This is a genomic window from Streptomyces sp. NPDC014676, assembly GCF_043084105.1.
Taxonomy (GTDB): domain Bacteria; phylum Actinomycetota; class Actinomycetes; order Streptomycetales; family Streptomycetaceae; genus Streptomyces.
The window spans coordinates 207,741-859,108 of record NZ_JBIBZI010000003.1 but is presented as its reverse complement, the minus strand read 5'-3'; the positions used below and the strand labels follow the sequence as shown (position 1 = coordinate 859,108).

528 protein-coding genes, 1 tRNA gene, 11 pseudogenes and 2 riboswitches are annotated in these 651,368 nt (G+C 72.5%); of the genes and pseudogenes, 294 read left to right on the top strand and 246 right to left on the bottom strand.

Going from position 1 to position 651,368, the window contains the following annotated elements:
- Window positions 1-119 precede the first annotated feature (119 nt).
- Together ACF1DX_RS12415 and ACF1DX_RS12410 are read right to left on the bottom strand one after the other, a co-directional pair.
- On the bottom strand, window positions 120-290 hold the full coding sequence (locus ACF1DX_RS12415) for a thiazolylpeptide-type bacteriocin (protein ID WP_366483035.1): 171 nt from the start codon (window positions 288-290) through the stop codon (window positions 120-122).
- A gap of 176 nt (window positions 291-466) precedes the next feature.
- Window positions 467-2,026, bottom strand: coding sequence for a SagB family peptide dehydrogenase (locus tag ACF1DX_RS12410; protein ID WP_391791130.1), 1,560 nt, complete (start codon window positions 2,024-2,026; stop codon window positions 467-469).
- Between the two features lie 244 nt (window positions 2,027-2,270).
- On the opposite strand from ACF1DX_RS12410, the gene ACF1DX_RS12405 reads away from it, so the two are divergent.
- The 4 genes from ACF1DX_RS12405 (at window position 2,271) to ACF1DX_RS12390 (ending at window position 7,557) form a co-directional block, all read left to right on the top strand.
- Window positions 2,271-3,746: a multicopper oxidase family protein gene (locus ACF1DX_RS12405; RefSeq protein ID WP_391791129.1), complete on the top strand. Its 1,476-nt coding sequence runs from the start codon at window positions 2,271-2,273 to the stop codon at window positions 3,744-3,746.
- A 91-nt stretch (window positions 3,747-3,837) separates the two neighbouring features.
- Entirely contained in the window at window positions 3,838-5,511 is a 1,674-nt protein-coding gene (locus ACF1DX_RS12400; protein ID WP_391791128.1) for a class I adenylate-forming enzyme family protein, read from the top strand.
- Entirely contained in the window at window positions 5,508-6,470 is a 963-nt protein-coding gene (locus ACF1DX_RS12395; RefSeq protein WP_391791127.1) for a 2-amino-3,7-dideoxy-D-threo-hept-6-ulosonate synthase, read from the top strand. The genes ACF1DX_RS12400 and ACF1DX_RS12395 overlap by 4 nt, the downstream gene beginning before the upstream one ends.
- On the top strand, window positions 6,442-7,557 hold the full coding sequence (locus tag ACF1DX_RS12390; RefSeq protein WP_391791126.1) for a 3-dehydroquinate synthase II family protein: 1,116 nt from the start codon (window positions 6,442-6,444) through the stop codon (window positions 7,555-7,557). Before ACF1DX_RS12395 ends, ACF1DX_RS12390 begins: the two co-directional genes overlap by 29 nt.
- Window positions 7,558-7,682: 125 nt before the next feature.
- Here ACF1DX_RS12390 and ACF1DX_RS12385 read toward each other — a convergent pair whose 3' ends face one another.
- Together ACF1DX_RS12385 and ACF1DX_RS12380 are read right to left on the bottom strand one after the other, a co-directional pair.
- Window positions 7,683-8,288: a response regulator transcription factor gene (locus ACF1DX_RS12385; protein WP_391791125.1), complete on the bottom strand. Its 606-nt coding sequence runs from the start codon at window positions 8,286-8,288 to the stop codon at window positions 7,683-7,685.
- 79 nt (window positions 8,289-8,367) lie between these two features.
- On the bottom strand, window positions 8,368-8,880 hold the full coding sequence (locus ACF1DX_RS12380; protein WP_391791124.1) for a hypothetical protein: 513 nt from the start codon (window positions 8,878-8,880) through the stop codon (window positions 8,368-8,370).
- A 151-nt stretch (window positions 8,881-9,031) separates the two neighbouring features.
- Here ACF1DX_RS12380 and ACF1DX_RS12375 point away from each other — a divergent pair, with 151 nt between their 5' ends.
- A complete protein-coding gene (locus tag ACF1DX_RS12375; RefSeq protein ID WP_391791123.1) occupies window positions 9,032-10,018 on the top strand; it encodes a LuxR C-terminal-related transcriptional regulator in 987 nt (328 codons plus the stop codon).
- Window positions 10,019-10,049: 31 nt separating this feature from the next.
- Here ACF1DX_RS12375 and ACF1DX_RS12370 read toward each other — a convergent pair whose 3' ends face one another.
- The gene (locus tag ACF1DX_RS12370) at window positions 10,050-10,310 is read right to left on the bottom strand and encodes a hypothetical protein (protein WP_391791122.1); all 261 of its coding nucleotides are present in this window, start codon (window positions 10,308-10,310) and stop codon (window positions 10,050-10,052) included.
- A 233-nt stretch (window positions 10,311-10,543) separates the two neighbouring features.
- Here ACF1DX_RS12370 and miaB point away from each other — a divergent pair, with 233 nt between their 5' ends.
- Window positions 10,544-12,061, top strand: a complete 1,518-nt coding sequence (gene miaB / locus ACF1DX_RS12365; RefSeq protein ID WP_391791121.1) for a tRNA (N6-isopentenyl adenosine(37)-C2)-methylthiotransferase MiaB — start codon at window positions 10,544-10,546, stop codon at window positions 12,059-12,061.
- 206 nt (window positions 12,062-12,267) lie between these two features.
- Window positions 12,268-12,981 carry a class III extradiol dioxygenase subunit B-like domain-containing protein gene (locus ACF1DX_RS12360; RefSeq protein ID WP_391791120.1) on the top strand — a complete coding sequence of 238 codons (714 nt, stop codon included), beginning with the start codon at window positions 12,268-12,270 and terminating at the stop codon, window positions 12,979-12,981.
- Window positions 12,982-13,288: 307 nt separating this feature from the next.
- On the opposite strand, the gene ACF1DX_RS12355 is transcribed toward ACF1DX_RS12360, so the two are convergent.
- On the bottom strand, window positions 13,289-13,558 hold the full coding sequence (locus ACF1DX_RS12355; RefSeq protein WP_391791119.1) for an antitoxin: 270 nt from the start codon (window positions 13,556-13,558) through the stop codon (window positions 13,289-13,291).
- A 23-nt stretch (window positions 13,559-13,581) separates the two neighbouring features.
- The gene (locus tag ACF1DX_RS12350) at window positions 13,582-13,851 is read right to left on the bottom strand and encodes a hypothetical protein (RefSeq protein WP_391791118.1); all 270 of its coding nucleotides are present in this window, start codon (window positions 13,849-13,851) and stop codon (window positions 13,582-13,584) included.
- A 182-nt stretch (window positions 13,852-14,033) separates the two neighbouring features.
- Here ACF1DX_RS12350 and miaA point away from each other — a divergent pair, with 182 nt between their 5' ends.
- The 6 genes from miaA to hflX all read left to right on the top strand — a co-directional run bounded on the left by miaA (window position 14,034) and on the right by hflX (window position 22,717).
- Window positions 14,034-14,972: a tRNA (adenosine(37)-N6)-dimethylallyltransferase MiaA gene (miaA, locus tag ACF1DX_RS12345; protein ID WP_391791117.1), complete on the top strand. Its 939-nt coding sequence runs from the start codon at window positions 14,034-14,036 to the stop codon at window positions 14,970-14,972.
- A 108-nt stretch (window positions 14,973-15,080) separates the two neighbouring features.
- Window positions 15,081-15,587: a hypothetical protein gene (locus ACF1DX_RS12340; RefSeq protein WP_391791197.1), complete on the top strand. Its 507-nt coding sequence runs from the start codon at window positions 15,081-15,083 to the stop codon at window positions 15,585-15,587.
- A 128-nt stretch (window positions 15,588-15,715) separates the two neighbouring features.
- Window positions 15,716-16,585: a diaminopimelate epimerase gene (gene dapF, locus ACF1DX_RS12335; RefSeq protein ID WP_391791116.1), complete on the top strand. Its 870-nt coding sequence runs from the start codon at window positions 15,716-15,718 to the stop codon at window positions 16,583-16,585.
- A gap of 299 nt (window positions 16,586-16,884) precedes the next feature.
- Complete coding sequence (locus tag ACF1DX_RS12330) at window positions 16,885-19,047, top strand: RelA/SpoT family protein (protein WP_391791115.1); 2,163 nt, start codon at window positions 16,885-16,887, stop codon at window positions 19,045-19,047.
- 544 nt (window positions 19,048-19,591) lie between these two features.
- Window positions 19,592-21,064: a M1 family metallopeptidase gene (locus ACF1DX_RS12325; protein ID WP_391791196.1), complete on the top strand. Its 1,473-nt coding sequence runs from the start codon at window positions 19,592-19,594 to the stop codon at window positions 21,062-21,064.
- Between the two features lie 159 nt (window positions 21,065-21,223).
- The gene (gene hflX / locus ACF1DX_RS12320; protein WP_391791114.1) at window positions 21,224-22,717 is read left to right on the top strand and encodes a GTPase HflX; all 1,494 of its coding nucleotides are present in this window, start codon (window positions 21,224-21,226) and stop codon (window positions 22,715-22,717) included.
- A gap of 68 nt (window positions 22,718-22,785) precedes the next feature.
- Here hflX and ACF1DX_RS12315 read toward each other — a convergent pair whose 3' ends face one another.
- Together ACF1DX_RS12315 and ACF1DX_RS12310 are read right to left on the bottom strand one after the other, a co-directional pair.
- Complete coding sequence (locus ACF1DX_RS12315) at window positions 22,786-23,994, bottom strand: trypsin-like serine peptidase (RefSeq protein WP_391791113.1); 1,209 nt, start codon at window positions 23,992-23,994, stop codon at window positions 22,786-22,788.
- Window positions 23,995-24,091: 97 nt separating this feature from the next.
- A complete protein-coding gene (locus tag ACF1DX_RS12310) occupies window positions 24,092-25,303 on the bottom strand; it encodes a trypsin-like serine peptidase (protein WP_391791112.1) in 1,212 nt (403 codons plus the stop codon).
- Between the two features lie 552 nt (window positions 25,304-25,855).
- Here ACF1DX_RS12310 and ACF1DX_RS12305 point away from each other — a divergent pair.
- The 3 genes from ACF1DX_RS12305 (at window position 25,856) to ACF1DX_RS12295 (ending at window position 30,486) form a co-directional block, all read left to right on the top strand.
- On the top strand, window positions 25,856-27,703 hold the full coding sequence (locus tag ACF1DX_RS12305; RefSeq protein ID WP_391791111.1) for an IucA/IucC family protein: 1,848 nt from the start codon (window positions 25,856-25,858) through the stop codon (window positions 27,701-27,703).
- Window positions 27,598-28,269 carry a GNAT family N-acetyltransferase gene (locus ACF1DX_RS12300; RefSeq protein ID WP_391791195.1) on the top strand — a complete coding sequence of 224 codons (672 nt, stop codon included), beginning with the start codon at window positions 27,598-27,600 and terminating at the stop codon, window positions 28,267-28,269. The genes ACF1DX_RS12305 and ACF1DX_RS12300 overlap by 106 nt, the downstream gene beginning before the upstream one ends.
- A gap of 228 nt (window positions 28,270-28,497) precedes the next feature.
- The gene (locus ACF1DX_RS12295; protein ID WP_391791110.1) at window positions 28,498-30,486 is read left to right on the top strand and encodes an ATP-dependent DNA helicase; all 1,989 of its coding nucleotides are present in this window, start codon (window positions 28,498-28,500) and stop codon (window positions 30,484-30,486) included.
- Between the two features lie 145 nt (window positions 30,487-30,631).
- Here ACF1DX_RS12295 and lexA read toward each other — a convergent pair whose 3' ends face one another.
- Window positions 30,632-31,399: a transcriptional repressor LexA gene (lexA, locus tag ACF1DX_RS12290; RefSeq protein ID WP_030870592.1), complete on the bottom strand. Its 768-nt coding sequence runs from the start codon at window positions 31,397-31,399 to the stop codon at window positions 30,632-30,634.
- Between the two features lie 529 nt (window positions 31,400-31,928).
- Here lexA and nrdR point away from each other — a divergent pair.
- Window positions 31,929-32,486: a transcriptional regulator NrdR gene (nrdR, locus tag ACF1DX_RS12285; RefSeq protein WP_391791109.1), complete on the top strand. Its 558-nt coding sequence runs from the start codon at window positions 31,929-31,931 to the stop codon at window positions 32,484-32,486.
- A 165-nt stretch (window positions 32,487-32,651) separates the two neighbouring features.
- Window positions 32,652-35,546 (top strand): vitamin B12-dependent ribonucleotide reductase, encoded by a 2,895-nt coding sequence (locus ACF1DX_RS12280; RefSeq protein ID WP_391791108.1) that lies wholly within the window; start codon window positions 32,652-32,654, stop codon window positions 35,544-35,546.
- A 97-nt stretch (window positions 35,547-35,643) separates the two neighbouring features.
- Here the strand turns inward: ACF1DX_RS12280 and ACF1DX_RS12275 are convergent, their stop codons facing one another.
- The gene (locus tag ACF1DX_RS12275) at window positions 35,644-36,177 is read right to left on the bottom strand and encodes a TerD family protein (RefSeq protein ID WP_391791107.1); all 534 of its coding nucleotides are present in this window, start codon (window positions 36,175-36,177) and stop codon (window positions 35,644-35,646) included.
- Window positions 36,178-36,334: 157 nt separating this feature from the next.
- On the opposite strand from ACF1DX_RS12275, the gene ACF1DX_RS12270 reads away from it, so the two are divergent.
- The 3 genes from ACF1DX_RS12270 (at window position 36,335) to ACF1DX_RS12260 (ending at window position 38,657) form a co-directional block, all read left to right on the top strand.
- The gene (locus tag ACF1DX_RS12270) at window positions 36,335-36,940 is read left to right on the top strand and encodes a YdbC family protein (RefSeq protein WP_391791106.1); all 606 of its coding nucleotides are present in this window, start codon (window positions 36,335-36,337) and stop codon (window positions 36,938-36,940) included.
- A gap of 118 nt (window positions 36,941-37,058) precedes the next feature.
- On the top strand, window positions 37,059-37,736 hold the full coding sequence (locus ACF1DX_RS12265) for a histidine phosphatase family protein (protein WP_391791105.1): 678 nt from the start codon (window positions 37,059-37,061) through the stop codon (window positions 37,734-37,736).
- A gap of 12 nt (window positions 37,737-37,748) precedes the next feature.
- Complete coding sequence (locus ACF1DX_RS12260) at window positions 37,749-38,657, top strand: ADP-ribosylglycohydrolase family protein (protein WP_391791104.1); 909 nt, start codon at window positions 37,749-37,751, stop codon at window positions 38,655-38,657.
- Between the two features lie 301 nt (window positions 38,658-38,958).
- Here ACF1DX_RS12260 and ACF1DX_RS12255 read toward each other — a convergent pair whose 3' ends face one another.
- Window positions 38,959-40,506 carry an MFS transporter gene (locus ACF1DX_RS12255; protein WP_391791103.1) on the bottom strand — a complete coding sequence of 516 codons (1,548 nt, stop codon included), beginning with the start codon at window positions 40,504-40,506 and terminating at the stop codon, window positions 38,959-38,961.
- Window positions 40,507-40,691: 185 nt separating this feature from the next.
- On the opposite strand from ACF1DX_RS12255, the gene ACF1DX_RS12250 reads away from it, so the two are divergent.
- The 3 genes from ACF1DX_RS12250 (at window position 40,692) to ACF1DX_RS12240 (ending at window position 42,759) form a co-directional block, all read left to right on the top strand.
- On the top strand, window positions 40,692-41,315 hold the full coding sequence (locus ACF1DX_RS12250; protein WP_391791102.1) for a TetR/AcrR family transcriptional regulator: 624 nt from the start codon (window positions 40,692-40,694) through the stop codon (window positions 41,313-41,315).
- 81 nt (window positions 41,316-41,396) lie between these two features.
- Window positions 41,397-42,098 carry a ribonuclease HII gene (locus ACF1DX_RS12245; protein ID WP_030870575.1) on the top strand — a complete coding sequence of 234 codons (702 nt, stop codon included), beginning with the start codon at window positions 41,397-41,399 and terminating at the stop codon, window positions 42,096-42,098.
- Window positions 42,099-42,165: 67 nt separating this feature from the next.
- Entirely contained in the window at window positions 42,166-42,759 is a 594-nt protein-coding gene (locus tag ACF1DX_RS12240; RefSeq protein WP_391791101.1) for a hypothetical protein, read from the top strand.
- A 216-nt stretch (window positions 42,760-42,975) separates the two neighbouring features.
- On the opposite strand, the gene ACF1DX_RS12235 is transcribed toward ACF1DX_RS12240, so the two are convergent.
- Window positions 42,976-43,590, bottom strand: a complete 615-nt coding sequence (locus ACF1DX_RS12235) for a hypothetical protein (protein ID WP_391791100.1) — start codon at window positions 43,588-43,590, stop codon at window positions 42,976-42,978.
- Window positions 43,591-43,802: 212 nt separating this feature from the next.
- On the bottom strand, window positions 43,803-45,968 hold the full coding sequence (locus ACF1DX_RS12230; protein WP_391791099.1) for a RecQ family ATP-dependent DNA helicase: 2,166 nt from the start codon (window positions 45,966-45,968) through the stop codon (window positions 43,803-43,805).
- Between the two features lie 141 nt (window positions 45,969-46,109).
- On the opposite strand from ACF1DX_RS12230, the gene ACF1DX_RS12225 reads away from it, so the two are divergent.
- From ACF1DX_RS12225 to ACF1DX_RS12195, 7 genes are all read left to right on the top strand, one after another.
- The gene (locus ACF1DX_RS12225) at window positions 46,110-47,693 is read left to right on the top strand and encodes a DUF4192 family protein (protein WP_391791098.1); all 1,584 of its coding nucleotides are present in this window, start codon (window positions 46,110-46,112) and stop codon (window positions 47,691-47,693) included.
- A gap of 531 nt (window positions 47,694-48,224) precedes the next feature.
- Window positions 48,225-50,285 (top strand): glycogen debranching N-terminal domain-containing protein, encoded by a 2,061-nt coding sequence (locus ACF1DX_RS12220; RefSeq protein ID WP_391791097.1) that lies wholly within the window; start codon window positions 48,225-48,227, stop codon window positions 50,283-50,285.
- A 124-nt stretch (window positions 50,286-50,409) separates the two neighbouring features.
- Complete coding sequence (locus tag ACF1DX_RS12215; protein WP_030862071.1) at window positions 50,410-51,168, top strand: NUDIX domain-containing protein; 759 nt, start codon at window positions 50,410-50,412, stop codon at window positions 51,166-51,168.
- A gap of 112 nt (window positions 51,169-51,280) precedes the next feature.
- Window positions 51,281-53,215, top strand: coding sequence for an ATP-binding cassette domain-containing protein (locus ACF1DX_RS12210; protein ID WP_391791096.1), 1,935 nt, complete (start codon window positions 51,281-51,283; stop codon window positions 53,213-53,215).
- A gap of 163 nt (window positions 53,216-53,378) precedes the next feature.
- The gene (locus tag ACF1DX_RS12205; RefSeq protein ID WP_385045845.1) at window positions 53,379-54,266 is read left to right on the top strand and encodes a FadR/GntR family transcriptional regulator; all 888 of its coding nucleotides are present in this window, start codon (window positions 53,379-53,381) and stop codon (window positions 54,264-54,266) included.
- Between the two features lie 428 nt (window positions 54,267-54,694).
- Window positions 54,695-56,224 (top strand): RNA polymerase sigma factor, encoded by a 1,530-nt coding sequence (locus ACF1DX_RS12200; RefSeq protein ID WP_391791095.1) that lies wholly within the window; start codon window positions 54,695-54,697, stop codon window positions 56,222-56,224.
- Window positions 56,225-56,379: 155 nt separating this feature from the next.
- A complete protein-coding gene (locus tag ACF1DX_RS12195; RefSeq protein ID WP_391791094.1) occupies window positions 56,380-57,213 on the top strand; it encodes a S1 family peptidase in 834 nt (277 codons plus the stop codon).
- A gap of 151 nt (window positions 57,214-57,364) precedes the next feature.
- Here ACF1DX_RS12195 and ACF1DX_RS12190 read toward each other — a convergent pair whose 3' ends face one another.
- Window positions 57,365-57,595, bottom strand: coding sequence for a hypothetical protein (locus ACF1DX_RS12190; protein ID WP_030862085.1), 231 nt, complete (start codon window positions 57,593-57,595; stop codon window positions 57,365-57,367).
- Between the two features lie 440 nt (window positions 57,596-58,035).
- Between ACF1DX_RS12190 and ACF1DX_RS12185 the strand changes: the two genes are divergently transcribed.
- The 3 genes from ACF1DX_RS12185 to ACF1DX_RS12175 all read left to right on the top strand — a co-directional run bounded on the left by ACF1DX_RS12185 (window position 58,036) and on the right by ACF1DX_RS12175 (window position 62,578).
- Window positions 58,036-60,159 carry a type IIA DNA topoisomerase subunit B gene (locus ACF1DX_RS12185; RefSeq protein ID WP_391791093.1) on the top strand — a complete coding sequence of 708 codons (2,124 nt, stop codon included), beginning with the start codon at window positions 58,036-58,038 and terminating at the stop codon, window positions 60,157-60,159.
- Window positions 60,160-60,539: 380 nt separating this feature from the next.
- Window positions 60,540-60,989 (top strand): DUF485 domain-containing protein, encoded by a 450-nt coding sequence (locus ACF1DX_RS12180; RefSeq protein WP_391791092.1) that lies wholly within the window; start codon window positions 60,540-60,542, stop codon window positions 60,987-60,989.
- Entirely contained in the window at window positions 60,986-62,578 is a 1,593-nt protein-coding gene (locus ACF1DX_RS12175) for a cation acetate symporter (RefSeq protein WP_391791091.1), read from the top strand. Before ACF1DX_RS12180 ends, ACF1DX_RS12175 begins: the two co-directional genes overlap by 4 nt.
- 69 nt (window positions 62,579-62,647) lie before the next feature.
- Here the strand turns inward: ACF1DX_RS12175 and ACF1DX_RS12170 are convergent, their stop codons facing one another.
- The 3 genes from ACF1DX_RS12170 to ACF1DX_RS12160 all read right to left on the bottom strand — a co-directional run bounded on the left by ACF1DX_RS12170 (window position 62,648) and on the right by ACF1DX_RS12160 (window position 66,027).
- On the bottom strand, window positions 62,648-63,328 hold the full coding sequence (locus tag ACF1DX_RS12170) for a response regulator (RefSeq protein WP_391791090.1): 681 nt from the start codon (window positions 63,326-63,328) through the stop codon (window positions 62,648-62,650).
- Entirely contained in the window at window positions 63,325-64,998 is a 1,674-nt protein-coding gene (locus ACF1DX_RS12165) for an ATP-binding protein (RefSeq protein WP_391791089.1), read from the bottom strand. The genes ACF1DX_RS12170 and ACF1DX_RS12165 overlap by 4 nt, the downstream gene beginning before the upstream one ends.
- Before the next feature lie 87 nt (window positions 64,999-65,085).
- Window positions 65,086-66,027, bottom strand: coding sequence for a sucrase ferredoxin (locus ACF1DX_RS12160; protein ID WP_391791088.1), 942 nt, complete (start codon window positions 66,025-66,027; stop codon window positions 65,086-65,088).
- Window positions 66,028-66,380: 353 nt separating this feature from the next.
- Here ACF1DX_RS12160 and ACF1DX_RS12155 point away from each other — a divergent pair, with 353 nt between their 5' ends.
- Entirely contained in the window at window positions 66,381-66,620 is a 240-nt protein-coding gene (locus tag ACF1DX_RS12155; protein WP_391791087.1) for a hypothetical protein, read from the top strand.
- 58 nt (window positions 66,621-66,678) lie between these two features.
- Here ACF1DX_RS12155 and ACF1DX_RS12150 read toward each other — a convergent pair whose 3' ends face one another.
- Window positions 66,679-67,236: a DUF6082 family protein gene (locus ACF1DX_RS12150; protein WP_391791086.1), complete on the bottom strand. Its 558-nt coding sequence runs from the start codon at window positions 67,234-67,236 to the stop codon at window positions 66,679-66,681.
- 319 nt (window positions 67,237-67,555) lie between these two features.
- Here ACF1DX_RS12150 and ACF1DX_RS12145 point away from each other — a divergent pair, with 319 nt between their 5' ends.
- Entirely contained in the window at window positions 67,556-68,599 is a 1,044-nt protein-coding gene (locus ACF1DX_RS12145; protein WP_391791085.1) for a CobW family GTP-binding protein, read from the top strand.
- Window positions 68,600-68,814: 215 nt separating this feature from the next.
- On the opposite strand, the gene ACF1DX_RS12140 is transcribed toward ACF1DX_RS12145, so the two are convergent.
- Entirely contained in the window at window positions 68,815-71,265 is a 2,451-nt protein-coding gene (locus ACF1DX_RS12140; protein ID WP_391791084.1) for a DNA topoisomerase (ATP-hydrolyzing) subunit A, read from the bottom strand.
- A gap of 422 nt (window positions 71,266-71,687) precedes the next feature.
- Between ACF1DX_RS12140 and ACF1DX_RS12135 the strand changes: the two genes are divergently transcribed.
- From ACF1DX_RS12135 to ACF1DX_RS12120, 4 genes are all read left to right on the top strand, one after another.
- On the top strand, window positions 71,688-73,070 hold the full coding sequence (locus tag ACF1DX_RS12135) for a M16 family metallopeptidase (RefSeq protein ID WP_391791083.1): 1,383 nt from the start codon (window positions 71,688-71,690) through the stop codon (window positions 73,068-73,070).
- Entirely contained in the window at window positions 73,067-74,455 is a 1,389-nt protein-coding gene (locus tag ACF1DX_RS12130) for a pitrilysin family protein (protein WP_030862117.1), read from the top strand. The genes ACF1DX_RS12135 and ACF1DX_RS12130 overlap by 4 nt, the downstream gene beginning before the upstream one ends.
- Before the next feature lie 200 nt (window positions 74,456-74,655).
- Window positions 74,656-74,820: riboswitch (cyclic di-AMP (ydaO/yuaA leader) on the top strand.
- Between the two features lie 12 nt (window positions 74,821-74,832).
- Window positions 74,833-75,606 (top strand): M23 family metallopeptidase, encoded by a 774-nt coding sequence (locus ACF1DX_RS12125; protein WP_391791082.1) that lies wholly within the window; start codon window positions 74,833-74,835, stop codon window positions 75,604-75,606.
- 180 nt (window positions 75,607-75,786) lie between these two features.
- Window positions 75,787-76,482, top strand: coding sequence for a GntR family transcriptional regulator (locus ACF1DX_RS12120; RefSeq protein ID WP_391791081.1), 696 nt, complete (start codon window positions 75,787-75,789; stop codon window positions 76,480-76,482).
- A gap of 155 nt (window positions 76,483-76,637) precedes the next feature.
- Here ACF1DX_RS12120 and ACF1DX_RS12115 read toward each other — a convergent pair whose 3' ends face one another.
- A complete protein-coding gene (locus ACF1DX_RS12115) occupies window positions 76,638-76,919 on the bottom strand; it encodes an HPr family phosphocarrier protein (RefSeq protein WP_030862123.1) in 282 nt (93 codons plus the stop codon).
- Between the two features lie 199 nt (window positions 76,920-77,118).
- Between ACF1DX_RS12115 and ACF1DX_RS12110 the strand changes: the two genes are divergently transcribed.
- The 11 genes from ACF1DX_RS12110 to ACF1DX_RS12060 all read left to right on the top strand — a co-directional run bounded on the left by ACF1DX_RS12110 (window position 77,119) and on the right by ACF1DX_RS12060 (window position 91,479).
- Entirely contained in the window at window positions 77,119-79,950 is a 2,832-nt protein-coding gene (locus tag ACF1DX_RS12110; protein ID WP_391791080.1) for a GNAT family N-acetyltransferase, read from the top strand.
- 54 nt (window positions 79,951-80,004) lie between these two features.
- Entirely contained in the window at window positions 80,005-80,592 is a 588-nt protein-coding gene (locus tag ACF1DX_RS12105; protein WP_107062072.1) for a DUF5998 family protein, read from the top strand.
- Window positions 80,592-81,968, top strand: coding sequence for an alkaline phosphatase family protein (locus ACF1DX_RS12100; RefSeq protein WP_391791079.1), 1,377 nt, complete (start codon window positions 80,592-80,594; stop codon window positions 81,966-81,968). Before ACF1DX_RS12105 ends, ACF1DX_RS12100 begins: the two co-directional genes overlap by 1 nt.
- 49 nt (window positions 81,969-82,017) lie before the next feature.
- Window positions 82,018-82,668: a thymidine kinase gene (locus tag ACF1DX_RS12095; protein ID WP_391791078.1), complete on the top strand. Its 651-nt coding sequence runs from the start codon at window positions 82,018-82,020 to the stop codon at window positions 82,666-82,668.
- A 207-nt stretch (window positions 82,669-82,875) separates the two neighbouring features.
- Window positions 82,876-85,371: a DUF4132 domain-containing protein gene (locus ACF1DX_RS12090; protein WP_391791077.1), complete on the top strand. Its 2,496-nt coding sequence runs from the start codon at window positions 82,876-82,878 to the stop codon at window positions 85,369-85,371.
- Window positions 85,371-85,763 (top strand): hypothetical protein, encoded by a 393-nt coding sequence (locus ACF1DX_RS12085; protein ID WP_391791076.1) that lies wholly within the window; start codon window positions 85,371-85,373, stop codon window positions 85,761-85,763. Before ACF1DX_RS12090 ends, ACF1DX_RS12085 begins: the two co-directional genes overlap by 1 nt.
- An 83-nt stretch (window positions 85,764-85,846) precedes the next feature.
- Window positions 85,847-85,922 (top strand) — tRNA-OTHER (locus ACF1DX_RS12080).
- A 106-nt stretch (window positions 85,923-86,028) separates the two neighbouring features.
- Window positions 86,029-87,165, top strand: a complete 1,137-nt coding sequence (locus tag ACF1DX_RS12075) for a gala protein (protein WP_391791075.1) — start codon at window positions 86,029-86,031, stop codon at window positions 87,163-87,165.
- Window positions 87,162-89,081, top strand: a complete 1,920-nt coding sequence (locus ACF1DX_RS12070) for an ankyrin repeat domain-containing protein (protein ID WP_391791074.1) — start codon at window positions 87,162-87,164, stop codon at window positions 89,079-89,081. The genes ACF1DX_RS12075 and ACF1DX_RS12070 overlap by 4 nt, the downstream gene beginning before the upstream one ends.
- The gene (locus ACF1DX_RS12065; protein ID WP_391791073.1) at window positions 89,078-90,283 is read left to right on the top strand and encodes an AAA family ATPase; all 1,206 of its coding nucleotides are present in this window, start codon (window positions 89,078-89,080) and stop codon (window positions 90,281-90,283) included. The genes ACF1DX_RS12070 and ACF1DX_RS12065 overlap by 4 nt, the downstream gene beginning before the upstream one ends.
- Before the next feature lie 11 nt (window positions 90,284-90,294).
- Window positions 90,295-91,479 (top strand): VWA-like domain-containing protein, encoded by a 1,185-nt coding sequence (locus ACF1DX_RS12060; RefSeq protein WP_391791072.1) that lies wholly within the window; start codon window positions 90,295-90,297, stop codon window positions 91,477-91,479.
- A gap of 162 nt (window positions 91,480-91,641) precedes the next feature.
- Here the strand turns inward: ACF1DX_RS12060 and ACF1DX_RS12055 are convergent, their stop codons facing one another.
- Entirely contained in the window at window positions 91,642-92,310 is a 669-nt protein-coding gene (locus ACF1DX_RS12055; protein ID WP_391791071.1) for a TetR/AcrR family transcriptional regulator, read from the bottom strand.
- 58 nt (window positions 92,311-92,368) lie between these two features.
- On the opposite strand from ACF1DX_RS12055, the gene ACF1DX_RS12050 reads away from it, so the two are divergent.
- Both ACF1DX_RS12050 and ACF1DX_RS12045 read left to right on the top strand, forming a co-directional pair.
- Window positions 92,369-93,817: an MFS transporter gene (locus ACF1DX_RS12050; RefSeq protein ID WP_391791070.1), complete on the top strand. Its 1,449-nt coding sequence runs from the start codon at window positions 92,369-92,371 to the stop codon at window positions 93,815-93,817.
- Window positions 93,814-94,209, top strand: coding sequence for a cupin (locus ACF1DX_RS12045; protein WP_391791069.1), 396 nt, complete (start codon window positions 93,814-93,816; stop codon window positions 94,207-94,209). Before ACF1DX_RS12050 ends, ACF1DX_RS12045 begins: the two co-directional genes overlap by 4 nt.
- Before the next feature lie 170 nt (window positions 94,210-94,379).
- Here the strand turns inward: ACF1DX_RS12045 and ACF1DX_RS12040 are convergent, their stop codons facing one another.
- Window positions 94,380-95,105 carry a TetR/AcrR family transcriptional regulator gene (locus tag ACF1DX_RS12040; RefSeq protein WP_391791194.1) on the bottom strand — a complete coding sequence of 242 codons (726 nt, stop codon included), beginning with the start codon at window positions 95,103-95,105 and terminating at the stop codon, window positions 94,380-94,382.
- A gap of 134 nt (window positions 95,106-95,239) precedes the next feature.
- On the opposite strand from ACF1DX_RS12040, the gene ACF1DX_RS12035 reads away from it, so the two are divergent.
- Window positions 95,240-96,694, top strand: coding sequence for a serine hydrolase domain-containing protein (locus ACF1DX_RS12035; RefSeq protein ID WP_391791068.1), 1,455 nt, complete (start codon window positions 95,240-95,242; stop codon window positions 96,692-96,694).
- A gap of 105 nt (window positions 96,695-96,799) precedes the next feature.
- Here ACF1DX_RS12035 and ACF1DX_RS12030 read toward each other — a convergent pair whose 3' ends face one another.
- Together ACF1DX_RS12030 and ACF1DX_RS12025 are read right to left on the bottom strand one after the other, a co-directional pair.
- Entirely contained in the window at window positions 96,800-97,015 is a 216-nt protein-coding gene (locus ACF1DX_RS12030) for a DUF397 domain-containing protein (protein WP_391791067.1), read from the bottom strand.
- The gene (locus tag ACF1DX_RS12025; RefSeq protein WP_391791193.1) at window positions 97,012-97,956 is read right to left on the bottom strand and encodes a helix-turn-helix domain-containing protein; all 945 of its coding nucleotides are present in this window, start codon (window positions 97,954-97,956) and stop codon (window positions 97,012-97,014) included. Before ACF1DX_RS12025 ends, ACF1DX_RS12030 begins: the two co-directional genes overlap by 4 nt.
- Before the next feature lie 149 nt (window positions 97,957-98,105).
- Here ACF1DX_RS12025 and ACF1DX_RS12020 point away from each other — a divergent pair, with 149 nt between their 5' ends.
- Entirely contained in the window at window positions 98,106-98,711 is a 606-nt protein-coding gene (locus ACF1DX_RS12020; RefSeq protein ID WP_391791066.1) for an ATP-binding protein, read from the top strand.
- Window positions 98,712-98,769: 58 nt separating this feature from the next.
- Here ACF1DX_RS12020 and ACF1DX_RS12015 read toward each other — a convergent pair whose 3' ends face one another.
- Window positions 98,770-99,396: a TetR/AcrR family transcriptional regulator gene (locus ACF1DX_RS12015; RefSeq protein ID WP_391791065.1), complete on the bottom strand. Its 627-nt coding sequence runs from the start codon at window positions 99,394-99,396 to the stop codon at window positions 98,770-98,772.
- Between the two features lie 148 nt (window positions 99,397-99,544).
- Between ACF1DX_RS12015 and ACF1DX_RS12010 the strand changes: the two genes are divergently transcribed.
- Window positions 99,545-100,678, top strand: coding sequence for an FAD-dependent oxidoreductase (locus ACF1DX_RS12010; RefSeq protein ID WP_391791064.1), 1,134 nt, complete (start codon window positions 99,545-99,547; stop codon window positions 100,676-100,678).
- Window positions 100,679-100,856: 178 nt separating this feature from the next.
- Here ACF1DX_RS12010 and ACF1DX_RS12005 read toward each other — a convergent pair whose 3' ends face one another.
- Complete coding sequence (locus ACF1DX_RS12005) at window positions 100,857-101,666, bottom strand: VOC family protein (protein ID WP_391791063.1); 810 nt, start codon at window positions 101,664-101,666, stop codon at window positions 100,857-100,859.
- A gap of 182 nt (window positions 101,667-101,848) precedes the next feature.
- Between ACF1DX_RS12005 and ACF1DX_RS12000 the strand changes: the two genes are divergently transcribed.
- Complete coding sequence (locus ACF1DX_RS12000; protein ID WP_391791062.1) at window positions 101,849-102,700, top strand: sulfurtransferase; 852 nt, start codon at window positions 101,849-101,851, stop codon at window positions 102,698-102,700.
- A gap of 199 nt (window positions 102,701-102,899) precedes the next feature.
- Here the strand turns inward: ACF1DX_RS12000 and sepH are convergent, their stop codons facing one another.
- The 3 genes from sepH to ACF1DX_RS11985 form a co-directional block, all read right to left on the bottom strand.
- The gene (gene sepH / locus ACF1DX_RS11995) at window positions 102,900-103,943 is read right to left on the bottom strand and encodes a septation protein SepH (protein WP_391791061.1); all 1,044 of its coding nucleotides are present in this window, start codon (window positions 103,941-103,943) and stop codon (window positions 102,900-102,902) included.
- 314 nt (window positions 103,944-104,257) lie between these two features.
- A complete protein-coding gene (locus ACF1DX_RS11990) occupies window positions 104,258-105,577 on the bottom strand; it encodes a D-arabinono-1,4-lactone oxidase (RefSeq protein WP_391791060.1) in 1,320 nt (439 codons plus the stop codon).
- A complete protein-coding gene (locus tag ACF1DX_RS11985; RefSeq protein ID WP_391791059.1) occupies window positions 105,537-106,778 on the bottom strand; it encodes an MFS transporter in 1,242 nt (413 codons plus the stop codon). Before ACF1DX_RS11985 ends, ACF1DX_RS11990 begins: the two co-directional genes overlap by 41 nt.
- Before the next feature lie 151 nt (window positions 106,779-106,929).
- Here ACF1DX_RS11985 and ACF1DX_RS11980 point away from each other — a divergent pair, with 151 nt between their 5' ends.
- Both ACF1DX_RS11980 and ACF1DX_RS11975 read left to right on the top strand, forming a co-directional pair.
- Window positions 106,930-108,057 carry a ferrochelatase gene (locus ACF1DX_RS11980; protein ID WP_391791058.1) on the top strand — a complete coding sequence of 376 codons (1,128 nt, stop codon included), beginning with the start codon at window positions 106,930-106,932 and terminating at the stop codon, window positions 108,055-108,057.
- Window positions 108,058-108,065: 8 nt separating this feature from the next.
- Window positions 108,066-108,881, top strand: a complete 816-nt coding sequence (locus ACF1DX_RS11975) for an inositol monophosphatase family protein (protein ID WP_391791057.1) — start codon at window positions 108,066-108,068, stop codon at window positions 108,879-108,881.
- A 128-nt stretch (window positions 108,882-109,009) separates the two neighbouring features.
- Here ACF1DX_RS11975 and ACF1DX_RS11970 read toward each other — a convergent pair whose 3' ends face one another.
- A complete protein-coding gene (locus ACF1DX_RS11970) occupies window positions 109,010-109,183 on the bottom strand; it encodes a hypothetical protein (RefSeq protein ID WP_167748545.1) in 174 nt (57 codons plus the stop codon).
- Between the two features lie 436 nt (window positions 109,184-109,619).
- On the opposite strand from ACF1DX_RS11970, the gene ACF1DX_RS11965 reads away from it, so the two are divergent.
- The 4 genes from ACF1DX_RS11965 to ACF1DX_RS11950 all read left to right on the top strand — a co-directional run bounded on the left by ACF1DX_RS11965 (window position 109,620) and on the right by ACF1DX_RS11950 (window position 113,172).
- Window positions 109,620-110,273, top strand: a complete 654-nt coding sequence (locus tag ACF1DX_RS11965) for a response regulator transcription factor (RefSeq protein ID WP_007387794.1) — start codon at window positions 109,620-109,622, stop codon at window positions 110,271-110,273.
- A gap of 6 nt (window positions 110,274-110,279) precedes the next feature.
- Window positions 110,280-111,524 carry a sensor histidine kinase gene (locus tag ACF1DX_RS11960; RefSeq protein ID WP_391791056.1) on the top strand — a complete coding sequence of 415 codons (1,245 nt, stop codon included), beginning with the start codon at window positions 110,280-110,282 and terminating at the stop codon, window positions 111,522-111,524.
- A 393-nt stretch (window positions 111,525-111,917) separates the two neighbouring features.
- A complete protein-coding gene (locus ACF1DX_RS11955; protein WP_003993510.1) occupies window positions 111,918-112,214 on the top strand; it encodes a DUF4193 domain-containing protein in 297 nt (98 codons plus the stop codon).
- Between the two features lie 13 nt (window positions 112,215-112,227).
- Window positions 112,228-113,172 (top strand): hypothetical protein, encoded by a 945-nt coding sequence (locus ACF1DX_RS11950; RefSeq protein ID WP_391791055.1) that lies wholly within the window; start codon window positions 112,228-112,230, stop codon window positions 113,170-113,172.
- 325 nt (window positions 113,173-113,497) lie between these two features.
- On the opposite strand, the gene ACF1DX_RS11945 is transcribed toward ACF1DX_RS11950, so the two are convergent.
- Window positions 113,498-113,968 (bottom strand): DUF3093 domain-containing protein, encoded by a 471-nt coding sequence (locus tag ACF1DX_RS11945; protein WP_391791054.1) that lies wholly within the window; start codon window positions 113,966-113,968, stop codon window positions 113,498-113,500.
- Window positions 113,969-114,026: 58 nt separating this feature from the next.
- On the opposite strand from ACF1DX_RS11945, the gene ACF1DX_RS11940 reads away from it, so the two are divergent.
- The 9 genes from ACF1DX_RS11940 to ACF1DX_RS11900 all read left to right on the top strand — a co-directional run bounded on the left by ACF1DX_RS11940 (window position 114,027) and on the right by ACF1DX_RS11900 (window position 122,774).
- Window positions 114,027-114,611: a PaaI family thioesterase gene (locus ACF1DX_RS11940; protein WP_391791053.1), complete on the top strand. Its 585-nt coding sequence runs from the start codon at window positions 114,027-114,029 to the stop codon at window positions 114,609-114,611.
- A complete protein-coding gene (gene dut / locus ACF1DX_RS11935) occupies window positions 114,608-115,171 on the top strand; it encodes a dUTP diphosphatase (protein WP_030862205.1) in 564 nt (187 codons plus the stop codon). Before ACF1DX_RS11940 ends, dut begins: the two co-directional genes overlap by 4 nt.
- A 1-nt stretch (window position 115,172) precedes the next feature.
- Window positions 115,173-115,928, top strand: a complete 756-nt coding sequence (locus ACF1DX_RS11930) for a DUF3710 domain-containing protein (RefSeq protein WP_391791052.1) — start codon at window positions 115,173-115,175, stop codon at window positions 115,926-115,928.
- A gap of 322 nt (window positions 115,929-116,250) precedes the next feature.
- Window positions 116,251-117,474, top strand: a complete 1,224-nt coding sequence (locus ACF1DX_RS11925; protein WP_391791051.1) for an alginate lyase family protein — start codon at window positions 116,251-116,253, stop codon at window positions 117,472-117,474.
- A gap of 65 nt (window positions 117,475-117,539) precedes the next feature.
- Entirely contained in the window at window positions 117,540-118,232 is a 693-nt protein-coding gene (locus ACF1DX_RS11920) for an ABC transporter ATP-binding protein (RefSeq protein ID WP_391791050.1), read from the top strand.
- A gap of 54 nt (window positions 118,233-118,286) precedes the next feature.
- Window positions 118,287-120,830 carry an ATP-binding protein gene (locus ACF1DX_RS11915; RefSeq protein WP_391791049.1) on the top strand — a complete coding sequence of 848 codons (2,544 nt, stop codon included), beginning with the start codon at window positions 118,287-118,289 and terminating at the stop codon, window positions 120,828-120,830.
- Window positions 120,827-121,507 (top strand): response regulator, encoded by a 681-nt coding sequence (locus ACF1DX_RS11910; RefSeq protein ID WP_391791048.1) that lies wholly within the window; start codon window positions 120,827-120,829, stop codon window positions 121,505-121,507. The genes ACF1DX_RS11915 and ACF1DX_RS11910 overlap by 4 nt, the downstream gene beginning before the upstream one ends.
- A 100-nt stretch (window positions 121,508-121,607) precedes the next feature.
- The gene (locus ACF1DX_RS11905; protein ID WP_078913995.1) at window positions 121,608-122,006 is read left to right on the top strand and encodes an OB-fold nucleic acid binding domain-containing protein; all 399 of its coding nucleotides are present in this window, start codon (window positions 121,608-121,610) and stop codon (window positions 122,004-122,006) included.
- A 3-nt stretch (window positions 122,007-122,009) separates the two neighbouring features.
- Window positions 122,010-122,774, top strand: a complete 765-nt coding sequence (locus ACF1DX_RS11900) for a DUF3159 domain-containing protein (RefSeq protein ID WP_391791047.1) — start codon at window positions 122,010-122,012, stop codon at window positions 122,772-122,774.
- Window positions 122,775-122,859: 85 nt separating this feature from the next.
- Here the strand turns inward: ACF1DX_RS11900 and ACF1DX_RS11895 are convergent, their stop codons facing one another.
- Together ACF1DX_RS11895 and ACF1DX_RS11890 are read right to left on the bottom strand one after the other, a co-directional pair.
- Window positions 122,860-123,528: a TrkA family potassium uptake protein gene (locus ACF1DX_RS11895; RefSeq protein ID WP_125503764.1), complete on the bottom strand. Its 669-nt coding sequence runs from the start codon at window positions 123,526-123,528 to the stop codon at window positions 122,860-122,862.
- A complete protein-coding gene (locus tag ACF1DX_RS11890; protein WP_391791046.1) occupies window positions 123,528-124,199 on the bottom strand; it encodes a potassium channel family protein in 672 nt (223 codons plus the stop codon). Before ACF1DX_RS11890 ends, ACF1DX_RS11895 begins: the two co-directional genes overlap by 1 nt.
- Window positions 124,200-124,433: 234 nt before the next feature.
- Between ACF1DX_RS11890 and ACF1DX_RS11885 the strand changes: the two genes are divergently transcribed.
- The 9 genes and pseudogenes from ACF1DX_RS11885 to ACF1DX_RS11845 all read left to right on the top strand — a co-directional run bounded on the left by ACF1DX_RS11885 (window position 124,434) and on the right by ACF1DX_RS11845 (window position 133,651).
- Entirely contained in the window at window positions 124,434-125,360 is a 927-nt protein-coding gene (locus tag ACF1DX_RS11885; RefSeq protein ID WP_391791045.1) for a PfkB family carbohydrate kinase, read from the top strand.
- 269 nt (window positions 125,361-125,629) lie between these two features.
- Window positions 125,630-127,675: an APC family permease gene (locus ACF1DX_RS11880; RefSeq protein ID WP_391791044.1), complete on the top strand. Its 2,046-nt coding sequence runs from the start codon at window positions 125,630-125,632 to the stop codon at window positions 127,673-127,675.
- Between the two features lie 67 nt (window positions 127,676-127,742).
- Window positions 127,743-129,071 (top strand): class I SAM-dependent RNA methyltransferase, encoded by a 1,329-nt coding sequence (locus tag ACF1DX_RS11875; RefSeq protein ID WP_391791043.1) that lies wholly within the window; start codon window positions 127,743-127,745, stop codon window positions 129,069-129,071.
- Window positions 129,072-129,371: 300 nt separating this feature from the next.
- Window positions 129,372-129,464: pseudogene (locus ACF1DX_RS11870) on the top strand (ribbon-helix-helix protein, CopG family); the annotation flags it as partial.
- Window positions 129,465-129,632: 168 nt separating this feature from the next.
- A complete protein-coding gene (locus ACF1DX_RS11865) occupies window positions 129,633-130,130 on the top strand; it encodes an FAD-dependent oxidoreductase (protein WP_391791042.1) in 498 nt (165 codons plus the stop codon).
- A gap of 298 nt (window positions 130,131-130,428) precedes the next feature.
- Window positions 130,429-131,793, top strand: coding sequence for a rhodanese-like domain-containing protein (locus ACF1DX_RS11860; RefSeq protein WP_391791041.1), 1,365 nt, complete (start codon window positions 130,429-130,431; stop codon window positions 131,791-131,793).
- Between the two features lie 37 nt (window positions 131,794-131,830).
- Window positions 131,831-132,196, top strand: coding sequence for a rhodanese-like domain-containing protein (locus ACF1DX_RS11855; protein ID WP_391791040.1), 366 nt, complete (start codon window positions 131,831-131,833; stop codon window positions 132,194-132,196).
- Window positions 132,193-132,936 carry a sulfite exporter TauE/SafE family protein gene (locus tag ACF1DX_RS11850; RefSeq protein ID WP_391791039.1) on the top strand — a complete coding sequence of 248 codons (744 nt, stop codon included), beginning with the start codon at window positions 132,193-132,195 and terminating at the stop codon, window positions 132,934-132,936. Before ACF1DX_RS11855 ends, ACF1DX_RS11850 begins: the two co-directional genes overlap by 4 nt.
- A 139-nt stretch (window positions 132,937-133,075) precedes the next feature.
- The gene (locus ACF1DX_RS11845) at window positions 133,076-133,651 is read left to right on the top strand and encodes a rhodanese-like domain-containing protein (RefSeq protein ID WP_391791038.1); all 576 of its coding nucleotides are present in this window, start codon (window positions 133,076-133,078) and stop codon (window positions 133,649-133,651) included.
- A 110-nt stretch (window positions 133,652-133,761) separates the two neighbouring features.
- Here ACF1DX_RS11845 and ACF1DX_RS11840 read toward each other — a convergent pair whose 3' ends face one another.
- A complete protein-coding gene (locus ACF1DX_RS11840; protein ID WP_391791037.1) occupies window positions 133,762-134,043 on the bottom strand; it encodes a metal-sensitive transcriptional regulator in 282 nt (93 codons plus the stop codon).
- 236 nt (window positions 134,044-134,279) lie between these two features.
- Between ACF1DX_RS11840 and ACF1DX_RS11835 the strand changes: the two genes are divergently transcribed.
- Window positions 134,280-134,645 (top strand): hypothetical protein, encoded by a 366-nt coding sequence (locus tag ACF1DX_RS11835; protein WP_391791036.1) that lies wholly within the window; start codon window positions 134,280-134,282, stop codon window positions 134,643-134,645.
- A 132-nt stretch (window positions 134,646-134,777) separates the two neighbouring features.
- On the opposite strand, the gene ACF1DX_RS11830 is transcribed toward ACF1DX_RS11835, so the two are convergent.
- Complete coding sequence (locus ACF1DX_RS11830; RefSeq protein ID WP_391791035.1) at window positions 134,778-135,314, bottom strand: hypothetical protein; 537 nt, start codon at window positions 135,312-135,314, stop codon at window positions 134,778-134,780.
- Between the two features lie 143 nt (window positions 135,315-135,457).
- Between ACF1DX_RS11830 and ACF1DX_RS11825 the strand changes: the two genes are divergently transcribed.
- Complete coding sequence (locus ACF1DX_RS11825) at window positions 135,458-135,949, top strand: DUF2243 domain-containing protein (protein ID WP_391791034.1); 492 nt, start codon at window positions 135,458-135,460, stop codon at window positions 135,947-135,949.
- Entirely contained in the window at window positions 135,949-136,788 is an 840-nt protein-coding gene (locus ACF1DX_RS11820; RefSeq protein ID WP_391791033.1) for a cytochrome c oxidase assembly protein, read from the top strand. Before ACF1DX_RS11825 ends, ACF1DX_RS11820 begins: the two co-directional genes overlap by 1 nt.
- 14 nt (window positions 136,789-136,802) lie before the next feature.
- Here ACF1DX_RS11820 and ACF1DX_RS11815 read toward each other — a convergent pair whose 3' ends face one another.
- A complete protein-coding gene (locus ACF1DX_RS11815; RefSeq protein ID WP_391791032.1) occupies window positions 136,803-138,248 on the bottom strand; it encodes an amino acid permease in 1,446 nt (481 codons plus the stop codon).
- Between the two features lie 3 nt (window positions 138,249-138,251).
- Between ACF1DX_RS11815 and ACF1DX_RS11810 the strand changes: the two genes are divergently transcribed.
- The gene (locus tag ACF1DX_RS11810; RefSeq protein ID WP_391791031.1) at window positions 138,252-138,437 is read left to right on the top strand and encodes a hypothetical protein; all 186 of its coding nucleotides are present in this window, start codon (window positions 138,252-138,254) and stop codon (window positions 138,435-138,437) included.
- Entirely contained in the window at window positions 138,434-138,820 is a 387-nt protein-coding gene (locus tag ACF1DX_RS11805; protein ID WP_391791030.1) for a sulfurtransferase TusA family protein, read from the top strand. Before ACF1DX_RS11810 ends, ACF1DX_RS11805 begins: the two co-directional genes overlap by 4 nt.
- Here the strand turns inward: ACF1DX_RS11805 and ACF1DX_RS11800 are convergent.
- The 4 genes from ACF1DX_RS11800 to ACF1DX_RS11785 all read right to left on the bottom strand — a co-directional run bounded on the left by ACF1DX_RS11800 (window position 138,774) and on the right by ACF1DX_RS11785 (window position 143,225).
- On the bottom strand, window positions 138,774-139,478 hold the full coding sequence (locus ACF1DX_RS11800; protein ID WP_391791029.1) for a GNAT family N-acetyltransferase: 705 nt from the start codon (window positions 139,476-139,478) through the stop codon (window positions 138,774-138,776). The genes ACF1DX_RS11805 and ACF1DX_RS11800 overlap by 47 nt on opposite strands.
- Window positions 139,479-139,538: 60 nt before the next feature.
- Window positions 139,539-140,159: a LysE family translocator gene (locus tag ACF1DX_RS11795; protein WP_391791028.1), complete on the bottom strand. Its 621-nt coding sequence runs from the start codon at window positions 140,157-140,159 to the stop codon at window positions 139,539-139,541.
- A gap of 793 nt (window positions 140,160-140,952) precedes the next feature.
- Window positions 140,953-141,888, bottom strand: coding sequence for an MBL fold metallo-hydrolase (locus ACF1DX_RS11790; RefSeq protein ID WP_391791027.1), 936 nt, complete (start codon window positions 141,886-141,888; stop codon window positions 140,953-140,955).
- 11 nt (window positions 141,889-141,899) lie between these two features.
- On the bottom strand, window positions 141,900-143,225 hold the full coding sequence (locus ACF1DX_RS11785; RefSeq protein ID WP_391791026.1) for an MFS transporter: 1,326 nt from the start codon (window positions 143,223-143,225) through the stop codon (window positions 141,900-141,902).
- Window positions 143,226-143,373: 148 nt separating this feature from the next.
- Here ACF1DX_RS11785 and ACF1DX_RS11780 point away from each other — a divergent pair, with 148 nt between their 5' ends.
- The 4 genes and pseudogenes from ACF1DX_RS11780 to ACF1DX_RS11765 all read left to right on the top strand — a co-directional run.
- Entirely contained in the window at window positions 143,374-143,580 is a 207-nt protein-coding gene (locus ACF1DX_RS11780) for a hypothetical protein (RefSeq protein WP_391791025.1), read from the top strand.
- Window positions 143,567-144,958: an amidase gene (locus ACF1DX_RS11775; RefSeq protein WP_391791024.1), complete on the top strand. Its 1,392-nt coding sequence runs from the start codon at window positions 143,567-143,569 to the stop codon at window positions 144,956-144,958. Before ACF1DX_RS11780 ends, ACF1DX_RS11775 begins: the two co-directional genes overlap by 14 nt.
- A gap of 141 nt (window positions 144,959-145,099) precedes the next feature.
- A complete protein-coding gene (locus tag ACF1DX_RS11770; RefSeq protein ID WP_391791023.1) occupies window positions 145,100-145,729 on the top strand; it encodes a TetR/AcrR family transcriptional regulator in 630 nt (209 codons plus the stop codon).
- A 423-nt stretch (window positions 145,730-146,152) separates the two neighbouring features.
- Window positions 146,153-146,368 (top strand): annotated as a pseudogene (locus ACF1DX_RS11765) (ATP-binding protein); the annotation flags it as partial.
- Between the two features lie 90 nt (window positions 146,369-146,458).
- On the opposite strand, the gene ACF1DX_RS11760 reads toward ACF1DX_RS11765, so the two are convergent.
- Both ACF1DX_RS11760 and ACF1DX_RS11755 read right to left on the bottom strand, forming a co-directional pair.
- Window positions 146,459-147,043, bottom strand: coding sequence for a TetR/AcrR family transcriptional regulator (locus ACF1DX_RS11760; protein WP_391791022.1), 585 nt, complete (start codon window positions 147,041-147,043; stop codon window positions 146,459-146,461).
- 366 nt (window positions 147,044-147,409) lie between these two features.
- Entirely contained in the window at window positions 147,410-151,231 is a 3,822-nt protein-coding gene (locus ACF1DX_RS11755; protein ID WP_391791021.1) for a type I polyketide synthase, read from the bottom strand.
- Between the two features lie 282 nt (window positions 151,232-151,513).
- On the opposite strand from ACF1DX_RS11755, the gene ACF1DX_RS11750 reads away from it, so the two are divergent.
- Genes ACF1DX_RS11750 through ACF1DX_RS11720 form a run of 7 tightly spaced genes read left to right on the top strand, consistent with a single transcriptional unit; the run spans window position 151,514 to window position 160,258 of the window.
- Window positions 151,514-152,506, top strand: coding sequence for an aldo/keto reductase (locus tag ACF1DX_RS11750; RefSeq protein ID WP_391791020.1), 993 nt, complete (start codon window positions 151,514-151,516; stop codon window positions 152,504-152,506).
- Between the two features lie 44 nt (window positions 152,507-152,550).
- A complete protein-coding gene (locus ACF1DX_RS11745) occupies window positions 152,551-154,215 on the top strand; it encodes a GH3 auxin-responsive promoter family protein (RefSeq protein ID WP_391791019.1) in 1,665 nt (554 codons plus the stop codon).
- A 12-nt stretch (window positions 154,216-154,227) separates the two neighbouring features.
- Entirely contained in the window at window positions 154,228-155,109 is an 882-nt protein-coding gene (locus ACF1DX_RS11740) for an alpha/beta hydrolase (protein ID WP_391791018.1), read from the top strand.
- Window positions 155,102-156,304 (top strand): enolase C-terminal domain-like protein, encoded by a 1,203-nt coding sequence (locus tag ACF1DX_RS11735; RefSeq protein ID WP_391791017.1) that lies wholly within the window; start codon window positions 155,102-155,104, stop codon window positions 156,302-156,304. The genes ACF1DX_RS11740 and ACF1DX_RS11735 overlap by 8 nt, the downstream gene beginning before the upstream one ends.
- Window positions 156,301-158,058, top strand: a complete 1,758-nt coding sequence (locus tag ACF1DX_RS11730) for a thiamine pyrophosphate-binding protein (RefSeq protein WP_391791016.1) — start codon at window positions 156,301-156,303, stop codon at window positions 158,056-158,058. Before ACF1DX_RS11735 ends, ACF1DX_RS11730 begins: the two co-directional genes overlap by 4 nt.
- Window positions 158,059-158,114: 56 nt before the next feature.
- Window positions 158,115-158,987, top strand: coding sequence for an FAH family protein (locus tag ACF1DX_RS11725; protein ID WP_391791015.1), 873 nt, complete (start codon window positions 158,115-158,117; stop codon window positions 158,985-158,987).
- Window positions 158,988-158,992: 5 nt separating this feature from the next.
- Window positions 158,993-160,258 (top strand): hypothetical protein, encoded by a 1,266-nt coding sequence (locus ACF1DX_RS11720; RefSeq protein ID WP_391791014.1) that lies wholly within the window; start codon window positions 158,993-158,995, stop codon window positions 160,256-160,258.
- A gap of 29 nt (window positions 160,259-160,287) precedes the next feature.
- Here the strand turns inward: ACF1DX_RS11720 and ACF1DX_RS11715 are convergent, their stop codons facing one another.
- Window positions 160,288-160,641: an ArsR/SmtB family transcription factor gene (locus ACF1DX_RS11715; protein ID WP_391791013.1), complete on the bottom strand. Its 354-nt coding sequence runs from the start codon at window positions 160,639-160,641 to the stop codon at window positions 160,288-160,290.
- 184 nt (window positions 160,642-160,825) lie between these two features.
- Between ACF1DX_RS11715 and ACF1DX_RS11710 the strand changes: the two genes are divergently transcribed.
- The 6 genes from ACF1DX_RS11710 to ACF1DX_RS11685 all read left to right on the top strand — a co-directional run bounded on the left by ACF1DX_RS11710 (window position 160,826) and on the right by ACF1DX_RS11685 (window position 168,554).
- A complete protein-coding gene (locus ACF1DX_RS11710; RefSeq protein WP_391791012.1) occupies window positions 160,826-162,265 on the top strand; it encodes an MFS transporter in 1,440 nt (479 codons plus the stop codon).
- Between the two features lie 61 nt (window positions 162,266-162,326).
- Entirely contained in the window at window positions 162,327-162,716 is a 390-nt protein-coding gene (locus tag ACF1DX_RS11705; protein ID WP_391791011.1) for a 5-carboxymethyl-2-hydroxymuconate Delta-isomerase, read from the top strand.
- Window positions 162,717-162,755: 39 nt separating this feature from the next.
- On the top strand, window positions 162,756-163,487 hold the full coding sequence (locus tag ACF1DX_RS11700; protein ID WP_391791010.1) for an SDR family oxidoreductase: 732 nt from the start codon (window positions 162,756-162,758) through the stop codon (window positions 163,485-163,487).
- Window positions 163,488-163,848: 361 nt separating this feature from the next.
- Window positions 163,849-164,628 carry a hypothetical protein gene (locus tag ACF1DX_RS11695; protein WP_391791009.1) on the top strand — a complete coding sequence of 260 codons (780 nt, stop codon included), beginning with the start codon at window positions 163,849-163,851 and terminating at the stop codon, window positions 164,626-164,628.
- Window positions 164,629-164,889: 261 nt separating this feature from the next.
- Entirely contained in the window at window positions 164,890-166,344 is a 1,455-nt protein-coding gene (locus ACF1DX_RS11690; RefSeq protein ID WP_391791008.1) for a hypothetical protein, read from the top strand.
- On the top strand, window positions 166,341-168,554 hold the full coding sequence (locus ACF1DX_RS11685) for a hypothetical protein (RefSeq protein WP_391791007.1): 2,214 nt from the start codon (window positions 166,341-166,343) through the stop codon (window positions 168,552-168,554). Before ACF1DX_RS11690 ends, ACF1DX_RS11685 begins: the two co-directional genes overlap by 4 nt.
- A gap of 28 nt (window positions 168,555-168,582) precedes the next feature.
- Here the strand turns inward: ACF1DX_RS11685 and ACF1DX_RS11680 are convergent, their stop codons facing one another.
- On the bottom strand, window positions 168,583-168,762 hold the full coding sequence (locus ACF1DX_RS11680; RefSeq protein ID WP_391791006.1) for a hypothetical protein: 180 nt from the start codon (window positions 168,760-168,762) through the stop codon (window positions 168,583-168,585).
- A gap of 269 nt (window positions 168,763-169,031) precedes the next feature.
- Here ACF1DX_RS11680 and ACF1DX_RS11675 point away from each other — a divergent pair, with 269 nt between their 5' ends.
- Window positions 169,032-169,355, top strand: a complete 324-nt coding sequence (locus tag ACF1DX_RS11675) for a hypothetical protein (protein WP_391791005.1) — start codon at window positions 169,032-169,034, stop codon at window positions 169,353-169,355.
- Between the two features lie 46 nt (window positions 169,356-169,401).
- Window positions 169,402-170,712: a CHAT domain-containing protein gene (locus tag ACF1DX_RS11670; RefSeq protein WP_391791004.1), complete on the top strand. Its 1,311-nt coding sequence runs from the start codon at window positions 169,402-169,404 to the stop codon at window positions 170,710-170,712.
- A 21-nt stretch (window positions 170,713-170,733) separates the two neighbouring features.
- Here the strand turns inward: ACF1DX_RS11670 and ACF1DX_RS11665 are convergent, their stop codons facing one another.
- Window positions 170,734-171,855 (bottom strand): ComEC/Rec2 family competence protein, encoded by a 1,122-nt coding sequence (locus ACF1DX_RS11665; protein ID WP_391791003.1) that lies wholly within the window; start codon window positions 171,853-171,855, stop codon window positions 170,734-170,736.
- Window positions 171,852-173,771: a CHAT domain-containing protein gene (locus ACF1DX_RS11660; RefSeq protein ID WP_391791002.1), complete on the bottom strand. Its 1,920-nt coding sequence runs from the start codon at window positions 173,769-173,771 to the stop codon at window positions 171,852-171,854. The genes ACF1DX_RS11665 and ACF1DX_RS11660 overlap by 4 nt, the downstream gene beginning before the upstream one ends.
- Before the next feature lie 603 nt (window positions 173,772-174,374).
- On the opposite strand from ACF1DX_RS11660, the gene ACF1DX_RS11655 reads away from it, so the two are divergent.
- Window positions 174,375-174,800 carry a hypothetical protein gene (locus ACF1DX_RS11655; protein ID WP_391791001.1) on the top strand — a complete coding sequence of 142 codons (426 nt, stop codon included), beginning with the start codon at window positions 174,375-174,377 and terminating at the stop codon, window positions 174,798-174,800.
- A gap of 469 nt (window positions 174,801-175,269) precedes the next feature.
- Window positions 175,270-175,995, top strand: a complete 726-nt coding sequence (locus ACF1DX_RS11650) for a glycoside hydrolase family 11 protein (protein WP_391791000.1) — start codon at window positions 175,270-175,272, stop codon at window positions 175,993-175,995.
- A gap of 50 nt (window positions 175,996-176,045) precedes the next feature.
- On the opposite strand, the gene ACF1DX_RS11645 is transcribed toward ACF1DX_RS11650, so the two are convergent.
- Together ACF1DX_RS11645 and ACF1DX_RS11640 are read right to left on the bottom strand one after the other, a co-directional pair.
- On the bottom strand, window positions 176,046-176,615 hold the full coding sequence (locus ACF1DX_RS11645) for a hypothetical protein (protein ID WP_391790999.1): 570 nt from the start codon (window positions 176,613-176,615) through the stop codon (window positions 176,046-176,048).
- A gap of 403 nt (window positions 176,616-177,018) precedes the next feature.
- Window positions 177,019-178,467: an endo-1,4-beta-xylanase gene (locus tag ACF1DX_RS11640; protein ID WP_391790998.1), complete on the bottom strand. Its 1,449-nt coding sequence runs from the start codon at window positions 178,465-178,467 to the stop codon at window positions 177,019-177,021.
- A 936-nt stretch (window positions 178,468-179,403) separates the two neighbouring features.
- Here ACF1DX_RS11640 and ACF1DX_RS11635 point away from each other — a divergent pair.
- The 5 genes from ACF1DX_RS11635 (at window position 179,404) to ACF1DX_RS11615 (ending at window position 190,047) form a co-directional block, all read left to right on the top strand.
- The gene (locus ACF1DX_RS11635) at window positions 179,404-180,828 is read left to right on the top strand and encodes a non-reducing end alpha-L-arabinofuranosidase family hydrolase (RefSeq protein WP_391790997.1); all 1,425 of its coding nucleotides are present in this window, start codon (window positions 179,404-179,406) and stop codon (window positions 180,826-180,828) included.
- Between the two features lie 485 nt (window positions 180,829-181,313).
- The gene (locus tag ACF1DX_RS11630) at window positions 181,314-182,861 is read left to right on the top strand and encodes a Re/Si-specific NAD(P)(+) transhydrogenase subunit alpha (RefSeq protein WP_391790996.1); all 1,548 of its coding nucleotides are present in this window, start codon (window positions 181,314-181,316) and stop codon (window positions 182,859-182,861) included.
- A 7-nt stretch (window positions 182,862-182,868) separates the two neighbouring features.
- Window positions 182,869-184,260, top strand: a complete 1,392-nt coding sequence (gene pntB, locus ACF1DX_RS11625) for a Re/Si-specific NAD(P)(+) transhydrogenase subunit beta (RefSeq protein WP_391790995.1) — start codon at window positions 182,869-182,871, stop codon at window positions 184,258-184,260.
- 217 nt (window positions 184,261-184,477) lie between these two features.
- A complete protein-coding gene (locus ACF1DX_RS11620) occupies window positions 184,478-185,767 on the top strand; it encodes a hypothetical protein (RefSeq protein WP_391790994.1) in 1,290 nt (429 codons plus the stop codon).
- Window positions 185,764-190,047 carry an NACHT domain-containing protein gene (locus ACF1DX_RS11615; protein WP_391790993.1) on the top strand — a complete coding sequence of 1,428 codons (4,284 nt, stop codon included), beginning with the start codon at window positions 185,764-185,766 and terminating at the stop codon, window positions 190,045-190,047. Before ACF1DX_RS11620 ends, ACF1DX_RS11615 begins: the two co-directional genes overlap by 4 nt.
- Before the next feature lie 59 nt (window positions 190,048-190,106).
- On the opposite strand, the gene ACF1DX_RS11610 is transcribed toward ACF1DX_RS11615, so the two are convergent.
- The 7 genes from ACF1DX_RS11610 to ACF1DX_RS11580 form a co-directional block, all read right to left on the bottom strand.
- Window positions 190,107-190,295: a DUF397 domain-containing protein gene (locus ACF1DX_RS11610; protein WP_391790992.1), complete on the bottom strand. Its 189-nt coding sequence runs from the start codon at window positions 190,293-190,295 to the stop codon at window positions 190,107-190,109.
- Window positions 190,292-191,146, bottom strand: coding sequence for a helix-turn-helix domain-containing protein (locus ACF1DX_RS11605; protein WP_391790991.1), 855 nt, complete (start codon window positions 191,144-191,146; stop codon window positions 190,292-190,294). Before ACF1DX_RS11605 ends, ACF1DX_RS11610 begins: the two co-directional genes overlap by 4 nt.
- Window positions 191,147-191,421: 275 nt before the next feature.
- A complete protein-coding gene (locus ACF1DX_RS11600; protein ID WP_391790990.1) occupies window positions 191,422-192,156 on the bottom strand; it encodes an inositol monophosphatase family protein in 735 nt (244 codons plus the stop codon).
- Window positions 192,157-192,173: 17 nt separating this feature from the next.
- Window positions 192,174-192,809 (bottom strand): 2'-5' RNA ligase family protein, encoded by a 636-nt coding sequence (locus ACF1DX_RS11595; protein ID WP_391790989.1) that lies wholly within the window; start codon window positions 192,807-192,809, stop codon window positions 192,174-192,176.
- Window positions 192,806-193,666, bottom strand: a complete 861-nt coding sequence (locus ACF1DX_RS11590) for a carbohydrate kinase family protein (RefSeq protein ID WP_391790988.1) — start codon at window positions 193,664-193,666, stop codon at window positions 192,806-192,808. The genes ACF1DX_RS11595 and ACF1DX_RS11590 overlap by 4 nt, the downstream gene beginning before the upstream one ends.
- Window positions 193,663-194,928 carry a hypothetical protein gene (locus ACF1DX_RS11585; RefSeq protein WP_391790987.1) on the bottom strand — a complete coding sequence of 422 codons (1,266 nt, stop codon included), beginning with the start codon at window positions 194,926-194,928 and terminating at the stop codon, window positions 193,663-193,665. Before ACF1DX_RS11585 ends, ACF1DX_RS11590 begins: the two co-directional genes overlap by 4 nt.
- Before the next feature lie 116 nt (window positions 194,929-195,044).
- Window positions 195,045-196,328 carry a hypothetical protein gene (locus tag ACF1DX_RS11580; RefSeq protein ID WP_391790986.1) on the bottom strand — a complete coding sequence of 428 codons (1,284 nt, stop codon included), beginning with the start codon at window positions 196,326-196,328 and terminating at the stop codon, window positions 195,045-195,047.
- Between the two features lie 484 nt (window positions 196,329-196,812).
- Between ACF1DX_RS11580 and ACF1DX_RS11575 the strand changes: the two genes are divergently transcribed.
- Window positions 196,813-197,499: a phosphatase PAP2 family protein gene (locus tag ACF1DX_RS11575; RefSeq protein WP_391790985.1), complete on the top strand. Its 687-nt coding sequence runs from the start codon at window positions 196,813-196,815 to the stop codon at window positions 197,497-197,499.
- A 2-nt stretch (window positions 197,500-197,501) separates the two neighbouring features.
- Here ACF1DX_RS11575 and ACF1DX_RS11570 read toward each other — a convergent pair whose 3' ends face one another.
- From ACF1DX_RS11570 to ACF1DX_RS11455, 24 genes are all read right to left on the bottom strand, one after another.
- Window positions 197,502-198,827, bottom strand: coding sequence for a glutamate-1-semialdehyde 2,1-aminomutase (locus ACF1DX_RS11570; protein ID WP_391790984.1), 1,326 nt, complete (start codon window positions 198,825-198,827; stop codon window positions 197,502-197,504).
- 7 nt (window positions 198,828-198,834) lie between these two features.
- Window positions 198,835-199,386, bottom strand: a complete 552-nt coding sequence (gene rfbC / locus ACF1DX_RS11565) for a dTDP-4-dehydrorhamnose 3,5-epimerase (RefSeq protein ID WP_391790983.1) — start codon at window positions 199,384-199,386, stop codon at window positions 198,835-198,837.
- A complete protein-coding gene (locus tag ACF1DX_RS11560) occupies window positions 199,383-200,600 on the bottom strand; it encodes a polysaccharide pyruvyl transferase family protein (protein WP_391790982.1) in 1,218 nt (405 codons plus the stop codon). Before ACF1DX_RS11560 ends, rfbC begins: the two co-directional genes overlap by 4 nt.
- Window positions 200,597-201,544, bottom strand: coding sequence for a glycosyltransferase family 2 protein (locus tag ACF1DX_RS11555; protein WP_391790981.1), 948 nt, complete (start codon window positions 201,542-201,544; stop codon window positions 200,597-200,599). The genes ACF1DX_RS11560 and ACF1DX_RS11555 overlap by 4 nt, the downstream gene beginning before the upstream one ends.
- A gap of 7 nt (window positions 201,545-201,551) precedes the next feature.
- Complete coding sequence (locus tag ACF1DX_RS11550) at window positions 201,552-202,838, bottom strand: hypothetical protein (RefSeq protein ID WP_391790980.1); 1,287 nt, start codon at window positions 202,836-202,838, stop codon at window positions 201,552-201,554.
- A 5-nt stretch (window positions 202,839-202,843) separates the two neighbouring features.
- Window positions 202,844-204,127, bottom strand: coding sequence for a DUF4910 domain-containing protein (locus ACF1DX_RS11545; RefSeq protein WP_391790979.1), 1,284 nt, complete (start codon window positions 204,125-204,127; stop codon window positions 202,844-202,846).
- Window positions 204,115-205,140: an NAD-dependent epimerase/dehydratase family protein gene (locus ACF1DX_RS11540; RefSeq protein ID WP_391790978.1), complete on the bottom strand. Its 1,026-nt coding sequence runs from the start codon at window positions 205,138-205,140 to the stop codon at window positions 204,115-204,117. The genes ACF1DX_RS11545 and ACF1DX_RS11540 overlap by 13 nt, the downstream gene beginning before the upstream one ends.
- A gap of 3 nt (window positions 205,141-205,143) precedes the next feature.
- Window positions 205,144-205,791: a PIG-L deacetylase family protein gene (locus tag ACF1DX_RS11535; protein ID WP_391790977.1), complete on the bottom strand. Its 648-nt coding sequence runs from the start codon at window positions 205,789-205,791 to the stop codon at window positions 205,144-205,146.
- Window positions 205,788-206,582, bottom strand: coding sequence for a glucose-1-phosphate cytidylyltransferase (locus ACF1DX_RS11530; RefSeq protein WP_391790976.1), 795 nt, complete (start codon window positions 206,580-206,582; stop codon window positions 205,788-205,790). Before ACF1DX_RS11530 ends, ACF1DX_RS11535 begins: the two co-directional genes overlap by 4 nt.
- Window positions 206,579-207,829 carry a methyltransferase domain-containing protein gene (locus tag ACF1DX_RS11525; protein ID WP_391790975.1) on the bottom strand — a complete coding sequence of 417 codons (1,251 nt, stop codon included), beginning with the start codon at window positions 207,827-207,829 and terminating at the stop codon, window positions 206,579-206,581. Before ACF1DX_RS11525 ends, ACF1DX_RS11530 begins: the two co-directional genes overlap by 4 nt.
- Window positions 207,826-209,067 carry a glycosyltransferase gene (locus tag ACF1DX_RS11520; protein ID WP_391790974.1) on the bottom strand — a complete coding sequence of 414 codons (1,242 nt, stop codon included), beginning with the start codon at window positions 209,065-209,067 and terminating at the stop codon, window positions 207,826-207,828. Before ACF1DX_RS11520 ends, ACF1DX_RS11525 begins: the two co-directional genes overlap by 4 nt.
- Before the next feature lie 2 nt (window positions 209,068-209,069).
- Complete coding sequence (locus ACF1DX_RS11515) at window positions 209,070-210,302, bottom strand: O-antigen ligase domain-containing protein (RefSeq protein ID WP_391790973.1); 1,233 nt, start codon at window positions 210,300-210,302, stop codon at window positions 209,070-209,072.
- Complete coding sequence (locus tag ACF1DX_RS11510; RefSeq protein WP_391790972.1) at window positions 210,299-211,831, bottom strand: right-handed parallel beta-helix repeat-containing protein; 1,533 nt, start codon at window positions 211,829-211,831, stop codon at window positions 210,299-210,301. The genes ACF1DX_RS11515 and ACF1DX_RS11510 overlap by 4 nt, the downstream gene beginning before the upstream one ends.
- Before the next feature lie 3 nt (window positions 211,832-211,834).
- Window positions 211,835-213,793 carry an alginate lyase family protein gene (locus tag ACF1DX_RS11505; protein WP_391790971.1) on the bottom strand — a complete coding sequence of 653 codons (1,959 nt, stop codon included), beginning with the start codon at window positions 213,791-213,793 and terminating at the stop codon, window positions 211,835-211,837.
- Window positions 213,790-215,961 carry a bi-domain-containing oxidoreductase gene (locus ACF1DX_RS11500; protein WP_391790970.1) on the bottom strand — a complete coding sequence of 724 codons (2,172 nt, stop codon included), beginning with the start codon at window positions 215,959-215,961 and terminating at the stop codon, window positions 213,790-213,792. The genes ACF1DX_RS11505 and ACF1DX_RS11500 overlap by 4 nt, the downstream gene beginning before the upstream one ends.
- A gap of 18 nt (window positions 215,962-215,979) precedes the next feature.
- Window positions 215,980-217,914: an asparagine synthase (glutamine-hydrolyzing) gene (gene asnB, locus ACF1DX_RS11495; RefSeq protein WP_391790969.1), complete on the bottom strand. Its 1,935-nt coding sequence runs from the start codon at window positions 217,912-217,914 to the stop codon at window positions 215,980-215,982.
- A 3-nt stretch (window positions 217,915-217,917) separates the two neighbouring features.
- Window positions 217,918-219,468, bottom strand: coding sequence for a Wzz/FepE/Etk N-terminal domain-containing protein (locus ACF1DX_RS11490; protein WP_391790968.1), 1,551 nt, complete (start codon window positions 219,466-219,468; stop codon window positions 217,918-217,920).
- The gene (locus tag ACF1DX_RS11485) at window positions 219,465-220,835 is read right to left on the bottom strand and encodes a polysaccharide biosynthesis protein (protein WP_391790967.1); all 1,371 of its coding nucleotides are present in this window, start codon (window positions 220,833-220,835) and stop codon (window positions 219,465-219,467) included. Before ACF1DX_RS11485 ends, ACF1DX_RS11490 begins: the two co-directional genes overlap by 4 nt.
- Window positions 220,832-222,112, bottom strand: coding sequence for a glycosyltransferase family 4 protein (locus tag ACF1DX_RS11480; RefSeq protein ID WP_391790966.1), 1,281 nt, complete (start codon window positions 222,110-222,112; stop codon window positions 220,832-220,834). The genes ACF1DX_RS11485 and ACF1DX_RS11480 overlap by 4 nt, the downstream gene beginning before the upstream one ends.
- A complete protein-coding gene (locus ACF1DX_RS11475; RefSeq protein WP_391790965.1) occupies window positions 222,102-223,418 on the bottom strand; it encodes a nucleotide sugar dehydrogenase in 1,317 nt (438 codons plus the stop codon). The genes ACF1DX_RS11480 and ACF1DX_RS11475 overlap by 11 nt, the downstream gene beginning before the upstream one ends.
- Before the next feature lie 80 nt (window positions 223,419-223,498).
- Window positions 223,499-224,977 carry a sugar transferase gene (locus ACF1DX_RS11470; RefSeq protein ID WP_391790964.1) on the bottom strand — a complete coding sequence of 493 codons (1,479 nt, stop codon included), beginning with the start codon at window positions 224,975-224,977 and terminating at the stop codon, window positions 223,499-223,501.
- 476 nt (window positions 224,978-225,453) lie between these two features.
- Window positions 225,454-227,271, bottom strand: coding sequence for a subtype B tannase (locus ACF1DX_RS11465; RefSeq protein ID WP_391790963.1), 1,818 nt, complete (start codon window positions 227,269-227,271; stop codon window positions 225,454-225,456).
- A 273-nt stretch (window positions 227,272-227,544) separates the two neighbouring features.
- Complete coding sequence (locus ACF1DX_RS11460; RefSeq protein WP_391790962.1) at window positions 227,545-228,873, bottom strand: tryptophanase; 1,329 nt, start codon at window positions 228,871-228,873, stop codon at window positions 227,545-227,547.
- 82 nt (window positions 228,874-228,955) lie between these two features.
- Entirely contained in the window at window positions 228,956-230,059 is a 1,104-nt protein-coding gene (locus tag ACF1DX_RS11455; RefSeq protein WP_391790961.1) for a tryptophan dimethylallyltransferase family protein, read from the bottom strand.
- A 234-nt stretch (window positions 230,060-230,293) separates the two neighbouring features.
- Here ACF1DX_RS11455 and ACF1DX_RS11450 point away from each other — a divergent pair, with 234 nt between their 5' ends.
- The gene (locus ACF1DX_RS11450) at window positions 230,294-233,257 is read left to right on the top strand and encodes a BTAD domain-containing putative transcriptional regulator (protein WP_391790960.1); all 2,964 of its coding nucleotides are present in this window, start codon (window positions 230,294-230,296) and stop codon (window positions 233,255-233,257) included.
- 439 nt (window positions 233,258-233,696) lie between these two features.
- Here ACF1DX_RS11450 and ACF1DX_RS11445 read toward each other — a convergent pair whose 3' ends face one another.
- Window positions 233,697-234,077: a hypothetical protein gene (locus tag ACF1DX_RS11445; protein ID WP_391790959.1), complete on the bottom strand. Its 381-nt coding sequence runs from the start codon at window positions 234,075-234,077 to the stop codon at window positions 233,697-233,699.
- A 112-nt stretch (window positions 234,078-234,189) separates the two neighbouring features.
- A complete protein-coding gene (locus tag ACF1DX_RS11440; protein ID WP_391790958.1) occupies window positions 234,190-234,486 on the bottom strand; it encodes a hypothetical protein in 297 nt (98 codons plus the stop codon).
- 545 nt (window positions 234,487-235,031) lie between these two features.
- Between ACF1DX_RS11440 and ACF1DX_RS11435 the strand changes: the two genes are divergently transcribed.
- A complete protein-coding gene (locus tag ACF1DX_RS11435; RefSeq protein WP_391790957.1) occupies window positions 235,032-236,081 on the top strand; it encodes a hypothetical protein in 1,050 nt (349 codons plus the stop codon).
- A 133-nt stretch (window positions 236,082-236,214) separates the two neighbouring features.
- Here ACF1DX_RS11435 and ACF1DX_RS11430 read toward each other — a convergent pair whose 3' ends face one another.
- Genes ACF1DX_RS11430 through ACF1DX_RS11415 form a run of 4 tightly spaced genes read right to left on the bottom strand, consistent with a single transcriptional unit; the run spans window position 236,215 to window position 238,536 of the window.
- Window positions 236,215-236,595: a VOC family protein gene (locus ACF1DX_RS11430; RefSeq protein WP_391790956.1), complete on the bottom strand. Its 381-nt coding sequence runs from the start codon at window positions 236,593-236,595 to the stop codon at window positions 236,215-236,217.
- Window positions 236,586-237,503 carry a virginiamycin B lyase gene (locus ACF1DX_RS11425; protein WP_391790955.1) on the bottom strand — a complete coding sequence of 306 codons (918 nt, stop codon included), beginning with the start codon at window positions 237,501-237,503 and terminating at the stop codon, window positions 236,586-236,588. Before ACF1DX_RS11425 ends, ACF1DX_RS11430 begins: the two co-directional genes overlap by 10 nt.
- Window positions 237,500-238,138: a CatB-related O-acetyltransferase gene (locus tag ACF1DX_RS11420; protein ID WP_391791192.1), complete on the bottom strand. Its 639-nt coding sequence runs from the start codon at window positions 238,136-238,138 to the stop codon at window positions 237,500-237,502. Before ACF1DX_RS11420 ends, ACF1DX_RS11425 begins: the two co-directional genes overlap by 4 nt.
- Before the next feature lie 11 nt (window positions 238,139-238,149).
- Complete coding sequence (locus ACF1DX_RS11415; protein ID WP_391790954.1) at window positions 238,150-238,536, bottom strand: nuclear transport factor 2 family protein; 387 nt, start codon at window positions 238,534-238,536, stop codon at window positions 238,150-238,152.
- 123 nt (window positions 238,537-238,659) lie between these two features.
- Between ACF1DX_RS11415 and ACF1DX_RS11410 the strand changes: the two genes are divergently transcribed.
- The 7 genes from ACF1DX_RS11410 (at window position 238,660) to ACF1DX_RS11380 (ending at window position 248,440) form a co-directional block, all read left to right on the top strand.
- Window positions 238,660-241,383: an ATP-binding protein gene (locus ACF1DX_RS11410; protein ID WP_391790953.1), complete on the top strand. Its 2,724-nt coding sequence runs from the start codon at window positions 238,660-238,662 to the stop codon at window positions 241,381-241,383.
- A gap of 492 nt (window positions 241,384-241,875) precedes the next feature.
- The gene (locus tag ACF1DX_RS11405) at window positions 241,876-243,231 is read left to right on the top strand and encodes a Cys-Gln thioester bond-forming surface protein (protein ID WP_391791191.1); all 1,356 of its coding nucleotides are present in this window, start codon (window positions 241,876-241,878) and stop codon (window positions 243,229-243,231) included.
- 388 nt (window positions 243,232-243,619) lie between these two features.
- On the top strand, window positions 243,620-244,282 hold the full coding sequence (locus ACF1DX_RS11400; RefSeq protein WP_391790952.1) for an urease subunit gamma: 663 nt from the start codon (window positions 243,620-243,622) through the stop codon (window positions 244,280-244,282).
- Window positions 244,266-246,113 (top strand): urease subunit alpha, encoded by a 1,848-nt coding sequence (locus tag ACF1DX_RS11395; RefSeq protein WP_391790951.1) that lies wholly within the window; start codon window positions 244,266-244,268, stop codon window positions 246,111-246,113. Before ACF1DX_RS11400 ends, ACF1DX_RS11395 begins: the two co-directional genes overlap by 17 nt.
- A gap of 38 nt (window positions 246,114-246,151) precedes the next feature.
- Window positions 246,152-246,826: an urease accessory protein UreF gene (locus tag ACF1DX_RS11390; protein ID WP_391790950.1), complete on the top strand. Its 675-nt coding sequence runs from the start codon at window positions 246,152-246,154 to the stop codon at window positions 246,824-246,826.
- Window positions 246,827-246,857: 31 nt separating this feature from the next.
- Window positions 246,858-247,553: an urease accessory protein UreG gene (gene ureG, locus ACF1DX_RS11385; RefSeq protein ID WP_391790949.1), complete on the top strand. Its 696-nt coding sequence runs from the start codon at window positions 246,858-246,860 to the stop codon at window positions 247,551-247,553.
- On the top strand, window positions 247,550-248,440 hold the full coding sequence (locus tag ACF1DX_RS11380; protein ID WP_391790948.1) for an urease accessory protein UreD: 891 nt from the start codon (window positions 247,550-247,552) through the stop codon (window positions 248,438-248,440). Before ureG ends, ACF1DX_RS11380 begins: the two co-directional genes overlap by 4 nt.
- Here the strand turns inward: ACF1DX_RS11380 and ACF1DX_RS11375 are convergent.
- Window positions 248,429-248,620: a DUF397 domain-containing protein gene (locus tag ACF1DX_RS11375; protein ID WP_391790947.1), complete on the bottom strand. Its 192-nt coding sequence runs from the start codon at window positions 248,618-248,620 to the stop codon at window positions 248,429-248,431. The genes ACF1DX_RS11380 and ACF1DX_RS11375 overlap by 12 nt on opposite strands.
- Window positions 248,617-249,429, bottom strand: a complete 813-nt coding sequence (locus ACF1DX_RS11370) for a helix-turn-helix domain-containing protein (protein ID WP_391790946.1) — start codon at window positions 249,427-249,429, stop codon at window positions 248,617-248,619. Before ACF1DX_RS11370 ends, ACF1DX_RS11375 begins: the two co-directional genes overlap by 4 nt.
- On the opposite strand from ACF1DX_RS11370, the gene ACF1DX_RS11365 reads away from it, so the two are divergent.
- On the top strand, window positions 249,383-249,805 hold the full coding sequence (locus ACF1DX_RS11365) for an ATP-binding protein (RefSeq protein ID WP_391790945.1): 423 nt from the start codon (window positions 249,383-249,385) through the stop codon (window positions 249,803-249,805). The genes ACF1DX_RS11370 and ACF1DX_RS11365 overlap by 47 nt on opposite strands.
- 478 nt (window positions 249,806-250,283) lie before the next feature.
- On the opposite strand, the gene ACF1DX_RS11360 is transcribed toward ACF1DX_RS11365, so the two are convergent.
- The gene (locus ACF1DX_RS11360; protein ID WP_391790944.1) at window positions 250,284-252,029 is read right to left on the bottom strand and encodes a lysyl oxidase family protein; all 1,746 of its coding nucleotides are present in this window, start codon (window positions 252,027-252,029) and stop codon (window positions 250,284-250,286) included.
- A 30-nt stretch (window positions 252,030-252,059) separates the two neighbouring features.
- A complete protein-coding gene (locus ACF1DX_RS11355) occupies window positions 252,060-252,830 on the bottom strand; it encodes an RNaseH domain-containing protein (protein WP_391791190.1) in 771 nt (256 codons plus the stop codon).
- On the opposite strand from ACF1DX_RS11355, the pseudogene ACF1DX_RS11350 reads away from it, so the two are divergent.
- Window positions 252,790-253,347, top strand: a pseudogene (locus tag ACF1DX_RS11350) (RNA-guided endonuclease TnpB family protein); the annotation flags it as partial. The gene ACF1DX_RS11355 and the pseudogene ACF1DX_RS11350 overlap by 41 nt on opposite strands.
- A 177-nt stretch (window positions 253,348-253,524) precedes the next feature.
- Here the strand turns inward: ACF1DX_RS11350 and ACF1DX_RS11345 are convergent.
- The 10 genes from ACF1DX_RS11345 to ACF1DX_RS11300 are packed head-to-tail and all read right to left on the bottom strand — an operon-like array spanning window position 253,525 to window position 264,770.
- The gene (locus ACF1DX_RS11345) at window positions 253,525-255,096 is read right to left on the bottom strand and encodes an ABC transporter ATP-binding protein (RefSeq protein WP_391790943.1); all 1,572 of its coding nucleotides are present in this window, start codon (window positions 255,094-255,096) and stop codon (window positions 253,525-253,527) included.
- The gene (locus ACF1DX_RS11340; RefSeq protein ID WP_391790942.1) at window positions 255,093-255,911 is read right to left on the bottom strand and encodes an ABC transporter permease subunit; all 819 of its coding nucleotides are present in this window, start codon (window positions 255,909-255,911) and stop codon (window positions 255,093-255,095) included. Before ACF1DX_RS11340 ends, ACF1DX_RS11345 begins: the two co-directional genes overlap by 4 nt.
- Window positions 255,908-256,861, bottom strand: coding sequence for an ABC transporter permease (locus ACF1DX_RS11335; protein ID WP_391790941.1), 954 nt, complete (start codon window positions 256,859-256,861; stop codon window positions 255,908-255,910). Before ACF1DX_RS11335 ends, ACF1DX_RS11340 begins: the two co-directional genes overlap by 4 nt.
- Window positions 256,858-258,453, bottom strand: a complete 1,596-nt coding sequence (locus ACF1DX_RS11330; protein WP_391790940.1) for an ABC transporter substrate-binding protein — start codon at window positions 258,451-258,453, stop codon at window positions 256,858-256,860. The genes ACF1DX_RS11335 and ACF1DX_RS11330 overlap by 4 nt, the downstream gene beginning before the upstream one ends.
- 11 nt (window positions 258,454-258,464) lie before the next feature.
- Window positions 258,465-259,271 carry a class I SAM-dependent methyltransferase gene (locus ACF1DX_RS11325; RefSeq protein WP_391790939.1) on the bottom strand — a complete coding sequence of 269 codons (807 nt, stop codon included), beginning with the start codon at window positions 259,269-259,271 and terminating at the stop codon, window positions 258,465-258,467.
- Window positions 259,268-260,548, bottom strand: coding sequence for an MFS transporter (locus tag ACF1DX_RS11320; RefSeq protein WP_391790938.1), 1,281 nt, complete (start codon window positions 260,546-260,548; stop codon window positions 259,268-259,270). The genes ACF1DX_RS11325 and ACF1DX_RS11320 overlap by 4 nt, the downstream gene beginning before the upstream one ends.
- The gene (locus ACF1DX_RS11315; RefSeq protein ID WP_391790937.1) at window positions 260,532-261,593 is read right to left on the bottom strand and encodes a dipeptide epimerase; all 1,062 of its coding nucleotides are present in this window, start codon (window positions 261,591-261,593) and stop codon (window positions 260,532-260,534) included. Before ACF1DX_RS11315 ends, ACF1DX_RS11320 begins: the two co-directional genes overlap by 17 nt.
- Window positions 261,590-262,672, bottom strand: coding sequence for a PLP-dependent cysteine synthase family protein (locus tag ACF1DX_RS11310; protein WP_391790936.1), 1,083 nt, complete (start codon window positions 262,670-262,672; stop codon window positions 261,590-261,592). The genes ACF1DX_RS11315 and ACF1DX_RS11310 overlap by 4 nt, the downstream gene beginning before the upstream one ends.
- On the bottom strand, window positions 262,669-263,517 hold the full coding sequence (locus tag ACF1DX_RS11305) for a Rossmann-like domain-containing protein (protein WP_391790935.1): 849 nt from the start codon (window positions 263,515-263,517) through the stop codon (window positions 262,669-262,671). The genes ACF1DX_RS11310 and ACF1DX_RS11305 overlap by 4 nt, the downstream gene beginning before the upstream one ends.
- Complete coding sequence (locus ACF1DX_RS11300; RefSeq protein WP_391790934.1) at window positions 263,514-264,770, bottom strand: ATP-grasp domain-containing protein; 1,257 nt, start codon at window positions 264,768-264,770, stop codon at window positions 263,514-263,516. Before ACF1DX_RS11300 ends, ACF1DX_RS11305 begins: the two co-directional genes overlap by 4 nt.
- Before the next feature lie 126 nt (window positions 264,771-264,896).
- Between ACF1DX_RS11300 and ACF1DX_RS11295 the strand changes: the two genes are divergently transcribed.
- The 5 genes and pseudogenes from ACF1DX_RS11295 to ACF1DX_RS11275 all read left to right on the top strand — a co-directional run bounded on the left by ACF1DX_RS11295 (window position 264,897) and on the right by ACF1DX_RS11275 (window position 267,651).
- Window positions 264,897-265,442: a GNAT family N-acetyltransferase gene (locus ACF1DX_RS11295; RefSeq protein ID WP_391790933.1), complete on the top strand. Its 546-nt coding sequence runs from the start codon at window positions 264,897-264,899 to the stop codon at window positions 265,440-265,442.
- 116 nt (window positions 265,443-265,558) lie between these two features.
- Entirely contained in the window at window positions 265,559-266,272 is a 714-nt protein-coding gene (locus ACF1DX_RS11290; protein WP_391791189.1) for an HpcH/HpaI aldolase/citrate lyase family protein, read from the top strand.
- Window positions 266,154-266,579, top strand: a pseudogene (locus ACF1DX_RS11285) (hypothetical protein); the annotation flags it as partial. The gene ACF1DX_RS11290 and the pseudogene ACF1DX_RS11285, both read left to right, overlap by 119 nt.
- Before the next feature lie 157 nt (window positions 266,580-266,736).
- On the top strand, window positions 266,737-266,937 hold the full coding sequence (locus ACF1DX_RS11280; RefSeq protein WP_391791201.1) for a hypothetical protein: 201 nt from the start codon (window positions 266,737-266,739) through the stop codon (window positions 266,935-266,937).
- A gap of 72 nt (window positions 266,938-267,009) precedes the next feature.
- Entirely contained in the window at window positions 267,010-267,651 is a 642-nt protein-coding gene (locus tag ACF1DX_RS11275) for a superoxide dismutase (protein WP_391790932.1), read from the top strand.
- Between the two features lie 19 nt (window positions 267,652-267,670).
- On the opposite strand, the gene ACF1DX_RS11270 is transcribed toward ACF1DX_RS11275, so the two are convergent.
- Window positions 267,671-268,699, bottom strand: coding sequence for a LacI family DNA-binding transcriptional regulator (locus tag ACF1DX_RS11270; protein ID WP_391790931.1), 1,029 nt, complete (start codon window positions 268,697-268,699; stop codon window positions 267,671-267,673).
- Window positions 268,700-269,105: 406 nt separating this feature from the next.
- On the opposite strand from ACF1DX_RS11270, the gene ACF1DX_RS11265 reads away from it, so the two are divergent.
- From ACF1DX_RS11265 to ACF1DX_RS11250, 4 genes are all read left to right on the top strand, one after another.
- The gene (locus tag ACF1DX_RS11265) at window positions 269,106-270,416 is read left to right on the top strand and encodes an extracellular solute-binding protein (protein WP_391790930.1); all 1,311 of its coding nucleotides are present in this window, start codon (window positions 269,106-269,108) and stop codon (window positions 270,414-270,416) included.
- Window positions 270,413-271,315, top strand: coding sequence for a carbohydrate ABC transporter permease (locus tag ACF1DX_RS11260; RefSeq protein WP_391790929.1), 903 nt, complete (start codon window positions 270,413-270,415; stop codon window positions 271,313-271,315). The genes ACF1DX_RS11265 and ACF1DX_RS11260 overlap by 4 nt, the downstream gene beginning before the upstream one ends.
- A gap of 1 nt (window position 271,316) precedes the next feature.
- Window positions 271,317-272,213 carry a carbohydrate ABC transporter permease gene (locus tag ACF1DX_RS11255; protein ID WP_391790928.1) on the top strand — a complete coding sequence of 299 codons (897 nt, stop codon included), beginning with the start codon at window positions 271,317-271,319 and terminating at the stop codon, window positions 272,211-272,213.
- A 121-nt stretch (window positions 272,214-272,334) separates the two neighbouring features.
- The gene (locus tag ACF1DX_RS11250) at window positions 272,335-274,713 is read left to right on the top strand and encodes a glycoside hydrolase family 3 N-terminal domain-containing protein (RefSeq protein WP_391790927.1); all 2,379 of its coding nucleotides are present in this window, start codon (window positions 272,335-272,337) and stop codon (window positions 274,711-274,713) included.
- Between the two features lie 63 nt (window positions 274,714-274,776).
- Here the strand turns inward: ACF1DX_RS11250 and ACF1DX_RS11245 are convergent, their stop codons facing one another.
- Both ACF1DX_RS11245 and ACF1DX_RS11240 read right to left on the bottom strand, forming a co-directional pair.
- Window positions 274,777-275,964, bottom strand: coding sequence for a fumarylacetoacetate hydrolase family protein (locus ACF1DX_RS11245; RefSeq protein ID WP_391790926.1), 1,188 nt, complete (start codon window positions 275,962-275,964; stop codon window positions 274,777-274,779).
- Window positions 275,965-275,997: 33 nt separating this feature from the next.
- Window positions 275,998-277,734, bottom strand: a complete 1,737-nt coding sequence (locus tag ACF1DX_RS11240) for an IlvD/Edd family dehydratase (RefSeq protein WP_391790925.1) — start codon at window positions 277,732-277,734, stop codon at window positions 275,998-276,000.
- A 105-nt stretch (window positions 277,735-277,839) separates the two neighbouring features.
- Here ACF1DX_RS11240 and ACF1DX_RS11235 point away from each other — a divergent pair, with 105 nt between their 5' ends.
- Window positions 277,840-278,583 carry a FadR/GntR family transcriptional regulator gene (locus ACF1DX_RS11235; RefSeq protein ID WP_391790924.1) on the top strand — a complete coding sequence of 248 codons (744 nt, stop codon included), beginning with the start codon at window positions 277,840-277,842 and terminating at the stop codon, window positions 278,581-278,583.
- A gap of 23 nt (window positions 278,584-278,606) precedes the next feature.
- Here ACF1DX_RS11235 and ACF1DX_RS11230 read toward each other — a convergent pair whose 3' ends face one another.
- From ACF1DX_RS11230 to ACF1DX_RS11200, 7 genes and pseudogenes are all read right to left on the bottom strand, one after another.
- Entirely contained in the window at window positions 278,607-278,819 is a 213-nt protein-coding gene (locus tag ACF1DX_RS11230) for a DUF6461 domain-containing protein (protein WP_391791188.1), read from the bottom strand.
- The gene (locus ACF1DX_RS11225; protein ID WP_391790923.1) at window positions 278,762-279,973 is read right to left on the bottom strand and encodes an MFS transporter; all 1,212 of its coding nucleotides are present in this window, start codon (window positions 279,971-279,973) and stop codon (window positions 278,762-278,764) included. Before ACF1DX_RS11225 ends, ACF1DX_RS11230 begins: the two co-directional genes overlap by 58 nt.
- Before the next feature lie 5 nt (window positions 279,974-279,978).
- Window positions 279,979-280,407, bottom strand: coding sequence for a GNAT family N-acetyltransferase (locus ACF1DX_RS11220; protein WP_391791187.1), 429 nt, complete (start codon window positions 280,405-280,407; stop codon window positions 279,979-279,981).
- A 105-nt stretch (window positions 280,408-280,512) separates the two neighbouring features.
- A pseudogene (locus ACF1DX_RS11215) lies at window positions 280,513-281,715 on the bottom strand (type III PLP-dependent enzyme); the annotation flags it as partial.
- Entirely contained in the window at window positions 281,673-282,989 is a 1,317-nt protein-coding gene (locus ACF1DX_RS11210; RefSeq protein WP_391790922.1) for a DUF6271 family protein, read from the bottom strand. The pseudogene ACF1DX_RS11215 and the gene ACF1DX_RS11210, both read right to left, overlap by 43 nt.
- On the bottom strand, window positions 282,986-284,011 hold the full coding sequence (locus ACF1DX_RS11205; RefSeq protein WP_391790921.1) for a phytanoyl-CoA dioxygenase family protein: 1,026 nt from the start codon (window positions 284,009-284,011) through the stop codon (window positions 282,986-282,988). The genes ACF1DX_RS11210 and ACF1DX_RS11205 overlap by 4 nt, the downstream gene beginning before the upstream one ends.
- A 310-nt stretch (window positions 284,012-284,321) precedes the next feature.
- A complete protein-coding gene (locus ACF1DX_RS11200; RefSeq protein WP_391790920.1) occupies window positions 284,322-285,086 on the bottom strand; it encodes a GntR family transcriptional regulator in 765 nt (254 codons plus the stop codon).
- 371 nt (window positions 285,087-285,457) lie between these two features.
- Between ACF1DX_RS11200 and ACF1DX_RS11195 the strand changes: the two genes are divergently transcribed.
- The 4 genes from ACF1DX_RS11195 (at window position 285,458) to ACF1DX_RS11180 (ending at window position 290,139) form a co-directional block, all read left to right on the top strand.
- Entirely contained in the window at window positions 285,458-286,735 is a 1,278-nt protein-coding gene (locus ACF1DX_RS11195) for an extracellular solute-binding protein (protein ID WP_391790919.1), read from the top strand.
- An 87-nt stretch (window positions 286,736-286,822) separates the two neighbouring features.
- Window positions 286,823-287,809: a carbohydrate ABC transporter permease gene (locus tag ACF1DX_RS11190; RefSeq protein WP_391790918.1), complete on the top strand. Its 987-nt coding sequence runs from the start codon at window positions 286,823-286,825 to the stop codon at window positions 287,807-287,809.
- A complete protein-coding gene (locus ACF1DX_RS11185; protein ID WP_391790917.1) occupies window positions 287,806-288,639 on the top strand; it encodes a carbohydrate ABC transporter permease in 834 nt (277 codons plus the stop codon). Before ACF1DX_RS11190 ends, ACF1DX_RS11185 begins: the two co-directional genes overlap by 4 nt.
- 9 nt (window positions 288,640-288,648) lie before the next feature.
- Window positions 288,649-290,139, top strand: coding sequence for a glycoside hydrolase family 3 protein (locus ACF1DX_RS11180; protein ID WP_391790916.1), 1,491 nt, complete (start codon window positions 288,649-288,651; stop codon window positions 290,137-290,139).
- A 34-nt stretch (window positions 290,140-290,173) separates the two neighbouring features.
- Here the strand turns inward: ACF1DX_RS11180 and ACF1DX_RS11175 are convergent, their stop codons facing one another.
- Complete coding sequence (locus tag ACF1DX_RS11175; RefSeq protein ID WP_391790915.1) at window positions 290,174-290,764, bottom strand: YdeI family protein; 591 nt, start codon at window positions 290,762-290,764, stop codon at window positions 290,174-290,176.
- A gap of 192 nt (window positions 290,765-290,956) precedes the next feature.
- Between ACF1DX_RS11175 and ACF1DX_RS11170 the strand changes: the two genes are divergently transcribed.
- The 10 genes from ACF1DX_RS11170 (at window position 290,957) to fxsT (ending at window position 306,432) form a co-directional block, all read left to right on the top strand.
- Window positions 290,957-291,352, top strand: coding sequence for a cell division protein SepF (locus ACF1DX_RS11170; protein ID WP_030857514.1), 396 nt, complete (start codon window positions 290,957-290,959; stop codon window positions 291,350-291,352).
- Window positions 291,353-291,427: 75 nt separating this feature from the next.
- Window positions 291,428-292,609 carry an ATP-binding protein gene (locus ACF1DX_RS11165; protein ID WP_391790914.1) on the top strand — a complete coding sequence of 394 codons (1,182 nt, stop codon included), beginning with the start codon at window positions 291,428-291,430 and terminating at the stop codon, window positions 292,607-292,609.
- A complete protein-coding gene (locus tag ACF1DX_RS11160; protein WP_391790913.1) occupies window positions 292,602-292,943 on the top strand; it encodes a nucleotide pyrophosphohydrolase in 342 nt (113 codons plus the stop codon). Before ACF1DX_RS11165 ends, ACF1DX_RS11160 begins: the two co-directional genes overlap by 8 nt.
- 181 nt (window positions 292,944-293,124) lie before the next feature.
- A complete protein-coding gene (locus tag ACF1DX_RS11155) occupies window positions 293,125-293,595 on the top strand; it encodes a DUF6099 family protein (protein ID WP_391790912.1) in 471 nt (156 codons plus the stop codon).
- A gap of 335 nt (window positions 293,596-293,930) precedes the next feature.
- A complete protein-coding gene (locus ACF1DX_RS11150; RefSeq protein WP_391790911.1) occupies window positions 293,931-294,854 on the top strand; it encodes an LLM class F420-dependent oxidoreductase in 924 nt (307 codons plus the stop codon).
- A gap of 164 nt (window positions 294,855-295,018) precedes the next feature.
- The gene (locus ACF1DX_RS11145) at window positions 295,019-296,482 is read left to right on the top strand and encodes a 3' terminal RNA ribose 2'-O-methyltransferase Hen1 (RefSeq protein WP_391790910.1); all 1,464 of its coding nucleotides are present in this window, start codon (window positions 295,019-295,021) and stop codon (window positions 296,480-296,482) included.
- Window positions 296,479-299,034, top strand: a complete 2,556-nt coding sequence (locus ACF1DX_RS11140) for a polynucleotide kinase-phosphatase (protein WP_391790909.1) — start codon at window positions 296,479-296,481, stop codon at window positions 299,032-299,034. The genes ACF1DX_RS11145 and ACF1DX_RS11140 overlap by 4 nt, the downstream gene beginning before the upstream one ends.
- Window positions 299,035-299,185: 151 nt before the next feature.
- Complete coding sequence (locus tag ACF1DX_RS11135) at window positions 299,186-300,748, top strand: hypothetical protein (RefSeq protein WP_391790908.1); 1,563 nt, start codon at window positions 299,186-299,188, stop codon at window positions 300,746-300,748.
- The gene (locus ACF1DX_RS11130; RefSeq protein ID WP_391790907.1) at window positions 300,745-301,824 is read left to right on the top strand and encodes an AAA family ATPase; all 1,080 of its coding nucleotides are present in this window, start codon (window positions 300,745-300,747) and stop codon (window positions 301,822-301,824) included. The genes ACF1DX_RS11135 and ACF1DX_RS11130 overlap by 4 nt, the downstream gene beginning before the upstream one ends.
- Window positions 301,825-306,432, top strand: a complete 4,608-nt coding sequence (gene fxsT, locus ACF1DX_RS11125) for an FxSxx-COOH system tetratricopeptide repeat protein (RefSeq protein ID WP_391790906.1) — start codon at window positions 301,825-301,827, stop codon at window positions 306,430-306,432.
- Between the two features lie 51 nt (window positions 306,433-306,483).
- On the opposite strand, the gene ACF1DX_RS11120 is transcribed toward fxsT, so the two are convergent.
- A complete protein-coding gene (locus tag ACF1DX_RS11120) occupies window positions 306,484-307,809 on the bottom strand; it encodes a cation:proton antiporter (RefSeq protein WP_391790905.1) in 1,326 nt (441 codons plus the stop codon).
- 710 nt (window positions 307,810-308,519) lie between these two features.
- Here ACF1DX_RS11120 and ACF1DX_RS11115 point away from each other — a divergent pair.
- The 4 genes from ACF1DX_RS11115 to argF all read left to right on the top strand — a co-directional run bounded on the left by ACF1DX_RS11115 (window position 308,520) and on the right by argF (window position 312,860).
- Window positions 308,520-308,744, top strand: a complete 225-nt coding sequence (locus ACF1DX_RS11115; protein WP_391790904.1) for a hypothetical protein — start codon at window positions 308,520-308,522, stop codon at window positions 308,742-308,744.
- A gap of 65 nt (window positions 308,745-308,809) precedes the next feature.
- The gene (locus ACF1DX_RS11110) at window positions 308,810-310,495 is read left to right on the top strand and encodes an HEXXH motif domain-containing protein (RefSeq protein ID WP_391790903.1); all 1,686 of its coding nucleotides are present in this window, start codon (window positions 308,810-308,812) and stop codon (window positions 310,493-310,495) included.
- A 30-nt stretch (window positions 310,496-310,525) separates the two neighbouring features.
- Entirely contained in the window at window positions 310,526-311,749 is a 1,224-nt protein-coding gene (locus ACF1DX_RS11105; protein ID WP_391790902.1) for an arginine deiminase, read from the top strand.
- Window positions 311,750-311,852: 103 nt separating this feature from the next.
- Entirely contained in the window at window positions 311,853-312,860 is a 1,008-nt protein-coding gene (argF, locus tag ACF1DX_RS11100) for an ornithine carbamoyltransferase (RefSeq protein WP_391790901.1), read from the top strand.
- Between the two features lie 15 nt (window positions 312,861-312,875).
- On the opposite strand, the gene ACF1DX_RS11095 is transcribed toward argF, so the two are convergent.
- Complete coding sequence (locus ACF1DX_RS11095) at window positions 312,876-313,322, bottom strand: ATP-binding protein (protein ID WP_391790900.1); 447 nt, start codon at window positions 313,320-313,322, stop codon at window positions 312,876-312,878.
- 197 nt (window positions 313,323-313,519) lie between these two features.
- Between ACF1DX_RS11095 and ACF1DX_RS11090 the strand changes: the two genes are divergently transcribed.
- The gene (locus ACF1DX_RS11090) at window positions 313,520-314,347 is read left to right on the top strand and encodes an enoyl-CoA hydratase family protein (RefSeq protein WP_391790899.1); all 828 of its coding nucleotides are present in this window, start codon (window positions 313,520-313,522) and stop codon (window positions 314,345-314,347) included.
- A gap of 4 nt (window positions 314,348-314,351) precedes the next feature.
- Entirely contained in the window at window positions 314,352-316,730 is a 2,379-nt protein-coding gene (locus ACF1DX_RS11085) for a bifunctional salicylyl-CoA 5-hydroxylase/oxidoreductase (RefSeq protein ID WP_391790898.1), read from the top strand.
- Between the two features lie 108 nt (window positions 316,731-316,838).
- Here the strand turns inward: ACF1DX_RS11085 and ACF1DX_RS11080 are convergent, their stop codons facing one another.
- Together ACF1DX_RS11080 and ACF1DX_RS11075 are read right to left on the bottom strand one after the other, a co-directional pair.
- Complete coding sequence (locus ACF1DX_RS11080; protein WP_391790897.1) at window positions 316,839-317,660, bottom strand: PaaX family transcriptional regulator C-terminal domain-containing protein; 822 nt, start codon at window positions 317,658-317,660, stop codon at window positions 316,839-316,841.
- Window positions 317,661-317,695: 35 nt separating this feature from the next.
- Window positions 317,696-319,306, bottom strand: coding sequence for an AMP-binding protein (locus tag ACF1DX_RS11075; RefSeq protein WP_391790896.1), 1,611 nt, complete (start codon window positions 319,304-319,306; stop codon window positions 317,696-317,698).
- 117 nt (window positions 319,307-319,423) lie between these two features.
- Here ACF1DX_RS11075 and ACF1DX_RS11070 point away from each other — a divergent pair, with 117 nt between their 5' ends.
- From ACF1DX_RS11070 to ACF1DX_RS11060, 3 genes are all read left to right on the top strand, one after another.
- Complete coding sequence (locus ACF1DX_RS11070; RefSeq protein WP_391790895.1) at window positions 319,424-320,773, top strand: acyl-CoA dehydrogenase family protein; 1,350 nt, start codon at window positions 319,424-319,426, stop codon at window positions 320,771-320,773.
- Window positions 320,770-321,168 (top strand): RidA family protein, encoded by a 399-nt coding sequence (locus tag ACF1DX_RS11065; protein ID WP_391790894.1) that lies wholly within the window; start codon window positions 320,770-320,772, stop codon window positions 321,166-321,168. The genes ACF1DX_RS11070 and ACF1DX_RS11065 overlap by 4 nt, the downstream gene beginning before the upstream one ends.
- Before the next feature lie 169 nt (window positions 321,169-321,337).
- Window positions 321,338-321,781, top strand: coding sequence for a DUF6299 family protein (locus ACF1DX_RS11060; RefSeq protein ID WP_391790893.1), 444 nt, complete (start codon window positions 321,338-321,340; stop codon window positions 321,779-321,781).
- 15 nt (window positions 321,782-321,796) lie between these two features.
- On the opposite strand, the gene ACF1DX_RS11055 is transcribed toward ACF1DX_RS11060, so the two are convergent.
- A complete protein-coding gene (locus tag ACF1DX_RS11055) occupies window positions 321,797-322,855 on the bottom strand; it encodes a PucR family transcriptional regulator (RefSeq protein ID WP_391790892.1) in 1,059 nt (352 codons plus the stop codon).
- Window positions 322,856-323,241: 386 nt separating this feature from the next.
- On the opposite strand from ACF1DX_RS11055, the gene ACF1DX_RS11050 reads away from it, so the two are divergent.
- Both ACF1DX_RS11050 and ACF1DX_RS11045 read left to right on the top strand, forming a co-directional pair.
- Window positions 323,242-325,287: an SPFH domain-containing protein gene (locus ACF1DX_RS11050; RefSeq protein ID WP_391790891.1), complete on the top strand. Its 2,046-nt coding sequence runs from the start codon at window positions 323,242-323,244 to the stop codon at window positions 325,285-325,287.
- A gap of 72 nt (window positions 325,288-325,359) precedes the next feature.
- Complete coding sequence (locus ACF1DX_RS11045; RefSeq protein WP_391790890.1) at window positions 325,360-330,591, top strand: DNA repair ATPase; 5,232 nt, start codon at window positions 325,360-325,362, stop codon at window positions 330,589-330,591.
- A 1-nt stretch (window position 330,592) separates the two neighbouring features.
- Here ACF1DX_RS11045 and ACF1DX_RS11040 read toward each other — a convergent pair whose 3' ends face one another.
- From ACF1DX_RS11040 to ACF1DX_RS11025, 4 genes are read right to left on the bottom strand one after another with little or no spacing between them, the layout of a single operon-like run.
- A complete protein-coding gene (locus ACF1DX_RS11040) occupies window positions 330,593-331,456 on the bottom strand; it encodes an energy-coupling factor ABC transporter ATP-binding protein (protein ID WP_391790889.1) in 864 nt (287 codons plus the stop codon).
- Window positions 331,453-332,202: a cobalt ECF transporter T component CbiQ gene (gene cbiQ / locus ACF1DX_RS11035; RefSeq protein WP_391790888.1), complete on the bottom strand. Its 750-nt coding sequence runs from the start codon at window positions 332,200-332,202 to the stop codon at window positions 331,453-331,455. The genes ACF1DX_RS11040 and cbiQ overlap by 4 nt, the downstream gene beginning before the upstream one ends.
- Window positions 332,203-332,208: 6 nt before the next feature.
- Window positions 332,209-332,601: an energy-coupling factor ABC transporter substrate-binding protein gene (locus ACF1DX_RS11030; protein WP_391790887.1), complete on the bottom strand. Its 393-nt coding sequence runs from the start codon at window positions 332,599-332,601 to the stop codon at window positions 332,209-332,211.
- Window positions 332,598-333,317: an energy-coupling factor ABC transporter permease gene (locus ACF1DX_RS11025; protein WP_391790886.1), complete on the bottom strand. Its 720-nt coding sequence runs from the start codon at window positions 333,315-333,317 to the stop codon at window positions 332,598-332,600. The genes ACF1DX_RS11030 and ACF1DX_RS11025 overlap by 4 nt, the downstream gene beginning before the upstream one ends.
- Window positions 333,318-333,346: 29 nt before the next feature.
- A riboswitch (cobalamin riboswitch) is annotated at window positions 333,347-333,530 on the bottom strand.
- Between the two features lie 202 nt (window positions 333,531-333,732).
- Here ACF1DX_RS11025 and ACF1DX_RS11020 point away from each other — a divergent pair.
- The 5 genes from ACF1DX_RS11020 to ACF1DX_RS11000 are packed head-to-tail and all read left to right on the top strand — an operon-like array spanning window position 333,733 to window position 338,974.
- Window positions 333,733-335,322, top strand: coding sequence for an ABC transporter substrate-binding protein (locus ACF1DX_RS11020; RefSeq protein WP_391790885.1), 1,590 nt, complete (start codon window positions 333,733-333,735; stop codon window positions 335,320-335,322).
- 20 nt (window positions 335,323-335,342) lie between these two features.
- Window positions 335,343-336,311, top strand: coding sequence for an ABC transporter permease (locus ACF1DX_RS11015; protein WP_391791186.1), 969 nt, complete (start codon window positions 335,343-335,345; stop codon window positions 336,309-336,311).
- A 50-nt stretch (window positions 336,312-336,361) separates the two neighbouring features.
- Entirely contained in the window at window positions 336,362-337,249 is an 888-nt protein-coding gene (locus tag ACF1DX_RS11010; protein WP_391790884.1) for an ABC transporter permease, read from the top strand.
- Window positions 337,246-338,322, top strand: a complete 1,077-nt coding sequence (locus tag ACF1DX_RS11005; protein ID WP_391790883.1) for an ABC transporter ATP-binding protein — start codon at window positions 337,246-337,248, stop codon at window positions 338,320-338,322. The genes ACF1DX_RS11010 and ACF1DX_RS11005 overlap by 4 nt, the downstream gene beginning before the upstream one ends.
- Entirely contained in the window at window positions 338,315-338,974 is a 660-nt protein-coding gene (locus ACF1DX_RS11000; RefSeq protein ID WP_391790882.1) for an ABC transporter ATP-binding protein, read from the top strand. The genes ACF1DX_RS11005 and ACF1DX_RS11000 overlap by 8 nt, the downstream gene beginning before the upstream one ends.
- Window positions 338,975-339,044: 70 nt before the next feature.
- On the opposite strand, the gene ACF1DX_RS10995 is transcribed toward ACF1DX_RS11000, so the two are convergent.
- The gene (locus ACF1DX_RS10995) at window positions 339,045-339,782 is read right to left on the bottom strand and encodes an SAM-dependent methyltransferase (protein WP_391790881.1); all 738 of its coding nucleotides are present in this window, start codon (window positions 339,780-339,782) and stop codon (window positions 339,045-339,047) included.
- Between the two features lie 92 nt (window positions 339,783-339,874).
- Window positions 339,875-341,002 carry a hypothetical protein gene (locus tag ACF1DX_RS10990; protein ID WP_391790880.1) on the bottom strand — a complete coding sequence of 376 codons (1,128 nt, stop codon included), beginning with the start codon at window positions 341,000-341,002 and terminating at the stop codon, window positions 339,875-339,877.
- A 121-nt stretch (window positions 341,003-341,123) separates the two neighbouring features.
- Here ACF1DX_RS10990 and ACF1DX_RS10985 point away from each other — a divergent pair, with 121 nt between their 5' ends.
- Genes ACF1DX_RS10985 through ACF1DX_RS10975 form a run of 3 tightly spaced genes read left to right on the top strand, consistent with a single transcriptional unit; the run spans window position 341,124 to window position 343,784 of the window.
- Window positions 341,124-342,128, top strand: coding sequence for a glycosyltransferase family 2 protein (locus tag ACF1DX_RS10985; protein WP_391790879.1), 1,005 nt, complete (start codon window positions 341,124-341,126; stop codon window positions 342,126-342,128).
- Complete coding sequence (locus ACF1DX_RS10980) at window positions 342,115-342,531, top strand: GtrA family protein (protein WP_391790878.1); 417 nt, start codon at window positions 342,115-342,117, stop codon at window positions 342,529-342,531. Before ACF1DX_RS10985 ends, ACF1DX_RS10980 begins: the two co-directional genes overlap by 14 nt.
- Window positions 342,528-343,784: an NAD(P)/FAD-dependent oxidoreductase gene (locus ACF1DX_RS10975; protein WP_391790877.1), complete on the top strand. Its 1,257-nt coding sequence runs from the start codon at window positions 342,528-342,530 to the stop codon at window positions 343,782-343,784. Before ACF1DX_RS10980 ends, ACF1DX_RS10975 begins: the two co-directional genes overlap by 4 nt.
- Before the next feature lie 74 nt (window positions 343,785-343,858).
- Here ACF1DX_RS10975 and ACF1DX_RS10970 read toward each other — a convergent pair whose 3' ends face one another.
- From ACF1DX_RS10970 to ACF1DX_RS10945, 6 genes are all read right to left on the bottom strand, one after another.
- A complete protein-coding gene (locus ACF1DX_RS10970) occupies window positions 343,859-345,487 on the bottom strand; it encodes a hypothetical protein (RefSeq protein WP_391790876.1) in 1,629 nt (542 codons plus the stop codon).
- Between the two features lie 455 nt (window positions 345,488-345,942).
- Entirely contained in the window at window positions 345,943-347,211 is a 1,269-nt protein-coding gene (locus ACF1DX_RS10965) for an ABC transporter substrate-binding protein (RefSeq protein ID WP_391790875.1), read from the bottom strand.
- Window positions 347,208-348,227 (bottom strand): hypothetical protein, encoded by a 1,020-nt coding sequence (locus ACF1DX_RS10960; RefSeq protein WP_391790874.1) that lies wholly within the window; start codon window positions 348,225-348,227, stop codon window positions 347,208-347,210. The genes ACF1DX_RS10965 and ACF1DX_RS10960 overlap by 4 nt, the downstream gene beginning before the upstream one ends.
- A complete protein-coding gene (locus tag ACF1DX_RS10955; RefSeq protein WP_391791185.1) occupies window positions 348,224-349,618 on the bottom strand; it encodes a hypothetical protein in 1,395 nt (464 codons plus the stop codon). Before ACF1DX_RS10955 ends, ACF1DX_RS10960 begins: the two co-directional genes overlap by 4 nt.
- A 69-nt stretch (window positions 349,619-349,687) precedes the next feature.
- Entirely contained in the window at window positions 349,688-351,994 is a 2,307-nt protein-coding gene (locus ACF1DX_RS10950) for a tetratricopeptide repeat protein (RefSeq protein ID WP_391790873.1), read from the bottom strand.
- 46 nt (window positions 351,995-352,040) lie between these two features.
- Entirely contained in the window at window positions 352,041-353,363 is a 1,323-nt protein-coding gene (locus ACF1DX_RS10945; RefSeq protein ID WP_391790872.1) for a serine protease, read from the bottom strand.
- 91 nt (window positions 353,364-353,454) lie between these two features.
- Here ACF1DX_RS10945 and ACF1DX_RS10940 point away from each other — a divergent pair, with 91 nt between their 5' ends.
- Entirely contained in the window at window positions 353,455-353,766 is a 312-nt protein-coding gene (locus ACF1DX_RS10940; RefSeq protein ID WP_391790871.1) for a trypco2 family protein, read from the top strand.
- Here ACF1DX_RS10940 and ACF1DX_RS10935 read toward each other — a convergent pair.
- A complete protein-coding gene (locus ACF1DX_RS10935; RefSeq protein WP_391790870.1) occupies window positions 353,760-354,116 on the bottom strand; it encodes a hypothetical protein in 357 nt (118 codons plus the stop codon). The two genes, ACF1DX_RS10940 and ACF1DX_RS10935, sit on opposite strands and share 7 nt — an antisense overlap.
- 551 nt (window positions 354,117-354,667) lie before the next feature.
- Here ACF1DX_RS10935 and ACF1DX_RS10930 point away from each other — a divergent pair.
- A complete protein-coding gene (locus ACF1DX_RS10930) occupies window positions 354,668-355,465 on the top strand; it encodes a serine/threonine protein kinase (RefSeq protein WP_391790869.1) in 798 nt (265 codons plus the stop codon).
- Window positions 355,462-357,009 carry a serine/threonine-protein kinase gene (locus ACF1DX_RS10925; RefSeq protein ID WP_391790868.1) on the top strand — a complete coding sequence of 516 codons (1,548 nt, stop codon included), beginning with the start codon at window positions 355,462-355,464 and terminating at the stop codon, window positions 357,007-357,009. The genes ACF1DX_RS10930 and ACF1DX_RS10925 overlap by 4 nt, the downstream gene beginning before the upstream one ends.
- Before the next feature lie 117 nt (window positions 357,010-357,126).
- Here ACF1DX_RS10925 and ACF1DX_RS10920 read toward each other — a convergent pair whose 3' ends face one another.
- On the bottom strand, window positions 357,127-357,501 hold the full coding sequence (locus ACF1DX_RS10920) for a hypothetical protein (RefSeq protein ID WP_391790867.1): 375 nt from the start codon (window positions 357,499-357,501) through the stop codon (window positions 357,127-357,129).
- Window positions 357,502-357,955: 454 nt separating this feature from the next.
- Here ACF1DX_RS10920 and ACF1DX_RS10915 point away from each other — a divergent pair.
- The 3 genes and pseudogenes from ACF1DX_RS10915 to ACF1DX_RS10905 all read left to right on the top strand — a co-directional run.
- A pseudogene (locus tag ACF1DX_RS10915) lies at window positions 357,956-358,138 on the top strand (DUF397 domain-containing protein); the annotation flags it as partial.
- A 211-nt stretch (window positions 358,139-358,349) separates the two neighbouring features.
- Window positions 358,350-359,555, top strand: coding sequence for an NAD(P)/FAD-dependent oxidoreductase (locus tag ACF1DX_RS10910; protein ID WP_391790866.1), 1,206 nt, complete (start codon window positions 358,350-358,352; stop codon window positions 359,553-359,555).
- Between the two features lie 10 nt (window positions 359,556-359,565).
- The gene (locus tag ACF1DX_RS10905) at window positions 359,566-360,507 is read left to right on the top strand and encodes a sigma-70 family RNA polymerase sigma factor (RefSeq protein WP_391790865.1); all 942 of its coding nucleotides are present in this window, start codon (window positions 359,566-359,568) and stop codon (window positions 360,505-360,507) included.
- Window positions 360,508-360,595: 88 nt separating this feature from the next.
- Here ACF1DX_RS10905 and ACF1DX_RS10900 read toward each other — a convergent pair whose 3' ends face one another.
- The gene (locus ACF1DX_RS10900; RefSeq protein ID WP_391790864.1) at window positions 360,596-360,721 is read right to left on the bottom strand and encodes a hypothetical protein; all 126 of its coding nucleotides are present in this window, start codon (window positions 360,719-360,721) and stop codon (window positions 360,596-360,598) included.
- 319 nt (window positions 360,722-361,040) lie between these two features.
- Between ACF1DX_RS10900 and ACF1DX_RS10895 the strand changes: the two genes are divergently transcribed.
- Entirely contained in the window at window positions 361,041-362,234 is a 1,194-nt protein-coding gene (locus ACF1DX_RS10895) for a trypsin-like serine protease (protein ID WP_391790863.1), read from the top strand.
- Window positions 362,235-362,333: 99 nt separating this feature from the next.
- On the opposite strand, the gene ACF1DX_RS10890 is transcribed toward ACF1DX_RS10895, so the two are convergent.
- A complete protein-coding gene (locus tag ACF1DX_RS10890; protein WP_391790862.1) occupies window positions 362,334-364,241 on the bottom strand; it encodes an SMI1/KNR4 family protein in 1,908 nt (635 codons plus the stop codon).
- Between the two features lie 278 nt (window positions 364,242-364,519).
- Window positions 364,520-366,607: an ABC transporter permease gene (locus ACF1DX_RS10885; protein WP_391790861.1), complete on the bottom strand. Its 2,088-nt coding sequence runs from the start codon at window positions 366,605-366,607 to the stop codon at window positions 364,520-364,522.
- Between ACF1DX_RS10885 and ACF1DX_RS10880 the strand changes: the two genes are divergently transcribed.
- Together ACF1DX_RS10880 and ACF1DX_RS10875 are read left to right on the top strand one after the other, a co-directional pair.
- Entirely contained in the window at window positions 366,602-366,820 is a 219-nt protein-coding gene (locus tag ACF1DX_RS10880; RefSeq protein WP_391790860.1) for a response regulator transcription factor, read from the top strand. The genes ACF1DX_RS10885 and ACF1DX_RS10880 overlap by 6 nt on opposite strands.
- An 83-nt stretch (window positions 366,821-366,903) precedes the next feature.
- Window positions 366,904-367,290, top strand: a complete 387-nt coding sequence (locus ACF1DX_RS10875) for a hypothetical protein (protein WP_391790859.1) — start codon at window positions 366,904-366,906, stop codon at window positions 367,288-367,290.
- Window positions 367,291-367,314: 24 nt separating this feature from the next.
- On the opposite strand, the gene ACF1DX_RS10870 is transcribed toward ACF1DX_RS10875, so the two are convergent.
- The 3 genes from ACF1DX_RS10870 to ACF1DX_RS10860 are packed head-to-tail and all read right to left on the bottom strand — an operon-like array spanning window position 367,315 to window position 372,571.
- Complete coding sequence (locus tag ACF1DX_RS10870) at window positions 367,315-369,450, bottom strand: UvrD-helicase domain-containing protein (protein WP_391790858.1); 2,136 nt, start codon at window positions 369,448-369,450, stop codon at window positions 367,315-367,317.
- A 59-nt stretch (window positions 369,451-369,509) separates the two neighbouring features.
- Complete coding sequence (locus ACF1DX_RS10865; RefSeq protein ID WP_391790857.1) at window positions 369,510-370,763, bottom strand: McrC family protein; 1,254 nt, start codon at window positions 370,761-370,763, stop codon at window positions 369,510-369,512.
- Entirely contained in the window at window positions 370,760-372,571 is a 1,812-nt protein-coding gene (locus tag ACF1DX_RS10860; protein ID WP_391790856.1) for a DUF4357 domain-containing protein, read from the bottom strand. Before ACF1DX_RS10860 ends, ACF1DX_RS10865 begins: the two co-directional genes overlap by 4 nt.
- Before the next feature lie 177 nt (window positions 372,572-372,748).
- Between ACF1DX_RS10860 and ACF1DX_RS10855 the strand changes: the two genes are divergently transcribed.
- Genes ACF1DX_RS10855 through ACF1DX_RS10835 form a run of 5 tightly spaced genes read left to right on the top strand, consistent with a single transcriptional unit; the run spans window position 372,749 to window position 381,772 of the window.
- Window positions 372,749-374,221, top strand: a complete 1,473-nt coding sequence (locus tag ACF1DX_RS10855; RefSeq protein ID WP_391790855.1) for an RNA polymerase sigma factor RpoD/SigA — start codon at window positions 372,749-372,751, stop codon at window positions 374,219-374,221.
- Between the two features lie 37 nt (window positions 374,222-374,258).
- Window positions 374,259-377,408, top strand: a complete 3,150-nt coding sequence (locus ACF1DX_RS10850) for a helicase-related protein (RefSeq protein WP_391790854.1) — start codon at window positions 374,259-374,261, stop codon at window positions 377,406-377,408.
- On the top strand, window positions 377,405-379,288 hold the full coding sequence (drmB, locus tag ACF1DX_RS10845) for a DrmB family protein (RefSeq protein ID WP_391790853.1): 1,884 nt from the start codon (window positions 377,405-377,407) through the stop codon (window positions 379,286-379,288). The genes ACF1DX_RS10850 and drmB overlap by 4 nt, the downstream gene beginning before the upstream one ends.
- 5 nt (window positions 379,289-379,293) lie before the next feature.
- The gene (locus ACF1DX_RS10840; protein WP_391790852.1) at window positions 379,294-380,406 is read left to right on the top strand and encodes an AAA family ATPase; all 1,113 of its coding nucleotides are present in this window, start codon (window positions 379,294-379,296) and stop codon (window positions 380,404-380,406) included.
- A 49-nt stretch (window positions 380,407-380,455) separates the two neighbouring features.
- Window positions 380,456-381,772, top strand: a complete 1,317-nt coding sequence (locus ACF1DX_RS10835; protein ID WP_391790851.1) for a hypothetical protein — start codon at window positions 380,456-380,458, stop codon at window positions 381,770-381,772.
- Window positions 381,773-381,797: 25 nt separating this feature from the next.
- Here ACF1DX_RS10835 and ACF1DX_RS10830 read toward each other — a convergent pair whose 3' ends face one another.
- Window positions 381,798-382,244: an ATP-binding protein gene (locus tag ACF1DX_RS10830; RefSeq protein ID WP_391790850.1), complete on the bottom strand. Its 447-nt coding sequence runs from the start codon at window positions 382,242-382,244 to the stop codon at window positions 381,798-381,800.
- A gap of 211 nt (window positions 382,245-382,455) precedes the next feature.
- On the opposite strand from ACF1DX_RS10830, the gene ACF1DX_RS10825 reads away from it, so the two are divergent.
- Complete coding sequence (locus tag ACF1DX_RS10825; RefSeq protein WP_391791184.1) at window positions 382,456-383,529, top strand: hypothetical protein; 1,074 nt, start codon at window positions 382,456-382,458, stop codon at window positions 383,527-383,529.
- 7 nt (window positions 383,530-383,536) lie between these two features.
- Here the strand turns inward: ACF1DX_RS10825 and ACF1DX_RS10820 are convergent, their stop codons facing one another.
- Both ACF1DX_RS10820 and ACF1DX_RS10815 read right to left on the bottom strand, forming a co-directional pair.
- A complete protein-coding gene (locus ACF1DX_RS10820; protein ID WP_391790849.1) occupies window positions 383,537-384,004 on the bottom strand; it encodes a hypothetical protein in 468 nt (155 codons plus the stop codon).
- A 93-nt stretch (window positions 384,005-384,097) separates the two neighbouring features.
- Window positions 384,098-384,322 carry a DUF397 domain-containing protein gene (locus tag ACF1DX_RS10815; protein ID WP_391790848.1) on the bottom strand — a complete coding sequence of 75 codons (225 nt, stop codon included), beginning with the start codon at window positions 384,320-384,322 and terminating at the stop codon, window positions 384,098-384,100.
- 317 nt (window positions 384,323-384,639) lie between these two features.
- On the opposite strand from ACF1DX_RS10815, the gene ACF1DX_RS10810 reads away from it, so the two are divergent.
- Window positions 384,640-385,530, top strand: a complete 891-nt coding sequence (locus ACF1DX_RS10810) for a Scr1 family TA system antitoxin-like transcriptional regulator (protein WP_391790847.1) — start codon at window positions 384,640-384,642, stop codon at window positions 385,528-385,530.
- Window positions 385,527-385,718: a DUF397 domain-containing protein gene (locus ACF1DX_RS10805; protein WP_391790846.1), complete on the top strand. Its 192-nt coding sequence runs from the start codon at window positions 385,527-385,529 to the stop codon at window positions 385,716-385,718. Before ACF1DX_RS10810 ends, ACF1DX_RS10805 begins: the two co-directional genes overlap by 4 nt.
- Before the next feature lie 46 nt (window positions 385,719-385,764).
- Here the strand turns inward: ACF1DX_RS10805 and ACF1DX_RS10800 are convergent, their stop codons facing one another.
- The 8 genes and pseudogenes from ACF1DX_RS10800 to ACF1DX_RS10765 all read right to left on the bottom strand — a co-directional run bounded on the left by ACF1DX_RS10800 (window position 385,765) and on the right by ACF1DX_RS10765 (window position 403,629).
- Window positions 385,765-386,130 carry a hypothetical protein gene (locus tag ACF1DX_RS10800; protein WP_391790845.1) on the bottom strand — a complete coding sequence of 122 codons (366 nt, stop codon included), beginning with the start codon at window positions 386,128-386,130 and terminating at the stop codon, window positions 385,765-385,767.
- 219 nt (window positions 386,131-386,349) lie between these two features.
- Window positions 386,350-390,465 carry an Eco57I restriction-modification methylase domain-containing protein gene (locus ACF1DX_RS10795; protein ID WP_391790844.1) on the bottom strand — a complete coding sequence of 1,372 codons (4,116 nt, stop codon included), beginning with the start codon at window positions 390,463-390,465 and terminating at the stop codon, window positions 386,350-386,352.
- 1,220 nt (window positions 390,466-391,685) lie between these two features.
- Window positions 391,686-393,098 (bottom strand): annotated as a pseudogene (locus ACF1DX_RS10790) (helicase-related protein); the annotation flags it as partial.
- A gap of 379 nt (window positions 393,099-393,477) precedes the next feature.
- The gene (locus ACF1DX_RS10785; RefSeq protein WP_391790843.1) at window positions 393,478-399,876 is read right to left on the bottom strand and encodes a protein kinase; all 6,399 of its coding nucleotides are present in this window, start codon (window positions 399,874-399,876) and stop codon (window positions 393,478-393,480) included.
- A gap of 151 nt (window positions 399,877-400,027) precedes the next feature.
- Window positions 400,028-400,636: a dihydrofolate reductase family protein gene (locus ACF1DX_RS10780; RefSeq protein ID WP_391790842.1), complete on the bottom strand. Its 609-nt coding sequence runs from the start codon at window positions 400,634-400,636 to the stop codon at window positions 400,028-400,030.
- A gap of 33 nt (window positions 400,637-400,669) precedes the next feature.
- The gene (locus tag ACF1DX_RS10775; RefSeq protein WP_391790841.1) at window positions 400,670-401,071 is read right to left on the bottom strand and encodes a hypothetical protein; all 402 of its coding nucleotides are present in this window, start codon (window positions 401,069-401,071) and stop codon (window positions 400,670-400,672) included.
- A 757-nt stretch (window positions 401,072-401,828) separates the two neighbouring features.
- Entirely contained in the window at window positions 401,829-403,358 is a 1,530-nt protein-coding gene (locus ACF1DX_RS10770) for a UDP-N-acetylglucosamine 1-carboxyvinyltransferase (RefSeq protein WP_391790840.1), read from the bottom strand.
- A 64-nt stretch (window positions 403,359-403,422) separates the two neighbouring features.
- On the bottom strand, window positions 403,423-403,629 hold the full coding sequence (locus ACF1DX_RS10765) for a DUF4236 domain-containing protein (protein ID WP_391790839.1): 207 nt from the start codon (window positions 403,627-403,629) through the stop codon (window positions 403,423-403,425).
- A 307-nt stretch (window positions 403,630-403,936) separates the two neighbouring features.
- On the opposite strand from ACF1DX_RS10765, the gene acnA reads away from it, so the two are divergent.
- The 4 genes from acnA to ACF1DX_RS10745 all read left to right on the top strand — a co-directional run bounded on the left by acnA (window position 403,937) and on the right by ACF1DX_RS10745 (window position 408,747).
- Window positions 403,937-406,654 (top strand): aconitate hydratase AcnA, encoded by a 2,718-nt coding sequence (acnA, locus tag ACF1DX_RS10760; protein WP_391790838.1) that lies wholly within the window; start codon window positions 403,937-403,939, stop codon window positions 406,652-406,654.
- 90 nt (window positions 406,655-406,744) lie between these two features.
- Window positions 406,745-407,164: a hypothetical protein gene (locus ACF1DX_RS10755; RefSeq protein ID WP_234328090.1), complete on the top strand. Its 420-nt coding sequence runs from the start codon at window positions 406,745-406,747 to the stop codon at window positions 407,162-407,164.
- A 13-nt stretch (window positions 407,165-407,177) separates the two neighbouring features.
- On the top strand, window positions 407,178-408,296 hold the full coding sequence (locus tag ACF1DX_RS10750) for a hypothetical protein (protein ID WP_391790837.1): 1,119 nt from the start codon (window positions 407,178-407,180) through the stop codon (window positions 408,294-408,296).
- A 187-nt stretch (window positions 408,297-408,483) separates the two neighbouring features.
- Window positions 408,484-408,747, top strand: a complete 264-nt coding sequence (locus ACF1DX_RS10745) for a hypothetical protein (protein ID WP_391790836.1) — start codon at window positions 408,484-408,486, stop codon at window positions 408,745-408,747.
- A gap of 62 nt (window positions 408,748-408,809) precedes the next feature.
- On the opposite strand, the pseudogene ACF1DX_RS10740 reads toward ACF1DX_RS10745, so the two are convergent.
- Window positions 408,810-409,310, bottom strand: a pseudogene (locus tag ACF1DX_RS10740) (acetylxylan esterase); the annotation flags it as partial.
- A gap of 9 nt (window positions 409,311-409,319) precedes the next feature.
- On the opposite strand from ACF1DX_RS10740, the pseudogene ACF1DX_RS10735 reads away from it, so the two are divergent.
- Window positions 409,320-409,739: pseudogene (locus ACF1DX_RS10735) on the top strand (beta-galactosidase trimerization domain-containing protein); the annotation flags it as partial.
- Here ACF1DX_RS10735 and ACF1DX_RS10730 read toward each other — a convergent pair.
- Together ACF1DX_RS10730 and ACF1DX_RS10725 are read right to left on the bottom strand one after the other, a co-directional pair.
- On the bottom strand, window positions 409,733-411,694 hold the full coding sequence (locus ACF1DX_RS10730; protein WP_391790835.1) for an alpha-glucuronidase: 1,962 nt from the start codon (window positions 411,692-411,694) through the stop codon (window positions 409,733-409,735). The pseudogene ACF1DX_RS10735 and the gene ACF1DX_RS10730 sit on opposite strands and share 7 nt — an antisense overlap.
- Before the next feature lie 163 nt (window positions 411,695-411,857).
- Window positions 411,858-415,661 carry a GH92 family glycosyl hydrolase gene (locus ACF1DX_RS10725; protein WP_391790834.1) on the bottom strand — a complete coding sequence of 1,268 codons (3,804 nt, stop codon included), beginning with the start codon at window positions 415,659-415,661 and terminating at the stop codon, window positions 411,858-411,860.
- Window positions 415,662-416,035: 374 nt separating this feature from the next.
- On the opposite strand from ACF1DX_RS10725, the gene ngcE reads away from it, so the two are divergent.
- The 9 genes from ngcE (at window position 416,036) to ACF1DX_RS10680 (ending at window position 428,250) form a co-directional block, all read left to right on the top strand.
- On the top strand, window positions 416,036-417,541 hold the full coding sequence (gene ngcE / locus ACF1DX_RS10720) for an N-acetylglucosamine/diacetylchitobiose ABC transporter substrate-binding protein (protein ID WP_391790833.1): 1,506 nt from the start codon (window positions 416,036-416,038) through the stop codon (window positions 417,539-417,541).
- Window positions 417,542-417,615: 74 nt separating this feature from the next.
- Entirely contained in the window at window positions 417,616-418,548 is a 933-nt protein-coding gene (locus ACF1DX_RS10715) for a carbohydrate ABC transporter permease (protein ID WP_391790832.1), read from the top strand.
- A gap of 15 nt (window positions 418,549-418,563) precedes the next feature.
- The gene (locus ACF1DX_RS10710) at window positions 418,564-419,499 is read left to right on the top strand and encodes a carbohydrate ABC transporter permease (protein WP_391790831.1); all 936 of its coding nucleotides are present in this window, start codon (window positions 418,564-418,566) and stop codon (window positions 419,497-419,499) included.
- A gap of 207 nt (window positions 419,500-419,706) precedes the next feature.
- Window positions 419,707-420,918, top strand: a complete 1,212-nt coding sequence (locus ACF1DX_RS10705; protein ID WP_391790830.1) for an ROK family protein — start codon at window positions 419,707-419,709, stop codon at window positions 420,916-420,918.
- Window positions 420,919-421,053: 135 nt separating this feature from the next.
- On the top strand, window positions 421,054-422,154 hold the full coding sequence (locus tag ACF1DX_RS10700) for a sugar ABC transporter substrate-binding protein (RefSeq protein WP_391791183.1): 1,101 nt from the start codon (window positions 421,054-421,056) through the stop codon (window positions 422,152-422,154).
- A 186-nt stretch (window positions 422,155-422,340) separates the two neighbouring features.
- On the top strand, window positions 422,341-423,132 hold the full coding sequence (locus ACF1DX_RS10695; protein ID WP_030832927.1) for an ATP-binding cassette domain-containing protein: 792 nt from the start codon (window positions 422,341-422,343) through the stop codon (window positions 423,130-423,132).
- Entirely contained in the window at window positions 423,129-424,421 is a 1,293-nt protein-coding gene (locus ACF1DX_RS10690; RefSeq protein ID WP_391790829.1) for a sugar ABC transporter permease, read from the top strand. The genes ACF1DX_RS10695 and ACF1DX_RS10690 overlap by 4 nt, the downstream gene beginning before the upstream one ends.
- A gap of 227 nt (window positions 424,422-424,648) precedes the next feature.
- The gene (gene dxs / locus ACF1DX_RS10685) at window positions 424,649-426,583 is read left to right on the top strand and encodes a 1-deoxy-D-xylulose-5-phosphate synthase (RefSeq protein WP_391790828.1); all 1,935 of its coding nucleotides are present in this window, start codon (window positions 424,649-424,651) and stop codon (window positions 426,581-426,583) included.
- Between the two features lie 149 nt (window positions 426,584-426,732).
- Window positions 426,733-428,250, top strand: coding sequence for an amino acid permease (locus tag ACF1DX_RS10680; protein WP_391790827.1), 1,518 nt, complete (start codon window positions 426,733-426,735; stop codon window positions 428,248-428,250).
- Window positions 428,251-428,267: 17 nt separating this feature from the next.
- On the opposite strand, the gene ACF1DX_RS10675 is transcribed toward ACF1DX_RS10680, so the two are convergent.
- Genes ACF1DX_RS10675 through ACF1DX_RS10650 form a run of 6 tightly spaced genes read right to left on the bottom strand, consistent with a single transcriptional unit; the run spans window position 428,268 to window position 434,310 of the window.
- Entirely contained in the window at window positions 428,268-429,491 is a 1,224-nt protein-coding gene (locus tag ACF1DX_RS10675) for a beta-ketoacyl-[acyl-carrier-protein] synthase family protein (RefSeq protein ID WP_391790826.1), read from the bottom strand.
- The gene (locus ACF1DX_RS10670) at window positions 429,488-429,748 is read right to left on the bottom strand and encodes an acyl carrier protein (RefSeq protein WP_391790825.1); all 261 of its coding nucleotides are present in this window, start codon (window positions 429,746-429,748) and stop codon (window positions 429,488-429,490) included. Before ACF1DX_RS10670 ends, ACF1DX_RS10675 begins: the two co-directional genes overlap by 4 nt.
- Window positions 429,712-430,761, bottom strand: coding sequence for an NAD-dependent epimerase/dehydratase family protein (locus ACF1DX_RS10665; protein WP_391790824.1), 1,050 nt, complete (start codon window positions 430,759-430,761; stop codon window positions 429,712-429,714). The genes ACF1DX_RS10670 and ACF1DX_RS10665 overlap by 37 nt, the downstream gene beginning before the upstream one ends.
- A complete protein-coding gene (locus ACF1DX_RS10660; protein WP_391790823.1) occupies window positions 430,758-432,335 on the bottom strand; it encodes an AMP-binding protein in 1,578 nt (525 codons plus the stop codon). Before ACF1DX_RS10660 ends, ACF1DX_RS10665 begins: the two co-directional genes overlap by 4 nt.
- The gene (locus tag ACF1DX_RS10655) at window positions 432,332-433,285 is read right to left on the bottom strand and encodes an alpha/beta fold hydrolase (RefSeq protein ID WP_391790822.1); all 954 of its coding nucleotides are present in this window, start codon (window positions 433,283-433,285) and stop codon (window positions 432,332-432,334) included. Before ACF1DX_RS10655 ends, ACF1DX_RS10660 begins: the two co-directional genes overlap by 4 nt.
- Window positions 433,282-434,310 (bottom strand): 3-oxoacyl-ACP synthase III family protein, encoded by a 1,029-nt coding sequence (locus ACF1DX_RS10650; RefSeq protein WP_391790821.1) that lies wholly within the window; start codon window positions 434,308-434,310, stop codon window positions 433,282-433,284. Before ACF1DX_RS10650 ends, ACF1DX_RS10655 begins: the two co-directional genes overlap by 4 nt.
- A 158-nt stretch (window positions 434,311-434,468) precedes the next feature.
- Between ACF1DX_RS10650 and ACF1DX_RS10645 the strand changes: the two genes are divergently transcribed.
- Entirely contained in the window at window positions 434,469-441,911 is a 7,443-nt protein-coding gene (locus tag ACF1DX_RS10645; RefSeq protein ID WP_391790820.1) for an SDR family NAD(P)-dependent oxidoreductase, read from the top strand.
- A 22-nt stretch (window positions 441,912-441,933) separates the two neighbouring features.
- Here ACF1DX_RS10645 and ACF1DX_RS10640 read toward each other — a convergent pair whose 3' ends face one another.
- Window positions 441,934-442,305 (bottom strand): NTP pyrophosphohydrolase, encoded by a 372-nt coding sequence (locus ACF1DX_RS10640; RefSeq protein ID WP_391790819.1) that lies wholly within the window; start codon window positions 442,303-442,305, stop codon window positions 441,934-441,936.
- 386 nt (window positions 442,306-442,691) lie between these two features.
- On the opposite strand from ACF1DX_RS10640, the gene ACF1DX_RS10635 reads away from it, so the two are divergent.
- Window positions 442,692-443,804 carry a hypothetical protein gene (locus ACF1DX_RS10635; protein WP_391790818.1) on the top strand — a complete coding sequence of 371 codons (1,113 nt, stop codon included), beginning with the start codon at window positions 442,692-442,694 and terminating at the stop codon, window positions 443,802-443,804.
- Window positions 443,805-443,837: 33 nt separating this feature from the next.
- On the opposite strand, the gene ACF1DX_RS10630 is transcribed toward ACF1DX_RS10635, so the two are convergent.
- Entirely contained in the window at window positions 443,838-444,926 is a 1,089-nt protein-coding gene (locus ACF1DX_RS10630) for an LCP family protein (RefSeq protein ID WP_391790817.1), read from the bottom strand.
- A 367-nt stretch (window positions 444,927-445,293) separates the two neighbouring features.
- Between ACF1DX_RS10630 and ACF1DX_RS10625 the strand changes: the two genes are divergently transcribed.
- Complete coding sequence (locus ACF1DX_RS10625; RefSeq protein ID WP_391790816.1) at window positions 445,294-449,109, top strand: CDP-glycerol glycerophosphotransferase family protein; 3,816 nt, start codon at window positions 445,294-445,296, stop codon at window positions 449,107-449,109.
- 100 nt (window positions 449,110-449,209) lie between these two features.
- Here the strand turns inward: ACF1DX_RS10625 and ACF1DX_RS10620 are convergent, their stop codons facing one another.
- Window positions 449,210-450,031, bottom strand: coding sequence for an endonuclease/exonuclease/phosphatase family protein (locus tag ACF1DX_RS10620; RefSeq protein ID WP_391790815.1), 822 nt, complete (start codon window positions 450,029-450,031; stop codon window positions 449,210-449,212).
- A gap of 127 nt (window positions 450,032-450,158) precedes the next feature.
- Here ACF1DX_RS10620 and ACF1DX_RS10615 point away from each other — a divergent pair, with 127 nt between their 5' ends.
- Both ACF1DX_RS10615 and ACF1DX_RS10610 read left to right on the top strand, forming a co-directional pair.
- The gene (locus tag ACF1DX_RS10615; protein WP_391790814.1) at window positions 450,159-451,304 is read left to right on the top strand and encodes a hypothetical protein; all 1,146 of its coding nucleotides are present in this window, start codon (window positions 450,159-450,161) and stop codon (window positions 451,302-451,304) included.
- A gap of 147 nt (window positions 451,305-451,451) precedes the next feature.
- Window positions 451,452-452,981 carry a hypothetical protein gene (locus ACF1DX_RS10610; RefSeq protein ID WP_391790813.1) on the top strand — a complete coding sequence of 510 codons (1,530 nt, stop codon included), beginning with the start codon at window positions 451,452-451,454 and terminating at the stop codon, window positions 452,979-452,981.
- Window positions 452,982-453,050: 69 nt separating this feature from the next.
- Here ACF1DX_RS10610 and ACF1DX_RS10605 read toward each other — a convergent pair whose 3' ends face one another.
- From ACF1DX_RS10605 to ACF1DX_RS10590, 4 genes are all read right to left on the bottom strand, one after another.
- On the bottom strand, window positions 453,051-455,183 hold the full coding sequence (locus ACF1DX_RS10605; protein WP_391790812.1) for a 3-hydroxyacyl-CoA dehydrogenase NAD-binding domain-containing protein: 2,133 nt from the start codon (window positions 455,181-455,183) through the stop codon (window positions 453,051-453,053).
- Complete coding sequence (locus ACF1DX_RS10600) at window positions 455,180-456,397, bottom strand: thiolase family protein (RefSeq protein ID WP_391790811.1); 1,218 nt, start codon at window positions 456,395-456,397, stop codon at window positions 455,180-455,182. The genes ACF1DX_RS10605 and ACF1DX_RS10600 overlap by 4 nt, the downstream gene beginning before the upstream one ends.
- Before the next feature lie 122 nt (window positions 456,398-456,519).
- Window positions 456,520-457,554, bottom strand: a complete 1,035-nt coding sequence (locus tag ACF1DX_RS10595) for a LacI family DNA-binding transcriptional regulator (protein ID WP_391790810.1) — start codon at window positions 457,552-457,554, stop codon at window positions 456,520-456,522.
- Window positions 457,551-459,932 carry a glycoside hydrolase family 2 protein gene (locus tag ACF1DX_RS10590; protein ID WP_391790809.1) on the bottom strand — a complete coding sequence of 794 codons (2,382 nt, stop codon included), beginning with the start codon at window positions 459,930-459,932 and terminating at the stop codon, window positions 457,551-457,553. The genes ACF1DX_RS10595 and ACF1DX_RS10590 overlap by 4 nt, the downstream gene beginning before the upstream one ends.
- A gap of 151 nt (window positions 459,933-460,083) precedes the next feature.
- Here ACF1DX_RS10590 and ACF1DX_RS10585 point away from each other — a divergent pair, with 151 nt between their 5' ends.
- The 3 genes from ACF1DX_RS10585 to ACF1DX_RS10575 are packed head-to-tail and all read left to right on the top strand — an operon-like array spanning window position 460,084 to window position 463,180.
- Complete coding sequence (locus ACF1DX_RS10585) at window positions 460,084-461,400, top strand: ABC transporter substrate-binding protein (protein WP_391790808.1); 1,317 nt, start codon at window positions 460,084-460,086, stop codon at window positions 461,398-461,400.
- Window positions 461,400-462,353: a carbohydrate ABC transporter permease gene (locus tag ACF1DX_RS10580; protein WP_391790807.1), complete on the top strand. Its 954-nt coding sequence runs from the start codon at window positions 461,400-461,402 to the stop codon at window positions 462,351-462,353. The genes ACF1DX_RS10585 and ACF1DX_RS10580 overlap by 1 nt, the downstream gene beginning before the upstream one ends.
- Window positions 462,350-463,180, top strand: coding sequence for a carbohydrate ABC transporter permease (locus ACF1DX_RS10575; protein WP_391790806.1), 831 nt, complete (start codon window positions 462,350-462,352; stop codon window positions 463,178-463,180). The genes ACF1DX_RS10580 and ACF1DX_RS10575 overlap by 4 nt, the downstream gene beginning before the upstream one ends.
- A gap of 152 nt (window positions 463,181-463,332) precedes the next feature.
- On the opposite strand, the gene ACF1DX_RS10570 is transcribed toward ACF1DX_RS10575, so the two are convergent.
- The 3 genes from ACF1DX_RS10570 to ACF1DX_RS10560 form a co-directional block, all read right to left on the bottom strand.
- Entirely contained in the window at window positions 463,333-464,625 is a 1,293-nt protein-coding gene (locus ACF1DX_RS10570) for a ribonuclease D (protein ID WP_391790805.1), read from the bottom strand.
- Window positions 464,626-464,768: 143 nt separating this feature from the next.
- Entirely contained in the window at window positions 464,769-465,431 is a 663-nt protein-coding gene (locus ACF1DX_RS10565) for a response regulator transcription factor (protein ID WP_004923664.1), read from the bottom strand.
- A 267-nt stretch (window positions 465,432-465,698) separates the two neighbouring features.
- Window positions 465,699-466,409: a DUF3000 domain-containing protein gene (locus tag ACF1DX_RS10560; RefSeq protein ID WP_391790804.1), complete on the bottom strand. Its 711-nt coding sequence runs from the start codon at window positions 466,407-466,409 to the stop codon at window positions 465,699-465,701.
- 129 nt (window positions 466,410-466,538) lie between these two features.
- Here ACF1DX_RS10560 and hemE point away from each other — a divergent pair, with 129 nt between their 5' ends.
- Both hemE and ACF1DX_RS10550 read left to right on the top strand, forming a co-directional pair.
- Entirely contained in the window at window positions 466,539-467,633 is a 1,095-nt protein-coding gene (hemE, locus tag ACF1DX_RS10555; protein WP_391790803.1) for a uroporphyrinogen decarboxylase, read from the top strand.
- 102 nt (window positions 467,634-467,735) lie between these two features.
- On the top strand, window positions 467,736-469,781 hold the full coding sequence (locus ACF1DX_RS10550; protein WP_391790802.1) for a SpoIIE family protein phosphatase: 2,046 nt from the start codon (window positions 467,736-467,738) through the stop codon (window positions 469,779-469,781).
- Between the two features lie 7 nt (window positions 469,782-469,788).
- Here the strand turns inward: ACF1DX_RS10550 and ACF1DX_RS10545 are convergent, their stop codons facing one another.
- Window positions 469,789-470,610: a rhomboid family intramembrane serine protease gene (locus tag ACF1DX_RS10545; RefSeq protein WP_391790801.1), complete on the bottom strand. Its 822-nt coding sequence runs from the start codon at window positions 470,608-470,610 to the stop codon at window positions 469,789-469,791.
- Between the two features lie 133 nt (window positions 470,611-470,743).
- Here ACF1DX_RS10545 and ACF1DX_RS10540 point away from each other — a divergent pair, with 133 nt between their 5' ends.
- A complete protein-coding gene (locus ACF1DX_RS10540) occupies window positions 470,744-471,079 on the top strand; it encodes a hypothetical protein (protein WP_391790800.1) in 336 nt (111 codons plus the stop codon).
- Window positions 471,080-471,216: 137 nt separating this feature from the next.
- Here the strand turns inward: ACF1DX_RS10540 and ACF1DX_RS10535 are convergent, their stop codons facing one another.
- On the bottom strand, window positions 471,217-472,614 hold the full coding sequence (locus ACF1DX_RS10535) for an FAD-dependent oxidoreductase (protein WP_391790799.1): 1,398 nt from the start codon (window positions 472,612-472,614) through the stop codon (window positions 471,217-471,219).
- A 48-nt stretch (window positions 472,615-472,662) separates the two neighbouring features.
- Complete coding sequence (locus ACF1DX_RS10530; protein WP_391790798.1) at window positions 472,663-473,676, bottom strand: DUF4349 domain-containing protein; 1,014 nt, start codon at window positions 473,674-473,676, stop codon at window positions 472,663-472,665.
- 156 nt (window positions 473,677-473,832) lie between these two features.
- Here ACF1DX_RS10530 and hemG point away from each other — a divergent pair, with 156 nt between their 5' ends.
- Together hemG and hemQ are read left to right on the top strand one after the other, a co-directional pair.
- On the top strand, window positions 473,833-475,290 hold the full coding sequence (hemG, locus tag ACF1DX_RS10525; protein WP_391790797.1) for a protoporphyrinogen oxidase: 1,458 nt from the start codon (window positions 473,833-473,835) through the stop codon (window positions 475,288-475,290).
- A 5-nt stretch (window positions 475,291-475,295) separates the two neighbouring features.
- Window positions 475,296-476,027 carry a hydrogen peroxide-dependent heme synthase gene (gene hemQ, locus ACF1DX_RS10520; RefSeq protein WP_391790796.1) on the top strand — a complete coding sequence of 244 codons (732 nt, stop codon included), beginning with the start codon at window positions 475,296-475,298 and terminating at the stop codon, window positions 476,025-476,027.
- Here hemQ and ACF1DX_RS10515 read toward each other — a convergent pair whose 3' ends face one another.
- The 5 genes from ACF1DX_RS10515 to ACF1DX_RS10495 all read right to left on the bottom strand — a co-directional run bounded on the left by ACF1DX_RS10515 (window position 476,028) and on the right by ACF1DX_RS10495 (window position 482,161).
- Window positions 476,028-477,629 carry an alpha/beta hydrolase gene (locus ACF1DX_RS10515; protein ID WP_391790795.1) on the bottom strand — a complete coding sequence of 534 codons (1,602 nt, stop codon included), beginning with the start codon at window positions 477,627-477,629 and terminating at the stop codon, window positions 476,028-476,030.
- 93 nt (window positions 477,630-477,722) lie between these two features.
- Window positions 477,723-478,493: a TIGR04222 domain-containing membrane protein gene (locus ACF1DX_RS10510; protein ID WP_391790794.1), complete on the bottom strand. Its 771-nt coding sequence runs from the start codon at window positions 478,491-478,493 to the stop codon at window positions 477,723-477,725.
- Between the two features lie 107 nt (window positions 478,494-478,600).
- Complete coding sequence (locus ACF1DX_RS10505; protein WP_391790793.1) at window positions 478,601-479,905, bottom strand: DUF692 domain-containing protein; 1,305 nt, start codon at window positions 479,903-479,905, stop codon at window positions 478,601-478,603.
- Window positions 479,906-480,185: 280 nt separating this feature from the next.
- On the bottom strand, window positions 480,186-481,520 hold the full coding sequence (locus ACF1DX_RS10500; RefSeq protein WP_391790792.1) for an MFS transporter: 1,335 nt from the start codon (window positions 481,518-481,520) through the stop codon (window positions 480,186-480,188).
- Window positions 481,517-482,161, bottom strand: a complete 645-nt coding sequence (locus tag ACF1DX_RS10495) for an ArsR/SmtB family transcription factor (RefSeq protein ID WP_391790791.1) — start codon at window positions 482,159-482,161, stop codon at window positions 481,517-481,519. Before ACF1DX_RS10495 ends, ACF1DX_RS10500 begins: the two co-directional genes overlap by 4 nt.
- 365 nt (window positions 482,162-482,526) lie before the next feature.
- On the opposite strand from ACF1DX_RS10495, the gene ACF1DX_RS10490 reads away from it, so the two are divergent.
- Together ACF1DX_RS10490 and ACF1DX_RS10485 are read left to right on the top strand one after the other, a co-directional pair.
- Entirely contained in the window at window positions 482,527-484,008 is a 1,482-nt protein-coding gene (locus ACF1DX_RS10490) for a glycoside hydrolase family 76 protein (RefSeq protein ID WP_391790790.1), read from the top strand.
- Window positions 484,009-484,028: 20 nt separating this feature from the next.
- On the top strand, window positions 484,029-485,870 hold the full coding sequence (locus tag ACF1DX_RS10485) for a glycoside hydrolase family 76 protein (protein WP_391790789.1): 1,842 nt from the start codon (window positions 484,029-484,031) through the stop codon (window positions 485,868-485,870).
- An 18-nt stretch (window positions 485,871-485,888) separates the two neighbouring features.
- Here the strand turns inward: ACF1DX_RS10485 and ACF1DX_RS10480 are convergent, their stop codons facing one another.
- From ACF1DX_RS10480 to ACF1DX_RS10465, 4 genes are all read right to left on the bottom strand, one after another.
- Window positions 485,889-486,605: a peptidyl-tRNA hydrolase gene (locus ACF1DX_RS10480; protein ID WP_391790788.1), complete on the bottom strand. Its 717-nt coding sequence runs from the start codon at window positions 486,603-486,605 to the stop codon at window positions 485,889-485,891.
- A gap of 33 nt (window positions 486,606-486,638) precedes the next feature.
- Entirely contained in the window at window positions 486,639-486,824 is a 186-nt protein-coding gene (locus tag ACF1DX_RS10475) for a hypothetical protein (protein ID WP_391790787.1), read from the bottom strand.
- Between the two features lie 19 nt (window positions 486,825-486,843).
- Window positions 486,844-487,689 (bottom strand): polysaccharide deacetylase family protein, encoded by an 846-nt coding sequence (locus tag ACF1DX_RS10470; RefSeq protein WP_391790786.1) that lies wholly within the window; start codon window positions 487,687-487,689, stop codon window positions 486,844-486,846.
- A gap of 103 nt (window positions 487,690-487,792) precedes the next feature.
- Window positions 487,793-489,316 (bottom strand): FAD-dependent oxidoreductase, encoded by a 1,524-nt coding sequence (locus ACF1DX_RS10465; protein ID WP_391790785.1) that lies wholly within the window; start codon window positions 489,314-489,316, stop codon window positions 487,793-487,795.
- An 86-nt stretch (window positions 489,317-489,402) separates the two neighbouring features.
- Between ACF1DX_RS10465 and ACF1DX_RS10460 the strand changes: the two genes are divergently transcribed.
- Both ACF1DX_RS10460 and ACF1DX_RS10455 read left to right on the top strand, forming a co-directional pair.
- Window positions 489,403-489,822 carry an ArsR/SmtB family transcription factor gene (locus ACF1DX_RS10460; protein ID WP_391790784.1) on the top strand — a complete coding sequence of 140 codons (420 nt, stop codon included), beginning with the start codon at window positions 489,403-489,405 and terminating at the stop codon, window positions 489,820-489,822.
- Window positions 489,819-490,304: an SRPBCC domain-containing protein gene (locus ACF1DX_RS10455; protein ID WP_391790783.1), complete on the top strand. Its 486-nt coding sequence runs from the start codon at window positions 489,819-489,821 to the stop codon at window positions 490,302-490,304. Before ACF1DX_RS10460 ends, ACF1DX_RS10455 begins: the two co-directional genes overlap by 4 nt.
- Window positions 490,305-490,365: 61 nt before the next feature.
- Here the strand turns inward: ACF1DX_RS10455 and ACF1DX_RS10450 are convergent, their stop codons facing one another.
- The 5 genes from ACF1DX_RS10450 to zapE form a co-directional block, all read right to left on the bottom strand.
- On the bottom strand, window positions 490,366-491,760 hold the full coding sequence (locus ACF1DX_RS10450; protein WP_391790782.1) for an alkaline phosphatase PhoX: 1,395 nt from the start codon (window positions 491,758-491,760) through the stop codon (window positions 490,366-490,368).
- Window positions 491,761-491,850: 90 nt separating this feature from the next.
- Window positions 491,851-492,660: a slipin family protein gene (locus tag ACF1DX_RS10445; protein WP_391790781.1), complete on the bottom strand. Its 810-nt coding sequence runs from the start codon at window positions 492,658-492,660 to the stop codon at window positions 491,851-491,853.
- A gap of 227 nt (window positions 492,661-492,887) precedes the next feature.
- Entirely contained in the window at window positions 492,888-494,354 is a 1,467-nt protein-coding gene (locus ACF1DX_RS10440; RefSeq protein ID WP_391790780.1) for a SulP family inorganic anion transporter, read from the bottom strand.
- 8 nt (window positions 494,355-494,362) lie between these two features.
- Window positions 494,363-494,944: a carbonic anhydrase gene (locus ACF1DX_RS10435; RefSeq protein WP_391790779.1), complete on the bottom strand. Its 582-nt coding sequence runs from the start codon at window positions 494,942-494,944 to the stop codon at window positions 494,363-494,365.
- A gap of 410 nt (window positions 494,945-495,354) precedes the next feature.
- On the bottom strand, window positions 495,355-496,458 hold the full coding sequence (gene zapE, locus ACF1DX_RS10430; protein WP_391790778.1) for a cell division protein ZapE: 1,104 nt from the start codon (window positions 496,456-496,458) through the stop codon (window positions 495,355-495,357).
- Window positions 496,459-496,495: 37 nt separating this feature from the next.
- On the opposite strand from zapE, the gene ACF1DX_RS10425 reads away from it, so the two are divergent.
- The 4 genes from ACF1DX_RS10425 to msrB all read left to right on the top strand — a co-directional run bounded on the left by ACF1DX_RS10425 (window position 496,496) and on the right by msrB (window position 499,869).
- Window positions 496,496-497,290 (top strand): pyrimidine reductase family protein, encoded by a 795-nt coding sequence (locus ACF1DX_RS10425; protein WP_391790777.1) that lies wholly within the window; start codon window positions 496,496-496,498, stop codon window positions 497,288-497,290.
- Window positions 497,291-497,504: 214 nt separating this feature from the next.
- Window positions 497,505-497,978, top strand: a complete 474-nt coding sequence (locus tag ACF1DX_RS10420; protein WP_391790776.1) for an indole-3-glycerol phosphate synthase — start codon at window positions 497,505-497,507, stop codon at window positions 497,976-497,978.
- Between the two features lie 80 nt (window positions 497,979-498,058).
- Window positions 498,059-499,447 (top strand): UDP-N-acetylmuramate--L-alanine ligase, encoded by a 1,389-nt coding sequence (gene murC / locus ACF1DX_RS10415; protein ID WP_391790775.1) that lies wholly within the window; start codon window positions 498,059-498,061, stop codon window positions 499,445-499,447.
- 14 nt (window positions 499,448-499,461) lie between these two features.
- Window positions 499,462-499,869 (top strand): peptide-methionine (R)-S-oxide reductase MsrB, encoded by a 408-nt coding sequence (msrB, locus tag ACF1DX_RS10410; protein WP_391790774.1) that lies wholly within the window; start codon window positions 499,462-499,464, stop codon window positions 499,867-499,869.
- Window positions 499,870-499,887: 18 nt separating this feature from the next.
- Here msrB and ACF1DX_RS10405 read toward each other — a convergent pair whose 3' ends face one another.
- The gene (locus ACF1DX_RS10405; RefSeq protein WP_391790773.1) at window positions 499,888-501,207 is read right to left on the bottom strand and encodes a hypothetical protein; all 1,320 of its coding nucleotides are present in this window, start codon (window positions 501,205-501,207) and stop codon (window positions 499,888-499,890) included.
- A gap of 113 nt (window positions 501,208-501,320) precedes the next feature.
- Between ACF1DX_RS10405 and ACF1DX_RS10400 the strand changes: the two genes are divergently transcribed.
- Both ACF1DX_RS10400 and ACF1DX_RS10395 read left to right on the top strand, forming a co-directional pair.
- Window positions 501,321-502,580, top strand: coding sequence for a molybdopterin-dependent oxidoreductase (locus ACF1DX_RS10400; protein WP_391790772.1), 1,260 nt, complete (start codon window positions 501,321-501,323; stop codon window positions 502,578-502,580).
- The gene (locus ACF1DX_RS10395) at window positions 502,577-502,999 is read left to right on the top strand and encodes a hypothetical protein (protein ID WP_391790771.1); all 423 of its coding nucleotides are present in this window, start codon (window positions 502,577-502,579) and stop codon (window positions 502,997-502,999) included. The genes ACF1DX_RS10400 and ACF1DX_RS10395 overlap by 4 nt, the downstream gene beginning before the upstream one ends.
- Before the next feature lie 137 nt (window positions 503,000-503,136).
- Here the strand turns inward: ACF1DX_RS10395 and ACF1DX_RS10390 are convergent, their stop codons facing one another.
- From ACF1DX_RS10390 to ACF1DX_RS10380, 3 genes are read right to left on the bottom strand one after another with little or no spacing between them, the layout of a single operon-like run.
- Entirely contained in the window at window positions 503,137-503,832 is a 696-nt protein-coding gene (locus tag ACF1DX_RS10390; protein WP_391790770.1) for a class I SAM-dependent methyltransferase, read from the bottom strand.
- Window positions 503,829-504,449 (bottom strand): DUF2064 domain-containing protein, encoded by a 621-nt coding sequence (locus ACF1DX_RS10385; RefSeq protein ID WP_391790769.1) that lies wholly within the window; start codon window positions 504,447-504,449, stop codon window positions 503,829-503,831. Before ACF1DX_RS10385 ends, ACF1DX_RS10390 begins: the two co-directional genes overlap by 4 nt.
- Window positions 504,446-505,168, bottom strand: coding sequence for a glycosyltransferase family 2 protein (locus ACF1DX_RS10380; protein ID WP_391790768.1), 723 nt, complete (start codon window positions 505,166-505,168; stop codon window positions 504,446-504,448). Before ACF1DX_RS10380 ends, ACF1DX_RS10385 begins: the two co-directional genes overlap by 4 nt.
- A gap of 104 nt (window positions 505,169-505,272) precedes the next feature.
- Here ACF1DX_RS10380 and ACF1DX_RS10375 point away from each other — a divergent pair, with 104 nt between their 5' ends.
- Both ACF1DX_RS10375 and ACF1DX_RS10370 read left to right on the top strand, forming a co-directional pair.
- The gene (locus ACF1DX_RS10375) at window positions 505,273-506,001 is read left to right on the top strand and encodes a response regulator transcription factor (RefSeq protein ID WP_391790767.1); all 729 of its coding nucleotides are present in this window, start codon (window positions 505,273-505,275) and stop codon (window positions 505,999-506,001) included.
- A gap of 3 nt (window positions 506,002-506,004) precedes the next feature.
- The gene (locus tag ACF1DX_RS10370) at window positions 506,005-507,117 is read left to right on the top strand and encodes a sensor histidine kinase (RefSeq protein ID WP_391790766.1); all 1,113 of its coding nucleotides are present in this window, start codon (window positions 506,005-506,007) and stop codon (window positions 507,115-507,117) included.
- A gap of 18 nt (window positions 507,118-507,135) precedes the next feature.
- On the opposite strand, the gene ACF1DX_RS10365 is transcribed toward ACF1DX_RS10370, so the two are convergent.
- The 3 genes from ACF1DX_RS10365 to ACF1DX_RS10355 form a co-directional block, all read right to left on the bottom strand.
- Complete coding sequence (locus tag ACF1DX_RS10365; RefSeq protein ID WP_391790765.1) at window positions 507,136-508,140, bottom strand: NAD-dependent epimerase/dehydratase family protein; 1,005 nt, start codon at window positions 508,138-508,140, stop codon at window positions 507,136-507,138.
- 270 nt (window positions 508,141-508,410) lie between these two features.
- Window positions 508,411-509,856 (bottom strand): sensor histidine kinase, encoded by a 1,446-nt coding sequence (locus tag ACF1DX_RS10360; RefSeq protein ID WP_391790764.1) that lies wholly within the window; start codon window positions 509,854-509,856, stop codon window positions 508,411-508,413.
- The gene (locus ACF1DX_RS10355) at window positions 509,853-510,542 is read right to left on the bottom strand and encodes a response regulator transcription factor (protein ID WP_391790763.1); all 690 of its coding nucleotides are present in this window, start codon (window positions 510,540-510,542) and stop codon (window positions 509,853-509,855) included. Before ACF1DX_RS10355 ends, ACF1DX_RS10360 begins: the two co-directional genes overlap by 4 nt.
- Before the next feature lie 149 nt (window positions 510,543-510,691).
- On the opposite strand from ACF1DX_RS10355, the gene ACF1DX_RS10350 reads away from it, so the two are divergent.
- Genes ACF1DX_RS10350 through ACF1DX_RS10340 form a run of 3 tightly spaced genes read left to right on the top strand, consistent with a single transcriptional unit; the run spans window position 510,692 to window position 513,192 of the window.
- A complete protein-coding gene (locus tag ACF1DX_RS10350; protein ID WP_391790762.1) occupies window positions 510,692-512,032 on the top strand; it encodes a ferric reductase-like transmembrane domain-containing protein in 1,341 nt (446 codons plus the stop codon).
- Window positions 512,033-512,060: 28 nt separating this feature from the next.
- Window positions 512,061-512,459, top strand: coding sequence for an FMN-binding protein (locus ACF1DX_RS10345; RefSeq protein WP_391790761.1), 399 nt, complete (start codon window positions 512,061-512,063; stop codon window positions 512,457-512,459).
- 1 nt (window position 512,460) lies between these two features.
- Complete coding sequence (locus ACF1DX_RS10340; RefSeq protein ID WP_391790760.1) at window positions 512,461-513,192, top strand: FAD:protein FMN transferase; 732 nt, start codon at window positions 512,461-512,463, stop codon at window positions 513,190-513,192.
- 383 nt (window positions 513,193-513,575) lie between these two features.
- Here ACF1DX_RS10340 and ACF1DX_RS10335 read toward each other — a convergent pair whose 3' ends face one another.
- Window positions 513,576-513,761 carry a transposase gene (locus ACF1DX_RS10335; protein WP_391790759.1) on the bottom strand — a complete coding sequence of 62 codons (186 nt, stop codon included), beginning with the start codon at window positions 513,759-513,761 and terminating at the stop codon, window positions 513,576-513,578.
- Between the two features lie 403 nt (window positions 513,762-514,164).
- Between ACF1DX_RS10335 and ACF1DX_RS10330 the strand changes: the two genes are divergently transcribed.
- The 4 genes from ACF1DX_RS10330 (at window position 514,165) to ACF1DX_RS10315 (ending at window position 517,690) form a co-directional block, all read left to right on the top strand.
- Window positions 514,165-515,295, top strand: coding sequence for an ABC transporter ATP-binding protein (locus ACF1DX_RS10330; protein WP_391790758.1), 1,131 nt, complete (start codon window positions 514,165-514,167; stop codon window positions 515,293-515,295).
- Complete coding sequence (locus tag ACF1DX_RS10325; RefSeq protein ID WP_391790757.1) at window positions 515,292-515,993, top strand: ABC transporter permease; 702 nt, start codon at window positions 515,292-515,294, stop codon at window positions 515,991-515,993. The genes ACF1DX_RS10330 and ACF1DX_RS10325 overlap by 4 nt, the downstream gene beginning before the upstream one ends.
- Window positions 515,990-516,655, top strand: a complete 666-nt coding sequence (locus tag ACF1DX_RS10320; RefSeq protein ID WP_391790756.1) for an ABC transporter permease — start codon at window positions 515,990-515,992, stop codon at window positions 516,653-516,655. Before ACF1DX_RS10325 ends, ACF1DX_RS10320 begins: the two co-directional genes overlap by 4 nt.
- A gap of 75 nt (window positions 516,656-516,730) precedes the next feature.
- Window positions 516,731-517,690 (top strand): ABC transporter substrate-binding protein, encoded by a 960-nt coding sequence (locus ACF1DX_RS10315; RefSeq protein WP_391790755.1) that lies wholly within the window; start codon window positions 516,731-516,733, stop codon window positions 517,688-517,690.
- A gap of 42 nt (window positions 517,691-517,732) precedes the next feature.
- Here ACF1DX_RS10315 and ACF1DX_RS10310 read toward each other — a convergent pair whose 3' ends face one another.
- From ACF1DX_RS10310 to ACF1DX_RS10285, 6 genes are all read right to left on the bottom strand, one after another.
- Window positions 517,733-518,329, bottom strand: a complete 597-nt coding sequence (locus tag ACF1DX_RS10310; RefSeq protein ID WP_391790754.1) for an ATP/GTP-binding protein — start codon at window positions 518,327-518,329, stop codon at window positions 517,733-517,735.
- Window positions 518,316-518,675 (bottom strand): DUF742 domain-containing protein, encoded by a 360-nt coding sequence (locus ACF1DX_RS10305; protein WP_030861379.1) that lies wholly within the window; start codon window positions 518,673-518,675, stop codon window positions 518,316-518,318. Before ACF1DX_RS10305 ends, ACF1DX_RS10310 begins: the two co-directional genes overlap by 14 nt.
- A gap of 1 nt (window position 518,676) precedes the next feature.
- On the bottom strand, window positions 518,677-519,108 hold the full coding sequence (locus ACF1DX_RS10300; RefSeq protein WP_085575286.1) for a roadblock/LC7 domain-containing protein: 432 nt from the start codon (window positions 519,106-519,108) through the stop codon (window positions 518,677-518,679).
- The gene (locus ACF1DX_RS10295; RefSeq protein WP_391790753.1) at window positions 519,105-521,504 is read right to left on the bottom strand and encodes a nitrate- and nitrite sensing domain-containing protein; all 2,400 of its coding nucleotides are present in this window, start codon (window positions 521,502-521,504) and stop codon (window positions 519,105-519,107) included. The genes ACF1DX_RS10300 and ACF1DX_RS10295 overlap by 4 nt, the downstream gene beginning before the upstream one ends.
- Before the next feature lie 51 nt (window positions 521,505-521,555).
- On the bottom strand, window positions 521,556-522,566 hold the full coding sequence (locus tag ACF1DX_RS10290; protein WP_391790752.1) for a substrate-binding domain-containing protein: 1,011 nt from the start codon (window positions 522,564-522,566) through the stop codon (window positions 521,556-521,558).
- A 265-nt stretch (window positions 522,567-522,831) separates the two neighbouring features.
- Window positions 522,832-523,743: a lytic polysaccharide monooxygenase gene (locus ACF1DX_RS10285; RefSeq protein ID WP_391790751.1), complete on the bottom strand. Its 912-nt coding sequence runs from the start codon at window positions 523,741-523,743 to the stop codon at window positions 522,832-522,834.
- 386 nt (window positions 523,744-524,129) lie between these two features.
- Between ACF1DX_RS10285 and ACF1DX_RS10280 the strand changes: the two genes are divergently transcribed.
- From ACF1DX_RS10280 to ACF1DX_RS10250, 7 genes are all read left to right on the top strand, one after another.
- A complete protein-coding gene (locus ACF1DX_RS10280) occupies window positions 524,130-525,941 on the top strand; it encodes a S8 family serine peptidase (protein ID WP_391790750.1) in 1,812 nt (603 codons plus the stop codon).
- Between the two features lie 255 nt (window positions 525,942-526,196).
- Window positions 526,197-526,844 carry a ScbR family autoregulator-binding transcription factor gene (locus ACF1DX_RS10275; RefSeq protein WP_391790749.1) on the top strand — a complete coding sequence of 216 codons (648 nt, stop codon included), beginning with the start codon at window positions 526,197-526,199 and terminating at the stop codon, window positions 526,842-526,844.
- 41 nt (window positions 526,845-526,885) lie between these two features.
- On the top strand, window positions 526,886-528,064 hold the full coding sequence (locus ACF1DX_RS10270) for a damage-control phosphatase ARMT1 family protein (protein ID WP_391790748.1): 1,179 nt from the start codon (window positions 526,886-526,888) through the stop codon (window positions 528,062-528,064).
- Window positions 528,065-528,159: 95 nt separating this feature from the next.
- Window positions 528,160-530,319 carry a germacradienol/geosmin synthase Cyc2 gene (gene cyc2, locus ACF1DX_RS10265; RefSeq protein ID WP_391790747.1) on the top strand — a complete coding sequence of 720 codons (2,160 nt, stop codon included), beginning with the start codon at window positions 528,160-528,162 and terminating at the stop codon, window positions 530,317-530,319.
- 58 nt (window positions 530,320-530,377) lie between these two features.
- On the top strand, window positions 530,378-530,950 hold the full coding sequence (locus ACF1DX_RS10260; protein ID WP_391790746.1) for a PDZ domain-containing protein: 573 nt from the start codon (window positions 530,378-530,380) through the stop codon (window positions 530,948-530,950).
- Window positions 530,951-531,128: 178 nt separating this feature from the next.
- On the top strand, window positions 531,129-532,256 hold the full coding sequence (locus tag ACF1DX_RS10255) for an aminopeptidase P family protein (protein WP_391790745.1): 1,128 nt from the start codon (window positions 531,129-531,131) through the stop codon (window positions 532,254-532,256).
- 49 nt (window positions 532,257-532,305) lie between these two features.
- Window positions 532,306-533,268: an aminoglycoside phosphotransferase family protein gene (locus ACF1DX_RS10250; RefSeq protein WP_391790744.1), complete on the top strand. Its 963-nt coding sequence runs from the start codon at window positions 532,306-532,308 to the stop codon at window positions 533,266-533,268.
- A gap of 295 nt (window positions 533,269-533,563) precedes the next feature.
- On the opposite strand, the gene treZ is transcribed toward ACF1DX_RS10250, so the two are convergent.
- The gene (gene treZ, locus ACF1DX_RS10245; RefSeq protein ID WP_391790743.1) at window positions 533,564-535,309 is read right to left on the bottom strand and encodes a malto-oligosyltrehalose trehalohydrolase; all 1,746 of its coding nucleotides are present in this window, start codon (window positions 535,307-535,309) and stop codon (window positions 533,564-533,566) included.
- A 174-nt stretch (window positions 535,310-535,483) separates the two neighbouring features.
- On the opposite strand from treZ, the gene ACF1DX_RS10240 reads away from it, so the two are divergent.
- The 3 genes from ACF1DX_RS10240 to ACF1DX_RS10230 all read left to right on the top strand — a co-directional run bounded on the left by ACF1DX_RS10240 (window position 535,484) and on the right by ACF1DX_RS10230 (window position 537,914).
- Window positions 535,484-536,101 carry an FHA domain-containing protein gene (locus ACF1DX_RS10240; protein ID WP_391790742.1) on the top strand — a complete coding sequence of 206 codons (618 nt, stop codon included), beginning with the start codon at window positions 535,484-535,486 and terminating at the stop codon, window positions 536,099-536,101.
- Window positions 536,102-536,163: 62 nt separating this feature from the next.
- A complete protein-coding gene (locus tag ACF1DX_RS10235; RefSeq protein WP_391791182.1) occupies window positions 536,164-537,504 on the top strand; it encodes a M14 family zinc carboxypeptidase in 1,341 nt (446 codons plus the stop codon).
- The gene (locus ACF1DX_RS10230) at window positions 537,501-537,914 is read left to right on the top strand and encodes an SSI family serine proteinase inhibitor (RefSeq protein WP_391790741.1); all 414 of its coding nucleotides are present in this window, start codon (window positions 537,501-537,503) and stop codon (window positions 537,912-537,914) included. The genes ACF1DX_RS10235 and ACF1DX_RS10230 overlap by 4 nt, the downstream gene beginning before the upstream one ends.
- Window positions 537,915-538,006: 92 nt before the next feature.
- On the opposite strand, the gene treY is transcribed toward ACF1DX_RS10230, so the two are convergent.
- Together treY and glgX are read right to left on the bottom strand one after the other, a co-directional pair.
- Complete coding sequence (gene treY / locus ACF1DX_RS10225) at window positions 538,007-540,343, bottom strand: malto-oligosyltrehalose synthase (protein ID WP_391790740.1); 2,337 nt, start codon at window positions 540,341-540,343, stop codon at window positions 538,007-538,009.
- Window positions 540,344-540,473: 130 nt separating this feature from the next.
- Entirely contained in the window at window positions 540,474-542,594 is a 2,121-nt protein-coding gene (glgX, locus tag ACF1DX_RS10220; RefSeq protein WP_391790739.1) for a glycogen debranching protein GlgX, read from the bottom strand.
- A 301-nt stretch (window positions 542,595-542,895) separates the two neighbouring features.
- On the opposite strand from glgX, the gene ACF1DX_RS10215 reads away from it, so the two are divergent.
- On the top strand, window positions 542,896-544,137 hold the full coding sequence (locus ACF1DX_RS10215; RefSeq protein WP_391790738.1) for an SAV2148 family HEPN domain-containing protein: 1,242 nt from the start codon (window positions 542,896-542,898) through the stop codon (window positions 544,135-544,137).
- A 108-nt stretch (window positions 544,138-544,245) separates the two neighbouring features.
- Window positions 544,246-544,968: a 3'-5' exonuclease gene (locus ACF1DX_RS10210; RefSeq protein WP_391790737.1), complete on the top strand. Its 723-nt coding sequence runs from the start codon at window positions 544,246-544,248 to the stop codon at window positions 544,966-544,968.
- Between the two features lie 36 nt (window positions 544,969-545,004).
- Here ACF1DX_RS10210 and ACF1DX_RS10205 read toward each other — a convergent pair whose 3' ends face one another.
- Complete coding sequence (locus ACF1DX_RS10205) at window positions 545,005-545,868, bottom strand: phosphotransferase enzyme family protein (protein WP_391790736.1); 864 nt, start codon at window positions 545,866-545,868, stop codon at window positions 545,005-545,007.
- Window positions 545,869-546,033: 165 nt separating this feature from the next.
- On the opposite strand from ACF1DX_RS10205, the gene ACF1DX_RS10200 reads away from it, so the two are divergent.
- The 3 genes from ACF1DX_RS10200 to ACF1DX_RS10190 are packed head-to-tail and all read left to right on the top strand — an operon-like array spanning window position 546,034 to window position 549,082.
- A complete protein-coding gene (locus tag ACF1DX_RS10200) occupies window positions 546,034-546,972 on the top strand; it encodes a carbohydrate ABC transporter permease (RefSeq protein ID WP_391790735.1) in 939 nt (312 codons plus the stop codon).
- A complete protein-coding gene (locus ACF1DX_RS10195) occupies window positions 546,969-547,802 on the top strand; it encodes a carbohydrate ABC transporter permease (protein WP_391790734.1) in 834 nt (277 codons plus the stop codon). Before ACF1DX_RS10200 ends, ACF1DX_RS10195 begins: the two co-directional genes overlap by 4 nt.
- Window positions 547,802-549,082 carry an ABC transporter substrate-binding protein gene (locus tag ACF1DX_RS10190; protein WP_391790733.1) on the top strand — a complete coding sequence of 427 codons (1,281 nt, stop codon included), beginning with the start codon at window positions 547,802-547,804 and terminating at the stop codon, window positions 549,080-549,082. The genes ACF1DX_RS10195 and ACF1DX_RS10190 overlap by 1 nt, the downstream gene beginning before the upstream one ends.
- A 100-nt stretch (window positions 549,083-549,182) precedes the next feature.
- Here ACF1DX_RS10190 and ACF1DX_RS10185 read toward each other — a convergent pair whose 3' ends face one another.
- Complete coding sequence (locus ACF1DX_RS10185) at window positions 549,183-550,031, bottom strand: LysR family transcriptional regulator (protein ID WP_391790732.1); 849 nt, start codon at window positions 550,029-550,031, stop codon at window positions 549,183-549,185.
- 148 nt (window positions 550,032-550,179) lie between these two features.
- Between ACF1DX_RS10185 and ACF1DX_RS10180 the strand changes: the two genes are divergently transcribed.
- On the top strand, window positions 550,180-550,920 hold the full coding sequence (locus ACF1DX_RS10180; protein ID WP_391790731.1) for an NADPH-dependent F420 reductase: 741 nt from the start codon (window positions 550,180-550,182) through the stop codon (window positions 550,918-550,920).
- A gap of 432 nt (window positions 550,921-551,352) precedes the next feature.
- Window positions 551,353-552,594 carry a macrolide-inactivating glycosyltransferase gene (gene mgt / locus ACF1DX_RS10175; RefSeq protein ID WP_391790730.1) on the top strand — a complete coding sequence of 414 codons (1,242 nt, stop codon included), beginning with the start codon at window positions 551,353-551,355 and terminating at the stop codon, window positions 552,592-552,594.
- A gap of 144 nt (window positions 552,595-552,738) precedes the next feature.
- Here mgt and ACF1DX_RS10170 read toward each other — a convergent pair whose 3' ends face one another.
- Window positions 552,739-554,991, bottom strand: coding sequence for an MMPL family transporter (locus tag ACF1DX_RS10170; RefSeq protein ID WP_391790729.1), 2,253 nt, complete (start codon window positions 554,989-554,991; stop codon window positions 552,739-552,741).
- Window positions 554,992-555,261: 270 nt separating this feature from the next.
- Here ACF1DX_RS10170 and ACF1DX_RS10165 point away from each other — a divergent pair, with 270 nt between their 5' ends.
- The gene (locus tag ACF1DX_RS10165; RefSeq protein ID WP_391790728.1) at window positions 555,262-555,813 is read left to right on the top strand and encodes a DUF1697 domain-containing protein; all 552 of its coding nucleotides are present in this window, start codon (window positions 555,262-555,264) and stop codon (window positions 555,811-555,813) included.
- A 2-nt stretch (window positions 555,814-555,815) separates the two neighbouring features.
- Here the strand turns inward: ACF1DX_RS10165 and ACF1DX_RS10160 are convergent, their stop codons facing one another.
- From ACF1DX_RS10160 to ACF1DX_RS10090, 15 genes are all read right to left on the bottom strand, one after another.
- On the bottom strand, window positions 555,816-556,553 hold the full coding sequence (locus ACF1DX_RS10160; RefSeq protein ID WP_391790727.1) for a sirohydrochlorin chelatase: 738 nt from the start codon (window positions 556,551-556,553) through the stop codon (window positions 555,816-555,818).
- 8 nt (window positions 556,554-556,561) lie between these two features.
- Window positions 556,562-557,458, bottom strand: a complete 897-nt coding sequence (locus tag ACF1DX_RS10155; protein ID WP_391790726.1) for an ABC transporter permease — start codon at window positions 557,456-557,458, stop codon at window positions 556,562-556,564.
- On the bottom strand, window positions 557,445-558,233 hold the full coding sequence (locus ACF1DX_RS10150; RefSeq protein ID WP_391790725.1) for an ABC transporter ATP-binding protein: 789 nt from the start codon (window positions 558,231-558,233) through the stop codon (window positions 557,445-557,447). Before ACF1DX_RS10150 ends, ACF1DX_RS10155 begins: the two co-directional genes overlap by 14 nt.
- Window positions 558,234-558,269: 36 nt before the next feature.
- Window positions 558,270-559,373 carry an aliphatic sulfonate ABC transporter substrate-binding protein gene (locus ACF1DX_RS10145; RefSeq protein ID WP_391790724.1) on the bottom strand — a complete coding sequence of 368 codons (1,104 nt, stop codon included), beginning with the start codon at window positions 559,371-559,373 and terminating at the stop codon, window positions 558,270-558,272.
- Between the two features lie 229 nt (window positions 559,374-559,602).
- Entirely contained in the window at window positions 559,603-560,937 is a 1,335-nt protein-coding gene (locus tag ACF1DX_RS10140) for a sulfate adenylyltransferase subunit 1 (protein WP_391790723.1), read from the bottom strand.
- 2 nt (window positions 560,938-560,939) lie between these two features.
- Window positions 560,940-561,875, bottom strand: a complete 936-nt coding sequence (cysD, locus tag ACF1DX_RS10135; protein WP_391790722.1) for a sulfate adenylyltransferase subunit CysD — start codon at window positions 561,873-561,875, stop codon at window positions 560,940-560,942.
- Entirely contained in the window at window positions 561,872-562,408 is a 537-nt protein-coding gene (cysC, locus tag ACF1DX_RS10130; RefSeq protein WP_030861310.1) for an adenylyl-sulfate kinase, read from the bottom strand. The genes cysD and cysC overlap by 4 nt, the downstream gene beginning before the upstream one ends.
- 43 nt (window positions 562,409-562,451) lie before the next feature.
- Window positions 562,452-563,162, bottom strand: a complete 711-nt coding sequence (locus ACF1DX_RS10125) for a phosphoadenylyl-sulfate reductase (RefSeq protein ID WP_391790721.1) — start codon at window positions 563,160-563,162, stop codon at window positions 562,452-562,454.
- Complete coding sequence (locus ACF1DX_RS10120; protein ID WP_391790720.1) at window positions 563,159-563,338, bottom strand: hypothetical protein; 180 nt, start codon at window positions 563,336-563,338, stop codon at window positions 563,159-563,161. Before ACF1DX_RS10120 ends, ACF1DX_RS10125 begins: the two co-directional genes overlap by 4 nt.
- Entirely contained in the window at window positions 563,335-565,053 is a 1,719-nt protein-coding gene (locus tag ACF1DX_RS10115; protein ID WP_391790719.1) for a nitrite/sulfite reductase, read from the bottom strand. Before ACF1DX_RS10115 ends, ACF1DX_RS10120 begins: the two co-directional genes overlap by 4 nt.
- 170 nt (window positions 565,054-565,223) lie before the next feature.
- Window positions 565,224-565,307 carry a putative leader peptide gene (locus ACF1DX_RS10110; protein ID WP_310887545.1) on the bottom strand — a complete coding sequence of 28 codons (84 nt, stop codon included), beginning with the start codon at window positions 565,305-565,307 and terminating at the stop codon, window positions 565,224-565,226.
- Between the two features lie 127 nt (window positions 565,308-565,434).
- Window positions 565,435-566,007 carry a GNAT family N-acetyltransferase gene (locus ACF1DX_RS10105; RefSeq protein WP_391790718.1) on the bottom strand — a complete coding sequence of 191 codons (573 nt, stop codon included), beginning with the start codon at window positions 566,005-566,007 and terminating at the stop codon, window positions 565,435-565,437.
- A 45-nt stretch (window positions 566,008-566,052) separates the two neighbouring features.
- Entirely contained in the window at window positions 566,053-567,342 is a 1,290-nt protein-coding gene (locus ACF1DX_RS10100) for a hypothetical protein (protein WP_391790717.1), read from the bottom strand.
- 198 nt (window positions 567,343-567,540) lie between these two features.
- Window positions 567,541-568,815 carry a GAF domain-containing protein gene (locus ACF1DX_RS10095; RefSeq protein ID WP_391791181.1) on the bottom strand — a complete coding sequence of 425 codons (1,275 nt, stop codon included), beginning with the start codon at window positions 568,813-568,815 and terminating at the stop codon, window positions 567,541-567,543.
- 362 nt (window positions 568,816-569,177) lie between these two features.
- A complete protein-coding gene (locus tag ACF1DX_RS10090; protein WP_391790716.1) occupies window positions 569,178-570,812 on the bottom strand; it encodes an acyl-CoA dehydrogenase family protein in 1,635 nt (544 codons plus the stop codon).
- A 90-nt stretch (window positions 570,813-570,902) separates the two neighbouring features.
- Between ACF1DX_RS10090 and ACF1DX_RS10085 the strand changes: the two genes are divergently transcribed.
- Window positions 570,903-572,042: a YihY/virulence factor BrkB family protein gene (locus tag ACF1DX_RS10085; RefSeq protein WP_391790715.1), complete on the top strand. Its 1,140-nt coding sequence runs from the start codon at window positions 570,903-570,905 to the stop codon at window positions 572,040-572,042.
- 122 nt (window positions 572,043-572,164) lie between these two features.
- Here ACF1DX_RS10085 and ACF1DX_RS10080 read toward each other — a convergent pair whose 3' ends face one another.
- Window positions 572,165-572,998: an NmrA family transcriptional regulator gene (locus ACF1DX_RS10080; RefSeq protein ID WP_391790714.1), complete on the bottom strand. Its 834-nt coding sequence runs from the start codon at window positions 572,996-572,998 to the stop codon at window positions 572,165-572,167.
- A gap of 154 nt (window positions 572,999-573,152) precedes the next feature.
- Here ACF1DX_RS10080 and ACF1DX_RS10075 point away from each other — a divergent pair, with 154 nt between their 5' ends.
- The 3 genes from ACF1DX_RS10075 to ACF1DX_RS10065 are packed head-to-tail and all read left to right on the top strand — an operon-like array spanning window position 573,153 to window position 575,062.
- Entirely contained in the window at window positions 573,153-573,401 is a 249-nt protein-coding gene (locus tag ACF1DX_RS10075) for a zinc ribbon domain-containing protein (protein ID WP_391791180.1), read from the top strand.
- Window positions 573,402-573,427: 26 nt separating this feature from the next.
- Window positions 573,428-574,363, top strand: coding sequence for an AraC family transcriptional regulator (locus ACF1DX_RS10070; protein ID WP_391790713.1), 936 nt, complete (start codon window positions 573,428-573,430; stop codon window positions 574,361-574,363).
- 9 nt (window positions 574,364-574,372) lie between these two features.
- The gene (locus ACF1DX_RS10065; protein ID WP_391790712.1) at window positions 574,373-575,062 is read left to right on the top strand and encodes a helix-turn-helix domain-containing protein; all 690 of its coding nucleotides are present in this window, start codon (window positions 574,373-574,375) and stop codon (window positions 575,060-575,062) included.
- On the opposite strand, the gene ACF1DX_RS10060 is transcribed toward ACF1DX_RS10065, so the two are convergent.
- Window positions 575,042-575,446 carry a VOC family protein gene (locus ACF1DX_RS10060; RefSeq protein WP_391790711.1) on the bottom strand — a complete coding sequence of 135 codons (405 nt, stop codon included), beginning with the start codon at window positions 575,444-575,446 and terminating at the stop codon, window positions 575,042-575,044. The two genes, ACF1DX_RS10065 and ACF1DX_RS10060, sit on opposite strands and share 21 nt — an antisense overlap.
- Window positions 575,447-575,640: 194 nt before the next feature.
- Between ACF1DX_RS10060 and ACF1DX_RS10055 the strand changes: the two genes are divergently transcribed.
- Complete coding sequence (locus ACF1DX_RS10055) at window positions 575,641-576,297, top strand: ThuA domain-containing protein (RefSeq protein WP_391790710.1); 657 nt, start codon at window positions 575,641-575,643, stop codon at window positions 576,295-576,297.
- Here ACF1DX_RS10055 and ACF1DX_RS10050 read toward each other — a convergent pair whose 3' ends face one another.
- The 4 genes from ACF1DX_RS10050 to ACF1DX_RS10035 form a co-directional block, all read right to left on the bottom strand.
- Window positions 576,298-577,131, bottom strand: coding sequence for a transporter substrate-binding domain-containing protein (locus tag ACF1DX_RS10050; RefSeq protein ID WP_391790709.1), 834 nt, complete (start codon window positions 577,129-577,131; stop codon window positions 576,298-576,300).
- 85 nt (window positions 577,132-577,216) lie between these two features.
- A complete protein-coding gene (locus tag ACF1DX_RS10045; protein WP_391790708.1) occupies window positions 577,217-577,966 on the bottom strand; it encodes a hypothetical protein in 750 nt (249 codons plus the stop codon).
- A gap of 203 nt (window positions 577,967-578,169) precedes the next feature.
- Window positions 578,170-579,396: an MFS transporter gene (locus ACF1DX_RS10040; RefSeq protein WP_391790707.1), complete on the bottom strand. Its 1,227-nt coding sequence runs from the start codon at window positions 579,394-579,396 to the stop codon at window positions 578,170-578,172.
- Window positions 579,397-579,829: 433 nt separating this feature from the next.
- Window positions 579,830-580,927 carry a LacI family DNA-binding transcriptional regulator gene (locus ACF1DX_RS10035; RefSeq protein ID WP_391790706.1) on the bottom strand — a complete coding sequence of 366 codons (1,098 nt, stop codon included), beginning with the start codon at window positions 580,925-580,927 and terminating at the stop codon, window positions 579,830-579,832.
- A gap of 178 nt (window positions 580,928-581,105) precedes the next feature.
- Between ACF1DX_RS10035 and ACF1DX_RS10030 the strand changes: the two genes are divergently transcribed.
- Window positions 581,106-582,653, top strand: a complete 1,548-nt coding sequence (locus ACF1DX_RS10030) for a carboxylesterase/lipase family protein (protein WP_391790705.1) — start codon at window positions 581,106-581,108, stop codon at window positions 582,651-582,653.
- 166 nt (window positions 582,654-582,819) lie between these two features.
- Window positions 582,820-583,278: a CAP domain-containing protein gene (locus tag ACF1DX_RS10025; RefSeq protein WP_391790704.1), complete on the top strand. Its 459-nt coding sequence runs from the start codon at window positions 582,820-582,822 to the stop codon at window positions 583,276-583,278.
- Window positions 583,279-583,473: 195 nt separating this feature from the next.
- Here the strand turns inward: ACF1DX_RS10025 and ACF1DX_RS10020 are convergent, their stop codons facing one another.
- The 5 genes from ACF1DX_RS10020 to ACF1DX_RS10000 all read right to left on the bottom strand — a co-directional run bounded on the left by ACF1DX_RS10020 (window position 583,474) and on the right by ACF1DX_RS10000 (window position 589,031).
- A complete protein-coding gene (locus tag ACF1DX_RS10020) occupies window positions 583,474-584,301 on the bottom strand; it encodes an MOSC domain-containing protein (protein WP_391790703.1) in 828 nt (275 codons plus the stop codon).
- Window positions 584,302-584,522: 221 nt separating this feature from the next.
- A complete protein-coding gene (locus ACF1DX_RS10015; RefSeq protein ID WP_391790702.1) occupies window positions 584,523-586,193 on the bottom strand; it encodes a carboxylesterase/lipase family protein in 1,671 nt (556 codons plus the stop codon).
- A 527-nt stretch (window positions 586,194-586,720) separates the two neighbouring features.
- Window positions 586,721-587,632: a homocysteine S-methyltransferase gene (mmuM, locus tag ACF1DX_RS10010; RefSeq protein WP_391790701.1), complete on the bottom strand. Its 912-nt coding sequence runs from the start codon at window positions 587,630-587,632 to the stop codon at window positions 586,721-586,723.
- Between the two features lie 21 nt (window positions 587,633-587,653).
- On the bottom strand, window positions 587,654-587,788 hold the full coding sequence (locus tag ACF1DX_RS10005; RefSeq protein ID WP_391790700.1) for a hypothetical protein: 135 nt from the start codon (window positions 587,786-587,788) through the stop codon (window positions 587,654-587,656).
- A 355-nt stretch (window positions 587,789-588,143) separates the two neighbouring features.
- Window positions 588,144-589,031, bottom strand: a complete 888-nt coding sequence (locus tag ACF1DX_RS10000; protein WP_391790699.1) for a septum formation family protein — start codon at window positions 589,029-589,031, stop codon at window positions 588,144-588,146.
- 266 nt (window positions 589,032-589,297) lie between these two features.
- Between ACF1DX_RS10000 and ACF1DX_RS09995 the strand changes: the two genes are divergently transcribed.
- The 3 genes from ACF1DX_RS09995 (at window position 589,298) to ACF1DX_RS09985 (ending at window position 592,806) form a co-directional block, all read left to right on the top strand.
- Complete coding sequence (locus ACF1DX_RS09995) at window positions 589,298-591,958, top strand: LuxR C-terminal-related transcriptional regulator (protein WP_391790698.1); 2,661 nt, start codon at window positions 589,298-589,300, stop codon at window positions 591,956-591,958.
- A gap of 16 nt (window positions 591,959-591,974) precedes the next feature.
- Complete coding sequence (locus ACF1DX_RS09990) at window positions 591,975-592,499, top strand: hypothetical protein (protein ID WP_391790697.1); 525 nt, start codon at window positions 591,975-591,977, stop codon at window positions 592,497-592,499.
- A 109-nt stretch (window positions 592,500-592,608) separates the two neighbouring features.
- Window positions 592,609-592,806, top strand: a complete 198-nt coding sequence (locus tag ACF1DX_RS09985; RefSeq protein WP_391790696.1) for a hypothetical protein — start codon at window positions 592,609-592,611, stop codon at window positions 592,804-592,806.
- A gap of 16 nt (window positions 592,807-592,822) precedes the next feature.
- On the opposite strand, the gene ACF1DX_RS09980 is transcribed toward ACF1DX_RS09985, so the two are convergent.
- The gene (locus tag ACF1DX_RS09980; protein ID WP_391790695.1) at window positions 592,823-594,226 is read right to left on the bottom strand and encodes a DUF2252 domain-containing protein; all 1,404 of its coding nucleotides are present in this window, start codon (window positions 594,224-594,226) and stop codon (window positions 592,823-592,825) included.
- A gap of 342 nt (window positions 594,227-594,568) precedes the next feature.
- Here ACF1DX_RS09980 and ACF1DX_RS09975 point away from each other — a divergent pair, with 342 nt between their 5' ends.
- The 8 genes from ACF1DX_RS09975 (at window position 594,569) to ACF1DX_RS09940 (ending at window position 601,420) form a co-directional block, all read left to right on the top strand.
- Window positions 594,569-595,039, top strand: a complete 471-nt coding sequence (locus ACF1DX_RS09975; RefSeq protein ID WP_391790694.1) for an SHOCT domain-containing protein — start codon at window positions 594,569-594,571, stop codon at window positions 595,037-595,039.
- A 28-nt stretch (window positions 595,040-595,067) separates the two neighbouring features.
- Window positions 595,068-595,517 carry a hypothetical protein gene (locus ACF1DX_RS09970; RefSeq protein ID WP_391790693.1) on the top strand — a complete coding sequence of 150 codons (450 nt, stop codon included), beginning with the start codon at window positions 595,068-595,070 and terminating at the stop codon, window positions 595,515-595,517.
- A 10-nt stretch (window positions 595,518-595,527) separates the two neighbouring features.
- Window positions 595,528-596,829, top strand: a complete 1,302-nt coding sequence (locus ACF1DX_RS09965; RefSeq protein ID WP_391790692.1) for a diacylglycerol/lipid kinase family protein — start codon at window positions 595,528-595,530, stop codon at window positions 596,827-596,829.
- Window positions 596,830-596,892: 63 nt separating this feature from the next.
- Window positions 596,893-597,726 (top strand): class II glutamine amidotransferase, encoded by an 834-nt coding sequence (locus ACF1DX_RS09960; protein ID WP_391790691.1) that lies wholly within the window; start codon window positions 596,893-596,895, stop codon window positions 597,724-597,726.
- Window positions 597,727-597,910: 184 nt separating this feature from the next.
- Window positions 597,911-598,993 carry a family 43 glycosylhydrolase gene (locus ACF1DX_RS09955; protein WP_391790690.1) on the top strand — a complete coding sequence of 361 codons (1,083 nt, stop codon included), beginning with the start codon at window positions 597,911-597,913 and terminating at the stop codon, window positions 598,991-598,993.
- A 1-nt stretch (window position 598,994) separates the two neighbouring features.
- Entirely contained in the window at window positions 598,995-600,065 is a 1,071-nt protein-coding gene (locus ACF1DX_RS09950) for a rhamnogalacturonan acetylesterase (protein WP_391790689.1), read from the top strand.
- A gap of 108 nt (window positions 600,066-600,173) precedes the next feature.
- Entirely contained in the window at window positions 600,174-600,635 is a 462-nt protein-coding gene (locus ACF1DX_RS09945) for a hypothetical protein (protein ID WP_391790688.1), read from the top strand.
- Complete coding sequence (locus tag ACF1DX_RS09940; protein WP_391790687.1) at window positions 600,632-601,420, top strand: isocitrate lyase/phosphoenolpyruvate mutase family protein; 789 nt, start codon at window positions 600,632-600,634, stop codon at window positions 601,418-601,420. Before ACF1DX_RS09945 ends, ACF1DX_RS09940 begins: the two co-directional genes overlap by 4 nt.
- Window positions 601,421-601,441: 21 nt before the next feature.
- Here the strand turns inward: ACF1DX_RS09940 and ACF1DX_RS09935 are convergent, their stop codons facing one another.
- A complete protein-coding gene (locus ACF1DX_RS09935) occupies window positions 601,442-602,020 on the bottom strand; it encodes a TetR/AcrR family transcriptional regulator (protein WP_391791179.1) in 579 nt (192 codons plus the stop codon).
- A 170-nt stretch (window positions 602,021-602,190) separates the two neighbouring features.
- Here ACF1DX_RS09935 and ACF1DX_RS09930 point away from each other — a divergent pair, with 170 nt between their 5' ends.
- Window positions 602,191-603,915: a PHP domain-containing protein gene (locus tag ACF1DX_RS09930; RefSeq protein ID WP_391790686.1), complete on the top strand. Its 1,725-nt coding sequence runs from the start codon at window positions 602,191-602,193 to the stop codon at window positions 603,913-603,915.
- Complete coding sequence (locus tag ACF1DX_RS09925) at window positions 603,912-604,421, top strand: hypothetical protein (protein WP_391790685.1); 510 nt, start codon at window positions 603,912-603,914, stop codon at window positions 604,419-604,421. Before ACF1DX_RS09930 ends, ACF1DX_RS09925 begins: the two co-directional genes overlap by 4 nt.
- A 101-nt stretch (window positions 604,422-604,522) precedes the next feature.
- Here ACF1DX_RS09925 and ACF1DX_RS09920 read toward each other — a convergent pair whose 3' ends face one another.
- Window positions 604,523-605,776, bottom strand: a complete 1,254-nt coding sequence (locus tag ACF1DX_RS09920; RefSeq protein ID WP_391790684.1) for an FAD-binding protein — start codon at window positions 605,774-605,776, stop codon at window positions 604,523-604,525.
- 156 nt (window positions 605,777-605,932) lie between these two features.
- On the opposite strand from ACF1DX_RS09920, the gene ACF1DX_RS09915 reads away from it, so the two are divergent.
- From ACF1DX_RS09915 to ACF1DX_RS09895, 5 genes are all read left to right on the top strand, one after another.
- Complete coding sequence (locus ACF1DX_RS09915) at window positions 605,933-607,255, top strand: radical SAM protein (RefSeq protein WP_391790683.1); 1,323 nt, start codon at window positions 605,933-605,935, stop codon at window positions 607,253-607,255.
- 213 nt (window positions 607,256-607,468) lie between these two features.
- A complete protein-coding gene (locus ACF1DX_RS09910) occupies window positions 607,469-608,971 on the top strand; it encodes a cellulose binding domain-containing protein (protein ID WP_391790682.1) in 1,503 nt (500 codons plus the stop codon).
- 267 nt (window positions 608,972-609,238) lie between these two features.
- Entirely contained in the window at window positions 609,239-610,339 is a 1,101-nt protein-coding gene (gene rsgA / locus ACF1DX_RS09905; protein ID WP_391790681.1) for a ribosome small subunit-dependent GTPase A, read from the top strand.
- 9 nt (window positions 610,340-610,348) lie between these two features.
- A complete protein-coding gene (locus ACF1DX_RS09900; RefSeq protein WP_391790680.1) occupies window positions 610,349-611,785 on the top strand; it encodes a bifunctional transcriptional activator/DNA repair enzyme AdaA in 1,437 nt (478 codons plus the stop codon).
- Window positions 611,786-611,790: 5 nt separating this feature from the next.
- The gene (locus ACF1DX_RS09895; RefSeq protein ID WP_391791178.1) at window positions 611,791-612,285 is read left to right on the top strand and encodes a methylated-DNA--[protein]-cysteine S-methyltransferase; all 495 of its coding nucleotides are present in this window, start codon (window positions 611,791-611,793) and stop codon (window positions 612,283-612,285) included.
- Between the two features lie 19 nt (window positions 612,286-612,304).
- Here ACF1DX_RS09895 and ACF1DX_RS09890 read toward each other — a convergent pair whose 3' ends face one another.
- Entirely contained in the window at window positions 612,305-612,787 is a 483-nt protein-coding gene (locus ACF1DX_RS09890) for a DUF456 domain-containing protein (RefSeq protein ID WP_391790679.1), read from the bottom strand.
- Between the two features lie 150 nt (window positions 612,788-612,937).
- On the opposite strand from ACF1DX_RS09890, the gene ACF1DX_RS09885 reads away from it, so the two are divergent.
- The 3 genes from ACF1DX_RS09885 (at window position 612,938) to ACF1DX_RS09875 (ending at window position 616,849) form a co-directional block, all read left to right on the top strand.
- Window positions 612,938-614,470 (top strand): protein phosphatase 2C domain-containing protein, encoded by a 1,533-nt coding sequence (locus tag ACF1DX_RS09885; protein WP_391790678.1) that lies wholly within the window; start codon window positions 612,938-612,940, stop codon window positions 614,468-614,470.
- 67 nt (window positions 614,471-614,537) lie between these two features.
- Complete coding sequence (locus ACF1DX_RS09880; protein WP_391790677.1) at window positions 614,538-616,280, top strand: pyruvate dehydrogenase; 1,743 nt, start codon at window positions 614,538-614,540, stop codon at window positions 616,278-616,280.
- 167 nt (window positions 616,281-616,447) lie between these two features.
- Window positions 616,448-616,849, top strand: a complete 402-nt coding sequence (locus tag ACF1DX_RS09875) for an ATP-binding protein (RefSeq protein ID WP_391790676.1) — start codon at window positions 616,448-616,450, stop codon at window positions 616,847-616,849.
- Window positions 616,850-616,888: 39 nt separating this feature from the next.
- On the opposite strand, the gene ACF1DX_RS09870 is transcribed toward ACF1DX_RS09875, so the two are convergent.
- Complete coding sequence (locus ACF1DX_RS09870; protein WP_391790675.1) at window positions 616,889-617,932, bottom strand: DUF2637 domain-containing protein; 1,044 nt, start codon at window positions 617,930-617,932, stop codon at window positions 616,889-616,891.
- 306 nt (window positions 617,933-618,238) lie between these two features.
- Window positions 618,239-619,099, bottom strand: coding sequence for a (2Fe-2S)-binding protein (locus tag ACF1DX_RS09865; protein WP_391790674.1), 861 nt, complete (start codon window positions 619,097-619,099; stop codon window positions 618,239-618,241).
- Between the two features lie 167 nt (window positions 619,100-619,266).
- Between ACF1DX_RS09865 and ACF1DX_RS09860 the strand changes: the two genes are divergently transcribed.
- A complete protein-coding gene (locus tag ACF1DX_RS09860) occupies window positions 619,267-620,103 on the top strand; it encodes a GntR family transcriptional regulator (protein WP_391790673.1) in 837 nt (278 codons plus the stop codon).
- A gap of 178 nt (window positions 620,104-620,281) precedes the next feature.
- Here the strand turns inward: ACF1DX_RS09860 and ACF1DX_RS09855 are convergent, their stop codons facing one another.
- A complete protein-coding gene (locus ACF1DX_RS09855) occupies window positions 620,282-621,058 on the bottom strand; it encodes a hypothetical protein (RefSeq protein WP_391790672.1) in 777 nt (258 codons plus the stop codon).
- Between the two features lie 145 nt (window positions 621,059-621,203).
- Complete coding sequence (locus tag ACF1DX_RS09850; RefSeq protein ID WP_391790671.1) at window positions 621,204-622,892, bottom strand: PucR family transcriptional regulator; 1,689 nt, start codon at window positions 622,890-622,892, stop codon at window positions 621,204-621,206.
- Between the two features lie 334 nt (window positions 622,893-623,226).
- Between ACF1DX_RS09850 and ACF1DX_RS09845 the strand changes: the two genes are divergently transcribed.
- The 4 genes from ACF1DX_RS09845 (at window position 623,227) to ACF1DX_RS09830 (ending at window position 628,415) form a co-directional block, all read left to right on the top strand.
- The gene (locus ACF1DX_RS09845; protein ID WP_391790670.1) at window positions 623,227-624,117 is read left to right on the top strand and encodes an FAD binding domain-containing protein; all 891 of its coding nucleotides are present in this window, start codon (window positions 623,227-623,229) and stop codon (window positions 624,115-624,117) included.
- Window positions 624,117-624,689: a (2Fe-2S)-binding protein gene (locus ACF1DX_RS09840; RefSeq protein ID WP_391790669.1), complete on the top strand. Its 573-nt coding sequence runs from the start codon at window positions 624,117-624,119 to the stop codon at window positions 624,687-624,689. Before ACF1DX_RS09845 ends, ACF1DX_RS09840 begins: the two co-directional genes overlap by 1 nt.
- A 2-nt stretch (window positions 624,690-624,691) precedes the next feature.
- Window positions 624,692-627,076 carry a xanthine dehydrogenase family protein molybdopterin-binding subunit gene (locus ACF1DX_RS09835; RefSeq protein WP_391790668.1) on the top strand — a complete coding sequence of 795 codons (2,385 nt, stop codon included), beginning with the start codon at window positions 624,692-624,694 and terminating at the stop codon, window positions 627,074-627,076.
- A gap of 187 nt (window positions 627,077-627,263) precedes the next feature.
- Window positions 627,264-628,415 (top strand): XdhC family protein, encoded by a 1,152-nt coding sequence (locus ACF1DX_RS09830; RefSeq protein ID WP_391790667.1) that lies wholly within the window; start codon window positions 627,264-627,266, stop codon window positions 628,413-628,415.
- A 14-nt stretch (window positions 628,416-628,429) separates the two neighbouring features.
- Here the strand turns inward: ACF1DX_RS09830 and ACF1DX_RS09825 are convergent, their stop codons facing one another.
- Window positions 628,430-628,870 (bottom strand): SRPBCC family protein, encoded by a 441-nt coding sequence (locus tag ACF1DX_RS09825; RefSeq protein WP_391790666.1) that lies wholly within the window; start codon window positions 628,868-628,870, stop codon window positions 628,430-628,432.
- 527 nt (window positions 628,871-629,397) lie between these two features.
- Here ACF1DX_RS09825 and ACF1DX_RS09820 point away from each other — a divergent pair.
- The 9 genes and pseudogenes from ACF1DX_RS09820 to ACF1DX_RS09780 all read left to right on the top strand — a co-directional run.
- Window positions 629,398-629,592: pseudogene (locus tag ACF1DX_RS09820) on the top strand (carbamoyltransferase); the annotation flags it as partial.
- Between the two features lie 53 nt (window positions 629,593-629,645).
- Window positions 629,646-630,650 (top strand): glycosyltransferase family 2 protein, encoded by a 1,005-nt coding sequence (locus tag ACF1DX_RS09815; RefSeq protein ID WP_391790665.1) that lies wholly within the window; start codon window positions 629,646-629,648, stop codon window positions 630,648-630,650.
- Window positions 630,647-631,435, top strand: coding sequence for an HAD-IIIA family hydrolase (locus tag ACF1DX_RS09810; protein WP_391790664.1), 789 nt, complete (start codon window positions 630,647-630,649; stop codon window positions 631,433-631,435). The genes ACF1DX_RS09815 and ACF1DX_RS09810 overlap by 4 nt, the downstream gene beginning before the upstream one ends.
- The gene (locus ACF1DX_RS09805; RefSeq protein WP_391790663.1) at window positions 631,432-632,421 is read left to right on the top strand and encodes a glycosyltransferase family 9 protein; all 990 of its coding nucleotides are present in this window, start codon (window positions 631,432-631,434) and stop codon (window positions 632,419-632,421) included. Before ACF1DX_RS09810 ends, ACF1DX_RS09805 begins: the two co-directional genes overlap by 4 nt.
- Window positions 632,418-633,368 (top strand): glycosyltransferase, encoded by a 951-nt coding sequence (locus tag ACF1DX_RS09800; protein ID WP_391790662.1) that lies wholly within the window; start codon window positions 632,418-632,420, stop codon window positions 633,366-633,368. The genes ACF1DX_RS09805 and ACF1DX_RS09800 overlap by 4 nt, the downstream gene beginning before the upstream one ends.
- Window positions 633,365-633,565: a hypothetical protein gene (locus ACF1DX_RS09795; protein ID WP_391790661.1), complete on the top strand. Its 201-nt coding sequence runs from the start codon at window positions 633,365-633,367 to the stop codon at window positions 633,563-633,565. The genes ACF1DX_RS09800 and ACF1DX_RS09795 overlap by 4 nt, the downstream gene beginning before the upstream one ends.
- On the top strand, window positions 633,562-634,548 hold the full coding sequence (locus tag ACF1DX_RS09790; protein WP_391790660.1) for a glycosyltransferase family 9 protein: 987 nt from the start codon (window positions 633,562-633,564) through the stop codon (window positions 634,546-634,548). The genes ACF1DX_RS09795 and ACF1DX_RS09790 overlap by 4 nt, the downstream gene beginning before the upstream one ends.
- Before the next feature lie 82 nt (window positions 634,549-634,630).
- The gene (locus tag ACF1DX_RS09785; protein ID WP_391790659.1) at window positions 634,631-635,506 is read left to right on the top strand and encodes a glycosyltransferase family 2 protein; all 876 of its coding nucleotides are present in this window, start codon (window positions 634,631-634,633) and stop codon (window positions 635,504-635,506) included.
- Window positions 635,503-636,399 carry a glycosyltransferase family 2 protein gene (locus tag ACF1DX_RS09780; protein WP_391790658.1) on the top strand — a complete coding sequence of 299 codons (897 nt, stop codon included), beginning with the start codon at window positions 635,503-635,505 and terminating at the stop codon, window positions 636,397-636,399. The genes ACF1DX_RS09785 and ACF1DX_RS09780 overlap by 4 nt, the downstream gene beginning before the upstream one ends.
- A 113-nt stretch (window positions 636,400-636,512) precedes the next feature.
- Here the strand turns inward: ACF1DX_RS09780 and ACF1DX_RS09775 are convergent, their stop codons facing one another.
- Window positions 636,513-637,442 (bottom strand): polysaccharide pyruvyl transferase family protein, encoded by a 930-nt coding sequence (locus ACF1DX_RS09775; RefSeq protein WP_391791177.1) that lies wholly within the window; start codon window positions 637,440-637,442, stop codon window positions 636,513-636,515.
- A 101-nt stretch (window positions 637,443-637,543) separates the two neighbouring features.
- On the opposite strand from ACF1DX_RS09775, the gene ACF1DX_RS09770 reads away from it, so the two are divergent.
- Entirely contained in the window at window positions 637,544-638,638 is a 1,095-nt protein-coding gene (locus ACF1DX_RS09770) for a winged helix DNA-binding domain-containing protein (RefSeq protein WP_391790657.1), read from the top strand.
- 101 nt (window positions 638,639-638,739) lie between these two features.
- On the opposite strand, the gene ACF1DX_RS09765 is transcribed toward ACF1DX_RS09770, so the two are convergent.
- From ACF1DX_RS09765 to ACF1DX_RS09755, 3 genes are all read right to left on the bottom strand, one after another.
- The gene (locus ACF1DX_RS09765; protein ID WP_391790656.1) at window positions 638,740-639,531 is read right to left on the bottom strand and encodes a S1 family peptidase; all 792 of its coding nucleotides are present in this window, start codon (window positions 639,529-639,531) and stop codon (window positions 638,740-638,742) included.
- Between the two features lie 276 nt (window positions 639,532-639,807).
- Entirely contained in the window at window positions 639,808-642,618 is a 2,811-nt protein-coding gene (locus ACF1DX_RS09760; RefSeq protein ID WP_391790655.1) for an AAA family ATPase, read from the bottom strand.
- 156 nt (window positions 642,619-642,774) lie between these two features.
- Window positions 642,775-643,611, bottom strand: coding sequence for a response regulator transcription factor (locus tag ACF1DX_RS09755; RefSeq protein WP_391791176.1), 837 nt, complete (start codon window positions 643,609-643,611; stop codon window positions 642,775-642,777).
- A 150-nt stretch (window positions 643,612-643,761) separates the two neighbouring features.
- Here ACF1DX_RS09755 and ACF1DX_RS09750 point away from each other — a divergent pair, with 150 nt between their 5' ends.
- Both ACF1DX_RS09750 and ACF1DX_RS09745 read left to right on the top strand, forming a co-directional pair.
- The gene (locus tag ACF1DX_RS09750; protein ID WP_391790654.1) at window positions 643,762-645,435 is read left to right on the top strand and encodes an AMP-binding protein; all 1,674 of its coding nucleotides are present in this window, start codon (window positions 643,762-643,764) and stop codon (window positions 645,433-645,435) included.
- Complete coding sequence (locus tag ACF1DX_RS09745; RefSeq protein WP_391790653.1) at window positions 645,432-647,045, top strand: AMP-binding protein; 1,614 nt, start codon at window positions 645,432-645,434, stop codon at window positions 647,043-647,045. Before ACF1DX_RS09750 ends, ACF1DX_RS09745 begins: the two co-directional genes overlap by 4 nt.
- Here the strand turns inward: ACF1DX_RS09745 and ACF1DX_RS09740 are convergent.
- Together ACF1DX_RS09740 and ACF1DX_RS09735 are read right to left on the bottom strand one after the other, a co-directional pair.
- A pseudogene (locus tag ACF1DX_RS09740) lies at window positions 647,042-647,278 on the bottom strand (N-acetyltransferase); the annotation flags it as partial. The gene ACF1DX_RS09745 and the pseudogene ACF1DX_RS09740 sit on opposite strands and share 4 nt — an antisense overlap.
- 17 nt (window positions 647,279-647,295) lie before the next feature.
- Window positions 647,296-647,976, bottom strand: a complete 681-nt coding sequence (locus ACF1DX_RS09735; protein WP_391790652.1) for a hypothetical protein — start codon at window positions 647,974-647,976, stop codon at window positions 647,296-647,298.
- Window positions 647,977-648,184: 208 nt separating this feature from the next.
- On the opposite strand from ACF1DX_RS09735, the gene gcl reads away from it, so the two are divergent.
- Window positions 648,185-649,969, top strand: a complete 1,785-nt coding sequence (gene gcl, locus ACF1DX_RS09730; protein ID WP_391790651.1) for a glyoxylate carboligase — start codon at window positions 648,185-648,187, stop codon at window positions 649,967-649,969.
- A 73-nt stretch (window positions 649,970-650,042) separates the two neighbouring features.
- On the opposite strand, the gene ACF1DX_RS09725 is transcribed toward gcl, so the two are convergent.
- Together ACF1DX_RS09725 and ACF1DX_RS09720 are read right to left on the bottom strand one after the other, a co-directional pair.
- Complete coding sequence (locus ACF1DX_RS09725) at window positions 650,043-650,753, bottom strand: TIGR04222 domain-containing membrane protein (protein WP_391790650.1); 711 nt, start codon at window positions 650,751-650,753, stop codon at window positions 650,043-650,045.
- A gap of 167 nt (window positions 650,754-650,920) precedes the next feature.
- Entirely contained in the window at window positions 650,921-651,157 is a 237-nt protein-coding gene (locus ACF1DX_RS09720; protein ID WP_364030604.1) for a hypothetical protein, read from the bottom strand.
- Window positions 651,158-651,368 lie beyond the last annotated feature (211 nt).

The following is a 651,368-nucleotide window of genomic DNA, read 5'->3' as shown; positions in this document are numbered from 1 at the left end:
GCGACCTCGAGGGTCTCCAGCTCGTCGGCGTCGAAGCCCTCGAACGCGGTGTCGGCGTCGTTCTTGATGTCCTTGGCGGTCATGTCGTGGTCCTTCCGGGATCCGTGGGGTGGAGTGGTTCAGCAGGCCGAGCAGGTGCTGGAGGAGGAGGACGAGGTGCCGATCGAGCCGCTGGAGGCGCCCATCTCGGGCAGCGCCACGCCGTCGGCGACCTCGAGGGTCTCCAGCTCGTCGGCGTCGAAGCCCTCGAACGCGGTGTCGGCGTCGTTCTTGATGTCCTTGGCGGTCATGTCGTGGTCCTTTCACGGAAGCGGGAGTTCCCTGAACGGAATTCCCGAGGATTCATGCTCCGGAATGATTCCCGGCCGCCTTCCGGAATGTTTTTCCTTTTCCGTCCGGCTGTGACATCCATAGTGCTCGGCCACTCACCCGTGCGCCACCCCCTGCGGGCGTCGGCTGACATTTATCACGGCCCGGATGACGTTTCCCCGGTGCCCGGATTTTCGTCGAGGGCCACCGGAAGTGCCCATTCGGGGCTGTTCACCATGTGCCATTCCTCGCCCGGCTCGGCGGGCACCGCGGACCCGGGCACCGGCGTGCCCAGCAGGAAGTCGCCGACCGAGGACTCCCGCAGGTAGTCCAGGCCCAGTACGCGGGCGGACAGGTCGGCGTCGCCGTTGCCCAGCCCGCAGGGCGCCAGGCCCATCGCCGTCGCGACCAGGTACATGGTCTGGTAGAGCACACCGGTGTGCCGCAGCGTCGTCGCGTACGCCATCGCCCGGTACTTCCACGCCATGCGCTGGAACCGCGAGGTCACCGTGAAGAGCACATCGGGGCGCACGTCGAAGCCGACGGACCGTGACGCCACACCCAGCAGCGCCCGCCGGTCGTCCTCCGCCCCGCTGACGAGGACCAGGCGGTGCGCGTACGAGTCGTAGTGGTAGACGCCCGGTGCGAGTCCCCCGCAGCGCAGCACCGTGACGTACAGCTCCAGTTCGTGGAGCGAGCCCCCGGCCGGGTAGGGCCGCGAGACCACCTCGTCCTCGCCCTCGCCGGGGCCGGGCGTGTGGTGGACGCGCACCCGCTGCACCCGGTACAGGAACTCGCCCAGCTCGCGCGCCGTCAGCGCCCGTTCCCCGAAGACACGGTGGGAGCGACGGCCCTCGACGGCGGCGGTCAGGGACGGGTCGCGGGTGTCGATGTCCGCGCGCCGGGGGCGGTACAGCTCCGTCACGGGGCCGTCCGGCGCCGGCTTCACGGCGGGCAGCGGGTCGATCTCGCCCCGGTACGGGTAGGCCGCGCCGAAGGTCTCGTCGAAGCGGCCGGACCGGACGCGCGAGTGGAACAGCAGGTCGTGGAAGTCCCACTGGCGCAGCACCGGCTCGGTGTCGGACGCGAAGCTGCCGTCCGGGGCGGCGCGTTCGACGAAGCCGGTGCCGACGAGATGGGCCAGGACCGTGAGCGTCTCCGCCTCGCTCAGCCCGGTGCCCTCACCGGCCCGGACCGCCGGCCCCGGCTGCCCCAGCGCGGCGGTGAGTTCACGGGCGGCCCGGTCGGCGAGCACGGCCCGGAACTTCACCAGCGGTGACTCCAGTACGAGCACGCCCCCGCGCGTACGGCAGAGGGCGAACCGCGACAGACGGACCCGCGCGCCGGCGGGCACGGCCGCCGTACGGTGCTCGGCGTCCCGGGCCGTCGGCTCCAGCCGCACCAACTCCCGCCGCGGCGGCCCGTCGTGCGTGAGCACGCTGTACGCCAGCAGGTGGCCGGCCCGCGCCAGCGCGGCGTCGGCCCGCTCCCGCGCGGCGCCGCCGAGCCCCTCGTACAACTCCTCGTACGGCACCGGGCCCCCGGCCAGCCGGCCCAGCACGGTGCGCAGGACACCGCGCACCGGGCGCAGCACGAGTGAGCTCCCGGGGCCGCGCAGCACCGCCGTGTCCGCGGTGTCGTCGAACGTGATCCGCACGTCCGTACGCAGCGCGCGGGCCGCGAACTCGGGTGGTTTCTCCGTGGACACGGGAATCATCAGGGCCTCCGTCAGAGGGATTCGCTGGAAGAACTCGACGAAATCCACTCTGACGCCCGCTACACCCTCTCCGCCCCGGCCGGCCGCACCGCATGACAGTCGCCATTCCCGTTCGTGACCGAGGTCATGGAATGCGTGACACATGACAGGGACGGACCGTCTCCGCTCGGACGACCGAGGCACGGAGCGCATGCTCGGAACAGGAATTCAACGGCCACCGCCCCAACGAAAGAAGGATATTCCCGTGCTCACTCGTCGACATGCGATACGTCTCGGTATGACCACCGGCGCCGTCGGGGCGGTCGGTGCGGCGGGCGGGCTGTTCAAGACGCTCACCGCGGGCGGGCCGGCCACCGCACCCGTCGCCGCGACGGCGCCGGCGACGGCCGGGCCGTTCACGGTGCCGCTGACCGTGCCGCCGGTGCTGGCCCCGTACCGCAGAACCGGACACGCCGACTACTACCGGATCACCACGCGCCGCGCGAGCGCCGAGATCCTGCCCGGCACCCGCACCGACGTCCTGACGTACAACGGCTCCTTCACCGGCCCCACCATCCGCGCCCGCACCGGCCGCAGGACGGTGGTCCGGCACGTCAACGCGCTGGACATGCCGACCTCCGTGCACCTGCACGGCGGCGACAACCCGGTGGAGCACGACGGCGGCATGATGGACACGATCGCGCCGGGACGCGGGCGCACCTACGTGTACGAGAACCGGCAGCCCGGCGCCACCCTGTGGATGCACGACCACGCCCACCACATGGAGTCCGAGCACGTCTACCGGGGGCTCTCCGGGCTGTACCTGCTGCGTGACCCCGACGAGGACCGGCTCGGACTGCCCTCCGGGAAGTACGACATCCCCCTGGTCCTGCGCGACGCGGACTTCGACGACAGCGGCGCGATGGTCTACACGATGGACGACGCCGAGAACCGTACGACCATCCTGGTCAACGGCCGGCCCTGGCCGTATCTGAAGGTGGAGGCCCGTAAGTACCGCTTCCGGCTGGTCAACTCGTGCAACCTGCGCATCTTCGTCCTCGCGCTGTCGGACGGGTCGGCCACCCAGCACCCCGTGCGGCAGATCGGCACCGACGGCGGGCTGCTCGCCGCCCCCGCCGAGACCCCGGTGCTCGTCCTGTCACCCGGCGAACGCATCGACTTCGTCGTCGACTTCTCGGCGTACGCGCCCGGGACGCGGCTCACCCTCGCCAACATGCTGGGCCCCGGCCCCACCGAACTCGTCGGCCAGGTCATGCGGTTCGACGTCGGTGAGCGGACCCCCGACCGCAGCCGGGTCCCGGACACCCTCGCCACGCTGCCGCCCCTGGCGAAGCCCACCGTCGAGCGCACCTTCGAACTGAACATGGACGAACCGGGCAGCGGAGGCCACCAGGCCTACATCAACGGAAAGACCTTCGACCCGGACCGCATCGACACCCATGTCGAGTGGGGCAGCACCGAGGTGTGGACGGTCACCAACAAGAGCGTCACCGTTCCGCACAATTTCCATACGCATCTGACGCAGTTCAGAATCCTCGAACGCGACGGGCAGCCGCCGTATCCGGCCGAGACCGGGTGGAAGGACACCGTGCTGCTCTTTCCCGGACAGACGGCGAAACTCCAGCTCACCTTCGATTCGCACCGCGGCGTCTATCCGTACCACTGCCACATGATCGACCACAGCGCCATGGGAATGATGGCGCAGATGAGGATCGCCTGACTTCCCCGACGAATTCCCGACGGGTCCCCGGCGGATTCTCGACGATTTCCCACGAGTTCCCACGAACCCCCGACGAACGGAAAGGAGGAGCATGACCACCACCGGAACCCTCGCGCGCCCCTACACCCGCCGGCTGCTCGCCGCGCTGGAACGCGACCCCGCCCGGGTCGTCGTGCACCGGCCCGACGCGGCCGTGACGGCGGGGGAGCTGCGCGCGTCCCTCCTGGGCAGTGCCGCCCTGCTGCGCTCCCTGCGGGTCGGCCCCGGCACCACGGTGGCCATCCTGACCGGCCCCAACCACCCGCTGATGCTCAGCGCCCGCTACGCCGTGCACCTGCTCGGCGCGACCTCGGTGTACGTCCGGTCGATGAACCCGCGCACGGACACCGAGACCTTCTCCCTCGCCACCCAGACCGAACTGCTGCGGGACCTCGCGGTGCCGTTGCTGCTGGTGGACGAGGAGGACGAGGAGAGCGCGGCCCGCGGCAGATGGCTGGCCCGCCGTCGGCCCGGACTCACCGTGCGGGCGATCCCGCGCACGGCGGACGGCGCCGGCACCGTGCCCTCCGCGCCGCCGCCCCGGCCCGACGACCTGGCCGTCGTCGACTTCACCAGCGGCAGCACCGGCCGGCCGAAGATGGTCGCGCAGCGCCACGGCACCCGCGAACACCTCGTCGGACGGCTCGCCGACGGACTCGACCCACGGGGCCCGGCCACGCTGCTCTCCGTCACCCCGGTCAGCCACACGACCGCTCCGATGGCCGACGCCGTGCTGTGCGGAGGCGGCACGGTGGTGCTCCACGACGAGTTCGACGCCGACGCCACCCTGGCCGCCATCGCCGAACACCACGTCACCGACGCCTACCTGGCCGTACCGCACCTGTACCGGCTGCTCGACCACCCGCTGATCACGTCGTACGACCTGTCGTCGCTGCGCCGCATCACCTACAGCGGCACCCCGGCCTCCCCGGGACGGGTCCGCGAGGCGGTACGGCTCCTCGGCGACGTACTGATCCAGGTGTACGGCACCACGGAGGCCGGCGGCATCAGCAGCCTCACCCCGCTGGACCACCGGGAACCCGAACTGCTCGGCTCGGTCGGCCGGCCCTTCCCCTGGGTCCGGGTGGAGATCCGCGCACCCGGCACCGGCACCCCGCTGGGGCGAGGACAGAGCGGCGAGATCTGGATCGACTCGCCCACCGTGTCCGCCGGTTACCTCGACGACGACCGGCTGACCGCCGACACGTACCGCGACGGCTGGCTGCGCACCGGCGACCTCGGGCACTGGGACGCGTACGGCTACCTGCGGCTGGACGGACGGGTCGGCGACGTCATCAAGCACGGCGGCCTCAAGCTCGACCCGGCCGCCATCGAGGCCGCGCTGCTCCAGCACCCCCAGGTGCGGCAGGCCGCGGTGTTCGGCGTCCGCGACGACGACTTCGTGGAGCAGGTGCACGCCGCCGTCGAACTGCACTCGGGCGCCGGACACACCTCCTGCGACCTGCGGGGCTACGTCGCGGCGACGCTCACCCCGGAACACGCCCCGGTCAGCGTCTCCGTCTGGCCCGAACTGCCGCTCACCCCGTCCGGCAAACCCGACCGGACCCGGCTGCGCGGCGCCACCGCACCGGTGCGCGCGGCACCCCCGCCCGCCACCGAGACGCGCGGCACCGGCCCACTCGACCCCGGCGCCGAGGTGGACGGCCCGCCCGGACACCACGCCCGCCGGCGCACCGATCCGCGCAACAGAAAGGGCACTCCATGACCGGATTCGGGCATTTCGCCAGGTCGCTGCGGCTACGGCGGCTCTATCGCCACAGCACGGCCGGCCTGATGATCACCCCTCTCGACCACTCGATCAGCGACGGGCCCGTGGTGCCCCGCGGCACGACCCTCGACCAGCTCGCCGGACAGCTCGCCGCCGGCGGCGCGGACGCGGTCGTCGTGCACAAGGGCAGCGTCCGCCACATCAGCCCGGAGCGGTTCGCCGCGATGTCGCTGATCATCCATCTCAACGCGTCCACCAGCCAGGCGCACGACCCCGACGCCAAGTACGTGGTGACCGAGGTCGAGGAGGCACTCCGGCTCGGCGCGGACGCGGTGAGCGTCCACGTCAACGTCGGCTCGGACGACGAGCGGCAGCAGATCGGCGACCTCGGACGGATCGCCGACGCCTGCGACCGGTGGAACCTGCCGCTGCTCGCCATGGTGTACCCACGCGGCCCGCGGGTCACCGACCCGCGCGACCCGCAACTGGTGGCGCACGCCGTCACCGTCGCCTCCGACCTGGGCGCGGACCTGGTCAAGACCGTCTTCCTCGGCTCGACCGCGGAGATGCTCGACCTGACCGCCGCCTGTCCGGTGCCGGTGCTGGTCGCGGGCGGTCCCGCGATGCCCACCGAGGAGGACGTCCTCGCCTATGTCCGCGACGCCCTGGCCGGCGGCGCGGGCGGGGTGGCGATGGGCCGCAACATCTTCCAGGCCGCCGACCCCCGCAGGCTCGCCGCCAAGGTGGCCCGGCTGATCCACCACTTCCCGGAGCAGCACTTCGGCGCGGTCGCCTTCCCCTCCGGGACCGGCGTCCACCGGGACGAACGGCTGACTCCCGACCATCTGGAGGACCCGGCATCCGGTGTCCTCCCCGACAGCACCCACCACCTCTCCGACCTTTCGCATCCGACAGGAGGTCCGCACCATGACGGACGCAAAACTGTGCTGGCTTGACATCCGCGGCGCCGGCAACGCCACGGCAGCCGTTCTCGAAGAAGCCCTGCACCAGCGCATCGACGGCATCGTCGCCGCCGACCCGGCCGCCTTCGCCGGCCTGCCGCCCACCGTCCGCAAGGTCCTGCTCTTCGAGGACGGCACCGACGCCGTCCCCGCCGACCTCGGCGCCGCCGACCTGGTGGTCGTCCCCGGCCCCCGGGAGGACCGCGCCGCGCTCCAGGAGGTCCACCCGGACGTCGAGTTCGGGCGGTACGTGGAGATCGTCGACGCCGACACGCTCGAGGACGCCTGCCTCGCGGCACGGCTGGAGCCGTGGAGCGTCCTCGACTTCCGCGACCCCACCAAGATCCCGCTCGAGATCGTGATCGCGGCGGCCACCGGCGCACCCGGCTCCATCATCACCACCGCCTCCGACACCGAGGAGGCCGAGATCGTCTACGGCGTCCTCGAACTCGGCTCCGACGGCGTGCTGATGCGGGCCGACACGGTCGGCGACGCCACCGCGCTGCGCACCGCCGCGAGCGCCCGCGGCGGCGAGATCGACCTGGTGGAGCTGACCGTCACCCACACCACCCACATCGGCATGGGCGAGCGGGCCTGCGTCGACACCACCACCCACTTCCGCAAGGACGAGGGCATCCTGGTCGGTTCGCACTCCAAGGGCATGGTGCTGTGCGTCAGCGAGACCCACCCGCTGCCGTACATGCCGACCCGCCCGTTCCGGGTGAACGCCGGCGCGCTGCACTCGTACACCGTCTCCCAGGGCGGCCGCACCCACTACCTGAGTGAACTCCACGCCGGCAGCAAGGTGCTGGCCGTCGACACCAAGGGCCGCACCCGTCCGGTCAGCGTCGGCCGGGTCAAGATAGAGACGCGTCCGCTCATCTCCATCGACGCGGTCGCCCCGAGCGGACAGACCGTCAACCTGATCCTCCAGGACGACTGGCACGTACGGGTCCTCGGTCCGGACGCCGTGGTCCTCAACTCCACCGAACTCAAGCCGGGCGACACGATCCTCGGGCACCTGCCGACCGCCGACCGCCATGTCGGCTACCCGATCGACGAGTTCTGCCTGGAGAAGTGAGTCCCGTACGCAGTCCCGTACGGCCTCGCACACCCGTCGCGCCCGTGCCCGCACGAACGTGACGAGCAGGCGCACCATCCCGCCCCGCCCCGGCACCCACCGTGCCGGGGCAGGCGCGCGTCCGCTCACAGCAGCCCGTGTTCCCCGGCGATGCGCGCCGCGTCGAACCGGTTGCGCCCCCCGAGCTTCTTGATGGCCGCCGACGTCAGATTGCGCACGGTGCCCGACGCCAGGTACAGCTCGCCCGCGATCTCCTTCACGGTCGCCCCGCCGGCCGTCAGCCGCAGCACGTCCACCTCCCGCACGCTCAGCGTCGTCTCCCCGACCGCCACCGGCCGCAGCAGCGACGGATCGACGGTCAGACAGCCGCCCGCCACCCCCATCAGCGTCGTCACCAGCTGGGGGAGCCGGGCGTTCTTCGGCACGACACCGAGCGCGCCGGCCGCCACCGCCCGGTCCACCACCGACGGCGTGGCCGCCCCCACCATCAGCGCGACCCCGCACTTGGGATGGTGACCGCGTACGTCGGTGGCGATGCGCAGCGCCCGGCCGGCCATCGTGGACTCGCCGAGCAGCAGCACGGTGGGACGGTGCCGCTCCACCGCCGGCAGCACCGCGTCGCACGCCGTGGCCAGCCCCACCACCTCCAGCCCGTCGACGCCGTTGAGCGTCTCGGCGAAGGCCTCCAGGACGAGTTGGTGATCACCTGCGACGACTATCCGTATCGACATGCTGAACCCCCGTGCGGACGGACGGTAGAAGGACTCCTGGGCAGCAGGCCCGCGGCCTGCACGCGTTGATGGCGGGCCGTCAGCGGACGGGCGGCCGGGCGAACCGCCTGACCAACCGGTCCGCGACCGAATGGGCCACCCGTTCGCGGTCGGCCTCGTCCTGACCCGTGTCGATCTCGATGTGCTCGGCCCCGGCCGGCAGGGCCGCCGCGACGACCGCCGACACGGTGCGGAAGGCCCGGGCCGGACCCTCGCCGCCGGCGTCCGACGGGACCACCACGAGGCACGCGGCCACCGGGCCCAGATCGGCCGCGATCTGACGGGGCAGGGCACCGAGTGTTTCCGGCCGTGTGACGTCCACCTGATAGGGGAGCGCCACCAGACCGACATCGGCCAGCTCCTTGCACAGGAACGCCGCGCTGGTGGCGGCGTCGTCATCCCGGCCCGGATGCCCCGCGCCGACCACCGCCACGGCCGCGCCGGCCGCACTCAGCCGGGTGGCCACGGTGCGGCCGACTCCGGTGGTCGCGTCTATGACGAGCACGACACAGCCGTTCAACGGAGGGACGACAAACGCGTCTGCGTGCGACACCGGAACTCCTGAGCGGGTAGCGTGGCGGGAACGTGAAGGATCTACGGGGGTGCTTCGCCGGGCGTGCGGTGCTGCCCCCGTCCCGCGCCGCGGACCGTCCGGTCCGGCGTGGAGCCGGGTCCGGGCATGTGGTTCAAGGGGGAAACACCACGTGGACGACGTATCTCCGCTCGACCAGCGAACGCTTGCCGTCTACCGCGCGATCCTGTTCCACAAGGAACACGATCCGGACAGACTCGCCGACCTCCTCGGCATCGCCACCGACGAGGTGGGGGAGGCGCTCGCCCGGCTGTCCGAGCTGTCCCTCCTCGCCCCGTCCGGGGACTCGCCCGGGGCGCTGCGCGCGGTGAACCCGTCGCTCGGCCTGAAGGTCCTGCTCCAGCGGGAACAGGACGAACTGGCCTGGCGGCAACAGCGCATCGAGCAGAACCGGGCCGCGCTGGCGGCACTCGCCGCCGAGTACACGGCGTCGGGCGGGTCCGGCTCGGACGGCACGGAACAGCTCGACAACGTGGACGAGATCCGTACCCGGCTGGAGGCCCTCGCGGAGTCCTGCCGCCACGAGTCCCTGGTCTTCCACCCCGTGGGCGGGCTGTCGGAGGAGGCGATCGAGGCGTCCCGGCCGCTGAACGAGCGGGCACTCGCCCGGGGCGTCCGGTTCCGTTCGATCTACCTGGACAGCGCCGTCAACGACCGGGTGACGAGGGCGCACGCGCAGTGGATGGCCGAGCACAACAGCGAGATCCGCACGTCCCCGACCCTGCCGATGCGGCTGCTGATCGTCGACACGACCGCGGCGATCGTGGCCGGGCTGCCCGGTCAGGCGGGCCCCTCTGCGCTGCTGTTCAACAGCCGGCCGGTGGTGCTCGCCATGCGGGCGCTGTTCGAGGCGTACTGGGAGCACGCGGCCCCGTTCCATGAGAAGACCTCCTCCGAGGACGATCCGCACGGGCTCACTCCGCAGGAGCGCAAGCTGCTCCAGCTGCTGTCCACCGGCCTCACCGACGAGGCGGTGGCACGGATGCTCGGCATCGGTGTGCGCACGGAGCGGCGGATCATGGCCGAGCTGATGGAACGGCTCGGTGCGTCCAGCCGCTTCGAAGCGGGAGTGCAGGCGGCCCGCCGGCAGTGGATCTGACAGGCGGCCGCCCGGCGTCACCGGCAGGTGGTCACGGCGTGACCGGCGGGGTCCAGGTGAAGTCGTCGGGGTGCGCCGGGCCCCAGGTGAAGTCGCCGGGCGCGCCGGGGAGGTACGGCCGTCCACCGCCGATCGGCTCGGCCGGCGGCGTCCAGGTGAAGTCCTGCGGCGCGGCCACCGGCCCCCGCCCGGCCCCGTCGGCGGCCTGTGCGGGCACGGCCCAGGCGAGCGTGGTGAGGACGGCGGCGGCGGTGAGTGTGACGGCCGCGGTACAGCGGTTGGTACGGAACATTCGGTGGTCTCCATCCCATGCGTGACTCAGTACCGGTTGCGGTGATGCGCATGGAGCCGGTGGTGCTCGTAGCTCCCCCGGGCCGGTCCGCGTTCCCCGCGCTTTCCGGCCGCTGCCAAGAGATAACCATCACGCCGCCCCCGCTGTCCGCATCCGGCCAGGCCAGGAAGCTGCCTGGCAGGGAGTTGCCCACCGGGCCGAGGCGGTCCGCGGCACCGCCTACCCTTGTGGGCATGAGCAGCATCGACCGGAGCCAGTCAGTGGGCGGCACACGCACCTATGAAGTACGCACCTACGGGTGCCAGATGAACGTCCACGACTCCGAGCGGTTGTCCGGGCTGCTGGAGGACGCGGGCTACGTCCGCGCCCCCGAGGGCTCCGACGGCGACGCCGACGTCGTCGTCTTCAACACCTGCGCCGTCCGGGAGAACGCCGACAACAAGCTGTACGGCAACCTCGGCCACCTCGCCCCGAAGAAGGCGAGCCGCCCCGGCATGCAGATCGCGGTCGGCGGCTGCCTCGCGCAGAAGGACCGCGACACCATCGTCAAGCGCGCCCCCTGGGTGGACGTCGTCTTCGGCACGCACAACATCGGCAAGCTGCCCGTCCTCCTGGAGCGCGCCCGCGTGCAGGAGGAGGCACAGGTCGAGATCGCGGAGTCGCTGGAGGCGTTCCCCTCCACGCTGCCCACCCGGCGCGAGAGCGCCTACGCGGCCTGGGTCTCCATCTCCGTCGGCTGCAACAACACCTGCACCTTCTGCATCGTCCCCGCGCTGCGCGGCAAGGAGAAGGACCGCCGCCCCGGCGACATCCTCGCCGAGATCGAGGCCCTGGTCGCCGAGGGCGTATCCGAGATCACCCTGCTCGGCCAGAACGTCAACGCGTACGGGTCCGACATCGGTGACCGCGAGGCGTTCAGCAAGCTGCTGCGGGCCTGCGGCACGATCGACGGCCTGGAGCGCGTCCGCTTCACCTCGCCGCACCCGCGCGACTTCACCGACGACGTCATCGCCGCCATGGCCGAGACGCCGAACGTGATGCCGCAGCTCCACATGCCGCTCCAGTCCGGCTCCGACCCGGTCCTGAAGGCGATGCGCCGCTCCTACCGGCAGGAGCGCTACCTCGGGATCATCGAGAAGGTCCGTGCCGCCATCCCGCACGCGGCGATCAGCACCGACATCATCGTGGGCTTCCCCGGCGAGACCGAGGCGGACTTCCAGCAGACCCTGCACGTGGTGCGCGAGGCCCGCTTCGCGCAGGCGTTCACCTTCCAGTACTCCAAGCGTCCCGGCACCCCGGCCGCCGAGATGGACGGCCAGATCCCCAAGCAGGTCGTCCAGGAGCGCTACGAGCGCCTCGTCGCCCTCCAGGAGGAGATCTCCTGGGAGGAGAACAAGAAGCAGGTCGGCCGCACCCTGGAGCTGATGGTCGCCGAGGGCGAGGGCCGCAAGGACGGCGCCACCCACCGCCTCTCCGGCCGCGCCCCCGACAGCCGCCTGGTGCACTTCACCAAGCCGGAGCAGGAGGTGCGCCCCGGCGACGTGGTCACCGTCGAGATCACCTACGCCGCCCCGCACCACCTCCTCGCCGAGGGCGCGGTGCTCGACGTGCGCCGCACCCGCGCGGGGGACGCCTGGGAGAAGCGCAACACCGAGAAGGCCGCTCAGCCCTCCGGCGTACTGCTCGGTCTGCCCAAGGTGGGCGTGCCCGAGCCGCTGCCGGCGGTCACCGGGGGCTGCGCCGTCGACTGACCGGACCGCGACGGGGGACGCACGGCTCAACGGGTCGTCGGGGCGTCGGGGAGGAGCCGCACGACGCGCACCGCCGCGTACCACGTGGAGATCAAGGGCGGACCGGTCACCCACCGCCCGCGGTACAGCCTCGCGGAGCGCGTCCGGGGTACGGACGGCCGTGAGGCGGCGATGCCGTTCCGAGCCTCCGCAGTAGGCTGTCGATCATGCTTGTCGCCGCCGCAGTCTGCCCGTGCCCGCCGCTGCTCGTGCCGGAGGTCGCCGCAGGGGCCGCTCCCGAGCTGGACACCGCGCGGGCCGCGTGCACGGACGCGCTGGGTGTGCTCGCCGCCGCCCGGCCCGATCTGCTCGTGGTCGTGGGACCGGGAGACGGCGCCGGACCCGAGGTCCACCCGGAGGGCACCCCGGGATCCTTCCGGGGCTTCGGCGTCGGCCTGGACGTACGGCTGGGGCGGGGCGAGGGCACACCCGGGCGGGAACTCCCGTACGGGCTGGCCGTGGGCGCCTGGCTGCTGGACCGCACCGGCTGGGCGGGCGCCCCCGTGGAGGGACTGGCCGTGGGGGAGTCCCTCACGGCCGAGCGGTGCGCCGAGGCGGGGGAGGCCCTCGCCGGCCGGGCGGAGCGGGTCGCGCTGCTGGTGATGGGCGACGCCAGCGCCTGCCGCACACTCAAGGCACCCGGCTACCTCGACGAGCGCGCGGCCCCCTTCGACGCGGAACTCGCACGCGCGCTGGGCACGGCCGACACCGGGGCCCTGCGAGCGCTGGACACCGAACTGGCACGCGAACTGAAGGCGTCCGGCCGGGCCCCCTGGCAGGTACTCGCCGGCGCGGCGACCGGAAACCCGGCCCTGAAGGGCACACTGCTCCACGAGGACGCCCCCTACGGGGTCGGCTACCTCGTGGCCGCCTGGGCGTAGGCGGGCTGCCGCCGGGAGAGCGCGGCGGACGGCCGGGGGGCCGGGCCTGGGGTGCGTGCTGTTTCACGAGGACGCCCCCTACGGGGTCGGCTACCTCGTGGCCGCCTGGGCGTAGGCGGGCTGCCGCCGGGAGAGCGCGGCGGACGGCCGGGGGGCCGGGCCTGGGGTGCGTGCTGTTTCACGAGGACGCCCCCTACGGGGTCGGCTACCTCGTGGCCGCCTGGGCGCAGGCGGGCTGCCGCCGGGAGGACGCGGCGGACGGCCGGGAACCCTTGGTGTGTTCCTCGGCCGTCCGCCGGTGTGCCGCTCAGGAAGTGGGCGGCGGCCCGGCCGGCGTGGTCGTGCCGCCCGCGCCCGAGCCGGGGTCGTTCTTGTGCGCGAGCCGGTCCACGGCGCCCTTGGCCTTGCCCGTACCCGTCCGGATCCGGTCGCTGTACTTGCCCTTGGTCCGCTCGTCGACGGTCCGCGCGGCCTTGTCCAGGCCGTGCTGAATCCTGTCCTCGTGCCGGTGCGCGAGGTCGGAGACCTTGTCCTTGGCCGGGCCGAGTCCGGCCTTCAGATTGTCCAGGAGACCCATGACGTACCTTCCCTCACGACCCTCTACGTGCGGGCGCCCTCACCGGTCTCGCTGCCGGCCGCCTCGGCGGACTGCTGCTTGGGGATCTCGACGGTGTCGGTGCCGGTGACCTGGCCGGCCTCCTTCTCCGCCGGCCCGGTGGTCTCCGGCGCCTCGGCCGGCCCCTTCGGCTCCGCGGCCCCGGCCGCGCTCTCCGTGCCGGCCCCGGCCGCCGCCTCGCCGGTCCGGACCTCGGCGGTCCGCGTCTCCTCCGTGGCCTTCGACCTCCGAAAAAGCCGTGCAAAAACGCCCATATCCACTCCATACGTTACTCGTGCGGGCGAAATCCCGCGTTGCCCGGTGCGTCCGCTCGTGTGACCCGGGCCACCGCCCCTGTGATCCGGTGGCAGGAACCTCGCAACGGGCAACGACCCGGCGACCGTCGCGTCACGTAACCCGTTCGAGGGCCGGACGGGAGGTTTGCGAGACTGGATCAGTGAGCAGCACACCCCTCGCCCCCCGCGTCATCGCCGTCGTCGGCCCCACGGCGGCCGGAAAGTCCGATCTGGGCGTATTCCTGGCCCAGCGGCTCGGCGGCGAAGTCGTCAACGCCGACTCCATGCAGCTCTACCGGGGGATGGACATCGGCACCGCCAAGCTGACGCCCGGGGAACGCGGCGGCGTCCCGCACCACCTGCTCGACATCTGGGACGTCACCGTCACCGCGTCCGTCGCCGAGTACCAGCGGCTGGCCCGGGAGCGGATCGACGCGCTGCTCGCCGAGGGGCGCTGGCCCGTCCTCGTCGGTGGTTCCGGCCTCTACGTCCGCGGCGCCGTCGACAACCTGGAGTTCCCCGGCACCGACCCCGAGGTCAGGGCCCGCCTGGAGGAGGAGCTCACACTGCGCGGCCCGGGGGCGCTGCACGCGCGCCTCGCCGTGGCGGACCCGGAGGCCGCGCGGGTGATCCTGCCGAGCAACGGCCGCCGTATCGTCCGCGCGCTCGAGGTCATCGAGATCACCGGAAGACCCTTCACGGCCAACCTCCCCGGCCACGACTCGGTCTACGACACCCTCCAGATCGGCGTCGACGTGGCCCGCCCCGAGCTGGACGAGCGCATCGCCCGCCGGGTGGACCGGATGTGGGAGGCCGGCCTCGTGGAGGAAGTGCGCGCACTGGAGGCGCAGGGGTTGCGCCAGGGGCGTACGGCGTCGCGCGCGCTCGGCTACCAGCAGGTGCTCGCGGCGCTCGCCGGGGAGTGCACCCTCGAGGAGGCGCGGTCCGAGACCGTCCGTGCCACCAAGCGCTTCGCGCGCCGTCAGGATTCATGGTTCAGGCGCGATCCCCGGGTGCACTGGTTGAGTGGGGCCGCGGCGGACCTGACGGAACTTCCGCAGCTCGCGTTGTCGTTGGTCGAACGACCGGTTACAGCCTGATCACGTCATGGCATCGGGACGCCCAGGCCGTCATCCGGGCCTGTGGCGCCGTGCCATCATCGAGCTTCGATCGACCAGTGGAGTCCTAAGTTGGGAGGGCGCGTGGCGATGGAGGCCGGCCCTCGCGACACCGCACACGGCACCGAACACCTCACCACCGAGCGGGGTGCACCGGAGCAGGAGACGACCGACCGCCTCAGTCCGGACGGACCGGACGAGACGCAGGGCGGCGTGACCGACGACGGCCCCGAGCCGGACGAGATGTTCGCGGGCGGGGACGAGGTCGAGGTCGAGCTGCGCCCGCAGCGCCGGCTGCGCATCTGGCAGCTCGCGCCGATCGTCGGGCTGGCCGCGGTCGGCTCCCTGATGTTCGCCTTCCCGCTCGCCTTCGACTTCGGCGACAGCGGCGCCGTGATCGCCATGCTGGGGCTGCTGATCTGTTCCTGCGCGGCCGGCTGGGGCATGATGGCCGCCCGCAGGGTGGGCTCCACCTGGCCGGGCCTGCCGGCCCGCGGCTCCGGCCGCAGACCCGACTGGCGGGTGGTGACCGCCTACGTCGTGATGGTCGCCGCGGTGGTGGCCCTGGCGGTGTGGCGGGTGGCCAGGCTCCGCTGAGCAGCGCCGGGGAGGGCGGCGCCCTGAAGGAAAGGGGCGCGGGGAACCGCGCGACCAGCCCTCACCGGGTCCGCACGGAACCGCATCCTCCCGGCGCCCCCGACGGAGTGTTCTCGTAGGATCGAGAAATGCGCACGCGGATCGCCTTCCTCAAGGGCCACGGCACGGAGAACGACTTCGTGATCGTCCCGGACCCCGAGAACGCCATCGACCTGTCCCCGGCCGCCGTCGCCGCCCTGTGCGACCGCCGCGCGGGCATCGGCGGCGACGGACTGCTGCACGTGGTGCGGTCCGCGGCCCACCCCGAGGCGCGGGCCATGGCGGCCGAGGCCGAGTGGTTCATGGACTACCGCAACGGCGACGGCTCGGTCGCGGAGATGTGCGGCAACGGGGTGCGGGTGTTCGCGCGCTACCTCCAGCGCGCCGGACACGTGGCCGCGGGAGACACCGCGATCGCCACGCGCGGGGGAGTGAAGACCGTCCACATCGCCAAGGACGGTGACATCACCGTCGGCATGGGCCGGGCGCTGCTCCCCGAGGGTGACGTCACCGTGAGCGTCGGTGGGCGCAGCTGGCCCGCGCGGAACGTGAACATGGGCAACCCGCACGCCGTGGCCTTCGTGGACGACCTGGCACACGCGGGCGACCTGTACACCCCGCCCCCCTTCAGCCCGGCCGCCGCCTACCCGGACGGCGTGAACGTGGAGTTCGTAGTCGACCGCGGCCCGCGGCACGTGGCGCTGCGGGTGCACGAGCGCGGGTCCGGTGAGACCCGCTCCTGCGGCACGGGCGCGTGCGCGGTCGCCGTGGCCGCCGCCCGCCGCGACGGTGCCGACCCGAAGGTCACCGGCACCCCCGTGACGTACACCGTCGATGTGCCCGGCGGCACCCTCGTGATCACCGAACGGCCCGACGGCGAGATCGAGATGACCGGTCCGGCGGTGATCGTCGCCGAGGGCGTGATCGAGTCCGAGTGGCTGGAGAACGCCCTGCGCTGACCGGAGTGCCGGCTCGGGATCGCAGCTTCCGGCCTGCTTGACGGAAACATCCGCAGGGCCGGAAGGCTGACCGCCTTCAAGATCATGGAGGATATCCGGCCCGGTGGCGTGAAAAGGACCTCCGGTCGATCTTCCCTCGATGGGGTGATCCGTTTCACGCTCGGCCGGAGGCGGTCAGCCCGAGGGGGTCCGGCTCGGTAGCATCAAGCACCGGCCCGGACGGGGGGCGAACGCCGTCTCCCGAGCCCGAGTCCGCCCTGGGGCACGCCGTCCGCCGGTCCACGCAGCCGGAGGTGCCCATGAACGCGGAGGCCGTGAACCCTGCGACCCCAGGCCCTGTGACATCTGGTCACGTCACACCCACGGGGGCGCGCAGGAAGTCCCGCCCCCGGCTCGACCTGCGCCGGCTGGGCCGTGCCGCGCTGCTCGGCCCCGCCGCCCGCGACCGGCTCCCCGACGCCATCGGACACGTGGTGGACGCCCACCGCGCCCACCATCCCGACGCCGATCTCGAACCCCTGCGCCGCGCCTACCTGTTGGCCGAGTCCTCCCATCGCGGCCAGATGCGCAAGAGCGGTGAGCCGTACATCACGCACCCGCTCGCGGTGACCCTGATCCTCGCGGAACTCGGCGCCGAGACCACGACGTTGACCGCCTCCCTGCTCCACGACACGGTCGAGGACACAGAGGTGACGCTGGATCAGGTGGGCGAGCAGTTCGGCGAGGAGGTCCGCTACCTCGTCGACGGCGTCACCAAGCTGGAGAAGGTCGACTACGGCGCCGCCGCCGAGCCCGAGACCTTCCGCAAGATGCTCGTCGCCACCGGCAACGACGTCCGCGTGATGTCGATCAAACTCGCCGACCGGCTGCACAACATGCGCACCCTCGGCGTGATGCGCCCGGAGAAACAGGAACGCATCGCCAAGGTGACACGTGACGTCCTGATCCCGCTCGCCGAACGGCTCGGCGTCCAGGCGCTCAAGACGGAGCTGGAAGACCTGGTCTTCGCGATCCTCCATCCCGAGGAGTACGAGCACACACGCGAGTTGATCGTCCGCAACGCGGCCCGCGCGGACGACCCGCTCGCCGACGTCGCCGACGACGTGCGCAAGGTGCTCCGCGAGGCCGACATCACCGCCGAAGTCCTCATCCGCCCGCGCCACTTCGTCTCCGTGCACCGGGTTTCCCGCAGACGCGGGGCACTGCGCGGCGCCGACTTCGGCCGTCTGCTGGTGCTGGTGAACGAGGACGCCGACTGCTACGGCGTCCTGGGCGAGCTCCACACCTGCATGACGCCCGTGGTCTCGGAGTTCAAGGACTTCATCGCCGTACCGAAGTTCAACCTGTACCAGTCGCTGCACACCGCCGTGGCCGGTACGGACGGACAGGTCGTCGAAGTCCTCATCCGCACCCACCGGATGCACAAGGTCGCCGAGGCCGGGGTCGTCGCCCTCGGCAACCCCTACGCCGCACCGCCGGAGGAACAGTCCGCGAGCGACGGCGAACGCGTCGACCCCACCCGGCCCGGCTGGCTCTCCCGGCTGCTGGAATGGCAGCGGGCCGCGCCCGACCCCGACACCTTCTGGTCCACCCTGCGCGAGGACCTCGCCCAGGACCGCGAGATCACCGTGTTCCGCCCCGACGGCGGCACACTGGGCCTGCCCGAGGGGGCGACCTGCGTGGACGCCGCCTACGCGCAGTACGGCGAGGACGCCCACGCGTGCATCGGGGCCAGGGTCAACGGCCGGCTGGCGACGCTGAGCACCGTCCTCAAGGACGGCGACACCGTTCAGTTGCTGATGGGCCAGGACGCGGCCTCCGAGCCCTCCAGGGAGTGGCTGGAGCACGCCCACACCCCCGCCGCGCGGATCGCCATCCAGCGGTGGCTGACCGCCCACCCCGCACAGGACGAGGCGGCCGGGACCGTACCGGAGGAGGCCGCCCGGCCCCTCACCGGCGACCCCGCCCCGTCACCGGCTCCGGACGCCCCGGACCCCGGTCGTCCCACCGCCGCCCAGGTCCTGGTCGACCGGGACGGCGCGACCGTACGGCTCGCCGGCTGCTGTACGCCCGTACCGCCCGACGAGGTGACCGGCTTCGTCGTACGCGGGGGAGCGGTCACCGTGCACCGGGTGGAGTGCGCCGGGGTGGCGCGCATGAAGAGCGCGGGGCGTGCGGAGGTCGGCGTGCGCTGGGGGGAGGGCGCCGAGTGCCGGGTCACGCTGGTCGCGGAGTCCTTCGTCCGTCCGCATCTGCTCGCGGACCTCACCGAGGCCATGGCCCTCGAAGGCGCCGAGATCGTCTCCGCGACCGTCGAACCCCCGGACCGCCAGCAGGTGCGGCACACCTACACCGTGCACCTGCCGGACGCCGCCCACCTGCCCACCCTCATGCGCGCGATGCGCAACGTGGCCGGTGTGTACGACGTGAGCCGGGCCCAGCGGCAGGCGTCGGGCGCCTGACCGAGGCACGGAGCCTCCGAGCGGCGGTGTGATTACCCGATCGGGTGGGTCGAAAGCGCGCCGTCACCACACCGCACGCGCACGCTGATAGCCGTGGTGAATGCTCACCCCCCACGCCCCCGACCCCCACGGCCGGCCGCCCGTCGACCATGATCCCCAGCCCGGGACACCCCACAGCCACCTGCCCCGATCCCGGACGACGCCCAGCCATGTCCCGCACAGCCGGCCGCTCCCGAGCCACGGGCCCCGGCCCGGGACACCCGACAGCGACGTGTTCCCCGGCCGGGCCGCATCCAGCCAGAACCCGCACAGTCCGTCGCCGCTCGACCACGGTTCCCCGGCCGGGGCCCCTGACGACCACGCGCCCCAGGACCGGCCGGCGCACGGCCATCGCCACCACACCCAAGCGCACCAGCAGGCTGTCCGGACCCGGGCACCGCGCGGGTACGCCGTCCAGGCCCAGGCGCCCCGAGGCCAGGCCGTCCGGGACCGGAGCGCCCGCGCCGGAGGCGGTCACGCGCGTCGGCGCCGGGCGGTCGCCGCGCTGCTCGCCTCCGCCGTCTCCGTCTGCCTGGTCGCCGCGAGTGCCCCCGCCGTCCCGCTCGGCCTCGGTGACCGGCTCTTCCCGTACCTGGGCAACCCCGGGTACGACGTGCTGTCGTACGACATCGCCCTCGCCTACCCGGGCCGCAACGACCGGCCGCTCCGGGCCGTCACCACGATCGACGCCCGCCTCACCGCCGGCCTGGACCGGATCAACCTCGACTTCGCCCACGGCACGGTCCGCTCCGTCGAGGTCGACGGGGCCCGGGCCGGCTTCACCCGTGCCGGAGAGGACCTGGTGATCACACCCGAGGACCACCTGGACGAGGGCGAGCGGGCCCGGATCACCGTCCGGCACACCAGCGACCCCGTGGCCGCCGAGGACCGCGAGGGCGGCTGGGTGCGCACCGCGGACGGCCTCGCCATGGCCAACCAGGCCGACGCCGCCCACCTGGTGTTCCCGTGCAACGACCACCCCTCGGACAAGGCGGTGTTCACCTTCCGGATCACCGCCCCCGACGGCCACACGGCGGTGGCCAACGGTCTGCCGGCCGACGTCGGCCGCACGCGCGGGGCCGCCACCTGGACGTACCGGACCCGCCACCCCATGGCCACCGAACTCGCGCAGGTCTCCATCGGCCGTTCCACCGTCCTGCACCGCGCCGGCCCGCACGGGCTGCCCCTGCGGGACGTCGTGCCCACCGCCCACCGCGCGAAGCTCGAACCATGGCTGGCGAAGACCCCCGCCCAGATCTCCTGGATGGAGAAGAGGATCGGCCGCTACCCGTTCGAGACGTACGGCCTGCTCCTCGCCGACGCGTCCACCGGCTTCGCGCTGGAGACCCAGACCCTCTCCCTCTTCGAACGCGACCTGTTCACCGACCCGGCCCTCCCCGCCTGGTACGTCGAGTCGATCATGATGCACGAGCTGGCCCACCAGTGGTTCGGCGACAGCGTCAGCCCCCGCACCTGGTCCGACCTGTGGCTCAACGAGGGCCACGCCACCTGGTACGAGGCGCTGTACGCGCAGGAGCGGGGCGGGACAACCCTCGAGGCCCGGATGAAGGCCGCCTACGAGGCCTCCGACGGCTGGCGCGCGGCCGGCGGACCGCCCGCCGCGCCCAAGCCCCCGGAGCCCGGCCGGAAGATCGGCATCTTCCGGCCGAACATCTACTCCGGCGCCGCCCTCGTGCTGTACGCCCTGCGCGAGGAGATCGGCCGCACCGCCTTCGAACGCCTGGAGCGCGACTGGGTCACCCGCCACCGCGACGGCACCGCCTCCACCTCCGACTTCGTCCGGCTGGCGTCCCGCACCGCCGGACGCGACCTGACCGGCTTCCTGCACCCCTGGCTGTACGGGGCCACGACCCCGCCGATGCCCGGCCACCCGGAATGGAAGTCCGCGGCCCGGTCCGCGACACCCGCCCGGCGGCCGGTCGCGCCCGCGCATCGACCGGGCGCGGGCCGGGAATAACACGGTGACGAGACGGGCCGTACCGTGCGACCATCGTCAGGTCCGCACGGCACGGGACACGGGAATCTCCCGGGCACCCCGGACGTTGTGGACAGTGACGGACGGTCCCACGGACCGGCTCCGTCGCCGCATACGGTTACCCAACGACGTAAGGACCCAATGACCTCCTCTTCTTCCCCTTCCCAGGACACCAAGCGCTTCGCGCACACCTACCCCGAGGGTCTTCGGGCCGATGCCCTGATGGAAGAGGACGTCGCCTGGAGCCTCGAGATCGACGGAGAGCGGGACGGCGACCAGTTCGACCGCTCCGAGCGCGCGGCCCTGCGCCGTGTCGCGGGCCTCTCCACCGAGCTCGAGGACGTCACCGAGGTCGAGTACCGGCAGCTCCGCCTGGAGCGGGTCGTGCTCGTCGGTGTGTGGACCTCGGGAACCGTGCAGGACGCGGAGAACTCCCTGGCCGAGCTCGCCGCCCTCGCGGAGACGGCCGGCGCCCTCGTCCTCGACGGTGTGATCCAGCGCCGCGACAAGCCCGACGCCGCCACCTACATCGGCTCCGGCAAGGCGCAGGAGCTGCGCGACATCGTGCTCGACACGGGTGCGGACACGGTCATCTGCGACGGTGAGCTCAGCCCCGGCCAGCTGATCCACCTCGAGGACGTCGTCAAGGTCAAGGTCATCGACCGTACGGCCCTGATCCTCGACATCTTCGCCCAGCACGCCAAGTCCCGCGAGGGCAAGGCGCAGGTCGCGCTCGCGCAGATGCAGTACATGCTGCCGCGACTGCGCGGCTGGGGTCAGTCGCTGTCCCGGCAGATGGGCGGCGGCAAGGGCGGCGGCCTCGCCACCCGTGGCCCCGGTGAGACCAAGATCGAGACGGACCGGCGACGGATCCGCGAGAAGATGGCGAAGATGCGCCGGGAGATCGCGGAGATGAAGACCGGCCGCGAGATCAAGCGCCAGGAGCGCAGGCGCCACAAGGTGCCGTCCGTGGCCATCGCGGGCTACACCAACGCCGGCAAGTCCTCGCTGCTCAACCGCCTCACGGGCGCGGGCGTCCTGGTCGAGAACGCCCTGTTCGCGACCCTCGACCCGACCGTGCGCCGGGCCGAGACCCCCAGCGGGCGGCTGTACACGCTGGCCGACACCGTCGGATTCGTCCGGCACCTGCCGCACCACCTGGTCGAGGCGTTCCGCTCCACGATGGAGGAGGTCGGCGACGCCGACCTGATCCTGCACGTGGTGGACGGTTCGCACCCGGTCCCCGAGGAGCAGCTCGCCGCCGTGCGCGAGGTGATCAGGGACGTCGGCGCCACCGGCGTACCCGAGATCGTCGTGATCAACAAGGCCGACGCGGCCGACCCGCTGACCCTCCAGCGGCTGCTGCGGACGGAGAAGCGCTCCATCGCGGTCTCGGCCCGCACCGGCCGGGGCATCACGGAGCTGCTCGCGCTGATCGACGACGAGCTGCCCCGCCCGTCCGTGGAGATCGAGGCGCTCGTGCCGTACACCCACGGCAAGCTGGTCGCCCGCGCCCATGACGAGGGTGAGGTGATCTCCGAGGAGCACACCCCGGAGGGCACCCTGCTCAAGGTCCGGGTGCACGAGGAGCTGGCGGCGGAACTCACGCCGTACGTCCCGACCCCGGCCGGCTGAGCCACTCACGGCAGAACGAAGGCCCGCCCCCTGCTCACGGCAGGGGGCGGGCCTTCGTCATGTGAGGATCACTGACCGCCGTAGGTCTTGCTCATGTTCTGGTACAGCGCCTCGGCGTCCTCACCGAGCTGCGGGCCCGCCAGCCAGGTGTTGTCCATCGGGCCGATCGAGGTGTTGGAGACCAGCACCGTCTTGCCGTTCAGCACCCGGAACCAGCCGCCGCCGGACGAGCCGCCGGTCATGGAGCAGCCGATGCGGTACATCGTCGGCAGGCCGGAGCCGAGCGAGAAACGGCCCGGAGCGTCGAGGCACTTGAACATCTGCAGGCCGTCGTAGGGCGGCGCGGCCGGGTAGCCCCAGGCGCCCATCTCGCCCGCCTCCGCCGCGGACGGCGCGGAGAAGTCCACGTCCAGCGCGGCGCCGACCGTCTCCTCCAGGGACTTGGCGCCCTGCTCCGGCTTCACGTGCAGCACCGCGTAGTCGTACGCCGCTCCGTCGCCGCCGGACTGCGAACCGCCCTGGATCCAGCCGTTGGACGTCGAGGCCCAGTCCGCCCACCAGTTGCCGTAGGGGGCGATCTCGGTGGCGCTCGCGCCGCCCAGGTCCGCCGAGGACCGGCCGAGGTCGTTGTAGGCCGGCACGAAGACGAGGTTGCGGTACCAGCCGCCGTCGCCGCCGGCGTGGACACAGTGTCCGGCCGTCCAGACGAGGTTGGACCTGCCCGGGTGGTTCACATCCTTGATCACGGTTCCGGAGCAGACGGCGGGACCCTCCGGGGAGTCGAAGAACACCTTGCCGACCGGCGCCGCGTTCTCGTGGTACGGCGTCTTCTCGGCCTCCGCCCGGACCTGGTCCGGCTCCGGGTCGCTGACGCCCTGGGCCGCCGTCGCGTCCTTGACCGAGACGGTCTTGTCGGCCTCCTTCGCGGACCGCATCCGGTCGGGCTTCCACAGGCCCTCGATCACCGGGTTGACGAAGTCCTCGGCCTCACTGAGCCACTTGTCCTTGTCCCAGTCCTTCCAGGCGCCGTTCTTCCACGTGTCGACGTCGATCCCGTGCTCCTTGAGCCGGTCCGCGATGTCGGACGGGATCCTCACCTCGCCGCTGCCGCTGTCGGCGGCCTGCGAGGTGGCGGCGTCGGGCTTGTCGTTCGCCTTGTCCTTCCCGGAACCGCCGCACGCGGTCGCCGTGAGCGCCAGGGCGGCTACCAGGCCGGCGGCGGTGAGGACGGTGCGCCGGCCACGCCCGAGCGGCGCGGACGTACGTGTGGAACCCATGGTGCGATGACCCCCGTTGAAACGAATGAATGTCGTACCGCGTGCTGATGTCCCGCCCGGTCCCGCGCGCGGTGGCACACGGGACCGGGTACGCCGGTCACTGTCCGGCGAACTTCCCGCTGACCGCGTCGTACACGCCCTTGGCCTCGTCACCCAGGCGCGGACCGGCCAGCCAGCCCGAGGTCACCGGGCCGATGGAGGTGTTGGACACCAGCGCAGGCTTCCCGTCCGGACCCGTCGCGACCCAGCCGCCACCGGACGAACCGGCGGTCATGCTGCACCCGATGCGGTACATCGTCGGGTCCGACGCGCTGAGCGACAGCCGGCCCGGCTCGTCCTGGCAGTTGTACAGCGTCTGGCCGTCGTACGGCGGGGCGGCCGGGTAACCGATCGCCGTGATCTCCTCCACCTCCGGCACCGCGGGAGCGTCGAAGTCCACCGGCAGCGCCGAACCGACCGTCTCCTCCAGCGACTTGCCGTCACCGCCCTTCTCCGGCGTCACATGGATGACCGCGAAGTCGTACGGGGCGCCGTCACCGCCCGTGGCGCCGCCCTGCTCGATCCACTGGTCCGAGGTCTGCGCCCAGTCACCCCACCAGACGCCGTACGGAGCGACCTCCTCCTTCGTGGCGGTCTCCAGCTCCTTCGCAGACCTGCCCGCGTCGTTGTACGACGGGACGAAGGCGATGTTGCGGTACCAGCCGCCCTTCTTGCCCGCGTGCACACAGTGGCCCGCCGTCCACACCATGTTGGACTTGCCCGGGTTGGCCGGGTCCTGCACGACCGTGGCCGAGCAGACCATCGTGCCCTCGGGGGAGTCGAAGAACACCTTGCCCGCCGTGGGGGCGTTGGCGTGGTACGACGGGGCGACGGCCTCCGCCTGCACCGGTTCCGGGGCCGGGTCCGTCACGCCCTGGTCACCGGAGATGTCGCTCTCGTCGACCCCCTGGTCCGGTTCCTCCGCGTCCCGCATGCGGTCCGGGTCCCACAGGCCCTCGATGATCGGGTTGACGTAGTCCTGCGCCTCGCGCAGCCAGTCGTCCTTGCTCCAGTCCTTCCAGGCGCCGTTCTTCCACTTGTCGAGGTCGATCCCGTGCTCCTTGAGCCGGTCCTTGATGTCGTCCGGGATCTTGAGCTTGCCGTCGTCGGCGGTCGCGGAGGTCTCGGCGCTCGCGTCGGTGTTCCCCGACTCGCAGGCGGTGGCGGTGAGGGCGAGCGCGGAGGCGAGTGCGACAGCGGCCATGACGGGGGAGGTACGGCGTGCTCTCCCCCCTCGACGGGCGGTGGACGACGGCCGTATGGATCGCATGATCTGACTCCCCCTGGAATGAACGGACTTGGTGCTTCGTCCGTGGTCCCGCCCCTGTTCCGAACGGAGTTCGGGGACGCTCCCACGGCCTTCGGGAACGGCACCACACACTATGCGCTCGCTGTGGGGGACGTCCGACGGAACGGCAACGGTTCGGCTACAAGCCACCTGACCTGGCCGATCTTCCGGAGATACGCCGATTTGAGGCCGACGGGCCCCGAGTCGCCGGGCCAGGGGGCCGGTGATCCCGGAGCAACCCGTAACCCGGTGGGTGGTCCGCGGTTGGTAGCGGTGGGGGTCCGCTGCCCGCACGCGGCTCCCCCCGTGCCGTGGTTCGGCGGGAGCGCAGGGGAGGGCGGAGGACGGTGGCGGAATCCACGTACGAGGAACAGTCCGCTGCGGTCCTGGACCGACTCGCCGACGCCCCGCGCACGGCGGCCCGCGACCGCCCCGCCCGCCGCCACGACACGTACGAGGAGACCGGCGCCCCCGGAGGCCGTCCCGCACGGACGGGCCGACCCCGCTACCGCACCACCCCCACGAGGACTCGCCTTGCACACGACCCCCGCACCCGCCGACCGCCCGAGTTCCCCGGTACCGCACCAGCACCGGAAACTGCCCGACACCGACTGGCTCGGAGGCGCCGGCGCCTGCCCCTTGGACCATCCCGACCCGCGCAGGGCGGCCCACGCGGCGGCCACGGAGAACCTTCTGCGCTGCTGGGTACGCGAAACCGGCGTCCGGGCTCCGAGCGGTGACATCCTGTGCCTCCCCCTGCCGGCCAGTGGCACGGCCCTTCTCGTCCCCGTCCTGTACTGGTCCCCCACGGGCTGGCACCGCTTCGGCCTGCCCTGTCTGGCCGACGCCCCCGACCCCGCCCCGCCCGTCGACGCCGTTCTGCTCGCCGCCCTCCTCAGCAGGGAGAACGCCGGCATTCCGGCACCGGCACGGCCACCGGCCGGCGACGGCACCGACCTGGTCGCGCGGGTCGCCGACTCCGTACGGCGTGCCGCCGCCTTCGTCGGCGACCGACGGGCGGACACGGCCGACGCCCCCGACCTCTTCCTCGCCGCCGAACAGTCACTCGTCCTCGGACATCCGCTGCACCCGGACCCGAAGAGCCGCGAGGGCCTCACCGACGCCGAGGCACAGCGGTACTCGCCCGAGTCCCGCGGCTCCTTCCCACTGCACTGGATCGCCGTCGCCCCGTCGCTGCTCGCCGCCGACTCCGCCTGGACCGAGCGCGGACGCCCCGTCACCGCGACCCGTCTCACCGCACGTCTCGCCGGCCCCGGGCTGCCGCTGCCCGACGGCTACGCGGCTCTCCCCGTCCACCCCTGGCAACTGCGCCAGGTCCACCACCGCCCCGAGACCGCCGCGCTGCTGGACGCCGGACTGCTCCGCGACCTCGGCGGCCACGGCGACCCCTGGTACCCCACCTCCTCCGTACGCACCGTCCACCGGACCGGGGCCCCGGCCATGCTCAAGCTGTCGCTGGGCCTGCGCATCACCAACTCCTGCCGGGAGAACCTCCGCAAGGAACTCCACCGAGGGGTCGAGGTCCACCGTCTGCTGCGCACCGGACTGTCCCAGCGGTGGCGGGCCGTGCACCCCGGCTTCGACATCGTCCGGGACCCGGCCTGGATCGCCGTGAACACACCGGCCGGCGACCCCGTGCCCGGACTCGACGCGGTGATCCGGCACAACCCGTTCCAGCCGTACGACGACGTCGCCTGCGTCGCCGGACTGCTCTCGCCGCGGCCCCGCCCCGGTGGCCGTACGGGATCCCGGCTGGCCGAGATCGTCACCCGCCTCGCCGCCCGCACGGGGCGGCCGTCCGGAGCCGTCGCCGCCGAGTGGTTTCTGCGGTACCTGGAACACGTGGTGCGGCCCGTGCTGTGGCTGGACGGAGAGGCCGGCATCGCCCTCGAGGCGCACCAGCAGAACACCCTGCTTCTGCTGGACGCCGACGGCTGGCCCGCGGGCGGACGTTACCGGGACAACCAGGGCTATTACTTCCGCGCGTCGCGACGCGCGGAACTCGACGCCCGACTGCCCGGCATCGGGGAGCACAGCGACACCTTCGTCTCCGACGAGGTCACCGACGAACGCTTCGCCTACTACCTGGGCATCAACAACGTCCTCGGTCTCATCGGCGCCTTCGGCTCCCAGCGCCTGGCCGACGAACGGCTGCTGCTCGCCGCCCTCCGCCGGTTCCTCACCGGAGTCTCGTCCGGACCGGCCCGGACGAGCAGCGCCCTGCCCACCCGTCTGCTGGATTCACCCGTCCTGCGCTGCAAGGCGAACCTGCTGACCCGGCTGCACGGCCTCGACGAACTCGTCGGCCCGGTCGACACCCAGTCCGTCTACGTCACCATCACCAACCCCCTGCACTCATGATGTCCGCCCCCATCGGTGACTGGGGCCCGGCCAGGACCCCCGCAGGCCTGTTCCAGTTGGTCCCCGTCCGTGTCGAACGCGATCTGCTCCTTTTGTCACGGTGGATGAACGACCCCGCCGTCGCCGTGTTCTGGGAACTCGCCGGACCGCCGGCCGTGACGGCCGACCATGTGCGATCCCAGCTCACCGGTGACGGACACAGCGTTCCGTGCCTCGGTGTCCTGGACGGAACGCCGATGAGCTACTGGGAGATCTACCGCGCGGATCTCGATCCCCTGGCCCATCACTATCCGGCCCGACCGCACGACACCGGACTCCACGTCCTCATCGGTGCCGTCGGCGACCGGGGGCGGGGCCTCGGCAGCATCCTGCTCAGGACGGTCGCCGACCTCGCCCTCGCCAGGAGGCCCGCCGCGCCACGCGTCGTCGCGGAACCCGACCTTCGCAACATCCCCTCCGTCACCGCCTTCCTCAACGCCGGCTTCTACTTCTCGGCCGAGATCGATCTGCCCACCAAGCGGGCCGCCCTCATGGTCCGGGACCGTGCCCTGTGTCATCTGATGTAGCGCTCCGTGACCGCGCTCTCGTATGTGGTACACCGCTCGCGCCGCCGCGGTTCCCATGCGCGCCGCGGCGATGTCCAGGCCGCGGACCCCGGCGCGGTCCGTCCGTCCCGCGCCCCGGCGACTTCGCAGCCCTCGCACCGCCCGACAGAGGAGCCCCGTCTTGACCACGTCCCCAGCCCCCGCCGTGATCGCACGAATGTCAGTGCCGGGTCGTAGGGTGGTCGCGCTATGACGAAGCCCTCACTCTCCGAACTCCTGCACGCCGCCGTCACCGCCGTCGGCGGCACGGAGCGCCCCGGCCAGGTGACCATGGCCGAAGCCGTCGCCGAGGCGATCGACGACAACGCCCATCTACTGGTCCAGGCCGGTACCGGCACCGGAAAGTCGCTCGGCTATCTGGTGCCCGCGCTCGCGCAGGGGGAGCGGGTGGTGGTGGCGACGGCCACCCTGGCCCTGCAGCGCCAGTTGGTGGAGCGGGACCTGCCACGCACGGTGGAGTCACTGCATCCGCTGCTGCGCCGCCGCCCGGAGTTCGCGATGCTCAAGGGCCGCTCCAACTACCTGTGTCTGCACCGGCTGCACGAGGGCGTGCCACAGGACGAGGAGGAGGGCCTCTTCGACCAGTTCGAGGCGGCTGCGCCCACCAGCAAGCTGGGCCAGGACCTGCTGCGCCTGCGCGACTGGTCCGACGAGACGGAGACCGGCGACCGGGACGACCTCACGCCGGGCGTGTCCGACCGGGCCTGGTCCCAGGTGTCGGTGTCGTCACGGGAATGCCTGGGCGCCACGAAGTGCGCCTACGGCGCCGAGTGCTTCGCCGAGACGGCACGCGAGCGCGCCAAACTGGCCGAGGTCGTCGTCACCAACCACGCCCTGCTCGCGATCGACGCCATCGAGGGCGCGCCGGTGCTTCCGCAGCACGAGGTGCTGATCGTCGACGAGGCCCACGAGCTGGTCTCCCGGGTCACCGGAGTCGCCACGGGGGAGCTCACCCCCGGGCAGGTCAACCGTGCGGTGCGGCGTGCCGCGAAGCTCGTCAACGAGAAGGCCGCCGACCAGCTCCAGACTGCCGCGGAAGGGTTCGAACGGCTGATGGAGCTGGCTCTTCCGGGCCGGCTGGAGGAGATCCCGGAGGACCTCGGATACGCGCTCATGGCGCTGCGCGACGCCTGCCGCACCGTCATCTCCGCCATCGGCAGTACCCGCGACAAGTCCGTCCAGGACGAGGACGCGGTCCGCAAACAGGCGCTGGCCTCCGTGGAGGGCGTCCACGACGTGGCGGAGCGGATCACGAACGGCTCCGAGTGGGACGTCGTCTGGTACGAGCGGCACGACCGCTTCGGCGCGTCCCTGCGCGTCGCCCCCATGTCCGTCTCGGGTCTGCTGCGGGAGAAGCTCTTCACCGACCGCTCCGTCATCCTGACCTCCGCGACGCTGAAGCTGGGCGGCGACTTCAACGGCGTGGGAGCCTCCCTGGGGCTCGGCCCCGAGGGCGCCGAGGGCGATGACCTCCCCCAGTGGAAGGGCGTCGACGTCGGTTCGCCGTTCGACTACCCCCGGCAGGGCATCCTCTACGTCGCGAAGCATCTGGCGCGCCCGGCCCGTGACGGTGACCGCGGGGACATGCTGGACGAGCTGACCGAGCTGATCCAGGCGGCGGGCGGCCGCACCCTGGGGCTGTTCTCCTCGATGCGGGCCGCTCAGCTCGCCGCCGAGGAGCTGCGCTCCCGCATCCCGGAGTTCCCGATCCTCCTCCAGGGAGAGGAGACGCTCGGCGAACTGATCAAGAACTTCGCGGCCGACCCGAAGACCTGCCTCTTCGGCACGCTGTCGCTGTGGCAGGGGGTCGACGTACCGGGTCCGAGCTGCCAGCTGGTGGTCATGGACAAGATTCCCTTCCCGCGCCCGGACGACCCCTTGATGAGCGCCCGCCAGAAGGCCGTGGAGGAAGCCGGCGGCAACGGCTTCATGGCGGTCGCCGCCACCCACGCGGCGCTGCTGATGGCGCAGGGCGCCGGCCGTCTCGTACGCGCTTCGGGCGACCGGGGCGTGGTGGCCGTACTGGACCAGCGGCTGGCCACGGCCCGGTACGGCAGCTATCTGAAGGCTTCGCTGCCCGATTTCTGGTACACCACGGACCGTAACCAGGTCAGGAAGTCACTGGCCGCGATCGACGTGGCGGCACAGGAGGTGGAGGCCGGGACGACGGCGCGGTGAGGGAGGTGACGTGCCGCGGCACGTCACCGACCGGCAGCAGCCGCGGTCGGGTCCGTCCGGACAGCACAGGACCCCGGAACCGGCGCAGGGGTCCCGGGGCCCGGTCAGGGGCGGGGCGGCGCTCCGGGCCGGCCCCGCGCCGTGTTCAGACGCGCCGTAGAACGGCCACCACCTTGCCCAGAATGGTCGCGTCGTCACCCGGGATGGGCTCGTAGGCCGCGTTGTGCGGGAGCAGCCAGATGTGGCCGTCCTCCCGCTTGAAGCGCTTGACGGTCGCCTCGCCGTCGAGCATGGCCGCGACGATGTCCCCGTTCTCGGCGACCGGCTGGCGGCGGACCGTCACCCAGTCGCCGTCACAGATCGCGGCCTCGATCATGGAATCGCCCACGACCTTCAGTACGAACAGCTCACCGTCACCGACGAGCTGCCGGGGCAGGGGGAAGACGTCCTCGACGGACTCCTCGGCGAGGATCGGGCCGCCGGCGGCGATACGGCCGACCAGCGGTACGTAGGACGCGGCCGGCTTGCCGGCGGTGTCCGTGGGCTGCACGGAGGCGGCCTGGTCGGAGCCCCGCACCTCGTAGGCGCGCGGGCGGTGCGGGTCGCGGCGCAGGAAGCCCTTGCGCTCCAGTGCCATGAGCTGATGGGCCACGGAGGAGGTGCTGGAGAGACCGACCGCCTGGCCGATCTCGCGCATCGACGGCGGGTAGCCGCGACGCTGCACCGAGTCCCTGATGACCTCGATCACCCGGCGCTGGCGGTCGGTGAGTCCTGAGCTGTCCGCCCGGATGCCGGGAGGTCGGCCCGGCAGGGAGCGCCTGTGCCCCTCGGGATTCGTGGCTTCGTTCATCGCGTGCACCGGCTCGATCCGGCCCTGGGCAGTGATGGCGGCACTGTCTGCGGTGGTGGTCACGTCGGCCCCTCTCGATGGTCTCCCTGCAGCACAACGGTAGTTGCTTTCGAAAGGTTGCGCCAAACACACGTTCGAGTGAAAAATCGCGAATTGCTGTACGTCATCTCTCGTCGAGGTGTATTGGTCGCCACGCTTTCTGGCGGACAAACGGGCCGATTGTTGTACCCTTCACCGCCGGGGCGGTGACCTCGCGGCGGCGGTCCTCAGTCTGCCACCGGGCGCCCCGTGGAGCGTGAAGCGGCCCCCGCTCTCTTCGGGAGTCGCACACCTCCTCCCCGTCTCCGGTACGGCACCCCCTCATCGCGCGGCGTCCGGCGTGTCCTGTCCGCCCCGGCGTGCGCGACACGCGTGCGCGGTGTGGATGTATGAGCCAATCCCCACATCTAGTGGTTGGATTGCGGCAGCAGCCCAGAAGTTGTGGTCCCCCGGGTCTTGGGGCCCTCCGCGATCGCCTATGCTGGTGCTGCTTCGTGAGGCCCAAGAGGCCTCGTGAGGCCATTGAGTCTGCTGTGAGGAGGGTTGGGAGTTCATGCACTGCCCCTTCTGCAGGCACCCCGACAGCCGTGTCGTCGACAGTCGTACGACCGACGACGGCACGTCGATCCGCAGGCGCCGCCAGTGTCCGGACTGCTCCCGTCGTTTCACGACCGTGGAGACGTGTTCGCTCATGGTGGTCAAGCGGTCCGGAGTCACCGAGCCCTTCAGCCGCACCAAGGTCATCAACGGTGTGCGCAAGGCGTGCCAGGGGCGGCCCGTCACCGAGGACGCCCTCGCCCAGCTCGGGCAGCGCGTCGAGGAGGCGGTGCGGGCCACCGGGAGCGCCGAGCTGACCACCCACGACGTGGGGCTGGCCATCCTCGGCCCGTTGCAGGAACTCGACCTCGTCGCCTACCTGCGGTTCGCGTCCGTCTACCGGGCGTTCGACTCGCTGGAGGACTTCGAGGCCGCGATCGCGGAACTCAGGCGGGCGGAGTGGCCCGCCGTGGGCGACGGGGACGGCGAGGGAGCCGCCCCGGGAGGCCAGGAAGACGACAGCGGGTCCGGCGGGACCGCCCAGGTCCCCGAACCCGCTCCCGCCGCCGACTGACCGGCGGGCCGGCCCCGCGCGGCAGACGCGGGGACCGGCCGGGCGGCGGCGATGAGAAGACCTGTTGCGGGCAGGCGAGCAGGTGCCCGCAGCACCAGACAGAACACCGTGCCACGGGAACAATCGGGGCACTTCAGGGCGTTTTCGCCCGTACAGGGAGGCGGCATGACAGAGACGGCGAGCGGTCCGGCACGGAGTTCCCGAGCCAAGAGCAACAAGGGCGGCAAGGGACTGCGTATCGAGCGCATCCACACCACTCCCGGAGTCCACCCGTACGACGAGGTGGCCTGGGAACGCCGTGACGTCGTCATGACCAACTGGCGCGACGGCTCGGTCAACTTCGAGCAGCGCGGCGTGGAGTTCCCCGACTTCTGGTCGGTGAACGCGGTCAACATCGTCACCAGCAAGTACTTCCGGGGCGCCGTGGGCACCCCGCAGCGCGAGGTGAGCCTCAGGCAGCTCATCGACCGCATCGTGAAGACGTACCGGAAGGCCGGTGAGGACCACAAGTACTTCGCCTCGCCCGCCGACGCCGAGATCTTCGAGCACGAGCTGGCGTACGCCCTCCTGCACCAGATCTTCAGCTTCAACAGCCCCGTGTGGTTCAACGTGGGCACGCCCCAGCCGCAGCAGGTCTCCGCCTGCTTCATCCTGTCCGTCGACGACTCCATGGAGTCGATCCTCGACTGGTACAAGGAAGAGGGCATGATCTTCAAGGGCGGCTCCGGCGCCGGCCTGAACCTCTCCCGGATCCGCTCCTCCAAGGAGCTGCTGTCCTCCGGCGGCAACGCCTCCGGCCCGGTCTCCTTCATGCGCGGAGCCGACGCCTCCGCCGGAACGATCAAGTCCGGCGGCGCCACCCGCCGCGCGGCCAAGATGGTCGTCCTCGACGTGGACCACCCGGACATCGAGGACTTCATCGAGACCAAGGTCAAGGAAGAGGAGAAGATCCGCGTCCTGCGCGACGCGGGCTTCGACATGGACCTGGGCGGCGACGACATCGCCTCCGTCCAGTACCAGAACGCCAACAACTCGGTCCGCGTCAACGACGAGTTCATGCGGGCGGTCGAGCAGGGCGGCAAGTTCGGCCTGCGCGCCCGGATGACCGGCGAGGTCATCGAGGAGGTCGACGCCAAGGCGCTCTTCCGCAAGCTCGCCGAGGCCGCCTGGGCCTGCGCCGATCCGGGCATCCAGTACGACGGTGTCATCAACAACTGGCACACCTGCCCCGAGTCCGGCCGGATCACCGCGTCGAACCCGTGCAGCGAGTACATGCACCTGGACAACACGTCCTGCAACCTGGCCTCGCTGAACCTGATGAAGTTCCTCAAGGACGACAGCCAGGGCAACCAGTCCTTCGAGGCCGACCGCTTCCAGAAGGTCGTCGAGCTGGTCATCACCGCGATGGACATCTCGATCTGCTTCGCGGACTTCCCGACCCAGAAGATCGGCGAGAACACCCGCGCCTTCCGCCAGCTCGGCATCGGCTACGCCAACCTCGGCGCCCTGCTGATGGCGACCGGCCACGCCTACGACTCCGACGGCGGCCGCGCCCTCGCCGGCGCCATCACCTCCCTGATGACGGGTACGGCGTACCGCCGCTCCGCCGAACTCGCCGCGATCGTCGGCCCGTACGACGGCTACGCCCGCAACGCCGACGCCCACCAGCGCGTCATGAGGCAGCACGCCGACGCCAACGGCACCGCCGTGCGCATGGACGACCTGGACACCCCGGTGTGGGCCGCCGCCACCGAAGCCTGGCAGGACGTGATCCGCCTCGGCGAGAAGAACGGATTCCGCAACGCCCAGGCGTCCGTGCTCGCCCCGACCGGCACCATCGGTCTGGCGATGTCCTGCGACACCACCGGTGTCGAGCCCGACCTGGCGCTGGTGAAGTTCAAGAAGCTGGTCGGCGGCGGCTCGATGCAGATCGTCAACGGCACCGTCCCGCAGGCCCTGCGCCGCCTGGGCTACCAGGAGGAGCAGATCGAGGCGATCGTCGCCCACATCGCCGAGAACGGCAATGTGATCGACGCCCCCGGCCTCAAGCACGAGCACTACGAGGTGTTCGACTGCGCCATGGGCGAGCGCGCCATCTCCCCGATGGGCCACGTCCGCATGATGGCCGCGATCCAGCCCTGGATCTCCGGCGCCATCTCCAAGACGGTCAACATGCCGGAGACGGCGACCGTCGAGGAGGTCGAGGAGATCTACTTCGAGGCCTGGAAGCTGGGCGTCAAGGCGCTCGCCATCTACCGCGACAACTGCAAGGTCGGCCAGCCGCTCTCCGCGAAGACCAAGGAGAAGGAGAAGGCCGAGGTCACCGAGAAGGCCGAGGAGACGATCCGCGCCGCGGTCGAGAAGGTGGTCGAGTACCGCCCGGTCCGCAAGCGCCTCCCCAAGGGCCGCCCCGGCATCACCACCTCCTTCACGGTCGGCGGCGCCGAGGGCTACATGACCGCCAACTCCTACCCGGACGACGGTCTCGGCGAGGTCTTCCTGAAGATGTCCAAGCAGGGTTCGACGCTCGCGGGCATGATGGACGCCTTCTCCATCGCCGTCTCGGTGGGCCTCCAGTACGGCGTGCCGCTGGAGACGTACGTCTCGAAGTTCACCAACATGCGCTTCGAGCCGGCCGGCATGACGGACGACCCGGACGTGCGGATGGCGCAGTCGATCGTCGACTACATCTTCCGCCGCCTGGCGCTGGACTTCCTGCCCTTCGAGACGCGCTCCGCGCTCGGCATCCACTCCGCCGAGGAGCGTCAGCGCCACCTGGAGACCGGTTCCTACGAGCCGTCCGACGACGAGGTCGACGTCGAGGGCCTGGCCCAGTCGGCGCCGCGGACCCAGGAGCTGAAGGCGGTGGCCACGCCGAAGGCCGAGGCCGAGGCGGCCAAGCCGGCCCCGAAGCAGGCCCACACCAGCGCCGAGCTGGTCGAGATGCAGCTGGGCATCCAGGCGGACGCCCCGCTGTGCTTCTCCTGCGGTACGAAGATGCAGCGCGCCGGTTCCTGCTACATCTGCGAGGGCTGCGGCTCGACCAGCGGTTGCAGCTGACGCGACCGGCACGTCCGGGCGCTGCCCGGACGTGAGGAACGGCTGAGGGCGGTGGTGCCGGTGTTCCGGCGCCACCGCCCTCGGTGTTCCTCGGGGGTCAGGCCCGGCGCGACGCCCCCATCGCACGGGTGAAGTCCGCCGGATCGCCCTCGAACCCCTGGACACCGGGGCGGAACCCCCAGGCTCCCGAGCCGTCCCGGACGAATTCCGCGACCGTCGCCGCCGTGGCCCCGAGGACACCGCCGAAGTCGTCCTCGGCCAGCACGGTGTAGCCCTCGCGGACGCGCAGACCGGGGTTGCCCACCCCGGAGAACGTCCGCCGCCCCTGGTGCTGTTGTATGACGACGCCGACCACCACGCGCGCGTACCGCTGGTCGAGCCGGTCCAGCTCCAGCGTCATGACCTCGTCGTAGCCGAAGCCCTGGCCGTCCTTGCTGTCCCGGTTGAGCGTGATGGTGCCGTCGGGGGAACGACTGTCGAAGTGCACCACGTAGGCGGGAGCGCCGTGCGTCTCGCCCGCCGGATAGGGCGCGGCGACGAGATCCAGGTCGGTGGAGGGCTGACCCGACGGACTCGGGTCCCACCTCAACGCGATCTCGACCTTGCGGATGCCCTTGTTGAGGCCGTTCACCAGTCTTCCCCTTCCCCGTGACCGTCCTGCCCGCTCACCCCAATGGCCGGGAACTCCCGGCGGGTTGTCCATCCTGCCACGCGTGTGGCGGCGGACGACGGTAAGCAGTCACTCCGAGGGTGACCGGTGCCACGCTCCCTGGCCTTACGATGGCGCGGTGCTGGTCAAGTGGATTCGCTGCACCGTGGTGGACCGCCGCGGGTTCGAGCGGGGGCAGCGGAAATGGGCGGGGCTTCTGGGGGAGCCGGGGTTTCGCGGGCAGGGCGGAGGCTGGAGCCGGGGACGGCCGGACGTGGCGCACATCTTCTCCTTCTGGGAGAGCCGTGCCTTCTACGACTCGTTCATGGCCCGCTCCCACGACCGGCTCGCCTCGGCCCAGTCGGGTACGTTCAAGGACGCCCAGGTCAGGCTCTTCGACCACCGCTTCGACGTGAAGACCGGCTTCGAACCGCGTTTCACGGACGCCGACCTGCTCAGGGTGGCGCTGTGCCGCGTGCACGAGGAGCGGTCGGAGCACTTCGTACTGATGCAGGAGAAGGTCTGGAACCCGGCCATGGCCGGCTCGCCCGGCATGGTCCGGGGACTGTTCGGAGAGGCTCCGGGGCACGAGTTCCTGGTGCTGTCGATGTGGCGTTCGGCCGCCGAGCACGGCAAGTACCGCACCGAACGGGTGGAGCGCCTCGCCCTGCGGGCGCAGACGGAGGCCGACGTCGCTGCCCTCGCGGGGGACATCGTGGAGATGGAATCGACCTGGACGGTCTGATCTCCGGACGCGGAACGGTGCGTACCGGCGTGACGCGACGTGCGGGACATGTGTGACCTACGCCGTACGGGGCCCGCACGGGTGCTCGTCCGGCCGTCACCCGATCTAGGGTTTCGGCATGGCACGACCACGGCGCATCGTCCTTGTCCGACACGGCGAATCAACGGGCAATGTTGATGACTCCGTCTATGAACGCGAACCCGATCACGCACTGGCCCTGACCGAGCGGGGCAGACAGCAGGCGGAGGAGACGGGGGAGCGGTTGCGGGAACTCTTCGGCCGTGAGCGTGTCAGCGTCTACGTCTCCCCCTACCGCCGCACGCACCAGACACTGAGCGCCTTCCGGCTCGACCCGGAGCGGATACGCGTGCGCGAGGAACCGAGGCTGCGCGAGCAGGACTGGGGCAACTGGCAGGACCGCGAGGACGTGCGTCTGCAGAAGGCCTACCGGGACGCCTACGGGCACTTCTTCTACCGGTTCGCCCAGGGGGAGTCCGGGGCCGACGTCTACGACCGGGTCGGCGGCTTCCTGGAGAGCCTGTTCCGCAGCTTCGAGGCCCCCGACCACCCCCCGAACGTCCTGATCGTCACCCACGGCCTGGCCATGCGACTGTTCTGCATGCGGTGGTTCCACTGGACCGTGGCGGAGTTCGAGTCGCTGTCGAACCCGGGGAACGCCGAGATGCGCGTGCTCGTTCTGGGGAAGAACGGGAAGTACACACTCGACCGGCCCTTTGAACGCTGGCGGGATCCGGAACCCTACGGGATCACGGATGGACAGAGGAGCACCGGATAGAGTGGCAGGGCGATGACCGCTGATTCCTCTCCCGCCGGGCGCCTGGACCGCGCCCTGGCCAGCCTGCGCGGCGTGTCCGTGGGGGACGCGCTCGGCTCCCAGTTCTTCGTGCCGGTGAACTATCCGCTGCTCAAGCGCCGCGAACTGCCCCCGGCACCCTGGCAGTGGACGGACGACACGGAGATGGCGTGCTCCGTCGTCTCCGTCCTGGCCACGCACCACCGGATCGACCAGGACGCCCTCGCGCGGTCCTTCGCCACGCATCACGACTTCGACCGGGGCTACGGGCCCGCGGTCAACCGGCTGCTGCGGCTGGTCCGCGAGGGCGGTGACTGGCGGGAACTCGCCGCCGCGCTCTTCAACGGGCAGGGGTCGTGGGGCAACGGCGCCGCGATGCGGATCGCGCCGTTGGGCGCCTGGTACGCGGACGACCCGGAACAGGCCACCCATCAGGCCGAGATCTCCGCCTATCCCACGCACCAGCATCGTGAGGCCGTGGTCGGTGCCATGGCCGTCGCGGCGGCGGCCGCGCTGGTCGCCGCGCCCGGCGGGCCGCCCGGCTCGGAAGCCCTCCTCGACGGGGTCATCGCGCTGGTACCCGCGAGGAGCGCGGTCGGCGCGGGGCTGCGCCGGGCCCGGGACATGCTCGACTACGCGGACGGGGCCACCGTCGCGGCCGTGCTCGGCTGCGGACGGCGTACGACGGCGCATGACACCGTGCCCTTCGCGCTCTGGTCGGCGGCCCGGTCCCTGGGTGACTACGAGCGGGCGTTCTGGACGACCGCGCAGGTGGGCGGGGACGTCGACACGACCTGTGCGATCGTGGGCGGCGTGGTCGCCGCCGAGAAGGCGGGGGCACCGCCCGCCGAGTGGGCCGACCGGGTCGAGCCCTTGCCGGAGTGGATGCGGGCCGCGGTCTGAGGCGGAGACCGGGCGCCGCCTCGGCCCGGGGCGGAGTTCAGAACTCTCTGTGCGTCATGGGAACTCTCCGTGACCGCCCGCTCGTTCTCGAGACATCCGCCGTGTGAGGCATGAGGCCTGACACGTGTGGATGAGTCCGTGGTTCGGGAGTGGTGTGGGGGGAGAGGCCGTGGTGGTGATCGCGAAAGCGTTGCTCGGGGTTCTGCTCGCCCTGATGGGGACGGGCCGGCCGGGCGTTCGCCGGCCGCGTCCGAAGACGTCGGCCGGCGAGCCGCCGGGCCGCACCCGTGGTGTTCCCTTCTCAGCCCATGCCCGGTCCGGCCGAGCCGGACAGTGCCTCCAGGTCGCTCTTGCGGACCCGGATGACGAACCAGGCGGTGGCCAGGGCGAGTACGGCCATCGCGGCGGCCGGGACGAAGGCCGTGGAGATGCCCTCGGTGAGCACTTCGTGGCCCCAGGGGGCGGGCAGTTGCTGCGTCTGGGCGAACTCCGCCTTCTGCTGCGCCGTCCCTTCCGCCAGGAAGTCCGGGATCTGCTTCTCCGCCTCGTCCTTGCTGGCCGTGCCGAACACCGTCGTCAGGAGGGCCAGTCCCACCGACCCGCCCACCTGCTGGGTGGCGTTGAGCAGCCCGGACGCGGCGCCGGCCTCGTGCTGGGCCACTCCGGAGACCGCGGTGAGCGTCAGTGTCACGAAGTTCAGTCCCATACCGAAGCCGAAGATCAGCATGGGGCCGAGGATGCCGCCGGCATACGAGCTGTCGGAGCTGATCAGAGTCTGCCAGGCCAGTCCGACCGCGGCGAGCGCCGACCCGACGAGCATGAACGGCTTGGGGCCGAACACGGGAAGGAAGCGCTGCGACAGGCCGGCCCCGAGTGCGATCACGACCGTCACCGGCAGGAAGGCGAGACCGGCCTCGATCGGGCTGTAGCCGAGCACGTTCTGCACGAAGAGGACGATGTAGAAGAACATGCCGAACATCGCCGCGGCCAGGCTGAGCATGATCACATACGTGCCCGCGCGGTTGCGGTCGGTGAACATCCGCAGCGGGGTGATCGGTTCCTTGGCCCGGGACTCGATCAGTGCGAAGGCCACCAGCAGGACCGCGGAGGCTGCGAAGGAGCCGATGGTCAGCTCGTCCCGCCAGCCTTCCTCCGCCGCGCGGATGAAGCCGTAGACGAGGGAGGCCATACCGGCTGTCGAGGTCACCGCGCCCGCGATGTCGAAACGGCCGGTGTGCCGCTCGGACTCGTTGATGTACATCGGCGTGAGGACGACGATCAGCAGGCCGATCGGCACATTGACGAAGAGCACCCACCGCCAGTCGAGCCACTCGGTGAGCATGCCGCCCGCGAGCAGGCCGATGGCGCCGCCGCCCGCGGAGACCGCGGCGAAGATGCCGAAGGCGCGGTTGCGTTCGGGTCCTTCCGGGAACGTGGTGGTGATGAGCGCCAGCGAGGTGGGCGAGGCGATGGCGCCGCCCACGCCCTGCAGGACGCGCGCGGCCAGCAGTTGCCACGGCTCCTGGGCGAACCCGCCGAGCAGCGAGGCGAGGGTGAACAGCAGGATGCCGGTCATGAAGACACGGCGGCGGCCGAGGATGTCGCCGGCCCGGCCGCCGAGCAGCAGCAGGCCGCCGAAGGTCAGGGTGTAGGCGCTGATCACCCAGGTGAGGTCGGTGGTGCTGAACTCGAGAGCGTTCTGGATGTGCGGCAGCGCGATGTTCACAATCGTCGAGTCGAGTACCACCATGAGTTGGCAGGCCGCGATGACGGTGAGCGCGATGCCGGGACGCCCGTCCCGGCGGGCCGCACCTGGCTTCTGGGTCTGAGTCAAAGGAGAGGTTGTCACTATGGGTCCCCCACGAGTGCGTCAGTGAACGCTCGCGTTCACTGTTGCGCCAACGGTATGAGTCCCCGACAGTGAACGCAAGCGTTCACTGAATGCGTTGTCGTTCGGCGCGTCCCCCTCGGTCGCCGCACGGCGCGTGTTTCATCCCTGAATGTCCGCTTACTCTGCTCGTTGGAGAGAGTCAGATGGTTTCTTCGAGCTGGGTGGCCGCCCAGGACCGGACGGCCGCCTCCCGCCGCCGCGGTGCCGTACTGGAGCGCGCGATCCTCGATGCCGCCCTGGAGCAGCTCAGTACGGTCGGCTGGAACGGCCTGACGATGGAGGGTGTCGCCGCGGGCGCCCAGACCGGAAAGGCCGCCGTCTACCGTCGCTGGCCGTCCAAGGAGGATCTGGTCGCGGACGCGCTGCGGGCCGGACTGCCGCAGTCCGACGAGGTGCCGGACCTGGGCGGCGTGCGCGAGGATCTGCTGGACCTGTGCCTGAGGGCGCGCGACGCGATGTTCTCCCAGCCGGGATGCGCTCTGCGTTCGGTGATTCACGAATGTGACGCGCTTCAGGCCGAGCGCTTCCACGCTGTCATCTTCGAGGGGGTCGTGGAACCCGCCATCAAGATGCTGCGCGCCGTGATCGAGCGTGGAATAGAGCGGGGGGAGGTGCGTGCCGACGCGGCGAACGGGTATGTCTTCGACGCCATTCCGGCGATGATGATGTATCGCTCGAAGATGTGCGGCAGCGAATGGCCGGACGTCGATCTGGAGGAGATGATCGACCAGTTGATGGTGCCGCTGCTGCGGCCGGCCGGCTCATGACCGCGGTTTCCCCGAGCCGTCGACGCCGCTCGGGGACCGGGGTGTCGCGGGCCACCGCGGGCGGCGTACGCTAAGGGCGCCATGCCGTACGAACCACCTACCCACACCGTCGAGCGCTCTCTGCGCGCCACGACCGGGGCGAAGATCGTTGCAGGTGTCGACGAGGTGGGGCGCGGCGCGTGGGCCGGCCCTGTCACCGTCTGCGCGGCGGTCACCGGACTGCGCCGGCCTCCGGGGGGTCTCACCGACTCCAAGCTCCTCACCGTCAGGCGGCGCACCGAGCTCGCCGAGACGCTGCGGAGCTGGGTGACCTCGTACGCCCTGGGGCACGCCTCTCCCGAGGAGATCGACGCCCTGGGGATGACGGCCGCGCTGCGGCTGGCGGCGGTGCGTGCGCTGGAAGGGCTGCCGGTCCGGCCGGACGCGGTGATCCTCGACGGCAAGCACGACTATCTCGGCACGCCCTGGAAGGTCCGTACGGTCATCAAGGGCGACCAGTCGTGCGTGGCCGTCGCGGCGGCCTCGGTGATCGCCAAGGTTCAGCGCGACAAAATGATGGCCGAACTGGGCGTCGACCATGCAGACTTCGGTTTTGCAGACAACGCCGGGTATCCGTCGCCCGTGCACAAGGCCGCACTGGAGGTCCGGGGGCCCACCCCGTATCACCGGTTGTCGTGGGCGTATCTTGATGCGCTGCCCCAGTGGCGGCACCTCAAGAAGGTCCGCAGCTTGACGGAAGGGCGCGTTCCGGAAATCGAGGGTCAGCTCGGCTTCGACTTCTGACGGACCGCTCGCACTCATGTACCACCCGGCGGCGCGAGCCGTACCAACGTTTGATAAAAATCAACCCATGCCTCTCATTCCCGAGGAGCCTCAGATTCACGAGAGTGCCCAGGGTCCCCGCACCGCGCCGACCCCCCGCCCCGTACCCGGTCCCCGCCCCGCGGCTCCGTCGCGTCCCGGTCGTCCCGGCCCGCCGCGGCCCGCGCCGCCGGTGCAGCGCGCGTCGCGCGACGCGGCCAAGCCCGTTCCCCCGGGCCCGCCCGCGGCGGCCACCCCGCAGCTCCAGTTGATCCCGGCCTCGGCCCAGGGGGCGCTCGACGCCGCCGAAGAGGCCGTGGACCTGCTGCTGGACTCGGGTCGCGCCCCCGGCGACGTGCTGGTGATCACCACCGGTGACCCGCACCCGTGGGCCACCCACGAACTGTCCTTCGGCGAAGCCTCCTACTGGGCCCAGCACGACGCCGGTGACGACGTCTTCTACACGGACGCCAAGGCCGCCGAGCGTGCCGGTGAGCGCCCCGTCGTCGTGGTCGCCGTCAACGGGGGCCCGGAATCCGCGGCCGCCTCCGCCCTGTCGGTGGCGCACGCCCGGGCCGGCACGCTGCTGATCGTCTGCGGCGATCCGCAGCGCATCAACTCGGTGCTGGGCGCGGGCGTCTGAGCCGTCACCAAGACGTCCGGCCGGACGCCGTGACCGCGGCGTCCGCACGACCGGGGACTCGGCGTGCCCGGGACCGGAGAGGCCGGCGCTCTCGCGTCTTCGCCGACTCGGTACCGGGCCGGGTCCGGCGTCGCGCGGACGCGCCGCGCCGTGGTGCGGCCCGCCCCGCACCGCCATGCGAGGCCCCCGGATCGTCCGGGCGGCGTCCCCGTACCGTCAGCGTGCCGCCGCGCGGCGCAGAACCTCCGACGCGGCGCCACCGGTGCGCGGTATCCGGGGCGGTGCCGCGGACGTGGCGAACGGTTCCGGCGCCGAGCCGGCGCTGGGGTGACGGCCGCCACGTCCCTCGCCGAGGACCTGCCACCCGTCACGGGTCAGCGTGATGTACGCACCGCAGCGCAGCCCGTGCAGGGTGCAGGCGTCCCGCAGCCCCCACATCCACGCCCCGTCCTCCTCCGTCCAGTGCGCGTCGCCGTCACGGCAGTAGAGCAGCACGGCGGTGCGCACCGGGGTGCGGCGGCGCAGGTCGTGCGGGATCACCCGGCGCAACTGGGACAACAGCACATTGCGGAGCAACCAGCCGTCCGCGGAGGCGGTATGCCGGGTGAACGACGCGCTCGCCCGCACCCGTTCGTCCGGATCGAGCACGGCGACGACCGCGGTCGCCGGACCGGGACGGTGCCGGGCGTGCAGTCCGCTGACGATCTCCCGCGGACTGCCCAGCAGCGGGATTCCCGCGGCGGCCCACTCCGCGGGTTCGAGCACACGATTGGCGGAAGCGGCGGACGTCGACAGCGATGCCGCCGAGGACGGAGCGAATCCGAAGGTCACGGTCCTCCCTTCGGCTACGCCCGGACTGCGGGCGGGGTCGGATTCGGGGAGCGCGCACGCAACAGAGCCCTACCTGATCGGCGGGCGAGCCGTGCGGGTGCGTCCTTCGATTCTTCCTGTCGAACTTGGATGCGGCAACGAGCAATTGACGCAGCGGCCCGGTATCGGATGTTCCACGGCTAATATCCCCACCTGCTGGGTGGTTCGAATCATCAGCCCTGTACGGCCAGCACCAGCGGCAGCACACCCTGTGCACCGGCCCGCCGGAGCAGGCGTGCCGCGACCGCGAGGGTCCAGCCCGTCTCCGTGTAGTCGTCCACGAGGAGAACCGGGCCCGGCGCCCCGGCCAGCACGGCGGCGAGGCCTGCGGGCACGGTCAGCGCCCCGTCGAGGGCCTTGAGGCGCTGGGCGCTGTTGCTCCGGGAGACGGAGTGCGCCTCGCCCGTGTAATCCACCGATCCCAGCAGCGGCAGCCGCCCGATCTCCGCGATGCGCGCCCCGAGTGAGTGGATCAGCAGGGGCCGGCTGCGGGAGGCGAGGGTGACCACCCCCACCGGCCGCGGCTGGGGGTCCGCCGCTCCCGGAGCCCAACCGCCGGGCCCTTTGGCCCAGTCGGCCAGCACACCCACCACGGCCCGGGCGACATCGTCCGGCACCGGTCCGTCCGGTGCCTGCGGCGCGAACATCGGACGCAGCCGGTTGCCCCAGCCGATGTCCGACAGACGCCCCAGCGCCATGCCCCGAGCGGCCTGTTCCCCCGCCGGAATGCGCCCCTTGAGGTCCATGCCGATCGCCGGGAGCCCGGTGGGCCACATCCGCCGGGGCTCCACCTCGACGCCCGCCCGGCCGAGGTCCACGCGGGCCGCCTCGAGGGCGGTCGAGGAGGCCTCGGGGGTGTACCGCGCGCCCGCGCAGTTGTCGCAGCGTCCGCAGGGCTTGGCGCCCTCGTCGTCCAACTGGCGCTGCAGGAACTCCATCCGGCAGTCCGTGCTCGCCGCGTACTCGCGCATCGCCTGCTGTTCGGCCTTGCGCTGGCGCGCCACCCACGCGTACCGCTCGGCGTCGTACGTCCACGGCCGCCCGGTCGCGATCCAGCCGCCCTTGACCCGCTTCACCGCCCCGTCCACGTCGAGCACCTTGAGCATGGTCTCCAGCCGGGAGCGGCGCAGCTCCACCAGCGGTTCGAGGGCCGGCAGCGACACGGGCCGGTCGGAGTGCGCGAGGACGTCGAGCGTACGGCGCACCAGGTCCTCCGAGGGGAAGGCGAGCGACGCGAAGTACTCCCAGATCGCCTCGTCTTCCTTCCCCGGCAGCAGCAGCACCTCGGCGTGCCGGACACCGCGTCCGGCGCGGCCGACCTGCTGGTAGTAGGAGATGGGGGAGGAGGGTGAGCCGAGATGCACCACGAAGCCCAGATCGGGCTTGTCGAAGCCCATGCCGAGCGCGGAGGTGGCGACCAGGGCCTTCACCTTGTTGGCGAGCAGGTCCTCCTCGGCCTGCTGCCGGTCGGCGTTCTCCGTCCTGCCGGTGTACGAGGCGACGGTGTGCCCGCGCTGCCGCAGGAAGGCGGTGACCTCCTCGGCGGCGGCCACGGTGAGCGTGTAGACGATCCCCGAGCCCGGGAGCTCGTCCAGGTGATCGGCGAGCCAGGCCATCCGGTGCGCGGCGTCCGGCAGGCGCAGCACGCTCAGACTCAGGCTCTCCCGGTCCAGCGGACCCCGCAGCACCAGCGCGTCCGACGAGCCTCCCGTTCCCAGCTGTTCCGCGACGTCGGCGGTGACACGGGCGTTGGCGGTGGCGGTGGTGGCGAGGACGGGCACGCCGTCCGGGAGGTCGGCGAGCATGGTGCGCAGCCGGCGGTAGTCCGGGCGGAAATCGTGCCCCCAGTCCGAGATGCAGTGCGCCTCGTCGACCACCAGGAGCCCGGTCGCGGCGGAGAGCCTGGGCAGCACCTGGTCGCGGAAGTCGGGGTTGTTCAGCCGCTCCGGACTCACCAGCAGCACATCGACGTCGCCCGCGGCGATCTCCGCCTGGACGGAGTCCCATTCCTCGCTGTTGGAGGAGTTGATGGTCCGGGCATGGATTCCGGCTCTGGCCGCGGCCTCCACCTGGTTGCGCATGAGCGCCAGCAGCGGGGAGACGATCACAGTGGGGCCGCTGCCCCGCGCCCGCAGCAGCGAGGTGGCCACGAAGTAGACCGCGGACTTGCCCCAGCCCGTGCGCTGCACGACCAGGGCCCGGCGCTTGTCGGCGACCAGCGCCTCGATCGCCCGCCACTGGTCCTCGCGCAGCCGGGCCCCGCCCGAGGCGTCCCCGACGAGGCGGGCGAGAACCGCGTCGGCGGCCGTACGGAGATCCGCGTTGCTCGTGTGCTCCATGGGTCCATACAACAGGACGCCACTGACATGCGGGCGGGAGCGCGGGAGCGGCCCCGCCCGCCCCGGGGTCGGTGACATGTTCCTGGTCGAAGTTATCCACAGGGCAAACCGGAAGAACGCAATCCGCGAGATCGTCTTCGCATGACGAACCACGGCGAAACCACTGGATCCCCCGAAAACGGTGACATCTCCGGGCGCGACACCGGTCCCCGGACACCCGGCGGCGGAGACCGCGCACCGCGTCCGCAGGACATCACCCGCACCGCGTACGACAGCCATGGCGACGGACAGCAGGTCACCCTGCGGTCCCCGGCCGAGCTCGCCGACGCCCTGCCCTACCTGCTCGGCTACCGCCCCGAGGACAGCATCGTGCTGGTCGCCCTGCACGACAAGGGCGGACGGGGCCGGTTCGGCGGACGAGCCCGGCTCGGTATCCCCGCCAACCCCGACGACTGGCCCGCCGCCGCCCGGCAGCTGGCCCACGGCCTGGTGACGGGCAGCGAGCGCCGGGGCGCCCGGCCCGAGCAGATGGTCGTCTTCCTCTGCCACGAACCGGTCCAGGGCGAATCCGGCCGACAGGTCAAGGAGCGGCTGGGGCCGCTCGCCCACACCCTGCGCCTGGAGTGCGGCGCCCTGGACATCCCGGTGGTCGAGGCCCTGTGCGTCTCGGACGGCCGCTTCTGGTCGTACTGCTGCGACGACGAGGGCTGCTGCCCGTCCGAGGGGACACCGATGGGCCTGCCCGGCACCTCGGTGCTGGCCGCCGCCGCCACCTACGCCGGGCTCCAGGTCCGCGGCACCCTGCGCGAACTGCGCGCCAGGCTCCAGCCGTGGGAGCACTCCGCCGCCCGGGAACAGGAGGCCGCCCTGGACGCCGCCGGTCTGGCGCTGATCCCCAGGATCCTCGACGCGGAGGGCCGGCACGAGGTCGCCGGGGAGACACTGGGGCTGGCCGAGCGGATCCTGGGCCGTCTCGCCGGCGCCCCGTCCGTGCCCGGCACGCTCCCGGCGGACCTGCGGGACGACGAACTGCTCGGGCACGACGAGGCCGCGGCGCTGATCCTCGGCCTGCAGGACCGCACGACCCGCGACCGCGCGGCCGAGTGGATGGAGGGCGACGAGGCGGGCCCGGCCCTTCGCCTGTGGCGCGCCCTGGCCCGCCGCTGCGTCGGAGCGTACGGCGAACACGCCGCGGCACCCCTTACCCTCGCCGGGTGGGTCGCCTGGTCCACCGGTGACGAACTGGAGGCCCGGGAAGCACTCGCCATGGCCCTGGGCGCCGACCCCGACTACCTCTTCGCCCGGCTTCTGCACCAGGCGTGCAACGAGGGACTCGACCCGGAGTCGATCCGCCGTTGCCTGCGGTCCGAGCGCGGGGACCGTGGGCGGGCGGCGCCGGACGGTCCGGCGGCCGTGGCCACGGAGCCACCGGCTGCCGAACCCGCGGTCCCGGGCCCTGAAGCGGCCCCCCTGCCCCGCCGGCGCCGCACCCGTGCGCCCGGCACCGGCAGCGCCCTCCCTCGCCGGGTCCGCACGGAGGACGGCCGACCGGGACGACGGGTTCCGCATGCGCGGACGCCGGCGGCGGGCGCCCACCCCGCGGCGGGCGGCGCGGACGAGAGCGGAACACGTCCCGGCGGCGCGCGCCCCGGCGCGGGGCGTCGCCGCGGTGCCCCGCAGCCGGGCGCGCGGACCGGTCACCGGGGCGGCGACAGGGAGGAGTGAGCTGCGGCTTTGCGCTCGTTGAGCAGGAACCGGCTTCAAGGAGGCGTGGTGGGTGGCGGGGGTGTTGTCCGTGCTGTGCCAGCGGGCCGGAATCCGTCCCGGAGCGGGCGGGGAGGCCGCGCGGCCCGGCGTCGGCGGGGTGCTCCCCCAAGTCTCGGCTTCGTTCGAGCGGGGGCCCATGAGCGGGAGGCACTTCCGGTGCCCGTCTTCACCCGCTCCCGGCTTCGCTCAAGCGGAGGCTTCATGAGCGCGAGGCCCCCACCGCCCGCCTTCATCCGCTCCCGGCTCCGTTCGAGTGGGCACCCCCATCGCCCCGGGGACACCTCCCAGGCCGTTCAGGCACTGGGGGAGGCACGGCTCTGTCCGCGGTGTGGGCGGGCGGGGCGTGACCCGGAGACGGCTGGTTCCGTTCACCTGAGTGGCGGAACGCCCGGACGGGGCGTGACGTCGTATTCCACCTCCACCGGCCTGACCGAAGCCCGTCGGCGGCGGGCCCGCCCGAGCCACACCGAGCACAGAGAAAGCCTTCCCATGCACCAGCCGGCTCCGCCCGCCCCCTTCGCCGACCGTGCCGGAACCCTGGCCGGCCCGCGGACGCCACTGCCACGACAGCGGGATCACCATCCCGCCCGCCGGTGGCCCGCCGAACTGCCGCCCGCGCACACCGCCATCATCTGCGTCGCCCTGCCCGGCCTCGCCATCTCGACGGAACAGGGACAGCAGACCGGCAGCGGGCTGGAGGGGTTCTACCGCGCGGGGCGGCGTCTCCTCTCCCGGTGCCAGGTGCGCGTGGCCGGGCGGGAGCCGCTCGCGGTCCAGGCGCGGATGGTGGCCGCCGACCGGGCCCGTTTCGTGGGGACGCTGCGGGTGTCCCCGCGAGGCGGCGGCCCGGACCCGGACGTGGTCGTGGAGCGGACACGCTGCGCGGACGGCACGGAACGGATCACGCTGCGCAGCGCGGCCCCGCGTCCGTTGCGCCTGCCCGTCGAGGTGGCCCTCGGTACGGATCTCGCCGACCTCGGGGCGATCGCCGCCGGCCGCGCGGGGCCTGAACTGCCGGCCGATGTCCACGCCTGTGGCCTGCGCTGGTCCCGGGCCGGCGCCCGCGCGTCGGTCACCGCCGAACCGCCGCCCGCCGAGGCGCTGGCCTCCGCCGGACTGCTGCGCTGGGAGTTCGACCTGCCCCCGGGCGGCAGCGCGAGCATCGAGTTGCGCGTGCGGCAGGACGGAACGGCACCTCTTCGTTCCGCGGGCCGCGCGGCCACGAACCCTCTCGCCCCGGCGCGTGCCACGGGGGACGACCCGCGGGTCCCCGCCCTGCTGCGGACGAGCGTCGACGACCTCCGGGCCCTCCTGCTGCGTGATCCGGCGCACCCCGCCGACCTCCACCTCGCGGCCGGCGCCCCCTGGCGCTGCGGGCTCGCCCCGGCCGAGGCCCTCGCAGCCGCCCGGATGGCCCTGCCGCTCGGCACCGGGCTCGCCGCGGGCACCCTGCGTATCCTCGCCCGCACCCAGCTCCCCGGGCCGGGGCCGGAGGCCGGCATGATCCCCGGTCCGCGCCGCGACGCCGGTCCCCATCTGCCTCCCGGCTGCACGGGAACGGAGGCCACGCTGCTCTTCCCCGTGCTCCTGGCCGAGGCCCGCCGCTGGGGGCTCCCCGAACGCGAGACCGAGGAGCTGCTTCCGGCCGCCGAACGCTGTCTGACCTGGCTGCGGAACACGGTGGGCGACGGCGCCTACCTGCCCGACCCGCGACCCGGCGGACCCGTCCGCTGCGAGACACAGGCCCAGGCCCACCGGGCGGCCCTGCTCGGCGCCGATCTGCTCGACGCGTACGGCAGACCGGGCGGTGCCGGACTGCGGCAGTGGGCGCGGACCCTGCGCGGGGCCTTCCACGACGACTTCTGGATCGACGGCCCGCGCGGCGACCGGCCGGCGGCGGCCCGTGCCCCGGACGGCCGCCCCGTCCCGCACCTGGGCGCACCGGTCGCGCACCTCCTCGACACCGGGCTGCTGGGCGGGGGTGAACTCGCGCCCGGCCTCCTCGACAAGGTGCGGACCGAGCGGCTGGCGCGGCTGCTGGGCGGCCCCGACCTGGACTCGGGCTGGGGCCTGCGCGGCATGGGCGTGAAGGAGGCGGGTCACAACCCGTTCGGACACCGCTCCGGCGCCGTGCGGGTCCGCGAGACGGCGCTCGCCGTCGCGGGACTCGCGGCCGCCGGCTACGAGAGGGCGGCGGCGTCCCTGCTGCGGGGCGTGCTCGCGGCGGCGGAGGCGTTCGGCCACCGGCTGCCCGAGATGTACGCGGGGGAGCAGCGGACCGAGGGGAGCGCTCCGCTCCCGCACCCGGCGGCCTGCCGCCCGGCGGCCACGGCGGCGGCCGCCGGGGTCCTGCTGCTGACCACGCTCGCGGGGATCCGCCCCGACGCCCCGGCCCGGACGGTCGCGCTGCGACCGGTGCGTGGCGCCCCGCTGGGCGAGATCGTCCTGACGGGACTGCGCGTGGCGGGCGCCCCCTTCGCCGTACGGATCAGCCGGCTCGGTCTCGCCATGGTCGAGGAGGCGGCCGACGGACTCCAGTTGGGAGCCTGACCCGGTGGGGCACGTCCTCGCCGGGGAGGGCAGGGCGACAGGCCTGCCGGAGCGGAGTGGATCAGTTGGTGTCACGGTCGGCGAAGGGAGTGTTTATCGTCAGGCAGACGACTATGATCACCGCATGCCCTACGACCCGTCAGCCTTTCCCCCCTTCGCCGTCACCGTGGACCTGGTCGTGCTGACCGTACGCCGCCACGCCCTGTGCGCGCTGGCGGTACGCCGGGGCGAGGCGCCGTTCCAGGGGCGCTGGGCGCTCCCCGGCGGCTTCGTGCGGGACGACGAGGACCTGGCGCAGGCGGCGGCCCGGGAACTGGCCGAGGAAACGGGGTTGCGGGTGCACGACCCCGCCGTCCCCGCCCAGGACAACGGCGCTCACCTGGAACAGCTCGCCACGTACGGCGATCCCGGGCGCGACCCCCGGATGCGGGTCGTCAGCGTCGCCCACCTCGCCCTCGCCCCCGACCTGCCCGCGCCCCGGGCGGGCGGTGACGCCAGCAACGCACGCTGGGCACCCGTGGAGGAACTGCTGCAGCAGGGCGGTTACGGCCGGGACGGCGAGCCGGTGGCGCCACTCGCCTTCGATCACGCCCGGATCCTGTCGGACGGGGTGGAACGCGCCCGTTCCAAGATCGAGTACTCGTCGCTGGCGACGGCCTTCTGCCCGCCCGAGTTCACCGTCGGCGAGCTGCGCAGGGTCTACGAGGCGGTCTGGGGCGTGGCGCTCGACCCGCGCAACTTCCACCGCAAGGTGACGGGCACGCCGGGCTTCCTGGTCCCCACCGGCGGCACGACCACCCGGCAGGGCGGCCGTCCCGCCCAGCTCTTCCGGGCCGGCGGCGCCACCCTGCTCAACCCCCCGATGCTGCGCCCCGAGGTCTGACGCGGCACGGCCGGACCCGGCCAACGGCCCCGGCGGAGCAGAGCCCTTCCCCCTTCGCCGACCGGCCGCCAGATGCCCGGAAAATCCGATATGGCGCGCTATCTTGCATCGGGTGATCCAGGCCACCGGACTGACCAGCAGCCCCCGCAAAGAGCTTCCGCCCGCCGTCGACGACGTCTCCTTCGAGGCGCACGCGGGTCGCGTCACCGCGCTGCTCGGAGCGCCGGGCGCCGGCAAGACGACGGCGCTGCGGCTCATGCTCGAACTCCAACGCGGCCGGGGCATCACCCACTTCAGGGGCCGCCCGCTGCACCGCATCCCCCATCCCGCCCGCGAAGTAGGCGTGCTGCTCGGCGATGTGCCGGGCCATCCCGCCCGCACCGTCCGCGGGCACCTGCGCATGCTGTGCGCCGCCACGGGCGTCCCGGTCCGCCGGGCCGACGAAGTCCTCGAGACGGCGGGGCTCGTGAGCCTGCGCGACGAACGCCTGGGCATCCTCTCGCGCGGCATGGACCGCCGCCTGGGACTGGCCTGCGCACTGCTGCCGGACCCGCACACACTCGTGCTCGACGAGCCCGCGCGCGGTCTCTCCGCCACCGAGAGCCGCTGGTTGTACGGAACACTCCGGGCGTACGCGGCCCAGGGCGGCACGGTGCTGTGCACGACGGCCGACCCGAAGGAGGCCGCGCGGATCGCGGACCACGTGGTCACCCTGGAACGCGGAAGAATCGTCGCCGACCAGGCGGCGGCGGACTTCTCGCGGACCCGGCTGCGTCCCCGCGTCGCCGTCCGCAGCCCGCACGCCGCCCGCCTCTCCGCCCTGCTCGCGCAGGAGGCCCGCGCCACCCGGCGGTCCGTGGAGGCCGTGCACGAGGGCGGCAACCGCCTCTATGTCTACGGCAGTACCTGCGCGGACGTCGGCGAGGTCGCGTTCCGGCACGGCATCGTCGTGCACCAACTGGCGGACGAGATCGGGGACATGGGCCCCGGCGCCGGGGCGGGCGAACCGGCGCCGGGCGAGAGGGCGACCCCGGCCGGCACCGCGGTCCGGGACGCCGGGGAACCCGGGCCCGCGGACGGCACGGCACGCGATCCGGACCGCCGCCCCGGCGTCCCGGCCGGCGCGGACTCCCCCGCGTCCGCGTCCCCGCCCCGGCGGGATCCGGGGGAATCCGCCGCCGAGGAGGCCCACCCGGCCCCCGGGGCCCGCCGGCGCCGGGCCGCCCGCACACGCGACACCGCTGCCGGGCTTCCCCCTTCCGTCTCCGTCCGTCCCGCCCCCAGGCCCCTTCGCCCCCTGCGCTACGAGATCCGCCGCGCCACGGGTGTCGGCACGGGGTTCTTCGTCGGGGCGGCCGTGCTCGTCGTGTCCGCGCTCACCGCCGTACTGCTGGCGCGGGCCGGGCACACCCCGCAGCCGCGCCTGCTGGCCGGGTGGCCGAGGGAGCTGCCGCTGCCGCCCGCGGCGCTCGGCGCGGGACTGCTCGGCGCGCTGGCCTTCGGCGACGAGTTCCGCCACCCCGCGCTGGCGGCGGACCGCGGTACCGTGCCCCGGCGGCTGGGGCTGCTGACCGCCAAACTCCTCGTGGCCTCGGCCACCGCGCTGGTGCTGGCCGTCCTGACCGTCGGGTGCGACGCCGAACTGCTCTACCTCGTCTACGGACGGGAGGCCGTCGGGGTTCCCGCCGACTGGCTGCCGCTGGGTGCGGGGTGGCTCGGCCTCGTGATCGGGTGTGCCTGCGCCGGCGTGCTGGCCGCGGGCGTGTTCCGGTCCACCACCGCCGGTCTCGCCGCCGTCGTCGCCGTACCCCTTCTCGTCGTGCCGCTCGTGCACAAGGTGACGGAAGGGCCGGCGGCGCGCACCCCGGTCCCGCTCGCGTCGCGGCTGCGGGACGGTGTGCCGCTCCGGTGGCCCTTCGGGGGCGGACATCATCTGGACGCGGTCCTGCGCCTGGTCGCCCAACCCGTCGGCGGCGCGCTGACGTTGTCGCTGGCGGCGCTGCTGTGCGCGTACGTGCTCACCGGTCTGCGGAGCAGGGTCCGATAACGACCGTCCATGAACGAGTCGATCCGGTCCTGCCCACAACTCCCCGCAGAAAGCACATTTCTTTCCGATAAGGCGTCAATTGCGACGGGGTGAGCGATCACCCTTTCGTGTGCTTTTCACCAAAGACCTCAAGGGAGTTGGAAGCGGAGCCGACAAAGGATGCGTGAGTACCCTTGCGCACACCATGATGACCGCCGCCCGCTCCGCAGACTCCGGCCTCGCGAGCCCGGGCGGACTCGACCGCTACCCCTACGCCGAGACGCCCGCCGTCGACCGCGTCGGGGCCCCCGCCTGGGACGGCGCGGACCCGGAGCTGGGCCGTGTGGGCCGACGGGCCGCGGGCAGCCGCGGTCGGGGGCTGCACGGCCAACTCGTCCAGCAGTTGGGTCAGATGATCGTTTCCGGGGACCTGGGCGCCGACCGTCCGCTGGTGCCGGAGGAGATCGGCCAGCGCTTCGAGGTCTCCCGCACCGTCGTCCGCGAGTCGCTCCGCGTCCTGGAGGCCAAGGGGCTGGTCAGTGCCAGGCCGAACGTCGGCACGCGCGTGCGCCCCGTCAGCGACTGGAACCTCCTCGACCCGGACATCATCGAGTGGCGGGCCTTCGGGCCGCAGCGCGACGACCAGCGCCGTGAGCTCAGCGAGCTGCGCTGGACGATCGAGCCGCTCGCCGCCTGCCTGGCGGCCGGCCACGGGCGGGAGGACGTCCAGCAGCGTCTGACCGACATGGTCGAGATCATGGGCCACGCCATGGGTCAGGGCGACGCCCTGACCTTCGCCCGTGCCGACGCGGAGTTCCACTCCCTGCTCATCCAGGTCGCCGGCAACCGGATGCTGGAGCACCTCTCCGGGATCGTGTCCGCCGCGCTGCAGGTCTCGGGCGGCCCGGCCACGGGCTGCGAGCGGCCGAACGAGACGTCCCTGGCGCAGCACGGCCGGATCGTCGACGCCCTCGCCGGCGGCGACGGCGCGGCGGCCGAGGCGGCCATGCGGCAACTGCTCACGGTCCATCCAGAGGTGGAACGCGTGGTGCCCGCTCCGCGCGAGCACTGACCGCGTTCCGCGGACGGCGCGGTCCGGCATGCCATCCCCCTCCTGTGGCAGCGCCCCACCGATGAGCCGTCCCCCGTCGGACCCCGCGGGATCGTCGATGATCCCGCGGGGTCCGATGCCCAGAACGGCGTGGCAGACTCGAAGGGGTGACCTCCTCGCCCCTGAGTGAACGCTTTCGCGGTTGTTTGACCGATTATGTGCGCTTACGGGGTGTGACTCGGGCCACGCGGATTGGGCGTAACGCTCCTGGGAAGAACGCGATGACCTAAGAGGTGACAGCCGCGGAGGGAATACGGACGCCGTTCATGGCGCTGTGCATCCTCCCCGGCCCCCGCCCGCGCCGTCGGCCCATCCCCAAGCCGGCGGTCGGCTCCTGTCCACTGTGGACGGGGCCGGAAGCCGTTTTCCAACGTTCCGAGAGGTTGTTCGTGTCGGCCAGCACATCCCGTACGCTCCCGCCGGAGATCGCCGAGTCCGTCTCTGTCATGGCGCTCATCGAGCGGGGAAAGGCTGAGGGGCAGATCGCCGGCGATGACGTGCGTCGGGCCTTCGAAGCTGACCAGATTCCGGCCACTCAGTGGAAGAACGTACTGCGCAGCCTCAACCAGATCCTCGAGGAAGAGGGTGTGACGCTGATGGTCAGTGCCGCAGAGCCCAAGCGCACCCGCAAGAGCGTCGCAGCGAAGAGTCCCGCCAAGCGCACCGCCACCAAGACGGTCGCCGCCAAGACGGTGACCACCCGGAAGGCCACCGCCACCGCGACTCCGGCGGCGCCCGCCGCCGACCCCGCCGCCGAGGAGGAGGCACCCGCCAGGAAGGCGGCTGCCAAGAAGACGACCGCGAAGAAGGCGGCCGTCAAGAAGACCACGGCCAAGAAGACGGCCGCCAAGAAGACCACGGCCAAGAAGGACGACGCCGAGCTGGGCGACGAGGAGGTCCTCGAGGACACCAAGGCCGCGGAGGAGCCCGAGGGCACCGAGAACGCCGGCTTCGTGCTCTCCGACGAGGACGAGGACGACGCGCCCGCCCAGCAGGTCGCCGCCGCCGGTGCCACCGCCGACCCGGTCAAGGACTACCTCAAGCAGATCGGCAAGGTCCCCCTGCTCAACGCCGAGCAGGAGGTCGAGCTCGCCAAGCGCATCGAGGCGGGCCTGTTCGCCGAGGACAAGCTGGCCAACTCCGACAAGCTGGCGCCCAAGCTCAAGCGCGAGCTGGAGATCATCGCCGAGGACGGCCGCCGCGCCAAGAACCACCTGCTGGAGGCCAACCTCCGTCTGGTGGTCTCCCTGGCCAAGCGCTACACCGGCCGCGGCATGCTCTTCCTGGACCTCATCCAGGAGGGCAACCTCGGTCTGATCCGAGCGGTGGAGAAGTTCGACTACACCAAGGGCTACAAGTTCTCCACGTACGCCACCTGGTGGATCCGCCAGGCGATCACCCGCGCGATGGCCGACCAGGCGCGCACCATCCGTATCCCGGTGCACATGGTCGAGGTCATCAACAAGCTGGCACGCGTGCAGCGCCAGATGCTCCAGGACCTGGGCCGCGAGCCCACCCCGGAGGAGCTGGCCAAGGAACTCGACATGACCCCCGAGAAGGTCATCGAGGTCCAGAAGTACGGCCGCGAGCCCATCTCCCTGCACACCCCGCTGGGCGAGGACGGCGACAGCGAGTTCGGTGACCTCATCGAGGACTCCGAGGCGGTCGTCCCGGCCGACGCGGTCAGCTTCACGCTGCTGCAGGAGCAGCTGCACTCCGTCCTGGACACCCTGTCCGAGCGCGAGGCGGGTGTCGTCTCCATGCGCTTCGGTCTCACCGACGGTCAGCCGAAGACCCTCGACGAGATCGGCAAGGTGTACGGCGTGACGCGCGAGCGCATCCGCCAGATCGAGTCCAAGACCATGTCGAAGCTGCGCCACCCGTCGCGCTCCCAGGTGCTGCGCGACTACCTCGACTAGGTCCGCCCGCCACGGCGCACCATCGTGCGCCGGTCCGCGTCAGGCCCGGTTTCCCGTCCTGGGGAGCCGGGCCTTCGCGTTGCCGCGCGGGTGCGGGCTCGGACGGGGTCCATCACTGTGGGTGTTTAAGGACCACCCCAGTGTGAGGAGCGCGCATGCGACGTCGTCTTGCCCGGGCCCTGGCCCGACCGCTGGCCCTCGCGGCCGCCGCGACCGCCATACCGCTGGCCTCGGCCGTTCCGGCAGCCGCCGACAGCATCGTCGTCGGCGGCTTCCCCGTCGATGTCTCGGAGGGGCCGTGGACAGTGGCGCTGTCCAGCCGCGACCGGTTCGGAGGTACGCGGGCGGGACAGTTCTGCGGGGGTGTGGCGGTCGGCCGGACCACCGTGCTCACCGCGGCCCACTGCATGGACGAGGAGGTGCTGGGGGCGCCCCCGGGGCGTGTGGACGACCTCAGGGTGATCACAGGGCGTACGGAACTGCTCTCGGACCGCGGTCAGGAGATCGCCGTACGCGGTACCTGGGTGAACCCGGGCTACGACGGCGTCACCAACTCCGGCGACTACGCCGTGCTCAGTCTGGCCGAGCCGCTGCCCTCGAGCTCGGTGATAGCCATGGCCGGGGCCGGCGATCCCGCGTACCGGGCGGGTACCGCGGCCACCGTCTACGGGTGGGGGGACACCACGGGGTCCGGGGCCTATGCCGGCAGCCTGCACGCGGCACGCGTGCGGGTGCAGCCCGACGCGCTGTGCGAGAAGGCGTATCCGGGCGGTTCCGAGGGCACCTACCGCGCCGGGACGATGCTGTGCGCGGGAGAGGTGCGGGGAGGCCGGGACGCCTGTCAGGGGGACAGCGGAGGGCCGCTGGTGGCCCGGGGACGGCTGATAGGCCTCGTCTCCTGGGGGACGGGGTGTGGCTGGGCGGGCAGTCCCGGGGTGTACACGCGTGTCTCCGACATCCTGCGGACCCTTGGACGGCCGCAGGGCTGAGAACGGCCGGGAGGGCGCAGGACGGGGCCGCTGAGCGGTGCCCGGCGGGTGCGGGTACGAGACGGGCGGCTGCCACCTGAAGGGAGGCAGCCGCCCGCTCACCGGCCTGTGCCGGGCTGCTCGTCGTCGGACGCGAAGTGTCGGAGCTCTGTCAGCGCTCCTCGTCGGGAGCGGTCACCGGAGGGGTGGTGAGCCGCTCCGTCTCGTCCTGTATCTCAGCGGCGATCTTCTTGAGTTCCGGCTCGAACTTGCGGCCGTGGTGGGCGCAGAAGAGCAGTTCTCCACCGCTCAGCAGGACGACGCGCAGGTATGCCTGGGCGCCGCAGCGGTCGCAGCGATCGGCGGCCGTCAGGGGGCTCGCGGGGGTCAGAACAGTAGTCACGTCGCCTCTTCTCTAGCTCGACGAGCTGTCGTACCAGGGTCAACATCCAACCAGCCCCAAAACGTTCCCGCTCGTGGCTTCTCCTCGAAAAAATTTTCCGAGGTGGGTGGCTGTTGCCGGTTGGCGGCGAATGTGCCGTAGTGCGTGTCTGATGTGTCGTACGGATTCGCGTTCGTATCGGTGGTCGGCCCTCCCGGCTGGCTTGCCGGTTGTTCATGAGGACGTGCCCGGAGCCTAAATGGTTCATGCCTCGAAGGGAACGTGATGTGTGCTTCACTCCATCGAGGGATCGAACACGCATGCGACCCTGGACTAGGGTGGGCTGAAGCGAGGGTGGCGTGACAACGGCTCTACCAGGCCTCGGTACCCTCTCACCGGTGACTGAAGCCGCGCCCTTACCCAAGAGGGCCGCATCTGAAATTCAGCGAGGAGCGAACCGCGTGACCGCCGAGACGTCCGTGCCGTCCACAGCGCTGCTGGCAGGAGCAGACCGGGACGGTTCCAACTACACCGCGCGGCACCTGCTCGTCCTCGAGGGGCTCGAGGCCGTGCGGAAGCGCCCCGGAATGTACATCGGGTCGACCGACAGCCGCGGTCTGATGCACTGCCTCTGGGAGATCATCGACAACTCCGTGGACGAAGCCCTCGGAGGCTACTGCGACCACATCGACGTGGTCCTCCACGACGACGGCTCGGTGGAGGTCCGGGACAACGGCCGGGGCATCCCGGTCGACGTCGAACCCAAGACCGGCCTCTCCGGCGTCGAGGTCGTCATGACCAAGCTGCACGCCGGCGGCAAGTTCGGCGGCGGCTCGTACGCCGCCTCCGGCGGTCTGCACGGTGTCGGCGCCTCCGTCGTCAACGCGCTCTCCGCGCGGCTGGACGTCGAGGTGGACCGCGGCGGGCACACCCATGCGATCAGCTTCCGCCGCGGTGTCCCCGGAGCCTTCGCCGCCGTGGGCCCGGACGCGAAGTTCGAGGCCGGGAGCGGACTGCGCAAGGCCAAGAAGATCCCCAAGACCCGCAGTGGCACGCGCGTGCGCTACTGGGCCGACCGCCAGATCTTCCTCAAGGACGCCAAGCTGGCCCTGGACACGCTGCACCAGCGCGCCCGCCAGACCGCGTTCCTGGTCCCCGGCCTGACCATCGTCGTCCGCGACGAGCTCGGGCTCGGCGAGGGCGGCAGCAAGGGCGAGGAGTCGTTCCGTTTCGACGGCGGCATCAGTGAGTTCTGCGAGTTCCTGGCCTCCGACCGGCCCATCTGCGACACCCTCCGCTTCACCGGACAGGGCACCTTCAAGGAGACCGTCCCGGTCCTCGACGAGCACGGCCAGATGACGCCCACCGAGGTCACCCGCGAGCTCGGCGTCGACGTCGCGATGCGCTGGGGGACCGGCTACGACACCACGCTCAGGTCGTTCGTCAACATCATCGCCACCCCCAAGGGCGGCACCCATGTCGCCGGCTTCGAGCAGGCCGTCGCCAAGACGATGAACGAGGTGCTGCGCGCCAAGAAGATGCTGCGCGTGGCCGAGGACGACATCGTCAAGGACGACGCCCTCGAGGGCCTCACCGCGGTGGTCACGGTCCGTCTGGCCGAGCCGCAGTTCGAGGGCCAGACCAAGGAGGTCCTCGGCACCTCGGCGGCCCGCCGCATCGTGAACAACGTGATCTCCAAGGAACTCAAGGCGTTCCTGACCTCCACCAAGCGTGACGACGCCCAGCAGGCCCGCGTCGTCATGGAGAAGGCCGTCGCCGCGGCCCGTACCCGCATCGCGGCCCGCCAGCACAAGGACGCGCAGCGCCGCAAGACGGCCCTGGAGTCCTCCTCGCTGCCCGCCAAGCTCGCCGACTGCCGCAGCGACGACGTCGACCGCAGCGAGCTGTTCATCGTCGAGGGCGACTCCGCGCTCGGCACGGCCAAGCTCGCCCGGAACTCCGAGTTCCAGGCACTGCTGCCGATCCGCGGCAAGATCCTCAACGTTCAGAAGTCGTCCGTGACGGACATGCTGAAGAACGCCGAGTGCGGCGCGATCATCCAGGTCATAGGGGCGGGCTCGGGCCGCACCTTCGACATCGACACGGCCCGCTACGGCAAGATCATCATGATGACCGACGCCGATGTCGACGGCTCCCACATCCGCACCCTGCTGCTGACCCTGTTCCACCGCTACATGCGGCCCATGGTCGAGTCCGGCCGGGTGTTCGCCGCGGTGCCGCCGCTGCACCGCATCGAGCTGGTCCAGCCCAAGAAGGGCCAGGACAAGTACGTCTACACGTACTCGGACCGGGAGCTGCGCGACAAGCTCATGGAGTTCCAGAGCAAGAACATCCGCTACAAGGACTCGATCCAGCGCTACAAGGGCCTCGGCGAGATGGACGCCGACCAGCTGGCCGAGACCACCATGGACCCGCGTCACCGCACCCTGCGCCGGATCAACCTCACCGACCTGGAGGCCGCCGAGCAGGTCTTCGACCTTCTCATGGGCAACGACGTCGCCCCGCGCAAGGAGTTCATCTCCAGCTCCGCGGCGACCCTGGACCGCTCGCGCATCGACGCGTAGAGCCTGTCCGGCGAACCGGGCCGGAGGAAACCGGCGGCGCCTTGCGGCCCAGGTGAACGGGGGCGACGGGGCTCCCGCGCACGGGGAGCCCTCCCGCTCGAGCGAAGCCGAGCGTGGGGAAGCAGCCGAGTGTGGGGAAGCAGCCGAGCGGGGAGAGAAGCCGAGCATGAGGAGCCGGTGACCGACGGTGACACCACTGAGGGTGCCCCCACGCCCTTTCGAGCAGTGGGGGAGGGCGTGCCAGGCCCCGCGTCTCCGGCGTGATCCGCCGGACAGGTCCTGGCGGGCACGCGGGACGCACGCACGGACCAGTCACCTGATGGGGTGAAGCAGAACGGGAAGAAGAGTCGGGGATCTTCCCGTTCTGTCCATCCTTGGGCATGCAGCGAAGCAACTCGGGGGACGTGAGGTACGACGATCCCTGGTACGACGCCCTGGCCTCGGGCTGGGGCGAGTCGGCCGGCCCGGCGGAGGCGGTACCGCCGGCCCGCCGCGCGGACGGGGCCGACGTCTACCTCGAAGTACAACGCAGCGCGGCCTTCCAGGAGGTGCGCAGCCGCTACCGGCGGTTCGTGGCCCCGGCGGTCACCGCCTTCCTCACCTGGTACGTGGCGTACGTCGTGACCGCCACGACCGCACCGGGACTGATGGCACGGCCCGTCGCGGGCGCCGTGAACCTGGGCATGCTCGCCGGGCTCGGCCAGTTCCTGACCACCTTCCTGCTCACCTGGGCCTACGTCCGCCACGCGCGGCTGCGCCGGGACCGGGCGGCGCTGGAACTGCGCTGGGACGCCCAGGAGCTGGCGCGCGGGAGAGGCGGCGCGGCATGACGGGTGATCACCAGGTGCCGGCGCTGCTGCTGTTCGGCGCGTTCGTCGCGGTGACCCTGGGCATCACGACCTGGGTGAGCCGCCACCGGCAGGGCTCGGCGGAGGAGTTCTACGTGGGCGGCCGGGGCTTCTCCCCGATGGAAAATGGTTTTGCCCTCGCGGGCGACTACATGTCGGCCGCGTCCTTCCTCGGCATCTCCGGACTCATCGCGCTCGTCGGCTACGACGGGATGCTCTACTCGGTGGGTTTCCTGGTGGCCTGGCTGGTGGTCCTGTTCCTGGTCGCGGAACTGGTGCGCAACTGCGGCCGGTTCACACTCGCCGACGTGGTCGCGGCACGCATGAGGGAGCGGCCGGTGCGGATCGCGGCGGGAACCTCCTCGGTCACCGTGTCCGTTCTGTATCTGGTGGCGCAGATGGTGGGCGCGGGCAGCCTGGTCGCGCTGCTGCTCGGCGGCACGGGTGAGGCGGCCCGCGCCTGGACCGTCGTAGGCGTCGGCGTCCTCATGGTCGTCTACGTGTCGTTGGGAGGGATGCGGGCCACCACCTGGATCCAGATCGTCAAGGCGGTCCTGCTGCTCGGCGGCACCATCGCGCTGACCGTCCTCGTCCTGCTGCGGTTCCACGGCGACGTCAACCGACTGCTCCTCACCGCCGCCGAACGCAGCGGTCACGGGAAGGCGTTCCTGGCGCCCGGGCTCGCCTACGGCGCGGACTGGACCGCGCGGTTCGACTTCATCAGCCTCGGTCTCGCGCTGGTGCTCGGCACGGCCGGGCTGCCGCACATCCTGTCCCGCTTCTACACCGTCCCCACCGCGCGGGCGGCGCGACGGTCGGTCGTCTGGGCGATCGGTCTCATCGGCGGTTTCTACCTGATGACGATCGTGCTCGGCTTCGGCGCCGCCGCCGTCATCGGACCGGACGCCGTACGCGCCTCGAACGCGTCCGGGAACACGGCGGTGCCCCTGCTCGCCCTCGACCTGGGCGGCGGCGCCGGCTCCACCGGCGGAACGATCCTGTTCGCGATCGTCGCAGCGGTCGCCTTCGCCACGATCCTCGCCGTGGTCGCCGGGATCACGCTCGCCTCCTCGGCGTCCGTCGCGCACGACCTGTACGCCTCCCTGCGCCGCCGGCGCGGGAAGCCGCGCAGCGAGGTGGCCGTCGCCCGCGTCGCCTCGGTCGGCATCGGCCTGGTCGCGATCGGCCTCGGCCTGCTGGCCCGTGACCTCAACGTCGCGTTCCTGGTGGGCCTCGCCTTCGCCGTGGCCGCGTCCGCGAACCTGCCCGTGCTGCTGTACTCGCTGTTCTGGCGCGGCTTCACCACACGCGGTGCCGTGTGGGCCGTGTACGGAGGCCTGGTCCCGGCCGTGGTGCTGGTGCTGCTGTCCCCCGTGGTGTCGGGCAGCCCCGCGTCCCTCTTCCCGGGGGCCGACTTCCAGCTCTTCCCGCTGCAGAACCCCGGTCTGGTCTCCGTCCCGCTGGGCTTCCTCGCGGGCTGGCTCGGCACGCTCACCTCGCCCGAGGTGCCCGACGAGGCCAAGCACGCGGAGACCGAGGTGCGCTCACTGACCGGTGCGGGGGCCGCGTAGGGCGCCCGGCGGAGACGGACGGCGCCGCCGTCCGCGGGAGTTCCCTGTCCGCCCCCGTGGACCGTGTCCTCAGGCGCGGGTCGCCCACGCGTAACGGTGTTCCGGGCGGCCCGCGTCGCCGTATCTCAGGGTCAGTGTGGCCCGTCCCGTGCGCTCCAGGAGCTTCAGATAGCGCTGGGCGGTCTGGCGGCTCACCCCCGTGCGTTCGGCGATCTCCTGGGCCGACAGCGGGCCGTCCGCGTTCATCAGGGACTGCCGTACGAGCTCCGCGGTGGTGGGGGAGTGCCCCTTGGGCAGCTGCGGCTCGGACGGCGCCGACAGCGCGCCGAAGATGCGGTCCACCTCCGCCTGCTCCGCCTCACCCCCGCCGTCGAGGGTGCGGCGCAGCTCCGCGTACGCCTCCAGCTTGGCGCGCAGCCCGGCGAAGGCGAACGGCTTGACCAGGTACTGCAGGGCGCCCTGGCGCATCGCCGCCTGCACCGTGGACACGTCACGGGCCGCCGTCACCATGATCACGTCGGTCTGGTGCCCGCGCCGGCGCATCTTCCGCACCACCTCGAGCCCCGTCTCGTCGGGCAGGTAGTGGTCCAGGAGGACGAGATCCAGCCGGGGCAGCGTCTCCAGCCGGCCGAGCGCCTCGGCCGCGCTGTGCGCCTGACCGGCGACACGGAAGCCGGGCACCTTCTCGACGTACGCGGCGTTGACCCGCGCGACCCGCACGTCGTCGTCCACGACCAGGACCTCGATCATTCCGACTCCTCCTCGGCGCTCCCCGGGGCGGACGCCCCGCTGAGCGCGGGTTCCGCGCCCGGCTCGGTCAGGGCCTCGGGCAGCACGACGGTGAACTCCGCGCCTCCGCCGGGCGCCTCGCCCACGTCCGCGCTGCCCCCCTGCCGCTCGGCGAGCCGGCGCACCAGCGGCAGTCCGATGCCCCGCTCGCGGTGGGCCGGCGGCTCCTTGGTCGACCAGCCCTCGGTGAAGATCAACTCGCGGTGCTCCGGCGGAATCCCGGGCCCGGTGTCGCGTACCACGAGCACCGCCGTACGGCCCTCGGCGCGCAGTTCGACCTCCACGCGCGCGTGCGGAGCGCCGGCGACGGCGTCCAGGGCGTTGTCCACCAGATTGCCGACGACGGTGACGAGCCCCCGGGGGTCGATCAGCCGGTCCGGGAGCCGGGTCCCGTCCGACACCCACAGCGCCACGCCGCGCTCGGCCGCGACCGTCGCCTTGCCCACCAGCAGCGCCGCGAGCAGCGGGTCCCGGATCTTCTCGGTGACCTGTTCCGACGTGGCCCGGTGATCACCGACCACCTCGCCGACGAACTCCACGGCGTCGTCGTACATCTCCAGCTCCAGCAGCCCCAGCAGGGTGTGCATGCGGTTGGCGTGCTCGTGGTCCTGGGCGCGCAGCGCGTCGATGAGTCCCCGCGTGGAGTCCAGCTCCCGGCCGAGCCGGTCCAGCTCCGTGCGGTCGCGCAGGGTGGCCACGGCGCCGCCGTCGTCCGTCGGCATCCGGTTGGCGACCAGCACCCGCCGGCCGCGGACGGTGAGCAGATCGGTACCGGTCACCCGTCCGGCCAGCACATCGGCGGTGCGTCCCGGGCCGAGCGCCAGGTCGGGGGAGTGGCCGACGGCCTCCTCACCGATCCCCAGCAGGCGCTGCGCCTCGTCGTTCAGCAGGCGGACGCGGCCGGTGCGGTCCAGGGCGACGACGCCCTCCCGGATGCCGTGCAGCATCGCCTCACGCTCCGCGAGCAGCGCCGCGATGTCCGAGAAGGCCAGGTCGCGGGTCTGCCGCTGCACCCGCCGGGAGATCAGCCAGGCCGCGAGCGCGCCCACGGCCAGGGCACCGCCGGCGTATGCGAACAGTCCCGGGATGGCGTGGATCAGCCGGGCCCGGACGCTGTCGTAGGCGATGCCGACGGAGACCGCCCCGACGATCTCCCCGTCGTCGTCCCGCAGCGGAACCTTGCCCCGCGCGGAGCGCCCCAGGGTGCCGTCGTCGATCTCCATGACGTCATGTCCGGCCAGCGCCTCACCGGGGTCGGTGGACACCAGGCCGCCGATCCGCTCAGGATCGGTGTGCGACCAGCGCACGCCCCGCGCGTCCAGCACCACGATGTACTCGGCACCGGTGGCCTTCCGGATCCGTTCCGCCTCCCGCTGCACCGGCCCGTCCGGGGACGGCGCCGTGCCGCGCAGGTCCCGCGCCAGCTGCGGCTGCTGGGCGGTGGTCTGCGCGATCGCGAGCGCGCGGCGCATCGCCTGGTCGTCCAGCTGGTCGCCGAGCGGCGCGAGGAACAGCCCGGTGGCCAGCACCGTGACTCCCGCGGCGATCGCCAGCTGCATCAGCAGGACCTGCGAGAACACCCGCCGTGGCAGGCCGAGGCGCAGGCGGCGTGCGGGGGGAGTGGAGCTCATACCCATGACGGTACGTGGACGGGCGCGGGGCGACGCGGGGGTGTGGCGGGGATCTCCCGGAGCCCGTGTCTCCGTGAGCGGGGGCGGTCAGCCCGCCAGCGCCGCCAGGGTCACCTCGCGGACGCCCACGACGTCCATCCGCGCGGGCGAGCCGAGCACCGACCCGCAGCTCTCCGGACGGGGCGGCAGGGACGCGCCCCGGGCGACCTCCACCAGCCACCGGCGCCCGTCCCCGTGGGCGACGGTCACTTCCCAGCGGGGCGCCGCACCGTCCGTCCGTACGACGCTCAGGGCCTCGGCGGCGTACTCGCCCACCGCGCGCCGGACGGCCAGCTCGGCCGCCTGACCGGGCCGCTCCCAGGCGGAACCTCCCCGGCATCCCTCGACGACGATCCGGCCCTCCTGGGCACCGTGCAGCACCTCCTTGACGGCGTGCGCCTCGGCCCGCCCGTACGCGTAGCCGTACGGCAGCACGAGCACCGTGGGGGAGAAGCGGTGGCCGCCCAGGTGGGTGACCTCCCAGACACCCTCGACCCCGGAGGCGGCGAGTTCGGCGGCCAGAGGGCGTCCGAGGAGGGCGCAGCAGCGGTCGCGTTTGCCGTTGGTGCAGACGAGGGCGAGGGGGGCGCCCTCATGGGGCCGTCCGCCGAGCGCGGTCGCGAGGGACTCCGGCTCGCCCCTGCCGAGCGCGGCGAAGTCGAGGTCGAGCAGGCGTCCGGGGTCCGTGGTGGTGGCGGTGTACAGCCACACGTTTCCGGGAACGGTGTGGGCCACGTACACCCGGCGCGCGGCGGGCGTCCGGCGGTCCGCGTGCCGTCCGGGCCGCCGTATGAGCGCGATCCGCACGCCGGCGCCCTGTGCGGCGGCCTCCAGGGCGCGGCCCAGCGCGGGGTCGAGGTGGCTGGAGGTGAGCGCCTTGGCACCCCAGGGGCCGGGCTGCTCCAGCAGCAGCCAGGTCCGCGCGGTGGCCGCGGTTCCCGCGACCGGCTCATCGAACTCACGGGAGACGTTCGAGCACGTGCTACTCACAAAGGTGAGCCTAACCTGACTTGGTCGCGAGTGGCTTGTCGGCCCGCCCGTGCGTCGTGGGCCGGTCACGTCCGTGGGCGCGCACGGCCCAAGGGTGACAATTGCATTGAACGAGGGTGATCATCGATTCTTCGCTTACTTGTCACTCTTGCGGAGGATTCTCCGGAGCCGGAGTGGGTGAACACGTCCGAGTGATAGGAATGCCGCACGCGCCGCGTCCGAGGGCTGTGACCGGATCCGGTCACCTGCGTGCCGCGCTCACCAGGGCTTGGATGTGAGAGAGACTGCCCTCGCGTTATCGCGCGGCAGCGGGCGCAGACGCGCTTGTGCCTTGAGACAAAGGAAATTGAACAGTGAGTCAGATCATCCGCCGCCTCGGCGTTGCTCCACGTCACCGAGGCAGCACGAATGGTGGGACGTGTCCCGACATTTTCGAGTTGGCCGACGGGAACTTCGCTGTTATCGGCACCGACATGACTGACTCCCTGGACGCGGACCTTCCCGTTGACGCGGCCCGCGCGGACTACGAGCGCATCGTCGTGATCACGCGCGAGACATTGGTCAGGGCGAAGGCGGACATTCCCGACGCGTGACCGCGTTCCTGGCGGACCGGGGTCCGGACGGTCCGGCGCACTGTCCGGCTTCCCGCCGTCAGCCGTCGGCGGGAAGCTCGCCGACCACCCACCATTCGTCGGTCTCCGCCTCCTCCAGTTGCCGGAGCAGGTCGTCGACGAGCAGTCCCATTTCCGCCTCTTCGGTGTTCGCGATGCTCGCCCGCTGCTGCTGAGTGGCGTACCAGTACTCCCTGACGATCGGATTCTGGAAAGTGCCCCGGGCGCGTTGGTAGAACTCCTCCTTGGACAGATTCCCGATGCGGTAATAGAACAGCAGGTTGGTGTACAAGGCGTTGGCGTACAGGTACTGCCGACGCTTCGCGGGAGAGGCGGACACCTCGAAGATGTCCAGGACCTCGGCGAGCTCGGGGTCGTCGATGGCCTTGCTCAGCAATTCCCAGTGCTGGCGCTGCTGGACCGCCAGATCGGCGTTCCGCTGAGTGTGTGCCTGCTTCTCCAGGCTCTCGAGACGCGCGTGCAGCGACTCGAGCGTGTGGCGCTGGGCCGCCACGGTGACGAGGACGCCCGCCGCCATGCCGAGACCGGCCAGAGCGACGGCACCGAGCCCCCGTATCCCACTGTTCTGTGTGGCCATGTCAAATACCCCCGATCGGGCCGCCGTCCGCCGGTCGTCGGGTTGCGGGTCGACTGTAGGGAACCGGCGAGCGGTGGGCGGCGCTTGCCGCCTTCCAGGGTGCCGAGCGGCTCTGATCGGCGGGAAGGCGGCCAGGCGGCGCACGGAGGGAAGCGAGGGTCGCACAAACCGGCGCCTTGCCCAACGTCTGCCCCGTGGATGCTGCTAACAATCGTTCACTTCGCCGCCGTTCCGGGTACTCGTATCCTGGACTGTCAGTCGGTTTTCCGTGCGCACGCCGTGAGCGAGCCGGTGTGCGCACAGGTGTGAGAGGGGTCGTGTGTCGGAGCGGAGCAGCGGGCGGCAGATTCCGGTGGTCGTCCTGGCCGGATTCCTCGGCTCGGGGAAGACCACCCTGCTCAACCACCTTCTCCACCGCAGCGGCGGCAGCCGCATCGGTGCCGTCGTCAACGACTTCGGGGCTGTCGAGATCGACGCGATGGCCGTCGCCGGGGCACTCGGTGACTCGACCGTGTCGCTGGGCAACGGGTGTCTGTGCTGTGCCGTGGACGGCAGCGAACTCGACGCGTACCTCGAGCGGCTAGCCCGCCCCTCCGCCGGGATCGACGTCATCGTCATCGAGGCCAGCGGCCTCGCCGAACCGCAGGAACTCGTGCGGATGGTGCTCGCCAGCGAGCATCCGGGCATCGTGTACGGCGGACTCGTCGAGGTCGTGGACGCCGCCGAGTTCGACGCCACCCGGGCCAGGCACCCGGAGATCGACCGGCACCTCGCCCTCGCGGACCTCGTGGTCGTCAACAAGGTGGACCGGGTCACCGACGCCGCGCGTGTACTGACCCTGGTCCGTTCCCTCGTCGACCGCGCGGCCGTCGTCCCCGCCACGCACGGCCGGGTCGACCCCGAGCTCCTCTTCGACTGCAGGCCGAGCGAGGAGCGCGTCGGGCAGCTGTCGTTCGACGACCTGCACCACGCCGACCACTCCGAGCACCTGCACGCCGCGTACGACAGCGTCTCCTTCGTCTCCGAGCGCCCGCTGGACCCACGGCGGCTGATCCGGTTCCTGGACAGCCGGCCCGAGGGGCTCTACCGGATCAAGGGGTACGTCGACTTCGGTCCGTACGACGTCGGCAACCGGTACGCCGTCCATGCCGTGGGACCGTTCCTGCGGTTCTACCCCGAGCCCTGGCCCGCCGGTGAGGAGCGGCTCACGCAGCTCGTCCTCATCGGCTCGGGCATCGACGCCACCGCCCTCGGCGAGGAGCTGGAGGCGTGCGTGAGCGACGGCGCCCCACACGCCGACGACCACGGCATGTGGGGCGTTCTCCGCTATGTGCGGGGGGCGGCGGAGGACCCGGCGGCCTAGGGGGTGCCGTTTGGATCAGGTCGGCTCCAGGGAGCGGTGCCTCGCAGCCGAGCCGAGCGGGGTCTGGTGGTGGGGGCACCTCCCACGCCCTTCAGGCAGTGGGGGAGCATCGCAAGGCGGAGGAGGGCGCCAGGGCGGAGCCCTGGCAACCGACGACAACGCGGCGAGGCGCGGTGCCAGACCCCGCGACCCCGACAAGATCCATACGAGACCCCCTAAGCCGGGCCCGCCACCACCGACACCGTCTTCGGCAGGGAGATGCCCGAGCCGTCACGGCGCGGGTCGGGCTCCGGGAGGGCCACCGCCGTGCCGTTCTTCTGCGCGGCACGGGCCGGGAGCGGGCCCGCCCAGGCGAAGGCCAGGCAGTCCTCGCCCTTCAGGAACCGCTGGCAGCGCACGCCGCCGGTGGCCCGGCCCTTGCGCGGGTACTGGTCGAACGGAGTCAGCTTGGCCGTCGTCTGGACCGAGTCGTCCAGCGTGCCCCGCGAACCCGCGACCGTGAACACCACCGCGTCCGCGGCCGGGTCGACCGCGGTGAAGGAGATGACCTTCGCCCCCTCGGTGAGCTTGATGCCCGCCATGCCGCCCGCGGGACGGCCCTGCGGGCGGACCTGCGCGGCCGGGTAGCGCAGCAGCTGGGCGTCGTCGCTGATGAAGACCAGGTCCTCCTCGCCCGTGCGCAGCTCGACCGCGCCGACGATCCGGTCGCCCTCCTTGAGCGTGATGACCTCCAGCTCCTCCTTGCTGGAGGGGTAGTCGGGCACCACGCGCTTGACGATTCCCTGTTCCGTGCCGAGCGCCAGACCCGGCGACGACTCGTCGAGCGTGGTCAGGCACACCACCTGCTCGTCGTCCTCCAGGGACACGAACTCGGCCAGGGGCGCTCCGCCCGAGAGGTTCGGCGTCGGCATCGTCTGGGGGAGCTGCGGCAGGTCGATCACGTTCAGCCGGAGCAGTCGGCCGGACGAGGTGACGACGCCGATCTCACCGCGGGCCGTCGCCGGCACCGCCGAGACGATCACGTCGTGCTTGACCCGCTTGCCGTCGTCGGCGAGCGGCTCGTTGTCCGCCGTACGGGCGAGCAGGCCCGTGGAGGACAGCAGCACCCGGCACGGGTCGTCCGCCACCTGCAGCGGTACGGTGGCGGCCGGGGCGCCGGCCGACTCCAGCAGCAGCGTACGGCGGTCGTTGCCGAACTTCTTCGCCACCGCGGCCAGCTCCGCGGAGACCAGCTTGCGCAGCTCCGCGTCCGAGTCCAGGATCCGGGTCAGCTCCTCGATCTCCGCGTTCAGCCGGTCCTGCTCGGCCTCCAGCTCGATCCGGTCGTACTTGGTGAGGCGGCGCAGCGGCGTGTCCAGGATGTACTGGGTCTGGATGTCGCTGAGGGAGAACCGCTCGATCAGGCGCTGCTTGGCCTGCGCGGAGTTCTCGCTGGAGCGGATGAGGCGGATGACCTCGTCGATGTCCACCAGGGCCGTGAGCAGGCCCTCGACCAGGTGGAGGCGGTCGCGCCGCTTGCCGCGGCGGAACTCCGAACGCCGGCGCACGACGTCGAAGCGGTGGTCGAGGTAGACCTCCAGGAGTTCCTTGAGGCCCAGGGTGAGCGGCTGGCCGTCCACCAGCGCCACGTTGTTGATGCCGAAGGACTCCTCCATCGGCGTCAGCTTGTAGAGCTGCTCCAGGACCGCTTCCGGCACGAAGCCGTTCTTGATCTCGATGACCAGCCGCAGACCGTGCTCGCGGTCGGTGAGGTCCTTGACGTCGGCGATGCCCTGGAGCTTCTTCGAACCGACCAGGTCCTTGATCTTGCCGATCACCTTCTCCGGGCCGACCGTGAACGGCAGCTCGGTGACGACGAGGCCCTTGCGGCGGGCCGTCACGTCCTCCACGGTGACCGTCGCGCGGATCTTGAACGTGCCGCGGCCCTTCTCGTAGGCGTCCCGCACGCCGGACAGGCCGACGATCCGGCCGCCGGTGGGCAGGTCGGGGCCCGGGACGTGCTTCATCAGGGCGTCGAGGTCGGCGTTCGGATACCTGATCAGGTGCCGCGCGGCCGCGACGACCTCACGCAGGTTGTGCGGCGGCATGTTGGTGGCCATGCCGACGGCGATGCCCGACGCGCCGTTCACCAGCAGGTTCGGGAAGGCGGCGGGCAGCGCCACCGGCTCCTGCTCCTGCCCGTCGTAGTTGGGCGCGAAGTCGACCGTGTCCTCGTCGATGGACTCGGTCATCAGGCTGGTGGCCTCGGCCATCCGGCACTCGGTGTACCGCATGGCGGCGGGCGGGTCGTCGTTGCCCAGCGAGCCGAAGTTGCCGTGGCCGTCGACCAGGGGGACGCGCATCGAGAACGGCTGGGCCATGCGCACCAGGGCGTCGTAGATCGACGCGTCGCCGTGGGGGTGCAGCTTGCCCATGACCTCGCCGACCACGCGGGCGCACTTCACGTAACCGCGCTCGGGCCGCAGGCCCATCTCGTTCATCTGGTAGACGATGCGGCGGTGTACCGGCTTGAGACCGTCGCGCGCGTCCGGCAGGGCGCGGGAGTAGATGACCGAGTACGCGTACTCGAGGAAGGAGCCCTGCATCTCGTCGACGACGTCGATGTCGAGGATCTTCTCCTCGTACGAGTCGTCGGGCGGCGGGGTCTTCGTGCTGCGGCGGGCCATCGCTGCCGGCTCCTTGCTGAAGCGTGGGGACGGGATCTGACGCGGACCATTGTGGACCGTCGCACTGACAGGCGGGACCAGGGCCCGGTCGTGGGTGCCTCTGGGGAGGGCAGGGTACGCGGCGTGTACGGGCCGCTTTCGCGCGGGGTTCCTGGTGATCGGGGTGACGTGGGCCGGGGGTGGGTCGCGCGGCCCGGCGCCTACGGGGTGCCTCCCCCGGAGCCCACCCGTGCCGCCCTGCGGCACGACTGCCCGCGGTGGCGGCGGGGCGGCTGTCCGCGGTGCGGCGGCCCGGCATTCTCGCTCTCGGCGTAGCCCGCCCCCGCCGGGAACTTCCTCGGGGGTCCGCGCGCTTGCATACAGTGGCAGGACCGGCAGAAACGGCGGTATCGACGACCGCCTCCGCGATCGAAGGGACGTACATGCCCATGGGTCACACGGCCACAGCCCAGGCAGGCTCCGGCGGGCTGACAGCGACCGAACACCGCCTGGCCAACGGCCTGCGCGTGGTGCTCTCCGAGGACCACCTGACCCCGGTCGCCGCGGTGTGCCTCTGGTACGACGTGGGTTCGCGCCACGAAGTCAAGGGACGTACGGGTCTGGCTCACCTTTTCGAGCACCTGATGTTCCAGGGCTCCGCCCAGGTGAAGGGCAACGGCCACTTCGAGCTGGTCCAGGGCGCCGGCGGCTCCCTCAACGGCACCACCAGCTTCGAGCGCACCAACTACTTCGAGACCATGCCCGCCCACCAGCTGGAGCTCGCCCTCTGGCTGGAGGCCGACCGCATGGGCTCCCTGCTGACCGCCCTGGACGACGAGTCCATGGAGAACCAGCGGGACGTCGTCAAGAACGAGCGCCGCCAGCGCTACGACAACGTCCCCTACGGCACCGCCTTCGAGAAGCTGACCGCCCTCGCCTACCCGGAGGGCCACCCGTACCACCACACGCCCATCGGCTCGATGGCGGACCTGGACGCGGCCACCCTGGAGGACGCCCGCCAGTTCTTCCGCACGTACTACGCGCCGAACAACGCCGTGCTCTCCGTCGTCGGCGACATCGACCCGGAGCGGACGCTCGCCTGGATCGAGAAGTACTTCGGCTCCATCCCGGGCCACGACGGCAAGCCCGCCCCGCGCGACGGTTCGCTGCCCGACGTCATCGGCGGGCAGCTCCGCGAGATCGTCGAGGAGGAGGTCCCCGCGCGTGCGCTGATGGCCGCCTACCGCCTGCCGGAGGACGGCACGCGCGCGTGCGACGCCGCCGACCTGGCGCTCACCGTCCTCGGCGGCGGCGAGTCCTCGCGGCTCTACAACCGGCTGGTACGGCGCGACCGCACGGCCGTGGCCGCCGGCTTCGGCCTGCTGCGGCTGGCCGGGGCGCCCTCCCTGGGCTGGCTGGACGTGAAGACGTCCGGCGACGTGGAGGTGCCGGTCATCGAGGCCGCCATCGACGAGGAGCTCGCCCGGTTCGCCGAGCAGGGCCCCACGGCCGAGGAGATGGAGCGCGCGCAGGCCCAGCTGGAGCGCGAGTGGCTGGACCGGCTCGGCACGGTCGCCGGCCGCGCCGACGAACTGTGCCGGTACGCCGTCCTGTTCGGCGACCCGCAGCTCGCCCTGACCGCCGTACAGCGCGTCCTGGAGGTGACGGCGGAGGAGGTGCGGGAGGTCGCCAAGGCCCGCCTGCGCCCCGACAACCGCGCGGTGCTCGTCTACGAGCCCGTCGCCCCGGAAGCCGGAGACGCCGAGGACACCGAGGAAGCCGCCGCAGCCGCCGGCACCGACGAGAACGAGGAGGCGGCGAAGTGACCGAGCTCGCCACGATGGACTTCCACCCGCAGCCGCAGGCGGGCGACGCCAAGCCCTGGGCCTTCCCGGCCCCCGAGCGCGGCACGCTCGACAACGGCCTGACCGTGCTGCGCTGCCACCGCCCCGGCCAGCAGGTCGTCGCCGTCGAGGTGCTCCTCGACGCGCCCCTGGAGGCCGAGCCGGCCGGCCTCGACGGTGTCGCCACGATCATGGCGCGGGCCTTCTCCGAGGGCACCGACAAGCACTCCGCCGAGGAGTTCGCCGCCGAGCTGGAGCGCTGCGGCGCCACCCTGGACGCGCACGCCGACCACCCCGGCGTCCGCCTCAGCCTGGAGGTCCCGGCCTCGCGGCTCACCAAGGGGCTCGGGCTGCTCGCCGACGCGCTCAGGGCGCCGGCGTTCGCCGACAGCGAGGTCGAGCGGCTGGTCCGCAACCGCCTCGACGAGATCCCGCACGAGCTGGCCAACCCCTCCCGCCGCGCCGCCAAGGAGCTCTCCAAGGAGCTGTTCCCGGCGAGTGCCCGTATGTCGCGTCCGCGCCAGGGCACCGAGGAGACGGTCGCCGGCATCGACTCCGCGGCCGTACGCGCCTTCTACGAGAAGCACGTCCGTCCCGCCACGGCGACCGCCGTGGTCGTCGGCGACCTCACCGGTATCGACCTGGACGCGCTGCTCGGCGACACGCTGGGCGCCTGGACCGGCTCCCCGGCGCAGCCGCGGCCCGTCCCGCCGGTGGTCGCCGACGACACCGGGCGCGTCGTGATCGTGGACCGTCCCGGCGCCGTCCAGACGCAGCTGCTGATCGGCCGTATCGGCGCGGACCGGCACGACCGGGTGTGGCCCGCGCAGGTGCTCGGCACGTACTGCCTCGGCGGCACCCTCACCTCCCGCCTGGACCGCGTGCTGCGCGAGGAGAAGGGCTACACCTACGGCGTGCGGGCGTTCGGACAGGTCCTCAGGTCCGCCCCGGACGGCACGGGTGCGGCGATGCTGGCCATCAGCGGCTCAGTGGACACGCCGAACACCGGCCCCGCTCTCGAGGACCTGTGGACGGTGCTGCGCACGCTCGCCGCGGAGGGGCTCACCGACGACGAGCGCGATGTCGCCGTGCAGAACCTCGTGGGCGTGGCGCCGCTCAAGTACGAGACCGCCGCGGCCGTCGCGAGCACCCTGGCCGACCAGGTCGAGCAGCACCTGCCCGACCACTACCAGGCCGACCTGTACCGGCAGTTGGCCGCGACCGGCACCGTGGAGGCCACCGCGGCCGTCGTGAACGCCTTCCCGGTGGACCGCCTGGTGACCGTCCTCGTCGGTGACGCGGCGCAGATCAAGGCGCCCGTCGAGGCCCTCGGTATCGGTGAAGTCACCGTCGTGACGGCCGAGTAGCGAGCCGCGAGGACGCACGCGCGGCGGGCCCTGGTGACACGAAAGTCACCAGGGCCCGCTTATGCCCGAATCGGGGCGGAAGTTGCCTGTCTGGCCTGTGGGATGCGCTACAAAACCCGTGATTCGTTTGAGGATCGGGAGACGGCCCGCTTAGCTTCGTCCGGGCTGTTCGTCGGGCAGTGCGCCGCATCCGCGGCACCGGACAGTCATCGCCGAGTCCCCCTGAGGCGCGAGCCGGGGGAGCCGGGGACCCACCGCAGTCCCTGGGGTGAATCGGACGCCCGCGCGTGTCGCGAGGGGGCCCGTAGGAGACCTTCCTGCTCCGAACCCGTCAGCTAACCCGGTAGGCGAGAGGGAAGGAAAGGACCAGCCTGTACATGGCGTTCACCCGCGCCCCGGGCAAGCACCGTCGTCCCGGCCGGACGCAGCGCGGCACCGCCCGCGTGGCGGGCGTCGCGGCGCTCACCACCACCGGCGTCGTCGGCTCCCTCGCGGCCCCCGCGCTCGCCGCCGAGCCCGCTGCCGCACAGACCGGCCTCACGCCCGTCGTCACCCTCGGCGACGCGGTCGCCGACCGGATCGACGCCCAGGCGGCCGCCCAGCACGAGGCCGCCCGGGAGGCGGCCGAGGCCGCCGCGCGCAAGGCCGCAGAGGAGGCCGCGCGCGAGAAGGCCGCCAAGGAGGCCGAGGAGGCCCGCGCGGAGAAGGAGCGCGCCGCGCGGGAGGCCGAGCGCGAGCGCCTCAACACCTTCGTCTCCCCGATCCCCGGCTCGTACGTCTCGACCGGTTACCAGGCCGGCAGCTCGCTGTGGTCCTCCGGCAGCCACACCGGTGTCGACTTCCACGCGGCGAGCGGCACCCCCGTCCAGTCGGTCGGCGTCGGCACCGTCGTCGAGGCCGGCTGGGGCGGCTCGTACGGCAACCAGGTCGTCATCAAGATGCACGACGGCACGTACACCCAGTACGGCCACCTGTCGTCCATCGGCGTCTCGGTGGGCCAGCAGGTGGCCGCCGGGCAGCAGATCGGCCTCTCCGGCGCCACCGGCAACGTCACGGGCGCGCACCTGCACTTCGAGGCCCGCACGGGCGCCGACTACGGCTCCGACCTCGACCCCGTCGCCTACCTCCGCGCGCACGGCGTGAACCTCTGACCCGCTCGCTTCCCGATGCCCCGGCTCCCCGAGCCGGGGCATCGGTGTTTCCGGGCGTCGCCTGTCCAAAAAATATGCATGGATTCCGGTCCGCCGTCGTGAATTCCCGCCGATTGCAATAGAGTCACGGAACACACGTCAATCGTCGACGTTTCACGGGGATTAAGCCGGAGGTTCGTCATGCGTATTCCCGCGCACTCGGTGTGCACGGCGATCCGGGACGACATCGTCGCGGGTGTCCACGAGCGCGGCGGCCGGCTCACCGAGGAAGTGCTCGCCCGCCGTTACGGTGTCTCCCGCGTTCCCGTCCGGGAGGCGCTGCGCACGCTGGAGGCCGAGGGATTCGTGGTGACCCGGCGGCACGCGGGCGCGTGCGTCGCGGAACCCACCGAGCAGGAGGCCGCCGACCTGCTGGAGATGCGCGTGCTCCTCGAGCCCCTCGGTGCCTCCCGCGCGGCCCAGCGCCGCACCGAGGCCCATCTGAAGGTGCTGCGCGGCCTGGTCCGGCTGGGGCAGGAACGCGCCCGCCAGGGCAACAGCGACGACCTGCGCTCCCTGAGCGGCTGGTTCCACGAGACGCTCGCCCAGGCCACCGGCAGTCCGGCACTGACCTCGGCACTGACCCAGCTGCGGCACAAGATCGCCTGGATGTACGCCACCGAGGGGCCGTCCGACCCCGTCGAGTACTGGGCGGAGCACGGCGCGATCGTGGACGCCGTGGCGCGCGGTGACGGCGACCGCGCGCGGTCCGTCACGGCGCTGCACACCGAGCGCGCGAGCGCCGGGCACCGCCTGCGTTTCGCCCCGGGCGCCGGCCGCGCGGACCGTGTGAGGAACTCGCAACATGCCGTAAACATGCCGAGCGTTCGGCATTAACACGGGTGCCGTATACAAAGAGGGAGCATTTCTCGGGGTTTATTCACGCTGCCCGTAAAAGGGGAAAGCTGCCCGCGGAAGGAAAAATCTGCCCGTGACGGGGGAAAGCGAAAGGCCCGCCCGGCGGTCCGGGCGGGCCTTTCGGCATGACGTCCTCAGACGGTCTCGGGGAGTTCCTCGAGACCCTCGGCGACCAGCTTCGCCAGACGGTCGAGGGCGGCGTCCGCGCCCTCGGCGTCGGACGCGAGGACGATCTCCTCGCCGCCCTGGGCGCCCAGGCTCAGGACAGCCAGCATGGAGGCCGCGTTGACGGGGTCGCCCCCGGCCTTGGCGATCGTCACCGGGACGCCTGCGGCCGTGGCGGCTCGGACGAAGATGGAGGCGGGGCGGGCGTGGAGACCCTCGGCCCAGCCGACGTTGACGCGGCGCTCAGCCATGTGTTGCTGCCCTTCGCTGTTCAGGGTTGTCTAGACCAGTTTCCCACATCGTGAAGCATGCCCGGAGCCTGCCGGGAGCGTGCCCGAAGGGGCCTTCGCTCCCGCTCCCGGCGGCAGCCGGACCGCGGCCTCGGCCCGGCTGTCGTCCACCACAGACTGCCTCGCGCCGTTGTCGTACGCGAGCCGTACTCTGGGGCCCATGCAGACCTCGTCGGACCGGCACGAGTATCCCGCTCACTGGGAGGCCGACGTGGTGCTGCGCGACGGCGGCACCGCGCGCATCCGCCCCATCACCGTCGATGACGCCGAGCGCCTGGTCAGCTTCTACGAGCAGGTGTCGGACGAGTCGAAGTACTACCGCTTCTTCGCGCCCTACCCTCGCCTGTCCGCCAAGGACGTCCACCGCTTCACGCACCACGACTTCGTGGACCGGGTGGGACTCGCGGCCACCATCGGCGGCGAGTTCATCGCCACCGTACGCTACGACCGGATCGGCGCCGACGGCACGCCCGCCTCGGCTCCGGCCGACGAGGCCGAGGTCGCCTTCCTCGTCCAGGACGCCCACCAGGGCCGGGGCGTCGCCTCCGCCCTCCTCGAACACATCGGCGCCGTCGCGCGGGAGCGCGGCATCCGCCGGTTCGCGGCCGAGGTGCTGCCCGCCAACAACAAGATGATCAAGGTGTTCACCGACGCCGGGTACACCCAGAAGCGCAGCTTCGAGGACGGTGTCGTCCGCCTGGAGTTCGGCCTCGAACCCACCGACCGCTCCATGGCCGTGCAGTACGCGCGCGAACAGCGCGCCGAGGCGCGCTCGGTGCAGCGGCTGCTCGCCCCCGGCTCGGTGGCCGTCGTCGGCGCCGGCCGCGCGCCCGGCGGCGTGGGCCGCAGCGTCCTCGACCACCTGCGGGACACCGGGTTCACCGGCCGGTTGTACGCCGTGAACAAGGCTCTGGGGGAAGGGGAGGAGGAGCTCGGCGGGGTGGCCGCGTTCCGCTCGGTGCGGGACATCGACGGGCCCGTCGACCTCGCGGTCGTCGCGGTGCCCGCCGAGCGGGTCCCCGAGATCGTCACCGAGTGCGGCGAGCACGGCGTGCAGGGGCTCGTCGTCGTCTCCGCCGGCTACGCCGAGTCCGGCCCCGACGGCCGCGAACGCCAGCGCGCCCTCGTACGGCAGGCACGCTCGTACGGCATGCGGATCATCGGCCCCAACGCCTTCGGCGTCATCAACACCTCCCCGGACGTCCGGCTGAACGCCTCGCTCGCCCCTCACATGCCCCGGCCGGGCCGGATCGGGCTGTTCGCCCAGTCCGGCGCCATCGGCGTCGCCCTGCTGTCCCGCCTGCACCGGCGCGGCGGCGGCGTCACCGGTGTCACGGGCGTGTCCACCTTCGTGTCGTCCGGCAACCGGGCCGACGTCTCCGGCAACGACGTCCTGCAGTACTGGTACGAGGACCCCGACACCGACGTCGTCCTGATGTACCTGGAGTCCATCGGCAACCCCCGCAAGTTCACCCGCCTCGCCCGCCGGACCGCGGCGGCGAAGCCGCTGGTCGTGGTCCAGGGCGCACGTCACGGAGCGGGGCCCCGGGGGCACGCCGTGCGGGCGACCCGGCTGCCCCACGCGACGGTGTCCGCGCTGCTGCGGCAGGCCGGGGTGATCCGCGTGGACACCATCACCGAGCTGGTCGACACGGGCCTGCTGCTCGCCCGCCAGCCCCTGCCGGCCGGACCCCGGGTGGCGATCCTCGGCAACTCCGAGTCCCTGGGCCTGCTCACCTACGACGCCTGCCTCGCCGAAGGCCTGCGTCCGCATCCCCCGCTGGACCTCACCACCGCCGCCTCGGCGGCGGACTTCCACGCGGCGCTCTCCCGCGCGCTGGCCGACGACACGAGCGACGCGGTCGTCGTGACCGCGATCCCGGCGGTGGGGGAGGGCTCGGTCGGCGACGCGGCCCTGGCGCAGGCCCTGCGCTCGGCCGCCGCCGCGACCCCGTCCAAACCCGTCCTGGTGGTCCACGTGGAACTGGGCGGCCTCGCGGAGGCGTTGTCGGCCGCCACGAGCACGGCCCCGCAGGCCCCGGCGCCGGTGCCCCCGACGCGGGCGACCCCGGCGCCGCGGCCCCGGGCGGACACCGCTTCCGCGACGGCCCCGCCGCCCCCCGAGGGCGCCCACCTCATCCCCGCCTACCCCGCCGCCGAGCGTGCCGTCCGGGCGCTCGCCCAGGCCGTCGCGTACGGCCAGTGGCGGAGGGACGCCGCCGACCCCGGCAAGGTGCCGGAGTACGACGACATCGACGAGCGGGGCGCCGCCGCCCTCATCGAGGGGCTCCTCTCGCGCGGCCAGGGCCTCACCCTCGGCACCGACGAGACCTGCGACCTGCTCGGCACCTACGGCATCCACGTCCACCGCGCCCTCCCCGCCCCGGACCCCGGCACCGCCGCCGAGGCCGCGCGCACCCTCGGCCACCCCGTGGCCCTCAAGGCGACCGCCCCCCACCTGAGGCACCGTGCCGACCTGGGCGGCGTCCGCCTGGACCTGGCCGACGAGGAACAACTGCGCCGGGCGTACAGCGAGTTGACGGAGCTGTTCGGTGCCCCGGAGGAGCTGCGCCCCGTGGTGCAGCGGATGGCCCCGCGCGGCGTCGACACCGTCGTACGCGCGGTCATCGACCCCGCCGCCGGAGCCGTCCTCTCCTTCGGGCTGGCCGGACCCCCCTCGCAACTGCTCGGGGACATGGCGCACCGGCTGATCCCGGTCACCGACCGGGACGCGACCTCACTGGTGCGGTCGATCCGGACCGCCCCGCTGCTGTTCGGCTGGCGCGGCTCGGCACCGGTCGACACCCCGGCGCTGGAGGAGCTGATGCTGCGGGTGTCGCGGCTGGTCCACGACCACCCGGAGGTCGTCGCGGTCACCCTGGAACCGGTGGTCGTCGCCCCGCGCGGCGTGAGCGTCCTCGGCGCCTCCGTACGCCTCGCCCCGCCGCCCGCCCGCGACGACCTCGGCCCGCGGACCCTCCCCGCGTACTGACCGGCGCCGGTGAGCGGTGCCTCGCAGTCGGTGGGCCCCCGTAGGATGGGGCTCATGGCCAAGACCAGTACGACGACCCAGGGGCTGCGGGCGGCGATCGAGCGCAGCGGCTACTACCCGGCCCTCGTGGCCGAGGCGGTGGAGGCCGCCGTGGGCGGCGAGCCCGTCCGGTCGTACCTGGTCCACCAGGAGACGACGTTCGACTCGAACGAGGTGCGGCGGCACGTCACCGTGCTCGTCCTCACCGGCAACCGCTTCATCGTCAGCCACACCGACGAGCAGGCCGCGGACAGCACCTCCCCGACGCCGTACGCCACCACGTCCACGGAGTCGGTCAAGCTCGGCCGGATCTCGTCGATCGTGGTCAGCCGGGTGGTCGCCAACCCGGAGTCGTACAAGCCGGGCACGCTGCCGCGCGAGATCGTGCTCACCATCGGCTGGGGCGCCGTCTCCCGCATCGACCTGGAGCCGGCCGCCTGCGGCGACCCCAACTGCGAGGCCGACCACGGCTACACGGGCAGCTCCACGGCCGACGACCTGAGCCTGCGCGTCAGCGAGGCCGGCGACGGCCCGGAGACGGTGCGCCAGGCCCTCACCTTCGCGCAGGCCCTGTCCGAGGCGACCGCGGACCAGACACGCTGATGGCACAGCCCACCCCCGGCGCACGGCCTTCGCCGGGCGCCCAGCCTGCCCCCGGCGCGCGGCCCGTGCCCCGCCCGCAGGCTCCCCGCCCCGCGCCGCCCGTCCGCACGGCGTCGTCCACATCCGCGGCGCGGCCCGCGCCTCCCGCACGGTCCGCGTCCCCCGCACGGCCCGCGCCACCCCCGCCCCCCACCGCCTGGGACGACGCGCACCCTCGCCCCCTCGCCCCCGGTTCCGCGCCCCTGCCCGAATACGGCACCGGTTCGCTCGCCGACCTGCTGCCCACGCTCGCCGCCGGCATGGCCGTCCCCGGTACGACCGCCGCGATCCCCGAGCTGACCCCCGCCGACCGGAACTGCGTGTTCCTGATCGACGGGCTGGGCTGGGAGCAGCTGAAGGCGCACCCGGACGAGGCCCCCTTCATGACGTCCCTGCTGGCCTCCTCGCGCGGCGGCACCGGACGCCCGATCACCGCCGGATACCCGGCCACGACCGCCACCTCCCTGGCCTCCGTCGGCACCGGCCTGCCGCCGGGCGCGCACGGCCTGCCCGGTTACACCGTGCGCAACCCGGACACCGGCGAGCTGATGAACCAGCTGCGCTGGCAGCCCTGGACCCCGCCCAACCCCTGGCAGCCGTACCCCACCGTCTTCGAGCTGGCCCACCGCGCGGGCGTGCACGCCGCGCAGGTCACCTCCCCGGCCTTCGCGAACACCCCGCTGACCAAGGTCGCGCTCAGCGGCGGCAGCTTCCACGGGCGGCTGTCCGGCGAGGAGCGCATGGACGTCGCGGCCGAGCAGCTGGCCGCCGCCGACCGCTCCCTGGTCTACACGTACTACGCCGAGGTCGACGGCGCCGGTCACCGCTTCGGCGTCGACTCCGACACCTGGCGCGGCCAGCTCATGTACGTCGACCGCCTGGTCCAGCGCCTGGCCGAACAGCTCCCTGCGCGCAGCGCGCTCTACGTCACCGCCGACCACGGCATGGTCGACATCCCCTTCGACGAGGACCACCGCGTCGACTTCGACGAGGACTGGGAGCTGAAGGCGGGCGTCGCCCTGCTCGGCGGCGAGGGTCGTGCCCGGCACGTCTACGCCGTACCGGGGGCCGCCGACGACGTGCTGACCTGCTGGCGCGAGGTGCTCGGCGAGCGGTTCTGGGTGGCCTCGCGCGACGAGGCGATCGGGGCGGGCTGGTTCGGTCCGGCGGTCGACGAGCGCGTGTACCACCGGATCGGCGACGTGGTCGCCGCCGCGCGGGACGACGTCCTGCTGATCGCCTCCGAGCGGGAGCCCAGGGAGTCGGCGATGGCCGGCAACCACGGTTCGATGACCCCTGCCGAGCAGCTGGTCCCCCTGCTCGAAGTACGCTCCTGAACTCCTGACGACCCGTCCGCGACCTCTGCCGAAAGGTGCCCGACCTCCCATGCCCGAGCTGGTGTTCTTCTCCGGAACGATGGATTGCGGGAAGTCGACGCTGGCTCTCCAGATAGAGCACAACCGTTCGGCACGCGGCCTGGCCGGCATGATCTTCACCCGCAACGACCGGGCCGGCGAGGGCAAGCTCTCCTCCCGCCTCGGCCTGGTCACGGACGCGGTGGAGGTCGGCGACGGCGCGGACCTGTACGCGTACCTCGTCGACCACCTCTCGAAGGGCCGCCGCGCGGACTACGTGATCGCGGACGAGGCGCAGTTCCTGGCCCCGGAACAGATCGACCAGCTCGCGCGGGTCGTGGACGACCTGGAACTCGACGTCTACGCCTTCGGCATCACCACCGACTTCCGCTCCAAGCTGTTCCCCGGCTCCCAGCGGCTGGTGGAGCTGGCCGACCGGGTCGAGGTGCTCCAGGTGGAGGCCCTGTGCTGGTGCGGCGCCCGCGCCACGCACAACGCGCGCACGGTCGGCGGGGTCATGGTCGTCGAGGGCGCCCAGGTGGTCGTCGGCGACGTCACCGGTTCCGCGGACGAGGTCGGCTACGAGGTCCTGTGCCGCCGTCACCACCGCCGCCGCATGACGGCCGCGACGGCCCACGCGGCGGCACTGTCACCCGACGTACTGCCGGTCACGCCGGGCTGACCGGGTGTGACGGACGTCCTTACCGCAGGCGCGCACTCCCGGCCGGCATCCGGCCCAGCCCCGACCGGCACCGGGGCGGGCCCGTGGGCACGCTGAGTCCGGGACACCGACGCCTTTCATGTCGGTCGGGCCGCGACACAGGGGACCGAGGCGATGCGGCGTCGCTGAGCCGATCGCGTTGTCAGTCCCCCCTGTCATCATCCCGCCATGCTGTACGACGCCTTGGTGGCCGAATCCCGTAGGAACGACTCGCTCGACGACGTGAGGTCCGCCGCGCTCGACCGCGTCCGCTGGCTCGTCGACCTCCTGGAGCGTCAGCGGACCGAGTTCCGGCAATCCATGGGGCACGAGCACCGGCGATTCAGGGTAGTGGGCGCGGCGACCCAGGCCGAGATCGACGGGCGGCTCGCGGCCTGCGCGGACGAGGAGGGCAGGGCCGCGGTCCTGTGCCTGATGCTGGCCGCCCGCATCGACGACGCGAGCCTGTGGCAGTACGACGCCGAAATCGGGTCCCTGATCGCGCGGGTGCGGGGCTGGACGCCCGACGAGGTCGCGGTGATGCTGCTCCGTGCCACCGAGTACGGCATGGGCTGGTGGTTCGCCGATTCGCTGGGGTCGGCGCTGGACGCCGCCGACCGGCTCGACGCCGACGGCCGCCGCGCGGTCGTGCCCTGGCTGCGGCACGCACACCAGGAGCTCATGGACACCACGGTCGGGGCGAGCACGCGCGCGTCGCTCGCCCGGCGCCTGCGCGCACTGCTCGCGAGCGTGGACCAGGCGTACATCCCCGAGGGACTGATCCCCGCCGACGCTCCCTGGGCCGCCCCGCTGAGCGACCGGGCGAAGACCGCACCGACGCCGGAACTGGCATCGTTCGTACGGCACCTGGCCGGCCTGTCGGGCCCGCGTCCCACGCGGAAGTGGCGGCTGACCTGCCTCGGGCTCGCGGAGGCGGCGTCGGCGCGGGACCTCGTGGCCGACGTCCTGCGGGCCCTGGCCGAGGACGATCCGCTGTGCAGCGGGGGGAACGGGGCGCACACCGGCTGGGTCCACGACGATCACCACTACCACTACCTCGTCCACCAGAACGACGGGGACCTGGCGCGCGGCGTCGTCTGGGCGGCCGCGCTGACCGGCGGCCCGGCCGTGGTGCGGCATCTCGGCGCGCTCGCGCTGCGCACCGGCGGTCTCGGGACCGGCGTGGTGACGGACCTCAAGCTGGCGGGCGCGGCGATCAACGCGCTGGCGGAGCACGGCGGGCCGGCCTCTCTGGAGGCCCTGTCGCGGCTGCGGTCCCGGACCGGGCACCGGGCGCTGCGCAAGCAGCTCGACACCGCGCTGGTGACGGCGGCGGGGAAGCAGGGCATCACGGCGGAACAGCTCGTCGAGCGCAGCGTGCCGGACCACGGCCTGGCGCCGGACGGTTCGCTGGAACGGGAGTGGGGCGGACACCGGGTACGGGTGGCGATCGAGGACGCGAGGACCGTGCGGCTCACCTTCACACGCCCCGACGGGAAGACGTCCCGTACGGCTCCGGCGGCCCTGAAGGACGGCTTCCCCGAGGCCCTCAAGGAGGTGAAGGACCTGGCCAGGGAGGTGCGGGGGACGCTGTCGAGTGAGCGGGGCCGCGTCGAGGCACTGATGTCGGCCGGGCGCGAGTGGCCGTACGACGAGTGGTGCCGCTACTACCGCGACCATCCGGTCACCGGAACTCTCGTCCGCGGTCTGATCTGGGAGTTCCGGGACGCGGACGGCGAGTGGCGTGCGGTGGCACCGACGGCCGAGCTGCCCGGCGAGCCCGAACGCGTGCGGTTGTGGCATCCGATCCGGGCGTCGACGCACGACATCAGGGCGTGGCGGGAGCGGCTCGTCACCGAGCGGCTGCGGCAGCCGTTCAAACAGGCCTTCCGGGAGATCTACCTGCTCACCCCGGCGGAGGAGCAGACCGGCGGCTACTCCAACCGGTTCGCCGCCCACATCGTCCACTACCGGCAGCTCTACGCGCTGTTCAAGGAACGCGGCTGGCAGGCCAACTTCCTTGGCCGGCACGAAGGCGGCTACGACGGCCGGGCACGGGCCGAGTTCGGCGACGGGGCGTGGCGGGCCTGCTTCCACCACGAGCCCGCCACCGACGACGACGGTGGTGACGCGCCCGAACACGCCGCCACGGACCAGGTCCGCTTCGAACGCCGGGACGGCCGGCGCTGGCGGGAGGCTCCGCTGGCCGAGGTGCCCCCGCTGGTGTTCAGCGAGGCGATGCGGGACGTCGACCTCTTCGTCGGCGTGACCTCGATCGCCGCCGATCCCGACTGGACCGACCGGGGCGAGGACCGCTACGCCGGGTACTGGCGGACGGCCACGTTCGGTGCGCTGACGGTGAGCGCGGAGGTCCGCCGGGAGGCGCTGGAGCGGATCGTGCCGCGGCTGAGGATCGCCGGCCGGTGCACGCTCGACGGCCGTTTCCTGATCGTCCGCGGGGACCTGGGCACGTACAGGATCCACCTGGGCTCGGCCAACGTCCTGATGGAACCGCACGACGCCTACCTGTGCATCGTCCCGTCACGCGGCAAGGGCGACGGGAAGGTCTTCCTGCCGTTCGAGGACGAACGGCTCTCCCTGATCCTCAGCAAGGCGTTCCTCCTCGCCGCCGACACCGGGATCACCGACAAGTCCATCCTCACGCAGATCGAGCGAGGTGCCTGATGGCCACCGTGACGTTCCGGGACGAGACCGCTGCGGGCAGGCCGGTCACCGAGTGGGAGGTCGCCGGGCTGCCGGAACGGATGACCGTACGGGAGCTGATCGGACTCCGGGTCCGCGAGGAGGTCGCCCGGTACAACAGCCACCCGGGCGACCGCTTCAACGGCCTCGTCCGCCCTGACGACGCCGAGACCGAACCGAACGGCCACCGGCTCCGCGAGCCGCGCCGCATCGACGGGGAGCGCCAGGCCGGGATCACCGAACGCGCCTTCCTGGCCAACGGGTTCTTCGTGCTGGTCGGCGACCGCCAGGTGGAGGACCTGGACGAAGTCGTGGACCTTACGGGCGATCCGGACCTCGTCTTCATCAAGCTCGTCGCTCTTGTGGGCGGTTGAGGGCGGTGGCGCGCCGCGCGCAGAGGATCTCATTCAAACAAGTGATCGACATCGTCGCCGATCTCGCTATGATCTTCCACGGCAAGGCCGTAGCGCAGAGGTCGTCGCGCCCTCGCATCAAGCCGGAGGACGTCGGTTCGAATCCGACCGGCCTTGCCACCCTTGTCGTGGAGGAACGTCGATTGGCGTCGGTCCGTCCCGGGCGGGCGGAGGGCGGTGCCGCCCTCGGCGAGCCGGACACCGGCGATGGACCGGTGGAGTGGTGATGACGCAGCCGACACCCGTGCGCTGCCCGGCGATCGAGCACCCGGACATCCCGATCAGTGATCCTGCCGGCCTGGACCCGCTGCTGGTCCGGCTGAGGTCGGCGCGGGCGGTGGACACCGACGAGACGTTCCCGCTCGGCACCCTCCGCGCGGACGGCCGCGTCGACCTGTGCAAGCAGGGCCTCGGAGCGGCCGGCGCCGCCCGGCTGATGCCCGTCGCCGCCGCATCGCCGCACGCCCGGCACGTGCTCCTCGGCACCAACGCCATCGGCGACGAGGGCGCGACGGCGGTCGCCCGGGCGCTCACCGCCGGCCACGGGCTGCACACGCTCTACCTCGGCTGCAACCGCATCGGCCCGGAAGGCACCGCCGCGCTCGCCGACGTACTCTCTGCGGACGACACCGTCCGCGCCCTGTGGCTCAAGCGCAACCCGGTGGGCGACGACGGCGCCGTGGCGCTCGCCGCGACGCTCCGCCGCAACACCGCGCTGCGCACCCTCGACCTGGTCAACACCGGTGTCACCACCGAGGGCCTGCGCGCCCTGCTCGACGCCCTCACCGGCCGCCCGCGCCCGGTGGAACGCCTCTTCCTCGGCGGGAACGGCCTGACCGCCGACGCCGCCGGTCTGCTGGCGGCGCTGATCCGGGAGGCGGGCGTGCGCGAGCTGTACCTGCCCGCCAACCACCTCGGCGACGAAGGCGCCGCCGTCCTCGCCGCAGCCGCAGCCGACTCCGGACGGCCGGTACGCCTCGGCCTGGGCGGCAACGGCATCGGCCCCGCCGGGGCGCACGCCCTCGCCGACGCCCTGGGCGCCATCGAGACGCTCGACCTGGGACGGCCGATGTCCGAGCGGAGCCTCGGCGCCCCCGCCAACGCCACCGGCGACGAGGGCGCCCGCGCCCTGGCCGCCGCCCTCCCCGGCAGCCCGCTGCGCCGGCTGGAGCTGTGCCACACCGGGCTCACCGGCCGGGGCGCGAAGTCCCTGCTGGCAGCGGTGCCGGACGGCTCACCGCTGGAGTACGTCGGTCTGGGTCCGGGACTGCCCCGGAAGGTGAAGCGGTCCTTCACCCAGCGCCTGCGGCCCATGGCCGGGGCCCACCCCGACCTGCGCGCGATAGGAAGTGTCTACCGGTGAGCCGCCGCCCCGAACTCCCCTGTTTCCCACCGGAGGAGGCGGCGAGTTGGCGGCGGGTCCGCCGGTACGCCGTGCCCCGGACGATGATCGAGCGCGCGACCGAACGCCGTACCGCCGGTGACTGGCGGGGCGCGTGCGCGGCGGCCGGTGTGGACGTCGACATCGACCTGCCGGAGGTCGCCGAGCACTGCGGCGACGACGTCGCCGAGGCGCTGGCGGACGACCTGCGCCACCTGGTCCCGGACCTGGCGCGCTGGCACCTGCCCCGAGTGCTGGGCGGCTGGACCCCCCTCGACACCGACCGGACCGTCGTCCTCGCCCGCTACCGGCCGGTGCGGGCGGGCGAAGGCCCCCGCTCCACGCCGTACCTGCACCTCACCACGCCCGCGATGCTGCAGGGCCCGCAGCGCGTCACCCTGCGGTTCCGCACGGTCGCGGACGAGAGGACCGCCGGCGTCTTCGGGAGCCCGACCGAGGACTGGCGGTACGCCCGGCACCTGTGGGACGCGCGGCACACCGCCGAACTGCGCGAGCGGTGCGGCGGCGGCACCGACCGGCCCCCCTTCTTCCACACCGACGGCCGGCCGCGCCGTACGGACGAACTGCCCACGGCCGATCCCGGCCCCGGTGACGCGTCGGCCCGGGCCGAGTGGGTCACCCTGCTCCACCAGAGGGGCGAGGTCGAGGCGGCCTTCACCGCGGCCGGGATCGAACTCGACCTGACGCCCCCGGTCGGCCCCGGCTGGTACCGGGCCGATCCGGCGGAGCTCATCGGCCGGCTCGCGCTCGACCACACCCGTCTGGAGCGGGAGGTCCGCCGGCTGAGGGACGAGGGCGTCGGGGACCGTTTCCTCGTCGTCGGCGACTGGCGCACGCGCATCCTGCTGGAGCCGACGGCCACCGGTCTCGGGGCGCGTGCCGTCGGCCGCGAGGAGGCCAAGAACATGCCCTTTCTGGCCGAGGCGCTCTGGCGCAGGCTCCCCGACCTCGACCTGCTGCGCGTCGGCGGAGTGGAGCCGGAGCACCTGCATCCGCTGGTCCGCGAAGCCCTGTTCCCCGACCTCCGGGTCGCCGACGGGACCGGCGGCCCACCGGGCCCCGCCGTCCCCGAACCCGTCCGGGTGCGCTGCCGGGGCGCATGGCACGAGGTGGGCTTCCGCCCGGGCGGTCTGCTCCGCATGCCGCACAGCGACGAGGAGCAGCGGCGCGAGCGGGCCCTGCGCGCGTTCGGCGGCGCCGTCGCCGGGTGCTTCGCCGTCGAGCAGACCTGGGCGTCCGGCGACGGCCGGCTGCCGAAGGCGCTGCGCGCCCAGCGCCGGGACCTGTTCCTGCGCGCCCAGCACGGCGACACCCACGGCGTGCTCCACCTCCTGGACGCCGGCGTGGACCCCCGGGTCCGTGACGCCTCCGGACGCTCGCTGCTCCACGTACTGCACCTCCTCGACCACGAGCCGCTGCTGCCCCGGCTGCTCGCGGCGGGGCTCGACCTGGAGGCCCGGGACCAGCGGGACCGCACACCGCTGTTCGTGGCGGTCAACGACGGCGGTTCCAGGGCCCTCGTGGAGGCGTTCCTCGCCGCCGGCGCACGGATCGACGTGGAAGACCGGATGGAGCTGTCGCTGGCCCAGGTCGTCCGCCGCTACAAGCGCTCCGACCTGGCCTTCCTCCGGAAGCGCGTCCGGGAGGAACACCCGGGCCTCGGGGCCGAGTGGTGGGACGAGTACATGGACCGCAACGAGGAGGAGGAAGCGGACGACCACGAGCCTGTCGAACCCGAGCCCGAGCCCGACGAGCCCGACGAGTCCGAGCCCGGGTCTGACGAGCCCGACGAGTCCGAGCCCGACGAGTCCGAGCCCGGCAAGCCCGGACTCGGTAAGCCCGGACTCGGCAAGTACAGCGAGGAACCGCCGTTTTGAGCACCGACCCCGCCCCCCGCACCGCACCGGGCCCACTGGCCGCCGCGGACGACCTCGTCGCCAGGCTGCGCGCACGACGCACCGAACCCGCCGCCAACCCCCAACTGGAAGCGCTCGCCCTGGCCGTGACGGCCAACCAGCCCGTCCTGCTGTGGGGCGAACCGGGCATCGGCAAGTCCGCCGGCCTGGAGCAGCTCGCCGCCGGACTCGGCCTCCCGCTGGAGACGGTCATCGCCAGCGTGCACGAGCCGTCGGACTTCGCGGGACTGCCGATCGTCGGCGACGACCCGGCCACCACCGGCGTGCCGATGGCCCCGCCCGACTGGGCGGTCCGGCTCACCCGCGCCGGACAGGGCCTGCTCTTCTTCGACGAACTGTCCTCCGCGCCTCCGGCCGTGCAGGCCGCGCTGCTGCGGGTCGTCCTCGAACGCCGGGTCGGCAGCCTCGTCCTGCCCGACGCGGTGCGCATCGTCGCCGCCGCCAACCCGCCGTCGAGCGCCGCCGACGGCTGGCACCTCAGCCCGCCGCTCGCCAACCGCTTCGTCCACCTCGACTGGACCCACGACCCGGCCACGGTCGCCCGCGGCATGGCCGGCACCTGGCCGGAGGTGGCCGTTCCCGCGGTCGATCCGGCCAAGGTGCCCGGTGCCGTCGCACGGGCCCGCGGCGCCGTCTCCGGATTCCTCACCGCCCGCCCCGGCCTGGTCCACCACATTCCCGCCGACGCCGAGAGCCGGGGCCGCTCCTGGCCGTCCCCGCGCACCTGGGAGATGGCGCTGCGGCTGCTCGCGACCGGATACGCGACCGGCGCCGGCCGTGAGGCGACGGCCGCCGCGCTCACCGGGGCCGTCGGGGACGGCGCGGGCATCGAACTGCTGTCGTACCTGGAACACCTCGATCTGCCCGACCCCGAGCGGGTCCTCGCCGACCCCGACGCGTTCGCCCTGCCCGAGCGCGGCGACCGCCAACTCGCCTTCCTCATCGCGGTCGTCGCCGCCATCCAGAGTGACCTCACCCGGCCGCGCTGGGAGGCCGGCTGGACGGTCCTGGCCAAGGCCGTGGACGCGGGCGTACCGGACGTGGCCGCCCGTGCCGCCACCGACCTCGCCTCGATGCGTCATCTGGACTGGCCCGTACCTCCCGGTATCGACGGGTTCCTGGACCTGCTGCGGATGTCCGGGGCCCTGCCCGGCAGCCGCTGAGGCACGCGGGCATGACGGACCCCCGCGGCCGCCTGGACACCACCAAACTGCTCGCCGCCCGCTACCGCGCGGCGAGCGACCGCCCCTACCTGGCGTCGGCCCTGTACGCCCTGACCGTCGTGCCCAGCCCCGACGTGCCGACGATGGGCGTGGACCGCCACTGGCGCTGCTACGTGTCACCCGCCTTCGTCGACGCGACCCCCGTGGAGGAACTCGCGGGCGTCTGGATTCACGAGGTGGCGCACCTGCTGCGCGACCACCACGGCCGCGCCGGCCGGCTCCCCGCCGCCGACCAGCGCGACCGGTACCGCGTCAACGTCGCCCAGGACTGCGAGATCAACGACGACCTCCTCGCCGACGGCCTGCTCCTGCCCGCCGGACGCGTCGAGCCCCGCCTCTTCGGCCTCCCCGAAGGGCAGCTGTTCGAGACGTACCTGCCGCAACTGCCCCCGCACGTACGGGAACACGACTGCGGATCGGGCGCCCACGGCCGCCCCGCGCCCTGGGACCTTCCCGGCTCCACCGGCCCCGCCGCGCTCGGTGACGTCGAGGCCCAGGCGCTGCGCCGGCTCACCGCCGAGGCGATGCGCGCCCACCACCGTTCCCGCGGCACCCTGCCCGAGGGCTGGCGGCGCTGGGCCGAGGAACTCCTGGAGCCCACGGTGGACTGGCGGCAGGCCCTGTCCGGCGCGGTCCGGGAAGCCGCCGCGTGGGCCGCCGGGGCCGTCGACTACACCTACCGCCGCCCCTCGCGCCGCACCCCGGCGCTGCGCGGCGTCGTCCTGCCCAGCCTGCGCCGTCCGCTGCCGCGGGTGGCCGTCGTCGTCGACACCTCGGGCTCGATGGGCGACGCGGAACTCGCCGCCGCCCTGGGGGAGATCACGGGCGTGCTGCGCGAGGTCGGCGTGCGCGGCAACCGCGTCACCGTCCTCGCCTGCGACGCCGACGTGCACGCCGTGTCCCGGGTGACGTCCACCGAGCAGATCACCCTCGGCGGCGGGGGCGGCACGGACATGCGCGTCGGCATCGACGCCGCCCTCGCGGCCCGCGACCGCCCCTCGATCGTCATCGTCCTCACCGACGGACTCACCCCCTGGCCGGACGAGACCCCGTCCTGCCGCGTCGTCGCGGCCCTGATCGGCGACGGCGCGCCCCAGCCCCCGAGCTGGGTGGAGACGGTACGGGTCACCGCCTGACGGCGTGGTCGGTCGCGGGCCGGCCGGTGCGGGGACTGCCGAACCCCTTGATCGGCACGGGGCCCGCCCGCAAGGGGAGACGACCCGCAGAGGCCGCGTCACGGACCCGTCGGCCTCCCTCACGTGGCGCCGACGGCCGGGCACATCGCCGGTGGCGCGTCGTCAGCGGCCGGCGAGGAGGCCGTCCACCAGGGCCCGGAGCCCGTCCCGGTAGGTGTCCTCGGCGGTCAGCGGCGCCCAGCGGTCCGCGGCCTGTGCCAGGCGGGGCAGTTCGCTCGGGTCGAGGCCGGCGAAGACCTGCTCCCGGTAGGTCGCGCGGTCGCCGTCCGCACGCCGCCGGGCCGCCGTCGTCCTGACCACGATCTCTCCGGCGGTGTAGTACCAGATCGCACGGTAGCCGTGCACGGCCCGGTCGAGGGAGAGGCCGCATCCGACCAGGCCGTCGACGATCTGCTCGACGAACCACAGCGCGCTCGTGGACAGCAGGTCGTCGGCGGTCAGCACCTCCACGATCCAGGGGCAGGCGGCGAGCGCCCCGTGGATCGCGGTGGCGGCCACCACGACCCGCTCGCGGGGGTCGGCGGGCAGTTCCGGCCGGCGCAGGGTCCGGGCGGCGTAGTCGTCCAGCAGGAGGACGAGCAGTTCCTCCTTGTCGCGGACGTGGTGGTAGAGCGCCATCGGCGTACTGCCGACCTCCGTGGCCAGCCGCCGCATGGTCAGCCGGTCCACACCTCCCTCCTCCACGATCCGGCGGGCCGTCCCGATGATCTCCTCGCGGGAGATGCGGGGAGGCCGGCCCGGGGTTCTGCGCGGTGCGGACGGTTGCGGCATGCCCTCCATCATTCCCCAGGTGTCGACAACGGCGAACCTCGGCGCTAAGTTTTCTTACATGTATAAAAACTCTCGTGGGAGGCCCGGAGTGGTGCTGGCGGCGGCGGCCGTCGCCCAGTTCGTCGTCGCCCTGGACATGTCCGTGGTCAACGTCGCGTTACCCGCGATCCGCACGGCGCTGGGATTCGCGCCGCTCGACCTGTCGTGGGTCGTGCACGTGTACGCGCTCACGTTCGGCGGGTTCCTGCTGCTGGGGGGCCGCGCCTGCGACCTGTACGGCCGGCGCCGGATGTTCGTGCTGGGACTGACCGTCTTCGGGCTGTGCTCGCTGGCGGGCGGACTGGCCCAGGACCCCTGGCACCTGATCGCCGCACGCGCCGGGCAGGGCCTGGGCGCCGCCGCGGCCGCGCCGGCCGCGCTGGCGATGCTCACCACCACCTTCCCCGAAGGCCCCCGACGGGTCCGGGCGCTGGGGGTGTGGAGCGCGGTGAACGCCGCGGGCGGCGCGCTGGGCGTACTGGCGGGCGGCCTGCTGACCGAGTACGCGGGCTGGCGCTGGATCATGCTGATCAACCTGCCCATCGTCGCGGTGGCTCTCGCGCTGATCCTCACGGGGGTGCCCGCCGAGGCCCCGCCCGCCCGGCGCGAGAGGCTGGACACATGGGGCGCCGTCCTGGCGACGGGCGGAGTCGGGCTGCTGGTGCTCGGTGTCGTCCGGACCGACACCCTGGGCTGGGGCTCCCCGGTCACGTGGACGACCCTCGCCGCCGCGGCCGTGCTGCTCGCCGCCTTCGTCCTCGCCGAGGCGCGGGCCGCCGCACCCCTGCTGCGCCTCGGCCTGCTGCGCAGTCGCTGGGTCGCCGGCGCGAACGTGCTGGTGTTCCTGGCCGCGGCCGGGCAGTTCACGGCGTTCTACTTCGTGTCCCTGTACATGCAGCAGGTCCTGGGCATGGGAGCCGCGGCGACCGGCACCGCGTTTCTGCCCTTCTCCCTGGGCCTGGTCGCGGGGACCGTCGTCGCGACCCGCCTCACCGCCTCCCGCACCCCCCGCGTGTCCCTGGTGCCAGGCGCCCTGCTGGCCGCCGCGGGCCTGGCCTGGTTCGCCCTCATCAGCCCCGACGGCAGCTTCCTCGCCGACGTACTCGGCCCGTCCCTCGTCACCAGCGTCGGCGCCGGGCTGGTCCTGGCGCCGGTCGCCGCCGCCGCGACCACCGGCGTCGCCCCGCGCGAGGCCGGCATGGCCGGCGGCCTCATGAACAGCTCCCGCCAACTCGGCGGCTGCATCGGCCTGGCCGTGCTGGCCACCGTCGCCGCGCACCACACCGGCACGACCACCGATCCCGCCGCACTCAACGACGGCTACGCCCTGGGCCTGGCCGTCGCCGCCGCCGTCTTCGTGCTCGCGGCAGCCGTGGCCATCGGCGTACTGCCGCGCCGCCGAGCCGTCACCCCCGTCCCGCGCCCCACCACTCCCGCGCCGAACCGGCTGGAAGGAACTCCGTCATGACGACCACCACCATCGACCTGTTCACCTCGGCGCTGCACTTCCACCCCGACGGCGATGTCCGGGCCGCCGAACGGCAGATGACGGGCAGCGGCTCCGGTGCCTGGCAGATCGCCACGTTCCACGTGGAGACCACCGCCGACGTCCACGCCGACCACTGGGAGATGCACCCGGAGGCGGAGGAGGCGGTGTGCTGTCTGACTGGCGGTATCCGCCTCTACTTCCGTCCCACCACGCCCGGCGGGGCCGAGGACATGGTGCGGTTGCGGGCGGGCACCGCCGCGATCGTCCCCCGCGGCCGCTGGCACCGCCTGGAACTGGACGCCCCCAGCGACCTGATGTCGATCACCCTCCGCGACGGCACCCGCCTGGAGAAGCGCACCGACACCCATTGACCGGCGGGCGGCCGCGACCGGGGGCGTTCCCCCGTGCGGTCGCCACCGCCAGGTCCTCCTCGGCCGTTTCCCCGCCCCCGAGGCCCTCGTCGACGAGGACGACCGCCTCCTCACCGGCCTGCTGCCCGAAAGCCACGCCTGGACCGACCACGAGCCCGACGCGAGGTCGCTCAGGCGTCGAGCCGGGCCGCCAGGCCGTCGAGGACCCGGTCGAGCCCGTACGCGAAGTCGTCGTCGCGGATCTGCCGCGGGTGCACGTCCTGCCGGGCGGAGCCGCCCTCGCGCAGCCGCGGGTGTTGCCGCGAGGCCTCGTCGAAGGCCGGGCGCAGGCCCGCCACCCACTCCTGCTCGGTCCTGCCGCTGCGGGCGATCAGCGAGAGGTACGCGGCCTCGGAGGTCGCGATCCCGATGACGTACGCCATGAGCGTCCCCACGGCCCGGTCCGTCTCGTCCGGGGGGAAGCCCGCGGCCTCGAACTGCGCGAGCAGCCCCGATGACATCCGCATGGCGTTCGGGCCGATGTGGACGAGGCCGACCTGGCCCAGCTCGGGGGCGATCCAGGGGTGGCGCAGGGTCATCGCCCGCAGATCGGCGGCGGTGCGGGCGACCGCCGCGCGCCACTGGGTGGGGTCGGGGACGTCCGGTGCCCGAAGCTCTCCGTAGACGTCGTCCACGACCAGCTCGATCAGCTCGTCCTTGTTGGCCACGTGCCGGTAGAGGGAAGTGGCCGCGGCGTTCAGGCGGGTGCCGAGCCTGCGCATGCTGAGCGCCTCGACGCCCTCCGCGTCCAGCAGTTCGATCGCCGCGGCCACGATCTGCTCGCGGGTCAGCTGCTCCCGCTGCGGGCGACGTGGACGGGTCCACACCGATGCGGTCGGCTTCTCGTCGGCTGGCATACGGCCCTCGTCCCTGCTCGTCACGCTGTGACCCCCCACGATAGCGCACGCTGTACGCACCTTGCGTACAGCGTTCTTTCCTGCGTACAGTGTTCGCAACGGAGGAACGCTGTACGCATCGGGAGAGGGTCGGCATGTCGAAGAATGTGAACTGGGACGAGCGGGGCGACTGGGACGCCAAGGGTGCGTGGGGGAGCCGGGACTCGGCGGGCCGCAAGGTGGACCTCGCCCACTGGCAGGCCCGCCTCGACGCGTTGCGCGCCGAGCACCACGTCCCGGCCGCGTCGCTGGCGGTCCTCGTGAACGGGACCGTTCACGAACTGGCCGGCGGCGTACTGCACCGCGGGACGGGCGTGGAGGCGACGACCGACTCGGTCTTCCAGACGGGCTCGATAGCCAAGGTCTACACCGCCACCCTGATCATGCGGCTCGTCGAATCGGGCCGACTGGACCTGGACGCGCCGGTCGTGGACGTCCTGCCGGAGTTCTCGGTCGCCGACCCCGAGGCGACCAGGGCGATCACCGTACGCCGACTGCTCAGCCACACCAGCGGCCTCACCTGCGACTTCACCTACGACAGCGGACGCGGCGACGACTGCCTCGCCAAGTACGTCGAGGCCGCGAAGGACGTGGCACTCGACTGCCCGCCCGGCACCGCGCTCTCGTACAGCAGCGTCGGCTACAACGTGCTGGGCCGGGTCGTCGAGGTGGTGACCGGCACGACCTGGGACGAGGCGCTGAAGGACCTGCTCCTGACCCCGCTCGGCCTCACGCACACCATGACGCTGCCCGAGGAGGCGCTGAGGTTCCGCGCGGCGATGGGCCACCTGGGCGAGGCGGGCCAGGACCCGGACCCGGCACCGTCCTGGGACCTGATGCCGCGCTCGGCGGGCCCGTACGGCAGGGTCATCGCCACCGCCGGCGACATCGCGCGGCTGGCGCGGATGCACCTCGACGGCGGTGTGGCGCAGGACGGCACACGCGTGCTCTCCGAGGAGACGGTCGCGCTGATGCAGCGCCGGGTGGTGGACTCACCCGACAAGTGGACGGTCAGCGCGGACGGTTGGGGCCTGGGCTGGACCCTGTACGACTGGGACGGCGTCCAGGGCTACGGCCACGACGGCGCCTCCATCGGACAGTACGGCTACCTGCGCGTCGTGCCGTCGGCGGGCGTCGCGGTCGTGCTGCTCACCAACGGCGGCGGTGCGCGTGAAATGTACGCGACGCTCTACCGGGAACTCCTCGCCGAACTGGCCGGGGTGACGATGCCGCAGCCCTTCGCCCCGCCGGCCCGGCCGCCGGTGGTCGACTTCGCGCCGCTCGCCGGCACGTACCGGCGTGAGGGCGTGGTCATCACCGTGACCGAGCAGGACGGTGCGGGACACTTGACGTACGAGTTCGTCGACGGCATGAAGGACTTCTCCGACCCCCTGGAGATCGACCTGGTGCCGGTGACGGACACGGTCTTCGCCGGTACGGGGGTGGGCGCGGCGTTCAGCGAGGACTACATGCCCGTGGTCTTCTCCACGCTGCGGGACGGCACGGGCTGCGTCTGCATCGGCATGCGCTGCGGTCCCAAAACCGCGTGACACGGCCGCGTCACGCGGAACCCGGGTTTCCGCCTCCAGGCAGGGATTCCTCGGCTGACGCATCCGGGCCCTCGTGAGCCCGGATGCGTCAGCTGTGCCCCGGCGTCAGACGCACCGTTCCGACGAGGCCAGCCCGACGAACCCCGTCCAGGCCTGGCGCGAGACCGTGAGCGTGGGGCCGGCTTCAGCCTTCGAGTCCCGGACGTGCACAACTGCCGTAGCGGGCGCGACCTCTACACAATCACCGCCCTCGGTTCCGCTGTAGCTGCTCTTGAACCAGGCGAGGTCCGAGGCGACGGTCGAGGACTCAGTGTTGTTCATAGTGATCCCAGCAACCCTTCGATGAGCTCCAGCGACTCTCGCGGACTGAGAGCCTGAGATCGGATAATCCCATAGCGGGCGGCGGCCAGAACCCCTTGCTCCGGGTCGGTCTGTAGAGAGCCGATTCCTTGTGCCTCGGCGTACACGAACTTCTTGCCGTCCTTCCGAGTCACAACGGTGAACGGTCCGTTCACGCCGGCATTGTCCTCGCGGTTGACCGGCATGACCTGGATCTCGACGTTGCGCCTCTGCCCGATCAGCAGCAGGTGCTCCAACTGCCCGCGCAACACAGACGTGCCTCCGTAAGGCCGCCGCAGGATTGCCTCGTCGAGTACGAAACTCAGTAGCGGGGCGGGCCGACGATCGAAGATGTCCCGCCGGGCCAACCGTGCCGTCACTCGCTGCTCGATGGTTTCCTCGTCCAGGGGAGGCCGTCTCATGGCGAGCAGCGCCCTCATGTACTCCTCCGTCTGAAGCAGCCCTTTGACCACCATGGTGTCGTAGGCGACCAGCTCAACGGCAACCTTCTCCAAGGCCGCCATCCCCTGAAAGAACGCCGGGTACTGAGCCCGCTCCACCTGCTCCTTCCACAGGCACAGCAACCCACCCGCCCCCAGCACCTCATCCGCCCGCTCGATCGTCCTCGGCGTCGGAATCCTCCGCCCCTGCTCGAACGACGCGATGGTGGACGCCGAGTACCCGAGCCGCCGCCCGAACTCCTCGCGCTCCAGCCCCTCCCGCACCCGCAGCGTCTTCATGGTCTGCCCGAACGCGACCACGACACCCCGCCCGGCCTCGTCCTCCGGCCGCCGCCCGGCCCCGCCGTCGTTCTCCCACCCGTCCCCGAGACTCACGACTGCCGCACCCGCGCCGCCGTCGCCGTTCTCACGATCCCCGGGAACCGCCTCGGCCCCGGCCTCCGCACCCGCGCGCTCCGCCATGTCCACCACCGCCTTCTCTCGCTCAACGCCCCCGCAAGGGGCGCCGTCACGGCGCGCGGCTCCGACACGCGCGTACAACACGGGTACAGCCGCCCCCTGTCGCTGCGTCACCACTGGTCACGCTACGCGACCGACGGGACCGTGGGGGCGTGACGACGAAACCCATCAATCCCACCGGCACCACCCAACCCGCCACCCCCTGTGCCTCCTTGAAGGCGCCCCCGCCACCGGACCGCACTTTCGGGATGCGCTTCACCTCCACACCCCGCGGAGCCCGTCTCGCCCGCCGCCTCGCGGCCGTCCGCCTGGACGCGTGGGGCGTCCCGTACGGCACCGACCCGCACGACGCGATCGTGCTGATCGTCGCCGAGCTCACCGCGAACGCCGTGAGCCACGGCCACGTCCCCGGCCGGGACTTCCACCTCCGCCTCCACGCGACCCCCGACGGCCGCACCGTGCGCGTGGAGGTCGCCGACACCCGCACCGAACGCCACCCCCGCCGCCCGGCCCTCCCGGAGAGCGCCGCCGGCGTCGAGGAGGCCGGCCGCGGACTGCTCCTCGTGTCGCAGCTCGCGACCCGCTGGGACTGGCACCCGCGCCCGGACGGCCCGGGCAAGACCGTCTGGGCGGAGTACGAGCAGGTACGCGCCGCTCTGCGGGAGTGGAACGGCTATGACCCCGGTGTGCGCGAGCAGGCCGCACCGGACGCCGAGTTGGACAGACGGATCGGCGAGGCCAGGGGGCGAACCAACTGATCATCGAGGCGGGTGAACCGGCACCCTCCCCGCGGTGGGAGGGCGGCGGGATCCACGCTCACGCCTCGCTCCGGACGAGCGCGCTCCAGCCCTCCTCCAGGAGGTCGAAGGCCCGGTCGACGACCTCGCGGGGGGTGTCGTGGGGGTAGGCCGCGCGGGGGGCTTCGAGGGCGAAGTGGGCCAGGGCGGTGCAGGCGGGGTCGTCCACGGGGCGGCCGCTCTCCTCGGCGATGACCCGGGCGAGCGCGGTGGTGTGGCGCAGCCACATCTTCTGGCCGTAGTCGCGCAGCGCGGGGGTGCGGGTCACCAGGTCGGTGAAGGCGGCGAAGCGGGCGTCGCCGTCGGCGGAGACCAGCCGGGTGGTCAGGGCGTGTTCGCGCAGTGCGGCGGGGATGGACCGGCCCTCGGGGCGCTCGCGGACGGCCGCGAGCAGGTGGGTCTCCTGGTCGGCGTCCTCGTCGAAGACGAGGGCCTCCTTGACCGGGAAGTGCTTGAACAGGGTGGTGGTGGACACGTCGGCGGCGTCCGCGATCTCGCGGATGCCGACCTCGTCGTAGCCGCGTTCCAGGAACAGGCGCAGCGCGGCGTCGGCGATGGCCCGGCGGGTGGCGGCCTTCTTGCGTTCGCGGCGCCCCACGGGTGCGGGGGAGGGGCCTGTCGCGGTGTCGGTCGTCGTTCTGGGCATGCCGACACCCTACCTCTCTGGTTGACTCGCTTCAAAAGTTGAGTTGTTGCACTTATTGAGTCGGTGTGTTTTTCTGGGGCGGCGGCCGCGAGGCACCGCCTGGCCGCTCTCTCCCCTCTCGGGACCGCACCAACGAACGGAGCACACCGTGCACACCACTCCCGCGCCCCGCATCGCCGTCATCGGCGCCGGCCCCGGCGGCCTGACCTGCGCCCGCATCCTCCAGCGGCACGGCATCACCGTCACCGTCCACGACCGCGACGCCGGCCCCGACGCCCGTGACCAGGGCGGCACCCTCGACCTGCACGCCGACAACGGCCAGATCGCCCTGCGCGAAGCCGGCCTCCTGGAGGAGTTCTTCAAGCTGGCCCGCCCCGAGGGGCAGGAGATGCGCCAACTGGACCCGGCCGGCACGGTCCTCTTCCACCACGTCCCCGAGCCGGACGAGCGGTTCAAGCCGGAGATCGACCGCGGCCAGTTGCGCGACCTGCTGCTCGGCTCGCTCCGGCCCGGCACCGTGCACTGGAACCGCACCCTGCGGGACGTCAGCGGCCCCGCCGAAGGCCCCCGCCGACTGCACTTCACCGACGGCACCACCGTCGAGGCCGACCTGGTCGTCGGCGCCGACGGCGCCTGGTCCACGGTCCGCCGGGCCGTCTCCCCGGCCACCCCTCGGTACACCGGCGTGAGCTTCCTGGAGGCCTGGTTCCACGACGTCACGACCCGGCACCCCGACATCGCCGAACTCGTCGGCCAGGGCGGCGCCGCCGCGGCCGACGGCGACCGCGGCCTGTTCGCCCAGCGCAACAGCGGCGACCACATCCGCGTCTACGTCATCCAGCGCGTCCCGGCCGACTGGATCACCGCAGGCGGCCTCACCCTCCAGGACACCGACGGCATCCGTGCCCGCCTCCTGGAGCGCTACCGCGACTGGTCACCCCGGCTGCGCCGGCTGATCACCGACAACGACGGCCCCTACGTCGACCGTCCGATCTACGCCCTGCCCGTCCCGCACACCTGGGAGCCCACCCCCACGGTGACCCTCCTCGGCGACGCCGCCCACCTCATGCCCCCGCTCGGCGTCGGCGTCAACCTCGCCCTGCTGGACGCCTGCGAACTCGCCCTCGCCCTCGCCCGCCACGACACCGTCGGCGAGGCCGTCCGCGCCTACGAGAAGACCATGCTTCCCCGCTCCACGGAGACGGCCCGGCTCCTCGACGGCGCCGCCACCGGGCTGCTCTCCACCGAACTGCCCGACTTCGCCACCGCCGACCACCACTGACACCCCGGGGAGGGCCGAGGGCGACGGAGCCCTCGTCGCTCCCGCCCGATCAGGAACACCTGGTCCTCACGGTCCCCGCCGCGGCGGGGACCCGACGGTTCCGGTGGCCCGTCGGGGAGTTCCGGCTCCTGCGGGCCGCGCGGGAGCCGTCCACCGGTGGCGGGCGGGAGTCCGCGTGTCAGCGCGGGCCCTCCACCACCGCGAACCGTGCCCCCTCCGGATCCGCCACCGCGGCGACGCGGCCGTGGGGGCCCTCGTGGGGCGGGACGAGGAGCCGGCCGCCCAGGCGGAGGACCCGCTCCACCGCGGCCTCGGTGCCGGCGACGGTGAAGTACGTCGTCCAGTACGGGCCTTGGTCCCGGGGAAGGGCCCTGCCCACGCCGTGGACGCCGGCCACCGGGCGGCCGTTCAGGCGCAGGGTGACATGATCGGGGCCGGCGCCGGCGGAGACCGCCGGCTCCTCGTCGTGACCGAACACGGTCTCGTAGAACTTGGCGGTACGGGCCGCCTCGAAGGTCGTCAGCTCGTACCAGGCGGGGCTGCCGGGCACGCCGGAGACGGCGGTGCCCGGACTCGCGGCCGCCTGCCAGACGCCGAAGACGGCACCGCTGGGGTCGGAGCCGATCGCCAGCCGGCCGGCGTAGGCGGCGTCCAGCGGACCCACCCCGATGGTGCCGCCGCACGACCGCACCACGTCCGCCGTCAGGTCCACGTCGTCCGAGGCGAAGTACGGCGTCCAGGCGACCGGCAGATCACGGTCCGGCGGCAGCACCCCCATGCCCGCCACCTCACGGCCGTCGAGCAGGGCACGCACATACGGGCCGAGCCGCTGGGGGCCGGGGTGGAACTCCCAGCCGAACAGCGCCCCGTAGAACTCCTCGGTCGCCTCCAGGCCGTGCACCGTCAGACTCACCCAGCAGGGTGTGCCGGGTGTGTGCCGAGCGGGCGCCCCGCCGTTCGGGCGGGCGTTCCCCCGTGCGTCGGTCATCGTCACTCTCTCCTCGGCCGCGTATACCGGCCGTTGTCCTCTCGCGTCCCGGCGGATCGTTCCCGCGCCGCGGTCGACACAGTACGTGCCCGATCCGGTACGCCTCGTGACCGGTCCTGTCCGGCCGAGCAGAGTAGCCGGACGCGAGCGGCTCGGCCACCCCGTGCGCGAGGATGGTGGCCATGAACGCCATCATCTCCGCATCCGACCTCGCGGGCGCGCTCGCGGGCGCCAGCCCGCCGGTGCTGCTCGACGTCCGCTGGCAGCTCAGCCTGGCCACGGCGGCCGGTGAGCCGCCGTTCGACGGACGGGCCGCGTACGGGGCCGGACATCTTCCCGGCGCCGTCTTCGTCGACCTGGACCGGGAGCTGGCTTCCGCTCCGGGCGGGCACGGCCGTCATCCGCTGCCGGACCTCGCGGTGTTCGGCGCCGCGATGCGGCGGGCGGGCGTGTCGTCCGGGAGGCCGGTGGTCGTGTACGACGGGGGACCGGGCTGGGGCGCCGCCCGCGCGTGGTGGCTGCTGCGCTGGACGGGTCACCCGGACGTGCGAGTCCTCGACGGCGGGTTGCCGTCCTGGGAGGGGCCGTTGGAGACGTCGGTGCCGCGGCCGGCCGAGGGGGACTTCGTGCCGGTGCCGGGCGCGGACGGGCTGCTCGACGCCGACGGCGCGGCGGCGCTGGCGCGTTCGGGGGTGCTGCTGGACGCCCGCGCGGGGGAGCGGTACCGCGGTGAGGTGGAGCCGATCGACCGGGTGGGCGGGCACATTCCCGGCGCGGTCTCGGCTCCCACGACGGAGAACGTCGGCGCCGACGGCCGTTTCCTGCCCGCCGGGGAACTGGGCGCCCGCTTCGGGGAACTGGGCGTATCCCCGGGGGTGCCGGTCGGCGTGTACTGCGGCTCGGGTGTCTCCGGCGCGCACGAGGTGCTGGCGCTGGCGGTCGCGGGCATTCCGGCGGCGCTGTACGTCGGTTCCTGGTCGGAGTGGTCGTCCGACCCGGAGCGGCCGGTCGCGGTGGGCCCGGACCCGCAGTAGAGCAGGGACCGGAGGCCGGAGTCCCGGACGCAGGCCCTCGGGCTATGAGGGGAGCGAATCTCCCGGCACGCCGTCGGCGGGCCGTTCTGCCGGGAGATGCGCTCCTCTCGGAGTCCTGCCGCCGGATCAGCCGGCGGTATCCAGGGGGCGAGCGCCCTCATGCCGTCAATCGACCGCGGACACGGACCGCCCGAACGAGCTACTCCTGCTTCTTCCGCCGCGTCCCGAACACGATCTCGTCCCAGCTCGGCACCGCGGCGCGGCGGCCCGGACGGACGCCGTCCGCCTCGGCCTGACGGTCGGTCGAGCCGATGAGCCGGTCCCGGTGGCTGCTGACGGAACGCGGCATGAGGACGTCCGCGTACGCGGCCCCGGCCGAGGCCGCGGGGGCCGGCGGCTCCTCCGCCTCGGGCTCGAGGTCCGGCTCCTCGGAAACGGTCTCGGGCGCGCGCTCCGGGACGACCAGGTCGCCCCGGAAGCTCGGTACCGCCTCCAGCAGGCTGGTCAGCGAGTCCCGTTCACCCGACGCCGTGGCCGTCAGGGACTCCTCGTCGGGCTCGGACGCCTGCGCGGGCAGGCTCGGGCGGTCGCCGGGACGGTCGAGCGGGCGGTCCCGCGGCAGCCGGGCGATGCGCGGCACGAAGGGGAAGCTGGGCTCGGGCGCGGCGAGGTCGTCGGACTCGCCGATCAGCGAGCGCGCCTCGTCGTCGACGGCCTGGACGAGCCGCCGGGGCGGGTCGTAGGTCCAGCTCGCCGAGTGCGGCTCGCCCGCGACCCGGTAGACCAGCAGCACCTCCCAGGTGCCGTCGTCACGGCGCCAGGAGTCCCACTGGACGGTGTCCTTCTCGGCGCCGCGCAGCAGCAGCCGCTCCTGCACCGCCTCGCCCAGCGGGGGACCGGAGTTCTCACCGGGGCGGCGGACGGGGGTCTTGCGGGCACGCTCGGCCATGAACGCGCGCTCGGCGAGGACGGGGCCCTCGAAGCGGCGTACGCGGTCCACGGGGATGCCGGCCATCTGCGCGACCTCTTCCGCGGTCGCGCCCGCTCTTATACGCGCCTGGATGTCGCGGGGGCGGAGATGGCTCTCCACCTCGATCTCGATCTGGCCGAGGCGGGGACGGTCGCCGCGCACGGCGGCCCGGAGCCGTTCATCGATCGGAAGGGTGTACTCCGTGCTGTCCGCAGCCTTCAGCACCAGCCGTGTGCCGTCATTCGAGACGGCCACGACACGCAGTTCCGGCATGGGGACCTCCCGGGTGGTGCCTGCCGACGTCACGTGCGTCGCTGCTTCCGCTAGTCGAGTGTGGCCTGCCCGGGTGCAGCCTGCCACAACCTTGCCTCTTTGCCCGGCGTGTCGGGCGTGGGCCCTGGATCGCCGTTATGGCACGGTTACCTATTCGCAACGATCAGTGACCAACTGCGTCACCCTGCGCAACTAGCCCCCTCCCGGCGGTCCTTCGCGGTTCCGGGCACCCTGACGGGAGACCGGGCCCAAGGCTGGCAAGAGTACTCCATTTGGGCCACGTGCGTGGATTGGCACGCCGTGCAGCGAATCCTCTACGACCCCAGGACCCTCCGCAAGTAGTCGTTCCGGAACCGGCGTTCCGGGTCGAGCCGGTCCCGCAGCGCCGTGAACTCCCCGAAGCGCGGATACACCCGTGAGAGGTAACCGGCGTCGCGCGTGTGGATCTTCCCCCAGTGGGGACGCCCCTCGTGAGCGGTGAAGATGCGCTCGGCCGCGGTGAAGTACCCCTGATAGGGGGTGCCCTTGAACATGTGGACGGCGATGTAGGCGCTGTCCCGGCCGGACGCGGTGGACAGCGTGATGTCGTCGGCCGGCGCGGTGCGCACCTCGACGGGGAAGCTGACCCGCAGCGGGGAGCGGTCGACCATCGCCTTCAGCTCCCGCAGCGTCTTCACCAGGGCCGCGCGCGGGACGGCGTACTCCATCTCCACGAAGCGCACCCGGCGCGGCGAGGTGAAGACTTTGTACGGGATGTCGGTGTACGTCCGCGCGGAGAGCGCCCTGCTGGAGATACGCGCGATGGCCGGAATGCTCGCGGGCGCCGCGCGGCCGGCCCAGTTGGCCGCCTGGAAGACCCCGTTGGAGAGGAACTCGTCCTCGAACCACCCCTTGAACCGTGGCACCGGCCGCTCCGGGCCCGCGCTGCGGTTGTTGCGCTTGGTGTTGGTGTTGCCGGTGTGCGGGAACCAGTAGAACTCGAAGTGCTCGTTCTCGGCGTGCAACTGGTCGAACTCGGCGCAGACCCGGTCGAAGGGCATCGGCTCCTCGCGGGCCGTGAGCAGGAAGACCGGCTCCACGGCGAAGGTGATCGCGGTGACGACGCCGAGGGCACCGAGCCCGATCCGGGCGGCGGCGAAGACGTCCGGGTTCTCCTCCGCGGAGCAGGTGAGCACCGATCCGTCGGCGGTGACCAGTTCCAGGCCCCGGATCTGGGCGGCGATGGAGGCGGAGTCGCGGCCCGTGCCGTGGGTGCCCGTACTGATGGCCCCGGCGACCGTCTGCTCCATGATGTCGCCCATGTTGGTCAGCGACAGACCCTCCCGCGCGAGGGCCGTGTTCAGCCTCCTGAGCGGGGTGCCGGCCTCCACCGTGACCGTGCCGGCCGCGCGGTCGACGTGACGTATGCCCGTCAGCAGATGAGGGCGGATCAGCAGGCCGTCGGTGGCGGCTATGGAGGTGAACGAGTGGCCGGTGCCGACCGCCTTCACCGGCATGCCGTCCTCGGCGGCCCGGCGCACGGCGGCGGCCAGTTCGTCGACGGAGGCGGGCGCGACCTCCCGCGCGGGACGCACGGAGACGTTGCCGCCCCAGTTACGCCAGGTGCCGTTCTTCGTGCTCGTCGTGCCGACCAACGAAGCCTCCCCGTCCCGGAGCCGGCCGCTCGAGCCGGCGGTACCCGAGGAAACCGACCACGACCGCGACGGCCCCGGCCACCGCCGGAACCCCGTACCCAGCACGCGCCCCGGCCGCGTCGATCACCCAGCCGGCCACGGAGGAGCCGAGTGCGACCCCGACCGCGAGCCCGGTGCTCACCCAGGTCATGCCCTCGGTGAGCTGCGCGCGTGGTACGTGCTCTTCGATGAGGGACATCGTCGTGATCATCGTCGGAGCGATGGACAGACCCGCAACGAACAGCGCCACGGCCAGAAACGGCAGGTTCCCGACCAGTAGGAGTGGGATCATACTCACGGCCATGGCGCACACGCCCAGGAGCCAACGACGCTCCGGCGCCCCCGCGAAACGCAGCAGCCCGAACACGACGCCCGCCACGCAGGAGCCCAGCGCGTACACGGCGAGCACCACGCTCGCGGCGGCCTTGTGCCCCTCCTCCTCGGCGAAGGCCACGGTGACCACGTCCACGGCACCGAAGATCGCCCCCGTCGCCACGAACGTCGCGACCAGGACCTGGAGGCCCGGGGCACGCAGCGCCGTGCCGCCGCCGTCCTCGTGCTCGCGCGGGTGCGGCTCGGGCTCGGTGGCGCGCTGCGCGGTCAGCCAGAAGACACCGGCCGCCAGGAAGCAGGCCGCGAGCAGCGGGCCGGCCTCCGGGAACCAGGCCGTGGACAGCCCGATGGAGACGATCGGCCCGAAGATGAAGCAGATCTCGTCCACCACGGACTCGAAGGAGTACGCGGTGTGCAGCCGAGGAGTGCCCCGGTACAGGGCGGCCCACCGGGCCCGGATCATCGCGCCGACGCTCGGCACGCAGCCGATGCCCGCACACGCGACGAAGAGCACCCACTCCGGCCACTCGTAGTGCGCGGCGAACAGCAGTACCGCCGCCGCGGTGAGCGAGACCAGCGTCGCGGGGCGCAGCACCCGCCGCTGCCCGTACCGGTCCACCAGGCGCGAGACCTGCGGGCCCGCCACGGCGGCGGCCAGCGCGATGGTCGCCGACAGCGCGCCGGCCAGCCCGTACCGGCCGGTGAGCTGGGAGACCATCGTCACCACGCCGATGCCCATCATGGACAGCGGCATCCGGCCGAGGAAGCCCGCGGCGGAGAAGGCCTTGCTGCCGGGGGCGGCGAACAGGGCGCGGTAGGGGCTGGGCACGGGATCTCCGGAAGGGCTCAGTAAGGCGCGACCATAGTCGATACAGCTTACAGGTTAGGTCACCCTAATACACCCAGGAATCCCGCGTCGTGGCCGGTGACACCCCCCGCCCCCCGTCCCGGCCGTCAGCGCCGGGTGGCAGGATCGAGACATGCCTGACGTGCTCGATGCCAGCCCCTATGACGCCCTGCTCCTGCTCTCTTTCGGTGGTCCCGAAGGCCCGGACGACGTGGTCCCGTTCCTGGAGAACGTGACGCGCGGGCGCGGCATCCCCAAGGAACGCCTCAAGGAGGTCGGGCAGCACTACTTCCTCTTCGGCGGGGTCAGTCCCATCAACGAGCAGAACCGCGCCCTGCTGGACGCGCTGCGCGAGGACTTCGCCGCGCACGGCCTGGACCTGCCGGTCTACTGGGGCAACCGCAACTGGGCGCCCTACCTCACCGACACCCTGCGCGAGATGGTCCACGACGGCCGCCGCCGCGTCCTCGTCCTGGCCACCAGCGCCTACGCCTCGTACTCGGGTTGCCGCCAGTACCGCGAGAACCTCGCCGACGCCCTCGCGACCCTGGAGGAGGAAGGGCTGGAGCTGCCGAAGATCGACAAGCTGCGGCACTACTTCAACCACCCCGGCTTCGTCGAGCCCATGGTCGACGGGGTCGTGCGGTCCCTCGCCGACCTCCCCGAGGACGTCCGGGACGGCGCGCACCTCGCCTTCTGCACCCACTCCATCCCCACCTCCGCCGCCGACACCTCCGGCCCGGCCGAGGAGCACGGCGACGGCGGCGCGTACGTCCGGCAGCACCTGGACGTGGCCCGGGTGATCGCCGACGCCGTCCGCGAGCGCACCGGCGTCGACCGCCCCTGGCAGCTCGTCTACCAGTCCCGCTCCGGCGCCCCGCACATCCCCTGGCTGGAGCCCGACATCTGCGACCACCTCGAGGAGCGGCACGCGGCCGGGGTCCCGGCCGTGGTCATGGCCCCCATCGGCTTCGTCTCCGACCACATGGAGGTCATCTACGACCTCGACACCGAGGCCACCGCCAAGGCGGGGGAACTGGGCCTGCCGGTGCGCCGCTCGGCGACCGTCGGCGCCGACCCGCGGTTCGCCGCCGCGGTCCGCGAGCTGATCCTGGAACGCGCCACCGCCGAGCGGGGGCAGGACGTCACGCCGTGCGCCCTGGGCGCGCTCGGCGCGAGCCACAACCTCTGCCCGGTGGGCTGCTGCCCGGCCCGTGCCCCGCGTCCCGCCGCCGCGGGCGCCGACAGCCCCTACGCATGAGGAGCGCCGTGACCGACCCCCTGCACACGGAACTGCTGGAGCTCGCCCGGGAGGCCGCCCGCCGCGCGGGCGAGCTGCTGCGGGACGGCCGCCCGGCCGACCTCGCGGTCGCCGCGACCAAGTCCAGCCCGATCGACGTCGTCACCGAGATGGACATCGCGGCCGAGAAGCTGATCACCACGCTGATCGCCGAGCGCCGCCCGGAGGACGGCTTCCTCGGCGAGGAGGGCGCCTCCACCGAGGGCAGCAGCGGCATCCGCTGGGTGATCGACCCGCTCGACGGCACCGTCAACTACCTGTACGGCCTGCCCACCTGGGCCGTCTCCATCGCCGCCGAGCAGGACGGCGAGACCGTGGCCGGGGCGGTGGCGGCCCCCATGCGCGGTGAGGCGTACCACGCGGTACGCGGCGGCGGCGCCTGGGCCACCGGCGCCTGGGACGGCGAGCGGCGGCTGACCTGCCGTCCCTCGCCGCCCCTGGACCAGGCCCTGGTGTCGACCGGCTTCAACTACGTCACCGAGGTCCGCACCCACCAGGCCGACGTGGCGCAGCGCATGATCCCGCTGCTGCGGGACATCCGGCGGGGCGGCTCGGCCGCGATCGAGCTGTGCGACCTCGCGGCGGGACGCCTGGACGGCTACTACGAGCGGGGGCTGCACCCCTGGGACCTGGCGGCCGGTGACCTGATCGCCCGCGAGGCGGGCGCCCTGACCGGGGGCCGCCCCGGGGACCGCCCGTCCTGGGACCTCGCGGTCGCGGCCACCCCGGGGGTCTTCGAGCCGCTCCAGCGGCTGCTGGAGGACTTGGGAGCGTGGCACGACTGACCGGACGGTCCGTTCGCCCACGGGGCGCCTCAGCCGGTGCGGGCGGGAGAACAGACACGAACGGGCCCCGGCGCTGGATTCGCCGGGGCCCGTTCTCATGCGCGCCGATCAGACGCTGTACGCGCCGGTCAAACGCTGTACGCGCCGACCTCCACGCCGTGTTCGGCGGCGAGGCGGCGCAGGTCGTCGAGTTCGCCCTGTTCCACGTCGACGAGGAAGTCGTCGCCGTCGTCGCGAGCCCGCGACAGGTCGGACTCGGTCGCCTTTATGCGCTGCAGAAGTCCTGCGGTGAATGCGTCCATGCTGCGCCCCCTCGTCCTGGGTCGGTGGGTCGGTGGCACGGGGGTGTGCCGTTCGGAAGGGACGATCACGTCCGGAGCGAATGCCCAGCGCCGCTCGGCCGGGCGGCGACGGTGCCGGACATCCACGCCCGCTCTGCGGAAGCGGACTGTTACGTACCGCATGGTGGCGCGGTACGTGCAGAGCGTGATCGCGGGATGTAAAACCCGTCCTCCCCAAGCTCTCTTCCGGGGAAACCTAACCGCGCGAGAAATTCTCGTATTCCCGTCCCGTTCGTCCGGACGTTCCCCGGTCCCGCACCCGCCCGTTCCCCCGCCTTACAGCCGACTTACGGCCGAAAAGGGCAGGATGGAGGCAACACACCCACCCGTACCCCTGCCCGAGTGCGCCCTGCGGCGCTGTCCGATCAAGGGCGGGACCCGAGGAAGGACAAGCGACGTGCGCGTACTCGTCGTCGAGGACGAGCAACTGCTCGCCGATGCGGTGGCCACCGGACTGCGCCGGGAGGCCATGGCCGTCGACGTCGTGTACGACGGTGCGGCCGCCCTGGAGCGCATCGGCGTCAACGACTACGACGTGGTCGTCCTCGACCGCGACCTCCCGCTGGTGCACGGCGACGACGTCTGCCGCAGGATCGTCGAGCTCGGCATGCCCACGCGCGTGCTGATGCTCACGGCCTCCGGCGACGTCAGCGACCGGGTCGAGGGCCTGGAGATCGGCGCCGACGACTATCTGCCCAAGCCCTTCGCGTTCAGCGAGCTCATCGCCCGCGTGCGCGCCCTGGGGCGGCGTACGAGCGTTCCGCTGCCGCCCGTTCTGGAGCGTGCCGGGATCAAGCTCGACCCCAACCGCCGCGAGGTCTTCCGCGACGGCAAGGAGGTGCAGCTCGCGCCGAAGGAGTTCGCCGTCCTGGAGGTGCTCATGCGCAGCGAGGGCGCGGTCGTCTCCGCGGAGCAGCTCCTGGAGAAGGCCTGGGACGAGAACACGGACCCGTTCACCAACGTGGTGCGGGTGACCGTGATGACCCTGCGCCGCAAGCTGGGGGAGCCGCCGGTCATCGTGACCGTGCCCGGCTCCGGATACCGGATCTGATGACCGATGGCCGCCACCCCCGCGCCCCCCACGGCGCCCCCCAAGCCCACCTGGGACCCCCGCTCGGCCACTCCGCTGCCGTGGCTGCGTCCCACCATCCGGATACGGCTCACGCTGCTGTACGGCGGCATGTTCCTGATCGCCGGCATCCTGCTGCTGTCGATCATCTACCTGCTCGCCGCCCAGGCCCTGCGCACCGGCAGCCAGCCGCTGTTCAAGATCGTCGACTTCGACGGCCTGAGGGTCTCCAGCAACGACTGTCCGGGCATCGCCAACGGCAACCTGGAGCTGTCCGAGTTCAACGCCCGGATCAGTGACTGCATCGACCACCAGCGCCAGGTCGCCCTGGACAACCTGCTCAGCCGCTCCCTGCTGGCCCTGCTGGGCCTCGCCGTCATCGCCTTCGCCTTCGGCTACGCCATGGCCGGCCGGGTCCTGTCGCCGCTGGGCCGGATCACCCGCACCGCCCGCGCGGTGGCCGGTTCGGACCTGTCCCGCCGGATCGAGCTGGACGGCCCGGACGACGAGCTGAAGGAGCTGGCCGACACCTTCGACGACATGCTGGAGCGGCTCCAGCGGGCGTTCACCGCCCAGCAGCGCTTCGTGGGCAACGCCTCGCACGAGCTGCGCACCCCGCTGGCGATCAACCGCACGCTCCTGGAGGTGCACCTCTCCGACCCCGGAGCGCCGGTGGAGCTCCAGCAGCTCGGCAGGACGCTGCTGTCCACCAACGAGCGCAGCGAGCAGCTCGTGGAGGGTCTGCTGCTGCTCGCCCGCAGCGACAACCAGATCGTCGAGCGCAAGCCCGTGGACCTCGCCGAGGTCGCCACCCAGGCGATCGACCAGGTGCACGGCGAGGCGGAGGCCAAGGGCGTGGAGATCCGCGGCGCACGCCGGCCGGCGGTCGTCCAGGGCAACGGCGTCCTGCTGGAGCGGATCGCGCTGAACCTGGTGCAGAACGCCGTGCGGTACAACGTGCCCGAGGAGGGCTGGGTCGAGGTCACCACCGACGTGGAGCACGGACAGGCGGTCCTGGTGGTGTCGAACACGGGCCCGGTGGTACCGGCGTACGAGATCGACAACCTCTTCGAGCCGTTCCGGCGGCTGCGCACCGAGCGCACGGGCAGCGACAAGGGCGTCGGGCTCGGTCTGTCCATCGTCCGGTCGGTCGCACGGGCGCACGGCGGCCACATTTACGCACAACCGCGCGAAGGGGGCGGGCTCGTGATGCGTGTCACCCTGCCGATCTGAGATGATGCCGCCGACACAACGGGGTGTTCGCTTTGAGCGGAATTTTCGGGGCGCCTCTCCGGTATCCCCGTGTGTGATCGATCACAGCAGCGATTCCCCGGTCGTCCACTCTCCGTGATCATGTATCCCCGGGAAAGTCGGGAAAGTCCCGGTTTTCAGGGGGTCTGATCACGGGAAGTACACGGTGAGGCGCCTTTGGAGTGCGACATCCGGACCGTGTACGGTCCCCATCGCCATCCAAGCCGATCGCTCATGAGGAGTCCGGTTGGGTGTCGATTGAGTAACAGACCTTGATGTGAGGCAAAATCTCCGCCTCAGGTCGGGCACAAGTCCGGCCTCTCACGCGTTACGTGCGCTGGAGACACCGCATACACCCAGAGGGGGAGAGCGACAATGGCAACCGACTACGACACTCCACGCAAGACCGACGACGACGTCGACTCGGACAGCCTGGAAGAGCTGAAGGCCCGGCGGAACGACAAGTCGGCCTCGGCCGTGGACGTCGACGAGTTCGAGGCCGCCGAGGGCCTGGAACTTCCCGGAGCGGACCTCTCGAACGAGGAGCTGGCCGTCCGGGTCCTGCCCAAGCAGCAGGACGAGTTCACCTGCATGAGCTGCTTCCTGGTCCACCACCGCAGCCAGCTGGCCCGCGAGAAGAACGGCCAGCCGATCTGCCGCGACTGCGACTGAGGCGGGGTCGGCCGTGACTGGCTCGACCCCTCCGCGGAAGCGCCGCTTCTTCACGAGGGGAGCGGACCAAGGGGCCCAGGAGGGCCCGCAGCACGACACGCGTGACCAAGAGCGGGGCCCAACCGGTACCGGGGCGGCCTCGCTCGAAGCGGCAGTCGGCCGGGGTGACCTCCCGGAACCTCTGGAGGTCACCGCGCCCGTGGCGCACCGGCGGGTCGCCGTGATCCGCGAGAAGGCCCTGGAAGGCGCCCGCAAGGGCGGTGCCCGCGCCCGCGCGGGACTGGCGCATCTCGCGGACCGGATCATCGAGATCGCCCCGCGGGTGCCCGTACGCGACCTCGGGACGCTGCGCCGGCAGTTCCCCGGCCTGGGCCCCGAGGAGCTCGCGGACAAGCTCGTGGCGGGCGCCGCGAAGGCCACGGCGACGGTCGGGGCCGGGGTCGGCGCGGCGGCCATGATGCCCGTACCGCCCGCGATGCCGGCGGAGCTGGCCGCCGAGGTCACCGGCGTCGCCGCGATCGAGCTGAAGCTGATCGCCGAACTCCACGAGGTCTACGGCGTACGGCCGTCCGGCACCCTCGCCCAGCGCAGCACCGTGTACCTCAACTCCTGGTCGGAGGAGCGCGGCATCGAGGCCACCAGACCCTCGACCGTGAGCGCGGCGCTGAACAGCCGCATGAAGCGCGAACTGCGCCAGCGGATCATGAAGCGCATGGTCCGCAACCTGCCGAACCTGATGCCGTTCCTGGTGGGAGCCGCCGTGGGCGCCGCCATGAACCGCAGGGACACCAGAAAGCTCGCCGCACGCATCCGGGGCGACCTGCGCAGGATCCAGGTGCCCTGGGACGCGCTGCCGGCCCTCCCCGCCCTGGAGCGGCCCGAGGACGCCCTGCCCGAGGACGCCCTCAAGGAACTCGGCGGTCACGCGGGTGAGGACGACGGCCACCGGGCGCCGTGATCCGGCCGTTTCCCGGCCGCGCTCCCGTGCGGCGGCACACATCCCGGCCCTTGCGGCCCGAGCGTCCGCCGGGCACCCGTGCGACCGGGGCCGCTCGGCTTGACCGTGGTGCCGCGGGAGCGTCCCCGTGGTTCCGCGTCCCGCGTCGCCCGGGCGGCTGAACGTTCTCTCGCCCCCGCCGCCCCTTCCCTTCCCTGGGGGCTCCGCCCCCGGACCCCCTTCGCGCCCACGCGGCGGAGCCGCATGTCGACACAGCCCCACGCCCCTTTGCGGCCGGCCTTCTTGTCGGTCGTGGCGCGCCCGGGGCGGGGCGCCGCGCCCTCGCCTACGCGGCGTCGGTGGTGTTTCGGGCCGCTCGGAGTGCCTGTGCCAGTCGCTGGGGCTCGCGGGTCGACAGGAAGACGTAGGGGGTCGGGTCCGCCGGGTCCGTGACGTCCACGCGCAGCGCGCCGGGGATGTACGCCCGCAGCAGCATGAAGCAGCGCGGGTCGGCCTTGTAGGAGCGCCAGGCACGGGCCTCCTCGGCGTCCAGGATCTCCGCCTCGCCCAGCGCCGACACCGGGATCTTCGCCTCGCCCGCGATCAGGTGGCCGCCCACGACCCGGATGCGCACCGAGCCGTACGAACTCGCCACGACCGCCGCGGCGGCGGTGCCGCCGGCCAGGCCGCCGAGCATCGGCAGCGTGCCGAACGGCAGCAGGATCAGCGCCAGGGAGACCCCCACCAGGAAGGAGATCAGCCACCAGGAGCGGGGGGCGGTGAGGCGTTCTTCGTACGGGGAGGCGGAGAGCTGCATGAATCCAAGCTTGGCACGGTGTCGGGCCGGGGCTCACGCGCGGGTAAGGTCTGCGCCTGTGAGTGGTACTTCCGCAGCTCTTCAGCCCCCGGCCGACGCCGTGACACCGGTGCGTCACCCCGACGCTCCCGCGCCCGGCGAGCTCCTCGGCGCCCACTACGGCCAGTGTTTCGGCTGTGGCGGCGAGCAGCCCCACGGACTGCACCTCGAGGCCCGCGCGGGCGAAGGCGTGTCGATCACCGCCGAGTTCACCGTGCGGCCCGCCCACCAGGGTGCCCCGGGACTCGCGCACGGCGGGGTCCTCGCCACGGCCCTGGACGAGGCGCTCGGCTCGCTGAACTGGCTGCTGCGCACGATCGCGGTGACCGGCAGGCTGGAGACCGACTTCGTCCGGCCCGTGCCGGTCGGCACCGTGCTGCACCTTCAGGCCGAGGTGACGGCGGTGGCCGGCCGGAAGATCTACTGCACCGCCACCGGACGCGTCGGCGGTCCCGACGGGCCGGTCGCGGTCCGCGCCGACGCCCTGTTCGTCGAGGTCAAGGTCGACCACTTCGTCGACCACGGCCGCCAGGAGGAGATCCGGGCCGCGATGAGCGACCCCGACCAGGTCCGCCGCGTCCGCGCCTTCGAGGTGAACCCGTGAGCGGATCCCGCCCCGGCGCGCTCGAGGTGCTGATCCGGCGCGTCGACCCGGACGTACCGCTTCCGGCGTATGAGCACCCGGGGGACGCGGGAGCCGATCTGCGGACCACCGAGGCCCGCGAACTGGCCCCCGGCGAGCGGGCCGTCCTGCCCACGGGGGTGTCTGTGGCGCTGCCCGAGGGGTACGCGGCCTTCGTGCACCCGCGATCCGGACTCGCCGCCCGCTGCGGCGTCGCCCTGGTGAATGCCCCGGGGACGGTTGATGCCGGGTACCGTGGGGAGATCAAGGTGATCGTGGTGAATCTCGACCCGCGCGAGACCGTGCGGTTCGAGCGCTTCGACCGGATTGCCCAACTGGTCGTCCAGCAGGTCGAGAGGGTCCGCTTCGTGTCGGTCGCGGAGCTTCCCCCCTCGGCCCGGGCCGAGGGGGGCTTCGGGTCCACCGGCGGCCACGCCGCGGTGGAAGAAGGTAAGAGCGGCACAAGCGTTCAGGCCGCCACGGGCGGTACAGCGGGTGGGAATCGATACGCTTCGGTCGTATCCGACCGGGAAGGACAGTGACGTGTTCGGACGTCGCAAGAAGAAGGGTGCCGCCGACGGTGCGGCCGGCGAGGCCGAGCAGGTCGTCGACGGTGTCGACGCTGAGGCGGGCGAGGAGGCCGGGCGGCTGAGGCTCGAGCCGGCGCCGAGGCCCGACGGGCCCTGGGACAGCAGCGAGGTCAGCGCGCCCGGCGAGGGCCGGGTCGACCTGGGCGGCCTCTTCGTGCCCGGGGTCGACGGCATGGAGCTGCGGGTGGAGGTCGCGGGCGACGCGATCGTCGCGGCCACCGTCGTGCTGCGGGACAGCGCCATCCAGCTCCAGGCCTTCGCCGCGCCCAAGCGCGAGGGCATCTGGGGCGAGGTGCGCGAGGAGATCGCGGCCGGCATCACCCAGCAGGGCGGCATCATCGACGAGGTCGAGGGCCCGCTGGGCTGGGAGCTGCGGGCCCAGGTGCCGGTGCAGCTGCCGGACGGCACCGGCGGCTTCCAGGTCGTGCGGTTCGTCGGCGTGGACGGCCCCCGCTGGTTCCTGCGCGGGGTGATCTCGGGCCAGGGCGCGGTGCAGCCGGGGGCCGCCGGGCTGCTGGAGCAGATCTTCCGGGACACGGTCGTGGTGCGTGGTGAGGGCCCGATGGCCCCGCGCGACCCGATCGTCCTGAAGCTGCCGAACGACGCGCAGATGGTCCCGGAGAACGTGCAGCAGGAGGAGGGCGGCTCCCGCTTCGCCGGCGGCATGGGCCAGCTCCAGCGCGGACCGGAGATCACCGAGGTCCGCTAGCAGACCGGTCGAAGGGCCGCACCCCGCCAAGGGGTGCGGCCCTTTTCCGTGCGCATCCTTCGACGTCGGGGGTGCGGTTCTCTCCTGTGTGGGGCCCTCGGCGCTTTCCGTGCGCACCCTTCGACGTCGAGGGGAGCGGCCCTTTCCCGCACGGGCCCCTGACGCTTTCCGCGCGCCTCTCGGCGCTTTCCGTGTGCGGACCCTCGACGCTCTCCGCATGCGGACCCTTGACGCGGTATTGGTCTGGACCTATCGTCTCAGGCCATCCGAATGTTCAGAAAGGCGCTCATCGTTCACGTACGAGAACGGATGGATCCCCCACATGTCCTCTGCACCCCCACGCCGCCACCGCCGCAGAACCCGCACCGCGCTGTTCGCACTCCTGACCACGGTGCTGGTCGGCACCCTCGTACTCCGCCCCGACGCGGAACCCGCAGAAGCGGCCGCGGCCGCCCCCGCCGCCTTCGCCCACCCCGGAGTCACCGTCTCCCGGGGCCAGCTCGACTTCGCGCGGAGCAAGGTCGACGCCGGCGCCCAGCCCTGGAAGGGCGCCTTCGACCGGATGCTCGCGAGCAAGTACGCCGACCTGAACCGCACCCCCAAGCCCCGCGCGGTGGTCGAGTGCGGTTCGTACTCCAACCCGAACCTCGGCTGCACCGACGAGCGCGAGGACGCGATCGCCGCCTACACCGACGCGCTCGTCTGGTACGTCACCCGCGACGAGCGCTACGCGCGGAAGTCCATCGAGCTGATGGACGCCTGGTCCGCCGTGATCCGGGACCACACCAACAGCAACGCGCCCCTGCAGACCGGCTGGGCCGGCTCCTCCTGGCCCAAGGCCGCCGAGATCATCAAGCACACCTACACCGGCACCTGGGCGAACTCCGGCCGCTTCGCCACCATGCTCCGCGACGTCTACCTCCCCGAGATCATCAACGGCTCGAACTCCAACGGCAACTGGGAGCTGACGATGATGGAGGCCGCCGTCGGCATCTCCGTCTTCCTGGAGGACCGCGCCTCCTACGACAAGGCCATGGCGAAGTTCCGCACCCGCACCGCCGCCTACGTCTACCTGGAGTCCGACGGCGCCCTGCCGAAGACCGTGCCGAGCCAGAACCTGGACACCCGGGACAAGATCGTCAAGTACTGGCAGAACCAGTCCACCTTCGTCACCGGCCTCACCCAGGAGACCTGCCGCGACTTCACCCACACCGGCTACGGCATCTCCTCCATCTCGCACATCGCCGAGACCAGCCGCATCCAGGGCCAGGACCTCTACGGCACCGACGTCGGCGAACGGCTGCGGCACGCCCTCGGCTTCCAGGCGAAGTACGAGCAGGGCGCGGCCGTCCCGAGCTGGCTGTGCGGGGGCTCCCTGCACCTCGGCCTGGGCCCGGTCACCGAGGTCGGCTACAACGCCCTGCACAACCGCCTCGGCCACGCCATGACCAACACCCAGGCGCTCACCGAGCGCACCCGCCCCTCCGGCAGCAACAACCTCTTCGTCGCCTGGGAGACCCTCACCCACGGGGACAACCCGGCCTGAGGCGTTGATCGACCGGGCGCCGGCCGGGGATACTGGCGTCCGGTCCACGGGGGAGGGCGGTCAGGATGAGTCAGGTGGTCACCGAGACCATGGTGCGCGTCGAGGACGTGCACAAGTCGTACGGCACCGGAGCCGCCGCCGTCCACGCGCTGCGCGGTGTCTCCTTCGAGGTCCCGCGCGGCGAACTGGTCGCCCTCAAGGGCCGCTCCGGATCCGGCAAGACCACCCTCCTGAACATCGTCGGCGGCCTCGACACCCCCGACCGGGGACGAGTCCACGTCGACGGACGCGACCTCGCCGGCCTCGACGAGAACGGGCTGCTCGCCCTGCGCCGGGACCACGTCGGCTTCGTCTTCCAGTCCTTCGGCCTCATCCCCATCCTCACCGCGGCCGAGAACGTCGGCGTCCCGTTGCGGCTGCGCCGCGCCGGCCCGCGCGAGCGCGAGGAACGCGTCGACCTGCTGCTGTCCCTGGTCGGCCTCGCCGACCACGCCGCCCAGCGGCCCGGCGAACTCTCCGGCGGCCAGCAGCAGCGGGTCGCCATCGCCCGCGCCCTCGCCAACAGCCCCTCCCTCCTCATCGCCGACGAGCCGACCGGCCAGCTCGACGCGGAGACCGGACACGCCGTGATGGAGCTGCTGCGCGCGGTCGTCCGCAGCGAGCACGTCACCGCGCTCGTCGCCACCCACGACCCCACCCTCCTCGACCTCGCCGACCGCGTCCTGGAGCTGAGCGACGGCGAGATCACCGAGCACTGACCCCCACGGGGGCCCCGCGCCCGGCCGGGCGTGACGGGGGAAGACAATGGGGTCATGGGACGTGGCAGCCTTCGGATCCACCTCGGTGCGGCACCGGGCGTCGGCAAGACGTACGCGATGCTCTCCGAGGCGCACCGCCGTGCCGGACGCGGCACGGACTGCGTGGTCGCCTTCGCCGAACCGCACGGCAGGCCCCGCACCGAGGCGCTGCTGCACGGACTGGAGCGGATCCCGCACCGGGACGTCGAGCACCGCGGGGCCGTCCTGAGGGAGATGGACCTCGACGCCGTCCTCGTCCGCCGCCCCCGGGTGGCCCTCGTCGACGAACTCGCCCACACCAACGCCCCCGGCTCGCGCAACGCCAAGCGCTGGCAGGACGTGGAGGAGCTGCTCACGGCCGGGATCGACGTCCTGGCCACGGTCAACATCCAGCACCTGGAGTCGCTGGGCGACGTCGTGGAGTCGATCACCGGCGTACGGGAGCGGGAGACCGTACCCGACGAGGTGGTGCGGCGGGCGGACCAGATCGAGCTGGTCGACATGACGCCCGAGGCGCTGCGCCGCCGCATGGCGCACGGCAACATCTACCAGCCGGACAAGGTCGACGCCGCCCTGTCCAACTACTTCCGCCCCGGCAACCTCACCGCGCTGAGGGAGCTGGCGCTGCTGTGGGTGGCCGACCGGGTCGACGCCCACCTCCAGCGCTACCGCAGCGAGCACGAGGTCTCGGCGATATGGGGCTCCCGCGAGCGGATCGTCGTCGGCCTGACCGGCGGTCCGGAGGGCCGCACCCTGCTCCGGCGGGCCGCGCGGCTGGCGGAGAAGGGCGCCGGCGGCGAACTGCTCGCCGTCTACATCTCCCGCAGCGACGGGCTCACCGCGGCATCGCCCGGGGAGCTGGTCGAGCAGCGCACCCTGGTGGAGGACCTCGGCGGCACCTTCCACCACGTCGTCGGCGACGACATCCCGGCCGACCTGCTCGCCTTCGCCCGCGGGGCCAACGCCACCCAGATCGTGCTCGGCTCCTCGCGCCGCCCGGCCTGGCAGTACGTCTTCGGACCCGGCGTCGGCGCGACCGTCGCCCGGGACTCCGGACCCGACCTGGACGTGCACATCGTCACCCACGAGGAGGTCGCCAAGGGCCGCGGGCTGCCCGGCGCCCGTGGCGCGCGGCTCGGGCGTTCCCGGCTGGCCTGGGGCTGGGCGGTCGGCGTGGCGGGACCGGCGGTGGTGGCGGTGCTGCTCAGCGCCGTGGACCTGGGACTCGCCAACGACATGCTGCTGTTCCTGGCCCTGACGGTGGCGGCGGCCCTGCTCGGCGGGCTCTGGCCGGCCCTGGCCTCCGCGGCGGTCGGCTCACTGCTGCTGAACTACTTCTACACCCCGCCCCTGCACCGCTGGACCGTCTCCGACCCCAAGAACATCGTCGCCATCGTGATCTTCGTCGCGGTCGGCGCGGCGGTGGCGTCCGTGGTGGACCTCGCGGCCCGGCGCACCCACCAGGCGGCCCGGCTGCGCGCCGAGTCGGAGATCCTGTCCTTCCTCGCCGGCAACGTGCTGCGCGGTGAGACGGGCCTGGAGGACCTGCTGGAGCGGGTCCGGGAGACCTTCGGCATGGAGTCCGCCGCCCTCCTCGAACGCGAGGGCGACGTCGAACCGTGGACCTGCGCCGGCCGGGCGGGGCGCGGACGCCCGGTCGAACGGCCCGAGGACGCGGACGTGGAGGTGCCGGTCGGCGACCACATGGCGCTGGCGCTGACCGGCCGGGTGCCGCCCGCCGAGGACCGCAGGGTGCTGGCCGCCTTCGCCGCGCAGGCCGCCGTCGTCCTGGACCGCCGCCGGCTGCGCGAGCAGGCCGGCCGGGCCCACGCCCTCGCCGAGGGCAACCGCATCCGCACCGCCCTGCTGGCCGCCGTCAGCCACGACCTGCGCACCCCGCTGGCCGGGATCAAGGCCGCCGTCTCCTCGCTGCGCTCCGAGGACGTCGAATGGTCCCCCGAGGACCGGGCCGAGCTGCTGGAGGGCATCGAGGACGGCGCCGACCGCCTGGACCACCTGGTGGGCAACCTGCTGGACATGTCCCGGCTGCACACCGGCACGGTCACCCCCCTGATCCGTGAGATCGACCTGGACGAGGTGGTGCCGATGGCGCTCGGCGGGGTGCCCGAGGGCAGCGTCGCCCTGGACGTCCCCGAGGCCCTGCCCATGGTCGCCGTCGACCCGGGGCTGCTGGAGCGGGCGATGGCCAACGTGATCGAGAACGCCGTCAAGTACAGTCCTCCCGGCCAGTCCGTCCTGGTCGCCGCCAGCGCCCTCGCCGACCGGGTCGAGGTGCGGGTGGTGGACCGCGGCCCCGGCGTCCCCGACGAGGCCAAGGACCGCATCTTCGAACCCTTCCAGCGGCACGGTGACGCCCCGCGCGGGGCCGGGGTCGGTCTCGGCCTGGCGGTCGCCCGGGGCTTCGCCGAGGCCATGGGCGGCACGCTGAACGCCGAGGACACCCCCGGCGGCGGCCTCACCATGGCGCTCACCCTGCGCGCCGCGGGAGCACCGGCAGTCGCGGAAGAGACCGCGGAACCCGAAAGGCAGCCCTCATGACCCGTGTCCTGGTGGTCGACGACGACCCGGCCATCGTGCGCGCCCTGGTGATCAACCTCAGGGCACGTGCGTACGAGGTCGACTCCGCCCATGACGGCGCCGGCGCCCTCCGCGCGGCCGCCGCCCGCCATCCCGACGTCGTCGTCCTCGACCTCGGCCTGCCCGACATGGACGGGGTCGACGTGCTCAGGGAGCTGCGGAGCTGGAGCCGGGTGCCGGTCCTGGTGCTGTCCGCGCGGCACGCCTCCGGCGAGAAGGTCCAGGCGCTGGACGCGGGCGCCGACGACTACGTCACCAAGCCCTTCGGCATGGACGAACTGCTCGCCCGGCTGCGGGCCGCCGTGCGCCGCGCGGAGCCCGCCGGCGACGGGGGGGACGCGGTGGTGGAGACCGCCGGGTTCACCGTCGACCTGGCCGCGAAGAAGGTCAACCGCGACGGCAGGGACGTACGGCTGACCCCCACCGAATGGCATCTGCTGGAGGTGCTGGTGCGGGCCGGCGGCCGGCTGGTGGCGCAGAAGCAGCTGCTGAAGGAGGTGTGGGGGCCGTCGTACGGCACGGAGACGAACTACCTGCGCGTGTACATGGCGCAGCTGCGGCGGAAGCTGGAGGCGGATCCGTCACATCCGAAGCACCTGATCACGGAGCCGGGCATGGGCTACCGCTTCGAGAAGTGAAGGTCAGGGGCGTCCTCGCGCGAGATGGCCGGGAAAGGGCCGTTCGGAGCGGGGCGGCAGGGGGTACGTGACCGTCAGTGCACCCCGGTACGCTTCAGATATGAGTGCTGTTCCTCGATCCGAGAAGCCGGCAGGCCGGTTCCGGCGCATGCTCGACCGGCTCTCCTCGTCTCAGGAGGACCTGGAGTCCGAGGAGCTGCGCGAGGACGCCGAGACGGCCGGCTGTACGCGGATAGGCGACTGCCGCGACCGGCAGATCGTCACGGTTACTGGTACCTTGCGCACGGTCACGCTGCGGCCGCGCGCGGGGGTTCCGGCCCTGGAGGCCGAGCTGTTCGACGGCTCCGCCGCGCTCGACGTGGTGTGGCTCGGCAGACGCTCCATCGTGGGGATAGAGCCGGGGCGCAAGCTGATCGCATCAGGCCGGATCTCGATGAGCCAGGGCCGCCGGGTGCTGTTCAATCCGAAATACGAACTGAGACCCCTCGGACGGGAGTAGCCGGTGACGTCACTCGACAAGCCGACAACCGAAGACACATCCGCGGACGACGCCCGGGCGGTGACCGAAGCCGCCCTCTTCGAGGCGTTCGGCGGGGTGCGGGGCATGGTCGAGACGGTGCTCCCCGGGCTGCTCTTCGTCAGCATCTACACGGTCAACAAGGACCTGCACATGTCGGCGATCGCGGCGCTCGCCGTGGCGCTGGTGATGGTCGTGGTCCGGCTGGTGCGCAAGGACACCGTCAAGCACGCCTTCAGCGGCGTCTTCGGCGTGGCCTTCGGTGTGGTCTTCGCGATGATGACCGGCAACGCCAAGGACTTCTACCTGCCGGGCATGCTGTACACGCTGGGCCTGGCCCTGGCGTACATCGTCACGGCGATGGCGGGCGTCCCCCTGATCGGTCTGATGCTGGGCCCCGTCTTCAAGGAGAACCTCTCCTGGCGCACCCGCAACCCCGGCCGCAAGAAGGCGTACACCAAGGCCAGTTGGGCGTGGGGGCTGATCCTGCTCGGCAAGAGCGCGATCCTGTTCCCGCTGTACTGGTGGGCGGACACGACCCAGTTGGGCTGGGTGCTGATCGCACTGAAGATCCCGCCGTTCCTGCTGGCGGTGTACCTGACGTGGGTCTTCCTGGCGAAGGCGCCGCCGCCCATCGACGTGTTCGCCGAGATGGAGGCGGAGGAGCGCGCGGAGGAGGAGCGCGAGGCCGCCGCCGCACGGGAGAACGGCGGGACGACGACGGCCGGCCGTCACCGCCGCGAGTCCTAGTCCGTACTTCCGCACTTCCGCACGAAACTTCCGTACGGAAGAAGGGGGCGCCCGGAGAACTCCGGGCGCCCCCTTCTTCCACCTTCTACGACTCCCTGCGTACCGAGAGCAGGTCCTCCAACTGCTCCTCACGCGCCTGGGCGGCCACGAAGAGGAGTTCGTCGCCGGCCTCCAGGGAGTCCTCCCGGGTCGGCGTCAGGACGCGCGTGCCGCGGATGATGGTGACCAGCGAGGTGTCCTGCGGCCACTGGACGTCCCCGACCTGCGTGCCGGCCAGCGCCGACTCCTCCGGCAGGGTCAGCTCGACCAGGTTGGCGTCGCCGTGGCTGAAGCGCAGCAGCCGGACCAGGTCGCCGACGCTCACCGCCTCCTCCACCAGGGCCGACATCAGACGCGGGGTGGAGACGGCGACGTCCACGCCCCAGGACTCGTTGAACAGCCACTCGTTCTTCGGGTTGTTCACCCGGGCGACGACGCGCGGGACGCCGTACTCGGTCTTGGCGAGCAGCGAGACGACCAGGTTGACCTTGTCGTCGCCGGTCGCGGCGATGACGACGTTGCAGCGCTGGAGCGCCGCCTCGTCCAGGGAGGTGATCTCGCAGGCGTCGGCGAGCAGCCACTCCGCCTGCGGCACGCGCTCCACCGAGATGGCGGTCGGCGCCTTGTCGATCAGCAGGACCTCGTGGCCGTTCTCCAGCAGCTCGCCCGCGATCGAGCGGCCGACGGCGCCGGCTCCGGCAATGGCGACCCTCATCAGTGACCGCCCTCCTCTTCGGGACCCTTGGCGAACGCCGCCTCGACGCGGTCGATCTCATCGGTGCGCATCATCACATGCACCAGGTCCCCCTCCTGCAGCACCGTCTGCGAGCTGGGCAGGATCGCCTCGCCGAGCCGGGTCAGGAAGGCCACGCGCACGCCGGTCTCGTCCTGCAGCCTGCTGATCCTGTGTCCCACCCAGGCCGTGGAGGTGTGCACCTCGGCGAGCTGCACCCCGCCGGTGGGGTCGCGCCACAGCGGCTCGGCGCCCGAGGGGAGCAGCCGGCGCAGCATCTGGTCGGCCGTCCAGCGCACGGTCGCCACCGTGGGGATGCCCAGGCGCTGGTAGACCTCCGCACGGCGGGGGTCGTAGATGCGGGCGGCGACGTTCTCGATGCCGAACATCTCGCGGGCCACCCGCGCGGCGATGATGTTGGAGTTGTCGCCGCTGGAGACGGCGGCGAAGGCACCCGCCTCCTCGATGCCCGCCTCGCGCAGGGTGTCCTGGTCGAAGCCGACCCCGGTGACCCTCCGGCCCCCGAACCCGGAGCCCAGACGGCGGAAGGCGGTGGGGTCCTGGTCGATCACGGCGACCGTGTGCCCCTGTTCCTCCAGGGTCTGGGCCAGGGCGGACCCCACCCTTCCGCAGCCCATGATGACAATATGCATTCCGTCACACCGTGCTTCCTGCAGGCCGTTCGACCTTCATGACCTTCGTGCTCATGTCTCTCTTTCGGCTCGCCAGGCAAACATCGCGGCCTGAGTACGGGCCGCCAGGCAACATCATGCCGGGGGATCGCGGTCCCGACGCCCTCCGGGGCCCGGTCGCCACGTGCGCGCGCCGGGTCCGACGCATCCGCACCACCCGGGCGCGACCGATGCCCCGAGCAAGGAGAGCCGGCCATGACCACCGAGATCGACGTCCTCGTCCTGGGCGGCGCGGGCGTGGACACGATCGTGCACGTGCCCGAGCTGCCCGTGCCGCTCGCCGACAGTCACATGATCCGGCCGGGCATCGTCACCCGCGCGGGACAGAGCGGCGACTTCGTCGCCCTCGGCACCAGCGCCCTCGGCCTGCGCACCCACCACCTCGACCTGATCGGCGACGACCACGAGGGCGACCTCGTCCGCGCCCTGCACCGGGACCACGGCATCGCGCTCACCGCCGTACCGCAGCCGTGCGGCACCAAGCGCGCGGTCAACCTGGTCGGCCCCGACGGCCGGAGGCTCTCCCTGTACGACGCGACCCGCTGGTCCGAGACGGACCGGCTGCCCGAGGAGACGGTGCGCGAACTGGCCGCCGTCAGCCGGCACGCCCACGTCGTCATCACCCAGCCGTGCGCCGACGCCCTGCCCCTGCTGCGCGAGGCGGGCGTGACGATCTCGACCGACCTGCACGACTGGGACGGCGTCAACCCCTACCACGAGCCCTTCGCCCTCGCCGCGGACCTCGTCTTCCTCTCCGCCGCCGCCCTGACCGACCCGGAGGCCGCCATGCGCCGGATCGCCGCGCGGGGCCGGGCCCGGACCGTCGTCGCCACCGCGGGCGCCGAGGGCGCGTACCTGCTGGCCGACGACGAACTGACCCACGTCCCCGCGGCCGAGCCCCCGGCACCGGTCGTCGACTCCAACGGGGCCGGCGACGCCTTCGCGGCCGCCTTCCTGCACGGCCGGCTCGGCGGCGCAGGCGCCCTCCACTGCGCCCGGCTCGGGGCGGTGGCGGGGGCGTACGCCTGCACGGTGCCGTCGACGCGGGTGGCCGCCATCGGACCGGAGGAGCTGCTCGCAGGAGTCGCCGGGCGGGTCCCCGGGGCGGTCAGCGGCGCGTGATGCTGCGCACGCTCGCCAGCGCGAGGATCCCGAGGCCGACGAGGGCGGCCGCGGCGCCGATCAGTTCTGCGGTCGGACACATGGGAACCTCCACGGGACGTGGCGACTACGGCCGGACTGGTCATATAGGCATGGAACTGCCCCGACCTGCCGAATCCCCGGTCCGGTCACCGGTGATTTCACCCGGAGAGCAGAGGCCGTATGGAAGCCGTATGGATGTGGGGTGGTGGTTGGGCCGCCCCCGGTCCTAAGGCTTACGATTCACTGCTGTGTCCAAATTGACCGACGTGCCCAAACGGATTCTTATCGGGCGCGCACTGCGCAGTGACCGACTGGGTGAAACGCTCCTGCCGAAGCGTGTCGCCCTCCCCGTCTTCGCCTCCGACCCGCTCTCCTCCGTGGCGTACGCCCCCGGCGAGGTGCTGCTGGTCCTGTCGATCGCGGGCCTGTCGGCGTACCACTTCAGCCCCTGGATCGCCGTCGCGGTCGTCGTGCTGATGTTCACCGTGGTCGCCTCCTACCGTCAGAACGTCCACGCCTACCCCAGCGGCGGCGGCGACTACGAGGTGGCCACCACCAACCTCGGCCCCAAGGCCGGACTGACCGTCGCCAGCGCCCTGCTCGTCGACTACGTCCTCACCGTCGCCGTGTCGATCTCCTCCGGCATCGAGAACCTGGGTTCGGCGGTCCCGTTCGTCGTCGAGCACAAGGTGGCCTGCGCGATCGGCGTGATCGTGCTGCTGACGCTGATGAACCTGCGCGGGGTCAAGGAGTCGGGCACGCTCTTCGCGATCCCCACCTACGTCTTCGTCGCGGGCGTCTTCACGATGATCGCGTGGGGTGCGTTCCGCGGGGTCGTGCTCGGCGACGACATGCGGGCGCCGACCGCGGACTACGAGATCAAACCCGAACACCCGGGCCTCGCCGGCTTCGCCCTGCTCTTCCTGCTCCTGCGCGCCTTCTCCTCCGGCTGCGCCGCGCTCACCGGTGTCGAGGCGATCTCCAACGGCGTACCGGCCTTCCGCAAGCCCAAGTCGCGCAACGCCGCGACCACGCTCGCCATGATGGGCCTGCTCGCCGTCACCATGTTCTGCGGCATCATCGGACTGGCCATGGCCACCGACGTCCGCATGGCCGAGAACCCCGCCAAGGACCTGATCCACGACGGCGCCCCGCTCGGCGCGGACTACGTCCAGGACCCGGTGATCTCCCAGGTCGCCGAGGCCGTCTTCGGCCACGGCAGCCTCCTGTTCATCATCCTCGCCGCCGCCACCGCGCTGGTGCTGTTCCTCGCCGCGAACACCGCCTACAACGGCTTCCCGCTGCTCGGCTCGATCCTCGCCCAGGACCGCTACCTCCCCCGCCAGCTCCACACCCGCGGCGACCGCCTCGCCTTCTCCAACGGCATCGTGCTGCTCGCCGGCGCGGCCGCCCTGCTGGTGTGGGTCTACGGAGCGGACTCCACGCGGCTGATCCAGCTCTACATCGTCGGCGTGTTCGTGTCCTTCACGCTCAGCCAGATCGGCATGGTCCGCCACTGGAACCGGCTGCTGGCCACCGAGGGGGACCAGGCCAAGCGCCGCCACATGGTCCGCTCCCGGGCCATCAACACCTTCGGCGCCTTCTTCACCGGCCTGGTCCTGGTCGTCGTCCTCGTCACCAAGTTCACCCACGGCGCCTGGGTCGCGCTGCTCGGCATGTGCATCTTCTACGCGACGATGACGGCGATCCGTAAGCACTACGACCGCGTCGCCGAGGAGATCGCCGCCCCCGAGGCCCCGAACGACGACATGGTGCGGCCCTCCCGCGTCCACTCGGTCGTCCTGATCTCCAAGATCCACCGGCCCGCGCTGCGCGCCCTCGGCTACGCCAAGCTGATGCGCTCCGACAGCCTGGAGGCGCTCAGCGTCAACGTGGACCCGGCCGACACCAAGGCGCTCCGCGCGGAGTGGGAACGGCGCGGCATCGACGTACCCCTGAAGGTGCTCGACTCGCCGTACCGCGAGGTCACGCGCCCGGTCATCGACTACGTCAAGAGCCTGCGCAAGGAGTCCCCGCGCGACGTGGTCTCCGTGATCATCCCCGAGTACGTGGTCGGCCACTGGTACGAACACCTGCTGCACAACCAGAGCGCGCTGCGGCTCAAGGGCCGGCTGCTGTTCACGCCCGGCGTGATGGTGACCTCGGTGCCGTACCAGCTCCAGTCCTCCGAGGCGGCCAAGCAGCGCGCCCGCAGGCGGCAGGACTGGGTCGCCCCCGGCTCGGTGCGCCGCGGTCCGGCGGAGCGGGCGAAGGACCCCTCCTCGCACACGTAGACTGGTGGGCTGTTGTCCCGGGCCTTGAGGGGCCCGTCCGCTCTCGATGTTGTGGAGTCACCCCGCCATGCAGGCAGAACCGAGGAAATCACTGGTGGGGGAGGAGTACGAGGTCGAGGTCGGCCCCGTCGCCCACGGCGGCCACTGCATCGCCCGCACCTCCGAGGGCCAGGTCCTCTTCGTCCGGCACGCGCTGCCCGGCGAACGGGTCGTCGCGCAGGTCACCGAGGGCGAGGAGGGGGCCCGCTTCCTCCGCGCGGACGCGGTGCGGGTGCTGGACGCCTCCAAGGACCGCATCGACGCCCCCTGCCCCTTCGCCGGCCCCGGCCGCTGCGGCGGCTGCGACTGGCAGCACGCCAAGCCGGGCGCCCAGCGCCGCCTGAAGGGCGAGGTCGTCGCCGAACAGCTCCAGCGCCTCGCCGGGCTCACCCCCGAGGAGGCCGGCTGGGACGGCACGGTGATGCCGGCCGAGGGCGACAAGGTCCCCGCCGGCCAGGTCCCGGCGTGGCGCACACGCGTGCAGTACGCCGTCACCGCTGACGGCCGCGCGGGACTGCGCCGGCACCGCTCGCACGAGGTCGAGCCGATCGACCACTGCATGATCGCCGCCGAGGGGGTCAGCGAGCTGGGCATCGAGAAGCGGGACTGGACGGGCATGGACTCCGTCGAGGCGATCGCCGCGACGGGCTCCCAGGACCGCCAGGTCGTCCTCACCCCCAAGCCGGGCGCCCGCCTCCCCCTGGTCGAACTCGACCGCCCGGTCTCGGTCATGCGCGTCGACGAGCGCTCCGGACAGCTCCACCGCGTCCACGGCCGCCCCTTCGTCCGCGAACGCGCCGACGGCCGCACCCACCGGGTCGCCGGCGGCGGCTTCTGGCAGGTCCACCCGAAGGCCGCCGACACCCTCGTCACCGCCGTCATGCAGGGCCTGCTGCCCCGCAAGGGCGACATGGCCCTCGACCTCTACTGCGGCGTCGGCCTGTTCGCGGGCGCCCTGGCCGACCGGGTCGGCGATGCGGGCGCGGTCCTCGGCATCGAGTCCGGCAAGCGCGCGGTGGAGGACGCCCGCCACAACCTCGCGGACTTCCCCCGCGTCCGCGTCGAACAGGGCAAGGTCGAGTCCGTCCTGCCCCGCACGGGGATCGACGAGGTCGACCTCATCGTCCTCGACCCGCCGCGCGCGGGCGCCGGCCGCAAGACGGTGCAGCACCTGTCCTCCCTGGGCGCCCGCCGCATCGCGTACGTGGCCTGCGACCCGGCGGCGCTGGCACGGGACCTGGCGTACTTCCGGGACGGGGGGTACCGGGTGCGGACGCTGCGGGTGTTCGACCTGTTCCCGATGACGCACCACGTGGAGTGCGTGGCGATCTTGGAGCCTGCGGGTAAGAGGTCCTGACCTGCGCTTTTGTTGTCCGGGCGGATTGCTCGACCTGTTTCCGTCCGCGCAACGGTTCGTGCGGACGGATCGATCGTTGCACCTCGCTGACCTGCGGATTCGCGAGCGAGATGCATGTATCGGTGGCGCCTTCAGAGGGTTGTCCGGAGATTCTTGACGCTCGGATGACGCTCGAAGCGGAAGTCTCTGCTGTACCACCGCAAGCGGTGCGAGCGACCATCCCGGCCCCACGTTCCTTGGGGCCGGGAACGCGGCTCGACCGTGCACCGTGACACCGGTCAGGTATCACCCCGTACGGAGATGACACTCCGACTTCCCGACGACCTCGACGCGAAGCTCACCGAGTGGGCTCGTCGGGAGGGCCGCAGCAAGCAGGAACTTGCCATCGAGGCCGCACCACAGAGCTGACCGGCGGGTCCGTGTGGACGTCCACACGCCGGAGCGGACTTTCCGCGCCGGGCAGGTCGTCCTGGCCTTACCACCCGCGACGGCGCTGGAGCGCATCGACTTCGCCGGCGCCCTGCCCGACGACCTCGTTCGCCTGGCCCGCTCCACTCCCGTGTGGATGGGGCCGCCGTCAAGGTCGTCGCCCGCTACTCCACCGCCTTCTGGCGCGAGGACGGGCTCGCCGGCGCGGCCTTCAGCAGGATCGGACCGCTCCAGGAGATCCACGACATGTCCGGCGCCGACGGACGTCCCGCGGCGCTGTTCGGCTTCGCGCACGCCCGGACCGTCCGGCCGGGCTTCGAGGACGCGGTGACCGCGCAACTCGGTGCGTGTTTCGGGCCCGCCGCGGCCTCACCCGAGGCCGTGTACGTACAGGACTGGAGTCGCGAGACCTGGACGGCCCCGCCTTCCGTGCAATCCCTCAGCGACTACTCCGTCTTCGGCCACGACTTCTACCAGCGGCCGTTCCTCGACGGCCGGCTGCACTGGGCCTCGACCGAGACGGCCACCGACCACGCCGGGCACATCGAGGGCGCTCTGCACTCCGGCGAGCGCGCGGCCCGCGCCGTCCTGTCCTCGGCCGCCCACGGCCGCGGCCTCCCCCTGGGCTGACAGTGAGGATGCCGACCCCCTGAGCGGCCAGGGCTTGGCGGACGGCGGCGGTGGCGGCGCCGAAGTCGGTGAGGGCCAGGCGGACGGTGCGGTCGTAGGACACGGTGCGCTGCTCCTTCGGTGCGGCGAAAACCCGGCTCCTTGGTACCCCGCTGAGTACCCGGCGCAGTGTACGTAATGCCACACACAGTGACATATGGGACGGCCGGAGCCGCAGGAATACCCCCTGGGGTATTGCTGTTAGGGTGGGTATCGAATACCCCCCGGGGTACACCGTTCTTGTGGAGGAGCCGCAGTCGTGTTCTTTGTCGACACCCTGGAGTTCGAGGGGCTGGGCAACCGCAGCTACCTGGTCGGCGGGCCCGACGCCGCGGTGGTCGTCGATCCGCCGCGCGACATCGACCGGGTCATCGCCGCGGCGGCCCGCCGCGGGGTGCGCATCGCTTTCGTGGCCGAGACCCATGTGCACAACGACTACGTCACCGGCGGTCTGGAGCTGGCCCGCGTCACCGGCGCCCGGTACCTGGTGCCGGCCGGGGCACACGTGTCCTTCCCCCGCACCCCGGTCGCCGACGGCGACACCGTGACGGTGGACGAGGGTCTGGTGCTCCGCGCGATCGCCACCCCCGGGCACACCCCGCACCACACCTCCTATGCCCTGACCGAGGACGGGCGCGGCGTGGCGGCGTTCACCGGCGGATCGCTGCTGATCGGCACGGTGGGTCGCCCCGACCTGGTGGAGCCGCGGCTGACCGAGCGGCTGGCCCGTGCCCAGCACGCCTCCGCCCACCGGCTGGCCGACGAGCTGGACGACGAGGTGCCGGTGCTGCCCACCCATGGGTTCGGCAGCTTCTGCTCCTCCGCGCAGGCCGAGGGGGACGCGACCACGATCGGCCGGGAGCGCGAGACGAACGACGCGCTGACCCTGGACGTGGACACCTTCGTCACACAGATGCTGGCCGGACTGGACGACGTACCCGCCTACTACGCGCACATGGGCCCGGCCAACGCCGCGGGCCCCGCACCGGTCGACCTCACCCCGCCGAGGCGTGCGGACGCCGAGGAGATCGCCTCCCGGCTGGCCGCGGGTGAGTGGGTGGTGGACCTGCGCAGCCGCACGGCCTTCGCCGAGGGGCACGTGGCCGGGTCGTTCAACTTCGAGGGCGAGGGCAAGCTCGCCACCTACCTGGCCTGGCTGATCCCGTGGGGCAAGCCCGTCACCCTGCTCGCCGACACCCCGGATCAGGTCGCCGACGCGCAGCGGGAACTGGCGCGGGTGGGCATCGACCGCCCGGCCGCCGCCGCCACCGGCGACCCGGCCGCCTGGGTCCGCGAAGGCGAGCGCCTCGCCTCCTTCCCCCGCGCCCGCTTCGCCGACCTCGCCGACGTCCGTGAGCGCGGCGACGACGTGGTCGTGCTGGACGTGCGCCGGGACTCGGAGCGCGTGGGCGGCCACATCGACGGCTCGGTCCACATCCCCGTCCACGAGCTGCACGGCCGGATCGGTGAGGTACCGCCCGGGACGGTATGGGTGCACTGCGCCGGCGGGATGCGCGCGGCGATCGCCGCCTCCCTGCTGGATGCCGCCGGCCGCGACGTGGTCGCCGTGGACGACAGCTTCGACGCCGCGACGGATGCCGGGCTGCCGCTGGCCTCCGGCTGATGTCCGACCGTTCTCCCCGCAAGGAAGGAAGCGTGTGATGTTCCTCTTTCGCCGAAACGGGCCCCGCGTCACGGTCGACGAGGCACGCAGCCGTACCAGCGGCGATCAGCCCGGCGCCGTCCTGCTGGACGTCCGCGAGAAGCCCGAATGGGCCGCGGGCCACGCTCCGGGCGCCGTCCACGTACCGCTGACGAGACTGGTCGCCGGCGCCACTCTGCCGACCGAGGCGGAGGGCCGGCCGCTGGTGGTGATCTGCCGCAGCGGTCACCGCTCCCAGCAGGCGGCGAAGCTCCTCGCCGAGCGCGGAGCGCAGGCGGTGGACGTTGAAGGCGGCATGAACGCGTGGGCCGCCGCCGGGCACCCGGTCGTCGACGAGCGCGGGAACAGCGGCCGGACAGCGTGACCGTACTTGTTCTCGCCCTCATCGCCGGGGCCGTCATCGGTATCGCCCTCGGAGCCCTCGGCGGCGGTGGCAGCGTCCTTGCCGTACCGGCACTGATCTACCTGCTCGGCTTCGCTCCGGCCGCCGCCACCACCGCCAGCCTGATCATCGTCACCGCCACCTCCGCCACCGCCCTGTACGCCCACACCCGCGACGGGAACGTGGCATGGAAGACAGGGGCGCTGTTCGCCGCGGCGGGCATCGTCCCCGCCTTCCTCGCCGGGGCCGTCGCCGGAAGCCTGCCCGAAGCCGTCCTGACGTCGGCGTTCGCGGTCATCGCCGCGCTGGCGGCCCTGCGCATGCTGCGTCCGTCCGCGTCGGAACCGCCGGACCGGATCCGTCCCGGCAAGGCGGCCGGTGCCGGTGCCGGACTCGGCGCCGTGACGGGCTTCCTGGGGGTCGGCGGGGGATTCCTCGCCGTGCCCGCCCTGGTGAGCGTCCTGGGACTGGCCATGCGGCGGGCGGTGGGCACCAGCCTGCTCGTCATCACGGTCAACTCACTCGCCGCGCTTGCCGCTCGCACCGGCACCAGTGGCGGGCTCCACTGGGAGATCATCGGGCCCTTCACCGGAGCCGCGATCCTCGGCGCCTGGGACGGCAAACGCCTCGCGACGAAGATCTCCGGCACCACCCTTCAGAAGATTTTCGCCGGCGTACTGCTGGCGGTGGCGGCCTTCATGCTCGCCGACGTGATCATCTGAACACGAGGGCCGTCAACAGCTCAGGAGCAGGGAACCGGGAGAGCTTCTCCAGCCGGCCGCGCATCTCAGGACCGCCTGGAGCCCGGCTCCCGTCAGATCAAGCCCCACCACAACTTCCGCATCCGTAAGGACATCTGCCATGACCACACCCACGGCCCTCGCCACCGACGAGGCGCGCACCCGCCTGCACGAACTGACCGTCATCGACGTGCGTACCCCCGGCGAATACGCCGGCGGTCACCTCCCCGGCGCGCTCAACATCCCCCTCGACCAGATCCGGCGCGCACTGCCCGACATCCGGCACGCCGCCGAACGCGGTGACGTCCTGGTCGTGTGCGCCTCGGGTGCCCGCTCCGAGAACGCCGGCAGGATCCTCGCGGAGAACGGCGTCAGGGCCGCCACCCTGTCGGGAGGCACCGGCGCCTGGGCGGCCGACGGCCACGAGCTGCACCACCCGCAGGGCGCCTCGCGTGCCACCTGGGGAATGGAACGGCAGGTGAGGCTCACCGCAGGAGTGATCGTGCTGCTCGGCCTGCTGCTCGGGCTCGTCGTCCACCCCGCCTTCCAGCTGCTCTCCGCCGGCATCGCGGGCGGTCTGGTCTTCTCCGCCCTGACCAACACCTGCGGCATGGCCGCCCTGCTCGCCAAGCTGCCCCACAACCGTCCCCGCGCCGCCGACCTCGACAACACGCTGGCCGCACTGCGCAACCGCTGAACCACACCACAAAGGGAGGGACCCGGCTCCGGGTCCCTCCCTTTCGCAGCCAGGCCATGTGGCCAACCGCGCCGAACCGGGCGGGTGATCCGGCGTCGCGGCACCACAGCTCAGGCCAGAGAAAGGAACAGCTTCTCCAGTCGAGTACGCATCTGCTCCCGGTCGCCGGAGGCAGCCATGTCCGTATCGTTCAGGCAGTGCTGCAGGCCGGTCGCGATGATCGCAAAACCCGCCCTGTCCAAAGCCCGGGACGCCGCCGCGAGCTGCGTGACCACGTCCTCGCAGTCCCGCCCCTCCTCGATCATCTTGATCACACCGGCGATCTGGCCCTGCGCCCGGCGCAGCCGGTTGACCACCGTCTTCAGTTCCTCAGCCGCCATCGCCAGTTCCACGACCCACACTCCTTCGAGATACCCCCTCGGGTATCCTACCGAAGGGGTAACCTCAACCGGGCAGAGGAAAATCCCTGTCTTCCCACTCGACGCGCTCAGCAAGCACGGCATCCCGAGGGACAAGATCTTCGGCGAGAAGATCAGCACCCGCGTCCGCGTACGGCCCGCTCGGCCGCGACGCCACCGAACCCACCGCCCTGGCTGACCACCTCACCGCCCACGGCCCGGTCCTGGAGATGGTGGCGCAGACCGAGCGGGAGAACATCCGCGAGTCCACTCCGGAAGGGCTCGACACCGCGTTCCGCAAGGGCAAGCACGGCGGCCGGCCGCCGGTCGTCACCAACGACATGCTCCGCACCGTGCTCCGGCGCCGCGCGAGCGGCGAGTCCGTCGAACAGATCCAGCCCGACCTGATCATCCCCACCGGCGAACGCAAGGGACCCAATCCTTCCGTCGCGAGCATCCACCGGGCACTCGCCGGGCATGCCGAGCGCGAGGCGTGCCCCGGAGCCGTCGAGGCCGCGCACGCCGACGTCGCCGCCCTGAACGACGGAGCGGTCCCCGAGCCTCGTCATCAAGCAGAGGTCCTGAAATCACGCTGAGCTACTTGTGCCCTCGTCGTAGCTCTACGAGAACGAGGCCGTACAGAAGTTGCGGGGCAGTAGTCAGCGGTACACGGCTCAGGTGAAGTCCGAGCGCACCGCCTCGGAGAGAGAAGCACGTGAGCAGCGGTGCTACCTGCCGTAAGCGTCCTTGCGGGGCAGAGGGCCGATGCGGGCGTGGCGGCCGGAGCGGAGGGCGGCGTGGCGTCGGCCGGGACCGGGACCGCTGCTCCGCTGAGCGAGAGCGTCGGCGACGGCGCCGGTGGTGAAGGCGTAGACGGCCTTGTGAAGGACGTCGATGACGAGTTCCCCGCGGGGCCAGGTGGGCGGCGGGGCGCCCACGCCGGTGGCGTTCTCGAGGATCTGGTCGTTGGTGAGGCGCACCACGGTGAACTTCGCCGAGGCCACCGGTCCGCGAAGGCCGGCCTGGGCCATGACCGAGCGCAGGACGCCGAGGAGCGCGGCCTGGCCGAAGTGCATGGCCCGGTTCACCGGCACGGGCTGCTTGCCGGCATGTTCGGGCAGGCCGGTCAGGCGCTGGAGAACCCGTGCGGGGACGTGGGAGTCGGGCCGTCGGGTGACGGCCTGTTCGAGTTTCTCGCCGAGGGTCATCACCAAGCCTCCGGCGGTGCCGGCGAGGAGCCCCTGCCACAGCGCGCGCTTCATCATACCGCCGCGGGTACCCGTCGGCCGGCCTCGCGATCCTTGTCGGCCGGCGGCTCTCACTCTGACGCGGTGAGCGGCGGGCTCGTGTCCGGTGCGACGGGTAGGCGTACGAAGCAGCAGACGTGTCCGTGTCAGGAGGCAGACTCATGAGCGCACCGGTTCACCCGCCCGAGGTCTCTGAAGCACGCCCCGAGCCGCGCAGGTCGATGGTGGTGTGCGGGGTGATCGGGACAGCGGTGATGGCCGCGGTCGACGAGATCGTCTTCCACCAGATCCTGGGCTGGCACCACTTCTACGACCGTTCCACTCCCAGCATCGGACTGCTCTCGGACGGGCTGCTGCACACCGCCGAGCTGATCGCCCTGGTCGCGGGATTCTTCCTCTTCGCCGATCTGCGCCGCCGCCGAGCCCTGGCCGCGGCCCACGCCTGGGCCGGATTCTTCCTGGGTCTGAGCGCCTTCCAGCTGTACGACGGGATCGTGGACCACAAATTGCTGCGCCTGCACCAGATCCGTTACGGCGTGGACGTCACCCCCTACGACTGGGCGTGGAATCTTGCCGGACTGTTGCTGCTGCTGATCGGCGTGGGGCTGGCCGTCCGTGCGGCCCGCCACGGCCGGGCCTCGACGGCATCGTGATGCTCGCGCACGTCCACGCCGACCCGGGGACCGGGCCTGGCCCGGTGCTCCTGCTCACCGCGGCGGCCTCGCTGTCGGCGGCCGTCGTCTACGTGGCGGCCGCATCCCGCTTGCGGCGCCGTGGGGATGCCTGGCCCCGGTGGCGCGATGTGTCGTTCTCGGCCGGGAGTACGGGCCTGGCCTGGGCGGTGGTGGGCTCGCCGCCGGGTGGTGCGTTCACCGCCCACATGGTCCAGCACCTGATCGTCGGCATGACGGCCCCCCTGCTGTTCGTCCTGGCCCGTCCCCTCACTCTGGCCTTGCGCTCCCTGGCCCCCGGAAGCGCGCGCCGAGGGCTACTGGCGCTGGCCCACTCCCGTGCCGCGGGCTGGCTCGTCTGCCCCCCGCTGGCGGCTCTGCTCGACGTCGGAGGGCTGTGGCTGTTGTACCGGACCGGCCTCTTCGCCGGCATGCAGCACCATGCGTGGCTGCACGCGGCGGTGCATGTGCATGTCCTGGCGGCCGGACTGCTGTTCACCTTCGCGGTCTGCCGGCTCGACCCGGTACGCCGCCGCTGGAGCCCGACCGCGCGCGGGACGACCCTGCTGGTCGCCGGCGCCGCGCACGCCGTCCTCGCCAAATCCCTGTACGCGGCCGGGCCGCCCGGCACCACCTTCGCGGCCGCCGACCTGCACACCGGCGCCCAGATCATGTACTACGGCGGTGACCTGGTCGAAGCGGCTCTCGCCGTCGTGCTGGCCGCCTCCTGGTACCAGGTGACCGGCCGCGTCCGGGCCGCACGCGGCCGGGCGAAGGCGGGGCGGCGGCCGCCCGCGGACGCGGTACCGTCCGGACGCTGACGCTCGTGGTCGATTCAGCGTGCGCGCACGAGGACGGCTCGGAAGGCGAGCACGGGCAGGACCAGGACGGCGGCGACGGCGTTCAGAACGCCGAAGCCGGTCCAGCCCATCAAGGGCCCGGCGAGGCCGGCGCCCACGGCCGCGACGACGTTCATCGCGGTCTCCGTGGTGCCCTGCACGCCGGGCCGCAAGGCGGCCGGCGTGGTCTCGCTGAGCATGGCCGAGCCTGCCACCAGGCTGAGGGACCACCCCAGCCCTAGGAAGAACAGTCCCGTCATCATCATGCCGACCGAGTCGTGGCCAATGCCCGACAGCACGGCGGACACGAGGAAGACCGCCTGCCCGGCCACGATGGTCGGCATGTGACCGATCCGGTCGGAGAGCCGGCCGACGACCGGGGAGAACGCGTACATGCCCAGCAGGTGACCGCTTATGGTGACGCCGACGACGGTGAGCCCATGGCCGTGCTCGGACATGCTGACCGGGGTCATCGTCATGATTGCTGCCATGACCGTCGCCGCGGCCGGTACGCCGATCTTGGCGAAGACGGCGACGAAGGGGCTGCCCGAGCCGTTCAGCGAGGTCCAGAGGAAGACGGTGACCAGGACGGTGATGGCGCCGACGTAGAAGATCATGAGTCGCCAGAAGGTCGCGTTGACGGCCTTCGGCATGGGCGTGGCGACGTCCTTGGTCTCGCCTGCCGCGATGCCCAGGTTCTCCACGCCGCCGAAGGAGAAGGCGACCATGACGATGGCGAGGAACGCGCCGCTGACGCCGTTGGGGAAGAAGCCTCCGTGCTCGTGGAGATGACCGAGGCCGATGGCGTGTCCCCTGTTGCCGACACCGAAGACGACCATGGCGAAGCCGAAGAGGATCAGCGCGATGATCGCCGCCACCTTGATGATCGCGAACCAGAACTCCGCCTCGCCGTAGAACTTCACCCCGACGACGTTGACGACGAACATCACGGTGACCGCCACCGCCGCCGTCGCCCAGATCGGCGCCGAGGGGAACCAGTACTGCACGTAGCGTCCGAGGGCGTTGAGTTCGGCCGCGGTGGTGGCGAGGAGGAAGATGAACGCGTTCCACCCGTTGAGGAAGCCGGCGAACCGGTGGATGGAGCGGTTGGCGTAGGAGATGTAGGCGCCGGACACCGGTTCCGCCACCGACATCTCGCCCAGGGCCCGCATCACGAAGTAGATCGCCCCGTTGAGCCGGATGTCGTCGTGGAAGTGGGCGTAGACCGGCGGCTGGATGAGAACCGAGTCGCCCGGCGCGGAGAACGCCTGGACCGCGGTCTTGAGCGTGGTGATGATGCCGGCGGTCTGCATCACCCACTCCCGCGGCACCTCCCAGCCGAACCGCCTGGCCTGCCAGCCGGTGACGGCGTCGAGGTAGCTGTCGGTCGCGCCGTCGGCGTCAGCGATGACGACGGGTTCATCGCCACGCACGTCCGCCACACCGTGGACCTCGTTTTGGACCGCTCCCAGGAACTGGCCGACCAGGTGGCCTCCGGACGCACGGCAGTCGTCGGCCTGACCTACCGCCTGGCCGAGGGCAGCGTACGGACGGTCGCCTCCCGGGGGCTGGACCTGCCGTCGGACCCGGCGGCACCGTCCGCGACCGCAGCGGTGCCGGACAGCCGATGACGACGTCGCCCCCGCCCGCCGGACCCACCGAACCCGCCCTGACCGTCGACGGCACCGGCCTGATCTGCGTCACCTTCCTGCTCCGGCTGCGCGAGCGGATCGACGGCGCACCGCCGGGCACCCTCGTGCACGTCATCGCCACCGATCCCGCGGCCCCGCTCGACCTGCCCGCCTGGTGCCACATGACCGGCCACGCCTACCTCGGCCCCGTGCCCGGCGAACGGCCGGTGTACGCCCTGAGACTCACCGCCGGTGCGCACGCCACCCGCCCGGACGCGCCCTGGCACCCGGTCCGGCCGGAGGCGGCCGGTACGGGCGGAAAGCAGAGGTGGGCCGTCAGGGCGTACGGAAGCCCTGGAAAGTCACCTGCTTGCGGGTTTTGAAGCCGAGCCGCTCGTACAACGAGATCGCGCCGGTGTTCGTCTCGGCCACATGCAGGAAGGGGCGCTCACCGCGTGCCTCGATGCGTGCGGCGAGCGCACCGACCAGGAGGGCGGCGTGACCTCGCCCACGCGCTTCGGGGGCGGTGCAGACGGCGCTGATCTCGGCCCATCCGGGGGGCCGCAGCCGTTCTCCGGCCATCGCCACCAGGCTGCCCCGGACACGGACGCCGAGGTAGGTGCCGAGTTCGTGGGTGCGCGGCCAGAAGGGGCCCGGCTCGGTCCGTGCGACGAGGTCGAGCATCTCGGGCACGTTGTCCGCGCCCAGTTCGACCACACCGGTGTCGGACGCGGCACGAGGACGATCGGTCCGGTCGCCGCCGGACCAGATCATCTGCCGGCCCTCGAGACGGAAGACGGGCTCCCAGGTCGGCGGCGGGACGGCAGGACTGCTGAACATGTCGGCGAAGGCGCCCGGACCGAGCAGCCCGGCGAGGTCGGCCCAGCCCTCCGCGCCCGGATCGGCGGGCACGGAGGAGAACGTCGCCACTCCGGTGAGATAGGTGGCGGCCCGGCCGAGCCGCCGGGCGAGATGCGCGTGCCGGCTGCCGAGCGACTGACCCACCGGGTCGTCGAGCACCGGGTCGTCGTCGTTCCACATCGTGCTGTTCCTTTGAGGAGAGGGGTTCCGGGACGGGGCCGCCACCCGTTCCGCGGGCCTTCACGGCTGGGTCGTGGCGACCTTCAGTCCGAACCCGATCAGTACGACCCCGGTGACACGGTCCATGGCCCGGCGTACGGCCGGCTTCCCGAAGAAGGTACGCGCCTTGGCCAGCAACAGGACGTACCCGCCGAGCCAGAGTGCGGTGAGAAGGGCGTGCACCAGGACCAGCAGGGCCATGCCGGTGTGAGGAGACAGCCCGGTCGGGGCCAGCGTCGGCAGCAGACCCGTGTAGAAGACAGCGATCTTGGGATTGAAGATGTTGCTCACCAGACCCGTTCGCCAGGGGTTTCCGCGCGGCGTGGCGGAGGCTGCCGCCGGTGTCCGGGATCCGCTGCGACGACTCTGGAGCAGTGACTGCACGCCGAGGAAGAGCAGGTAGACGGCCCCGGCCAGTTTGACCACCGTGTACGCGGTGGCGGACGTGGCAAGAACGGCGGCGAGACCGGCCACCGCGAGCACGCCCCACACCAGCAGTCCCGTGGTGATGCCACCCACCGTACGGAGCCCGTCCCGCCAGCCGGTGGCCACCGCCCGCTTGGTCACGACGGCCATGTCCGGCCCGGGCACCATGGTCAGCACCGCCAGGACACCGATGGCGGTCACGAACTGTATGAGCATCCCCGTAGTCTCACATCCGCGGCCCTGTGCCGGGCCGTGGCCCTGCGCGCGGGCCACGGACGAAGCGGACGACCCCTTTTGACGGCGACCGAAGTGCACGTAACCATGCCGTCCTCGAACAGCGGGGACGGTAGTCGAGCGGCAAACCGTTGTGTCGCCGTGACGCTCGTTTGACGCTCCGGGCGCCCGCACGGGGCACGGAGACCGGAAAAGTAGGCCCTGACCTGGGCTTTCTTCCGGCAGGCGCAGGCCGACATCTTTTCGATGACGCACCACGTGGAGTGCTTGGCGATTCTGGAGCCTGCAGCAAAGGGCTCCTGACCTGCGGTTGCGCGGCCCAGGTGGGTCGCTCGACCTGTTTTCCTCCGTACAGCGGGTCGGGCAGACCCACTGCTTGTTCGAGCTTTCCTGACCCGCGGTTACAGGGTGTGGCGGGGTTCGTACGAATGATGTCGGCGACGTGCGTTCATCATTGCTGACGCTCGATTCGTGAGACCGGAGCAGGGCCGCGTTGCTCGGCCGGCGATGGGCGAGTGGGGCCGGCAGGTCGCCCTCGTCCGCGACGCGTCGGCGTGACTGTCGCCCACGAGGGACAGCCGACAGCCGGCTTGCGCAAAGGGCGCAAGCCGGTGATCGGTCATGACGCCGTCCGGCCCCGCCGGTGACGACGGAGCGCATGCCGGAGGAGTCTCATGGCCGCTCCCGGGCCGTCCGGTCGCGGACGCCCGGGACGTCACCCGCACGGACCCGGTGCGACTCGGTGCGCGGCACGTCCCGGGTGCTCCGATCCGCTTCAGCCGCCGATGGGCGTGACCCCTGAGGGAGCCGGGACCAGTCGGTACCCGCCGTCCTCGCGTAGCACGTGTCCGGCGGTCGGCGGCGGGAAGTGGCTCCCCAGCAGGAGAGTCGACGTACCGGCCAGTGAGCCGAGCACCTGGTTCCGGGTCCTTGCCGCGAGTTCGGGAGCGATGTCCACACAGCTGCAGAGCTCCGGATGCGCCATCTGGACCGGGTGGTGGATGCTGTCGCCGGTGACCAGTGCGGTCTCGCCACGGCTGCTCAGTTCCACCGCCACCTGCCCCGGTGTGTGGCCGGGGGTGGGCAGCAGACGGATGCCCGGCGCGACGTCCGTGCCCTCGTCCGCGACATCGATGAGGTCGAACAGACCTGCTTCCCGGACGGGATGGACCGAGTCCCGGAACATCTGCCGACGCGCCTCCTCCATGTCGACACCCGCCCAGTAGTCCCACTCGGTGCGTGAGGTGAGATAGCGCGCGTTCGGGAAGGTGGGCACCCAGGCGTCGCCCTCGGCACGCGTGTTCCACCCCACGTGGTCGGCGTGGAGGTGGGTCAGGACCACGACGTCAACGCTCTCCGGCGCGAAGCCCGCCGCCCGTAGCCGTGCTTCGTAGTCGCTGTTCAGGTTGTGCCAGGCGGGGTTGGCGCGCCGCTTCCCGTTTCCGATGCCGGTGTCCACCAGCACCCGCATGCCGTCCACCTCGACGGCGAAGCTGTGACTCGCCAGGCGCAGGACGCCTTGTTCGTCGGCGAATTCGGGACTCAGCCAGGGAGTCCGGCTCACGAGGTCGGTGGTTGCCCCGGGCAGCAGCCACGGACCGGTCCGGGCGGGCAGGACCACTTCGTCGATGCGTCGTACGGTGTGGTCGCCCACCGTCCAGGAAGAGGCGGGGGGAGTGGTGGACTCGGTCGTTTGCGATGAGGTGGACACGGCGACTTTCCTTACCTGTTGTGGGTCGCGAGGACGGAGATGTCCGGAGCGGGTGTGTCGGGTGAGGCGGATGTGTGGTTGCTCGTCGCCGGGCGGGAGCGGGCGTCCGGGGACGGTGTCCGGCGCCGACTGCGCAGCGACGCGGTCAGCGTCGTGACCGCGACGGTCGCCAGTACGGCCACGCAGCCGGCACAGGCCAGTGCTGCCGCACGCAGCCCGAAGCCGGCGGCGAGGGCGCCGGCGCCGATGGCGGGCAGACTCATCGCCAGGTAGCTGAGTACGTAATAGGAGGCGAGCGTGCCGCCCTTCTCCCGGGCCGGGACCGAGTCGACGACCGCGCGCAGCGCACCCTGGGAGACGGCTCCGAAGCCGAACCCGGCCAGCGCCGCCCCGGCGAAGAGAAGTACGGGGCCGGCGAGATGGAGGGCACCCAGGGTCAGGACGGCCGCCGGAATCACCGCGCAGCTCCCGAGAAGAGCGGAGACGTCGGCACGCATCCTGCGCGTGAAGTACACCGTCGGGGCGGCGACGGCCGTCAGCGTGAAGAAGACCATGCCGCCGGCGTATTCGGGTCCGCCGGGGGAGACGAGCCGTGTGAAGCCCGGTCCCAGGGACGAGTAGAAGCCGCCGAGTGCCCAGACGGCGACGACGCCGGCGCCGTTGAGCAGGAGAGCGTGGGCGGCCGCCGACGGCAGCGCCAGGTGGGGCCGCGTCGAGCGCAGCGCTCCGGGACGGCGGCGGACGGTCTCGGGCGTCGAGACGAGGGCAATGGCCTGCGCGGCGAACACGGCGATCAGGGCCGCGTACACCGTGATCGTCGGAACGGGGGCGAAGCGCACCATGAGGGTGGCCGCCAGGACGCCGGCCGCCATGCCCGTCACCGGCGCGATGCTGTTGGCCAGAGCGGGGCGACCCGGCCGGGCGGGGTCTTCCAGGTCGAGGAGAGCCGCACCTGCCGCGCTGGTCGCCGCGCCGGTCGCGATGCCCTGCAGCACGCGGGCGCCGATCAGGGTGGTCAGGCCGCCGGCCGTCGCGAACAGCGCCATGGAGGTGACCTGGACCGCGAGCGCGCCCAGGAGCACGGGGCGGCGTCCGACATGGTCGGAAAGGGTTCCGGTCGTCAGCAGTGCGATCAGGAGCGCCAGAGCGTAGGCGCTGAAGACCACGGTGATGTCGAGGGACGACAACCGCCACTGAGCCTGGTAGCGGGGGTACAGCGGGGTCGGCGCGCTGGATGCGGCGAGCAGCGCGATCAGGATCGAGGTGTGCAAGGCGAACGGCAGGCGTCCGGATGGGGAGGTGCGGGGAGGCGCGAGGCCCGCGGGGACACTCTGCATGAGGGTCCTTCCCGTGCTAAAAGCGACTGGTTTGCTTTAAGTCACCGTAGATCCTACGATCGGCTAAAGCAAACGATTCGCTTTTGCGGTGGTCGGAGGTCCTGTGCCGGCCCCGGCCCGTCGCGCCGCACGGATCCGGAAGGAAGCCATGACCAGCGAACTCACCCCCCAAGAGGCAGCCCGAGGGGCGCTGCGGGCGGGGCTCCCCCTCGAGGACGGCCGACACGAAGGAGTGGCCATGACGGCCAACCACATCCACTCCGTGATCAGCACGTTGCGCGAGCTCGACTTCGGCGAGACCCCTCCCGCGTCCTCCTACCGAGCCGGACAGGGGAACGCCGATGCAACCGTTTGAGCTGTCGCTGACCGAGGCCTCCCGTGCGGTGCGCGCACGGGAGCTGTCCCCCGTCGAACTCACCGAATCGGTGCTCGCCCGTATTGCCGCCGTCGAAGGACGGCTGGGCGCCTACGTCACCGTCGCCGCCGACGCGGCCCTGGCCGCAGCGGTCCGCGCCGAACGGGAGATCTCCGGAAGCGGACCGCGCGGGCCGCTGCACGGGATCCCCATGGCGCTCAAGGATCTGATCGACGCGGAGGGGATGCCCACCACGGCGAGCTCGCACGTCCGGGCAGGGCACGTGGCGGAACGCGACAGCCGGGTGGCCGAACGGCTCGGCGCCGCCGGGGCCGTCCTCCTGGGCAAGACGCACACGCACGAGTTCGCCTACGGCCTGACCACTCCGCAGACGAACAACGCCTGGGACCACAGCCGGATCGCGGGCGGGTCGAGCGGCGGCTCGGCGGTGGCTGTCGCCGCCGGCGGGGCGACGTTCGCCATGGGCACGGACACGGGCGGTTCCATCCGGGTCCCCGCGGCCCTGAACGGCGTGGTGGGCCTCAAGCCGACCTACGGCCTGGTCCCACGCACGGGCGTGACCTCGCTGTCCTGGTCCCTGGACCACGTGGGCCCTCTCACCCGCACCGTCCAGGACGCCGCGCTGGTGCTGTCGGCGACCGCCGGCCACGACCCGCGCGACCCGGCGAGCGTGTCCGGCCCGGTGCCGGACCGCTTCCCGGGAGGCGACCTGCGAGGACTGAAGGTCGGCGTACCGCGGAACCACTACTTCGACCAGGTCATGCCCGAGGTCGAGGAGTCCGTACGCGGCGCGATCGAGCGGCTGGCGGAGCTGGGGGCGGAGCTCGTCGACGTCGAGATCCCGATGGCGCGTTACATCCGGGCCGTCCAGTGGGGGCTGATGGTTCCCGAGGCCACCGCCTACCACGAGCGGTCGCTGCGGGCCACCCCCGACCTGTACGCGGCGGACGTCCGCATCCTGCTGGAGGCCGGCGAACTCACCTCTGCGGGCGACTACCTCCGCGCCCAGCGGGCCCGCACCATGATGCGAGACGCCTGGGCTCGCATGTTCGACGGAATCGACGTCCTCGCCGCGCCGACGGTGCCGATGACCGCCGCCGAGGCGGGGCGGGAAACCGTCGAGTGGGCCGATGGCACGACCGAGGCCGTGTCGGACAGCTACGTCCGCCTCTGTGCCCCGGCCAACATCACCGGCGTCCCGGCCCTCACCCTGCCGGTCGGTCACGACCGCGCCGGACTGCCGATCGGTATGCAGCTGATGGCGCGCCCCTTCCACGACGCGACGGTGCTCCGTGTGGGCCGGGTCTACGAGGAGTCGGTGGCCGGCGCGGGGCGGCTTGCTCCCCTCGCTGCCTGAGGGAAGGCGGACGTTCCAGCCGGCTGCGGTCGCGTCGCCGCAGGGGCGTCCGCCGGGCTCGGGCGCCCGGATGCGCAGCCCCGCGGGTCGCCGGCGCCGGCCACCGCCTAGAAGCAACAAAATCGCATTAAGGTGGATCGCATGAGTCCCAGGCCCATGGTCCGCCCCGGCGGGCGCAGCGCACGCGTACAGGAGTCCGTCCATGCGGCGGTACGTGAACTCGTAGGGGAGGTGGGCCGCGACGCGCTCACGGTCCCGATGGTGGCCACTCGGGCGGGCGTGACCCCCTCCACGATCTACCGTCGTTGGGGCGACCTGCAGGAACTCCTGTCCGACGTGGCCGTCGAACGACTGCGCCCGGAAACGGCTCCGGCCGATCTCGGAAGCCTGCGGGCCGATCTCGACGCGTGGGCGGAACAGTTCCTCGACGAGATGGCCTCGCCGCCCGGGCGCGCCTACATCCGGGACGCCCTGCTCGGCGACCCCGACGGAACCAATGCCGGTCAGTGTTCGGCGTATGCCGCAGAGCAGATCGACGCCGTGTTGGCCCGTGCGGTGCAGCGGGGGGAGCCGGTGCCCGAGACGGAGCTGCTGATCGACCGTGTCGTGGCGCCGATCATGTACCGCATCCTCTTCCGCCCTGGCCGACTGGACGCCGCATACGCGCGCGAGCTCGTGACGAACGCCGTGTACGCCCAGCAGACCGAGGCCGGCGCTCGCCCCGCCCAGGCCGCCGCCCCTCGGCGCTCGAAGAAGAAACCCGACAACTGACCACTTCGCTCATCGGGCGGTCCGGCCACTGGGCCGTGGAGGCCAAGCGGCGGGCTGTACCGGCAGGGGTCCTGAAATCACCGGCAATGACCGACCAGGACGTAGCCCTTGGGCGTGACGCCCGTTTGACGCTCCGTGCGCACAAAGGGCTCTTCGGCGGAGCAGAAAACGGCCCCTGACCTGGTGTTGTGTGGGATCCATCCTGCCGGGACATCTTTTCGATGACGCATCATGTGGAGTGCGTGGCGATTCTGGAGCCCGTAAGGAAGAGCCGCTGACCCGCGGTTCAGCAGCAGCGCCGGTGGGTCTCGACCTGTTTCGCGCTATCCGGCCGGTCGAGCCCCTCGGCACCTCACCTGCGGGTTTGTGCTGGAGCGATTGCCGGGAACGGCTGTGCGATGCGTGGCGGCCGGTCACTCCTGACGCTCGGCTCCCGTCGGCGAGGCCAAGGCCACCGCCACCCGTCGTGGCACCGGTGACCTGCAACGCCTGGAACACATCCGTACCCTGCTCGCCGACCAGGGTGACGACACCGCGGGCACCACACCGGCACTGTTCTCCCTGCACGGCTTCCACCCGGACCTGATCGAGTCCGCGGCCGGCCGCGACGACCTGCCGATCCGTGAGGTGCCGTCCGTCGAAGAGGCAGCCGGCCGTGGCGTACGGCCACTGGGTCCGGGCAGGACCCGAGCCGGCGCCGGGATGTCCTGCCCCGGTGTGGAGCTGATGTCATCCATGCCCGTCCCGGCCGTCCCTGTGCCTGGAGTAGGAGAGGACGCCGGTCAGGGCGATCCTCAGCAGGGCGCGCAATTCCACATGCAACGGCACCTTCCCGTCCGCTTGGGTCCAGCGGTAGAGAAGCCCCAAGTAGGCGTCTCGCAGCATGTTGCCCGCCACCGCCGGGTCGATGTCGCGGGCCACGTCTCCCCTGGCCTGGCCCATCGTGACGACTCTGGTGAAGATATGTCCCGCGTAGTCGGGCTCCTCGAGCAGCGGCTGGCCGGACTTGACCCAGGCGGTCAGCATCACCCGGGTGAGGTCCGGCTCCGCCTCGTTGAAGTCGGCCAGCGCGGCCATGCACCGTTCCAGCTGGACGGTGGTGTCGTCGTCCGTCAGTGACTTCTCCATGACGGCCCGCAGCTTGTCCTGGCGCTGCTCCGCCCATGTGGTGACGACATCCTCCTTACGCTGGAAGTGGTTGAAGAACGTTCCGCGGGCCACATCGGCATGTTCCGCGATCTGGTCGATCGTCGTACGCTCGTACCCCTGCTCGGCGAAGAGCTGCAGAGCCGACATGTACAAGCGGTCGTGCATGCGCCGCTTGCTCCGCTCCCTCCGGGTGGGTGGGCGTACCGGCTGGGAATCCTCGACCATCATCGGCTCTCTTTCTCTCGGCCCCGACAAGGCGACTCCGTGAACCCTTCGGAGTCGACGACGGGCACCTGCGGCGCGCCCGGGCGGATCGGGCCGCACCGTCATGCCAAGAGACCGGATCCACGGTGATCGCGTATCTATACCGTAGTCTATTAATGTATTGCAGTTCTAGCCAGGGGCGGTCTGCGCGGCGAGCACCGGAGCGCGGGCTGATGAGGCGCGTGCCACACGGAGTGGAGTCGCACCACGAGAACCGCGGTGCGACTCCATCGGTCGTCGTCCGGGACCGGCGGACGACCGGGTCGCTCAGGCGCTGCCCCCGAGCGCTGCCGCGATGGCGGCGGCGCTCTCGCCGCCCAGCAGACGGCTGGCCGGGACCTCGATCCCGAACTCCTGGTGAAGGATGCGCCTGAGCTGGATCGCCATCAGCGAGTCGAGGCCCAGGTCTCGCAGTGACCGCCGTGGATCGACCCGGTCGACCGTGGTGCCGAGCACCGTCGCGGCGTGGATGAAGAGCCGGTCCGCCGTGGGGAGGGAGTCGTGCGATCGCTCGGGTGCGGCTTCCTGCCGGGGCGCCTGCTCGGCGAGGGGGAAGGCGATGGAAGCCCGCACGGGCTCGGGCCGTCGGTCTTCCGCGCCGGGTGTACCGGGCAGGCCGGACCGGCCGGGTGACCGGACCAGCGTGACACCTTGGAAGTCGGCGAACACGTGCCCGTCCGGTGTGGTGAGCACGATGTCGCAGCGGGCGTGGTCACGATCGGTGGACCGGGTGAAGCAAGCCGTGCTCCAATACTCGCCCTTGGGTGCTTCCGTCAGGCGGACACGCTCGAAGGAGACCGGCAGATACGCGCAGGTCGGGTCGTCCGCGTGCGGCCAGGCCCCGAGCATGGCCAGCAGCCCGGCCTCCAGGGCGCCGCTCTCGCGTCCGACAGCTGCCTCCAGGCGCGCCACCGTCTCGCCCTCCCGTCGCCACACCTGCCGTACCGAACGCAGCGCCGGGGCAACGCAGTACCCGCGGGCCTCGGCCCGCCGGTAGAACTCGGCGGCCGGTACGTACTCGCCGCACCGGGTCAGCGCGCCGTCCAGTGAGGCGGCGGCCGGTGCCGTCGTTGCCCGGGCGTGCCCCGACACGCACAGGGCGGCTTCGCCGGACCGCTCGGAGAGCGCATCGACGGCGAAGGTGAACTCCCTTTCCCCGGCCGCGCGTTCCACCCGGATGCGCACCGTGGTCTCCTGCGCGTCGGCCAGGAGCGGCAGGGCATCACCGATGCGCACGGCGCGCAGTTCGACCGGCACCTCGCCGACAAGGTCGCGCACCGTCTCGGCGACCGCCTGGAGGTACACCACCGGCGGGACGGGGGACACGCCGCGCACGGTCACACCAGAGCCCAGTGCCTCGATACCCAGCCGGGACAGCCGTATCCGGCGTTCGCTGAGACTCGTCGGCACTGTCGGCGCGGACTCGGCGCGGTACTCCTCCGCGTCCCACGGGTACAGCGGCAACGGCACCCGGGTGGTGCTGTCGCCGTACCAGCGCCGCCAGTCGACCTCGGCACCGAGGGCGAATACTCGGCCGAGGGCCCGGGCGGCCGCCGCGGGCTCGCTCTGCTGCCGCACCAGCGTGGTCGCCACGGCCACCGGGAGGCCCGCGTCCGTCTGTACGTCCTCGATCGCCTGGGCGAGCACGGGATGGGGGCTGACCTCCACGAAGACCACGTTCCGGTTCTCGGCCACCTGCCGTACGGACGAGGCGAAGCGGACCGGCTTTCGCAGGTTGTCGACCCAGTACTCGGCGTCGAGGGCGGAAGCCCCCGCCACGGGAGCGGCGCCAACCGTGGAGAACATGGGGGTGAGCGGCGCAGCCGGCTCCAGGTGGGAGAGCCGGGCCAGCAGGTCGTCCCGTATCTCGTCCGTCAACGGGGAGTGGGAGGCGACGTTGACCTTGACGGTACGGCACAGGATCTGACGCCGTTCCAGCTCACCGGCGATCTTGTCGAGTGTCGTGGGGTCTCCCGCCAGCACAGTGGCGTGCGGTGAGTTCTCCACCGCCACGCACACGTCGTCGCCGTATCCGGCGACGAGGTCGCGTGCCTGCCGTGGGGAGAGTTCCGTGGCGAGCATCGCGCCGCGTCCCGCGAGGCGCTGCATCAGGGTGCTGCGCCGGCAGATGACGGAGGCGGCGTCCCGGACGGACAGGGCGCCCGCCACGCAGGCCGCCGCGACCTCGCCCATGCTGTGGCCGATGACCAGGCCGGGGTCCACGCCCATGGCCCGCCAGTGTGCGGCGAGCGCGACCTCCATGGCCCACAGCGCGGGCTGCACCACCTCGACGGCGTCGGTGAGTTCGGCGGTCTCGTCCAGCAGCAGGTCCACGATCGACCAGCCGAGTTCCTCGCGCACCGCCGCGTCGCACTCGGCCATGGCCGCGCGGAAGGCGTCGGAGGTCCGCAGCAGTTCCCGGCCCATGCCGCGCCACTGCGAGCCCTGCCCGGGGAAGACGAAGGCCACCTCGCGCGGCCCGTCGAAGCCCGCCTCGTGCATCCCGCCGTCGGGCGTCGGCCGGCCGGCCGCCAGATCGCGCAGCACGTCGGCCAGGGCGTCGTGCGAGGCACCGAGGGCCCACAGACGGAAGGGATGGTGGTCCCGGCCCGTCGCCGCGGTCCGGCAGAGGTCGCGCAGGGCATGCCGGCGGCCGCGCCCCTCGGGGCCCAGGTGCGCGGCGTGGCGCAGGGCCAGCCGGCGCAGGGCCTCGAGGGTGCGGGCGCTGAGGACGAGCAGGTGCGGGCCGGGATCCTCGGCCGGGGCGCCGGAGTCCGTGGGTGTCACCGGATCCGGGACGAACTCGCCGATGACCGCGTGGGCGTTGGTGCCCGACAGGCCGAACGAGCTGACGCCGAGCACCGCCCGTTCGCCCCGCCGCCGCAGCGGTGCGTTCCGGTCCGCCACGGCGACGGGGGAGCCAGGCTCGGTGAGCTGGGGGTGGGGCGTGGTCAGGTGCAGCGAGGCCGGAACCGCACGGTGTTCGGCCATGAGAACCGCCTTGATGAGACCGGCGATGCCGGCGGCGGCCTCCGCGTGTCCGATGTTCGTCTTCACAGAGCCCACCAGCAGGGGCGTCGGAGAGCCGTCGTCCTCTCGCACCACTTCGGCGAGCGCGCGCAATTCGACCCCGTCGCCCACGGTCGTGCCGGTACCGTGCGCCTCGACGTAGTCCACCTCGGACGGGGTCACTCCGGCGCTGCGCCAGGCCGCGCGCAGCATCGCGGCCTGTCCGGACACCGCGGGCTGCAGCAGGAGGCCACTGCCGTCACCGTCGTTGGTGACCGCGCTGCCCAGCAGGAGCGCGCGGACGGGATCGCCGTCGGCGAGGGCGTCGGACAGCCGCTTGAGCAGGACCACGCCGACGCCCTCGCTGCGGACGAAGCCGTCGGCGGAGCTGTCACCGAACTTGCAACGGCCGTCGGGCGACAGCATCCGCCCCTGCGAGTAGGCGACCGCGTCGGTCGGCGAGAGGATCACGTTGACGCCCGCCGCGACGGCCAGATCGCACTCACCGGTGAGCAGGCTCTGGCGGGCGCTGTGCACGGCGACGAGCGAGGACGAGCAGGCGGTGTCCAGCACGAGACTGGGGCCGCGCAGGTCGAAGGCGTGCGAGACGCGGCCGGAGGTGACGGACCGCAGCCTGCTGCCCGCCATGGCGCGCACGTCCGCGGTGGAGGACCGGCCGGTCGCGTCGGCGTACTCCGCGGTCGCCTGCCCGACGAACACCCCGCCGTTGCCGCCCCGGACCGAGGAGGGTGGGATGCCGGCGTCCTCGAAGGCCTCCCACACGGACTGCAGGAGGAGACGCTGCTGAGGGTCCATGATGCGCGCCTCGCGCGGTGATATCCCGAAGAAGGCGGCGTCGAAGTCGTACACACCGTCCAGGAAACCGCCGTGGCGGGAGATCAGCCTGTCCCGTGTCCCGGGTTCGGGGTCGTACCAGGCGGTGACGTCGAACCGGTCCCGCGGTACCGGTACGACGGCGTCGGTGTTGCTCTCCAGCAGTGTCCAGAACTCCTCCACCCCTGCGGCTCCGGGGAACCTGCAAGCCATGCCGATGATCGCGATCGGTTCATGCGTGGTCATTCCGCGCTTCCTCCCCCAGTCGGTAGTCCAAACCTATACCGAAGAACAAAATTGTTCTCGAATCAAGAGTGTGAGGCTGTCGTTAACTCGCCATCACGCGACAGGGAAAAACTGCCGGAATGTATTGTTTTGGGGCGCTTTTGCCTCCCGTTGGCTTCCTGTGTGCCTGACGTTCATGCCACCTTGTTCGTGGCCACTCGGTTGACCGAAGTCGAGCATTGAACTTGAGTACATGAATGTGCTTCAGTTGCCGACGTCAGCCGCCGAGAGCGAGGAGCGAGCATGCTGAGGACGCGCGAGCTGGGCCGTCGGGGACTGGAGGTCTCCGAACTGGGTCTCGGATGCATGGGGATGAGCCAGTGGTACGGCGCCACCGACGACCGCGAGTCGGTGGCCACCATCCACCGCGCCCTGGAACTGGGTTACACGCTGTTCGACACCGCCGAGGCCTACGGCCCCTACGACAACGAGGTACTGCTCGGTCGTGCCCTCGCGGGACGCCGCGAACAGGCGGTCATCGCCACGAAGTTCGGCTTCCCCATGAAGCTCGAGGACGGCACCACGGCCGAGGCCGACAGCCGTCCGGAGCACATCGTCGAGGTCGTCGAGGCGTCTTTGAAGCGCCTCGGAACGGACTACATCGACATCCTCTACCAGCACCGTCTCGACCCGAGGGTGCCGATCGAGGACGTGGTGGGCACCATGGCCGACCTGGTCCGGCAGGGCAAGGTCCGCCACCTGGGCCTGTGCGAGGTCGGCGAGCGGACCATCCGGCGCGCCCACGCCGTGCACCCGCTGACCGTCGTGCAGAGCGAGTTCTCGGTCTGGGAGCGGAACCTGGAGGACGCCGTCCTGCCGGTGCTGCGCGAACTCGGCATCGGACTCGTCGGGTTCTGCCCGCTCGGCCGGGGCTTCCTGACCGGCGGCGTCAAGCGCGCCGAGGACTACCCGGAGGACGACTTCCGCCACCACGACCCGCGCCTTCAGGGCGCCAACTACGACCAGAACATGGCGATCGCCGCGAAGGTGAGCGAGGTCGCCGCACGCCACGGTCTCACGCCGGCCCAGCTCGCCATCGCCTGGGTCCTGCACCAGGGCGACGACATCGTCCCGATCCCCGGCACGAAGCGGCGCTCCTACCTGGAGGAGAACACCCGCTCGGCCGAGGTGGTCCTGGACGCGGAAACGCTGGCGGAGATCGAGGACGCCGTGCGGGCCGACGCGGTCGCGGGACCCCGTTACAACGAGCGAATGATGGCCTACATCGACCGCTGATCCCGTCCGGCCCTGTGACCACTTCAGACTTCTCAGGAGCAGTCGTGGACATACCTCATTGGCAGAAACACTGGCACGACCGCAGTGCCCCGTTCGCGGACGAATGCCGGCAGGCCCGGGACTCCCTGCTGTCCGACCTCAAGCAACCCGGCCTGGCTCAGCAGCGTGTCCTCGCCGACATCATCGACATGAGCGCGGGCTCGGTCCACTGGAGGGAGCACGGCTACGACGTCGTCGCCGCCGATCCCGGCCGTTTCCGCGCGGTGCTGCCCGTCATGCGCTACGACGACTTCCTCCCGGAGATCGAGAGGGAGACCCGTACCAAGGGCGGGACCCTGACCTGCAGTCCGGTGCTGCGCTGGCTCAAGACCAGCGGTACCACCGGGGCCCCCAAGCTGGTCCCGTACACCCTGCACTGGCTCCTCACCTACCGCATCCCCGCGATGAAGGCGATGTGGGGGACGTACCTGGAGTACCACCCGGAGCTGCTGGCGCATCCGTACGCGACGCTCGACACCCAGACCGTGCGCGAGGACGTCTTCGACTTCGTGCACGGCATCGGCCACCAGGCGATCAGCAACCGGCACCCGCAGATCAACAGCCGGGACTGGAACCCGCCGTGGTACGAGTCGCCCTGGTTCGGCCCGGACGTGCCGAGCAGCCACGAGGGCCGCATGTACCACCGCATCCGGCACCTGCTCGGCCAGGACCTGCACTACATCTCGTCGATCAACCCGAGCACCCTGATCTCTCTGCGCGACACGCTGGCCCAGCACGCCGAGCGGCTGGTCGCGGAAGTGCGGGCGGGCACCCTGGAGGGCCGACCGTACACCCGGCCCGACGAGGAGACCGCCCGGCACCTCGAGGAGGTGCTGAGCCGGCCGGACTTCAGCCTCAGGGACGTGTGGCCGTCGCTCACGCTCTACACCTGCTGGCTCTCGGCCTCGGCCGAGTTGTACAGCGCCAAGCTGGACGCGGTCTTCCCTGGCGTCGCCAAGCTGCCGTTCATGAGCTGCGGCACCGAGGGTGTCACCACCATCCCGGTGGACGACTCGCCGCACAGCCAGCCGCTCGCCGTGGGGCAGGCGTACTTCGAGTTCGTGCCCGCCGAGGTGCCGCTGGGGGAACTCGTGGAGAACGGCGAGCCGGTGGAGACCCTGCTGTTCGACGAGGTCGAGCCGGGCCGCGACTACCACTTGATCATGACGCAGGGCAACGGCCTCTACCGCCTGTGGACCGGGGACATCTACCACGTCGACCGCATCGTCGACGGCACCCCCTGGATCCACTTCGTGCACCGCGACGGCGTCTTCCACTCCTTCACCGGCGAGAAGATCACCGAGTCCCAGGTGACCCAGGCCATCCAGCGGGGCCTCGCGGCCCACGGCCTCGGAAGCGGGCTGTACATGTGCGGCCCGCGCTGGGCGGAGCCGCCGTACTACGTAGTCGTCGCCGAGGTCACCGAGCCGTCCGCCCAGTTGGACCGGGCCCTGTCGGACACCGTCGACGCGGCACTGCACCAGATCAACATCGAGTACGCCTCCAAGAGGGACAGCGGCCGGCTCGGCGCGCTGGAGGTCGTCACCGTGCCCCGGGACGCCATCGCCGCGTACGTCGAGAGCCGCCGCCAGGCGGGCAACGCCACGCAGTACAAGTACAAGCCGTTCCAGCGGGACGTCGACTTCGTCGCCGCCCTCACCGGTCGCTGAAAGGAGTCCGACGTGATCGAGACCAAGAGGCCGCCGCAGAACATCCGCCGCGAGATAGTGGGGCTCCCGGTCGACGGTGCCGAGCTGGCGCTGCACCTGTGGCGCCCGCGCGGACCGGTCAAGGGAGCGGTCTTCTACTTCCACGGGCTGCAGTCCCACGCCGGCTGGCTGTGGGAGGTCGGCCCGCAGTTCGCCGACAACGACATCGCCTTCTACGTCCTCGACCGCCGCGGCAGCGGAATCAGCGGGGGCGACCGGCAGGACCTGCCCGACGTGGACACCGTGCTGCGGGACTACATCACGGCCGTGGAGCACGTGCGGCGGGCGATCGGCGAAGAGGTGCCGCTGTCGTTGTTCGGGCACTGCCTCGGCGGCTCCTTCATGGCGGCGCTGATGCACCACCCGGACTTCACCACCCGCTACGACGCCGCGGTCTTCTGCTCGGCCTGGCTGGGCAAGCTGCACGCCACGCTCGACGACGAGCAGCGCGGCGCCCTCGCGGCCGAGACGGGCCGAGAGCTGTGGGACGCCGGACTCAGAGCGGAGGACTTCACCGACGAGGTACGGCACCGGCACTTCATCGACCACGACGACCTGGCGGTGCGCTCCCTGACGCGGCGCTCCCGGGGCGTGCTGCTCGGCCTGGAGACGCTGTACATGCGGCCCGGACGGGAGCTGCCCCCGGTCCCGGCGGCGTACGTGTCCGGGGTCGCCGACCCGATCGTGGACCTCGACGACGCGCGCGCCACCTTCCTGCGCATGACCGGGGCGCACGGTGCCCTGGTCCAGTTCGCGACGGACAAGCACTACCTCTTCTACACCGACGTCCGCGCCCGGCTGGTCGACTGGGCGTCCACCTTCACCCTGCTCCAGGGGCTGGACCGCGATGCCTGAACCGGCCGGGGCCACCCTCTACCGGGTCGAGCTGCCCATGGCGGTCGGCTTCGACCATCCCGCCAAGCGCCGTTCGGCCTCCGACAGCCTCGTGCTGCGCCTGGAGGCCGACGGGGCGACCGGTCTCGGGGAATGCGCCCCCCGGGCGTACGTCACCGGGGAGACCACCGAGTCCGTGACGGCGGCGCTGCACGGGCTGCCGTTGGACACGGTGTTCGCGCGGCTCCGCTCCACCGAGCCGGCCACGCTCCTCACCCGGCTGCGTGAGGCCGGGGTCGCCGAGACCTTCGGCCTGCGGGGCGGCAACAACCTGCTCTGCCTCCTCGAGACCGCGCTCCTCGACCTGCTGGGACGCCGACTCGGCCTGAACGGGCGGCAGCTGGTGCCCAGCGAGGGGGCGCCCGCAGTGCCTCCCGCGGTCCTGCCCGTGTCCCAGGTGCTCGATCTCAGCCTCGACGTCGAGGAGTTCCTCGACACCCGCGGCCCGTTCCACTTCGTCAAGGTCAAGGCGGCCGATGACATCCGCCGCGACGTCCGTACGGTCGGCGCGATCCGTGCCCGCCTCGGGGACCGCGTCCCGGTCATGGTCGACGCCAACATGAGCTGGTCCCCCGAGGAGGCCGCCGGGCATCTGGCAGCCCTGCGCGATGCCGGTGCCGACCTGGTGGAGGAGCCGCTGGCCAAGGGCTCCTGGGCGGACCTCGCCCGGCTGCGGGCCCGTACCGGACTCGGCGTCATGCTCGACGAGTCGGTGTGCACCCTCGAGGACGCTCGGCGGGCCGTGGAATCCGGGGCCTGCGACGCCTTCAACATCCGCGTGGCCAAGAACGGCGGCCCGGTGACCGCGGCCCGGCTGATCGGACTGGCACGCCGGGCCGGGCTCGCGTTCCAGATCGGGGTGCAGGTCGCCGAGGTGGGCCCCCTGATCAACGTGGGCCGCGCCCTGGCGTTCGCACACGGCGACGCCCTCACCGTCGAGGCCGGCCAAGCCGACCGCTTCTTTCCCGAGATGGTCGTCTCACCGCGCCCGGCCGTATGCCGGTCCACCAACACCATCGCCCCGGCCGCAGGACCCGGCTTCGGGCTCGATCTCAACGAACACGCAGCTCACTGGGCTGTGTCGAGCCGCACCGAGACCGACCCGTCCTGGCATCCGGTGTCCACTGCCGTGCCCTCTGCGAAGGAACACGTATGACGACGTCCTATTTCTCCGACCTGGTGGTGGAGTTCCTGCACCAGCAGGGCATCGACAAGGTCGCCTTCAATCCCGGCGCGTCCTTCCGCGGCGTGCACGACTCCCTCGTCCATGAGGACAATGCCGACATCGCGCCCGACATCGTGATGACCTGCCACGAGGAGATCGCCGTGGCCGTGGCGCACGGCTATCACAAGGCGAGCGGCCGGCACATGGGCGTTTTCGTGCACGCCAACGTCGGGCTGCTGCACGCCTCGATGGCGATCTTCAACGCCTGGTGCGACCGCGTACCACTGTTCGTGATCGGCGGCAACGGCCCCGTGGACGCCGGAAAGCGGCGTCCCTGGATCGACTGGATCCACACCTCGCAGAACATCGAGTCCGTCGTCAAGGACTACGTGAAGTGGTGCGACCAGCCCATCGGCCAGCGGGCCACGGTCGAGTCCCTCTACCGCGCTTTCAAGCTGATGAACACCCCGATGCATGCGCCGGTGTTCGTCGCGCTCGACTTCGACGTACAGGAGCAGCCTCTGGAGGACGGCGTACGACTGCTGCCGGCGAGCGCGACCGAGGCCACCCGGCTGCCGGCGCTGAGCCGTGCCGACCTCGACGACCTCGCGCAACGGCTGCTCAACGCCCGACTGCCGGTCCTGGTCGTCGACTTCTCCGGCCGTGACCCCGACACGGTCGAGCCCCTGGTCGCGCTCGCCGACCTGCTCGGTCTGGCCGTCGTCGACCGGGGCAATCGGCTCAACTTCTCGAACACGCACCAGCTCAACGTCAGCCACACCGGCGGCGAGCTGCTGGCCGAGGCCGATCTGGTCGTCGCCCTTGAGGTGCAGGACCTGGTGGGCGCCCTCGGCTCCTTCCTCCCGCTCACCGACCAGGGCGCTCCCGCGAACGGCGCCGATGTCGTCACCCTCGGTTTCAGCGAGCTGCTCACCAGCAAGTGGGCCGCCGACTACCAGCAGTTCGTACCCGTCACCCGGTCCGTCGCCGCTGACACCGCGGACTCCGTGGCCGCGCTGCGCTCCGTCGTCGAGGACCCGTCCGGACCCTTCGCGGCACCGGCGTTCACGGAGCGCCGCGAACAGCGCGTCAAGGCCCTCTCCGCGCTGCACACCGAGGCGCGCGCCGACTGGGCCCGCCAGGCGGACGAGGCCAAGGGCCGGACACGCATCCACGTTTCCGCGGCCGTCGACGAGATCCACCGGGCCGTCCGGGACGAGGAGTGGATTCTCACCAACACCGGCAGCCTCACCATCGACGGCTGGGTGAAGAAGCTCTGGCCGTTGGAACGGCCCGGCAGCTACCTGGGCCTCAACGGCGGTGGCGGTCTCGGGTACGGCCTCGGCGCATCGGTCGGCGCGGCCCTCGCCCATCAGGGCGACGGAACCCTCTGCGTCGACCTCCAGGCCGACGGCGACTTCCTCTACACGCCCAGCGCGCTGTGGACCCTCGCCGCCTACGACGTGCCGTTGCTGGTGATCGTCATGAACAACCGCCTCTATCTGAACTCCACCCAGCACGCCGAGCGCATCGCCGGCAACCGCGACCGGGACACCGACCGCGCGCACATCGCGACCAGCTTCTACGACCGGCCCGTCGACTTCGTGACTCTGGCCGAGTCGTTCGGCGTGCACACCCTGCCGCGCGTGGAGGACATCGACGCCGTCGCGCCGACCGTGCGCGAGGCGGTCTCCCACATCAAGGAGCGCGGCAAGCCCGTCCTCGTCGAAATCCTCATGGAGTGACCGGCCCGGCCCCCGGTGACCTGCCAAGACCCGCGACTTCCCAGGAGGCACCCACCATGACGGTGGTCTTCGAATGCGTCCATGACGACAAGCGTTGTTTCGGGCTCGGCCTGCCCGAGTCCGGCGCCCCCCTGCGCCTGTACCCCCTGGCCGGCGACAGCCTGGCCGCACTGCTGAGCGCGGCGAACGGTGACCAGGAAGCCCTCGTACGGGGCCGGTCCCCCGTCGACGTACCGGCCGCCGACAGCGACCGCGTACGGATGCTGCCGCCGCTGCTGCCCGCACACGTCGGGGACGCCCTGGTCAGCGGCTTCATGATGACGCACAACGTGAAGGTCGACGCCGATGTCCCGGACCAGCCCAACTGGTTCGTCAAGGGACTCGGGGGCGCTCTGAAGGTGCCGGGTGAGCCGTTGTCCGTGCCCGCCGACGCCGTGGCCGTGTGTGAGGAGGCCGAGGTGGTTCTCGTCCACGTCGGTGACGCACAGGGCATGCCGCGCTACGTCGGCTACACCTTCGGCAACGACCTCACCGACATCGGCCGCTTCAAGCAGCATGCCGGGCATCTGTCGTACGCGAAACTGTGCGACGCCGGCGTGGCCCCCTGGCTGCACCTCGGCGAGCCGCCCCGCTCGGTCACCGGCGAGGTCACCATCGAGCGGAGCGGGGCGCCCGCGTGGAAGGGCTCGTTCACCACCGGTACCGACGCGCTCCACTACGACCTGCCCTCGATGATGTCCCGCCTCTTCTCCTACGGGGCCCTCCATCACCCCGGCCGGGTGCACTACGTCTACCTGGGCGCCGACCGCAGCAGCTTCCACGCGGGTTTCCGGGCCATGCACGGCGACCGTGTCACGATCGACGTCGCGAGCCACGGGGTGCGGCTGTCCCACCCGCTGGCGTGGACGCGCGGCCCCGGGCAGGAGTGATCGCCGTGGCCCCGCCGCGCAGACTCAGCGACGTCGAGGCGGCGTTCGCGTACACCCACGCCCTGATGCACGGCACCACCCAGGTCACCACCCACATCACGGTGCGCGGCGACCTCGGTCCGGAGCACTTCCGCCAGGGTGCCGAGCGCTGGGCCGGCGAACTGCCGCTGCTGGCGCTGCGCATCGAGGAGCGGCCCGACGGCCTGTGGTTCACCACGGGCCCCGGGCCCCGCGCCGGGCAGATACGGCAGAGCCTGCTCACCGCACCCGACTCGCCCGACGACGTACTGCGACAGGAGCTCAACGACGTACTTCCGACCGGTGGTCCGCTGTGGCGACTGCGTCTCGTGCGCGACCCCGGCGCCGGGACGGCGCACCTCTACTTCACCCGCAACCACGCCATCTCGGACGGCCATTCCACCGGAGCCGTCGTCCGCGCCCTGCTGGACGCGCTGTTCGGCCCCGCGGACGCGCCGAGTCCTCACGACGTGCGGAGCGTGGCCCCCAACGGCGACGAGCTGACCTACCGTCCGCCCGAGCGGCCGGCCGCGCCGCTCGCTGCGCGGCCCGAGCCCGTGCCGTTCGCGGATCACCGGCCGTGGTGCGAGCGGGGCGCGGACTTCGTCCCGCTGACGCTCACCCGCCGGGAGAGCCTGGCGCTCAAGGCCTGGTGCCGGAGCAGGGGTGTGACGGTCAATCAGTTCTTCGCGGTCGCGCTCGCCGAGTCGTTCGCGGCGGCCGCCGGCCGTTCGGAGGTCGCCCTGTTCACGGCAGTGTCCCTACGGAAGCGGTACACGGAGAGTGCCGCGCTGCCGGACGTGGGCTGCTTCATCAACGTACTGGGTGTGCCCCTGCGGCTCGACCGGGGCGATCTGCTCGATCACGCGCGGGACTACGCGACGCTGCTCGAGCGGGCGGACGCGGCCTGGCGCCCGCCGATGCGGGAGCACGCGGCGATCCGCAGGGCGGTCGAAGAGGCGGCGGCCGCCGGGTCGGCCCCCGGAATCTGCATCACCAACGTCGGGGTCGTCGACCCTGCCCTCGGCCCGCACACGGATCGGGTCACCGGCTATCGGACCGTGGTCAACCGGACCGGTGCCAACTACGGCGTCGTCCTGCATCTCGGGACCCTCGGCGGGGTGTTCACGACGGCGCTCGCCTTCGGCACCCCGAGCACCGACCCGGACGTGGTGCGGGGCGTGGCGAAGGCACTGCGCGACCGGGCGGTGCGCCCGGACGCGGTGCGCCGGAGCGAGGCCCGGGAGGTGTAGCCATGGGCCCGTCGACAGCCGTGGGCCCGTCAGCCGCCCTGCCGCAGAACCAGGTCGAGCAGGCCGGGGAAGCGCTCGTCGAACTCGGCGCGCCGCAGCCTGTTGAGCCGCTTGGGCCCGGCGTCGCGCTGCTCCAGGAGCCCGGCCTCACGCAGCACCGCGAAATGGCGGCTGAGGGTCGCCTTGGTGACCGGCACGTCGAAGCTTCCGCACGAGCGCTCCCAGTCCCCGGCCCCGGCGAGCTCGCGTACGAGGGTCTGCCGGACCGGGTCGGCGAGGGCGAGCAGCGCCGTCTCCAGCGGGACCTCACCAGGATGCGTGTGGACCGGAGGCGTGCGGTGGCTTCCCGTGACCGCCGTCGGCTGCCGGCTCGGTGCCGTCATGGCTGGTTGCTCCGTCCTGACTCGCTTGGTCCGTGACGAGTGCCGTGCACGGATTGCAGAGTGTTCGATGATCTGCGTACACTCCGACTGTTCGCTTGTGGGCGAACAGTCTACCGGAGTCGGCGGCCCATGGCCCGACTCCCGTAACCCCCCACCACCCTCCGGCGCGAAGGAAGGAACCCCCGTGCCACACACCCGACCTCACAAGGCCCGGCCCGGACTGACGCTCTTCGCGGCCTGCCTCGGCTTCGTGGTCGTCATCCTGGACGTCAGCGTCGTGAACGTCGCCACCAAGGCCCTCGCCGTGGACTTCGGCGGCAGTCTGTCCGGTCTGGAGTGGGTGATCAACGGCTACACGCTCACCTTCGCCGCCTTCCTCCTGACCGCCGGCGCCATGGGTGACCGGTACGACCCCAAGCAGATCTTCATCATGGGCTTCGCGCTCTTCGCCGTGACGTCGCTGGCCTGCGGAGCCGCCCCCTCCCTGGTCACCTTGACCGCGGCCCGCGTCGTCCAGGGCGTCGGCGCCGCGATGATCGTGCCGTCGTCCCTGTCGATCGTGAACACCAACTTCCCCGACCCCGCCGAGCGCACCCGTGCCGTGAGCCTGTGGGCCGCGGCCGGCGGACTCGCCCTCGCGCTCGGTCCGGTCGTGGGCGGCCTCCTGGTGGACTCGCTCGGCTGGCGCTCGATCTTCTACGTCAACGTCCCCATCGCCGCCCTCGGCATCGTGCTCATCCGTGCCTACGCCAGGCCCGCCCCTGCCCGCGACACCTCGCTCCGACGCTCGCTGGACCTGCCCGGCCAAGCGCTCGCCGTGGTCGGCCTGGGTGCTTTCACCGGAGCGATCGTGGAGGCCAACGCGCAGGGCTGGACCTCAGCCGTCGTCCTCACCGGCTTGGCCGTCTTCCTGGTCGCGCTCGTCGGCTTCGTCACGGTGGAGCGCCGTAGCGGTGACCCGATGCTGCCGCTGCACCTGTTCGGCCGGAAGGCGTTCAGTTCCACGTCCCTCATCGGCGTGCTGTTGAACTTCGCCTTCTACGGCCTGATCTTTGTCTTCAGCCTCTTCTTCCAGCAGGTCTGGGACTACTCGCCCATCGTCGCCGGACTCGCGTTCCTGCCGATGACGGCCGCCATCATGGTCGCGAACCTGGCGTGCGGCCCGCTCGTCAGGCGCTACGGCGCTCGGACCGTGCTGATCGCCGGCAACACGCTGGCCGCCGTCGGCTACCTGGCCACCGTGCCGGTCGTCGGCTCCGGGGCGTACGCGCAGATGACCGTCCAGTTCGTCGTCGCCGGCTTCGGTATCGGCCTGGTCGTCCCGTCCATGACGAACGCCATGCTCAGCTCGGTGGACCCGGCCAACGCCGGCATCGCCTCCGGAGTCCTCAACGCCTCGCGCCAGCTGGGCGGACTTGTCGGGGTCGCGGTGATGGGCCTGCTCGTCGGCGAGGCGGCCTCGGACCACTTCGTGTCAGGACTGCGTGCCGCCCTGCTCTCGGCCGTGGCGACCCTCGCGGTCAGCGCGGTGCTGAGCGTGACCGGCCTCCGCAAGCCCCGCACATCCGTCGAGGCGTCACCGCCGGCGGCCACGCCCGCCCCGAGTGCCGTCGACGCCCACTGACGGCCGGCGTCAGGCCGTACGGTACGGCCTTTCCCCGCCCCCCCGATCGGAAAGGAGTCCCATGCCTCACCTCGTACTCGAGTACTCCGGCAACATCCGGGAGCCCATGGACCCGGCCGTCCTCTTCGGGAAACTGCACACCGAGCTGGCCGCAGTCGGCGGCTTCCGTATGCAGGACTTCAAGAGCCGTGCCGTCCGCATGGACCAGTACCTCATCGGAGACGGCACCCGCGAGCAGTCCTTCGTCAACCTCGACGTGCGGACGTTCGGCGGTAAGTCCCCCGATGTCCGAGCGGCGGTGAGCGAGGCCGCCCTGGCCGTGCTCGCCGACGCCTTCGAAGCGGCCCTGCGAGAGACGGCCTGCGACATCTCCGTCCAGATCACCGAACTCGACCGCCCGAGCTATGCCCGGACGCGGTCCGAGGACCACGGCAGCCGTCCGGCGGCCTGACCGGCCGAGCCCCATCCAGGTACAGGAGCAGAATCCGTCATGAGCGCATACGCAGACCAGCGTGTCCTGGTCGTCGGCGGCACATCCGGCGTCGGACTGGCCACCGCCCGCGAGTTCGTCACGCAGGGCGCCGACACTGTCATCGCCTCGCGCAGCCCGCGGCGGCTCGAAGCGGCCCTCACCGAACTCGCCGAACTCGCCGGACTCGACGGAGCGGCGACCGGCCAGGCCCTGGACATCCGCTCCGACGAAGAGGTGGACAGGTTCGCCGCCGCCGCAGGGGAGTTCGACCACGTCGTCGTCACAGCCGGGGAGACCCCCATGGGGCGCATCGACGACCTGCCGCTTTCCGACGCGTACGCCGCCATGGACAGCAAGTTCTGGGGCGCGTACCGCATCGCCCGGGCCGTTCGCGTCAAGCCCTCCGGCTCGCTGACGCTGCTCGCCGGCTACCTCTCCCAGCGCCCCGGCAAGGCATCGGCTCTGCAGAGCGCCATCAACGCGGCCCTGGAGGCCCTTGTCCGCGGCCTGGCCCTGGAGTACGCCCCGCTGCGCGTCAACGCGGTCTCACCGGGCTTGCTGCGGACCCCGCTGTGGGAGGGAATGGAGGCAACCGCCCGAGAGCACATGTACGAGGCCGTGGCCCGGCGCCTGCCCGTCGGACGTGTGGGTGAGGCGGCCGACGTCGCTCAAGCGGTGCTCTTCCTCGCGACCAACGCCTATGCGACGGGCACCACCGTGTACGTCGACGGAGGAGGGACCATCGCCTGACATCCGGCGCCGACGTGAGGCACGTTCACCGCGGGTACCGGTGACGACGTCCGGACGCCGATCCAGCCCAAGGCCGGTGCCCGAATCATGTGCACGAGGGAGTTCCCTCCCCTGCGGTCAGCCGTCCTCGACGGCTGACCGCAAGGCGCACGCCTCGGTCGCGCCCGGGTGGTCAGTGGCCGGCCGGCGTGCTCGGCCCTCTCCTGCTCACCTGGCTCCCGAACGCCGGTGAAGCCGGTGTGCCCGGCGCAGTGCGTGAGGCCGTCGACGACGCTCGCATGGCAGGAGTGCGGAGGGGGTATCCCAGCCGACGGGTCTGTGCGGGTGCCGATGGCCGGCCGACCGCAAGGGGGAGGGAGCCATGGGACACGGCGCGTTCCTGGTCCTGTTCGACAAGTACAGCCGGCGTGCGCGGCTCAGACCCGTCCTCATCGCGCTGCTTCCGCTCGCGTTGCCCCTTGCCGCGGGCGTCCAGAACCTTCCCAGGACGCAGTGGCTGTGGTCGCTGGTCCTGCTGAGCGGACTGCCCCTCTTCGCCGACCAGTTGGGCCGCAGCAGGGGGAAGCGTATCGAGCAGCGGCTCTTCCAGGCCTGGGGAGGAAAGCCCAGCGTGCAACTGCTGCGCTGGCGAGGCCCCACCAACCGGCACCAACTCGGCTTTCTGCACGCCCGGCTTCAGGAGATCACCGGTCCCTCGCTACGGCTGCCCACCGAACAGGAGGAGGCCGCGGACCCGCAGAAGGCGGACCACATCTACGATGCCGCAGGACTGGCCCTGCGGGTCCGGGCCCGCGGACTGCCAGGAGGCGAACTGGTCCTCGAGCAGAACTGCGAATACGGGTTCCGGCGCAATGCGCTCGGGTTGCGCCCGTATGCCCTCGCAGTCGCCGTGACGGGGCTGCTGGCGGTGCTGGCCTGGATGTTCACCGCGCCCGGTTTTCTGGGCCGGCCCGGCATCCCGCTGCTGGCCTTGCTCCTGGCGATGGAGTCACTCCTGGTGGCCTTCCAGGCGTTGCTGGTGCGGGCGTCCTGGGTCAAGTCGGCTGCCTGGGCGTACGCCGAGCGGCTGCTGGAGACCGTGGCCCTGCCCGGCCCCGCGGCGCTGCCCACGGACCCCGCGTCCGGCCCCACGGCACCGTGACGACGCGGCAGACCGGGCAGACCCGGCAGAAGCGTCGGGCCGGTCGAGGCCGGGTGCCGGCCGGAACCGGGCCGTCGGTGAGCGGCGGACAACCGTGCGGACCCTGTTCGGCGGGGCGGCCGGGGTGTCCCGCGGCCGGGCGGTCACGAGGCCCTCGCCCTCCGGCCGTCGGGAATGCCGCCCCGCCGCGGATCCGGCTCAGTACCCTGGAACAGCCGACGCGGTGGGGCGGGCTGTCGGGGAGAGGGTGCGGTGGCGCCGGTGGACGACAGGGAAGACGCTGACGCCGTGGAGCCGGAGCGCGCCGAGAGGGAACTGAGATCGGCCGAGAGCGCGGGGGCCGGCAGCGAGACGCTGACACGGCTGATCGTGCGGTTGAGCGACGCGTACCGCAGGCGGTTCTGGAATCTCGGGAACGTCGCGGATCTCGACCGTGCCGTGGCCGGATACCGCCGCGCGGCCGAGACCGACCGGCACGACCCGACGGAACGCGCCAACGACCTGGCCGTCGTGCTCACCGACCGCTACGACCTGACGGGCGACCCCGATGACCTGGCCGCCGCGACGACGGCGGCCGAGACGGCGCTGGTCGGTGCGCCGGGAGGATCGGTGGCCTGGGCGCGGTACGCGGCCACCATGGTGCTGTGCCTGTGGGACCGTTACGACGCCACCGGTTCCCTCGACGACCTCGACGCGGCGATCGATCTCGGCACCCGCGCCCTGGCCGCCCTTCCGCGTGAGGAGCGCGCCTGGGCGCGGCTCTGCAGCAACGTCGGCATGCTGCGGATGGACCGCTACGAACGCCACGGCGGTGACGACGACCTCCAGGAAGCCGTCGCACTCGCGCGGCGCGCGACCACGTACGCCTACGAGGACGACCCCGAACTGGGCGGCTGGTACAGCAACCTCGGCAGTGCGCTGCTCACCCGGTTCGGCGCGCGGTTCCCCGGGCGCGTGATGCCACGGCCGGGCGACTCCGTCGACCTGGGGGACCTGGAGGCAGCCGTCGCGGCGTACCGCAGGGCCATCGAAGTGTCCCCGTGGGGCTTCGCGGGACGGGCCACGTTCCTGGCCAACCTGGGCAACGCGCTGTCGGACCTGGGCGAGATGTACCGCTTGGGCGGCCGGCCGGAGCACAGCCGGTCCGCTCTCCGGGAGGCCGCAGAGGTACTCGCCGAAGCCGTTTCCCTCACCCCGCCCACCGCGCCGTACCTGGCGAGCCGGCTGAACGTCCTCGGTGAGGCGTGGCGCATCATCTCCGAAGAGACCGGAGCGCCCGGCGACATCGCCACGGCGCGCGACTCGCTGCGGCGGTCGTGCGACGCGGGTCTGGTGACAGCCCCCGAGATGACGCTGGCCGCGGCCGGCAACTGGATGCGCTGGGCGGTACGGCGCTCGGCGTGGGACGAGGCGGGCGAAGCCGACGGCTACCTGCTGCGCGCCGCGGAGACACTGCACCTGGCCCAGGCGGTACGCCGTCACCGGGAGGCCTGGCTCGTCGCGTGGCGCGGGCTCACCCAGGAGTCCGTTTACGCGCTGGCCATGAAGGGGCGTGTGCCGGACGCGGCGGTTCGTCTCGAACGCGGCAGGGCCATTCTGCTCAGCGAGGAACTCGGCCTCGCACGGATGTCGTCACAGCGGCTGCCGGAGCCGCTGCGCGACCGCTACACCCGTGCCCTGGAGCGGCTCGAGTCCGCCCTGCGGGGCGTCGAATGACCCCCGCGGGGACGGAGGACGCCCTCGCCGGCGTCGTCCGCGCCTACCTCGCGGAGGACGACTACCACCGCGCGGGCGCGCTCGTACGGGCACACCCCGAGGTGCTGTGCGGCACAGCGGAAAGCGTCCTCAGACGAACGGCGCGCCGGGGCCCGCGGGCCGTCCGGAGGCTGGCCGAGCAGCACCTGCGCTTCCTGGACCGCTGCCGCACCGACCCCGACGCGGTCTTTCCCGAGGGACATCCGGTCATCGACCCCCTGTGTTACGCGGATGTCGCCCACCGTCACCGGATGGCGGAGCGTGCCGAGACCTGCTTCGAACAGGCGGCCTCCCCGTCCGATCGTGCCACCGCCGCCGAGCGGTGGACCGCGCAATGGGCCGCGGTACTGGACGAGGTGGCCCTCACCGCCGCGCACCCCGCGTTGCGCGCCGCCCTGCTGAACGACGCCGCGCGGGCGCACCTGCTGTGCCACTACGCGGTGGGAGACGGCGGGTACCTGCGCCGAGCCGCCGCATGGGCGTCGGAAGCGGTCGCGCTGACGCCCCTGACCTCGCCCCGTCTGGCCACCCGGCAGAGCAACCTCGGGCTGGTTCTGCTGGAACTGTCCGAAACCCCGGACTGCCCGCATCCGACGCGGGACCGCACCACGGCGATGAAGCTGCTGCGCCGTGCCGCACGCGGCGCGGCCGCCGGCACCGCGGCATGGGCGGACTGTCATACCCGGCTCGCCCTCGGACGGCTGCACGCGTTCTGGCGCGACGGCCGCACAGCTCACCTCGACGCCGCGGTCCGGGAGCTGACGGCCGTCTGGGAGGCGGGGGTCCGGCAGGCGGACATCGCCCACACCCTCGGCGCCGTGCTGCGGCAGCGGTACGAGGCCCGTGGCCGGACCGCGGATCTGGACGCGGCGGTGGACCTGCTGTCGGCGGCCGCCGAGGCCACCCCCGCCACATGCCCGCACCGCGTCCGCCGGACGCTGGACCTGGGTGTGGCCCTGCTGGACCTGCACCAGCGCCACCCGGCCGACGCGGCCCTCACGGCGGCAGGGGCCGCACTGCGCGAGGCCCTGGACGCCGTGCCGGTGACGTCCCCCGACCGGGCCTCCGTGCTCGGTCACTACTCGGGGTACTGGTATCGCGTGTTCGAAACCGGCGGAGAGCTGGCGGCGTTGCAGGTGGCGCTCGATCTGGCCCAGAAGGCCGCCGGGGCGTCCGTGGCGCGGACCGGGGAACGCCCGGCGTGGCTGGTCAACCTCGCGGTGGTCAGGGAGGAGATCGCACGGCAGTCGGCCGACCTCGGCCTGCTCGACACAGCGCTCGACACCTTCACCGCGGCACTGCGGGCCGGTCCGCCTCCGCCCGTCCGGCGTGCCGCGCTGGCCGGCGGCGGCGGCGCCCGGCGCGACCGTTTCGCCCTCAGCCATGACCCCGACGACCTGCGACAGGCCGTTGTCCAGCTGGAGCAGGCCGCCCCGGACGGTCCGCCGCGCTCACCGGAGGACGTCCGGATCGCCCTGGTCCTCGCCCTGTCGCGCTTCGAGCGCTACGTGTTCACCCAGGCCCCGTCCCGTGACGTACCCCACGGCGCACCCCCGGCCGCGGACCACCGGGCCGGCCTGCTCGAGGCGCTCGCCTCGGTCCGCTCCCTGGCCCGCAGGCGTGCCGTCCCGCTGGACCGGCATCGTATCCGGGCCACGCTGCTCGTCGTCACGCTCGCGGCGGCCGAGGCAGGTCTGGTCGAGGCGTCCCTGCCGGCCCTGCGGCGGACCGTTCGGCGCGTCCGGGCCGACGCCCCGCGGACCGACCCTGAGACCCTGCTGTGGATCGGCTCGCTCTGGGGCCGTTGGGCGAGCGGGGAAGGCCGCCCCCGGGACGCCGCCCTGGGCTACCGGATCGCGGTCGAGACCCTCAACGAACTGGCCCGGCGTCAGGCGGACCGGCATTTCGGTACCTGGTGGTTGCGCTCGGGCGGCCGCCTCGCCGGGGAGGCCGCCTACGCCGCCGTGGCGGCCGGTGACCCACGGGAGGCAGCCCGGCTGATGGAGACCGGACGGTGCGTTCTCCTCAGTGAGGCGCTCCTGCTCAGAGCCGCGCAGACGGGCCCGGCGCCCGCGGGACTGCCGCCTGCCCTGCTGCGCCGGCTGGCGGCCGCCGCCCGCCGGCTCAGGCATCTGGAAGGCTCGGCGGTCCGGCCCGCCGACGCACCCTGAGCCACCTTCGCCTCACCCCGGCCGTCCGTCACTCCGGTCGCGCCGCCGCGACATGGGCGCGCAGCCCCTTCGCGAAGGTGAGCATGTCACCGACACGCAGTCGGCGGGCCTCTTCCCGCGGCAGCGCCCGGCCGTTGACGAGGGTGTCGTCCTCGCCGTCCCGCGATGCGCTTCCCGTTCCGGACGCCGCGTCCGATGCGTCCGCCAAGGCCTCCTGCCCGGCGTGTCAACTGAATGGTCCGGAACCGCCCGGTGACACCCACGTGCGCTTCCCCCGCGGGCACCGTTGTCCGTCCCGGATGCCCGGATGCCCGGATGCCCGGATGCCCGGATGCCCGGATGCCCGGATGCCCGGCTGACCGGACGGTCCGTCAACCGCGACCACGCGGCCGCCACTTGCCCCGTTCTCCCCGCACGACGGAACGGGGCCGGTCCATAATGAGGGGATCGCTCCGCCCGCGGCAGAGGGAGCCCGACTTGGACCTTCACCGGCTCCCGGCCGAGGAGATGCCCGGCGCACGCGTTCCGGAACCGCCGCGCCGAGCCCGTGCCGCCCTGCCCGGCCCCGGCGCCTCGAAACCGCGCCGCGCGGTGGCCGTGTCGGACCTGTCGAGGGCCCACCTGGCCGCCTGCCGCTGCACCGGGCACCACCGGGACCGGGAGGAGCCGGTGTCGGCGGCGATGACCGGCCGGCTGCACGAGGCGGACCGCGGACCGTACACCCCGGCCCGGCCGGCCGGCCGGTACGCACACGCCGCGTCACGGCCGGGGCGGACCGTGGAGGCGTACGGCGGCGCATGAGGGTCATCGAGCGGCGGGCAGGTCACCGGGAACGGGAGGAGCGAGGGTGACGTACGACGACCACGTGGAGGAGATCCGGGCGGCGCGCCGTGAACTGGACGACGTCGTCCGGGAGATCCGGAATGTCGAGATCGACGGGGTGCGGCAGTTCGCCTCGTTCCTCGCACCGCCGACCATGGACGACATCGCGGCCGCCGCCTCCGGTGCCCCGCTCGTCTACCTCACCGCGGCCGAGCCGGGCGGGCTGGCGCTGATCGTGCGCGGTCCGCGGGTCGAACACGTACCGCTGCCGTCGCTCACCGCGCAGGCGCTGCGCGACCGGGTGCTGCCGTACCTCGCGGCGCACGCCCGCGACAAGGACGCGTCGTCGCGGGACGGGGAGGCCTGGCACTCGGCTCTCGACGAGATCACGGCCTGGCTGTGGCCGACCGTCATGGAACCCGTGCTGCGGCGGCTTTCCGTGCCGGGCGCGGCGACGCTCGTGGCGGGCGGGCTCCTCGGGCTGCTGCCGCTGCACGCCGCCTGGACCGAGGACACGGGCCGACCGGCCGGACGCCGCTACGCCCTCGATCACCACACGCTGAACTACGTGCCCAACGCCCGTGCCCTCAGCGCGGCCCGTGCGATGTCGCGGATTCCCGCGCGGCGGCTGCTCACCGTGGCCGCTCCGCTGCGTACGCCGCCCGGCAGGCCCCTGGAGTACGCCGGCACCGAGGCGACGGTGGCGCACGCCGCGTTTCCCGGGAAGCACACGCCGCTGGCCGGGGCGGCCGCCGACGCGCGGGCCGTCTCCGAAGCGCTGCGCGAGGCCGACGTCGCCCATCTGGCCTGTCACGGGGAGGCGGATCTGACCGCACCTCTGGAGAGCCACCTGCTCCTCGCGGGCACCGAACGGCTGCGGCTCCGGGACTTGCTGACGCTGCGGCTTCGCCTGCGGCTGGCCGTGCTGTCGGCCTGCGAGACCCTGGTGCCCGGCACGGACCTGCCCGACGAGGTCGTCGCCCTGCCCACCGGGCTGCTCCAGGCCGGCGCGGCCGGGGTGCTCGCCTCCCTGTGGGAGGTCGGAGACGTGGCGACCACGATGCTGATGACGGAGTTCTACCGGCTCTGGCGCCATCAGAAGGAGCCTGTGGCCCCTCCCGAGGCACTCACGCGGGCACAGCGCTGGATGCGCGACACCACCAACGGGGAGAAGCTCGCCCAGTTCACCGAGGCCACCACCGAAGGCGCCGCCTGGCTCCCCCCGGAGGCCGCCCGCCGCTTCCGGCTGGCCCTGATGACCCTGCCCGGCGGCCTGGGGGCGTGTTCCTACGCCCACCCCGACCACTGGGCCGGCTTCGCCTACGTGGGGGTGTGACCGCGAGGGGACCCGGTCTCCTCACCCCCGCGAGACCCGGCCGGCCGAGACGGCCACCGTGATTCCGTCGGTGTCCCGCCGCGGATATTCGGTCCGCAGGCCCAGCGCCGCCAGCGAAGGGTGGGCGTAGCGCAGTGTGCTGGGCGTGCGGTGGTTGAACCAGAAGGTGGAGTGCGGCTCGGTCGGGCCGGTCTCGCCCGCGGCGTTCCGCAGCAGGATGCGGGCGACCGTCTCGGGCGAGGGGTGCGTCGAGTGACCGGCCTGTGCGCGCTTCTCGTGGCCCCGGCCGCCGTTGGTGGAGAACAGCCAGTCCTGGCACTCGACCGCGGCGACCAGACCGGCGCTCACATTGTGCGCGCTGCCGTGGTGGGGCGCCTTGACCAGGGAGACGGGGTAGCCGTTGCCGTGCCACAGCCGGTGCAGCGAGTGGACCAGGACGTCCGCGTGGGCGTCGGCGGCGAACAGGACGCTGCTGCCGTCGGGATGCCGGGCCAGGAAGGCGATGCTGGAGCCGTTCGCCGGGGAGGGGTCGGCCCGATGGGGCCGGGCGGCCAGCTCGGCGAGGACACGCGCGTCGAACCCGGTCGGTGCGGCGGCGGACCCCAGGGTGTCCCGCTCCGCCCGGGCGGCCGCCTTGGCGCGCCACTCGGTGCGCAACCGGGTCAGCTGCTCCTGTCGGGGCGAGAGCAGGGTGAGGGTCAGGCCGCGCAACGGGAACGTGGGCGGACCCTCCGGTTCGGGTACGACGACGGGGCCGCCCTGTGTGGCGGTGTTCCAGGGAATCCGGCCCTCGCGCAGGAACGCCGCCAGACGCTCGGCGCTGCGCACCCCGAGCGTATCCGTGGGGCCGGTGTGTTCGAGGGCGTTGAACCAGACCTCGCGTACGCGGAAGTTCTTCGGCGGCGCGGTCAGCAGCGGCAGCAGCCCGACGATGTGGTCGTCGTCGATGTGGCTGCACACGACGAGTTCGAACTCCCGCTGGTTCTCGGGCTGACGCGCGAAACGCGCCGCCAGCCCGGCGGGCAGGGTCCCGTGTCGTCCGGGGCCGCCGTCGATGAGCATGCGGCGCCGGTGGGGCCCGTCGTCCCACTCGACCCACAGGCAGTCGCCGTGTGCCGCGGGTAACGCCTCGACACTGATCATGAGGGGGTCACCATCCGTGCGTCTGCGGTACCGAACGCCGTGTAGAGCAGGCACAGCAGATTGTGGTGTTTCCTGACAAGCTCGCGGGCCGTCAGGTGCAGCGCGGTGGCGACGGTGTCACCCGCGAGCAGGCGGTCGAAGAAGCGGCGGGCCCATGCGGCGCCGAGTTCCGCGGGCACCTCGCTGTCGGTGCAGACCACGGCACGGGCACCCTTGCTCAGGAAGTAGGAGGAGAACGCCGCGCGCAGCGCGGAGCCTCGGGCGGAGGACGCGCACGCGTTGAGAACGACGAGCGGGGCGCCCGGCAGGGGCACGTCCGGCGGGGCGTCGCGTCTCGCGTCCCGCAGACCCACCTGCCGTCCTCCGGTGAACTCCAGGGCCATGTCACCCATCGGTGATGGCTGCCGGCCGCCCGTGAGGTGGCAGTAGAAGTACCACAGGGAGTCGGGCCGCATCGGCTTGCGCAGTGCCTCGGTGACCTTCTCCGCGTCGTCGACGACCTCCGCGCGGTCGGCGATGCGTCGTTTCCAGTAGTCGGCCTGTCCCGCCACCAGCGTGCGGGGCCGCGCGGTCCCGGCCCGGTCGATGTCCGTGTTGACGGCGATGAACGCCGTCGCCTCGGAGGCGGGCCGCGGCACGTACGACGTGCGGTGACGCTGGTGGTGGCCGGAGCGGAGCGGGACGAGGGTGAGTCTGGCCCCCAGGCCCAGCAGACGGTACGGCGACAGCCGCCTGTCGTCGAAGGTGTCGACGGGGTACATGAGGTGCCAGGGCAGGTTCGGTCCGTCGCTGACGACCTCGACGGACGGGGCGTGGTCCGGTCCGGCGGACGCGAGAGCGTCGATGACGATGTCGCCGACCCTGCGCAGGCCCGGGCTGCCGCCGTCGGGGCGGAACAGGGCGTCGAAGAGGTCGAAGCCGGATCGTGCCAGCCGGCGGAGATCGGATCGGTACGTCTCCTCCGGGATGTCCAGCGACGACTCGTACATCAGGCCCTGCGGCCCCAGCAGCAGATCCTCGATTCCGCGCCTCGCCTCCTGCACCAGAAGGTCCAGGTCGGCGCTGCTGTAGGGGAGTTCCGCCGTGGCACTGCCCGTACCGTCCCGCACGGTGAGGACGTGGGTGCCGCCGGTCGAGGTCAGGGTCAGCGACAGGGCGATCCGTGTCGCGGGGGAGACCGGGGCGACCCGCCAGGGTGCCAGCTGGATCTCCTGTGCGAGCAGGCCCGACGGGTCGGCGGTGAGGCGGAGTTGATGGGGAGCGTGCCCGTCCGGAGTGCGGAACACCACGATGAGGGAGACCGGCCTGTCGTCGTCGAGGAACGTGACGTCGAAGAGCGCCTCGGACGGGTCGGTCGCCGGATCGGGCATGTGCCGCCGCACGACGAGTGACCGGTGCACCGGCACCACCGCGACGGCTTCCGGCGCTCCGTACACGTCGACGTCCAGGACGCCGGCGTCCGCCTCCGGAGGGAGCGACAGGTCGAGCTGGGCGGAGTCGAAGGCGTACGGATGGGCGGCACGGTCGATACCGATGAGCAGCCGGCGGGTACGCTCGGACGCCGGCCCGGCACCCCGGGCGTCCGGGGCGAACCGGGCGGTGATCCATTGCTCGCGCGGCATGGCGTCGTACAGCCGGCACAGCTCGGTCCAGTCGGGCGTCTCCGTCACCGATCCGGAGGACCGGCGCCCACGGTGGTAGGCCGTGCCGAGGACGCCGGCCGCCGCGGGGTAGGGAAGCAGCAGTTCGAGCAGGGCCTCGGTGTGGCCGACGCGTTCCTCGTCGGTGCCCGCCTCGGCGAGCCGGCCGACGAGACTCAGGGCTTCCGCGCGCACATGCGGCCAGTCCGGGCCCACCAGTCGTGGCAGGTCCGGCCACAGACCGACCAGTGCGGTGGCGGCGTCCTGAGCGGTCATGGAACTCCGTCCTCTTCCGGTGGCGCGAACCGTCCGGGCGGCGGCGGTGCCCACCCGCCGGCGCCCGGGCCGGGCCGGGAACGATGGGTACATGCGGCACATTCCGTGCACCGCCCGACTCATCGTATTCCCCGCGTGGCCGGACGAGTTGAGTCTTGCGGGAAAGGGCCGGGGGCGCGCGGACACCGATGACCGGGGTATGACCTCCCTGGAGAGGCCGGGTCGTCGCGCGACTGCGCGTCCACCGTGCGGAGGGGACGAAACGAGGTTCTGGCAGCGATGCCGGCTCCATGCCCTCCGCAGGGCGGACTGATCCCGTCTTCTGGGGCTCTGCTCGTTCAGCGGATCGGTGCGTGTGTCCTTCGCGAGACGGAGCGGTGAGCCCGCTCGGTGCGGAAACGACGTCGGCCAGGGCGCGAGCGTGCGCGCCCGCCGGTTCCCGTGCCGGTCGGCGTTGTCGCTCACCCGGCTGCCCCGGACAAGGACGCCCGGGTCATCATGGACGGACCCGGCCGCCGCCCCGACAAGCGCCCCCGGACTTCTGCTGCCGATCCGTCGACCGGCTGGGCCGGGCCGCTCGCGGCATAGGAGAAGGTCATCCGCATGGTCGAGTCCTGGATCTTCAGCGATGGCACCGTTCCGGTGTCGCCCTCGACGGCGCTGGCGGTGCTTCGGGAGCGAACCGACGGCGGGCGGCTGGAGACATGGCCGACCAGTTCGCACGGTCGTTCTCTGGCCGTCATCACGAACGCCGAGCGCGCGATGGTGATGCTGCTCGATGACGAGGCCGATCCCGGCGAGCACGCCGTCACACCCGGAGCAGCCGGCCGGAGCAAGGGCTTCGTCCTGGCCAACGGCCAGCATGACGAGTACCTCGACGAGGACACAGTGCCGCTGCCCGAGGCGCTGCGGATCGTCGGCCACATCCTCACAGCAGGCACCCCACCGGGTGACACGACGTGGTCGGTCGACAGAGAGAAGGCGGCGGCAGCACCCGGGGAATCACGTGACCGCAGCCCTGGGGAATGACGCGACCGCCCACAACGTGTCGGGGACTGCGCCGTCCCGCGTCGTACGCGGTGACCCGGGCCGCTCGCGCGCGGTCGTTCCCAGGGGGGCGTCGCAGTCGCGTCCCCACCTGATCGAAACTTTCGGAGAGGTGCGGATGTGCTTGCGTTACCTCCCTCTCTCATCTCATTCCATCCCCCACGGCGGTTCGCGTGAGAGGCTGCTTGAGCAGGGAAGATTTGCCCGCCAGGGCCTCCTCTGGTGAAAAAAGTGTTTCCGAAAGGTCGTCGAAAGCATTGACAGGGTCATGGCGTTCTACGAAAACTGTGGCCACCGGACGACAGGAGACCGCCGTTCCCCTCGCGTCATGTGACCGGGAACGGCGGCCGGTCGTCGCGGCACGGCGACGGGTGACCCCCCGCCGTGTTCCATGCAAGGCCGCGGACGGCAGAAGCCGCCCGCCCCCCACCAGCCTTCATCGGGAGGACACATGCGACAGAACGGTACGCAGCAGGACCGGATCCAGCAGAACCCCGCTCCCTTCAGCGGCTTGAGCCGGCGAGGCTTCCTCGGCGGCGCCGGCACCGTCGCGCTCGCCACCGCGTCCGGACTGCTGCTGCCCGGCACCGCCCACGCCGCCACCACCATCACCACCAACCAGACCGGCTACGACGGCATGTACTACTCGTTCTGGACCGACGGCGGCGGCTCCGTCTCCATGACGCTCAACGGCGGCGGCAGTTACAGCACCCGGTGGACCAACTGCGGCAACTTCGTCGCCGGCAAGGGCTGGAACACCGGCGGGCGCAGGACGGTCCGCTACACCGGCTGGTTCAACCCGTCGGGCAACGGCTACGGCTGCCTCTACGGCTGGACCTCGAACCCGCTGGTCGAGTACTACATCGTCGACAACTGGGGCAGCTACCGGCCCACCGGCGAGCACCGCGGCACCGTCCACAGCGACGGCGGCACGTACGACATCTACAGGACGACGCGGTACAACGCCCCCTCCGTCGAGGGCACCCGCACCTTCGACCAGTACTGGAGCGTCCGGCAGTCGAAGGTGACCAGCGGCTCCGGCACCATCACCACCGGCAACCACTTCGACACCTGGGCCCGCGCGGGCATGAACCTCGGCCAGTTCAGGTACTACATGATCATGGCCACCGAGGGTTACCAGAGCAGCGGAAGCTCGACCATCACGGTCAGCGGCTGACCTCTGCCCGGCGAACGACCGGCCGCGGGCCCCGTCCTCAGGGCGGGGCCCTACGCCATGAAGTGGGTCGCGGAACGGGCCCGCTCCCAGATGCCGGGAATCTGCTCGGTGGGACGCTGCTGCTCGCCGTGGAGGGCGTTGAGCACCACCAGGCAGCCGGTCAGCGCCGGCACCGCCCACTGCGCGGTGGCCAGTTGCCGCCGCGCCTTGTCGAGGTCGATGGGGTGCTTCTGAGCCTTCTCGACGTCCTCGGGATCGGTCGACGAGGCCAGCTCGACCTTCTTGCCCAGGGCACGGGCGTAGGCGGTGGCGGCCAGAGCGGCGGCGGTGACGAGGGTCTTGGCCGTGGTGGAGGCGGCCACTCCCTGCTGGGTGGCGACGCGGTGGGCGTTCGCGACGAGCAGTCCGCCGCCACCGAACAGATGCGCGCCGATGGCGGCGGCGTTGACCGGCACCCACTTCGCCCATCCCGACGACGAGATCCGGTCGGCGGCCGCCCCCTGTCCGCCCACGTCCTGAGCCGCACCGTTGAGGCCGACCGCGCCCATCAGCGAGCCGCCGAACCATGCGGCCAGACCCACATCGTGCAGGCTGCGGATGAGAGTGTTGCGTTCGGACATGATGGTGCTCCTTCACACAGCGAACCGGGGGCGCACCGACGGAAACGTCGAGCACTCTCCCACTCTCGCCCGGCCCCGGCCCCACCGCCATCGCGGCTGAGCCGGACGGGTGCGGCACGCGGGCAGGACGGCGGGGAGGGCGGCTGCCGGTGATCCGGCGGTTCAGCGATGCCGTCGCGTCCCACCCCGGTCCGCGGACCGGGGTGGGACGCGGCCGACCGGCCGGCGTGATGTACCGTCCGGCGCCCCCGGCGTCATCGCGCGCTCACGGACTCCGCCGGACCGCGAGGGCCGCCGCCATGCCGGCGGCGGCCCGGGACCGTCAACGATGTCTTCCTGGAGGGGCGGGAGGAGCCGCACCGCAGGCCGTCATCGATGCGCCTTTCGGCTGTGGCGGGTCCCCTCAGGCGCGGGTCCAGCGCTGGTTGCTGCCGTTGGAGCAGGAGTAGAGCTGGATCAGGGTGCCGTTGGCGGTGCCGGCGCCCACGGCGTCGAGGCAGAGGCCGGACTGGACGCCGACGATGGAGCCGTCGGAGTTCACGCGCCACTTCTGGTTGTCGCCGCCCCAGCAGCTGTAGATCTGGACCTTGGCGCCGTTCCCGGTGCCGGCGGCGTCCAGGCACTTGTCGCCGTAGACCCTCAGCTCACCGGCGTCGGTCTGCGTCCACTGCTGGTTGGAGCGGCCGTTGCAGTCGTACAGCTGGACCTGCGTGCCGTCGGTCGTGCTCGCGTTGGGCACGTCCAGGCAGCGGCCCGAGCCGACGCCCTTGATGGCGGTGCCGTCACCGGGCTCCTCCGGGTCCGGGTCGCCGCCGCCGTCACCGCTGTTGAGGGCGTTCAGCACGGCGGAGTACGCCTGCTTCTTGCTGCCGTCGTTGTTGAACAGCAGAGGGGTGTCGCTCGAACGCCAGGAGTCCATGTCACGCACGCCCCAGACGGTCACGCCGAGGCAGCGGGAGACGGCGAGGCAGTCGTTGACCACGGCGGAGTAGGTGTTCGGCGACGCGCCCTGGATGTCCAGCTCGGTGATCGCCACGTCGACACCGAGCGCGGCGAACTGCTGAAGCGTCGTACGGAAGTTGCTGTTGTACGGGCTGCCGCTGTTGAAGTGCGACTGGAAGCCGACGCAGTCGATCGGCACGCCGCGCGACTTGAAGTCCTTCACCATGTTGTACATGGCCTGGGTCTTGGCCCAGGTCCAGTTCTCGACGTTGTAGTCGTTGTAGCAGAGCTTGGCGGACGGGTCGGCGGCGCGCGCGGTGCGGAAGGCGACCTCGATCCAGTCGTTGCCGGTGCGCTGCAGGTTGGAGTCCCGCCGGGCACCCGAATTGCCGTCGGCGAACGCCTCGTTCACGACGTCCCACTGTGCGATCTTGCCCTTGTAGTGGGCCATCACGCCGTTGATGTGGTTGATCATCGCCTGGCGCAGGGTGCTGCCGCTGAGGTTCTGCATCCAGCTGGGCTGCTGGGAGTGCCAGGCCAGGGTGTGGCCGCGCACCTGCTTGCCGTTCTGCACCGCCCAGTTGTAGACGCGGTCGGCGGCACTGAAGTTGAACTGGCCCCGCTGCGGTTCGGTGGCGTCGATCTTCATCTCGTTCTCGGCCGTCACCGAGTTGAACTCACGGTTCGCGATCGACGTGTAAGCCGAGTCGCCCAGCTTGCCCGAGGCGATGGCGACGCCGAAGTAGCGGCCGCTCTGCGCCGCCGCCGCGCCGAGCGTGCTCTCGGCCGCGTGCGCGGACGGCGGTGCGGCCAGTGCGGTGACCGTACCGAGGACGCCGACGACCAGCGCCAGCAGCGGGCCGCGGATTTTCCGCCGGACGGCGGGTCCGGGAAGGGCGTACGAGCCCATTACTGTGCCTCCAAGGTAGACATCGGGGAAGGACTGGAGTGCGGGGGAGTGCGTCGTCCGCTCTCTTGCGGCGGACGGACGGAGCGGTCCGGAGTCCGGGCGGCACGGAGCCGCCGGACACCGCGGTCATGGAGCGGGCCGGTCTTCGGTACGGGCACGGGAGTGATCCGTCGCGGATCGGCCGGGGAAGCGTCACGCGGCGTCGCGTACCTCTTCGACCGCGTGGAGAGCCAGGACGCGCCGGCGCGAACCTCACCGGAACGAAACGGGGTGGTGCGGGTGCTTCGGTGTGCGGATCTGTGGTGCGGTGGTGCGTGGATCTGCCGTGCGACATGGCGTGCCCAAGGCGGTGTGGTTCGACATATCGATCTGTAGCCGCTTTCCCAGACAGGAATGATTGGGGTGTTGACGATGCATCGTCAATACTTCCTGCAGGAAAAGTTTCTGTTCTTCGTTCGAAACTTTCGAGACTTCGATGAGTGGGCGCTGAACCCCCGGCGCCGCCGTCGACGGGCCGGGTCGAGAGCTCGCGAAGGTGTCGGCGCCCCGGCCTCTGGGGGTGGTGGATCCTGCTGGATCCGTCGATCCGGCGTGACGTGCGACGTTTCGTGGACGGGCTTCCCCTAATGTTTCGATATCGATAGCGATACGTGCGAGAGGTATTGACGCCGCTCGACGGCTCCCTATCATTCAGGTTGCTCGATCCTTCGACCTTTGTTCGATATGACGAACATATCGCCGCTTCACTGCACGGCGGGCACCTTCGGGTCGTGCCGTCCGAACGCGGAACCGCAAGGAGATGTGTCGCGCATGTATGTCATGGTCTCGACAATTCCTTGGCGTTCATGGACCGGCGCACACCGCACCGCACCGACAGTCCGGCCGGCCTCTGGCGGGGCCGGCCGGAACCGCCCACTCAAGGTTGAGGAAGTCCCCATGCACAGAGGAAGTTTCAGCCGCAGGCATCCGTCCGCGGTGCTCGCCGCCGTGGTCGCGGCCCTGGCCGCGCTGGCGGCGATGCTCGTCGCCACCCCGGCCCAGGCGGCCAGTAGCGGCACCTTGCGCGGTGTCGGTTCGGGCCGGTGTCTCGATGTGCCGGGCGCCGACCGGACCGACGGCACGTACCTGCAGATCTACGACTGCTGGAACGGAACCAACCAGCAGTGGACGTTGACGGACGCCGGCCAACTGACCGTGTACGGCGACAAGTGCCTGGACGTTCCGGGCCACGCCACCACGGCCGGTACCCGGGTGCAGATCTGGAGCTGCAGCGGTGCCGCGAACCAGCAGTGGCGGGTGAACTCCGACGGCACGGTCGTCGGCGTGGAGTCCGGGCTGTGCCTGGACGTGAAGGACCACGGTACGGCCAACGGCACGGCGGTGCAGCTGTGGACGTGCAACGGCGGCAGCAACCAACAGTGGACCGGCCTGACCGGGACGCCGCCGACGGACGGCACGTGTGCTCTTCCGTCCACGTACCGCTGGACGTCGACGGGTGTGCTGGCGCAGCCGGCGAACGGGTGGGCCGCGGTGAAGGACTTCACCACCGTGACACACAACGGCAGGCACCTGGTCTACGCGTCCAACTTCTCGGGATCGTCGTACGGATCGATGATGTTCAGTCCCTTCACGAACTGGTCGGACATGGCGTCGGCCCGCCAGACCGGGATGAACCAGGCCGCGGTGGCGCCCACGCTGTTCTACTTCGCGCCCAAGAACATCTGGGTGCTGGCCTACCAGTGGGGTTCGGCGGCCTTCATGTACCGCACGTCGAGCGACCCCACCAACCCCAACGGCTGGTCCTCCCCGCAGCCGCTGTTCACCGGGAGCATCTCCGGCTCCGACACCGGCCCGATCGACCAGACGCTGATCGCCGACGGCCAGAACATGTACCTGTTCTTCGCCGGTGACAACGGCAAGATCTACCGGGCGAGCATGCCGATCGGGAACTTCCCGGGCAACTTCGGATCGTCGTACACGACGATCATGAGCGACACGAAGGCCAACCTGTTCGAGGGCGTGCAGGTCTACAAGGTCAAGGGCCAGAACCAGTACCTCATGATCGTCGAGGCGATGGGCGCGAACGGGCGCTACTTCCGCTCCTTCACGGCCTCCGGTCTCAGCGGCTCGTGGACCCCGCAGGCCGCGAGCGAGAGCAACCCCTTCGCGGGCAAGGCCAACAGCGGCGCCACCTGGACCAACGACATCAGCCACGGTGACCTGGTCCGCGACAACCCCGACCAGACCATGACCATCGACCCCTGCAACCTGCAGTTCCTCTACCAGGGCAAGGACCCCAACGCGGGCGGCGAGTACAACCGGCTGCCGTGGCGGCCGGGCGTTCTCACCCTGCGGCGCTGATCCCCCTGATGCACGGACCGTGATGTGGTGCGGTCCGTGGACGCGGGCGAGCGGTTCGCGGCGTGGGCGCTTCCACCCGCTGACCGATACTCACCGCCCCGAGGAACCCCGGCCACGCGACGGCCGGGGTTCCTCGGGTTCGGCCTGTCTCCGGTGAATGCGCCAGAGGGATGTGGAGGGCCCTGCCCGAACAGCATGTCCTTCCACGGAGTCGGGTGGTCACCACTCCCGACTCCGTGGAAGGACCGACGTCGTGCCCGTCCTCACCGACTGGCGCGATCGGCGCACTGCGACATGCTCCATGCCGTCACCACGTCGACTGCGGCGAGAAGTGGACCTACCGTACTGCCACGGCCGCTGATCGATCGCCGGGTACCGCCGCGGAGTGGGAAGCCGGGGCCTTCCCGGAACGGGCGGCCGGGGCACTTCGGACCATCGCGTCCTCGCAGACCGTCATGGCTGACCACGAGACGAAAGAGCCGAGCATGCTGATCGGAGTGACCCGGGAGACCAGACCCGGGGAGACCAGGGTCGCGGCCACACCCGCGACCGTCAGGCAACTGACCGGACTGGGCTACGACGTGGTGATCGAGACCGGGGCGGGGGCGGGCTCGAGCATCACCGACGAGGCGTACATCCGGGCCGGTGCCGCGATCGGCACCGGCGAGGAGGCGTGGCGCGCCGACCTGGTCTTCCGGGTGAACGCCCCCGAACCCGGGGAGGTGAAGAGGCTCATGGAGGGCGCGACGCTGGTCGCCCCGCTCGCGCCGGCGGCCAACGGCGGCCTGCTCACGGCGTTGGCCGCGCACAAGGTCGACGCCTTCGCGATGGACGCCGTTCCGCGTATCTCCCGGGCCCAGTCGCTGGACATCCTCTCCAGCCAGGCCAATATCGCGGGGTACCGTGCGGTGATCGAGGCGGCGCACCACTTCGGCCGGTTCTTCACCGGTCAGGTGACCGCGGCGGGCAAGGTGCCCCCGGCCAAGGTGCTCGTCGCCGGCGCCGGCGTGGCGGGTCTGGCGGCGATCGGCGCGGCCGCCTCCCTGGGCGCCGTCGTCCGTGCCACCGATCCACGGTCCGAGGTCGCCGACCAGGTGAAGTCGCTCGGTGGTGTGTATCTGCCGGTGGACGTCGAGACCGAGCAGTCGACCGACGGGTACGCGAAGGCGACCTCCGAGGCGTACGACCGGCGGGCCGCCGAGATCTACTCCGAACAGGCCGCGGACGTGGACATCATCATCACCACGGCCCTGATCCCGGGGCGGCCGGCGCCGAGACTGATCACGGCCGCCGACGTCGCGTCCATGAAGCCCGGCAGCGTCGTCGTCGACATGGCGGCCGCCCAGGGCGGGAACGTGGAGGGAACGGTCAAGGACGAGGTCGTCACCACCGACAACGGCGTGACGATCATCGGCTACACCGACCTGCCCGCACGTCTTCCCGCGCAGTCGTCACAGTTGTACGGCACCAATCTGGTCAACTTGATGAAGCTCCTCACTCCCGCCAAGGACGGCCGGGTCTCCGTCGACCTCGAGGACCCCGTGCAACGCGGGCTGACCGTGGTCCACCAGGGCGACGTGCTCTGGCCACCGCCCCCGGTACAGGTGTCCGCGGTCCCCGCCGGGGCCACCGCGGCGAAGGAGCCGGGGAAGGCGGAGGAGAAGGCGGTCAGGGCGGAGAAGAAGCTCTCCGCGAACGCGAAGGCGGCCCTCGTCGGCACCGGTTCGCTGGCGCTGTTCCTCCTCAACGCCTTCGCCCCCTCGGAGATCACCCAGCACTTCACCGTGCTGGCACTGGCGGTCGTGGTCGGCTTCTACGTGATCGGGCACGTGCACCACGCGCTGCACACACCGCTGATGTCGGTCACCAACGCCATCTCGGGGATCGTCGTGGTGGGTGCACTGCTTCAGCTGACGGGCTCCGACCACGTGGTGCTGGTGCTGGCAGGCGTCGCCACGCTGCTCGCCTCGATCAACATCTTCGGAGGCTTCGCCGTCACCCGCCGCATGCTCTCGATGTTCCGGAAGGCGTGAGGTGACCATGGACGTCCTCTCGATCTCCGGCGCGGCGTACCTGGTCGCCGCCCTCCTGTTCATCCTGTCGCTCGCCGGGCTCTCCCGGCACGAAACCGCGTCCCAGGGCTGGGCCTACGGCGTCGCGGGCATGACCCTCGCACTCGCGGCCACGATCCTGCGGGTCACCGACACCGGTTCACTCGTCTCCCTCGCCGTCCTCGGGCCCGCGGTCGCGGCCGGCGCGGTCGTCGGACTCTGGTGCGCGAGGCGCGTGCGGATGACCGGCATGCCCGAACTGATCGCGCTGCTGCACTCCTTCGTCGGTCTCGCCGCGGTGCTGATCGGCTGGAACGGTCACCTGGAGGGGGGTTCGCACGCCGACGGCATCCACCACGCCGAGGTCTTCATCGGTGTCTTCATCGGCGCGGTCACCTTCACCGGCTCCGTCGTCGCCTTCCTGAAGCTCTCGGCGCGGATGAAGTCCGCGCCGCTGATGCTGCCGGGCAGGAACGCCGTCAACATCGGGGCCCTGGCCGGCTTCGTGATCCTCACGGTGCTCTACGTCATCACGCCGTCACTCGGGCTGCTGACGGCGGTCACCGCGCTGGCGCTGGCCCTCGGCTGGCACCTGGTCGCCTCCATCGGCGGCGGCGACATGCCCGTGGTCGTCTCCATGCTCAACAGTTACTCCGGCTGGGCGGCCGCCGCTTCGGGATTCCTGCTGGGCAACGACCTCCTGATCGTCACGGGCGCGCTGGTCGGCTCCTCCGGCGCGTATCTCTCGTACATCATGTGCAAGGCGATGAACCGCTCCTTCGTCTCCGTCATCGCGGGCGGCTTCGGGCTGGAGACGGGCCCGTCGGGTGACCGGGAGTACGGCGAGCACCGTGAGATCTCCGCGGAGGACACCGCGGAACTCCTCCTGTCCGCCTCGTCCGTCGTCATCACCCCCGGTTACGGCATGGCGGTGGCGCAGGCGCAGTACCCGGTCGCGGAGATGACCCGGCTGCTGCGCGAGAAGGGCGTCGACGTGCGCTTCGCCATCCACCCGGTCGCCGGGCGGCTGCCCGGACACATGAACGTCCTGCTGGCCGAGGCGAAGGTGCCGTACGACATCGTCCTGGAGATGGACGAGATCAACGACGAACTCGCCGATACGGACGTCGTGCTGGTCATCGGCGCCAACGACACCGTCAACCCGTCGGCGGCCGAGGACCCGGACTCGCCGATCGCGGGGATGCCGGTGCTGCGGGTGTGGGAGGCGGGGAACGTGGTGGTCTTCAAGCGGTCGATGGCCGCCGGGTACGCCGGCGTGCAGAACCCGCTGTTCTTCCGGGAGAACTCCCGGATGCTCTTCGGCGACGCCAAGACCCGCGTCGACGAGATCGTGGGCGCGCTGTCGCGGATGCCGGTCTGAGAGGGACGGCGGTGTGCTGGTGCGGTGATGTACCGCACCGGCACACCTGGTGACCCGTACGCGGGGTGACGGTCACCGCGCCCGGCGTGGAGATCAGGCCGAGAACGACCCAGGCGGCAGGCGTCAGCGCCGGGTTCACGCTCCCGCCCCCGTCGCCAGGGCGCCGGTCGCCGTGGTCGGGATCGGCTGCCGCTTCCCGGGCGGAGCCGATTCCCCGGTGACATACTGGGAGTTGCTCACCGAGGGGCGCGACGCCTTCGGGACGGTGCCCGAGGGCCAGTGGGAGCGGTTCCTGCCGGCCGGTGCCGCCATCGGTCGGAGCAGCGCCACATCGGCCGACCGAGCTAGTGTTCCGGAGAGCTGTTTCACCGTGGCCGAGGTGGGAGGAATGGAGCCGAGCGTAGACGTAGTGATCCTGACTGCTCTGTCGGTCGAGTTCCAGGCGGTGTCGGCGTTGCTTCGTGAACGATCGACGCTTGTCCACTCGGAAGGCACTCGTTTCGTGGCGGGAACGTTGCCAGGGGTGACCGGAACCATTGCCGCCGCCCGAATCGGCCCCGGTAACCTGGGCGCCGCCACAATCACCGAGCGGGTCCGTCAATGGCTGAGTCCGCAGGCGTTGCTTTTCGTCGGTGTCGCGGGTGGCCTGAAAAGGTCAGTCGCGCTCGGAGATGTGATCGTGCCGACGAAAATCCACCATCTGCACCCGGGCAAGGAGGCTCCCGAAGGTTTCCGCGCTCGTCCGGCGACGAGCGCCGTGTCGCACAGACTGGAGCAGGCGGCCGGAATGGCGCTGTGCGCGGATACCTGGCACACGTGGGTTCCCGACAATGTGCGTGAGGTGTGGAAGGGAGCCGGCCCGCGTGTTCACTTCGAACCCATTGTCGCCGGTGAGGTGGTTCTGAACTCCTCGGTCGCCCCCCTGCGCACCCAGATCACGTCCGACTACGACGACGCCTTGGCCATCGAGATGGAATCGGCCGGTGTCGCCCGTGCCGCCGCTCTGTCCGAAGGTCTCCAGATCCTCACACTCCGCGGTATCAGCGACCACGCCGACCCGGACAAGGGAAGTGACGACGCGTCGGGTTCGCAGCACCGTGCGTCCGTACATGCCGCAGCGGCGGCGGCGGCCGTGCTACGCGAACTGCTGCCCGACACGAATGGACATGCCGGGTCACGCTCGAGCCGGACCGTCATGTTCACGACCGATGTTGACAATTCGCCGTTCACCGACGCCGACTGGGTGGACGCTCTGATGGCCTTCGGTGATATGTCCAAGGCGAATTTCCGGCAGAACATCCTCTCCGATATGGGGAGAATACTCGGCCTGCCGCATGCGTTCATGGCCGCGGAACTGCCCGTAGCCCGTGATCATGTGCGGGAGATCGTCCGACGAATGAATGATTACCGGGATCCTCCCGCCGCACGCGCGGCTGTTTACACCGCTCTCAAGTTCGCCCGTCCTGACGATGCGGCCTTGGGACGGTTGGGCCGATTGGTGCCATGACGAACGAGATCTTCACCGCACAAGTCCCGCGCCTGTGCCGCGTACGCGCCGACAGCTCTCTAGACGGAGACCTGTTCCCGCTCGACGGTGACGGATTCCTGAGCGATGAGCATATGGTGGCCCCTCCTGGGACCGAGGCCACCCCAGGTGTACTCACCACTCCGAACGATGTGGCGCGTGAAGGCGCGGTGGTACTCCTGGGTGAGCCCGGTGCGGGGAAGAGCACGGTGCTCAGGTCCTTGGTACAGGGACTGCCGATGTGGGACGACCCGGCTCTTGTCGTAGGGGCAGACCATTGTGTGTGGGTCGACGGCCCGGATCTGACCGCAGCCACCTGGGACACGGTTCTGGGCCGGCACCTCGCCCGATTGCCGAGCGTGACCAGGGACCAGCACCCCTCGTCGAGCACTGGACAGGTGACGGTGGTGATCGACCAGGCCGACGAGAGCGAGATCTGCAGCAATCTGCCTTCGTACTTCAAACGGTGTCTGAGGAACAAGGACGTAGGGAAACTCAGACTGCTGTTCGCCTGTCGTACGGGCGACTACCCACCGGATCTGACACGTGTCCTGCGCGACACCTTCCGTAGGTGCTCCCTGGTGGACCTCGCTCCGCTGTCACGGTCTGACGCGGTGACGCTGGTCGACAGTGCCGACGTCCACGGGGAGCGACTGATCTCCGAGGTCGTCGCCCTGCACGCCGGCGCCCTTGCCAGTGTGCCTCTCACCCTGGAACTCATTGTCCGCGAGTACCGGGACACCGGCAGTCTCAGGGGCGGTGCCAAGGAATTGTTCGAGGACGGTGTCCGGCTGTTGTCCCAGGAGTACGACCCCTACCGTCTCCCCACACCCGTGCACACCACATGGCAGCAGCGTCTCGAAGTCGCGGGCCGTATCGCCGCACGGCTGGTGCTGTCAGGCCGGCGCACTTTGTGGCGGGGGAGCCCAAGAGAGGGGCGGCCGAGTGCGACCGACCTGGACGTCGGGACCCTCGCGGGAGGCACCGAGCAGACCTCGGGCTGTCAGCCGTTCGAAGTGAACCCGACCGTCATCGACGAAGTGCTGTCCACGGGCCTGTTCACAGCGAGTGGACATCGCAGATTCGCTTTCCGGCATTCGTCGCTCGCCGCCTTTCTCGCCGCTCGGCACCTCATCTCCCGGTCTGTCCCCGACGCCGCTCTCCGCCGTCTGCTCCTGGTAGGAGCACCGGATCAGGAAACGGCAGGTATCCCCGTGTCACTCAGGGAAACCGCCGCCTGGCTGGTGGCTCTGGTCCCCGACCGCACTCGATGGCTCGCCTCGGCGGACCCGGAAAGCCTGACCGTGCACAGCGCGCTCGTCGATGCCGACGGAGTCAGGGAACTGATCGTCCGTCGCCTGCTGGAGCGGGCTGCAGACGTCGAACTCGGCGAGGCCCGGTGGCAGCGGACCCGCTGGGTACTCGGACATCCCGGTCTGGCCCGTCAGCTCACCCCGGTACTCACTCTGGGTCCTGGGGACTTCGAGGACTGGGAGACCCGGGCGAGGGTCGAGGTGGCACTGAGACTGGCGGAGCAGTGTCCCTCACCGGAGCTGGCACCACTGTTGCTGAAGGTGGCAGCGGACGCTCGGTGGCCGGCCGGCAATCGCGCGCACGCCGCCAAGGCGGCCTTCGCGTGCGACGAGACGTTGGCCGCACCCGCCCTCAACGAAGTGTTGACGACACTCGGACCGGGAACGGGGACAGACTCGGGCTCTCGCCTCAAAGGCGTTCTGCTGACCCTGCTCTGGCCTCGACACCTCGACACCTCGACGATGCTCGACGCACTGATCGAGCCGCCGAGCAGCGACCGGTACGGGATGTACGAGCACTTCCTCGCAGCTCTGCCCAACGGATGTCCCGAGGCGGAAGTGCACCGCCTCGTGACCTGGTTGGCACAGGTCGTGAAGGATCACCCAGCGGGATCCCGCAGCCGGAGAAAGGGGTTCGCGGAGGACAAGTTCGTATCGGACACAATTGACCGTGCGCTGAGCGTTCCCGACGCCGGGTCGCTGCTTCCTTGTCTGGCCCAGATCATCACGGCACGCATGCTGAGCCATGAGAAGGTGGAGTTCCCCCATGCTCTGAACCCGGTGATACCGGATGGTCCGGAGCCGGCCGGAGTTCGGAAACTGCGACGCGAGCTTGCCCACGCACTGCTCGTTCATGGCCTGAACGAGGGACAGGACATGAACCATTTCGTGTGGTCCGTCGTGCGTGAATGGGAGCCCCGACGTAGAGGGTTCGGAGAGGAACACGATCCTCACGGTGATCGGCACATGCTGCTCGATGCCGGTGACTTTCCCTGGGCACTGCGGAGCGCGGCCGGCTCCGCCGGTAATCCTGAGCTGGCGGACGCGTACGCACGGCTCGCGGAGGTCCTTTTCTACCCGCCGAGCCGAGAACACTTCGAACTCGCTTATCGGAATCAGGACAACCCCGCCTGGCCGTACCTGCGCTGGTTCTACGAGCCGATCGAAATCGACAGCGAACTGGCCAAGGCGTGGCGCAGGAACCACCGGGCCGCTTCCCCGAAGCCCTGGCCCGGCAAGGCGACATTCATCGCGGAGCAGCGGGAGCGCCTGGACCGGGCTCGTCAGCACGACACCGACGGTTTCTGGCTCCTGCTCTGGCACATGCAGTGTGATCCGAACACCGGCCAAGGGCAGCGCCGATTCGACGACGAGATCAGTGACTGGCCGGGGTACTCCGTATTCACGGCGGAAGAACTGGCCCACCTCCCCGACTGCGCCCTGGAGTTCCTGCGGTGTGAGAACGACCATGCCGATGAATGGCTCGGACTGGGCAAGCAGGACAAGCGTGCCTGGGCCGGCGTGCTTGCGTTGGCCCTGCTCGACCGCGAAAGCCGGTTGGACGAGCTCGACGCCGACCGTTGGAGTGTTTGGGCAGGCGCGATCGTAGACGCCTGGTGCTTGACCCCGCCCACATGGGAACTGCTGCTTGAGCGGGCGATTGTCAACGATCCACAGGAACTTGCTCGTGCGGCAGAAACAGTTGCCAGAGCGCAACTGAACCGAGGCGAACAGCCGTTGGTGTTGGAGCGTCTCGAGGCGAAATGGTCCTCGGTTGTCACCGAGGTGTGGGAGAACTTCCTGGTCGCGCTCTCCACGGCACTGATCCCCGGCTTCCGTTCCACCCCGGTCAGGGGCGCGTGGTCGGTTCCGGCGGAGGTGTCTGAGAAGGAGAGCGGTCGAGCGGTGCTTGTCCATGCATGGGCCAGCATCCTCACCCGTCTGCTTGCCGTGGACAACGCCCTGGCGCGGTCGGTCTCCGAGTCCGCCCTGTTGACTGTGGAGTCGGGCGATGATGACACGGACCTCGAACTGCCCGCGCTTGCCGCTTTGCTGCTCCTGGAGGCCGATGGCTTTGAAGCATGGTCACGACTGAAGAGGCTGATCGATGTATCCGATCGTTTCAGCCGGGCTCTCGCACTGAAGTGCGCCGGGCGCTCCGAGCGCGGACATGTCGAGATCTGCGCGGACGAAGGGGAGCTGAGCACGCTGTACCGGTGGCTCAGCACAGTGTTCCCCCAAGACACGAGCAGCCGTCCGCTCGGTGTGTACACGATGACGCCAGAGAGGGAGGCTCTGGACTGGCGTGAGTCACTGCCCGCGACGCTGAGTCGTCGTGGTACTCCGGAGGCGGTCGGTCAGCTCAAAGCCCTCGCAGCCGACTTCCCCGTCCGGTTGAATCTGAGGGCCGCGCTGGTCGGGGCCCGCGCCCAGTGCCTTGCCTCGACGTGGACGCCGGCCAGCCTCGATGAGGTCGTCGGCATCCTTGCCGGGGTCGCTGTGACTTTGGATCCCGCCCTCGTCAAGGCGGAGCTGGAACTGACCGAGGCGTTGGAAGCCCTGCAGGACATGGACAGCCATGCTTTCCGGGAGGGAATCCTTCGGGACATGCGTCTGCGTATGAATTCGGTCGGCCTACTGCCCATCGCAGACCTCAACGTGGCGCGCGACCATCTGCGGGAGATCGCTCGGTACGTCTACGGCGAGGGCGGCCCGGCAGCCCAGCGGGCTCTGCTTGCGGCTTTGGAAGACGCTCGCCCTGATGAGAGGGCCCTGGAACGTGTTCGAGGGCTTCTCGCGCCACCCATCGGCACGTCCGCCAGTTGGCGAGTGCCCGCTTCCTGCCGCACCGCGTCGGGCTACCGAGCAGCAGGTCCCCTTCTGCTTCTGCGAGGCGGACCGCCGGAAGGAGATGCGCGAGAGTGTGCGCGTCCTGCTCCGCGCGATTGAGGAAAGCGGACGGCAGCGCCCCGTACCGGACGGGTCCGGTACGGGGCGGGGTGTGGAGGTCAGTGCCGGGTGGCGTAGCCGACGAAGTCGGTCCACGCGGTGGGGGAGAGGGTGAGTTCGGGGCCGTGCCGGTCCTTGGAGTCCCGGACGTGGACCGCCCGCGTGGCCCGCGCCACCTCGACGCAGGCGTCGCCGTCGGAACCGCTGTAGCTGCTCTTGAACCATGCCCGTTCGTCGGTGCTGCTCATAGCGCTCCTCGCAGTCGCTTCAGCAGGCTCCTGGAGTCGTCGGAGGTGAGAGCCTGTGAGCGCAGTCTCGCATACCGCTGGAGCATGATGCTGACCTCCTTCGGGGCCGTGATCAGCATCCCGCCACGCTGTCCCTCCGCGTAGCCGAACCACTTGTTGTCCGGGGACTCAAGGAGCATCAACGGGCCGTCGAACCCGGCGTGGTCCGGCTGGTGGCGGGGCATGATCTGCAACTCGACGTTGAACTGCGACGACCTCTCCAGGAGGTTGTCGAGCAACTCCCGTGTCACGTCCGGGCCTCCGGTGCCGCGCTCCAGCAGTGCCTGCTCGACGACGAAGCTGAACGTGATCGCCGGCCTGCGGTCGAACAGTTGATGGCGCTCCAGTCGGGCCGTGACCTGCTGGGCCACCTGTTCCTCGTCCTTGACCGGCGGGACGCTCTCCGTCACCGCCCGCGCGTAGCGTTCCGTCTGAAGAAGGCCGGGAACCACCCGGCACTCGTACGTCCACAGCGTCACCGCCTGCGTCTCAAGGCGCGCCCACTGCCGGAACCAACTCGCCAGCCCCACCTGCCGCGACAGATGCGGCGCGGCCCTGCGCAGCGCGCCGGTGTTGCCGGTCGCCTCCTCCGCGCGCTCCACGAAGCCCCGGTCCGGCATCCGGCGGCCCAGCTCTACCGAGGCCACCGTGTGCTTCGAGAAGCAGACCAGAGCGGCGAACTCCTCCCGGCTCAGGCCCGCGTGCTCCCGTAATGCCTGGACGACCGCACCGAAGGTGCGCATGCTGTCCGAGGTCCCGGGCTCGACACAACTCCCCGCGCCCGCCCCGCCGTCCGTGTTCTCGTAGGCCACCGTCGGCCACCTCCCGCGCACGTGCCACGTCCCCACACTTCTGACAGAGCGTCATCTTCACGCAGGGTGACACGTACTGTCCACCGAAAGTGCTCGTACGCTGACTCCGCGTACACGGGCCGTCGTCGATGAGCGGACCGGAACAGCCGCCGACTTGGGCGTACGGCACCACCGTCCGTCCTTCATGGATCGCCCAAAGCCGTTCACCGTACGTGCGTTCACTCCGTACGCGTGAAAGGTGTGCTGTTGAGGCAGGGCAGCCCGAAGCCGTCGTCTCAGCCGCTCTCCCACAGGCCGGTGAGCCACCGGGCCACCCCAGGCGCGCCCGCCAGGAGAGCCGGCGAGCCGAAGGCGAACGCCGTGCCGTCGGCGCCGAGGACCGCCCGTCCTCGCTCGCGGCACAGCGCCCCCCCGGCCGCGACGTCCCACGGCTTGGGGGCGATGCACACGCAGGCGTCCAGCCAGCCCTCCGCCACGCCCACCAGATCCAGCGCCATCGAGCCCTGCATGCGGACCCGGTAGGCCGCGTCCTGGACGCGGTCGATGAAGCGCCGCGCGCCGCTGCGCCCCGAGCCGGTGCCGGAGACGCCCACGACCGCGCGGCCCACGTCCTCGGCCACCGGACGTGCTCCCTCCAAATGGCCCGGCGTCGTCCACCGCCGGCCGAGGGCGGGCGCCTCCACCACGCCCACCAACGGGACGCCGTCCTGTACGTAGGCGAGCGACACGGCGTACATCGGCGCGCCCCGGGCGAAGTTCATCGTCCCGTCGATCGGGTCGAGCACCCAGCAGCGCGCGGGCATCGGGGTACTGGGGGCCCACGACTCCTCGCCGACGACCGGGACGCGCGGTGTCCGGGCGGTCAGCACCCGCGTCACCCGGGACTCCACCTCGATGTCGGCGGCGGTGACCTCCTCACCGGAAGCCTTGAACCCGGCAGCCTTCCATTCCCCTCCGGCCGTCGCAGCCCAGGCGGCGGCCTCGTCCACGGCCGCCTCGGCAACAGCCAACAGCTCCTGCCGGTCCGTCACGTCCGGGCCAGCGGTCGCTCCAGCAAGGTCTCCGCGTGGGCGCCGTGCTCCCCCATGACGTAGAAGCTGAGCCGGTCGAACACCCACTCCTTGGGGAGGTTGACCCGGTCCTGCGCGGTGCGGGCCAGCTCCAGGGCGGTCTCCTCCTCGGCGCGGCCCAGTGTCATGTGCGGTGCGTAGGCCCTGCCGGTGTACCGGTAGCCGTAGCGCTCGTAGCCGGCCCGCTCGTCGGCGGTGAACCGGGAGACGTCCTTGCTGCCGTCGAAGGACGCCCGGTCGAGATGCCGGTCCAGCGCGGCGAGCGCTGCCTCCTGCAGCGATTCGAGCAGCGGCGGGCGCTCCAGGGCGAGGAACAGCCAGCCGGTGGGCTGGTAGACCACACCCGTGCTGGACAGGCGCACCTCGCCGCGCAGACCGTTCTCGGCCGCCGCGGTGCCGATCAGCTCCAGCGCCTCGGCCGGAACGAGGGAGTCCTTGAACGGGCCCTGGAAGACCGTGACATGCGGGAGGTTGCCGTCCGGATGCAACGGAGGACGCAGACGCACGTCACCGCCGACCTCTCCCTGGAGTCGGACGGCGGTACGCAGGTGGTCCGCTCGCGGAAGCAGTGCGACACCGAGCCATCTCGTCACGGGTGAGCTCCAATCCGTGTGATCACATGACGTGCCGCGTCGAGGCCTCGACGCATGGAAGCCACCGGGGGCTCGCCGTTGAGCCAGCCGGCGATGACGCCCGCGTCGAACGCGTCGCCGCCGCCCGTCCTGTCCAATGGTTCCACCGGCACGGTGGGCTCGTGGAACAGCTGCCCGGCGGAAGTGGCCCACACGGCGCCCTCGGCGCCCATGGTCACTATCACATCACCGGACACCAGTTCTGCCGTACGGCGCGCGGTCCCGATGACGTCGGAGGCTCCGTAAGCCCGCGGGAGACGTGCCGCCTCGTCGGCGTTCATGAAGTTGAGCGACGCCCCGTGCGCGAGCGGGCCCATGTCCCTGCCGTTCCACTCGACGGAGACGCTCCGCCCGGTTCGGTGTGCGAGTTCGACGACGCGTCCGAGTGCGGGCGTGGGTTCCCCGACGACATGGACGTGGTCCACGGTGCGCACGTCCTCCTCCGTGACGGCGTCGAACGCGAGCCGGCGGTCGGCACCCGCGAAGGTCAGCATCCGCTTGCCGGCGCCCGACGACAGGACGATGGCCATGCTCGTACGAGCCCCGGTCTGCACCTGGACCAACGAAGTGTCGACGCCCCTCGAACGCAGGACGTCCAGGCACATCGCGCCCGCCGTGTCGTCGCCCACGGCGGACACCAGCCGGACGGAGCAGCCCTGCCGCACCAGCCCCACGGCGGTGTTCGACGCGGCACCGCCCGGCAGCACGGAACAGTTCCTGCCCCGCAGCTTCTCGTGTTCCACCGGGAGCCGGTCGGCCTGTGCGATGACGTCGAAGTTCACGCCTCCCATGACCAGTACGCGCTTCGGTGTGCTCACGGCCGGCCCCAGCGGTAGCTCTCGAACAACACGTGCCGTACCAGCCGTTCACGGCTGTCGGGCAGTGTCTCCGGCGGGAACGAGGCGTGGGCCACCAGGTCACGGACCAGACGCTCGAACACCTCGTCGTCGGATCCGCACTCGTGGAACGACCGCATCAGCTCGCGGTGCAGCTCCCCGGGGCGCAGGTCCAGCTCCTCCAGCCACGTCCGGTTCGCGATGAGCACGTTGGCCGCGGCCGAGCGCAGCCGTGCCTGGGTCCGTGCCGGCAGCATGTCGGAGTTGAGGAGTTCGAAGTAGCCGTCGTCCTCCCGGGCGTGCATGCGCAGGTTCTGGCCGCCCACCGCCAGCACGTCCCGGTTCAGGTGGAACAGCTCCAGTCCGAGGTGGTGCGGTACGTCGAGGACACTGACTCCCCTGCCCGCGAGGCCCGCCTCGTCGGTCGAAAGCGCCGAGAGCAGGTTGTCGAACATGTCGCTGTGCTTGGGCACCGCGATCTGCGCACCGGCCGGATCCGCGAGGAACTCCTCGGCCGTCACTCCGCCCCACCGTCCCCCGCGGGCGGCGAGCAGGTAGAAGTTGCGACCGCCCATCGAGTAGCCGACCCGTCCGATGGGCACCACCTGGTCCTGCAAGGCCTCGTCCGTCTCGAGCAGGCGATGTATGCGCTGTTCGTTGTAGACGGCGGCGTCGAGGAGCCGGGTCGACACGTCCCGTACGAGAGCGTCGGACCAGGGAAGCTGCAACGACACCACATGGTGGTTCCGTCGTGCCAGGGCCCTCTCCAGGCCGCAGCCCAGCAGGACGGCCTTCACCACGATCAGGGTGGAGTCCGCGAGCCGGGTCGTGCCCGTACTGCGCCGGTGGCCGGAAAGCTCCTGCCGGACGGCCTCCTCGGCGAGTGACCTGCTCGTCCGCCCGTACCAGGCGGCCAGCTGGGTCAACGCGTCGAGGCACGGCCTGACGTCCTCGGCGGAGATGTCCTCGGCCGACCCGTCCTGGGCGTGACTGCCGTAGTTGCCGTAGTTCTGGATCGTGCGCACGGCGAGCACGACCTTGGGCGGCATCAGGTTCTTGGTGGTGAGCACGGTCAGCAGGGACTCGAGTGTCGGCTTCGAGCCGACCGCCTCCCGCATCGCGATGTCCAACAGGATCGACTCCGCTGCTTTCCTCGCTGTGCCGAGGAAGACCTCGGGGTCCGATTCCGCATAGCTCAGGGCTTTCCTGTACAGCCGGAGCGGCTCCCCCTCATTGGTTCTCACTCCGTGTCCCGTATCCTTTTCCCCCAGTTCGCGGCCAGCAGGCTAGCGCGTGATCAGGGGCGGGAACAGGCGGTATCCCGCCGTTGTGCTCGTCCCGGTGACGGGGCGGCCGGGCGTCATCGGCCGCCGTCGGGACCCCTGCCGCGCAATGAGGACAGCACGAGGCGACCGTAGCGCGTGGTGAGGGCCAGGGCCGTGGTGGCCAGCGCGGCGGCGAGCGCGACGAGGACGGCGACGACTCCCTTGGCGTCGAGCACCTGGAGGATGCTCAGGGCCGTACCGACCGGCAGGCCCAGAACGGTCAGGACACCGAGTGCACCCGCGATCTGCTGACTCTCCTGGGTCTGCACCAGCCTTGCGTAGTCCGCCGCTTCGGCGAGGATCTCGTCGAAGCGCTCCGCGAGGCGGTACTGGGCCTGGAAACCCAACAGCAGTTCGTTGGCCGGGCCGTGGGCGGTGAGGTGCTGACGCCAGTAGGTGCTGCGGAACGTGGCGATGTGCCGTTCGAGGGTGGACATACGGCGGGCGAGCTTCGGGCCGTCGAAGACGCCGGAGAGGTCGTCGGTCAGTTCGTCGATGTGGTCGCGCTGGATGCTGCCGAGCAGCAGGGCGTCGAGGTAGACGGTGCGGCCGTGCAACTGCGCGAAGCCGTAGAAGTCGCCCTCTCCCGGGTCGGCGCGGTGTCCGAGGAAGGCCGCACCGTGGCGCAGCACCAGAGCGCTCCAGTCGGCGGATATGCGCAGCGCGTGTTCCGTCCGGTCGGGCCACTGCTCGAGCGGAGTGGGGAAGTCGGCCTCCGTGGACCTCGAGGCGAGGTACCAGAGCCACTGGTCGGCCGTCTCCGGGAGCCGTCCGTCCTGCCGCAGTGCGGGAGTGTGCTGTGCGCCGGGCGTGAGGAACGCGACCGTGTACGGGCGGGCGATCGCGAACGGGGCGGCGACACCGCGTGGTTCGGCGATACCGGCCAGCAGCACTCCGGGGGAGAACGGACCGTCGAGCGGATCGGGGGCGGCGGGGCTGCGGTGGCCGATGGCGCGCAGCGTCTCCAGCAGGTTGGGGCCCTCGACGTCGAAGTGCAGCACCGCCAGCCCGTGGTCCGGATGGCGGGCGGTGGCCGTGCGCAGCAACTCGATCCCCCTGAGGTGCAGGGACCCGTGCTGCACGTCCATGAACCGGTGCCAGCGGCACGGTCTTTCAGGTGTGCCGTAGAGGACGCGGGCGGCGGCCGGGGTGAAGTACGTCTGCCGGGTGGTGGCATCGGTGCGACGGCTGCCGAGCTCGAAGGGCAGGGGACCGGCCGGCCAGCCGGCGGGCCAGCCGGCGGGCGCGGTGAACCTGACCGGCAGGACGACGGCCAGTGTCTGCCGGACGCCGGTGACGGAACTGAGGTCCGCGTTCAACGGGGATGCCTCCGGTACGCAACGGATGGTCATGGGCCGGGCGGGCCCCAGGATAGGGATCACACCGCACCCCGGGCAGGGCGCCCGATGCTCCGTGCACGCGGTGCGCGACTTCCGGCGTCCGCGCCGTTCACCGCATGTGCGCGTACGCAGGCCCGGCGTACGCGGGTCATTGCCGGTGAACGGCCCGGATTCCCCACCCTATTGGGTACATGACACCACCGCCCATCCTTACGACCCTCCAAGAACCCGTCCCTGTATGCGTGTTCACCCGGCGGTTCAGCTCCACCCCTGCGCGGCGCACGCCTCGTCCGCCACCTCGTGCCGCACCGACTCGACACCTGGGGCGTCCCGTACGGCGGCGAGGCGCCCGACACCCCGCCCTGCCCGTCGCTGAACCGGACCTGCCCGGCTGACGCAACCGTCGCGGGTGAGTTGTCCACAGAGCGGGGCATCCGCCGGGCGCGGCGGCGATGATGGAGCGATGGGGGAAGATCTGATCCGGCCCACCCGCGGTGGGCGTACGACAGGCAGGCCGGCACTCGCGGTGCTGCCGCCGGTGCTGCGCGCGTCGCTCGGGGCGGTCGCGGTTCTCGCCGCGCTGATGGTCGTCGTACTCGGGGTCCTGTACGCCGGTGACAGCGGGCCCGGCAAGGTGGACGCGCGGATCCTGTCGGTGGTGGACGGTGTGGGGCCGCCGTGGCGGCATGTCGCTCTGGCCGTCGACTTCCTGGGAGAGCCCGTGGGAGCGGCGGTGCTGGTCGGGGCCGCCGTGACGGGCTGTCTGCTGCTCCGGAGTCCTCGCGCGGCGGTGCTCGTCGTGGCCGGCCCCGGCCTGACCGTGGGGACGACGACGCTGCTCAAGTCCCTGGTGGGGCGCACCATCCACGGCGACGACAACCTGTCCTACCCGAGCGGGCACACCGCCTTCCTCACCGCGTTCATCCTCGTGACGGCACTGCTCGTGACCGGCCGGCGCGGCCTCGGCGGGGCGGCCGGCACGTCACTCGTGCTCGGCGCGGCGCTGGTCGCCGGTGCCGCGATGGGGTGGGCACAGGCCGCCCTGGGCGCGCACTACCCGACCGACGCCCTCGGCGGCTGGTGCACCGCGCTGGCGGTGACACCGGCGACCGCGTGGCTGGCCGGCACCGGCCGGTGGAGGCACCGCTGACGTCACGCCAGGCGGCGGAAGACCGGCTTCACCGGGCGTCCGCCCAGCCAGGGGGTCGGGTCGCCCGCGTCCAGTGCCTTGCGGTACACCGCGCACGCCTGGGCCACCACGTCCACGGTGTGCTCGATGTCGGCGTCGTCGAGCGCGCCGCTCACCACGAACGACGGGGCCAGCACCCCGCCCGCGAGGAGCCGGCGCAGGAACAGGGTGCGGTACGCCTGTGAGGGCCGGCCCATCTCGTCCAGGGTGGCGAAGACCAGGTTGCTGGCCCGGCCCCGGACGACGACGTGGTCGCCGACGCCCATGCCGGCCGCGGCCTCGCGCACACCGGCGGCCAGCTTCTCGCCGAGCGCGTGCAGCCGCGCGGTGACGCCCTCCTCGGCGTAGACGGTCTGCACGGCCATCGCGGCGGCCAGCGCGTGCGTCTCCGCGCCGTGCGTGGTGGACAGCAGGAACACCCGCTCGCCGGAGTGGCGCAGCCCGCCCCGCTCCATCAGCTCGCGCCGCCCGGCCAGCGCGGAGACGGCGAACCCGTTGCCCAGCGCCTTGCCGAACGTGGAGAGGTCGGGGACGACGCCGTACAGGCCCTGGGCGCCCGCCTCGGACCAGCGGAAGCCGGTGATCATCTCGTCGAAGACCAGTACGCAGCCGTACCGGTCGGCCAGTGCGCGCAGGCCGGCGAGGTATCCGGGCGGCGGCTCGGTGTGGCCGGCGGGTTCGAGGATCAGGCAGGCGACCTCGCCCTGGTACCGGGTGAGCATTTCCTCCGTGGCGGCCAGGTCGCCGTAGGGGAACGCCACGGTGAGTTCGGTGGTCGCCGCCGGGATGCCGGCCGACATCGGTGTGGTGCCGATGAACCAGTCGTCGACGGAGAAGAACGGGTGGTCGGCGCAGACGGCCACCCGCGGGCGGCCGGTGGCGGCGCGGGCGAGGCGCACCGCGGCGGTGGTGGCGTCGGAGCCGTTCTTCGCGAACTTCACCATCTCGGCGGTCGGCACCGTGGCCAGGAAGCGTTCCGCGGCGTCGGCCTCCAGGACGGACGGCCGGACGAAGTTACCGCCGCGGTCGAGTTCCCGCCGCACCGCCTCGGTCACGCGCGGGTGGGCGTGACCGAGGCTGACCGACCGCAGGCCGGAACCGTACTCGACGTAGCGGTTGCCGTCGACGTCCCACACGTGGGCGCCGCGGCCGTGGCTGATGACCGGGGCCAGGTTCTCGGGGTACTGGTCGTCGCCCTTGGCGTAGGTGTGCGCGCCGCCGGGGATCATGGCGTGCAGCCGCTCGTTGGCCGCCCGCGACCGGGGCAGTTCGAACTCTTCGGTGTCCACGGCGACCTCAGCTCTCTCTGCGCTTCAGGACCTCGGCCAGGCTCGGCGCCTCCCGGTCCCGTTGGGATATCGACGTGACCGGCAGCGGCCAGTCGATGGCGAGTTCCGGGTCGTCGAAGGCGATCGTCACGTCCTCGGCCGGGTCGTGCGGGCGGTCGATCCGGTACGAGGTGTCGGCGGTGTCGGTCAGCGCCTGGAAGCCGTGCGCGCACCCCGCCGGGACGTACAGGGTCGTCTGCGTCTCGCCGGACAGCTCGAAGGAGGCCCGGCCCAGGTAGGTCGGCGAGTCGGGCCGCAGGTCCACGACGACGTCGTAGATCCTCCCGTACGAGCACCGCACGAGTTTCGCCTCGCCGGCGCCGGAGCGCAGGTGCAGGCCGCGCAGCACGCCCCGGACCGAGCGGGACAGGCTGTCCTGGACGAAGGCGTCCGGGTCGAGGCCCACCGAGCGGACCACGTCGGCGTCGAAGGTGCGGCAGAAGAAGCCGCGCTCGTCGGCGTACGGCGTCGGCTCGAACAGGTACGCCCCGGTGATCTCCGGGACTTCGGTCGCCTTCATGGGGCCTCTCTCGGAAGGTGGGTGTGGTCGGCCGCCGGGAACAGGGCCGTCGTCAACGCGGCGAACTGCCGCTCGACGCGCCGGGCGGCGTCCAGGTTCCGCTCGGCGAGGGTGCGCCGCAGCTCCGCCGACCGCCGCTCCAGCTCGCGGAACTGTGCGAGCAGCCGGTCGGCGTCGGTCTCGCGGGCCGGGTGGCAGTACGCGCCCAGACCCATCCGGGCCATGAGCGCGTCGCTCTTCGCCGAGTAGCTGAGCGCGAGGGTCGGCGTGCCGGTCTTCAGCGCGCAGATGAGGTTGTGGTACCGGGTCGCCACCACGGTGTCGGCGGCCGACATCTCCTTCATCAGGTCGGCCAGCGAGGCCGTCTCGGCGGCGGTGACCAGCGGCGAGTCCACCGCGTCGAGGATCGCGTCGACGACCGGCCGGTCGAGCTCGTCGCCGATGAGCAGCCGGACGGGCCTGCCGTCCTCGGCCAGCGTGCGGACGAAACGGGTCGTCCCGTCGAGGTGGCGCCGGTGGATCTCCTCGGCCCGGTCGCGCTCGTCGTTGCTCCCGTGGAAGTCCATGACGCCGACGCAGACCAGGCCCGGCGGACCCGCGGGCGTGCTCGCCGGCGGGGCCGGCAGGGCGAACGCGAGGTCCTCGTAGACCTCGTCGCGCCTGGTGTCCACGCCCATCGCCCGCATCGCGTCGCGGGACACGGTGTCCCGGTACGACCGGTACGCGGCCAGCCGCGTGGACCAGCGGGTCAGGGCCCGGGTCGGCCGGTTGCCGATCGTGCCGGCGCCGACGCTGACCAGCGCGACCCGGGTGCCCAGCAGCCGGCCGGTCGCGCAGAGCAGGAACAGCGCGTACGGGAAGCCCCACGGCCGCAGCGGCAGCGTGGTCTCCAGGACGCCCGTGCCCGGCACGATCACCACGTCGTGCCGGCGCACCCAGACGGCGGTGCGGACGACGTCGACGAGTTTGCCCAGCCCCTTGGCCGCGACCGCGCCCGCACGGGACGCGGTCCGGTACTCCCCGCGGTACCAGTGCAGCCGCGTCGCGGGGATCCCGTACCGGGCCGTGACGACCTCGGGGCCGCCGCACATCGCGTCCACGACCGCCTCCGGATGCTCGGCACGGAGGTATCCCAGCACGGCCTCGAGCGACCCGTCGTTGCCGATGTTGCCGGAGCCGAGCAGGCCGAACACCCCTACGCGCGGGGACGTCACGCGCTCCTCCCTTCACGGCCGGCGACGAGGGCGTCGACGGAGACGGTGAGCCGGCCCGGGGCGACCGGGGCGCGGTCCTCGACCCGCTCGCCGGCGCCCGGCCGGACCCGGCTGGTCATCCACGCGGCCAGGTGGCGGTAGCAGGCGCGCCGGTCGGCGGGGGACAGCGGCGCCCGCCGGACCGCCGAGACGAAGCCCCAGACGTACTCGGCGAGCAGCCGGGGCGTCGGGTGCAGCGGGCCCGCCCGGCGCGGGTCCAGGTTGACGCACCGGGAGCGCTTGGAGGGGTTCGCCCGCTCGGCGCGGGTGGGGTGGTCGCGGCGGAAGTACAACAGCTCCGGCACCTGGTGGAAGGGCCCGTGCAGGGTGATCTCGGCGACGAACGTGCGGTCCGCGTGGTGGTAGCTGTCGTGCGGCTTCACCCGGCGCAGCACGTCCGCCCGCATCACCCCGTAGAAGTCGTCGCCACCGGGTTCGAACAGCAGGCTGCGGAAGCGCTCCGGCGCGTGCGGCGAGTCGGTGGCGAGCGAGTACTCGTAGGGGACCTTCACCCGGCCGTCGCCGTCGATGACCGCCTGGCCGCTGTGCGCGAGGACGATCTCCGGCCGCTCGTCCAGCGCCTCGACGCAGGCCCGCAGCAGGTCACGGGCGTACAGGTCGTCGTGCGAGGCCCACTTGAACAGCTCGCCGCGGCACTCGGTGAACACGTAGTTGTGGTTCGGCGCGGCGCCGATGTTCCGGGGCAGCCGGATGTACCGGATGCGGGAGTCCCGCGCGGCGTACTTCCGGCAGATGTCCTCGGTCCCGTCGGTCGAGGCGTTGTCGGAGACGACCAGCTCGAAGTCCTCGTAGGTCTGGCCGAGCAGGGCGTCGAACGCCTCGGCGAGGTACTCCTCGCCGTTGTACACGGGCAGGCCGATGCTCAGCCGGGGATGGGGGGTCACGGTGTCCTCACTTCGCGGATGCTTCGGGGATGGGGAGGGGGTGGTGCTCGCGCAGGGCGGACCGGAGCTGGAGCCACCACACGGCCGAGCCGCAGGCGGCCGCGGCGGCGACGCCCCAGGCCGAGCCGGTCGTGCCGGCCACGACCGCACCGCCGATCCCGCCGACGACGTAGCAGGCGGAGGCGAAGAGCTGACAGCGCAGGCTGCGCCGGGCCGCGGCGAGCGCGCGGAGCCCGGCCGCCGCGCCGGTGCCGAGGCCGGCGCCCGCGACGCCGAGCGTGACCGGCACGATGAGCTCCGAGGCGGCGGGCCAGACGTCACCGAGGACGAACTCGCCGAGCCGGTCCGGCACCAGCAGCAGCGCCGCGCCCCACAGCAGCGCGCCGACGGCCTGCCCACCGCCGAGGAGGAGGCAGAACGCCCCGAGCCGCCGCGGGGCCTGCCGCAGCACCCGCGCCGCCTCGGCGACGGTGACCAGCGACAGTCCCATCAGCACGGCGAGGAACGGGCCGAGCAGCAGCTCGGCGCCCCGGATCACCCCCACCGCGCCGACCCCGACGATCGCGCCGAGCCCGTACGCCCGCAACTGGCTCGCGCCGCTGACACCGACGTTCTCGACCAGGTACCGGTGACCGAGGTCGTGGTGGTCGCGGTGCCACGCGCGCGCCCCGGCCGGCCGGGGCCGGATGCCGGACTGGAAGCAGCCGTACGCCGCGGCCACCGCGGCGGAACCGCCCCAGGCGAGCAGGAAGGCGGTCACGCTGCCCACGTGGGCCGCCACCACCATGGCCGGGACGAGCGCGACGCCCCACACGACGTCGTTGACGAACGCCTTCCGGCCGGCGCCGGCGGCGAAGAACGCGTACCGCCAGGCGTCCTGCAGCAGCAGCCCCGGCAGTACGAGGCCGAGACCGGCGAACGCGGCCCCCACCTGGCCGCCGATGCCCAGTCCGGCGGCCAGACACGCCGTGCCGATACCGGCACCGACCCAGAGCGCGGTACCCGACGACCGGGCCACCGCCCCGCGCCAGGACGCCTCCGGCACGCCGCTGAAGCGCACCACGAGCGGGTCGGTGGCCAGCCCGCGGGAGACGTTGAGCACCACGCCGTAGGTCACCCAGGCCAGGCTGAACACACCGAACGCGGTCAGCCCCAGCGAGCGTGCCACGTAGATGCCCACCGCGAAGTTGGACAGGCTGGAGGCCGCCTGGTCGGCCAGTCCCCAGGACAGCCGCCCGGCTACGGCCCGCCGGGCGGACCGGGCCGGGGTCGTCGTCTCTTTCCCGGTGGGCATCGGCGTCACGCCTTGAGCAGCCCGGCGCCGTGCAGGGCGTCGGCCGCGGCGGCGACGGTGTCGAACGGCAGCCCGGACCGCTCGGCGACGTCCAGCAGACTGTGCTCGCCGTCGGAGAGGTTGAGCACCCAGAGCATGGCCATCTGCGCCTGCTTCGCGTCGCTGCGGCCGCCGAACGAGTCGTACAGCCCCCGCCGCCCGAGCTGTGGTTCGCCGTAGGGGCTGAGGTTGAGGTACCGCCGGTTGCGGTCCAGGACGCCGAACGCCTCGCGGCAGACGGCGAGCGTGTCCGCCATCGCCCGGGGGGAGACGAAGTCCAGGTTGTCCGCCGAGGTGTGGTACTCCGGGTAGCCGGCGTACGGGGTCCGGGTGAGCGAGCCCACGCCGAGGTCGAACCCGGGCGAGCAGAACTGCCGCTCGTCGTATCCGTACGGCGTGAACTCGGCGATGCGGTGCGGCCGTTCGGAGGCGGCCAGGACGTGCCGCAGCACCCGGTCGATCTCCGCGTCGCCGCGCCTGCTCCGCTTGTACGTCAAGGGCCCCGGGTCGCCGGCGCAGGCCAGCACCAGCCCGTGCTTGACCCGTTCCACCCGTTCCGCGTTGAGGGCCAGCCAGGTGATCGCCCCGATGGTGCCGGGCGCGAACAGGAACCGGTAGGTGTAGTACGGCCTTTGCTCCGCCAGCGTCCGGGCCAGGAACGTCGCCACCGCGATGCCGGCCAGGTTGTCGTTGGCCAGCGACGGATGGCAGACGTGACAGGAGACGATCACCTCGTCGGCGACCTGGCCGGGGACCACGTGCTCGGCGTAGGTGAGGTGGCCGTCGGCGAGCGTGGAGTCGATCCGCACCTCGTACTCGCCGTCCGGCAGCGCGTCCAGGGTCTCCTGGGCCAGGCAGAACCCCCACTCCGGCCGGTAGTAGCTGGTGCGGTACGGCACCCAGGACGGGTGGTCCGGCAGGGTGTGCAGGTGCGGGCGCAGCTCGGCCAGCGGCATGGTCGCCGACACCGGCACGCTGTAACCGAGCACGTGCAGGCTGGACGCACGGAAGTCGACGACCCGCCGGCCGGAGGTGTCGGCGACGTACGCGTCCCGGATGTTCCACTCCTGCGGCACCGTCCAGTCGAGCACCTGCGTCCCGGTCGGCACCTCGTGCACGTGCAGCGGGAGGTACTCGCCGACGATCTCCAGGGTGGCGCGCACACCGTCGCCGGTGATGCTCCGGCAGAGCGGGTACAGCCGCTCCACCAGTTCGTACATCTCCTCGCCGGACGCGGTCACCGGCGCCACCGCAGGGTGTCGTCGACGGCGCCGGCGTCGGACGCCGCGCGCAGCACGGCGAGGCGGGTGAAGCGCCGCTCGAAGTCCTCCCGGGTCAGCCCGTGCTTCCGGTAGGCGTCGGCGAGTTCGAGCGCGCCCCGCTTCACCGTCCACTCGCAGTCGAAGCCGGGGATCGCGGCGCGGAACCGGGAGAAGTCCACCCGGTACGACCGCGGATCGGCACCGGTCTCCCCGGTGATCACCACCTTCGAGCCGGGTACCGCCTCGGCGACCTGCTCGGCGATCTCGGCGACCGTGACGTTGTTGACCTCGCTGCCGATGTTGAACGCCCGGTCGTGCACCGCCTCCCGCGGCGCGGTCAGCGCCGCCGTGAAGGCCCGCGCGATGTCGGCGGCGTGCACCAGCGGGCGCCAGGGGGTGCCGTCGGAGAGGACAAGGACCTCGCCGGACAGAAGGGCATGACCCACCAGGTTGTTCAGCACGATGTCGGCGCGCAGCCGGGGCGAGTACCCGAAGGCGGTGGCGTTGCGCATGTACACCGGGCTGAAGTCGCCGTCGCAGAGCGCGTGCAGGTCGTCCTCCACCCGCACCTTGGACTCCGCGTACGGCGTCACCGGGCGCAGCGGGGCGTCCTCGGTCACCAGCTCGCCGCCGCCGGCGGCGCCGTAGACCGAGCAGGTCGACGCGTACAGGAACCGCTGCACCCCGGCGTCGCGGGCCAGTCGGGCCAGGCGTACGGAGGCGTGGTGGTTGATGTCGTAGGTGAGCTCCGGCGCCAGCGATCCCAGCGGGTCGTTGGACAGGGCGGCCAGGTGGATCACGGCGTCCACCCCGGCCAGGTGGTCGGCCGTGACGTCGCGCAGGTCCACCCGCTGCCCCGGCGGGTCGGCGGGCGCCGGGCCCAGCAGGCAGTCGGCGAACAGGCCGGCGTCGAGGCCGGTGACCTCGTGTCCGGCGGCCGTGAGGACCGGGGCCATCACGGTGCCCAGGTAGCCCTGGTGTCCGGTGAGCAGTACGCGCAAGGTTCAATCCCCCAGGTCGAGAGTGAGTTTGGTGACGGCGAACGCCTCGGCGTAGCGCGCGTGGCATTCGATGCCGCGGATCCGGGCGAGACCGAGGAAGGCCTCCCGGTCGTACCAGGGCCGGTGCCGCTGCGAGGGGTAGTGCTCCTGCAGCAGCCGCACCTTCCGCTCGGCGACTTCCGGTGACAGCGGCTGGTACGCCGCCATACGGCCGAGATCGCCGTCCCACTTGACGATCTCGTAGCCGAGCACGAGGTGGTCGCGGAACGCGGTGGTCATCAGTCGTGCCAGGCCGCGGTGGTCCTGGTGCGCGTCCTCGGTGCGCGGGGCCAGCACGAGGTCCGGCTCGGTCCGCCCGCGCAGCTCCTCGACCGCGGCCTTGGCCTCCTCCCAGTGCGCCGGTATCCGGCCGTCCGGCAGCTTCAGCACGGTCAGCCGCAGGTCGGCGCCCGGACAGAAGGCGGCGAGCGCGGCCCGTTCCTCCTGTTCCCGCTCGCCGCCACCGCCGGAGAGCACCAGCGCGTCGACACGGAGACCCGGCCGCGCGAGGCACATCGCGAGCAGGGTGCCGCCGGCGCCGATGGCGATGTCGTCGCAGTGCGCGCCCACCGCGACGACCCGGTCCAGGCGCCCGGCGCCGAGCCGGATCACGCGCCCACCCCCGCGCCGGCCCGCTCCCACACGGCCCACGGGCGGTCGCCCCGGGCGTAGGCGGCGTCGAGCGCGGCCCGCTCCTTCACGGTGTCGGTCGGCTTCCAGAAGCCGCGGTGCTGATGTGCCACCAGACGCCCCTGCTTGGCCAGCCCCGCGCATCCGTCGGCGACCAGGTCCCCGTCCTCGGGGATGTGGTCGAAGACCTCCTGGCGGAGCACGAAGTAGCCGCCGTTCTCCCACAGCGGCATGTCGCTCACCGCGGTGATGCCCCCCACCAGGCCGTCCTCACCCAACTCCACGCAGTGGAACGAGGACTGCGGCGGCACCACCATCATCGACGCACCGGCGTCGCGCCGGGCGAAGCGGTCGATCATCTCCGGCAGCGGGGCGTCGGTGAGCACGTCGGCGTAGTTGGCGAGGAACATCTCGTCGCCGTCCAGGTGGTGCCGCACCCGGCGCAGCCGCTCCCCGATCGGTGACTCGATGCCGGTCTGCGCGAACGTGATCGTCCAGTCGGAGATGTCGGTGGACAGCAGCTCGGTCCGCCCGCCGCGCAGCACGAAGTCGTTGGACGTCGTCTCCTCGTAGTTGAGGAAGAAGTCCTTGATGTGGTGGGCCCCGTAGCCGAGGCACAGGATGAACTCGGTGTGCCCAAAGTGCGCGTAGTAGCGCATGACGTGCCAGATCAACGGCCGGGGGCCGACCATCGCCATCGGCTTGGGCACGTCGTCCGCGGTGCCGTTGCGCATCCGCATCCCGTAACCGCCGCAGAACAGTACGACCTTCATGCTGTGACCTCTCGGGACGCGGCCTCGACGATGCTCAGTTCCGGTATGGGGAAGACCAGCCGGCCGCCCCACTCGTGCACGAAGGACAGCTGCTCGACCAGCTCCTCGCGCAGGTTCCACGGCAGGACGAGGACGTAGTCCGGCTTGTCGGCGGCGATCCGCTCGGGTGCCAGGACCGGGATGCGGGTGCCCGGGGTGAACCTGCCGTGCTTGTAGGGGTTGCGGTCGACCGTGTACGGGAGCAGGTCGGGCCGGATGCCGCAGTGGTTGAGCAGGGTGTTGCCCTTGCCCGGGGCGCCGTAGCCGACGACGGTCTCGCCGCGCTCGGCCGCCTCGATGAGGAACTTGAGCAGGTCCCGGCGCACCTTGGCCACCCGGGCGGAGAACTCGGCGTACCCGGTCAGCTCCTGCAGCCCGGCGGCCTTCTCCCGGTCCAGCACCTCGGCCACCCGCCCGCTCGGCTCGCCGGCCACTTCGGCCGGCCGGGCCCACAGCCGGATGGAGCCGCCGTGCGTGGGCAGCAGCTCGACGTCCACGAGGGTGAGTCCGCCGCTCGCCAGCGCCCGGGCCGCGGACGCGACCGTGTAGTACTGGAAGTGCTCGTGGTAGATCGTGTCGTACTGGTTCTCCTCGATCAGGGTCAGCAGGTGCTGCACCTCGACGGAGACCCAGCCGTCGTCGGCGACCAGGGCGCGCAGGCCCCGGGTGAACCCGACCACGTCGGGGATGTGCGCGTACACGTTGTTGGCGACGACCAGGTCCGCCGGGCCGTGCTCGGCGCGGACGGCCGCACCGGTGTCCGGGCTCAGGAACTCCGTGAGCGTGGGCACGCCCGCCTCGCGCGCCGCGGCGCCGACGTTCACCGACGGCTCGATGCCCAGGCAACGGATGCCCCGGTCCACGACATGTCTCAGCAGGTAGCCGTCGTTGCTCGCGACCTCGACCACGAAGGCGTCGGGGCCGAGCCCCACCCGCGCCGCGGCGTCCGCGACGAACGTGCGCGCGTGCTCCACCCAGGAGGTGGAGTAGGAGGAGAAGTACGCGTACTCCTCGAACGTCTCCTCCGGTGTGATCAGCGGCGGGATCTGCGCCAGCCAGCAGTCGGTGCAGACCCGCAGGTGCAGCGGGTACGCCGGTTCCGGCCGGTCCAGTTGGTCCGCGGCGAGAAAGCTCTCACACGGTGGCGTCGCCCCGAGGTCGACGACGCTCGCCATCGCTTGCGAGCCGCAGAGTCGGCATCGTGTCATCTGCTGTCCCCATCCCCCCTGCCCGCGCGGGTGTCCCCGTCGCGAGCCGGTGCCGACCGCCCCGCGATCGCGGTGCGGTATCCCTCCACCAGGCGCTCCAGGCCGACGGCCGGGCTGAAACCCTGCTCGTATCGGCGTCGGGCCGCCCGGCCCATCTCCCGGCCCAGGCCCGGGTCGGCGGTGATCCGGCGTATGCCGGACGCGAGCGAGGCGGCCTCGCCCGGCCGGTGCAGCAGCCCGGTCGCCCCGTCCTCGACGAGTTCGGTGAAGGCGCCGTGACCGGCGGCGACGACCGGCACTCCGGCCGCCATCGCCTCCACGACCACCAGGCCGAACGCCTCCAGCCACGTCGAGGGGGCCACCACGGCCACCGAGCGTGCGATCGCCCGCCGGCACCGCTCCGTGTCGTACAGGCCGGCGTACCGCACGTCGTCCCGGCCCGCCGCCCAGGCGGTCACCTCCGGCTCCAGCGGCCCCGTACCGGCGATCACCAGCGGCACGCCCACACCACCGGCGGCGGCGATCTCGTCCCACGCGGTCATGAGCAGCCGTACGCCCTTGGCCTCGGCGAGCCGGCCGAGGTAGAGCAGATGCTCCCCGGCGCCCGTACGGCGGACGTCCGTATCGGGCACGAAGTTGTGCTTCACCGCCAGCCGCTCGGCCGGCATGCCGGCCCGCACCAGGACGTCGCGCTGCGCCGCGGAGATGCAGAAGAACCGCTCCACGCCGGACCACCACCGCCGCCGGTTGACCGACAGACCGACCGCGAGCGGCACCGTCGCCGCCCGGGAGCCGCGGTAGCAGCCGTGCCGGACGGCGGGCAGCGGCGCCGCCCCGACGCACTCGGCGCACGGCCGGCCGTCCCGCTGGAGCGTGCCGGGCGGGCAGACCTGGGTGTAGTTGTGCAGCGTGGCGACGGCCGGCACACCCGCGTCGGCGCAGGCGGCCAGTACCGCCGGCGACAGCAGCGGGAAGACGTTGTGGACGTGCACCACGTCCGGCCGTCCGGCGCGCAGCCGGGCGGCGAGCTCCCTGCGGACCGCCGGGTTCCACGGCACGAGCAGCGGTACCGCGGCCTTGCGCGGCAGGGACATGGCGGCGATGTCGTCGCTGCGCCGCTCGAACACCTCGACCCGGTGGCCGGCTTCGCGCAGCAGCGCCACCTCCTGGTCGACGACCTTGTTCTCCCCGCTCGGCTGCGCCGAGGCGTAACGGTTGTGCACCACGAGGACGTGCATGCTCAGATCACCTCCGGTCTCTGGGCCCAGCGCGGAACGCGTCGCCGGGGGGCGTCGGGCACCGGGAGGGGAGCGGCCGGGGCGGGTGCCGCCAGGAGCGAGGCGGCCACGGCCAGGTGCAGCAGGTACGGCGAGGCGTCGCCCAGTCCGGCCTCGGTGTACGACGCGATCGCGCAGTAGCCGATCAGGAAGATCGCGCAGGCCCTCGACAGCGACGGCGGCCGCAGCAGCGCGACGCCGCCCAGCACGACGAGGAACGCCGCCACCAGGACGACACCGGTCATGCCCTGCTCGTGGTAGACGGCCAGCCAGCTGTTGTCGATCGGCAGCCCGCCGAACGACTTGTCGCCCAGGCCCGTGCCGAGCAGGTGTTCCGAGGTCGTCCGGGGTGCCGCCAGCAGGGCGTCCCAGACCTTGGCCCGGCCGGTGAGGCTGGTGAAGTTCTCCTGGCTCTGCCCGCGCAGGAACCACGCCTGCAGCGCGGAGCCGAACACCACCGCGGCGACGGCGGCGCACAGCACCGTCCAGGTGAAGAACCGGCGGGCGGCGGCGCTGGTCAGGACGAGCGAGCCGATCGCCAGCGCCAGCCCGACGAGCAGGCCGACCGTGGCCGTCCGGGTGTGGGTCAGCGCGAGCAGGACGAGCGACGGCACGACGACGACCGCCGCGCCGCGCCGGTCGGTTCCGCGGCCCAGCAGAAGCAGCACGGTGAGCCCGATGATCACCGCGGCGTACTGTCCGATCTGCGGCGGGGTGAGCGGCCACAGCGCGCCGACCAGCCGCCCGCCGTACAGGTCGGGCAGGGCGGCACCCGGTGAGATCGCCAGGCCGGTGGCGACCGACCCGAGGACCAGGAAGTACATCCGGATGTGGTGCCGTACGAACGTCGTGCCGCCGTCCCACCAGCGGCTGAGCAGCCACAGCGTGGCGACGAAGAGCGCCAGCCGGGCGCAGCGGAACAGCGCGCCGAACCCGGACTCCGGGTCCGCGCTGGAGATCACGCTCGGCACCAGCAGCAGGGTGAGCAGGAACAGGTAGGCGCTCGGCCGGACGCGCAGCCGGGGATCGACCGCGAGCGCCAGCGTGAACGCGACGGCCAGCGCGCCCATGGTGACCATCTGGATGAGGGAACGGGGCAGCGGGACGATGGTCTTCGCCCCGGCGGAGCCGAGCGTGTTGAGGACCAGCAGCCCCCAGGCCGTCCCGACGAGCTTCGGCGTGCGGTCCGTGGTCATCTCAAGCCACCGCCCTGTGCGCGGAAGGTGCTGCCCGCGTCCTGCCGGTACGGAGGCCCCTGCCACTGCACGGCGTCGAGCACCCGGCTCGGGTCGTGGGCGGTGAACCTCCACGGTCCGACGTAGGTGTTGTCGTGCCAGCGGTTGTGCTGCTCGCGGGTGATCGCCTCGGACACCCGCTCGCCCTGGTACGGCGACCAGTCCGGGTAGGTGCCGTAGTTGGCCAGCACCGCCATCCGGTCGCACATCGCCGTGCAGTCCACGACGGACTTGTCCAGCACGAAGCGGTTGTCGTGGATGTCCACCCGCTGGGTCCTCCACCGGCAGTCGGCGTAGAGCGGCGCGGTGGCGATCGCCGGCTGCGCGCAGCGGTCCTTGTCCTCCACCAGCAGCGTGCAGTCACCGGAGGAGGTGTTGGCGGGGCTGTTGCAGAACCGGTCGGCGTTCTCCCACAGGGTGATCCCGGACCAGTTGTCCTCCAGCACGTTCCGGTGGATCTCGATCCTGTCGGTGCGGGCCCGCACCCGGGGTTCGCCGCCGGACTCGGAGATGTAGACGGTCGCGAACGGGAAGGTGTCGCCGCGGTCGGCGTACCTGCGGCCCTCGACCCAGTTGTTCCGCCGGATCGTGTTGTCCCGGACGACCGCGTTGTAGCTGGTCTCGTAGATCAGCGCGGCACCGTCGTTCTCCTCCAGCACGTTGCCCTCGATGCGGAAGTCGTTGTTGTTGGTGTCCGCCCACAACCCGGTCCCGCGGTTGTCGTGCACCCAGTTGCCGCGTACGTCGGCGCCGTCGACGGCCCAGAACTTGACGCCTCCGGTGCAGCCGCAGCCCGGCCGCCGCCGCTCCCAGTCACCGGTGTTGTTGCCCGTGATCTCGTTGCCCTCGACCACCAGGTCGTCGAGGGCGCCGTCGGATTTGTACGCGTTCATGCCGTACTGGCCGTTGTCGCGCAGGCAGTTGGCGCGGACCTGCTGGCGGGCGCCGGCCATCAGCCCGGCGCCGGAGTTGTCCCGGATCGTCGAGTGCTCGATCACCCATCCGTCGGCCGAGTCGTGGTTGACCACGCCCTCGTCGTGCGGCGCGACGAACCCCCGCACGGTCAGGTGGCGGATGGTGACGTCGCGGGCGGTGCCGCCGAACGCGTACTGGTTGGTCCTGCGGCCGTCGAGCACCGCGCCCGGCGCGCCGAGGTAGGTGTTCCCCTCCTTGGGGACGACCTGGGCGTAGCGGTCGGAGTCGAGCCGGTGCCTGCCCGGCCGGAGCCAGAACGTGGTGCGCGGGGGACTGTTCCTGGTCTTCGCGGCCAGGTCGCCGGCGACCGCGGGGTCGACCGTCACCGCGCCCGCCGGCGCCTTCGCCGGCCCGGCGGCGGGCCGGTCGCACACCCGGGCCACGGACGCGGACGGTGCGGCGGTCGGCTCCGGCCGCGCGTCCGGCGTGCCGCCGTCACAGCCGGTCGCCGCCGCCAGCAGGACCAGCGTCAGCGGTGCAGCCGGTAACGCCCGGTGCCGCCACTTCATCCCCACGGATCAGGCCCCCTGACCGCGGAAGCCGAGGACGGTGGTGTACTTCTCCGTGCCGTCGGCGAAGCCGGTGCCGACCAGCGTGGTGGCGGGTTCCTTGCGTCCGAAGCCGGCGGAGTACCAGCCCAGCGGCGGCTCGGTCTCGCCGCGGTGCGCCCGCCAGGAGAGCCGCCCGGGCAGGTCGAGCACCGCGGAGCGGTCCTCGCCGTCCCGGGTCCAGGTGAGCACGGCCCGGTTCCCCGTCAGGTCCGCGGTGATCTCCGGGCCGAGGTGGAACGCCAGGCGCGCGGCCCGGCGCGGGCCGCGCACCTCGTCGACCACCCTCAACTCCTGGGTGACGGAGTCCAGTTCCACCTGGCGGCGGTGTACGGAAGGCCGGTAGCCGTCGTGCTCGGCGCACCAGCGGGCCACGCCTCCACCGGACGTGTCCACGGCCAGGACGCGGCTGCGGGCGTGCCGGGTCCACAGGAACGGGCCGCCGGAGACGGACTGGTCACCGCCGTCCAGTCGCAGGGTGTTGTGGCCGAGGGTCGACCGGAAGTACCGCCGCCACTCGGGCTGCCCGTGGTAGCAGTACGTCCCGGGGTCGGCGAGCACGTCGACCCCGTCGTGCCGGACCTCCACGGACAGCGCGTCCGCGTGGGCGTGCGCGGCGATGGACAGGAAGCCGTGCGGACCGCCGTCGCAGCGGCACCAGATCTTCTCCGGACCACGCAGGATCGTCATCCCCGCGTCGGCGAAGTGGGCCGGCCGGCTCGCGGGGCGCGCGGTTCCCTTTTCCGCGTACGGGCGGATGAGCGCGGCCAGCAGCGGGGTGCGCACATCGGTGCCGGTCACCGTCGGCCACCAGTCGAGCCGGCCGAACACGGCGTCCCCGGTGGCCAGCAGCGAGCCCCAGCGGTCGGTGCCCGCGCCGTCCACGACCAGACCGTGCCCGTCGTCCGCGTCCCCCTGGCGCGGCGGCCGCAGCCGGTTGTCCACGACGGCCGCGAGCGCGTCGGTCATCCGCAGCAGCACCAGCCGGACCGTCGCGGGCACCGGCACACCGGCGGCGTCCGCCTCCGCCACCGCGGCCAGGCCGAGCTCCAGCACCAGCCCGTGGTACTCGGTGGCCAGCTCGCGGTTGAGGCCGGAGAGGAACGTGTTGCCGCGCAGGTGCCGCTCCAGCGACCGCAGTGCGTCGGCCCGCCGGCGCGCCGAGTCGGGGAACCACCCGAACGCGCAGGCCGCGGCGAACTGCCCGGCGGCCTCGGCGATGACGTGGTTGTTCGCCGAGGAGCCCCGGCTGGGGAAGGCGGCCAGCCAGCGCTGGTGGTGCCAGATCTGGTGCAGCGCCACCGGGTTGCCCTCGAACAGGGCGGCCGCGCCCGGCCAGCCGTCGAGCAGCCGGCGGACCCACACCCAGGACAGCAGCCGGATCCCCAGCTCGATGCCGCTGACCCAGTGCACCCCGCGCAGCGGCGGGTTGGCCGCCCACCACGACCGCAGGTGCTCGGCCACCCGCTCGGCGTACCGCTCGTCCCCGGTGACCGCGTAGGCGGCGGCGAGCCGGGTGAGGTACTGGTGCCGGGACGGCTCCCAGATCTGCTTGATGTCCCCGACCGCGTCCTCGTCCCGGTACGGCACGTCGAAGGCGTAACCCTCCGGAGCCCGGCGTCCGGTTCTCGGGTCGTACCACCAGTCCGGGTCGGTCAGGTCGTCGCGGTCCGCCCCGAAGTACTCGGCGTGCCCGGCCATCAGCCGGTCCGCGTCGGCGACGAGCCGTTTCGCGGCGTCCGGCGGCACCGCGGCGACCGCCCCCGCGGGCAGGACCGCGGTGAACCGGGCGCCGGTCACGACCGGGCAGTCCGGCGGCGGCACCGACCGCCACCGCCGTCTGCGCACCGTGTCGCCCACCCGGCCGCCGATCTCCCGCGGCCCCATCCGGGACAGCCGCCGCAGGTACCATCCCGCGCTCATGCTCATCGCGACCCCGTGAGCGTCACCGGCACGCCCCCGGCCAGGCCGGCCTGTACGGCGAGGGTGGCCGCCGTGGTGGTGACCAGCGACCGGAGCGGCACCGGCATCGGTCCGCCGGTCCGCACGGCCTTGACGAACGCGGCCAGTTCGGCGTTCTGGCCCTTGTCCCGCGCCTTCGGCAGCCGCGAGCTGACCCACCGCTTACGGCCGTACACCGAGGCGCGGACGAAGTCGTCGAACCGCAGCACCTTGCCGTCCGCGATGAGGTCCAGCGTCTCCTTGGGGAACCCGGAGGATCCGGTGGTGACGTAGCTGATCGTGGCGGTGGACCCGTCCGGGTAGCACAGGACGACCTGGAGGTCCTCGTTGCCGGACGGGGCGACCGCGTACACCGAGACCGGGTCGGCCTCCAGCAGCCAGCTCGCCGTGTCGATGAAGTGCCCGCCCTCGCCGGCGAACCGCGAGCCCTCGGTGCCCTGCTGGAGGTACCAGCTGCCGTGGTCGAGGCGGCCCGCGTTGACCAGGTAGCGCAGGCTCGCCGGACCGCTGCGGGTACCGAACCGCTTCCTGGCCTCCTGGAGCAGCGGCGCGAACCGGCGGTTGAAGCCCACCTGCAGCCGGTCGTTGCCGGACTCCTCCACCGCGGCGAGCACCCCGGCCAGTTCGTCCTCGGTGAGCGCCAGCGGCTTCTCCACGAACACCGCCTTGCCGGCCAGCAACGCCTTCCGGGTCAGCTCGGCGTGCGAGCTGTGCCGGGTGACCACGAACACCGCGTCGACGGACTCGTCGCCGAGCACGGCGTCGAGATCGGTGGTGGCCGCCGTGAAGCCGAACTTGCGCTGCGCGTTGGCCCCGGACAGCGCCGTCGTGGTGACGACCGTCGACAACTCGACGCCGTCGCGCCGCGCCAGGTGCGGCAGCAGCATCGACGACGCGTAGTTGCCCGCGCCGACGAACGCGAGACGCACCGGCGTCCGCGCGGCCCGCACCGGGCTCCGCTTCACGTCCACGGAGGGCACGGCCACCACCGGGGCCTGCGCCTCGGCCTCCTGTCCGGGGTACCGGAACAGCACCGCCACGGCCTTCAGTTCGCCGTCCTTCAGGCTCCGGTACGTCTCGACGGCGTCGTCGAAGTCGGCGACGTGGGAGACCAGGGGCTCCACGTCGACGCTGCCGCGGGCCATGAGGTCGAGGAAGCACGCCAGGTTGCGGCGCTCGGTCCAGCGCACGTAGCCGATCGGATAGTCCCGCCCCTGAAGCTCGTACTCCGGGTCGTAGCGGCCGGGCCCGTACGAACGGGAGAACCGGACGTCGAGCTCCTTCTCGTAGTACGCGTTCCACGGCAGGTCCAGACGGCACTTGCCGATGTCGACGACCCGGCCGCGGTCCCGGCTCAGCCGGGCGGCCAGCTCGACGGGCTGGTTGCTGCCGCCGCCGGCGGCCAGGTACACCTGGTCCACGCCGTGACCGTCGGTGAGTTCGGCGACGGCGTTCTCCACGGTCGCGGACGCGGGATCACCGCAGGCCGCCGCGCCCAGACGCTCGGCGAGCTCGCAGCGCGCCGGGTCGGGGTCGGCCCCGACGACCCGTACCCCCGAGGCGGCGAGGAGCTGCACCACCAACTGCCCGATCAGCCCGAGGCCGACGACCAGCGCCACCTCGCCGAGCCGCGACTCGCCCTGCCGGACGCCCTGCAACGCGATCGACCCGACCGTGCCGAAGGCCGCGTGCCGGGGCGCGAGGCCGTCCGGCACCGGGACGTAGAGGTTCTTCGGCACCCAGTTCAGCTCGGCGTGCAGCGCGTGCTCGTTGCCGGCGCAGGCCACCAGGTCGCCGGCCTTCACGTCGTCGATCCCCGCGCCGACCTGCTCGACCACCCCGCACAGCGAATAGCCCAGCGGCGTGTAGGAGTCCAGCTTGCCCATCACCTTGCGGTAGGTGGCGGGCACCCCGTTGACGGCCACGCTCTGCACGACCTTCGCCACCTGGTCCGGCCGGGAACGCGCCTTGCCCACCATCGACATGCCGGCCTCGGAGACCTTCATCAGCTCGGTCCCGGTGGAGATCAGCGAGTACGCGCTCCGCACCAGCACACCGCCCGGCTTGCAGCCCGGCACCGGCACGTCGAGCAGCGCCAGCTCGCCGCTCCTGTAGTTCTGCACAACCTGTTTCACCGGAAGTCCTCTTGTTCTCTACGCCGTCAAGGAAGGGGTCTGGCCGGCCTGGGAGGTCGCGCCGCGGTACCAGTACTCGAGGGTCAGCACATGCCACAGATGCTTGGAGAAGTCCCGCTGCCCGGCGGCGTCCTCGGCGACGAGCCGTTGAAGCGCGTCACGGCGCAGGATCCCGGAACGGACGAGCTCGCCGTCGTCGACCACCTCGCGCACCAGCGGTGCCAGGTCCCGGCTCATCCAGGCCCGCAGCGGGGCGCTGAACAGGCCCTTGGGCCGGTACACGATCTCCCGGGGCAGCACCGACGTGGCCGCCTCCTTGAGGACGGCCTTGCCCTGCCGCCCGACGATCTTGCGGTCGCCGGGGAAGGCGAACGCCGCCTTCACCACCTCGACGTCCACGTACGGCACCCGCACCTCCGTCGACGCGGCCATGCTGGAACGGTCCGTGTACGCGAGGTTCAGGCCCGGCAGGAACATCCGCGCGTCGCCCAGGCACATGCGGTTGACGAAGTCGTCGAGGTCGTTGTCCTGATAGGTGTCCGCGTGCTCGGTCAGCACGTCGTCGACCACCGGGGCCAGGTCCGGATCGATCAGGGCGAGCAGTTCGTCCCGGTCGTACATGGTGTAGCTGCGCCGGAACGCGGTCTCCTCCGGCAGATCGGCGAAGGAGAGGAACCGCTTCGCGAAGCGCACCGACCGGTATCCCCGGCGGGACGTGGCGACCGGCAGCCGGTCCACGACCCCGGACACCCCGCGCCGCAGGGGCCGCGGGACACGCTGGTAGCGCAGTGCGAGCAGGTTGGCCAGGTGCTTGCGGTACCCGGCGAACAGCTCGTCGGCGCCCATCCCCGACAGCATCACCTTGACCCCGGCCTCCCGGGCGGCCGAGCAGATCAGGAACGTGTTGATGGCGGCGGGGTCGCCGATCGGCTCGTCCAGGTGGTACGTCATCCGCGGCAGCAGGTCGAGCACGTCCGGGGCGATCTCGATCTCGTGCAGGTCGACGCCGAACCGCCCGGCCACCTGCCGGGCGTAGCGCAGGTCGTCCGGCATCGCCTCGAACCGGGCGTCCTCGGCGCGGAACCCGATCGTGTAGGCGGAGATGCCGGGCTGGTGGCGGGCGGCCAGCGCGGTCAGGTAGCTGGAGTCGAGACCGCCGGAGAGGAAGGTCGCCACGGGCACGTCGGAGAGCAGGTGCCGCCGGGTCGACTCCTCGACGATCGCGGCCAGGTCCGGCCGCTCGCCGGCCAGGGCCCGCTCCCGGCCCTCGGCGGCGACGTCCCTCAGGTTCCAGAACCGGCCGCGCTCCACCCGGCCGTCGGGCCGGCACCGCAGCCAGCTCCCCGGCGGCAGCTTCTCCGCCTCGCGGAACGCGCACCGCGAGTCCGGCACCCAGTAGTACAGCAGCGAGGCCACAAGGGCCGCGTGGTCCACTTCCAGCGTCTGGCCGGTCACCGCGGCGAGCGCCTTGAGCTCGGAGGCGAACACCAGGCCCTCACCGCGCCGCAGCAGGAACAGCGGCTTGATGCCCAACTGGTCCCGGGCCAGCACCAGTTCACCGGTCCGCTCGTCGAAGATCCCGAACGCGAACATGCCGCGCAGCCGGGGCAGACAGTCCGTGCCCCAGCGCCGCCAGGCCTCGAGCACCACCTCGGTGTCGGAGGTGCCGCGGAAGCGCACCCCGGCGGCCGTCAGCTCCGTCCGCAGCTCGGGCGCGTTGTACAGCTCGCCGTTGTACGTCAGGACGAGGCCGTCCGAGACCATCGGCTGGGCGCCGGTCTCCGACAGGTCGACGATGGCCAGCCTGCGGTGCCCGAGGTGCACCTCGCCGTCGCCGACGGGACGGCTGTACCGTCCCGCCCCGTCCGGGCCGCGATGGGCGAGGACATCGGTGAGCCGGTCGGCCACGGCCTTCCCGTCCGGCCACCGGTACGTGCCTGCGATGCCACACATGTCCTACCGCGCCTCCTGGTCGCTGTCCGGGACCCGGGCCGCCGGCATCGGCAGCCGCTCCGTCCCCCGCCGGCCTTCCCCCACCGCCCGCACGGCGGGGGAGGCACCCCCGCCGTCCGGCCCGGCCGGCCGCTCGCCGCGGTCGCGCGGCACGGTGTGCGGCCCGTCCCACAGCGTGCCGTCGGTCCGGTCCCGCGGATCGGGGTCGATCAGCACCACGCCGATCACCGTGATGCGCTGCTCCGCGAGCTGCCGCGCCACGGTGTGCAGCCACGCGGCGCTGCCGTGCCCGGCCCGTACGACGAGCACGGTCCGGGTGCCGAGGTACCGGAGGTCGGTCCACGCGGTGCCGGGTGCCACCGAGCCGACACCGACCCGGCGCTCCCCGGACGCCACGGCCGCGGTGTCCGTGCCGCCGACCACGGTGGGGTCTCCCGGCCTCGGGCGGTGCTTGGCGAGCTGCGGGCCGGGCAGACCGTCGACGACGGCCACCGGTCCGTCCGCCCCCAGGGCCCCGGCGAGGTCCAGGGCGATCGCGCTCGCACCGCGCGCACAGCCCAGTTCCAGCAGCGACACCGGTTCCGCGGAGCCCCGTACGGTACGGGCCAGGGACACCGTGAGCCGTTCCCGTGCCGCCCGGACCCGCCGGCGCCGCCACGGTCCGGCCGGCCGGCCGGGCAGCTCCGCGATGACGGAGGCGCCCAGGTTCGCCGCGATCTCCCGGCGCAGCACGGGGCGGTCCGCCACCACCGCGCCGACGGCGGCCAGCGCGAGGCCGAGCGCGAGCCCGAGGACGAGCCCGATCCCGGCGTCGGTGGCGGCGGTCCTGGGCAGGGAGTGCTCCACCGCCCGCGCGGCGTCCACGATCTGCGTGCCCGCGACGAGCCGGGGCGTGCCCAGCCGCGCCTCCTCGGCACGCTGGTCGAAGTCGGTGATCCGCGAGGTGAGTTCGGCCCGGCGGGCGAAGAGCGACTCGAGGTTCGCCGACGCCTCCGGGTCGCTCCGTGGCGGTCCCTCCCCGATCTCCTCGTTGACCCGCGCGAGTTCGTCCCGCATGTCGTCGCGCCGGCCGAGCAGGGCCTTGGACTCGGCGTCCGCGGCTTCCTTGATCCGCTTCACGTGGTCCGCGACGAACGCCTCGGCCAGCGCCTCGGCACGGGCCACCGCCTCCGCGTCGCTGTCGCCCGTCACGGTGATCCGCAGCAGGTTGTTGGTCAGACCGGTGCCCTGGTAGTCCCGCATGAAGTCCTCCGGGCGTTCCGGGGAACCGAGGGACCGCAGGGCCTGTCCGGCGATCCGCGTGGTCCCCAGCAGCGCGGCGTCGGTGCGGATCAGTGTTCCGGGGTCGTTCGGCTGGTCCGCCTCGTGCGCGACCAGCACCGTGGTCACCGCGGTCGGCGGCGCCGGCAGCAGGACCGCCACCGCCGCGCCGGCCAGCAGCCCCAGCAGCGCCATGGAACACCACAGGCGGCGCCGCCTGCGCACCGCGACCACCAGCGCCTGCAGGTCCAGCAGCGGAGCGGCCGACGGCTCCGCGTTCGTACGTGTCGTCACCGTGGGCCTCCCGTCGCGTCGTCGCCGGCCGTGAGCGCCGGCGCGGCGGTGTGGCGGGGACGGCGGGCGGACCGTGTCGTACGGGTCCGGACCCGGCCGGCGACGACGACGCCGACGATCTCGTGCCCCGCGTCCGCACACGCCTCGGCGATGCCGGTGAGCTCCCCCGCGGTCCAGTCGCCCGCGCTGAGCACGACCAGGGCACCGGACTCGTCGCCGCGGTCCGGCACCACCGGCCGGGACACCGCGACCTCCGTCACCCGCAGCAGGGGATCCCCCTCGGCCTCGGTGACGAGCCGCTCGGCGGCCCGGTGGGCGACCTCGTCGCCGTCCGGGACGACGACCAGCAACCGCCGCCCGGAGCGCGGCAGCCGGTCCCGGAGGCGGGCGCACACCCGCCGGTAGCGGATCCGCCGGCCGGCCTCGTCGCCGGACGTCCACGGGGCCGGTACGTCCCACCGGACGTCGACGCCGAGGAACCGGCGGATCCGGGCCCGCACGTCACGGTCCTCCGGCGGGTGCGCGGGCCGCCCGGCGGGCACGTCGACGGTACCGAGCGGCACCGTGCCCAGCGCCGCGACGATCTCCGGTTCGGTGTGCAGCCGACGGCTCGCCCGCGCGGCGGCGAGATGACCGACGACCGCGAGCAGGAGGAACAGCAGCGCCCCGCCGACGACGAGCTGGATCCGCGTCGGCGGTGCCTCACCGTCCGGCCGGGCCGCCGGCCCCATGACGACCATGCCGGCCTCGTCGGCGGCCGGGCCGGCCTGCTCCAGCGCGGTGACGGCCTCCTGCAGCGCGGTGCGCAGCTTCGCGAGCTCGGTGCGGGTCTGCACGCTCTCCACGGTCCGGCCGGGATCGGCCGCGTCGGCCAGCTCGGTGATGCGGCGGCTGGTCCGCGTCACCAGCTTCCGCAGCTCCTCGGGCCGTGCCGCCGCCTCGGAGCCGGTGTCGTCGCCCGCGATCCCCGCGGTGAAGGCGACGAACTCCTGAGCCACCTGGTCGGAGAGCCGCTGCGCGCGCTCCGGGGTGTCGGCCGTGCCCGAGATCTTGATGATGTTCCCGTCGGCGGCCTCGGCGCTCACCCGCTCCCGCAGCTCGCCGCCGTCGACCCCGGCCCAGTCGAGCGTGGCGGCCACCCGGTCGGCCACCACCGAACTGGTCGCGATCTCCGTCCGGGTCAGCAGCTCGCGCTCCTCCCACGCCCCCGGCAGCAGGACCGATGCCGACGTCGTGTAACGCGGCGGGAACAGCACAGAGGTGCCGTAGCCGACGAGCGCGCCCAGCACGGCGAGGACGGCGAGCAGCCGCCACCGCCGGTGGATCATCCGCCCGACCGTGGCCAGGCGTATCGTGTCATCGCTCAACGAGGTGGCCTCTTCCCCGCCCGCCCCCGGGTGCCCGCCGACGCCGGGACCCGGTCACGGCAGGCGGCGGTGTAGGCGGCGAGCAGCGACGCCTGCGAGTTCCGCCAGGAGAGCTCCCCGCCGATCCGCTCCTGGCCGGTCCTGCCCATCCGGGCCCGCAGTTCAGGATCGTCCAGCAGCAGCGCGATGGACTTCGCGAACTCGGACTCGTCGTTCGCGGGCGCGTAGACGGCGGCGTCACCGGCGGAGACCCGCGCCTCCTTCAGGTCGAACGAGACGATCGGCCGGCCCATCGCCATGTACTCCAGGACCTTGTTCATGGTCGACACGTCGTTGAGCGGATTGCGCGGGTCGGGGGAGAGGCACACGTCCGCGGTGGACAGGTAGCGCACCAGGTCGGCGTCCGGGATGCGCCCGGTGAACCGCACCTGTTCGTCGAGCCCGAGCCGCCGGGACAGCTCCACCATCGCGTCGAAGGCGTCGCCGGAGCCGACGAACACCGCGTGCCAGTCGGTCCGTCCGACCTCGTCGCGCAGCTTCGCCAGGGCCCGCAAGGCGTAGTCGACGCCGTCCTGCGGGCCCATGACGCCCAGGTAGCACAGCAGATGGGGCTTGCCGTGCTTCAACTCCGGTTCGGGCGGCACCGGTCGGAACCGGTCGGTCTGGGGTGCGCTGCGCACCACGAAGACGTCCGACGGCCGCCGGCCGCCCCGGCGCACCGCGACGTCCCGGTAGCTCTCGTTCGTGGCGAGCACGATGTCCGCGGCCCGGTAGGTCATCCGTTCCAGCGCGCACACGCCGCGGTAGAGCAGGTCCTTGCCGCGGCCGAACCGGGAGAGGTACAGCTCGGGCACCAGGTCGTGCTGGTCGAAGACGAACCGCGCGCCGCGCCGCTTCAGCCACAGGGCCGGCAGGAACAGCAGGTCGGGCGGGTTGCAGGCGTGGACCACGTGGACCGGGCCGACCTTCCGGGCCAGCCGGACCGTGTGCCACAGCGCCGATCCGTACTCCCGCAGATAGCCGGCCGGCCCTCCGGTGGCCGCGCGCAACGGGTAGCGGTGGATCCGCACCCCGTCGATCACCGCTTCGGGTTCCGTGTCCCGTCTGCTCCCCTGGGGGCAGATGACGTGCACCGTCCAGCCCGCGTCGCGCAGGGTCGTGCACTCCTGCCACACCCGCCGGTCGAACGGCACCGACAGGTTCTCCACCAGGATCAGCGCACGCCGGCCGTGCCGGTCGTCGCGGGCTGTGTCGTCGAACGACGTGTCACCAAGCAAGGCCCATGTACCCCGGTTCGGTCCGGCGCGTCTCGGCGTCGGGAAGGCGGACGAGATCGACGATCACCGGACCGTCGCCGTGGGGCAGCGCCGACAGCACGGCCGGGTCCTTGGTCCCGACCAGGCACACCTCGGCGTGTTCGAGCACCTCGTCGACGGAGTCCGCGAGCAGTTGCGCGAGGTGCGGCAGCCGGGTCTCGACGTACTCGCGGTTCGCGCCGAGCAGCCGGGAGAGGCTCACGTTGGCGTCGTGGATCCTCAGGTCGTACCCCTTGCCGAAGAGCCGCTCCGCCAGCTCGACGAGCGGGCTCTCGCGCAGGTCGTCGGTGCCGGGTTTGAAGGACAGCCCGAACAGTCCCACCCGGCGCTTGCCGGTGCGCTCCACCAGCTCCACCGCGCGCTGCAGATGGTCGGCGTTGGAGGGCAGCACGTGGGAGAGGATGGGCACCGAGACGTCGGCCCGCTGCGCCGCGTGGACCAGGCTGCGCAGGTCCTTGGGCAGGCAGGAGCCGCCGAAGGCGAAGCCGGGCCGCAGATAGGCGGGGCTGATGTTCAGCTTGCGGTCGGCGAGGAACACGTCCATCACCTGGTGCGAGTCCACCCCGAGCGCCTGGCACACCGCGCCCAGCTCGTTCGCGAAGCCGATCTTGAGGCCGTGGAACGCGTTGTCCGCGTACTTGATCGCCTCGGCCGTCGGGACCGGCACCCGGAACACCTCGCCGGGCAGACCGTCGTACAGCGCCAGGACCGCGTCGCCGCTCGCCGGATCGAGCTCGCCGACGACGGTCTTCGGCGGGTCGAAGAAGTCCCGCACGCTGGTGCCCTCGCGCAGGAACTCCGGGTTGACCGCGACCCCGACGTCCACCCCGGCCGTGCCGCCGACGTACTTCTCCAGGATCGGCACCAGCAGGTTCAGGCAGGTGCCCGGGAGCATGGTGCTGCGGAACACGACGGTGTGCCGCCCGCCCCGCTCGGCCAGCGCGGCGCCGATCTGCTCGGTGACCCGCTCCAGGTACGTGGTGCACAGGCTGCCGTTGGGCTCCGACGGCGTGCCCACGCAGATCAGCGATATCTCGCTGTCCATGATCGCCTCGCGGACGTCGCCGGTGGCGCGTAACGCCCCGCTCTCCACCACCTCGGCGACGAGCTCGCCGATCCGTTCCTCGACCACCGGGGCCTTGCCGTCGTTGACCAGGTCGACCTTCACCTGGTTGACGTCCACCCCGATGACCTCGTGGCCCATGCTGGCCAGGCACGCGGCCGACACACAGCCCACGTAGCCGAGCCCGAAAACGCTGACTCTCACGTTCCGTTCCTCCCCCCCGGGCAGGCCCTCACGGCCTGCGGTCCGTGCGCCGTCCGTACGACGACGCCGCCCCCCGCGCATCAGTAGGCCCCCTGCCCGTAGAGCACCGCACGCAGCGTCTTCCACAAGATCACTGTGTCCAGGGCGAGCGACCAGTCCTCCACGTACCGCAGGTCCAGCCGGACCGCCTCCTCCCACGACAGGTCGCTGCGTCCGCTGATCTGCCACAGGCCGGTGAGGCCGGGCTTGACCAGCAGCCGCCGCCGGATGTCCGGGCCGTAGGCGGCGGACTCCTCCGGTAACGGAGGCCGCGGCCCGACGAGCGACATCGATCCGGTGAGTACGTTGAACAGCTGCGGGAGTTCGTCGATCGAGTACCGGCGCAGCACCGCTCCCACCCGGGTCACCCGCGGATCCCGGTGGAGCTTGAACAGCGGTCCTGCGCCCTCGTTCAGGCCGGCCAGCTCGGCACGGGCCCGGTCGGCCCCGACGACCATGGTGCGGAACTTGAGAATGGTGAACTCGCGGCCGTCCTTGCCGACCCTGCGCTGACGGTAGAACGCCCCGCCCCTGCTGGTCGTCAGCACGAGCAGCGCGACGCCCGCCATCAGCGGCGCGAACAGCAGCAGCAGGATCGTTGCGCCCAGCCGGTCGACGACCCCTTTGACCGCCCGGCGGCCCCCGGTGAAGGCCGGCATGCTGACCCGCAGCAGCGGGATCCCGAGCACCGCGTCGATGTGCAGCCGCGGGCCGGCCACCTCCATCAGCACGGGGGCGACGACCATCTCGGCGTCGCTGCCCTCGAGGTTCCAGGCCAGCCGCTGCAGCCGGTGCGGTGACCAGTGCGGGTCCGGGGTGACCGCGACGACCCGGTAGCCGTCGCGGCGGACGTGGTCGGCGACGTCCGCCAGCCGGCCGACGACCGGCACTCCGTCCACCCGGTCACCGTCGGGTCCGAGACCGTCCGTCGTGCACACCGCGTCCACCCGCCAGCCGAGGTGCGGGAACCTCCGGGTCCGGGTGATCAGGTCGTGCACGGTGGCCGGGCTCCCGGCGGCGAGCACCGGTCTCAGGCACCGGCCCTCCTTCCGCTCCCTGTGCAGCCACAGGCGCAGCAGATACCGCACGATCATGGTGACGACCGCGATCGCGGGGATCGCGACGAAGATCCAGAGTTTGATGTTGCGCGAGGTGAGGGCGATTCCGCCGAGCGCCAGGACGACGGTCGCCATGAACAGGGAGCGTCCGAGCCGGCGGAACTCCTCGGCGCCCTGGCCGAGCACGGACGAAGACCACGCCCGGCCCACCGCGAGCGCCCCCAGCACCAGCAGCCAGGTGCCGAAGGCGAGGATCCCCCATTTCTCATGCCAGTTGGCCGCGTCCCGGACCCCGAAGAAGTTGCCGATCGCCGCCACCACGCAGGCGGTGGTCACGGTGTCGCCGGTCATCACGGTACGGCGGTACCGCTGCTCCCAGTCGGTCGCGGGTCTGCTGATTCTCCCGTTCGCCAAACGCTCGTGCGCCGACGGAAACGGGCCGACTAATTCCCCCTGCCGCACAGAACCCCCCAGGTCCCCAGTGGTTCGACGTGTTCCCCTGACACCGTTTCTCCACCCGGGAGGCCCCCGCCCCCCGCGCCGCGCCGTTCCTCCCCCACAGGAGGCCCCCGCCTCCCGCGCATGCCGTCCGGGCTCTCCCGGAACCGGCTGAACAACCCACCCCGGCCCCTCGGGCGCTCCCCGCACCCAGGGTTCATCGATCGTCACCGTGTGTTCGAACGGCTGAAGCAAGGTCAATCTAGACCATCGGGGCCGATATGTAGAGGGGATGTGTGTGATTCGTGCGCAAGCTTTGAGACGGAACCGGTCCGCCGGTGACCGCCCGCGGACGCCGGACGTACCTGACCTGCTGATCACCGCGATCCGCCCGGAAAACCGGACGCGGCACCCGGACGGACTCGCCCGGGTGCGCGGGGGCACACCGGCCTCCCGGGTGGCGGACCGTGCCTGACCCGCCTTCCGGCGGGCCAGGGGAATCACGGCCGCCCGCGCCCGTGGTGCCCCGGCTGGCGGGAGGAGTGACGGTCGGTCAGCGGGTCCCCGGCCGTGCGGACGGCCGCGGCGATCCAGGCCATGGCCTCGGGCACGTCGTAGTTGCCGGCGTGCGGCTGGTTCCAGGCGAGCCGGTAGTCCAGGTTCTCGACCTGCTCGTCCGCGGCGAGTGCCCGGTCGAGGTTGACCGAGACGGTGAACGCGGTGTCCCGGTCACGGGTGCCGTGGCGGACGTACCAGTTCGGCGCGGTGTCGGCGCGGGTGCCGACGAAGTCCATCGGGTTGATCAGGTGGACCTGGTCGTCGACGGTGGTGCTCTTCCTGCTCGTGTACTGCCTCCAGGTCAGCCCGGTGTCGTCGGGGCCGCTGCCGTCACCGGCGACGTCGTTGTGGTTCCAGCCGTACTCGGTGTAGTTCATGTACTTCTGGGACGGCGGACCGAAGAGGTCGGTCTCGGTGCCGCTGGTGGTGTTCCCGTAGACGCCCACCGCGTCGAAGGCCGGGGTCGTCTTCAGCGTGGCCTGGGTGGCGACGAAGGCGAGGTACTTCGCCATGTCGACGGAGCGCACCGTGCGGGTGGCGGCGTCGACGTCGATCCAGTCGTTGACGTACGACGTGGTGGTGCCCCTCGACGTGATCTCGAAGGTGCCGCCCAGCGGCGGGATCGTGTGGGCGGGGTCCGCCTCCAGGTAGGTCTCCGCGGAGCGGACGACCTCCTCCTCGATGGTGTCGAGCAGGGTCGCGGCGGTGAGCCGGGAGCCGTCGGGGTTGCGCAGCCCGAGGCTCTTCTCGTACGCCGGGAACCGGGCCGCCATCTCGGCGGCTCCCTCGGGCGAGGGGTTCGAGCCGGTGGCGTCGCGGGTGGCGAGGACGCCGTACAGCCACTCGTAGGCGATGTCGGCGTTGCCGAGGTCGGTGATCGGGCAGTACGCGTTGACGGCGAAGACGTCGTCGCGCAGGGTGCTGCGGCCCTTCGCGTCGATGCCGGCGGCGCCGATCGCGGCGAGGTACGGGTCGTACTCGCCGCTGTTGCCGGAAGCCCCCAGGATCGACGCCAGCGCGCCACCGCCGCTGGTGCCGTTGACGACGATCCGCTCCGCGCTGCCGGGCATCGCGGTGTCGTTGAGGCGCAGGTAGCGCACGGCGGCCTTGGCGTCGACCACCGCCGCGGGGGCCTTGCCGGGGGACGATCCGTCGGCGCCGACCAGTCCGCGGCTGCGGTTGGCGACGTCGACGAAGACGTAGCCCGCCTTCAGCGCGGCACCGACGTTGCTCGTCGAACTGTCGTAGGAGGCGGCGTCGGTCACGCTCGCCCTGAGGTGACTGGCTTTCCAGCCGCTGTTGTTCACCGCGAAGTAGACCGGCGCCCGCTGGTCGCCGAAGGCGCTCTCGGGGACGAACACGTTCATGCTCTGGTAGCCGCAGGCGGTGTGGGTGATCGTGGTGGTGCCCCCGCCGGGGCCGGCGGGCTGCCGCGCCGCCGCGGCGACCGGGTTCGCCACGTAGCAGAGCTCCTTGTACCAGCGCACGTCCACCGGCCGGCCGTCGACGGTGACGGTGATCGTCGTGTAGGCGGTGGAGTCGAAGGCGAGCGCGGCGTCCTGGGGGTCCGCGACATGGCCGCGGACCCCCGAAGGGGCGGCCGTCGCGACGGAGGTGGGCACCGCGAGGGCCGTGAGCACGAGGCAGCCCGTGACCGCCATGCCTCTCAGGAGGCGTTCGCGGGTCGCGGGGCGTTCCGCCCGCACGCTCGTCGGGTGGGTGAGTGCGTCGTGTCCGTAGGGCGTGGTCAACCGCTGCATGGGTCTCCCCTCATCGAGCACCGAGTGCTTCGCCGATGCCTCGGGGTCAAGGCGTGACGCACGCTACAAGATTGTCAACAATATGCCCAGCAATCTCGCGGACATTTCCCGGGGTCCTCGGTTCACGGACGGCGGTGCGGACGAGGAAGGGCAGCGGGCTCCTCGCCGTCCGCCGGGGCCGGTGCTTCCGGTGTGAGGGCCGGGCGGGGCGGTGCGGGCGCGGGGAACGGCCCGGCGGAGCTCCGGCGCACGCCGCTCGGGACCGCCCGGGCGTCACGACGGGACGGGTTCCAGCTTGCAGCGGAAATGGCGGAGGAGCGGGGGCTGTTCGACCACGCGGTAGCCGGGGATCCGCTCCTTGGCCTTCACGGTCGCCGCCAGGACCTCGCCCACGTGGTTCAGATGGCCGAGGCCGTAGGTCCTGCGGGGAAGCGCCAGCCGGACCAGTTCGTAGGGTGCCGTGACGACCGGTTCGCCGTTCTCGTCCTCGCGGCCGAGGTAGAGCGAACCCAGTTCCACCGAGCGGATGCCGCCCTCGAGGTAGAGCTGACAGGCGAGCGCATGGCCGGGGAAGCGGTGCGCGGCGATGTGCGGGAGCAGACGGCCGGCGTTGAGGTAGAGGGCGTGCAGGCCGGGGGGTTCGACGATGCCGATGCCGGCGTCGCGGGTCAGGCGGGCGAGGTGGTGGGCGGCGTCGGCGCGGGACCGGAGGTAGGGGGGATCGGTGACCTCGGTCAGTCCTTGGGCGACCATGTCCAGGTCCCGGCCGGCCAGGCCGCCGTAGGTGGGAAAGCCCTCCGTGGCGATGAGCAGCAGCTCGCACCGCTCGGCGAGGGCGCGGTCGCGCAGGCCGAGGAAGCCGCCGATGTGGGCGATGCCGTCCTTCTTGGCGCTCATCAGACAGCCGTCCGCCAGCCGGAACGCCTGCTCGGCGACCTGGCGCGGACTCAGGTCGCGGAACGCCGGCTCGCGCTGGGTGACCAGCCACGCGTTCTCCGCGAAACGGGCGGCGTCGAGGAAGAGCGGAACCGAGTGTTTCCGGCAGAGGGCGGCGGCTCGGGCGAGGTTGTCCATCGACACCGGCTGGCCGGCCACGCCGTTGTTGGTCAGCGTCATGAGGACCAGGGCGATCCGGGAGGCGTCGGGGCCGTGCAGCGCTTCTTCCAGCCGGTGCAGGTCGATGTCGCCCTTGAACGGCTCGTCGCCGTCGAGATCCCCGGCCTGCGGGCAGGGGAGGTCCACCGCCTGGCAGCCGGCCAGTTCCACGTTGGCGCGCGTGGTGTCGAAGTGGGTGTTGCTGAGCGTGATCTGCCCCGGAGCGAGCAGGGCGGAGAAGAGGATGCGCTCCGCCGCCCGGCCCTGGTGGACCGGCAGGACACAGGGGTAAGAGGTCAGTTCCCTGACCACGTCCTGGAAGCGGTGGAAGGACCGCGACCCGGCGTAGGACTCGTCGCCGGCCGTGCCCGCGGCCCACTGCGCCGCTGACAGGGCACCCGTTCCCGAGTCGGTGAGCAGGTCGATCGTGACCTCGTCGGCGCGCAGCCCGAACAAGTTGTAGTGCACGCGCCGCAGGGCTCGCTCACGCTGTGCTCGCGTGGTCACCGGAATCGGTTCGACGACTTTGATCCTGTACGGTTCCACAACCCTCACCCTTCCTGGTGCGCGGTCCGCGCGGTACGAACTGTCATCCGGTGGTACGGAGCCGGCGTGTGACGCGCGGAGGGCGGACCCCGTAGGCCTCCGGTGAGAAGTAGACGTTCACGCGGGGCGGCTGCCAGGTGCTCCGCACGAGGGACACATAGGCGATCAGACCCACCCCGTCGGACGGGTGACGGGACGTCATCGCGGACCACGCGCGGTCGAGGACGGCGGCGTCCATGCCGTGGAGCCGGAGGACGGCCGCCGCACGGTTCCGGGCGACCCCGTCGTCCCGTGCGTAGTCGCGGACGGGCACGTGGACGGTGTAGCCACTGGGGTGCTCCCTGTCCCGCTCGGTGTAGGAGAGGCAGGACACCAGGGGCCGGCGGGTGAAGCGCCCGGGGTCGCCTCCCGCCACGCGGCAGAACTCGTCCACCCGCCCGGCACGGTCCCCCGGCAGCAGGCGGGACACAGCGCGCACGTCCGTGGCGGTGGCGTCGTGGTGGGCGACGTAGACCTTCACCCGTGGCGTGTGCCACCGGCCCAGATCCAGTGCGAAGAACAGGATCTCGTCCCTGTCGGGGCCGCGTGGCACGGCTCGTTCCCGCAGCGCACGCCATGCCCGGCCGAATCCGAACCGGCTCAGCGCCTCCTTTGCGACCTCGGTGGCCCGCTCCCGCCCGTGGGCCTGCGGATTGACGTACACCTTGATGCCGGGGGGCCGGCCCCGCCGCAGGTCCATCGCGCACCACAGTGCGAAGGGGCCGTGGGCCGCCGGCGGGAAGAAGAGATCCTCCACCCGGCGCACCGGTTCGGTCGAGAAGGCCCGGCGCGAGGCCAGTGCCTCCAGGGCACGCAGGCCCAGACGGCCGTTCTCCGCGAGCGTGGCCGCCGTGCAGCCGGGTTCGGCCAGAACCCGTACGACCGTCTCGCCTCCCGCGGTGAACGCGAGGGAGAACTCCACCGGGGAGTGGTCGTCGCAGACGAACGAGGGGGAGGGCGGGCCGGCGGCCAAAGGACGCCGGGCGGCGGGGCCGAGCAGGTCCAGCAGGTCGAGGAGCGGGGCCTCGACGGCACCGTCCGGAGCCGCGAATCCGGCCGCACGGCACACCCCGCGCAGTTGTCCCCCGACGAGCTCGCCCAGGGTCACGCCGGTGACGGCCGCCGCAGACGTCGTTCCCGCGGCAGGGGAGTTCGGTTGTCGGTGATCGCTCGGAACCATGTGCGGACTCCAGGACGGTGTGCCGTGAACGCCGGGCCCACCGTCCTCACCGAGGGCTTCGCGCCGGTCACCTCCCGGTCACGCGCTGGCTACAATGCGTACCGGGGTGGTCGCTCTTCGCGCTCTGGCCGTGACCGCCCGGGGCGAGTGACCGGGGGAGCGGTGGGTACGCGGTACGAGTTCAAGGTCCTGGGGCCCCTCGAAGTGCTGCGCGACGGGCGGCCGGTGCGCATCGACGCGGCCAAGATCCGGCTGCTGCTGGCGGCTCTGCTCGCCCAGGCCAACCACGTGGTCACCGTGGAAACGCTGGTGAACCGGCTGTGGGGCGAGCATCCGCCCGGCCGTGCGCGCAACACGCTGCAGAACTACGTCCTGCGCCTGCGTCGCGCGCTCGACTGTCCGCCGGGCGGTGCGCCCGTCCTCACCCGCCCTCACGGTTATCTGATCGAAGCCGCGCCGGACGATCTGGACCTGCACCGTTTCACCGCCCTGGTCCGCCAGGGCCGCACGGCCCTCGAAGAGGGCGCGGCGGTGCGCGCGGCCCCCCTGCTGCGCGAGGCCCTGGGGCTGTGGCGGGGGGATCCGCTGTCCGACCTGCCCGCGCACCTCCTCCAGGGCGTCGTACCGGCATTGTCCGAACAACGCCTGGACGCCTTGGAGTCGAGAATCGACGCGGACCTGGCCCTCGGCCGGGCCGCCGACGTACTCCCGGAACTCCGCGGTCTCGTCGAGGAGTACCCGCTGCGTGAGCGTTTCTGGGCCCAGCGGATGCTCGCGCTGTTCCAGTGCGGGCGGCAGGGCGAGGCACTGGAGAGCTACCGCACGGTCACCGCGCTGCTCGCCGACGAGCTGGGCGTCACGCCCGGGACCGGACTGAGGCAGGTCCACCGGCGGCTGCTGGCCGCCGCCCCGGATCTGGACGAGGCGCGGGGAACGAAGCCGGCTCCGCCGTCCCGGGACGGTGAACTACCCGCCGAGATGACGACGTTCATCGGCCGCGAGACCCAGGTGGCGGAGGTACGGCGCCTGTTGGGGACCGCCCGGGTCGTCACCCTCACCGGAGCGGGCGGTGTCGGCAAGACGAGGCTCGCGCTGCGGGTCGCCGCGGAGGTCGGGCCGTCCTTCGCCGACGGTGTCCGGCTCGCGGACCTCGCCCCGCTGAGCGACGCGGACCTCCTCGACCGGGCCGTCTCCGAGGCGCTCGGGCTGCGGGACCAGTCGGCGCGGCCCGCGGTGGACGCCGTCGTCGGCCATGTGCGCGACCGGTGCCTGTTGCTCGTCCTGGACAACTGCGAGCACCTGGTGGAGCACGTCGCCGCGCTCGTCCTGAGGCTGGCGCGTGCGGCACCCGGACTGCGCGTACTGGCCACCAGCCGGCAGCGTCTGGGAGTGCCCGGAGAGCATGTGCTGACGGTGCCGTCGCTCACCCTGCCCGGCGCGGACGGCCAAGCGGACGGCACGGCCCGCCCGGAGAACGTGACCGGAGCCGACGACCCGCTGCTCCGCTCCGAGGCCGTGAGACTGCTCGTGGACCGTGCCGCCGGCTCCGCCCCGGCTTTCCGGCTCACCGCCCGCAACCGTGAGGCGGTCGCCCAGCTGTGCCGGCGGCTCGACGGCATGCCGCTCGCCATCGAACTGGCGGCGGTACGGCTGAGCTCGATGACGGCCGAGGAGATGCTGGAGCGCCTCGACGACAGGTTCCGCCTGTTGTCCGTGCCGCATCCGCGTACGCCGGTCCGCTACGGCCACACCTTGCGTGGTGTCGTCGACTGGAGCTACGACCTGTGCACCGAAGGGGAGCGGCGGCTCTGGAACCGGCTGTCCGTGTTCTCGGGCGGCTTCGACCTGGAGGCGGCGGAGACGGTCTGCGCGGGCGAGGGCGTGGCGCGCGAGGACGTGCTCGACCTGCTGGCCGGGCTGGTGGACAAGTCGATCGTGGTGGTCAACAGCTCGGGTGACCGTGCCCGGTACACCTTGCTGGAGACCATCCGCCAGTACGGCCGGCAGCGGCTCCGGGAAGAAGGCCGTACGGCATGGCTGCGGGTCCGGCACAGTGACTTCTACCGGATGACGGCGGTACGGGCCGGCCGGGAATGGTGCGGGCCGCGGGAGGTCGACTGGCTGATCCGGTTGCGCACCGAACTACCCAACCTGCGGACCGCCCTGGCCTACTGCGCGACCCGACAGGAGCTGACCGGGGCCGGCGTCGAGATCGCCGTGAACCTGGCCCGTACCCGGTGCTGGTTCTTCAGCAGCACGCTGGGGGAGGGGCGGCACTGGCTGGAACGCCTGCCGGCCCCCGGCCCGGACGGGGCCCGGGCACCGGGGGTGCCGGACGCGCCGGGTACCGCGACCGCGGGGACACCGGAGCTTGTCGTCGGGGCGCTGGCGATGAAGGCGTGGATCGCGCTCTGCCAGGGCGACAACCCGGCGGCCGGGGCCTTCCTGGCCGAATGCCGTGCCGTGGCCCGAGAGCTGCCGGACGGCCCGTCGGCGGCGCCGGTGACGTACATCGAGGGAGCGCACGCCATGCTCGTACGGGGCGACCCGGCCGGCATCGCGCTGCTGGCCGAGGCGCGAAACGGGTTCCGTGCCGCCGGACAGGCGGGTGACGCCCACATGGCGACGATGCTGTGGGCCATGGCGGAGGCGTTCTTCGGTGACCGTTCCTCGGCCTGCGCGGCTCGTGACGTGTACGTCGCCGAGGCGGAGGCGAGCGCGGCCGAATGGGCCCGCACCTGGGCCCGGTGGTGCACGGGGCTCGTGGAGCTGCGGCACGGCGAAGCGGAGGCCGCCCTGGCCCCCTTGTGTGAGGCGCTGGCGCGGCAGAGGGCCATCGGGGACAGCTGGGGACCGGTGTGGGGCCTGGAGACACTCGCCTGGGCGGTGGCGGCCACCGGCGACTGCGCCAGGGCGGCACGGCTCCTGGGCGCCGCCCACCGCCTGCGGCAGGACACGGGCGTGGCGCTGATCGGTCTGCGCCCCTTCCACGAGGCGCACCTCACCGCCGTAGGCCGGGTGCGCGCGTCCCTGGACGCCGACGCTTACCGGACGGCATGGTCCCGGGGCGCGTCCGCCGAGGACGGTCTGCGACTCGCACTGGACGAGAGGGCGTTCCGCGGGTGACGCGGGCGGTCGTCCCGCGGGGGCCTGCCTTCCCGTCCCGCTTGCGGCTGGCACCCGACGCCGGCTCCCGGTGGACGGGACGCCGTCCCGGGCGCCGGGAATCCGCTGTCGCCGACGACCGGAGCCGTCAGGGTGCGACGCGGCGGACCGGCCACAGCCGGCGGCGGTGGAGAACCCGGTCTCCGGGACGGTCTGGCGTGACGGCTCTCCCGGTCCGGGCGGACGGCCGGCCCGTCCGGTGCTGCCCCGAGGACTTCCGGACGCGGGGGCGTCCGGCTCCCGCTCGGCGTCGTGGAGCACGTCCGTTCGCTCGGCCCCGGCGAAACCGCGCCCCTCGTGGAAGCGCTGCGTCGATCCGTCGGCCTGGAACGCCCGCAGCGTCCGCCGTCCGCCGTCCGCCGTCCGCGGTCACGGGGCGGAGCCCCGCACCCGCCGCGGATCAGCCGGACAGCACGCCGAGGAGCGCGGCGCCCACGGCGGCGAACAGCACGGTGACCACCGGGGCCGACCCGCGCAGGCGCCCCCGTGCCACCTGCGCGAGGGCCGTCGCGGCGAGCGTGGGCCACAGAACGCCCAGCGCGGCCTGGCCCACGGTGAAACGCTGCGCGATCAGGGCCCCGACGGCGTACCCGGCGGCCGCCGCCACCACGGCCACGGTGAAGTCGGGGCCGTAGGGGTTCCAGGGGGCGGGGGAGCCGGCCGGGTCCGCGGACCGGCGCCTGATCCGGACGGACCGGACGATCGCGGTGATCACCGCCACGGCGGCGACCGCGGTCCACAGGACGGTGGGAACGACGAGGAGGGGACTGGGGGAGCTCATGGGAAAACCTTCCCGTACGCCCGCTCCGGCCGGGAGCCTCCCGGCCGGAGCGGGCCGTCGTACGGATGGGGCGGGGGACCGCCGGCCGCTCAGGACCGGCGGTCCCGGGCGGTCACAGCTTCGTCTTGATGCACTTGTCGTAGACGGAGTCCAGGCCGAGGATCGCGGAACCCGTCATGATCATCCTGGTGGCCAGGCGCTGCGTGCGCAGGTAGCGGGTACGGGCGCTCATCACCCGCGAGATCGCGGCACGGACGCCACCCCACCGGCGGATGACCTGCCGGATCCGGCGTACCTTCGCCGCGGCGAAGCAGGCGGTGCTCAGGACCCACAGGACCGCGCCGACACAGATGGTGATGCGGTGTGCGCGTCCCCGGGAGAACCAGCCCTTGCCGTCGAGGTCGTACATCGTGACCGGGTCCGGCGGGTAATCGTACGCGTTGGCGCCGCGGCAACACCCGCGCCTTCATGGGCTCGCCCCAGCGCGTCGTCGATCCGCGTGACATCGCGGTCGGGACGCGATGATTCCGCCGTGACGCAGGGATGACGTCATTCCTGAGCGACCGTCAGTCAGGGCCGTGCGGTGCCCTGTCGTCGGCGTTCGCCGGGGACCGGCACGATGAACGGCCCCGTCTTGCCGGAGCCCGAGCCCGCACTGGTCGTCTGCGCGGCAACCGGGAGACTTCACGACGCCTCCCGGCAGACGTGCGTTCCTGTGCGCCGCACTCCTGAGGAGCGGATGGTCCCTTGTGGTGCACAGCGAACCGTGGATCCCGTTCGGGCCGTGGGGACGGGGCGGCGCGCCAGGGGCCCGCGGATGCTGCCGACCGTGACCGGTGGGACTTGCGCACCCCGCGCGACGGGCCATGGCCGATTGGCGCCCTTTCCGGTCCTTGCCGGGGGTTTCACCCTGGAGGAAAGCACCGCGCACGGGCAGCGCCGAGGGGGAACGCCATGTCCGTACCGCCGTACGTCCCCGTCCTTCCGGCCAAACCGCACGCGGCCGCCGCCTATCGGGGCCTGCCCGGAGCCCTGCAACGCGGTGTCGTCCCGCTCTGGACGCTGTCCCCCCACCCCGGCATGCCGTCCGGACCGCTGGCGGGGCGGATCGCGAAGGAGGCCGGGGAGGCCGCTCGTGCGCAGCTCCGCACACCGGCCTGGCTGGACGCCCCCTTCGTGGACGACACCGAGGCCGCCGTACTGGCCGACACCTTGAGCCCGCGGTGGTGGGAGGACCGCTTCCTTCGGCCGGTCACCGGACCCGGGCGTCCTGACGCGCAGCAGTCGCTCGCCCTCACCGTGGCCCGACGGCAGGACCTCCCCCTGGCCCTCCGGGTCCGGCTGCTCGGCGGCTGGAACGAGAGCACGGTGTCGTGGGCCGACGAGGTCACCGCGCTGCTCGGCCACCTGCCCGCCGGTCACCCCGCCGACCTCCTCCTCGACCTCGGCACGGTCCTGCCGGACCGCCCCGACGCCGGGAAGGAGGCCGTGCGCACCCTGGACGTGTTGCTCCCTCTCGCTTCCTGGGGCACGGTGACCGTGGTGGCCGGGGGCTTTCCCGATCCGCCGGACGACTTCCGGGAGGGCGCGCGGTACGAGGCGCCGCGCACGGACCGGGACACCTGGCACGAGATCCGGCACGCCGACCGTCCCTACGTCTCCCGGCTCGGCTACGGCGACTACGGCATCCACCCCGCGACGTACGTCACCCGGCCGTCGGTGTCGGGCGGCGGCGGCCCGCCGTGGGGCGTCCTCCGTTACACGACCGCCCGCTCCTACCACCTCGTCAAGGTGCCCCACGGCAGGCAGTACGACGACGCGAACCGGGAGGCCGCCAGGAGCCTCACCGGCCTCACGGACTTCCGGGGAGCGGCGGCGAGTGCGGGGGAGGCGTGGCTGTGCGACCGGGCCCGGGGTGTCGGGACCCCGGGCAACCACTCCACCTGGAACAGGGCCGGGAACATCCAGCACATGGCGTTCGTGGCTCGGAGCCTCGGTCGTTGAGAGGGGACTTGCCCGCACCACCGTTCCGCGGAGGCTGTTCCGCGGCGGCGCGGTGGAAGCCGGCCGAAGCCATGCCGAGCCACGTGTGGGGGCCGAGGGCGGCGTGTCGGGGAGTCCTTTCGGGCGGTCCGGTTCACAGGTAGGGCTTGGTGATCATTTCGATGGCGTGGCCGGCGGGGTCGTTGAAATAGACGCCGCGACCGCCGTGCTCGGTGTTGGTCTCACCGGGCCGTGTCATCCGCGGGTCGGCCCAGTGCTCGGTGCCGGCTGCCCGGAGGCGGGCGTAGGCCCGGTCGAACAGGTCGTCGTCGACCAGGAACGCGTAGTGGTGCGTCTGGATCCGGTCGACCCCGGGCAGTTCGGCGAACTGCAGCAACACGCCCTCGTCGAGTTGGACGTTGGTGAACGGACCCCATGACGGCGCCTCGGGGAGTTCGAACAGTTCGCGGAAGAACCGGGCCGACTCCTCGCGGTCGTCGGCGGGGACGATCGTGTGGTTGAACGTCACGGGCAAGGTGAACTCCTCTGTCGGGAAAGCGGGTTCGGGGTGATGCGGGCGAGGGCGCCGGTCTCCAGTGCCGTCCACACGGCTCCGTCGGGGCCGAGGGTGATGCCGTGCGGCTCCGAGCCGGGTGTGGGCAGGTCGTGCACCTCGATCACGCCCTCGGTGGTGAGGGAGCCGACGCGGTTGCCGCCCCACTCCGTGAACCACAGGGCGCCGTCGGCGCCTGTCGTGATGGCGTGCGGCCGGCCGGCGCGGTCGGGCAGCGGGAACTCGGTGATCTCGCCCCCGGTGGTGACGCGGCCGATGTGGCCGGCGGCGATGGCGACGTACCAGAGGGCACCGTCGGGGCCGAGGGTGATGCCGACCGGTGCGGAGGCCGCGGTGGGCAGCGGGTGGACGGTGACCGTGCCGTCGGTGCCGATCCGGCCGATCGCGTCGGCCTGGTTCAGGGTGAACCACATTCCGCCGTCCGGTCCCGCGGTGATCGCGGACGGGAACGCGCCGGTGACCGGGAGCGGGAACTCGGTGACCTCACCGCCGGTGGTGACGCGGCCGATGCGGTCGGCGGCGGTCTCGGTGAACCACAGCGCCCCGTCGGGCCCCGCCACGATGCCGAACGGCCCGCACTCCGCGGTGGGCAGCGGGAACTCCGTGACGGCGCCGTCGGTGGTGATCCGGCCGATGCGGTGGGCCCGGTACTCGGTGAACCACAGGGCGCCGTCCGGCCCGGTGGTGATGACCGTCGGCCCGCAGTCCGGGTCGAGCCGGTGGCTCTCCGGTCCGGCGCCGGGCACGAGCCGGCCGATCCGGCCGCTGTGGACCAGCGTGTACCACAGCGCGCCGTCCGGGCCGGTGGTGACCGCGTACGGTCCGCCGCCGCCGGACACCGGGTGTTCCTCGATCGACACGGGTGTCATGCGGTCTCCGGTCCGTGGTCGGCGGCGATGCGGGCGATGTCGGCCGGGGTGCCGGCCATGATGGTGCGGGCGTGTTCGGTGACCAGCTCCGCCGGCCAGTCCCACCAGGCGGCCCGCAGGAGCCGGTCGACGTCGGCGTCGTCGAACCGCCGCCGGATCGGGCGGGCCGGGTTGCCGCCGACGATCGTGTACGGCGGTACGTCCGCGGTGACGACGGCGCCGGCGGCGATGACGGCGCCGTCGCCGATGCGGACACCGGGCAGGACGGTGGACCGGTGTCCGAACCAGACGTCGTTGCCGACCACGGTGTCGCCCCGGCTGGGCATGCCGGTGACGATGTCGAGGGTCCGCTCGGCCCACTCGCCGCCGAACATGGTGAACGGGAAGGTGGACACCCCCATCGTCGGGTGGTCGGCGCCGGCCATCAGGAACCGGGTGCCCGTGGCGATGGCGCAGTACTTGCCGATGATCAGCCGTTCCGGGCCGTAGGCGTAGAGCACGTTGCGGTGCTCGAAGCCGGTGGCGCCGTCCGGGTCGTCGTAGTAGGTGTACTCGCCCACGACGATCTTCGGTGAGTCGACCAGCGGTTTGAGGAACACCACCCGCTCATGTGCCGGCAGCGGGTGGAGGGTCATCGGGTCAGGTGTCAACGTCCGGCTCCTGGTGAGGTGGTGACTGCGGGGACGGGGTCGAGGAAGCCGTGGACGCGGCGCAGCCGGGACCGCTCGGTGACCATGACGGCGAGTCCGACGATCACCGCGGGGCCGCCGTCCGGCGCCAGTTCCCAGGCGAGGCGTGCCACGTCGTGGTGGCCGTCGGCCTTCCCGGCCGGCCGGTACACCAGGCCGGGGAACTGCCGCTGGGCCGTGGCCATCACCTCCTCGATGGCGTCGCGGCCCTCGGCCGCCACGATCGGATCGACGTAGCCGGCGTCATCGGTCCACAGCTCGTCGACGAGCGCCCGGCGCCTGACCGGGTCGCGCTCGTTCCAGCTTGCCAGGTACCGCCTGGCCAGCTCGTCGAAGCCGGACATGGCCGATCTCCCTCCGCCGCCGTGTTCTGTCCCACCACGCTAGGGCCGGGGTCCGGGAGCGGAATCCGTCACGCCCCGGCAATCCGGTCCGGGACATCCGGCCGGCTTAAGTACGCTCGCCAGGTGTTGCACGGACGGAGTGACGAGATATCGGTCATCGACCGCCTGCTGGCGGACTGCCGGACCGGTCGCAGCGGTTGCCTGTTCATCACCGGGGAGCCGGGCATGGGCAAGACCGCGCTGATGGAGTACGCGGCGTCGGCGGCCGAGGGCTTACGGGTCATACGCGGCACCGCGATCGAGTCCGAGGCCCACCTGCCGTTCGCCGGCCTGCACCTACTGCTGCGGCCCGCCCTCGACCGGACCGACGCCCTCCCCGCACCGCAGGCGCGTGCCCTGCGCGGGGCCTTCGGCCTCGCCCCGGCCGAACCGGGCGACCGGATGCTCGTCGGCCTCGCCGTCCTCTCCCTCCTCGCCGAGTTCGCCGACGGCGGGCCCGTCCTGTGCCTCGTCGACGACGCGCAGTGGCTGGACCGGGCGTCCGCCGAGGCCCTGCTGTTCGCCGCGCGGCGGCTCGACGCCGAGGGCACGGCGCTGATCATCACCGCCCGGACCGGCTTCGAGGCCCCCGGACTCGCCCACCTGCCGCTGACGGGGCTCGACGCGCCCGCCGCCGCCGGCCTCCTGGCCGAGCACGCCGCCACGCTGTCCCCCGCCCACCGGTACCGGGTCCTGGCCGAAGCACGGGGCAACCCGCTCGCCCTCCTCGAACTGCCCCTCGCCCTCGCCACCGGCCGGCCGGTCGCCGCCGGCCAGGCCCTGCCCATGACCGAGACGGTCCAGGCGGCGTTCCTCGACCGGGTACGACGGCTGCCCGAACCGAGCAGGCACCTGCTGCTCGTCGCGGCCGCCGAGGGCACCGGTGACCGCGACGTCGTCCTGCGCGCGGCGGCCTCTCTCGGCTGCCGCCCCACGGATCTGGTGCCCACGGAGACGGCGGGACTGCTCCGGGTGGACAACCACACCGTGCGCTTCCACCACCCCCTCGTGCGGTCGGCCGTCTACCAGGCGGCGCCGGTCAGCCTCCGCCTCGTGGTGCACACGGCCCTCGCCGAGGCCCTCCACCGGCCGGAGGACGCCGACCGGCGCGCCTGGCACCACGCCGTGGTGGCCACCGGCCCCGACGAGCAGGTGGCCGCGGAACTGGAGAACACCGCCCGACGGGCCGTCGAGCGCAGCGGATACGCCGCCGCGGCGGCGGCCTACGAACGGGCCGCGCAGCTCACGGAGTCCGGCACGGACCGGGCCCGCCGGCTCGTGCTGGCCGCGGAGGCGATCGCCGAGGAAGGCGACATCGACCGCATGGTGGAGCTCGCCCGGCACGGCGCGGCGGGCACCGACGACCCGGCCCTGACCGTGCGCGCCACCCGGGTCCGCGCCGCCGCGGCGTTCCACCACGGCCTGCTCCGCACGGCCTGCCGGTCGTTGACCGAGGCGGCCGAGCTGACCCGGGACGACGATCCGGCGCTGGCCGCCCACATGCTGCTCGACGCGGTGCACGCCGCCTGGTACCTCGGGCAGGACGAGGTCGCGGACACCGCGGACCGGCTGGACGCCCTGCCGTTGCCGCCCGACGACCCGCTCACCCACGTGGCCCGCCTGCTGACCTGGACGGTGCGGTCCGCGATCGGTCAGGGGGACCGGGACCCAGGGGCCCTCGTACGCCGTGTCGCGGCCGCCGGACGGACCGGATTCGGCGGGCCGCACGACACGATCCTGGTCGGAGCCACCAGCCTCCAGGCCGCCGGTCAGGACACCGAGGCGCACCGGGTGGCCGGCGAGCTCCTCGCCCGGTGCCGCGACCGCGGATGGATCGGCCGGACACCGCCCGTGCTGGCGTGTGTCGCCCGGACGTCGACCTTCCTCGGCCGGCACACCGACGCCTGGGACGAGGCGACCGAGGCGCTGCACATCGCCCAGGAGCTCGGACACCGGCAGTGGACCGCCGAGATCAGCGGCGTACTGGCCTACCTGGCCGCGGTGACGGGCGACGAGCGGCGCTGTCACGCCTTCGCCGACGACGCGCTCGCCGCGCCGGAGCCCGGCGCGACCCCGCCCGGTATGTCCTGGGCGCACTGGGCACTGGCCCTGCTCGACCTCGGCCACGCCCGGTGGGAGTCCGCCCGCACCCGCCTGACCGCCCTGCACACCGGACCGGTGAGCCATCAGCTTCCCGGCCTGCGCAGCATCCCCGACCTGGTCGAGGCGGCGGTGCGGCTCGGCCGGCCGGCCGACGCCCGTGAGCCGCTCGCACGGCTCACGGCCTGGGCGCACGACGCCGCGCAGCCGTGGATCGACGCGCACGTCCAACGCTGCCGCGCGCTGCTCGCGCCGGAAACGGACGCGGCGGAGCTGTACCGGGCCGCATTGCGGCTGCACCCCGACGACCGGCGGTTCGAACGCGCGCGCACCGCTCTCCTCTACGGCGAGTGGCTGCGCCGCATGCGCCGCAGGTCCGAGGCCAGGACCCAGCTCCGCGACGCGTTCGAGACCTTCCGGAGACTCGGCGCCACGCCCTGGGCGGAGCGGGCCCGCGCCGAGCTCGACGCGACCGGCGCGACCGTACCCGGGGCCGAGGCCGCGGGCGGGGTGCTGTCCGTACTCACCTCACAGGAACGGAAGATCATCCGGCTGGCCGCACGGGGGTTGTCCAACCGGGACATCGCCGCACAGCTGTTCCTCAGTCCGCGCACCGTCGGATACCACCTCTACAAGGCGTTCCCCAAACTCGGCGTCACCGCGCGAACCGAACTCGCCGCCCTGGCGCTCACGGACGCCGCACCGTGACGCCACCGCGTGATCCGGGCCTGCCCCGGGCCCGGCGTCCGCCTTCCCGATCGCCTCTCCCGGTCGGTCGCCCAACCACTGCCCTCGGCACGGCACATGGGATACGGGAAAGCATGCCGGGCGCCCACCGGTGGCCGCCTCCTACCGGACAGTAGGTGTGCAGGCTTCCCAAGTGGCCTGTGAAGGTTGGATGGATGAGGACACTCCGGTCGTCGGAAGTAACGGTTCCGATTCGGAATGATCGTCCGGTGCCGGGAAGGGGGATCCATGACGCTTCCCTCCCTAGGATCTCCCTGTGCTTGTCCAGCACTTGAGACAACTGGCGTGACTCTTCCACCACGCATCATGTGTGAACACATCTCGCGTGTCCCGTTGCGGGTCCCGCCGGAGGGGAAATCTGTGTTTGCTCTTCAATCCGCGTCCGCCACGACCGGGCGGCGCACCACCGGGCGGCGTGTCGCCGCGGGGGCGGCCACGGCCGGACTGCTCGCCATGGGTCTCCTCGTCGGTGCGGGCAGCGCCGTCGCCGACGGGGACGACGTCCATCACCAGGGGGGTGCGGTCGCCACGCTCGACGGGCTGAAGACGTTCGACTCGGCCCGCCTCGACCTCGGTGACGGCAAGACCAAGGACATCGCCGCCGGCCTGTTCGAGATGAACGTCGAGGGCAGCGGCCGTCTGCAGTCGTACTGCATCGACATCCACAACCCGACCCAGAACAAGGCGACGTACCTGGAGACCCCCTGGGCCCAGACCTCGCTCGGCGCCAACGAGAGCGCCGGCAAGATCCTCTGGATCCTCCAGAACTCGTACCCGCAGGTCGACGACCTGACGGCGCTGGCCCAGAAGTCGGGTACCGAGGGGCTGACGGCCAAGACCGCCGCGGCCGGCACCCAGGTGGCCATCTGGCGCTTCTCGGACGGGGCGAAGGTCGAGGCCCGCGACGCGCAGGCCGAGAAGCTCGCCGACTGGCTCGAGGCCCAGGCCCAGAACCTCCAGGAGCCGAAGACCTCCCTCACCCTGGAGCCCAACGCGGTCTCCGGCAAGGCCGGCGGCAAGCTCGGCCCGGTGACCGTGCGCACCGACGCCGGCCAGGTCTCCGTCGCCGCCTCCGCCGACGCGGCCGGGGCCGGCGTCAAGGTGACCGACAAGGACGGCAAGGCCGTCACCTCCGCCAGTGACGGCGCCGAGCTGTACTTCGACGTTCCCGAGGGGACGGCCGACGGTTCGGCCTCGCTGACGGTCCGGGCGACCACCGAGATCCCGGTCGGCCGCGCGTTCGCGAGCCCCAGCAGGAGCCAGACGCAGATCCTCGCCGGTTCCAGCGAGTCCACGGTCACGGCCGACGCGACCGCGAACTGGGCCACCAAGGGCGCCATCCCCTCGGTCACGGCGGAGAAGAACTGCGCCGAGGGCGGTGTCGACGTCACGGCGAGCAACGAGGGCGACACCCCGTTCACCTTCGAACTCGCGGGCACCGAGCACACGATCGAGGCGGGCGGCAGCAAGACGGTGACTGTCCCGGTCGACGAGGACGCGTCGTACGACTTCACCATCACCGGCCCGAACGGCTTCTCGGAGCGCTTCCAGGGCGTCCTGGACTGCAAGACCCAGGGCACCCCGGCCCCGGGGACCGAGACGCCGGGCGCGGACGGTGACACCCCGTCCTCGGCCCCCAGCCCGGCCGGCGGCTCCGCCGAGGACACGACCGGCGGCGAGGGCGACCTCGCCAACACCGGTGGCTCCAGCGCGACGCCGGTGATCGCGGGCATCGCGGTGGCCCTCGTGGCCGCGGGCGGCGCGGCGATGTTCTTCCTGCGCAAGAAGAAGGCGGCCGCCGGGGAGTGACCGGCCGCTGATCCGACGGACGGGTCCGGCACACGCACCGCGTGTGCCGGACCCGTCCGTCATGGCGGCCCGTACGGGAGCACGGCGCCGGTCCGTCGTGCGGTCCGCACGGCCCGGGAGCACGCGGCTGCGGAGCCGCGTACGCTGCCGTTCACGTCCACGGCGCACGCGGCCTTCGCCGTGCTCGATCCCACCCGGACGCGGGTCGTGGTGCCGGCGTCGGCGGAGCGACCGGGACGAGGGGCGGACGGTGTGCTTGCGGCTGCGCCCTCGCACCACCCGTGCTTCCGCTTCATTCCATCAGGCATGACGGGGCCGTTCTCCGTACGCCGCGGTCTCCGCTCTCCGACGATCGTCGTGAAGCGACGGAACAGGAGAGGGGGACGGCATGCACCTGACTCCGCACGAGCAGGAGCGCCTGCTGGTCCACGTGGCGGCGGACGTCGCCCGGCGGCGCCGTGAGCGGGGGCTGTTGCTGAACCATCCCGAGGTGATGGCGCTGTTGACGGCGCACGTCTACGAGGAGGCGCGGGCCGGGGCGACGGTCGACTCGGTGATGGAGTCCGGGCGTCATGTGCTGCGGCGCGACGAAGTCATGGACGGCGTACCGGAGATGATCACCAACGTCCAGGTCGAGGCGACGTTCCCGGACGGGACGAAGCTGGTGACCATCCACGACCCGTTCGACGAGGCGGACACCGAGGTGGACGTCCACCCGGGGAAGCGGGAGCTGCTGCCGGACGAGGACGAGTACCGGGTGGCGTTCAACGTGGGCGCCACACCCGTGCCGTTGGAGGTGGCCAACCCCGAGGACCGTCCGATCCAGGTGGGCTCCCACTTCCACTTCGCCGAGGCCAACGAGGGCCTGGCCTTCACCCGCGAGGACGCCCACGGGATGCGGCTGCACATCGCCTCCGGCACCTCCGAACGGTTCGAGCCCGGCGACGCGCGCACCGTGATGCTGGTGCCCATCGCGGGGGAGCGGATCGTCCAGGGACTCCAGGCCGACAAGAGCGAAGAGGAGAAGCACCTCGATGCCCGACAGGACTGAGAACGAGAACGCCAAGCCCTGGGACCCGCTGCCGCGCTCCCGCTACGCCGACCTGTACGGGCCCACCACCGGGGACCGGATCCGGCTCGCCGACACCAACCTCCGGCTGAGGATCGACGCGGACTGGAGCGGCGGACCGGGCCGCAGCGGCGACGAGATGGTCTTCGGCGGCGGCAAGGTGATCCGCGAGTCCATGGGGCAGTCGCACATCCCGCGCGACCACGAGCGCAAGCCGGTGGACACGGTGATCACCGGGGCGCTGATCCTGGACCACTGGGGTGTGGTCAAGGCCGACGTCGGACTGCGCGACGGCCGGATCCAGGCGATCGGCAAGGCGTACAACCCGGAGACCATGACGCCGCCCGACAACGACGACCCGCGCGTGTCGGCCTTCGTCGTGGGGCCCGAGACGGAGGTGATCTCCGGCCAGGGGCGCATCCTGACCGCCGGCGGAGTCGACACGCATGTGCACTTCCTGTGCCCCGGCCAGATCCACGAGGCCCTCGCGTCGGGCGTGACCACCCTGATCGGCGGCGGCACCGGCCCCGCCGAGGGCAGCACGGCCACCACCGTGACGCCCGGCAAGTGGCACATCCAGCGGACGTTCGAGGCGCTCGACGCCTTCCCGGTCAACATCGGCCTGCTCGCCAAGGGCAGCACCGTCTCCGGGAAGGCGCTGCACGACCAGGTCAAGGCCGGCGCCCTCGGCTTCAAGATCCACGAGGACTGGGGCGCGACCCCGGCCGTGATCGACGCCGCCCTGAACGTGTGCGAGGAGACCGGGGTCCAGGTCGCCCTGCACGCCGACTCCCTCAACGAGTCCGGCTTCGTGCACCACACCTTCGCCGCGACCAAGAAGAACCGCCGGACCAAGGACAACGCCGGCTACCGCGGCCTGCACATCTTCCACATCGAGGGCGCGGGCGGCGGTCACGCCCCCGACATGATCAGCCTCGCGAGCAAGCCGAACGTCCTGCCCGCGTCGACCAACCCCACCCGGCCCTTCACGGTCAACACCGTGAAGGAACACGTCGACATGATGATCGTCTGCCACCACCTCAACCCGGAGGTCGAGGCGGACATGGCGTTCGCCGACTCCCGGATCCGGCCCTCCACCATGGCCGCCGAGGACCTGCTCCACGACATGGGCGCCATCTCGATGATGTCCTCCGACGCCCAGGCCATGGGCCGCATCGGCGAGATGATCCTGCGGACCTGGCAGACCGCGCACGTCATGAAGTCCCGCTACGGCCATCTGCGCGAGGACGACGCCGACGCGGACAACTTCCGGGCCCGGCGCTACATCGCCAAGTACACCATCAACCCCGCCATCACCCACGGCATCGACCACGAGGTCGGTTCCGTCGAGGACGGCAAACTCGCCGACCTGGTCCTGTGGGAGCCGAAGTTCTTCGGCGTGAAACCCCACATGGTCATCAAGGGCGGCCAGATCGCCTACGCCCAGATCGGCGACGCCAACGCCTCCATCCCCACCCCGCAGCCCTATCTGCCGCGCCCGGTCTGGGGCGCCCAGGGCCGCGCCCCGGCGGCGAACTCCTTCAACTTCGTCGCCGAGGCCGCCCTCGACGGCGAACTCTCCCGGACCGGACTGCTCAAGCCGCTGCGCGCGATCCGCTCCACCCGGGGCGTCACCAAGGCCGACATGGTGCACAACAACGGCCTCCCGGAGATCGACGTCGACCCCGACACCTTCGACGTCACCATCGGCGGCGCCACCACCTCCGACGTCCGCACCAGCGTCGACGGACAGGAGGTCGGACGGAACTACGCGACGGAACTCCCCCTGGCCCAGCGGTACTTCCTGTTCTGATCCCCGGCCGGCCCCGGCCCTCATGTGAAAGGCGGGCCATGAGCCGCACCGCCCTGCTCCTCCTGGCAGACGGCCGCTTCCCCGCCGGCGGGCACGCCCACTCCGGCGGGATGGAGGCCGCCGTCGCCTCCGGAAGCGTGCACGACGCGGCCGGCCTGGAGGCGTTCTGCCGCGGGCGGCTGCACACCGCCGGACTGACCGCCGCCGGTCTCGCCGCCGCGTCCGCCACCGGACACGACGCCCTCGCCCTGGACGAGGCCGCAGACACCCGCACCCCCGCACCGGCCCTGCGCCGCGTCGCCCGCCGCCTCGGCCGGCAGTTGATGCGTGCCGCCCGCGCCACCTGGCCCAGCGCCGAACTCGACCACCTCGCCCGCCACCGCCCCCAGGGCGCCCACCAGCCGGTCGTCCTCGGCGTCACGGCCCGCGCCGCCGGACTCACCCCGCTCGACGCCGCCCACGCCGCCGCCTACGACAGCGTCGGCGGCCCGGCGACCGCGGCGGTACGCCTGCTGAGCCTCGACCCGTTCGAGGCCACCGCGGTACTGGCCCGGCTCGCCGACGAGTGCGACACCGTCGCAAATGCCGCGGCCGGCGCGGCGGAGCGCGTGGCCGCCGAGGGCGTCACCGTCCTGCCCGCCGCGTCCGCCCCGCTGCTGGACATCACCGGCGAGCAGCACGCCGCCCGGACCGTCCGCCTCTTCGCCTCCTGACCCGCCTCCACCGCACCGACCTGGAGCCCCCGTGCATCTGGACCATCCCGTGACCCTGCCGCACCGCCACACCCACAGTGCCGAACCCCGGCGCCCCGACGGCAGCCGCCGCGCCCTGCGGATCGGCTTCGGCGGACCGGTCGGCTCGGGCAAGACCGCGACCGTGGCCGCGCTGTGCCGCACCCTGCGGGACCGGCTGTCCCTCGCCGTGGTCACCAACGACATCTACACCCAGGAGGACGCCGCCTTCCTGCGCCGCGAGGCCGTACTGCCACCGGAGCGCATCACCGCCGTGGAGACCGGCGCCTGCCCGCACACCGCCATCCGCGACGACATCTCCGCCAACCTCGAAGCCGTCGAGCAGCTCGAACAGAGCCTGGGCCCGCTCGACCTGATCCTCATCGAGTCCGGGGGAGACAACCTCACCGCTACCTTCTCCCGCGGACTCGTCGACAGCCAGGTCTTCGTCATCGACGTGGCCAGCGGCGACGACATCCCCCGCAAGGGCGGCCCCGGCATCACCACCGCCGACCTCCTCGTGGTCAACAAGACCGACCTCGCGCCGTACGTGGGAGCCGACCTGGACACCATGAGGGCCGACACCCGCAGGCAGCGGGGTGACCTGCCGTACGCCTTCACCAGCCTGACCGCGTCCGACGGCATCCGCCCGGTCGCCGACTGGGTCACCGAGTGCCTCACCGCCTGGCACGCCGGAGTCACCGGGTGACGGCCGCCACCGCCCAGGCACCCGCCGGGGACCTTCCGAAGCCCCGTGCCCACCCCACCGGCGTCCACGCCACCGCCCGGCTGAGGGCCACCCACAACGGCCGCGCCACGACACTCCCCCTCCTGCACAGCGACGGCCCCTTCCACCTGCGCCGGCTGCGGCCCCGCGGGGAGTGGGCACGGGTCTGTGTACTCGGCGCGATGAGCGCACCACTCGGCGGGGACGGACTCGCGCTCGACATCACCGCCGAGGCGCACACCCGGCTGGAGGTGACCACGTCCGCCGCCACCATCGCCCTGCGCGGCTCCACCACGGACCCCGCCACCTACGACGTACGGCTCACCGTCGGCGAACACGCGTCGCTGCACTGGCTGCCCCGGCCGCTGATCAGCACGCGGGACAGCACCCTGCACCAGACCTACCGGGTGGAACTCGCCGCGACCTCCCGGCTCCTGCTGCGCGAGGAGCAGCTCCTCGGACGCACCGCCGAACCGTCGGGCCACCTGTCCACCCGCCTGACCGTACGGCGCGACGGCCGCCCGGTCCTCGACCAGCACACCGTCTACGGGGCCCCGGCCCCGGCGTGGGACGGCCCCGCCGTACTGGGCGGCCACCGGGCGACCGGTCAGCTTCTCCTCGTCGACCCCGAACCGGTGCCGCTCCCGGAACCCGTCCTCTTCGGCGGCCCGGAACGGGGACACTGCGTACTGGCGTCGCTCGCCGACGACGCGGCCCTCCTCGCCACCGCCGTCGCCCCGACCCCGGCCCTGCTCCGCGACCTCCTCGACGCCGCGCTCGCCCACGCCTCCGACGCGGCGGCGTCGCCTGCGAGAACCGGCTCCGCAAGCACCAGGTCGGTGCGGGGGACCGGAAGTTCAGACGAGTGAGTCGGCCGCTAGCTCCGTGAACGCCGACCAGGCATCCCAGGAGACGGCGAGTGCTCGCCTCCGGGTGTCCTTCGAGTCGCGGACAAGGACCGCCTCGGTTCGCACGGCGACCTCGACGCAGTTGTCGCCGCTGCCGCCGCTGTAGCTGCTCTTGAACCAGGCCAGTTCGCTGGTGCTCATAGCGCTCCTCGCAGCTGCTCCAACAGGCTCACCGTGGCTTGATGGCTCAGAGCCTGCGAGCGCATCTTGCCATAGCGCTGGAGCATCTGACTCGCGGCTTTCGGGTCGCTGGCGAGCACACTGGTGCCGTGCCCTTCAACGTAGCCGACCCAGCGGTGGTCCGCCGTTTCGGCAAGATACATCTCGCCTTCGAAGCCGGCGTGCTCCTCTTGAGCCAGCAACATGACCTGTAGCTCCACATTGCGGTACCGGCCGACCGTAATGAGGTGGTCCACAAGAGCCCTCGTTACGGCTGCACCTCCCATACGGCGTTCCAGAAGCGCCTGTTCGATGATGAAGCTGAACGTAGTGTTGGGCCGCTCGACGAGAAGTCGCTGCCTGGCCAGCCGCGCAGCTACCTGCCGCTCTGATTGATCCTCTGTGAGCGGGGGCAGGTGCCGGTCGAAGAGGGCTCTGATGTATGGCTCGGGCTGCAACAGCCCGGGAATCACGCGGCATTCATACGCATACAGCGAGATCGCCTCCTCCTCGATCCCCGCCCACTGCCGGAACCACGACGCCAGTCCCGCCTTCCGCGTCAGGCTCCGTGCCGCCGCCCCCAGGACCCGTGCGGCAGTCGCCCCCAGAACCTCCTCCGACCGGTCCAGCAGGTCCCGCGGCGGGAACCGCTTGCCCTGTTCGATCTTGGCGACGTACGCGACGGAGTACCGCACCAGTGGTGCGAACTGCTCCTGCGTCAGGCGGGCTTCCTCGCGCAGGGCCTTGAGTACCGCCCCGACCCCGACGTTCGCGCAACGCTTCTCCGCCACCCGTCGCGGTGCGCGCCTCGCCCGACTGCTCGCCGCCCACCAACTGACCGAGTGGGGCCACCCGCACGGCACCGGGGCACACGACACCGCCGTCCTCGTCGTCGCCGAGCTCGCCGCGAACGCGGTCCTCCACGGCCGGGTCCCGGGGTGGGACTTCGCCCTGTCACTGTCCTACGACGCCGTCCGAGGCGCGGTCCGGATCGAGGTCACCGACACCCACCCCGCCCGGCCGGCGCGCAAGGCTCCCGGCTCGGACGAGGACGGCGGTCGCGGCCTGCTCCTCGTCGACGCGCTCGCCGCCGACTGGGGCGTACGCGACCGCCTCGGTCCCGGCAAGACGGTCTGGGCCGAGTGCGTGACGGTTCCCCGAACCTGACAGCCCCGGAGCCTCTGAACCCGGACGCACGGCATTTCATCCGTTCGAACAGCCCGGACCTGGGCGTGCTCAGAGCATTGGGGACCTCGGAGGGACAGTAATACGGTGGCTCTCCGAGCGGTGCCCTGACCGCGTTCGGTGTGCGTCCCTCCCCCAGCGGCGATGTCCACCGCCCGCCCGGACGGCTCCAGGCCGGCCGACTCCTGTTCGACGAACCGGTCGGGCTCGGCCTTCCACACCGGTTCGCTGCCGCGATACCGCTCGTCCCGACCCGCTGCGTCCCTCGTGCGCACCTCGTTCCTTCGTGTGAGTGGATGCCACTCCCCACCGGACCGCACCGGGGCGGGCGGCGGGCGGTGCTCCGGTCGGTGGTCTCGTCGGCGAGGGCGGAGGGGTGCGCGGCCGGGAGGTCCTGGCGGGCCGGGACGGCTCCGGGTTCGTCTCTGGGGCCGGAGCCGCCCCGGCCGTCACGGGCGGGTCAGTTGGCGTCCACCAGGTGGTGCGGGGGGACCGTCACCGTGCGGGCGCCCTTCTCGCCGCCCAGGACGACCTCCCGCAGCGCGCTGTTGTTGCTGTGGTCGGTCTCCTTGAGCCGGTTCTCCGGGTTGGCGAGGACCTGGATGTAGTACGTGCCGTTCGGCAGGTCCGTGATGTCGAAGGACTGGCCGGGCAGGTCCTGGGTGTAGGTGTCACCGGAGCCGACGTCGAGCACCTCGCGGACGGAGATGGAGTTCTCCTGGCCGCACGCGGTGGACAGGTCCGTGTTGTCCGGGTGCCAGTTGGCGTTCTTCACCGTGTAGTCGACAGCGTCGGTGTTGGCCAGGCAGAACGCCTCCTTGCCGCTGCGCACCGTTTCCTTCTGGTCGGCCGTCAGCAGCCGGTAACTGGCGAAGTCCAGGAAGTGCCAGTGCTCGTGGCCGGGACGCGGGTCCCACTCCATGCCGCCGGTCGGGGTGTATCCGACCTGCTTGCCGTCGGCGTCGTAGAAGTACTGGTAGGCGTCCATCACTTCCTTGCCCGGGGAGCGGAAGCCGTCCACGACGAGCTTGGCCGGGCCCGCGTTCCACACGTTGGCGCTGAAGGCGAGATAGTCCTTGCCGGGCACCTCCTCGTAGCCGTCGCTGACGGTGATGCCGAACGCGGGCAGCGAGCGCAGGTCGGGCTTCGGCACGTCGGGCACGGACGCCTTGCCGGCGGGCCGTTTCGCGTTGGGCTGGGCGCCCGGTGCCTGCCGCGAACCGTCGGTCTGCCCGGGACTGTCACCGACCTCGGCGGTGGTGAGGGCCTGCCGCCCCAGGGACTTCCTCTTCAGCGCCCACGGCAGGGCGGGCGGAGCCGACGGGTAGGGTCCGTGGCCGGCGTTGTACGAGGGGCCGGCGCCGCTCGTCACGGCGCCGGGGGCCGGGGTGTCCGCGGCGGCCCCGTGCTGCGCGTGCGCGTCGTGCTGCGCGTGGGCGCTGTGCCCGGAGGCGGTGGTCTTCGCCGAGCTGCGGGCGCCGGCACTCTCCTCGTCTTCCCAACTGCGCTCGCGGACGACCACCTTGACGGTCTGCGGCTTGTCGGCGATGCCGAAGAGATCACGATACTTCTTGGCCACGTTGATCTCGGCGGTGTAGGTGCCGGCGTCCAGCTGGACCGTCTCGGTGTAGTGCCCCGAGTAGGTGTTGGACGCCCAGCCGTTCTCGACGCCCCATACCGAACCGAGGGTGAAGGGGTTCGTCGGACAGCTCTCCGGATACTTCGAGTTGGCGGGGGCGTCCGGCCGGACCCGCCCCGAGGCGTTGTTGGGGCAGAACGTCTCGGTCTTCTCCAGCACCGTCGAGCCGGCCGCGTCGGTGAGGGTGATCTGCGTGAAGTCCGGCAGTCCGGCGAAGTCGTTCACGACCCCGGCGGGGAGCGTCTTGGTCCGGGTCTTCTTCCCGTTCCGGAGGATCTGCTGGGCGACGACCGGGTCCTTGTAGGACTTCCGGGTCACCTTGAGCTCGAAGGCGCCGTTCTCGGAGGTGAGGTACGTCCCGAGGTCGAGATAGACCCCGGGATCCTCCGTCCACGAGTCGAGCGTGACGGAGGTGGAGGCGGCGATCAGGCTGAGCTTCGGCGTCGGCTCCTCGGACTTCGCGTCGGGCGCGGCGGCGACGACGCCCGCGGCCACGGCGATGGCCGCGGCGACGGCGATGGAGGGGCGGGTCAGGCGGCTGGGGCGGCCCTTTTGGAGTCTGGTCATCAGTCCTCGTGCTTCCGGCTTTCGGGTGCGTCATGGAACGTGGGCGAGCGACACAACCCCAACTGACGTGTGGGGTCTCGTTGTTCGGACCATGAGAGGCCGCCGGGCACCCTCCGGGTTGTCTCTGCTCACCCGGATCGCCTCCAGTTTGTCCGAAAAGCGCTTACCGGCTGGCGGACTTGGCTGGGACGGCAGGACGAGGCGCTGGAGTGCTACCGCGTTGCTCGCCGAAGAGCCGGGTGCCGCACCCGGAGGCGGGCTGAGGCAGCTCCACCAGCGGCTGCCGGGCGCGGCCCGGCCATGAACGAGGTACGGAGAGGCAGGGCGGCCCCGCTGCCCAGGGGCGGCGATCTGCCGGTCGGGCTTGGGCGAGATCGAGTGCGTGCCGGGGCGTTCCGTGGTGCTGTAGAGGATCCGATCGGCCGGTGAGGCGCGGCCTCCGCGCTCCGGAGCCGGTGCCCAGAACCCGGCAGGCTGTCCGTGCGCTTTGCCGGGCTCGGCGAGGCCCCACCACTGTGCGGTCTCGCGCCCGTCACGTCCGCGCACCCGCACCGGCCGGAGGAGGAATCCCGCGGTCTCTTTCCACTGTTCCGCGAGGTTGGCGCGCCGCTGCTCGCCGGTGACCCGGGGCGTTCCGGACCGGGCGCCTTCGCCGTGACTGCCGGCCGACGCCCCGGGCTCCGCGAACGCCTCGGCCGTCCTCGGCGTCACGGCCCGCGCTGCCGGACTCACCCCGCTCGACGCAGCCCACGCCGCCGCCGACGCCGTGCGGATGCCCGACACCGACCGCGCCACCGGCATCGACCTCGGCCTGACCCACTTCGCGGTCCTGTCCGACGGCACGAAGATCGACTCCCCGCGCTTTTTGCGCCGCGCGGAGAAGAAGCCGAAGAAGGTCCAGCGGGAGCTGTCCCGCGAACAGAAGGGAAGCAAGAACCGTGACAAGGCCCGCCTGAAGGTCGCCCGCGCCCACGCGAAGGTCGCCGACGCGCGCCGCGAGTTCCACCACCAGCTCTCCACGAAGCTGATCTCCGAGAACCAAGGGATCGCCGTGGAGGACCTGTCGGTGGCGGGACCGGCCCGGACCAGGCCGGCCGAGTCCGTCCACGACGCCGGATGGTCGGCGTTCGTCAACATGCGGGAATGGACCTGCAGCGCCTGCGGCACCCTCCACGACCGGGACCACGACGCCGCGATCAACGTCAAGACGGCCGCCGGACCGGCGGTATCGGCCTGCGGAGCGCCGGTAAGACCAGGAGCGACCCCGGCGCAGCGCGAAGAGACAGGAAGCCACGGATTCCCGACCGAACCCCGTGCCGTACAGCGGCACAGCAACCAGTCGAGAAGGCCAGAACCCTCGGGCTTCAGCCCGAGGGGCAGGTCAAATCCGCCACTCCGGCTACGCCCTGCGCGTCGACCCGGTCAGCACCACCACGGACCGCGCCGACGCCACCTTCTCGGTGGGCCACTGATCACACGTCGAGCGGCACGTGCGTCACGTGGCCGTCCCCGCCGCCGGGCGGGCCGTCGTCCGCATGAGGGAGACGGTGAACGGGTGGCTCGGCGCGGTCAGGATCTGCCGGGCCGGGCCCTGTTCGACGAGTTCACCGGCGTCCAGTACGGCGACGCGGTGGGCCAGGGCGGCCGTGTCCAGGTCGTGGGTGATCAGGACGAGGGACAGTTGGTCGCGGTCGCGGACCAGCGCGGTGAGCACGTCGAGGATGCCCCGGCGGGTGATCGTGTCGAGACCGGAGGTGATCTCGTCGCAGACGAGGACGCGGGGGCGGGCGAGCAGGGCACGGGCGAGGGCGGCGCGCTGGAGTTCGCCGCCGGAGAGCCGGCCGGGGTGCCGGTGGGCCAGGTTCTCCGGGAGCCCGAGGCCGGCCAGGGTGGTCAGCGCCTCCCGGGTCGCCGTGTCCGGGTCGGTGCCGCGCAGGCGGACCGCGGTGCGGGCGACCTGCCGCACGACGGGGCGGTGTTCGTCGAAGGCGGCGTGCGCGTCCTGGAAGACGTACTGCACGGCCGCGAGTTGGCTGTGAGTGCGGTCGCGCAGGCTTCGCGGCAGCGGCGTGCCGTCCAGGAGGATCTCGCCGTCGTGGTCCCGGTGGAGGCCGGCGACGCAGCGGGCCAGGGTGGTCTTGCCGCTGCCGGACCGGCCGACGACGGCGAGCGACTGGCCCGGGTACAGGTCGAGTTCGGGGGCACGCAGAACGACCGCCGTGCCGCGGGTGCCGTCGCGGTGGCGGGCGGTCAGCCCGCGCACCCGCAGGACGGGCTGCTCGGCGCTGCCGGTCGGGGCGTCGGGCAGCGGCGACTCCGTACGCTCGTCCAGCAGTTCACGGGTCCATTCGTGCCGGGGCGAGGACCGGAGCCGCTGGGCCGGGCCCGACTCGACGACCCGGCCCGCCCGCAGGACCACCACCTCGTCGGCCAGTGCGCGCACCACGTCCAGGTCGTGGCTGAGCAGCACCACCGCGATGCCGCGGGCCGCGACGGCCCTGAACCGCTCGACGATACGGCTCTTGGTCAGGGCGTCCTGGCCGGTGGTGGGCTCGTCGGCCACGATGACGCGCGCGCCCAGCAGCAACGCCTGGGCGAGGACGACGCGTTGCTGTTGACCGCCGGAGAGCTGGTGCGGATAGCGCCGCAACAGGGTCTCGGCGTCGGGCAGTTGTGACTCGGTCAACGCACGCAGAACACGTTCGCGGGCCGCCGCCCGGCGCTGCCGCACCGGCAGGTGACGCACCTGGGCACGGGCGATGTCGGTCAGCAGCGCGGAGATCCGGCGGGCGGGGTTGAGCGCCGCCGCCGGGTGTTGGGGTACGTAGCCGACGAGGCCGCCGTCCTTCACCCGTACGTCGCCGGTGGCCAGGGCGCCCGCCGGGTACTCGCCGAGCAGGGCCAGGCCGGTGGTGGTCTTGCCGCTGCCGGACGCGCCGATCAGCGCCGTCACCCTGCCGGGCAGGACCCGCAGGCTCACCCCGTCGACGATCGCCCGGCCGTCGACGACGACGCGCAGACCGCGGATCTCGGCCACGGGATCCACAACCGTGTGCTTGTGGTTCACGGACGTGCTTCCTTCCTTGTCCGTCCGGCGCCCTTGTCCAGCGCGGCGTCGAAGAGGAGGTTCGTCCCCGTCGTCAGCGCGACGATCAGCACGGCGGGGACGACCACGGCCCACGGCTGGACGAACAGGCCGGTGCGGTTGCGGTCGACCATGACCGCCCAGTCGGCGGCGTCGGGCGCCACACCGACACCGAGGAACGCGGCCGTGGCGACCAGGTAGAGCACGCCGGTCAGCCGGGTGCCGGCGTCGGCGGCCAGGGTGCGCAGCATGGAGCGGCCGACGTAGCCGACGGCCGTCCGCCACCACGTCTCGCCCTGCATGCGCAGCGCCTCGACCGCGGGCCGGGCGGCGGCCTCGGCGGCGGCGGCGCGCACCAGCCGGGCCGCGTCGGGCACGTTGGCCAGGGCGACCAGCAGGGCGAGACCGACGGCGCCCGGTGAGAACACCGTGGCGGCCAGCAGGATCAGCAGCAGCGACGGGACGGCGAGCAGCACGTCCAGGGGCCGCATCAGCAGCTCCTCCAGCAGACGGTGCCGGGTGAGCGCACTGACCAGACCGACCGGGAGGGCCACCAGGTAGGCCAGGGCGGTCGCGGCGAGCGCGGTCAGCACCACCGGCCGCCCGCCGTGCAGCACCTGCCGCCACACGTCCCGGCCCACGAAGTCGGTGCCGAGCCAGTGGCCGTCGCCCAGCGTGAAGGACGCGGCCCGCGGGCCCGGCTCGCCCGCGAACACCGGGCCGAGCAGGGCGAGGAGAAGGGGTACGGCGACGATCGTGAGGCCGAATGCGAAGCGGCCCGTACGCGGCGTCCTCACGCGGCCACCCCCGCCCGCGGCGTGAGCCGGTGGGCGACCAGGTCGGCACCCAGGTTCAGTACGACGGTCAGGACGCCGAACACCACCGCCAGCCCCTGGACGACGGGCACGTCGCGTTCGGCGACGGCGCCCAGCAGCACGGTGCCGAGCCCGGGGATCACGTACAGGGCCTCCACGACGATGACACCGCACAGCAGCCAGTCGACGGTGCGGGCGAGCTGCTGAGCGGCGGGAGCCAGGGCGTTCGGCAGCGCGTGGGTGTACCGGACGCGGGCGCCGGACACGCCGTAGCGGCGGGCCTGCGCCACGTACGGGGAGGCGAGCGCGTCGATCATGCCCGCGCGCACCAGCCGCACCAGCGAGCACACGGGCCGCGACAGCAGGACCAGCACGGGCAGGACCAGCGCGGCCGGGTGGGCGAGCAGGTCGGTGCCGTAGCCGACGGCGGTCGGCGGCAGCCAGCCGAGACGCAGGGCGAACACGGTCACCAGCAGCACACCGAGGGCGAACTCGGGAACGGCGTACACGGCGAGCGTCACGGAGCTGATCAGCCGGTCGGCCGGCCGGCCCGCGTGACGGGCGGCCAGCACCCCGAGCCCGAACCCGGCCGGCACGAGCAGCACCACGGTCAGCGAGGCCAGCAGCAGGGTGGGGCCGAAGCCGTCGGCGAGGTACTGGCTCACCGGACGGCCGGAGACCAGGGAGGTGCCGAGGTCGCCGTGGAGCAGCCCCGCCGTCCAGTCGGCCAGCCGTTCCCACGCGGGCCGGTCCAGCTGCATGGCCTCCCGGATGGCCGCGATGCGGGCCGGGTCGGGCTGGTCACCGGCGAGGGCGACCGCGGCGTCGCCCGGCAGCGCCTCGGTGAGCGCGAAGACCAGCAGCACCACGGCCACGGTCTGCAGCGCGCCGAGGAGCAGCCGCCGGGCGACGAAGGAGCGCAGTCCGCTCACGCGAGCCACACCGTGTCGAAGCGGGCCCAGTCGAGGGTGTTGGCGGGCGCGTCCGTCTCGACGCCCTTGACGGTGCGGGCGGTGCCGATGATCCAGTCGGCGAATCCCCAGATGAGGAAGCCTCCTTCGCCGTACAGGCGGCGCTGCATGCGCTCGTAGACGGCGGCACGTTCGGTCTTGTCGCGGGTGGACTGGGCCTGCTGGTACAGCGCGTCGAAGTCCTTGTGCCGCCACTTGGTGGCGTTGGTGGAGGAGTCGGTGAGCAGCCGCTGGGAGATGTGCGCCTCGATGGGCATGGCGCCGGAGCGGTAGCAGCACAGGGCGCCGTTGTCGAGGATGTCGCTCCAGTAGGAGTCCTTGCTGCCCATCTTCACCTCGACGGTGACCCCGGCCTTCTTCGCCTGGTCGCGGAAGATGCTGGCGGCCTCGGTGAACCCGGCGGCGACGGCGGAGGTGTCCAGGGTCACCTTGAGGTTCTCGGCGCCGGCCTGCTTGAGCAGGGCGCGGGCCTTGTCGAGGTCCTGTTCGCGCTGGGGCAGACCGTCGGCGTAGTACTCGTAGCCCTTGCCGAACAGGTCGTTGCCGACCTCGCCCGCGCCGGACAGCGCGCCGTCGACGAGTTCCCGGCGGTCGGCGATGAGGAAGAACGCCTGGCGCACCCGCTCGTCGTCGAAGGGCGGCCGGTCGGTCTTCATGCAGAACGCCTGCATGGCGCTGCCCCGCAGCCGCACGATCTCGATCTGTCCCTTGCCCTCGTGGGCGCGGGCGGTGGTGGGGTTGAGCTCGTGGGCGTACTCGATCTGCCCGCCGAGCAGCGCGTTGACCCGGGCCGACTCCTCGTTCGCCACGACGAACTCGATCTCGTCGAGGTGGGGGGCGCCCTCCCAGTAGTCGTCGTAGCGGCGGAACACCGCCGAGCGGCCCGGCGTGAACGACACGAAGCGGAACGGACCCGAGCCGACCGGCTCCTTGTCGAACCCGGTGGCGTTCTCGGGCACGATGTACGCGCCGAACGCGGCCAGGACGTTGGGGAATTCGGCGGTGGGCCGCTTGAGCACGAACTCGATGGCGCGTTCACCGGTGGCGCGGCTGGCGTCGAGGTCGATGGGCTCCAGGGACGCCTTGGCGCGGAAGGCCTGCTTCGGGTCGGCGATACGGCGGTAGCTGTAGAGGACGTCCTTCGCGGTGACCGGGCTGCCGTCGTGGAAGGTGGCCTCGCGCAGGGTGACCTGCCAGCGGTCCAGCGCCTTGTTGGACTCCCACTTCTCGGCGAGGCGGGGCCGGGCGGACAGGTCGGCGCCGTAGTCGGCGAGCTTGTCGAACAGGGCCTTGGCGCGGGCGGCGTCGGCGAACAGGTTGGCGAGGTGCGGGTCGAGGGTCTCGCTCGCGCCTCCGCCCGCGAACGCGGCGCGCAGCCGCCCGCCCTTCTTCGGTGAGCCGTCGCCCTTGCCCTCGCCGTCGCCGGAACCGGAGCCGCCGCCGCATCCGGCCAGGGTGAGCGCGCCGAGGCCGGTCGCGGCGAGGAAGCCGCGGCGGCGCAGCTCCGGGAAGCGGTCCGGGGAGGGGTGACGGCGGGTGGATTCGTCGTGCATGTGCGGTTCCTTCAGGGTGTGATCGTGCCGGTGGGCGGCTTGGTCGAACGGGCCACCACGTGCAGCCGGTCGGCGTCGGTGGTACGGCCGGGGAGCAGGCCCTCGTGCCACGGCGGCTCGGTGCGCGGGCCCGGTCCGTCGTGGAGTTCCAGGACCTCGAAACCGTGCGCGGCCAGCAGGTGGCGCAGCTCCTGCGGGAACAGCAGCCGCCACGCGGACCGCTGCTCGACGGGCCGGGACCCGTCGTCCGCGGTCCACACGCGCCTGCGGCGCAGCAACTGGTCCGTACGGTCCACCGTGAGGGTGGTGACGGACCGGTGGACGGTGCCCCGCCAGGTGAACTCGTTGACTCGGGGCGTGTCGAGCAGGTCGGTGCGGCCGAGGAAGTACGCGCCGTTGCGCATCTCCGCGACGAGCAGGCCGCCCGGGGCCAGCGCACGGCGGCAGGAGGACAGGAAGCCGTCGAGCTGGTCGTTGGTGTGGCAGTACAGCAGGGCGCTGTCCAGGCACACCACGGCGTCGAACACCCCCTGCCCCAGGTCGAATCCGTGCAGGTCGGCACGGATGTAATCGGGTCCGGGATGGCGCTCGCGGGCATGGGCGAGCATCGCCTCGGAGAGGTCCGCGCCGGTCACCTCGCGCCCCACGCCGTGCAGATGGGCGGCGTCGCGGCCGGTGCCGCAGCCCAGGTCCAGCACGCGCTTGCCGGAGCCGTGCCGCCGCAGGCAGTCCTCCGTCCAGCGTCCGGCCAGCCGGCCGGGGTCGGGAAAACGGGCCTCGTACAGCGTGGGGTTGTCGGTGAGCAGGTTGTCCGTCATGCCGGGGTCCTTCCTCGGGCGGGCGCGGGTACGGCGGGCTTCTGCGGCGCGGGCAGCGACCCCAGCCGGCGCAGCCGGACGACGCCGAGCGCGGAGGCGAGCCCGGCCAGCGCGCAGCACGCCCACGGCAGCCACGCGGCGTCCCCGTGCCGCCCGGTGTCCATGGCCCAGCCGACGACGGTGTTGCCGACCGCGGCGGCGACGCCCGAGACGGCGTAGAAGATCCCGAAGTAGGTGCCGGTCAGGCCGGGGCGGCCGAAGGCGGGGACCATGTCCATCACGAACGGCTGGGCGACCATCACCCCGAGGTACAGCAGCAGGGCTCCCGTCAGCACGGGCAGCACCCGCAGCGCCGCGTCGGCCACACCGTCCGGGCTGCCGGACGCCGTGGTGGCCAGGATGGGCGGCAGGAAGGCCAGCGCCGTGAGGCCGAGCCCGGCCGCGACCCAACGGACGGGGTCACCGCGTCGCTTGAGCGCGCGGGTGAGGCGCAGTTGGAACAGGAGGTTGGCGAGGGCGCCGACGAGGAAGACGAGACCGGCGGCGCCGTCCCAGCCGGTGGCCTGCCGAGCGCCGTCGGGCAGCAGCAGGTACAGCTGGCTCTCCAGGGTGAACAGGCCGGCCATGGCGAGCGCGAAGGCCAGGAAGGCGCGGTTGCCGAGCACTTCCCGCCAGTCGGCGAGCACACCGCCCCCGCTCGGCTCGACCTGCCGGGCGGGCAGCACCAGGGCCTGCGCGACGGTCAGGACCGCGAAAATCCCGGCGGCGGTCAGCGCCGACGTACGGAAGTCCACGAGCAGCAGCGCGCTGCCCAGCAGTGGCCCGATCAGCGCGCCGGTGGTGGCGAACACGTTGAACAGGGCGAACGCCTCGGCCCTGCGCTCCTCGGCCTCCTGCGCGATGTAGGCGCGGACGGCGGGGTTGAACAGCGCCCCCGCGAACCCGCTGAGGACGGACGCGGCCAGCAGGACGGCCAGGTGGTCGCCGAGCGCGAACAGCGCGAACCCGGCGGTGCGCAGGGCGCAGCCGGCGATGATGACGCCCCGTGCGCCGAGCCGGTCGGAGGCGGAGCCGCCGATGACGAACAGGCCCTGCTGGCTGAGGTTCCTGACCCCGAGGACGACGCCGACGACGGCGGCCGACATGCCCAGGTTCTCGGTGAGGTGGGTGGCGAGGTAGGGGATGAGGAGATAGAAGCCGGTGTTGACGCCGAGCTGGTTGACCAGCAGGAGCTGAACGGCGAGCGGGAAGCGGCGTATCTCATGCCAGGTCCGCACGGCGCCCCTCCCGCGGCTCGACGCCCAGTCCGGGCAGGCCGCTCGCCCGTACCCGGCCGTCCTCGCCGCCGATGCCGGTCCACGGGTCGTGCGCGAGCAGCAGATGCCCGTCCAGGTCGGCCCAGCGGGCCCGGTCGGCGAGGTGCACGGCGGGCGCGAGCCCCAGCGTGCTGGCGGCCAGGCAGCCCAGCATCAGCTCCGTGCCGCTGCCGTCGATCAACTCGGCGATGCGCAGGGCCGCGTGCACTCCGCCGCACTTGGCGAGCTTGACGTTGACGCCGTGGACGCGCCCGGCCAGGCGGCGCACGTCCTCCAGGTCCACGGCGTCCTCGTCGGCCACGACCGGCAGCGGTGAGCGCTCGGCCAGCGCCGCCAGGGCCTCCGGGTCGCCGGGGGCGAGGGGCTGCTCGACGGCCTCGACGCCGAGCGCGGCGAACCGGGGCAGCAGCGCCTGCGCCTGCCCGGTGGTCCAGGCGCCGTTGGGGTCGAGAAGCAGCCGCGCGCGGGGCGCGGCGTCCCGGACGGCCCGTACGCGCTCGACGTCCTCCTCGGGATCGGCCGCCCCCGCCTTGACCTTGAGCACCTCGAAGCCGCCGGCCGCGAGGGAGCGGGCCTGCGCCGCCGCGTGCGCGGGGGACGTGATGCCGATGGTGCGGGCGGTGGCCGCGACCGGAGTGTCCGCGGCGCCCAGGAGCCGGTGGACGGGTCTGCCCGCGCGCTTGCCGACGAGGTCCAGCAGGGCCGCCCCGACGGCGGCGGTCACGGCCGGGGGAGTGTCGGCGACGGCCGGCTCACCTGTGCGCAGGGCCTCCAGGGCGCTCTCGGGGTCGGGGAAGCGGACCAGGTCCGCACCCGCAGCGGTGAAGTGGCGTCCGAGACTCTCGGCGTCGAGCCGGTAGTAGACGCTGCTGACGGCCTCGCCGTGACCGGTCACGCCCTCGTGCTCGACGCTCAGCCACACGGCGTCACGGGCGGACATCGTCGAGCGGGATATGCGCAGCGGCTCGGTGAGTTCCAGGCGCACGGTGCGCAGGCCGGTCCTCACTGGTCCTCTTCCGGACGTGCGAGCGGGTCGGTGACGCGGGTGCACCGCGCCCAGCCGGTGGCCTCGGCCGCGTTCGGGTGCGGGATCTGCACGGGGCGGGCGGCCGCCGCGTCCGGGTCGACGCCGTGGGCGGTGGTGAAGTCGTCGTCGTAGACGGTGCCGAGGTAGCGGTGCGGCCCGTCGGGGAAGACGGTGGCGACGACCGCGCCGGGGTGGACCCGTGCCGCCCAGGCGGCGACGCGGGCGACCGCGCCGGTGCTCCAGCCGCCGCTGACGAAACTGCCCCGGGCCAGCCGGCGACAGCTGTCCACGGCCTCGGCCGGGCCGACCCAGTGCACCTCGTCGAAGGCGTCGTAGGCGACGTTGCGCGGATGGATGCTGCTGCCGAGGCCGCGCATCAGCCGGGGCCGGGCGGGCTGGCCGAAGATGGTGGAGCCGGTGGAGTCGACGCCGATCAGCCGCAGCGCGGGCCAGTGCCGGCGCAGCGGCCCGATGACGCCGGCACTGTGCCCACCGGTGCCCACACTGCACACCAGGACGTCCAAGTGGTCCAGCTGGGAGGCGAGTTCGGCGGCCAGCGAGGCGTAACCGGCCGTGTTGTCCGGGTTGTTGTACTGGTCGGGCCAGTAGGCGCCGGGCAGCACGGCGAGCAGTTCGCGCAGCCGGGCGAGGCGTGCGGCCTGCCAGCCGCCCTGGGGTGCGGGCCGGTCCACGATCTCCAGCCGCACCCCGTACGAGCGCAGTAACTGCCGCATGGACGGTTCAAGTTCGCTGTCGCAGACCAGCACGACGGGATGCCCGAGGGCCTGCCCGGCGAAGGCGAGCCCGATGCCGAGGGTGCCGGAGGTGGACTCCACCACCGGGGCGCCGGACCGCAGTTCACCGCGCTCACGGGCGCCCATCAGCATCGAGACGGCGGCCCGTGCCTTCATCCCGCCCGCGGCGAGCCCTTCGAGCTTGGCCCAGAAACCGGGGTGCGGTCCGGGCAGGCCGGCGGTGATGCGGACGACGGGGGTACGGCCGAGCAGGGTGAGCAGTTCCGGGCGGGCGTCGGGCCGTACGGCGGCGGTGGTGGTCACCGGGTGCCTCCCGGGCGGTCGGCGCGATAGCGGTGGACGGTGCCGGGACCGCCGTCCAGCCAGAAGAAGGGGTACGGCTCCGCGCACACCGCGCTCACCCCGTGACCCAGGAAGCGCGGGAGTACGGCGCTGCCGGTCTGGGCGAACATCACCAGCTGCTTGCCGTGCCGCAGGGCGTGCTCCCGCAGCGGCTCGAAGCTCCCGTTGCCGAGCGTCATCCCCGACACGAGCAGCGCGTCGCACCGGCCGACGGCGGCGAGGGCGTCGGTGACGACCGGCTCGCCCCACTCCGTGACGCCGCCCTTGAGGTCGCACGGGACGTATCCCAGTCCTCGTGAACGCAGCGCTTCCAGCAGGGAGTTGACGACACCGACCACGAGCACCGTCGCTCCGGGCGGCAGGACGAGCAGTCCGGCGACGGCCTCGGCCCGCGCCCGGGACTTCTCCAGCGACGTCCCCGCGGGCAGGGCGACGGGCCGCGCCCCGTTCTCCGGGGCGTGCGGGGTGACGTGCATCAGGTACGCGTCGAGCGCGGCCACCCGCACCGGAAGCAGCGGATGCTCCAGCAGCCGGGCCACATCCGTGCCGACGCAGTCCTCCACCGCGCTGTCGGGCAGCGCGCCGGGCTCGACCGCGCAACTGCCGACGGCCTCCGCCAGCCGCAGGCTGAGCACCTCGTTGCGGTAACCGGTGCCGCGCCCTTCGTGCCGTACGGCCTGCCGGGTGGTGAAGGCCACGGAGATCCGCAGCGTGGCCGGATCCGGGCCCAGCTCGCCGGCGCGGGCGAGGGCGAGGAGTTCGTCGTACGTCGCCGCGCGGGCGGACGCCGGGGCGGCGGGGCTCATCGGACCACCAGCCCGGACCGCAGCTCGCCGAGCAGCGACTCGACCCGGGCGCGGGCGCCGGTGCCGGCCGGGTCACCCGCCATCACGTGCCCCAGGTACTCGTTGTTGCTGCCCGCCGCCTTCACCTGCCGTCCCGGCTCGGCGAGTTGCACCTCCAGCACGTCCGGCGCGGTGCGCACAAGGCCGGCGTCCAGCGCCTCCAGCGTGCCCGCCGTTTCCGGCACGAGGAAACCGATGGCGGCGCTGCGCAGTCCGGTGTCCGTGCGCCGCAGGTCGGGGGCGCGGCCCAGACAGACGTCCACGAAGGCCGCGGCGAGGTCGGTGCCGGTGACATGCCGTATGAGCTCGGTGATGCGGTTCCCGGCGGGCCGCGGGTTGACCTCGACCACGCGCGGCCCGGCGGAGGTCAGCTTGATCTCGGTGTGCGCCACCACGCCGTCCGTCAGGCCGAGCGCCTTGAGCGCGCCGAGCGCGGTCTGCTCGGCCGCCTCGGCGTCCGCGGACGACAGGGCGGCGGGGAACATGTGCCCGGTCTCGATGAACGCGGGTGCCCCGCCGACGCTCTTGTCGGTCACGCCGACGACATGGACCGCGCCCGCGTGCGACACGGTCTCGACGCTCACCTCCGGACCGTCCAGGAGCTCTTCGAGCAGCACGACGGGCGCCCGCCGCTGCCCGCGCGCGTTGACCGGGAACTCGCTCAGCGCCTTGACGGCGGCGGCGAGTCGCTCCTCGTCGTCCACCCGCCGCACGTACATGCCGGCGCACAGGTCGACGGGTTTGACCACCAGCGGGTAGCCGATCTCCCGTGCCGAACGGGCGAGTTCGGCCCACTCCTCGTGCACCGCGAACCGTGGTCCGGGCACCCCGGCGTCGGCCAGGACCCGGCGGGTGGCGTCCTTGCGGCAGGCGTTCTCGATTGCCTCGGGAGCCGGTCCGGGCAGCCCGAGCCGGGCGGCCGTCCGCGCCACCACCGGCAGGTAGTAGTCACACGAGGTGATCACCCCGTCGAAGCCCAGCACCGAGTGCAGCCGCTCCACCCGGGGCAGCAGGGTCTCGGTGTCGTTGGTGTCCGCGGTGATCACGTTGCGCGCCCCGAGAAGCGGGTGCGAGGCGCCCTCGGGTGCCGAGCGCAGGTAGTGGTGCAGGTCGCGGGTGAGGAACGTGAACTCGTGTCCGCTCTCCCGGATCGCCCGTGGCAGCAGCCTGCTCATCGATCCGACCCAGCTCTCGACCACCAGCAGATGAGCCACGGCTCCCCTTTTCGTGTCGTCGCGTACGGCGCGGCCCTGACGCCAGGGCCGCGACCGACGCCACGATATCGGTAATCATTTTCATTGTCAGGTATTGTGAGGACCCCGATACGGAAGGACCTCGCGATGAGTCGGACCGCGCCCGCCGGTTACACCGTGCGTCCCGCGACACCCGCGGACACCGACGGTGCCCGCGCCGTCATGCTCGACACGTTCTACAAGGAGTTCGGATACGGCTATGTGCCCCGCTGGCACCGGGACGTGACGGACCTCAAGGGCACCTACCTCGACGACCCCCGCCACCTCCTGCTCGTGGCGGTCCACGACGGCGAGGTGGTCGCCACCACCGGTGTGCACTCGACGGGCCCGGCCCACCCGCCCCACCCCCGCTGGCTGGCCGAACGCTATCCGTCCGGCACCACCGCCCAGTTGGTCCGCGTCTACGTCCGCCCGGAGCACCGGCGCCGGGGCCTCGCCCGCACCCTGGTCGACGCGGCCCGCGACTTCGTCGCGGACACCCCCGGCTACGACTCCCTCTACCTGCACACCAACGTGGACGTCGAGGGCGCGGAGGCCTTCTGGCGCAGTACGGCCAAGGAGATCTTCGACGCCCGCACCACCGGCGAACACGGCCCGGGGGTGGCCACCGTCCACTTCGAGATCCCGTTCTGAGCGGGAGGGGCGGGCCGGCGCCCGGCGAAGACACCGGCCGGAGCCGCCTCATGACCACCGCCGCGCACTTCACCGCCGCACTGCGCGACCGCCAGCGCCTCATCGGCTACTGATCGCTGCTCGACTCGCCCGTCGCCGCCGAACGCCTCGCCCGGCTCGGCTACGGCTACCTGGCCTTCGACGCCCAGCACGGCCTCTTCGGCTACCAGGGCCTGCTGAACAACCCCATCGCCACCGACACCCGCGGCTCCACCGCCGTCGGCATGGTCCGCGTCGAGGCCAACGATCCCACGTACATCGGCCGCGCGCTCGACGCGGGCGCCGCCGCCGTCATCGTGCCGCTCGTCGACACCGCGCAGGACGCCGCCGACGCGGTCGCCGCCGTGCGCTCCCCGCCGTACGGCCGCCGCTCCTACGGCCCCATGCGCGCCCAGCTCCGCATCGGCCCGGACCCGGCCGACACCCACGAGCAGACCGCCGTCCTCGCCATGATCGAGACCGCCGGCGGGCTCGCCGACGTCGAGGAGATCTGCGCCGTCCCGGGACTCGACGGCATCTACGTCGGGCCGTCCGACCTGCGCCTGGCCATCGGGGGCAGGACCTCCACCGACCCGGACGTGGCCGACGCGTTCGAGCAGGCCCTCACCCGCATCCGCACGGCCGCCGCGACCGCCGGCATCGCCGCCGGCATCCACAACGGCGACGGCGTGAGTGCCGCCCGCCGGCTCGACGAGGGCTTCACCTTCGCCTCCGTCGCCGCCGACGTGGTCCACCTCCAGCAGATCGCCGCCACCCACCTGGACGCGGCACGGAAGGGCGGCCGGGCATGAGCACACCCACCCGCACCACCCTCATCACCACGCCCACCACTCGCCCGGCCCCTGGACCCTCCTCGCCGACGGCGGCGCGGGCCCGGTCCGCCCGTACGACGACCGGGCGCTGCCGTACGACGAACTGCTCGCCCGGATCGCCGGCGCCGACGCGCTCGTCGCCGGCATGGACCCGGTCACCGCCGAGGTCATGGACGCCGCCCCGCGGCTGAAGGTCATCGCCAAGCACGGCGTCGGCACCGACACCATCGACGTCGCCGCCGCCCGCGAACGCGGCATCCCCGTGGTCTTCGCGCCCGGCTCCAACTCCCGGGCCGTCGCCGAGTACACCTTCGGCCTCGTCCTCGACGCCGCCCGCCGGATCAGCGCCTCCCACACCGCCGTCACCGGGGGCGGCTGGCCCAAGCTCTTCGGCCCGGAACTGCACGGCCGGACCCTCGGCGTCGTCGGCTTCGGCCGTCCTGATGGTGCAGATCGGTGGCATCGGCGGCGGGATCTTCCTGCTCGCCGTGGTCGTCGCCGTGTGGCGGCTGCGTCGCACCGGAGTCCCGAAGCGCTTCCGCGCCAACCCCTGGCTCACCGCGGCCCTGGTCCTGAGCAGCGCGGCGATCCTGTGCGTCGGTGTGTACGGCGTCCTGAAGACGCTGGGCGCGGTGCCGGAGTAGCCATGAGGCCACGTCTCCTGCTGTTAGCCTGCACTTGCACATGAGTTGCAATAACAGCGGAGGACGTTGGACATGGCGCTGTACACGCTCCCGGAGCTCCCGTACGACTACGCGGCACTCGCCCCGGTCATCAGCCCCGAGATCATCGAGCTGCACCACGACAAGCACCACGCGGCCTATGTGAAGGGGGCCAACGACACCCTCGAACAGCTCGCCGAGGCGCGGGAGAAGGGGACGTGGGGCTCGGTCAACGGCCTGGAGAAGAACCTGGCCTTCCACCTCTCCGGGCACATCCTGCACTCCATCTACTGGCACAACATGACCGGTGACGGAGGCGGCGAGCCGCTGGAGAAGGACGGTGTGGGGGAGCTGGCGGACGCGATCGCCGAGTCCTTCGGCTCCTTCGACCGTTTCAAGGCGCAGCTGTCCAAGGCGTCGGCCACCACGCAGGGTTCGGGCTGGGGCGTCCTCGCCTACGAGCCGCTGAGCGGCCGGCTGATCGTCGAGCAGGTCTACGACCACCAGGGCAACGTCGGCCAGGGCTCCACCCCGATCCTGGTCTTCGACGCCTGGGAGCATGCCTTCTACCTGCAGTACAAGAACCAGAAGGTCGACTTCATCGAGGCCATGTGGCAGGTGGTCGACTGGCAGGACGTGGCCCGGCGCTACACCGCCGCCAAGGAGCGCGGCGACAGCCTGCTGCTCGCCCCCTGACACACGCCGCCGCCCGTGCTCATTTTTGCGCCGACGCCTCCTCGCGAGGCGGTGCCGTCGAGGCGCGTACGACGAGTTCGGTGGCGAGTTCGACGTGGTGCGAGTCGGTCTTCTCGCCGTTGGCCAGCCGCAGGGCGGTGCGCAGGGCGGCGGCGCCCATCTCCCGGAGCGGCTGGCGCACGGTGGTCAGGGGCGGCGAGGACATCCGGGCCAGGCTCGTGTCGTCGAAGCCGACCACGCTCAGGTCCTCGGGAACGCGCAGGCCGCGGGCGCGCGCGGTCTCGATGACGCCGAGGGCGATCTCGTCGTTCCCCGCGAAGACCGCCGTGGGGGCCTCCTCGAGGTCCAGCAGCGCCGTGGCACCGAGCAGTCCGGACTCGTACGTGAACTCCCCCGGCCGTACGTAGCCGTCCGGTACCCGCGCTCCCTCGGCCTCCATGGCGGCGCGGTAGCCGTGCATGCGCGCCTGGTTGCAGACGGCCATGGCCGGTCCGCCGAGATAGGCGACGCGGCGGTGGCCCAGGGAGAGCAGGTGCCGGGTCGCGGCCAGACCGCCGGCGAAGTTGGTCGCCCCGACGCTGTGGACCCGGCTGTCCGGCAGGTGCAGGGGGTCCAGCACGACCAGCGGCAGCCCGGACCGGGCCAGCTCGTTCAGGTGAGCCGCGGTGTACACGCTGGTGACCGCGATGACGGCACGGCGCCCGGCCGCCACCAGGTCCCGGGCCCAGTGCGGGGCGCCGGACACCTTGCCGACCACCACCGAGGCTCCCGACGCGGCGGCCGAGTCGATGATGCCCTCAAGGGTCTCCGCCACGTACGACTTGAGGCCGCCCTGGAACTGCACCTCGATGGTCGGGTTCTCGACGGTCTCGGTGTGGCGGAAGACGGGCGCCAGGTACTCGTGCTGACGCAGCAGCTCCTGCACCCGGACGCGGGTGTGCGGCGCCACGTCACCGCGTCCGTTGACCACCTTGGACACGGTCGCGACGGAGACCCCGGCCGCTCGGGCGATGTCCGCCAACGTGGTGCGCCTGGCGTTCGGTCGCATCGGTTCCTCTCAGCCGTGGGTCCACCGGTGTGGCTGTCCGCCGGTCGGGCCGGCCACGCGGACGGAGCCGGTCAACCGTACCGGTGAGCCGGCACCGGACGCCGACGGTCCGGTGTGACCTGCACCGGCAGTGTGTCAGCCCCCGGCCATGACGTCACTCCCGCCCCCGACCGGCCTTTTCGAAACAGTTTCGAACCCCGCCCGGATTCCTGGAGCACTGCTCGGACGCCGATTCCACACGCGGATCTTCCCCACGGGAAAGCGAACTCACGCATCTTGACACGGCATCAGGTCGAAACCTAGCTTGCACGAACAGAGCTAGAGGAAAGAAGTTTCGAAAACCTTTCACCATGACTCATCACCACGACTCACGAGAAGCCGACGGCTCTCGAGTGCGGAGAACATCATGGCGCTCTCTCGACGTACCCTCCTCGGCCTGGCGGCCGCCGTCCCGGCCTCCGCGGCGCTGACCGCGTGCGGCGGCTCGTCAGGACCCGGCAAGGGCGGTGGTGCCACCTACTGGTACCTGAACGGACAGCCGCAGGAAGGAGTCAGGGCCGGTGCCGTGGACGCGTTCAACAAGGCCCACCCCGACGAGCGGATCGACGACACGACCTACGAGAACGACGCGTACAAGACGAAGATCAAGACCGCCATCGGTGCCGGGAAGGCGCCCACCGTCATCTGGGGCTGGGGCGGCGGGACGCTGCGCGCCTACGCGGAGGCGGAGCAGGTCGAGGACCTCACCTCGTGGTTCGACGAGCATCCCGACATCAAGAAGGGGCTGTTCCCGTCCTCGTTCGGCGCGGCGACCGTCGACGGCAGGATCTACGCGATGCCGTGCGAGACCGTGCAGCCGATCGTCCTCTACTACAACAGGAAGGTCTTCGACCAGGTCGGGGTGGAACCACCGGAGTCCTGGGACGACATCATGGCGCTGGTGCCCAGGTTCAACGCCAAGGGCATAGCGCCGTTCGCACTCGGCGGCCAGTCCCGGTGGACCAACATGATGTGGCTGGAGTTCCTGTTCGACCGCATCGGCGGTCCGGAGGTCTTCCAGGCCGCCGTCGAAGGCGAGAAGAACGCCTGGTCCCACCCGGACGCCATCAAGGCGCTGACCGCACTGCAGGACCTGGTCGAGGCCGACGGGTTCATCAAGGGCTTCTCCTCGATCACCGCGGACTCCAACGCCGACCAGGCGCTGCTGTACACCGGCAGGGCCGCCATGATGCTGCACGGCACCTGGTCGTACGGCATCCAGCAGACCGACGGCGGGGACTTCGTCCCCAGCGGCTCGCTCGGCTACATGACCTTCCCGCCCGTCGAGGGCGGCAAGGGCGACCAGAGCGACACGGTCGGCAACCCCGCCCACTACCTGTCCATCTCCGCCAAGGCCGGCGCCGAACAGAAGAAGATCGCGAAGGAGTTCTTCGCCACCGGCGTCCTCCAGGACGAGGAGGTGAGGAAGTGGATCGGCACCGGGTCGGTCCCGATCCGGCTCGGTACGGAGAAACTGCTGGCCGCCTCCGAGAACGCCGACTTCCTCCAGTTCACCTACGACATCGCCAGCAAGGCCAAGGTGTTCGTCCAGTCCTGGGACCAGGCGCTCAGCCCGGCGGCCGCCGAGACACTGCTGGACAACATCGTCAAACTGTTCCAGCTGTCGATCTCGCCACAGCAGTTCGCGAGCAACCTCAACGCGGTCACCGGCGCATGAGCGCGCTCACCGGCCGTACGCGGCATCGTGAGCCGCGCAGTGTTCTGCCGTGGCTGGCGGCACCGGCACTGCTGTTCTTCGTCGGTTTCGCCGTGGTCCCGCTCATCGGCGTCTTCGCGCTGAGCTTCACCACCTGGGACGGCATCGGCGCCATCCGCCCGACGGGACTGACCAGTTGGCGCGAGGTGCTCACCGACCCCGGGCTGCCGCACGCCCTGTGGGTGACGTTCCTGGTGATGGCCGTGTCCTGGCTCGTGCAGACACCGCTGAGCATTCTGCTCGGCACCTTCCTGGCGGGCCGCCAGCGCTACCGCGCGGTGCTGGGCGTGGTGTACTTCGTCCCGCTGATGCTCAGCTCCGCGGCGATCGCGATCGCCTACAAGGCCCTGCTGGACCCCAACTTCGGGCTCGGCGCCGGGCTGGACGTCGGGGCGCTCAGCCAGGACTGGCTGGGCCGGCCCTGGCTCGCGTTCTCGGTCGTCGTCTTCGTCGTCTCCTGGCAGTTCGTCCCGTTCCACTCCCTGATCTACCAGGGCGGCGTCCAGCAGATCCCGAAGTCCCTGTACGAGGCGGCGCAGTTGGACGGAGCCGGACGGATCCGGCAGTTCTTCGGCATCACGCTGCCGCAGCTGAAGTACACCATCATCACCTCGTCCACGCTGATGGTCGTCGGGTCGCTGACCTTCTTCGACCTCATCTTCGTCCTGACCGAGGGCGGCCCCGGCGACGCCACCCGGGTCCTCGCCCTGGACATGTACAAGCGGGGGTTCCAGGCCGGCCTGATGGGACCCGCCAGCGCCATCGCGGTCATCCTGGTCCTCGTGGGACTCGCCCTCGCCCTGCTGCTGCGCCGCCTCGGAGGCCGGGACGCCGGCGCGAGCCAACTCGAGGGGGCCTGACGTGACCACCACGCTCACCAGCACACGACGACCGCGGAAGACCACCCACCGGGAGGGACACCACTCCTCCCGCCCGTCGGCCCGCCGGCGCAACTGGGCCGGGGGCCTGGCCGGATGGCTCTGGCTGGCCGTCGTCGCCGTGCCCCTGTACTGGACCCTCATCACCAGCCTCAAGGAGCGAAGCCGCTACTACGCGAGCAACCCGCTGGTGCCGCCGGGCGACCCGACACTGGAGAACTACCGGCTGGTCGTCGAGTCCGACTTCCTGGGCTACTTCGTGAACAGCGTCGTGGTGACCGTCGGCGCCGTGGTGCCGGCGGTGGTGTTCTCCTTCATGGCGGCCTACGCGATCGTCCGCGGCTGGCGCATGCGGTTCCTGCGGGCCGTGAACGGACTGTTCCTCATGGGCCTGGCCATCCCGCTGCAGGCCACGGTGATCCCCGTCTACCTGATCATCATCAAACTGCGGCTCTACGACAGCCTGACGGCGCTGATCCTCCCGTCGATCGCCTTCGCCATCCCGCTGTCGGTGCTGGTGCTCGCCAACTTCATCCGCGACGTGCCCAAGGAGCTGTTCGACTCGATGCGGGTCGACGGCGCCACCGAATGGACGACACTGTGGCGGCTCGCGGCACCGCTCACCCGGCCGGCCGTCCTCACCGTGAGCATCTTCAACGCCCTGACCGTCTGGAACGGATTCCTGCTGCCGCTGGTCCTCACCCAGAGCCCGGACCGCCGGACCCTGCCGCTCGCCCTGTGGACCTTCCAGGGCGAGTACGGCGTCAACGTTCCCGCCGTGCTCGCCGCCGTCGTCCTGACCACCCTGCCCGTCCTGGTGCTGTACGCCTTCGGCCGCCGCCAGCTGCTGAGCGGTCTGACCGCGGGGTTCAGCCGTTGACCCACGCCCACACGAGCGCGGACGCCCGAGGCGCCACGCGGTCCGCCTCGCCCGAAGTCCCCCTCGTCCACCGGTCCGCCCGTCCCGCCCTGGTCCAGGGCCCGACGGCCATGGGAGGAAAGTGAACGCCGACGTGGCCGCAGAGAACACCTCCACGATCTCCCTCTGGAACGACCCCACCGCCTCCGTCGCCGCGAGGGTCGACGCGCTGATCGGCGCGATGACCCTTCAGGAGAAGATCGCCCAGCTGTACGGCGTGTGGGTGGGCGCCTCCGACGACGGGGGCGAAGTGGCCCCGCACCAGCACGACATGGAGGAGGCCGTCGACCTCGACGTGCTCCTGCCCGCCGGACTGGGCCAGCTCACCCGCCCCTTCGGCACCGTCCCGGTCGACCCCGCCCTGGGCGCCCTCTCCCTGGCCCGTACCCAGGCCCGGATCGCCGCCACGAACCGGTTCGGCATCCCCGCGCTCGCGCACGAGGAGTGCCTGGCCGGCTTCGCCGCCTGGGGCGCCACCGCCTACCCCGTCCCGCTGTCCTGGGGCGCCACCTTCGACCCGGACGCGGTGCGGCGGATGGCCGCCGCCATCGGCCGCGACATGCGCTCCGTCGGCGTCCACCAAGGGCTCGCTCCCGTCCTGGACGTGGTCCGCGACGCCCGCTGGGGCCGGGTGGAGGAGACCATCGGCGAGGACCCGTACCTCGTCGGCACCATCGGCACCGCCTACGTCCAGGGCCTGGAGTCCGCCGGGACCGTCGCCACCCTCAAGCACTTCGCCGGTTATTCGGCCTCCCGCGCCGGACGCAACCTCGCCCCCGTCTCCGTGGGGCCGCGTGAGCGCGCCGACGTGCTGCTGCCGCCGTTCGAGATGGCGATCCGCGAGGGCGGCGCCCGCTCCGTCATGAACGCCTACACCGACACCGACGGCATGCCCTCCGCGGCCGACGAGGACCTGCTGACCGGGCTGCTCCGCGACACCTGGGGCTTCGACGGCACGGTCGTCGCCGACTACTTCGGCATCGCCTTCCTCAAGACCCTGCACGGCGTCGCCGCCGACTGGGCGGGCGCCGCCGGCACCGCGCTGCGCGCGGGCATCGACGTCGAACTGCCCAACGTCAAGACGTACGGCGCGCCCCTGACCGGGGCCGTCGCCGACGGCCGGGTCCCGGAGCGGCTGGTCGACCGCGCCGTGCGCCGGGTGCTCACCCAGAAGGTGGCCCTCGGCCTGCTCGACCCGGACTGGAACCCCGTACCGGCGGCGCTCGACGGGCCGGAGGCGGACGACCCGGAGGCCCTGCGCGGCCGGATCGACCTGGACCGGCCCGAGAACCGGGAACTGGCCCGCGAGATCGCCGAGAAGGCGGTCGTCCTGCTCACCAATGACGGCACCCTGCCGCTCGACAGGCCGCGCCGCATCGCCCTGATCGGCCCCAACGCCGACGACCCCGCCGCCGTCCTGGGCAGCTACTCCTTCCCCCAGCACATCGGGGTCCGCCACCCGGGCACCCCCCTCGGCATCGAGTTGCCCACCCTGCGCGAGACACTCGCCGCCGAGTTCCCCGACGCCGAGATCACCCATGCCCGCGGCACCGGCGTCGACGACGGGGACCTCTCCGGTCTCGACGAGGCCGCGCGGGTGGCGCGCGGGGCCGACGTCACCGTGGTGGTGCTCGGCGACCGCGCCGGACTCTTCGGACGGGGCACCAGCGGCGAGGGCAGTGACGCCGGGACGCTGGCCCTGCCCGGCGCCCAGCAGCACCTGCTCGACACCCTGCTCGACCTCGGGACACCCGTGGTCACCGTCCTGCTCGCCGGACGGCCGTACGTCCTCGGCCGCGCCGTCGCCGAGTCCGCGGCGATCGTGCAGTCCTTCTTCCCGGGCGAGGAGGGCACGCACGCGATCGCCGGGGTGCTCAGCGGCCGGGTCAACCCCTCCGGACGTCTCCCGGTCGGCGTGCCGCGCGACCCGGGATCCCAGCCGACCACCTACCTCGGGGCGCGGCTCGCGCACGCCGGTACGGCGTCCAGCGTCGACCCGACCCCCGCGTTCGCCTTCGGACACGGCCTGTCCTACACGCGGTTCGACTGGACCGGCCTGACGGTGCGGGCCGAGCAGGCCCCGACGGACGGCGAGTTCGCGTTCTCCTTCACCGTCCGCAACACGGGGGAGCGGTCCGGCACGGAGGTCGTCCAGCTCTATCTGCACGACCCGGTCGCCTCCGTCGTCCAGCCGGTGCAGCGCCTCGTCGGCTACACCCGGGTGGCACTGGAGCCGGGGGAGACCCGGCGCCTGAGCGTCACCGTCCCGGCCGACGTCGCCTCCTTCACCGGCCGCGACGGCCGCCGGATCGTCGAACCCGGTGAGCTTCAGGTGCGGGTGGCCGCCTCCAGCGCGGATCCCCGCCTGACGGCCAGGCTCGTGCTGACCGGGGCCGAGCGCCACGTGGACCACACACGGCGCCTGCACGCCACGATCGTGGAGGAGCCGCCCACCCCCTGAACCAGGGGTGCGCGGCGGCGCACGTCAGCGGCGCCGCCACGCACCCCGGACCACCGGGAGGTCTCACAACAGGCCGCGCCGGGCCAGGCTGCGCATCAGCGCCCCCACACCGAACGTCCACGGCGCGGCCTCCTCGCTGCGGACGACGGTGTTGACCAGGGCGCCGAGGCGCGGACTGGAGATCCGTACGACGTCGCCGCACTCGTGGGTGAAGCCCGCGCCGGGCGCCTGCCGGTCCTCGGTCGGGGCGAACAGCGTTCCTGTGAACAGCACGAACCCGTCCGGGTACTGATGGTGCGCGCCGTGCGTGGCGGCCACCAGGTCCAACACGTCGCGGCTGATCTCGCGCAGCGAACTGCTACCCCGCAGCACATAGCCGTCCTGGCCGTCGACCCGCAGCGCGATGTCGAGCCCGCGTACGGCGTCGAGGCCGAAGTCCTCGTCGAGCACGCGGACGAACGGGCCGATCGCGCAGGAGGCGTTGTTGTCCTTCGCGCGGGACAGCAGCAGGGCGCTGCGCCCCTCGATGTCACGGAGGTTGACGTCGTTGCCGAGGGTCGCGCCGCGTACCCGGCCGCGCGAGTCCACGACGAGGACGGCCTCGGGCTCGGGGTTGTTCCACACGGAGGCACCGAGCACGCCGATGTCGGCGCCGGTGCCGACCGCGGACAGCACGGGCGCCTTGGTGAACACCTCCGGGTCCGGCCCGATCCCGACCTCCAGGTACTGCGACCACAGCCCTTCGGCGAGCAGCAGTTCCTTGGCCCTGGCCGCTTCCGGAGACCCGGGACGGATGCCGTCGAGCCTGCCGCCCACCACCTGCCCGACGCGGGCCCGCACCCTCGCGGCCTGCGCCGGATCGCCGCCCGTGCGTTCCTCGATGACGCGTTCCAGCAGGCTCCGGGCGAAGGTGACGCCCGCCGCCTTGATCACCTGGAGGTCGACGGGGGCGAGCAGACGCGGCACGTCACGGCGGCCGGGCGGGGCCTGCAACAGGTCGTCCAGACGCCAGACGCGTCCGCCGCGGGCCGCGCGGACGACGTCCGCCGCGTCGTCGCGTTCCATGAGGTCGGAGACGGTGGGTGCGTGAGCCGTGAGGTCGACGACGTGCTCGCCGCGGACCGCGGCCACACACGGTCCGCCCTCTTCCGGGTCGTGGACGCGGGCGACGAGGGCGGCCCGGCCGGCGTCCTCCGGCAGGACGGAGCCGGCGGTGAGGGCCGGACGGGGGCGCGCTGCTGCCGGTTCCACGATCGATGCTCTCCTGGATGCGAGGGGACGGGCTCAGTGGGAGTCCCGGGGGACCTCATGTCCTCGGCTGCCGCGCAGGAAGCCGAAGTCGGCGCCCCGGTCGGCCTGTTCCACGTGCTGGGTGTAGAGCCAGGTGTAGCCGCCGGCGTACCGCTCGGCGGGCGGTGTCCACTCCTGCCGCCGCCGCGCGAGTTCGGCGTCGTCCACGTCGAGGTTCAGGGTGCGGTTCGGGACGTCGAGGACGACGGGGTCCCCGTCGCGCACCAGGGCGAGCGGTCCGCCGACGGCGGCCTCGGGTGCCACGTGGAGGACCACCGTTCCGTAGCCGGTGCCGCTCATCCGGCCGTCGCAGACGCGCACCATGTCCGTGACGCCGGCCTTCAGCAGCTTGGCGGGCAGCGGGACGTTGGAGACCTCGGGCATGCCGGGATAGCCCTTGGGGCCGGCGTTGCGGATGACGACGACGGTGTTCTCGTCGATGTCGAGGTCCGGGTCGTCGGCGACCTGGTGGTACGCCTCCGGGGAGTCGAAGACGCGCGCGGGGCCGCGGTGCGTGAGCAGGTGCGGTGACGCGGCGGACTGCTTGATCACGGCGCCGTCGGGGCACAGGTTGCCGCGCAGGACGGCGATTCCGGTGCCGGCCGGCTGGAAGGGGGCGCCGAGGGGGGTGATGACGTCGGAGCCGACGCGTTCGGCGCCGCCGGTGTTCTCGGCGACGGTGCGCCCGGTGACCGTGACCGGCCCCCCGTGCAGCAGCCCCCCGCAGAGGAGTTCGGCCATGACGGCGGGCAGCCCGCCCGCATAACAGAAGTCCTCCATCAGGTACTTACCGCTGGGCATCAGGTTGACCAGGGTCGGCACCGCGCGGACCAGGTCGTCGAAGTCCCGCAGGCTCAGTTCGACGCCGACGCGTCCGGCGAGGGCCGTGAGGTGGATGACGGCGTTCGTGGAGCCGCCGATGGCCGCGTTGACCCGGACGGCGTTCTCGAACGCCTCCCTGGTCAGGATCCGCGAGGGCCGCAGCTCCTCCTCCACCATCCCCACGATCCGCCGCCCGGCCGCCTGCGCGGTCTCCATCCGCCGGGAGTCGACGGCGGGCCACGCCGCCGAGCCGGGCAACTGCATGCCGAGCGCCTCGGCCACGCAGGCCATCGTCGACGCCGTCCCCATCGTCATGCAGTGACCGTTGGAGCGGGCCATGCAGCCCTCCGCGAAGAAGCACTCCTCCTCGGTCATCCGGCCGGTCTTCAGGTCCTCCTCGAACTTCCACACGTGGGTGCCGGAACCCACGTCCTGGCCGCGGTACTTGCCGTTGAGCATGGGCCCGCCGGTGACCATGACGGCGGGAAGGTCGACGCTGGCGGCGCCCATGAGCATGGCGGGGGTCGTCTTGTCGCAGCCGGACAGCAGCACCACACCGTCGAGCGGGTTGGCCCGGATCAGCTCCTCGACCTCCATGGCCATGAGGTTGCGGTACAGCATGGCGGTGGGGCGCATCAGGGTCTCGCCGGTGGCCATGGTGGGGAACTGCAGCGGGAAGCCCCCCGCCTGCCACACCCCGCGCTTGACGGCCTCGGCGACGCGGGTCAGATGGGCGTTGCACGGGGCGAGCTCGGAGGCGCTGGTCGCGATGCCGATGACGGGACGCCCGTCGAACACCTCGTGCCCGAAGCCCTGGTTGCGCATCCAGGAGCGGTACAGCATCCCGCTGCGGCCCTGTGCGCCGAACCACGCCTGGCTGCGGCGGTTCTTCCTCGGACCGTCGGTCATGTGCACCCTCCCGTGGCTCCGGCGTCGTCCGCGGCGTGATGGGTCGCCTGCGGGCACGGGCCCGCGGGCCCTACCCTGTGACTCAATCATTAAATGATTCGATGAATGGCGTCCAGGGGGCGAGCGGAGATCATGACGAAGTTCCCGACCATGCACCAGCGTGTGGTCGACGAGCTCGGCCGGCGCATCGTGGGCGGCGCGTGGGAGCCGGGGGACCCGCTGCCGGTCGAGGACGCGCTCGCGGCCGAGATCGGCGTCAGCCGCGGGGTGCTGCGGGAGGCGGTCAAGTCCCTGGTGGCCAAGGGGATGCTGCGTGTACGGCCGCGCACCGGTACCCGCGTGCTGCCCCCGGAGCACTGGAACCACCTGGACCGCGACGTCCTGCGCTGGAAACAGGCCGAGGACGCCGCGGCCCTGCTGCGCGACACGGGCGAACTGCGGCGGATCGTCGAGCCCGAGGCGGCCCGGCTCGCCGCCGAGCGGGCCGGCCCCGACGACGTACGCGTCCTGTACGAGGCCCTGGCCGCCATGGAGGCCGCGGCGGCGGCACCGGGCCGCGCCGGCTACGTCGAGGCCGACATCGCCTTCCACCGGGCGCTGCTCGACGCCGGCGGCAACCGTCTCCTCGGCTCACTGGGGCGCGCCGTCGACATCGCGCTGGAGCACAGCTTCGCCGTCAGCACCCGCACGCCGGGCGCGGTGGAGGCCTCGCTGCCGGGTCACCGCGCCGTCGTACGGGCCGTCGAGGCCCGCGATCCCGCGGCGGCCGCGGCCGCCGTACTGGCCGTCATCGAATCCGCCGAGCGGGAGATCGCCCGGTCACCCGCGAGACCGAGCGACACCGACTGACCCGGCACGGCCCACGAGAACGGTCACCTGGAGCCGGAGCCTGAGTACGTGATCCGCCGGTCCGGATCACCGCGACGACGGGCCCTGGCTCCGGACGGCTCCCCAGGGGGCCCGCTCGCCTCCCACGGGTGCGCGCCGAGGCCGCACCCGTACGGTGCCGAGGTGAGCGGTTCCGGGGTCACGCGGATGCCCGTGATGCGCTCGGCGAGGGCGAACGAGGCGCCCAGCCGACCCACCGTGAGCACACCGCCACCAGGACCGCGGACGCCGCGACCACCGCCATGCCGGTCGTCAGATCGGTGTGGCCGGCGACGAAACCGATCAGCGCCGGGCCCGCCAGCAGACCGGTGGTGCCCATGGCGGCGACCAGGGCGAGGGTGCCCGGCCCCTCCGCGGCGGCGGCGACGTAGAGACAGGGGGTCACCGTCGCCATGCCCAGGCCGACGCAGGCGAAGCCGATGAGCGCGGGCCAGGTGCCGCCGGCCAGCAGGGCGAGGGCGAGACCGGTGCCGGCCATCGTGCTGCCCACCCGCACCATGCGCGGGTCACCCCACCGGTTGCGCCAGCCGTCGCCCAGGAGACGGGCCACCACCATCATCACCGAGACGACGGCGATGCCCAGCGGCGCCAGCCGGCCCGACGCGCCGGTCTCCTCCGTCAGATAGAGCGCCGACCAGTCGTTCATGGCCCCCTCGACGACCGTGCCGAACACCATGGCGCAGCCCAGGACGAGAGCCGCGCGCGAGGCACCCGTCAGGTTCCTGAGTCCCTTCTTCTTCTCCTCGCCCGGCTGTCCGTCCTCCACCGAGTCCGGGGCGGCCGGCGCGTCGGCGAGCACCCGGGGCTTGGAACCCGCCAGCAGCAGCACCCCCAGCCCCGCCGCCACGGCGAAGTGCGCCGTCACCGAGTGCGTCACGGTGTTCACCCCGGAGGCCAGCAGCGCGCCCCCGAGCGACCCCCCGCTGAACGTGGCGTGCAACTGGGCCATCGCGGCCCGCCCGTAGTGGGCCTCCAGGGCGGCGCCCTGGGCGTTCATGGCGACGTTCAGACAGCCGACGGCGACGCCGTCGGCCAGGATCACCAGCAGGGCGAGGGGGTAGCTGCCCGCCGCGGCCAGCACGGGCAGCACCGCCGCCAGCCCCAGCGCGGACCACAGCGCAAGGCGCCGCGCCCCCAGCCGTCGCATCAGCGGCGCGACCAGCGGGAAGGACATCGCCGCCCCGACCCCGGCGGCCATCAGCAGCAGCCCCACTTCCGTCCCGCCCAGATCGAAGCGGTCCTTGAGCGCGGGCAGCCGGGACGCCCAGGTGGCGTACTGGAAGCCGAGGAAGAAGAACAGGGTGGCGATGGCCAGTTGGTCACGGCGGAAATCGCCGAGGGTGGGCAGCATGGGCGTCAGGACCTCTCTTCCGGGCCGCCGGAGCGGTCGTACCGGACCGGGCGGGACATGTAGACGGCGCCGTCGCCGTACTCCCCGTGGAGCTCGACCGCCGGCTCGGGCAGGAAGCCGTGCCCGGCCCAGAAGCCGCCCGTGCCGCCGACGGCGACCAGGGAGATCCGCTCGAAGGACGAGCGCGCGGCGGTTTCCGTGAGCCGCCGCAGCAGTCTGCTGCCCAGCCCCCTGCCGCGCAGATCGTCCGCGATCACGAGGTCGTGCAGATGCAGATTGCGGGAGTCGTACGCCCGCTCCTCCGGCCGGGTCAGGTCCGGGTACCGGTACCGCGGGTAGGGCAGGGCCAGGAGGTAGCCGGCGACCCGGTCACCGGCCTCCAGGACGAAGCACGTCCCCGGGGAGATCCGGCCCCGGGACCGCAGCGCCTCCACGCCCTCGGACAGCGAGGCCGACGCGTACACCTCGGCCTCCAGGGCGGCGATCCGCGGCCAGTCGTCCTCCACGACCCGGCGGACGCGCACGTCCGGTCCGTCACCGCCCACACAGACGCGGGGGAGCGGGTCGAAGCCGTTGAAGCCCTCGGTCGTGTAGCTGGCGGCGTACGCGCCGGCGGACAGCACCCACACCGGGTCGCCCGACGCGACCGCCCTCGGCACCCGCACCCGGGGGTGCTCGTGGGCGTAGGCGTCGTCGCTGTCGCAGGTGGGGCCCGCGACCACGACCGGCACCAGGTCCGCGCCGGCCGGGTCCGGATGGGTCGGGAAGACCAGCGGGTAGCGCACCTCGTCCATCTCGTACAGGCCGTTGAACTTGCCGCAGCTCAGATACAGCCAGTGCTCGCGCTCCCCGCCCGGTCCGCGACGCGACGTCAGCCGGGCGACGTGCGCCCTGATCGCGCCGTGATCGGCCACCAGATGGCGCCCCGGTTCGATGACGAAGTCCAGCGGCCCGGGCGACAGTTCCCTCAGCCGCTCCATGCCCTCGCGGAGCACGGCGAAGATCTTGTCCAGCGGAGGATCGAGCCGTTCACCCCGCCGGTCGGCGTAGCCGAGCGCCGGCAGACCGCCGCCGAGGTTGACGTGGTCCGGCACGATCCCGCGGCCGTGCAGGGCCGTGAGCACGTCGGCGAGGGCCGTGAAGGCCTGCTGCCACGCCTCGGCGGTCATCTGCTGCGACCCGACGTGCACCGAGAGACCGGCGGGGACGAGACCCGCGTCCCGCGCCGCCTCCAGCACCCGTACGGCGTCGTCCGCCGAGCACCCGAACTTACGGCTCAGCCCCCACAGCGCGCCCTCGCCGCTGGTCGCCAGCCGGCAGAACACCCGCGACCCCGGCGCGTGTCCGGCCAGCGCCGCCACGTCCTCCACGCTGTCCGTGGCGAAGTCACGGACGCCCAGCCGGTACGCCCGGGCGATGTCCCGGTCGGACTTCACGGTGTTGCCGTAGTGGACCCGGTGCACGGGCACGCCCGTCGCCAGCGCCCGCGCGATCTCCCGGGGGCTCGCCGCGTCGAAACCGGCGCCGCCACGCGCCAGCCGGTCCAGGACCTCCTCCACGGGACACGCCTTCATGGCGAACCGCACGTCCACACCGGGCAGTTCCGCGGTCAGCGCGTCGTACCGGCCGGCGATGCCGTCCAGGTCGTAGACGAGCGCGTCCTCGGTGGCGGCCGCGAGGGCGGCGTGCAGGGCCGCGGTCACCGGAGGGCGCCCCGGCTCGCCTGCACGAGGGCCTCCCAGACGCCGATCAGCGTCACGAAGTCCTCGGTGTCCCGCGCGGCCTCGTCCAGCAGCCGCTCCCGGTCCGCCGTCATGCCGCGCGCGAACTCGGCGTACTTCCCGCCGAGCCGTCCGTACGCCGCCGCGACCGTGTCCAGCCGCCGCTCGTTCTCCGTACGGTCCAGGCGCACGCTCTCGGCGAGGAACGCCGCGAACGGCGTGGGGTCCAGCCGCCCGCTCTCGTCCAGCAGCGCGTCGCCCGCGTCGGCCATCCGCTCGTAGACGTGGTGCAGGTACAGCATCGACAGCAGGAACTTCACGAACCGCGTCTGGTACGCCAGGAAACCGGCGTGGGTGCGCCGCTCCCCGGTGTAGTGGTTCTCGATGTGCCGGTTGTGCAGGACACCGGGCAGGGCGGCGTCGTACACGGCGTGGATGAGGAAGTAGTCGCTGCCGATCGTGTCGGTGGCGGGCGGCAGCGGCAGCCGCTCGTACACGTGCCGGTCGAACGCGATGTTGGACATGTCGACGCGCATCGGGTCGACCAGCGTCAGCGTGGAGCGGTCGCCGGTGAAGGACAGCGTCCCGGCGCCCTTGAACGACTCCTCGACCAGCTCCCGCCGCTGCTCGGCCGACCAGTGGCCGGGCGCCCACAGGCCCACGACCTCGTCGTACACCTCCTTGTCGAGCTCCCGGATGCCGCCGATGTCGACGGAGAGCTCCCCGATGAAGGAGGCGCCCACCATCGACACGGGCCGGTGCGCGATCGCGGGGTCGAGCGCCACCTCCGACACACCGTCGGTCGCGTCGGCCGCCGGCTTGCCCAGGGAGGTCAGTTCGTGGTGGATGGGGTGGACGGGCTCGCCGTCGAAGACCTGGTAGCCGCAGTCGGAGTCACGCCGGTGCAGCGAACGGCAGCCCAGCGCCGCCGCGAACAGGAACGCCCGGTTGGTGCAGGCGCCGTACGAGAGCGCGTCCGGGAGCATCAGGTCGAGGACCCGCTCCGGCTCCGGGAGTCCGGCCCGGTCGACGGCGCGTCGCAGGAAGTCCCGCTGGGCCGCCTCGTCGAGGTGGTGCACGACGACGCCCGGCGCCTCGGGGAGCGCGGCGACCGCGCGGGCGTGGGACGCGCGGGTCGGTTCGTCGGCGGAGTCGAGAACCAGCAGATGCACCTCGACGTCGAAGTTCCGTGCGGCGTAGGCGGCTTCGGCGCCGATGTCGGTGATGGTGGCGGAGCACTCCCGGTTGGTCGGCAGGCTCAGGCATATCCGGTCCATGTCGGTTCCCCGTCTCATCGTGTCCGCTCGTGCCAGGCGTCGAGTCCCAGCAACCTGCGCCCCAGCTCGTTGAGTTCGGCCGGGCCGTAGCGCAGCGACTCGTGCTTGACCGCGTCGCCGAGCAGGGTCCCGTTCCACTCCGGGGTGCTGAGCGTGCGCCAGGACTCCACCCGGGAGCGGCGCAGCTCCTCGTGCTCCTCCAGCGCCGGCATCATCGACAGGTACTGCACCGCGCGCACCCCGTCGGCCGAGGTGTTGGGTGCCACCCCGTGCGCCAGCATCCCGTTGAAGATCAGCAGGTCACCGGCCTTGAGCTGGGGCCGTACGACCGGGAACTCGGTGCGGTCGGCACCGGGGCGGATGGGGTCCCGGTCGGCGGGCTGTGCGACCTTCCACTCCTCGAACCGGCGGAAGAGTTCCGGGGAGCACTGGAAGCCGCCCTCGTCCGGCTGTGTGTCGGTGAGCGCGATGATGCCCTGCACCCGCTGCGGCGGCACGCTCGCCGTGGTGTCCACGTCCCAGTGGAGTTCGATGTCGAACCCCTCGTCCGTGGGGTCGATGAGGGAACGCGAACGGTTCTTCACGTTGGGCGGGTTGAGGTTGAGCCGGTCCAGGGTGACCCACAGCTCCTCGCAGTCCCACACGTCCACGAACGCGTCGTAGACCCGCTGTGCCTGCCGGCTGTCCCAGATCAACTGGTGCTGGTACGCCTCGACGAAGCCGTAGACGTACAGGTCCCGGTCGAGGTCCGAGCGGAAGGCGCGCTCCTCGTACCAGGTCTCGGGGCGCTGCGGGTCCAGGCCCTGGAAGTCCCAGGCGAACTCCAGCAGCAGTTTGGCCGCGTCGGGGGAGATCGCCTCCGGCACCACGACGTAGCCGTGGTTCTGCCAGGACGCGAACTGCTCCTCGGTCAGCACCCGCAGCGGCAGGTCCTTGGTCAGGTGCCGCAGTTGCGTCCCGGCGAGGTAGGTCTCGCCGTCGGCGCTGAAGTAGGGGCGCTCGGAAGCGGCGCGGTGTAAAAAGCGGTGGTGCGTCGTCATGCGGTACTCCGGAGATCGGGATCACTCACGGCATGCGGACGGGAGGGTGGGAGGAGTCGGTGGAGAGCCGGTGCCACGACGGTCCGGCGCGCCCCTCACGGGCGTCGGCACGAGGACCGGCCGGACAGGGCGGGCGGCGTCCCGGGCCACCTGCGTGACATCGATGTCGCCCGGGGTGCCGAACGCGCGGCCGCCCGGTGCGGACCACTGGGATATTGGACTGGACCATTGGGTCGTGTCAAGGAACGCCCTTCCGGCGCGGCGGCCCAACTCCCCTCAGGTAAAAACACTTTGGAGGTGAACCGCCCGGTCAGGGCGCCGGACGCGTCAGCGTCGCCGTGAACTTGTAGCGCGAGCCCCGGTACACCGAGCGGACCCACTCGACCGGTGTTCCCGTCTCGTCCCGCGAGTGGCGGGACAGCAGCAGCATCGGCAGGCCCACGTCCGTGGCGAGCAGCCCCGCCTCCCGCGGTGTCGCCGGGGAGGTCTCGATGGTCTCGTCGGCCTCCGCCGGCCGCACCCCGTACACCTCGGCGAGGGTGGTGTAGAGCGAGGTGTGGCGGGACAGGTTGCGGCGCAGCCGGGGGAAGCGCCGGTCGGACAGGTGGGTCGCCTCGATCGCCATGGGCTCCCCGCCGGCCAGCCGCAGCCGCTCGATGCGCAGCACCCTGTCCCCCGGATCCACCTCCAGCAGGACCGCCAGCTCCGCGTCGGCGGCGACGTACCCGATGTCCAGCACCTGCGAGGTGGGGCTGAGCCCTTGCGCCCGCATGTCCTCGGTGTACGAGGTGAGCTGGAGCGTCCGGTAGACCTTCGGGCGGGCGACGAACGTGCCCTTGCCCTGGATCCGGTCGAGCCGGCCCTCGCTGACCAGCTCCTGCAGGGCCTTGCGGACCGTGGTGCGGGAGGTGCGGAACTCGACGGCGAGCAGGCGCTCGGCCGGCATCGGGGCGCCCGGGGCGCGCTCGTCGGTCATCTGCAGTAACCGCTGCTTGATGCGGTAGTACTTCGGTACGCGCCCGATACGGCCCGGCGCCCCTGTGTCGGCCTGGGCGCTGCTGACGTCCGTGCTCATGACCTGCCTCCCGGCTGCGGTGTCCGGCGTGCGGACGGCAGGTGCCGACCGCGGTGCACGTCGGCGGACGGCCGGGTTCGGCGCCGCACGCTCGGCGATCCCGTTATAACCGTGCGTTCTCACTTTGGTCTAGTCCAAGCATCAACCCGTCCCTCTTTGGGCGGAGTTCTGCGCTCCACCAGGGACGTCGAAGCCGTTATCCAGGCGTGAGTTCACGACCCTTGACAGAGCCATAGGTCTAGGCCAAGCTCCCCTTGCTGGTCTAAACCATTTAGAGGAAGCCGGGTCCCAGCCCACCGAGCTGTTGCGCCGTTGTGGGGGTCACCGCCGAGGGCGTGGGTGTGGAAGGCATTCCTGAGGAGGGGTGGCGCGTGAAGCGCAAGCTGATAGCCGCGATCGGGGTCGCGGGCATGCTGTTCTCCGTCGCGGCGTGCGGCGGCGACGACGGTGACGGCGGCAAGAAGGCCGGCGCGGACGGCTACGCCGGTGAGACGCTCACCGTGTGGGTGATGGACGGCTCGTCGCCGGACCAGTGGCAGAAGGACCTCGGCGCCGAATTCGAGAAGAAGACCAAGGCGAAGGTCAAGTTCGAGGTCCAGCAGTGGAACGGCATCCAGCAGAAGCTGACCACCGCCCTGTCCGAGGAGAACCCGCCCGACGTCTTCGAGATCGGCAACACCCAGACCCCGGCCTACGCCAAGACCGGCGGCCTCGCCGACCTCGCCGACCTCAAGTCGGAGATCGGCGGCGAGTGGACCGAGTCCCTCAACGAGTCCTCCATCTTCGAGGGCAAGCAGTACGCCGCGCCGTGGTACTTCGCCAACCGTGTCGTCCTCTACAACAAGAAGGTGTGGGCGGACGCGGGGATCAAGGACACCCCCAAGACCCGCGACGAGTTCTACGACGCGCTCAAGACGATCGGTGAGAAGACCGACGCCGAGCCCATCTACCTGCCCGGCCAGAACTGGTACCACTTCGTCGGCCTGGTGATCGGCGAGGGCGGCGAACTGGTCAAGAAGGACGGCGACACGTACGTCTCCAACCTCGACGACCCGAAGGTCGCCGCCGCCGCCGAGACGTACAAGAAGTTCCAGGCCCTGTCCAAGGCCCCCAAGGACAAGGACGAGGCCACCCCGCAGCAGGGCGAGGTCTTCGCCAAGGGCAAGACCGGCGCGTTCATCGGCATGGGCTGGGAAGCCGGCATCGCGATCAAGGCCAACCCGGCCATCGAGAAGGAGATCGGCTACTTCACCATCCCCGGTGCCACGGCCGACAAGCCCGAGGGCGTCTTCCTCGGCGGCTCCAACCTCGCCGTCGCCGCGGGCAGCCAGAAGCAGGACCTCGCCAAGGAGTTCCTGAAGCTCGCCCTCTCCGACAAGTTCGAGGGCGCGCTGGCCAAGGCCAACGGCGTCATCCCCAACAAGGAGTCGCTGCAGAGCAACCTCAAGGGCAACGCCCCCGCCGAGGCCGCCGCGCCGGCCGCCGCCGTCGGCGGCACCACGCCGCTGATCCCCGAGTGGGCCGCCGTCGAGAACGCGCCCAACCCGATCAAGACGTACCTGACCGCCGTCCTGAACGGCAAGTCCCCGGCCGATGCGGCCAAGCAGGTCGAGGGCGAGTTCAACAAGCGCCTGGCGCAGCAGCAGTAGTAGCGCACGCGCTCCGACCGGAGCGGGGGCCGGCCACACGGCGGCCCCCGCCCCGCGTTGAGCACGCCGAGAAGAGAGATCGCGAGCATGACCGTGCAGACCGAACGGCCGCCCTCCGGCCCGGCGGACGTCCGCAAGGCGGACGACGGAGGACCCGGCGGGCAGAAACCGAGAGCCGCGTCGCGCGCCGGCGCGCTCGCCCCGTACCTGTTGCTGCTGCCCGCCGTCGCGGCCACCGTGCTGCTGCTCGGCTGGCCGCTGCTGAAGGACGTACTGCTGTCGTTCCAGAACCTCAACATGGCGCAGCTGATCCAGCACGTCACCGAGTGGAACGGCGTCGAGAACTACAAGGAGGTCCTCACCGGCGAGGACTTCTGGCGGGTCACCGTACGCTCCATCCTGTTCACGGCGGTCAACGTCGTCCTGACCATGGTCCTCGGAGCACTCGCCGGGCTTCTGCTCGCCCGCCTCGGCAAGCGGATGCGGTTCACCCTGATGATCGGCCTGGTGCTGGCCTGGGCCATGCCCGTGGTGGCCGCCACCACCGTCTTCCAGTGGCTGTTCGCACAGCGCTTCGGCGTCGTCAACTGGGTCCTGGACAAGCTCGGCTGGCACTCCATGGCCGACTACAGCTGGACCAGCAGCCAGATGTCGACGTTCTTCGTCGTCACCCTGCTGATCGTCTGGATGTCCGTCCCGTTCGTCGCGATCAACCTCTACGCCGCGACCACCACCATCCCCGGCGAACTGTACGAGGCCGCCGCCCTCGACGGCGCCGGCGCCTGGCGCAGCTTCACCACGGTCACCCTGCCGTTCCTGCGGCCGTTCCTCTACGCCACGACGTTCCTGGAGATCATCTGGATCTTCAAGGCGTTCGTCCAGGTCTTCACCTTCAACGGCGGCGGTCCCGACCGGCTCACCGAGATCCTGCCCGTCTACGCCTACGTCGAGGGCGTCGGCAACCAGCACTACGGCATGGGCGCGGCGATCGCGGTACTGACCATCCTGATCATGCTCGGCCTGACCGCCTACTACCTCAGGATCGTGCTCAAGCAAGAGGAGGACGAGCTGTGAAGCGCTCGCTCTTCGGCCGCCTGTGGCCCAACGCCACGGCCGTCGTCCTGTTCGCCGTCTGCGTCTTCCCCGTGTACTGGATGTTCTCCACGGCGTTCAAGCCGACCGGCGACATCATCTCGGAGACCCCCGTCTGGTTCCCGACGGACATCACGTTCGAGCACTTCGGGACCGCGACCGACGCCGAGCACTTCTGGACGTTCGTCCGCAACTCGCTGACCGTCACCTGCCTGGCCGTCCTCTTCTCGCTGATCATCGCGTTGGCCGGCTCCTTCGCCCTGGCCCGCATGCGCTTCAAGGGACGGCGCGGCTTCGTCATCGGCTTCATGCTCGCCCAGATGGCGCCCTGGGAGGTCATGGTCATCGCGATCTACATGATCGTGCGGGACGCCTCCATGCTGAACAGCCTGGTGCCGCTCACGGCCTTCTACATGATGATGATCCTCCCCTTCACCATCCTGACGCTGCGCGGCTTCGTCGCCGCCGTGCCGAAGGAGCTGGAGGAGTCGGCGATGGTCGACGGCTGCACCCGCGCCCAGGCGTTCCGCCGGGTCATCCTGCCGCTGCTCGCACCGGGCCTGATGTCCACCTCCATGTTCGGCTTCATCACCGCGTGGAACGAGTTCCCCCTCGTCCTGGTCCTCAGCAAGGAATCCGGGGGCGCGCAGACCCTGCCGCTGTGGCTGTCCAGCTTCCAGACCCAGTTCGGCGACGACTGGGGCGCGACCATGGCCGCCTCCTCCCTGTTCGCCGTCCCGATCCTGATCCTCTTCGTCTTCCTGCAGCGCAGGGCCGTCAGCGGCCTCACCGCGGGCGCCGTGAAGGGATAACGCCACCCGATGACGACCACCACCACCGGCACCGACACCCTCACCCGGGACGCGCTCGCCGTACTGCAGCCGGGCTTCGCCGGCACCACCGCGCCCGACTGGGTCCGCCGCCGGCTGTCCGAGGGCCTCGCCTCCGTCGCCCTCTTCGGCCGCAACGTCACCACCGCCGAGCAGGTCACCGCCCTCACCGCACAACTGCGGGCCGAACGCGACGACCTGCTGGTCGCCATCGACGAGGAGTCCGGCGACGTCACCCGCCTGGAGGTCCGCACCGGCTCCTCCTTCCCCGGCAACCACGCCCTCGGCGCCGTCGACGACACCGGTCTGACCCGCGGCGTCGCCCGCGAACTGGGCCGCCGGCTCGCCGAGTGCGGCGTCAATTTCGACTGGGCCCCGTCCGCCGACGTCAACGCCAACCCCGACAACCCGGTGATCGGCGTGCGCTCCTTCGGCGGCGACACCGCCCTGGTCGCCCGGCACACCGCCGCCTACGTCGAGGGCCTGCAGTCCACCGGCGTCGCCGCCTGCACCAAGCACTTCCCCGGCCACGGCGACACCAGCGTCGACTCCCACCACGCGATCCCGCACATCGACCTCGACGCCAAGACCCTCGACGAGCGCGAACTGCAGCCGTTCCGGGCGGCGATCGCGGCCGGCACCCGCGCCGTCATGAGCGCCCACATCCGGGTCCCGGTCCTCGATCCGGACCGCCCGGCCACGCTCTCCCGGCGCATCCTCACCGACCTGCTGCGCGGCGAACTCGGCTACCAGGGCCTGATCGTCACCGACGGCATGGAGATGCGCGCCATCTCCGGCACCTACGGCCTCGAACAGGGAGTCGTCCTCGCCATCGCCGCCGGCGCCGACGCGATCTGCGTGGGCGGCGGGCTGTGCGACGAGGGCACCGTGCAGAGCCTCCAGGACGCGCTGGTGAACGCCGTACGCTCCGGCGAACTCCCGGAGGAGCGGCTCGCCGACGCCGCCGCCCGGGTGCGCGCCCTCGCCGACTGGACCGCGGGCGTACGACGCTCCCCGGCCGCGGCCGCCGCACCCGAGCCGGAGATCGGCCTCACGGCGGCCCGCCGCGCGGTCACCGTCACCCGCGCCGCCGGCCCCGCGCCGGTCACCGGACCGGTGTACGTGGCCACCTTCGACCCGGCCCCGAACATCGCCGTCGGCGACGAGACCCCGTGGGGCGTCGGCGCGGAGCTGGAACGGCTGCTGCCGGGCACCACCACCGGCCACTTCACCGGCCCCGACGCCGGCGAGCGGGCGCTCAAGGAGGCGGCCGGCCGGCGCGTCGTCGCCGTGGTCCGCGACGAGCACCGGCACCCGTGGATGCGCACGGCCCTGGACACCCTGCTCGCCGCCGACCCGTCCACCGTGGTCGTGGAGATGGGCGTACCGCAGTCGCCGCCGCGCGGCGCCGCGCACATCGCCACGTACGGCGCGGCGCGGGTGTGCGGTGTGGCGGGGGCGGAGGCGGTCGTCGCGGGCTGACCCGACAGGTCCACGGATCCACGGATCCACGGATCTACGGGAAGATCTTCTCTCCCTCGGCGAGCATGGCGACGAACTTCTCGATCCGGGCCGCCCGGGTCTGCGGCCGCTTGGCCTCCTCGATCCGGTGGAGGATCGCGTACCGGTTGCGGCTGTCGAGGGTGCCGAAGAAGTCGGCGGCTCCGGGGGCCGCGTCCAGCGCGGCCCGGAGGTCGTCGGGGACGGTCGCCGTGCTCTGGCTCGCGTACGCGGCCTCCCAGCGGCCGTCCGCCCGCGCCCGCTCCACCTCGCGCAGCCCGGGCGGCCGCATACGCCCTCGTTCGATCAGATCGAGGGCCTTCTGCCGGTTGACGGCCGACCACCGGCTGCGCGCCCGGCGCGGGGTGAACCGCTGGATCCAATGGGTGTCGTCCAGCCCCTTCTTGTGCCCGTCGATCCAGCCGTAGCAGAGCGCCGACTCCAGGGCGGTCGCGTAGTCGACCCCGGTGATCCCGGACCCCTTCTTCGGAATCCTCAGCCACACCCCGTCGACGTCCCCCTGATGCTCCTCCAGCCACGCCTCCCAGTCCTCTTGCGTCTCGAAGGCGACAACGGGCCCCACCACACCATCCACTTCACCGGCCATACGCCCATGCAACCGGCCGGAGCGGCCCAGGTCAACGCGTTCTCTGTAGTCAACCCCTCCGGCGTTTGAGGAGCGGGGGTCCGGGGGCAGCGCCCCCGGAGGACGATGGCGGAGCGTGTCACATTGGGCCGATCGGGTGACCATGAGTAAGAATTGCCCGATGCAGACAGCCAGCACCACAGGGGACGGAGCATGCCGGTGAACAGCCACGATGTCACCGACGAACAGTGGCAGGGCCTCGCCCAGGTCGTCCCACTCCGGGGCCGCGACGCATGGCCGTCCGCCGTAGGCCACCGCACCCTCCCCGAGGCCGGGACCGAGGCCCGCCGCCGCTTCGTCGTCCTGCGGGTGAACGTGTTCGCGGACGCCCGCGAGGTCGCCGAGACACTGATGTCCGGGATACCGGTCCTGCTGGACCTGACCGGCGCGGAGACGGACACCGCCAAACGCGTCCTCGACTTCAGCACGGGAGTCGTCTTCGGACTGGCCAGCGGAATGCACCGCGTCGACCGCAACGTCTTCCTGCTGACACCCGCCGGTACCGAGGTCACCGGCCTGATGGAAGGACTGGGAACGCCGGGGGCCTGAGCATGTCGTCCGATCGTGGGAAGGGACGCCGAGCGGAACGGTTCGCCTGACCGCGCGCCCCTTACCGTCCCGCACATGACCCCTGCCTCCCCGCCCCGCCCGGACACCACCCCGCCACCCGCGCCCCCGGGCGGCCGCCCCGCGCTCCCGCGGATCACCGAACTGCGGCTGTCCGCCTTCGCCGGGCACCGCGCCGTGACGCTCCCGCTCGGCGCACTCACCCTGCTCACCGGGCCCAGCGGAAGCGGCAAGACCAGCGCGCTGCGGGCGTACGAGGCGCTCGCCCGGCTCGGCGGCGGCGCCGAGCTGGGCGAGACGTTCCCGGAGCCCGGCGCCTGCGTGCCGGAGCGGGCCCGCGCCGACGCCCAGCACCGCCGCGGCTTCCGCATCGGCTGCACGGCCGACGGCCCTGAGGGGCCGGTCCGGCTGGAGGTCGCCGTACAGGCCGAACCCGGGCTGCGGATCGTGGGGGAGCGGCTGACGGCGAACGGGGTGGTCCTCCTGGAGACCGCCCTGCGCGACCCCGGCCGGCGCACCGTACAGGCCGCCTGGCACACGGCCGGGGCCACCCCGGTGACCCGCGCCCCGCTGCCGGACGACCGGCTCGGCACCGCACTGCTGCCGCTGCGCGTCGCCGGCAAGACCCCCGGACAGCGCAGGGTGCTCGCCGCCGCCGAGCAGATGGTCGTCGCCCTGCGCTCGGTCTTCCCCTGCGACCCCCGCCCCGAACGGATGCGGGACCCCGTCCGGGTCGGCAGCGGGCGGCTGCTCGGCGGCTGCGGCAACCTCGCCGACGTCCTGTGGCGCACCCGCGCCGAATGCGGACGCCGGCACGCCCTCCTCGTGGAGGCGGTGCGCGCCGGATGCGCCGGGCCGGTCACCGACCTGCTCGCCGAGCCGTACGACACCGGCCGCCTGGTCCGCGCCCTCCTCGACCGGGGCGACGGCACCCGTACCGACCTGCGCCGCCTCGGCGACGGCGAGCTGCGGTACACCGCCCTCGCCCTGGTGCTGCTCACCGGCCCCGGTGTGCTGGAGGTCGACGCGCCCGGCGAGGTCCCGGCCGCGCTCCAGACCCTCACGGTCCTCGCCGACGGACTGGACCGGGCGCTCGATCCGGGACAGCGGGGCGAACTGCTGCGCCTGGCGGCGCGGATGTGCGAGCGCGGGCACATCCGGCTGGTCGGCGCGGTGAGCGACGCCTCCTGGGCGGCGGGGGTGAGCGGGGTGACGGTGGTACACCTGGACCGTGACTGATCCGTACGACCTCACGGGGCTCCGGCACCGGCTCGCCGAGTTCGCCGCCGCGCGGAACTGGCAGCCGTACCACACGCCCAAGAACCTCGCCGCCGCGCTCAGTGTGGAGGCCTCCGAACTCCTCGAGATCTTCCAGTGGCTGACGCCCGAGGAGTCCGCCCGCGTCATGGACGACCCGGACACCGCACACCGCGTGAACGACGAGGTCGCCGATGTCCTCGCGTATCTGCTCCAGTTCTGCGAGGTGCTGGGTGTCGATCCGCTGGCCGCGCTGGCCGCGAAGATCGACCGCAACGAGCGTAGGTTCCCGGTGGGGGAGCCGCCCCAGGGGTGAGGAGCCACCGACTCCGTTGTCACTCTCCGTATATGAAAAGTGAACTCTGCTCGAATCGTTGTCGGCAGATTTCGGTCTTCCTCTGGCTTTTTGTCTCACACTCTTTCACTCTGGGTAGTGAACAAGGGAGTTCAACGGATGCGGACGCGTGGGCAGCGCGTCGGACAGACGGGGGCAGCGCATGGACGCTGTGCGGCTCATCGTGACAAGCAGACGCGCCCTGGCCACGAGCGGCGACGTACGGGAGCTGCTGACCGAGGTGTGGCAGGCGCAGGCCCTGGCGCAGGCGATAGGGAGCCGCCTCGCCGTCGCCGGCCCGCCCGAACTGCGGGGTGAGGCACTGGGGCTGACCGAGCTGGCGGGCCGTGGCTGCGGAGTGCTGGGCGTCCCGGACCTCGGCCCGGACGAACTGCGCGCGGCCCGGCTCACCGAGCTGGGCGAGACCCGCCCGGTCCTGATGCACCTCGGCGGTCTGCTCGGCGAGGTCGGTATCGTCCTGGTGGGGCTCGCCAGTTCGGCGGCCGACGAGGCGACCTACTGGCAGTGCGTGGAGGCCATCGACGCGGCGGACGAGTCCCGCGACCGCGTCCTGGAGATGCTCCGCAAACTGGCGGACCGCGACGAACACGTGCCGGAGCGGGAGGCGGGCTGACACCGCGCACCGCACGGCCCGTACGGCCCGTACGGCCCGTTCCGTCGGCCCGGGTCGACGGAACGGGCCAGTGTCGGCCGGGGGCCCCGCACTCCCTACTGGACTCTCCCGCCCCCGGCGGTGGCTTCCGGGCACGCCTCCCGCCACGGCGTGGGCTCCGGGCACGCCCCGGACGCCCGAAGCGGAACGCCGGCCGGGTCCGGCCCGGAGGACGACGGCCTCCACCGGCACCGGTCGCACCGCACCGCCGGCCCCGCCCGGTTCACCCGGTCGTGGACGGGGCGCCCCGGACCCGCGTGTGCGGCGGCCCGCCGCGGACCGTGCAGGATGGACCCATGGATCTTCGCATCTTCACCGAACCCCAGCAGGGCGCCACCTACGACACCCTCCTCACCGTCGCCAAGGCCACGGAAGACCTCGGCTTCGACGCCTTCTTCCGCTCCGACCACTACCTCAGCATGGGGTCCGGGGACGGCCTGCCCGGCCCCACCGACGCCTGGATCACCCTCGCCGGCCTCGCCCGCGAGACCAAGCGCATCCGGCTCGGCACCCTGATGACCGCCGCCACCTTCCGCCTCCCCGGCGTGCTCGCCATCCAGGTCGCCCAGGTCGACCAGATGTCCGGCGGCCGTGTCGAACTCGGCCTGGGCGCGGGCTGGTTCGAGGAGGAGCACAAGGCGTACGGCATCCCCTTCCCGAAGGAGAAGTTCGCCCGCCTCGAAGAGCAGCTGGAGATCGTCACCGGCCTGTGGGCCACCGAGACCGGCCGGACCTTCGACCACCACGGCACCCACTACGACCTCACCAAGTCCCCCGCGCTCCCCAAGCCGGCCCAGCCCAAGGTGCCGGTCCTCATCGGCGGCCACGGCGCGACCCGCACCCCGCGGCTGGCCGCCCGGTTCGCCGACGAGTTCAACATGCCCTTCGCCTCGGTCGAGGACACCGCGACGCAGTTCGGCCGGGTCCGCGACGCCGCCCGGGAGGCCGGCCGCGACCCGGGCGACCTCGTCTACTCCAACGCCCTCGTCGTCTGCGTCGGCAAGGACGACCAGGAGGTCGCCCGCCGCGCCGCCGCGATCGGCCGCGAGGTCGACGAACTCAGGACCAACGGCCTGGCGGGCTCCCCCGCCGAGGTCGTCGACAAGATCGGCCGCTACGCCGAGACCGGCTCCAGCCGCATCTACCTCCAGGTCCTCGACCTGCACGACCTCGACCACCTGGAGCTGATCTCCGCCCAGGTCCAGTCCCAGCTGTCGTAACACCGGCTCCACGGGAACCGGGGCCGTCCGTACGGAACGGGCGGCCCCGCCGCATCCGCCCGTAAATTCCCGGAGCATCCCCGGCCGTTCCCGGTACGTTGGCACCGTACGCCCGAACCCGGCGTGTATCCCCAGCTCAGAAGGCGTTTCGAGGTGTAACCACCGTGTTCCTGACGATCAGTACCACCGGCTCCGCCGAGCGCCCGGCGACCGACCTCGGTTTCCTGCTGCACAAGCATCCCGAGAAGGCGCAGGCGTTCTCCACGTCCTACGGCACGGCCCACGTCCTCTACCCCGAGGCGGACGCCGAGCGCTGCACGGCGGCGCTGCTGCTGGAGGTGGACGCGGTGGCACTGGTCCGGCGCGGCAAGGGCAAGGGGCGTGGGGGCGCCCCCGACGCGGCACTCGCCCAGTACGTCAACGACCGCCCGTACGCGGCGTCCTCCCTGCTCGCCGTCGCGCTGAGCGGTGTCTTCTCCAGCGCGATGCGGGGTGTGTGCGCCGCCCGCCCGGAACTGCCGGAGCAGCCGCGCCCGCTGCGCATCGAGGTGCCCGCGCTGCCCGCCCGCGGCGGCGCCGGACTCGTCCGCCGGCTCTTCGAGCCGCTCGGCTGGACGGTCACGGCCGAGCCCGTGGCCCTGGACGCCGAGTTCCCCGAGTGGGGCGACTCGCGGTACGTGCGCCTGGTCCTGGAGGCGGACACGCTCACCCTCGCCGAGGCCCTGCGCCACCTCTACGTCCTGCTCCCCGTCCTCGACGACGCCAAGCACTACTGGGTCGCCTCCGACGAGGTCGACAAGCTGCTGCGGGCCGGTGAGGGCTGGCTGCCCGCGCACCCGGAGCAGAAGCTGATCACCAGCCGCTACCTGTCCCGCCGCTGGTCGCTGACCCGCCAGGCCATGGAGCGCCTGGAGCTGGTCCGGCTGGCCGAGGCGGACGACAGCGCCGTCGAGGAGATCGACAACGCCGTGGCCGAGGAGACCGACACCGAGGAGAAGCCGACCCCGCTCGCCGTGCGGCGGAGGGAGGCGATCCTCACCGCGCTGCGCGCCCATGGCGCCTCCCGGGTGCTCGACCTCGGCTGCGGCCAGGGCCAGCTCGTCCAGGCACTGCTCAAGGACCCGTCCTTCACCGAGATCGTCGGCGTCGACGTGTCGATGCGGGCGCTCACCATCGCCTCCCGGCGGCTGAAACTGGACCGGATGGGGGAGCGGCAGGCGGCGCGCGTGCAGCTCTTCCAGGGCTCGCTGGCGTACACCGACAAACGGCTCAAGGGGTACGACGCCGCCGTGCTCAGCGAGGTGATCGAGCACCTCGACCTGCCCCGGCTGCCCGCCCTGGAGTACGCGGTGTTCGGCGCGGCCCGCCCCCGTACGGTCCTCGTGACCACCCCCAACGTCGAGTACAACGTGCGCTGGGAGACCCTCCCGGCCGGCCATGTCCGGCACGGCGACCACCGCTTCGAGTGGACCCGTGAGGAGTTCCGCGCCTGGGCGCGGACGGTCGCCGAACGGCACGGATACGGCGTCGAGTTCGTACCCGTCGGGCCGGACGACCCCGAGGTCGGACCGCCCACCCAGATGGCCGTGTTCACGGCCGGCACCGTGAAGGAGGCGAAGGCCGCGTGACCACCACCGGGACCCCGCAGCCGCGAGTCCGTACCCTGCCCGTCACCGACCTCTCCCTCGTGGTGCTCGTCGGCGCCTCCGGTTCGGGCAAGTCGACCTTCGCCCGCCGCCACTTCAAGCCGACCGAGGTCATCTCCTCCGACTTCTGCCGAGGTCTGGTCGCCGACGACGAGAACGACCAGAGCGCGTCGCGCGACGCCTTCGACGTGCTGCACTACATCGCCGGCAAGCGGCTGGCCGCCGGCCGCCGCACCGTCGTCGACGCGACGAACGTGCAGCAGGACGGCCGACGGCAGTTGATCGAGCTGGCCAGGAAGTACGACGTCCTGCCGATCGCCATCGTGCTCGACGTGCCCGAGCAGGTGTGCGCCGAGCGCAACGCCACCCGCACCGACCGCGCCGACATGCCCCGCCGGGTCATCCAGCGCCACACCCGCGAACTCCGCCGCTCCCTGCGGCACTTGGAGCGCGAGGGGTTCCGCAAGGTGCACGTGCTGCGCGGTGTGGAGGAGGTCGAGCACGCCACCGTCGTCACCGAGAAGCGGTTCAACGACCTCACCCACCTCACCGGCCCCTTCGACATCATCGGCGACATCCACGGCTGCGCGGCCGAACTGGAGGCGCTGCTCGGCAAGCTGGGCTATGTCGACGGCGTGCACCCCGAGGGCCGTACCGCCGTCTTCGTCGGCGACCTCGTCGACCGCGGCCCGGACAGCCCCGCCGTACTGCGCCGCGTGATGGCCATGGTGAAGGCGGGCGGCGCGCTGTGCGTGCCCGGCAACCACGAGAACAAGTTCGGCCGGTACCTCAAGGGCCGCAAGGTCCAGCACACCCACGGACTCGCCGAGACCATCGGGCAGATGGACGGCGAGAGCGAGGAGTTCCGCGCCGAGGTACGGGAGTTCATCGACGGACTGGTCAGCCACTACGTCCTCGACGGCGGCCGGCTGGTGGTCTGCCACGCCGGTCTGCCGGAGAAGTACCACGGCCGCACCTCCGGCCGGGTCCGCAGCCACGCCCTCTACGGCGACACCACCGGCGAGACCGACGAGTTCGGCCTGCCCGTGCGCTACCCGTGGGCGGAGGACTACCGCGGCCGGGCCGCCGTCGTCTACGGCCACACCCCGGTCCCGGAGGCCACCTGGCTCAACAACACCATCTGCCTGGACACCGGCGCCGTCTTCGGCGGCAAGCTCACCGCGCTGCGCTGGCCGGAGCGGGAACTGGTCGACGTACCGGCCGAGCGGGTCTGGTACGAGCCGGCCCGCCCGCTGCGCACCGAGGCCCCCGGCGGCCACGAGGGCCGGCCGCTGGACCTGGCGGACGTACACGGCCGCCGCTTCGTCGAGACCCGGCACCACGGCCGGATATCGGTCCGTGAGGAGAACGCCGCCGCGGCCCTGGAGGTGATGAGCCGCTTCGCGGTCGACCCGCGCCTGCTGCCGTACCTCCCGCCGACCATGGCACCCACCGCCACCTCGCACCTCGACGGCTACCTGGAGCACCCGGTCGAGGCGTTCGCCCAGTACGAGCGGGACGGCGTCGCCCGGGTCGTGTGCGAGGAGAAGCACATGGGCTCCCGCGCGGTCGCCCTGGTCTGCCGCGACGCCGACGTGGCCGCGGGGCGCTTCGGTACCACGGGCGGCGAGACCGGGTCCCTCTACACCCGCACCGGCCGCCCCTTCTTCGACGACACCTCCGTCACGGAGGAGATCCTCGGCCGGCTGCGCACCGCCGTCACCGAGGCCGGCCTCTGGGAGGAACTCGGCACCGACTGGCTGCTGCTGGACGCCGAACTGATGCCGTGGTCGCTGAAGGCGTCCGGGCTGCTGCGTTCCCAGTACGCGGCGGTCGGCGCCGCCTCCGGCGCGGTCTTCCCGGGCGCCCTGGCGGCCCTGGAGGGCGCCGCGGCCCGCGGTGTGGACGTCGAGGACCTGCTGAACCGCCAGCGCGAACGCGCCGGTTCCGCCGCGGCGTTCACCGACGCGTACCGCCGCTACTGCTGGACCACGGACGGTCTGGACGGCGTCCGCCTGGCCCCGTTCCAGATCCTCGCCGCCCAGGGCCGCAGCCTCGCCGCCCTGCCCCACGACGAACAGCTCGCCCTCATCGACCGTCTGGTCGAGCACGACACCACCGGCCTGCTGCGGACCACCCGCCGCCTCTACGTCGACACGGCCGACCCCGAGTCCGTACGCGCCGGAGTCGACTGGTGGCTGGAGATGACCGGACGGGGCGGCGAGGGCATGGTCGTCAAACCGGTCGGCGCCCTGGTCCACGACGCCAAGGGCCGCCCGGTGCAGCCCGGCATCAAGTGCCGGGGCCGCGAGTACCTGCGGATCATCTACGGTCCCGAGTACACCCGCCCGGAGAACCTGGCCCGCCTGCGCAACCGCTTCCTCAACCACAAGCGCTCCCTCGCCCTGCGCGAGTACGCCCTCGGCCTGGAGGCCCTGGACCGTCTCGCCGAGGGCGAGCCGCTGTGGCGCGTCCACGAGCCGGTCTTCGCCGTACTGGCCCTGGAGTCGGAGCCGGTGGACCCGCGGCTGTGACGGGCACGTGCCGCATCGGTGGTGAATGAATCCGGCCGAGTGTCACCCGCAAGGGGGACTCGGCCGGACTTCGTTCCTCCGTGCCTCCCAAGTCCCTGGTGAACCATCACTCGCCGTGCTAACTTCGCAGGTCGGTCAGGCGAACCGACTCATGGGGGACAAGTCGGTGGGGAAAGGCGAGGGTTTCGGCGGTCCCGACGGCGGGGTGCCGCGCACGCAGGGTCTGGAACTGCTGTCCCGGCTCACCGGCGCCCTGTGCGAACTGAGCTGCATGGAGGACGCCCAGGGGCGTGTCCAGTTCGCGACCGTGCTCGGCGAACAGCTGGCCCGCACGGTCGACATACGCGGCGTACGGCTCCGCGAGGACGTCGTGGCCATGGTGCGTGCCGCGCTGGGCGTGGCGGGCGGCGAACGCGTGCTGGTGAACGTGGTGGAGCTCTTCGAAGGGGCCGCGCCGGCCGACGAACTCGACCGGCTGCTCGCTCCCGCCGCGCCGCCCCCGGACACCGTCTCCCTCCCCGGCCCGCTCTCCGGCCACGACATCGGCACGGCCCACGCCCTGCTGGCCGACGCCAAAGGGGAGTTGTCCGCGGTACGGCTGCGGGACAGGCTCGCCGAGGAACTCAACGGCCTCTACCTGCCCGCCGGACTCTCGCCCGAACAGCTTCTGGCGCACACCCTGGAATGGAACGTGCAGCCGGACGGGTTACCCCCCGCGGTGCTCCTGGTCGACGTGGCCGCCTCCCTCGCCGCGTCACCCGGTCACCGCGGAGCCCTCCTCAAATGGGTCGACGGCTGGGCCCAGCGCTCGGGCCTGACGGCGGCGGTGGCGCGGCACCGGAGCGCCCGCCGGAAGAGCGCCGACGATCCGGACATCCCCTGCTGTCTCATCGTCGCCGTGGAACCCGCTCGTGACGGCTCCGGCGACATCGTCGTACGTCCCTGGCTGAACACCGTCCCCGGCCACTGGGACCCGCAGCCCGGTGAGCCGGCCGTCACCACCCTGGACGGCCTCGGGCAGGCCGTCGAGCACGCCCTCCAGCAGGGTGCCCGGCTCTGGTCCGCCCCCGCCGGCCAGGACCCGGCCGGGCGCGAACAGCCGACGTACGTCGAGTTCGTCCTCCCGTACGACCTCCTCAATCACGACGTCGGGGGGCTGAGGTTCAGAACCGGTCACGGCCGGCCGCTGCCGCTCGCCCTGAAGTACGGGGTGCACCTGCGAAGTCTGGAGCGGATGCGCACCGACGACGCGATGGTCCGGCGGCAATGGCGCGACCGCTGGCACAGACTGCGGCAGCACGGTGTCACGGTGCACGGCTGGACGGGCGCGGACGCCCAGCGGCTCGACGCCTGGCAGACCGCGCTCGCCGGGGAGACCGGACGCACCGCCGTGGTGCTCGACGCACCCGCCGACACGCCCGCCCTGGAGGCGCTCAAGGCCGCCATCGCGGAAGGCATCTCCCTCGCCATATGGGACCGTCGGGGCGCCTTCGTCGAGGAGCGGCGCGAGGTCGTCACCGCGGTGTTCGCCTCCGTACCGATCGCGGCACAGATCCCCATGGCCATCCACCGGCTGCGCAGGAAGGCCGTCGATCCCGCGCAGAGCCCCGATCTGCTCGGACGCCATATCGCCTTTTTCTGGGACGATCCGACACGACTGGTCGACATCCACACCGACGACGGCGATCTCGCCAACGAGGAGGCACCGGCATGACCGCGCAGGAGGAGCAGACGGCCCCGGACGGCTGGCGGATCTTCCATGCCACGGGCCGGTCTCCCGCCGTCGCCGTGGAACTGCCCGAGCCCCCGCCCTGGCGCCGGTTCGGCGGCGACCCGCTTCAGCCCGCCCCGCCCGACGACCCGGACGGGGCGCAGCGCAGGCTGGGCCCCGACGGGATCGCCCCGCAGCTGGGTTCCGAGGAGATCGACACCGTCAACGCCGCGTTGCTGCTGCGCCGGCCACTGCTGATCACGGGGCCTCCTGGCATCGGCAAGTCCACCCTCGCTTATCTGATCGCGCGGGAGCTGGGTCTCGGCCGGGTGCTGGAGTGGAACATCGTCAGTCGCACCGCCCTGCGCGACGGCCTGTACGTTCATGACGCGATGGGGCGCGCCCAGGCCATCGCCGCCTGGCAGGCGGGGCTGCGGGACGCGGTGGCACCCGGTGCCGACGGGGCGGAGGACGCCGGGAGTTCTCTGACCGATCGTCAAATTCCGCCTCTGCTAGGTGATTTCATCACGCTCGGGCCACTGGGGACCGCTCTGCTGCCCTACCATCGTCCTCGTGTGCTTCTTGTCGACGAGCTCGACAAGAGCGACATCGACCTGCCGAACGACCTGTTGCACGTCCTGGAGAACGGAAGCTATGACGTCCCGGAGCTGGTCCGTGACGCCGCCGACACCGCGAGCGTCCACACCAGCGACCCCGGCGTCCGTGCCGTACTGCGGCAGGGGCGGGTCGAGTGCCGGGAGTTCCCCGTCGTGGTGATCACCAGCAACGGGGAGCGGGAGTTCCCGGCCGCGTTCCGCAGGCGCTGCCTGCCCCTGGAGCTCCGTACGCCCACCCGCGAACAGCTCCTCGCCATGGTCGGCCGGCATCTCGGGCAGAGCGCGCGGCACAGCGAGGACCTGGTGGACCTGTTCCTCCAGCGCGTCCGGGCCGGGGGCACGCACTCCCTGGACCAGTTACTCAACGCTGTCCAGATCACTACCATGGGTGGTTTCCAGGTCGACGGGAACGGGCGTAAGCTCGTGGAAATGCTGCTCCGCGACCTCGCGAAGGGCCGCTGAATGGACAACGGCTTTCCCAGGGAGCGCGCATCCGGACCCGGCGACGGCGGACCCGAATCAGGGGCGTCGCCTCCTTCGGTGTTCCCCGAGTCCGTCGAATGCGCGAGTGAGGTCAAAGGCTCCGTCGCCGCTGCCCCGCCCCGGCACGTGCTGACCCATGACCAGCCGTTCCCACGGCCGGACGGCGAGGACCGGGAGTCACCGCGGTGGCAGGAGGTCGCCGACGCGGTGTGGCTCGCCGCGTACTGGAACCGTCACGGCGGCCCCGCCGGTGCGGGACCGGAAGCAGTGCCGGACCCGGACGCCCCTCCGGCCGCGGGTGCCGCGAAAACGGTCACGACACCCCGCACCGAGGACGAACCGGAACCCGCGACGCCCTCCAGGCGTGCGGATTCGGCCGATCTCGCGACCGGCTCCGGTCTCCCCGCGCTCCTCGCACAGCTCCCGCCCGGCCGGCCCGGCACCCCGGGCCGCGTCGGACCGGCCGCCTCCGCGGACGCGGCCGGAGCCCCCGCACCGGCGCGCGAGCCGCTCCTCGTCGGCGGCGGGCTCTTACCGCACCCCGAGGGCGCCGCCACTCTCCACGTCGGCCGCCCCCTGCTGCCCGACGCCAACCTGCCGCAGTACGGACCCGGCCACCGCACCGCCCTGCTCGCCCGCGCCCTGCACCGGCTCGCCCGCCGCGTACCCTCCCGCGACACCCTGGAGCTCGACGAGGAGACCACCGCCGAGCGAGGGCTCGCCGACGGCATGTGGATGCCGTTCCTCCGCCCCGCCCGCACGTCCGCGTTCGACCTGGTGCTGCTCGCCGACGACGCGCCCACCATGAGGATCTGGGAGGAGACGGTGGCCGGCCTCGCCGAGGCCGCCGAGCACAGCGGCGCCTTCCGCAGCGTCCGCACCCTCGGGGCCACCCTCCCGCGGACCGGGGCCGCCGTCCTGCGCTGGGCCAGCGGCGGAGCCGTCGCGGACCCGTCCGAGCTTTTCGACGGACGGGGCGGCCGGATCTTCCTCGCCGTCACCGACGGACTCGCCCACGGCTGGGCCGCCCCCGCCGCCGACACCCTGCTGAGCCGGCTCGCCCGCTCCGGTCCGACCGCACTGGTCCACCTGCTCCCGCCCCACCTCCGCCACCGCACTTCGATCCGCCCCTACCCGGCGGTCCTCGAGGCCGGTGGCTTCGGCATGCCCAACAACTGCCTCGGACACCGGGCGCCGCCAGACGGCCCCGACCCCCTGCGCCCGCTGCCCGAGGCGGCCGACGACTCCCTGCCCGTCCCGGTGCTCTCCCTCAAACCCGGCTCCGTCGCCGCCTGGGCCGACCTCGTGACCGGCGAGCGAGGAGTGCGCCGCGACCTGCCCGTCGTCCTCGCGGGCACCCTCACCAAAGGCACGCCCGCCCCCGGTCTGCGCGCCCCGCGCCTCCCGCGCGCCGCGGCCGCCGCCGTACGCCGCTTCCTGACGCTCGCCACACCCGCAGCACGCCGTCTTGCCGCTCAACTGGCAGCCGTGCCTTTCGAGTTCGACCTGATGGAACAGCTACGGCGCCGGGTCATGCCGGAGACCGGTCCCGACCACCTCGCCGAGATCCTCATGGGCGGACTGATCGACTGGGGTGACGGAGGCGAGGGCCGCCCCGATTTCGCCGACGGCGTTCGTGAGGCATTGCTGGCCACCACCACCCGGTCCCAACTCGCGCGCACCGTCAGTGTGGTGGGCGACCTGCCGGCCGCCGGCGAGCGGGGCGTCGCACTGCGCGCCGCGCTGCGCGACCCGGCCGGCGCCGCGCTGCCCGATCCGGCCGAGCCCGGCTGGCGGCGCAGTGAACTCGCCGTGATGCGGGCCCTCTCGGGCCCCTACTCCGAACGGGCGAACCGCATCGAACCCGACGTCTCCAGGCTCCTGTCCCACGCGGCCGAACGGGGGTCCGCGGAACCATCCGGAAGCGTGAAAGACCTGGAGGGCGGCGAGTTCCCCGACGACCAGGACGGGAGGCATCCAGGGTCGGACGTTCACGTCACACCTGGAGACGCCGTGCCGAGCCTGGTGACCGAGACCCCAAACGAAGCCCCGGAGGCTGAGCCGCTCATGCAGAGCACCACGACCGCACCGCCGGCCATCATGGTGAACGTTCCCCTCAGGAACACCTCGTTCGTCGGCCGTCAGGCGCTGCTGAGGGCCGTGGAGGAGCAGCTCGAGGCTCAGGACACCGCGGCCGTGCTGCCGCACGCGCTGCACGGCCTCGGCGGCGTGGGCAAGTCCCAGCTGGCCCTGGAGTACATCTACACCCACCAGCACAGCTACAAGGTGATCTGCTGGATCCCGGCGGAGCGGGAGAGCCTCATCCTGACCGCGTTGGCCGGTCTCGCCACCCGGCTGGGTGTCGCCCAGCCGGGACAGGAAGGTACCGCCAATACGGCGGTCTCGGACGTGTTGGACGCGCTGCGCTCCGGGGAGCCCCACGACAACTGGCTGCTCGTCTTCGACAACGCCGAGGACATCGACGTGGTCCGCCAGTACTTCCCGACCAGCGGTCCCGGCAAGGTCATCGTCACCTCCAGGAACCGGTCCTGGGAACGGGTGGCGACCCCGCTCCCGGTGAACGTGTTCGAACGTGAGGAATCCGTCGAGCTGCTCCAGAAGCGTTCTCCCGACCTCTCCGCCGAAGAGGCCGACCGCCTTGCCGAAGCCCTCGGCGACCTACCGCTCGCGGTGGAGCAGGCCGGTGCCTGGCGAGCGGTCACCGGCATGCTCGTCGACGAGTACCTCGCGCTGCTCGCCGAACGCAGCCCCGAGATCCTCGACCTCGACCCGGCTCCCGACTACCCGGTCTCCGTGGCCGCCGCCTGGGACATCTCGCTGGAGCGGATCAAGGAGAACAACCCTGGCGCCCGCCAACTCCTCGACATCTGCGCCAGCATGGCCCCCGAGCCCATCCCGCGGGCCATGCTGCGCGGCGGCCGAGGCGTCAGCATCACGCCCGAGGTGGACCCCATGCTGCGGGAGTCGATCAAACTCAACCGGGCCGTCCGCGACCTCAACCAGTTCTCCTTGATCAAGACCGATCCCCGGACCGACACCCTGCAGATGCACCGCCTGCTGCAGACGGTGCTCCTCGCCAAGCTCGACCAGGAGCAGCGCGGCCGTATGAGGGACGCCGCCCACCAGCTCCTCTCCGCCGCCAAACCGGGCCACTACGCCTCGTCGCGGGAATGGCCCGCCTACCAGGCGCTGCTGCCGCACATCCTCACCTCCCGGGCGGTCACCAGCTCCGACACCTATGTGCGGGAACTCGTCTCCGACACCGTGCTCTTCCTCTACTACTGGGGCAACCACGAAGGGGCCGCGGACCTCGCCCGGCAGGCATGGAGCGCCTGGCTCGCCGAGTCCGGCGAGGAGGACATCCACGTCATCCGCATCACGAAGACCTTCGCCTTCGTCCTGCGTCAGATCGGCCAGATCGGTGAGGCCATCCCGCTGACCGAGAAGGCCCTGGAGGTGTCCCGGCGTATCAACGCCGACCCCGAGGACCTCATCGACTCCCTGTGTGAGATGTCCGACGCCCGTCGCTACCAGGGCCGGTTCGCGGAGGCACGGGACCTCGGCAAGGAGGCCACTGAGCTGGCACGCACCATGTTCGGCCCCGAGGACCCGATCACCCTGCGGGCCACCCACAGCTGGGGGGTCGACCTGCGGCTGTGCGGGCGGTTCGACGAGGCGCTGCCCATGGACCAGGAGAACGCCCGGCAGCGCGAGCATATGTTCGGTTCCAACAACTCCCTCACGCTCAATACGCTCAACGGCCTCTCCATCGACATGCGGGAGAGCGGCGACTACCCGGGCGCCCGGGACTTTCAGAAGGACGTCTACTCCAGGGCCCGCGACGCCATGGGCGAACAGCACCCGCTCACCCTGCGCGTGGCTCGTAACCTTGCCGTCTGCCTCCGCCGGGACGGCGCGCTCGACGAGGCCCTGAAACTCTCCGAGGAGACCCTGGCCCGCTTCGTCGCCCGCTATGGCCCTGTCCACCCCGACTCGCTCTCCACGGCGATCAACCTCTCCGTCGACCGGCGCCTCGCGGGAGGCACCGAAAACCTCAAGAAGTCCTACGAGCTCGGCAAGGAGACCGTGCGGCGCTACGCGTCCCTGTTCGGTGAAGACCACGCGTACACCTTGCTGACCAAGGCGAATCTCGCCGCCACTCTGCGCATGATGGGCGCTCTGGACAACGCCGCGGAACTGGAGGAAGACGCGTCCCGCAGACTGGTGGCCACCCTGGGCCCCGAGCACGTGATGACCCAGACCGTCGACATCGGCCGGGCCAACACCGCTTACGCACGGCTGGATTTCAACCGTGCGTACGAGATCGACGAGGCCAATCTGGCGGCACTCACCGTGTCCGCCGGCGCGGAACACCCGCTGACCCTGTCCTGCACCGCGAACCTCGCTCTCGACCTGCGCGGTCTCGGCCGGGGCGCAGAGGCGGACCAGGCGCGGCGCAAGGCGGTGGAGGGCTTCACCCGGGTGGTCCGTGCCGACCACCCTTGGCTGAAGGCGGCCCGTCTGAACCACCGTATCGAGTGCGACATCGCCCCCATGCCGCTGTAGCGGGGTGGTGCGGACCGGCCGGAGCGGCGTGGTTGCCGCTCCGGTCCGATGTCAGCCCAGGTCCGCCACCGGAGCGGTGCGTGTGTCGTCCCGTTCGGCGGGTGGGGGCGGCAGGTCGGTCGGGTCGTTCGTTCGCCCGCCCGGCCCGCGTTCGGCCAGGCGGCGGGTCAGAAGCAGGAGCGGCTGGGTGGAGAGTGTGGTGGCCAGGGCCATGAACACCAGGACACTGTAGAGCCGGTCGCTCAGCAGGCCCGCCTGCAGGCCCGCGTTGAGGGCGATCAGCTCGGTGAGACCGCGGGCGCTCATCAGGATGCCCACGGTGCGCGCATCGTGCCGGTCCAGGCCGCCCCACCGGGCCGCCACCGCGCCGCTGCCGATCTTCGTCACCGCGGCCAGCGCGGTGACCACCAGCACGGCGACCCATCCCGTGGCCCCCATGCCGTTCAGCACGACGGTCTGACCCGAGATCACGAAGAAGAACGGAAGCAGCAGCGAGCTGACGTCGTGCAGGGGCCGCAGCAGATCGGGGTCGAGCCGGTCGTCCGGCTCCCGGGGTGTCACCACACCCGCCAGCAGCGCACCGAAGATCACATGCAGCCCCAGGGAGTGCGTCACCCAGGCCGATCCGAGGGCGAAGCCGATGAGCAGCGCCATCCGCAGTGAGGGCTCCATGCGCGTACGCCACAGCAGCCGGCGCAGCAGCGGCCGGGCCCCGAGGAGCATCACGGTGACGAAACCGGCCGCGATCACCACCCGCCACGGCCACCCGAGCGCGTGGTCGCCGCCGTTCTCCATCAACGCCCCGGCCAGGACCGTCCAGCAGACCACGTCGAGCAGGCCGGCGGCCGAGACCGCCACCACACCGGGCGCCGTGCGGGCCAGACCGTTCTCCCGCACTATGGCCGTCAGGACGGGGACGGCCGTGACCGACAAGGCGATTCCGGCGAACACCACGATCGACGGCGACGGATCGCGCGGCATGCCGAGGGCGCGGAGCCGCTCCCAGAACAGCAGCGCGCACCCGCCGCCCACCGCCATCGGCACCACGAACGAGGCCGCCGCCACCGCCACCGCGGTACGCGCCCGGTTGCCCAGCAGCTTCAGGTCCAGCTCGTAGCCCACCGCGAACAGGAACACTACCAGGGCGAACTGCGCGAAGCCGGTCAGGGCCGTACCGATCTCCTCGGGGAACAGCGTCTCGTACGCGCCGGGCGCCGCGCTGCCGAGCAGGGAGGGACCTAGCGCTATGCCCGCCGTCAGTTGGCCGACGATGTACGGCTGCTTCAGCTTCCGTGCCGCCCAGCCCGCCGCGTGCGCGGCCACCAGGATCAGGGCCGAGGCCCCCACGAAGTGCGCGATCAGCGTGTCAGGGCTCATGTGTCCCCCTGTGGTCCGGTTATTCGGCCGACCGTGTGCCCGCCGACGGGTTGTCGCACGCTTATGCGAAGTCAACTTTCCCAGGATAAAGGTCGTCTGACGGTGTATCGGATGTTGTACGCGTGCTTGTCCCGAGTCGCAGGAGGCACGCTGGTAGCGGGTCGTGCCCGGCCGTGGGACCGGGGTGCGTTCGACCGCCCCTCCGTGCTGCCGTGCGCCGTCGACGCGCTCCTCGGAGGCGGCGCGTAGGCGCACCGTTCAGGGCCGCCGTTCCGGAGGGGCTGTTTCCAGCCGTGCCGGTACATCTCGCGGACCTCGGGGAATCGGGCCGTACTCTGCGGTACCCGGAATCCGGCAGTACGACTCCGTGCGCACCGGGATGTTGCTGCCCGGGCATCGGCGGCCGGCGGATATTACGGGACCCCGCCTCGCCGCAACGGGGTGTGCGGGGGCGCCACCCACCTGCTCGCCGGCCCCGGGAGGCGCGGGACGGTGCGGCCGGTCGACGTGCTCCGCGGTGCCGCAGGCTCCGAACGCGCGTCTCGGCGGATGAGGCGATGAAGCAAGTTGGCCGATTTCGCCGGTTGTTCGCGCGGTCGATGATGATCGGATGGCGTGATCGTACGGTTTTCGATGCGGGAATCAATGGCCATGATGGATGCAAAGGACACGGGGCACCGCGTGCCACCGTGCGAGAAGGGGGACCCACCTTGCATCAGCCGCCCGCTCAGCGCAACGCCGAAATCGCCGCCGGGGAGCCGGCCCTCGCGGTGGGGACTTCCGTCTGGGAGTCGGATCTGGCGGATCTCGCGGCGCTGCCCCTGATCGCCGTGGATGGCCTCGCTCCCCTCGGTTCCGGCACCCGTCTCCTCGAAGAGGTCCTCCGGTCCCGCGGCGGCGTCCGGGGCGGCGGCGATCCGCCCCGGGCCGAATAGCAGCTCTGCCGTACCGGGAGCGCCCCACCGGGTTCCCGCATGCCCGCCTACAGACCGGAGGCCCGGTGACGAACAGCGAGCAGCGCCCCAGCCCGTTCCGCATGCCCGCTCCCCTCTTCGCGGAACTCGCCGCCGGCGGCCACTCCGCCGAGGCCGTCGCCTTCCTCGAACAGGGCGAGCGCGCACGCCGGTTGCTGCTGCTGCGCACCCTGCTCAAACAGCTCTGGGACCTGCCCACCCCCCTCACTCCGGTCGCGGAGGCCTGGCGGGTGTTCAAGGAGGCGGCCGAGCGGGCGCCCGAACCGGTCGAGCGGCTGCTGCTCGCCCCGACGACCGGCGTCTGGATCGCGCACATGCTGCGCAGGGTGCACGGCACCGCGACCGGGCCGGAGCTGTGGGCGGAGGCGGCCCGGCTGAACACCCTCGCGGTGGTCGCCTCGCTGCACGCCGGCACGGAGACGTCCCTGCGCGTCCCGCTGGACGACGGCGCGCTGCACCTGCCGGGCCTGGGACTGGCCCGGCTCCCGGACGGCGCGGCCGGCCTGTCGGCGGGCAGGGCGGGCACCCGCGCCGGAGAGCTGACCCTGACCGGTCCGGGACGCGACGGCCGCCGGGTGGGCCTGACCTGCCGCCCCGCGCCCGTGCCGGTGGACGGGGCACCACCCGCCGACGACCCCCGCTGGCTCCCCCTGCGTACCCTCACGGCCGGCCCCGTCGCCGTACCCCTGGAGGACCTGGACCCCTACCGCGACCTCGACGACCCCGTGCCGCCCGCCCGGCTGGACGCCGACGAGGCCCTGGCCTGGCAGCGGCTGTTCGACGAGGCCGTCGCGATCCTCGCGGCCGGGAAGGGGACGGGACCCGGGCGGCTCGACCCCGCCGTGATCCGGGCCGTCGTCCCCTGGGCCCGCACCGGCCTGCTGCCCCCGCCGCCGCCCGACGTACGCGTCTCCGCGTCCAGCGGCGACTCCTACGGCGCGATGGTCATCGCCCGCCCCTCCTCGCCGCTCGCCCTGGCCGAGGCGCTGGTCCACGAGTTCCAGCACAGCAAGCTCGCCGCGCTGTTCCACCTCTTCCCGCTGCTGCGCGACGACCGCGCGGAGCGCTACTACGCCCCCTGGCGCCCCGACCCGCGTCACCTCACCGGTCTGCTGCACGGCGCCTACGCCTTCACCGGCGTCGCCGGGTTCTGGCGGGACCGGCTCCGCGACCCGGAGCACGCCGAGACGGCCGCCTACCACTTCGCGCTGCGCCGGACGCAGAGCAGGCTCGTCGTGCGCACCCTCCTCACCAGCGGACGCCTCACCGAGACCGGGCACGCCCTGGTCACCGGTCTCGCCCGGAGCCTGGACGGCTGGCTGCGCGAGCCCGTGCCCCCGGCCGCCCTGACCCGCGCCCGCACCGCCGCCGCCCTGCACCGCACCGAGTGGCGCCTGCGCAACGTCGTCCCGGCCGCACCGTCCGAGCGGCCGGGCGGTCCCCTCCGCCTCCGCCCCGACCGCGCCCCCTGGCCCGACGTCCGCACCCACGCCTTCGCCCTCCCGCCCACCGACCCCCGCACCCCCGACGAACACCTCGCCGCCGGCGACGCCGCCGCCGCGCTCGCCGGGTACGACGACGACCTGGCCCGTGATCCCGGTGACCCGCACCTCCTCGCCGGGTGGATCGTCGCCCGGGCCGGGCTGGAGCGCGGGCCCGGAGCGCGGCGGCTGCTGGCCCGGCCCGAGTCGGTGACCCGGAGGCAGGGGTGAACCCGCGCCCGGAGGGTCAGGATGAAAGGCATGACCTACCACGTCGACTCCGAGACCGGGCGACTGCGCCGCGTCATCCTGCACCGGCCCGATCTCGAGCTCAAAAGGCTCACCCCCAGCAACAAGGACGCCCTGCTCTTCGACGACGTGCTCTGGGTGCGCCGGGCGCGCGCCGAGCACGACGGGTTCGCCGACGTCCTGCGCGACCGGGGCGTCACCGTCCACCTCTTCGGCGACCTGCTCGCCGAGACGCTGGACCTCCCGGCGGCCCGCGCGCTCGTCCTGGACCGCGTCTTCGACGAGAAGGAGTACGGCCCGCTGGCCACCGACCACCTGCGGGCCGCGTTCGAGACGCTCCCGGCACCCGGGCTCGCCGAGGTGCTGATCGGCGGGATGACCAAGCGGGAGTTCCTGGACGCCCACCCGGAGCCGACCTCCGTGCGCTTCCACGCCATGGAACTCGACGACTTCCTGCTCGGCCCGCTGCCCAACCACCTCTTCACCCGCGACACCTCCGCCTGGATCTACGACGGTGTCGCCATCAACGCGATGCGCTGGCCGGCCCGGCAGCGCGAGACCGTGCACTTCGAGGCGATCTACCGGCACCACCCGCTGTTCCGCGCGGAGCCCTTCCACGTCTGGTCCGAGGGACAGGCCGACTACCCGTCCACCATCGAGGGCGGGGACGTGCTGGTCATCGGCAACGGCGCGGTGCTGATCGGGATGAGCGAGCGGACCACCCCGCAGGCGGTGGAGATGCTCGCGCACAAACTGTTCGCGGCGGGCTCCGCCGAGACCATCGTCGCGCTCGACATGCCGAAGCGACGGGCCTTCATGCACCTCGACACCGTGATGACGATGGTCGACGGCGACACCTTCACCCAGTACGCGGGCCTCGGCATGCTCCGCTCGTACACCATCGAGCCGGGCGCGGGGGACAAGGAGCTGAAGGTCACCGACCATCCGCCGGAGCACATGCACCGCGCGATCGCCGCCGCGCTGGGGCTCAGCGAGATCCGGGTGCTGACCGCCACCCAGGACGTGCACGCCGCCGAGCGCGAGCAGTGGGACGACGGCTGCAACGTCCTGGCCGTCGAACCGGGCGTCGTCGTCGCCTACGAGCGGAACGTCACCACCAACACGCACCTGCGCAAGCAGGGCATCGAGGTGATAGAGATCCCCGGCAGCGAGCTGGGCCGGGGCAGGGGCGGGCCGCGCTGCATGAGCTGTCCCGTCCAGCGGGACGCGGTGTGAAGCGCGCCGTACGGCAACGGGCCGCACGGAAACAGGCCGTATAGAAATACTAAACTTCGTATACACTTCCAAGGGTTCGTGTCCCCCATCCCTGGAGCGCCCCATGGCGACTGTCCCGACCGCCCTCGCCGGCCGCCACTTCCTCAAGGAGCTGGACCTCACCGCGCCGGAGTTCCTCGGCCTGCTGGAGCTGGCCGCCGAACTGAAGGCCGCCAAGCGGGCCGGGGCCGAGCACCGGTACCTGCGGGGCAGGAACATCGCGCTGATCTTCGAGAAGACCTCGACGCGTACGCGCTGCGCGTTCGAGGTCGCGGCCGCCGACCAGGGCGCCTCGACGACGTACCTCGACCCGTCCGGCTCGCAGATCGGCCACAAGGAGTCCGTGAAGGACACCGCGCGGGTGCTGGGCCGGATGTACGACGGCATCGAGTACCGGGGGGACAGCCAGGCCAAGGTGGAGGAGCTCGCGGCGTACGCGGGGGTGCCCGTCTACAACGGGCTCACCGACGACTGGCACCCCACCCAGATGCTCGCCGACGTGCTCACCATGACCGAGCACAGCCCCAAGCCGCTCACCGAGATCGCCTTCGCCTACCTCGGCGACGCCCGCTTCAACATGGGCAACTCCTACCTCGTCACCGCGGCCCTGCTGGGCATGGACGTACGCATCGTCGCCCCGAAGGCCTACTGGCCCGCCCGGGAGATCGTCGACCGGGCGCGGGAGCTGGCCGCGTCGAGCGGGGCGCGTATCGCGCTCACCGAGGACGTCGCCGAGGGCGTCGCGGGCGCCGATTTCGTCGCCACGGACGTCTGGGTCTCGATGGGGGAGCCCAAGGACGTCTGGGACGAGCGGATCAAGGCCCTCGCCCCGTACGCGGTGACCATGGACGTCCTGCGTGCCACCGGCAACCCGGACGTCGGGTTCCTGCACTGCCTGCCCGCCTTCCACGACCTCGGCACCAAGGTCGGCCAGGAGATTTTCGAGGCCCACGGTCTGACCTCCCTGGAGGTGACCGACGAGGTCTTCGAGTCGGCGCACTCGGTGGTCTTCGACGAGGCGGAGAACCGTATGCACACGATCAAGGCCGTCCTGGTCGCGACCCTCGCCTGAGCCCCCGCGTCCCGCTCAGACCGGGCGCCGCTGACCCGGCAGCCGGAACCACACCGCCTTGCCGGACTCGGTGGGGCGGTGCCCGCAGGACGAGCTGAGGGCACGGATCAGCAGCAGCCCCCGCCCGTGCTCCTGCCAGGGGTCGGGCATGCCGAGGGGGGTCGGGCGGGTGAGGTCGCCGGGCGGCTCCGGGTCGGCGTCGTGCACCTCGACCTGGCAGCCGGCCGGCAGCAGCCGCACCACCAGCTCTATCGGGGCGCTCCCCGAGGTGTGCTCCACGGCGTTCGCCACCAGCTCCGCCGTCAGCAGCTCCGCCGTGTCGCAGTCGGCGGAGTGCTCCCGCTCGGCCAGCGCCGTACGGACCAGCGCACGCGCCACGGGCACCGCCGCGGTGGTGTGCGGCAGCGCGACGCGCCAGGAGGTGGAGGCGAGGGGAGGTTCGTGCACAGCGAGTCCGTTCATGGAGCGGGCGCTCCTGCTTTCAGCCGCCCATGGTACGGCGCACCCGCTACGGCCCTTCGAGGGGGCGGGCCCCGCCGCGCGCACGGCGGCGCCCGAACGGCGTATCGCGTGCACGTGACGGCAGTCACCGATCGGTGATAACTTCATGGGGCAGAGCTCACTGAGCAGCGCAGTGCCCGCCCTAGGAGGCCGCCCTCATGAGTCCCTTCACCGGCTCCGCCACCCGTACCGCCCGCTGGGAGCATCTGCGCGTCGATATCGCCGACGGTGTCGCCACCGTCACCCTCGCCCGCCCCGACAGGCTCAACGCGCTCACCTTCGGCGCCTACGCCGACCTGCGCGACCTGCTCGCCGAGCTGTCCCGGGAGCGGGCGGTGCGCGCCCTGGTGCTGGCCGGCGAGGGGCGCGGCTTCTGCTCCGGCGGCGACGTCGACGAGATCATCGGCGCCACCCTCTCGATGGACACCGCCCGGCTCCTCGACTTCAACCGGATGACCGGCCAGGTGGTGCGGGCGGTACGGGAGTGCCCGTTCCCGGTGATCGCCGCGGTGCACGGAGCGGCGGCGGGCGCCGGCGCGGTCCTCGCCCTGGCCGCCGACTTCAGGGTCGCCGACCCCAGTGCCCGCTTCGCCTTCCTCTTCACCCGGGTCGGCCTGTCGGGCGGCGACATGGGCGCGGCCTACCTGCTGCCGAGGGTCGTCGGCCTGGGCCACGCCACCCGGCTGCTGATGCTGGGCGACACGGTGCGCGCACCGGAGGCCGAACGCATCGGCCTGGTCAGCGCGCTCGCCGGCGAGGGCGGCGCGGACGAGGCCGCCCGGACCCTGGCCCGCCGCCTGGCCGACGGCCCGGCCCTGGCCCACGCCCAGACCAAGGCCCTCCTGACCGCCGAACTGGACATGCCCCTGTCGGCATCGATCGAACTGGACGCCTCGACCCAGGCCCTCCTCATGAACGGCGAGGACTACGCGGAGTTCCACGCGGCGTTCACGGAGAAGCGCCCGCCGAAGTGGCAGGGGAGGTAGAGGGATGCGCTCGGCCTACCCAGGGACGCGGGACCGTTCCGAATCCGCGGTCACCGCCGCAGGGGCGCGGCCGGCCACGATGGCGCCGCACCCGCCCCACGAGGAAAACCACCCCCTTCGGGTGGCGATCATCGGCGGAGGCCCCGGCGGCCTCTACACCGCCGCGCTGCTCAAACGCCTCGCCCCCGACCGCCAGGTCACCGTGTGGGAGCGCAACGCTCCCGAAGACACCTTCGGCTTCGGCGTCGTCCTCTCGGACGAGACCCTCGGCGGCATCGAACACGCCGACCCGGAGGTCTACGGAGCCCTCCAGCAGGCCTTCGTCCACTGGGACACCATCGACATCGTCCACCGGAACACCCTCCAGACCTCCGGCGGACACCGTTTCGCCGCCCTGGGAAGGCACCGCCTCCTGGAGATCCTGCACGACCGCTGCCGCTCCCTCGGGGTCGATCTGCGCTTCCGGGCCGAGGCCCCCGCCCCCGCCCGGCTGGCGGAGGCGTACGACCTGGTCGTGGCCGCCGACGGAGTCCACAGCACCACCCGCGAGACCTTCGCGGACGTGTTCCGGCCCCGCGTCACCGAGCACCGCTGCCGCTACATCTGGCTGGCCGCCGACTTCGCCTTCGACGCCTTCCGCTTCGAGATCGCCGAGACCGAGCACGGTGTGATGCAGCTCCACGGCTACCCCTACTCCAGCGACGCCTCCACCGTGATCGTCGAGATGCGCGACGAGGTCTGGCGCGCCGCCGGATTCGACGAGACGGACGGGACGGAGTCCGTCGGACGCTGCGCCAAGATCTTCTCCGACGCGCTCGGCGGACGTCCCCTGAAGTCCGGCAACTCCATGTGGACCACCTTCCGCACGGTCGTCAACGACCGCTGGTCGCACGGCAACATCGTGCTCCTCGGCGACGCCGCCCACACCGCGCACTTCTCCATCGGCTCCGGCACCAAGCTCGCCGTCGAGGACGCGCTGGCACTCGCCGCCTGTCTGGACGAACAACCCTCCCTGCAAGCCGCGTTGACCGCGTACGAGACGGAACGCCGGCCGGTCGTCGCCTCCACCCAGCGCGCCGCCCGCGCCAGCCTGGAGTGGTTCGAGGACCTGCCCCTCCACCTCGGCCAGCCACCCCGCCGGTTCGCCTTCAACCTGCTCACCCGCAGCCGCCGCGTCACCCACGACAACCTGCGGCTGCGCGACGCCCGCTTCACCGCATCCGTGGAGCGTGAGTTCGGCTGCCCGCCCGGTACGCCCCCGATGTTCACCCCGTTCCGGATGCGCGGACTGACCCTGCGCAACCGGGTCGTCGTCTCGCCCATGGACATGTACTCGGCGGCCGACGGCGTCCCCGGCGACTTCCACCTCGTGCACCTCGGCGCCCGCGCGCTGGGCGGGGCCGGACTGGTGATGACCGAGATGGTGTGCGTCAGCCCCGAGGGGCGCATCACGCCCGGCTGCGCCGGCCTCTACACCGGCAGACAGGCCGAGGCATGGCGGCGGATCACCGACTTCGTGCACACGCGGGCACCCGGCACCGCGATCGGCGTGCAGCTCGGCCACAGTGGCCGCAAGGGCTCGACCAAGCTGATGTGGGAGGGCATGGACGAGCCGCTCGACGACGGCAACTGGCCCCTCGTCGCCGCCTCGCCGCTGCCGTACCGGCCGGGTGGCCAGGTGCCCCGCGAACTGTCCCGGGCCCACCTCACCGACCTGCGGGAACAGTTCACGGCCGCCGCCGTGCGGGCCGCGCGGGCCGGTTTCGACCTGCTGGAACTGCACTGCGCCCACGGCTACCTGCTCTCCGGCTTCCTCTCCCCGCTCACCAACCACCGCACCGACGCCTACGGCGGCTCACCGGAGAAACGGCTCCGCTTCCCGCTGGAGGTGTTCGACGCGGTGCGCGCGGTGTGGCCCGGGGACCGGCCGATGACCGTCCGGATCTCCGCCACCGACTGGGCGGAGGGCGGCACCACGGCCGACGACGCGGTCGCGATCGCCCGCGCCTTCGCCGCGCACGGCGCCGACGCGATCGACGTGTCGACCGGACAGGTCGTGGCCGACGAGACACCGGAGTTCGGGCGCTCGTACCAGACCCCGTTCGCCGACCGGATCCGGCACGAGGCGGGCGTCCCGGTGATCGCGGTCGGCGCGATCTCCTCCTGGGACGACGTCAACTCCCTGATCCTGGCCGGGCGTACGGACCTGTGCGCCCTGGGCCGCCCCCACCTCTACGACCCCCACTGGACGCTCCACGCGGCGGCCGAGCAGGGCTACGAGGGCCCGGGCGCGGTCTGGCCGGCACCGTACCTGGCCGGCAGCAGGCGGCCCCGGACCGGCCGCACGGACGCGCCCAGACCCCGGCTCGGCCTCGGGAGCTGACCCCGGACGTCACGAGCCCCGCCCACCCTGCGACGCGCCGGAGGCCGGGCGAGGAAGGGGAGAGGACGGGGCGAACGAGCCGAGGAGCGGCCGAGCGGGGCCGGGCCGCTACACGCCGGCGAACACCGCCCCCGCGTCCCGCAGCCGCTCGTGCAGGGAGCGGAAGACGGCCGCCGAGCGGATGCCCGGCCAGTCGGCGGGGAGCAGGGCGGCGGGCAGGCCGGGGTCGGTGTAGGGGAGGTGGCGCCAGGAGTCCAGGGCGAGGAGGTAGTCGCGGTAGGCGTCCTCGGGCGGGGTGTCCGCGCGCCGCTCCCAGGCGCGCAGCACGCGCGCGTGCCGGTCCAGGAACGCCTCGTGCCGCTCGGCGATCCCGGCCAGGTCCCACCAGCGGGCCACCGCCTCCGCGGTGGGCGCGAAGCCCAGGTGCTCGCCGCGGAAGAAGTCGACGTAGGTGTCGAGGCGCAGGCGCTCCAGGGTGTGCCTGGTCTCCTCGTACAGCCGCGCGGGGGCGATCCACACGCCGGGGGCCGCCGTGCCGAAGCCGAGGCCGGACAGCCGGGAGCGCAGCACGTGCCGCTTCTGCCGTTCGGACTCCGGGACGGAGAACACGGCGAGCACCCAGCCCTCGTCCTCCGGCGGATCGGTGGCGTACACGCGGCGGTCGCCGTCGTCGAGCAACTGACGTGCCTCGGGCGAGAGTTCGTATCCGGCCGCGCCCTGTGCGGTGCGCGCCGGGAGGAGCAGGCCGCGCCGTTTGAGCCGGGACACCGAGGAGCGGACGGACGGGGCGTCCACGCCGACCGCGGCCAGCAGCCGGATCAGCTCGGCGACGGGCACCGGACCCGGCACCGAGCGGCCGTACGCGCCATAGAGCGTGACGATGAGGGATCTCGGAGCGTGGGGGGCTTGCTGGTCGGACACGTTGATCATCTTAAGTCGTATGCGGATGACGGGATTCCCCGGCATCACGCACGGCCGTCCCCCGTCCCGGTGCGAGCGCGCAGCCGGAACCTCTGGAGCTTGCCGGTGGCCGTGCGCGGCAGGGCGTCCAGGAACACGATCTCCCGCGGGCACTTGTACGGCGCGAGCTCGGACTTCACGAAGGCGCGCAGCGCCTCGGCGTCGCGTTCCGCGCCCTCCTTCAGGACCGTGTACGCCACCACGACCTGGCCGCGCGCCTCGTCCGGCCGTCCGACCACCGCCGCCTCGACCACGTCCGGGTGGCGCAGCAGGGCGTCCTCGACCTCGGGGCCGGCGATGTTGTACCCGGCCGAGATGATCATGTCGTCGGCGCGGGCGACGTACCGGAAGTAGCCGTCGGGGTCGCGGACGTAGGTGTCGCCGGTGATGTTCCAGCCGCCGCGCACGTACTCCCGCTGGCGCGGGTCGGCGAGGTAGCGGCAGCCGACGGGGCCGCGCACCGCGAGCAGTCCCGGCTCCCCGTCGGGCACGGGCGTGCCGCCGGCGTCCTGCACGCGCGCCTGCCAGCCGGGGACCGGAACTCCCGTCGTGCCGGGGCGGATCGCCTCGTCGGCGGCGGAGACGAAGATGTGCAGCAGTTCGGTGGCGCCGATGCCGTTGATGATCCGCAGCCCGGTGCGCTCGTGCCAGGCCCGCCAGGTGGCGGCGGGCAGGTTCTCGCCCGCCGAGACGCAGCGGCGCAGCGACGAGACGTCGTGGCCGTCGAGTCCGGCGAGCATCGCGCGGTAGGCGGTGGGCGCGGTGAACAGCACCGACACCCGGTGCTCGGCGATCGCGGGCAACAACCGGCCGGGGTGCGCCTGTTCGAGGAGCAGCGCGCTCGCCCCGGCCCGCAGCGGGAACACCACCAGGCCGCCGAGGCCGAAGGTGAAGCCCAGCGGAGGACTGCCGGCGAACACGTCGTCCGCGACCGGCTTCAGCACGTGCCGGGAGAAGGTGTCCGCGATCGCCAGCACGTCCCGGTGGACGTGCATGCAGCCCTTGGGACGTCCGGTGGTGCCGGAGGTGAAGGCGATCAGCGCCACGTCGTCGGCCGCGGTCGGCACGGCCTCGTACGGCGTCGTGGGCGCAGGACGGTGCAGCAGGTCGCCGGGGGAGTCGCCGCCGTAGGTGGTGAGGGAGAGGTCCGGGATCTCCGCCTTGACCAGGTCGTCGACGGACCTGATGTCGCACAGGGCGTGGCGCACCTCGGCGATCTCGCAGATGGTGCTCAGCTCGTGCGGGCGCTGCTGGGCCAGCACGGTGACGGCGATCCCGCCCGCCTTCAGCACCGCGAGCCAGCAGGCGGCCAGCCACGGTGTGGTGGGGCCGCGCAGCAGCACCCGGTTGCCGGGGACGATCCCGAGGTCGCCGGTGAGGAGGTGCGCGAGCCGGTCCACGCGGGCGCGCAGCTCGCCGTACGTCCAGGTCGTGCCGTCGGGGGTGCGGAACGCCGGGCGGCCGTCGGGCGGGCCGTGCAGCAGTGCGGCGGCGCAGTTCAGGTGCTCGGGGTAGTGCAGCTCCGGCAGGTCGAAGCGGAGCTCGGGCCACTGGCCGGGTGGCGGGAGGTGGTCGCGGGCGAAGGTGTCGACGTGCGCGGTGGCCCGTGGGTTCATGACGGTTCGCCCCCTTGGCGTGGTGGGCTCGCATCAGGAGCGTATCGTGTTGGTGACGGCAGTCAACGGTCCGCGATAGCCTCGGGAGTGGCCCGGCGGCGAGGGAAGGGACCGGCGATGACCGCATTCTCGCTCGAACCGGAACGACTCGCCTGGTGCGCGGAGCTCCGCGCCCTGGCCGCGGAACGCCTGCGGCCACTCGCCGGGAAGGGTGAACCCGGCCGGGTCAACCGCCCCCTCCTCGCCGAACTCGGCACCCTCGGCCTGCTGTCCCGCCTGTTCACCTCCGGCGCCCTCGATCTGTGCCTGATGCGCGAGTCCCTGGCCCACGCCTGCACCGAGGCGGAGACCGCCCTGGCCCTCCAGGGCCTCGGAGCCCACCCGGTGCACGCCCACGGCACCCCCGCCCAGCGCGCCCGCTGGCTCCCCCGAGTGGCCGACGGCACCGCGGTGGCGGCCTTCGCCCTGAGCGAGCCGGACGCGGGCTCGGACGCGGCGTCCCTGTCCCTCACGGCGGAGCCGTCCGCCGCGACCGGCCCGGCAGCGCCGACCGGAAGGGCTGCGCCACCGCCCGCCCCGGCGCAGGGCCCGCACGGCGGTGCGCCGGACGCCCGGTTCACGGGCCGGGGCGAGGCGGCCGGACCGGTTGCGGGCCGCCGGGTGGGGGGTGAGCGCGGCGGAGCGCCCGGCGCCGGGCCACGCCCGGCGGCGGGCCCGGTTCCGCCGGTTCTCGCCGTCCGGCCCGACGGGCCGGACGGCTGGCGGCTCACCGGGGAGAAGTGCTGGATCTCCAACGCCCCCGACGCCGACTTCTACACCGTCTTCGCCCGCACCACCCCCGGCGCCGGCGCGCGGGGCGTGACCGCCTTCCTGGTCCCCGCCGACCGCCCGGGCCTCACCGGCAGCCGCCTCGACATGCTCTCCCCGCACCCCATCGGCGCCCTCCGCTTCGACGCCGTACCGGTGACCGCCGACGACGTGCTCGGCGAGGCCGACCGGGGGTTCCGGGTCGCCATGGACACCCTCAACCTGTTCCGCCCCAGCGTCGGCGCCTTCGCGGTCGGCATGGCCCAGGCCGCCCTGGACGCGACCCTCGCCCACACCGCCCGGCGGGACGCGTTCGGCGGCAAGCTGAAGGACCTTCAGTCCGTCGCCCACCAGGTCGCCGAGATGGCGCTGCGCACGGAGTCCGCCCGGCTCATGGTGTACGCGGCGGCGACGGCGTACGACGCGGGCGCCGACGGCGTCCCTGGGCGCGCCGCGATGGCGAAGCTGCTGGCCACCGAGACCGCGCAGTACGTCGTCGACCGGGCCGTCCAGCTGCACGGGGCCCGCGCCCTGCAACGCGGGCACCTGCTCGAACACCTCTACCGCGAGGTCCGCGCACCCCGCGTCTACGAGGGGGCGAGCGAAGTGCAACGGGGCATCATCGCCAAGGAGCTGTACAAGAACCTGGAGGACCGGTGACCACCGAGCGCGTCAACCCGCCCGAGCTCTCCCCGCCGGCCGGCTTCTCGCACGCCGTCGTCGCCACCGGCTCCCGGCTGGTGTTCCTGGCCGGCCAGACCGCCCTCGACGCCGACGGCAAGGTGGCCGGCGACACCCTGCCCGAACAGTTCACGCGGGCCCTCGCCAGCCTCCTCACCGCCCTGCGCGCGGCCGGCGGCACCCCCGCCGACCTGGCCCGCGTCACCGTCTACGCCACCGACGTGGCCGCGTACCGCGCCCACGCCCGCGAACTCGGCCGTATCTGGCGGGAGCTGGCCGGCCGGGACTACCCGGCGATGGCGGTCGTGGAAGTGGTCCGGCTCTGGGACGAACAGGCCCTGGTGGAGCTCGACGGCTTCGCCCTGCTGCCCTGAAAGAGACGGACCGGCCCGGACGGCGACCGGCTCGGGCGGCGACCGCGAGCCGGTCCGTAGGGATCCGGCCGGGGCCGACTCGCCACCGAAGGGGTGACGGTGACCGGCCCCGGGCCCCGCGCCGGGTACTGGTGGAATCCCTCATCACACCCGTTCCGGGAGGTTCCCCATGCCCGTACGTCCCGTCCTCGGCGCCGCGGCCGGTTCCGCGCTGCTGCTGCTCGGCTTCACCGCGGCGGCCCCCGCGCCCGCGTCGGCCGCCCCCGCCGCCCCCTCGGAGTCCGTGACGGTGGACCAGGAGGGCCGGATGGCCGACGGATCTGTCACCCTCTCCGGTACCTACCGCTGCCTCGGCGGCGACGGACCGGTCTTCGTCAGCTCCTCGGTCCACCGGCCCTCGTCCGACACTCACTACTCCGTCGGCGGCACCCACGCGGTCTGCGACGGCGAGGAGCACCGCTGGGAGAACACCGGGACCGTGCCCGCGGGCGCCCTCGAGGCGGGCCGGGCCCACGTCGAGGCGACCCTCATGGAGCTGCGCCCCGGCGGCATCCTCCTGGTGCCCGTCGTCCACGCGGTCGGGCACCGGGACATCACCCTGGTCGAGGGCTGACCCGGGTCCGGCCGCTCACAGCTCGCCGGCCGGCCAGTCCAGCAGACGCGCCCCGATCACCGCCGTCTGGAGCATGTAGCGGTGGGACGCGTCCGACGGGTCGGCGCCGGTGAGCTTGCGGATGCGCTCCAGGCGGTACGTCAGCGCGCGCACGCTCAGCGAGAGCCGCCGGGCCGCCTCCGCGGCGACACAGCCGGAGTCGAAGTACGCGGTGAGTGTGTCCAGGAGGGGCGCGGCACCGCCGCGGGCCGTGGTCAGCGGTCCCAGGGTGTGGTGCACCAGGTCGGCCATGGCCTGGCGGTCACGGGCCAGTACGGGATAGACGAGCAGGTCGGCGGCGCGCAGCACCGGGTCGTCGAGCCCCATCCGCTCGGCTATCTCCAGTGAGCTCAGGGCCTCCTCGTAGGACTGGACGACACCGCCAGGACCGGACCGCGGGCGTCCGACGGCGACCTGGCCGCCGTCGGTGGCGGCGTACGCCTGCTTCGCGAAGTACGTGAGCACCTCCTCCTGGTGCCCGGGCGCGACGCACAGCAGCCGCCCGTCCTTGGTGGTGAGCAGGATGCTGCGGTCACCGAACCGGGAGATCAGGGCGCGCTCCACCTGCCGCGGCACCGGATCGCCCTCGTCGTAGGCGACCGCGCCCCGGGCGACCGCGACCGCGTGTTCGTGGGACAGCCGCAGCCCGAAGCGCTCGGCACGCTCCGCCAGCCGCCCCAGGTCGCTGCGGCCGTAGAGCAGGTCGTCGATGAACTCCCGGCGTGCCGCCTCCTCCTGACGCACCGCCATTCGCTGCGCCCGCTCGTACCCCTCGGCGAACGCGTCCACGACCTGCTGTACGGCCGCGAGCGCGCCGTCGGCCGAGTCCGCCCCGCGCGGCCACGCGTCGCGGGCGCGGGACAGGTGCGCGCTGACGAGGGAGCGCAGACCGAAACCCGCCTCCGCGGCCCGTTCCCCCAGGGCCCGCCGGGAGGCGATCTCGTCGCGGGTGAGGCGCCTGCCCGTGGCCGCGACCTCGGCCAGGATGCGGGCACAGTCTTCGAAATACTCCTCCGGGATCTCCCGTTCCGTCACGCGCTCCCCCTGACTCCTGACGCTTCCCTGACGCGCCGGTTGTGTCACACCGGCATCAAGACCCTAAGGAACATTGCCGGGTTACGGCAATGCGCGAGTCCGTTTCGGGCGGGCAGCATGGTCCGCGGGGAGCACCGCGGATGGTTCCGGTGCCGGACACCGGCAGGTGTCCGGCACCGGAACCCGGAGGGGAGCGGTGCCACCCTCCCCACGGACGTGAACGGTGAGTGGTGAGCGGGAGGGCGCGCAGGATGCGGACGGCATCCGTCCGCGCCCGGCGCAGAACCGCGGCGCCGATCGAGTCGTCTCCTCCTCCACCGGACCTTCGTCCGCCTCGCCAACGAGGCACCGCTCGCCCCACTTCCTAGCCCGGGAGGACGTGTCCCATGGATGCCGCCACCGTGGGCATCGCCGTACTCGTCGGCGTCGCCCTGCTGCTCATGCTCATCGGCCTGCTCGTCGTCTCCAAGCTGTTCCGCAAGGTGGAGCAGGGCAAGGCACTGATCGTCTCCAAGACCCGCAGGGTCGACGTGACCTTCACCGGGTCGGTCGTGCTGCCGGTGCTGCACAAGGCCGAGGTGATGGACATCTCGGTGAAGACCATCGAGATCACCCGGGCCGGCAAGGAAGGCCTGATCTGCCGGGACAACATCCGCGCGGACATCCGCATCACGTTCTTCGTCAAGGTCAACAAGACCGTCGACGACGTCATCAAGGTCGCGCAGGCCGTCGGCACCGCGCGGGCCAGCGACCGGAACACGCTCCAGGAGCTGTTCCACGCGAAGTTCTCCGAGGCGCTGAAGACCGTCGGCAAGCAGCTCGACTTCACCGACCTCTACACCAAGCGCGAGGAACTGCGGTACCGGATCATCGAGGTCATCGGCGTCGACCTGAACGGCTACCACCTCGAGGACGCGGCGATCGACTACCTGGAGCAGACGCCGCTGACCCAGCTCGACCCGGGCAACGTCCTCGACGCGCAGGGCATCCGCAAGATCACCGAGCTGACGGCGGTGGAGCACGTCCGCACCAACGAGGCCCAGCGCAACGAGCAGAAGGAGATCACCAGGCAGGACGTCGACGCGCGTGAGGCGATCCTGGAGCTGGAGCGCCGGCAGGCGGACGCCGAGATCAAGCAGAAGCGGGAGATCGAGACCGTACGGGCCCGCGAGGAGGCCGAGACCGCGCGGGTGGTGGAGGAGGAGCGGCTGCGGGCGCAGAGCGCCTTCCTGCGCACCGAGGAGCAGCTCGGCGTGCAGCGCGAGAACCAGGCCCGTGAGGTCGCCGTCGCCGCCAAGAACCGCGAGCGGGTCATCGCCGTGGAGAGCGAGCGCGTCGAGAAGGACCGCCTGCTCGAGGTCATCGCCCGCGAGCGGGAGACCCAGCTGACCCGGATCGCCGCCGACAAGGAGGTCGAGGCGGAGAAGCGGGAGATCGCCGAGGTCGTCCGGGAGCGGGTCGCGGTGGACCGTACGGTCGCCGAGCAGGAGGAGTCCATCAAGAAGCTGCGGGCCGTGGAGGAGGCGGAGCGGCGGCGGCAGGCCGTGATCATCGCCGCGGAGGCCGAGGCGCAGGAGAAGCTGGTCAAGGACATCAAGGCCGCCGAGGCCGCCGAGCAGGCCGCCACGCACCGTGCCGCCGAGGAACTCACCCTCGCCGAGGCCCGGTTGAAGACCGCCGACCTCGACGCACGGGCCAAGGTGCGGCTGGCCGAGGGCGTCCAGGCGGAGGCCGCAGCCGAGGGACTGGCCGTCGTCCAGGTCCGCGACAAGGAGGCCGACGTCATCGAGAAGGCGGGCCGCGCCGAGGCCGAGGCCACCCAGGCCCGGCTGCGCGCGGAGGCCGAGGGCGCGCGGGCCAAGGCCCTCGCCGACGCGGAGGCCATCGGCAGCAGGCTGCGGGCGGAGGCGGCCGGCCTCACCGAGAAGGCGGCGGCGATGGCCGCCCTCGACGAGGCGTCCCGCGGCCACGAGGAGTACCGGCTGCGGCTGGAGGCGGAGAAGGACATCCGGCTGGCCGGACTGGACGTGCAGCGGCAGGTCGCCGAGGCGCAGGCCACGGTCCTCGCCACCGGACTGGAGAACGCGGACATCAACATCGTCGGTGGCGAGTCGGTCTTCTTCGACCGGCTGGTCTCCTCGATCGCGCTCGGCAAGGGCGTGGACGGATTCGTTCAGCACTCCGAGACCGCGCAGGCCCTCGCCGGGCCCTGGCTGGACGGCTCGGCGAGCTTCACCGACGACCTGAGCCGGATCCTGAACTCCGTCTCCACCGCCGACGTGCAGAACCTCACGGTCTCCGCGCTGCTGATGCGGCTGATGCAGCAGGGCGGTGAGAACACCGGCCGGTTCCAGGAACTGATCGAGAAAGCCGGTGAGCTGGGCCTCTCGGACACACCGCTGGCCGTGCCGAACGGCCGCGCCGGGGCCTGACCACCCTCCGGCCGGGAGCCGCCGCACAGGGGACGGCGGCTCCCGGCCGCACCTTCCGAGAGGCAGCCAGCCATGACCACCGGCACCCACGAGCCCATGAACACGGCCCCGCGCGAGACCCCGGGCCCGGGCACACCCGGAACCGGCACCGCTCCCGGTCGTCCCGGGACCGGCACCTCTCCCGCGACCGGTGTCGCCGCCGCGCCCGGTGCCCTCCACGGCACGCCCGGAGCGAGCGGCTCCGGAGGGGCGCCCGGCGCGGACCGAACGCAGGGCGCGCCCGGCGGGGGCTCCGGGCAGGGCGGAGCCCCCGGGAGGTCCGAGCCGGCCGGATCCCGCGGGGCGTCCGGCGCGGACACCGCTGGTGAGCGGGCCGGCGCCGACGGGCCCCACGGGGCACCCGGTACGCCCGCGCCGGGCGGGACCGACGCGACGGCCGACGGCGGCGCCTACCGGATACTGCGCGACCGCCTGGCCGCCCGGGCCGCCGAACTCGCCCGCCGCGCCGAGGCGTTGAACCACCGCCGCGCCGAGGAGTTCGGCGCCCCCGAACTGCGCCTCGCCGGCACCGAGCGGCTGCGCACCGACCGTACCGCCGTACCCCGCGACATCGTCGCCGTCGGTGACGTACTCCTCTTCGGATACGAGGCCCGGCCCCGGCCCGAACGGGACACCGCGGTCGCCGACGTCCTCGCCCCGCACGACCGCGACCTGAACCGCCTCCCCGACGACGCCGTCCCCGGACTCCTCGACGACCCCGGCTTCGTCCGCGAGTTCGCCGCCCTGCACCGCTACTACCGCCAGGCCCGCCTGCTGCGGCTGCGCCGGGTCGACGGCAGACTGCTCGCCGTCTTCCAGACCGGTGAGAAGGCCGGCGACATCCGCGTCCTGCGCTGGACGATCCCGGAGGACGGCCGGTCGGCGGTCTTCCTGGACGCGCGCGGCGACCGCGACCACGCCCGCACCCCGCCCGCCGACATCGACTGGACGCCCACCACCCGCGAGGACCACGTCCTCGGCCGCCACCCGCACGTCTGTGTCCAGGGCGAGGTCTTCGTCGACACCCTCGGCGGCACCCTCACCGTCAAGACCGAGAACGACACCACCACCCCCGACGGCATCCACAGCGAACCGGTCGACGAGCCCCTGCAGTCCCTCGCCGACGCCGAGATCGCCCACGCCCGCGTCGGCCCCCTGATCCTGCTGCGGATCCTCCCCTACAAGGAGACCGCCCACCGCCACCTGGTCTTCAACACCCTCACCCGGTCCGTCGTCCGCCTCGACGGCATCGGACAGGGGCCCCGCCGGCTCCCCGACGACCAGGGCATCGTCTTCCCCGGCGGCTACTGCCTCGCCGCCGGCCCCCACAAGACGTACGAACTCGACACCACCGGCATGGAGTTCGCACGCGAGGTGCGCTCCCCGTACGGCGAGGACGTGCTGTACGTCTTCCACGCGCCCGGACACGGACGCGCGCTGCTGCTGTCGTACAACCTCATCCGCGAGGCGGTCGCCACCCCGATGGCCTGCCACGGCTGGGCGCTGTTCGACGACGGACTCCTCGCCCTGCTGCGCCCCGACGGCGACGAACCCGCCCGCGTCCACCCCGTGCAGTCGTGGCACTCGCCCTACGTCTCCGACACCCACGCCGCCGCACAGCCCGTCGGCGAGGGCCCGCTGGCCCGGGTCGGCAACGCCGACCTCGTACGCGGCATCTCCGACTGTCTGTCCCTGGCCCGTTCCGTCGCCGGGACCACCCCCACCACCGAGGTGTACACGGCCCTGGTGGCTGCCTGCGTCCGCGCCCTGGACACCCACCACTGGCTGGGCGACATCGAACTGGGCGATCTGCGCGCCCCGTTGGCGGAGATGCGCGCCACCGCCGACCAGGTACTGGCCGAGTTCGAGACCGTACGCGACCTCACCCGCCGGGCGGCCGAAGCGCTCGACGAGGCGGCCGGCCGGATCGCCTCGGTGGTGCGCCGGCTGCGCGGCGAGCAGCCCCGCGAGGCCGCCGCCTGGGTCACCGGGCTGACCGAACTCCGCCACGCCCAGGGCCATCTGCTGACCCTGAAGGAGATGCGGTACGCGGACCACGCCCGCATCGACGCCCTCGCCGACGGCGCCGAGGGCGACCTCGCCTCCTTCGGGCAGCGCGCGATCGCCTTCCTGGCCCGCGAGGACGCCTTCGCCGCCCATCACGCGGACGTCGAACGGCTGGCCGCCGACGCCGAGTCGGTCACCACCACCGCCGAGGCCGCCCCGGTCGCCGCCCGCCTGGACGAACTGGCCGACGGACTGCGCACGGTGACCGAGGTGGTCGCCGGGCTCGACATCGCCGACGCCACCGTCCGTACGGCCGTGCTGGAGCGGATCGCCGAGGCGACGGGCGGCGTCAACCGCGCCCGCGCCACCCTCGACGCCCGCCGCCGGTCCCTCCTCGACCGGGAGGCGCGCGCCGGTTTCGCCGCCGAGCTCTCCCTCCTCGGCCAGACGGTCACCGGCGCCCTCGCGGCGGCGGACACACCGGAGATCTGCGACGAGCAACTGACCCGGGTGATCGCCCGGTTGGAGGCCCTGGAGTCCCGGTTCGCCGAGTTCGACGACGTCCTCGGCGAGCTCGCCGACCGGCGCGCCGAACTCTACGAGGCGTTCTCCGCCCGCAGGCAGAGCCTCTCCGACGCCCGCGCCCGCCGCGCGGAACAGCTCGCCTCCGCCGCCGGCCGCGTACTGGAGACGATCACCCGCCGCTGTGCCACGCTCCCCGACACCGACGCGGTGAGCACCTACTTCGCCTCCGACCCGCTCGTCACCAAGGTCCGCCGCACCGCCGACGCACTGCGCGGACTCGGCGACCGCGTCCGCGCCGAGGAACTCGACGGCCGGCTGCGCTCCGCCCGCCAGGAGGCCGCCCGCGCCCTGCGCGACCGTACCGACCTCTACGCGGACGGGGGACGCGCCCTCCGCCTGGGCGGCCACCGGTTCGCCGTCTCCACCCAGCCCCTCGACCTCACCGTCGTCCCGCACGGCGACGGCCTCGCGCTCGCCCTCACCGGCACCGACTACCGCGCCCCCGTCACCGACCCCGACCTCCTCGCCGCCCGCCCGCTGTGGAACCGGCACCTGCCGTCCGAGTCGCCCGAGGTCTACCGCGCCGAACACCTCGCCGCCCGCCTGCTGCACACGCCCGGCCCCGAAGCCCTGACCGGCACCGGCGACCTCGCCGCCCTGGTCCGCCGGACCGCCGAGGAGGCGTACGACGAGGGGTACGAGCGGGGCGTCCACGACCACGACGCCACCGCGATCCTCACCGCCGTCCTGCCCCTGTACGACGGCGCGGGCCCGCTGCGCCACGAGCCCGCCGCCCGCGCCCACGCCCTGCTGTACTGGACGCACGGCACCACGGCCCAGGAGCGCGCCGACCTCACCCGTCGCGCCCGCTCCCTGGCCCGCGTCCGCGACGCCTTCGGCCCGCCACCCGCTCTCGACGCGCTGCGCACGGAACTCGCGGGGGCCGTACGCGCCTGGGACGAGGACGCCCCCGCCCGCCCGGAGGCCTGCGCCGCGTACCTCTTCGACGAACTCACCACAGGACCCGAGGGCTTCGTCATCAGCGCCCGCACCCGCGCCCTGCTCGACGCCTTCCGCCGCACGGTCACCACCGAGGCGTACGACGCGGACCTCACCGCCCTCGCGGACCTCACCGCCCGCCGCCAACTGGCCGAGGCCTGGCTGACCGCGTACGCCGCGACCACCGGGGACGAGCCGACCGCCGGCGACCTCGCGGAGGCCGTGGCCGCCGAACTCTGCCCGGACGCGCCCCGCCACACCTCCAACGCGCCCCTGACCGTCACCGTGGACGGTCTGCTCGGCACCCATCCCCGGATCACCGATCGCCGCCTCACCCTCCGCCTGGACGAATTCCTCGCCCGCACCGAGGAGTTCAGGAAGCGTGACGTACCCGCCTTCCGCGCCTTCCAGCGCCGCCGCACCGCCCTGGTGGCCGCCGAGCGCACCCGGCTGCGCCTGGACGACCACCGGCCGCGCGTGATGGCGACGTTCGTCCGCAACCGCCTGGTCGACGAGGTCTACCTCCCGCTGGTCGGCGACAGCCTCGCCAAACAGCTCGGCACCACGGGCGAGTCGGGCCGCACCGGCACCGGTGGCCTGCTGCTGCTCGTCTCCCCGCCCGGCTACGGCAAGACGACCCTCATGGAGTACGTCGCCGACCGCCTCGGTCTGGTGCTGGTGAAGGTCAGCGGCCCGGCCCTCGGCCACGCGGTCACCTCGCTCGACCCGGCCGAGGCGCCGAACGCCACCGCCCGCCGGGAGATCGAGAAGATCAACTTCGCGCTGGCGGCCGGCAACAACACCCTCCTGTACCTCGACGACATCCAGCACACGTCGCCCGAACTGCTCCAGAGGTTCATCCCGTTGTGCGACGCCACGCGCCGGATGGAGGGTGTGCGGGAGGGCGAGCCGCGCACCTACGACCTGCGCGGGAAGCGGTTCGCCGTCTGCATGGCCGGCAACCCCTACACCGAGTCCGGCGAGGCCTTCCGGGTCCCGGACATGCTGGCCAACCGCGCCGACGTGTGGAACCTCGGTGACGTCCTCACCGGCAAGGAGGACGTCTTCGCGCTCAGTTTCGTGGAGAACGCCCTCACCGCCAACCCGGTGCTCGCCCCGCTCGCCGGCCGCGACCGCGCCGACCTCGACCTGCTGATCCGCCTCGCCGGGAACGACCCCACCGCTCGCGCCGACCGCCTCACCCACCCCTACGCCCCCACCGAACTGGACCGCGTCCTGGCGGTGTTGCGCCACCTGCTCACCGCCCGCCGGACCGTCCTCGCCGTCAACGCGGCGTACATCGCCTCCGCCACCCGGTCCGACGACGCCCGCACCGAGCCGCCGTTCCGGCTCCAGGGTTCCTACCGCAACATGAACAAGATCGCCCAGCGGATCCAGCCCGTCATGAACGCCGCCGAACTGGCCGCCGTCATCGACGACCACTACACGGCCGAGGCCCAGACCCTCACCACGGGCGCCGAGTCGAACCTCCTGAAACTCGCCGAACTGCGCGGCACGCTCACCGCCGGACAGGCGGCCCGCTGGACCGAGGTGAAGGCCGCCCACGTCCGCACCCTGAGCCTGGGCGGCCCGGACGAGGACGCCCTGTCCCGCGCGGTCGCCGCCCTCGCCCTCCTCGGTGACCGGATCGCCGCCGTCGAGTCGGCCATCACCCGGGCGGCGGGCCCGCGCCGGCTTCCGCAGGGCACCGACGGGCCACCCGCGCCCCGGTGACTCACGGAGCGTGCGCGTCACCTTCGCCGGCGGACGCGGCCACCAGGGCCGCCAGTTCCTCCGGGGAACGGGGGCCGGCGGCCGAGCCGGTCACCAGTCCCCGCGCCCGCAGCAGCCGCCCGACCGCCACTCCCCACGGCAGCCGCAGTCCCGCCGCCGCGAGGAGGTCCGTGCGGGCCAGCATGTCGGCCGCCGGACCGGTGTGCGCGCCGGACGGGGTGAGCAGGGCCGCATCGTCGGCCCAGCGCAGGGCGAGGTCCACGTCGTGGGTGGCCATGACGACCGTCGTGCCGTTCTCGCGCAGGCCGTCGAGGGTGGCCAGCAGGCGTTCCTGGCCGTCCGGGTCGAGGCCCGCCGTCGGTTCGTCGAGGATCAGGACGCGGGGCCGCATGGCGACCGCGCCCGCGATCGCCGTCCGCTTGCGCTGCCCGTAGGACAGCAGGTGCGTGGGACGGTCGGCGAGGGCGGTGATGTCCAGCGCGGCGAGCGACTCCGCCACCCGGGCGCGCACCTCCGTGCCGGGCAGGCCGAGGTTGAGCGGCCCGAACGACACGTCCTGGCCGACCGACGCCGCGAACAACTGGTCGTCGGGGTCCTGCACCACCAGTTGCACGGTGGTGCGCAGCGCCGTCAGGCCTTTGCGGTCGTAGCGCACCGGCCGGCCCTCGACGGTCAACTCGCCCTCCTCGGGCCGAAGTCCACCGCTCAGCAGCCGCATCAGCGTCGTCTTGCCGCTGCCGTTGCGCCCCAGCAGCGCCAGCGCACGCCCCTCGTGCACCTCGAAGTCCAGGCCGTCGAGCACGGGCGGGCCGTCCTCGTACGCGAACGACGCGCCCCGCAGGGCCAGCAGTACGGACTCACTCACGGCAGTCGCCTTTCCAGTACGAGGGTGAGGGCGGCCAGCGCCGCGAGGAGCGCCACGCTCGCGACCGTGAACCGGACGGAGACGCGGGCCTCGGGCACCAGCACGCGCAGGGTGCCGTCGTAACCGCGTCCGGCGAGCCCCGTCTGCAGCCGCGCCGCCCGGTCGAAGGACCGGACGAACGCGGTCGCGCCCAGCCCGCCCAGCGAACGCCACGTCGCCGCCCGGGTGGTGTGCCCCAGCCGGGCCGCCTGCGCCTGGCTGACACGGCGCACCGAGTCCAGCAGCAGGAAGCTCATCCGGTACGTCACCAGCGCCACGTCCACGAGCGGGGCCGGTACCCCGGCCCGCACCAGACGCGGCAGCAGGTCCGACATGGGCGTGGTGAAGGCGAACAGCAGCACGCCCAGCGAGGCCGCCGACGTGCGCAGCAGCAACTCCCCGGCGCGCAGCGGCCCGTCCTCGGCCCAGGACACGAACCCGCCCGGCCCGCCCACCCGTACCAGCAGGGGCAGCGCCCCGGTGACGCAGAAGCCCAGCGGCACCCGGTACGCCCGCCACAGCCGCCGGCCCGGCACCCCCGCCGGGCCGAGCAGCACCACGAGCGCCGTCACCAGCACCAGGGCCGCGCCCGGCCACGGCGGCAGCGAGACGGCGAGCAGGGTGAGCCCCAGCCCCAGTACGGCCTTGTCCACGGGATGACGGCGGCGCCAGCGGCTGCTGTGCGCCGCCGCGTCGATCGGCAGCACGTGCCGTCAGACCCGTCGTCGTTCGGAGACGGCCCCGGCACCGGCGTCCGTGTCGGCCTCGGTGTCCGTGCCCGCCTCCGCCCGCAGCCGCTCCAGCGCCCGCGCCTCCCCCTGCCGCCGCCCGCGCCGCACCCCGAAGTAGTACGCGAGGACGCCCGCGCCGATCGCCGCCTGGAGGGCGAACAGCGCCGACTCGATCTCCCCGGACGGCGGTTCGTACAGCGGCGAGAACCACGGCTCGTAGTCCGGGTCGATCTCGGTGATCGCCGTCTCGGCCTCGGCGTCCGCGCCCGTGAACGGCTCCTCCTTGTGGTCGCCGAGCCCGAACACCAGCGGGATCACGGCGAGCGCGGCCACCAGCACCAGCAGCAGCGTGTTGATCCTCGCGTTGCGGCTCATCGGGCCACCGCCTCCGCCGAGTCGGACGGCTTCGCCGTCTTCCGCCCGGCCACCGACGCCACCAGCACCCCGAGCCGCGTCAGCTCCCCCTTGCTCGACTGCACCAGCATGCGCATCACCAGCACGGTCAGCAGCCCCTCGCTCACCGCGAGCGGGATCTGCGTCACGGCGAAGATGGAGCCGAACTTGCCCAGCGCGCCCCAGAATCCGCTCCCCGGGTCGGGGAAGGCGAGCGCGAGCTGCACGCTCGTCACGCAGTACGTCGACAGGTCGGCGACGAACGCGCCGAGGAACACCGCGACCATCAGCGGCACGTCGTACCGGCGCAGCAGCCGGTAGATCCCGTATCCGGCCCAGGGGCCGACGACGGCCATCGAGAAGACGTTGGCGCCCAGCGTGGTCAGTCCGCCGTGGGCCAGCAGCAGCGCCTGGAACAGCAGGGTGATGGTGCCCAGCACCGCCATGACCGGCGGCCGGAACAGGATCGCGCCGAGCCCCGTGCCGGTGGGGTGGGAGCAACTTCCGGTGACGGAAGGCAGTTTCAGCGCGGACAGGACGAACGTGAACGCTCCCGACGCGCCGAGCAGCAGCGTGCTCTCGGGATGTTCCCGTACCTCACGGATGAGCGACCGGGCTCCATGGACGACGAACGGCGCCGACGCGACGCCCCAGGCGACCGCGTGCACCGGTGGCAGAAACCCCTCGGCTATGTGCATGGCTCAGCAGACCCTCTCCAGCACCTCGTGGATGGTTGACGTGCCTTGGCCGGTCTCCTGGCTGACGGGTACCACCGCCCGTGCTCCGCCTTCCCGGGTCCCGAAGAACCCAGTGGCTGTCCGTGAGGACTGGAGCCGGACTTCCCGATCACAGTGGCGAGGGCCGCACCGGTATCGCACCGATTTCCCGTCACCAAGGCGTGGTGACAGTAGTGCCCGTTCCGGTCCGGTGACAAGCGGCCACCAGGGGCGCGCGGACGGCGCCCGGCGGCTCGCACCCCGGCGCACACCTGCGCACTTGACACGAGCGGCGCCGTCCGTCGGGGCGGGGGAGTGGGGGGCCGTCGTCCTGGGCAGTACCTTGCTGCAATTAATATGCAACAACGGTTTTCAGGCAACAGGAGTGTGAGGTTCGATGACGACCCGACGAATACGGGGCGCCGCCGCCGCGGTCGCGATGGCCGGTGCGGTCGCCGCCTGCTCGGCGCCGGGCGACGGCGGCGCGGACGGCGGGGCGTCCGCCGAATCCGTCGTGATCGGGGTCCCGTCCGAACCGGACACCCTCAGCCCGCTGCTCGGCTACGGCAAGGACGGCAACTCCAAGATCTTCGACGGACTCCTCGCCCGCGACGCCGACATGAGGCTGAAGCCGGCCCTGGCCAAGGCGCTCCCCGAGGTCACCGACGGCGGCCGCACCTACACCTACACCCTGCGCGACGGCGTGAAGTTCAGCGACGGCGAGCCGCTGACCGCCGACGACGTGGTCTTCACGTACGACACCGTGCTGGACGAGAAGACCAACAACACCGCCAAGAGCGAACTGGACGCCGTCAAGGACGTCCGGGCCGAGGGCGACGACAAGGTCGTCTTCACCCTCGCCTACCCCTACGCGGCCTTCGCCGCCCGCACCGTACTGCCCGTCGTCCCCGAGCACGTCGCGGGCGGACAGGATCCCAACACCGGCCCGTTCAACACCAAGCCGGTCGGCACCGGACCGTACGTCCTCACCGGCTGGAGCAAGGGCGAGAAACTCACCTTCAAGGCCAATCCGGACTACTGGGGCGGCGCCCCGAAGGTGAAAAAGCTCACCATGGCGATCATCGCCGACGACGACGTCCGCGCCACCCGGCTGCGCTCCGGCGACCTCGACGGCGCGGCCCTGCCGCCCAACCTCGCCGCCACCTTCAAGGACGACGACGGCAGGAAGACGTACCGGGCGACGTCGTACGACTTCCGCGCCGTCACCCTCCCCACCGGCAACCCCGTCGCCGGCGACACCGCGATCCGCCGCGCCCTGGACCTCGCCGTGGACCGCGAGACCATGGTCGACAAGATCCTCGACGGCGCCGGCCGCCCCGCCTACGGTCCGCTGCCCGTCGACGACCCCTGGTTCGCCGAGGACGTCGAACGCCCCCAGGACCTCGGCAAGGCCAAGAGCATCCTCGACGAGGCCGGCTGGAAGACCGGAAAGGACGGCATCCGCGCCAAGGACGGCCGCCCCGCCCGCTTCACCCTCTCCTACCCCTCCGGCGACAAGGTCCGCCAGGACCACGCCCTCGCCTACGCCTCCGACGCCAAGAAGGCCGGCATCGACGTCAAGGTGGAGAGCGCCACCTGGGAGGTCATCGAACCCCGGATGAAGCACGACGCCGTCCTCGCCGGCTTCGGCAGCACCGGCGACCCCGACTTCGGCCTCTACACGCTCCTGCACTCCTCCCTCGCCGGCGACGGCTTCAACAACATGGCCCTGTACGACAACCCGGCCGTCGACGAGGCCCTCGACACCGGCCGCCGCGGCCAGGACCCGAAGGACCGCGAGGCCGCCTACGACACCCTCCAGCGCGAACTGGTGAAGAACCCCGGCTACACCTTCCTCACCCACATCGACCACATGTACGTCCTCGCCGACCGCTGGAAGGACCTCACCACCCAGACCGAACCCCACGAGCACGGCTTCGCCAGCGGCCCCTGGTGGAACGTCGAGGACTGGCAGCCCGCCGCATGACCGCACTCCCCTGGGGAGAGATGGCCCGGCTCACGGCACGGCGGGCCCTGTTCGCCGTGCCGGTGCTGCTGGTCGTCACCTTCGGCGTGTTCGCCGTCGCCGCCGCCTCCCCCTTCGACCCCGTCAAGGCGTACGCCGGCACCGCCGCGCTCGGTGCCGACCAGGAGACCCTGGACCGGCTGCGGGAGAACCTCGGCGTGGACCGGCCGTTCACCGCCCGCTGGTGGGACTGGCTGACCTCCGCGGTCGGCGGCGACCTCGGCCGGTCCACCGTGATGCGCCAGCCCGTCGCCGAGGTCATCGGTGAACGCCTGGTCTGGTCGGCCCTGCTGTGCGCCGTCGCGTTCGCCGTCGCCGTCCTGCTCGGCACCGTGCTCGGCGTCCTCGCCGCCCGCCGCCCCGGCTCGCTCCTCGACCGTGCGGTCACCTCCCTCGCGTACGCCCTGGAGGCCGCCCCGGTCTTCTGGACCGCCCTGCTCGCCGTCTGGCTGTTCGCCCTGAAGCTGGACGTCCTCCCGGCCGGCGGCCTCACCGACACCGGCAGCGACCAGGTCACCTTCGGTCAGGTCACGAGCCACCTGATCCTGCCCGCCGGCGTCCTCGCCGTCTCCCAGCTGCCCTGGTTCACCCTCTACGTCCGTCAGGGCGTCGGCGACGCCCTCGCCGAGGACCCCGTGCGCGGCGCCCGCGCCCGCGGCCTGAGCGAACGCACCGTCCTGCTCGGCCACGCCCTGCGCTCCGGACTGCTGCCCGTGCTCACCCTGATCGGCTCCCGCGTCCCCGAACTCATCACCGGCGCCCTGCTGGTGGAGACCGTGTTCAGCTGGCCGGGCATCGCCGCGGCCACCGTCGAGGCGGCCACCTCCGTGGACTTCCCGCTCCTTGCCGCGCTGACCACCCTCGCCACCGCCGCCGTCCTCGCCGGAAACCTCCTCGCCGACCTGCTCTACGGACTGATCGACCCGAGGGTGAAGCTGAATGAGATGTGACCCCCATGGACGCGACCCCCATGGACGTGACTCCCACGGAGGCAACTCCCATGGCTGCTGACACCACCACCGTGACCAAACCGGTGTGGCGCGCACACGGCACCGCCCGCCGCTCCACCCACACCCTGCGGCTGTACGTCTCCGCCGGACTCGTCGCCGTGACCGTCCTCGCGGTGCTCCTCGTCCCCCCGCTGGTCCGGCTCGACCAGCAGGTGGTCGACCTCGCCGCCAAACTCCTGCCGCCGTCCTGGTCCCACCCCTTCGGCACCGACGACGTGGGCCGCGACCTGCTGCTGCGCTGTGTCTACGGGCTCAGGGTGTCGTTGCTGGTGGGCGTGGTGGCCGCGCTCGCCGCCACCGTGATCGGCACCGCCGTCGGCGCCACCGCCGGCGCGCTCGGCGGCTGGGCCGACCGCGCGGTCATGCGCCTGGTCGACACCTTCTCCTCCGTACCGCACCTGCTGCTCGGCGTCTTCATCGTCGCCATGTTCCGGCCGGGCGTCTGGCCGGTGGTGATCTCCGTCGGCCTCACCCACTGGCTGTCCACCGCCCGGATCGTCCGCGCCGAGGTCCTCTCGCTGCGCTCCCGCCCCTACATCGACGCGGCCGTCTCCGGCGGCGCCTCCCGGTGGCGGGTCGTCGTCCGGCACCTGCTGCCCGGCGTGCTGCCCCAGGCCGGCCTCGCCGCCGTCCTCATGGTGCCGCACGCCATGTGGCACGAGTCGGCCCTGTCCTTCCTCGGCCTCGGCCTGCCCGCCCACACCGCCAGCCTCGGCACCCTCATCCAGGGCGCCCGCGGCTCCCTGCTCGCCGGACAGTGGTGGCCGACCCTCTTCCCCGGCCTGTTCCTGATCATCCCCACCCTCGCCGTCGCCGGTCTCGCCGGTGTCTGGCGGGAGCGGATCAACCCCCGCCGCCGATCGGAGCTGACACTGTGACGACCGAGCGACCTGCCGTGCCGTCGGCGGAGCATGCGGCGATCCCGCATGCGGCGACGGCCGAGAGCCTCCCTTCGCCGTCCACCGGCGCCGCGACGGCCGAGCGACCTGCCGTGCTGTCGGTGCGCGGCCTGTCCGTACGCTTCCTGCTGCCGGGCGGACGCCGCGTCGCCGCCGTCACCGACGCCCACTTCGACGTGGCACCCGGCGAATGCCTCGCCCTGATCGGCGAGAGCGGCTGCGGCAAGTCCGTCCTCGCCTCCGCCCTCCTCGGCCTGCTCCCCGCCAACGCCCGGACCGCGGGCCACGCCCACCTCGGCGACCTGGACCTGCTGACCGCCGGCGAACGCACCCTCGCCCGCACCGTGCGGGGCCGCCGCATCGGCCTCATCCCGCAGAGCCCGGCCGCCCACCTCACCCCCGTACGCACCATCCGCTCCCAACTGGAGGAGACGGTCGCCCAGCTCACCGGCGTCCGGGGCCGCGCGGCCCTGCGCACGGCGGCCGAACAGGCCGCCGGACGCGCCGGATTCCCGCCGGACCACCTCGACCGCCATCCCCACGAACTCTCCGGCGGCCTGGCCCAGCGCGCCGCCACCGCCCTCGCCCTGGTGGGCGAGGCACCCCTCCTGCTGGCCGACGAACCCACCACAGGCCTGGACCGCGACCTGGTGGACCGCACCGTCGACGAACTGCGCCGCCACGCCGACGCCGACGGCGACCGGGCCCTGCTGATGATCACCCACGACCTCGCGGCGGCGGAACGCGTCGCCGACCGGGTGGCCGTCATGTACGCGGGCCGCATCGTCGAACTGACCCGAGCGAGCGCCTTCTTCGGCGCACCGGGCCCCCGCCACCCCTACAGCCGGGGCCTGCTGGACGCCCTCCCCGACCGGGCCTTCACCCCCATCCCCGGCATGCCCCCCGAACTCGGCGCCCTCCCCGACGGCTGCGCCTTCGCCCCCCGCTGCGACCGCGCCACGGACACCTGCACGGCGCTCCCGCCCTTCACCGGGTCGGTCGCCTGTCACCACCCGGCCCCGGCACCCACCCCCGAGGACATCCGTGCTTGAACTGCGCTTCGTCACCGCCGGATACGACCGACGGGCCCCCGCCGTACGGGACGCCACCCTCACCGTCACCCCCGGCGAGTCCGTCGGCCTGCTCGGCCCCAGCGGCTGCGGCAAGTCCACCCTGGCGAGGGTCGCCGCCCTCCTCCACCGCCCGGACGCCGGGGACGTCGTCCTCGACGGCACCCCCGTGCGCCGCTGGCGCCACCGCGCCCCGCGCGAGCTGCGCACCGCCGTCGGCGTCGTCTTCCAGCAGCCCCGCCTCTCCGCCGACCCCCGCCTGAGCCTGGCCGACCTGATCGCGGAACCCCTGCGCGCCACGGGCCGCCGCTCGTCCGTCCCCGGCCGGGTGGCCGAACTCGCCGGAACCGTCGGCCTGACCCCCGACCTGCTCACCCGCCGCCCCCACGAGGTCAGCGACGGCCAGCTCCAACGCGCCTGCCTCGCCCGCGCGCTGGTGCTGCGCCCTCGCTGGCTGATCTGCGACGAGATGACCGCGATGCTGGACGCGTCGACCACGGCCGCGCTGGTCGGGGCCGTCGAGGCCTACCGCGCCACGACGGGCGCGGGCCTGCTGGCCGTGGGCCACGACCAGGTCCTCCTGAACCGCTGGTGCGACCGCACGGTCCACTGGGACACGGTCACCGGAGGGTGAGGCCGCCGCCGAAGGAGGAGGCGGGGCCACCGGGTTCCTCACCGGCTGACGGCATCGTGCGCGGTCCGGCTCAGCCGGACGTCGGGCGCAGCACCAGGCAGACGAAGCCGAAGACGTCCCGGTAGACGCGCAGCCAGCCGTCGCGGTGGGCGGTGGCCGTCGCCAGGGCCTGCGCGCCGTCCGGGTCGTCCGGGTGGTCCAGGGCCCATGAGGCCAGCGATCCCGTCCACGCCCACTCGTAGTCGTCGAGCTCCTCACGTGTGCTGATGTGCCCGTGGACGGGGGTCCATCCGTCGGCGACGACGCGGTCCGTCGTGGTCGGCAGGTCGCTGAGGTCGCCGAGCGTCCCGACGGCCTCGGAGGAGGGCTCCCGCGCCCAGAACCCGTCACCGATCAGGACGCGTCCGCCGGGAGCCAGGTGCCCGCGGGCCGCCGCGAGGGTGGCGGGCAGGCCGCCGAAGGCGTGGGTGGCCCCGACGCTGATCACCAGGTCGAAGGCGTGGGAGGCGGCGAAATCCCCGGCATCCCCGTGATGGAGCACGAGGCGTTCCTGGACCCCGCGCACGCGCGCCGCCTCCCGGGCATGCTCCAGCGAGCCCGCGGAGACGTCCACGCCCTCGGCCCGCAGTCCCGGATACGCGGTCAGGGCGCGCAGCAGCCACTCCCCGCCGCCGCAGCCGAGGTCGAGCACCCGGGCGTTGTCGCGCGGGACAGCGCGTTCCAGCAGCCGCCGTACCGAGTCGTCGCCGAGCGGGGCCGCGACCGGGTGATCCGCGTGGGCAAGCCGGGAGATCTGTTCACGACGCACCGCCGGAGCCTGACACGGGCGGAGCCGGCACGCACCCCTTTTTCCGCCGGGCGGCCGGTACGGGCGGCCGGAACCGCCTGTACCGGGTGGGGTCAGACCTCGGTGCCCTCCATGAACGCCTCCTCGCCGAGCGCCCCCGCCGCGAAGCCGCCGAAGAAGCCCTCCATGAGCTCGTCGATGTCCACCTCGGTGGCGTTCGCCGGGGCCGTGGCCTTCTCGCCCCCGCCCAGGCGCAGCACCAGCGCGAACTTCTTGACCTTCGCCTTCTCCGCCAGCTTGGCCAGGTCGATGGAGACCTCGGTCAGCTCGCCGTTCTTCAGCGTGAAGTCGGCCGTGACCTTCTCGTTCGGCGCGTCCTTGAAGTCCTCGGCCGTCGGCAGCTCGGCGCCCGGCGGCAGTTCCTTCGCCAACGGGGCCAGCTCGTCGGTCAGTTCGGTCATCAGCGTGCGGAAGGGCGCCGTGGCCTCGATGTGTTCGGTGCCGTCCGGCCCGTCGGAGGTCTTGAAGTCGACCTCCTTGGCGACGACCTGCCGCAGTGCCTTGGTGAGCTTCTTCTGCGTCTTGGCGTCGAGCGTGGGGTCCGCCGAGGGCTCCCCGGCCTCGGCGCCCTCCGCCCCCGACATCCGCCCGCCGGCCTCCTCGACCTCCTTCGTCGAGATCTTGATCCACTCACCGGCGAGGAGCTTCTTGAACGCTCCCGCGCTGTCCGGCAGTTCGTCGGCCGACGGCATGGGGCTGCCGCTCATCCGCCCGATCGCGTCCAGGTCGGCACGGACGTAGGTGTAGTCGCCGACCAGCCGGTACTCGAACAGATCGCCGTCCGGGCCGCCGAACTTCAGCGCCATGCCGTCGAGGTCCTTCTCACCGGACTCCTCGAGCGGCTTCTTGGACCGCACCGACAGGGAGATCCGCGCGTCGCTGAGCAGTTCGGCGAGCTCCTCGGGCATCGCGTCCTCGGGCGCCGACCCGGCGTCCAGCGCCTTCAGCGACGCGGCGTCGGTGTCCAGGTCCAGCTCGAAGGAGAGCGAGCGCTCCTTGCCGAGCTTCTCGAAGGCCTGGTCGAGTTTCTGTCCCGCGGACAGGTTCTCCACGGTGCCGCAGGCGGCGGAACCCGCCAGGACCACGGTGGCGACGGCGGTGGCGGTGAGGGTCTTGTGTATGGCGGAAATGACGGGCTCCTCGTGAATGCGACCGATGTGGTCGATGTGAAGACCGATCATCGCCCCGAACGGTTGCACGGTGCAGCCGAGTTTTCGGGGGCGACCGCTCGCCACCTGTTCGAGCGCGGAAGACAACCGGCCGTTCGCCCGCCGTTCAGCGGTGCTCCCTAGCGTCGCCGCAATGTCAGACACATCCGCCCTCGCGACACCGTCACCGGTGCCGCGCCCCCGGGAGAGCCCCGGCGGAACCGCACTGATCAGCTACGTGCTGCCGGTGTTCAACGAGCAGGACGGCATACGGCGCTTCCACGACGAACTCGTGGAAGCGATCGGTACCCGACCGGAGCTCTCCTTCGAACTGGTGTACGTCAATGATGGTTCGTCCGACGCCTCCCTGGCGATCCTCCGCGACCTGGCGAAGAACGATCCGCGGGTGTGCGTGGTCGACTTCGCGCGCAACTTCGGGCACCAGATGGCGATCACGGCCGGACTGGACGAGGCGCGCGGCGACGCGGTGATCGTGATGGACACCGATCTGCAGGACCCCCCGCGGGTGAGCCTGGAGCTCATCGACGCCTGGCGGGACGGCGCGGAGATCGTGCACGCCCGCCGCCGGTCCCGGCAGGACGGGCTGTTCAAGCGGGCGACGGCCGCCGCGTACTACAGGGTCCTGCGCGCGTGCACGGAGGTCGACATCCCCCTGGACACCGGGGACTTCCGGCTGCTGGACCGGCGGGTCGCCGACGAGCTGCGGCGCTACCGCGAACGCAGCCGGTTCGTGCGCGGCATCGTCGCCTCGATGGGCTTCGTCCAGACCGAGGTGCACTTCGACCGGGACGAGCGGTTCGCCGGCGAGACCAAGTACCCGCTGCGGAAGATGGCGCGGCTGGCGATCGACGGGGTGACCGGCTTCTCCACGGTTCCGCTGAAGCTCATCACCCGCCTCGGGTTCCTGGTGCTCACCCTCTCCTTCGCGGGCATTCTCTACGCGCTGGCGATGAAGGTGTTCCGGCCCGACATCACGGTGTCCGGCTGGACCATGCTCATGGTCGTCGTGCTGTTCCTGGGCGGGGTGCAGATGCTCTCGCTCGGGGTGCTCGGCTCGTACATCGGGCGCACGTACAGCGAGGCGCAGGGACGGCCGCTGTACATCGTCCGGCAGGTGGTCCGCCATGACGGTCACTGACACGCCCGCACCGACCGGGCGGCGCCCGCGACGCGACCTCCGCCAACTGGTCAGCTACACCCTCGTCGGCGGCAGCGGAGTCGCCCTGGACCTGGCCGCCTTCGCGCTCCTCTTCAACGTCCTGGGCTGGCACGAGCAGATCGCCAACGGCGTCGGCACCACCCTCGGCATCACCAACAACTTTATCCTCAACGCGGTCTTCACCTTCGGCAAGCGCGACCGTCTGCTGCTGCGTCTCGTGCGCTTCTACGCCGTCGGCCTGGTCGGTATCGCGCTCACCTTCGGGCTGCTGTGGTTCTTCGCCGGCCGGCTCGGAGCCGACCCGAACCTGGTCAAGGCCGCCTCCCTGCCGCTGGTCCTGGCGGTGCAATTCGTGCTCAACCGGAAGTGGAGCTTCGCGTGAACCTGGGCATCATCGGCGCCGGCGCCACCGGACTGACCGCCGCCTACGACGCGGTCAAGGCCGGACACACGGTCACGGTGCTGGAAGCGGCCGACGAACTGGGCGGCCTGGCCGCCTCACTGACCGTGCAGGGCACACCGCTGGAGCGCTACTACCACCACATCTTCCGCTCCGACCACGCCATGATCGAGCTGATCGAGGAGCTGGGCCTGGGCTCGTCCCTGCGCTTCCACAAGCCCACCACCGGCATCTACCGCGCCGGACGGCTGCGCCCCTTCAGCACCCCACTGCAGATGCTGCGCTTCCTCCCGCCGCTGCCGGCACTGCGCTTCGCTTTCTCCTCCGCCGCGCTGAAGGCCGTACGCAAGGGCGAGCGCTTCAACGACCGCACGGCGCTGAGCTGGCTGCGCCGCTGGGCCGGACGGCGCGCCACGGAGGAGATCTGGGAGCCGCTGCTGCGCGGCAAGTTCGGGGAGCGCGCCGAAGAGGTGTCCATGGCCTGGCTGTGGGCCCGGGTGCACTGCCGCACCTTCGAACTGGGCTATGTGCACGGCGGGTTCGACAAGGTGTACGCGGCGCTGGCGGACGCGGTCGCCTCGCGCGGCGGGAAGATCGAGTTCGGCAAGCGGCTGACGCGCATCCGGCAGGACGGCGACACGGTGACGGTCGACACCGAGGACGGGTCGTCGTACGGCTTCGACCACGTCGTCGTCACCGTCCCGCAGCCCGCCTTCGCCCGGGCCGCGGGACTGCCGTCCGACGACGTGACGTGGCGCAACCAGTACCTCGGCGCGACCTGCCTCGTGCTGGAGCTGGACCGCAGCCTCATCCCGTACTACTGGCTCAACGTCAACGACACCGACTTCCCGTTCCTGGCCGTCGTCGAGCACACCCGGATGGTGGACCCGGCGGAGTACGGCGGCAAGCACGTCGTGTACGTCGGGAACTACGTGCCGCGCGACGACTGGCGCTTCACCTCCGACCCGGAGGACCTGCTGGAGGCGTACACGCCCTGGCTGCGACGCCTGAACCCGGACTTCGACCGCTCCTGGATCTCCCGCCGGCACTTCTCCCGCGCCCCCTTCGCGCAGCCCGTCGTCACCCCGGAGTACCGGGAGCTCATCCCGCCGCACGAGACGACGATGAGCCGGGTCACGCTGGCCACGATGGCGCAGGTCTACCCGCAGGACCGGGGACAGAACTACGCCGTGGCGATGGCGCACCGGGTCATGGAGCTGATCGGCGCCCGGTGAGCCGCGGTACGGCGACGGCCACCGCCCCCGGACGGGGGCGGTGGCCGTCGCCGTACGGGCGCGTCGGCCCGTGCTCACCGCAGCCGGCACACGACGAGCTGCCTCGCGGGCGCCGGCGGACAGGCGTAGCGCGCCTCGATCCGCCGCGCCAGCGCCCGGTCGATCTTCCCCGGGGGGAACCAGCCGCGGTTCAGCACCGCGTACCGCGGCGGATCCTCGTCCAGGCAACGGGCGTTCTCGGCGTACGAGTCGAGGGTGCTCACGTCCGGGAGGTAGCGGGTGCGCTGCAGGAACGTCGGGATCGGGTAGGGGCACGGCGAGGCGTGCCCGATGAAGTACGCCTCGTCGCCGAAGGCGAGGTACTGCACGAGCGCCCCGTCCGGCAACCGCCGCCGCACCTCGGCCGCCGCGTCGGCCCTCTCCTCGGAGGCCCGCAGGTACGCGGCGTTGGTCTGGCGCACCTCGCCGCGGTTCATGAGATGGGGGGAGGAGGGCCAGACGGCCACCGCGACCAGCCCGATCCCCACCACGGCGGCCGGCACCCGCAACCCGGAGCCGCCCTGGGCCGGGCGCCGCACGTCGAGGAACGCGACGCCGAGCGCGACGGCCCCCGCCCCCCACACGACCGCCGGCCGCTGCAGTCCCTGCGGGGCGGCGGAGTACCACGGCGCCAGGACGGCGATCACGCCGCTGACCGCCAGGAAACCCACCGGCACCCGCCCCCGCACCCCGTACCAGCGCGCCACCGCGAGCCCCCACAGCGCGGCGGCGCCCACCGGCAGCGCGGCGCCGTGGTACGCGAACCAGTTGCCCTGCACCACGACCGCGCCCAGCCCCACGGCGGCCCCCGCCACGGCGAGCACCGCCCACTCGGTGCGCCGGCGCCGGGCGTCCTGGCAGGCGAGCAGCAGGAGCAGCGCCGCGGGCAGCAGGAGCAGTACGGGGCTGAGGACGGCCCGGTCCGCGAGGAAGTCGGCCGAGCGGGTGAGGAGTTCCCCGGGCCGCACGCCCTGCCGGGACAGCGAGCCCTGGTTGATCTGCGGCATGTCCCGGACCCACTGCCATTCCCGCGACCCCGACCAGAGGCTGAAGCCCAGCAGCAGCACGCTCGACGCGGCCGTCGCGGCGGCGAGGAGCAGCGCGCGCACCCGGTCGGCGGCGAAGACGGCCAGCAGCGCGATGAGCGCGGTCGCGGCGGTGGAGTACTTCATCATCACCGCGAGCCCCAGCGGTACGGCCGCGAGTGCCGCGGCGGGCACGGGCCGTTCGCCGGCGAGCACGACGGCCACCGCGAGCACCGACAGCAGCGCGGCCGTCCACTCCGGCTGGAGGAAGTCGGTGCGCGGCGCCAGCGCGAGCACCAGGGCCACCGCGGCACCGGCCAGATCCGCCTCCCGGCCCGGCAGCCGCCGCCGCAGCGCCGAGCGCAGGGCGAGCCCGGCGGCGAGGCACAGCAGCACACCGGCGCCCCGCAGGACCGCCTCGCGCACCGCGGTGGGACCGGTGCCGAGTTGATCGAGGCAGTAAAGGAACCACCGGTAGAAATACGGCCGGTGAGTAAAGGTCTCCGACGGCGAAATGCCGACCGCCTCACCACTCCGCAGACACGCCAGCACATACCGGATGTCCCCGTGCAGCCGGGCCGTCACCACGGAGTACACCAGCACGGTCCCCGTCACGACTCCGACGACCAGCCGTGCCACGCGCGCTCGTTGCCCGGCCGGCGGTTGCGTACGGGTCCGCGCCATCAACAAATCGGTCACGATGCGGGACATTAACAGTATGCCGTGAAATCCCCCGCAGGGAATTCAGCGCAGTGGGTCGTTCATTTATCGGACACCTTTGATTGGTCATGAGTTCGCCGGATAATTCTCCCGGGGCCCTTCCTTGTGATCGAGATCGTTTTATGGTGGAGCCGTGCGGGGCGGTACCGTGCCCATGCGCCCCGTTGTTCGTGCGGCCCCGTTCACATGTCCTCCTTGCCGTTCGCGCGCAATCGCTCGCTCGGCCGGTTCCATGGAGCCGGGTGTACGGGCCCGGACGTCGCGGGCCCGGAATTCCGTCCCTCCGTCGACAGCGTGACCCCGGGCCGGTTCCGCCCGGTGCCTGCCGGGCGGAACCGGCCGTCGTGCCGCATGCGGGAGGCACCACCCGTCGCTCACCGCGTACTGCACACCGTCTTCGGAGCCGCTCTGCCGCCGGCCCCCGGCGGGGACTGCGCGTCCTGCACCCGCTGTACGTCCTGGAGGAGGCCCGCGACGTCGGGGTCCCGGCCGGCGGCGGCCCGTGCGATGGTCAGCAGGACGGCCTCGTAGAAGGCGTCCCGTACGGCGGGCGCCATGACGTCCGAGGCGTCCAGGCAGCGGGGCCCTTCACGGAGCCGCCGGGCGATCTCGCCCTTGACCGCGTCACCCCGCGGCTTCACCTGACGGTTCGCCGAGAAGACGCCCGCCCGCTCGGCCCATTCCCGCTGGCCCTCCTCCGACGCCAGCCGTTCGATCAGCTCCTGCGCCTCGGGGCGGTCGCTGAACAGCGCCGCGAAGTCGCCGGTCACCTCGTGGGCCCGGACCCGGCCGCCGCCGTCCGGCAGGAGCGGGGCGGAGTCCGTCAGGCGCGCGTGCCGCGCGTCGGACCGGTAGAAGGAGAGCGCGAAGGAACCCTGGTGCTCCAGGGCGCACCCGCGCGGGCCGTCGAACAGCAGCCCGTTGCCGTCCGGGGCGCCGCGGTGGTCGGTGAGCAGAGCCCTCTCGGCCGCGCGCCCGTCCTGCCGCAGCAGACCGTCCCAGGCCTCCCAGGCGGTGCGCACCGCATCACTGCGCCACCACTTCACCCCGCCCGCGCCCAGCGCCCACTTCTCGTAGACCTCCGGGCCCTCCCGTTGCAGCACGAGGTCCTCGATCCAGTCGGTGCCGGGCCAGCCGGAGGCGCCGTCGTCCCCCATGCCGACGCACCAACTCCTCAGCGGGGCAGGCGCGTCACCCGGCTCCTCGCCCTCGCGGTACCAGACGATGCTCTTCAGATCCGCCTTGACCGGCACCCAGTACACATGTCCGGAGGACGAACCGGCCGACATCCAGGGAGCGCCGTACTCCCGCGGCTCGTAGAACTCGTCCAGCGGCTCCAGGAGGCCGCTCTCGGCGTACTCGGCGAGTTCCCCGAGGCCCGGCATGATCACGATGTCCGGGGGCTCGCCCGACTGCACCTTGGAGAGCAGCACCTCCCGCTGGGCCGCGGTGCCCTGGTAGCGGAAGGGGATGCCGAAACCCCGCAGCACGTCCTCGAACTGCTCCGCCTGCCCGGCCGTCCACGTCCCGAGGATGGTCACCGGCTCCTCGTCGTCGTGCTGTGCCCAGACCACCACCATGCCCCCGGCGACGGTCAGCAGCACGACCATCACGAACACCAGCATCCTGAACCGCCGGGTCACCGTCGCCTCCAGTAGTCCTTGTCGAGCCGCAGACCGAGCCCCAGCGCGGGCAGGACGACGGCCAGCAGGCTCCCGACGAGGGCACCCCGGTACACCGATTCGGTCCACGCGCCGTCGGCCAGGCGCAGCCGGACCTTCTCCGACATCTCCGTGACCTTCTGCTGCGCCTCGTCCGGCGGGCCGTTCCCCCAGGACTCCTCGGTGATCCGCCGCAGGTCCCCGAGCGCCCCGGTGAGATCGGCCTGGGTGGAGTACGCCGTCATCAGCGGGACCACCGCGAGCAGCACGGTGAGGACGAAGGACGCGAGCAGATACGGATTCCAGTCACGGCCGCAGCGGTCGCGCAGCACGAACAGCGCCGAGAGGAGGGTCAGCGCCACCGCGGCCAGGGAGAGTTCGGTGATCCACCACCCGGCGCGCTGCCACCACCCCATGGCGGCCGTGGCCTCGGCGTGCTCCAACTGGCTTCGCTGCAGGACCTTCAGGCGTGGTGCGACTCCCACCGTGTCGCGGGTGAGCAGCGACTCGGCCTCCCGGAGCCTCAGCTCCCGCATGAGGGGCTGGTCACGGTAGAGGGACGTGCCGAGGGCGAGGGAGTCGCTGTAGGTGGCGAGCAGACCCTTGACCGTGCCGAGGTCCTGGTCCGTGCGGTCGGCGATCCGGGACAGGCCCTGGTCGGCGGCCGAGAGCTGGGACCGGTAGGCCTCGCCGGAGCCCACGACGCCGATGAGGTTCTTTCTTACCAGGTGGTCGACCTCCTCCTGGGCCCGCAGGGCCGCGAGCCTGCTGGCGGCGAGCCCCTGCACGGCCGGTGCCTCGCGGGACGCCAGCGCCTCGGCGCCGTGCTGGACCTGACGGCTGGAGAGGAACAGGGCGGTCGACGCCACGGCCGTGAGCAGGAACAGCACCAGCAGATGCGCCTCCAGCAGCCGGCGGGTCCGCCGGGAGCCCAGACGCCCGCGCCAGAAGGCGGCGGGGGAGTACCGGCTCCGGGAGCCGGCGCGTCCGGCCGTCACAGCAGTCTCTCCCCGCACACGATGCAGTGACGGGCCTCGCTCCCCGCCGGGGCACCGCAGTCGCCGCAGCCCGGACCCGGCCGGGCGCCGACGGTGTCGGCCAGGGGACCGCCGGGACGGGATCCGGCGCGCAGGATCATCGGGCCGAGGGTGCCGGCGTCGACGGGGCGCAGCCGGACCCGCCCCTCGGCCGCGTCCTCGATGCGGGCGACCGCGCGGATCTCGTCCAGCACCCAGTCCGTGCCGAACCGCGCCGCCAGCCGGGCGGCCTGCCCCAGGCGGTCCTCCGCGGTGTCGCGCCGGTGTTCCCGCAGGGCCACGAGTCCCTGGCGCAGGGCGCTGCGCATCCGGGCGGTGGCGTTGAGGGTGCGCACGCTGTCGGCGCCCGCCGGGGCGTGCGGCGGGGACTGCCCGGGGAGGTGCCAGCGGGCGGTGACGGGCGCGTGGACCTCACCGATGGAGACCATGGCGAACTGCAGCTCGGTCTCCAGCGGGTCGCCGTCGGAGTCGGCGACCAGGGTGAGCAGGTAGTCGCGTCCGCCCTGCTCCCACTGGTAGGTCGGGAAGCTCCAGCAGTGCGGCCGGCCGGGCTCGGGCAGTCCGCCGAGGCGGTGCGGCCGGGGCGCCTTCTCGCTGAGCGAGACCTGGCGCACGGAGGGCCGTACCGTCACCTCGATCGGCAGCTGGGGAGTGTGCACCCGGCGCAGCCGCTGGATGGCGGCGGTGATCGCGCGGCCCAGTCCGTCGTCCACGAACTCGGCCGTGCCGTGCAGCCGTTCGGCGAGGACGAGCAGCGGGTCGGGGGTCCAGTCCGAGCCCACGGCGAACACATCGCAGGTGAACCGCCCGGCGCAGGCGTCCAGTTCCTCCTCCAGCCGGTGCTCGTCGGTGGCGGCGGCACTGCTGCCGTCGGTGATCAGCACCAGATGGCGTACGGACACCGGCCGGCCGGCGAGCAGGGCGCGCGCCCCGGCCACCCAGGCGGCGTACCCCGCGGGACGCGGCCCCTCCCGGTGCAGCGGGAGCGAACCCGCGACGAAGGCGGCCCGGCGCCTCGCGTCCTGGTCGGCGACGGCCCACTCGTCGTCGCCCCGCGGATAGCAGCGGACCGGCTCGGGGCCGCTGCCGAGCACGGCGAAGGAGATCCGGTCGGGCAGGGCGCGCAGCGCCGCCGGCAGGGCGTGCCGGACGGCCGCCCGGTGGGACTCGGCGACGTCCACCGCGATGATCACCGCGAGCTGGACCGCGGGCAGGTCGGTGGGGGCGCCGTCGGCGGCCACGTCGACCCGCAGATGTGCCTCGATCTTCGCGCTGCGGTGCGGGCGCGGGTCACCGCCGAGGTCGACGTGGAGCCGGATGCCCGGCTGCGGAGGCCGGGTGGGGCCGCTCATGTCGTACGTCACCGTTCCTTCCTTCACCTTCGTCGCCGGGTGCCGTCCCGTTCCCGTCGTGCCGTGCGGTCAGAACACGGTCTGCGGCCGTACCGCGTGCATGAGGTCCACCAGGTGTTCGTGGGCGGCGGGCTCCTGGTGGTGTGCCGCCAGCCGCCGGTAGAGCGACTCCAGCCGCTCGCGCGCCTCGCGCTCCGGAGCGCTCAGCCGGCGCAGGGCGCGGGCGGTGAGCCGTCCGGTGCCCCCTCCCGGAGCGCCGGGACGGTCGCTGAGGCTGTGCACCGCGTCCAGTTTCCACTCGTGGAGCTCGGTGCTCAGACGCAGCGCCTCGTCCTCGGACAGGCTCGGCTCCCCGTCGCCCGGACGCCGGCCCACCAGACCGTGCAGTTCGGCCAGCGCCGCGTCGACCTCGGCGGGCAGGGGCAGCGGATCACCGTCTCCGGGCAGCCGGGCCGCGCGGATGCGCAGGGCGGCGATCCGGGCGACGGTGTGGTCCAGTGTGCCCGGCCCGACCCGGCCGAGCACGTCGATGGCGGCCCGGCGGTCACGCGCGCGGAGCGCGAGCCGGGCCAGACCGAGGGCGGCGCCGCCGTGCGCGGGGTTGCGGGCGAACACCGCCTCGTACAGTTCCTTGGCCGTGGGCTCGGCGGTGTCGTCGCCGAGCCACTCCGCACAGTGGGCGAGGGCCAGTTTCGGCGCGTACTCGCCGGGCAGTTCGAGGTGGACCTGGGTGAAGTGGTGGCGGGCCTCGGCGACCTGCCGGGGGTCGTCGTCGAGGCCGGCGCTGCACAGCGCGAGCAGGGCGCGGTGCCACTCCAGCCGCCACCGGCGCACGGCGGACGGCCCGGGGACGGAGTCGGCCGTGTCCAGTTCCTCCTGGGCCCGCCGCAGGTCGTCGCGGGTGTTCCGGCCCAGCAGGACACGCGCGTTGTGCAGGCGGATCTCCACCGAGCGCGGTTTCTCCTCCTCCTGCTCCAGGAGCCGGCCCGGGTCGTAGCCGCTGCTCACCTCGAACCGTGTGGCCTGCGGATCGCCCGGATACGGCCTGGGCACCGGCAGACAGGCGGCGATCTCGGTGGGGGTGGGCGTGCCGAGGTCGAGGACCGGTGCCACGGGCGGCTGGTAACGGTCGCGGCGGGGCCTCTCCAGCCAGTGCCCGATGTCCGGCACCGTGCCGAGCCGGGCGCCGGGCAGTCTGCTGGACGGCCGGAAGTGGTCGGAGGGCTCCGGTGGGTCGCTCTTGCCGCGCAGCGCGCGGATCTCCCGCAGGGCGCCGCGCAGTTGGCCGACCATCTCGCGGGCGTCGGCGAAGCGGCGGCCCGGGTCGGTCCGTACGGCACGGTCGACGACCCGGTCGAAGGAGGCGGTGCCGAGACCGGGCACGCCGGCGACGGCCCAGCGGGCGAGTTCCCGCAGGGTGACGCCGACGGTGTGCAGGTCGTGGGCGACGGTGGGCACGGCCGAGGTCCCGGTCTCGGGCGCCATGTAGTCGGGCGTGACATGGGCGGGCGGCAGGCTCTGGCCCTGTTCGCGCATGCCGCCGAGGTCGATGACCTTGAGGCCGTCCCGGTGGTGCACGACGTTGGAGGGTTTCATGTCCCCGTAGACGAAGACCCGTTCGCCGTCGGCGTGCAGATGGACGAAGGCTTCGAGGATCTGGCAGCCGTACGTCGCGACGTGCTCGATGTCGAGGACGGACTCCCCGCGCCGGACCTCCTCGACGACCTTCGCGAGGGTGCCGTCACCGACGTCGTCCATGACGATGTAGCCGCCGGTGACCCGGCCGGTGTCGTCCCGGCGGGCGACGAAGTCGCGGATCTGGACGATGCGGGGGTGGCGGATGGCGACGAGGTTGCGGCGTTCGACGTCGGCGAGGCGGGCGCCGTCGTGCTCGTACCGGTTGAGCAGTCCCTTGACGGCGACGACGTCACCGAGATGGGTGTCCTCGGCGAGGTAGACCCAGCCCTGGCCGCCGTGCGCGATGGGCCCCATGACGCGGTACTGGTCGCGCAGCAGGTCGCCCTCGACGAGTTCGGGCCGGTACGAGTAGCGCTCGCCGCACACCGGGCAGAACCCCTCGATCGGCACCGGGCCCTCGGTGTAGGGCGGGGCGAAGGTGATGCCGCAGTCGGCGGACGAGCAGCTCATGCGGATGCGCGGCGGGGCCTCGGGCCGGACGAGGCGTTCCCCGGCGGGGCGCGGCTCGCGTTCGGGGAGCGTGAGGAGTTCGCGGGGGCCGAGTTCGCGGGGGTCCTCCGGCAGGGCGGGCAGTCCGGGGCCGTCCTGGGCGCGGCCGCAGACGGCGCAGTAGCCGGTGGGCAGTACGGTGCCGCCGCAGGGGGTCCCGGTGAAACGCCGGTGCGGGCAGGTCGTCATCCTCGCGTGCCTCTCCTTCCCCTCCCGGCCCGGACGGTGCACGGCGTCACCGGTCCCCGCAGCGTCTCAGGTCGGCGCGCAGGGTCCTGATCAGCGAGCGCAGCCGGGTGAGTTGCTGTTGCGGGTCCCGTACGTCGTCGAGCAGGCGGCGGGTGGCGCGGTGCCGGTCGGCGGTCTCGGTCACGGAGCCGAGGGAGGCGCTGTCGACGATGTCGCGGCGTATCGCCCGGCTGAACTCCGCGCGCTGCAAGCGGTCGAGCAGGGTGTCCGCGTGGTGGAGGAGCGCGGGCCGCAGGAGGAGGTCACGGGAGGCGGCCCAGCCGGGCCCGCCCTCGTGGCGGAAGACGAGCAGCAGCCGGAAGCCGAACGTCCTTAATCGGGACAGGATCTCGATGAGGGGTCCCGGCCGCGGCTCCTCGTCGAGCCCGTCGACGAGGACCGTGACCGGCCGTACGGGCGCACGGTCGGCCGCCCGCTCGGGCCGGGCCTTGGCGCCGCGCAGCCAGTCCCAGTACGCCAGGTACTCACCGGCCGGGAAGGTGACCTGGTCCAGGGCGTGGTCGATGAGGTCCGGCCTGCTGGCGCCGCCGCGGTGGACGACGTGGGCACGGTGCAGCAGATGGCGCAGCGACCGGTCCTTGCCACTGCCCGGAGGCACCACGGTGATCTTCACCGGGTCCTCGTCCGGATCGTCGAACCACCGGGACAACCGCTCCTCGAAGCCGTGGTCCCAGGCGCCCGGACCGCTCAGCTCCTTGACGAGCGGCGAGAGTTCGGCGATGCGTCCGATGGGGATCAGATACGAGAAGGAGAGCCGGTTGTCCTCGGGCAGGGCCGCGCCCAGGTCTCCGCGCCAGCTCACGACGAGGCCCACCACCCGGGCGGGCCGGTCCTCCTGGGGCCGGGTGCACACGCCGGCGCCGCTGAACCCGGCGCGCACCACCTCCGACCGGGTGACGGCGTCGAGCTGCACCCGCTCACCGCTGGCGCCGCCGATCCGCCCCCACAGGCTCATGCCGTCGTCGAAGCCCTCCGCGTAACCGGTCGCGTACACCTCCATGCCGCCCCACAGCCCGGTCTCCAGCGGAGCACGGCGCGCCTGCGGACGCGGGCTGTCCAGCCGCAGCACGGCGACGTCCTCACCGCCGGGACCCTCCGCCAGCCAGCCACCGGGCATGACCCGCGCCGAGACCGGTTCGAGCCCGCCGTTCTCGGCGAACTCCAGCCACATGACGGCATCCGGCCGGCGCACCACGTGCGCGCAGGTCAGCGCCGTGTACTGGTCGACGAGCACACCGGCGCCGCACACAGGGCCGTGCGCGTCCTCGCGCCGCAGCCTGAGTCTCCAGTCCGCACGCAGTTCCCCCATGCCGTCTCACATTACGTGCAAAGCCTGGGGCGTCCCTAGACTCGTGAGGAGGGTGGATCGGTCAATCAGCCGAAAGTGGCGGTGTGTTGATATGGCGAATGCGGAACCGATCGGTCTGGCGGAGGCCATCGGCACGGTGCGCGCGGAGCTGGCGCGGGCCCAGGCGGAGGGCGCGGAGAGCGACTGGCGGTTCCACGTGGAGCAGGTCAGCCTGGAGTTCTCGGTCCAGTTCCACCGGGCCGGCGAGGGCGGCGCGGGCCTGCGCCTGGGCGTCGTCGAGGCCCGCCTGGGCGGCGCGGTGAGCCACGACTCCACCCACCGCATCGAGGTGGCCCTCAAACCCCTGCCCCGCCCCGACGGCCGCCACCACGAGGTGGGGCGCGGGGACTTCCCCGGTCACTGAGACGCGCCGGCTCCGGCCGGCCGGCCGGCGAGGTCCCGGAGGGACGACAGGAGCCGTCCCGGTTCGCGGGAGAGGTCCAGGCTGTGCCGGTACAGCCGCACCCCCCGTCCGTCCGGCCCCGCCGCCGTCCCGCGCACCTCGTGGAAGCGCTCGGGCCGGCGCCCGGCCGCGTACACCAGGTGCGCCTCGCGCAGACCGAGCACGGTGGCGTACGCGAGCGCCTGGTACAGGTCGGCGTTGAGGAGTCCGCCGGCCTTCTCGACCTTGTACTCGGCGTCGACGACGGCGAGCGGGCACGCGGCCGTGGAGTACGGCGTTGGCGGCGAGCTCCGCGACGACGAGTTCGGCACGCTCGGTCAGGTCCTGCGAGGCGCCCCGGGAGAGCAGCTCGGTCACCGCGAGGAGCCGGGCGAGACGGGCGCCGCGCCGTGTGGACGACAGCAGCTGGGTGAAGGTGCCGACGGGGGCGCCCACGTGGGGTGTTGCGTGGTTCATGGCGTCAGAGTGGCGGCCGGACGCGGGCGGGGCGAGTGCCGCGCCCCGTACGGAGAGCAGGCGTACGGACGGGGGAGGAGGGCGGTACGCCGGATCCCCGCCACGCCGTATGAGGAACGCGGGAAGGCGGCAGGGGGTTCCCGAAGTCCCGGGACGCGCCCGCGGCCGGGGCGGTCGAGCGGTCCGACGGTCGGTGAGAAGCCTTCGCGGCACTGTGGCGCGCCGACCGCCCCGTCCGCGGCCCACTCGTGGCACCCCGTCCGGAGCGTGCACCCCGGCGTGGCGGACGGTATCGGCCGGTGCGACGGGATCCGATGGGAGGGGCGGGTCCCGGGGCCGTCCGGGACGGCGGCGGCATGCGGAATCCGTGCGTAAAATCCACGCGACCACATCGGGGGAGTCAGACATGGAAACGATCATCGTCCAGTTGCCGGGCTTCGCGCGGTCGGCCGAAAACGGGCTCGACAGGCCCGAGTTGCTGCACCTGGGGCCGGGGGACGTCGTCGACTTCGGTCGTGGTCTGCCCGGTGGCGGGGGAGTGGCCATCCCCCTGACCGATCCCGGCGTCTCACGCCGGGCGGGGCGACTGGAGGCGGCCGGGGACTACTGGCGGCTGTCCAACTTCAGCCGGAGCGTCTCCTACGTGGTGGAGAACCTGGAGGGCGCCGGCGAGTACATCACCGTGGCCCCGGGGCGCCTCGGTGCGCCCGTGCCGTTCGAGTTCTCCCGGGTGGTGCTGCCCGCGCTGTCGGGGACCGCGGCCTTCAAGGTGTTCGCCCCGCAACACGCCTACCTCGGCCACGAGGTCGCCGACGGCGTCGGGGAACAGACCGTCCACCCCTTCGCCCTGGACCCCACGTCCAAGTACTTCCTCGTCCTGGTCGCCCTGTGCGAACAACGGCTGCGTGACGCCTCGGACACCGCCCTGCCCGGCGTCGGGGACATCGTGGAGCGACTGCGTCCGCTGGAGTCCTGCCGCGGTCTGACGCGCTCGGCGGTCAACTACCACATCGACTACCTGGCCTCCGCCAAGCTGCGCCTGGACCTCGGCGACGAGATCCCGGCCGACGGCGCCCGCACCGGGGCCAAGCGTGCCCGACTGGCCTCCGTGGCGCTCCGCTTCGGCCTGGTCCGCGAGGAACACCTCGCCCTGTTGCCGCCCCGCGGCGTCGGGCGCCCCGCCCCGCGGGAGGCCCGCGCATGACGACGTCCGACGCCCGGGAACCCCTGGGAACACCGCGCCCGCCCCGCCTCCCGGAGGGCTTCCGCATCGACGGCTGGGAGATCGGGGCGGTCATCGGCTCCGGTGGCTGGGGCACCGTGTACGAGGCACGTGCGGTCGCCGACGGCGCCCCGGCGGCGGTGAAGGTGCTGCCGACCGGCGCCCTGGCACCCGGCCAGAGCGCCGCGCTGGGCGAAATCGTCGAGCGGGAGGTGCGGTTCAGTTCCGAGGCCGACCATCCCCACCTGGTCCGCACCCGTGCCGTGTACACCGTCGACGCCCCGGACCTGCCCGCCCTGGACGGAGCCGTCGCGCTGGTCATGGACCGGGCCGAGGCCAGCCTGAGGGACGTCCTGGACGCCGCCGGGACCGGTCGCCCGATCGCCGACGCGGACCGTGTCCTGCGCGGGGTCGCCGCCGGGCTCGCCCACATGCACGGCGCCGGCTGGGTGCACGGCGACCTCAAGCCCGCCAACGTCCTGCTGGGCGCGGACGGGCAGGTGTGGCTCGCGGACTTCGGGCTGGCCGCGGAACTCGACGGCAGCCACGCCCACCTGCCGCCGCTCGGCACCCTCGACCACCTGCCGCCCGAGTGGTGGTCCCAGCGCACCGGCACCCGCGGCTCCGTCGTCCGGCCGACCGCCGACGTCTGGGCCTTCGGCGTCCTCGCCCACCAGGTGCTCACCGGCGGCCTGCACCCGTTCCCCGGCGCCGACGCACGGGCCCGCTCGCTGGCCGCCCAGGCCTACGCGCGCGGCACCGCGCCACTGCGTCTGGACGCCGGCCTCGGCGAGGGCTGGCGCCGGCTCGTCGCCGACTGCCTGGCCCCGGACCACGCCTCCCGCCTCCCGCACACGGCGGAAGCCCTCGCGGCGCGGGTCGAGCGGCTGGCGGGCGGGACGCGCCGCAGGCGCGGACGCCTGGTCCCGGCCGTCGCCGCCGCGCTGGCGGGCCTGGCCGTCGCGGCGGTCACCGGGACGGTCGTGCTCGGCGGCGACGAATCCGAGGACGACGACGGCCGCGGCGCCCCCGCCGTCGTCACCGGCGCGCACCGCGCGGCGCCCGGTGAGATCCCCGCGGACTCCGACGTGCCCGAGGCGCTGCGCGCGGTCATCACCAAGGCCGCCCACCGCTGCACCGACGAGGAGATCACGCCCGCCCTGCTCGCCGCCATGCTCAAGGCGGAGAGCGGCTTCGACGAGGACGCCGCCCGCCCGGCCACCGACGAGTACGGCATCGCCATGTGGACGCCGTCGGTGTTCCGGGCCTGGGCGGTGGACGGGGACGGCGACGGGGACAAGGACCACATGTCGCCGCCGGACGCGATCGCCACCATGAGCGGGTACGTGTGCTGGCTCGACCAGCGGTTCAAGGAGGCGGGGATGCCGAAGGAGGACCTGCCCGCCCTGGTCGCGGCCGGCTACCGCACGAGCGACCGTGCCGTCATCGAACAGGGCGGCGTGCCCGAGCAGGTCCGGCCGCACGTCGACGAGGTGCTGCGTCACCTCGCCGCGTACGGCGGGTGAACCGGCCCCCGTACCGGCTCACCCGCCGTCGTTCTCATCGGGCCCCTCGCCGCCGGCCGTCCCCGTCTCGGTTCGGACCGGCGGCAGGGGCGGCTACGGCCGCCGTGCGGGGTCTTCTCAGGTCGGGCGCCACTCGGAGAGCGTGACCGAGTTGATGGGGTCGAGGTTGAAGTACAGGCCTTCCTGGGAGTTGATGCTGTCGTGGCAGTCCGTGCCGACGCTCTTGCACAGGTAGGCGACCGCGTAGTCGGACTGGTTGTTGAGCACCCAGTGGTAGCCGAACTGGTTGTAGATGCGGTGCGGCCCGTACGCCCAGAACACGTGGCTGGGGCTGACGGCGGGGTTCTGGTTCTGCGGGTAGATGCACACCGCGCCGTACGGGCAGTTGGCCCAGGAGTCGGCGGCATGGGCCTGGGTCGTACCGCCCGCCGTCATGGCGGCGGTCGCGAGAGCCAGCGCGGCGGCCCCGCGGAGGAGTTTGCGCACGGTCATGCCTTTCGAGAGTCGCCCTGTCGTTGCGGCAGCCCGGTGGCTGCGCCGACACAGTAGGAGGGCGAGCGGCGGGAGCGGTCCTGACGGATGTCAGGGGCGGGTGGTACCGGGGTCCGCCTCGCCGCACCCGCGGAGACCGGCTCGTCCTGGCCTCTCCGGCAGCGGGCCGCGCCGGGAAGGGGATTCCCGAGGCGCCGGGGGCAGGGCCGTGAACCGAACGGGCCGCACCCGGAGTCGGGGTGCGGCCCGGGGCCCCGGCGAAGTCGTGGTGACGTCCGTTCCGGACGGATGGGCACAAAGGTGCCGGTCACGGAGGTGTTCAGGTGCGCGGCAGTATGCCCGGGAGCGTCGAGGCGAAGGAGACCCGCAGGGCGTCACGCGGCTCCATGTGGAGCACGCCGAGGGCGGGCTCCTCCGCGTAGGCGGCGAGGAGGCTGGGCGGCGGCGGGACGTAGGACGACAGGGCCTCGCCTGGTTCAAGTCCAGCTACAGCGGAACCCAGGGCGACGACTGCGTGGAGGTCGCGATCGCCGAACAGACCGTCCACGTACGGGACTCCAAGGACGTGACCCGCCCGGCCTTCGCCGTCGGCCGCGAAGGCCGGGGGCGGTTCGTACGGTTCGCGTCGGAGCGCTGAGCGACTTGAGGGCGTGCCGTCCACTGGAGCAGCGGACGGCACGCCTCGTGCGGTTACAAGGGGAAGCTTCATCCGTCACATGACCCGCCGTCCCGGCCGGCGGTGTGAACCGCTCCGGGTTCGGTGACCCGTGTCACACTCGGCTGCTGTCAGCAATCGGGGCGCCATCTCGTTCAAGGGGCACGCGAACGAGACAGGCAGGAGCATCGCCATGAAGCACCGCATCGTCGTCCTCGGTGCCGGATACGCCGGGGCCTTCGCCGCCGGGAACCTGGCCCGCCGGCTCTCTCCCGCGGACACCGAGATCACCGTCGTCAACGCCGTGCCCGACTTCGTCGAGCGGATGCGGCTCCACCAGCTCGCGAGCGGCCAGGACATCAGGTCGCGCAGGCTCGCCGACGTGTTCGCCAGCACCGGGGTGCGGCTGCGCGTGGCGCGCGTCACCGGCGTCGACCCCGGCCGCGGGACCGTCGCCGTGACCGGCGAGGACGGCGACGGCGAACTCGCCTACGACACGCTCCTCTACACGCTCGGCAGCTCCGTCGCCCACCACGGCGTCCCCGGCGCGGCCGAGTACGCCTTCGACGTGACCGGCGTGTCCTCGGCGCTGCGGCTGCGCGAGCGCCTGGCCGGTCTGGGCGAGGGCGGCACCGTGCTGGTCGTCGGCGAGGGGCTGACCGGCATCGAGACCGCCGCCGAGCTGGCCGAGGCCCGCCCCGACCTCTCGGTCGCGCTCGCCGCCCGCGGCGAGCCGGGCGCCTGGCTCTCCCCGAAGGCCCGCCGTCACCTGCGCCAGGCCTTCGACCGGCTCGGCGTCACCGTCCACGCGCACACCGCCGTCGAAGCCGTCGAGCCGACGCGCGCGATCGCCGCCGACGGCACGTCCGTCCCGGCCGACGTGACCGTGTGGTCGGCCGGGTTCGCCGTGCACCCCCTCGCCGCCGCCGGCGGCCTGGAGGTCGCCGGAACCGGCCAGATCGTCGTCGACCGCACCATGCGCTCGGTCTCGCACCCGGACGTCTACGCCGCCGGCGACTGCGCCTACGCGATCGGCGGGAACGGCCGGCCGCTGCCGATGTCCTGCGCCTCGGCCGGCCTGACCAACATGCAGGCGACCGCCGCGATCGTCGCACGCCTGACGGGCGGCGAGGTCCCGACCACCGCGCTGAAGTACCACGGCAACCACATCAGCCTCGGACGGCGGGACGCGATCATCCAGATGGTGGACGGGGACGTCCGGCCGAAGTCCTGGTACCTGGGCGGCCGGACCGCCGCGCGGTTCAAGTCGGGCGTGCTCAAGGGGGCCGGGTGGGGCATCGGCCACCCGACCTTCGGCATGCCGAAGCGCAAGCGCCGCCTGACCACCGTGCCCGGCCCGGCCGGTGCACCCGACCGGGCCGGCGCGAGGGCCGCCTAGGCTGCCGCACATGGACAGCGCAGCCGTCGAACGCTTCGAGGCCGGCCGGGGCCGGCTGGCCTCGCTGGCGTACCGCCTGCTCGGCTCGGCCGCCGACGCCGAGGACGTGGTGCAGGACGCGTTCCTGCGCTGGCAGGCCGCGGACCGCGAACGGATCGAGGTGCCGGAGGCGTGGCTGACCAAGGTCGTCACCCGCCTCTGCCTCGACCGGCTCCGCTCGGCGCAGGCGCGCCACGAGCGCGCGGCCGGCGCCTGGCTGCCCGAGCCGCTCCTCGAGGGTGACCCGATGCTCGGCCCCGCCGACACCTTCGAGCAGCGCGAGTCGGTGTCCCTGGCCGTACTGACCCTCATGGAGCGCCTCTCACCGGTCGAGCGGGCCGTCTACGTCCTGCGCGAGGCCTTCTCGTACAGCCACGCCGAGATCGCCCGGATCCTCGACGTCACCGAGTCCGCGAGCCAGCAGCACGCCCACCGGGCCCGGATCCGGGTCGCCGCCGAGCGCCGCCGGGGCAGTGAGGAGGTGGACCCCGCGTCCGCGCGCCGGGTCGTCGAGGAGTTCCTCGCCGCCGCCACGTCGGGACGCACCGAACGGCTGGTCGAACTGCTCACCGACGACGTGACGGCGGTCTCGGACGGTGCCGGACGGGCCAAGCGGCTGCTGCGGTTCACGACGCGCGAGCGCGTCGCCTCCTTCGTGCGGGCGGGGTTCAGGCCCACGCCGGCGAAGCGGCGGCTGGCCGGCGGCTCGCCCGTGTTCCACATCGCGCCGGTCAACGGCTCACCGGCCCTCCTCGCCGTGGTCGGCGACCGGGTCGTGGGCGCCGTCGCCTTCGAAGTCGGCGACGGCAAGGTCGCGTTCCTGCGTGGCATCGCCGCCCCGTACCGGCTCGCGCGCCTCGACCGGGCCTGGCGGCGGCACGAACCCGACGCCCCGGTCGTCACCGCATGGTGACCGGCACCAACGGGATCCGGTGACGCGTCCGGACCGCCGCGGGCACGGCCACGGGGCCGCGTCCGGAGTGGGGTGCGGCCCGGGGCGGCTACGTCGCCGTGGTCCTGGACACGGCGCTGACGATGTTCGACGCCATGGCGTCGAGGTTCTCCCGGAAGAAGCCGGTCCTGTTGGAGAACCCCTCCTCCGAGAACCCTCCGCTCGTCAGGAACATCGGGGCGATGGCCGTGAGCGCCGCATGGACGACGTGCGGTTCGCGGGAGGTCGGGATGAACTCCCGGGGGCCCTGTGGTCACCCTTGAGCCTGTCGCACAGCCGGCCGGCCTCTTCGCGGTCCGCACCGAACCGCACGGCCAGGCCTCGTCCGTGGAGGTGCCGCCGGGGTGTGGACAACTCGGCCCCGCTGCTCACCCGGAGCCCGCCGGGAGCCCGGGCTGCATAGAACGTTCGTGGATCGAACGTAGATCGGGGTCCATGAGGATGCCCGTGACGTCTGGATCACAGACCGCCACGGCAAGAAGAGAGGCATCCTCATGCGTGACAGCAGAACCAGCCTGTGGGCCGCGGGTTCGGCCCTGACCGCCGCGATGGCGCTCGTCGGCGCCCTCGCCTCGGGCGCCAGCGCCGGGCAGCAGCACGACGGCAACGGGGAGAAGGCCGTCCCGATCTCACAGGTCGTCGGCGCCGACGACCTGCGGAAGATGAACGAGCAGCGCCCCCTCGTCGCCGCCGCGAGCATCCTGGCCAAGGCCCAGGAGCAGGGCGACTACGAGGGCTACACGGGCATCGGCCTCCAGGAGGACCACGTCACCCTGTGGTGGAAGGGCGATCTGCCCGAGTCCGTACAGCGGGCCGCGGAGCGGGCCCGCAGGACCGCCCCCGTGCACATCGTCGCCGCGGAGCACTCGCTGGCCGAACTCAAGGACGCCTCCGAGGACTTACAGGCCCAACTGGAGAAGGACCCCTCACTCGGCCACAGCGTCAAGATCCCCACGGACGGCAGCGGACTGGTACTGGCCCGGGACACCACCCGCACGGCGCGCACCGCCTCCGCCGCGCAGGCCCGGCGCACGGTCGACCGGATCGCCGGCGTGCCCGTGAAGGCGGTCAGCGAGGAGCCCCTGCGGGAACGCTCCCGTGTGAACGACGGTGCGCCGTGGTCGGGCGGGGCACAGATCAACTTCAACGGCGGTGCGTGCACGGCCGGGTTCGGTGTGCGTGACGCGAGCGCGACCTACCTGCTCACCGCCGAGCACTGCGGCCGCAGCGGCAACCGGTTCACCAACCCGCAGGGCGCCTACATCGGTACCTCCACCAAGTCCAGCGACCCCCACGACGTGATGCTCATCCCCACGAACTCCGACAACTTCATGTACACCGGGGGACCCGACAGCGACGCGGGCGTACGGGTCGACGGCTGGGACCACGTCTTCCCGGGCGAGTACCTGTGCCAGTCCGGAATCACCAGCGCCCGGGCCACGGGCGGCCCGGTCTGCAACATCAAGGTCCTCTTCTTCTACAACGACTCCGAGGACCTGGTGGAGGCGGAGCAGATGAACGGCCAGACGGTGGCCCGCAGCGGTGACAGCGGCGGCCCGGTCTACACCGCCTCGGCCTCCGGCGGCGCGATAGCCAAGGGCACGCTGACCCGTAGCGCGGGGTCGCGTCTGGGCTTCCAGGACTTCTACACGGCCACACGGGACTTCGGCATCTGGATCAACAAGTAGAACCGTGGATCCATCCTCGCGGCCCGTGCCGTGAAACGCCCGGGCACCGCCGCCCGGCACGGACGCCCGTCCGTGCCGGGCGGCGTGCGCCTTCCGCCGTCACAGGCGCCGCCCGACGTGGATCGTGGCGTACGCGTAGGACTCGCCCTCCCGCGGTGCGCGGTTCCAGGATCGTGTGGTCAGGTGCGGCAGGATGCCCTCGGCCAGGGCGTGCCGGGGCAGGGAGAGGCCGAACTCGTCCTGGACGGCGGTCAGCAGGTGCCGCTCGCGGTCCGTCTCGTCGACGGCGTACAGGACCCGTTCGGGGTCGAGGGCCGGGGGCACCGGGCCCGTGCGTTCGACGTCCGTGCCGCGCAGCGTGTACGCGTACAGCTCCTCGCCCCGCTCGGCGACCGAGAGATGGAACACCGCCGGGACGCCGTCGCGACCGCGGCGTATCCACAGCACCACCGCGCGTCCGCCGCGTGAGGCGGCGGCGGCCGGGGAGACGAAGAAGTTCCCGGGCTCCGACGGCCGCGGGGCCGTGTCGAAGCCGAACGCCCACCCGGAGCCCGCCCGGCCCACCGCCACCACGGCCCGGTCCTCCCACGGCGCCGAGTCGTCCCGCTGCCTGATGTCGTAGGGGAACCACCCGGCGGGACGGCTGGACGGAGCGGTCAGGCCCGCGTCCTCGTCCTCCCCGACCAGGCCGGGCAGCGCCTCCGGCTCCGCGCCCTCCACCCACAGGCACCGGTAGGAGCCGTACGGGGCGTTCCACCGCAGGGGCTCCGCCAGCCAGCACAGTCCCGGCGGATCCAGGTCCGGCGCCGGATCGGACGCCGGACCGTCCCGGCCGGCCCGGGGCGTGGCCAGCAGTTCCAGGCCGCGTTCCCGCGTCACCACCGGACCCAGCACGGGGTCCCCCAGCAGACCGACCGGTGCCAGCAGGTCCGGCCCCGGCGGCGACCACGACGGCAGCGCGGCACGGATCAGCCGCCACGCCGTGTCCGTGTCCCCCCACCTCGCCGACTCCCACGCCTCGGCCACCGCCTGACCGAAGGCGCCGTCCGGCGTGTAGCGGTAGGAGCCGTCGCGTATCCGGGCGAGGATCGCGTCCGCGGCCTCCGTGACACCGTCGTCGGTCGCGGTGCCCCGCAGGAACCGGCGGGGGGAGACGCCGGGGCGTTCGTCCCGCAGGTGCGCGGCGGCCATCACGGGCACCAGTTCGTCCGTGCAGCGCGGATCGGCGACGAGTGCACCGAAGCCGTAGTACCCGCCGCCGTGTGACAGCGCCGTCAACTGCTGCAGCATGGCCCGGGCGCGGGGCCGCCCGTAGCGCTCCGCCTCGGCGAGCAGTTCCCGGGCGGTCTCCCACCTCCCGCTCAGGGCCTCCTCCCGCGCCCGCTCGACCTCGGCGTCCAAGGCGCGGGTGGTGTCGTTCACGAAGCCGGGATCGCGCGCCCGGTCGGAGTGGAAGCTCTGGTACATCCGCTGCATGTAGGCCTGGAACGACGGGTACCGGTCCGGGAACTCGCCGCTCCACCCCTTGTAGACGTACAGGGCCCACTCGCCGTCCTCGTCGGTGTCGCCCGGGTCCAGCAGGGCGTAGGACATGTCGGAGTCGGTCTCCAGCCGCAGTGCCCGCCGCCACATCCCGGCCAGCAGCACCTCCTGCTCGGTCGAGCGCTCGGTCAGCCCCTGCTCGTAGGCCGGGGTCATGTCGAACGGATCCCCGAACCAGCCGATCTCGTGGGCCGCGCCCAGCCGGTATATGGATCCCCCGTCGAGCCGCCAGCCGTTGCTGGCCCCGAGGAACCGCCGGTAGGACGGGGGGAGTCGGGTGCCCAGGCGTTCCTCGGCGGCGGCTGTCTCCGCCTCGGTCGCGGGCGGGGCGGAGAGCGCCAGGTCGGCGAGGGTCGTGCCGCCCTCCGCCAGGTCCACCGCGTCGTCCTCGCCCGGGACCCATTCCTCCTGCCAACGCCGGAGGAACCGCTGCCAGTCGAAGTGGTGCTCGCTCTTCTCGGTCACGGGCCGAGTGTGGCAGCCGCCACCGACAACGACGCGGGAACTCAGGTCCCGGTGGCCGTGGCCCGGTCGCCGGACGGCCGGCGCCGGGAGCACCGCCCGCATGCGCGTACGGACGTCGACGGCTGCCCGGCTCGGCCGGTCAGACCGCGGAGGTCATCTCTGTCGTCTCGGACTGCTCGGCGTCCCTCCGCCGAAACCGGTTCCGTGGCTCCACCACCGGGATCCGCCGACGTCCTCGCGGAGCCGCTCGGCGGATCCCGGACGGGAGCGTCGGGGCCTCACTCGTTGTGCAGCACCTGCGCGATCGTCAGCCGCGCCGCACGTCGCGCCGGGACGAACGCACCCAGGACGGCGATGGCCAGGCCGGCCAGTGCCAGGCCGATCAGGGCCGGTGCCCGCCAGACGTCCATCATGTACGCGGGGAGAGCGATGTCCACGGCGTCGGCCATCCGGGGGACGACCACGTGGTGGCCCACCATCCCCAACGGGATGCCGGCCAGTGAACCGGCCGCGCCGAGCACCGCCATCGACGTCACCGTCATGGTCGTCACCTGTTGTGGCGTCATGCCCATGGACTTGAGTACGCCCAGATCACGGCGGCGGTCGTGGGTGTTGAGAACGGCCGTGTTGAAGACGCCGAGCGCGGCGACCACGGCGAGCATCAGGGTGAGGGCCGAGGCGGAGCCGACGATGGTCCGGGTGACGCTGTTCGGGCCGACCGGCACCGGGTCGACGCCCGGGTCGGCGGCCCGGGCGGCGCGCGCGTACGCGGCCCGGTCCGCGCCGTCACGGAGCTTCACGTGATAAGCGATCGGCTCCTCCCGCGGGGCGAACCGCGTCAGCGTCGCCCAGTCGGTGACGACCGTCTCGGCGTTGTTGTTCATGAGCGCGCCGACGACGGTGAACGCCTGCCGCCGGCCGTCCTTCTCCAGCCGGACGCGGTCACCGACCTCCAGATCGTGCCGGCTCAGGAAGGCCGACGTGGCCACGACCTCGCCGGTGTGGCGTACCCAGCGGCCGTCGGTGAGGACGTCGTCCAGCCGGGGCCGGTCACCGCGGCGGCCCTCCAGCCACACCCGCTGGGCGGTGCCGGCGAGGCGCGCGTCGGCGTCCGCCCGCGCCGTGACCTCGTGGGCGCCGGGCAAGGATCCGAGCAGGGCGTGGAGTGCGCGGTCGTCGTGGTGGGGGAGGATCTCCTTGCCGTCCTGGTACTTGGTCGCGTACACGGTGATGTCGTACGCGTCCCGGCCCGCGTCGCCGAACCGGGTCATCGTGGTGGCCAGCCCGGTCGCGAAGGTCACGGTGGTCACGCCCAGGACCACGGCGGCCAACGTGAGCGCGCTGCGGCCCGGCCGGGCGAACGGCAGCCCGACGCCCAGGCTCACCGATCGCGGCAGCCGGCTGCCGGCCAGGCGCCGTTGCACGCCGAGCGCGCGCCCGGCGCGCGGGGCGCCGCCCATACTGATCGCGCGTACCGCGGAGAGCCGGTGGGCGCGCAGCCCCGGAGCGAGTGCGGCCAGGACACAGACGAGCGGCATGCCGAGCAGGGCGAGCAGGTTCACCCAGGGGGCGATGCCGACCTCGCCGTGGAACACCCCCGACGAGGGCCCCGTGAACACGGCGTCGAAGAACGGGCGCGCCACCGTGTTGCCGAGCGCGGTGCCCAGCGCGCAGCCGAGGACCGCGGGGATGCCGATCATCGTGAGGTGGACGGCGAGCACCTGCCCCGGCGTGAAACCCAGGGACTTGAGGACGCCGATGTGCCGGAATCCCGAGATGACGGCGCCGCTGACCACGTTGGCGACGATGAGCACCGCCACCACGATGCCGAGGGCGCCGAACGCCATCAGATAGGGGGTGTACGCCCGCGCCGAACTGCCTATCTGCTCCTTGAGGGTGAGGTACGACTGCGAACCGGTCAGGGCGTCCTCGGGCAACCCGTCGGTCACGGCGGCCAGCCGCTCCCGCAGCCGGTCGGCCGACGAGGCGTCCTCGAAGCGGAGGAGCAGCTGCGTGGCCGTCGGGCGCAGGGCCGTGATCTGGCCGGGCGCGACCCAGGCGTTCGCCGTGCCGCTGAGGTCGAAGGCGAACCCGACGATGGTGAGGTCGGGCCCGGACCGGAGCTCGATCCGCCTGCCCAGGTCGTCGGCGCTCCAGTCCGACTGCCGGTTGACGACGACCTCACCCGGCCGGGTCGCCCAGCGTCCGGCCCAGAGGTCCACCCGCCCCACCGGGCCGCCGGGACCGGGACGGCCCACCACGGTGATCGTGGAGCCCAGACCGTAGTCCCCGGAGCCGGCCTCCAGTTCGGCCGTCGCCTGGTGGAGCGCTACGCCTCGCAGTCCGCCCGCACACCCACCGTGCACGTCGACCTCTCGGCCCTGACCCCCCGCGAGACGGAGGTCCTGTCCCTGCTGGGCCGCGGTCTGTCCAACACGGAACTCGCCGCCGAACTGACCCTGAGCGAGGCCACGGTGAAGTCCCACGTGGCGCGGATCTTCGCCAAGCTGTCGCTCCGTGACCGGGCCCAGGCCGTCGTACTCGCCTACGAGACGGGACTGGTCAGGCCCGGCGAATGAGGCGGGGCAGGCGGGCCAGGCCCGAGACGGGCGGCCCGGTCGTCGCACCGGCGGGACGTCGACCGCCGGCGAACCGTCCGGCCGTGGTCGCGGGAGCGCGCATCGTGGAGATGGAGAGCGCCCCCATGGTCGACGCGGTGCGCGGACTGGTGGCCGGCATGTCCGTCGTCTTCTGGTGCTTCGCCACCTGGCTCGTCCCCGTCCTGATCGCCGTCGGCGTCTGGCGCCACCGCGTCCACCGGGTGCCCCTCGCCTACGAGCCCACCTGGTGGAGCATCGTCTTCCCCCTCGGCATGTACGCCGTCGCCGGCATGTACCTCGGCCGTGCCGACGACCTCCCCATCGTGGAATGGATCGGCCGGGCCTGGCTCTGGGTCGCCCTCACCGCCTGGACCCTGGTCCTCCTCGCCATGCTCCACACGCTGATCACCACCCGCTCGCGCGAGCCGCGACGGACTCGGTCCGCCTGACCGGCCCCGGACCCGGGCGGTGCGTCAGGCGATGTGCGCCAGGAACGGGCTCGCCGCTCCGCTCCACGTCACACTCAGCGCCTCCCGCGCCCGCGTGCAGGCGACGAAGAGGAGACAGCGTTCCCGGAGCAGGTCGGCCTCGTGCTGGAGGGCGTCCGCCTCAAGCGGGGTGATCTCCCGGGCGAACGGCACCGTGCCCTCGCCGACGCCCAGCACGGACACGGCCCGGAACTCCAGGCCCTTCATCGCGTGCATCGTCGCGAGCCGCACCCCCTCGGCGTGCCGCGCGGTCTGCCCCTTGACCCGGAGCACGGGTATCCCGGCGGCCTTCAGCTTGTCCTCCGCGCTGTCCAGGGAGAGGTTGAAGCGCGCGCACACGCCGATCTCGTGCGGGGCCAGGCCCTCGTCCAGCAGTTCCCGCACCCGGTCCACCAGGGCCTCGGTCTCCTCCTGCCGGGTGGCGTAACCCCGGGCCTGGGGCCGGCCCCCGTGCAGCAGTGAGCGGTATCCGGCGAGCGAGTCCGTGCCCTCGCCGTCGAGCGCGTCGACCGTGACGGGCGCCAGGAGCCGCGCCGACCAGGCGAGGATCTCCTCGGTCGAGCGGTAGTTGACCCGCAACCGGAAGCTGCGTCCTGCCGTGGCGATGCCCAGGGACCCGAGGGACACCCGCGAGTCGTAGATCCGCTGGTGCGGGTCGCCGGTGAGGAACAGGTCGTCGGGACCCGGGGCCACGGCGGCGCGCAGCACACGCCACTGCGCGGGGTGCAGATCCTGCGCCTCGTCGACCACCACATGGGCGTACGGGGCCGACCCGTCGGCGAGCAGACCGGCGGCGCGTGCGCAGACCGCCAGGTGCGTGGTCTCACCGCGGTCCCGCAGCAGCCGCTCGAACCGCTCCACCCCGCCCCACACCTCCCGGCGGCGTGCGGGCCCGAGCCCGGTGCCGCGTCCCCGGCGGCTCGCGGCGAGGTAGGCGTCGAGGTCGCGGAGGTCCTGGGCGAGGACGACGTGCCGGTACTCCTGCGCCAGGAACCGGGCGGGGAACGGCAGATCCAGTTGCTTGACGACCTTCTCCCAGAGCTGCCGCTGCTCCCGGTCCCCGACCGGCCTGGGCGCGGTCGCGGACGCGGCCCGCACCACACCGTTGGCGTAGGCGTCCACCGTGGTCACGTCGACCCGGGCGAGCAGCGTCTCGTCCTCGTCGAGGAGCAGGCCGAGCATGTCGCGCAGCCCGGCGGCGAGTGCGTTGGTGTACGTGGTGAGCAGGACGCGGCTGTCGTCGGAGCGGCCCAGCAGATGCTTGACGCGGTGCAGGGCCGCCACCGTCTTGCCCGTCCCGGGGCCGCCGGTGACCTGGACGGGGCCCCCGTACGAGGTGCGGTGGGCGACGCGTCGCTGGGAGGGGTGGAGGAAGATCCGCCAGGCGGCGAACGGCTTCTCCAGCGCCTCCTCCAGCTCCCGCGGGCCGGTGACCAGGCGGATGCGCGCGGGGGTGTTGGCGATCACCGTGGCCAGGTCCTCGACCGGCTCGGCGGGCGCGTCGGCGGGCCGGCGGACGGCCACGACGTCCCGGTACACCTCTTCCGGGCCGAAGCCCTCGGCGAGGTACTGGAGGACCTCCAGCTGGTCCTCCGGCAGGAGCGTGGAGAACGCCTCCAGCTGGGCCTTGTCCGCCAGGGAGCGGGCGGCGCGCAGCACCTGGTCGTCGATGCCGAGTTCGCGCAGCGCGCCGTCGGAGACGTGCTCGAAGAGCAGCCGGGGGGCGGAGCGGGCCGCGTTCTCGTACAGCGGCGTCAGCTCGTCCAGGGCGACGGCGTCGCGCACCTCCAGGGCCCGGGTCGCCGAGTTGGCGCTGTAGAGGCGTTTCGCGGCCCAGGTGTAGGCGTCGTCGTGCGGCAGCACGTTGACGAGCAGGAAGACGTCGCTGCCGTCGTCGGGCGCCAGGACGACACCGCGCCAGAAGTCCGTGACGCGGATGGTGCGCATGCGCTTGTCACGGGCGTTCTCGACGGACTCCAGATGCAGTCCCTTGTCGGCGTTGAGTTCGGCGGCGCTCATGGCCTGGAACTTCGCCATGGCCTTGCGCACTCCGGCCCGGACGGGCTTTTCCAGGGCGTCGTAGCCGTCCCAGAAACTCTGGGCGAAGGCGAGCCGGGGCATACGGTGTGTTCCTTTCCGTCGGGCTTCCGTCGGGCTTCCGTCGGGTTGATGGGCGTGGGTCACGCGGGGGTGCGGGCGCGGGTCAGGCGTACGGCGATGTCGCGCAGCGCCGACATCAGCTGCCCCGGCTCACGGGACAGGTCGACGCTGTGCTGGTGCAGCAGCACGCCGCGCCCGTCCGCGCCGGCCGCCGTCCCGCGCACCTCGTGGAAGCGCGTGGGCAGCCGCCCCGCCGCGTACACCAGGTGCGCCTCGCGCAGGCCGAGCACCGTGGCGTACGCCAGCGCCTGGTACAGGTCGGCGTTGAGGTGGCCGTCGCCCTTGTCCACCTTGTACTTGGCGTCGACGACGGCGACCGGCGTCCGGCCGTCACGGGTGCGCACCACGAGGTCGGGACGGATCCGTACGAGGCCGGCGGTGTCGAGGTGGTGCGTGTCCTGGAGCCGGGCGGTCAGGCCGTGGTCCTTCAGCGCCTCGCTCAGGGCGACGGTGACGAAGTCCTCGAACAGTTGGTTCATGTCGATCAGGAAGCCGTCCACGGCGAGCGGATCGGCGCCCGGCGGCGTGTGCTCCGGCGAGGAGCCGCGCAGGACGGCCTCGCAGAGCCGCAGGGCCGGCTGGTAGCGGGAGTTGAGCCGGGAGGGCTGCCAGCGCGGCAGTTCCTGCCCCCGGACCAGGGGCAGCGCGTCGGCGAGCCGGACCCGCTGGTGGGCCAGGCGCCGCCGCACGGGGCCGGGAACGCCGGGCAGGCGCAGCAGCCGCTCGACGGCGGCCCGCAGGATGCGGTTCTCGGCGGTGTCCGCGGTGTAGGCGTCGTACGCGATCTCCACGGGCGGCGTACGGCCGAAATGCCGTCTGATCTGCTCGGCCTCGAGGATGCGCCCGCGCACCACCAGCGAGGACTCCTCCACCTCCCGATAGCCCTGGAGGACCCCTTGCCGCAGCGCCGCGTCGATCCGCCGCTCCACGGCGTGGGCGAGCGCGGGCACCACGTCGTCGTACGCGCCGGTGTCGACGGTGCCCTCCCGGTCGTCGCGCCAGGCCCGTTCCGGGGCGAGACTGAACCCGAGCAGGAAGAAGATCCGGCTCACCGGGGTCTTGGGCATGATCCGCACGATCGGCCCGCCGGGCGTGCGCAGCGCGCCGACCCGGCTCCCCGCCCGCAGCAGCCAGTGCCCGTCATGGGCCGGGTCCGGCGTGGCGCTCCGGAGGATGCCGGAGGCGGCGAGGGCCCGGCCGGCCGCGGCGCCGAGCGGCACGGAGACGGCGGGCCCGTACTCGCGCAGCACCACGTCCGGCACGGGCTCGGTCATGCCGGCCGCTCGCGCAGCGCGTCGAGGCCGTAGCGGGCGGCGACGTCGATGCCCTCGCCGTAGTGGTGCTCCTCCAGCAGCGGCAGGATCTTCGTGCGCCAGGTCCGTTCGAGGCCGCCGTCGCGGTACACGCCCGGCTTCATCAGGTACGAGGGGCCGATCGCGAAGTCGGCGTCGTCGACGCGGGAGTTGAGGGCGTCGAGGAGGCGGGCCGGCTCCGCGTCGCGCCCTTCGCGGGCGAGCCAGCGGGTGAGCAGGCCGGCGGTCGGCTCGGTGCGCGGGGACAGCTCCACGAACGCGAAACGGCGCCGCATCGCCGCGTCGACCAGCGCGATGGAGCGGTCGGCGGTGTTCATCGTGCCGATCACGAAGAGGTTGGGCGGCAGCGGGAAGTCGTCCCCGGAGTAGGTGAGCCGCACGGACCGGTCCCGGTACTCCAGCAGGAAGTACAGCTCCCCGAAGACCTTGGCCAGGTTGGCGCGGTTGATCTCGTCGATGATCAGGAAGTGCGGGACGTGCCGGTTGCCGTCGCGGGAGGCGAGGTCGGCGAGCTCCCGCAGCGGGCCGGCGGTGAGCCGGAACGCCACCTCCCGCGTCTCGGGGTCCTCCACCGGCCGGAACCCCTCGAAGAAGTCCTCGTAGGCGTACGACGGGTGGAACTGCACGATCTTGACCTGCTCCGGGCCGCCGCCGAAGTGCTCGGCGAGCTTCATGGCGAGGTACGTCTTGCCGGTGCCCGGCGGGCCGTAGAACACCAGCTGCTTCTCGTCGAGCAGCAGCTCGCGCAGCTCCTCCAGCCACGCCCGGTCGTGGACGAGGAGCTCCTCGGCGAGCGCCTCGCTGATTCCGGGCAGCGTCAGCTCCTTCGGCGCCGCGCGCTCCAGGGTGTCCTCAGCCTCGGCCCCGCCCGTGCCGTCCGCCTCGCCGGCGAGTCCGTCGAGGGCGTCCAGGACGCCGGTCAGATCGACCACGTCGTGCTGTACGGACAGCTTCTGCCGCAGCTCTCCGGGCAGTTCGTCGTACGGGTGACCGTCGGCCCGCCAGGTGACCGGCCGGCGCAGGTTGGACAGCCCGCCCGGCGACGTGGTCTGCACGGCGTCCCCGGTGATCCGGCCGAGGTACAGCCGGTCGTCGTCGTAGGTGGCCACGGTGTCGCCGACCCGCATCTGCGTCAGGAACGCGTGCAACTCGTCGACGAGGCCCTGTTTCTGGTGGTACGAGGCCGCGCCCTCGTAGCCGTCCTCGACGAAGCGGCGCAGAGCGCTCTTCGTCGGGTCGGACTCCTCCAGCGGCGGCAGGTGCGCGCCGGACAGCGACACGAACCCTTCCGCCAGCCACAGCTGCCGCACCAGGTTGTGCCCCGAGACGTTCGCCCCGCGCACCAGCCACGCCTTGTGCGGGGGACGCCAGCCGGTGGGCAGGTAGTCGGAGAGCGGATGCCCCTCGTCGGTGCGCCAGGACTCCGGACCGGAGGCGTCGTAGCCGTACACCAGCGCGGCGGCGGCGGACGAGGAGTTGCACTCGATGTCCCGGGTCACCACCCAGCGCGCGGGCGCGCCCTCGGGTCGGCCGGGGACGGGCGGGGCGTCCCCGAGGGCACCCTCCGCGCGGAGTTCCGCCCGGGACCGGCGGGCGTGGCGGCCGAGGCCCGGCCACTCCTCGGCGGTCACGAGGGACCCCTCCCGCAGCAGGAACTTGTTCGTCCCGTTGCCGCCGAACTCGGAGAGCAGATGCCCGCGCGCCTCGCCGCCCTTGGGGAGTCGGATGAGGAACTCGGGTGTGCCGGGGAGGAGTTCGGGCCGAGTCATGGGTGACCTTTCCGGACGGGCGGCTTCATCGCGAGTTTCAGCTTACCTGTTGACATTGTCAAAGGTCTAGAAGTACAAGTAAACGCATGCACAGAATCTGTTGAGAGTGTAACTACTCCGGTCGTAAAGTGTGGACAACTCCGGCGGGGGCCGGAGTGGGGGGCGAGGGGGGAGCGGGTGGCCGAGGTTGAGCGGCGCACGATCGAGGCGGAGTTGCCGTCCGTCATCGCAAGACTGAGAAGCTGCGCCTCCCGTGCGGGGGTGGTCAGTCAGCGGGCCTTCGCGGCCGAGGCGGACCGGCTCGGCCTGCGGACCGAAGAACAACGGGGAGGACTCAGCAAAGGGCTCGCCGAGTTCGGCATCCATGTGAAGCCCCCGCGGAGGGCCGTGGCCCCGGCGGGTGAGACGTCCCCCGTGAGGACCGCCGCCCCGTCGCCCGCGGCTCAACGACTGGCCCAGGCCAGGCGCATGCTGGCCCGCTACGCCGACACCGACGGCACGGTCGGCAAGCTCGCCCACGACGGCGTCGTACGGCTCCACGGCCTCAGCCCCGCCGAGGCACGTGAACTGACGACGGATTTCCCGATCACGCGTCCCCGCCCTCCCCGCGCCTCCAGCAGGACGCTCGCCGCCGACGGGACGGGCCGACCCGCGCGTCCTGGGACCGCGTCACCGTCCTCTCCGAAACCACCGGTCGGCAAGAAGCGCGGCGCCCGCTCCGTCGCCCCGGCCAATGACGACGATGTGCGGGACGCCGTCCGGATGGCCCGGGCCGTCCTGGAGGACGACCGGTGGCGCCGGAACCCGGACAAGGCGATCCTCACGGCGGACGAGGAAGTCGGTCTCGCCATGCTGATGCGGGACGGCGTCGGCGACCTCGAACGCGATGTGCCCAAGGAGGAGATCGCAGCGCTGTCCCGCACCGGGGAGCGGTGGCGTGCCTACGAATGCCTCGTCCTGCACAACCAGCGGCTCGTCTGGAAGATCGCGCAGGGGTTCCAGGGACACGGCCTGGACATCGAGGACCTCGTACAGCACGGAACGCTCGGACTCATGCGCGCGGTCCGCAAGTTCGACGTCACCAAGGGCTTCAAGCTGTCGACCTACGCGACCTGGTGGATCAAGCAGTCCATCACCCGGGCCATCGCCGACGAGGGCACCACGATCCGGCTGCCCGCGCACATGCACGAAAGGGTGAGCAAGGTCGCCGTGGCCGAGCGCAAGCTCATGAACGAAGGCCGTCCGAGGACGGTCGACGCCGTGGCCTACGCGACCGGCCTCACCTTCGCCCAGGTCGAGGAGGTGCGCCGGATCAGCCGCCCCACCGACTCCCTGGACCGCATCATCGGGGACGACACCGCGCTCGGCGATCTGGTCATCGGGCCGTGCCGACTGCCCGAACCCCCGGTCGTCGTCATCCGCAAGGAGCATCAGGCACGGCTGCGGCATGTCCTGGAGCACCTTCCCGAGCGCGAGCGGCACATCGTCATCCGGCGCACCGGACTCGACGGTGACGAGCCGGACACGCTCGAGGACATCGGCGTCGTCTTCGGCGTCACCCGCGAACGCATCCGCCAGCTCGAACGGAAGGCCAAGGCCAAGCTGCTCGGCCAGCTGATCCGCCACCGGATGGTCGCGCCCCAGCAGTGAACCTGCCGCATCCCGCCTGATCCGAAGGAACCCGCACATGGACCCGCGCCAGGAGCTGGTCGACTATCTCACCCGTCAGCTCGTCGGTCCCGCCGGCGGGGACGACGAGGTGCTCGACGCCCCGCCCGACCGGCAGTACCTGATGGGCACGCTCTACCCGCAGCAGACCGACCTCCGACGCCGGCTGGACAAGGCCGCCGACGACCCGGAGGCACCCGGCGCCGAGCAGGACGCCCCCGACGTGAGCCCGGCCGCCGACCCCGTCCCGGACGCCAACAGCTGGCTCCCCGCGTCACTCGGGCTCAGCTTCTACACGGACGCCGCGGACGTCGAGGTGCGCTGTGCCGCCGCCCGCTACGAGACGCAGCGGAACGAGACCGGCAGGGGCCGGCGCTGGCAGCGCGTCCCCCTCACGCCGGAAAGACTCACCTTCGGTCCCGAGCGGCACGAGGAGTCCGTCTTCGGCGGCCGCGCGAAGATCCAGGTGACGCGCCGCTCCTACGGGGCGGGCACCCTCATCACCGTGGCGCTCGTCAACGAGAAGCGCCACGGCGGCGCCGAGGACAAGACGCCCGACTGGGACGACATGCTGTTCCAGTGCCGGCTCAGTGTCCGGCCCGTCGACGGCGCCGTGCTGCCCTACCCGAGCGTCCGGCTCGCGAGCCGTGACCCCGAGGAACGCGAACTGCGCCTCCAGTACCGGCACGTCGTCACCCACGCCGTCGGCCACGGCTGCGCCGTCCGCGAGGAGCACGGCGAGGACGGCGGCGTCGCCCTGCTGGCCTGCGAATCCCTGCCCCGCGCCGAGGTGCCGGCCGTACGGGCGGGCGGCCCGCTCGACGCACCCGTCCTCACCCTCGCCCACCTGGCCGACCCGGCCGTCGGCAGGGACCAACTCCGTGAGGAACTGGCCGAGTTCGCGGCCTCCTACCACGCCTGGTACGTGGGCCAGCGATCCGTCGAGGTGCCACCCTGGGGCCGTGAGGCCGCGGACCGCATCCTCGACCGGGTCCGGCAGGCCGTCGTCCGGATCGAGGCGGGCGTGCGGACGCTGTGCGACCCCGACCGCCCGGAACTCCTCGACGCCTTCCGTATCGCCCAGCGCGCCATGCTGCTCCAGATGCGGCACTCCGCCCCCGACCAGGCCGGGCAGAGACGGCAGCGCTCCGACACCGTGGCCCTCGACCCGCCCGTCGACCCCGAGGCCGCCTGGCGCCCGTTCCAGCTCGCCTTCTTCCTCCTCGCCCTCGACGGCGTCGCGGACCCCGGGCACCCCGACCGCGGGACCACCGACCTGATCTGGTTCCCCACCGGCGGTGGCAAGACCGAGGCGTATCTGCTGCTGGCCGTCTTCACCATCGCCCTGCGCCGGATCCGCGGCGAGGGCGGCGGTACCACCGTGCTCAGCCGCTACACCCTCAGCCTGCTCACCACCCAGCAGTTCCAGCGCGCCGCCACCACCGTCTGCGCCCTGGAACTGCTCCGCCGCACCGAACCCGGACTCGGTCTCGGCGGCGAGCCGATCACCATCGGCCTGTGGGTCGGTGACTCCACCACCCCCAACACGTTCGCGAAGGCCCAGACCGTCTTCGACGAGCAGCGCGCGGCCAGCCACCCCGAGGACGTCTTCATCCTCGACCGCTGCCCCTGGTGCGGCACCCGCATCCTGCCGCCCACCTGGTCCGGCGTCCGCGCCGACTATGGAGTGCGGGCCGAGGCCGACGCGTTCGCCTTCCGCTGCACCCGTGACGCGTGCGCCTTCCACGACGTGCTGCCCGTCGCCGTCGTCGACCAGCACCTCTACCAAAACCCGCCCACGTTCGTCCTGGGCACCGTCGACAAGTTCGCCCAGCTCGCCTGGCAGGCCGACTCCGGCCGTCTCTTCGGCGCGGGCACCGGCAACCCGCCCCCGTCCCTGATCATCCAGGACGAGTTGCACCTGCTCACCGGCCCGCTCGGCACCACGGTCGGCCTCTACGAGGCAGCCATCCTGGAACTGTGCACCGATCGGGACGGCCGCCCGCCCAAGATCGTCGCCGCGACGGCCACCATCCGGCGCTCCGCCGAACAGGTCCGCGCCCTGCACCACCAGGGCGTCCAGCTCTTCCCGCCGTCCGGACTCGACGCCCGGGACAGCTTCTTCGCCGTCCCGGACACCGGCCGACCGGGCCGTCTCTACCTCGGGGTCATGGCGCAGGGCCACACCGCGGGCCGTGGCGCCGTCGCGACGACGGCGGCCATGCTCCAGGGCGTCCACCAGCTCCCCGAAGAGCACCGCGACGACTACTGGACCCTCGTCGCCTACCACCACAGCCTGCGTGAACTGGGCCGCACGGTCACCGCCGCCGGCGACGACATCCCCGCCCAGCTGCGCGGTCTCGACGAAGGCGCGGGCGTCCGCGCACTGGGCAGCGACCACGTGCAGCAACTCGACAGCAGCGTGCCGCGCGCCGACCAGCCCATCCTCCTCGACCGGCTCGAGAAGCCCTGGACGGACCCGCGCTCGGTGTCGTTCCTGCCGTGCACCAACATGCTGTCCGTCGGCGTCGACGTGAAGCGGCTCGCCTGCATGCTCATGCAGGGCCAGCCGAAGACCACCGCCGAGTACATCCAGGCCACGAGCCGTGTGGGCCGCCACCACGTACCCGGACTCGTCGTCACGTACTTCAACGCCACGCGCCCGCGTGACCGGTCCCATTACGAGACCTTCATGGACTACCACCGGGCGCTCTACCGCTACGTCGAACCCGCCAGCGTCACCCCCTGGTCCATGCCGGCGCGACGCCGCGCCCTGCACGCCGCGCTCGTCATCCTGGTCCGCCACCGGCTGGGCCTGGCCGCCGAGAACCAGGCCGGACGGATCACCGGCCACAAGGACGAGGCGAGCCGGATCGCCGACGCCCTCGCCGAGCGCGCCGCGACCGCCGAGCGCGGCGCCACCGGAGCCGACGCCGACACCGTACGCGCCGCCGTACGAGCGGAACTCGGCTACTTCCTCGACGACTGGTACGGCCAGGCCGACGCGGCCGCCGCCGAGGGCAAGGACCTGTACTACCGCAGTCAGGGCAAGGGCCAGCGCAACCTGCTCAAGGGGTTCGAGCAGCGGTACGGACTGTGGGAGACCCTCAACTCGATGCGCAGCGTCGACCGGGAGTGCCAGATCGCCGTGACGGGAGCAGGAAAGTGAAGCGCAAACTCCGGGTCCGCCAGGCGCAGACCGTGCTGCCGTTCGGTGTGGGAGCGGTACTCGACGTCCAGGGCGAGTCCTTCGTCGCCGCCGGTATCGAGCGGTGGCCGCGGCTGAAGACGCCCGTCCCCTCCGAACGGCTCGCCACCCGCCTCGGGGTCAAGGGCTTCTACGCCGCCCCCCACACCCTCAACGACCGCTACGACGACGCCGACCGCCCCGGCGTCCCCTATGTGCGGTTCCCCGGCTGGCTGTTCTGCGGCTCGTGCCGGGCCATGGTCCGCTTCCTGCGCGAGCACGAGAAGCCGGGGGAGCCGCCGGTGTGCACGTCGTGTGCCGCCGCACCCCGCCTCACCCCGATGCGGTTCGTCCGTATCTGCGCGGACGGGCACCTCGACGACATCGACTGGTGGTACTGGGCCCACTCCAAGCTCACGCCCGACCAGCGCGAGGCCTGCTCGGAGGCGCGGCACGCCTGGAAGGCACGCCGGCTCACCTTCCGCGTCGCCGACCGGGCCTCCGGGCTCGAGGCGCTCTCGGTGCGGTGCGGAGCGATCGGGGCGGGCGGCAGGCCCTGCGGCGCCGAACGCGACCTGCTCGACGTCCTCGGCCCCCAGAGCGGACGCTGCTCCGGCCGCAACCCCTGGCAGCCCGGGGACGCGCGAGTGACCTGCGGCCAGCAGGTCCACCACGTGCAGCGCACCGCGGGCAACGTCTACTACCCCGTCGTCTACTCGGCCCTCGACATCCCGCAGACCGACGAAGCCCCCCGTGCCGAGCGGAGCATGGCGGACGCCGTCCTGGAGCACGGCTACTGGTCGAACCTGCTCGACGCGCTGGGCACGTCCAGGGAGGACGTCTTCCGCGGCATGATCAAGGAGGACACCGACGCCCCGGACGACCTCATCGACCACCTCGTGGCGGAGGCCACGGGCGCCCCCGCACCGGCGCCCGCCGACCGGCAGGAGGCCGGGACGTCGGGGAAGGTCGATCTGAGCCGTGACGAGTGGTACGCCTTCGACGCCGCACAACTCCCGGAACCGTCCGCTGAGTTCTCCGTCCGGCGCGGCGGACTCGGTCTCGACGACGAGAAGGAGGAGCCCTGGGCCAGTCTCGACGCCCACATCGGCGGCATCGTCCTGGCCGACCGCCTGCGCGAGGTACGGGCACTGACCGGCTTCCGCCGCTACTCCCCGAACGGCACCCTCGTGCCCGCGGACACCAGCGGCCGGCTGCGCTGGCTCCCCGCCACCGAGGTGTACGGCGAGGGCATCGTCCTCATGCTCGACGAACAGCGCCTGACCGCCTGGGAGAACGACCCCCGCGTACGGGCCCACGTCCACGGCGTGCGGGCGGACCTCGACGCGTCGTTCCGTGCCGAACAGCTCGCCGAGACGACCGGCAGCGAACTCTCACCCCGCTTCCTGCTCCTGCACACCCTCGCCCACCTCCTGATCCGCCAGCTCTCCTTCGACTCCGGCTACACCACGGCCAGCCTGCGCGAACGCGTCTACGGCCGCCCCGAGTACGGCCAGCACGGGCTGCTCGTCTACACGGCCGCCGGCGACGCGGAGGGCACGCTCGGCGGACTGGTCCGGCAGGGCGAGGCACCGCACTTCGCCGAAACCCTCATCCGCATGCTCGAGGCCGCCGCCTGGTGCTCCGCCGACCCGCTGTGCGCCGAACACACCGGTCAGGGCTTCGGCAACCTCAACCGGGCCGCCTGCCACGCCTGCACCCTGCTGCCCGAGACCAGTTGCGAGACCGGCAACACCCTGCTCGACCGCGCCCTGGTCGTCGGCTCCGCCCGCGTCCCCGGCTACTTCACCGACGTCCTCACGGCGAGCCGCGAGTCCGCCGCCGCCACCGTCCAGGGATGACCCGCATGGCCACCACGAACACCCCCGTCCTGCACCCCGACCTCACCCCGGCCCAGCGCGACTGCCTGGACGCCCTGCCGCTCACGGGCAGCCACGTCGTCAGCGGCCCGCCCGGCAGCGGCAAGAGTCTGCTCGCCGCGCACCGCGCGATCCACCTCGCCCTGACCGGCCGCCCCACCCTGCTGCTGTCCCGGTCGAACCTGCTGCGCCAGCTCCTGCGGGACACCCTTCAGGGCCTCACGGTCACGGGCGCCCCCGTCGAGGCCACCACCGTCCACGCCTGGGTGCTGCGCCACTTCGGCCAAGGCGCGCCGCGCACCCAGGACGGCTGGTTCGACTGGGCGGCCCTCACCCAGGAGGCCGCCGCCGCCGTCGGTGAGAACGAGGCGGACACCCCCCACCTCGTCATCGACGAGGGCCAGGACCTGTCCCCGGGCTTCTACCGCATGGCGCGCCTGGCAGCCGCCTCCGTGACGGTGTTCGCCGACGAGTGCCAGCGTCTTACGGACACCAACTCCACCCTCGCCGAGATCGCCGACGCCCTCGGCCGCTCCACCCAGCGCGTGGAGATCACCGGGAACCACCGCAACAGCCGCGAGATCGTCTCCCTCGCGGAGCACTTCCGCACCGGCGGCGCCCGCCCCGACCTGCCCTTCCGCAGCGGAAGCCGGCCCGTGGTCCGCCACTATTCCGGCACCCACGACCTCGCCGACGACATCGTCGCCCTGGCGGCCCGCCACCCGCGCGACCGTATCGGCGTCATCGTCAACTCCCTGCGTACGGCCGCCGACCTGATGCGACGCCTGGAGCGCGCCGGCCTGGCCCGGGAGCCGCAGCTCTACAGCTCGGCGGCCTCCTCCGGCCGGTACCGCGACCTCGACCTGGTCCGCCCCGGCGTGGTCGTCGTCCACCGCGCCAGCGCCAAGGGCCTCGACTTCGACACGGTCGTCATCGCCGACGCGGAGACCGACTCCGCCACCGACCCGACGTCGGCGGCCCTCCGCATGGCGTACTACGTCATGATCACCCGCGCTCGGGAGCGGCTCGTGGTGGGCTGGCAGGGCATCAGGCCGCCGCGGCACCTGGAGGGCCTGGACGCGTGGGTGCGCATGCGGTGACGGCGCGACGACCGAGGCCACGAACATGCAGGAAGAACAAGGGGAGACGATGACCGACGACCACAAGACGACCGTGCCCGTGTGGACGCTCGCGACCGCCGACGTCCGGGTGCCGGCGCTGACGGCGGGCGAGTCGATGACGGCCGAGCGCCTGACCGAACTGCGCGGGGCGCTGGCCGCCTTGGCGGACCAGCCGATCGTCACGCTGGAGGCGCATCCCCTTCCCGCCAGGATCGACCGGAGCCGTGGCCTCTCGCTCGACGCGGCGAGCCCGTTGGCGCAGCACCTGTCGCAGTTCATCAACCAGTCCACGCGCACCTCCCTCACGGCGGCGAGAGCGACCGCCTCCGGCGAGGTGCTGTACCGGATGGTGGTCCCGGCGAAGGTCGCCGCCCAGGTCGGGAAGGGGCTCGTGCGCCCGATGGCGGCGAAGGGGGCGGCCGGTGCCATCCGTGGCCCGCTCGTGGACTCGGCGGGCAAGATCGCCGCCGGTGCGAAGTTCGTGCCGGTCGGAGGGGCCGCCGCGGCCGGTACGGCCGGTGGGGCCGGTGCCACCGCCGGGGCCGTCGCCGCCGGCGGTGCGGCCCTCACCGTGGCCGCTCCGCTCGTGCTCATGGCCGTCGCGGTCGGGGTGAGCGCGCACGCCGACCAGAAGCGCCGGCAGGCCATCGAGCACATCACGGAACTGCTGGAGCAACTCCATGAGGACAAGCTCGACGACGAGCGCAGCGCCCTCGACGGCTGCCGGGCCGCCATCGACAAGGCCACGGCCATCCTGCTCGACCAGGGCAAGCTCGGAGTCTCGCTGGGACTCGACTCGGCGGTCTACGCCATCGACACGGCCCTGAGCAAAGCCGGCCGCCGACTCGCCCGGTGGCAGAGCGCGCTCGACGCACTGCCCGAGGACAAGCCCGTCGAACTCAACACCCTGACCGAGGCGTTCCCCGGCATCGACGACGAGGGCGGCACGTTCCGCGCCCACCTCGAAATCGCGTCCCTGGCCGTGGCCTTGAAGCGCCGGGTCGTCGTCCTGCAGGCCGTGGAGCACGCCCAGAACGACCCCGGCAACCCCTTCGAGAACTTCGTCCGGGAGCTCAAGAGCGACCAGCAGCGCCTCGACGAGCTGGAGTCGGGCCTCGCCCATGTCCTCCTGCGCCTGTCGGCCCTGGAACTGACCCGCCCGAACGGACGGCTGCCCGTCTTCAAGCCCAGTGAGGTCGACCGCCTCATGAACGCGGCCCACCGCATTCACCAGCTGGGCCGTGGTGTCACGGTCGGCGGTCGCCCGCAGGACGTGGCGATCGAGATCGCCCGCGAGAAGGACGGCTCGGTGGTCGTGTTCCCCGCGCTGCCCGCCGAGGCATAGCACCACGGGGACGCACCGCGTCCGCTCAGGCGGTGGTGTCGAGCAGGTCGGCCCGGACGGTCTTGCCGGTGGGCGGGTAGGGGACGCAGTCCCAGTGGTCGGCGAGCGCGGTGACGAGGGTCAGGCCGCGTCCGCCGGTGGAGAGCGGGTCCAGAGCGGTGGCCGTGGGGCAGGGGAGCGGGTGCAGGTCCCCACGGGCATCGCTCACCTCGACCCGGAGGCGCCCGGCGGCCGGGCCGAGCACCAGGGTCAGCCGGAAGCAGCGGCCGGGCACGCGGCCGTGCAGGACGGCGTTGGCGGCCAGCTCCGCGACGACGAGTGCGGCACGGTCCGTCAGGTCCTGCGAGGCGCCCCAGGACCGCAGCTCGGTCACCGCGAGGAGCCGGGCGAGACGGGCGCCGCGCCGCGTGGACGACAGCAGCTGGGTGAAGGTGCCGACGGGGCTGCCTACGTGGGGTGTTGCCTGGTTCATGCCCTCAGCGTGGCGGCCGGGTGCGGGCGGCGGCGAGCGCCGCGCCCCGTACGGGGAGCAGGCGTACGGAGGAGGGAGGCGCGTGGTACGTGGGACTCCCGCGCCGCTGAGCGCTGTGTGAGGAACGCGGGAAGCCACAACGGAGTTCGCGATGTCCCGGAACCTCCGCGGAGGCGGGGGACTGTCGGTGGCGGGTGACAGGATCACCGGCATGGTTCTCGTACGTACGACTCCGCCGCGGCCGGTCGAGGTGACCGACCTGTTCCCTGAACTGGCCCCGCTGGCGCGTCCCGCGGTCCGGCTGCACCCCCGCCCGGGATCGCCCTCGGTCAAGGACAGTTCCGTCGGGGGACCGTTGCTGTGGCCGGCCGACGAGCCCTGGCCGCACTGCGAGGACGCGCACCTGCACGGTGACAGCGGCTTCCGCGAGTCACCGGCAGCGATACGGCTCGGCAGGTACCGGCGGGCCCAGCGGCATGACGACCCCTACGGCCCCTTGTTCACGCCCGAGGAGGTGGCGGCGCTGGAGCAGAAGGCCGCGAGGCTCGCGGAGCGGCTCGACGCGGGCCCTCCCTGGCCCGATGAGGGCCCGGTCCCCCTGCTGCCCGTGGCCCAGCTGTATCTGCGCGACGTGCCCCTGCTGCGTCCGCCCGCAGAGGCCGATCTGCTCCAGGTCCTCTGGTGCCCCTACGACCACGAGCCGGACTGGAAGCCCGCGACCAGGGTGTTCTGGCGCTCCGCCGCCTCGGTCACCGACGTCCTCGCCTCGCCACCGGAACCGTACGAGGCCAACTACGACGGCTATGTGCCGGAGCCGTGTGTGCTGGCCCCGGAAGCGATCACCGAGTATCCCTGCAGCCTCGATCTGAGCCCCGAGGTGAAGCAGGTGGTGCAGGACTGGAGCCGATGGCAGGCGGCTCGTGCGGTGGTGCACGGCTCGTACGAGGAGTACCCGGCGGAGTACTACGACGCCCACTTGGCCGACGCTCCCGGCTGGAAGGTCGGGGGCTGGCCGCCCTGGGGCCGCACCGACCCGAACCCCCGGTACTGCGCCGTCTGCGAGGCCCGGATGGTCCCGCTGCTGACCATCGCCTCCTTCGAATGGGACGGCGAAACGTACAACTGGGCGCCGCAGGAGGAGCGGGACGCCGCCTACGCCCGCGGTCACCTCGCCGGCCTGAACCCCGCACAGCCGACGCGGGTGGAAGTGGGCAGCACCGACAACATGCAGCTCTACGTCTGCCCGGAGTCCCCCGAGCACCCGCACACCGACCTGATCCAATGAAAGCGGTCTATGCGCACGGGCAGGGCAGGTCGGGGGCCGTGCGGTTCGGGGAGCAGGTGACCATGGCGAGGGAGAGGTAGGAGGGGCGTTCGAGGTAGACGCCGTACGACACGTCGCCGCCGGCGTGCAGGCGCTCGGCGGCGGAGTCCACCAGCCGGGCCAGGCGTACGGTGTCGCGCTCGTGCTCCACGGCGAACCTCGGGGCGTACTCGGCCAGCCGCTCACCGAACCAGGCCGCGGCCTCCTTCGCCTCCTCCCAGGTTCCCCGCACGAGTGAGCGGGGCTTGACGAGCCAGTACGCGGTCTCCAGCGGCGGGAGGTCCGCCGTGCGGAACTCCGCGGCCACCAGGCGGTAGCGCTCGATGAGTTCCGGCCTGCTGCCGGCCGGGGGCGGTTCGGGGTGCGGGGGCCGCCGCAGGGCCTCGTCGTCGAAGCGGGCCTTGGGGCCGGTCCAGAGGTAGGCGTGGTGGTGCACGTGCTGTTCCCGTTTCCGTGACGAGGAGTGCCGGCCGGACGCGCGGGAGGAACGCGGCCCGGCCGGCGGCTGGGAGGGAAGGGGAGGGAGGTGTCAGGCGCCGAGGCCGAAGCGGGCCGGGTCGATACCGGCGGCGTCCAGCTCCTCGGTGGTGAACCGCAGCGGCTCCACGTCCGGCCGCTTGCTGTCACCGAGCGCCCAGGCGTCGCTACCGATCCGGGCCAGGGTCACGCACCCCTCGGTGCAGGGGCCGCCACACGCCTTCGTGAACGAGGCCCCGCCGATGTCCAGCGCGTAGAGGTCGGTTCCGTTCTGCATCACTGCACCTTCCAGCTCGTCCGAAGCGGCCGGGTCCGGCCGCCACCGCCCGGGGTGGGCGGGAATGCACGGAGGGGTGTTCGCCGGGTGTTTCCGCAGGTGAGCGGCGGACACGGACGGCTCGGCCCGGAATCTCCGTGACCTCAGAGTGGCGGTCGGACGGGGGTGGGGACGAGTGTCGCACCCCGTACGCTGAGTCAGCGTACGGACACGAAGAGTGGACGGTACGTCTGATGATCCGTCAGTCTTGGGGTGGAGACGCGAGCGGTGTGAGGAGCCGCCGTGGCGCGCGGTACGGGAGAGGAAAGGGGCGGCGGATGGACGTGGTCGGGGTCGAGGGGGAGGCGGCGGCCGGGGGCGCCGGCGCGCGGGCGGTTGCGGCGGGGGAGTGGGAGCGGGAGCCGCATCCGTCGGACAGCCTCCGGACGTTCGGGGCGGTCGTGCAGGGGCTGCGCGAGCACGCGGGACTGAGCAGGGCGGACCTCGCGGCGAGGGTCCAGTACTCCAAACACACGGTCGAGTCGGTGGAGTTGGGGCGCCGGATGCCGGACGAGGCGTTCGTGGAGCGCGCGGAGGAGGCGCTGGGCAACACGGGGGCGCTGCGGAAGGCCGCACGGCATCTGACGCGGGGGGAGGCGGGGCTGGCGGCGTGGTTCCGGCGGTGGGCGCGGTTGGAGCGGGAGGCGGTGAGTCTGTGTACGTATGAGTGCCGGTTGGTTCCGGGGCTGTTGCAGTCGGAGGCGTATGCGCGGGCGGTGTTCGAGGGCACCATTCCGCTGCGGACCGATGACGAGCTGGAGGTGCAGCTCGCGGCACGGATGGAACGGCAGGTGATGATGCGCGAGCGGCCGACGGTGCCGTTCAGCTTCATCGTCGAGGAGCATGTGTTCCGGCGGCGGTTCGGTGACGCGGAGGAGATGCGCGGGTTGGTGGACCACGTCCTTGAGCTCACAGCTCCGCGCAATGTGACGCTTCAGGTGGTGCCGCTGGAGGCGCGGTTGCATGCGTGTCTGGATGGGCCGTTGCAGATCCTGGAGACCTTCGAGGGGAGAAGGCTTGCCTACTCGGAGGGGCAGAAGAACGGGCGGCTGATCTCCGACTCGAAAGAGGTAACTGTGCTGTGTCAGCGCTATGACACACTGCGCTCGCAGGCCCTTAACCCGACAGAATCCCGGGACCTGCTGGAGCGACTGCGAGGAGAGCTATGAGCAGCGGTACGTCGGAACTCGCCTGGTTCAAGTCCAGTTACAGCGGTAGTGAGGGCGACAGCTGCGTGGAGGTCGCGATCGCCGAACAGGCCGTCCACGTACGGGACTCCAAGGACGTGACCCGCCCGGCCTTCGCCATCGGCCGTGAAGGCTGGGGGCGGTTCGTACGGTTCGCGTCGGAGCGATGAGCGACTTGAGGGCGTGCCGTCCGCCGGAGTGGCGGGCGGCACGCCCTCACCGCGTCTCGTTCGTAGGTCCATAGCCGAGGGCCGCACGGTTGATGAAACGGTCGCCGAGGTCACGCACGGGTGCGGACTTCGGTTGCGCGGCAGCCTTCTTCGCCGTGGACTTCTTCGGGGCTGGCTTCTTGCCACCCGCCCGCTTGGCCGCTGTCGCCTTCGCCTGCTTGACCTTCTTCGCGGCCGGCGTGTTGCGCGCGGCGAACCTCTTGCGGGCCGCGGCGAGTCTTTCGCGTTCCGTAACCGCCACGTTGGCGGGTAGGGCGTCGGTGAGGACGCGGGCCCGGCTGAGCGCGTAGCGCGCCGCACTCCAGTTCTTCTTGCTGATGGCCATGTTCGCCAGGCTGATGGCGTGCTGCAAGGCTCTGATCTTCGCGGGCTGCTTCCGAGGTATCTCGGACTCGGCCCCGCTGCTGCGCTTCTGCCCGGCGGCTCGCGTACGCCAATCGGTACCTGAGCTCAGGACGACGACCGACCGGGGGTTGCTGGTCTGGTTCACGCGTACCACGTGCGTTGTTCCTTGGGTGAGCGGTAGGGCAGGCCCCGGGGTGGCCACCGGCTGGGCCACCCCGGGGGCAGTTCAGTCGTGGCGGGGGCCCTGACCGGGGGGCGGGGTGAGGGTGGATTGGTAGGTACCCGACTCGCCCTCGATGAGCGGGTTCTCCAGGGTCAGGCCGGCGGCGGCCATGCGGTCGTACTCGGCGAGGATCAGCTTCTTGGTGCGGTACTCGCCGTGGGCCTTGATGTCGTTGTCACGGACGACGTTGAAGGTGTCCAGGATGTAGGCGGTGTCGTCGCGGTCGATCCCGTAGATGTGGAAGAACAGAGCGTCCAGTTCGGCGCGGATGACGGCACGGCGGTCGGGGTTCCAGCGGAAGGGGGCGCCGGTGTCACCCAGGTCGCGGGCGAAGGAGGCCATGTCGGTTGCTGTGTAGGTGAGTTCGAGAAGACGAGGGGTGAGGAACACCGTGTGGGGTGCGAGTTGGTCGGGAGCGGGGACGGCCAACTGCCGCACGATGAAGTAGCTCATCGAAGTGCCGCCGACAGCCTGTCGAGCCGCATAGTCGACGACGAACGAAGACCAGACTGCCGCGAGTAGTGCCGCCTGAGGGCCAAGGGCCAGCAGATACTTGTGGCCGAAGCCGTGGGCTGGAGCGGCTGCCGCGATCATTGTGCGCTCATCGCTGGCCCGGCAGATGTCTCGCCAGCCGAAGACCCATTGCCGGTCCCATCCCTTCGCTGCCAAACGGCTGTGGACGCCCGGCTCCATGACGGGTTTGCCGTTCTTATCGACCTCGCCAGTGGGAACATCCTGTTCCGGCACCCAGTAGCGAGGTAGCGGTATAGCGGAGGCGTCCTGGTGTTGATCCACGGTAAAGCGTGGAAGGGTGCGCTCGTTGAGTTGCTTTTCCGTGGCGTTCTCGTACGTAGAGAAGCGGTGGTCGTAGTGGTGAAGCATCTTCGCTTCGTACAGCGGGAGCAGGCGCTCTTTGCCACGGGTGAGAATGTTGGCGTCGAGGGTCCATCCCGCTTTAATGAGGTCGTCGAAGGTCTCGCCGTTCTGAACAGCCGGGCGGAAGAGGTGGGAGTCGTTTGCCATGTGGAACATGGTCATGAATGAGATGCCCCAGGGGTTCCCGCCTATTTTGTTCGCCTCATCGATCAGGACCGGGATACGGCGGTAGATGCCGAGCGTGATATCCGCATCCCGACGGGACGAGAAGATCGGACACGTCCCCGTGTTCGGGTTGACGCGGAGGATATCGCGCGAAGTCAGCGTGTATGCACGCTCAGTAATCTGTGCGACCTGGCGAACCTTGGCAACCATGGAGATGGGGGCATCAGGGGAACCCTGGCTGCGCATGGTCAGGAGAACGAAGCGTACGTAGTCCTTCACTGCGGCGAAAAGCTTTTCTTCGTTTCCGAACTCGAACAAGCTGGCCAAAGATCCTCGCTCGACCAAGTCCTTGAAGAAGAACTGCGTCGTCGCATCCGTAGCGATCCCTGTCGGAACGATCACACCCGCTCGTCCGCGCGGTCCCGTCAGCGTGCGGTCCGTCTCCGTAAAGACGGCGTATGTGTTGATGTCACCCCGTCCCGTCAGCGGGAAGCGGACGCTCGTGCGCAGGAAATGACTCTCACCTTCCGAGCGGCGCTTAGCGGCCTCAAACTCGGCGTACAGGCGAGTGCCGTCGGGGTCGTCCCGTAGTTCGGCGATGAGCCGCTTGCGGGCAGCCGCGTTCTTGGCCCCAGCAATGCGTGGGTCCCGCTGGGCGAAGAACTCCTGCTCCTGGAGCTTGACTCGCTCCCACGGCGGATTCCCCACCACTGTGTCGAATCCGCCAGCCCACCCCGTGCCCGGCTGAACGCCCGCCCCCGACTCAGGGACCGCGAACACCTCCGGGAACTCCAGGTGCCAGTGGAAGAATCGGTACTGATCCCGCAACCGCATGATCTCCTCATGCGTGCTGTCCGGCACCGCCGACTGATCGCGCCCCCGCAGCGCGCGGAATACCTGGTCCGTCGGCGCCTCCGGGGCTCCCTCCCACTTGGGCCACACAAACGCGGCGCACCACGCATCCGCAGCATGCAGATCCTGCACGTACGCCGTGGACTCGACGTAGGCCCGATACGCCGACTCCTGCGCCCGCACCTGCTCCAGAGAGTCCGCCGGTGCCGCAGTGATCCTGGCCAACTCGGCGGCGTACTGGTCGTTGCCCGGCAGGGTCTCCGTGTCGAACAGAAGCTCGTCCTGCCCGCCCCGCTGAACCCTGTTCCGCTTGACGAGCCCGGCCGCGTACTTCTTGTCATCCCCCTCGATGGGCTTGAACGCGTCGTCCGGAACCCCCTCCGCCAGCAGCTTCGGCGTCGCGCCAATAAGCCCGTTGCCATGCTTGACGTGGGCGTCCAAGAACCCAAGCGGCTTACCCGGCTCCAGCGCCTCCAACCACAGCGAAACCTTCGCCAGCTCCACCGCCATCGGGTTGAGGTCCACGCCATAAATGCACCGCGCGACGACCTCGTGCAAGGCATGCCGCACCGCATCGACCGTCGGCTCCGGGTTCCGCTCGCGTACGGACGCCACCCGCTTGGCAATACGCCGAGCCGAAGCGACCAGGAAGTGCCCAGATCCACAAGCCGGGTCGCAGACCGTCAGCCCGAGCAGTTCCTTCACGATGTCGTCAGCCGGGTCAGGACGGCCGGCCTTCGTCGCCCGCTCCTCACCCCGCTTGACCGCGTCGTCTATGACCGGGTCGAGCGTCGTGTCCAGCAGGCACTCGATCAGCGAGGACGGGGTGTAGTAACTCCCCGTCGTCTTCCGGCTGTTGCCCGCGACCTCGATCAACTCGAAGGACCGATCCGTAGCCGAGTGCTTCGGCTCCAGCTCCAGCAGCGACTCGTAGACCGAGCCCAGCTCCTCCGCGTCCAGATGCCGGTAGTCCACCGAACGCCAGCGCCGCGCCCCCGGGTCCCGCACCTGCGCCAGGTGCCGCACCGCCGCCAGCAACGACTCGTTGGACAACTTCAGCCCGTCCAGCGGCGCATCCGTCTCCGTGTGCGAGAACAACCCACCGAGACCAGGCAGCCCCAGTTCCGGACGGCCCCCCTCCGTGCCCAGCGCGTCAAGAACGATCCGCAGCGCCTCGTACTGGTCACCGTGAGCCGTCCCCTGCCGCCGCCGCGCCCGCTCCCGCAGCCGCGCCGACGAGAAGTACCGCTCGTACGCCTCCCGCTGCCGCTCACCCGCGTTGGGGTCGAGCAGCGCGTCCCGGTCCTCGGCCACGAAGACGAACAGCAGCCGGTACACGAGCCGCAGCAACGCGTCCCGCAGCGCCTTCGGGTCCACGTCCTCCCGCAGCCGGACGTTCTCCGGGTGCCGCAGGAACCCGGTGCCGAGCACGGTCAGCGCGTTCTGCACGCCCAGCCGCAGCTGGTCCAGCGCCCGCGCACCCGACGTGACAGCCTCCGTCCGCCACTTCTCCAGCCAGCACCCGGCCGGCGCCGCCCCCTCCGGCACCGCGAACCGCGACGCGTGCAGCACGCAGTACAGCAAGACGAACTCGCTGAACAGCTCCCCGTCGAAGATCGCCTCCAGGTCGAACTCGACATAGGCCGCCGTTGCAAAGGACGACGAGTCCCGCAGCAGCCGCAGTCGGCGCCCGTTCGTCAGGACCGCCCACAGGTGGGCCTCGGTCCGGTTCAGGCAGTCCTGGAGCATCGACTGCGCCGGCACCTGACCGGCCGCCGGACGCTTGTCCAACTCCTGGTTCCACGGCACCAGATGCACCAGCGCAGGCCCATGCCGGTGCGACACCGGGAACCGCTTCTCGGGGTCCGAGTCGGCAGGGATGCCCGCCGCCCCGACCTCCGTCAGCGCCCCGAAGTCCAGCTTGCGGAACAACTGGGCGAGCCAATCCGAGCCCGCCCGCCCCGTCGGGTCGGCGGACGGCGCCCCCGTGACCGGATCCGAGGGCAGCGCGGCCCGCAGGTCACGCCACAGCGGCTTGAGGTACTCCCAGGCGCGCTCCGCCTCGTCCCGGACCGGGACCGACGCGGGGAGGCCGTAGTCGGCGGGCTTGGTGCCCGGCAGGTTCCGCGCCTCGGAGATGCGCAGCAGCATGTCGGCGGGGAGGAGTCCGCCGACCGTGGTGACGGCGGTGAAGGCCAGGGCGGTGCGGGTGGCGGCGGCGGACATCAGGCTTCGGCTCCGGACACGGTAGAGGCGGCGGGGGCGGCGGGCGGCAGGTACACGTAGACGCCGAGGACGTCGGCGGGCTCCTGCGGGACGACCTTCAGGCCGCGGACGATCTCCTCGTTGGCCTTGCGCACGCGGCGGTGCGAGGCGTCGAGTTCGGCGGCCAGGCGGGTGCCGTACTCGGTGAGGTGGTCGGCGAGGCCGGGCAGGCCCTCAAGCGCGCGGGTGATGGCGTTGCGGGCGGCCAGCTCGTGGGTGTTGGCGGTGGCGCGGGCCCCGAGCAGCGCGGTGGCCGCGTCGTCATCGAGCCAGCGAGCGCGCTGCGGCAGGCCCTCGTAGGCGAGCAGACGGGCGTCCTCGGCGACGAGCTGCCGCTCGCCCGTGCGGGACGGCAGGGTGAGGTGGAAGCGGTAGCGGACCAGCAGCAGCGTGGTGCGCACGCTCACCGTGTCCGTGGTCACCACACCGCACCGGCGGGCCGGGCGCGGACCCAGCGCCTTCGCGTCCAGCGCCGAGTCCAGGACGTACGAGGCGACGGCCCCGATCGCCGGGTCGGTGCGGACCAGGGCGGCCTCGCCGCGTCCGATCGCCGGTGTCGTACGGAACGGGATCTCGCGGTCCTCCTCGACCAGCCGGTTGCCCAGCGTGGCCGCGAGCGCGTCCCGCAGGCCGGCCGGGGTGCCGCCGACCTGCGCGGTGAAGTCGCCGCTGCCGTCCCGCGGGTCGCGGATCAGCGCGTCCAGGTCCCGCAGCGCCTCCAGCGTGAACTCCCGTACCTCCTCCGCGCCGCCGAGCGCGGCCCGTACGGCGGCGACCTCGCGGGCCACCTCCTCCGGGTGGATGGCACGCTGCGCGTACTTGGAACGCGAGGTCTTCTCCCGCTCGGCGGCCGAGCTCCACTCCCGCTCGATGCGGTCGAAGGACTCCTGGTGGCCGTCCATCTCGAACAGGCTCTCCTGGCTGCCCTGCCGGCCGTGCAGCAGCAGCCACTCCACCACGGCGTCGGTGACGCCGGAGGCGGTCTCGTCGGGGACGGAGACGGAGATGCCGAGGTCCTTCTTGATCTGGCGGTGCTTCTTGAACAGCACCTCCAGGACCTTGCCGTCGATGCCGTTGTCCTCGCCGTACATCGTGATGACGCGGACCTGGTCGCGCTTCTGGCCGTAGCGGTCGACGCGGCCCTCGCGCTGGTCGTGGCGGGTCGGGTTCCAGGCCAGGTCGTAGTGGACGACGGCGTCGAAGTGGTGCTGGAGGTTGACGCCCTCGGAGAGGCAGTCGGTGGCGATCAGCACGCGGCGCACGGACGCGTCGTCGCCCGCCTCGGCGGCCTCGGCGGCGAGCTGCTCGATGCGCTCCAGGCGCTGCTGCGGGGAGAGCGTGCCGGTCACGGCGGCGATCTTCGTCTTCTTGCCGAGCTTGCCGTCGAGCTGCTCGGCGAGATAGTCGGCGGTGGGGATGTAGCGGCAGAAGACGATCGGGTGGTAGCCCTCGTTGAGCAGGTCCTTCAGGTGCTTGGTCAGCGCCTTCAGCTTCGCGTCGCCCGCCGGGCCCATCAACTCCTCGGCGCGTCCGGCCAGTTCCAGCAGGCGCGCGCCCGCGTCCTCCGACTCGGCGGCGCCGGGCGCGACGTCCATGCCCTCCAGGCGGTCGTTCTCCGCGGAGTCGGCGGCCACCGGGGCGCCGAGGACGTCCGCCTCGTGCGCGGTGCGGGCGGTGGCGGACTCGGAGCGGGTCTTCAGGGTCTGCGCGGCGGCGGCCGGGGACGACACCATCGAGCGCAGCAGGGCGATCACCGACCACCAGGCGATCCGGGCCTCCCGCTTGCCCTGCTCACCGGCCGCGTGGACGCGGTCCGCGGCGTAGGCGATCGCGTCGTCGAGGAGCGCCCGGTAGGCGGGCGTCAGCTTGTACGGCTCGTCCTTCGTCCAGCGGTCGGAGGGGAACGCGGTCCGCTCGATCAGGGAGTCGTCGGTGAGACCGTCCTCCTTGGTGAGGTAGGTGCGGACGTCGGCGCGCTTGCGGGCCACGAAGTGCTCGGCGAGCTTCGCGCGGCCCGCCGGCGTCTCCAGGTCGAGCGTCGCCAGCTCGGGCCGCACCAGGCCGAGCAGGTTGCGGAACGCGGACTCCTTGCCGGAGTGCGGGGTCGCCGTCAGCAGCAGCAGATGGCGGTCGGCGTCGGCGGACACCTTCCGCAGCAGCTCGTAGCGGAGCTGGTTCGTCGCGGAGGACGCGCCGCCCTGCGCGGCGTCGTCGGCGGCGACACACGTGTGCGCCTCGTCGACGATCACCAGGTCGGGGCAGTGCTTGACGAAGTCCTCGCGGTGCCGGGTCGACTTGATGAAGTCCGTCGAGATGATCGTGAACGGGTGCTTGTCGAACAGCGACTGCCCCAGCTCCAGGTTCCGCTCCAGACGCGACACCGTGGACGCCAGCACCAGTTCCGCGTCGATGCCGAACTTCTCCCGCAGTTCCGCCTGCCACTGCTCGGCCAGCGCGGGGGAGCACAGTACCGCCAGCCGGGTCGCCTCGCCCTGCGCCAGCAGCTCCTTGGCGATCAGGCCCGCCTCGACCGTCTTGCCGATACCGACGTCGTCCGAGATCAGCAGCCGTACCGTGCGCTGCCGCAGCGCCATCAGCAGCGGCACCAGCTGGTAGGCGCGGGGCTCCACGGCGATCGACGCCAGCGAGCGGAACGGGCCCGCGCCCGACCGGAACCCGATGCGCAGCGCCGTGCGCAGCAGACCGGCCGCGCGCTGGTCGCCCAGGTCGTCCGGGCTCGGCGCGGCGAACTCCGCGGGCCGCACCTCCTCGAACGAGGGGAACACGGCCGCGATGTCGTCCTCGCTCCCGCCCAGCGGGCGCAGCACCAGCATGTCGGGGGCGCTCTCGGGCAGCACCACCCATTCCCGGCCACGGGCGGCGACCAGCGAGCCGGCTGTGTACGTGGGGCTCATGGAATGTCTCAGTTCCTCAAGGGTCGATACGTCGGGAAGTCGATGCGTGCGGGGCGGGTCAGCGCAGATGGAAGTAGGCGGCGTGATGCTCGACGACGGCGTCCCAGTCCGCGTCCGCCGGGAAGCGCACCACGTCCCAGCCGGCCTCCTCCAGGCGGTAGCCGGCGTCCACGTCACGCGTGGAGTCGGCCGGGCGGCCCGGGGTGTCGACGAACACGGCGAGGTGGACGCCGTCCAGGCGGAACACCAGATCGGGCCGGGCCGCCGCCCCGTCGACGAACACGTCCACCTCGTCCGGCAGCCGGTAGCCCTTCGCCTTCAGCCAGCCCACCAGATCGCCCTGCGCGACGAGCGCCGCCAGATCCGACTCCAGCGGGGTCGGCACCGACACGGGGGAGACCTCGGCGGCGGGAGCGTCCCCGGCCGCCGTGCGGTCGCCGCCCGCGGCGGCAGCCGCCGCCGGGACGAGCCTGCGGAACGCCTCGCTGCGCGACTCGCCCCGGTCCTCCCGCTCGGTGCGGGCGCCGGCCAGACGCAGCAGCAGCGGACGCGCGGTGTGCCGGCTCAGCTGCCGGTGGTGTCCCTGGTTGGCGTACGTCAGCAGGCAGGTGTAGCAGCCGCGGGCGCACTTCTCGTGCTCCGAGGGACCGCCCAGGTCCTCGCCCGTGTCCGGGTCGAAGTGGCAGATCTCCAGCGCCGTCCGGGCGGCCTTCGCCAGCGCGTCCTTCTCGTGCTGGATGCGGCGCAGCACCCCCGCGCCGCCCTCCGCGGCCTCCGTGAACAGCATGCGGCGGCGCGGCCCGTCGTCCGGGGGCAGCAGCTCCGCCGTCAGCTCGGAGTCCTCCAGCTCGAACGCCGCCTCGATGCCCCGCTCCAGCGCGTACAGGAACGACAGCGCCACCGGCTCCGGCTGCGGCTCGTCCAGCGTCACCACCAGGATGTTCCGGCGGTCCTCCACGTACGGCAGGACCCGCTTCTTGCGGCGCTTCTCGTTGCCGTCCTCGTCGACCACCGGCATGCCCGTGCCCTCGATGGCGTCCGCGGCGGCCCGGTCGTTCAGCCAGCGGCCGTCGCCCAGGTCCAGCCAGTAGCCGTCCGGCTCGCCCTCCTTGTCGCGGACCCGGCCCAGGTTCGTGATGCGGACCGTCGCCGAGTCGCCGTAGTCCAGGTCCAGGACGGGCGCGCCCTCCGCGTCGCCGACGTGCGAGGTGAGACGGCCCTTGCGGGCGCCGTGATCCTGGAACGCGTACGACGTCTCCAGACGGAACCCGGCCCGGCGCCGCTCCTCCTCGTCGGAGGAGATCCGCTCGCGCGGCGTGGTGTACACGGTGTGCAGGTGGAGCAGGCCCGTGCGCTTGCCGCGCAGCGGCTCGCCGCACATCGCGCACAGGTCCGAACCCGCCTTGACGTCGTGGTGATAGCCGCAGCCGTCGCAGCGGCGCGCCTCCGCCGTCGCCAGGTCGCCCGAGGCGTCCGGCGGCAGCTGCACCCGCGTCACCTGGTAGCGGGCGCCCTCGTGGTAGATGAGCGCGCCGGGCCCGAACTCGCGGATCGCGAGGAACCGGGGCCGCTGGAGGTAGTCGCCGTCGGCGTTGCGCCGGTTCCCGAAGCGCGGGATGTACGCGGCCAGCGGCAGGCGCGGGAAACTGTAGCCGGGCAGGAACCCCTCGGACGCCAGATAGCGGTACGGGTTGAAGTCGCTCATCACCGACTTGCTGTCGGTGGAGCGGTTCAGCAGCAGGTTCGTCTGCGTCTCCGCCTCCCGGCGGCGGGTGCGCGCCCGCGCCTGCTCACCGGGGGACAGGGTGTGGTCCACGACCCGCTTGTTCTGCTCGTACTGGTCGATGACCGCCGCCCGGAACAGGTCCCGCCACCGGTCGAAGGCCGCGTCGAACTTGGCCGGGGCCCGCTCGATCCGGTCCTCGATCCACTCGTCGTACCACCAGGTCGTCGCCTCGAAGTCCGCGATCAGCGGGGCGAGGACCGTCCGGGCGGCGGCGACCGCACGCCGGCGCGCGCCCTCGTCCAGGGACAGGTCACGGATCCGGTCGAGCAGCGGCAGCGGCATCTGCGGGTCGGGGCGGTCGTCGCCGTCCGGGTCGTAGGCGACGTCGACGACGTCCGGGATCGCGGCGCCGAGCTTCATCCCGGTCTCCGCCAGCCAGATGCCCTGGATGTGCGAACGGACCAGGTCCTCGTTGGCGAGGTCCAGACGCGGCGGGGCCACCTGCCCCGACACCATGTCCTGGGACCGCCGGAAGTAGTACTGGTCGTGGCTGTTGCCCGTCGCGCAGTACGTGGTCACCAGCGCGGGCTGACCGGAGCGGCCCGCCCGGCCCGAGCGCTGCGCGTAGTTCGCCGGGGTCGGCGGCACGTTGCGCATCATCACCGCGTTGAGCGAGGAGATGTCCACGCCCAGCTCCATCGTCGGCGAGCAGTACAGCAACGGCAGTTCGGCGTCACGGAACTGCCGCTCGCGCTTCAGCCGGTCCTCCGGCGCGACCTGCGCCGTGTGCTCCCGCGCGAACAGCCCCGCCAGCTCGGACGCCGCCGTGCGGTACAGGTCGCGGAAGAACGGGTTGACGCGGGGTCCCTCGCCGCTGCTGTAGGTGCGCGCCAGCGGATCGACCGCGCCGCGCTCCCCGTCACCCGCCCGCCAGACCAGCGCTGCCGCCGCCACCCGGTAGCCGGTCCGCTTCTCCGACGCGCGGCGGCGGAAGGCCGGCCCCGAGCGCTCGGGGGCCGCCTCCACCTCACGCACCAGGTCCGCGTCGCGCAACACCTTCAACAGGTCCTCGATGACGCCCTGCACGTCGTCCAGGGAGACGGACGGCTCCCGCAGGGCGGGCATGTTCCGGCGCAGATACTTGCCGAACTTGCCGCGCGCCGACAGGAACAGCGCGGAGCGCTCCATGCCCGGCCGCGAACCGTACGGGTAGGCGGTGCCCACGGTCGGCTGGTCCGAGTCGCTCAGCACCCACGGCCCCGTCAGCCGCTCCTCGCTCGCCCGCTGCAACGTGTCGAAGTCGTCGCGGAAGTACTGCACGTCGATGGCGAGTTCACGCCGCAGGTAGTCGAGCAGCGTGCGGCTGATCTCCTCGCGCAGGGGCGCGTCGGCGTCACGCAGCACCGCGTGCGCGGACTGCCAGCGGTCCGGCTGGGCGGCGACCCAGGCCAGGTCCTCGTAGTCGATCCGCAGCAGACCCGTCTGCTCCAGGTTCGGCATCGTGATCCGCCAGCCGCGCTCCAGGTCGCGGTAGAGGCGGTACCCGACGACCTCCCGGAACACCTTCGTCGCCCGCCTCTCCATCGACGGCGGCAGGTTGGCGCCCGCCGCGTAGTCGCGGGGCGTCAGACCCATCACCTCGGTGACGGCCTCGGCGAGGTCGTCGTGGCGCAGCCCGTCCTCACCCGCCTGCACCGCCGCCTGGTACAGCGCCCCGCGCAACTGGGTCACCTGCGCGAAGTCGTTGAAGTGCCCCGCCTGGAGGGACGCGTCCTGCCGGTTGTCGACGAACGTGAGGAGCTTGCGCGCCTCCTTGCCCAGGCTGTCCTCCGGCACCGCCCGCAGCGACTTCACGATCGACGCGGAGATCAGCGACGTCGCCGACGACCGCCCCTCCTGGTCCAGCGTGGCCAGCTTGGCGAAGTCCCGGCCGCGCGTCTGCTCGTAACTGACCTGGCAGTGCACGCAGAACAGGAACGGCGCCGGCACGAACGCCGCCACCAGGCCCTCGCCCTCGCCCGACTCGTTGCCGAGGGCGTCCACGACGACCCGCTTCGGCACGCGCGGACGGTAGGACTTCTTGACGGTCGTCCCGCCGTTCGCGTCCGGCTCCAGCCACGACTCCGGCAGCCGGCGGTCGTCCACCGCCTTCTGCGGGTCGGCCGGCCACTCGTAGTCCTGCCCCGGCATGCCCAGATACAGGTAGCCCTCGCCCTCGCGGCCCCCGGACGCGGAGGTGTCCCGGCGCGGCTCGTACCGGAAGGCGCCGCCGTCCTCGGTGCGCCACACCGTCAGATACTCCTGGCCGCACTCCCGGCAGAACGCCAGCGGGAACAGCGGCTTGCCGCCGCTGTCCGGCTGCTCCAGCTGATAGGTGCGGGTCAGCGGCCGGGTGAGCGGGTCCTCCAGCGTCGTGTAGACGGTGTCGCCCTTGGACAGGAACTGGTGCAGCCGGAACGCGAACAACGGCCGCTCCGTCACCGGGTGCTTGGCCTGCGCGCCCGCCTCCAGCGTCGTCCGGATCGCCTCGCGCACGGTCTCCTCGGCGACACCCGACGCGGCGGACAGCTCCGCCGCCGCCTCCTCCACGGTCGCCGGGGCACGGCGGCGCAGCCGGCCCGTGCCCTCCTCCCGCTCCAGACCGAACCGCGACTCCACCCAGCGCGCCAGGGAGTCCTTCGTCAGAGCCTCGTACGACCGGGGCGCCGAGGGCACCCGCAGCCGCTCGGCGGGCACCGACTCCGACGCCTCCTCCGTCGCCCGGACCAGGGTCTCGCCGATGACCCGCTCCGGCAGCACCGTCGTGCCGAACAGCCGCCCGGCGACCTTCGCCACCTCACGCCGCTGGTCGTCCCAGGTGCCCTCGGTGGACATCGTCGCCGAGGTGCCGATGCACTGGAGCGACTCCGACGCCCGGCACGCCTCACGCACCCGGCGGATCAGGAACGCCACGTCGGCGCCCTGCCGGCCCCGGTAGGTGTGCAACTCGTCGAAGACCAGGAACCGCAACCCCTCCGCCATGCGGATCAGGCTGGACCGGTCGTCCGGCCGGGTCAGCATCAGCTCCAGCATCACGTAGTTGGTCAGCAGGATGTCCGGCGGGTTCTTGCGCAGCTCACGGCGCTCCTCGCTGGACTCCTGGCCCGTGTAGCGGGCGAAGGTGACCGGCTCGCGGCCCTTCCCGAAGCCGTGGCGCAGGTACTTCTCCAGCTCCCCGAGCTGCGAGTTGGCCAGCGCGTTCATCGGGTAGACGACGATCGCCCGCACCCTGCGCTCGGCGTTCGGCCCCGCCGCCTCCCGCTCCTTCAGCACCCGGTCCACGATCGGCACGATGTACGACAGCGACTTGCCGGAACCGGTGCCGGTGGTCAGCACGTACGAGTCGCCCGCCTGCGCGGCCTCGATCGCCTGCCGCTGGTGCAGATGGAAGGTCAGCGGCCGTCCGTCCGGACGCGACGACGTCTCCTTCTTCCCCGCCTGGAAGATCTCCGCGCACCTCGGGTGCAGGACGCCGTCCCGCACCAGGTCGGTGACCTGGCCGCCGTCGGCGAAGAACGGGTTCAGCGACAGCCACGGGTCGGGCCACTGCGACTTCGCCTTCAGGTCGTCCGCGACGAAGCCCTCGATCCGGGCGTCCCGGATCACCGTGCCACTGCGGGTGAAGCTCTCGTACTCGCCGATCAGGTCGGCGTGGATGCCGAAGACGTCCATCGCCTCCGGAAGCCGCGGCTGCCGGCGCGGCGCGGGCGCGGGCACGGCGGGGGCCCGCTCGGGAAGCAGGGCGCGCAGCCGCGCCACCGGGTCCATCTCCTGCCAGTGCGGGGCGAGCAGGGCGGCCGTGGGGTCCGGCGCGAGGGCGAGCGGCACCAGGGCCTCACGGACCAGGGCGGCGTTCTCCGGCCGCAGTTCGGCGTCCTTCTCCAGCAGACGCTCCACCAGCCGCACCAGCCCCGCGGGCAGGTCCGGGCGCACCAGCGTCAACCGGGGCGGCCGCTCGTGCAGATGCTGCTCGGAGATCTCGTAGTGGGTCCGGCCGGAGAACGGCGGCCGCCCTATGAGCAGCTCGTACAGGATGCAGCCGAGCGCGTAGAGGTCGGCCGGGGCGGAGACCTGCTCGGCGCGGAACTGCTCGGGCGCCATGTACCGGGCCGTGCCGAGGCTGACGCCCGTGCTGGTGAGCCGCGTCTGGTCGGGGTCGTCGACGATCGAGCCCATGCCGAAGTCGAGGACCTTGACCGTGCCGTCACCGGTCAGCATCACGTTGGCCGGCTTCAGGTCGCGGTGCACGACACCGGCCGTGTGCGCCGCCGTCAGCCCGGACGCGATCTGAGCGCCGACGGCCGCGACCCAGGAGACCGGCAGCTGGGGCTCCTCGTCGATGAGGTCCGCGAGCGGATTGCCGTCCAGCAGCTCCATCGCCAGGTACGGCAGACCGCCGCCGTCCGCCGAGTCGTCCACGCCGCCGTCGATCAGCAGCGTGAGGTTCGGGTGCCCCTGGGAGAGCATGCGCATGATGCGCACCTCGCGGCGGAAGCGGGCGGTCTCCTTGCCGGACCCGGAGGTGTCGATCGCGCCCCCGGTCCGGCTGCGCAGCAGGGTCTTGACGGCGACCTGCCGGTGCGGGGAGTCCGCGGCGGCCTCGAGGTCCTCCGCCCGGTGCACCTCGCCCATGTTCCCGCGTCCGACGACGCCCGTGATGCGGAAACGTCCGCCGACAGTCCCCAACCCCACTTACCCCTCCCCATGACGCCCGTCTCGTGCAAGATGGGTACATCTTGCAGGGAGCGTACACCTTAGCCCATACGGGCGGTGGCGTCTACGTGTTGATGGTGTCAACACGCTGCCCGGGTGTGAACGGCGAGGCTTGGGGCTCGGGATGGCGTCACTCCCCGAGCGACGCCACCGCCTCCTCGTAGCCCCCCGTCGGCGGCGCCGTGTCCGGCCCGTACACGAGGTTGAGCACACCCGTGCCGAACGTCTCCGACTTCAGCAGCTTCAGCGGGATCGACGGCTCGCCCTCGTCGAACAGCCGCATGCCCTTGCGCACGGCGATCGGGTGGACGATGAGCTGCAGCTCGTCGAGCAGCCCGGCGGCGAGCAGCTGCCGGATGATCGAGATCGAGCCGCTCAGCCCGATGTCACCGCCCGGCTCCCGCTTCAGCGCGGCGGCCACCTCGGCGACGTCTCCCTGCGCCTGCTCGGAGTTGCGCCACTGGAAGTCGAGCGGACTACGGGAGAACACGATCTTCCGCATGTCGCCGAGCTGCTTGGCGAAGCCCGCGTCCTCCTCGCCCGCCGCCTCCCGTCCCGGCCAGGCGCCGGCGAAGCTGTCGTACGTCACGCGGCCGAAGAGCATGGTGTCGGCGCTGCTCAGACCCGCGCCCACGGCCGCGCCCATCTCCTCGTCGAAGTACGGGAAGTGCCACTGGTCGGGCGCCTCGACGACGCCGTCGAGCGAGATGAACACGCTGGCCACGATCTTGCGGGACATGGGGTCCTCCTGGGGTGTCGGTCCGTGTACGGGTTACGACCGCGGCAGCCTCCGGAACTCATCGGCGGACGGCACGCGAGAAACCTCGCCGGACGGCCGCCCCGGCCCGCCCGTCCGGCGCCGGTCCGTGACGCTGCCCAGCCGGCCCGGCAGGAACCCGGCCGGCACCGTCACCAGGCCCGGGATCGTCACGTCCCAGATCCTGAAGTCGTGCTCCGGGAAGACCGACCCGGGGGCGCCGGACACATACGGCGACACCGCGAGCGCCACGACGGTCACCCCCGTCGCGCCCCACAGACACCACAGCGCACCACGGGCGGTGAACCCGGGCCAGTACAGGGCGTACAGCAGGACGGGCGCGAGAGCGGCGCCGCAGGCGGCGAGCCAGAGCGTCGAGACGACCACCAGGTTCCAGCCGGCGGCGACGACCGCCACGGCCGGAAGGCGGGCGGCTCCTGGACGTCCTGGAGGACCGGATGTCAGGTGCCGGCCTTGCCCGCCGGCGCAGGACACCAGCGTTCTGATGGGTATATGCCAGGTTCGGACGGGACTCCTGTCGAGTGACCGGCCGTGGTACAGGGATCCATGACGGCAGTTGTGCGTAGGGAGGGAGACGTCTCAGGTGAATACCGCCGTCCCGGCAGGGGTCGGCCATGCTGCGGCATGTGCGGGCCAGCCAGGGCTGCCGCGGCGCCGACTTCCACGCCTGGGCCCTGGAGGCCACCGTTATCACCGTGGAGATCGTGCGGCACCGTGACGCCGGTTTCCGCTCGGCCTGGGCCCTGGTGGGGGCACCGCCGCCGGCAGGGCCCCCGTTCGTGGTGGTCCCGCGTCGCCGGGTGGTGGAGCGGACGTTGTGCGCCTGGCTGGAACGGTGCCACCGCCTGTCGAAGGACTACGAGCACCTGCGCGCCTGCTCGGAGAATGCCCTCCACCTCGCCATGGCCGTGCTCCTGGTGCGTCGCCTCGCAGGACCAGCCTGCCGACAGGCTTCTCGGACGCCCTCCGACCCGGCGCTCAACCCGCTCGGTACCCGACCCCAGGAGCGTTTCGCCGGCTTCACCAGAGCCTGTGGAGCATGGCTCGTAGCCCGCCGCGGGCCCAAAGCCCCGGAGAAGTCCCGGAGATGCCGCCGCACCCCTCCCTGTCCCGCTGAAAAGCAGGCCAGGCGGGGTATGGCGGCATCGTCACATCAAATGTCCCGGAAGATCTCGATCTGCGCCCCGATCGAGTTCAGCCGCTCCGCCAGGTCCTCGTAGCCGCGGTTGATGACGTACACGTTGCGCAGGACCGACGTGCCCTCCGCCGCCATCATCGCCAGCAGGACCACGACGGCCGGGCGCAGGGCGGGCGGGCACATCATCTCCGCCGCGCGCCAGCGGGTCGGGCCCTCGACCAGGACGCGGTGCGGGTCGAGGAGCTGGAGGCGGCCGCCGAGGCGGTTGAGGTCGGTCAGGTAGATGGCGCGGTTGTCGTAGACCCAGTCGTGGATGAGGGTCTTGCCCTGGGCCGTCGCCGCGATCGCCGCGAAGAACGGGACGTTGTCGATGTTCAGGCCGGGGAACGGCATCGGGTGGATCTTGTCGATCGGCGCCTCCAGCTTGGAGGGGCGGACGGTGAGGTCCACCAGGCGCGTACGGCCGTTGTCGGCGAAGTACTCGGGCGTGCGGTCGTGGTCGAGGCCCATCTCCTCCAGGACCGCCAGCTCGATCTCCAGGAACTCGATGGGGACCCGGCGGACCGTCAGCTCCGACTCCGTCACCACGGCCGCGGCCACCAGGCTCATCGCCTCGACCGGGTCCTCGGAGGGGGAGTAGTCGACGTCGGCGTCGATGGTGGGCACACCGTGCACGGTGAGCGTGGTGGTGCCGATGCCGTCGACCTTGACGCCCAGCGCCTCCAGGAAGAAGCACAGGTCCTGGACCATGTAGTTGGAGGAGGCGTTGCGGATGACGGTGGTGCCGTCGTGCCGGGCGGCGGCGAGCAGCGCGTTCTCGGTGACGGTGTCCCCGCGCTCGGTCAGCACGATCGGGCGGTCGGGGGCGACGGAGCGGTCGACCACCGCGTGGTACTGGCCCTCGGTCGCGGCGATGTCCAGGCCGAACCGGCGCAGCGCGATCATGTGCGGCTCGATGGTGCGCGTCCCGAGGTCGCAGCCGCCGGCGTACGGCAGCATGAAGCGGTCCAGGCGGTGCAGCAGCGGGCCGAGGAACATGATGATGGAGCGGGTGCGGCGGGCGGCGTCCGCGTCGATGGACGCGAGGTCCAGTTCGGCCGGCGGCACGATCTCCAGGTCGACGCCGTCGTTGATCCAGCGGGTGCGCACGCCGATGGAGTTCAGCACCTCCAGGAGGCGGTAGACCTCCTCGATGCGGGCGACGCGGCGCAGCACGGTGCGCCCCTTGTTGAGCAGCGAGGCGCACAGCAGGGCCACGCACGCGTTCTTGCTCGTCTTGACGTCGATGGCGCCGGAGAGACGGCGGCCGCCCACCACGCGCAGATGCATCGGGCCGGCGTAGCCCAGCGAGACGATCTCGCTGTCCAGGGCCTCGCCGATCCGGGCGATCATCTCAAGGCTGATGTTCTGGTTTCCGCGCTCGATCCGGTTGACGGCGCTCTGACTGGTGTTGAGCGCCTCGGCGAGCTGCGTCTGCGTCCACCCGCGGTGCTGACGGGCGTCACGGATGAGCTTGCCGATGCGTACGAGGTAGTCGTCTGACATGAGAATGAGGTTATCTCAGATATGAGATGGCACCTCCTGGGGGGTTCATTCGGGTGATGTGGCGTCAGTGTCCCCTGGTGCGGCGGGTCTGGCGGGTCCGGCGCCATCCGAAAGGTCCGGGCAAATCCATCGATGTCGTACGTCGTCCCGTACTGCTGCGGGTGTGCCGGGGGCCGTTCCTGCCGCCGGTGGTGATGGACCACGACCGCTTGTTGATGTTCAGTCGTACTCCCGGAAGGATCCGAAAGCTCTTGCGAAACGTGAGCGGCATTCCTGTATCCCTTCCCGTCCCGAACTGACTTCGTCTCAGTCGGTTACCCCGTCCGGGCGCAAAGATGGCGCCGGGCCGTGGCGCGACGGAGGGTGGGGGTGGCGCACCGGGCCGGGCGCACCGGGTCCGGGCATGACCATTCGGCCCTTGTGTACTAGAGTTATCTCGACATCGAGATATCTGCCGAGGCGCACCGCAGCCGCCACCCTGGTAAGGGATGCCTAACTTAGCCTTACCTCAGCGGATAGGCCAGGGCGGCGTGGCGGCAGGATGCGGTGGTACGCGCACATCAATGAAGGAGACTGTCGTGTCGGCGAACAGCTTCGACGCCCGCAGCACGCTGCAGGTGGGCGACGAGTCGTACGAGATCTTCCGGCTGGACAAGGTCGAGGGCTCCGCGCGCCTTCCCTACAGCCTGAAGGTGCTGCTGGAGAACCTGCTCCGCACCGAGGACGGCGCCAACATCACCGCCGACCACATCCGCGCCCTGGGCGGCTGGGACTCCCAGGCCCAGCCGTCGCAGGAGATCCAGTTCACGCCGGCCCGCGTGATCATGCAGGACTTCACCGGCGTGCCCTGCGTCGTGGACCTCGCCACCATGCGTGAGGCCGTCAAGGAACTGGGCGGCGACCCGAACAAGATCAACCCGCTCTCCCCGGCCGAGATGGTCATCGACCACTCCGTCATCGCCGACAAGTTCGGCACCAACGACGCCTTCAAGCAGAACGTCGACCTGGAGTACGGCCGCAACCGCGAGCGCTACCAGTTCCTGCGCTGGGGCCAGACCGCCTTCGACGACTTCAAGGTCGTCCCGCCCGGCACCGGCATCGTCCACCAGGTGAACATCGAGCACCTGGCCCGTGTCGTCATGGTCCGTGACGGCAAGGCCTACCCCGACACCCTGGTCGGCACCGACTCGCACACCACCATGGTCAACGGCCTCGGCGTCCTCGGCTGGGGCGTCGGCGGCATCGAGGCCGAGGCCGCCATGCTCGGCCAGCCGGTCTCCATGCTGATCCCGCGCGTCGTCGGCTTCAAGCTCACCGGCGAGCTCACCCCCGGCACCACCGCCACCGACCTCGTGCTCACCATCACCGAGATGCTGCGCAAGCACGGTGTCGTCGGCAAGTTCGTCGAGTTCTACGGCGAGGGTGTGGCCGCCACCTCCCTCGCCAACCGCGCCACCATCGGCAACATGTCGCCGGAGTTCGGCTCCACCGCCGCGATCTTCCCGATCGACGACGAGACGCTGAACTACATGCGCCTGACCGGCCGCAGCGACCAGCAGGTCGCCCTGGTCGAGGCGTACGCCAAGGAGCAGGGCCTCTGGCTGGACCCGAAGGCCGAGCCGGACTTCTCCGAGAAGCTGGAGCTCGACCTCTCCACGGTCGTCCCCTCCATCGCCGGCCCGAAGCGCCCGCAGGACCGCATCGTCCTGGCGAACGCCGCCGAGCAGTTCAAGCAGGACGTCCGCAACTACGTCAACGACGAGTACGAGGCCAGCAAGGAGTCCTTCCCCGGCTCCGACGCCCCGTCCACCATCCCGAACGGTGCCCCGTCCAACCCGGTCCAGGTCACCGCCGCCGACGGCACGACCTACGAGCTGGACCACGGCGCGGTGACCGTCGCGGCCATCACCTCCTGCACCAACACCTCCAACCCGTACGTCATGGTCGCCGCCGCCCTGGTGGCCAAGAAGGCGGTGGAGAAGGGCCTGACCCGCAAGCCGTGGGTCAAGACCACCCTCGCCCCGGGCTCCAAGGTCGTCACCGACTACTTCGAGAAGGCGGGCCTCACCCCGTACCTCGACAAGGTCGGCTTCAACCTCGTCGGCTACGGCTGCACCACCTGCATCGGCAACTCCGGCCCGCTGCCGGAGGAGGTCTCCAAGGCGGTCAACGACCACGACCTCGCCGTCACCTCGGTGCTCTCCGGCAACCGCAACTTCGAGGGCCGGATCAACCCCGACGTCAAGATGAACTACCTGGCGTCCCCGCCGCTGGTCGTCGCCTACGCGATCGCCGGCTCCATGAAGGTGGACATCACCAAGGAGGCCCTCGGCACCGACACCGACGGCAACCCGGTCTACCTGAAGGACATCTGGCCCTCCGAGGCCGAGGTCAACGACGTCGTCGCCAACGCGATCGGCGAGGACATGTTCTCCAAGTCCTACGCCGACGTCTTCGCCGGTGACGCCCAGTGGCAGGCGCTGCCGATCCCGACCGGCGACACCTTCGAGTGGGACGCCGAGTCCACCTACGTCCGCAAGCCCCCGTACTTCGAGGGCATGGGCATGGAGCCGGCCCCGGTCGAGGACATCTCCGGCGCCCGCGTGCTGGCCAAGCTGGGCGACTCGGTCACCACCGACCACATCTCCCCGGCCGGTGCCATCAAGGCCGACACCCCGGCCGGCAAGTACCTCACGGAGCACGGCATCGAGCGCCGCGACTTCAACAGCTACGGCTCGCGCCGCGGCAACCACGAGGTCATGATCCGCGGCACGTTCGCCAACATCCGCCTGCGCAACCAGATCGCGCCGGGCACCGAGGGCGGCTACACCCGCGACTTCACCCAGGACGGCGGTCCGGTGTCGTTCATCTACGACGCCTCCCGCAACTACATCGAGCAGGGCATCCCGCTGGTCGTCCTGGCCGGCAAGGAGTACGGCTCCGGCTCGTCCCGCGACTGGGCCGCCAAGGGCACCGCGCTGCTCGGCGTCAAGGCCGTCATCGCCGAGTCCTACGAGCGCATCCACCGCTCGAACCTCATCGGCATGGGCGTCCTGCCGCTCCAGTTCCCGGAGGGCCAGACCGCGTCCTCCCTCGGCCTGACCGGCGAGGAGACCTTCTCCGTCTCCGGCGTCACCGAGCTGAACGAGGGCACCACCCCGCGCACGGTGAAGGTCACCACCGACACGGGCGTCGAGTTCGACGCGGTCGTCCGCATCGACACCCCCGGTGAGGCCGACTACTACCGCAACGGCGGCATCCTGCAGTACGTGCTGCGCAGCCTGATCCGCAAGTAAGCGGTCCGGCAGGGCAGTTGAGGGCCGTATCCCCGGCGTCGGGGATACGGCCCTCACCGTTGCCGCCGTTGTACGCTGAAGCCTCACCGGATGACGGGGGTGGCGGTGGACCGCACGGAACGCATGCGTCTTGTCCTGACCGGCGGTCGGGACGGCGACCAGGAAGAACTCGACGAGCTGACACTCCAGTTGCGCGAGCGGCTGCTCGAACTGGACGTCGAGGACGTCGAGACCGTCCGCTCCGGGGACGTTCCCGACGGGGCCAAGCCGGCCGACGCCATCGCCGTCGGCGCACTCGCCGTGACCCTCGCCCCCCTCGCGCTGCGCTCGGTGCTCGACCTGGTGCGGACCTGGATCGAGAACCGCCCGGTACGCACGGTCAGCGTCACCCTGGGCGACGACAGCCTGGAACTGGAGGCCGCCTCCTCCGCAGACCAGCGGCGGATCGTCGACGCCTTCCTCGCCGCACACGCTCCCGAGGCGGAACCGGCCGACGGCCAGGGTGAGTGAGGGACGTACGACCGTGTCCGCGGGACGCCACGCGCTGCTCGTCGCGACGGGCCTGTACGACAATGAGGCGCTGCGGCGGCTGAGATCGCCCGCCGGGGACGCCCGGGCGCTGGCGGAGGTGCTCGAGGACCCGGAGATCGGCGGCTTCGAGGTGAGCACGGTCGTCGACGGCAGCCATCGCGAAGTGACCCGGGCCATCGAGCACTTCTTCCTCGACCGCCGCCGGGACGACCTGCTCCTGCTGCACATCTCCTGCCACGGCCTCAAGAGCGACAGCGGCGAACTGCACTTCGCCGCCGGGGACACCGACCGGCGGCTGCTCGCCTCCACGTCCGTCCCCGCCCTCTTCGTGCACCAGCGGATGCGCGCCTGCCGGGCCCGGTCGATCGTCCTGCTCCTGGACTGCTGCTACAGCGGTGCCTTCCTGGCCGGGAGCAAGGGCGACACCACGGTCCACGTGAACGACGAACTGGCCGGACACGGCCGCGCGGTCCTCACCGCGACCAACCGCACCGAGTACGCCTGGGAAGGTGAGCGGATCACCGAACTGGGCCCGGAACCCTCGCGGTTCACCGGGGCCGTCGTCAGGGGCCTGCGCACCGGTGAGGCGGACGGCAACCAGGACGGCCTGATCGACGTGCACGAGCTGTACGACTACGTGTACGAGGAGCTGCGCTCCGCCGGGGCCGGGCAGAGCCCGCAGATGTGGGCCGAGCTGGAGCGGCGGGTGGTGGTGGCGCGGTCGGTCCCTCCCTCCGGTACGCGGTCCCGCCGGCGTGCCGAGGGAGGACCTCCCCGCCCCGGTTTCCCGGCACCACGCCCCGACGCCGGGCGCCGGGCGGAACGTCCCCGGAGCGCGCTCGCCCGGATGCTGCTGCTCACCGAGGTGATGTGCGGGCTGGCGTGCGTGGAGGACGCGCAGGGCCGTGCGCGGTTCGCGGCGGTGCTGAGGGAGCAGCTCGGCCGTCCGGTCGATGTCAGGGGTGTCCGTCTCCGCGAGGACGTGGCGAGCATGGTGCGGGCCGTGCTCGACGTCCCGGGCGGACAGCGTGTGCTGGCGGACGTGGTCCGGGTCTTCGAGGGGGACGAGGCGGCCGACGCGATCGAGCGGGCGGCCGCCACCGCCGGCTGACGACGGCACAAGTCTTCCTGTGGCAACCGTTTACAACGGCGTCACCCCGCGCTACCTTCCCTTCACGGTGAGGTGGGAGCGCTCCCACACTCAGGCGGACCGGAACCCGCCGTCGGGACACTCCCGCCTCGCCCTCTCCCCGCACCCCCGCATGCTCCGTCAACCCCACCGTCGGAACAGGTGTGTCATGACCGAAACAAGACCGGGGAGCGAGGCGGCTCCCCGATCAGCGCTCCCCGCCCGCACCCGGGCCCTCTTCCTCGTCCTGGTCTCCCTGCTCGCCACCGTCCCGGCCGTAGGCCTGGTCGTGACGGCGGGCGGTGCGAACGCCGACCAGGGCGTGACGGTCCACCACGGCTCCCTCGATCCGGGGGAGAGCGCGCTGTTCGGCCAGGTGCTCTCCGGCCCGGGCGGTGACAGGACGCCGGCCCTGCCCTGCCGGACCGGCTGAACCGTCCCGCGGGCGGCCCCGACGGCGTGTCCGGCCGTCATCGGTGCCGCCCGCGCACCCCGTCAGTCACCCGACAGCGAGGCGAGCCAATCCAGTTGGCGCCGTACATGCACCGCGTCCCCGCCCTCGTGCCCGTTGAAGGGATAGGCGTGGAGCACCTTGGCCGGGTCCCCGCCCGTGCGTTCCGCGTACCGGTTGAACGCCGCGTACGCCCCGCTCGGCGGGCAGACCGTGTCGCGCAGCCCGACCCCGAAGTGGGCCGGGGCGTGCGCGCGCCGGGCGAAGGACACGCCCTCGACGTAGGAGAGGGTGCGGTGGGCGGCCTCCTCGGTGCCCCGGTGCACCGCGAGATAGGCGGTGATCTCGCCGTACGGGGGCACGTCGGTGAGGTCCAGGGCGCGGCGGATGCCGCACAGCAGCGGGGCGGTGACCAGGAGCGCCGCCAGATCCGGGACGAGGCCCGCCACGGCCAGCGCGAGTCCTCCCCCCTGGCTGTTGCCCACGGCCGCGACGCGGCCGGCGTCCACCCCGGGCAGCGCGCGTACGGCGGCAACCCCGTCCACCTGGACGGCCTCACCGCCGACGCCCGCCTGGTCTTCGAGATCGTGCGGCCGCGCGGCGCCGAACCGGTCGGCACGTACGGCGCCGACTTCTACGCCGGAACCCCGGCCGTCACCCGCCACCGCGTCGGCGGGGGCGAGGCGTGGTACGTCGCCACGGCCCTCGACCAGCCGGGCGTCGACCACGTGGTCCGCCGGATCCTCGACCGCCACGGCCTCGTCGGCCCCTACGCCGGCCACCCCGCCGTCGAGACCGCGGCCCGCGTCGCCCCCGACGGCACCCGCCTGCTCTTCCTCCTCAACCACGCACCGGAGCCCGCCCGCCTGACGGCCCACGCCCCCGCCACCGACCTGCTCACCGGCGAACACACCGAGCGGGACAGGCCGTTCACCCTCGGCCCGCTCGGCGTGGCGGTCCTGCGCCTTCAGTGAATGGTCCGCCCCCGCCCGTCCGGCACCCCGGACTTGCGCAGGAAGTAGCTGTTGACCTGGTCGCGCCACTCACGGGCGCTGCGGAGCTGCTCCTCGAACCGCTCGGTCACGCGCGCGTGCCGGGCCGGTTCCACCAGGTCGGCGAGGCCCGCCCACACCCGGCGGGCCTCCTCGGCCTCCTCCACACCCTCGAAGTGCGTGTCGTAGATGTGCTGGATCACCGTCCTGCCACTGTGCAGCACATGCCCGTACGGCACATGGTGGAAGAACAGCAGCAGCTCGTCGGGGCAGGTCTCCGGCGACTCGTACACCTCGGCCCACGGCTTGGCGTACTGACCGGCGTACCCGGTGCCGGTCGCCGTGCTGCGGTCCACGCCGACGCCGTCACGGTCGGCGAAGTGGTAGGTGCCCCAGGGACTGTACTCGTAGCCGTCCACGCTCGGCCCGTAGTGGTGCCCCGGCTGCACCATGAAGCCCACGCCGAGCGGCGCGGTGTACTTCTCGTACGTCGTCCAGGAGCCGTCGAGCACCGCGTGCAGCCCGTCGGCCAGCCGCTCCTCCGCCCCCGGGTGGGTCAGCGCGATCCACTCGTCGAGGACCGCCCGTGGATCCGCCGCCGGGTCCCAGGCGAGGCGCCCGAAGGTGTAGAGGTTGGCCTGGGCGAGGGGATGACCGGTCCAGAACGGGTCGTCGCCGGCGTTCGACACGGCCACCAGCCCGTCCGCCAGCCGCCCGGCGCTCACCTCGCCGTCCGGCCGGAACCGCAGCACCTCGCTCCACATCGGACCCAGCCAGCACACGTGCCGCTGCTGCCCGGTGTACTCCTGCGTGACCTGGAGCTCCACCGCGAGCCGTGTGCCCGGCATGGCGCCGATCAGCGGGGAGACCGGCTCGCGCACCTGGAAGTCCATCGGCCCGTGCTTGACCTGGAGCACCGCGTTCGCCGCGAACCGGCCGTCCAGCGGGGTGAAATGGTCGTACGCGGCCCGCGCCCGGTCGGTGCTCCGGTCCCGCCAGTCCTGGTGGTGGTCGTAGACGAAGGCCCGCCAGTGCACCGTGCCGCCGTACGGCTCGAGGGCGGCGGCCAGCATGTTCGCGCCGTCGGCGTGCGAGCGGCCGTAGGCGAACGGGCCGGGCTGCCCCTCCGAGTCGGCCTTCACGACGTACCCGCCGAAGTCGCCGATCTCCTCGTACACCCGCCGGGTCGCCTCCGCCCACCAGCCGCGCACCGCCTCGTCCAGCGGATCGGCGGTGGGCAGCCCGCCCAGCACCATCGGCGCGGCGAAGGTGACCGACAGATGGGTGCGGATGCCGTACGGACGCAACACGTCGGCGATCGCCGCCACTTCACCGATCCGGTCGGTGAGCAGACGCGCCTCGGCGGCGTGCACGTTGACGTTGTTGACGGCGACGGCGTTGATCCCGCAGGCCGCGAGCAGCCTGCCGTACGCCCGCACCCGGCCGGCGTCCCCGCGCGCCCGGCCGTCGGCCCAGAACAGCGAACCGCCCGCGTAGCCGCGTTCGACCTGGCCCATGACCGGGTGCACGGCCACGTTGTCCCAGTGGTCCAGCATGCGTGAGGCGTACGCCGGACGGTGCTCCTCGCGGGCCCGTTCACCGGCGAAGGCGTCCTCTCCGAGCCGTACGACGTGGAACAGGCCGTACAGCAGACCGCGTCCGGCGGACGCGGTGACGGTCGTGACGCCGTCCCGGCGCGTCAGCGCGAAGCCCTCGTCACCGAGCCCGTCGGCCGATTCGAGCACCAACTCGGCGTCCTCGCCACCGTCCCGTACGACCCGCTCGCCGAACCGCTCACAGGCGTCGGCCAGTTCGCCGTACACCGTCTCCGCCAGAGGCCCGGCGCCGGCGGCGCGTATCAGCGAACGCCGGCTGCCGACCGCCCGGAACGCCTCCACCGGCAGCCAGGCCGCGTCGAAATCCCCCGAGTGGGTCATGTCGGTGCTCTCCCTTGCCGTGGAAGCGCCGTCCCCGGAGGGCACCGGGGCGGCCCCCATTCTGGTGCACCGGGGACGGGAGAGGTACCTGTCGGCCTGCGGAAAACCATGGAGAAGGCGGGCCCGGGCGACGCCCGGACCCGCCCTGTGAGCGGCAGTCGGCTCAGCTCAGCAGTTCCACCTCCGCCAGCGTCGCCTCACCGGTCAGCACCAGCCGGTAGTGGCCGTACGCCTTCGGCTCGCCGACCGAGAAGGCGCGGGTCTGGCGGTCCCAGCGGAACGACTCGCCGGCCCGCTCGTCGAGGTCCGTCCACGTCGTGCCGTCGGCCGATCCCTGGAGCACCCAGCCCGTGGGCGCCTTGGTGCGGTCCGAGGAGGTCAGCGTGTACTGCACCGCCTCGGTGTCCTTGGTGACGGGCAGCTCCACGGTGGAGACCGTGGCGCCGGTCGCCGACGTGTCGTCGAACAGGGCGCCCTCACCCTTCAGCGCGTCCTTGCGGGGCGCCGGCACCTCGTCGTCCTTCGTGATCGACACGGGCGCCGCGTTCTCGCCGGTGCCCCACGACGACGGACGCGAGCCCATGTCGAACTCCAGGACCCCGCCCTTCGAGATCACCGAGTGCGGCAGCGAAGTGGAGTTCCAGCGCTTGCCGTTGACCTTCAGGCCCTGCACGTAGACGTTCTTCGCGCTGTTCCTCGGCGCCTTGACGACCAGCTCGCGGCCGTTCTCCAGGTGCACGGTGACCTTCTTGAACAGCGGGGAGCCGATGGCGTACTCGCCGCTGCCCATGACCAGCGGGTAGAAGCCGAGCGAGGAGAAGAGGTACCAGGCCGACTGCTCGCCGTTGTCCTCGTCGCCGTGGTAGCCCTGGCCGATCTCGCTGCCGGTGTACAGGCGGGACAGCACCTCGCGCACGTTCTTCTGGGTCTTCCAGGGCTGCCCGGCCGCGTCGTACATGTACAGGGCGTGGTGGGCGACCTGGTTGGAGTGGCCGTACATGCCCATCCGGACGTCCCGCGCCTCGGTCATCTCGTGGATGACACCGCCGTAGGAGCCGACGAACTCCGCGGAGGCCGTCTCGGGGGTGGAGAGGTACTCGTCGAGCTTGTCGCCGAGGCCGTCCCGGCCGCCGTACAGGTTGGCCAGGCCGCGGCTGTCCTGCGGGGCGGTGAAGGCGTAGCCCCAGCCGTTGGTCTCGGTGTAGTCGTGGCCCCACACGCGCGGGTCGTACTTGGAGGACTCGACCCGCCAGTCACCCTTGGCGTTCCTGCCCTGGAAGAAGCCGGCCTCGGAGTCGAACATGTTGACGTAGTCCTGGGCGCGGTTGAGGAAGTACGCGGACTCCTCCTTGTAGCGCTTCTCGCCCGTCTTCTTGTAGAGGGCCTCGCCCATCTTGGCGATGCCGTAGTCGTTGAGGTAGCCCTCCAGCGCCCACGACAGGCCCTCGTGGGTGTCGGTGCTGGTGTAGCCGAGGAACGGCGAGGTGGCCATGCCCTTGCGGCCCACACCGGAGGACGGCGGTACGACGGTGGCGTTCTTCACCGCCGCGTCGTACGCGGCCTCCGCGTCGAAGTCGACGCCCTTGACGTACGCGTCGGCGAACGCGACGTCCGAGGAGGTGCCGGTCATCAGGTCGGCGTAGCCGGGGGAGGACCAGCGGGAGGTCCAGCCGCCGTCCTTGTAGTGCTGCACGAACCCGTCGACCAGCTCACCGGCCTTGGACGGGGTCAGGAAGGAGTACGCCGGCCAGGTGGTCCGGTAGGTGTCCCAGAAGCCGTTGTTGACGTACACCTTGCCGTCGACGATCTTCGCGCCGGTGTGCGTCGGGGTGTCGGCCTTCTCCATCTTCGAGAAGGGGGAGGCGTACTTGTACGTCCCGTCGACCTTCTCGTGGCCCGCGTTCGGGTACAGGTACAGCCGGTAGAGGCTGGAGTAGAGCGTGGTCAGCTGGTCCGGCGTGGCGCCCTCGACCTCGACCTTGCCGAGGATCCTGTCCCACTGCTTCCGGGCGTCGCGCTTGACCTTGTCGAAGGAGGCGCGCTTGCCGATCTCCTGGCGCAGGTTGTCCTTCGCCTGGTCCACGCTGATCAGCGAGGTGGCCAGGCGCAGGGTGACCGTGCGGTCCTTGCCCGCGTCGAAGCGCAGATAGCCCTTGACGCCACTGGCGTCGCCCTCGACGACCTTCTTGTCGAACTCGCCGTAGACGAACAGCCGGGTCGCGCCCGTCGACAGCCCGGACTTGACGTCCGAGTAGCCGGTGAAGGTGCCGTTCTCCTCGTCGAGGGTCAGGCCGGCCTGGTCGGTGACGTTGTCGAACAGCACGCTCGCGTCGTCGCCGGGGAAGGTGAAGCGCATCGCCGCCGCGTGGTCGGTCGGCGCCAGTTCGGCCTTCAGGCCGTTCTCGAACCGCACCCCGTAGTAGTACGGCCGGGCGGTCTCGTTCTCGTGCCGGAACGCCAGTTCGCGCTCCTCACGGCCGGTGTCCGGGGTGCCGGAGGCGGCCGACGGCATCACCTGGAAGGTCTGCCGGTCGCCCATCCAGGGGCTCGGCTCGTGGCTCGCGCTGAACGCCTGGATCGTCGGCAGGTTGTCCGCGTTGTTGCCGCGCGCGTAGTCGTACAGCCAGCTCAGCGAACCGGCGTTGGTGACCGGGGTCCAGAAGTTGAAGCCGTGCGGCACGGCCGTCGCGGGGAAGTTGTTGCCGCGCGAGAAGCCGCCGCTGGAGTTGGTGCCCCGGGTCGTCACCGCGTAGTCGGAGAGATGGGCCTTCGGCCGCTCGGGCTCGACCTGCTTCAGCGTCACGTCGTCCAGCCAGCCGCGGAACTTGGTCTCGCCCTTGGGGGAGTCGTACGCCACCAGGATCCGGTCGACGGTCTTGCCGGCGGCCACCGAGCCGATCCGGGAGGCCACGTTGTTCCACTGGTTGACGTAGAGGATCTTCGACGCGCCCTGCCCCTGCGGGGTGAGCGGGAAGCCGTGCTGGTCGGTGGCGCGCAGGTCGCTCAGATAGGTGCCGTCGGTGAAGGCGAGGTCGACGGAGACGTTGGTGGAGTCGTAGTCGAGGTCGCCGTCCGCCATGGAGGGGAAGACGCGGTACGACAGTTCGGTGTTCCGGTCGACCTTCGTGTTGACGTCGAACACCTTGTTGTACGAGTACGCCCGCCCGTCGGCGGTGTGCCGGCCGGCGTAGCGCAGGGCGCGCTTCCCGGTGAACCCGGCGCCCGCCTTGGCCGTCGGCGAGCCGGACGGGCCGCGGTCGACCAGCGAGAGCATGTCCTGCGGGATCGGCGCCTCGTCGTCACCGGTGGAGAACTGGACGTCGGCGAGCTGGACTATGCCGCCGCTGCCGTTCTTGGTGATCTCCAGCCGGAAGTGCCGGTACTCGGCGACGGCGGAGGCGTCGATGTCGTAGAGCTTGGTCTGGAAGCGTTCCGCGAACGTCTCGCCCGAGCGGGTGTCGAGGGTCTTCCAGTCCTCGCCGTCGGTGGAGCCCTTGAGGGTCCAGTCCCTCGGGTCCCGCTCGGCGGCGTCGTTGGCGGAGGTGAGCGCGTAACGGACCGCCTTGACGGGGGCGTCCAGGTCGAACTCCACCCAGCCGGTGGACTCGAAGGCCAGCCACTTGCTGCTCGGCTCGCCGTCGACGAGGTTCTCCTTCACCTCCCCGCCGCCGGTGTTCTCCGCGCTGGCGCGGACGTCCGTGACGTGGTCGGTGACATTGCCCGGAATGCCCGAACTGTAACCGCCGTTCACGCCCGAGGCGCGCTTCTCGCCGCCCCGCGTGGTGTCGACGGTGTTCTGCCAGTCCGGGGCGGGCTCCCCGGCCTCGAACGACGACGCGAACTCGCGGTCCGCCTTCGGCGGCGCCTGGGGCAGCGCCACCGCGACGCCCTGTGAGCCCGCGGCCAAGGCGAAGGCGGTCGCCGTGACGACCGCCGACCCCCATCTGTGCCGAACCCTGTTGTGCATGAGTGAGGACCCTCCCTGCGCCGGACAACGTTGTCAATGAGATGCGCAAGGTCTAGTAGTGGGTCAAGTGGCCCGTGGTGTCAAGGGGGTTGAATGCGGCATTCCAGTCCAACGGCAATAATTCCTCCGTGGAGGAACGTGCCGGAGGGGGATATTTCCGTGAGGTCTCAACTCGGAAAAGACCAGAGGCGAACCTTGCATTCGATCTTGCTCCGTTGACGGGAAGTGGACTATACCTGTCGGCACTCCGGGGCATCTTCACCGCACCCGATCCTGTACGGCCGCACTTCCTGCACGACCCAGCTTGACCAGAACGCGGTGCCGGGGAGGATCCGGTTCACCGCCTGAGTCCTGGAGAAGGCGAGGACTTGAGCATGGGATCCACTTCCGCCGAGAACAGCGGCACCGGTTCCACCGGGAACGCCGGCGACGGTTTCGCGCAGAACACCGGCAACGGTGAGAACAGCACGTCCGGCGTGGGGCGCCGCGCACTGATCAAGCGGTCCGCCGCGCTCGGCCTGGTTTCCGTACCGGCGATGAGCTTCCTGTCCGCGTGTGCCAGCGGAGGCGGGGACGACAACTCCGGTGAGAACAAAGGCGAGACGTCCGCATCCAACCCGTTCGGTGTCAAGGAAGGCAGCAAACTCGACGTCGTCATCTTCAAGGGCGGTTACGGCGACGACTACGCCAAGGCGTGGGAGGCCGCGTTCAAGAAGGAGTGGGGCGTCACCTCCGTCCACACCGGAACGCAGGAGATCACGGGCAAGCTCCAGCCCCGCTTCAACGCCGGGAACCCGCCGGACATCGTCGACGACTCCGGCAACCAGCAGATCCCGATCGACGTGCTCGCCAAGAACGGTCAGCTCCTCGACCTCGCCGAGGTGCTGGACGCCCCCTCGGTCGACGACCCGGGCAAGAAGGTCCGCGACACCCTGATTCCCGGCACGCTCGACGCCGGAATGCAGGAGGGCAAGGTCGTCGCCCTCAACTACATCTACACCGTGTGGGGTCTGTGGTACTCCGGCAAGCTCTTCCAGGAGAAGGGCTGGGAGGCGCCCAAGACCTGGGACGACTTCCTCGCCGTCTGCAAGGACGCCAAGGCCCAGGGCATCGGCGGCCTCGCCCACCAGGGCAAGTACCCGTACTACATCAACGTCGCCATCATGGACCTGATCGCCAAGAAGGGCGGCCTGGACGCCATGAAGGCGATCGACAACCTCGAACCCGACGCGTTCGCCGGCTCCGACGCCGCGCAGGAGGCCGTCGAGGCCGTCTACGAGGTCGTGGAGAAGGGCTACCTGATGCCCGGGACCAACGGCCTGACCCACACCGAGTCGCAGACCCGCTGGAACCAGTACAAGGCCGCCTTCATCACCAGCGGTTCCTGGCTCGAGAACGAGCAGCTCAAGACGACACCGGAGGACTTCGACATGAAGTTCCTGCCGATGCCGCTGCTGCCGGACAGTGCGCTGCCGTTCGAGGCGATCCGGGCCGGCTCCGGTGAGCCCTTCATCATCCCGTCCAAGGCCGGCAACCTCCCCGCCGCCAAGGAGTTCATGCGCAGGATGCTCTCCAAGGAATGGTCGACCCTGTTCGCCAAGGAGGCGAACTCGCTGACCATCCTCAAGGACGGCGTCGACCCGGACGTCCGGCTCCGGCCGGGCACCCAGTCCACGGTCGAGGCCTCCCGGGCGGCCGGCGACAACACCTTCCGTTACCTGTACACCGAGTGGTACAGCGAGATGAACGCCGCCATCGAGAACGCCTCCAACGAGCTGATGGCCAAGCGCATCCAGCCCAAGGAGTGGCTCAAGCGGGCCCAGGCCGCGGTCGACAAGCAGGCCAAGGACCCGGACTCGAAGAAGAACCACCGCGACTGATCTCGCTCGACCGACCGCGTTCCGGGCCGGGGCGGCCCCGGCCCGGAACGGCCGCACCCAGGGGCAGGAACGCCATGCGCAAAGGGCAGCACCGGTTCGTCGCGGGATTCCTCTTCTTTCCCGTGGCGCTCTATCTGATCTTCGTGATCTGGCCGTACATCCAGACGTTCGGTTATTCACTGACCGACTGGAAGGGCCAGTCGCAGACCTTCGGCTTCGTCGGCCTCGACAACTACACGGCGTTGTTCAAGGACGACATCTTCATGGGTGCCATCTGGCACAACATCCTGTTCCTGGTGTTCATCCCGGTGATCACCATTCTGCTCGCGCTGTTCTTCGCCTTCATGCTGAACGCGGGCGGACGCGGACGTTCCGGAGGGGTCTCGGGAGTCGCCGGGTCTAAGTACTACCGGGTCGTTTATTTCTTCCCGCAGGTGCTGTCCCTGGCCATCATGGCGGTGCTCTTCGGAGCGGTGTACCGCAGTGACGGCGGCGGAATGCTCAACGGCGTCCTGATCGAACTCGGGCTCGTCGACAAGAACAACCCGGTGGAATGGCTCAACGAGCCGGACTTCGTGCTCTGGGCGCTCATCGCGGTGGTCGTCTGGCACGGCGTCGGCTTCTACCTGGTGCTGTTCTCCGCCGCCATGCAGTCCATTCCGAGGGACATCTACGAGGCCGCGCTGATCGACGGCGCCGGCCGCGCCCAGTCCTTCTTCCGCATCACGCTGCCGCTGCTGTGGGACTCCGTGCAGACCGCCTGGGTCTACCTCGGCATCGCGGCGATGGACATGTTCATCCTGGTCTCCACCATGACCTCCGGCCGGGGCTACGGCGGCGGCCCCGACCACGCCAGCGAGGTCATGTCGACCGTGATGATGCGGAACTTCCTCGTGTACGGCCGCAGCGGCTACGCCTGCGCCATGGGCGTGGTCATGCTGCTCCTCACCCTGATCGTGTCCGTGGTCATGCTGCGCGCCACCCGTCGCGAGCGCATCGAGTTCTGAGGCGGAGTAACGACGATGAGCGCACCCCTCAAGGAAACCGCCCCCACCGGGGGCCCCACCCCGCCCCCGCCGCCGGTGACCAAGGGCACCGTCCGTCCCGGCGACCGGCGCGGCGAAGGCGTCGTACTGAACGTCTTCTCGCACGGCTTCCTCGCCGTGTGGGCGGTGCTGATCGTGCTGCCGCTGCTGTGGCTGGTGCTCAGCTCCTTCAAGACCGACACGCAGATCGGCGGCTCCGCCTTCGGGTGGCCGCGGAACTGGGACCTGGACGTGTTCTCCCGCGCCTGGGAGAAGGGCATCGGCGACTACTTCACCAGCACCGTCATCGTCCTCGTCATGTCCGTGCCGCTGACGATGCTGCTCGGTTCCATGGCGGCCTATGTGCTGGCCCGCTACGAGTTCCGGGGCAACCGCCTGCTGTACTACTTCTTCGTCGCGGGCGCCATGTTCCCCGTCTTCCTCGCCCTGGTGCCGCTGTTCTTCATGGTCAAACGGCTCGACATGCTGAACACCTACCACGGCCTGGCCCTGGTGTACGTTGCCTACTCGATGCCGTTCACGGTGTTCTTCCTGCACGCCTTCTTCCGGACCCTGCCCACGGCGGTCTTCGAGGCGGCGGTCCTCGACGGCGCCTCGCACACCCGGACCTTCTTCCAGGTGATGCTGCCGATGGCCAAGCCCGGTCTGCTGAGCGTCGGCATCTTCAACACGCTGGGCCAGTGGAACCAGTACATCCTGCCGACGGTGCTGATGCAGCCGCAGAGCGGCGACGATCCGGAACGCTATGTGCTGACCCAGGGGCTGATCCAGCTCCAGCAGCAGCAGGGCTACGCCTCGGACCTTCCCGTGCTCTTCGCGGGCGTGACGATCGCCATGGTGCCCATGCTGGTGGTCTACCTCTCCTTCCAGCGCCAGGTGCAGGCGGGTCTCACCTCCGCCACCCTGAAGTAACGCACTGGCACAGCCTTGAAGTGACGCACCGGAACGCCTCGCACACGCGCCGCTCCCGCCCCTGGGAGCGGCGCGTGTGCCTGTGTCCGTGCACCCGGAAACGGTTCAACCTCTTGACGGGAGGCAACCCGAACGGCTCATCTTAGAGTTCACTAGTTGGACATGAGAGGGGCCTCACCGAAGCGGCCCCGCGCGCAGGAGGTCGTCGTGGAGACTCCGGGGTCGCAGTCGTCGCTGCACCGAGCCAACCTGGAGCGGGTCGTCCGGGCAGTACGTCTTGCGGGTTCCCTCACCCAGGCCGAGATCGCGAGGACGACCGGTCTGTCCGCGGCCACGGTCTCCAACATCGTCCGGGAACTGAAGGACCGGGGAACCGTCGAGGTCACACCCACCTCGGCGGGCGGGCGCCGGGCGCGCAGCGTCTCGCTGAGCGGCGACGCCGGCATCGTGATCGGGGTCGACTTCGGGCACACCCATCTGCGGGTCGCGGTCGGGAACCTCGCCCATCAGGTGCTGGCCGAGGAGTCCGAGCCGCTGGATGTGGACGCCTCCTCGACGGAGGGCTTCGACCGGGCGGAACACCTGGTCAAGCGGCTGATCGAGGCGACCGGAGTGGCCCCGTCCAAGGTCGCGGGGGTGGGCCTCGGCGTACCGGGGCCGATCGACGTGGAGTCCGGGACCCTGGGCTCGACCGCGATCCTGCCCGGCTGGACCGGCACCAGGCCCGCCGAGGAGCTGCGGGGGCGGCTCGGCGTACCGGTGCACGTGGACAACGACGCCAACCTCGGCGCCCTCGGCGAGATGGTCTGGGGCAGCGGCCGGGGAGTGCGTGATCTTGCTTACATCAAGGTCGCGAGCGGTGTCGGCGCCGGTCTGGTGATCAGCGGGAACATCTATCGCGGTCCGGGCGGCACCGCGGGTGAAATCGGGCATATTACACTCGATGAGTCCGGCCCCGTCTGCCGCTGCGGCAACCGCGGCTGCCTGGAGACCTTCACGGCCGCGCGCTACGTGCTGCCGCTGCTCCAGCCCAGTCACGGCACCGACCTCACCATGGAGGGCGTCGTACGGCTGGCGCGGGACGGAGACCCCGGCTGCCGTCGGGTGATCGCCGACGTCGGCCGCCACATCGGCAGTGGAGTCGCGAATCTCTGCAACCTGCTGAACCCGAGCCGGGTGGTCCTCGGCGGTGATCTCGCCGAGGCCGGTGAACTGGTGCTCGGGCCGATCCGGGAGTCCGTCGGCCGCTACGCGATCCCCAGTGCGGCACGTCAACTGTCCGTTCTCCCCGGGGCGCTTGGGGGCCGTGCGGAGGTGCTCGGAGCGCTCGCCCTCGCACTGAGCGAGATGGGCGATTCGACCCTTTTGGACGGCACCGCGACCGGGTCGCTCACCGCGGCGACCCCTGCCTTCACTTAGAGAACGGATGGCACCGTTGCCATCTCGTTAAGGATTTACTTCTTGACGTCGCACGTGTGGCCGAGTTGACTTCCAGCCACCTCGGCCGCAACGACGCGGCCTCGTCAGGGAGGTTTTGTAGAAGTGAACACGCGTATGCGTCGTGCCGCCGTTGCCATCGCCGCCGGTGCGATGGCCGTCTCGCTCGCCGCTTGTGGCAGCGCCGCGGAATCGGGCGACAAGAAGGACTCCGGCGACTCCGCCGCCAAGGGTGATGACATCAAGGTCGGTCTGCTCCTGCCGGAGAACCAGACCGCGCGGTACGAGAAGTTCGACAAGCCCTTGATCGAGAAGAAGGTCAAGGAGCTCACGAACAACAAGGGCGAGGTCGTCTACGCCAACGCCAAGCAGGACGCCAGCCTGCAGAACCAGCAGGTCGACACGATGATCACCAACAAGGTGGACGTGCTCATCGTGGACGCGGTGGACTCCAAGGCCATCGCCGGCTCGGTGAAGAAGGCCAAGGACCAGGGCATCCCGGTCGTGGCCTACGACCGTCTCGCCGAGGGCCCGATCGACGCCTACACCTCGTTCGACAACGTGACCGTCGGCAAGACCCAGGGCGAGGCCCTGCTCGAGGCGCTGGGCGACAAGGCCAAGGACGGCCAGATCGTCATGATGAACGGGTCCGCCACCGACCCGAACGCCGCCCTCTTCAAGCAGGGCGCGCACTCCGTCCTCGACGGCAAGGTGAAGGTCGGCCGCGAGTACGACACCAAGGAGTGGAAGCCGGAGAACGCCAACTCCAACATGGAGGGCGCCATCTCCGCCATCGGCAAGAAGAAGATCGTCGGCGTCTACTCCGCCAACGACGGCATGGCGGGCGGCATCATCACCGCCCTGAAGGCCGCCGGCATCGACAACATCCCGGTCACCGGCCAGGACGCCGAGCTCGCGGGTGTGCAGCGCATCGTCACCGGTGAGCAGTACATGAGCGTCTACAAGCCGTACCCGCAGGAGGCCGACGTGGCCGCCGAGATGGCCGTGCTGCTGGCCCAGGGCAAGTCGCTGGACTCCCTCGCCAAGGACAAGGTCGACAGCCCCACCACCAAGGGCGTCCCCTCCGTGCTCGTCCCGGTCGTCTCGCTGACCAAGGACAACATCAACGACACCGTGGTCAAGGACGGCATCTACACCGTCCAGGAGATCTGCGCGGACAAGTACAAGGCCGCCTGCGACAAGATCGGCCTCAAGTAAGCAGTCACCGACTCCCGTGATGCCTCGGGGAGTCCGTGACCCGGACTCCCCGCACGGGACCGACTGCCACACGCTCCGCCGGCGCCCCGCACACATCAGCCCCGCAAGCTACGCGGGGCGCCGGACGGAACACCCCCCCCTCAGAAACTTCTGCACAACCTCCCGCCGGGTCAGGCGGCGAAGGAGATGGTTCACGTGTCCGCTACGCCCGTGCTGGCGTTGCGCGGGGTCTCCAAGCGTTTCGGTGCCGTCCAGGCGCTCACCGACGTAGAGCTTGAGGTCCACGCCGGTGAGGTGGTCGCCCTGGTGGGCGACAACGGCGCCGGAAAGTCCACGCTGGTCAAGACGATCGCCGGCGTGCATCCCATCGATGAGGGATCCATCGAGTGGGACGGCAAGGCCGTCCAGATCAGCAAGCCGCACGACGCCCAGAACCTGGGCATCGCGACGGTCTACCAGGACCTCGCGCTGTGCGACAACATCGATGTCGTCGGCAACCTCTACCTGGGCCGGGAGATCCGCAGGCGCGGAGTCCTGGACGAGGTGGAGATGGAGCGCCGCTCCCGCGAGCTCCTCGACACCCTGTCGATCCGCATCCCCAGCGTCCGGATCCCGATCGCCTCCCTCTCCGGCGGTCAGCGCCAGGTCGTGGCCATCGCCCGGTCTATGCTCGGCGAGCCCAAGCTGGTGATCCTGGACGAGCCCACCGCCGCCCTCGGCGTCGAGCAGACCGCGCAGGTCCTCGACCTCGTCGAGCGGCTGCGCGAGCGCGGCCACGCGGTCATCCTCATCAGCCACAACATGGCCGATGTGAAGGCCGTGGCGGACAAGGTCGCGGTCCTGCGCCTCGGGCGCAACAACGGCGTCTTCGAGGTCAAGTCGACCTCGCAGGAAGAGATCATCTCCGCCATCACGGGCGCCACGGACAACGCCGTCACCCGTCGTGCGGCGCGCACCAATGGGGAGATCAAGAAGTGAGCACCGAAAAGACCTCCACCCCCGCCGAGGACCACGCCGTGGAGAACCCCGAGGCGGCCGCCGCCGCGGTCACCGTGGTCGACCCCCGGCTGCTGGTGCGCGAACAGGGCCTGCTGGGCTACTGGAACGAGTTCAAGCGGAAGATGAAGGCCGGTGACCTCGGCTCCATCCCCGTCGTGGTCGGCCTGCTGATCATCTGGGCCATCTTCACCAGCCTGAACCCCAACTTCCTCACCGCCGGCAACTTCTCCGACATGTCCGTCGCCATGGTCGGCACGGGCATGATCGCCGTCGGTATCGTCTTCGTCCTGCTGCTCGGCGAGATCGACCTGTCGGTCGGCTCGGTCAGCGGTGTCGCGGGCGCCGCCTTCGCGGTCATGAACGTCACCAACGGGATGAACGAGATCCTGGCCCTGGTGCTGGCGATCCTCACCGGCACGGTGGCCGGCGCCATCCACGGCTTCATCTTCGCCCGCATCGGTGTCCCGGCCTTCGCCGTGACACTGGCCGGACTGCTGTTCTGGCAGGGCTTCATGCTGCAGATCCTGGGCGACAACGGCACGATCAACCTCGACTCCGAGGGCATCGTCGTCAAGCTGACCAGCTACTACTTCAGCGATGTGGCCGCCGCGTACGGCCTGGCGCTCGTCGCGACCGTGGGGTACTTCCTCCTGGCGTTCTTCGACAACCGCCGCCGTGAGGCCGCCGGTGTGCCGTCCCGCCCGCTGAACGAGATCATCGTGCGGACCGCACTGCTCGCGATCCTGGCCTTCGCCGCCGCGATCGTCTTCAACCAGTACAAGGGCCTGCCGCTGGCCGTGGTGATCTTCCTCGCGTTCCTGGTGCTCACGGACTTCGTGCTGCGCCGCACCGCGTACGGCCGCAAGGTCTTCGCGCTCGGCGGCAGCGTCGAGGCGTCCCGCCGCGCCGGTATCAACGTCGAGATGGTCCGCATCTCGGTCTTCGCGATCGCCGGCACCTTCGCCGCGATCGGTGGCCTGTTCGTCGCCTCGAAGATCGCCTCCGCCAACCAGGGCGCGGGTACCGGTGAGTTCCTGATGAACGTCATCGCCGCGGCGGTCATCGGTGGTACGTCGCTCTTCGGTGGCCGTGGCCGCACGTGGGACGCGCTGCTCGGTGTGATGGTGATCATCTCGATCACGTACGGTCTGGCGCTGGAGGGTATCGCCTCGCCGGTCCAGTACATGATCACCGGTGGTGTGCTGCTGGCGACCGTCGTCATCGACGCGGTCACCCGCAAGACGCAGAAGACCGCGGGACGCGCGTAGTGCCGCGACTGCCGGTCCGCCGTGGCTGACCGCGCAGTGCTCCGCGCCCCGTAGAGGGTGTTGCTGTTGCCCGGTGCCTTCCAGGTGCCGGGCAACAGTTCTTTGTCCATGGGTACCGCCGATCGGGTGATGTACGACGCACAGCCCGGGGGCCGATCGGTTGAGCGGAACATTAGACTCGACCCGCCCGGCAACAGCTCGATCAGCTCTACTGCAAGGAGGCACGGGTGCCGCTGCTGACCCGCATCAGGGGACCGCGCGATCTGGACCGGCTCACCCTCGAGGAGCTCGACCGGCTGGCCGGGGAGATCCGGACCTTCCTCGTCGACGCGGTCTCCAAGACCGGCGGCCACCTCGGCCCCAACCTCGGTGTGGTGGAGCTCACCATCGCCCTGCACCGGGTCTTCGAGTCGCCCAAGGACAAGGTGCTCTGGGACACCGGCCACCAGTCCTACGTGCACAAACTGCTGACCGGCCGGCAGGACTTCTCCAAGCTGAAGATGAAGGGCGGCCTGTCCGGCTACCCCTCGCAGGCCGAGTCCGAGCACGACGTCATCGAGAACAGCCACGCCTCCACCGTCCTCGGCTGGGCCGACGGCATCGCCAAGGCCAACCAGATCATGAAGCGGGACGACAGCCACGTCGTCGCGGTCATCGGCGACGGCGCGCTCACCGGCGGCATGGCCTGGGAGGCGCTGAACAACATCGCCGACGCCAAGGACCGCCCGCTCGTCATCGTCGTCAACGACAACGAGCGCTCCTACTCGCCCACCATCGGCGGCCTCGCCAACCACCTGGCGACCCTGCGCACCACCGACGGTTACGAGCGCTTCCTGACCCGCACCAAGGACCTCCTGGAGCGCACCCCGGTCGTCGGCCAGGCCCTCTACGACACCCTGCACGGCGCCAAGAAGGGCCTGAAGGACTTCATCGCCCCGCAGGGCATGTTCGAGGACCTCGGCCTGAAGTACGTCGGCCCCATCGACGGCCACGACATCGAGGCCCTGGAGTCCGCGCTGGCCCGCGCCAAGCGGTTCAACGGCCCGGTGATCGTGCACTGCCTCACCGAGAAGGGCCGCGGCTACCAGCCCGCCCTCCAGGACGAGGCCGACCGCTTCCACGCCGTCGGCAGGATCCACCCCGACACGGGCCTGCCGATCGCCACCTCCGGCGCCGACTGGACGTCCGTCTTCGGCGAGGAGATGGTGAAGCTCGGCGAGGAGCGCGAGGACGTCGTCGCCATCACCGCCGCCATGCTCCAGCCGGTCGGCCTCGACAAGTTCGCCAAGCGCTTCCCCGACCGCGTCTACGACGTCGGCATCGCCGAGCAGCACGGCGCCGTCTCCGCCGCCGGCCTCGCCCACGCCGGGGTGCACCCCGTCTTCGCCGTGTACGCCACCTTCCTCAACCGCGCCTTCGACCAGGTGCTCATGGACGTGGCCCTGCACCAGTGCGGCGTGACCTTCGTGCTCGACCGGGCCGGCGTCACCGGCACCGACGGCGCCTCCCACAACGGCATGTGGGACATGTCGATCCTCCAGGTCGTCCCCGGTCTGCGGCTCGCCGCCCCGCGCGACGCCGACCAGGTGCGCGCCCAGCTCCGCGAGGCCGTCGCCGTCGAGGACGCCCCCACCGTGGTGCGCTTCTCCAAGGGTGCCGTCGGCCCCGCCGTACCCGCCGTGGGCCGCGTCGGCGGCATGGACGTCCTGCGCGAGCCCGGCACCGACGCCCCCGACGTGCTGCTGGTCTCCGTGGGCGCGCTCGCGCCGATGTGCCTGGAGATCGCCGCCCTCCTCGACCGGCAGGGCATCTCCACCACCGTCGTCGACCCGCGCTGGGTCAAGCCCGTCGACGAGTCCATGGCCCCGCTCGCCGAGAAGCACCGCGTGGTCGTCACCGTCGAGGACAACTCCCGCGTCGGCGGCGTCGGCTCCACGATCGCCCAGGCCCTGCGCGACGCCGGCGTGGACGTGCCGCTGCGCGACTTCGGCATCCCGCCGCGCTTCCTCGAGCACGCCTCCCGCGCCGAGGTCATGGCCGAGATCGGACTGACCGCCCCCGACATCGCCCGCCAGGTCACCGGCCTGGTCGCCAAGCTCGACGGACGGTACGAGCGCTCCACCGCCGACGCGGTCGACTCGGTGGAGCCGGCCCGCGACTGACCCGCGCCTCACGCGTCGCCCGGACGGGCCGCCCGTGCCACTGTGAAGAGTGGCGCGCGCGGCCCGTCTGCGTGAAAGAGCCCGCGCCGGGGCATACGAGCTACGCCCCCTCTCGATCATGTCGAGGACGACAAGCGTGGGAGGTACCCGTGACAAGCCCCCTCTTCCGGACGAAGAAGGTAGAGCAGTCCATCCGCGACACCGAGGAACCCGAGCACGCGCTCAAGAAGTCCCTGTCCGCGCTGGATCTGACCGTCTTCGGCGTCGGCGTCATCATCGGCACCGGCATCTTCGTCCTCACCGGTACGGTCGCCAAGGACAACGCCGGGCCGGCCACGGCCCTGGCCTTCGTCGTGGCCGGTGTCGTCTGCGCGCTCGCCGCGCTCTGCTACGCCGAGTTCGCCTCCACCGTCCCGGTGGCGGGCTCCGCGTACACCTTCTCGTACGCCTCCCTGGGTGAACTGCCGGCCTGGATCATCGGCTGGGACCTGGTCCTGGAGTTCGCGCTCGGCACGGCGGTGGTGGCCGTCGGCTGGTCCGGCTACATCCAGTCGCTCATGGCCAACGCGGGCTGGGAGATGCCCGCGGCGCTGGGCAGCCGCGAGGGCTCCGACGTCTTCGGGTTCGACATCCTCGCCGCCGTCCTGGTGCTGGTGCTCACCGGCATCCTCGTCCTCGGCATGAAGCTGTCCGCCCGCGTCACCTCGGTCGTCGTCGCCATCAAGGTGGTCGTGGTCCTCGTGGTGATCATCGCGGGTGCCTTCTTCATCACCGCCGACAACTACGACCCCTTCATCCCGGACGCCAAGCCCGTGCCCGCGGGCCAGAGCCTCGACGCCCCGCTCATCCAGCTCATCTTCGGCTGGGCCCCGGCCAACTTCGGCGTGATGGGCATCTTCACCGCCGCCTCGGTGGTGTTCTTCGCCTTCATCGGCTTCGACATCGTCGCCACGGCCGCCGAGGAGACCAGGAACCCGCAGCGCGACATGCCCCGCGGCATCCTCGGCTCCCTGTTCATCTGCACCGTCCTCTACGTCCTGGTGTCGATCGTCGTCACCGGTATGCAGCACTACAGCGAGCTGTCCGTGGACGCCCCGCTGGCCGACGCCTTCAAGGCCACCGGGCATCCCTGGTTCGCGGGCTTCATCAGCTTCGGCGCCGCCGTCGGCCTGACGACCGTCTGCATGATCCTGCTGCTCGGCCAGACCCGGGTCTTCTTCGCGATGAGCCGCGACGGACTGCTGCCGAGGTTCTTCTCCCGGGTCCACCCCCGGTTCAAGACCCCGCACCGGCCGACCATCCTGCTCGGCGTCCTCATCGCGGTCCTCGCCGGCTTCACCCCACTGAACGAGCTCGCCGCGCTGGTCAACATCGGCACCCTGTTCGCCTTCGTCATCGTCGCGATCAGCGTGATCATCCTGCGCCGGACCCGTCCCGACCTGCACCGCTCGTTCCGCACCCCCTGGGTGCCGGTCCTGCCGATCGTGTCGGTCGCCGCCTCGCTGTGGCTGATGCTGAACCTGCCCGCCGAGACCTGGGTCCGCTTCGGCATCTGGATGGCGATCGGCTTCGTCGTCTACTTCCTCTACAGCCGCGGCCACAGCCGGATGGCCCCGGGCCACGACGAGGACCCGGCCGCCGCCCCGCCCGTCCCACCGTCCCGCTGAACCGGCACGGCCCGCCGTCAGGCTCTGGCCAGAACGAGGACGACGTTGTGCCCGCCGAAGCCGAAGGAGTGACTGACGGCGACCCGGACGTCCTGCCGGCGGGGCTCCTTGGTCACGCAGTCGAGGCCGAACCCCGGCGCCGGGGCGTCCAGGCCCGCGACCGGCGGCACCGTGCCGTGCTGAAGGGTGAGCACGGCCAGCGCCGCCTCGACGGCGCCCGCCGCGCCCAGGCTGTGGCCGAGCACGCCCTTGGGCGCGGTGACGCAGGGGCGGTGCGGCAGCACCCGGGCGATCAGGGCCGCCTCGGCGGCGTCACCCAGCGGAGTGGAGGTGCCGTGCGCGTTGACGTGGTCGACGTCGTGCGGAGCCAGGCCCGCGTCCGCCAGCGCGATGCGCAGCGCCGCCTCCGCACCCCGGGCGTCCTGGGCGGGCGCGGTGGGGTGGTGGGCGTCCGAGGTGCTGCCGCAGCCCACCAGCAGGGCACGGACGCGCGCACCGCGGGCGGCCGCGTCCCCGGTCCGCTCCAGTACGACGACGCCCGCGCCTTCCGCCAGGACGAAGCCGTCACGGTCGGCGGCGAAGGGCCGGGACGCCCCGGCGGGCTCGCCGGCCCGCCGGGACAGGGTGCCCGCACGCCAGAAACCGACGGCCGTCAGCGGGGTGACGGCGGCCTCGGTGGCCCCGGCCACCGCGACGTCGCACCGGCCGGAGACCAGGAGGTCGCGGGCCACGGCGACGGCGGTGGCACCCGAGGCGCAGGCGGTGGCGGGAGCGAGACCGGGCCCGCGGGCCCCGAGGTCGATGGAGACCTCCCCGGCCGCCATGTTCGGGATGATCTGGGGGACGGTGAGCGCGGAGACCATGCCGGCGCCCAGGTCCCGCAGCCGCCCGGCCTGTTCCTCGCGTTCCGCGCCCGCCCCCATCCCGCAGCCGATGACGACGGCGACCCGCTCGCCGTCCCACGCCCGGGGGTCGAGGCCGGCGTCGCGCACCGCCTCACGGGCGGCGAGCACCGCCAGTACGGCGTTGCGCGACATGCGCCAGGCGGTGCGCCCGACACGCCGGTCCAGGGCGTCGCGCGACAGGGGGACGCGGCAGGAGAAGTCCACGGGCAGGCCGGCCAGCGCCGGATCACGGGACGCGGTGCCCACCCCGCGGCAGACCCCGTCCCAGGTGGCGCCGGCGTCCTCTCCGGCGGGCGTGACCAGGCCGAGACCGGTGACGGCGACGGGCTCGGTCACGACGGCGCCACCGTGCTCGCGCCGTCCGCGAGCAGTGCGTCCAGGTGGCCGGCGACCTGCGCGAGGGTCGTGCCGCGGGAGAGGTCCTCGGTGCTGATCCGCACCCCGAGGCGTTCGTGGAGGACGAGCACCAGCTCCGTCAGGGCCAGGGAGTCCAGGTCCAGTTGCCCCAGTGTGCGCTGGGGCCGGATCTCGTCCTCCGGGACCCGGAAGGCGCTGGTCAGGATGGAACGGACGGCGGCGTAGGTGTCCGGCACGGGGTTTCCTCTCTGTCGTTCGGGGCGGACGGGGCGAGCCGGGTGAGCTCCGCGACACCGGCGTCGAAGGAGACCGGCGGCTCGAAACCCAGGTCGCGGCGGGCCGCGGTGAGGTCGAACCAGTGCGGATGCAGCAGTTCCGCGACCAGGAAGCGGCTCAGGGCGTGGGTACGGGGACTGCGGACCGCGCGCAGCAGCGCGTCGCCGGCCGCGGCGCCGGCGGTGGCGAGCCGGGGCGGTACGGCGCACCAGCGGGCGTCGATGCCGGCGGCCGTCAGAAAGTGCCGGATGAGCTCGCGCAGGGGACGCGGGTCGTCCTGGCCGATGAAGTAGGCGCGGCCGCCCACCGCCTCCGGTGACCGCCGCAGCCGGTCCAGGGCGAGCAGATGGGCGTGGGCGGCGGTGCGGACGTGGGTGGTGTCGACGAGGTTGCCGCCGTCACCGGGCATCAGCAGACGGCCGGCCCGCACGGCACGCGCGAGGGCGGGCGCGAAATGGGGGTCGCCCGGCCCCCAGATGATGTGCGGGCGCAGCGAGACGGTGGCCAGCTCAAGGCCGTGCGCGGCCAGCACCAGGGCCTCGGCGCGGGCCTTGGTCGCGGGATAGGCGGCCAGGTGGCGGGGGACGGGGGGAAGGCTCTCGGTGACTCCTTCCACGCCACCGGGCCGGAAGACGACACTGGCGGTCGAGGTGTAGAGGAGCGTGCGCACCTCGTGGGTGCGGCACTGCCCGATCACATGGCGGGTGCCGACGACGTTGGTGGCCCAGTAGGGCCGCGGCGGGCCGCTGACACCGGCCAGCGCGGCGTTGTGGACGACGGCGTCGCACCCGGCGACGGCACGGGAGACCGCGGCGGCGTCGGCGAGGTCCCCCAGGTGCTGGTGGACGCCCAGCCGCTCCAGCGCGCCGCTGCGGCGGCGGCACAGGGAGGAGACGGTGTCGCCGCGCGCCTTCAGCTGCCGGCAGATCTCCAGGCCGAGGAAGCCGCTCCCGCCGGTGACCAGTACCCTCATCGGACCCTCCCGCGCAGGCGCTTCGCGGCCCAGCCGGCCAGCCGCATCCGGTCGATCTTGGAGTTGTGCCGGGGGTCGGTGGGAAAAGCGGGACGGATCAGCAGGGCGCCGACGCGGTGCCCGTCCGGATGGTCCTTCAGGACGGCGCGCACGGCCGCCAGGGCGGCGGCGCGCGGAGTGGACGGCAGGGGCTCCACGCACAGCACGGGCAGTTGGCACACGGCCGTGCCGACGCCGACCAGGGCGGTGCGCCGGACGCCGGGGGCGGTGTCCGCCGCGGCCTCGATGTCCTCGGTGGTCAGGGTGAAGCCGGCGCCGGTGATCAGGTGGGCCTTGCGGCCGAGGAACCACAGCCGGCCCTCGTCGTCGAGCCGGCCGAGGTCCCCGGTGCGGTGCAGCACGCCGTGGCCGGTGTCGCTCTTGGTGGCGGCGTCGGCGTCGGGGCGCGCGTGGTAGGCGGGGCTGACGGTGGGGCCGGTGACGGCGATCTCGCCGAGCCCGGTGGCGTCGGCGTCCAGGATCCGGGCGCGGACGCCGGGCAGCGGCCGGCCCAGACAGGTGCCGGCGTGCCCGGTGGGCGGCGCGGCGCGTGAGGCCCGCAGGTCGTGGTCGCCGATCGCGGAGACGGGCAGGCACTCCGTGGCACCGTAGACGCTGAGGATCTCGGCGTCGTCCGGCACGGCCTTGCGCAGGGCGTCGGCGAGGCGGACGCGCAGCGGGGCGCCGAAGGACAGCACCTGCCGGACCGAGGGCAGGGTGATGCCGTGGCGGGCGCAGTGACGGGCGATCAGGGTGAGTACGGCGGGTGACGCCAGGACGATGCTCGCCCGGTGTTCCAGGACCGGCCCGATCAGTTCCTCCGGCGCTGTGCGGGCCGGGGCCAGGTGGTTCACCGCCGGGACGACGGTGGTCACGCCGAGCAGCGGGCCGAGCAGCGCGGCCGGCAGGAACCCGGCGAGCAGCACGTCGCCGGGCCGGGGGCCCATCAGCGTGGTCAGCGCGTCGAGCTGCCCGGCCAGGGTGGTGTGGCGGTACTCCGCGCCCTTGGGCCGTCCGGTGGAGCCGGACGTGAAGGCGATGAGGGCCGGCGCGTCGCCGTCGGGCTCCCGCACCCGCGGGAGCGGGACGTCGCCGGCCGGTGCGCGGGTGGTCAGCCGCCGTCCCAGGGGGAACGGCGCGGAACCGGTGACCAGGGGGATCCGTACGTGGGGGCGGCCCCATCCCAGGGCCCGGCGCCCGAGGTGGGCCAGCGGCTCCCCGACGAAGACGTCCGGGGCGACGTCCCGCAGGCAGCGGCCGACCTCGGCGCGCGGTTCGATCAGGACGGGGACGGCACCGAGGAGGCCGAGGGCGTACGAGACGGCGGTGAGGTCGTGGGCGTCGCGGGTCATCACGACGGCCTTGTGACCGGGCCGGACGCCCGCCTCGCGCAGGGCCCGCGCGAGGAGGTGGCAGCGTCGCACCAGCTCGTCACGACGGGTCGTCCGGGAGGTTCCCTTGCGGCATTCGACGAGGGCGACGGCGTCGGACCCGTCGGTCAGGCGTGCGGCGATGCCGGGAACGGTGGCGGTCATGGTGCCCCCTGGAGGAAGTCGCGGACGCGGCAGGCCAGTTCGGCGCCGGCGTCCTCCATCACGAAGTGCCCGGCGTCGGGGAAGCGGTGGACGACGGCGTGCGGGTGGCGGCGGACCCACTCCTCCAGCAGGGCCGGGGTGAAGACGGGATCGCGCATGCCCCAGCCGATGAGCAGGGGCAGTTCCGACAGGCCGGCCCCGCCGCCGGGAGGTTCGAGCAGCCGCCAGGCCGGGTCCGCCAGGTCGCGGGGGATCGCCCGGACGGCGTCGGTGAGCGCCCGGCGCTCCGCGCGGCGGGCGTGGGGCCGCAGGTAGGCCCGCCGCTCGGCCGTGAGCAGCGGGCGGTGGACTCCGGCGCGCACGGCGACGCGGGCGAACGCGTTGGTGGCGTGGACGAGTTCGGCGACCGGCCGGTGGTCACGGATCCACCGCAGGGGGAGCGGCAGCCGGAAGCCGTCCGGGAAGGGGAAGGCCACGGTGTTGCAGCAGACCAGCCGGGCCACGACACCCGGGTTCCGCAGGGCCCAGGCGGCACCGAGCGGGCCGCCCCAGTCGTGCAGGACGAACGTCCAGCCCCGCTCGGGCAGCCCCTCGTCCCGCACCAGGTGGCGGTAGAGGTTGTCCAGGCCCTCCAGTTGGGCCTCGTAGGGGTCCGGGACCCCGTCCGCCGGCCGCAGGTGCCGGGACAGCCCGAAGCCCGGCAGGTCCGGGGCCAGGCAGCGGGCGTGCGGGGAGAGCCGGCGCAGCAGCCCCCGCCAGACGTAGCTCCACGACGGGTTGCCGTGCAGGAACAGCACCGGCTGCCCGGAGCCGAGATCGAGATAGTGCTGCCCGGTGACCGGCACGCGCCGCCAGTGCCGGGGCGCGGGGTAGCCCGGCATCAGCCGCTCCAGTGCGGCGGGATCCGGTACGGGGTCGAGGGCCGGGGTGTCCACGGCTCGGGCGGTCACCACCGTACGAGCGCCAGGCCGAAGCTGAAACCGCTGGCCAGGCCGATCATCGCCACCAGGTCCCCGCTCTCGATGCGGTCGGCCTCCCGCGCCTTGACCAGTTGCAGGGGGAGGGAGGCCGCCGCACAGTTGCCGTGCTCGGCCACCGCGGGCAGGCAGCGGTCCTCGGGGAGGGAGAACCAGTCGATCACCTCGCGGTACTGCGGCATGGCGATCTGGTGGAAGGCGATGAAGGCGTAGGCGCCGGAGCGTGCCGCCTCGAGTCCCTCCCCGGCGGTGTCCAGGATCCGGGGGAGCACGTCGAGCGCGGCCCGGCGCAGGTCCCCGTTCAGCCGCAGGGTGGTGTGGTCGTCGTGGACGGAGAGGTGGTGCATGCTCCCCCCGCCGGACACCGTGCAGGCGTTCCAGGCCGCGGAGTTGCTGACGAACCGCTGGGCCAGGATGCCGGGATCGCCGTCACCCGCGGGGCCGGCGGTGAGCACCATCGCGGCGCCGGCGTCGGAGGCGGTGTAGCCGGGCAGGGCCCTCAGCAGGTCCTCCCGGCTGGGGGTGTGCCAGCGGGTGGCCAGGGTGGAGGGTTCACCGCAGGCGATGAGGACCGTGCGGCAGCGGCCGGTCTCGATGAACGACGCGGCCACCTCCATGGCGTTGAGGAAGCTGTTGCAGGCGTTCTTGACGTCGAACACCGGGCACGAGGCGCCCAGTTTGGCGGCCACGAGGTGGGACGTGGCGGGTTCGACCAGGTCCTGCGAGGTCGAGGCGAACAGCAGCAGACCGATGTCGCCGATCTTCAGCCCCGACTCGTCGAGCGCCGTGCGGGCGGCCGTCACGGCGAGGTCGGAGGCGTCCTCGCCGTCCTCGTGCACATGGACCCCGCGCACCCCGGTGAGGTCCTCCAGCAGGCCGGGCGGCGGAGCGTAGCCACCCGTCTCGGTGATCTTGACGCGGATCTCGTCCAAGGTCCGGTAGCGGGACGGAAGATGAGCGGAGACGGCGGCGATACGGGCACGGATGGCTTCGGGCACCGCGCCACCGTAGCCGCCGCCTGACCGTCATGACGCATACGCGGGGATGTCCACCCCAACGAGTGATATGGGATGGATTTTTCCGCTCGTTGTCCCCTCCGATCCGCTTCAATCCGCATGAGGGCCAGTAATCGGCGTGAAGGGGCGGGGACTTGGTGATGCAGCAGCGTGAACGGGCCGTGGCGGTGGTGGGTGTGGGGTGCCGGCTCCCCGGAGGCGTCACCGACCTGGACGGCCTGTGGTCCGTGCTGCGCGACCAACGGGACGTGGTCGGCGAGATGCCCGCCGACCGGCTGCCCCGCGACCGTACGGTCGACCCGGGCACCGTGCGCCCCGGCCGCAGCTACACCGCAGCCGGCGGCTTCCTCGACGACGTCGCCTCGTTCGACGCCGCCTACTTCGGCATGTCCCCCGCGGAGGCCCGGCACATCGACCCGCAGCAGCGGCTGCTGCTGGAGATGACCGCCGAGGCACTGGACGACGCCGCCATCCCCGCCGCATCGCTGGCCGGGTCGGACACCTGCGTGTACGTGGGCGTCTCGGACCCCGGCTACGGCGTGAACCTGTCGATGATGCAGGACCACACCAGCCCGCACACCATGCCCGGCGCCACCCTGTCCATCACGGCGAACCGGATGTCGTACGCCTTCGACCTGCGCGGGCCGAGCATGGCCGTCGACACGGCCTGCTCCTCCGCCCTGGTCGCCCTGGACCGGGCCTGCCGCACCCTGCGCGAGGGAACCGGCCGCGTCGCCCTGGCCGGCGGTGTCAACGTGCTGTCGAACCCCTACTCCTTCGCCGGGTTCTCCTACGCGAACATGCTGTCCCGGCGCGGGCGCTGCGCGGCGTTCTCCGCCGACGCCGACGGGTTCGTCCGCGCGGAGGGCGGCGCGGTGCTCGTCCTCAAGCGCCTCGCGGACGCGGTGGCGGACGGCGACCGCGTCCACGCCGTACTGGCCGCCACCGGCAACAACACCGACGGCCGCAGCACCGGCATGATCGTCCCCAGCGCGGAGACGCAGGAGGCGCTGCTGCACGCGGTCTACGCGGAGGCCGGGATCGGCGCCGACGACGTGGTCTACGTCGAGGCCCACGGCACCGGCACCCAGATCGGGGACCCGGCGGAGGCCGAGGCCATCGGCCGGGCCCTGGGCCGCAACCGGCGCGGCGGCCCGCTGCCGATCGGCTCGGTGAAGTCGAACCTCGGCCACCTGGAGCCCGCCTCCGGCATGGCCGGCCTGCTCAAGGCGATCCTGGTACTGCGCCACCGACTGGTGCCGGCGTCCCTGCACGCCCTCCCCCTCAACCCCCGCATCGACTTCGACGGCCTGGGACTGGCCCCCGCCGTCGAACCCGTCCCGCTGGAGGTGGGGGAGCGGTCCGCCGTGGGAGTGAGCGCCTTCGGCTTCGGCGGCGCCAACGCCCACGTCGTCGTCACCCCGCCGCCCGCCGCCCGCGGGACCGGGCCGAGTACCGTGCCGGACGGGCGCCCGCTGCCGCTGGTCGTCTCCGCGCGGTCCCCCAAGGCACTGAAGCAGATGACCGCCCGCATGGCGCGGCGGCTGCGGGACGCGGACCCCGGCGAGTTCTACGACCTGGCCCACACCAGCACCGTACGGCGCACCGCGCACCCGCACCGCGCCGCCGTCCTGGCTACCGGCCCGCGGGACGCCGCCCGGGAACTGGACCGGCTGACGGCCGCGGAGCCCGCCCGCGGGGCCGTCGTACGCACGGGCGAACGGGACGGGACCGCGTTCGTGTACTCCGGCAACGCCTCCCAGTGGCCGGGCATGGCCGCCGACCTGCTGGAGGGCGAACCGGCCTTCCGCCGGGCCGTCGAGGAGGCCGACGCGGCCCTGGCACCCCACCTCGGCTGGTCGGTGGCCAAGGAACTGGCCCACCCCTCCCCCCGGAAGTGGCAGCGCACGGAGGTCGCCCAGCCGGCCCTGTTCGCCGTCCAGGTCGGCCTGACCGGGCTGCTCGCCTCACACGGGGTGCACCCGCGGGCCGTGGCGGGACACAGCGTCGGCGAGGTCGCCGCCGCCCACGCCGCCGGGGCCCTCACCCTCGAACAGGCGGCACTGGTGATCGCCGCACGCAGCCGCACCCAGGGCGCCACGGCCGGCCGGGGCCGCATGGCCGCCGTCGGCCTGCCCGAGGCGCGGGCGCGTGAGGAACTCCTCGGCTACGACGGCACGTTGGAGATCGCGGGCATCAACAGCGAGAGCGACGTGACCGTCGCCGGGGACGCCGACGCACTCGCCGTCTGGGGCGCCGAACTGACCGGCCGCGGCGTCTTCTTCCGCGAACTGGACCTGGACTACGCCTTCCACAGCCGGGCCATGGACCCGATCAGGGAACCGCTGCTCGACGCCCTCGACGGACTCCGACCCGCCTCCGCCCGGATCCCGTTCGTCTCCACCGTCACCGGTACCGAGCTGAACGGGCCGGAGCTCGACGCCGCGTACTGGTGGCGCAACATCCGCGAACCCGTCCGGTTCGCCGAGGCGGCCGCCCTGCTCGCCGCCGGACACGCGGGCATCCTGGCCGAGATCGGCCCGCACCCGGTGCTGCGCCCCTACCTGCGCCGCACCGGCGCCACCTGCGTCGCCACCCTGCACCGCGACGGGGACGGACCCCGCGAGACCGCGGCGGCCGTCGCCGCCGTGCTCGCCGCCGACACCGGCACCGACTGGCGGCACCACTTCCCCCGGCCGGGCCGGGTGGCCGACCTGCCCGCCTACGCCTGGCAGCACGAGAGGTACTGGCACGGCACCGCGCAGGACCGGGTCGCCGGCACCAGCGGCAGCGGTCTGCTGGACCATCCGCTGGTGGGCGAGCGGATGCCCGCCCCGCACCCCGTGTGGCACGGCACCGTCGAGCCGCAACTGGTGCCCTGGCTGGGCGACCACCGGATCGGCGACGACGTCCTCATGCCGGCCGCCGCCTACGTGGAGATGGCCCTGAGCGCCGGCCGACGGGCCCTGGACCGCCCGGTCGAGGTACGGCACCTGGAGATCGGCCGCCCGCTGTCCGTGCCGTGGCCGGACCCGACCCCGGTCGCCCTGCAGACCGCGGTCACCCCCGACGACGGCGCCGTGACCATCAGCGTCCGCGAGGAACACCGAGGGGAGTGCCACCCCGTCGTACGCGCCCAGGTCCGCACCCTGCTCGGCACGGCACCGGCCCCGCTCGACCTCGCCGCGCTCCGGGCCCGCTGCGACCGGAGCGTCGACGGCCCCGACTTCTACCGGACGTGCCACGGCATCGGCCTGAACTGCGGGCCGGACTTCCAGCTCATCGACCGGGTGGAAGTCGGCGACGAAGAGGCACTCGTCACCTACCGGCTGGCGCACACCGCCGACGCCTACACCGCACACCCGGTCCTGATCGACGCGCCGCTGCAGGCCACCGTGGCCCTCGCCGGGGAGAACACGGAATCCGCCGCGTTCCTGCCGACCGTGTTCGGATCCGTACGCGTGTGGCGCACCCCCGCGCCCACCGGCGTCGTACACCTGCGCCGGCGCAGCCGCGGCGCCCACGAGATGTGCTGGGACATCACCTACGCCGACGCCGACGGCACGGTCACCGCCGAGATCGACGGCTGCCGCACCCGCCGCGGCCACCTGACCGAGCACACCCCGCTGACCGTCCAGCGCACCGTGCTCCGGGCCGCCCCCCACCCGGGAACCCCCGCCCCGTCCTCCCCGCTCCCCGCGCCCGCCGAGATCGCCCGCGCGGCCGAACCGCGTATCGCCGCCGCACGCGCCGCCCTGGACGACAGCGGCCACCACCGGTTCACCGCCGCCGCCGAACAGGCCGGCGCCCACCGCTGGGCCGAGACGCTGCACGGCCTCCTCGCCGATCCCACGGCCCCGTTCTCCATGGGGGACCTGGTGGCCGGAGGACTGCAACCCCGGCACCGGCGGGCGGTGCGGCTGATGCTGCCCCTGCTGGCCGAGCACGGCCTCGCCCGGACGACCGGACAGACCTGGCAACTGACCGGCGCGGAGACCCGCGCCGAGGAGCTGCTGCGCGGCCTGGTGGAGGACCACCCCCGGTTCGGCGCCGAGACGCTGCTCCTCAACCGGCAGCTGCGCCGGCTGCCCGACGTGGTGCGGGGACGCGTCGACGCAACGGACCTCCTGCCGGCCGGGGACAGCGCGTACGAGCAACTCCACGAGACCGGCCCCGCACACCGCTTCACCCACCGCGCCGTGCGGGCACTGCTCGGCGACATCGTCGGCCGCTGGCCCGCCGACCGTCCGCTGCGCGTCCTGGAAGTCGGCGCGGCCACCACCGCCCTGACCGCCGCGGCCCTGCCCGTACTGCCGGCCGACCGGACCCGCTACACCTGCGCCGCCCCCACCGGCAGCGGCCTCACCCGTGCCGAACACCGCTTCGCCGCCTACGACTTCGTCGACCACCGCACCCTGGACCCGGACGCCGACCTGATCGGTCAGGGCCTGCCCCGGTCCGGTTTCGACCTCGTCCTCGCGGGCGACGCCCTGCACGCCACCACCGACCTGGCCGCGACCCTGCGCCGGCTGCACACGGTGCTGGCCCCCGGCGGACACCTGCTGGCCACCGAACCGCACCACGCCCGGCTCCAGGCCCTGCTCTCCGGCACACTGGACGACTTCTGGGAGCGCGGCGACCACACCCTGCGCCCGGCGTCCCGCATCCTCCCCCGCGACCAGTGGGCCCCGCTGCTGCGGCGGTGCGGCTTCTCCGGTGTGGCACAGACCGGGCCCGAGGACCGCTCCGTCCTCCTCGCGGCGGCGGACCACGACGACGCTCCGGGCCACAACGGCGGTACGGGCCACGACCGCGACCACGGACCAAACCACGGACCGGACCACCACCACGGACCGGACACCGAGCCACCGCCAGTGGTCCCCGGCGCAGCCTGGACGATCGCCGTCGAGGACGACACCGAGACGGCGACCGCGCGGGCACTGGCCGCCCTCCTCGGAAAGGCCACCGTCGTCGTCGCGCCCGACCGGGCCGCCGCCTGGCGCGATGCCCTGCCCACGGGCCCCGATCCGCGCGTCGTCCTGCTGCTCGCCGAACCGGGCCCGCACGACGCCGTCGTCGCACGGACCACCCGCCGGGCGGCCCTCCTGCGCTCCCTGGCCACCGCCTGCGACGGCCCGAAGGGCGCCACCGGCCCCCGCGTATGGCTCGTCACCCGCCCGACCGGCCTCTTCCCGGCCCCGGAGCAGCCCTCCCACCCGGGCGACGCGGCCGTCTGGGCGGCCTGCCGCACCCTCTCCAACGAGCGCCCCGACCTCTCCCTGCGGCGCCTCTCCTGCCACCGCACCGGTGACACCCACGCCGACGCCCGCCGCCTGGCCGGCGAACTCCTCGCCCCCGGCGACGACGACCCGAACACCCAGGAGGACGAGATCGTCCTGACCGCCCGGGGCCGGTTCGTCCCCCGGCAGGTCCAGCACCCGGCGGACGAACCCCCCGGCGTCCCCGCCGGCACGCCGTACATCCTGGAAGCCCGCGACCCCGGCCTGCGCCGGCGGCTGATCTGGCGGCAGACGGACCTCCCCGCACCCGGACCGGGCGAGGTGGCCCTGGAGATGCGGGCCGTGGCCCTCAACTACCGCGACCCCATGAGGGCCAACGGCCTGCTGCCGCCCGAGGCGGTGGAGAACAGCCCGATCGGCCGCGGACTGGGCACCGACGGCGCCGGCGTCGTACGCGCCGTGGGGGAGGGCGTACGGGACCTGAAGCCCGGCGACCGGGTCTGCGGCCTCGTGCCCGCCGCCCTCGCCTCCCACGCGACGACCCCCGCCTCCGCCGTCGTCCGCATCCCCGACGGGCTGGGCTTCACGGAGGCGGCGACCTTCCCCGTCGCCTTCCTGACCGTCCACCAGACCCTCGTCAACCAGGCCCGTCTCGGCCCCGGGGAGACCGTGCTCGTGCACGGCGGAGCCGGGGCGGTGGGCCTGGCCGTCCTGCAGTGCGCCCGCCGACAGGGCGCCCGCGTCATCGCCACCGCCGGCACGGAGACCAAACGGGACCTGCTGCGCACGCTCGGCGCCGAGCACGTACTCGACTCACGCAGCCTGGACTTCGTCCCCCGCGTACGGGAACTGACCGGCGGCCGGGGCGTGGACGTCGTGGTGAACTCCCTCAGCGGCGAGGCCATCGCCCACGGCCTCGGCCTCCTGCGGCCCAACGGCCGCTTCATCGAGCTCGGGAAGAAGGACATCTTCCTCAACAACCCGATCACGCTGCGCCCCTTCGACCGCAGCCTCACCTTCATCGGCTTCAACCTCGACGCCGTCATCGACGACCCGGAACTCGGCGCCCTGCTCCTCACGGACTTCGAGGCGGAGGCCGCCTCCGGCACCTACCGCCCCCTGCCCCACACGGTCCACCCCGCCGCACGGGTCGAGGAGGCCTTCCACCTCCTGCAGCACTCCCGGCACACCGGCAAGGTCGTCGTCACCTTCGACCCCCTCGACGAACCCGTCCCCGTGGAACCCGCACCCGGCACCCTCCGCCTCGACGGCGAGGGCACCTACCTGATCACCGGCGGACTGAGCGGACTCGGCGCCGCCACCGCCCGTCTGCTGGCCGACCGCGGAGCCCGCCACCTGGCCCTGCTCTCCCGCAGCGGTCCCGACGCCCCCGACGCGCCCGCCCTGCTCCGGGAACTCACCGACCGTGGCGTGCACGCCACCGCCCACGCCGCCGACGTCACCGACGAAAAGGCGCTGCGCCGGGTCCTCGACGCCGTCGACGCCACCGGACACCCCCTGCGCGGCGTCGTCCACGCGGCGATGCACATGGACGACGGGGTGCTGGCCGACCTCACCGACGACCGGTTCGCTGCCGTACTGGCGCCCAAGGCGGGCGGCGCGGCCCTCCTGGACCGCCTCACCGCCGACCGCGACCTGGACCTGTTCCTCACCTGCTCCTCCGTCTCCGCCGCCATCGGCAACCCGGGCCAGGCCGCCTACGCGGCGGCCAACGCCTACCTGGAAGCCCTCGTACGGGCCCGGCGCGACGCCGGCCGGCCGGGTACGGCACTGGCCTGGGGGCCGATCGGCGAGACCGGCTACGTCGCCCGCAGCGGCATGGGCCCCGCCATGACCGGACGCGGCCTCGAACTGCTCACCCCCGCCGAGGTCCTCGCCACCACCGACCGGCTCCTGGCCGCCGGCACCGACGTCGCCGGGGCGGGCCGCTACCGCTGGGGAGCCGCACGCCACCTGCTGCCCGCCCTGGCCACCCCCCGGTTCGCCCCGCTGGCCCCGTCCTCCTCCACGGCCTCCCCGGACGCCCGCGACGAACTCCTGAGCACGCTGGCGGACCTCCCGGCGGACGAGGCGATCGGCAAGATCACCGAGACGATCGCCCAGCTCCTCGCGGACGTCCTGCAGACCGACCCGGCCGACCTGGACCCCACGCGCAACGTCACCGACTTCGGACTGGACTCGCTGCTGGGCATGCAGTTCCTGGTCCGGACGAGGGACCTGTTCGACATCCGCCTCGGCCCGGCCGACCTGGCCACCGGACGCACCCTGGCCCACTTCGCCCGCCTGATCCACCAGCGGCTGGACCTGAACGCCGACACGTAGCGGGCGCCGGGCGTCGCCGGTCTCAGCGGGGCACGGACCGCGGACCGGCGACCTCCGCGCCCACGGCGGTCACCCTGCGCCGCAGCTCGCGGTCGGCCGTGACGACCAGGACGGGGCGGTCTCCCGCCCCGGCCACCAGCGCGACCATGTGATCGTCACCACTGCCCGGAGCGGACTCCACACGCACCCCGGGCACCGACTCCACCCCGCGCGCCGCACCCTCGACCACCAGCACGATCTCCACCGGCCCCGGACGCCCGGGCACCCCGTCCGCGGCCAGCCGGTCGCGCAGCCGCTCCGCGGCCCCCCGCCGGTCCCGCCACCACCCGTCGGGCACCGACCCGACGACGTTCGCGGCGTCGACGATCACGAGCAGGGCGGCGGTGTCATCCATGGCGTCAGGGTCCCACGCGAGACCCGCCCGCCCCGCCGCACGCGGGCGAAGCCGCCCGTGGGGATCCGGCGACCGACGACAACACGGCGAACACGTGCCAGGGCCCGGGCCCGCACCGCTGGCCTGGGCCCCTGCCGGCACCGTCGACGACCGGGGCCACGCGCACGTCTTCGTCCGCATCCGTCCACCGGCACCCTTCTGCTCACCCGCCGCAAGGACGAGCCGGGGCCGGCGCTCCGGGCGTGGCGGGAGGTCCGAGGACGGCCTGACACCCGAGCCGACGGGACGGAGTCCGGGGGAACGGGTGAACGATCGACATATGATGTGTCGAGTTTCAGGGTTCCCGTGTCTGCGATGCGGCGGGCTTCAGGAAGGTTCACCAGGCGATGCGGAGAAAGCCGGCAGGTCCCACGGGTGCCTCCGTCAAGGACGGGCGCACCGCTGAGGAGCGCCGGAAGATCGCGTCCGGAGCGGCCCACGGAGACTGGCTCACCCGGGGCAAGGACGGTCGGCTCACGCTGTACGCCCCCACCGACGGTGGCCTGCTGCGCTGGACGGAGACCACCGTCGGCGGCCCGGAATGGAGCGGTCCGCACTTCGTGCCGGTGGCCGGGCTGACACACCTGACGGTGGTCCAGGGAGCCAACGCCTACGTCCACTTCCTCGGCCGCAGGGAGCGCACGGGCGCCGACGGCAAACGGAACGTGGACATCGTGCACGCCATCCAGTACCAGACCGGACTCGCCTTCAGCGACTGGCGGTCCCTCGGCAACCCGCACAAGGATCCGGAACAGTCCGGCCCGCCGGTCGGGGCGGTCGCCCGGGACGGCGCCGTGCACGTGTTCCTGCGGGGCGCGCACGGCGGTCTCATGCTGCGGCGCGAGGCCCCGAACGGCAAGTGGCGGGCGTGGGAGGACCTGCGCGGCGGCGGTATCGACGCCCGGCCCGCGGCGGTCGCGCTCACCGACGGACGGATCGAGGTCTGCGTCGCCGCCGAGACGGGCACGCTCGTCTGGCGTCAGTCCGAGCCCGGCGGTGACTTCGCGGGTCCCCGTGGTTTCTCGCTGCGTCCCGCGCCGGGCACGGTCGCGGCCCTGGAGACCGGTCCCGGCCGGGCCACGTTCTTCTGGACGGACGCCGAGAGTGGCGGTGCGGCGGCCTGGCGGGCGGGTGACTGGCCCGTGGCTCTGGGCGGCACTTCCGCCGAGCGGCCGTGCGCGGCCCTCCGTACGTCACTGGACGGCTACGACTGTGTCGTCCTCGCCTACCGTGACCAGGACGGCGCGGCCGTGCTCGGGATAGGCGGCACCGAGAACGAGGCCGCCGGTTTCTGGTGGTACGCGCTGACCGAGTCCTGCCAGGACGCCCCGGCCCTGGGCCGGGACGGGCGGGGCCGCGTGGTGATGGCGCTGATCGGCACCGACGGCAGGCCCAAGGTCGCACGCCAGGAGGACGGCGACGGTCTCGCTCTCACGCGGTGGGACACCCTCGGGAGCTGAGCGGTCGTCGCCGTCACGGCGCCGTGCCAGGGGTCAGCCGCCCGTCGCCGGCGACTTCTTCGCGGACTCGGGAATCTCCGTGTCGGAGCGGATCGCCTCCCACAGTTGATCGACCTGGGGATGTGCGGCCACCACCCGGTTCGGGTCGATCTTGTCGTACGCCACCGGAAGCATGATCGTATCCATGGATGCCGGATCGACTCCGTTCATGCTGCGCGCGAAGTCGGCCAGGCTGGTCAGTGAGGCCAGTTCGGCGTCGGTGGTCAGTGCCGAGGTCAGGGTGTCGGCGATCTTGTACGTCTTGGTGGGGCTGCCGAACAGGTCCTGCCGCTTCACCTCGCTCAGCAGGGCGATTATGAACTGCTGCTGGAGTCCTATGCGGCCCAGGTCGCTGCCGTCACCGACGCCGTGCCGGGTCCGTACGAACGCCAGGGAATCGGTGCCGTCCAGCTTGTGGGTTCCGGCGCTCAGGTCCAGGCCGCTGGAGGTGTCCTTGATGGGCTCGTCGATGGTGACGGTCACGCCGCCGATCGCGTCCACCAGCCCCTTGAAACCGGCGAAGTCGATCTCCATGTAATGGTCCATGCGGACGCCGGACATCTTCTCCACGGTCTTGACCACGCAGGCCGGGCCGGCCGTCGAGTACACGGAGTTGAACATGACGCGCTCGGCCTCCGGGAGGGCGGAGCCGTCCTCCTTGGCGCACTCCGGGCGGGTGACGAGCGTGTCGCGCGGGATGCTCACGGCAACGGCCTGCCGGCGCCCTTCGGGGATGTGCACCACCAGCGCGGTGTCCGACCGGGCGCCCGACACCTTGCCGGTGCCCAGCTCCGCGTTCGCGCCGGCGCGCGAGTCCGAGCCGAGAATCAGCAGGTTCTGTCCGGAGGTCGGCAGCTTCTCCGGACGGTCGTCGCCGAGGGCCTTGTCCAGGTCGACTCCGTCGATGTTGCCGTTCAGATCGCTGTAGAGCCAGTATCCCGTACCGCCTGCCGCGAGCAGGACGGCCAGGAACGACAGCAGGACGATGCGTCCCCAGCGCCGACGGGGACGCTGAGAGCGGCGGCGTCCACCGCCGCCCTCCGGCTGCGCACGCCGTGACTCCGTGGTGGCGCTGTGCGTCATGGTGTTCGGTTCCTCTCCTCACGGGCTCCGCGTGGCGGAGTGGCAGGGCCCGGGTGGGGGGAGACCGGTCCACTGATGCGATCACGTCAGTGGGAGAACTATAGGCAGCAGCTCATGACTCAGTCCCGCGTGGGTGGACATAGCACGGCAGAGCGATGAATGCCACATGAATGAACCTTGACCACCTTTAAGGGTGGCTTAAGATGTGGGGAACCTGTGGCCCATGTGGAGGGGGGCTTTCGCGAGGCCAGGGGTGCTGGTGGGGCATGGCGGCAGGGGTCGTCGTGCGCCACGCATGGGGGAGGAGCGTCCAGAGCGGACCGCTGATGTCCTGATGGGCGAAATGTCTTAGTAGGAGTACGAGTTGGTGGTTCACCCGCGCCTGAGTGTTGTCGTGCCCTTTCAGGACGTCGAGGCATACCTCGCCGAATGTCTGGAGTCCATCGCGCGCCAGTCGTTCCGTGATTTCGAGGTCGTCCTCGTCGATGACGGCTCCACCGACGGATCGGTGCGGATCGCGGCCGACTTCTGCGCGGCCGACCGCCGCTTCCGTCTCGTCCGCCAGCACGCCCACGGGCCGGGGCACGCGCGCAACATCGGGCTGCGCAACACCCACCCCGCGGCGGAGTTCCTCGCCTTCGTGGACGGCGACGACGTCATTCCCGAGTACGCCTACGAACTCCTGGTCCGCACCCTTGAGGAATCCGAGGCGGATTTCGTCTCGGGCAACGTGCAGATGATGAACTCCACCAAGAAGTGGCAGTCACCGCTGCACAAGGGCCCGATGCAGAAGAACCGGCGCGGCACGCACATCACGAAGTTCGATGCGCTGATCTACGACCGCACCGTCTGGAACAAGCTCTTCCGGCGCTCCTTCTGGGACCACCACTCCATCAGGTTCCCCGAGGGCGTGATGTACGAGGACTCGTGGGTCAACATGTACGCCCACTTCAGCGCCGCCAAGGTCGACGTCATCACGGACGTCGTCTACTTCTGGCGCCGCCGGGAGGGCGGAGCGGCGCCTTCCATCACCCAGCGCCACTCCGAACTGTCGAACTTGCGCGACCGCGTCGCGGCTGTGCGGTCCGTGAGCCGCTTCCTCGGCGATCAGGAATCCCGGGAGTACGCGGACAGCAAGCGGAAGTACGATCTCGCGTGCCTGAAGTCCGACCTCATGCTCCACCTGAAGGTGCTCCCGGACGCCGACGAGGAGTATCGGCACTCCTTCATGCAGTGGGCCAACGAGTTCCTCGACGAGACGGACCTCACCATCATCGACGAGCTGCCCGCGGACGCCCGCGTCAAGTGGCTGTTGGTGCGTGAGCAGCGCCTGGCCGAACTCCTCGAAGTCATCGAGTTCGAGCGTCGTGGCGGTCCCATGCCCGTGCAGCGGCGGTTCCGGCGCTACCTCAACTACCCCTACCTCGGTGACCGGGAGGTGGGCCTCGACAAGAAGGCCTACCGGCTGGACAAGGAATTCTCCCTGCACGGCTCGCTGTCCGGTGCCCGGTGGGGCTCCCAGTCCGACATGCTCATCCTCAACGGAACCGCCTACGTCCGGTTCATCAACGTGCACAAGAAGCACATGTCGGTGAAGGCGATCGCCCTGCGGAACAAGAAGCAGGGCCGCATGGTGATCACCACGGCGAAGACCGTCTATGCGCCGCAGGCCACCGAGGACTCCAAGCAGAATCGTTACTGCTATGACTGGGCCGGCTTCGAGGCGCGAATCGACACCACGCGTCTCAAGCGCAAGGGCCAGTGGGTCGAGGGCACCTGGGACGTGGCCACCGGTGTCCTCAGCCGCGGACTGTTCCGCTACCGGGGCATCGACCGGGGTGGCGCGGGCAGCGCCGCCAACCCGCCCTACCGGTACGTCGACAAGAACACGCGGATCCTTCCGGTCTTCCTGCAGGGCAAGCTCAAGCTGCGCGTCGAGATCGTGCGCTGCCGGATCACCCGGCACCGCCTCGTCGGTGATCAACTGGAGCTGCGCGGCGTCTACCTCGGACCCAAGGTGCCGGAATGGGGCAAACTCCGCGTCACCAGCATGAGCGGAGCCGGGCGGCACGACGCACGTGTCCACTTCACGCCCGGCGGTGACGGATGGTGCACGTTCTCCGCCAAACTGCCTCTGAGCAGCCTCGTACCGAAGTCCCGCGTCCACGCGGGGACGGACGCGGACGTCCCGCAGTCCTGGGGCATGGGCAGCAACGGGTGGAAGACGACCTTCCACGTCGAGGGCCGCAAGATGACCATGTACCCCGTCATGGCGGAGGAGACGGAGGACGGGCACTACCGCATGCCGGTGTCACTGCAGACCGGGGAGGGCGACCGCGAGGTCGTCGTCCACCGCAACGGATCCGGCTATCTCGTGCTCTTCGAACGCGCGACCCTTCCCACCGCGACCCGGTGTGCGTGGCGGGAGGACGGTTCGCTGGAGATCCAGGGGCGGTACCTGGCCGCGGACCGGCTGACCCAGGAGCAGTACCGGGCCGCTCATCTGGTGGTCCGTTCGCGTGCGCACGGCGCGGAACGTTCCGTACCCCTGGTCTGGGACGGCTACGAGTTCCGCTGTGTACTGGCCCCCGCCGCCATGCGGACCCTGGCCGGAGAGATCCCGCTCGCGGCCGGACGATGGGATTTCTTCCTGCGTCGCCAGGACCTCTCCGCCGTGGCGCGCGAGGACCGCCTCGAAGACCTGATGGTGAAGATCGAGCAGGACCACATCGAGGCGTTCCCGCAGGAGTACGAGAGCAACGAACGCCGCTACGAGATGCAGGCCGAGGCCTACGACCGGCTGTCGCTCCTTGTCCACTCGGCGATGCCCGATCACGCCCGCGGCCCCTACCGGCAGAAGCTGCTGCGCACCAAGGCCTATCCCGCGGCCCGCCGGGAGCCGGTGCGTGACGCGGTGCTCTTCGACGCGTTCAAGGGCACTCAGTACTCCGACAGCCCCCGCGCCCTGCACGAGGAACTCGTACGTCGTCGTGTCGGCCTCGACCATCTGTGGGTGGTACGCGATGACCAGGTTCAGGTGCCGCCCACGGCGACGCCCGTCCGCATGTGGTCACCGGAGTGGTACGAGGCCCTCGCCACCAGCCGGTACGTCGTCGCCAACAACCACCTCCCGGACTGGTTCAAGAAACGGGACGGCCAGGTCGTCGTGCAGACGTGGCACGGCACACCGCTGAAGAAGATCGGCCACGACATCGAGTCCATTCACTTCGCCGACCAGCGCTATCTGGAACGCGTCGAGAAGGAGGTGCAGAACTGGGACATGCTGGTGTCCCCCAACAGTTTCTCCACCCCGATCCTCAAGCGCGCCTTCGGTTTCCCCGGCGAGATGGTGGAGAGCGGCTACCCGCGCAACGACATCCTGCGCCGGCCCGACATGGAAGCCCGGGAGCAGCAGATCCGCCGCAGGATCGGACTGCCGGAGGGCAAGCGGGTGGTGCTGTACGCGCCGACCTGGCGCGACGACCAGTTCTACGCGCCCGGCAAGTACAAGCTGGACTTCCGTATCGACCTGGAGGCCGCGCGTGCGGGGCTCGGTTCCGACCACGTCCTCATGGTGCGCCGCCACCCCAATGTCGTGGATCCGGTGCCGGGCGCCGGTGACGGATTCGTCTTCGACGTCTCCGACTACCCGGACATGGCCGACCTCTCGCTGATCACCGACGTGATGATCACCGACTACTCCTCCCTGATGTTCGACTACGTCAACACCGGGCGGCCCATCCTGTTCTTCACGTACGACCTGGACCACTACCGCGACACCCTGCGCGGCTTCTACTTCGACTTCGAGGGCAGTGCCCCGGGCCCCCTTCTCTACACGTCCGAGGAGTTGGTGACGGCCATCCGCGACATCGACCGGATCCAGGACCTGTACGCCGAGCGGTACCGCTGGTTCCAGCGTGAGTTCTGCGACCTGGACGACGGTTACGCCGCCGCACGGCTCGCCGACCGGATGCTGGTCGCGGGCGGAGACCTGGAGCCCGGACAGGCACACGCACCGGCCGTCGGTACCGTCGACACGCGGCATGCGGGAAGGCCGATGACCTCCGTTCAGCGGGGTCCGGCGCAGTGGTTCACCGGCCACCACACGGCCGCAGGGCTGATCGGCGCCGTCCCCGCCCAGCCCTCTGCGGCACAGACCTTCGAAGAAGTGATCGTGCGATGACGATGGCTTCGCCGGGTGGCCGGCCGTCGGCGTGCCCGGCCGTGCCGGATGGTCCGGGCATCCGATGACCCGCCCCCCGCGCATTCCCCCCGGTACGGCCTCAGCCGGTGCGGGTGTCCATCCGGATCAGCAGGGCCAGGTGGTCGGAGACACCGGTGTCGCGCACCCGGCACTCGAGCACGGGCAATCCGGTGAAAAGGTAGTCCAGCTTGTGCCGCGAGACATGCGTCGCCCGCGCCGGTCCGGGCCTGCCGGACTCCTGGTCGCACTCCCGGTGCACGCGATAAGGCCGGTCCGGCCACACCCAGGAGTCGGGGTTGTTCTCCCCCGGCGGATCCACGTTCAGGTCTCCGCCGTAGACGGTCCGCCGCTCGGGCACCGCGCCCACCAACGCGTTCAGTTGGTCGTCGCGGAGCTCCTGGCCGCGGTCTGCCCGGCCGCTCCCGGGCGGACTGAGATGAGCGGCGCACACCCTGATGTCCTGCGCCGCGATCGACACGCAGAGGATGCCGCGCCGCACGCCGGCCGAGGGCTGCCGAGAAGGCACCGTGCGCACGGCGGAGAGGGGATACGCCGAAAGCACGGCACGACCGGCGGGTCCCGCCGTGCCGCATCGCACCGTGCCCGTACGCCCGGCGCGGTCGCTCCATGTGTAGGGGCGAAACGCGGTGTGCCAGGACGGGCCCAGGTTTCTGCGTACCGCCTCCACATCCGTGGCGCAGGCTTCCTGCAGCAGGATCACCTCCGCCCCGGAACGGGTGGCGAGACGCTCCAGTTCCCGCTTCTTCGCGGCACGGCTCCCGGTGCCCGCGCAGTTCCACTCCCGTACGCCACACATGTTCCAGGTCGCGGTGATCAGCGTCCGAGGCGGGGTGGAGGAGCGGGGAGGGCCCGCCGTCTGCACGACGGCCACCGTGCTCACGATCCCCAGCAGTGTCGCCGAGACAGCCAGGTACCGGCCCCTACGACGCCTTCGTTCGGAGGACGGGGACGGGGAGACGGTGTGCGGCATCCCTACATGATCTCCGATCGGAAAGTGGCACCGCACCATGTCTGATGCAGCAGCGAAGGGCCGACAGACGGTCCAGGGGATCGACACCTCCGGTCCCTGCCCCGTCGAGTACCGGTTCGCCCACGCGAGGAACGGCAATCGGCACCTGACCGTCGTCTTCGCCAATATCTTCGCGCCGGACGACTACGGGTGGGCCACCGGTGTCTTCGACAGCCTTCGGTCGAACATTCTCTGGATCCGTGACCTGTTCGACGGCCAGAACACCTACTACCTGTGCAAGGGGATGGACTTTTCCGTCGAGAGATCCGTCATCGGGCTCATCTCGAAGGTCATGACGTCCCTTGGCCTGACGCCTGGCGACGTCACACTGTGGGGGAGCTCGAAGGGCGGCAGCGCTGCCCTCTACTTCGGGTTGAGATACGGGTTCAGGAACATCGTGGCCAGTGTTCCCCAGCTCCGGATCGGCACGTTCGTGCGCGACGTCTATCCCCAGGTCGGCCGCCACATGCTGGGCGAGACGATGCCGGACGACAACGTCGGAGTGCTCGACGCGGTTCTGCCCGACCTGCTCACGTCCGGGGCGAACCCCGAGGCCAACATCTACATGGTGTCCTCGCCGCAGGACGAGCAGTACAGCACCCAGGTGGAGCCGTTCCTGGGACTGCTGCAGCGCTACCGCAACTTCAACTTCGTCTTCAGCGAATCCCCCCTCATCACCGGGCACGGAAAGGTGACCCAGCGCAACACGCCCCCTCTGCTGGGCATCGCCTACCTGCTCGTCGAGGGCATCGCCCCACGTCTGGGCCTCACCCGTCATGGGTACGAGGAGCCGGACGCCGACAAGTCGGGTATCGAGGCCTATCTCAAGTCGACGTCCGTGGTGCAGGAGTCGTTCGCCGCACCGGTCGTCACCCTGCCCGAAGCGCGGGCTGTGCTGCCGCCCGAAGCGGTCCGCTTCACGGGCTACGCGCCCGGAGCGGTCCGCGTGAGCATCTGGCAGAACGGCAAGTACCTGGCGTCGGCTCCGGTCGGCGCCGACGGCGGCTGGGTCTGGGACCGGGGCAGCCAGTGGAGCACGGGCGACCACATGGTCAGGCTCTTCGCCGTCGACCCCGACGGCTACCAGTCCGAGCGCACCGACGTCCGGTTCACCGTCGCACGGTACGTCACGGTGCGGACGTGACCGCAGCCGAGTCGCCCGCGACGTCCTGTCCTTCCCGGTGACGAGCGCCACGGCCGACGCGACGCCCGCAGGGTACTGAGCACGCGACCTGCACGGGAGATACCTGCCGCCCGCCTTTCGAGACACAACAGAGAGTGGAGTCCCCATATGTCAAAAGCACCCCCGAAGGGGCGGCAGCTGCTCACGGGTATCGAAGCATCCGGGACCTTCCCGGTCGAGTACCGCTTCACCCACGCGCAGAAGGGCAACCGCCATCTGGTCGTCGTCTTCGCGAACTTCGCCGCGCCCGGCGACTACGGCTGGTCCAACGGAGTGTTCGACAAGCTTCGGGCGAACATTCTCTGGATCCGCGACAAGTTCGAGGACAACCGGAGCTACTACCTGTGCAAGGAGATGGACTTCTCCTTGGAACAGTCCGTCGTCACCCTCATATCCAAGGTGATGAACGCTCTCGACCTGACCCCGGATTCCGTCACTCTGTGGGGCGGTTCGAAGGGCGGCAGCGCGGCCCTCTACTTCGGTCTGAAGTACGGCTTCCGCAACATCGTCGCCATCGCGCCGCAGTTCTCGGTCGGTACGTACGTCCGGGACGTGCATCCGGGCGTCGCCCGGTTCATGCTCGGTGAGGGCGTGCCCGAGCAGAACGTGCGGATCGTGGACGCGCTCATCCCGGATCTGCTGCGCGCGGGGGCGAACCGCACAGCCAACATCTACCTGGTGTCCGCGGCCCAGGACGACCAGTATCCGGTTCAGGTGGAACCCTTCCTGGGGCTCTTCCAGCACTACGAGAACTTCAACTTCATCTTCAGCGACTCCCCGCACATCGCCGACCACACTCAGGTGGCGGGGCGCAATGTTCCCGTCCTGATGGGCATCGCCAACTTCCTGATCGACGGGATCGCGCCGCGCCTGGGGCACGTGCGCAACGGGTATGAGGAACCCGACCGTGACCGGCTGGCCATCACGTCGTATCTCTCCTCCACATCGGTGGTGAGGGGCCCGGAGTTCCCACCGCCCGTGATCACCGCGCCGGCCTTCCAGGAGGAGGTGCGCAGGGACGCCGTACGGCTGACGGGCCACGCCCGTGGTGCCGTCCGTGTGATCGTCTGGGAGCACGGCAAGTACCTGGGGCAGACGGACGTCGATGCCGACGGCAACTGGTCCTGGGAGCTGGGAAGGTCCTGGAGCACGGGCAGGCATCCGGTGAAGGTGTACGCGGTGGACGCGGCGGGCTACCAGACCGAGCGGACAGAGGTGAACTTCACGGCGGTCGAAGCGCCCGCCGGGGGAACCGTTCCGCCCGTGTCCGGAAGGGTCGGCACGGACTGGGGCTCCGGGATGTCGACGGTCGGGCAGAGCGCCGGAGCACCGGTGGTGCTGGAACCGGTGGCCCACGAGCAGGTGATGGACTCCAGGGTCGTGTTCACCGGGTCCGCCACGGACGCCGCACAGGTCGGGTTCCGGGAGAACGGTGTGCTCCTGGGCGGCGTCGCGGTCGGCTCGAACGGCATCTGGTCGTGGGAGTCGGGCTGGCCCTGGAGTCCGGGCACGCACGTCATCGACGTCTTCGCCGTGCACGCCTCGGGAGCGGAGTCCCCGGTCACACAGCTTCCCTTCACCGTCATGGACGTCGCGTCCATGGGGGTGAGAGACGCCTACTACGGCGGAACCCACTGAAGGAACGAAGGAAAGGAGGGTCTCCGCCGTAGGCGGAGACCCTCCTTCACCTGGAGGTCCGGTCAGGCATCACGCCGGAACCGAGGCCACCCCCGCCTCCAGGAACCGCTTCCCGTTCACCCGCTCGGAGACGCCCTCGCGGTCCAGGTACGGCGTGATGCCGCCCAGGTGGAAGGGCCAGCCGGCGCCGGTGATCAGGCAGAGGTCGATGTCCTGGGCCTCGGCGACGACGCCCTCGTCGAGCATCAGGCCGATCTCCTGGGCCACCGCGTCCAGGACGCGGGCGCGGACCTGCTCCTCGGTGAGGACGGTGTCGCCCTGCTTCAGCAGCGCCGCGACCTCCGGGTCCAGCTCGGGCTTGCCGCTGTCGTAGACGTAGAAGCCGCGCTTGCCGGCCTTGACGACGGCCGCGAGGTTCGGGGAGACCGTGAAGCGGTCCGGGAAGGCCCGGTTGAGGGTCTCCGAGACGTGCAGGCCGATCGCGGGGCCGACCAGCTCCAGCAGGACCAGCGGGGACATCGGCAGGCCGAGCGGCTCCACCGCCTTCTCCGCGACCTCGACCGGCGTGCCCTCGTCGATGACGTTCTGGATCTCGCCCATGAAGCGGGTCAGGATGCGGTTGACCACGAACGCCGGGGCGTCCTTGACCAGCACCGCGGTCTTCTTCAGCTTCTTGGCGACGCCGAACGCCGTGGCCAGCGAGGCCTCGTCGGTCCGCTCGCCGCGGACGATTTCCAGCAGCGGCAGGACCGCGACCGGGTTGAAGAAGTGGAAGCCGACGACCCGCTCGGGGTGCTTCAGCTTCGACGCCATCTCCGTCACGGAGAGGGACGAGGTGTTGGTGGCGAGGATCGCGTGCGCCGGGGCGACCGCCTCGACCTCGGCGAACACCTTCTGCTTGACGCCCATCTCCTCGAAGACCGCTTCGATGACGAAGTCGGCGTCCGCGAAGCCCTCGGCCTTGTCCAGGACGCCGGAGACCAGCGCCTTGAGGCGGTTGGCCTTGTCCTGGTTGATCCGGCCCTTGCCGAGCAGCTTGTCGATCTCGGCGTGGACGTAGCCCACACCCTTGTCGACGCGCTCCTGGTCGATGTCGGTCAGGACGACCGGCACCTCCAGGCGGCGCAGGAAGAGCAGCGCGAGCTGGGAGGCCATCAGGCCGGCGCCGACGACGCCCACCTTGGTGACCGGGCGGGCCAGCGACTTGTCCGGGGCGCCGGCCGGGCGCTTGCCGCGCTTCTGCACCAGGTTGAAGGCGTAGATGCCGGAGCGCAGTTCGCCGCCCATGATGAGGTCGGCGAGCGCGGTGTCCTCGGCGTCGTAGCCCCGCTGGAGGTCGCCGTCCTTGGCGGCGGCGATGATGTCCAGGGCGCGGTAGGCGGCCGGGGCGGCGCCGTGCACCTTGGAGTCGGCGATGAACCGGCCGCGCGCGACGGCCTGGTCCCAGGCCTCACCGCGGTCGATCACCGGACGCTCGACGACGATCTCGCCCTTGAGGACGGCCGCCGTCCAGATCAGCGACTGCTCCAGGAAGTCCGCGCCCTCGAAGATGGCGTCCGCGATGCCGAGTTCGTGGACCTGCGCGCCCTTGAGCTGCTTGTTCTGGTTGAGGCTGTTCTCGATGATGACCGAGACGGCCTTCTCGGCGCCGATCAGGTTCGGCAGCAGCGTGCAGCCGCCCCAGCCGGGGACCAGGCCGAGGAAGACCTCGGGGAGGGAGAAGGCGGGCAGGGCCGCCGACACCGTGCGGTACGAGCAGTGCAGGCCGATCTCGACGCCGCCGCCCATCGCCGCGCCGTTGTAGTACGCGAACGTCGGCACGGCCAGCTTCGCCAGCCGCTTGAAGACGTCGTGGCCGCCCTTGCCGATGGCCAGCGCGTCCTCGTGGCGCTTCAGCAGTTCGACGCCCTTGAGGTCGGCGCCGACCGCGAAGATGAACGGCTTGCCGGTGACGCCGACGCCGACGATCTCGCCGTCCGCGGCCTCCTTCTCGACCTGGTCGATCGCGGCGTCGATGTTCGCCAGCGACTGCGGGCCGAGGGTGGTCGGCTTGGTGTGGTCGTGGCCGTTGTCCAGCGTGATCAGCGCGAAACGGCCCGCGCCCAGCGGCAGGTCGAAGTGGCGTACGTGCGCCTGCGTGACGACCTCACCCGGGAACAGCTCGGCCGCACCCTTCAGCAGCTCTGCGGTGGTGGTGCTCACTTGTCCCCCTCGAAGTGCGGGTTCTCCCAGATGACCGTCGCGCCCATGCCGAAGCCGACGCACATGGTGGTCAGGCCGTAGCGGACGTTCGGCTGTTCCTCGAACTGGCGGGCCAGCTGCGTCATCAGACGGACGCCGGAGGAGGCCAGCGGGTGGCCGAAGGCGATGGCGCCGCCGTACTGGTTGACGCGCTCGTCGTCGTCGGCGATGCCGTAGTGGTCCAGGAAGGCGAGGACCTGGACGGCGAAGGCCTCGTTGATCTCGAACAGGCCGATGTCGGAGATGGACAGGCCGGCCTGGGCCAGGGCCTTCTCCGTGGCCGGGATCGGGCCGTAGCCCATGACCTCGGGCTCCACACCCGCGAAGGAGTAGGAGACCAGGCGCATCTTGACCGGGAGGCCGTTCTCGCGGGCGAAGTCCTCGCTCGCGATGAGGGAGGCGGTCGCACCGTCGTTCAGACCGGCCGCGTTGCCGGCGGTGACCCGGCCGTGGACGCGGAACGGGGTCTTCAGACCGGCCAGGTTCTCCAGCGTGGTGCCCGGACGCATCGGCTCGTCGGCGGTGACCAGGCCCCAGCCGGTCTCGCCGGCCTCTTCGTTGGTGCGGCGCACCGAGACCGGCACCAGGTCGGCCTGGATCTTGCCGTCGGCGTACGCCTTGGCGGCCTTCTCCTGGGAGCGGACCGCGTACTCGTCGGCACGCAGCTTGGTGATGTGCGGGTAGCGGTCGTGCAGGTTCTCGGCGGTCATGCCCATGAAGAGGGCGGACTCGTCGACCAGCTTCTCGCTCACGAAGCGCGGGTTGGGGTCCACGCCCTCGCCCATCGGGTGGCGGCCCATGTGCTCGACACCGCCCGCGATGGCGATGTCGTACGCGCCGAAGGCGACGGAGCCGGCCACCGTGGTGACGGCGGTCAGGGCGCCGGCGCACATGCGGTCGATGGAGTAGCCCGGGACCGAGGTGGGCAGGCCCGCGAGGATGCCGGCCGTGCGGCCGATGGTCAGGCCCTGGTCGCCGATCTGCGTGGTCGCAGCGATGGCGACCTCGTCGATCTTCTTCGGGTCGAGACCGGGGTTGCGGCGCAGCAGCTCCCGGATCGCCTTCACCACGAGGTCGTCGGCCCGGGTCTCGTGGTAGATGCCCTTCGGGCCCGCCTTGCCGAACGGGGTACGGACGCCGTCGACGAAGACGACGTCCCTGACGGTACGAGGCACGATGGCTCTCCTCCAGGTGCGGGACGCTGAGCGCTTGCTTACGGGCCATGCTACTTGTGGGTAACGTGACTGCACAGTCCCGCCGCCCGGAGCGGCGAACATCACACGTCCGGCGGCATCCCTCACGGCGGAGCCGTGGATCCGCGAGGCGTCAGGACCGGGGTCGGTACCGGGTGGGAGCCCGATCCCTCACCGGTGATGACACCGAACAACGTGCGCGCCACCTCCGCCCCGAACCCGTGCACATCATGGCTCATCGCCGACAGCGTCGGATGCGTCAGCCGGCACAGCTGCGAGTCGTCCCACGCCAGCAGCGACACGTCGTCCGGCACCCGCAGCCCCATCTCCGCCGCCACCGACAGCCCCGCCACCGCCATGATGTCGTTGTCGTACACGATCGCCGTCGGCCTCTCCGCCGGCGCCGCCGTCAGCAGCGAGCGGGTCGCCCGCGCGCCCGCGTCCCCGGAGAAGTCCGTCGCCACCTGCCACGCCCGTGCCGCCGGCTCCAGCGCCCGCACCGCCTCGTCGAACGCGGTCGTGCGGATCGCGGTGTGCCCGAGCGCCGCCGCGCCGCCCACCCGGGCGATCCGCCGGTGCCCGAGCGCCGCCAGATACCGCACCGCCTCGGTCACGGCCGTGGCGTCGTCCGTCCACACGGAGGTCAGCCCGCCCGTCAGCGACGGGTGCCCGACGGCCACCACCGGCAGCCCGAGCCGCCCGGCCACCGCCGGGCGGGGGTCGTCGGCCCGGAAGTCCACCAGGATCGACCCGCCGATCTGCCGGCCCCGCCACCACGACTCCATCAGCCCGACCTCCTCGTCCGGGCTGCGCACCAGCCGCAGCAGCAGCGAGCAGGACCGTTCGACCAGGACGCTCTCCACCCCGGAGACGAACTCCATGTAGAACGGTTCCAGGCCGAGCAGCCGGGCGGGCCGGCACACCGCGAGACCCACCACGTCCACCCGCGAACCGGCCAGCGTGCGCGCGGTCGGACTCGGCGCCCACCCCAGTTCCCGCGCCGCCCGGAAGATCCGCTCGCGGGTCGCCTCCGACAGGCCGGGTTTCCGGTTGAAGGCGAGGGACACGGCCCCCTTGGACACACCGGCGCGCGCGGCGACGTCCTTGATGGTGACGCGGGGGGTCGGCGTTGCCGTCATCGAGTGGGCTCCACGCAGTACAGGGCGGAACGGGCGGTGTCCGGGTCCGGAGTCTTCCAGCCCCGCACCCCGATGGTCACCTCTTCTCCGGGCAGCAGGGTCACCAGCCCCCGGTCGGCCACCGCCTCCGGGTCCAGCCGGTCGGCCTGGAGCAGCAGGTCCCGCACGAGGGTGCGGGCCGTGACCGTGATCCCGCCCGGCGCGAGCGCCACCTCGAACTCGGGCCGCGGGTACGGGATCTCCCGGTCCGGCACCGGGAAGTGCGTGGCCCGCAGGTCACCCGCGTCGGCGACCAGGAACTCCTTCGGGCCGACCGGGACCAGAGCGGCCGGGACCTCGGTCACCGCCACCGTCCGCCCCCCGGCGGCCAGCGCCGGGACCGCCTCCCCGATCACCGTGCCGTCCACGGACATCCGGCGCAGCCGCAGCGTGCCCTGCCAGTCCTCGGCGGACTGGTTGACCGCCGCCACCGCCAGGCCCCCATCCTCCGCCCGCACGGTCAGCAGCCGGTCCGCGTACAGCCGCCGCAGCTCGTGGTAGAGCGGTTTCTCCCGCCCGTCCCCGTCGATCGCGGCCCACGAGGTCACCGGCCAGCAGTCGTTGAGCTGCCACACCACCGTGCCCGCGCACACCGGCCAGTGCGAGCGCCAGTGCTCGATCCCGGTGGCGATCGCACGCGTCTGGTTGACCTGCGTCAGATAGTGCCAGCGGTCGAAGTCCCCCTCCGGCACGGCGAAATGGCGGGCCAGCCCGCGCTCCAGCTTGCCGTTTCCGTCGTCCGCCTTCTGGTGGTGCAGCATGCCGGGGGAGTCCGGAGCGAGTTCCTCCCCGGGCAGCGTCCGCCGCAGCGTGGCGTACGCGGGCGGCGCCTGCCAGCCGAACTCGGCCACGAAACGCGGCACATGGCGGCGGTAGTCGGCGTAGTCGGCGCGGTTCCACACCTCCCAGGAGTGGTGGGTGCCGTGCGCCGGGTCGTTGGGGTGGCGCCGCCAGGAACCGGACCAGGGGCTGCCCGCCGTGTACGGCCGCGTGGGGTCCGACTCCGCGACGATCCTGGGCAGTACGCCCAGGTAGTAGCCCTCGCCCCAGGAGTCCCCGGCCAGCCCCGGCTCCCAGTCCCAGTCCCGGAACCCCCACAGGTTCTCGTTGTTGCCGTTCCACAGCACCAGCGAGGGGTGCGGCATCAGCCGTACGACGTTCTCCCGCGCCTCCGCCTCCACCTCCCCGCGCAGCGGCTGCTCCTCGGGGTAGGCCGCGCACGCGAACGGGAAGTCCTGCCAGACCAGCAGCCCCAGCTCGTCGCAGGCGTCGTAGAAGTCCTCGCTCTCGTAGATCCCGCCGCCCCAGACGCGGACCAGGTCCACGCCCGCGCCGGCCGCCTGCTCCAGCCGCCGCCGGTAGCGCTCACGGGTGATCCGGGACGGGAAGACGTCGTCCGGGATCCAGTTGACGCCCCGCGCGAACAGCCGCTCCCCGTTGACGACCAGGGTGAACCCGGTGCCGTGGGCGTCGGCCGAGGTGTCCAGCCCCACCGTCCGGAACCCGATCCGGCGCCTCCACGAGTCCAGCGCGTCCTCACCGTGCAGCAGTGTCAACTCGACGTCGTACAGCGGCTGTTCGCCGTAACCCTGGGGCCACCACAGCCGTACGTCCGGCACCCGCAGCCGTACGGTCCCCTCCGTCCCGTCGATCTCCGCGCGGGCGCGTACGCCGCCGACGCCCGCCTCCACGGCGAGCGGTGCCCCGCCCCGGGAACGCTCCACGTCGACCGCCAGATCGACCTGTCCCACGCCGTCCTCGACGGTCACCAGCGGGCGCACCCGGGCGATCCGTGCCGTCGACCAGTGTTCCAGCCGCACCGGCCGCCAGATCCCGGCCGTCACCAGCGTCGGCCCCCAGTCCCAGCCGAACGAGCAGGCCATCTTGCGCACGTACTGGTACGGCTCGGCGTACGCTCCCGGCCGCTCGCCCACTGCGCCGCGCACCGCCTCGGCCTCGGCGTAGGCGGACGCGAACCGCACGGTGAGCCGCCCGCTCAGCCCCGTCACGTCGAAGCGGTACGAGCGGTGCATGTTCCGCGTCCGGCCCAGCGTCCGGCCGTCGAGCAGGACCTCGGCGACGGTGTCGAGACCGTCGAAGACCAGGTCCGTCCGCTCGTGCGCGCCCGCCCCGGCGGTCAGTTCTGTCTCGTACGTCCACTCCCGCCGGCCCACCCACGCCACCTCGGTCTCGCTCTGGCCGAGGAACGGGTCGGGGATCAGCCCGGCCGCCAGCAGATCGGTGTGCACACACCCCGGCACCGAGGCGGGGAGCGCCTCCCCCGTGTCGTCCGGGTGTCGCAGGGTCCATCCCTCGGTGAGCGGTGTGACCTGACGCATGCACACTCCCTAAACCGGTCGAGCCATGTCTGGGCAACGTTTTGTCATCGTTGGCGCAATAGAGACTTTACCGGTTCAGTGAAGGGCTGTCAGAGTGCCGAACCAGCCAACCCACTCGTGCTCGTCCGCCCCGTGAACGGAGCTGATGCACATGTACCGCCGCACCGCACTTGCCGCATCGATCGCCCTCCTCGCCCTGCTGGCCTCCGCCTGCACGGGCACGGGGGGTTCCGCCGAGGGCGCGGACGCCAAGGCCCCCGACGACCCGTCGGCGGTCAAGGGCTCCATCACGGTCCTCACCCACCGGACCGACCTGGTGCAGGACGGCACGATGAAGAAGTACGCCGCCGAGTTCAACAAGACCTACCCCGGTGTGGAGGTCGAGTTCGACGGCCTCACCGACTACGAGGGCGAGGTCAAGATCCGTATGAACACGGAGAACTACGGCGACGTCCTCATGATCCCGGCGGTCATCGAGAAGAAGGACTACCCGAAGTTCTTCGCCTCCCTCGGCACCCGGGCCGAACGCGGCGCCACGTACCGCTTCACCGACTACTCCACCGTCGACGGCAAGGTCTACGGCCAGAGCCCCCTCGGGGTCGTCCCCGGCTTCCTCTACAACAAGAAGGTGTGGAGCGAGGCCGGCGTCACCGACTGGCCCACCACCCCGGCCGAGTTCCTCGACGACCTGAAGGCGATCAAGTCGAAGACGGACGCGGTGCCGTACTACACCAACTTCAAGGACATGTGGCCGCTGACCCAGTGGACCAACGTCAACGGCTCCGTCGGCTGCGACACGAACGCCACCACGAAGCTCGCCGAGGGCGACCCCTGGGCCGAGGGCGCCGACCTGCGCGTGGGCGACACCCTGCTCCACGACATCGTCAGCGGCGGACTCGCGGAGAAGGACCCGACCACCACCAACTGGGAGGGCTCCAAGCCCAAGCTGGCCAAGGGCGAGATCGCCACCATGTGGCTCGGCTCCTGGGCCGTCGTCCAGATGCGGGACGCCGCGAAGCAGGCCGGCGCCGACCCCGCCGACATCGGCTTCATGCCCTTCCCCGCGCAGCAGGACGGTGCCTTCTGCGCGGTGACCTCCCCGGACTACCAGCAGGCCGTCAACGTCCACTCCGACCACAAGGAGGCCGCCCGCGCCTGGATCGACTGGTTCACCGACGAGTCCGGCTACGCGGCGGCCAACCTCGCCCTGTCCCCGCTGAAGGACGCCCCGCTGCCCGACGTCCTCAAGCCGTACGAGGAGCAGGGCGTCAAGCTCATCGACCTCGACGACACCAAGGGCGCCGAGGTGAAGTCCATCGACAACCGGTCCGAGGTCGGCATCTACAAGCCCGACTACCGCCAGGAACTCGTCGACCTCGCCCGCGGCGCCCGCGAGGGCGGCCTCGACGACTTCCTCGGCGACCTCGGCGAACGGTGGGCCGAGGCACGGAACTCGCTGGGGTCCTGATGACGGACACCACCCGCAAGGCGGCGCGGCCGGACGTCCCGGCCGGGCCCGCAGGGCCGAAGCGGGCGGCGCCGGCCCCGCGCCGCGCCCGGCTGTCGCGCCGTCTCACCCCCTGGCTCTTCCTCATCGCCCCGCTGGCCCTGCTGCTGACCTTCACCTACGCGCCGATCGCCAACATGCTGGCGTACAGCTTCACCGACTGGGACGGCGTCAGCCCGGAGCTGAACTGGACCGGCACCGAGAACTACACCGAACTCCTCACCCGCTCCGAGCTGTTCGAGGTCTTCTTCGTCAGCGGCTACTACCTCGTCGCCTCCGTGGTGCAGATCGTCCTCGCCCTCTACTTCGCCACGGTCCTCAGCTTCGACGTCCGCTTCCGGAACTTCTTCAAGGGCGTGCTGTTCTTCCCGTACCTGATCAACGGGGTGGCGATCGGCTTCGTCTTCCTCTACTTCTTCCAGGACGGCGGCACCCTCGACTCCGTACTGAGCCTGCTCGGCGTCAGGACCGACCACGCCTGGCTGGGCACGCCGTTCTCCGCGAACACCTCACTCGCCGGCGTCTCCGTCTGGCGCCACCTGGGCCTGAACTTCGTCCTCTTCCTCGGCGCGATCCAGTCCATCCCGGGCGAGCTGTACGAGGCGGCCGAGATCGACGGCGCGAGCCGCTGGCAGCAGTTCCGGCACATCATCGCGCCCGGCATCAAGCCCATCCTGGGCCTCAGCGTGATCCTCTCGGTCTCCGGCTCGCTCTCGGTCTTCGAGATCCCGTACATCATGACCGGCGGCGCCACCGGCACCGAGACGTTCGTGATCCAGACCGTGAAGCTGGCCTTCCAGTTCAACAAGACGGGCCTCGCCTCGGCCGCCGCCGTCGTCCTGCTGCTGATCGTCCTGGCGGTCACCTGGGTGCAGCGGCGCGTCGTCCCCGACGAAAAGGTGGATCTGGTATGACCCGCCGCACCGTGGCCCGCACCCTCGTGTACGTGTCCCTGGCCCTCGCCACGCTCGTCGTGCTGCTGCCGCTCACCGTGGTCTTCCTGACCTCGCTGAAGTCCTCGGAGGAGATGGCGGGCGGCAGCGGGGCGCTCGCCCTGCCCGACGACCCGCTGAATTTCGACAACTACGTGACGGCGTTCCGGGACGGCCAGATGCTGTCCGCGTTCGGCAACACGGCGATCATCCTCGTCGTCGCCGTCGGCGGCACGATCCTCATCGGCTCGATGACGGCGTACGCGATCGACCGCTTCCACTTCCGCTTCAGGAAACTGGTCGTCGCCCTGTTCCTGCTCGCCGCGCTGGTGCCCGGGGTGACCACCCAGGTGGCGACCTTCCAGATCGTCAACGGCTTCGGCATGTTCGACAGCCTGTGGGCGCCGATCGCGCTCTACATGGGCACGGACATCGTGTCGATCTACATCTTCCTGCAGTTCATCCGCTCCATCCCCGTCTCCCTGGACGAGGCGGCCCGTCTGGACGGCGCGGGCGCCTTCGCGATCTACCGCAAGGTGATCCTCCCGCTGCTCAAACCGGCGATCGCGACGGTGGTGATCGTGAAGGGGATCAACGTCTACAACGACTTCTACATCCCCTTCCTCTACCTGCCCTCCGAGGACCTCGGCGTGATCTCGACGTCCCTGTTCCGCTTCAAGGGCCCCTTCGGCGCCCACTGGGAAACCATCTCGGCAGGCGCGGTCCTGGTCATCCTCCCCACCCTGCTGGTCTTCCTCTTCCTCCAGCGCTTCATCTACAACGGCTTCATGAGGGGGGCGACGAAATGAGGGGCCGCCGAAGTGGGGGTGCCCGGAAGGAAGCGCCCACGTGAGCGCCCCATAGGGGCGCGGGGCTGAGTCGATGTGCGGCTCCGCCGCGTGGGCGCGACCAGCCACGACGCACCCGCACCCGCCGTACGACGAAACCCGCCGTACGGCGACTAGGCGCCCCCCGCCGAAGCCAGCGCGGCGACCAGCACAGGCGTGACCTGCTCGACCTGCCACACCCGAGCCCCGTGTCCCGTCAGTGCCGAGGCGACCGCCTCGGCACTGACGACCTTCGGCGGCTCCCAGCAGACCCTGCGCACCGTGTCCGGCGTGATCAGGTTCTCCGGCGGCATGTTCAGCCGCTCGGCCAGCGCGCTGACCCCCGCCCGCGCCGCGGACAGCCGTGCCGCCGCCGCCGGGTCCTTGTCGGCCCACGCGCGCGGCGGCGGGGGGCCGGTCACCGGCTGGCCGGGCTGGGGCAGTTGCGCCTCGCTCAGTGCCTTCGCCCGGTCGACGGCCGCCTGCCACTGCTCGAGCTGGCGCCGTCCCACGCGCTGCCCGAACCCGTTGAGCGCGGCGAGGGCGTGGAGGTTGGCCGGGAGGGCGAGCGCGGCTTCCACGATCGCCGCGTCCGAGAGCACCTTGCCGGGGGAGACGTCCCGGCGCTGCGCGATCCGGTCGCGGGTCTGCCACAGCTCCCGTACGACGGCCATCTGCCGGCGCCGGCGCACCTTGTGCATGCCGGAGGTGCGCCGCCAGGGGTCCTTGCGGGGCTCCGGCGGCGGTGCCGAGGCGATCGCGTCGAACTCCTGCCGGGCCCAGTCCAGCTTGCCCTGCCGGTCCAGCTCCTTCTCCAGCGCGTCGCGCAGGTCGACCAGGAGCTCGACGTCGAGGGCGGCGTAGCGCAGCCAGGGCTCGGGCAGCGGGCGGGTGGACCAGTCGACGGCGGAGTGGCCCTTCTCCAGGACGAAGCCGAGCACGTTCTCGACCATCGCGCCGAGCCCGACGCGGGGGAACCCGGCGAGGCGTCCGGCCAGCTCGGTGTCGAAGAGACGGGTGGGCACCATGCCTATCTCGCGGAGGCAGGGCAGGTCCTGGGTGGCGGCGTGCAGCACCCACTCGACGCCGGACAGCGCCTCGCCGAGCCCGGACAGGTCGGGGCAGGCGACGGGGTCGATCAGCGCGGTCCCGGCGCCCTCGCGGCGCAGCTGGACGAGGTAGGCGCGCTGGCCGTAGCGGTAGCCGGAGGCGCGCTCGGCGTCCACGGCGACGGGGCCGCTGCCCGCGGCGAAGGCGGCGACCACCTCGGCGAGGGCAGCCTCGTCCGCGATCACGGGCGGAATGCCCTCGCGGGGTTCGAGCAAGGGGATCGGCGCCTCCGTAGCAGAAGATCCGCCGTCGTCCGGAGGGGCGCCTCCGGTGGTGCGCAGTGAACGGTCTGCTGCGGTGTCGTGGGCGTCGGTCACCTGTCAAGGGTATCCGTGCCGTGAAGGCGCCCGTCGACGGTTGTGTTCCGTGACGGGCGCCGGTGGGTCGTATTCCGGTCAGGAGGGTGAGCGATCGTGTGCGTGAGCCCGTGGGCGGGGCGGAACGGGACGGGTGGGAGCGGTCAGTGGATGATGCCGGTGCGCAGGGCCACCGCCACCATGCCGGCGCGGTCGCCCGTGCCGAGCTTGCGGGCGATGCGGGCGAGGTGGCTCTTGACGGTCAGCGCCGACAGGCCCATGGAGACGCCGATCGCCTTGTTGGACTGGCCCTCCGCCACCAGTCGCAGCACCTCGACCTCGCGGCCGGACAGTTCCCGGTAGCCGCCCGGGTGGCTCGGGGCACCCGGGGGGCGGCGGTGCAGACGGGCGGCGGCGGCGCCGATGGGGGCGGCACCGGGGCGGGTGGGGAGCCCGAGGTTGGTGCGGGTGCCGGTGACGACGTACCCCTTCACTCCGCCGGCCAGCGCGTTGCGTACGGCGCCGATGTCGTCGGCGGCGGAGAGGGCGAGGCCGTTGGGCCAGCCGGCCGCGCGGGTCTCGGAAAGGAGGGTGAGGCCGGAACCATCCGGCAGATGGACTTCGGCGACGCAGATGTCGCGGGGGTTGCCGATGCGGGGACGAGCCTCCGCGACGGACGAGGCCTCGATGACATCGCGTACACCGAGCGCCCACAGATGGCGGGTGACGGTGGAACGGACGCGTGGGTCGGCCACGACCACCATGGCGGTCGGCTTGTTCGGGCGGTAGGCGACCAGGCTTGCGGGCTGCTCGAGGAGAACGGACACCAGGCCTCCTGGGTGCGGGACGGGCCGGCTCGTGGGGGGTGCAGTGGGGACGAACCGTGCTTTCAAGGTCACAGTCGTCTTCGGCAATAAACCTGATGTCCTTTAACGAATGATCACGAAGTGATGAGTAACAATCCGAGCAATTCGGACGCACGAGCGATCATTCGAAGACCGAACGGTTTCGATCCGCGTCGCAACGCTTCCGAAAGTGGCCGTGTCGACAAAGAGACGGGCGAGAGTGATCGCCGGGAGCCCCGCGCGGGAGGCTCAGCGCGACTGCGGCCCCCTCCGCTGCGGCAGCGTCACCACGGACGCGTCCCCGGCGGCGGCCGGCGGCAGCCCCGCGACCTGAGCCAGCAGATCGGACCACGCCGCCAGATGGGCGGCCGTGTCCGGGGCCCCGCCCAGTCCCTCCCGGGGCGTCCAGGACGCCCGGATCTCGATCTGCGAGGCGGCGGGCCGCGCGGACAGCCCGCCGAAGTAGTGGGAACTCGCCCGCGTCACCGTGCCGCTCGGCTCGCCGTACGTCAGCCCGCGCGCCGCCAGCGCGCCGGTCAGCCAGGACCAGCACACGTCCGGCAGCAGCGGGTCCGCCGCCATCTCCGGTTCCAGCTCCGCGCGCACCAGCGTCACCAGACGGAAGGTGCCCCGCCAGGCGTCGTGCCCGGCCGGGTCGTGCAGCAGCACCAGCCGCCCGTCGGCCAGGTCCTCCTCGCCGTCGACGACCGCCGCCTCCAGCGCGTACGCGTACGGGGCGAGCCGCTTCGGGGCGGGCGCGGGATCCACCTCGATCTGCGGCCGCAGCCGCGCGCCGCGCAGCGCCTCGACGGCGGCCCGGAAGGGCAGCGGGGGCGCACCCCCCGCACCCCCCGCACCCCCGGCACCTCCCGCACCCCCCTGACCGGAGTCCCCTCCGGTCTCCTTCCGTTCGTCCATTCCGCCAGCGCCGTCCGACAGTCGTCCCTGAGCCGCAGCCATGCGGGGAAGATTAAGCGGAACGGGCCCCCGGCGCAGGGAGGGACACCCGCGCCGCCCGGCGGTGTCCGGATCCCGCCCCGTGAGCCCTGGGGTCCGGGCGCGCCGGAGGGTCGTGCGAGACTTGCCGGTGTGAGTGCCAACGCAAGCCCGACGGGCCAGACGCCGACCGCGACCCCCGATCCCGTCAGGAACGACGCAGTCCAGGAATCCGCCTTCCTCAAGGCGTGCCGGCGCGAGCCCGTGCCGCACACGCCGGTGTGGTTCATGCGGCAGGCCGGGCGCTCACTGCCGGAGTACCGCAAGGTCCGCGAGGGCATCGGGATGCTCGACTCCTGCATGCGCCCCGACCTGGTCACCGAGATCACCCTCCAGCCGGTGCGCCGCCACCAGGTGGACGCGGCGATCTACTTCAGCGACATCGTCGTCCCGCTCAAGGCCATCGGCATCGACCTCGACATCAAGCCAGGCATCGGCCCGGTCGTCGAGCAGCCGGTGCGCACCCGCGCCGACCTCGCCCGGCTGCGCGACCTCGCCCCCGAGGACGTCTCCTACGTCACCGAGGCGATCGGCATGCTGACCCGCGAGCTCGGGCCCACCCCGCTCATCGGCTTCGCGGGCGCCCCGTTCACCCTCGCGAGCTACCTCGTCGAGGGCGGCCCGTCCCGTACGTACGAGAACGCCAAGGCGATGATGTACGGCGACCCGGAGCTCTGGGCCGACCTGCTCGACCGCCTCGCCGACATCACGGCCGCGTTCCTGAAGGTGCAGATCGCCGCCGGCGCGTCCGCCGTCCAGCTCTTCGACTCCTGGGCCGGCGCGCTCGCCCCCGCCGACTACCGGCGCTCGGTGCTGCCCGCCTCGGCGAAGGTGTTCGACGCGGTGGCCGGCCACGGCGTCCCGCGCATCCACTTCGGCGTCGGCACCGGCGAGCTGCTGGGGCTCATGGGCGAGGCCGGCGCGGACGTCGTCGGCGTCGACTGGCGCGTCCCGATGGACGAGGCCGTCCGCCGCGTCGGCCCCGGCAAGGCGCTCCAGGGCAACCTGGACCCGACCGTGCTGTTCGCCGGCCGGGAGGCCGTCGAGACGAAGGCGCGGGAGGTCCTGGAGGCGGCCGCCGGGCTGGAGGGCCACATCTTCAACCTCGGCCACGGCGTCATGCCGTCCACCGACCCGGACGCCCTGACCCGTCTCGTGGAGTACGTCCACACGCGGACCGCGCGCTGACCCACCGCGTGCGCGCCGCACGCGCGTCGGAACCCGGGGGCGGGGTACTGGGCACACGTCGCCCGCCACGTTCGCTCCCGGGTACGGGCAGGTGGAGGCCGCATGAGGCTCGAGATGTTCGACCCCGCCCCGATCGGTGTGGTCGTCACCCAGGGGCCGGAACACCGGCTCGCGTACATGAACGCCGTCTACCGTGACACCTTCGGCGACCGTCCGCTGGGCCGGACGGTCCGCGACGCCTTTCCCGACCTCGCGCAGTCCGGCTACTTCGACATCTTCGACAGGGTCTTCGCCACGGGCACGGCCGAGGTGCTCACCGCCGTACCCGTCGACCTGGCCTACCCCGGCTCGGCGGGCAGCACGACCCGCTACTTCTCGTTCAGCATGTCCCGCGCCACGATGAGCGACGGCCGGCACGGGGTGCTCGGCGTCATCGTGGAGGTCACCGAGCAGGTGACCAGCGAGGAACGGATCCGTGTCCTGTCCGAGGAGCGTCGCCGCGCGCTGCAGCGCTACCGGAGTCTGGTGAACGCCGGATCCCAGATGGTGTGGGTGACCGGCCCCAAGGGCGGGGTGACCGAGCCGAGCCCCGGCTGGCAGCGGGTGACCGGGCAGAGCTGGGAGGAGTTCCGCGGCGACGGATGGATCGACGCCGTCCACCCCGACGACCGCGCCGCCGCCGTCGAGTCGTGGCAGCGGGCGCTGGAGGAGCAGACGCCCCGCTGGACCCACACCTACCGGCTGCGACTGGCCACGGGGGGTTACCGGCACTTCGCCGTCGACGCCGCACCGGTGCGCGACGGGGACACGGTGATCGAGTGGACGGGCACCTGCACGGACGTCGAACAGCAGTGGCAGGAGAACCGGCGTGAGGAACTGCTGGCGCGGGCCACCACCGCCACGGCCGGCGTCGTGCGGCTGGAGGAGATGCTCGCCGCCCTCGCCGGTGTGATCGTGCCCGACATCGCCGACACCTGCACCATCCACCTGCTGCCGCACGCCCTGCACCGCCCGTCGGGCACCCCGCTCACCGCCGAACGGGTCGCCGCCGTCACCCGCCCGGGGCTGCCGGACCCGCCCCCGCACCACGAGGAGCACCTGCGGCCCGGTAGCCCGCTCGCCCGCGTCGCCGACCGGCGCAGCCCGCTGCACGCCGTCTTCCCGCCCGGTGAGCCCCCGCCCGGCCTCGCCCCGCCCGGCGGCGAGCCCTGGCTGGCCCGGGACGCCAACAGTGTCGTCCTGCTCCCCGTCGTCGTCGACGGCACCACCGCCGCCCTGGTCACCGTGTCCGTCAGCGGAGACCGCCCGCCCCTCGGCCGGACCGAGATCGGCCTGCTGCGGACCCTCCTGGAACGGGCCCACACCCCCCTCAGCAACGCCCTGGAGTACCAGCGCACCCGGCAGGTGGCGCTGGCCCTCCAGCGCAGCCTGCTCACCGATCCGCCGGACGTGCCCGGCCTCGGCATCGCCGTCCGCTACCGGCCCAGCACCGCGGCCGCCGAGGTCGGCGGCGACTGGTACGACTCGTTCGTGCTGCGCGACGGCGCCACCGTCCTCACCATCGGCGACGTCTCCGGCCACGACCTGCCCGCCGCCGTCACCATGAGCCAGTTGCGCAACATGCTCCGCGGACTCACCCTGGACCGCCAGGAACCGACCGGCACGATCCTGCGCCGGCTGGACGTCGCCGTGCAGACCCTGTACCTGGAGTGCACCGCCACCTGCGTCCTGGCCCGCGTCGAACGCCCGGCCCCCGGCCGTTTCCAGCTCAACTACTCCGTGGCGGGACACCCTCCGCCCCTGCTGGTCGAGGCGGACGGCACCGCGCGCTTCCTGACCGGGGCCCGGTCCCCGATGCTCGGACTCGATCCACAGCCCGAGTACGCCAGCGCCGTACAGCCGCTGCTGCCCGGCTCGACCCTGCTGCTGTACACCGACGGGCTGGTGGAGCGCCGGGAGGAGGACCTCACCGTCGGCCTGGAACGGCTGCGGCTGCACGCCTCGGCCGCCGTCGGACACCCGCTGGAGGCCTTCTGCGACGCGCTGCTCGCCGACCAGCTCACCGTGGACAACGACGACGACGTGGCCATGCTGGCCCTGCGCCTGCCCGTGGCCCCCGCCGACGACCACGGGACGGCCGGCCGGTAGGGCCGGACTACCAGTCCGGCCGCGCCCGCCGCCCGAAGAGGATGCCGCGCGGCTCCGGCGGTGGGGGAGTGCCGGGCTTGAGCGGCCAGGCGAGCAGCATGCCGGCCACGAAGCCGACGACGTGCGCCACGTACGCCACCGTCCCGGCGTCGGTGACGCCCCGGCCCGACGAGTACACCGCCTGGAGCACGAACCACAGGCCCAGCACGATCCAGGCGGGCAGCCGCAGCGGCAGGAAGATCAGGAACGGTACGAGCACCCACACGCGCGCCTTCGGATACAGCACCAGGTAGGCGCCCAGCACCCCGGCGATGGCCCCGGAGGCGCCGATCAGGGGCTCGCCCGAGTCGGCGTTCAGCAGGGCGAAACCGTACGAGGCCGCGTAACCGCAGACGGCGTAGAAGAGCAGGAAGCGGATGTGGCCCATGCGGTCCTCGACGTTGTTGCCGAAGATCCACAGGAAGAGCATGTTGCCCAGCAGGTGCAGCCAGCCGCCGTGCAGGAACATCGCCGTCAGGATGCTCAGCTCCGGTGACTTGTCGTAGCCCGGCGCACCGATCACGCATCCCGGGCCCTGCGGGCCCACCCCGGTGTCGCCCGTGGGCACCAGGTCCGGCATCCGGTGGTGGATCAGCTCCCGCGGCACCACCGCGTAGCGGTCCAGGAACGCCTGGAGACGGCACAGGTCGGCCAGACCGCTCCCGCCGGTCAGCGAACCGACGACACCCGGCGTGAGGGCGACGAAGACGACGATGTTGGCGGCGAGCAGCGCGTACGTCACCCAGGGGGTGCGCCGCGCGGGGTTCACGTCATGGACGGGGATGACCACATCCCCCTTGTGCCCGGGTGACGGGCGGTGAATCCGCGACGCCGCTGAACGCCGCCGTCCGGTCGTGCGTATGACTCGTCGACCGTCCGCGGCCCGGGGAAGGGGCCGCGGGGCCGACGTGAGGAAACTGGCGATGAACGACCGAGTGGCTCCCGCGATGCACGCGCTGCCCGACGGCGAGGCCGAGCTCACGCTCGTGGTGCGCCTTCCGTGGGAGGACGTCGCCCGGCTGGGGCAGGAGGCGGGGCGGCTCGCCTCGCAGATGCGGCGGCCGGTGACGCTGGAGGAGGCGGTGAGTCATCGGTTGCGTTCCGCGAAGGCCGCTGCGCATGCGAGGCCGGCGGGGGAGCCGGCGCCTGCGGCGCCGACCGCCGCCGGCGCCGCAGGCGCGTCGGTGGCCTCGCTGCCGTCACGCCCGCCCGCGGAGCAGGCGCGGCAGGCGATCGAGAGGATCAATGGGACGGCGTGAGGGTTTTTCGGGTCGCGCCGTAGGGGTTCGGTCGCGTTGCGGGGTGCCGGTCCGTTGTGGCTGGTCGAGCCCACGCGGCGGAGCCGCACATCGACTCAGCCCCGCGCCCCTTTCAGGGGCGCTGAACCTGCCCCTCTTTACATGGTCGCCCGGATTTTCGCCGCCGCCTTGCGGGCCGCCACCAGGATCGGGTCCCAGACCGGGGAGAACGGTGGGGCGTAGCCCAGGTCCAGGGCCGTCATCCGGTCGACCGTCATGCCGGCGGTGAGGGCCACCGCCGCGATGTCCACGCGTTTGCCCGCGCCCTCGTGGCCGACGATCTGGACGCCCAGGAGGCGGCCGGTGCGCAGTTCGGCGAGCATCTTCACCGTCATGGGGGAGGCGTCCGGGTAGTAGCCCGCGCGGCTGGTCGACTCGATGGTGACCGCCTCGAAGCGCAGGCCCACGCGGTGGGCGTCCTTCTCCCGCAGTCCGGTGCGCGCGATCTCCAGGTCGCACACCTTGCTGACCGCCGTACCGACCACGCCGGGGAAGGTGGCGTAGCCGCCGCCGGCGTTCGCGCCGATGACCTGGCCGTGCTTGTTGGCGTGCGTGCCCAGCGGGATGTACCGCTGCTGTCCGGAGACCAGGTCGAGGACCTCCACGCAGTCGCCGCCGGCCCAGACGTTCTCGTGCCCGCGCACCCGCATCGACCGGTCGGTGAGCAGCCCGCCGTGTTCCCCCAGGGAAAGCCCGGCGGTCCGTGCCAGGGCGGTCTCCGGGCGTACCCCGATGCCGAGCACGACGACGTCCGCCGGGTACTCGGCGTCCTCGGTGGCGACCGCGCGCACCCGGCCGTCGTCCCCGGTGAGCAGCTTGGTGACCTCGGCGTCGTTCACCATGGTGATGCCCATGCCCTCCATGGCCTCGCGCACCAGGCGCCCCATGTCGGGGTCGAGGGTCGCCATGGGCTCCTCGCCGCGGTTGACGACCGTCACCTCGTAGCCGCGTTTGATCATCGCCTCGGCCATCTCCACGCCGATGTAACCCGCCCCGACGACCACCGCGCGGCGCCCGCGCGTGCGGGACAGGGTGTCCAGGAGGGCCTGTCCGTCGTCCAGGGTCTGCACGCCGTGCACCCCGGGGGCGTCCATGCCGGGCAGCTCCGGGCGGACCGGCCGCGCACCGGTCGCGATCACCAGTTTGTCGTACGACGTCCAGGACTCGGCGCCGGAATCGACGTCCCGCGCGCGGACCCGCCCCCGGTCGAGGTCGATCTCCGTGACCTCGGTGCGCAGCCGCAGATCGATGTCCCGCGCGCGGTGCTCCTCGGCGGTGCGCGCGATCAGCCGGTCCCGGTCGGGGACGTCACCGCTCACCCAGTAGGGGATGCCGCACGCCGAGAAGGAGGTGAAGTGGCCGCGTTCGAACGCCACGATCTCCAGCTCGTCCGGACCCCTCAGCCGGCGGGCCTGTGACGCCGCGGACATCCCCGCGGCGTCACCGCCGATCACCACCAGGCGTTCCCTCGTACCGCGCGCATCGCTCATGTTCATGCGAACACGCTACGGGGGGAGGGGATTTCAGTCCCGTTCGAGGGCCTCTCAGTCCTTCCCGTCCCCGTCCGGTGCCTGCCGGGGCGCCGGGGAGGGCGCGGGAGACGACACCGGACGGGCCGCCGGCAGCGGGCCGAAGGCGCTCGGCACGGGCGCCGGCTCCGGCCGCCGCGGCAGCCGGGGGCGTACGGCCTTCCGCCACAGCAGGACCAGCAGCACCGCCAGCGCCGCGAACGGCAGCACCGCGCCGATCGCCACCGCCAGCCAGCGCAGCATCGTCACGAACGCGTCCCAGCCGCCCGCGAGGGCGTCCGTGAACCCCGGATCGTCGTCCTTCGGCGTCTCCTCCACCGGCGTCTCGGACAGGGACAGGGTGATGGTGGCCAGGCCCGTACGGTCCTTCAGGGACGCCTGCTGGGCGAGCAGGGCCTCCAGGTCGGCCTGGCGGCTGCTCAGCTCGCCCTCCAGGGTGACCACGTCGCTGAGCTTGTCGGCCCGGTCCATCAGTTCGCGGATACGGGCCACGCTGGCCCGCTGGGTCGTGATGCGGCTCTCCACGTCGACGACCTGGTCGGTGACGTCCTGCGCCTTCGCGCTGCGTTCGAGGAGCTTGCCCGTGCCCTCCAGGTCGGCGAGGACCTCGTCGTACGTCCCGACGGGCACGCGCAGCACCACGCGCGTGTGCTCGTGGCCCTCCTCGTCCCGGTCGGTGGTCTCGTCGCCGATGTAGCCGCCCGCGGTCTCGGTCGTCGTCCGGGCCTCGGCCAGCGCCTTCGGGACGTCCTCGACCCGCACGGTCAGGGAGGCGGTGCGGATGACGTGGTTCGCGGTGACCTTCGGCGCCGCGGTCGCCTTCGCGCCGTCCGCCGCGCCGCCGCCGGCACCCTGCTTCGCGTCCTCCTGCGCGGCCTGCCCCTCCGCCGGCGCGGCGGCGGCCTCGTCGGCGACCCCGGACGCGCCGGAGTCGTCCGTGCTGCCGCTGCACCCGCTGACGGCGACGGCCGCCGCCAGCAGGACCCCGGCCAGGGCGTGGGCGGGTCGCAGGGATCGTCGTGTACGCATCTGGGGCTCCCCCGGTGTCGTGATGACTGACGCTCCTTCGACGCGGCAGGGGTGCGGAACGTTGGCGCCGGACGGTCCCGATGCGGTCACGGTAGGGACTCGGCAGGGCCACATGGCCCTGGCGGGGGCGCCGGTGGTGTTTGAGAGGGTGGAGCCATGAGCGGATCACATACGGGCTCCGGGCGGCACATCGTCGTCGTCGGAGCCGGAATCGCCGGGCTGGCCGCCGCCCACCGGCTGCGGGAGCACGGGGCGCGGGTCACCGTGCTGGAGGCCTCGGACCGGGTCGGCGGCAAACTGCTGCCGGGGGAGATCGCGGGCGTGCGCGTCGACCTCGGCGCCGAGTCGCTGCTGGCCCGCCGTCCCGAGGCGGTGGGTCTCGCCCGCGCGGTGGGCCTCGCCGACCGGCTCCAGCCGCCGGCCACCGCCACCGCCTCGCTGTGGACCCGGGGCGCCCTGCGCCCCATGCCGAAGGGCCACGTCATGGGCGTGCCCGGCACCGCCGAAGCCCTCGCCGGCGTCCTCTCCGACGAGGGGCTGGCCCGGATCGGGCGCGACGCCGACCTGCCCCGCACCGAGGTCGGCGACGACGTGGCCGTCGGTGAGTACGTGGCGGCGCGCGTCGGCCGCGAGGTCGTCGACCGCCTGGTGGAGCCCCTGCTCGGCGGGGTGTACGCGGGCGACGCGTACCGCATCTCGATGCGCTCGGCGGTCCCGCAGCTCTTCGAGGCCGCCCGCACCCACACCTCCCTCACCGAGGCGGTCCGCGGGATCCAGGCGAAGTCCGCCGCCTCGGCGGGGACCGGCCCCGTCTTCATGGGCGTCGCGGGCGGCGTGGGCACCCTCCCGCTCGCGGTCGCCGACGCGCTGCGGGCGGACGGCGTGGAGATCCTCACCGGCACGCCGGTCACGGAGCTGCGCCGGGAACCGGAGGACGGCTGGCGGATCGTCGCCGGGGACCGGGCGCTGCACGCCGACGGGGTCGTCGTCGCCGCCCCCGCCCCGGCCGCCGCCGGCCTGCTGCGCGCCGAGGCGCCCGGCGCCGCCGCCGAGCTCGCCGGCGTCGAGTACGCCTCCATGGCGCTGATCACCCTCGCCTACCGCCGCGCGGAGACCGCCCTGCCCGAGGGCAGCGGGTTCCTGGTGCCGCCGGTCGACGGCCGCACCGTCAAGGCGTCCACCTTCGCCTCCGCCAAATGGGGCTGGATCGCCGAGGAGAACCCGGACCTGGTCGTCCTGCGCACCTCCGTGGGCCGCCACGGCGAGACGGAGATCCTCGACCGCGACGACGCCGACCTGGTGGAGGTCTCCCGGCACGACCTGAAGGCCGCCGTCGGCCTGGACGCCGCCCCGGTCGCCGCCCGCGTCACCCGCTGGCAGGACGGCCTGCCCCAGTACCCCGTCGGCCACCACGCGCGCGTGGCCCGCGTCCGCGAACACCTCGCCGGGCTCGCCGGGCTCGCCGTGTGCGGCGCGGCCTACGACGGCGTCGGCGTCCCCGCGTGCATCGCCAGCGCGTACGCCGCCGCCGACCAGATCCACGGTGACCTGCACGGTGTGCAGCAGCTCACCGCCCACCCGGTGCAGAGCCTCCACGGCGGAGCGGGAGAATGAGGAACATGAGTGACGACGCCACCACCCCCGCCCCCGACCGGATCCCGAACAAGGGCAAGCTGGCCAAGGACCTCAACGAGGTCATCCGCTACACCCTCTGGTCCGTCTTCAAGCTGAAGGACGTCCTGCCGGAGGACCGCGCCGGGTACGCCGACGAGGTCCAGGAGCTGTTCGACCAGCTCGCCGCCAAGGACGTCACGATCCGCGGCACCTACGACGTGTCGGGCCTGCGCGCGGACGCCGACCTCATGATCTGGTGGCACGCCGAGACCGCCGACCAGCTCCAGGAGGCGTACAACCTCTTCCGCCGCACGAAGCTGGGCCGCGCCCTCGAGCCGGTCTGGTCGAACATGGCGCTGCACCGCCCCGCCGAGTTCAACCGGTCGCACATCCCGGCGTTCCTCGCCGACGAGACGCCCCGCGACTACGTGAGCGTCTACCCCTTCGTGCGCTCCTACGACTGGTACCTGCTGGACGACGAGGACCGCCGCCGCATGCTCGCCGACCACGGCAAGATGGCCCGCGGCTACCCCGACGTGCGCGCCAACACGGTCGCCTCGTTCTCGCTCGGCGACTACGAGTGGATCCTCGCCTTCGAGGCCGACGAACTGCACCGCATCGTGGACCTCATGCGCCACCTGCGCGGCTCGGAGGCCCGCAGGCACGTCCGCGAGGAGGTCCCGTTCTTCACGGGCCGCCGCAAGGACGTCGCGGAACTGGTCGCGGGCCTGGCCTGATCAGACGGCGGGCCGGTCCTTCCCGGCCCGATCGCTCGCCGGCTCGGGTTCGGGGTGCGGTGCGCAGGAGGCGCGCCGCCCCGGGTCCCGGCCGTCCAGCAGATACGCCTCCAGGTGGCCGTGCACGCAGGCGTTGGTCCCGCCCACGAGGCCGTGACTGCCGGCGTCCCGCTCGGTCACCAGCGCCGACCCCGCCAGCCGCCGGTGCAGCTCCAGGGCCCCGTCGTACGGGGTGGCCGCGTCCCGCTCCGCCGCCAGGACCAGCGTCGGCGGCAGCGCACCGCTGCCCGCGCGCACGTCCAGCGGCCGCTGCCGGGGCGCCCGCCAGTAGGCGCACGGCAGGTTGGTCCACACATTGCCCCAGGTCTCGAAGGGCGCCCGGCGGGCGAGCCGGGTGTTGTCCCGGTCCCACACCGCCCAGTCCGTGGGCCAGGGCGCGTCGTTGCACTCCACGGCGAGGTACACCGCCCGCGCGTTCTCCGCCTCCGCCGCCGCCTCCGGATACTCCTGGGCCTGCTCCACCAGCGGCGCCGGATCGCCCTTCAGGTACGCCGACAGCGCGTGCGCCCGGTGCGGCCAGTGGTCGTCGTAGTAACCGGCCTTCAGGAACGCCGCCTGCAACTGCCCGGGCCCGACCTTCCCGCCCGCCGGCTCCTTCGCCAGCCGCGCACGGGCCCTGTCGTAACCGTCCTGCACCTCGTGCGCCGTGTCCCCCAGCCCGTACACGTCGTCGTGCCGGGCGGCCCAGGCCTTGAAGTCCGCCCAGCGGTCCTCGAACGCCGCCGACTGGTCGAGGTTGTTGCGGTACCAGACCCGCTCCGGGTCCGGGTTCACCGCCGAGTCGAACACCATCCGCCGTACGTGCGAGGGGAACAGCGTGGCGTACAGCGCCCCGAGGTACGTGCCGTACGACGACCCCAGGAACGTCAGCCGGTTCTCGCCGAGCGCGGCGCGCAGGACGTCCAGGTCACGGGCATTGTTGAGCGAGTTGTAGTACCGCAGGGAGTCGCCGTTCCGCTCGGCGCACCCCCGCGCGTACGCCTTGGCCCGCGCGACGCGCTTCCGCTTGTACGCCGCCGTGGGGTGGACGGGCGCCTCCGAGGGGCCCTCGAAGAACGTCCCCGGGTCCGTGCAGGACAGCGGGGCCGAACGGCCCACCCCGCGCGGGGCGTAGCCGACGAGGTCGTACGCCGCCGCGAGGCGCTTCCACTCGGGCAGCGCGCCCATCATCGGGAAGTACATGCCGCCGGCGCCCGGCCCGCCCGGGTTGTGGACCAGGGAGCCCTGCCGGCGCACCTTGCGCTTGCTGTTGCCGGGGTCCTTCCCGGTGGCCCGGGCGCGGCTGACGGTGAGTTCGATCTGCTTCCCGTCGGGGCGGGCGTAGTCGAGCGGGACGCGGACCGTGCCGCACTGGACGGTGCCGGGGAGCTCCTGCCCGGCGGGGCACGGACCGAAGCCGATGCCCTCGGCCGCGGCCCGCGCGGCGGCCGTCGCGGTGCCGCGCGACTCGGCGGTGAGGGGTTCCGCGCCGGCCGGGGCGGCGGCCAGGGTGGTGAGCAGCAAGGACCCGGCGGCCACATGGACGGCGACGGCGGTTCTCATCGACGAACGATCCCTTCGAGGCACAACAACGACAAAAGGGATGTTTCGCTTGGAGTTGGCGTGAGGCAAGCACCGCCCGCCGGGGTGTCGGCATCAATGCCCTTGATGCGGCCCCCGGTGCGCGAAGGCCGCGCGCAGTTCCGGCTCGCCCACCGCGCGGATGCCGTGCACCGCGACGGAGGTGAGATACGTGCGGTCGTCGCCGGCGCCGCGGGGCAGCGCGCCCAGCAGCCGCTGACCGGCCGGGGAGGCCCAGGGCGAGTACGGGTGGACCTCGAACCGCGCGACGGCCAGACAGCCCAGCGTGAAGACCAGCGGCAGCGCGAACCACAGCGCGACCAGATGGCGCGGCATGTCCGACGGGACGGGCATGAGCAGGGCGGCCGCCCCCAGTCCCGCCACGGCCGGCACGGCGAGCCGCACCTGCCGTACCGCCTCCGCGACGGTCGTACCGGCACCGTCGGGCACCGCCAGCCCGGCGCCGACCAGCCGTTCGGCGATCCCGCGCACGGCGTCCGCGGTCGCCGCGGCGGCCCGCACCGGCGCGATCGGCGACTGCCCCTGGGGTCCTATCGCCCCTATCACCGACCGCTCCATCTCGTCCCGCCCGCGCGGATCGACCACCGTCGCCCAGCCGGTGTGCGCGAGCAGCAGCCGCCGCTGACGGGCCATCGCGACGAGCGTGACGTCGGCGACCCGCCCGGGGCCACCGGACAGGAACGCGGCCTCGTACAGCGTCAGATCGCGTCCCGCCCCCGCGTCGGAGTCGGTCACGGCGGCGCCGCGCACGGCGGCCAGGCACAGCCGCAGGCACGTCACACCGGCGACGGCCCAGGCCAGGAGCAGAAGAGGGACCCAGAACATGAAATGTTTGTAAGCGCGCGGTCGTGACAACACCATGCCCTGTTCACGATCCGGGACGGAGTGTTGCCGGTATGTGACGTTCCGCTCGGATTGCCGGGCGCCGGCGGTCAGCGCCGCAGCAGCACCCGCCGGGTGGCCCGCGCCAGCCGCACCGCCGGCCTGCGCGAACGCGGCCTCGACCCGGAGCGCTCCAGCCACCACTCCCGCAACTCGCGCCGCGCGGCCGTGTTCTCCGGCCGCTCGGCCAGCACGTGCTCGGCGAAGTCCAGCGCGTCCCGCCGGTAGCCGCCGGTCATCGGCTGCGTCTGCGCGTACGCGAGGAACGCGGGCCGGTACCCCTTCCCGAGGATCACCGGAAGCTCGGGCGCGACCTTGGCGACGACATCGGCCCGCTTGGCGGCGAGCGCCCGCGCCTGCACGCCCATCCGCACCCGGTCGAACCCCTCCGGTACGGGCGTCCCCGCGACCAGCGCGGACAGCACCGCGGTCTGCACGAGCGCGAGCCGCTCCCGGGCGGCCTCGGAGGCACCCCGCCCGGAACCGGGACGGCCGCCCACGACGGGTGCCGCGCCCGCCTCCCGGCGTCCCGCCCCCTCCTCGACCGCCCGCCGGATCGCACCCAACTCCCGCTCCATCTCCTCCGCTTCCGGGAAGTTCTCGTCCCGCTCCAGCAGCACGCCGGGCGGGGCGACCCGGGAGGCGAGGTCGGTGAGCACGTCCAGCACGGGTCGCGGCACGGGGTGGGCGTGGCTGTCGTGCCACACGCCGTCCCGCTCGAACCCGCCCGCGACATGGACGTACGCGATGGCCTCCAGGGGCAGCTCGGCGAGCGCCTCGGCCGGGTCCTCGCCCCGGTTGACGTGGTTGGTGTGCAGGTTGGCGACGTCGATGAGGAGCCGTACGCCGGTCCGGTCGGCCAGCTCGTACAGGAACTGCCCCTCGGTCATCTCCTCGCCGGGCCACGAGAACAGCGCGGCGATGTTCTCCACGGCGAGCGGCACGGGCAGCGCGTCCTGCGCGATACGGACGTTCTCGCACAGCACGTCGAGGGCGTCACGGGTGCGCGGCACGGGCAGCAGGTGCCCGGCCTCGAGCGGGCCGGAGGCGGTCAGTGCCCCGCCCGCCCGGACGAACGCGATGTGCTCGGTGACGAGCGGCGACCCGAGCGCCCCGGCCCGCTCGGCGAGGGCGGCCAGCCGCCCCGCGTCGGGCCGCTCGGCCCCGCCGAGACCCAGCGAGACCCCGTGCGGCACGACGGTCACCCCCCGCTCCCGCAACCGCGTCAGCGACTCGGGCAGATGCCCGGGACACACGTTCTCGGCCACGACCTCGACCCAGTCGATCCCCGGCATGTGCTCGACGGCCTCCGCGATCTCCGGCCGCCACCCGATCCCCGTCCCCAGTCGCACCATCGTCCCCTCCTCCACCGGCGTGTCCGGCCCCCCGTAGGTGAGAGGGATATGGCCCCCCGGCGCATCCCCGAACCGCACCCGGTCCACCTTCAGAGGAACATTTGAGGTTGGGACGCCGGCCGGACGAGGGCGAAGAGCCGGCCCGTGCCCCGGGGCGGGCCCCCGCGCGACGGCCACCGGCGCGACGGCGGTGGCCGGCGGCCCACCGGGGGCGCGGCCCCTGAGGGTTCCGCCCCTTCGCTCCTCGGCTCGCCGGAACTCCCGCGGGGAGCCCCGGCCTTCACGCCGGGGACGACGGGACGGCGTGCGGCCGAGGCGCTGCCGCCGGAGCCGCGGGGGTGTCCCCGCCGCGACGGATCCACAGGAGGGCCCCCGCCAGCAGCACGGTGCCGCCCAGCGTCCAGGGCAGCGGGCCGGGCGGGAGGAGGCCGACGGCCAAGCCGGTGAGCGCTCCCGCCAGTTGCAGGGTGAGGGACTGGACGGACAGCGCGGTGGCCCGGACGGAACGCGACACCCGGCGGTGCAGGATGTCGTTCTCACTCGGTCCGGCCAGGCCGAGCCCGAAGTAGAGGGAGCCGTAGCCGACGGCCGCGAGGATCACGGACCACACTCCCGTGGACGCCGCGGTGGCACCGAGCAGGAGCAGACCGCTCGCGCCGGTGCCGAGGCCCGCCAGGACCGCGCGCTCGCCGCTGCCCGCGAGCCGGGCGACCGACGGTGCGAGGTGGCTGCCGACACCGGAGCAGACGAATCCGGCACAGGCGAGTGCGGCGAAGAGCACCGCGCCCGACGCCGACGTGCCCGTGAGGGCCGCGGCGCGGCCCGGCGTGAGCAGTTCGATCGCGGCCAGGGCGCCGCCGGCGGCCCCCGCGCTGAGGAGTACCCGGCGGACCGGCGCGTCGCGTCCCGCCAGGCGCAGTCCGCCCGCGACGGTGGCCGGGACGCCCCGGAGCACGTCGCGCAGGGTGGCCGTCGGGCGGGGCGGTTCGGGCAGTGCGGTCAGGACGTACAGCACGAAGGCGATCTCGACCGCGGCGCCCAGCAGCAGCGGGACCGAAAGGGGCAGTACCAGCCCGGAGCTCGCGTCGCTCAGCCGGGCGCCGAGACCGGGGCCGAGCCCGAGCAGCCAGGGGAGGGCGCCGCCGAGCAGGGTGCCCGTGGCGAGTGCGGCGGAGGTCGCGGAGGAGCCGCGGGCCAGTCCGGTGCGCAGTTCGGCGTCCGGGCCGGACCGCGCGTGGACGGTGTCGACGTACCAGGCCTCGGCCGGTCCGCTGGACAGGGCACGGCCCGCGCCCATCAGGGCCATGCCCAGACCGAGTGTCCACAGGGCGGAGCCCAGCCCCAGGAGGATCAACGCGGCCAGGTTCAGCAGGCCGGCGGCGGCCAGGACGGTGCGTCGTCCCAGAACGTCGGACAGTCCTCCGGTGGGCAGTTCCAGAACGGCGGCGGTCAGGGAGTGCGCGGCGAACAGGCCCGTGACGGCCGCCATCGTCATGCCGCGCTCGGTGAGCAGAAGGACCAGGGGGGCGATGCTCAGTCCCAGCGGCAGCCAGAAGAGAACGCAGACCGTGACGTAGCGCCGCCGTGCCGTGCGCACGTCGAGGGGCCCGGTCACGACGCCTCCCCGGCGTCCGCCCCCGCGGGGGCGGAGGCGTCCGGCTCCGCGTCAGGGCCGCGCGGCGCCAGGGGCAGTCCGGCCGTGAGGAGGACGACCCGCGCGGCACGCGGGTCCCCCGCGTCCCGGGCGGTCAGCTCCTCCAGTTTCCGGTCGAGCACCTCCCACAGTTCGGCGAGCGACTCGGGGGTCAGACGGGGCATCAGGTCGGTGATCCCGGAAGGCCCCGCCCACTCCCGCCCCAGTCGCCCGTCGGCGACGTCGGCCTCGTGCCGGACCAGGGACGCCCCCAGGTGCTCGATCTGGGCCCTGCGCGACACGCTGAGCCAGGCACCGCTGGCCGGTGAGGCCGCCAGCGCCTCGTTGCTCCAGGAGGTCACCGAGTGCACCGCCCGCCAGCGGCGCTCCCGCCCGTCACGGTGCTCGGCCTCGGCGACGAACGCGTACTTCGCCAGAACCCGCAGGTGGTAGCTGGTGGAAGCGGATGACTCACCGGTCCTGACCGCGAGTTCGCTCGCGGTGGCCGGGCCGTCCTGCCGCAGCATCCCCAGCAGCCGGATACGCAGGGGGTGCGTGAGGGCCTTCAGGGCCGCCGCGTCCTGCTCGGGATCGAGTACACGTCTGTGTTCTTCGCCGGCCATGACAGAAGGGTAGAGCGGGTCGGACACTTTCCAAAAGAAGTTTTGCAGAATTTTTTTGGGAATGGGGAAGGAGGCCTGTGCAGGTGGACGTCATGGCCTGCGGAGCACTCGGTCCGGCCGGGTACATGGGGGCGGTGCGGGACCGCCGCCCTGGCCCTCAGCCGGTCCGACTCCCTTTACCGCACGGCTCGTTGACGCTCTTCTTGCTCAGTACTACTTTGTGAGAGCGCTCTCACACCCCCCACCTCCGCCTAGTACCCTGCCCCCGCATACGCGGGCCCGCCGCTTCCGCCGACGGGCCCGCGCACGGCCGCACCAGGTGACATCAGGGCAGGAAGGCACCCCACACAGGGAGCAGTCCGCCCATGAATCCCGTAGGAAGATCCCGCCGACGGCGGCTTGCCGCCCTCCTCGCCTTCGTGCTCGCGCCGACCCTGAGCACGCTCCTGCCCCCGACCGCGTCCGCCGCAGACACGGCGAGCGCGGCGGCCGCCGTCTGCAACAAGTACTGCGACGCCCGCGACCCCGCCCTCTCCCCGGGCGACCGCACACCCGTCACGGCGAGTGTCCACGGACGCTCGATCGTCCTCCACTTCGACGACGCCGACGCCATGGGCTGGGCCTCCGTCGGCAACGGGAACCCCGGCGACGAGGTCTGGCTCGACCGCTCCTTCGACGGCGGCCGGACCTGGAGTTCGGGAAGCAGGCTCGGCGCCACCGCCGTACCGTCCGGGCAGCGCGGTTGGCGCACCCTGATGTACAACGTCGACGACTGGGGCGCGCACGGCGTCGGCGCGCTGCGGGCCTGCGGCAAGGCCGGTGACCGCCCCGAGATCGCCTGCACCGCCTGGGCGCGCACCACCTGGAACGCCGGCGACCGGCGCACCGCCGCGGCCACCGGACTGATGACGCTCTACGACTACTCCACGGGCCTGTTCGCCACCACCGGCTGGTGGAACTCGGCGAACGCCCTCACCTCCGTCATCGACAACATCCGCGTGTCGGGCATGGGCAGTCACCAGTACGCCATCGCCCGTACCTACGACCTCAACGTGAACGCGCGGGACGGGCAGTTCCGCAACGAGTACATCGACGACACCGGCTGGTGGGGCCTGGCCTGGGTGGCCGCCTACGACCTGACCGGCGACAGCCGCTATCTCGCCACCGCCCGCGCGGACGCCGACCACATGGCCGCGTACTGGGACTCCACCTGCGGCGGCGGGGTGTGGTGGAGCACCGCGCGGACGTACAAGAACGCCATCGCGAACTCCCTCTACATCGAGCTCAACGCCGCGCTGCACAACCGGATCCCGGGCGAGCGGACCTACCTCGACCGGGCGCGGGCCGGCTGGTCCTGGTTCCGGGGCACGGGCATGGTGAACGGCTCGAACCTGGTCAACGACGGCATCGACCTGGGCACCTGCCGCAACAACGGCGACACGGTGTGGTCGTACAACCAGGGCGTGCTCCTCGGCGCCCTCACCGAGCTGCACCGGGCGACCGGCGACGGCGCCCTGCTCACCGAGGCGCGCCGGATCGCCGACGCCGCCACCACCTCGTCCGCGCTCAACACGGCGGACGGCATCCTGCGCGACCCCTGCGAGAGCGGCGACTGCGGCGCGGACGGGCCGTCGTTCAAGGGGGCGCACGTACGCGGGCTCGGGGAGCTGAACACCGTCCTCGCCGACCACCCGTACACCCCCTACCTCCGACGCCAGGCCGACCGCGCCCACGCGAGCGACCGCAACGCCCTCGACCAGTACGGGCTGCGCTGGTACGGGCCGCTCGACAGGGTGGACGCGGCGCGTCAGCACAGCGCCGTCGATCTGTTCAACGCCGCGCCCTGACCGACGGAAAGGAAGAGATGATGTCCGACCGCACTCACCGCTTCCTCGGCGTACTCGTGGCCCTCGGCCTCGCCCTGGCCGGGCTGGCCGCCCTGCCCGCCCCCGCGCAGGCGGCGACGCCGGTGTGCGCGCTGGCCTGCGACACCCTCGACCCGTCCAGGGCCGCGCGGGACACCTTCCCCGTACCGGCCCGGAACATCAGCGGACGGACCCTGCGGCTGCATGTCTCCGACCCCGACAGCATGGCCTGGGCGAGCATCGACAACGCTGTCACCGGTGACGCCGTGTGGCTGGACCGCTCCTGGGACCGCGGCGCCACCTGGGAACCCCTGCTGGGCAAGGCGTCCGTCCCCGGCACCTGGACCGGCACGCGGACGCTGATGTACAACATCACCGACCCGGTCGGGCACCGGCGCGGCTGGATCCGTGCCTGCGGCGACGCGGCCGGGGTCGCCTGCACCGACTGGGTGTACCCGAAGGTCTGCGACGGTTCCTCGTGCGACGGCGCCGACCCGGCCGGCGCGGCCGGCGGCGACCGCCCGGTACCGGCGACGACCCTGTTCGGGCGCACCATCAGCCTCCACATGGACCACGCGGGCGGCATGGCCTGGGGCGTCGTCGAGAACGGCGGCGCGGGCGACGAGATCTGGCTCGACCGTTCCTGGGACGGCGGAGCGACCTGGCCCGAGGGCGCATCCCTGGGCCGTACGGCCGTCCCGTCCGGCGCGGCCGGCACCCGGACGGACATGTTCGCCACCCGGGACCCGCGCGGCCTCCTCTTCGGCGGCGCGGTCCGCGCGTGCGGCCGGGAGGCGGCCCACCAGGAGGGCAGTTGCACGGCCTGGGCCCGGCCGGTGCCGACCCGGGCGCGTGCCGCGGCCGACGCGCTGATGGCGTCGTACCGGACCGACGAGGGCTGGTGGCGCAGCAGTTGGTGGAACTCGGCCGTCGCGCTCACCGCCGTCATGGACTTCGCCCGGCACACCGGACGGCACGACTACGACTGGGCCGTCCCCCGCACCTTCGAGCGGAACAGGGGCGTCTTCCCCGCGGGCGTCCGCAGCTCGGACCCGGTCGAGGGCCACTTCATCAGCCGCGCCGTCGACGACGCGGGCTGGTGGGGCATCGCCTGGGTGACCGCCTACGACCGGACGCGTGAACGGCGCTACCTGGACGAGGCGGTCACCGTCGCGGACTACCTGCACCGGCACTGGGACCCGTCCACCTGCGGCGGCGGGGTGTGGTGGGACCGGGAGCACACCTACAAGAACGCCGTCACCAGCGGCCTCTACTTGTGGCTGACCACCGCGCTGCACCAGCGCCTCGCCGGTGACACGGTGTGGGGCGAGCGGGCCACCACGGCGGCGGACTGGTACCTGGACAGCGGGCTGATCGGCTCCTCGGGCCTGGTCAACGACGGCCTGACCCGCGACTGCGCCAACAACGGCCAGACGGTGTGGAGTTACAACCAGGGCCTGGCCATCGGCGGCTTCACCCAACTGTGGCGCTCCACCGGCGAGGCCCGCTACCTCGACACCGCCCGACGGCTGGCGGACGCGGCGATGACCTCACCCCGGTTGACCCGCGACGGCATCCTCACCGAGTCCTGCGACATCTCCACCGCCACCTGCGACGACAACCAGAAGCAGTTCAAGGGCATCTTCGTACGCCACTTCGCCGACCTCGCCGAGGCCACCGGCTCCACGGCCTACCGCGCCTACCTCGCCCGCCAGGCCGACTCCGTCTGGACCACCGGCCGCGACCCCCTCAACCGCCTCGGCCAACGCTGGGCGGGCACCACCCCCAACCCGGCGGACTGGCGCACCCAGGCGAGCGCCCTGGCGGCGCTCACCGCACACTGACACCCGGTCACCGCCGTGTCAGCGCAGTGCCGGGTGGTCCGCCACCACCGTGCAGGAGCCCGGGGCGATCTCCGTGAAGCCCGCGTCGCGGACCGTGGGGAGGCCGCCGGCCGTCAGGGCGGGCCAGGCGGCCGGGGTGGCGGTGCGGACGGTGAGGGGGAAGCCGGTGGCGTGCCAGGTCGCGCGGGCCTCGTCGGAGAGCTCCCACCAGGCCAGTTGGGCGCCGTGGCCGACCTGGGCCATGGCCTTGCCGGCGGACATGCCGAGGGCGGGGTTGAGCCAGAGGGTGGGGACCCCCGGCTCCGCGGGCGGCACGGGGTCGGGGTCGTCCAGGTCGGTGCCGGAGACCTGGAGGCGGGCCAGGTCCTTGGGCCAGCCGTCCAGCGGGACCGGCGGGAAGACACGGACCTCCGCCGACTTGCCGGTGACCGTGATGCCCGGCAGTGCCTCCGCGCGGCGCCACTCCGCGCCGCGCGCCCGGCGCACCACCTTGCGGATGCGGGCGTCCTGCCAGTCGCGCATCGCCCGCGCCCACTCGCCCTCGCCGGCCGAGCGCTCGTCGGTCAGCATCACCAGCACCGCGCGGGCCGCCGTCTCCAGCGCGTCCGTACGGGCCGGGGGTGCCGCCCGCTCGATGCGGACCACCAGGGGCAGGACGAACTGGGGCGCCTCGTCGCGGGCACCGGGGTCGGGGCGGAAGGGGCTGTCGACGGCAGGGGTTCGGTTATCGCTCACGGGGCCAGTGTGCCAACCCGCGCGGCGGTCCCGTCAGCCCGAGCAGGCCGTGCGTTCCGCCTCCCGCCACTCGCAGACCGGGCACAGCGTGATGCCCTTGTACGACTCCGGGTACTCCGTCGGCTCCTGGCACAGCACGCAGGCCGCGTACGGCGGGCCGTCGGCCTCGGGCGGCCGGGTGGCGTCGATCAGGCAGTAGTCCTTGTCGGTGTCGCTCATGCCTCCAGCGTAGGACGGCTCAGCCCCGGCCGTTCGCCGCCGAGATCAGTTCGGAGACCTTCACGAAGCGGTAGCCCTGGCGGCGCAGCTCCGGGACGATCCTCCGAACGGCCCGTTCCGTCGTCGGGGCCGCGCTGCGGGTGCAGTGCAGCACGACCACCGAGCCGGGGCGCACGCCCTCCAGCACCTGTTCGGCGACCGCCTCCGCGTCCGTCGCGAACGCGTCACCGCCCACCACGTCCCACTGCACGGCCGTCACCCCGGCCGGGGTCAGTGCCTTGAGCGCCGTACGGTCGTAGCAGCCGCCGGGGAAGCGGAAGTACGGCTTCGGATCGGGCACGCCCACCTTCCGGAACACCGCGTACGCCCGTTCCACGTCCGTCCGCATCCGGTCGGCGGAGACGGTCGGCAGGCCGTAGCAGTCACCGGTGAACGCGTAGTGGCTGTAGGAGTGGTTGGCGACCTCGAAGAGCGGGTCCCGGCCGATGGAGCGGGCCTGGTCCGGGTACTCCTCGGCCCAGCGGCCCGTCATGAACACCGTGGCCGGCACCTTCAGCGCGCGCAGGGCGGCGATGAGCCGGGGGTGGTCGAAGTGCTCGCCGGCCGCCGCCCTCGGGCCCTGGCCGGCGGTCATGTCGGCGTCGAAGGTGAGGGCGACCGTCCTGGCCCCGGTGCGCGGGCCGTTGCGGAAGACCGGGGTCAGACCGGACGGGCCCGGAGCGAGCGTGGGCGGCGCCGAGGGCGCCACGGATGCGGAGGGTGCCGGTCGGGGGGCCTGCGGCGGGGCGGGGCGGGGGGCGGCGCAGGCGGCGAGCGCGGTGGTCAGGACGCATACGGCGGCTGTTCGACGTACGAAAGTGATCACCGTATGAAAATATGGGTGATGTGGTGGGGTTGTGGGGCTTGTGGGGTCGCTTCGGGATCGGCCTCACCCGGGTGGGCGCCCGTGGGCACCCACCCGGGGCGCGTCAGATGTCGCGCCGCTCCAGCGGCCGCGTCGCCGGGCCCTGGATGACCTTGCCGTCGGTGTCGAAGCGGGAGCCGTGGCAGGGGCACTCCCAGGCGCGTTCGGCGGCGTTGAAGTCCACCAGGCAGCCCATGTGGGTGCAGCGGGCGGAGACGGCGTGCAGGGTGCCGTCGTCGTCGCGGTAGACCGCGACCCGGCCGCCCTCCGTGCGGACCACGGCGCCCTCGCCCGGCGGCAGCGCCTCCGCGGGCGGGGCAGGGCGCAGCCGGTCGCCGACGAAGTGCCTGGCCACCTGCGCCTGGTGCTTGAGGAACGACGGCGCCTCACGCACGGCGGAGGCCAGCCGGCGCGGGTCGTACAGCCCGCTCCACGCGCACTCCCGGCCGGTGATGTGCGCGGTGAGCAGCAGGCCCGCCATCATGCCTCCGCTCATGCCCCAGCCACCGAAACCGGTGGCGACGTAGGTGTGCCGGGCGCCCGCGTGCAGCGGGCCGACCAGCGGCACGGTGTCGGTGGGATCGTTGTCCTGGGTGGCCCAGGAGTGGGTGAGCTCCACGTCGGGGAAGTGTGTGCGGGCCCACGCGGAGAGGCGGTCGAAGAGGGCGCGGGTGTCGCCCGTGCCCGGCGTGAAGTGCTCACCGGTGATCACCAGGAAGCGACGGGAGCCGTCCTCGCCGTAGGGGGCCGTACGGACCGAGCGGGTGTTCTCCTCCGGGGTGATGTACATCCCGCCCGGGTCCTGGCCGGCCGGGACCGGTCCCGCGACGACCAGTTCGCGGCGCGGGGAGAGGCGGGTGAACAGCAGCGCCCGGTCGAAGACCGGGTAGTGGGTGGCGACCACGACGTCCCGGGCCGTCACCGTCGCCCCGGCCGCCGTCGACAGACGGCACGGCGTGCCCTCCTCCAGACCGACGACGGTGGTGTCCTCGTGGACGCGCCCGCCGTGCGCGACGATGTCGTCCGCGAGGGCCAGCAGGTACTTGCGCGGATGGAACTGCGCCTGGTCCGTCACCTCGACGGCGCCCGCCACCGGGAACGGCAGGCCGGTCTCCGTCACGAAGGAGGCCGGCAGCCCCGCCTCCCGCGCCGCCTCGGCCTCCGCGCGCAGCTCCTCCACCCGGTCCGCGTCCCGGACGTAGGTGTACGAACTGCGGCGCTCCCACTCGCAGTCGACGCCGAGCTCCTCCACGACCCGGGCGGTGTGCTCGATCGCCTCGGACTGCGAACGGGCGTACAGCCGCGCGCCCTCGACGCCCCGGGTGCGGCGCAGCTTGTCGTAGACCAGCGTGTGCAGGGCGGTGACCTTGGCCGTGGTGTGTCCGGTGACGCCGGCCGCGACCCGTCCGGCCTCCAGCACCGCGACGCTCTTCCCGGCCCGCGCCAGCTCCCGGGCGGTGCACAGACCGGCGATGCCCGCGCCGATCACGGCCACGTCGACATCGAGGTCCCCGGTCAGTGCGGGGTGCCGGCCCCCCGGTGCGGTCTGGAGCCAGTACGAGCCGCCTGCCTGCTGCTTCTCCGTCATGCGGGGCCGAGTACCCGCGTGCGCCGGGTTCAGTGGCACGGCTGTGCCCTTGCGGGGCGGGCGGCGCGGGGTTAACGTACAACCAAATGGTTGTAGATGGGAAGGAAGAGGCCGACGGCGGCAGCGTGGACCGGCTGTTCCACGCCCTGGCCGACGCGACGCGGCGCGACATCCTCCGCCGCTGTGTCCGGGGTGAGCTGTCCGTGTCACGTCTGGCCGTGGCGTACCCGATGAGCTTCGCGGCGGTGCAGAAACACGTCACGGTGCTGGAGCGGGCCGGTCTGGTCACCAAGGAGCGACGCGGACGGGAGCAGCTCGTGCGCACCGATCCCGACGCGGTGGGCCGGGCGCGGCAGGCCCTGGACGAACTGGAGTCGGCCTGGCGGGCGCGGGTGGACCGGATGTCCGGTCTGCTCACGGAGGACGCCGTCGGGACCGGCGACTCCGGGGCCCCGGCCCACGACGAGAACACGGACGAGAACACGACGGAAGGACCGGACGGATGACTGTCACCAGCGTGGACAAGGACGTCGACGAACTGACGCTCACCCTCGTCGCCGACTTCACCGCTCCCGTGGAGCGGGTGTGGCGGCTGTGGGCCGACCCCCGGCTGCTGGAGCGCTGGTGGGGCCCGCCGAGCTACCCGGCGACCTTCGAGGAGCACGACCTGACGCCCGGCGGCGGCGTGAAGTACTTCATGACCGGCCCGGAGGGCGAGAAGTACGGCGGCTGGTGGCGGGTCTCCTCGGTCGCGCCGCCGACCACCCTGGAGTTCACCGACGGCTTCTCCGACCAGGAGGGGAAGCCGAACCCCGAGATGCCGACCACCTCGGTACGGATGACGCTCACCGAGCACGAGGGCGGCACCCGGATGGAACTGCGGTCCGTCTTCGACACCCGGGAGCAGATGGAGCAGCTGGCCGAGATGGGCATGGTGGAGGGGATGAGCCAGGCCGTCGGCCAGATGGACGCGCTTCTGGCGGGCTGAACGCCGTGCCGGGACGGAGGACGGTACACCGCCCTCCGTCCCGGTCGCCGTGCGGTCGCGGCTACCCGCGCCAGGGGCCCGTCACGGCGAACGTCGTGCCGGGGTCGTAGCAGTTGACGTACATCGTGCGGCCGTCCGGGGAGAAGGCGACCCCGGCGAACTCGCCCCACTCCGGGTCCTCGGGGGTGCCGACGTTCTGGCGGTTGCGGGCCATCGCGTAGACCTCGCCCCGGCGCGTGACGCCGTAGACGTGCTGGGCGCCTCCGCCGTCCTCGCACACCATCAGGCCGCCACCGGGCGCGAGGCAGATGTTGTCCGGTGACTCGCCGGGCAGCTGGACGCCGGCGTCCGGACCGAAGACGATCACCAGGGTGAGGCGGCGCCGGTCCGGGTCGTAGCGCCAGATCTGGCCGTGGTGGTCGGCCGCCGAACCCTCGGCGCTGCGGGCGAAGGACGACACGAAGTAGACCGAGCGTCCGCCCCAGTAACAGCCCTCCAGCTTCTGCGCGTGGGTGATGCCCTTCGGGCCGAAGTCCTGGTGGCGGATGGCTGTTCCGGCGGCCCCCGGGTCCGGTACGTCCACCCACTCGATGCCGTCGAAGCGGGCGCCGACGTCCTGGATCGAGGACAGGTCGGGCACCCCGGGCACCCGCATCGCCTGGAGCCGGCCGCCCGCGTGCAGCGAACCGGTGCCGCCCAGGGGTCTCTCCGGCAGGAAGCGGTAGAAGAGGCCGAAGGGCCGTTCGAAGGCGTCCTCGGTCTCGTAGACCACGCCCCGCCTCGGGTCCACGGCGACCGCCTCGTGCTGGAAGCGTCCCATCGCGGTCAGCGGTACGGCGCCCGTGCGGCGCGGGTCGGCGCCGTCGACCTCGAAGATGTAGCCGTGGTCCTTGGTGTAGCCGCCCGTGCCGGCCTTGTCCTCGGTCTCCTCGCAGGTCAGCCAGGTGCCCCAGGGGGTCGGTCCGCCCGCGCAGTTCACGGCCGTACCGGCGATCGCGACCCGTTCCGAGAGCACCCGGCCGTGGTGGTCCAGGGTGAGTGCCGTACAGCCGCCCTTGCCCTCCGGGTCGTAGGTCAGGCCGTCGACCACCGGGACGGGGACTCTGCCGTCGGCGCGGTTCTCGTGGTTGCGGACCAGGTGGACACGGCCGTGGCGGCCGGCGAAGGCGGCCATGCCGTCGTGGTGGGAGGGGACCGGGCCCTCGCCGGAGCGCAGCGGGTCGCCCTCGCGGGAGAGGACCTCGTAGCGGAAGCCCTCCGGCAGGTCGAGCAGTCCGTCGGGGTCGGGGACCAGGGGGCCGTAACCGCTGTGGCCGAGGCCCCGGGCGGCGGCGGTGCCGGTGAAGAGTTCGGAGAGGGCGCCGGTGAAGACGATGCCGATGCCGAGGGCGCCGGAACGGGTGAGCACCTGGCGCCGTGTCGCGGGGGAGCCGGTGGTGGACCCGGTTTCTGACATGGGGAAACCTTCCTGCTGGCGGACAGGAACTGTGACCCGGTCGTGTCTATCACCTGGTGCGGGTCCCGGGAACCACGCGCGTAGCACGTGTCACGGCCCGGAGCGGGGGCCGCCGGGCTCCGGGCGGGGCTCCGGCGCGGGCTGCTGGGCCCGTTCGAGGAAGCGGAGGAGTTCGACGGGGAAGGGCAGGACGAGGGTGGAGTTCTTCTCGGCGGCGACGGCCACGATGGTCTGCAGCAGGCGCAGTTGGAGGGCGGAGGGGGTCTCCGACATCTCCTGGGCGGCCTCGGCGAGTTTCCTGGACGCCTGGAGTTCGGCGTCGGCGTTGATGACGCGGGCCCGGCGTTCGCGGTCGGCCTCGGCCTGGCGGGCCATGGACCGCTTCATCGTGTCGGGCAGGGAGACGTCCTTGATCTCCACGCGGTCGATCTGCACGCCCCAGCCGATCGCGGGGCTGTCGATCATCAGCTCCAGCCCCTGGTTCAGCTTCTCGCGGTTGGACAGCAGGTCGTCGAGGTCGCTCTTGCCGATGATCGACCGCAGCGAGGTCTGCGCCATCTGGGACACCGCGAACCGGTAGTCCTCGACGTTGATGATGGCCGCCGGCGCGTCGACGACCTTGAAGTAGACGACCGCGTCGACCCGTACGGTCACGTTGTCCCGGGTGATGCCCTCCTGGGCCGGCACCGGCATCGTGACGATCTGGAGGTTCACCTTGTGCAGCCGGTCCACGCCGGGGACGACGAGGGTGAAGCCGGGCGGGCGCGCGGTGCCGTGCAGACGGCCGAGGCGGAGGACGACGCCGCGCTCGTACTGCTTGACGACCCGGGCTGCCGCGATGAGGTAGGCGGCTGCGGCCGCGGCGGTGCCGGCGGCTGCGGTGAGCAGTTCCTCGACCATGGTGACCTCCCGTTCAGAGGTCTGTGTGCTTCGGGGTGCATTCGCAACGATATGCCCGGTGGTCGGTGCGGGGCCATCCCGGGGGCCCGAGGGCTGGGCGGCAGGGTTTTTCGCCCCCGCCGCCCCTTCCCTTCCCGTCTCCGGGGGCGCTGCCCCCGGACCCCCGGTCGCGCCCACGCGGCGGAGCCGCATGTCGGTACGGCCCCGCGCCCCTGATGCCTGCACCCCTAGGGTGTCGCGACCGGTGTCTCCGTGAGTTTCACCGGGACCGTGCCCGGTGTGCTGTGGCGTTCGGACCAGTTCCTCAGGGCCGTGTGACAGGCGTGGTCCAGGTGGTGGAGGCCGGTGAGGTCCAGTTCGACGGGACGGTCCTGGGGGAGGGACTCCAGGGTGTCCAGGATCTTCGGGAGGCGCAGGAAGGTCGCGTTGCCCGACAGGTACACCTGGAGGGGGCCCGCGCCCTTGTCCACGACCTCCAGCTTCGCCTGCGAGGCCTCCCAGGCCGTCTTGGCGACCGACAGGGCCAGACCGATCAGCACGCCCTCGAACATGTTGACCACGACGATCGACACGGCGGTGACCACCAGGATCAGCGCCTCGCCCCGGTGGCCCCGCCAGAGCGCGGCCACGGCCCGGAACGGGATCAGCTTCCAGCCGGCGTGGACCAGGATGCCGGCCAGCGCGGGCAGCGGTATCAGTGCCAGCGCGGACGGCAGCAGCGCCGCGAACAGCAGCAGCCACACGCCGTGCAGCACCCGGGACGCCTTGGTCCTGGCGCCCGCCTGGACATTGGCCGAGCTGCGCACGATGACCGCGGTCATCGGCAGCGCGCCGAGGACCCCGCAGACCGCGTTGCCCGCGCCCTGCGCCATCAGCTCCTTGTTGTACTGGGTGCGCGGACCGTCGTGCAGCCGGTCCACCGCGGCGGCGCTGAACAGGCTCTCGGCGGAGGCGATCAGGGTGAAGGCGGCGATCGTGCCGAGGATGCCGATCTCCAGCCCGCCGAAGACGTCCGCGCCGGGCGGCTGTACGGCGTCGAGCAGACCCTGTACCTCGACCGTCGCGACGGGCACGCCGAACGCGAGGGTGACCGCCGTCGCCAGCAGCACCGCCGCCAGCGCGCCCGGTACGGCGCCGGCCGGGCCGGGTATCCGGCGCCACAGCACCATCACGGCGACGGTGCCCGCGCCGACCGCGAGCGAGGCGAGCGCCTCGGTGCTGCCGAGCGCGTCCACGGCGGCCCCCGGCAGCCCGAGGATCTTGTCGAGGCCGGAGGCGGGCGCCGGCAGTCCGGCAGCCGCGTAGAGCTGGCCCGCGATGAGCACGAGACCGATGCCGGCCAGCATGCCCTCGACCACCGAGAGGGATATCGCGCGGAACCAGCGCCCGAGCCGCAGCGCGCCCATGGCGAGCTGGAGCAGCCCGGTGGCCAGCACGATCACGCCGAGCGCGGGCAGCCCGTAGGTGTCGACGGCCTCGAAGACCAGCACGGTCAGCCCGGCGGCCGGACCGGACACCTGAAGGCTGCTGCCCGGCAGCAGACCGGTGACCAGTCCGCCCACGATGCCGGTGACCAGGCCGAGTTCGGCCGGGACGCCGGAGGCGACGGCGACGCCCACGCACAGCGGGAGCGCGACGAGGAACACGACGAGTGAGGCGGCGAAGTCCTGCCGCAGATGGGGGAATTTCGACACGGCGGTGCTCACAGCGCCTCGAACGCGTCGGTGTCCGCGCGGTGTTCGCGTACGGCTCCGGTGTGCACCTCGTAGTACCAGCCGCGCAGCCGGAGCCGGCCCGAGGCCAGCCGCCGCTCGACGCACGGGTACGAGCGCAGCCGCAGCAGCTGGGCCAGGACGTGGTGCTGGACCGCCTGGGCGCAGGCCGGGTCCGTCGCGTCGGCCGACGCCGGCTCGTCGGCGGCGTGCGCCAGCCAGTCGCGCACGGCGGGCACGGCGTCCAGGTCGTCGCCGCGCACCAGCGCGCCGATGGCCCCGCAGTGGGAGTGGCCGCAGACCACGATGTCCGTGACGCCGAGGACCCCCACGGCGTATTCGACGGTGGCCGCCTCGGAGGTGGGGCGCCCGGGGGCGTACGGCGGGACGATGTTGCCCGCGGTGCGCAGCTCGAAGAGCTCGCCGGGCCGGGCGCCCGTGATCAGGGCCGGCACGACCCTGGAGTCGGAACAGGTGATGAACAGGACGTCGGGGGATTGACCCTCGGCGAGGCGGGCGAACTCCTCAGGGCGCTGTCCGAACGTGCGGGCGTTGTCGATGAGGGGCTGCATCTGGTGATTCCTCCTGGCGCGCGTGGGGGCGCGTCGGACGGGCATGACAAAGGTCGGACTCCGCTGACCCGTGGTCCTTGCCTCACGGAATGTGTACGCGGGTGTGAAGGGTGAGGGAAACGCGAGGAAGTGAAGCGAGGGTAAAGCGACGGCAAGGGGCCGGGGTGGGGCCGCGGTCGCCGGACCTCGGGACATGCGTGTTTCGCAAGGCGGTTCGCACCTCTTCCGCACACCAAGGCTTGGTCAACGGTTGGTCAAGAGACACGTTAACCCTGCAAAGTCGTTTGCAGGGTTAACTCGATGTTTCGTGGCGAAGAGAGCCTGAAAAGAAAGGGTGGATTGGCGCGAATGAGCCCCTGATCGGAGGTGGTTCGATCAGGTGTCCGACATGCGGTTCAGCGGGCCTCGGCTCAATGGGCCTCGGCGAGCCGCCCCGCGTCGCGGGCCAGCGCGGTGAGCCGCGAGATCGCCCGGAAGTACTTCTTGCGGTAGCCGCCCTTCAGCATCTCCTCGCTGAACAGCCGGTCGAACGGCAGCCCCGAGGCGAGGACGGGCACCTCACGGTCGTAGAGCCGGTCCGCGAGGACGACGAGCCGGAGCGCGGTCGACTGGTCCGGCACCGGACGCACACCGGTGAGGCACACCGCGCGGAGCCCGTCGGTCAGGGCGCCGTAGCGGCTGGGATGGACCCGCGCGAGATGCTCCAGCAGGTCGGGGAAGGCGTCGAGCGAGGCACCCTCGGTGGCGTGCGCCGTCCGCGTCACCCGCTCGTCGGAGTACGGCTCCGGCGCCTCGGGCAGGCCCCGGTGGCGGTAGTCCTCGCCGTCGATGCGCAGGGCGCGGAAGTGGGCCGACAGGCCCTGGATCTCGCGCAGGAAGTCGGCGGCGGCGAACCGGCCCTCGCCGAGCTTGCCCGGCAGCGTGTTCGAGGTGGCGGCGAGCGCGACGCCGGCCTCGACCAGCTTCCCCAGCAGGGTGGAGACGAGCACGGTGTCGCCCGGATCGTCCAGCTCGAACTCGTCGATGCACAGCAGGCGGTGCCCGGAGAGGGTCTTCACGGTCTGCTGGAAGCCGAGGGCGCCGACCAGATTGGTCAGCTCCACGAAGGTGCCGAACGCCTTGAGCGCGGGCTCGGCCGGGGTGGCGTGCCACAGGGAGGCCAGCAGGTGGGTCTTGCCGACGCCGTAACCGCCGTCGAGGTAGACGCCGCGCGGCCCGGCCGGGGCCTTCTTCGGCGCCCTGCCGAAGCCGAACAGCCGGCGCCGGCCCGAGTCGCCGGCCGCCGCCCCGTCGAGACCGGCCGCGAAGCCCTCGAGGACGCGCACGGCCTCGGTCTGGCTCGGCTGGTTCGGGTCCGGTATGTAGCTGCCGAAGCGGACCGAGTCGAACCGCGGCGGCGGCACCATCTCGGCGACGAGCCGGTCCGCGGGCACGTGCGGCTCACGGGCGCACAGCGACAGCGGGGCCACGTCGGCTGCCGGACCGGGACGGGAGGCGGAGGAGGAGGACGACACGGTCCCCCATGCTACGGGCCGTGGAACACTGCTCGGCATGCGACGCCTGTTCCCCGTGACCGACGTGACCGACGAAACAGCAGCTCCCGGCGGGGAGGACGGCCGTGAGTGGAGCCTCGCCGAGCTGGCCGCCGCGTACGCCTACCCCGAGCCGGGGCCCGGCGGGCGGGAGCCGTGGCTGCGGGCCAACATGGTGTCCACCCTCGACGGGGCCGCCCAGCACGACGGCCGCTCGCAGCCCATCTCCTGCCCGGCCGACATGCGGATCTTCGGCACGCTGCGGGCGCTCGCCGACGTCGTGCTCGTCGGCGCGCAGACGGTACGGCAGGAGGGCTACCGTCCGGCACGCGCACGCACGGAGTTCGCGGCCGCGCGGGAGGCCGCCGGACAGGGGCCCGCGCCCGTGATCGCGGTGGTGACGGCGAGCCTGGACCTGGACTTCTCGCTGCCGCTGTTCACCTCCCCCCTGGCGCCCACGCTGCTGCTGACCGGAGCCGGGGCCGCCCCCGGCCGCGTGGCCGCCGCCGAGAAGGCGGGCGCCCGGGTGATCACCGCCGGGGAGGGGGGAGCGGTGGACCCCGCGCGGGCCGTGCGGGCCCTCGCGGACCTCGGACACACCCGGCTGCTGACCGAGGGCGGACCGCGACTGCTGGGCCAGCTGGTGGCGGCCGGGGTGCTGGACGAGCTCTGTCTGACCGTCTCGCCGATGCTCACCGCCGGTGACGCACAGCGCATCGCCGGCGGACCGTCCGTAACACTTCCGCGGCGCTTCACGCTGAAGTCGATGCTGGAGGAGGACGGTTTCCTGTTCACGCGCTACCAGCGGTCCTGACGTCCGCGTCCGTGGCCGCGTCCGCGGGAGCGCCCGATGGTGGCCGCTTGTCCGGTGATCGGCGGAACGCATCCGTCCGGCCGGTGCGGGAAGGGGCGACACTGAATCCGGCAGTACCCGTGCGCACACGGGGCAGAAGGGTTTCCGCAGGACCTGGCAGGGTCCACGGAGCACAGAGGGGACCCCAGGGTCCTCCGAGGAGAAGGGGCGCCTGGTGTTCACCAGCGTACTGATGATCGAGAAGGCCCTGACGTCCGCCGACGTGGAGTTCGTCACCACCTTGCACGGCGACGAGCCGGTCTCCTTCCACGTGCTGCTCCAGCCGCGCGGCGAACAGGCCGACCGGCTGCTGAGAGCCATCGACGACGTCGCGCTCGGCGAGCTCGACGAGGCCGCCCGCGAGGGCGAGACCCCCGAGGGCGAGGAGGCCCAGGACATGGGGGAACAGGCCCTGGAGGTGTCCCTGCGGGCCCTGCGCGCCACCGGCGACACGGCGGACGGCCGCCTCATCACGGACCACCCCCTGGACGCGCTGAAGACCATGGTGGAGGAGGTCGGGGCGGACGAGGTGATCGTCCTGACCGACCCGCACTACGTGGAGGAGTTCTTCCACCGCGACTGGGCCTCCCGCGCCCGCCACAAGGTCGGGGTGCCGGTGCTGAAACTCTTCTCCCACAGCAAGGCATAGGCTGGGGCGGCGCTCTCCCGGTTCTCCCGCGAGAGCGCGAAGACCGCCGTCCCGCTCGTCGCACCACTGGGAGAACACGCATGGCACCCGGCCTTCCTACCGCCATGGACCGACCGCACTTCATCGGCATCGGCGGCGCCGGGATGTCGGGCATCGCCAAAATCCTCGCCCAGCGCGGCGCGAAGGTGGCCGGCAGCGACGCCAAGGACTCCGCGACCGCCGACGCCCTGCGCGCCCTCGGCGCCACCGTGCACATCGGGCACGCCGCCGGACACCTCGCCGACGACGCGAGCTGCGTGGTCGTCTCCTCCGCCATCCGCGAGGACAACCCCGAACTGGTCCGCGCGGCCGAGCTGGGCATCCCGGTGGTGCACCGCTCCGACGCCCTCGCCGCCCTGATGGACGGACTGCGCCCGATCGCGGTGGCCGGCACCCACGGCAAGACCACCACCACCTCCATGCTGGCCGTCTCCCTCACCGCGCTCGGCCGTGAGCCGTCGTACGCGATCGGCGGCGACCTGGACGCCCCCGGCTCCAACGCGCTGCACGGCGCGGGCGACATCTTCGTCGCCGAGGCGGACGAATCGGACCGCAGCTTCCACACGTACGCCCCCGAGGTCGCGATCATCCTCAACGTGGAGCTGGACCACCACGCCAACTACGCGTCCATGGAGGAGATCCACGAGTCCTTCGAGACGTTCGTCGGCCGGATCGTGCCCGGCGGCACCCTGGTGATCTCCGCCGACCACGAGGGCGCCCGCGAGCTGACCCGCCGGCTGGACGGCTCGGTGCGGACCGTGACGTACGGCGAGTCCGCGGACGCCGACGTACGGGTCCTGTCGGTCGTCCCGCAGGGGCTGAGGAGCGAGGTGACCGTCGAGCTCGACGGCGCCCCGCTCACCTTCACCGTGTCGGTGCCCGGCCGGCACTACGCGCACAACGCGGTCGCCGCGCTCGCCGCCGGCGTGGCGCTCGGCGTCCCGGCCGCCGAACTGGCCCCGGCGCTGGCCGCGTACACGGGCGTCAAGCGCCGCCTCCAGCTCAAGGGCGAGGCGGCCGGCGTTCAGGTCGTCGACTCCTACGCGCACCACCCGACCGAGATGACCGCCGACCTGGAGGCGATGCGCGCCGCCGCCGGGGACGCCCGCATCCTCGTCGTCTTCCAGCCCCACCTCTTCTCCCGCACCCGCGAGCTCGGCAAGGAGATGGGTCAGTCCCTGTCCCTCGCCGACGCCTCGGTGGTCCTCGACATCTACCCGGCCCGCGAGGACCCGATCCCCGGCGTCACCAGCGAGCTGATCATCGAGGCGGCCCGGACGGCCGGCGCGGACGTCACCGCCGTCCACGACAAGGCGGAGATCCCCGAGGTGATCGCGGGAATGGCGAAGCCCGGTGATCTCGTTCTCACCATGGGAGCGGGCGACGTCACCGACCTCGGCCCGCTGATCCTGGACCGTCTGACGAAGTAAGGGGCTGGAAGCTCATGCCGTACGACGTGGAGAAGCCGGACGAGCAGTGGCGCGCGGAACTGTCCCCGTCCGAGTACGCCGTCCTGCGCCAGGCGGCCACGGAACCGGCCTTCACCGGCGAGTACACCGACACCAAGACCGAGGGCGTCTACTCCTGTCGCGCCTGCGGCGCCGAGCTGTTCACCTCGACCACCAAGTTCGAGTCGCACTGCGGCTGGCCGTCCTTCTACGACCCGAAGGACACCGACGCCGTGGAGCTGATCGAGGACCGGTCGCACGGCATGGTCCGCACCGAGGTGCGGTGCGCCCGCTGCGGCTCCCACCTGGGGCACGTGTTCGAGGGTGAGGGCTATGCGACGCCCACCGACCAGCGGTACTGCATCAACAGCATCTCGCTGACGCTGCAGCCCACCGAGGGCTGATCCGTACCGGCCTGCTGCTCACCAGCCGGTGAGCAGCAGGTGGTTGAGGAGCAGGGCGAGGACCGCCTGCCCGGCCAGCCAGGCGCGCGGGCCGGGCAGGAAGGCGGCGGCGGGGAGCAGCCAGAACGCGAAGGGCAGCCAGATCCGTTCCGTCTCCGCCTTGCTCATCCCGGACAGATCCGCGATCAGCAGCGCGAGGAACGCGGACGCCATGAGCACCGCGAGACGGGCGCCGGCGCCCCGGTCCCTGAGGACGCCCCCGGCCCTGCGCAGCCCGGCCACCGTCGCCGGGCCGGTGATCAGCACCGTGCACGCGAGGTTCGCCCACACCCAGTACCCGTACGGCCGTACCCCGCCCGCGCCCTGGTGGTAGCGGGTGACCAGCAGGCGGTACGCCTCCCACCAGTCGAAGCCCAGCACGGCGAAGACCACCGGCACGACCAGGAACCCGGCGACGACCCAGGGCAGTACCCGCAGCCGCCGCGTGCCCAGCAGCAGAACCGCCGCGCCGGTCACCGCGAACAGGGTGAGCCCGTACGACAGATACACGGTGAGCCCGAACAGCAGTCCCGAGCCGAGGCCCGTCCAGGCCGGGCGGTGTCCCGTCACGGCGAGCGCGAGCAGCGCGACGGCCCAGGCGGCCACCGCCGTGAAGTAACCGTCGGCGGACGTGCCCACCCACACCGCCGCCGGGGCCAGGACCAGGAAGGGCGCGGCGCGGCGGGCGAGCGACTCGCCGGCGAGCCGGCGTACGGCGATCAGGATCGCGACCGCCGCCGTGGTGCCGGTGACGATGACGAAGGCGCCCGCCCACCCGCCGCCGCCCAGCCCGATCCGGTCCAGCAAGACGAAGGTGAGCGTGGCGCCCGGTGGGTGCCCGGCGACATGGGCGGGCCAGTTGTCGGGGCTGTCGAGCAGGATGCGCGCGTCGAAGTCGCGCAGGGCGGCGGGGATGTCCCGGAAGCGGTCGACGGCACGCAGGTATTCATGGGTGCTGGTCAGCTGCCCGGCGACGCCCCGGAACCAGCCGTCGACGAGGGCGAGCGACCAGGTCCACGCCAGGGACGCCGCCCACGCGGTGAGCAGCAGCCGCCGCCAGGACAGCCGTACGGCCAGGGACGGGCCGTACGCCACGACGGCGGCGGCGACGACCAGGGCGGCCGGCGTGCCGGGGCCGACGTGCGGAGCCCAGTTCGCCAGCAACGGCGGCCAGTTCACCCGCAGGGAGCCGTCCCGGTCGATCCACGCGCCGATCAGCGCGGCGGCCAGGACGAGCAGGGCGGCGGCCACGACCGCCGAGAGGTCGCGGGCGGTGCAACGGGGAAGATCGCGGTTCACGCCGTCACGCTAGGCCGGGGGAGCGGGGCCGAGCGGCTGACGAGGAGGGATGTCAGCGTTTCGTCATCCCTTCCGCACCCTTTCATGGGGTGGTGCGGTCCTACGGTCGGCGCATGGCTCGGTCATTCCTCCCCACCGTCCCCGCGCGCGGCCCGTTCTCGCCGGACTTCTGGCGCAGCCCGCTGCGCGGCCCCCGGTTCACCGCGGTGCTCGGCGTGGTCCTCCTCGCCGGCATCACGATCCTGTTCGTGACGGGACTGCTGTCGTACGCCGCGTACAACCCGGACCTCGCGCGGGTGAACGACAAGACCCCCGGCAAGGGGATCCTCGGCTTCTATCTCTTCTCCTGGCCCACCGACCCGCATTGGCTGTACCGGCTCACCCAGGGCGTCCACGTCACGCTCGGCCTGGTGCTCGTCCCGGTGCTGCTGGCCAAACTGTGGTCGGTCGTGCCCAGGCTGTTCACGCTGCCCCCGGCCCGCTCGCTCACCCACGCGCTGGAGCGGATCTCCCTGCTGCTCCTGGTCGGCGGGGCGCTGTTCGAGTTCACCACGGGCATCCTCAACGTCCAGCTCGACTACGTCTTCCCCGGCTCCTTCTACCCGCTGCACTTCTACGGCGCCTGGGTGTTCTTCGGCGCGTTCGTCGCCCATGCGGTGCTGAAGGCGCCGATGGCGTTCAGGAACCTGCGGACGATGCGGGACGGCAGCGATGAAGAAGCGGACGAGCTGGTCGCTCCCCGTCCCGACCCGCCGACCGTCTCGCGGCGCGGGGCACTCGGACTGGTCGGCGGCGGCTCGCTGCTGCTGTTCGCCACCTCCGCCGGGCGCAGCTTCGACGGGCCGCTGCGCGAGACCGCCGTCCTCACCCCGCACGGCGGTCCCGAGCCCGGCGGCGGACCGGGGGGCTTCCAGATCAACAAGACGGCCGCGTACGCCGGGATCCGCGCCGCCGAGACGAACGAGGAGGCGTGGCGGCTGGCGGTCGCCGGGCCCACCGGCACCGTACGGCTCAGCAGGGCCGAGCTGCTCGCCATGCCGCTGCACAGCGCGGCCCTGCCCATCGCCTGCGTGGAGGGCTGGTCCACCTCCGACCAGTGGTGGCGGGGGGTACGGCTGAGGGACCTCGCGGCGCTCGTCGGCCATGAGGAGCCGGTGGACGTGTTCGTGGAGTCGCTCCAGCGGCGTGGTGCGTTCCGGCGGGGGGCGCTGCGGGCCAATCAGGTGGCCGACCCGCGTTCGCTGCTCGCCCTGTTCGTCAACGGCGAGGAGCTGACCCCCGATCACGGCTGTCCGGCCCGGATCATCGTGCCCGCGGCGCCCGGTGTGCTCAACACCAAGTGGGTCGCCCGGCTGACCTTCGGCGAACTGTGAGGCGACCTGTGAAGCCGGTGGTGCTGCTGTGTTCGTTCGTCCTCTGCGCGTACGCGGGGGTGCGGCTGCTCGACGGGGACTGGTTCCCGGTCGCGCTGTGGTTCGTGGGGGCGGCGCTGGTCCATGATCTGGTGCTGCTGCCGTTGTACGCGGGGGCCGACCGTGTGCTGGTGCGAGGGGTGCGGCGGGGGTGGGTCACCTACGTGCGGGTGCCGGCGGCGCTGTCCGGGTTGCTGCTGCTGGTGTGGTTCCCGCTGATCAGCGGACGGGTGTCGGAGCGGTACGCCGGCGCCGCGGGGCAGTCCGCGGAGGGGTACGCGGTGCGGTGGCTGATCGTCACGGCCGTGCTGTTCGGGGGGTCGGCGGTGGTGTGCGCGGTGCGGCGCGGAAGGGGACGGGGGCCGACGGACGGGGCCTGACGAGCCGCGTCCTCGAACTCTCCAGAGGGGGGACCCCGGAGGGGCTGAATTCAGCCCCTCCGGCGTTCGAGGAGCGAGGTCCGGGGCGGAGCCCCGAGTTCGGGACGGGAAGGGCGGCGGGGGCGGGAAAAAGGTCCCTACTCCGCCCGCAGCGCCACGAACGAGCGCCCGCCCGCCGACCACTGGCCGTCCGCCCGCCACCCCGCCCCCGCCGCACACCGCAGCAGCGCCGGCGTCCCGAGGCGGGCCCACGGAAACGGCGCCCCGGGCGGACGACGCGCGTCGGTCACCTGGACCAGGACACGTTCGTCGACGTCCGGGCACGGCACCGTCTCGACGATCAACAGCCCGCCCGCCACCACCAGCCGCGCGACCCGCCGCAACAGCGCGACCGGATCCCCGCCGATCCCGACGTTGCCGTCCAGCAGCAGTGCCGTACCCCAGCGCCCGGTCCCCGGCAGCGGGTCGAAGACCGACCGGAGCAGCGCCGGCCCGCCGCGCCCGACCGTGTGCGCGACCGCGGCCTCGCTGACGTCGATGCCCAGCACGCTACGACCCCGGGCACCCAGAGCCGCGACCAGCCGCCCCGGCCCGCAGCCCACGTCCAGCACCGCGCCCTCGCAGCGCCGCAGCACCTCCAGGTCCGCCGCGTCGGCCTCCGCGCACCAGCGCTCCACGTCCAGCGGCAGCAGCCGGCCGTCGGCACGGCGCAGGAACAGCGGCCCCCGGCCGGCGCGCAGGGCGTCGGCGTACGGGTCCGCCGACCAGGCCCGCTCGGCGGCGGGAACCGTCCGCTGGTGTCCGACGCGCGCCGCCGCCCGCACCCCGCTCACCGGTGGGCCGCCGTCAGCCGGGCCAGCCGCGCGGCGAACCGTCCGCCGGGTGCCTCACCGGCGACCAGCGTCGCGTCGTCCGCCGTGTCCACGTCCCGCAGCAGCGGCAGTTCGCGGACCCGCAACCCCGCGAGCCGTCGCCGTTGCACGGCCCCGGTCTCCGGTGCCGACATGGGGACCCCGCGCAGGAGCGCCGGGTCGGGTGCGGCCAGGCCGAGCGCCCAGAAGCCGCCGTCCTCGGCGGGGCCGAAGTACGCGTCGCAGTCACCGAAGTCCACGGTGAGCAGCTCCGGGGTCACCTGGGGCGTGTCCATGCCGATGAGGAGGGCCGGTCCGTCGCACCCGGCGAACGCGGCGGCCAGCCGCTCGTCGAGCCCGCCCGCGCACTGCGGTACGACCTCGATGCCCTCCGGCAGCCAGCGCCCCGGCGCCCCGTCCAGCACCAGCACCCGGCGCCGCGCGGGCGTGCGCGCCACCACGTCCAGGGTGTCCGCGAGCGCGGCCTCGGCGAGTCCCGCCGCCTCCTCCGGGGTGAACGGAGGGGTCAGCCGGGTCTTCACCCGGCCGGGGCGGGGCTCCTTGGCGATCACCAGCAGCGTGACCGGCGACGACGTCATGACGCCGCCCCTTCCCGCACCGGTGCCTCCTGGAGTACGCGGCTCATGTCCCGTACCGCCTGGAAGGTGCCCCGCCAGGTGCCGGTCACCTTGGAGGTGCCGGTGCGCGGCGCGTACGGGACGTCGTGCTCGGTGACCCGCCAGCCGGCGTCGGCGGCGCGCACCACCATCTGCAGCGGGTAGCCGCTGCGCCGGTCGGTCAGGTCCAGGGCGAGCAGTTCCTCGCGCCGGGCAGCCCGCAGCGGGCCGAGGTCGCGCAGCCGCAGTCCGGTACGGCGGCGCAGCAGCCGGGACAGCGCGAGGTTGCCCGCGCGGGCGTGCGCCGGCCAGGCGCCGCGCCCCCGCGGCCGGCGCCGGCCCAGGACCAGGTCCGCCTCGCCGGCCCGTACCTCGCGCACGAACGGCACCAGGTCCGCCGGGTCGAGGGAGGCGTCGCAGTCGCAGAAGCAGACGATGTCGGCCGTGGCGGCGGTCAGCCCGGCGTGGCAGGCGGCGCCGAAACCGCGCCGCTCCTCGTGCACGACGGTCGCGCCGAGCTCACGGGCGATGCGGTCGGAGCCGTCCGTGGAGCCGTTGTCCACGACGAGGGCGCGCCAGCCGGGCGGCACGCGCCCCAGCACCCACGGCAGTGCCGCGGCCTCGTCGAGACAGGGGAGGACGACGTCCACGGACGGCGGGCCCGCTTCCGGAGCGGGGGAGGAGGTGGTCACGGCTCTCACCCTACGAACGCGAAAAGGGCATACCGGGCAGCGGCTCCTTACGGAACGCGGACATCGGCGGCCCGGCCGGCCTGCTCGCGCGCGCGTGGTGCGAGGCTGGCGGCATGGAGCAGCGACCACCGAACGCCGAGGCCGGAGCCCGGGTCCTCGTCGTCGACGACGACCCCACCGTCGCCGAGATCGTCACGGGCTACCTGGACCGCGCCGGATACGTCGTCGACCGGGCCGGCGACGGCCCCGACGCGCTCGCCCGCGCGGCGGCCCACTGGCCGGACCTCGTCGTCCTCGACCTGATGCTGCCCGGCATGGACGGCCTGGAGGTGTGCCGGCGGATGCGCGGGCAGGGGCCGGTGCCGGTCATCATGCTCACCGCGCGCGGCGACGAGGACGACCGCATCCTCGGTCTCGAGGTCGGCGCCGACGACTACGTCACCAAGCCGTTCAGCCCGCGCGAGCTGGTCCTGCGCGTCGAGTCCGTGCTGCGCCGCGCCCGCCCCGCCCCGGCCCCCGCGTCCGGCCTGCTGCGGGCGGCGGGCCTCTCCGTCGACCCCGCCGCCCGCCGGGCCGTCAAGAACGGCACCGAACTCGCCCTCACCATCCGCGAGTTCGACCTCCTGGCCTTCTTCCTGCGGCACCCCGGGCGGGCCTTCGCGCGGGAGGAGCTGATGCGTGAGGTGTGGGGTTGGGACTTCGGCGACCTGTCCACCGTGACCGTCCACGTACGGCGGCTGCGCGGCAAGGTCGAGGACGATCCGGCGCGGCCCCGGCTCATCCAGACGGTGTGGGGCGTCGGCTACCGCTTCGACCCCGCCACCGCGGCCGGGGAGGCGTGAGCGATGCGGGACATGCTGCTCATCGCCCTGTTCGCCTTCCTCGGCGCCGCCTCGGCGGGTGTCCTCGGCGCGTGCGTCCTGCTGCTGATCCGGCGGTGGTCGCTGACGGCGCATCTCGCGGTCGTCGCCGGGGTCGCGGTGGCCGCGATGCTCGCGGGCACCCTGGCCGTCGCCCAGGCGATGTTCCTGTCGGCGCACGACCTGAGCGTGGTGACCACGGTCGTCGCCATGGCCGCCGTGGTCTCCATGGTCACCGCGCTGCTGCTGGGCCGCTGGGTCGTCGCCCGCAGCCGCGAACTGGCCCTCGCCGCGCGCTCGTTCGGTGACGGCGGTGACTTCGCCGCGCCCGAGCGCCCGTCCACCGCCGAACTCGCCGCGCTCAGCCGCGAACTGGAGGCGACCAGCGTCAGACTGGCCGAGTCACGGGACCGCGAACGCGCCCTGGAGTCCTCCCGGCGCGAACTCGTCGCCTGGATCTCCCACGACCTGCGCACCCCGCTCGCCGGACTCCGCGCGATGGCCGAGGCGCTGGAGGACGGCGTCGCCGCCGAACCCGACCGCTATCTGAGGCAGATCCGCACCGAGGTGGAACGCCTCAACGACATGGTCGGCGACCTCTTCGAACTCTCCCGCATCCACGCCGGCACACTGACCCTCTCGCCCTCCCGGATCTCCCTGTACGACCTGATCGGCGACGCCCTCGCCGGCGCGGACCCGCTCGCCCGCGAGCACGGTGTCCGGCTCCTCGGGGACGGGGTGGAGCCGGTGCCGGTGGAGGTGGACGGGCGGGAGATGAGCCGGGTGCTGGGCAATCTGCTGGTCAACGCGATCCGCCGGACCCCGGCCGACGGCACGGTCGCCGTCGCGGCCCGGCGTTCGGACGAGGGCGTGGTGCTGTCCGTGACGGACGGCTGCGGCGGCATCCCCGAGGAGGACCTGCCCCGCGTCTTCGACACCGGCTGGCGCGGCACCCACGCCCGCACCCCGCCGGCCGGCGCGGGCCTCGGCCTCGCCATCGTCCGCGGCATCGTCGAGGCCCACCGCGGCAGCGCCACCGTCCGCAACGTCACCGGCGGCTGCCGCTTCGAGGTGATCCTCCCGGCGACGGAGGGGTGACTCGCCCGCCCCGCGGCCTCACTCGCCCCGCAGCCCCGCCGACGCGAACTCCCGCATCCCCTCCTCGAAGCCCACCTCCGGCCTCCAGCCCAGGTCGGCGCGGAGCCGGGAGGAGTCCGCCGTGATGTGCCGGACGTCGCCCAGGCGGTACTCGCCGGTGACGACCGGGTCCGGGCCGCCGTACGCGGCGGCCAGGGCGCGGGCCATCCCGCCGACCGTGTGCGGGGTGCCGCTGCCGGTGTTGTACGCGGTGAGCGTCCCGGCCGCCGGGTCCGCCGCCGTCAGGGCGGCGACGTTCGCCGACGCCACGTCCCGTACGTGGACGAAGTCCCGGCGCTGACGGCCGTCCTCGAAGACGCGCGGGGCCTCGCCGCGGGCCAGCGCCGAGCGGAAGAAGGAGGCGACGCCCGCGTACGGGGTGTCGCGGGGCATCCCGGGGCCGTAGACGTTGTGGTAGCGCAGCGACACCGCCGAACCGCCCGTCGAGCGGGCCCAGGCGGCGGCCAGGTGTTCCTGGGCCAGCTTGGTCGTGGCGTACACGTTGCGCGGGTCGGCCGGGGCGTCCTCGTCGACCAGGCCGGGTTCGAGGTCCGCGCCGCAGGTCGGGCAGGGGGGTTCGAAGCGTCCGGCCGCCAGGTCGGGGACGGCGCGCGGTCCGGGGCGCACGACTCCGTGCCGGGCGCAGCGGTAGCGGCCCTCGCCGTACACCACCATCGAACCGGCCAGCACGAGCCGGCCGACCCCGGCCTCCGCCATGGCGGCCAGCAGGACGGCCGTGCCCAGGTCGTTGTGGGAGACGTACTCCGGGGCGTCGGTGAATCCGGTGCCGAGACCGACCATGGCCGCCTGGTGGCAGACGGCGTCCACGCCGGAGAGGGCGTCGCGGACCGCTCCCGGGGAGCGGACGTCCGCCGTGGGGTCGGTGCGGATGTCGAAGACGACGGGGTCGTGCCCGTGGGCGCGCAGCGCCTCTACGACGTGGGACCCGATGAAACCGGCGCCGCCGGTGACCAGTACGCGCATGTGCTCACGCTAGGCGTGGACTTCTTCAGGCGGGGGTGCCGCGCCCGTGACGTCACGGGTCCGTAAGACCGGGGCGCTCGGTGCTGAGGTGGGCCGGGGTTGGACGGTTGCCCGGGGTGGGAGCCGGGCGGGGGTGGGTCGCGCAGCCCGACGCTTCGGGGTGCCGTCGCGCCCACCCGTGCCGCCCTGCGGCACGACTGCCCGCGGGAACGGGGGTGTGCGGCACGACTGCCCGCGGGAACGGGGGTACGACCGCGCGGGCGCGCCAGGTCAAGGGGCGGTGTGCAGCGGCAGCCGGACCGTGAACGTCGTCGCCCCCGGGGCGCTGCTCAGGTCGATGTCGCCGCCGTGCGCCCGTACCAGTGAGCGGGCGACCGCCAGGCCCAGGCCGCTGCCGCCGCGGTCCCGGCTGCGGGCCTTGTCGACGCGGTAGAAGCGGTCGAAGACGCGCTCCCGGTCCTCCGCCGGGATGCCGGGCCCCGCGTCGGCGACCCGCACCGAGGCCGAGCCGTCGGCGACGGACACCGCCACGGACACCCGGGTCCCGGCCGGGGTGTGCACGGCCGCGTTGGTGAGCAGGTTGTCCAGGACCTGCCGGACGCACTGCGGATCGAGCCGCAGGACCAGCCGGCCGGGGCCCGCCGTCACCGTCAGCGGATGCCCCGGATGGCTCGCCCGGAACGCGTCGGCGGCCTGCTGGACCAGTTCCGCCAGGTCCGTGTCCGCCGTCCGCAGCGGCGCCTCCACCTCCGCCGCGTCCAGCCGGGCGAGCAGCAGCAGGTCGTCGAGGAGTACGCCCATCCGGGCGGCCTCCGCGCGCAGCCGGGCCAGGTGCCGTTCGCGTTCGGCGGGTTCGTTGGCGGCGGCGTACTGGAACAGGTCCGCGTAGCCGCGTACCGACATCAGCGGGGTGCGCAGTTCGTGCGAGGCGTCCGCGACGAACCGGCGCAGCCGCAGCTCCGCCTCCGCGCGCACCGCGAGGGAGTCGTCGATGTGCTCCAGCATCGTGTTGAACGCGGTCCGCAGCTCCGCCACCTCCCGGCCCCCGTCCCGCCCGTCGGCGCGCAGCGGCAGCCGGGCCGCCGACTCGGTCAGGTCGTGCGAGGCGATGCCGTGCGCGGTGTGCGCCATGTCGCTCAGCGGCTTCAGACCGCGCCGCAGCATCCGCCGTCCGAACACCACCAGCGCCAGCAGCGCGAGGGCGAACACCACCACCTGCACGGTGATCAGCTGCCCGACGGTCTCCTCGATGTCCTCCACGGGTGCGGCGCTCACCAGCACCACCCCCGGTTCGACCTCGCAGCCGCGCAGCCGGTAGGTGCCCTCCCCGTCGATGCGCGCGGTGCGCGTCAGCTCGGTGTCGGAGTGCGCCATCGCCCGCGCGAGATCGGCCAGCGCGCGGGTGTCGGCGGGCACGTCGGCGGGCCTGCGCAGGGTGACGGCGTCGTCGGAGACGTCGTACACCGCCGTGTACCAGCCGTAGTACGGCTTCCGCTTGACCGTGCCGTGCGCCGCCGCGTCCTTGGCCTGCACGGCCTGGATCAGCTTGAGCTGGTCGCCGAGCTGCCGTTCCAGATAGTCGTGCATGTACGTGGTGAGCGCGGTGCCGACGACCGCGAACACCGCGAGGGACAGCACCCCGAGGCCCAGCGCCAGCCGGGTGCCCAGGCGCACCCCGCGGTAGGTGTCCCGCAACCGCCGCAGGGACGCCGTCACTCGGCGGCCTGCCGGATCACGTACCCGAAGCCCCGTACGGTCTGGATCAGCGGCTCACCGGTGTCGTCCAGCTTGCGCCGCAGCCGGCTCACCACCAGTTCCACCACGTTGGAGCGGCCCCCGAAGCCGTACTCCCACACATGGTCCAGGATCTGCGCCTTCGTCAGCACGGTCGGTGACCGGCGCATGAGGTAGCGCAGCACCTCGTACTCGGTCGGCGTCAGCGACAGCAGCCGCTCGCCGCGCCGCACCTCACGGGTGTCCTCGTCCATCGACAGGTCCGCCACCCGCAGCACCGACCGCTGGAACGCGGGCCCCGCACTGCGCCGCAGCACCGTCCGCAGCCGCGCCATCAGCTCCTCCACGGCGAACGGCTTGACCAGGTAGTCGTCCCCGCCCCGGGTCAGCCCCGCCACCCGGTCGGCGACCCCGTCCCGCGCGGTGAGGAACACCACCGGCACCATCGTCCCGGAACGCCGCAGCCGGTCCAGGACGCCGAAGCCGTCGACGTCCGGCAGCATCAGGTCGAGCACCACGATGTCCGGGCGGAACTCGGCCGCGCGGCGCAGCGCCTCCTCCCCGGAGTTGGCGGTGACCGCGTCCCAGCCCTCGTACCGGGCGACGGTCGCGACCAGGTCGGCTATCGGCGGGTCGTCGTCCACGACGAGGAGTCGTACTTTTTCCACCCGCCCATACTGCGGCACACCGCCCCCGGCACCAGAGGCGGTGCACGATCGCGTCTCGATCGATAAAAACTTGAAAGTTGACCGACAGGGAATCGACAGCGCCTGTGACCAAGCTCGGAGTCCCAGGACCCGATCAAGGAGTTTCCGGCGTGACAGCTGTCGAATCGCCTCCCGCACCCCCCACCGCGAGGCGACGCCCCAAGGCGGTGGCGCGCACCGGCCTGTACGGCCTGCTCGCCGCGAACGCGGTGGTGGTGGCCGTCTTCTTCGTCCAGGCGGGCTTCGGCGCCAACGCCCTCGTCGTGCTCGGCCGCCTCACCGGCCTGTACGCCGCCCTGCTGATGGCGTTCCAACTGCTGCTGGTGGCCCGGCTGCCCTGGCTGGACCGCCGGATCGGCATGGACCGGCTGACCCTGTGGCACCGCTGGACCGGCTTCGGACTGCTGTGGACGCTCCTCGGCCACGCCGTCTTCATCACCTTCGGCTACGCCGAGATGTCCTCCATGGACCCGGTGAACCAGCTCGTCGACCTCGCGGAGACCGTCGAGGGCGTGCTGCGCGCGGTCGTCGCGCTGGCGCTGATCCTGGTCGTCGGCGCGGTCTCGGCCCGCCGCGCCCGGCGCCGCCTCGCCTACGAGACCTGGCACTTCATCCACCTGTACACGTACGTCGCCGTGGTCCTCGCCTTCACCCACCAGGTCGCCGTCGGCTCCACCTTCACCGCCTCGGCCGCCGCCACCGCCTACTGGTACGGGCTGTGGGGCGCCGCCCTCACCGCCGTGTTCGCCGGCCGGCTGGTCCTGCCGCTGTGGCGCAACCGGCGCCACCGGTTCCGGGTCACCGCAGTCGTCCCCGAGAACGACAACGTGGTGTCCGTCCACATCACCGGCCGCGATCTGGACCGGCTGCCCGCCCGCGCCGGCCAGTTCTTCCTGTGGCGGTTCCTGACGAAGGACCGCTGGTGGCAGGCGAACCCGTTCTCCCTGTCCGCCGCGCCCGACGGCCGCACCCTGCGGCTCACCGCGAAGGCGGCCGGCGACGGCAGCGCGGCCCTGCGCCACCTCAGGCCCGGCACCCGGGTCTTCGCGGAGGGCCCCTACGGCGCCTTCACCACCCTGCACCGCACCCGCCCCGACGCCCTGCTCATCGCCGGCGGCGTCGGCGTCACCCCGATCCGAGCCCTGCTGGAGGAGCTGCACGGCCACGCCGTCGTCCTCTACCGGGTGAGCACGGAGACCGACGCCGTCCTCCACGGCGAACTGCGCGAACTCGCCCTCGCCAAGGGCGCCGACCTCCACCTGATCACCGGCCCGCCCGTACCGGACCGGCTCGCCCCCGGTGAACTGTCCCGCCTGGTACCCGACCTCACCGACCGGGACGTCTACGTCTGCGGTCCGCCCGGCATGACCACCGCGGTCCTGCGCGGCCTGCGCGAACTGGGCGTACCGAAGCGGCAGATCCACTACGAGCGCTTCAGCCTGGCCGGATGACGAACGCGGGTCGATCGAGGAGAACACCGTGAAACGAGCACTGCCCGTCCTGGTCCTGACCGTCGCCGGACTGATCCCCCTCTGGCGCTACACCCCGTCCGCCCCGGAGCCGGCGGTGGCCGAACCCGCGCCCGCCCCCTCGGTGTCCGCCTCCCCGGGCGGCACCACCCGTGTCGTCGCGGGCCCCACCGTCGACACGGAGAAGGGTCCCGTGCAGGTCGAGGTCACCCTCGACGGCGACCGCATCAGCGCGGTGCGGATGCTCCGGCAGCCGGACCACCCGCAGACCACGGCCGCCGTACCGGTGCTGATCGAGGAGACGCTTCAGGCCCAGAGCGCCGACGTCGACACGGTCTCCGGCGCCACCGTCACCAGCGACGGCTACCGGGAGTCGCTGCAGGCCGCCCTCGACGCGCAGGGCTCCTGACGTGCGGCGCGTCGAACACGTCATGGGCTTCCCGGTGTCGCTCCGCGTCGACGACGAGGGGTTCCGGGAATCCGCGGTGGACGACCTCTTCACCTGGCTGCGCGAGGTCGACGCCCGTTTCAGCCCGTTCCGCGAGGACAGCGAGGTCTCCCGCCTGGACCGGGGCGAACTGGACCCCGACCGGCTCAGCGACGACCTCACCGAGGTCCTCGCCCTGTGCGAGCGGTACCGGACCGCCACCGGGGGCGCGTTCGACGTACGGCTGCCGGGTCGGCGCCTCGATCCGTGCGCGGTGGTGAAGGGCTGGTCGGTGCAGAGGGGCGCCGAACTGCTGCGGGCGGCGGGAGCGCGGCGGTTCTGCCTCAACGCCGGCGGTGACGTGGTCGCCGCCGGCGGCCCGTGGCGCGTGGGCGTACGGCACCCGGAACACGCCGGCCGGCTCTGCACCGTCCTGGACCTCACCGACGGCGCGGTCGCGACCTCCGCGCGCTACGAACGCGGCGACCACATCATCGACGGCCGCACCGGCCGCCCGGCGACCGGCCTGCTCGCCCTGACCGTCACCGCCCCCACCCTAACCGAGGCGGACACGGTCGCCACGGCGGCCTTCGCCCTGGGCCCGGAGGGCATCGCGTGGGCCGCCGCACGCCCCGGCTGCGAGGTGTTCGCCGTGACGGCGGACCGCCGGGTCGTACGGTCACCGGGCTTCCCGTCGGCGCGGGAGGCGGCGTAACGCTTGCAGGGCCCCGCGCGAAGCTCCGGCGTACACGACACCCCACCCACGCACGGACACTCCTGGTGTGCGTGGCGAGCCGGCCGACACAACCGGCCCACCGGCGAACTCGCCTTCTCTTGCGCTGGTCGCCCACCGAAGTGCCCCTGTCCGAACTGGTCCGCGCCGCCGGCATCCGCCGGAGCATCGACGAGTGCTTCCAGTACCTCTTTTGAAAAGCGGGAGCATTTCGGCCTCCGATGTTCACATTCTGCTCATCTGAGTGCGTGAGGTGCATTCGCCCGCTGGATGTTCACTCTTTCCGGCAGAGCAAGGGGACGTGAGCCTCCGGGAGATCATGTCCCGCCGGGTGTGCGGTCGGCCAAGTACGTGGAAAGCGCGGGTCACCGCCGCTCCGGCAACCGGTGCGGGGGGTGACTTCCGGTCCGGAGTTCGGGGACGGCGAATGCGGCGGTGTCGGCGAGGGTGCCCCACTCGCGTGTGCGGTAGCCGTTGCGGTGGCTGACGCGTTCATCGCCGACCTGGCCGTATGCGGCGTCACCGAGGGCGTCGGCCTCCGCGAGGCACATGGCCGGCCTTGCCGGTCCCAGACCGAGCAGGCTGACGATGACGGTGGTCGACGCGCCCTGCCTCTTGATATGGACACAGCTTCCACCGCGATCACAACACCACGCTGACCGCGACTCAGAACCGCAATGACCATGAGCTGCCGTGGTGATCGCCGATGTCATCACCCTTGTGGGCGTGCGGTCGCGTGAGCCGATGGCATCCAGGGACGGCGGCAGCCCGTTCCCGCCGCCGGCCCGTACAGCACCCCGCACGCCCCCCCCGACACCCGTGTGTCCGTCCCGGCGGCGACACGGGCGTCCGGCGCTTCAAGGCGCTTGCCGAGGGTGCCGTCTAGACTCGACCGGCGTCAGACCGTCAGGCCCTGGCCAGAACCGTCCGCCCACCGGAAGGGTATTCCGCGTCTTGATACGGATCGATTCAGTCACGAAGCGGTACCCGGACGGCACGGTGGCGGTCGACCGGCTGTCTCTGGACATCCCCGACCGCTCGATCACCGTCCTCGTCGGACCCTCCGGGTGCGGCAAGACGACCACCCTCCGCATGATCAACCGGATGGTCGAACCCACCGAGGGAACGATCCTGCTCGACGGCGAGGACACCCGGCGGCAGCCGGTCACCACGTTGCGCCGGTCCATGGGGTACGTCATCCAGAACGCCGGGCTCTTCCAGCACCGCACGATCGTCGACAACATCGCCACCGTGCCCCGCATGCTCGGCTGGGGCAAGCAGCGGGCCCGGGAGCGGGCGGCGGAGCTGATGGAGCGGGTGGGCCTCGACCCCTCGCTGGCCAAGCGGTACCCCTACCAGCTCTCCGGCGGCCAGCAGCAGCGCGTCGGCGTGGCGCGGGCGCTCGCCGCGGACCCGCCGGTGCTGCTGATGGACGAGCCGTTCTCCGCCGTCGACCCCGTGGTGCGCAAGGGACTGCAGGACGAACTCCTGCGCATCCAGGACGAACTGGGCAAGACCATCGTCTTCGTCACGCACGACATCGACGAGGCGATCACACTCGGCACCATGGTCGCCGTCCTGCGCGAGGGCGGCCGGCTCGCCCAGTACGCGCCGCCCGCCGAGCTGCTGTCGAGCCCCGCGGACGGCTTCGTCGAGGACTTCCTCGGCGCCGACCGCGGCATCCGGCGGCTGTCCTTCTTCCCCTCCGCCGCACTGGAACTGACCACCGACGCCGTGATCCCGGCCGACGCCGGCGCCGGCCGGATCGCCACCACCAAGGCACCCCACCTCCTCGTCACCGACCCCGACGGCCGCCCGCTCGGCTGGGCGGAGCGCGACGAGTTGACCGCCGGTGACATCCGCACCGACCGACTGCTGCCGTACGGAAGGCCGTTCGTGCCCGGCGCCGACTCCCTGCGGGTCGCCCTCGACTGCGCCGTGCTCTCACCCGTCGGCTGGGCGGTCGCCGTGGACGGCGCGGGCCGGGTGACCGGCGTCGTCTCCCAGCAGACCATCGGCGAGGCCATCCGCGGCGCCCACACCGTGAGCCGGGCGGACACGCACGAGGCCGGGGTCGCCAAGTGACCGGCTTCTTCGACATCCCCAGCGACCTCCAGCACAGCTGGGCCGGGCTGATCGGACTGCACATGAGGGAGGCCCTGCTGCCGGTGGCCGCCGGGCTGCTCCTCGCGCTGCCGGTCGCGCAGCTGTGCGGGCGCTTCCGCTGGCTGTACCCGCCCGTACTGGGCCTGACGACCGTGCTGTACGCCGTCCCCTCCCTGGCGTTCTTCGTCGTCCTCATCGACTACACCGGCCAGACCGAACTCACCGTGATGATCCCGCTGGCCCTGTACAGCCTGGTCGTCCTGGTCCCGGCCCTCGTCGACGGCGTGCGCTCGGTGCCGGACGAGACCCTCGCCGCGGCCACCGCCATGGGCTTCGGCCCCGTACGCCGCTACCTCCAGGTGCAGTTGCCCATCGCCGCGCCCGCCGTCATCGCCGGACTCCGGGTCGCCACCGCGTCCAGCATCTCCCTGGTCAGCGTCGGCGCCCTGATCGGCAACCAGGGCGCCCTCGGCAACCTGCTCGCCGCCGCGCAGAAGTACGACCGGCCCGAGCTCGCGGTGAACGCCGTGGTCACGATGGCCGTCCTGGCGATCCTCTGCGACGTCCTGCTGGTCGGGCTGCGGATGCTGCTGACCCCGTGGATGCCGCGCGGCGGAACCCGCACGAAAACCACCGCACGGCGGGCGGAGATCACCCCGGAGGGCGCGGTCCGGTGAACGTCCTCGACTTCGTCAACGCCTTCTTCAGCGACAGCGCCCACTGGCACGGCTACGACGGCATCCCGCAGCGCTTCCGGGAACACCTCCAGTACTCCCTGCTGGCCCTCGCCGTCGCCGCCGCCATCGGGCTGCCCGTCGGCCTGCTGACCGGCCACACCGGACGCGGCGGCAACGCGCTCGCCTTCGTCGCCAACGCCGCCCGCGCCCTGCCCAGTTTCGGCCTGCTGGTCCTCGCCGTCCTGCTGATCGGCTTCGGTCTGCTGCCCGTGATGATCCCGCTGGTCGTGCTGGCCGTCCCGCCGATCCTGGTGACCACCTACGAGGCGGTCCGCTCCGTCGACCCCGCCCCCGTGGACGCCGCCAGGGGCATGGGCATGCGGGAGTCGCGGATCCTCTTCCAGGTCGAGGTGCCGGTGGCGCTCCCGCTGATCCTCAGCGGACTGCGCTCCGCCGCCATCCAGATCGTGTCGACGGCCACCATCGCCGCGTACGTCAGTCTCGGCGGACTCGGCCGGTACATCATCGACGGGCTCTACCAGCGCGACTACGAGAAGGTGGTCGGCGGCGCCACCCTGGTGGCCGTCCTGGCGCTGCTCACCCTCGCCCTGTTCTGGGCGGCGGGACGACTGGCCGTGTCGCCCGGGGTACGCAGGCGCTGACGCTCGATCACCTGTGCGACAAACCGTAATCCGTACGTTCTTGACTCACCGTACCTGGCTGGATTGGATCGGCGAATGACTTCCACCGCGAAAAGCAGCAGATCCAGGACGAGGCACACCGGCGCGGCGGCCGTCGCGCTCACCGCCGCGGCGGCGCTGCTCGCGGGCTGTTCCTCCTCCGACGGCACCTCCGACAACCCCCTCGACGGGGAGAAGGCCGAAGCCGGTACCGTCGTCGTCGGCTCGAACAACTTCGCCGAGTCCACCCTGCTCGCCGACATCTACGGCGAGGCGCTCCGCGCCAAGGGCCTCAAGGTCGACTACAAGCACAACATCGGCAGCCGTGAGACGACGTACGGCCTGATGAAGAACGGCTCCATCACCGTCCTGCCGGAGTACAACGGCTCCCTCCTCGCCTACCTCGACCCCAAGGCCGGGCAGGAGTCCGCCGAGGCCGTGAACGAGGCCGCCAAGGCCAAGCTGGACAAGTCCCTGACGCTGCTGGAGTCCTCGCCCGCCGAGGACAAGGACTCGGTCAGCGTCAATGCGGCGACGGCGAAGAAGTACGGCCTCACCGCTGAGTCGACCCTCGCCGACCTCAAGGACGCCGCGCCGGAGCTGGTGATCGGCGGCTCGCCCGAGTTCCAGACCCGGCAGCAGGGACTGAAGGGCCTGGAGACCGTCTACGGACTGAAGTTCAAGTCGTTCAAGGCGCTCGACGCGGGCGGCCCGCTCACCCAGGCGGCCCTCACCGGGAACGAGGTCCAGGCCGCGGACATCTTCACCACCGACCCGACCATCGTCAAGGAGAAGTTCGTCGTCCTGAAGGACCCCGAGAACCTCTTCGGCTTCGCCAACGTCACCCCGCTGGTGCGCAAGGAAGGGCTGCCGAAGGAGGGCGTGGAGGCGCTGAACGCCGTGTCCGCGAAGCTGGACACCGAGACCCTCCTCGACCTCGACGCCCAGGTGCAGCTGGAGAAGAAGGACCCGCTGGACGTGGCGAAGGCCTGGCTGAAGTCGTCCGGCCTGGACTGACCCGCACGGGGTGCGGCCCGCCGGCCGCACCCCACCGGCGGGTCACCCTGCCGGCGCCGCCTCCGCGATCAGCAGGTCGATCAGCGCGACCAGCACGTCCCGGCACGACTCCCGCTCCCGCGCGTCGCACAGCAGCACGGGCACGCCGTCCGGCAGCGCCAGCGCGTCCCGGATGTCCTCCACCGGGTACGGATGCTCCCCGTGGAAGCCGTTGACGGCGATCACGAACGGGATGCCCCGGTTCTCGAAGAAGTCGATCGCGGCGAAACTGGTCTTGGGCCTGCGCACGTCCACCAGGACCACCGCGCCCAGCGCGCCGACGGCCAGGTCGTTCCACATGAACCAGAACCGCTGCTGGCCCGGCGTACCGAAGAGGTACAGCACGAGATCGTCCGAGACGCTGATCCGGCCGAAGTCCAGCGCGACCGTGGTGGCACGTTTCTCCTCGACGCCGTTGAGGTCGTCGACGTCCAGGCCCGCCATGGTCAGCGGCTCCTCGGTGCGCAGCGGGGCGATCTCGCTGACCGAGCCGACCATGGTCGTCTTGCCCACGCCGAAACCACCGGCGATCAGGATCTTGACCGTGTCGGGTGCCGAACGTCCGGCGGACGCCCGCGCGGTGGTGTCAGAGCCGGCCAAGGCCCTCCCTCACTTTCTGCAGCAGATCCAGGTCCACCGTGGTCCGGTCGACGGGGTGCGGCGGGCGGACGGTGATCCGGCCCGCCTCCAGCAGGTCGCACAGCATGATGACGACCACGCTCATGGGCAGGTCGAGACGCGCGGCGAGCTCGGCGACCGCCACCGGCTCGGCGCACAGCCGCAGGATCCGGGAGTGCTCGGGCTGCGGCCGGGCCGCCCCCTCGGGCTGCGGATCCACCGCCGTCACCGTCGTGATGAGCGTGAAGTCGGCACGGCTGGGCCGGGTCCGGCCACCGGTCAGGGTGAACGGCCGTACGAGCCGGCCCGCCGAGTCGCTTCCGCCCACCTCACACGCCGGGGTCGACGGCCGGCCCCGCGATGTCCCGCGGGGCCGCGCTGAGATGCTCACCGATCTTCTTCACCAGCATGTTCATCTGGTACGCCACCACGCCGACGTCCGCGCCCGGACCGGTCAGCACCACCAGATGGGCGCCGGGACCGGCCGAGGTGAGGATCAGGTAGCTGTGCGCCATCTCGATGAGCGCCTGGCGCACCGGGCCGCCGCGGAAGTCCATGCTGACGCCCTTGCTGAGGCTCATCAGCCCGGACGCGGTCGCCGCCAGGCGTTCCGCGTCGTCCCGCAGGAAGCCGGTGGACTTGCTCACCACCAGTCCGTCCTCGGAGAGCACCACGGCCTGGTTCACGTCGGCGACCCGTTCGACGAGTCCGGTCAGCAGCTGGTCGAGCTGGGTGTGAGTGGCGGGGATGGGGCGTGTCATGACGGTGTTCCTTCGTGAACGGTCGGCGGTCGGCGGTCGGCGGGCGGAGTCGGGGGCTCGGCGTGAGCGGCGGGCACGTGCGCCGGCGCGGCCGTACCGTCCGCGTCGTCCGGCGGCCCGGCCTCGTCGGCGTCGTCCCGCGCCTGGGACGTGCCGCGCTGGAAACCGGCGAGGGAGGAGGCGGCGTGTTCCGCGGTGAAGTCGCCGGAGTCGTCCCCGGCGTCCGGGACGGCCTCCTCGCGGAGCTCGGCGGCCAGGCTGGTCTGCGGCACCCGGCGGGGGAGCGGGGTGAGCCCGTCCCGGCGGGGCGCGGGCACCGGCACGGCCGGTGCGGGGGCGGTCCGTACGGCGGCCGCCGCCCGGGACGCCGAGGCCTGCTGCGCACCGACGGTCACGGGCTCCTCGCGCCGGTCGTCCGCCCGGTCCCGTACGGCCTCGGCGCGCGTCCCCCGCCGGTCACCGCCGGACGGCACGTCCCGCACCACGATCTCGTGCGGAATCAGCACGATCGCCGTCGTCCCGCCGTACGGCGAGGGACGCAGGGTCACGGAGACGCCGTGCCGGTGCGCGAGCTGGGAGATCACGAACATGCCGAGCCGGAGGTCGTCGGCGAGCGCCACCACGTCGAACTGCGCGGCCTTGGCCAACTGGGCGTTCAGGGAGGCGTAGTCGTCGTCCGACATGCCGAGGCCACGGTCCTCGATCTCGACCGCGAGGCCCTTGGCCACCATCGTCGCCCGCACCGTGACGGGGCTCGGCGCCGGCGAGTACACCGTCGCGTTGTCGATCAACTCGGCCAGCAGGTGGATGACGTCGGCCACCGCGGGCGGGGCGAGCGACACCTCCTCCTCGGTGAGCACCTCCACCCGCTGGTACTCGGCGACCTCCCCGACGGCACTGCGCACGATGTCGATCAGCGCGACCGGCTCGCTCCAGGTACGGCCGGGACGCTCACCGCTGACGATGACCAGGTTCTCCTCGTACCGGCGCAACTGGCTGGCCGTGGAGTCCAGTTCGTACAGGCCCTTGAGGACCTCGGGGTCGGTGTGCCGGCGCTCCAGCGCGTCGAGCTTGCTGAGCTGGAGGTTGACCAGGTTCTGGCTCTGCCGCGCGATGCCGAGGATGACCTTCTGGAAACCGCGCCGGGCGTCGGCGAGTTCGACCGCGGTGTGCACGGCGGTGCGCTGCGCGGTGTTGAACGCGCTCGCGACCTGCCCCAGTTCGTCGTCACCGTAGTCCAGCGGGGTCGTCGCCGACTCCGGGTCGACCTTCTCGCCCCGCTCCAGCCGGGCCACCACATCGGGCAGCCGCTCCTCGGCCAGGCCGAGGGTGGCCATCCGCAGCCCGCGCAGCCGGCGGGACAGCGAGCGGGTGATGCGCCAGGACAGGCCGACGCACAGCAGCAGCGCGAGCAGTCCGGCGGCGCTCAGGGAGGCGGCCGTGATCAGCAGGCTGCGGGCCTCGTCGGCGCTGCGGGTGAGCAGCGCGTCGGTCTGCTGCCGGATCATGGCGGCGTACTGCGGGGAGACCCGGTCCATGGCCTCCTCCCACCGCTCCCGCAGGTCCGGCAGTTCGACGGTGCGCTTCTCGCCCGTGGGAGCGGTCGCCAGTACCTGGTCCTCGACCGCCAGCAGGGCGCGCCACTCGGCGCTCTGCAGGATCCGCTCGGTCTGGGTCTTGGTCTCGCCGCGCAGGGAGGGCACGATCTGGTCGTTGACCAGCCAGGTGCGGGTGTGCACCAGCTCCGCGAACCTGCTCCAGTCCTCCGCGTCGAGTTCTCCGCCGGACCAGGCGAGGGTGAGCAGCGCGTCCTCCTCGGAGATCAGTTCCGCGGCGTGCTCCAGCGAGATCAGCGGTTCGGCCTCCGAGGTCAGGTCCCCGTCGTCGACCTGGGAGAGTTCCTGGAAGGCGTGGATCTGGTCGTCGATGATCGAGGTGTACTGATCGAGCGCCTCCTCGGCGGTGATGTCGCTGGGGTCGTCTATCTGGTCCCGGTAGTACTCCAGGCTGCCCACCGAGCCGAGCACCCCGTACATGCGGTCCGAGATGCGTGCCGGTGCCTCGGCGATCGCGTCCGCCTGGCCGACCAGCTTCGCCACCGCCTCGTCGGTCTTCTCGCGCTGTGCGTCGAGGGCGGTCCGGGGGCTCTCCGGCGCGGTCAGCCACGCGGCGGTCAGCCTGCGCTCCTGCTGCAGCGCGAGCGCGGCGTGCGTGCCCATCGCGCCGGTCGACCGGCTCAGTTCCGTCTGGGAACGCAGTTGCAGCCCCTCGGAGAACATCTGGATCGTCGTCAGGCCCCACATGCCGGCGAGGGTGACACTGGGCACCAGGGCGAGGAGGAACAGCGAGAGACGTATGGAGCCGATACGGCGCCGGGCACCTGTCCGTGGAGACATCGTGGTCCTAGAGCGGTCGGATGGTGGGGGAAGTACGCACGGGCCGGCCCGTCAGCGGGTTCCGTCGGCGGCGAACCCGGCGACCGAGGCGGCGTTGGCCTTGGTGACGAACGCCGGTCCGGTGAGCACGGGCGCGACCCCGCCGCCGCTGACGTTGCCGTTGGTCCGGTACAGCCACAGCGCGTCCACGGCGAGATAGCCCTGCAGATAGGGCTGCTGGTCGACGGCGAACTGGACGTTGCCGCCGCGCACGGCTTCCACCAGGTCGCCGTTGAGGTCGAAGGTGGCGACGTCGGTGTCGCTGTCCGCCTCCGCGGCGGCGTCGACCGCGGCGAGCGCGAAGTCCGCCCCGTTGGTGATCACCTCGTCGATGGTCGGGTCCTGTCGCAGCCGGGCGGCGATGATGCCGGAGACGGCGCGCATGTCGGTGCCGTCCACGTAGAGGTTCTCGGTGATCCCGCCGAACGTCTTCCTCACGCCGGCGCAGCGGGCCTCCAGGGCAACGTTGCCACGCTCGTGGACGACGCACAGGGCGTGCTCGGCCTTCAGATCGTCCAGCTTGTCGCCGACGGCCCGGCCCGCCACGCTCTCGTCCTGGCCGAAGAACCCCAGCAGTCCCGCCGACTTCCAGGCGTCGATACCGGAGTTGAGCCCGACCACGGGGATGTCCGCGGCCCGTGCCTCGTTGACCGGCCCCTTCATGGCCGCCGGCTTGGCCAGCGTCAGCGCGATGCCGTCGACACCGTCGCGGACCGCCTCGCGGACCAGGTCGGCCTGTCCCGCGGGGTCCGGGTCGCTCAGGTACGTCAGCTCGATGCCGTCCTTGGCGGCCGCCGCCTCGGCCCCCTTCTTCACCCGGTCCCAGAACGCGTCGTCCTCGCTGCCGTGGGTGACCATCGCGACCTTGATCCGCCCGGCGCCGGAGGTGCCCACGCCGTCGGAGTCCGAGGAGTCGTCGGCCGAGCCGAAGGCGGAGCAGCCGGTCGCCAGCAGACCGACGGCGGCTGCCAGGGCGGCCAGACGGCGTCGCGTGAGGCGGTGGGACGGGGGACGAGTGTTCATGGAGAGTGCGGACCTCGCTGTGCGGCCGAGCAAGAGCAGGGGAGAGCACGGACGGAACCGCACGGGGGTGCGTACTCCGACCGGGTGACTCTCGCTGGCCCGGAGCCAACCCTGTGGAACCATTGGTCGTCAAGTGAACAGCCACGCGAAGTGAGGTGATGCTGCCGCATTGTGATGAACCGTGAGTGTGGTACGGCCGTTGTCCGCCACCGAACCGCATGGACGGTACGGAGCGGCTCCGGTCCCCCTCGCGGACGCCCGCCGTTCAGCGCCGGCGCAGCCGCAGGACCAGCGCGGCGCCACCGGTGAGCACCAGGACGGCGGCGGCGCCGCCCGCGAGCAGCGGGGCGGAGGGCCCGGAGGGAGTGGCCGCGGTGGTGTGCGAGGCGGGGGTGGCGGCGGTCGTGGCGGCACGGGGTGCCGGGGTGCGCGCGGCCGGGGTGCTCGCCGTCCGGGGGCGTGGAGACGGTGACGAGGGTGCCGGGCTCTCCCGTACCGGTTCCGCCGGCTTCTCCTCCTTCTCCTTCTTCTTCGCCGCCTCCGGGAACACCACGTCCGAGCACGAGTAGTACGTGTCCGGGGTGCTGCTGTTCTCCCAGACCGTGTACAGCACATGACGTCCCGTCCGGTCCGGCGGCAGGGTCACCCGGAACCGGTGGGCGCCGTCCGTCAGGGCCGGGTCCGTCACCTCGGCGAACGGTTCCTCGGGCAGGTCGGCCCAGGTGAGCGGCTTCGCCGGGTCGTAGCCGGGCTCCGTCAGATACATCCGGAACGTGCCGGTGTGCGGGATCGTCGAGACGTACGTCATCGGCAGCGCCCCACCGGGCTCCACCCGGGTCGCCGGCCAGTCCGTACGGGCCAGGTCCAGCCCCCGGTAGGCGGGCAGGCCCCCGCTGCACAGGCGTCCGTCGGAGATCCGCTGCCGGTCCCGGCCGGCGACGTCCGCCACCCGCAGGTTGTCCCACGCCGTGAACGGCGCGCCGTTCGCGGCGACGGCGGCACGACAGGCCGCCGATTCCGCGCGGTCGCCGCCCTCGGGCGAGCAGGCCACGACCCGGCTCACCGGGTCCGTCGGCGCCCCGTGGGCGCCGGCCGGCGCCGCCGCCCACAGCGGCAGCAGCAGCGGGGCCACGAGGGCCGCCGCGAGCACGGTGCGGTGTGCGGTCGTCCGGGGCATCCGGACCGCCTCCTTCGGCGGGCGGGGAACGGGGGAACTCTTCCGTGCAGTACGGCGGAAAAGCCCGGCGCGTTCATCTCCGAGGCGATGCGGGCATAGCGGTCCGTTCCTGGTCAACCGCCTTTCGGCGAGGGGGGTCTGCCGGCCGGATCGAGGGTTTCCCCCGTATCCGGGCGGCCCGCGCGCTGCCTATCGTTCGACCGCAGTCGGCCCACCGGTGACCCCGCACGGACCGCTGCTCGCGCCCGGCCGGCCGATTCGCCGCACCTCGATTCACCCCACGCTGCTTCGACGACGAGACGACAAAACGACGAGACGACGAAGCGAATCGATTCTCCTCCCCACACTCCGCGTTGCCCGGAGTCCCGGCACGAAAGGCACCCCCCTTGCGCACCTCATCGAGCTCTTCCCGCGGCTCCTCCCCGAGACGGAAGCTGATATCCGTCGCCGCTCTCTCCGTCGCCCTGCTGACGACCGCCTCCGCCCAGGCCGCGGTCGCCCAGGACGCCCCCTCCGGCGCGCCGGCCGGCCCCGCGGCCCGCACCGAGGCCGCCCCGGGCACCCCGGCCGAGCGGCTCATCGTCGGCTACAAGTCCGGTGCCGCCGAGGCGAAGTCGGACAAGGCCGCCGCCGCGGACGCCGCGGCCAAGGGCGAGAAGGCCGGCGAGGACGTCGGCTTCCGGCGCCGCCTCGGCACCGGCGCCGCCCTCGTCGACCTGGGCGCGAAGCCCACCACGGCGGACGTCGCCGACGTCGTCGCCGAGTACCGGGCCGACCCGCAGGTCGCCTACGTCGTACCGGACCGCCTCAACAAGCCGCTGGCCACCCCGAACGACACCGAGTACGGCAAGCAGTGGGACCTGTTCGAGTCCACCGCCGGCATGCGGGTGCCGGGCGCCTGGGACCTCACCACCGGCAGCGGTGTCACCGTCGCCGTCATCGACACCGGGTACGTCACCCACTCCGACCTCGCCGCGAACATCGTCGGAGGCTACGACTTCATCTCCGACACCGCCGTCTCCGTCGACGGCAACGGCCGCGACAGCAACCCGGCCGACCCGGGCGACTGGTACGCGGCCGGCGAGTGCGGCCAGGCCACCGGCGGCAGCTCCTCCTGGCACGGCACCCACGTGGCGGGCACCATCGCCGCGGCCACGAACAACGGCAAGGGCGTCGCCGGCATCGCGTACGGCGCGAAGATCTCCCCGGTGCGGGTGCTCGGCAAGTGCGGCGGCTACGACTCCGACATCATCGACGCCATCACCTGGGCGTCCGGCGGCACCGTCTCCGGCGTGCCCGCCAACGCCGACGTCGCCAAGGTCATCAACATGAGCCTCGGCGGGGGCGGCGCCTGCTCCACCGCCACCCAGAGCGCCATCAACGGCGCCGTCAGCCGGGGCACCACGGTGGTCGTCGCGGCCGGCAACGAGAACCAGAACGCCGCCAACTCCTCCCCGGCCAACTGCGGCAACGTCATCACCGTCGCCGCCACCGACCGCTCCGGCAACCGCGCCTCCTACTCCAACTACGGCACGATCGTGGACATCGCCGCGCCCGGCGGTGAGACCGCGACCGCGGCCAACGGCATCCTGTCCACGCTGAACTCCGGCACCCGCACCCCGTCCACCGAGAACTACGCCTACTACCAGGGCACCAGCATGGCCACCCCGCACATCGCGGGCCTCGCCGCGCTGATGAAGTCGGCGAACCCCGCCCTCACCCCGGCCCAGGTCGAGTCGGCGATCAAGTCCAACGCCCGTGCGCTGCCCGGCACCTGCTCCGGCGGCTGCGGCGCGGGCCTCGCGGACGCCGCGAAAACCGTCCAGGCGGTCAAGGGCGGTACGTCCACGGGCTCCACGTACTCCAGCACCACCGCCGTCGCCATCCCGGACAACGGCTCGGCGATCGAGTCCCCGATCACCGTGAGCGGCCGCGGCGGCAACGCGCCGTCCGGCCTCCGGGTGGGCGTGGACATCACCCACACCTACCGCGGTGACCTGGTCGTCGACCTGGTGGCCCCGGACGGTTCGGTGTACCGGCTGAAGTCCGCCGACGGCTCGGACTCCGCGGACGACGTCAACACCACCTACACGGTGAACGCCTCCGGCGAGACCGCCGACGGCACCTGGAAGCTGCGGGTGCAGGACACGGCCTCCTACGACACCGGCCGGCTCAACGGCTGGCGGCTGACCTTCTGAGCCACCCCCGGAACAGGCGGGCCGGCCGGTGCGGATGGGGCACCGGCCGGCCCGCCTTTCTCTTTTGTCCCCGCACCTGACACACTTAGATACCGGACGTGCCGTTTTCTTTCGGAGATCGAGTTCGTTTTGCCCGATGTGTTCAAGTCCGGTGCGATAACGGCATGGTGAACATGGGCGCAGGGTGAGATATCGTGTACCGCGCGTGAAAACAAACAGCATGACCCGTTCCTTTCCGGCTCAGGAGTTCAGGCGATGGCGAGGCAGGTACGCGCCGAGCAGACCCGCGCGACGATCATCACGGCCGCCGCAGAGTTGTTCGACCGGCAGGGCTATGAATCGACCAGTCTCAGCGACATCGTCGAGCACGCCCACGTCACCAAAGGGGCCCTCTACTTCCACTTCGCCGCGAAGGAGGACCTCGCCCACGCCATCCTGGAACTGCAGTCCGCGACCAGCCGCCGGCTGGCCAGGGACACCGAGATCCGGGGGCACACCTCCCTGGAGGCGCTGATGCGCCTCACCTTCGGCATAGCCAGGATGTCGGCCGAGGACCCCGTCCTGCGGGCCGGACTGCGGCTCGCCACCGGCGGCGCCCGGCCGCGCCCCCCGCTGAGCCACCCCTTCACCGAGTGGCTGGACATCGTCACGGCCCGGCTCCTCGGCGCCGTCAAGGAGTCCGACGTCCACCCGGACGTCGACATCGACGTCGTGGCGCACTCCCTGGTCTGCTTCTTCGTCGGCACCCGTGTCGTCGGCCACTCCCGCGAATCCGTCGCCCGGCAGCCCCGCCGTACGGCCGAGATGTGGCAGATCCTCATCCGGGGCCTGGTCCCCGTCACCCGGCGCGCCCGCTATCTCAGCCTGGCCGCACGGCTGGAGCGGGAGATCGCCCCCGTGTGACCCGCGGCGCGCGACGACCGGCGCGCGTTACGGTGAGCCACATGTCCGACCACCCCACCGCACCCGTGATCGTCGCCGACGAACCCGGCACCTTTCCCCACAGTGTGCTGGCCGAGCGGCACCCCGCGATCATCCGGCAGGTGCGCGAGGCCTTCCCGTACGAGCCCTGGCAGCACCGCGCGCTCGACGCCCTGCTCGCCGACTGCACCCGGGGCACGATCGAACCCCTCCCCGCCGACGCGCACGACCGGCGGCACTGGGAGACCTGGGGGATGGACACCTACGCCGGCCGCTCCTGGTACGAGGTGCCGTGGCTGTGGTCCGAGAGCTGGTTCTACCGCCGACTGCTGCAGGCGGTGGGCTACTTCGCCCCCGGCCCCTGGCAGGGCATCGACCCGTTCCGCCCCGCCAAGCTCGCCGAACTCGACTCGCCCGCCACGGACGAGGAACTGGCCGCGCTCGACGACCTCGCCGGCCGCCCGGAGGAGGAACGGGCCCGCGCCCTGCTGCACGGCTCCCTGTGGGGCAACCGCGCCGACCTCGGCTTCCGGCTGTCCGCCGAGGGAGCCGAGGAGACGGCCGCCGTCCCCGCCCTGGTGGCCGACGACAGCGAACGGCTGTGGCCGCTGCTCGGCCCCTCGGGTACGGGCACGCTGTGCCTGGTCGCCGACAACGCGGGCCGTGAACTCGTCCCGGACCTGCTGCTCATCGCCCACCTGCTGGCCCGCGGCCGGATCGGCCGGGCGGTGCTGCACGTCAAGCCGTACCCGTACTACGTCTCCGACGCCACCGCCGCCGACGTGATCGACGCGGTGCGCCGGCTCACCGACGCCAAGGGCGCGGCGGCCGAGTACGGCCGTGTCCTGTGGGCCGCGCTCACCGACGGCCGGCTCACCCTCCGCGCCCACCCGTTCTCCTGCTCGCCGCTGCCGTACGCGGACATGCCGGACGGCCTCCGCGCGGACTTCGCCGCCGCCGCGCTCACCGTCGTCAAGGGCGACCTCAACTACCGTCGTCTCGTGGGCGACCGGTACTGGCCCCCGACCACACCCTTCGCACAGGTCACGGCCTACTTCCCGGGCCCGGTCGCCGCCCTGCGCACCCTGAAGTCCGACGTGATCACCGGACTGACCGCCGGCACCGAGGCGGCACTGGTCGCGGCCGAGGAACAGCGCTGGCGCACCGGCGGCACCCACGCGCTGATCCAGGTCCGGACATAGGGTCCGTGACTCCCGTACGGGACACGGTTCACGCGATGGTGTGATCATGTCCGGCCCGGTGGATGCCGCCACCGGGCCACGGGTAGCCCCCGGCCATGACGCAGCCGTTCGAACTCCCGCACTTCTACCTGCCGCATCCCGCGCGGCTCAACCCGCACGTCGAGGAGGCCCGCGCCCACTCGACCGGGTGGGCACGCGAGATGGGCATGCTGGAGGGCAGCGGGGTCTGGGAGCAGGCCGACCTCGACGCGCACGACTACGGCCTGCTCTGCGCCTACACCCATCCCGACTGCGACGGGCCCGCCCTGTCGCTCATCACCGACTGGTACGTGTGGGTCTTCTTCTTCGACGACCACTTCCTGGAGAAGTTCAAACGCACCCAGGACCGCGCCGCCGGCAAGGCCCACCTGGACCGGCTGCCGCTGTTCATGCCGCTCGACCCGGCGGCCTCCGTGCCCGAACCGGAGAACCCGGTCGAGGCGGGCCTCGCCGACCTGTGGGCGCGCACCGTGCCGGCGATGTCCGCCGGCTGGCGCCGCCGGTTCGCCCTCGCCACCGAACACCTCCTCAACGAGTCGATGTGGGAGCTGTCCAACATCAACGAGGGGCGCATCGCCAACCCCGTCGAATACATCGAGATGCGCCGCAAGGTGGGCGGCGCCCCCTGGTCCGCCGGGCTCGTGGAGTACGCCACCGCCGAAGTGCCCGTCGCCGTCGCCGGGACCAGGCCGCTGAGGGTGCTGATGGAGACCTTCTCCGACGCCGTGCACCTGCGCAACGACCTGTTCTCCTACCAGCGGGAGGTCGAGGACGAGGGCGAACTCAGCAACGGCGTACTCGTCCTGGAGACCTTCTTCGGCTGCACCACCCAGGAGGCCGCCGACATCGTGGGCGACGTCCTCACCTCGCGGCTCCACCAGTTCGAGCACACCGCGTTCACCGAAGTCCCCGCCGTGGCCCTGGAGAACGGGCTCACCCCGGCCGAGACCGCGGCGATCGGGGCGTACACCAAGGGCCTGCAGGACTGGCAGTCGGGCGGCCACGAATGGCATCTGCGCTCCAGCCGCTACATGAACGAGGGCGCCCGGTCCGCCGCCCCCTGGCAGTCCCTGTCCGGCCCCGGGACGTCCGCCGCCGACGTCGGCGCGCTCCTCGCCGGCGCGGGGGCCGAGCGGCTGCGCTCCTACACACACGTGCCGTACCGGAAGGTCGGCCCGTCGATCATCCCCGACATCCGCATGCCGTTCCCGCTGCGACTCAGCCCCGCCCTCGACGGCGCGCGGCGGCACCTGCTGGAGTGGTCACGGCGGATGGGCATCCTCGGTGAGGGCGTCTGGGACGAGGACAAGCTGGAGAGCTGCGACCTGCCCCTGTGCGCGGCGGGCCTCGACCCGGACGCCACCCAGGAACAGCTCGACCTCGCCTCCGGCTGGCTGGCCTTCGGCACCTACGGCGACGACTACTACCCGCTCGTCTACGGCCACCGCCGCGATCTGGCCGCCGCCCGGCTGACCACGGCCCGCCTGTCGGCCTGCATGCCCCTCGACGCCGGGGAGATCCCGCCGCCGCCCGTCAACGCCATGGAACGGTCCCTGATCGACCTGTGGGCACGCACCACGGCGGGTATGACGCCCGACGAGCGCCGCCCCCTGAGGGCGGCCGTCGACACGATGACCGAGGCCTGGGTGTGGGAGCTGTCCAACCAGATCCAGAACCGTGTCCCGGACCCCGTGGACTACCTGGAGATGCGGCGCGCCACCTTCGGCTCCGACCTCACCCTGGGGCTCTGCCGCGCCGGACACGGACCGGCGGTGCCGCCGGAGGTCTACCGCAGCGGTCCCGTCCGCTCCCTGGAGAACGCGGCGATCGACTACGCGTGCCTCCTCAACGACGTCTTCTCCTACCAGAAGGAGATCGAGTTCGAGGGCGAGATGCACAACGCGGTCCTCGTGGTGCAGAACTTCTTCGGCGTCGACTATCCGACCGCGCTGCCCGTGGTGCAGGACCTGATGAACCAGCGCATGCGCCAGTTCGAGCACGTCGTGGAGCACGAACTGCCCGTCCTCTACGACGACTTCCAGTTGTCGGACGAGGCGCGGGCGATCATGCGGGGCTATGTGACGGACCTGCGGAACTGGATGGCGGGCATCCTCAACTGGCACCGCAGCGTCGACCGGTACAAGGACGAGTACCTGTCCGGCCGGGTCCACGGCTTCCTCCCGGACCGCTCACCGGCACCGCCGGTCCTCGTCTGACACCCGGCACTTCCCAGCCCGGCACCACCCGGCCCCGCACTGCCGTCGGAGGCGAACCATGGAACAGACCGCGTTGCGGCCCAGGCCGATGCCCGGCGACGGGGGCAGGGGCGGAGGCGGGGGCGGCGACGGATCCGGGGACGGGCCGGACCCCGGCCCGCCCGCCCGGCGGCGCGAACGGCGGCTGATGACCGTGCTGCTCGGGGTGCTGGCGGGGGCGGTCCTGGTGCTGTCCGGGGCCGGGCTGGGGGCGGTGGGGGCCACGGTCGTCGGCGCGGGCGGGCTCACCGGTCTGGAGCGGCAGACCGGAGCGGCCCGGGCCCCGGCCCCGTCCACGGCACCGCGGTCCGCCCCGTCCGTGCCCGCGGTCACCCGGCTCGGCGTGGAGGTGGCCGACGACAGGAGACCCGGGGCGCTGGTCGTCGCCGTGCACGTGCCCGGCCCGGGGGCTTCGGCCGGTCTCGTACGCGGTGACGTCCTCCTCGCCTTCGGCGCCACCCGTGTCGACTCGGCCGCCGACCTGGCACGCGCCGTCGCCCGTGCCCGCCCCGGTGACGAGGTGAGACTGACGGTGCGCCGTCGGGGCGGCGGCTACCAGCAGCTGACGGCCGTCCCCGGCATCGTCACGTGACCGTGCGGAGGAGACCGGTGCGCCGGTCCTCGTCGTCCCGTACCCGGAAGGGGAACGCTCGGCCATCGGTCGTGGCGGGCACGGGGCGCGGGGCGAACACGGCGAACCGGCTCGCGCCGCCCCCGCCCGCCGGGCAGGATGCTGCCCGTAACCCGCTGTCGCCCTGGGAGGCCCCCGCATGACCGGCGCCGTGCCCGCGTCCTTCACCGCCGACGACTACGAGGCCCGCATGGAGCGTGCGGCGCGGCAGGCCGCCGACGCCGGGCTCGCCGGACTGCTCGTGGCACCCGGCCCCGACCTGGTGTGGCTCACCGGCTACACCCCCACCGCCGTCACCGAGCGGCTCACCCTGCTGGTCCTGGCGGCCGGCCGGGACCCCGTGCTCGTCGTCCCCACGCTGGAGGCCCCGGACGCCGAGCACGCCCCCGGCGCCTCCGTGCTCACCCTGCGCGACTGGACCGACGGCAAGGACCCCTACGCCGCCACCGCCGCCCTGCTGGACGCGGACGGCAGGTTCGGCATCAGCGACAACGCCTGGGCCATGCACCTGCTCGGCCTGCAGAAGGCGCTGCCCGGCACCTCGTACGCCTCCCTCACCGAGGCCCTGCCGATGCTCCGCGCCGTCAAGGACGCGGCGGAGCTGGAACTCCTGGCCGCCGCCGGGGCCGCGGCGGACGCGGCCTTCGAGGAGATCAGACAGGTCTCCTTCGCCGGCCGCCGCGAGACCGACGTCGCCGCCGACCTGGCCGCCCTGCTGCGCCGGTTCGGACACTCCCAGGTCGACTTCACGATCGTCGCCTCAGGACCCAACGGCGCCAACCCGCACCACGAGATCGGCGACCGCGTCATCGAACGCGGCGACATGGTCGTCCTCGACTTCGGCGGCCTCAAGGACGGCTACGGCTCAGACACCTCCCGCACCGTCCACGTCGGGGAACCCACCGACGAGGAGCGCCGGGTGCACGACCTGGTGCGCGAGGCACAGGAGGCTGGCTTCCGCGCGGTGCGGCCCGGGGCCGCCTGCCAGGACGTCGACCGCGCCGCCCGCGCGGTCATCGCCGGCGCCGGGTACGGGGAGTACTTCATCCACCGCACCGGGCACGGCATCGGCGTCACCACGCACGAACCGCCCTACATGATCGAGGGCGAGGAGCAACCGCTCGTCCCCGGCATGTGCTTCTCCGTCGAACCCGGCGTCTATCTGCCCGGCCGGTTCGGCGTGCGCATCGAGGACATCGTGACCGTGACCGAGGACGGCGGCCGGCGGCTGAACAACACCGCGCGGGAGATGGTCATAGTGGACTGAACGGCCCCCTCGTCCCCTCCCTGCCTCCCCGAACGGCAACGGCGCGATCATGACCCAGGCACCGACACCCACCGCGGACACCGTCCGCCGACTGGCCCGCTCCCTGCTGAAGGACAGCGGGAAGGGCGGCGGGTCCGGCGGCGGCGCGCAGTCCGCCGCCGGCCCCGACGTCCGGCCCGTCGCCGCGTCCGCCGAGCCCGCCACCTGGTGGGTCGGCACCCGCCATGTGCTGCGCCTCGCCCCGGACCGTGAGGCGAGCGTGCGCCGCCGCCGCGAACTGCGGCTGCGCGACCTCGTCCGCCCGCACGTCCCGGTCGCGCTGCCGTCCGCCGTGGCGCACGGCGAGTGGGCACCCGGACTGTTCTGCAGCCTGGACACCCGGCTGGCCGGCGGGACGGCCGAGGAGCACCGCGTCTCCGCCGTCGGCGAGGCCGACCTGGCCGGGCTGCTCACGGGGCTGCGGGAGGTTCCGGTGCGGCAGGCGGAGACGCTCGGCGTGCCGCGCGTCCCCCCGCGCTCCCTGGAAGCCCTGCGCCGGGCCGCTGAGGAGGCCGCCGGACGGCTCGCCGAGGCCGACGAGTTCGACCCGGACCGGCTGAGCCGGCTCACCCCGCCCGCCGCGGTCCAGCTCGCCGCCCAGCCCGGCACGGCCGTCCTCGTCCACCACGCCCTCACCGGCGGACACCTCGTGGTGAGCGCAGACGGCCGCGTACGGGGCGTCCTGGGCTGGGACGCGGCGGTGGTCGGCGACCCCGCCGAGGACATCGCGGGCCTCGCCCTCGCCGTCGGCGCTCCGGCCGCCGTGCGCGCCGCCACCCTCGCCGGCTACGGCGCCCGCCCCTGTCTGCGCGGCCTGTGGCTGGCCCGCTGCGACTCCGTCCAGCACCTCGCCGAGGCCCTCACCGGCCGCCCCGCCCCGCCGCCCGCGCTCCGCACCCGTCTGCGGCACGCCTGGGAGCCGATCATGCTGGAAAGGGTGACGGACCTCGACCGCGCGGACGACACGCCGTAGAGGGCCCGCCCGGCGCGATTCCCGGAGGGCCCCGGCCACGACGCGACCCACCCGCCCCGGCCGCCGGTGAGGCGCTCCGGGACCGCTCGGTTCCCGGTCCCGGTCCCGAATCCGGACCGTTCCCGGACCGCTCCGTTTCTGGTTCCGGTCCCGGACCGATTCCCGGTCCCGGACCGATTCCCGGTTCTGGACCTGGTCCCGAATCTGGACCCGGACCCGGATCGGGCCCCGGATCGGGACCGGACCGTGTGACCGGGGCAGGCGTGTCGCGGCCTTCGCGGGCGCCGGACGGTTCTCAGCCCTGGAGCAGGACGACAGCCGACCGGCCCGGCAGCCGCAGCACCCCGTCCGGGCCCGGAGTCTCCACCGGCTCCCACGCCGCGAGGACGCGCGCGTCGGGGACGCCCAGGGGGATCGCCGCCTGCTCGGTACCGAGGTTCACCGCGACCCGGACGTCCCCCCGCCGGAAGGCCAGCCAGCGGTGCTCCTCGTCGTAGGTCACCTTGGTGTCGCCGAGGTCGGGGTCGGTGAGGTCCGGCTGCTCGTGGCGCAGGGCGATCAGGAGCCGGTACCAGGACAGCACGCGCGCGTGGGGCTCGCGTTCCGGCTCCGACCAGTCCAGGCAGGAGCGGTCGCGGGTGGCGGGGTCCTGCGGGTCCGGCACGTCCTGCTCGGCCCAGCCGTGTGCCGCGAACTCCCGCCGTCTGCCCGCGCTCACCGCCTTGGCGAGCTCCGGGTCGGTGTGGTCGGTGAAGAACTGCCAGGGCGTGCCCGCCGCCCACTCCTCGCCCATGAACAGCATGGGCGTGAAGGGGGCGGTCAGCGTGAGGGCCGCCGCGCAGGCCGACAGCCCGGGGGAGAGGAGCGCGGCCAGCCGGTCCCCCTGGGCACGGTTGCCGACCTGGTCGTGGGTCTGGCTGTAGCCGAGGAGACGGTGCCCGGCCACCCGGTTGCGGTCCAGGGGGCGGCCGTGGCGCCGGCCCCGGAAGCTGGAGTACGTCCCGTCGTGGAAGAAGCCACCGGTGAGCGTCTTGGCGAGGGCCGCGAACGGGGCACGCGCGAAGTCGGCGTAGTAGCCCTGCGCCTCACCGGTCAACGCGGTGTGCAGGGCATGGTGGAAGTCGTCGTTCCACTGCGCGTGCAGCCCGAGGCCCCCCTCCGCGCGGGGCTTGATGACCCGGGGGTCGTTCAGATCCGACTCGGCGATCAGGAACAGGGGCCGGCCGGTGTCGGCGGCGAGGGCGTCCACGGCCCCGGACAGCTCCTCCAGGAAGTGGCACGCGCGCGTGTCCGCCAGCGCGTGCACTGCGTCGAGGCGCAGCCCGTCGATCCGGTAGTCCCGCAGCCAGGCCAGCGCGCTGTCCACGAGGAACGCGCGCACCTCGTCGGAGCCGGGCGCGTCCAGGTTGACCGCCGCGCCCCACGGGGTGTGATGGGTGTCCGTGAAGTACGGCCCGAACCGCGGCAGGTGGTTCCCGGACGGTCCCAGGTGGTTGTGCACGACGTCCAGGACGACGCCCAGGCCGAGGGAGTGCGCCCGGTCGACGAACCGTTTCAGTCCCTCGGGTCCGCCGTACGGCTCGTGCACCGCCCACAGCGATACCCCCTCGTACCCCCATCCGTGCCGGCCCGGGAACGGGCACACCGGCATCAGCTCCACATGCGTCACGCCCAGCTCCGCGAGATGGCCGAGCCGCTCGGCGGCGGCGTCGAAGGTGCCCTCGCGCGTGTACGTGCCCACGTGCAGTTCGTACAGCACCGCGCCGGGCAGCGGGCGTCCCGGCCACGGCGTGCGCCAGGCGAACCGGTCGTGGTCGACGACGGCGCTCAGGCCGTCGGGACCGTCCGGCTGCCGGCGCGAGCGCGGATCGGGCAGGACGGGACCGTCGTCCAGGGCGAAGCCGTACCGGGAGCCGTCGTGCGCCCCGGCCTCCCCCCGCCACCACCCCTCCCGCTGCGGATCGCGCTCCAACGCGCGCGTGACGCCGTCGCACTCGAGCGTCACTCGGCCGGCCTGCGGTGCCCACACCTCGAACTGCACGGACGGTTCCCCTTCGTCTGCTCACTGTGAGGTAGCCCGTCCATCGTGCGCCATCGGAGATCAATTCGCCGGGGGATCCGCCCTTTTGCGTCGGGTGTCGCCGGGCGCGCCCACGCGTGCGGCCGTTTCCCGCTTTCTGGACAGTCCGGCCGTCACTGACCGACAATCGGCGGCGTGACGTCGTCCTTCGAGTTCCACACGTATCCCGCGCGGCTCTCCGACGCGGAGCGGGACAAGGCGCTGAGCGTGCTGCGGGACGGCGTCGCCATGGGCCGCCTGTCCCACGACACGTTCGTCCGGCGCATGGAACTCGCGCTCGTGGCGCGCCGTTCCGACGAACTCGCCGCGCTCATCGCCGACCTCCCGCGGGAGAACCGCTTCTCCCGCCTGGTGTTCGGCAGTGTGGAGGCCGTCTCCGGGTTCACCGTGCGGCTGCGCCGGGCCTGGCAGGCCGAGAAGCTCCCCAAGCTGCTGCTGCCGCACCCGGCGAGCGGCCACCCCCTGCGCATAGGCCGCGACCCCGGCAGCGGACTGCGGCTCAGCCACGAGACGGTCTCCCGCGTGCACGCCGAACTCCGCCACCAGGGCGGCCTCTGGGTGCTGCGGGACCTCGGCTCCACCAACGGCACCACGGTGAACGGGCGTCGGGTGGTCGGCGCGGCCGTCGTCCGCGAGGGCGACCAGATCGGCTTCGGGCGGATCACCTACCGGCTCGCGACGCACTGCCCCCCGGCGGGACCCCGGCGAAATCCCCACGATCGTCGCGGTGTTGACGTACCCCCGAAGTCGTGACTGACTGTGTGTACGCCATGTACTCCCGGTGAAACGACGGCGCCGCTTCGTGGAGGTGTGTTCTGCCGCCCCTCCCGCACTACCCGACCGTCGACGAACTGGGCGCGCGGGCCGCCGCCCTCGTCGCCCGGCATCCCCGCGACGCCCGGCTGCGCCGGGTCGGTGCCTCCCGCGCGGGCATCCCCCTGTGGCTGCTCAGCGTCGGCCACGGCAGCCGCCAGGCGCTCGTCGTCGCCGGGCCGCACGCCAACGAGCCCGTGGGCGGCGCCACCGTGCTGCGCCTGGCCGAGCGCGCCCTGGCCGACCCCCGGCTCACCGAGGGCGCCGACGCCACCTGGAACCTGCTGCTCTGCCTCGACCCCGACGGGCTGCGCCGCAACGAGCGCTGGCTGACCGGTCCGTACACCCTCGGTCACCACTTCCGGAACTTCTTCCGCCCCGGCTTCCTGGAACAACCCGAATGGCTGCCCGACGGCGCCGCCGCCGCGCTGCCCGAGACCCGCGCCCTGCTCGCCCTCCAGGACGAACTGCGGCCCTTCCTCCAGTGCTCCCTGCACGGCGTCGACGTCGGCGGCGGCTTCGTCGAGCTCACCCGTGACCTGCCCGGCCTCGACCGGCGGGTCGCGGGCATCGCCGCCCGCCTCGGCGTCCCGCGCGAGCTCGGCGCCTGCGACGCCCTGTACTGGCCCGGACTCGGCCCCGCCGTCTACCGCATCCCGCCCCCGCGCCGCCGCGACCTCGCCGCCGCCATCACCGAGGCCGCCGTCGAGTCGACGTGGTTCCACCCGCACCGGCACGGCACCGTCACCGCGGTCGTCGAGGCGCCCATGTGGGGGGTGGCGGCCGTCGGGGACGACTCCCCGCACGCCGACGTGGAGGCGGAACTGCGGTCCGTCAGCCACACCCTGCGCCAGGACACCCGGCTGCTGGCCGGCCTGGCGGCCCGCGTACGGCCGTACCTCGCCGGCGTCCCCGACGCGGCGCGGCTGCTCGCCCCGGTCGACGACTGCCTCCTGGTCTGCCCAGGGCTCGCCGACGCGTGGGACCCCGACTGCGGGAACGATTCTTCTCGTCCGCTGCCGCCCATGACCACGGCACACCTCGCCGCGCTGCGCCTCTCCGGGCGGCGGCTGGCCGTGCGCACCGCCGGCCTGTTGCACCAGCTGGTGACGCGTGCCGGGCGCGACCCGGCCGGGGCGCTGCCGGAGCTGGACCGGCTCATCGACGCGCGGTGCGCCGACTTCCGGGAGGTGTCCGGGGCACGCTGGATCGCGGTCGCGCGGCAGGCCGAGTACCAGGCGCGGGTCGTCCTCGCCACGTTCGAGCTGGCCGGCCGCGTAACCTTCCGTTCGGGTGAGTCGGGGTGGGGTCCGGACACCGTCGTGCCGATGCATCGGGAATGACGCACATCTCACTGAGAACGGTACGGGCGGGACTGCTCGCCGCCCTCGTCCTGCTGACGTGCACGGCGCCCGCGCGGGCGGGTGACGGACACTCCGGCGAGGACAACTGGCTGAGGCTCACGGTCACGCACGGAGAGACGCCGCCCACCGCGGAGAACGGCACCATGCTGCGGTGCGACCCGCCCCGGGGCCACCGGCACGCCACCGAGGCCTGCGCGGAGCTGACGGCGGCGGACGGCCGCATCGCCGACATCCCGCCGAGGGAGGACGTCGTCTGCCCGATGGTCTACGCACCGGTCACCGCCCACGCCGACGGAATGTGGCGAGGCCGCTCCGTCGACTACACGGAAACCTTCCCGAACGCCTGCACGATGACAGCCCGGACAGGCTCGGTCTTCGCCCTCGCATGACCGCGGGCCCCGCTCCCGCGGGCAGTCGTGCCTCCCCCATGCCTCGAAGGCCGGGGAGGCACCCCGCGGCGGGGAGGCGGAGCCAAGGGCGCTCACTCCGGGAGCCGCTCCAGCAGCGCCACGGGTGAGCGCCCGAGCAGTTCCGCCAGGTGCGCGTGCCCGCCGAACTCCCGTCCGGTCTCCAGTACGTCGGCCCACCGTCCCGGTGGCAGGGGGAGAAGGGTGTCGCGCCAGCCGCCCGCCTCCGCCAGCCGGAGCGACAGCCGGGTCACGGCGGCGAGCACCTCGCCGGAACGCGTGAAGGCCAGGCAGTGCGCCGCCGCGGGACCCTCGGCGGACAGCGGTTCGTACGAGGCCGTGGCACCGAAGACGTCCGGCCGCCGCGCCCGCAGCCGCAGCGCCGCCCGCGTCACCACCGCCTTGCCGCTCCCGTCGCTCCCGTCGGCCGTGAACCGGACGGGCCGCCGGTTGTCCGGGTCGACCAGCGCCCGGTACTCGTGTTCCGTGCCCTGGTAGAGGTCGGGCACTCCCGGCATCGTCAGGTGGACCAGCGCCGTACCCAGCACGTTCGCCCGGATGTGTGCCTCCAGCGAGGCGCGCAGCGCCGCCATCCGCTCGCCCGGCACCCCGCACGGCCCCGCCGTCACGAACCGCGCCACCGCCTCCTCGTACGGCGGCTCCTGCTCCGTCCAGCTCGTGTACAGGCCCGCCTCCCGCACATGCTTCAGCAGCGCCCCCCGCACCCGCTCCTCCTCCGCCGGGCCGAGCCCGAACACCGTCTGCCAGGCCGCCCACGCCAGCTGCGCGTCCGGTACGGCCTCGCCCGCGCGGGTGACCTCCGCCAGGACGTCCGCCCAGCGCTGCGGGCACTCGGTGAGCACCCGCAGCGCCGCCCGCACGTCGGCGCTGCGCTTGGTGTCGTGCGTCGAGACGACCGTCCCGGTCGACGGCCAGTCGCGCTGCACGCGCGCGCAGTACGCGTGGAACCGCTCCGGGGACACCGCCGGGTCACCGGGGTTCCCGCCCACCTCCGTCGCCGACAGCAGCGGCACATAGCGGTAGAACGCCGTGTCCTCCACGGACTTGGCCCGCAGCGCCGACGCGGTCTGTGCGAACCGCGTACGGAACTCCACGTGCTCCGCGCCGTCCCCGTACCGCCCGAGCACCAGGTCCCGTACGACGTCCACCGCCCCGGCCTCCTCGGGGACGGCGAAGGCGAGCCGGGCCTCGGCGGCGGCCTCCTCGGTGACCACCGCGGACGCGTCCACGGAGTCGTACGGGCGGTACACCTTCAGCCGTACCAGCAGTTCCTGGAGGGCGGTGCGCAGCGCCCAGGGCGCTCGGTCGCGCAGCGCCGGCTCCGGCGAGGTCGCGCACAGCCGGTCCGCGACCCGGGTCAGCCGGTCCACCTCGGCGGCCAGCTCGTGCGTGAGCACCTTGTACGCGGCCCGCCGCACCGTGGCGTCCCAGTCGCCGCCCCGGTCCGTCTGCGGGGCCGCGAACCGCCGGTACCGGCCGAGCAGCTCCCCGAACCCCGCCGGGTCCGTGAACAGCCCGTCCACGTGCCGCAGGGCGTCGTAGCCGGTGGTGCCGGCGACCGGCCAGGAGGCCGGCAGCGGCTCCCCGTCGGAGAGGATCTTCTCCACCACCGTCCAGCGGCCGCCCGTGGCCTCGTGCAGCCGCCGCAGATAGCCGTCGGGGTCGGCCAGCCCGTCGGGGTGGTCGACGCGCAGCCCGTCGAACACGCCCTCCCGGAGCAGCTCCAGGATCTTGGCGTGCGTGGCCTCGAACACCTCCGGATCCTCCACCCGCACCCCGATCAGCTCGGAGATGCTGAAGAACCGCCGGTAGTTCAGCTCGGTCCGCGCCAGGCGCCACCACACGGGGCGGTACCACTGCGCGTCCAGCAGCTCCGGCAGCGGCAGCCCGGCCGTCCCCTCGCGCAGCGGGAACGCGTGGTCGTGGTAGCGCAGCACGTCGCCGTCGGTCCTCAGGTGCCCGGCCTCCTGGCCGAGCGGCCCCCCGAGCACCGGCAGCAGCACCTGGCCGCCCCGCGCCTCCCAGTCGATGTCGAACCACCCCGCGTGGCGCGACGCGGGGCCGTCGCGCAGCACCTCCCACAGGACGGGGTTGTGGCGCGGGGACATCGCCATGTGGTTCGGGACGATGTCCACGACCAGGCCGAGCCCGTGCTCCCGCGCGGTGCGCGCCAGCTCCCGCAGGCCGCTCTCGCCGCCGAGTTCCTCGCGCACGCGCGTGTGGTCCACCACGTCGTAGCCGTGCTGCGAGCCGGGGACGGCCTCCAGGACGGGAGACAGGTGCAGATGGGACACGCCGAGCGAGGCGATGTACGGTACGGCGTCCGCCGCGGCCTGGAACGGGAAGCCGGGTTGCAGTTGCAGGCGGTAGGTGGCCGTGGGCGGGATCATGGGGGTGTTCCTCCGTTCGGGGTACGGGTGGATGCTTCTTCGCCCCCGCCGCCCCTTCCCGTTCCCGTCTCCCGGGGGCAGTGCCCCAGGTTCGGGACGGGAAGGGGCGGCGGGGCGACAACACCGAGGGCTACACCGGCCGTCGCAGGACCGTCATGCTGCGATCCGTCAGCGTCAGCCGCGTACCGGCCGTCACCTTCGGCCCGCTCCCCGGCGGAACACCCTCCGCACGGGCCGTGTCCACGACCACCTCCCACTGCCGCCCATGATCCACCGGCACCACGAAGTCCAGCGGTTTCGGCGAGGCGTTGAACATCAGCAGGAACGAGTCGTCCGTGATGCGCTCCCCGCGCTGACCGGGCTCGGAGATCGCGTTGCCGTTGAGGAACACCGTCAGCGCCGACGCCCGCGCCGAGTCCCAGTCCCGCTGGGTCATCTCTGCGCCCTCGGGAGTGAACCAGGCGATGTCGGAGAGGTCGTCGTGGGTGCCCTCCACCGGCCGGCCGTGGAAGAAGCGGCGCCGCCGGAACACCGGGTGGTCCTTGCGCAGCCACACCATCGCGCGGGTGAACTCCAGCAGCTGCCTGCGGACGTCCTCCTCGTCGTCCGGCCAGTCCAGCCAGGACAGCTCGTTGTCCTGGCAGTAGGCGTTGTTGTTGCCGCGCTGGGTGCGGGCCACCTCGTCGCCGTGGCTGAGCATCGGCACGCCCTGGGAGAGCATCAGCGTGGCGATGAAGTTGCGCATCTGCCGGGCCCGCAGCCGCAGGACGTCCGGGTCGTCGGTCTCGCCCTCGGCGCCGCAGTTCCAGGACCGGTTGTGGCTCTCGCCGTCCCGGTTGTCCTCGCCGTTGGCCTCGTTGTGCTTGTCGTTGTAGGAGACCAGGTCGTGCAGGGTGAAGCCGTCGTGGCAGGTGACGAAGTTGATCGAGGCCAGCGGACGGCGTCCGTCGTCCTGGTACAGGTCGGAGGAGCCGGTCAGCCGGGAGGCGAACTCCGCGAGCGTGCGCGGCTCGCCCCGCCACAGGTCCCGCACGGTGTCCCGGTACTTGCCGTTCCACTCGGTCCACAGCGGCGGGAAGTTGCCCACCTGGTAGCCGCCCTCGCCCACGTCCCACGGCTCGGCGATCAGCTTCACCTGCGAGACGACCGGGTCCTGCTGGACCAGGTCGAAGAACGACGACAGCCGGTCCACCTCGTGGAACTGCCGCGCGAGGGTCGCCGCCAGGTCGAAGCGGAACCCGTCGACGTGCATCTCGGTGACCCAGTACCGCAGCGAGTCCATGATCATCTGCAGTACGTGCGGGGACCGCATGAGCAGCGAGTTCCCCGTGCCCGTCGTGTCCATGTAGTACCGGGGGTCGTCGGTCAGCCGGTAGTACGACGGGTTGTCGATGCCCTTGAGGGACAGCGTGGGGCCCAGGTGGTTGCCCTCGGCGGTGTGGTTGTAGACCACGTCGAGGATCACCTCGATCCCGGCCTCGTGCAGCGCCTTCACCGCCGACTTGAACTCCAGCACCTGCTGGCCCCGGTCGCCCCAGGACGCGTAGGCGTTGTGCGGGGCGAAGAAACCGATCGTGTTGTAGCCCCAGTAGTTGTTCAGGCCCATGTCCACCAGACGGTGGTCGTTGACGAACTGGTGCACCGGCATCAGCTCCAGCGCCGTCACCCCCAGCCCGGTCAGGTGCTCGATCACCGCCGGGTGCGCGAGGGCCGCGTAGGTGCCGCGCAGCTCCTCCGGCAGCCCCGGGTGGCGCATGGTGAGACCCTTGACGTGGGCCTCGTAGATCACCGTGTGGTGGTACTCCGTACGGGGGCGCCGGTCGTCGCCCCAGTCGAAGTACGGATTGACCACGACCGACGTCATCGTGCGCGGAGCCGAGTCGAGGTCGTTGCGCCGGTCACGGTCGTCGAAGTGGTAGCCGTACACCTCCTCGCCCCAGTCGATCTCCCCGCTGATCGCACGCGCGTACGGATCGAGCAGCAGCTTCGCCGAATTGCAGCGCAGCCCCCGCTCGGGGGCGTACGGCCCGTGCACACGGAAGCCGTACCGCTGCCCGGGCATGACCCCGGGCAGGTACGCGTGCCGCACGAACGCGTCGCTCTCGCGCAGTTCGACCGCGGTCTCGGAGCCGTCGTCGTGCAGCAGACACAGCTCCACTCGGTCCGCGGCCTCCGTGAAGACCGCGAAGTTCGTTCCGGCGCCGTCGTACGTGGCACCGAGCGGATACGCCTCGCCAGGCCAGACCTGCATGGATAGGACTCTTTCAGGTGTACGGCGCCGGTGGGGCGCCTTGGCTCCGAGTGTTTCCGTGTCTCCCCGAACGGACGGGAACCACCTTCTACCCAGCTCCGCCGGGTCCGATGACCCGTGCCCGCCGTTCATCCCGCTATGAATCAGCTCACTCCCGGGGTCCCGCGGGGTGGAACGGTCCCGTGATTGCGGGAAGTTGGGAAACGACCCCGTCCATCGGGCTGCACCGTGCGCCGCTGGCGGAGTAGTCTCCTTGATCGTCGGGACGGGAGAGCTCGGGGGAGCGGAAGGCGGTAAGCGGGTGGGCACGGGAGGGCTGGAACTGCCCCCTGGTGACGACGGTCACGAGGGGAGTGGTTCCACGGACGTCCCGCCCGGTGCGGTGTCCCTGGCACGGCCGATGGACGCGGGCTCGATCGGGCCGGAGCTGGACTGGGGCGCCGACGCCTGGCGCGAGGTGCGCACGCGCGCCCAGCGGGCCGGCCGCGCCTACATCTGGCTGAACCTCGTCGAGCAGCGGCTGCGCGCGGTCGTGGCGGCCGTCCTGCGGCCCGTCTACGAGCCCGTGCACGGCGACGACTGGGTGGTCGCCGCCGCCGGGCCCGCCGGACAGGAGTGGGTGCAGCGCGCGGTCGCGGTGCGCGAGGTCAGCCGCCGCAAGGGCTATCTGCTCGACCCGGCCGACGACAACGTCCTGTCCTTCCTCACGCTGCCGCAGCTGCGCGAGCTGATGGTGGCGCACTGGCCCTGCTTCGAGCCGTACTTCGACGACCGCCGGGACGTCGAACTCGCCCTGGACGAGCTGGAGGTCACCCGCAACGTCGTCTCCCGCAACCGCGCGCTGTCCGAGGCCGTCCTCAGCCAGGCCGAACGGGCCTCCGCGCGGCTCCTTGAGATGCTCGGCGCCGGCGGCGACGTGCCGTCCGCGCGGCGGCTGCCCGTCGACGCGGTCGAGGACCTGGTCGGCGACCGGTACGCCGACGTCGTCGCCGTCCACCCGGACCGGGTGCGGCTGCTGCGCCAGTTCCCGGCCGAGGACATCTTCGGCGGGGCCCGCCGGCTCGACGCCCTCGGCATCGGCCTCAACCTGCTGGTGCAGAACTTCTCCGGGCGCCGTCTGGTGCGCCTCGCGGAGTCCGGCTGCCGGGTGCGGCTGCTGTTCCTGAACCCGGCCTCCAGCGCGGTCAAGCGCCGCGAGCGCGAACTCGGCCTCAAGCGCGGCGAGCTCGGTCGCAGCGTCGAGATGAACATCCTGCACATGCGCCGGGTCCGCTCCCGGCTGCGCGACCCCGGCGCCTTCGAGATCCAGGTCTACGACGAGACGCCCCGCTGCACCGCCTACCTCGTGGACGGGGACGGGTCGGACGGCATCGCGGTCGTGCAGAACCACCTGCGCCGGGCCCGGGGTATGGAGGCACCGGTGCTGGTCCTGCGCAACGGGACCAAAGTGGTCAAGCCGGGTGAAGCCGAGGAAGGCGGGCTGTTCCCCACCTACCGCGAGGAATTCGAGCTGATGTGGACGGATTCGCGCCCGGTGTCGTGAACGCCCCTGGTCGGAGCCGGTAAGCGGAACGCGATCCTCTGATTGTCAGTGGTGCGTGCGAAGGTGGGAACCACTGGGGGAACGCACCACACAGAAGGGGGACGGCCCATGGGCTGGCACCGGGAGCTGCTGATCGGCTTCGACCTGGAGACGACGGGTACCGACCCGCGCGAGGCACGGATCGTCACGGGGGCCGTGATCGAGGTCAGGGCGGGAGAGCCGCTGGAGCGCCGGGAGTGGCTGGCCGATCCGGGCGTACCGATCCCGGAGGACGCGGTGGCGGTCCACGGCATCAGCAACGAGCGGGCGACCGCCGAGGGCAGCCCCGCCGACCGGGTCGCCGACGCCATCGCCGACGCCCTCACCGCCCACTGGAGGGCGGGCGTCCCGGTCGTCGCCTACAACGCCGCCTTCGACCTGTCCCTGCTCTCCGCCGAACTGCGGCGGTACGGGCTGCCGTCCCTGCGCGACCGCCTGGGCGGCGCCGATCCCGGCCCGGTCATCGACCCGTACACCATCGACCGCTCCGTCGACCGCTACCGGCGCGGCAAGCGCAACCTCGAAGCGGTCTGCGCGGAGTACGGCGTCGTCCTCGACGCGGCGCACGACGCGACCGCCGACGCCCTCGCCGCGGCCCGGCTGGCCTGTGCGATAGCCGGCCGCCACCCCAAGGTGGCGGCCCTCGACCCGGCGGAGCTGCACCGCCGCCAGATCGGCTGGCACGCCGCGTGGGCGGCGGACTTCCAGGACTTCCTGCGCCGCAAGGGCGACGCCACCGCGGTGATCGACGGCACCTGGCCGCTGCGGGAGCCGGCGGACGAGCGGGTCTGACGCGCCGGGCGGTCCGAAGGCCGGAGGGCCAGAAGGTCAGAAGGGATACCAGCGCACCGTCTCGTCCCCGTCCCGCAGCGACGCCACCCGGCGGCGGAACTCGGCCAGCGCCTTGGGGTTGCCCGGGGCGTGCTGGGCGACCCAGGCGCAGCTGGCGGTCTCCCGCGCGCCGCGCAGCACCGAGCAGCCCTCCCAGGTGCGCACGTCCCAGCCGTAGGCGGTGGTGAAGGACGCGTACGCCTCGTCCGGCAGCCCGTAGCGGTCGTGGGAGAGGGCCATGACCACCAGGTCGTGCTCGCGCAGATCGGCCGAGAAGGTCTCCAGGTCGACCAGGACCGGCCCGTCCGGCCCGATGTGCACGTTGCGGGGCAGCGCGTCCCCGTGGACGGGGCCCGGCGGCAGATGGGGCGTCAGCGCCACCGCGGCCGACGCGAAGCCGTCACGCCGCTCGCGCAGATACGCCGCGTCCGCGGGGTCGATGGCGTCGCCCGCCAGCCGCAGCCAGCGTTCCACACCGCCCAGCAGCTCACGGGGCGGAAGCCCGAAGGGGGGAGCGGGCAGTGCGTGGACCAGTCGCAGCAGTTCGGCCAGATCCCGGGGTTCGGCGGGCCGCACCGCCTCCGGCAGCCGGTGCCACACGGTCACCGGGTGCCCGTCGACCAGCAGCGCCTCCGGCTCGGCCGCCCGCACCGCCGGCACGCCCTCCTCCGCCAGCCAGCCCGCGACGGCCAGCTCCCGGCGGGCCCGCTCCAGCAGCTCGGCGTCGCGGCCCACCTTGACGACCAGGTCACCGACGGCGAACACCGCGTTCTCCCCGAGGGAGAGCAGCCGCGCGTCCGCCGCCGCACCGGGCAGCACTCCCGCCGCCGCGAGTACGTCCCGCGCCCGTGCCTCGTCCATCCGTCCGCCTCCGTGTCCATGCGCGTCCGACCGCCGGGATCCGGCCATCCGTCGGCCAGTGTCGCATTCGCACAGGTGGCGGCGGTGTGCGTGGTCCCTTGACGAGGCAGACCCCCTTCACGACCATGACCTGGCCCACCCGCGTCGCGCAAAGGGGCTGATTCCGTGACATCGGTGACCGAGGCGAGGAGATCCGCGCCCCGCGCGCCCGGCCCGGGCCGCAGAGCCGGGCGGGCCGTCGACCACGGCCCGTGGTTCCTGGTGCTGCCCGCGCTGATCCCGATCCTCGTCCTCAGCGTCGGCCCGCTGCTCTACGGCATCCTGCTGGCCTTCACCGACGCCCAGTCCGGCCGCACCGAGCCGACCCGGTGGATCGGCGTCCTCAACTTCCAGGACCTGCTGCACGACACGCTGTTCTGGGAGTCGTTCCGCATCGGCCTGGTGTGGGCGGTCGGGGTGACGGTGCCGCAGTTCCTGCTGGCGCTCGGCCTCGCCCTGCTGCTCAGCCAGGACCTGAAGCTGCGCTGGCTGGCCCGCGCCCTGGCGATCGTCCCCTGGGCGATGCCCGAGGTCGTCGTCGGCGTCATGTGGCGGATCGTCTACAACCCGGACGCCGGCATCCTCAACGAGACGCTGCGCGACCTCGGCCTGGGGGACGGCCGGGACTGGCTCAGCGGGCTCGCCACCGCCCTGCCCGCGGTGATCGTCGTCGGCGTGTGGGCCGGAATGCCCCAGACCACGGTCGCGCTGCTCGCCGGGCTCCAGAACACCCCGCGCGAGCTGCACGAGGCGGCGGCGGTGGACGGCGCCGGAGCCTGGCGCCGCTTTCGCACGGTCACCTGGCCCGCCATCCGCCCCGTCGCCCTCGCCGTCACGGCGCTCAACCTGATCTGGAACTTCAACTCCTTCGCCCTGGTCTACGTCCTGACCAGCGGCGGCCCCGGCGGACGCACCCGGCTCCCCATGCTCTTCGCCTACGAAGAGGCTTTCCGCTACGGGCAGTTCGGCTACGCGGCGGCGATGGGCTGCGTCATGGTCGCCGCGATCTCGATCGCGCTGGCCGTCTTCCTCGCCGGCCGGCTCAGGGGAGGTGACGGGACATGAGAACCTCCACCGGCGCCCGCGTCGGCCAGTACGCCGCGCTGCTCGCGTATCTCGTCTTCCTCGCCTTCCCGTTGCTCTGGCTGCTCTCCACCGCGTTCAAGCCGCCGGCCGAGCTGGCCGGTCTGCATCCGACCTGGATCCCCCGGGACCCCACCCTCGCCAACTTCCGCCAGGCCTTCGACGAACAGCCGCTGCTGCGGGCCGCCCTCAACTCCCTGCTCGCCGCGCTCACGTCGGCCGTCGTCACCGTCGTCGTCGCCACCCCGATGGCGTATGTGACGGCCCGTCACCGCACCGCGCTCGCCCGGGCCGCGACCGGCTGGGTGGTGGTCAGCCAGGCGTTCCCGTTCGTCCTGCTGATCATCCCGCTGTTCCTGGTGCTGAAGAACCTGCGGCTGATCGACTCCGTGCCCGGTCTGGTGCTGGTCTACGTGGTCTGGGCGCTGCCCTTCGCCCTGTGGATGCTCACCGGATACGTCCGTGCCGTGCCGGCCGAGCTGGAGGAGGCGGCGGCCGTCGACGGGGCCGGGCGGCTGCGGATCCTGGTGTCGGTGACCGCGCCGCTGCTCGCGCCGGGGATCGTGGCGACCGCGCTGTTCGCCTTCGTCACCGCGTGGAACGAGTTCTTCTTCGCCCTCGTCCTGCTCAAGACCCCGGAGAAACAGACCCTGCCGGTCGTCCTCACCCACTTCATCGGTGCCGAGGGAGTCGCCGACCTCGGCCCGCTGGCGGCCGCCGCGTTCCTCGCGACGCTGCCCTCCCTGGTCGTCTTCGCGATCATCCAGCGGCGGATCACGGGCGGCATGCTCGCCGGGGCGGTGAAGAGCTGATGCGGACCAGAATCCTCGTGGCGGTGCTCGCCGCCGCCCTGCTCCTCGCGGGCTGCTCCTCCGGCGGCACCCGCGACGACGGCCGCATCACCCTGCGCTTCCAGTCCCTGGCCTGGCAGGAGGAGTCGGTCGAGGCCACCAAGGAACTCGTCGAGGAGTGGAACGCCACCCACCCGGACATCCGGGTGGAGTACGTCCAGGGCAGCTGGGACAGCGTCCACGACCAGCTCCTCACCTCCTTCGAGGGCGGCGAGGCCCCCGACATCGTCCACGACGCCTCCGACGACCTCGCCGACTTCGCCTACGGCGGCTACCTGGCCGACCTGACGGAGCTGCTGCCCGAGCGGCTGAAGTCCGACATCCCGCCCAGCGGCTGGGAGACCGTCACCTTCGACGACGGCGTCTACGGCGTCCCCTTCCTCCAGGAACCGCGCGTGCTCATCGCCAACGCCACCTGGCTCAAGGAGTCCGGCGTCCGCGTCCCGACCCCCGGACACCCCTGGAGCTGGGCCGAGTTCCGTCAGGTGACGGACCAACTAGCGGGCGACGGGAAGTATGGCGTGGCCTGGCCGCTCAAGGATCCCGTGTCCGCCACCCTCAACCTCTCCCTCTCCGCCGGCGGGCGGCTCTTCCACCGGGGCGACGACGGCAAGGTGACCGTGCGGTTCGAGGAGGGCGACGAGGTCGTCCCGCGCACCGTCCACGAGCAGGTGAACACCGACCGCAGCGCCTCGCCCACCACGCTCGGCAGCGGCGGCTCCGACACCCTGCCCGGTTTCTTCGCCGGCAAGTACGCGATGGTGCCGCTCGGCTTCTCCTACCGCCAGCAGATCGTCCAGCAGGCGCCGGAGGGCTTCGACTGGCAGGTGCTGCCCGCCCCGGCCGGGACCGGCGGACTCACCCAGGGCGTCAGCCCGCAGACCCTCTCCGTCGCCGAGGACTGCCCGCACAAGAAGGAGGCCGTGGCCTTCCTCGACTTCCTGCTCCAGCCGCGGAACATGGTCCGGCTCGCCCTCGGCGACTGGATGCTCCCCACCGGCCGCCGGGCCCTCGCCGACCCCGCCCTGCACACCGCCGAACACGGCTGGGCCACCGGCATCGCGCTCGCCGCCCGTCTGCGCCCGGCCCCCGCGCAGACGGTACGGGGCTACCCCGAATGGAAGGACAAGGTCGCCACCCCGGCGCTCCAGGAGTACTACAGCGGCGCGATCGACCTCGACGAGCTGCGCGAGCGGCTGGAGGAGGACGGCAACCTGGTCCTGGCCCGCTACCAGCGCTGAGTACGGCCGGGTTCGGTGACCGAGCCCGGCGCATTGCCATTGGTCCGGGGTGGGGTGCGGCGTTCCTTCCTGGAAAGACCTACTCGTCCGGGGCGGAGGTTCAATCCGCGAACGCGGCCGCGTACGACGCCACGCACGGCTCCGGGGTGGCCAGGGAGGTGACGACATGGCCGTCGACGGTCACCGGCGGGTCGAGCGGCATCCGGAGCAGCCGCTCGGAGCGGGACCCGTCGAACTGCTCGGCCGGCATCAGCGTCCAGCCCTCGGTGTCCCGGCCCACCTCGAACAGCACGTTGAGCATGTCCCCGGCAGGCGGCCGCAACGGGGGCACGGGCAGGGCGGCGAGGATCGCGTCATGCATCGGCGGGTCACTGTCGCGGGCGGGAAGCCGCAGACCGTACGGATCGAGGTCGTGCAGGCCGACCGCGAGCTTGCGGGCGGCGGGGTGTTCACGCGCGAGCACCGCGTGCAGCGGCTCGGACCAGGCGCGCACCACCGTCACTGTCGCGGAGGTGAGCGCGCCCCGCACCAGCGCCAGGTCCAGCTCGCCGTCGCGGACGGCGTCGAGTCGCGCGGCCACCGGCAGGTCGACCAGCTTCGGTTCGGCGGGGCGTTCGCCGGCGCTCAGGCGGCCCACCGCCCGGTCGAGCCGTCGGGTGACGCAAGACGCGACCCCGATCCGCAGGACGGCCGCCGGTTCTCCGGCGACCACCCGCACCCGGGCCGCCGCAGCGAGGGCCTCACGGGCCGCAGCGAGCACTCGTTCGCCGGCCGGGGTGAGCCGTACCCGGCGAGAGGTGCGGTCGAGCAGTCGCACGCCGAGCTCGCGTTCGAGCCGGGCGATCTGCTGGCTCACCGCCGGCTGCACTATGCCCAGCCGTTGCGCCGCGCGCCCGAAGTGCAGCTCCTCGGCGACGGTCACGAAGTACTGCAGCGCTCTCAGTTCCATCCGCCTGATCTATCACATGATGTGATTGCTGCCGAGCGTTTCTGACCATTGTTCGCGCAGGTCACTCCGGCTGTGATGGGTACGAGCCCGCCGGAGCGGTCCTGTCAGCCGGATGCCGCGACGCGGGGAAACGCGAACGGAGAACAGAGTGAGCACAACAACCCTCGGCGTCATCGGTACCGGCATGGTCGGCCTCGGGGCCGCCCGCCGCGCCGTCGACGCCGGCCTGAGCGTCGTCCTGAGCAACTCACGCGGCCCCGAGACGCTGGCCGATCTCGTCGCGGAGCTCGGCGAGCGGGCCCGCGCGGCCACCCCGGCCGAAGCGGCGAGCGCCGGTGATCTGGTCATCGCGGCCGTGCCGCTGGCCGCCCACGAGCGGCTGCCCCGGGCGGAGCTCGCCGGCAAGACCGTGATCGACCCGATGAACTACGCGCCGAATCCCGACTTCGAGGTGCCGGAACTCGACAGCGACGAACTGACCTCCAGTGAACTGGTGCAGCGCCACCTCGCGGATGCCCAGGTGGTGAAGGCATTGCACAACATCGGCCCCAAGCAGTTGCTGGAGCTGTTCCGCCCGACCGGAGCCCCCGACCGCACCGCGCTGCCACTTTCCGGCGACGACCCGGACGCCAGGAAGGAGGTGGCCGACCTGCTGGACGTCCTCGGCTTCGATGCGGTGGACCTCGGCACACTGGCCGACAGCTGGCGCAGCGAACCCAACACCCCTTTGTACGCCCTCCCGTACGTGGGACAGCCGCCGTCCGGCCTCACCGCCGAGGAATTCGTGGCCTGGGTCCAGCAGGCGCCCGGTGTGCCCGCGCCCGCCGCCCGGGTCGAGGAGCTCGCCGCCGCCGCGGTGCGGGGGCCCGCGGGTTTCCGGATGGAGTAGAGGGCGATCCGCCCCGAGCGTCCGCTCACCGTCACCGCGACCGTCATCCGGGCGCTGCGGCACGGGGATCCCCGGGACCTTCGCCTGGGTGCTTACCGGGCAGCGGCCATTTCCCGGCCCCGGTCCCAGAGGGGCGTCCGCCGCAGTCGGGGCGGGCAGTGATGGACACCGTGTCGCGGATGACGCTCCGGCCGGTGGGCCGGCGGGCGGGCCCGGCCTGCTCGGGACGGCGCCCACGCGCGTAGGCGGCCGCTCCGGCTCCGGGGACCGCGCGCCCGCCGTCACCGAGCCGTCGTCGACCCCGCCGGGCTGCCGCCGGAATCCGGTCCGGTCCCCCTCGCTGCCCGACCCCGACGCCCACCGGAGCCGGCGGCACCTGGTCGAGTCGGGATTCTCCGGAGTCGGCGGTCGGCTGCACGTGGAGCCGACGGCATGAGATCAAAGAGGTTGCACGAGACGTATCGTCTCGTCTACTGTCGGCGCATGACCAGTCCCGCGCACATCGCCATGTTCTCCATCGCCGCCCACGGTCACGTGAACCCGAGCCTCGAGGTGATCCGCGAGCTCGTGGCGCGCGGCCACCGGGTCACGTACGCGATCCCGCCGCTCTTCGCCGAGAAGGTGGCGGAGACGGGCGCCGAGCCCAAGCTGTGGAACAGCACGCTCCCCGGCCCCGACGACGACCCGGAGGCCTGGGGCACCACACTGCTGGACAACGTGGAGCCGTTCCTCGATGACGCCGTCCAGGCACTTCCGCAGCTCATCGAGGCCTACGAGGACGACACCCCCGACCTCGTGCTGCACGACATCACCTCCTACCCGGCCCGCGTGCTCGCCCACCGCTGGGGCGTGCCCGCCGTCTCCCTCTCGCCGAACCTCGTCGCCTGGGACGGGTACGAGCAGGAGGTCGCCGAGCCGATGTGGGAGGAGCCGAAGAAGACCGAGCGGGGGCAGGCGTACTACGCCCGCTTCCACGCCTGGCTGGAGGAGAACGGGATCACCGAGCACCCCGACCCGTTCGTCGGCCGCCCCGCCCGCTCCATCGTCCTGATCCCCAAGGCGCTCCAGCCGAACGCCGACCGGGTCGACGAGAGCGTGTACTCCTTCGTCGGGGCCTGCCAGGGCGACCGGAGCGCCGAGGGCGACTGGCAGCGGCCCGCCGGGGCCGAGAAGGTCGTCCTGGTGTCGCTCGGGTCGTCCTTCACCAAGCAGCCGGCCTTCTACCGGGAGTGCGTCGAGGCGTTCGCGGATCTGCCCGGCTGGCACCTGGTGCTCCAGGTCGGCAGGCACGTCGGCCCCGCCGAGCTGGGGGACGTACCGGAGAACGTCGAGGTGCGGTCCTGGGTGCCGCAGCTCGCGATCCTGAGGCAGGCCGACCTGTTCGTCACCCACGCGGGGGCCGGCGGCAGCCAGGAGGGGCTGGCCACGGCCACCCCGATGATCGCCGTACCGCAGGCCGTGGACCAGTTCGGCAACGCGGACATGCTCCAAGGGCTGGGGGTGGCCCGGCACGTTCCGGCCGGCGAGGCGAAGGCCGAGGTGCTGAGGGCGGCGGCCCTCGCCCTCGTGGACTCCCCGGAGGTCGCCGGCCGCCTCGAGACGATCCAGGCGGAGATGGCACTGGAAGGCGGCACACGGCGCGCGGCCGACCTGATCGAGGCGGAGCTGCCGTAACGCGTCCGCGGGCAATCGTGCCGCGTCACCGCGGGCAATCGTGCCGCAGGGCGGCACCCCGCAAGCGCCGGGCAGCGCGACCCACCCCCGCCCACGAAGAAGGGCCCGGCGGAAAACCGCCGGGCCCTTGCCGCGCCTACCGGATCACACCGGTACGCGGTCGCCCTCGTCGTCCCGGGACGACGGCGGTACCGCCGCCGCCTCCGGCGACTCGTCGTGGGTCAGGTCGGGCATCCGGTGCAGCCACTTCGGCAGGTACCAGTTGCGCTCGCCGAGCAGCGTCATCACCGCCGGCAGCAGCACGCCCCGGATGATCGTCGCGTCGATCAGCACCGCCGCCGCGAGGCCGACGCCCATCTGCTTCATGGACTGCATGGACAGCGTCCCGAAGATCCCGAACACGGCGACCATGATGATCGCGGCACTGGTGACCACGCCGGCCGTGGTGACCACACCGTGCTGGACGGCGTCCCGCGTCGTCCGGCCCCGCAGCCGGGCCTCGCGGATCCGGGAGACCACGAACACGTGGTAGTCCGTCGACAGGCCGAACAGGATCACGAAGAGGAACAGCGGCAGCCACGTGATGATCGCGCCGACGCCCTCCGCGCCCACCAGGGACGCGCCCCAGCCGTGCTGGAAGACCGCCACGAGGATGCCGTACGCGGCGCCCACCGACAGCAGGTTCAGCACGATCGAGGTGACCGCGACCGTCAGCGAGCGGAACGACAGCAACATCACCAGGAAGGCGAAGACCACCACGAAGGCGAAGACCGGGACCACGGAGCCGACCAGCTGGTCGTTGAAGTCCTTGTTCCCGGCGACCTGCCCGGTGATCGGCGCCTCGACGCCGTCGACCTCGCCGAGCGTGGCGGGCCGCACCTCGTCGCGCAGCGTGTCCAGGCTCTCGGCCGCCTTGTCCTGGTCGGATCCGCCCACCAGCGGGACGTAGACGAACGCGACGTTCCGCTGGTCGTGCAGCTTGATCTCGACCGGGCCGCGCGAGGCCCCCGAGCTGATCGCCCGCTCCCGGAACTCGGCGAGCGCGGCCTTCACCTCGGGCGCGTTGATGTCGTCCGCCTTGACGACCACCTCGGCCGGCTCGGAGCCGCCCGGGAAGGCGTCGTTGACCCGGTTGTACGTCTGCACGATCGGCAGCGAGTCGCCGAACTCCTGGTCAAGGGTGAGGTTCTGCGTCTTCATCCCGACCGCCGGAGCGGCCACGGCCAGCAGCGCACCGGTCGCCACCACGACCGACAGCACCGGCTTGGCGAGCACCCGCTTCAGTACGGCCGACCAGAACCGGCTGTCACCGTCGCCGCCGGTGCGGCGCCGGCGCAGGAACGGCACGCGGCCCTTCTCGACCCGCTCGCCCAGCAGCGACAGGAGCGCCGGCAGGACGGTGACGGAGCCGACCATGGCGACCGCCACGACCATCAGCGAGGCCAGGCCCATCGCCTCGAACTCGGCGAGCCCGGTGAACAGCATGCCCGCCATGGCGACACACACCGTGACACCGGAGACGACGATCGCGCGGCCACTGGTCGCGGCGGCGATCCGCAGCGCGGTCTGCGCGTCCCGTCCGGCCGCCCGCTCCTCACGCTCACGGCGCAGGTAGAACAGGCAGTAGTCGACCCCGACGGCCAGGCCGACAAGGAGCATCACCGAGTTCGCCGTCTCGCTCATCGGCTGGAGGTGGCTGACCAGGCCCATCAGGCCCATCGTCGCCATGATCGCGGTGATCGCCAGCGCCACCGGCAGCAGCGCCGCCACCAGCGCGCCGAACGCGATCAGCAGGATGCCGAGGGCCACCGGCACCGCGGAGTACTCGGCCTTCTTGAAGTCGTCGCCGAACGCGTCGTCGAACGTCTTCATCATGCTGGCGCCGCCGATCTCCTCGATCCGCAGCGACTCGTGGTCCTTCTGAACCTCCTCCACGGCGTTCAGCACCGGCTCGATCCGCTCACCGGCGGTGTCCGAGTCACCCCGTATGTCGAACTGGACCAGCGCGCTGCGCCCGTCCTCCGAGATGGTCTCGCTCTCGTACGGCGAGGTGACGTCCGTGGCCTCGCCGGTCTTCTCCACGGCCGCGACGACCGCGGTGACCGCCGACCGGAACGCGGCGTCCGTGGCCGTGAGGCCCTCGCCCTTCGCCTGGACGAGCACGGTCTCACCGGCCGGCTCCTCGATGCCGGCGTCCTCGATGATGCGGGCGGCGGTGCTGGTCTCTCCCTTGAGCTGATCGCTGTCGCCGACGTCGACCCGGCCCGCGGCCGAACCGAGTCCCATCGCCAGCACGACGAACAGCACCCAGATGCCGACGGCCGCCCAGCGGTGCCGGGCGCTCCAGCCGCCGGCCCGTGCGGCGAGGCCCCGCACCCGTGATTCTCCGTTCCCCATGACGGGCTCGCTCCCTCGTGTTCGGCAGCGACCCCCTGCCGCCACCTGACCCATTCGAAGGTAGGGGCCGGATAAGCCCGTCTCGTCGTGCTGTCCGGTGAAGCCCGGGAACCCCGGGTCATCCCATCGGCGCCCGTCTCCTCCCCACTGGGGAGGACAGCGGCCCCCTACACGTATCCGGGCGTGTCGGGGCCGAGGACCAGGGTTCCGGTGCGCCACCGCCGTCGGGCACACCCCCGCGGGGTACGACGGCCGTCCTAGGGTGTCCCCATGGCGACGACGAGATACGCGGCGCTGCTGCGTGGGATCAACGTGGGCGGCAGCAGGAAAGTGCCGATGGCCGAACTGCGCGCCCTCATGGACGGGCTCGGTCACGACGGGGTGCGCACCCATCTGCAGAGCGGCCAGGTGGTGTTCACCGCCGCGCACGGCGACGAGGAGTCACTGGCCGCGGAGTTGTCGGCGGCGATCGGGCGGCACTTCGGCTTCGCCGTGGACGTGATCGTGCGCGACCACGCCTATCTGAAGGGGATCGTCGACGCCTGCCCGTTCCCGGCGGGCGAGCTGGAGCCCAAGCAGCTCCACGTCACCTACTTCTCCGCGCCCGTCACCCCCGACCGCTTCGCCGAGATCGACCAGGAGGCGTATCTGCCCGAGGAGTTCCGCCTCGGCGACCGCGCGCTCTACCTGTACGCCCCGAACGGCCTGGGCCGCTCCAAACTCGCCGAACACCTGGCCAGGCCTCGCGTCACCAAGGGGGTCGTCGCCACCAGCCGCAACTGGAACACGGTGCGCAGACTGGTGGAGCTCACCGCGGGGTGAGATCAGGCGCCGACCGCCGCGAGCAGCGGCACCCGCGCCCCGTCGTACCGCTCCAGCAGCACCCGCGCCACCTCCGGCGCCGGACCCAGCACGTCCGCCAGGACGTCCGCCTCCGCCGCGCCCCGGGCGATCCGGTCCGGGAGGAAGCCGGGGGCCAGGACGTACGGGGCGACGGCGACGCGTGCGCAGCCGAGGGCGCGCAGTTCGCGGACCGCCTGCTCGGTGCGGGGGAGGGATGCGGAGGCGAACGCAGGCCGCACGGCGCACCAACCGGTGTGCCGCCACTCCCGCGCGATTGCTGCGATCACTGCGATCGCCTCCGGGTCGGAGGACCCCGCCGAGGCCAGGACGACCCCGGTCGAGGACTTGTCGGCGGGCGCCAGACCCGCCTCGTACAGCCGCCGCTCCAGCGCCGACATCAGCAGCGGGGACGGGCCCAGCACCTCGGCCTGGCGGATCCGCAGCCGCGGCGGGGCCTGAGCCAGCACCGCCGGGATGTCCGCCTTGGCGTGGAAGGCACGGGTCAGCAGCAGCGGGAGGGCGACCACATCGCGGACGCCCTCCGCGTCCAGGGACTCCAGCACCCCTTGGACGGAGGGGATGTTGAAGTCCAGGAACCCGGTCTCCACCCGCAGCCCCGGCCGCAGCGACCGCACCTGCCGCACCAGGGCGTGCACGGTCGCGGCGTGCCGCGGGTCGCGGCTGCCGTGGGCGACGACGAGAAGTACCGGACGGCGCATGGTGTCCCTCAGCCCTTCACCAGCAGACCGCGGCTGCGCAGCACCCACCGCTCCAGCGGACTGAAGATCAGCAGGTCGATGGCGATACCGACGGTCAGGATCAGCAGGATGGCCTCGAAGACCATGGCCATGTCGCTGGCGTTGCGGCCGTTCTCCAGCAACTGTCCGAGGCCCACGCCGAGGTCCGGGAACGACGCGATGATCTCCGCGGCCATCAGCGAACGCCAGGAGAACGCCCAGCCCTGCTTCAGCCCCGCCACATAGCCCGGCAGCGCGGCCGGCAGCACGATGTGCCAGGTGCCCTTCAGCCCCGTCGCGCCCAGCGTCCGGCCGGCCCGCAGGAACAGCGGGGGCACCTGGTCGACGCCGGAGACCAGGCCGTTGGCGATCGAGGGGACCGCGCCGAGCAGGATGACGGCGTACATCATCTGGTTGTTCAGGCCCAGCCAGATCACCGCCGGCGGCACCCACGCCACCGACGGCAGCGACTGCAGACCGGACAGGACCGGCCCGATCGCCGCGCGCACGAACTTCACCCGCGCCACCAGCAGCCCCAGCGGGGTGCCGATCAGCAGCGCGAAGAAGAAGCCGAGCAGACCGCGCGAGACGCTGGTCCAGATGTAGCCGAGCAGCTCGCCCTGGAGCCACGCCTGGCGCAGCACGTCCCACACGGCGCCCGGCGAGGGCAGCTTGGTCGGATCGTCGACGATCTCGAACGAGACCAGGGCCTGCCACACCGCCAGCACCAGCGCGATGGCGAGGACCGGCGGCAGGATCTTCTCCACGAAGGTCTGCCGCAGCGGCTTGCGTCCGGTCTGCACCGTCTCCAGTGCGTCGAGGCCCGCCTCCAGACCGGCGAGGTCGCCCCCGTCCCTGTCCTTGGCGGTCGTCTCAGTGCTGGCCATGACGGCGGATCTCCCCACGGAGTTCTTCGGTGATCTCTACGGACAGTTCCGCCACGGCGGTGTCCTCGATACGGCGCGGATGCGGGATGTCCACCGTCCACTCGCGGGCGATCCGGCCCGGACGGGACGACAGCAGCACCACCCGCTGCGCGAGCCGCACGGCCTCGCGCACGTTGTGCGTGACGAACAGGACGGACAGCCGTGTCTCGCGCCAGATCCGGGTCAGCTCGTCGTGCAGCACGTCCCGAGTGATGGCGTCCAGCGCCGCGAACGGCTCGTCCATCAGCAGCAGCCGGCTGTCCTGGGCGATCGCCCGCGCCAGCGCCACGCGCTGTCGCATACCGCCGGACAGCTCGTGCACCCGCTTGCCGTGGGAGCCCTTCAGCCGGACGAGCTCAAGGAGCTCCTCGGCCCGTTCGCGGCGCTCGTTCTTCTGAACGCCCCGCAGCTTCAGGGCGAGTTCGATGTTCTTGCCCGCGGTCAGCCACGGGAAGAGGGCGTGCTCCTGGAACATCAGGGCCGGCCGTCCGTCCGTGCCGATCGTGCCGGCCGTGGGGCGGTCGAGCCCCGCGACCAGGTTGAGCAGGGTGGACTTGCCGCAGCCCGAGGCACCCAGGAGGGTGACGAACTCACCGGGTGCGACATCGAGGGTGATGTCGTCCAGCACGAGCTGCTGTCCGGCGGGGCCCGCGAACGACTTCGAGACGTGCTCGATGCGGGCGGCGTGCGTGGCCGCCCCGATGCCGTCGGCGGCCTTGGCGAGGGTCGTGGCCATGGTCGTCACCTCCTGGGAACTCTTCGTGATCCGGGCTTACTTGGTGCCGAGTCCGGCGTCCTCGACGGCGGACCTGCCGGCGGCCTTCAGGACCTCGTTGAGCAGCGTGAGGTCGTAGATGCCGTCCAGGTCCGGCTCCTCCAGCAGACCCGCCTCGACGGCGTGCTCCGCCTGGGCGTCGAGCGTGGCGGCCAGCGGGTCGTCGGTGAACTCGATCGACTCCCACGCCGGGTCCAGCACCTCGGCGGGCAGCGCCTTGCCGGAGTCGGCCGCCAGCTGCTCGTTGGCGGCGGCCTTCGCCTCCTCCGGGTTGGCGTCGATCCACTTGTTGGCCTCGACGGAGGCCCTCAGCACCGCCTCGACGGCCTTCGGGTGCTCCTCGAGGAACTCCTGGCGCACGATGATGTTCGTGATCACGAACTCCTCGTCCGGCCACAGCGTCGCCTCGTCCAGCAGCACCTTGCCGCCCTCGGCGACCAGCTTCGACGCGGTCGGCTCCGGCACCCAGGCGCCGTCGACCGACCCGGCCCTGAACGCGTCCGGGGTGACCTTGTTGTCGCTGCGGACGACCGTGACGTCGCCCTTGCCGCTCTGGGCGTCGACCTTCCAGCCCTGCTCGGCCACCCAGTTGAGGAACGCCACGTCCTGGGTGTTGCCGAGCTGCGGGGTCGCGATCCGCTTGCCCTCGACGTCCTTCAGGGACTTCACCTTGTCCGGGTCCACCACGAGCTTCACCCCGCCGGACGCCGAACCGCCGATGATCCGCAGGTTCTTGCCGCCGGACCTGGTGTAGCCGTTGACGGCGGGGGACGGGCCGATGAACCCGATGTCGAGAGAGCCGGAGTTGAGCGCCTCGATCTCCGACGGCCCCGCGTTGAAGACGGCGTACTTCGCCTCGGTGCCGCCGAGTTCCTTCTGGAACAGGCCCTTGTTGTTGCCCACCAGCGCGGTGCCGTGCGTGAGGTTGCCGAAGTAGCCGATCCTGACGGAGTCGAGACCGTCGATCTTCTTCGCCCCGGCGGCGACCTTCGCGGTGTCGTCGTCCTTGGCCTGGGAGCCGTAGCCGCAGGCTGCCAGGGTGAGCAGCGGGAGCACGGCCATCACCGCGAGGGCACGGCGCAGGGCGGAGGTGGCAGGCACGGGAGGTGTTCCTCTCGGAGGCCCGGCGGTCACGGTCCTGGTCTCTCAGGCCGTGGCCGGGAAGTCGGCGGGTTTTCGTCTGCGGCGGTGGGGGGTGAGGACGCGCGAGTGGTGCGCGTACGTCATCGCGCACATCGGGCCACTCCCCCCTGTCCGCTGCCGAGGGCGCCGCTGCCGACGCGGCCGCCCTCCTTCGCGAACCCGGAGTAGAAGTCGGTGGGGTTCATGCTCAGAAGTCCCACCCGTCGTCCTCGGCCTCGTCCTTGACGGGCTCCGGTGCGGCGAAGGACTCACCGACCATGCCGGCGGTGAGCGTGGTGCCGTCGCTGGGGTCGATGAGGATGAACGAACCGGTGCGCCGCGAGTCCGCGTAGGAGTCGGCGGGCAGCGGCTCGGCGGTACGGATCTTCACCCGGCCGATGTCGTTGGCGTTGAGGGTGCCGGGGTGCGGGTGCAGCGACAGGTCGTCCAGCGTCAGCCGGGACGGGATGTCCTTGACGATCGCCTTGACGGTGCGGGTGCCGTGCTTGAGCAGTACCCGGTGGCCGACGGCCAGCGGCTGGTCGGCGACGTGGCACACGGTGGCCTCGACGTCCTGGGTGGTGGCCGGCGCGTCCTTGCTGGGGACGATCAGGTCACCGCGGGAGATGTCGATGTCGTCGGCCAGCAGCAGCGTCACCGACTGCGGCGTCCAGGCGACGTCGACCGGCTCGCCCAGCAGGTCGATCCCCGTGACCGTCGTCGTCCGCCCGGACGGCAGCACGGTCACCTCGTCGCCCACCCGGAACGTGCCGGCGGCGATCTGGCCCGCGTAGCCGCGGTAGTCGGGGTGCTCGGCGCTCTGCGGCCGGATCACGTACTGCACGGGCAGCCGGGCGTGGCAGTGCGCCAGGTCGTGGCTGACCGGGACGGTCTCCAGGTGCTCCAGCACCGTGGGGCCGCCGTACCAGTCCATGTGGGCGGACGGCTCCACCACGTTGTCACCGACGAGCGCCGAGATCGGGATCGCGGTGACCTCGGGGACGCCCAGCTCGGTCGCGTACGCCGTGAACTCCTCGGCGATCGAGGCGAACACGGACTCCTCGTAGTCGACCAGGTCCATCTTGTTGACGGCGAGGACGACGTGCGGCACGCGCAGCAGGGCGGCGATGGCGGCGTGCCGGCGGGTCTGCTCGACGACACCGTTGCGGGCGTCGACGAGGACCACCGTCAGCTCGGCCGTGGAGGCGCCGGTGACCATGTTCCGCGTGTACTGCACGTGGCCCGGGGTGTCGGCGAGGATGAACCGGCGCCGGGGCGTGGCGAAGTAGCGGTAGGCCACGTCGATGGTGATGCCCTGCTCCCGCTCGGCCCGCAGGCCGTCGGTGAGCAGCGCGAGGTCGGGCGTCCCCTGGCCCCGGCTCGCCGACGCCCGCTCCACGGCCTCCAGTTGGTCGGTGAGGACCGACTTGGAGTCGTGCAGCAGCCGGCCCACCAGCGTGGACTTGCCGTCGTCGACGGAGCCGGCGGTGGCGAACCGCAGCAGCGTGGTGGCCGCGAGCTCCTCGGTCGTGATGGTGCTCATCTTTAGAAGTACCCCTCGCGCTTGCGGTCTTCCATCGCGGCCTCGGAGAGCTTGTCGTCGGCGCGGGTGGCGCCGCGCTCGGTGAGCCGGGAGGCGGCGATCTCGGTGATCACCTTCTCGATGGTGTCGGCGTCGGAGTCCACCGCGCCGGTGCAGGACATGTCGCCCACGGTCCGGTAGCGCACCAGCCGCTTCTCGACCCGCTCGCCGTCCTTCGGGCCGCCCCACTCACCGGCGGTCAGCCACATGCCGCCGCGGGCGAACACCTCGCGCTCGTGCGCGTAGTAGATCTCCGGCAGCTCGATGTTCTCGCGGGCGATGTACTGCCACACGTCCAGCTCGGTCCAGTTGGACAGCGGGAACACGCGGACGTGCTCACCGGGGGCGTGCCGGCCGTTGTACAGGTTCCACAGTTCGGGGCGCTGGCGGCGCGGGTCCCACTGGGAGAACTCGTCGCGCAGCGAGAACACCCGCTCCTTGGCGCGGGCCTTCTCCTCGTCGCGGCGCCCGCCGCCGAAGACGGCGTCGAACCGCTCGCTCTGGATCTTCTCGGTGAGCGGCACGGTCTGCAGCGGGTTGCGGGTGCCGTCGGGGCGCTCCTTGAGCACCCCGCGGTCGATGTAGTCCTGCACGGAGGCGACGTGCAGCCGCAGCCCGTGCTCGGCGACCGTGCGGTCGCGGTAGTCGAGGACCTCGGGGAAGTTGTGCCCGGTGTCGACGTGCAGCAGCGAGAACGGGACCGGCGCCGGGGTGAACGCCTTCAGCGCCAGGTGCAGCATGAGGATGGAGTCCTTGCCGCCGGAGAACAGGATCACCGGCTTCTCGAACTCGCCCGCCACCTCGCGGAAGATGTGCACCGCCTCGGACTCGAGGGCGTCGAGGTGGGAGAGGGCGTACGGGCTGTCCGTGCCCTCCTTCACGGTGGCGACGGTCGTCATGCCAGTCCCCTTTCGCTGAGCGCGGCGTACACCGACGCCGCGGACTCCTGCACGGTCTGGTTCTGGGACTCGATCCGCAGATCGGGTGTCTCGGGCTCCTCGTACGGGTCGTCCACACCGGTCAGCCCGGTGAGTTCACCGGCGGCCTGCTTGGCGTACAGGCCCTTCACGTCGCGTACGGAGCACACCTCGACCGGAGTCGCCACGTGCACCTCGACGTACGGCGTGCCGTTCGTCTCGTGCCGCTTACGGACCGCGTCCCGGCTGTCCGCGTACGGCGCGATGACCGGGACGAGCGCGAGGACGCCGTTGCGGGCGAGCAGTTCGGCGACGAAGCCGATGCGCTGCACGTTGGTGTGCCGGTCCTCGCGGGTGAAGCCGAGGCCCGCGGAGAGGAACTCGCGGATCTCGTCGCCGTCGAGGACCTCGACCCGGCGGCCCTGCTCGCGCAGCCGGCCCGCCAGCTCGTGGGCGATGGTGGTCTTGCCCGCGCTCGGCAGACCCGTGAGCCAGACGGTGGCTCCGGTCGTCACGTGGTTCTCCCTGGATATCGATGGTCCGGTGGTCGTCGTCATGTCAGCCGTGCAGCCCGCACTCGGTCTTGGCGCGGCCCGCCCAGCGGCCGGCGCGGGCGTCCTCGCCCTCCAGCACCCGGCGGGTGCAGGGCGCGCAGCCCACGGAGGCGTAGCCGTCCATCAGCAGCGGATTCGTGAGGACGCCGTGCTCGTCGACGTACGCTTGCACATCTTCCTGTGACCACTTCGCGATGGGGGAGATCTTCACCTTCCGCCGCTTCTCGTCCCAGCCGACGACCGGGGTGTTCGCCCGGGTCGGGGACTCGTCGCGGCGCAGGCCGGTCGCCCAGGCGACATAGCCCTTCAGGCCCTCCTCCAGCGGCCGGACCTTGCGCAGCTTGCAGCACAGGTCGGGGTCGCGGTCGTGCAGCTTCGGGCCGTACTCCGCGTCCTGCTCGGCGACCGTCTGCCGCGGGGTGAGCGTGATGACGTTCACGTCCATCACGGCCTCCACCGCGTCCCGGGTGCCGATGGTCTCCGGGAAGTGGTAGCCGGTGTCGAGGAACACCACGTCCACGCCGGGCAGCGCGCGGGAGGCGAGGTGGGCGACGACCGCGTCCTCCATCGAGGAGGTCACGCAGAACCGCTTGCCGAAGGTCTCGGCGGCCCACCGGAGGATCTCCAGGGCGGAGGCGTCCTCCAGGTCCCGGCCGGCCTGCTCGGCCAGCGCCTTCAGGTCCTCGGTGGTGCGCTCTTCCTGAACAGCCGTCATGTCCGGTCCCCTCCCGTGTCGGATCGCTCAAGTCCCCGGGCGAGCAGCCCGAGGAACTTCAGCTGAAAGGCTCGGTTGCACGCGCCGCATTCCCAGGAGCCGTGGCCCTGTTCGGCCGGGCGCAGGTCCTCGTCCCCGCAGTAGGGGCAGTAGAAGGGCGCGGCACGCTCGCTCACGACAGGGCCTCCTCCGACGCGCGGCCGACCCAGGTCGCGAACCGCTCGCCGTCCTCGCGCTCCGCCTGGAAGCGCTTGAGGACCCGCTCGACGTAGTCGGGCAGTTCGTCCGCGGTGACCTTCAGACCGCGCACCTTGCGGCCGAAGCCGGCCTCCAGGCCGAGCGCGCCGCCGAGGTGCACCTGGTAGCCCTCGACCTGCCGCCCCTGCTCGTCGAGCATCAGCTGGCCCTTGAGACCGATGTCCGCCACCTGGATGCGGGCGCAGGCGTTCGGGCAGCCGTTGAGGTTGATGGTGATCGGCTCGTCGAAGTCCGGGATGCGGCGCTCGAGTTCGTCGATCAGCGAGGCGCCGCGCGCCTTGGTCTCGACGATGGCGAGCTTGCAGAACTCGATGCCGGTGCAGGCCATCGTGCCGCGCCGGAACGGGGAGGGCCTGGCGCTGAGGTCCAGCGCCTCCAGGGACTCGACGAGGGAGTCGACCCGGTCCTCCTCGACGTCGAGGACGATCATCTTCTGTTCGACGGTGGTACGGACCCGGCCCGAGCCGTGCGCCTCCGCGAGGTCGGCGATCTTCGTGAGGGTGGTGCCGTCGACGCGGCCGACCCGGGGGGCGAAACCGACGTAGAAGCGGCCGTCCTTCTGGCGGTGCACACCGATGTGGTCGCGCCACTGCTGCGTCGGCTGCTCGGGCGCGGGTCCGTCGATCAGCTTGCGCCCGCCCAGGTACTCGTCCTCCAGCACCTGGCGGAACTTCTCCGGACCCCAGTCGGCGACCAGGAACTTCAGGCGGGCGCGGTTGCGCAGCCGGCGGTAGCCGTAGTCGCGGAAGATCGACAGGACGCCCTCGTAGACGTCGGGGACGTCCTCCTCCGGCACCCAGGCGCCCAGTCGCACACCCAGCTTGGGGTTGGTGGACAGTCCGCCGCCGACCCACAGGTCGAAGCCCGGCCCGTGCTCGGGGTGGCGGACGCCGACGAACGCGACGTCGTTGATCTCGTGCACCACGTCGAGGACGGGCGAGCCGGAGATGGCCGTCTTGAACTTCCGGGGGAGGTTCGAGTACGCCTTGTTGCCCAGGACGCGCCGCTTGATCTCCTCCAGCGCCGGGGTGCCGTCGATGATCTCGTCCTCGGCGATGCCGGCGACGGGGGACCCGATCATCACGCGGGGGGTGTCGCCGCAGGCGGTGACCGTGGACAGGCCGACGGCCTCCAGCCGGTTCCAGATCTCGGGGACGTCCTCGACCCGGATCCAGTGGTACTGGACGTTCTGCCGGTCGGTGATGTCGGCGGTGCCGCGCGCGAACTCCTGCGAGATCTCGCCGATGACCCGCAACTGCCGGGTGGTCAGCGCACCGCCGTCGATGCGCACCCGCATCATGAAGTACTCGTCGTCCAGCTCCTCCGGCTCCAGGATCGCGGTCTTGCCGCCGTCGATCCCGGGCCTGCGCTGGGTGTACAGACCCCACCAGCGCATCCGGCCGCGCAGGTCGCTGGGGTCGATCGAGTCGAAACCGCGCTTGGAGTAGATCGTCTCAATGCGTGTCCGCACATTGAGACCGTCGTCGTCCTTCTTCACCTGCTCGTTGCCGTTGAGCGGGGTCAGGTGCCCCACGGCCCACTGTCCCTCTCCGCGGTGACGGCTCACCTTGCGGCGGGGAGTCGCGGCGGCAGGATTCTGCGCGGGGGCAGGCTTCTGCGGGGTGGCGGCCATGGTTGATACGTCCTTCGGGACAGCGATGGATGGTGTCGGCGCGCGGCGCCGTCGATGAGGGGCGACGGGAGGGAGGCTCTGACCTGCGCGTGGGTGCGCGCGGGTGCGAGTGCGCGTCATTGCGCGGGGAGTGCGGCGGAGAAGGGGATGCCGGGCGGTGCTGGGTGCTCTCAGCGCGCCGGACAGATGGCGCTGGACATGCGGCCGAGGTCGACGTGCCGCCGACTCACCAAGGCGATTCCAGTTCCAGGCATGACGGAAGCGTGGCACGGCGATCTGGACACAGTCCAGCTTCGTCCGTGATGCGGACACCCTTGTCTCGGAATGAGAGACAAGGGTGTGGTTGGTCACAAGTGCCGCAGGCGGTCTTGTCCGTGCTGGTCAGACGGGGTAGGCCCCGGCCCACGGGCCCGGCGTCGGTGCCTCCGGCTCGTCCTCGACCTTGGTGTCGAACAGGGTGAAGCCCCGGCGCCGGTAGTTGTCCAGGGCGTGCTCGCCGTCCTTGCTGCAGGTGTGCAGCCACACCCGCGTGGTCGGCTTCAGCTCCGGCCGGCGGTCCGCCAGGTCCCAGGCGCGGGCGGTGCCGTACGACAGCAGGTGCCCGCCGATGCGTCGCCCCCGGAAGGCGGGCAGCAGCCCGAAGTAGACGATCTCGACGACCCCGTCCGCCTGGGCCTCCAGCTCCACGTACCCCGCCGGCGTGCCCCGGTCGTAGGCGACCCACGTCTCCACCTCGGGCCGGTCCAGGTGCTCCAGCCACCGCGCGTACGTCCAGCCCAGCCGGTCGGTCCAGCGGATGTCCCCACCGACCGAGGCGTACAGGAAACGGCTGAACTCGGGGGAGGGCACCTCGGAGCGGACCACCCGCACGTCCCCGTCGGGCACGGCGGCCGGAAGGAGGTCGGTGGGCGCGGTCTGCTCCAGGGACCAGGTGGTCACGGAGATGGTCGTCATGCCCGAAAGAGAACCATCCGGCACGAGCTTCTGTCGAACGCCCGATCAAGGCACGGACAGGGCCTGGCCCAGGGACCGGTCCACGGACGTCAGGGGCAGGGCGAACAGCATCCGGCCGGACTGGGACCACACGTCGCCGGTCTCCTCCCAGTAGGACAGGGACGCCGCCCGGCCGCTCCAGCAGCGGTGCGTTCCGTCCGCGCCGCACCGGGTGGGGCGGGCCCCGTCCGCGTCCTGCCGCCACAGCGTGCCGCGCTCGTCCGGTGTCCCGGTCGTCCGGCCCAGGTACCAGCCCGACCGGTACGACAGCACGCCGCGCACACCGGTCAGTTCCGTCTCGTACACCTCGACCGGGTCCGTGTCGAGCAGTCCCGCACGCTCCGGTCCGGTGCTGAAGGCGTACCGCCACAGCCGGGTCGGCCCGTCCTCGTCCGCGGGCACCGTCTCGCGGGTGACCAGGCTGTCGGGTGCGGTGCTGCGGTCCAGGGAGATGCCGTCCGGCCGGGGCGCGCCGGCCGCGTCCGTCCGGTAGGAGGCGACGGCCGGCAGTACGTACCGCGCCCCCGCCGCCGACCAGCCGCCGGGCACCCGCCCGACCGACGGGCCGTCCACGGTGGCCCGCTGGACCCGGCCCAGGTCGTACACGTACAGCGCGCTGTCGTCCGCCGGGCCCGCGGTCACCAGCAGTTTGTCCTGGTACCAGACCATGCCGGACACGGCGGAGCCCAGCCCTCGGTAGTCCCGGCCGCCGTCCACGGGGACGGTCAGCAGGGCCCAGGTGTAACGGAGGTCGTCCGGGTCGCCGGCGTCCACGAAGGCGACGCGGGCGAGACCGTCCCCGGCCGGCGTGCCGGTGCCGCGGCTCCACCCGGAGAGGATCACCCGGTGCTCGCCCCAGCGGCCGTCGTCGTCCGCGTCCCCGGAGGTGGTGACCGCGCCGGACCGCCAGCCGTCGGTGTCGGCGCCCGGCCAGCAGTACGCGCGGGTCGCGGCGGGCTCGGCCGGCAGGGCCCGCCGGTCGTCGTCCGTGCAGTCCTCCGCGTCGCCCAGGGACCCGTCGGGGTCGGCGAGCACGGAACCGACGCCGACCGGCCGGCCCATTCCGTCGGAGAGCCGGTCCAGCGCCTCGCGCGGCACGTGGTGTTCGGTCAGCCGCAGCGGCGCGGTCTCGGCGGACGCGGTGAGCGGCTTCAGCGCCCCGGGGTCGTCGGCGTCGGTAGCCTGGGAGGCGCTGATCATGGTGGCGGCCGCGGTCAGCGCGAGGGCGGTCCCGGCCAGCGCCGCCCGCAGCGCCCTGCCCTGCCTGCGCCGGCGGTGTCTGCCGCGATGCTTCATGACGTCCTCCCGAGACGAGCCAACTGCGTCCGGTGAGCCGAGGGTTGACCGTGGAGCAGTTGGGGTGGCCCGTACCCGGATGCTACGGCAGCCGAACGGCCCGGGAGCCGAAGACCCCGCAAATATGCGAAACGGCGACCTTCCGAGTGTGCCCCCGGGCACACCTGTACGGCCCCGCGCGGTCTTGACGGGCGGGCGTCAGGCTCCCCGCCCCGGCCGCCGCCGACGGCCCAGCGCCGGGGCCGTCGAGTGGGGGAACAGGTCGCGGGGGTCGTCCGGGAGGACGGTCCTCACCTCGGCGCTCTCCGCGAACCGGTAGGGGCGGTGGTCCAGGAGTGGGCCCAGATAGCGGCGTACGCGGGACATCTCCGCGCGGACCGTCACCGTACGGTCCGGGGCGCCGAAGACGTCCCGGGCGAGGTCCGCGGCACTGCGCCCCGCGCGGTGCACGGCCAGCAGGTACAGCAACTCGGCGTGCCGGGGGCTCAGTTCCCGGGTCCAGGAGCCCGCCCCGCCGGACACCTCCACCGACCAGCGGCGCGGCCCCCTCAGGTCCAGCACGATCCGGGACGAGGAACGCGCCACCGGTTCGTCCGCCGCCCGCACCAGCCAGCCCCCGGCCAGCGGCTCCAGCGAGCAGCGGCCCAGCGCCGGCAGCCACCGCATGCCCGCCGACACCGACGGGGGCAGCGCCAGCCGCTCCGTGTACGGCATCCCCGTCACCGCAGCCGTCCACCCCTGCCGGTCCACCACCAGCGCCCGCCCGTCGATCCGGGCCAGCACCGGCGCCGCCACCGCGCGCAGCCGCTCCAGCGACCGCAGGTGCGTCTCCCGCAGCCGTGCCTCGGCGAGCTTGGCCACCGAGTCCACCCACGCCAGCGTGGCCGGGTGCATCGTCTCCAGCGGCCCGCTCACATCCACCACGCCGATCAGCCGCCCGTCGCGGGGATCGGTGATCGGCGCCCCGGCACACGTCCAGGTGGTGTGCGACCGTACGAAGTGCTCGGCGGCGAACACCTGCACGGGGCGGCGCGTCACCGCCGGCGTCCCCACCCCGTTGGTGCCGACGACCTCCTCGCGCCAGTCCGCGCCGACCTCGAAACCCAGCCCGTCGGCCTTGCGCAGCACCGGCGCGCTGCCCTCCCGCCACAGCACCCGGCCCTCCCCGTCGGCCACCACCATGATGTGGTGGGCGACGTCCGCGACCGACAGCAGCCCCTCCCGCAGCACCGGCAGCACCTGCCGCAGCGGCGACGCCTCCCGCCGCCGCTGCACCTCCTCCCAGGACAGCAGACCGCTGCGCAGGCCGTGGTCCGGGTCCACACCGCTGCGCAGCACCCGCTCCCAGGACTGCCCGATCACCGGGCGGGGAGCCACGGGCGTACGCTGCCCGGAGAGCGTGGCGGAGCGGACCTCGTCGAGCACCCGCGCCGCACGCGCCGTGTCGACGGCGGCCAGTCGCGTCATGTCCATCGGCGAGAGCGCCACCGGTCCTCCCGGAGATAAGGCTGTCGGGACTCATACTGCCGTCTGCCCCGGCGCGAACGCCCGATATCGGTACGGCCACGGCAGCAACAAGTTGCAACCCCTTGCAACCCTGGTGGAGAGCCCCCGACTGTTTGAAACTTGAGCGACGCCGTCCCGAGCGGCGTCCACGGCTCGTAAGGGGCCTGTGCGGCGGGGGTGGTGCCGTGTCGGCGCAGCACCACCCCCGCGTCATGCCCGCGGCAGCCGGACGGTGTGCACGGCACGGGGTGCGGCTCGATGCGCGTCGGCGGCTGCCGGGTCGTGGCCGGCCGGTCGCGCGGTTCCCCGCGCCCCTTGGGCCGGGTCCCTCAGGACACCGGCCGGGCCCGCTCCACCACCGACGCCAGGTCCAGCGTGTGCGGCAGCGTCCCGAACGCCGCGCCCCCGTCCCCGCCCAGTCGCGCCGCGCAGAACGCGTCGGCCACCTGCGGCGGCGCGTACCGCACCAGCAGGGACCCCTGGAGCACCAGCGCGAGGCGCTCCACCAGCCGTCGCGCCCGCCCCTCGACGCCCTCCAGGTCCGCCAGTTCGGTCAGCAGGTCCTTGATCGCGGCGTCCAGCCGGTGATCCGCCCCGCGCGCCCGCCCGACCTCCCGCAGATACGCGTCCAGCGCGGCCGGCTCCCGGCGCAGCGCCCGCAGCACGTCCAGCGCCTGGACGTTCCCCGCGCCCTCCCAGACCGAGTTCAGCGGCGACTCCCGCACCAGCCGGGGCATCCCCGACTCCTCGACGTACCCGTTGCCGCCCAGGCACTCCGCCGCCTCCACCGCGAGCGGCGCGCACCGCTTGGTCACCCAGTACTTCGCCGCCGGCACCGCGATCCGCAGCAGCGCCCGCTCCTGCTCGCCCCCGTCGTCGTACGCCGCCGCAAGACGCAGCGCCAGCGTGGTGGCCGCCTCCGACTCCAGCGCCAGATCGGCCAGCACATTGCGCATCAGCGGCTTGTCGACGAGCTTCCCGCCGAACGCCTCCCGGTACGCGCAGTGGTGCACCGCCTGCGCCACGGCCTGCCGCATCAGCCCCGCCGAGCCCAGCACGCAGTCCAGCCGGGTCGCCGCCACCATCCCGATGATGCTGTGCACCCCGCGCCCCTCCTCGCCGACCCGGCGCGCCCACGTCCCGGCGAACTCGACCTCGGCGGAGGCGTTGGACCGGTTGCCCAGCTTGTCCTTCAGCCGCTGGATCAGGAACACGTTGCGCGTGCCGTCCTCCAGTACCCGCGGCACCAGGAAACACGTGAGCCCGCCGGGCGCCTGCGCCAGCACCAGGAAGGCGTCCGACATCGGCGCCGAGCAGAACCACTTGTGCCCGGTCAGCTCGTACGCGCCGTCCTCGGCCAGCGGGCGCGCCGCCGTCGTGTTCGCCCGTACGTCGCTGCCGCCCTGCTTCTCCGTCATGCCCATTCCGAACAGGGCACCGGGCTTCTGGCCCGGCGGCCGCAGGGCACGGTCGTAGATCGTCGACGTCAGCCGGGGCTCCCACTCCGCCGCCAGCGCCGGATCGGTGCGCAGCGCGGGAACCGCCGCGTGGGTCATCGACAGCGGGCAGCCGTTGCCGGCCTCGACCTGCGTCCAGATCAGGAACGCCGCCGCCCGCCGCACATGCCCGCCCGGCCGCCCCCAGGCCGCCGTCAGCCCCGCCGAGACGCCCTTGCCGAGCAGCCGGTGCCAGGACGGATGGAAGTCGACCTCGTCGATCCGGTGACCGTAGCGGTCGTGGGTGCGCAGCCGCGGCGGGTTCTCGTTCGCCAGCACCCCCCACTCCTGCACCTGCGCGGACCCGGCGGTCCGCCCCAGCCCCGACAGCTCGGAGCGGCCCTCGTCCAGCACGTCCGGCGCCAGATGCCGCTCGACCGCCTCCACCAGCGCCCGGTCGGCGCCGAACACGTCGTACTGCACCAGTGGGGGAGCCTGATTGGTCACGGTGTGCGTGGTGCCTGCCATGCCCACGAACCTACCCCGCGGTACGCCGGCCTCACCCGCCGATCCGGCCTGATGGTGAGTGCGACCTGGTACGACGGATACCTTTAGGTCGTGCAGCCAGCAAGTGAATCCCCCGACGCGCCCTCCGGCCGCCTCCACCGGGCCCGGGCCCTCTACCGGAACGTCTCCAAACGCAGGACCGCCTGGCTGCTGCTGAAGGACACCGTCAACTCGTGCATGGAGTACCGCATCCTGGGTCTGGCGGCCGAGGCGGCGTTCTTCACGCTGCTGTCGGTGCCCCCGCTGCTGCTCAGCCTGATCGGCCTGCTCGGCTACGTCGACGCCTGGACCGGCGCCGACACCATCCAGAGCGTGCAGCGCAACCTCCTGGACGCCTCCCGGACGGTGCTGTCCGACCGGGGCGTGACGGAGGTCGCCGAGCCGATCCTGCGGGACGTCACCAAGGGCGGCCGGCCCGACGTGATCTCCCTCGGTTTCCTGATCGCCGTGTGGTCGGGCTCCCGCGCGGTGAACGTCTTCATCGAGACCATCACCGTCATGTACGGCCTCGACGGCGTCCGGGGCATCGTCAAGACCCGGCTGCTGGCCTTCCTGCTGTTCATCGTGGCCCTGCTGATCGGCTCGATCGCGCTGCCGCTGATGGTGGCGGGACCGGACGCGGTCGTCCGGGTGGTGCCCTGGTCGACGACGCTCGTCCAGATCCTCTACTGGCCGGTCGTCATCCTGCTCTCCGTCGCCTTCCTGACCACGCTGTACCACGTCTCCGTGCCCGTGCGCTCCCCGTGGATCGAGGACGTGCCCGGCGCGCTGGTCGCCCTCGCGATGTGGGTGCTCGGCAGCTTCCTGCTGCGGCTCTACCTGACGAACACCGTCGAGGGACCCACCATCTACGGCTCCCTCGCGGCCCCCGTCGCCGTGCTGCTGTGGATCGGTGTGTCCGCGTTCGCCGTGCTCGTCGGCGCCGCGGTCAACGCGGCCATCGACCGGGTCTGGCCGGCCGCCGCGACGGCCGCGGCCCGCGAGGCCAACGAGCGGCTGCGGCAGGCGCAGGTCGCCGAGTACGTCGCCCGCACCGCCGCGGCCGGCGAGGCGGACCCCGACATGCCCTCCGAGTTCCCCGAACGCTGGTCCCGCTTCCTGCCCCCGGAGGACGTCACGGCGCGTCTGCGCACCCACGTGAGGTCCACCCACCCGAGGAACGGGGAAGGGCCGGGGCACGAGGAGAAGTGAGCCGTTTCCCGCCCCCGCCCCTCAAGACGAAACTCAGCCCCTCCGGCGTTTGAGGAGCGGGGTCCGGGGCGGAGCCCCGGGTTCGGGACGGGAAGGGGCGGCGGGGGCGAAAACCCCCCGGCTCACGCCTTCCAGGTGCCGGCCCCCGCCTCCTCCGCCACGAACTCGGCGAAGTCCCGCGGCTCCCGCCCCAGCACCTGCCGCACCCCGTCCTCCAGATGCGCGTTCCGGCCGTCCAGCAACGTCCCGAACAGCCCGGTGAGGAAACCCGCCTCCTCCGGCGGCACCCCGAAACCGGCCAGCGCCTCGCCGTAGTCCCGCGCCGGCACCGCCCGGTACGCCAGCGGACGCCCCGTCGCCGCCGCGATCTCCGCCACCGCCTCCCCCCAGGTCAGCAGCCGGGGCCCGGTCACGGAAAGCGTCCGCCCGACGTACCGCTCCCCGCCCGTCACCGCGGCCACCACCACCTCCGCGACGTCCCGCACGTCCACGAACGGCTCGGCCACCTCACCCGCCGGGAACACCAGCTCCCCGCCCCGCACCTCCGCCGCCAGCGGCCCCTCGCTGAAGTTCTGCGCGAACCACGCGGCCCGTACGACCGTCCAGTCCGCGCCCGAGGCACGCAGCGCCTCCTCGGTGGGCAGCGCCTGGTCCTCGCCCCGCGCCGACAGCAGCACCAGCCGCCGCACCCCCAGACCGACCGCCGTCCCGGCCGGCTCACCGACCGCCTCCGCGGTCCCCGGGGCGCCGACGTCCGCCGGGTGGACGAGATACGCCGCGTCGGCACCCCGCAGGGTCTTCGCCCACGTCGACCGGTCCGCCCAGTCGAACCCGGTCGCCCGCGACGCCGTCCGCACCGTCAGCCCCGCCGCCCCGGCGGCCCGCGCCACCCGGCTTCCCGTACGCCCCGTCGCGCCCGTCACCACGAGCGTCGTGTTCCCGATGTCCTGTGTCATGCCGACGAGTCAACTCCCGCACACCGCACGGAACCATCGCCGAACGGCTCGTTCCCATAAGCCCGCGTCCACCTCTGTCCTCGCGCAGTGCTTCGTCCTTCAGGGAGGAGGTGAAGCGCATCCTTGGCCCGGAGCCGCGTAGCGGCGGGGTTCGCTGCGTGGCTTCTCCGTCGGTCAGACGGGTCGCTATGTCCGCGTCCGGACGTGCGGGGCATGTGGGGCTGTTCTGGACCGGGACATCAATGCGGCGGTCAACGTCGCCAAGGCGGCCGGATTGGCCGTGTCAGCCTGCGGAGCGCGGGTAAGACCGGGACTCGTCCCGGCACAGCGCAGCGAAACAGGAACCCACCCGAAGCCCCAGCCGGTGACAACCGGCGGGCAGGCGGGAATCCTCGTCCTTTAGGGCGGAGAGGATGTCAAGCTGCTCCCATGCACGCTCTCACCGGCCTGCTCGAAGGGCCCCGTGCGCGGGGCGCGTTCATGATCAGGGCCTGTCTCGACCCGCCGTGGGCGATCCGCGTGGAGGACCGCGCCCCCCTGACACTGATGCTGCTGGTCCGCGGCGAGGCGTGGATCGTGCCGGACGGGGGAGAGCGCCTCCGGCTGCGCCCCGGCGACCTCGCCATCGCGCGCGGCCCCGACCCGTACACCTGCGCCGACGACCCCGCCACGGCCCCGCAGGCGCTGATCCTGCCCGGCGGCGAGTGCCACTACCCCGACGGACGCCCCCTGAACGGCGTCATGGACCTCGGTGTCCGCGCCTGGGGCCACCGGCCGGACGGCGGGACGGTGATGCTGATCGGCACCTACCGGATGCGGGGCGAGATCGGCGGCAGGCTCCTGGACGCGTTGCCTCCGCTGCTCTCCCTCACCACCGACGTGTGGGACTGCCCGCTCACGCCGTTCCTCGGCGAGGAGATCGTGCGCGACGCCCCCGGTCAGGAGATCGTCCTGGACCGGCTGCTCGACCTGCTGGTCATCGCCGCGCTGCGCGCCTGGTTCGCCCGCCCGGAGGCGGAGCCGCCCGCCTGGTACCGCGCCCAGGGCGACCCGGTGGTGGGTCCGGTCGTCCGCCTGCTCCAGGACGACCCCGCCCACCCGTGGACGGTCGCCACGCTCGCCGCGAAGGCCGGGGTCTCCCGCGCCGCCCTCGCCCGCCGCTTCACCGGACTCGTCGGCGAACCCCCGATGACGTACCTCACCGGCTGGCGCCTCGCCCTCGCCGCGGACCGCCTCCGCGACACCGACGACACCCTCGGCGCGATCGCCCGCCAGGTCGGCTACGGCAGCGCGTTCGCCCTGTCCACGGCCTTCAAACGGGCCTACGGGGTCAGCCCGCAGGAGTGGCGGACGCGGGCGGCGTAGCCTGGGGGCGTGTACGGGGAGCGGGCGTCGCGGCTGACGGGCGCGGTCGTGTGGACCAACACCCCCTCCGGCGGCGGGGACGGCCGGGTGCTCCCCGACGGCTGCATGGACCTGCTCTGGAACGAGGGCCGCCTGCTGGTCGCCGGCCCCGACACCCGCGCCCACCTCACCGAGGGCCGGCCGAGCGCCTGGGCGGGCGTCCGCTTCCCTCCCGGCACCGCGCCCGCCCTGCTCGGGGTGCCCGCCCACGAGCTGCGCGACCTCCGCGTCGCCCTGTCCGACCTGTGGCCGGCGGCCGACGTGCGCCGCATGACCGCCCGCGTGAACGCGGCGGACGATCCGGCGCACGGCCTGGAGGACCTGGCCCTGCGCCGGGCGGCGGAGACACCCCCGCCCGACCCCCTGCTCGGCCGCCTGGTCACCGCCCTCGACGCGGGCCGCCCGGTCGCCGCCACCGCCGACGAACTGGGCGTGGGCGCCCGCCAGTTGCACCGCCGCTCGCTGGCCGCGTTCGGTTACGGCCCGAAGACCCTGGCCCGCATCCTCCGGATGCGCCGTGCCCTCGCCCTGGCCCGGACGGGCGTCCCCCTCGCGGAGACGGCCACCCGGACCGGCTACGCGGACCAGGCCCATCTCTCCCGCGAGATACGGGACTTGACGGGCCTGCCGCCGGTCGGGCTACTGACCGCTCACGGCTAGCGGCGCGAACAGGTCCACCCCGTTCCCGTCCGGGTCGAGGAGGACGGCGTACCGCTGCCCCCACACCGCGTCCCACGGCTCGAGCTCGAAACCGCTCCCGGCGCCGACCATCTCCGCGAAGAGCGCGTCGACCTCCGCGGGACCGTCGCACCGCAGCGCCAGGGAGGTCCTGCCCCCGCCCGACGGCGGCTCCCATCCCGTGTGGAAGGACCGGACCACCTCCTCCGTGTCCAGCAGCAGCCGCAGCCCTCCCGGCAGCCCGGCCTCCACGTGTCCCTGCTCCTCGGCCCCCTCCGGAAAGGCGAACCCGAGACGCCGGTAGAAGGCGACGGAGGCGGCCATGTCCGAGACGACCATCCCGATGGCATCGAATCGTGCACTCATGCGGCCCACCGTAGGACGCACCCCTACGACGGTCTTGAAGGAATCGGACACGCGAGTCCGGACCGGACCGGTTCCAGGAGACGGCCGGTCCGGTCGCGGCCCCTGCCGCGGTGTGCCGGCATCCGCACACTCCGGAGGACCGCGACGCCCGCCCGGCATCGGGTTTCCGGCGCCCGCCGCATAGGCTCCCGCCCATGACCGCCCCCGCACGCCCCGCGCTCCTCGTGTACACCCGCACCACCGACTACCGGCACGACTCCATCCCCGCCGGCGTCGCCGCCCTGCGCGCCCCCGGCGGCTTCACCGTCGACGCCACCGAGGACCCGGCCGCCTTCGAGGAACCGCTCGACCGCTACGCCGCCGTCGTCTTCCTCTCCACCAGCGGCGAGGTGCTCACCCCGGCCGGGCGGCGGCGGCTCGCCGCGTACGTCGAGGCGGGCGGCGGGTTCGTGGGTGTGCACGCCGCCGCCTGCACGGAGTACGACTGGCCGTACTACGGCGAACTCCTCGGCGCCCGCTTCGACCAGCACCCCGCCTTCCAGCCGGGCCGCGCCCTGACCGAGGACCACGACCACCCGGCGACCCGGCACCTGCCCGACGTCTGGGAGTTCACCGACGAGTGGTACGACTTCCGCACCAATCCCCGTGGATCGGTCCGGGTCCTGCTCCGTGCCGACGAGTCGTCGTACGACGGCGGCGGCATGGGCGAGGACCACCCGCTGGCCTGGTGCCGCGAGCAGGGCGCCGGCCGCGTCTTCTACACCGCCCTCGGCCACGCCGCCGAGGCCTACGACGACCCGGACTTCCGCGCCCATCTGCTCGGCGGCGTCACCTGGGCCACCGCCCGTTGATCACTCCTTGCAGGAGGAGTACGTGTTCACGTCCTGCGGCTCGGGACGGAAGCGGTTCTCCCAGTCACCGGGATAGGCGGCGACCAGCGCGGGCAGTTGGGCCTTCACATCGCTGGCCCACTCGTCGGTGATGTAGTGGCGCAGGGCGTCCCGCAGCTTGTCGCAGTCGCCCCGGCGGTTCTCCGGCAGCGCGATGCCGTACCTGTTGATGTTGCCGAACGAGACGTCGGGTACGACCTTGACGGGCGTGGCGCTGTTCTTCTGCTGCTCCACGTATCCGTAGAGCAGCGCCTCGTCGGTGAACACGGCGTCGACGTCGCCCTGCTGGACCTTGCGCACGCACGTCGAGTAGTCACTCTCCGTGTGCGGTGTCGCGCCGCCGGGCAGCGCGGCGAGGGCCGACGTCGAGCCCTCGACCGTGCAGATCACCTTGTTCGCGACGTCCTTCTCCGTCTTGATGCCGTCGTAGTCCGCGCGGACCAGGAACGCCTGCTTGGTGACGAAGTAGGGCCCCACGAAGTCGACCTGTTCGTCGCGCCGCGGGGTGATCGAGTACGTGCCGATGACCAGCGCCGACGACTTCTCGACGAGTTCCTGCTCCCGCTTGGCGGACACCACGTCGTGCCACCTCGGTGTGAAGCCGATCCGCTTGCCGAGGTAGGCGGCCAGGTCCGGCTCGAAGCCGCGGTCGGTGTGCCCGCTGTGGAGGTTGAACCCCGGTTGGTCGCTCTTGCCGCCGATGTAGACGGTGCCGGTGAGGGAGGTCTCCCGGTCCGCCCCGTCCGCCGTCCACCCGCAGGCCGCGACGGTGAACAGCAGGGCGGCGGCCGCCATGACCCGCGCGCACCGGCGACCGGGGGAGCGGAGGGGGCGAGGGCGGCGCGGAGGATGCGTTCTTGCTGTCACTGGCCTTCTTTTCCTAGTCGTCCAGGTACGCGGAGGCGACGGACAGGTCCACTTCGCAGCCCTGCTCGGCGTCGATCAGGACGGACAGCCCGACATCGGTCATCCCTCGCCCCAGGGCGAAGGTGAACTCCGTGCCGGGGACGCCCGTCCGCACCTGTTCCTTCCCGGCGCCCGCCGTGGAGGTCACGGTCAGCTCGGTGCCGGGCACGCACACCGGGGCGGCGGGGTCGTGCGGGGCGACGTCGAAGGTGAGGGTGAGCCTCGGCTTCGGGTCGTCGGTGTGCAGGGAGGCGTGGACGGTGTCGCCGTTCACCAGAGGAGGGGCGGCGTCGAGCTTCACGCGGTTCGTCACGTCCACGGGGCGGCTCTCCAGGACCGTCCGGATGCCCCAGGACGGCAGTCCCACCGCCAGTACGGCCAGCGGGATCACCACCAGGACGAACGGCGGCCACAACGGGGGCTGCCCGTCCGGGCCGCGGCGCGCGATCAGCGGCAGCATGGCGGTGGCGAACGCCAGCAGCGCCGCCGCCGTCACGCCGACCACCGCGGCGTCCCCGCCGAGCGCCAGCCAGACGGCGCCCGCCCCGAGAACGGTCACGAGATCGGCCAGGAGCAGGAGGGTGATCGTCCACGAGCCCGCGGCGGCGTCGCGGACCCGCAGTGCCGCACGCCGGAGCCATGGGAGGGACGGGGCGCCGTCCTCACCCGGGGGATCCGTACCCGCCGACGCGCTCGGTGTAGCGCTCGTCACGTCGTTGCTCACGCGCGCAGCTTAGGGGCGGGCGTGAGCGACCCCGGGCGGGAAGTCACCCGGGTGGTTGACTCCGGCGGGAAGTGGCCCGTGGGCGTGTTCCGGTCTGCTAAGGCGCGGTCCCGGAGCCGTCGGACGGGCTCCGGGACCGCGCTGTGCCGGCGTGTTCCACCGGCCGGGGGACGGCTCCGGGCGGTGGCCGTCCCTCGTGCGGGTCAGTGCGGGCGGTGGGCCGCCGTGACCTGACCGGCCTCCGCCGGGGCACCGGCGCCGGACGAGGTGATCACCTCGGAGCGGCGGCCGTCCCGGTTGAGGAGGCCGCCGGCGAGGGCGAGGCCGAGGCCGGCCACGGCGAGGGCGGCGCCGACCAGGGCGGGGGAGGTCCAGCCCCAGCCCGCCGAGAGGGCCAGCCCGCCGAGCCAGGCGCCGCCCGCGTTGGCCAGGTTGAAGGCGGAGTGGTTGGAGGCCGCCGCCATCGTCGGGGCGTCCTTCGCCTTGGCCATGAGCAGCATCTGGACGGGCGTGGTGATGAGGGAGCCCAGCGCGCCGATGAAGGCGATCGTCACCAGGGCGGCCCAGGTGCTGTGGACGGTGTAGGAGAACGCCACCAGCGACGCGGCGAGCAGGGCGAGCCCCGCGTACAGCGTCGGGCGCAGGGCGCGGTCCGTGAGCGGGCCCGCGACCAGCGTGCCGAGCGTCATGCCGACGCCGTAGAGCGCGAGGACCAGGGTGGTGGAGGACTCGGAGATGCCCGTCACGTTCGTCAGGATGGGCACCAGGTAGCTGTAGACGGCGAAGAAGCCGCCGAATCCCACCACGGCGACGGCCAGGCCGATCGCGACCTGCCGGTTGCCCATCGCCCGCACCTCGTGCCGGATGCCGGACCGCCCGCCGCGGGGCTGGTGGGGGACGAAGAGGGCCAGCGCGGCGAGGGCGGCGAGGCCGATGACGGCGATCGCGAGGAAGGCCGACCGCCAGCCCAGGTGCTGGCCCAGGGCCGTGCCGGCCGGGACGCCGACGATGTTCGCGACGGTGAGTCCGAGGAACATCTTCGAGACGGCGCGGGCGGCCCGCTCGGGGGCGACCAGCCGGGAGGCCACGACGGCGCCCACGCCGAACAGCGCCCCGTGCGGCAGCCCCGTCAGGAAGCGTGCGCCGAAGAGCAGGCCGTAGGTGGGGGCGAGCGCGGACGCGACGTTGCCGATCACGAACAGTCCGGACAGGAGCAGCAGCAGCCGCTTGTGGGGGACGCGCGCCCCGATGCCCGTCAGTACGGGGGCGCCCACGACGACGCCGAGCGCGTAGGCCGAGACGAGGTTGCCGGCGTCCGGCACGGAGACGCCCACCCCGTCGGCGATCTGGGGCAGCAGCCCCATGGTGGCGAACTCGGTCGTGCCGAGGCCGAACGCGACGACGGCGAGGGCCAGCAGAGCCAGTGGCATGGTGCGGGGAAACCTTTCGAAGACAGCGGGCCGGATCGAGGGAGGGGAAGGACCGAGGTCGCCCCGGCTCTCGTGGCCGGTCGCGCTGAGCGCCATTGCCCCGCGCACCCCGGGACAGGGGAAGCCCATAAGAAGGGGAGCAAGAACGACGAGCCGCGCATTCCAAGATCGAGCCGCGTACCGCCGTGAACTGCGTCACGCCGTACTGGGCGGGGCGCCGCTTTCCGGTCACACCCGGCCGCCTTCCGGGAGGCGGGCTCCGGGGTCCCGGAGGCGGCCGGACGCCGGGCTGGGCCCGGGCCGGAGCGGGGAGCCGGGTTCTCGTAGGAGGTCGGACGCCGGGGCGTGCCCGGGCCGGGGGAGGGAGGCGGGTTCCGGGAGTCGGCTGGACGCCGGGGCGGGCCCGTGCCGGAGGACGGTGTCGTCCCGTCCGTCAGCCGTGACCGCCCGGACGGGGTCCGGGCGGCGCCGTGCTGGAGCGTTCCACCAGGCGGGTCGACAGTTCCGTGCGGGTGCTCTCCGGGCGGTGGCCGTCCATCATGCGCAGCAGCAGCCGCAGGGCCGTCGCCGCCATCTCGGACAGCGGCTGGCGGACCGTGGTCAGGGCCGGGGTGAGCCAGCGGGCCTCGGGCAGGTCGTCGTAGCCGACCACGCTCATGTCGTCCGGTACGCGCAGACCCCGCTCGGCCAGGGCATCGTAGACGTCCAGCGCCATCCGGTCCGCGCAGACGAAGACGGCCGTGGGCGGCTCGGGCAGATCGAGGAGTTCGCGCACGCGGCGGCCGGCCGTGCCCTCGCCGGAACCGGCGTGCCGGACGTACTCGGGGCGGTGCCGCACACCCGCCGCCGCGAGGGCCGAGCGGTAACCGGCGATCCGCGCGTCGGCGCACAGCGTGTGCCGATGACCGGCCACGACCGCGATGCGCTCGTGCCCCAGGGCCAGCAGGTGCTCGGTCGCCGTCACCCCGCCCCGCCAGTCCGCCGCCCCGACCGAGACGGCATCCGGCGGCGGTTCGAGCACCGGGTCGATCATCACGAACGGGATGCGGTGCTGCCTGAGCCACGCGTACTGCGGGTCGCTCAGCTCCGCCAGGTGGAACAGCACCCCCGACGAACCCCGCAGGACGAGTTTGTCCAGCCATCCCCGCTCCGGACGTTCCGGCCGCTCCGGCCGCTCCGGCCGCTCCGGCCGTTCCGCGCGGCTCCGCGTCAGGGCCGCCGAGACGACGAGTTCGAGTCCCGCGTCGTCCGCCGCCTCCTCCGCGCCGTGCAGCACCGCGCCCGACCCGGAGGTCTCCAGCGAGTGGACCACGAGGTCCACCAGACGCGGCGCCCTCCCGCCGTCGAACCGGGGTCTCCTGATGTACCCGAGCCGGTCCAGTGCCTCGGTGACGCGGCGGCGGGTCTCGGGCGCCACGTCCTCGCGGCCGTTGACCACCTTGGAGGCGGTCGGCACGGACACCCCCGCCTCACGGGCCACCACCGCCAGCGTCGGCCCGGCCGTCACGCCGGCACTCCCCGCACGGACCATCGAGCACCCACCTCTTCGAATAGAAAGCGCTTCCTACTGTAGATCCGGTACGCCGGGGCGGGAAGAACCCCCACGCGTACCCAGGAATACCGACGGGCGTCGCGGTGCTCTCGTGTCACCGGCGGGTCGGTGGGCCTGGCCGGTGCGTGACGCGGCTCGGCGAAGGGCTGGTGGGCACATGACGGCGGACCGGGCGAACCCCGTGACCAGAACCCCGTACGGAGCCGTCCGCGGCCGCTGGGAGCAGGGCGTGGCCGTCTTCCGGGGCATCCCCTACGCGGCACCCCCCTTCGGCCCCCGCCGCTTCCGCCCGCCCACCCCGCCCGAGCCCTGGGACGGCGTGCGCGAGGCCGCCGTCTTCGGACCGACGGCCCCGAAACCCCCGTACTCGGAGGCCTTCGCGCGGTACCTGTCCGACCCGGCCGTCCCCGGCGACGACTGCCTCAACCTCAACGTCTGGACCCCCGACCCCGCCCCCGGCGCCCGCCTCCCCGTTTTCGTATGGCTCCACGGCGGCGCCCTGACCCGGGGCTCCTCGGCGGTCCCCGTCTACGACGGCCGCACCTTCGCCCGCGACGGCGTGGTGTTCGTGTCGGTCAACTACCGCCTCGGCGTCGAGGGCTACGGCCTCTTCCCGGACGCCCCCGCCAACCCCGGCCTGCGCGACCAGCTCGCCGCGCTGCACTGGGTCCACGCGTCGATCGGGGCCTTCGGCGGCGACCCGGACCGCGTCACCCTCGGCGGTCAGTCCGCCGGAGCGATCAGCACGGGCGCGCTCCTCGCCGCCCCGCAGGCCCGGGGGCTGCTCCGCCGGGCCGTCCTGCAGAGCGGCCCGCCCGAGACCACGGACCGCGACAAGGTGCGCCGCATGGTCCGCCGCATGGCGAACCGCCTGAGGATCCCCGCCACCGCCGAAGCCTTCGCCGCCGCCGACCGCGGCCGACTGCTGCGCGTCCAGGCCGACATAGGCCGCCTCAGCAGCCCGATACTCGGCGGTCCCGCCTTCGGCATCGTCACCGACGGCGACCTGGTCCCGCGCGACCCCCTGGAGGCGCTCACCGACGGCGCGGCCCCCGGTGTCGGCCTGCTGACCGGCTGGACCTGCGACGAGTACCGGCTCTGGCTGGTCCCCGGCGGCCTGACGGAACGCGTCGACCGCCTCGGCGCGGTCGCCCTCGCCGGCGCGATGGCCCGCTGCCGCTGCGGCAGCGAGGTCCCACGCGGCTACCGCGCCCTGCGCCCGGACGCCGGCACCGCCGAACTCGTCGGCCAGCTGGTCACCGACCACCTGCTCCGCGTCCCCCTGCACCGCCTCGCCGACGGCCGTCGGGACCCTTCCTACGTCTACGAGTTCGCCTGGCCCTCCCGCCGCCCCGGCATGGGCGCCTGCCACGCCCTGGAACTCGGCTTCGTCTTCGACAGCGGCGACGAGCCCGACGCCCGCAAACTCGCGGGCGAGGGCGCCCCGCAGGACCTCGCCGACGCGATGCACGGAGCGTGGGTACGCTTCGTCACCGACGGCTCACCGGGCTGGGAGCGCTGGGACACGCGCCATCCGGTGCAGGTGTACGGCGACGGCGACCCGCACGTCGAACACGGCCCCCGGGACCGCGAACTCGCCCTGTGGACCACGGCCGCCCCCGAGGACCCCGCGCCCGTCACGCCCCCCGAACTCCGCTCGGTCATACGCCGCCTGCGCCGCGTCGGCGCACTCCGCCGCGACTGACGCGGGTGTGCGCCCCGGGGCCCCGGTGACGGCCAAGTCGAGCCTGTGGGCCACGGGATGCCGGGGTGCCGCCCGTCCGGGACAATCGAGGAAGAGGAAAGGGCCGACTCATCCTGGTCGGCCGGTCCGGTCGCACCGGGGCAGGCCTGCGAGTGAGGAGCCCAAGGTGAGTCTCGACTTGATCAACGACGCGCGACAGCACCCGGAGAAGTACCCGCCGCACGGGAACTCCGCGGGCGCGACCATGACCGCGTGCGCGAGGGGTTTCGACCGGTCGCCGCAGCTGACGGACGCGGCGAACGCCCACAACCTCTTCCTGAAGGACCAGTCGAGGGACTGGGCGGTCAGCGGCGACAACATGCACCGCGGCCCCAGCGGAAAACTGGTCTGGGAGGCCGGGGAACCCATGGACCGGGCCGGCTACCGCACCTGGCGGGCGGAGAACGTGGCCGTCGGCTTCCCCACGGCGGAGGAGGCGCTGCGCTTCTGGATGCAGGACGACGAACGCTTCGGCTGGGGACACCGCAACGCCATCCTCCGCTCCGACACCCAGGAGGCCGGCCTGGGCCACCACGAGGGCGGACCCTGGGGCCACTACTGGACACTGGACATGGGCACGAAATAGAGGAACCGCCGCACAGCGCCGCGGTGGGAAACCGGGTTCCCCCCCGGGCCGGACCACGGGCCGTACGGGACCGGCTCCGGACCTGCCTCGCCCACCGGCGTGCGGGCCGCATGCCGCCGCCCCCGGCGCGGGTCCGCCGCCCACCTGTCCGACGACATCCCGCGCCCGTGGCCGGTGGTGTACGGCTGAACCGTCCTACAGTTCGCTGTCGCCCCACGAGATGACGTCCACGGTGTCGCCGACGGACAGGGTGCCGGTGCGGAGCACCGCGTACTTGGTCCCGTAGGCGACACCGCCCTCGGTGGCGCGGCGGTAGTCGGCGAGGGTGCGGAGCGGTTCCGGGCCCGCCTTCGCTCCCGTCTCCTGTTCGACCATGGTGACCGCGCAGCGGACGGCGAGCTTCGCGTAACCCAGTTCGGTGTCACCGATGCGGATGCGGTGGGCGCGGTCCTCGGTGTGCGGTTCGTCCCAGCCGTCGACCACGATGTTGGGGCGGAAGCGGTTCATCGGCAGCGGCGGGACACCGCGTTCGGCCAGCCTGCGGTTGAGGAGGTCGAGCGTGGCGCGTGAGAGGACGTGCAGGGCGCAACTGTCGGCGTAGGCGGAGGTGCCGGGGGTCCTGCCGTCGGTCACCCGGTCGTGCTCCGGCGGTACGCGCACGAGCCGGCTCGGCACGCCGAGCACCTCCGTGAACCATTCGGCGGCCGTGTCACCTTGGTCGATGCCCTGGTGGACCGTCCCGAACAGATCCACCTTGCGCCGGGCGGCGGTCGTGTCCACGCGAAGCTCCAGCGTTTCGAACTCCGGTGCGTGGAGGGTGAGTCGGCTGCCGTCGGTACTCACCGTCGGTTGGATCAGGGCCAGCCCGGGATCCCTGCGCTGTGTCCGCCCCACTCCCTCCTCACCGACGACCATGAAACCGCGGTCGTGCGCGAGCCCGGCGGGGGTGAGCGGCGCCTCGCGCGCCGATGTCCCGGCGCAGCCCTTGATGGGGTAGTACGTCAGCTCGACAACGCTGGCCATGGTGGCGTTTCCGTCCTGTTCCGCCGGTCGGCGACTGCCCCGGTGCCCGGTCCGGTGAGTCCTGCGGCGTGCCGGGTCCTCCCGCACCGGACCGGTGGTCATGTGCCGAACATACCGGTCATGGATCACCACGCCGTGACCACCAGGAGCCGTGGTCCTCCGAGTGACCCGCCGGAACACTCCGGCCTGCGCGCCTTCGCCGGTACAGCGGACCGGCCGTGTCAGGACAGGCGGTTCCAGAAGTCGAGACGGTGTTCGTGGCGGTAGTCGACGGGCCCGATGCGCTGCGGTGCCAGTGACTGTGTGTACGGCCGGCCGACGGGGCCCGGGCGGTGGGGGAGCCAGGCGGGCAGCCCGGTACCGCGGGGTGCGCCGGTGCGGGCGAACGCGGCCCAGTATCCGGTCATCGTGGCCGACAGGCGACGCTGCGCCGGGGTGAACAACGGATCGGCCGCTTCGTCCTCGAACAGGTAGGGGATGTCGGCCACGTGGAAGGCACCGAAGTCGAACCCGCCCGACAGCGGCAGGAACATCGGCGCGTCCCGGTCGGCGAACTCGTACGCGTACAAAGGCACATGACATGCCAGCGCGTCGTTCTGAGCCTGTGTGCCGCGTGCCCACATGCGATCGGTGATCACCGCGGCCCACGCCAGCCCGGGCGACGGGTGAGCGGTCGTGGGGTACTCGGCCCGCACACGCTTCGCCCGTGACTCGCCGAACGCGGTGCGCAGGGCGCGGTCGTAGTCGGCCTCGGTGAACGGCTTGCCCACCGCGTCGTACATCATCCCGACGAACGTGCGGTGCTCGTCGCGGGTCGCGCCAGACAGGACGGGCACACGGTGGAAACGTCCGGTGCGCAGGGCCGTGGGCGGCAGCTCGGGCAGGGTGGCGTTGCCGTATCCGAACGCCTGGAAGGCGTTCATGATGTGCGGCACCTCGAGGATCCTCTTCACGGGCAGGGCGCGCAGGCAGGCGAGGGTGCGTTCCGGACGGTCGTCACGGCAGCCGAGGGACGAGGTCATCTCGGTGGTGATGTCCTCCATCTCCCGGCCCGTCCGCCAGACGTACCACGGGTACCCCGGCACGCCCGGCCCCATCGCGCCGGCCGGCATGTCCATCATGGCCTCGCCGCTCGCCATGACGGCTCGGTGGAACAGACCCCGGGACGCGGGGGACGTCAGGTGCCCGGCGATGGCGGACGCGCCGAACGACACGCCGGCCACGGTGACGTTGCCGGGGTCACCGCCGAAGGCGCGCGCGTTGTTCCGCACCCAGGTCAGCGCCGCCTGCTGGTCCTGGAGGCCGAAGGTGCCGGCTCCTTCCAGACCGGGCAGGGCGAGGCCACCGAAGACGCCGAGGCGGTAGTTGACCGTGACGACCACCAGCCCCCGCTCGGCCAGGCGGCGCCCGTCGAAGAAAGAGCCGCCGCCCACGGCGCCGTCCCCGTGGATCCACACGAACACGGGAGCGGCCCGCCGCTGGTCCGGTGGCGTCGTGACGTTCAGGACCAGGCAGTTCTCCTCCGTGCTGGAGATCGGCGCGTACTGCGAGGGCACCTGCGGGCACAACGGCCCCGGCCGGGTCGCGTCCCGCACACCCTTCCACGGCCGCACCGGGCGGGGCGGGGCCCACCGGTGCCTTCCCTCGGGAGCCCCGGCGTACGGGATGCCCTGGAAGATCCGGTGCGCGCCCGACCGGGTGCCGCGCACCGGACCCGCGTCCGTGCGGACCGTCTCGCCGGCGGCGGCACCGGCCGGAGCGGCCCGCCGGACTTCGTCCGCCGGACCGGAGCGCACGGTACAGGCGAGCGGGGCGCCCACCAGCACGGTGAACACCAGGACGGAAACCGTCACCGTGACGGCCTTCCGGCGGGGGATTCTGCGGTTCGTCACGGCGGAAGCCTTCCTCGCGGGAGGAGGACCCGCCGCACGCACGCACCGAGGATGACCTGATCGGACGCGGCCCCGGGCCTTGACGGGCCCGGCCGCGAAGCCGCTGTCCGTCGAGAGGCGGGGTGAGCGATCCGACGGGGGACGCGCGGCATCCGCCGGCGGTGATCGGAGCGTTTCTCCAGCTTCCGGCCCTTGCCCGTGGCCATGCCGATGGAGGAACGCTCCACACACTCATACCGACGCCCTGCCTGGGGCCTCCGGCGGTATGGACGGGAAGGCGGTTCATGTCTCCGGGGGACGGTGAGGTGGGGGACGTCCGGGGTTCGGAGTCGCGGATGTGGATGGTGGTGGGGTGGGCGGCGGCTTCGAGGCAGTTGCCGCCGTCGCTCTGCGCCTCCCGCCGTATGACGGCGGTGTGCGTGTCGAGGTGCACGAGAGCGGGCGCGGGCTGTTGCTCGTGGCCGGGCCTGCGGACACGTGGGGCGTGGGGGAGCGGGACCCCGGGAAGGGCGTGGGGTGCGAGTTCGCTACGGGGTCCGCAGCGCCGACGCCACCGATGCGATCGTCTCCGGTCCCACCCGGCAGCACCCTCCGATCAGCCGGGCCCCCGAGTCACGCCAGCCCTTCACCTGCCCGGCACTGAACGTCGGCCGCCCGGTCCACGCCCGCGCCCCGGCGTCCCACGTCTCGCCGCTGTTCGGGTAGACCACGACCGGTTTGCCGGTGACCTGCGCCGCGAGGGTCACCGCGCGGTCCGCGTCCTCCGGGGTGCAGCAGTTCACGCCGACCGCGATCACCTCGTCCGCCCGCGCCGCCAGTGCGAAGGCCTCCTCCAGCGGCTGGCCGGCGCGGGTGCGGTCGCCGGACGCCGAGTAGGACAGCCAGGCCGGTACGCCGAGACCGCGCAGCGCGCGCAGCAGGGCCTGGGCCTCGTCCGTGTCGGGGACCGTCTCCAGGGCGAGCACGTCCGGGGCGGCCCCCGCCAGGACCTCCATGCGCGGGCGGTGGAAGCGCTCCAGCTCCGCCACGCTCAGCCCGTACCGGCCCCGGTACTCCGAGCCGTCCGCGAGCATCGCGCCGTACGGGCCGACCGAGGCCGCCACCCACAGCGGGCGGGACGCCCGGGCCCGCCGGGCCGCCGTATGGGCGCACTCCACGCTCAGGGCCAGCAGTCCGGCCGCCTCCTCCCGGCCGGTCCCGCGCCGCGCGAAGCCCTCGAACGTGGCCTGGTAGCTCGCCGTGATGGCGACATCCGCGCCCGCCTCGAAATACGCGAGGTGGGCCGCCGTCACCGCCTCGGGGTCCTCGGCGAGCAGCCGGGCCGACCACAGCTCGTCGCTCAGGTCGTGCCCGGCCGCCGCGAGCTGGTTGGACATGCCGCCGTCGAGTACGACCGTGCCGTCCGCGAGTGCCTCGGCGAGGGCGGGAGGGGTGCTCATGCCGACGACGCTAGAGGACGCTCACGCCGGATCCGCCGAGCCCCGCCCGTCCTCGACGTGGACGACGTGGAGTTCGGTGCCGTCCCGGTGGCGCTTGGCACGTCCGAGCAGTCCGACGGCGATCTCCGACCGGTCCTGGGGCTCGTCGGCCGACATAGGTGAGGACGTCGTCGTGGTGCCCGGTGACGACCCATCCCTCGGGGTCCTCGGGGTCGACCACTCCGAAGTCTCCCGCCGATGACCCGGCGTGCGCCGGGCCGGACGTCCGCAGGATCTCGGTGGCCTGTTCGGCGAGCTCTCCGTCCGGAGCGGTCAGCACGACACAGGTGCCGTGCTCGAACAGCACCCACGACTTGTGAGGGTCGGCAAGAAGCCGCCGCCAGACGGCTGTCAGGGTTTCGGTGTTCACGGCGGTCATCATGCCGCAGGGCACTGACACCGGGGGCGATCGGACCTCCGCGGACGGGGCCGGGTCCTCGACGGACCCGGCCCCCTCCGGTCCGACGGGACGTCAGCCCGCCCAGACCTCGGCCTCGTCGGCCGGGACGGTGGTGGCCAGGCCCAGTTCCTTGCGGGCGGCGACCGACTTGTTCGGGTCGATGCCGGTGAACGCCGGGTCGTAGGCGATGTAGAACGCGTCGGCGTCGGCGGCGTTCGCGGCCTTCTTCCAGTTGCCGGCCGCCTTCGTCAGCGTCGCGCGGAGCTTGCCGACCTCGGTGCCCTCGATGCCGCCCAGGCCCTCGACGTGCGCGTCGAGGGCGGCCGCGACGGCCTTGGCCTGCGCCTTGTAGCCGGCCAGGTCGTCCTCGACGGTGTCCTTCTCGGGCTGGTTCGCCCACAGGGCCTCGTAGAGCGCGTTCGAACCCGTGAGGTACGTGGTCTGCTCGGGCTTGAGGGACTTCGCGGTGTCCAGCGAGCCGTTGAGCTTGCCCCCCTCCGCGGTGTAGGTGCAGCTCACCGCGCGGTCGCCGGTCACCCAGCTCTCCTTGGTCGGGGTGTAGTAGAAGAGGGCCGCACCCTTGGGGAGCGCCCAGGTGTCCGGGGAGTACTTCTGCGCCTCGACCGGGCAGCGGTTGTCCGCGATCGTCGAGATCTTGTCGTCGCCGGGGTACTCCGTGCCCTCGTCGATCGTGAACTCGCCGACGACCTGGCCCTCGTGCGCCTCGTCGCAGGGCACGATCTCGACGGAGTACGCCTCCCCCTCGGCCTTGCCGTTCGGGTTGTAGCAGTCACCGGTGTCCAGCGAGAACACCGAGCGCTGGCGGGCCACCTTCTTCGCGCCGTCCTTGGCGCCGTCGACGGCGTCGGAGACCTCCGAGCATCCCACCGCGCCGATCGCGAGCAGGGCGACGACGGCGGATATGCCGCGAAGGGAACGATGGGCGGCACGGATTGCCATGATATGTGCATCCTCTTATGTGATCTTTATGAGAGTCGCGCGCATCGTATGCCATTTCTGTGGCCCGGTCGCACGGAGGCCCTCACCCCGTTGTGACGTCTCCGACTCGTGACGGACCGCGAAGGTTGTACCCGGGTGCCGGTGAGCGCGTGGAGGGACCTGGGCGGGCCCACGCCCCCGACGAGGCGGCACCTCACGGCGCGCCCTCCGGCCGCAGTGCTGGAATGCTGAGAGGGAGCCACGGCCGAGCAGAGGCGGTGAGCGCCATGACCGGGCTGGAAGAGGACGGTTCGTCCGCCGCGGAACCCCTCGCCGACCCGCGCGGGGATCCCTTCCTGCGGACCAGGTTCGCCGTGCCGGCGCGGCCGGTGACGTACCTGCGGCGGGAGCGGCTGACCAGGCGTCTCGACCAGGGGATGCGGACTCCGCTGACCATGGTCAACGGCGCCGCAGGGGCCGGGAAGACCCTGCTCGTCGCGGACTGGGTGGAGCGTCTGGGCGACGGGCCGCCGGTCGCCTGGTTCACCACCGAGGCGGCCGGGGACGGGCCCGGGATGTTCTGGGCGTACCTGCTGCGAGCACTCCACGCCGCCGGTGTGCCGCTGCCCGCCGGTGTCGGTTTCCCGGCGGACGCGAACCGCGTGAGCCCCGCCCTGGGGGCCCGGCTCGCCGCCGAGCTGAGCGTCCGGGAGCGGCCCGTGGTGCTGGTGCTCGACGAGTTCGACCGGGCCACCTCCCCGGAGATCGCCGAGCAACTGGAGTTCGTGCTGCGGCACGCCGGGCCGGGGCTGCGGCTGGTCCTCGTCACCCGTACCGAGCCGCTGCTGCCCCTGCACCGCTACCGGGCCTCGGGCGAGCTGACGGAGATCAGGGGCGCCGAGCTGGCCTTCACCCCGGACGAGGCCGCCGAGCTGATGGAGCTGCACGGGCTGCGACTGGCCCCGGCCGCGGTGTGCGCCCTGGTGGAGCGCACCCGAGGGTGGGCCGCCGGGCTGCGGCTGTGCGCGCTGGCGGCGGGGGAGAGCCCGGACCCGGAGGTGTACCTCAAGGAGTTCGAGGCGGACCGCAGCACGATCGCCGACTTCCTGCTGGCGGAGGTGCTCAAGCGGCAGAACGCCGAGACCCGGAACCTGCTGCTGCGGGTGAGCGTGCTCGACCGGTTCTGTCCCGGCCTGGTGAACGCGGTCACGGGGCGTGACGACGCCGAGGCCGTCCTGGCCCGGCTGAGCCGGGACAACGCCTTCGTCGAGCACCTCGGGCACGGTCTGTACCGACTCCACCCTCTGTTCGCCGAGATCCTCCGCGCCCATCTGCGGACGCGCCTGCCCGGACTGGAACCCGAGCTGCACCGGCGGGCCGCCGGGTGGCTGCGGCGGTCCGGACACCTTCCGGAGGCGCTCGGGCACGGGGCCGCCGCCGGGGACTGGAAGTTCACCGCGAACGCCCTGGTCGACGACCTCGCCATCGGCCAGTTCTTCACCGGGCCGCGCTCCGACGCGGTGGCCGGGCTGTTCTCCCGCATGGGGCGGGAGGGCAGGGGAGCGGCCCCGGAACTGGTGCGGGCGGCCGGCCGGCTGGCCCGGTGCGAGATCGACGGCGGGCTGACCCATCTGCACCGCGCACGGCACGAGCTGGCAGAGCACGACGACCCGGCGGACGGGGCGGCGGCCCGGCTGAGCTGCGCCCTGCTGGAAGCACTGGCCGCCCGGCTGGCCGGTGCGCCGGAGAGGGCGGAGGACGCGGCGCGGGCGGCCGGGAGGCTGCGGGAGGCGGTCCCCGCCGAACTGCTGGACCGGCATCCCGAACTCACCGCGCTGCTGCTGGACCACCTCGGCTCCGCACGGCTGTGGGCCGGGCGCTTCGAGGAGGCGCGGGCCGCCCTGTCCACCGTGGCGGACTCCGCCCCGGGAGCGGCCACGGCCCTCCCGCGCGAGGACTCGCTCGGGAGGCTCGCCCTGATCGACTATCTGGACGGCTGGCTCGGCAGGGCCGAACGCAAGGCCCGCGAGGCCCTCGCCGAGACGGAGAGGTTCGGGCTGCCCCGGCCGTCCGGCTCCGGCGTCGAACGGCTCGTCCTGGCCGCCGTCGCCGTGGACCGCGACGAGCTGGGGCAGGCCCAGGCCCTGCTCGACACGTCGGCCGAGGCGCACCCCGCGATGCGGGACCCCGTACGGGAGGCCGGCCGCGCCCTGACGGCCGCGCGCCTGCATCTGGCGCGCGGCGATCCGGGGGCCGCGCTGGAGGCGGTGGAACCGGAGGTGTCCGCCGCCGCCGTCTCGCCGTGGGCGCGCGGGCAGACGGCGCTCGTCGCGGCCGACGCCCACCTCGCCGAGGGACGTACGGAGACGGCCGCCGGACTGCTGCGGGAGGTGCCCGACGAGCAGCCGGCCTGCGCGGTGGGGGCCGCCCGGGTCCGGCTCGCCACCGGCAGGGCCGCCGAGGCCGTACGACTGCTCGACCGGGCGCGTCCGGAGGGGCGGGCCGGTCCTGCCGTGACCGTCCGGGCCGTGCTGGTGCGGGCACAGGCCGCGGACGAGGCGGGGGACGGCGTGACCGCGCGCGGGCTCGTGGTGCGGGCGCTGGCGGAGGCGCGCCGGGAGCGGCTGAGGCGGCCCTTCACCGAGGCCGGGCCGTGGATCCGGCGCTACCTGGGCGCGGCCCCGCCGCCGGCCGGTCGGCGCACACCCGGCACCGGGCCGCCCCCGCGCCCGTACGGGCCGCCGCCACCGGTCGTGGAGGAGCTGAGCGGACGCGAGCACGACGTGCTGCGCCGCCTGGCCCTGACCATGTCCACCGAGGAGATCGCCGCCGACCTGTACGTGTCCGTGAACACGGTCAAGACCCACCTCAAGAGCGTCTACCGGAAGCTGTCCGTCAACCGCCGCAACGAGGCGGTACGCCGCGCCCGCGAACTGGACCTGCTGTGACGAGGGGAAGCCCGTGATGGCCGGCACCGGGCACCGCGCGCTGGGCCGTGCCGCGCACACCGCCGAACGCCGGGCGCACGCCGACTACACGGGCGGCGTCTACGGATCCATGCTCGCGGCCTCGGTGATCGTCGGGGCCGGCACGCTCGGCTCGTTCCCGCGGCTGGAGCTGGTGCTGCTCCTGCTGCTCACCGGCGTGGTGTTCTGGCTCGCGCACGTGCACGCGCAGCTGTTCGGGGCGCGGCTGGCGCAGCGCAGCCCGGACCGGCACGTCGTCCTGCGGGCGTGCCGTGAGGAGTGGACGATCGTCAAGGCCGCCGTGCCGCCGGCGGTCGCCGTGGCCGTCAGCCCCGTGCTCGGCCTCGGTGTGCAGGGCACCCAGTGGTTCGCGCTGTCCGTCGCCGTGGCGGGGCAGGTGGGCTGGTCGGTGGCGGCGGCCCGCAGGGCCGGTGCCGGCCGGCGTCTGATGGCCCTGTCGGCGGCGGTGAACCTCGTGCTCGGCCTGGTGATCGTCTCGTGCAAGCTCTGGTTGAAGCACTGAGCCGGGCGGCCTCTCACCTGTACGGGGTGAGCCGGGCCGCTGCCCGGCGGGGGACGATCGCAGGGTACGGGCACGGCCCGCCCGTCCCAGGCCACCCGGGGAGCGGCTCATGCGCTACGAGATCCGTGTCGACGGACATCTCTCGGAACCGCTGATCAAGGTTTTTCCGGAACTCGACCACGTGACGATGTCCGGCCAGACCCTGCTGTTCGGGCACGTCGTCGACGAAGCACACCTGTACGGGCTGCTGGCCCGCTGCCAGTCGCTGGGCCTGCGCGTCCTGGAGATGCGCCAGGTGCCGCAGTAGCGCCCCGACCGCCCGGTCACGCGCTCCAGGCGCGCACCCGGCCCGACCGCACGGCCTCGCCCAGCGCCTCGAAGTCCCGCTGGTTCCGGTCGGCGTAGTCCTGCGCGAACCCGGCGAGTGCCCGGTCGAAGCGGTCGCCGCGCCCCAGGTAGGCGGCGATGGCGACCGGGTCGCCGGAACGGGCGTGGGCCCGCGCCAGGCTCGCCCCGCACAGCCGCGCGAACAGCCGCAGCAGCCCCGGGTCCATGGTCTCCGGGCGGGCGATGCCCTTCCAGTCGCGCAACTGCCGCACGTAGAAGTCCCGGGGGCGTCCGTCGAGGCCCACGGTGTGCGTCCAGCCGAGCAGGATGTCGCTGGTCGTCTGGATCAGCCGCTGCCCCGCCACGACCCGGCGGCCCTGGTTGTCGTACCGTTCGCCGTCCACGTACGGCGCGAGCACCGACTCCTGCGCCTCCTTGGCCTGCAGCAGCAGGGGATCGTCGTCGTCCCGGCCGAGCAGGAGCACGATCCAGCAGCGGGTGCCGACACTGCCGACGCCCACCACCTTCCGGGCCACGTCGGCCAGGTGGTAGCGCCCCAGCAGATGCCGGCGCTCCGACGACAGCGAGCGCGCGTAGCCGTCCAGGACCTCGCGCAGGGCCTCCTCCTCGGCGGACGGGTCGTCCAGCAGGTCGCGCAGCGGCGTGACCAGCGGCGGGTCCGGGGCGATGCGCCGTCCTTTGTCCTCGACCCGCGTGAGCTTCTCGAAGGCCTGGAGGTGCGTACGGGTCCGGGCGCGTGCCGCCGCCCGGGCGGCGCGTCGCCGGGCCTCGCGGTCCGTCGACGACGTCATCAGCTCCCGCAGCCGGTCGGCGTCGTCCTGCGCGTACCAGACGTCGAGAGCGCGCATGCCGGCGAACTCCCGCATGCGCCGGCGGTAGGCCTTCACACAGGCCCGCACGGTTTCGTCCTGCGCCTCGGCCGGGAAGCCGTTCGCCCGGCCGGCGACGGCGAGGCTCACCGCCAGCCGCTTGACGTCCCACTCGAAGGGACCGGTGTGCGTCTCGTCGAAGTCGTTGATGTCGAAGACGAGACGGCGTTCCGGGGAGGCCAGCAGGCGGAAGTTGAGCAGGTGGGCGTCGCCGCACAACTGCACGGTCAGGCCGGTGTCCGGTGCCGGCCCGAGGTCCGCCGCCATGATCGCCGCCGCTCCCCGGTAGAACCGGAAGGGGGACTCGAGCATGCGGCCGTGGCGGACCGGCACCAGCTCGGGCAGCCGGGTCGCCGACTGCCGCTCGATCACGCCGACGGGGTCGGGCCGGTCCCGGGCCGCCTCGAACCGGCCGTGGGAGGCGCGCGGCGCACGGCCGCGCGCCTCCTTCCCGTACGCGGCCCGTTCGGCCGGGGAGAGGGAGGCGCTGAACGGACTCGCTACGACCATCACTGTCTCCCGCCTGCAGCGCGAACGACGACTGCTCGCCGCGCGACGACTGCTCGCCGCCCATCCGACCGCGCCCGCCTCCCGACCGGATCACCCGCCGCGGGTGACCCGGCGACGGCGACCGGACGGAAGGCCGGTCCCGCGCTCGCGCCGCGGTCCGGGCGCGCCGCGCGGGCCGGGCATCGCGAGGCCCCCCGCCGTCCCGCGGGGACCGGCTGGGAGGCCCGTCCGGGGCGGTGTTTCACCCGTCCCGGGTGAGGCGGGCGGTCCCTCGTCGCGGACACGCTGAAGGCGGCACACAACGGCATGGCGGGCGCGGGCGGCCCGGAACGGAGGACCGAGATGAGTGGTGCGACGTACCTCGCGTACGACTATCCGCTGCTGAGCGCCTTCTGGACCCTACTGATCGTCTTCCTGTGGATCATGTGGTTCGTCCTGCTCTTCCGGGTCGTCACGGACATCTTCCGCGACGACGACCTGAGCGGCTGGGCCAAGGCCGGCTGGCTGGTGTTCACGGTCGTCCTGCCCTTCCTGGGCGTCTTCGTCTACGTGATCGCCCGCGGCAAGAACATGGGGCGCCGTGAGATCACACAGGCGCGCGCACAACAGGAGGCCTTCGACAGCTACGTCCGCGAGACCGCCAGGGGCGCCGACGGCCGCACCAGCAGCGTCGACGAACTCGCCCGGCTGTCCGAGATCAAGGCCCGCGGCGACATCTCGGACGACGAGTTCCGCAGGGCGAAGGAACTGGTCCTGAGCGGCCACGGCCCGGTGGAACACGCGGGCCGGTTCGCCTCGTCCGCCGGGCGCTGACCGCACGACACCGAATCGAGGCATCGGAATGACAGCGACACACCCGACGCACGGCGCACGCGGCGCCACCGGCGCGCACGCGCCGTCGGCCAAGCGGCAGTGGGCCGAAGGCCTGACGGTCTTCGCCGCCGTCTCGCTCATGATCGTGTCGGTGCTCGACATCCTCCGGGGCATCATGGGCATCGCCGAGGACGACGTCTTCGTCACGACGCGGGACTACGTCTTCCAGTTCGACCTCAGCGCGTGGGGCTGGACCCACCTGGTGCTCGGCGCCATCGGGGTGCTCGTCAGCCTCGGCCTGGTCCGGGGGGCCATGTGGGCCCGCGTCGCCGGCGTGGTGATCGCCGGTCTCCTCATCATCGCCAACTTCCTGTCCCTGCCGTACTACCCGGTCTGGTCCGTCGTGATGATCGCCTTCTCCGGGTTCATCATCTGGGCGCTGTGCGTGTCGCGTGCGCACACCGGCGCGGAACGCTGAGCCGGCCTCCGTGCGGACCGCCGGCCGCCGGGGCGCCGGGTGGGCGCGACTGACGCTCCTCGCCCTCGCGGCCGGCGTCCTGGTCCCACTCGTGGCCGCCGGCCTGCGCGGCGTGCTCTGGGCGCTCCTCGGCCTCGCCGGACTGGCCCTGGCGGCCGTGGGACTGTGGTGGACGCTCGCCCATTCCGGGGCGGTGCGGATCGTGGGGGCGGTGCTGTGCGTGACGGCACCGCTGACGGTCCTCGCCCTGTACGCCGCGGGCGGGATGCTGGGACCGGCCGCGGTGTCCCTGGCGCTGTGGGCGCTGGCCACGGGCGCGGCGCGGAACGCGGTGGCGCCCGAGACCGCCGAGCCGGTGCCCGCCGCGCCGCCGCGCCGTCCCTGGGCGCTGATGAACCCGCGTTCCGGCGGCGGCAAGGTGGACCGCTTCAGGCTGGCGGACCGGGCGCGTGCGGCGGGTGTCCGGGTGGTGCTCCTCGGCGCCGGGCACCAGGACGTGGCCGCGCTCGCCGAGGACGCCGTACGCGAGGGGGCCGATCTGCTGGCGGTGGCCGGCGGGGACGGCACCCAGGCCCTGGTGGCGGAGGTGGCCGCCCGCCACGACCTGCCGTTCCTGGTGATCCCGGCCGGCACCCGCAACCACTTCGCGCTCGACCTCCGTCTCGACCGGGACGACCCGGCGAAGGCCCTCGACGCCCTGACGGACGGCGTCGAACTCCGGGTCGACCTCGGTTTCGCCGCCGGCCGGGTCTTCGTCAACAACGCCTCCTTCGGCACATACGCGGCGGTCGTGGGCGATCCCGCCTACCGGGAGGAGAAGCGGCGGACCACGCTCCGGATGATGCCCGGGCTGCTGTCCGGCCCGTCGGCACCCCGGCTGCGGATGAGGGCCGGCGGGACGCGGGCGGACGGGCTGCAGGCCCTGCTGGTCAGCAACAACCCGTATCCGCGGGCGGTCGACGCGTCCCGGCCGGGGCGCAGGGAGCGGCTGGACTCCGGACGGCTGGGGGTCCTGGGCGTACGGGTGGAGAGCGCGGTGCGGGCCGCGGGGCTGGCGCGCGGTCCCCGCGCGGCCGGTCTGCTGCGGCTCACCGCCGGGGAGGTCGTCGTGGAGGCGGACACCCCGACCGTCCCGGCCGGTGTCGACGGGGAGCACGTGCTGCTGCCGGCCCCCGTGGTGTGCCGGACCGCTCCCGGAGCGCTGCGCGTGCGCGTTCCGCGCGGTGCGGTGCGTACACGGCGGGGGAGCGGGGCACCCGACTGGCCGCGGGTGACGAGGCTCGCGCTGGGGCGGCGGGAGGACGGTCCGTAGGACGACGGTCGAGGTCGCGGCCGTGACACGACGGTCGAGGTCGCGACCGGAAAGGCGGTGGACATGTGCCGTTGGCTCGCCTATTCGGGCACTCCCATCCTGCTCGAGAGCATCCTCTACAGGCCGGTCCACTCGCTGATCGACCAGAGTCTGCACTCCAAGATGGGCGTCGAGACGACCAACGGCGACGGGTTCGGCGTGGGCTGGTACGCGTCGCACAAGGACAGCCCCGCCGTCGTCCGGGACATCGGCCCGGCGTGGAGCGACCGCAACCTGCGGGAGATCGCCGAGCACGTCGTCTCGCCGCTCTTCTTCGCCCACATCCGGGCCTCGACCGGCACGGCGGTGCAGCAGACCAACTGCCACCCGTTCCGGCACGGCCGCTGGATGTGGATGCACAACGGGGCGATCGCCGATTTCCACCTGGTCAGGCGTGACCTCGCGCTGGCCGTCGACCCGGAGCTGTTCCCGTACGTCGAGGGCTCCACGGACTCGGAGATGATGTTCTACCTGTCGCTGACCCTCGGCCTGGAGGAGGACCCGCCCGGCGCCGTCGCGCGGATGGCCGGCCTGGTGGAACGTGTCGGCCACGAGCACGGCGTGGAGTTCCCGCTGCAGATGACGGTCTCGGTGACCGACGGCGTGCGCCTGTGGGCGTTCCGCTACTCCAGCCAGAAGGAGTCGCGCTCGCTCTTCTACAGCACCCGCGTGGACACCCTGCGCTCCCTCCACCCGGACGTGGCCTTCCTCCACGAGATCTCCGACGACGCCCGCCTCATCGTCTCCGAACCCCTGGGCGACCTGCCCGGCGCCTGGAACGCGGTCCCGGAGGGGACGTACGGCGTCGTCCAGCCGGAGGGAGACCGGATGGGCACCTTCACGCCCGTGGCGGCCTGAGGCTCCCGACGGAGCGGGCGCGGCGAGCCGCCCCCCGCCCCGAGCGGCCTGACCGGTCCGTCCCGTCGGACCCGTTGACCTCTCCGTGACACACCCTTACCTTTTCGACGTTCGTCATGTCAGATGACGTTCGGTATATCGAAAAATTGAGTGCATGTCATCTTCCCCACGAGAGGCGGACCGCATGAGCCGCGCCACCGACGACCTGCACGACCCGTCCCCGCCCCCCGCCCGCAGACTCCTGCTGAAGGGTGCCCTCGCCGCGGGCGCCCTGGCCGCCGCGACACCCGCCGTGGCCGACGCCGCCGCACGCCCGAAGGCAGTCCCGTACGTGAACCCGCTCGTCCCCCACCGCGCCGACCCGCACATCACCCGGCACACCGACGGCTCCTACTACTTCACCGCCACCGCCCCCGAGTACGACCGGATCGTCCTGCGCCGCTCCCGCACCCTGGGCGGGCTGGGCCGTGCCGCCGAGTCCGTGATCTGGCGGGCGCACCCCACCGGCGACATGGGCGCCCACATCTGGGCGCCGGAGCTGCACCGCGTCGCCGGCAAGTGGTACGTCTACTTCGCCGCCGCGCCCGCCGAGGACGTATGGGCCATCCGCATCTGGGTGCTGGAGAACGCCCACCCCGACCCCTTCAAGGGCACCTGGACCGAGAAGGGGCAGATCAAGACCGCGTGGGAGACCTTCTCCCTGGACGCCACCACCTTCACCCACCGCGGCACCCGCTACCTCGCCTGGGCCCAGCACGAACCCGGCATGGACAACAACACCGCCGTCTGGCTCTCCGAGATGGCGAACCCCTGGACCCTGACCGGCCCCCAAGTGCGGCTGACCACGCCCGAGTACGACTGGGAGCGCGTCGGCTTCGCCGTCAACGAGGGGCCGTACGTCCTGCACCGCAACGGCCGGCTGTTCATGACCTACTCGGCCAGCGCCACCGACCACCACTACTGCGTGGGCCTGCTGACCGCCGACGAGGACAGCGACCTCATGGACCCCGCGAGCTGGGCCAAGTCACCCGTCCCCGTCTTCACCAGCAACGACACGACCGGGCAGTACGGTCCCGGCCACAACTGCTTCACCGTCGCCGAGGACGGCCGTACCGACGTCCTCGTCTACCACGCCCGCCCGTACAAGGAGATCACCGGCGACCCGCTGGACGACCCCAACCGGCACACCCGGATCCAGAAGCTCGGCTGGAAGCCGGACGGCACCCCCGACTTCGGCGTCCCCGTGGCCGACACCGGGAGGGCGTGACATGAGACGGGGCCGCACGCTCGCCCGGGCCGCCGTGGCGGCGGCCGTGGCACTGGGCATCGGCCTGCCGGCCGTACCGGCCCAGGCACAGATCCGGCGGCACCAGGAGGGTCCGCCCGCCCCCGGCATCGAGAACTGCACGGCCACCGCCTGCCACTTCGACCTGCCGCCCGGCACCTACGACGTACGGGTCACCCTCGGAGGCGACCTGGCGTCCCGCACCGCCATCGGCGGCGAGACCCGGCGCGCCCTGCTCCCGGAGACCGCCGCGGCGGCCGGGGAACGCGTCGTGCGGAGCTTCACGGTGAACGTCCGCACACCCGAGGGCGAGCCCCTCGGCGCCGAGGGCACACCCGGACTCGACCTCACCGTCGGCGGAACCGCGCCCGCACTCGCCGGCATCCGGGTCACCCCGGCCCGGCACGCCCGGCAGATCCTCCTGGTCGGCGACTCCACGGTCTGCGACCAGCCCGGCGACCCGTACTCCGGCTGGGGCCAGCGGCTGCCCCGGTACCTGCGCAAGGGACTGTCCGTGGCCAACTACGCGGACTCCGGGGAGAGTACGGTCAGCTATCTCGGGAACCCGCTTCTGTGGGACACCGTCCGGCCACTGATCCGGCGCGGCGACCTCGTCCTGATCCAGCTCGCCCACAACGACAAGACCACCGACGAGGCGACCTACCGGGCAGGCCTCGAATCCCTGGTGGCGGGCGTGCGGGAGCGGGGCGGCGAGCCGGTCCTCGTGACCCCGATCGTGCGGCGCTGGTTCAACACCGACGGCACCCTGAACAACGGCACGGCCCTGCTGGTCAACGGGCTCGGCGTCGACCACCCGGCCGTCATCCGCTCCGTCGCCGCCGACCGGGACGTCCCGCTGATCGACCTCACGGCGCGGACCAAGGCGCTGGTGGAGTCCCTCGGCGTGGAGGGCTCCAAGGCGCTGTACCTCTACAACGAGAAACGGGACAACACGCACACCTCCGTGCACGGCGCCACCGTGTACGCGGACCTGGTCCGTGAAGAACTGCTGAACCTGCGTCTGGTGCCCAGGGGCAAGGCCAGGGTGGGATGAGAGGTCCCTGGGGCGTTCCGACCGGAACCGGGGCGCCCCAGGCCCACCGCCCGCGCACGCCCGGACAGTTCGGCCGGCACCGAAGCGTTCCGCTCCTAGCGTGGCCGCATGAACGAGAACACGCAGACCTCCACCCCCTCCGCGGCCGTCACCGGCATGGTCGACCACGTCCTCGCCCTGGCCGCCGGCTGGACCCACTGGGACGGCGAACCCGCGCACACCGACGGCCGCCTCCACACCCCGCACAAGGCGATCCGCCGCGTCGCCGACCACCTCGTCGACCACCTCGCGGAGATGGAGGCCCGCCTCGCCGGTGAGGAGCCCCAGCCCGACCACTGGCACGCCTCCCTGATCACCACAGAGGCCGACCTCGCCCCCTTCACCCCGCAGGACCTCGACGAGGCCCGCAGCCGCCTCACCCGGCTGGCGAGGATCTGGGCCAACCGCCTCGACGCGCTCACCGACGAACAGCTCGACGACTCGCCCGGCGAGGGCTGGAGCTTCCGCGAACTCGCCCGCCATCTCACCGAATCCGTCTACTACGCCGACGCCGTCGGAGACCTGTCGTGACCGCCTTCGCCGACCTCCACCACGCGGACGAACCCCTGTTCCTGCCCAACGCCTGGGACCACGCCTCCGCCCACCTCCTGGCCGCCCACGGCTTCCGGGCCGTCGGCACCACGAGCCTGGGCGTCGCCGCGGCGGCCGGACTGCCCGACGGGGCCGCGGCCACCCGCGAGGAGACACTGCGGCTCGCCCGCACCCTCGGCCCGGGACCGTTCCTGCTCTCCGTCGACGCGGAGGGCGGCTTCGGCGACGACCCGGACGAGGTGGCCGAGTTCGCCCGGGAGCTGTACGCCCTGGGCGCCGCCGGCATCAACCTGGAGGACGGACTCGGGCCCGCCGACCGGCACGCGGCGAAGATCGCCGCCGTCCGGGCGGCGGCCCCCGGCCTCTTCGTGAACGCCCGCACCGACACGTACTGGCTCGGCGACGGCGAGGACACCACCCGCCGCCTCGACGCCTACGTCCGAGCGGGCGCGCACGGCGTGTTCGTGCCCGGCCTCACCGGCCCCCGGGAGATCGCCGCCCTGGTGCGCGGCCTGGACGGCGTCCCCCTCAACATCCTCTACTCACCCACCGGTCCCTCCGTGCCCCACCTCGCCGACCTCGGCGTCCGCCGCATCAGCCTCGGCTCGCTGCCGTACCGGCGGGCCCTGGGCGCGGCGGTGGAGACGGCGGCCGGCATCAGGGCGGGCCGGGAACCGGAGGGCCCGGCCCCGTCGTACGAGGAGATCCAGTCACTGGGCCGCCGGGACCGCGGCGAGGGCGGCGGCACGGCTTCCCCCGGGTGACCCCGGCACGCGCCTCGACGGTCAACCCGTCGCATCCCGAGGCCAGTTCACCAGAGCGATGTGCAAGGCGTCGACCACCCTGTCCCAGGACGCCCGGACGTCCCGGGGGTCGCCGAAGGCGCCGGCGGACTCCAGGGCGCAGTAGCCGTGGAAGGTGCTGCGCAGCAGGCGCACGGCGTCGGTGAGGTCGGGTTCCCGCAGGCCGTACGCCCGGAGCAGGCCGTAGGTGATCTCGGCGGTGCGGCGCAGGACGGGGGAGTCGGTGACCGGGAACCGGTGCGGGGGGAGCTGGGCGGCGGCGTAACGGCCCGGGTGGGCCAGGGCGTACTCCCGGTAGGCGTTCGCGAAGGCGGCCAGCGCCTCCTTACCGGTCCGTCCGGCGACCGCCGCCGCGATCCGGTCGGTCATCTCGCCGCCGGCCAGCAGGGCCATCCGGGTGCGCAGGTCCCGCAGTCCGCGCACGTGCGCGTAGAGGCTCGCGTCCTTCACGCCGAAACGCCGGGCCAGCGCGGACAGGGTGACGTTCTCGTAGCCGGCCTCGTCGGCGAGGTCGGCGGCGGCCGCGACGAGACGGTCGGCGGTGAGTCCGGCGCGGGGAATGGAGGCCTCCGAAGCAAACCCGACAGGAAGCGCCCAGCCTATCGAGCAGATGTGAGCGAGCCGCCGTGTCCGGGGCATGCGGCGCTCATCCGCAAGTTGTTCATCGTTCATGCGCCTCCTTGATCCTCCACACGCGGCGTCGTCGCGCCGCGGTATCGAGGAGGCACTTCATGGGTCACGGGCACGCACACGGGCACCATCACCACCATCACGGACACGACCACCAGCACGAGACGACGGCCCCGCTGCCCGCCGCCTTCGACACCTCGGTGCCCGACGAGGCGCTGAACCCCGAGCAGAGGTCCCGCCGTACGCTGCTGCGCCGGGCCGGGCTGCTCGGCGCGGGCCTCGCGGCCGGCACCGTGCTGTCCGCCGGCGCCGGTGCGGCCACGCCCGCGTACGCGGCGGGCGACAGCCGTCGCGGCAAGGGCAACGGCAAGGGTTTCCTGTGGCTGGCCGGTGACCACCACATCCACACCCAGTACAGCAGCGACGGCAAGTACCGCGTCGTCGACCAGGTCCGCCAGGGCGCCAAGCACGGCATGGACTGGCTGGTCATCACCGACCACGGCAGCACCACCCACGCCAAGATCGGCGTCGACAAGGTCAACCCGGACATCAAGGAGGCCCGGGCCGCCTACGAGGACACCCTCGTCTTCCAGGGCCTGGAGTGGAACATCCCGGCCGCCGAGCACGGCACCGTCTTCGTCCACCCGGGCCGCAACGAGGTGTCCGTCCTCAAGCAGTTCGAGACCGACTACGACGGCAGCGTCAAGGGCGCCTCCGACTCCACCCCCGCCAACGAGGCGCTCGCCGTCGCCGGTCTGAACTTCCTCGCCGACCAGGTGAGACGGCGCAAGGTCAAGGACGCCCTGATGCTCGCCAACCACCCGGCGCGGCGCGGTGTCGACTCCCCGCACGAGATCCGCGCCTGGCGCGACGCCACCGGCACGAACCCCCAGATCGCCGTCGGCTTCGAGGGCGCCCCCGGCCACCAGGCCGCCGGCCTGCCCAAGCCGCTGGGCATGGGCCGCGCCCGCGGCATCTACGACAACAACCCCGGTGCCAACTCCTTCTCCGGCTACCCGCTGGAGAGCTACCGCACGTGGGGCGGCTTCGACTGGATGACCGCCACCGTCGGCGGCCTGTGGGACAGCCTCCTCGCCGAGGGCCGCCCCTGGTGGATCACCGCCAACTCCGACTCCCACCAGGTGTACGCCGACACCGCCGCACGCGGCACGGGCGGCGACTTCAACACCGACGGCCGGTACCCCGACCCCGTCTACGCGGGCCAGATCGACACCACCCAGGGCGACTACTGGCCCGGCCAGTACAGCCGCACCCACGTCGGCGCCGACGGCTTCTCCTACGCCGCCGTCATGGACGGCATCCGCGCCGGCCGCATCTGGGTCGACCACGGCCAGCTCATCAGCGGCCTCGACGTCCGCGTCTCCGGCGGCAGCCGCTGGGCCACCCTCGGCGGCGCCCTGCACGTGAAGAAGGGCACCAGGGTCACCCTCACCGCCGACATCGCCCTCGCCGGCGGCCCCAACTGGGCCGGGTTCACCCCCAGGCTCGCCCGCGTCGACGTCATCCAGGGCGACGTGACCGGCCCGGTCGCCGACAAGGACACCTTCACCGCGCCCACGGCGAAGGTCGCCCGGTCGTACGACGTCGACAAGACGACCGGCACCGTCCGCGTCACCTTCGACCTCGGCCGCGTCGACCACCCGGTGTACGTCCGGCTGCGCGGCACCGACGGCAACCGGACCGCCGTCGGCGCGATGGGCGCCCAGGTCGACCCGGCGGGCCCCGCCCTCGACGTCGTCGGCGACGCCGACCCGTGGCGCGACCTGTGGTTCTACTCCAACCCGGTGTGGGTCCTGCCGTCGTGACGCCGTACGCCCTCACCGTGGACGCGGGCATCGGGGAGCTGCTCGACGCCGACCACCTGCTGCACCGGATGGCAGCCGAACTCGCCCTCCCCGAGGACACGTTCGGCTGCACCCACCTCGTACGCGACGACCGCCCGCGCGTCGCCGTGTCCCTGTCCCTGCCCTCGCGGCCGCTCCCGGACACCCTCCGGGAGCGGCTCGCGGGGTACGGCACCGTCTCCCCGGGACTGCCCGACGAGGTGGGACGCGCGGTGCTCTACCCGGGCGTCCGCGCGCTCACCGGCACGACGACCGTCGCGGAGCTGCTCGCCGGCTCCGCGATCGACCGCGTGACGGTCCTGGGCACACCCGGCCCCCCGGACCCGGGGACCCGCCTGGTGACCCGCGGCCACGTACGGCCGCAGTGGCAGCGGGACGAACTCGTCCTCGCCGCCACCCCGGCCCTGGGCGGCACCCTCGTGCCGTTCGAGGCCCCGGACCCCACGCCCTGCTGCGCGGACCACTGAGTCCCGTCGGTCGCGCGGCTCCGAGAGGACGAAGGGGGACCCGGCGGGCAGGGGCGCGCACCGCACCTCCGCGCCCCTGCCCGCCGGCGCCCCGGCCGGGATCAGGCGCCCAGGACGTCCCGCACGAAGGCGTTGGTGAACGTGCGCCGCGGGTCCAGAGCGTCGACGGTGTTCCGGAAGTCGTCCATCCGCGGGTAGCGGGCGCGCAGCTCCGCCGCCGGGGTGGTGAACACCTTCCCCCAGTGCGGGCGCGGGTCGAACGGCGCCAGCGCCTCCTCCACCCGCCGCACCACCGGCAGCACCGCCCGCGTGTCCTCGATCCAGGTGAAGTGGAGGGCCACCGTGTCCCGGCCGTAGGAGGGGCTGAGCCACTGGTCGTCGGCGGCGACGGTGCGCACCTCGCACGTCTGGAGCACCGGGGCGACCGTCTCCCGGATGCCGTCCAGCGCGTGCAGCGCGGCGACCGCCGACTCCCGCGGCATCAGGTACTCCGACTGGAGTTCCGCACCGCTGCTCGGGGTGAACTCCGCCCGGAAGTGCGGCAGCCGCTCGTGCCAGGGCCCGGCCACGCCGAACTGCTCGGTGCAGTTCACCGCCGGCATGCCCGGCACCGGGTGCATCTTCTCCGTCGCCGGAGCCGCCCAGGGGAAGTCCGGCAGCGGCTGGTCGGTGCGCCGCTTCAGCCACACCTGACGGAAGCCCGGCGCCCGCCAGTCGGTGAACAGGCTCACGCTGTACGCCGCCGACATCACCGCCTCGAACGTGGCCCGGTCCAGCCCTTCCAGGGGCATCTCGGTGAACACGTGCTGCTCGACCTCGAAGGCCGGCTCCAGGCCCAGGGTGAGCGCGGTGACGACACCGAGCGCGCCCAGCGAGGTGACCGCGCCGCCGAACCGCTCGTCGCCGTGCGCCACGGTCACCGTCGAGCCGTCCGCCGTGACCAGTTCCACCGCGCGCACGGACGAGGCGAGCGGCCCGTTGCCGACCCCGGAGCCGTGAGTGCCGGTGGCGACCGAACCGGCCACCGAGATGTGCGGCAGCGACGCCATGTTCGCCAGCGCCAGCCCGTGCCGGTGCACCTCGCGGGCCAGCTCGGCGTAGCGCACGCCGCCCCCGACCCGTACCGTCCGGGCCGTCGTGTCCACGTCGATCTCGGGGGGCAGCGCGTCGAGGGAGAGCAGGACGCCGTCCTCGCCGGGCTCGGCGATCTCGTTGAAGGAGTGCCCGCTGCCCAGGACCCGCACCCGCGAGCTCCCGGCGACCAGGTCCCGCAGCGCGTGCAGGCTGTGCGGACGGTGCAGCTCCTTGGCGGCGTACGTGATGTTGCCCGCCCAGTTGGTCACGCTCTCGGTCATTCCTCGTCCCTCCTGGCCCTCGGGACCGAAGAGGTCCCCGCCGGAACCTACCTCGCGCGTGGCCCACGTCCTGTGGGGGGGACCCGGCACCCCGGATGTCCGAGCGGGGGCATACCGTGAGGAGTCGTACGTCCGCACCGGGAGGAGAACAACGGGATGGGCAGCCGTACCGCGCTGGTCGAGGATCTGATGGAGCGGTTCCCGCACGTGCCGCGCGAAGCCGTCTTCAAGGAGGACCTGCTGCGCGGCGGTGTGGCCTTCGACCCGTCCGCGCTCAGCGACAACGAGGGCGGTGAGGTCAAACCGAAGTCGTACTTCATCTTCTCCTTCGACCACGGCACCCTGCCCGAGCTGGGCGAGGCCGCGCTGCGCCGCCCGCCGGAGGAGATCATCCTCACCGGCGGCCCGTACGACCTGCGCCGCACGGTCGTGTCGGTCCGCGTGAACCCGGCCTCCCCCTACCGCGTCGCCGCCGACGAGCACGGCGTGCTCGGCCTCTACCTCGACGGCAGGCGGATCTCGGACGTCGGCGTGCCGCCCATGCCCGAGTACTACCGGCACACCCTCTCCAACGGGAAGTCGGTCATGGAGGTCGCCCCCACCATCCAGTGGGGCTACCTGATCTACCTGACCGTCTTCCGGGTCTGCCAGTACTTCGGCGCCAAGGAGGAGTGCCAGTACTGCGACATCAATCACAACTGGCGCCAGCACAAGGCGGCCGGCCGGCCCTACACCGGGGTGAAGGACGTCGAGGAGGTCCTGGAGGCCCTGGAGATCATCGACCGGTACGACACGGCGAAGGCGTCCACGGCCTACACCCTCACCGGCGGCGCCATCACCAAGACCGTCTCCGGACGTGACGAGGCCGACTTCTACGGCCACTACGCCAAGGCCATCGAGGAGCGCTTCCCCGGCCGCTGGATCGGCAAGGTCGTCGCCCAGGCGCTGCCCAGGGACGACGTGCAGCGCTTCAAGGACTACGGCGTGCAGATCTACCACCCCAACTACGAGGTGTGGGACGAGTACCTGTTCAAGATGTACTGCCCCGGCAAGGAGCGCTACGTCGGCCGCGACGAGTGGCACAAGCGCATCCTCGACTCCGCGGAGGTCTTCGGCGCGCGCAACGTGATCCCCAACTTCGTCGCGGGCGTGGAGATGGCCGAGCCGTTCGGCTTCAAGACGGTCGACGAGGCCATCGCCTCCACCACCGAGGGCCTGCGCTTCTTCATGTCGCACGGCATCACGCCCCGCTTCACCACCTGGTGCCCGGAGCCGACCACCCCGCTCGGCAAGGCCAACCCGCAGGGCGCCCCGCTGGAGTACCACATCCGTCTCCTCCAGGCGTACCGGCAGACCATGGAGGACTTCGGCCTCTCCTCGCCCCCCGGCTACGGCCCGCCCGGACCCGGCAACGCGGTGTTCTCGGTCAGCTCCTTCATGGACAGCCTCCCGGCGCGGGAGTCCGCCGAGACGGTCTGAGACACCGCGCACAGGAGATCGGGAAGGCCGGAACCGAGACGTTCCGGCCTTCCGCGCGTAGGGTCCCTGCGAGGGGTGGCCACGCCGCCACACAAAGTGAGGGAAGCGCTTGTCAGTTGTGGCGGGAGCGTGAAAAGCTCGGCCACTGCCGCGAGGTTTCCCCAACTCCACTACCCCTATGGCGAGTTGCCTCGCTCGTGATGCGGGAGTCCCATGCCCGACCTGCCGAGCCCCCAGGACGCCGCCGAGGCGGCGCTGTTCTCCGAGTGCTGGGACGCGGCGCTCTCCTACGCCGACCTGTGCACCGCCGGGTCCGCCGCCGCGGCGGAACTGGCCCGCGAGGCCTTCGCACAGGGCATACGGGAACTGCGCGAGACCGAGTCGGGCACCGTCCGCGGCCACGGCCGCCGTTCCACCCGGCTGCCCCGGATACCCGTACTGCTGACGGCGGTCCGCGGCACGGCCGCCGCCTGGGAGGAGGCGGGACAGGGCCACAAGCTCGACCCCGACCTGCGGCTGTGGCTCCACTCCGGCCAGGCCGCCCGCTACACCGGCCCGCCGCTGGAACGCCCGGTCGCCCTGCGCGGACTGCGCGATCTGCAGCCGGCGGACGCCGAACTGCTCTGGCTGGCCGAGGCGGAGTCCCTGCCGCTGCCCCTGGTGGCCCGCCGGCTCGGCCTCGACCCCGCCACCGCCGCTAGTGAACTCGCCCAGGTCGGCCGCCTGTTCCGGGACCGCTGCCACCGCAACCACCTCGACTCGCCCCTGGACGCCGAGTGCCGCAGCTACGCCAGGCTCCTCGACGCCGTCACCCGCTCGCCCGCCGCGGACACCCCCGACGACCTCTCCCGCCACCTCGCCACCTGTGTGCCGTGCGCCGAGGCCGCCGCCTGTCTGCGGCTGCACGGCGGGGGACTGCCCGGCGCGCTGGCCGGCGGGGTGATCGGCTGGGGCGGCCTCGCCTATCTGGAACGCCGCCGCCGCGCCGCCGAGGTACGGCTCGGGGCCGGGCGCCCGGACCGGCCCGACCCGGACGGCGACGGCCCGGCGGACGGCACGGCCAGGACGAGCGTGGCCCGGCACGGTCTGCTGATCGCCGCCCTCCTGGTCTCCCTCCTCGCGCTCGCGGTCTCCCTGATGCCGTTCGGCGACACGGCCGACGAGAGCGTCGAACGCCCCGACGCCGACCGGCAGCCGGTGGCCGACCCCGGCCCCTCCCTGCCCTCCGCCCCCACGGCCTCCCCGGACACCCCGTCCCCGTCCCCGTCCGCGAAGCCGTCCGCGAAGCCGTCCGCCGGACACACCCCCGAGCGCACCCCGGACCGGGGGAACCCCGACCCCGAGCCGCAGGGCACCTCCTCCGCCACCGCCGCTCCCGGCACCACCGCCCGCGGCGAGCCGGCCGCCTGCCACGCCGACTACGACCTGGTCAACCAGTGGCCCGACGGCTTCCAGGCCACCGTCACCGTCACCACGCGCGGCCCCCTCGACTCCTGGCGCGTCGGCTTCGCCCTCCCCGACGGCCAGCGGGTCACCCAGATGTGGGACGCCTCACCCGACCAGGACGGCTCCCGGGTCACCGCCACCGCCGCCGACTACAACAAGGCGGTCGCCGCCGGCGGGAAACTCGCCTTCGGCTTCCTCGCCTCCCGCGACGGCGCGCACCACCCGCCGTCCGGCTTCACGCTCAACGGCCGCGCCTGCGCGACCGTGTGACGCGGGAGCCCGGAAAACAAGTTGACGGGCCGGGCAAGCGGCGGGCTATGGTGACCGCGGAACACACGGTGGCCGTGCGCCGCCGTACCGGGACCGTGCATGGAGTGAGGAGGTGTCGACCGATGGCTGTCATTGCGCTGGGCGCTGCCCGCATTCAGGAACCCATCACGTCCACCTCCGTGGCCACCGGCTGACCTCACCCTTTCCCGTCCGCGTACGGATGCGTACGCGCGGCCGCCGGGGCCACCCACCTGAAGGGTCACCCCCTTGAGTTCCAGTTCCACCTCCGTCTCCTCCGCGCTCGCCCCCTACGGCTGGGACGACGCCTGGGCGGACGCGTTCGCCCCCTACGACGCGGAAGGGCTGCTGCCCGGCCGTGTGATCCGGGTCGACCGCGGCCAGTGCGACGTCGTCACCGCCGGCGGCACCCTGCGCGCCGACACCGCCTTCGTCACCCCGCACGACCCCCTGCGGGTCGTCTGCACGGGCGACTGGGTCGCCGTCGAACCCGGCGGGAACCCGCGCTACGTCCGCGCGTACCTGCCGCGCCGTACCGCCTTCGTGCGCTCCACCTCCTCCAAGCGGTCCGAGGGGCAGATCCTCGCCGCCAACGTCGACCACGCCGTCGTCGCCGTCTCGCTCGCCGCCGAACTCGACCTGGCCCGGATCGAACGCTTCCTCGCGCTCGCCTGGGAGTCCGGGGCGCAGCCGGTGGTCGTCCTCACCAAGGCCGACCTGGTGCCGGACGCGGTGACCCGGGCGCACCTCGTCCAGGACGTGGAGACCAGCGCGCCGGGCGTGCCGGTGCTCACCGTCAGCGCGATGGACGGGGACGGACTCGACATCCTCGCCGCGATCACCGCCGGCGGTACGTCGGTGCTGCTCGGACAGTCCGGCGCGGGCAAGTCCACCCTCGCCAACGCGCTCCTCGGCGAGGACGTGATGGACGTCCGGGCCATCCGGGACGTCGACGGCAAGGGCCGGCACACCACGACCACCCGCAACCTGCTGGCGCTGCCCGGCGGGGGAGTCCTCATCGACACACCGGGCCTCAGGGGCGTCGGCCTGTGGGACGCCGGAGCCGGCGTCGGCCAGGTGTTCGCCGAGATCGAGGAGCTCGCCGAGGGCTGCCGGTTCCAGGACTGCGCCCACGAGAGCGAACCGGGCTGTGCCGTCCTCGACGCCGTCGAGAGCGGCGACCTGCCGCAGCGCCGCCTGGAGAGCTACCGCAAGCTGCTCCGGGAGAACCAGTACATCGTCGCCAAGACCGACGCCAGGCTCCGCGCGGAGATCCGCAAGGACTGGAAGCGCAAGCACGCCATCGGCAGGGCGGCGCTGAGGGCCAAACAGCAGGGCCGCCCGCGCTGACACACCTCCATGTCCGATTTCCGCCAGCCGGGGCCTCCCGGCCGGCGGAGACTGGACGGTGTGAAGGACGAGGACAGCAGGTACGAGGCGGTGCGCAGCCGGGACGCCCGGTTCGACGGGGTGTTCTTCTTCGCCGTCGAGACGACCGGGATCTACTGTCGTCCCAGCTGCCCCGCCGTCACCCCGAAGCGGTCCAACGTGCGGTTCTTCGCGACCGCCGCCGCCGCGCAGGGCTCCGGGTTCCGCGCCTGCCGGCGCTGCCGCCCGGACGCCGTGCCCGGCTCCGCCGAGTGGAACGTGCGGGCCGACGTCGTCGGCCGGGCCATGCGGCTGATCGCCGACGGCGTCGTCGACCGCGAGGGCGTCGCCGGACTCGCCGCACGGCTCGGCTACAGCGCCCGCCAGGTGCAGCGCCAGCTCACCGGCGAGCTCGGCGCCGGGCCCGTCGCGCTCGCCCGCGCCCAGCGGGCGCACGCCGCGCGCGTCCTCCTGCAGACCACCGGGCTGCCGGTCACCGAGATCGCCTTCGCCGCCGGATTCGCCAGCGTGCGGCAGTTCAACGACACCGTACGGGCCGTGTACGCCACCACCCCCAGCGAACTGCGCGCCTCCGCACCCCACCGGGGCCGGGCGCGCACCGCCACCCCGTCCGCCGGAATCCCCCTGCGGCTCGCCCACCGCGGCCCCTACCCGGCGGGACCCGTCTTCGACCTGCTGGAACGCGAGGCCGTCCCCGGCGTCGAGGACATGAGCGGCACCCCGGGCACCCGCACCTACCGGCGCACCCTGCGCCTGCCCCACGGCACCGGCATCGCCGCCGTCGGCGAACGCCCGCACACCGGGCGGGGCGCCCACCCCGGCGGCTGGCTCGACGCCCGCGTCCACCTCACCGACCCCCGTGATCTGACCACCGCCGTACAACGCCTGCGACGGCTGTTCGACCTGGACGCCGACCCGTACGCCGTCGACGGACGGCTCGGCGCCGACACCCGCCTCGCCCCGCTGGTCGCCGCCCGGCCCGGACTGCGCTCACCGGGGGCCGTCGACCCGGACGAACTGGCGGTGCGCGCGCTGGTGGGCCGCGACGAGGCCGCACGGCTCGTCCAGCGGTACGGCAAGCGGCTCGACGCCCCCTGCGGCACCCTCACCCACCTGTTCCCCGAAGCCGCCGTCCTCGCCGGGGCCGAGCCCGACGGCACCCCGGGCGCGCTCACCGCCGCCCTCGCCGACGGCACCGTACGCCTCGGACCCGGCGCCGACCGGGACGAGGCCGAGGCCGCCCTGGCCGCCGTCCCCGGCCTCGACGCCCGTACGATCGCCGAGATCCGCACCCGCGCGCTCGGCGACCCGGACGTGGCCCCGCCCGGACCCGGCGTTCCCGAAAGCTGGCGCCCCTGGCGCTCGTACGCCCTGAACCACCTGCGCGCCGCAGGGGAGTTGGAGTGATCATGATGACCACGACCACGTACTGGACGCGTGTGGACAGCCCCGTCGGGCCGCTGCTGCTCACCGCCGCCCCGACCGGCGAGCTGACCTCGCTGTCCGTGCCCGGACAGAAGGGCGGGCGCACGCCGGCGGACGACTGGCGGCGGGACCCCGGACCGTTCCGCGAGGCCGAGCGGCAGCTCACCGCGTACTTCGCCGGCGACCTCAAGGAGTTCCGGCTGACCGTGAGCGCCGTCGGCACCCCGTTCCGGGAGAAGGTGTGGGCCGCCCTCGACGACGTCCCCTACGGGAAGACCGTGTCCTACGGCGAGATCGCCGCCCGGATCGGCGCGCCCCGCGCCGCCGTGCGGGCCGTCGGCGGCGCGATCGGCGCGAACCCGCTGCTCATCGTCCGCCCCTGCCACCGGGTGATCGGCGCCGACGGCTCGCTGACCGGATACGCCGGCGGGCTGGAGCGCAAGGTGCGGCTGCTCACCCACGAGGGCGTGCCGCTGCCGTGAGCCGAGGGGGGCGAGAGGCTCAGCCCCAGAACACCGCGCCCAGCCACGCCGCCGTGATCAACTGGCAGGTGAACAGCTCCGCCAGCACGCTCCACCCGCCCGAGCGCAGCGCCGTGCGCAGCGCCGCGACCGCCTCGCCGTGGCGGCCGAGGCGCAGCCGCTCGAAGACGTAGATCCCGGCGAGGAAACCCGGAACCGCGCCGATCACGGGCAGCAGCACGAAACCCAGGAACGAGCCGCAGCCCGCGTACGCCAGCATCCGGCCGTCGTCGCCGCCCGCCCGCAGCCGGCGCGGCGGCAGCGCCCAGCGCACCGCCTGGGACAGGAACAGCACGACGGTCGCCCCCACGCACACCCACCACGCGACGGGCCGCGGGTCCTTCAGCGCCCACCACAGGACCCCGGCCCACACCAGCCACGACCCGGGCACTCCTGGCAGCAGCACTCCGCACAGTCCGAGCAGGAGCACCAGTCCGGCGAGCAGGAGGTCCCACGCTCCCATCCTTCCAGGGTGCGGGAGTCCGGGGAGCGGCGCAGGACGGAGACGGGCCGCGGCGTCCCTGTCGCACAGCCGTCCCGGGCGTGGTGCGGGACGGGGGATTTTTCCCGATGCCCCGTTTCCATCCGGCCCGCGCGGTGGACAATCGGTGACATGAGCCAGCAGGGGGAAAGGCCCACCGGTCCGGAGGACGACTGGTGGGGGCAGTTGTACGACGACGCCACCGGCGACACGGGCCCCGCACCGGCGCCCGATTCCCTGGACGACCGCTTCGCCTCCGCGTCCGGCACGCTGAACGCGGGCGCTCCCGCCCCGGCGGACGGTCCCGCTTCGGCGGGTGGTCCCGCCCCGGCGTCCGGCCCGCTGGACGCGGGTGGTCCCACCCCGGAGGACAGCCCCGCCCCCTACGGCTTACGTTCCACGCCGACGGTCCCGGACCCCCGCCCGGCCCCCGACGCGTCGGCGGGCCTCCCGCCGCGACCCGCCGGGGCCCCGCCCCGCGCCCCCTGGGAACCCCCGCCCGCCGCGTCCGCGGGCCCGGTGACCTTCCCTCCGCCCGGTCCCCCGCCGCCCCCGGTCTCCTCCACCTCCGGCACGGCCTACGGCCCCTGGACCCCCGCCACCGAGCCCCCGCCACCCCCCACGGCCCCACCGGCCCCGGCGCCCGCGGACGGCTCTGCCCCCCGCCCCTCCCGCCTCGGACCGCTCCCGGGCCCGCTCCCGTCCCGCACCCACGTGGGATCCCGGCCGCCCACCTACGATCCCGAACCCACCGCCCTCCCGCCGGCCGACCCCGACGAACTGGACGGCCTGGTCCCGGACACCGTGCTGGACGGGGCCCGCTACGGGGCCTGCACCCTGCGCGCCGCCTCCGTGCGCGGGGACTCCGCGCGCTACCGGGGCGAACCCCGCCGCGACGCGCTGCTGACCGCCCGGTTCGGAACGGGGGAGCGGGCCCTGGTCCTCGTGGCGCTGGCGACCGGCGCCCGGAGCGCGCCCGGGGCCCACCGGGCCGCCGCCGAGGCCTGCCGGTGGATCGGCGAGGCGGTGGGCCGCAGCCACGCCCGCCTCGTCGACGACATCAGGGCCGCCCGGCGCGGCGACCTCAAGTCCGGCCTGCACCGCCTCACCGACCGCAGCCTCGGCAGGCTCCGCGCCGCGGCGGCCGAGCAGGGCCTCGAACCCGACGCCTACGCGGCCACCCTGCGCTGCCTCCTGCTGCCCGCCGACCCCGAGTGCCGCACCCGGGTCTTCTTCGGCGTCGGCCCCGGCGGGCTGTTCCGGCTGCGGGACGGTGCGTGGCAGGACATCGAACCCGAGGTCACCGAGGCCAAGGGCGAACCCGTGATCGGTTTCGGCTCGCCGCCCGCCGAGACCCCCGACGGCGACCGCCTCACCATGGACCTGGGCATCCCCACACCCCCGAGCCCGTACGAGCCCGCCCCCGAGCCGCCCCGCGAACCCTTCCGCTTCCGTACCTCCATAGCCCGCCCGGGTGACACGCTGCTGATGTGCGGCACCGGCCTCGCCGACCCCCTGCGCGGCGAACGGGAGCTCCGCGCCCACCTCGCCGACCGGTGGTCCCGCCCCGGACCACCCGGCCTCGCCGCGTTCCTCGCCGACACCCAGGTACGGGTCAAGGGGTACGCGGACGACCGTACGGCCGTCGCCGTCTGGGAGGCGTGAGCGCTCCCGGTGTGAATTCATGGAACCCGTCAGGCATCTTCGGCACCGGAGGGGCAGACGGGAAACCATGGCCAAACAGAACGTCGCGGAACAGTTCGTCGACATCCTCACCCGCGCGGGGGTCAAACGCCTCTACGGCGTCGTCGGCGACAGCCTCAACCCCGTCGTCGACGCGGTGCGCCGCAACTCCGCCATCGACTGGATCCACGTACGGCACGAGGAGACCGCCGCCTTCGCCGCCGGCGCCGAGGCCCAGATCACCGGCAGACTGGGCGCCTGCGCCGGCTCCTGCGGGCCCGGCAACCTCCATCTCATCAACGGCCTCTACGACGCCCACCGTTCCATGGCCCCGGTCCTCGCCCTCGCCTCCCACATCCCGTCCAGCGAGATCGGCCTGGGCTACTTCCAGGAGACCCATCCCGACCAGCTCTTCCGCGAGTGCAGCCACTACAGCGAGATGATCTCCAGCCCGCAGCAGATGCCCCGGCTGCTGCAGACCGCCATCCAGCACGCCGTCGGCCGCTCCGGCGTCAGCGTCGTCACCCTCCCGGGCGACATCGCCGACCACGCCGCCCCCGAGAAGCCCCTGGAGACCGCCCTCGTCACCTCCCGGCCCACGGTCCGCCCCGGCGACGCCGAGATCGACCGCCTCGTCGACATGATCGACGAGGCCGGGAAGGTCACCCTGTTCTGCGGCGCCGGCACCAAGGGCGCGCACGCGGAGGTCATGGAGTTCGCGAGCAAGATCAAGTCCCCGGTCGGGCACGCCCTGCGCGGCAAGGAGTGGATCCAGTACGACAACCCGTACGACGTCGGCATGAGCGGACTGCTCGGCTACGGCGCCGCCTACGAGGCCACCCACGAGTGCGACCTGCTGATCCTGCTCGGCACCGACTTCCCGTACAACGCCTTCCTGCCCGACGACGTGAAGATCGTCCAGGTCGACGTGCGGCCCGAGAACCTCGGCCGGCGCTCCAAGCTGGACCTGGCGGTGTGGGGCGACGTGAAGGAGACGCTGCGCTGTCTGACGCCGCGGGTCCGCGTCAAGGACGACCGGAAGTTCCTCGACCGGATGCTCAGGAAACACGCGGACGCGCTGGAGGGGGTGGTGAAGGCGTACACGCGGAAGGTGGACAAGCACGTGCCGATCCACCCCGAGTACGTGGCGTCCGTCCTGGACGAGATGGCCGACGACGACGCCGTGTTCACCGTCGACACCGGCATGTGCAACGTCTGGGCGGCCCGCTACCTCTCGCCCAACGGCCGCCGCAGGGTGATCGGTTCCTTCTCCCACGGCTCGATGGCGAACGCGCTGCCGATGGCGATCGGGGCGCAGTTCACCGACCGGGGCCGGCAGGTGGTGTCGATGTCCGGCGACGGCGGGTTCACCATGCTGATGGGGGACTTCCTCACCCTGGTGCAGTACGACCTGCCGGTGAAGGTCGTCCTGTTCAACAACTCCTCGCTGAGCATGGTGGAGCTGGAGATGCTGGTCGCCGGACTTCCCTCGCACGGCACCGCCATGAAGAACCCCGACTTCGCCGCCGTCGCCCGCGCGTGCGGCGCCCACGGGGTGCGGGTGGAGAAGCCGAAGGAGCTCGCCGGGGCGCTGAAGTCGGCGTTCAAGCACAAGGGTCCGGCCCTCGTCGACGTCGTCACCGACCCCAACGCGCTGTCCATCCCGCCGAGGATCAGCAAGGAGATGGTGACCGGTTTCGCCCTGTCCGCCTCCAAGATCGTGCTGGACGGCGGGGTCGGCCGGATGGTGCAGATGGCCCGTTCCAACCTGCGCAACGTGCCCCGGCCGTGAGGCGGGACGGTCCCGTGCGCGGGTGTGCCCGTGTACGTGGCCGTCGCACTTCGGCCAACTACCGTTCGTGACCGTCCGGCACGACTGGTATGCGACCGGCCGGGCAAAAATCTCCGTGAAGGTGTTCGAGTACAGGGGGAATCGACATCGGCACGCGGGCGGGGGCCATGAAGAGTCAGGCTTCGGCGGATCGGCTGAGGCGCACACTGGGACGTACGGATCTGCGGGCGGTGCCCGAGTCCCGCAGGGCGCTGCGGGAACTGCTCAGGCACTGGGGGACACCGGAGCGCTCCGAGGTCGCGGAACTGCTCACCAGCGAGCTCGTCACCAACGCGCTCGTCCACACCGGCCACGAGGCGGTCCTCACCGCCACCGTCGGGCCGCGTGGACTACGGGTGGAGGTACGGGACTTCGTGGACCGGGAGCCCCGGCCGCGGACACCGAGCGTCGACGACGGCACGCACGGGAGGGGCCTGGCGCTGGTCGAGTCCCTCGCCGACGGCTGGGGCGTCAGGAAGCACCGGGTGGGCAAGTCCGTCTGGTTCGAACTCGACGCGGACGCGGCCTGAAGGGGGGCGGACCGCACCCCTTCAGGCCGCGACGGGGCGTCAGCCGAACTGCTGCTCCAGGTCCTTGAGCTTGCGCTCCAGGGAGTCCAGGCGCGGCAGGGCCTGGGTGTCGTCCTCGGCGGTGAGGTCGACGGTCTTCGGGTCAGCGCCGGTGCGCACCGGCTGCAGGGAGGGGCGCGCGCGGACGGGCAGGGCCTCCGGCGCCGGTATGGCAGGCTCCGCGGAGACCACGTCGGAGTCGCGCTCCACCGTCGGCGCCTCCAGCTCGCGTCCGCCGCCCCGGCCCACGAAACCGCGGTGGCCACGGCTGATCGCCTTCAGCCGGGCCCGCTCCATACGCTGCTGGTCCCGCCTGCGCTGCTTGGCCTCGTCCTTGCGGATCTTGTCCTCGCGCACTTCCTCGACCGCCTCGTCGAGGCTGCGCACGTTCTCCAGCAGCATCAGCGACCAGGCGCGGTAGGTCTCCCGGGGGGCGCGCAGCCAGCGGACGATACGGATCTGCGGCAACGGGCGCGGCACCAGGCCCTGTTCGCGCAGGGCGGCCCGGCGGGTCTGCTTCAGCGCGCGGTCGAACAGGACCGCCGCCGACAGGGACATGCCCGCGAAGAAGTGCGGGGCGCCCGCGTGTCCGAGGCCCCGGGGAGCGTGCACCCAGTTGAACCAGGCCGCGGCGAGGGCGAACGTCCACACGAGTATCCGCGAGCCGAGGGCCGCGTCACCGTGGCTGGCCTCGCGCACGGCGAGCACCGAGCAGAACATCGCCGCGCCGTCCAGGCCGAAGGGGACGAGGTACTGCCAGCCGCCGGACAGGCCGAGGTTCTGTTCGCCGAAGCCGACCAGGCCGTGGAAGGAGAGCGCGGCGGCCACCGCCGCACAGCAGAACAGCAGGACGTAGGAGACGGTGCCGTAGAGGGCCTCCTTGCGCCTGCGGCGCTCCTCGCTGCGCTCCCACGAGTCGTCCGCGCTCGTGCTCTTGACCGAGGAGCGCTTCCCGCGCGCCAGCACCGCCACCGCCGCCAGCATGCCCAGGAGCAGCACGGCGCCCGGAAGCAGCCAGTTCAGCGATATGTCGGTCAGTCTCATCTAAGGGGTCCCTTGCATTGGGATAGGGCGTGCAACGCCCGCCATAGTGGCCCAACTCCAGTGGCCCTCAGGGGGTTTCGGGGCAAGAGGCCGCCAAGGAGGTGCGAGGGGGGTACCCAGGGCGGCGTTCCGCTCGAACTGCCGCGTGACGGGCAGGAGTTGAGTTCGAATAAGACTACCCGTACGAGCGGTTCCGCGAATAGTTCCCGTGACGCGTGAGGGAATCGTGAACCCCCTGTGACCTCTGCGGCCCGACGACCGGATGATCTTATGCGCCGGGCGGGGGTGCCGGTGCCCGGCGCGGCGTCAACCCGCCTGCCCGACCAGCTCGGTGGCCCGCTTCCCGGCCCCTCCGGTGGCGCAGGTGCGCGGGCAGGTGGCGCAGATGTCCGCGGGGCGCAGGGTGTAGAACATGCAGCAGCTCACCCGGTCCCGGGTGACGGGCGCCGGTTCCCCGTCGGGCCCGGTCGGCCGGCGGAAGGCCGCCGCGCCGACGTACGGCCTGGTCGCGCCCGGCAGCAGCAGCTCCAGCTCCCGCAGCCCCCGCTCCTCCTCGCCGAGCAGCTGGGAGACGTACCGCAGGCTCTCGACGATCTCGTCGGTCGCCATGCCCCACAGGGCCCGGCCGCGGCGCCGCATCCGGGGGCCGAAACCGGTCAGCACGGGTTCGAGGTGCCGGGCGACCGCGTCGCGCACCGCCGCCCGCAGCGCCTCCTCGTCGGGCACCACGCGGGCGCCCGGCAGCACGGCGGCGGGGTCGCCGGGCAGGCAGGCGAAGCCGTCGGGCCGCACGGCCATGCGGCCCACGGCGAGGCCTTCGGCGGTACGGTCGAACGAGACGTGCGTCACGGGGTAGTACGGCACGCGGCGGTGCAGGAACCACGGCACGGTGATCAGCAGGCAGGCGGGCCAGGCGTAGCGGTGCAGACCGAAGCTGGCGATCACGTCCGGGCGGCCCCGCTGCCCGTAGTCCCGCAGCACCTGGGTGTCGTCCCAGGTGAGGAACCGTTCCAGCTCGGCCCCGCCCTCGGCGAGACCGGACGCGGCGACCCAGCCGCCGCCCGTGGGTGCCGCCTCGCCGGTGCCGAGTTCGGTGACGGCCAGGGCGGGGAGGGCCTCCGCCAGGCGGGCGTACGCGTCCGCGACGGCCGAACCGGGCACGGGCATGGGACCACCCCTTCACGTCTCGAGGAGCAGGGCAATAAAGGTAAGGCTCACCTTACCGAACATCGTGGCGATGTGAACCGGCGCCCCCGTGCGCTTATGGTGCTTGACGGACAGGGGGCAACCCGCCGTAATGACCTCAAGTACCGAAACGTCCGCAGGAGGACCTTGTGAAGCAGGGCACGCGGGGGTCCGCCGTGACGGGGGACGCGGTGACCGGGCCGGCCGCCGCGGGACGGTTCCGGGTTCCCGTCCAGCCGGCGGCACGGGACGCGGAGCCGGAACGTGACCGGCGTGAGCGGCCGGGCTGTGCCGAGGGCGGCGCCGCGCGCGGTGAGCACACGCACGGCGAGACCGCCCTTCCGCGGCCCCGGGCCGCCGTCCAGCGGTCCTCCGTGCGCGGGCAGGTCCTCGACGCCCTGCGCACCGCGCTGGTGACGGGTGAGCTGCGGCCCGGTGAGGTGCACTCGGCCCCCGTGCTGGCGGAGCGGTTCGGGGTGTCCGCGACGCCCGTGCGGGAGGCGATGCAGCAGCTCGCGCTGGAGGGCGCGGTCGAGGTCGTGCCCAACCGGGGGTTCCGGGTCGTCGAGCGGGGGGCGCGGGAGCTGGCCGAGCTCGCCGAGGTCCGGGCGCTGATCGAGGTGCCGGTGATGATGCGGCTGGCGCGGACGGTGCCGCCCGAGCGGTGGGCCGAGCTGCGGCCGCTGGCGGAGTCCACGGTCCGGGCGGCGTCCTCCGGGTGCCGGGCCACGTACGCGGAGGCCGACCGGGCCTTTCACCGGGCGGTGCTCGGGTTCGCGGGCAACGAGCAGTTGGTCCGTATCGCCGAGGATCTGCACCGGCGTGCGCAGTGGCCCCTGGTGGGGGGTGGTGCGCCGGGTGGCCGCGGGCGGGCGGAGCTGGTGGCTGACGCCCATGAGCACACGGCGCTGCTGGACGCGTTGATCGCGGGGGATCTGGATGTGGTGCGGTCGCTGGTGGGGGAGCACTTCAGCGGGGCGGTGTGAGCGCGCCGTCTTTCGCCCCCGCCGCCCCTTCCCGTTCCCGTCCCGGGGGGCGCTGCCCCCGGACCCCCGCTCCTCAAACGCCGGAGGGGCTAAATCTCAGCCCCTCCGGCGTTTGAGGAGCGGGGTCTGGGGCGGAGCCCCAGGTTCGGGACGGGAAGGGGCGGCGGGGGCGAAAACCCTACGCCGTCGCCGCCCCCGGCGGCGCCAGCTGGTGGGCGAGCCACGTGGGGACGCCTCCCAGGAGGCGGAAGAGGCGGCGGGCCTCCTCGCGGAGCCGGCCGGCCTCCGGTTCGGTCTCCGTGTCGGCGAGGGAGACCAGGGCGGGGGCCGTGCCGACCAGGTAGCCCAACTCCTCGCGGATGCGGAGGGATTCGGCGAAGCCGCGCCGGGCTTCGGCCAACTCACCGTCGCGCAGGGCCAGTCCGGACAGGTGGCGCCAGGTCGCCGACAGCAGCAGCGGGTCGGCGTGCGCGGTGGCGCCCGCGTGGGCACGGCGGTACGCGGCCCGCGCCGCCTGCGGCGACCGGGTGAGGTTCTCGGCGATCAGACCGCGCCGGAAGTCCAGCAGCGCCCGCCCCGCCGCCCCCGGAGCGATCAGCGCCGCCGCCCGGCCGAGCGCGGCCCGCGCCTCGTCCGCCCGGTCGCGTACGGCGAACAGGGTGGCGGCGTAGGCCAAGTACCCGCGTTCACAAGCGGCCGCCCCCCGCTCGTCGTCCGTGTGCGCCAGTGCCTCGGCCGTACGCAGCGCGTCCTCGGCCTCCTCCCACCCCGCCTCGGTGTACAGACACCGCTCCACCAGCAGCGACGCCCGCTGCAGCGCCGCGTCCGGGCCGGCGGGTTCGAGCAGGGCGGCGGCGTCGGCCCAGCAGGCACGGGAACGCAGTCGCCACACCGCCGTCTGGAGGGGATCGTCATCGGCGGTCGTTCCGTCACCGGACATGGCGGTATGCGCCACGTTGCCCTCCCCGAGCACGCCATCGAGCTGTTGAGTGGTGGCCGCATCTCAGCACGAACCACCGGGCCCGGCCAAGAGGGTGGGTGAAGGATTTCACAAAGTCCCGGACCGTGGGCCCGAATCACGGGCCCCGGGCCGGCCGGGTTCAGCTCATCCGCAGCGCGAGGAAGAAGTCCAGCTTGTCCTCCAGCCGGGACAGGTCACGGCCCGTCAGCTGTTCGATGCGGCCGACGCGGTAGCGCAGCGTGTTGACGTGCAGGTGGAGGCGGGACGCGCAGCGGGTCCAGGAACCGTCGCAGTCGAGGAACGCCTCCAGGGTGGGGATCAGCTCGGCGCGGTGCCGGCGGTCGTAGTCCCGCAGCGGATCGAGGAGACGGGCGGTGAAGGCGCGCCGTACGTCGTCGGGGACGAAGGGCAGCAGCAGGACGTGCGAGGCCAGTTCCTGGTGGCCGGCCGCGCAGACCCGGCCCTGGCGGGCCGCGGCCACGCGCCGGGCGTGCCGCGCCTCCTCCAGCGCCCCGCGCAGCCCCTCCGCCGAGTGCACGGCGGCGGAGACGCCGAGGGTGAGCCGGCCGTCGCCGTCGAGCCCGGCCGTGAGCGGGTCGCGCACGGCGGCGAGGAGCGCGTCGGCGAGGACGCCGGCACCGGAACCGTCGTGCTCGCCGGTCACCGAGGGCAGCGGTACGAGGGCGATCGCCTCGTCACCGGTGTGCGCCACCGCGATGCGGTCGGAGTGCTCGGGCCCCGTCGACGCGGGGTCGACCAGGATCTCCTCCAGCAGCGCCTGGGCCACCGGCCCGCTGTCGGCCTCCCCGCCGTCCCAGTCGACGCGGGCCACCACGACCTGCCAGTGCGGCGCGGTCCCCAGCCCGGGCAGCAGCACCGGCGCGGCCACCCGCAGCCGCGCCGCGATCTCGCCGGGCGCGGCGCCCGTCTGCACCAGCTCCAGCACCTCCTGCGCGAGCCGCCGCCGCACCGTGCGCGCCGCGTCCCTGCGGTCCCGCTCGACGGCGATCAGCTGGGTGACGCCGTGCAGCAGGTCCAGCCGTTCCCCGGTCCACTCCCCGGCGTCCGCCTCGACCGCCAGCACCCAGTCCGACAGCACCGTCTCGCGCACGTCGCGCGACGCCGGCGCGGAACGCCCGCCGCCGCGCACCGGGAAGAGGCTGTACGTCGTCCGGTCCAGCGTGACCCGGTGCGGGCCGGGCCGGCCGGTGCGGGCGGCCGCGAGCTGCTCCGCGGCGAGCCGCGCGCACACGTCGGCGGGCAGCGCCGGTTCCGCCTCCCGCGCCCCGGCGGCCGTCGAGCCCGCGATCAGCCGGCCGGTGGGCGACAGCAGCCAGGCCCGCAGGTCCAGGTCGGAACCGAGCAGGTCCAGTACGACGTCGGGGCCGCCGCCCGCCGGACCGGAGGTCATCATCCGCCGGTGCCGGTCCACCACGGCCGCCAGGTCCCCGGCGCGCTCGCCGGACACCTGCCGCACGACGTGCTCGGTGATGGTCGCGAACGCCACCGACTCGTGCACCGCGAACAACGGCAGCCGGTGCCGCGCGCAGGCCACCACCAGGTCGTCCGGCACGTCGCCCAGCTCCGCCGTACCGGCCGCGACGGCGGCCACCCCGGCCTGTGCCAGGATCCGTACGAACGGCTCCGAGTCCGCCGCGTCCCGGCGCCAGGCCAGGCCCGTGAGCACCAGTTCCCCGCCGGAGAGATAGCGGCTGGGGTCCCTCAGGTCGGTGGTCATCACCCCGCGCACACCGCGTTCCAGCTCGTCCTCGCCGTAGAGCAGCTTCAGGCCCAGCGCGTCGGTGTCCAGCAGTGCGCGCAGCCGCATTCTCGTCTCCGTCGTTTCTTGTCTCGATGGCCGTGGCAGGACCTTCCGGGGAGGGCCCGTCGGGTGGCTGATCAGCGGTGTCGGCCGTGTCCTGGACCGTGTCCCCTGTTTCCGGAGGAAAGTGGGGAGGGTACAGAGGACCTCCGTTCATACGAATCTACAAGATGCCTGCGCTGGCCAGCCAACTCCTTCATGGTTTCCGTGACTGACCCCCGCGGAGGGCCCGGCGGTGTACTGGCCGCACTCCGAGTGGACCGCACGGGAACGAGCCGGGCCCGCCGCACACGGACTGGCCTGATCCGTACGCCCCACGAGACGAGGAAGAGAGCCGGTCATGGACTTCCTTCGCCCCGCCAGCTGGGAGGAGGCGCTCGCCGCGAAGGCCGAGCACCCCTCCGCCGTGCCGATCGCGGGTGGCACCGACGTGATGGTCGAGATCAACTTCGACCACCGCCGGCCCGCTTACCTGATGGACCTGAACCGCGTCGGCGACCTGTACGAGTGGGAGGTCGGCGAGGACAGCGTACGGCTCGGCGCCTCCGTCCCGTACGCGCGGATCATGGAGCACCTGCGCGCCGAGCTGCCGGGCCTCGCCCTCGCCTCCCGCACGGTCGCCTCCCCGCAGATCCGCAACCGCGGCGGCGTCGGCGGCAACCTCGGCACCGCCTCCCCGGCCGGCGACGCCCACCCGGCGCTGCTCGCCGCCGGCGCCGAGGTCGAGGCCGAGTCGGTGCGCGGGTCGCGCCGCATCCCCATCGACGCGTTCTACACCGGCGTGAAGCGCAACGCGCTGGCGCCCGACGAGCTGATCCGCGCCGTCCACATCAAGAAGGCCGACGGACCCCAGCAGTACTCCAAGGTCGGCACCCGCAACGCCATGGTCATCGCCGTGTGCGCCTTCGGACTCGCCCTGCACCCGGAGACCCGGACGGTGCGCACCGGCATCGGTTCGGCCGCCCCGACGCCCGTCCGGGCGCGGGCCGCCGAGGAGTTCCTGAACGCGGCACTGGAGGAGGGCGGCCTCTGGGACAACGGGAAGACCATCACCCCCTCCGTCGCCCAGCGGTTCGCCGGCCTGTGCGCCGGCGCCTGCGACCCGATCGACGACGTGCGCGGCACCGCGGGCTACCGCCGGCACGCGGTCGGTGTCATGGCCCGCCGCACCCTGACCTGGACCTGGGAGTCGTACCGCGACGCCCGCCGCAGCACGGAAGGAGCCGCGTGATGCGCATCGACTTCACCGTCAACGGACGCCCCCAGGAGGCCGACGACGTCTGGGAGGGCGAGTCCCTGCTGTACGTGCTGCGCGAGCGGCTCGGCCTGCCCGGCTCCAAGAACGCCTGCGAGCAGGGCGAGTGCGGATCGTGCACCGTCCGGCTCGACGGCGTGCCCGTGTGCTCCTGCCTCGTCGCCGCCGGTCAGGTCCAGGGCCGCGAGGTCGTCACCGTGGAGGGCCTGGCGGACTTCGCCGAGCGGCGCTCCCGCACCACCGGCACGTGCGGCACCTCACCGGACGAGGCCCGGGGGTGGCGGGCCGAGGGCACCGACGCGCGGACCGGCGAGGGCGGCCGGCTCTCCCCGGTCCAGCAGGCGTTCATCGACGCCGGCGCCGTCCAGTGCGGCTTCTGCACACCCGGTCTGCTGGTCGCCGCCGACGAGATGCTGGAGCGCGACCCCGACCCGACCGACGCGGACATCCGCGAGGCCCTCTCGGGCAACCTGTGCCGCTGCACCGGCTACGAGAAGATCATGGACGCGGTCCGCCTGGCCGCCGCCCGGCAGTCCGAGGGGGTGTGAGCATGCCGACGAACGGGATTCCCACCAGGATCACGCAGGGCTCGGGGACCAGAGGCGGCATCGGCGAGTCCACCCTCCGCCCGGACGGCACCCTCAAGGTCACCGGCGAGTTCGCGTACTCCTCCGACATGTGGCACGAGGACATGCTCTGGGGCCACATCCTGCGCTCCACCGTCGCCCACGCCGAGATCGCGTCCATCGACACGGGCGAGGCCCTCGCGACGCCCGGCGTGTACGCCGTGATGACGTACGACGACCTGCCGGCCGACGTGAAGCACTACGGCCTGGAGATCCAGGACACCCCCGCCCTCGCCCACGGCAAGGTCCGCCACCACGGGGAACCGGTCGCGATCGTCGCCGCCGACCACCCGGAGACCGCCCGCCGCGCCGCCGCGAAGATCAGGGTCGACTACCGCGACCTCCCCGTCGTCACCGACGAGGCCTCCGCCCTCGCCCCCGACGCGGTCCTCGTCCACGAGAACCGCGACGACCCCCACTTCGGGCACGTCCCTCACCCCAACATCGTCCACCGCCAGCCCATCGTGCGCGGCGACGTGGCCGCGGCCCGGCGCCGCGCGGACGTGATCGTCGAGGGCGAGTACACCTTCGGCATGCAGGACCAGGCCTTCCTCGGCCCCGAGTCCGGCCTCGCCGTCCCCGAGGAGGACGGCGGCGTCCACCTCTACATCGCCACCCAGTGGCTCCACTCCGACCTGCGCCAGATCGCGCCCGTCCTCGGCCTGCCCGAGGACAAGGTACGGATGACCCTGGCCGGCGTCGGCGGCGCGTTCGGCGGCCGGGAGGACCTGTCGATGCAGATCCACGCCTGTCTGCTCGCCCTGCGCACCGGCAAACCCGTCAAGATCGTCTACAACCGCTTCGAGTCCTTCTTCGGCCACGTCCACCGCCACCCGGCCAAGCTGTCCTACGAGCACGGCGCCACCGCGGACGGCAGGCTGACCCACGTCAAGGCGCGCATCGTCCTCGACGGCGGCGCTTACGCCTCCGCCTCCCCGGCCGTGGTCGGCAACGCCTCCTCGCTCGGCGTCGGCCCGTACGCCGTCGACGACGTCGACATCGAGGCGATCGCCCTCTACACCAACAACCCGCCCTGCGGCGCCATGCGCGGCTTCGGCGCGGTCCAGGCGTGCTTCGCCTACGAGGCGCAGATGGACAAGCTGGCGGCGCGGCTCGGCATGGACCCGGTGGAGCTGCGGCAGCGCAACGCCATGGAGCAGGGCACCCTCATGCCCACCGGCCAGCCCGTCGACTCCCCGGCGCCGGTCGCCGAACTCCTGCGCCGCGTCAAGGCGATGCCCATGCCGCCGGAACGCCAGTGGGAGTCCAGCGAGGGCGCCGACGTACGCCAGCTCCCGGGCGGCCTGTCCAACACCACGCACGGCGAAGGTGTCGTCCGCGGGGTCGGCTACGCGGTCGGCATCAAGAACGTCGGCTTCTCCGAGGGCTTCGACGACTACTCCACCGCCCGGGTCCGGATGGAGGTGGCCGGCGGGGAACCGGTCGCCACCGTGCACACCGCGATGGCGGAGGTCGGCCAGGGCGGCGTCACCGTCCACGCGCAGATCGCCCGCACCGAGCTGGGCGTCGGCCAGGTGACCATCCACCCGGCGAACACGCGGGTCGGCTCGGCGGGTTCGACCTCCGCCTCCCGGCAGACGTACGTCACCGGCGGTGCGGTCAAGAACGCCTGCGAACTCGTCCGGGAGAAGGTGCTGGAACTCGGCCGGCGCAGGTTCGGCTCGTACCACCCGGCCTGGGCGAGCGCCGAACTCCTCCTTGAGGACGGCAAGGTCGTCACCGACGGCGGCGAGGTGCTCGCCGACCTGGTGGACGTCCTCGGCGACGAGGCCGTCGAGGCCGAGCAGGAGTGGCGGCACCGGCCGACCGAACCCTTCGACCCGCGCACCGGCCAGGGCAACGGACACGTCCAGTACTCCTTCGCCGCGCACCGCGCCGTCGTCGAGGTCGACACCGAACTCGGCCTGGTGAAGGTCGTCGAACTGGCCTGCGCGCAGGACGTCGGCAAGGCGCTCAACCCGCTGTCCGTCATCGGCCAGATCCAGGGCGGCACCGCCCAGGGCCTGGGCATCGCGGTCATGGAGGAGATCGTCGTCGACCCGAGGACCGCGAAGGTGCGCAACCCGTCCTTCACGGACTACCTCATCCCCACCATCCTCGACACCCCGACCATCCCCGTCGACGTCCTCGAACTCGCCGACGACCACGCCCCCTACGGACTGCGGGGCGTCGGCGAGGCCCCCACCCTGTCCTCGACCCCGGCGGTCCTGGCAGCCATCCGCGACGCCACGGGCCTGGAGCTGAACAGAACCCCGGTACGCCCGGAACACCTCACCGGGACCGTGTGACAGAGCCGCCGCCGCGGGCAGGCGACCCCGTCCCCGGGCCCCTTCCCGGCGCCGTGCGCCTTCATGACCCAGCGGCCACTCGAGCCGCCGTCCGTTTCGCCCTCGCCCCGATCGGGAGCCGGCCGGGCGTGCGCCGGCCGCCGTTCGCGGGCACCTGTCACGCAACCGCAGTCGAGGAGAGCGAGAGATGCTGGACGTCGCCGAGGAACTGGACCGATGGGTCGGGCAGGGCCGTGACTTCGCGGTGGCCACCGTGGTGGCGGTCGGCGGCAGCGCGCCCCGCCGGCCCGGAGCCGCGCTCGCGGTGGACGCCGGCGGCACGGCGATCGGCTCGGTCTCGGGCGGGTGCGTGGAGGGCGCGGTGTACGCGCTGTGCGAGCGGGCGCTGAGGGACGGCGACACCGTCCTGGAGCGCTTCGGCTACAGCGACGAGGACGCCTTCGCCGTGGGGCTGACCTGCGGCGGGGTCGTCGACATCCTGGTCGCGCCGGTACGGGCGGCGGACCCCGCCCGCCCGGTGCTCGCGTCCGCGCTCGCCGCCGCAGCGCGCGGGGAGGCGGTGGCGGTGGCGCGGATCGTGAGCGGCCCGGCGGAGCTGCTGGGCCGCGCGCTGACGGTCCGCCCGGACGGCTCGTACGAGGGCGGCTTCGGCGACCGTCCGGAACTGGACCGCACGGTGGCCGCCGGGGCGGGCGCCCTCCTGGACGCCGGCCGCACCGGCACCCTGGAGATCGGAGAGCAGGGCTCGCGTTGCGGAGCACCGCTCACCCTGCTGGTCGAGTCCTCCGTGCCCCCGCCCCGGATGATCGTCTTCGGTGCGATCGACTTCGCCGCGGCGCTGGTCCGGGTGGGCAAGTTCCTCGGCCACCACGTCACGGTGTGCGACGCACGCCCCGTCTTCGCCACCAGGGCCCGCTTCCCCGAGGCCGACGAGATCGTCGTCGAGTGGCCGCACACGTACCTGGAGCGCACGCCCGTCGACGCCCGCACGGTGCTGTGCGTCCTGACCCACGACGCGAAGTTCGACGTACCGCTGCTGAAGCTGGCGCTGCGGCTGCCGGTGGCGTACGTCGGCGCCATGGGCTCCCGCCGTACCCACCTGGACCGCGCCGCGCGCCTGCGCGAGGTCGGTGTGACCGACCTCGAACTGGCCCGCCTCAGGTCACCGATCGGCCTGGACCTGGGCGCCCGCACCCCGGAGGAGACGGCGCTGTCCATCGCGGCGGAGATCGTCGCCGACCGGCGGGGCGGCAGCGGCGTGCCCCTCACCGGTGCCCACACCCCGATCCACCACGACGGCGCGTCCGGACCGGCGGGCCGGACCGGGGCGGTGGTCTGAGCGCCCCGGAGCCGTCAGGCCTGCCGCAGCAGCCGGTTCACCGCCCGTCCGAACACCCGGCGGCCCGCCCGCGCCAGGACCGCCTCGAAGACGGAGGGCAGGAAGCGGACGCCGATCTCCTCCCGCCACACCACCCGCGCCCGGCCGCCCGGACCGGGGCGTACCTCGATCTCCGCCCAGCCGGTGACGACCCGGCCGCGCTTCTCCAGGCGGCAGAACCCCGGGGAGCCGTCCGCCGGGGGCCGCCACACCGTCACGTCCATCGGGTCGTCGAAGGAGAGCGGGCCGAGGCCCGTGCGGGCGACGATCCTCGTGCCCTCGCCGGTGGGCGGGGGAGTGGTCACCGTCATCCGGGTCAGCGGGACCGCCTCCCCGTGGCGGGGCCACGTCGTGAGTCGGCGCCAGGCCTCGTCGGGGGGCAGGGGCGCCGTGCGCTGGAGCTGGAAGGTGGCCACGGGGGGATCCTAGGGAATCCGGCCCGCCCGCCGGCGCGTCCGGGTACGGGTCACCCGCCCGGCCCAGTCCCCGGCTCCCGGTACACCTCGCCGGGCCCCGCCCTCCCCGGGGCGAGGAGCCGGGCGACCGTGACACACACAGCCCCGCTTCCCCGGCCCGGCGATGACGCCGGGGAAGGCCAGGGCCGTTCCGGATCCGGTTCGCGGACCGCCCCGCGGACGACTCCGCCCGACGCCGGCCGGCCTATGAGTCCCCGGGCCGGCGGCCCCGGACCCGCCGGGGCGAGCGCCCGGACCCGCCGGGGCGAGCGCCCGGACCCGCCGTCGGCCGGTTTTCGCGGCTCATGGCCGCCCGAGCCGCCTCACCCGTCCTGGTCCGAGCGGTTGCCCGCCACCCGGCGCTGGTGCATACAGGTGCGTACCCGTGCAAAACGGTTCGAGTCGTCTCCATGTGTTTGAGACAACCGCGGGCGCGGCACCCGCACCCCCGCGGTACTCGTTTCTCGCAGGAACGGAGCACCCTCCCCATGCGCATCCCCGGTATCGACGCCCTGTTCCACGACCCCGCCGCCGCGCAGCCCGCCGACGGCCGGACGGTGGCGGCGGCCGAGGAGGAGCGCCCCAGCCGGCGCGGGCACGGCGCACACCCGTCGCCCCTCTCCGCCTGGGAACCGCCCGGACGGTCCGCCCGCCGGTGCCCGGAACAGGCGGGGCCGGACCCCGCCGGCCCGCCCGCGAGCGGGCCCCGCGCGGTGCGCGGGGGGAGGGCGTCCGGATGACGTCCTACGCCGTCGTGGTCCCCACCCTGCTGCGGGACACCCTCGCCGACTGCCTCGCCGCGCTGGCCGCGGCGCGCGGGCCGCGCCCCGACGAGATCGTCCTCGTCGACGACCGGCCCGACCCCGACCCCGCGCCCGACGCGCTGGCCCACGCGCTGACCGTCCTCGGCGACCTGCGCGAACGCACCACCACCGTCGCCACCGGAGGCCGGGGGCCCGCCGCCGCACGCAACACCGGGCTGCGCACCGTCACCGCGCCCTGGGTCGCCTTCCTCGACGACGACGTCCAGGTGGGGCCGCACTGGTGCGCGCAGCTCGTCCAGGACCTCGAGGAGGCGGCCCCCGACACCGCGGGCGTCCAGGGCGTCATCACCGTGCCGCTGCCCGGCGAACGCCGCCCCACCGACTGGGAACGCGGTACCGCGGGACTCACCCGGGCCCGCTGGACCACCGCCGACATGGCCTACCGCACCGAGGCCCTCCGGCAGGTCGGCGGCTTCGACGAACGCTTCCCCCGCGCCTTCCGCGAGGACGCCGACCTCGCGCTGCGCCTCCTCGACGCCGGCTGGCGCATCCGCAAGGGCCGCCGCACCACGCTGCACCCGGTGCGCCCCGCGTCCCGCTGGGCGTCGGTGGGGCAGCAGCGCGGCAACGCCGACGACGCCCTGATGCGGCACCTGCACGGCCCCGACTGGTGGGACAAGGCGGTCGCGCCGCGCGGCCGGATCCGCCGGCACACCGCGATCACCGCCGCCGGCGCCGCCGCCTGCGCCCTCGCCGCCGCCGGGCACCGCCGGGCGGCCACCGCCTGCGCGCTCGGCTGGGCCGCCGGAACCGCCGAGTTCGCCCGCGCCCGCATCGTGCCCGGGCCGCGCACCCGCGACGAGGTGACGACCGTACTGGCCACCAGCGTCGTCATCCCGCCCGCCGCGACCTGGCACCGGCTGGCCGGGGCCTGGCGCCACTGCAACGCCCCGGCCTGGCAGGAGGCGGCCCGATGAGCCCGGTGAAGGCGGTGCTGTTCGACCGCGACGGCACGCTGGTCCACGACGTCCCCTACAACGCCGACCCCGGCCGGGTACGGCCCGTCGACGGCGCCCGCGAGGCACTCGACGCGCTCCGCGCCCGCGGCATCCGCACCGGCGTCGTCACCAACCAGTCCGGCATCGCGCGCGGACTGCTCACCGAGGCCGACGCCCGCCGCGTCAACCGGCGCGTCGAGGAACTCCTCGGCCCCTTCGACGTCTGGGCCGTGTGCCCGCACGGCCCCGACGACGGCTGCCCCTGCCGCAAACCCCGGCCGGGCATGATCCTCCGGGCCGCCGGCCGCCTCCGTACGGACCCGGCCGACTGCGTCGTCATCGGTGACATCGGCGCCGACGTGGAGGCCGCGCACCGCGCCGGAGCCCACGCCCTCCTCGTCCCCACCCCGCAGACCCGCCCCGAGGAGACCTCCGCGGCCCCCCACGTGGCCCCGGACCTCATGACAGCGGTACACCTGCTCCTGAGCACCCCACCGTGGGACGGGACCGCGGCCTCCCCACCGCCCACCGGCCCGGCCGGGGAAGCGCCGCCGGGGAGCGCGGGCCCGGACGAGGCCGGCCCCCCGGCCGCCGCCGGGACGGACGCGGAAGGCCGCCCGGCCGGCCCCGCCTCCGGCGAGCGAGGGGTCCCGGCCGGCCCGGCGCCCGCCGGTGTCCGCCGTCCGGCCGGCCCCGCCCGTGACGTGCCGGCGCCCCCGGCCGGCCCCGGCGCGGAGCGCGCGCCGCGGGGGAGGCCCGTGTGAAAGCCCTCGTCACCCGGCTCGACAGCTTCGGCGACGTGCTGCTCGCCGGGCCCGCCGTGCGGGCCGTCGCCGCCCGGGCCGACACCGTGACCCTGCTGTGCGGGCCGCACGGGGCGCCCGCCGCGCGGCTGCTGCCCGGCGTGGACGAGGTGCTCGTCTGGGACTCGCCGTGGACCGGCTTCCAGCCGCCCGCCGTCAGCCGGGAGGAGATCGACGGCATCGTCGCCGCCGTCGACGCCGACAGCGCGCTGATCCTCACCTCCTTCCACCAGTCACCGCTGCCCACCGCGCTCCTCCTGCGCCTGGCCGGCGTCCGCTTCATCGCCGCCGACAGCGAGGACCACCCCGGCTCCCTCCTCGACGTACGCCACCACCGCGCCCCCCACGCCCACGAGGCCGAGGCCGCGCTCGACCTCGCCGAGGCCGCCGGTTTCCCCCGGGTCGACGACGGACGGCTGCGGGTGCTCCCGCCGCCCGAGACCGGGGCACTGACCGGACCCGGGGAGTACGTCGTCGTCCACCCGGGCGCCAGCGTGCCCGCCCGCGCCTGGAGCCCCGACCGCTGCGCGCAGGCGGTGCGCGAACTGGCCGCCGCCGGACGCCGGGTGGTCGTCACCGGCGGCGCGGGGGAACGGGACCTGACCGCGTACGTCGCCGGCGGCCGGGCCGTCGACCTCGGCGGCCGTACCGGAGCCGCCGAACTCGCCGGTGTGCTCGCCGGGGCCGCCTGCGTGGTCACCGGCAACACCGGCCCCGCCCATCTCGCCGCCGCCGTCGACACCCCGGTGGTGTCCCTGTTCGCGCCGGTCGTCCCCGCCGAGCGCTGGCGGCCGTACGGGGTGCCGTACGTGCTGCTCGGCGACCAGGACGCGCCGTGCGCCGGGACCCGCGCCCGGCGCTGCCCCGTACCCGGCCATCCCTGCCTGGACACCGTGACCGCGCTCGACGTCGTCGCGGCGGTCGACAAGCTCGTGGAGGTGGCATGAGGATCCTGCTGTGGCATGTGCACGGGTCGTGGACCACGGCCTTCGTGCGGGGCCCGCACACCTACGTCGTCCCCGTCACCCCGGACCGCGGACCCGACGGACTCGGCCGCGCCCGCACCTTCGACTGGCCCGACTCGGTCGTCGAGGTCCCCCCGGAGCGCCTGCGCGAGGAGGACATCGACGTCGTCGTCCTGCAACGGCCCCACGAACTCGCCCTGGTGGACCGGTGGCTGGGCCGCCGCCCGCCGCTCGTCTACCTGGAGCACAACGCCCCGCACGGCGACGTGCCCGACACCCGCCACCCCGCCGCGGACATCCCCGGCGTCACCCTCGTCCACGTCACCCACTTCAACCGCCTGATGTGGGACGACCGGGGCATCCCCACGACCGTCGTCGAACACGGCATCGTCGACCCCGGACCGCTGTGGACCGGCGAACTCCCGCACGCCGCCGTCGTCGTCAACGAACCGGTACGGCGCGGCCGTACCACCGGCACCGACCTGCTGCCGGCCTTCGCCGGCGCCGCGCCCCTCGACGTCTTCGGCATGAAGACCGAGGGCCTCGCCGGCCGGCTCGGCCTGCCCCCCGAACGCTGCCGCTCGTACGAACTGACCCAGGCGGACCTGCACGGGGCGCTGGCCCGCCGCCGGGTCTACGTCCACCCCGTGCGCTGGACCTCCCTCGGCCTGTCCCTGCTGGAGGCGATGCACCTCGGCATGCCCGTCGTCGCCCTCGCCACCACCGAGGTCACCGAGGCCGTACCGCCCGGCGCCGGTGTGGTGTCCAACCGCGTCGACGTCCTGACCGACGCCGTACGGGACTTCGTCACCGACCCGGCGCACGCCCGCCGCACCGGTGAGCGCGCCCGCGCCGCGGCGCTCGCCCGCTACGGACTGCCCCGCTTCCTGGACGACTGGGAGCGGCTGCTGAAGGAGGTGACCCGATGAGGACCGCCCCGGTGTCCGGACACGCGGGCCCGCCCGCCGACGCCGTCCTCGACGGGGGCACCTCCGGACACCCCCTGTCCGGCCCGCCCGAGGCGCCCCTGCCGGCGGAGCGGGACGACCGGACGGTCCTCCCGCCGTACCCGGACGGCCGCCCCTCCACCGGCCCGCCGCCCCGCGCCACGGAGACCCCGCGATGAAGGAAACGCGCGCACAGCGGCCACGGGTCCTGGTCCTGCGGGCCCTCGGGCTCGGCGATCTGCTCGCCGGGGTCCCCGCGCTGCGGGCGCTGCGGCGGGGGTTCCCCGGACACGAACTCGTCCTGGCGGCACCCGCCGCGCTCGCGCCGGCCGCCCGCGCCACGGGAGCGGTCGACCGGGTGCTGCCCGCCGCCGCGCCCGGACGGGCCGTGCCCTGCACCCTCGACTGGACCGGCCCGCCCCCGGACGTCGCCGTGGACCTGCACGGCAACGGGCCGCCCAGCCACCGCCTGCTGCAGGACCTGCGCCCCCTGCGACTGCTCGCGTTCGCGCACCCGCGGACCCCGGAGATCGAGGGCCCGCCCTGGTACGAGGACGAACACGAACGGGACCGCTGGTGCCGGCTGCTGCGCTCGTACGGCATCGACGCCGACCCCGCCGACCTGCTGCTGCCCCGCCCGCACGCCGCGTCCCCCGCCCCCGGCGCCGTCGTCCTGCACCCCGGCGCGGGGGCGCCCGCGCGGTGCTGGCCCGTGGAGCGGTACGCGACCGTCGCCGGGGCCCTGCGCGAACGCGGGCTGCGGGTGGTGGTCACCGGGGGAGCCGACGAGGACGAGCTGGTGGCCCGGCTCGCCAAGGAGGCCCGGCTGCCCGACACCGACGTCCTCGCCGGCGGCCTGCCCTTCGACCGGCTCTCCGCGCTCGTCGCCGGCGCCCGCGCCGTCGTCAGCGGCGACACCGGCATCGCCCACCTGGCGGTCGCCCACGCCATCCCGACGGTCACCCTCTTCGGCCCCGTCCCGCCCGCCCGGTGGGGCCCGCCCGCACACCCCCGCCACATCACCCTGTGGCACGGCCCCCCGGGCGACCCCCACGCCGACCGCCCCGACCCGGCCCTCCTGCGCATCACCCCCGCCGAGGTCCTGCACGCCCTCGGCCGACTGCCCGGCGACCGGCCCCCGGCACGAGGAGCCACACCGTGACCGTCCCGCCCGCGGACCGCGGACGGGTACCGCCGGGGACCGTCCCCGGTACGGGGCCGACCGGGGGAAGGGAGCACGCACCATGACCGATCACCCGCCGCTCGGCGTCGTCATCGCCACCCGAGACCGCTGCGAGCGGCTCGCCGTCACCCTCCGGCAGTTGTGCTCCCTGCCCGAGCGGCCCGAGATCCTCGTCGTCGACAACGCCTCCACCGACGGCACCCGTGCCGTGATCGCCCGGGACTTCCCCGAGGTGCGGGTGCTGGCACTGCCCGTCAACCACGGGGCGCTCGCCCGTAATCACGGGGCCCGCGTCCTCGACACCCCGTACGTGGCGTTCAGCGACGACGACTCCTGGTGGGCGCCCGGCGCCCTCGGCCGGGCGGCCGGGCTGTTCGACGCCCACCCCCGGCTCGGCCTGATCGCCGCCCGTACCCTCGTCGGCCCGGCCGCCGACCCCGACCCGCTCAACGACGTCCTCGCCGGCTCCCCCCTCGGCCCGGCCACCGACCTCCCCGGCACCCAGGTGCTCGGCTTCCTCGCCTGCGGTGCCGTCGTCCGCCGGTACGCCTATCTCGACGCGGGCGGTTTCCACCGGCTGCTGTTCTTCGGCGGCGAGGAGACCCTGCTCGCCTACGACCTGGCCGCACGCGGCTGGGGCGTCACCCACTGCCCCGACGTCGTCGCCCACCACCACCCCGCCCCCGTGGACCGCCCCCGCCGCCCGGCGCTCCAGCGCCGCAACGCGGTCCTGACCGCCTGGCTGCGCCGCCCCGTCCCGTACGCCCTCGCCCGCACCGGGGCCCTCGCGGCCGAGGCGCGCGGCGACGACCAGGCCCGGCGCGCCCTGCGGGAGGCCCTCGCCCGCCTGCCGGCGGCCCTGCGCGAGCGCAGGCCGCTGCCCCCGCACGTGGAACGGGCCGCCCGGCTGCTGGAACCGGAGAGGACGGCCGCATGACCGACCCCCGTACGACCGTCGTCGTCATCACCCACAACCGGCGCCCCGAACTGCTGCGCACCCTCGCCGAACTCGCCGCCCTCCCCGAGGAACCGCCGGTGACCGTCACCGACAACGGCTCCACCGACGGCACCGCGGACGCCGTCGCCCGCCGCCACCCGGACGTCCGCCTGCTGCGCCCCGGCCGCAACCTCGGCGCCGTCGGCCGCAATCTCGCCGTACGGGACGTCCGTACGCCGTACGTCGCCTTCTGCGACGACGACTCCTGGTGGTCGCCCGGCTCCCTCGCCGGCGCCGCCGACCTGCTCGACCGGCACCCCGCGCTCGGCTCGGTCACGGCGCGGATCATCGTCGAACCGGACGGCACCGACGACCCGATCGTCCGCGAACTGCGCGAATCGCCCGTCCCCGGCCCGCCCTGGCTGCCCGGCCCGGCCCTCGGCTCCTTCCTGGCCGCCGCGACCGTCCTGCGCACCGGCGCCTTCCGCGCCGCGGGCGGCTTCCACCCGCGCCTCTGGCTCGGCGGCGAGGAGGAACTGCTGGCCGCCGACCTGGCGGCCGACGGCTGGTGGCTCACCTACGCCGATCACCTGACGGTCCACCACCAGGCGTCGGCCGTGCGGGACGCCACCCTGCGCCGGACGCACGGCCTCCGCAACACCCTGTGGTTCACCTGGCTGCGCCGCCCGGCCCGTTCCGCCCTGCGCCGCACCCTGCACCTGGCCCGCACCGTCCCCCGCGACACCGCCTCCCTGCGCGCCTTCGCCGAGGCCGCCGCCGCCCTGCCCTGGGTCCTGCGTGAACGCCGGGTCCTGCCGGACGAGGTCGAGTCCCGCCTGCGCCTCCTGGAACCCGCCCAACGCGCCTCCACGGCCCGCCGCTACACCGGCTGAGCCCGCGGCCGCGCAGGCCCTCGCCCTCCCGCGGTTCCTCGTCGGCGGCCGTGCCGGCGTCCTGGCCGGAGACCCCGGAGACCCCGGAGACCTCGGCGGGCCCGCCTAACCGCCTAACCGGCGCCGGCACGCGGCGCCAGCACCTCCACCAGCCGGTCCGCCCCGTCCGGCACCCGGCCCTCGCGGAACGCGTCGCGCACCTGCCGGGCGGCCACCCGGCCCGAGGTCAGACACCAGTACCACCACCGGTCCAGCCGGCGCGCGTCCACCTGCTCGGCGGCGAGCAGCGCGGGCCAGCCGCAGGCCCGGGCCTGCGCGGTCACTTTCGCACCGTCCGCCACCGGGTCCACCGCCAGTACCGGCGTGCCGACCCGCAGCGCCAGCACCAGCCCGTGCAGCCGGTCGGTGACGACGAGGTCGAGCCGGGCCAGCACCGACTGCACCTGTGCCGGAGTCGCGCTCAGATGCCAGTCACGGGTGTCCAGCCGGGTCTCCAGCTCCAGCCGGGCACAGTCCTTCCCGGCCAGCCAGCCCGTCACCCGCTCCGCGACCTGCCCGTGCCGCCGCTGCTCCCCGTACTCCCGCTGCCCGTGGGTGAGGACCACCCCGACCACGGGCCGCGCGGGCAGCGCCGGGGCGCGGGCCGCCAGGTCCTCGGACGGCTCGCTGCCGGGGGCGTCCCGCGCCAGCACGCGGTGGAAGCCGGTCACGGCCGCGTCGCCCGGGTCGATCACCGACGTCCCCACGGCGATCCGCACGCAGTGCGCGAAGCGCCGGTGCAGCTCCTCGACCTGCGGTCCGTGCAGCGGCCCGCACACGAACACCAGGTGCGAGTAGTCGCCGGGCCGTACGTCGTCGAAGTGCGGCGCCTCCGGCAGGAAACCGGGGCTCCACACGACGTCGTACGCCATCCCGGCGCCCCGCAGCACCTCCTCCACACGGCGCAGCGCCAGCACGTCCCCGGCGGTCGCCTCCCCGTCGCGGAAGCTGAACCACCCGGTCAGCAGGACCCTGCGCGGCCCCGAACGCTCTCGTCCGTACACAGTGCGCACCGAGTGCCCCGCTCCGGCGGGAGGCAATCAGCACCGCACGCCGACGGCCATCGAGGACAGGATCCGACCTCGATGGCCGCTAGCGTGCGGGCATGACGACGACGAAGCAGACGCTCGGCACACGGGCGCTGAACCGGGCCACCCTCGCACGGCAACTGCTGCTGCGCCGCTCACCGATGTCCGCCGAGGACGCGGTCGGGCACCTCGTCGGTCTCCAGGCGCAGAACGTCAAACCGCCCTACTACGCGCTCGCCGCCCGCCTCGACGGCTTCACACCCGAGGCGCTGTCCCGGCCGATGGCCGGCCGCGCGGTCGCCCGCATCGTCACCCTGCGCTCGACCATCCACACCCACACCGCCCGCGACTGCCTCACCCTGCGGCCCCTGGTGCAGCCCGCCCGCGACCGCGAGCTGACCCAGTTCCGCAAGGGGCTCACGGGCGTCGACCTGGACCGGCTCGCCGCCCTCGCCCGGGAACTCGTCGAGGCGGAACCGCGCACCATGAAGCAGCTGCGCGAGGCCCTGCTGAAGGAGTGGCCCGACGCCGACCCGCAGTCCCTCTCCGTCGCCGCCCGCTGCACACTCCCCCTGGTGCAGATCACCCCGCGCGGACTGTGGGGCCGCAGCGGCCAGGTCACGCTCACCACCGCCGAGCACTGGCTGGGCGAGCCCGCCGAGCCGATGCCGGCACCGGACGCCACCGTGCTGCGCTACCTCGCCGCCTTCGGCCCGGCCTCCGTGAAGGACATGCAGACCTGGGCCGGACTGACCAGGCTGCGCGAGGCCTTCGAACGCCTCCGCCCGGACCTCGTCACCTTCCGCGACGAAACCGGCACCGAGCTCTTCGACCTCCCGGACGCGCCCCGCCCCGGCCCGGACACCCCCGCCCCGCCCCGCTTCCTGCCCGAGTTCGACAACCTGCTCCTCTCCCACGCCGACCGCACCCGCGTCGTACCGCCCGAGTACCGGGGCCGCCACTGGCAGGGCAACACCGCCCACCGCACCCTCCTCGTCGACGGGTTCCTGGCGGGGCTGTGGCGGCTGGACGAACACGCCCTCGTCGTCGAGCCGTTCGGCCGGCTCGGCGGGCGGCAGTGGGACGAGGTCGTCGCGGAGGGGGAGCGGATGCTCCGCGTGATGCACCCGGGGACGGCGTACGACATCCGCCTCGGGACCGTACGGGGGTGAACGCGGGCATGGAGAGGGGGCGTTGCGGGCTGCTCGTGGAAGCTCGCAACGCCCCCTGGTCTGTCACCCGAGGGGTACTCAGGAATTCACGGGGGTGTCCGTCACCCGTTGACCTGTGCCGTCACGTCCGCGGAGAACGTGGTCAGCCGGGTGTAGACGCCCGGGTAGCCGGCCGCCGCGCAGCCGTCGCCCCAGGAGGTGATCCCCGCCAGCCGGCCGCCGATCAGCAGCGGTCCGCCGCTGTCGCCCTGGCAGGTGTCCACCCCGCCGGAGGAGTAGCCGGCGCACACCATGTCGCTCTGCACGTACCGGCTGCCGTAGGAGCCGCGGCAGCTCGTGTCGGAGACGGTCGGCACGGTCGCGGTGCGCAGCTGGTTGGAGGAGCTGCCGCCGGCGGAGGTGGTGCCCCAGCCGATGATGCGGGCGGTCGTGCCGGCCGCGTACACCGAGGTGTCGGAGGAGGACACGTAGGACGCCGTGCTGTACGGCATCGACGTCGACAGGGTCAGCACGGCCACGTCGTCGCCCCGGGTGACGCTCCGGTAGCTGGGGTGGATCCATATCCGGCTGACTCTGGCGACCGTGCCGTTGGTGCCGTTGAGGTAGGTGCGCCCGCCGACCACGCGCACGCTGCTCGTGGTCTCGCCGACCATGCAGTGCGCGGCCGTGACCACCTTGGTGGGCGAGACGAGCGTGCCGCCGCAGAACTGGTTCTGCGAGGCGTCGGTGATCTGCATCATGAACGGGTACGCGGACGTCGTGGTCGTCGTACCGCCGACGATCGGCTGCGGGGCGGCGACGGCGGAGGGGGCGGCGATCAGCGCCGTCGCGGCGGCGGCAGCGGTGGCCGCACAGACGGCGGCGGCCTTCTTGGCACGGGTGAGCCCGGACATGGGTCTCCTCACGGGTTGCCGGTGGGGGGTCGCGCGGGGTGGGGGTCGAGCACGGGGGTCTCGGGACAGGCCCCCGTGTGCCCGGCGGGCGGCACGCCGTTACGCTACGGTCCGGAGCGCGATCGTCCCAATGAGGGAACCCCCTAGGGGAGTTGGGGCAGGGAAAACCCTCGGTCGCCCCGGTGGCGATCCGGCGGTCCACTCGCCTCGGTGGTGATCCGGTGGTCCGTCCGCCCCGGTGGTGATCCGGTGGCGCCTCGGTGGTGTCCCGCGGCGCTACGTGGTGCGACGGCCCGCCGCCAGGCGGACGATGTCGACCCGTGAGCGGATCCCCAGCTTGCGGTAGACCCGGGTGAGGGTCGCCTCGACGGTCTTGACGCTGATGAACAGCCGCCCGGCGATCTCCCGGTTGGTGGCGCCCTCCATCACCAGCGCGGCGACCTGCCGTTCCATCGCGGCCAGCCCGTCCAGGGCGCCCGGCGCGGCGGCGGGCACGGTCTCCGGCTCCGTGGGGCCGGCGGCCACCGCCCGCTCCACCTGGCGCAGCCACGGCAGCGCGCGGCAGCGCCGGAACAGCCGGGCGGCCTCGTCGTACGCCGCCGGCGCCGGGCCCCGCCCGCGCAGCCGGGCCAGCGCGAAGGCGGCCCGCGCCTCCTCCAGGCCGTACCCCAGCTTGGCGAGCCGCTCCTGCGCCGACGCCAACTGTGCGTACGCCGCCTGGTGTTCACCGCGTGCCGCGCGCACCAGCGCCTCGGCGCGGTCGAGCACCGCGAGGACGCTCGCGCGGTTCAGGCGCAGCGCGTGCACCCGGGTGACGTCGATGAGTTCCTGCGCCTCGCCGGGCTCGCCGATGCGTACCAGCGCCTCGGCGAGGTCGCCCTGCCAGCGGCCCCGCGCCGGGTCGCTGACGCCCATGCCCTGCTCCAGCTCCCGCACCCGGCGCAGCGAACGGACCGCGGCCTGCGCGTCCCCCGCCACCAACTGGGCGTACCCGAGGGCGGCCAGGGCGAGGGAGAGGTACAACTGGTCGCCGTCCACCTCGGCGTGGTCCGCCGCCTCGCGGGCCAGTGTCAGCGCCCGTTCCACGTCCCCGCCCGATGTCTCCGCGAGGGCGGCGAGCATGGCCGAGGCGCTCTCGCCGATCCCGGAGTCCCGGGCCAGCCGCAGGCTCTCGCGGGCCAGGTCCAGGGCCCGGCCGCAGTGTCCGAAGCGCAGTTCGGTGTCGGCGAGCAGCCGCGAGAAGTGCACCTCGCTCTCCACCATGCCGCGCCGCCGCGCCTCCCGCAGCAGCGCCGTGATGGCCGTACGGGCCTGCGGGAGCTGGTCGCTCATCAGCAGCCAGCGGAACCTCGCCATCGCGGCGCCGTTGTGGTGGCAGGCCACGTCGGGGTCCTGGGGCTCCTGGAGCGCCCGCTGGATGGTCGCGGGGGCGTCGGGGTGGCCCATCAGGGTCTCGGTGGACGACTGGAAGGCCAGCGCCATCAGCTCGGTGCGCCGGTCGCCGCCCCGCGCGGCCAGCTCCGCGGCGTGCGCGGCCTCCTGGCGGGACTTGGCGAAGTCGCCGTCGACCACCACCTCCCGCCAGGCGAGCTGGTAGTGGACCAGGGCCAGCAGCCGGGGGTCGTCGCCGGCGTCGGCCAGCACCTGCGGGAAGACGGCGTCGACCTCGCCGAGCGCCTGCCCGGCCGCCTCGATGACCACCATCCACGCCCGCACCCGCTCGGCCGGCACCGTCGCCCGGGTCAGCACCTCGCGCGCTATGTCCCGGGCCAGGTCGACCTCGCCGGCGGTGATCGCGTCCTCGGCGGCCTGGAGCCGCCGCTCGTCGGGGCCGGGATCGCCGTCGGCCGGGGTGTGCCGGGCGGCGAGCAGCCCGAGCGAGGCGGCGACCGAGGGTGCCCCGCGGTCCCGGGACAGCGCGGCGGCCTCGGCGAGCCGGGCCGCCACCTGAGGGTCGGGGCCGGTGGCGGCCAGCGCCAGGTGCCGGGCCCGCTCGATGGGGTCGGAGGCCGCCGTGGACAGCGCCGTGTGCACGGCCCGTCGTTCCCGCGCCGGGGCCTCCGCGTACAGGGCGGCCGAGATCAGCGGATGCGCGAACCGCAGCGCCGGCTCCTCGGAGTCCGTCGCCAGCAGCCCGAGGGCGGCGGCCTGTGCCGTCTCCGCCTCGGCGTTCTCCCGGCCGGCCGCGCGCAGCAGCGCCAGGGTGGGGCGGGCGCCCGCGCTGGCCACCAGCAGGGTGCGGCGCGCCTCGTCCGACAGCATCTCCAGGCGGCTCAGCACCAGGGCCCGCAGCGAGGTCGGCACCGGCAGCGGCTCGCCCGGTCTGGGCCGGGTGGGGCTCTCGGCGAGGGCGCGGCCCAGTTCGAGGGCGAACAGCGGGTTGCCGCCGCTGGTGCGGTGGATGTCCCGGGCGGTGGAGCGGGACAGGGCGGTGTAGCCGCGGTGGTCGAGGAGCGCGGACACCTGGGTCCGGGAGAACGGGCCCAGCCGCACCGCGAGCGTGTCAGGCGGGCAGGCGCGCAGATGGCGGTCGTACTCCTCGCCGTCCGTGCGCACCGCGCACAGCATCCGCACCGGGCTGTCGCCGAGCCGCCGGGCGGCGAAGCCGAGGAGCTCGGCACTGGCGGAATCCAGCCACTGGAGGTCGTCGGCGACGATGAGGACCGGCCCCTCGGCGGCCAGCGCCCGCAGCATGGACAGCACCGCGAGACGCAGCGCGAGGCCGTCCCGCTGGAGGGTGGACTCGCCGCGCCCGGTGAGCGCCGACTCCAGGGCGGTGCGCTGGGCGGCGGGCAGCCGGACGGACACCTTGTCGAGGACCAGACCGAACAGATCGGCCAGCGCCAGGAACGGAAGATGGGATTCGGACTCCGTGGCGGAGCAGCGCAACACCGTCCCCGCCGCACCGGCGTTTTCCGCCGCGAGTGCCCGCAGCACGGTCGATTTTCCTATTCCCGCGGGCCCGTGCAGCAGCACGCTGCCCCCACGGGCGAGCTGCTCCCGCGCCTGCGAGTACAGCTCCTCCCGGCCTATGACCAGGTCGGGGCGGCTTCTGCCAGGCTCCTTGAAGTCCCGTCGCACGGTCACCGCTCCCCTCCGTGTGGCGTGTCCTGGCCAATATTAGGCAACAGGCTCCTTAATTCCGGGCGGACCGTGTAGTGAGGCAAATTACAGCGGACCGGGCGACGGTGAAATCCACCGTCGTACCGCTGGTAATACCCGTCTCGGGAAAACACCGCAAACCTACGGCAACCACCCCGTCCGGCGGGCCGCGACCACGGCCTGCCCCCGGGTGCGCACCCCCAGCTTCCGCATCGCTGACCGCAGATACGCCTTGACGGTCTCGGCCGTCACCCCCAGCCGCTCCGCAGCCACGCCATTGGTCGCCCCCGCCGCCACACAGGCGAGCACGTCCACCTCCCGGGGCGCGAGCCGCACCGCCGCGGCCGGCGCGGTGTCCGCGGTGAGCAGGGCGCACGCCCGGAGCAGCTCGGCCCGCAGCACGGGGTCCGCGATGCGCGGCGCCAGCGCCCGCAGCGCCGCGTGCGCCTCCCGCACCTGCTCCCGGGCCGCCCCGGCCACCCCGGCCGCCGGATCGGCCATCCCTGGACCGGCCGCCGCCACCAGCGCCGCCGCCTCCTCCCGCACCACCAGCGCCTGCTCCACGTCCCGCGCCGCCTGGACCGCCGCGCCGAGCGTGCGGTCGCCCAGGGGGTGCGCCGCGCGCAGGGCGCCGTAGAGCACGGCCCGCACCCGTCGCCGTACGACCACCGGTACGGCGACGACGGCGCGCAGGCCCTCGGCGGCGACCGGGACGTCGTACTCGTGGCTGATCCGCCGCGAGACGGAGTAGTCCGTCACCGCGCACGGCCGGGCGAGCGCCACCGCCTTGCCGCCCAGACCGTTGCCCGAGGTCACCGCGAGCGCGCTCAGCGCGGGCGTCGCGGTGCCGCTCAGCTCGCTGATGCGCACCTGCCGCCGGCCGGGCTCCACCAGTCCGCCGAAGGCGACCGGCAGCCCGGTCGCGCGCCGCAGCCGGGCCAGCGCCCCGCGGATCTCCACCGCGTCGCCCGCCCTCATCGGGTCAGCTGTCACCTGTTCGCCCCTTCACCACGGCCTCCGCGCGGCGCACACCCCCGTTCGGGGGTAGTGAGACACGCATCACGGATTACACGATGGGGAAGAGCCGCCCGGCAATGGTCCGGCACGGTCCGGTACGAGGAGGAGCAGATGACGACGGCGACGGAGGCGTTCCGCAGGGCCCGGGACTTCCTGCTGGAACACCGCGAGGACTACGCCACCGCCCACCGGGACTTCGCCTGGCCCCGGCCCGACCGGTTCAACTGGGCGCTCGACTGGTTCGACGTGATCGCGGACGGCAACGACCGCACCGCCCTGCACCTCGTCGAGGAGGACGGCGACGAGACCCGGCTGTCCTTCGCCGCCCTGGCCCGCCGCTCCGACCAGGTCGCCACCTGGCTGCGGCAGCGGGGCGTGCGCGCCGAGGACCGCGTGCTGGTCATGCTCGGCAACCAGGCCGAGCTGTGGGAGACCGCCCTCGCCGCGATGAAACTGCGCGCCGTGGTCATCCCGGCCACCCCGCTGCTCGGCCCCGCCGACCTGCGCGACCGCGTCGAGCGGGGCCGCGTCCGCCATGTGATCGCGCGCGCCGCCGACACCGCGAAGTTCGACGAGGTGCCCGGCGACTACACCCGGATCGCCGTGGGGGAGGGGCCGGGCGGGAACTGGCAGCCGTACACGGACGCCTACGGCGCCGCCGAGCACTTCGCGCCCGACGGACCCACCCTCGCCGACGACCCCCTGATGCTGTACTTCACCTCCGGGACCACCGCCCGCCCCAAGCTGGTCGAGCACACCCACACCTCGTACCCGATCGGCCACCTGGCGACCATGTACTGGATCGGCCTGCGCCCCGGCGACGTGCACCTCAACATCTCCTCGCCCGGCTGGGCCAAGCACGCCTGGTCCAACCTGTTCGCCCCGTGGAACGCCGAGGCGACCGTCTTCCTGCACAACTACACCCGCTTCGACGCGCCCCGCCTGATGGCCGAGATGGACAAGGCCGGCGTCACCACCTTCTGCGCCCCGCCGACCGTGTGGCGCATGCTCATCCAGGCCGACCTGGGCCTGCTGCGCACCCCGCCCCGCGAGGTCGTCGCCGCCGGCGAGCCGCTCAACCCCGAGGTCATCGAGCAGGTCCGGCGCGCCTGGAACGTCACCATCCGGGACGGCTTCGGCCAGACCGAGACCGCCGTCCAGGTCTCCAACAGCCCCGGCCAGGTCCTCAAGACCGGCTCCATGGGCCGCCCCAGCCCCGGCTACCGCGTCGAACTCCTCGACCCGGTCTCCGGCGCGCCCGGCGCCGCCGAGGGCGAGATCGCCCTGGACCTCTCCGACCGCCCGGTGGGCCTGATGACCGGCTACCACGGCGACCCGGACCGCACGGCCGAGGCGATGGCCGGCGGCTACTACCGGACGGGCGACATCGGCTCCCGCGACGAGGACGGATACATCACCTACGTCGGCCGCGCGGACGACGTCTTCAAGGCGAGCGACTACAAGATCAGCCCCTTCGAGCTGGAGAGCGCCCTGCTGGAGCACGAGGCGGTCGCCGAGGCGGCCGTCGTGCCCGCCCCGGACGAACTGCGGCTGGCCGTCCCCAAGGCGTACATCGTGCTCGCGGAGGGCTGGCAGCCCGGCCCGGACACCGCGAAGGTGCTCTTCGAGCACTCCCGCGAGACGCTCGCCCCCTACAAGCGGATCCGCCGCCTGGAGTTCGGCGAGCTGCCCAAGACCGTCTCCGGCAAGATCCGCCGCATCGAGCTGCGCGAGGCCACGGCCGCCGGCTCCACCGACGAGTACCGCGAGGAGGACTTCCGGTGACCGCGCTCTCCTACACGCACGGAACCAGCGGGACCCCGCTGCTCGGCGACACCATCGGCGCCAACCTCGGCCGGGCCGTCGCCGCGTGGCCCGACCGCGAGGCCCTCGTCGACGTACCGTCCGGACGGCGCTGGACCTACGCCGAGTTCGGCGCCGCCGTCGACGAGGTGGCGCGCGGACTGCTGGCGAAGGGCGTCGAGAAGGGCGACCGGGTCGGCATCTGGGCGGTCAACTGCCCCGAGTGGGTCCTGGTGCAGTACGCCACCGCCCGCATCGGCGTCATCATGGTGAACATCAACCCGGCCTACCGGGCGCACGAGCTGGAGTACGTGCTCAAGCAGTCCGGCATCTCGCTGCTGGTCTCCTCGCTCGCCCACAAGGGCAGCGACTACCGGGCACTGGTGGACCAGGTGCGGGGAGCCTGCCCCGAGCTGCGGGAGACCGTCCACATCGGCGACCCGTCCTGGGACGCGCTGGCCGCGGGCGCGTCCGCCGTCCCCGCCGAGCGACTCGACGAGATCGCCGCCGGGCTGAGCTGCGACGACCCGGTCAACATCCAGTACACCTCGGGCACCACGGGCTTCCCGAAGGGCGCCACGCTCTCCCATCACAACATCCTCAACAACGGCTACTGGGTGGGCCGCACCGTCGGCTACACCGAACAGGACCGCGTCTGCCTGCCGGTGCCGTTCTACCACTGCTTCGGCATGGTCATGGGCAACCTGGGCGCCACCTCCCACGGCGCCTGCATCGTCATCCCGGCCCCCTCCTTCGAGCCGGAGGCCACCCTGGAGGCCGTCCAGCGGGAGCGCTGCACCTCGCTCTACGGCGTCCCCACCATGTTCATCGCCGAACTGAACCTGCCCGGCTTCGCGTCGTACGACCTCACCTCGCTGCGCACCGGCATCATGGCGGGCTCGCCGTGCCCGGTGGAGGTGATGAAGCGGGTGGTCGCCGAGATGCACATGGAGGAGGTCTCCATCTGCTACGGCATGACCGAGACGTCTCCCGTGTCGCTCCAGACCCGCATGGACGACGACCTGGAGCACCGCACCGGCACCGTCGGCCGGGTGCTGCCGCACATCGAGGTCAAGGTCGTCGACCCGGCCACCGGGGTGACGCAACCGCGTGGCAGCGCGGGGGAGTTGTGCACCCGCGGCTACAGCGTGATGCTCGGCTACTGGAACGAGCCCGAGAAGACCGCCGAGGCCGTCGACGCGGGCCGCTGGATGCACACCGGGGACCTCGCGGTGATGCGCGAGGACGGCTACGTGGAGATCGTCGGCCGCATCAAGGACATGATCATCCGGGGCGGGGAGAACATCTACCCGCGCGAGGTCGAGGAGTTCCTCTACGCCCACCCGAAGATCGCGGACGTCCAGGTCGTCGGGGTCGCGCACGAGCGGTACGGCGAGGAGGTGCTCGCCTGTGTCATCCCGCGCGATCCGGCCGACCCGCTCACCCTGGAGGAACTGCGCGCCTTCTGCGCGGACCGCCTCGCCCACTACAAGATCCCGAGCCGGCTCCGGCTCCTCGACGCCTTCCCGATGACGGTGTCCGGGAAGGTGCGCAAGGTGGAACTGCGGGAGCGGTACGCGGCCGGCGACTAGGCGAGGGTCCGCCGGAAGACCTGCCGTGAGCCGCCCTCCGGACCCGGAGCGGCGGCCTCGGCGGGGGTGAAGCCGAGCCGCTCGCGGAAGACACGGGCGTCGCCGGCGACGGCGCCGGGGTGGCCGGCCCCGAAGGTGACCACCCCGATGTCACCCGGCCCGCGCACCCGCCGGCGCACCGTCTCCGCCATCGGCGCGCCGCCGACGCCTGTTCCCCGGGCCCGGCGCGAGACGGTCCTTCAGGACCGGGTCAAGTCGACGCCCCGTCGGCGTCCAGCGCCTCGGCGGGGCCGTTCACCGGCCGCGGGGCGCCGGCGGGGCCGAGCAGGAACAGCGGGACGTCCAGCGTGTCGGCGCGGGCCCGCGCCTCCTCGGTGTACCCGGCGACGGTGAAGTACCGGCAGACGGCGGACTCGGTCATCGCCGTCAGCCACAGGCACTCCACGTCCCGCGGGGTCACCGGACGCGCCGACGGGCCGACCTGGGCGAGGACGCCGCGGCCCGCCAGTTCGACACCGGAGGGGGAGTGCCGGCCGGTGCGGCGGACGTCCTCGTGGCCGAGCCGGCGCAGATGCAGCACGGCGGCCGTGACCGCGTCGCGCGCGGTGCGGATCGGCACGGTGGGGACGGCGGGCCGCCGCGACCCTCCGCCGGCCTGCGCGTCCGCCCGCTCGCCCACGACCGGGATGCGCAGCACCGTCCCGCAGGGGCAGCCCAGTTCCGGCTGTGGCCACTCACCGCGCGTGCCGCAGCTGTCGCACCGGACGGTGACCCACTCCTCGCGCCACGAGCGGTGCCCGACGGCGGCCGGCACGCGGTCGGGGTCCAGCGGCGCGGCGACGGGCGCACCACAGGCGCAGGGGTACGCCGGTGCCGTGTAGCGGTGCGAGCGCCGACAGGCGGGGCAGCGCACCGGAAGGCTCTCGGACATGGGTCCACTCCCGGAGTTCTCGAAGCCGGTCCATCGTCCTCCTCCCGCCCGCGGATGTCCGGCAGTTGCGGCTCTCTTGACGGCCTCGGGCGACGGCTCTTAGATTCATTCCAGATAGCAGAAATGACTTTCCGTAATGCGGAATCCAGAAGCTCACCGCGGGGCGCGACGGGCGTGCGAATCCGAGAAGCCGAAGCAGGAGTACTCCATGGCTCGAATGACGGCTGCCCGCGCGGCGGTCGAGATCCTCAAGCGCGAGGGCGTCGACGTCGCGTTCGGTGTCCCCGGCGCCGCGATCAACCCGTTCTACGCGGCGCTCAAGGCGTCCGGCGGCATCGGCCACACCCTCGCCCGCCACGTCGAGGGCGCCTCCCACATGGCCGAGGGCTACACCCGTACGCACCCCGGCAACATCGGCGTGTGCGTCGGCACATCGGGACCGGCCGGCACCGACATGATCACCGGTCTGTACTCGGCGTCCGGCGACTCCATCCCGATCCTCTGCATCACCGGCCAGGCGCCGACCGCGGTGATCCACAAGGAGGACTTCCAGGCCGTCGACATCGCGTCCATCGCCCGGCCGGTCACCAAGATGGCGGTGACCGTGCTGGAGGCGGCGCAGGTTCCCGGCGTGTTCCAGCAGGCCTTCCACTTGATGCGCTCCGGCCGCCCAGGGCCCGTGCTGGTCGACCTGCCGATCGACGTGCAGACGACGGAGATCGAGTTCGATCCCGACACGTACGAGCCGCTGCCCGTCTACAGGCCCGCCGCGACCCGCGCGCAGATCGAGAAGGCGCTCGGCATGCTCAACGCCGCCGAGCGGCCGCTGATCGTCGCGGGCGGCGGGGTCGTCAACGCCGACGCGGCGGGCCTGCTGGTGCGGTTCGCGGAGCTGACCGGCACGCCGGTCGTGCCGACTCTGATGGGCTGGGGCGTCATCCCCGACGACCACGAACTCAACGCCGGCATGGTCGGCCTGCAGACCTCGCACCGCTACGGCAACGCCACCTTCCTGGAGTCCGACTTCGTCCTCGGCATCGGCAACCGCTGGGCCAACCGCCACACCGGACGGCTCGACGTCTACACGGCCGGGCGGACGTTCGTCCACGTCGACGTCGAACCCACCCAGATCGGCAGGATCTTCGCTCCCGACTACGGCATCGCCTCCGACGCGCGCGCCGCGCTGGAGCTGTTCGTCGAGGCGGCGGAGGAGCTGAAGGCCGAGGGCCGGCTGCCCGACCGCTCCGCCTGGGCCGCCTCCACACAGGAGAAGCGCGCCACCCTCCAGCGCCGTACGCACTTCGACGACGTCCCGATCAAACCGCAGCGCGTCTACGAGGAGATGAACAAGGCCTTCGGCCCCGAGACCCGGTACGTCTCCACCATCGGCCTCTCGCAGATCGCCGGCGCGCAGCTGCTGCACGTCCACCGGCCCCGGCACTGGATCAACTGCGGCCAGGCGGGCCCGCTCGGCTGGACCGTCCCCGCCGCGCTCGGCGTGGCGAAGGCCGACCCCGAGGCGCAGGTCGTCGCCCTCTCCGGCGACTACGACTTCCAGTTCATGATCGAGGAACTGGCGGTCGGGGCGCAGCACAGGATCCCGTACGTCCACGTCCTGCTCAACAACGCCTACCTGGGCCTGATCCGGCAGGCGCAGCGGGCGTTCGACATCGACTTCCAGGTCAACCTGGAGTTCGAGAACGTCAACTCCCCGGAGCTGGGCGTCTACGGCGTCGACCACGTCAAGGTCGCCGAGGGCCTGGGGTGCAGGGCGATCCGCGTCACGGACCCGAACGGCCTGGGCCCGGCCTTCGAGCAGGCGAAGAAGCTCGCGGCGGAACACCGCGTCCCGGTGATCGTGGAGGCGATCCTGGAACGCGTCACCAACATCTCGATGTCGACCACCAACGACATCAGCGACGTGGTCGAGTTCGAACCCCTCGCCACGGAAGCGGCCCACGCCCCGACGGCGGTCAGGCCGTTGCGGGTCTGACCGACGCGCGGCCGGGACGGACGGCCACCGGGCGTTCCGTCCCGGCCGCCATGCCGACGGGCCGCACGGCGTCTCAGTACCCCCCGCCCCCGCCGCACCCCCCTCCGCCTCCGCAGCCGCCCCCGCCTCCGCAGCCGCCTCCGCCGCCGCAGTAGAGCTGGCCGGTGTGGCCGCCGCCGGAGGCGGGGGACCAGCCGCGTAGTGCGCGTCTGCGGCGGAGGCGGACCCGTCCGGTGAGGCCCGCGCGCGAGGCGAAGCGGGGGACGACGACGCGGAGGGCCGCCTCGCCGTGCAGGGCGACGGCCAGCAGCTTCGCCTCGTCGGACAGGCCGGCCCGGCTCGCCGGCACGGGATACGCGGTGCGCAGCACGTGCACGTGGCGGCGGCCCGCCCGCGTCGTCCCCAGCGCCGGCGGACTCACCATGCCCATGTCCGCCAGCCCGGTCTTCAGCGTGGCCACCGCCCACTGCACGTCCGGGTCGCGCGGCAACTCCCGTACGTCACGCGGCTGGTTCAGCCGTCGGTACACCGCGCTCTCCAGATACGGGACGCGCAGCTCCGCCGGGATGTCGACCTCCGGCGCGAGGACCTCCTCCGGCGTCGGCAACGGCGGCAGCGCCCTGCCCGCCTCGCTGTCGACCGCCACCACCGTGCCCCGTGCGCCCGCCTCGACGGCGCCGCGCAGGTGCAGGGCGACGACGGCCACCGTGACGGCGGCGCGTGGCCCCCAGGCCAGCAGGGCGATCTCGTGCGGCGTCGCCCGGACGTGTGCGATGTCGGCCATGACAGGACACCCCCTCGGACAGGGGGCCCGCCGCCCCCGTGCCGGCGGGCCCCGTGTGCGGGGATGGTTCCCGCGCGCGGGGCCCGCCGAAGCCTCGGGAGGCCGTGTTCAGAGGTTCATTTGAGGGTGCCGTAGCCCGCCTACGGCCGTTGCCGTACCGGCCGCGCTCACGGCTCGTGGTGTTCGGACAGTCCCGGCCAGTCGTCCGGGCCGCCGCCCTGCCACTCGATGAAGTCCGCGTCCTCGACGTCGGTGACGTACAGGTCGGCCAGGCGCAGGATCTCGCCCACGTCGTCGGTGTGCGTGGCGACGCCCAGGGTCCCGTCGTCGGAGGTGACCCGCCGGGAGCCGTCCAGGGCGGGCGCGTGGACCACGATGTGCGGATGCTCCGTCGGATGTGCCATGTCCCCAGGCTGCTGCGGACCGCGCGGATCCGCACGCCGGGAGGGAGGTGGGTTCGGGGCCGCGGCGGCGGCCGCGGGGCGTCTCCCCTCAGGTCGTAGGAGACGGGCCGCGGCGTTGGCCACCGTACTGGCTCGCGCGTCGCCGTGGCGCCCTCGCCCCGCCCGCGCCGCCGCCGTGCCGTACGGCCACCCCTCATCCGGGCCGTACGGC

Bases quoted from the DNA above. Each gene is read 5' to 3' on its own strand.
- ACF1DX_RS12415 (WP_366483035.1), bottom strand. From the start codon at position 290: ATGACCGCCAAGGACATCAAGAACGACGCCGACACCGCGTTCGAGGGC.
- ACF1DX_RS12410 (WP_391791130.1), bottom strand. From the start codon at position 2,026: ATGATTCCCGTGTCCACGGAGAAACCACCCGAGTTCGCGGCCCGCGCG.
- ACF1DX_RS12400 (WP_391791128.1), top strand. From the start codon at position 3,838: ATGACCACCACCGGAACCCTCGCGCGCCCCTACACCCGCCGGCTGCTC.
- ACF1DX_RS12395 (WP_391791127.1), top strand. From the start codon at position 5,508: ATGACCGGATTCGGGCATTTCGCCAGGTCGCTGCGGCTACGGCGGCTC.
- ACF1DX_RS12390 (WP_391791126.1), top strand. From the start codon at position 6,442: ATGACGGACGCAAAACTGTGCTGGCTTGACATCCGCGGCGCCGGCAAC.
- ACF1DX_RS12385 (WP_391791125.1), bottom strand. From the start codon at position 8,288: ATGTCGATACGGATAGTCGTCGCAGGTGATCACCAACTCGTCCTGGAG.
- ACF1DX_RS12370 (WP_391791122.1), bottom strand. From the start codon at position 10,310: ATGTTCCGTACCAACCGCTGTACCGCGGCCGTCACACTCACCGCCGCC.
- miaB (WP_391791121.1), top strand. From the start codon at position 10,544: ATGAGCAGCATCGACCGGAGCCAGTCAGTGGGCGGCACACGCACCTAT.
- ACF1DX_RS12360 (WP_391791120.1), top strand. From the start codon at position 12,268: ATGCTTGTCGCCGCCGCAGTCTGCCCGTGCCCGCCGCTGCTCGTGCCG.
- ACF1DX_RS12355 (WP_391791119.1), bottom strand. From the start codon at position 13,558: ATGGGTCTCCTGGACAATCTGAAGGCCGGACTCGGCCCGGCCAAGGAC.
- ACF1DX_RS12350 (WP_391791118.1), bottom strand. From the start codon at position 13,851: ATGGGCGTTTTTGCACGGCTTTTTCGGAGGTCGAAGGCCACGGAGGAG.
- ACF1DX_RS12340 (WP_391791197.1), top strand. From the start codon at position 15,081: ATGGAGGCCGGCCCTCGCGACACCGCACACGGCACCGAACACCTCACC.
- dapF (WP_391791116.1), top strand. From the start codon at position 15,716: ATGCGCACGCGGATCGCCTTCCTCAAGGGCCACGGCACGGAGAACGAC.
- ACF1DX_RS12330 (WP_391791115.1), top strand. From the start codon at position 16,885: ATGAACGCGGAGGCCGTGAACCCTGCGACCCCAGGCCCTGTGACATCT.
- hflX (WP_391791114.1), top strand. From the start codon at position 21,224: ATGACCTCCTCTTCTTCCCCTTCCCAGGACACCAAGCGCTTCGCGCAC.
- ACF1DX_RS12315 (WP_391791113.1), bottom strand. From the start codon at position 23,994: ATGGGTTCCACACGTACGTCCGCGCCGCTCGGGCGTGGCCGGCGCACC.
- ACF1DX_RS12310 (WP_391791112.1), bottom strand. From the start codon at position 25,303: ATGCGATCCATACGGCCGTCGTCCACCGCCCGTCGAGGGGGGAGAGCA.
- ACF1DX_RS12295 (WP_391791110.1), top strand. From the start codon at position 28,498: ATGACGAAGCCCTCACTCTCCGAACTCCTGCACGCCGCCGTCACCGCC.
- nrdR (WP_391791109.1), top strand. From the start codon at position 31,929: ATGCACTGCCCCTTCTGCAGGCACCCCGACAGCCGTGTCGTCGACAGT.
- ACF1DX_RS12280 (WP_391791108.1), top strand. From the start codon at position 32,652: ATGACAGAGACGGCGAGCGGTCCGGCACGGAGTTCCCGAGCCAAGAGC.
- ACF1DX_RS12265 (WP_391791105.1), top strand. From the start codon at position 37,059: ATGGCACGACCACGGCGCATCGTCCTTGTCCGACACGGCGAATCAACG.
- ACF1DX_RS12260 (WP_391791104.1), top strand. From the start codon at position 37,749: ATGACCGCTGATTCCTCTCCCGCCGGGCGCCTGGACCGCGCCCTGGCC.
- ACF1DX_RS12250 (WP_391791102.1), top strand. From the start codon at position 40,692: ATGGTTTCTTCGAGCTGGGTGGCCGCCCAGGACCGGACGGCCGCCTCC.
- ACF1DX_RS12245 (WP_030870575.1), top strand. From the start codon at position 41,397: ATGCCGTACGAACCACCTACCCACACCGTCGAGCGCTCTCTGCGCGCC.
- ACF1DX_RS12240 (WP_391791101.1), top strand. From the start codon at position 42,166: ATGCCTCTCATTCCCGAGGAGCCTCAGATTCACGAGAGTGCCCAGGGT.
- ACF1DX_RS12230 (WP_391791099.1), bottom strand. From the start codon at position 45,968: ATGGAGCACACGAGCAACGCGGATCTCCGTACGGCCGCCGACGCGGTT.
- ACF1DX_RS12225 (WP_391791098.1), top strand. From the start codon at position 46,110: ATGACGAACCACGGCGAAACCACTGGATCCCCCGAAAACGGTGACATC.
- ACF1DX_RS12220 (WP_391791097.1), top strand. From the start codon at position 48,225: ATGCACCAGCCGGCTCCGCCCGCCCCCTTCGCCGACCGTGCCGGAACC.
- ACF1DX_RS12215 (WP_030862071.1), top strand. From the start codon at position 50,410: ATGCCCTACGACCCGTCAGCCTTTCCCCCCTTCGCCGTCACCGTGGAC.
- ACF1DX_RS12195 (WP_391791094.1), top strand. From the start codon at position 56,380: ATGCGACGTCGTCTTGCCCGGGCCCTGGCCCGACCGCTGGCCCTCGCG.
- ACF1DX_RS12180 (WP_391791092.1), top strand. From the start codon at position 60,540: ATGCAGCGAAGCAACTCGGGGGACGTGAGGTACGACGATCCCTGGTAC.
- ACF1DX_RS12175 (WP_391791091.1), top strand. From the start codon at position 60,986: ATGACGGGTGATCACCAGGTGCCGGCGCTGCTGCTGTTCGGCGCGTTC.
- ACF1DX_RS12170 (WP_391791090.1), bottom strand. From the start codon at position 63,328: ATGATCGAGGTCCTGGTCGTGGACGACGACGTGCGGGTCGCGCGGGTC.
- ACF1DX_RS12165 (WP_391791089.1), bottom strand. From the start codon at position 64,998: ATGAGCTCCACTCCCCCCGCACGCCGCCTGCGCCTCGGCCTGCCACGG.
- ACF1DX_RS12150 (WP_391791086.1), bottom strand. From the start codon at position 67,236: ATGGCCACACAGAACAGTGGGATACGGGGGCTCGGTGCCGTCGCTCTG.
- ACF1DX_RS12140 (WP_391791084.1), bottom strand. From the start codon at position 71,265: ATGGCCCGCCGCAGCACGAAGACCCCGCCGCCCGACGACTCGTACGAG.
- ACF1DX_RS12135 (WP_391791083.1), top strand. From the start codon at position 71,688: ATGCCCATGGGTCACACGGCCACAGCCCAGGCAGGCTCCGGCGGGCTG.
- ACF1DX_RS12125 (WP_391791082.1), top strand. From the start codon at position 74,833: ATGGCGTTCACCCGCGCCCCGGGCAAGCACCGTCGTCCCGGCCGGACG.
- ACF1DX_RS12120 (WP_391791081.1), top strand. From the start codon at position 75,787: ATGCGTATTCCCGCGCACTCGGTGTGCACGGCGATCCGGGACGACATC.
- ACF1DX_RS12115 (WP_030862123.1), bottom strand. From the start codon at position 76,919: ATGGCTGAGCGCCGCGTCAACGTCGGCTGGGCCGAGGGTCTCCACGCC.
- ACF1DX_RS12110 (WP_391791080.1), top strand. From the start codon at position 77,119: ATGCAGACCTCGTCGGACCGGCACGAGTATCCCGCTCACTGGGAGGCC.
- ACF1DX_RS12105 (WP_107062072.1), top strand. From the start codon at position 80,005: ATGGCCAAGACCAGTACGACGACCCAGGGGCTGCGGGCGGCGATCGAG.
- ACF1DX_RS12100 (WP_391791079.1), top strand. From the start codon at position 80,592: ATGGCACAGCCCACCCCCGGCGCACGGCCTTCGCCGGGCGCCCAGCCT.
- ACF1DX_RS12095 (WP_391791078.1), top strand. From the start codon at position 82,018: ATGCCCGAGCTGGTGTTCTTCTCCGGAACGATGGATTGCGGGAAGTCG.
- ACF1DX_RS12090 (WP_391791077.1), top strand. From the start codon at position 82,876: ATGCTGTACGACGCCTTGGTGGCCGAATCCCGTAGGAACGACTCGCTC.
- ACF1DX_RS12085 (WP_391791076.1), top strand. From the start codon at position 85,371: ATGGCCACCGTGACGTTCCGGGACGAGACCGCTGCGGGCAGGCCGGTC.
- ACF1DX_RS12075 (WP_391791075.1), top strand. From the start codon at position 86,029: ATGACGCAGCCGACACCCGTGCGCTGCCCGGCGATCGAGCACCCGGAC.
- ACF1DX_RS12060 (WP_391791072.1), top strand. From the start codon at position 90,295: ATGACGGACCCCCGCGGCCGCCTGGACACCACCAAACTGCTCGCCGCC.
- ACF1DX_RS12055 (WP_391791071.1), bottom strand. From the start codon at position 92,310: ATGCCGCAACCGTCCGCACCGCGCAGAACCCCGGGCCGGCCTCCCCGC.
- ACF1DX_RS12050 (WP_391791070.1), top strand. From the start codon at position 92,369: ATGTATAAAAACTCTCGTGGGAGGCCCGGAGTGGTGCTGGCGGCGGCG.
- ACF1DX_RS12045 (WP_391791069.1), top strand. From the start codon at position 93,814: ATGACGACCACCACCATCGACCTGTTCACCTCGGCGCTGCACTTCCAC.
- ACF1DX_RS12040 (WP_391791194.1), bottom strand. From the start codon at position 95,105: ATGCCAGCCGACGAGAAGCCGACCGCATCGGTGTGGACCCGTCCACGT.
- ACF1DX_RS12035 (WP_391791068.1), top strand. From the start codon at position 95,240: ATGTCGAAGAATGTGAACTGGGACGAGCGGGGCGACTGGGACGCCAAG.
- ACF1DX_RS12030 (WP_391791067.1), bottom strand. From the start codon at position 97,015: ATGAACAACACTGAGTCCTCGACCGTCGCCTCGGACCTCGCCTGGTTC.
- ACF1DX_RS12025 (WP_391791193.1), bottom strand. From the start codon at position 97,956: ATGGCGGAGCGCGCGGGTGCGGAGGCCGGGGCCGAGGCGGTTCCCGGG.
- ACF1DX_RS12015 (WP_391791065.1), bottom strand. From the start codon at position 99,396: ATGCCCAGAACGACGACCGACACCGCGACAGGCCCCTCCCCCGCACCC.
- ACF1DX_RS12005 (WP_391791063.1), bottom strand. From the start codon at position 101,666: ATGACCGACGCACGGGGGAACGCCCGCCCGAACGGCGGGGCGCCCGCT.
- ACF1DX_RS12000 (WP_391791062.1), top strand. From the start codon at position 101,849: ATGAACGCCATCATCTCCGCATCCGACCTCGCGGGCGCGCTCGCGGGC.
- sepH (WP_391791061.1), bottom strand. From the start codon at position 103,943: ATGCCGGAACTGCGTGTCGTGGCCGTCTCGAATGACGGCACACGGCTG.
- ACF1DX_RS11980 (WP_391791058.1), top strand. From the start codon at position 106,930: ATGCCTGACGTGCTCGATGCCAGCCCCTATGACGCCCTGCTCCTGCTC.
- ACF1DX_RS11970 (WP_167748545.1), bottom strand. From the start codon at position 109,183: ATGGACGCATTCACCGCAGGACTTCTGCAGCGCATAAAGGCGACCGAG.
- ACF1DX_RS11960 (WP_391791056.1), top strand. From the start codon at position 110,280: ATGGCCGCCACCCCCGCGCCCCCCACGGCGCCCCCCAAGCCCACCTGG.
- ACF1DX_RS11955 (WP_003993510.1), top strand. From the start codon at position 111,918: ATGGCAACCGACTACGACACTCCACGCAAGACCGACGACGACGTCGAC.
- ACF1DX_RS11945 (WP_391791054.1), bottom strand. From the start codon at position 113,968: ATGCAGCTCTCCGCCTCCCCGTACGAAGAACGCCTCACCGCCCCCCGC.
- ACF1DX_RS11925 (WP_391791051.1), top strand. From the start codon at position 116,251: ATGTCCTCTGCACCCCCACGCCGCCACCGCCGCAGAACCCGCACCGCG.
- ACF1DX_RS11920 (WP_391791050.1), top strand. From the start codon at position 117,540: ATGAGTCAGGTGGTCACCGAGACCATGGTGCGCGTCGAGGACGTGCAC.
- ACF1DX_RS11915 (WP_391791049.1), top strand. From the start codon at position 118,287: ATGGGACGTGGCAGCCTTCGGATCCACCTCGGTGCGGCACCGGGCGTC.
- ACF1DX_RS11910 (WP_391791048.1), top strand. From the start codon at position 120,827: ATGACCCGTGTCCTGGTGGTCGACGACGACCCGGCCATCGTGCGCGCC.
- ACF1DX_RS11905 (WP_078913995.1), top strand. From the start codon at position 121,608: ATGAGTGCTGTTCCTCGATCCGAGAAGCCGGCAGGCCGGTTCCGGCGC.
- ACF1DX_RS11895 (WP_125503764.1), bottom strand. From the start codon at position 123,528: ATGAGGGTCGCCATTGCCGGAGCCGGCGCCGTCGGCCGCTCGATCGCG.
- ACF1DX_RS11890 (WP_391791046.1), bottom strand. From the start codon at position 124,199: ATGCATATTGTCATCATGGGCTGCGGAAGGGTGGGGTCCGCCCTGGCC.
- ACF1DX_RS11885 (WP_391791045.1), top strand. From the start codon at position 124,434: ATGACCACCGAGATCGACGTCCTCGTCCTGGGCGGCGCGGGCGTGGAC.
- ACF1DX_RS11875 (WP_391791043.1), top strand. From the start codon at position 127,743: ATGCAGGCAGAACCGAGGAAATCACTGGTGGGGGAGGAGTACGAGGTC.
- ACF1DX_RS11855 (WP_391791040.1), top strand. From the start codon at position 131,831: ATGTTCCTCTTTCGCCGAAACGGGCCCCGCGTCACGGTCGACGAGGCA.
- ACF1DX_RS11845 (WP_391791038.1), top strand. From the start codon at position 133,076: ATGACCACACCCACGGCCCTCGCCACCGACGAGGCGCGCACCCGCCTG.
- ACF1DX_RS11835 (WP_391791036.1), top strand. From the start codon at position 134,280: ATGGTGGCGCAGACCGAGCGGGAGAACATCCGCGAGTCCACTCCGGAA.
- ACF1DX_RS11830 (WP_391791035.1), bottom strand. From the start codon at position 135,314: ATGATGAAGCGCGCGCTGTGGCAGGGGCTCCTCGCCGGCACCGCCGGA.
- ACF1DX_RS11825 (WP_391791034.1), top strand. From the start codon at position 135,458: ATGAGCGCACCGGTTCACCCGCCCGAGGTCTCTGAAGCACGCCCCGAG.
- ACF1DX_RS11820 (WP_391791033.1), top strand. From the start codon at position 135,949: ATGCTCGCGCACGTCCACGCCGACCCGGGGACCGGGCCTGGCCCGGTG.
- ACF1DX_RS11805 (WP_391791030.1), top strand. From the start codon at position 138,434: ATGACGACGTCGCCCCCGCCCGCCGGACCCACCGAACCCGCCCTGACC.
- ACF1DX_RS11800 (WP_391791029.1), bottom strand. From the start codon at position 139,478: ATGTGGAACGACGACGACCCGGTGCTCGACGACCCGGTGGGTCAGTCG.
- ACF1DX_RS11795 (WP_391791028.1), bottom strand. From the start codon at position 140,159: ATGCTCATACAGTTCGTGACCGCCATCGGTGTCCTGGCGGTGCTGACC.
- ACF1DX_RS11785 (WP_391791026.1), bottom strand. From the start codon at position 143,225: ATGCAGAGTGTCCCCGCGGGCCTCGCGCCTCCCCGCACCTCCCCATCC.
- ACF1DX_RS11780 (WP_391791025.1), top strand. From the start codon at position 143,374: ATGACCAGCGAACTCACCCCCCAAGAGGCAGCCCGAGGGGCGCTGCGG.
- ACF1DX_RS11775 (WP_391791024.1), top strand. From the start codon at position 143,567: ATGCAACCGTTTGAGCTGTCGCTGACCGAGGCCTCCCGTGCGGTGCGC.
- ACF1DX_RS11770 (WP_391791023.1), top strand. From the start codon at position 145,100: ATGAGTCCCAGGCCCATGGTCCGCCCCGGCGGGCGCAGCGCACGCGTA.
- ACF1DX_RS11760 (WP_391791022.1), bottom strand. From the start codon at position 147,043: ATGCACGACCGCTTGTACATGTCGGCTCTGCAGCTCTTCGCCGAGCAG.
- ACF1DX_RS11755 (WP_391791021.1), bottom strand. From the start codon at position 151,231: ATGACCACGCATGAACCGATCGCGATCATCGGCATGGCTTGCAGGTTC.
- ACF1DX_RS11750 (WP_391791020.1), top strand. From the start codon at position 151,514: ATGCTGAGGACGCGCGAGCTGGGCCGTCGGGGACTGGAGGTCTCCGAA.
- ACF1DX_RS11735 (WP_391791017.1), top strand. From the start codon at position 155,102: ATGCCTGAACCGGCCGGGGCCACCCTCTACCGGGTCGAGCTGCCCATG.
- ACF1DX_RS11730 (WP_391791016.1), top strand. From the start codon at position 156,301: ATGACGACGTCCTATTTCTCCGACCTGGTGGTGGAGTTCCTGCACCAG.
- ACF1DX_RS11725 (WP_391791015.1), top strand. From the start codon at position 158,115: ATGACGGTGGTCTTCGAATGCGTCCATGACGACAAGCGTTGTTTCGGG.
- ACF1DX_RS11715 (WP_391791013.1), bottom strand. From the start codon at position 160,641: ATGACGGCACCGAGCCGGCAGCCGACGGCGGTCACGGGAAGCCACCGC.
- ACF1DX_RS11705 (WP_391791011.1), top strand. From the start codon at position 162,327: ATGCCTCACCTCGTACTCGAGTACTCCGGCAACATCCGGGAGCCCATG.
- ACF1DX_RS11700 (WP_391791010.1), top strand. From the start codon at position 162,756: ATGAGCGCATACGCAGACCAGCGTGTCCTGGTCGTCGGCGGCACATCC.
- ACF1DX_RS11695 (WP_391791009.1), top strand. From the start codon at position 163,849: ATGGGACACGGCGCGTTCCTGGTCCTGTTCGACAAGTACAGCCGGCGT.
- ACF1DX_RS11685 (WP_391791007.1), top strand. From the start codon at position 166,341: ATGACCCCCGCGGGGACGGAGGACGCCCTCGCCGGCGTCGTCCGCGCC.
- ACF1DX_RS11665 (WP_391791003.1), bottom strand. From the start codon at position 171,855: ATGATCAGTGTCGAGGCGTTACCCGCGGCACACGGCGACTGCCTGTGG.
- ACF1DX_RS11660 (WP_391791002.1), bottom strand. From the start codon at position 173,771: ATGACCGCTCAGGACGCCGCCACCGCACTGGTCGGTCTGTGGCCGGAC.
- ACF1DX_RS11655 (WP_391791001.1), top strand. From the start codon at position 174,375: ATGGTCGAGTCCTGGATCTTCAGCGATGGCACCGTTCCGGTGTCGCCC.
- ACF1DX_RS11650 (WP_391791000.1), top strand. From the start codon at position 175,270: ATGCGACAGAACGGTACGCAGCAGGACCGGATCCAGCAGAACCCCGCT.
- ACF1DX_RS11645 (WP_391790999.1), bottom strand. From the start codon at position 176,615: ATGTCCGAACGCAACACTCTCATCCGCAGCCTGCACGATGTGGGTCTG.
- ACF1DX_RS11640 (WP_391790998.1), bottom strand. From the start codon at position 178,467: ATGGGCTCGTACGCCCTTCCCGGACCCGCCGTCCGGCGGAAAATCCGC.
- ACF1DX_RS11635 (WP_391790997.1), top strand. From the start codon at position 179,404: ATGCACAGAGGAAGTTTCAGCCGCAGGCATCCGTCCGCGGTGCTCGCC.
- ACF1DX_RS11630 (WP_391790996.1), top strand. From the start codon at position 181,314: ATGCTGATCGGAGTGACCCGGGAGACCAGACCCGGGGAGACCAGGGTC.
- pntB (WP_391790995.1), top strand. From the start codon at position 182,869: ATGGACGTCCTCTCGATCTCCGGCGCGGCGTACCTGGTCGCCGCCCTC.
- ACF1DX_RS11615 (WP_391790993.1), top strand. From the start codon at position 185,764: ATGACGAACGAGATCTTCACCGCACAAGTCCCGCGCCTGTGCCGCGTA.
- ACF1DX_RS11610 (WP_391790992.1), bottom strand. From the start codon at position 190,295: ATGAGCAGCACCGACGAACGGGCATGGTTCAAGAGCAGCTACAGCGGT.
- ACF1DX_RS11575 (WP_391790985.1), top strand. From the start codon at position 196,813: ATGGGGGAAGATCTGATCCGGCCCACCCGCGGTGGGCGTACGACAGGC.
- rfbC (WP_391790983.1), bottom strand. From the start codon at position 199,386: ATGAAGGCGACCGAAGTCCCGGAGATCACCGGGGCGTACCTGTTCGAG.
- ACF1DX_RS11550 (WP_391790980.1), bottom strand. From the start codon at position 202,838: ATGCCCACCGGGAAAGAGACGACGACCCCGGCCCGGTCCGCCCGGCGG.
- ACF1DX_RS11530 (WP_391790976.1), bottom strand. From the start codon at position 206,582: ATGAAGGTCGTACTGTTCTGCGGCGGTTACGGGATGCGGATGCGCAAC.
- ACF1DX_RS11525 (WP_391790975.1), bottom strand. From the start codon at position 207,829: ATGACACGATGCCGACTCTGCGGCTCGCAAGCGATGGCGAGCGTCGTC.
- ACF1DX_RS11520 (WP_391790974.1), bottom strand. From the start codon at position 209,067: ATGCACGTCCTCGTGGTGCACAACCGTTACGCCTCGGCGCAGCCGAGC.
- ACF1DX_RS11515 (WP_391790973.1), bottom strand. From the start codon at position 210,302: ATGACCACGGACCGCACGCCGAAGCTCGTCGGGACGGCCTGGGGGCTG.
- ACF1DX_RS11505 (WP_391790971.1), bottom strand. From the start codon at position 213,793: ATGAGCATGAGCGCGGGATGGTACCTGCGGCGGCTGTCCCGGATGGGG.
- asnB (WP_391790969.1), bottom strand. From the start codon at position 217,914: ATGTGTGGCATCGCAGGCACGTACCGGTGGCCGGACGGGAAGGCCGTG.
- ACF1DX_RS11465 (WP_391790963.1), bottom strand. From the start codon at position 227,271: ATGCAGCGGTTGACCACGCCCTACGGACACGACGCACTCACCCACCCG.
- ACF1DX_RS11445 (WP_391790959.1), bottom strand. From the start codon at position 234,077: ATGAGCTCCCCCAGTCCCCTCCTCGTCGTTCCCACCGTCCTGTGGACC.
- ACF1DX_RS11440 (WP_391790958.1), bottom strand. From the start codon at position 234,486: ATGTACGACCTCGACGGCAAGGGCTGGTTCTCCCGGGGACGCGCACAC.
- ACF1DX_RS11435 (WP_391790957.1), top strand. From the start codon at position 235,032: ATGTCCGTACCGCCGTACGTCCCCGTCCTTCCGGCCAAACCGCACGCG.
- ACF1DX_RS11425 (WP_391790955.1), bottom strand. From the start codon at position 237,503: ATGACACCCGTGTCGATCGAGGAACACCCGGTGTCCGGCGGCGGCGGA.
- ACF1DX_RS11420 (WP_391791192.1), bottom strand. From the start codon at position 238,138: ATGACCCTCCACCCGCTGCCGGCACATGAGCGGGTGGTGTTCCTCAAA.
- ACF1DX_RS11415 (WP_391790954.1), bottom strand. From the start codon at position 238,536: ATGTCCGGCTTCGACGAGCTGGCCAGGCGGTACCTGGCAAGCTGGAAC.
- ACF1DX_RS11405 (WP_391791191.1), top strand. From the start codon at position 241,876: ATGGGTCTCCTCGTCGGTGCGGGCAGCGCCGTCGCCGACGGGGACGAC.
- ACF1DX_RS11400 (WP_391790952.1), top strand. From the start codon at position 243,620: ATGCACCTGACTCCGCACGAGCAGGAGCGCCTGCTGGTCCACGTGGCG.
- ACF1DX_RS11395 (WP_391790951.1), top strand. From the start codon at position 244,266: ATGCCCGACAGGACTGAGAACGAGAACGCCAAGCCCTGGGACCCGCTG.
- ACF1DX_RS11390 (WP_391790950.1), top strand. From the start codon at position 246,152: ATGAGCCGCACCGCCCTGCTCCTCCTGGCAGACGGCCGCTTCCCCGCC.
- ACF1DX_RS11375 (WP_391790947.1), bottom strand. From the start codon at position 248,620: ATGAGCACCAGCGAACTGGCCTGGTTCAAGAGCAGCTACAGCGGCGGC.
- ACF1DX_RS11360 (WP_391790944.1), bottom strand. From the start codon at position 252,029: ATGACCAGACTCCAAAAGGGCCGCCCCAGCCGCCTGACCCGCCCCTCC.
- ACF1DX_RS11355 (WP_391791190.1), bottom strand. From the start codon at position 252,830: ATGCCGGTGGCGCGGTCGGTGTCGGGCATCCGCACGGCGTCGGCGGCG.
- ACF1DX_RS11330 (WP_391790940.1), bottom strand. From the start codon at position 258,453: ATGCACGACGAATCCACCCGCCGTCACCCCTCCCCGGACCGCTTCCCG.
- ACF1DX_RS11325 (WP_391790939.1), bottom strand. From the start codon at position 259,271: ATGACGGACAACCTGCTCACCGACAACCCCACGCTGTACGAGGCCCGT.
- ACF1DX_RS11305 (WP_391790935.1), bottom strand. From the start codon at position 263,517: ATGAGCCCCGCCGCCCCGGCGTCCGCCCGCGCGGCGACGTACGACGAA.
- ACF1DX_RS11295 (WP_391790933.1), top strand. From the start codon at position 264,897: ATGAGTCGGACCGCGCCCGCCGGTTACACCGTGCGTCCCGCGACACCC.
- ACF1DX_RS11280 (WP_391791201.1), top strand. From the start codon at position 266,737: ATGGTGCAGATCGGTGGCATCGGCGGCGGGATCTTCCTGCTCGCCGTG.
- ACF1DX_RS11275 (WP_391790932.1), top strand. From the start codon at position 267,010: ATGGCGCTGTACACGCTCCCGGAGCTCCCGTACGACTACGCGGCACTC.
- ACF1DX_RS11270 (WP_391790931.1), bottom strand. From the start codon at position 268,699: ATGCGACCGAACGCCAGGCGCACCACGTTGGCGGACATCGCCCGAGCG.
- ACF1DX_RS11265 (WP_391790930.1), top strand. From the start codon at position 269,106: ATGGCGCTCTCTCGACGTACCCTCCTCGGCCTGGCGGCCGCCGTCCCG.
- ACF1DX_RS11260 (WP_391790929.1), top strand. From the start codon at position 270,413: ATGAGCGCGCTCACCGGCCGTACGCGGCATCGTGAGCCGCGCAGTGTT.
- ACF1DX_RS11240 (WP_391790925.1), bottom strand. From the start codon at position 277,734: ATGACCGACGGTCCGAGGAAGAACCGCCGCAGCCAGGCGTGGTTCGGC.
- ACF1DX_RS11235 (WP_391790924.1), top strand. From the start codon at position 277,840: ATGGCGTCCAGGGGGCGAGCGGAGATCATGACGAAGTTCCCGACCATG.
- ACF1DX_RS11225 (WP_391790923.1), bottom strand. From the start codon at position 279,973: ATGCTGCCCACCCTCGGCGATTTCCGCCGTGACCAACTGGCCATCGCC.
- ACF1DX_RS11210 (WP_391790922.1), bottom strand. From the start codon at position 282,989: ATGAGACGGGGAACCGACATGGACCGGATATGCCTGAGCCTGCCGACC.
- ACF1DX_RS11205 (WP_391790921.1), bottom strand. From the start codon at position 284,011: ATGACGACGCACCACCGCTTTTTACACCGCGCCGCTTCCGAGCGCCCC.
- ACF1DX_RS11200 (WP_391790920.1), bottom strand. From the start codon at position 285,086: ATGAGCACGGACGTCAGCAGCGCCCAGGCCGACACAGGGGCGCCGGGC.
- ACF1DX_RS11190 (WP_391790918.1), top strand. From the start codon at position 286,823: ATGACCGTGCAGACCGAACGGCCGCCCTCCGGCCCGGCGGACGTCCGC.
- ACF1DX_RS11180 (WP_391790916.1), top strand. From the start codon at position 288,649: ATGACGACCACCACCACCGGCACCGACACCCTCACCCGGGACGCGCTC.
- ACF1DX_RS11175 (WP_391790915.1), bottom strand. From the start codon at position 290,764: ATGGCCGGTGAAGTGGATGGTGTGGTGGGGCCCGTTGTCGCCTTCGAG.
- ACF1DX_RS11170 (WP_030857514.1), top strand. From the start codon at position 290,957: ATGCCGGTGAACAGCCACGATGTCACCGACGAACAGTGGCAGGGCCTC.
- ACF1DX_RS11165 (WP_391790914.1), top strand. From the start codon at position 291,428: ATGACCCCTGCCTCCCCGCCCCGCCCGGACACCACCCCGCCACCCGCG.
- ACF1DX_RS11155 (WP_391790912.1), top strand. From the start codon at position 293,125: ATGGACGCTGTGCGGCTCATCGTGACAAGCAGACGCGCCCTGGCCACG.
- ACF1DX_RS11150 (WP_391790911.1), top strand. From the start codon at position 293,931: ATGGATCTTCGCATCTTCACCGAACCCCAGCAGGGCGCCACCTACGAC.
- ACF1DX_RS11135 (WP_391790908.1), top strand. From the start codon at position 299,186: ATGGGGGACAAGTCGGTGGGGAAAGGCGAGGGTTTCGGCGGTCCCGAC.
- ACF1DX_RS11130 (WP_391790907.1), top strand. From the start codon at position 300,745: ATGACCGCGCAGGAGGAGCAGACGGCCCCGGACGGCTGGCGGATCTTC.
- fxsT (WP_391790906.1), top strand. From the start codon at position 301,825: ATGGACAACGGCTTTCCCAGGGAGCGCGCATCCGGACCCGGCGACGGC.
- ACF1DX_RS11120 (WP_391790905.1), bottom strand. From the start codon at position 307,809: ATGAGCCCTGACACGCTGATCGCGCACTTCGTGGGGGCCTCGGCCCTG.
- ACF1DX_RS11105 (WP_391790902.1), top strand. From the start codon at position 310,526: ATGACCTACCACGTCGACTCCGAGACCGGGCGACTGCGCCGCGTCATC.
- argF (WP_391790901.1), top strand. From the start codon at position 311,853: ATGGCGACTGTCCCGACCGCCCTCGCCGGCCGCCACTTCCTCAAGGAG.
- ACF1DX_RS11095 (WP_391790900.1), bottom strand. From the start codon at position 313,322: ATGAACGGACTCGCTGTGCACGAACCTCCCCTCGCCTCCACCTCCTGG.
- ACF1DX_RS11090 (WP_391790899.1), top strand. From the start codon at position 313,520: ATGAGTCCCTTCACCGGCTCCGCCACCCGTACCGCCCGCTGGGAGCAT.
- ACF1DX_RS11085 (WP_391790898.1), top strand. From the start codon at position 314,352: ATGCGCTCGGCCTACCCAGGGACGCGGGACCGTTCCGAATCCGCGGTC.
- ACF1DX_RS11080 (WP_391790897.1), bottom strand. From the start codon at position 317,660: ATGATCAACGTGTCCGACCAGCAAGCCCCCCACGCTCCGAGATCCCTC.
- ACF1DX_RS11075 (WP_391790896.1), bottom strand. From the start codon at position 319,306: ATGAACCCACGGGCCACCGCGCACGTCGACACCTTCGCCCGCGACCAC.
- ACF1DX_RS11070 (WP_391790895.1), top strand. From the start codon at position 319,424: ATGACCGCATTCTCGCTCGAACCGGAACGACTCGCCTGGTGCGCGGAG.
- ACF1DX_RS11060 (WP_391790893.1), top strand. From the start codon at position 321,338: ATGCCCGTACGTCCCGTCCTCGGCGCCGCGGCCGGTTCCGCGCTGCTG.
- ACF1DX_RS11050 (WP_391790891.1), top strand. From the start codon at position 323,242: ATGGATGCCGCCACCGTGGGCATCGCCGTACTCGTCGGCGTCGCCCTG.
- ACF1DX_RS11045 (WP_391790890.1), top strand. From the start codon at position 325,360: ATGACCACCGGCACCCACGAGCCCATGAACACGGCCCCGCGCGAGACC.
- ACF1DX_RS11030 (WP_391790887.1), bottom strand. From the start codon at position 332,601: ATGAGCCGCAACGCGAGGATCAACACGCTGCTGCTGGTGCTGGTGGCC.
- ACF1DX_RS11025 (WP_391790886.1), bottom strand. From the start codon at position 333,317: ATGCACATAGCCGAGGGGTTTCTGCCACCGGTGCACGCGGTCGCCTGG.
- ACF1DX_RS11020 (WP_391790885.1), top strand. From the start codon at position 333,733: ATGACGACCCGACGAATACGGGGCGCCGCCGCCGCGGTCGCGATGGCC.
- ACF1DX_RS11015 (WP_391791186.1), top strand. From the start codon at position 335,343: ATGGCCCGGCTCACGGCACGGCGGGCCCTGTTCGCCGTGCCGGTGCTG.
- ACF1DX_RS11010 (WP_391790884.1), top strand. From the start codon at position 336,362: ATGGCTGCTGACACCACCACCGTGACCAAACCGGTGTGGCGCGCACAC.
- ACF1DX_RS10990 (WP_391790880.1), bottom strand. From the start codon at position 341,002: ATGATCGGTCTTCACATCGACCACATCGGTCGCATTCACGAGGAGCCC.
- ACF1DX_RS10985 (WP_391790879.1), top strand. From the start codon at position 341,124: ATGTCAGACACATCCGCCCTCGCGACACCGTCACCGGTGCCGCGCCCC.
- ACF1DX_RS10980 (WP_391790878.1), top strand. From the start codon at position 342,115: ATGACGGTCACTGACACGCCCGCACCGACCGGGCGGCGCCCGCGACGC.
- ACF1DX_RS10955 (WP_391791185.1), bottom strand. From the start codon at position 349,618: ATGAGCGGCCCCACCCGGCCTCCGCAGCCGGGCATCCGGCTCCACGTC.
- ACF1DX_RS10950 (WP_391790873.1), bottom strand. From the start codon at position 351,994: ATGACGACCTGCCCGCACCGGCGTTTCACCGGGACCCCCTGCGGCGGC.
- ACF1DX_RS10945 (WP_391790872.1), bottom strand. From the start codon at position 353,363: ATGGGGGAACTGCGTGCGGACTGGAGACTCAGGCTGCGGCGCGAGGAC.
- ACF1DX_RS10940 (WP_391790871.1), top strand. From the start codon at position 353,455: ATGGCGAATGCGGAACCGATCGGTCTGGCGGAGGCCATCGGCACGGTG.
- ACF1DX_RS10930 (WP_391790869.1), top strand. From the start codon at position 354,668: ATGGAAACGATCATCGTCCAGTTGCCGGGCTTCGCGCGGTCGGCCGAA.
- ACF1DX_RS10925 (WP_391790868.1), top strand. From the start codon at position 355,462: ATGACGACGTCCGACGCCCGGGAACCCCTGGGAACACCGCGCCCGCCC.
- ACF1DX_RS10920 (WP_391790867.1), bottom strand. From the start codon at position 357,501: ATGACCGTGCGCAAACTCCTCCGCGGGGCCGCCGCGCTGGCTCTCGCG.
- ACF1DX_RS10910 (WP_391790866.1), top strand. From the start codon at position 358,350: ATGAAGCACCGCATCGTCGTCCTCGGTGCCGGATACGCCGGGGCCTTC.
- ACF1DX_RS10905 (WP_391790865.1), top strand. From the start codon at position 359,566: ATGGACAGCGCAGCCGTCGAACGCTTCGAGGCCGGCCGGGGCCGGCTG.
- ACF1DX_RS10900 (WP_391790864.1), bottom strand. From the start codon at position 360,721: ATGTTCCTGACGAGCGGAGGGTTCTCGGAGGAGGGGTTCTCCAACAGG.
- ACF1DX_RS10895 (WP_391790863.1), top strand. From the start codon at position 361,041: ATGCGTGACAGCAGAACCAGCCTGTGGGCCGCGGGTTCGGCCCTGACC.
- ACF1DX_RS10870 (WP_391790858.1), bottom strand. From the start codon at position 369,450: ATGCCCCGGCTCGCCTTCGCCCAGAGTTTCTGGGACGGCTACGACGCC.
- ACF1DX_RS10865 (WP_391790857.1), bottom strand. From the start codon at position 370,763: ATGACCGAGCCCGTGCCGGACGTGGTGCTGCGCGAGTACGGGCCCGCC.
- ACF1DX_RS10860 (WP_391790856.1), bottom strand. From the start codon at position 372,571: ATGACTCGGCCCGAACTCCTCCCCGGCACACCCGAGTTCCTCATCCGA.
- ACF1DX_RS10850 (WP_391790854.1), top strand. From the start codon at position 374,259: ATGGACCCGCGCCAGGAGCTGGTCGACTATCTCACCCGTCAGCTCGTC.
- ACF1DX_RS10840 (WP_391790852.1), top strand. From the start codon at position 379,294: ATGGCCACCACGAACACCCCCGTCCTGCACCCCGACCTCACCCCGGCC.
- ACF1DX_RS10835 (WP_391790851.1), top strand. From the start codon at position 380,456: ATGACCGACGACCACAAGACGACCGTGCCCGTGTGGACGCTCGCGACC.
- ACF1DX_RS10830 (WP_391790850.1), bottom strand. From the start codon at position 382,244: ATGAACCAGGCAACACCCCACGTAGGCAGCCCCGTCGGCACCTTCACC.
- ACF1DX_RS10825 (WP_391791184.1), top strand. From the start codon at position 382,456: ATGGTTCTCGTACGTACGACTCCGCCGCGGCCGGTCGAGGTGACCGAC.
- ACF1DX_RS10815 (WP_391790848.1), bottom strand. From the start codon at position 384,322: ATGCAGAACGGAACCGACCTCTACGCGCTGGACATCGGCGGGGCCTCG.
- ACF1DX_RS10810 (WP_391790847.1), top strand. From the start codon at position 384,640: ATGGACGTGGTCGGGGTCGAGGGGGAGGCGGCGGCCGGGGGCGCCGGC.
- ACF1DX_RS10805 (WP_391790846.1), top strand. From the start codon at position 385,527: ATGAGCAGCGGTACGTCGGAACTCGCCTGGTTCAAGTCCAGTTACAGC.
- ACF1DX_RS10795 (WP_391790844.1), bottom strand. From the start codon at position 390,465: ATGTCCGCCGCCGCCACCCGCACCGCCCTGGCCTTCACCGCCGTCACC.
- ACF1DX_RS10780 (WP_391790842.1), bottom strand. From the start codon at position 400,636: ATGTCCCGCAAGATCGTGGCCAGCGTGTTCATCTCGCTCGACGGCGTC.
- ACF1DX_RS10770 (WP_391790840.1), bottom strand. From the start codon at position 403,358: ATGTCAGACGACTACCTCGTACGCATCGGCAAGCTCATCCGTGACGCC.
- ACF1DX_RS10765 (WP_391790839.1), bottom strand. From the start codon at position 403,629: ATGCCGCTCACGTTTCGCAAGAGCTTTCGGATCCTTCCGGGAGTACGA.
- ACF1DX_RS10755 (WP_234328090.1), top strand. From the start codon at position 406,745: ATGACGGGGGTGGCGGTGGACCGCACGGAACGCATGCGTCTTGTCCTG.
- ACF1DX_RS10745 (WP_391790836.1), top strand. From the start codon at position 408,484: ATGACCGAAACAAGACCGGGGAGCGAGGCGGCTCCCCGATCAGCGCTC.
- ACF1DX_RS10730 (WP_391790835.1), bottom strand. From the start codon at position 411,694: ATGACCCACTCGGGGGATTTCGACGCGGCCTGGCTGCCGGTGGAGGCG.
- ACF1DX_RS10725 (WP_391790834.1), bottom strand. From the start codon at position 415,661: ATGCACAACAGGGTTCGGCACAGATGGGGGTCGGCGGTCGTCACGGCG.
- ngcE (WP_391790833.1), top strand. From the start codon at position 416,036: ATGGGATCCACTTCCGCCGAGAACAGCGGCACCGGTTCCACCGGGAAC.
- ACF1DX_RS10715 (WP_391790832.1), top strand. From the start codon at position 417,616: ATGCGCAAAGGGCAGCACCGGTTCGTCGCGGGATTCCTCTTCTTTCCC.
- ACF1DX_RS10710 (WP_391790831.1), top strand. From the start codon at position 418,564: ATGAGCGCACCCCTCAAGGAAACCGCCCCCACCGGGGGCCCCACCCCG.
- ACF1DX_RS10700 (WP_391791183.1), top strand. From the start codon at position 421,054: ATGCGTCGTGCCGCCGTTGCCATCGCCGCCGGTGCGATGGCCGTCTCG.
- ACF1DX_RS10695 (WP_030832927.1), top strand. From the start codon at position 422,341: ATGGTTCACGTGTCCGCTACGCCCGTGCTGGCGTTGCGCGGGGTCTCC.
- ACF1DX_RS10665 (WP_391790824.1), bottom strand. From the start codon at position 430,761: ATGAGGGTACTGGTCACCGGCGGGAGCGGCTTCCTCGGCCTGGAGATC.
- ACF1DX_RS10660 (WP_391790823.1), bottom strand. From the start codon at position 432,335: ATGACCGCCACCGTTCCCGGCATCGCCGCACGCCTGACCGACGGGTCC.
- ACF1DX_RS10645 (WP_391790820.1), top strand. From the start codon at position 434,469: ATGCAGCAGCGTGAACGGGCCGTGGCGGTGGTGGGTGTGGGGTGCCGG.
- ACF1DX_RS10640 (WP_391790819.1), bottom strand. From the start codon at position 442,305: ATGGATGACACCGCCGCCCTGCTCGTGATCGTCGACGCCGCGAACGTC.
- ACF1DX_RS10635 (WP_391790818.1), top strand. From the start codon at position 442,692: ATGCGGAGAAAGCCGGCAGGTCCCACGGGTGCCTCCGTCAAGGACGGG.
- ACF1DX_RS10630 (WP_391790817.1), bottom strand. From the start codon at position 444,926: ATGACGCACAGCGCCACCACGGAGTCACGGCGTGCGCAGCCGGAGGGC.
- ACF1DX_RS10615 (WP_391790814.1), top strand. From the start codon at position 450,159: ATGTCTGATGCAGCAGCGAAGGGCCGACAGACGGTCCAGGGGATCGAC.
- ACF1DX_RS10610 (WP_391790813.1), top strand. From the start codon at position 451,452: ATGTCAAAAGCACCCCCGAAGGGGCGGCAGCTGCTCACGGGTATCGAA.
- ACF1DX_RS10595 (WP_391790810.1), bottom strand. From the start codon at position 457,554: ATGACGGCAACGCCGACCCCCCGCGTCACCATCAAGGACGTCGCCGCG.
- ACF1DX_RS10590 (WP_391790809.1), bottom strand. From the start codon at position 459,932: ATGCGTCAGGTCACACCGCTCACCGAGGGATGGACCCTGCGACACCCG.
- ACF1DX_RS10585 (WP_391790808.1), top strand. From the start codon at position 460,084: ATGTACCGCCGCACCGCACTTGCCGCATCGATCGCCCTCCTCGCCCTG.
- ACF1DX_RS10580 (WP_391790807.1), top strand. From the start codon at position 461,400: ATGACGGACACCACCCGCAAGGCGGCGCGGCCGGACGTCCCGGCCGGG.
- ACF1DX_RS10575 (WP_391790806.1), top strand. From the start codon at position 462,350: ATGACCCGCCGCACCGTGGCCCGCACCCTCGTGTACGTGTCCCTGGCC.
- ACF1DX_RS10560 (WP_391790804.1), bottom strand. From the start codon at position 466,409: ATGGCTGCGGCTCAGGGACGACTGTCGGACGGCGCTGGCGGAATGGAC.
- ACF1DX_RS10550 (WP_391790802.1), top strand. From the start codon at position 467,736: ATGAGGCTCGAGATGTTCGACCCCGCCCCGATCGGTGTGGTCGTCACC.
- ACF1DX_RS10540 (WP_391790800.1), top strand. From the start codon at position 470,744: ATGAACGACCGAGTGGCTCCCGCGATGCACGCGCTGCCCGACGGCGAG.
- ACF1DX_RS10535 (WP_391790799.1), bottom strand. From the start codon at position 472,614: ATGAACATGAGCGATGCGCGCGGTACGAGGGAACGCCTGGTGGTGATC.
- ACF1DX_RS10530 (WP_391790798.1), bottom strand. From the start codon at position 473,676: ATGCGTACACGACGATCCCTGCGACCCGCCCACGCCCTGGCCGGGGTC.
- hemG (WP_391790797.1), top strand. From the start codon at position 473,833: ATGAGCGGATCACATACGGGCTCCGGGCGGCACATCGTCGTCGTCGGA.
- hemQ (WP_391790796.1), top strand. From the start codon at position 475,296: ATGAGTGACGACGCCACCACCCCCGCCCCCGACCGGATCCCGAACAAG.
- ACF1DX_RS10515 (WP_391790795.1), bottom strand. From the start codon at position 477,629: ATGAGAACCGCCGTCGCCGTCCATGTGGCCGCCGGGTCCTTGCTGCTC.
- ACF1DX_RS10510 (WP_391790794.1), bottom strand. From the start codon at position 478,493: ATGTTCTGGGTCCCTCTTCTGCTCCTGGCCTGGGCCGTCGCCGGTGTG.
- ACF1DX_RS10505 (WP_391790793.1), bottom strand. From the start codon at position 479,905: ATGGTGCGACTGGGGACGGGGATCGGGTGGCGGCCGGAGATCGCGGAG.
- ACF1DX_RS10495 (WP_391790791.1), bottom strand. From the start codon at position 482,161: ATGGCCGGCGAAGAACACAGACGTGTACTCGATCCCGAGCAGGACGCG.
- ACF1DX_RS10490 (WP_391790790.1), top strand. From the start codon at position 482,527: ATGAATCCCGTAGGAAGATCCCGCCGACGGCGGCTTGCCGCCCTCCTC.
- ACF1DX_RS10485 (WP_391790789.1), top strand. From the start codon at position 484,029: ATGTCCGACCGCACTCACCGCTTCCTCGGCGTACTCGTGGCCCTCGGC.
- ACF1DX_RS10475 (WP_391790787.1), bottom strand. From the start codon at position 486,824: ATGAGCGACACCGACAAGGACTACTGCCTGATCGACGCCACCCGGCCG.
- ACF1DX_RS10465 (WP_391790785.1), bottom strand. From the start codon at position 489,316: ATGACGGAGAAGCAGCAGGCAGGCGGCTCGTACTGGCTCCAGACCGCA.
- ACF1DX_RS10460 (WP_391790784.1), top strand. From the start codon at position 489,403: ATGGTTGTAGATGGGAAGGAAGAGGCCGACGGCGGCAGCGTGGACCGG.
- ACF1DX_RS10455 (WP_391790783.1), top strand. From the start codon at position 489,819: ATGACTGTCACCAGCGTGGACAAGGACGTCGACGAACTGACGCTCACC.
- ACF1DX_RS10450 (WP_391790782.1), bottom strand. From the start codon at position 491,760: ATGTCAGAAACCGGGTCCACCACCGGCTCCCCCGCGACACGGCGCCAG.
- ACF1DX_RS10445 (WP_391790781.1), bottom strand. From the start codon at position 492,660: ATGGTCGAGGAACTGCTCACCGCAGCCGCCGGCACCGCCGCGGCCGCA.
- ACF1DX_RS10435 (WP_391790779.1), bottom strand. From the start codon at position 494,944: ATGCAGCCCCTCATCGACAACGCCCGCACGTTCGGACAGCGCCCTGAG.
- ACF1DX_RS10425 (WP_391790777.1), top strand. From the start codon at position 496,496: ATGCGACGCCTGTTCCCCGTGACCGACGTGACCGACGAAACAGCAGCT.
- murC (WP_391790775.1), top strand. From the start codon at position 498,059: ATGGCACCCGGCCTTCCTACCGCCATGGACCGACCGCACTTCATCGGC.
- msrB (WP_391790774.1), top strand. From the start codon at position 499,462: ATGCCGTACGACGTGGAGAAGCCGGACGAGCAGTGGCGCGCGGAACTG.
- ACF1DX_RS10400 (WP_391790772.1), top strand. From the start codon at position 501,321: ATGGCTCGGTCATTCCTCCCCACCGTCCCCGCGCGCGGCCCGTTCTCG.
- ACF1DX_RS10385 (WP_391790769.1), bottom strand. From the start codon at position 504,449: ATGACGTCGTCGCCGGTCACGCTGCTGGTGATCGCCAAGGAGCCCCGC.
- ACF1DX_RS10375 (WP_391790767.1), top strand. From the start codon at position 505,273: ATGGAGCAGCGACCACCGAACGCCGAGGCCGGAGCCCGGGTCCTCGTC.
- ACF1DX_RS10370 (WP_391790766.1), top strand. From the start codon at position 506,005: ATGCGGGACATGCTGCTCATCGCCCTGTTCGCCTTCCTCGGCGCCGCC.
- ACF1DX_RS10365 (WP_391790765.1), bottom strand. From the start codon at position 508,140: ATGCGCGTACTGGTCACCGGCGGCGCCGGTTTCATCGGGTCCCACGTC.
- ACF1DX_RS10335 (WP_391790759.1), bottom strand. From the start codon at position 513,761: ATGTGCCTCGCGGAGGCCGACGCCCTCGGTGACGCCGCATACGGCCAG.
- ACF1DX_RS10315 (WP_391790755.1), top strand. From the start codon at position 516,731: ATGACTTCCACCGCGAAAAGCAGCAGATCCAGGACGAGGCACACCGGC.
- ACF1DX_RS10300 (WP_085575286.1), bottom strand. From the start codon at position 519,108: ATGACACGCCCCATCCCCGCCACTCACACCCAGCTCGACCAGCTGCTG.
- ACF1DX_RS10295 (WP_391790753.1), bottom strand. From the start codon at position 521,504: ATGTCTCCACGGACAGGTGCCCGGCGCCGTATCGGCTCCATACGTCTC.
- ACF1DX_RS10290 (WP_391790752.1), bottom strand. From the start codon at position 522,566: ATGAACACTCGTCCCCCGTCCCACCGCCTCACGCGACGCCGTCTGGCC.
- ACF1DX_RS10285 (WP_391790751.1), bottom strand. From the start codon at position 523,743: ATGCCCCGGACGACCGCACACCGCACCGTGCTCGCGGCGGCCCTCGTG.
- ACF1DX_RS10275 (WP_391790749.1), top strand. From the start codon at position 526,197: ATGGCGAGGCAGGTACGCGCCGAGCAGACCCGCGCGACGATCATCACG.
- ACF1DX_RS10270 (WP_391790748.1), top strand. From the start codon at position 526,886: ATGTCCGACCACCCCACCGCACCCGTGATCGTCGCCGACGAACCCGGC.
- cyc2 (WP_391790747.1), top strand. From the start codon at position 528,160: ATGACGCAGCCGTTCGAACTCCCGCACTTCTACCTGCCGCATCCCGCG.
- ACF1DX_RS10260 (WP_391790746.1), top strand. From the start codon at position 530,378: ATGGAACAGACCGCGTTGCGGCCCAGGCCGATGCCCGGCGACGGGGGC.
- ACF1DX_RS10255 (WP_391790745.1), top strand. From the start codon at position 531,129: ATGACCGGCGCCGTGCCCGCGTCCTTCACCGCCGACGACTACGAGGCC.
- ACF1DX_RS10250 (WP_391790744.1), top strand. From the start codon at position 532,306: ATGACCCAGGCACCGACACCCACCGCGGACACCGTCCGCCGACTGGCC.
- ACF1DX_RS10230 (WP_391790741.1), top strand. From the start codon at position 537,501: ATGACGCACATCTCACTGAGAACGGTACGGGCGGGACTGCTCGCCGCC.
- treY (WP_391790740.1), bottom strand. From the start codon at position 540,343: ATGATCCCGCCCACGGCCACCTACCGCCTGCAACTGCAACCCGGCTTC.
- glgX (WP_391790739.1), bottom strand. From the start codon at position 542,594: ATGCAGGTCTGGCCTGGCGAGGCGTATCCGCTCGGTGCCACGTACGAC.
- ACF1DX_RS10210 (WP_391790737.1), top strand. From the start codon at position 544,246: ATGGGCTGGCACCGGGAGCTGCTGATCGGCTTCGACCTGGAGACGACG.
- ACF1DX_RS10205 (WP_391790736.1), bottom strand. From the start codon at position 545,868: ATGGACGAGGCACGGGCGCGGGACGTACTCGCGGCGGCGGGAGTGCTG.
- ACF1DX_RS10195 (WP_391790734.1), top strand. From the start codon at position 546,969: ATGAGAACCTCCACCGGCGCCCGCGTCGGCCAGTACGCCGCGCTGCTC.
- ACF1DX_RS10190 (WP_391790733.1), top strand. From the start codon at position 547,802: ATGCGGACCAGAATCCTCGTGGCGGTGCTCGCCGCCGCCCTGCTCCTC.
- ACF1DX_RS10185 (WP_391790732.1), bottom strand. From the start codon at position 550,031: ATGGAACTGAGAGCGCTGCAGTACTTCGTGACCGTCGCCGAGGAGCTG.
- mgt (WP_391790730.1), top strand. From the start codon at position 551,353: ATGAGATCAAAGAGGTTGCACGAGACGTATCGTCTCGTCTACTGTCGG.
- ACF1DX_RS10170 (WP_391790729.1), bottom strand. From the start codon at position 554,991: ATGGGGAACGGAGAATCACGGGTGCGGGGCCTCGCCGCACGGGCCGGC.
- ACF1DX_RS10165 (WP_391790728.1), top strand. From the start codon at position 555,262: ATGGCGACGACGAGATACGCGGCGCTGCTGCGTGGGATCAACGTGGGC.
- ACF1DX_RS10160 (WP_391790727.1), bottom strand. From the start codon at position 556,553: ATGCGCCGTCCGGTACTTCTCGTCGTCGCCCACGGCAGCCGCGACCCG.
- ACF1DX_RS10155 (WP_391790726.1), bottom strand. From the start codon at position 557,458: ATGGCCAGCACTGAGACGACCGCCAAGGACAGGGACGGGGGCGACCTC.
- ACF1DX_RS10150 (WP_391790725.1), bottom strand. From the start codon at position 558,233: ATGGCCACGACCCTCGCCAAGGCCGCCGACGGCATCGGGGCGGCCACG.
- ACF1DX_RS10140 (WP_391790723.1), bottom strand. From the start codon at position 560,937: ATGAGCACCATCACGACCGAGGAGCTCGCGGCCACCACGCTGCTGCGG.
- cysD (WP_391790722.1), bottom strand. From the start codon at position 561,875: ATGACGACCGTCGCCACCGTGAAGGAGGGCACGGACAGCCCGTACGCC.
- ACF1DX_RS10125 (WP_391790721.1), bottom strand. From the start codon at position 563,162: ATGACGGCTGTTCAGGAAGAGCGCACCACCGAGGACCTGAAGGCGCTG.
- ACF1DX_RS10115 (WP_391790719.1), bottom strand. From the start codon at position 565,053: ATGGCCGCCACCCCGCAGAAGCCTGCCCCCGCGCAGAATCCTGCCGCC.
- ACF1DX_RS10110 (WP_310887545.1), bottom strand. From the start codon at position 565,307: ATGCCTGGAACTGGAATCGCCTTGGTGAGTCGGCGGCACGTCGACCTC.
- ACF1DX_RS10105 (WP_391790718.1), bottom strand. From the start codon at position 566,007: ATGACGACCATCTCCGTGACCACCTGGTCCCTGGAGCAGACCGCGCCC.
- ACF1DX_RS10100 (WP_391790717.1), bottom strand. From the start codon at position 567,342: ATGAAGCATCGCGGCAGACACCGCCGGCGCAGGCAGGGCAGGGCGCTG.
- ACF1DX_RS10095 (WP_391791181.1), bottom strand. From the start codon at position 568,815: ATGGACATGACGCGACTGGCCGCCGTCGACACGGCGCGTGCGGCGCGG.
- ACF1DX_RS10090 (WP_391790716.1), bottom strand. From the start codon at position 570,812: ATGGCAGGCACCACGCACACCGTGACCAATCAGGCTCCCCCACTGGTG.
- ACF1DX_RS10080 (WP_391790714.1), bottom strand. From the start codon at position 572,998: ATGACACAGGACATCGGGAACACGACGCTCGTGGTGACGGGCGCGACG.
- ACF1DX_RS10070 (WP_391790713.1), top strand. From the start codon at position 573,428: ATGCACGCTCTCACCGGCCTGCTCGAAGGGCCCCGTGCGCGGGGCGCG.
- ACF1DX_RS10060 (WP_391790711.1), bottom strand. From the start codon at position 575,446: ATGAGTGCACGATTCGATGCCATCGGGATGGTCGTCTCGGACATGGCC.
- ACF1DX_RS10055 (WP_391790710.1), top strand. From the start codon at position 575,641: ATGACCGCCCCCGCACGCCCCGCGCTCCTCGTGTACACCCGCACCACC.
- ACF1DX_RS10050 (WP_391790709.1), bottom strand. From the start codon at position 577,131: ATGGCGGCCGCCGCCCTGCTGTTCACCGTCGCGGCCTGCGGGTGGACG.
- ACF1DX_RS10040 (WP_391790707.1), bottom strand. From the start codon at position 579,396: ATGCCACTGGCTCTGCTGGCCCTCGCCGTCGTCGCGTTCGGCCTCGGC.
- ACF1DX_RS10035 (WP_391790706.1), bottom strand. From the start codon at position 580,927: ATGGTCCGTGCGGGGAGTGCCGGCGTGACGGCCGGGCCGACGCTGGCG.
- ACF1DX_RS10030 (WP_391790705.1), top strand. From the start codon at position 581,106: ATGACGGCGGACCGGGCGAACCCCGTGACCAGAACCCCGTACGGAGCC.
- ACF1DX_RS10020 (WP_391790703.1), bottom strand. From the start codon at position 584,301: ATGGCCAGCGTTGTCGAGCTGACGTACTACCCCATCAAGGGCTGCGCC.
- mmuM (WP_391790701.1), bottom strand. From the start codon at position 587,632: ATGAGCACCCCTCCCGCCCTCGCCGAGGCACTCGCGGACGGCACGGTC.
- ACF1DX_RS10005 (WP_391790700.1), bottom strand. From the start codon at position 587,788: ATGTCGGCCGACGAGCCCCAGGACCGGTCGGAGATCGCCGTCGGACTG.
- ACF1DX_RS10000 (WP_391790699.1), bottom strand. From the start codon at position 589,031: ATGGCAATCCGTGCCGCCCATCGTTCCCTTCGCGGCATATCCGCCGTC.
- ACF1DX_RS09995 (WP_391790698.1), top strand. From the start codon at position 589,298: ATGACCGGGCTGGAAGAGGACGGTTCGTCCGCCGCGGAACCCCTCGCC.
- ACF1DX_RS09990 (WP_391790697.1), top strand. From the start codon at position 591,975: ATGGCCGGCACCGGGCACCGCGCGCTGGGCCGTGCCGCGCACACCGCC.
- ACF1DX_RS09985 (WP_391790696.1), top strand. From the start codon at position 592,609: ATGCGCTACGAGATCCGTGTCGACGGACATCTCTCGGAACCGCTGATC.
- ACF1DX_RS09980 (WP_391790695.1), bottom strand. From the start codon at position 594,226: ATGGTCGTAGCGAGTCCGTTCAGCGCCTCCCTCTCCCCGGCCGAACGG.
- ACF1DX_RS09975 (WP_391790694.1), top strand. From the start codon at position 594,569: ATGAGTGGTGCGACGTACCTCGCGTACGACTATCCGCTGCTGAGCGCC.
- ACF1DX_RS09970 (WP_391790693.1), top strand. From the start codon at position 595,068: ATGACAGCGACACACCCGACGCACGGCGCACGCGGCGCCACCGGCGCG.
- ACF1DX_RS09960 (WP_391790691.1), top strand. From the start codon at position 596,893: ATGTGCCGTTGGCTCGCCTATTCGGGCACTCCCATCCTGCTCGAGAGC.
- ACF1DX_RS09955 (WP_391790690.1), top strand. From the start codon at position 597,911: ATGAGCCGCGCCACCGACGACCTGCACGACCCGTCCCCGCCCCCCGCC.
- ACF1DX_RS09950 (WP_391790689.1), top strand. From the start codon at position 598,995: ATGAGACGGGGCCGCACGCTCGCCCGGGCCGCCGTGGCGGCGGCCGTG.
- ACF1DX_RS09945 (WP_391790688.1), top strand. From the start codon at position 600,174: ATGAACGAGAACACGCAGACCTCCACCCCCTCCGCGGCCGTCACCGGC.
- ACF1DX_RS09930 (WP_391790686.1), top strand. From the start codon at position 602,191: ATGGGTCACGGGCACGCACACGGGCACCATCACCACCATCACGGACAC.
- ACF1DX_RS09920 (WP_391790684.1), bottom strand. From the start codon at position 605,776: ATGACCGAGAGCGTGACCAACTGGGCGGGCAACATCACGTACGCCGCC.
- ACF1DX_RS09915 (WP_391790683.1), top strand. From the start codon at position 605,933: ATGGGCAGCCGTACCGCGCTGGTCGAGGATCTGATGGAGCGGTTCCCG.
- ACF1DX_RS09910 (WP_391790682.1), top strand. From the start codon at position 607,469: ATGCCCGACCTGCCGAGCCCCCAGGACGCCGCCGAGGCGGCGCTGTTC.
- ACF1DX_RS09900 (WP_391790680.1), top strand. From the start codon at position 610,349: ATGTCCGATTTCCGCCAGCCGGGGCCTCCCGGCCGGCGGAGACTGGAC.
- ACF1DX_RS09895 (WP_391791178.1), top strand. From the start codon at position 611,791: ATGACCACGACCACGTACTGGACGCGTGTGGACAGCCCCGTCGGGCCG.
- ACF1DX_RS09890 (WP_391790679.1), bottom strand. From the start codon at position 612,787: ATGGGAGCGTGGGACCTCCTGCTCGCCGGACTGGTGCTCCTGCTCGGA.
- ACF1DX_RS09885 (WP_391790678.1), top strand. From the start codon at position 612,938: ATGAGCCAGCAGGGGGAAAGGCCCACCGGTCCGGAGGACGACTGGTGG.
- ACF1DX_RS09880 (WP_391790677.1), top strand. From the start codon at position 614,538: ATGGCCAAACAGAACGTCGCGGAACAGTTCGTCGACATCCTCACCCGC.
- ACF1DX_RS09875 (WP_391790676.1), top strand. From the start codon at position 616,448: ATGAAGAGTCAGGCTTCGGCGGATCGGCTGAGGCGCACACTGGGACGT.
- ACF1DX_RS09870 (WP_391790675.1), bottom strand. From the start codon at position 617,932: ATGAGACTGACCGACATATCGCTGAACTGGCTGCTTCCGGGCGCCGTG.
- ACF1DX_RS09865 (WP_391790674.1), bottom strand. From the start codon at position 619,099: ATGCCCGTGCCCGGTTCGGCCGTCGCGGACGCGTACGCCCGCCTGGCG.
- ACF1DX_RS09850 (WP_391790671.1), bottom strand. From the start codon at position 622,892: ATGCGGCTGCGCGCACTGCTGGACACCGACGCGCTGGGCCTGAAGCTG.
- ACF1DX_RS09845 (WP_391790670.1), top strand. From the start codon at position 623,227: ATGGACTTCCTTCGCCCCGCCAGCTGGGAGGAGGCGCTCGCCGCGAAG.
- ACF1DX_RS09840 (WP_391790669.1), top strand. From the start codon at position 624,117: ATGCGCATCGACTTCACCGTCAACGGACGCCCCCAGGAGGCCGACGAC.
- ACF1DX_RS09835 (WP_391790668.1), top strand. From the start codon at position 624,692: ATGCCGACGAACGGGATTCCCACCAGGATCACGCAGGGCTCGGGGACC.
- ACF1DX_RS09830 (WP_391790667.1), top strand. From the start codon at position 627,264: ATGCTGGACGTCGCCGAGGAACTGGACCGATGGGTCGGGCAGGGCCGT.
- ACF1DX_RS09815 (WP_391790665.1), top strand. From the start codon at position 629,646: ATGACGTCCTACGCCGTCGTGGTCCCCACCCTGCTGCGGGACACCCTC.
- ACF1DX_RS09810 (WP_391790664.1), top strand. From the start codon at position 630,647: ATGAGCCCGGTGAAGGCGGTGCTGTTCGACCGCGACGGCACGCTGGTC.
- ACF1DX_RS09800 (WP_391790662.1), top strand. From the start codon at position 632,418: ATGAGGATCCTGCTGTGGCATGTGCACGGGTCGTGGACCACGGCCTTC.
- ACF1DX_RS09795 (WP_391790661.1), top strand. From the start codon at position 633,365: ATGAGGACCGCCCCGGTGTCCGGACACGCGGGCCCGCCCGCCGACGCC.
- ACF1DX_RS09790 (WP_391790660.1), top strand. From the start codon at position 633,562: ATGAAGGAAACGCGCGCACAGCGGCCACGGGTCCTGGTCCTGCGGGCC.
- ACF1DX_RS09785 (WP_391790659.1), top strand. From the start codon at position 634,631: ATGACCGATCACCCGCCGCTCGGCGTCGTCATCGCCACCCGAGACCGC.
- ACF1DX_RS09780 (WP_391790658.1), top strand. From the start codon at position 635,503: ATGACCGACCCCCGTACGACCGTCGTCGTCATCACCCACAACCGGCGC.
- ACF1DX_RS09770 (WP_391790657.1), top strand. From the start codon at position 637,544: ATGACGACGACGAAGCAGACGCTCGGCACACGGGCGCTGAACCGGGCC.
- ACF1DX_RS09765 (WP_391790656.1), bottom strand. From the start codon at position 639,531: ATGTCCGGGCTCACCCGTGCCAAGAAGGCCGCCGCCGTCTGTGCGGCC.
- ACF1DX_RS09755 (WP_391791176.1), bottom strand. From the start codon at position 643,611: ATGAGGGCGGGCGACGCGGTGGAGATCCGCGGGGCGCTGGCCCGGCTG.
- ACF1DX_RS09750 (WP_391790654.1), top strand. From the start codon at position 643,762: ATGACGACGGCGACGGAGGCGTTCCGCAGGGCCCGGGACTTCCTGCTG.
- ACF1DX_RS09735 (WP_391790652.1), bottom strand. From the start codon at position 647,976: ATGTCCGAGAGCCTTCCGGTGCGCTGCCCCGCCTGTCGGCGCTCGCAC.
- gcl (WP_391790651.1), top strand. From the start codon at position 648,185: ATGGCTCGAATGACGGCTGCCCGCGCGGCGGTCGAGATCCTCAAGCGC.
- ACF1DX_RS09725 (WP_391790650.1), bottom strand. From the start codon at position 650,753: ATGGCCGACATCGCACACGTCCGGGCGACGCCGCACGAGATCGCCCTG.
- ACF1DX_RS09720 (WP_364030604.1), bottom strand. From the start codon at position 651,157: ATGGCACATCCGACGGAGCATCCGCACATCGTGGTCCACGCGCCCGCC.